817 protein-coding genes, 23 tRNA genes, 16 rRNA genes, 1 other RNA gene, 3 pseudogenes and 4 riboswitches (2 of these 864 cut by a window edge) are annotated in these 922746 nt (G+C 53.8%); of the genes and pseudogenes, 436 read left to right on the forward strand and 424 right to left on the reverse strand.

Annotation, left to right across the window (positions count from 1 at the left end; translation table 11 throughout):
• On the reverse strand, window positions 1-206 hold the beginning of the coding sequence (gene pmbA / locus C1N64_RS00600; RefSeq protein WP_006118343.1) for a metalloprotease PmbA. Its footprint begins 1135 nt before the window's first position; 206 of the gene's 1341 nt are visible here — the first part of the coding sequence; the start codon lies at window positions 204-206; the stop codon falls past the left edge of the window.
• Between the two features lie 113 nt (window positions 207-319).
• Here pmbA and yjgA point away from each other — a divergent pair, with 113 nt between their 5' ends.
• Window positions 320-865: a ribosome biogenesis factor YjgA gene (yjgA, locus tag C1N64_RS00605; RefSeq protein WP_033740015.1), complete on the forward strand. Its 546-nt coding sequence runs from the start codon at window positions 320-322 to the stop codon at window positions 863-865.
• A gap of 84 nt (window positions 866-949) precedes the next feature.
• Here the strand turns inward: yjgA and mpl are convergent, their stop codons facing one another.
• Window positions 950-2305, reverse strand: a complete 1356-nt coding sequence (gene mpl / locus C1N64_RS00610) for a UDP-N-acetylmuramate:L-alanyl-gamma-D-glutamyl-meso-diaminopimelate ligase (protein WP_033740016.1) — start codon at window positions 2303-2305, stop codon at window positions 950-952.
• 167 nt (window positions 2306-2472) lie between these two features.
• Here mpl and fbp point away from each other — a divergent pair, with 167 nt between their 5' ends.
• Window positions 2473-3480, forward strand: a complete 1008-nt coding sequence (gene fbp, locus C1N64_RS00615; protein WP_006118345.1) for a class 1 fructose-bisphosphatase — start codon at window positions 2473-2475, stop codon at window positions 3478-3480.
• A 36-nt stretch (window positions 3481-3516) separates the two neighbouring features.
• On the opposite strand, the gene C1N64_RS00620 is transcribed toward fbp, so the two are convergent.
• Entirely contained in the window at window positions 3517-5076 is a 1560-nt protein-coding gene (locus C1N64_RS00620; RefSeq protein WP_054633026.1) for a methyl-accepting chemotaxis protein, read from the reverse strand.
• Between the two features lie 177 nt (window positions 5077-5253).
• Between C1N64_RS00620 and C1N64_RS00625 the strand changes: the two genes are divergently transcribed.
• The 3 genes from C1N64_RS00625 (at window position 5254) to ppa (ending at window position 6803) form a co-directional block, all read left to right on the forward strand.
• Window positions 5254-5664, forward strand: coding sequence for a lysozyme inhibitor LprI family protein (locus C1N64_RS00625; protein WP_054633025.1), 411 nt, complete (start codon window positions 5254-5256; stop codon window positions 5662-5664).
• Between the two features lie 58 nt (window positions 5665-5722).
• Entirely contained in the window at window positions 5723-6172 is a 450-nt protein-coding gene (locus tag C1N64_RS00630) for a DUF441 domain-containing protein (RefSeq protein ID WP_039341815.1), read from the forward strand.
• A gap of 100 nt (window positions 6173-6272) precedes the next feature.
• Complete coding sequence (ppa, locus tag C1N64_RS00635; protein ID WP_006118350.1) at window positions 6273-6803, forward strand: inorganic diphosphatase; 531 nt, start codon at window positions 6273-6275, stop codon at window positions 6801-6803.
• Window positions 6804-6876: 73 nt separating this feature from the next.
• On the opposite strand, the gene C1N64_RS00640 is transcribed toward ppa, so the two are convergent.
• Genes C1N64_RS00640 through C1N64_RS00650 form a run of 3 tightly spaced genes read right to left on the reverse strand, consistent with a single transcriptional unit; the run spans window position 6877 to window position 12712 of the window.
• Window positions 6877-7230 carry a gamma-glutamylcyclotransferase family protein gene (locus tag C1N64_RS00640; protein ID WP_006118351.1) on the reverse strand — a complete coding sequence of 118 codons (354 nt, stop codon included), beginning with the start codon at window positions 7228-7230 and terminating at the stop codon, window positions 6877-6879.
• A 2-nt stretch (window positions 7231-7232) separates the two neighbouring features.
• On the reverse strand, window positions 7233-11000 hold the full coding sequence (locus C1N64_RS00645; protein ID WP_058702681.1) for an autotransporter assembly complex protein TamB: 3768 nt from the start codon (window positions 10998-11000) through the stop codon (window positions 7233-7235).
• Window positions 10997-12712 carry an autotransporter assembly complex protein TamA gene (locus C1N64_RS00650; protein WP_172677636.1) on the reverse strand — a complete coding sequence of 572 codons (1716 nt, stop codon included), beginning with the start codon at window positions 12710-12712 and terminating at the stop codon, window positions 10997-10999. The genes C1N64_RS00645 and C1N64_RS00650 overlap by 4 nt, the downstream gene beginning before the upstream one ends.
• 513 nt (window positions 12713-13225) lie before the next feature.
• On the opposite strand from C1N64_RS00650, the gene C1N64_RS00655 reads away from it, so the two are divergent.
• Complete coding sequence (locus tag C1N64_RS00655) at window positions 13226-14545, forward strand: hemolysin family protein (RefSeq protein WP_033740022.1); 1320 nt, start codon at window positions 13226-13228, stop codon at window positions 14543-14545.
• A gap of 32 nt (window positions 14546-14577) precedes the next feature.
• Here the strand turns inward: C1N64_RS00655 and C1N64_RS00660 are convergent, their stop codons facing one another.
• Window positions 14578-14784: a DUF1107 domain-containing protein gene (locus tag C1N64_RS00660; protein WP_003855513.1), complete on the reverse strand. Its 207-nt coding sequence runs from the start codon at window positions 14782-14784 to the stop codon at window positions 14578-14580.
• A 310-nt stretch (window positions 14785-15094) separates the two neighbouring features.
• Between C1N64_RS00660 and C1N64_RS00665 the strand changes: the two genes are divergently transcribed.
• Entirely contained in the window at window positions 15095-15658 is a 564-nt protein-coding gene (locus tag C1N64_RS00665; protein WP_033740023.1) for a YtfJ family protein, read from the forward strand.
• Window positions 15659-15695: 37 nt separating this feature from the next.
• On the opposite strand, the gene cysQ is transcribed toward C1N64_RS00665, so the two are convergent.
• Entirely contained in the window at window positions 15696-16439 is a 744-nt protein-coding gene (gene cysQ, locus C1N64_RS00670) for a 3'(2'),5'-bisphosphate nucleotidase CysQ (protein WP_058702682.1), read from the reverse strand.
• 294 nt (window positions 16440-16733) lie between these two features.
• Here cysQ and C1N64_RS00675 point away from each other — a divergent pair, with 294 nt between their 5' ends.
• A complete protein-coding gene (locus C1N64_RS00675; RefSeq protein WP_058702683.1) occupies window positions 16734-18674 on the forward strand; it encodes a bifunctional 2',3'-cyclic-nucleotide 2'-phosphodiesterase/3'-nucleotidase in 1941 nt (646 codons plus the stop codon).
• Between the two features lie 34 nt (window positions 18675-18708).
• Here C1N64_RS00675 and fklB read toward each other — a convergent pair whose 3' ends face one another.
• Complete coding sequence (gene fklB, locus C1N64_RS00680) at window positions 18709-19329, reverse strand: FKBP-type peptidyl-prolyl cis-trans isomerase (RefSeq protein ID WP_006118358.1); 621 nt, start codon at window positions 19327-19329, stop codon at window positions 18709-18711.
• A 220-nt stretch (window positions 19330-19549) separates the two neighbouring features.
• On the opposite strand from fklB, the gene C1N64_RS00685 reads away from it, so the two are divergent.
• Window positions 19550-20215 (forward strand): OapA family protein, encoded by a 666-nt coding sequence (locus C1N64_RS00685; RefSeq protein WP_158281346.1) that lies wholly within the window; start codon window positions 19550-19552, stop codon window positions 20213-20215.
• A 380-nt stretch (window positions 20216-20595) separates the two neighbouring features.
• Here C1N64_RS00685 and rplI read toward each other — a convergent pair whose 3' ends face one another.
• The 5 genes from rplI to yjfP form a co-directional block, all read right to left on the reverse strand.
• Window positions 20596-21045, reverse strand: a complete 450-nt coding sequence (gene rplI, locus C1N64_RS00690) for a 50S ribosomal protein L9 (protein ID WP_006120926.1) — start codon at window positions 21043-21045, stop codon at window positions 20596-20598.
• Window positions 21046-21084: 39 nt separating this feature from the next.
• On the reverse strand, window positions 21085-21312 hold the full coding sequence (gene rpsR / locus C1N64_RS00695) for a 30S ribosomal protein S18 (protein ID WP_000135199.1): 228 nt from the start codon (window positions 21310-21312) through the stop codon (window positions 21085-21087).
• 4 nt (window positions 21313-21316) lie between these two features.
• Window positions 21317-21634 carry a primosomal replication protein N gene (priB, locus tag C1N64_RS00700; protein WP_006120927.1) on the reverse strand — a complete coding sequence of 106 codons (318 nt, stop codon included), beginning with the start codon at window positions 21632-21634 and terminating at the stop codon, window positions 21317-21319.
• Window positions 21635-21640: 6 nt separating this feature from the next.
• Window positions 21641-22036 carry a 30S ribosomal protein S6 gene (gene rpsF / locus C1N64_RS00705; protein WP_006120928.1) on the reverse strand — a complete coding sequence of 132 codons (396 nt, stop codon included), beginning with the start codon at window positions 22034-22036 and terminating at the stop codon, window positions 21641-21643.
• Between the two features lie 261 nt (window positions 22037-22297).
• On the reverse strand, window positions 22298-23047 hold the full coding sequence (yjfP, locus tag C1N64_RS00710) for an esterase (RefSeq protein ID WP_054633019.1): 750 nt from the start codon (window positions 23045-23047) through the stop codon (window positions 22298-22300).
• A gap of 153 nt (window positions 23048-23200) precedes the next feature.
• Here yjfP and C1N64_RS00715 point away from each other — a divergent pair, with 153 nt between their 5' ends.
• Window positions 23201-25132, forward strand: a complete 1932-nt coding sequence (locus C1N64_RS00715) for a methyl-accepting chemotaxis protein (RefSeq protein ID WP_054633018.1) — start codon at window positions 23201-23203, stop codon at window positions 25130-25132.
• Between the two features lie 57 nt (window positions 25133-25189).
• A complete protein-coding gene (gene bsmA, locus C1N64_RS00720) occupies window positions 25190-25516 on the forward strand; it encodes a biofilm peroxide resistance protein BsmA (RefSeq protein ID WP_033740034.1) in 327 nt (108 codons plus the stop codon).
• On the opposite strand, the gene C1N64_RS00725 is transcribed toward bsmA, so the two are convergent.
• From C1N64_RS00725 to nnr, 15 genes are all read right to left on the reverse strand, one after another.
• Window positions 25490-27118, reverse strand: a complete 1629-nt coding sequence (locus tag C1N64_RS00725; protein WP_058702686.1) for an isovaleryl-CoA dehydrogenase — start codon at window positions 27116-27118, stop codon at window positions 25490-25492. The genes bsmA and C1N64_RS00725 overlap by 27 nt on opposite strands.
• Window positions 27119-27203: 85 nt before the next feature.
• Window positions 27204-27938 carry a 23S rRNA (guanosine(2251)-2'-O)-methyltransferase RlmB gene (gene rlmB, locus C1N64_RS00730; protein ID WP_033740035.1) on the reverse strand — a complete coding sequence of 245 codons (735 nt, stop codon included), beginning with the start codon at window positions 27936-27938 and terminating at the stop codon, window positions 27204-27206.
• Between the two features lie 66 nt (window positions 27939-28004).
• Entirely contained in the window at window positions 28005-30440 is a 2436-nt protein-coding gene (gene rnr, locus C1N64_RS00735) for a ribonuclease R (RefSeq protein ID WP_006120935.1), read from the reverse strand.
• A 16-nt stretch (window positions 30441-30456) separates the two neighbouring features.
• Window positions 30457-30900, reverse strand: a complete 444-nt coding sequence (nsrR, locus tag C1N64_RS00740; protein WP_006120936.1) for a nitric oxide-sensing transcriptional repressor NsrR — start codon at window positions 30898-30900, stop codon at window positions 30457-30459.
• A gap of 222 nt (window positions 30901-31122) precedes the next feature.
• Window positions 31123-32421, reverse strand: a complete 1299-nt coding sequence (locus tag C1N64_RS00745) for an adenylosuccinate synthase (protein ID WP_033740036.1) — start codon at window positions 32419-32421, stop codon at window positions 31123-31125.
• 166 nt (window positions 32422-32587) lie between these two features.
• Complete coding sequence (locus C1N64_RS00750; RefSeq protein WP_006120939.1) at window positions 32588-32788, reverse strand: DUF2065 domain-containing protein; 201 nt, start codon at window positions 32786-32788, stop codon at window positions 32588-32590.
• A 55-nt stretch (window positions 32789-32843) separates the two neighbouring features.
• Window positions 32844-33848 carry a protease modulator HflC gene (hflC, locus tag C1N64_RS00755; RefSeq protein ID WP_006120940.1) on the reverse strand — a complete coding sequence of 335 codons (1005 nt, stop codon included), beginning with the start codon at window positions 33846-33848 and terminating at the stop codon, window positions 32844-32846.
• A gap of 3 nt (window positions 33849-33851) precedes the next feature.
• Window positions 33852-35084, reverse strand: coding sequence for an FtsH protease activity modulator HflK (gene hflK, locus C1N64_RS00760; protein WP_033740037.1), 1233 nt, complete (start codon window positions 35082-35084; stop codon window positions 33852-33854).
• Window positions 35085-35261: 177 nt separating this feature from the next.
• Window positions 35262-36542, reverse strand: coding sequence for a ribosome rescue GTPase HflX (gene hflX, locus C1N64_RS00765; RefSeq protein WP_006120942.1), 1281 nt, complete (start codon window positions 36540-36542; stop codon window positions 35262-35264).
• 75 nt (window positions 36543-36617) lie between these two features.
• Entirely contained in the window at window positions 36618-36932 is a 315-nt protein-coding gene (gene hfq, locus C1N64_RS00770; RefSeq protein WP_033740039.1) for an RNA chaperone Hfq, read from the reverse strand.
• Between the two features lie 104 nt (window positions 36933-37036).
• The gene (miaA, locus tag C1N64_RS00775; RefSeq protein WP_006120944.1) at window positions 37037-37987 is read right to left on the reverse strand and encodes a tRNA (adenosine(37)-N6)-dimethylallyltransferase MiaA; all 951 of its coding nucleotides are present in this window, start codon (window positions 37985-37987) and stop codon (window positions 37037-37039) included.
• On the reverse strand, window positions 37980-39824 hold the full coding sequence (gene mutL, locus C1N64_RS00780; RefSeq protein ID WP_033740041.1) for a DNA mismatch repair endonuclease MutL: 1845 nt from the start codon (window positions 39822-39824) through the stop codon (window positions 37980-37982). Before mutL ends, miaA begins: the two co-directional genes overlap by 8 nt.
• 49 nt (window positions 39825-39873) lie before the next feature.
• Window positions 39874-41550 carry an N-acetylmuramoyl-L-alanine amidase AmiB gene (amiB, locus tag C1N64_RS00785; RefSeq protein ID WP_006120946.1) on the reverse strand — a complete coding sequence of 559 codons (1677 nt, stop codon included), beginning with the start codon at window positions 41548-41550 and terminating at the stop codon, window positions 39874-39876.
• Window positions 41547-42023, reverse strand: coding sequence for a tRNA (adenosine(37)-N6)-threonylcarbamoyltransferase complex ATPase subunit type 1 TsaE (tsaE, locus tag C1N64_RS00790; protein ID WP_033740042.1), 477 nt, complete (start codon window positions 42021-42023; stop codon window positions 41547-41549). The genes amiB and tsaE overlap by 4 nt, the downstream gene beginning before the upstream one ends.
• Complete coding sequence (gene nnr, locus C1N64_RS00795) at window positions 42020-43540, reverse strand: bifunctional ADP-dependent NAD(P)H-hydrate dehydratase/NAD(P)H-hydrate epimerase (RefSeq protein ID WP_058702690.1); 1521 nt, start codon at window positions 43538-43540, stop codon at window positions 42020-42022. Before nnr ends, tsaE begins: the two co-directional genes overlap by 4 nt.
• Between nnr and queG the strand changes: the two genes are divergently transcribed.
• On the forward strand, window positions 43539-44678 hold the full coding sequence (gene queG, locus C1N64_RS00800) for a tRNA epoxyqueuosine(34) reductase QueG (protein WP_033740044.1): 1140 nt from the start codon (window positions 43539-43541) through the stop codon (window positions 44676-44678). The two genes, nnr and queG, sit on opposite strands and share 2 nt — an antisense overlap.
• Window positions 44679-45020: 342 nt before the next feature.
• On the opposite strand, the gene C1N64_RS00805 is transcribed toward queG, so the two are convergent.
• The 4 genes from C1N64_RS00805 to orn all read right to left on the reverse strand — a co-directional run bounded on the left by C1N64_RS00805 (window position 45021) and on the right by orn (window position 46002).
• Window positions 45021-45096: transfer RNA gene (locus C1N64_RS00805), tRNA-Gly, on the reverse strand.
• Window positions 45097-45122: 26 nt separating this feature from the next.
• Window positions 45123-45198 (reverse strand) — tRNA-Gly (locus C1N64_RS00810).
• A gap of 26 nt (window positions 45199-45224) precedes the next feature.
• Window positions 45225-45300, reverse strand: a tRNA-Gly gene (locus tag C1N64_RS00815).
• A gap of 153 nt (window positions 45301-45453) precedes the next feature.
• On the reverse strand, window positions 45454-46002 hold the full coding sequence (gene orn / locus C1N64_RS00820; protein ID WP_006120954.1) for an oligoribonuclease: 549 nt from the start codon (window positions 46000-46002) through the stop codon (window positions 45454-45456).
• A 99-nt stretch (window positions 46003-46101) separates the two neighbouring features.
• On the opposite strand from orn, the gene rsgA reads away from it, so the two are divergent.
• From rsgA to mscM, 3 genes are all read left to right on the forward strand, one after another.
• The gene (rsgA, locus tag C1N64_RS00825; protein ID WP_054633010.1) at window positions 46102-47151 is read left to right on the forward strand and encodes a small ribosomal subunit biogenesis GTPase RsgA; all 1050 of its coding nucleotides are present in this window, start codon (window positions 46102-46104) and stop codon (window positions 47149-47151) included.
• A 92-nt stretch (window positions 47152-47243) separates the two neighbouring features.
• Window positions 47244-48140: an archaetidylserine decarboxylase gene (gene asd, locus C1N64_RS00830; RefSeq protein WP_033740050.1), complete on the forward strand. Its 897-nt coding sequence runs from the start codon at window positions 47244-47246 to the stop codon at window positions 48138-48140.
• 11 nt (window positions 48141-48151) lie between these two features.
• Window positions 48152-51490, forward strand: coding sequence for a miniconductance mechanosensitive channel MscM (mscM, locus tag C1N64_RS00835; RefSeq protein WP_006120960.1), 3339 nt, complete (start codon window positions 48152-48154; stop codon window positions 51488-51490).
• 137 nt (window positions 51491-51627) lie between these two features.
• Here the strand turns inward: mscM and mdh are convergent, their stop codons facing one another.
• A complete protein-coding gene (gene mdh, locus C1N64_RS00840) occupies window positions 51628-52566 on the reverse strand; it encodes a malate dehydrogenase (protein ID WP_006120961.1) in 939 nt (312 codons plus the stop codon).
• Between the two features lie 536 nt (window positions 52567-53102).
• Here mdh and argR point away from each other — a divergent pair.
• The 4 genes from argR (at window position 53103) to yhcN (C1N64_RS00860) (ending at window position 55026) form a co-directional block, all read left to right on the forward strand.
• Window positions 53103-53573, forward strand: a complete 471-nt coding sequence (gene argR / locus C1N64_RS00845) for a transcriptional regulator ArgR (RefSeq protein ID WP_006120962.1) — start codon at window positions 53103-53105, stop codon at window positions 53571-53573.
• Between the two features lie 485 nt (window positions 53574-54058).
• The gene (gene yhcN, locus C1N64_RS00850) at window positions 54059-54322 is read left to right on the forward strand and encodes a peroxide/acid stress response protein YhcN (RefSeq protein ID WP_039341751.1); all 264 of its coding nucleotides are present in this window, start codon (window positions 54059-54061) and stop codon (window positions 54320-54322) included.
• A 73-nt stretch (window positions 54323-54395) separates the two neighbouring features.
• A complete protein-coding gene (locus C1N64_RS00855) occupies window positions 54396-54668 on the forward strand; it encodes a YdgH/BhsA/McbA-like domain containing protein (protein WP_006120964.1) in 273 nt (90 codons plus the stop codon).
• Window positions 54669-54762: 94 nt separating this feature from the next.
• Complete coding sequence (yhcN, locus tag C1N64_RS00860; RefSeq protein ID WP_367143598.1) at window positions 54763-55026, forward strand: peroxide/acid stress response protein YhcN; 264 nt, start codon at window positions 54763-54765, stop codon at window positions 55024-55026.
• A 205-nt stretch (window positions 55027-55231) separates the two neighbouring features.
• Here yhcN (C1N64_RS00860) and C1N64_RS00865 read toward each other — a convergent pair whose 3' ends face one another.
• The 6 genes from C1N64_RS00865 to aaeX all read right to left on the reverse strand — a co-directional run bounded on the left by C1N64_RS00865 (window position 55232) and on the right by aaeX (window position 61356).
• The gene (locus tag C1N64_RS00865) at window positions 55232-56200 is read right to left on the reverse strand and encodes an Rpn family recombination-promoting nuclease/putative transposase (RefSeq protein ID WP_058702691.1); all 969 of its coding nucleotides are present in this window, start codon (window positions 56198-56200) and stop codon (window positions 55232-55234) included.
• Window positions 56201-56342: 142 nt separating this feature from the next.
• Window positions 56343-56627 carry a barstar family protein gene (locus tag C1N64_RS00870; protein ID WP_033740055.1) on the reverse strand — a complete coding sequence of 95 codons (285 nt, stop codon included), beginning with the start codon at window positions 56625-56627 and terminating at the stop codon, window positions 56343-56345.
• 55 nt (window positions 56628-56682) lie between these two features.
• Window positions 56683-58137: an NAD-dependent succinate-semialdehyde dehydrogenase gene (locus C1N64_RS00875; protein ID WP_033740056.1), complete on the reverse strand. Its 1455-nt coding sequence runs from the start codon at window positions 58135-58137 to the stop codon at window positions 56683-56685.
• A 113-nt stretch (window positions 58138-58250) separates the two neighbouring features.
• On the reverse strand, window positions 58251-60203 hold the full coding sequence (gene aaeB, locus C1N64_RS00880) for a p-hydroxybenzoic acid efflux pump subunit AaeB (RefSeq protein WP_394515191.1): 1953 nt from the start codon (window positions 60201-60203) through the stop codon (window positions 58251-58253).
• 9 nt (window positions 60204-60212) lie between these two features.
• Window positions 60213-61145 carry a p-hydroxybenzoic acid efflux pump subunit AaeA gene (aaeA, locus tag C1N64_RS00885; RefSeq protein WP_033740058.1) on the reverse strand — a complete coding sequence of 311 codons (933 nt, stop codon included), beginning with the start codon at window positions 61143-61145 and terminating at the stop codon, window positions 60213-60215.
• A 7-nt stretch (window positions 61146-61152) separates the two neighbouring features.
• Window positions 61153-61356: a p-hydroxybenzoic acid efflux pump operon protein AaeX gene (gene aaeX, locus C1N64_RS00890; RefSeq protein ID WP_006120970.1), complete on the reverse strand. Its 204-nt coding sequence runs from the start codon at window positions 61354-61356 to the stop codon at window positions 61153-61155.
• Between the two features lie 229 nt (window positions 61357-61585).
• Between aaeX and aaeR the strand changes: the two genes are divergently transcribed.
• On the forward strand, window positions 61586-62503 hold the full coding sequence (aaeR, locus tag C1N64_RS00895; RefSeq protein WP_058702692.1) for an HTH-type transcriptional activator AaeR: 918 nt from the start codon (window positions 61586-61588) through the stop codon (window positions 62501-62503).
• Between the two features lie 180 nt (window positions 62504-62683).
• Here aaeR and tldD read toward each other — a convergent pair whose 3' ends face one another.
• The 8 genes from tldD to csrD all read right to left on the reverse strand — a co-directional run bounded on the left by tldD (window position 62684) and on the right by csrD (window position 75174).
• The gene (gene tldD, locus C1N64_RS00900; protein WP_006120972.1) at window positions 62684-64129 is read right to left on the reverse strand and encodes a metalloprotease TldD; all 1446 of its coding nucleotides are present in this window, start codon (window positions 64127-64129) and stop codon (window positions 62684-62686) included.
• A 65-nt stretch (window positions 64130-64194) separates the two neighbouring features.
• A complete protein-coding gene (yhdP, locus tag C1N64_RS00905; protein ID WP_394515192.1) occupies window positions 64195-68022 on the reverse strand; it encodes an AsmA2 domain-containing protein YhdP in 3828 nt (1275 codons plus the stop codon).
• Between the two features lie 133 nt (window positions 68023-68155).
• Window positions 68156-69625: a ribonuclease G gene (gene rng, locus C1N64_RS00910; protein WP_033740062.1), complete on the reverse strand. Its 1470-nt coding sequence runs from the start codon at window positions 69623-69625 to the stop codon at window positions 68156-68158.
• A 1-nt stretch (window position 69626) separates the two neighbouring features.
• Window positions 69627-70208, reverse strand: a complete 582-nt coding sequence (locus C1N64_RS00915; protein ID WP_058702694.1) for a Maf family protein — start codon at window positions 70206-70208, stop codon at window positions 69627-69629.
• Window positions 70209-70216: 8 nt separating this feature from the next.
• Entirely contained in the window at window positions 70217-70705 is a 489-nt protein-coding gene (gene mreD, locus C1N64_RS00920; RefSeq protein ID WP_006120976.1) for a rod shape-determining protein MreD, read from the reverse strand.
• Complete coding sequence (gene mreC / locus C1N64_RS00925; protein ID WP_006120977.1) at window positions 70702-71724, reverse strand: rod shape-determining protein MreC; 1023 nt, start codon at window positions 71722-71724, stop codon at window positions 70702-70704. The genes mreD and mreC overlap by 4 nt, the downstream gene beginning before the upstream one ends.
• Window positions 71725-71871: 147 nt before the next feature.
• On the reverse strand, window positions 71872-72915 hold the full coding sequence (gene mreB, locus C1N64_RS00930) for a rod shape-determining protein MreB (protein WP_003855260.1): 1044 nt from the start codon (window positions 72913-72915) through the stop codon (window positions 71872-71874).
• Between the two features lie 309 nt (window positions 72916-73224).
• Window positions 73225-75174, reverse strand: coding sequence for an RNase E specificity factor CsrD (gene csrD / locus C1N64_RS00935; RefSeq protein WP_054633000.1), 1950 nt, complete (start codon window positions 75172-75174; stop codon window positions 73225-73227).
• Window positions 75175-75456: 282 nt separating this feature from the next.
• On the opposite strand from csrD, the gene msrP reads away from it, so the two are divergent.
• The 14 genes from msrP (at window position 75457) to C1N64_RS01005 (ending at window position 88626) form a co-directional block, all read left to right on the forward strand.
• Window positions 75457-76461: a protein-methionine-sulfoxide reductase catalytic subunit MsrP gene (gene msrP / locus C1N64_RS00940; protein WP_006120979.1), complete on the forward strand. Its 1005-nt coding sequence runs from the start codon at window positions 75457-75459 to the stop codon at window positions 76459-76461.
• Window positions 76462-77064 (forward strand): protein-methionine-sulfoxide reductase heme-binding subunit MsrQ, encoded by a 603-nt coding sequence (gene msrQ / locus C1N64_RS00945; protein ID WP_006120980.1) that lies wholly within the window; start codon window positions 76462-76464, stop codon window positions 77062-77064.
• Between the two features lie 221 nt (window positions 77065-77285).
• Window positions 77286-77738, forward strand: a complete 453-nt coding sequence (gene aroQ, locus C1N64_RS00950) for a type II 3-dehydroquinate dehydratase (protein WP_394515193.1) — start codon at window positions 77286-77288, stop codon at window positions 77736-77738.
• A gap of 25 nt (window positions 77739-77763) precedes the next feature.
• Window positions 77764-78228: an acetyl-CoA carboxylase biotin carboxyl carrier protein gene (gene accB, locus C1N64_RS00955; RefSeq protein ID WP_033740068.1), complete on the forward strand. Its 465-nt coding sequence runs from the start codon at window positions 77764-77766 to the stop codon at window positions 78226-78228.
• A gap of 11 nt (window positions 78229-78239) precedes the next feature.
• Window positions 78240-79589 carry an acetyl-CoA carboxylase biotin carboxylase subunit gene (gene accC / locus C1N64_RS00960; protein ID WP_039341728.1) on the forward strand — a complete coding sequence of 450 codons (1350 nt, stop codon included), beginning with the start codon at window positions 78240-78242 and terminating at the stop codon, window positions 79587-79589.
• Between the two features lie 72 nt (window positions 79590-79661).
• Window positions 79662-79904 (forward strand): YhdT family protein, encoded by a 243-nt coding sequence (locus C1N64_RS00965; RefSeq protein ID WP_033740072.1) that lies wholly within the window; start codon window positions 79662-79664, stop codon window positions 79902-79904.
• The gene (panF, locus tag C1N64_RS00970) at window positions 79894-81339 is read left to right on the forward strand and encodes a sodium/pantothenate symporter (protein ID WP_394515194.1); all 1446 of its coding nucleotides are present in this window, start codon (window positions 79894-79896) and stop codon (window positions 81337-81339) included. Before C1N64_RS00965 ends, panF begins: the two co-directional genes overlap by 11 nt.
• Window positions 81340-81354: 15 nt before the next feature.
• Entirely contained in the window at window positions 81355-82239 is an 885-nt protein-coding gene (gene prmA, locus C1N64_RS00975) for a 50S ribosomal protein L11 methyltransferase (protein WP_033740074.1), read from the forward strand.
• 400 nt (window positions 82240-82639) lie between these two features.
• On the forward strand, window positions 82640-83605 hold the full coding sequence (gene dusB, locus C1N64_RS00980; RefSeq protein WP_033740115.1) for a tRNA dihydrouridine synthase DusB: 966 nt from the start codon (window positions 82640-82642) through the stop codon (window positions 83603-83605).
• Window positions 83606-83628: 23 nt separating this feature from the next.
• A complete protein-coding gene (fis, locus tag C1N64_RS00985; protein ID WP_003855228.1) occupies window positions 83629-83925 on the forward strand; it encodes a DNA-binding transcriptional regulator Fis in 297 nt (98 codons plus the stop codon).
• Between the two features lie 546 nt (window positions 83926-84471).
• Window positions 84472-85497, forward strand: coding sequence for an amino acid ABC transporter substrate-binding protein (locus C1N64_RS00990; protein WP_033740076.1), 1026 nt, complete (start codon window positions 84472-84474; stop codon window positions 85495-85497).
• Between the two features lie 68 nt (window positions 85498-85565).
• Window positions 85566-86744 carry an amino acid ABC transporter permease gene (locus C1N64_RS00995; RefSeq protein WP_054686961.1) on the forward strand — a complete coding sequence of 393 codons (1179 nt, stop codon included), beginning with the start codon at window positions 85566-85568 and terminating at the stop codon, window positions 86742-86744.
• Window positions 86745-86759: 15 nt separating this feature from the next.
• The gene (locus C1N64_RS01000; RefSeq protein WP_375094075.1) at window positions 86760-87860 is read left to right on the forward strand and encodes an amino acid ABC transporter permease; all 1101 of its coding nucleotides are present in this window, start codon (window positions 86760-86762) and stop codon (window positions 87858-87860) included.
• A gap of 7 nt (window positions 87861-87867) precedes the next feature.
• Window positions 87868-88626: an amino acid ABC transporter ATP-binding protein gene (locus C1N64_RS01005; RefSeq protein ID WP_033740081.1), complete on the forward strand. Its 759-nt coding sequence runs from the start codon at window positions 87868-87870 to the stop codon at window positions 88624-88626.
• A gap of 527 nt (window positions 88627-89153) precedes the next feature.
• Here the strand turns inward: C1N64_RS01005 and rrf (C1N64_RS01010) are convergent.
• The 6 genes from rrf (C1N64_RS01010) to C1N64_RS01035 form a co-directional block, all read right to left on the reverse strand.
• Window positions 89154-89269 (reverse strand): 5S ribosomal RNA (gene rrf / locus C1N64_RS01010).
• A gap of 37 nt (window positions 89270-89306) precedes the next feature.
• Window positions 89307-89382, reverse strand: a tRNA-Thr gene (locus tag C1N64_RS01015).
• A gap of 55 nt (window positions 89383-89437) precedes the next feature.
• Window positions 89438-89553, reverse strand: a 5S ribosomal RNA gene (gene rrf, locus C1N64_RS01020).
• Between the two features lie 103 nt (window positions 89554-89656).
• A 23S ribosomal RNA gene (locus tag C1N64_RS01025) occupies window positions 89657-92562 on the reverse strand.
• Window positions 92563-92775: 213 nt separating this feature from the next.
• Window positions 92776-92851, reverse strand: a tRNA-Glu gene (locus C1N64_RS01030).
• Between the two features lie 163 nt (window positions 92852-93014).
• Window positions 93015-94556: ribosomal RNA gene (locus C1N64_RS01035) — 16S ribosomal RNA — on the reverse strand.
• 491 nt (window positions 94557-95047) lie between these two features.
• On the opposite strand from C1N64_RS01035, the gene C1N64_RS01040 reads away from it, so the two are divergent.
• Window positions 95048-95614: a gamma carbonic anhydrase family protein gene (locus C1N64_RS01040; protein WP_110269053.1), complete on the forward strand. Its 567-nt coding sequence runs from the start codon at window positions 95048-95050 to the stop codon at window positions 95612-95614.
• On the opposite strand, the gene C1N64_RS01045 is transcribed toward C1N64_RS01040, so the two are convergent.
• The 6 genes from C1N64_RS01045 to dprA are packed head-to-tail and all read right to left on the reverse strand — an operon-like array spanning window position 95569 to window position 99365.
• A complete protein-coding gene (locus C1N64_RS01045; RefSeq protein ID WP_110269052.1) occupies window positions 95569-95826 on the reverse strand; it encodes a DUF1488 family protein in 258 nt (85 codons plus the stop codon). The genes C1N64_RS01040 and C1N64_RS01045 overlap by 46 nt on opposite strands.
• Complete coding sequence (gene aroE, locus C1N64_RS01050) at window positions 95823-96641, reverse strand: shikimate dehydrogenase (protein ID WP_033741503.1); 819 nt, start codon at window positions 96639-96641, stop codon at window positions 95823-95825. The genes C1N64_RS01045 and aroE overlap by 4 nt, the downstream gene beginning before the upstream one ends.
• A gap of 3 nt (window positions 96642-96644) precedes the next feature.
• Window positions 96645-97217, reverse strand: a complete 573-nt coding sequence (gene tsaC, locus C1N64_RS01055; RefSeq protein ID WP_033741505.1) for an L-threonylcarbamoyladenylate synthase type 1 TsaC — start codon at window positions 97215-97217, stop codon at window positions 96645-96647.
• A 9-nt stretch (window positions 97218-97226) separates the two neighbouring features.
• Window positions 97227-97772 carry a DNA topoisomerase family protein gene (locus C1N64_RS01060; protein ID WP_367143594.1) on the reverse strand — a complete coding sequence of 182 codons (546 nt, stop codon included), beginning with the start codon at window positions 97770-97772 and terminating at the stop codon, window positions 97227-97229.
• A gap of 23 nt (window positions 97773-97795) precedes the next feature.
• On the reverse strand, window positions 97796-98269 hold the full coding sequence (gene smg / locus C1N64_RS01065; protein ID WP_006120660.1) for a DUF494 family protein Smg: 474 nt from the start codon (window positions 98267-98269) through the stop codon (window positions 97796-97798).
• Window positions 98241-99365 carry a DNA-protecting protein DprA gene (gene dprA, locus C1N64_RS01070; RefSeq protein WP_394515195.1) on the reverse strand — a complete coding sequence of 375 codons (1125 nt, stop codon included), beginning with the start codon at window positions 99363-99365 and terminating at the stop codon, window positions 98241-98243. The genes smg and dprA overlap by 29 nt, the downstream gene beginning before the upstream one ends.
• 117 nt (window positions 99366-99482) lie before the next feature.
• On the opposite strand from dprA, the gene def reads away from it, so the two are divergent.
• From def to mscL, 5 genes are all read left to right on the forward strand, one after another.
• Complete coding sequence (gene def / locus C1N64_RS01075; RefSeq protein ID WP_006120608.1) at window positions 99483-99995, forward strand: peptide deformylase; 513 nt, start codon at window positions 99483-99485, stop codon at window positions 99993-99995.
• A 20-nt stretch (window positions 99996-100015) separates the two neighbouring features.
• Complete coding sequence (gene fmt / locus C1N64_RS01080; protein ID WP_394515196.1) at window positions 100016-100960, forward strand: methionyl-tRNA formyltransferase; 945 nt, start codon at window positions 100016-100018, stop codon at window positions 100958-100960.
• Between the two features lie 47 nt (window positions 100961-101007).
• Window positions 101008-102306, forward strand: coding sequence for a 16S rRNA (cytosine(967)-C(5))-methyltransferase RsmB (gene rsmB, locus C1N64_RS01085; protein WP_058702698.1), 1299 nt, complete (start codon window positions 101008-101010; stop codon window positions 102304-102306).
• A 20-nt stretch (window positions 102307-102326) separates the two neighbouring features.
• A complete protein-coding gene (gene trkA, locus C1N64_RS01090) occupies window positions 102327-103703 on the forward strand; it encodes a Trk system potassium transporter TrkA (RefSeq protein WP_033741512.1) in 1377 nt (458 codons plus the stop codon).
• Window positions 103704-103812: 109 nt separating this feature from the next.
• The gene (gene mscL, locus C1N64_RS01095; protein ID WP_006120604.1) at window positions 103813-104223 is read left to right on the forward strand and encodes a large-conductance mechanosensitive channel protein MscL; all 411 of its coding nucleotides are present in this window, start codon (window positions 103813-103815) and stop codon (window positions 104221-104223) included.
• On the opposite strand, the gene C1N64_RS01100 is transcribed toward mscL, so the two are convergent.
• The 30 genes from C1N64_RS01100 to rpsJ form a co-directional block, all read right to left on the reverse strand.
• Window positions 104198-104452: an alternative ribosome-rescue factor A gene (locus C1N64_RS01100; protein ID WP_039343751.1), complete on the reverse strand. Its 255-nt coding sequence runs from the start codon at window positions 104450-104452 to the stop codon at window positions 104198-104200. The genes mscL and C1N64_RS01100 overlap by 26 nt on opposite strands.
• Before the next feature lie 86 nt (window positions 104453-104538).
• Window positions 104539-104907: a DnaJ family domain-containing protein gene (locus tag C1N64_RS01105; protein ID WP_033741516.1), complete on the reverse strand. Its 369-nt coding sequence runs from the start codon at window positions 104905-104907 to the stop codon at window positions 104539-104541.
• A 93-nt stretch (window positions 104908-105000) separates the two neighbouring features.
• Window positions 105001-105387, reverse strand: coding sequence for a 50S ribosomal protein L17 (rplQ, locus tag C1N64_RS01110; RefSeq protein WP_009087575.1), 387 nt, complete (start codon window positions 105385-105387; stop codon window positions 105001-105003).
• Window positions 105388-105427: 40 nt separating this feature from the next.
• On the reverse strand, window positions 105428-106417 hold the full coding sequence (locus C1N64_RS01115) for a DNA-directed RNA polymerase subunit alpha (RefSeq protein ID WP_033741519.1): 990 nt from the start codon (window positions 106415-106417) through the stop codon (window positions 105428-105430).
• A gap of 25 nt (window positions 106418-106442) precedes the next feature.
• The gene (rpsD, locus tag C1N64_RS01120) at window positions 106443-107063 is read right to left on the reverse strand and encodes a 30S ribosomal protein S4 (protein WP_006120599.1); all 621 of its coding nucleotides are present in this window, start codon (window positions 107061-107063) and stop codon (window positions 106443-106445) included.
• Window positions 107064-107095: 32 nt separating this feature from the next.
• Complete coding sequence (rpsK, locus tag C1N64_RS01125) at window positions 107096-107485, reverse strand: 30S ribosomal protein S11 (protein ID WP_004160563.1); 390 nt, start codon at window positions 107483-107485, stop codon at window positions 107096-107098.
• A 16-nt stretch (window positions 107486-107501) separates the two neighbouring features.
• Window positions 107502-107858 (reverse strand): 30S ribosomal protein S13, encoded by a 357-nt coding sequence (gene rpsM, locus C1N64_RS01130; RefSeq protein ID WP_003850176.1) that lies wholly within the window; start codon window positions 107856-107858, stop codon window positions 107502-107504.
• Window positions 107859-108002: 144 nt separating this feature from the next.
• Window positions 108003-108119, reverse strand: coding sequence for a 50S ribosomal protein L36 (gene rpmJ / locus C1N64_RS01135; RefSeq protein ID WP_004160566.1), 117 nt, complete (start codon window positions 108117-108119; stop codon window positions 108003-108005).
• A gap of 32 nt (window positions 108120-108151) precedes the next feature.
• Window positions 108152-109483: a preprotein translocase subunit SecY gene (gene secY, locus C1N64_RS01140; protein ID WP_006120598.1), complete on the reverse strand. Its 1332-nt coding sequence runs from the start codon at window positions 109481-109483 to the stop codon at window positions 108152-108154.
• 7 nt (window positions 109484-109490) lie between these two features.
• A complete protein-coding gene (gene rplO, locus C1N64_RS01145; protein WP_009087579.1) occupies window positions 109491-109925 on the reverse strand; it encodes a 50S ribosomal protein L15 in 435 nt (144 codons plus the stop codon).
• A gap of 3 nt (window positions 109926-109928) precedes the next feature.
• The gene (rpmD, locus tag C1N64_RS01150; RefSeq protein ID WP_003850166.1) at window positions 109929-110108 is read right to left on the reverse strand and encodes a 50S ribosomal protein L30; all 180 of its coding nucleotides are present in this window, start codon (window positions 110106-110108) and stop codon (window positions 109929-109931) included.
• A gap of 5 nt (window positions 110109-110113) precedes the next feature.
• Window positions 110114-110614, reverse strand: coding sequence for a 30S ribosomal protein S5 (gene rpsE, locus C1N64_RS01155; protein WP_006120595.1), 501 nt, complete (start codon window positions 110612-110614; stop codon window positions 110114-110116).
• Window positions 110615-110628: 14 nt separating this feature from the next.
• Window positions 110629-110982, reverse strand: coding sequence for a 50S ribosomal protein L18 (gene rplR / locus C1N64_RS01160; protein WP_003850163.1), 354 nt, complete (start codon window positions 110980-110982; stop codon window positions 110629-110631).
• A gap of 9 nt (window positions 110983-110991) precedes the next feature.
• On the reverse strand, window positions 110992-111525 hold the full coding sequence (rplF, locus tag C1N64_RS01165) for a 50S ribosomal protein L6 (RefSeq protein ID WP_033741521.1): 534 nt from the start codon (window positions 111523-111525) through the stop codon (window positions 110992-110994).
• 12 nt (window positions 111526-111537) lie between these two features.
• Window positions 111538-111930, reverse strand: coding sequence for a 30S ribosomal protein S8 (rpsH, locus tag C1N64_RS01170; RefSeq protein ID WP_006120593.1), 393 nt, complete (start codon window positions 111928-111930; stop codon window positions 111538-111540).
• Between the two features lie 32 nt (window positions 111931-111962).
• Window positions 111963-112268, reverse strand: coding sequence for a 30S ribosomal protein S14 (gene rpsN / locus C1N64_RS01175; RefSeq protein WP_006120592.1), 306 nt, complete (start codon window positions 112266-112268; stop codon window positions 111963-111965).
• Window positions 112269-112282: 14 nt separating this feature from the next.
• Window positions 112283-112822, reverse strand: coding sequence for a 50S ribosomal protein L5 (gene rplE / locus C1N64_RS01180; RefSeq protein WP_006120591.1), 540 nt, complete (start codon window positions 112820-112822; stop codon window positions 112283-112285).
• A 14-nt stretch (window positions 112823-112836) separates the two neighbouring features.
• Entirely contained in the window at window positions 112837-113151 is a 315-nt protein-coding gene (gene rplX, locus C1N64_RS01185; protein WP_003850150.1) for a 50S ribosomal protein L24, read from the reverse strand.
• 10 nt (window positions 113152-113161) lie between these two features.
• Window positions 113162-113533 (reverse strand): 50S ribosomal protein L14, encoded by a 372-nt coding sequence (rplN, locus tag C1N64_RS01190; RefSeq protein WP_006120590.1) that lies wholly within the window; start codon window positions 113531-113533, stop codon window positions 113162-113164.
• A gap of 168 nt (window positions 113534-113701) precedes the next feature.
• Window positions 113702-113956 carry a 30S ribosomal protein S17 gene (rpsQ, locus tag C1N64_RS01195; RefSeq protein ID WP_006120589.1) on the reverse strand — a complete coding sequence of 85 codons (255 nt, stop codon included), beginning with the start codon at window positions 113954-113956 and terminating at the stop codon, window positions 113702-113704.
• Window positions 113956-114147, reverse strand: coding sequence for a 50S ribosomal protein L29 (gene rpmC / locus C1N64_RS01200; protein WP_006120588.1), 192 nt, complete (start codon window positions 114145-114147; stop codon window positions 113956-113958). Before rpmC ends, rpsQ begins: the two co-directional genes overlap by 1 nt.
• Entirely contained in the window at window positions 114147-114557 is a 411-nt protein-coding gene (gene rplP, locus C1N64_RS01205; protein WP_002438716.1) for a 50S ribosomal protein L16, read from the reverse strand. Before rplP ends, rpmC begins: the two co-directional genes overlap by 1 nt.
• An 11-nt stretch (window positions 114558-114568) precedes the next feature.
• Entirely contained in the window at window positions 114569-115267 is a 699-nt protein-coding gene (gene rpsC, locus C1N64_RS01210; RefSeq protein ID WP_006120587.1) for a 30S ribosomal protein S3, read from the reverse strand.
• A gap of 17 nt (window positions 115268-115284) precedes the next feature.
• Window positions 115285-115617, reverse strand: coding sequence for a 50S ribosomal protein L22 (gene rplV, locus C1N64_RS01215; protein WP_002919773.1), 333 nt, complete (start codon window positions 115615-115617; stop codon window positions 115285-115287).
• Between the two features lie 13 nt (window positions 115618-115630).
• Window positions 115631-115909, reverse strand: a complete 279-nt coding sequence (gene rpsS, locus C1N64_RS01220; RefSeq protein ID WP_001138115.1) for a 30S ribosomal protein S19 — start codon at window positions 115907-115909, stop codon at window positions 115631-115633.
• 16 nt (window positions 115910-115925) lie between these two features.
• Entirely contained in the window at window positions 115926-116747 is an 822-nt protein-coding gene (gene rplB, locus C1N64_RS01225; protein WP_006120586.1) for a 50S ribosomal protein L2, read from the reverse strand.
• 17 nt (window positions 116748-116764) lie between these two features.
• Entirely contained in the window at window positions 116765-117067 is a 303-nt protein-coding gene (gene rplW / locus C1N64_RS01230) for a 50S ribosomal protein L23 (protein WP_006120585.1), read from the reverse strand.
• Window positions 117064-117669, reverse strand: coding sequence for a 50S ribosomal protein L4 (gene rplD, locus C1N64_RS01235; RefSeq protein WP_006120584.1), 606 nt, complete (start codon window positions 117667-117669; stop codon window positions 117064-117066). Before rplD ends, rplW begins: the two co-directional genes overlap by 4 nt.
• A 10-nt stretch (window positions 117670-117679) precedes the next feature.
• Window positions 117680-118309: a 50S ribosomal protein L3 gene (gene rplC, locus C1N64_RS01240; protein ID WP_006120583.1), complete on the reverse strand. Its 630-nt coding sequence runs from the start codon at window positions 118307-118309 to the stop codon at window positions 117680-117682.
• Window positions 118310-118341: 32 nt separating this feature from the next.
• Complete coding sequence (gene rpsJ / locus C1N64_RS01245) at window positions 118342-118653, reverse strand: 30S ribosomal protein S10 (protein WP_006120582.1); 312 nt, start codon at window positions 118651-118653, stop codon at window positions 118342-118344.
• Between the two features lie 401 nt (window positions 118654-119054).
• On the opposite strand from rpsJ, the gene C1N64_RS01250 reads away from it, so the two are divergent.
• Window positions 119055-119828 carry a prepilin peptidase gene (locus C1N64_RS01250; protein WP_367143592.1) on the forward strand — a complete coding sequence of 258 codons (774 nt, stop codon included), beginning with the start codon at window positions 119055-119057 and terminating at the stop codon, window positions 119826-119828.
• Here C1N64_RS01250 and bfr read toward each other — a convergent pair.
• The 11 genes from bfr to fkpA form a co-directional block, all read right to left on the reverse strand.
• Window positions 119815-120288, reverse strand: coding sequence for a bacterioferritin (gene bfr, locus C1N64_RS01255; protein ID WP_006120580.1), 474 nt, complete (start codon window positions 120286-120288; stop codon window positions 119815-119817). The genes C1N64_RS01250 and bfr overlap by 14 nt on opposite strands.
• 106 nt (window positions 120289-120394) lie before the next feature.
• The gene (gene bfd / locus C1N64_RS01260) at window positions 120395-120589 is read right to left on the reverse strand and encodes a bacterioferritin-associated ferredoxin (RefSeq protein WP_033741530.1); all 195 of its coding nucleotides are present in this window, start codon (window positions 120587-120589) and stop codon (window positions 120395-120397) included.
• A gap of 177 nt (window positions 120590-120766) precedes the next feature.
• On the reverse strand, window positions 120767-121951 hold the full coding sequence (gene tuf, locus C1N64_RS01265) for an elongation factor Tu (protein WP_006120578.1): 1185 nt from the start codon (window positions 121949-121951) through the stop codon (window positions 120767-120769).
• A gap of 68 nt (window positions 121952-122019) precedes the next feature.
• On the reverse strand, window positions 122020-124134 hold the full coding sequence (gene fusA / locus C1N64_RS01270) for an elongation factor G (RefSeq protein ID WP_006120577.1): 2115 nt from the start codon (window positions 124132-124134) through the stop codon (window positions 122020-122022).
• A gap of 93 nt (window positions 124135-124227) precedes the next feature.
• Window positions 124228-124698, reverse strand: a complete 471-nt coding sequence (gene rpsG / locus C1N64_RS01275) for a 30S ribosomal protein S7 (RefSeq protein WP_006120576.1) — start codon at window positions 124696-124698, stop codon at window positions 124228-124230.
• 96 nt (window positions 124699-124794) lie between these two features.
• The gene (rpsL, locus tag C1N64_RS01280) at window positions 124795-125169 is read right to left on the reverse strand and encodes a 30S ribosomal protein S12 (protein WP_006120575.1); all 375 of its coding nucleotides are present in this window, start codon (window positions 125167-125169) and stop codon (window positions 124795-124797) included.
• 128 nt (window positions 125170-125297) lie between these two features.
• Window positions 125298-125585, reverse strand: coding sequence for a sulfurtransferase complex subunit TusB (gene tusB / locus C1N64_RS01285; protein WP_033741532.1), 288 nt, complete (start codon window positions 125583-125585; stop codon window positions 125298-125300).
• A 9-nt stretch (window positions 125586-125594) separates the two neighbouring features.
• Window positions 125595-125954, reverse strand: a complete 360-nt coding sequence (gene tusC / locus C1N64_RS01290) for a sulfurtransferase complex subunit TusC (protein WP_033741534.1) — start codon at window positions 125952-125954, stop codon at window positions 125595-125597.
• Complete coding sequence (gene tusD, locus C1N64_RS01295; RefSeq protein ID WP_006120572.1) at window positions 125954-126340, reverse strand: sulfurtransferase complex subunit TusD; 387 nt, start codon at window positions 126338-126340, stop codon at window positions 125954-125956. Before tusD ends, tusC begins: the two co-directional genes overlap by 1 nt.
• Window positions 126340-127062 (reverse strand): helix-turn-helix transcriptional regulator, encoded by a 723-nt coding sequence (locus C1N64_RS01300; RefSeq protein WP_054632986.1) that lies wholly within the window; start codon window positions 127060-127062, stop codon window positions 126340-126342. The genes tusD and C1N64_RS01300 overlap by 1 nt, the downstream gene beginning before the upstream one ends.
• A gap of 158 nt (window positions 127063-127220) precedes the next feature.
• Window positions 127221-128057, reverse strand: coding sequence for an FKBP-type peptidyl-prolyl cis-trans isomerase (fkpA, locus tag C1N64_RS01305; RefSeq protein WP_006120570.1), 837 nt, complete (start codon window positions 128055-128057; stop codon window positions 127221-127223).
• Between the two features lie 269 nt (window positions 128058-128326).
• Between fkpA and C1N64_RS01310 the strand changes: the two genes are divergently transcribed.
• Window positions 128327-128545, forward strand: coding sequence for a protein SlyX (locus tag C1N64_RS01310; protein ID WP_006120569.1), 219 nt, complete (start codon window positions 128327-128329; stop codon window positions 128543-128545).
• Between the two features lie 118 nt (window positions 128546-128663).
• Here the strand turns inward: C1N64_RS01310 and slyD are convergent, their stop codons facing one another.
• The 4 genes from slyD to kefG all read right to left on the reverse strand — a co-directional run bounded on the left by slyD (window position 128664) and on the right by kefG (window position 131984).
• A complete protein-coding gene (slyD, locus tag C1N64_RS01315) occupies window positions 128664-129212 on the reverse strand; it encodes a peptidylprolyl isomerase (RefSeq protein ID WP_006120568.1) in 549 nt (182 codons plus the stop codon).
• A gap of 196 nt (window positions 129213-129408) precedes the next feature.
• On the reverse strand, window positions 129409-129603 hold the full coding sequence (locus C1N64_RS01320) for a YheV family putative zinc ribbon protein (RefSeq protein WP_006120567.1): 195 nt from the start codon (window positions 129601-129603) through the stop codon (window positions 129409-129411).
• Window positions 129604-129626: 23 nt separating this feature from the next.
• Complete coding sequence (gene kefB, locus C1N64_RS01325) at window positions 129627-131432, reverse strand: glutathione-regulated potassium-efflux system protein KefB (protein ID WP_006120566.1); 1806 nt, start codon at window positions 131430-131432, stop codon at window positions 129627-129629.
• Window positions 131433-131984, reverse strand: coding sequence for a glutathione-regulated potassium-efflux system ancillary protein KefG (gene kefG / locus C1N64_RS01330; RefSeq protein WP_006120565.1), 552 nt, complete (start codon window positions 131982-131984; stop codon window positions 131433-131435).
• Window positions 131985-132095: 111 nt separating this feature from the next.
• Here kefG and C1N64_RS01335 point away from each other — a divergent pair, with 111 nt between their 5' ends.
• Window positions 132096-134000: an ABC transporter ATP-binding protein gene (locus C1N64_RS01335; RefSeq protein ID WP_006120564.1), complete on the forward strand. Its 1905-nt coding sequence runs from the start codon at window positions 132096-132098 to the stop codon at window positions 133998-134000.
• A gap of 53 nt (window positions 134001-134053) precedes the next feature.
• Here C1N64_RS01335 and tauD read toward each other — a convergent pair whose 3' ends face one another.
• From tauD to tauA, 4 genes are read right to left on the reverse strand one after another with little or no spacing between them, the layout of a single operon-like run.
• On the reverse strand, window positions 134054-134893 hold the full coding sequence (gene tauD, locus C1N64_RS01340) for a taurine dioxygenase (RefSeq protein WP_054632982.1): 840 nt from the start codon (window positions 134891-134893) through the stop codon (window positions 134054-134056).
• Complete coding sequence (tauC, locus tag C1N64_RS01345; protein WP_367143590.1) at window positions 134890-135720, reverse strand: taurine ABC transporter permease TauC; 831 nt, start codon at window positions 135718-135720, stop codon at window positions 134890-134892. The genes tauD and tauC overlap by 4 nt, the downstream gene beginning before the upstream one ends.
• Window positions 135717-136484 (reverse strand): taurine ABC transporter ATP-binding subunit, encoded by a 768-nt coding sequence (gene tauB / locus C1N64_RS01350; RefSeq protein WP_033741545.1) that lies wholly within the window; start codon window positions 136482-136484, stop codon window positions 135717-135719. The genes tauC and tauB overlap by 4 nt, the downstream gene beginning before the upstream one ends.
• 10 nt (window positions 136485-136494) lie before the next feature.
• Entirely contained in the window at window positions 136495-137472 is a 978-nt protein-coding gene (tauA, locus tag C1N64_RS01355; RefSeq protein ID WP_262959563.1) for a taurine ABC transporter substrate-binding protein, read from the reverse strand.
• A 235-nt stretch (window positions 137473-137707) separates the two neighbouring features.
• On the opposite strand from tauA, the gene C1N64_RS01360 reads away from it, so the two are divergent.
• Entirely contained in the window at window positions 137708-138688 is a 981-nt protein-coding gene (locus tag C1N64_RS01360; protein ID WP_006120559.1) for a LacI family DNA-binding transcriptional regulator, read from the forward strand.
• 2 nt (window positions 138689-138690) lie between these two features.
• On the opposite strand, the gene C1N64_RS01365 is transcribed toward C1N64_RS01360, so the two are convergent.
• A complete protein-coding gene (locus C1N64_RS01365; RefSeq protein ID WP_033741549.1) occupies window positions 138691-139293 on the reverse strand; it encodes a LysE family translocator in 603 nt (200 codons plus the stop codon).
• A gap of 52 nt (window positions 139294-139345) precedes the next feature.
• Here C1N64_RS01365 and C1N64_RS01370 point away from each other — a divergent pair, with 52 nt between their 5' ends.
• The 3 genes from C1N64_RS01370 to C1N64_RS01380 all read left to right on the forward strand — a co-directional run bounded on the left by C1N64_RS01370 (window position 139346) and on the right by C1N64_RS01380 (window position 141516).
• A complete protein-coding gene (locus tag C1N64_RS01370; RefSeq protein WP_006120557.1) occupies window positions 139346-140362 on the forward strand; it encodes a hydrolase in 1017 nt (338 codons plus the stop codon).
• Window positions 140363-140366: 4 nt separating this feature from the next.
• Window positions 140367-140585 carry a YheU family protein gene (locus C1N64_RS01375; RefSeq protein ID WP_006120556.1) on the forward strand — a complete coding sequence of 73 codons (219 nt, stop codon included), beginning with the start codon at window positions 140367-140369 and terminating at the stop codon, window positions 140583-140585.
• Between the two features lie 61 nt (window positions 140586-140646).
• On the forward strand, window positions 140647-141516 hold the full coding sequence (locus C1N64_RS01380; protein WP_058701414.1) for a phosphoribulokinase: 870 nt from the start codon (window positions 140647-140649) through the stop codon (window positions 141514-141516).
• 29 nt (window positions 141517-141545) lie between these two features.
• On the opposite strand, the gene C1N64_RS01385 is transcribed toward C1N64_RS01380, so the two are convergent.
• Complete coding sequence (locus C1N64_RS01385; RefSeq protein WP_033741554.1) at window positions 141546-141950, reverse strand: OsmC family protein; 405 nt, start codon at window positions 141948-141950, stop codon at window positions 141546-141548.
• Between the two features lie 302 nt (window positions 141951-142252).
• Between C1N64_RS01385 and crp the strand changes: the two genes are divergently transcribed.
• Both crp and C1N64_RS01395 read left to right on the forward strand, forming a co-directional pair.
• Window positions 142253-142885 (forward strand): cAMP-activated global transcriptional regulator CRP, encoded by a 633-nt coding sequence (crp, locus tag C1N64_RS01390; protein WP_000242758.1) that lies wholly within the window; start codon window positions 142253-142255, stop codon window positions 142883-142885.
• 58 nt (window positions 142886-142943) lie between these two features.
• Window positions 142944-145019: a YccS/YhfK family putative transporter gene (locus C1N64_RS01395; protein WP_033741557.1), complete on the forward strand. Its 2076-nt coding sequence runs from the start codon at window positions 142944-142946 to the stop codon at window positions 145017-145019.
• A 1-nt stretch (window position 145020) separates the two neighbouring features.
• Here C1N64_RS01395 and C1N64_RS01400 read toward each other — a convergent pair whose 3' ends face one another.
• From C1N64_RS01400 to ppiA, 5 genes are all read right to left on the reverse strand, one after another.
• Window positions 145021-146241 carry a bifunctional acetylornithine/succinyldiaminopimelate transaminase gene (locus C1N64_RS01400; RefSeq protein WP_033741559.1) on the reverse strand — a complete coding sequence of 407 codons (1221 nt, stop codon included), beginning with the start codon at window positions 146239-146241 and terminating at the stop codon, window positions 145021-145023.
• 88 nt (window positions 146242-146329) lie between these two features.
• Window positions 146330-146905, reverse strand: coding sequence for an aminodeoxychorismate synthase component II (locus tag C1N64_RS01405; protein ID WP_006122311.1), 576 nt, complete (start codon window positions 146903-146905; stop codon window positions 146330-146332).
• 161 nt (window positions 146906-147066) lie between these two features.
• Window positions 147067-147666, reverse strand: coding sequence for a putative adenosine monophosphate-protein transferase Fic (locus C1N64_RS01410; protein ID WP_367143588.1), 600 nt, complete (start codon window positions 147664-147666; stop codon window positions 147067-147069).
• On the reverse strand, window positions 147656-147826 hold the full coding sequence (locus tag C1N64_RS01415) for a YhfG family protein (RefSeq protein WP_006120991.1): 171 nt from the start codon (window positions 147824-147826) through the stop codon (window positions 147656-147658). The genes C1N64_RS01410 and C1N64_RS01415 overlap by 11 nt, the downstream gene beginning before the upstream one ends.
• 78 nt (window positions 147827-147904) lie before the next feature.
• Complete coding sequence (gene ppiA, locus C1N64_RS01420) at window positions 147905-148477, reverse strand: peptidylprolyl isomerase A (protein ID WP_033741562.1); 573 nt, start codon at window positions 148475-148477, stop codon at window positions 147905-147907.
• Between the two features lie 259 nt (window positions 148478-148736).
• Here ppiA and tsgA point away from each other — a divergent pair, with 259 nt between their 5' ends.
• On the forward strand, window positions 148737-149915 hold the full coding sequence (gene tsgA / locus C1N64_RS01425; protein WP_006120993.1) for an MFS transporter TsgA: 1179 nt from the start codon (window positions 148737-148739) through the stop codon (window positions 149913-149915).
• Between the two features lie 36 nt (window positions 149916-149951).
• On the opposite strand, the gene C1N64_RS01430 is transcribed toward tsgA, so the two are convergent.
• From C1N64_RS01430 to pilM, 13 genes are all read right to left on the reverse strand, one after another.
• Complete coding sequence (locus C1N64_RS01430) at window positions 149952-151235, reverse strand: cytosine deaminase (RefSeq protein WP_058708594.1); 1284 nt, start codon at window positions 151233-151235, stop codon at window positions 149952-149954.
• A 353-nt stretch (window positions 151236-151588) separates the two neighbouring features.
• A complete protein-coding gene (gene trpS, locus C1N64_RS01435; protein ID WP_033741566.1) occupies window positions 151589-152593 on the reverse strand; it encodes a tryptophan--tRNA ligase in 1005 nt (334 codons plus the stop codon).
• Between the two features lie 17 nt (window positions 152594-152610).
• On the reverse strand, window positions 152611-153288 hold the full coding sequence (locus C1N64_RS01440; protein ID WP_006120996.1) for a phosphoglycolate phosphatase: 678 nt from the start codon (window positions 153286-153288) through the stop codon (window positions 152611-152613).
• Complete coding sequence (gene rpe, locus C1N64_RS01445) at window positions 153272-153955, reverse strand: ribulose-phosphate 3-epimerase (protein WP_006120997.1); 684 nt, start codon at window positions 153953-153955, stop codon at window positions 153272-153274. Before rpe ends, C1N64_RS01440 begins: the two co-directional genes overlap by 17 nt.
• 66 nt (window positions 153956-154021) lie before the next feature.
• Window positions 154022-154834, reverse strand: a complete 813-nt coding sequence (gene dam / locus C1N64_RS01450; protein WP_394515198.1) for an adenine-specific DNA-methyltransferase — start codon at window positions 154832-154834, stop codon at window positions 154022-154024.
• 96 nt (window positions 154835-154930) lie between these two features.
• Window positions 154931-156007, reverse strand: coding sequence for an SPOR domain-containing protein (locus C1N64_RS01455; protein WP_394515199.1), 1077 nt, complete (start codon window positions 156005-156007; stop codon window positions 154931-154933).
• A gap of 71 nt (window positions 156008-156078) precedes the next feature.
• Entirely contained in the window at window positions 156079-157167 is a 1089-nt protein-coding gene (gene aroB, locus C1N64_RS01460; protein ID WP_054632975.1) for a 3-dehydroquinate synthase, read from the reverse strand.
• Between the two features lie 38 nt (window positions 157168-157205).
• Window positions 157206-157727, reverse strand: coding sequence for a shikimate kinase AroK (gene aroK / locus C1N64_RS01465; protein WP_033741572.1), 522 nt, complete (start codon window positions 157725-157727; stop codon window positions 157206-157208).
• A gap of 363 nt (window positions 157728-158090) precedes the next feature.
• Entirely contained in the window at window positions 158091-159362 is a 1272-nt protein-coding gene (hofQ, locus tag C1N64_RS01470) for a DNA uptake porin HofQ (protein WP_072193577.1), read from the reverse strand.
• Window positions 159298-159693 carry a HofP DNA utilization family protein gene (locus C1N64_RS01475; protein ID WP_058715068.1) on the reverse strand — a complete coding sequence of 132 codons (396 nt, stop codon included), beginning with the start codon at window positions 159691-159693 and terminating at the stop codon, window positions 159298-159300. The genes hofQ and C1N64_RS01475 overlap by 65 nt, the downstream gene beginning before the upstream one ends.
• The gene (gene gspM, locus C1N64_RS01480) at window positions 159680-160168 is read right to left on the reverse strand and encodes a type II secretion system protein GspM (protein WP_058708598.1); all 489 of its coding nucleotides are present in this window, start codon (window positions 160166-160168) and stop codon (window positions 159680-159682) included. The genes C1N64_RS01475 and gspM overlap by 14 nt, the downstream gene beginning before the upstream one ends.
• Window positions 160161-160703 (reverse strand): PilN domain-containing protein, encoded by a 543-nt coding sequence (locus tag C1N64_RS01485; protein WP_367143585.1) that lies wholly within the window; start codon window positions 160701-160703, stop codon window positions 160161-160163. The genes gspM and C1N64_RS01485 overlap by 8 nt, the downstream gene beginning before the upstream one ends.
• A complete protein-coding gene (gene pilM, locus C1N64_RS01490; protein WP_394515200.1) occupies window positions 160703-161509 on the reverse strand; it encodes a pilus assembly protein PilM in 807 nt (268 codons plus the stop codon). Before pilM ends, C1N64_RS01485 begins: the two co-directional genes overlap by 1 nt.
• A 116-nt stretch (window positions 161510-161625) precedes the next feature.
• Between pilM and mrcA the strand changes: the two genes are divergently transcribed.
• On the forward strand, window positions 161626-164178 hold the full coding sequence (gene mrcA, locus C1N64_RS01495) for a peptidoglycan glycosyltransferase/peptidoglycan DD-transpeptidase MrcA (RefSeq protein ID WP_039342670.1): 2553 nt from the start codon (window positions 161626-161628) through the stop codon (window positions 164176-164178).
• Window positions 164179-164240: 62 nt separating this feature from the next.
• On the opposite strand, the gene nudE is transcribed toward mrcA, so the two are convergent.
• Window positions 164241-164807 carry an ADP compounds hydrolase NudE gene (gene nudE / locus C1N64_RS01500; RefSeq protein WP_054686903.1) on the reverse strand — a complete coding sequence of 189 codons (567 nt, stop codon included), beginning with the start codon at window positions 164805-164807 and terminating at the stop codon, window positions 164241-164243.
• A gap of 387 nt (window positions 164808-165194) precedes the next feature.
• Here nudE and C1N64_RS01505 point away from each other — a divergent pair, with 387 nt between their 5' ends.
• The 5 genes from C1N64_RS01505 to pckA all read left to right on the forward strand — a co-directional run bounded on the left by C1N64_RS01505 (window position 165195) and on the right by pckA (window position 171265).
• Window positions 165195-167330, forward strand: a complete 2136-nt coding sequence (locus C1N64_RS01505; protein WP_033741582.1) for an intracellular growth attenuator family protein — start codon at window positions 165195-165197, stop codon at window positions 167328-167330.
• A 57-nt stretch (window positions 167331-167387) separates the two neighbouring features.
• A complete protein-coding gene (yrfG, locus tag C1N64_RS01510) occupies window positions 167388-168053 on the forward strand; it encodes a GMP/IMP nucleotidase (RefSeq protein WP_173476985.1) in 666 nt (221 codons plus the stop codon).
• Complete coding sequence (gene hslR, locus C1N64_RS01515; protein WP_006121008.1) at window positions 168050-168451, forward strand: ribosome-associated heat shock protein Hsp15; 402 nt, start codon at window positions 168050-168052, stop codon at window positions 168449-168451. Before yrfG ends, hslR begins: the two co-directional genes overlap by 4 nt.
• Before the next feature lie 46 nt (window positions 168452-168497).
• Window positions 168498-169364 (forward strand): Hsp33 family molecular chaperone HslO, encoded by an 867-nt coding sequence (hslO, locus tag C1N64_RS01520; RefSeq protein ID WP_006121009.1) that lies wholly within the window; start codon window positions 168498-168500, stop codon window positions 169362-169364.
• A 281-nt stretch (window positions 169365-169645) separates the two neighbouring features.
• Window positions 169646-171265 carry a phosphoenolpyruvate carboxykinase (ATP) gene (gene pckA, locus C1N64_RS01525; protein ID WP_054686900.1) on the forward strand — a complete coding sequence of 540 codons (1620 nt, stop codon included), beginning with the start codon at window positions 169646-169648 and terminating at the stop codon, window positions 171263-171265.
• A 36-nt stretch (window positions 171266-171301) separates the two neighbouring features.
• Here the strand turns inward: pckA and envZ are convergent, their stop codons facing one another.
• Both envZ and ompR read right to left on the reverse strand, forming a co-directional pair.
• Window positions 171302-172666: a two-component system sensor histidine kinase EnvZ gene (gene envZ, locus C1N64_RS01530; RefSeq protein ID WP_394515201.1), complete on the reverse strand. Its 1365-nt coding sequence runs from the start codon at window positions 172664-172666 to the stop codon at window positions 171302-171304.
• On the reverse strand, window positions 172663-173382 hold the full coding sequence (ompR, locus tag C1N64_RS01535) for an osmolarity response regulator transcription factor OmpR (protein ID WP_001157751.1): 720 nt from the start codon (window positions 173380-173382) through the stop codon (window positions 172663-172665). Before ompR ends, envZ begins: the two co-directional genes overlap by 4 nt.
• 533 nt (window positions 173383-173915) lie before the next feature.
• Between ompR and yjbE (C1N64_RS01540) the strand changes: the two genes are divergently transcribed.
• From yjbE (C1N64_RS01540) to C1N64_RS01555, 4 genes are all read left to right on the forward strand, one after another.
• On the forward strand, window positions 173916-174164 hold the full coding sequence (gene yjbE, locus C1N64_RS01540; protein ID WP_006121012.1) for an exopolysaccharide production protein YjbE: 249 nt from the start codon (window positions 173916-173918) through the stop codon (window positions 174162-174164).
• A 148-nt stretch (window positions 174165-174312) separates the two neighbouring features.
• Complete coding sequence (gene greB, locus C1N64_RS01545) at window positions 174313-174789, forward strand: transcription elongation factor GreB (protein WP_033741594.1); 477 nt, start codon at window positions 174313-174315, stop codon at window positions 174787-174789.
• A 99-nt stretch (window positions 174790-174888) separates the two neighbouring features.
• Complete coding sequence (locus C1N64_RS01550) at window positions 174889-177213, forward strand: Tex family protein (protein ID WP_367143581.1); 2325 nt, start codon at window positions 174889-174891, stop codon at window positions 177211-177213.
• A gap of 224 nt (window positions 177214-177437) precedes the next feature.
• Complete coding sequence (locus C1N64_RS01555) at window positions 177438-179123, forward strand: sugar phosphorylase (protein WP_367143580.1); 1686 nt, start codon at window positions 177438-177440, stop codon at window positions 179121-179123.
• Here the strand turns inward: C1N64_RS01555 and C1N64_RS01560 are convergent, their stop codons facing one another.
• Both C1N64_RS01560 and bioH read right to left on the reverse strand, forming a co-directional pair.
• Window positions 179124-179393 carry a YdgH/BhsA/McbA-like domain containing protein gene (locus tag C1N64_RS01560; protein ID WP_033741618.1) on the reverse strand — a complete coding sequence of 90 codons (270 nt, stop codon included), beginning with the start codon at window positions 179391-179393 and terminating at the stop codon, window positions 179124-179126.
• Between the two features lie 169 nt (window positions 179394-179562).
• Window positions 179563-180339, reverse strand: a complete 777-nt coding sequence (bioH, locus tag C1N64_RS01565; protein WP_367143579.1) for a pimeloyl-ACP methyl ester esterase BioH — start codon at window positions 180337-180339, stop codon at window positions 179563-179565.
• Between the two features lie 38 nt (window positions 180340-180377).
• Between bioH and gntX the strand changes: the two genes are divergently transcribed.
• Window positions 180378-181058 (forward strand): DNA utilization protein GntX, encoded by a 681-nt coding sequence (gene gntX / locus C1N64_RS01570; protein ID WP_033741603.1) that lies wholly within the window; start codon window positions 180378-180380, stop codon window positions 181056-181058.
• Window positions 181059-181116: 58 nt separating this feature from the next.
• The gene (nfuA, locus tag C1N64_RS01575; protein WP_033741605.1) at window positions 181117-181692 is read left to right on the forward strand and encodes a Fe-S biogenesis protein NfuA; all 576 of its coding nucleotides are present in this window, start codon (window positions 181117-181119) and stop codon (window positions 181690-181692) included.
• A gap of 37 nt (window positions 181693-181729) precedes the next feature.
• On the opposite strand, the gene malQ is transcribed toward nfuA, so the two are convergent.
• From malQ to glpE, 5 genes are all read right to left on the reverse strand, one after another.
• The gene (gene malQ / locus C1N64_RS01580; protein WP_367143578.1) at window positions 181730-183802 is read right to left on the reverse strand and encodes a 4-alpha-glucanotransferase; all 2073 of its coding nucleotides are present in this window, start codon (window positions 183800-183802) and stop codon (window positions 181730-181732) included.
• Window positions 183803-183811: 9 nt separating this feature from the next.
• The gene (gene malP / locus C1N64_RS01585) at window positions 183812-186217 is read right to left on the reverse strand and encodes a maltodextrin phosphorylase (protein WP_033741607.1); all 2406 of its coding nucleotides are present in this window, start codon (window positions 186215-186217) and stop codon (window positions 183812-183814) included.
• Between the two features lie 152 nt (window positions 186218-186369).
• The gene (locus C1N64_RS01590) at window positions 186370-187128 is read right to left on the reverse strand and encodes a DeoR/GlpR family transcriptional regulator (protein ID WP_006121023.1); all 759 of its coding nucleotides are present in this window, start codon (window positions 187126-187128) and stop codon (window positions 186370-186372) included.
• A gap of 39 nt (window positions 187129-187167) precedes the next feature.
• Window positions 187168-187986, reverse strand: a complete 819-nt coding sequence (glpG, locus tag C1N64_RS01595) for a rhomboid family intramembrane serine protease GlpG (RefSeq protein WP_006121024.1) — start codon at window positions 187984-187986, stop codon at window positions 187168-187170.
• Between the two features lie 29 nt (window positions 187987-188015).
• A complete protein-coding gene (glpE, locus tag C1N64_RS01600; protein ID WP_006121025.1) occupies window positions 188016-188342 on the reverse strand; it encodes a thiosulfate sulfurtransferase GlpE in 327 nt (108 codons plus the stop codon).
• A 231-nt stretch (window positions 188343-188573) separates the two neighbouring features.
• On the opposite strand from glpE, the gene glpD reads away from it, so the two are divergent.
• Entirely contained in the window at window positions 188574-190079 is a 1506-nt protein-coding gene (gene glpD, locus C1N64_RS01605; protein ID WP_367143577.1) for a glycerol-3-phosphate dehydrogenase, read from the forward strand.
• A 1734-nt stretch (window positions 190080-191813) separates the two neighbouring features.
• Here the strand turns inward: glpD and glgP are convergent.
• From glgP to asd (C1N64_RS01635), 6 genes are all read right to left on the reverse strand, one after another.
• A complete protein-coding gene (gene glgP, locus C1N64_RS01610; RefSeq protein ID WP_033738164.1) occupies window positions 191814-194261 on the reverse strand; it encodes a glycogen phosphorylase in 2448 nt (815 codons plus the stop codon).
• An 18-nt stretch (window positions 194262-194279) separates the two neighbouring features.
• Window positions 194280-195713, reverse strand: coding sequence for a glycogen synthase GlgA (gene glgA / locus C1N64_RS01615; RefSeq protein WP_033738165.1), 1434 nt, complete (start codon window positions 195711-195713; stop codon window positions 194280-194282).
• A 63-nt stretch (window positions 195714-195776) separates the two neighbouring features.
• The gene (glgC, locus tag C1N64_RS01620; RefSeq protein WP_033738167.1) at window positions 195777-197069 is read right to left on the reverse strand and encodes a glucose-1-phosphate adenylyltransferase; all 1293 of its coding nucleotides are present in this window, start codon (window positions 197067-197069) and stop codon (window positions 195777-195779) included.
• A gap of 13 nt (window positions 197070-197082) precedes the next feature.
• Complete coding sequence (glgX, locus tag C1N64_RS01625) at window positions 197083-199062, reverse strand: glycogen debranching protein GlgX (protein WP_193751023.1); 1980 nt, start codon at window positions 199060-199062, stop codon at window positions 197083-197085.
• A complete protein-coding gene (gene glgB, locus C1N64_RS01630; RefSeq protein WP_324029510.1) occupies window positions 199059-201242 on the reverse strand; it encodes a 1,4-alpha-glucan branching enzyme in 2184 nt (727 codons plus the stop codon). The genes glgX and glgB overlap by 4 nt, the downstream gene beginning before the upstream one ends.
• 897 nt (window positions 201243-202139) lie before the next feature.
• A complete protein-coding gene (asd, locus tag C1N64_RS01635; RefSeq protein WP_033738171.1) occupies window positions 202140-203249 on the reverse strand; it encodes an aspartate-semialdehyde dehydrogenase in 1110 nt (369 codons plus the stop codon).
• A gap of 219 nt (window positions 203250-203468) precedes the next feature.
• On the opposite strand from asd (C1N64_RS01635), the gene C1N64_RS01640 reads away from it, so the two are divergent.
• The gene (locus tag C1N64_RS01640) at window positions 203469-204062 is read left to right on the forward strand and encodes a YhgN family NAAT transporter (protein WP_006121032.1); all 594 of its coding nucleotides are present in this window, start codon (window positions 203469-203471) and stop codon (window positions 204060-204062) included.
• Between the two features lie 42 nt (window positions 204063-204104).
• Here the strand turns inward: C1N64_RS01640 and gntU are convergent, their stop codons facing one another.
• The 4 genes from gntU to C1N64_RS01660 all read right to left on the reverse strand — a co-directional run bounded on the left by gntU (window position 204105) and on the right by C1N64_RS01660 (window position 207921).
• Window positions 204105-205445, reverse strand: a complete 1341-nt coding sequence (gene gntU / locus C1N64_RS01645) for a gluconate transporter (protein ID WP_367143576.1) — start codon at window positions 205443-205445, stop codon at window positions 204105-204107.
• A 3-nt stretch (window positions 205446-205448) separates the two neighbouring features.
• Window positions 205449-205985, reverse strand: coding sequence for a gluconokinase (gntK, locus tag C1N64_RS01650; RefSeq protein WP_006121033.1), 537 nt, complete (start codon window positions 205983-205985; stop codon window positions 205449-205451).
• A gap of 136 nt (window positions 205986-206121) precedes the next feature.
• On the reverse strand, window positions 206122-207117 hold the full coding sequence (gntR, locus tag C1N64_RS01655) for a gluconate operon transcriptional repressor GntR (protein WP_110268726.1): 996 nt from the start codon (window positions 207115-207117) through the stop codon (window positions 206122-206124).
• Between the two features lie 108 nt (window positions 207118-207225).
• Entirely contained in the window at window positions 207226-207921 is a 696-nt protein-coding gene (locus tag C1N64_RS01660) for a pirin family protein (RefSeq protein ID WP_033738177.1), read from the reverse strand.
• Between the two features lie 359 nt (window positions 207922-208280).
• On the opposite strand from C1N64_RS01660, the gene C1N64_RS01665 reads away from it, so the two are divergent.
• Window positions 208281-208775, forward strand: coding sequence for a GNAT family N-acetyltransferase (locus tag C1N64_RS01665; protein WP_058701431.1), 495 nt, complete (start codon window positions 208281-208283; stop codon window positions 208773-208775).
• A gap of 33 nt (window positions 208776-208808) precedes the next feature.
• Here C1N64_RS01665 and ggt read toward each other — a convergent pair whose 3' ends face one another.
• Entirely contained in the window at window positions 208809-210554 is a 1746-nt protein-coding gene (gene ggt / locus C1N64_RS01670; protein WP_369974390.1) for a gamma-glutamyltransferase, read from the reverse strand.
• A gap of 207 nt (window positions 210555-210761) precedes the next feature.
• Between ggt and C1N64_RS01675 the strand changes: the two genes are divergently transcribed.
• Window positions 210762-211049: a DUF2756 domain-containing protein gene (locus tag C1N64_RS01675; RefSeq protein ID WP_033738183.1), complete on the forward strand. Its 288-nt coding sequence runs from the start codon at window positions 210762-210764 to the stop codon at window positions 211047-211049.
• Here the strand turns inward: C1N64_RS01675 and ugpQ are convergent.
• The 10 genes from ugpQ to C1N64_RS01725 form a co-directional block, all read right to left on the reverse strand.
• Window positions 211046-211789, reverse strand: coding sequence for a glycerophosphodiester phosphodiesterase (gene ugpQ / locus C1N64_RS01680; protein ID WP_367143575.1), 744 nt, complete (start codon window positions 211787-211789; stop codon window positions 211046-211048). The two genes, C1N64_RS01675 and ugpQ, sit on opposite strands and share 4 nt — an antisense overlap.
• Window positions 211786-212859, reverse strand: coding sequence for a sn-glycerol-3-phosphate import ATP-binding protein UgpC (locus C1N64_RS01685; RefSeq protein ID WP_033738186.1), 1074 nt, complete (start codon window positions 212857-212859; stop codon window positions 211786-211788). The genes ugpQ and C1N64_RS01685 overlap by 4 nt, the downstream gene beginning before the upstream one ends.
• Before the next feature lie 2 nt (window positions 212860-212861).
• The gene (gene ugpE / locus C1N64_RS01690) at window positions 212862-213707 is read right to left on the reverse strand and encodes a sn-glycerol-3-phosphate ABC transporter permease UgpE (RefSeq protein WP_367143574.1); all 846 of its coding nucleotides are present in this window, start codon (window positions 213705-213707) and stop codon (window positions 212862-212864) included.
• Window positions 213704-214591, reverse strand: coding sequence for a sn-glycerol-3-phosphate ABC transporter permease UgpA (gene ugpA, locus C1N64_RS01695; RefSeq protein WP_006121041.1), 888 nt, complete (start codon window positions 214589-214591; stop codon window positions 213704-213706). The genes ugpE and ugpA overlap by 4 nt, the downstream gene beginning before the upstream one ends.
• Window positions 214592-214646: 55 nt before the next feature.
• The gene (gene ugpB, locus C1N64_RS01700) at window positions 214647-215963 is read right to left on the reverse strand and encodes a sn-glycerol-3-phosphate ABC transporter substrate-binding protein UgpB (RefSeq protein WP_367143573.1); all 1317 of its coding nucleotides are present in this window, start codon (window positions 215961-215963) and stop codon (window positions 214647-214649) included.
• A gap of 284 nt (window positions 215964-216247) precedes the next feature.
• Window positions 216248-216955, reverse strand: a complete 708-nt coding sequence (gene livF, locus C1N64_RS01705; protein ID WP_367143572.1) for a high-affinity branched-chain amino acid ABC transporter ATP-binding protein LivF — start codon at window positions 216953-216955, stop codon at window positions 216248-216250.
• 1 nt (window position 216956) lies between these two features.
• The gene (gene livG, locus C1N64_RS01710) at window positions 216957-217724 is read right to left on the reverse strand and encodes a high-affinity branched-chain amino acid ABC transporter ATP-binding protein LivG (RefSeq protein ID WP_006121046.1); all 768 of its coding nucleotides are present in this window, start codon (window positions 217722-217724) and stop codon (window positions 216957-216959) included.
• The gene (locus C1N64_RS01715; RefSeq protein WP_054632937.1) at window positions 217721-218992 is read right to left on the reverse strand and encodes a high-affinity branched-chain amino acid ABC transporter permease LivM; all 1272 of its coding nucleotides are present in this window, start codon (window positions 218990-218992) and stop codon (window positions 217721-217723) included. The genes livG and C1N64_RS01715 overlap by 4 nt, the downstream gene beginning before the upstream one ends.
• Complete coding sequence (livH, locus tag C1N64_RS01720) at window positions 218989-219915, reverse strand: high-affinity branched-chain amino acid ABC transporter permease LivH (protein WP_033738195.1); 927 nt, start codon at window positions 219913-219915, stop codon at window positions 218989-218991. Before livH ends, C1N64_RS01715 begins: the two co-directional genes overlap by 4 nt.
• A 128-nt stretch (window positions 219916-220043) precedes the next feature.
• On the reverse strand, window positions 220044-221168 hold the full coding sequence (locus tag C1N64_RS01725) for a branched-chain amino acid ABC transporter substrate-binding protein (RefSeq protein WP_006121049.1): 1125 nt from the start codon (window positions 221166-221168) through the stop codon (window positions 220044-220046).
• A 401-nt stretch (window positions 221169-221569) separates the two neighbouring features.
• Here C1N64_RS01725 and panM point away from each other — a divergent pair, with 401 nt between their 5' ends.
• Window positions 221570-221956, forward strand: coding sequence for an aspartate 1-decarboxylase autocleavage activator PanM (panM, locus tag C1N64_RS01730; protein WP_058701437.1), 387 nt, complete (start codon window positions 221570-221572; stop codon window positions 221954-221956).
• A 43-nt stretch (window positions 221957-221999) separates the two neighbouring features.
• Here panM and rpoH read toward each other — a convergent pair whose 3' ends face one another.
• The 4 genes from rpoH to ftsY all read right to left on the reverse strand — a co-directional run bounded on the left by rpoH (window position 222000) and on the right by ftsY (window position 226336).
• Complete coding sequence (gene rpoH / locus C1N64_RS01735; RefSeq protein ID WP_006121051.1) at window positions 222000-222857, reverse strand: RNA polymerase sigma factor RpoH; 858 nt, start codon at window positions 222855-222857, stop codon at window positions 222000-222002.
• A gap of 230 nt (window positions 222858-223087) precedes the next feature.
• Entirely contained in the window at window positions 223088-224071 is a 984-nt protein-coding gene (ftsX, locus tag C1N64_RS01740) for a permease-like cell division protein FtsX (protein WP_394515202.1), read from the reverse strand.
• Entirely contained in the window at window positions 224061-224729 is a 669-nt protein-coding gene (gene ftsE, locus C1N64_RS01745; RefSeq protein ID WP_006121054.1) for a cell division ATP-binding protein FtsE, read from the reverse strand. Before ftsE ends, ftsX begins: the two co-directional genes overlap by 11 nt.
• 5 nt (window positions 224730-224734) lie before the next feature.
• Window positions 224735-226336, reverse strand: a complete 1602-nt coding sequence (gene ftsY / locus C1N64_RS01750; protein ID WP_054632936.1) for a signal recognition particle-docking protein FtsY — start codon at window positions 226334-226336, stop codon at window positions 224735-224737.
• A gap of 233 nt (window positions 226337-226569) precedes the next feature.
• Between ftsY and rsmD the strand changes: the two genes are divergently transcribed.
• Both rsmD and C1N64_RS01760 read left to right on the forward strand, forming a co-directional pair.
• On the forward strand, window positions 226570-227169 hold the full coding sequence (gene rsmD, locus C1N64_RS01755; RefSeq protein ID WP_058701438.1) for a 16S rRNA (guanine(966)-N(2))-methyltransferase: 600 nt from the start codon (window positions 226570-226572) through the stop codon (window positions 227167-227169).
• Complete coding sequence (locus tag C1N64_RS01760) at window positions 227159-227428, forward strand: DUF1145 family protein (RefSeq protein ID WP_394515486.1); 270 nt, start codon at window positions 227159-227161, stop codon at window positions 227426-227428. Before rsmD ends, C1N64_RS01760 begins: the two co-directional genes overlap by 11 nt.
• A 28-nt stretch (window positions 227429-227456) precedes the next feature.
• Here C1N64_RS01760 and C1N64_RS01765 read toward each other — a convergent pair whose 3' ends face one another.
• Complete coding sequence (locus C1N64_RS01765; protein ID WP_033738213.1) at window positions 227457-227813, reverse strand: DUF2500 domain-containing protein; 357 nt, start codon at window positions 227811-227813, stop codon at window positions 227457-227459.
• 152 nt (window positions 227814-227965) lie between these two features.
• Here C1N64_RS01765 and C1N64_RS01770 point away from each other — a divergent pair, with 152 nt between their 5' ends.
• Window positions 227966-228595 carry a lysoplasmalogenase gene (locus C1N64_RS01770; protein WP_033738214.1) on the forward strand — a complete coding sequence of 210 codons (630 nt, stop codon included), beginning with the start codon at window positions 227966-227968 and terminating at the stop codon, window positions 228593-228595.
• A gap of 87 nt (window positions 228596-228682) precedes the next feature.
• Window positions 228683-230971, forward strand: coding sequence for a zinc/cadmium/mercury/lead-transporting ATPase (locus C1N64_RS01775; RefSeq protein ID WP_058708190.1), 2289 nt, complete (start codon window positions 228683-228685; stop codon window positions 230969-230971).
• A 24-nt stretch (window positions 230972-230995) separates the two neighbouring features.
• Here C1N64_RS01775 and tusA read toward each other — a convergent pair whose 3' ends face one another.
• Window positions 230996-231247 carry a sulfurtransferase TusA gene (gene tusA, locus C1N64_RS01780; RefSeq protein ID WP_006121061.1) on the reverse strand — a complete coding sequence of 84 codons (252 nt, stop codon included), beginning with the start codon at window positions 231245-231247 and terminating at the stop codon, window positions 230996-230998.
• A 205-nt stretch (window positions 231248-231452) separates the two neighbouring features.
• Between tusA and C1N64_RS01785 the strand changes: the two genes are divergently transcribed.
• Together C1N64_RS01785 and C1N64_RS01790 are read left to right on the forward strand one after the other, a co-directional pair.
• On the forward strand, window positions 231453-232118 hold the full coding sequence (locus tag C1N64_RS01785; RefSeq protein ID WP_039342735.1) for a 7-cyano-7-deazaguanine/7-aminomethyl-7-deazaguanine transporter: 666 nt from the start codon (window positions 231453-231455) through the stop codon (window positions 232116-232118).
• A gap of 117 nt (window positions 232119-232235) precedes the next feature.
• Complete coding sequence (locus C1N64_RS01790) at window positions 232236-232790, forward strand: DcrB family lipoprotein (protein ID WP_006121064.1); 555 nt, start codon at window positions 232236-232238, stop codon at window positions 232788-232790.
• Between the two features lie 92 nt (window positions 232791-232882).
• Here C1N64_RS01790 and iolC read toward each other — a convergent pair whose 3' ends face one another.
• Complete coding sequence (iolC, locus tag C1N64_RS01795) at window positions 232883-234805, reverse strand: bifunctional 5-dehydro-2-deoxygluconokinase/5-dehydro-2-deoxyphosphogluconate aldolase (RefSeq protein WP_006121065.1); 1923 nt, start codon at window positions 234803-234805, stop codon at window positions 232883-232885.
• A gap of 525 nt (window positions 234806-235330) precedes the next feature.
• Between iolC and iolD the strand changes: the two genes are divergently transcribed.
• From iolD to C1N64_RS01815, 4 genes are all read left to right on the forward strand, one after another.
• Complete coding sequence (gene iolD, locus C1N64_RS01800) at window positions 235331-237271, forward strand: 3D-(3,5/4)-trihydroxycyclohexane-1,2-dione acylhydrolase (decyclizing) (RefSeq protein WP_110268716.1); 1941 nt, start codon at window positions 235331-235333, stop codon at window positions 237269-237271.
• A 60-nt stretch (window positions 237272-237331) separates the two neighbouring features.
• On the forward strand, window positions 237332-238342 hold the full coding sequence (locus C1N64_RS01805) for a Gfo/Idh/MocA family protein (protein ID WP_033738232.1): 1011 nt from the start codon (window positions 237332-237334) through the stop codon (window positions 238340-238342).
• Between the two features lie 27 nt (window positions 238343-238369).
• Entirely contained in the window at window positions 238370-239266 is an 897-nt protein-coding gene (gene iolE, locus C1N64_RS01810; protein ID WP_006121068.1) for a myo-inosose-2 dehydratase, read from the forward strand.
• Window positions 239267-239474: 208 nt separating this feature from the next.
• Window positions 239475-240326 (forward strand): MurR/RpiR family transcriptional regulator, encoded by an 852-nt coding sequence (locus tag C1N64_RS01815; RefSeq protein ID WP_006121069.1) that lies wholly within the window; start codon window positions 239475-239477, stop codon window positions 240324-240326.
• Between the two features lie 171 nt (window positions 240327-240497).
• Here the strand turns inward: C1N64_RS01815 and iolB are convergent, their stop codons facing one another.
• From iolB to C1N64_RS01830, 3 genes are all read right to left on the reverse strand, one after another.
• Window positions 240498-241316, reverse strand: coding sequence for a 5-deoxy-glucuronate isomerase (gene iolB, locus C1N64_RS01820; protein ID WP_033738235.1), 819 nt, complete (start codon window positions 241314-241316; stop codon window positions 240498-240500).
• Window positions 241317-241397: 81 nt separating this feature from the next.
• Entirely contained in the window at window positions 241398-242903 is a 1506-nt protein-coding gene (locus C1N64_RS01825; RefSeq protein WP_033738237.1) for a CoA-acylating methylmalonate-semialdehyde dehydrogenase, read from the reverse strand.
• A gap of 334 nt (window positions 242904-243237) precedes the next feature.
• A complete protein-coding gene (locus C1N64_RS01830; RefSeq protein ID WP_394515204.1) occupies window positions 243238-243450 on the reverse strand; it encodes a hypothetical protein in 213 nt (70 codons plus the stop codon).
• Window positions 243451-243562: 112 nt separating this feature from the next.
• Here C1N64_RS01830 and C1N64_RS01835 point away from each other — a divergent pair, with 112 nt between their 5' ends.
• A complete protein-coding gene (locus tag C1N64_RS01835) occupies window positions 243563-244942 on the forward strand; it encodes a nucleobase:cation symporter-2 family protein (protein WP_006121072.1) in 1380 nt (459 codons plus the stop codon).
• Window positions 244943-245169: 227 nt separating this feature from the next.
• Window positions 245170-246225: an AI-2E family transporter gene (locus C1N64_RS01840; RefSeq protein ID WP_164482674.1), complete on the forward strand. Its 1056-nt coding sequence runs from the start codon at window positions 245170-245172 to the stop codon at window positions 246223-246225.
• Here the strand turns inward: C1N64_RS01840 and C1N64_RS01845 are convergent.
• Window positions 246214-246897, reverse strand: a complete 684-nt coding sequence (locus C1N64_RS01845) for a FadR/GntR family transcriptional regulator (RefSeq protein ID WP_039342744.1) — start codon at window positions 246895-246897, stop codon at window positions 246214-246216. The genes C1N64_RS01840 and C1N64_RS01845 overlap by 12 nt on opposite strands.
• 147 nt (window positions 246898-247044) lie before the next feature.
• Here C1N64_RS01845 and uxuA point away from each other — a divergent pair, with 147 nt between their 5' ends.
• Window positions 247045-248229, forward strand: coding sequence for a mannonate dehydratase (uxuA, locus tag C1N64_RS01850; RefSeq protein ID WP_164482675.1), 1185 nt, complete (start codon window positions 247045-247047; stop codon window positions 248227-248229).
• A gap of 398 nt (window positions 248230-248627) precedes the next feature.
• The gene (locus C1N64_RS01855; protein ID WP_054632928.1) at window positions 248628-250208 is read left to right on the forward strand and encodes an EAL domain-containing protein; all 1581 of its coding nucleotides are present in this window, start codon (window positions 248628-248630) and stop codon (window positions 250206-250208) included.
• Window positions 250209-250261: 53 nt separating this feature from the next.
• Here C1N64_RS01855 and C1N64_RS01860 read toward each other — a convergent pair whose 3' ends face one another.
• The gene (locus C1N64_RS01860; RefSeq protein ID WP_226376310.1) at window positions 250262-250630 is read right to left on the reverse strand and encodes a hypothetical protein; all 369 of its coding nucleotides are present in this window, start codon (window positions 250628-250630) and stop codon (window positions 250262-250264) included.
• A gap of 439 nt (window positions 250631-251069) precedes the next feature.
• Between C1N64_RS01860 and proP the strand changes: the two genes are divergently transcribed.
• The 3 genes from proP to C1N64_RS01875 all read left to right on the forward strand — a co-directional run bounded on the left by proP (window position 251070) and on the right by C1N64_RS01875 (window position 254445).
• Window positions 251070-252575, forward strand: coding sequence for a glycine betaine/L-proline transporter ProP (gene proP / locus C1N64_RS01865; RefSeq protein ID WP_006121078.1), 1506 nt, complete (start codon window positions 251070-251072; stop codon window positions 252573-252575).
• A gap of 129 nt (window positions 252576-252704) precedes the next feature.
• Window positions 252705-253682, forward strand: a complete 978-nt coding sequence (gene hemB / locus C1N64_RS01870; RefSeq protein WP_006121079.1) for a porphobilinogen synthase — start codon at window positions 252705-252707, stop codon at window positions 253680-253682.
• Window positions 253683-253968: 286 nt separating this feature from the next.
• Entirely contained in the window at window positions 253969-254445 is a 477-nt protein-coding gene (locus tag C1N64_RS01875; RefSeq protein WP_054632927.1) for a helix-turn-helix domain-containing protein, read from the forward strand.
• A gap of 9 nt (window positions 254446-254454) precedes the next feature.
• Here C1N64_RS01875 and C1N64_RS01880 read toward each other — a convergent pair whose 3' ends face one another.
• The 4 genes from C1N64_RS01880 to C1N64_RS01895 all read right to left on the reverse strand — a co-directional run bounded on the left by C1N64_RS01880 (window position 254455) and on the right by C1N64_RS01895 (window position 257069).
• Window positions 254455-255111, reverse strand: coding sequence for an epoxyqueuosine reductase QueH (locus C1N64_RS01880; RefSeq protein ID WP_006121081.1), 657 nt, complete (start codon window positions 255109-255111; stop codon window positions 254455-254457).
• Window positions 255112-255235: 124 nt separating this feature from the next.
• Window positions 255236-255916, reverse strand: coding sequence for an SDR family oxidoreductase (locus C1N64_RS01885; protein WP_054686854.1), 681 nt, complete (start codon window positions 255914-255916; stop codon window positions 255236-255238).
• 132 nt (window positions 255917-256048) lie between these two features.
• On the reverse strand, window positions 256049-256870 hold the full coding sequence (locus C1N64_RS01890) for a hypothetical protein (RefSeq protein WP_006121083.1): 822 nt from the start codon (window positions 256868-256870) through the stop codon (window positions 256049-256051).
• Between the two features lies 1 nt (window position 256871).
• Window positions 256872-257069: a hypothetical protein gene (locus tag C1N64_RS01895; protein WP_033738245.1), complete on the reverse strand. Its 198-nt coding sequence runs from the start codon at window positions 257067-257069 to the stop codon at window positions 256872-256874.
• A gap of 609 nt (window positions 257070-257678) precedes the next feature.
• On the opposite strand from C1N64_RS01895, the gene C1N64_RS01900 reads away from it, so the two are divergent.
• From C1N64_RS01900 to C1N64_RS01935, 8 genes are all read left to right on the forward strand, one after another.
• Window positions 257679-258545 carry a MurR/RpiR family transcriptional regulator gene (locus C1N64_RS01900; protein ID WP_367143560.1) on the forward strand — a complete coding sequence of 289 codons (867 nt, stop codon included), beginning with the start codon at window positions 257679-257681 and terminating at the stop codon, window positions 258543-258545.
• 18 nt (window positions 258546-258563) lie between these two features.
• Window positions 258564-259148: a D-alanyl-D-alanine dipeptidase gene (gene ddpX, locus C1N64_RS01905; RefSeq protein ID WP_039342773.1), complete on the forward strand. Its 585-nt coding sequence runs from the start codon at window positions 258564-258566 to the stop codon at window positions 259146-259148.
• Window positions 259145-260710 carry an ABC transporter substrate-binding protein gene (locus C1N64_RS01910; RefSeq protein ID WP_133745843.1) on the forward strand — a complete coding sequence of 522 codons (1566 nt, stop codon included), beginning with the start codon at window positions 259145-259147 and terminating at the stop codon, window positions 260708-260710. The genes ddpX and C1N64_RS01910 overlap by 4 nt, the downstream gene beginning before the upstream one ends.
• Before the next feature lie 54 nt (window positions 260711-260764).
• Window positions 260765-261781 (forward strand): ABC transporter permease, encoded by a 1017-nt coding sequence (locus C1N64_RS01915; protein ID WP_394515487.1) that lies wholly within the window; start codon window positions 260765-260767, stop codon window positions 261779-261781.
• Between the two features lie 3 nt (window positions 261782-261784).
• Window positions 261785-262678: a D,D-dipeptide ABC transporter permease gene (gene ddpC / locus C1N64_RS01920; RefSeq protein WP_394515205.1), complete on the forward strand. Its 894-nt coding sequence runs from the start codon at window positions 261785-261787 to the stop codon at window positions 262676-262678.
• Window positions 262678-263664: an ABC transporter ATP-binding protein gene (locus tag C1N64_RS01925; RefSeq protein ID WP_394515206.1), complete on the forward strand. Its 987-nt coding sequence runs from the start codon at window positions 262678-262680 to the stop codon at window positions 263662-263664. The genes ddpC and C1N64_RS01925 overlap by 1 nt, the downstream gene beginning before the upstream one ends.
• Entirely contained in the window at window positions 263657-264607 is a 951-nt protein-coding gene (locus tag C1N64_RS01930) for an oligopeptide/dipeptide ABC transporter ATP-binding protein (RefSeq protein ID WP_110268708.1), read from the forward strand. Before C1N64_RS01925 ends, C1N64_RS01930 begins: the two co-directional genes overlap by 8 nt.
• 71 nt (window positions 264608-264678) lie before the next feature.
• Window positions 264679-265929, forward strand: a complete 1251-nt coding sequence (locus tag C1N64_RS01935) for a D-amino acid dehydrogenase (RefSeq protein WP_039342784.1) — start codon at window positions 264679-264681, stop codon at window positions 265927-265929.
• Window positions 265930-265953: 24 nt separating this feature from the next.
• Here the strand turns inward: C1N64_RS01935 and C1N64_RS01940 are convergent, their stop codons facing one another.
• Entirely contained in the window at window positions 265954-267138 is a 1185-nt protein-coding gene (locus tag C1N64_RS01940) for a BaiN/RdsA family NAD(P)/FAD-dependent oxidoreductase (RefSeq protein ID WP_033738343.1), read from the reverse strand.
• 241 nt (window positions 267139-267379) lie between these two features.
• On the opposite strand from C1N64_RS01940, the gene pitA reads away from it, so the two are divergent.
• Window positions 267380-268882 (forward strand): inorganic phosphate transporter PitA, encoded by a 1503-nt coding sequence (pitA, locus tag C1N64_RS01945; protein ID WP_039342786.1) that lies wholly within the window; start codon window positions 267380-267382, stop codon window positions 268880-268882.
• 36 nt (window positions 268883-268918) lie between these two features.
• Here the strand turns inward: pitA and uspB are convergent, their stop codons facing one another.
• On the reverse strand, window positions 268919-269254 hold the full coding sequence (uspB, locus tag C1N64_RS01950; protein WP_006121097.1) for a universal stress protein UspB: 336 nt from the start codon (window positions 269252-269254) through the stop codon (window positions 268919-268921).
• A 424-nt stretch (window positions 269255-269678) separates the two neighbouring features.
• Between uspB and uspA the strand changes: the two genes are divergently transcribed.
• Entirely contained in the window at window positions 269679-270116 is a 438-nt protein-coding gene (uspA, locus tag C1N64_RS01955; RefSeq protein WP_006121100.1) for a universal stress protein UspA, read from the forward strand.
• Window positions 270117-270180: 64 nt separating this feature from the next.
• Here the strand turns inward: uspA and rsmJ are convergent, their stop codons facing one another.
• Window positions 270181-270933, reverse strand: coding sequence for a 16S rRNA (guanine(1516)-N(2))-methyltransferase RsmJ (gene rsmJ, locus C1N64_RS01960; protein ID WP_006121101.1), 753 nt, complete (start codon window positions 270931-270933; stop codon window positions 270181-270183).
• 7 nt (window positions 270934-270940) lie between these two features.
• Entirely contained in the window at window positions 270941-272983 is a 2043-nt protein-coding gene (prlC, locus tag C1N64_RS01965; protein WP_054632922.1) for an oligopeptidase A, read from the reverse strand.
• 321 nt (window positions 272984-273304) lie between these two features.
• Here prlC and C1N64_RS01970 point away from each other — a divergent pair, with 321 nt between their 5' ends.
• Both C1N64_RS01970 and C1N64_RS01975 read left to right on the forward strand, forming a co-directional pair.
• Window positions 273305-274147, forward strand: a complete 843-nt coding sequence (locus tag C1N64_RS01970) for a 23S rRNA (adenine(2030)-N(6))-methyltransferase RlmJ (protein ID WP_006121111.1) — start codon at window positions 273305-273307, stop codon at window positions 274145-274147.
• Between the two features lie 61 nt (window positions 274148-274208).
• On the forward strand, window positions 274209-275024 hold the full coding sequence (locus C1N64_RS01975) for a CPBP family intramembrane glutamic endopeptidase (RefSeq protein WP_394515207.1): 816 nt from the start codon (window positions 274209-274211) through the stop codon (window positions 275022-275024).
• Window positions 275025-275027: 3 nt separating this feature from the next.
• Here the strand turns inward: C1N64_RS01975 and rnz are convergent, their stop codons facing one another.
• A complete protein-coding gene (gene rnz, locus C1N64_RS01980; RefSeq protein WP_033738264.1) occupies window positions 275028-275939 on the reverse strand; it encodes a ribonuclease Z in 912 nt (303 codons plus the stop codon).
• Window positions 275940-276063: 124 nt separating this feature from the next.
• Between rnz and gorA the strand changes: the two genes are divergently transcribed.
• Entirely contained in the window at window positions 276064-277416 is a 1353-nt protein-coding gene (gene gorA, locus C1N64_RS01985; RefSeq protein ID WP_033738266.1) for a glutathione-disulfide reductase, read from the forward strand.
• Window positions 277417-277489: 73 nt separating this feature from the next.
• On the opposite strand, the gene C1N64_RS01990 is transcribed toward gorA, so the two are convergent.
• Window positions 277490-278620, reverse strand: coding sequence for an ROK family transcriptional regulator (locus tag C1N64_RS01990; RefSeq protein ID WP_033738268.1), 1131 nt, complete (start codon window positions 278618-278620; stop codon window positions 277490-277492).
• Between the two features lie 294 nt (window positions 278621-278914).
• Between C1N64_RS01990 and C1N64_RS01995 the strand changes: the two genes are divergently transcribed.
• The 7 genes from C1N64_RS01995 to C1N64_RS02025 all read left to right on the forward strand — a co-directional run bounded on the left by C1N64_RS01995 (window position 278915) and on the right by C1N64_RS02025 (window position 285967).
• The gene (locus C1N64_RS01995) at window positions 278915-279688 is read left to right on the forward strand and encodes an inositol monophosphatase family protein (protein WP_039342793.1); all 774 of its coding nucleotides are present in this window, start codon (window positions 278915-278917) and stop codon (window positions 279686-279688) included.
• A 290-nt stretch (window positions 279689-279978) separates the two neighbouring features.
• Window positions 279979-281079 carry an ABC transporter ATP-binding protein gene (locus C1N64_RS02000; RefSeq protein ID WP_375124544.1) on the forward strand — a complete coding sequence of 367 codons (1101 nt, stop codon included), beginning with the start codon at window positions 279979-279981 and terminating at the stop codon, window positions 281077-281079.
• Window positions 281076-281942: an ABC transporter permease gene (locus C1N64_RS02005; protein WP_006121120.1), complete on the forward strand. Its 867-nt coding sequence runs from the start codon at window positions 281076-281078 to the stop codon at window positions 281940-281942. The genes C1N64_RS02000 and C1N64_RS02005 overlap by 4 nt, the downstream gene beginning before the upstream one ends.
• Window positions 281942-282778 (forward strand): ABC transporter permease, encoded by an 837-nt coding sequence (locus C1N64_RS02010; RefSeq protein ID WP_006121122.1) that lies wholly within the window; start codon window positions 281942-281944, stop codon window positions 282776-282778. Before C1N64_RS02005 ends, C1N64_RS02010 begins: the two co-directional genes overlap by 1 nt.
• Window positions 282779-282809: 31 nt before the next feature.
• Window positions 282810-283913 carry an extracellular solute-binding protein gene (locus C1N64_RS02015; RefSeq protein WP_033738282.1) on the forward strand — a complete coding sequence of 368 codons (1104 nt, stop codon included), beginning with the start codon at window positions 282810-282812 and terminating at the stop codon, window positions 283911-283913.
• 37 nt (window positions 283914-283950) lie between these two features.
• A complete protein-coding gene (locus tag C1N64_RS02020; RefSeq protein ID WP_006121123.1) occupies window positions 283951-284697 on the forward strand; it encodes a glycerophosphodiester phosphodiesterase family protein in 747 nt (248 codons plus the stop codon).
• Window positions 284698-284887: 190 nt separating this feature from the next.
• Window positions 284888-285967 (forward strand): porin, encoded by a 1080-nt coding sequence (locus C1N64_RS02025; RefSeq protein WP_050504762.1) that lies wholly within the window; start codon window positions 284888-284890, stop codon window positions 285965-285967.
• Between the two features lie 117 nt (window positions 285968-286084).
• Here C1N64_RS02025 and C1N64_RS02030 read toward each other — a convergent pair whose 3' ends face one another.
• From C1N64_RS02030 to C1N64_RS02045, 4 genes are all read right to left on the reverse strand, one after another.
• Window positions 286085-287023: an alpha/beta hydrolase gene (locus C1N64_RS02030; protein ID WP_006121126.1), complete on the reverse strand. Its 939-nt coding sequence runs from the start codon at window positions 287021-287023 to the stop codon at window positions 286085-286087.
• Between the two features lie 170 nt (window positions 287024-287193).
• A complete protein-coding gene (locus C1N64_RS02035) occupies window positions 287194-287532 on the reverse strand; it encodes a hypothetical protein (protein ID WP_006121127.1) in 339 nt (112 codons plus the stop codon).
• Window positions 287533-287562: 30 nt separating this feature from the next.
• Window positions 287563-288906 (reverse strand): cation:proton antiporter, encoded by a 1344-nt coding sequence (locus tag C1N64_RS02040; protein WP_006121128.1) that lies wholly within the window; start codon window positions 288904-288906, stop codon window positions 287563-287565.
• Between the two features lie 61 nt (window positions 288907-288967).
• On the reverse strand, window positions 288968-290176 hold the full coding sequence (locus C1N64_RS02045) for an MFS transporter (RefSeq protein ID WP_394515208.1): 1209 nt from the start codon (window positions 290174-290176) through the stop codon (window positions 288968-288970).
• 94 nt (window positions 290177-290270) lie between these two features.
• On the opposite strand from C1N64_RS02045, the gene C1N64_RS02050 reads away from it, so the two are divergent.
• Window positions 290271-291203 carry a LysR family transcriptional regulator gene (locus C1N64_RS02050; RefSeq protein ID WP_367143556.1) on the forward strand — a complete coding sequence of 311 codons (933 nt, stop codon included), beginning with the start codon at window positions 290271-290273 and terminating at the stop codon, window positions 291201-291203.
• A gap of 60 nt (window positions 291204-291263) precedes the next feature.
• Here C1N64_RS02050 and C1N64_RS02055 read toward each other — a convergent pair whose 3' ends face one another.
• The 8 genes from C1N64_RS02055 to C1N64_RS02090 form a co-directional block, all read right to left on the reverse strand.
• Window positions 291264-291767 (reverse strand): TIGR00645 family protein, encoded by a 504-nt coding sequence (locus tag C1N64_RS02055; RefSeq protein ID WP_006121131.1) that lies wholly within the window; start codon window positions 291765-291767, stop codon window positions 291264-291266.
• A 54-nt stretch (window positions 291768-291821) separates the two neighbouring features.
• Window positions 291822-294497: a two-component system sensor histidine kinase KdpD gene (gene kdpD, locus C1N64_RS02060; RefSeq protein ID WP_375124548.1), complete on the reverse strand. Its 2676-nt coding sequence runs from the start codon at window positions 294495-294497 to the stop codon at window positions 291822-291824.
• A 13-nt stretch (window positions 294498-294510) separates the two neighbouring features.
• Window positions 294511-295080 (reverse strand): potassium-transporting ATPase subunit KdpC, encoded by a 570-nt coding sequence (gene kdpC, locus C1N64_RS02065; protein ID WP_006121133.1) that lies wholly within the window; start codon window positions 295078-295080, stop codon window positions 294511-294513.
• 10 nt (window positions 295081-295090) lie between these two features.
• Entirely contained in the window at window positions 295091-297136 is a 2046-nt protein-coding gene (gene kdpB, locus C1N64_RS02070; protein ID WP_033738291.1) for a potassium-transporting ATPase subunit KdpB, read from the reverse strand.
• Between the two features lie 2 nt (window positions 297137-297138).
• Complete coding sequence (kdpA, locus tag C1N64_RS02075) at window positions 297139-298821, reverse strand: potassium-transporting ATPase subunit KdpA (protein ID WP_110268700.1); 1683 nt, start codon at window positions 298819-298821, stop codon at window positions 297139-297141.
• On the reverse strand, window positions 298821-298910 hold the full coding sequence (gene kdpF / locus C1N64_RS02080; protein ID WP_033738296.1) for a K(+)-transporting ATPase subunit F: 90 nt from the start codon (window positions 298908-298910) through the stop codon (window positions 298821-298823). The genes kdpA and kdpF overlap by 1 nt, the downstream gene beginning before the upstream one ends.
• A gap of 111 nt (window positions 298911-299021) precedes the next feature.
• Complete coding sequence (locus C1N64_RS02085) at window positions 299022-300188, reverse strand: HD-GYP domain-containing protein (protein ID WP_039342807.1); 1167 nt, start codon at window positions 300186-300188, stop codon at window positions 299022-299024.
• Between the two features lie 159 nt (window positions 300189-300347).
• Entirely contained in the window at window positions 300348-300848 is a 501-nt protein-coding gene (locus C1N64_RS02090) for a GNAT family N-acetyltransferase (protein ID WP_006121137.1), read from the reverse strand.
• 74 nt (window positions 300849-300922) lie between these two features.
• On the opposite strand from C1N64_RS02090, the gene C1N64_RS02095 reads away from it, so the two are divergent.
• Window positions 300923-302755: an ABC transporter ATP-binding protein gene (locus tag C1N64_RS02095; RefSeq protein ID WP_039342812.1), complete on the forward strand. Its 1833-nt coding sequence runs from the start codon at window positions 300923-300925 to the stop codon at window positions 302753-302755.
• Here C1N64_RS02095 and C1N64_RS02100 read toward each other — a convergent pair.
• Window positions 302752-303876, reverse strand: coding sequence for a GNAT family N-acetyltransferase (locus C1N64_RS02100; RefSeq protein WP_006121139.1), 1125 nt, complete (start codon window positions 303874-303876; stop codon window positions 302752-302754). The two genes, C1N64_RS02095 and C1N64_RS02100, sit on opposite strands and share 4 nt — an antisense overlap.
• A gap of 192 nt (window positions 303877-304068) precedes the next feature.
• Here C1N64_RS02100 and C1N64_RS02105 point away from each other — a divergent pair, with 192 nt between their 5' ends.
• Window positions 304069-304674, forward strand: coding sequence for an alpha/beta hydrolase (locus C1N64_RS02105; protein ID WP_110268697.1), 606 nt, complete (start codon window positions 304069-304071; stop codon window positions 304672-304674).
• A gap of 23 nt (window positions 304675-304697) precedes the next feature.
• Here C1N64_RS02105 and crcB read toward each other — a convergent pair whose 3' ends face one another.
• Window positions 304698-305075 carry a fluoride efflux transporter CrcB gene (crcB, locus tag C1N64_RS02110; protein ID WP_006121140.1) on the reverse strand — a complete coding sequence of 126 codons (378 nt, stop codon included), beginning with the start codon at window positions 305073-305075 and terminating at the stop codon, window positions 304698-304700.
• 93 nt (window positions 305076-305168) lie between these two features.
• Window positions 305169-305245: riboswitch (Fluoride riboswitch) on the reverse strand.
• Between the two features lie 233 nt (window positions 305246-305478).
• Between crcB and C1N64_RS02115 the strand changes: the two genes are divergently transcribed.
• A complete protein-coding gene (locus C1N64_RS02115) occupies window positions 305479-306402 on the forward strand; it encodes a nucleoside hydrolase (protein WP_039342816.1) in 924 nt (307 codons plus the stop codon).
• 36 nt (window positions 306403-306438) lie between these two features.
• Here the strand turns inward: C1N64_RS02115 and C1N64_RS02120 are convergent, their stop codons facing one another.
• Window positions 306439-307467: a zinc-binding alcohol dehydrogenase family protein gene (locus C1N64_RS02120; RefSeq protein ID WP_039342818.1), complete on the reverse strand. Its 1029-nt coding sequence runs from the start codon at window positions 307465-307467 to the stop codon at window positions 306439-306441.
• Between the two features lie 139 nt (window positions 307468-307606).
• Here C1N64_RS02120 and C1N64_RS02125 point away from each other — a divergent pair, with 139 nt between their 5' ends.
• Both C1N64_RS02125 and C1N64_RS02130 read left to right on the forward strand, forming a co-directional pair.
• On the forward strand, window positions 307607-308509 hold the full coding sequence (locus C1N64_RS02125; protein ID WP_054632905.1) for a GntR family transcriptional regulator: 903 nt from the start codon (window positions 307607-307609) through the stop codon (window positions 308507-308509).
• Between the two features lie 180 nt (window positions 308510-308689).
• Window positions 308690-310042 carry an MFS transporter gene (locus tag C1N64_RS02130; RefSeq protein ID WP_375124549.1) on the forward strand — a complete coding sequence of 451 codons (1353 nt, stop codon included), beginning with the start codon at window positions 308690-308692 and terminating at the stop codon, window positions 310040-310042.
• 1 nt (window position 310043) lies between these two features.
• On the opposite strand, the gene C1N64_RS02135 is transcribed toward C1N64_RS02130, so the two are convergent.
• The 5 genes from C1N64_RS02135 to mntP form a co-directional block, all read right to left on the reverse strand.
• Entirely contained in the window at window positions 310044-311429 is a 1386-nt protein-coding gene (locus C1N64_RS02135; RefSeq protein WP_006121145.1) for a hypothetical protein, read from the reverse strand.
• Complete coding sequence (locus C1N64_RS02140; RefSeq protein WP_193751024.1) at window positions 311422-312342, reverse strand: alpha/beta fold hydrolase; 921 nt, start codon at window positions 312340-312342, stop codon at window positions 311422-311424. Before C1N64_RS02140 ends, C1N64_RS02135 begins: the two co-directional genes overlap by 8 nt.
• A gap of 71 nt (window positions 312343-312413) precedes the next feature.
• Window positions 312414-313250 carry a fumarylacetoacetate hydrolase family protein gene (locus tag C1N64_RS02145; protein WP_006121146.1) on the reverse strand — a complete coding sequence of 279 codons (837 nt, stop codon included), beginning with the start codon at window positions 313248-313250 and terminating at the stop codon, window positions 312414-312416.
• Window positions 313251-313503: 253 nt separating this feature from the next.
• Complete coding sequence (azuC, locus tag C1N64_RS02150; protein WP_112900613.1) at window positions 313504-313581, reverse strand: stress response protein AzuC; 78 nt, start codon at window positions 313579-313581, stop codon at window positions 313504-313506.
• A gap of 109 nt (window positions 313582-313690) precedes the next feature.
• Window positions 313691-314263 carry a manganese efflux pump MntP gene (gene mntP / locus C1N64_RS02155; protein ID WP_033738352.1) on the reverse strand — a complete coding sequence of 191 codons (573 nt, stop codon included), beginning with the start codon at window positions 314261-314263 and terminating at the stop codon, window positions 313691-313693.
• A gap of 304 nt (window positions 314264-314567) precedes the next feature.
• Between mntP and C1N64_RS02160 the strand changes: the two genes are divergently transcribed.
• The 3 genes from C1N64_RS02160 to C1N64_RS02170 all read left to right on the forward strand — a co-directional run bounded on the left by C1N64_RS02160 (window position 314568) and on the right by C1N64_RS02170 (window position 319547).
• Window positions 314568-314810, forward strand: coding sequence for a DUF1158 domain-containing protein (locus C1N64_RS02160; RefSeq protein ID WP_033738354.1), 243 nt, complete (start codon window positions 314568-314570; stop codon window positions 314808-314810).
• 617 nt (window positions 314811-315427) lie between these two features.
• A complete protein-coding gene (gene mqo, locus C1N64_RS02165) occupies window positions 315428-317041 on the forward strand; it encodes a malate dehydrogenase (quinone) (RefSeq protein ID WP_375124550.1) in 1614 nt (537 codons plus the stop codon).
• 121 nt (window positions 317042-317162) lie between these two features.
• Window positions 317163-319547, forward strand: a complete 2385-nt coding sequence (locus C1N64_RS02170) for a phosphoketolase family protein (RefSeq protein ID WP_033738315.1) — start codon at window positions 317163-317165, stop codon at window positions 319545-319547.
• On the opposite strand, the gene C1N64_RS02175 is transcribed toward C1N64_RS02170, so the two are convergent.
• Window positions 319544-320131, reverse strand: a complete 588-nt coding sequence (locus tag C1N64_RS02175) for a LysE family translocator (protein ID WP_058708221.1) — start codon at window positions 320129-320131, stop codon at window positions 319544-319546. The two genes, C1N64_RS02170 and C1N64_RS02175, sit on opposite strands and share 4 nt — an antisense overlap.
• A 135-nt stretch (window positions 320132-320266) precedes the next feature.
• Between C1N64_RS02175 and C1N64_RS02180 the strand changes: the two genes are divergently transcribed.
• The gene (locus C1N64_RS02180) at window positions 320267-321757 is read left to right on the forward strand and encodes an aminotransferase-like domain-containing protein (RefSeq protein ID WP_205955771.1); all 1491 of its coding nucleotides are present in this window, start codon (window positions 320267-320269) and stop codon (window positions 321755-321757) included.
• On the opposite strand, the gene C1N64_RS02185 is transcribed toward C1N64_RS02180, so the two are convergent.
• On the reverse strand, window positions 321724-322347 hold the full coding sequence (locus tag C1N64_RS02185) for a glutathione S-transferase family protein (RefSeq protein WP_033738317.1): 624 nt from the start codon (window positions 322345-322347) through the stop codon (window positions 321724-321726). The genes C1N64_RS02180 and C1N64_RS02185 overlap by 34 nt on opposite strands.
• Before the next feature lie 105 nt (window positions 322348-322452).
• On the opposite strand from C1N64_RS02185, the gene C1N64_RS02190 reads away from it, so the two are divergent.
• On the forward strand, window positions 322453-323307 hold the full coding sequence (locus C1N64_RS02190) for a PhzF family phenazine biosynthesis protein (RefSeq protein ID WP_394515210.1): 855 nt from the start codon (window positions 322453-322455) through the stop codon (window positions 323305-323307).
• 32 nt (window positions 323308-323339) lie between these two features.
• Here the strand turns inward: C1N64_RS02190 and C1N64_RS02195 are convergent, their stop codons facing one another.
• Entirely contained in the window at window positions 323340-324098 is a 759-nt protein-coding gene (locus C1N64_RS02195; RefSeq protein WP_006121151.1) for an SDR family NAD(P)-dependent oxidoreductase, read from the reverse strand.
• Between the two features lie 115 nt (window positions 324099-324213).
• On the opposite strand from C1N64_RS02195, the gene C1N64_RS02200 reads away from it, so the two are divergent.
• The 3 genes from C1N64_RS02200 (at window position 324214) to C1N64_RS02210 (ending at window position 327763) form a co-directional block, all read left to right on the forward strand.
• Window positions 324214-325113 (forward strand): LysR family transcriptional regulator, encoded by a 900-nt coding sequence (locus C1N64_RS02200; protein WP_033738321.1) that lies wholly within the window; start codon window positions 324214-324216, stop codon window positions 325111-325113.
• A gap of 39 nt (window positions 325114-325152) precedes the next feature.
• Window positions 325153-326169 (forward strand): inner membrane protein YhjD, encoded by a 1017-nt coding sequence (yhjD, locus tag C1N64_RS02205; RefSeq protein ID WP_262959594.1) that lies wholly within the window; start codon window positions 325153-325155, stop codon window positions 326167-326169.
• A gap of 262 nt (window positions 326170-326431) precedes the next feature.
• Complete coding sequence (locus tag C1N64_RS02210) at window positions 326432-327763, forward strand: MFS transporter (protein WP_033738323.1); 1332 nt, start codon at window positions 326432-326434, stop codon at window positions 327761-327763.
• 70 nt (window positions 327764-327833) lie between these two features.
• Here C1N64_RS02210 and C1N64_RS02215 read toward each other — a convergent pair whose 3' ends face one another.
• The gene (locus tag C1N64_RS02215) at window positions 327834-328016 is read right to left on the reverse strand and encodes a type 2 periplasmic-binding domain-containing protein (RefSeq protein ID WP_054632899.1); all 183 of its coding nucleotides are present in this window, start codon (window positions 328014-328016) and stop codon (window positions 327834-327836) included.
• Between the two features lie 310 nt (window positions 328017-328326).
• Window positions 328327-329802, reverse strand: a complete 1476-nt coding sequence (gene ilvC, locus C1N64_RS02220; RefSeq protein WP_205950869.1) for a ketol-acid reductoisomerase — start codon at window positions 329800-329802, stop codon at window positions 328327-328329.
• A gap of 161 nt (window positions 329803-329963) precedes the next feature.
• On the opposite strand from ilvC, the gene ilvY reads away from it, so the two are divergent.
• A complete protein-coding gene (gene ilvY, locus C1N64_RS02225) occupies window positions 329964-330845 on the forward strand; it encodes an HTH-type transcriptional activator IlvY (RefSeq protein ID WP_039342836.1) in 882 nt (293 codons plus the stop codon).
• Here ilvY and ilvA read toward each other — a convergent pair whose 3' ends face one another.
• The 6 genes from ilvA to ilvL form a co-directional block, all read right to left on the reverse strand.
• A complete protein-coding gene (gene ilvA, locus C1N64_RS02230; protein ID WP_006121157.1) occupies window positions 330846-332393 on the reverse strand; it encodes a threonine ammonia-lyase, biosynthetic in 1548 nt (515 codons plus the stop codon).
• Between the two features lies 1 nt (window position 332394).
• The gene (ilvD, locus tag C1N64_RS02235; RefSeq protein WP_006121158.1) at window positions 332395-334245 is read right to left on the reverse strand and encodes a dihydroxy-acid dehydratase; all 1851 of its coding nucleotides are present in this window, start codon (window positions 334243-334245) and stop codon (window positions 332395-332397) included.
• 60 nt (window positions 334246-334305) lie between these two features.
• On the reverse strand, window positions 334306-335235 hold the full coding sequence (locus tag C1N64_RS02240) for a branched-chain amino acid transaminase (RefSeq protein ID WP_033738329.1): 930 nt from the start codon (window positions 335233-335235) through the stop codon (window positions 334306-334308).
• An 18-nt stretch (window positions 335236-335253) separates the two neighbouring features.
• Window positions 335254-335511 (reverse strand): acetolactate synthase 2 small subunit, encoded by a 258-nt coding sequence (ilvM, locus tag C1N64_RS02245; RefSeq protein WP_006121160.1) that lies wholly within the window; start codon window positions 335509-335511, stop codon window positions 335254-335256.
• A complete protein-coding gene (gene ilvG / locus C1N64_RS02250; protein ID WP_006121161.1) occupies window positions 335508-337154 on the reverse strand; it encodes an acetolactate synthase 2 catalytic subunit in 1647 nt (548 codons plus the stop codon). The genes ilvM and ilvG overlap by 4 nt, the downstream gene beginning before the upstream one ends.
• A 149-nt stretch (window positions 337155-337303) precedes the next feature.
• Window positions 337304-337402, reverse strand: coding sequence for an ilv operon leader peptide (ilvL, locus tag C1N64_RS02255; RefSeq protein WP_071785161.1), 99 nt, complete (start codon window positions 337400-337402; stop codon window positions 337304-337306).
• Between the two features lie 330 nt (window positions 337403-337732).
• Here ilvL and C1N64_RS02260 point away from each other — a divergent pair, with 330 nt between their 5' ends.
• Window positions 337733-339253, forward strand: coding sequence for a YifB family Mg chelatase-like AAA ATPase (locus C1N64_RS02260; protein WP_006121162.1), 1521 nt, complete (start codon window positions 337733-337735; stop codon window positions 339251-339253).
• 23 nt (window positions 339254-339276) lie between these two features.
• Here the strand turns inward: C1N64_RS02260 and C1N64_RS02265 are convergent, their stop codons facing one another.
• Entirely contained in the window at window positions 339277-339615 is a 339-nt protein-coding gene (locus C1N64_RS02265; protein ID WP_006121163.1) for a DUF413 domain-containing protein, read from the reverse strand.
• Window positions 339616-339736: 121 nt separating this feature from the next.
• Between C1N64_RS02265 and hdfR the strand changes: the two genes are divergently transcribed.
• Window positions 339737-340561, forward strand: a complete 825-nt coding sequence (gene hdfR / locus C1N64_RS02270) for an HTH-type transcriptional regulator HdfR (RefSeq protein WP_006121164.1) — start codon at window positions 339737-339739, stop codon at window positions 340559-340561.
• Between the two features lie 110 nt (window positions 340562-340671).
• On the opposite strand, the gene C1N64_RS02275 is transcribed toward hdfR, so the two are convergent.
• The 9 genes from C1N64_RS02275 to btuB form a co-directional block, all read right to left on the reverse strand.
• Window positions 340672-340747 (reverse strand) — tRNA-Trp (locus C1N64_RS02275).
• 8 nt (window positions 340748-340755) lie between these two features.
• Window positions 340756-340832: transfer RNA gene (locus tag C1N64_RS02280), tRNA-Asp, on the reverse strand.
• 101 nt (window positions 340833-340933) lie between these two features.
• Window positions 340934-341049: ribosomal RNA gene (gene rrf / locus C1N64_RS02285) — 5S ribosomal RNA — on the reverse strand.
• A gap of 103 nt (window positions 341050-341152) precedes the next feature.
• Window positions 341153-344058, reverse strand: a 23S ribosomal RNA gene (locus tag C1N64_RS02290).
• Between the two features lie 203 nt (window positions 344059-344261).
• Window positions 344262-344337, reverse strand: a tRNA-Ala gene (locus tag C1N64_RS02295).
• A 142-nt stretch (window positions 344338-344479) separates the two neighbouring features.
• A tRNA-Ile gene (locus C1N64_RS02300) sits at window positions 344480-344556 on the reverse strand.
• Between the two features lie 73 nt (window positions 344557-344629).
• Window positions 344630-346171: ribosomal RNA gene (locus C1N64_RS02305) — 16S ribosomal RNA — on the reverse strand.
• 396 nt (window positions 346172-346567) lie between these two features.
• Window positions 346568-347419, reverse strand: a complete 852-nt coding sequence (gene murI / locus C1N64_RS02310; RefSeq protein ID WP_205958973.1) for a glutamate racemase — start codon at window positions 347417-347419, stop codon at window positions 346568-346570.
• Window positions 347364-349250, reverse strand: coding sequence for a TonB-dependent vitamin B12 receptor BtuB (btuB, locus tag C1N64_RS02315; RefSeq protein ID WP_394515211.1), 1887 nt, complete (start codon window positions 349248-349250; stop codon window positions 347364-347366). The genes murI and btuB overlap by 56 nt, the downstream gene beginning before the upstream one ends.
• A 65-nt stretch (window positions 349251-349315) precedes the next feature.
• Window positions 349316-349499, reverse strand: a riboswitch (cobalamin riboswitch).
• A gap of 121 nt (window positions 349500-349620) precedes the next feature.
• On the opposite strand from btuB, the gene trmA reads away from it, so the two are divergent.
• Window positions 349621-350724 (forward strand): tRNA (uridine(54)-C5)-methyltransferase TrmA, encoded by a 1104-nt coding sequence (gene trmA, locus C1N64_RS02320; RefSeq protein ID WP_205950954.1) that lies wholly within the window; start codon window positions 349621-349623, stop codon window positions 350722-350724.
• A 34-nt stretch (window positions 350725-350758) separates the two neighbouring features.
• On the opposite strand, the gene C1N64_RS02325 is transcribed toward trmA, so the two are convergent.
• Both C1N64_RS02325 and fabR read right to left on the reverse strand, forming a co-directional pair.
• A complete protein-coding gene (locus C1N64_RS02325) occupies window positions 350759-351112 on the reverse strand; it encodes a YijD family membrane protein (protein ID WP_006121168.1) in 354 nt (117 codons plus the stop codon).
• A 14-nt stretch (window positions 351113-351126) separates the two neighbouring features.
• The gene (gene fabR / locus C1N64_RS02330; protein WP_006121169.1) at window positions 351127-351774 is read right to left on the reverse strand and encodes an HTH-type transcriptional repressor FabR; all 648 of its coding nucleotides are present in this window, start codon (window positions 351772-351774) and stop codon (window positions 351127-351129) included.
• 193 nt (window positions 351775-351967) lie between these two features.
• Between fabR and sthA the strand changes: the two genes are divergently transcribed.
• The gene (gene sthA, locus C1N64_RS02335) at window positions 351968-353368 is read left to right on the forward strand and encodes a Si-specific NAD(P)(+) transhydrogenase (RefSeq protein ID WP_033738119.1); all 1401 of its coding nucleotides are present in this window, start codon (window positions 351968-351970) and stop codon (window positions 353366-353368) included.
• On the opposite strand, the gene oxyR is transcribed toward sthA, so the two are convergent.
• The 5 genes from oxyR to argC form a co-directional block, all read right to left on the reverse strand.
• Window positions 353351-354268, reverse strand: a complete 918-nt coding sequence (gene oxyR, locus C1N64_RS02340; protein WP_006121171.1) for a DNA-binding transcriptional regulator OxyR — start codon at window positions 354266-354268, stop codon at window positions 353351-353353. The genes sthA and oxyR overlap by 18 nt on opposite strands.
• A 351-nt stretch (window positions 354269-354619) precedes the next feature.
• Window positions 354620-355993 (reverse strand): argininosuccinate lyase, encoded by a 1374-nt coding sequence (gene argH, locus C1N64_RS02345; RefSeq protein WP_054632888.1) that lies wholly within the window; start codon window positions 355991-355993, stop codon window positions 354620-354622.
• Between the two features lie 88 nt (window positions 355994-356081).
• The gene (locus tag C1N64_RS02350) at window positions 356082-357299 is read right to left on the reverse strand and encodes an argininosuccinate synthase (RefSeq protein WP_033738115.1); all 1218 of its coding nucleotides are present in this window, start codon (window positions 357297-357299) and stop codon (window positions 356082-356084) included.
• 24 nt (window positions 357300-357323) lie between these two features.
• Window positions 357324-358100 (reverse strand): acetylglutamate kinase, encoded by a 777-nt coding sequence (argB, locus tag C1N64_RS02355; RefSeq protein WP_394515212.1) that lies wholly within the window; start codon window positions 358098-358100, stop codon window positions 357324-357326.
• Between the two features lie 14 nt (window positions 358101-358114).
• Entirely contained in the window at window positions 358115-359119 is a 1005-nt protein-coding gene (gene argC, locus C1N64_RS02360) for an N-acetyl-gamma-glutamyl-phosphate reductase (RefSeq protein WP_039342537.1), read from the reverse strand.
• A gap of 168 nt (window positions 359120-359287) precedes the next feature.
• On the opposite strand from argC, the gene argE reads away from it, so the two are divergent.
• Both argE and ppc read left to right on the forward strand, forming a co-directional pair.
• Window positions 359288-360436: an acetylornithine deacetylase gene (argE, locus tag C1N64_RS02365; protein ID WP_033738113.1), complete on the forward strand. Its 1149-nt coding sequence runs from the start codon at window positions 359288-359290 to the stop codon at window positions 360434-360436.
• Between the two features lie 350 nt (window positions 360437-360786).
• Window positions 360787-363435, forward strand: coding sequence for a phosphoenolpyruvate carboxylase (gene ppc, locus C1N64_RS02370; RefSeq protein WP_394515213.1), 2649 nt, complete (start codon window positions 360787-360789; stop codon window positions 363433-363435).
• 474 nt (window positions 363436-363909) lie between these two features.
• Here the strand turns inward: ppc and C1N64_RS02375 are convergent, their stop codons facing one another.
• Window positions 363910-366342: a bifunctional aspartate kinase/homoserine dehydrogenase II gene (locus C1N64_RS02375; protein WP_394515214.1), complete on the reverse strand. Its 2433-nt coding sequence runs from the start codon at window positions 366340-366342 to the stop codon at window positions 363910-363912.
• Window positions 366343-366344: 2 nt separating this feature from the next.
• On the reverse strand, window positions 366345-367505 hold the full coding sequence (gene metB / locus C1N64_RS02380) for a cystathionine gamma-synthase (protein WP_394515215.1): 1161 nt from the start codon (window positions 367503-367505) through the stop codon (window positions 366345-366347).
• A gap of 269 nt (window positions 367506-367774) precedes the next feature.
• On the opposite strand from metB, the gene metJ reads away from it, so the two are divergent.
• A complete protein-coding gene (metJ, locus tag C1N64_RS02385; protein WP_006121309.1) occupies window positions 367775-368092 on the forward strand; it encodes a met regulon transcriptional regulator MetJ in 318 nt (105 codons plus the stop codon).
• A 74-nt stretch (window positions 368093-368166) separates the two neighbouring features.
• On the opposite strand, the gene rpmE is transcribed toward metJ, so the two are convergent.
• Window positions 368167-368382 (reverse strand): 50S ribosomal protein L31, encoded by a 216-nt coding sequence (gene rpmE, locus C1N64_RS02390; RefSeq protein ID WP_006121308.1) that lies wholly within the window; start codon window positions 368380-368382, stop codon window positions 368167-368169.
• Between the two features lie 224 nt (window positions 368383-368606).
• On the opposite strand from rpmE, the gene priA reads away from it, so the two are divergent.
• The 6 genes from priA (at window position 368607) to rraA (ending at window position 375711) form a co-directional block, all read left to right on the forward strand.
• Complete coding sequence (priA, locus tag C1N64_RS02395) at window positions 368607-370802, forward strand: primosomal protein N' (protein ID WP_375097042.1); 2196 nt, start codon at window positions 368607-368609, stop codon at window positions 370800-370802.
• Between the two features lie 164 nt (window positions 370803-370966).
• The gene (cytR, locus tag C1N64_RS02400; RefSeq protein ID WP_282498347.1) at window positions 370967-372001 is read left to right on the forward strand and encodes a DNA-binding transcriptional regulator CytR; all 1035 of its coding nucleotides are present in this window, start codon (window positions 370967-370969) and stop codon (window positions 371999-372001) included.
• A gap of 156 nt (window positions 372002-372157) precedes the next feature.
• Window positions 372158-373099 (forward strand): cell division protein FtsN, encoded by a 942-nt coding sequence (gene ftsN / locus C1N64_RS02405; protein ID WP_006121304.1) that lies wholly within the window; start codon window positions 372158-372160, stop codon window positions 373097-373099.
• Between the two features lie 88 nt (window positions 373100-373187).
• Window positions 373188-373718, forward strand: coding sequence for an ATP-dependent protease subunit HslV (gene hslV / locus C1N64_RS02410; protein WP_006121303.1), 531 nt, complete (start codon window positions 373188-373190; stop codon window positions 373716-373718).
• Between the two features lie 10 nt (window positions 373719-373728).
• Complete coding sequence (gene hslU / locus C1N64_RS02415) at window positions 373729-375066, forward strand: HslU--HslV peptidase ATPase subunit (protein WP_006121302.1); 1338 nt, start codon at window positions 373729-373731, stop codon at window positions 375064-375066.
• 159 nt (window positions 375067-375225) lie between these two features.
• Window positions 375226-375711, forward strand: a complete 486-nt coding sequence (gene rraA, locus C1N64_RS02420; protein ID WP_006121301.1) for a ribonuclease E activity regulator RraA — start codon at window positions 375226-375228, stop codon at window positions 375709-375711.
• Window positions 375712-375765: 54 nt separating this feature from the next.
• Here rraA and zapB read toward each other — a convergent pair whose 3' ends face one another.
• Window positions 375766-376005 carry a cell division protein ZapB gene (zapB, locus tag C1N64_RS02425; RefSeq protein ID WP_006121300.1) on the reverse strand — a complete coding sequence of 80 codons (240 nt, stop codon included), beginning with the start codon at window positions 376003-376005 and terminating at the stop codon, window positions 375766-375768.
• 418 nt (window positions 376006-376423) lie between these two features.
• Between zapB and C1N64_RS02430 the strand changes: the two genes are divergently transcribed.
• The 3 genes from C1N64_RS02430 to glpX all read left to right on the forward strand — a co-directional run bounded on the left by C1N64_RS02430 (window position 376424) and on the right by glpX (window position 379918).
• A complete protein-coding gene (locus C1N64_RS02430) occupies window positions 376424-377272 on the forward strand; it encodes an MIP/aquaporin family protein (protein ID WP_033738104.1) in 849 nt (282 codons plus the stop codon).
• Window positions 377273-377301: 29 nt separating this feature from the next.
• The gene (glpK, locus tag C1N64_RS02435; RefSeq protein WP_039342527.1) at window positions 377302-378813 is read left to right on the forward strand and encodes a glycerol kinase GlpK; all 1512 of its coding nucleotides are present in this window, start codon (window positions 377302-377304) and stop codon (window positions 378811-378813) included.
• 94 nt (window positions 378814-378907) lie between these two features.
• On the forward strand, window positions 378908-379918 hold the full coding sequence (gene glpX, locus C1N64_RS02440) for a class II fructose-bisphosphatase (RefSeq protein WP_039342524.1): 1011 nt from the start codon (window positions 378908-378910) through the stop codon (window positions 379916-379918).
• Here glpX and emrD read toward each other — a convergent pair.
• The gene (emrD, locus tag C1N64_RS02445; RefSeq protein WP_269750932.1) at window positions 379908-381101 is read right to left on the reverse strand and encodes a multidrug efflux MFS transporter EmrD; all 1194 of its coding nucleotides are present in this window, start codon (window positions 381099-381101) and stop codon (window positions 379908-379910) included. The two genes, glpX and emrD, sit on opposite strands and share 11 nt — an antisense overlap.
• Window positions 381102-381371: 270 nt before the next feature.
• Between emrD and fpr the strand changes: the two genes are divergently transcribed.
• Entirely contained in the window at window positions 381372-382118 is a 747-nt protein-coding gene (gene fpr / locus C1N64_RS02450) for a ferredoxin--NADP(+) reductase (RefSeq protein ID WP_394515216.1), read from the forward strand.
• Here the strand turns inward: fpr and C1N64_RS02455 are convergent.
• The gene (locus tag C1N64_RS02455) at window positions 382109-382543 is read right to left on the reverse strand and encodes a DUF805 domain-containing protein (RefSeq protein ID WP_375097039.1); all 435 of its coding nucleotides are present in this window, start codon (window positions 382541-382543) and stop codon (window positions 382109-382111) included. The two genes, fpr and C1N64_RS02455, sit on opposite strands and share 10 nt — an antisense overlap.
• 98 nt (window positions 382544-382641) lie before the next feature.
• Here C1N64_RS02455 and C1N64_RS02460 point away from each other — a divergent pair, with 98 nt between their 5' ends.
• A complete protein-coding gene (locus tag C1N64_RS02460; RefSeq protein ID WP_006121292.1) occupies window positions 382642-383232 on the forward strand; it encodes a DUF1454 family protein in 591 nt (196 codons plus the stop codon).
• A 120-nt stretch (window positions 383233-383352) separates the two neighbouring features.
• Window positions 383353-384120: a triose-phosphate isomerase gene (gene tpiA / locus C1N64_RS02465; RefSeq protein ID WP_033738096.1), complete on the forward strand. Its 768-nt coding sequence runs from the start codon at window positions 383353-383355 to the stop codon at window positions 384118-384120.
• 31 nt (window positions 384121-384151) lie between these two features.
• On the opposite strand, the gene C1N64_RS02470 is transcribed toward tpiA, so the two are convergent.
• The 6 genes from C1N64_RS02470 to cpxP all read right to left on the reverse strand — a co-directional run bounded on the left by C1N64_RS02470 (window position 384152) and on the right by cpxP (window position 389603).
• Entirely contained in the window at window positions 384152-384925 is a 774-nt protein-coding gene (locus C1N64_RS02470) for a CDP-diacylglycerol diphosphatase (protein ID WP_394515488.1), read from the reverse strand.
• Window positions 384926-385033: 108 nt separating this feature from the next.
• The gene (locus tag C1N64_RS02475) at window positions 385034-386023 is read right to left on the reverse strand and encodes a sulfate ABC transporter substrate-binding protein (RefSeq protein WP_033738094.1); all 990 of its coding nucleotides are present in this window, start codon (window positions 386021-386023) and stop codon (window positions 385034-385036) included.
• A gap of 138 nt (window positions 386024-386161) precedes the next feature.
• The gene (gene pfkA / locus C1N64_RS02480; RefSeq protein ID WP_006121288.1) at window positions 386162-387124 is read right to left on the reverse strand and encodes a 6-phosphofructokinase; all 963 of its coding nucleotides are present in this window, start codon (window positions 387122-387124) and stop codon (window positions 386162-386164) included.
• Between the two features lie 205 nt (window positions 387125-387329).
• Window positions 387330-388232, reverse strand: coding sequence for a CDF family cation-efflux transporter FieF (gene fieF / locus C1N64_RS02485; RefSeq protein ID WP_006121287.1), 903 nt, complete (start codon window positions 388230-388232; stop codon window positions 387330-387332).
• Between the two features lie 231 nt (window positions 388233-388463).
• On the reverse strand, window positions 388464-388628 hold the full coding sequence (locus C1N64_RS02490) for a KGG domain-containing protein (protein WP_028723167.1): 165 nt from the start codon (window positions 388626-388628) through the stop codon (window positions 388464-388466).
• Window positions 388629-389093: 465 nt separating this feature from the next.
• Window positions 389094-389603 carry a cell-envelope stress modulator CpxP gene (gene cpxP / locus C1N64_RS02495; protein ID WP_054632879.1) on the reverse strand — a complete coding sequence of 170 codons (510 nt, stop codon included), beginning with the start codon at window positions 389601-389603 and terminating at the stop codon, window positions 389094-389096.
• A gap of 148 nt (window positions 389604-389751) precedes the next feature.
• Between cpxP and cpxR the strand changes: the two genes are divergently transcribed.
• The 3 genes from cpxR to trmL are packed head-to-tail and all read left to right on the forward strand — an operon-like array spanning window position 389752 to window position 392335.
• A complete protein-coding gene (cpxR, locus tag C1N64_RS02500) occupies window positions 389752-390450 on the forward strand; it encodes an envelope stress response regulator transcription factor CpxR (RefSeq protein WP_006121283.1) in 699 nt (232 codons plus the stop codon).
• Window positions 390447-391826, forward strand: a complete 1380-nt coding sequence (cpxA, locus tag C1N64_RS02505) for an envelope stress sensor histidine kinase CpxA (RefSeq protein WP_006121282.1) — start codon at window positions 390447-390449, stop codon at window positions 391824-391826. Before cpxR ends, cpxA begins: the two co-directional genes overlap by 4 nt.
• 35 nt (window positions 391827-391861) lie before the next feature.
• Entirely contained in the window at window positions 391862-392335 is a 474-nt protein-coding gene (gene trmL, locus C1N64_RS02510) for a tRNA (uridine(34)/cytosine(34)/5-carboxymethylaminomethyluridine(34)-2'-O)-methyltransferase TrmL (protein ID WP_054632878.1), read from the forward strand.
• Here trmL and cysE read toward each other — a convergent pair.
• From cysE to C1N64_RS02535, 5 genes are all read right to left on the reverse strand, one after another.
• Window positions 392332-393153 carry a serine O-acetyltransferase gene (cysE, locus tag C1N64_RS02515; RefSeq protein WP_006121280.1) on the reverse strand — a complete coding sequence of 274 codons (822 nt, stop codon included), beginning with the start codon at window positions 393151-393153 and terminating at the stop codon, window positions 392332-392334. The genes trmL and cysE overlap by 4 nt on opposite strands.
• Window positions 393154-393220: 67 nt before the next feature.
• Window positions 393221-394237, reverse strand: coding sequence for an NAD(P)H-dependent glycerol-3-phosphate dehydrogenase (gene gpsA / locus C1N64_RS02520; RefSeq protein ID WP_394515217.1), 1017 nt, complete (start codon window positions 394235-394237; stop codon window positions 393221-393223).
• The gene (gene secB / locus C1N64_RS02525) at window positions 394237-394701 is read right to left on the reverse strand and encodes a protein-export chaperone SecB (protein WP_006121277.1); all 465 of its coding nucleotides are present in this window, start codon (window positions 394699-394701) and stop codon (window positions 394237-394239) included. Before secB ends, gpsA begins: the two co-directional genes overlap by 1 nt.
• Before the next feature lie 38 nt (window positions 394702-394739).
• Window positions 394740-394994 (reverse strand): glutaredoxin 3, encoded by a 255-nt coding sequence (gene grxC, locus C1N64_RS02530; protein ID WP_033738087.1) that lies wholly within the window; start codon window positions 394992-394994, stop codon window positions 394740-394742.
• Between the two features lie 16 nt (window positions 394995-395010).
• On the reverse strand, window positions 395011-395442 hold the full coding sequence (locus C1N64_RS02535; RefSeq protein WP_006121275.1) for a rhodanese-like domain-containing protein: 432 nt from the start codon (window positions 395440-395442) through the stop codon (window positions 395011-395013).
• Between the two features lie 252 nt (window positions 395443-395694).
• Between C1N64_RS02535 and envC the strand changes: the two genes are divergently transcribed.
• Window positions 395695-396996 (forward strand): murein hydrolase activator EnvC, encoded by a 1302-nt coding sequence (gene envC / locus C1N64_RS02540; protein ID WP_033738084.1) that lies wholly within the window; start codon window positions 395695-395697, stop codon window positions 396994-396996.
• Entirely contained in the window at window positions 396997-397908 is a 912-nt protein-coding gene (locus tag C1N64_RS02545) for a divergent polysaccharide deacetylase family protein (RefSeq protein ID WP_394515218.1), read from the forward strand.
• Window positions 397909-397971: 63 nt separating this feature from the next.
• On the opposite strand, the gene tdh is transcribed toward C1N64_RS02545, so the two are convergent.
• Complete coding sequence (tdh, locus tag C1N64_RS02550) at window positions 397972-399000, reverse strand: L-threonine 3-dehydrogenase (protein WP_394515219.1); 1029 nt, start codon at window positions 398998-399000, stop codon at window positions 397972-397974.
• A 9-nt stretch (window positions 399001-399009) separates the two neighbouring features.
• Entirely contained in the window at window positions 399010-400206 is a 1197-nt protein-coding gene (locus C1N64_RS02555; RefSeq protein WP_394515220.1) for a glycine C-acetyltransferase, read from the reverse strand.
• Between the two features lie 227 nt (window positions 400207-400433).
• On the opposite strand from C1N64_RS02555, the gene rfaD reads away from it, so the two are divergent.
• From rfaD to C1N64_RS02585, 6 genes are read left to right on the forward strand one after another with little or no spacing between them, the layout of a single operon-like run.
• Complete coding sequence (gene rfaD, locus C1N64_RS02560; protein WP_033738074.1) at window positions 400434-401366, forward strand: ADP-glyceromanno-heptose 6-epimerase; 933 nt, start codon at window positions 400434-400436, stop codon at window positions 401364-401366.
• Between the two features lie 16 nt (window positions 401367-401382).
• Window positions 401383-402441, forward strand: a complete 1059-nt coding sequence (rfaF, locus tag C1N64_RS02565; protein WP_394515221.1) for an ADP-heptose--LPS heptosyltransferase RfaF — start codon at window positions 401383-401385, stop codon at window positions 402439-402441.
• On the forward strand, window positions 402429-403397 hold the full coding sequence (gene rfaC, locus C1N64_RS02570; protein ID WP_054632875.1) for a lipopolysaccharide heptosyltransferase RfaC: 969 nt from the start codon (window positions 402429-402431) through the stop codon (window positions 403395-403397). The genes rfaF and rfaC overlap by 13 nt, the downstream gene beginning before the upstream one ends.
• On the forward strand, window positions 403394-404563 hold the full coding sequence (locus C1N64_RS02575; protein WP_054632874.1) for a glycosyltransferase: 1170 nt from the start codon (window positions 403394-403396) through the stop codon (window positions 404561-404563). The genes rfaC and C1N64_RS02575 overlap by 4 nt, the downstream gene beginning before the upstream one ends.
• Complete coding sequence (locus C1N64_RS02580; protein WP_394515222.1) at window positions 404560-405816, forward strand: O-antigen ligase family protein; 1257 nt, start codon at window positions 404560-404562, stop codon at window positions 405814-405816. Before C1N64_RS02575 ends, C1N64_RS02580 begins: the two co-directional genes overlap by 4 nt.
• Window positions 405813-406781 (forward strand): glycosyltransferase family 2 protein, encoded by a 969-nt coding sequence (locus C1N64_RS02585; protein WP_394515224.1) that lies wholly within the window; start codon window positions 405813-405815, stop codon window positions 406779-406781. The genes C1N64_RS02580 and C1N64_RS02585 overlap by 4 nt, the downstream gene beginning before the upstream one ends.
• Window positions 406782-406806: 25 nt before the next feature.
• On the opposite strand, the gene C1N64_RS02590 is transcribed toward C1N64_RS02585, so the two are convergent.
• Window positions 406807-407775, reverse strand: a complete 969-nt coding sequence (locus C1N64_RS02590) for a polysaccharide deacetylase family protein (RefSeq protein ID WP_394515225.1) — start codon at window positions 407773-407775, stop codon at window positions 406807-406809.
• A gap of 320 nt (window positions 407776-408095) precedes the next feature.
• On the opposite strand from C1N64_RS02590, the gene C1N64_RS02595 reads away from it, so the two are divergent.
• A complete protein-coding gene (locus tag C1N64_RS02595) occupies window positions 408096-409181 on the forward strand; it encodes a glycosyltransferase (protein ID WP_394515489.1) in 1086 nt (361 codons plus the stop codon).
• Between the two features lie 102 nt (window positions 409182-409283).
• On the opposite strand, the gene C1N64_RS02600 is transcribed toward C1N64_RS02595, so the two are convergent.
• Entirely contained in the window at window positions 409284-410366 is a 1083-nt protein-coding gene (locus C1N64_RS02600; RefSeq protein ID WP_054632869.1) for a glycosyltransferase family 9 protein, read from the reverse strand.
• A gap of 164 nt (window positions 410367-410530) precedes the next feature.
• Between C1N64_RS02600 and C1N64_RS02605 the strand changes: the two genes are divergently transcribed.
• From C1N64_RS02605 to coaD, 6 genes are all read left to right on the forward strand, one after another.
• Window positions 410531-411532: a glycosyltransferase gene (locus tag C1N64_RS02605; RefSeq protein ID WP_164482765.1), complete on the forward strand. Its 1002-nt coding sequence runs from the start codon at window positions 410531-410533 to the stop codon at window positions 411530-411532.
• Window positions 411533-411605: 73 nt separating this feature from the next.
• A complete protein-coding gene (gene rfaQ / locus C1N64_RS02610; protein WP_033738063.1) occupies window positions 411606-412682 on the forward strand; it encodes a putative lipopolysaccharide heptosyltransferase III in 1077 nt (358 codons plus the stop codon).
• Complete coding sequence (locus tag C1N64_RS02615) at window positions 412675-413811, forward strand: glycosyltransferase family 4 protein (protein ID WP_394515226.1); 1137 nt, start codon at window positions 412675-412677, stop codon at window positions 413809-413811. Before rfaQ ends, C1N64_RS02615 begins: the two co-directional genes overlap by 8 nt.
• Before the next feature lie 90 nt (window positions 413812-413901).
• The gene (gene waaA, locus C1N64_RS02620; protein WP_394515227.1) at window positions 413902-415176 is read left to right on the forward strand and encodes a lipid IV(A) 3-deoxy-D-manno-octulosonic acid transferase; all 1275 of its coding nucleotides are present in this window, start codon (window positions 413902-413904) and stop codon (window positions 415174-415176) included.
• Window positions 415176-415955 (forward strand): glycosyltransferase family 2 protein, encoded by a 780-nt coding sequence (locus C1N64_RS02625; RefSeq protein ID WP_324029425.1) that lies wholly within the window; start codon window positions 415176-415178, stop codon window positions 415953-415955. Before waaA ends, C1N64_RS02625 begins: the two co-directional genes overlap by 1 nt.
• The gene (gene coaD / locus C1N64_RS02630; RefSeq protein ID WP_006121252.1) at window positions 415952-416431 is read left to right on the forward strand and encodes a pantetheine-phosphate adenylyltransferase; all 480 of its coding nucleotides are present in this window, start codon (window positions 415952-415954) and stop codon (window positions 416429-416431) included. The genes C1N64_RS02625 and coaD overlap by 4 nt, the downstream gene beginning before the upstream one ends.
• Here the strand turns inward: coaD and mutM are convergent.
• The 4 genes from mutM to radC form a co-directional block, all read right to left on the reverse strand.
• Window positions 416428-417237, reverse strand: a complete 810-nt coding sequence (gene mutM / locus C1N64_RS02635; RefSeq protein ID WP_033738058.1) for a bifunctional DNA-formamidopyrimidine glycosylase/DNA-(apurinic or apyrimidinic site) lyase — start codon at window positions 417235-417237, stop codon at window positions 416428-416430. The genes coaD and mutM overlap by 4 nt on opposite strands.
• A 69-nt stretch (window positions 417238-417306) precedes the next feature.
• Window positions 417307-417474 (reverse strand): 50S ribosomal protein L33, encoded by a 168-nt coding sequence (gene rpmG / locus C1N64_RS02640; protein ID WP_001051798.1) that lies wholly within the window; start codon window positions 417472-417474, stop codon window positions 417307-417309.
• A gap of 20 nt (window positions 417475-417494) precedes the next feature.
• A complete protein-coding gene (gene rpmB, locus C1N64_RS02645; protein ID WP_006121249.1) occupies window positions 417495-417731 on the reverse strand; it encodes a 50S ribosomal protein L28 in 237 nt (78 codons plus the stop codon).
• Window positions 417732-417969: 238 nt separating this feature from the next.
• Window positions 417970-418626: a RadC family protein gene (gene radC, locus C1N64_RS02650; RefSeq protein ID WP_033738055.1), complete on the reverse strand. Its 657-nt coding sequence runs from the start codon at window positions 418624-418626 to the stop codon at window positions 417970-417972.
• 181 nt (window positions 418627-418807) lie between these two features.
• Here radC and coaBC point away from each other — a divergent pair, with 181 nt between their 5' ends.
• The 3 genes from coaBC (at window position 418808) to slmA (ending at window position 421181) form a co-directional block, all read left to right on the forward strand.
• Window positions 418808-420028, forward strand: a complete 1221-nt coding sequence (gene coaBC, locus C1N64_RS02655) for a bifunctional phosphopantothenoylcysteine decarboxylase/phosphopantothenate--cysteine ligase CoaBC (RefSeq protein WP_058701585.1) — start codon at window positions 418808-418810, stop codon at window positions 420026-420028.
• Window positions 420006-420464, forward strand: a complete 459-nt coding sequence (gene dut / locus C1N64_RS02660) for a dUTP diphosphatase (protein ID WP_058701564.1) — start codon at window positions 420006-420008, stop codon at window positions 420462-420464. Before coaBC ends, dut begins: the two co-directional genes overlap by 23 nt.
• A 120-nt stretch (window positions 420465-420584) precedes the next feature.
• Window positions 420585-421181, forward strand: a complete 597-nt coding sequence (slmA, locus tag C1N64_RS02665) for a nucleoid occlusion factor SlmA (protein WP_006121245.1) — start codon at window positions 420585-420587, stop codon at window positions 421179-421181.
• A gap of 30 nt (window positions 421182-421211) precedes the next feature.
• On the opposite strand, the gene pyrE is transcribed toward slmA, so the two are convergent.
• Both pyrE and rph read right to left on the reverse strand, forming a co-directional pair.
• Window positions 421212-421853, reverse strand: a complete 642-nt coding sequence (gene pyrE / locus C1N64_RS02670; protein ID WP_006121244.1) for an orotate phosphoribosyltransferase — start codon at window positions 421851-421853, stop codon at window positions 421212-421214.
• Between the two features lie 49 nt (window positions 421854-421902).
• A complete protein-coding gene (gene rph / locus C1N64_RS02675) occupies window positions 421903-422619 on the reverse strand; it encodes a ribonuclease PH (protein WP_058701563.1) in 717 nt (238 codons plus the stop codon).
• A gap of 154 nt (window positions 422620-422773) precedes the next feature.
• Here rph and C1N64_RS02680 point away from each other — a divergent pair, with 154 nt between their 5' ends.
• Complete coding sequence (locus C1N64_RS02680; RefSeq protein ID WP_394515228.1) at window positions 422774-423958, forward strand: NupC/NupG family nucleoside CNT transporter; 1185 nt, start codon at window positions 422774-422776, stop codon at window positions 423956-423958.
• A gap of 34 nt (window positions 423959-423992) precedes the next feature.
• Here the strand turns inward: C1N64_RS02680 and C1N64_RS02685 are convergent, their stop codons facing one another.
• Window positions 423993-424436, reverse strand: a complete 444-nt coding sequence (locus C1N64_RS02685; RefSeq protein ID WP_394515229.1) for a DUF3574 domain-containing protein — start codon at window positions 424434-424436, stop codon at window positions 423993-423995.
• A gap of 160 nt (window positions 424437-424596) precedes the next feature.
• On the opposite strand from C1N64_RS02685, the gene C1N64_RS02690 reads away from it, so the two are divergent.
• On the forward strand, window positions 424597-425460 hold the full coding sequence (locus C1N64_RS02690) for a YicC/YloC family endoribonuclease (protein ID WP_394515230.1): 864 nt from the start codon (window positions 424597-424599) through the stop codon (window positions 425458-425460).
• A 186-nt stretch (window positions 425461-425646) separates the two neighbouring features.
• Here C1N64_RS02690 and C1N64_RS02695 read toward each other — a convergent pair.
• Window positions 425647-426743: pseudogene (locus tag C1N64_RS02695) on the reverse strand (IS3 family transposase).
• A 338-nt stretch (window positions 426744-427081) separates the two neighbouring features.
• Between C1N64_RS02695 and C1N64_RS02700 the strand changes: the two are divergent.
• From C1N64_RS02700 to C1N64_RS02725, 6 genes are all read left to right on the forward strand, one after another.
• Window positions 427082-427897, forward strand: coding sequence for a DUF3289 family protein (locus tag C1N64_RS02700; RefSeq protein ID WP_394515231.1), 816 nt, complete (start codon window positions 427082-427084; stop codon window positions 427895-427897).
• Complete coding sequence (locus tag C1N64_RS02705) at window positions 427894-428373, forward strand: DUF943 family protein (protein WP_394515232.1); 480 nt, start codon at window positions 427894-427896, stop codon at window positions 428371-428373. Before C1N64_RS02700 ends, C1N64_RS02705 begins: the two co-directional genes overlap by 4 nt.
• A gap of 668 nt (window positions 428374-429041) precedes the next feature.
• The gene (locus C1N64_RS02710) at window positions 429042-429317 is read left to right on the forward strand and encodes a hypothetical protein (protein ID WP_394515233.1); all 276 of its coding nucleotides are present in this window, start codon (window positions 429042-429044) and stop codon (window positions 429315-429317) included.
• Between the two features lie 513 nt (window positions 429318-429830).
• Complete coding sequence (gene lpxP, locus C1N64_RS02715; RefSeq protein ID WP_033738046.1) at window positions 429831-430754, forward strand: kdo(2)-lipid IV(A) palmitoleoyltransferase; 924 nt, start codon at window positions 429831-429833, stop codon at window positions 430752-430754.
• A 785-nt stretch (window positions 430755-431539) separates the two neighbouring features.
• Window positions 431540-432181: an oligosaccharide flippase family protein gene (locus C1N64_RS02720; protein WP_033738045.1), complete on the forward strand. Its 642-nt coding sequence runs from the start codon at window positions 431540-431542 to the stop codon at window positions 432179-432181.
• A 468-nt stretch (window positions 432182-432649) separates the two neighbouring features.
• Entirely contained in the window at window positions 432650-433267 is a 618-nt protein-coding gene (locus C1N64_RS02725; protein ID WP_006121350.1) for a trimeric intracellular cation channel family protein, read from the forward strand.
• Here the strand turns inward: C1N64_RS02725 and ligB are convergent.
• Window positions 433181-434950 carry an NAD-dependent DNA ligase LigB gene (gene ligB, locus C1N64_RS02730; RefSeq protein WP_394515235.1) on the reverse strand — a complete coding sequence of 590 codons (1770 nt, stop codon included), beginning with the start codon at window positions 434948-434950 and terminating at the stop codon, window positions 433181-433183. The two genes, C1N64_RS02725 and ligB, sit on opposite strands and share 87 nt — an antisense overlap.
• 241 nt (window positions 434951-435191) lie before the next feature.
• Here ligB and gmk point away from each other — a divergent pair, with 241 nt between their 5' ends.
• The 7 genes from gmk (at window position 435192) to C1N64_RS02765 (ending at window position 444306) form a co-directional block, all read left to right on the forward strand.
• Window positions 435192-435815, forward strand: coding sequence for a guanylate kinase (gmk, locus tag C1N64_RS02735; RefSeq protein ID WP_006121348.1), 624 nt, complete (start codon window positions 435192-435194; stop codon window positions 435813-435815).
• A gap of 54 nt (window positions 435816-435869) precedes the next feature.
• Window positions 435870-436145, forward strand: coding sequence for a DNA-directed RNA polymerase subunit omega (gene rpoZ / locus C1N64_RS02740; RefSeq protein ID WP_003851346.1), 276 nt, complete (start codon window positions 435870-435872; stop codon window positions 436143-436145).
• Window positions 436146-436165: 20 nt separating this feature from the next.
• Window positions 436166-438271, forward strand: coding sequence for a bifunctional GTP diphosphokinase/guanosine-3',5'-bis pyrophosphate 3'-pyrophosphohydrolase (gene spoT / locus C1N64_RS02745; protein ID WP_006121343.1), 2106 nt, complete (start codon window positions 436166-436168; stop codon window positions 438269-438271).
• 3 nt (window positions 438272-438274) lie between these two features.
• Window positions 438275-438976, forward strand: coding sequence for a tRNA (guanosine(18)-2'-O)-methyltransferase TrmH (trmH, locus tag C1N64_RS02750; protein ID WP_006121342.1), 702 nt, complete (start codon window positions 438275-438277; stop codon window positions 438974-438976).
• Complete coding sequence (gene recG / locus C1N64_RS02755; protein ID WP_394515236.1) at window positions 438973-441051, forward strand: ATP-dependent DNA helicase RecG; 2079 nt, start codon at window positions 438973-438975, stop codon at window positions 441049-441051. Before trmH ends, recG begins: the two co-directional genes overlap by 4 nt.
• 83 nt (window positions 441052-441134) lie before the next feature.
• The gene (locus C1N64_RS02760) at window positions 441135-442508 is read left to right on the forward strand and encodes a nucleobase:cation symporter-2 family protein (RefSeq protein WP_394515237.1); all 1374 of its coding nucleotides are present in this window, start codon (window positions 441135-441137) and stop codon (window positions 442506-442508) included.
• Window positions 442509-442626: 118 nt separating this feature from the next.
• Window positions 442627-444306 (forward strand): AsmA family protein, encoded by a 1680-nt coding sequence (locus C1N64_RS02765; RefSeq protein WP_172912710.1) that lies wholly within the window; start codon window positions 442627-442629, stop codon window positions 444304-444306.
• A gap of 32 nt (window positions 444307-444338) precedes the next feature.
• Here C1N64_RS02765 and fabY read toward each other — a convergent pair whose 3' ends face one another.
• From fabY to typA, 5 genes are all read right to left on the reverse strand, one after another.
• Complete coding sequence (gene fabY / locus C1N64_RS02770) at window positions 444339-445286, reverse strand: fatty acid biosynthesis protein FabY (protein ID WP_172912711.1); 948 nt, start codon at window positions 445284-445286, stop codon at window positions 444339-444341.
• A 59-nt stretch (window positions 445287-445345) separates the two neighbouring features.
• Entirely contained in the window at window positions 445346-445783 is a 438-nt protein-coding gene (dtd, locus tag C1N64_RS02775; protein WP_172912712.1) for a D-aminoacyl-tRNA deacylase, read from the reverse strand.
• Window positions 445780-446649: a virulence factor BrkB family protein gene (locus C1N64_RS02780; RefSeq protein WP_033738033.1), complete on the reverse strand. Its 870-nt coding sequence runs from the start codon at window positions 446647-446649 to the stop codon at window positions 445780-445782. Before C1N64_RS02780 ends, dtd begins: the two co-directional genes overlap by 4 nt.
• Window positions 446650-446652: 3 nt before the next feature.
• Window positions 446653-447249, reverse strand: coding sequence for a glucose-1-phosphatase (gene yihX / locus C1N64_RS02785; RefSeq protein ID WP_006121333.1), 597 nt, complete (start codon window positions 447247-447249; stop codon window positions 446653-446655).
• Window positions 447250-447473: 224 nt separating this feature from the next.
• Window positions 447474-449297, reverse strand: coding sequence for a ribosome-dependent GTPase TypA (gene typA, locus C1N64_RS02790; RefSeq protein WP_006121332.1), 1824 nt, complete (start codon window positions 449295-449297; stop codon window positions 447474-447476).
• A gap of 432 nt (window positions 449298-449729) precedes the next feature.
• Between typA and glnA the strand changes: the two genes are divergently transcribed.
• The 3 genes from glnA (at window position 449730) to glnG (ending at window position 453800) form a co-directional block, all read left to right on the forward strand.
• Window positions 449730-451139: a glutamate--ammonia ligase gene (gene glnA, locus C1N64_RS02795; protein ID WP_006121331.1), complete on the forward strand. Its 1410-nt coding sequence runs from the start codon at window positions 449730-449732 to the stop codon at window positions 451137-451139.
• 194 nt (window positions 451140-451333) lie between these two features.
• Window positions 451334-452383, forward strand: a complete 1050-nt coding sequence (glnL, locus tag C1N64_RS02800) for a nitrogen regulation protein NR(II) (RefSeq protein ID WP_033738029.1) — start codon at window positions 451334-451336, stop codon at window positions 452381-452383.
• Between the two features lie 7 nt (window positions 452384-452390).
• A complete protein-coding gene (glnG, locus tag C1N64_RS02805) occupies window positions 452391-453800 on the forward strand; it encodes a nitrogen regulation protein NR(I) (protein ID WP_006121329.1) in 1410 nt (469 codons plus the stop codon).
• Window positions 453801-453836: 36 nt separating this feature from the next.
• Here the strand turns inward: glnG and hemN are convergent, their stop codons facing one another.
• Complete coding sequence (gene hemN, locus C1N64_RS02810) at window positions 453837-455210, reverse strand: oxygen-independent coproporphyrinogen III oxidase (protein WP_172912713.1); 1374 nt, start codon at window positions 455208-455210, stop codon at window positions 453837-453839.
• 235 nt (window positions 455211-455445) lie between these two features.
• Entirely contained in the window at window positions 455446-455964 is a 519-nt protein-coding gene (yihI, locus tag C1N64_RS02815; RefSeq protein ID WP_039342410.1) for a Der GTPase-activating protein YihI, read from the reverse strand.
• 551 nt (window positions 455965-456515) lie between these two features.
• On the opposite strand from yihI, the gene yihA reads away from it, so the two are divergent.
• Window positions 456516-457151 carry a ribosome biogenesis GTP-binding protein YihA/YsxC gene (gene yihA, locus C1N64_RS02820; RefSeq protein WP_006121326.1) on the forward strand — a complete coding sequence of 212 codons (636 nt, stop codon included), beginning with the start codon at window positions 456516-456518 and terminating at the stop codon, window positions 457149-457151.
• Window positions 457152-457517: 366 nt separating this feature from the next.
• Here the strand turns inward: yihA and polA are convergent, their stop codons facing one another.
• The 4 genes from polA to C1N64_RS02840 all read right to left on the reverse strand — a co-directional run bounded on the left by polA (window position 457518) and on the right by C1N64_RS02840 (window position 462645).
• The gene (gene polA, locus C1N64_RS02825) at window positions 457518-460301 is read right to left on the reverse strand and encodes a DNA polymerase I (RefSeq protein WP_375094240.1); all 2784 of its coding nucleotides are present in this window, start codon (window positions 460299-460301) and stop codon (window positions 457518-457520) included.
• A gap of 381 nt (window positions 460302-460682) precedes the next feature.
• A complete protein-coding gene (gene dsbA, locus C1N64_RS02830) occupies window positions 460683-461312 on the reverse strand; it encodes a thiol:disulfide interchange protein DsbA (RefSeq protein WP_006121321.1) in 630 nt (209 codons plus the stop codon).
• Between the two features lie 25 nt (window positions 461313-461337).
• Window positions 461338-462324, reverse strand: a complete 987-nt coding sequence (locus C1N64_RS02835; RefSeq protein ID WP_006121320.1) for a serine/threonine protein kinase — start codon at window positions 462322-462324, stop codon at window positions 461338-461340.
• A 45-nt stretch (window positions 462325-462369) separates the two neighbouring features.
• Window positions 462370-462645 (reverse strand): YihD family protein, encoded by a 276-nt coding sequence (locus C1N64_RS02840; RefSeq protein ID WP_006121318.1) that lies wholly within the window; start codon window positions 462643-462645, stop codon window positions 462370-462372.
• A 71-nt stretch (window positions 462646-462716) separates the two neighbouring features.
• Between C1N64_RS02840 and mobA the strand changes: the two genes are divergently transcribed.
• Together mobA and mobB are read left to right on the forward strand one after the other, a co-directional pair.
• Complete coding sequence (gene mobA / locus C1N64_RS02845) at window positions 462717-463307, forward strand: molybdenum cofactor guanylyltransferase MobA (protein ID WP_033738021.1); 591 nt, start codon at window positions 462717-462719, stop codon at window positions 463305-463307.
• Window positions 463289-463798: a molybdopterin-guanine dinucleotide biosynthesis protein MobB gene (mobB, locus tag C1N64_RS02850; protein WP_205952450.1), complete on the forward strand. Its 510-nt coding sequence runs from the start codon at window positions 463289-463291 to the stop codon at window positions 463796-463798. Before mobA ends, mobB begins: the two co-directional genes overlap by 19 nt.
• Before the next feature lie 274 nt (window positions 463799-464072).
• On the opposite strand, the gene rrf (C1N64_RS02855) is transcribed toward mobB, so the two are convergent.
• The 4 genes from rrf (C1N64_RS02855) to C1N64_RS02870 form a co-directional block, all read right to left on the reverse strand.
• Window positions 464073-464188: ribosomal RNA gene (gene rrf, locus C1N64_RS02855) — 5S ribosomal RNA — on the reverse strand.
• Between the two features lie 103 nt (window positions 464189-464291).
• Window positions 464292-467197 (reverse strand): 23S ribosomal RNA (locus C1N64_RS02860).
• 351 nt (window positions 467198-467548) lie between these two features.
• Window positions 467549-467623 (reverse strand) — tRNA-Glu (locus tag C1N64_RS02865).
• Between the two features lie 92 nt (window positions 467624-467715).
• A 16S ribosomal RNA gene (locus tag C1N64_RS02870) occupies window positions 467716-469257 on the reverse strand.
• 536 nt (window positions 469258-469793) lie between these two features.
• On the opposite strand from C1N64_RS02870, the gene mdtD reads away from it, so the two are divergent.
• A complete protein-coding gene (mdtD, locus tag C1N64_RS02875; protein WP_006121179.1) occupies window positions 469794-471194 on the forward strand; it encodes a multidrug transporter subunit MdtD in 1401 nt (466 codons plus the stop codon).
• Here the strand turns inward: mdtD and rbsR are convergent.
• The 7 genes from rbsR to C1N64_RS02910 form a co-directional block, all read right to left on the reverse strand.
• Entirely contained in the window at window positions 471191-472174 is a 984-nt protein-coding gene (rbsR, locus tag C1N64_RS02880; RefSeq protein ID WP_033737206.1) for a ribose operon transcriptional repressor RbsR, read from the reverse strand. The two genes, mdtD and rbsR, sit on opposite strands and share 4 nt — an antisense overlap.
• 13 nt (window positions 472175-472187) lie before the next feature.
• Entirely contained in the window at window positions 472188-473117 is a 930-nt protein-coding gene (gene rbsK / locus C1N64_RS02885) for a ribokinase (protein ID WP_006121181.1), read from the reverse strand.
• Between the two features lie 61 nt (window positions 473118-473178).
• Window positions 473179-474054, reverse strand: a complete 876-nt coding sequence (gene rbsB, locus C1N64_RS02890; RefSeq protein WP_033737208.1) for a ribose ABC transporter substrate-binding protein RbsB — start codon at window positions 474052-474054, stop codon at window positions 473179-473181.
• Window positions 474055-474080: 26 nt separating this feature from the next.
• Window positions 474081-475052, reverse strand: a complete 972-nt coding sequence (gene rbsC, locus C1N64_RS02895; RefSeq protein ID WP_006121183.1) for a ribose ABC transporter permease — start codon at window positions 475050-475052, stop codon at window positions 474081-474083.
• Window positions 475049-476557, reverse strand: a complete 1509-nt coding sequence (rbsA, locus tag C1N64_RS02900; RefSeq protein ID WP_006121184.1) for a ribose ABC transporter ATP-binding protein RbsA — start codon at window positions 476555-476557, stop codon at window positions 475049-475051. The genes rbsC and rbsA overlap by 4 nt, the downstream gene beginning before the upstream one ends.
• Before the next feature lie 7 nt (window positions 476558-476564).
• Window positions 476565-476984 (reverse strand): D-ribose pyranase, encoded by a 420-nt coding sequence (gene rbsD, locus C1N64_RS02905; protein WP_006121185.1) that lies wholly within the window; start codon window positions 476982-476984, stop codon window positions 476565-476567.
• 182 nt (window positions 476985-477166) lie between these two features.
• Window positions 477167-477568, reverse strand: coding sequence for a YgiW/YdeI family stress tolerance OB fold protein (locus tag C1N64_RS02910; RefSeq protein WP_006121186.1), 402 nt, complete (start codon window positions 477566-477568; stop codon window positions 477167-477169).
• Window positions 477569-477728: 160 nt separating this feature from the next.
• Here C1N64_RS02910 and qseB point away from each other — a divergent pair, with 160 nt between their 5' ends.
• Complete coding sequence (gene qseB / locus C1N64_RS02915) at window positions 477729-478400, forward strand: quorum sensing response regulator transcription factor QseB (protein WP_006121187.1); 672 nt, start codon at window positions 477729-477731, stop codon at window positions 478398-478400.
• A complete protein-coding gene (qseC, locus tag C1N64_RS02920) occupies window positions 478388-479728 on the forward strand; it encodes a quorum sensing histidine kinase QseC (protein ID WP_174250599.1) in 1341 nt (446 codons plus the stop codon). The genes qseB and qseC overlap by 13 nt, the downstream gene beginning before the upstream one ends.
• Before the next feature lie 31 nt (window positions 479729-479759).
• Here qseC and kup read toward each other — a convergent pair whose 3' ends face one another.
• Entirely contained in the window at window positions 479760-481628 is a 1869-nt protein-coding gene (kup, locus tag C1N64_RS02925) for a low affinity potassium transporter Kup (protein ID WP_006121188.1), read from the reverse strand.
• Between the two features lie 271 nt (window positions 481629-481899).
• Here kup and ravA point away from each other — a divergent pair, with 271 nt between their 5' ends.
• The 18 genes from ravA (at window position 481900) to glmS (ending at window position 502375) form a co-directional block, all read left to right on the forward strand.
• A complete protein-coding gene (gene ravA / locus C1N64_RS02930) occupies window positions 481900-483396 on the forward strand; it encodes an ATPase RavA (protein WP_033737396.1) in 1497 nt (498 codons plus the stop codon).
• Window positions 483393-484853, forward strand: coding sequence for an ATPase RavA stimulator ViaA (gene viaA / locus C1N64_RS02935; protein WP_394515238.1), 1461 nt, complete (start codon window positions 483393-483395; stop codon window positions 484851-484853). The genes ravA and viaA overlap by 4 nt, the downstream gene beginning before the upstream one ends.
• Window positions 484854-484927: 74 nt before the next feature.
• Window positions 484928-487066 (forward strand): 5-histidylcysteine sulfoxide synthase, encoded by a 2139-nt coding sequence (gene ovoA / locus C1N64_RS02940; protein ID WP_394515239.1) that lies wholly within the window; start codon window positions 484928-484930, stop codon window positions 487064-487066.
• A gap of 103 nt (window positions 487067-487169) precedes the next feature.
• A complete protein-coding gene (gene asnC / locus C1N64_RS02945; protein WP_006121192.1) occupies window positions 487170-487631 on the forward strand; it encodes a transcriptional regulator AsnC in 462 nt (153 codons plus the stop codon).
• A 154-nt stretch (window positions 487632-487785) separates the two neighbouring features.
• Window positions 487786-488226, forward strand: coding sequence for an FMN-binding protein MioC (mioC, locus tag C1N64_RS02950; RefSeq protein WP_006121193.1), 441 nt, complete (start codon window positions 487786-487788; stop codon window positions 488224-488226).
• Between the two features lie 431 nt (window positions 488227-488657).
• Window positions 488658-490547, forward strand: a complete 1890-nt coding sequence (gene mnmG, locus C1N64_RS02955) for a tRNA uridine-5-carboxymethylaminomethyl(34) synthesis enzyme MnmG (protein ID WP_394515240.1) — start codon at window positions 488658-488660, stop codon at window positions 490545-490547.
• A 47-nt stretch (window positions 490548-490594) separates the two neighbouring features.
• The gene (gene rsmG, locus C1N64_RS02960) at window positions 490595-491212 is read left to right on the forward strand and encodes a 16S rRNA (guanine(527)-N(7))-methyltransferase RsmG (protein ID WP_205955816.1); all 618 of its coding nucleotides are present in this window, start codon (window positions 490595-490597) and stop codon (window positions 491210-491212) included.
• 689 nt (window positions 491213-491901) lie between these two features.
• Entirely contained in the window at window positions 491902-492285 is a 384-nt protein-coding gene (gene atpI / locus C1N64_RS02965; protein ID WP_006121196.1) for a F0F1 ATP synthase subunit I, read from the forward strand.
• Window positions 492286-492293: 8 nt separating this feature from the next.
• Window positions 492294-493112 (forward strand): F0F1 ATP synthase subunit A, encoded by an 819-nt coding sequence (atpB, locus tag C1N64_RS02970; protein ID WP_033737226.1) that lies wholly within the window; start codon window positions 492294-492296, stop codon window positions 493110-493112.
• A 48-nt stretch (window positions 493113-493160) separates the two neighbouring features.
• The gene (gene atpE / locus C1N64_RS02975; RefSeq protein ID WP_003849523.1) at window positions 493161-493400 is read left to right on the forward strand and encodes a F0F1 ATP synthase subunit C; all 240 of its coding nucleotides are present in this window, start codon (window positions 493161-493163) and stop codon (window positions 493398-493400) included.
• Window positions 493401-493502: 102 nt separating this feature from the next.
• Entirely contained in the window at window positions 493503-493973 is a 471-nt protein-coding gene (gene atpF, locus C1N64_RS02980) for a F0F1 ATP synthase subunit B (RefSeq protein WP_013023933.1), read from the forward strand.
• Between the two features lie 14 nt (window positions 493974-493987).
• A complete protein-coding gene (gene atpH, locus C1N64_RS02985; RefSeq protein WP_006121199.1) occupies window positions 493988-494521 on the forward strand; it encodes a F0F1 ATP synthase subunit delta in 534 nt (177 codons plus the stop codon).
• Window positions 494522-494535: 14 nt separating this feature from the next.
• On the forward strand, window positions 494536-496077 hold the full coding sequence (atpA, locus tag C1N64_RS02990; protein ID WP_028725331.1) for a F0F1 ATP synthase subunit alpha: 1542 nt from the start codon (window positions 494536-494538) through the stop codon (window positions 496075-496077).
• A 52-nt stretch (window positions 496078-496129) separates the two neighbouring features.
• Complete coding sequence (atpG, locus tag C1N64_RS02995; protein ID WP_006121201.1) at window positions 496130-496996, forward strand: F0F1 ATP synthase subunit gamma; 867 nt, start codon at window positions 496130-496132, stop codon at window positions 496994-496996.
• Window positions 496997-497026: 30 nt separating this feature from the next.
• On the forward strand, window positions 497027-498424 hold the full coding sequence (gene atpD, locus C1N64_RS03000) for a F0F1 ATP synthase subunit beta (RefSeq protein ID WP_006121202.1): 1398 nt from the start codon (window positions 497027-497029) through the stop codon (window positions 498422-498424).
• Between the two features lie 24 nt (window positions 498425-498448).
• Window positions 498449-498868 carry a F0F1 ATP synthase subunit epsilon gene (locus C1N64_RS03005; protein WP_013023936.1) on the forward strand — a complete coding sequence of 140 codons (420 nt, stop codon included), beginning with the start codon at window positions 498449-498451 and terminating at the stop codon, window positions 498866-498868.
• A 161-nt stretch (window positions 498869-499029) separates the two neighbouring features.
• The gene (gene glmU / locus C1N64_RS03010; RefSeq protein ID WP_006121204.1) at window positions 499030-500400 is read left to right on the forward strand and encodes a bifunctional UDP-N-acetylglucosamine diphosphorylase/glucosamine-1-phosphate N-acetyltransferase GlmU; all 1371 of its coding nucleotides are present in this window, start codon (window positions 499030-499032) and stop codon (window positions 500398-500400) included.
• A gap of 145 nt (window positions 500401-500545) precedes the next feature.
• Complete coding sequence (gene glmS, locus C1N64_RS03015) at window positions 500546-502375, forward strand: glutamine--fructose-6-phosphate transaminase (isomerizing) (RefSeq protein ID WP_033737230.1); 1830 nt, start codon at window positions 500546-500548, stop codon at window positions 502373-502375.
• A 227-nt stretch (window positions 502376-502602) separates the two neighbouring features.
• On the opposite strand, the gene C1N64_RS03020 is transcribed toward glmS, so the two are convergent.
• The gene (locus C1N64_RS03020; RefSeq protein ID WP_367143527.1) at window positions 502603-502794 is read right to left on the reverse strand and encodes a hypothetical protein; all 192 of its coding nucleotides are present in this window, start codon (window positions 502792-502794) and stop codon (window positions 502603-502605) included.
• Window positions 502795-502978: 184 nt separating this feature from the next.
• Between C1N64_RS03020 and pstS the strand changes: the two genes are divergently transcribed.
• The 7 genes from pstS to C1N64_RS03055 all read left to right on the forward strand — a co-directional run bounded on the left by pstS (window position 502979) and on the right by C1N64_RS03055 (window position 509993).
• Window positions 502979-504022 (forward strand): phosphate ABC transporter substrate-binding protein PstS, encoded by a 1044-nt coding sequence (gene pstS, locus C1N64_RS03025; RefSeq protein WP_367143526.1) that lies wholly within the window; start codon window positions 502979-502981, stop codon window positions 504020-504022.
• Between the two features lie 86 nt (window positions 504023-504108).
• Window positions 504109-505071 (forward strand): phosphate ABC transporter permease PstC, encoded by a 963-nt coding sequence (gene pstC, locus C1N64_RS03030; protein ID WP_006121208.1) that lies wholly within the window; start codon window positions 504109-504111, stop codon window positions 505069-505071.
• Window positions 505068-505958, forward strand: a complete 891-nt coding sequence (pstA, locus tag C1N64_RS03035; RefSeq protein ID WP_033737233.1) for a phosphate ABC transporter permease PstA — start codon at window positions 505068-505070, stop codon at window positions 505956-505958. Before pstC ends, pstA begins: the two co-directional genes overlap by 4 nt.
• A gap of 44 nt (window positions 505959-506002) precedes the next feature.
• Complete coding sequence (gene pstB / locus C1N64_RS03040) at window positions 506003-506776, forward strand: phosphate ABC transporter ATP-binding protein PstB (protein ID WP_033737235.1); 774 nt, start codon at window positions 506003-506005, stop codon at window positions 506774-506776.
• A 17-nt stretch (window positions 506777-506793) separates the two neighbouring features.
• Entirely contained in the window at window positions 506794-507531 is a 738-nt protein-coding gene (gene phoU / locus C1N64_RS03045) for a phosphate signaling complex protein PhoU (RefSeq protein WP_006121211.1), read from the forward strand.
• A 110-nt stretch (window positions 507532-507641) separates the two neighbouring features.
• Window positions 507642-508880: an MFS transporter gene (locus C1N64_RS03050; RefSeq protein WP_394515241.1), complete on the forward strand. Its 1239-nt coding sequence runs from the start codon at window positions 507642-507644 to the stop codon at window positions 508878-508880.
• A 12-nt stretch (window positions 508881-508892) separates the two neighbouring features.
• The gene (locus C1N64_RS03055; RefSeq protein WP_394515242.1) at window positions 508893-509993 is read left to right on the forward strand and encodes a GNAT family N-acetyltransferase; all 1101 of its coding nucleotides are present in this window, start codon (window positions 508893-508895) and stop codon (window positions 509991-509993) included.
• A 58-nt stretch (window positions 509994-510051) separates the two neighbouring features.
• Here the strand turns inward: C1N64_RS03055 and xylB are convergent, their stop codons facing one another.
• Both xylB and xylA read right to left on the reverse strand, forming a co-directional pair.
• Window positions 510052-511497, reverse strand: coding sequence for a xylulokinase (xylB, locus tag C1N64_RS03060; RefSeq protein WP_394515243.1), 1446 nt, complete (start codon window positions 511495-511497; stop codon window positions 510052-510054).
• A 17-nt stretch (window positions 511498-511514) separates the two neighbouring features.
• A complete protein-coding gene (gene xylA, locus C1N64_RS03065; protein WP_033737241.1) occupies window positions 511515-512837 on the reverse strand; it encodes a xylose isomerase in 1323 nt (440 codons plus the stop codon).
• 354 nt (window positions 512838-513191) lie between these two features.
• Here xylA and xylF point away from each other — a divergent pair, with 354 nt between their 5' ends.
• From xylF to C1N64_RS03095, 6 genes are all read left to right on the forward strand, one after another.
• Window positions 513192-514184 carry a D-xylose ABC transporter substrate-binding protein gene (gene xylF / locus C1N64_RS03070; RefSeq protein WP_039339152.1) on the forward strand — a complete coding sequence of 331 codons (993 nt, stop codon included), beginning with the start codon at window positions 513192-513194 and terminating at the stop codon, window positions 514182-514184.
• 26 nt (window positions 514185-514210) lie between these two features.
• On the forward strand, window positions 514211-515731 hold the full coding sequence (locus C1N64_RS03075; RefSeq protein WP_006121215.1) for a xylose ABC transporter ATP-binding protein: 1521 nt from the start codon (window positions 514211-514213) through the stop codon (window positions 515729-515731).
• Window positions 515724-516905: a xylose ABC transporter permease XylH gene (gene xylH, locus C1N64_RS03080; protein ID WP_226375757.1), complete on the forward strand. Its 1182-nt coding sequence runs from the start codon at window positions 515724-515726 to the stop codon at window positions 516903-516905. The genes C1N64_RS03075 and xylH overlap by 8 nt, the downstream gene beginning before the upstream one ends.
• Window positions 516906-516998: 93 nt before the next feature.
• The gene (gene xylR / locus C1N64_RS03085) at window positions 516999-518174 is read left to right on the forward strand and encodes a D-xylose utilization transcriptional activator XylR (protein WP_033737245.1); all 1176 of its coding nucleotides are present in this window, start codon (window positions 516999-517001) and stop codon (window positions 518172-518174) included.
• A gap of 676 nt (window positions 518175-518850) precedes the next feature.
• Complete coding sequence (locus tag C1N64_RS03090; protein ID WP_205957112.1) at window positions 518851-519288, forward strand: GNAT family N-acetyltransferase; 438 nt, start codon at window positions 518851-518853, stop codon at window positions 519286-519288.
• A gap of 82 nt (window positions 519289-519370) precedes the next feature.
• Window positions 519371-519832, forward strand: coding sequence for an OsmC family protein (locus C1N64_RS03095; protein WP_205957111.1), 462 nt, complete (start codon window positions 519371-519373; stop codon window positions 519830-519832).
• Between the two features lie 106 nt (window positions 519833-519938).
• On the opposite strand, the gene C1N64_RS03100 is transcribed toward C1N64_RS03095, so the two are convergent.
• Window positions 519939-520877, reverse strand: a complete 939-nt coding sequence (locus tag C1N64_RS03100) for an omptin family outer membrane protease (protein WP_033737252.1) — start codon at window positions 520875-520877, stop codon at window positions 519939-519941.
• Between the two features lie 318 nt (window positions 520878-521195).
• On the opposite strand from C1N64_RS03100, the gene C1N64_RS03105 reads away from it, so the two are divergent.
• Window positions 521196-521384 carry a YjfB family protein gene (locus tag C1N64_RS03105; protein ID WP_006121221.1) on the forward strand — a complete coding sequence of 63 codons (189 nt, stop codon included), beginning with the start codon at window positions 521196-521198 and terminating at the stop codon, window positions 521382-521384.
• A 278-nt stretch (window positions 521385-521662) separates the two neighbouring features.
• Window positions 521663-522301 carry a LysE family transporter gene (locus C1N64_RS03110; protein ID WP_110268678.1) on the forward strand — a complete coding sequence of 213 codons (639 nt, stop codon included), beginning with the start codon at window positions 521663-521665 and terminating at the stop codon, window positions 522299-522301.
• Here the strand turns inward: C1N64_RS03110 and C1N64_RS03115 are convergent.
• Window positions 522272-523090, reverse strand: coding sequence for an AraC family transcriptional regulator (locus tag C1N64_RS03115; protein WP_185200382.1), 819 nt, complete (start codon window positions 523088-523090; stop codon window positions 522272-522274). The two genes, C1N64_RS03110 and C1N64_RS03115, sit on opposite strands and share 30 nt — an antisense overlap.
• Window positions 523091-523869: 779 nt before the next feature.
• Here C1N64_RS03115 and C1N64_RS03120 point away from each other — a divergent pair.
• The 3 genes from C1N64_RS03120 to C1N64_RS03130 all read left to right on the forward strand — a co-directional run bounded on the left by C1N64_RS03120 (window position 523870) and on the right by C1N64_RS03130 (window position 526752).
• Entirely contained in the window at window positions 523870-524085 is a 216-nt protein-coding gene (locus C1N64_RS03120; RefSeq protein ID WP_033737256.1) for a YdgH/BhsA/McbA-like domain containing protein, read from the forward strand.
• Between the two features lie 299 nt (window positions 524086-524384).
• On the forward strand, window positions 524385-525707 hold the full coding sequence (locus C1N64_RS03125) for a methyl-accepting chemotaxis protein (RefSeq protein ID WP_033737258.1): 1323 nt from the start codon (window positions 524385-524387) through the stop codon (window positions 525705-525707).
• Window positions 525708-525852: 145 nt separating this feature from the next.
• The gene (locus C1N64_RS03130; protein WP_033737398.1) at window positions 525853-526752 is read left to right on the forward strand and encodes a LysR family transcriptional regulator; all 900 of its coding nucleotides are present in this window, start codon (window positions 525853-525855) and stop codon (window positions 526750-526752) included.
• On the opposite strand, the gene C1N64_RS03135 is transcribed toward C1N64_RS03130, so the two are convergent.
• The 8 genes from C1N64_RS03135 to C1N64_RS03170 form a co-directional block, all read right to left on the reverse strand.
• Window positions 526727-527533: a substrate-binding domain-containing protein gene (locus C1N64_RS03135; protein ID WP_054634765.1), complete on the reverse strand. Its 807-nt coding sequence runs from the start codon at window positions 527531-527533 to the stop codon at window positions 526727-526729. The genes C1N64_RS03130 and C1N64_RS03135 overlap by 26 nt on opposite strands.
• Window positions 527534-527548: 15 nt before the next feature.
• The gene (locus tag C1N64_RS03140) at window positions 527549-528850 is read right to left on the reverse strand and encodes an MFS transporter (protein WP_033737399.1); all 1302 of its coding nucleotides are present in this window, start codon (window positions 528848-528850) and stop codon (window positions 527549-527551) included.
• 337 nt (window positions 528851-529187) lie between these two features.
• Window positions 529188-529604 (reverse strand): VOC family protein, encoded by a 417-nt coding sequence (locus C1N64_RS03145; RefSeq protein WP_054634764.1) that lies wholly within the window; start codon window positions 529602-529604, stop codon window positions 529188-529190.
• Window positions 529605-529794: 190 nt separating this feature from the next.
• Window positions 529795-531174: a carbohydrate porin gene (locus tag C1N64_RS03150; protein WP_033737263.1), complete on the reverse strand. Its 1380-nt coding sequence runs from the start codon at window positions 531172-531174 to the stop codon at window positions 529795-529797.
• A gap of 190 nt (window positions 531175-531364) precedes the next feature.
• Window positions 531365-531667: a PTS lactose/cellobiose transporter subunit IIA gene (locus C1N64_RS03155; RefSeq protein ID WP_033737266.1), complete on the reverse strand. Its 303-nt coding sequence runs from the start codon at window positions 531665-531667 to the stop codon at window positions 531365-531367.
• Between the two features lie 11 nt (window positions 531668-531678).
• The gene (locus tag C1N64_RS03160) at window positions 531679-533061 is read right to left on the reverse strand and encodes a glycoside hydrolase family 1 protein (RefSeq protein ID WP_289367695.1); all 1383 of its coding nucleotides are present in this window, start codon (window positions 533059-533061) and stop codon (window positions 531679-531681) included.
• Between the two features lie 12 nt (window positions 533062-533073).
• Window positions 533074-534411 (reverse strand): PTS sugar transporter subunit IIC, encoded by a 1338-nt coding sequence (locus C1N64_RS03165; RefSeq protein WP_033737270.1) that lies wholly within the window; start codon window positions 534409-534411, stop codon window positions 533074-533076.
• Between the two features lie 12 nt (window positions 534412-534423).
• Window positions 534424-534738, reverse strand: a complete 315-nt coding sequence (locus tag C1N64_RS03170; RefSeq protein WP_033737272.1) for a PTS sugar transporter subunit IIB — start codon at window positions 534736-534738, stop codon at window positions 534424-534426.
• 289 nt (window positions 534739-535027) lie between these two features.
• Between C1N64_RS03170 and C1N64_RS03175 the strand changes: the two genes are divergently transcribed.
• Window positions 535028-535984: a LacI family DNA-binding transcriptional regulator gene (locus C1N64_RS03175; protein ID WP_054688619.1), complete on the forward strand. Its 957-nt coding sequence runs from the start codon at window positions 535028-535030 to the stop codon at window positions 535982-535984.
• 26 nt (window positions 535985-536010) lie between these two features.
• Here the strand turns inward: C1N64_RS03175 and C1N64_RS03180 are convergent, their stop codons facing one another.
• The 4 genes from C1N64_RS03180 to C1N64_RS03195 all read right to left on the reverse strand — a co-directional run bounded on the left by C1N64_RS03180 (window position 536011) and on the right by C1N64_RS03195 (window position 539407).
• Window positions 536011-537144: an ROK family transcriptional regulator gene (locus C1N64_RS03180; RefSeq protein ID WP_164482747.1), complete on the reverse strand. Its 1134-nt coding sequence runs from the start codon at window positions 537142-537144 to the stop codon at window positions 536011-536013.
• A 215-nt stretch (window positions 537145-537359) separates the two neighbouring features.
• Entirely contained in the window at window positions 537360-538100 is a 741-nt protein-coding gene (gene dnaC / locus C1N64_RS03185) for a DNA replication protein DnaC (protein WP_006121359.1), read from the reverse strand.
• The gene (gene dnaT / locus C1N64_RS03190) at window positions 538100-538636 is read right to left on the reverse strand and encodes a primosomal protein DnaT (protein ID WP_006121358.1); all 537 of its coding nucleotides are present in this window, start codon (window positions 538634-538636) and stop codon (window positions 538100-538102) included. The genes dnaC and dnaT overlap by 1 nt, the downstream gene beginning before the upstream one ends.
• A 165-nt stretch (window positions 538637-538801) precedes the next feature.
• Window positions 538802-539407 (reverse strand): hypothetical protein, encoded by a 606-nt coding sequence (locus C1N64_RS03195; protein ID WP_164482746.1) that lies wholly within the window; start codon window positions 539405-539407, stop codon window positions 538802-538804.
• Window positions 539408-539598: 191 nt separating this feature from the next.
• Between C1N64_RS03195 and C1N64_RS03200 the strand changes: the two genes are divergently transcribed.
• From C1N64_RS03200 to C1N64_RS03250, 11 genes are all read left to right on the forward strand, one after another.
• Entirely contained in the window at window positions 539599-540159 is a 561-nt protein-coding gene (locus tag C1N64_RS03200) for a DNA-3-methyladenine glycosylase I (RefSeq protein ID WP_164483237.1), read from the forward strand.
• A gap of 116 nt (window positions 540160-540275) precedes the next feature.
• Entirely contained in the window at window positions 540276-540938 is a 663-nt protein-coding gene (locus C1N64_RS03205) for an OmpA family lipoprotein (RefSeq protein WP_006121355.1), read from the forward strand.
• 161 nt (window positions 540939-541099) lie between these two features.
• Window positions 541100-542089: a LacI family DNA-binding transcriptional regulator gene (locus C1N64_RS03210; protein ID WP_394515244.1), complete on the forward strand. Its 990-nt coding sequence runs from the start codon at window positions 541100-541102 to the stop codon at window positions 542087-542089.
• A 62-nt stretch (window positions 542090-542151) separates the two neighbouring features.
• Window positions 542152-543177, forward strand: a complete 1026-nt coding sequence (locus C1N64_RS03215) for a LacI family DNA-binding transcriptional regulator (protein ID WP_205952433.1) — start codon at window positions 542152-542154, stop codon at window positions 543175-543177.
• A 139-nt stretch (window positions 543178-543316) separates the two neighbouring features.
• Window positions 543317-544066, forward strand: coding sequence for a sugar phosphate isomerase/epimerase family protein (locus tag C1N64_RS03220; RefSeq protein ID WP_006121352.1), 750 nt, complete (start codon window positions 543317-543319; stop codon window positions 544064-544066).
• 9 nt (window positions 544067-544075) lie between these two features.
• Window positions 544076-545029: a sugar kinase gene (locus C1N64_RS03225; protein ID WP_039339171.1), complete on the forward strand. Its 954-nt coding sequence runs from the start codon at window positions 544076-544078 to the stop codon at window positions 545027-545029.
• A gap of 33 nt (window positions 545030-545062) precedes the next feature.
• Complete coding sequence (locus C1N64_RS03230; protein ID WP_039339172.1) at window positions 545063-546343, forward strand: MFS transporter; 1281 nt, start codon at window positions 545063-545065, stop codon at window positions 546341-546343.
• A gap of 71 nt (window positions 546344-546414) precedes the next feature.
• Window positions 546415-547389, forward strand: coding sequence for a glyoxylate/hydroxypyruvate reductase GhrB (ghrB, locus tag C1N64_RS03235; RefSeq protein WP_394515245.1), 975 nt, complete (start codon window positions 546415-546417; stop codon window positions 547387-547389).
• A gap of 80 nt (window positions 547390-547469) precedes the next feature.
• On the forward strand, window positions 547470-548720 hold the full coding sequence (locus C1N64_RS03240; protein ID WP_394515246.1) for a valine--pyruvate transaminase: 1251 nt from the start codon (window positions 547470-547472) through the stop codon (window positions 548718-548720).
• A gap of 158 nt (window positions 548721-548878) precedes the next feature.
• Window positions 548879-549790, forward strand: coding sequence for an EamA family transporter (locus tag C1N64_RS03245; protein WP_394515247.1), 912 nt, complete (start codon window positions 548879-548881; stop codon window positions 549788-549790).
• A 225-nt stretch (window positions 549791-550015) separates the two neighbouring features.
• The gene (locus C1N64_RS03250) at window positions 550016-550957 is read left to right on the forward strand and encodes an Rpn family recombination-promoting nuclease/putative transposase (protein WP_394515490.1); all 942 of its coding nucleotides are present in this window, start codon (window positions 550016-550018) and stop codon (window positions 550955-550957) included.
• A gap of 200 nt (window positions 550958-551157) precedes the next feature.
• Here the strand turns inward: C1N64_RS03250 and ibpA are convergent, their stop codons facing one another.
• The gene (gene ibpA / locus C1N64_RS03255) at window positions 551158-551574 is read right to left on the reverse strand and encodes a small heat shock chaperone IbpA (RefSeq protein WP_006121371.1); all 417 of its coding nucleotides are present in this window, start codon (window positions 551572-551574) and stop codon (window positions 551158-551160) included.
• A gap of 276 nt (window positions 551575-551850) precedes the next feature.
• On the opposite strand from ibpA, the gene C1N64_RS03260 reads away from it, so the two are divergent.
• Complete coding sequence (locus C1N64_RS03260) at window positions 551851-552213, forward strand: YceK/YidQ family lipoprotein (RefSeq protein WP_006121372.1); 363 nt, start codon at window positions 551851-551853, stop codon at window positions 552211-552213.
• Here C1N64_RS03260 and C1N64_RS03265 read toward each other — a convergent pair.
• The 6 genes from C1N64_RS03265 to dnaA all read right to left on the reverse strand — a co-directional run bounded on the left by C1N64_RS03265 (window position 552194) and on the right by dnaA (window position 560685).
• Complete coding sequence (locus C1N64_RS03265) at window positions 552194-553447, reverse strand: DUF3748 domain-containing protein (protein ID WP_263757262.1); 1254 nt, start codon at window positions 553445-553447, stop codon at window positions 552194-552196. The genes C1N64_RS03260 and C1N64_RS03265 overlap by 20 nt on opposite strands.
• Before the next feature lie 108 nt (window positions 553448-553555).
• Window positions 553556-554365, reverse strand: coding sequence for a sugar-phosphatase (gene yidA, locus C1N64_RS03270; protein WP_172913530.1), 810 nt, complete (start codon window positions 554363-554365; stop codon window positions 553556-553558).
• A gap of 171 nt (window positions 554366-554536) precedes the next feature.
• A complete protein-coding gene (gyrB, locus tag C1N64_RS03275; protein WP_172913529.1) occupies window positions 554537-556945 on the reverse strand; it encodes a DNA topoisomerase (ATP-hydrolyzing) subunit B in 2409 nt (802 codons plus the stop codon).
• A gap of 17 nt (window positions 556946-556962) precedes the next feature.
• Entirely contained in the window at window positions 556963-558048 is a 1086-nt protein-coding gene (recF, locus tag C1N64_RS03280; RefSeq protein WP_006121376.1) for a DNA replication/repair protein RecF, read from the reverse strand.
• 125 nt (window positions 558049-558173) lie between these two features.
• The gene (gene dnaN, locus C1N64_RS03285; protein WP_006121377.1) at window positions 558174-559274 is read right to left on the reverse strand and encodes a DNA polymerase III subunit beta; all 1101 of its coding nucleotides are present in this window, start codon (window positions 559272-559274) and stop codon (window positions 558174-558176) included.
• A 4-nt stretch (window positions 559275-559278) separates the two neighbouring features.
• Window positions 559279-560685, reverse strand: coding sequence for a chromosomal replication initiator protein DnaA (gene dnaA, locus C1N64_RS03290; protein ID WP_006121378.1), 1407 nt, complete (start codon window positions 560683-560685; stop codon window positions 559279-559281).
• 598 nt (window positions 560686-561283) lie between these two features.
• Between dnaA and rpmH the strand changes: the two genes are divergently transcribed.
• The 6 genes from rpmH to C1N64_RS03320 all read left to right on the forward strand — a co-directional run bounded on the left by rpmH (window position 561284) and on the right by C1N64_RS03320 (window position 565922).
• Window positions 561284-561424: a 50S ribosomal protein L34 gene (gene rpmH, locus C1N64_RS03295; protein ID WP_000831330.1), complete on the forward strand. Its 141-nt coding sequence runs from the start codon at window positions 561284-561286 to the stop codon at window positions 561422-561424.
• 14 nt (window positions 561425-561438) lie between these two features.
• Entirely contained in the window at window positions 561439-561798 is a 360-nt protein-coding gene (gene rnpA, locus C1N64_RS03300) for a ribonuclease P protein component (RefSeq protein ID WP_013023999.1), read from the forward strand.
• Window positions 561762-562019 (forward strand): membrane protein insertion efficiency factor YidD, encoded by a 258-nt coding sequence (yidD, locus tag C1N64_RS03305; protein WP_006121380.1) that lies wholly within the window; start codon window positions 561762-561764, stop codon window positions 562017-562019. Before rnpA ends, yidD begins: the two co-directional genes overlap by 37 nt.
• Window positions 562020-562021: 2 nt before the next feature.
• Window positions 562022-563662 carry a membrane protein insertase YidC gene (yidC, locus tag C1N64_RS03310; RefSeq protein ID WP_006121381.1) on the forward strand — a complete coding sequence of 547 codons (1641 nt, stop codon included), beginning with the start codon at window positions 562022-562024 and terminating at the stop codon, window positions 563660-563662.
• Window positions 563663-563751: 89 nt separating this feature from the next.
• The gene (mnmE, locus tag C1N64_RS03315; RefSeq protein ID WP_006121382.1) at window positions 563752-565116 is read left to right on the forward strand and encodes a tRNA uridine-5-carboxymethylaminomethyl(34) synthesis GTPase MnmE; all 1365 of its coding nucleotides are present in this window, start codon (window positions 563752-563754) and stop codon (window positions 565114-565116) included.
• Window positions 565117-565331: 215 nt separating this feature from the next.
• Entirely contained in the window at window positions 565332-565922 is a 591-nt protein-coding gene (locus C1N64_RS03320) for a malonic semialdehyde reductase (RefSeq protein ID WP_006121383.1), read from the forward strand.
• 62 nt (window positions 565923-565984) lie between these two features.
• On the opposite strand, the gene C1N64_RS03325 is transcribed toward C1N64_RS03320, so the two are convergent.
• On the reverse strand, window positions 565985-567298 hold the full coding sequence (locus C1N64_RS03325; RefSeq protein ID WP_172913528.1) for an NCS2 family permease: 1314 nt from the start codon (window positions 567296-567298) through the stop codon (window positions 565985-565987).
• A 148-nt stretch (window positions 567299-567446) separates the two neighbouring features.
• Between C1N64_RS03325 and yieH the strand changes: the two genes are divergently transcribed.
• Window positions 567447-568109 carry a 6-phosphogluconate phosphatase gene (gene yieH / locus C1N64_RS03330; RefSeq protein WP_394515249.1) on the forward strand — a complete coding sequence of 221 codons (663 nt, stop codon included), beginning with the start codon at window positions 567447-567449 and terminating at the stop codon, window positions 568107-568109.
• 1 nt (window position 568110) lies between these two features.
• Here yieH and C1N64_RS03335 read toward each other — a convergent pair whose 3' ends face one another.
• A complete protein-coding gene (locus tag C1N64_RS03335; protein ID WP_006121386.1) occupies window positions 568111-569106 on the reverse strand; it encodes an acyltransferase in 996 nt (331 codons plus the stop codon).
• 281 nt (window positions 569107-569387) lie between these two features.
• Between C1N64_RS03335 and glyQ the strand changes: the two genes are divergently transcribed.
• Window positions 569388-570299, forward strand: a complete 912-nt coding sequence (gene glyQ, locus C1N64_RS03340) for a glycine--tRNA ligase subunit alpha (protein ID WP_006121387.1) — start codon at window positions 569388-569390, stop codon at window positions 570297-570299.
• Between the two features lie 9 nt (window positions 570300-570308).
• The gene (glyS, locus tag C1N64_RS03345) at window positions 570309-572378 is read left to right on the forward strand and encodes a glycine--tRNA ligase subunit beta (RefSeq protein WP_394515250.1); all 2070 of its coding nucleotides are present in this window, start codon (window positions 570309-570311) and stop codon (window positions 572376-572378) included.
• 211 nt (window positions 572379-572589) lie between these two features.
• On the opposite strand, the gene C1N64_RS03350 is transcribed toward glyS, so the two are convergent.
• The 3 genes from C1N64_RS03350 to fdhE all read right to left on the reverse strand — a co-directional run bounded on the left by C1N64_RS03350 (window position 572590) and on the right by fdhE (window position 575306).
• A complete protein-coding gene (locus C1N64_RS03350; RefSeq protein WP_033737302.1) occupies window positions 572590-573339 on the reverse strand; it encodes a MipA/OmpV family protein in 750 nt (249 codons plus the stop codon).
• A 392-nt stretch (window positions 573340-573731) separates the two neighbouring features.
• Window positions 573732-574343 carry a glutathione S-transferase gene (locus C1N64_RS03355; RefSeq protein ID WP_033737305.1) on the reverse strand — a complete coding sequence of 204 codons (612 nt, stop codon included), beginning with the start codon at window positions 574341-574343 and terminating at the stop codon, window positions 573732-573734.
• Window positions 574344-574382: 39 nt separating this feature from the next.
• Window positions 574383-575306: a formate dehydrogenase accessory protein FdhE gene (gene fdhE / locus C1N64_RS03360; protein ID WP_039339184.1), complete on the reverse strand. Its 924-nt coding sequence runs from the start codon at window positions 575304-575306 to the stop codon at window positions 574383-574385.
• A gap of 474 nt (window positions 575307-575780) precedes the next feature.
• Here fdhE and fdhD point away from each other — a divergent pair, with 474 nt between their 5' ends.
• From fdhD to C1N64_RS03375, 3 genes are all read left to right on the forward strand, one after another.
• Window positions 575781-576554, forward strand: a complete 774-nt coding sequence (gene fdhD / locus C1N64_RS03365) for a formate dehydrogenase accessory sulfurtransferase FdhD (protein ID WP_226374606.1) — start codon at window positions 575781-575783, stop codon at window positions 576552-576554.
• A gap of 222 nt (window positions 576555-576776) precedes the next feature.
• Window positions 576777-577394, forward strand: a complete 618-nt coding sequence (gene sodA / locus C1N64_RS03370) for a superoxide dismutase [Mn] (RefSeq protein ID WP_006121393.1) — start codon at window positions 576777-576779, stop codon at window positions 577392-577394.
• Between the two features lie 287 nt (window positions 577395-577681).
• Window positions 577682-578644 (forward strand): VirK/YbjX family protein, encoded by a 963-nt coding sequence (locus C1N64_RS03375; protein WP_394515251.1) that lies wholly within the window; start codon window positions 577682-577684, stop codon window positions 578642-578644.
• A 9-nt stretch (window positions 578645-578653) separates the two neighbouring features.
• Here C1N64_RS03375 and C1N64_RS03380 read toward each other — a convergent pair whose 3' ends face one another.
• The 5 genes from C1N64_RS03380 to C1N64_RS03400 form a co-directional block, all read right to left on the reverse strand.
• Complete coding sequence (locus C1N64_RS03380; protein ID WP_006121395.1) at window positions 578654-579016, reverse strand: YibL family ribosome-associated protein; 363 nt, start codon at window positions 579014-579016, stop codon at window positions 578654-578656.
• A gap of 102 nt (window positions 579017-579118) precedes the next feature.
• On the reverse strand, window positions 579119-579721 hold the full coding sequence (locus C1N64_RS03385) for an MltR family transcriptional regulator (protein ID WP_172677666.1): 603 nt from the start codon (window positions 579719-579721) through the stop codon (window positions 579119-579121).
• Window positions 579722-579728: 7 nt separating this feature from the next.
• The gene (mtlD, locus tag C1N64_RS03390) at window positions 579729-580877 is read right to left on the reverse strand and encodes a mannitol-1-phosphate 5-dehydrogenase (protein WP_033737311.1); all 1149 of its coding nucleotides are present in this window, start codon (window positions 580875-580877) and stop codon (window positions 579729-579731) included.
• Window positions 580878-580971: 94 nt separating this feature from the next.
• Complete coding sequence (locus C1N64_RS03395) at window positions 580972-582906, reverse strand: PTS mannitol transporter subunit IICBA (RefSeq protein WP_110268658.1); 1935 nt, start codon at window positions 582904-582906, stop codon at window positions 580972-580974.
• Window positions 582907-583343: 437 nt separating this feature from the next.
• Entirely contained in the window at window positions 583344-584060 is a 717-nt protein-coding gene (locus C1N64_RS03400; protein ID WP_394515252.1) for a DUF3053 domain-containing protein, read from the reverse strand.
• A gap of 983 nt (window positions 584061-585043) precedes the next feature.
• Here C1N64_RS03400 and C1N64_RS03405 point away from each other — a divergent pair.
• A complete protein-coding gene (locus tag C1N64_RS03405) occupies window positions 585044-585337 on the forward strand; it encodes an HTH-type transcriptional regulator (protein ID WP_006121400.1) in 294 nt (97 codons plus the stop codon).
• Window positions 585338-585438: 101 nt separating this feature from the next.
• Here C1N64_RS03405 and tnaB read toward each other — a convergent pair whose 3' ends face one another.
• From tnaB to C1N64_RS03425, 4 genes are all read right to left on the reverse strand, one after another.
• Window positions 585439-586686, reverse strand: coding sequence for a low affinity tryptophan permease TnaB (gene tnaB, locus C1N64_RS03410; protein ID WP_006121401.1), 1248 nt, complete (start codon window positions 586684-586686; stop codon window positions 585439-585441).
• Between the two features lie 113 nt (window positions 586687-586799).
• Window positions 586800-588215 carry a tryptophanase gene (gene tnaA / locus C1N64_RS03415; protein ID WP_058701526.1) on the reverse strand — a complete coding sequence of 472 codons (1416 nt, stop codon included), beginning with the start codon at window positions 588213-588215 and terminating at the stop codon, window positions 586800-586802.
• Between the two features lie 259 nt (window positions 588216-588474).
• Window positions 588475-588552, reverse strand: a complete 78-nt coding sequence (gene tnaC / locus C1N64_RS03420; protein ID WP_071988795.1) for a tryptophanase leader peptide — start codon at window positions 588550-588552, stop codon at window positions 588475-588477.
• 365 nt (window positions 588553-588917) lie between these two features.
• On the reverse strand, window positions 588918-589511 hold the full coding sequence (locus C1N64_RS03425) for an HD domain-containing protein (protein ID WP_054688580.1): 594 nt from the start codon (window positions 589509-589511) through the stop codon (window positions 588918-588920).
• Between the two features lie 62 nt (window positions 589512-589573).
• Between C1N64_RS03425 and C1N64_RS03430 the strand changes: the two genes are divergently transcribed.
• From C1N64_RS03430 to C1N64_RS03525, 20 genes are all read left to right on the forward strand, one after another.
• Window positions 589574-590038, forward strand: coding sequence for a MarR family winged helix-turn-helix transcriptional regulator (locus tag C1N64_RS03430; RefSeq protein WP_033737315.1), 465 nt, complete (start codon window positions 589574-589576; stop codon window positions 590036-590038).
• 94 nt (window positions 590039-590132) lie between these two features.
• Entirely contained in the window at window positions 590133-590561 is a 429-nt protein-coding gene (locus C1N64_RS03435; RefSeq protein WP_006121405.1) for an organic hydroperoxide resistance protein, read from the forward strand.
• Between the two features lie 254 nt (window positions 590562-590815).
• A complete protein-coding gene (eptB, locus tag C1N64_RS03440; RefSeq protein ID WP_006121406.1) occupies window positions 590816-592507 on the forward strand; it encodes a kdo(2)-lipid A phosphoethanolamine 7''-transferase in 1692 nt (563 codons plus the stop codon).
• Window positions 592508-592632: 125 nt separating this feature from the next.
• A tRNA-Pro gene (locus C1N64_RS03445) sits at window positions 592633-592709 on the forward strand.
• A 33-nt stretch (window positions 592710-592742) separates the two neighbouring features.
• A non-coding RNA gene (locus C1N64_RS03450) (RtT sRNA) lies at window positions 592743-592870 on the forward strand.
• An 896-nt stretch (window positions 592871-593766) separates the two neighbouring features.
• Entirely contained in the window at window positions 593767-595377 is a 1611-nt protein-coding gene (gene dppA / locus C1N64_RS03455) for a dipeptide ABC transporter periplasmic-binding protein DppA (RefSeq protein WP_006121407.1), read from the forward strand.
• Between the two features lie 205 nt (window positions 595378-595582).
• On the forward strand, window positions 595583-596602 hold the full coding sequence (dppB, locus tag C1N64_RS03460; RefSeq protein ID WP_033737316.1) for a dipeptide ABC transporter permease DppB: 1020 nt from the start codon (window positions 595583-595585) through the stop codon (window positions 596600-596602).
• A gap of 9 nt (window positions 596603-596611) precedes the next feature.
• Window positions 596612-597514 (forward strand): dipeptide ABC transporter permease DppC, encoded by a 903-nt coding sequence (gene dppC / locus C1N64_RS03465; RefSeq protein ID WP_006121409.1) that lies wholly within the window; start codon window positions 596612-596614, stop codon window positions 597512-597514.
• Between the two features lie 12 nt (window positions 597515-597526).
• On the forward strand, window positions 597527-598513 hold the full coding sequence (gene dppD, locus C1N64_RS03470; protein WP_006121410.1) for a dipeptide ABC transporter ATP-binding protein: 987 nt from the start codon (window positions 597527-597529) through the stop codon (window positions 598511-598513).
• Complete coding sequence (dppF, locus tag C1N64_RS03475) at window positions 598503-599525, forward strand: dipeptide ABC transporter ATP-binding subunit DppF (protein ID WP_039339199.1); 1023 nt, start codon at window positions 598503-598505, stop codon at window positions 599523-599525. The genes dppD and dppF overlap by 11 nt, the downstream gene beginning before the upstream one ends.
• A gap of 593 nt (window positions 599526-600118) precedes the next feature.
• Window positions 600119-600697 (forward strand): cellulose biosynthesis protein BcsO, encoded by a 579-nt coding sequence (bcsO, locus tag C1N64_RS03480; protein ID WP_394515253.1) that lies wholly within the window; start codon window positions 600119-600121, stop codon window positions 600695-600697.
• Window positions 600688-601491: a cellulose biosynthesis protein BcsQ gene (gene bcsQ, locus C1N64_RS03485; protein WP_054634734.1), complete on the forward strand. Its 804-nt coding sequence runs from the start codon at window positions 600688-600690 to the stop codon at window positions 601489-601491. The genes bcsO and bcsQ overlap by 10 nt, the downstream gene beginning before the upstream one ends.
• 53 nt (window positions 601492-601544) lie before the next feature.
• On the forward strand, window positions 601545-603653 hold the full coding sequence (gene bcsA / locus C1N64_RS03490; RefSeq protein ID WP_006121414.1) for a UDP-forming cellulose synthase catalytic subunit: 2109 nt from the start codon (window positions 601545-601547) through the stop codon (window positions 603651-603653).
• Window positions 603650-606622: a cellulose biosynthesis cyclic di-GMP-binding regulatory protein BcsB gene (gene bcsB / locus C1N64_RS03495; protein WP_394515254.1), complete on the forward strand. Its 2973-nt coding sequence runs from the start codon at window positions 603650-603652 to the stop codon at window positions 606620-606622. The genes bcsA and bcsB overlap by 4 nt, the downstream gene beginning before the upstream one ends.
• 11 nt (window positions 606623-606633) lie before the next feature.
• On the forward strand, window positions 606634-610440 hold the full coding sequence (locus tag C1N64_RS03500; RefSeq protein WP_394515255.1) for a cellulose biosynthesis protein BcsC: 3807 nt from the start codon (window positions 606634-606636) through the stop codon (window positions 610438-610440).
• Window positions 610440-610886: a cellulose biosynthesis protein BcsD gene (gene bcsD, locus C1N64_RS03505; RefSeq protein WP_039339205.1), complete on the forward strand. Its 447-nt coding sequence runs from the start codon at window positions 610440-610442 to the stop codon at window positions 610884-610886. Before C1N64_RS03500 ends, bcsD begins: the two co-directional genes overlap by 1 nt.
• Before the next feature lie 9 nt (window positions 610887-610895).
• The gene (locus C1N64_RS03510; RefSeq protein WP_033737323.1) at window positions 610896-611903 is read left to right on the forward strand and encodes a glycosyl hydrolase family 8; all 1008 of its coding nucleotides are present in this window, start codon (window positions 610896-610898) and stop codon (window positions 611901-611903) included.
• A 186-nt stretch (window positions 611904-612089) separates the two neighbouring features.
• Complete coding sequence (gene hmsP, locus C1N64_RS03515) at window positions 612090-614099, forward strand: biofilm formation regulator HmsP (RefSeq protein ID WP_072193761.1); 2010 nt, start codon at window positions 612090-612092, stop codon at window positions 614097-614099.
• A gap of 215 nt (window positions 614100-614314) precedes the next feature.
• Entirely contained in the window at window positions 614315-615604 is a 1290-nt protein-coding gene (locus C1N64_RS03520) for a dicarboxylate/amino acid:cation symporter (protein ID WP_172677667.1), read from the forward strand.
• 245 nt (window positions 615605-615849) lie between these two features.
• The gene (locus C1N64_RS03525; protein WP_033737328.1) at window positions 615850-617358 is read left to right on the forward strand and encodes a M16 family metallopeptidase; all 1509 of its coding nucleotides are present in this window, start codon (window positions 615850-615852) and stop codon (window positions 617356-617358) included.
• 4 nt (window positions 617359-617362) lie between these two features.
• Here the strand turns inward: C1N64_RS03525 and C1N64_RS03530 are convergent, their stop codons facing one another.
• Both C1N64_RS03530 and C1N64_RS03535 read right to left on the reverse strand, forming a co-directional pair.
• A complete protein-coding gene (locus C1N64_RS03530) occupies window positions 617363-618235 on the reverse strand; it encodes an alpha/beta hydrolase (protein ID WP_006121422.1) in 873 nt (290 codons plus the stop codon).
• A gap of 899 nt (window positions 618236-619134) precedes the next feature.
• Window positions 619135-620067, reverse strand: coding sequence for a 2-dehydro-3-deoxygluconokinase (locus C1N64_RS03535; RefSeq protein ID WP_054634730.1), 933 nt, complete (start codon window positions 620065-620067; stop codon window positions 619135-619137).
• Window positions 620068-620335: 268 nt separating this feature from the next.
• On the opposite strand from C1N64_RS03535, the gene pdeH reads away from it, so the two are divergent.
• Complete coding sequence (gene pdeH / locus C1N64_RS03540; RefSeq protein ID WP_033737337.1) at window positions 620336-621109, forward strand: cyclic-guanylate-specific phosphodiesterase; 774 nt, start codon at window positions 620336-620338, stop codon at window positions 621107-621109.
• Window positions 621110-621172: 63 nt separating this feature from the next.
• Window positions 621173-623233 (forward strand): AsmA family protein, encoded by a 2061-nt coding sequence (locus tag C1N64_RS03545; protein ID WP_394515256.1) that lies wholly within the window; start codon window positions 621173-621175, stop codon window positions 623231-623233.
• Here C1N64_RS03545 and ppiC read toward each other — a convergent pair whose 3' ends face one another.
• Window positions 623234-623515 carry a peptidylprolyl isomerase PpiC gene (gene ppiC, locus C1N64_RS03550; protein ID WP_006121426.1) on the reverse strand — a complete coding sequence of 94 codons (282 nt, stop codon included), beginning with the start codon at window positions 623513-623515 and terminating at the stop codon, window positions 623234-623236.
• Between the two features lie 141 nt (window positions 623516-623656).
• On the opposite strand from ppiC, the gene rep reads away from it, so the two are divergent.
• A complete protein-coding gene (rep, locus tag C1N64_RS03555) occupies window positions 623657-625678 on the forward strand; it encodes a DNA helicase Rep (RefSeq protein WP_033737343.1) in 2022 nt (673 codons plus the stop codon).
• Window positions 625679-625706: 28 nt separating this feature from the next.
• Here rep and gppA read toward each other — a convergent pair whose 3' ends face one another.
• Both gppA and rhlB read right to left on the reverse strand, forming a co-directional pair.
• Complete coding sequence (gppA, locus tag C1N64_RS03560) at window positions 625707-627191, reverse strand: guanosine-5'-triphosphate,3'-diphosphate diphosphatase (protein WP_006121428.1); 1485 nt, start codon at window positions 627189-627191, stop codon at window positions 625707-625709.
• Between the two features lie 7 nt (window positions 627192-627198).
• On the reverse strand, window positions 627199-628491 hold the full coding sequence (gene rhlB, locus C1N64_RS03565) for an ATP-dependent RNA helicase RhlB (protein WP_033737345.1): 1293 nt from the start codon (window positions 628489-628491) through the stop codon (window positions 627199-627201).
• A 117-nt stretch (window positions 628492-628608) separates the two neighbouring features.
• Between rhlB and trxA the strand changes: the two genes are divergently transcribed.
• The 16 genes from trxA (at window position 628609) to C1N64_RS03645 (ending at window position 642282) form a co-directional block, all read left to right on the forward strand.
• Window positions 628609-628941: a thioredoxin TrxA gene (trxA, locus tag C1N64_RS03570; protein WP_006121430.1), complete on the forward strand. Its 333-nt coding sequence runs from the start codon at window positions 628609-628611 to the stop codon at window positions 628939-628941.
• 341 nt (window positions 628942-629282) lie between these two features.
• Window positions 629283-630542: a transcription termination factor Rho gene (gene rho / locus C1N64_RS03575; protein WP_006121431.1), complete on the forward strand. Its 1260-nt coding sequence runs from the start codon at window positions 629283-629285 to the stop codon at window positions 630540-630542.
• Window positions 630543-630820: 278 nt separating this feature from the next.
• Window positions 630821-631906, forward strand: a complete 1086-nt coding sequence (gene wecA / locus C1N64_RS03580; RefSeq protein WP_394515257.1) for a UDP-N-acetylglucosamine--undecaprenyl-phosphate N-acetylglucosaminephosphotransferase — start codon at window positions 630821-630823, stop codon at window positions 631904-631906.
• 26 nt (window positions 631907-631932) lie between these two features.
• On the forward strand, window positions 631933-632982 hold the full coding sequence (gene wzzE / locus C1N64_RS03585; protein ID WP_054634796.1) for an ECA polysaccharide chain length modulation protein: 1050 nt from the start codon (window positions 631933-631935) through the stop codon (window positions 632980-632982).
• 10 nt (window positions 632983-632992) lie between these two features.
• Entirely contained in the window at window positions 632993-634123 is a 1131-nt protein-coding gene (wecB, locus tag C1N64_RS03590; protein WP_033737347.1) for a non-hydrolyzing UDP-N-acetylglucosamine 2-epimerase, read from the forward strand.
• Window positions 634120-635379 carry a UDP-N-acetyl-D-mannosamine dehydrogenase gene (gene wecC / locus C1N64_RS03595; RefSeq protein ID WP_054634728.1) on the forward strand — a complete coding sequence of 420 codons (1260 nt, stop codon included), beginning with the start codon at window positions 634120-634122 and terminating at the stop codon, window positions 635377-635379. The genes wecB and wecC overlap by 4 nt, the downstream gene beginning before the upstream one ends.
• Before the next feature lie 35 nt (window positions 635380-635414).
• Entirely contained in the window at window positions 635415-636122 is a 708-nt protein-coding gene (gene rffC, locus C1N64_RS03600; RefSeq protein ID WP_133745812.1) for a dTDP-4-amino-4,6-dideoxy-D-galactose acyltransferase, read from the forward strand.
• The gene (rffA, locus tag C1N64_RS03605) at window positions 636109-637239 is read left to right on the forward strand and encodes a dTDP-4-amino-4,6-dideoxygalactose transaminase (protein ID WP_039339223.1); all 1131 of its coding nucleotides are present in this window, start codon (window positions 636109-636111) and stop codon (window positions 637237-637239) included. The genes rffC and rffA overlap by 14 nt, the downstream gene beginning before the upstream one ends.
• The gene (gene wzxE, locus C1N64_RS03610; protein ID WP_394515258.1) at window positions 637239-638489 is read left to right on the forward strand and encodes a lipid III flippase WzxE; all 1251 of its coding nucleotides are present in this window, start codon (window positions 637239-637241) and stop codon (window positions 638487-638489) included. The genes rffA and wzxE overlap by 1 nt, the downstream gene beginning before the upstream one ends.
• Window positions 638486-639553, forward strand: coding sequence for a TDP-N-acetylfucosamine:lipid II N-acetylfucosaminyltransferase (locus C1N64_RS03615; protein WP_058701513.1), 1068 nt, complete (start codon window positions 638486-638488; stop codon window positions 639551-639553). Before wzxE ends, C1N64_RS03615 begins: the two co-directional genes overlap by 4 nt.
• Window positions 639550-640893, forward strand: a complete 1344-nt coding sequence (wzyE, locus tag C1N64_RS03620; protein WP_006121440.1) for an ECA oligosaccharide polymerase — start codon at window positions 639550-639552, stop codon at window positions 640891-640893. The genes C1N64_RS03615 and wzyE overlap by 4 nt, the downstream gene beginning before the upstream one ends.
• A gap of 42 nt (window positions 640894-640935) precedes the next feature.
• A complete protein-coding gene (gene wecG / locus C1N64_RS03625; RefSeq protein ID WP_006121441.1) occupies window positions 640936-641676 on the forward strand; it encodes a lipopolysaccharide N-acetylmannosaminouronosyltransferase in 741 nt (246 codons plus the stop codon).
• Window positions 641677-641833: 157 nt separating this feature from the next.
• Window positions 641834-641910 (forward strand) — tRNA-Arg (locus C1N64_RS03630).
• 95 nt (window positions 641911-642005) lie between these two features.
• Window positions 642006-642081, forward strand: a tRNA-His gene (locus tag C1N64_RS03635).
• A 16-nt stretch (window positions 642082-642097) separates the two neighbouring features.
• Window positions 642098-642184: transfer RNA gene (locus C1N64_RS03640), tRNA-Leu, on the forward strand.
• A 21-nt stretch (window positions 642185-642205) separates the two neighbouring features.
• Window positions 642206-642282 (forward strand) — tRNA-Pro (locus C1N64_RS03645).
• A gap of 802 nt (window positions 642283-643084) precedes the next feature.
• Here C1N64_RS03645 and hemY read toward each other — a convergent pair.
• The 4 genes from hemY to hemC are packed head-to-tail and all read right to left on the reverse strand — an operon-like array spanning window position 643085 to window position 647108.
• The gene (hemY, locus tag C1N64_RS03650; protein ID WP_033737352.1) at window positions 643085-644281 is read right to left on the reverse strand and encodes a protoheme IX biogenesis protein HemY; all 1197 of its coding nucleotides are present in this window, start codon (window positions 644279-644281) and stop codon (window positions 643085-643087) included.
• A gap of 2 nt (window positions 644282-644283) precedes the next feature.
• Window positions 644284-645417: a uroporphyrinogen-III C-methyltransferase gene (gene hemX / locus C1N64_RS03655; RefSeq protein WP_033737353.1), complete on the reverse strand. Its 1134-nt coding sequence runs from the start codon at window positions 645415-645417 to the stop codon at window positions 644284-644286.
• A gap of 24 nt (window positions 645418-645441) precedes the next feature.
• Window positions 645442-646170 (reverse strand): uroporphyrinogen-III synthase, encoded by a 729-nt coding sequence (gene hemD, locus C1N64_RS03660; protein ID WP_394515259.1) that lies wholly within the window; start codon window positions 646168-646170, stop codon window positions 645442-645444.
• Complete coding sequence (gene hemC, locus C1N64_RS03665; RefSeq protein WP_054634795.1) at window positions 646167-647108, reverse strand: hydroxymethylbilane synthase; 942 nt, start codon at window positions 647106-647108, stop codon at window positions 646167-646169. Before hemC ends, hemD begins: the two co-directional genes overlap by 4 nt.
• A gap of 311 nt (window positions 647109-647419) precedes the next feature.
• On the opposite strand from hemC, the gene C1N64_RS03670 reads away from it, so the two are divergent.
• The 10 genes from C1N64_RS03670 (at window position 647420) to C1N64_RS03715 (ending at window position 658105) form a co-directional block, all read left to right on the forward strand.
• Complete coding sequence (locus C1N64_RS03670; protein ID WP_033737355.1) at window positions 647420-649978, forward strand: class I adenylate cyclase; 2559 nt, start codon at window positions 647420-647422, stop codon at window positions 649976-649978.
• A gap of 135 nt (window positions 649979-650113) precedes the next feature.
• A complete protein-coding gene (locus C1N64_RS03675) occupies window positions 650114-650323 on the forward strand; it encodes an LPS translocon maturation chaperone LptM (protein ID WP_033737356.1) in 210 nt (69 codons plus the stop codon).
• Between the two features lie 29 nt (window positions 650324-650352).
• Entirely contained in the window at window positions 650353-651177 is an 825-nt protein-coding gene (dapF, locus tag C1N64_RS03680) for a diaminopimelate epimerase (RefSeq protein ID WP_205955790.1), read from the forward strand.
• The gene (locus C1N64_RS03685) at window positions 651174-651878 is read left to right on the forward strand and encodes a DUF484 domain-containing protein (protein WP_006121450.1); all 705 of its coding nucleotides are present in this window, start codon (window positions 651174-651176) and stop codon (window positions 651876-651878) included. The genes dapF and C1N64_RS03685 overlap by 4 nt, the downstream gene beginning before the upstream one ends.
• On the forward strand, window positions 651875-652780 hold the full coding sequence (gene xerC / locus C1N64_RS03690) for a tyrosine recombinase XerC (RefSeq protein ID WP_033737359.1): 906 nt from the start codon (window positions 651875-651877) through the stop codon (window positions 652778-652780). Before C1N64_RS03685 ends, xerC begins: the two co-directional genes overlap by 4 nt.
• Complete coding sequence (yigB, locus tag C1N64_RS03695; RefSeq protein WP_033737361.1) at window positions 652777-653493, forward strand: 5-amino-6-(5-phospho-D-ribitylamino)uracil phosphatase YigB; 717 nt, start codon at window positions 652777-652779, stop codon at window positions 653491-653493. The genes xerC and yigB overlap by 4 nt, the downstream gene beginning before the upstream one ends.
• A 54-nt stretch (window positions 653494-653547) precedes the next feature.
• Window positions 653548-655710, forward strand: coding sequence for a DNA helicase II (gene uvrD / locus C1N64_RS03700; protein WP_039339236.1), 2163 nt, complete (start codon window positions 653548-653550; stop codon window positions 655708-655710).
• A 67-nt stretch (window positions 655711-655777) separates the two neighbouring features.
• Window positions 655778-655834, forward strand: a complete 57-nt coding sequence (ysgD, locus tag C1N64_RS03705; RefSeq protein ID WP_349887138.1) for a YsgD/CorL family protein — start codon at window positions 655778-655780, stop codon at window positions 655832-655834.
• Window positions 655835-656001: 167 nt separating this feature from the next.
• The gene (gene corA / locus C1N64_RS03710; RefSeq protein ID WP_006121454.1) at window positions 656002-656955 is read left to right on the forward strand and encodes a magnesium/cobalt transporter CorA; all 954 of its coding nucleotides are present in this window, start codon (window positions 656002-656004) and stop codon (window positions 656953-656955) included.
• Between the two features lie 97 nt (window positions 656956-657052).
• A complete protein-coding gene (locus tag C1N64_RS03715) occupies window positions 657053-658105 on the forward strand; it encodes an AbrB family transcriptional regulator (protein ID WP_054688546.1) in 1053 nt (350 codons plus the stop codon).
• Here C1N64_RS03715 and rarD read toward each other — a convergent pair.
• Both rarD and C1N64_RS03725 read right to left on the reverse strand, forming a co-directional pair.
• Window positions 658076-658975 carry an EamA family transporter RarD gene (gene rarD, locus C1N64_RS03720; protein ID WP_054688544.1) on the reverse strand — a complete coding sequence of 300 codons (900 nt, stop codon included), beginning with the start codon at window positions 658973-658975 and terminating at the stop codon, window positions 658076-658078. The genes C1N64_RS03715 and rarD overlap by 30 nt on opposite strands.
• A gap of 119 nt (window positions 658976-659094) precedes the next feature.
• On the reverse strand, window positions 659095-659472 hold the full coding sequence (locus C1N64_RS03725; RefSeq protein ID WP_006121455.1) for a winged helix-turn-helix transcriptional regulator: 378 nt from the start codon (window positions 659470-659472) through the stop codon (window positions 659095-659097).
• 233 nt (window positions 659473-659705) lie between these two features.
• Between C1N64_RS03725 and C1N64_RS03730 the strand changes: the two genes are divergently transcribed.
• Window positions 659706-660179: a nuclear transport factor 2 family protein gene (locus C1N64_RS03730; protein WP_006121456.1), complete on the forward strand. Its 474-nt coding sequence runs from the start codon at window positions 659706-659708 to the stop codon at window positions 660177-660179.
• 53 nt (window positions 660180-660232) lie between these two features.
• Here C1N64_RS03730 and C1N64_RS03735 read toward each other — a convergent pair whose 3' ends face one another.
• Window positions 660233-660703 (reverse strand): thioesterase family protein, encoded by a 471-nt coding sequence (locus C1N64_RS03735; RefSeq protein WP_058708545.1) that lies wholly within the window; start codon window positions 660701-660703, stop codon window positions 660233-660235.
• A gap of 190 nt (window positions 660704-660893) precedes the next feature.
• Between C1N64_RS03735 and pldA the strand changes: the two genes are divergently transcribed.
• The 3 genes from pldA to rhtC are packed head-to-tail and all read left to right on the forward strand — an operon-like array spanning window position 660894 to window position 664255.
• On the forward strand, window positions 660894-661769 hold the full coding sequence (pldA, locus tag C1N64_RS03740; RefSeq protein WP_033737373.1) for a phospholipase A: 876 nt from the start codon (window positions 660894-660896) through the stop codon (window positions 661767-661769).
• A gap of 23 nt (window positions 661770-661792) precedes the next feature.
• The gene (gene recQ, locus C1N64_RS03745; RefSeq protein ID WP_006121459.1) at window positions 661793-663619 is read left to right on the forward strand and encodes an ATP-dependent DNA helicase RecQ; all 1827 of its coding nucleotides are present in this window, start codon (window positions 661793-661795) and stop codon (window positions 663617-663619) included.
• Between the two features lie 12 nt (window positions 663620-663631).
• A complete protein-coding gene (gene rhtC, locus C1N64_RS03750; protein ID WP_006121460.1) occupies window positions 663632-664255 on the forward strand; it encodes a threonine export protein RhtC in 624 nt (207 codons plus the stop codon).
• 64 nt (window positions 664256-664319) lie between these two features.
• Here the strand turns inward: rhtC and rhtB are convergent, their stop codons facing one another.
• Window positions 664320-664943, reverse strand: coding sequence for a homoserine/homoserine lactone efflux protein (gene rhtB, locus C1N64_RS03755; RefSeq protein WP_394515260.1), 624 nt, complete (start codon window positions 664941-664943; stop codon window positions 664320-664322).
• A 113-nt stretch (window positions 664944-665056) separates the two neighbouring features.
• Here rhtB and pldB point away from each other — a divergent pair, with 113 nt between their 5' ends.
• A complete protein-coding gene (gene pldB, locus C1N64_RS03760; protein WP_006121462.1) occupies window positions 665057-666049 on the forward strand; it encodes a lysophospholipase L2 in 993 nt (330 codons plus the stop codon).
• Window positions 666050-666103: 54 nt separating this feature from the next.
• Window positions 666104-666904, forward strand: coding sequence for a sugar/pyridoxal phosphate phosphatase YigL (yigL, locus tag C1N64_RS03765; RefSeq protein WP_033737375.1), 801 nt, complete (start codon window positions 666104-666106; stop codon window positions 666902-666904).
• Window positions 666905-666945: 41 nt separating this feature from the next.
• Here yigL and glpT read toward each other — a convergent pair whose 3' ends face one another.
• Complete coding sequence (gene glpT / locus C1N64_RS03770) at window positions 666946-668286, reverse strand: glycerol-3-phosphate transporter (RefSeq protein WP_205950878.1); 1341 nt, start codon at window positions 668284-668286, stop codon at window positions 666946-666948.
• A gap of 357 nt (window positions 668287-668643) precedes the next feature.
• On the opposite strand from glpT, the gene C1N64_RS03775 reads away from it, so the two are divergent.
• Window positions 668644-669507: a carboxylate/amino acid/amine transporter gene (locus C1N64_RS03775; RefSeq protein ID WP_054634714.1), complete on the forward strand. Its 864-nt coding sequence runs from the start codon at window positions 668644-668646 to the stop codon at window positions 669505-669507.
• A gap of 187 nt (window positions 669508-669694) precedes the next feature.
• Here C1N64_RS03775 and C1N64_RS03780 read toward each other — a convergent pair whose 3' ends face one another.
• The 3 genes from C1N64_RS03780 to C1N64_RS03790 all read right to left on the reverse strand — a co-directional run bounded on the left by C1N64_RS03780 (window position 669695) and on the right by C1N64_RS03790 (window position 672443).
• Window positions 669695-670174 carry a YehS family protein gene (locus C1N64_RS03780; RefSeq protein ID WP_033737377.1) on the reverse strand — a complete coding sequence of 160 codons (480 nt, stop codon included), beginning with the start codon at window positions 670172-670174 and terminating at the stop codon, window positions 669695-669697.
• 84 nt (window positions 670175-670258) lie between these two features.
• Window positions 670259-671176, reverse strand: coding sequence for an HTH-type transcriptional regulator MetR (gene metR, locus C1N64_RS03785; protein WP_006121468.1), 918 nt, complete (start codon window positions 671174-671176; stop codon window positions 670259-670261).
• Window positions 671177-671606: 430 nt separating this feature from the next.
• The gene (locus tag C1N64_RS03790; RefSeq protein WP_006121469.1) at window positions 671607-672443 is read right to left on the reverse strand and encodes a dienelactone hydrolase family protein; all 837 of its coding nucleotides are present in this window, start codon (window positions 672441-672443) and stop codon (window positions 671607-671609) included.
• 302 nt (window positions 672444-672745) lie between these two features.
• Between C1N64_RS03790 and udp the strand changes: the two genes are divergently transcribed.
• From udp to tatD, 9 genes are all read left to right on the forward strand, one after another.
• On the forward strand, window positions 672746-673507 hold the full coding sequence (udp, locus tag C1N64_RS03795) for a uridine phosphorylase (RefSeq protein WP_394515261.1): 762 nt from the start codon (window positions 672746-672748) through the stop codon (window positions 673505-673507).
• A gap of 144 nt (window positions 673508-673651) precedes the next feature.
• Complete coding sequence (gene rmuC, locus C1N64_RS03800; protein ID WP_394515262.1) at window positions 673652-675151, forward strand: DNA recombination protein RmuC; 1500 nt, start codon at window positions 673652-673654, stop codon at window positions 675149-675151.
• Window positions 675152-675227: 76 nt separating this feature from the next.
• Window positions 675228-675986: a bifunctional demethylmenaquinone methyltransferase/2-methoxy-6-polyprenyl-1,4-benzoquinol methylase UbiE gene (gene ubiE, locus C1N64_RS03805; protein ID WP_033737381.1), complete on the forward strand. Its 759-nt coding sequence runs from the start codon at window positions 675228-675230 to the stop codon at window positions 675984-675986.
• Between the two features lie 11 nt (window positions 675987-675997).
• Window positions 675998-676603, forward strand: a complete 606-nt coding sequence (locus C1N64_RS03810; RefSeq protein ID WP_039339260.1) for a ubiquinone biosynthesis protein UbiJ — start codon at window positions 675998-676000, stop codon at window positions 676601-676603.
• Window positions 676600-678237: a ubiquinone biosynthesis regulatory protein kinase UbiB gene (gene ubiB / locus C1N64_RS03815; RefSeq protein WP_006121474.1), complete on the forward strand. Its 1638-nt coding sequence runs from the start codon at window positions 676600-676602 to the stop codon at window positions 678235-678237. The genes C1N64_RS03810 and ubiB overlap by 4 nt, the downstream gene beginning before the upstream one ends.
• 109 nt (window positions 678238-678346) lie before the next feature.
• Window positions 678347-678601: a Sec-independent protein translocase subunit TatA gene (tatA, locus tag C1N64_RS03820; RefSeq protein ID WP_033737383.1), complete on the forward strand. Its 255-nt coding sequence runs from the start codon at window positions 678347-678349 to the stop codon at window positions 678599-678601.
• A 3-nt stretch (window positions 678602-678604) separates the two neighbouring features.
• Complete coding sequence (tatB, locus tag C1N64_RS03825) at window positions 678605-679240, forward strand: Sec-independent protein translocase protein TatB (protein ID WP_033737384.1); 636 nt, start codon at window positions 678605-678607, stop codon at window positions 679238-679240.
• Window positions 679240-679998 (forward strand): Sec-independent protein translocase subunit TatC, encoded by a 759-nt coding sequence (gene tatC, locus C1N64_RS03830; RefSeq protein ID WP_006121477.1) that lies wholly within the window; start codon window positions 679240-679242, stop codon window positions 679996-679998. Before tatB ends, tatC begins: the two co-directional genes overlap by 1 nt.
• Window positions 679999-680095: 97 nt before the next feature.
• Entirely contained in the window at window positions 680096-680878 is a 783-nt protein-coding gene (tatD, locus tag C1N64_RS03835) for a 3'-5' ssDNA/RNA exonuclease TatD (protein WP_006121478.1), read from the forward strand.
• On the opposite strand, the pseudogene C1N64_RS03840 reads toward tatD, so the two are convergent.
• Window positions 680875-680946: pseudogene (locus tag C1N64_RS03840) on the reverse strand (transcription/translation regulatory transformer protein RfaH); the annotation flags it as partial. The gene tatD and the pseudogene C1N64_RS03840 sit on opposite strands and share 4 nt — an antisense overlap.
• Here C1N64_RS03840 and C1N64_RS03845 point away from each other — a divergent pair.
• Window positions 680947-681120 (forward strand): annotated as a pseudogene (locus tag C1N64_RS03845) (TatD family hydrolase); the annotation flags it as partial.
• On the opposite strand, the gene rfaH reads toward C1N64_RS03845, so the two are convergent.
• Window positions 681117-681605: a transcription/translation regulatory transformer protein RfaH gene (rfaH, locus tag C1N64_RS03850; RefSeq protein WP_006121479.1), complete on the reverse strand. Its 489-nt coding sequence runs from the start codon at window positions 681603-681605 to the stop codon at window positions 681117-681119. The pseudogene C1N64_RS03845 and the gene rfaH sit on opposite strands and share 4 nt — an antisense overlap.
• A 303-nt stretch (window positions 681606-681908) precedes the next feature.
• On the opposite strand from rfaH, the gene ubiD reads away from it, so the two are divergent.
• The gene (gene ubiD, locus C1N64_RS03855; RefSeq protein WP_054634712.1) at window positions 681909-683393 is read left to right on the forward strand and encodes a 4-hydroxy-3-polyprenylbenzoate decarboxylase; all 1485 of its coding nucleotides are present in this window, start codon (window positions 681909-681911) and stop codon (window positions 683391-683393) included.
• Between the two features lie 42 nt (window positions 683394-683435).
• Window positions 683436-684137 (forward strand): NAD(P)H-flavin reductase, encoded by a 702-nt coding sequence (fre, locus tag C1N64_RS03860; RefSeq protein ID WP_033737387.1) that lies wholly within the window; start codon window positions 683436-683438, stop codon window positions 684135-684137.
• A 68-nt stretch (window positions 684138-684205) separates the two neighbouring features.
• Here the strand turns inward: fre and fadA are convergent, their stop codons facing one another.
• Complete coding sequence (gene fadA, locus C1N64_RS03865) at window positions 684206-685369, reverse strand: acetyl-CoA C-acyltransferase FadA (protein ID WP_054634792.1); 1164 nt, start codon at window positions 685367-685369, stop codon at window positions 684206-684208.
• A gap of 10 nt (window positions 685370-685379) precedes the next feature.
• Entirely contained in the window at window positions 685380-687563 is a 2184-nt protein-coding gene (gene fadB, locus C1N64_RS03870) for a fatty acid oxidation complex subunit alpha FadB (RefSeq protein ID WP_054634711.1), read from the reverse strand.
• A gap of 185 nt (window positions 687564-687748) precedes the next feature.
• On the opposite strand from fadB, the gene pepQ reads away from it, so the two are divergent.
• The 9 genes from pepQ to rrf (C1N64_RS03915) all read left to right on the forward strand — a co-directional run bounded on the left by pepQ (window position 687749) and on the right by rrf (C1N64_RS03915) (window position 697380).
• Window positions 687749-689080: a Xaa-Pro dipeptidase gene (gene pepQ, locus C1N64_RS03875; RefSeq protein WP_054634710.1), complete on the forward strand. Its 1332-nt coding sequence runs from the start codon at window positions 687749-687751 to the stop codon at window positions 689078-689080.
• Complete coding sequence (locus C1N64_RS03880; RefSeq protein ID WP_054634709.1) at window positions 689080-689697, forward strand: IMPACT family protein; 618 nt, start codon at window positions 689080-689082, stop codon at window positions 689695-689697. Before pepQ ends, C1N64_RS03880 begins: the two co-directional genes overlap by 1 nt.
• A gap of 31 nt (window positions 689698-689728) precedes the next feature.
• Window positions 689729-691180: a Trk system potassium transporter TrkH gene (gene trkH / locus C1N64_RS03885; protein ID WP_033737393.1), complete on the forward strand. Its 1452-nt coding sequence runs from the start codon at window positions 689729-689731 to the stop codon at window positions 691178-691180.
• A gap of 18 nt (window positions 691181-691198) precedes the next feature.
• Window positions 691199-691735, forward strand: a complete 537-nt coding sequence (hemG, locus tag C1N64_RS03890) for a menaquinone-dependent protoporphyrinogen IX dehydrogenase (RefSeq protein WP_054634708.1) — start codon at window positions 691199-691201, stop codon at window positions 691733-691735.
• Between the two features lie 406 nt (window positions 691736-692141).
• Window positions 692142-693683 (forward strand): 16S ribosomal RNA (locus C1N64_RS03895).
• 73 nt (window positions 693684-693756) lie between these two features.
• Window positions 693757-693833 (forward strand) — tRNA-Ile (locus tag C1N64_RS03900).
• Window positions 693834-693975: 142 nt separating this feature from the next.
• Window positions 693976-694051 (forward strand) — tRNA-Ala (locus C1N64_RS03905).
• Between the two features lie 203 nt (window positions 694052-694254).
• Window positions 694255-697160 (forward strand): 23S ribosomal RNA (locus C1N64_RS03910).
• 104 nt (window positions 697161-697264) lie between these two features.
• Window positions 697265-697380, forward strand: a 5S ribosomal RNA gene (gene rrf / locus C1N64_RS03915).
• A 254-nt stretch (window positions 697381-697634) separates the two neighbouring features.
• Here rrf (C1N64_RS03915) and C1N64_RS03920 read toward each other — a convergent pair.
• A complete protein-coding gene (locus C1N64_RS03920; RefSeq protein ID WP_263757183.1) occupies window positions 697635-697769 on the reverse strand; it encodes a hypothetical protein in 135 nt (44 codons plus the stop codon).
• A gap of 172 nt (window positions 697770-697941) precedes the next feature.
• Between C1N64_RS03920 and murB the strand changes: the two genes are divergently transcribed.
• Window positions 697942-698979 (forward strand): UDP-N-acetylmuramate dehydrogenase, encoded by a 1038-nt coding sequence (gene murB / locus C1N64_RS03925; RefSeq protein WP_375124749.1) that lies wholly within the window; start codon window positions 697942-697944, stop codon window positions 698977-698979.
• Window positions 698976-699935, forward strand: a complete 960-nt coding sequence (birA, locus tag C1N64_RS03930) for a bifunctional biotin--[acetyl-CoA-carboxylase] ligase/biotin operon repressor BirA (RefSeq protein WP_006121490.1) — start codon at window positions 698976-698978, stop codon at window positions 699933-699935. The genes murB and birA overlap by 4 nt, the downstream gene beginning before the upstream one ends.
• A gap of 44 nt (window positions 699936-699979) precedes the next feature.
• On the opposite strand, the gene coaA is transcribed toward birA, so the two are convergent.
• Window positions 699980-700927 (reverse strand): type I pantothenate kinase, encoded by a 948-nt coding sequence (gene coaA / locus C1N64_RS03935; RefSeq protein ID WP_006121491.1) that lies wholly within the window; start codon window positions 700925-700927, stop codon window positions 699980-699982.
• Between the two features lie 1470 nt (window positions 700928-702397).
• Here coaA and C1N64_RS03940 point away from each other — a divergent pair.
• The 13 genes from C1N64_RS03940 to rpoC all read left to right on the forward strand — a co-directional run bounded on the left by C1N64_RS03940 (window position 702398) and on the right by rpoC (window position 716693).
• Window positions 702398-702473, forward strand: a tRNA-Thr gene (locus C1N64_RS03940).
• 7 nt (window positions 702474-702480) lie between these two features.
• Window positions 702481-702565, forward strand: a tRNA-Tyr gene (locus tag C1N64_RS03945).
• A 192-nt stretch (window positions 702566-702757) separates the two neighbouring features.
• Window positions 702758-702832: transfer RNA gene (locus C1N64_RS03950), tRNA-Gly, on the forward strand.
• A 5-nt stretch (window positions 702833-702837) separates the two neighbouring features.
• A tRNA-Thr gene (locus C1N64_RS03955) sits at window positions 702838-702913 on the forward strand.
• Window positions 702914-703019: 106 nt separating this feature from the next.
• Window positions 703020-704204, forward strand: coding sequence for an elongation factor Tu (gene tuf / locus C1N64_RS03960; protein WP_006120578.1), 1185 nt, complete (start codon window positions 703020-703022; stop codon window positions 704202-704204).
• A 229-nt stretch (window positions 704205-704433) separates the two neighbouring features.
• Window positions 704434-704817 (forward strand): preprotein translocase subunit SecE, encoded by a 384-nt coding sequence (secE, locus tag C1N64_RS03965; RefSeq protein WP_006121494.1) that lies wholly within the window; start codon window positions 704434-704436, stop codon window positions 704815-704817.
• Window position 704818: 1 nt separating this feature from the next.
• Complete coding sequence (nusG, locus tag C1N64_RS03970) at window positions 704819-705364, forward strand: transcription termination/antitermination protein NusG (RefSeq protein ID WP_003848088.1); 546 nt, start codon at window positions 704819-704821, stop codon at window positions 705362-705364.
• A 145-nt stretch (window positions 705365-705509) separates the two neighbouring features.
• The gene (rplK, locus tag C1N64_RS03975; protein ID WP_006121495.1) at window positions 705510-705938 is read left to right on the forward strand and encodes a 50S ribosomal protein L11; all 429 of its coding nucleotides are present in this window, start codon (window positions 705510-705512) and stop codon (window positions 705936-705938) included.
• Window positions 705939-705941: 3 nt separating this feature from the next.
• Window positions 705942-706646 (forward strand): 50S ribosomal protein L1, encoded by a 705-nt coding sequence (rplA, locus tag C1N64_RS03980; protein ID WP_006121496.1) that lies wholly within the window; start codon window positions 705942-705944, stop codon window positions 706644-706646.
• A 421-nt stretch (window positions 706647-707067) separates the two neighbouring features.
• Window positions 707068-707565: a 50S ribosomal protein L10 gene (gene rplJ / locus C1N64_RS03985; protein WP_003848098.1), complete on the forward strand. Its 498-nt coding sequence runs from the start codon at window positions 707068-707070 to the stop codon at window positions 707563-707565.
• A gap of 63 nt (window positions 707566-707628) precedes the next feature.
• The gene (gene rplL, locus C1N64_RS03990) at window positions 707629-707991 is read left to right on the forward strand and encodes a 50S ribosomal protein L7/L12 (protein WP_006121499.1); all 363 of its coding nucleotides are present in this window, start codon (window positions 707629-707631) and stop codon (window positions 707989-707991) included.
• A 330-nt stretch (window positions 707992-708321) separates the two neighbouring features.
• A complete protein-coding gene (gene rpoB, locus C1N64_RS03995; protein ID WP_033737970.1) occupies window positions 708322-712350 on the forward strand; it encodes a DNA-directed RNA polymerase subunit beta in 4029 nt (1342 codons plus the stop codon).
• A 119-nt stretch (window positions 712351-712469) separates the two neighbouring features.
• The gene (rpoC, locus tag C1N64_RS04000; protein WP_033737967.1) at window positions 712470-716693 is read left to right on the forward strand and encodes a DNA-directed RNA polymerase subunit beta'; all 4224 of its coding nucleotides are present in this window, start codon (window positions 712470-712472) and stop codon (window positions 716691-716693) included.
• Between the two features lie 175 nt (window positions 716694-716868).
• Here rpoC and C1N64_RS04005 read toward each other — a convergent pair whose 3' ends face one another.
• Window positions 716869-717054, reverse strand: coding sequence for a DUF1127 domain-containing protein (locus C1N64_RS04005; protein WP_033737966.1), 186 nt, complete (start codon window positions 717052-717054; stop codon window positions 716869-716871).
• A gap of 174 nt (window positions 717055-717228) precedes the next feature.
• On the opposite strand from C1N64_RS04005, the gene C1N64_RS04010 reads away from it, so the two are divergent.
• Window positions 717229-718767 (forward strand): aminotransferase-like domain-containing protein, encoded by a 1539-nt coding sequence (locus tag C1N64_RS04010; RefSeq protein WP_054634706.1) that lies wholly within the window; start codon window positions 717229-717231, stop codon window positions 718765-718767.
• 114 nt (window positions 718768-718881) lie between these two features.
• On the opposite strand, the gene thiE is transcribed toward C1N64_RS04010, so the two are convergent.
• The 3 genes from thiE to C1N64_RS04025 all read right to left on the reverse strand — a co-directional run bounded on the left by thiE (window position 718882) and on the right by C1N64_RS04025 (window position 722259).
• On the reverse strand, window positions 718882-719514 hold the full coding sequence (gene thiE / locus C1N64_RS04015) for a thiamine phosphate synthase (RefSeq protein WP_033737961.1): 633 nt from the start codon (window positions 719512-719514) through the stop codon (window positions 718882-718884).
• On the reverse strand, window positions 719515-721437 hold the full coding sequence (gene thiC, locus C1N64_RS04020; protein WP_033737960.1) for a phosphomethylpyrimidine synthase ThiC: 1923 nt from the start codon (window positions 721435-721437) through the stop codon (window positions 719515-719517). It lies immediately after the preceding gene.
• A gap of 86 nt (window positions 721438-721523) precedes the next feature.
• Window positions 721524-721623, reverse strand: a riboswitch (TPP riboswitch).
• Window positions 721624-721755: 132 nt separating this feature from the next.
• Window positions 721756-722259, reverse strand: a complete 504-nt coding sequence (locus C1N64_RS04025) for an Rsd/AlgQ family anti-sigma factor (RefSeq protein ID WP_033737958.1) — start codon at window positions 722257-722259, stop codon at window positions 721756-721758.
• A 196-nt stretch (window positions 722260-722455) separates the two neighbouring features.
• Between C1N64_RS04025 and nudC the strand changes: the two genes are divergently transcribed.
• The 6 genes from nudC (at window position 722456) to C1N64_RS04055 (ending at window position 726849) form a co-directional block, all read left to right on the forward strand.
• Window positions 722456-723226: an NAD(+) diphosphatase gene (nudC, locus tag C1N64_RS04030; protein WP_033737957.1), complete on the forward strand. Its 771-nt coding sequence runs from the start codon at window positions 722456-722458 to the stop codon at window positions 723224-723226.
• A 40-nt stretch (window positions 723227-723266) separates the two neighbouring features.
• On the forward strand, window positions 723267-724337 hold the full coding sequence (gene hemE / locus C1N64_RS04035) for a uroporphyrinogen decarboxylase (protein WP_394515263.1): 1071 nt from the start codon (window positions 723267-723269) through the stop codon (window positions 724335-724337).
• Window positions 724337-725005, forward strand: a complete 669-nt coding sequence (gene nfi / locus C1N64_RS04040; RefSeq protein WP_033737954.1) for a deoxyribonuclease V — start codon at window positions 724337-724339, stop codon at window positions 725003-725005. Before hemE ends, nfi begins: the two co-directional genes overlap by 1 nt.
• A 62-nt stretch (window positions 725006-725067) precedes the next feature.
• The gene (locus C1N64_RS04045) at window positions 725068-725658 is read left to right on the forward strand and encodes a YjaG family protein (RefSeq protein ID WP_006121510.1); all 591 of its coding nucleotides are present in this window, start codon (window positions 725068-725070) and stop codon (window positions 725656-725658) included.
• A 188-nt stretch (window positions 725659-725846) separates the two neighbouring features.
• On the forward strand, window positions 725847-726119 hold the full coding sequence (gene hupA / locus C1N64_RS04050; RefSeq protein ID WP_006121511.1) for a nucleoid-associated protein HU-alpha: 273 nt from the start codon (window positions 725847-725849) through the stop codon (window positions 726117-726119).
• Between the two features lie 67 nt (window positions 726120-726186).
• Window positions 726187-726849, forward strand: a complete 663-nt coding sequence (locus C1N64_RS04055) for a DUF1481 domain-containing protein (protein WP_033737951.1) — start codon at window positions 726187-726189, stop codon at window positions 726847-726849.
• A 38-nt stretch (window positions 726850-726887) separates the two neighbouring features.
• On the opposite strand, the gene purD is transcribed toward C1N64_RS04055, so the two are convergent.
• Entirely contained in the window at window positions 726888-728168 is a 1281-nt protein-coding gene (gene purD, locus C1N64_RS04060) for a phosphoribosylamine--glycine ligase (RefSeq protein WP_367143499.1), read from the reverse strand.
• Between the two features lie 16 nt (window positions 728169-728184).
• Window positions 728185-729774, reverse strand: coding sequence for a bifunctional phosphoribosylaminoimidazolecarboxamide formyltransferase/IMP cyclohydrolase (gene purH / locus C1N64_RS04065; protein ID WP_054634702.1), 1590 nt, complete (start codon window positions 729772-729774; stop codon window positions 728185-728187).
• A gap of 633 nt (window positions 729775-730407) precedes the next feature.
• Between purH and C1N64_RS04070 the strand changes: the two genes are divergently transcribed.
• The 4 genes from C1N64_RS04070 to rrf (C1N64_RS04085) all read left to right on the forward strand — a co-directional run bounded on the left by C1N64_RS04070 (window position 730408) and on the right by rrf (C1N64_RS04085) (window position 735592).
• Window positions 730408-731949: ribosomal RNA gene (locus tag C1N64_RS04070) — 16S ribosomal RNA — on the forward strand.
• A gap of 92 nt (window positions 731950-732041) precedes the next feature.
• Window positions 732042-732116 (forward strand) — tRNA-Glu (locus C1N64_RS04075).
• A gap of 351 nt (window positions 732117-732467) precedes the next feature.
• A 23S ribosomal RNA gene (locus C1N64_RS04080) occupies window positions 732468-735373 on the forward strand.
• Between the two features lie 103 nt (window positions 735374-735476).
• A 5S ribosomal RNA gene (gene rrf / locus C1N64_RS04085) occupies window positions 735477-735592 on the forward strand.
• Between the two features lie 570 nt (window positions 735593-736162).
• Here the strand turns inward: rrf (C1N64_RS04085) and C1N64_RS04090 are convergent.
• The gene (locus tag C1N64_RS04090; RefSeq protein ID WP_006122329.1) at window positions 736163-736381 is read right to left on the reverse strand and encodes a YdgH/BhsA/McbA-like domain containing protein; all 219 of its coding nucleotides are present in this window, start codon (window positions 736379-736381) and stop codon (window positions 736163-736165) included.
• A 584-nt stretch (window positions 736382-736965) separates the two neighbouring features.
• Here C1N64_RS04090 and C1N64_RS04095 point away from each other — a divergent pair.
• The 6 genes from C1N64_RS04095 to aceK all read left to right on the forward strand — a co-directional run bounded on the left by C1N64_RS04095 (window position 736966) and on the right by aceK (window position 744890).
• Window positions 736966-738036, forward strand: coding sequence for an ABC transporter substrate-binding protein (locus C1N64_RS04095; RefSeq protein ID WP_394515265.1), 1071 nt, complete (start codon window positions 736966-736968; stop codon window positions 738034-738036).
• On the forward strand, window positions 738005-738763 hold the full coding sequence (locus C1N64_RS04100; protein ID WP_054688455.1) for a substrate-binding domain-containing protein: 759 nt from the start codon (window positions 738005-738007) through the stop codon (window positions 738761-738763). The genes C1N64_RS04095 and C1N64_RS04100 overlap by 32 nt, the downstream gene beginning before the upstream one ends.
• 138 nt (window positions 738764-738901) lie before the next feature.
• A complete protein-coding gene (gene metA / locus C1N64_RS04105) occupies window positions 738902-739831 on the forward strand; it encodes a homoserine O-acetyltransferase MetA (protein WP_033738928.1) in 930 nt (309 codons plus the stop codon).
• Between the two features lie 262 nt (window positions 739832-740093).
• On the forward strand, window positions 740094-741692 hold the full coding sequence (aceB, locus tag C1N64_RS04110) for a malate synthase A (protein WP_367143498.1): 1599 nt from the start codon (window positions 740094-740096) through the stop codon (window positions 741690-741692).
• Window positions 741693-741709: 17 nt separating this feature from the next.
• On the forward strand, window positions 741710-743011 hold the full coding sequence (gene aceA, locus C1N64_RS04115; protein WP_262959730.1) for an isocitrate lyase: 1302 nt from the start codon (window positions 741710-741712) through the stop codon (window positions 743009-743011).
• A 58-nt stretch (window positions 743012-743069) separates the two neighbouring features.
• Complete coding sequence (aceK, locus tag C1N64_RS04120; protein WP_367143497.1) at window positions 743070-744890, forward strand: bifunctional isocitrate dehydrogenase kinase/phosphatase; 1821 nt, start codon at window positions 743070-743072, stop codon at window positions 744888-744890.
• On the opposite strand, the gene uxuR is transcribed toward aceK, so the two are convergent.
• The 3 genes from uxuR to C1N64_RS04135 form a co-directional block, all read right to left on the reverse strand.
• On the reverse strand, window positions 744848-745618 hold the full coding sequence (gene uxuR, locus C1N64_RS04125) for a Uxu operon transcriptional regulator (protein ID WP_367143496.1): 771 nt from the start codon (window positions 745616-745618) through the stop codon (window positions 744848-744850). The genes aceK and uxuR overlap by 43 nt on opposite strands.
• A gap of 207 nt (window positions 745619-745825) precedes the next feature.
• Window positions 745826-747088 carry a glucuronide uptake porin UidC gene (gene uidC / locus C1N64_RS04130; RefSeq protein WP_367143495.1) on the reverse strand — a complete coding sequence of 421 codons (1263 nt, stop codon included), beginning with the start codon at window positions 747086-747088 and terminating at the stop codon, window positions 745826-745828.
• Between the two features lie 104 nt (window positions 747089-747192).
• Window positions 747193-748722 carry an MFS transporter gene (locus tag C1N64_RS04135; RefSeq protein WP_394515266.1) on the reverse strand — a complete coding sequence of 510 codons (1530 nt, stop codon included), beginning with the start codon at window positions 748720-748722 and terminating at the stop codon, window positions 747193-747195.
• 586 nt (window positions 748723-749308) lie between these two features.
• Here C1N64_RS04135 and C1N64_RS04140 point away from each other — a divergent pair.
• Entirely contained in the window at window positions 749309-750487 is a 1179-nt protein-coding gene (locus C1N64_RS04140; RefSeq protein ID WP_375124252.1) for a serine hydrolase domain-containing protein, read from the forward strand.
• A gap of 90 nt (window positions 750488-750577) precedes the next feature.
• Here C1N64_RS04140 and iclR read toward each other — a convergent pair whose 3' ends face one another.
• From iclR to pgi, 6 genes are all read right to left on the reverse strand, one after another.
• Window positions 750578-751408, reverse strand: coding sequence for a glyoxylate bypass operon transcriptional repressor IclR (gene iclR / locus C1N64_RS04145; RefSeq protein ID WP_039339083.1), 831 nt, complete (start codon window positions 751406-751408; stop codon window positions 750578-750580).
• A gap of 359 nt (window positions 751409-751767) precedes the next feature.
• Window positions 751768-753858, reverse strand: a complete 2091-nt coding sequence (locus C1N64_RS04150; RefSeq protein ID WP_006121538.1) for a YjbH domain-containing protein — start codon at window positions 753856-753858, stop codon at window positions 751768-751770.
• Window positions 753858-754601: a capsule biosynthesis GfcC family protein gene (locus tag C1N64_RS04155; RefSeq protein WP_367143492.1), complete on the reverse strand. Its 744-nt coding sequence runs from the start codon at window positions 754599-754601 to the stop codon at window positions 753858-753860. Before C1N64_RS04155 ends, C1N64_RS04150 begins: the two co-directional genes overlap by 1 nt.
• Window positions 754598-755245: a YjbF family lipoprotein gene (locus C1N64_RS04160; protein ID WP_006121542.1), complete on the reverse strand. Its 648-nt coding sequence runs from the start codon at window positions 755243-755245 to the stop codon at window positions 754598-754600. The genes C1N64_RS04155 and C1N64_RS04160 overlap by 4 nt, the downstream gene beginning before the upstream one ends.
• Window positions 755246-755437: 192 nt before the next feature.
• The gene (gene yjbE, locus C1N64_RS04165; protein ID WP_006121543.1) at window positions 755438-755683 is read right to left on the reverse strand and encodes an exopolysaccharide production protein YjbE; all 246 of its coding nucleotides are present in this window, start codon (window positions 755681-755683) and stop codon (window positions 755438-755440) included.
• A 558-nt stretch (window positions 755684-756241) separates the two neighbouring features.
• Entirely contained in the window at window positions 756242-757888 is a 1647-nt protein-coding gene (gene pgi / locus C1N64_RS04170) for a glucose-6-phosphate isomerase (protein WP_033738948.1), read from the reverse strand.
• Window positions 757889-758287: 399 nt separating this feature from the next.
• Window positions 758288-758481: riboswitch (Lysine riboswitch) on the forward strand.
• Window positions 758482-758591: 110 nt separating this feature from the next.
• Here pgi and lysC point away from each other — a divergent pair.
• Window positions 758592-759944 (forward strand): lysine-sensitive aspartokinase 3, encoded by a 1353-nt coding sequence (lysC, locus tag C1N64_RS04175; protein ID WP_006121545.1) that lies wholly within the window; start codon window positions 758592-758594, stop codon window positions 759942-759944.
• Window positions 759945-760059: 115 nt separating this feature from the next.
• Window positions 760060-760992 (forward strand): ketopantoate/pantoate/pantothenate transporter PanS, encoded by a 933-nt coding sequence (gene panS / locus C1N64_RS04180; RefSeq protein ID WP_039339079.1) that lies wholly within the window; start codon window positions 760060-760062, stop codon window positions 760990-760992.
• A gap of 39 nt (window positions 760993-761031) precedes the next feature.
• Here the strand turns inward: panS and C1N64_RS04185 are convergent, their stop codons facing one another.
• Complete coding sequence (locus C1N64_RS04185) at window positions 761032-762657, reverse strand: Na/Pi cotransporter family protein (RefSeq protein WP_006121547.1); 1626 nt, start codon at window positions 762655-762657, stop codon at window positions 761032-761034.
• A 380-nt stretch (window positions 762658-763037) separates the two neighbouring features.
• Complete coding sequence (locus tag C1N64_RS04190; RefSeq protein ID WP_205952482.1) at window positions 763038-763850, reverse strand: alkaline phosphatase family protein; 813 nt, start codon at window positions 763848-763850, stop codon at window positions 763038-763040.
• 574 nt (window positions 763851-764424) lie between these two features.
• Between C1N64_RS04190 and psiE the strand changes: the two genes are divergently transcribed.
• The 3 genes from psiE to ubiA all read left to right on the forward strand — a co-directional run bounded on the left by psiE (window position 764425) and on the right by ubiA (window position 766327).
• Window positions 764425-764835, forward strand: a complete 411-nt coding sequence (gene psiE / locus C1N64_RS04195) for a phosphate-starvation-inducible protein PsiE (protein WP_006121549.1) — start codon at window positions 764425-764427, stop codon at window positions 764833-764835.
• A gap of 83 nt (window positions 764836-764918) precedes the next feature.
• Window positions 764919-765431 (forward strand): chorismate lyase, encoded by a 513-nt coding sequence (gene ubiC / locus C1N64_RS04200; protein ID WP_006121550.1) that lies wholly within the window; start codon window positions 764919-764921, stop codon window positions 765429-765431.
• Between the two features lie 29 nt (window positions 765432-765460).
• Window positions 765461-766327: a 4-hydroxybenzoate octaprenyltransferase gene (gene ubiA / locus C1N64_RS04205; protein ID WP_191091184.1), complete on the forward strand. Its 867-nt coding sequence runs from the start codon at window positions 765461-765463 to the stop codon at window positions 766325-766327.
• 101 nt (window positions 766328-766428) lie between these two features.
• Here ubiA and plsB read toward each other — a convergent pair whose 3' ends face one another.
• A complete protein-coding gene (gene plsB, locus C1N64_RS04210) occupies window positions 766429-768855 on the reverse strand; it encodes a glycerol-3-phosphate 1-O-acyltransferase PlsB (RefSeq protein WP_394515491.1) in 2427 nt (808 codons plus the stop codon).
• A 128-nt stretch (window positions 768856-768983) separates the two neighbouring features.
• On the opposite strand from plsB, the gene C1N64_RS04215 reads away from it, so the two are divergent.
• From C1N64_RS04215 to C1N64_RS04230, 4 genes are all read left to right on the forward strand, one after another.
• Window positions 768984-769352, forward strand: coding sequence for a diacylglycerol kinase (locus C1N64_RS04215; protein WP_006121553.1), 369 nt, complete (start codon window positions 768984-768986; stop codon window positions 769350-769352).
• Window positions 769353-769458: 106 nt separating this feature from the next.
• Entirely contained in the window at window positions 769459-770073 is a 615-nt protein-coding gene (lexA, locus tag C1N64_RS04220) for a transcriptional repressor LexA (protein WP_006121554.1), read from the forward strand.
• Between the two features lie 109 nt (window positions 770074-770182).
• On the forward strand, window positions 770183-771505 hold the full coding sequence (dinF, locus tag C1N64_RS04225) for an MATE family efflux transporter DinF (RefSeq protein ID WP_033738955.1): 1323 nt from the start codon (window positions 770183-770185) through the stop codon (window positions 771503-771505).
• Window positions 771506-771676: 171 nt separating this feature from the next.
• Window positions 771677-771889, forward strand: a complete 213-nt coding sequence (locus C1N64_RS04230) for a CsbD family protein (RefSeq protein WP_006121556.1) — start codon at window positions 771677-771679, stop codon at window positions 771887-771889.
• A gap of 71 nt (window positions 771890-771960) precedes the next feature.
• On the opposite strand, the gene zur is transcribed toward C1N64_RS04230, so the two are convergent.
• Window positions 771961-772482 carry a zinc uptake transcriptional repressor Zur gene (gene zur / locus C1N64_RS04235; RefSeq protein ID WP_033738958.1) on the reverse strand — a complete coding sequence of 174 codons (522 nt, stop codon included), beginning with the start codon at window positions 772480-772482 and terminating at the stop codon, window positions 771961-771963.
• A 423-nt stretch (window positions 772483-772905) separates the two neighbouring features.
• On the opposite strand from zur, the gene C1N64_RS04240 reads away from it, so the two are divergent.
• The 3 genes from C1N64_RS04240 (at window position 772906) to pspG (ending at window position 775700) form a co-directional block, all read left to right on the forward strand.
• Window positions 772906-774177: a conjugal transfer protein TraF gene (locus tag C1N64_RS04240; RefSeq protein WP_394515268.1), complete on the forward strand. Its 1272-nt coding sequence runs from the start codon at window positions 772906-772908 to the stop codon at window positions 774175-774177.
• Between the two features lie 99 nt (window positions 774178-774276).
• The gene (dusA, locus tag C1N64_RS04245; protein WP_033738964.1) at window positions 774277-775272 is read left to right on the forward strand and encodes a tRNA dihydrouridine(20/20a) synthase DusA; all 996 of its coding nucleotides are present in this window, start codon (window positions 774277-774279) and stop codon (window positions 775270-775272) included.
• 161 nt (window positions 775273-775433) lie between these two features.
• A complete protein-coding gene (pspG, locus tag C1N64_RS04250) occupies window positions 775434-775700 on the forward strand; it encodes an envelope stress response protein PspG (protein WP_006121560.1) in 267 nt (88 codons plus the stop codon).
• Window positions 775701-775881: 181 nt separating this feature from the next.
• On the opposite strand, the gene C1N64_RS04255 is transcribed toward pspG, so the two are convergent.
• Window positions 775882-776865: a quinone oxidoreductase gene (locus C1N64_RS04255; protein ID WP_394515269.1), complete on the reverse strand. Its 984-nt coding sequence runs from the start codon at window positions 776863-776865 to the stop codon at window positions 775882-775884.
• Between the two features lie 96 nt (window positions 776866-776961).
• On the opposite strand from C1N64_RS04255, the gene dnaB reads away from it, so the two are divergent.
• From dnaB to C1N64_RS04285, 6 genes are all read left to right on the forward strand, one after another.
• A complete protein-coding gene (gene dnaB / locus C1N64_RS04260) occupies window positions 776962-778368 on the forward strand; it encodes a replicative DNA helicase (protein WP_006121562.1) in 1407 nt (468 codons plus the stop codon).
• Window positions 778369-778494: 126 nt separating this feature from the next.
• Complete coding sequence (locus C1N64_RS04265; RefSeq protein WP_039339069.1) at window positions 778495-778986, forward strand: Lrp/AsnC family transcriptional regulator; 492 nt, start codon at window positions 778495-778497, stop codon at window positions 778984-778986.
• A gap of 183 nt (window positions 778987-779169) precedes the next feature.
• The gene (locus C1N64_RS04270; protein ID WP_006121564.1) at window positions 779170-779784 is read left to right on the forward strand and encodes a YitT family protein; all 615 of its coding nucleotides are present in this window, start codon (window positions 779170-779172) and stop codon (window positions 779782-779784) included.
• Window positions 779785-779826: 42 nt separating this feature from the next.
• Window positions 779827-781020, forward strand: coding sequence for an amino acid aminotransferase (locus C1N64_RS04275; RefSeq protein ID WP_394515492.1), 1194 nt, complete (start codon window positions 779827-779829; stop codon window positions 781018-781020).
• A gap of 124 nt (window positions 781021-781144) precedes the next feature.
• Window positions 781145-781561 carry a secondary thiamine-phosphate synthase enzyme YjbQ gene (locus tag C1N64_RS04280; protein WP_033738976.1) on the forward strand — a complete coding sequence of 139 codons (417 nt, stop codon included), beginning with the start codon at window positions 781145-781147 and terminating at the stop codon, window positions 781559-781561.
• A 2-nt stretch (window positions 781562-781563) separates the two neighbouring features.
• A complete protein-coding gene (locus tag C1N64_RS04285; RefSeq protein WP_006121520.1) occupies window positions 781564-781887 on the forward strand; it encodes an MmcQ/YjbR family DNA-binding protein in 324 nt (107 codons plus the stop codon).
• 38 nt (window positions 781888-781925) lie between these two features.
• Here C1N64_RS04285 and C1N64_RS04290 read toward each other — a convergent pair whose 3' ends face one another.
• Together C1N64_RS04290 and uvrA are read right to left on the reverse strand one after the other, a co-directional pair.
• Window positions 781926-782990, reverse strand: coding sequence for an NAD(P)-dependent alcohol dehydrogenase (locus C1N64_RS04290; RefSeq protein ID WP_033738979.1), 1065 nt, complete (start codon window positions 782988-782990; stop codon window positions 781926-781928).
• Between the two features lie 227 nt (window positions 782991-783217).
• The gene (uvrA, locus tag C1N64_RS04295) at window positions 783218-786046 is read right to left on the reverse strand and encodes an excinuclease ABC subunit UvrA (protein WP_033738980.1); all 2829 of its coding nucleotides are present in this window, start codon (window positions 786044-786046) and stop codon (window positions 783218-783220) included.
• A 224-nt stretch (window positions 786047-786270) separates the two neighbouring features.
• Here uvrA and ssb1 point away from each other — a divergent pair, with 224 nt between their 5' ends.
• On the forward strand, window positions 786271-786813 hold the full coding sequence (gene ssb1, locus C1N64_RS04300) for a single-stranded DNA-binding protein SSB1 (RefSeq protein ID WP_006121517.1): 543 nt from the start codon (window positions 786271-786273) through the stop codon (window positions 786811-786813).
• Between the two features lie 257 nt (window positions 786814-787070).
• Here ssb1 and C1N64_RS04305 read toward each other — a convergent pair whose 3' ends face one another.
• Together C1N64_RS04305 and C1N64_RS04310 are read right to left on the reverse strand one after the other, a co-directional pair.
• Window positions 787071-787643 (reverse strand): DUF1349 domain-containing protein, encoded by a 573-nt coding sequence (locus tag C1N64_RS04305; RefSeq protein ID WP_394515270.1) that lies wholly within the window; start codon window positions 787641-787643, stop codon window positions 787071-787073.
• Between the two features lie 93 nt (window positions 787644-787736).
• On the reverse strand, window positions 787737-788255 hold the full coding sequence (locus tag C1N64_RS04310) for an isochorismatase family protein (protein WP_033738983.1): 519 nt from the start codon (window positions 788253-788255) through the stop codon (window positions 787737-787739).
• 126 nt (window positions 788256-788381) lie between these two features.
• Here C1N64_RS04310 and C1N64_RS04315 point away from each other — a divergent pair, with 126 nt between their 5' ends.
• Both C1N64_RS04315 and C1N64_RS04320 read left to right on the forward strand, forming a co-directional pair.
• Entirely contained in the window at window positions 788382-789215 is an 834-nt protein-coding gene (locus tag C1N64_RS04315; RefSeq protein ID WP_054634663.1) for an AraC family transcriptional regulator, read from the forward strand.
• Between the two features lie 71 nt (window positions 789216-789286).
• Window positions 789287-790267, forward strand: a complete 981-nt coding sequence (locus C1N64_RS04320; RefSeq protein WP_394515271.1) for a DMT family transporter — start codon at window positions 789287-789289, stop codon at window positions 790265-790267.
• A 902-nt stretch (window positions 790268-791169) separates the two neighbouring features.
• On the opposite strand, the gene C1N64_RS04325 is transcribed toward C1N64_RS04320, so the two are convergent.
• Window positions 791170-791565, reverse strand: coding sequence for a transposase (locus tag C1N64_RS04325; protein WP_033738988.1), 396 nt, complete (start codon window positions 791563-791565; stop codon window positions 791170-791172).
• 523 nt (window positions 791566-792088) lie between these two features.
• Between C1N64_RS04325 and C1N64_RS04330 the strand changes: the two genes are divergently transcribed.
• Both C1N64_RS04330 and C1N64_RS04335 read left to right on the forward strand, forming a co-directional pair.
• Window positions 792089-793345, forward strand: a complete 1257-nt coding sequence (locus C1N64_RS04330; RefSeq protein WP_033738990.1) for an oligosaccharide flippase family protein — start codon at window positions 792089-792091, stop codon at window positions 793343-793345.
• A gap of 8 nt (window positions 793346-793353) precedes the next feature.
• Window positions 793354-794304, forward strand: coding sequence for an ATP-grasp fold amidoligase family protein (locus tag C1N64_RS04335; protein ID WP_039339061.1), 951 nt, complete (start codon window positions 793354-793356; stop codon window positions 794302-794304).
• Window positions 794305-794356: 52 nt separating this feature from the next.
• Here the strand turns inward: C1N64_RS04335 and C1N64_RS04340 are convergent, their stop codons facing one another.
• Together C1N64_RS04340 and soxS are read right to left on the reverse strand one after the other, a co-directional pair.
• On the reverse strand, window positions 794357-794638 hold the full coding sequence (locus C1N64_RS04340) for a YjcB family protein (protein WP_006121568.1): 282 nt from the start codon (window positions 794636-794638) through the stop codon (window positions 794357-794359).
• A gap of 244 nt (window positions 794639-794882) precedes the next feature.
• A complete protein-coding gene (gene soxS / locus C1N64_RS04345) occupies window positions 794883-795308 on the reverse strand; it encodes a superoxide response transcriptional regulator SoxS (RefSeq protein WP_006121570.1) in 426 nt (141 codons plus the stop codon).
• 155 nt (window positions 795309-795463) lie between these two features.
• Here soxS and soxR point away from each other — a divergent pair, with 155 nt between their 5' ends.
• The 4 genes from soxR (at window position 795464) to C1N64_RS04365 (ending at window position 800146) form a co-directional block, all read left to right on the forward strand.
• A complete protein-coding gene (soxR, locus tag C1N64_RS04350; protein WP_006121571.1) occupies window positions 795464-795949 on the forward strand; it encodes a redox-sensitive transcriptional activator SoxR in 486 nt (161 codons plus the stop codon).
• A gap of 39 nt (window positions 795950-795988) precedes the next feature.
• Window positions 795989-796654: a glutathione S-transferase family protein gene (locus C1N64_RS04355; RefSeq protein ID WP_033738991.1), complete on the forward strand. Its 666-nt coding sequence runs from the start codon at window positions 795989-795991 to the stop codon at window positions 796652-796654.
• Window positions 796655-796999: 345 nt separating this feature from the next.
• Window positions 797000-798349, forward strand: a complete 1350-nt coding sequence (locus C1N64_RS04360; RefSeq protein WP_033738992.1) for an NCS2 family permease — start codon at window positions 797000-797002, stop codon at window positions 798347-798349.
• Between the two features lie 144 nt (window positions 798350-798493).
• On the forward strand, window positions 798494-800146 hold the full coding sequence (locus C1N64_RS04365) for a Na+/H+ antiporter (RefSeq protein ID WP_375124259.1): 1653 nt from the start codon (window positions 798494-798496) through the stop codon (window positions 800144-800146).
• Window positions 800147-800205: 59 nt separating this feature from the next.
• Here C1N64_RS04365 and C1N64_RS04370 read toward each other — a convergent pair whose 3' ends face one another.
• Window positions 800206-801108, reverse strand: coding sequence for a LysR family transcriptional regulator (locus C1N64_RS04370; protein ID WP_367143484.1), 903 nt, complete (start codon window positions 801106-801108; stop codon window positions 800206-800208).
• 101 nt (window positions 801109-801209) lie between these two features.
• Here C1N64_RS04370 and C1N64_RS04375 point away from each other — a divergent pair, with 101 nt between their 5' ends.
• The 3 genes from C1N64_RS04375 to C1N64_RS04385 all read left to right on the forward strand — a co-directional run bounded on the left by C1N64_RS04375 (window position 801210) and on the right by C1N64_RS04385 (window position 803033).
• Window positions 801210-801635, forward strand: coding sequence for a CidA/LrgA family protein (locus C1N64_RS04375; RefSeq protein ID WP_039339056.1), 426 nt, complete (start codon window positions 801210-801212; stop codon window positions 801633-801635).
• A complete protein-coding gene (locus C1N64_RS04380) occupies window positions 801628-802323 on the forward strand; it encodes an LrgB family protein (RefSeq protein WP_033738999.1) in 696 nt (231 codons plus the stop codon). The genes C1N64_RS04375 and C1N64_RS04380 overlap by 8 nt, the downstream gene beginning before the upstream one ends.
• Window positions 802324-802487: 164 nt before the next feature.
• Window positions 802488-803033 carry a YfaZ family outer membrane protein gene (locus C1N64_RS04385; protein ID WP_006121584.1) on the forward strand — a complete coding sequence of 182 codons (546 nt, stop codon included), beginning with the start codon at window positions 802488-802490 and terminating at the stop codon, window positions 803031-803033.
• Between the two features lie 67 nt (window positions 803034-803100).
• On the opposite strand, the gene actP is transcribed toward C1N64_RS04385, so the two are convergent.
• The 3 genes from actP to acs form a co-directional block, all read right to left on the reverse strand.
• Window positions 803101-804756 carry a cation/acetate symporter ActP gene (gene actP / locus C1N64_RS04390; protein WP_369974375.1) on the reverse strand — a complete coding sequence of 552 codons (1656 nt, stop codon included), beginning with the start codon at window positions 804754-804756 and terminating at the stop codon, window positions 803101-803103.
• A complete protein-coding gene (locus tag C1N64_RS04395) occupies window positions 804753-805082 on the reverse strand; it encodes a DUF485 domain-containing protein (protein WP_006121586.1) in 330 nt (109 codons plus the stop codon). The genes actP and C1N64_RS04395 overlap by 4 nt, the downstream gene beginning before the upstream one ends.
• 134 nt (window positions 805083-805216) lie before the next feature.
• Window positions 805217-807172 (reverse strand): acetate--CoA ligase, encoded by a 1956-nt coding sequence (gene acs / locus C1N64_RS04400; RefSeq protein ID WP_110268077.1) that lies wholly within the window; start codon window positions 807170-807172, stop codon window positions 805217-805219.
• Window positions 807173-807755: 583 nt separating this feature from the next.
• On the opposite strand from acs, the gene gltP reads away from it, so the two are divergent.
• The 5 genes from gltP to C1N64_RS04425 all read left to right on the forward strand — a co-directional run bounded on the left by gltP (window position 807756) and on the right by C1N64_RS04425 (window position 814108).
• The gene (gene gltP, locus C1N64_RS04405; RefSeq protein ID WP_006121589.1) at window positions 807756-809057 is read left to right on the forward strand and encodes a glutamate/aspartate:proton symporter GltP; all 1302 of its coding nucleotides are present in this window, start codon (window positions 807756-807758) and stop codon (window positions 809055-809057) included.
• 160 nt (window positions 809058-809217) lie between these two features.
• The gene (gene murQ / locus C1N64_RS04410; protein WP_058702401.1) at window positions 809218-810129 is read left to right on the forward strand and encodes an N-acetylmuramic acid 6-phosphate etherase; all 912 of its coding nucleotides are present in this window, start codon (window positions 809218-809220) and stop codon (window positions 810127-810129) included.
• On the forward strand, window positions 810129-811553 hold the full coding sequence (gene murP, locus C1N64_RS04415) for a PTS N-acetylmuramic acid transporter subunit IIBC (RefSeq protein ID WP_325991882.1): 1425 nt from the start codon (window positions 810129-810131) through the stop codon (window positions 811551-811553). Before murQ ends, murP begins: the two co-directional genes overlap by 1 nt.
• A 324-nt stretch (window positions 811554-811877) precedes the next feature.
• Complete coding sequence (locus tag C1N64_RS04420) at window positions 811878-813422, forward strand: methyl-accepting chemotaxis protein (protein WP_133745486.1); 1545 nt, start codon at window positions 811878-811880, stop codon at window positions 813420-813422.
• Window positions 813423-813898: 476 nt separating this feature from the next.
• Complete coding sequence (locus C1N64_RS04425) at window positions 813899-814108, forward strand: YdgH/BhsA/McbA family protein (RefSeq protein ID WP_375124261.1); 210 nt, start codon at window positions 813899-813901, stop codon at window positions 814106-814108.
• A gap of 370 nt (window positions 814109-814478) precedes the next feature.
• Here the strand turns inward: C1N64_RS04425 and sbmA are convergent, their stop codons facing one another.
• On the reverse strand, window positions 814479-815726 hold the full coding sequence (sbmA, locus tag C1N64_RS04430; RefSeq protein ID WP_375124262.1) for a peptide antibiotic transporter SbmA: 1248 nt from the start codon (window positions 815724-815726) through the stop codon (window positions 814479-814481).
• Between the two features lie 275 nt (window positions 815727-816001).
• On the opposite strand from sbmA, the gene C1N64_RS04435 reads away from it, so the two are divergent.
• Genes C1N64_RS04435 through C1N64_RS04445 form a run of 3 tightly spaced genes read left to right on the forward strand, consistent with a single transcriptional unit; the run spans window position 816002 to window position 819842 of the window.
• Window positions 816002-816733, forward strand: coding sequence for a gluconate 2-dehydrogenase subunit 3 family protein (locus C1N64_RS04435; RefSeq protein WP_054634656.1), 732 nt, complete (start codon window positions 816002-816004; stop codon window positions 816731-816733).
• Window positions 816734-816735: 2 nt separating this feature from the next.
• On the forward strand, window positions 816736-818520 hold the full coding sequence (locus C1N64_RS04440) for a GMC family oxidoreductase (protein ID WP_006121596.1): 1785 nt from the start codon (window positions 816736-816738) through the stop codon (window positions 818518-818520).
• Between the two features lie 11 nt (window positions 818521-818531).
• The gene (locus C1N64_RS04445) at window positions 818532-819842 is read left to right on the forward strand and encodes a c-type cytochrome (protein ID WP_394515272.1); all 1311 of its coding nucleotides are present in this window, start codon (window positions 818532-818534) and stop codon (window positions 819840-819842) included.
• A 44-nt stretch (window positions 819843-819886) separates the two neighbouring features.
• On the opposite strand, the gene C1N64_RS04450 is transcribed toward C1N64_RS04445, so the two are convergent.
• Window positions 819887-821299, reverse strand: coding sequence for an MFS transporter (locus tag C1N64_RS04450; RefSeq protein WP_039339046.1), 1413 nt, complete (start codon window positions 821297-821299; stop codon window positions 819887-819889).
• Between the two features lie 307 nt (window positions 821300-821606).
• Window positions 821607-823151, reverse strand: a complete 1545-nt coding sequence (locus C1N64_RS04455) for a methyl-accepting chemotaxis protein (protein ID WP_033739011.1) — start codon at window positions 823149-823151, stop codon at window positions 821607-821609.
• A gap of 572 nt (window positions 823152-823723) precedes the next feature.
• Here C1N64_RS04455 and yjdN point away from each other — a divergent pair.
• Window positions 823724-824161: a VOC family metalloprotein YjdN gene (yjdN, locus tag C1N64_RS04460; protein WP_394515273.1), complete on the forward strand. Its 438-nt coding sequence runs from the start codon at window positions 823724-823726 to the stop codon at window positions 824159-824161.
• Between the two features lie 104 nt (window positions 824162-824265).
• Here the strand turns inward: yjdN and C1N64_RS04465 are convergent, their stop codons facing one another.
• The 3 genes from C1N64_RS04465 to C1N64_RS04475 form a co-directional block, all read right to left on the reverse strand.
• Complete coding sequence (locus C1N64_RS04465) at window positions 824266-825132, reverse strand: nucleoside-specific channel-forming protein Tsx (RefSeq protein ID WP_006121691.1); 867 nt, start codon at window positions 825130-825132, stop codon at window positions 824266-824268.
• 274 nt (window positions 825133-825406) lie between these two features.
• Window positions 825407-826756 carry a sensor histidine kinase gene (locus C1N64_RS04470; RefSeq protein WP_006121690.1) on the reverse strand — a complete coding sequence of 450 codons (1350 nt, stop codon included), beginning with the start codon at window positions 826754-826756 and terminating at the stop codon, window positions 825407-825409.
• Window positions 826753-827412, reverse strand: a complete 660-nt coding sequence (locus C1N64_RS04475) for a response regulator (RefSeq protein WP_394515274.1) — start codon at window positions 827410-827412, stop codon at window positions 826753-826755. The genes C1N64_RS04470 and C1N64_RS04475 overlap by 4 nt, the downstream gene beginning before the upstream one ends.
• 233 nt (window positions 827413-827645) lie before the next feature.
• Here C1N64_RS04475 and C1N64_RS04480 point away from each other — a divergent pair, with 233 nt between their 5' ends.
• The 3 genes from C1N64_RS04480 to C1N64_RS04490 all read left to right on the forward strand — a co-directional run bounded on the left by C1N64_RS04480 (window position 827646) and on the right by C1N64_RS04490 (window position 830430).
• Entirely contained in the window at window positions 827646-828014 is a 369-nt protein-coding gene (locus C1N64_RS04480) for a helix-turn-helix domain-containing protein (protein WP_006121688.1), read from the forward strand.
• Between the two features lie 189 nt (window positions 828015-828203).
• Window positions 828204-829100 (forward strand): LysR family transcriptional regulator, encoded by an 897-nt coding sequence (locus C1N64_RS04485; protein ID WP_394515275.1) that lies wholly within the window; start codon window positions 828204-828206, stop codon window positions 829098-829100.
• A 109-nt stretch (window positions 829101-829209) separates the two neighbouring features.
• Window positions 829210-830430 (forward strand): MFS transporter, encoded by a 1221-nt coding sequence (locus C1N64_RS04490; protein ID WP_058702344.1) that lies wholly within the window; start codon window positions 829210-829212, stop codon window positions 830428-830430.
• A gap of 41 nt (window positions 830431-830471) precedes the next feature.
• Here the strand turns inward: C1N64_RS04490 and C1N64_RS04495 are convergent, their stop codons facing one another.
• From C1N64_RS04495 to C1N64_RS04505, 3 genes are all read right to left on the reverse strand, one after another.
• Window positions 830472-832862 carry a glucose/quinate/shikimate family membrane-bound PQQ-dependent dehydrogenase gene (locus C1N64_RS04495; RefSeq protein WP_394515276.1) on the reverse strand — a complete coding sequence of 797 codons (2391 nt, stop codon included), beginning with the start codon at window positions 832860-832862 and terminating at the stop codon, window positions 830472-830474.
• A gap of 266 nt (window positions 832863-833128) precedes the next feature.
• The gene (locus tag C1N64_RS04500) at window positions 833129-833734 is read right to left on the reverse strand and encodes a hypothetical protein (protein ID WP_033739027.1); all 606 of its coding nucleotides are present in this window, start codon (window positions 833732-833734) and stop codon (window positions 833129-833131) included.
• Between the two features lie 832 nt (window positions 833735-834566).
• Complete coding sequence (locus C1N64_RS04505; RefSeq protein ID WP_058702345.1) at window positions 834567-835727, reverse strand: Gfo/Idh/MocA family protein; 1161 nt, start codon at window positions 835725-835727, stop codon at window positions 834567-834569.
• Between the two features lie 273 nt (window positions 835728-836000).
• On the opposite strand from C1N64_RS04505, the gene C1N64_RS04510 reads away from it, so the two are divergent.
• Both C1N64_RS04510 and C1N64_RS04515 read left to right on the forward strand, forming a co-directional pair.
• Window positions 836001-836876: a BadF/BadG/BcrA/BcrD ATPase family protein gene (locus tag C1N64_RS04510; RefSeq protein WP_039339041.1), complete on the forward strand. Its 876-nt coding sequence runs from the start codon at window positions 836001-836003 to the stop codon at window positions 836874-836876.
• The gene (locus tag C1N64_RS04515; RefSeq protein WP_033739033.1) at window positions 836873-837991 is read left to right on the forward strand and encodes an ROK family transcriptional regulator; all 1119 of its coding nucleotides are present in this window, start codon (window positions 836873-836875) and stop codon (window positions 837989-837991) included. The genes C1N64_RS04510 and C1N64_RS04515 overlap by 4 nt, the downstream gene beginning before the upstream one ends.
• 89 nt (window positions 837992-838080) lie before the next feature.
• Here the strand turns inward: C1N64_RS04515 and C1N64_RS04520 are convergent, their stop codons facing one another.
• Window positions 838081-839172 (reverse strand): ABC transporter ATP-binding protein, encoded by a 1092-nt coding sequence (locus C1N64_RS04520; RefSeq protein WP_033739035.1) that lies wholly within the window; start codon window positions 839170-839172, stop codon window positions 838081-838083.
• 13 nt (window positions 839173-839185) lie between these two features.
• Entirely contained in the window at window positions 839186-839785 is a 600-nt protein-coding gene (locus tag C1N64_RS04525; protein WP_058702346.1) for a GNAT family N-acetyltransferase, read from the reverse strand.
• A 202-nt stretch (window positions 839786-839987) separates the two neighbouring features.
• Here C1N64_RS04525 and C1N64_RS04530 point away from each other — a divergent pair, with 202 nt between their 5' ends.
• The 5 genes from C1N64_RS04530 (at window position 839988) to C1N64_RS04550 (ending at window position 844762) form a co-directional block, all read left to right on the forward strand.
• Window positions 839988-840215, forward strand: a complete 228-nt coding sequence (locus tag C1N64_RS04530) for a hypothetical protein (RefSeq protein WP_152607470.1) — start codon at window positions 839988-839990, stop codon at window positions 840213-840215.
• Between the two features lie 96 nt (window positions 840216-840311).
• Window positions 840312-841643 (forward strand): ABC transporter substrate-binding protein, encoded by a 1332-nt coding sequence (locus C1N64_RS04535; RefSeq protein ID WP_033739253.1) that lies wholly within the window; start codon window positions 840312-840314, stop codon window positions 841641-841643.
• 63 nt (window positions 841644-841706) lie between these two features.
• A complete protein-coding gene (locus C1N64_RS04540) occupies window positions 841707-842579 on the forward strand; it encodes a carbohydrate ABC transporter permease (RefSeq protein ID WP_033739042.1) in 873 nt (290 codons plus the stop codon).
• The gene (locus C1N64_RS04545) at window positions 842579-843394 is read left to right on the forward strand and encodes a carbohydrate ABC transporter permease (RefSeq protein WP_039339038.1); all 816 of its coding nucleotides are present in this window, start codon (window positions 842579-842581) and stop codon (window positions 843392-843394) included. Before C1N64_RS04540 ends, C1N64_RS04545 begins: the two co-directional genes overlap by 1 nt.
• A gap of 36 nt (window positions 843395-843430) precedes the next feature.
• The gene (locus C1N64_RS04550; RefSeq protein ID WP_033739046.1) at window positions 843431-844762 is read left to right on the forward strand and encodes a glycoside hydrolase family 28 protein; all 1332 of its coding nucleotides are present in this window, start codon (window positions 843431-843433) and stop codon (window positions 844760-844762) included.
• Between the two features lies 1 nt (window position 844763).
• Here C1N64_RS04550 and C1N64_RS04555 read toward each other — a convergent pair whose 3' ends face one another.
• A complete protein-coding gene (locus tag C1N64_RS04555; RefSeq protein WP_394515277.1) occupies window positions 844764-845834 on the reverse strand; it encodes a tartrate dehydrogenase in 1071 nt (356 codons plus the stop codon).
• A gap of 136 nt (window positions 845835-845970) precedes the next feature.
• Here C1N64_RS04555 and C1N64_RS04560 point away from each other — a divergent pair, with 136 nt between their 5' ends.
• Window positions 845971-846903 carry a LysR family transcriptional regulator gene (locus tag C1N64_RS04560; protein WP_054634645.1) on the forward strand — a complete coding sequence of 311 codons (933 nt, stop codon included), beginning with the start codon at window positions 845971-845973 and terminating at the stop codon, window positions 846901-846903.
• A gap of 156 nt (window positions 846904-847059) precedes the next feature.
• Complete coding sequence (locus tag C1N64_RS04565) at window positions 847060-848496, forward strand: methyl-accepting chemotaxis protein (RefSeq protein WP_033739053.1); 1437 nt, start codon at window positions 847060-847062, stop codon at window positions 848494-848496.
• A 136-nt stretch (window positions 848497-848632) separates the two neighbouring features.
• Here C1N64_RS04565 and C1N64_RS04570 read toward each other — a convergent pair whose 3' ends face one another.
• Together C1N64_RS04570 and yghU are read right to left on the reverse strand one after the other, a co-directional pair.
• Complete coding sequence (locus C1N64_RS04570) at window positions 848633-848926, reverse strand: DUF1330 domain-containing protein (RefSeq protein WP_006121667.1); 294 nt, start codon at window positions 848924-848926, stop codon at window positions 848633-848635.
• A gap of 11 nt (window positions 848927-848937) precedes the next feature.
• Window positions 848938-849801, reverse strand: a complete 864-nt coding sequence (yghU, locus tag C1N64_RS04575; RefSeq protein ID WP_375124266.1) for a glutathione-dependent disulfide-bond oxidoreductase — start codon at window positions 849799-849801, stop codon at window positions 848938-848940.
• A 227-nt stretch (window positions 849802-850028) separates the two neighbouring features.
• On the opposite strand from yghU, the gene C1N64_RS04580 reads away from it, so the two are divergent.
• The 7 genes from C1N64_RS04580 (at window position 850029) to C1N64_RS04610 (ending at window position 861396) form a co-directional block, all read left to right on the forward strand.
• The gene (locus C1N64_RS04580) at window positions 850029-850946 is read left to right on the forward strand and encodes an aminoimidazole riboside kinase (protein ID WP_058702349.1); all 918 of its coding nucleotides are present in this window, start codon (window positions 850029-850031) and stop codon (window positions 850944-850946) included.
• Window positions 850947-851345: 399 nt separating this feature from the next.
• Window positions 851346-854432, forward strand: a complete 3087-nt coding sequence (locus C1N64_RS04585; protein WP_375124267.1) for a beta-galactosidase — start codon at window positions 851346-851348, stop codon at window positions 854430-854432.
• Window positions 854433-854482: 50 nt separating this feature from the next.
• The gene (locus C1N64_RS04590; protein WP_054688393.1) at window positions 854483-855727 is read left to right on the forward strand and encodes an MFS transporter; all 1245 of its coding nucleotides are present in this window, start codon (window positions 854483-854485) and stop codon (window positions 855725-855727) included.
• Between the two features lie 238 nt (window positions 855728-855965).
• A complete protein-coding gene (locus C1N64_RS04595; protein ID WP_033739066.1) occupies window positions 855966-857504 on the forward strand; it encodes a carbohydrate porin in 1539 nt (512 codons plus the stop codon).
• Window positions 857505-857570: 66 nt separating this feature from the next.
• The gene (locus tag C1N64_RS04600) at window positions 857571-858941 is read left to right on the forward strand and encodes a sucrose-specific PTS transporter subunit IIBC (protein ID WP_033739068.1); all 1371 of its coding nucleotides are present in this window, start codon (window positions 857571-857573) and stop codon (window positions 858939-858941) included.
• A complete protein-coding gene (locus tag C1N64_RS04605; protein WP_185200091.1) occupies window positions 858941-860350 on the forward strand; it encodes a sucrose-6-phosphate hydrolase in 1410 nt (469 codons plus the stop codon). Before C1N64_RS04600 ends, C1N64_RS04605 begins: the two co-directional genes overlap by 1 nt.
• A 29-nt stretch (window positions 860351-860379) precedes the next feature.
• Window positions 860380-861396: a substrate-binding domain-containing protein gene (locus C1N64_RS04610; protein ID WP_033739070.1), complete on the forward strand. Its 1017-nt coding sequence runs from the start codon at window positions 860380-860382 to the stop codon at window positions 861394-861396.
• Between the two features lie 170 nt (window positions 861397-861566).
• On the opposite strand, the gene C1N64_RS04615 is transcribed toward C1N64_RS04610, so the two are convergent.
• From C1N64_RS04615 to C1N64_RS04625, 3 genes are all read right to left on the reverse strand, one after another.
• The gene (locus tag C1N64_RS04615; protein ID WP_039339027.1) at window positions 861567-861995 is read right to left on the reverse strand and encodes a DUF6691 family protein; all 429 of its coding nucleotides are present in this window, start codon (window positions 861993-861995) and stop codon (window positions 861567-861569) included.
• A gap of 15 nt (window positions 861996-862010) precedes the next feature.
• A complete protein-coding gene (locus C1N64_RS04620) occupies window positions 862011-862436 on the reverse strand; it encodes a YeeE/YedE family protein (protein WP_033739072.1) in 426 nt (141 codons plus the stop codon).
• A gap of 502 nt (window positions 862437-862938) precedes the next feature.
• Window positions 862939-863445: a phenolic acid decarboxylase gene (locus C1N64_RS04625; protein WP_033739073.1), complete on the reverse strand. Its 507-nt coding sequence runs from the start codon at window positions 863443-863445 to the stop codon at window positions 862939-862941.
• A gap of 98 nt (window positions 863446-863543) precedes the next feature.
• On the opposite strand from C1N64_RS04625, the gene C1N64_RS04630 reads away from it, so the two are divergent.
• Window positions 863544-864422 (forward strand): LysR family transcriptional regulator, encoded by an 879-nt coding sequence (locus tag C1N64_RS04630; RefSeq protein ID WP_205954027.1) that lies wholly within the window; start codon window positions 863544-863546, stop codon window positions 864420-864422.
• Between the two features lie 72 nt (window positions 864423-864494).
• On the opposite strand, the gene C1N64_RS04635 is transcribed toward C1N64_RS04630, so the two are convergent.
• Genes C1N64_RS04635 through C1N64_RS04645 form a run of 3 tightly spaced genes read right to left on the reverse strand, consistent with a single transcriptional unit; the run spans window position 864495 to window position 867075 of the window.
• Window positions 864495-864926, reverse strand: coding sequence for a GFA family protein (locus C1N64_RS04635; RefSeq protein WP_039339024.1), 432 nt, complete (start codon window positions 864924-864926; stop codon window positions 864495-864497).
• Window positions 864927-864963: 37 nt separating this feature from the next.
• Window positions 864964-865854, reverse strand: a complete 891-nt coding sequence (locus tag C1N64_RS04640; protein ID WP_039339023.1) for a siderophore-interacting protein — start codon at window positions 865852-865854, stop codon at window positions 864964-864966.
• 15 nt (window positions 865855-865869) lie between these two features.
• Window positions 865870-867075: an MFS transporter gene (locus C1N64_RS04645; protein WP_110268063.1), complete on the reverse strand. Its 1206-nt coding sequence runs from the start codon at window positions 867073-867075 to the stop codon at window positions 865870-865872.
• Between the two features lie 132 nt (window positions 867076-867207).
• On the opposite strand from C1N64_RS04645, the gene iucA reads away from it, so the two are divergent.
• From iucA to iutA, 5 genes are read left to right on the forward strand one after another with little or no spacing between them, the layout of a single operon-like run.
• Window positions 867208-868932, forward strand: coding sequence for an aerobactin synthase IucA (gene iucA, locus C1N64_RS04650; protein ID WP_394515279.1), 1725 nt, complete (start codon window positions 867208-867210; stop codon window positions 868930-868932).
• The gene (iucB, locus tag C1N64_RS04655) at window positions 868933-869880 is read left to right on the forward strand and encodes a GNAT family N-acetyltransferase (protein WP_205952503.1); all 948 of its coding nucleotides are present in this window, start codon (window positions 868933-868935) and stop codon (window positions 869878-869880) included.
• Window positions 869880-871613: an aerobactin synthase IucC gene (gene iucC, locus C1N64_RS04660; protein ID WP_033739082.1), complete on the forward strand. Its 1734-nt coding sequence runs from the start codon at window positions 869880-869882 to the stop codon at window positions 871611-871613. The genes iucB and iucC overlap by 1 nt, the downstream gene beginning before the upstream one ends.
• Window positions 871614-871616: 3 nt before the next feature.
• Window positions 871617-872951 (forward strand): NADPH-dependent L-lysine N(6)-monooxygenase, encoded by a 1335-nt coding sequence (gene iucD / locus C1N64_RS04665; RefSeq protein ID WP_039339019.1) that lies wholly within the window; start codon window positions 871617-871619, stop codon window positions 872949-872951.
• 27 nt (window positions 872952-872978) lie between these two features.
• Window positions 872979-875174: a ferric aerobactin receptor IutA gene (gene iutA / locus C1N64_RS04670; RefSeq protein WP_039339017.1), complete on the forward strand. Its 2196-nt coding sequence runs from the start codon at window positions 872979-872981 to the stop codon at window positions 875172-875174.
• A 110-nt stretch (window positions 875175-875284) separates the two neighbouring features.
• Here iutA and C1N64_RS04675 read toward each other — a convergent pair whose 3' ends face one another.
• The 13 genes from C1N64_RS04675 to C1N64_RS04735 form a co-directional block, all read right to left on the reverse strand.
• On the reverse strand, window positions 875285-876358 hold the full coding sequence (locus C1N64_RS04675) for an acyltransferase family protein (protein ID WP_205953875.1): 1074 nt from the start codon (window positions 876356-876358) through the stop codon (window positions 875285-875287).
• A gap of 262 nt (window positions 876359-876620) precedes the next feature.
• The gene (locus C1N64_RS04680) at window positions 876621-877139 is read right to left on the reverse strand and encodes a YagU family protein (RefSeq protein WP_033739091.1); all 519 of its coding nucleotides are present in this window, start codon (window positions 877137-877139) and stop codon (window positions 876621-876623) included.
• A gap of 34 nt (window positions 877140-877173) precedes the next feature.
• The gene (gene araD, locus C1N64_RS04685; protein WP_375124271.1) at window positions 877174-877872 is read right to left on the reverse strand and encodes an L-ribulose-5-phosphate 4-epimerase; all 699 of its coding nucleotides are present in this window, start codon (window positions 877870-877872) and stop codon (window positions 877174-877176) included.
• Window positions 877869-878729 (reverse strand): L-ribulose-5-phosphate 3-epimerase, encoded by an 861-nt coding sequence (locus C1N64_RS04690; protein ID WP_006121631.1) that lies wholly within the window; start codon window positions 878727-878729, stop codon window positions 877869-877871. The genes araD and C1N64_RS04690 overlap by 4 nt, the downstream gene beginning before the upstream one ends.
• On the reverse strand, window positions 878726-879382 hold the full coding sequence (gene ulaD / locus C1N64_RS04695; protein ID WP_185200042.1) for a 3-keto-L-gulonate-6-phosphate decarboxylase UlaD: 657 nt from the start codon (window positions 879380-879382) through the stop codon (window positions 878726-878728). Before ulaD ends, C1N64_RS04690 begins: the two co-directional genes overlap by 4 nt.
• Window positions 879379-880860 (reverse strand): FGGY-family carbohydrate kinase, encoded by a 1482-nt coding sequence (locus tag C1N64_RS04700; RefSeq protein WP_375124272.1) that lies wholly within the window; start codon window positions 880858-880860, stop codon window positions 879379-879381. Before C1N64_RS04700 ends, ulaD begins: the two co-directional genes overlap by 4 nt.
• A complete protein-coding gene (locus C1N64_RS04705; protein ID WP_058707848.1) occupies window positions 880857-882152 on the reverse strand; it encodes an MFS transporter in 1296 nt (431 codons plus the stop codon). Before C1N64_RS04705 ends, C1N64_RS04700 begins: the two co-directional genes overlap by 4 nt.
• Before the next feature lie 14 nt (window positions 882153-882166).
• Window positions 882167-882634 carry a YhcH/YjgK/YiaL family protein gene (locus C1N64_RS04710; RefSeq protein ID WP_394515280.1) on the reverse strand — a complete coding sequence of 156 codons (468 nt, stop codon included), beginning with the start codon at window positions 882632-882634 and terminating at the stop codon, window positions 882167-882169.
• Window positions 882631-883644, reverse strand: a complete 1014-nt coding sequence (gene yiaK, locus C1N64_RS04715; RefSeq protein WP_375096900.1) for a 3-dehydro-L-gulonate 2-dehydrogenase — start codon at window positions 883642-883644, stop codon at window positions 882631-882633. Before yiaK ends, C1N64_RS04710 begins: the two co-directional genes overlap by 4 nt.
• 250 nt (window positions 883645-883894) lie before the next feature.
• Window positions 883895-884725, reverse strand: a complete 831-nt coding sequence (locus tag C1N64_RS04720) for an SMP-30/gluconolactonase/LRE family protein (RefSeq protein ID WP_006121624.1) — start codon at window positions 884723-884725, stop codon at window positions 883895-883897.
• 14 nt (window positions 884726-884739) lie between these two features.
• The gene (locus C1N64_RS04725; protein WP_033739103.1) at window positions 884740-885840 is read right to left on the reverse strand and encodes an ABC transporter substrate-binding protein; all 1101 of its coding nucleotides are present in this window, start codon (window positions 885838-885840) and stop codon (window positions 884740-884742) included.
• Complete coding sequence (locus C1N64_RS04730) at window positions 885837-886937, reverse strand: ABC transporter permease (protein WP_006121622.1); 1101 nt, start codon at window positions 886935-886937, stop codon at window positions 885837-885839. The genes C1N64_RS04725 and C1N64_RS04730 overlap by 4 nt, the downstream gene beginning before the upstream one ends.
• Window positions 886938-886959: 22 nt before the next feature.
• Complete coding sequence (locus C1N64_RS04735; protein WP_039339008.1) at window positions 886960-888486, reverse strand: sugar ABC transporter ATP-binding protein; 1527 nt, start codon at window positions 888484-888486, stop codon at window positions 886960-886962.
• Between the two features lie 319 nt (window positions 888487-888805).
• On the opposite strand from C1N64_RS04735, the gene C1N64_RS04740 reads away from it, so the two are divergent.
• Window positions 888806-889618, forward strand: coding sequence for an IclR family transcriptional regulator (locus C1N64_RS04740; RefSeq protein WP_006121620.1), 813 nt, complete (start codon window positions 888806-888808; stop codon window positions 889616-889618).
• 36 nt (window positions 889619-889654) lie between these two features.
• Here C1N64_RS04740 and C1N64_RS04745 read toward each other — a convergent pair whose 3' ends face one another.
• From C1N64_RS04745 to C1N64_RS04765, 5 genes are all read right to left on the reverse strand, one after another.
• The gene (locus tag C1N64_RS04745) at window positions 889655-890179 is read right to left on the reverse strand and encodes a GNAT family N-acetyltransferase (RefSeq protein ID WP_205957176.1); all 525 of its coding nucleotides are present in this window, start codon (window positions 890177-890179) and stop codon (window positions 889655-889657) included.
• A gap of 60 nt (window positions 890180-890239) precedes the next feature.
• The gene (locus tag C1N64_RS04750; protein WP_375096901.1) at window positions 890240-890818 is read right to left on the reverse strand and encodes a P-loop NTPase family protein; all 579 of its coding nucleotides are present in this window, start codon (window positions 890816-890818) and stop codon (window positions 890240-890242) included.
• 87 nt (window positions 890819-890905) lie between these two features.
• On the reverse strand, window positions 890906-891217 hold the full coding sequence (locus C1N64_RS04755) for a cupin domain-containing protein (RefSeq protein WP_006121617.1): 312 nt from the start codon (window positions 891215-891217) through the stop codon (window positions 890906-890908).
• A gap of 175 nt (window positions 891218-891392) precedes the next feature.
• On the reverse strand, window positions 891393-892727 hold the full coding sequence (locus tag C1N64_RS04760) for a carbohydrate porin (protein WP_394515281.1): 1335 nt from the start codon (window positions 892725-892727) through the stop codon (window positions 891393-891395).
• A gap of 211 nt (window positions 892728-892938) precedes the next feature.
• On the reverse strand, window positions 892939-893901 hold the full coding sequence (locus tag C1N64_RS04765) for an aldo/keto reductase (protein WP_394515282.1): 963 nt from the start codon (window positions 893899-893901) through the stop codon (window positions 892939-892941).
• A gap of 348 nt (window positions 893902-894249) precedes the next feature.
• Here C1N64_RS04765 and C1N64_RS04770 point away from each other — a divergent pair, with 348 nt between their 5' ends.
• The gene (locus C1N64_RS04770) at window positions 894250-895356 is read left to right on the forward strand and encodes an endo-1,4-beta-xylanase (protein WP_039339006.1); all 1107 of its coding nucleotides are present in this window, start codon (window positions 894250-894252) and stop codon (window positions 895354-895356) included.
• Here the strand turns inward: C1N64_RS04770 and C1N64_RS04775 are convergent, their stop codons facing one another.
• A complete protein-coding gene (locus C1N64_RS04775) occupies window positions 895357-896361 on the reverse strand; it encodes a GlxA family transcriptional regulator (RefSeq protein WP_054688370.1) in 1005 nt (334 codons plus the stop codon).
• A gap of 116 nt (window positions 896362-896477) precedes the next feature.
• Here C1N64_RS04775 and C1N64_RS04780 point away from each other — a divergent pair, with 116 nt between their 5' ends.
• From C1N64_RS04780 to C1N64_RS04790, 3 genes are read left to right on the forward strand one after another with little or no spacing between them, the layout of a single operon-like run.
• Entirely contained in the window at window positions 896478-897254 is a 777-nt protein-coding gene (locus tag C1N64_RS04780) for an alpha/beta fold hydrolase (RefSeq protein ID WP_394515493.1), read from the forward strand.
• A 24-nt stretch (window positions 897255-897278) separates the two neighbouring features.
• Window positions 897279-897905 carry an FMN-dependent NADH-azoreductase gene (locus tag C1N64_RS04785; RefSeq protein ID WP_394515283.1) on the forward strand — a complete coding sequence of 209 codons (627 nt, stop codon included), beginning with the start codon at window positions 897279-897281 and terminating at the stop codon, window positions 897903-897905.
• Window positions 897906-897921: 16 nt separating this feature from the next.
• The gene (locus C1N64_RS04790) at window positions 897922-898248 is read left to right on the forward strand and encodes a YciI family protein (protein WP_394515284.1); all 327 of its coding nucleotides are present in this window, start codon (window positions 897922-897924) and stop codon (window positions 898246-898248) included.
• 43 nt (window positions 898249-898291) lie between these two features.
• Here the strand turns inward: C1N64_RS04790 and C1N64_RS04795 are convergent, their stop codons facing one another.
• Window positions 898292-899953 (reverse strand): methyl-accepting chemotaxis protein, encoded by a 1662-nt coding sequence (locus C1N64_RS04795; protein ID WP_033739125.1) that lies wholly within the window; start codon window positions 899951-899953, stop codon window positions 898292-898294.
• A 607-nt stretch (window positions 899954-900560) separates the two neighbouring features.
• Between C1N64_RS04795 and C1N64_RS04800 the strand changes: the two genes are divergently transcribed.
• The 5 genes from C1N64_RS04800 (at window position 900561) to C1N64_RS04820 (ending at window position 907554) form a co-directional block, all read left to right on the forward strand.
• The gene (locus C1N64_RS04800) at window positions 900561-900785 is read left to right on the forward strand and encodes a FeoA domain-containing protein (RefSeq protein WP_394515285.1); all 225 of its coding nucleotides are present in this window, start codon (window positions 900561-900563) and stop codon (window positions 900783-900785) included.
• Window positions 900785-903118, forward strand: a complete 2334-nt coding sequence (gene feoB, locus C1N64_RS04805) for a Fe(2+) transporter permease subunit FeoB (protein ID WP_394515286.1) — start codon at window positions 900785-900787, stop codon at window positions 903116-903118. The genes C1N64_RS04800 and feoB overlap by 1 nt, the downstream gene beginning before the upstream one ends.
• A 769-nt stretch (window positions 903119-903887) precedes the next feature.
• Entirely contained in the window at window positions 903888-904886 is a 999-nt protein-coding gene (locus C1N64_RS04810) for a glycosyltransferase family 2 protein (protein WP_039338999.1), read from the forward strand.
• Window positions 904883-906187: an oligosaccharide flippase family protein gene (locus tag C1N64_RS04815; RefSeq protein ID WP_394515287.1), complete on the forward strand. Its 1305-nt coding sequence runs from the start codon at window positions 904883-904885 to the stop codon at window positions 906185-906187. Before C1N64_RS04810 ends, C1N64_RS04815 begins: the two co-directional genes overlap by 4 nt.
• 371 nt (window positions 906188-906558) lie before the next feature.
• A complete protein-coding gene (locus tag C1N64_RS04820; RefSeq protein WP_058702372.1) occupies window positions 906559-907554 on the forward strand; it encodes a glycosyltransferase in 996 nt (331 codons plus the stop codon).
• 836 nt (window positions 907555-908390) lie between these two features.
• Here C1N64_RS04820 and C1N64_RS04825 read toward each other — a convergent pair.
• A complete protein-coding gene (locus C1N64_RS04825) occupies window positions 908391-909098 on the reverse strand; it encodes a DJ-1/PfpI family protein (protein WP_367143455.1) in 708 nt (235 codons plus the stop codon).
• 808 nt (window positions 909099-909906) lie between these two features.
• On the opposite strand from C1N64_RS04825, the gene C1N64_RS04830 reads away from it, so the two are divergent.
• Entirely contained in the window at window positions 909907-910326 is a 420-nt protein-coding gene (locus tag C1N64_RS04830) for a putative periplasmic lipoprotein (protein ID WP_367143454.1), read from the forward strand.
• Window positions 910327-910851: 525 nt separating this feature from the next.
• Window positions 910852-911844 carry an OmpA family protein gene (locus C1N64_RS04835; RefSeq protein ID WP_367143453.1) on the forward strand — a complete coding sequence of 331 codons (993 nt, stop codon included), beginning with the start codon at window positions 910852-910854 and terminating at the stop codon, window positions 911842-911844.
• Window positions 911845-912017: 173 nt separating this feature from the next.
• On the opposite strand, the gene C1N64_RS04840 is transcribed toward C1N64_RS04835, so the two are convergent.
• The 6 genes from C1N64_RS04840 to aspA form a co-directional block, all read right to left on the reverse strand.
• Window positions 912018-912093 (reverse strand) — tRNA-Phe (locus C1N64_RS04840).
• Between the two features lie 106 nt (window positions 912094-912199).
• On the reverse strand, window positions 912200-912778 hold the full coding sequence (locus C1N64_RS04845; RefSeq protein ID WP_394515289.1) for a division control transcriptional repressor DicD: 579 nt from the start codon (window positions 912776-912778) through the stop codon (window positions 912200-912202).
• 64 nt (window positions 912779-912842) lie between these two features.
• Window positions 912843-914543, reverse strand: coding sequence for a protein-disulfide reductase DsbD (locus tag C1N64_RS04850; RefSeq protein ID WP_394515290.1), 1701 nt, complete (start codon window positions 914541-914543; stop codon window positions 912843-912845).
• On the reverse strand, window positions 914519-914833 hold the full coding sequence (cutA, locus tag C1N64_RS04855) for a divalent cation tolerance protein CutA (RefSeq protein ID WP_006121705.1): 315 nt from the start codon (window positions 914831-914833) through the stop codon (window positions 914519-914521). The genes C1N64_RS04850 and cutA overlap by 25 nt, the downstream gene beginning before the upstream one ends.
• Window positions 914834-914890: 57 nt before the next feature.
• Window positions 914891-916192 carry an anaerobic C4-dicarboxylate transporter gene (locus C1N64_RS04860; RefSeq protein WP_162286128.1) on the reverse strand — a complete coding sequence of 434 codons (1302 nt, stop codon included), beginning with the start codon at window positions 916190-916192 and terminating at the stop codon, window positions 914891-914893.
• 114 nt (window positions 916193-916306) lie between these two features.
• Entirely contained in the window at window positions 916307-917743 is a 1437-nt protein-coding gene (gene aspA / locus C1N64_RS04865) for an aspartate ammonia-lyase (protein WP_033739147.1), read from the reverse strand.
• 328 nt (window positions 917744-918071) lie between these two features.
• On the opposite strand from aspA, the gene C1N64_RS04870 reads away from it, so the two are divergent.
• From C1N64_RS04870 to C1N64_RS04885, 4 genes are all read left to right on the forward strand, one after another.
• Entirely contained in the window at window positions 918072-918533 is a 462-nt protein-coding gene (locus tag C1N64_RS04870; RefSeq protein WP_006121708.1) for an FxsA family protein, read from the forward strand.
• A 229-nt stretch (window positions 918534-918762) separates the two neighbouring features.
• Complete coding sequence (locus tag C1N64_RS04875; RefSeq protein WP_006121709.1) at window positions 918763-919056, forward strand: co-chaperone GroES; 294 nt, start codon at window positions 918763-918765, stop codon at window positions 919054-919056.
• A gap of 48 nt (window positions 919057-919104) precedes the next feature.
• A complete protein-coding gene (gene groL / locus C1N64_RS04880; protein WP_006121710.1) occupies window positions 919105-920754 on the forward strand; it encodes a chaperonin GroEL in 1650 nt (549 codons plus the stop codon).
• A gap of 193 nt (window positions 920755-920947) precedes the next feature.
• On the forward strand, window positions 920948-921298 hold the full coding sequence (locus tag C1N64_RS04885) for a DUF4156 domain-containing protein (protein WP_006121711.1): 351 nt from the start codon (window positions 920948-920950) through the stop codon (window positions 921296-921298).
• A gap of 155 nt (window positions 921299-921453) precedes the next feature.
• Here C1N64_RS04885 and epmB read toward each other — a convergent pair whose 3' ends face one another.
• Entirely contained in the window at window positions 921454-922482 is a 1029-nt protein-coding gene (gene epmB, locus C1N64_RS04890; protein WP_033739151.1) for an EF-P beta-lysylation protein EpmB, read from the reverse strand.
• A 40-nt stretch (window positions 922483-922522) separates the two neighbouring features.
• Between epmB and efp the strand changes: the two genes are divergently transcribed.
• Window positions 922523-922746, forward strand: partial view of an elongation factor P gene (efp, locus tag C1N64_RS04895; protein ID WP_006121713.1) — the 5' end (the start) only. The gene runs 343 nt beyond the window's last position; 224 of the gene's 567 nt are visible here — the first part of the coding sequence; the start codon lies at window positions 922523-922525; its stop codon lies beyond the right edge, outside the window.

Consider the following 922746-nt stretch of genomic DNA (forward strand, 5'->3'; position numbering starts at 1 on the left):
TGGTGGTAAACAGTGATGCCCAGTGCGCCATCACTGTTGAATTCGACGTTTTCCACTTCGCCGTAACGGGTACTGACACCAATACCGGTGGTCTTGCTCACCGCGACTTCCGCGCCATCCGTACTTGCTTTTGCCAGTTCAAGCGCCTGTGCAATTGCCTGTTCCAGTGCTTTTCGCTGTTCTGCAACTTGAGTTGATACGTTCATCGACCTGCCGTCTAATCTTATGGTTGAATAATTTGAGTCTATCAGAGTCAGAGAACAATTTCGCAGTCACCCGATAAACTGGTAGGATTAGCCTCTTTTTTTTGGAGCCAGATATGACTAAGCAGCCTGAAGAGTGGCTCGATGATGTGCCCGATAATCACGAAGAAGAAGATGAAGAGATTATTTGGGTTAGTAAGAGCGAAATCAAACGCGATGCTGAAGAGCTGAAACGCCTGGGGGCCGAACTGGTCGACCTGGGGAAAAACTCGCTGGATAAAATTCCGCTGGATGAGCGTTTGCGTACCGAGATTGAACTGGCGCAGCGTATTAAGAAAGAAGGCCGCCGCCGTCAGTTACAGTTAATTGGTAAGCTGCTGCGCAGCATCGACGTTGAACCGATTCGTACCGCACTGGATAAGCTTAAAAACCGCCATAACCAGCAGGTTGCGCTGTTTCACAAGCTGGAAATGCTGCGCGATCGCCTGATTGAAGAAGGCGATGAGGCGATGACCGACGTGCTTGCCCTTTATCCTCAGGCCGATCGTCAGCAACTGCGTAGCATGATTCGTAATGCACAGAAGGAAAAAGCGGGTAACAAACCGCCAAAATCTGCCCGTCAGATTTTTCAGTACCTGCGCGAATTAGCAGAAGCCGTCTGACCCTGGCGGTGATGTGCGGCTGAGCAGTGCCCAGCCGCAGGGTTTTCTCTCCCCTCGTTCGGGGAGAAAAGGATCGGCTACCGGTTAACGAGCCAGACGATCCAGCAGCTTCTGATGAATCCCACCAAAGCCCCCGTTGCTCATCACCAGGATGGAATCGCCCGGCTGCGCCGTTTTGGCGATTGTTTCTACCAGCGCATCAATATCCGCGCTGCAGTGCGCAGGCTGCATGCAGGCTTCTGCGACATCCGCGACCTGCCAGGGAATATGGCTCGGCTGGAACAGAAACACTTCGTCGGCACGCGCCAGTGACGGGGCAAGTTCATTTTTATTCACGCCCATTTTCATGGTGTTTGAACGCGGTTCGAGCACGGCCAGGATACGCGCCGTCCCGCCCACTTTGCTGCGCAGCGCGCTCAGCGTGGCAAGAATCGCGGTCGGATGATGGGCAAAATCATCATAGATCTTGATGCCGTTGACCTCGCCGCGCAGTTCCAGACGACGACGGGCATTGATAAAGCTGTCCAGTGCCTGGCTGGCATCCTCGGGTTTCACGCCAACATGACGGGCTGCCGCAATGGCCATTAAACCATTGTGCATGTTGTGTTCGCCGACCAGTGCCCAGTTCACTTCACCCACTTTGTTGCCGTCCAGCCAGACTTCCCAGTGTGAGGCGTCAGGCGTCAGTTTTTTCGCCTGCCAGTGACCGCCATCGCCGACATGTTCCTGCTCGCTCCAGCAGCCCATCGCCATTACCTGCTTCAGGTTATGATCGTGCTCCGGCAGCAGGATCTTGCCCTGGCCCGGCACGATGCGCACCAGGTGATGGAACTGTTTCTGGATCGCCCGCAGATCGTCAAAAATATCCGCATGATCGAATTCCAGGTTATTCAGAATCAGCGTACGTGGGCAGTAATGAACGAATTTAGAGCGCTTATCGAAAAACGCGCAGTCATATTCGTCAGCCTCAATCACAAAGAATGGGCTTTTTCCTAATTTTGCTGAAACATCGAAGTTGCCGGGTACACCGCCGATAATAAAGCCCGGTTCCAGACCACACGCCTCCAGAATCCACGCTGCCATGCCTGCCGTCGTGGTTTTACCGTGCGTGCCGGCCACGGCCAGCACCCACCGGTCACGCAGCACGAAATCATGCAGCCATTGGGGACCTGAAAGGTAGGGAATGTTGCGTTCCAGAACCGCTTCCACACAGGGATTACCGCGCGTCATGGCATTGCCGATGATGACCAAGTCTGGTTGAGGATCAAGCTGACTGGCGTCATAACCCTCTGTTAATTCAATACCTTGCTGTTCCAGCAGGGTGCTCATCGGCGGATAAACATTGGCATCTGAGCCTGTCACCTGATGGCCAAGGGAGCGTGCCAGCATCGCCAGCCCGCCCATAAACGTGCCACATATCCCGAGGATGTGAATGCGCATAAAAACGTCCATAACTCAAAAGTTCGGCGCACAGTGTAACCTCGGTTGCGAGCGGAAGAAACGGATTAGGACTATGGTTTTTGAAGTTCAATCGGCTAAACTGCGTACGCATCCGTCGGCAGTGAAGTATGCCGCTGCCACTCCATCGATGATTCAGGGAATGTGTTATGAAAACGTTGGGCGAATTTATCGTCGAGAAGCAACACGACTTTCCGCACGCTACAGGTGAACTGACGGCGCTTATCTCAGCGATTAAGCTGGGTGCCAAAATTATCCACCGCGATATTAACAAAGCCGGTTTAGTGGATATCCTGGGGGCCAGCGGCGTCGAGAATGTTCAGGGTGAACAGCAGATGAAACTGGATCTGTTCGCCAACGAAAAACTCAAAGCCGCACTGAAAGCGCGCGGTATCGTTGCCGGTATCGCTTCTGAAGAAGAGGACGAATTTGTCATCTTTGAGGGCGAGGAAAACGGCAAGTACGTGGTCTTGATGGATCCGCTGGATGGATCATCAAACATCGACGTTAACGTCTCTGTCGGCACCATTTTCTCAATCTATCGTCGCGTCAGTGAACCCGGCACACCGGTTGTCGAAGCGGACTTCATGCAGCCGGGCAACAAACAGGTCGCGGCCGGTTATGTGGTTTACGGTTCGTCTACCATGATGGTTTACACCACCGGTTGTGGTGTACATGCGTTTACCTACGATCCGTCACTGGGCGTGTTCTGCCTCAGTCACGAACGGATGACGTATCCGGAAGTGGGCTACACCTATTCCATTAACGAAGGTAACTACATTCGTTTCCCGCAGGGCGTGAAAAAATACCTGAAATTCTGTCAGGAAGAGGATGTGGCAACGCACCGTCCTTACACCTCACGCTACATCGGTTCACTGGTGGCGGATTTCCATCGTAACCTGCTGAAAGGCGGCATCTACCTTTACCCCAGCACGGCCAGCCATCCGAAGGGTAAACTGCGCCTGCTGTATGAGTGCAACCCCATGGCCTTCCTGGCCGAGCAGGCGGGCGGTAAAGCCAGCGACGGGCAAAACCGTATTCTGGATATCCCCCCGGTAACGCTGCATCAGCGCTGCCCGTTCTACTGTGGCAACACCGCCATGGTGGATGACGTAGAGCGCTTCCTGGCAGAGTTTCCGGAGTGTCGTCAGGGCTAAGCATAAAGGGCGCGGGTGTCGCGCCCTTATTTTGTCTTATGCCTGCTGAAGCCGGAACAGCGCCATAGCAGCCTGCAACTGCTCTGACTGCGCCTCCAGTGAATGCGTGGCGGCGGTGGCCTGCTCCACCAGCGCCGCGTTCTGCTGCGCCGCTTCATCCATCTGCGTCACCGCATGGTTGACCTGATCGATGCCCCGACTTTGCTCTTCTGAAGCCATCGAAATCTCTTTCATCAGTGCCGTCACGCGCATGACTTCACCAGCGATATCATCCATGGTTTCGCCTGCACGCGTGGCCATTTCACTGCCCTCTTTCACCCGCGTTTGTGAATCGCTGATCAGCGTGCGAATCTCTTTCGCCGCGCTGGCACTGCGCTGCGCCAGGGTGCGCACCTCATTCGCGACGACGGCGAAACCGCGCCCCTGTTCACCGGCACGTGCCGCTTCCACGGCGGCGTTTAACGCCAGAATGTTGGTCTGGAAGGCAATGCCGTCGATCACGCTCAGAATATCGCCGATGCGATTGGCGCTCTCGGTGATCTCACGCATTTTTTCCATCACGTAGTTCACCACTTCCGCCCCGCGATCGGCACTGTCAGAAACGGCATTCGCCAACTGGTGAGCCTGCTGCGCGTTACTGGCGTTCAGACGAACCGTTGCGGTCAACTGTTCCATACTGGCCGCCGTTTGCTCCAGCGACGCGGCGGATTCTTCGGTACGTTGAGAAAGGTGAACGTTGCCCGCCGCCAGCTCGCGGCTGCCGCTGTCGATTTTCAGCCCGGCCTCACGCACCTTATTCACCGAGTCACGCAGAGCCTGCTGCATGCCCGCCAGCGCATTGTTAAGACGACCCAGTTCGTTGTTGCCCGCCAGCGGCAACGGTTGAGACAGATCGCCCGCCGCCACCTGCTCAAGGTGAATAATCGCCTTGTTCAACGGCGTCAGTAACATGCGGCGCAGCAGCACCCAGGCCAGTACCAGCAGCAGCACGGAGAGCCCCACCGCCACGGCGATCAGCACTTTCATCATGATTTCATTGCGCTGAGCTTCAACTAACTGTGCCTGGGTAATTTCGTCGGCTTTCGCGCCAAAGGTCTCTACCGCTTTGGTGTACTTCGCGGATAAAGGCTCCAGTTTACCTTCCAGCAGTTGGTAATATTCATCGTTATACTGTTTGTCGAGCGCCTTCATCATCGGCAGGATGCCCTGATCAAGGTAATCCTTATAGCTTGATGCAATGGCATCAGCCATGATTTTGCCTTCCGCCGTCACGGTTCCGGCATCCACAAAACGTTTTAAGTTGCGCTGAGAGGACTCGACATCGGCCTGCGCCGTTTTGGTGACCTGCGCGCCCTCATCCAGTAAACCAATCTCAATCTTGCGTACTGCAAGCGCAGCACTGGCACGCGCGCGCATTAAATCGGCGTTACTGCGATACAGACTGTTTAACTCAATCCCCTGAATGCGGTTAATCACATCCAGCGAGCGGTTGCCCTTGTTGATTGCCACAATGCCCATCACACTCACCGCCAACAACAGCAGTGTCATGAATGCCAGCAACGCCAGCAACCCCGTGCGTAGTGATAACTGTTTCATCTTGATCGTTTCCGTATGAGTAGTAAAAGGCGAAATAATTTCGACAACCCTTAAACGGAGAAAGTATCGGCATTGCGATTCGCAAACTTTAACGCCTGTGAATGATTAATCCCGTGCTTGCCGCTAACCTGTTAATGAAATTGAAGGTATTTTGTTAAGGAAACAAAGGGGAAATCGATGAAAAAAAGGGTAATGTTGATAGCGCTCTTGAGTTGTAAGCTTGCAGTGGCTGAGCAGTCCACGATTGATGTCACGTTAAATCAATGCCTTAATCAAGCCGATACCACGCTGGCCTTGATGCAATGTCAGGATACGGCAACCCAGCAATGGGACGCGGAAATGAACGCGCAGTACAGTGCATTGATGAAAAAATTAAGCGGAGAACCCAGAGAGAAACTGCGTATCGCCCAGCGCGCCTGGCTGCGTTACCGGGAAGCCTGGTTAGCGGTGAGCCGCAGCCAACTCAACACGCAGGGCACTCTCGGCCCCGTTGCGCTGGCCACCCAGAGCACCGCGCTGGTCCGCAATCAAACCCTACAACTGCAATCTTTAGCCACTGGCAGTTGCGCGAACCCCAACGATTGTTGATTAATGTAACCCTTTAAAGTCAGTCATAACTGTCTTCATTCATTTTCAGGGAGAAACTATGGTTGCTTACGCCTCCACGCTGATCTTGATCTGCCTTGCTGTACTGAGTTACTTCGTCCACAACACCGCCGTGACCCTGTCCATTCTGATCCTGCTGATCATCAAAATGACACCGCTGTCGCAATTCTTTCCTTATGTGGAAAAACAGGGCATTACAGTGGGCATTATTATCCTTACCGTAGCCGTAATGGCCCCGCTGGCCAGTGGTTCGCTGCCTGCGTCATCCCTGCTGAAATCCTTTGCCAACTGGCAGTCGATTGTCGCAATCCTGGTAGGCATTTTCGTGGCCTGGCTGGGCGGGCGCGGCGTGAGTTTTATGAGTGTACAGCCTTCCGTCATTGGCGGATTGCTGATAGGAACAGTAATCGGCGTGGCGTTTTTCCGTGGCGTTCCGGTAGGGCCACTGATTGCTGCGGGCATTGTATCCCTGTTTGTCACGGCCAAATAGCGTTGAGGAGCATTCTGAAACGCCAAAAAGGGGGCGTACTTTCACAGTCAGTTGGCTATAATAGCCGACACTCAACATACGACGACTGAAGGAATACCCGATGAGTTTGAACCAGGTGCCAGCAGGTAAAGACCTGCCAGAAGATATCTACGTAATTATTGAGATCCCGGCGAATGCCGATCCGATCAAATATGAAGTTGATAAAGATTCTGGAGCCCTGTTTGTGGATCGCTTTATGTCTACGGCAATGTTCTATCCATGCAACTATGGTTACATCAACAATACGCTGTCGCTGGATGGTGACCCGGTAGACGTACTGGTTCCAACACCGTACCCACTGGAGCCCGGCTCAGTGATCCGCTGCCGTCCGGTTGGCGTGTTAAAAATGACCGACGAGTCTGGCGAAGATGCCAAACTGGTTGCTGTCCCGCACACCAAACTTACCAAAGAGTACGATCACATCAAAGATGTGAACGACCTGCCAGAACTGCTGCGTGCGCAGATCACCCACTTCTTTGAGCACTACAAAGATCTGGAAAAAGGCAAATGGGTTAAGGTTGACGGCTGGGATAACGCCGAAGCAGCCAAAGCCGAGATCGTCTCGTCTTTTGAGCGTGCGGCGAAGAAGTAATTCTGCCCGGCTAACGCAGGTTTACCTGAGGTAAACCGTTAAAAAACACCGTCCAACTGGACGGTGTTTTTATTCAGACTTCCGACGCCTCATCACGCTTCAGCCAGTCTCCACTCTGGATACGCTGGCGACCCGCGACCGAACGCTGATAGACATAAAGCCACGCACTACCAAACGGCGTCTGAATCAGATGGCGTTTGTACTCACCACCTTTGGTCCGAAGCGCATCTAACTCGGCGAGAATGGAGGCATCAATTCGGTAGACTTCGCAATATACCGTTCCTTCGCCCGTGATCACGCCAGGATAGTGACCCAGACTGTAGAGTTCATAACCCTCAATCTGGTGATCACCCAACCATTGCGCATGTGTCATCCAGTGACTGTTTCCCTGTTTGCGCCGTAAACTGCCATAGACAATTATTCGCATTACTAAAACTCAAACTGATAGAGCAAATCAAGAGCCTGATCCACACCGGACACGGCTTCCAAATAGAGTTTGGGCATCAGTCGGTAACGTAAGGTTAACGTTGCCAGTGAATCAAAGATGCCAACCCCGTATTTTACTTGTAGACCCGGCAATACATAGCCACTGACCTGTACCTGCTGACTGTCGCCAACGCCGGTCGTATCAAGGGCAAGATTACTGACACCGAATGTCTCGCCGATTTTACCCACAACCTGCCCACTTTGTGCAACCCCTAAGCCGACTAACGCTGACGTTAACGCGTTACTGTCGCCGTCGCTATTCAGCCCCTGACCGCGTAACAGGTAAGAAAGGGCCTCCTGCTGTGACATCGCCGGATCGGAGAACACTTCCACTTTCGGCTCATCCGCCAGCCCCGTAACGCGCAATCCTGCCGTTACGCCATCCTCGGTCGCATCCGGATTACGAATCGCTTCCAGGTTGAGATAAGGCTGGTCTGGCGGGCCCGCAAACTGCAGCTCGCCTTTACGCACGATCAAGTCCTGACCGTAAGCATGGAAACGGCCGGATGGAATATTGATCTGTCCGTTGAGTCCCAGTCCTGATTTATCCTGGACCATTTTCAGATCGCCATTCAGACGGGCTTTCAGTCCAAAGGCCGACAGACGCACGTCGTTTCCAACATGAATGGTCAGGTTACTGTTAATCGGTATTGAGGCCGTTTTAGGCGCAATCGGTTTAAGGTTTTTATCCAGCATAACTTCATCAGACGATACGCCGACTGCGCTCTCAGGAACCTCCTGTACCGTGATACGTGCCCAGGGAATATCGACGCGCCCGTCAAGATTAAAGGCGGCTGGCGTGGCTTCAAATACCACATCCGGCGACACATCCATGCGCACCATTGGCGGCACCGTGACACGGACCCGGCTGCCTTTGGCGGCTACGCGCGCACGCCAGTTATCCAGCTGGCTCCAGTCCGCATCGCCGCTCAGGTTGATATTGCCCTGTGCGGTCTGTAGCAGGCCATTCAGCGTCGAACTCATGCCGTTAAACACCATGTTCAGACTGGCACTGGTCAGATCCACCGGCATGAAGTTGCCTTTCACATTCACATCTTTCAGACCCAGTTGCCCAAAAAGCTGCGGCTGCTGCACTGTGCCGCCCAGGCGCAGATCGCTGTTCAGCAGGCCTTTGATGCTCTCGCCCTGCATTAAGGCGGGATTGATCATCGCCAGCGAGATATTGCGGATATTCACATTGCCACCCAGCTCACGGCGCTGTTGCGGATCGGTAATCTGCACATTGCCATCCAGTTGGCCGTTATTGACGAGGCGAATCAGCCAGTCGAGCTGTGCACGTCCGTCCCGCAGTGCCGCATTAACATTAATTGTGTTAAACGCGATGGGCAGCGTATTGCCCTGCACATCCTGCGCGACTTTCACATTATTACTCTTCAGCGCCAACGTCCCGACGGGCAGTTTGCCATCCGCCGTCCAGTTAACGCGGGCATCACCGCTGAACACGCCGCTCAGTTGGGTCTGGTCAGTCAGGAAGGGTTTTAGCATCGCCAGATCGAAGCGGTTTAATACCACATGAGCGTGACCGCTGGGGCCGGCTTCAATCGGTTCTGGCACACAAAGCTGCGCGTTGGGGTTTTGCCAGCAGTGCGGGCCGATTGACGCAGTCTGCTTCTGATTAACATAGTCGATCGCCATAGCGCGCGTCAGACGCCATTCCCCGACGGGCGTATTAAAACGCGTATTGTTCAGGCTGCCTTTCCATGTCTCCGTCTGGCGGTCAAAGCTACCGTTCAGCGCGAGCTGACCCGATACCGGCTCGCCCTGCACGTTAAGTTTAAGCTGATGCTGCTTTTCGTCGCCATCAGCATTGAGCGTCAACAGATTAATGTTAAGCGCATCCTGCTTCAGTTGTTCAACGCGCAACTGCAGCTTACCGGCGATCTGGTCGCTGGAGCGTACATCGCTTTTCAGCGTTACGCGCCGGACCAGCAGTTGCTGCCAACGTAAGCCAGTGGCCGTCAGATCCGCCAGCAGCTGAGGGGCTTTCAGCGATCCGCGGGCTTTGATATCCCCTTTGACCACACCGCCAAGTCCCGGCAATGCGTTATCAAGATGGGGGGCATCCACGTTGGCATCCAGGTTCAGCGTTTCGCCCAGACTGCCTTTGATATCCAGATGATTGCGGCCCAGCGCAATCTTAATACCCGGAATATCCCACTGGTTGTAGCTGTTGCCCCGTAATGTTCCGTCCGCACTGACCGCGTTCTGTTTGACGTTACCCTTCAACATCAGTTGCGGCACACTCAGCTGCCAGCTGCCGCCATACAGGCTGCCGCGCGTAGTGATTTTACCCTCCAGTCTGGCTGGCCAGTCCGGATACTGGCGGGCGGTATTGATGCCCGCCAGCGTCAGTTCACTGCGCCAGCTGATGGCTTTGCTCCAGTCCACCAGCGCCGTCAGATCGATAGTGCCCTGTAACGCTGCCACACGCAGCTTGTCCAGGCTGAACTGTTCACTATTCCCTTTACCGTCCAGCGTAATCGTGGCAGGCGGCACCGCTTCGCCTTTCACCGCCGTGCGCAGCGACATCACGTAGTCGGTCGCCTTGCCTTTGAGCTGATAGTCGAGATTGTCCGCCTGGTACTGAACCGCTCCGGTGAGCGGCCAGCGCAGTTGCGGACTGGTCAGGGTTAATGCTAGCGGAAGACCGGCAACGGCAGGCTGAGCACGGGCATCCAGCTGCGCCCTGACCGGGCCAGAGAGGTTGAGCGCCAGCTTCAGCTCGTCACGCATCGCGCCCTGTAAGGTCAGACTCAGCTTTTCCCCTTTAACCGGATCAACATTCACATCGCCATTCAGGGCAAAATCAACGGGCCAGTTGTCTGCGAGCGTGGCCTGGCCGCTGCCGTTGAGCCTGCCGAGGTTTGAGTCCACGTCCAGCGTTTGCAGTTGTATATGGCGGTCAAGCGTTTTGGCCTTCACACGCAGCTGATTCACAACGATATCGGTATCGCCGGTAATGCGGAGCTGTTCGCCCACGATGTCCTGAACATCGATATCCAGCGGTAACTGGAAGTCCGGCAGTGTCGGTAGCAGGGGTTTGGCAAACATCGCCTGCAGCGTTTCGCCCAGCGGCTTCTCGTTTGGCTGCGGCTGCTGGACTTTCGGATCGACCACCTGTTCCTTCGCGACCGCTGCCGCTTTAGGCAGCGCAATTAACAGGCTTTGAATGTGGGTAGGATTCAGCGTTAACGCCCGCGCCTGCCAGTGTAAGCCGGTGGAAAAATCCACCAGCGAAATCGCGGTATCATCGACTTTCACACTGATGTTATGCAGCCCGACGTGGCGCAGGCTGATGGGGTACGGCGTACTGAGATTGGTCGCGCTGTTATCGTCTTCGGGTGCCGCCGCCGACGGCGTCATCTTTTTACTGTCAACGACCACACTGATATCTTTTAGCGTCAGGTCATCGACGCAGACCGACGAGTGCAGCAGGCAATTGAGATTTAATGCCAGATGGATATTGCCCGCGTTAACGCTGACGCCCGGCATGTCGTAACGCAGACCGCTGAGCGTAAGATTACGCCAGCCGCCATCCACTTTGTTGATGGATAATCCCGCTACCCAGCGCGACGCGCCGTTTAACACTAAATGCAGGCCCGGCGTCGTACCAATCAAAAATGCCACGCCAGCCAACAACAAGACCAAAAAAATCAGAAAGCCAGTCAGGACCTTTTTCCAGCGCTTCATAGTTCAGGCCCCAATCCTACGTAAAATTGCAAACCGTGCTCCTCCCTGTCGCCAATGGGACGCGCAATATCAAACTTAATGGGCCCCACAGGCGATGCCCAGCGCACGCCGATACCGGCACCGGTTTTAATATCGCTTTGGCTGATGTCATTGACGGCCTCACCGGCGTCAACAAACACCGCGCCCCACCATTTTCCGCTGACGTTGTACTGGTATTCCAGTGAACCGGTGGCCATTTTTGAGGCCCCGGTCAGCTTGCCATCACTGTCACGTGGCGAGACGTTTTTGTACTTATAGCCGCGAATACTGCGGTCACCCCCGGCGAAGAAGCGCAGATCCGGCGGCACCTTATCGAAGTCGTTGGTTTCAATCCATCCCACCGTGCCGCGTGCAATAAAGCGGTTCTTTTCGCCCAGCGTACGAATCCAGACGTTTTGCGCCTGCAGGATCAGGAAATCGACATCCGATCCCCAGGTGGTATCGGACACATCGACAGAATAACGCTGCGAGTCGCCCCAGGTCGGCATCAGGCCACCGCGTGAGCGCGTGCGGTTCAGACTGACGCCGGGATAAAGCAACATCGTGGTATTGGTGACATTCCCTTGGGTAAAGTGGTCAAGGCTCCAGCGCAGATTGACGGCCCTTTGCCAGCCACTGCTGCTGTCCCAGTTACGCGATACTGCCAGCGTGCTGGTATCCGCTTTGGTGTCGTTCAGATCGGTGCGTTTGAGCCCGCCTGAAAAAGTGTAGTACTGCTCCAGCGGGCTTTTGAGTAACGGAACTTTGTAGCTGAGATCCACCTGCTGCTCAGGCGCAGAAATATAGGCACTGGCCATCATGCTGTGGCCACGGTCGTTAACCCAGGGCTTTCTCCAGGTGCCTTTCAGACGCGGCCCGACATCCGTCGAATACCCGACACCGGCTTCAACAATATTTTTTGCCCGAGGGGAAACGGCCGCATTTAACGGCAGGACTTTGGTTTTACGTCCCTCTTTAAATTCCGGCGCGACGACCACCGACTGGAACCACCCCGTAGCCGACAGGCGGCGATTCAGTTCAGCCAAATCACGGGAACTGTAATAGTCGCCCTTTTTAAACGGCACCAGATTTTGCAAATAGGCGTCACGGATCTGTGAGCCCTGGAAGGTGACATCGCCGAAGCGGTAACGCGGTCCGCTATTGTAGTCGATATCCCAAAAGGCTTCGTGGCGCGCCACGGAAACGCCTAACTGACTTTTTTCAAATTCGCCATCGAAATAGCCGTTGCGCAGCGCCAGGTTGGTAAAGCCACTTTTGAATTTATCGTACTGACCATGATTGAGGATTGTGCCAACTTTAGGGCGGCCCTGGGCGATCCAGTTTTTATAGTCTGCATCGTTTTTTGCCTGACCGGTGACAATGATCGTACTACCGGCAATCTTTACCGGCTGGCCAGGCGTCACGCGCGCGATGAGCACCGGACGGCCACCTTGCGCAGGGGCAGGGCGTGATTCAAAGTCGATATCAGGCTCATAGTAGCCGAGCGCGCGAAGCCCTTCTTTGATAGCGGCCGATACACGCGCGCGGAAACGGCCATCGTTGGTGACTTCGTCGCTGCTGATGGTCGACAGGCGTGCCCTGACGTTTTTTTGCAGTTCGCCGGTCAGCCCTTCAAGCTGTAGTCGAACCGGTGCCGCCCCAAAGGCGGGCGCGACGAGCAATAAGCCCGCCATGCAATAAACATAAAATCGTGGCACCTGTACTCCTGTCTCTCATGCCCGCCCCATTCCGCAGGGCGCGTGTTAATCCTTGTTGCCGTCACAATCGCAACGGCAACTTACTCATCATAGCCGCACTTTTTGCCAAAGGGCAGTCTGTAACGCGTTCTAAGTCAAACTGCGCATTATTGTCGGTAAAACGGACGCACGATACAACGACCTTGTTGTCCAGACAGGCCGCACGCCAGTAGACCACTCTCCTGCATTACACATGCATCCTGAGCTGAAAACCTCATTATAAGCCACTGTTTGCCCTCTGGCGGCGGCCTCCTCGCTGCTGCTATAATCACCCACCGCAGGCATCCCGCCTGTCTTCATTTCTGCCCCTTTCCCCTTACAACCTTGTCGAACGGGCGCAGACATTTTTGGCACGGATAGCTCCTCTGCGTCGTACGTACAGGGAATAAGCGCCTCAACCGCACGCTGCCCAGGCCAAAAATGACAAGTGGATAACTCTTTGGATTACTTATGCTTGATAGCTTACTTGTCATTCTGCTACTGATCGTAATCAGTGCTTTTTTTTCTCTCTCCGAAATCTCGCTGGCTGCCGCCCGCAAGATTAAGCTGAAACTGCTGGCTGATGAAGGCAACGTTAACGCTCAGCGGGTATTGAAGATGCAGGAAACGCCCGGCATGTTCTTCACCGTGGTGCAAATTGGCCTGAACGCCGTCGCCATTTTGGGTGGTATCGTCGGTGATGCGGCCTTTTCCCCGGCATTTTCCGCCCTCTTCAATCGCTTTATGTCTCACGAACTGGCCGAACAGCTCAGTTTTATCTGCTCATTCACCATCGTCACCAGCCTGTTTATTCTGTTCGCCGACTTAACCCCAAAACGGGTAGGCATGATCGCGCCAGAAACCATTGCCCTGCGGATTATCAATCCCATGCGCTTTTGTTTACTGGTTATGCGGCCGCTGGTCTGGCTGTTTAACGGCCTGGCCAACGTCTTTTTTCGCGTCTTTAAGCTGCCGATGGTACGCAAAGACGATATCACGTCCGACGATATTTACGCGGTTGTGGAAGCCGGTGCGCTGGCTGGCGTGCTGCGTAAGCAGGAACACGAACTGATTGAGAACGTGTTTGAGCTGGAATCACGCACCGTGCCCTCCTCCATGACGTCACGTGAAAATATAGTCTGGTTTGATCTGCACGAAGACGAAGTCAGCCTGAAAACAAAAATCGCTGAACATCCTCACTCGAAATTCCTGGTCTGTAATGGGGATATCGACCACATCGTTGGCTATGTCGATTCGAAAGAGCTGCTGCTGCGCGTACTGGGCAATCAGAGCATGGCGCTGAACAGCGGCGTGCAGATTCGTTCCGCGCTGATTGTTCCGGATACGCTGACGTTGTCTGAGGCGCTGGAAAGCTTTAAAACGGCGGGCGACGACTTCGCGGTCATCATGAACGAATATGCGCTGGTGGTCGGTATCATTACGCTGAATGATGTGATGACGACGCTGATGGGCGACCTGGTGGGTCAGGGCATGGAAGAACAGATTGTTGCGCGCGATGAAAACTCCTGGCTAGTGGAAGGCGGGACGCCGATTGATGATGTTATGCGCGTGCTGGATATCGATGATTTTCCGCAGTCGGGTAACTACGAAACGATTGGCGGCTTTATGATGTATATGCTGCGTAAAATCCCGAAACGTACCGACTTTGTGAAATTTGCGGGCTACAAGTTTGAAGTGGTCGATATCGACAGTTACCGCATTGATCAGCTGCTGGTGACACGGATTGATGAACGACCGCCGATGCTGAACGTGACGAAAAGCGAAGAATAGAAACACTCAGGGCGCCATCGGCGCCCTGTTTTTTAGTTAAACTCTAGCTTGAGACGAACGACCTGGCGGTTAATTTCTGACATCACGCTCAGGTGCTGTTTGTCTTTGACCCGGGGGATCAGGACTTTACCTTTATCAAACTCAAACGCGCCCACATCCTTGATGTACAACCTTCCTTTAAACAGCGTCTTAACATATTTTGCTATCTGTAGCGGATTATAGCGCTGGAAGATTTTCATACTTCTTAACTCCTTAATTTTTAAGCACGCTTCGCCGTTGCCAAATTCGGTACGGGTCCATGAAGCGCGAATGCGAGATAAACTATAGAACACTCTGCTTACTTCGCACGACCAGAAATAACTTTTTTTACCGTGCTGACAGAACATTACAGAATACTCTGTTATTTACTTTTCACTATTCAGTATAAACCTTCGTTCGTTACAGAATTGTGTGGTTGATAACAAAGCTGACAGCTTTTTGAGACAGCCGCATCATCCCTGCTTACTATTACAGTTGGATGACTAACTGGTCTGATCACTGGAGAAAATAATGAGGCGTATTACTCTGGCCGCACTGGCCTTGTCACTGCTGCTTCCTGTAAGTGCGTTGGCCCACAATCTTGAGACGGGAAAACGCGTGCCGCCCGTGGGCGTCAATGACAAAGGCGAGTTGATCCTGGCGCAGGAAAAATTCAGTTATAAAGACTGGAACAGCGCGCAACTGAACGGAAAAGTACGTGTCATACAGCACATTGCAGGCCGCTCATCGGCTAAAGAGATGAATGCAGCGTTGGTTGAGGCCATCAAGTCAGCGAAACTGCCGCACGATCGCTATCAGACCACGACGATTGTGAACACCGATGATGCCATTCCCGGCACCAGCCTGTTTGTTCGCAGCAGCATTCAGAGTAATAAAAAGCAGTATCCGTGGTCGCAGTTTATCGTCGACAGCAAGGGCAATGTGCAGCACGCCTGGCAGTTGCAGCAAGGCGGATCGACCATTGTGGTGCTGGATAAAAACGGTCAGGTGAAATATGTCAAAGACGGGGCACTGACGCAGCAGGAAGTCAAAGAAGTCATTACGTTGTTAAAAACGCTGTTAAAAGCACCCTGACAGGTGAAGTCGGGAGGCGAGTGCCTCCCGTCTGACGTCAGAACAGCGATACACGGAAGCCCGGATTCAGGAAAGATTCACGCGGCGCATAATCCAGCGTTCTTCCCTGCCAGTCGTGGACGTGGGCACCTGCCGCGACAGCAACGGCATGACCCGCGCCGGTATCCCAGATATTGGTGGGTCCAAAGCGCGGATAAAGCTGGGCCTTACCTTCAGCGACCAGGCAAAATTTTAACGATGAGCCGGTTGCCACCGTCTGATGTTCCCCTAGCTGCTTCAGATACTCTTTCATCTCATCATCATCGTTGTGGGAACGACTCACCACCACCAGCGGTGGACGTGCATCCAGAACGTGAATCTGCTGCTTTTCTCCGCCCTCTTCCTTCCAGGCTTTACCTTCTGCTGCCGAGTACATCACGCCCAGCGCGGGCGCGTACACCACGCCCATGATCGGTTTGCCCTGCTCGATCAACGCAATATTGACCGTAAACTCACCATTGCGTTTGATAAACTCTTTGGTGCCGTCAAGCGGATCCACCAGCCAGTAGCGCTGCCAGTGCTGACGGACTTCCCAACCGGGCGGATCTTCCTCTGACAACACCGGAATATCCGGTGTCAGCTGTTTCAGGCCCTTAACAATCACATCATGCGCGGCCAGATCGGCTGCTGTGACGGGCGAATCGTCTGCTTTATGCGAAACATCAGTGGGAACCGAACCGTTATAGACCTGCATAATCGCGTCGCCTGCCTCACGCGCCAGTTGGCTTATTTGCTCTAACATTTGTCACCTCATGTATGCGAATGCTACGCGTTAACTGTTATGCCTGTTGGAGTACATTTTAGCAGCTTCATGCTCGCCCCTCGTTTCAGGTAAACATTTTGAATCCTTTTTCAGCTATATCAACACAATAGCCCACAATGGCAAAGACCTCTTTTCACGCTGGCCTCTGCACTGATATGACTGAAGCGGCACCAGTCAGGCTCAAAACGTTATTTGCATCACGTTTTAATCTGCCCTTTCATCAGCCTTTTACATTACTTTTGTAGCCTTGATCTTTTAACGTTGGGAGTGAACATGGTTAAGGCGGGAATGATGTTACTGGCACTGAGCGTTTCAGTTGCAGCACAGGGAGCCACCGTGGATTTACGCGTGCTGGAAACGACCGATCTGCACAGCAATATGATGGACTTCGACTATTACAAAGATACGCCCACAGAAAAATATGGTCTGGTGCGCACTGCGTCCCTGATCCATGCCGCGCGTCAGGAAGTCACGAACAGCGTGCTGGTGGACAATGGCGATCTGATTCAGGGTAGCCCGTTAGGCGACTATATGGCTGCGAAAGGGCTCAAACAGGGTGAAGTCCATCCCGTCTATAAGGCGATGAATACGCTGGATTACAGCGCGGGCACGCTGGGCAATCATGAATTCAATTATGGTCTGCCCTATCTGCAAAAAGCCCTGGCGGGCGCGCATTTTCCTTACGTCAATGCCAACGTTATCGATCTGAAGAGCGGTAAGCCGCTGTTTACGCCTTATCTGATTAAACCCACCACAGTGACCGATCGCGACGGCAACCCGCAGACGGTGAACATCGGCTATATCGGCTTTGTCCCGCCGCAGATTATGGTGTGGGATAAAGGCAACCTGCAGGGCAAAGTGCGGGTGGACGATATTACAGAAACCGCCCGGCGCTACGTGCCCGAAATGCGCGCTAAAGGAGCGGACGTGGTTGTCGTATTAGCCCATTCAGGGTTAAGCAGCGAGCCGTATCAGGCGATGGCAGAAAACTCGGTTTATTACCTCAGCGAAGTTCCGGGCATCAGTGCCATTATGTTTGGTCATGCGCATGCCGTATTCCCGGGGAAAGAGTTTGCAGGGATCAAAGGTGCAGACATTGAGAAAGGAACATTAAACGGTGTGCCTGCGGTCATGCCCGGCATGTGGGGCGATCATCTTGGTGTGGTGGATCTGGTGCTGAGCAAGGAAGGCGATCACTGGCAGGTGACAAGCGGTACCGCGCAGGCGCGTCCGATCTACGATATCGCGCATAAAACTGCGCTGGCTGCTGAAGATCCTGCACTGGTTAAGGTTCTGAAAGACGATCATGATGCCACTCGCACCTTTGTCGCCCAGCCTATCGGAAAATCTGCGGATGTGATGTACAGCTATCTGTCGCTGGTGCAGGACGATCCTACCGTGCAAATTGTGAATAACGCCCAGCGCGCCTATGTCGAGCATTTTATCCAGGGCGATCCCGATCTGGCGCACTTGCCGGTACTGTCTGCCGCCGCGCCGTTTAAAGCCGGGGGACGTAAAAACGATCCTGCCAGCTATGTGGAAGTTGAGAAAGGCAACCTGACCTTCCGCAACGCAGCCGATCTCTATCTGTATCCGAATACGCTGGTGGTGATGAAAGTCAACGGCGAGCAGGTGAAAGACTGGCTGGAGTGCTCTGCGGGTCAGTTTAACCAAATCGATCCGACCAGTCGCCGCACACAGCCGCTGATCAACTGGAATTTCCGCACCTATAACTTTGATGTGATTGACGGCGTGAGCTATCAGATTGATGTCACACAACCCGCCCGTTACGACGAAGAGTGCAACCTGATCCATCCGGACGCGTCACGCATTAAAGATCTTCGCTGGCAGGGAAAACCCATCGATCTTAAGGCGACCTTCCTGGTGGCAACCAATAACTACCGGGCCTACGCGGGCAAGTTTGCCGGAACAGGCGACAAATACATTGCCTTTGCCTCGCCTGATGAAAACCGCGCGATTCTGGCGGCGTATATCAGTGCCGAAACCAAAAAGCACGGTGAAGTGCGCCCACAGGCGGATAATAACTGGCGACTGGCTGCAATACCTGCCGCGCAGCCTCTTGATATTCGCTTTGAAACCGCACCCGGCGATAAAGCCACACACTTTATTCAGCAGCATGCGCAATATCCCATGAAGGCGACAGGAAATGACGAGACGGGATTCGCTCTCTGGCAGGTAAACTTACAGCAGTAGAGGGGTAAGGGCGGCATCGCACCGCCCTTTATCCTTACAGGATTTCCAGCAGCTCAACTTCAAAAATCAGGGTGCTGAATGGCGGGATGGACGCGCCCGCTCCACGCTCGCCGTAGGCGAGGTTGTGGGGAATCACCAGTTCCCACTTCGAGCCAACCGGCATCAGCGTCAGCGCTTCGATCCAGCCCGCAATCACGCCGGTGACCGGGAATTCCGCCGGCTCGCCACGTGCAACAGAGCTGTCAAACACCGTGCCGTCGATCAGTTTACCGGTGTAATGCACGCGTACGCGGTCCTGGCGCGAAGGAATCGGGCCTTCGCCCTGCGTAATCACGCTGAACTGTAAACCTGACTCGGTGCTGCTGACGCCTTCACGCTGAGCATGGTCCTGCAGGAAAGCCTGGCCTTCTGCGGCCATGGCTTCCACGCGCTCACGACGCACGCTTTCCGCACGCTCATGTACTTCACGCAGGGCGCGATGTACCACATCGACAGGCACCGCAGGTGAGTTCCCTTCCAGCGCGTCGCGCAGGCCCGCGAGCAGTGCTTCTGGCTGCAGCCCCTGCAGACCTGATTCCAGCAGCTGCTGGCCAACCTGTAAACCAATACCGTAACTTGCTTGTGCTTCGACGCTGTCGAAAGAAGGGGTAGTCATCTTCGTTCCTTTCACTCTCGGATATAGTAAGACGGGCAGCATAACAGCGCTGGCCGCTGGCGTAAAATCCGCAGCGCTACAGATGACTTTTGTCGGCGAAAGAGAAACAATACGCAGGTCAAATTTACCAATGCTGGCAGGCACTTCGCGTCCACATTGCCCATACTGTATAAGTGACAAGTTCCCCCTTGTCAGTGGCACTATAAGAAAGAGAGAGAATATGGGCCAGATAGCCCCTCGTCGCCGCAGGACGCATGCACTGCGTATTTTAACCCGGTTACAGAACTTACTGCCGCAACGAACGCGGTCGCAAGGTGCCGGAGCGGAGGAACCCGATATGACTTCAGACGTCCCGTCTCGCCTGCCCAACTGGCTGTATCGCCTCTGGCATTTTACAGACGATATTCGCTGGATGGACCCGCTCCCGGCTTTCCACCGTCGGGGGATCGTCATTGCCGTCATCATACTGCTGCTGGCCTTTCTCTGGCCCTCCAGTACGCCGCAGTATCCGGTCGAACGGCCTGTGACACCTTCGGCCGAAAAAGACGTGCCGATGCAGGCGGATATCTACGATAACAAACCGTCTCGCTCCTCTGCACAATCCGAACCGAAGGCGGACACGCAGGGTGACTGGCACAGCTATCAGATTGCCGCCGGACAAACGCTGGCACAGCTGTTCCGCGACAATAATCTGCCGGTCAATGATGTGTTTGCCATGGCACGCGTTGAGGGCAACGATCAGCCGCTCAGTACGCTGAAGCAGGGGCAGCAGGTGAAGATCCGTCGGGATGCGAATGGCGTCGTTACAGGCTTAACGCTGGAAGGCGCTAACGGTCCTGTCCTGTTTACCCGCCAGCCGGACGGCAGCTTTTTACGTGTAGAATAAGTCCTCCCCGGTGGCGGTCCGTCACCGGTTGCGCCCTTCATGGCCGTCATTTTATTTGCCCGCCCGGTTTCCGGGCAGACCAACCGCAACGCAAGCGGATAGCCGCTTCAGCACAGATGACGGAGCGTGGTCGCTGATGTCGCGTCGTCACCCTGATGCGCTGAGGGTTTAGCCGCACATATCATCGTCACCTTTTAATCGGCAAACAGCGCGTTGATCGCATGAGGATCGGGCTGTCCGGTACACCTTTATGTGATGGTGAAGATGCGGGTGCCGAGTGAAGAGGGATGTGGCCGGGCAGAAAAAGAAAGGGTATTAACGACTGAAAACAAAAACGCCGACACAAGTGTCGGCGTTCAGGTGCGGCAGGCTAATAAAAATTAACCTGCAACCACGTTCACGATCAGTTTCGCGAATACTTCGCTGTGAACCTGGAAGTCCACTTCGTGCTCACCGGTGGTGCGCAGAACGCCGTTCGGTAAACGAACTTCGCTCTTAGCAACGTCAACGCCAGCTGCAGTAACAGCGTCAGCGATGTCGCGGGTACCGATGGAACCGAACAGTTTACCTTCATCGCCTGCTTTAGACGTGATGGTAACAGTGCCCAGTGCGTTGATTTTTTCTGCGCGCGCGTTAGATGCTGCCAGAACGTCAGCCAGTTTGGCTTCCAGTTCTGCACGGCGTGCTTCGAAGAATTCAACGTTTTTCTTGGTAGCAGGAACAGCTTTACCCTGTGGAACCAGGAAGTTACGAGCGTAGCCCGCTTTAACGTTAACCTGATCACCCAGGCTGCCCAGGTTTGCTACTTTATCAAGCAGAATAACTTGCATTACCTTATCCTCTTAAAGTCGTTAATGGACAGTTGCCGATTACTGATGACGATCAGTGTACGGCAGCAGAGACAGGTAACGCGCGCGCTTGATAGCACGAGCCAGCTGACGCTGGTATTTTGCGCGAGTACCAGTGATACGGCTTGGTACAATCTTGCCGCTTTCAGTGATGTAGTTTTTCAGCGTTGCGATATCTTTATAATCGATCTCTTGAACGCCTTCCGCGGTGAAACGGCAGAACTTGCGACGACGGAAATAACGTGCCATTTGGCTAGTCTCCAGAATCTATCAATTCAATCTGCTCGGCATGTAACACCATTTTACTCTGACCATTTCGCGCCTGATGGCAGCTAATAAAGCCTTCGAGAATGAGTTGCGTGCCGACCGTTATATGTTGAGTAATCACCTGATGGGCGCTGCCGCTAAGAATAACAGGCATTCGACACCAGGCTTGCCGGTGAAATCCGGCTTCCATCTGCACCGAGTTGTGCTCAAGCACGAACTGACAGTGCGGAATTCCTGACGGGCTAATTTTTCGAACTGGCGTCTTACACACGGTGCCAGACAGGCGCAGCCGATTAACCGTCACGATGGATTACTCTTCAGAATCCCCAGCATCTGAGTCATCAGCGGATTCGTTAGCAAAATCTTCGCGGCGCTCACGACGCTCGTCTTTCGCTTTAACCATCGGTGATGCTTCAGTTACCGCGTTTTTAACGCGCATAACCATGCTGCGGATAACGGCGTCGTTGAAGCGGAAGTTCGTTTCCAGCTCGTCAATCACTTCCTGCGGCGCTTCTACGTTCATCAGAACATAGTGTGCTTTGTGCAGTTTGTTGATTGGGTAAGCCAGCTGACGGCGGCCCCAGTCTTCCAGACGGTGGATCGTGCCTTCTGCACCAGTGATAGCACCAGTGTAACGCTCGATCATGCCAGGAACCTGTTCGCTCTGGTCAGGATGAACCATAAATACGATTTCGTAATGACGCATCGAAATTGCTCCTTACGGATTATTCAGCCTCCTGTCAGGGTCAGCTGCGGCCCACGGAAGCAAGGAACGTTATAGGTTGTGAATCACCGAAATGACACACACCTCTGAATGCAGCTGAAAAATTGACGCGTAATCATACTGGCGTGGGCGGACAAACTCAAGCGGGGATTTCATTTAAATCGGCGGGAGACCGCCCCGCTCCCGCGCTTATGTGTGAAAAGCAAGCAAGGGCCAAAGCAAGAGGGCGGTTTCGTTAACGGATCAGAGTTGACGCTTAAAAAAGCTGACCAGCGCGGTCAGACCTGACGGCGTAATTTTGTGTCCGATATGCGTTTCGGACAGCGTGGTCAGATGGGCATCAAGCCCCTTTTCGCGTAATGCCCGATCCAGGCGCTGAGTTTCAGCAAAAGGCACCACTTCATCGGCATCACCGTGCCACAACAAAAGTGGCCGGTTCGCCAGGTTCTGCAGCCGGGCTGAAGGATCATAGTCTGCCAGCGACGCCATACGTGCTGTGAACTGGGCTTTCTGTTCTTCATTCGTTACCACCACAGGCGGAAACAACGTATGACTGAGCTGCATAAAGTAGCCTGACCCCATCATGCAGGCAACGCTGTGGATGTGTGAATAGCGCGCCATAATCCCCAGCGCCGTCATGCCTCCCATTGAGGCGCCAGCAACGGCAAAGCGCGCATCGGCAATCAGATCGTCGGCACGTAAGGCGGCCTCAATAGCCGGAAATTCATCAATGTTCTGTCTGAGGATGTCCCAGAAATGGCGCAACCGCGTCTCGGCATCACCGTTATAACGCGCACCATGCATGTCGGCATCGGGCATAACGGCACGGAAGCCTGCCTGCGCCAGCGCAACGGCAAAGTAAGCGTACACCTCTTTGGATGAGGTAAACCCGTGATAGAAAACGAGGGTGGGTAAGCGCTGGCGACGCTGACCCGCAGGCGCAGCATGCAGGCACTCGATTCCTGCAAACCTTTCCGTGGTGAGCTCTATCATTTTTTCTCCTCTCCGACGACAAATGAGACGACATATTAGGGGTTTAATGTAATTCCGCGCTTCACAACATCATAAAGGCAATAATTTCTTAACTAAACATTTGCGCCGCGCTGCCGTTGTTAGTGCATATTTGACAAAAAATAAAGGTACTTTATGAAACGTTTCTCTCTCAGCAGAACAAGCCTTGGAGTGAAGCTGTGCGCCATAACTTCAGTAAGTGTAGGCGTTTTATTGTTAGTTTTGACGCTGATTCAAAGTCAAAATGCTTCACGCCAGTTGGAAAGTCTCGCCATGGATGACATGGTCAATCAGGTGCAGGGCATTACTGAAATGGCGTCCATGTTTAACGCGACGCTGACGCAGGAAGTGGGCAATTATACTCAACTGTTTGTCAGCTTTTTGCCTAAGCGTTTCAGCCGCGATGAAACTTCACGTATTCAGGTGGGCGAGTTTTCAACACCGACTCTGCGGGCCGGGCTCAAAACGCTGAACCTCGATCAAATTGCCGTAGATGATTTTACGGATCGTACGTCGGCCGTCGCCACCATCTTTGTGCGTGATGGTGATAATTTCATTCGTGTTTCCACCTCGCTGAAAAAAGAAGATGGCAGCCGGGCCATTGGCACCCAGCTTGATCGGACCAGTGGGGCCTGGAAAAAAGTGACGCAAGGCGAGATCTACCGTGGACTGGCCACCCTGTTTGGTCACCGTTATATCACCCAGTATCAGCCCGTTAAAGACGACAGCGGTACCGTGATTGCCATTATTTTTGTTGGCGTACAGATCGATAAACAGTACGGCCTGATGCGCGAAAAAGTGCTGGCACGTCGTCTGGGCGACAGTGGGCATTTCTACGTGTTAAACGGCACGCCAGGTGCTATGCAGGGGCAGTACCTGTTTGATAAACAGGCTGAAGGTAAACGTCCCGACTGGCAGGAGGGCGTGCTGAACGCGATGCTGACGCAGCCTGAGGGCGTACAGCAAGCCGATATTGATGGGGAAACCAAAATGCTGGCCTGGCAACAGTTGCCTGGCTGGAACTGGATTGTGGTCGGTGAGGTCAACCGCGACAGCCTGCTGGCACCGGTGATTCACAGCCGCAATATGTTCCTCATAACCGGCCTGATTCTGGTCTTGCTGTTTGCGCCGTGTTTTGTCTGGTACAGCCGTCGTGCCATTACGCGTCCGTTACAGCAGGTCATCCATTTGGCTGAGCAATACGCGGCCGGTAACTTACTGGTTCATCTGGCTACGACGCGCCACGATGAAGTGGGTCAGCTGATTAATGCCATTAACGGGATTGGCGAAGGGCTGGAGAAAATAGTCGCGCAGGTTCGCCGTGCCGCGCAGGAAATCAGCGATGGCACGGATACCATTGCCGCCAGCAGTCACAACATCAGTGAGCAAATTGGGCGCCAGGCAAGCAGCGTTGAAGAGACATCGGCCAGCATGGAGCAGTTTGGTGCGACCGTTGAGCATACCGCCGACAGCCTGCGTCAGGCCATGTCGCTGGTGGCCGAGGCCAGCAGTATCGTGGATAACGGCAACCAGACGGTCACCCGTTCGGTCAACACCATGTCCGCCATTAACGTTTCGTCGCAGAGCATCGCTGACATTACGCACGTTATTGAGTCCATTGCCTTCCAGACCAATATTCTGGCGCTGAACGCCGCGGTTGAAGCCGCCCGGGCGGGTGAGCACGGGCGCGGCTTCGCCGTGGTTGCCGCCGAAGTACGGGCGCTGGCACAGCGTTCCGCCCAGGCAGCAAAAGAAATTGATACGTTGATTGCGACCTCAATACGTCACGTTGCTGAAGGCCATGCATTGTCGGAACAAACCCGCGATGCGATGAGCGAAATTGTGACGCATATTGAGCAGGTTCAGGCGTTAATGGGTGAAATTAACGTCGCCGCACAACAGCAAACGGCCGGCATTGGCCAGGTTAACCTGGCGATGAATCAGATTAGCCAGGCCACGCATCAGAACAGTGAACTGGTTACGCAGGCAGAACAGACAGCCCAGAGCCTGAGTGATAAAGGCCACCACCTGACGCAGCTTGTCAGCGTTTTCTCGATTAAGTCGTGATGATCGCGGGGCGGTGGCTTACACTTATCCTGTTAAGGTGACTCTCAAGGATTAGCTATGCGTTATGTTGTGTTACTGACGTTGAGTCTGTTGTTGAGTAGCTGCGCGGCGTTTCAGGAGACGCCGAAAGCCCCGCCCGCGCCAACGGCTCAGGCGCAGTCGATTACCCGCGCGCAAAGCTATGGTTTACCGAAGCTCGGTACGATTAGCGCCAGCGTGAGAGGCTCACCGGATGACGCGGAGCGGGCGATTGCTGCGCGCGCGAATCAGGCAGGCGCCGTTTATTATCAGATTCTGATGGTCGACGAAACGATAACGCCTGGCATCTGGTATACCACCGCGATCCTCTACGGTGCCTCACCGGCCGCTGGCGCGCGCCAGTAGGCGATCGGCCAGTGCCGCATCGATAGTGGGTTCGCCCCGCGTATCCAGCCACTGGCCGCACCAGGCATCCGCCAGTCGCGGTTCAGCGTGGCGTAACAGCTGAACCGCTGTGGCCAACTGCAGGATGTCCTGTGTTAACGTCCGCGCCTGGGCTTCATCGTGTTTGCCCAGGCGCAGCTTCAGTTGACGCCAGCGTCTGTCGAAGTGGCGGTTAACGCCCTTTACCTCATCACATTCCCGAATTAACGCCTCCACGATGCCGCTCTTTTTGCTTATCACACGCAGAACATCCAGACACATCACATTGCCTGAGCCTTCCCAGATGCTGTTAACGGGCATATCACGGTAAAGCCGGGGCAGTTCGCTTTCCTCGCAGTAGCCATTGCCTCCCAGCATTTCCATGGATTCCGCTACAAACGGCATGCCCGCTTTGCAAATCACAAACTTCGCCGCGGGAGTTAACAGCCGGGCAAACGCCGCCTGATTCGCGTCATCCGCCTGCGACCAGGCACGCGCCAGCCGCATCAGTAAGGCCGTTTGCCCTTCCAGTTGTAGCGCCTGACGCGCTAACACCTGACGCATCAGGGGCTGATCCGCCAGATTTTTCCCCATCACCTGGCGCTGGTGGGCATGGTAAAGGGCAACCGAGAAGGCCCGGCGCATTTGTCCGTGGCTGCCCAGCGCACAGTCAAAGCGCGTCATGCCGGCCATTTTCAGGATCAGGCGCACGCCTTCGCCCTCTTCACCCAGCAGCCAGCCGGTTGCGTCTTTGAACTCCACTTCACTACTGGCATTGGCGCGGTTACCGAGTTTGTCTTTTAAGCGCTCAATGAAAATGGCGTTATGTGACCCGTCCGGCAGCAGGCGAGGCAGAAAGAAACAGCTGAGTCCCTGCTGCGTTTGCGCCAGGATGACGTGGGCATCGCTTTGCGGTACAGAGAAAAACCATTTATGGCCGATGAGGCGATACGCTTCGCCACTTCCCCGTCCCTGCAGCGGCTCTGCGCGCGTGGTATTCGTCAGTACATCACTGCCGCCCTGCTTTTCAGTCATCCCCATGCCGATCAACAGTCCACGCTTCTGATCGCCCGGCATCGCATGTGTGTCGTAACGATCGCTGAGTAATGGCTCAAGCCAGCCCCGAAACGCGGTGGGCAGATAGCGTTGCAGCAAGGGAATCGCGGCGTGCGTCATCGTCACCGGGCAAAGCGTGCCGGCCTCAACCTGGGCATGCAAAATAAACCGGGCCGCGCGCGCCACGCTGGCGTTTGGCTGTACATCAGGCTGCCAGCTGAGGTTATGCAGACGGCTGCTGCACACGCCCTGCATCAGCAGATGCCAGGCAGGATGAAAGCGCACGTCATCCACTCTTACGCCGCGCGCATCATAGCGGTGAAGTTCAGGAGGACAGGTATTCGCAAGCCGCCCCAGCTCCAGCGACTCTGCACTGCCCAGTTGACTGCCTACCGATGCCAGCCAGTCACTGTCCCCTCCGCCGCCTTCACGCAACAGCGCGTCACATAACGGCACGTCAGACAGAAACAGGTTGCTGTTACTGAGAGGAAAAGGTTGATTAAACACGGTGTGAGTTGTCCAGGTCATAACGGCTCCTCGCGGATATCACTCACTCAGTATGTAAGGTGAGTGGCCATTATGACCGGACATAAAACCTAATTTGCGGCGGCGATCACGCGTTGCGCTGACGCACCGCCTCAAACAAACAGACGCCCGTTGCGACTGAAACATTGAGCGAGGAAACGCTTCCTGCCATTGGAATGCTGATCAGTTCGTCACAGTGCTCACGTGTCAGGCGGCGCATGCCTTCGCCTTCCGCGCCCATGACCAGCGCCATCGGGCCTGTCATCTTACTTTGATAAACGGTGTGGTCGGCTTCACCAGCGGTACCCACAACCCAGATGTGATATTCCTGTAGCAGACGTAAGGTACGCGCCAGATTCGTGACCCTGATTAACGGGATGTTTTCCGCTGCACCGCTGGCCACTTTTTTAGCGGTTGCGTTCAGGGGCGCAGAGCGATCTTTCGGCACGATAACGGCATGTACGCCCGCCGCGTCAGCACTGCGCAGGCAGGCACCCAGATTATGCGGATCGGTGACGCCGTCCAGTACCAGCAGGAAGGGTTTCTCCAGGCTCTGCAGCAGATCCGGCAGATCGCCCTCCTGATACTGCCGACCCGGCTTAACACGTGCCACGATGCCCTGATGTACGCCGCCTTCGACCTGGCTGTCCAGCCATTTGCGGTCGGCCAGCTGAATGACGATCCCTTGAGCTTCCAGCGCGGTCACCAGCGGTTGCAGGCGACGATCGTCGCGGCCTTTGAGAATAAAGACTTCCTGGAAACGTTGTGGGTCACGTTCCAGCAACGCCTGCACGGCATGGATACCAAAAATAATTTCGCTCATCAATCTGCTCAGTGGTTGGAAATAAATGGATAACAGCCCCTGCGCGAACGCAGAGGCCTGGGCGCATCAGGCAGGCTTCGCCTTCTTCGCGGCGCGCTTCGCCTTAGTGGCGGCGGCGATTTTACGGGTTTTCTCCGAAACTTTTTTACTTTTTTTCTCAGTCTTTGCCGCAGCAGGCTTGCTGCCACTCTTGCGGAAAGCGGAATCCGGTTCAAAGTTGGTTTTACGGCTGGCCTGGCGACGGCGTTTGGTTGGTGCTTTACCGTCCCGCTTCGCCTTGTCACGTTCGGTTTTCCCTTCGCCGCGCACCTGACGCTTGCTGGAGATCAACGCAAAGTCAATCTTGCGCTCGTCCATATGGACCGCTTCAACACGCACTTCAACCGCATCACCTAAGCGATACGTGCGCCCACCGGATTCACCGATCAACCGCTGCCCCACCGGATCAAAGCGGTAATAATCATTGTCCAGTGTCGACACATGCACCAGGCCGTCGATAAACAGATCGCTGAGACGGACAAAGAAGCCAAAGCCGGTAACGCTGGAGATGACACCATTGAAGACATTACCGACCTGATCCTGCATAAAGTCACATTTCAGCCAGTCGGCGACATCGCGGGTGGCTTCGTCGGCACGACGCTCGGTCATGGAACAGTGCTGGCCCAGTTGCAGCATCTGCTGCATATCGTAGTGATAACCGCCCGTTGGTGTCGTCAGGCCTTTCACGTCGCCCTGCTCTTTAGCCAGCAAATACTTGATGGCGCGGTGCAGGAGTAAATCCGGATAACGGCGGATGGGTGAAGTGAAGTGAGCATATGACGCCAGCGCCAGGCCAAAGTGCCCACGGTTTTCCGGGTCGTACACCGCCTGTTTCATAGAGCGCAGCAGCATGGTTTGCAGCATTTCTGCATCCGGACGATCGGCAACCTGCTCCAGCAACGCGGCGTAGTCGACAGGCTGCGGTTTATTGCCTCCAGGCAGACTCAGGCCAAGTTCATTTAATACGGTGCGGAAACTTTTGATGCTGTCGTCGCTGGGGCGATCGTGATCGCGGAACAGCGCAGGCTCCTGATTCTTCTCCACGAAGCGGGCAGAGGCAATGTTTGCCAGAATCATGCACTCTTCAATCAGCTTGTGGGCGTCATTGCGCGAGGTGCGTTCAACGCGTTCGATGCGGCGTTCAGCGTTGAAAATAAACTTCGCTTCTTCTGTCTCAAAGGAGATACCACCCCGTTCTTCGCGGGCGGTTTCCAGCACCTGATACATGTTGTGCAGTTCCTGCAGGTCTTTGACCAGCGGCGCGTACTGCTCACACAGCTCCGGGTTGCCTTGCAGAATATTCCACACTTTGGTGTAGGTCAGACGCGCATGGGAGTTCATCACCGCTTCATAGTGTTTGAAGCCGGTGAGTTTACCTTTTGCCGATACGGTCATTTCGCACACCATACACAGGCGATCGACCTGAGGATTCAGTGAGCACAAGCCGTTCGACAGCACTTCCGGCAGCATTGGCACTACCTGCGAAGGGAAATATACCGATGTCCCGCGCTGCTGTGCTTCGTTATCCAGCGGTGTGCCGGGGCGAACATAGTAACTGACGTCCGCAATGGCCACCCACAGACGCCAGCCACCTCCGCGCTTTTTCTCGCAGTAAACCGCGTCATCAAAATCGCGGGCATCCTCACCGTCGATAGTGACTAACGGCAACTGGCGCAGATCGACCCGGCCTTTTTTCGCCGACTCGGGCACCTCTTCACTCAGCTTGCTCACCTGAGCTTCAACCTCTGGCGGCCAGCTGTGCGGAATTTCATGGGTGCGCAGTGCCATATCCACGGCCAGGCTGGTGCCCATATCATCGCCCAGAATCTCGGCGATTTTACCGATTGCCTTCGAACGGCGGGTTGGACGTTGTAAAAGCTCAACGACCACGACGGACCCCATACGGGCATTCATGGTTTCTTCAGGCCCGATCAGAATATCGAAGCTCAGACGACTGTCGTCGGGCACAACAAAGCCGACGCCGGCATCGGTGAAATAGCGGCCGACAATTTGATTATTGCGCGGTTCCTGAACCCGAACGACACGCGCTTCGCGGCGACCTTTCCGATCGGCCCCCAGCGGTTGGGCCAGGATGACATCGCCATGCATACAAAATTTCATCTGTTCGGCAGAAAGATACAGATCGTCTTTTTGCCCTTCAACGCGTAAAAAGCCATAGCCATCGCGATGACCAATGACCTTTCCACGCAGCAGATCAAGACGTTCAGGCAGGGCATAACACTGGCGGCGGGTGAAAACTAACTGGCCATCACGTTCCATTGCACGTAAACGACGGCGTAAGGCTTCGAGGTGCTCTTCTTCCTGCAAATTCATTTCTTGTGCCAGCTCTTCGCGGCTGGCGGGTTTTTCGCGTTTTTCTAATAAAGCCAGAATAAATTCACGGCTTGGAATAGGGTTTTCGTACTTTTCAGCTTCTCTGTCCAGAAAAGGATCTTTTGACATTACGGTTCCTCCGATGTCATTGAGTATTCATTGCCACCGGCGGTTCAGACAATACAATTTCATATAAAGGCGTATTACCTTCCACTAAATCTGCCAGCGTATAGCCGTCCAGTTCTTTTAAAAATAACTGCACGGCATCATGTAAGGCCTGCTTAAGGCGACAGGCAGGCGTGATAGAGCACCGGGCGCAGTCAACCAACTGCAAAGGTTCCATTTTGCGAACCACATCACCAATGATGATATTTCCCGGAGGCATTCCCAGACGAATGCCCCCATTTTTGCCACGTATGGCCGCAACAAACCCAGCACGACTAAGTTGATTGATAATTTTGACCATATGATTACGCGACACGCCATACGTATCGGTGACCTCTGTAATACTGGTTAGTCTGCCTTCCGGCAGCGTGGCCATATAAATCAACGCCCTCAGGCCGTAGTCGGTAAAACTTGTTAGCTGCACAGTGACCTCAGTCAATCATTCGGTGGCACCTGTATGCTCGCCCGTCCTGCTGTTTATTTCAATATTGAACTGGTTCTGACGTATTTCGCTACGATGATAAACCAGAGTGTTGGCGGCTGTGTATTTTTTTCAGCCAGTGTAGAGTTGGACAAGCGAAGGGAATTTTAGTGGCATTAAATCACATAAAAAACAAAGGCCGGACATTGTCCGGCCAGATGATGATTACGCGCTGAATGGGTCACGCAGAATCATTGTCTCGCTACGATCAGGGCCGGTTGAAATAATATCAATCGGCACACCGGTCACTTCTTCTACACGTTTGATGTAGTTGCGCGCCGCCTGAGGCAGGCCTTCCAGCGTTTTAACGCCAAAAGTGGTTTCGCTCCAGCCCGGCAGGGTTTCATAGATCGGCTCAATGCCTTCCCAGTTCTCAGCAGCCAGCGGCGTAGTAGTGACTTCACTGCCGTCAGGCATGCGATAAGCCACGCAAATTTTTACTTCTTTCAGACCATCCAGTACATCCAGCTTGGTCATGCAGAAACCAGACAGTGAGTTGATCTGCACCGCACGGCGGACCGCAACGGCATCCAGCCAGCCCGTACGACGGCGGCGGCCTGTAGTGGCACCAAATTCGTTACCTTGCTTGCAAAGGAACTCACCGGTTTCATCGAACAGCTCGGTAGGGAACGGACCCGCACCCACACGCGTTGAGTAGGCTTTAACAATACCCAGTACGTAATCGACAAAACGCGGGCCGATACCTGAGCCTGTCGCCACGCCACCAGCGGTGGTGTTAGACGAGGTCACATAGGGATAGGTACCGTGATCGATATCCAGCAGTGTTCCCTGCGCGCCTTCAAACATAATCAGATCGCCACGCTTACGCGCCGTATCCAGCAGTTCAGACACATCGACCACCATGCCGGTCAGAATGTCGGCAACCGCCATGACATCGTTCAGCACTTTATCGTAGTCGACGGCTTCTTCTTTGTAATAATTCACCAGCTGGAAGTTATAGAGATCCATCACTTCTTTCAGCTTGGCAGCAAAGGTTTCTTTGTTGAACAGGTCGCTGACGCGCAGTGCACGACGGGCAACTTTGTCTTCGTAAGCCGGTCCGATGCCACGGCCCGTCGTACCGATCGCTTTTGCACCGCGCGCTTTTTCGCGCGCCATGTCCATGGCGACATGGTATTGCAGGATGAGCGGACAGGCTTCAGAAATCAGCAGACGTTCGCGTACGGGAATCCCACGCTCTTCCAGGCCTTTCATCTCTTTCATCAATGCTTCAGGAGAGAGAACCACGCCATTACCAATGATGCTGGTAACGTTATCACGCAGGATGCCAGAAGGGATTAAGTGGAGAACGGTTTTTTCACCGTTGATGACAAGTGTATGGCCCGCATTGTGGCCGCCTTGATAACGCACCACGTAGTTAGCGCGCTCAGTCAGAAGGTCTACAATCTTACCTTTACCTTCGTCACCCCATTGGGTGCCCAGTACGACGACGTTCTTACCCATTTCTCAAAATCACCGATTGCTTAAAAAAGGATTCTACCATCTGATTTTATGGTTTTCAGCACTTTTAGCACACGATTGCGCGCTTTTTTGCCTGCGTTTTGATCACTACTACATCCAGGGGGTAAACGCGGCTTCAGATACCACACAGACGGCGAGCGCCACCTTATCAGGCTTCGCCATGCAGCCGCAGCATGCAGTAAATCACCACGCCGGCGACCACTAATCCCCCACCAAAACGGTGTAAAAGCCGATCGGGCAACTGGGTCATGCTCAACACTACGCGCCGCCACAGCCGTGGCATAAACATCGGCCCCAGTCCCTCGAGCACTAAAACCAATGCCAGTGCCATCCAGATATTTACGTTCATTCCGCATCCAAAAAAAAGGCCGACAACATTGTCGGCCTGTCAGTTATATCAGTTCTTAGCGCGTGGCGTTAGACGGTGCCTTCATATAGCGGAAGAAGTCACTGTCCGGGCTCAACACCATCACGTCCTGATTTTCGTTGAAGCTGTTTTCATAAGCACGCAGGCTGCGGATAAAGGCGTAGAAATCCGGGTCCTGACTGAAAGCATTTGCAAACAGTTTTGCCGCTTCTGCATCGCCATCACCGCGGGTAATCAGGGCTTCACGCTGGGCTTCTGCCAGCGTACGGGTAACCTGATAGTCAGCCTGAGCACGCAGTTTTTCCGCCTCTTCCTGACCTTGTGAACGCTGGCTACGCGCAACCGCTTCACGCTCGGCGCGCATACGGTTAAAGATCGCATCTGAGACTTCCGTCGGCAGATTGATCTGCTTGATCCGCACGTCAACAACCTGAATCCCTAACGCCGCCATACTGTTTGGATTTGGCGCAGGTTCACTGCTGTTGGTTTCCCGTTCAACCCGTGCCGCTGCACTGGCGATAGCATCATCTGCGGCTGGTGTAGACACGTCATCGTCACCGCCTGCCGTACCGGTATTCAGCGCATCACGGACATCCGTGGTCAAACGACCACGAGAATCGGTCACGATGTCTTTCACGTCGAGACGGCCCATTTCTGAACGTAAACGGTCACTGAATTTACGCTTCAGCAGCACTTCGGCCTGAGACACATCCCCACCACCGGTTGCCAGGTAGTAGCGACTGAAATCGCTGATGCGCCACTTAATGTAAGAGTCGACAATCAGATCTTTCTTCTCTTTGGTCACGAAGCGATCGGCCTGGTTATCCATGGTCTGGATACGCGCATCCAGCATTTTAACCGTTTCGATAAACGGAATCTTGAAATGCAGACCCGGTGCAAAAACCTGAGGCTTGTTTTCGCTGTCGCGCAGGACTTTACCAAAGCGCAGGACAATACCGCGCTCACCTTCCTGTACCACGAAGAGCGACGCATAAATGGCGACCAACGCGATAATAATGACAACTATGACTGGCTTACGCATTGATTACTCTCTCCCTTCGCGCTGGGTATCGTTGCGCAGAGCGTTGGCTCGACGCTGATCCATGATGCTGTCTGGACTGTATGACGACGTGTCCGTGCGGCTTGCACTCCGATCGGAAAGTGACGGCAATGCTGCGCTGCTCTTTTGCCCGTTCTTCGCAGAGGAAGACTGAACACCACGCATCAGTTGATCGAGAGGCAGAACCATCAGGTTGTTACCACGATCGTTCACCAGCACTTTACGTGTATGACTCAGAACACGCTCCATGGTCTCAATGTACAGACGCTCTTTGGTAATTTCCGGCGCGGCTTTGTATTCCGGTAAAAGCTTGGCAAAACGCGCCACTTCACCCTGTGCTTCCAGCACCGTGCGCTCTTTATAAGCACGTGCTTCTTCCAGCACACGCTGCGCACGACCGTTAGCCCGCGGTTGAACTTCGTTCGCATAGGCTTCCGCTTCACGCACATACTGCTCACGGTTTTCACGCGCGGCAATCGCGTCATCAAACGCTGACTTCACCTCTTCAGGAGGACGCGCCGCCTGGAAGTTAACGTCAAGCACCGTGATGCCCATATGGTACGGGCGAATGGTTTCGTCGATTTCGCGCTGCGTTTCGCTACGCACGACCGTACGACCTTCTGTCAGAATACGATCCATGGTAGAGCGACCAATTACGCCGCGCAGCGCACTGTCCGTTGCCTGACGCAGGCTGTCGTCCGGGCTGGTAACAGAGAACAAATAGCGTTCCGGATCGGTTACGCGGTACTGCACGTTCATCTCCACGCGCACAACGTTTTCATCAGAGGTCAGCATGACGCCCGATGCCGCCAGTTCACGCACGGCTTCGACATTCACGGCGCGGACCTGATCGATAAAGGTGGGCTTCCAGTTCAGGCCTGGCTCAACGATGTGGCTGAACTTACCAAAGCGCGTGACAACACCGCGTTCCGCTTCTTTGATCGTATAAAATCCGCTTGCTGCCCAGATCACTACTGCCGCAACAGCGACAATGCCAAAAAGTTTGCCGCTACCGCCGGAACTGCGCTGACCATTGTCACCTTTATTGCCGCCGCCGAATCCGCCAAGCTTTTTACTCAGCTTGCGGAAGATATCATCCAGATCAGGAGGCCCAGATTCCTTACCTCCCTTATTCCCCCCAGAGTTGCCGCCTTGATTATTGCTGCTTCCCCACGGGTCGCGGTCCTGTCCGTTATTTCCGGGCTGATTCCACGCCATGTCATTACTCCATTTATAGTTTTAGCGGCTTACCCTTGTGATTTTCCGTTGTGGCGGCACTGGCTGCGTCTGCGTTACCGACTCGCCGACCCGGTGAAGAGAGTGGCCGTCGGGAAATATGTCAACTAACGCCGCGCAACAACATAAAATCGTCAGGGTAAGTTCGGTTTGGCAATCTCAAACAATATAACTGGTCAGCGACGGCTCCTGCTTGCATAAGCGGTGCCAGTCAACAATCGGCATTCGCACATGCAACCCCACACTGCCGTCCTCTTCGTTCCACTCTTTTTCAATCGCCTGCAACTGATAGAAACGGCTGCGTAAGCGCCCCGCATCCGGTGGCAAACGTAAATCGTACTGGGCAATCTCGCCCGACAGACGCTCGGACAGCGCCTGCCATAACAGCGGAATCCCCGCCCCCGTCTGCGCAGAGAGCCATACTCGCACCGGCAGGTTATTTTCGTCACGGTCAATGCGCGGTTCAAAACCGTCCAGCATATCGATCTTATTCATGATCAGTAACGCGGGAATTTCATCGGCTTCGATTTCTTCAAGCACCTCATTGACAGCATCTATGTTTTCATTGACCCGCACGTCGGCTGCATCGATCACATGCATCAGCAACGTGGCCTGGCGGGTTTCCTGCAAGGTAGCTTTAAATGCGGCCACTAAATCATGCGGCAGATGGCGGATGAAGCCGACGGTATCGGCCAGCACAACTTCACCGACATCGGCAACATTCAGGCGACGCAGCGTGGGATCCAGCGTAGCAAACAGCTGATCCGCGGCATAAACGTTGGCAGAGGTGATGGCGTTAAAAAGAGTAGACTTGCCGGCGTTGGTGTAACCCACCAGCGAGACAGTCGGCACATCGGCTTTAGCGCGCGCCTGTCGTCCCTGCTCGCGCTGTTTTTCAACGCGTTCCAGACGTGACAAAATCTGGCTGATACGGCCACGCAATAAACGGCGGTCGGTTTCTAACTGCGTTTCACCCGGGCCACGCAGGCCAATACCGCCTTTCTGGCGTTCAAGGTGCGTCCAGCCTCTTACCAGGCGTGTTGCCAGGTGACGCAACTGCGCCAGCTCAACCTGCAATTTCCCCTCATGGGTACGTGCACGTTGGGCAAAAATATCAAGAATCAGGCCAGTGCGGTCGATAACACGGCACTCGCACAGGCGCTCAAGATTACGTTCCTGAGCGGGCGTTAAGGCATGATCGAAAAGGACGACCGATGCTCCACTTGTTTTTACCGCATCGGCAATTTCAACGGCTTTTCCTTCACCGACAAAATACTTGGGATGTGGCGCTTTACGACTGCCGGTGACAACCTGCAGTGCTTCAACGCCAGCAGAAGAAACCAGGGTTTCGAATTCCTGTAAATCTTCGAGCTCTTTGTCTTGGGAGAACCAGATGTGTACCAGTACGGCCTGCTCACCGGCATCATAACGGTCAAACAAGCTATAACCTCGCTTATATAAAAAGACCAGGACGGAAAACCTGAGGCTTTCCAGTCCTGGTTAAACGGTGCCGCCTTACTCTGCGTTATCACCGTCTTGTTGTGGCTGCGACTGAGCAGACGTATTGCTGCCGCCGTGATGGTAATTGTTGTTGCTGCCACCGCCGGTATTGTTGCTATGGTGAGAAACCGGACGTGAAGGCACAACAGTAGAGATGGCATGCTTATACACCATCTGACTTACCGTGTTTTTCAACAAAATAACGAACTGATCAAAGGATTCAATCTGACCTTGCAGCTTGATACCGTTGACCAAATAGATCGAAACCGGAACACGTTCACGACGCAGTGCGTTCAGAAACGGGTCTTGTAATGATTGCCCCTTAGCCATTCTATCTTTTCCTTATATGCTTGTTGTTTGTTGCTTGTAGAACACAGTGGTTCTGAAAAAAACTGCGTAAAAATTTGCGCACGTAACTTGCCAATTGTACACAATCACCCATGCTTCGCACTAACAACCTGAAGTACTGTATCACGCGCTAAGTGAGGTTCATCACTGTCTAACCAGTGAATGTTCTCCCAGCCACGTAACCAGGTCATCTGCCGTTTAGCGAGTTGCCGGGTTGCGCAAACTCCCCGATAAACCATTTCGTCGTAGTCGATCTCGCCCGCTAAATAAGACCACATCTGGCGATAGCCGACACAACGAATGGAAGGCATATCCGTATGCAAATCACCTCGTGCAAACAGGGCCCGAGACTCCGCTTCAAATCCTGACGCCAACATCTGGTCGAAACGCAACGCGATGCGTTGATGCAACAGCTCGCGGCTCGCGGGGGCGATAGCAAACTGGTGAACATCGTAAGGGAGCGCTTCGCCGGAAATTTTAGTCAGTTCCGTTAAAGTTTTACCCGAAATAAAAAAAACTTCCAGTGCTCGCGAAAGTCTCTGCGGATCATTCGGATGAATACGACTGCCTGCGACCGGATCAATTTCGCAAAGTTGACGATGTAAAGCTTCCCAGCCTTTTTCACTCGCCATTTGCTCTATTTTTTGGCGGACATCCGGATCGGCCGAGGGCAGCGGCGACAATCCTTCAAGTAACGCCTTGAAGTAGAGCATAGTTCCACCAACAAGCAACGGAATTCGTCCATGCTGAACGATATCCGCCATTTCTGCTAACGCGTCTCGCCGAAACTCCGCTGCCGAATAGGCCTCAGCAGGATCGCGAATGTCCAGCAAACGATGGGGTGCCAGCGCCAGCTCCTCCGCAGAAGGCTTCGCCGTACCGATGTTCATCTCTCGATAAATCAGAGCAGAATCTACGCTGATCAGTTCCACCGGCAACTGTTTACGCAGCTCAATCGCTAATGCGGTTTTGCCTGACGCTGTCGGCCCCATCAAAAAAATCGCCTTTGGCCGGCCAGCCTGGTTTAATTCACTCATGCTTCAACGCGTTTATCGCGCTCTCAATCTCGATGGCTTGCAACAAGCCTGAAGGTGGCGATTTCAGCAGCTGCGGACAAAGCCTTTCCAGCTCCGTCAACAGCGTAATCGCCTGGGAGTGATTCCAGTTCTGAGGCTCTGCATCCTCTCGTCGCGCCAGCCACTGGGCCAGTTGCGTCGCAGAGTTCTCTTGCTGTCGGGCGAGATAGCCTAACAGTTCAGGAATCAAGATTTGTAAATTTTGTGTTCGTAACGGTAAAGGCACGGCGCGCAAGATAATGTGGTCGCCCTCCGGATGCAAATCAATGCCCATCTGGTTAAGCAGACTGAGATTGTCCTGTGCCGCCTTGCGCTCTGCCGAGGCGATTTTTAACCGCACAGGAATCAAAAGCGGTTGTGCTTTTAATCCACCTTCCTGCGGCTCTAACTGGGCCTGTTTTAACCACCGCGCCGCCACGGGCAGGGCTAATAACAGTAAAGTCTGGTCCTGCTCCAGCACGGCATACTGATCTGCCAGCACCGTCAGTACGCGACCAAAACTGTGCAGATGCGCTTTCACAGGCGCTGGCGTAATCGTCGCCTCACGTGGCGGCGAGACCGGCGCTTTTGCCGCAGTGGCAGGACGGGCTGCGGTATCCAGCAACTGCTGATAAACCTTGCCTTCACGCGGGCGATAACCCGGCTCTTTACTTTGCCAACCCGCCCCACCGGTTGTGCCACCACTGTTACGCGGCGTTGCCGCAGGCTGGCTGAAATGATTGCCGCCTGCGGCCTGGCGGTTTTCCTGTTGCCAGCGTGGTGCAGGCTCCTCCGCGTGTACGGCTGGCAGAACGGGTGCCGCGCTTTCCTGCAAGACGCTCATGACGCCCTGGTAGATAAAATCATGCACCAGACGTGACTGATGAAAACGCACCTCATGTTTTGCCGGGTGGACGTTGACGTCGACCTGGTGAGGATCGATCGTCAGATAAAGCACATAGGCGGGCTGTTGATCGTCCTGCAACTGGCTCTGAAACGCCTGCCGGATGGCATGGTTGATGAGCTTGTCACGCATCATGCGGCCATTAACATAACAGTACTGGATGTCGCTGATCTGACGAGAACCGGCGGGATCGGCAACCCAGCCGCGCAGAGCTAAATCGTCATGCTGCCAGTCAATCCGCAGTGCGTGCTGCATGAAGGTCGTGCCACAAATCGCGCCAAGGCGACGTTCACGCTGGCGCTCATCGTTAACCGCCCGGTACTGACGCATCAGCTTGCCGTTATGGTTCAGAGAAATCGCCACGTCAAACCGCGCCAGCGCAATGCGACGGATGACTTCATCAATATGACCAAACTCGGTTTTCTCAGTACGCATAAACTTGCGGCGCGCTGGCGTATTGTAAAAAAGGTCAAGGACTTCCAGCGTCGATCCACAGGGATGCGCGGCAGGCTTGAGGGTCACCTGCATATCACGACCTTCCGCGTACGCCTGCCAGGCTTCGCTTTGTTCGGCCGTGCGCGACGTCAGCGTCAGGCGGGAAACCGAGCTGATACTGGCCAGCGCTTCCCCGCGGAACCCCAGGCTCATAATGGCTTCCAGATCGTCCAGCGATGCAATTTTGCTGGTTGCATGGCGAGCCAGCGCCATCGCGAGTTCATCTTTTGCGATACCACAACCGTTATCGCGGATGCGGATGAGTTTTGCACCGCCCTTTTCGATATCCACATCTATTCGCGTTGCCCCCGCATCAAGGCTGTTTTCCACCAGTTCCTTCACAACCGATGCGGGGCGCTCAACCACTTCTCCGGCGGCAATCTGGTTAGCGAGTTGCGGCGGTAAAATTTGTATTGGCATGCGGGATATCCTTGTAGCTGGTTGCCCGGCCTGCTGGCCGGGCCCACAATCAGGATGCAGGGATTTTCAGGTTTTGACCCAACATCACGTTGGTTGATTTCAGGTTATTCGCCTGAAGAATCGATTTCGGGCTGACACCGTAATGGGCGGCGATGCTGCTCAGTGAATCACCACGAACCACCTTATGTCGGATCGGGCGACGGGGAGTCGTTGCAGCTGGCGTTGTCCTGCTGGCTACCGCGCTGGCAGGCACTTTCAGTCGCTGTCCCACCCAGACGACATCGCGCTTCAGGGTATTCATCTGCCGTAACGTTGCCATACTTACGCCATATTTTGCTGCAATACCGGACAGCGTCTCTCCACGTGTCACGGTATGCCGCTGCACAGCGCCCGTATACTGCGTCTCACCGGTAGCCGGATTACTGGCTACGCTGACCGCTGGCGACGAGCCCAGCGGCCGGTTTTCCTCCTTTGGGACCGATTGTAGCGGGTGCGCCAGGAAATAAGCGCGCAGTCCTTTATATATTGACTGTGCAATCTTATCCTGGTGTGCGCTACTGCCGAGCAGTCGCTCCTCCGAGGCATTACTGATAAATCCGGTTTCCACCAGAAGCGACGGAATATCCGGCGAACGCAACACGCCAAGGCTGGCATGCTCCGGTAAACGTTTGTGTAACGACGTCACACCGCGCAACTGTTGGATGACTTTCACCGCAATGTCATATCCGACGCGCTGCGAGTGACCAAACTGGAGATCAAGCACCGCCTGGCTCAGATAAGGATCGGCCTGGCTGTTGGCCAGTAAATCGCCAGCCCCGCCCAGGAGTTCAGACTGTTTCTCTTTTTGCTCCAGCCAGTTCGCCATCTCACTGTTTGCACGACGGTTAGACAAGACCCAGACCGAGGCACCTGTGGCCGCATGGCTGGGGGCAGCATCCGCATGGATAGAGACCAGCACGTTGGCATTCGCTTTACGCGCCACGTCTGACCGGCCCATCACTGAAATAAAGTAGTCGCCATCACGCGTCAATACACCTTTAAACATCGGATCATTGTTTAAAAGCACTTTCAATTTACGCGCAATCGCAATAGTGACGTTTTTCTCTTTCAGGCCGTGCTGCCCAATTGCGCCGGGATCCTGACCGCCATGTCCCGCATCAATGGCGACAATCACCGTATCGTTGCGGCTGGACGTGCCACCCGGTACGGCCGTGCTATTGGTATTGGTTACCGTAGTGACCGGATTCGCATTGAACGGATTGCTGGCATTGCGTTGTCGCGTTCGGGTGGGCTGGGATTCTGCCACGGCAGCAGGTGCGCTGCGCGTAACGGCGGGATGCTTACCCTGAATAGTAAAGACAACGCTGTAATTGCTGCCATTGCGCTGTGTCACTGCGCGGGTTTTTCCCGACTGCGTTAGCTCAAAAACCAGCCGGATACTTTGTTTATCTTTTGGCGTGCTGGTACGAATGCGCTTTACGATGTTATCGCCGCTAAACGTTAAGGGTAGCCCTTTAATCACGCCACTTTGACGGATATCCAGAACAACCCGGTCGGGATTATGTAGGGGAAAATAGGCATAAACCGGCTGGCCAGAAAAACTGAGCGTTACTGTCGCCTGATTCCCGCCATTTGATACCTGAATGTCCGATAAATTAGCGGCAAACAGCGGACCCGCAACCAGTAGCAATCCTGCCACGATAACTGTTTTCATCCATGACATCATGCCGGTGCCCTGCCTTGTTCGATCTGCGTCACCCAGCGCTGTCCCTGCTCGGAATGTGCCACCAGTTCGGCCTCGCGTGCCTCATTGACATAACGCAGCGTTAAGGCGATATCCGGGGAAGGCAAAATACCGGCACCCTGTTGCGGCCACTCCACCAGACAAATCGCGTCATTGGTGAAGTAATCACGAATCCCCATGAACTCGAGTTCTTCCGGATCGGCAAGGCGATAAAGATCAAAATGATAGACAGCACGCCCGTCCAGAACATACGGCTCAACCAGCGTATAGGTCGGACTTTTCACATTGCCCACGTGGCCGGATGCCTGTAAGAAACCGCGGCTGAATGTGGTTTTTCCCGCACCGAGGTCGCCGTAAAGATAGATAACCGCCGCCTTGCCACAGGCATGCGCCAGTTGAGCACCCAGGTCGAGTGTTGCCGCCTCAGTGGGCAAAGGTATAACACAGCTCTTCATGCTTCTTGATTCATCTCTGGATTAACAAACTGCCACAGCAGATCAAATAAGTCTGATGCCAGCATACCGCGCGTGCCCCATAGTGCCGCTCGCTTATCAGCGGCAGCACCGTGAGCGACACAACCTGCGCAGGCAGCATCAAACAGCGCCAATTTTTGTCCCATCAACGAGGCAATAATACCGGTGAGCACATCACCCATACCACCCGATGCCATTCCTGCATTACCCACATCGGCAAAAGCCATCTGACCACTTTCACTGGCAATAATGGTGCCGGCGCCTTTTAAGACCACGACACCACCATAGCGTTTCACCAGTTCCTGTGCAGCATGTAAGCGGTCACTTTCAATTTCGCTGGTTTTAACACCCAGCAAGCGAGCCGCTTCGCCTGGATGCGGCGTTATAATGCGATTCTGACGTTTCTCTGCCTTTATTGCCAGCAAGTTAAGCGCATCAGCATCCCAAAGCATCGGCTTTTCAGCGCTTTTAACCTTCTCCAGTGCATTCTGGCCCCATTCACGCTGTCCCAGCCCCGGTCCAATCGCAATGACATCCGCCCAGGCGATGCCGTCATCCAGGCGCGTATCCGTCAGCTCGTCCACCATCACTTCCGGGCGCGCGGTAAGAATGGGTGCAATATTATCCTTGTGAGTAAGTACTCGCACCAAGCCGCTACCGGTGCGTAGCGCTGCTTCCGCAGACATCCGAATAGCGCCCGCGGTTCCACTGTCCCCACCAATAATCAGCAGGCGGCCCTGATCGCCTTTATGGGAGGTCGCCTTACGCGGCTTAAGCCACTGGCGTAAACTGTGTGCATCGTATCGGGCCATGGGGGGCTGCTGTGCTGCCAGAAAGTCGTGTAAACCCAGACCGGCGAAATAAAGTTGTCCGACACAATCCCGTGCTTTACCGGTGAGCTGTCCGGGTTTTAACGCGATCACGCTCACCGTATGCGTGGCTTCTGTCGCCTCACCCGGCGTCGTGCCGTTTTCTGCCGACAGGCCGGATGGCATATCGATGGCCACGACCGGCGCGCTATGCTCATTGATCTGTGCAATCAGGGTGGATAAAGGCTCAACCGGCGCCCGTGAAACGCCAGTGCCTAACAACGCGTCTACGATCACGTCGACGTTTTCAGGCCAGGCGGCGTCGGGCGCGTGAATTTCGCCGCCCGATTCAAGCCATCCGTCTCGCGCAGTACGCGCTTCGTCGGGTAAAGGTTTACTGCCATCGCACGCCAGCAACGTCACCTGTTTACCTGCAGCCTGAGCCAACCGGGCGACAACATAGCCATCGCCTCCGTTGTTGCCGTGACCGCACAACACCAGCCAGTGCTGAGCTTCTGGCCAGTGCGCCATAATATGTTCATATACCGCCTGACCTGCACGTAACATCAGCTCGTAGAGCGTAATGCCCAGCTCATCTGCCCCCTCGCGCTCAAGTTGTTTCAGCGCCTGCGCAGGCCAGACAGAGTGTGGTAAACTGCCGCGGTTTCTCTTCGGATTCTGGTTAGTCATGTCATACCCTCTGGATCTTGATCAACTCGCTCAACACATTAAGCAGTGGGGACGCGATCTGGGCTTTCAGCAGGTCGGTATTACCGATACCGATCTCAGCGCAGAAGAACCGCGCCTGCAAGCCTGGCTGGATAAGCAGTACCATGGCGAAATGGAATGGATGGCCCGCCATGGAATGATGCGCGCACGTCCGCATGAACTGCTACCCGGCACGCTGAGGGTGATCAGCGTTCGCATGAACTACTTGCCCGCGAAAGCCGCGTTTGCCAGCACGCTGAAAAACCCACAGTTGGGTTATGTCAGCCGTTACGCGCTGGGCCGCGATTACCACAAAGTATTGCGCAATCGCCTGAAAAAGCTTGGAGAAATGATCCAGACGCACTGTGGCGAAAGCCAGTTTCGCCCGTTTGTGGATTCTGCGCCGCTGCTTGAACGCCCGCTGGCGGCTAAAGCCGGACTGGGCTGGACCGGTAAACATTCGCTGATCCTGAATCGTGAAGCCGGTTCGTGGTTTTTTCTGGGTGAACTGCTGATCGATCTGCCCCTTCCCATCGATACGCCGCAGGAAGAACAGTGTGGGCGCTGCGTTGCCTGCATGACCATTTGCCCGACGGGCGCGATTGTTGAGCCCTATACCGTCGATGCGCGACGTTGCATTTCCTACCTGACGATCGAACTCGAAGGAGCTATACCGGAGGAGTTTCGGCCGCTCATGGGAAACCGGATTTATGGCTGTGACGACTGTCAGTTGATTTGCCCCTGGAATCGCTATGGGCAGCTGACTGACGAAGCCGATTTTTCGCCCCGCGCCGCGCTGCATGCCCCAGAGTTAACCGCGCTGTTTCAGTGGGATGAAGCTAAATTCCTGCGCATTACTGAAGGGTCCCCTATTCGGCGCATTGGTTATCAGCGCTGGTCCCGTAATATTGCCGTCGCGCTGGGCAATGCACCCTGGCATACAGAGATCCTTAGCGTCCTTGAGCAACGACGTGGCGAAAGCGATCTGCTGGACGAACATATTGAGTGGGCTATCACGCAACAGTTACATAAGCGAAAAGCGCTGGCGATCGATGTTCAACCCGCGCAGCAAAAACGGCTGGTGAGAGTCATTGAAAAGGGATTACCACGTGATGCCTGATTGCGCAACTGTCCAGAAGGCGCGGATTTCCACATCCTGTGAATAAAAATAAAAACGCGTTGTCATTCAATCGTAATAACACAACTGACAGAAAAGAATAACATAATGAAATATTATTATTTCATTAAAAATCAGCAATTTAAATAAAATTTGTGTTATTTTGCAAATGCGTCTACCGTCTGGCTTAATTCACAAACCTGTGGATAACTCTGTTTAAAACAAAATTTCAGAAGGGCGAAAACGGCACAGACAACGCGATAACGGCTGTGGATAACTGGACTGAATTGTCGTTGATACTGCTGCCAGCCTGACAGGCTGTTAACAAAAACGTGACGATAAATCTGGAGCGGGAAACGAGACTCGAACTCGCGACCCCGACCTTGGCAAGGTCGTGCTCTACCAACTGAGCTATTCCCGCATAGAAGGGCACTGCAAAACACATTTTGGAGCGGGAAACGAGACTCGAACTCGCGACCCCGACCTTGGCAAGGTCGTGCTCTACCAACTGAGCTATTCCCGCATAGTAGGATACTGCTAAACATCATTTGGAGCGGGAAACGAGACTCGAACTCGCGACCCCGACCTTGGCAAGGTCGTGCTCTACCAACTGAGCTATTCCCGCGCCTTGTACCGTCATAAATTCTTCACCGGTACGGGGTGCGCATTATACGAGAAATCGCTGCTGCTGCAAGATGCTGACAACAAAATTTTGCGCTTTTAACGCGTTTGCTGATTATTGCAGCAACATGGCGATTTCCTGTGCACCCTTTGCTGGTTAAAGCTGCAAAAAGTGTTGACGGTAATAAGCAAGCTCGGCAACAGACTCACGAATATCGTCCAGTGCCTGGTGCGAACCCGTCTTTTTGAAGCCTGGCAGGATGTCTGGCTTCCAGCGGCGAGCCAGTTCTTTCAGTGTGCTGACATCCAGATAGCGATAATGGAAGTAGGCTTCCAGCTCCGGCATGTACTTAAACAAAAAACGGCGATCCTGGCCGATACTGTTGCCGCAGATCGGCGAGGTATTGGCTGGCACCCACTGTTTCAGAAATTCGATCGTTGCCTTTTCAGCAGCACGGTCATCTGTCTGGCTGGCCTTAACGCGCGCAACCAGTCCACTGTTAGTATGAGTACGGACGTTCCAGTCATCCATCAGGCTCAGTTGTTCATCAGACTGATGAACCGCCATCACCGGCCCCTCCGCCAGAATATTCAGATCTGCATCAGTCACCAGAGTGGCAATCTCAATGATACGATCGCGTTCCGGATCGAGCCCGGTCATTTCCAAATCAATCCAGATTAAATTATTTTCGTTTCCAGTGGCCATGCTATTACCTGTGGTTGCTGAGTCGTCATTCGTCATCAATAAGGTGTATCATAGACGTTTTGCCCCTGTGGCGAAATCCAGCTAAACCGGTGAGGGTGAGTGAGTAAAAATAAACTGTCGAAAGGTCAACAACGCCGCGTAAGCGCTAACCACGATCGTCGTTTAAATCAGCGCAAAACGCGCCCGGAAGCGGACGATAATTTATTTGGTGAAGATGCTGAGGGCATTGTGGTCAGCCGATTTGGCATGCATGCCGATGTCGAAGACAGTGCGGGCATTACGCATCGCTGCAATATTCGCAGGACGATTCGTTCACTGGTGACGGGCGATCGTGTGGTCTGGCGCCCTGCCCTCAACGGCGGCAAAGGCATTGTTGAAGCGGTGCATGAGCGCACCAGCGTACTGACACGTCCTGATTTTTACGACGGCGTTAAACCTATTGCCGCGAACATCGATCAGATTATTATCGTGTCGGCCATTTTGCCCGAGCTCTCCCTGAACATAATTGACCGCTATCTGGTCGCCAGTGAAACGCTGGATATCGAGCCGCTGCTGGTGCTCAATAAAATCGACCTGCTGGATGATAAAGCCCGCGCGTTTGTCGATGAGCAAATGGCGATCTATCGCAAGATTGGTTATCGGGTCTTAATGGTCTCCAGCCATGAGAAAGCCGGTCTGAGTGAATTGCAGGCGGCATTGATTGACCGGATAAGTATCTTTGCGGGACAGTCCGGCGTCGGCAAGTCGAGCCTGTTGAATGCCCTGCTCGGCTTTGATCAACAGCAAGATACGGCCATTCTGACCAATGACGTGTCCGACGTGTCGGGTCTGGGTCAGCATACGACGACAGCATCCCGGCTTTATCATTTCCCCGACGGCGGCGATGTGATCGATTCGCCCGGCGTTCGTGAGTTCGGTTTATGGCATCTGGAGCCGGAACAAATCACCCGGGGATTTGTCGAATTCCGTGAGTTTTTAGGCGAATGCAAGTTCCGTGACTGCAAACATGGCTCGGACCCTGGCTGTGCCATCCGTGAAGCCGTTGAGCAAGGAAAAATCGACGCATCCCGCTTTGACAACTATCACCGCATTCTGGACAGTATGGCGCAGGTGAAAGTCCGGAAAAACTTTGCTGAGAGTGAAGATTAAGGCCAGTAACAGCGTAGTCGCCATCTGACCGGGGCGCTGCTACAATCCGCCCCCATTTTGTCAATGTTATAAAAGATAGCCAGGAGGCTAGGGTGTTTGATCGTTTTAAACTTGGCTTGAACCACATTCTCCCCAAAAAATGGCTGACTGAACTTGCTGGCTGGGGCGCAAGCCGTCGCGGCGGCTGGCTGACAAAGCTGGTGATTGACGGCTTCGTCTGGTTTTACAAAGTCGATATGACTGAAGCACGTAAACCGGATACCGCCAGTTACCGCACCTTCAACGATTTCTTCGTCCGCCCGTTAAAGGATGAGGCGCGCCCTGTGGATCCGGATGCGAGCCTGATCGCGCTGCCTGCGGACGGTGCCATCAGTCAACTTGGACATATCGAAGGCGACCAGATTTTCCAGGCAAAAGGCCACTACTATACGATCGACGCGCTGCTGGCAGGGAACGAGCAACTGGCCGCGTTGTTTCGTGAGGGTGAATTTATCACGACGTATCTGGCACCGCGTGATTATCACCGCGTCCATATGCCGTGCAACGGCATCCTGCGTGAAATGATTTACGTGCCAGGCGATCTTTACTCAGTGAATCCTCTGACCGCACGCAACATCCCTAACCTGTTTGCCCGTAACGAACGGGTCATTTGTTACTTCGAGACCGATATGGGACCGATGGTACAGATCCTGGTGGGCGCGACTATCGTCGGGAGCATTGAAACCGTTTGGGCTGGCACGGTCACGCCACCACGCGAAGGCATTATCAAACGCTGGCACTATCCGGCCGCCGACCACGACGGTGCCGTTGTTCTGCTTAAAGGCCAGGAAATGGGCCGCTTCAAGCTGGGCTCGACCGTGATTAACCTGTTTGCGCCTGGCCGTGTCAGGCTGGCAGAAAGCCTTGAGGCCGAAAGCAAAGTCCGGATGGGACAACCTATGGCGGTCGCCCTGCCTCTGGCCACCGCACCGTCTGACGCTGTCGAATAAGAGTAAGCCCTGTGTTCGTACGCGCGTTCCTCTGTTTGCTGCTGAGCCTGGGGCTCAGCAGTACTACGTTTGCCGCCAGCCTGCCAGATGCCAGCCAGCTCAGACAACAGCTGGAAGAAGTCAAGTCCGCTAAAAACGCCACTTCGCAAACCGATCAGATTCAGTCGCTTGAAGCTGCACTGGCGGCCCTTTCTGAACGTGATGATGCCGTTGAGCGCGCGCAGCAGTATCAACAGGTCATTGATGATTTTCCGCGTCTGGCACGCGAGCTGAGACAGCAAATCGCCTCACTCAACGACAGTGTGAAGACGGTACGCAGCACAATGAGCAGTGCCGAGCTGGAACAAGAGATTCTGCAAATCAGCAGTCAGCTGATTGAGGAAGGACGCCAGGCTCAACAGGAGCAGGATCGGGCCCGCGAGATCAGCGATTCCCTGTCACAACTGCCGCAGCAGCAAACGGAAGCACGTCGGGCGCTGACGGAGAGCGAGCGACGTCTGCAGAGCGCGGGCAGCCCTGCCACGCCAGCCGGCCAGGCACAGCTGATGGCCCGTCAGGCAGAAAATGCCGCGAATAAGGCCCGGGTGGATGAGTTTGAGCTGGCGCAGCTGTCGGCAAATAACCGTCAGGAACTGGCGCGCATGCGCGCCGAAGTCCACCAGCGTAAGGTCACCCAGCTCGATAATTATCTCCAGGCGCTGCGTAATCAACTTAATGAGCAACGTCAGCGCGAGGCAGAAACTGCACTGGCCCGGACAGAACAGCTGGCGGAAAACAGCGGTGATCTGCCGCCAGCGATCAGTAAACAATTTCACGTTAACCGTGAGTTATCTGGCGCACTAAATCAGCAGGCGCAGCGAATGGACCTGGTGGCCTCACAACAACGCCTCGCTACCAATCAAATCATTCAGGTCCGCCAGGCACTGTCCACGTTACGGGAACAATCTCAATGGCTGGGCGCATCCAGTCTTCTCGGTGATGCTCTTCGCGCGCAGGTCGCACGATTACCTGACATGCCGAAGTCTCAGCAGATCGACAATGAGATGGCCCAGCTTCGTGTTCAGCGACTGCATTATGAGGATTTGCTCGAACAGCAAAACGTATTGCGTAAGGCCCATCAGCCCGACGGACAGCCTTTTACCAGCGAACAAAAGCGGATTCTGGATGCGCAGCTTAAAACGCAACGCGAACTGCTTAACTCGTTGATTTCGGGCTGCGATACGCTGATTCTGGAAATCACCAAGCTGAAAGTGGCGAACACGCAGCTACAGGATGCGCTAACCGAAGTTAAAGACGCGACGCACCGCTACCTGTTCTGGACGGCCGATGTCAGCCCGATTTCGTTGAGTTATCCCCTTGATGTGGCTAACGGCCTGTCTCACCTGCTGACGCTGGACACACTGGGGCAGCTCGGTAAAGCGCTGGCCATGATGTTTACCAGCCGCAGCACTGTATTACCTATTCTCGGTGCGGTGCTGCTGGTCGGCTTCAGTCTCAGTACCCGTCGTCACTTCAATGCTTTTCTTGAACGCTCAGCCAGTAAAGTCGGTAAGGTGACGCAGGATCGTTTTCGCCTGACAATCCGTACCGTGTTCTGGTCGATTCTGGTGGCGCTGCCGCTGCCGGTACTCTGGGCTACGCTGGGATACGGCCTGCAAAATGCCTGGCCCTATCCTGTCGCCGTGGCGATAGGCGACGGCATCACCGCCACCTTACCTTTGCTGTGGATCTTTATGGTCAGCGCACAGTTTGCGCGCCCGAACGGCCTGTTCATCGTGCATTTCCGCTGGCCTCAGGTGCGTGTTGCACGCGCGATGCGCTATTACTCGTTGAGTATTGGCCTGATCGTGCCGCTGATCATGTTGCTGATTACCTTCGATAACCTTGACGATCGCCTGTTCTCCGCCACCCTGGGGCGGCTGTGCTTTATTTTGATCTGTGGCGCGCTCAGTATTGTGACGGTAAGCCTGAAGCGTGCAGGCATACCGCTTTATCTCGATAAAGAGGGCAGCGGCGAGAATATGATTAACCGCCTGCTGTGGAATCTAATGATCGCTATTCCACTGGTAGCCGCCCTTGCGTCAATGACGGGCTATCTTGAAACCGCGCAGGCGCTGCTCGCCCGTCTGGAAACCTCTGTGGCGATCTGGTTTTTCCTGCTGGTGATTTACCACATCATTCGCCGCTGGATGCTGATTCAGCGACGCAGGCTGGGCTTTGATCGCGCACGCCAACGCCGTGCCGATATGCTCGCCAACCGTGCGCGCAACGAAGAGGAGAAAGATCAGGCCGCACAAAATACTGACGTAATTGAAATTGAAGAGCCTGTTATCGACCTGGACGCCATCAGTGCCCAGTCGCTGCGTCTGGTACGCTCCATTTTGACACTTATCGCGCTGGTATCGGTCATCGTCCTGTGGTCAGAAATCCACTCTGCATTTGGTTTCCTTGAAAATATTCGTCTGTGGGACGTGAATACCTCCGTTCAGGGCGTCGAAAGCATTCAACCTATTACGCTGGGTGCCGTCCTGATTGCCATTCTGGTATTCGTGATTACCACACAACTGGTGCGCAATATGCCGGCTCTGCTTGAGCTTGCGTTACTGCAGCATCTTGATTTGTCACCGGGCACCGGTTATGCCATCACCACGCTGACAAAATATGTGCTGTTGCTGATCGGTGGCTTGCTGGGCTTCTCACTCATTGGCATTGAGTGGTCAAAACTACAATGGCTGGTTACCGGTCTGGGCGTCGGGCTGGGATTTGGTCTGCAGGAGATTTTCGCGAACTTTATTTCCGGCCTGATTATCCTGTTTGAAAAACCGATTCGTATCGGTGATACCGTGACCATCCGCGACCTTACCGGCAGCATTACGCGCATCAATACCCGCGCAACCACGATCACTGACTGGGATCGCAAAGAGATTATCGTGCCCAATAAGGCGTTCATTACTGAGCAGTTTGTTAACTGGTCGCTTTCCGATTCCGTCACGCGTGTGGTGCTGACCATCCCTGCCCCCGCAACCGTTAGCAGTGAAGAAGTCACTACCCTGCTTAAACAGGCGGCAGAGCGCTGCAGCTATGTGCTGGATACACCGCCACCTGAAGTGTTCCTGGTGGATTTACAGCAGGGAATTCAGTTGTTTGAACTGCGCGTGCATGCGGCGGAAATGGGCCATCGAATGCCGCTTCGCCATGAACTGCATCAGCTTATTTTACATGGCTTTGCAGAGCATGGCATTGAAATGCCGTTCCCGCCGTTCCAGATGCGTGTAGAAGCGCTGAGCCGAAAAACGCCGACAGGTAATAGCGCATCGACCACCCGAACGTTCCGCTCAGGTGGGCTCTGAGAATAAAAATTGCCGTAACGGGCCGGTTAAGAGCGGATTGGTGCGCAGCGAGACAGCGCGTAATCTTGTTCAGGTTAGGTATCAGAACGCAATAAAAAACGCCCGGTCGAACCGGGCGTTATGTTGTCTGAAACGCTTTATTGCTTCACAAAGGCTTCGCCCTGCGCGATATCTTTTTTCAGCGTTTCAAGCATGCCTTCCAGTGCCTGCTGTTCAAACGGACTTAATGCGCCGATGGGCTTGCGCTCAGCAACCCCATTCTTGCCCAGCAGCAGCGGTTGAGAGAAGAAGCGGGCATACTTTCCTTCACCTTCAACATAAGCACATTCCACTACGTTCGCTTCGCCATTCAATGCACGCACCAGCGATAATCCAAAACGGGCAGCTGCCTGGCCCATAGACAATGTAGCAGAGCCGCCACCGGCCTTGGCCTCAACGACCTCAGTACCCGCATTCTGGATACGTTTGGTCAGGTCAGCCACTTCCTGCTCACTGAAGCTGACGCCCGGCACCTGAGACAACAATGGCAGGATGGTCACACCGGAATGCCCACCGACGACAGGCACTTCAACTTCGCCAGGTTGTTTACCTTTAAGCTCCGCAACGAAGGTGTTTGCACGGATGATGTCCAACGTAGTGACACCGAACAGACGATTCTTATCGTAGACGCCGTGTTTTTTGAGCACTTCCGCCGCAATCGCCACGGTCGTATTAACAGGGTTGGTAATGACACCAATCAGCGCCTTAGGGGCGGTAGTCGCCACCTGCTCGATCAGGTTGCTGACGATGCCGGCGTTAACATTAAAGAGATCCGCACGATCCATGCCCGGTTTGCGTGCCACACCCGCGGAAATAAGCACAACGTCGGCCCCTTTCAGGGCTGGTTTGGCATCCTCACCGCTGAACCCCTGCACCTTTACTGCGGTGGGAATATGGCTGAGATCTACTGCCACGCCCGGCGTGACAGGCGCGATATCGTAAAGAGACAGTTCTGAACCTGCTGGAAGCTGGGTTTTGAGTAGAAGTGCGAGCGCCTGGCCTATGCCACCCGCGGCACCGAGAACGGCAACTTTCATTCATAACTCCTTATTAAGGTGGGGCAGAGAAGATCCGATATTCCATCTGTATCAGAGCGTAACCAACGGCTCAGTGGATGACGTTTGTCCGGTGCCTGCTCTACCTGCTTCAATACAGAAGCGCCGGATAAAAAATGACACATCATCTTCCTGTCCCTTACTCGCCAGGTTACTCACGCGAGTCAGGCAATTCCCGGTTCAGGCTTACTTTAGTAACAAATGATGAAGGCATCATTCTCACTAACAGGCTGTAAACATTATACCCGTGAACTGGCAACCGTATTATCCGCAGAAAGAGATCGGCAATGTACATTTTTATTTTCTTACCTCATCAATAATATAACACCTTTGCAACCTTTGCCTTTTCAGGCTGTGAGCTGGGTTTTGGTCTGAGGAGATTCTTTGCTATTATCGCCGCCCGCGATGATGACCTCGCAGTACAATTAACAACCGATTGCATAAAAATTCATTTATATGCATAATAATGTCTTTGCTGCGGCCTGGTTCGCGGTTTGTCTTACGTATACTGGTAAATTATGCGAAACCCATCGAAACAAGACGATCTGATTAAAGCCTTCAAGGCATTATTAAAAGAAGAAAAATTCAGCTCTCAGGGCGAGATTGTTCAGGCGCTTCAGGAAGACGGCTTCGAGAACATTAATCAGTCAAAAGTTTCTCGTATGCTGACGAAATTTGGCGCGGTGCGCACCCGCAATGCCAAAATGGAAATGGTTTACTGTTTACCTGCGGAACTGGGCGTGCCGACTACCACCAGTCCTCTGAAGAATCTGGTGCTTGATATTGACTATAACGATGCTCTGGTCGTGATTCATACCAGCCCGGGTGCCGCACAGTTAATTGCGCGTTTACTTGACTCATTAGGTAAGTCCGAAGGCATCCTGGGCACGATTGCAGGAGACGACACCATTTTTATCACGCCAGCACGCGCCTTTACTGTCAGGCAACTGCACGATGCTATTCTGGTATTGTTTGAACAAGAACTTTAGCCTTTATCTCTGACCGGCAGCGCATCTGCCGGTTGATCTGCAGCGCGTCCCTCCTTGTGTTCTCTTCTGTTTAAACGCTCTATTATCAACGAGTTGAGCCTATCTCATTGCCGCTATTTACCTTGTACTATTGGTCATACCCTTTATCCTGACTACTTTTCCACGATATTTTATACTGCTCTACACCTCATCGATGGTGCTATCCTTTGAGGTTGTGTTCACAAGCAGCCTGATCGACCATAAATTTCCGCACCAAAAGTTAAAGTTGCGCATCTTACTGTTTTTATAAGTAATTACCTGCCAAAGGCCGTTTTTTAACCGCTTTTAATAACGTTTAGTTATAAAAAAATCCCATAAGGTTAAAGTATGACTACAAAACATTATTAGGCAGATATTAATTTCTGCCGTTATTAGTCCTATACTTACTTTCGTGATGTGAATCACACTAATAAAAAAGAAGAACAGCCACGACGAGGACATCTTTCATGAAAATTAAAACTACCATCGCTGCTTTAAGCATTCTCTCTGCCCTGTCATTTGGTGCATCTGCAGCTGAATATGTTTCTGCTGCGGATGCTCAGAATCTGCACTCTGTCGGCACTGTGAGCGTTAGTGGTGTCGCCGGTGCGCCATCAGATATCAGACAGCAACTGAGTGAGAAAGCGGATCAACACGGCGCTAAAGCTTTTCGTGTTATCGAGGCTTACAACGATGGCAACTATCACGCCACCGCTGAGTTGTACAAATAAAAGCGTTTGAACTGACAGGTAACCAGATGAGACCACATGATCACTGGTTAATTAACATTGCTGGAGAAGAGTAATGAAAACCACATTAACCTTTGCCGCCCTGAGTTTGGCTTCGCTCCTGTCCTTTGGTGCCCATGCCGCCAGCCCGGTAACAAATCAACAGGCGCAGGAGATGAACCTGCAGCCTCTGAATCAAACCATCACCGTCAGCGGCATCGACGGCGATCAGACGAATGTTCGCCAGGTTCTGTCTCAAAAGGCAGATGCCCAGGGTGCGGGTCACTATCGCGTCATTGAAAATAATCGCGACGATACGTTCCACGTTACCGCTGAACTTTATAAGTAATGCATCGACGGCAATCGTGCCGTATCTGAAATTAATCGACAACCCGCTCTATGTTTTGACTCCGTAGGTTGTTGACAGTTATGAGGAAATAAACATGAACATCAAAGTAACCATCGCAACAGTAAGTCTTCTTTCTGCTATGACATTCGGCGCTTCCGCTGCACAGCTGGTGACCGCCGAACAAGCACAGAACTTACAACCTGCCGGAACCGTAAGCATCAGCGGTGTAGCAGGCTCTCCGATTGATTATCGTGCTCAGCTGTCTCAAAAAGCTGATGAGCAAGGCGCAAGCGCTTACAAAATCATTGAAGCAAATACCGGTGACAGCTATCACCTCACCGCACAGCTTTATAAATAGTTCCTCGTCTGTTCATGACGAACCCTTTAGCCCCGATCGCCGGGGCTTTTTTCTGTCTGAAACGGCGAGGCAGAACCTGACAGCCGTAAGGCGCAGGAAAACGGACATCGGCTAACGATCGTGCCAGCGGCACAACACTCAGGCGCGTTAAAAGAAAGGAACTGGCTTTCGCATGAGGTGCTCTGACGCGAAATGGGTGACGTATTTAATGACAGAGTTGCGCTAAGTCGTCATCAGAGAGTGCTGTCATCTCGGCGACAACACGGGGATGCAAACCATTTTGCAGCATCGTGCGTGCGATCTTCAGCGCGGCCGCACGCTCTCCCTCGCTGCGTCCTTTCTCCAGTCCACGTTGCTCACCGAGCTGAATTCCTTCTTTTAAACCTTGCTGAATACCCTTTTCAATGCCTTTCTGCTCAAGCTGCTGTGCAATAGTCATCAATGCATCCTCATGTTGCGGTACTCGCTGTGCCAGCGTCCTGACGAAAATGTCGGCGTCGGCTGTTTCGCCTGCCTGCAAGAGATAGTGTACCAACGATATCACTTGCGATGAAGAGAGATATCCAGCCAGTAAGACGGGGGCCAGCTTATCGATGAGTTCTGTCAACTCTCTTTGATGTATATGCTTTTGCAGCAATGTTAAAGCCGCCATGCTGCGGTGACCGATAATGTCCTCATCCGGAATAACCGTCACGTCCACCAGCGGAAAAGCGTTGCCATACAGTTCACTGGCGAGCACGGGCATTGCAAACTCATCAAGCCAGCGGGTACTGTAAGGATACGGGCTACGTTTGCCGCTATAGAACAGAACCGGGATGACTAACGGTAGCCGTTTGTTCCCTGCGTCAAGATGCCGCTGCATTGCCGCAATGGCATAGCGCATCAGTCTGAACGCCATATGCTTATCCGGTGATGACTGGTGTTCGATTAAGACATGGATGTAGCCATCCTCTCTGCTTGTAGTTTTCATGCTATACAGCATATCGCTGAAATATTGCCGCAGATCCTCCTCCACAAAAGCACCCGATTCCAGTTTTAATGTATTCAGATCGCACAGGGCGAGCAGCGCTGCGGGAAGGTGCAGTTCCATAAAATCACGGGCAATCGTAGGCTGGGACAAAAATTGCCGGAAAGTCGCATCATGTGGCGTGGGCGTGCCTCTTTTACTTTTCATGTGACCTGTCCTGATGATTGGCGGGCAGAGTATCACGACCAGAAAAAGCGAGGCGTCAGCAAGCATTAACGTTGCGAGGATGCTCGAGAAATAATGTTTACTTACGCGGACAAGGCATTAAGCCTGATGATCACAGCCGACCTTAGCGTGTTGAAGATGAGAGCACGTTAAACTGCAGTTGCCCTTCCAGTTCCTCCTCCGCCTCGTCGAACAGCAGAATCAAGGCACCGTAGCGCCGCTTCTGTCCCTGCCCCAGGTTCACAAACTCTATTTTGATGGGCAAAGGTAGCCCTCTGCAGACAATCACATCCCACAATCCATCCAAATCGCAGATATAGCGCGCTTTCAGGGAAAAGCGTTCACAGAACTGCCGGAAGAAATGGGCCTGATCGACAATCTCATTAAAATCAAAACGCTCGACTCTCATACAGGTGACTCCTGTTATTCGTCGCTGGGCGGCCCGGTGCCGCCCAGATAGCCGTTTAACTTAAACCGCCAAGGTGCAGCGCTTTGACCTCAAGGTACTCTTCCATTCCCAGCACCGATCCTTCCCGGCCCAGTCCCGACGCTTTCACTCCGCCGAAGGGGGCCAGCTCTGTCGAGACGGCACACTCATTGATGCCTATCATCCCACTTTCCAGCGCCGAGGAAACGCGGAAGACGCGTTGCAGATTCTGCGTATAGAAATACGCCGCCAGCCCGTATTCGGTTTGGTTCGCCCGACGAATAACCTCGTCTTCATCATCAAACCGGAAGCACGCCGCAACCGGGCCAAATGTTTCTTCCTGAGCCAGCTTCATGCCTTCATGCGCATCGACGATGACCGTAGGCTGCCAGAAATTGCCGCCCAGCGCATGTCGCTTACCGCCCGCGAGCACCTTGCCACCCTGGGCAACCGCATCGTTAACATGTTCTTCCACTTTTTCTAACGCCGAACGCTCAATTAACGGTCCGACAATGACGCCGCTTTCCATACCGTTACCCACTTTGAGTTTATTGACCTCATCTGCCAGTTGGGTTGTGAAACGCTCATAGATCGCATTGTGAACAAAAAAACGGTTTACGCTGACGCACACCTGGCCCGCGTTACGGAATTTATTGGCGATAGCGCCCTGAACGGCAGCATCGATATCCGCATCCTCAAACACGATATAGGGCGCGTTGCCCCCCAACTCCATCGACACTTTTTTCATGGTCTCGGCCGCATTGCGCATCAACGTTTTGCCCACCGCCGTCGAACCGGTGAACGAGATTTTACGTACGGCGTTGCTCGCCATAATCGCATCGCTGATAGCATGCGTATCCCCTGCCACGCCGTTAAGCACGCCGTCCGGGATACCGGCTTTCTTTGCCAAAGCCAGCAAGGCAAACGCAGAAAGCGGCGTATTGTTGGCAGGCTTGATGATCCCTGTACATCCAGCTGCCAACGCCGGACCTAACTTACGGGTCAACATGGCCATCGGGAAGTTCCACGGGGTGATCGCCGCTACAACACCAACGGGTTCCCGCGTGGCCAGGATACGTGATCCCGCTTTAGCAGGCGGAATGATTTCACCATTGGCTCGTTTGGCCTGCTCGGCAAACCACTGGATGAAACTGGCGGCGTACTCAACCTCGCCTTCCGCTTCTTTAAGCGGTTTGCCCTGCTCCGTTGTCATGAGCTCAGCAAGCCAGCGTTTGTTTTCAATGATTAACGTATACCAGCGGTAAAGCAGCGCTGAACGCGCTTTAGCCGTCTGCGCCCGCCAGGCGGGAAAGGCGTCTTGTGCAGCCTTAATCGCGTCTTCGGTTTCCTTTTTACCGGCTTTCGCCACCTGAGCAACAACGTCCCCCGTTGCAGGATTGGTTACGTCAAAAGTCGACGTCGTCCTCAGCCACTGCCCGTTGACTAAATAGCCGGTCTGGAACAGTTCGCTGTCTTGCAGTGAAGAAGGCATCTGCGTTACTCCTGTCAGTTTGTTTTTACTTCAGGAAAGTATAGATGGCAAAAATGACAGGTCGGGGAAGGAAGGAAAGTGAAAGGGCCGCCAGCATGGCTGACGGCCCAAATTCAGATTTGGACGAGCGTATTTTGATACTTTGAAAGCATCTCAGACAGCCGTTTCACCGGCTCGGTAACACTGTCCGGTGCATCATAAAGGGCCAGCTTTTCCTGATAGACATCCAGCTCGCGCAGCAAGCGTTGGAAATAATAACGGCGCTTCTCATCACTACGGACGGCAATGATACGATCGGCCGTGTGCCGTAACTGGCGGTGGAAGGCGGAAAGCTCCGCATTAATCGGCACGTCTGCCGCACGCAATCGTTGATGTCCAATGATCAACGTCAGGGCGATGCGGTATTTGTCGATGTCGCCGGGAAACAGGTTAAGCAATAAGAAGAGCTGCTGGTACAATGCTGGCAAATGGTTTTCACGCCGGCGCGCCTTATTGGTTGTCATTGCCGACACCGCAGCATACATAAAGCGGTTAAGCAATTTACGTCCTGTTCGCGCTTTCGATTTATCACGGATCAGCAGAATCACCATTAAGGCAAGAAAACTCCCGATCCACTGCCCCAGTGCGTTATCGATAAAAACCGTAAAGTTGAACTGCATCGGATTATCCAGCACCAGGACGTTAATCGTACCGGCCATCGCGCCCAGCGTACCAATCTGGCGGCGTTGAATGAGAATGCCTGAAATAAAGCCCAGTAAACCGATGGCAATGCACAGCAGCAGAGCGCTTTGCTGCGTATTGGGCAAGATGTACATAAAATAAAGCGCCCCCAGCGGTATCGCGACCGTCATGCCATAAACGAAGTCTTTCGCCATCATGAGCGGATTAGGCATGCGCATCGCCAGGGCTGTAATCACGCCAAGCATGACCATACAGCCACTACCTGAAGTCCAGCCGGTATAGAGCCAGAATAATGAGCCCAGTGCCGTCGCCACAAACGTACGAATACCATTTATCATCGCATGGTGGGTTTCTGCCGAACGCGCCTGAATCACGACTTCTCGCTGGAGAATGCGCGCTTCCAGATCGGTAATACGACTATTACTCTTCACACCATGAATCAACAGCTGGTATTCCGTTGCGGCACTCATCCAACTCCCCAACGTTTCCGGCACGGTTTTACTGCTGGCAGCCATGAGTCGCCGCATCGTTTTCAGACGTTTATGCACATCTTCTGGCGTCGTGGCCTCTTTTTCCGTCAGCACGCGATACTGCGTGGGAATGTACTCAGGACGTGAGTTCTGAATCAAAAACGTTTCCGCCGCCTGTGTAATCAGCGTCAGCGATAGCGTGTTTAGCATCTGCAGACGGCGGCTGGTATTTTGCCAGCGTGACGATTCCATCATTAACTGGCTACGCATACTGCTCAGCGCGGTTGTGCGTCGTACCAGCGCACTCCACGCTTTATCGACTTCCTCTTTGTCCTGATGTGCCACACACAGTTGCAGCAACCGGTAATGGGCCACCAGCAGCGACGTCACCTCGGCATCAATCACTTTTTTAATGGAGCGCGGGGAAAAAATCATGTCTGCCAGAATGGCGCAAAGGATGCCCAGGATAATTTCGCTACAGCGTTCCACCGCATATTGCGGAACCAGCGTAAGGCCGCTGCTGGCGTTTGCCGTGACCACGATAATTAATGCGGTATAGCCCGCGAGACCGAGCGCATAGGAATTTTCGACTTTAATCAGTGACGAAAGCCATACGCAAAAACCGGCCCAGATACAGCACAGCAACAGCATGACCACTGGCGCTCGCACAGTGGCAATCATGATAACCAGAGCGGCAACACAGCCAATTAAAGTACCGATAATACGCAGAAGACCGCGATAGCGTAATGCGCCAGAGTAGGGATCGCCTCCTGCCGCAAACGCCGTTCCCCCTGCAACAATCCCGGCGGTCATCACGGCCCAGCGCGGTGTTTCAAGGTTGAGATGAAAGCCGATCATCAACGCTGCCACCAGCGCAAAGGTCAGCTTTATCGGGAAACGCAGAAATTCGATCATATCGCCCTCTTAACCAAACTCACGCAGGCGGTTAAAGAAGGACATCATGGGTGAAACCGCCTGGTGCGGACGATCCTCCGCGCCAGTAATCACCACGGTCGCCGTCGTGCCGGCAGGGAACTGATTACCGGGCTGCTGATCAAGTCGGATGCGGACCGGTACGCGCTGAGCCAGGCGAACCCATTCCAGATTAGACTGAACGGTTGCCATCCCCTTGCTGTCAACACTGCTACTGCTGTTGGTTACGCCTGCCGCAATGCTGTCCACGGTGCCACGTAAGGTGATGTTGCTGCCCAATGGCGTGATCTCTGCCCGAAAGCCCGGTCTGACGCCGTGCAGTTTGGTCTCTTCCAGATAGGCCAGCACATAAAAGGAGTGCTGCTGCACCAGGGCGACCGCAACCGAGCCGCGCGTAATGAATTCACCCTGGTAAACATTCAGGTTCGTCACCCAGCCGTCTGACGGTGCCTTAATCGTGGTCCGTTCCAGATCAATTTTCGCCAGATCGCGGGTCGCAACAGATTTCGCCAGCTGGTGTTCTGTGGTTTGCAAATCGTTATTGGATTGCTCGATGGCTTCACGCGACATCGCAGAGGTGCCGAGTTGGTTACGACGTCCGGCCTCACGGCGTTTTTCATTCACCAGCGCCTGGTAATATTCTACGTCCGCCTGGGCTTCATCCAGCGCCTTTTGATAGCGGGGACGATCGACAACAAACAGCGTATCGCCTTTTTTAACGAGCTGGTTGTCATGAACCGGCACATCCGTAATTAACCCCGTGACATCAGGAGAAATGGCCACCACGTCGGCTGCAAATCTGGCGTCACGCGTCCAGGGCGATTCGGTGTAGAACACCCAGGCACGGAATATGATGATAACGGCGATGATGACCAGCAGGATGGTGATCGCGTAACGCGCGATTTTTCTTATAAGCGTGTTCACGTAAACCTCAAACGAATAAACGGGATACTAAATAAAATACACAGCAGTAGAGAGCTGTATTGAAGAGTGCCGGGTGCCAGACAAGATCGTAAATACCACTGGGCGTCAGCACGCGTTTCACCAGCCAAAACAGCATAAGTGAAACGATGAGTTCGATAAAAATGGGCGGAAAAGAGAGCCCAAACATGACAAAGACCGGAAGTACACTCATTAAAAATCCTTAGTTCGACACGGCCGGGATAGTCCACCGCCTTGATCGACGCAAAAGCCTGCGCCCTAAGCCACATCTGAACTACGGCTGGCTTAATAATAGCGTATCATCGGGTGTTTTCAGGTAATGAAGCGTCGCCAGGTGATACCCCGGTACGCTTATAGTAACGCGCTTAACTATACGTTTTCTACTGAATGTGATCTAAATCACTTTTTAGCCAGAGTAAACAATGGAACGACTTAAAGGTATGTCGATATTTGCCAAAGTGGTTGAATTAGGTTCTTTCACGGCGGCCGCACGACAGCTTCATCTCAGCGTGTCATCCATCAGCCAGATAATCGCCAGGCTGGAAGATGCCCTTCAGGTTAAGTTACTCAATCGCAGCACACGCAGCATCGGCCTGACCGAAGCGGGGAAAATTTACTATCAGGGTTGCCGCCGCATGCTGGCTGAAGCCAGCCAGGTACATGAGCAGTTATATGCGTTTAATAATACGCCTGTCGGGGTGTTACGGATTGGCAGTTCCTCCACGATGGCGCAGAACGTCCTGGCCGGCATGACCAGTGATATGTTGCGTGACTATCCCGGCCTGAGTGTCAATCTTGTCACCGGCATTCCTGCCCCCGATTTAATCGCCGATGGCCTGGACGTGGTTATTCGGGTGGGCGCATTGAAAGATTCCAGTCTGTTTTCACGCAGGCTGGGGGCAATGCCCATGGTGGTGTGTGCCGCTAAACCCTACCTGGCGCAGCATGGAACACCCGAAAAACCGGCAGACATTACAAAATTCGCCTGGCTGGAATACAGCGTTCGCCCCGACAACAATTTTGAATTGATTGCACCCGAAGGCCTTGTGACTCGTTTGTCACCTCAGGGGCGTTTCGTCACCAATGACTCCCAGACGTTAATTCGCTGGCTTAAGGCAGGCAACGGCATCGCCTATGTCCCGATGATGTGGGTGGCAGATGAGATCAAGAGCGGAGAGATCGATATTTTATTCCCACACTATCAATCCGACCCGCGTCCGGTTTATGCGTTATACACCGAAAAAGACAAGCTGCCGCTGAAAGTTCAGGTCTGTATCGACTACCTGACGCACTACTTTGAACAGGTTGCCGAGCAGTACAAGCAGCACCGAAAGACATAGCCCTTCGCCTTTAGCAAGGTACTCAACAGGGCATCACAAAGGTGCGGGACAGGACTTTAAACAGGCCTCATTTACGGCAGAGACAGGAAAATCGCGCCAGCGTTTACTGAATGTGGCGCCTTCAGGATGTAATAGTAGCGCACTAAAAAAACCCGCCAGCAGGCGGGTTTGTCAGGCTAATCAGGCGGTGCCGCCGATAGTCAGCTTGTCCAGCTTGAGCGTAGGCTGGCCCACGCCAACCGGCAGACTCTGGCCTTCTTTACCGCACACGCCAACGCCTTTATCGAGCGCCAGATCGTTGCCAACCATAGAGATTTGCTGCATTGCCTCAATACCGGAGCCGATCAATGTCGCCCCTTTTACCGGTTTGGTGACTTTGCCTTTCTCAATCAGATAGGCTTCGGACGTGGAGAACACAAATTTACCCGACGTAATATCGACCTGGCCGCCACCAAAATTAGGCGCATACAACCCGTATTCCACACTTTCAATAATGTCCTGCGGCGTCGATTTACCCGCCAGCATGTAGGTGTTGGTCATACGAGGCATTGGCAGGTGCGCATAAGATTCGCGACGACCGTTTCCGGTAGGATTCACGCCCATCAGCCGGGCATTCAGCTTGTCCTGCATGTAGCCTTTCAATACGCCATTTTCAATCAGTACGTTGTACTGTCCGGGTACGCCTTCATCGTCAATAGCCAGTGAACCGCGTAATCCCTCGATCGTGCCATCATCAACCACCGTACAGAGGTCAGACGCCACCAGTTGGCCCATCTTACCGCTAAAAACGGAGGTTCCACGGCGATTGAAGTCGCCTTCCAGACCATGACCTACCGCTTCATGCAGCAGCACGCCTGGCCAGCCCGCCCCCAGCACCACCGGTAAAGCGCCTGCAGGCGCAGCCACTGCGGAAAGATTGACCAGTGCCATGCGTACCGCTTCGCGTGCCCAGGCATCAGCGCGCACATCGCCATTTTCATCAGCGAGGAAAAACGCGTAACCAGTACGCGCACCGCCACCGCTGGTACCCCGTTCGCGTTTGCCCTGATCTTCCACCTGAACGCTGATGGACAGACGCACCAGCGGACGCACATCGGCGGCCAGGGTACCATCGGTTGCCGCCACCAGGACCTGCTCATATACGCCGGTCAGGCTGGCATTCACTTCCTGAACCCGTGGGTCAGCAGCCCGCGCAACCTGGTCAACACGATGTAACAGGGCGATTTTGTCTTCACGGCTGAGGCTGCCAAGCGGATCGACAGGCGCATAGAGCGCGCGGTTGACGACGGCTGACAGCGTGTGCGCCTTGCCATTCCCCTGCTCGCGTACGATGCTGCGGGCCGCTTCTGATGACAGACGCAGGGCATTCATTGTGATCTGATCGGCATAGGCGAAGCCGGTTTTTTCGCCGCTGACGGCGCGGACACCCACGCCCTGATCGATATGGTAGGAACCATCTTTAATGATTTTATCTTCCAGAACCCAGGATTCGTGGAAGCTGGACTGAAAATAAAGATCGGCATAGTCCAGACGACGTTCTGAAAGCTGCCCTAACAGGGAAAAAAGGTCCTGCTGATTAATGTTGTTAGCAGTTAGCAACTGCTCACTTACCAGATTCAGAGTCATCGTTTCTCACTCAATATGTGCTCGGATATTCATAGCCTGAGGCAATTATGTTACGCCGTCAAATATCACTTGTTATAGGTTTCGCGTGGCTTACGCATAACCTCGTCAATTTTGGGCCTATCGAGCGGGCCGCTGATGTGATAGCGCAGCACAGAAATTTTACTCCAGAGCGGCCCCAGAACCTTACTGGCCGCGAATACCGCGGCCCCGACGACCGGGTTAATCGCGAACGCGGTGGCGACACCAACGGAGGCGGAAATTTCCGGGGTAACTATGGCTTCCATATCAATCCGTCGCTTCACAAGATCCATATTGCCCTGCATGGCGATATCCGCCTCCAGCCCATCGACTGACAGGTTATCAGTACGGATGACGCCATCTTCAATCCAGGCGGTACCATTGATTGAATCGAAATAGAAACCCTGTTTAAAAGTATCACTGAAGTCGAAACGCAGTTTACGTAGCAGTGCATCAAAACTGAGCAGGCGCAAAATCTGCCCCGCCGCACCGGTATCCACATCCGTTATCTGGCCTTTACCAAAGTGTGTTTTCAGTGTGCCGCTCAGCGTTTCCGCTGATGGTTGCCAGGGTGCAGCGCGCCAGTGCAGGTCATAGTTAATTTTGAAAGGTGCATCGCGTAATGGCGTATTTACGCCGAACCAGTTGGTTGCGTTATTGATGTTGCTGCCCTGCAAGGTGCCTTTCAGCGAGGTACGCTGGTCGTTGGGCCGGTTAACCCATTCGCCCTGAATATTCAGACGCGAACTGCCTGTATCCACCAAGCCATTAGTAAGTGCTAACGTACTTCCTTTAGGTTGCAGCCCGGCGGAAACGCGCCCGTATTTTTGTCCCATCAGCCAGCATTCTGCACACTGAAACTGCACCGCAGGCCACTTGCTAAAGTCAATCTGGTCGCTTTTTTGCCCCAGTGGCGAAGCCGCGGTATTTTTTCCGTCAGCGCCCTGCCAGTCGGGATTGTAATAAAGATAATCCAGAGCAACTTGCCACGCTGCTGACGGCGAGGTCGTAAGCTGGCCACGTAACTCTTTGGCATTAACCTTCACCTGGGTTTTACCGCCCATTTCCTGGGTGAGGGTGGTATCCACGTCATGCCACTCTTGCCCTGCCAGACTGACAGCGGGGCTACGTAAGATAATATTGCCTGGCAACGTTGCCCCGCCCACCTTATGCTCACCCGACGGGCTGGCCGCTCCGCCTTCGCCCGCCATCAGGAGTGCCGCCCAGGCTTCGCCATCGAGCACAGGCAAATTCAGCACCATGCCTGAACGATCCGGCAGCGCCGGTGTGGTTTTGGTGTCGTTAAGCCAGATGCCTCGCTCAACGCGCAGCGTAGGCTCCAGCAGCCAGCGGCTGTTAAACCGGTGCCGCTCGTCAACGCTGCCGCTCAGATCGAAATGCGTTAAGTCGCCGTTTGCATTAACGGTAACCGGCAGGCTCTCGCCAGCCTTTTTGTCGAGTGGCGGAGGTAAGCGACTACTTACTTCCTTACCGTCTCCTTTGAGTTGCACGGCATAATGTGCACCGCCCTTGTGAGGCAAGGTGACGTTTACCTCACCTTGCCACGGAAGATGACCGGCCAGTTGGCTGCTAATCTGTCGGGGTATATCATTGATTTTTGCCAGTTGCCAGTCCGCCTGTAATTTGACGTTCACGCCAAAATCGTCAGGATTCTCCTGCGTCGTGAAGCTGACATCGATCGGCTGTCCAAACCAGTTGGCCTGCAGCGTATCGCTTTCGAGATTGCCGTTGTTATAGCGGAACTGCCCCGTCAAATGGGTCATTGTGGTATTCAGGGGTTTGATATGCAGGCTGTTGTTATTCATCTGCACATCCCCGCTGGCGTGAACATCTTTGCCATTCAATGGAATATCCAGCTTGAGATGACCTTTGGTCAGGCCTTTGACCTGGAGCTGTCCCAGTGCCACTCCCAGCGACGATTTGAGCGGCGTGTGCTGGAAGTACTCACCGATTTGCTGCCCGTCACCGCTGATATCGCCATTAATAATCAGCTTTTCCTTCAGGTAATCCGGGATGACAGCGCTGACATTACGGGCATCGACTTCACCCAGTTTCGCCAGTGGCGCATTCATCCACAGGCCGTCATTCAGGAAGTTAAGATCGATATCAAGATTGCTGAGATCGGGCCAGCCCGGCTGGAACGCATAGGTTGCCTGGCGTAACGGCACCCAAACCTGGAACATCCCGTCGTTGTGCTGGAAGGGAAAAAGCGCTGGATTACCGTTAAACAGCAGCGTGGCATTACTGACCTTGCCGCCTTTAATCGCACCGCTTAAATAGTGTGTCAGCGAGTGGCCCATTATCGGTGTCGGAAAATAGCGCCACGCATCACCAGCGTTCGTGACGTTAATGCCGGCCAGAATATTCAGTTGAGGTTGCGCATCACTGTTTTGCTGATAGCGGAAATCGCCGTGCGCCCAAAGGGAACGGGCCTGAATGTCAAGGTCGTGACCCGCCAGCGTCAGCCCCTGCTTATCCTGCGTCCAGTTAAGGTTGCCGGTGATCTGTTTGATCTCCAGCGGTGCCTGGAACATATCACCATAAGGCACCGTAGCCTGCCCCATCGCAATTGCGGCTTGCCCATCGTTCAGGCTGCCTGTCGCCTCACCATTAAGATGGCTGATGCCGGGAACCAGCTTCCAGTACTGCCAGCTAAAATCACGCCACTTTACCTGAAAGCGGGTCTGCTCGGGTTGTGCTAAGGGAATATCTAACGCAAGCCCATCAATCGTGCCCCGCGGCCGCAATGCACGCCAGTTATCAAACAGCGCAGGTGAGAGAGGCGCAAAAAGCGGCACCAGCGGCGCGATGCGATCTAATGCTAACTGCGTCGCACGAACGCGGACTTTGGCCTCGCTGTTGCTGCCCAGCATCTGCTCGTCCTGCGGTTGCCAGAACAGCGAAAAATGACCAGCAGGCCACGCATTGCCGTCTGTGCTGAGTTTGGTTTGCGGCACCGTTACCACCCAGCCATTTTTGTAACGCGAAAGGTGCGCCGTCAGACCATCAACGTTGAGAGTATGGGGACCGCTCTCGCCCTGCCAGCTTGCGCCGCCTTGACTTAACAACAGGTCGCCAGCGTAGATATCACCATCACGCAGAGTGACCCAGGCTGCCAGGCTAAACCGGGCGCTGTCCAGACGGGTGTTATCCCGTACCCAGCGGCCCAGCCAGGGGCGCATATCCACGTCATCAGCCTGCATCCAGATGCGACCGTCGTTGAGTAAGCCTTCGTTATCGTTCAGGTCGAGACGGACCTGCACAACACCGTGCTGTCCGGTAAAACTCGACAGGCTGACCTCACCTTCTGCGCGATGTCGCGTATGTTCGTTCAGCCAGGTGAGTTTAGGGATAGCCAGTTCAGCATGCTGACCGGATGGCGTGATAAAACCAATCGTGCTGTCGCGCAGATCGAAGTGATCGAACTGGCGTAAAAACAGATCGTTGATCTGGGTGAGCCTGAAGCTGTGCTTCTCGTTGTCACTGGTCAGGAGAGGCTGAGTGCTGTTAAAGTGCAACTGCCAGAACGTCAGATCGCGGAACTGCCAGCGCCAGTGGAGCAATGACTGCCAGACGTCCAGCGCAACGGTAATACGCGCGATCGAGAGCGTCCCCGTTTGTTTCATGTCCACGTTCAGGTCACGGATTTGCAGCGTGGGCCCAAAATTTTCCCACTTGCCCTTCAGCTGGCTGGCGTTAACATTGGCACCGCTGACGTCAGAAACAAACTCTAAGACCTGACTACGATAGTTATCGAGGTGCGGCATCGCCAGACGCAGCGCACTGACCAGCAGCGCCACAATCACAATGACTGTCGCGAGCAGCAGTAACATCACTCTTGGCAACTGCCTCACTCACACCTCTCCTTGTCTACCGTTAACGACGGATGGTTGCTGCTCATACCCGGCGTCTTATGACATAAGCGGTATGGGGCCACATTTTACCCTAAAATGTGCGGCCAGACATCGTGAGCCTGACCGGCCAGCACTACATCATGACCACATCGAACTGTTCCTGAGTATAGAGCGCTTCAACATGCACCTTTACCTGCTTGCCGACAAACAGCTCCACTTCCGCCAGCGCATGGGACTCATCCGTTTTCAACGCTTCGCCCACCGTCGGCGACACGTAGACCAGGAAACGGTCAGAATCATAAGCATGATGAACACGAACAATTTCACGCATAATTTCGTAGCACACTGTTTCGACGGTCTTCAGTGTGCCGCGCCCTTTACACACCGGGCAATCCTCACACAGCACGTGTTCGATACTTTCGCGCGTACGCTTGCGCGTCATTTCCACCAGCCCTAAGGCGGAAAACCCGCTGATGCCCGTCTTCACTCTGTCTTTACTGAGTGCGGTTTCCAGCGAATGCAGCACGCGACGGCGATGATCTTCATTACTCATATCAATGAAGTCGATAATGATGATGCCGCCAAGGTTACGTAGCCTCAGTTGGCGGGCGATCGCCTGTGTCGCTTCCACATTGGTGTTAAAAATAGTTTCATCAAGGTTTCGGTGTCCGACAAAGGCACCGGTGTTGATGTCGATTGTCGTCATCGCTTCAGTTTGGTCGATGATGAGGTATCCGCCAGATTTCAGTTCAACTTTACGTTCCAGTGAGCGCTGAATCTCGTTCTCAACATCAAACAGATCAAAGATGGGCTGTTTGCCATTGTAAAGCTCGAGCTTGCTGGACATCTCCGGGATGTATTCGCTGGTGAATTCCTTGAGGAGATCGCAGGTCAGGCGCGAATCGACACGAATGCGATCCAGCGCTGCGCCCGCAAAATCGCGCAGAATACGCTGCGCCAGCGCCAGCTCACCATAGAGTAAGCAACGGGTTTGATTGCGCTTTTTCCGCTCGCTGACTTTGGTCCAGAGCCGTTTCAGAAACGCAGCATCCTGCGCCAGCTCTTCTTCGCCAATGCCTTCCGCGGCGGTGCGGATGATGAAACCGCCCAGGTCGTCACAGTAGTCGGCCACGACGGCTTTAAGCCGTTCACGCTCTTTTTCACTGGCAATGCGTTGTGAAACGCCAACGTGTGAAGCGCCGGGCATAAACACCAGGTAGCGCGAGGGCAACGTGATATCTGTGGTCAGCCGCGCGCCTTTAGTGCCAAGGGGATCTTTCACCACCTGCACCACGAGATCCTGTCCCTGACGCACCAGCTCCGCGATATCACGTACCACGAAATTTTTCTTTTCGTCGCCCGCAACGCATTCTGTATGCGGCATGATGTCGGACGCATGCAGGAAGGCCGCTTTATCAAGCCCGATATCCACAAATGCCGCCTGCATGCCAGGCAAAACCCGGCTGACGCGCCCTTTGTAAATATTACCGACGATGCCCCGCCGGGCTTCGCGCTCAATGTGAATTTCCTGCAGGATACCGCCATCAATGTAGGCGACGCGCGTTTCAGCAGGCGTAACGTTAACCAGTAGTTCTGCCGTCATGTTAACCCCTTACGGCACGCAGTGACTGGAACTGGTCGATCAGTTCCGCGGTCTCAACCAACGGTAATCCGACGACTGCGTGATAACTTCCATTGATTTTACGAACAAAGTTTCCGCCCTTTCCCTGAATACCGTAAGCGCCTGCTTTATCCATAGGTTCACCTGTGGCGATGTACTCATTGATGTCGTGTGCGGTTAAGTTACGAAACGTCACCTCGGTGACCACCAGACAGTCCAGCACCTGCTGACGATCGGCGAGCGCGATAGCCGTCATGACCTGATGCGTTTTTCCCGAGAGTTTACTGAGCATTGCGCTGGCATGGTCGGCATCGTGGGGCTTTTCCAGCACCTCGCCATTGAGCACCACGATGGTGTCGGCACCCAGCACCGGTAAGTCTTGCCGGGCAAGCGTGACGCCCGCTTTAGCTTTGTCATGCGCCAGGCGTCGAACATAGCCCTCTGCCGTTTCACCGGGTTGACGTTGCTCTTCAACATCAGTGACAAGACGCTCGAAGGTGATGCCAAGCTGGCTCAGCAGTTCACGTCGGCGGGGAGACGCGGAGGCCAGATACAGGGTTACCATAAATTTCCTTATTGAACAGCGAACTGACGGCGGATCTTTCTCATCAATAAGAATAGCCACGGCCAGAGAATCCCGTCGACAACACTGCTCCAGAAAATTTCAGGGCGGAATGAGACGTTGATCACCAGAAACTCTGCCCAGAAGACGATCACATCCATTGCTAATGACAGCACCATAACCATTAACGCCTGCTGCCACAATGCTAAGTTACGGAATAACTGGAATTTAAACGCAACCAGATAGGCGATAATGCTGAGCGCCAGTGCGCGAACGCCCAACGTCGAACCGGCGATTAAATCCATAATCGCCCCCAGCAGAAAACCGCTGCCCACATTCACGCGATGCGGCAGCGCCAGCACCCAATACACCAGAATCAACAATAGCCACGATGGCCGGAACATATAGATCTGTTCCGGCCATGGCATGATTTGCAGAATAAACGCCATCAGAAAGGACAGCCAGATCACCCATCGTCCCTGGCTGCGATATCGACTCAATTCTGGCCTCCGCGTGAGCGGGAAGCGGCATCCTGCGAACGACTTTCGCTGCTGCCCGAAGCGGGTGTGGTAGTCTGTGTGGTGGGCGCAGGCGGCCCCATTTCGCCGGCAGGCGGCAGCACCTGCGGCATCATTTGCATCAGGCGCTCGTTCGCGACCCGATGCACTTCATCAGGCGCCATAGGCATATCACCATTATGATCGGCTCCCCAAAGCAGCAGCAAATAGCGCAGACGTTGCAGACCCGCAGTAGGATGTGCCTGAATCACGGTATAAGCGCGTTGCGTATCCACTTTTACCGAGGACACGACACCGACAGGATAGCCTTCAGGGAAGCGGCCACCTAAGCCTGAGGTGACTAACACATCGCCCACGCGAATATCGGTATTGCCTGGCAGATGTTCCAGTTGTAAATCTTCCGTACAGCCATTGCCCGCGGCAATGACACGAATATCATTACGCAGCACCTGAATGGGCAGCGCATGTGATGCATCACAAATGAGCAGAACGCGACTGGTAAACTGGCCGACAGCGATGACCTGGCCCACAACTCCTTTATCACTGATGACCGGCTGACCTTCATACACGCCGTTGGCGCTGCCTTTATCAATCACGACCTGATCGGTATAGGGATCGGTACCGGTGGAGATCACCTGGGTCACCATCTTATGCTCGTCCTGACGCAGAGGTGAACCCAGCAATTCGCGCAGGCGTGCATTCTCCTGCTTGTATTGCCCCAGCATGAGCAGGTCGCTGTTTTTCAGAAACAGCTCCCGACGTAACGCTTTATTTTCCAGCTCAAGCTGCTGGCGTGAAGCCAGCGTATCTGACACGCCATCCAGAAGTTGACGCGGGCCGTTGGCCAGGAAGTAAAACGGACTGACCGATGTGTCCAGATAGTTGCGTATTTGCGTAAATGAACTCACGCGACTATCTGCGATGATGATGGCAATCGCCACAATCACCGCCAGAAAGAGACGCAATTGCAGAGAAGGGCCTCTGCTAAAAATCGGCTTCATATAATCTGCGTGTTCCTCGACTACAAGGTAAGAAAGTACGGACGTACCGCACTTTCCTGGGCTGGACACATCATACCGATGCACGCAGCGCCGGTTTACACGCTACTCCCTGCGCACTGTTACGACGGTCTCAGCCGGTTGAGGCCATTATTCTTCGCTGAATAAATCGCCGCCATGCATGTCGATCATTTCCAGGGCTTTACCGCCGCCGCGCGCAACGCAGGTCAGCGGATCTTCCGCGACGACAACAGGAATGCCTGTTTCTTCCATCAGCAGACGATCCAGATTTCTCAGCAGCGCACCACCGCCCGTCAGGACCATGCCACGCTCGGAAATGTCAGAGGCGAGTTCTGGCGGACACTGTTCCAGCGCGACCATTACTGCACTCACAATTCCGGTGAGCGGCTCTTGCAGGGCTTCAAGGATTTCATTTGAGTTAAGGGTAAAGCCGCGTGGCACACCTTCTGCCAGGTTACGACCACGCACTTCGATCTCACGCACTTCGTCACCCGGGTAAGCAGAACCGATCTCATGCTTGATACGTTCCGCTGTGGCTTCACCAATCAGTGAACCGTAATTACGGCGCACATAATTAATGATGGCTTCATCGAAGCGGTCACCACCGATACGCACGGAAGAAGAGTAAACTACGCCGTTCAAAGAAATGACGGCAACTTCAGTGGTACCGCCACCAATATCGACTACCATTGACCCGGTCGCTTCAGAAACCGGTAAGCCAGCGCCAATGGCGGCCGCCATAGGTTCTTCAATCAGGAACACTTCACGTGCACCCGCCCCCTGGGCAGATTCGCGGATTGCGCGGCGCTCAACCTGCGTGGCACCGACAGGCACACATACCAGCACGCGCGGACTTGGGCGCATAAAGCTGTTGCTGTGAACCTGCTTAATGAAGTGCTGCAGCATTTTCTCGGTCACGAAGAAGTCGGCGATAACGCCATCTTTCATAGGACGAATGGCTGCAATATTGCCCGGTGTACGGCCTAGCATCTGTTTGGCGTCATGACCAACGGCCGCTACACTTTTAGGTGAGCCGGCACGATCCTGGCGAATAGCCACTACGGAAGGCTCGTTCAGCACGATGCCTTGTCCTTTTACATAAATCAGGGTGTTCGCGGTACCCAGGTCAATGGACAAGTCATTGGAAAACATGCCACGAAATTTTTTAAACATACTAAGGGATAATCCTGCAAGCTGGAGGCGGAAAATAAAATCCGCTTACTTTACCAACCACACGAAGCTGCCACAAGGCGCAAAAACGTTCTGCTTCGGTGAAAAATTAGGCGACATTCGCATTAAATCATTTACAGCTGTTTCGCACACGAGCGGAACAGCGATATCACGCTATCAGAGCAGCTTGTTAAAGAATTTTCTTAACTTTACTCCGACATAAAATCTAACATTTCAGGCGCTCTATTCTGCCTGTTTGTTGTCCTGTATTCACTAAAAGCTGGCGTAAAACCGGCGAATTCAGGCAAACGATTAAATCTGGTAACGTTGCGAGTACTTTTTCACATTACTGTTGACCGGCTGAGAAGGTGAAAACAGGTCGCCCTGCCCGCCTTCAACCCCTAATTCGACCAGAGTTTGCCACTCCGCTTTTGTGCGAACGCCTGCCGCATAAAGCCGGGTACCGGTCGGCTTGCAGACGTCCAGCAGGCTCCGCACAAACAGCTGATTTTCAGTACGGCGCTCAATGTTGCGCACCAGGCCGGCATCCAGCTTGATTAACGCGACCGGCAGTTGCCTGATATAGGCGCTACTGACTACCGTCAGTCCTGCCTGACTGATAGCAATCCGGCAGCCAAATGCCTGGAGCGAATGCAACACCGGAATCAAACGGCTGATGTGTTGACAAACATCCCCTTCCGCAAGTTCAAATAAAAATCGTTTTCGCTGACTTTTTGGGCAGGCCAGCAACATTCGCTGCAACCAGACGACAAAGGGGCGCTTTAACAGAGAGTCGATATTGACCGGGATAACCAGTGTTTCTTCAGGCCACAGCTCTGACAAAGCGGCAATGCGCAACACCATCTGCCGGTCCCAGCTCTCTACCATGCCAAGCTGCTGCACCAGTGGCATGTATTCAGCCGACAGCACTTCTTTATCACCATCAAAGATGCGGCTGAGTATGACACGATGACGAACCTTGCCCTCACGGTCCACGGCAGGTTTTTGATAGAGCCGCGGCCCACCGCGACTGAGTGTATTTTCCAGCAAAGTGCGCCAGCGAACACTGCCGCGCCCGGCATCCTGCGGATTGCCCGCGCCGTTTGACCAGTTATTGCCACCGGACAGCGTTGCCCGTCGCGTCGCCATCTCCACATTTTCCATTACCTGCGGCACCGTCTGGCCACTGTGCCAGGCGCTGATACCGATGTGAATAAAGTCGTCACGGTTCACCATGCGCATAGGAGGTAACGCATCAACGGCATTAATTAACTGGTCAGCGATGCTGTTGGCCTCTTTCAGGCTGCGGTGCGGCAGCAATACCGCAAAATCACTGCGAAAATAACGCGCAAGAAGCGCGCCGGGATAACGCATGACAAAAGTGGACAGCATATTGACGACGTTAAACAGGTACTCTTCAACCAGCACCGGTCCAAGCGAGTGATCGTGCGTGTCGAGCTCAGGAAAGCGGATCATCATGACCACGCCGTGTGTCCCGACATCTTCCTGGTCCTCCAGCAAGGTGGCCAACTGATTATCGAAGAAAAGCCGGTTATTCAGCCCGGTTCGGCCATCCTGCGCAGCAAAGGTACGAATTAACGTATCAATGCGAACGCGCTGCTCGCCGGCTTCCTGTAAATCTGACAGAAGCTGATCGATCGCCCGACTGGCTTTGGGCGGCCACTCATCACGCTGCTTTTGGCGGAAGAAGGTACGCTCGCCAGCAAGAATCGATGCCGAACGACTTTCCAGGTGTTCCATCCCGCGCCATTGACGCACCAGCCAGCGATGGATGATGGACAGCATCACCGCCATAATCAGTACAACCAGCACGAGGGCGACAAGGGTATAAGTCGCAGGAATCGAGCGTAGCCAGGTTTGTGCAGGATCGAGAATCGTCAACTGGAGCCGCATTCCCGGTTGGTGCATTAGCGCAATGTCAAAATGGATATAGCGGTTTTTTTCGTGCTCGAGCATCTGATTTTCATGGCGGGACAGCGTAAAAACAGGTTGGCGACCGTTATAGAGAGAAAGTTGCTCCGCGTTAATAACAGGTAACATAGGAGCCAGCCAGGCCTTGAGCGCATCGGGAGGCTGGCTCAGCAAGACGTTATCAACTTCGGTCGCCAGCACCTGTACGCGACTTTCGACGCGCTGATGCGTGAGCCAGAAAACACTAAAAGCACAACCCACCAGCATTAAAACCATTGCCAGTACGCTAATCAGTGTAATAAATGCAGAAAGTTTGGTCGTTAATCGCATCCCTGTGCCTGTTTCACTTCGGTTGTCGCCGGATCACGCTGGCGCTGCACGGCAGCCGGAAGAAATTTGAGCAAAATAACACAAATGTCGTCTGGCAACAGTGGCGTTGTGCGTGAAGGCGAAGTATACCGCTGAGAAGATCTCACAGCGCCTGATTCTACATTTTTCAGTGGATTCCCATTTGAGAACGAAGCCAGGAAATTTCACATTTTTGCAGCGAAATTCGCCAGCATAAGTAATAGTCATCATGCTGGTTGAGACTATCGCGCCTGGAGAAAAACGATGAAGCCGACTAAAAGCCTGACCGAAGCAGATGTAACGCCAGAAAGCATCTTTAATATGAACCGTCGTCGGGTGCTTCAGACGCTGGGGCTGGGTGCCGCGGCCATGGGCCTTCCCGGCATGGCGAATGCTGATATCCTGAGCTGGTTCAAAGGCAACGACCGCCCTGCTGCCCCCGCAGGCCGTCCGCTTGACTTTACCAAACCCGCCCAGTACCAGGCTAACCTGCCCTTAACGCCCGCCGATAAAGTTTCCGGATACAACAATTTCTACGAATTTGGTCTGGATAAAGCCGATCCTGCGGCGAACGCCGGTACCCTAAAAACCGATCCCTGGAAACTGACGATTGAGGGCGAAGTGGCTAAGCCCGTGACGCTGGACATGGATGATATTTTTAAGCGCTTCGCGATGGAGCAACGAATCTATCGCATGCGCTGTGTTGAAGCCTGGTCGATGGTCGTTCCCTGGATCGGATTTGAATTAAATAAACTGCTGAAGCTGGCAGAACCCACCAGCAAAGCCCGCTTCGTCGCCTTCCAGACGCTGTACGCGCCCGATCAGATGCCAGGGCAAAAAGACCGGTTTATTGGCGGCGGGCTCAATTACCCTTATGTAGAAGGTTTGCGTCTGGATGAAGCGATGCATCCGCTTACGATTCTGACAACGGGCGTATACGGTAAAGCGCTGCCGCCGCAGAATGGTGCGCCGATTCGCCTGACGGTTCCGTGGAAATATGGCTTTAAGGGCATCAAGTCCATTGTGAAAATTACGCTCACTCACGATCAACCGCCAACGACATGGAATCAGATTGCCGACAATGAGTATGGTTTCTATGCCAACGTGAATCCCCATGTGAACCATCCACGCTGGTCACAGGCGACCGAACGTTTTATTGGGCCGGGCAGTAGCTTTAATGTGGATCGTCAGCCTACGTTACTCTTCAACGGTTATGCCGATCAGGTTGCCTCGCTCTATCGCGGCATGGATTTGCGGGAGAATTATTGAGTGCGCCTGACAATAAAGCAGATCGGCTGGCTTAAAGTCCTGTTGCATCTGGCTGCGTTCCTGCCGTTGGTTTATTTGATCATGGCCGCGATGCACGGTGGACTGAGCGCCGACCCGGCAAAGGATATCCAGCATTTTACCGGCCGAATGGCATTGAAACTGCTGCTGGCTACGTTGCTGGTGTCGCCCTTAACGCGCCTGATAAAACAACCCCTGCTCATTCGGACCCGACGCCTGCTGGGGATCTGGACATTTTTCTGGGCCAGTTTGCATTTGACCAGCTACTACCTGTTGGAGCTGGGAATAAATAACATCGGCCTGCTGGGCAGTGAGCTGATTTCCCGGCCCTATCTGACGCTGGGGATCCTCTCCTGGTTTATCTTGTTGGCGCTGGCCGTCACGTCTTTCCAGCGCATGCAGCGTAAACTCGGCAAACGGTGGCAAACATTGCATAACCTGATCTATCTGGTCGCGATCCTGGCACCTGTCCATTATCTCTGGTCAGTCAAAATCCTTTCGCCGCAACCCATTATTTATGCGCTTTTAGCCCTGGTCCTGTTAGCGTGGCGCTACAAAAAGTTCATTAAGTGGTGGCCGCGTTAACCGCTCTTTTCCCCGCTATCGTCTGCAAAAATGCGGTCTCCGGACCGCATCCGATCAACTTCGCAGATAAGACCAGTATTTTGCTGCGAAATGCCACGAAACGGATATAATGGCCGGCTTTATTGCGATTTGACGCTTCTTTTTCACCGTGACGGGTGACAAATGGAAAGCGGCAAGGTATTTTACGCGATGCCTCAATGATTGCGGGAGATGGCAGCAAGATGGCCGATAAATTACATATTCTGCTTTTGAACGGTCCCAACCTTAATCTGTTGGGAACGCGCGAGCCTGAAAAATACGGGGACGTCACGCTGGATCAGATCGTTTCTCGTCTGGTGCAGCAGGCAGACCAGTTGAATGTAACGTTAAGCCATTTGCAGTCCAATGCTGAATATCAGCTCATTGATCGCATTCATGAGGCAAAAGGCAACGTGGATTATATCATCATCAATCCTGCCGCGTTTACGCACACCAGCGTCGCACTTCGTGATGCGCTGTTAGCAGTGGACATTCCCTTTATCGAAGTTCATTTGTCAAATGTGCACAGCCGCGAGCCCTTCCGCCAACATTCCTATTTTTCTGATGTCTCTGCGGGCGTTATTTGTGGGCTTGGCGCCGATGGCTACTCGTGGGCATTACAAACGGCAGTAAAGCGCCTGTCTCATACTAATTAATCAAACTGAGTACGGAACCCCATTCATGGATATTCGTAAAATTAAAAAACTGATCGAACTGGTTGAAGAATCTGGCATTTCTGAGCTGGAGATTTCCGAAGGTGAAGAGTCTGTTCGTATCAGTCGTGCACCTGCAAACACTGGTTATCCGATGATGCAGCAGGCTTATGCTGCGCCTGTTGCTCAGCAACCGGCGCTGGCGAGCGCCGTGGCACCTGTTGCCGCTGTCGCAGAAGCTGCACCAGCAGAAATCAGTGGTCACATCGTACGTTCACCGATGGTCGGTACCTTCTACCGCACACCAAGCCCGGATGCGAAAGCGTTTGTGGAAGTGGGCCAGAAAGTCAATGCCGGTGACACGCTGTGCATCGTTGAAGCCATGAAAATGATGAACCAGATCGAAGCCGACAAATCTGGCGTTGTTAAAGCCATTCTGGTCGAAAGTGGTCAACCGGTAGAATTTGACGAGCCACTTGTTGTCATCGAATAACGGGGCGAACCATGCTGGATAAAATTGTTATTGCTAACCGCGGTGAGATTGCACTGCGCATTCTGCGTGCCTGTAAAGAACTGGGCATTAAGACTGTCGCTGTTCACTCAAGCGCGGACCGTGACCTGAAACACGTGCTGCTGGCAGACGAAACGGTTTGCATCGGCCCGGCACAGTCGGTCAAAAGTTATCTCAACATCCCGGCGTTGATCTCTGCTGCAGAAATCACCGGCGCGGTGGCGATTCACCCTGGCTACGGCTTCCTGTCTGAGAACGCGGATTTTGCTGAGCAGGTTGAGCGCTCTGGCTTTATCTTTGTGGGTCCAAAAGCTGACACCATCCGCCTGATGGGCGATAAAGTGTCGGCCATCACGGCGATGAAGAAAGCTGGCGTGCCGACCGTACCTGGCTCCGATGGCTCACTGACCGATGACATGGAAAAAAACCGTGCCTTCGCCAAGCGCATCGGCTATCCGGTCATTATTAAAGCCTCCGGCGGCGGCGGCGGTCGTGGTATGCGCGTTGTGCGCAGTGACAAAGATCTGGAACAATCCATCAACATGACGAAAGCGGAAGCCAAAGCGGCTTTCAACAACGACATGGTGTACATGGAGAAGTATCTGGAAAATCCACGCCACATCGAAATCCAGGTTCTGGCTGATGGCCAGGGCAACGCCATCTATCTGGGCGAGCGTGACTGTTCTATGCAGCGCCGCCACCAGAAAGTCGTGGAAGAAGCGCCAGCACCGGGCATTACGCCAGAGCTGCGTTCATTCATCGGTGAGCGTTGTACTAAAGCCTGTATCGATATCGGCTATCGCGGCGCAGGGACGTTTGAGTTCCTGTACGAGAATGGCGAGTTCTATTTCATTGAAATGAACACCCGTATTCAGGTTGAACATCCGGTCACCGAAATGATCACCGGCGTCGACCTGATTAAAGAGCAGCTGCGTATTGCTGCTGGCCAGCCGCTGTCAATCAAGCAAGAAGATGTGATTATTCGCGGTCATGCGGTTGAATGCCGTATCAACGCCGAGGATCCGGTCACCTTCCTGCCAAGCCCTGGTAAGATTACCCGTTTCCATGCACCGGGTGGTTTTGGTGTGCGTTGGGAATCCCATATTTATGCGGGTTACAGCGTGCCGCCGTATTATGATTCCATGATCGGAAAGCTCATCACCTACGGTGAAACCCGTGATATCGCCATTGCCCGTATGAAAAACGCGCTGGCGGAGCTGATTATCGACGGCATCAAAACCAACATCGAACTGCAGATGAAAATCATGTCCGATGAAAACTTCCAGCACGGTGGTACCAATATCCACTATCTGGAGAAAAAACTCGGCCTGCACGAGAAGTAATCGCAATGCTGAGTTAGTCTGAGGCCGGATATTCCGGCCTTTTTCTTTTCCCGCTGGCGTTAAGGTCACATCATGGACGCGCGTTTTTTACAGGCTCACAAAGAGGCTCGCTGGTCGCTCTGTCTCACGCTGGCCTGGCTGGCTGTCTGGGGCATTTCCGCCTGGTCGGGCGGCGATGCGGTTGGCATAACCGGTTTGCCACGCTGGTTTGAGCTCTCCTGCATTTTTGCGCCTCTGCTGTTCATTTTTCTGTGCTGGCTAATGGTCCGTACACGCTTCCGTGAGATGTCTCTTGAGGAGGAAGATGAACACTGAAATCATCCTGCCACTGTTGGCTTATCTGGTCGTTATTGCCGGTCTGTCCGTCTTTGCGATGCGTAAACAGCGCAAAGGAAATTTCCTGACCGAGTATTTTCTGGGTAGCCGTTCGATGGGCGGATTTGTGCTGGCTATGACCATCACCACCACCTATATCAGCGCCAGCTCCTTTATCGGTGGCCCAGGCGCAGCGTATAAATATGGTCTGGGCTGGGTGCTGCTGGCCATGGTTCAGGTTCCTGCTGTCTGGCTTTCACTGGGTGTACTGGGGAAGAAATTTGCCATTCTGGCGCGTAAGCATAATGCGGTCACGCTTAACGATATGCTCTATGCGCGCTATGGCAGCACACTATTGGTGGTCCTGGCCAGCCTGAGTTTACTCGTTGCCTTTGTGGGCGCGATGGCCGTGCAGTTTATCGGTGGCGCACGCCTGCTGGAAACCGCAGCCGGTATCCCCTACGACACGGGATTACTGATCTTCGGTGGGACTATCGCGCTTTATACGGCATTTGGCGGCTTCCGGGCCAGCGTGCTTAACGATGCCATGCAGGGCATTGTAATGCTGATTGGCACCTTTTTGCTGCTGTTTGCGATTATTCACCATGCCGGAGGGATCCATACTGCTGTAGAAAAACTGCATGCGATTGATCCCAAACTGCTGTCTCCTGAGGGGCCGGGCGATATCATTACGCCGACGTTCCTGAGCTCGTTTATTGTTCTGGTCTGTTTTGGCGTTATCGGTCTGCCCCATACCGCTGTCCGCTGTATTTCCTACAAGGACAGTAAAGCCGTTCACCGGGCGATTGTTCTCGGCACCATCGTGGTGGTGGTACTGATGCTGGGAATGCATCTGGCAGGCACGCTGGGCCGCGCCATATTGCCCGATCTGACCGTGCCGGATCGGGTTATCCCGACGCTGATGATTACCGTCCTGCCGCCGCTGGCCGCTGGGCTGTTTTTAGCGGCGCCGATGGCGGCGATCATGTCGACCATCAATGCGCAGCTGTTGCAGGCTTCCGCTACGCTGGTAAAAGATCTGTATTTACGCCTCGCACCTCAGCAACTGGACAATGAGCCACGACTGCGGATGTTATCGGGCACGGTGACATTTGCCCTGGGTGTCGTTTTGCTGTTCGTGGCCTGGCATCCGCCCGACATGATTATCTGGCTTAACCTGCTGGCGTTTGGTGGGCTGGAGGCAGTATTCCTGTGGCCGCTGGTTCTGGGGTTATATTGGGAACGCGCCAATGCCGCAGGCGCGCTCAGCGGGATGGTGGTGGGCGGAGGCTGTTATGCCATTCTGGCAACCCTGGGCCTGCAACTGTGGGGATTTCATCCCATCGTGCCTTCCTTATTGTTAAGTCTGCTGGCGTTCCTGGTCGGCAATCTGTTTGGGCGTTTACCCGCCGTGGTTAACGCACCACAACACTGAATTAAGAGAGATGTTATGCCGTGGATTCAAATCAAAATTAACAGTTCTGGCGCCAACGCAGAGGCGCTGAGCGATGCACTGATGGAAACCGGTGCCGTGTCAGTAACCTTTCAGGATACCCATGACACGCCCGTTTACGAACCTCTGCCCGGGGAAACCCGTTTATGGGGCGATACCGATGTTATCGGGTTGTTCGATGCCGAAAGCGACATGGAAGGCGTCATTGCCGAACTTTCACAGCATCCACTGCTGGGAGAGAATTTTCGCCACAAGATCGAGCAGATCGAAGACAAAGACTGGGAACGCGAGTGGATGGAGAATTTCCATCCTATGCGCTTTGGCGAACGCTTGTGGATCTGCCCGAGCTGGCGCGATGTGCCCGATCCGAATGCCGTCAATGTCATGCTGGATCCCGGGCTGGCTTTCGGAACCGGCACACATCCCACCACATCGCTCTGTCTGACGTGGCTCGACGGTCTGGATCTGAACGGTAAAACGGTGATCGATTTTGGCTGCGGCTCTGGGATCCTGGCGATCGCCGCCTTAAAGCTGGGTGCAGCGCAGGCCATTGGGATTGATATCGATCCTCAGGCGATTCAGGCCAGCCGCGACAATGCCGAGCGCAATGGGGTGGCGGACCGTCTGTCTCTTTATCTGCCGCATCAGCAACCGGAAAACCTGCAGGCTGATGTGGTGGTGGCAAACATTCTTGCCGGACCGCTGCGTGAGTTAGCGCCGCTTATCCGCGTGCTGCCTAAACCAGGCGGGCATCTGGGATTATCAGGCGTGCTGGAAAGCCAGGCCGAGAGTGTCTGTGAAGCTTATGCCATGCACTTTGCGCTGGACCCTGTCGCCGTTAAGGAAGAATGGTGCCGGATTACGGGTGTAAAAAACGCTTAGCGTCGTAAACGATGCGAGCGTCAGACTCAGCCCTGCGAACGTCGCAGGGCTGTATACCTTCTCCTCATACAGATGAAAGCGAACCTGCCTGGTCGTCGCTGCCTTTCACGCTCAATCGCTATGCTTTTGTCAACCGTCTGTACGGCGTGTTGTGTCGTTAATCACGGTATGTGACGTTTTTTATCTGGCGAATGCCGAATCTTCGTCGGAAAAACCTTTGTTCACAAAATAAACATAACTGGATAACGCCATGATTTTTAATGTCATTTATCCATAACACCCTCGTCAGAGCAGACTAAAAGCAGTTTTCTTGCGAATTGTTCAAAGTTTGGCCTTTCATCTTAAGAAAAAAATGCGTAATATACGCCGCCTTGCAGACACAGTATGGCATTACGACTTCATGCGCATTGGAAACCTCCAGCTGAGAAATCGACTGATTGCGGCACCGATGGCCGGTATTACAGACAGGCCTTTCAGAACGCTTTGTCATGAGATGGGTGCAGGAATGGCGGTTTCTGAGATGTTGTCATCCAATCCCGAAGTGTGGGCCAGTGACAAATCTCGTTTACGCATGGTGCACAGTGATGAACCCGGCATTCGTGCCGTCCAGATTGCAGGCTGTGATCCCAGTGAGATGGCTCAGGCTGCACGTATTAATGTCGACGCTGGTGCACAGGTGATTGATATTAATATGGGTTGCCCAGCCAAAAAGGTGAACCGCAAAATGGCGGGGTCGGCCTTACTGCAATATCCTGCCGTGGTCGAGTCTATTCTCTCTGCCGTGGTAAATGCGGTTGATGTACCGGTCACATTGAAAATCCGTACCGGTTGGGATCCAGAAAACAGAAACTGTGTCGCGATTGCCCAATTGGCTGAGCGTTGTGGCATTCAGGCTTTGACGATACATGGCCGCACTCGTGCCTGCCTGTTCAACGGAGACGCTGAATACGACAGCATTCGGACAGTTAAGCAGAGTGTCTCTATTCCGATTATCGCGAACGGAGACATAACTGACCCGCATAAAGCCAGAGCAGTGCTCGACTACACCGGAGCCGACGCTTTGATGATAGGACGTGCTGCTCAGGGAAGACCGTGGATCTTCCGGGAAATCCAGCATTATCTGGACACTGGGGAGCTGCTTGCCCCGCTGCCACTGGCAGAGGTCAAGCGTTTGCTTGTTTCGCATATACGTGAGCTGCACGACTTTTACGGTCCAGGCAAGGGATACCGTATAGCGCGGAAGCACGTGTCCTGGTATCTCCAGGAACATGCCCCAAATGACCAGTTTCGGCGCACATTCAACGCCATTGAGGATGCCAGCGAACAGCTGGAGGCGTTGGAGGCATACTTCGAAAATCTTGCGTAACGAAATAAAGAGCTGAAAGAACTATGTTCGAACAACGCGTAAATTCTGACGTACTGACCGTTTCTACCGTTAACTCACAGGATCAGGTAACTCAAAAACCTTTGCGTGATTCGGTTAAACAGGCACTGAAGAACTATTTTGCTCAACTGAATGGTCAGGATGTGAGTGACCTGTATGAGCTGGTTTTGGCTGAAGTCGAGCAGCCTCTGTTGGACATGGTGATGCAGTATACCCGTGGCAACCAGACCCGTGCTGCCCTGATGATGGGTATCAACCGCGGTACGCTGCGTAAGAAACTGAAAAAATACGGCATGAACTGATTCAGGTTCACACCGTTAATCTCGCCAGCCTTCGGGCTGGCGTTTTTATTTGTGCGTTACTACGCAAATTTTTTTAAAAACGCTGAAACAGTTGCATCACATATGGTAACTGTAGTTGCAGTCGCCAGCGTGACTTTAACAGACTTACCTTTCACATTTTCTCTTCTTCGCGGCCTTTGTCTTTTGTACCACCATGCCCTTCAGCCCAGCCCTGTCGGCCTTTTGTGAGCACGGCTACCTTTTTAAGCAATCTCATGTCTGCTTACATCAGCCACATGCAAACAGGCTCACACTGTTGCTAAATAGTGAAACAAATTGCACTAAATGTGATCTACCCGACTCGAAATGCATCCTTTTGGTGCGCCATATTATTGCAGCCTTCCGGATAATTCAGATTATTACCCGATATTTCAGGTGAATTCAGAATTCTGCAAACCTGGCACTGGCTTTGCAAAGTCGTGGATGGCTGATCGCCACAGACAGGAAACGCACACCAAAGTGCGCACTACATAACAACACAACACGACATGCCACACAGGATGCTTTATGAAAAAGATGATGCTCTCTACTCTGGTTGCTGCGGCTTCGCTGCTCGCCGTTGCTCAGCAAGCCCACGCAGGCGCCACGCTGGATGCGATTAAAAAGAAAGGATTCGTTCAATGTGGTATCAGCGATGGCCTGCCAGGTTTCTCTTATGCAGACGCCAGCGGTAAATTTACCGGTCTTGATGTGGATATCTGTCGTGCCGCGGCAGCAGCCGTATTTGGTGATGCAACAAAAGTAAAATATACCCCGCTGACCGCAAAAGAGCGCTTCACCGCATTACAGTCTGGCGAAGTGGACGTGCTTTCTCGTAACACTACCTGGACCTCATCACGTGATGGCGGCATGGGCTTCATGTTTACCGGTGTTAACTACTATGACGGCATTGGTTTCCTGACACACAAAAAAGCGGGCCTGAAAAGTGCGAAAGAGCTGGATGGTGCCACCGTCTGTATTCAGGCCGGTACTGACACTGAACTGAACGTTGCGGATTATTTCAAAGCGAACAAGATGCAGTACACCCCGGTGACATTTGACCGCTCCGACGAATCGGCAAAAGCACTGGATAGCGGCCGTTGCGATACGCTGGCTTCCGATCAGTCACAACTTTATGCACTGCGTATCAAATTAGGTAAACCAGACGACTTTATTGTTCTGCCGGAAGTCATCTCTAAAGAACCGTTGGGTCCTGTTGTTCGTCGTGGTGATGATGACTGGTTCACCATCGTGAAATGGTCACTGTTTGCCATGCTGAACGCCGAAGAAATGGGCATCACCTCTAAAAACGTGGATGAGAAAGCCGCGAAGCCAGCGACGCCCGATATGGCTCACCTGTTAGGTGCCGAGGGTGACTATGGCAAAGATCTGAAGCTCGATAACAAATGGGCGTACAACATCATCAAGCAGGTCGGTAACTATCAGGAAAGTTTTGATCGCAACGTCGGTAAAGACAGCCCGCTGAAAATCGCTCGTGGCCAGAATGCGCTCTGGAACCAGGGTGGTATTCAGTACGCACCACCGGTTCGTTAAGTCTACCTCCCCGTCGGGCACCGTTTTCTGCGGTGCCCCAGCAAGGCTTTCGTTATTGAGGTTTCAACATGTCACAACGCCCAACCGTGAAAAGGGATTTTTCGTTCGGTAATCCCACGGTTCGCGCCTGGCTTTACCAGATCGTGGCGATCGTTATCGTACTGTCTGTGGTGGGTTATCTCGTCCACAACACCGTCATCAATCTCGCTAATCGCGGTATCACTTCCGGGTTTGGTTTTTTAGAACGTAATGCGGGTTTCGGCATCGTTCAGCATCTTATTGATTATTCCGAAGGGGATACCTACGCACGGGTATTTCTGGTTGGCCTGACAAATACCCTGCTGGTTTCCGCACTTTGTATTGTATTTGCTTCCATACTGGGCTTCTTTATTGGCCTGGCGCGTCTTTCAGAGAACTGGTTATTACGTAAAATCGCGAATATCTACATTGAAATCTTCCGCAATATCCCGCCGTTATTGCAGATTTTCTTTTGGTATTTCGCGGTGTTGCGTAACCTGCCCGGCCCGCGTCAGGCGCTGAATGCCTTCGATCTCGCCTTCGTGAGTAATCGTGGCCTGTATATTCCCTGGCCGACCTATGCGCCTGGTACCTGGCCTTTCGTTATCGCTTTAGCACTGGCTGTGGTGGCGAGCTACGGTTTATACCGTTTTAACCGACAGCATCAGCTTAAAACCGGTCAGTTACGTCGCTCCTGGCCCGCAGCTGTTGCGATGCTGATCCTGTTCCCGCTGGTTGCGCATGCAGTTTTTGGTGCCGCCATGCACTGGGATATCCCGGAGTTGCGTGGGTTTAACTTCCGGGGCGGCTTCGTCATGATACCTGAGCTGGCAGCGCTCACGCTGGCCCTGTCGATCTATACGTCATCTTTCATTGCCGAGGTGATTCGCTCAGGTATTCAGGCTGTGCCTTACGGACAGCATGAAGCGGCGCGTTCACTGGGGTTACCGAATCCCGTCACGCTGCGTCAGGTTATCATTCCTCAGGCCATGCGAGTGATTATTCCGCCCCTGACCAGCCAGTATCTCAATATCGTCAAAAACTCCTCTCTGGCTGCCGCGATAGGTTACCCGGACATGGTGTCGCTGTTTGCCGGTACGGTGCTGAATCAGACCGGTCAGGCTATTGAAACCATTGCGATTACGATGAGCGTCTACCTGATTATCAGCCTGCTGATTTCACTGTTGATGAATATTTATAACCGCAAAATCGCGCTGGTTGAGCGTTAAGAACACGGGATGACTATGTCTGTCACTGCACATGAAACGACGCCCGTAGCCTCCTCGCCGCTGAGCCGGGGCTGGCTATGGGCCCGCAAGAACCTGTTTTCAGGATGGTTTAACACCTTACTGACGTTGTTATGTATCTGGCTGATCTGGCACCTGATCCCCCCGGCGCTGAACTGGCTGATCTTTGATGCCAACTGGTTTGGCACTACGCGCGCAGACTGCACAAAAGAAGGCGCATGCTGGGTCTTCATTCATGCCCGTTTTGGTCAGTTTATGTATGGGCTCTATCCTCATGAGCTGCGCTGGCGCATTAATCTTGCGCTGGTGATTGGCTTAGTGTCGATTGTGCCCATGTTCCTGAAACGGTTGCCCTTTCGTGGACGCTATATCGCCGTCTGGGCGGTATGCTATCCGCTGATCGTCTGGTTTTTACTGTACGGTGGATTTTTGGGACTGGATCGCGTGGAAACGCGCCAGTGGGGCGGCTTAACGCTGACCCTGATCATCGCCTCGGTGGGCATTGCGGGCGCCTTACCTTTAGGCATTTTGCTGGCGTTAGGGCGCCGCTCTAAAATGCCTGTTGTCCGTACGCTTTCTGTCATCTTTATTGAGTTCTGGCGTGGCGTTCCGCTGATCACCGTGCTGTTCATGTCATCGGTCATGCTGCCGCTGTTTATGGCAGAGGGAACCACTATCGACAAACTGGTACGTGCCTTAGTCGGCGTGATTCTGTTCCAGTCGGCGTATGTGGCCGAGGTAGTTCGCGGTGGGCTGCAGGCATTACCAAAAGGACAGTATGAAGCCGCTGAATCCCTTGCCCTGGGATACTGGAAGACCCAGATGCTGGTGATCCTCCCTCAGGCGTTAAAACTCACCATTCCGGGCCTGGTGAATACCATTATTGCGTTATTCAAAGATACCAGCCTGGTTATCATCATCGGTTTGTTCGATCTGTTTAGCAGCGTTCAACAGGCTACGGTCGATCCGGCCTGGCTGGGCATGTCGACAGAGGGCTATGTCTTTGCGGCGCTGGTCTACTGGATTTTCTGTTTTAGCATGTCACGTTACAGCCAGTATCTGGAAAAACGTTTTCACACCGGGCGTAAATCGCACTGAGGTTTCTATGACACAAATAATAACTGATTCAACCAATGCGATGATTTCGCTTGAAAATGTGAACAAATGGTACGGCCAGTTTCATGTGCTGAAAGACATTAATCTGCAGGTGAAACCGCGCGAACGTATCGTGTTATGCGGTCCGTCAGGGTCTGGAAAGTCGACGACGATTCGTTGTATCAACCATCTGGAGGAACATCAGAAGGGGCGTATTGTGGTCGATGGTATTCATCTGAATGATGACGTACGGAATATTGAGCGCGTTCGTACTGAAGTCGGTATGGTCTTTCAGCACTTTAATCTTTTTCCTCACCTTACGGTTTTGCAGAACTGTACGCTAGCGCCGATGTGGGTGCGTAAGATTGCCAAAAAAGAAGCGGAGGAGCTTGCGATGCACTATCTGCAGCGCGTACGCATTGCTGAACACGCGCATAAGTTTCCTGGTCAGCTTTCAGGCGGCCAACAGCAGCGTGTCGCGATTGCGCGTTCATTGTGCATGAAACCTAAAATTATGCTGTTTGATGAGCCCACCTCTGCCCTGGATCCGGAAATGGTGAAAGAGGTGCTGGATACCATGATTGGGCTTGCAGAAGATGGCATGACGATGCTGTGTGTCACGCATGAGATGGGCTTTGCACGTACCGTTGCCGATCGGGTGATCTTTATGGATCGCGGCGAGATCGTGGAGGTTGCGCCACCGCAGGAGTTTTTTGCAAATCCGAAGTCAGAACGTACCCGCGCTTTCCTGTCCCAGGTTATTCACTGACCGCTCTCGTTTCTGACCGTACCTCCGTCTCTGACAGAGGTACGGTTCTGACCTTTCCTGTCCGGATGATGCACCACGTTGTAAATCCACCGTCATCCTTTATAAAACTCCGCTTTTTAGCAACTGACGATACGTTGTCGTCGACGGTGCATGCCTGAATCGTGCTGTATCCAGCAAAGGTGAGCTGGCTCAGCCAGTGCTCGTCTGTGCATTGATCGGATATGGGTGATTCAGGCAGGTTTACTGACGGCTTATAGGGTGATCCACAGGTCTTTCCGCTTTACCCCTGATACGCGTCTGCCTGAGCTGGCCCGTGATGCACTTTATGTGGACGAGCCTGCTGGCGACAGGTAGAAATCGACGTTGCGGAAGTCAGCCAGCCCACCAATGAGGCGAGTTTCACGACTTTGGTGCCGGCGGTAGCGCGGCTTCCGCTGAGGTGATCGGCTCGTCCCTTTCGGTTTCAGGCGAATAACCGACGTAAAAAAGCCCCGTACTTTCGTACGGGGCTTCTCTACTTTATTGATGCCTGGCAGTTCCCTACTCTCGCATGGGGAGACCCCACACTACCATCGGCGCTACGGCGTTTCACTTCTGAGTTCGGCATGGGGTCAGGTGGGACCACCGCGCTACAGCCGCCAGGCAAATTCTTTATTCGCCGAACTCTAGCCATATATAACTGGTGCTGATACCCAGAGTCGAACTGGGGACCTCACCCTTACCAAGGGTGCGCTCTACCAACTGAGCCATATCAGCACGCAACAGGTATTCCCGGCATTATTATGCTGATGCTCGGGTCGTTCAATTTGATGCCTGGCAGTTCCCTACTCTCGCATGGGGAGACCCCACACTACCATCGGCGCTACGGCGTTTCACTTCTGAGTTCGGCATGGGGTCAGGTGGGACCACCGCGCTACAGCCGCCAGGCAGATTCTGTCTGCCGCACCGCCCCCTCGGGCCGCACGGCGTTATCCGGTAAACAAGGCTGAAAATTCTTCTGTCTCTCAACCCAAAACGCCTCTGGCGTTGTAAGGTTAAGCCTCACGGGTCATTAGTACCGGTAAGCTCAACGCATCGCTGCGCTTACACACCCGGCCTATCAACGTCGTCGTCTTCAACGTCCCTTCAGGAGACTTAAAGTCTCAGGGAGAACTCATCTCGGGGCAAGTTTCGTGCTTAGATGCTTTCAGCACTTATCTTTTCCGCACTTAGCTACCGGGCAGTGCCACTGGCGTGACAACCCGGACACCAGCGGTGCGTTCACTCCGGTCCTCTCGTACTAGGAGCAACCCCCCTCAATTCTCCAGCGCCCACGGCAGATAGGGACCGAACTGTCTCACGACGTTCTAAACCCAGCTCGCGTACCACTTTAAACGGCGAACAGCCGTACCCTTGGGACCTACTTCAGCCCCAGGATGTGATGAGCCGACATCGAGGTGCCAAACACCGCCGTCGATATGAACTCTTGGGCGGTATCAGCCTGTTATCCCCGGAGTACCTTTTATCCGTTGAGCGATGGCCCTTCCATTCAGAACCACCGGATCACTATGACCTGCTTTCGCACCTGCTCGAGCCGTCACTCTCGCAGTCAAGCTGGCTTATGCCATTGCACTAACCTCCTGATGTCCGACCAGGATTAGCCAACCTTCGTGCTCCTCCGTTACGCTTTGGGAGGAGACCGCCCCAGTCAAACTACCCACCAGACACTGTCCGCAGCCCGGATCACGGGCCCACGTTAGAACACCAAACATTAAAGGGTGGTATTTCAAGGACGGCTCCACGCAGACTGGCGTCCACGCTTCAAAGCCTCCCACCTATCCTACACATCAAGGCTCAGTGTTCAGTGTCAAGCTGTAGTAAAGGTTCACGGGGTCTTTCCGTCTTGCCGCGGGTACACTGCATCTTCACAGCGATTTCAATTTCACTGAGTCTCGGGTGGAGACAGCCTGGCCATCATTACGCCATTCGTGCAGGTCGGAACTTACCCGACAAGGAATTTCGCTACCTTAGGACCGTTATAGTTACGGCCGCCGTTTACCGGGGCTTCGATCAAGAGCTTCTCCTTACGGATAACCCCATCAATTAACCTTCCGGCACCGGGCAGGCGTCACACCGTATACGTCCACTTTCGTGTTTGCACAGTGCTGTGTTTTTAATAAACAGTTGCAGCCAGCTGGTATCTTCGACTGGCCTCGGCTCCGGGAGCAAGTCCCTTCACCTACGCGCCAGCGTGCCTTCTCCCGAAGTTACGGCACCATTTTGCCTAGTTCCTTCACCCGAGTTCTCTCAAGCGCCTGGGTATTCTCTACCTGACCACCTGTGTCGGTTTGGGGTACGATTTCGTGTTACCTGATGCTTAGAGGCTTTTCCTGGAAGCAGGGCATTTATCACTTCAGCACCGTAGTGCCTCGTCGTCACGCCTCAGTGTAAAGTGCACCGGATTTGCCTGGCGCACACACCTACACGCTTAAACCGGGACAACCGTCGCCCGGCCGATATAGCCTTCTCCGTCCCCCCTTCGCAGTAACACCAAGTACAGGAATATTAACCTGTTTCCCATCGACTACGCCTTTCGGCCTCGCCTTAGGGGTCGACTCACCCTGCTCCGATTAACGTTGAACAGGAACCCTTGGTCTTCCGGCGACAAGGTTTTTCACCTTGTTTATCGTTACTTATGTCAGCATTCGCACTTCTGATACCTCCAGCATGCCTCACAGCACACCTTCAGCGGCTTACAGAACGCTCCCCTACCCAGCAACGCTTGCGCGTCGCTGCCGCAGCTTCGGTGCATGGTTTAGCCCCGTTACATCTTCCGCGCAGGCCGACTCGACCAGTGAGCTATTACGCTTTCTTTAAATGATGGCTGCTTCTAAGCCAACATCCTGGCTGTCTGTGCCTTCCCACATCGTTTCCCACTTAACCATGACTTTGGGACCTTAGCTGGCGGTCTGGGTTGTTTCCCTCTTCACGACGGACGTTAGCACCCGCCGTGTGTCTCCCGTGATAACATTCTCCGGTATTCGCAGTTTGCATCGGGTTGGTAAGCCGGGATGGCCCCCTAGCCGAAACAGTGCTCTACCCCCGGAGATGAGTTCACGAGGCGCTACCTAAATAGCTTTCGGGGAGAACCAGCTATCTCCCGGTTTGATTGGCCTTTCACCCCCAGCCACAGGTCATCCGCTAATTTTTCAACATTAGTCGGTTCGGTCCTCCAGTTAGTGTTACCCAACCTTCAACCTGCCCATGGCTAGATCACCGGGTTTCGGGTCTATACCCTGCAACTTAACGCCCAGTTAAGACTCGGTTTCCCTGCGGCTCCCCTATACGGTTAACCTTGCTACAGAATATAAGTCGCTGACCCATTATACAAAAGGTACGCAGTCACACCACGAAGGTGCTCCCACTGCTTGTACGTACACGGTTTCAGGTTCTGTTTCACTCCCCTCGCCGGGGTTCTTTTCGCCTTTCCCTCACGGTACTGGTTCACTATCGGTCAGTCAGGAGTATTTAGCCTTGGAGGATGGTCCCCCCATATTCAGACAGGATACCACGTGTCCCGCCTTACTCATCGAACTCACAACCTGTGCACCTTTGTGTACGGGAGTATCACCCTGTACCCTGCGACTTTCCAGACGCTTCCACTGATGCACAAGCTGATGCAGGTTCTGGGCTCCTCCCCGTTCGCTCGCCGCTACTGGGGGAATCTCGGTTGATTTCTTTTCCTCGGGGTACTTAGATGTTTCAGTTCCCCCGGTTCGCCTCATGCCGCTATGGATTCACTGCATGATAGTGTGACGAATCACACTGGGTTTCCCCATTCGGGTATCGCCGGTTATAGCGGTTCATATCACCTTACCGGCGCTTATCGCAGATTAGCACGCCCTTCATCGCCTCTGACTGCCAGGGCATCCACCGTGTACGCTTGGTCGCTTAACCTCACAACCCACAGGCGTTTTGCGCTTGCGTGTCGTGAGCTTTTGAGAGACCCGAACGCATCGTGCTGTGTTCCTTATTACGGAGGAACACGACGTGCGTCGTTTCAAATTTTCAGCTTGTTCCGGATTGTTAAAGAGCAAATATCTCAAACGTGACCCTGAGGCCAGTTTTGAGATACTTCGTGGAGACACCTTTCACCTGTCACCAAGCAAGTGGCGTCCCCTAGGGGATTCGAACCCCTGTTACCGCCGTGAAAGGGCGATGTCCTGGGCCTCTAGACGAAGGGGACGTGAAATCCTTGTGCAACAGACACGGGTTATTTCACGTGAAGGTGAGATTAGATAATCAGGCGACAATAGTTATTGTTACCGCACCCCAACGCGTAGACGCTTTGCTCATTACTTTTCTATCAGACAATCTGTGTGAGCACTTCGCACGAAGGTATCCTCAGGTAAGGAGGTGATCCAACCGCAGGTTCCCCTACGGTTACCTTGTTACGACTTCACCCCAGTCATGAATCACAAAGTGGTAAGCGCCCTCCCGGAGGTTAAGCTACCTACTTCTTTTGCAACCCACTCCCATGGTGTGACGGGCGGTGTGTACAAGGCCCGGGAACGTATTCACCGTGGCATTCTGATCCACGATTACTAGCGATTCCGACTTCACGGAGTCGAGTTGCAGACTCCGATCCGGACTACGACGCACTTTATGAGGTCCGCTTGCTCTCGCGAGGTCGCTTCTCTTTGTATGCGCCATTGTAGCACGTGTGTAGCCCTACTCGTAAGGGCCATGATGACTTGACGTCATCCCCACCTTCCTCCGGTTTATCACCGGCAGTCTCCTTTGAGTTCCCGACCGAATCGCTGGCAACAAAGGATAAGGGTTGCGCTCGTTGCGGGACTTAACCCAACATTTCACAACACGAGCTGACGACAGCCATGCAGCACCTGTCTCAGCGTTCCCGAAGGCACCAAGGCATCTCTGCCAAGTTCGCTGGATGTCAAGAGTAGGTAAGGTTCTTCGCGTTGCATCGAATTAAACCACATGCTCCACCGCTTGTGCGGGCCCCCGTCAATTCATTTGAGTTTTAACCTTGCGGCCGTACTCCCCAGGCGGTCGACTTAACGCGTTAGCTCCGGAAGCCACTCCTCAAGGGAACAACCTCCAAGTCGACATCGTTTACGGCGTGGACTACCAGGGTATCTAATCCTGTTTGCTCCCCACGCTTTCGCACCTGAGCGTCAGTCTTCGTCCAGGGGGCCGCCTTCGCCACCGGTATTCCTCCAGATCTCTACGCATTTCACCGCTACACCTGGAATTCTACCCCCCTCTACGAGACTCAAGCCTGCCAGTTTCAAATGCAGTTCCCAGGTTAAGCCCGGGGATTTCACATCTGACTTAACAGACCGCCTGCGTGCGCTTTACGCCCAGTAATTCCGATTAACGCTTGCACCCTCCGTATTACCGCGGCTGCTGGCACGGAGTTAGCCGGTGCTTCTTCTGCGGGTAACGTCAATTGCTGAGGTTATTAACCTCAGCACCTTCCTCCCCGCTGAAAGTACTTTACAACCCGAAGGCCTTCTTCATACACGCGGCATGGCTGCATCAGGCTTGCGCCCATTGTGCAATATTCCCCACTGCTGCCTCCCGTAGGAGTCTGGACCGTGTCTCAGTTCCAGTGTGGCTGGTCATCCTCTCAGACCAGCTAGGGATCGTCGCCTAGGTGGGCCGTTACCCCGCCTACAAGCTAATCCCATCTGGGCACATCCGATGGTGTGAGGCCCGAAGGTCCCCCACTTTGGTCTTGCGACGTTATGCGGTATTAGCTACCGTTTCCAGTAGTTATCCCCCTCCATCGGGCAGTTTCCCAGACATTACTCACCCGTCCGCCACTCGTCACCCGAGGAGCAAGCTCCTCTGTGCTACCGTCCGACTTGCATGTGTTAGGCCTGCCGCCAGCGTTCAATCTGAGCCATGATCAAACTCTTCAATTTAAAGTTTGATTTGCTGCAACCAGTGCAGCGGTGCTCAAGGAAAACGTCGTAATGAATTTCAATACGTGTTCACTCTTAAGACTTGATATTTTTTTGCGTCCGGAGACGCGGATATCAATCCTGCGAGTGCCCACACAGATTGTCTGATAAATTGTTAAAGAGCAGTGCAACCAGCGGGTTAACCGTCTGTTGCGAGGTGGCGTATATTACGCTTTCCTCTTTCAGAGTCAACCTCTTTTTCAGAAGTTTTTCTCCGGCGGCTCAGTTGCCTGACCCTCTCAACACCGCATTCCGTAAGCCGTTGTGCCGTGTCGATGGAGGCGCATTATAGGGATCCGAATGAATTGCACAACCCTTTTTTTGGATCTTTTTACTGACTGCCGAGAAAACATTCATATTGATTAGATCACCAACGATCCGGCACAAAATCCCCTTGCCAGTTGGTCAGAATCGCATCAGGCTGCCAGTAAACTCAGTAAAAGGAGAACAAAATGACTGTAGCGTTACGCCCTTACAAACATCTTTTCCCAAAATTGGGTCTGCGCGTCATGGTTGATCCCACCAGCGTGGTAGCGGGTGACGTCATTATGGAAGATGATGTAGGTATCTGGCCGTTAGTCGCTATTCGTGGCGATGTGAACCAGGTGCATATTGGTGCCCGAACCAATATTCAGGATGGCAGCGTCCTGCATGTCACGCATAAATCAGAGGCCAACCCTGCCGGTTTTTCTCTGATAATTGGGGAAGACGTAACGGTTGGGCATAAAGCGATGCTGCATGGCTGCACGATAGGCAATCGCGTACTGGTTGGAATGGGCTCAATCGTACTGGATGGCGTCATTGTTGAAGACGACGTTATGATTGGTGCCGGGAGCCTGGTTCCCCCCGGCAAACGACTGGAAAGTGGCTATCTGTATGTCGGGAGCCCGGTCAAACAAATCCGGCCGCTGAATGAAAAAGAAATTGAAGGTCTACTTTACTCTGCCAGCAACTATGTTAACTGGAAGAACGACTATCTGGCCGGAGACAGCCAGACCCATCCTTCATTATCGACCTGATCGTTTCGAATGCAGTCTTCGGCCTGATCTTCCAAATCCCAGCGATGATGGCGAAACAGCGTCATCGCTTCTCCCTCACCGAACTGTTCATTAAGCGCCTCAACACTGATAGCGCAGGTTAAGCCCAACCCGTTTACCAGAACAGGGAAACAAACGGCCCTTAGTTCTGTATTCAGGCTTTCCCGATCAGGAAACTGTATCGCCTGGTTCATGACTGCATCCCGGCTTTTAATGAGGCGATGACCGGTGCGATTTCGGGCATCACCCCGTGCCATAGATGAAAGGCATGCGCGGCCTGACCCACCAGCATCCCCAGCCCGTCAGCAAGATGAGATGAACCGTGCTGCTGACACCAGCGCAGGAAAGGCGTTAAGCCACTCTGATAGAACATATCGTAGCAACGTAGCTCAGCATGAACTAATGAAGGCGGCAACGGCGGTACTTCTCCCTGAATACCACTTGATGTGGCATTAATGACAAGGTCGAAATGTCTATCCACAAGCGCGTCAAACGAACACGCATTAATCGCTCCGCGATGGGCAAACTCTGCGGCCAGAGTCTGCGCATTCAACGCCGTTCGGTTCACGACCGTGATCGTTGCTCCCATTGAAAGCAGAGGGAGAATGACGCCCCGAGCGGCCCCACCTGCCCCCACCAGCAGAAGATGGCTGTCGGGCTTAATCATCCCAAGGCGCTGAAGATCGCTGAGCAGCCCAATACCATCCGTATTGTCGCCAAGAATTTGGCCATCATCACACAGCTTTAGCGTGTTCACAGCCCCTGACAGCGCAGCGCGCTCGGTCAACTGGTCGGCAAATGCCCACGCCTGCTGTTTAAAAGGCAGCGTAATGTTCGCACCCGCCCCGCCGTCGTGGAAAAAAGTGCGGAGAGTCTCAGGAAAAGCATCAACAGGCGCATCAATACGATCATACTGAAGAGAGATTCCTGTCTGTCGCGCAAACGCCTGATGAATGTGCGGCGATTTGCTGTGACTAATGGGATGACCGAAAACTGCAAAATTTGCCATATATTAACCCTGGCGTATCAAATTGCCGCTGATGACATCGCGAATCTCAGAAGGATTGAGCCTTCCTCCTGTCTTTCCATTCAATACGGGAAACGCGGTGCCAAACTGCAATTTGACCTCTTCGACTGAACGGCACGGTGGCTGACCGGAAAGATTAGCGCTGGTCGATACCAAAGGTTTTCCAAACGCCCGGCACAGCGCCTGAACATCCGGATGATCGCTAACGCGGATGGCCAGCGAATCAAATTGCCCGGTTAACCAGCGCGGGGTAACCGGAGAAGCAGGCACGACAAAGGTGACCGGGCCTGGCCAACAGGCAAACATACGTTCACGCTGCTCCGTGGTTAAGGCCTCATCTGATACGTAAGGTTTAAGCTGATCATAGTCGGCAGCTATCAGGATCAAGCCTTTCTCTACTGGCCGTTTTTTTAATGCCAGCAGTGCCATGACCGCAGATTCATTATCGGGATCACAGCCTAAGCCGAATACCGCTTCGGTGGGATAGGCAATCACAGCATGCTGGTTAAGATGGCTTACACAATCCTGCAATGAGCCGGCAACGGGTTGATTTAACATGGTTATGTCTTATGTCTCTTGAATAATAGCTTTGCCACAACTTTTACTGGCGCAGAAAAGCCGGATGCCCTGCGCCGTCTTTTTCTCGACTAAAAGCGGAAATTCACAATGCGGACAGCGCCCCGCCACTGGCGTCAGGTTCACGGCAAACTGACAGGCTGGATAGCGTTCGCAGGCATGAAACGTTTTACCAAAACGCGAGCGGCGTTGTACCAGCTTACCCTGCTGACACTGCGGACAGTCGATCGTGGTTTCATCCGGTTTATCGATGGTTTCGGTGTAATCACACGCAGGATAGTCGCTACAGCCAATAAACATGCCAAATCGGCCCTGGCGTAATACTTTATCCGCCCCGCATTGTGGGCAAACGTGGCCTTCCAGAACTTTGACAACATGCCCATCACCCTGGTTTCCCAAAGGCTTGATATAGTCACAGGCAGGGTAATTTGCACAGCCCAAAAATGGGCCATGCTTTCCTGAACGTATAACAAGTTCTGCCCCGCATGCGGGGCAGGGATCCTGTTTACGCACAGTAAAGAGTGCGGTTTTACTCATAACAGTCATGCATTAGTAAAAATTTAATGCAGCATACCTTCGTTGACGTCGAATAGCAGTTCTTCCATCTGCTGATACGCGTTTTCACATCCAGGGATGTTAAACAGCACCATCAGCACCACCCATTTAAGATCCTCAAGATCGAAATCCAGCGTATCAAGCGCCATGACACGTTCAATGACCATTTCTCGTGTTTCCAGACTCAGTACCTGGATTTGCTCCAGGAACAGCAGGAAACCGCGGCTTTCGGCATCTAAACGCTTGCTCTCTTCATCGGTATAGATGCGCATAGAGAGCGGATCATTTGCCAGCAAAATTGGTGCGACCAGTCCTTCCTGATAGTCCGCCAATTTCTCTAACCAGTTCAACGCATTATAAATATCTTCGCGGTGGAAACCGGCATCCGTCAAGTCATCTGTCAATCTGTCCTGATCAACACCCATTTCTGTTTCGTTGTGGATATAGGTCTCAAACAAGTACATGAGTACGTCGAACATGGCATGCCCTCCTCAATCGGACATAGCCGCCGGGTACAGCTGCGATCCATCCTGCTAACTCCAGTTCCAGCAATTGAGCTGTAATAACTGGCACAGGTTGGCCGGCACGTTCAGCGACAACGTCAACAGGTGTAACCTCATCACCTACGTTAGCCAACAGCTCGGCAAATGGCAATGGAGCATCGTCACTGGCATCAGAATAAATTTCATCTGACGGGTTAACAGGTAACCAGTTAAGCATAGCGCGTAAATCTTCGACAATGTTATTAGGATGTGCCACCAACATGGCACCTTGTTGGATCAGCCAGTTTGTCCCCTCACTGCCGCTGTTACCCAGCGCACCCGGTAAGGCATAAACATTGCGATTCTGCTCTAATGCATAACGGGCTGTGACTAATGAACCACTTTTTAATGACGCTTCAATGACGAGAACACCCTGACTTAACCCACTGATAATACGGTTTCTGCGCGGAAACTGATGCGCAAGTGGCGCGGCAGTAAGCGGAAACTCCGAGATTACGGCGCCTCCCTGCATAACAATCTCCTGCGCCAGCGCAGTGTGTTTTTTGGGATACAGATGGGCCAGTCCACTCCCCAGTACGGCCACGGTTTTACCCTGCACATTTAATGCGGCACGGTGTGCCACGCCATCAATCCCGATAGCCAGCCCACTGGTTATGGTCAAACCGCTCAATGCCAGTTGTTGGGTGAACCAGTCGCACCAGTAACGGCCTGAGGGCGAACACAGACGGCTGCCTACCACCGCCAGTTGAGGTGAAGATAATACGGTTGGATCACCGTTTACATATAAGAGCGGAGGGAAACAGGCCGTTTCAAGGAGTTGAGCGGGGTAATGCGCATCCAGCGCCGTAATCAGGTGATGCGTTGAACACTGTGCCAGCCAAGTGTTAACGGTTGCCAGCCAGTCCGTGGTTTTCTGATGGGCATAATGATGTTGCGCTGTCTCGAAGCCCTTTTGGCTTAATATCACATCAATATCCTGACCTGCGCACAGTTGCTGCGCCGCGTTCAGCCAGCGTCGGCCCGTCAGGCCGGGTATCGCGGCCAGCCGCAGTAATCGCGCCCTTTTTTCCATCGTCACGGCCTCCTGATAACCGTCGCATCCCTCCGCAGAATGCTGTCAATCAGGTACTAAAAAGTCTACAATATGAGGCAGTAATCTTTTCCTTTTAGAATATAGATCTGGATATTTATGTCAGTTTTACAGGTGTTACATTTTCCTGACGAGCGCCTGCGCAAGATCGCCGCGCCAGTCAAAGAAGTTAACGCAGAAGTTCAGCGTATCGTTGATGATATGTTCGAAACCATGTATTCCGAAGAAGGTATCGGCCTTGCCGCTACGCAGGTGGATATTCATCAGCGCATCATTGTGATTGATGTCTCTGAGAACCGGGACGAGCGACTGGTATTGATCAATCCCGAGCTTCTGGAAAAAAGTGGTGAAACAGGTATCGAAGAAGGTTGCCTGTCCATTCCTGAGCAACGCGCCTTTGTGCCTCGTGCAGAGCGGGTAAAAGTGCGAGCGTTAGATCGCGAAGGTAAGCCGTTTGAACTGGAAACCGGTGACCTGCTGGCTATCTGTATTCAGCATGAAATTGATCATCTGGATGGCAAACTGTTTATCGATTATCTGTCGCCTTTAAAGCGTCAGCGAATCAAGACAAAGTTAGAAAAACTGGCGCGGCAAAACGCCCAGGCCTCTTGAGATCTGAAAAAGGGATAAACGTGTCTGCCCCGCTTAATATAATCTTTGCTGGCACACCAGACTTCGCGGCGCGTCACCTTGACGCGTTGCTCGCATCTGAGCATAAGGTCGTTGGCGTTTTTACCCAACCAGACCGCCCTGCCGGGCGCGGCAATAAGTTGACCGCGAGCCCGGTAAAAGCGCTGGCTCTTGCCCACGACATTCCGGTTTTTCAGCCCAAATCGTTGCGCCCTGCGGAAAACCAACAGTTGGTTGCCGATTTGCAGGCCGATGTCATGGTCGTGGTGGCTTATGGCCTTATCCTGCCGAAAGCCGTGCTAGAGATGCCACGTCTGGGCTGCATCAACGTACATGGTTCGTTGCTGCCACGCTGGCGCGGCGCGGCGCCTATTCAGCGCGCGCTTTGGGCAGGTGATCAGGAAACCGGTGTCACCATCATGCAAATGGATGTCGGGCTGGATACCGGTGATATGCTGGTAAAACTGGCCTGCCCTATTACTGCTGAAGACACCAGTGCTTCATTATACGACAAGCTGGCCAGCCTCGGACCAGAAGGGCTACTGACAACCTTGTCGCAATTGCGTGAGGGCAACGCCCAGCCGGTGAAACAGGATGAAACCCTGGCAAATTATGCTGAGAAGCTCAGCAAAGAGGAAGCACGTCTTGACTGGCAGTTGCCCGCGGAACAGCTTGAACGCTGCATTCGCGCCTTTAATCCCTGGCCGGTTAGCTTTTTTATGGTAAATGATCAGCCAGTAAAAGTATGGCAAGCCGGTGTTTTACCTCATGTCAATAAACGACCAGGCGAGATCGTTAAGGCTGACAAACAGGGCATTCACATTGTCACCGCCGACGGCGTACTCAATTTACTTCAGTTGCAACCCGCCGGTAAAAAACCGATGTCGGCACAGGATCTGCTCAACTCGCGCCGGGAATGGTTTGAACCTGGCTCTCTTCTGGACTGACATTCAGGCCCGGTAAATCCGGGCCTTTTGTTTGATGGCACTATCTTATGACTAAATCATCCAACCTTCGTAGCCTGTCTGCACAACTGATTGAACGTGTTGTCGATAAGGGCGAGTCACTCAATACTGTGCTGCCTGCCGCACAGAAAAAAGTCGCCGATAAAGACGCCGCTCTGGTGCAAGAGATCTGCTTTGGTGTGTTACGAACGTTACCGCAGTTGGAAGCGCTTATCGGGAAATTGATGGAGCGCCCTCTGACCGGCAAACAGCGTACGCTGCATTTTCTGATCATGGTGGGCCTGTACCAGTTACTCTACACGCGCGTCCCGGCACATGCGGCATTAGCCGAGACCGTTGCTGGTGCTGAAGTGCTGAAACGTGCCAATCTGAAAGGATTGATCAACGGTGTGTTACGTCAGTTCCAGCGCCGTCAGGAGGAACTCCTTGCCAGCATCCAGGAAGGTCCACAGCGCCATCTTCATCCCGGATGGCTACTGAACCGACTGCAGCTTGCCTGGCCAGATCGCTGGCAACAGATTGTTGACGCGAATAACCAACGCCCACCGATGTGGCTGCGGGTTAACCGTCAGCACCATACCCGTGACAGTTGGCTTGCTCTGCTGACCGCCAGTGAAAGAGAGGCGATGACCGCAGAGGATGTGCCGGAAGCATTACGCCTGGCCTCGCCAGCGCCGGTTCACCAGTTACCCGGTTTCGACCAGGGCTGGGTTACGGTGCAGGATCTCTCAGCACAGCGCTGTGCGCTTCTGCTTGCGCCTAAAAATGGCGAACATATTCTCGATCTGTGTGCAGCGCCAGGCGGCAAAACGACGCATATTTTAGAAATAGCCCCTGACGCGCAGGTCCTCGCTGTGGATGTGGACGCACAACGACTGAAGCGCGTAACCGAAAACCTGACACGGCTGGGAATGACCGCCGAGGTCAAACAAGGTGATGGCCGTACTCCGCAGCAATGGTGTGACCAACGGCAGTTTGATCGTATCCTGCTGGATGCGCCCTGCTCAGCCACAGGCGTGATTCGCCGCCATCCGGATATCAAATGGTTACGCCGCGATCGCGATATCAGCGAACTGGCCGCTTTGCAGCGTGACATTCTGGAGGCCACCTGGACGCTTCTTAAAGCGGGCGGTACGATGATCTACGCGACCTGCTCTGTCCTACCGGAAGAGAACCATGAGCAAATCAGCGGTTTCTTACAGCGACATGCGGATGCACAGGCTATCTCCCTTTCAGGCGCGCCCGAAACGGGCTGGCAGGTGTTCCCTGACGCTGAAGGCGGAGACGGATTTTTCTACGCTAAGCTGATTAAAGACGCTAACGCATAATGAAAAGGCTTTGAAAAGCGATGAAAATCATCATTCTTGGTGCTGGCCAGGTTGGAGGCACACTGGCCGAAAATCTGGTTGGCGAAAACAACGATATAACAGTTGTTGATACAGATTCAGCACGTTTACGTCAGTTACAGGATAAATTTGATTTACGTGTTGTGCAGGGTCATGGTTCCCACCCACGGGTTCTCCGTGAGGCGGGCGCGGAAGACGCCGATATGCTGGTCGCCGTTACCAGCTCTGACGAAACCAACATGATAGCCTGTCAAATCGCGTATTCGCTCTTCAACACGCCAAATCGTATCGCCCGCATACGTGCGGCTGACTATCTGCGCGATGCGGATAAGCTTTTTATTCCCGAAGCAGTGCCTATCGACCATCTGATTTCGCCTGAGCAACTGGTTATCGACAATATTTACCGCCTGATTCAATATCCGGGCGCGTTGCAGGTAGTTAATTTTGCTGAAGGCAAAGTGAGCCTCGCAGTCGTGAAAGCCTATTACGGTGGCCCCCTGGTGGGCAATCCATTGTCGATCCTGCGCGATCACATGCCCCATATCGATACGCGCGTAGCGGCGATTTTTCGTCAGGACCGCCCTATCCGGCCACAGGGCTCCACCATTATCGAAGCCGGTGATGAAGTTTTCTTCATTGCCGCCAGCCAGCATATTCGTGCGGTAATGAGTGAAATGCAGCGCCTGGAAAAGCCTTATAAACGCATCATGTTAGTAGGCGGCGGCAACATTGGCTTTGGCCTGGCGCAAAAGCTCGAGAAAAACTACAGCGTGAAACTTATTGAGCGCAATCCCCAGCGCGCGGCCGAACTGGCTGAACAGTTGCACGACACGGTGGTCTTTTACGGTGATGCCTCCGATCAGGAACTACTGGCGGAAGAGCATATTGAGCAGGTGGATTTGTTTATCGCCGTCACCAATGATGACGAAGCCAATATCATGTCTGCCATGCTGGCCAAAAAAATGGGTGCCAAGAAAGTTATGGTGCTGATTCAACGCCGTGCTTATGTCGATCTGGTCCAGGGCAGCGTCATTGATATCGCCATTTCGCCCCAGCAGGCGACCATCTCGGCCTTACTGGGACATGTGCGCAAAGCCGATATTGTGGGTGTCTCGTCATTACGTCGAGGCATTGCTGAAGCCATCGAAGCCATCGCGCATGGCGACGAAACCACATCGCGCGTGGTGGGACGGTCAGTTGATGATATCAAGCTGCCACCAGGCACACTGATTGGTGCTGTGGTGCGCGGCGACGATGTGATGATAGCGAATGACAATCTGCGTATTGAACAGGGCGATCACGTTGTGATGTTTTTAACCGATAAAAAGTTTGTGCCGGACGTCGAGCGCCTGTTCCAGCCCAGTCCGTTTTTCCTATAACACATAAAAAGCCAGCACTGACATGTCAGTTGCTTATTGTCTGTGGTTAATGGCAAATATTGTGAGCTTTGTTAAACTTTATGGCATTGGCTAAGGCAAGGAGAGAAGTATGAGTTTATTCAAAGAGTTTCGTGATTTTGCGATGCGCGGCAACGTGGTTGATCTGGCCGTCGGTGTGATTATCGGTGCGGCATTCGGTAAGATTGTTTCATCACTGGTCGCGAACATCATTATGCCACCGCTGGGCTTGCTGATTGGCGGCGTTGATTTCAAATCGTTTAGCTGGGTGCTTAAACCTGCCGTCGGCAACACACCGGCTGTCGTTATGGAATATGGTATTTTCCTGCAAACCGTATTTGATTTCATCATTGTTGCTTTTGCTATCTTTATGGCGATTAAGCTGATGAACAAACTGTATAAGAAGAAAGAAGTAGAAAAACCGGCACCTAAGCCTACAAATGAAGAACTGCTTCTGACAGAAATCCGCGATTTACTCAAACAACAGAATACGAAAATCTAAAATAAAAAGCCGCTCTGAAGCGGCTTTTTTGTGTCTGTAAAGCAGAAGGCCAGTGATAAACGGCTTGCTTATCACTGGCCTCCCAGCCTTTCCCATGTTTTTCTTTACGCCGGTAACTGCCTTTGCCTTTTTGTTTTTCTTCAACACGTTGCCTGAACAGCGGGTCGTGTAACAATGCCTGTAAGGCGTTATCCTGTATTTGTCCTTTCGTATGACGGTATCTGGACATAACTTCTCCGGTTGAGTAATGGAATAATGCGGTGAAAAGATTAAGCAAACTCATTATACGCGCACAACAGCGACAAAAAATACACCTTAATCGGGCACGAGTTTGGTCTTAATCGCACGACCATATTCCCCCTCAAGAAAATCAGTGCGCATACCGGCCTGGCTCAGCCTTATCTTCAGTTGCCGTAATCGTTGTGTCTGGATCAGCGCCTCTGGATCGTCAGGATCTAAATGCTGTAAAAGATCGCTGACCTGAAGTGCTTCGCGGCGCAGCTCAAGTTCGGGGGGAAGAAAACCTGCATTTTTTAACAGTCGGTATCCTGCTCGTAGTTCAGGTGGAACCTGACTGTCGTCTTCGAGATTCAGCGGTGCGCCTTCGCCCGGCAGATCACTCAGCTCACCTTTCTCCTGCGCGGCTTTAATATGCTGTTCTGCAAGCTGATCAATTAACCACATTGTTCACCTCCTTCATAACACCACAAGCGTAGCAGACGCAAAATGACAGGCAATAAAAAACCCGCCGAAGCGGGTTTTTCACGTTGCAACAGATTACTCTGCTGCAGCTTCTGCTTGAGCTTCTGGACGATCAACCAGCTCGATGTATGCCATCGGAGCGTTGTCACCAGCGCGGAAGCCACACTTCAGAATGCGAGTGTAACCACCTGCACGGCTCGCGAAACGCGGGCCTAACTCATTAAACAGTTTTGCCACGATCTCGTTATCACGAGTACGGGCGAATGCCAGACGACGATTAGCTACGTTGTCGGTCTTGGCAAGAGTAATCAGCGGCTCAACTACGCGGCGCAACTCTTTGGCTTTCGGCAGAGTCGTCTTGATGATCTCGTGACGAACCAGAGAGCCAGCCATGTTGCGGAACATAGCCTGACGATGGCTGCTGTTGCGGTTCAGTTGACGACCACTCTTACGATGGCGCATGACCTTATCCTTCTCAGTGAAACCTTAACCTGTGATCGGGTTATTCATCAGCAATGCTTGCCGGTGGCCAGTTTTCCAGGCGCATGCCCAGAGACAGACCACGTGAGGCCAGCACATCTTTAATCTCGGTAAGAGATTTTTTACCAAGGTTAGGCGTTTTAAGCAGCTCAACCTCAGTACGCTGTACCAGATCACCGATGTAGTGGATAGCTTCTGCCTTAAGGCAGTTAGCAGAGCGGACAGTCAATTCCAGATCGTCAACAGGGCGCAGCAGGATCGGATCGAATTCTGGTTTCTCTTCTTTCACTTCCGGCTGACGTACATCACGTAAGTCAACGAAAGCTTCCAGTTGTTCTGCCAGGATGGTCGCCGCACGACGAATCGCCTCTTCAGGATCGATTGTGCCGTTGGTTTCCATTTCGATGACCAGCTTGTCCAGGTCGGTGCGCTGCTCTACACGCGCTGCTTCAACATTGTAGGCGATACGGTCTACAGGGCTGTAGCAAGCGTCGACCAGCAGACGGCCGATTGGGCGCTCATCTTCTTCCGAATGAATTCGGGCAGAAGCCGGCACATAACCACGACCACGCTGAACTTTGATACGCATGCTAATAGATGCGTTGTCATCGGTCAGATGGCAGATCACATGCTGCGGCTTGACGATTTCGACATCACCATCATGGGTAATGTCGGCTGCAGTCACAGGGCCAATGCCAGATTTATTCAAGGTAAGAATAACTTCATCTTTGCCCTGAACTCTTACCGCCAAACCTTTAAGGTTGAGCAGGATTTCCAGGATATCTTCCTGTACACCCTCTTTGGTGCTGTACTCATGCAGTACACCATCAATTTCAACCTCGGTCACCGCGCAACCCGGCATTGATGAAAGCAGAATACGGCGCAGCGCGTTACCAAGAGTATGGCCAAAGCCACGCTCTAAAGGCTCAAGGGTCACCTTGGCGTGCGTCGAACTCACTTGCTCGATATCTACCAGGCGCGGTTTTAGAAACTCTGTCACAGAACCCTGCATTGTGTCCTCTCTTTGGTACTAAGCTTTACTTAGAGTAAAGCTCGACGATCAGGTGTTCGTTAATGTCCGCAGACAGATCAGTACGTTCAGGAATACGTTTGAACACACCTTCCATCTTAGCTGCATCAACTTCCAGCCAGGTTGGCTTTTCACGCTGCTCAGCCAGCTCCAGAGCGGCCTTCACGCGAGATTGCTTTTTGGCTTTCTCACGGATGCTAACGACATCATTCGGAGATACCTGATAAGAAGCGATGTTAACAACGCGACCATTTACCAGAACAGACTTATGGCTGACCAGCTGACGTGCTTCCGCACGCGTGGCACCAAAGCCCATACGATAAACGACGTTGTCCAGACGGCCTTCCAGCAGAGCCAACAGGTTTGCACCGGTGTTGCCTTTCAGACGTGCTGCTTCTTTGTAATAGTTACGGAACTGACGCTCAAGCACACCGTAGATACGACGAACTTTTTGCTTTTCACGTAACTGACCGCCGTAGTCAGACAGACGTGGCTTGCGCGCACCGTGCTGACCAGGGGCTTGTTCAATCTTACACTTGGAATCAATCGCGCGAACGCCAGACTTAAGGAATAAGTCAGTGCCCTCACGACGGCTCAGCTTGAGCTTAGGACCCAAATATCTTGCCATTTTCTTTCTCCAACTAACCTAAAAAACGGACGTTATACGCGACGTTTTTTCGGCGGACGACAACCGTTGTGAGGGATCGGAGTCACATCAGTAATGTTCGTGATGCGGAAACCAGCGGCGTTCAAAGCACGAATCGTTGATTCGCGGCCTGGACCCGGACCCTTAACCATAACTTCCAGGTTCTTAATACCGTAATCTTTTACAGCTTCTGCACAGCGCTCTGCAGCGACCTGAGCAGCAAACGGCGTAGATTTACGTGAACCGCGGAAACCGGAACCACCGGCGGTTGCCCAACCCAGTGCGTTACCCTGACGATCAGTAATGGTAACGATGGTGTTGTTAAAAGACGCATGGACATGAGCCACGCCATCTGAGACTTGTTTTCTTACACGCTTACGTGCACGAACTGGTGCCTTTGCCATTATTTACTCACCCCGATTATTTCTTGATCGGTTTACGCGGACCCTTACGGGTACGTGCGTTGGTCTTGGTGCGCTGACCGCGAACCGGAAGACCACGACGATGGCGCAAACCACGGTAGCAACCAAGGTCCATCAGACGCTTGATGCTCAGGGTGATTTCACGGCGCAGATCACCTTCAACAACGAATTTAGCAACTGCATCACGCAGCTGATCAATTTGTTCTTCAGACAGCTCACTGATCTTAACATTTTCAGCAATACCCGTTGAAGCGCAAATGGCTTTAGAACGAGTTTTACCAATACCGAAGATCGAAGTTAATGCGATAACGGTATGTTTCTGATCAGGAATGTTAATGCCTGCTATACGGGCCACTATGCACTCCTACTATTTAATATGTACGCACCATGCTGAAAAGCCCGTTTTCAGGATACTCAAATGGAAACGTACAGACATACAAAAGATTGGCTGGCTAATCTAGCCAGCTCAACCCGACTTTGCAAGAAAAATATGTGAAAATCAGCCTTGGCGCTGTTTATGCTTTGGCTCGGCGCTGCAGATCACACGAACGACACCGTCGCGACGAATGATTTTGCAGTTACGACATAATTTCTTGACGGAAGCACGAACTTTCATTTTTACTCTCCGTAACTTCTCAACCACCTGAATTAACGGCCATAGCCCTTCAGGTTAGCTTTCTTCAATGCAGACTCGTACTGACTTGACATCATCAGAGTTTGCACTTGAGCCATAAAGTCCATGATGACGACCACTACGATAAGCAGCGATGTACCGCCAAAGTAGAAAGGAACTTTCATCGCATCACGCATGAACTCCGGGATAAGGCAAATAAAGGTAATGTAGAGGGCACCGATTAAGGTTAACCGTGTCATTACTTTATCGATATATCTCGCCGTTTGCTCTCCCGGACGAATTCCCGGTACGAATGCACCAGACTTCTTCAGGTTATCTGCTGTTTCACGCGGGTTGAAAACCAACGCCGTGTAGAAGAAACAGAAGAAGATGATAGCAGTCGCATAGAGTAGCACATAAAGCGGCTGTCCTGGCTGCAAATACATCGAAATTGTTGTCAGCCAGTTCCAACCGGTACCGCCCCCGAACCACGATGCAATCGTTGCCGGGAACAGAATAATGCTGGAAGCGAAGATTGCCGGGATAACCCCTGCCATATTCACTTTCAACGGTAAATGTGTGCTCTGTGCAGCGTAAACGCGACGACCTTGTTGACGTTTCGCATAGTTCACCACGATGCGGCGTTGACCACGCTCAACGAAAATAACAAAGAAGGTCACTGCAAATACGAGAACTGCAACCAACAGCAACAGAAGGAAGTGCAGGTCACCTTGCCGCGCTTGCTCGATGGTATGGCCAATGGCCGGCGGAAGTCCCGCAACAATACCCGCGAAGATAATGATCGAGATACCGTTACCGATACCACGTTCAGTAATCTGTTCGCCCAGCCACATCAGGAACATTGTCCCGGTAACCAGACTTACAACAGCGGTAAAATAGAATGCAAAGCCTGGATTCATTACCAGGCCTTGCATACCAGGCATATTCGGCAAACCGGTAGCAATACCGATCGACTGGAATATGGCCAATACCAACGTACCGTAACGGGTGTACTGACTAATCTTACGACGGCCAGCCTCCCCTTCTTTCTTGATTTCTGCTAAGGCAGGATGAACCACCGTTAACAGCTGGATAATAATAGATGCCGAAATATACGGCATGATACCCAGAGCAAAAATAGAAGCACGGCTGAGAGCACCACCAGAGAACATGTTAAACATTTCAATGATGGTGCCACGCTGTTGCTCAAGCAGTTTGGCAAGTACAGTGGCATCAATACCAGGGATTGGAATGAAAGAGCCAATGCGGAAGACAATCAGTGCACCGATAACAAACAGCAGTCTGCGTTTCAGTTCACCAAAGCCACCTTTGGCACTTTGAAAATCTAATCCCGGTTGTTTAGCCATCTGCTACTTATTCCTCGATTTTACCGCCAGCAGCTTCGATTGCAGCACGAGCACCTTTGGTGACACGCAGGCCGCGAACCGTTACCGGTGCAGAAACTTCACCAGACAGAATGACTTTAACGAACTCAATCTGGACACCGACAATGTTGGCTGCTTTCAGCGCGTTCAGGTCGACGATACCGCCTTCAACTTTCGCCAGATCAGACAGACGAATCTCTGTGGTGATCATTGCTTTGCGAGAGGTGAAACCGAACTTCGGCAGACGACGGTACAGAGGCATCTGACCACCTTCGAAACCGCGACGTACGCCACCGCCAGAACGTGAGTTCTGACCTTTGTGACCACGACCACCGGTTTTTCCGAGGCCAGAACCGATACCACGACCCAGACGCTTGGTAGCGTGCTTAGACCCTTCGGCCGGAGACAGAGTATTTAAACGCATCTCTTACTCCTCCACTTTAACCATGTAGGAAACCGCGTTGACCATGCCGCGTACAGCTGGCGTGTCTTCACGCTCTACGGTATGACCAATACGACGCAGACCCAGGCCAACCAGAGTGGCTTTATGCTTAGGCAAGCGGCCGATTGAACTACGGGTTTGAGTGATTTTAATAGTCTTTGCCATCGTGATTACCCCAGAATTTCTTCAACGGATTTACCACGCTTAGCAGCGACCATTTCCGGAGACTTCATATTGCCCAGGCCGTCGATAGTTGCACGAACCACGTTAATCGGGTTAGTAGAACCATAGGCTTTTGCCAAAACGTTATGTACTCCAGCGACTTCCAGAACGGCGCGCATTGCACCACCGGCGATGATACCGGTACCTTCTGAAGCCGGCTGCATGAACACACGGGACCCAGTGTGCGCACCTTTAACAGGGTGCTGCAGGGTGCCGTTGATCAGCGCGACATTAACCATGTTGCGACGGGCTTTCTCCATCGCTTTCTGGATCGCTGCTGGAACTTCACGCGCTTTACCGTAACCAAAACCAACGCGGCCGTTACCATCACCCACTACAGTCAGTGCGGTGAAGGAGAAAATACGACCACCTTTTACAGTTTTAGATACACGGTTTACCGCGATCAGTTTTTCCTGCAGTTCGCCAGCTTGTTTCTCGATGTGTGCCATCTTAGACCTCTACCTTAGAACTGAAGGCCAGCTTCACGGGCAGCATCTGCCAGTGCCTGGACGCGACCATGATATTGGAAACCGGAACGGTCGAAAGAAACACCAGTGATGCCTTTTTCGATTGCGCGTTCTGCAATAGCTTTACCTACAGCAGCTGCGGCTTCTTTATTACCGGTATACTTCAGTTGTTCAGTGATAGCTTTTTCTACAGTAGAAGCAGCAACCAGAACTTCGGAACCGTTCGGGGCGATTACCTGTGCGTAAATGTGACGCGGGGTACGATGTACCACCAGGCGAGTAGCACCCAGCTCTTTGAGCTTGCGACGTGCACGGGTCGCACGACGGATACGAGCAGATTTCTTATCCATAGTGTTACCTTACTTCTTCTTAGCCTCTTTGGTACGCACGACTTCGTCGGCGTAACGGACACCCTTGCCTTTATAAGGCTCAGGACGACGGTAGGCGCGCAAGTCAGCTGCAACCTGGCCGATCACCTGCTTATCAGCGCCTTTCAGCACGATTTCAGTCTGAGTCGGACACTCTGCAGTGATACCCGCGGGCAGCTGGTGATCAACTGGATGAGAAAAGCCCAGAGACAGGTTAACTACGTTGCCTTTAACGGCAGCACGATAACCAACACCAACCAGCTGCAGCTTCTTAGTGAAGCCTTCGGTAACACCGATAACCATTGCGTTCAGCAGCGCGCGAGAAGTACCCGCCTGCGCCCAGCCGTCAACATAACCTTCGCGCGGAGCGAAAGTCAGAGTGTTGTCAGCATGCTTAACTTCAACAGCATCATTGATAGTACGAGTCAGCTCGCCGTTTTTACCTTTAATCGAAATTACCTGACCGTTGAGTTTTACCTCTACGCCGGCAGGAACAACGACAGGTGCTTTAGCAACACGAGACATAGTATCCTCCGATTACGCTACGTAGCAGATAATTTCGCCACCAAGACCAGCCTGGCGCGCTGCACGATCAGTCATAACACCTTTCGATGTAGAAATGACAGCGATACCCATACCAGCCATTACCTTTGGCAGCTCATCTTTTTTCTTATAGATGCGCAGGCCGGGACGGCTTACTCGCTGAATGCTTTCTACAACCGCTTTACCCTGGAAATACTTAAGAGTCAGTTCCAGTTCCAGCTTGGTGTCGCCTTCGATTTTAAAATCTTCAATAAAGCCTTCTTCCTTCAGCACGTTGGCAATTGCCAATTTCAGCTTGGAGGAGGGCATGGTGACCGCAACTTTGTTCGCGGCCTGACCGTTACGGATACGGGTCAGCATATCCGCGATCGGATCTTGCATGCTCATCTGTGTTACTCCCGTGATTCAATTGGTGACAATTACCAGCTAGCCTTTTTCAGACCCGGGATTTCACCGCGCATTGCGGCTTCACGGACCTTGATACGGCTCAACCCAAACTTCCGCAGGAAACCGTGCGGACGACCTGTTTGACGGCAGCGGTTACGCTGACGTGAAGGGCTGGAATCACGCGGCAGACTCTGCAGCTTGAGAACGGCATCCCAACGGTCTTCGTCGGAAGCGTTCACATCAGAAATGATCGCTTTCAGTTCAGCGCGTTTTGCGAAGAATTTGTCTGCTAATTTCACACGCTTAACTTCGCGTGCTTTCATAGATTGCTTAGCCATTAAGTAACCCTACCTTACTTACGGAACGGGAAGTCAAAGGCAGCCAGCAGAGCACGGCCTTCATCATCAGATTTCGCAGTAGTGGTAATGGTAATATCCAAACCACGAACGCGATCGACTTTGTCGTAGTCGATTTCTGGGAAGATGATCTGCTCACGTACACCCATGCTGTAGTTGCCACGACCATCGAATGACTTAGCGGACAGGCCACGGAAGTCACGGATACGCGGTACAGCAATGGTGATCAGACGCTCAAAGAACTCCCACATGCGTTCGCCACGCAGAGTTACTTTACAGCCGATCGGATAGCCCTGACGGATTTTGAAGCCTGCAACTGATTTGCGTGCTTTGGTGATCAACGGTTTTTGACCGGAGATTGCTGCCAGGTCAGCTGCTGCGTTATCCAGCAGTTTCTTGTCAGCGATCGCTTCACCAACACCCATGTTCAGGGTGATCTTCTCGACCCGAGGGACTTGCATGACAGAATTGTAGCCGAACTCAGACATGAGTTTCTGGACTACCTCGTCTTTGTAGTAATCATGCAGTTTCGCCATCGTACTACTCCAAATTACTTGATAGTTTCGCTATTAGATTTGAAGAAACGGACTTTTTTACCGTCTTCGAATCTAAAGCCTACACGGTCAGCCTTACCGGTTGCCGCATTGAAGAGAGCAACGTTAGAAACCTGAATTGCAGCTTCTTTTTCAACGATGCCGCCTGGTTGGTTCAGAGCCGGAACAGGCTTCTGATGTTTCTTAACCAGGTTGATACCTTCAACGATGACCTTGCCAGAAGACAGGACGTTCTTAACTTTACCGCGCTTACCTTTATCTTTACCGGTTAACACGATAACTTCGTCGTTACGACGGATTTTAGCTGCCATTGTTCGCTCCTTAGAGTACTTCTGGTGCCAGAGAGATAATTTTCATGAACTTTTCAGTACGAAGTTCACGAGTTACCGGCCCAAAAATACGCGTACCGATAGGCTGCTCGCTGTTATTGTTTAAAATAACGCATGCATTACCATCGAAGCGAATGACAGAACCGTCCGGGCGACGAACACCCTTCCTGGTGCGCACCACTACCGCCTTCAGGACATCACCTTTTTTAACTTTACCACGTGGAATTGCTTCCTTGATGGTAACTTTAATGATGTCGCCGACGCCTGCGTAGCGACGGTGCGAGCCACCCAGAACCTTGATACACATTACGCGACGTGCACCGGAGTTGTCGGCGACGTTCAGCATAGTCTGTTCTTGGATCATTTCAGTGCTCCGCTAATGTCAACTACTACTTCGGGACCTAGACCTCAGGTCGATTGAAAGCCCCATAATTGAGGGCGCGGCATTATAACACCGGTTCTCGCAGATGGGTAGAAAAAATGAACGGCTCTTTCGAGCCGTTCATTAGATTTTTAAAGAGGGCAAATTCTATTACAGAATTGCTTTCTCTACAACGCGAACCAGTGTCCAGGACTTAGTCTTAGACAGTGGACGGCATTCGCGGATTTCTACCACGTCGCCGATTCCACATTCGTTGTTCTCGTCATGGATGTGCAGCTTAGTCGTACGCTTAATGAATTTTCCATAGATTGGATGCTTCACGAAACGCTCGATAGCAACAACAGCAGATTTCTGCATTTTGTCACTAACAACACGACCCTGCAGAGTACGGATTTTATCGGTCATTACGAACCCGCCTTCTCAGTCAGTAAAGTCTTAACGCGTGCAACATCACGGCGAACCTGCTTCAGCAGATGAGACTGCTGCAGTTGGCCAGATGCTGCCTGCATGCGCAGGTTAAATTGCTCACGCAGCAGATTAAGCAGCTCAGTGTTCAGCTCTTCAACGCTTTTTTCACGCAGCTCTGTTGCTTTCATTACATCACCGTCTTAGTTACAAAGGTGGTTTTGATAGGCAGTTTTGCTGCTGCCAGCTTGAATGCTTCACGGGCCAGCTCTTCTGGTACGCCGTCCATTTCATACAGGACTTTACCAGGCTGGATCAGGGCAACCCAATACTCAACGTTACCCTTACCTTTACCCATACGCACTTCCAGCGGCTTCTCGGTGATCGGTTTGTCCGGGAATACACGGATCCAGATCTTACCTTGACGCTTAACTGCACGGGTCATAGCACGACGTGCTGCTTCGATCTGACGGGCAGTCAGACGACCACGGCCAACAGCTTTCAGACCGAAAGTCCCGAAGCTAACATCCGTACCCTGCGCCAGACCGCGGTTGCGGCCTTTGTGCACTTTACGGAATTTCGTACGCTTTGGTTGTAACATAGCGACTCTCCTTACTTACGGCCTTTACGCTGCTGCTTTTTAGGTTGAGCAGCCGGTTCCGGTTGTTCAACAGCAGCCATACCACCCAGGATCTCGCCTTTGAAGATCCATACCTTAACGCCGATTACACCATAAGTGGTGTGCGCTTCAGAGGTGTTGTAGTCAATGTCAGCACGCAGAGTGTGCAACGGCACGCGACCTTCACGGTACCATTCGGTACGTGCGATCTCGGCGCCGCCCAGACGGCCGCTAACTTCAACTTTGATACCCTTCGCGCCCAGACGCATGGCGTTCTGAACCGCACGCTTCATAGCACGACGGAACATCACACGACGCTCCAGCTGTGAAGTGATGCTGTCAGCAACCAGTTTTGCGTCCAGTTCCGGTTTACGGACTTCGGCGATATTGATCTGTGCAGGAACGCCAGCGATTTTCGCGACGACCGTGCGCAGTTTTTCTACGTCTTCACCTTTCTTACCGATCACGATGCCAGGACGAGCGGTGTGAATGGTCACACGGATGCTCTTAGCTGGACGCTCGATAACGATACGAGATACAGACGCCTTAGCCAGTTCCTTAGTCAGGTACTGACGTACTTTAAAGTCGCTGTCCAGGTTGTCAGCGAATTCTTTGGTGTTCGCAAACCAGGTAGAGTTCCATGGTTTTACAATACCCAGGCGAATACCATTAGGATGTACTTTCTGACCCATTGCTAGTCTCCAGAGTCTCAGCGATCGGACACAACCACAGTAATGTGGCTGGTGCGCTTCAGGATGCGATCTGCACGACCTTTTGCACGCGGCATAATGCGCTTCATGCTTGGGCCTTCGTCGACGAAAATTTTCGCGACTTTCAGATCGTCGATATCAGCGCCATCGTTGTGTTCAGCGTTAGCAATGGCAGATTCCAGAACTTTCTTGACCAGTACAGCCGCTTTCTTGTTGGTGTAGGTCAAAATGTCCAGTGCCTGCGACACTTTCTTACCGCGGATCAGGTCAGCAACAAGGCGAACCTTCTGAGCAGAAGAACGAGCGTGGCGATGTTGAGCTAAAGTTTCCATCTCTTCCTCCTACTTATTTCTTCTTGGCTTTTTTATCAGCCGCGTGACCGCGATAAGTACGTGTCGGCGCGAATTCACCCAGTTTGTGACCAACCATTTCGTCGGAAACAAAGACAGGAACGTGCTGACGACCATTATGGACAGCGATGGTCAAACCGATCATGTTAGGAAAGATCGTTGAACGACGGGACCAAGTGCGCAAAGGCTTCTTGTCACCGCTTTCCACCGCTTTCTCTACCTTCTTCAGCAAGTGCAGGTCAATAAAAGGACCTTTCTTGAGAGAACGTGGCATGGCTTATCCTCTAATATTATTTGCTACGGCGACGTACGATAAATTTATCGGTACGCTTGTTGCTACGGGTCTTCTTACCTTTGGTCTGAACGCCCCACGGAGTTACCGGGTGCTTACCAAAGTTACGACCTTCACCACCACCGTGCGGGTGATCTACTGGGTTCATCGCGGTACCACGAACGGTCGGACGAACACCACGCCAACGGGTTGCACCAGCTTTACCCAGAACGCGCAGCATATGCTCAGCGTTACCGACTTCGCCCAGTGTAGCGCGGCAGTCAGCTTCGACTTTACGCATTTCACCTGAACGCAGACGCAGGGTAACGTAGGAACCTTCACGCGCAACGATCTGCACGTAAGCACCGGCTGAGCGAGCAATCTGACCGCCTTTGCCTGGTTTCATTTCTACGTTGTGAACGGTAGAACCCACCGGGATGTTACGCATCGGCAGTGTGTTACCTGCTTTGATCGCAGCATCAACGCCAGACTGAATCTGGTCGCCGGCTTTCAGGCCCTTAGGGGCCAGGATGTAACGGCGTTCGCCGTCTTTGTACAGAACCAGTGCGATGTTCGCAGAGCGGTTCGGATCGTACTCAAGACGTTCAACGGTTGCCGGGATACCATCTTTGTTGCGTTTGAAGTCAACCAGACGGTAAGCCTGCTTATGACCACCACCGATGTGACGGGTAGTGATGCGACCGTTGTTGTTGCGGCCACCGGATTTGCTGTTTTTTTCCAGCAATGGAGCAAACGGCTTGCCCTTGTGCAACTCTGGGTTCACCACTTTAACGACGTGGCGACGACCCGGAGATGTCGGTTTACATTTAACAACTGCCATTGTCTTTCTCCTCCGACTTACTCAGCGCCGCCGACGAAGTCCAGATTCTGGCCTTCCTTCAGGGTGACGTAAGCTTTTTTCCAGTCGCTACGACGACCGATACGCTGTCCGTGACGCTTAACCTTACCTTTAACTACCAGGGTGTTAACGTCTTTAACTTCTACTTCGAACAGTTTCTCAACAGCAGCAACGATCTCTGCTTTAGTCGCGTCTTTAGCTACTTTGAGTACGATGGTGTTGGTTTTTTCCATCGCGCTAGATGCCTTTTCAGATACGTGCGGCGCGCGCAGTACTTTCAGCAGACGTTCTTCACGGATCATGCCAGCATCTCCTCAACTTGCTTAACTGCATCAGCAGTCATAACGACTTTGTCGAAGGCGATCAGGCTAACTGGGTCGATACCCGCTGCATCACGCACGTCAACCTTGTACAGGTTACGCGCAGCCAGGAACAGATTTTCATCCAGTTCGCCGGTGATGATCAGCACGTCTTCCAGCGCCATGTCTTTCAGCTTCTGTGCCAGCAACTTGGTTTTCGGTGCTTCAACAGAGAACTGCTCGACAACGATCAGACGATCTTGACGTACCAGTTCGGACAGGATGCTTTTCAGCGCGCCGCGGTACATCTTTTTGTTAACTTTTTGACTGTGGTCTTGTGGCTTAGCAGCAAAGGTCACGCCACCTGAACGCCAGATCGGGCTCTTTACAGAACCTGAACGCGCACGGCCGGTGCCTTTCTGACGCCAAGGCTTTTTGCCTGAACCGGTTACTTCAGCGCGAGTTTTCTGCGCGCGAGTACCCTGGCGGGCGCCTGATGCGTAAGCAACAACAACCTGGTGAACCAGCGCTTCGTTGAAATCACGACCGAAGGTAGTTTCGGAAACAGTCAGCGCGCTCTGCGCGTCTTTCAATACTAATTCCATTGCTATCCCCTTACGCCTTCACAGCTGGTTTAACGATCAGGTCGCTACCGGTAGCACCGGGAACTGCACCTTTAACCAGCAGCAGGTTGCGCTCAGCGTCAACACGTACTACGTCCAGGCTCTGAACAGTTACGCGCTCATTACCCAGCTGACCTGCCATTTTCTTGCCTTTGAACACTTTGCCCGGAGTCTGGTTCTGACCGATAGAACCCGGAACGCGGTGAGACAAGGAGTTACCGTGGGTTGCGTCCTGGGTACGGAAGTTCCAGCGCTTAACGGTACCTGCGAAACCTTTACCTTTAGAGGTGCCAGTTACGTCTACTTTTTTAACGTCAGCGAAAATTTCAACGCTGATGCTCTGACCTACAGAATACTCATCACCTTCAGCGGTGCGGAATTCCCACAGGCCACGGCCAGCTTCTACGCCAGCTTTAGCAAAATGACCAGCTTCAGGTTTGGTCACACGGTTTGCTTTTTTAGCACCGGTGGTAACCTGAATTGCCTGGTAACCATCGTTCTCCAGGCCTTTGACCTGAGTAACGCGGTTCGCTTCAACTTCGATTACGGTTACTGGGATAGATACGCCATCTTCAGTGAAGATGCGGGTCATACCCACTTTTTTACCGACTAAACCAATCATTGTTTCAACCTCTCAATCGCTCGATGACCTGATTAACCCAGGCTGATCTGCACGTCAACACCGGCAGCCAGGTCCAGACGCATCAGAGCATCAACGGTTTTTTCAGTTGGCTCAACGATGTCTACCAGACGCTTGTGAGTGCGAATTTCGTACTGGTCACGCGCATCTTTGTTAACGTGCGGAGAGATCAGAACGGTAAAGCGCTCTTTGCGGGTCGGCAGCGGGATCGGACCACGTACCTGCGCACCAGTGCGCTTGGCAGTCTCGACGATTTCCGCGGTTGATTGATCGATCAGACGATGATCAAACGCTTTAAGACGGATACGGATTCTTTGGTTCGACATGAGACCAAGGCTCCAAACATTTTATAGACGAAAAAAATTACTACTCGAACCCATTACGATTGATGGGAGAGTGTAATCGTTCAGCATATAACTCCACAGTTGGGAGTATTGTCAGACGGCCCAACAAACTGCCGTCTGCGATTCAGCTCGAATCGCACCTGCCAATATCGGCAGGCCCGCGCATTATACGTAGATTTGCTCAGGAAGCAACCCACGATGCACATTTGCCATAGAAAACTGTGTTTAACGCTTTTGTGCACGTCTGCACAGAAGCCCTGCAGGACGGATGTTTTCGCCCCTTTTTTTCTGGGCGCGGTTTTCCATTCTCTTTTTCTTATCCGCGACGCAGAGGACGCGTTCAGACAGACTCAGTCATCACATCAGGTTAACCGGAGGTCATCGTGTTGCTCATCATCGTTGCTGTCTCCCTGTCAGGCGGCGTGCTTGGCAGCTTTCTCGCCCTGGCCTGTCAACGTTTTCATACGTCCGCTTCACCACGTCGCTGGCTGCAGTCATTGTGGACGCCGCCTTCCCACTGTATTTACTGTCGCCGCACGATCCTGTGGCACGACAGCGTTCCGCTGATAAGCTGGCTGTGGTTGCGGGGGCACTGTCGGTTTTGTTCGCATCCGGTCGGTTTGCTGCCCGTGCTGTTTGAGCTGACAGGCGCCCTGCTCTGCCTGTTGCTGGCTTACCTGTTTTACGACAATCTCATTCATGCGCTGTTTCCGCTTCTGGCTTCCTGTTTGCTCCTCGTCCTTGCGGCCATCGACCAGCGCCACTTCCTGCTGCCAGATGTTCTCACCCACGCGCTCCTGTGGCTGGGTCTTTCACGTTTCATGTTCTTTCAGCCACTCACGGTCAGTTCGGCCATCGGTGGCGTCATGTTTGGCTATGGTTCACTTTGGTTGCTTGCCGGAATTTTTCAACAGGTTACGCGGCGGAAGGGATTAGGTTGTGGGGATATTAAACTGTTTGCCGCACTGGGCGCATGGTGTGGTTGGCAGGCCCTGCCCTTCATTGCCCTGACCGCCTGTACGACAGCCTTGATCGCTTTCGGCGCGCTGCGGATAAGGAACCGGGCGTGGTACCTGAACAGCCCGCTTCCCTTTGGCCCTTTCCTGGCCGTCGCGGGCTGGGGAGTTATCGTTAGTCAAAGCCTTACTCTTCTTTGATTTGCGCCTGCAGGTAATTCTGAATGCCCATCTTACTAATGAGATCAAGCTCGGTTTCAATCCAGTCGATATGATGCTCCTCATCTTCGAGGATGGCGATCATCATATCGCGGCTTACGTAATCATGAACTTTATCCGCATAGGCGATGGCTTCTCTCAGGTCTTTTGCGCCTTCGAGTTCAAGATTGAGATCGGACTGCAACATCTCCCCGACATCTTCTCCAATCCTGAGTCGTCCCAGATCCTGTAGATTAGGAATGCCTTCAAGAAACAGAATACGTTCGATGTATTTATCCGCATGCTTCATTTCATCTATGGACTCATGGTACTCAACGTCGTTAAGACGCATCAGTCCCCAGTTTTTGAACATCCGTGCATGTAAGAAGTACTGGTTTATTGCAACCAGTTCATTCCCCAACAATTTATTGAGATGACTTATGATTTTCGCATCGCCCTTCATTTCGCTTCCTCCGCTCATGTTTATTTGAGCGTAGATGCGGTTAAAAAGAAGTCAAAAAAACGCGATGAAAATTGTGGGTATTATCAAGTCGGTGGTGTGTGTGCGTTTACGCGATTTCTTTATATTGCGGAGCGTGCTGCATCTCTTCATCCATAATCGCGCGGGCATCCCGAATACATTTTCCACATTGCTTTCCCACGGGCACGATTTGGCGCAACTGCTGGATAGATTTGGGCTGATAACGGCGCACGACTTCACGGAGCGTTTTGTCACTGATGGCATTACACAGACAGACGTACATTTATTCATCACCCGGTCTATTTCGTGCGCACAGTGTAAATGCGAATCGTTTTTATTTCAAACCTACCTTTTGTGAGGAGAAAGCCTGCGTGATTAAATGACAGGCATAAAAAAAGAGCACCGAAGTGCTCTTTTTATTTTGCAGTGGCCACATGAGTGGCCACATCAGAGATCACAATTAAGCGATAACTTTAGCAACAACGCCCGCGCCAACGGTACGGCCACCTTCGCGGATTGCGAAGCGCAGACCTTCGTCCATTGCGATTGGGTGAATCAGGGTAACAACCATTTTGATGTTGTCGCCTGGCATAACCATTTCAACGCCTTCTGGCAGCTCTACTGAACCGGTCACGTCAGTGGTACGGAAGTAGAACTGTGGACGGTAGCCCTTGAAGAACGGAGTATGGCGGCCACCTTCGTCTTTAGACAGAACGTAAACTTCTGACTCGAACTTGGTGTGTGGCTTGATGGTGCCTGGCTTCGCCAGAACCTGACCACGCTGGATGTCTTCACGCTTGATACCGCGCAGCAGAACACCACAGTTTTCGCCTGCCTGACCCTGGTCCAGCAGTTTGCGGAACATTTCAACACCGGTACAGGTTGATTTCGCCGTATCTTTGATACCCACGATTTCAACTTCGTCGCCGACTTTAACAACACCGCGCTCAACACGACCGGTTACTACAGTACCACGGCCAGAGATTGAGAATACGTCTTCGATTGGCAGCAGGAACGGCATGTCGATAGCACGAACCGGATCCGGGATGTAGTTGTCCAGGTGGTTAGCCAGCTCAACGATCTTCTCTTCCCACTCTGGGTTGCCTTCCAGCGCTTTCAGTGCTGAACCGCGAACGATTGGAGTGTCGTCGCCCGGGAAGTCGTACTGTGACAGCAGGTCACGGACTTCCATCTCAACCAGCTCCAGCAGCTCTTCGTCATCAACCATGTCACACTTGTTCAGGAACACGATGATGTAAGGAACGCCTACCTGACGACCCAGCAGGATGTGCTCACGGGTCTGCGGCATTGGGCCGTCAGTCGCAGCAACAACCAGGATCGCGCCGTCCATCTGCGCAGCACCGGTGATCATGTTTTTCACATAGTCGGCGTGGCCCGGGCAGTCAACGTGTGCATAGTGGCGAGACGGGGTTTCATACTCAACGTGTGCAGTGTTGATGGTGATACCACGTGCTTTTTCTTCAGGGGTGCTGTCGATCTGGTCGAACGCACGCGCCTGGCCGCCGTTGGTTTTAGCCAGAACGGTGGTGATTGCTGCAGTCAGGGTGGTTTTACCGTGGTCAACGTGACCGATGGTGCCCACGTTTACGTGCAGTTTGTTACGTTGAAATTGCTCTTTCGCCATGGCGATATTCCTTACGTTATGCCTTCATCACCCGGGATGAAGGCATCAGTTCAAATTTAAACCGTAGCTTATTTGCTACGAGCTTCAATAACGGCCTGCGCAACGTTGTTCGGTGCGTCGTCATACTTCAGGAACTCCATGGAGTACGAAGCACGACCTTTGGTCAGAGAGCGCAGCTGAGTTGCATATCCGAACATTTCAGACAGTGGAACTTCAGCGTGGATCTGAACGCCAGTAGCGTTAGATTCCTGCCCTTTGAGCATACCACGACGACGGCTAAGGTCACCGATTACGTCACCGGTGTTCTCTTCTGGGGTTTCAACTTCAACCTTCATGATAGGCTCAAGCAGAACAGGCTGCGCTTTCTTAAAGCCATCTTTAAAGGCAATAGACGCGGCCAGTTTAAACGCCAGTTCAGAGGAGTCAACGTCATGGTAAGAACCGAAGTGCAGACGAACACCCAGATCCACAACCGGATAACCTGCCAGTGGGCCTGATTTCAACTGCTCCTGGATACCTTTATCAACGGCTGGGATGAATTCGCCAGGAATTACACCACCTTTGATATCGTTGACAAATTCGTAACCTTTCGGGTTCGAACCTGGCTCCAGCGGGTACATGTCGATAACAACATGACCGTACTGACCACGACCACCAGACTGCTTGGCGTGTTTACCTTCGATACCGGTAACTTTAGAGCGGATAGCTTCACGGTAAGCAACCTGTGGTTTACCCACGTTCGCTTCAACGTTGAATTCACGCTTCATACGGTCAACGATGATATCGAGGTGAAGTTCACCCATACCAGCGATGATAGTCTGGTTAGACTCTTCGTCAGTCCATACGCGGAATGACGGGTCTTCTTTCGCCAGACGACCCAGAGCCAGACCCATTTTTTCCTGGTCAGCTTTGGTTTTCGGCTCAACGGCGATAGAAATTACCGGCTCAGGGAATTCCATACGCTCCAGAATGATTGGCGCGTTTGGATCACACAGGGTATCACCAGTGATAACGTCTTTCAGGCCGATCGCAGCGGCGATGTCACCTGCGCGAACTTCGCTGATTTCTTCACGTTTGTTAGCGTGCATCTGAACGATACGACCGAAACGCTCACGTGCAGATTTCACGGAGTTCAGAACGGTATCGCCTGAGTTAACCACACCAGAGTAAACGCGGAAGAACGTCAGGTTACCCACGAATGGGTCAGTTGCGATCTTAAACGCCAGAGCAGAGAACGGCTCTTCATCACTTGCGTGACGCTCAGCTGGGGTATCTTTACCATCGTCCAGCATACCGTTGATTGCCGGTACGTCGGTCGGGGCTGGCAGATACTCAACAACCGCATCCAGCATTGCCTGAACACCTTTGTTCTTAAATGCAGAACCACAGGTCACCAGGATGATTTCGTTTTTCAGCACGCGCTGACGCAGCGCTTTTTTGATCTCTTCTTCAGTCAGCTCTTCACCGCTGAAGAATTTCTCCATCAGCTCTTCAGAGGCTTCTGCTGCAGCTTCGATCAGCTTGCCGCGCCATTCTTCAGCCAGTTCTTGCAGGTTAGCTGGGATCTCTTCGTAATCGAAAGTCACGCCCGCATCCTGGTCGTTCCAGTTGATGGCTTTCATTTTGATCAGGTCAACAACGCCGGTGAAGTTTTCTTCAGCGCCGATAGCGATCTGCAGCGGAACCGGAGTCGCGCCCAGACGAGATTCGATCTGACCAACTACTTTCAGGAAGTTTGCACCCATGCGGTCCATTTTGTTAACGAACGCAATGCGTGGAACTTTATATTTGTTAGCCTGACGCCATACGGTCTCAGACTGTGGCTGAACACCACCTACAGCACAGTAAACCATTACTGCGCCATCGAGCACACGCATGGAACGTTCTACTTCGATGGTGAAGTCAACGTGTCCCGGGGTGTCGATGATGTTGATGCGGTGTGGCTCAAACTGCTTAGCCATACCTGACCAGAACGCGGTCGTTGCAGCAGACGTGATGGTAATACCACGTTCCTGCTCCTGTGCCATCCAGTCCATGGTCGCTGCGCCATCATGCACTTCACCGATTTTGTGGTTAACACCGGTGTAGAACAGGATACGCTCGGTAGTAGTGGTTTTACCGGCGTCGATGTGTGCGCTGATACCGATATTACGGTAGCGCGCAATGGGTGTTGTACGAGCCATTTTATTCCTCGGTTTTTAGGACGTTCAAAGTTAGTCGACCCCAGCGGGTTGGCTGTTTGAGCGCCCGCTGGTTTAACAACAACTACGCAGCTGTTACCAGCGGTAGTGAGCGAACGCCTTGTTGGCTTCAGCCATACGGTGAACGTCTTCACGTTTCTTAACTGCAGTACCTTTGTTTTCTGCAGCGTCAGAAAGTTCGTTCGCCAGGCGTAAAGCCATAGATTTATCACCGCGTTTACGAGCAGCTTCTACGATCCAACGCATTGCCAGGGCATTACGACGAACCGGACGGACTTCAACTGGAACCTGATAGGTTGAACCACCAACGCGACGTGACTTAACTTCAACAGTCGGACGCACGTTTTCGAGAGCAACCTCAAAAGCTTCCAGGCCATCTTTACCAGCACGTTGAGCCAGGGTCTCAAGTGCGGTATAGACGATAGATTCAGCAGTAGATTTTTTACCATCTACCATCAGGATATTTACAAATTTAGCCAGCAGCTCTGATCCGAACTTAGGATCCGGCAGAATTTTACGCTGACCAATGACGCGACGACGTGGCATGGAAATACTCCGTTGTTAATTCAGGATTGTCCAAAACTCTACGAGTTTAGTTTGACATTTAAGTTAAAACGTTTGGCCTTACTTAACGGAGAACCATTAAGCCTTTGGCTTCTTCACGCCGTACTTGGAGCGTGACTGCTTACGGTCTTTAACACCTGAGCAGTCCAGCGCGCCACGAACGGTGTGGTAACGCACACCTGGCAGGTCTTTAACACGACCGCCACGGATCAGGATCACGGAGTGTTCCTGCAGGTTGTGACCTTCACCACCGATGTAGGAGGTGACTTCAAAACCGTTAGTCAAACGCACACGGCAAACTTTACGCAGTGCTGAGTTTGGTTTTTTAGGAGTGGTGGTGTACACACGGGTACAAACGCCACGTTTCTGCGGGCAAGCTTCCAGCGCCGGCACGTTGCTCTTTGCAACTTTGCGGACGCGTGGTTTGCGAACCAGCTGGTTAACTGTTGCCATTAAATAGCTCCTGGGATTTAGCTTTTTGCTTCGTAAACACGTAATAAATCACCTCGTAGAATTACGAGGAGGCAGAATTTTAGGGCTGTGTCAAAAAGGTGTCAAGAAATAACCAGGGGGCCAACGCATTACCAGGCCATTTGTTGTTGATGTTTTACCGTTAGCGCAACGAAAAAAGTATAGTCCACAGACTGCACAACAGGGGAAATTTGCGTGCTCAGCCCCCGGGCATTCAGGTCATCTTCCAGTGCCCAGAGCTTCGCCCCTGAGGCGCGAAGCTGTTCCAGCGCCCTGCTGCCCTCAATCGCCGCCAGTACGCCATCCTGCAGCAAGAGCAGGTCATCCTCCGGCATAAGCAGTCGGGTCAGGCTTTCGATGTCGCTGTAAGTCGGTGAGTGAAATAACGTATGCAGCATTAGGTGCTCTTAAAAAGTCAAAATACGGTCATAGCCTGCGAGTTTTTGCCGCAGGGCCGACGCATCTAAAATTTCGGCATCCAGAATGCGTGGCGCATTTTCCGCTAAACCGCGCGACTGCAGCGACGCCCTGCACAGATAACACTGGTCGATATCATACAGCGCCAGCACGCCGAAGGTAGCGGCATAATGCCGGCTGTGAATATTTTCCGGCTGTTGCTCACTGTTAAGCTGCAGAACGCCATCTCCAATAAAAAACAGGCCGATATCGTCACTCAACGCGCCGGTGGCCAGCACCGCATCTAACCCTTCACGTCCTGCACTGCTGCCATGTGGGGCTCGGGTGAATACAAACGCGACACGCTTCATCAGAACTGCACCATCCGCTCGCAACGCAGCGCCGCTTCCGCCAGCGCGCCTAAGCCGGCCAGGGTAAAACCGGGCTGAAGATTCGCGCCCGGCAACGCAAGCCGTGAGGCTTCCTGCGCATCCGTCACGCCGCGCCGGAGTGCCGCCGCCACGCAAATGTTCAGCGCCACCCCATGCGCCTGATGAAGCGACTGCCAGGCACGAACAAGATCGAATTCGTCACTGGCGGGCGCGCTAAGCTGATTGGCGTTCAGCACCCCTTCCCGATAAAAAAAGACGCTTTCCAGCTGGTGTCCCGCTGCCAGCAGCGCGTTGGCAAACAGCAGCGCGCTGGTCGCCTGCTGCGTACCATAGGCCGGACCGGTGACAAGAAGCGCATAGCGCATTAACGATCCTGCCCCTGAAAGTCACCGTTTTTAAACTGGCGGATGTACAGGTACACGGTATGTTTGGAAATATTTAAGCGCTCGGCGACCTGATTGATGGCGTCTTTGATATCGAAAATCCCTTTTTCATACAGATTCAATACGATCTGACGGTTCTTGGCATTATTCGAGACGTTACGGTCGGCGCTCACTTCTTCAATCGTAAATTCCAGCGTCTGCATGACCAGGTCATCGACCGAACTGGCAAAGTTCACATTGGAATCGACCTGCTGCATCTCTGGCGGCAGAAACGTCGACATGATCTGTGAAAACGGAACGTCGAGGTTCATGTTGATACACAGCAAGCCAATCACCCGCTGCTGGCGATTACGAATCGCAATCGTGACGGACTTCATCAGCACACCACTTTTCGCGCGGGTAAAGTAAGCGCGGGAGACGTTGCTGTCTGCACCCTGCATATCATGCAGCATGCGCAAGGCTAAATCCGTGATGGGCGAGCCCACTTTACGCCCTGTATGCTCGCCGTTAGCAATACGCACGGCCGAACAGTTTAAATCTTCCAGTGAGTGAAGGACGATTTCACAATGCGAGCCGATCAACATGGCAAGACCATCTACAACGGCCTCATACGATTTTAAAATATCGTAATCAGTTTGCTCGAACGGATGCTGCTCCAGAAGATCGAAGTCGCTCAGTTCACCGGGATTGAATGGATTAGACATTGAAGACATCACCCTACATGGCTGGAGCCTGTCACAGCGGCTACGGGCAGACTCAATATTGGGATAGTTATGCAGGCGATAGTCTGGCAAATGTCGCGGGGTTATGCCAGAGGTTTGTCATAAAGAGAAACCGCCACCCGAAGGTGGCGGCAGACAGATTACTGGGATTTCTTCGCGTCAGCAGCAGGTGCCTGCGTTTTTTCATCCGCTTTTGGTGCCGGTTTGATATCAAGCAGCTCAACGTCAAACACCAGCGTGGAGTTAGCCGGGATGCCCGGAACACCGTTTTTACCGTACGCCAGGTTTGGTGGGATAACCAGCTTGATCTTACCGCCTTTCTTAACGTGCTTCAGGCCTTCAGTCCAGCCTGGAATCACGCCGTCAAGTCGGAAAGACAGGGGCTCACCGCGCGTGTAAGAGTTATCAAACTCGGTGCCGTCGATCAGCGTACCTTTGTAGTTTACAACGACTGTATCGCTGTCTTTTGGTGCTTCACCGGTCCCTTCTTTCTCAACCTTATACAGCAGACCACTTTCGGTCTTCTTCACGCCGCTCTCTTTAGCAAACTTAGCGCTGTAAGCTTCACCCTTCTCGGCATTTTCTTTTGCGTCTTTTTCCATCTTGGCTGACGCCGCGCCTTTCACGCGGGCTTCGAACGCCTGCAGGGTTTGCTCGATTTCTTCGTCAGACAGCTTGCTCTTGCCGCCAAACGCGTCCTGAACACCGGCAATCAGTTGCTGCTTGTCCAGCTTGATGCCCAACTTCTCCTGTTCTTTCAGGGAGTTGTCCATATAACGGCCCAGTGACGCACCCAAAGCGTATGCAGATTGCTGATCTTCATTTTTGAAGGCGGCATTTTTTGGAGCCTGAGGAGCAGACTGTGGAGCATCTGCAGCGGCCGGAGCTGCTGCTGTTTCTGCAGCCATTGCCAGCGGAGCATTCAGCGCGACGGCCATGGTGGTAGCTAACAATGTGACTTTAAACAGTGATTTCATCCTTTCTCCAAAACCGAAGCCTCTCACCTCGGGAATCATTGCGGACGGAGGGCCCACACTATAACTTTACGTGGCAGTGACGAACACTCCCACAACGTAATTATCTGGTCTACTTCCGACCTTTTTTGCATCAGGAAGTTTCACCAGAGATGATGTCATCTGACTCTTTTTCAAGCTAAACACCAAATAAAAGCGAATAAATAGGGCAATTCTGCAACGCCAGCCTTTAGAATCATGCGCTAAGTAACCCCTTAACAGGAGAAAAGATCATGCAACAGTCAGAGTGGGAACAACGTATTGAAGCGCTTGAAAGTAAGCTGGCCTTTCAGGAGATCACTATCGATCAACTGAACAATACCGTCGTTCAGCATGAACTTGAAATGAGTAAGATGCGCGAACATATGCGCCTGTTACTTGAGAAGTTTAAAGCCAGCGCGCCGTCGATGATTGCCGATGCTTCAGAAGAAACCCCGCCGCCGCATTACTGATCCATCCGTGACAGGCCAGGCTGACTGTCGGCAGGCCCGCTCTGCCGAGGTCTGCTGACAATAAAATGCCGCCAAAAGTAAGGCCACCCGAAGGTGGCCCTGCACTACCGCGTCGGACTTAGTGGCTGCAGCCACAACCGCCCGTTCCGCAACCACCTTTACCGTGGTCATGGTCATGGTCGTGATCGTGGTGATGACCATCTGCACCGTGAACATGGCCGTGTGCCAGCTCTTCCGGTGTGGCTTCACGAATCGCAACCACCTCAACGTTAAAGTTCAGGTTCTGACCCGCCAGCATGTGGTTACCGTCAACCACAACATGGTCGTCTTCCACTTCGGTGATTTCAACCGGCACCGGACCCTGATCGGTTTCCGCCAGGAAACGCATGCCAACCTGTAATTCGTCAACGCCCATAAAGACGTCTTTTGGTACGCGCTGTACCAGGTTGTCATCGTACTGACCGTACGCGTCATTTGCCGGGATATGCACGTCAAACTTATCGCCCGCGACGTGGTTTTCCAGCGCATTTTCCAGACCAGAAATCAGGGAACCATGACCGTGCAGATAGTCTAACGGTGCACTCACCGGTGACTCGTCAACCAACACACCGTCTTCTGTACGTACCTGATAGGCCAGGCTTACCACCAGGTCTTTTGCTACTTTCATGATATCTCCTAACCGTTGAGAACTAAGATCCCGTCTCATTGGTCTATTCTTGCGTGCAATAACACCAACCAGAAAGGTTCGGGGCTGAGTACAAGAGGCACTCTTTTTCTCTTGCGACTTCAGCGTTAATGGCGTCAATTGTAACGGAATTCAATCCCGCTGTGTGCTTAAGCTTAAAAAAAGCTGGGCCATTTCGCTACTCGGGATGGAAAATTCCGATCACTTGCTCGTTACTGCGAACCTGATCGCGTGCCTGTTTATCGGCTTCCCGCATTTGATGGCCGCACTTCACACACTCGACGACATCGACATTGTTTTCACGCCACATGGCCAGCGTGTCTTTTTCCTGACAATGCGGACATACCGCACCAGCAATAAAGCGTTTACGCATGCTGTTCTACCTGTGTCTTTTGATTACTGATCGTCATCCCAGTCATGGAACTGACGTCGTTCATGCTGCATTTCACGCTGAAAAATGTCTTCCAGTTCACGTCGCGCCTCGCGGACACGGGAAATCTGCGCCATATCAGAGTGGACAGGCATCAGCTCCCGCAACATGCGCATATCCAGCCGGCGGAAGTGTTGCTGTGCCCGATGAGCCTGATGAGGATGCATTCCCAGCGACATAAGCGTTTTACGCCCCAGTTCCAGCGCACTGGAAAAAGTTTCGCGTGAGAACTGCGTCACGCCCGCCTGCAGCAGTTCGTGGGCTTCCACACGACCACGGGCACGCGCCATAATCTGCAAATGCGGAAAATGTTGCTGGCAGAGATGCACAATCGTCATCGCATCTTCCGGATTGCTGCAGGTAATGACGATTGACTGCGCATCAGCCGCACCCGCCGCTCGCAGCAGTTCCAGCTCCGTTGCATCACCATAGTAAACCTTGTAGCCGTACTTGCGCATCAGGTTGACCGCACTAATATCACGCTCCAGTACGGTGATGCGCTTATTGTTTGCCATCAGCAAACGGCCCACTACCTGACCAAAACGTCCGAAGCCCACCACAATGACCTGCGGCTGATCGTCCTCAACGAAGGGTTTTTCAGTGTCTTCATCGCTTTCATTAAAGCGACGCGCCAACAGCCGATCAATTGCCTGCATAAGCAGCGGCGTGGTCATCATGGACAGCGTCACGGTAACCAGCAGCAGCGGCAGTTGGTCGCCCGAGAACAGTCTGGCTGACGAGGCCGCCGAGAACAGTACAAAAGCAAACTCGCCGCCCTGACTCAACACGCCGGCAAACTGCTGACGTTCAGAGCTGCGTAAGCCATAGATTCGAGCCAGCACATACAGCACCAGTAACTTGACCGACACCAGCGTCAGTACGCCCAGTAAAATGGCGATAATGTGGGTATAAAGCACCCCGAGGTTCAGCGCCATGCCCACCGAGATAAAAAACAGCCCCAGCAGTAAGCCTTTGAACGGCTCGATCGCCACTTCCAGCTCATGACGGTATTCACTTTCCGCCAGCAGAATCCCGGCGATAAAGGTGCCTAACGCCATGGATAACCCCAGCGCATCCATAAACAACGCGGAGCCCAATACCAGCAGCAGCGAGGCGGCGGTAAACACTTCACGCACGCCTGAGGCCGCGATGTAGCGAAAAATGGGGCGCAGTAAATAGCGGCCCCCGACGAGCATGCCGGCAAATGCCAGGACCTTCATGCCCACTTTCATCCAGTCGACGCTGCCGCTGTCATTCCCGGCCAGAAGCGGAATCAGTGCCAACGCCGGAATAACAGCCAGATCCTGAAACAGCAGCACCGAAAACCCTAGCTGGCCCGCTTCGCTGCGGTTCATACCCTTGTCCCGCATCAGCTGCAAGGCCATCGCCGTTGATGACATGGCCAGACCGATCCCGCCGATTACCGCCGCGCGCCAGTCAAAGTTTGTCAACCACAGCAATGCGCCAAGAATGGCGGCGGAGAAAATCACCTGCGCGGCACCGATACCAAAGATAGAACGGCGCAGCGCCCACAACTTTGCCGGGTTCAGTTCCAACCCGATGATAAACATCAGAAAGACAACGCCCAGTTCAGAAAAGTGCAGAATCTCGTCGACGTCACTAATAAATCCCAGTCCCCACGGACCAATGGCAATACCGGCCAGTAAGTACCCCAATACTGCGCCAATCCCCAGGCGAGCCGCTACCGGTACAATCAGCACCGCCGCAAAGAGATAGATAACTCCTGCGGTCAGCAGCGTTTGTCCTTCCATTTATAACCCTCCATTCGGCAGCGGTGCTGCCAGCCAGTCGCTATAGGCACGGGCATATTTTTTGAGTAAATCAGGTTGCTGACGGCGCGCCCAGTAAATAATCATCGGCGACATCCAGTGCATACGGCACATCTGTGCGGTCAGCTCAAAAGGTCGCAAAATGTCATTCATGGAATAGCGGTTCAGTCCGTGCTGCTGAAAGGCCGTTTCAGGTTCGCCGGTTGTGACGATACTGCGCCAGTACTTTCCTTCTAATGCGTTTCCGTCTATGCCGTTGGCAAAACCCCGGGACAACACGCGATCTAACCACTCTTTAAGTAACGCCGGGCAGCTGTAGGTATAGAGAGGATGTTGAAAAATAATCACATCATGCTCACGCAGTAGCTGTTGCTCATGGTGGATATCGATAAAAAAATCCGGATAGGCGGCATAGAGGTCATGAACAGTAACATGCTCAAGGGGCCTGGCCGCGTCCAGCAAAATACGATTTGCGATGGAATCCTGCGCTTCCGGATGAGCAAAAAGCAGCAAAATCTTAGGTGGCTGCGACATCCTTTCCCTCCAAAGCGTCGTCATTGGTGCGGATTTCCGCTACCATGCACAACGCAACAAAAACCCAATTATGTTGCACGTAAATTAACATATTCTGACGATACGGCGCTTATGATTGTCTTTTCTGCCCTACAAATTCGCCGCGGTGTTCGCGTCCTGCTCGACAACGCTACCGCCACCATCAATCCCGGCCAAAAAGTCGGGCTGGTGGGTAAAAACGGCTGTGGAAAATCCACCCTGCTGTCGTTACTGAAAGGTGAGATCACCAGCGATGCGGGATCGTTTACCTTTCCCGGTAACTGGTCGCTTGCCTGGGTGAATCAGGAAACGCCTGCCCTCAGCCAGGCCGCCCTTGACTATGTCATCGATGGCGACCGTGAATACCGCCATCTTGAAGCAGAACTGGCAGAGGCCAACATCAGAAATGACGGAAATGCCATCGCCCTGATTCACGGTAAGCTCGATACCATTCAGGCCTGGACGATTCAGTCGCGCGCCTCAAGCCTGCTGCACGGGCTCGGATTCAGTCAGGAACAGCTTCAGCGCCCGGTCAGTGATTTTTCGGGGGGCTGGCGCATGCGTCTTAACCTGGCCCAGGCACTGCTGTGTCGATCGGACCTGTTGTTACTCGATGAACCGACGAACCACCTCGATCTGGACGCCGTGATCTGGCTGGAACGCTGGCTAAAAAGCTATGAGGGCACGCTGATTCTGATCTCGCACGATCGCGATTTTCTCGATCCGGTGGTGGACAAAATTATCCACATCGAACAGCAGACGATGACCGAGTACACCGGTAACTACAGTTCCTTCGAACGCCAGCGCGGCGCGAAACTGGCCCAGCAGCAGGCGTTATACCAGAGTCAGCAGGAAAAAGTGGCGCACCTGCAAAAATATATCGATCGTTTCCGTGCACAGGCCACCAAAGCCAAACAGGCGCAAAGCCGTATTAAGATGCTGGAACGGATGGAGCTGATTGCGCCAGCCCATGTGGATAATCCGTTTAGCTTCAGCTTCCGCGCACCCGAAAGCCTGCCGAATCCGCTGCTGAAAATGGATAAAGTCACCGCGGGCTATGGCGATCGCATTATTCTGAACGCCATTAAACTTAACCTGGTGCCGGGATCGCGCATTGGCCTGCTGGGTCGCAACGGTGCCGGCAAGTCAACGCTGATTAAGCTGCTGGCGGGCGAACTCGCCGCCAAAGCGGGCGAAATTGGCCTGGCGAAAGGGATCAAGCTGGGTTACTTCGCTCAGCATCAGCTGGAATACCTGCGCGCCGATGAGTCGCCTTTACAACATCTTTCACGGCTTGCGCCGAAAGTGCTCGAGCAGCAGTTACGGGATTATCTGGGCGGCTTTGGCTTCCAGGGCGATAAAGTCACAGAGGTAACCGAACGCTTCTCAGGCGGCGAAAAAGCGCGGCTGGTGCTGGCGCTGATTGTCTGGCAGCGCCCCAACCTGCTTTTACTGGACGAACCCACCAACCACCTCGATTTGGACATGCGTCAGGCATTAACTGAGGCGTTGATTGATTTCGAAGGCGCACTGGTTGTCGTATCGCACGATCGCCATCTGTTACGTGCCACCACCGATGACCTCTATCTGGTGCATGATGGCAGCGTTGATGTGTTCCCGGGCGATCTGGAAGATTATCAGCAGTGGCTGAGCGACCTGCAAAAACAGCAAACGCAAAATGAGGCCGCGCCTAAACAGGACAATGGTAACAGTGCTCAGGCCCGCAAGGATCAAAAGCGTCGTGAAGCCGAGCTGCGAACGCAGACCCAGCCCTTGCGCAAAGAAATCGAGAAGTTAGAAAAACAGATGGCGAAGTGGCAAGCCCAACTGGCCGACGCCGAACACCTGCTGGCAGACAGCGCGCTCTACGAACACAGCCGCAAGGCTGATTTAACGGCTGCCCTGCAAAAACAGGCTGAGAGTAAATCGGCGCTGGAAGAGGTGGAAATGGCCTGGCTGGACGCGCAGGAAAAACTGGAAGCGATGCTCGCCTCCTGACAGAGGCGGCATCACCTTTCGTCACAACCGTACCGGTGTACTCGCGGTACGGTTCAGTAAGGCTTATCGCCTAATACCGTGGCGCGCTGCATCACTCTTCGGGCCGGATAGTAATCGGCATTGGCGTAGTGCTGAGTGACGCGATTGTCCCAAATCGCCAGGTCATTAGGCTGCCAGCGCCAGCGCACCTGAAACTCCGGTTTCGTGCTATGCGCAAACAAAAAGCCCAGTAATGCATCGCTCTCTTTCTGACTCAGCGTCAGAATTCGGGTTGTAAAACCCTCATTGACGAACAGCGCTTTTTTCCCACTAACCGGATGCGTCCGGATAACAGGATGCTGCACAGGTGGGTTTTTCGCCGCAGCCTGCCGCCAGCGCTGGTGCTCTTCTTCTGTCTTACGGTGTTTATATTCCGGAAACGACTTTGTAAAATCGTGCTCCGCATAGAGTTCAGACAGCAAGGTTTTGAAGGGAGCAGACAGCGCCTCATATGCGGCAATACCGCTGGTCCATAACGTATCCCCACCCGCCTCCGGCAAGACTTTGGACGCCAGCAGCGCCACAGCCGGAGGCGTCTGAATGAACGTCACATCGGTGTGCCAGTTATCATTATCCGGAGGATTATCCTGATGCGTATCCAGGACAATGATCTCTTCCACGCCCGGCGCATGCGGATAAACCGGATGGATATGAAGATCGCCAAAGCGAATGGCCAGCGCACGATGCTGCTCGGGCGTGATCGCCTGGTCACGTAAAAACAGTACCTGATAACGCAGTAGGGCATGGTAGAGCTGCTCAAACTGCGCGTCACTGAGTGGACGCGAGACATCAAGGTTGCCGACCTGCGCGCCGATAAAGGGGCCCAGAGGCGTAATCGCTAACTTTTCGTTCATTTTTGCTCTCCGTTCCAGGGCGTCAGACGGCGCTGTAGCGCACGCAGACCCAGTTCTAAACTACATGCCACAATGGCAATCACCGCGATCCCTGCCAGCACCACATCCGTTGCCAGAAATTCCCCTGCCGACTGCACCATAAAGCCCAGCCCACGCGTGGCAGCAATGAGCTCGGCGGCCACCAGCGTTGACCAGCCCACACCTAATCCAATGCGTAAGCCGGTCAGTATTTCTGGCAAGGCACCCGGCAGGATGACCCAGCGCAGCCGTTGCCAGCGATTCGCCCCCAGCGATGCCGCGGCGCGCAGACGAACCTGCTGTGCGTTGCGAACACCGGCCACAGTCGACAGCACTATCGGGGCGAAAATCGCCAGCGTGATCAGCAGTATTTTCGATGTTTCACCAATACCGAACCAAATGACCATCAACGGTAAATACGCCAGCGGCGGCACGGGCCGATAGAGCTCAATCAGGGGATCGATCAGGGCACGTAAAACCGGGCTGACGCCCATCGCAATGCCCACCGGAATGCCTGTTAATGCCGCCGCGCTGAGCGCGATCAGCATGCGCGTCAGGCTGGCTGACAGGTGCTGCCATAACGTCGCATCCATAAACCCCTGCGGACCGGCAACGCTCAGTAACTTACTCAGCACCTGCTGCGGCGACGGCAGAAACAGCGGCGCAATGAGCCCCAGTGTGGTCACGCTCCACCAGATGAACAACAGCACAATCAGGCTCACTGTGCTCAGCGTGGCCGTCAGGGAGAAAGGCCAGCGCAGGCGACGACGCCGGGCGCGGGTCGGCACATCGTTAATGATCGCACTCATGCAAATGCCTCCCGTTGTGCAAATACCCGGTTCAGCACATATTCCCGTTGGGCGATGAAATCGGGATCAGACTTGATGCTGCGGCAGGGTTCGCCGTCCACGAAACGCTGGCCAAAATTCAGCGTCAGCGTTTCCTGTACCCGACCGGGCCCCGGAGAGAGCAGCACCAGCTCGCTCGCCAGAAAAATGGCTTCTTCAATGTCATGCGTAATCAGCAGGATCTGTTTACCGCTGTCCTGCCACAGCCTTAACAGCAAGGTCTGCATTTGTTCACGGGTAAACGCATCAAGTGCGCCAAACGGTTCATCGAGCAGTAACAGGCGGGGATCGGCAGCCAGCGCGCGGGCGATGCCAACGCGTTGACGCTGTCCGCCAGATAACTGCCAGATATGCCGCTTTTCAGCGCCTTCCAGCCCAACATTTTTTATCATCTGCCGTGCAAGGGCTTCACGCGGCTGGCGCGCCATACCGGCAATCTGTAATCCGAAAGCGACGTTATCCAGCACATTCCGCCAGGGCAGCAGGCCTTCATGCTGAAACACCACGCCGCGATCGGCGCCTGGCCCCTGAATTGCCTTGCCGTCCAGAGAAATACTGCCGGACTCGACCGGTAAAAACCCGGCGATCAGATTCAGCAACGTGGTTTTGCCACAGCCTGACGGTCCCAGCACAACGACCAGCGCGTTATCCTCCACGCGCAGTGAGATGTCCTGTAATACCGGCTGTCCGCCATAGCTCGCGTTCAGATGGGCTATTCGCAACATGACGATGTCCTCAGGGCTTGACCAGGGGCGCAACAAAACGACTCGTGACAAAGGCGCTGTAATCATTACCGGCCTGCGGCACCTTGCCCTGTTCTTTCAGGAATTGCGCCGTGTCCACGATGGCTTTGTTCACCGGCTGCTGCAGTTGCGCCACCTGCTGGGCGGCGGTCAGATAGGTGTTGCCCTTAACCAGTCCAGGAATTTGTTGCTCGGGCACGCCGCTTAAGCGCGAAAGTTTACTGAGGTTATCAGGCTGTTTAAGCCAGTGTTCGGGATGGTCCAGGTAGGCTTTCTGCGCCTCAATAGCGCTACGGGCAAAGGCGGTCACGATATCCGGATGCTGCTGCGCGAAGTCTTTGCGTACCACCCAGACATCAAGTGTCGGTGCGCCCCAGCGCCCGACCTGCGACGAATCCGTTAAAACGGTGCCATCTTTCTCCAGTTCATTCACCGCAGGTGCCCAAACGTAAGCACCGTCAATGTCCCCGCGTTGCCAGGCCGCCACAATCGCAGGCGGTTGCAGATTGACCAGTTGAACCTGAGACGGCTTAATCCCCCAGTGTTTTAATGCCGCTAACAAGCTGTAATGGGTGGTCGAAATAAAGGGCACGGCGATCCGCTTGCCGATCAGGTCCTGGGGACGGGTGATTGTTTTCTTCACGACCAGCGCTTCAGAATTGCCTAACTGAGAAGCCAGTAAAAAGGCTTCGATGGGGAGCTGCTGCGTTGCCGCAACGGCCAGTGGGCTGGAACCAATATTGCCAATCTGGACATCGCCTGATGCCAGCGCACGAAGCACGCCTGATCCGCTATCGAATTTGCGCCATTCGACCGTCGCACCGCTCTCTTTGGCAAACGTATTATCCGCCTGCGCCACCTTAGCGGGTTCAGCGGAGGTCTGATAAGCCACCGTTACGTTGACCGCGTTGGCCTGAAACGCCAGCACTGACAGGACCGCCGCCAGAATCGTGAGTCGCCCTTTTTGCATGATTTTTCCCCATCATTTTTATGATGTGGGCAGTGTTGCTGGCAGAAGTAATTTCATAAAGGAATTAAAAGTTATCCCTAATAGAAAGAAATTCTTAGATCATCATCTGCAATAGATTGCCGTTATACGCAAATTAAATTTCAGACAAAAAGCCATAAATTTGTCAGGCGCTCACATCCTGGTTGTGCTATTGATATGCGCTATTATTTGCTCCCCGGTGAGGCTTGCGAGTTCGATGTCGATCGACAAAGTTGCCCTGTTAGCTGGCGTGTCTAAAGCCACGGTATCCCGCGTGCTTAACGCGCATCCTGGGGTAAAAGCAGATACGCGACAGAAAGTGCTGGATGCCATTGCCACAAGCGGCTATCAGCCAAACCTGCTGGCGCGTCAGTTGCGAACCTCGCAGAGTCATATGCTGCTGGTCCTGATCTCCGATATCACGAACCCATTTTGCTCCCGAGTTGTTCAGGGCATCGAAGCTGAAGCAGAAATGCACGGCTACCATATTCTGCTGTGCAATTCGGCCTCACAGTTTAAACGTGAGTCGGCCTACCTGACCTTACTGACCGGCAAGGTGGTGGACGGCGTGATTACGATGGATGCCGCCGCCGGGCTGCAAAGCCTGATCGATATTATCGGTGATGCGCCCTGGATTCAGTGTTGTGAGTTTGATCCCGAGATTGCGGCCTCGTCCGTCTCCATCGATCATCTGGACGCCGCACGTGATACCGTCCATTATCTGGCCGGCCGGGGCCGTAAGCGCATTGCACTGGTGAATGGCGATATGCGTTATCTCTATTCTCAATATCGCGAACAAGGCTATCGAGAAGGCGTTGCGCAATCGGGGTCAGACTGGACGAATGTCGTCTATACCGAAGGCATTACCTGCGAAGAAGGCAGTCGGGCATTGCAGGAATTGTTGCGTTTAGCGGAGCCGCCGGATGCGGTATTTGCCGTGTCTGATGTGCTGGCGGTTGGCGTGGTGCATGCAGCGCTGGAGGCGGGCCTGCGTGTCCCGGAAGACCTTGCCGTCGTGGGGTTTGACGGCATTCCCTTTACCAGCAGCCTGAATCCACCGTTAACCACCATCGAACAGCCCATGTATCAACTGGGCGCGCGCAGCGTGCAGCTGTTGCTGAAAAAAATTCGCCAGCCGCACGCGCCGGTTGTTCGCGAAGTGTTGCCCTGGACGCGCCTGGAGCGCGCATCCAGCTAAGCTCAGTGCCAGATCAGCAATACGCAGGCCGCCGTTAACAGCCCCATGCTCAGGTTAAAGCGTTTCCAGGCGCGGGGACTACGTAAAATACGGCCGATCATCGCACCAAAGCCCATCCAGATAACGCCTGCAACCAGATTGACCATAACCATGCCAAGACTGATTAACAGGACAGAATGGCGATAGCCCGCACCGGCCAGACTAAAACTGGCGACGGCACCCAGCGCCATGAGCCAGGCTTTGGGGTTGATCAGTTGTAATAAGCCTCCCTGCCAGAACGGCATAGGTGCGACAGGCGCCGCATCGGTTTCCAGTTTCTCATAGGCTGCGGTGGCAATCTTCCAGGCCAGCCACAGCAGGTAAAGGCTACCGGCAATTTTCAGGATGAGATGCAGGGAGGGATAAAGCAGTATCAATCCACCCACGCCAAACGCTACCAGCAGCAGCATTAGCTGCATGCCGATCATAATGCCGATCATCAACGGGAGGGTGCGCAAAAAACCAAAATTGGCCCCCGAGGCGGTGAGTAACATATTATTAGGTCCGGGTGTAATCGCCGCGACCCAAAGAAAGCCTAATAATGATAAAAACAGACTGAGTTCCATTAACCCGGGTTCTCCTCCCTTAGTGAAAACTTATCGAAGCTAACAGTGTGATATGGAACAGACAAGCCTTTACAACATGAAATTTTCGGGCCCTGACGACGCGGCGTTCATTCCCCTGCCCGGTCTGGGCAACCCGCACCTGCAAACCATTCTGCCGCGGTTGATACGGCGGACGAAAAGGTTAACGCCACACTGGCAGCGGCTGGATTTACCTGACGGTGACTTTGTTGATTTGGCCTGGAGTGAAGATCCTCAGTTTGCCCGGCATAAACCGCGCGTGGTGCTGTTTCATGGCCTGGAAGGAAGTTTCCACAGTCCCTATATTCATGGCCTGATGCTGCAGTGCAAACAGCGTGGCTGGCTGGCGGTAGTAATGCACTTTCGCGGCTGCAGCGGTGAGCCGAACCGTCTGAACCGGATATACCACTCCGGTGAAACCGAGGATGCGCGTTTTTTCCTGCACTGGCTGACGACGCGCTGGGGCCGGGTACCCACAACTGCTGTCGGCTTCTCGCTGGGCGGGAATATGCTCGGTTGCCTGTTAGGCCAGCAAGGTGATGAAGCCCTGATCGACGCGGGCGTGATTGTGTCTGCGCCCCTGATGCTGGAACCCTGCAGCGCCCGACTGGAGCGCGGCTTTTCACAGGTTTATCAGCGTTACCTGTTAAGCCAGTTAAAAAAGAATGCCCAGCGTAAACTGCGGGCCTGGCCCGACACGTTGCCGGTGAACCTCATTCAGCTTAACGCCCTGCGCCGTCTGCGGGACTTTGACGACGCGATCACGGCCCGGGCGCATGGTTTTGCCGACGCCACGGATTATTACCGTCGCGCCAGCGCTATGCCGCGACTTAAGTTCGTGACAAAACCGCTGCTCATCATCCATGCAAAAGATGACCCGTTCATGAGCGATGAGGTGATCCCGCAGCCTGCGCAATTATCTGCCACTATTACCTATCAGCTGACACAGCAGGGTGGGCATGTTGGTTTCGTCAGTGGCACCCTGCGTCAGCCTCGGTTGTGGCTGGAGCAGCGCGTGCCACAGTGGATTTCCTCTTATCTGGATAACTGATTCTGTGATTATTCCCTGGGAACAGGTTTCCCCCGAAACCCTTGAAAATCTTATCGAAGCGTTTGTTTTGCGTGAAGGCACGGATTACGGCGAGCAGGAGCTCAGCCTGACGGAAAAAGTCGCCGATGTGCGTCGTCAGCTGGAGCACGGCGAGGTCGTTCTGGTATGGTCGGAACTGCACGAGTCGGTCAACATCATGCGCAAAAGCGAGTTTCGTGGCTGATGCAACGAACGGAAAATCGTGCTAACAATGCTCATCGCCCGACGTCACAGGGACTTCAACTATGTCTGCACGCCATCCGATTATCGCGGTAACGGGCTCCAGCGGTGCGGGAACCACCACCACCAGTCTGGCGTTCCGTAAAATTTTTCAGCAACTCGGTTTGCACGCTGCCGAACTGGAAGGGGACAGTTTTCACCGCTTTACCCGCCCCGAAATGGACATGGCTATCCGAAAAGCGCGCGATCTGGGGCGACATATCAGCTACTTTGGCCCGGAGGCGAATGATTTTGGCCTGCTGGAGCAAACGTTCGTCGAATACGGCGAACACGGTAAGGGCCAGTCGCGTAAGTATCTGCACACCTATGATGAAGCCGTTCCCTGGAACCAGGTTCCCGGCACCTTCACGCCCTGGCAACCGTTACCTCCGGATACGGATGTGCTGTTTTATGAAGGCTTGCACGGCGGCGTGGTGACTGCACAACACAATGTGGCGGAAAAAGTCGATTTGCTGGTCGGCGTCGTGCCCATCGTCAACCTGGAGTGGATTCAGAAACTGGTGCGCGATACCAGCGAGCGTGGCCATTCACGCGAAGCGGTGATGGATTCGGTAGTGCGTTCCATGGAAGATTACATCAATTTCATTACGCCGCAGTTTTCACGAACCCATATTAACTTTCAGCGCGTCCCCACGGTGGATACCTCTAATCCCTTTGCCGCGCGCACCATCCCTTCGCTGGATGAAAGCTTTGTGGTTATCCACTTTCAGGGGCTGGAAGACATTGATTTTCCCTATCTGCTGGCCATGCTGCAGGGATCGTTTATTTCCAATATCAACACGTTGGTGGTACCCGGCGGCAAAATGGGACTGGCGATGGAGTTAATTATGGCGCCGTTAGTAAAACGGCTCATGGAAGGGAAACGGATTGAATAACCACAGAGGCCAGCCTGGCCTCTGTGAGATTACAGCGCAATCACTTCGTAGCTGTGGGTAATGTTGACGCCTTTGCCTAACATGATGGCGACAGAGCAATATTTTTCCGCGGACAGATCGACAGCGCGTGCCACGGCTTTATCCGAAAGTGCGTTGCCGCTGACGATAAAATGCAGATTGATATGGGTAAAGATGCGGGGGGCTTCTTCCCGACGTTCAGACGATAGTTTCACTTCGCAATCAACCACATCGTTGCGGCCTTTTTGCAAAATTGACACAACGTCAATGGCGCTGCATCCCCCTGCCGCCATCAGCACCATCTCCATAGGGCTCGGCGCTTTATCGCCAGAATTGCCATCCATCAGTACCTGATGGCCGGACGATGATTCCCCCAGGAATGTTAACCCTTCAACCCATTTGACGCGTGCCTGCATAATTTTGACCTCAGAATACCCTGTTTTGGCTCAGCGTACGCTTTTGCCTGGGAAACAGCAATCCAGAGAAAACGCCATCTTGCTGAAGCGAGACAACACAAGACAGTCGACGTAAGCTGTGCTACAAACAGAGCTGAAAATATTTTTCGTCATCCGAAGACGAAGCCGGGAAGAATGATGCGCACTGCGCCGAATGCAGCCCGAATAATTTCCTGAATGGAAAGACGCTTAACGCTTACATCGCCTGGCAGGGAAACAGAGCCCTGTATTTTGGGCACGATTACAACAGAGGATAATAGCGAATGGTTCTCGGCAAACCGCAAACAGACCCTACACTTGAATGGTTCCTGTCCCATTGCCATATTCACAAGTATCCATCCAAAAGTACGCTCATTCATCAAGGTGAAAAGGCGGAAACGCTTTACTACATCGTTAAAGGTTCCGTTGCGGTACTGATTAAGGATGAAGAAGGCAAGGAGATGATTCTGTCCTATCTGAATCAGGGCGACTTTATTGGTGAGCTTGGCCTGTTCGAAGAAGGTCAGGAGCGCAGCGCCTGGGTACGTGCGAAAACCGCGTGCGAAGTGGCAGAGATTTCCTACAAAAAATTCCGTCAGCTGATTCAGGTGAATCCGGACATCCTCATGCGCCTCTCCTCGCAAATGGCGCGCCGTCTGCAGGTCACATCGGAAAAAGTGGGCAACCTCGCGTTCCTTGATGTCACCGGTCGCATTGCGCAGACGTTGCTCAACCTGGCGAAACAGCCGGATGCCATGACGCATCCTGACGGCATGCAAATCAAAATTACGCGTCAGGAAATTGGCCAAATCGTGGGATGTTCACGTGAAACCGTGGGACGTATTTTGAAGATGCTGGAAGACCAGAATCTGATCTCCGCACACGGCAAAACAATTGTTGTTTACGGCACGCGCTAAGCTTTATTCTTCACGGCATAATGGCAACGTTATGCCGTGAATTATTTGCGTTGAGCCGATGTGGCGAAGAATAATTTATCACCCTGAAGTTAACTATGCCCTGCGCCAGACACTGGTGTTGTGTCTCCCCGTCGCGCTCGGCTGGCTGTTTGGCGATCTGCAAAAAGGATTGCTATTCTCATTGGTGCCTGCCTGCTGCAATATTGCCGGTCTGGATACGCCCCACAAACGTTTCTTTAAACGCCTGATTGTCGGCGGCAGCCTGTTTGCCCTGGGTAGCTTACTGATGCAGTGGCTTCTGTTTAAAGACGTGCCCTTACCGCTTATTCTTTTCGCCCTGCCTTTGCTGCTGGGCGTGACAGGTGAAATCAGCCCACTGCACGCACGGTTACTCCCTGCCACACTGATCGCAGCGATATTTACCACCAGCCTGATTGGCCGCATGCCCATTTACGTACCGCCCCTGCTCTACATCGGCGGTACGCTGTGGTATGGCCTGTTTAACTGGTTCTGGTTTTGGCTGTGGAAAGAGCAGCCAATGCGTGAAAGCCTGAGTCTGATTTACCGCGAACTGGCGAACTATTGTGACGCCAAGTACACCTTGCTGACGCAACTTACCGATCCGGAGAAGGCGCTACCACCGTTGCTGGCGCGGCAGCAAAAAGCAATCGACCTCATCAACACCTGTTATCAGCAGATGCATATGCTGTCCGCCAGCCGCGATCACAGTCATAAGCGACTGACCCGCGCTTTTCAGGTCGCACTGGATTTACAGGAACACATTTCTGTCAGCCTGCATCAGCCAGAAGAAGTGCAAAAACTGGTAGAACAAAGCCATGCAGAGGCCGTGATTCGCTGGAATGCGAAAACCATTTCCGCCCGTTTACGTGAGCTGGCAGACAACATCCTGTACCACCAACTGTCCAGTCGCTTTGATATGGACAAGCAGCTGGGGGCACTGGAAAAAATCGCCCGTCAGCACCCGGACAATCCGGTAGGAAATTTTTGCCTTTATCACTTCAGCCGCATCGCACGGGTACTGCGTACACAAAAGCCCCTTTATCAGCGTGATTTGATGGCGGATCGCCAGCGCCGTTTACCGCTTCTGCCCGCACTCAGAAGCTATCTCTCGCTGCGCTCATCTGCCCTGCGCACGGCCGGACGTTTTTCTGTGATGCTGATGCTGGGTAGCGGGCTGGCGCTGTTCTTTTCGATTCCCAAACCCTACTGGATTCTGATGACCATTATGTTTGTCAGCCAGAGTAACTACAGCGCCACACGGGTGCGTATTCAGCACCGTGCGCTGGGCACCTTTGCCGGGCTGGTGATTGCGGCAGCCTCGCTGCGGCTGGATGTCCCTGAACCGCTGGTGTTGAGCATCATGCTGGTGATTACCTTTATCAGCTATCGCTTTACCCGCCAGTTTTACGGCTGGTCGATGGTGGGATTCACGGTCACCGCAGTATATACCCTGCAACTTCTGTCACTTAACGGCGCACAATTCTTACTGCCGCGCCTGCTGGATACCCTGATGGGCTGCCTGATTGCGTTTGGCGGAACGTTATGGCTTTGGCCGCAATGGCAAAGTGCCCTGCTACGACAAAACGCACATGATGTGCTTGAGGCTTTCCAGGACGCGTTACGCATGTTGCTTGGTCCGGAACAGTCTCCCGAGGTACTCGCCTATCAGCGCGTTAACGTTAATCAGGCCCACAATGCAGTCTTTAACTCACTAAATCAGGCGATGCAGGAGCCGGGGTTTAACGCACGCTATTTACAGGATATGCGTTTATGGGTCACGCACAGCCAGTTTATCGTTGAGCACATCAACGCCATGACGATTCTGGCACGCGAACATACCATGCTGCCGCCTACGCTGGCGGAGCACTATCTGCAATGGTGTGAAATTGCGCTGCAGCGTTGCCAGCAGCGGCTTGAATATGACGGCGAAAGTTCGCAAACCGATCTGTTACAGGGAATTGAAGATATCAACGAGGGACCGGTCACAGTACTGGAGCAGCACATCAGGCGCATTCTGGATCATCTTAAGGTGATGCACACGATCTCATCGCTGGCGTGGAACCAGCGACCGCATCATGGTCGCTGGCTGATTCGTAGTCTGGGTCGAAAATAACTCAGGCAGCCAGGACTTTCCCGACCGCTTTGGCAAAGCGCGCCATGCCTTCTTCAATATCGGCGGGTTCAATAATCAGTGAAGGGGCAAAACGCATCACATCCGTACCAGCCACCAGCACCATAACGCCTTCAGCCGCGGCGGCATTTAGGATATCGCGTGATTTTCCGGCATGTTGCGGCTTCAGGGCCGCGCCTACCAGTAAGCCTTTGCCGCGAATATCGCTAAACAGATCGTAACGGGCATCAATCGCCTTGAGTGCCTCGACAAACTGCTGGCGACGGGATTCCACGCCGTTCAGCACGTCTGGCGTATTGATCAGATCCAGCGCGGTTTCAGCAATCGCACAGGCCAGCGGATTGCCACCATAGGTGGTGCCATGTACGCCAGGAGCCATCGTTGACGCCACCTCCTCGGTGGTCAGCATCGCGCTGACAGGAAAACCACCGCCCAGCGCTTTCGCCGAAGTCAGAATGTCTGGCGTGACGCCGTAGTGCTCATAAGCAAACAGCTTACCGCTGCGCCCCATACCGCTCTGAACTTCATCCAGCACCAGCAACGCCTGATGTTTATCGCAGAGCTCACGCAGCCCCTGCATAAATTCTGGCGTGGCCGGCATGACGCCACCTTCACCCTGAATGGGCTCAACGACAATCGCACAGGTGTGGTCGTCGATAACGGCTTTCACTGCCGCCAAATCGTTGAATGGCACATGCACAATGTCAGCGGGTTTCGGGCCAAAACCGTCGGAATATTTTGGCTGGCCGCCTACCGTGACCGTAAACAGCGTCCGGCCATGAAAGGCATTATGGAAGGCAATAATTTTGCTTTTAAACGGGCTATGACGTTTACAGGCATAATAACGCGCCAGCTTAAACGCGGCCTCGTTGGCTTCTGCGCCGGAGTTGGCAAAAAACACTCTGTCCGCGAAGGTGGCGTTAATCAGTTTGCTGGCCAGGCGCAAAGCCGGTTCATTGGTGAACACATTGCTGGTGTGCCACAGGGTTTCGCCCTGTTTCTTCAGGGTTTCAATCAGCGCCGGGTGACAATGGCCCAGCGCGGTGACGGCAATCCCACCCGAGAAGTCGATATACTCTTTACCCTGCTGATCCCACACCCGGCTTCCTTTGCCTTTTACCGGTACAAACTGCGCAGGTGCATAAACAGGCAAAATAACCTGATCGAACGTTTCCCGTGTTACCGCAATGTTTTCCGCTGCCATTGACAACCTCGCAAACTGATGAGTTGATTCGTGATGAAATAATAATCATGAAATATGCATAAAAAATCACTTAAAGGCAAACACAACTTTACTGTTGCAGGAAATTAGCGAGCAGTTGATGTCCCTGTTCGCTGAGGATACTTTCAGGATGAAACTGCACGCCTTCCAGTGCCAGCGTTTTATGACGGATGCCCATAATTTCGTCGGGCTGACCGTCACGTAAACTCCATGCGGTGACGTCAAATTCATCAGGCAGCGTATCGGCTTTCACAATCAGCGAGTGATAACGCGTTACGGTCAGCGGTTGATTCAGACCGCGAAATACACCACAGCCGTTATGCTGAACAGCAGACGTCTTACCGTGCATGACTTCGCGCGCACGCACGACCTGCGCACCAAACACCTGGGCGATGGCCTGATGCCCCAGACAAACGCCCAGCACCGGCAGGCGACCGGCGAAGTGGCGAATGGCCTGTAATGAGATCCCGCTCTGATCGGGCGTACAGGGGCCGGGTGAAATCACCAGGTGGGTTAACGGCAACGCCGTCATTTCATCCAGAGTGATGGCATCATTTCTTACCACCTGAACGTTCGCGCCCAGTTGGCAAAAATACTGGTACAGGTTCCAGGTGAAAGAATCGTAATTATCAATAAGCAGCAGCATGGTTATGATTTCAGGCAGATCAGAAGGATACGTACAAGGCCCGGCATCCGGAATGAGGACCAGAGCCGTATCTTATCATGCGGTGTGACGTGAGTGTGATGTGAGGAAAACAGACTATCAGGCGCAGGGAGACGCGCTCGCCTCCCTGGCGGGAACGGGGTTCAGACAGGGTGCGCTTCGCTGACGATGCTGGCAAAGACGTCTTCCAGCGGTTGTAAATCCCCTGCCGAACCGGCCTGACTGGCGCTGACCCACTCTTCCGGATTCAGTTTTTCCCATTCCAGCAGGTAACCTGCATGCAGGGCCAGTTGCTCAAAGAAAATACGCTGCGCCCGGCCGTTACCTTCGCGAAAAGGATGAAGCATATTGATTTCGCAATAATACCAGGCAACGCGTTTCGCAAACTCAGCTAAAGGCAGATCGGCCAGGCCGTTCTCTTCTTCTAGCGCGGCCATGAGTGCATTACCCTCTTTTTCGATATATTCGAAGTGACAAAAAGGGGTTTCGTCGCGCCAGATGTCCAGCGTGCGGAGTTCGCCAGCCCAACTGTAGACATCCTGAAACAGCGTACGGTGAATGTGACACAGGTAAGGCAGGCCGATTTTGGGTGGGCCCAGTTCAAGCGTGGCAAGCCGGGCGGCGCTAAAGCTCAGTTCCGCTTTTCGTAACTGCGCCTCATCATGAATATCGAGACGGTTTTTGAGGACCGTGTCGTTTTGCCACAGGTAGGGATCCTGCGTGACGGCAGTATTAGCAGCCATATTGCCTCCTTAAAGAGGCCAGACGGGCTTCCGCCTCTTCACCCTTAACCTCCGGTTCCGTCAGGGTAAAGCCTTCAAGCCGACAGCTTGCCCGATAGCTGGCATTCCGCCGCTGTCGCCAGAGCGCTGCCTTCTGTTTGTCTGTAAGTGTATTTGCCATACCGCCTCCTGCTCAGGTTTGCCCTAAGTATAAGAGCAAATTTTCCCTTTGCCGGAAACGGGATGGCAATCAAGACAATCAGGGCAGGACTTTTGCCGACAAAATGACCACCGGCTTGACGGGAACATTCTGGTAAGGCCCGACATCTTTGGTTGGCACCTGAGAGATTTTGTCCACGACGTCCTGGCCCTTCACGATCTTACCAAAGACGGCGTAGCCAAAATCGCGCTGACCATGATCCAGAAAGGCGTTGTCAGCGACGTTCAGAAAGAACTGGCTGGTGGCGCTGTCTTTGTCGGAGGTGCGCGCCATGGAGATGGTGCCGCGCAGGTTGCGCAGACCATTATCCGCTTCATTTTTGATCGGCGCATTGGTTTGTTTTTGCTGCATTTCATTGGTAAAGCCACCGCCCTGAATCATAAAACCCGGGATAACGCGGTGAAAAATCGTGTTGTTGTAAAAACCACTGTTAACGTAATCAACGAAGTTTTTAACGGAGATCGGTGCTTTTTGATTATTCAGTTCGAGTTCGATGTTACCGGCAGAAGTGGTCAGCAGGACATGCGTATCACCTTTGGCCGCTAAAGCTGAGGCAGAAACAGAAGAGAGCGCTAACAGGGCAACTGCCGCTGTCAAAGTACGTTTAAACATGAGTAATTCCTTACTTTGGAGAGCTAGCTCAAAAACGATATTGATTGTAAAGAGCATGTAATACAAGAGCCAGCGTTTTACCTATATTTACGCTAAACGCACCCAAAAACGCCTGAAAAAGATTGCTTCCGCTTCGTGACTAAAATCACAGTATTGATGAAATGAATGACAACAGTTTTCACTCTTAGTTTATTAAGATCACGGTTCCGTTTACAATTTCTGCCGCTTCAGCGCTCCCGCTTCCCAACAGGTTCAGAACATGACAAATCGTAATCGTATCGGCCTTACCTGGATTAGCTTTCTTTCCTATGCGCTCACCGGTGCCCTGGTGATTGTCACCGGTATGGTAATGGGTGATATCGCGAAAGATTTCCAGATTCCCATCGACAGTATGGGTAACACCTTCACTTTCCTGAACAGTGGCATCCTGGCTGCCGTTTTCCTTAATGCCTGGTTGATGGTCATTGTGCCGCTCAAACGCCAGTTGATTTTTGGCTTTGTGCTGATGGTATTAGCCGTTATCGGACTGATGACCAGCCGGGATCTGTCGGTATTTTCGCTGTGCATGTTCGTACTGGGCGTCGTCAGTGGTATCACCATGTCGATTGGGACGTTCCTGATTACCCACATGTACGAAGGCCGCCAACGGGGTTCACGCCTGCTGTTTACGGACTCCTTCTTTAGTATGGCTGGCACCATTTTCCCGATTCTGGCCGGCATTTTACTGGCACGTCATCTGCCGTGGTACTGGGTTTACGTCTGCATTGGCGTCATTTACGTCGGTATTTTTATCATGACGTTATTCGTGGAGTTTCCGGTTCTGCGTAAGCCAGAGAACAGCCCAACGGTTGAAAAAGAAAAATGGGGACTGGGCGTACTGTTACTGGCGATTGCCGCCTTATGCTACATTCTTGGCCAGCTCGGCTTTATTTCCTGGGTGCCTGAATATGCCACCAAAGTGATGGGCATGAATATTGATGATGCCGGTCAACTGGTAGGAAGCTTCTGGACCGCTTATATGGTCGGCATGTGGGTATTCAGCTTCCTGCTGCGCTTCTTCGATCTGCAACGTATTCTGATGGTACTGGCAGGACTGGCCACGGTGCTGATGTACTGGTTCGTAAGCAGCCAGGATGCAAGCATGTTGCGGTGGATTATTCTGACGCTTGGCTTCAGCTCAAGCGCGATCTATACCACCATCATTACGCTCGGCTCTCTACAAACCAAAGTCGCATCTCCCAAGCTGGTTAACTTTATTCTGACCTGTGGCACCGTGGGTACCATGCTGACCTTCGTCGTTACGTCACCCATTGTGAAAAACAGCGGCGTGCACAGCGCGCTGCTAACGGCAAATGGCCTGTACGCCGTGGTGTTTATCATGTGTGCGTTGCTGGGCCTGGTGACCAAACACCGCTCGCACGGTCATATCACGCATTAATCCTCTCAGGGCGGCGGCAACGCGCCGCCCTTTGCTTCATCGCCTGAAGGTCACCGCTTCCCAAGTGTCCAGACAGATTTTGCTCTCTGCGGGCTGCGTCGCCGCGATGACCTTTCCACGCCGAAGCGAATAACGCACCGGCACCTGCCGCCTGACCGCATCAAAACCGTTCTCTGCGGGCAGAATGATAAAACTGGCTTCATGACCGCGCTGAATACCGTACTCTGCTAAATTCAGCGTGTTGGCACTGTTGCGTGTAATCAGATCGAGCCCGGCATTAATTTGCTCGTACCCCATCAGCTGACACACATGTAATCCCATATGCAGCACCTGAAGCATATTGCCTGTACCCAGCGGATACCAGGGATCGAACACGTCGTCATGGCCAAAACAGACGTTAATCTCCGCCTCCAGCAGCTCTTTCACCCGGGTAATGCCGCGGCGTTTGGGATAGCTGTCAAAGCGACCCTGTAGGTGAATATTCACCAGGGGATTGGCAACAAAGTTGATGCCGGAGAGCTTCAGTAAGCGAAACAGACGAGAAGTATAAGCCCCGTTATACGAGTGCATCGCTGTGGTATGGCTTGCCGTGACGCGCGCACCCATCCCGTCACGGTGTGCCAGCGCGGCAACGGTTTCGACGAAGCGTGACTGCTCATCGTCAATTTCGTCACAGTGCACGTCCACCAGCCTGTCGTAACGGTTGGCCAGCGCGAACGCTTTATGCAGGGATTCCACGCCGTACTCCCGCGTGAACTCAAAATGGGGAATCGCGCCGACGACATCCGCGCCGAGTCGCAGCGCTTCTTCAAGTAGCGCTTCGCCATTAGGGTAAGACAGAATGCCTTCCTGCGGGAACGCCACGATTTGAATCGTGATCCAGGGCGCCATCTCCGCTTTCAGTTCCAGCATAGCCTTGAGGGCGGTTAACGTCGGATCGGACACATCCACATGCGTGCGCACAAACTGTATGCCATTCGCGATCTGCCATTTCAGCGTTTGCATCGCGCGCCGTTTTACATCCTCATGGCTTAATAAGGCTTTCCGCTCTGCCCAGCGCTCAATACCTTCAAACAGCGTGCCGGACTGATTCCAGGCCGGTTCACCCGCCGTTTGGGTGGTATCCAGGTGAATATGAGGCTCAATAAAAGGCGCGTACGCCAGGCCGCCTTCCGCATCGAGTGCTGCGCCCTCGGCTGACAGCTGCTGAGGCTGCGCCGTGATGCGGGCGATTTTTCCTTCCACGATCTCTATCTGCCACAGCCCTTCCCGGGTGGGCAAACGCAGATTGTTTATCCAGCGAAGTGGTGCTGTTGTCATTCCGGGCTCCTCATGCGTTAAGCGCTGCGAAGTAAAGCTAACACGATCTCTCTGCCCTGCTCCAGATGACTTTATTCGTTATTTAAATCACTTAGCGCGTACGAGGCCGAACCGGCGCCCTGCCTCTGCGGACAGGTCAGGCGCGGGAGCAAAAGGTCGGGGACGAATAAGATGACATGATTACCGAAAGCGAAACGCAAGAAGGGTTGGCACACGTTCCGCTCCGTTTGCGCGTGGTACCTGGCCGTCATTTTCCTTTGTCGGCAGTGTGGTCAGCCTGCGCCGCCCATTACGCCGGGGGGAAAATCAAAACGGCGAGCCTTCGCTCGCCGTTTGACTTACAACGTTACCGATCAGGGTTGAGAAACAAATCCGACCGCTTCATAGACTTTTTTCAGGGTTTCCTGCGCCTGGGCACGGGCTTTCTGTGCACCGTCACGCATCACCTTTTCCAGCAACGCCTCGTCGTTGCGGAAGCGATGATAACGTTCCTGCAGGTCTGTCAGCATGCCCGATACGGCTTCTGCGACCGCGCCTTTCAGGTGCCCGTACATTTTGCCTTCGAACGCCTGCTCCAGCGCGGTCACCGGCGTACCGGTTACGCCTGACAGGATGTCCAGCAGATTCGAGACGCCCGCTTTCTCTTTAATATCATAACGGATAACCGGCGGCTCTTCAGAGTCGGTCATCGCACGCTTAATCTTTTTAACCACCGATTTGGGATCTTCAAGCAGGCCGATCACATTGTTGCGGTTATCATCCGACTTAGACATCTTTTTCGTCGGTTCCAGCAGCGACATCACGCGTGCGCCTGATTTTGGAATGAATGGCTCCGGCACCTTGAAGATATCGCCATACAACGCATTAAACCGGCTCGCAATATCACGGCTCAGCTCAAGATGCTGTTTCTGATCTTCACCCACCGGTACCTGCGCGGTCTGGTAAAGCAGAATGTCGGCAGCCATCAGCACCGGATAACTGAACAAACCCGCGTTGATGTTTTCTTCATAGCGTGAGGATTTGTCTTTGAACTGGGTCATGCGGCTCAGCTCACCGAAATAGGTGTAGCAGTTCAGAATCCAGCTGAGTTGCGTGTGCTCCGGCACATGCGACTGAACAAAGATGGTGCTCTTCTCGGGATCGATGCCGCAGGCCAGATAGAGCGCCAGCGTATCTAAGGTGGCTTTACGCAGTGCAACCGGATCCTGGCGCACGGTGATGGCGTGCAGATCGACGATACAGTAAATGCAGTGGAAATCGTCCTGCATCTGCACCCACTGACGCAGCGCACCCATATAGTTGCCAATGGTCAGTTCGCCGGACGGCTGTGCGCCGCTGAAAACGATGGGTTTGCTCATGCTTATGTCCTGATAAATTACAGCCCGATAGCGGGCAAAAGTTCGTCAAAAGAGTCAAGGGTCAGATCGGGCTGGCTGCTGGCAATAGGTTCACCATAGTTATAGCCAAACGTCATGCCGACATTGGGTACGCCGGCAGACTGCGCGGCCAGAATATCATTGCGTGAATCCCCGACAAACAGCAGTTGTGAGGGCAGCAGCCCCCATTTACCCAACACCAGAAAAATCGCGGCAGGATGCGGTTTTTTAACCACCACATCATCGCCACCAATGATCAACGAAAACGCCTGGTCGATTCCCAGCGATTGCAGCAGCGGCGCGACAAACGGCGTCGGCTTATTGGTCACAATCGCCATCGGCATGCCTGTGGCCTGTAACCGTGTCAGCGTCTCTTTGACCTGAGGAAACAGGGTACTGCCCGCCTCCACCGTGCTGGCATAATGTTTGTCAAACAGCACACGCGCATCACGCTGCTCGTCCGGGTGTGGCTCGCGCCCGAGTGCCCAGGTCAGCGCACGGCACATCATAACGTCGGCACCATTCCCAATCCACGTTGATACGCGCGCCACGCCAGCAGCAGGCAACGCCAGGTCTGCCAGCGTCAAATCGATCGCATCCGCCAGCCCCGGCGCGCTGTCGACCAGCGTACCATCCAGGTCAAAGGCCAGCCCACGAATATCAGTGAAATGAGCCATTCGCTTTCTCCAGCTCGTTCCGCATGTCGTCGATCACTTTCTTGTAATCCGGATGGCCAAAGATGGCCGAACCGGCAACAAACATATCTGCACCCGCTGCCGCGATTTGCGCAATGTTATCAATCTTCACACCACCGTCGACTTCAAGGCGAATGCTGTAGCCGCTCTGATCAATCCGCTTACGCGCTTCACGAAGCTTGTCGAGCGTGCCGGGGATAAATGACTGACCACCAAAGCCGGGGTTCACCGACATCAGCAAAATGATGTCCAGTTTATCCATCACATAGTCGAGGTAGCTGAGCGGAGTGGCAGGATTAAAGACCAGGCCTGCTTTGCAACCGTGCTCTTTGATTAACTGCAGCGTGCGGTCAACGTGCTCGCTCGCTTCGGGGTGGAACGTGATGTAGGTCGCGCCAGCCTTGGCAAACTCGGGGATTAACGCGTCCACTGGCTTCACCATGAGATGCACATCGATCGGGGCTGTGATGCCATAGTCACGCAGCGCTTTCAACACCATCGGTCCCATTGTCAGATTCGGCACGTAGTGGTTGTCCATTACGTCGAAGTGAACCACGTCGCCTCCGGCCGCCAGTGCCTTCGCGGTGTCTTCACCCAGGCGAGCAAAGTCTGCCGAAAGGATGGAAGGGGCCAGCAAATATTGTTTCATCCGATTCTCCACTGTTGTGCGCCAGCATGATGGCTGGCGTAGTACCCTGGTCGCGGACGAAACAGACTAGCTATAGAGTGCCAGCAGTTCGTCGACCTTGGTGCGACCGGTTATGCTTCGGCTAATAGAACGCCGGACTTTGACCACATGTAACACGGCATCCTGATACCAGCAACGCGTCAGTTCCGTATCATGGTTAGAAATCAGGACCGGAATTTGACTCTCAGACGCCAGCTTTGCGGCCAGTTGCGCCAGATGCTGCTGCTCATGCAGGCTAAAACTGTTGGTGTGGTAAGCCGTGAAGTTAGCCGTTGCGGACAGCGGCGCGTACGGCGGATCACAATATACCACAGAGCCTTTTTGGGCATTGTTCAGGGTAACATCGTAGGATTCACAGACAAACGTCGCCTTTTGCGCCCGTTCGGCAAACCAGAGCAGCTCGGCTTCCGGGAAATAAGGTTTACGATAGCGCCCAAACGGCACGTTGAACTCACCACGCAGATTGTAGCGGCACAGGCCGTTGTAGCAGTGGCGATTCAGATAGAGGAACAGCAGCGCACGCCGATAAGCGTCATGACTGAGGTTAAACTCCGTGCGCAGTTGGTAATAACGGATTTCGCTGTTTGTTTCGCTGGTAAACAGTAAACGCGCATCGCGAATAAAATCCGCCGTGCGCGTTTTGACAATATTGTAGAGATTGATGAGATCGTTGTTGATGTCGGCCAGATGATAGCGATCAAAATCGGTGTTAAGAAACACGGAGCCCGCGCCAACGAAGGGTTCGATCAGGCAATCACCTTGCGGCAAATGACGGTGGATCTCTTCGACTAAGGGAAATTTTCCCCCCGCCCATTTCAAAAAAGCGCGATTTTTTTTCATGCTGTCGTGGTAATTACATCTTATTGTGAGGCTGTGGTTGAACCGACAGCAGATCTGCGCTTAAAACAGGGCCCGCATGGGCAGGCCCCACATCACTTATTGACTGGCTTCTTTCCTGACCTGACTGACCGGTTTCACCCAGGGATTCTGTGCACGTACCTCTGCAGGCAATGTCGCAACGGCACGCTTTGCGTCGGCCGGCGTGGCGTAAGAACCACTGACCAGCACATACCAGGGTTGACCATTGCGCGTGGTTTTATACACATGGTACGCACTCAGGTTTTGCTTCTTCGCCCAGGCATTCAGGCTTTCCGCTTTAGATGCGCCGCTCAACTGCAACGTGTAGTTGCCGCCCGGTACTGATTTGCTGGCCGTAGCGCTACTGCCCGCCGCTTTTACCGGCGCGTTATTCACGGAGGAGTGCGCTGGCGTTGTGTGGGTTTTATGCTCGCTGGCTGCGGGTTTAGACGCCGTTCTGGCAGGCTCACGCGTATGACGCGGCGTGACGGGTGCCTGCGCGGCGTTTTGACGACCTGTAGCGGGAAGACTCGCCGCTGCACCTGCTTTCCCGCTCACCGTAGCGGGTGCGGTCGGCAGAGAACTGCTGCCTTCTGCACCCTGTGCGGCGCCATCAACCTGCTGTTGCTGGTTGGTCAATGCGCTGTTCAGGTCGCCGGGTAATGTAATGCGTTGCTGATTAGCCGGGGTTTCAACCGGGGCTGCCTGCGTGGGTGTGGATGCAACCGGTGGCATGGAAATATCACGTGGCGCATTTGTCGCCCCCGCTGCCGGTTCCGCTCCTGCTGCATTCGGAGTGCCGGTGGAAGGCTGTGCTGTTCCCGTGGCGTTCTGACCGCCGCTCATGGCGGTGGAGCCGCCGCTCATGGCGGTGGAGCCGCTGAGATCAATATTTTTTCCGTTGCCCGATCCTGCGGCCCCGCTGGTGGCGGTGCCTTTGTCAGTAGAGGACGACGCGGATTTGCTGTCGTCAGCGCCGTTGAGCGCTGAGCCAATGCCCAGCACGAGCAGCAGCAACACAAGGATACCAACGCCCATCATGACGTGCTGGCGCGAGACCGGAGCTTTCGTCGCAGAGGACGATTTACGTGGGCGCGAGGGACGACGGTCACTGGCGTCAGGTTTTAACTCATCATCCGGTTTGAACTCATCCATTTTGCCTCCTCCGTAAAGCGGCCGTTCGCACTGCGCACCCGCGCGTCGCGTCACCACTTACCTGCTGAATATCAAGATTTCTGGCAGTCATTAATTGCCGCCATCACCATATCATGAGCCACGCCACCACGCACTTCAGCGCGGCCTATCGCCAAAGGCAGTATCAGACGTAATTCGCCCGCCAGCACTTTTTTATCGCGCATCATATGGGGCAAATAGTCTTCAGCCTGCATCTCAACCGGTCCGTGTACCGGCAAACCGGCGCGCTGCAGTAACGCGATAACGCGTTCGCAATCCTGCTCGCTGAACTGACCAAGACGTTGCGCGGTTCGCGCCGCCATCACCATACCAGCGGCAATCGCTTCACCATGCAACCAGTTGCCATAGCCCATATGCGCTTCAATGGCATGGCCAAAAGTATGACCCAGATTCAGTAATGCGCGCTGACCGTTTTCACGCTCATCCGCGGCGACAACCTCGGCTTTCAGCTCACAGCAACGACGGATGCACCAGGCCAGCGCGGCTTCATCCAGCGCCAGAAGGCGATCAAGATTTTGCTCAAGCCAGTGAAAGAATTCACCGTCCAGAATGATGCCGTATTTAATCACTTCAGCCAGACCGGACGCCAGCTCACGAGGAGGCAGTGACCGGAGACATTCCGTATCAATCACGACCGAAGCGGGCTGGTAAAACGCACCTATCATGTTTTTGCCAAGAGGATGGTTAACCGCCGTTTTTCCGCCAACCGACGAGTCAACCTGAGACAGCAGCGTGGTCGGCACCTGAATGAACCGCACACCACGTTGATAGCTTGCCGCAGCAAAACCGGTAAGATCGCCAATCACGCCCCCACCCAGCGCCACCAGCGTGGTATCGCGCCCGTGGGGCTTTTGCAGGAGGGCGGTAAAAACCTGATCCATCACCGCCAGCGTTTTGTGCTGCTCACCGTCGGGCAAAATCACCTGATCCGTCTTCACTCCCGCCGCCTTTAGCCGCGCCGTGACCTTATCCAGGTAAAGCGGTGCCAGCGTCTCGTTCGTGACCAGCATGGCATTATCACCCGCTTTTAACGGCCAAAAAGAAGCCGGATCATTAAACAGTCCGGCGGCGATAGTGATGGGGTAACTGCGTTCCCCCAATGAAACGGTGATCTTCTCCATGATGCTCGATACCTGTCAAAGAGCTTTCAAACGTTGGATCAACTTTTTTCCAACATGTGGATAATCTGATTCGCCACCACTTTTGCACTTTGATCGTCAGTGCGGATGGTAACATCGGCGATCTCTTCATACAGCGGGTTGCGTTCAGCGGCCAGCGCTTCAAGTACTTCACGCGGTGGCGACTCGACCTGCAGTAAGGGGCGTTTTTTGTCACGCTGCGTACGTGCCAGTTGTTTCTCAATAGTGGTTTCAAGATAAACCACGACGCCGCGGGCGGAGAGACGATTACGTGTTTCCCGGGATTTTACGGAGCCACCGCCGGTCGCCAGGACGATGCCCTGCTTCTCGGTCAGTTCATTGATGATTTTTTCTTCACGATCGCGGAAGCCAGCTTCGCCTTCAACGTCAAAAACCCAGCCCACATCCGCTCCGGTGCGTCGCTCAATTTCCTGATCGGAATCGAAGAACTCCATATTGAGTTGCTGAGCCAACTGACGGCCAATAGTGCTTTTGCCGGCACCCATCGGCCCAACCAGAAAGATATTGCGTTTCTCTGCCATTTTGTCGGTATTACTAAGAATTCGTTAATGATACCCCGCTTTCAGCATTTTACTGGCGGGACAGGAACTGAGACCTCATGAGCGTTAGCAAGAGTCAGACGAAAAATTATCTCAACACTCAAGGCTGTTTGGCAACCGATTATATTGCTTACAGCACATCCATTTCTGAATTGGCCTGTTGTTCGCGAAACTGTAAGGCGTCAGTAAAGCGTTGTGACATGACTGCGTACAGAGGAATTCGCTCATCTGCTTGCCGGGTTCTTCCAACTCAGACGCTTACAACGTGTTAAAAATCGCTAAACCTTGTAAGCTAATTCCTGTCCTGCGTCAACGCAGTTAAACTTTCAGGGCACATTTTCCGTTTTATCGTGCCGTAAGCGCTGCTTCCCTGACCAATCGCGGCGTCATGAAGATCACCAGCTCGCGTTTTTTATGTTCTTCAGCCTGCTGGCGGAATAATCCCCCCACGACGGGCAGACGGCCAAGTAACGGCACCTGCGTTTGTCCCTGAGTGCGCTGCTGATGGAAAATACCGCCTAGGGCCAGTGTTTGCCCGTCGTTAACCGTCACCTGCGTTTCCATTTCCTGCTTATCAATCGACAGCACCTGCGAGGCGCTGGTCTGAACCACGCGCCCCGGCACGTTCTGGCTGATACGTATTTTCAACTGAATGCGGCCATTGCCTAAAACGGTGGGCGTGACTTCCATGCCCAGCACCGCTTCTTTGAATTCGATACTGGTTGCGCCGCTGTTACCGGCTGAGACTTCATAAGGGATTTCGGTGCCCTGTTTAATCGACGCGGTTTGCTGATGCGACGTAAAAAGCCGTGGGCTGGCGATGATTTCAACCTGGTTTTCCTGCTCCAGCGCACTGAGCTCCAGATCCAGCACTCTGCCGCCTGTCCGCGACAACGTGACGCCCAGCGAAACAGCGGGCGAGGTCAGCCCCAGGGGAATAGCCAGAAGCGGGTGATGTAAAGCCCGGCTGAGGCTTTCACTATCCTCAGACAGTCGCCAGTTGACGCCCAGCTCATGCAGATTCTCTTCACTAATCGTCACGATATGGGCCGCCAGCTCAACCTGTTCCAGCGGCACATCCAGCGCCTGAATCCAGCGCTCCGTGTCTTGCAGCGCCGGTTCAGTGTCGCGCAGCAACAGGCTGTTGGTGCGCGTGTCCACAGAGGCGCTCCCGCGCGATGTCATAAGCGACTGGCGTTCCCCTTGCAGGCTGCGATGCACCTCACTGGCACTGGCATAGAGCAGGTTGATCCTGCGCTGCATTAAAGGACGCTGCTGACGCGCTTCCGCCTGTTGTACCTTTTCTGCTTCGCGCCGCTGCTGCTGCCAGCGCTCGGGATAAACCAGCAGAACGTTATCTTCTTCCAGCACAGTCAGTTGCGCCATCCGCGCGACCAGCGACAGCGCCTGTTGCCAGGAGACGTTGTCCAGCCGCAGTGACAGCGTTCCGTTAACCTCAGGGGAGATCATCAGGTTGATCTGCTGGTAATCAGCCAGCGCCTGTAAAATGCGCTCAATCGGCGCATCATCAAACGCGAGGCTCAGGCCCTCATCAGGGCTGGCGTGAGCGGGGATTTGGCAAAACAGCAGGAGTGTCAGAATCGCTATCCTTATCATGCAGGCGTCCTTTGAGATGAAACGTGAAACGTTGGGCCGGGCAACTGCCCGGAATAAATAGCTGAAGCGAACGGGAAGTAAACCGGAGGGTTTGCCAGGGGAACAACGGAAAAGGCTGGTCGCTCAGGACGTGAACAGATTTGCCCTGTGGCGTCAGTAGCCAGCCCTGAAACCGGGGAGCACGACCAATGATGCCCTGCAAACGCCATTCGCTGAGAGGTTCAACCTCCGCCAGGCAGGCCGCGCCAGGAAGGGGACGAAACGGATCGCGTGCCTGCGCAACGCCAGCGCCACAGCTGAGTAACAGCAGAACAACACTAATGGGTTTCATCAGCGTCCAGCCAGAGTTGCGCCACCAGATAGTCAGAATGAGCGGTTAACTGAAAGCGATCAGGAAACGCCGTTGCAGACGTTGAAAGCGCAGAAAACAACGGCGGAAACTGGGCCCATTGCAGATGGAAAGTGAGGGCTCGAGGCTGTTCATCGGGCAGCCACTGCTCAAGCGCTGCACCCCGCTCTGCGATGATCGCCTCCAGCGTCGATGACGCGGCTGACTTTTCCATCTGAATCTGCTGAAGTTGTGCCTGTAAAACAGCAAGGGCGGGATAGCGGGCAAACTGTCGCTGCAGCTGTTGCAGGTGCGCCTGCTGCTGCACGCATTGATGCCTGGCATCAGCCAGCACCCGTTTTTGCGGCTGTAGCACGGTCCACCAGGCCACACACAGCAGGCAGACCGCGCCCGCCAACAGGCTGCCATAACGCAGCGGTGGAGCTAACCGCATCCAGTGCCTGGTAAGGCTACTCACTAGTCGCCTCCTTAAGGCGAATATGCAAGACGAAGCGATACTCCCCTTCAGGCTGGCGTTGCACATTGCCTTGTTTGATCTGTGAAAACAGCGCCACATCGCTTAAGCGCTGACGAAAGACGCGAATCTCCTGCATATGCTCCGCTTTTCCCTCCAGTTGTAACGACGTTTCCCGTTTATCCAGTCGCGTTAACCACAGCCCGTCAGGCAGCAAAGCAGGCAACGCAAGCCAGAGTTGCTGCCAGACGTGAAACTGCCTGCTCTGCTGGTGCAGCCAGTGGCGACGCTGCTGCGCCTCATCCAGTTGTTTCAACAGTCGCTGTTGCTGCACCACCTGCTGTTCAGCGGCCTTAAGGGCATGACTGAGGCCGACATGCTGACGCTGAACCCGTCTGAGCGCCTTATGATCCCGCCAGCACTGTCCTGCCACCAGCAGCACGACCAGTCCTGACGTGACAGCCAGCATACGTAAGCTCTGACGCCGTTGACGCTGCCAGCGCCAGTGCCGCCAGGGAAGAAGATTCACAGCGACCATCAGCAATCCTCTTTCCGCAACGCCAGCCCGGCGGCCAGGACGAAGGCCCCCGGATGCGCGGGCAAAGGTGGCTGCTGATAGCGAAATGTTTGCAGGGGAGAGAACGGCACCGTGCCAGCCGGCGGCAATGCGTTATCGGCATCACAATAATAAAGCGACGTCGCGTGGGGAAAAGCCTGCTCACGTAGCGCGTCAAAACCGCCCTCTCCGGCAAAAAGTGCGGCGTTGACGCCATCGCTCCACAGGTAACGTGCATCCTGGCGTAAAACCACTACACTTCCCGCAGCCAGTTGCGCCTGTTCTGCGACGATGTTGAGTGCGTTCGTTGCCAGTTCAAATACAGAGCATTTAAGGCCGGCCTGCTCCAGCGGTGTCCGCCACTGCGTAACGACATCCCGCCGTGCAGCCGTGACGCTTAGCCGTTCCAGGTTGGTATCGACACGGTAATCCAGGGCCAGTTCACTGGCGTCCACCGGGAAAAGACGCTGAGCGGATGCCCGGACAAAGCGGCCCAGTGCGGGTTCTTTTAAGGGCGGATCAGGCAGAGAAAGCGGTTGCTGTAGTGCCAGGTGCGCGGGAAGACAGACCCGTAACGTATAGCGCCGTGGTAACACCTTACGCCACTGGCTTAATACAGACAGCAATGCAGGGGAAGATTGCAGCACACCGTTTCTTAACGTATCTTGCGGCAGCCGTTGCTGCCACCAGTGGCATAATTGCCAACCCCGGCGACGACGCAGGATGGCAAGGGCACAGCACTGCCGGTTCTGAATATCCAGTCCAATTTGCCAGGTGTGAAAAGCCATGCGCGCGATCTCCTTATCGTCCGGAAAAATGGACATATCAAAGCGTCTGGCTTGCCTTTATACTACTGCGCGGTTGCTTATAAACTGCCCAAACGACAACAGATGGGAAATCTCAGGTGAAGTTCGTAAAGTATTTATTAATCCTTGCAGTGTGTTGCATCTTGCTGGGAGCTGGCTCGATTTATGGTTTGTACAAATATATAGAGCCCCAGTTACCCGACGTTAACACACTGAAAGATGTGCGTTTGCAAACCCCTATGCAGGTTTACAGCGCCGACGGCGATCTTATCGCCCAGTATGGTGAAATGCGCCGTATTCCGCTCAGCCTGCAGCAGGTTCCACCTGACATGGTCCATGCGTTTATTGCGACGGAAGACAGCCGCTTCTATGAGCATCACGGTGTGGATCCCATCGGGATTTTCCGTGCCGCCAGCGTTGCGCTGGTCTCAGGCCATGCGTCCCAGGGGGCCAGTACCATCACGCAGCAACTGGCGCGTAACTTTTTCCTCAGTCCGGAACGCTCCCTGATGCGTAAGGTAAAGGAAGCCTTTCTGGCGATTCGCATTGAGCAGTTGCTGAATAAAGACGAAATTCTTGAGCTTTACCTGAATAAAATCTATCTCGGCTACCGGGCTTATGGCGTTGGCGCAGCCTCGCAGGTGTATTTTGGCAAACCCGTTGGCGAGCTGTCGTTGAGTGAAATGGCGACCATCGCCGGGCTGCCGAAAGCCCCGTCAACCTTTAACCCGCTGTATTCCCACAGTCGTGCTGTCGCCCGACGCAATGTGGTGCTGGCTCGTATGCTGGACCAGAAATACATCACCCAGCAGCAATATGATGAAGCACGTAATGCGCCGCTGGTCGCCAGCTATCATGGCCCGAAAATCGTCTTCTCCGCGCCCTATCTGACCGAGATGGTGCGCCAGGAAATGGTGAAACGCTATGGCGATAATGCGTATACCGATGGTTACAAGGTTTACACCACCGTGACGCGCCGTCTGCAGGAATCCGCGCAGGAAGCCGTGCAGAACAACGTCATCGCCTACGATATGCGTCACGGCTATCGTGGCCCTACCAGCGTGCTGTGGAAAGTCGGCGAGCCAGCCTGGGGGCAAACGCAGATTGTTAAAGCATTAAAAAATCTGCCTCTGTACGGGCCGCTTCATCCGGCCGTCGTAACGCATGTCCAGAGTGACGAAGCTACCGTCATGATGAAGGATGGCAGCAATGTGTCACTGACGATGGCGGGCGTGCGCTGGGCGCGTGCCTTTAAATCGGACACAGTGCAGGGACCGACACCAAAAAGCATTGCACAGGTGCTTCAGCCGGGCCAGCAGATCTGGGTACGCCAGGTCGGCGATACATGGTGGCTGGGCCAGGTACCGGATGTGAACTCGGCCCTGGTTTCACTGGACCCTAATAACGGTGCGGTTCGCGCACTGGTCGGGGGCTTTGACTTCAACCAGAGCATGTTTAACCGCGCGACTCAGGCGCTGCGCCAGGTGGGTTCAAACATCAAGCCGTTCCTGTATACCGCGGCGATGGATCGCGGGTTAACGCTGGCATCCATTCTGAACGACGTACCGATTTCTCGCTGGGATGCCGGTGCCGGTGCGGACTGGCGTCCAAAGAACTCTCCGCCCACTTACGATGGTCCGATTCGTCTGCGTCAGGGGCTGGGGCAGTCTAAAAACGTTGTCATGGTTCGTGCCATGCGTGCAATGGGCGTGGATTACGCCGCAGAGTATCTCCAGCGTTTTGGCTTCCCGGCACAGAATATTGTGCATACCGAATCGCTGGCCCTGGGTGCCGCGTCGTTCACACCGCTGCAGGTCGTGCGGGGCTATTCGGTGATGGCTAACGGCGGCTTCCTGATCGATCCTTATTTCATCAGTAAGATCGAAAATGAACAGGGACAGACCGTTTTCGAAGAGAAACCCAGAATTGCCTGTCCGCAGTGCAACTTACCGGTGATCTACGGTGAAACCAAAAAAGCGCTGGCGCTGAATGCGGAAAGCGTTGAGAACGTTGCCCCGTCCGCCCCACAGCAAAATCAAGCCGTGCCGCAGCCTGAGCTGGAGCAAGTGCCCGCCCAGCCTCAGCAGGGTGGCGAGCAGCAGTATGCGCCGCACGTGATTAACACACCGCTGTCCTTCCTGATCAAAAGCGCGCTGAACAGTAATATTTTTGGTGAGCCAGGCTGGATGGGCACCGGCTGGCGTGCCGGACGCGACCTGAAACGTAATGATATCGGCGGGAAAACAGGGACGACTAACAGCTCCAAAGATGCCTGGTTCTCGGGTTACGGCCCGGGCGTGGTGACCTCGGTGTGGATCGGCTTCGATGATGCGCGTCGCGATTTGGGTCGCAGTACGCTTTCTGGTGCCATTCCCGATCAGATTTCGGGCTATGAAGGCGGGGCGAAGAGTGCACAGCCTGCATGGGATGACTTTATGAAAGTGGCCCTTGAAGGTGTACCTGTTCAGCCGTTAACGCCGCCTGAGGGCATTGTTACCGTGACCATTGACCGCAGTACGGGCAAGCTGGCCAATGGCGGAGGAAACACACGTCAGGAGTACTTTATCAACGGAACACAGCCAACCGAATATTCGGTTCATGATGCAGGTACGACCATCATGGACAATGGCGAAAGTCACGAACTGTTCTGATAAACGTGAGAGGCGGCCTGGCCGCCTCTCCGCTTTTTACCGCCCGGAAATCTGGTGCTCAATCAGTAATGCAGACGGCCCTGCTTCACCAGCCACTCACGCACCATAAACAACGCACTGACGTTGCGCGCTTCGCGGAAATCAGGCTCCTGCAGTAACGCCAGCATGTTGCTTAACGGCCAACGGTGGACCACCAGCGGCTCAGGCTCATCCCCTTCCAGCTTCTCCTGGTAAAGCCCTTCTGCAACCACGATGTTCATCTTGCTGGAAAAATAGGACGGTGCCATCGTCAGTTTACCCAGCATAGTTAACTGGCCAGCCCCGAATCCCGCTTCCTCTTTCAGTTCACGGTCGGCCGCCTGATTGACCGTTTCACCCGGATCGATTAAGCCTTTTGGAAAGCCCAGTTCATAGCTTTCCAGGCCCACGGCATACTCTTCGATCAGAATCAGATGATCATCAATGATGGGCACAATCATGACTGCCTCGCGTTCCGACGGTTTCATGCGTTCATAAATGCGCCGGGCGCCATTGCTGAAGGCCAGGTCGACCGCTTCGACAGTAAACAACCGTGAACGTGCTACGGTTTCTACATTGAGGATGTCAGGTTTTTTTAACGACTTTTTCATATCAGCCTCAAACTTGCTGCGCCAGCACTCCGTAGCGAATTAGCATACCTAACCGTGGAGCATTGTGCGACTCAATGACGTCATCCGGTTACGCAGCCCACGTTTTCTCTATGCAATAACGGCTCTATTTCGGGCACAAAAAATTTGCGTTAGTCAATATCTGCCTTCAAAATTCAGACAATGCCGATACAATACTATGTGCATGATAGTTACTATTCTGGCACTGTGTGCTGTAATAACGCCTAATCAAATGATTTACAGTACAATTTTGTTTGTTGTTAAACTTGTCAGAGTTGTTTAACCTCCCATCAATCGCCTGAAATCAGGGGCGCGTCTGGGGACGTAAGTCTAAAGTGAAGGCAGTATTTTGGCTGAATTGAGCAAAGCATGAGCACAATAATTATTATATTGGCCTTAGTGCTAACCTGTTCAATTCTGGCAGGTATTGGATTTTGGTACGCTATGCGGCGCAGGCCGCCGTTGGCGAAACCGTTGCCATTCATCAGCCCGCCCTGCCGTAAACTGACTGAAAGAGAGCGCAGAGCCGTAGAGCAGTATCTTGCCGCCCTGGAAAAACAACCCCGTATTCTCAGCCCTGGTGAATCCCGTCGTCGGCACGAAAAGCTGGTGCTGACCGCCCAGAGCAACAATGTTTATCCGGTTACCCGCGCGATTACCCGCTATGGGCTTTCCACCGACGATCCGCATAAGTGGCGCTACTATCTGGATGAAGTTGAAGTCCATTTGCCGCCGCTGTGGGAACAGTACATCACCGATGAAAATTACGTTGAGTTGATCCGTACGCAATCGATCCCACTCATCATTTCGTTAAATGGCCACTCGCTGGTGGATTACGCGATTGATCAGCAGTCACTGCCTAATCTGATACGTCCGGCATCCACAAATGCCTCTATCCGTAAGGCCGAAAGCGAAAACGTTGAGTTAGTTCGGGTGCGCAAAGAAACACTGGAAGAGTATCGACTGTCCCGCCCGGATGGCACGCGCGAGGCCGTTATCATCTCGTTTGCGTTGATGATGTTTTTTATTGGTTTGTTATTACCCACAAGTCTGATGATCTGGCTGGTGGTGATTGCCAGCGCGATGGTCGTCGCAAGTCTGTGGTTAATGTACCGGATTCCCGGTGAAAATGGTCTGCGTGAGATCCACTGCCTGCGCGGCGCGCCAAAACGCTGGGGCTTATTTGGCGAGTCCAATCAAGAGCAGAGCAACATCACGCTGGGGATTATCGACCTGATTTATCCCGCGCACTGGCAGCCTTACGTCGCACACGACCTGGGACAGGTTACAGACGTCGAAATTTATCTTAACCGTCAGGTGGTGCGTCAGGGGCGTTTTCTTTCTTTGCAGGACGAGGTAAAAAACTTTCCGCTTCAGCGCTGGCGGAAAAATGTCGTTCTGGCCTGCGGTGCCTTTATTGTTCTGGCCTTCTTACTCACCTGGATACCGCTCAGTATGCCCATCAAGCTCAGCCTTGCATGGGTAAAAGGTACTGACAGCCTTGATGTCAGTAGCGTCAATCAACTGAGTCGTGAAGATTTGAAAGTGGGTGACAGCCTGAAGGTTACCGGGACCGGCATGTGTGCCGTGCCGGGCAATTATCAAAGCAATCGCACTTATATCTACATGCCGTTCGACTGCTCGCAGATCTACTGGAATAACGCTACGCCTCTGCCACTGCCTCACTCAGATATTATTGAGAAAGCCTCCGCGCTTCTGGAAACCACCACAAAACAGCTGCATCCCGAAACCAATACGGACCCCAAACTGAATCCGCAGTTAGCGTCTGCGATTCAGAAATCAGGCATGATTTTGCTGGATGACTTTTCCGATCTGGTGTTGAAAACGCAGGCGCTGTGCAGCCAGGCACAGGACTGTGTTCGGCTTAAAAACGCGTTGGTGAATTTGGGCAATGCCAAAGACTGGGACACATTAGTCAGCCGCGCCGATTCCGGTCAACTTAACGGGATGAATGTCCTGCTGCGCCCTGTCAGCGCGGAAGCGCTGGAAAATCTGGTGCACACCGCGACGTCGACCTTCTTTTATCGTGAAACGCGTCGTGCCACAGAAAATCTCAACAGCCCACCGCCGGGCGGGTTTGTGATTGTCAGCGACGAAGGGCATCAGTTAGTCAACCAGCCTCAGCCCGCGGTTCCCTTGTTTGATCTGGATGCGGCCTCACAATGGCAGGAGCTGCAACGTCTGTCCTCACTGCTGTTGCACACGCCGTTCAGCGCGACGGGCATCATTACGAACATCTACACAGATGCCAACGGCACGCGCCATATCGCCCTGCATAATGAACCTGATGCGATGGCAAAATGGCGCTATCTCGGTGCCGCCTTGCTGTTAATCGTGCTCCTGGCCTGTGGCCTCACTAACGGCCTGCTGGCGCTGCGTCGTATGCATCTGAATCGTCAGCGTATGCTCGCGATTCAGCAATACTACGACACGTGCTTTAACCCTTCCCTCAGCACTATACAGGGCGTGCGCTCCGTATTCTGACCGGCCTGCAACTGTGCTACCCTGTTGCGCGAAAAGGCAATGGGTAAATCCGCCATGATGTGTAACGGTTCTGATATTGATACCGTGCTGTTGGATATGGACGGCACGTTACTGGATCTGGCGTTTGACCGCGTCTTTTGGCGGGAACAGGTGCCGGATGCGCTGAGCGCGCATCGGGGCATCCCTGTCGAACACGCGCGGCAGTTGATGGAAGAAAAATATCAGGCCGTGTCCCATACGCTAAACTGGTATTGTCTGGACTACTGGTCAGAGGCCCTGCAACTGGATATCCACGCGATGCTCTGGGCACACCGTCATCGCGTCCGCTTACGGCCCGATACGCTGCCTTTTCTGCAGATGCTGCGGCGCACAGGTAAGCGCACTATTCTGCTGACCAATGCGCATCCCTGGAATCTGGACGTTAAACGACGACAAACAGGTTTAGCACCACACCTTGATTTATTACTTTCCACCCATACCTTTGGCTATCCGAAAGAAGATCAACGTTTGTGGCAGGCGGTCGCGCAACACACGGGCTTTGATGCATCACGAACATTGTTCATTGATGACAACGAAATCCTTCTTGATGTCGCTAAATCCTGGGGAATCGGCTGGTGTTTAGGCATCCGTAATCCTGATTCCGGTCGTCCCGAACAACCCTTTCAGCGTCACTATGCAATAAGCCATTACCGCACAGTGATCCAGGCCTGGGAGCAGCTATGAAAGAAAAATCTGAAGACGGTGTTCGTCTTGATAAATGGCTTTGGGCGGCGCGGTTCTATAAAACCCGTTCCATTGCGCGCGAGATGATTGAAGGCGGTAAGGTTCATTACAATGGTCAGCGCAGCAAACCAAGTAAGCTGGTTGAACGTGATGCGGAGCTAACACTGCGCCAGGGCAATGATGAACGTACCGTCGTAATTACCGGGATCAGCGAACAGCGGCGCCCGGCCAGTGAAGCGCAGCAGCTTTATCGTGAAACGGACGCCAGCATTGAGAAGCGCGAAAAAATGGCGCTGGCGCGCAAAATGAATGCGCTGACTATGCCCCATCCCGATCGCCGGCCTGACAAAAAAGAGCGCCGCGATTTGATGAAATTTAAGTTATCGGGTGATGAGTAAGACAGGCCTTGATGCCGCTCACCGCCCGCCCAAAGAGAGAAAAATTATGTCTGTAAACGATCAACTGCGCCGTTATCTGTTTGAAAATGCTGCTGTTCGCGGCGAACTGGTCAACGTTTCAAACACCTGGCGTGAAACCATTAAAAACCACGATTATCCACCCGCTGTGCAAACCCTGCTGGGTGAGTTACTGGTGGCAACCAGCCTGCTTACCGCGACGCTGAAATTTGATGGTGAGATCACCGTGCAGTTGCAGGGCGATGGTCCGCTGACGCTGGCCGTGATCAATGGGAATAATCAGCAGGAATTACGCGGTGTCGCGCGAATGAAAGGCGAGATCCCTGACGACAGCACGCTTAAGAGCATGGTGGGCAACGGCTATCTGGTGATTACGATTACACCAGAAAAAGGTGAGCGCTATCAGGGCGTGGTCGGTCTGGAAGGTGACACGCTGAGCGAATGCCTGGAAGATTACTTCATGCGTTCAGAACAGCTGCCAACCCGACTGTTTATCCGCACCAGCGATGCAGGCGCCGCCGGGATTCTGTTACAGGTTCTGCCCGCGCAGGACACGGATAAAGAGGATTTCGACCATCTCGCTACGTTGACAGAGACGATTAAAACAGAAGAATTGATCGACCTGCCGGCAACTGATGTGCTCTGGCGACTGTACCATCAGGAAGAAGTGACCGTTTACGATCCCCAGCCGGTGATCTACAAATGTACCTGCTCGCGCGAACGTTGCGGCGAGGTCCTGAAAACGCTGCCGCAGGAAGAAGTCGATGAGATTATTGCCGAAGACGGCAAAATCGATATGCATTGCGACTATTGCGGATCGCATTATGTTTTCGATGCTGTCGATATTGCCGGTATCCGCAGCAACTCCGTGGAAAACAGCAACCGTCTTCACTGATCCGACCAGGGCGGTTCTGCCGCCCTCACCTCTGCTTTGCTATGCCCTTAATTTATCTGATAAATTATCTTTTTTTACTTTCTTAACATCTTAAAAACGTTCGAAACACGACCTTAACGCGCCCTGAGTCGCATTTTTAAAAGAACATACCTTCCCCCTCAGACTCAGTAGAGTACACTGCGCGCGATCTGTCTCCTCGCCTGACCGGGCGGCCTTTGACCGACACGATCCCAAACTCTTTTTGCCCGTACAGAACAGACACCGATTTAAGGAGCAGTAAAATGCGCGTTAACGGCCTGACCTCGAAAGCCCTTGCCGATCTGGGCATCACCGATACCACTGAGGTGGTTCACAACCCTGATTACGACACGTTATTTCAGGAAGAGATGCGCCCGGAGCTCGAAGGTTTTGAGCGTGGCACCCTGACGCAAAGCGGCGCAATCGCAGTCGATACCGGGGTGTTTACCGGGCGCTCGCCTAAGGATAAGTACATCGTCCGCGATGACACCACGCGCGATACGCTGTGGTGGAACGATCAAGGCACCGGAAAAAACGATAACCAGCCTCTGTCGCAGGAAACCTGGCAAGCGCTGAAAAAATGCGTGACGCAGCAGCTTTCAGGTAAGCGTCTGTTTATTGTGGACGCCTTCTGCGGTGCCAATCCTGACTCACGCCTGAGCGTACGCTTTATTACCGAAGTGGCCTGGCAGGCACACTTTGTGAAAAACATGTTTATCCAGCCCAGCGCTGCCGAACTGGATAACTTCACGCCGGATTTTGTGGTCATGAACGGCGCAAAATGCACCAATCCGGACTGGCAGGCGCAGGGACTGCATTCTGAGAACTTCGTGGCCTTTAACCTGACGGAAAGGATGCAGCTGATTGGCGGCACCTGGTATGGCGGGGAGATGAAAAAAGGGCTGTTCGCAATCATGAACTACCTGCTCCCACTGAAAGGCATTGCGTCAATGCACTGCTCGGCCAACGTGGGTAAAGCCGGTGACGTGGCGGTGTTCTTTGGTCTGTCCGGCACGGGTAAAACCACATTGTCTACCGATCCGGATCGCCAGCTTATTGGCGATGATGAACACGGCTGGGACGATGACGGCGTGTTTAACTTTGAAGGCGGCTGCTACGCCAAAACGATTAATCTTTCTGAGCAGGCCGAACCCGAAATCTACCGCGCCATTCGCCGCAATGCGCTGCTGGAAAACGTGGTGGTGCGTGAAGACGGCAGTATCGATTTTGCGGATGACAGCAAAACCGAAAACACCCGCGTCTCCTATCCGATTCATCACATCGATAATATCGTGCAGCCGGTTTCCAAAGCAGGTCATGCGAAGAAGGTGATTTTCCTGACTGCCGATGCCTTTGGCGTACTGCCTCCGGTCTCCCGTTTAACGCCAGAGCAGACGCAGTACCATTTCCTGTCGGGATTCACCGCCAAGCTTGCCGGCACGGAACGCGGTGTGACCGCCCCCACGCCAACATTCTCAGCCTGCTTTGGTGCCGCCTTCCTGACACTGCACCCCACGCAGTATGCAGAAGTGCTGGTGAAGCGCATGGAAGCGGCCGGTGCGCAGGCTTATCTGGTTAACACCGGCTGGAACGGCAGTGGAAAACGCATTTCGCTGAAAAATACCCGCGCCATTATCAACGCGATTCTGGCCGGTGAGCTGGATGATGCGCCAACGGAAACGCTGCCGGTATTCAACCTTCAGGTCCCTAAAACCCTGGGCGATCTGGATGAAGACACCCTGGATCCACGTCGTAGCTGGGAAAGTGAAGCGAAGTGGCACGCTGCGGCGGATGATTTGGCCCAGCGTTTTATCACTAACTTTGAGAAGTATACCGATAATGCGGCAGGTGCCGCGTTGGTTAAAGCCGGTCCACAGCGCTAATCGCCACGGCGCGGCCTGAACCACCGCGCCGTTTTTTTAGCTCAGCGAAAGATTGCCGCTGTTTTGAACCGCTTCCGGAGTTTCTGCTAACGGCAGCCAGGCACGGATGCGTAATCCTCCCCGCTCACTGTCGCCAATTTCCAGCGAACCCTGATGTGCATCGATAATACGCTGCACGATAGCCAGTCCCAGACCGGTACCGCTGGTGCTACGCGCACTGTCACCGCGCACAAACGGCTGGAACAGATGGGCCAGTTGATCGGGTTTAATTCCCGGGCCATCGTCTTCAACCTGGAACCAGGCGCGATGCAGTACCCGGCCGCTGCTGACCTTGATCCAGCCATTTCCATAACGTGCTGCGTTCACCACCAGGTTAGCCAGCGCACGTTTAATGGAAAGGGGATTAATCTCCAGCATCAACTCTTCCGCCATCACCGCATTTTCGATTTCACGCTCGTAGCCGCTTTCTGCGGCCACCACTTCACCCAAAACACTGTTCAGGTCGGCCAGTTCGGTCTGCATTTCCTGACCGGTGCGCAGGTAGTCAATGAACTGCTCGATGATGGCATTGCACTCTTCGATGTCTTTATTGATCGATTCGGCCAGATAGCCATCCTGCTCGTTCATCATCTCTGTGGCGAGGCGAATACGGGTTAACGGCGTACGTAAATCGTGGCTGACGCCCGCCATGAGCAACGTTCTGTCGTCAGCGAGCTGTTTAACGCCTGCCGCCATCTGGTTGAACGCGCGCGTGACCGAGCGCACTTCTGACGCGCCATACTCACGCAGTGGCGGCGGGATAATGCCTTTACCGACCTGCAGTGCGGCGTGTTCCAGGTCCACCAGCGGGCGGTTTTGTATGCGGATAAATAGCCAGGCCCCGCCGATCGCCAGCAACATTATCGCCAGGGTATAGCGGAACAGCGGTGAGAAATCACCCTGGTGAATTTCAGTCAGCGGCACGCGCACCCAGATATCGGGCGACAGCCAGGTCTTTAACCAGACAACCGGGGAATTTTTATTAACCTCGACGCGCACATCGGTCGGGCCACCAAGCTGCTGCCCCATCTGATCGCTGAGGAACTTATAGTGCTGTGCCCAGCGCAGTCCGCTCTCCTCTGCCGCCGCATTGGTATAGAGCGAAATACCCAGTTCACGATAGATTTCGCGGCGAAACGCGGGTGGCACTTCCAGCTGCGTGCCATCTTCCAGTTGTAGACGGTCCGTCATCAGCATACGGACTTCATACGCCAGAACCTTATTGAACTGTTGCAGGCTGGGAAGAATGGCGAAGTTCAGCACCACCAGGTAGGTCGTTACCAGGCTGACAAACAGCAAGGTAACGATCAACAACAAGGTGCGGGCAAACGAACTTCGTGGCGAGAAGCGCAACCGCCTCATGCTTTACTGCCGTCCGGTACAAAGACGTAACCCAGGCCCCAAACGGTCTGGATGTAGCGTGGGTGAGCCGGATCTTCTTCCACCATGCGGCGCAGGCGAGAGATCTGAACGTCAATGGAACGCTCCATAGCACTGTACTCACGACCGCGGGCCAGGTTCATCAGTTTATCGCGCGACAGCGGCTCACGTGGATGACTCACCAGCGCCTTAAGCACGGCGAATTCGCCGCTGGTTAACGGCATAGGTTCATCTTCACGGAACATTTCCCGCGTGCCCAGGTTGAGCTTGAACTTACCAAACGCGATGACCGCTTCTTCCTGCGAAGGCGCACCGGGCAGCTCATTGGCCTGACGACGCAGCACGGCACGAATGCGCGCCAGCAGTTCACGCGGGTTGAATGGCTTGGGAATATAGTCGTCCGCACCGATTTCCAGCCCCACGATACGGTCCACTTCTTCACCCTTAGCCGTGACCATGATGATAGGCATGGGGTTGCTCTGGCTACGCAGACGGCGGCAAATCGACAGCCCATCTTCGCCAGGCAGCATCAGATCCAGCACCATCAAATGGAAGGATTCGCGGGTTAACAGACGATCCATCTGCTCGGCGTTGGCGACACTGCGCACCTGAAAGCCTTGTTCGGTAAGGTAGCGTTCAAGCAGAGCGCGTAAACGCATATCGTCATCGACGACCAGGATCTTGTAGTTTTCTTGCATTTTTAACTCCCAAAGGCGCGATTGCCTGAGCCGATATTGTTAAAAAAACATGTGGCACAGCGACAGTGTTTAATGGTTTATATTCTAGTCAAAATTGTTACAAAGCATATTAAACAGCAGCTTATATTTAAATTCACGTTCTGCTGACGGGGAAGCCGTTCCGTTTCGTCCTCCGTGGGACAGAATACGGCAAATCTGAAATATTGGCTAAAATTCCGCTATTTACTGGTTTTAACACCGTACCAGTGATAATCGCGCTAAAAAAAACAACGGGTTGCCAGAAAATTTGACTTAAATCGAATCTGTTATTGCCCGCTTCTCCGGCAAGCTGCGGTTTATGACTCTGATAACAGCATATTCTTCCGCAAAAAAACAGGATAATACGCGACCGTTCTCGGATTAGTATGAGATCCGCTTTTAATGAGTCCACTTGCAGCTAAAGTCCAATAATTCAATCAGTAAAGCTCACTTTGCGTACTGCCTGATATCACCCAGACTAAAGCAACGCCAATCTGTCGCTTTACGGGGAAAACATGAAAAAAACGATCTTACTGCTGAGCGTACTGGCCTTGTCCAGCATCAGCCAAAGTTATGCCGCCCCTGCAGCCGGTGAAGCCGCCGGTGCACAGGCCACCACAACCGCTCAGGGCAACTCCAATGCCATCGGTATTGGTGCCATTGGCGCGCTGTTGGGCGTAGCGCTGGCGACCGCAGGCGGTGGCGGCGGTGATGGTAACAGCAGCAGCACCTCAACCACGACGTCGACCAAAGCGGGTAAATAAGTCAGCCTCCTCGCCTCATTGTGCTTCCCTGAGCGTGAAGCGCAGTAAAAGGGTTTTTAGCCTGTTAAAAACCCTTTTCTCGCCCCCTTTTTCGTCACACCGGATTTGCTTTACACTGAAGCTCTTTTGATTTGACCGGCTGCAGTACATGAGAACGCGACTGATTACCCGTGAAGGTTTTAACACCTTAAAAGCTGAACTTGATTATCTGTGGCGGGAAGAGCGACCCGAGGTCACCAAAAAAGTGACCTGGGCTGCCAGCCTGGGCGATCGGAGTGAAAATGCCGATTACCAGTACAATAAGAAGCGTTTGCGCGAGATTGACCGCCGCGTCCGCTATCTCAGCAAAAGTCTTGAGCAACTGCGTATTGTGGATTATTCGCCCCAACAGGATGGCAAAGTATTTTTTGGTGCCTGGGTGGAAGTCGAGAATGACGACGGTGAAGTGAAACGCTTTCGTATCGTGGGCTACGATGAAATTTTTGGCCGTAAGGATTACATCTCGATTGACTCGCCGATGGCCCGTGCGCTGTTAAAAAAAGCGGTCGGTGATATGGCCATTGTTGAGACGCCAGCCGGGCCGGCCGCCTGGTATGTTAATGAAATTAGCTATATTGAAGCCTGATTCAGAATATCGCTGAAAGCAGGCCCATTCTCTGGCATTTTCGCCCATCAATCCGTATAACTATCGGCTATTTCTCAACCCAGAAAGCATAATAGTCCGATGATAAATGTTCTTAGCCAGCTAATTGCAAGTGAGCTCCAGGCGCGCCCCGAGCAAGTTGACGCCGCCGTCCGCCTGTTGGATGAAGGGAATACCGTGCCATTCATTGCACGTTATCGTAAAGAGGTGACGGGCGGTCTGGATGATACGCAACTCCGCCAGCTGGAAACCCGCCTCGGCTACCTGCGTGAACTCGCTGAACGCAGGCAGGCCATCCTGAAATCCATTGAGGAACAAGGAAAACTCACCGACGACCTGGCTCAGGCCATCAATACAACGCTCAGCAAAACAGAACTCGAAGATCTTTACCTGCCCTACAAACCCAAACGCCGCACCCGTGGGCAAATCGCCATCGAAGCCGGTCTGGAGCCGTTGGCCGAGACATTGTGGCAGGATCCCTCGCACGATCCGGAGCAGCTGGCTGCAGGTTATGTGAATGCCGATAACGGTGTCGCCGATGTGCGCGCAGCCCTTGATGGCGCGCGCTATATCCTGATGGAGCGCTTTGCTGAAGATGCCGCGCTGCTGGCTAAAGTACGCCACTATTTGTGGAAGAATGCCCATCTGGTATCGAAAGTGGTGGAAGGTAAAGAGGAAGAGGGCGCGAAATTCCGCGACTATTTCGACCACCATGAGCCGCTGCATACCGTACCGTCTCACCGTGCACTGGCGATGCTGCGCGGACGTAACGAAGGCGTGCTGCAGCTGTCGCTGAATGCCGATCCGCAATTTGATGAGCCACCGCGCGAAAGTCATGGCGAAACCCTGATTGCCGAACACCTGAACCTGAGACTGAATAACGCGCCCGCCGACAGCTGGCGCAAGGCTGTGGTCAGCTGGACCTGGCGCATCAAGGTGATGCTACATCTGGAAACTGAGCTGATGGGCACGGTTCGCGAGCGGGCCGAAGATGAGGCTATCAACGTCTTTGCACGCAACCTGCACGATCTGTTGATGGCGGCACCTGCGGGCATGCGTGCCACTATGGGCCTGGATCCGGGCCTGCGTACCGGCGTGAAAGTTGCCGTCGTTGACGCCACCGGCAAGCTGGTCGCCACCGATACCGTTTATCCCCATACTGGCCAGGCCGCGAAAGCGGCGGCGGCCGTGGCGGCGCTGTGCGTGAAGCACCAGGTCGAACTGGTGGCGATCGGAAACGGTACCGCCTCACGTGAAACCGAACGTTTCTTCCTTGATCTGCAAAAGCAGTTCCCGCAGGTCACGGCGCAAAAAGTGATCGTCAGCGAAGCGGGCGCATCGGTCTACTCCGCGTCAGAGTTAGCGGCGCAGGAGTTCCCGGATCTGGATGTCTCCCTGCGCGGAGCGGTTTCCATTGCCCGCCGCTTGCAGGATCCGCTTGCCGAGCTGGTGAAAATCGACCCGAAATCCATCGGTGTAGGCCAGTATCAGCATGACGTCAGCCAGAGTCAGCTGGCGAAAAAGCTGGATGCGGTCGTGGAAGACTGCGTGAATGCCGTCGGCGTTGATCTGAACACCGCTTCCGTACCGCTGCTGACGCGCGTAGCAGGTCTGACGCGCATGATGGCGCAAAATATCGTCGGCTGGCGTGACGAAAACGGGCGTTTTCAGAATCGTCAGCAGTTACTCAAGGTGAGCCGCCTGGGGCCGAAAGCCTTTGAGCAATGCGCAGGCTTCCTGCGTATCAATCACGGCGATAACCCGCTGGATGCGTCTACGGTTCACCCCGAAGCCTATCCGGTCGTCGAGCGCATTCTGGCGGCCACGGAACAGGCCCTGACCGATTTGATGGGCAATCCGGCCAGCCTGCGGAATCTGAACGCTGTGGACTTTACCGATGCGCGTTTCGGCTTGCCGACCGTGACTGACATCATGAAAGAGCTGGAAAAACCCGGCCGCGATCCCCGTCCTGAGTTTAAAACCGCGCAGTTCGCGGAAGGCGTGGAAACCCTGAACGACCTGATGCCGGGCATGGTGCTGGAAGGTGCGGTCACTAACGTCACTAACTTCGGTGCTTTCGTGGATATTGGCGTTCATCAGGACGGGCTGGTCCATATCTCTTCCCTGTCCGATAAGTTTGTGGACGATCCGCATCAGGTCGTGAAGGCGGGCGACATCGTCAAAGTCAAAGTCATGGAAGTGGATCTGCAGCGTAAACGTATCGCGCTTACTATGCGTCTTGACGAGCAGCCGGGTGAAGGCCATGCCCGCAGTGGTAAGAGCAGCACGGCACGTGAGGAAAGACGTCCCGCAGCGAACAAAGGCCGGGCGCGTCCCACCAGTCAGCCAGCAGGTAACAGCGCCATGGGTGATGCCCTGGCTGCGGCCTTCGGTAAGAAGCGCTAGTTAACGGCGGTTACGTCGCCTCTTTCCCGGTGCGGAAGGAGGCGACGCTTCACCCTCTCTTCCCCTTTACGCTGTTCTTAGCCCTCCGCCAGGCTTTGCCTGCCAGCAAGCCGTTGCGCCCTTTCGCTGGCTGCGCGTGCGATTAAGTTGAAAATCCTCACCCTGACGCTACGCTAAAAAGACGCCCGTGATAATAACGACACCCGCTGTGGCAGCCCCTTAAAATGGAAAAAATCACTGCTTTACTCGATGCGATTTATGCCGATGCCTTTCCACAGGCTTTACGTGAACGCCTGCTCGTCCTGATTGCAGACGCTCGCGATACCACAAAATTGCCACGTAAAGCGCACTGGGACGAACAGGATGTCGTACTGATTACCTATGCCGATCAGTTTCGCGAACCGAATACGCCTACGCTCCGCACTTTCTCACGCTTTTATCAGCAGCATTTGCAGTCGACCTTTTCACTGGTGCACCTTCTGCCGTTCTATCCTTATTCGTCCGACGACGGTTTTTCCGTCATCGATTACCATCAGGTCAATCCGTTATGTGGCGACTGGCATGACATTGCCCTGCTGCATCAGGAAACACGACTGATGTTCGATTTTGTCTGTAACCATATGTCGGCGCACAGCGCATGGTTTAAGCATTATCTTGCACAGGATCCGGGCTGGGATGATTTTTTTATAAGCCTGCCGCCCACTACCGATCTGAGTGCGGTAACGCGGCCACGGACGTCGCCCTTGCTCACACCGTTCACGCTGGCAAAGGGTGACATTCGTTTTGTCTGGACCACCTTCAGCGCCGATCAAATTGACCTGAACTTTGCCAGCCCTGACGTGCTGCTGCGCATGGTTGAGGTCCTGCTCGACTACCTTAAACGTGGAGCCGATTACGTACGGCTGGATGCAGTGGGCTATATGTGGAAAACACCCGGCACCACGTGCATTCACCTCGAAAAAACGCATCTGCTGGTCAAACTGTTTCGTGCCATCGCCGACGAGGTTGCACCGGGCACCGTGATCATTACTGAAACCAATGTGCCGCATAAAGACAACATCAGCTATTTCGGCAAGGGTTATGATGAAGCCCAGATGGTGTACCAGTTCTCGCTGCCGCCGCTGGTGCTGCACGCCATCCACACCGGCTCGGCGCGTGCGTTACGCCAATGGGCCAGTACCCTTACGACAGGCAATGGCAATACCACTTTTTTCAATTTCCTGGCATCGCACGATGGTATTGGCCTGAATCCGGCACGCGGTATTTTATCTGAAGTGGAAATTACCGCCCTGGTGCGCGATCTGGCGCTGGAAGGTGCGCTGATCTCGTACAAAAATAATCCTGATGGCACAACCAGCCCCTATGAAATCAACGTGACCTATTTCGACGCGCTCAACCGTGAAGGCGATGACGATGAAACGCGGCTCAAACGCTTTATGTTAGCGCACGCTATCTTACTGGCGTTTCCGGGCGTACCCGCCATTTATATCCAGAGCATACTGGGTGCACGTAACGATTATGAGGGCGTACGCGAAGCCGGCCATAACCGGGCGATCAACCGGCAAAAATATGCTATGCCGGAGATTGAAGACGCGCTGGCAAACAGGAACGGTTTACGCCATCAGGTTTATACGCATTTGAGTAAACTGATTCAGCAGCGTCGCCGTCTGGCCGCTTTCCATCCTGATAATCCGATGCAGCTCTTTCAGAGTGACAATGCGCTGTTAATAATGAAGCGTGATGAGCCCGCCCGCGGCGATGCGTTACTGTGTGTATTTAATCTCAGTGGCAGACAGGTTAAAGCGCAGTTACCCGAAGCGCGCCTTTTTCAGGATGTGATCAGAGGTGAGAAGGTGGATGGCACCCAGCCTGTGGTGCTGGATGCCTGGCAATTCATGTGGCTACGCTAATTACTTGTACACTTCCGCAGTTGCACTGAACTTACCGTGCTCACGGCCCGCGATCACCCGGAAGTACTTGCCGCCCTTCTCATCCGCTGCTTTTGACAGCTTCTTCTTGGCATCCATTGGCGAGGTGGTTTCTGCCGTGGTGTTTACGGTACCAATTTTGGTCAGATTCATCTTCTGCACTTCTTCTTTGGTGACTTCTTTCGCCGCCAGTGCAGAAAATGACACTGCGCCCATCATCACTGATGCAACTACCCATTTCATAACCTTCATTTGTCTACCCTCATTCATGATCCATTGTTGAGATGTAAGCAGCCGCAAATCGCTTAAGGCTATATCGAACGGCATAGTCATTTCCCTGACTAATCGCATAGAAGTGCAGCGGCCTTGCTCACTCATCAAGTATTGCCGCTACACAGAAATTTGCCAGTTACGGTCTGGGTTAACTGTCTAATCCGCTGATAAATGAAATAATATGCTGGCAGAAGGCGTCAGGATGAGAAATAAACGGCGCATGTGCGGCTTTGTCTGTCACAACAGAAGGCGATGCCGGTAACTGTTGGTCAAGCTGTTGCGCAATGCGACGGGGCACCAGACCATCCAGCGCGCCATAGATGCGCAGAAAAGGCAGTGAAAGCGTGGCAAGCCAGTCACGTAAATCGCATTCGCTCAGAATCTGCAGGCCACCATTCAGCACCGCTACGTCGGGCATCGGCTGTGACAGCACAATGTCTTTCAGCTGGCGTGCATCGGCGCGGGCGCTTTCCGAGCCCATGGTTTGCAGAGCCAGAAAACGCTCAACGGTACGCTGAAAGTCCTGACTCAGCTGCTGCTGAAAGTTATGTAAGGTTAAAGGGGCAATCCCAGGCCAGTCATCGCGGGCGGTAAAGCAAGGTGACGAGGCGACGGTAATCAGGGCACGTAATCGTTCGGGGACGCTCAACGCCAGCTGCGTGGCAACCAGCCCGCCCAGAGACCAGCCCAGTACAGTGGCGCGCGAGGGCAGATGCGGCTCAAGCACCTGTGCCATCGCTTCCAGCGACATCGCCGGGAATCCCTGGCTGCGGCCATAACCGGGTAAATCCACTAAGTGCAGACGGAAATGCGTGCTGAGTCGCGGCACGATGTTTTGCCACACTTCCGCATTCAGTCCCCAACCGTGCAGCAGCACAAGATCGTTATCTCCTTCGCCGCAGGTATGCCAGTAAAGTGAGCTCATCCGTTATGCTTCCATCATTCATTAATAAGGAGGCCACTATGCTACCAATGCCCGCCCTGTGTTGGCTATGCCAGTTGCCGCTACGTCTTGCCCGGCACGGCATTTGCTGTGTCTGTCTGCGCCAGTTGCCCCGCCTGCCCCCGTTATGCCCGGTGTGCGGTCTGCCTGCCGCCTCTGGCAACCTGACCTGCGGGCGCTGCCTGCGTCACCCGCCGCCCTGGCAGACGTTAGTCTGCGTCAGCGCCTGGCAGCCCCCGCTCAGCACATGGGTAAACCAGTTAAAATTCTCCGGGACAACCGCACTAAGGGTGATGCTGGCGCGTTTGCTTTTGTTAAGCTGGTTGAATGCGTACCGTAGCAAACGGACGAGCCGTCCCGATCTGCTGATGTGTGTTCCGCTGCATTCACGACGCTGCTGGTGGCGCGGCTACAATCAAACGGCCTTGCTGGCCGCACCCCTGGCTCACTGGCTGGGCTGTGCATTCAGTCCGGCGTTATACCGACGGCGCGCAGGTGCCGTTCAGCATCACTTAAGCGCCCGCCAGCGTCGTCGCAACTTGCGAGGAGCGTTTCATCTTGAAGCCGATGTCACCGGACGCCATATCGCCCTGATCGATGATGTGGTCACCACCGGCAGTACGGTCAAAGAAATCAGCCGGCTGCTCCGGGCGCGAGGCGCAGCCAGCGTGCACATCTGGTGCCTGTGCCGTACCTTGTAGAGCCCGAATGATGGGCGTATTATAACCAACTAAATTAGTCAACTATTGAGCAACTGACATGATCCGAATTACTGATTCTGCCCAAGAGCATTTTTCAAAACTGCTGTCTAAACAAGAAGATGGCACCCAGATTCGCGTATTCGTGATTAACCCGGGTACGCCAACGGCCGAATGCGGCGTGTCATACTGCCCACCCGATGCGGTTGAAGCCACGGATACTGAACTTAAGTTTGAAAAACTGTCCGCGTATGTTGATGAACTGAGCGCGCCCTATCTGGAAGACGCTGAAATTGACTTCGTCACCGATAACCTGGGCTCGCAGCTGACGCTGAAGGCGCCTAACGCTAAGATGCGCAAGGTTTCTGACGATGCGCCACTGGTTGAGCGCGTTGAGTACCTGTTACAGGCGCAGATTAACCCACAGCTGGCCGGACACGGCGGACGCGTTTCGCTGATGGAAATCACCGACGACGGTTTTGCTATCCTGCAGTTTGGTGGCGGCTGTAACGGCTGTTCGATGATCGACGTTACCCTGAAGGATGGCATTGAGAAAGAGTTGCTGGCAGCCTTCCCGCAGTTGAAAGGCGTGCGCGATATTACTGAGCACCAGCGTGGCGAGCACTCGTTCTACTGATGTTCACGCGCGACAGCCCGGCTGTCGCGCGTTCCCGTTATCCCGCCTTTCGCCGTTTAGTCACGGTTTTCAGTAGCTTATTGACGTCATCATCGGCAAAGATGCTTTCCAGTGGCTGCACCAGCTTGCGACGCCAGTTGGGATATTGATCGACGGTGCCCGGCACGTTAACCGGCGTGGTCATGCCCAGCCAGTCCTCAGGCTGCAACCCAAGCAGTGCACTGTTGGTATCCGCCAGAAAACGGTGCACAGACTGATTCAGACCGGGCGTCATCGCGAGCGACGCAGCCTGTTTTGCGCTCCGTGCCGGCACCGCGCCCGCTTTATGTAGCGCATCGAGCAGCGCCTGCTTTTGCTTCAGTCGCTGCTGCTGCAGGTTGAGGACAGTTTTTTTATCGGGATAAAGCCCAAGCTCCTCGCCAAGCTGCAAATCGCCGCCACTCCAGAACCCTGTCAATGTGGGCAGATCGTGCGTGCTGGCGCTGGCGATTGACTGCCGTGGATAGGCCCGGGGCGCGCGATACTGGCCCTGCCTGCCCTGTTCAAACCACAACACTTTCCACGAAAAGACGCCACTGTCGCGCAGCAGACTGACAATCTCTTCAGGCACGGTACCTAAATCCTCGCCGATCACCATACAGCCCTGTCGGTGGCTTTCCAGCGCCAGAATACCTAACAGATCGTGAACCGGATAAGCCACATATGCCCCTTTATCCGCCGTTTCACCCGCCGGTACCCACCAGAGGCGCAGAAGCGCCATTACGTGGTCGATACGTAGCGCGCCGCAGTCACGCATATTCGCACGCAGGATGTCGATAAAGGGTTGATAACCTCTGTCCTGCAGAACATGGGGATCCATCGGCGGCAGCCCCCAGTTTTGGCCCAGCGGACCAAGCCGATCGGGCGGCGCGCCGATGGACGCTTTCAGCCGGTAGAGCTCTGGATCGTGCCAGGTTTCAGCGCTGCCTTCTGCTACGCCGACAGCCAGATCGCGGTACAGGCCGACACTCATACCCAGCGCCTGACTGCGCGCCCAGCACTGCGAAAACTGCTGCTGCGCCAGCCACTGCAACCACTGCCAGAAAGCAATCTCCTCGCCGTGCTGTTCGCACCAGTTCTGCACCTCCGCGGAGCGGCAGTCACGCCAGCTTTCGGACCAGGCAGGCCAGCCTGTCAGCGCGGAGCCTTCACGCTGCATGTCTGCCTGCAGACCGTCATAAACGGCCTGATAGCGCAAACTGTCGCCCCCTTGCTGGATAAATTCGGCAAAGCGTTGTTTCTGCTCATCTTCCGCACGCCGGGCCTGGAACTGAGTCCAGCTATGGCGCAACGCCGTCAGCTTCAGCGCCATCACTGCATCGTAATCCACCCACTCACTTTCCCGGGCCTTGCTGAGTGCTTTTTGGGTTTTCGCGCTTTTCCACCACTTTTGCGCCGCGCGGCTCTGCTGGAAATCCTCTACCTGTGCCACATCAATATAGATGATGTTTAACCAGCGACGGGACGACGGACTGTAAGGGCTGGCAAAAGCGGGGCTGGCCGGATAGAGCGCGTGCAGGGGATTCAGGCCGACAAAATCACCACCGCGCGCGGCAAGCTGCTCCAGCAAATATTCCAGATCGCCAAAATCACCAATGCCCCAGTTTTTCGCTGAACGCACGGTATAAAGCTGAACCAGCGCGCCCCAGCGTTTCTCTCCGGCACGCAAGGCCGGGGGCAGATAACAGCGGCGCGGCGCGACGATCACTCTCGTCTGCCACGTACGTTTACCCTTGCTCAAGGTAAGCTGGTGATAACCCTGCCCCAGAGGAGAAGGCAGCGTAAAGGGCGCACCACCTTCGAGTGTTCCGCTAAAAGTTTTGCCTTTCTCTGTCTGCAACTGCCAGCTTATGCGACCGTCAATCTGTGGCGCCAGCACACGTTGGCGATTACCGCTGAAGACCACAACAGGCGGCAGCGGTGATTTGCTGGCTTTCTGCGGGTTTTCCATCACGGCGAGCAAGGCACGCTTTGTCTCATCGCTGATCGCCTCCGGTTCACCGTTCGCATTGAAGTACGTCAGCGCTATTCCTGCCGCCAGTGCGGCTTTATCAAGTGAAGTGGATGTCATCGCAATTCCTTAGCGTTGCGCCTGCCAGATGCGCTGTTGGTAGTCCCGAATCGAACGATCCGAACTAAAAAACCCGGCTCGTGCCGTATTGAGAATGGCGGCGCGCGTCCAAGCTTCCTGATCGCGCCATAACGCCTCAACGCGTTTTTGCGCATCGACGTAAGCCTGATAATCCGCCAGCACCAGCCAGGGATCGCCATTTTTTGTCAGACTCTCCAACATTAGGTCGAATGCATGCTTATCGCCATTACTGAACTTCCCTTTTTTCAGAGACGTCAGTAATTCATCCAGCTCTTTGTTATGCTTGCGGATCTTTTGCGGCTTGTAACCTGCCGCTTTAAGCGCCTTAACCTCATCCACGGTATGGCCGAAAATAAAGATGTTCTCTTCGCCGACCTGTTCGGCGATTTCTACATTCGCGCCATCCAGCGTGCCAATAGTGAGTGCGCCATTTAATGCCAGCTTCATGTTGCCTGTGCCTGAGGCTTCGTAGCCCGCTGTGGAGATCTGCTCCGACAGATCGGCAGCAGGGATCAGGTATTCGGCTGCCGTAATGCGGTAATCCGGCATAAAGACGACTTTGAGTTTGTCGCCAACAAGCGGGTCGTTATTCACCACGTCTGCCACCTTGTTGATGGCATAGATAATGTTTTTTGCCAGGTAATAACCCGGTGCGGCTTTGGCACCAAAGAGAAACACGCGGGGAATCATGCTGGCATCATCGGGATTATCGCGAACGCGTTTATAGCAGTGCAGAATATGCAACAGGCCTAAATGCTGACGCTTATACTCATGCAGTCGCTTGATCTGCACATCAAAGATCGCTTCTGGATTAACAAGGATGCCGGTGCGCTGCGCAATGTAGGTAGCCAGACGCGCTTTGTTATGGCGCTTAACCGCACGGAAGCGCTCACGGAAGGCAGGATCATCCGCACAGGGCTCCAGCCCCTGTAAGGCCGTCAGATTACTGACCCATTCGCATTGAAGCGTATCGTCAATCAGGCTCGACAGGGCGGGATTACACTGCTTAATCCAGCGGCGCGGCGTGATGCCGTTCGTGACATTGTGGAATTTTTGCGGCCAAAGCTGATGGTACTCGGGGAAAAGATCGGTCACGACCAGGCCGGAATGCAGGGCCGCCACGCCATTCACTGCAAAACCGCTCACCACGCACAGGTTTGCCATGCGCACCTGACCATCGGCCACCACTGCCAGCTTCTTCCATATCGCTTTATCACCTGGCCAGCGCTGTTTAACCTGCTGTTTCAGGCGGCGATTGATCTCTTTGATAATGACCATATGACGCGGCAGCACACTGCGCATCAGCTTTTCATCCCAGCGTTCCAGCGCTTCAGGCATTAAGGTGTGATTGGTATAGGCAAACACGCGGCTGGTGATATGCCAGGCCTCATCCCAACTCAGCTGATGCGCATCCAGTAATACACGCAGCATTTCCGGTATAGCGATAGTGGGATGCGTATCGTTTAGCTGGATCACTTCATGATCTGGCAGGGCATGGATACTGCGCCCTGCCTGATGATGACGTCGCAAAATATCCGCCACTGCGCAGGCACACTGAAAATATTGCTGCATCAGGCGCAGGCGTTTTCCCTGTGGGTGATTATCGTTGGGATAAAGCACTTTGGTCAGGCTGGCGGCATCAATCCCCTGCTGTTCAGCCTGTAAAAACTTACCATCGTTAAACAGCGTCAGGTCAAAAGGATGTTCGCTGGTGGCTTTCCACAGCCGTAACGGCAGCGTCACCCCGTTACGGTATCCCGTGATCGGCAGATCCCAGGCTTCCCCGCGAAGATAAAGGGCAGGTACCCATTCCAGGCGACCTTCATCGCGCTTGATCACTTTTCCACCCAGCCCGACACGCACATCCAGCGCTGCGTTATGGCGAAACCAGGGATAGGTGTCGCGCTCCCAGTCATCCGGTTCTTCAACCTGTTTGCCCTCTGCGAAACGCTGGCGGAACAGACCATATTGATAATTAAGCCCATGTCCGGTTGCAGGCTGGCCTGCCGTCGCCATGGCGTCCATGTAACAGGCCGCCAGCCTTCCCAGGCCGCCGTTACCTAAGGCTGGATCGACTTCTTCTTCCAGCAGTTCGCTCAGCTCAACCTGATGTTCAGCCAGCAGGGCTTTTACCTCATCAAACCAGCCCAGATTAAGCAGGTTATTGCCCGTAAGACGTCCCAGCAGAAATTCCATCGACAGATAGTTCACATGACGTTGTGGCGAGAGGGATCGGGCGGTGGGCTGCACACTGATCACATCATTCACTGCGGCACTGAGTGCCTGCCACCACTGATGCGGCGTCATTTGCCTGGCGGAGGTGTAGCCAAGATGTTGCCATTGGCGGGTTAATGCAGCCTGAAAGCGGGATTTATTGAATTTCTGCTGTGGCATATCACTCCCTTTGTATCCATATGGGTAAGGTAAACATGGCATGCGCATGGGCCGGCAACATGGCCAGCGACCGTTTTAATTAAATACGTGAGTGCGGGAAAAAGCGACAGACTGAGGTAAAAAACGCCAGTTTACTCACTGGCGGGCAGGAATTAGCAAAGTTCGAGGTGAACGTCGTGCTGTTCAATCACCTTCATGACGCTGGCGGGCGGCATTTTATCGGTATAAAGATAATCAAGCTGGCTCATATTGCCCAGGTTGACCATGGCATTACGCCCAAATTTCGAGTGATCCACAACCAGCATGACACAGCGTGAGTTCTCGATGATGGCGCGCTTGGTGCGCACCTCGTGGTAGTCGAACTCCAGCAGTGATCCGTCCATATCAATGCCGCTAATCCCGAGGATGCCGTAATCAAGGCGAAACTGTGAAATAAAGTCCAGCGTCGCTTCGCCCATGACCGCGCCGTCACGGGTACGTACTTCGCCACCCGCAATAATGACTCTGAAGTCCGGTTTGCCCATCAACAGCATGGCTACGTTCAGGTTGTTCGTCACCACGCGCAGATCGCTGTGGCCCAGCAGCGCATGCGCCACCGCTTCCGGCGTAGTGCCGATATCAATAAACAGCGTTGCGCCGTCGGGAATCTGGCTGGCAACGCGCTGGGCAATGCGCGCTTTTTCGGCCGACCACATCATTTTACGGTCCTGCCAGGCGGTGTTCTCCGAGCTGGAGGGCAAAGCCGCCCCACCGTGGTGCCGTTGAATTTTATTTTGATCGGCAAGGTCGTTTAAATCACGACGAATCGTTTGTGGGCTGACTTCAAAATGGTCGACCAGCTCCTCAGTACTGACATATCCCTGACGCCGAACCAGATCAATAATGGCGTCATGACGTTGCGTCTGCTTCACATTCCTCTCCTGTTTCGGGCTTATTCTTCTTCGTTGTGACTAGCGTTTTTTCTTGCGCGTATCAACAAATGCCATCGCCAGGCCAACCAGTAGCCCACCCACGTGCGCGGCATTGGCGATGGCCAGACCAAAGGCCCCAAACCAGCCGACCACCAGCCAGACGAGGGCAAATCCGATTAACCCGCGCTCCAGACAGATACCACTCTCAGGATCGCGTTCGCCACGCAGCCAGCAATATCCCATTAATGCATAGACCACGCCGGACAGACCACCAAACCAGATGCCGCTGAACTTTGCCTGCAGCCAGCCACTGAGCAGGGCGGAGATCAGTAAAATGACAAAAAGTTTGCCGCTGCCTAACCGTTTTTCTACCGCTCCGCCGAGATACCACCACCACATCAGGTTAAACAGGATATGCAGCAGCGAAAAATGCAGCAACGCATGACTAAACCAGCGCCAGACCTCAAAGTGCTGATCGGCATCGGGCCAGGCTAACCAGTACATTACGGTGCGATCGCCCAGCACCTGCATCAGAATAAAGACGGCGATACAGGCCAGCATCACGACGGTCGTCAATGGTCCGGCCCGCTCACGTATGTTTGCCCAGATGTTGCTGCGCTCATAGCGCAGGCCACTGTCGGTTTTACCACTTTGCCAGCTCGCTGCCTGGTAGCGCGGATGATTGGGATCGCGCACGAACGCCTGAAGTTCGTTTTCGACCATTGACAGCTGACTTTCATCATCCAGCACAATGACATAGTGACTTTCATGCTCAATACGCAATTTCACGCCACGCGTCGCCATGTAGTCAACAAAAGCCTGCGCCATGCGCGGCTGATTAAATTGGGTAATGCGCATTACTCACTCTCCGTGTTACGCCCGCTTATTTATTCAGCGCCGCTGGCAACCTGTTGAGGAAAGGCGGCGCGCCAGGCGTCAAATCCGCCATCTATACTGTAAGCCGTGGCAAATCCCTGACCATGCAGATAGTCCGCCGCGCCCTTACTGCTGTTGCCGTGATAGCACATCACCAGTACAGGCAGGCTCATGTCAGTGGTGCTGATGAAATCATTGAGGTTGCTGTTCGACAAATGCAAGGCGCCGCGGGCATGGCCGAGTGCAAAACTTTGCGCATCGCGAATATCCACCAGCACTGCGCCCTGCTCAAGATGCGCCTGCGCCTGGTGAACATCGATACATTGGTAGGTTTCCATGGTGTCTCTCATCATGTTTCATCATCAAAATGACAGCTAGTGTAACCCGATAATCCTCGGCAATAACCTGACAATAATTGTGGCTACTCACCTTTCCGCACACATAATGTTATCCATATCACGCAAAATTGTTTTTAAGCGGTTAAATACTGGCATCAATGTTGGTTTGCGATTATGATTATGCTCGAAAACGAACATAAGTGAACTATTCCGAACATCGGAGGAGACAACGTGGAAACCAAAGACCTGATCGTTATCGGCGGCGGCATCAACGGTGCTGGCATCGCAGCAGACGCTGCAGGACGCGGACTGTCGGTGTTAATGCTAGAGGCGCGGGACCTGGCTTGCGCGACCTCTTCCGCCAGTTCAAAACTGATTCATGGTGGCCTGCGCTACCTTGAACATTATGAGTTTCGTCTGGTAAGTGAAGCGCTGGCTGAGCGCGAAGTGCTGCTAAAAATGGCACCGCATATCGCGTTCCCGATGCGTTTCCGCCTGCCGCACCGTCCGCATCTGCGCCCGGCCTGGATGATTCGCACCGGTCTGTTCATGTATGACCACCTGGGCAAACGCACCAGCCTGCCGGGCAGTAAAAGCCTGACCTTTGGGCCGGATTCGGCGCTGAAGCCTGAAATTAAACGTGGTTTCGAGTATTCCGACTGCTGGGTCGATGATGCCCGTATGGTCGTCCTCAATGCGCAGGAAGTGGTTAAGCATGGCGGTGAAGTGCGCACCCGTACCCGCGTTACCCGCGCGTGGCGTGAAAATGGCCTGTGGATGGTCGAAGCAGAAGACATTGACAGCGGCAAAACCTTGTCCTGGCAGGCTAAAGGTCTGGTCAACGCAGCCGGCCCCTGGGTTAAGCAGTTCTTTGACGACGGGCTGGCGCTGAAGTCGCCCTACGGTATCCGCCTGATCAAAGGCAGCCATATCGTGGTGCCACGCGTTCACAATGAGAAGCAGGCTTATATCCTGCAAAACGAAGATAACCGCATTGTGTTTGTCATTCCGTGGATGGACGAGTTTTCCATCATCGGCACAACCGACGTGGAATATAAAGGCGATCCGAAAAATGTCGCTATTGACGACAACGAAATCGACTACATCCTGAAAGTGTACAACGGCCACTTTAAAAAGCAGTTAACGCCAGACGATATCGTCTGGACCTATTCCGGTGTGCGCCCGCTGTGTGATGATGAATCGGATTCGCCGCAGGCCATCACCCGTGACTACACGCTGGACGTCCGTGATGAAAACGGTAAAACGCCATTACTGTCGGTCTTTGGCGGTAAATTAACGACCTATCGCAAGCTGGCTGAGCATGCGATGGAGAAACTGGCGAAGTATTATCCCAAGGCTGGCCCGGCCTGGACGAAGAACTGCGTATTGCCCGGCGGTAATATCTCTGGCTCCAGTGATGACTACGCTGCCAGCCTGCGCCGCCGTTATCCGTTTATTACTGAAAACATGGCGCGCCACTATTCCCGCACTTACGGCAGCAACACGGAACTGCTGCTCAACGATGCAACGTCGCTGGAAGATCTGGGTGAGAACTTTGGCCACGAGTTTTATGAGGCCGAACTGCGTTACCTTGTTCAGCATGAATGGGTGCGTGAAGTCGACGACGCTATCTGGCGCCGCACCAAGCAAGGTATGTGGCTCAACGAAGCCCAGCAGGCCCGTATCGCTGAGTGGCTGGCGGAGAAGGCCAAGCCGACGCTGTCGCTGGCCTCGTAACAGCGCGTGAGCGCTGAGCGTGCGGCACAACAGGTTACGGCCTGTTGTGCCGTTTTTTTTTGCCTGCGCGGCTGGGCGGTGGTGGGAAAGCGGCTGATGAAACGCTGAGAGGGTTTCGCTCGCCAGACGGCCTGGAGTTTCAGCCAGCCCGGTGCGGGCGACCGACAAGGGGCCGCCAGCCGCCGCGGCCCCTTGACCCCGGGCTCCCGTCCTGCCCACCCGCCGCTTCGCGGTGCCTTCGCTCCTTCAGGATTTCTGCGGACCGCCAGGACGCGCCATCCGTGGCGCGGCCCGGCTCTCGCCGACGTCCTGTCGGCTCATCCGGAAATCCCTCATCCGCTCAGCGGGTGGGAAGGCCGCCCCAAACCCCCGCTTCACTATCTCTGTGTTAAAGCCACTTCCGGTGTCGCTGTAGGTGACCGGAAAGTCCTACAGTCTGCTGGTTTTGAATCAATGCCTGTTTATAAAAACTTTTTTGAATCCCACTGCACACATTCACTACAGACAACACCCGCTTTTAAAAGAAACCAGGACTGACAGGCGGGGGGTTTTTCTGCCGGCATCCGGCGCGCTGAGGAGGGAACGGAGGCCAGGACGGCGAGGCAGGGATGCCGCGCAGAGGACGGCTGCGCCAGGGACGGCGCATCCGGACGGTCCGTCAGGCCGCAGTGAGAGACGAAGGAACAGCGACGGCTGCCGGCCGCCGGGATTGTTAAGGGGCTGGCGCAAGCCCCTTAACCCGGCCGCCTGCACGGACTGGCTGAAACTGCCATCGCCTGGCGGGCGGAAAATTCCCCGATGCAGGACCGTAATCTTCCCGCCCTGCGGCCAAACAGACAAATCCTCAGACAACACCACACCAAATCAGTAACACGATCCCACAGGCAGGGGTTTCCTGCCGGCATCCGGCGCGCTGAGGAGAGAACGCAGGGATGCCGCGCAGAGGACGGCTGCGCCAGGGAGGGCGCATCCGGACGGTCCGTCAGGCCGGAGTGAGTGAAGAAGGCACAGCGACGGCTGACGGCCGCCGGGATTGTTAAGGGGCTGGCGCAAGCCCCTTAACCCGGCCGCCTGCACGGACAGGCTGAAACTCCCTGTCGCCTGGCGGGCGGAAAATTCCCGGTGCAGGACCGTAATATCCCCCGCCCCGCGGCCAAACAGACAAATCCTCAGACAACACCACACCACATCAGTAACACGATCCCACAGGCAGGGGTTTCCTGCCGGCATCCGGCGCGCTGAGGAGGGAACGGAGGCCAGGACGGAGCGGCAGGATGCCGCGCAGAGGACGGCTGCGCCAGGGACGGCGCATCCGGACGGTCCGTCAGGCCGGAGTGAGAGACGAAGGAACAGCGACGGCTGCCGGCCGCCGGGATTGTTAAGGGGCTGGCACAAGCCCCTTAACCCGGCCGCCTGCACGGACAGGCTGAAACTGCCATCGCCTGGCGGGCGGAAAACTCCCGGTGTACGACCGTAATCTCCCCCGCCCGGCGCGCAAAATACTCCCGGTGTACGACCGTAATCTCCCCCGCCCCGCGGGCAAAATATTCCCGGCGCACGACCGTAATCTCCCCCGCCCCGCGGGCAAAATATTCCCGACACACAACCGTAATCTCCCCCGCCCCGCGGGCAAAATATTCCCGGCGCACAACCGTAAACCCTCACCCCACGAACAACGCCCCAATAAAAAAGGGGCTGTCACCAGCCCCCCTCAATCTCAACTTTATCGCCAGGCTACAACCTCACCGGCGAAATATTCCAGATCTCATCCGCATACTCCTGAATCGTGCGGTCAGACGAGAAATAGCCCATGCCGGCGATGTTCATGGCGGCGCGGCGCTGCCATTCGTCTGGCTGACGATACAGTTCATCGACCTTATCCTGCGTATCCACATAACTGCGGTAATCCGCCAGCAACTGGTAGTGATCGCCAAAGTTCACCAGCAAATCGAACAGGTTACGGTAGCGGCCCGGATCCTGCGGGCTAAAGACGCCCGAGGCGAGCTGGGTCAGCACCTGGTGCAGTTCAGCATCTTCTTCATAGTACTTACGCGGGTTGTAGCCTGCCTGACGCAAGGCTTCGACCTGCGGAGTGGTATTACCAAAAATAAAGAAGTTTTCTTTGCCCACATGCTCCAGCATTTCGACGTTGGCACCGTCCAGCGTGCCAATGGTCAGCGCACCGTTGAGGGCAAATTTCATGTTACTGGTGCCCGAGGCTTCGGTACCTGCCGTCGAGATTTGCTCAGAGAGATCGGCTGCCGGAATAATAATCTGCGCCAGACTCACGCTGTAGTTAGGGATAAAGACGACCTTCAGCTTATTTTTAACCTGAGGATCATTGTTAATCACCTTCGCCACATCGTTAATCAAATGGATAATGTGCTTGGCAACGTAGTACGCCGAAGCCGCTTTACCCGCAAAAATATTCACGCGCGGCACCCACTCGGCATCGGGATCGGCCTTGATGCGGTTGTAACGGGTAATCACGTGCAGGACGTTAAGTAACTGGCGCTTATACTCATGAATACGCTTGATCTGAACGTCGAACAACGCGTTAGGATCGATCACCACATCGAGGTTTTTCGCTACCCAGACGGCGAGCCGTTTTTTGTTTTCCAGCTTGGCATCCGCCACTTTCTCAATAAAGGCCGGGTAATCGATACAGGCTTTCAGCTCGCTGAGCTGGCTTAAATCTGTCCGCCAGTTACGACCAATCTGCTCATCCAGTAATTCAGACAGAGGTGGGTTTGCCAGCGCCAGCCAGCGGCGCGGCGTAACGCCATTGGTTTTGTTGCAGAAACGGCCGGGGAACAGGCGGGAGAAATCGGCAAACAGGGACTGAACCATCAGGTTCGAGTGCAGCTCTGAAACGCCATTGACCTTGTGACTGACGACCACGGCCAGCCAGGCCATGCGCACCCGGCGCCCGTCGTTCTCATCAATGATAGAAATGCGCGACAGCAGATCCCAGTCGTCAGGATAATATTCCTGAATCGTTTTAAGGAAAAAGTCGTTGATTTCAAAAATGATGCTGAGGTGGCGCGGCAGGATCTTGCCAATCATATCTACCGGCCAGGTTTCCAGCGCTTCGCTCATCAAGGTGTGGTTGGTATACGAAAACACCTGGCAGCACACATCGAACGCATCATCCCAGGTAAATTTATGCTCATCAATCAACAACCGCATCAGCTCGGGAATCGCCAGCACCGGATGGGTGTCATTGAGGTGAATGGCAATTTTGTCCGCCAGGTTGCCCCAGGTCCGGTGCATCGTCCAGTGACGATTCAGAATGTCCTGCACGGTAGCCGACACGAGGAAATATTCCTGGCGCAAACGCAGTTCCCGACCGGAATAGGTTGAGTCGTCGGGGTAAAGCACGCGGGACACGTTTTCTGAGTGGTTCTTGTCTTCCACAGCCGCAAAATAGTCACCCTGATTGAATTTACCCAGGTTGATTTCGTTACTGGCCTGCGCGCCCCACAAACGTAACGTGTTAGTAGAATCCGTATCGTAGCCGGGGATGATTTGATCGTAGGCCATAGCCAGAATCTCTTCGGTTTCCAGCCAGCGAACCTTGGCCCCTTCGTGCTGAACACGGCCACCGAAGCGAACTTTATAACGGGTGTTGAAACGCTGGAACTCCCACGGGTTGCCGTATTCAAGCCAGTAATCCGGTGACTCTTTCTGCTCGCCATCCACAATATTCTGTTTGAACATGCCGTAATCGTAGCGAATGCCGTAGCCGCGGCCCGGCATACCGAGCGTTGCCAGCGAGTCCAGGAAGCAGGCCGCGAGGCGACCCAGGCCACCGTTACCCAGACCGGGATCGTTCTCTTCTTCCATCAACTCGGCCAGATCGAGGCCCATTTCGTCGAGCGCCAGATTGAGATCGTCGTAGATCCCCATCGCCAGCAGAGCATTGCCCAACGTGCGCCCCATCAGAAATTCCATCGACAGGTAATAAACCTGCCGCACATCCTGAGAAAGTTGCGCGCGGTTAGAGCGCAGCCAGCGCTCAACCATACGATCGCGCACGGCCAGCAGTGCGGCGTTCAGCCATTCGTGTTTATTCGCAATGGAAGGGTCTTTACCAATGGTGAACATCAGTTTGTATGCAATTGAGTGCTTTAAAGCATCAACCGTCAACGTAGGTGAAGCGTAAGTGAATGGTGTATTCATTTTCAGTTTCCCAATCCGTTACAACAAACGTTGATAAAGATCGCGGTAGGCTTGAGCGGCGACCTGCCAGCTAAAATCCATCCCCATCGCCTGACGCTGCACATAACGCCACAGTGAAGGGCGAGACCACAACACAAACGCGCGACGAATGGCCCTTAATAAAGACCAGGCATTACTGTCTTCAAAACTGAATCCACTGGCAATACCATCCGCAAGGTTTTCCAGCGAACTGTCGTTTACCGTATCGGCCAGGCCGCCCGTGCGACGCACTAATGGCAGGGTGCCATATTTCAGTCCGTAGAGCTGTGTCAGACCACAAGGCTCGAAGCGGCTTGGCACCATGATGACATCCGCGCCGCCAACAATGCGATGCGAAAACGCTTCGTGGTAGCCAATCTGTACGCCAACACTGCCAGGATGTTCCGCCGCAGCGGCCAGAAAACCCTGTTGCAGTTCGGCATCACCTTGCCCTAACAGCACCAGTTGTCCGCCCTGAGCCAGCAAACCGGGCAGCGCTTCCAGTACCAGATCCAGCCCTTTCTGTCGGGTCAGGCGGCTGATCACGGCAAAGACGGGGGCTTTGTCGTCCACCTTCAGTCCCATTGCCACCTGCAGCTGACGCTTGTTTTCCGCTTTGGCTTCCAGCGTATCGCGGTTATAGCGTGAGCTCAGCAGCAGATCATGGGAGGGATCCCAGATTGCCGGATCGACACCATTTAACACACCGCTTAAACGCCCTTCGCGCATCCGTTGGGCCAGCAGGGTTTCCATGCCGTAACCGTATTCGGGCGTGGTGATTTCATGCGCATAGGTTGGGCTTACGGCCGTCACATGATCTGCGTAAAACAGGCCCGCTTTCAGATACGAGATCTGTCCAAAAAACTCTAGGCCGTACATATTAAAAAAGGATTGTGGCAGCTGAATCTGATCCAGATGATGCGCGGAAAACAGTCCCTGATAGGCCAGGTTATGCACGGTGAAAACGGATTTTGCAGGCCGTCCACGCGCTTCAAGATAGGCACAGGTCAGCCCTGCATGCCAGTCGTGTGCGTGGACGATATCGGGCCGCCAGTAGCTGTCCAGACCGCAGCCTAACTCACAGCCCATCCACCCCAGTAAAGCAAAGCGTAAATAGTTGTCGACGTAGGCAAACTGCGATTCATCATGATAAGGACTACCCGGACGATCATAGAGATCAGGGGCATCAATAAGGTAAATGCCTACCCCATCAAACTGCCCAAACAGTAAGCGAACGGGCCCGGCAAACGTCTGCAACTCCGCCACCAACTGCGTATCCGGTATTCCTTTACGTAATGCAGGAAACGCGGGAAGTAACACTCGCGTATCTGTTCCACCCGCAATTTGTGCCTGAGGTAATGCCCCGACTACATCAGCCAGCCCGCCCGTTTTCAACAGCGGGAAAAGTTCTGAACAGACATGTAAAACCTGCATCCTCGACCTCATTAAGTTACCAGGCACGATCCTCGTGCCGATGGGTTGTGTGCCGCTTGTCGTTTATTGTCCCGCACTACTGAGTTTGGCCAGCATGGCGCGGGTTACCAGTACAATGCCTTCTTCTGAACGGAAAAAGCGGCGGCTGTCTTCATCAGGGTTTTCACCAATCACCATCCCTTCTGGCAACACACAGGCGCGGTCAATGACGCAGCGGCGCAGACGACAGGATCGGCCAACCACCACATCAGGCAGCAGTACCGTTGAATCAATGTTGCAAAATGAGTTCACCCGCACGCGGGAAAACATAACCGAATTCACGACCACCGAGCCCGAAATAATGCAGCCGCCAGAGACCAGGGAATTCATTGTCATACCATGGCTACCGGAACGGTCCTGGACAAACTTCGCCGGGGGTAAGGGTTCCATATGGGTACGAATCGGCCAGCTGCTGTCGTACATATCCAGTTCCGGTGTGACCGAGGCCAAATCGAGGTTCGCACGCCAGTAAGCCTCCAGCGTACCGACATCCCGCCAGTAAGGCGGAGCCTCGTGATCGTTTTGCACACAAGAGATCGCAAATGAATGGGCGTAGCCCTCACCACTTTCTACGACCTTCGGCAAAATATCTTTGCCGAAATCGTGGCTTGAACCGGCCTGATGCAGATCGTCCTCCAGCAAACCATAGAGATACTCGGCGTCGAAAACGTAAATCCCCATGCTGGCCAGCGATTTTGTGTCATCGCCCGGCATGGTTGGCGGCTTCGGCGGCTTCTCCACGAAATCGATTACTTTATTGTTTTCGTCAACCGCCATCACACCAAACGCGGTCGCCTCTGCGACGGGCACCGGCAGACACGCGATCGTGCAGCGGGCATCGTTCAGCACGTGATCCAGCAGCATTCTGGAGTAATCCATTTTGTAGATGTGATCGCCTGCCAGGATAACCACATACTGCGCGTTGTAACGCCGGATAACGTCGAGGTTCTGGGTCACCGCATCCGCTGTGCCGCGATACCAGTGCTCAGTGGAAAACCGCTGCTGAGCCGGAAGCAGATCAACAAATTCATTCATCTCTTCGTTGAAGATAGACCAACCACGCTGAATATGTTGGGTTAACGTATGAGATTGATACTGCGTAATGACGCCGATACGGCGAATGCCGGAGTTAACACAGTTGGAGAGCGCAAAATCGATAATGCGGAATTTGCCGCCAAAATGAACGGCGGGCTTGGCGCGTTTGGCGGTCAGATCCACCAGGCGCGTCCCGCGTCCTCCAGCGAGTACAAGGGCGATGGTTTGTGTAGGGAGCTGGCGCGCCAGCATAAGATGTTCTGCTCTTTCTAATTTAACCATGTCTGACTCCTTATCATTGCTTTTGGAACACACACACAGCGTGTGCGGGACCATGCCAGACAGTTAATCGGATGGGGTTACATTCCCCGGTAAAAGGAGGAAGGACGTGCCATTCTCCGTCTGGTAAGGCGATATCACATTGCGTATCTGTCGCATTTATTGTTATTAACCAGCAACCAGAGAGCAGAATTTGCAACCTGCGCATGCCCTGCTTCCAGCCGCCTTCATCCACAGGTTTACCCTGGTCATCCAGCCACTCGACATTGCCGTCCTCGTTCTGCCACCAGCTATCCGCAGTGAGTGCCGGAATGCGCTTACGCAGGTGAATCAGCGATGCGGTAAAGTCGACAAGGCCTTTTTCTTCATCGTCCCACTTGAGCCAGGTCAGTGGGTTGTCCTGGCAGTAAGCATTATTGTTGCCGTGCTGGGTTTGACCACGCTCGTCCCCGGCCAGCAGCATCGGTGTGCCCTGAGCAAGCAACAACGTCGTCAGCAGCGCTTCCGTGCTGCGCCTGCGGCGCTGGGCCACATCCGCACTGACCACCAATCCTTCTGTACCATGGTTATGGCTGTAATTGTTACCGTGTCCGTCACGGTTTTGTTCGCCGTTGGCTTCATTATGTTTTTGACTGAAGCTCACCAGATCGCGCAGCGTGAAACCATCATGCGCGGTGATCATATTCAGGCTGGCATGGGGCTTGCGGCCATTGTGCTGAAAAAGGTCGCTTGAGGCGGCAAACCGGCGGACAAAATCCCCCATCGTCACATCCCCATGCAGCCACGTCCGGCGGGCCGTGTCACGAAACTGATCGTTCCACTCAGCAAACTGTGCGGGGAAATTCCCTACCTGATAACCATTGGGGCCAATATCCCAGGGCTCGGCAATCAGTTTGACCGTTGAGAGGATCGGGCAGCCGCGTATGGCCTCGAACAGCGCGGCGTCGCGATGGTAGTCAGGCTCACGCCCCAGAACCGGTGCCAGATCAAAGCGAAAGCCATCCACGTGGCAGACGCGCACCCAGTAGCGCAACGCCTCCAGTATCCAGTTCATGACCTGAGGATGGCTCAGATTGAGTGTGTTACCGCAGCCAGTCCAGTTGTGATAACCGCCCTGGTCGTCGAGCCAGTAATAGCTGGCATTGTCGATGCCGCGAAAGGATATTGTCGGCCCGGTCTCATCCAGTTCTGCCGTATGGTTAAACACCACGTCCAGGAGCACTTCGATGCCCGCAGCATGCAGGCGCTTCACCGTCTGCTGAAACTCCTGCAGCGGAGACAGCCCATCCTGGCCGGAAGCATAACGAGGATCGACCGCCCAGAGGGCAAAAGGGTTATAGCCCCAGTAGTTGGTTAAGCCCAGACGCAACAGGCGCGGCTCGCTGGCAAAGTGGGCCACAGGCAGTAACTCGATAGCCGTAATGCCCAGTTGGAGCAGGTAATCGATCATCACAGGATGCGCCAGTGCGGCATAAGTGCCACGCAGTGCCTCAGGAATACCGGGATGCAGCTGGGTCAAACCGCGAACATGGGCTTCATAAATCACGCTGCTGCCCCATGGCGTGCGCGGCGCCTGATCTCCCTGCCAGTCGAAATCCTCCATCACCACGACAGATTTGGGTGCCAGCGCCGCGTTATCGCGTGTGTCGGGCTCCGTGTAGCCACAGTGGAAACGCGGATCGTCGGGGATGTCGCCCAGCACTGCTTTGGCACAGGGATCGACCAGCAGCCTGGCGGGATTGAAAACATGCCCCGCCTGCGGTGCCCAGGGGCCATAAACCCGGTAACCATAGCGCTGTCCGGGCTGGACGCCCGGAAGATAACCGTGCCAGATATCGCCGCTACGCGCAGGGAGTTCAACGCGCTGCTCAAGCCCGTTCTCGTCGAACAGGCAGAGTTCAACGCGCTCAGCATGATGGGAGAACAGCGTAAAGTTTACGCCCTTCCCGTCATAGCTGGCACCCAGCGGGTGGGGATGTCCGGCACGCACGATCATTCTCCCTCCCGCACCAACCATACCGTCGCCAGCGGCGGTAAGTTCAGGCTCAGTGACTGGGGACGACCGTGGCTTTCCTGCTGATCGGTATGAACACGATGATTACGTACGTCGCTGCCGTGATAGTCATGCTGATCGGTATTGATGACTTCGCGCCAGCTGCCCGCCTGATTGACGCCAAAGCGATAGCCCGGCCGCGGTACAGGCGTAAAGTTGCTGACGACAATGATTTCATTGCCTTCACGATCGCGACGCACAAAGGCAAAAACTGAATGTTCGGCGTCATCCACCACCAGCCATTCGAATCCGGCCGGATCGAAATCAAGCTGATGAAGCGGGGTGTAATATTGGTAGGTATGGTTCAAATCACGCACCAGACGCTGCACACCGTGGTGCCAGTTGTCTTCCCCTTCCAGCAAATGCCAGTCCAGGCTGACATCATGGTTCCACTCTTTGCCCTGTGCGAATTCGTTGCCCATAAACAGCAGTTTTTTACCCGGGAATGCCCACATCCAGCCGTAGTAGGCGCGGAGGTTGGCAAATTTTTGCCAGGCGTCGCCGGGCATGCGATCCAGGATAGAGCGTTTACCGTGCACCACCTCGTCATGGGACAACGGCAGGACAAAGTTTTCGCTGTAGTTGTACATGATGCCAAAGCTCATCAGGTTGTGATGGTAACGGCGATGAACGGGATCGAGCTTCATGTAGTCGAGCGTGTCATGCATCCAGCCCAGATTCCATTTGTACCAGAATCCCAGGCCGCCGCTTTCAGGAGGACGTGAAACGCCGGGATAATCGGTAGACTCTTCGGCCATCGTCACCGTACCGGGCGCGACATGCCCCAGCGTGCGGTTGGTGTAGCGCAGGAAGTTAATCGCTTCGAGATTTTCCCGACCGCCATATTGATTGGGGATCCATTCGCCCTCGGCGCGGCTGTAATCGCGATAGATCATTGAAGCAACGGCATCCACGCGCAGACCATCAATACCAAAACGTTCCAGCCAGTAAAGCGCATTGCCTGACAGATAGTTACTGACTTCGCGGCGACCAAAGTTGTAAATCAGTGTGTTCCAGTCCTGATGGTAGCCTTCACGCGGATCGCTGTGTTCGTACAGTTCTGTGCCATCGTATTTCGCCAGGCCAAAGTCATCGCTGGGGAAATGGCCTGGCACCCAGTCCAGCAGAACGTTGAGTCCCGCCGCATGGGCCGCCTCGATAAAGTGACGGAAATCATCCCGGGTGCCAAAACGGCGCGTGGGCGCATACATGCCCAGCGGCTGATAGCCCCAACTGCCGTCAAAAGGATGCTCATTGATGGGCAGCAATTCGATATGGGTAAACCCCATCTCTTTCACGTAAGGCACCAACTGTTCAGCCAGCTCTTTGTAGCTGAGCCAGAAGTTGTTGTCGGTATGGCGGCGCCACGATCCCAGGTGAACTTCGTAAATAGAAACAGGCTTGTCGAAATCATTGGCCGCTTTACGGGCCTCGGACATCTCGACTTTTTCTGGCAGGCCACAAATCATCGAGGCCGTTTGTGGCCGCATTTGCGCCTCAAAGGCATAGGGATCGGCTTTGATTCGCAACTGACCCTGCGCATCGATGATTTCAAATTTATAGAGCTGCCCGTTAATGGCCCCGGGAACAAACAGCTCCCAGACCCCCATTTCCTGGCGCAAACGCATCGGATGGCGACGGCCATCCCAAAAGTTGAAATCACCGACAACGGAGACACGACGCGCATTAGGAGCCCAGACGCAGAAACGCGTGCCGATGACGCCATCAATCACATCACCGTGCGCGCCCAGGGTTTCATAAGGCCGAAGGTGAGTTCCTTCCGCCAGCAGCCACAAATCCATCTCCTGCAACAGAGGACCAAAGCGGTAAGCATCATCGATGAGGTTTTGCTGACCATGCCAGTTCACAGCCAGTTGATAGCGAAAGGGATTTTTACGACGAGGAATAACGCCGCTGAAAAACCCGCGCGCGTCATCGCATTTCAGTTGAGCAAGCTTACGTCCTGTGGAGGTTTCGATAACCCAGACTTCAAGGGCCTCGGGGAGCAACGCCCGCACTTCAAGACCGTTTTCCGTTTTATGCATCCCCAGCAGCGAAAAGGGGTCGGAATAGTTACCCGCAAAAAGGGCATTGATCGCCTGGCGATCGGGTAGCTCTGACATGACTTTCTTCCTGTGATAGTTGGCAGGCTAAAAGACCACGATGCACGCGCTATCGCATATCTCTTGCGCTGCTCTTCATTGAGCCATGAGTACAGCGGCGTGGGCGCCAGCAAAAAACGCTTGTCACCACGCGCCTCCTTAAATCACAACCAGTAAGCATTAAGCCTGTCTGCTTGATGCCAATCCCGCAGTATCACCAGACGACTATCCGGCACTCCGAGACATTAGATAATTTTGACTTTTCCCTACCGTCCGGTTCCTGATGCAATCCTGCGCCATTCGGACGATTTTCCTGTATACCGTCGACTTAAACCGCGGAGCCGGTATGTGAGCGCCCTTGCACAATGATGAAAAACAGTAAAATATATTAATACATAACGGATCTATGTCTCATAATCTTCACTCAAATGCAGTATCTTTTTTTGGCGCGATCATCTTGCCTGCGTGCCGTATGGACGAAAGGCGGTCAACGGCCTGCCGGACTCGCCACCTGTCTTACGCGCCGGGAGCCGTGAGCCACGGCGACATTTCCCTTGCCGCTTTAAAATGACATAAAACGGACAACTGCCGAGTGTGAGTTAACAGTGTGACAGGATGCTGCTCACACGCCGGAACCACGCGCCTTTTGAAAAAAAACGCGGCCAGCTTGCACCGAAAAAAGTCTGTCTTTACCAGCCACAACAACCAGTTAGTGAATACATTAAAACAGCCCGTCTGTTACACGCCCTTGTTAAATCATAGCTTGGCGGCGAGCGTTGACAGAGCAGATCAGCAAAAATTTATTTCTGGACAGGCAAAAAGGGGAAGCGGATCACTTAGTGATCGTAACGGTAGAACAGTTTGCAGGGATTTGTAGAAAAAAGACCGGAAAAACCCGGTCTTTTTCGTCTTTCAGATTTAGTCGATCAACAGACGTAACATGCGGCGCAACGGCTCAGCCGCACCCCACAGTAGCTGATCGCCCACGGTAAAGGCCGAGAGGTATTCTGGTCCCATATTCAGTTTGCGCAGACGGCCGACCGGCGTGTTCAGCGTCCCCGTTACCGCCGCAGGCGTCAGTTCACGCATAGTGATTTCACGATCGTTAGGCACGACTTTTACCCATTCATTATGGGACGCCAGCAGTTGCTCAATCTCGGCCAGCGGCAGATCCTTTTTAAGTTTCAGCGTGAAAGCCTGACTGTGACAGCGCAGCGCACCGACACGGACGCAAAGTCCATCGACAGGAATGACGCGCGGGGTCGCCAGAATCTTGTTAGTCTCAGCCTGTCCTTTCCACTCTTCGCGGCTTTGGCCATTATCAAGCTGCTTGTCGATCCACGGAATCAGGCTGCCCGCTAACGGCACGCCGAAATTATCCGTCGGCAACGTGCCAGAGCGCGTGAAATCCGTCACGCTACGTTCGATATCCAGAATGGCAGAGGCAGGATTTTGCAACGAGGTCGCCACGTGATCGTGCAGCATGCCCATCTGTGTGAGCAGCTCGCGCATGTGACGGGCACCGCCCCCGGACGCAGCCTGATACGTAGCCACGGAAACCCATTCAACCAAATCATGTGCGAACAGGCCGCCCAGTGACATCAACATCAGACTCACCGTACAGTTGCCGCCAACAAAAGTTTTGATGCCGCTGTCGATGCCCTGACGAATAACCTGATGGTTAACCGGATCCAGGATAATAATGGCATCGTCTTTCATGCGCAGCGTGGACGCCGCATCAATCCAGTAGCCATTCCAGCCACTGGCACGCAATTTCGGATACACCTCAGAGGTATAGTCGCCGCCCTGGCAAGTAATGATGATATCCAGCGCCTTCAACGCGTCAATATCAAAGGCGTCCTGCAATGTTCCCTGCTGTTTGCCCGCAAACGTCGGGGCCGCTTCACCATGTTGTGAAGTGGAGAAAAAGACCGGATTGATTACATCAAAATCACGTTCTTCACTCATGCGGGACATCAGCACTGAACCCACCATACCGCGCCAACCCACTAAACCTACATTCTTCATGTCATATCCGTTTCAGGGTGATAAACACCTGACTTTCTCATCGAAGGGAAAAGTGTCGTGGTACTTTCACGCCACTCTGCGTAATAATCAACGTTGCCTGTGATGATTAACTCTACAAAATGCAGATTTTCTGGCAAGTGAATTAATGTAATCGGGCCAACTTTTTCAGCAGCCCTGCTAATAACCCGGCTTTATCTATAACGAGAAGATGTTAAACGAATGACTGAAATGATCTCAGCAACAATATTATTGTTGTTAATAATGGATCCGTTGGGCAATTTGCCGATTTTTATGTCGGTTTTAAAGCATCTGGAACCCAAACGTCGGCGCGTCGTGCTTATTCGCGAAATGCTGATTGCCCTTATCATCATGTTGTTGTTTTTATTCACGGGCGAACGCATTCTGGCCTTCCTTAATCTGCGTACCGAAACCGTCTCCATTTCCGGTGGCGTTATCCTGTTTTTAATCGCAATTAAGATGATTTTCCCCTCGCCGGAAAGCAGCAGTACCGGGTTACCGGCGGGCGAAGAACCCTTTCTGGTGCCGCTGGCCATCCCCCTGGTGGCGGGGCCTTCACTGCTGGCGACACTGATGCTGTTATCCCACCAGTATCCAAACCAGATGTCGCATCTGGTTGGAGCCTTACTCATCGCCTGGGGCGTAACGGTGATGATCCTGCTGTTATCGGGCCTGTTTCTGCGTCTGCTGGGGGACAAAGGCGTTAACGCACTGGAGCGCCTGATGGGATTGATCCTGATTATGCTGGCGACGCAGATGTTTTTAGACGGGATTCGTGTGTATCTGAAGCTATAGCTGTCGGCGTTAACCCGGGCAGCGTTGCCCGGGTTAAATCGCTCAGGTGAGCAGGGTAAAAGCGATCATCCCGACCACCGCGCCCACGGTACCTAAAATGGTTTCCATCAGCGTCCATGTCTTGAGCGTTTCACCTTCGGTCGCGCCGGTGAAGCGGCCAAACAACCAGAAGCCCGCATCATTAACATGGCTGATAATAATGGAACCGCCGCCGATGCAGATGGACAAGGCTGCCAGTTGTGCGCCGGAGTAATGCAACGGTTCTATCACCGGCATGATCAAGCCCACCGTCGTCAGGCAGGCGACCGTCGCCGACCCCTGAATCACCCGGACCGCACCGGACAGAATAAAACAGGCCAGGGCAACCGGCAGCCCGGCACCGGTCAAGGCATTGCCCAGTACCGGCCCTACGCCAGAATCAACCAGCACCTGTTTAAAGACGCCGCCCGCTCCTATTACCAGCAAAATAATCCCCGCAGGCTGCAGCGCACTGCCACAAATCTGCATCACTTTTTCTTTATCCATGCCCTGACGGTACGCCAGGCCATAGATAGCGACCAGGCAGGCCAGCAGAATCGCGATGAAGGGATGCCCGATGAATTCCAGCCACTCGTAAAGTGTAGAGCCCTCAGCGGTGAAGCGTGCACCAATGGTTTTCAGCCCGACCAGCACAAGTGGAAACAGGATAAGCGCCAGGCAAAAGCCAAAAGAGGGCAACTTGCCGGCATCAACGTCGGGCTGATGATCTTCCGGTGGTGCGCTGAACGTTACGCGCTTCGCGATAAAATTGCCAAACAACGGCCCGGCAATCAGCATGCCCGGCAGAGCGGCACACAGCCCAAGCAAAATCATCCAGCCGAAATCCGCATGCATTTGCGAAGCTAACAGCATGGGCGCAGGGCCCGGCAGCAAAAAGGCCGCCGCCGCCGCCACACCGGCAAACAAGGGAATAACCAGCCTGACCAGGTTATCCCCTGTCCGCCTGGCGACAGCGAATGCGATGCTAATCAGCAGCACTACGGCCACCTCAAAGAACAGCGGCAACGCGCAGATTAAGCCGGCAATGCCCATGGCAAAATGCGCCCGGCTCTCGCCAAAGGTTTTCAGCATGCGAATCGCAATCTGATCCACCGCCCCGGTTTCATGCAGGATCTTGCCAAACATGGCACCCAGCGCCACGACGATGGCTAAGAAACCGAGCGTGCCGCCCATGCCTTTCTGCATCGTTTCCGCGATTTTATCCAGCGGCATGCCCGACAACAGACCCGCGCCTACAGAAACCAACATCAGGGCAAGAAAAGCATGCATCCGGGCTTTCATCACCAGAAAAAGCAGCAGCAGGACAGAGCCTGCTGCAGTCAAAATAAGTGTTGCGGTATTCATGGTCTAGCCTTGATTGATTGCATCCTTAATGGTTGCAACCGTTGCCGCTACAACCTCGTCCAGGGAGTGCGTGATATCGACAGCCAGCACATCCGTTTCATCCGCACCCGGCTCTTCCAGCGTCGCAAATTGTGTTACCAGCATTTGCGGCTTAAAGAAGTGCCCTTTGCGCGCTTTCAGACGCGATTCGATGGTATCGAAATCCCCTTTCAGGTAGACAAAACGCAGGTTGTCGTTGCCCTGTCGAAGCATATCGCGGTAATGCTTTTTCAACGCTGAGCAGACGATGATGGAGATCGCCTGCGTACGTTGCATGGCGAACGCCGCGTCATTCAATGCCTGTAACCATGGCAAACGGTCGTTATCGTCCAGCGGATGGCCTTCTGCCATCTTTAAGATATTGGCGCGGGGATGAAGAAAATCGCCATCGAGAAAAGCGGTGTTCAACTGGTGGGAGACCCGGTTTGCCACAACGGATTTGCCGCTGCCTGAAACACCCATCAAAATAAAAACGTGATGTGGCGTGGATTGCGTCGTCATTTTCTACTCCGGCAAGTCAATGTGCCATGTTACCGATAACAATGATGCTTATCATTCTCCTGGTGACATTACACTCTGGCAACCTTTTTACTGACTGAAGCCTTAAAGTGTGAGCTGACTCATAAATTTGCGCGAATCAGATACTGCCGCCTTCCACAATAGCAAATCCCATATCCAGCGGCTGGCTGACCCGGTTTTCACCGGCAATGCGCGCCAGTAACAACGCGGCCGATTCACGACCTATTTGGTCTCGCGGCGTCAGAACCGTCGCCAGCGCAGGCGTCACCACCTGACTGATATCATGACCGTGAAAACCGGCAATAGCCATTTGGGAAGGCACCTGAAGCCCCTGACGCTGGCACTCAAACATCGCGCCCACCGCCAAATCGTCGTTGGTACAGAACAGGCTGTCCGTCTGAGGATAGCGTCGCTGCGCTTCGCGGAGCAATTCGCCACCGGCACTGAAAGAGGAGGCTTCTTCCATCATGACACTGCGCGGCGTTAATCCGGCTTCGCGCATGGCACTTTCATAACCCCGCTGCTTTTGCAGCGTGCGTTCATCCAGGCGCGCGCCCAGATAAACGGTATGACGGTGCCCTTTTTTCAGAATCGCCAGCGTCATTTGCCGGGCGGCTTCGACGTTGTCAAAGCCTACCGCCATATCCAGACAGGGCGTAACGCTGTCCATCATTTCAATCACCGGAATACCGGCCACCTCCAGCATGCGTAACGTCCCTGCTGTATGTGTGCGTTCGGTCAGAATCACGCCATCGATGTTCCAGCCAAGCAGCGACCGCAGCTGGCGCTCCTCTTTTTCCGGGTTATAACCAAAGTGTGCCACCAGCGTCTGGTAACCGGCTTCATCCGTCACCGCTTCGATTCCCCGCAGAACATCGGCGAACACCTGATTGGTCAGCGAGGGCAGCAACACGCCGATGGCGCGGCTGGTCGCGTTGGACAGCATATCGGGGGCGCGATTGGGGATGTAACCCAATTCATCCAGCGCAACGGCGATCTTCTCCCCCAGCGCAACCGACACCTGCTCAGGATTGCGCAGATAACGACTGACAGTCATTTTGGTGATACCGATACGATCGGCAACGTCCTGTAGAACCGGTCTTTTCTTCTTCATCGTAAGCGCCTGGATCTCGCTGAAAGCACATGATGACGAGTCTACCACTTTTTTACAGGCAGATTGCTAATGGGGCGATGGGGCGAGACAGGCTCGCCCCCTTCAGGCTCAGACCGGCGGCAGGTCAAACAACAACACTTCGGCCGCGCTGTCGGCTTCAAGCGTCAGGCCAGTTTCGTCCCAAACGGCAAAGGCATCACTGTTTGACGCGGATTGCCCGTTCACCTTCACGTCGCCTTTGACAACCTGAATCCAGATACGGCGTCCCGGCTCAATGGTCACGCTGTCGCTTTCGCCTGCCGCAAATACCCAGCGCGATAGCGTCATGTCCTGCCAGACTTTGAGCGAACCGTCACGGGCATCCGGGGTGAGGATAAACTGGCGACCCTGCACATCCGGAAAGCGACGCTGATCGTAACGCGGCTCAATCCCCGTGCGCTCTGGAATGATCCAGATTTGGTAAAGATGCAGCGGTTCTGTTTTGCTGGCGTTGTATTCTGAATGACGTACGCCGGTACCTGCACTCATGATCTGGAACTCACCCGCGGGAATCTGTTCCTTGTTGCCCATGCTGTCCTGGTGTTCCACGGTACCCGACAGGACATAGGTCAAAATTTCCATGTCTTTATGCGGATGCGTACCAAATCCCTGGCCGGGATCGATCACATCTTCATTAATCACCCGCAGGGCTGAGAAGCCCATAAAATTTGCATCGTAATAGTTGGCAAACGAGAAGGTGTGCCAGCTGTCCAGCCAGCCATGATTAGCGTGGCCACGTTCTTCAGCTTTACGTAAATAGATCATGTTCAAATCTCCTCACTGTTTTTTATAGTTTGGTATCAGGTGAGAAAGATTGATAGCTGAAAAACTTCACCTCTCTGTTCAAAAATTATGAACCTCTGGCAAGGGGTTGTTGAACGGAACTGAAGGAAAGCAGGACGGGCGCGCAAAAAAAAAGCCAGCACCCGGCTGGCTAAATAATACTGGAAGCAATGTGAGCAATGTCGTGCTTTCTGACGTCTCGACAACATCCAGAAAGCATGACAATAATAATCATTATCATTCTCGTCTGTAAAGCGATTTTGTGTATTATTTCTGTTGACGCCTGACGTAAATCCCCTGATGTTTAAAGGGTTTACCACGTGCTCATAAGGATAACCGCCATGCCTTCAGTGATGATTCGCCATGCTGTCCCGGCTGATGCCCCCGCGTTAACTCGTCTTTACAGCCAGCCTGAAACCCAGGCCGCAACCCTGCACCTGCCCTATCCCTCGCCCTCACTATGGGAGCAAAAACTGGCCAGTCCACGCGCCGGTGTGCATATGTTGGTAGCCTGTATTGATGAGCAGGTGGTCGGGCAACTCACGCTTGAAGGCGTTACGACAGCACGGCGGCGACACTGCGCCAGCATAGGGATGGGCGTTGATCCGGCGTTTCATCGACGCGGGGTGGGCAAAGCTTTGATGGCGGCAATGGTCGATCTTTGCGACAACTGGCTTCAGGTGACGCGCATTGAACTGACGGTCTTTGCTGATAATCACAAAGCAATCGCGCTGTACCAGCAGTTCGGTTTCCGAATTGAAGGCACCGCGCAGGGCTATGCGATACGCGAGGGGAACATGACAGATGCGCATTTTATGGCGCGTATCAAAGCATAACGAAACGGGCAGCCAGAAGGCTGCCCACCGATATTAATAACCGGCACTCAGATCGCCCACCGTGCGGGGATCAGACGCACCGTACAGCGTACCGTCAGGACCAATCATAATACTTTGTGTACTGCCCATGGCCGGTTGCACTTTAACGTGTTGTCCTTTCGCTTCGAGCAAGCGCAACGTATCCGGGCTGAAGCCCTTCTCAACCCGTAACTGATCGGGCAGCCACTGATGATGGAAACGCGGCGCATTGGTCGCCTCTGCCACGTTCATGCCGTAATCAATGCTGTTCACGACCATTTGTAATACCGTGGTGATAATGCGACTGCCGCCCGGGCTACCGGTAACCAGCCACGTTTTTCCGTCCTTCGCAACGATAGTCGGTGACATTGAGGATAACGGACGTTTTCCAGCCTGCACCGCGTTGGCTTCCCCGCCCACCAGCCCATATACATTCGGCGTGCCCGGTTTGGCCGAGAAATCATCCATCTGGTTGTTCATCAGAATGCCGCTGTTACCCGCTACGATGCCACTGCCGAAGTTAGTGTTTAAGGTGTAGGTGACCGCAACCGCATTGCCGCTTTTGTCCACCACAGAGAAGTGAGTGGTTTGATTACTTTCGTAAGGGGCCAGTTTACCGGGCTTAATATCACTGGATGGCCGTGCCTTCGCCAGATCGATTTGCTGTGCCAGCGATTTGGCATAGGCTTTGCTGGTCAGCGCCTGCCACGGGACTTTGACGAAGTCTGGATCGCCCAGATACTCTGAGCGATCCGCATAGGCATACTTCTCTGCTTCAGCCATGACCTGCATGGCGTCGGCGCTGCCAAAACCCATTTTTCCCAGATCGAAATTTTCCAGGATATTCAGGATCTGCACGATATGAATACCGCCCGATGAGGGTGGTGGCATCGAGAAGACCTCATAGCCCCGGTAAGTGCCGCTGATCGGCTTACGCTCTACCGCATGATAGGCCGCGAGATCGGCTTTCGTTATCAGGCCGCCATGCTGCGCCATCTCGGCCGCAATCTGATCGGCAATCTTGCCTTTATAAAACGCATCCGGGCCTTGTTGTGCGATCAACTGCAGGCTGTGAGCCAGATTCTTTTGTACCAGACGTTCGCCTTTCAGCCAGGGCGTGCCATCCGGTTTGAAGAAAATAGCTTTACTGTTGGGATGGGCGAGCAGGACTTCCTTGCCATAGGTGTTAAGATCGTCCGCCAGCGCATCATTCACGATAAACCCGTCGCGCGCCAGTTTGATGGCAGGTGCCAGCAGTTTATTCAGCGGCAGCGTACCGTATTTGTTCACCGCCAGCGCAAAGCCAGCCACGGTGCCAGGCGTGCCTGAAGCCAGCGGTGACGTTAGAGAAAGCTTACTGTCGGCGTTGCCTTGCTTGTCCAGGAACATATCGCGCGTGGCCGCCGCCGGGGCCATTTCACGAAAATCGATCGCCGTGGTCTGTCCTGATGCCGTTCGCAACAGCATAAATCCACCGCCGCCCAGGTTGCCCGCCTGCGGATGCGTCACTGCCAGCGCGAAGCCAACCGCCACAGCGGCATCGACCGCGTTACCGCCCTGACGCAGGATATCCACGCCCACATTGGTGGCCAGCGCATCGACTGACGCCACCATGCCGTTATGGGCTTTGACCGGATGAAACGTATCGCTGTCTACGCCATAGGAGACAGGCGGCGCCTGAACCGGGGCGGCATTTGCCCCCGTAACAACAGTAAAACTCATTAGTAGTGACCAGCTCAGCTGGCGTAACCTGGCTTGCATCATCATTCCGTTCCCACCTTCACGGTTATTTACATTTCTTTATCCTTTATGTAACTGACTACAAACAAAGCCGAATATCAAGGATTAACGCAAATTCAGTGCACTCCTGGAGCAGTAATCTGAACCAGCGCATAAACTTACGCTAACGACCATATGACCTGCTTCAGGCATGCACACACAGCACCGGTCGTTTACTGGAGGATTAAAATGAAAAAGTGGCTTATGGTTTTCGCCGCCCTGCTGCCGTTAACCGGCATGGCGAACATGCTGAACAGCACGAATGATCCCAACAAGCCTGGCTATAATCCCAGCCAGCAACGCATGCAGACCCAGATGCTTAACCAGTCGCAGCAACAGCAGACGAAGTTACAGCAGGACCAGCAGCGTCAGAATCAGGACGTACAGCGGAAGTTGCAGGAGCAGCGGGATAGTGCCCAGCAGCGCGTGATCAAATCGCAGCCGGGCCAGCAGCAGAACCAACAGAATATGAACTAGTGAAAATCGGGGCCAATGCTGTCGATGCTGTCGGTACAGATGGCATCGACGCCCCATTTCAGTAATGTCCTTGCCCGTTCCGGGCTGTTCACGGTATACACCAAAATACGCAGATCGGCCTCTTTCAGCTCAGCGACTCTGGCTTCAGTGAGGACCTTGTGATTCAGGTGAATTGAAGTGCAGTCCAGCGCCCGCGTCTTCTCCTGCCATGCGTTATCCCAGTGATGAGACAACAGGCCGCGCGGTAGTTGTGGTTCGGCCTGCATGGCCGCTTCCAGTGCCACAAAGGAGAACGAGGAGAGCAGAGGAAGAGGTTGCCGCTGCCACAGCGTGGCAGCGGCCTGCGCAATGGCGCGTCCGGTTTCGGCGTCGGTCCCTGTGGTCGGTTTAATTTCGATATTGGCCATCAAACCATGCTGACGGCAGCGTGCCGCGACCTCATCCAGTCGGGCCAGCTTTTCGCCCTGAAAGGCCGCGCTGAACCAACCGCCCGCATCAAGCTGCGACAGCTTGTCCCACGGGAGCTCGCCCGCAATGCCCCAGCCGTCGCTGGTGCGATCTAACGTATCGTCATGCAGCAGAAAAATGTGCGCATCTGCCGAGAGTTTGGCATCAAACTCAATCATCAGATGTCCGTATTTTGCGCCAACGTCAATCGCAGCAAGGGTATTTTCAGGTGCCAGCTTGCCACCACCACGATGGGCGACAATGCGCGGATAGGGCCATTGCTTTTCACTCATTCCAGACGCTTCCCGTGACTTGAATCGAAGAAATGTAACGCCTCAACAGGCAGATGCAGCCACAGGGTGCTGCCTGCTTCCGGGCGCTCGCTATGGGGTAAGCGTACCACTAAACGTGCCTCACCGATGCGACCGTGTGCCAGATTGTCGGCACCCAGCATCTCAAGCGTCTCAACACGGAAGGGAATGCCGCCCTGCTGCTGGCTACTGAGTTGAACATGTTCGGGCCGGATACCAAGCACCACGGGGCGATTGGCCCATTTGGCTTTGCCCTCGCCCACCGGAATAGCGTGGGACGCATCAACCACAAAGCGAGCGCCATCTTCGCTGAAATTGCCCTGTATCAGACTCATCGCGGGGGAACCCATAAAGGAGGCCACAAACAGGCTGGCCGGGCGCTCGTAAACATCGACCGGCGTGCCAATCTGTTCCAGCACGCCTTTGTTCATCACCATCACGCGCTGGGCCAGCGTCATCGCTTCAACCTGATCGTGCGTCACATATAAGCTGGTCGTTTGCAGACGGCGATGCAGTTGCTGAAGCTCAAGGCGCATTTGTACGCGCAGGCGCGCATCCAGGTTAGAGAGCGGCTCGTCGAACAAAAACACGGCGGGTTCACGCACGATGGCACGCCCCATGGCCACGCGCTGGCGCTGTCCACCGGATAACTCACGTGGACGGCGCGTTAACAGATGATCCAGCTCCAGGCTCCGTGCCGCATCCAGCACGCGTTGGCGAATATGCTCTTTACTCATCCCACGAATTCTGAGGCCGTAAGCCATATTTTCTTCGACGGACATATGGGGATAAAGTGCGTAGTTCTGGAACACCATGGCAATGCCGCGATCCTTGGGCTCCTCATGCGTGACGCGTTTATCCGCGATATAAATATCGCCGGACGTGACGCGCTCCAGTCCGGCCACCATGCGCAACAGCGTGGATTTGCCACAACCCGAAGGGCCTACCATCACCATAAACTCGCCGTCATTGATCGTGACGTTGAGCGGCTGGATGATTTGATTTTTACCGTCGTAAGATTTGGTCACCGCCTGAAGGGTTACGCCTGCCATCACTATTTCTCACTCTCAACCAGACCACGCACGAAGGCGCGCTGCATAACAAACACCACCACCACGGGTGGAATCAGGGTTAATAACATTGCGGCCATGACTTCGTTCCACTGCGTTGGCGAACCGCTGGTAGAAATCATGCTTTTGATCCCCGCCACGGCCGTGCCCAGGCTGGCGTTATCAATGATTAATAATGGCCAGAGGTACTGGTTCCAGCCATAGATAAACGTGATAACGAACAGCGCCGCCAGATTGGTTTTTGACAAGGGCAGCACGATGTCCCAGAAAAAACGCATCGCGCTGGCACCGTCAATGCGCGCGGCTTCAATAAGCTCATCCGGCAACGACATAAAGAACTGCCGGAACAGGAAAGTGGCCGTCGCGGAGGCCATCAAGGGCAGTGTCAGGCCGCTGTAGCTGTCCAGCATGTTGAGATCGGCAATCACCTGCACCGTTGGGAAAATGCGCACTTCGACCGGCAGCATCAGGGTGATAAAGATCATCCAGAAGAACAGTGAGCGCAGGGGGAAGCGAAACCACACCAGGGCAAAAGCGGACAGAATCGACACCAGAATCTTACCGACGGTGATGCCCAGCGCCATGATAACGCTGTTCATCAGCATCAGGCTAAAGGCCGGACCGTTGCCGTTCACGCCCTGCTTCCAGATATGCGAAATGTTTTCCCACAGGTGAGTACCGGGAATCAGCGTCATCGGGACGTTATAGACGGCGTCGTTATCCAGCGTGGCGGCCACAAAGGCCACATAGAGTGGAAACAGGATGGTCAGGATACCCAGCACCAGGACGACATGGCTGAAAATGTCCAGCCCGCGACGATTTTCAATCATTGATATTGCACCTTACGCTCGACGAAGCGGAACTGAATAACGGTCAGCGCGATAACCAACAGCATCAACACCACGGACTGCGCAGCAGATGAGGAGAGATCCAGACCGGTAAAGCCTTCACGATAAATCTTATAGATGAGCGTCGTCGTCGCCTGGACCGGGCCACCGCCTGTCGCGGCATCAATGACCGGGAACGTATCGAAGAAGGCATAAATCAGGTTAACCACCAGCAGGAAAAAACTCACCGGGGTAATCAACGGAAGCGAAATAGAGAAGAACCGACGCACCGGCCCTGCCCCATCAATGGCGGCGGCTTCGACCAGCGACTTTGGTATCGACTGTAACGCGGCAAAAAAGAACAGGAAGTTGTAGCTCATCTGCTGCCACACTGAAGCCAGCACCACCAGGAACATGGCCTGGCCGCTGTTCTGTGCGAAGTTCCAGTTATAGCCCATGTGGTTAAGCAGGTAGCTCAGCAACCCCAGTCCGGGACTGAACAGGAACATCCACAATACGGCCGCGATCACCGGTGCCACCGCATAAGGCAACAGCAGCAACATCTGATAGAGCTTGCGCAGGCGTACGACGTAGTCCACCAGCGCCGCCAGGAGCAATGAGGACACCATGCCAAAAAAGGCGACCATGCTGCTGAACTTGATGGTGGTCCAGAAGGTGTCCAGATAAAGCCCGTCGGAAAAGAGCCGTTCAAAGTTCGCCAGACCCACAAAGGTGCTGGAGATGCCGAAAGGATCCAGGTTTTGCAGTGAATACCACAACGCTTCACCCGCTGGCCAGACAAAGAAAATAGCGGTGATCAGAAGTTGCGGCAGCACCAGCAAATAGGGTAACAGGCGATTACGAAACACCGGGCGAGATGGAGACATAACGTTCTCTGACTTGGGTGAAAAAAGGCCAGCCGGAGCTGGCCTGCAGAACGGATTATTTATTCTGTTGCTCGAAACGACGCAGCAGCTCATTACCCCGCTTCACGGCGTTATCTAACGCAGCCTGCGGTGTCTGCTTGCCGGTCCAGACGCTTTCTAACTCTTCATCCAGGATGGTACGAATCTGCGGCATATTCCCCAGACGCATGCCTTTGGTGTAAGGCAACGGCGGCTTGTTCATCATCTGGCGAATCGCAATATCCGCACCTGGATTTTTCTCGTAGAAGCCTTCTTTCTTCGTCAGCTCATACGCGGCGGTAGTAATAGGCAGGTAGCCCGTTTTCTGGTGCCATTCCGCGGCAATTTTTGGCTCGGTAAGGAACTTCATAAATTCCGCCGCGCCTTTGTAGGTATTGGCATCTTTGCCTTTCATCACCCACAGGCTGGCACCGCCGATAATCGCGTTCTGCGGGGCATTCGGAATATCCGCATCGTAAGGCATCATGCCGACGCCATAATTGAATTTGGCGTAATGGCGGATATCGGCCAGTGAACCTGACGAGGCCGTGGTCATGCCACAGTCACCGTTATAGAACTTCGCGGTGGATTCATCTTTACGACCAAAATAGGTGAAATCACCTTTCTTGTTCATGTCTTCCAGCAACTGGATATGGCGAACCTGCGCCGGTTTATTGAATTCCAGTACCGCATCGGTGCCGTCGAATCCGTTATTTTTGGTGGCCACCGGCAGACCGTTCCAGGCGCTGAAGTTCTCAATCTGAATCCAGCCCTGCCAGCCGCTGGCATAGCCACAGCTCATGCCTGATTTACGCAGTGCATCGGCATCTTTTGCCAGTTCCTGCCAGGTTTTGGGTGGCTGATCCGGGTTTAAACCGGCTTTTTTAAACGCATCTTTGTTGTAGTACAGCACAGGCGTGGAGCTGTTGAACGGTTGCGAGATCAGCTGGCCTTTTGAATTGCTGTAGTAAGCCGCGACCGCAGGAACAAACTGCTTCTCGTCCATTGAAATGCCCGCGTCTTTAAAGACCTGATAAACAGGCACAATGGCTTTAGAGGCCATCATGGTGGCGGTGCCCACTTCGTAAACCTGCAACAGCGCGGGCGCTTTTCCGGTGCGGACCGCGGCGATACCTGCCGCCAGACTTTGTTCGTAGTTCCCTTTGTACACAGGGACGATTTTGTAGTCAGGGTGTTCCTGGTTAAAACGTTGTGCCAGTGAGTCAACTTCTTTGCCTAACTCGCCTTCCATTGAGTGCCAGAAAGGGATCTCAGTGACGGCCAGTGCATTACCACTGATCGCCAGACCGAGCAGGGCGCTCATCAGGCTATGACGAAAAGTAACAACGGACATAGGATTTTCCTGTTCAGGTAGGTACGCGCGCTATCACGCATTTTTTGCTCGCGAAGTAACATGACATGTGGAAATGACGGAAAAATAACAGTCAGATGACGGAAAAATGACGACAGAATGTCAGGATATGACAGTGATAAGCGCGTTTAATGGACCGGAAAGCACCGGGCTGAACCGCGCTGCTGAAGCAGGGATAAGTATGTGCCGTAAGGGAAGGAAAATTCGCCGGGTGACAGCCCGGCACAGAGCCTGCAGTCACCCGGCATAGATGATGGCGGGGAAACCTAGGCGCCCAGATAGGCGCTGCGCACGGCTTCATTCGACAGCAGTGCCGCACCGCTGTCCTCCAGCACGACATGACCATTTTCCAGTACGTAGCCCCGATCGGCCAGCTTCAGCGCCTGGTTCGCGTTCTGTTCAACCAGGAAAATCGTCATACCTTCGCTGCGCAGTTGCTCAATCGTGTCAAAAATCTGCTGGATAATAATCGGCGCCAGACCCAGAGAAGGCTCATCGAGTAACAACAGGCGCGGCTGGCTCATTAACGCGCGGCCGATGGCGAGCATTTGCTGTTCACCGCCCGACATGGTGCCCGCACGCTGCACCTTACGCTCTGCCAGACGTGGGAACAGAGTGTAAACGCGATCGATGCGCGCCAGATACTCCGGGCGACTGGCAAAAAAACCGCCCATGGCCAGGTTCTCTTCCACCGTCATGCGTGAGAACACGCGGCGACCTTCGGGCACGATGGCAATAGCCTCACGCATAATGCTCGCCGTTTGCCAGTCGGTAATGGTTTTGCCGTCAAACGTGATCGTACCGCTGGTGGCGCGCGGCTCGCCGCATAATGTGCCCAGCAAAGTGGTTTTGCCTGCACCGTTTGCGCCGATCAGGGTGACGATTTCGCCCTGATCGATATGCAAACTGACATTATGCAGCGCCTGAATTTTGCCATAGTGCGCACTGACGTTATCAATGGTTAACATGGCCATATTACGCCTCTCCTAAATAGGCACGGATCACATCCGGATTATTACGAATCTCTTCCGGCGTGCCGTTCGCCAGTGGCGTGCCCTGATTCACCACATAAATACGGTCAGAAATGCCCATTACCAGCTTCATATCGTGCTCAATCAACAAAACGGATACCTTATGCTCGCCTCGTAACTCGGCGATCAGCGCATCCAGCTCATGCGTCTCTTTCGGGTTAAGTCCGGCTGCCGGTTCATCCAGCATTAAAATCTCCGGCCGCGTCACCATGCAGCGGGCGATCTCCAGTCGGCGCTGCTGACCGTAAGCCAGGTTACCGGCCTGGCGATTCGCCATATCGAGTAAGCCAACCCGCTCAAGCCAGGTGGCAGCGCGATCCAGCGCCTCGCCTTCACTGCGGCGAAAAGCCGGGGTTTTCAGTAGCCCCGCAAACACGCCACTTTTCAGGTGCTGGTGCTGGGCGACTAACAGGTTTTCAATCACCGTCATTTCGCGGAATAAACGGACGTGCTGGAAGGTACGCACGATCCCCATACGGGCGATCTTCTGTCCGGGCAGGCCAGTCAGGTTCTTGTCGCGTAAGGTGATACTGCCGCCCGTTGGCTTATAAAAGCCGGTCAGGCAGTTAAACACGGTGGTTTTACCCGCACCGTTTGGACCAATAAGCGACACAATTTCCTGGGGGCGCAATTCCAGTTTAACGTTGTTCACGGCTAACAGACCGCCGAAGCGCATCATCAGGCCTTCAACGGCTAATAAAGGCTGACTCATGCCTGTTCTCCTTGTTTACCCTGACGCAGTTTCAGGTGCGGTCGTTTCATCGGCAGTAAGCCTTGCGGACGCCAAATCATCATCAGCACCATCAGCGCCCCCAATACCAGCATGCTGTATTCGTTGAGGTCGCGCATCAGCTCACGCGAAACCACCAGCAAAATGGCGGCCAGAATAACGGCAAACTGCGAGCCCATTCCGCCCAACACCACGATAGCCAGAACAAAAGCGGACTCGACAAAGGTAAAGGACTCCGGACTGACAAAGCCCTGGCGAGCGGCAAACAGCGTTCCCGCGAAGCCAGCAAAGACGGCGCTGATAGTAAACGCGGTCAGCTTAATGCGGGTCGGGCTCAAGCCCAGCGAACGACAGGCGATCTCATCTTCACGTAACGCTTCCCATGCCCGACCCAGCGGCATGCGCAGCAGGCGGTTGATCACAAACAGCGTCAGCACCACCAGCAACAATGCCACCAGATAGAGGAATATCACCCGGTCGTTAGGATCGTACTTCATGCCAAAGACATCGTGAAACGTGCCCCATCCCCCCTCGCTGACGCGACGGCCAAACTCCAGGCCAAAAAAGGTGGGCTTAGGAATCTGAGCAATTCCATTTGGACCGCCGGTGATTGCCGTGTTATTGAGCAGCAGAATACGGACGATTTCGCCGAAGCCGAGCGTGACAATAGCCAGATAGTCACCGCGCAAGCGCAGCACCGGGAAGCCGAGCATCAGGCCAAATGCGCCCGCAACCAGGCCCGCCAGCGGCAGGCTTTGCCAGAAACCAAAACCATAGTAATGATTAAGCAGCGCGAAGGTATACGCGCCAATGGCATAGAAACCACCGTAGCCCAGCACCAGCAGACCCGACAGCCCTACGACCACGTTCAGTCCCAGACCCAGCATGATGTAGATCAGTGTCAGGGTGGCAATATCGACGCTGCCGCGTGTAACCAGGAACGGCCAGATAACCGCCGCGGCGATCATCAAGCCCATAATGGCTTTTTGCTTTGGCGTTGAGCCGTCGAAGCCCGGCAACACCAGGCCACCACCGCTACGTATCAGCTTGCCCTGAAACAGCGGACGTAGCAGTTGAAACAAAAACACAACGGCACAACCGATGAATATCCAGTTCCAGCGCACGCTGCCGGCATTCACTATCTGTAGCTGCGTACCATTCAGATCGAGGCGCATTCCCATAAAGAAGGCCGCCAGCACCAGCAGCATGACCGCTGAAACAATCGCATTGACCAGACCAAGGCGTTTCATACTTTCTCCACCTCCGGGCGGCCCAGAATACCGGTAGGCATGACCAGCAGCACCACAATCAGTAAGGCAAACGACACCACATCTTTGTATTCGGTGGAGAGATAAGCCGAGGTCAGAGCTTCGGCAATGCCCAGCACCAGCCCGCCAATCATCGCGCCGGGAATACTGCCGATGCCGCCCAGGACCGCCGCAGTAAAGGCTTTCATCCCCGCCATAAAGCCGATAAACGGGTTAATCGAGCCATAAAACTGTCCCAACAGCACGCCCGCAACCGCCGCCATCGCCGCACCAATCACAAAGGTCAGCGAGATCACCCGGTCAGTATTAATGCCCAGCAGGCTGGCCATTTTGAGGTCTTCCGCACAGGCGCGGCAGGCGCGTCCCATGCGGGAATAACGGATAAACAGGGTCAGGGCCAGCATTGCCAGGAACGTGACCACCCAAATCACGATCTGCATCGTCGACAGCGTGGCGGCAAAGCCGTTGCTTTCGCCCAGCGTCCACTGGCCGGTGATTAAGCTCGGCAGGGCAAGGTCACGTGAACCCTGCGTCAGGCTGACGTAGTTTTGCAGAAAGATGGACATTCCGATGGCGGAAATCAACGCAATCAGACGCTTGGATGCCCGTACGGGACGATAAGCCACCCGTTCGATGCTCCAGCCATAGGCACTGGAGATGATAACGGCCATAACAAAACCGGCGGCAATCATGAGCCAGCCGGTATCAATACCCATCATCATCAGGGCTGCAATAACCATAAAAGAGACATAGCTGCCGATCATATAGACTTCACCATGGGCGAAGTTGATCATGCCGATAATGCCGTAAACCATGGTGTAACCGATGGCGATCAGCGCGTAGGTGCTCCCCAGAGTCACCCCGTTGAACATCTGCTGAATAAAATAGAGAAACTGCTCGGACATAGTGAGGACCTGCTCAGAAACCAGAAAACCCCTCTCCTGCTGCCAGAAGAGGGTTAGTCAGGCGATGGCGCGTCAGTCACGCCTTCTCCTGCTTCCCCGCTGTCGTACGACGGGGAAGAATCAGTGCCTTATTTAACTGCGGTAGACGAACCGTCTTTGTGCCATTTGAAGACGCCAAACTCGAAGCCTTTCAAATCGCCTTTCTGATCCCAGCTCAGGTCGCCCATCACTGTCGGAACCGGTGCGCCGGTTTTCAGGTTCTTCGCTATCGCATCCGGCTCATCGCTCTTACTGCGCTCCATGCCGGTCACCAGAGACTGGATAGCCGCATAGGTTGTCCAGACAAACGGGCCGGTAGGATCTTTACGGTTAGACGCGCTATTCGCTTTGATGGCGTCCACGATGGCCTTGTTCTGAGGCAGCTGGTCGTAACGTTTTGGCAGGGTTACGTAGAGCCCTTCTGAGGCGTCGCCCGCAATGTTAGACAGCGAGGCGTTGCCCACACCTTCTGGCCCCATAAAGCCTGCTTTCAGTCCTGCCGCTTTTGCCTGACGCAGAATCTGGCCCAGCTCCGGGTAATAACCACCGTAATAAACAAAGTCGACGTTTTCTTTCTTCAGTCGCGCAATCAGCGTTGAGAAATCTTTATCGCCCGCGGTGATCCCTTCAAACATCACCACGTTGCCGCCTTTCGCTTTCAGGGTTTTCTGTACCGATTCTGCCAGACCCTGGCCGTATTGCTGCTTGTCGTGCACCACAGCAATGCGTTTTGGCTTGATGACATCCAGAATGTAGTTCGCCGCGGTTGGACCCTGATCAGAATCCAGACCGGTCGTACGCATCACATCGGCATAGCCGCGTGCAGTCAGTTCTGGCGCGGTAGCCGCAGGCGTAATCATCAGCACGCCTTCATCGTTATAGATATCTGATGCAGGCTGCGTAGAGGAGGAGCACAGGTGACCGATAACATATTTAATACCGTCATTGATGACCTTGTTAGCCACCGCAACCGCCTGTTTCGGGTCACAGGCATCGTCATATTCGACACCGACCAGTTTGTCGCCGTTTACGCCACCTTTGGCATTGATGTCTTTAATCGCCTGTGCGGCGCCGGTAAATTCCATATCACCATATTGCGCGACCGGGCCAGTAGCGGCACCTACGATAGCGATCTTAATGTCTTTCGCCATTGCCGCATGGCTCATCGCCAATGCAATGCATCCTGCCAGTAACGCGCGACCTGTCATTTTCATGCGAACTACCCCATCAGTTATGTCGTGTTTGTTGTGAGTGGTTTTATTTTGGCCAGATAAAGGGGAAAACTGATTTAACAATAAGGAGTTAGCACGCTTTTCTGGCTTTTATTAATAATAAGGCTTTATATTTCAGTCTATTAAACAGGAAGTTTATTCTGTAAAGCAACTGACATATTCATGATTCGCGGCCAAAAGCAGCATAATCAACTGGATGCAATGCGCGGCTTTTGTTCACCAGGCCAGCGCGTTATGCTGGCTTTAAATGCTGACTACCTGTTTATAACTATTATCCTGGCACTCTGTCGCTGTTTTGACCTGTTTTATTGCGTAAAATGTGCCGGGGTTCTGATTACGGGAATTGACTACACTTTCGGCTTTTACACGGACAGGTGTTTGTTATGAAGCTTACTATTTTGCGGTTGACCTCTCTAACGCAGCAGGATCGGATCGATCTGGAGAAAATCTGGCCTGAGAGGGATTTGGCCACGCTGGAAAACGCGTTAAATGAAAATCACCGCCTTTATGTCGCACGCTTCAACGACCGTTTGCTGGCGGCGTTACAGTTAGAGATAGCCGGTATCCACGGTAAAGTGCATCATCTGACCGTCAGAGATGTCACGCGACGTCGCGGTGTCGGGCAATATTTGCTGGAAGACACGATGAAGCAGAACCCATCGCTGGAGGACTGGTGGATTGCTGATGACGGTAGCGAAGATCAACGCGTTCGGGCGGCGTTTATGCAGGCCTGTGGATTTCGTGCGCAGGTTGATGGCTGGGTAAAATAAATCGCGGGCAATAAAAAGGGCGACCTGAGGCCGCCCTGTCTCGTCAGGCTTCGATAGCCATTCGGAGTTTTTTCATCGCATTCTTCTCAAGCTGTCGGACGCGCTCAGCAGAAACACCGTATTGATCGGCCAGTTCCTGCAGAGTGGTTTTGTTGTCTTCGTCCAGCCAGCGGGCACGGATAATATGCTGGCTGCGCTCGTCCAGCCCTTCCATTGCATAAGTCAGCTTATCGGCTGCATGCGATTCCCAGTTATCCTCTTCGATGCCGTCCGCAAAGTCAGAGGTTTTATCCTGGAGATACAGCACCGGCGCCATAGATTTTCCTTCGCCGCTTTCATCGTCAGCGGACATATCGAAGGTCATATCCTGAGCCGCCATGCGCGATTCCATTTCTCGCACATCTTTGCTGCTCACGCCCAGCTCACGCGCCACCATCTCGACTTCGTCCTGGTTAAACCAGCCCAGACGCTGCTTGGTTTTACGCAGGTTAAAGAACAGCTTGCGCTGTGCCTTAGTGGTTGCCACTTTCACGATGCGCCAGTTACGCAGCACATACTCGTGAATTTCTGCTTTGATCCAGTGAACGGCAAAGGACACCAGACGAACACCCACTTCAGGATTGAAGCGACGAACGGCTTTCATCAAGCCAATGTTACCTTCCTGGATCAGGTCAGCCTGAGGCAGGCCATAGCCAGAATAGTTACGAGCGATATGAACAACAAAGCGTAGGTGAGACAGGATCAGCGTCTTTGCCGCATCCAGATCGCCCTGGTAATGCAGCCGTTCAGCCAACGCTTTTTCCTCTTCTGCCGACAGCATCGGCCAGGTGTTGGCAGCCCGAACGTAAGATTCCAGGTTGCCCAGAGGAGCAATAGCTAAAGTTTGCATTTCTTTGGTCATTCAAACCCTCACAAAATCAGTGGAATTGCCGCATCTTTCCATAAGCGCACGTCACATTATGTCAACGTCGCAGGAAAACCAAAAGCAATCTGTGCTACTTAGAAAACAAAGTTATCCACAAGTTCAATTATAGCAGTGAATATTTTACACACAGATGACAGCAGGGCAACATCCTCTGCGCCCACTGTCGGCAGCAGAGGATGATTATAACAAAAAAATGTTGCAGCGCTTTACTGGGGCGTAAATCGACGTAAATGTTGTACGGTTGCCAGCCAGGCGGCAATCCAGCCGATAATGGCGGCGATGAGCAACAGCAGTAACGCCTCATCCCAGGAAAACCCTTCCAGAGAGAAGGTGGTGCCAAATACCGACGCCACCTGAGCCACAACAGACTGCAGGCGCAGCACCAGCACTTCAGACAGGATCAGGGAAAGTACCGCGCCACTAAACCCCAGTAACGCGCCACCATACAGGAACGGCCGCAGGATAAATCCATCCGTTGCCCCGATCAGCTTCTGAACGTTGATCGTATCGCGGCGGGCAAAAATACTCAGCCTGACGCTGTTACCAATCACGAGGAAGACCGCCACGATCATCAGGATACCGATCATCGACGCAATTTGACCGACCAGGCCGGTCAGCGCCGCCAGACGGGCAAACCAGCTGTCATCCATCCGTACCTCATCGACGCCCTGCACTTTCGCCACTCTGTCGCGTAACGTTTGCATGGTGTCCGAATTCTGGAAGTTGAGCTTTGGCGTAATGATAACGACAGCAGGCAGCGGATTCTGTTCCAGCATGTCCATCACGCCGCCGAAGCCTGACCAGTTGCGGAATTCATTCAGGGCTTCTTCACGCGTCAGATAGTTAACGTGATCCACGCCCTCAACCTGTTTCAGTTGCGCGGTCACATTCTCAGCAGCCGTATCATCCAGCGTTTTTGAGAGATACACCGTCAGCTGCGGCGCGGGATACCACTGCGAAGCCGCCTGACTGACGTTTTTCCACACCATATAGCAGACGCTGGGCAGCGTCAGGGAAATCGCAATCACCATCACTGTCAGCAACGTCGCCAGCGGCTGACGCCACATATCTGACAGCGTACCGCGTAGCGCGTAGCGCCACTGTTCCTGCCAGCCACCGCGTAACGCTTTACTCTTTGACGGTTGCTTCGCCTTCGGGGCTGCCGCGCGTTTGTTGCGTTTATTGACCATCGTGGCCTCCGTGCAGGCGTCCTTTATTCAGCGTCATTACCCGATAATTGCGGCGACCAATAAGGGCAACATCATGCGTCGCCATCAAAACGGTCACACCTACGCGGTTAAACTCTTCAAACAGGCGCAGGATGTCTTCTGACAGCGCCTCATCCAGGTTACCCGTTGGTTCGTCAGCCAGCAGAACGGCGGGCTTATTCACGACGGCACGGGCAATACCGACACGTTGCTGTTCACCGCCGGAGAGCTGAATAGGAAAACTTTTTGCTTTGTCGAGCAGGCCCACTTTATCGAGCGCCGCCGAAACACGACGACGGATATCCTCGCCGCTGGCACCGGAGATGATCAACGGGATGGCCACATTGTCATAAACGCTACGATCCATCAGCAGATGGTGATCCTGAAAGATCATCCCGATCTGACGACGCAGGAACGGCACTTCGCTGTTACGTAGGCGCGAAATATCGTGTCCGCTAAACCAGATTTGCCCGGCGCTGGGGCGCTCAATGCCACAAATCAGCTTCAGCAACGTACTCTTACCTGCCCCGGAGTGGCCGGTCAAAAACGCCATTTCGCCAGGACGCAGATTAAAATCTACGCCCTGCAGCGCCTGACGTCCGCCGAGATATGCCTTACTGACCTCTTCAAAGCGAATCATCCTAATTAGTCCTCTCGGGCAAACAGTGCCTCAATAAAATCCTCGGCCTTGAAGGGCCGTAAATCGTCGATGCCTTCTCCGACACCGATATAACGGATAGGGATGCCAAACTGATCGGCGACCGAGAAAATCACGCCACCTTTGGCTGTCCCATCCAGTTTAGTCAGTGTAATGCCGCTCAGCCCTACCGCTTCATGGAACAGTTTGGCCTGGCTGATGGCATTTTGCCCGGTACTGGCATCCAGGGTCAGCATGACTTCATGTGGCGCCTGCTCATCCAGCTTCTTCATCACACGGGTAATTTTCTTCAGCTCTTCCATCAGGTGCGATTTATTTTGCAAGCGCCCTGCGGTATCCGCGATCAACACGTCAACGCCACGTGATTTGGCCGCCTGGATGGCATCGAAAATCACCGAGGCAGAATCCGCGCCGGTATGCTGCGCGACAACGGGAATGTTGTTGCGCTGGCCCCAGACCTGAAGCTGTTCAACAGCGGCCGCACGGAACGTATCGCCCGCCGCCAGCATCACAGATTTACCTTCTGCCTGATACTGACGTGCCAGCTTGCCGATGGTGGTGGTTTTACCCACGCCGTTCACGCCGACCATTAAGATGACAAACGGGGTTTTACCTTCGACATTCAGCGGTTCATCGACTTTCGCCAGGATCGCCGCCATTTCGCTTTTCAGCAGGCCATAAAGCGCTTCCGCATCGCGCAGTTGCTTACGGTCAGCATGCTGCGTCAGGCTGGTAATAATGCGCCGCGTCGTTTCCACACCCACGTCGGCAATCAGCAGTTGTTCTTCCAGTTCTTCGAACAGGTCATCGTCGATTTTCTTGCCACGGAACAGGCTGATAAAACCCGATCCCAGGTTCTGGCGGGTCTTCACCAGGCTGCGCTTCAGGCGGGCAAAGAATCCCTCTTTGGTGGGGCGCTCCTGTTCCTGCTCGTGCGCTACCAGCGGTGCGGCGGCTAACGGAAGATCGCTGACCGTGTCGTCTGGCGCTGTCGCCCCGGCATCGTGCCCGACAGTTTCAACGTTAACGACGTCCGCGTCTCCCAGTGCCAGCGCAGCCAGTTCTTCGTCACTCAACGGCGCATCGTCCGCCTGTTCAGTTTCAGCGATGGCAGCGTCGTGCGGCGCGATATCTGTCACGTCGGCATCCGCCAGCGCCAGCGCGGCCAGCTCATCGTCGCTCAGCGGCGCATCGTCCGCCACAGGTGCCTGTTCAGGCGCGGATGAGGCAAGCTCAACCTCCGCTGACGGCAGCGCAGTCAGTTCCTCATCGTTGACGTCATCGGCAGGCTCAACGGGCGTGATCATACCGGTATGCGGATCAACCGCCGTTTCAGGCCCGGCTACACGGGCGGTAACCGGTACGTCTTCAGACGTAGCTGCATCACTTTCCTGTTGCTGTTCAACACGGTTTTCAGGTGCGGCACCGCGTTCCTGTTCAGCGGTTTCCGCCTGACTGCGTGCCGGGGCTTCCTGTTCTGGCTGCTGGGCTTCCGGTTGTGCCGTCTGCGCATCCGTTAAGGGTTGTTTCTCTTCTTCTTTGCCAAATCCCAGCCAGGAAAAAAAGCCTCGTTTCTTCTCTTTTGCCATTGTGTAACCACACTCCTCGATGGCTTCATCCCGGTAGCACAATGTTCCCAGGGTTAAAAACAGTATTGGTGATAAACGCCAAAGTGGCGTTAAACCGCAGAATTATGCATAACATCAGCAGCGTCGTAGTCTAACACTTTCCTGGCAGCTCACCACAGCACCCTTTTTTAACGTTTCTTCTCATCGTTTCGCCCGTTAAACTACGCAACAAATTATGACGATTTGTGAGCAAGATGATAAAACCTCCCCGTAAAACAGGTGGTACGGGCCAAATCCGCATTATTGGCGGACAGTGGCGCGGCCGCAAATTACCGGTGCCAGACAGCGCGGGTCTTCGTCCCACCACCGACAGGGTGCGAGAAACCCTGTTTAACTGGCTGGCACCCCACCTGCAGCAGGCTGACTGCCTGGATTGCTTTGCCGGAAGTGGCGCACTGGGGCTGGAAGCGCTCTCACGCTATGCCGCGTCGGCGACGCTGCTTGAGCTGGAGCGCCCGGTGGCGCAACAGCTGAGCAAAAACCTTCAGACATTGCAGGCCTCAAACGGCAACGTCGTACAAACCAACACCCTGAGCTGGCTGGCGCAGGATGGCCATCCCTTTGGTATCGTGTTTGTCGATCCTCCGTTTCGGCAGGGTTTGCTGGAGCAAACCCTGCAACTGCTGGAAAAAAATAACTGGCTGACAGCGGATGCACTCGTCTACGTTGAAAGCGAAGTGGAAAACGGCCCACCGCCGGTGCCGGTTCACTGGGATTTACATCGCGAAAAAATTGCGGGCCAGGTGGCCTATCGTTTATATCAGCGCCAACAGGAGACGCATGATGTTACTTAATTTAGGACGCCTGCTGATGCTGTGCGTATGGGGTTTTTTACTGTTTAACCTGATTCATCCGTATCCGAAGCCCCTGACCTGGTTCATCAATGTGGCCTTGATATTTATGATCCTGATGCACGGCCTGCAGTTAGTCCTGCTGCGCACGACGCAGGGCAAAGATGCACCACCGCTCGATCGCGCTACCCAGATCAAAGTCTTTTTGTTTGGCGTGTTCGAACTGATTGCGTGGCAGAAAAAAAATTTCCCACGTAAATAAAGGATAACGGCGGGCGTCACGCTCGCCGTCAGTTTCCGGCAGGCGTGAAGCGGATAAAACGCGTGCCCTGAAGTGTCAGCTCGCCTTTCGTGCCCTTGTCCATCAGGTGGTAGTCGCTTTCATTAACGCGCATCTTAATATCGCTTTCGCCATTGAGCGGATGAAACCAGGCCTCATAGCGCATTTCGTCTCCGGCGATCACTTCGCGCTCACGTGAGCGGCGACTGGATACCGAAAACTCACGTTTGGTTTTGACCTCAACCGCGACGGTGCGTACCGGCGAGGCATCGTTGACGGCTGCCTCGCGCCGCTGTTTGATGAACTGGCGTGTCGCGAGTACGGCAATAATGGCCACGACGATAATAAAAAGTAGCGGTGGTTTCATCTTTCCTCAGCGTTTATCCGGTCTCAGATCGTCTTGCATTGCGCGATAAAGCATACAACCAGAGTTGACCGATTGTCACATCGCGCTGGCATAACCTAGACTGACAGGAGTGTTTCAGGAACTGTCACCATTTTGGTAAAAAGGGAGAAGCAATGCTCTGGTCCTTTCTCGCTGTACTTTTCTCCGGCTGGCTGTACGTTGATGCCTCTTACCGGGGCCCGCAATGGCAACGCTGGTTATTTAAACCTGTTACGTTGCTCCTGTTAGTCGGTCTGGCCTGGCAGGCCCCCACACGCAATACATCTGATTACCTGATTGTGGCTGGGTTAGTCGCCACGCTCATCGGCGACACGCTGACGCTGCTCCCGCGGCAACAAATGCTTTATGCGCTGGGCGCGTTTTTCCTGTCGCATCTGCTGTACACGCTGTGTTTTGCGGCCAATATGACGATGACATTTTACTGGCCCATCCCACTAACGTTTCTGATCATCGGGGTGGTTGTGATTGGTGTGCTGTGGAGTAAGCTGGAAACGCTGCGCTGGCCCGTCTGTACGCTGATCGGCATGACGCTGGTCATGAACTGGATGGCTACTGAACAATATGTCTTCCGCCCCAGCGATTACAGCTTCTCAATTCTGGTTGGCTCTGCCCTGCTGCTGCTGGCCAATATCGTGTGGTTTATCAGCCATTATCGCCGCCGTTTCAGCGCCGACAGCGCGATTGTCGCGGCCTGCTACTTTGCCGGTCACTTTATGATCGTCCGCTCCCTGTGGATCTACTGAAAAAAGGCACAATAATGCTGGCGTTGGGTTAAACCTCTGGGTGTAAGATAAGCCGTGGGCACGTCGCCCACGTCTTCCGGAGGTTATATGCATCAACATCATGCTTGTGGCTGCGGTAAGCCACGCAATACTCATCGAGCCGCAAAACCACTTTGTGCCATTCGCCCTGTTCGTCCGGGCACCTTATCCATTACTGCGGCCTCTCCTGAAACGACAGAGAGCACCAGCTGCGGCGGCGACTGTAGCTGCTCTGCCGCGTCTGCCGGCGAAGCCAGTGACGAAGGTGACCGACGACGATCCTCTGATGCTTTTCAGTTCAGCTGGCAGGTTAGCGGTATGGACTGCCCCAGTTGTGCCCGCGCAATCGAAACCGCCGTTCGCCAACTCCCTGACGTCCTGCAGGTCCGCGTCGTCTTTTCCAGTGAAAAACTTGTCGTTAATGCCCGTGCCCCGGTTCAGTCTGCAATAGAAGACGCCGTGATAAAAGCAGGTTTTCATCTCTCCTCAACCTCTGTTTCTGCGCCTGCGCCATCGCCCTGGCGTGCCCGTTTCCCGCTTTTACTGCTTGCTGCGCTCATGGTAGCCAGCGCTGCGCTTACGCAGGTGAATGCCGTTTGGGGCGACCGGTTATTTATTCTGACGACGCTGGTCGGGCTGGTGCCGGTCGCGCGTAAGTCGTGGCAACGTCTGCGAACCGGCTCTGCCTTTACCATTGAAACTCTGATGACCCTGGCGTCGGCAGGTGCGTTATTAATTGGTGCGCATGCGGAAGCCGCCATGGTTCTGCTGCTGTTCCTGTTGGGCGAAAAACTGGAAGCCTATGCCGCAACCCGCGCGCGCAGTGGGGTAAGCCAGCTGATGGCGCTGCGTCCCGAGTTCGCTGTGCGCCTGCAAAATGGCACCCGTAGTGAGGTGCCCCTGTCCGCGTTGCAGCCTGGCGACCGGATCGTAATCGCCGCCGGTGACCGTTTGCCGGTCGACGGCTGCTTACTGGCGGAAAGCGCCAGTTTCGATGAGAGCGCGCTGACGGGCGAGTCGGTACCGGTGCTGCGTCAGCGTGGCGAAAAAATACTGGCGGGTGCGACCAGCGTTGATCGTCTGGTGGAACTGGAGGTGGTTTCCAGGCCTGGCGAAAGTGCCATTGACCGCATTTTGCAGTTGATTGAGGAAGCCGAAAGTCATCGTGCTCCGGTAGAACGTTTTATCGATAACTTTAGCCGGATTTACACGCCAGCCATCATGCTGCTGGCCCTGCTGGTGATGGTGCTGCCGCCCCTGTTTGGCGCGGGTGCCTGGCTGCCCTGGGTTTATAAAGGCCTGACGCTGCTGTTGATCGGCTGTCCCTGTGCGCTGGTGATCTCCACGCCCGCCGCCATCACGTCCGGACTGGCCGCCGCCGCCCGCCGTGGTGCGCTGATTAAAGGAGGCGCGGCCCTGGAACGGCTTAGCACAGTGCAGACGATCGCGTTCGATAAAACGGGTACGCTGACAGAAGGCCGGCCGCAGTTGACGCGAATTTTGCCGTTCGGCGAGGCTAACGAAGACGCGATTCTGCAATTAGGTGCCGCGGTGGAACAAGGTTCTACCCATCCACTGGCAACGGCGATTGTGGCAGCCGCACAGTCCAGGGCACTGCCGCTTCCGTCTGCCACTCAACAGCAGGCACTGGCGGGAAGCGGTATTCAGGCTGAAGTGGACGGCCAGCGTATAACGTTGCTGGCACCGTCGTACGTCAGCAGCCTGAGCCCGGCGCACCAGGCAATGGTGCATGAGCAGGAAGCCCAGGGCGAAACCCTTGTGATGGTGCTGCGTAATGGCGAGGTGCTGGGGGCGCTGGCCTTACGGGATAAGCTGCGCAGCGAAACCCCCGCCGCCTTGCAGGCCTTAAAAGCGCTTGGCATCAACAGCCTCATGCTGACAGGTGATAACCCGCGGGCGGCCGCTGTCGTCGCCCAACCTTTAGGCATCGCCTGGCATGCCAGCCTGTTGCCAGCCGGTAAGGTGGAGGCGGTTCGTCAGCTCAGTGAGCAGCAGGTGGTGGCGATGGTGGGCGACGGTATCAACGATGCGCCAGCCATGAAGGCCGCCACGCTGGGTATTGCGATGGGCAGTGGGACGGATGTCGCGCTGGAAACGGCGGATGCCGCCCTGACGCGCAATCAGCTCAGTAACCTGGCCCCGATGATTGCTCTGGCGCGCCGCACCCGGGCGATTATCCGTCAGAATATTGGTATTGCGCTGGGGCTGAAGGCGCTGTTCCTGGTGACGACGCTGGCGGGGTTAACGGGATTGTGGCTGGCGGTGCTGGCTGATTCCGGTGCCACCGCACTGGTCACGGCAAACGCGTTGCGGCTGTTGCGCACGCGGGATGCATAACCTGACGGCGGCTCACTGCCGCCGTTATTCTCCCATCCCTTTCTGAATCAAAAACTGGTAAGGCAGCGTGTCGGTTTGTTCGGCCAGTAGCTGATGCTCCATAAACCGGCAAAAACCGGGGATATCCCGCGTGGTTGCCGGATCGTCCGCGATAATCAGCAGCGTTTCACCGTCCTGCATGCCGCGCACCGTTTTACGTACCATCATGACCGGCTCGGGACAACGCAGGCCCTGAGCATCCAGTTGATGGTCGGCGGAAGAAAATGCATCACTCATGACGGTCTCGATTTCAGTTAACGGGCGCTTATTCTAGCGCGTCCGCCCTTTGACGCAAGGCGGTAACGATTGCGTTAAAATTAGCCATTGCATTAATAGCACAACAGGGTAAGATGCGGCCGTTTTTTGTTCATAAAACTGCAGCGCACTGAATGTTCAGTTGCCTGCACTGGGTTCCCTCACCCCACCACTAAAAAGGCTTACTATGCTCGCATTTACCCCGCGTCAGCGCGCTCATGCGCTCGTCTGGTTGTCCCTGTTTCATCTGCTGGTGATCACTTCCAGCAATTATCTGGTGCAGTTGCCTGTTTCCCTTTTCGGTTTTCATACCACCTGGGGCGCCTTTAGCTTTCCGTTTATTTTCCTGGCCACTGATCTGACCGTGCGCATCTTTGGTGCGCCGCTTGCACGCCGCATTATTCTGGCGGTGATGGTGCCGGCCCTGTTTATCTCTTACGCGATTTCCAGCCTGTTTTACCAGGGCGAATGGCAAGGCTGGCAGGCGCTGCAACAGGTAAACCTGTTTGTCGCCCGTATCGCCTGCGCCAGCTTTATGGCTTACGCATTGGGCCAGATTCTGGATGTGCACGTTTTCAACCGCCTGCGTCGCTTGCCGCAGTGGTGGGTGGCGCCAGGCTGTGCCATGTTTTTAGGCAACATCAGCGATACGCTGGCCTTCTTTTTCATTGCCTTCTACAAAAGCTCCGATCCGTTTATGGCACAGCACTGGGTAGAAATCGCTCTGGTCGATTACAGTTTCAAAGTGCTGATTTGTATGATTTTCTTTTTGCCTGCCTATGGTGTTTTACTCAACGCTGCGCTCAAACGCCTGGCCGAACGCCAGGCCCAGCCGCAGATACATTTCGGCTAACCGGCAATACAGCCTTTCCTGACAATCCGCTAAAATCTCCTGACAATACTCAGGTTGCGTTTGCAACCTGATTCCTGTTGTATAAACGCCTTCGTGGAATGTTAAAAAGGGATTCTGATGCGTAATTTAGTGAAATATGCGGGAATTGGTTTGCTGGTACTCGGCCTTGCCGCCTGCGATCAAAAGAAAGATGAAGCAGCAAACGATAATGGCGCATCTGCCAGTCAGTCTGCACAAACCGTGGCGCTGATGGACGGTAAATTACGTTTTACCCTGCCACCGGGCCTGTCAGATAAGAGCGGTAAACTGGGTTCTCAGAGTACCAACATGCACGTTTATGCTGATGAAAGCGGTGCGCGGGCGATTATCGTCATTGCCGGTGAGCCGACGAATGAGGCCCTGGATGTGTTAGCGCAACGCATGGAACAACAGCAGCGTAATCGCGATCCCCAGCTTCAGGTTGTTTCCAATAAAGCGGTCACGCTGGGCGGTGAGCCGGCACAGCAGTTGGATACCGTCATCTCAGCAAACAACCAGACCTCCTGGTCCTCGGTTGTTCTGGCCAAAGTCGATGGTAAGCTGATGACGATGCAGATTACGCTGCCCGGGGACAATCAACAGCAGGCCCAAAGCGATGCTGAAACCGTGGTGAAAAGCATTACCCTGAAATAACGGCAAGGGCACACCACACCACCGCGCGTTAATACTGAGCCATGCAATGATCATTCTGCCGCATGGCTCAGTTATCACTCATCCCTTCTGCTTTAGACACACTGTTCGCGCGCCTGACGCCAGTAATCAATCAGCCGCAGGTAGTTCTCTTTTACCGCCGCCACCAGTGCGTCGTCACGTATTTCACCCTGCAACCACTGGCGCGAGGGCTGTGCAAAGATTGTGCGCCCCACCGCAAACCCTTTTACCCACGGGGCCTGCGCCGCCGCGGCAAACCCCGCTTTAAGCGTGGCTTCTGGCGCATCAAGTCCCAGTAATAAAATGCCACGACAGTAAGGATCCTGCTGTTCGATCAAGGCACCTATGTCACGCCAGCTTGCCGGAGACAGGGGTGGGAGCTTCCACCAGTCAGGCTTGATGCCAAGCGCATAAAAGTGGTTCAGCATCTTCAGAAAATGCGCTTCATTGTGGTCTGGCTGGCTGTCAGGCAGGATCACTTCCAGCAGTAACTCATGACCGCTCTGGTTACAGCTTTTCCACACTTCCAGCAACAGCGCGTCCTGCTCCTCGCGCAGTTCGGCACTGTCGTGAGGATGATAAAACACCAGGCATTTCACCACATGCTCCGCTGGCCAGCCGATCAACTGGGAACCAATGCTGCCATGTTCCAGGCGTAACGGACGCGACCCCGGTAGTTCAATGGGTCGGCCAATCCATCGGTTCTTACCCGTAATCGCATTCAGCGTTTTCTGACCGAAGGTCGTGTCCGCCAGAATGCCGCTTTTACTTTCAATGCCGGCTTGCTGCACGGCCTGCTCCGCAGCCTGCAATAGCAAAAGTTTCAACTGCGGAATGCGCGAAACGTCCGCGCCAGCCTCCGTAGCCATCTCTACCAGCTGTTTGCGGTGATCAAAAGCGAAAATATTCAGTTCTGGCCAGGCGTGTTGACGCGACGTGACACGGTGCAGATGGGTCAGACGGCTATCCAGATCGGGGCGTTTCACGTCCTGTTCGCGGCTTAAAAAGTCATCCAGCTCCTGTCGGGTGGGCATCGCAGGGGCGCACCCGTGTCGCGAAACCACCAACGCGCCACAGGCGTTTGCGTAACGGCAGGCCTGTTCCCATCCTTCATCGTTTAACCAGCCGCGCAGCAGACCGGACATAAACGCGTCCCCTGCGCCCAGCACATTCAGGACCTCGACACGCACGCCGCTGTGCAGTTTCACCGCTGCCCAGTTGTCTGGAATCGCGCCTTCAAATACCACGCATCCCATTGCTCCTCGCTTACAGACCAGCGTTGCGTTGCTCACCGTGCGCACGTTTTTCAGCGCGGTCAGCGTATCGGTGCTGCCGCCTGCGATATGAAACTCTTCTTCCGTGCCGACAATGAGATCGAAATAATGCATAACCTGCTGCAGTTGCGCGGTGACTTCAGAGGAGGCAATAAACCGGGTTTCCCCGTCCCCCAGTGAAGTCAGGCCCCACAATACCGGGCGATAGTCGATGTCCAGCGCGGTACGCAGACCATGCTTACGGGCATACTCCAGCGCTTTCAGCACGGCCGCTCGCGTCTGCGGGTGCGACAAATGCGTGCCGGTTACCGCAACCGAGCGAGAAGAAGCGATAAAGTCTTCATTAATGTCGTCTGGCACCAGGGCCATATCGGCGCAGTTGTCGCGGTAAAAAATCAGCGGAAAAGTGTCTTCATCTTTAATGCCCAGGATGACCAGAGCGGTCAGCCGCTTTTTGTCCGTGATAAGTGCTTCTGTATTGCAGCCGACCCGCTGCAAACTTTCCCGCAGAAAACGGCCATTATGTTCATCGCCTACACGAGCCAGCATGGCGGATTTCAGCCCCTGAATCGCCGTACCGTATGCGACATTGCCTGATGACCCACCCAGATATTTCGCGAAAGACGTGGTGTCTTCCAGCCGCGCGCCAATTTGCTGACCATAGAAGTCGACGGCAATGCGTCCGATACAAATCACATCAAGACGCTTCTGTTCTCTCTGCATGCTTCTGGTTTCCTTCTGTGATGAGCAGACACTGCGGACAGGTTGTGCGTGGGGTCTGAAGGTGTCTGGTTAACGATAAACGCAGTATGAGGAACAAATATTCCAAACTCAATTCAAAATGAAACTTACACTGCGATTATGTGAAGCAGTTAAAAATCTGTTATGCCCGACACGTCAGTCAGGCGTTGCCGGACGGGACCTCGCGGACCCGGTGCGACAGGGCCATGATGCTCCTGCCCGTTTTGCAGCATCTTTCTGCGTGATGAAATGAAATCTCGAAAACTTTGTAACTCTCACTAAACATTCCAGTTACGCTTATGGCATAGCTTCCCGCTGCCCTGTCAGCAAGGGTAAATTTGATCCCCCTCGCAAAATGAAATATTTCTTCTGTAATCGTATTTTATGAAAAATGCATTTGTTTATAATCCTCTGACATTTCAGTTCTTCAGGTAGCCTTTTCCGTTACGTCACGCCTTTTTAGCGCGGTGCCGGACTCTGCTACTGCCAGCACGTTGAGGAAGGTTTATGGCCACCATCAAACTGACTACCGCACAGGCATTAGTTAAGTTTCTCGATAATCAATACATTGACGTAGACGGCACAGAGACAAAGTTTGTAAAAGGCATTTTCGCCATTTTCGGTCATGGCAATGTGTTGGGACTGGGACAAGCGCTGGAGCAGGACAGCGGCGATCTGGTGGTCTATCAGGGGCGTAATGAACAAGGGATGGCCCACGCCGCAACGGGCTTTGCCAAACAGTCTTTGCGCCGCCAGATTATCGCCTGTACGTCGTCCGTAGGGCCCGGCGCCGCCAATATGCTGACGGCCGCCGCCACTGCCACCGCAAACCGAATTCCTCTTCTGCTCCTGCCTGGCGACGTCTTTGCCACCCGCCAGCCCGATCCGGTCCTGCAGCAGATTGAGCAGCCCTGGGATCTGAGTATCAGCACCAACGACGCCTTTCGTGCCGTCAGTAAATACTGGGACCGCGTCAGCCGTCCGGAGCAACTGATGAGCGCCTGTATTAACGCCATGCGCGTCCTGACCGATCCGGCTGAAACGGGTGCCGTCACGCTCTCTTTACCGCAGGATGTTCAGGGTGAAGCCTGGGATTATCCGGATTATTTCTTCCAGAAACGCGTTCATCGTCTGGATCGGCGTCAACCCACCGTTGCCCAGCTCGAAGATGCGCTGAAGCTCATCATCCGTAAACGTAAGCCATTAATTATCTGCGGCGGGGGCGTGAAATATTCCGGCGCAGGCGAGGCACTGCGTGCATTTGCCGAACGCTATCAGATTCCGTTTGCTGAAACCCAGGCGGGAAAAGGTACCTTATTGTCTGATCATCCTCTCAACGTCGGCGGCGTGGGTGAAACCGGCTGTCTGGCGGCCAACCTGCTGGCAAAAGAGGCCGATCTGGTGATAGGCATTGGAACGCGCTACACCGATTTCACCACCTCGTCGAAATGGATCTTCCAGCATCCTGATGTGAGCTTTCTGAATGTCAACGTCAGCAACTTTGACAGTTATAAGCTCGATGGCGTGCAGCTGCTGGCCGACGCACGTGAAGCACTGCTGGCGCTCAGCCATGGACTGGTTTCACAGCACTATGCCAACGACTGGGGCGATCAGATTGCCCTGGCCCGGCAGCAGCTGGAAGACGAGACACAGCGCGTTTATCACATCACGCCCAACGATACCGCCTTTGAGCCTGAGATTGCCGATCACCTTGACCGAAAAGCCGTCTATGCCGAATTTAACCGCCTTACGCAGTCTCTGCTGACACAAAGCAGCGTAGTGGGCACGCTGAATCAGCACCTGCCTGCCGATGCCGTGATCGTGGGCGCTGCGGGCAGCCTGCCCGGCGACCTGCAACGCGCCTGGCGTACGCGGGGTTATAACGGCTATCACCTTGAATATGGTTACTCCTGCATGGGGTACGAAGTGAATGCGGCACTGGGCGTCAAACTGGCGCAGCCTGAGCGAGAGGTTTATGCCCTGGTAGGCGATGGCTCGTTCATGATGCTGCATTCCGAGCTGGTGACCTCCCTTCAGGAAGGGGCGAAAATCAATGTGGTCCTGCTGGATAACATGAGCAATGGCTGCATTAACAACCTGCAAATGGGGCACGGCATGGACAGCTTTGTTACCGAGTTCCGTTTCCGTAATCCGGACGGTGGCAAGCTCGACGGCGGACTGGTTCCGGTGGATTTTGCTGCCATTGCCGCCGGTTATGGCTGCAAAACCTATCGCGTCAGTACGCTGGAGCAGCTTACCGCCGCGCTGGAAGACGCAAAAACGCAGCGCGTTTCCACGCTGATTGATATCAAAGTGCTGCCCAAGACCATGATTCACAACTACTTCAGCTGGTGGCACGTTGGTGTGGCACAAACCGCCCACTCGACGCGCGCGCAACAGGTGGCGAACACGCTGAATACGCATCTGGCTCAGGCCCGTAAATACTGATTTCCGGGCCGTCTGACGGCCCATGTTTCTACTCTCCGATTTAACCCTACAGGTGTAATTATGACATTGAAACTTGGTGTGATTGGAACAGGTGCGATTGGTCAGGAGCACATTCGGCGCTGCAACAATGTCTTACAAGGGGCAAAAGTGGTTGCGGTATCCGATATCAATGCGGAAGGCGCCAAAGCCGCGCTGCAACGTCTGAACAGTGATGCAGACGTATGCGAGGATGGCTTCGCAGTCATTCAGTCACCCAACGTGGATGCCGTGCTCGTCACCTCCTGGGATCCGACCCATGAAGCGTTCACGCTGGCCGCCATTGAAGCGGGCAAACCGGTCTTCTGTGAGAAGCCGCTGGCGATGAGCGCTGAAGGCTGTCGTCGTATCGTGGACGCCGAGATCAAACACGGCAAACGTCTCGTACAGGTCGGCTTTATGCGCCCCTACGATGCCGGTTATCGGGCATTGAAAAAGGTGATTACCGATGGCGATATCGGTGAGCCGCTGATGCTGCATTGCGCGCACCGCAACCCGACTGTGCCGGAAAACTACAACACCGAAATGGCGATTACCAATACGCTGATCCACGAGCTGGATGTCCTGCGCTGGCTGACCCGCGACGACTATAAAACCGTGCAGGTGGTGTTCCCGCGCGTCAGTTCTAAAGCCCGTCCACACCTGAAAGACCCGCAAATCGTTCTGTTTGAAACGCAAAAAGGGATTCGCATTGATGTGGAGATCTTTGTGAACTGTACCTACGGCTACGATATTCAGTGCGAAGTCGTGGGCGAGGAAGGTATCGCCAGACTGCCCGAGCCGTCATCGGTACAGTTACGTAAAGACGCCAAACTGTCCAATACCATTCTGGTCGACTGGAAAGATCGCTTTATTGAGGCATACGACGTTGAGCTACAGGCCTTTATCAACGACGTAAAAGCGGGCCAGTTAACCGGTCCTTCCGCATGGGATGGTTTTGCCGCCTCGGTCGCTGCTGACGCCTGTATCAAAGCGCAGAAGAGCGGCGCGATCGAACCCATTGAAATGCCCGCCCGTCCGGCATTTTATAACTGACTCCTCTCGCCTTCAGGCAGGTAACTGATGAACAATCAAAAGGTTAAGCTGGCGATCGCGCCCATTGGCTGGACGAATGATGATATGCCCGAACTGGGCAGCGAAAACACCTTCCAGCAAACGGTCAGTGAAATGGCGCTGGCCGGGTTCACCGGCAGTGAAGTCGGCAGTAAATACCCACGCGATCCTGCGGTTCTGAAACCGATGCTGGAGATTCGCGGTATTGAGATCTGTAACGCCTGGTTCAGCACCTTCTTTGCACAGGGCGACAAAGCGAAAACAATTGAGGGATTCACCGAGCACATGAATTTCCTCTTCGAGATGGGCGCCCGGGTGATTGGGTGCTCTGAACAAAGCAAGAGCATACAAGGCACGACGCTGGCGGTGCTGGACGATAAGCCCGTGTTTAACGACGATGAATGGCAGCGCACGGCGGAAGGCTACAATGAACTGGCCGCGATCGCCGCCCGTAAAGGCATGCGCGTCTGCCTGCACCATCACATGGGCACCGCTATCCAGACGCCAGCAGAAATTGACCGTTTTATGGCCATGACGAACGATACTGTCGGCTTACTTTACGACACCGGCCATATCTACTATTCCGAAGGCTCACAGCAGGCCATGCTGGCGGTCCTGGAAAACCACTTGCCGCGTATTTTCCACGTGCACCTCAAAGATGTGCGGGATGACATCGTCGCTGAAGTCAGAGATCAGCATCTGTCTTTCCTGGACGGCGTAAAAAAAGGCACCTTTACCGTGCCGGGCGATGGCGTGATCGACTTTAAACCCGTGTTTAAAATCCTTGATGATTACGGCTATCAGGGCTGGATGGTGGTGGAGGCAGAGCAGGATCCCGCGCTGGCGAATCCATTTGAGTATGCGGTGAAGGCACGAAAATATATTCGCGAGCACACCGGGCTGTAAATTCACCCTGACGCAGGACGATATGCATAAGGCTGCCCCAGGGCAGCCTTTTTTCAGCCCGATCGCACCGTTTGACGACGAATCTGTGAGTCATTTCATAAACCAATGAAATAAATTATGCCTGAAAAACAAACAAATGAAATTTTCCATCCATCTGGTATCATAGCGATTCTTATCCAGCCACGCTTTCCGCACATGAGCCGACGTAATGAGCAATAACCCTTCCCAACTTTCACTGCTGCAGGACGAGATTCGTCGCCGTTATGAAACGCTGAGTAAGCGTCTGAAGCAGGTGGCTCGTTATATTCTTGATAACAGTAACAGCATCGCCTTTGATACCGTCGCGTCTATTGCTCAGCAGGCCGATGTGCCGCCTTCGACCCTGATTCGCTTTGCCAACGCCTTTGGTTTTAGCGGCTTCAACGAAATGAAACAAATTTTTCGTCAGCATCTGATGGAAGAGACGGTTAACTACACCGAACGGGCACGCCTGTTCCGCCAGACCGCCGCAGACGACGCAGCGAACGCACCTGAAAGCCCGGCGGAAATTCTGAATGTCTTCACCATGGTAAACAGCCAGGCGTTGCAGCAACTGGCGATGCAGGTGAGCCCGGAGCAGTTGAACAAAACGGTGCAGTTACTCAATGATGCCGAGAACGTCTATGTTATCGGCCTGCGTCGCTCGTTCAGTGTCGCCTCCTATCTGGTTTATGCCCTGCGCCATCTGGAGCGCCGCGCCTTTCTGATTGACGGGTTAGGCGGCATGTTCACTGAACAGCTGACGCTGGTGAATCCGAAAGACGTGGTGATTGCTATCAGCTGTTCGCCTTACGCCCGCGAAGCGGTAGAAGTGGTTGAGCTGGGTGCCAGGCGCGGTGCCCGCCTGATTGCGATTACGGACAGCCAGGTGAGCCCTCTGGCCGCGTTCAGCGACGTTTGCTTTGTGGTGCGGGAAGCCCAGGTGGACGGTTTCCGCTCTCAGGTGGCGTCACTCTGTCTGGCTCAGACGCTGGCGGTTTCCCTGGCGCTGAACAATGCCCGGACGCCCCCCGCATCCTGACGATCGCGCCACCTGACAGGGCGGCGTAGCCTGCGCCCGTCAATCAGAAACGGCCTCGTCAGGTAACAGACAGAGCCTGTCGCCGAACACCGTTCTCTGGTCAACTTACAGGTATCATCACGCAATAAAAAAGGCAGCGAATAGCGCTGCCTTGTCAGTCCTCGCCACGGATTAACGTCGCGGATAACTGTCGCTGTTAACCCAGGCGTGATCGTGCTCCCAACTGAACTTCCACAAACGTACCGGCCCCGCCATGACGTTAAGGTAGTAATTGTCGTAGCCTGCCAGCGTCGCCACAGGATGATAGCCGCGCGGCACCATGACCACATCACGGTTATACACTGCCATGCACTCATCCAGCGAACGGTCGTCAGTATAAACGCGCTGCATAGCAAACCCCTGCTCGGGTTGAAAACGGTGGTAATAGGTTTCTTCCAGATAGGTTTCGTGTTCGCTGTTTTCCTGATCGTGTTTGTGGCTCGGGTAAGAGCTGGTATTGCCCTCATCGGTATACACTTCCACGACCAGCAGGCTCTCTGCCGGTTGAGTGTCCGGCAGAATATTATGCACCAGGCGCTGATTTTGCCCTTTGCCCCGCCGTTCAACGCCAACATCCTCCGGCGCAATCAGGCGAGCGGGCAGCTTGCCGCCCTGCCCGGGTGCCTGGCAGACCGCCAGCTCAAGATCGCTTTCAGCCTGTACCCTGACGTCATCATCATGAGGAACATACACAGAATAAGGCGGCGTGCGCTCAAACGGTGACAGACGTTTGCCGATATTCGGGAAACGTGCGTGGCGCGTGGTGACGGAAGCCAGCCCCGCGACCAGCACCAGGCAAAGTTCGCTGTCGCCACTTTTCAGGTCGAGCGTTTGCCCTTTTTTCAGCAGATAGGATGAAAAACCGACATAACGCCAACCGGCGCGCGCTGGCGTCACCTGCTGAATGCAGCCGTTATTGTCGGGCTGTTTTACCTTCGAAAGTAAGGCCATTCGCCTCCTCCTGTTTTGCGGTCCTTCACCTGACAACCCGCGCCCCTGTGTGTGGAACGCTGCGTCAGTGGTGCAGGTGATTTAGCCTAACGTTGGCATGCTGAATTCGGACACCGTTTGCTGACCGCCTGGCCAACGCACGGTGGCGGTTTTCATGCGGGTGTAAAAACGCACGCCGTCTGGCCCGTGCACGTTTAACGCACCAAAGACTGACCGTTTCCAGCCCCCAAAACTGTGGAAGGCCATCGGCACCGGCACCGGCACATTGACGCCGACCATTCCGGCCTCAACATCCTGCACAAACTCCCGCGCGGTATGGCCATTGCTGGTAAAGATGGCGCTGCCGTTACCAAATTCGTGGCTGTTAACCAGCTTCAGGGCACTGTCGTAATCCGGCGCGCGCATAATGCTCAGCACCGGACCAAAAATTTCCTCACGCCAGATGGTCATCTCGGCGGTAACGTTATCGAACAGCGTACCGCCGACGTAGTAGCCCTCTTCGAAACCGGCGACTTTGTGGTTGCGGCCATCAACGACCAGCTTCGCCCCTTCCTGCTCGCCCAGATCGATATAGCCCAGCACCTTTTTCTGGTGTGCCGCAGAAACCACAGGCCCCATTTCATTTTCATCGCTGCCTTGCTGGATTCCCGGCCCAACCCGTAATGCGTTGATCAGCGGTGTCAGGCGCGAAATGAGCTTATCGGCGGTATCATTGCCCACTGCAACGACAACCGGCAGCGCCATGCAACGCTCGCCCGCCGAGCCAAACGCACCGCCCATAATCGCGTTTACCGTGGCGTCTAAATCGGCGTCTGGCATAACGATGGCGTGATTTTTTGCCGCGCCAAAAGCCTGAACGCGCTTACCGTGCGCACTGGCCGTTTTGTAAATATGCTCGGCCACACCGGATGAGCCAACGAAGCTGACGGCGGCAATACGCGGATCTTTATAAAGCTGTTCTGCATTGTCATTGGAACTGTGCACGACATTAAATACGCCATCCGGCAGGCCCGCCTCCTTCAACAGCTCGGCCATGCGCACCGACGCTGACGGATCCAGCGCAGGCGGCTTGAGAATGAAGGTGTTACCGCAGGCCAACGCAATCGGGAACATCCACAATGGCACCATTGCCGGAAAGTTGAAGGGCGTAATCCCTGCCACGACGCCCACCGGCTGCATCAGCGAGTAACTGTCTACGCCACCGCCTACATTCGGGGAATACTCACCTTTAAGCAGGTGCGGAATACCACAGGCAAATTCGATGACTTCGATACCGCGCGTCAGCTCACCCAGCGCATCTGACCAGACTTTGCCATGCTCAGACACAATCAGCGCCGCCAGTTCATCGCGGTGCTGCTCCATCAGAGCTTTAAAATTGAACATGATGCGTGCGCGGCGCAGCGGGGAGGTTTTTGACCAGGCAGGAAAGGCCGCATGTGCCACATCAATCGCCTGAGCCACTTCATCTGCGCTGCTTTGCGTGAGCTCACGGATAACCTTGCCGGTTGCCGGATCGAACACAGGAATGGTTTCGTTGCTGGCGCTGAATGTGGTTTGACCGCCAATAAAGTTTCCTACGATAGTCATGATGTTGCCTCTTTGGTATGTACGGTTCCAGCGGGCAGAGCACAGAAGTGGCATGCTGGCTGGGCAGGAAAAGCCAAAAGCATGCTGGAAAACTATTACAATGGAATAAATTTTTCAAATGGATATTTTTGGAAAATTACTTTTTAGCGGCACAGATCGCATTTCTCTTTTCATAAAGGATTGACGCCTTCGCGGCGGCCATTCTGGCTCGTCATCGCTGACGGTGTAATCGGGCTACCCATGACATTGTCGCTTCAGGGCGGTTTAACGCCTTTGCGGGATGAAAGGTTTTCGGCCTGATGGCATTAAGCAGCCCGGATATGTTTCATCAATTTTAAATATGAAATATACATTTCTTTTTGCTGAGAGTCGGCCAGAAAAATGGCTGCTGGCCATGAGGACAGTTGTCTGGTGAAAAAACATCACTACGCACTAACGCAGTGCAAAAAAGGGCGTTAATCGTCATTTCATGAACCAATAATTTCTTCACTGCCCCATCAGGAATCATGTGTTTCACTTTTCCCGGGCGAGCAACACCTTTTATCACAACATTATCCCTATGATTTTAAAGGCATTGATAGCAGAGGAACGTTTACCAGATAAACCTGGCCTGCTTTATGCAACATCCGGTGACTTCCCCGCACTGAGATGAGATAACCGTGTCTGACGAAAAAAACAGTGGCTTACTGTACGGCCTTGATCAGCGAATTCCGCCTGTGCAGGCTTTTTTTAGCGCATCGCAGCATGTACTGGCAGGTCTGGTCGGGATTATCACGCCGCCTTTGCTGATTGGCACCGCGCTTGGTCTGGAAGCCTGGCTTCCGTATTTAATTAGTATGTCGCTCCTTGCTTCGGGCATCGGCACCTTTCTGCAGTCAAATCGCGTGTGGGGCGTGGGCGCGGGCATGATATGCATGCAGGGCACCAGCTTTGCTTTTCTCGGCGTCGCCATTTCAGGTGGCCTGTGGGTCAAAGCCCAGGGCGGCAGCCCTGAGGACATTATGGCGATGCTGTTTGGCGTCAACGCCGTGGCCGCGCTGGTTCCGGTTATCGTCAGCCGCTTTATTGATACCTTAAAACGGGTCTTTACGCCGGTCGTGACGGGAAGCGTGATTGCGTTAATCGGTATCAGCCTGATTAAGGTCAGCGTGATTAACTGGTGCGGCGGTCAGAATGCACAGGATTTTGCCAGCCTTAGCAACCTCGCCCTGGGGGCGTTGACGCTTGGCGTGATCGTGCTGCTGAGCTGTTCGGGGAACCGCTGGCTGCGTCTGTCATCCATCGTGGTCGGCATTCTCACCGGCTGCATCGCGGCGGCACTGAGCGGCAAATTTCAGGTGCATGGTTTGGGGGACAGCCTGTTTCGCCTGCCCGCGCTGTTTCCGTTTGGCTTTCACTTCAACAGCAGCCTTTTTGTGCCTGTGGTGCTGGTTTCACTGGTCTGCATCATTGAGGCGGTAGGCGATCTTACCGCAAACCACCTGATCTCCGGTAAGTCGATTACGGATAAAGCGTTCAGTGCGCGCCTGAAAGGCGGCATTCTGGCTGACGGACTGAGTTGTATGATTGCCGCCATGCTGAGTGCCTTTCCAAATACCACCTTTGCGCAAAACAACGGCGTCATACAGATGACCGGTGTGGCAAGCCGTTTTGTTGGCCGCTATATCGGTGTGATGCTGATTTTACTGGCTCTGTTTCCGCCGTTTAGCGAAGCGTTGCGTCAGATTCCCACGCCCGTCCTGGGTGGCGCGACCATGGTGATGTTTGGCTGCGTGGTAACGGCCGGCATTCGTATTCTCAGCCAGACCGCGCTGACGCGCAGAGAGATGCTGATTGTCGGCCTGGCCTTCAGCTTCGGCTTAGGGATTGAGTCCGTGCCTGCTGCCCTTTCCCATCTGCCTCCCCTGTTTGCGAACCTGTTTGGTTCAGCCGCCACCAGCGGCGGGATTGTTGCCATCGTGCTGAATATTCTGATTCCCGGCGGGCAGGAGCCGGTGCCACAGGACGCCACGAAAGAGGAATCTGCGCCCTCAGTGTAAGGCGGCGGCAGGCGGTCGCCTGCGTCGTTTCATTGCGGCGGCATCGCTGTTGACAGCATATCGCAGTGACAGTCGCCATTGTCCGCCGCGCCATCAGGACGCTTAACACCCTTTCGCGTCCTGTTTCCCTCACCGTCTCGCCTCGCTTACCCTTTTCCTCAACGAATCCGCTTCTGATTTTTCCTTCAACTACACTTCAATCAGTTATTTATGCGTAGAGAGAACGAATGAACGGGTTGCAGCAGGAAAGAATTGGACAAAATATCTTAATCAAACTGGCGATGTTAGTGATTATCCTTGCCGGGATAAGAGCCGCTTCCGATATTCTGGTGCCGTTACTCCTGGCGGCGTTTTTTGCCATTGTGTTGAATCCCTTAGTCACGATACTGATGCGGCGCGGACTGCGGCGCGGGATGGCGATTACGCTGGTGATCACGGTCATTTTTGCTGTGATTTTGCTGCTGGGGGCCGTACTGGCCAGCTCCATGAGTGAGTTTTACGATCTCTATCCTCAACTGCGCACCATCATGGAAAAGAAAATGCTGGTCGTTCAGCATCTGGCGGCCAGCATTCATCTGAATGTCTCTACCGATGCGCTGGTTCAGCGCTTCGATCCCAACACATTGATGAATCTGGCCAGCGTGGCGCTGAGTGGTTTTTCCGGCGCAATGACCAATACTGTCCTGTTGATCCTTACCGTCGTCTTTATGCTGTTTGAAGTGCACCACCTGCCTTACAAAATGCGCAACTCGTTTGTGAACCCCAAAATTCGTATTGCGGGTTTACACAAAGCGCTTAAAGGCGTGACGCATTACCTGGCGTTAAAAACGCTGATCAGCCTGATTACCGGTATCTCGGTCTGGCTGACGCTGTACCTGCTGGATGTGAAATTTGCGTTACTGTGGGGCGTGGTAGCCTTTATCCTGAATTTTATTCCCAATATCGGGCCGATTATCGCCGGTATTCCCCCTTTCCTGCAGGCACTGTTGCTGAACAGTGTGTTTGACGCGGCGATGGTGGCGGCGCTGTTTACCGCCATTCATATGGTGTTTGGCAATATGTTAGAGCCGCGCATCATGGGGCGCGGACTGGGATTGTCGACACTGGTGGTCTTTCTGTCCTTGATCTTCTGGGGCTGGCTGTTGGGTCCGGTCGGTATGCTGCTCTCCGTACCGCTGACCAGCATTACAAAAATTTTGATGGAAACCACGCCAGGCGGAAGCCGACTGGCAATCATGCTGGGCACCGGACGTCCTAAACCTGCCCGGCTGCTAACCAAGTAAACGCTGCTGCACGTGCTGCAGATGCGCTCTCATCGCAGCCTGTGCAGCCTGCTCATCTCCCCCGACAATGGCCTCTGCAATGCACTGATGGTCGGCGTTCATTTCGTCAGCAAAGGTATTGTCGGCATAATGGCGTTCCAGCCGACGAAAATGCGCGCTGTCGCGTTTGTTCCACAGGTTTTCCATCATCTCCCGCAGCAGATCGTTACCGCTCATCTCGCTAATCAAAAGATGAAAGGCTTTATCCTGTTCTATAAACGCCGCATCGTTTTCATTAAATTGCTGGAGACTGATGCTCATCGCCATGAGCCGCTCACGTTGCGCCTCACTGCCGTTACGCGCCGCCATTCCTGCCAGCAGACTTTCATAGGCTTCGCGCGCCTGTAAAAGATCCTGCAGGCTGAAATGTTCGGTGTCTTTGACCGCTGAGGGCTGAGGCAGGGTTTGGGCGACAAATACGCCCGTTCCGGTCTGGATAGTGACGTAGCCCGTCATTTCAAGCGCAATCAGCGCTTCACGCACGGACGAGCGACTGACGCCCAACTGCTTTGCCAGCTCTCGCTCCGGTGGCAACGCACCGCCGGGTACGAAATCCCCACGCTGAATGCCCGCGATAATGGCATTGGCGATCTGTCGATAAAGTCGTTCAGTTTTCAGTACCGGTAGCACCATCACCTTCTCCTGTTATGGCCGTCTTTGCAGAATCCAGCCGGACGTATTTACTATGCTGCGATCCGGATCACGGCCTTAATTTACGCGCTAATTTACTCTTGGTCCAGCGGCCTGACCACTGGGCCACCCGTTCATCAAGGAGTAATAATGGAACATACATGGCGCTGGTACGGCCCCAACGATCCTGTTTCACTGGACGATGCTCGCCAGGCAGGTGCAACCGGTATTGTTACGGCACTTCATCACATCCCAAACGGCGACGTGTGGCCCGTAGCCGAAATCAAAGCGCGTCAGGCGCTACTGGCGGAAAAAGGACTCACCTGGTCTGTTGTTGAAAGCATTCCCGTTCACGAATCCATTAAAACGCAACGGGGCGATTATTCGCGCTATATCGCCAACTATCAGCAGTCGATTCGTAATCTGGCCGCCTGCGGGATCGATACCGTGTGCTACAACTTTATGCCGGTGCTTGACTGGACGCGTACCGATCTGGCCTGGACCTTGCCGGATGGGGCGAAAGCGTTGCGGTTTGACGCCGATGCGTTTGCTGCGTTTGAACTGTACCTGTTAAAACGTCCCGGTGCGGAAAAAGAATACAGCCCCGCCGAGCAGCAGGCCGCTGCTGCCTGTTTTGCCGCGATGAACGAAGAAGAGAAAGCCACGCTGGTGCGCAACATCATTGCGGGTTTACCCGGTGCGGAAGAAGGCTACACGCTTGAACAGTTCCAGGCCCAGCTGGCCCAATATGATGGCATTGATAAAGCCAGACTGCGCGAGCATATGGCCACCTTCCTGCGGGCTATTGTGCCAGTGGCAGAAGAGGTGGGCATCAAACTGGCGGTACATCCTGACGATCCGCCGCGTCCTATTCTTGGCCTGCCGCGCATTGTCTCCACCCAGGAGGATATGCAGTGGCTGAAAGAGACTGTCGACAGCCTGCATAACGGATTCTGCTTCTGTACAGGATCGTACGGCGTTCGCGAGGATAACCCACTGGTTACGATGGCCGAAACCTTTGCCGATCGTATTAATTTCGTGCATTTACGCGCCACAAAACGCGAAGCAAACCCCAACAGCTTCCACGAAGCCGCTCATCTGGCGGGAGACGTTGATATGGTTGGCGTCATCAAAGTCATTCTGGCTGAGGAGCAGCGCCGTCGCCGTGCAGGCAATCTACGCGCTATTCCTATGCGTCCCGATCACGGTCATCAGATGCTGGACGATTTGCACAAGCGCACCAATCCGGGCTATTCAGCAATCGGCAGGCTCAAGGGGCTGGCCGAGTTGCGTGGCGTAGAAGTCGCGCTGAAACAAATCTACTTCCAGGATTAGCCCACCACGGTGCCGCTGGAGAGGGCGTGCCAGACCGGAAAGCCATCGTGTTCCGTTGACCCGGCGCATGTGGTCCGTGCCTGCGGCGTCAATGCCCTTTTGCTTTCTCCACCGCGCGGGGACATTCTTTTGCCCCGCGCACACGGCCTGCCTGCCGGCCACAGGAACACTTAGCAAAAAATGTGAGTATTCACTTTCATCAGTACACTCTGTCATATGCCGTCTTTCACCCAATCCGGGCATGAATTTTCTGTCAATAAATTATGGACGAGGCCGATAATGACGATTATCGGAGGCAAAGGATATCCGACCGTTCACCCGTGGTGTGAACTGGCGTGCTATGCTGAATAAACCCTTAGCACCGCTCAAAAACATGATTACAATTCAGAGGTTATACGGTGCCGCTGATTAAAGAAAAACCGGCCCATACCAGGCTACTTATCGTCTTTGCTGGCGTCCTGCCACTCCTTCTGGGACTGTTTTTTTGTGCCATTGATGCGCGTCAAACTGTGCGCGAGCAACAGATCAACACGGCAGCGACTTTACTGTCTCAGGCAGAAAAAATCAGCGACAACGCCTGGAGCATGATTGCCTGGCTTCGGCAGTACGAGGAGCAGCCCTGCGAGCAAATTGAGCATGCATTGCGGCTTAACGGCACGCTTTATCCCTATTTTCGTGGCCTGGGCACGCTGGAAAACGACGTGATCACATGCTCTTCGGCTTACGGTAATAAACCCTCAACCCTGAAGGCGATGATTGGCGTAACGCCGCCGGTGGCGCGCAAAGACGGGTGGAGTTTGTCTCTGCGCGGCTCCTACAGCGTACCCGACCGGCCCGCCGTCATCTTTGTGCGTAACCTTACCGCAGGCAGAGCCGTCTGGGTAATGGTGGAAGGGCAATATCTCATCGATTTTATGAGTGCGTTAGGGAGCACGCACGATTATCAGATCACGATGCGCTTCAGTGACGGTGCGTCAATTGTGTCAGGTGAACATGATTTTACCGGAGATACCGGGCCTTCTCCTCAACTTTATCGCGCCACGTCATCGCGCTATCCCATCAGCGTAACGCTACTGGCACCGGGTACAGAACGCATAAAAGCACTGAAACAGTTGTTGCTCCTGATTATGCCTTTTGCTTCCGTGTTTTCCGTTTTGTTGATGATTCTCACGGCATCGTGGCTACGCCGGCGATTTTCATGGGCAGATGATATTCGTCGCGCCATTCGTTCCGGGCAGTTCAGCGTGCACTATCAGCCTACCTACAGCTATGCGCTTAAACGCTGCACCGGCGCAGAAGCCCTTTTGCGCTGGACGCTGCCCAATGGTGACAGCGTGCGTCCCGATACCTTCATCAGCGCGGCGGAAGCCGAGGGAATGATCATTCCCGTTACCCGCCATTTAATGGATTTAATCGTTGAAGACGCGCGGCAGTGGAAAACGAATCCCGGTTTTCATCTGGCAATTAACGTGGCCGCCGACCATCTTCAGCATCCAGACTTCGTCGATGAGATGCTGAGCTTCGCGGAAAAGATGGCAGTAACGGAATTCAACCTTACTCTGGAGCTGACCGAACGAAGCCTGATTAAGGAAGGTAACGTGGTGGCGGACAAACTGGAAAGATTGCGTGCGGCGGGGATGAAAGTCGCGATTGATGACTTCGGAACCGGCCATTGCTCGCTCAGTTATCTGCAAACTTTCGCGCTGGACTATCTCAAAATCGATCGGGGCTTTATTAATGCCATTGAATCACTGGATGGCGAAACGCCTGTGCTGGACGCCATTATCAGCCTGAGCCACAAGCTTAAGCTACAGGTATTAGGTGAAGGTGTTGAAACTGCACTGCAATTCCACTACCTGCAACAGCACGGCGTGACCTTCGTGCAAGGCTATTTTTATGCCCGCCCTATGGAAAACAGCGCCTTCATTGCATGGATGGAAAAATATGGTCATTTGCCAGTGCCTCCTGAAGCGCTCTAGAGCACATCAGGTCACCATCGGATGACAACAGCACGAGATGATTTTGTAGGGATTTAGCGCCGTTTACGTGCCGCGCGCAATGCGACGGCTACCGTTTCTTCCTGCTGGCAGACAGACAGGCCTTCACAGGGCCGACGGGTTCGCTGACTTAGCCGCTGTAGCGTTGGCACCGACTGCTGGAGTAACTGCTGGCATTCTTCATATGCCGAGCACTGCTTCCCCGTTGTCGTCGACGTGATAAGCGTTTCGCTCAGCTTTGTCAGTCGGTTTATCCAGCGTTTCCCCCGACAGCGAAACCAACCCGGCGCAGAGTCCATCTGTGTCCTCTCGCCGCGCTGCCGGTCAGCGGACAACAGAGTGGCAGGATAGATTAATTTTTTTTCCACACTATCGATGAGCGCCACCCAGGGATTTTGGCTCATGGCGATATCCTCCTTGACAATTTCTATCCAAATCAAGGGGGATGAGTATTACTGAAGGGAATTGATTAGGCAAGCCTCAACAGTCAACACGAAAAATCATAAGTAATTTTAACCTGTAATGCGTCAGAGCGCATTTTCACTTGCGATCGGCACGTATAGTTACCAGGCAATCGCGTTCGCCTGCTTCTTTTTTTAGCCAGTAAGACTGGTGTAAACACAAGGCAGAGTTGGTCACTTTCAGGCCAAACATGACAAATATCACACAAAAACGTTATACTCTGCGGTCGATGAAATGAATCACGGCAGTTTTCGTTGTATTTATACGTCGACAGATAATGCTGTTTTACGGCTATGCTTAAATTTCCTCAACGCAGCGGTCTGAACGCTGTGGTCGGTTCGCGCCGTTGAGGACTTTCATGTTCCATTACAGGGTAATTCTATGAAATTGCGTAGGAAGCGTGTAAAACCGATTGGGATCGATGATGTGACCATCATTGATGATGCCCGTTTACGAAAAGCCATTACCGCCGCGTCGTTGGGTAACGCCATGGAGTGGTTTGATTTTGGTGTTTATGGCTTTGTGGCTTATGCCTTAGGTAAAGTCTTTTTTCCGGATGCCTCACCGGGCATTCAAATGATTGCCGCCCTGGCAACGTTCTCTGTTCCTTTTCTGATTCGTCCTCTGGGTGGCCTGTTCTTCGGCATGCTGGGTGATAAATATGGCCGTCAGAAAATACTGTCCATTACCATTGTCATTATGTCGGTCAGTACGTTCTGTATTGGTCTGATTCCCTCTTACGCCTCCATCGGCATCTGGGCACCGATTTTGCTGCTGTTGGCCAAAATGGCGCAGGGCTTTTCCGTCGGCGGGGAATATACCGGCGCATCGATTTTCGTGGCGGAGTATTCACCGGACCGCAAACGTGGCTTTATGGGAAGCTGGCTCGACTTCGGTTCTATTGCCGGATTTGTGCTGGGTGCGGGCGTTGTCGTCCTGATCTCGACCATTATTGGCGAAGAGAACTTCCTTGAGTGGGGCTGGCGTCTTCCTTTTTTCCTGGCCTTGCCGTTGGGCATTATTGGTTTATATCTGCGTCATGCGCTGGAAGAAACGCCAGCATTCCAGCAGCACGTTGATAAGCTGGAACAGGGGGATCGCGAAGGCCTGCGTGATGGTCCGAAAGTCTCTTTCAAAGAGATCGCCACTAAACACTGGCGCAGCCTGCTAGCCTGTATCGGCCTGGTCATTGCGACCAACGTGACCTACTACATGCTGCTCACCTACATGCCAAGTTATCTGTCACACAACCTGCATTACTCGGAAGATCATGGCGTGCTGATCATCATCGCCATCATGATGGGGATGCTGTTTGTACAGCCGGTAATGGGCATGCTGAGCGACCGTTTTGGCCGCCGTCCGTTTGTGATTCTGGGCAGTATTGCGTTGATGGTTTTTGCTATTCCCGCCTTTATGATGATCAACAGCGGCGTGCTGGGAATGATTTTTGCCGGACTGCTACTACTGGCGGTAATCCTGAATGCCTTTACGGGTGTGATGGCATCGTCTCTGCCTGCAATGTTCCCTACGCATATTCGTTATAGCGCCTTAGCCAGCGCCTTCAATATTTCGGTATTGATTGCTGGTCTGACGCCAACGGCCGCGGCCTGGCTGGTCGAAGCGACCAACAACCTCTACATGCCCGCGTACTATCTGATGGTCGTGGCGGTGGTCGGTCTGATTACCGGTCTTTACATGAAAGAGACCGCGAATAAGCCGCTGAAAGGGGCGACGCCTGCCGCATCAGATTTAGAAGAGGCGCGCGAAATCCTTCAGGAACACCACGATAACATCGAACAGAAAATCGAAGATATCGACGCAGAAATTGCCCGTCTCGAAGCGAAACGTAAAAATCTGGTGCAGCAGCACCCGGACATTAACGAGTAAGCTCCCCCGTCTCCCGCCCATGTGGCGGGAGACGTTTTATTCTCTCAGCGCACCGCACACAAACCTTCATCGCCTGCTCTTAATCGGAGTAGACTGTCCGTCTTATTTGAATTAGCTACGTGAGTAACTATGTCTGATTTTTCCCTTACCCAACGTCCCAGAAGATTGCGCGCCAGCGCATCCATGCGTGCAATGTTTCAGGAGTCCACCCTCAGTATCAACGACCTGGCTTTACCCATTTTTGTTGAGGAAGGCGTTGATGACTATAAAGACATTCAGGCTATGCCAGGCGTAAGGCGTATCCCGGAAAAACGTCTGGCCCACGAGATTGAACGTATCGCCAGGGCAGGCATCCGCTCCGTGATGACCTTCGGGATTTCTCATCATACCGACGCGACCGGCAGCGATGCCTGGAATGAAAACGGCCTGGTCGCACGGATGTCGCGCATTTGCAAAGATACCGTGCCTGAAATGATTGTGATGTCGGATACCTGCTTCTGTGAATACACCAGCCACGGCCACTGCGGCGTGCTGTGCGATCACGGCGTGGATAACGACGCAACCCTTATCAACCTGGGTAAGCAGGCCGTTGTCGCGGCAGCGGCAGGCGCTGACTTTATCGCGCCCTCGGCCGCGATGGATGGTCAGGTGCAGGCTATCCGCCAGGCACTGGATGCTGCGGGCTTTACGCAAACGGCGATTATGTCTTATTCCACCAAATTTGCGTCATCCTTCTACGGCCCGTTCCGTGAAGCCGCCGGAACCGCGCTGAAAGGCGATCGCAAAACGTATCAGATGAACCCCATGAATCGCCGCGAGGCCATTCGCGAATCACTGATTGATGCCGCCGAAGGTGCCGATTCGCTGATGGTGAAACCGGCTGGCGCCTATCTGGACATCCTGCGCGACATTCGTGAACGCACTGAGCTTCCCCTGGCGGCTTATCAGGTCAGCGGTGAATATGCGATGATTAAATTTGCCGCGCAGGCCGGCGCGATTGATGAACGTAACGTGGTGCTTGAGAGCCTGGGGGCCATTAAACGTGCGGGTGCCGATCTGATCTTCAGTTATTTTGCGCTCGACCTGGCGGAGCAAAATCTGCTGTAGGCAGTCGTTCTCTGCGATGCGACAACGTGTCGCAGAGAGGCCTGTTTTAACTTTGCTCAGGGTGACATTTTACTTGCGGCATGGTAACGTGATGTAATAGTACCACAAAGTCATCCCTCCCACCTTTGCAACAAATAATATACATATCACGCATAAATATAATTGCTCATCATGTTATTTCACATTCCTGGAAATAACCATGCACTTCCTTGAGAATCTTTACGTAACGCCTATTTTGAGAAACATATGTTAATTTAAAATCATCTTCATTATTTAAGGGGGTGTTATGAATGAGAACAAATACAATGAGAGCGTAATTATTTCTGTTACTGAATGGATTAATGAAAATCTCGATCAGCGATTAAGCATTGATGATATTGCGGAAAAGGCGGGCTATTCAAAATGGTATCTGCAGAAGTTATTTTCCCGCTATAACGATGAAACGCTTGCACGCTATATTCGCAAGAAGAAATTAATATCCTGTATTAACGATCTCAAAAACAGCCGTACACCTATTATCAACCTGGCCGTTAAATACCATTTTGAAAGCCAACAATCTTTTACGCGCTCGTTTAAACAGATGATGGGCTGTACGCCCAGCGTTTGCCGCAAAAGACAAATGAAAGGGGGAACGGACAGCGCCACGTCCACCGGTGCGCATCCCTGTAGTCTCTGCATACGGACGCCGAAAAAGGCAAAAAAGCCGGTTTACAGCGGAATAAATGACACCCGGAGCAGCGACGATTTAGTCCGCTTTTTTTAAATACAGGCGTTACTCGTCCGGCTTATAATATTGCACGCCAATCTGAATTCGCTCTCGCCCGTTGGCAACACGATGACGATTGGTATCGCGTAATGAGTAAATACATCCGCAGTACTCTTGCTGATAAAAGCTTTCGCGCTTACTGATTTCGATCATACGCGCCGAGCCGCCGCCTTTGCGCCAGTTAAATTCCCAGTAGGTCAAATCGGGATATTTTGCCGCCGCACGGACACCGCAGTCATTAATCTGCTGCATGTTCTTCCATCGGGAAATCCCCAGACAACTGGTGATAACAGGAAAACCATTTTCATGCGCATAGAGCGCCGTACGCTCAAAACGCATATCGAAGCACATGGTGCATCGCTCACCACGCTCAGGCTCCCATTCCATGCCTTTGGCCCGTTTAAACCAGTCATCACGATCGTAATCTGCATCGACAAAAGGCACATTAAACTTTTCAGCAAAGCGGATATTCTCCTCTTTACGCAGTTCGTACTCTTTAAGCGGATGAATATTCGGGTTATAGAAATAGATCGTGTATTCAATGCCGGAGGCCAGCATGGCTTCCATGACTTCCCCTGAACAGGGCGCACAGCAGGAGTGCAGAAGCACTTTTTTGTGTCCACCGGGCAACGGTAGCGGTTGACGCTGATAGGGCTGAGACATAAGCACCTTCAATCAATGAAATAAAAAAGGCAGTGTAATGCCGGGACTGGTCTGTTGCAAAACTTCAGTGTATCGGATCGCCCCTGCCTGTCGTGAAGGCCTGAGGGCGAATTCCTTTACGCCATTACCATTGCAGCGTTTTTCCCGCGTAGTCCACATAGTGGTGACCACCGCGCCCCTGAAACATCGTCAACTGCGTGAAGATCCCTTCCGCGCTTTTTTCAGCCGTAAGGGGGGCCTTATCGCCGCCCATATCCGTTTTCACCCAGCCGGGATGCAGCGTTAACAGCGTGCCATTCTGCGCTTCTACCCCTCTGGCAAGGGAACGGGTCAACATATTGAGCGCCGCTTTACTGGCCGAATACAGAGGAGCGTCCGCGCTGCGGTTCTCATTCAGGCTGGCAAGCTGCGAAGACGTTAACGCAATCACACCTTTTTGCTGATTCAGCAACGGCAGCAAAATCTCAGCGCAACGTACCGGCGCGACGGCATTGGTCAGGAACAGCTGCATCAGTTCGCTGTCATCCGTCTCGGCCAACTTTTGATGCGCTGGCCCGTAAACGCCTGCATTAATCAAAATGGCGTCAAAAGGCTCTCCACTCAGCTGGACCGCAACGTGTTTAACCGCGTCGGTATCCGTTATATCCACTTGATGCCAGTCAACCTCAGGGTGCTCGCCTTGTGGCGGAATAGCACTGCGGTATGTGGCCGTCACCTGCCAGTGATGGGCTACAAACGCGTTAACCACGGCAAGGCCAATGCCGCGCGACGCGCCGATAACTAAGATTTTCCCCTGATGAGCCATAGGATTGTCCTCGTTGATGAAGTCAGTAAGCAGAGTAGAGGCGGGTTAGCGCACGCACTGCATTATACAGGCTATTTTGTGCGGATACCGCCGCTCCGACCCTGCTGTGTGTCCTGATACGCCCTGCCTGGGTTATTCAATCTGCTGATCAGGCGGCGAAGATTTGTTGCCATCCCGGCTCTTTTCCACACTCTGCGGATGATCTTCCCCCATTGCCAGGGCTGTCGCGCTGGCGGGATCGAACAATGAGAAGCTCTCGATCTGGTCCAGCATGATCACTTTGCGAAACGCCATGGCATTTTTGGGTTCTGAATCCAGCGTGATGCCGTGCTCGGCGTACCAGCTACTGTAATTATGTTCGACCGCCAGCTTTAATGTATGGCTGTCGCGATAACCGCTCAGCATCGGAATGAGCACGATATTGGCGGTGCTTTCATATTCAAAAGTTGCCGCATGCACCATGCCTATGTAGATGCGTCGCGATTTTAGCGTGATCCATGCCAGCTCCCCCTCCTCCATGCACTGGAAAAGCATCTGCTCGACGCCGTTAGAACGGGAGAGTTTTTGATAGAGGTCTTTTCGGCCAGAGACATTAAGCCGTGCGCTGCCCGCCCAGTTCGAGCGATAAAGGCAAAACAGAATGGCGAAGGTCAGCATAATGACTACCGGTGCCTGAATACCTAAAAAGCTCCAGTTCATAAACTTCATTTGCAGCTGAAGATGATCGCCGGGGAAAATATAAAGCGCGTTGGAAACGGAGGAAATAATAAATAAGACAAACCAAATAAATGCGGTGGCAAAAACCCCCTGAAGCACGAATATACAACCGTATAACGCCACCAGAAAATAGACATCCCAGCCTGAGGTACGGCGCATTTTGAAACGGCTGGAAAGATCCCGACTGGTGTACCAGTAACCACTTACCATCAATACCATAAAAATCGCGGTACCCACCTCAGACTCCTTTTAAGCTATTGACGTGCCGGTTGAAATCCTCCTTTACTTCCTCACTGAGGATATTGACCGCGGCGTTACCGTTTTCATCGATAATAATGCGCTCACCATCGGCAATGGAGTCGTTTATGTCCTGGCGGCTCATTATCTGGAGGAATTTATCCGGGCTGGCGAACAAGGAACGAACAAAGCTGATCATGACAGGTCACTTACTGAGTTAAAAAACACAAGTATGTGACCGAATTGGCTTTGCTGCCATTTTATTGCCGGTAAACATTCTTAAAAGCCTGATTAACGAAGCGGTAAATGTTGCTGATTTTTTCGCGTTCTGCTCTCCCCCTTTATAAAAGATGGCGAAACGAATTCATTCATCCCTGACGATGATGCCCTTCTTAACGCAATCCGGTCTGCCCGATGCACGCCATAAAACGACAGGGCACAAACCGCTTTTGTCGCCTGATGGCAGCTCATCGCGGCGGTCGACAGCGCCGTGCATCGTACGCACCTTGTTGCCGGCCCCGACGTAAAGGATCGGCCACTTGCTCGTACGCGGAAAGAGAAACATCGTTTCTTCAGTCTGGATCACATAACCGGGTTATTTTGTTGCACTAGTGTGATGCACGTTTCAATTACGTTGCACCTCGATTGCGCTTAATTTTTCGGCAGGCTATCAACTCCACCATTCCGCTGCACATAATCACCTGACGTGGCTGTTTTTTAACAGGCCAGGGCAAACTGGCATGCATTGTGCTTGTGACTTCAATAACAACATTGCGAGCAATGACAGCCAGGTAACATTGAGGACGACATGAGCGCTCACGCCGAACTGCTGAAAAAAATCGAGGCTGCCATTAGCCAGCAAACGCCCAGCGAAAAACGGATAAGTTCGTGGCTGCTCAGCCATTACGAACATATCCCCTTTGAAACGGCGGACAGCATTGCCCAGGCGACCGGCACCAGCGGAATTACTGTCGGGCGTTATTTGCGCAAGCTGGGATTTAAAAATCTTGATGATGTGAAAAACCTGCTGCGCGATGTGCCGAATACGCCGTACAAGCAATGGGGCGTGATTGACCGTCTTGATTCATGGGAGCAGCAACGCACGCTGCCGGATCCGGCCAGTCAGTCATTACAAATGGAGTTAGAGGCTATCCGCTATGTCTACCAGCTGGCGCAGACGGAGACCTTTCGCCATATCAGCCAGCAAATAGCCGAGGCCGAAACCGTCATCGTGTTGGGGATTCAGTCCACCCGGGGCATCGCGAATACCTTCTTCAGTCATCTGGAATATCTGCGACCGCGCGTGACCTATGCCGATGGCAGCTCGGGCAGTTGGCTGGAGTCGCTGAACTCCGAGTCGTCAAAGCCTTACGTCATTCTTACGGATACGCGAGCCTATTCCACCGTAGCAAGACAGTTTTGTCGGGTCGCCACCGCACGTGGCGTGTCGATGGCGCTGGTTACCGATATCTGGTGTCCGTGGGCCCGGGATTATCCGGTGGATTTACTCCAGGTAAAAACGGACACCGCCAATTTTTGGGATTCGCTGGCCCCCATCAGTTGCCTTTTCAACCTTCTGCTGTCTGCAGTCGTCGAACGCCTTGGCCCCGCGCTTTCTCAGCGCCTGGCACAAAACCGACTGTTGCAGCAAGAATTTGGTCAGTTTGAACATTGATAAAACAGGGATTACAGAATGATGCAGGAAACAGAGCTGGTCGATATCGCAGTGGCCTTTCCGGCGCTGACTATCGATCTGAAATATGCCACCGCCGATAACATTACGGGCCAGCCCATCTACAGCGTAGCCCGCTGCCTGCTGCATCCCGATGCCGCCGTCGCGCTGGAGAAAAGTATTGCTATTGCCAGCGTGGCGGGTTTTACGCTGCTGGTGCTGGACGCCTATCGCCCACAAAAAGCGCAGGAGCTGCTTTGGCACGCCTGTCCTGATCAGAATTACGTCGTGCCTTTATCGCAAGGCTCGAATCACAGCCGTGGCACCGCGATTGATGTCACGCTAATCGATGCTGACGGGCACATTCTGGATATGGGAACCGGGTTTGATGAAATGCAGGCGCTGTCGCACCCCTACCATCCCGACGTGCCGCTGGCTGCTCAGCGCAACAGGCTACTGCTTAATGCCGTGATGTTTGGCGGTGGCTTTACTGGCATTGCGACCGAATGGTGGCATTTCGAGTTACCGGAAGCGGCCCGTTATCCGCTGATTAACGATGTTTTCACCTGCATATCCCCAGCCCAGACTGACGGAGTTTTACCATGACAATGACGCACACAGCACCCCGTTATTTTCGCCCTTTGTTACTTGCTATTACCCTCGCGGCCACGACGACATCCGTGCTGGCTGCGGTACCGAAAGACATGCTGGTGATCGGGAAAGCGGCCGATCCGCAGACGCTGGATCCGGCGGTGACGATTGATAACAATGACTGGACCGTTACGTATCCTGCCTACCAGCGCCTGATCAAATACAAAACAGAAGACGGTAAAGGCACCACGGAGATCGAGGGCGATCTGGCTCAAAGCTGGCAGAGTAGTGACGATGGCAAGGTCTGGACGTTTACGCTACGTCCGGATGCCGCGTTTGCCGATGGCTCACCCGTGAATGCTGAGGCGGTTAAGCTCTCTTTTGAGCGTCTGATGCGTATCAAACAAGGCCCGTCGGAAGCCTTTCCAGCCGACATGAAAGTCGAGGTAGTCGATCCGCATACCGTGCGTTTCACGCTGAACACCCCGTTCGCACCGTTTCTTTATACGCTCGCGAATGACGGCGCGTCCATTATTAACCCTGCCGTGCTGAAAGCGAACGCCGCCGATGATGCGCGCGGCTACCTGGCCGAGCATACCGCAGGATCCGGTGCCTATATGCTGCAACGCTGGCAGAAAGGTCAGCAGCTGGTGCTGGTGCCTAACCCGCACTTTACGGGGCCTAAACCGGCCTTTAAGCGCGTTTCCGTGAAAATTATCAGCGAAAGCTCTGCTCGTCGTTTGCAGCTGGCAAAAGGCGATGTCGATATTGCCGATGCGTTACCGGTAGACCAGTTCGCCGCGCTGAAGAAGCAAGGTGACGTTGCCGTCATGGATTATCCCGCCCTGCGTGTGACCTACCTCTATCTGAACAACAGCAAAGCACCGCTAAATCAGCCTGATTTACGCAGAGCGATCTCCTGGGCGACCGACTACCAGGGCATGGTACAGGGCATTCTGGGCGGCAACGGTAAACAGATGCGCGGTCCGATTCCGGAAGGCATGTGGGGCTATGATCCTCAGGCCATGCAGTACAGCTTTAACATGGATAAAGCCAGGGCTGAACTGGCTAAACTGCCCAGCAAACCGCAGACCTTGTCCTTTCTCTATTCGGACAACGATCCAAACTGGGAGCCGATTGCCCTTTCCATGCAGGCCAATCTGAAGACGCTGGGCATCAACGTTAAGCTGGAAAAACTGGCCAACGCCACCATGCGCGAGCGTATCGGTAAAGCGGACTATGACATTGCCATTGGCAACTGGAGCCCGGATTTTGCCGATCCCTACATGTTCATGAATTACTGGTTTGAATCAGACAAAAAAGGTCTGCCCGGCAACCGCTCTTTTTATTCCAATCCGGCGGTCGATGCGCTGCTGAAGAAAGCGGTTTCCACGACCAGTCAGGCTGAACGGACCCGCGATTACCAGCAGGCCGAGCAGATCGTGATTAACGATGCGGCTTACGTGTATTTATTCCAGAAAAATTATCAGGTTGCGATGAATAAGTCGGTTAAAGGCTACGTGTTTAATCCGATGCTGGAGCAAATCTTTAACCTCGCCACCATGCATAAAGAATAACAACCTTCACGCCCGTTCACGCAGGGCCTGCCTGGCCCTGCTGAGGAAGACATGATGAGTTACTGGAGTCTGTTAAGACAGCGTAGCTGGGGACTGCTGTTGGTCGTCGCTGGCGTCTGCGTCATTACGTTTATTATTTCGTATCTTATTCCCGGGGATCCGGCCAGGCTGCTGGCCGGCGATCGTGCCAGTGATGAAATTGTTCAACACATCCGTCAGCAGTTAGGGCTGGACTTACCGCTGTGGCAACAATTTATCCGTTATGTACAGCAACTTTTGCATGGCGATCTGGGCACCTCGATCCGCACAGGCCGCCCGGTGTTAGATGATTTGCGGGCATTCTTTCCCGCCACGCTGGAGCTGGCCTTTTGTGCGCTGTTGATCGCGCTGCTGGTCGGCGTGCCGCTGGGCGTGCTTTCTGCCGTTTATCGCAACCGCTGGCTTGATCATCTGGTGCGTCTGCTGGCGCTGACCGGTATTTCGACCCCGGCGTTCTGGCTGGGACTGGGTGCCATCGTCCTGTTTTATGGCAAGTTGAACCTGCTGCCCGGCGGCGGACGCCTGGATGACTGGCTTGATCCACCCACACGCATCACCGGTTTCTACCTGGTTGATGCCTTGCTGGAGGGCAATACTGAGGTCTTTATGAACGCCCTGCAGCATCTGATTTTGCCTGCCACCACGCTGGCCTTTGTCCATCTGGGCATCGTGGCGCGTCAGATTCGCTCGGCCATGCTGGAACAGTTAAGCGAAGACTATATTCGCACTGCGCTGGCGAGCGGACTGCCTAAGTTTACTATCGTCGTGCGCTATGCCCTGCCCAACGCCCTGATCCCCTCTGTGACCGTGCTGGGGCTGGCCCTGGGTGACCTGCTGTATGGTGCCGTCCTGACCGAAACCGTGTTTGCCTGGCCCGGTATGGGCGCGTATGTGGTGTCCTCGATCCAGGCACTCGATTTTCCCGCCGTGATGGGTTTTGCCATCGTCGTGTCCTTTGCGTACGTGCTGGTCAACCTGTTTGTGGATCTTCTTTATCTGTGGATTGACCCGCGCATGGGTCGGGGAGCGTAACGCATGATGATGACGCAAGAACAGCCTGCTGTACGTCAGGCGAAACCCACGCTTCTCGTCTGGAAGCGTCGCCTCTGGATAGTGCGTAAAAGTCCACTGACCCTGCTGGGGGCCGCCATTATTGTCCTGATGCTGGGATTGATGGTGTTCTCGCCCTGGCTGGTGCCCCACGATCCGAATGCCATCAGTTTGACCGACCGTCTTCAGCCGCCCAGTGCTGCGCACTGGTTTGGCACCGATGAAGTGGGCCGGGATCTGTTTAGTCGCGTGCTGGTCGGCAGCCAGCAGTCTGTCGCGGCGGGACTGGCCGTGGTGCTGCTGGCGGGCATCAGCGGTTCATTACTGGGCTGTCTGTCCGGTGTTCTGGGCGGTCGCAGTGATGCGCTCATTATGCGCCTGATGGACATCATGCTGTCTATCCCTTCGCTGGTGCTGACCATGGCGCTGGCCGCGGCGCTGGGACCAAGCCTGTTTAACGCCATGCTCGCCATCGCCATTGTGCGTATTCCTTTTTACGTCCGGCTGGCACGCGGTCAGACGTTGATTGTCAGACAGCATACCTTTGTCGAAGCCGCTAAAACCTTTGGTGCCTCGCGCTGGCATCTGATTAGCTGGCATATCCTGCGTAATGCACTGCCGCCGCTGGTGGTACAGGCCTCGCTGGATATCGGCAGCGCCATTCTGATGGCCGCGACGCTGGGCTTCATTGGCTTAGGCGCGCAGCAACCGACCGCTGAATGGGGCGCGATGGTAGCGAACGGGCGCAACTACGTGCTGGACCAGTGGTGGTACTGCACCTTCCCCGGCGCTGCGATCTTAATCACCGCCGTTGGATTCAATTTGTTTGGCGATGGGATTCAGGATCTGCTGGATCCGAAAGCAGGAGGACGTCACTGATGCAAGAGAGAATCCTGACGATTGAGGATTTACGCCTCAGTTTCCCGGTCTATCAGGGCGAGGTGAATGTGCTGAACAATGTGTCCATGCACATTAACCGTGGTGAAATTGTCGGCGTAGTCGGGGAATCCGGTTCGGGGAAATCGGTCACCGCCATGCTGGCGATGCGGCTGATTCCCGAACACAGCTATCAGATCAAAAGCGGCAAACTGGAACTGGCGGGACAGAATGTCCTGACCGCCAGTGAGGCCGCGATGCGTAAAATGCGCGGCAATCGCGTTGCCATGATCTTTCAGGAACCCATGACCGCCCTGAATCCCACTCGCCGCATCGGCAAGCAGATGGTGGATGTCATTCGACAACATCGTCCCGTGTCAGCCCGTGAGGCCAACGCACGGGCGCTTGCGCTGTTGGGCGATATGCAAATCGCGGACGCAAAGAACGTGATGGCGCGCTATCCCTTCGAGCTTTCTGGCGGTATGCGTCAGCGCGTCATGATCGCCCTGGCCTTTTCCTGTGAACCCGATCTGCTGATTGCCGATGAACCCACGACCGCGCTGGATGTCACCGTACAGCGTCAGGTACTGCGCCTGTTAAAACAAAAAGCGGAGGCAACGGGCACGGCGGTGCTGTTTATCAGCCACGATATGGCGGTGGTTTCGCAGTTGTGCGACCGGATTTACGTCATGTACGCCGGCGCAGTCATTGAAAGCGGCCTGACGGAAACCGTCCTGCATTCACCGAGCCATCCCTATTCCATTGGCCTGCTTGCCTGCTCGCCCGATGCCAGCGAACCGCGCGCCCCGTTATCGTCCATTTCCGGCACCGTCCCCAACCTGACCTGCCTGCCCTCGGGCTGTGCGTTTCGCGAGCGCTGCTTCGCGGCAGGCGAACGCTGCACCCGCGCACCACGTTTACAGGCGACGGGCAACGCTGCCCAGCAGGTGGCTTGCTGGTATCCACAACAGGAGACGCGCCATGTCTGATGCTCTGCTCACGCTACAAAACGTACACGTTGCCTTTCCTGCGAAGAAGAACTGGCGTGGCAAAGTGACGGAACGGGTTCATGCACTGAATGGCCTGGATATCCAGGTCAGACAGGGCGAAACGCTGGGCATTGTCGGTGAATCCGGTTGCGGCAAAAGCACCCTGGCGAAACTGTTGATGGGCATGCTGAGTCCGACAACGGGTCAGCTTGACCTGGCCACCGCCGCTGGCGGAGGCCGGGAACGTCGCATGCAAATGGTCTTTCAGGATCCGCTCTCGTCACTGGATCCCCGCCTGCCGGTCTGGCGTATCATGACCGAACCGGTCTGGATTCAGTCACGCGCGTCAGAAAAAACGCGACGCGCCCTGGCCGAATCCCTGGCCCGTCAGGTGGGGATTCGCCCGGAATACCTGGACCGGCCACCGCATGCGTTTTCCGGCGGTCAGCGTCAACGCATTGCCATCGCCCGGGCACTGTCCTCCCAACCCGACATCATTGTGCTGGATGAACCTACCTCGGCACTGGATATTTCTGTTCAGGCGCAGATTCTGAACCTGCTGGTGGAACTGCAACAGCAGTACAATCTGACGTATATCCTGATCTCTCACAACGTCTCGGTCGTCCGTCACATGAGCGATCGCGTTGCGGTCATGTATCTGGGCCAGATTGTCGAACTGGGCGCGGCTCAGCACGTTCTCGATTCACCTCAGCATCCCTATACGCAATTGCTGATGGACTCTGTGCCACGTATTGGCGCGCCGCTGGAGGGGGCTCCCGTCAACACCGAACTACCGGGTAACCGCCACCTGCCAACCGGCTGTTTCTTTCGCGATCGCTGTCCGCAGGCAACAAGTGGCTGTGCCACGCCTCAGCCTTTGCGCGTTCAGGATGACGGGCGGGCGGTCAGGTGCTGGCTGGCCCATAACCTTATGCATGCCTGATTCACAACACATCAAGCGGGTGGCGCAACGCGACCACCTTTTAACGATCACTCTTTCAGGAAGACATTGCGATGAAAATCATTGTGCTTGGCAGCGGCGTGGTGGGCGTCACCACCGCCTGGTATCTGCAGCAGGCAGGGCATCAGGTCACCGTGATCGAACGTGAAGCGGGCCCGGCATTGGGTACCAGCGCCGCCAACGCCGGTCAGATCTCGCCTGGCTACGCCGCGCCCTGGGCCGCACCAGGCGTGCCGCTTAAAGCGGTGAAGTGGATGGTGCAGCGCCATGCGCCCCTTTCGGTACGGCCGGATGGATCTCGCTTCCAGCTGGCCTGGATGATGCAAATGCTGAAAAACTGCAATCCTCACAGCTATGCCGTCAATAAAGCCAGGATGGTCAGACTGGCAGAGTACAGCCGTGACTGTATCAGTGCGCTGCGGGCCAGCACAGGAATTGAATATGAAGGACGCCAGGGCGGCACCCTGCAGCTGTTTCGCACAGAACAGCAGTTTGAAAACGCAGCGCGTGATATTGCCGTGCTGCAGGAGGCTGGCGTGCCGTATCAACTGCTTGAAGCCGACCAGCTGGCGACCGTCGAACCTGCACTGGCTGACGTCAAGCACAAGTTGACGGGAGGTTTACGGTTGCCTAACGATGAGACTGGCGATTGCCAGCTGTTTACCCAGCGACTTGCCGCCCTGGCGCGCGATGCCGGCGTCACGTTCCGCTTTAACACGCAGGTGGATGCGCTACTGACCGAAGGTGACAGGATCAGCGGGATTGTCTGTGGCGATCAGACGCTGACGGCGGACGGGTACGTTATGGCATTTGGCGCTTACTCTACCCAGTTGCTTCGGCCACTGATGTACATTCCGGTGTATCCGCTGAAAGGCTATTCCCTGACGATTCCCCTCGCCGATGAGGCCGGTGCCCCGGTTTCCACGGTACTGGATGAAACCTATAAAATTGCCATCACGCGTTTTGATAATCGCATCCGCGTCGGCGGTATGGCGGAAATCGTGGGATACAGCAAAACCCTGCTGCCCGCGAGACGGCAAACGCTTGAAATGGTGGTAAACGATCTTTATCCCCGTGGCGGCCGCGTTGAGCAGGCGACCTTCTGGACCGGATTACGGCCGATGACGCCTGACGGCACGCCGATTGTCGGTCATACACATTTCACCAACCTGTGGCTGAACACCGGACATGGCACGCTGGGCTGGACGATGGCCTGCGGATCCGGCCAGCTGTTAAGTGATGTGATTTCAGGCAAACAGCCCGAGATTGCGCACGCAGACTATGCGGTTTCGCGCTATGCCTGAGCGCGTCACTGATGGCGAAGCTCGTTACACGGCCTGCGCGCAAGCCCAGGCCGAGCTCCAGGCCCACTGGAAATTATAGCCTCCCAGCCAGCCGGTCACGTCAACGACTTCACCGATAAAATAGAGTCCCGGCACGTCACGAGCTTCCATTGTTTTAGAGGACAGCTGAGTCGTATCCACACCGCCCAGCGTGACTTCAGCGGTACGGTAACCCTCCGTGCCGTTGGGCTGCACCTGCCAGTTGTGCAACGTCTGCACCAGCGCTGACTGCTGCTTGCTGTTCAGTTGCTTCAGCGTGACATCCGGCACCACCTGCATTTCCTGTAAAATTTCGACCAGACGCTTAGGCAGAATTTTCGCCAGACTGTTTTTCAGACTCAGATTCGGGTGCGCGTCACGCTGAATCGTGAGGAACGCATCCAGCGGCGTGGCAGGCGAGAGATTGACCGAGATAAACTCACCCGGCTGCCAGTAGCTGGAAATCTGCAAGACCGCCGGGCCGGACAGGCCACGATGGGTAAACAGCATCGCCTCTTTGAAGACGGTGCCGTCTTTCGCTTCGATGGTCGTGTCCAGCGCCACACCGGACAGTGTCTGCAGTTGTTCAAGCAGGGGTTTATGCAGCGTAAAGGGCACCAGGGCGGCACGGGTTGGCAACACCGTTAACCCAAACTGCTCGGCCACTTTATAGCCAAACGGTGACGCGCCCAGGCCCGGCATGGAAAGCCCGCCGCTGGCGATGACCAGCTTCTCTGCCTGTACGCTGCTGCCGTTGAGCTGCAGGACGTAGCCCGCTTCGTCGCGGGTTACACTCAGGATTTCGCTGCGCAAACGCAGGGTCACGCGCCCCTTTTCACACTCGGCGAGCAGGAGATCGACCATCTGCTGCGCAGACTCATCGCAAAACAGTTGCCCCAGCGTTTTCTCGTGCCAGGCAATGCCGTGACGATTCACCAGATCGATAAAATCCCATTGGGTATAACGCGCCAGCGCTGACTTACAGAAATGGGGATTATTCGACAGGTAGGCGGCCGGTTCGGTATAGAGATTGGTGAAATTGCAGCGCCCGCCGCCTGACATTAAAATCTTGCGGCCCGGCTTTTTGCCGTTATCCAGCAGTAATACGCGGCGACCGCGCTGTCCAGCCTGCGCGGCACAAAAAAGCCCCGCGGCCCCTGCTCCAATCACGATAACGTCAAACTGTTCCACTGCCATTGTCCACCTGATAAAAGAGGGGCAGATTGTAGTGATCTGCCTGCGTTGATGCCAGTGTCAAAAAATTGCCGCAATTATGTCATAATGTAACTTTATAATTTTAAAGGAATTTACGCCTCTAAGCTTACAAAATTGACACTTTTAAGCCGGTTCAGGTCTATATTTTCCTTTCCCAGACCACATATTGTCGCGGATAATGCGCCGCGTTCATGTCCTCCAAAATGGCGTAACGTCTATGCTACATCTGTTTGCTGGTCTCGATCTTAGCACCGGCCTGTTACTGGTTCTTGCTCTGCTGTTTGTATTGTTTTACGAAGCAATTAACGGCTTCCATGATACGGCCAACGCGGTTGCGACGGTCATCTATACACGCGCTATGCGTGCTCAGCTTGCTGTGTTAATGGCTGGGGTATTCAATTTCTTTGGCGTGCTGCTCGGCGGATTAAGCGTGGCTTACGCCATCGTGCATATGCTCCCGACCGATCTGCTGCTCAATGTTGGCTCCGCTCACGGTCTTGCTATGGTCTTCTCCATGCTGCTGGCCGCGATTATCTGGAACCTGGGAACGTGGTATTTAGGGCTTCCGGCCTCCAGTTCTCACACCCTGATCGGCGCGATTATCGGTATTGGCCTGACCAATGCGTTAATGAGCGGGACATCGGTGGTGGATGCGCTTAACATTCCGAAAGTGCTGAATATCTTCCTGTCGCTCATTCTCTCCCCCATTGTCGGTCTGGTGATTGCGGGCAGCCTGATTTTCCTTCTGCGCCGTTACTGGAGCAACACTAAAAAGCGTGCACGGATTCATATGACGCCCGCTGACCGTGAGAAGATTGACGGCAAGAAAAAACCGCCTTTCTGGACCCGTACCGCCCTGATTATCTCCGCCATTGGCGTCAGTTATTCACATGGTGCTAACGACGGGCAAAAAGGCATTGGTCTGATTATGCTGGTCCTGATTGGCGTTGCGCCAGCGGGCTTTGTGGTCAATATGAACGCGTCGGGTTACGACATCACGCGAACGCGCGATGCTGTGAATCACCTGGAACAGTATTACCAGCAGCACAGCGAATCACTGACCCATATTATCCAGATGGCACCGCCTAAGCTGCCCACGCCGGAAGAAGTCGAACCCACCAGTCCCAAAGAGTTTCACTGCGACAGTGCACGTGCGCTTCAGGCCGTGCAGCGTGCGCAGGTGCTTCTGAACAATCTGCAAAACTACAACGACTTGTCGGTTGAGCAACGCAGCCAGATGCGTCGCCTCTTGTTGTGTATTTCCGATACGGCCGATAAAGCGGCGAAGCTGCCGGAAACCTCGCCAGAGGATAAACGCTTCCTGGGCAAGCTCAAAGGCGACCTGCTGAACACCATTGAGTACGCCCCGGTGTGGATTATCATGGCGGTCGCACTGGCATTGGGAATCGGCACGATGATTGGCTGGCGCCGTGTGGCCACCACCATCGGTGAGAAAATCGGTAAAAAAGGCATGACGTATGCGCAGGGCATGTCGGCGCAGGTGACTGCCGCAGTGTCCATAGGGATTGCCAGCTACACCGGCATGCCGGTTTCCACGACCCACATCCTTTCGTCTTCCGTGGCCGGCACCATGCTGGTCGACGGTGGCGGACTGCAGAGTAAAACGATCAAAAACATCGCCATGGCCTGGGTTTTCACCCTGCCGGTCTGTATTTTGTTATCAGGTTCACTCTACTGGATAGCGCTGAAGCTCATCTGAGTAAGCAGCACATCAGGGCGACTTCGGTCGCCCTTTTTAATGCCAGATAGCCAGGGCGATCAAACTGATAATGACTAATCCGCACAGCGAACTGGTCAACAAAAACAAGCCTCTTACCCGCTCACACCGGCGAATAAATTCGTCATCATGATGATCAAGATAGCGCCTTGCCCAGATATAGCGGACCAGCCGCACCTGCTTGCCAGGCTGACCATGGGAGGTGAAAAAACCCGCGCCGTCAACATATTGGTATAAGAGGGGATCGCAACCCCGCAGAACCACCAGCAGCGCACGCAACGAAGAGAAATAGCGCGCCATATTTACAAGGCATACCACACAAAGAGCCCAAAAAAGCGCGATAGTGCTGATCATGTCACCCTCCTTACCGGCACCGCAGAACAGTGCAGAACGCGCACCATGCTGAACAGTCCCTGCAGAATTTGCCAACAACCCCGTTAAGCGATTTGTAGTTTTATTTTTGAATCATCAGAAAAGTAACAGCCATGTGATCAAGGCTGCTTTTTTTAGTTTAGGAGAAATGTTCAATTTTTTACCAGCGAGGATTTTCGTTTTATACGAGTAAAAATCGTTCATCATTGATCTTATTCACAAGCCAGACGGCTTCAGAAGCATTTGTTAACACACAGGGCTATACTTTCAGGTATAACAACAGCATTGCCTGTATTGCAGGTTACCCAATTTGGTGGCGCTCATCGCCCGTTCGCGCAATGGATTTCGCAGCTGTGACGCGTCTGGAAACCGCTGCCATTCTGAATCTCGTGGAAGGAGTTATATCATGGCTTATAAACATATCCTGATTGCAGTCGATCTTTCGCCAGAAAGTCAGTTATTAGTGGATAAAGCTGTCTCGCTCGCGCGCCCTTACGACGCCAAAATTTCGCTGATTCATGTCGATGTGAATTACTCTGATCTGTACACCGGCCTGATTGACGTCAACCTGGGCGATATGCAAAAGCGGATTTCTGAAGAAACCCATCTGGCGCTGAAAAATCTGTCAGATGCGGCGGGCTATCCCATCACCGAAACCCTGAGCGGCAGTGGCGATCTGGGCCAGGTGCTGGTCGATGCGATTAAAAAATACGACGTGGACATGGTGGTGTGCGGTCATCATCAGGACTTCTGGAGCAAGCTGATGTCATCAGCGCGTCAGTTGATCAACACCGTGCATATCGACATGTTGATCGTGCCACTGCGCGACGAGGATGACGAATAACCCGCACGAAAAAAGCCGGGGCGGTTGACGTGAAGGAACGTCGTCGCCGACCGGCTTGACATGACTACTCCGCGAGCGGCGGATAGATATCGAAGCGGTGGCTTTTCGTGACCACCGCAGACTGCGTACCGACACCGGCCAGCGGTGGCGCATAATCAGGGCGTTTCACCACGATACGCTTCTTTGCCAGACGGCGAGCCGGTTCCAGCAAGGCATCCGCATCCTCATCCGCGCCGACTAATGACTGAAACACCCGCATCTCTTTTTTCACCATGGCGCTTTTTTGCCGATGGGGATACATAGGATCGAGATAAACCACATCTGGCGGTGGCGCAATATCGGTGAGTGCCTGAATACTGGAGGCGTGAATCAGTGAAAGACGCTCACGCAGCCAGCCACCAATTTCCGCATCCTGATAGCCACGCGCCAGCCCGTCTTCCAGCAGTGCCGCCACCACGGGATGCCGTTCCAGCATGCGCACCCGACAGCCTAAGGCCGCCAGCACAAACGCATCGCGCCCTAACCCGGCTGTCGCATCCACCACATCGGGCAGGTAACTGCCTTTAATGCCGACCGCTTTTGCTACCGCTTCGCCACGGCCACCGCCAAAACGCCGGCGATGCGCCATGGCACCGGAAACAAAATCCACGAAGATGCCGCCCAGTTTAGGCTCATCCCGCTTACGCAGTTCAAGATGCGTTGCGGTCTTTACCAGCGCCAGCACCGCATCGTCACAATGCGTCAGTTGCCAGCGTTCGGCCAAAACAGATAAGGCGCCGTCACCGGCGCCTGTTTCATCAAACAAACAAATTTTCACGTACGGCTTATCCCTGAATACCGTAGTGTTCCAGCATGGCATCCAGCTGAGGCTCACGGCCACGGAAGCGTTTAAACAGCTCCATCGGTTCTTCCGAACCGCCGCGCGTCAGAATGTTGTCGAGGAAGGACTGACCGGTTTCGCGGTTAAAAATGCCCTCTTCTTCAAAACGTGAATACGCATCCGCCGCCAGTACATCGGCCCACAGGTAGCTGTAATAACCCGCTGCGTATCCGCCCGCGAAGATATGGCTGAACGCATGCGGGAAGCGGCCCCATTCCGGGCTGGGGACCACGGCGACTTTGCTTTTCACTTCGCGCAGCGTCTCCAGGATCTGTGCGCCTTTTTCTGGGTTGAATTCAGTATGCAGACGGAAATCGAACAGACCGAACTCCAGCTGGCGCAGGATGAACAACGCCGCCTGGTAATTTTTCGCTGCCAGCATCTTATTCAGCAGGTCTTCAGGCAGTGGCTCGCCGGTTTCGTAGTGCCCGGAAATAAACGCCAGCGCCTCCGGCTCCCAGCACCAGTTCTCCATGAACTGACTTGGCAGTTCCACCGCATCCCATGGCACACCGTTAATGCCTGACACGCCAGCCGCCTCAACGCGGGTCAGCATGTGGTGCAGGCCGTGACCAAACTCATGGAACAGGGTGATCACTTCGTCGTGCGTGAACAGCGCCGGTTTACCACTGACGGGACGGTTAAAGTTACAGGTCAGGTAAGCGACCGGTTTTTGCAGGCTGCCATCGGCTTTACGCATCTGCCCAACGCAGTCATCCATCCACGCGCCGCCACGCTTATGCTCACGCGCATACAGGTCAAGGTAGAAGCTGCCGCGCAGCTCGCCACTTTCATCAAACAGATCGAAGAAACGCACATCCGGGTGATAAACATCCACATCCGTCCGCTCTTTGGCGGTGATGCCATAGATGCGTTTGACGACTTCAAACAGGCCAGACACCGCACGGGATTCCGGGAAGTAAGGACGCAGTTGCTCATCACTAATGGTGTAGAGGTGCTGTTTCTGTTTTTCGCCATAGTAGGTCAGATCCCAGGGATTCATGGTCTCCACGCCGTACTCTTTCTTCGCGAAAGCACGCAACTGCGCCAGCTCTTTCTCGCCCTGTGGACGTGCGCGGTCGGCCAGATCGTTCAGGAAATCGATCACCTGAGCAGGGCTTTGCGCCATTTTGGTTGCCAGCGATTTATCCGCGAAGGAGTCGAAACCCAGCAGCTGAGCCAGTTCGTGGCGCAGAGCCAGCTCCTCGGCCATAATCGGGCCGTTATCCCATTTGCCCGCATTAGGGCCTTGATCGGAGGCGCGGGTGGAATAAGCACGGTACATTTCTTCACGCAACGCGGCGTTATCACAGTAGGTCATCACCGGCAGGTAGCTGGGAATATCCAGCGTCAGCAACCAGCCTTCCTGACCTTTGGCTTCAGCCTGCGCTTTCGCTGCGGCCAGTGCGCTCTCCGGCATGCCCGACAATTCGCTTTCGTCAGTGATCAGCTTGCTCCAGCCCATCGTGGCATCCAGCACGTTGTTACTGTAGGCAGAGCCCAGCTCAGACAAACGCGCGGCAATTTCGCCATAGCGCTGCTGCTTGTCTTTTTCCAGACCAATCCCGGACAGCTCAAAGTCACGCAGGGCGTTATCGACGGCTTTCTGCTGCGCCTGATCCAGCGTGCGGTAATGACTGCCTTCCTTTAAATCCCGGTAAGCCTGATAGAGCCCTTCGTGCTGACCAACCCAGGTACTGTACTCAGACAGCAGCGGCAGCGTTTGCTCGTAGGCTTCACGCAGTTCCGGACTATTTTTAACCGAGTTCAGATGGCTGACCGGCGAAAAAATACGGCTCAGGCGATCGTCGGCTTCTGCCAGCGGCTGGACAAGATTGTCCCAGGTGTAAGGTGCGCCGTGCGCTACCACTTTTTCCACCATCGCCCGGCATTCATTTAAAACGTCGGTCACGGCAGGCACCACGTGCTCAGGCTTAATCGCCGAAAACGGGGGAAGCGTGAACGAGGTGAGTAACGGATTAGTCATAGCGCAGTCCTTTAACAATGTGTGGGGCGCGATGAATCGCGCAACGCAATCTTATTAACATGCGGTCTGGAATGCTGAAAATCAATGGTGTAACCGGTCATGAATAGCAGAATAGCGCCAAGCTGGCCTTCCGCCGGCGTTTGGATTAACCATAGCAGAGGATAAAACAGGCTAACACACCGATGGCGCAGAAGGTTTACCCTGTAATCCAGGGCCAGAGGCCCGCTGCCGTGCGCGAAATGCCAGCAATTATTCTTATCTGTCGTTATAATCGGGCCAACTTGATTATTTTTAGCTTCAACCGCGGACATACCCTTTTTTATGTTGAGTTATCGCCACAGTTTTCACGCTGGCAACCATGCCGACGTGCTTAAGCACACCGTACAGAGCCTCATCATCACTGCGTTAAAAGAGAAAGAAAAACCATTTCTCTATCTGGATACGCACGCCGGTGCAGGACGTTATCAACTCAGCGGCGAGCACGCAGAGCGCACGGGTGAATATCTGGAAGGCATCGGACGCATCTGGCAACAACCGGACGCGCCCGCCCTGCTGCAACCCTATTTCGATGCGATTCATGCCCTGAACCGTAACGGCACGCTGCGCTACTATCCTGGCTCTCCGCTAATCGCCCGCCATCTGCTGCGCCCTGAAGATAAGATTCAGCTGACCGAGCTGCATTCCAGCGATTATCCGCTGCTGCGTACCGAGTTCAGCAAAGACAGTCGCGCGCGCGTTGAAAGGGCCGATGGCTATCAGCAGCTAAAAGCGAAGCTGCCACCGCTGTCACGTCGTGGACTGATACTGATTGATCCGCCTTACGAAATGAAAAGTGATTACCAGGCCGTTGTAAAAGGCATTCAGGAAGGTCACAAACGTTTCGGTACCGGTATTTATGCGCTGTGGTACCCGGTCGTCTTGCGTCAGCAAATCAAACATATGCTGCGCGAGCTGGAGGCCACGGGCATCCGTAATATCCTGCAGATTGAGCTGGCCGTGCGCCCCGATAGCGATCAGCGTGGCATGACCGCGTCCGGCATGATTGTCATCAATCCCCCGTGGAAGCTGGCCGATCAGATGAACACGCTGCTGCCGTGGCTGCATCAGAAACTGGTGCCAACCGGCACAGGCCATTTCAGCGTTAACCAAATCGTACCTGAATAATTCCTTTCCCAGCTTAACGTCGCCGCGCACAGCACGGCGGCGTTGAACGTAGGTCATTTTTATGTGGATCATCCTGGCGGGCGCGCTGGCCGCCCTGCAACCGGCGAAACGCCTTTCTCTGTTATTGCTCGCGCTGGCAACGGCGCTGGGCGTTTATCAAAACGTCCTCGACTGGCCCGTTACCTTTGTGTTTGCGGCTGTCGCTGCCCTGGTCGCGTTTCGTATCTACGATCGCCGGAGTCGGCGATGGCAGATCGTCAGCGAAGCCCTTCTGGTGTTGATTGCGCTGGCGCTGATGCTGCACCTTATTCCGGGATTCAATAATCCCCCGCAGGTCGAGGCGGTTAAGGTCGGTGCCCGCAGCGTACCTTTCTCATTTTCCTTTAATTTCGATAAAGCGCTGATTCCTTTTCTGCTGCTGGCCTGTCTGCCGACGCTGTTCAACGCAGAGGCGCATCCGCCGCGCTCGCCGGCCTGGTGGCTCGCGCCTGTCGCCGCCGTGCCGCTGCTGTTGGGCAGCGCCGTGTTGCTGGGCGGCCTTGCCGTCGAAACGCACCTTCCGGACTGGCTGGGGGCGTTTGCGCTGGCCAATCTGTTTTTTGTCTCACTGGCCGAAGAGGCGTTTTTCCGGGGTTATCTCCAGCAGCGCCTGCGCCAGAAATGGGGCGGCGTGATCGCCCTGCTGATAACGGCACTGCTGTTTGGTCTGGCCCATGCATCTGGCGGCGTGCTGCTGATGATCTTTGCCGCGCTGGCCGGACTGATTTATGGTCTGGTCTGGCACTGGAGCGGCCGCCTGTGGCTGGCGACCGCGTTCCATTTTGCACTCAACATGGTCCACCTGCTGTTCTTTACTTACCCTGCGCTGGCGCACTGATCCCTACAGCGTGAAGACCGCCAGGTCGTGCGCCATCTCGGTGTCAGGGAAAATGCGCTGGCATTCTGCCAGCAGGCGCGCCATGTCCCGGGCGAGATAACGCGAACTAAAATGGGTGGCAATCAGGCGCTTTGCTCCGGCCTGCTTTGCCACCGTCGCAGCCTGTAAGGTGGTAGAGTGACCGCGCCCGTTGGCTTTTTCAGCCAGCGCCTCTTCCAGCGTGGTTTCATGCACCATCACATCAACGTCCGCCGCCAGCTGTAGCGCGACGTCAGTGGGCGCAGTATCTCCAAAAATGGCCAGCGTTTTGCCTTTCACTGGCGGCCCAAGATACTCAGCGCCGTTAACGGTACGCCCGTCTTCCAGCGTAATCGTGTCGCCCTGCTTTAACTGCTGATACCAGGGACCGCGCGGTACGCCCTCTGCTTTCAGGCGAGGCGCATCCAGAAAACCGGGTTTGTCATGCTGCTCAATGCGATAGCCAAAGCAGGCAATGGTGTGATTCATCGGCCAGGCGGTCACGCGAAATTCGCCATCATCCAGTACCTCACCCGCGGCGATCTCAACGATCTCCAGCGGGTAATCGGTATACGAGCTGGACAGCGACAGTGCCGTTTCAACGAAAGCTTTCAGCCCTGCTGGACCGTAAACCGTCATTGGCGTGGTTAACCCCGCCATCGAGCGACTGGTAAGCAGGCCCGGCAGCCCAAAAATATGGTCGCCATGAAGATGGGTGATAAAGATTTTATCGAGTTTGCCAGGCTTCAGGTCTGAGCGCATAAACTGGAGTTGCGTGCCCTCACCGCAGTCAAACAGCCAGGTGGCGCCGCTTTTGTCGCGGGTAAACGCGATGGCAGTGACATTGCGTTGCAGACTCGGCGCGCCCCCGCCGGTGCCAAGAAAAGTCAGGTACATGCTATGCTTCCCTGTAAATAATGAAACGATAAGGCCTGTTACAATCATAGGCGCAATTTTTGCGACGCCGTACCCTGCGGCGTTACACTCTCTATCACTTTCCCAGTAACCGGATGAAACTTCCATGACCCGACATTATGACTATCTCGCCATCGGCGGCGGCAGCGGCGGTATCGCTTCAATTAACCGTGCAGCAAGCTATGGCCAGACGTGCGCCCTGATTGAAGCCAAAGCGCTGGGCGGAACCTGTGTCAACGTCGGCTGCGTGCCGAAAAAAGTAATGTGGCACGCCGCACAAATTGCCGAGGCCATTCATCTTTACGGGCCGGATTATGGTTTTGATACCACCGTTAATCGCTTTGACTGGGGCACGCTGGTGAAAAACCGTAGCGCCTATATCGATCGTATTCACCAATCATACGACAATGTTCTGGGGAAAAATAAGGTCGATGTGATCCACGGTTTTGCCCGTTTTATTGATGCCCATACCGTTGAGGTGAATGGCGAAACGATCACCGCCGATCATATTTTGATTGCTACGGGCGGACGCCCGAGTCATCCCGACATTCCCGGCGCGGAATACGGGATTGATTCTGACGGCTTCTTTGAGCTGGATGCCCTGCCAAAACGTACCGCCGTGGTCGGCGCGGGCTATATCGCCGTTGAGCTGGCGGGCGTGGTAAACGCATTAGGTTCAGAAACCCATCTGTTTGTTCGCAAACATGCGCCACTACGCAATTTTGATCCGCTAATTACGGATACGCTGGTTGAGGTGATGAACGCGGAAGGCCCAACGCTGCATACGCAGGCGACGCCAAAAGCGGTAGTAAAAAATGCCGATGGCAGCCTGACGCTGCAGCTGGAAGACGGCAGTGAATACACGGTTGATTGCCTGGTCTGGGCGATTGGACGCGTTCCTGAAACCGACGGCCTGAATATTCAGGCAGCGGGTGTGGCGCTGGACGAGAAAGGCTACATCAAGGTCGATAAATTCCAGAACACCAACGTGCCTGGCGTTTATGCCGTCGGCGATAACACCGGTGCCGTCGAACTGACGCCGGTCGCCGTCGCGGCGGGCCGTCGCCTGTCAGAGCGTTTGTTCAATAACAAACCGGATGAGCATCTGGACTACCGCAATATCCCGACTGTGGTGTTCAGCCATCCCCCCATCGGCACGGTGGGCCTGACAGAGCCGCAGGCGCGCGAACAGTACGGTGATGACCAGGTGAAAGTCTACAAGTCCGCCTTTACCGCGATGTACACCGCCGTCACGCAGCATCGCCAGCCGTGCCGCATGAAACTCGTCTGCGTCGGTCCGGAGGAAAAAATCGTCGGCATTCATGGCATTGGCAGTGGTATGGACGAAATGCTGCAGGGCTTTGCGGTTGCGTTAAAAATGGGCGCGACCAAAAAAGACTTTGATAATACCGTGGCGATTCACCCGACGGCGGCGGAAGAGTTTGTCACCATGCGCTAACCCGTTCCTCTCTGCTGCCGACAGACAGCAGAGAGACCACCGCTCGCTGGCCTTCGCGCCAGTGAGCGATTTATCAGTTGAAATAGGTCTCCCGCAGCGGCGTCAACGCCGCACCGAGTGCCGAGCTGTCGCCCTCAATAGTGCTCAGCAGAATATCCGGATACTCCGCCGAAATATTCCAGCGTTTGCCCGAACTGACCCGGGGCATGGCTAAAAACATTTCGCCCAGCTTACGGGGCAATTCGCCGCCTAAAATAATGGCACCGGGATCGATAACGGCATTCAGGGCATCCATGGCCCGATGTAAATTGGGCGTGACTTCGTTGACCCATTGCCGGGCAATGGGCCAGTCCGGATCGAATTTATTATTCAGATCGCGAATGTTGTGAATTTCAATACCGCCGTTGCGCAGTCGATCAATTAAGATCCCCAGCGCAGGACGCAGTTTGCCCTCTTCCGGCGAAAAAATCCGGCTGATCTCGCCCGCATTGCCAAAAGCGCCCTGAAACGGTTTGCCGTTAATGACAATGCCGCCACCAAAGCCGTAATTAAAAGAGAGGTAGCCGAAGGTCTCGTAGTGCAGGCCCGCGCCCAAAAAAGCTTCTGCATGCGCGGCCGTCGTGGCGTTATTTTCAATCCAGACGGGCCGGTCAAACAGCGTCATAATTTCACGGCGCAGATCAATGCCCATCCAGTTTTTCAGCGGTTCTGGCGGATTAAAATATTTCCGGGCGTCATACAGAAAGCCCGCCATGCTGTATCCGACGCCACACACTTTTTCTGACGAAATACCAATATGTTTTAAGGTATCCAGATAATGGCGTTTGAGATCCAGCAGCGTTCGGGCAGGATTGCCGGGCAGCGTGTCCAGCACGCAGTATTCGATAATATCGCCGCGGAAATTAATCAGGCTTGCCGCCACGCTGTCAGAGTTAATGGAAATACCGTAACTGTAACGTGCGTCCGGATTCAGGGATAACGACGGGCTGGGCTTACCCCTTCCCTGTGAGGGCGATTCCCCCAGGCTGAGAAAACCGTTTTCGGTCAGTGTATCAACAATACGGTGAACCGATGACTGATTCAGAATCGTTTGTGAAACCAGCGAGGAGCGGGAAATGCCGTGATTGCGGCGAACAAGCTCAAGAATAAGTTTTTCACTGCGATTAAGTTCGACTTCATCACGACCTGAATATCCATGAACCACCACGTTATCCTCACCGTTTTAATGACAGGTTCTGTTACACCCTAGCACGCTTTTATGCATTCCGAATAGTCATGCGCCTGACCTTTACGTGCTGTGTGAACATGCTGATTCAGGACGATATTCCTAAAAAAAATCGCATCACAAAATCATCATAATACTGACACAAAACAGGCCGACACTCTAATTTCATGCGTAAAGCATTATATTAAATCAGCGTTTCCCGTTGCTGAGTCATTGTGCAGCACAAGGTAAACGAACGAGCTCAGGACCTTTCACAAAATGAACGGATTAAGAATGGATACGCGCGTAAAGGTGATTGAACGTATTGCTCAAGAGGCATCACAGCTGGCGCTGGATTATTTCAGGCAGCTCAGTGAATTAGAAATCTGCGAAAAAAGGCCCCAGGATGTGTTCAGTGAAGCAGATCAGGAGGTTGAGAAGCTGATTCGTCAACGTCTGGCGCAATATTTCCCCAATGAACGCGTCATTGGCGAAGAGCAAGGCGGCGAACTCAGTGACCGTTACTGGTCGGTCGATCCGATTGATGGCACCAGTAACTTTCTCCGTGGCTCGTCGTTATGGGGCATTTCTGTCGGTTATGTCATCGACGGCGAACCGGTCATCGGGGTGATTGTTCATCCGGTGTTAAACATCATGCTGAGCGGGGGCAAGGAGGCCGGCATTTATTTTAACGGCCAGCCTTTTACGCGACCCGAAATCGCCCAGGGACTCAAAACCGTTGCCATTGGCGACAGTCCTTCATGGGACTTCACCCACCAGCTCTGCATTGAAAAAGCGTACCGGGATACTGGCTGGAATGTGGTGCGCTACCGCTGTGCCACCATCGGTTTAAGCTTTAGTGTGCTGGGCTATGTCGATGGCTATCAGGAGTGCTTCAGCAGTATGTGGGATGTTTCCGCGGGCTATGCCCTATGCAAAGCCGCAGGGCTTGATGCTCATCTGGCCGGGAGCCAGGAAAAAAGTTCAACACATGTGAGTGTTGGCACCGCGGCACTCAATCGCCTTTCCGCCCAGTTTATTCCGCACCCCCGCTTTACCCCCGCCTGAATATCCGTCAGTCCGCGCTCTCTTCCTGCCGTCTTTTCAGGACAGCGTTTCGGCGCTGTCCTCCCCGCTTTTTTCTTCATATGACCGACAAACGTTCTGCCTTCAATATTATTCACTATGCATGATAATAGTTAGCAGAGTAAATGTACGAAATCAAATCACCTCAGTATTATCATGTTAAATATGGGTTTTATAAAATTAATAAATTCTTAACCTGCCTGAAATTGCCTAATTTCGCCGCATCAAATTATTATGCGCATCGCATTAATTAAGATGCACACATTTCTTCAATGACGGGGCAGCCATACGTGAATACGCTTGAAATCAATAATGCCATGCTCAGATTCGACGACTTTGTCGCGCTGGACGGCATTTCACTGAAGGCCGAAAAAGGACAGTTCGTTTCCCTGCTGGGTCCGTCTGGATGTGGCAAAACCACGCTGCTCAAAGTGATTGCGGGCTTTTACAGCCTGGACAGCGGGGAAGTCCTGATTCACCAGCAGGACATGCATCAGGTTAAACCTGAGCACCGCGATACGGCCATGTGCTTTCAGTCCTATGCGCTGTTCCCTCACCTGTCTGTGGCCGAAAACATTGGGTTTGGGCTGAAGCAGAGGAAAATGGCCAAAGCGGAGAGACAGGATCGCGTCACGCAAACCGCCGCTCAGGTCTCGTTAAACGCCCACTTACCGAAGCTGCCTGCGCAGTTATCGGGCGGTCAGCAGCAGCGTGTCGCGCTGGCCAGAGCGCTGGCTGTGCGGCCCGAAATCGTGTTGTTCGACGAACCGCTGTCGAATCTCGACGCCACATTACGCGACAGAGTCCGCCTCGAAATCCGCCAGCTGCAGCGTTCACACGGGTTTACCGCTATCTATGTGACCCATGACCGTGCAGAAGCCCTGTCCATGTCTGACGTCGTCGTGGTTATGAACGCCGGACGCATTGAGCAAACCGGCACCCCTGAAGATATTTATTACTCGCCGGTTAACCGGTTTGTTGCGGGCTTTGTTGGCCAGGCGAATGTGATGAAAGCGCATGTCATCGACGGTGACAGTCACACCGGAATGTATCGTGTTTCCTGCGTGCTGGGTGAAATGAACATTCACAGTCCTGTTCCGCCCCTTTCCGACAAGGTATACACCTTCTGGCGTCCGGAAGATGCTCTGCTGAGCGAACAGGAAACCGGTATGAATACCCGTGCTTTCGAAATAGGTGCCGTGAGCTTTCTGGGCAACCTGTCCGAGCTACAGGTTTACCCAAAGGACCATGAAGAGCCGGAATACCAGTGGCATATTCAGTTAGTCGGTAAAAATCACATTCGGGAAGGAGATAGCGTTAATTTTTCCATCGCGCCTGACAGGATTCGCTTTTTGCAGGAAAGCTGGTCATGAAAGTGCACAACCGAAACATAGTCGCCTGGTTACTGGTGCTGCCTGCGGTCGCTCCCGTCGTGCTCACCCTGATTCTGATCGTCGTTATGGCCATCGCGCAATCTGTCGGACTGTTCAACTTTGGCGCGCCTGCGCATTTTACGCTGCAGTACTGGGAAACCATCCTGAACGACAGTCAGCTGTGGCGCGCCACCGGCTATTCCCTGAAAATTGGCGTGGTGAGTGCCGTCCTGTCTGTGGCGTTGGCCCTGCCGCTGGCGCTGTGGCTGAGAAAGCCCTTTCCCGGCTCTGTGCTGATGAGCGGCTTACTGAAAGCCCCGTTGATGGTACACGGGCTGGTCGCCGCCCTGCTGTTCATCAATCTGATTTCCTGGCAAGGCTTTATTAACCTCGGCCTGCTCAAACTGGGCATCATCTCGCAACCCATCCGTATGCAGAATGATCGCTGGGGCATTGGTGTCATTATCCTGCAGGTCTGGAAACAGCTTCCCTATGCCCTGTTGATCATCACCGGCAGCCTGCGCGCTATCGGGGACGAAATCGTTGATGCGGCCCGCGATCTGGGCGCAGGCAAAACCGCCCGCCTTTTACAGATCATTCTGCCCTTATCCATCAAAGCCGTTCAGGTCTCGCTGATCCTGATCTTCATTGGCGCATTGGGCGACTTTTCATTCCAGGTCGTGGCTGGCCCCACCAGCGTTTTCTCCCTGTCGCAATACATGCTGCGCTTTCCGGAAATCAGCGCCCAGGGCTGGAACCTTGCGGCCGTGGTGGCGGTGATATTAATGCTGGCGGCGTTTGTCGGTGCGGTGGTGCTGGCCGGTTTGGCGAAGTGGCTGCAAAAAGTGGGAGAACATAAATGATGAGAGCCAGAAAAAGCATGTCGCCCCTGCGTATCATGATGATGATCCTGATTACCGCACTGTTCATGTTGTGGCTGGTGATCCCCTTTATTCTGACCGTGCTGTGGTCCCTGGTGGATAAAACACATCCCTGGGCCTGGCCGGATGCCCTGCCGCCCGTGCTTTCCCTGGGCCGCTGGGTCGAAGTCTGGACGACCACGGCCCTGCCGCAGGCGCTGAAGAACAGCTATTTACTGGCGGCAACCGTCTCTGTGCTCACGTTGCTACTGGCCCTGCCAGCGGCCTGGGCGTTTGGCCGGATGTCGTTTACGGGTAAATCCCTGCTACAGAATGCGATTTTGCTTCCGCTCATTGTGCCCGGCTTTGTGATTGCGCTGTTTTTTTCCATGCTGTTGAACGTGGTGGGCATCCACAGTCGGTTTGTCGGCATTTTACTGGGACATACCATCATCTTAATGCCCTATGCCGTGAGGATTCTGACCCTTTCCTTTTCTCAAATACGTCAGGACACCCTGGATGCCGCCCGCGATATGGGCGCGTCTGTAGTAAATCGTTTTTTAGTTGCCTGCCTGCCAACTATCAGACCCGGCATATTTGCGGCCTTAATTATTGTCTTTACGTTATCCATCGAAGAGTTCGCCATTAGCTTTATTGTCGGCTCGCCGGATTTTATTACCGTACCGACCATTCTTTATTCTTATCTGGGTTACAACTTTATCAGACCTAATGCCGCTGTTATTTCTTTAATGCTGGTCGTGCCGAATGTCATTTTAATGCTGATAGCTGAAAAATTACTGACAAAGAATCCCGTCGCCGCTTTTGCTGGAAAAGGCTGACGGTTATTAACTCGCTTAACTGGGGAAAATCATGTTCAGACGATCTGCCACCTTATTATTACTTGCGTGGGCTTTTTGTACTCAGGCTCAGGATATTACACAAATGGACTGGCAACATATTGTTGACGAGGCTAAAAAAGAAGGGAAATTAACCTGGTACCAATGGTATTACCAGGATCGTCTTAAAGAGCAGGTCAGCCTGTTTGAAAAACAGTACGGTATTGCTGTTACGATCTCTGAAGGTCCGCTGCAAGGCAATATTAATAAACTCATGGCTGACCGGGGACGGGAAACAGGCGATATTGATGTGTTTTCGATTGGCGGAGGCGCATTCGGTACGGTATCGCCTCAGCAAACGTTTTTTGGCCCGATTAATACGCTGCTGCCGGAAGGCAAAACCCTGAACTACACCATTGAGGGTACGGACAGTAAAGGTTATGGCGTGGCATTTTGGGGCAATCAGACGGGCCTGGCCTACGATTCGCGCCGCATGAAAGAAAGCGAGTTGCCCCGTACCCTGCCGCAGCTCACCACCTTCCTGCAGACTCATCCTCAGGAGTTTGGCTTTAACGTGGAAAACGGCGGTTCCGGTCCGGCGTTTATTGAATCTGTCACGCGTACGCTGGTGCCTGGCTTTGATTTCACTAAAGGCGATGCGGATGTAAAAAGCCTGACGGCCTTACAACCGGCCTGGAACTGGTTCAAACAACTGCGTCCTGATTACATCATTACCGCCTCTAACGCCGACAGCGTAACGCGACTGGTGAGCGGTGAGTTTCTGCTGGTCCCCGCCTGGGAAGACTATCTGGTGGGCTTAGAAAACCACGGCGAAGTCCCCAAAACCATCCGACTCTACATCCCCGATTTTGGCATGCCCGGCGGCGGAAATATGGTGGCGATTCCCAAGAATGCGCCACACAAAGCGGCAGCATTGCTGTTTATCCACTGGCTGACGCTGCCCACGACACAAAGGCTGTTTCAACAGGTTTATGGCATTACGCCACAAAATAAAGAAGTGAATCGCGATGCTGGTCTGATCAACAGCAAAGAACGTGTTCATGGCACCCAGTTCATGCCTAAACCGCTGGGCGACGAAGTCAGAACCGAATTTTCTAACCAGGTCTTACTTAAGTAAGCCTGTGCTAACCCGACAACAGAAGGTAACGCTGAGCATGCCGACAAAAAAACACCCTGTACGCGTAGTGAATTCCCGCCTGATTGCACATCGTGGTGCGCCTCTGCTGGCACCAGAAAATACACTGCCTTCTTTTCAGGCGGCCGTTGAGCATGGCGCGACGTGGATAGAGGTGGATGTCAAACTGACCAAAGACAGGCACCCGGTCATCATTCACGATGACGCGGTGGATCGGACAACAAATGGCACCGGCTATGTCGCCAATTTAACCCTGGACCAAATCCGGTCGCTGGATGCGGGCGTCTGTTATGGCCACCTGTTCAAAGGCGTTAAAGTCCCTACACTGGCAGAAACCGTGGGATTTGTGCTGGATAAAGGTATTGGCCTTCAGCTGGAGATCAAACCAACGTCAGGTCAGGAAATTGAAACTGCGGAAATTGCCATTACGCAGCTGAAATCGCTGTGGCCTGCGGATGAAAAGAAGCTCTTTATCAGCAGCTTTTCTGAGCTCTCGCTGAAGGTTGCGGAAAGGATCATGCCTGACGTCCCGCGTGGACTGGCCGTGTGCGTTCCTCCCAGCGATCCTGTGGCATTACTGGCCAGAACCGGCTGTCAGATCCTGCACTTCCTGGCGGACTTTGCGACGGATGACGACCTGAAACGCCTGGCCGATTCCGGTATTGAATTTGCGATTGCCACAATTAATGACCCTGCTGTCGCCCGTAAATATTTACACAGTGGCGCGCAAACGATATTGAGCGATATACCTGATTTAGCCATTTAATAATAAATACATTATCAAGGCGTTATGCGCCCTGATAATCAACACCAGGGAAAACCATAAAAATACGGCCACATGATGTAGCCACGTAACGCTTTTAATTATTTCGTCATAACGAAACTGACATTTTTGAACAATGCCGCCTTGTGCGGAAATAAACCTCATGCTTCACCAACATTAAAGGGTAGATGATATGCAACGTAAAATAAAAATATGCGCGCCGCATGCACTGTGTTTGCTGATCTCATTTTCTGCATGCTCCGCTGAAATTTATAATAAAAACGGTAATAAACTTGATCTGTACGGTAAAGTCGATGCGCGTCATGTCTTTTCGGACAATACCGCCGAAGATGGTGATAACTCTTATGCGCGCCTGGGTTTTAAAGGTGAAACCCAAATTAACGATCAGCTGACAGGCTATGGTCAATGGGAATATAACTTCCAGCTGAACCACAGCGAAGGCGGCACTGACGCACAAACCGGGAATGCGACGCGTCTGGGTTTTGCAGGTCTGAAACTGGCTGACTTTGGCTCATTCGATTACGGCCGCAGCTTTGGCGTGCTGTATACCGCATCGGCTTACACCGATATGGCACCGATTTACGGTTCCGGCACCATGACCACCAACGACAACTTCCTGTCAAAACGCTCAACCGGCCTGGCCACCTGGCACTCGCCAGACTGGAACGGCCTGAAGGTCATTCTTCAGTATCAGGGGAAAAACGACCGCTCAACCGCTAAGCTGGCAAACGGCGACGGCTACGGTGCCGGTGTGACCTACAGCATTACCGATGGTTTGAGCATTGCTGCGGCCGGTATGAAAGCCAATCGTACGCTGACACAGCAAGCTGACGGTCAGGGTGACGATGCGACGGCATGGGTGACCTCGGCCAAATACGATGCGAACCAAATCTACCTTGCCGCGATGTACGGTGAGGCCAACGATGTGACCCCGTACGGCCAGCTGTCGCAGATTGCTGATAAGACGCATAACTTCGAAGCCATTGCGCAATATCAGTTCCTCAACGGCTTACGCCCTTCCATTGGTTTTGTCACGCAGCGTGGGGAAAACCTGCAAGGCGCAGGCAACTTTGCCGGTGGAAGCCAGACCATGCAGAAATATATTGCGGTGGGCACCTATTACTACTTCAACAAGAACATGCTGACCTATGTGGATTACCGCATTAACCTGTTGAAAGATAATGACTTTACTCGTGCTACCGGTATCACTACGAAAGACAGCGTCGGGATGGGCCTGACCTATCAGTTTTAATCGCAGTGACCGTGCTTTATCACATGCTTTGCCCTGTGTCGCTTCAATCCTGAGAATCGCTGTTTTAGCGAGGCCGGCAACTGCCGGCTTTTTTTATGACCGGCGTCGCCAGGATAACTAAAGGACAGTGGCAGACCGATGCGTCAACGGTGAGGGGTTCTGATCAAGGTTTTCCAGCCATTTCACATAGGCCTGATCCCACAGCGCAGCCGGCGTGCCCGCTTTACCCAGGCCAAAACCATGCCCGCCGCTGGAAAGCTGAATCAACTGAACCGGCACGCGATTGCGGCGACAGGTATCGCGCATTAACTGCGTGTTAAAGGGTTTCGAAGTGTGGTCGTCACCGGCCTGCGCCAGGAAGGTGGGCGGATAAGCGTGCGTGACATAATTTTGCACAGACCAACTGGCTTCTTCCTGTGGGCTGGCATCATTACCGACCATCATCAGATGTGTATTGGTATGTTGATAAGGGGCTTCCAGGGTAATGACCGGATAAATCAGCCCGACACTGTCCGCTTTGGGGATTTCCTGATCCACTCTGTCAATGGGGGGATAGGACTGAAAGTCCGGACGCGCCGCCGCCATCCCCAGCAAATGCCCACCGGCCGAAAATCCTAATACATGCACTTTTCGTTCGAATGAGCGAAGCAGACGCAGCGCGCGCTGGGCATCCTGTAAAGGCGCCAGATTTCCGGCCTGCCACTTTTCACGCGGCAAACGGTAGCTGAGAACATAGGCGGTATAGCCGTTGGCATTTAACCAGTGTGCAACGGGCCAGGCTTCACGTCCCATACCGATCCAGCGGTAGCCGCCGCCTGCCGCGATGAGCACCGCTTCACCGTTGGGGTTTTCAGGTCTGAAACGCTGAATCGCCGGGCTGACGATATTCGACCAGGAGCCCCATGCATCAACACGTAATTTTCCGCCAGGGCCGCCACCGCCGGGCGGTTCGTCCGGCCAGAGGGGAATAATATCATCGCGGGCAAACAGTTTGCTGGTAGCCAGTGAAAGCGCAAGCGCTCCTGTGCCGAAAATAAAGCGTCGACGCGTAATCATGATGCCTGTTAAATCTATGCCAGAAAGGTCAGACGGCCCTGTCGGTCCGCTGCGTTTTTATTATGTATCGCACGTTTGGTGAAGACGCTGGCGATTATGTACGCAATCGGGCATGAAAATCCATTAAAAAACGCGCCATTTTAGCGCGTTTATTGACGATTTAACTGCGGTTAATCTTCCTGCTGGAACTGCGTCATCACCGTTTGCTCACACTGCTGCGTATTTTTACGCAGTTTAGCGCGCTCTTCGTCACCCAGTTGCAGCCATGCGCTGGCGACTTCATTCGCCAGTTCCTCGTCAAATTCAGGTTTATTGAAGGCGGAAGAGGACTGCGATCCTGCGACGCTGGATTTCATTTTTTCGACATACTGATCGGCTGTCGATACGCTTTTTTCACTGCTCACGATGTGACACAGCTGGCTGGCGTAAGCACTTTGTTCCGTGTCGTCTGCCGCCAGCGCACTGCCAGAGGCCAGTACGCTCAGCAACAGTATCTGAGATATCTTCATCGTCTTCTCCTGTTATCAGTTAACCCACTTTCATGACTGGCGCTGCTTTGCATCCAGTCGGGCCTGGCGCCAGTTTAGCAGCGGCGTTACCGACACGCCGTGCACCACGATGCTGCATACCACCAGCGTCAGCGCCATATCAACCATCATCGTTGCCTGCGAGCCGCCCATACCATGGACCCAGGCAAACGCAATATAATTAAGACTACCTATACCGCGAATCCCCAGCCAGCCGATGAGCAAACGGTGAGGAAGCGATACGCCGCAGCGCAGCGTGACCAGCCATACGGCGAGTGGCCGGACGACCACAAACAGCAACAGGCCGAGCATCACGCCCTGCATGTTCCAGTGATGGGCCAGCGTCACGCCGAGGACCACCATCATTGTGGCCGCCAGTAAACGCTCAATAGTATCGCCAAAAGACAGCGCGTCGCCTACCACTAAACCGACCGATTTCACCATACCGCTACCGTGTTGCTGTAAACGCTGGTTGGGATTGACCAGTGCTTCCGCAGGCAGCACCCGATCGTCATCCGGCATATCATCAGGCTGATAACGTTTGAACACACCCAGTTCAGCCCGACGTAATCCCAGGCCTGCCGCAAAGGTAGCCAGAAAGCCCGACGCGCCCAGCGATTCAGCAAGGGCATAGCTCAACGCAATGAGCGCCAGCGCCAGAAAGTCATTGGGTGCGACATCACCATGCGCATGACGAAGCCGTGCGGCCAGCAGGCCGACTAACCGCCCCAGACCAAACCCCAGCAGAATGCCGCCGCCAATGGCCCACACCACATCAATGGCTGCCCAGCGTGCCAGCATGCCCGTGCCCAGACTTTCACCGTTAAACAGCAACAGGGCCAGAATGAGTAACGGCAGCGCCGAACCATCATTCATGCCCGCCTCACTCGATATCGCAACGCGCAGGGCATCATCGTCCTGCGCATCGCTGACGGAAATCAGGCTGGCCAGCACAGGATCGGTGGGCGCAACAATGGCACCAAAGGCCAGCGCAATCGGCCACGACAGCCCCACCAGCCAGTGAGACAGCAGCGTCATTGCGGCGACCGTCAACAACATGGCCGGAAACGCCAGCAGGCTGCCCGCGCGCCATTGCCTGGCTTTCAGCGGCAGACGCAGCTTGAGCCCGGTGATGAACAGCGACGCGGCCATCGTTATCTCGGTAATATGCGCGACCAGTTCAGCGTGGCGGAGGATATCGATTTCAATCACATCAAATCCCCACGGCCCACAGGCGATCCCGGTTAATAAAAAAAGACCAAAAGAGGTCACGGGGCCGCGGTGGATCCACCCTGATGCCAGCGACATTAATAACAGCAGACAGCCCGTCGCAGCTGTCCAGGCAATGAAGTTCATAACGCACCGTTTTAATTGAGTTTATGACTAAGCCTGGCACATTTGCTGGCGGGCGGAAGAATCAGTCCCTGAGGTGACGACTGGCGAGGCGGATCAACAGGCTGACAGCGGCGGCAACGGTGGATAACACGACAACGCCATTCCAGCCCCAGTTCGCCAACGCCAGGCTACCCAGTGCCGCCCCGCTGGCCATACCGATAAACACCACGGTAAACAGCAGGGCATTTAGCCGGCTACGCGCCTCGGGAACCAGACCGTAAATCAATGTCTGATGGGCCACCAGGGTCGCCTGCACGCCTAAGTCAAAACCTATTGTGCTGATAATAATGACGGCCAGTTGAGCTGACAGCGGCAGGAAAGGCAGTAAAAACATCAGCGCGAAAGAGAGCGTCACCAGACCGGCACCAAACTGGGTGACGCGCGCCGGGCCAATACGATCCGCCACGTTCCCGGCCAGCGGCGCCGCCAGCGCGCCTGCCGCCCCTGCCAGGCCAAAAGCACCGGCAATGGCACTGTCAAAATGGAAGCGGTCGCTAAGCATGATCGCCAGCGTTGACCAGAATGCACTAAAACTCACGGAGAGCAGTCCCTGTGCCAGCGCCGCACGCCGCAGGGTTTGATGCGCACGCCATAAGTGCACCAGTGACATCAGCAGGCGGGGATAGCTTACCGACGTACCCGGCGCAAAGCGTGGCAGTACGCGCCACAGCGTCAGGCTGATCAGCAACACGGCCACAGCCGCAATCATGTACATGGTGCGCCAGCCAAAATACTCCGCCACCACACCGCTAACGACACGGGATAATAAAATGCCGACCAGTAAACCCGTCATCACCGTGCCAACCGTTTTACCCCGGCTGGCCACCGGGGCGAGCGCGGCCGACGCCGGAACAATGTCCTGTGCCACGGTCGCCGTCAGGCCGGTGATAAAACTGGCGATAAGCAGTGCGCTGATGCCGCCGGAAAAGCCACACAGCAGAAGCGCCATGACTAGCAGTAACCCTTTGATCAAAATAATGGTGCGACGATCGTGGCGATCGCCGAGCGGGGCCAGCAGCAGGATCCCCAGCGCATAACCCGCCTGGGTTAACATGGGCACCATACCGACGCTGCCAACGCTTATCTGGAACTGCTTGCTGATGATGTCGAGCATGGGCTGACTGTAGTAAATCGATGCCACGCTCAGACCCGCACCGGTTGCTAACGTAAAAACAAGGGGCGCAGGCAGGCGCTCAGTTGAATGCCGGTTCAGGTTGTGTACCACTGTCATAGTGAAATCCTCGAAAAAAGCGTGTGGCAAGTAAAGCCTGTTTTTGGCATACGCGGTAGACTGATAAAAAACAAAACGGTTATACGTGGGGCGCATGATCAATTTCAGCAATAACGATCGTATCGCATTGATGCATACCTTTATTCGCATTGTCGAAAGCGGCAGTTTGTCTGCCGCCGCAGTGCAACTTGGCACAACGCAGCCCACTATCAGCCGTCGGTTGCAGGCGCTTGAGCACGGGCTCGGCGTGAAGCTGATACTGCGCACGACGCACGCGCTCAAGCTCACCGATGATGGCGAACGCTGTTATGCACAGGCACGGCAACTGCTCGCCACCTGGCATGCGCTGGAAGACGATTTAACCGGCGCAGGTAGCGATCCCGTCGGGACACTGCGGGTACGCGCGCCGCATGCATTTGGTCAGGATCAACTGGTCGCCCCGCTGGTGGACTTTATGCGCCGCTATCCCCGTTTACGCATTGAGTGGATGCTTAACGACAGAACACCCGATTTTGTGGCCGAGAACGTTGACTGCGCCATTCAGGTCGGCGCGCCTACCGATCCTTCGGTCGTGGCGGTGCTGCTGGCCGAAGTGCCGCGCATTGTTGTCGCGGCCCCTGAGCTGCTCCGGCAGCATGCACCGATCACCCGGGTCGAACAGCTGGGCGCGTTGCCCTGGCTCGCGTTAACCAGCTTCTACCGTAACGAAATCGCGTTACAGCATCAGGACAAAGGTGAACCGGTGAATCTGCCGATCGCCCCTGTTTTAAGCAGCGACAGCCTCTATGCGGTACGCAAAGCCGCGCTGGCGGGCCTGGGGGCCGCCATCGTCTCGTCGTGGGTGATACAAGAGGATTTAGCAGAGGGCAGGCTGGTCCAGCTCATGCCGGAATGGCAGGCTCCGGCGTTACCGGTATGGCTGACCTATCCCTGGGCGAGCTATTATCCTGCCCGGCTGACTGCGTTTTTTGCCATGATCAAGGCGGTGTTGCCTCATCTGGCGGGGGCACGGCCGGCGTCAGGCTGACGCCGGCATCTCGCGGGAAAAGCGACGTCAGTCGCCGGCGCGGATAACGCGTGCCGTCGGTTACACGTTTTTCTTCTCTGCCCGCGACATGCTGTCCAGCCAGCCCATCACAAAGGCCGACAAAACGAAGGTCAGATGGATGATCACGTACCACATCAGCTTATCATTTTCGACATTGCGCGCGTCCATAAACACCCGCAGCAGGTGGATGGAGGAGATAGCCACAATCGACGCCGCCACTTTGTTTTTCAGCGAGCCGGAATCCATCTTACCCAGCCAGCTCAGCTTCTCTTTGCCCTCATCAATATCGAGTTTGGAGACAAAGTTTTCATAGCCAGACAGCATCACCATCACGAGCAACCCGCCGACCAGCGTCATGTCCACCAGTGACAGCAACAGCAGGATCAGATCGTTTTCTGCAATGCTAAAAATGTTGGGCAACAGGTGAACAATTTCCTGGAAAAATTTGATGGTCAGTGCCAGTAATCCCAGCGAAAGTCCAATGTAAACGGGAGCCAACAGCCAGCGCGATGCATACATCAGGTTTTCGGTAAAACGTTCCATAATTTCCCAGTCATAAGCAGTAAAGTCGCGCATTATAACCGATCATCTGTGAAGTTATTTCAGCCCTTCAGGAGAAATTTCAGGTGCGGGCGGCAAGGGTAAAGAAAGGCGGAAACAGGCCCCACCTTCCGGGCGATTTTCCGCCCAGATCTGACCGCCGTGACTCTCAATGATGGTTTTACAAATGGCCAGTCCCAGTCCGACGCCTGGCACGGCCGACTCTTTGTCGCCACGCGAAAACTTATCAAAAATACGGGTCATGTCCTGTTCCGCGATGCCCGGACCGCCATCCCAGACGGCAATTTCCAGGCGGGCATGATCACACCAGGCGCGGATCCCGCGCGGCGCGCAGTTACCGGCGTATTTGAGGCTGTTTTCGATCAGGTTGGTAAACACCCGCTCCAGCAAGGTGCTGTCTCCCTTAATCAGGACGATATCCGCAGGCAGATCGAGTTCGACCGCCTTTCCTTTCAGCGACGGTGCCATGCTACTGAGCGCCCCGCCGATCACCTCTTCGAGAGCCAGCCACTCTTCCCGTAAATTCAGACCGCCGGACTGAATACGCGCCATATCCAGCATATTGCTGACCAGACGAATCGTGCTCAGGGTCTGTTCGCGAATCTGGCTGGCCTGGGGCACATATTTTGAATTATCACTGGCCAGGTCGAGCATCAGCATTTCCGCCTGACCAAACAGCACGGTTAAGGGCGTGCGTAAATCGTGAGACAGCGCCGACAACAGGGCATTGCGTAACTGTTCACGCTCGGCGGCCAGCCGCGAAGCCGCTTCACTCTGCGACAGCGCCAGACGTTCCAGCGCGTTCGCAATCAGGACGGTGAAGGTTTCTAACAGCCGCTGCTGTTCGGGAATCATCAACTGGCGCACGTTTTCTGGCTCGACGACCAGCAGTCCGCGACAGGATTCTCCTACCTTCAGCGGCAGAATCTGGTAGGGCACGGCCGGTAACGTGTCTGTGCCTGCGCCGGCTGGCTGGCCTTTGCTGTAGCTCCATTTGGCGATAGCCCAGTCCGGTTCATTTCCCGGCAGCGCGTTGCCCAGGGTTTGCAGCTCGCCCTGCTCATCCGGCAGCAGCAGCAGGGATCGGGCCTGCAATGTGGCGTCGAGCACGCGCTGACTGGTGGCCGCGATATCCTCGGGTGTCAGACCGCTGCCCAACGATTTAGCCATTTCATACAGTTGCCGGGTGCGCTGTTCGCGATAACGCGCGACGCGCGCCTGGTAGCGCACGCCCGCCGTCAGGTTACCCACGATCACGCCGACCGCCAGCATTACGCCAAAGGTCACCAGGTACTGTAAATCGGAGACGGCAATCGTGCCTTTCGGTGCCACAAAAAACAGATCAAAGGCAATGATGTTGATGACTGTGGCGATCACGGATGGCCATCGGCCATAACGCAGGGCCACGATCACCACCGCCAGCAGGTAGATCATCACGCAGTTGGCCGGATCAAAGCTGATCAGCACCGATTGTCCGGCGGCGGTGACCAGAATACACAGCACCAGCGCCATCATGACGCCGCGCAACTGCATGCGCCATTTGTCGCTGTTAACCCGTTCGCTGGCTAAGGGATGCGGCGCATCCTGCATGGGCTCATTGAGTGCCACTACCAGCAAATCCAGATCCGGGCCCAGTTGCCCCAGCCGCTCAGCAAAACTGTCGCGTCGCCAGCGTCGCACGGGACGCCGTCCGGTCACAATCTTGCCCAGATCGTGTTCCCGCGCGTAGCGTAGCACCGCCTGAGCGTCGTCGGGATCGGAGAGCGTTGCCGTTTCCGCGCCCATCTCCTGCGCCAGTTTGAGCGTCCGCAAAATGGCGCGGCGACGGGCCTCCGGTAAGCGGTTGAGGCGCGGCGTTTCAACATAGACAGCATGCCATTCGCTGCCGAGCCGGGCGGCCAGCCGTGCCGCCGTACGAACCAGTTTCTCGCTGCCCGTATCGTCTCCGATACAGAGCAAAATCGCGTCGCGCGTGTGCCAGACCTTGTCCCGTCCCTGGCTGTCGCGCCAGGCGCGCATCTGGTCGTCTACCCGATCGGCCGTGCGGCGCAGTGCCAGCTCACGAAGCGCAAACAGGTTGCCTTTGCGGAAGAAATTTTCGATGGCCCGCTCGGCGCGATCGCCAATGTAGACCTTGCCCTCTTTCAGACGTTGCCGGAGATCGTCAGGCGGCAGATCCACCAGCACCACTTCATCGGCGCTGTCAAAAAACGGGTCTGGTAAGGTTTCACGCACCTGAATGCCGGTAACGCCGCCGACCACATCATTCAGGCTTTCCAGGTGCTGAACGTTCACTGTGGTCAGCACATCGATGCCCGCATCCAGCAGTTCTTCAATATCCTGCCAGCGTTTGGGATGTCGCGAGCCTTTCACGTTGGTATGAGCCAGTTCATCCATCAGGATGACCGCCGGATGACGTGCCAGCGCGGCATCCAGATCGAATTCAGCATGGCGGGATCGGCCGGTAGCGCGACGCGGCAGCACCACCAGTCCGTTAAGAAGCTGGGCCGTTTCCGGCCGCTCGTGGGTTTCCACCACGCCGACCAGCACGTCGAGTCCCTGGGCACGGAGCCGCTGCGCCTCCTGCAGCATGGCGTAGGTTTTCCCTACCCCCGCACAGGCACCAAAATAGATCTTGAGCTTACCGCGATGGCTGTCACTGTTGGCCTGTAACAGCGCATCCGGATCGGGGCGCAGCGGTTCGTGATTCATAGCGTCCTTTTACTTATTTAAGATCGTTCAGCGCCAGATTGAGTTGCAGCACATTCACCGTGGGTTCGCCGATAAATGGGAGCAGCGGACGTTGGGTCAGGCTGTCCACCAGCGCATCCACTTTCGCCAGCGGCAACTGACGGGCCGCCGCCACGCGCGGTGCCTGCCACAGCGCTGCCTGTGGCGAAATCTCTGGATCAAGCCCACTGGCTGAACTGGTCACCAGATCCACCGGCACCGGCCCATTGGCCTGCGGATTGGCTGCACGTAACGCGGCAACGCGTTCAGCCACCGCTTTGTCGAGTGCCGGATTACTCGCGGCCAGGTTACTGCCACTGGATGCCAGGGGATTATACGGTTTGTCGCCGGTGGCAGAAGGACGGCCCCAAAACTCGCCAGGCTGGCTAAAAGCCTGCCCAATCAGTGCAGAGCCCCGTTCTTCACCTTCTACCTTTAACAGCGATCCGTTAGCCTGCCAGGGAAACAGCCACTGCGCCAACCCGGTCGTGAGCAAAGGATAAACTACGCCACATACAACCGTTAGCAGCAGCAGCAGAAAAATTGCCGGACGTAACTGACTCATTTTATTCTCCTCAGGCCATACCAAACAGCACAAGCAACATATCGATCGCTTTGATACCGATAAACGGCACCAGCAGTCCACCTAATCCATAAATCAGCAAATTACGGCGCAGCAGTGATGCGGCGCTTAATGGCCGGTAGCTCACGCCTTTTAAGGCCAGCGGAATCAGGAAGACGATTACCAGGGCATTAAAAATCACTGCCGACAGAATCGCGGAGGACGGTGAGTGCAGCTCCATCACGTTGAGCATATTGAGCTGAGGATACGTAGCCGCAAACGCCGCCGGAATAATGGCGAAGTATTTGGCTACGTCGTTGGCGATACTGAACGTGGTTAACGATCCGCGCGTCATCAACATCTGTTTACCGATATGGACCACTTCCAGCAGCTTGGTCGGGTTGGAATCCAGATCGACCATGTTGCCTGCCTCTTTTGCGGCCTGCGTCCCCGAGTTCATCGCGACCGCTACATCGGCCTGCGCCAGCGCAGGCGCATCGTTGGTGCCGTCACCGGTCATCGCCACCAGGCGGCCTTCGGCCTGATACTGACGGATCAGCGCCAGTTTGGCTTCGGGTGTCGCTTCCGACAAAAAGTCATCCACGCCCGCTTCGGCTGCAATCGCGGCGGCGGTCAGCGGGTTATCACCGGTAATCATCACGGTTTTAATGCCCATTTTGCGCAGTTCGGCAAAGCGCTCTTTGATCCCGCCCTTGACGATATCTTTCAGCGCGACCACGCCCAGCACTTTCGGGCCTTCAGCGACCACCAGCGGGGTGCCGCCCGCACGGGCAACCTCTTCCACCCGGGCGTTTACTTCTGCCGGGAACGCACCGTGACTGGCTTCAATATGACGGCGCACCGCATCGACCGCCCCTTTACGAATCAGGCGGTTCTGCACGTTCACACCGCTCATGCGCGTCTGGGCTGAGAAGGGAATAAAACTGGCTCCCATGCTGCTCAGGTCCCGCTCACGCAGATTAAATTTTTGCTTCGCCAGGACCACGATACTGCGACCTTCCGGCGTTTCATCCGCCAGCGAGGCCAACTGGGCGGCATCGGCAAGCTGTTCTTCTGTGACGCCGGGGGCCGGTAAAAACTGGGTCGCCTGGCGGTTACCCAGTGTGATGGTGCCGGTTTTGTCCAGCATCAGCACGTCCACATCCCCGGCCGCTTCGACAGCACGACCGCTGGTGGCAATCACGTTTGCCCCCAGCATTCGGCTCATCCCCGCGACGCCGATGGCGGAGAGTAAACCACCAATCGTGGTAGGGATCAGGCACACCAGTAACGCAACCAGCACGGTGATGGTCACCGGCGTACCGCCCCAGGCGGAGAACGGCCACAGCGTGACGGTAGCTAACAGAAACACAATTGTCAGGGACACCAGCAGAATCGTCAGGGCGATTTCATTGGGCGTTTTACGGCGCTGTGCGCCTTCCACCATCGCGATCATGCGATCCAGGAAGGTTTCGCCGGGGTTAGCACTACAGGTGATGACCAGCCAGTCGGACAGAATACGCGTCCCGCCGGTTACCGAGGCAAAGTCACCGCCCGATTCACGAATCACCGGTGCGGATTCCCCGGTGATGGCACTTTCATCAACCGATGCGCCCCCTTCGACCACCTCACCATCGCACGGGATAACGTCACCCGCTTCCACTAATACCGCATCCCCTTTGCGCAGCTCATCGGCCGCAATCTGCTGCCATTTTGCTCCGTAATGCGCAGCCGACAGTTTTTTCGCAAAGCTGGTTTTTTTGACGCCTTTCAGGCTGTTCGCCTGGGCTTTACTGCGCCCTTCGGCCAGCGCTTCTGCCATGTTCGCAAACAGCACGGTAAACCACAGCCAGACAGACACCGCGCCGGTAAAACTGGCGCTGCCGCTCTGATAGCCAGTAGACATCAGCACCGCCAGTACCGTGGTCAGGAGACTGCCCAGGTAGACGACAAACATCACCGGATTACGAAACTGAACGCGTGGGTCGAGTTTTTTCACGGCATCGATTGCTGAAGTGCGCAAGAGCGCTGCGTCAAACACCTGTTGTTGACGACTCATGATTAATGTCCCTGAATAAGTTGCAGATGCTCGGCTACCGGACCCAGAGCCAGAGCGGGGATAAAGGTCAGTGCGCCCACCAGCAGGACGGTGCCCACCAACAACGCGATAAACAGCGGACCATGCGTTGGCAGCGTCCCGTTACCGACCGGCTGAATTTTTTTACCGGCCATAGAACCGGCAATCGCCATTACCGGCAGGATGATGCCAAAGCGCCCCAGGAACATGCAGATGGCCAGCAAAACGTTCCAGAACGGCGTGTTCGCGCTCAGACCGGCAAAGGCACTGCCGTTGTTGTTAGCGGCCGACGATACGGCGTATAACACTTCACTGAAGCCGTGGGTGCCTGGGTTAGCCATACCGGCCCGGCCAGCGTCGGTCATCATGGCGATGGCTGTACCGATCAGCACCAGCGCGGGCGTCACCAGAATGGCAAGTGCGGTCATTTTCATTTCCCAGACTTCGATTTTTTTGCCGAGAAACTCGGGAGTACGGCCAATCATCAGTCCGGCGATAAACACCGCCAGCAACACGAACAGCAACATCCCATACAAGCCCGCACCGACACCGCCGAAGATCACTTCGCCCAGTTGCATCAGCAACATAGGTACCATGCCGCCCAGGGCCGTGAACGAGTCATGCATCGCATTCACCGCACCACAGGACGCGGCGGTCGTGATAACCGCAAACAGGCTGGAATTGAGAATGCCAAAGCGCGTTTCTTTTCCTTCCATATTGATGGCGCTGTCCGCGCCCAGCGTCAGGAAGTGCGGATTCCCGTTCACTTCCGCCCACATCACGAAGGCCGCCGCCACGACAAACATCAGCGTCATTGACCACAGCAGCATGTTGCCCTGACGACGGTCTTTCACACATTCGCCAAAGGCAAAGCACAGCGCGGCCGGTATCAGGAAGATACTGAGCATCTGCACGAAGTTGGTCAGCGCGGTGGGGTTTTCAAACGGGTGAGCAGAGTTCGCGTTAAAAAAGCCGCCGCCGTTGGTGCCCAGCATTTTGATGGCTTCCTGCGAGGCCACCGGGCCCATTGCCAGCGTTTGCTGCGCCCCATCCAGGCCGGTAATCGTCTGATAAGGCAGGACGTTCTGAATGCTGCCCTGGCTGACAAAAAACAGCGCCATCAGCAGACTGACGGGCAATAACACGTAAAGCGTCACGCGCGTCAGATCGCGCCAGGCGTTACCCAGGGTTGCAATCGAGCGATTCGCAAAGCCCCGAATCAGGGCAAAGGCGACAGCGATACCGGTCGCGGCAGAGAAAAAGTTCTGCACGGTCAGGCCCACCATCTGGCTGAAATAGCTCAGGGTGCTTTCGCCTGAATAAGCTTGCCAGTTGGTGTTAGTGACGAAGCTAATCGCGGTGTTAAGCGCCAGATCCCAGCTCAAGGCCGGAAAGTGTTGTGGATTGAGCGGGAGCTTGTCCTGAAGCAGCAGTATAGCCATCAGGAGGATCAGGCCGAACAGGTTGAACAGCACAATGGCCAGCAGGTATTGCGGCCAGCGCATATCGCCTTGCTGTACCCCGGCGACGCGCCAAAACAGCGCTTCGGCACGGGTAAAAAGGGGTTTGTCCGCCACCAGCGCTGCCAGACCACGTCCCAGCGGCTGTGCCAACACCATCAGCACCAGCAGATACACCGCGATCAGTAAAAATGCATTGGCCGCCATCAGAAGGCCTCCGCATTCAACAGGGCATACACTAAATAGCCCAGCAACAACACGACCAGCACAATGCCGGTTATCACGCCTGCACTCACAGCAACCTCCAGAGGTTTGGATTTGCTGAATAGCTTGCGCTGAGTCACATAAAGAAAGGGTTAAAAAGCACTGGCACGCTGTAAAAAAGGTATAAAAATGGCGACGTTGGCTCAGGCAACGTCCAGCAACCAGACCCGGTTGAGGTCGATCGTTGGCCAGGCCGCGAGACTCTCCGAGCAGACAATGCTGTCCGTGCAAAAACTGTCCCCCAGATCGACCACTTCTGGTCTGACGGGGCGCTTAGCGTGCAACGACCAGAAAACATGTACGCGCGGCTTCTGAAGCGATTGTTCGCCCGCCTTGACCACCAGTGCAATACGTCCCGATGCCAGCCGCACCAGCGACCCCACCGGATACAGACCGATTGTCGTAACGAACGCATGCAGCAGCGTTGTGTCAAAATGCCCGCGCCAGGCCAGCATCGACTGTAAAGCTTGTGCGGGTGTCCAGCCCTCGCGGTAAGGACGCGTTGAGGTCAGGGCATCGTACACATCACAAATGGTGGCCATACGGGAATAGACGCTAATCTCATGGCCTTTATGGCGGTAGGGATAACCGCTGCCGTCATATTTTTCATGATGATGCAGGGCAATATCGACCAGGTCATCCCCTGCGTTCGCTTCCATCAGCATTTGTGCACCCGCTATCGGATGCTCGCACATGATGGCAAACTCGTCGTCGCTCAGCTTATCCGGTTTATTCAGGATACTGAGCGGTACGGCCGCTTTGCCAATGTCATGTAACAACCCTCCCATGCCAACGCGCTGAAGTTGATGCGCATCCAGGCCGAGCTTTTTACCCAGAGCGATCATCAAGCCACAGACCGCCATGGAGTGCAGGTAGGTGTAATTATCGTGATCTTTCAGTTGTGCCACGCGCAGAAGTGCGCTGGGCTCGCGCTCAATCGAACCGGCTATTTTATCCACAATATCAATCATACTGCTCAGATCGAGGCCGCAACCCATTCGCGCTTCGTTAAACAGCGCCAGGACCTTGATTTTGCCTTGTTCAAACAGCTGCTGTGCCTGTTCACGTTCCTGCGTAAAGGGAGCCTGCTGGCAGGGTGCGGTATGGACTGGCTCAGGAGGTGGTGATGAAATCGATTTCTCTTCATCAATCCATAACCGCTGAATACCTTCACGACGGAACATCGCAACCTGCTGCGGATCGGTGATCAGCATCTGATTACGAATACGTTTGTCTTTAAACCACCAGACCTCAAGTTTGTGGACGAACATGCCCGTTTTCAGTTCGTCGATCGTTATTAGTTTTATCACAATCGCCCTCCAGAGCATCAGTGGGTGATACCGTCATATCGGCAGGCGATGGGTTTTATGCAGGGCATTTTGTGCGAACTGTGGCACAGAACAACGTTTAAACATGTTGCGCGACTTTTGACCTTAACGCCGCGCGCAAAAACGGGCAATGCGCGGTCGTTACGCCACGTTGAGCAGTTTGGCCATCATCACCACATCATGAAGTTTACCTTCACGTAAGGATGCCTGACGACGCACCCCTTCGCGCTCAAAACCCAGCCTTTCATACAGCGCCAGCGCCCGATGATTGTCATGAAACACCTCAAGCTCCATGCGGGTGATGCCCAGCCAGTTACGTGCATAATCCATTGCCGTGCGGATCAACAGCTCGCCAATGCCGCGCCCTGAGAACGCCGGATTGACACCGATGCCGAAGCTGATGCAGTGACGCGTACGCGGATTATGATTTGTAAACAAGGTCAGCTCACCAACCATTTCGCCGTCTACTTCGGCAACAAAATTGATGAAGCCCTCGGCATCCATTTTTGCGAATTTCTTTTCCCAGGTGGCGACGCTGGGAAACGGCAATTGCAGCGTCCAGGGGAAAACCGCCGGATGGCCGTAAAGACGTTGGTAAGCCGCTGCATCATGTGGTTCACGGCCGCGCAGAGTGATATCCATAGAGAATCCTTTTTTTTAATCGGGCGTACACATGCACTAAGCTGTAATTCTTATCGAACGGAAAGAGTAACTGTATGTTGTATCGTCGTTTCGAACGTTTTATCAATATTTTTCAGGATGCCCCCACCGATATGCCGCCCTCACGGGTCTGGCCTTTTTATTTTTACTACCTGCGCCAGGTGTGGCCAAGCTTCGCCGCACTGCTGGTGGTGGGGCTGGTGGGCGCGCTCATTGAGGTGGCGCTGTTCAGTTATCTGAGCCGCATCATTGATCTGGTTAACCATTCCACCCCGGCTACGCTGTTTCACGATAACTGGCCAACCTTACTCTGGATGGGCTGCGTCGCCCTGATACTGCGGCCGGTGTTTATTGCGCTGCACGATATGCTGGTTCACCAGAGCATTAATCCCGGCATGACCAGCATGATTCGCTGGCAGCACCACAACTACGTTCTGCGTCAGAGCATGAATTTTTTCCAGAACGATTTTGCGGGCCGGATTGCGCAGCGCATTTTGCAAACCGGCAACTCGCTCCGCGATTCTGCGGTGCAGTTGGTCGATGCCATCTGGCATGTGCTGATCTACGCCGCGACGGCGCTGGTGCTGTTCGCCGAAGCGGACTGGCGTTTGATGATTCCGCTCATTATCTGGATTGTGCTTTACAGCGCGGCGCTGCGCTATTTTGTGCCGCGCGTAAAGGCCCGTTCCGTGGTGTCCTCAGAAGCGCGCTCGAAACTCATGGGCACGATTGTGGATGGTTACACCAATATCGCTACCATCAAGCTGTTCGCCCATAGCGACCTGGAGCGGCAGTACGCACGTGAGGCGATTCAGGAGCAGACAGACAAAACGCAGCAGGCTAACCGCATGGTAACCAGCATGGATTTGACGCTGTCGACGCTCAACGGCGTTCTGATTGTCGCCACGTCCGGCCTGGCGCTGTGGCTGTGGAGCGCATCGCTGATTAGCGTCGGTGCCATTGCCCTGGCGACCGGCCTGGTTATCCGTCTGGTTAATATGTCCGGTTGGGTGATGTGGGTGGTGAACGGCATTTTTGAAAATATCGGCATGGTGCAGGACGGACTGAACACCATTTCCCAACCGCTTAGCGTGCAGGATGCGCCCCAGGCGAAACAGCTCAGAGTGACGCAGGGGGAGATTCGCTTCGACAACATCCGTTTTAACTATGGTGGCGAGCGGCAGGTGATTAATGGCCTGAACCTGACCATTAAACCGGGGGAAAAGATTGGCCTGATTGGACCTTCCGGTGCCGGAAAATCAACGCTGGTCAATCTGCTGTTGCGTCTTTACGACCTGAACGGCGGGCGCATCCTGATTGACGGTCAGTGTATTGCCGACGTGACGCAGGAAAGCCTGCGCAGCCAGATTGGCATGATCACCCAGGATACCTCGCTGCTGCACCGCTCTATCCGCGAAAATCTGCTCTATGGCCGGCCCCATGCCAGCGAGGAAGAACTGCAACTGGCTATCCGTCGCGCCCGCGCCGACGAATTTATCCCGCTGCTGTCGGATTCCCAGGGCCGGACAGGGCTGGATGCGCATGTCGGTGAGCGCGGCGTAAAACTGTCTGGCGGGCAGCGTCAGCGTATAGCCATTGCGCGCGTGTTGCTGAAAGACGCGCCGGTTCTGATCATGGATGAAGCCACTTCCGCCCTTGATTCAGAGGTGGAAGCGGCGATTCAGGAAAGCCTGGAGTCGTTGATGCAGGGTAAAACGGTGATTGCCATCGCTCACCGTCTGTCCACCATTGCAAAAATGGACCGGCTGGTGGTGCTGGAACACGGCCAGATTGTCGAAATCGGTAGCCACCAGGAACTGCTGGCACAAAATGGCCTGTATGCCCGGCTCTGGCAACACCAGACCGGCGGGTTTGTCGGGGCGGACTAGTCGCCGCGTCGGTAGGGCAAGGCGTCCCTGGCTTCTTCGGCCCACAGGTGAACGCCCTGCCGCTCCTGCTGCAAAAAATCGTCAACGGCGGCGCGCAGGCCGGGATGACACAGGTAGTGCCAGGAGTGGGTAATCTGCGGTTCAAAACCACGCACCAGCTTGTGTTCGCCCTGCGCGCCCGCATCGAAGCGTTGCAGGCCTTCGGCGATGGCGAAATCCATCCCCTGATAAAAACAGGTTTCGAAGTGAAGCTGGTTAAATTCCGCCAGGCAGCCCCAGTAGCGGCCATACAGGCTTTCCCCGTCTTTAAGGTAAAAAGCCATCGCTGCGGGCTGCTGCTGCAAACGGGCAATGACGACGCGAATGTTTTCCGGCAGACGCGCGGCCAGTAAGCTAAAAAAGGCACGCGTCAGATAAGGACGCTGACCACGCACCGCGTACGTGTTGGCATAGCAGGTGTACACAAAATCCCATTGATCTTCACGCAGTTGATCGCCGCGATACCAGTCAAATTCAAAGCCGTTCAGGGCGACCTGCTCCCGTTCCTTGCGCAGCTGTTTGCGCTTGCGTGACATCAACGTATCCAGAAAGTCCTGGAAGTCGCGATAGCCGCGATTGTGCCAGTGATACTGGCAGCCCAGCCGCGCCAGCCAGTCGGGTTGTTCCGCCAGCAGCGCGTTAGCGTGAGAGTCGGTGAAATTGATATGCGCGCCACTCAACGCCTGGCGCTCCAGCCAGTCTGGCAGCCTCGACAGCAGTCGGATAGCGGCATCGGATTTGCCCAGCACGCGCGCGCCCGTTACCGGGCTGAAGGGAATGGCACCGAGCCATTTCGGATAGTAAGCGATACCGGCTCGCTGACAGGCATCGGCCCAGGCGTGATCGAACACGTATTCACCCTGTGAATGGCTTTTTTGGTAGCCGGGTAGCGCGGCGCAGAGTTCACCCTGCTCACGCCAGACCAGATGGGCTGGCTGCCAGCCCCTTTCCGGCCTGACGCTGCCGCTGTCTTCAAGGCTCAGCAAAAAGGCATGGCGTAAAAAAGGCTGATCATCAGGCAGCAGCGCATCCCATTCAGCGGCGGGAATGTCGGATAACGTGCTCAGGGTAAACAACGACATGCATAACTCCAGACGGCAAGCGGTGACGTTTCAGTCAAGCAGGTTTTACGTTACAGGGAAAGGGAGACGGCACGTAATGTTTGCCCTCCCCCGTACGACAGGCGGCCTTCCCGGCGGTCAGTTTGATTTTGACGTTAACCGGTGTAACTGTTCAAATACCTGTCAGACAACACAACTTTTACAGGAACCGGCATGGCAAAAGCACTGGTGATTTTTCTGCACGGCGTAGGCAGTAACGGCGACGATCTGGCACCTGTCGGCGATTATTGGGCAACCTTGTTACCCGATGTGGTCTTTGCCTCACCGGATGCGCCTTATGCTTTTGAACAGGGCATGGGCTATCAGTGGTTCAGTCTGGCGGGCATTACGTCGGAAAACCGTCCAGGGCGGGTTCGCGAAGCTCGTGAGGCGTTTGACCGCGTTCTGCGTGACCTGATGGCGCAGCATGATATGGCAGAATGCTGGGAGAAGGTCATCCTGGTGGGCTTTTCTCAGGGCTCGATCATGGCGCTAGATCTACTGGCCTCTGGCCGTTATCCCCTGGCGGGCGTGGTGGCATTTTCCGGCCGACTGGCCTTTGACGGCCCACTGACACCACTCGCGCATACGCCAGCCCTGCTGATCCATGGCCGGGCTGATGCGGTGATCCCCGTCAGCGAAAGTGAGTCAGCCGCGGCCCGCCTGAAAGCCGCGGCGGTTCCGGTCGAGGCATTGATTGAGCCACAGACTGGCCACACGATTTCAGCCGAGGGCGCCCTGCACGCCGCCAGCTTCATCGCTCAGTGTCTGCAGGACTAATGGCATCCGGTTTCGCGGCGGCGTTAACCCAACAGGTTAATCAGCGCAAAACCGGCAAAACTCATCAGCAACGAGCCAATGACATGCACCAGCGCGCTGCTCATGGCCCAGAGATATTTTCCGGACTGCAACAGGGTCATTAATTCTGCGGTAAACGTGGAAAACGTGGTGAGACCGCCACATAAGCCTGTAATGATCAGTAACCGCCAGGCGGGATCGAGCTGGGGATTTTTAATAAACCAGGCCATGGCCCCCCCGATCACAAAGCCGCCAATCAGATTCACCAGCAACGTACCCGGTGGAAGATTGGGGAAAAACGCATTGAAACGCATACCGAACCACCAACGCAGTACACAACCTACGCTGCCGCCCACGATCACAGCGAATAGCGGTTTTAACATCTTATACTCCCGTTAACAGGCATTGTGCAGAAGACGGTGGAGGGTCAGCAAATACCGGCACCTGACGCTCCCGCTCCCACGAAAGGATAAAGGATAGTGTCAGGCGTCATCAGCCGCAGGGGAAACCTGCTGGCGGTTGGGGAAGGTGGAACGCCATCACCTTGCGCAGGCAATCATACGATGCCTTTTTCTGACTGGCAACTCAGACCATGTGAACGCGCGCCCGTGATGTGCGGCTGACATGCAGTGTTAAAAACCCGACGCGGGTAGCCTTAAAAGGGGGGAGAATTCAGGTTTCCCCTTTTTCCGTTTTCCGCTTAAATAAATGACGGCTTTTACGCTTGCCGCGCCCACACAACGATTGTCGCCCCGGGTGAGGCGCTCACGCTTTCTGGAGAATCCTGTGCGCACTGTCATTTTTGATACTGATATCGGCGTGGATGATGCCTTTGCGCTGGCCTATGCCGCGCGGACGCAACATCTGCTGGGCATTACCACGGTATTCGGCAACGTTGCCGTGGGCCAGGCGGTGAAAAATGCGCGGCTCTTTTGCCAGAAAATGGCGATTGACGTGCCGGTGTACCGCGGCTGCGCCCGTCCGCTGGCACGGGAACCGAGCGCACCTGCCAGGCTGCATGGTGAAGACGGTTTAGGGGATGCGTTTGATAATCCGTTTAGCGACGACGCGCCCGGTGCCGTGCAGTTTATTATCGACAGCGTTCGTGCTAATCCCGGCGTCATTACGCTGGTGGCAATCGGCCCCCTTACCAATATCGCCAGCGCCATCAACCAGGCACCGGATATTATCCCGCTGGTCAAAGAACTGGTCATCATGGGCGGCGCCTTTGGTACCGATGGCCACAGCGGGAATGTGACACCGTTCAGTGAATTTAATATCTGGAAGGATCCTCATGCTGCGGATCAGGTCCTGTCCTCGGCCTTGCCGGTTATTCTGATCCCGCTGGATGTTACCCATAAAGTGTTGATCAATAGCGATGAGGTGGATCAACTACAACAGCCGATCCTGCGGGCGATCTGCCGCCCTTATCTGGCGTACAGTCTTGAGAAGGAAGGATTTGCGGGAATGGCGTTGCATGACACGCTGACGATATCCTGGCTGTGTTTGCCCGAGGCATTTACGCTGGTGGAAAGCCCACTGCGAGTGATTACCGAAGGCATCGCCTGTGGTCAGACGGTGCGCCAGATCAGCACGCTGGCTTCCCGTCACAACCCTTTTCGCGATTTGCCCCGACAACGCATCGCATTGGGCGTGGATGCCGACGCCGTGCGTCGCCACTTTTTCCAGTCGCTCTCCGGAACGGCGTAGCGCGTGCGGAGACAGCGCACACCGTTGTCTCCGGCTTCAGCGATCAAAATCGATAACGCCCTTAATTAACGCTCGATTGTTGATGACCTGCGCCTCAAAGTGTTCTGCCAGCGTCGAAAACGCGAAACGCCGGTTGAGCATCATATCGGCACGTAACGTCCCGGCCGCCATGAGTTCACGCACCCGATCAAAATCCTCACGGGTGGCGTTACGGCTACCCATGATCGTGCTCTCCTTCTTGTGAAACTCACTGTCAGGAATCACCAAATCCCCTTTATGCAGACCGACATACACGACTGTTCCGCCATGGCGAATCAGGCTTACGGCCGCGTTCATCGCCGCAGGATTGCCTGTGGCATCAAGCACCTTCAACGGCAGCCTGCCATCAAATTCGTTTCGCAGTGAGGTTATAAACGCCGCATCAGCCGGATTGAGTGCACAGAGGCCCAACTGCTGACTGACGTGCTGACGGCGGTAATCACTGGTATCCGCGACCACCACCTGCGCGCCGTTAGCAGCGGCAATGGCGGCAGCCCCCAGGCCGATCGGCCCCGCCCCCACGACCAGCACCTGCTCGCCCTGCGCCACCGCCGCTCGCCGCACCGCGTGGGCGCTGATGGCAAAAGGCTCAATGAGCGCTGCGGCTTCTGGCGCAAGATCGTCCACCACCAGCAGGTTAGCTGCCGGTACGCAAAGATAGTCGCTAAAGCCGCCATCCTGATGGACACCCATCACCGAAATGTTTTCGCAGCAGTTGGTTTTACCGCTGCGGCAGGCATCGCATTCAAAACAGGAGAGATAGGGAATCAGTGCCACCCGCTGTCCTGCGGCTAAATCGTGAACGGCAGCGCCTGTCTCCACCACCTCCGCACAGAGTTCATGGCCGAGGACACGCGGATAGCTAAAAAAGGGTTGGTTTCCTGCCCAGGCGTGAATGTCGGTGCCGCAAATGCCTGCGCTGACGATTTTAAGCAGCGCTTCAGTCGCGGCAGGCCGGGGTTGAGCGCGTGTAGCCCAGACCAGCGAACGCGGTTCTGCGATGACTAAGGCTTTCATAGTGGTCATGGCTACTCTCCGGTTATCAAAAGCGCAGTTATGGCGAATCTGGCTGCGGCACCGTATTCCCCTCTTCTCACTTTGTGAACCAGAACGGCTTTTTTGGGCCTTCAATGGTTTTTAATGCATAAAAAACCGGAGCCCCCGCATGAGCCGCAGCCAAAATTTACGCCATAACGTCATCAACCATATGCTGGAAAGCATCGCCCAGGGCCACGTTCAGTCGCCGCTGCCACCGCAGGCCGCCCTGGCCGAAATGTTCACAGTCAGCCGCACGACCGTGCGTCATGTGCTGAGTTATCTGCATGAGCGGGGCGTGCTGGAAAAAGTCAAAGACAGCTGGGTTATTGTGCGCGCGCCGGAGGCGCAGGACAGCCTGAACGCGGTGATGCCGCCGATTGATCAACAGGCCAGTCTGGTTGAAAAGCGTTTTTTCGATCTGATCAATCAGCGACAGTTGCAGCCCGGCGATACCTTCAGCGAGCTGCAACTGGCAAAGCAGGCCAATGTCAGCCCGGTGGCCGTGCGCGAATTCTTACTGCATTTTATGCGCTACAACCTGCTGGAACCGGTCAAACGCGGCCACTGGCAGATGAAAAAGTTTTCGCAGACGTATGCGGAAAAGCTGTTTGAGCTACGTGAAATGCTGGAAACCCATGCCCTGACGCGTTTTTTAAACTTGCCCATGGACGATGAACGCTGGATTCAGGCGCGCGATCTACTGGATCGGCACCGATCGATGCGTGAGACCATTGCCAGCAACTATCGCCATTTTGCGGCGCTGGATAAGCAACTGCACTCGCTGATTCTGTCTGCCGCCAATAACCCGTTCTTTAATCAGTCGCTGGAGATTATTTCCGTTATTTTCCATTCGCACTATCAGTGGGATGAAAGCGATCTGAAGCAGCGCAACATCGTTGCCCTGGAGGAGCATATGGCGATTTTGTCTGCGTTAATCGGTCGCCGGGATGTGGATGCGCTTTGCGCCCTGCACAGTCATCTGGCCACAGCCAAGCGATCCATGATCCGCAGCATTAATCAGTACAATTAAAAACCGATTAAAAACCGATTAAAAACCGCAAAGCATTAGCTCTCGCACGATTTTGAAACAACTTTACAACATCTCTGCTTTATCGCCCTTACTCTTCATCGCAACGCGTCGGCGGCCCTGTGCCGTCGGGCATCCTTAATGCTCACAATAATGATAAATCGCCTGCTCAGGGAGATTGCCATGGAAAACAGATCGGTTATTGATCGTTCAACCTCGCCCGCCGCCGCTGCACCTGATGAGGCGTTTGTGCCGTTGCGCAGTGATATCGTGCGCTCGCCGCGCATCCGTAAAGTCCAGATTACCGCCATGCTGTTGCTGCTGCTTGCCGCCATCATTAACTACCTTGATCGCAGCTCGCTGTCGGTGGCCAATATGACGATTCGTGAGGAGATGGGGCTGAGCGCGACGGAAATTGGCGTGCTGCTCTCGGCATTTTCGCTGGCTTACGGGCTGGCACAACTGCCCGCTGGCGCCCTGCTGGACCGCAAAGGCCCACGTATTATGCTGGGCGTGGGCATGTTCATATGGTCACTTTTCCAGGCCGCGTCCGGACTGGTGCATAACTTTACGCAGTTCGTGTTGGTGCGCATTGGCCTCGGGATGGGTGAAGCGCCCATGAATCCATGCGGCGTAAAGGTCATCAATGACTGGTTCAATATTAAAGATCGCGGGATGCCGATGGGGATGTTTAACGCCGCCTCGATGATCGGATTATCGGTGGCGCCGCCGATCCTGGCGGCCATGATGCTGCTGCTGGGCTGGCGCGGCATGTTTGTGACTATCGGTATTTTAGGGGTTTTCCTCGCGATCGGCTGGTACATGACTTATCGCGACCGTGATAACAACACCTTAAGTGCGGAAGAGATCCATTATCTGCAGGCGGGCAGCGTGGCATCGCGTAAAGCGCCGATCAGCTTTCGTGAATGGCGCGGCCTGTTTAAGCAGCGCACCATGTGGGGCATGATGATTGGCTTTAGCGGCATTAACTACACCGCCTGGCTGTATATTGCCTGGCTGCCGGGTTATCTGCAGTCGACCTATCACCTTGATCTTAAGAGCACAGGCTTACTGGCGGCGATTCCTTTCCTGTTTGGCGCAGCCGGCATGTTGCTCAACGGCTATGTGGTGGATGCGTTAGTGAAACGCGGCTGGGATGCGGTTAAAACCCGTAAGGTGTGCATTGTCAGCGGCATGGTTCTGTCTGCGGGTTTTACCGCCTTCGTCACGCGCGCCACTGAGACCACCAGCGCCGTCACCCTGATTGGCATGGCCCTGTTTTGTATTCACTTTGCGGGGACCTCATGCTGGGGCCTGATCCACGCTAACGTGACCGCGCGCATGACGGCCTCCGTAGGCAGCATTCAAAACTTCGCCAGCTTTATCTTCGCGTCCTTTGCTCCGGTGATTACCGGCTGGATACTGGACACCACGAAGTCCTTCAGCCTGGCGCTGATGATTTGTGCCTGCGTAACCCTGATGGGCGCACTGGCCTATCTGGTGCTGGTTCGCAAGCCCATCACCGACGGAGCCTGACTCAGGTCAGCGCCCTGATGCTCACGCCATGACGGGCGCCGTAACGCTGAATACCAGCGATCGCTGTCCCGACAGTGAGCGGCGGCGGCGCAGGCAGCAGCGGTGCCCGCTCACGGAGCGCCGCGTCAAACTGCGAAACACTGGTGACATCATGAGGAAAACGCGTTTCATCCACACCGACCAGCGCGCCTTCGTCTTTGGCGAAGGTAAGCAACTGCTGCCAGCGGGCGATGTCGGCCAGCCCGATGCTGTCGGCCCCTTGTGAGTACAACAGCATATCGATGTAGCGGAACGGCGGCTGTTTTTCCAGAAAACGCTGCAGCGCATCTGCCGAGGCGGCAGAGGGGAACATCAGCCAGAAGGGAATCGCCTGTTGCTGCATACTGCACCAGGGATCCAGCAATATAAAGCTGTCTACCGTAAGCCGGGTGGGCAGCACGCCTGCCGCCAGATACCAGTCACGGTAGATTTCCGCCACCACAAAACTCAGCGCCTCCGGTTGCTCATAACGAATTTCCATCAGCGTCCAGCGTTGAGCTTCTGCCAGTTTTTTCAGAGGAGAGATCAGGTAACCATCCAGCCCCCATTCGGCTTCAGGGACATGATCGGTGATGGCAGGCGGCGTCCAGCGCGCCCGATCAACCCCTGCCCGCGCCAGATATTCCGCAACGCGGGGGCCGCCCTGCAAATACTCGCTTTCCGTTGCCCCACCGGGTGCGCCAAACTGGAAAAACGAACGGTCGCTGGTGCGGGTGACCGGCCACTGGCGCGTGCAGTGATTGATAAACAGGGTCGCGCCTGCGGGCAATCCTCCCAGCAGAAATTCATTAAAGGCGAGTGGCATATCGCGTAATTTAAGCCGGAAAGCCTGCATATTTTCGAGCAGCAGCCGGTCCTGACTCGGATCCTGCCTGTGATGGACCGCCAGCCTTGGCCAGGTGGCCAGCAGCGCCGCGGCCACCGCTTTGCCTTGCTCAAAGCCGGCCTGGGCATCGTCCGGATCGCTGGGTTCCACGCGCACCGGGCACAGAAACGTTTGCGGTAGCCAGGGCGTTCCCATCGCCGCCGCCAGATGGACCAGCGCACCGTTCGATGCGCCGATAAATGCCGCCGGATACTCGCGCTGCGGGTAGGCACTCACCATCCATTCGGCGATGCCTTCCACATCCAGCTCACCCGCCTGTTTCGGGCTGATTCCGTCCGCCTGGCCACTTATCGCATGGCCCCATTCACGTAACCGGCTCGGTAGTCGATCCAGTGAAGGCAGTAACCGGTCCAGCATCGATGACGAACGGGTAAGGGGCTCATCGCGTAGTGCACTTGCCAGAGCCAACAGCATGGTTGCTGCGGAATCAAAGCGGGCGATGCCCTTCGGCGGTTTACTCATCGGCGTTCTCCTGCTGAATACGGGCCAAAAAGGGTCGGATCGCATGGCAGAAGCTCCATGGATAGACATAGTGCAGCCGGTGGGTACCGCCGCGCAGGGTGATTTTTTCACACTGAGGTAACAGCCCCGCCAGCTCATCCAGCCAGCGCGCCGGACAAACCGGGTCCCGCGAACCCCGGAGCAACAATGTGGGGGCCGTCAGATACGTCAGATGATATTCAATCGGATCGTTAAGCATGGCGCGCAGCGTGCCAAATACACGGGGGAGACCGGCTTTCGCCCAGTCGATGCGGGCCAGCGAGTCAGGTGAACGGTGGGCTTCCAGTCGGCTGTTGCGCCAGCCGCGCCAGAGCTGGCGCAACAGGCTTCGCGCATGGCGATCGGCTGTGGGGCCCTGTAGCACCAGTCCGGCCACGGCGTCCGGGTGTTTATCCGCCAGCGCCGCCAGCACCTGACAGCCAAAGGCGCTGCCGACCCAGATTGCCCGCCGGAAACCATTATGCTGGAGCCACTGCCACAGGATATCGGCCAGTTCACTGACGGAAAGCACCGGTGCCGATGCGGGCAACGCGCTACCGCCAAAGCCTGGCAGGTCGGGGACCAGCACGTGATAGTCCCGACCCAGCGCGAGGGCCAGCGCCTCCATCGAACGGCCTGACATCGCCAGACCGTGAAGCAGGACGACAGGTAAACCATGAGGTGCGTCGGGCGTCACGCGGGTGAACATGCGCCAGTCACCGATCTGTTGATAGTAACCCGCCAGTCCCGCATGGTGACTACGCGGTGAAACAGGCGGCGTTTGTTTCATTTGCTGCCAGCGCTTCGCGCCCCACAGCACTGCGCCTATACCTAAACCAACCCCTGCGGCCACGGCTATGCCCTGTCGCCTTTTACACCGGATGGTACGCCTCATCAGCTGCTCCTGTTCCTGGGTACTTATTGAGTGTAGGACGGGATCGGCAGAGAGGCAGTGAATACGCTGCGTCAGGCGACAGGGTTACGCAGGCAACCGATTTTTTCTATCTCGACTTCCACCACGTCGCCACGGAACATGAACAGGGGCGGCGTCCGTTTTTTCCCTACGCCGCCGGGGGAGCCGGTGATAATGACATCGCCGGGTGATAGCGGACTGAAGGCAGAGATATATTCGATAATGCTGGCGACCGGATGCACCATGCTGGCGGTGGTATCGTTTTGCACTTCACGACCGTTCAGTCGGGTTTTAATCGATAACTGTTGGGGATCAGGAATCTCGTCCGCAGTCGTCATCCAGGGGCCAAATCCTCCGGTCTGCGGCCAGTTTTTCCCGGCGGTAAACCAGGTAAACTGCATGTCGCGCACGGTGGCATCCATAAAGCAGCTGTAACCCGCAATGACGTCCAGCGCGTCGGCGGCCTTAACCCGATGCGCCGGTTTACCAATAATCACCGCCAGCTCACCCTCGTAATCGAATTCCTGGGTAGTCAGCGGTTTTTGCAGCGGTTGCTCATGGCCGGTCAGTGAATCAGCAAAACGGATAAATAAGGTTGGCGCGTCCAGCGTTGCGGCAAACTCCTGGCGTTTATCTGCGTAGTTCATTCCTACGCAGAAAATTTTTCCAGGCTGCTCAATAACGGGAAGAAACTGCACGGCGGAAAACGCGTGATCGACGGGCATGTTCTGAAAGGCGGCAAGATCGGCCAGAGAAGAACGTGTCAAAAAGGTTTTTAAATCCGGGCAGGCTTTGCCCAGGCGCATCCCGACATCGATCACGCCCTGTTCCCGTACGATACCCACGCTTTTTTTCCCCTGAGCGGGAAGATAAAAACTGCATAACTGCATTGCTGCCTCTTTTATTATGTCGGGCGATCCACCCGTGTTGAGAATAAATCGGCGCGCAGAGTAGCAAAAAACATGACGGAAATCGTACTGCGATTGGCACAGTGGATGTCCAGTTGTATCACAGTATGTCAGGCGGAATGCAAGGCCAGTGCGGGCTGAACAGAGAGGCGGAGACAGGCGAGAAGAACGGCAAAATGAGGTGATAATCACCGGTCATTCCCTGACCGCGACTATCGAGGGTAAAACGTGGCGCTTAGTTCAGCGCACCGGGTGGTACGTGTTTAAAGGTTTCCACATACGCGTGAAACACGTACTTAAAAAAACGTTTCATACAGCATCCAGTTAAAAATTTGTTGAATAACTACAGGAAAAGTATAGCTCCTGCTGTTTTAATCAGCAATAAATTTTGAACCAGATCACAAAATACGATTTTGCGGGCGTTACTGAAACAGCCCGAGATGCTCGGTGAGGATGGTGGAGCCGATGGCGATGAGGACCAGTCCGCCCAGCACTTCGGCCCATTTACCTAAAACAGGCCCAATGAAGCGGCCGACCAGCACGCCAGTGGTAGCCATAACGGTAGTGGCGGCACCGATTGTCAGAGCCGTGGTGACGATATTAACCTGAAGGAAGGCCAGCCCCACGCCAACCGCCAGCGCATCCAGGCTGGTGGCAACGGCGGTCGCCGCCAGGACCATAAAACCATGGCTTTGCGGCGCTTCGCACGGTTCAGACGCCGTTTTACGGAAGCCTTCCATCATCATTCGGGCACCCAGGAAAGCCAGCAGGAAAAAGGCTATCCAGTGATCCCACGCGGCAACATACTGGCTGGCAGCAAGACCCAATGCCCAGCCAATCAGCGGCGTCAGGGCTTCGATACAACCGAAAATCAGACCGGTGCGCACGGCTTCTTTCAGGCCCGGGCGATGCAAGGTCGCACCCTTGCCCAGCGCAGCAGCAAATGCGTCCATCGACATTCCAAAAGCAAGAATCAGGGTGGCGATAAAGGTCATGATTTGTTCACTTGGGATGAAAAGCCAGCATTTCGTGCTGAATTCATCACACATATGGCTCGGTTATTAAAAAGTGCGCGCAGTCTATCACGCAATAATCGTTATAAAAAGACAATAAAATCAGGGATTTAAGTATAGCAAAGGCTATAACTCATAACAATCGCTATGAATGTCTCTAAGTTAATGTCATTTAAGCCTTTTCTTTGCAATGCACAGCGTGACTTCCTGCCCTGAACAGTCCGTCATTGAACCTTCTCGCGGAATGCCGGAAAATGGCGGGCTGGTAAATACGGAATTTTTGTCCATGACTAACCCCTTCGAATCCCTGATCATTCCCGGCGGCATTTTACTGTTGGGCTTTCTCTCTGCCCTTCTGCTTCCCGCTCCCGCGTTTAGCCTGGCCGTCGCGCAGCACCTGCAACAGATGTTCCATCTGCAGGACCTTAATCAGCTTTATACCGTGGTCTTTTGCCTGTGGTTTTTACTTCTGGGCGCGCTGGAGTTTTTTGTTATTCGCTTTATCTGGCGCCGCTGGTTTCGGGCGTAATCACGCCGTCAGGGCGACATCTGCCTGCTGCCCCTCTTTTTTTAAAAGACTGAATTACTGAGAGGCTGGCGGTGGTGAACCTTTGATCATGCAAAGCGTCAGCGATGCGGCGCGCTTCCTTGCCGTCGGTCAGTCACCTGGCTGGCTCTGAGGTCACAAAAATGTAACATTTTTTTTACAAGATAGCCTTCGCCGCCTTATCGATTAAAAATTCAACGCAAAGAATAAATTTCAATAATCCCTTTTTTTCATTATGTTAGATTATTCCTTTCGCTAAGTGACATTTTCATACCGCACCATTATGGGGCAATCCCGCAACATCCTCTTTTACTTAACCCATTGAGTTAGCTGAAAAAAAGGCTTATGGCGCGCCTGTTATTATGATTCTTTCTTATGCTGAATCATTTCTGCATTTAAAAAATAAACAAATGTTTAATTCGAACGCGAGAATGTTATATTTGGGCAACAAAGCATAACGTTCAGTTAACTCGTTATCGTCGCTTTAACCTATACCTGAGTCTTAACCCGGAAATAGCGCAACGCGCTCGACAGAAGCGTGACTATTTCGCCTGCAACACTGTTGAGCTTCAGGTCAACAGAAGAGGAGATGTCGCCTCATGTGCAAATCAGCTGTAAATCTTGCGCTCACAATGAGTGTTAGCGGAAAGGACACCACCGGGGCGCAGGAGCGTAAAGACGTCGATGTGCTACTCATTGGCGCTGGCGTCATGAGCGCCACCTTAGGCACCTGGCTGCAGGATCTTGAGCCAGACTGGTCCATTGAAATGGTGGAACGGCTGCCGCATGTGGCGGAAGAGTCCTCTAATGGCTGGAATAATGCCGGTACAGGCCATGCCGCGCTGGCCGAGCTGAACTATACGCCGCAGAGAGCTGACGGCAGTATAGATATAGCGAAAGCCATTGCGATTAACGAAGCCTTCCAGATTTCTCGCCAGTTCTGGGCCTATCATGTCCAGAAAGGCAATCTGCATACGCCAAAAAGCTTTATCCACAGCACACCGCATATGAGCTTTGTCTGGGGCGATGACAACGTTAACTTCCTGCGCAAACGCTTTAACGCATTACAGAAAAGCACTTTGTTCCGTGGCATGGCTTACTCTGAAGATCCACAGCAAATTGCGAAGTGGATTCCGTTGGTGATGAAAGGCCGTCCCGCCAGTCAAAAAGTGGCCGCGACCTGGACCGATATGGGCACCGACGTCGATTTCGGTGAAGTGACGCGTCAGTTGATTGCCTCACTGGAGAAAAAAGCCAGTTTCCGTTTGCGCATGAGCCTGGAAGTTCGCGACATTACACGCCTGAACGATGGTCGCTGGCAGGTTACCCTTGTCAGCCTGACAGACGGTTCACGTCGTACGTTAACCGCCGGTAAGATTTTCATTGGCGCAGGCGGTGCGGCGTTGCCGTTGCTGCAGAAGGCTGGCGTTCCCGAAGCCAATGGCTATGCGGGCTTCCCGGTCGGCGGCTCTTTCCTGGTGACCGAAAATCCCGATGTTGTGAAACAGCATATGGCGAAGGTCTATGGTAAAGCGAGCGTCGGTGCGCCGCCAATGTCCGTGCCGCATGTGGACACGCGCGTTCTGAACGGCAAACAGGTTCTGCTGTTTGGGCCGTTCGCGACCTTCTCGACCAAGTTCCTGAAGCAGGGTTCGCTGCTGGACATGTTTGCCTCGCTGAACAGTACTAACCTTATGCCGATGATCAAAGTCGGACTGAAAAGCTTTGATCTGGTGAAGTACCTGATGGATCAGGTTCTGCAAAGCGACCGTGACCGGATGGACGCGCTGCGCGCCTATGTTCCGCAGGCGAAGCAGGAAGACTGGCGTCTGGTGACCGCAGGTCAGCGCGTGCAAATCATCAAGAAAGATGAAAAAGAAGGCGCAGTATTGCGTCTGGGCACAGAAGTGGTGTCGTCGGAAGATGGCTCGATTTCGGCACTGCTGGGTGCTTCGCCGGGCGCCTCAACAGCGGCACCGATCATGCTGGAACTGCTGCACAAGGTCTGTCCAGAGCAGATGGCGTCACCGGAATGGCAAAATAAAATTCGTGCCGTTGTGCCGTCCTGGGGCCGCAAACTTAACGGTGACGTCGCCCTGACTGAAAAAGTGCTGGCTGAAACCAGCCGCGTCCTGCAACTGCCGTATACGCCTGTAACGCCGGTGGCCGCGAATGACGAAGGCCGTGAAACTGCCTACGTCGTCGGTAAATAACCGTCTTCTACCTGTCTGAGGCCTCGCTTGCGAGGCCTTTTTGTTTGCCGCTTGCCTGGTTGACTCCCCCATTCTCTATTAGGGTTAGTGCATCGTCTGACGTAATGCAGGAGAAAATGGCATGGCTCAACCGAACACGGCACACGAACTCACGTTACTTGATCGCTACTGGCGCGCCGCTAACTATCTGTCTGTCGGGCAGATTTATTTGATGGACAATCCGCTGTTACGCGAGCCATTGAAGCCAGAGCATATTAAACCGCGCTTACTGGGCCACTGGGGCACCACGCCCGGACTGAATTTTATCTATGCCCATCTGAACCGGATTATTCGTCAGCGCGACCTCAACCTTATTTATGTCTGTGGTCCCGGCCATGGCGGGCCTGGCATGGTTGCGAATACCTGGCTTGAGGGGAGCTATAGCGAAATCTATCCGCATATCCGTCAGGATGCCGACGGCATGCAGAAGCTGTTCAAACAGTTTTCTTTTCCGGGCGGTATTCCCAGTCATGCGGCACCCGAAACCCCGGGCTCGATCAATGAAGGTGGAGAGTTAGGCTACTCACTTTCTCATGCCTTTGGCGCTGTCTTTGATAACCCCGATCTGATCGCGCCCTGCATCATTGGCGACGGCGAAGCCGAAACCGGGCCGCTGGCCTCCAGCTGGCACGGGATTAAGTTTCTTAATCCCCAGCGCGACGGTGCCGTGCTGCCCATTCTGCATCTGAATGGTTATAAGATTGCGAATCCAACGATTCTGGGCCGCGCCAGTGACGACGATCTGCGTCAGCTGTTTCGCGGTTACGGCTATGAACCGCTGTTTGTCTGCGGTCATGAACCTGAAGAGATGCATCCGTTGATGGCCGACACGCTGGATCGCGCTTTTTCAGAGATTGCCGGCTTTCAACAGGCCGCCCGGCAGGGCTCACCAATGAAGGCCATTCCCCGCTGGCCGATGATTATCCTGCGCAGCCCTAAAGGCTGGACCGGGCCGAAAACGGTAGATGGCAAGAAAGTGGAAGGTTTCTGGCGGGCGCACCAGGTGCCCGTAGCGGCCTGCCGCGAAAACGAAGACCACCGTAACATTCTGGAGAACTGGCTGCGCAGCTATCAGCCTGACGATCTGTTTGATGAACAGGGGCGGCTTAAGCCGGAACTGCAGGCGCTGGCCCCACAGGGCGACAAACGTATGGGCGCGTCCCCGTTTGCCAACGGTGGTTTACTGCGCCGTGAATTAGTTACGCCTGATATTCGCGAATTTGCTTTCGATACACAGCAGCCCGGCTCGCAGGCCGGACAGGCAACTGAACAGTTTGGCCGTTATCTTAACGCCCTGTTCCAACGCAATCGGGACAATTTCCGCGTGTTTGGTCCGGATGAAACCGCCTCTAACCGCCTGACGCCGGTATTTGACACCACCAGCCGCACCTGGCTTGAAGCTATTGAGCCTTATGATGAGCAGTTGGCCCCCGATGGTCGGGTAATGGAAATTCTCAGTGAACATCAGTGTCAGGGCTGGCTGGAAGGATATCTGCTTACCGGCAGGCACGGATTATTTAACTGCTACGAAGCCTTTATTCACATCATTGACTCGATGTTCAACCAGCATGCCAAATGGTTAAAGGTGACACGCAAGCTGGGCTGGCGTCAGCCCATCTCCTCGCTTAACTATCTGCTGTCTTCTCACGTCTGGCGTCAGGATCATAACGGTTACAGTCATCAGGATCCGGGCTTTATCGATCACGTTGCCAATAAAAAAGCCGACATCGTGCGTATTTACCTGCCGCCCGATGCAAATACGTTGTTATGGGTGGGCGACCACTGTCTGCGAACATGGGACCGCATCAACGTGATTGTGGCCGGCAAACAGCCTGCGCCGCAGTGGCTGGACATGGACAGCGCCATCGCCCATTGCGAGGCCGGAATGGGTGAATGGCACTGGGCCGGCACAACCCCGCAGGGCGCAGAGCCGGATGTGGTGATGGCCTGCGCGGGTGATGTGCCCACCATGGAAACGCTGGCGGCCGTCGATCTGCTGCGAAGTTATCTGCCGGACCTGCGCATTCGGGTGGTTAACGTGGTAGACCTGCTGGCGCTGCAAACGCAGAAACAGCATCCTCACGGCAAGTCAGAAGAGGCGTTTGATGCGCTGTTTACCGCAGACAAGCCGGTGATTTTTGCCTTCCATGGTTACCCCAGTCTGATCCACCGGCTGACCTATCAACGCAATAACCATCGTAATTTCCATGTGCATGGCTTTAATGAAGAGGGCACAACTACCACGCCTTTCGACATGACGGTGCTGAACGAGCTGGATCGCTATCATCTGGCGCTGGCGGCCATCAGGCATATCCCGGGACTTGCCGATCGCCATCCTGAACTGCCTGACGATCTGCAGCAGCGCCTGGCAGAGCATCATCGCTATGTACGGGTCTATGGCGAAGATGTGCCGGAGGTGCAGAACTGGAAGTGGCCCTCCGCCAGCGCCCCCGGCGCACCGGACTAAACCGCTTTCAGAGCATCGGCCAGCATCCAGATCGTCGTTACCACCAGTGACAGCGCCATCAGGCTGTTGAACAGCTGGCGTTTCCAGGCGATTTGCAGGTGACCGCGCAGGCGGTCACCTAACGCCGCCCACAATAATATGCAGGGCAGGTTGAGCAGCATAAAACTCGCCATCACGATCAGGACGTGACTGTTGGCGCTGTACAACAGCGCCACGTTGCTGGCCATTAACCAGGCTTTAGGATTCACCGCCTGAAAGCAGGCACCGCCGAGAAACGTCATCGGCTGAGGCTTGTGCCGGGCCTCAGGTGCAGCCGCACGAAATATTTTCCAGGACAGCCACAGCAGATAGCTACATCCCACCAGCGTAAGCGGCAAGCGGATGGATGCCATCCAGTGCAGCAACAGCCCCAGTGTCATGCCCGCAATAACCGTTTGCAGGCCGCATCCAAGTAAAATGCCAAACACCATCGGCAGCGTCCGGCGCATACCAAAATTCACGCCGGAAGTGGCAAGCAACAGGTTGTTAGGACCCGGCGTAATCGACATCACGGTGACATAACTGAAAAAAGAGGGATCAAGCATCATGGTATTCCTGACAGGGAGACAGAGCACCATGCTACGTTGCGAAAAGTGATGGTAACAGGGACAGGAAATGGCTATTTTGATGGGTACAATCACGCTGATGTCAAACTGTACCTGTCGTGCCAGGAGGCAATTGTGTCCCTTGAAATTCAGCCTGAACAAACGCTTTACCAGCAACTGGCCGATAGCTTCGCAGAGGCCATTCATCAGGGTACTCTCAAGCCGGGTAAGCGCTTACCGGCTATCCGTCGCGTCGCCCAGTCGCACCAGGTGAGCGTGAACACCGTGCTGAATGCCTGGCAGCTGCTGGAGAACCGTGGCCTGATTGAGGCACGACCGCAATCAGGCTATTACGTGCGCGGCGTCCTGCCTGTGGTCACCCGGCATACTCAGCACGCTGCTCGTGTGATACGCGATCCCAGCAACGAAAAGCTGGATTTGATCGATAAAGTGTTCGCCGCGCAGAATCATCCTGATTACATCAATATCTCGCTGGCCTGCCCGCAGGACAGCGAACTGTTCCCCTCGGCCCGGTTAGCCCGCATCACCGCCTCATTGCTACGACGCAATCCCAACCTTATCGGTCGCTATGCGCTTCCGCCCGGTAGTGAGCGCTTACGGGAGGAGATTGCGCGACGCGCATTACATGCGGGCCAGTCACTCACCGCCGATGATATCACCCTCACCCATGGTTGCATGGAGGCGTTGCAGCTGGCATTGCGCGCGGTGACGCAGCCCGGCGACTGCGTAGGGCTGGAATCACCTACCTACTTTTTTTTGTTCCCTTTGCTGGCTTCACTCGGCCTCAAAGCGCTGGAAATCCCCACCGATCCGCAGCGTGGTTTGTCGCTGGATGCGCTGGAAATGCTGCTGCAGGAAGAGCGACTTCAGGCGATTGTGGCGATGCCCACGGCGCAAAATCCGCTGGGTTACTGTATGAGCCTGCCCGATAAGAAAAGGCTCGCAAGGTTGGTAAATACTTACAAAGTTCCGCTCATCGAAGACGGCCTTTACGATGAATTGCAGTTTGACTGGCCGCTGTCCCCTGCCGTGAAGGCCTTTGACGAGCAGGGCTGGGTTTTATACTGCACCAGCTTTACCAAAACCGTTGCGCCGGATTTCCGTGTCGGCTGGATTGCGGCCGGACGCTTCCACGATGCTATCGCACGGCTTAAAGCCGTGTCATCGATGGCGGAGTCCGCTCTGCTGTCAGAGACGCTGGCAGAGTTTCTTGCCAATGGCGGTTATGACCATCATCTGCGTAGCCTGCGGCGCTGTTATGCCAGCAATCTGGATGAGGCGCGAGGGTTAATTGCCCAGCATTTTCCCCAGGGCACGCAGGCCACGTTGCCGCGCGGCGGCTTTGTTTTTTGGGTGGAACTGCCGGGCAACGTGAACACGACCGAGATGTTCTCTCGTCTGCTGAAAGAGCAGATCTGCGTGACGCCCGGCGCGCTGTATTCGCTGAGTGAGCGCTATAACCATGCACTGCGCCTCTCGTGCTGCTATCCGTTTACCGATCGCTACATTCGCGCTATCGCCCGCGTCGGTGCCATCGCCTGTGAACTTGCAGGCCTGCCGCCGGGTCGGACTCAGGGCGTTCCGTTCCGTCCCCAGATGGTATAACCATGGCGTTCAGTCAGACGCTCGTAATAGGTCCGGACAGCCGGCAGGTCGGGATGATCCAGCGGGGTTTCAAACCAGCGGTTCACGGCAAGGCCAATCGGGATATCCGCCAGCGTGAAGTTGCGTCCGGCGACATAGCGACCGGTGTGCTCCAGCTGCTGGTTGAGAATCCCCATGGTATGGGACCAGCCTTTGCAGGCCGCAGCTAACAGGCGGGGATCCTGATGCGCGGGCGAATGGCGCACCAGCGACATAAAGGCATAGCGCCACGAGGTGTTAAGTTCGGTTGATTGCCAGTCCATCCACTGATCCACCGGCGCGCGCGCGCGCGGATTTTCCGGGTAAAGCCACTCGCCGCCATAGGCCGTGGCCAGATAGCGCAAAATAGCGTTGGATTCCCACATGACAAAGTCGTCGTCGAGTAATACCGGGATCATGGCATTGGGATTAAGCGCCATAAATTCTGGCGAGTGAGTGGATTTGAAACCTTCGCCCCACTCTTCGCGTTCGTAAAGCAGGTCCAGCTCGTCACACAGCCATAATACTTTGCGCACATTGATTGAGGAGGCGCGTCCAAGAATTTTTAACATAGCAGGCTCCATCCGGTTGCTTAACTTATTCATAGCCCTCTTAACTGACATAAGCAATTGCCCGAGCATGAAAAAACCGCTTTATCTCAATGAAAAGGAGTGACAATGAAGGTTGCGTTTAAACAAGTGGACGTTTTCACCTCGATTGCGTTCAACGGCAATCCGCTGGCCGTCATCATGGATGCGCAGGGCCTCGACGACAGCCAGATGGCGGCGATTGCACGCTGGACCAACTTATCCGAGACGACCTTTGTCCTGCCGCCAGAAGACAGCCAGTCTGACTACCGCGTGCGCATCTTCACCGTACAGGGCGAGCTACCGTTTGCAGGTCATCCCACGCTGGGTACCGCCCATGCCCTGCTTGAGGCGGGCTGGAAAACCAAAACACCAGGCAGGATGGTGCAGCAGTGCGGCGTCGGCAATGTGGTGGTGACAATCGCATCCGATGGTACGCTGGCTTTTGCCGCGCCCAGCGCCACCCTGACGCCCTACCACGATGCCCTGATCAGCACAGCATTAAACAGCGACGCGCTGGATCATTCACAGCCTGTCACCGTGGCGGATATGAGCATTCGCTGGTTGCTTATCCCGATGGTCAGTGCCGAGGCGGTGCGCGCCGTCATACCCGACGTCAACGATCTTGAGCGGTTAATTACCCACGCCAGCGTGGATGGTGTAATGCCCTTTGGCCCGCTGCCCTCGGGAGAAACAGAACAGTATGAAGTGCGGGGATTACTGGTTGAGCACGGCAGCCTGACAGAAGATCCGATTACCGGCAGCGCAAATGCCTGCCTGGCGCGCTACTTCGCGGCTCAGGGTAAACCGCACAATTACCGCGTTCGTCAGGGCACGCAGGTCAGACGTCAGGGCCGGGTGAACGTGGCTTATGAGGGCGAAACCATCTGGATTGGCGGAAAAACAGTGACGATCGTTGAGGGCACAATTGACGTTACGCCCTGAGACACGACAGGGCGACGGAGTCGCCCTTACTGTTACAGTCCCTGCCCGCCCGATGCTTCGATGCGTTGCGCGGTGATCCAGCCGGTTTCCTCGCTCAGAATGGCGCAAATGGCGTCGCCAATATCATCAGGTAATCCGACCCGCCCCAGAGCGGTCAACGCAGCGATGCTTTCATTCACGGCTTTATCGTCACGCACCCGTCCACCGCCAAAATCCGTTTCAATCGCGCCCGGCGCCAGGATATTAACGCGGATTCGACGTTCCCCCAGCTCTTTGGCCTGGTAACGGGTCAGCACTTCCATCGCCCCTTTCATCGCCGCATAGGTGCCCGAGCCAGGATAGGTCAGGCGCGTTAATCCACTGGAGATATTCAGAATGCGCCCGCCGTCGCTGATAACAGGCAGCAGTTTTTGCGTCAGGAAGTACGGCCCTTTGAAATGCACATTCATAAGCGCATCAAATTCCGCTTCCGTCGTCTCGGCAAAAGGTTTGTAGTGACCATGCCCGGCATTGTTCACTAAATAATCAAATGTCTCACGCTGCCAGTGCTGCTGTAAGGTGTTTTTGACATCAGAAATGAAGCGGTCGAACTGGCTAACATCACCCACATCCAGCTGTAGCGCTATGGCGCGGCCGCCTGCGCGCTCAACAGCGTTGACGACGTCCTGTGCTTCGTTTTGATGATTGCGGTACGTCAGGATGATATCCCGGCCTTTTGCCGCCAGTTTTAGCGCTGCATTCTTGCCTAAACCGCGATTTGCGCCCGTAATCAAGACGATTTTACGATTCATGTTGATTTCCTGTTGCAAAATTGAACACAGATTCAGGATATTCGTTAAAAATTGTTCTATAAACGCTTAAGAATGCGCAGCACTGTTCCACTTACAACAACAATCGGCAGGCTATATGGATAAAATTCATGCAATGCAGGTGTTCGTCAGAGTTGCAGAGATGGGCAGTTTTACGGCGGCGGCTGACAGCCTTGGGTTACCAAAAGGCAGCGTATCACGGCAAATTCAGGCGCTGGAGAATCTGATGGGCACACGGCTGCTGCATCGTACTACCCGCCGCGTGCAGCTGACTCAGGATGGCCTGGTATACTATGATCGCTGTCTTGATTTGCTGGCGATGATTGGCGATATGGACAGCCTGTTTCAGCACGATCCCGCGACGTTAAGTGGCAAACTGCGGGTCGACATGTCCGTGGCAATGGCGAGCGATCTTATTCTTCCGCGTCTGCCTGAATTCCTTCAGCACTATCCTGGCGTGGAAATTGAACTCAGCAGCAACGATCGCCAGGTTGACGTCATTCGCGAAGGTTTTGACTGTGTGATTCGCGTTGGCGAGCTAAAAGATTCGGGACTGATCGCCCGCCGTATAGGTACGCACACCTTGATTAACTGTGCCAGTCCTGACTATCTTGCGCGTTTTGGCAGGCCGATTCGGCTTGAAGAACTGTCGCAGCATGCAATGGTGCATTACAGCCAGCCGTTAGGTCAGGCGGCGCAGGGCTTCGAATACTTCGATGGTAAGCAGTGCCACTATGTGCACACGGGCGGCGTCGTGACGGTGAACAGCACCGAAACCTACCGCGCCGCCTGCCTTGCGGGCCTGGGCATTATTCAGGTGCCGACGGTGGGCATCCAAAAATATCTGGAAAGCGGTCAACTGGTCGAGGTGCTCCATGCGTTCCCGGCCAAACCGATGCCCATTCACTTGCTCTATCCCCATCGCCGGAATGTCGCGCGTCGGGTTCGGGTGTTTATGGAGTGGTTAAGTCAGGTGCTCCAGGAGTATGTCACCTGACAGGCTATAATGTGATTTTAAGGTTCAACAGGAAAGTGAATGTCTATGACAGACGAGCAGGACAACGTAAAAGGCGCCAAACCGCTGATCGATATTAAAACCGGCAACAAGTCCGTTGATCGCTCCATCGTGCGCGTATCACGCTTCGCCGCCTGGTTCCAGGCGATACCGGCGGTAGCGCACTTTATTCGCGCGCTGGATCGGTTTAACGATCGCCTCGGCAGCCAGTTTGGTGCCGCCATTACCTATTTTTCGTTTCTGTCGCTCATCCCCATTTTAATGGTGTCTTTTGCTGCCGTGGGTTTCGTGCTGGCCTCGAATCCGGACCTCCTGACCGATATCATCAACAAAATCGTCAGCAGCATCAGCGATCCGTCGCTGGCGACCACGTTAAAAAACACCGTGAACACGGCCATTCAGCAACGCGCAACCGTGGGCATCACCGGTTTGTTGCTGGCGTTGTATTCCGGTCTCAACTGGATGGGGAATTTACGCGAGGCTATTCGCGCGCAGTCACGCGACGTCTGGGAGCGTCAACCTGACGATAAAGAGAAGATCTGGAAACGCTATATTCGCGACTTCTTGTCTCTGACCGGCCTGATGCTGGCGCTGGTGATTACTTTGTCACTGACCTCCGTCGCCGGTTCCGCCCAGGCGACTATCGTTAATGCGTTAGGGCTGGATGGCATTGAATGGTTGCGCCCGGCACTGACGATCATCGCGACGTCCATCTCTGTACTGGCAAATTATCTGCTGTTTCTGTGGATTTTCTGGATTCTGCCTCGCCATAAACCGCGCAAAAAAGCCCTGCTGCGTGGCACCTTACTGGCGGCCATCGGGTTTGAAGTCATTAAGTTTGTGATGACGTTGACGCTGCCGAAACTCGCCAGCTCGCCCTCAGGTGCGGCTTTTGGCTCGGTGTTGGGGCTGATGGCGTTCTTCTATTTCTTTGCCCGCCTGACATTGTTCTGCGCGGCCTGGATTGCCACCGCCAAATACAAAGACGATCCACGCATGCCTGAAAAAGGCGCAATGGCCACCCACGAACAGCAGTAACCAGCGAAAAATCCCTGCCCCCGGTTATTTATCAGCCACTTTACAGCATGAATAACCAGGGGGTCACTTTTCTTCAGCGCTTTCACAGAGTATCTCGCCATGTTTATCTCTGTTAACGCTGCCATTCTCCGACATTTCACATCAGGCAAAGATTTTCTACTTTTAGGCAGAGAAAGCCGCGGCTGACGCGGTTTCCAGCCATTGAATGCCGCTATACAGGTGCGTAAGATTCCTTAACGGTATTTAAAAATAAGAAACATTTATGCAAGCCTCCATCTCAGAAACTCTTGATAAACAACATGAGCCAACGCCAGTGAACTCACGCAGTAAAGTCGTTATTGCTTCACTGGTTGGCACCGCCATCGAATTTTTCGATTTCTATATTTATGCCACCGCCGCGGTCATTGTCTTTCCGCATATCTTTTTTCCTCAGGGTGATGCCACTGTCGCCACGCTACAGTCACTGGCGACCTTCGCGATTGCGTTCGTTGCGCGCCCTATCGGCTCAGCGCTGTTTGGTCACTTCGGTGACCGTGTCGGTCGTAAAGCCACCCTGGTAGCCTCGCTGCTGACCATGGGGATCTCTACCGTGGTCATTGGTTTGTTACCCAGCTATCAGAGCATTGGCGTTCTGGCCCCGCTGCTGTTAGCACTGGCCCGCTTTGGTCAGGGCCTGGGACTCGGCGGCGAATGGGGCGGTGCGGCCCTGCTGGCCACGGAAAATGCACCAGCCAAAAAGCGTGCGCTGTACGGTTCCTTCCCGCAGTTGGGTGCGCCCATTGGATTCTTTTTTGCCAACGGCACCTTCCTGCTGCTCTCCTGGTTGCTGACCGACGAGCAGTTTATGCAGTGGGGCTGGCGCGTGCCTTTTGTACTGTCTGCCGTGCTGGTCCTGATTGGCCTGTATGTGCGCGTGTCGCTACATGAAAGTCCGGTCTTTGCCAAAGTGCAGAAAGAGAAGAAGCAGGTGCGCGTGCCGATTGCCTCACTTCTGAGCAAACATCTGACGGCGACCATTCTGGGCACCTTCATCATGCTCGCCACCTACACGCTGTTTTACATCATGACAGTTTACTCAATGAGTTACGGCACCGCCGCCGCGCCTGCGGGGCTGGGCATCTCACGTAACAGCATGCTGTGGATGTTGATGATGGCGGTCATTGGCTTCGGCGTGATGGTCCCCATCGCGGGCCTGCTGGCTGACCGCTTTGGTCGCCGGAAAACCATGATCACCATTACGCTGATGATTATTGGTTTCTCATTCCTGTTCCCTGTGATGTTGGGTTCCGGCTCTCAGGCGCTGGTGATGGCCTTCCTGCTGCTGGGATTAAGCATTATGGGCCTGACATTTGGCCCGATGGGTGCGCTGCTGCCCGAGCTGTTCCCGACAGAAGTGCGCTATACCGGCGCGTCGTTCTCATACAACCTGTCGTCGATTCTGGGGGCCTCCGTTGCGCCATATATCGCAACCTGGCTGAACGTGCACTACGGCTTATATGCCGTCGGATTGTACCTGGCCTCTATGGCCTTCCTGACGCTGATCGCCCTGATTGCCTGTAAAGAAACCCGGCATCAAACGCTGTATGAAGTGTGATCTCAGGTCACGCTCATAAAAAAACCCGGCTCAGGCCGGGTTTTTTATGCGTTTTCGCGGCGAAAGCGCGCTATTTCGACTTAAGCCAGGCCATAAAATCATCGATAAAAACCCGGGTTTTTAGCGGCAGCAGACGGTTGGGTAAGGTGATGGCCCAGGGCGTCATCGGTGTTGTGTTTTCACTGTGCCAGTCCGGCAAAACACGACGCAGTGGACCATTAAGCAGATAGCCGTTTGCGATAAATCTACACACATTGCGCAGCCAGACTCTTCCCGAAGCGCATTTGGGGAAAAGGCGGGGACTGACTGAATGCCGACCCGACCCGCAGCGCACGGCTGTCGCTTCTGTCGCCGTATGCTATGCCCTCAGACATCATCACGAGTATTTTGCTGGCAACCTTACGGCTGGCATGTTCCTTATTCTTGCCGGGTGTCAGTATGTTGGTTACAGGAGCCTTTTACCGCCTGTTATCGTGTCGCCAGGCGCATGCTAAAACAAAAAGGCGCAGCCAGATGGCTGCGCCTTTTTGTCTTACATTTGCTGAAAACGGTGGCGGTGCGACTTAGCCTGCAACCGCGATGCGTTTCATATCGGTCATGTAACCACGCAGTTTGCGGCCAACCTGCTCGATAGGATGCTGACGAATGGCTTCATTAACGTCGCGCAGTTGGGCGTTATCCACCTGCGTGCCGTCAATAGCGTTACCCAGATCGCCCGGCTGCAGTGAGGCCATAAACTCTTTCAGCAGCGGCACCGCCGCAAAAGAGAACAGGTAGTTACCGTACTCAGCGGTATCAGAAATAACCACGTTCATTTCATACAGGCGTTTACGGGCAATGGTGTTCGCGATCAGCGGCAGCTCGTGCAGTGACTCGTAGTAAGCCGACTCTTCGATGATGCCAGCATCTACCATGGTTTCAAATGCCAGCTCAACGCCCGCTTTGACCATGGCAACCATGACAACGCCTTTGTCGTAGTATTCTTGCTCTTCGATTTTGCCGTCGAACTGAGGGGCGGTTTCGAACGCGGTTTTACCGGTCTCTTCGCGCCAGGTCAGCAGCTTCTTATCGTCATTCGCCCAGTCCGCCATCATGCCAGCAGAGAAATCGCCTGAGATGATGTCATCCATGTGCTTCTGGAACAGGGGAGCCATGATGGTTTTCAGCTGCTCAGACAGTGCGTAAGCACGCAGTTTCGCCGGATTAGACAGGCGATCCATCATCAGCGTAATGCCGCCAAATTTCAGGGATTCGGTGATGGTTTCCCAGCCAAACTGAATCAGTTTCTCAGTGTACGCCGCATCGTGACCTTCAGCCACCAGCTTATCGAAGCACAGCAGAGAACCGGCCTGCAGCATACCGCACAGAATGGTCTGCTCACCCATCAGGTCAGATTTCACTTCCGCAACGAAAGAGGATTCCAGCACGCCAGCGCGGTCACCACCGGTGGCAGAAGCCCAGGCTTTGGCGATAGCCATACCTTCACCTTTCGGATCGTTTTCCGGGTGAACCGCGATCAGCGTCGGTACCCCGAAGCCACGCTTGTATTCTTCACGGACTTCGGTGCCCGGACACTTCGGCGCCACCATAACGACGGTGATATCTTTACGGATGGTTTCGCCCACTTCGACAATGTTGAAGCCGTGTGAATAGCCCAGCGCGGCACCGTCTTTCATCAGTGGCTGTACAGCCTGAACCACGGCGGAGTGCTGTTTGTCTGGCGTCAGGTTAACCACCAGGTCCGCCTGAGGAATCAGTTCTTCGTAAGTGCCCACTTTGAAACCGTTGTCGGTGGCTTTGCGATACGAGGCACGTTTTTCGGCGATGGCTTCTGCACGCAGGGCATAAGAAACATCCAGACCGGAATCGCGCATGTTCAGGCCCTGGTTCAGGCCCTGCGCACCACAGCCCACAATCACAATCTTTTTGCCTTTCAGGAAGCTAGCGCCATCCGCGAACTCGTCACGCCCCATAAAACGACATTTGCCCAGTTGCGCTAACTGGTTGCGCAGATTCAGTGTGTTGAAGTAATTAGCCATGGGTACTCCGGTTAAATGTTGTGTTTGCTTTTGTCTGTTGACGGCGTGAGATTCAGCACCGCGAATGACCCCATCATATGACAGGATTTCTGTTGCTTAAATTGATATATTAACAACATTACATTGCAATAATCGCAATGCATTCCTGAGGTGGAACCTGTATGGATTTACGCGATCTCAAATTGTTTTTACATCTGGCAGAAAGTTGCCATTTTGGCCGCACCGCACGGGCCATGCACGTCAGTCCGTCCACGCTGTCACGCCAGATTCAGCGGCTGGAAGAGGATGTCGGCCACGCGTTGTTTCTGCGTGATAACCGCACCGTCACGCTCACCGAAGCGGGCGAAAGACTGAAGTTATTTGCACAACAAACCTTACTGCAGTATCAGCAATTGCGCCATGCCATGGATCTCAACGGTCCGTCACTCAGTGGTGAACTGCGCCTGTTTTGCTCGGTGACCGCCGCGTACAGCCATCTGCCGCCCATTCTGGATCGTTTCCGCGCCGAGCATCCTCAGGTGGAAATCAAACTGACTACCGGCGATGCGGCCGATGCGATTGAAATGGTCCAGTCGGGCAATGCCGATCTGGCGATTGCCGGTCGACCTGAATCGCTGCCTGCCAGCATTGATTTCACCACGCTGGGACTGTTGCCGCTGGGACTGATTGCACCTGCACTGCCCTGTCCGGTGCGCAGTCAGGCGACAGAAGAGGCACCGGACTGGTCACAGATTCCGTTTATCCTGCCCGAGCAGGGACCGGTCCGGCGGGCGATCGAGCTATGGTTCCGCCGTCATCGCATCGTTAACCCATTGATTTATGCGACCGTTGCCGGTCATGAAGCAATCGTGTCGATGGTAGCGCTGGGCTGTGGGATTGCGCTGCTGCCGGATGTGGTGCTGGAGAACAGCCCTGAGCCGGTACGAAACCGTGTGCTGCCGCTGGAAAGCGTGGCGTCCGTCGCACCGCTGGAGCTGGGTGTTTGTGTACAAAAAAAGCGGCTTGGAGAGCCGCTTATCAGTGCATTCTGGCACCAGCTATAGTTACTGGCCTGCCAGGAAGAAGCGGAATGCCGGGTTATGCGTTTCGTCGTGGAAATCGTAACCCAGGTCGGCAAGGTGCTCTTCAAAACGCGGTTCGTCGTTGCCAAGCTCGAAGGCCGTGAGGACCCGGCCGTAGTCCGTGCCGTGGCTACGGTAATGGAACAGTGAGATATTCCAGTGCGTGCCCAGCGTTTGCAGAAACTTAAGCAATGCGCCGGGCGCTTCCGGAAACTCAAAGCTGAACAGGCGCTCACGCAGCGGCTTGGAAGGCCGTCCGCCCACCATGTAACGCACGTGCAGCTTCGCCATCTCATCGTCAGACAGATCCACCACCTGATAGCCGTTTTCCGTTAACTGGCTGATGATCTCTGCGCGCTCATCCATCCCGCGCGTCAGCCGCACGCCCACAAAAATGCAGGCTTTGTCGGTGTCGGCATAGCGATAGTTAAACTCGGTAATTGAGCGACCACCCAACGTCTGACAAAACTTCAGGAAGCTGCCCTGCTGTTCCGGGATCGTGACCGCCAGCAGAGCTTCGCGTTGTTCACCCAGCTCACAACGTTCAGAAACGTAGCGCAAACCATGGAAGTTAACGTTAGCCCCCGACAACACGTGTGCCAGGCGTTCGCCCTGAATATCGTGCTGCTGTACGTATTTCTTCATGCCCGCCAGCGCCAGCGCGCCTGAAGGTTCTGCCACGGCGCGCACATCTTCAAACAGATCTTTCATTGCCGCGCAGATCGCATCGCTGTCCACGGTGACGATATCGTCGAGATATTCCTGGCACAGGCGGAAAGTTTCGTTACCGATGCGCTTCACGGCCACACCTTCGGCGAACAAGCCCACGCGCGGTAAATCCACCGGCTCACCAGCCTCCAGCGCCGCTTTCAGGCAGGCCGAGTCTTCTGACTCAACAGCGATCACTTTGATTTGCGGCATCAGCTGCTTGATGAGCACCGCCACGCCCGCGGCCAGACCGCCGCCGCCCACCGGAACAAAAACCCGATCGAGATGTGCGTCCTGCTGCAGCAGTTCCATCGCCAGCGTGCCTTGTCCGGCGATGACCGCCGGATGGTCAAACGGTGGCACAAAGGTGTAACCCTGCTGCGTCGCCAGTTCAATGGCTTTGGCTTTCGCCTCGTCAAAGTTGGCACCATACAGGAAGGCTTCACCGCCAAATGCACGCACCGCATCCACCTTGATGTCCGCTGTCGCCAGCGGCATGACGATCAGCGACTTGATGCCCAGCTTCGTCGCCGATAACGCAACGCCCTGGGCGTGGTTACCGGCCGACGCGGTGACAACACCGCGTGCTTTCTGCTCTTCATCAAGGCCGGCAATCATCGCGTAGGCACCGCGCAGTTTAAAACTGTGCACCGGCTGGCGATCTTCTCGCTTCACCAGAATGGTATTGCCCAGACGTGCAGAGATTTTTTCCATCTTCTGCAGTGGGGTAACCTGTGCCACTTCGTATACCGGTGAACGTAACACCGCACGCAGATACTCGGCACCGCAGGGCGCCTCGGGTAGCGGTTGAGCCTCAGCCATCTTAGCCTCCCAGCTTACTCTTATCGCGCACAGCACCTTTATCGGCGCTGGTCGCGAGCGATGCATAGGCGCGCAGGGCAAACGACACGTCGCGCTGACGGTTCATCGGCGTGTAAGCTGCGTCGCCACGGGCTTCCTGCTCTTCACGGCGGGCATGCAGTTCATTATCCGGTACGGCCAGTCTGATACCGCGGTTTGGGATATCGATATCGATGATATCGCCATCTTTCACCAGCGCGATGGTGCCGCCGTTAGCGGCTTCAGGTGAGGCGTGACCAATTGACAGGCCAGAGGTGCCGCCAGAGAAGCGACCGTCGGTGATCAGGGCACAACTTTTACCCAGCCCCATCGACTTCAGGTAAGTGGTGGGATACAACATTTCCTGCATGCCCGGCCCACCTTTTGGCCCTTCGTAGCGGATCACAACCACGTCACCCGCTACCACTTTGCCACCGAGGATAGCTTCCACAGCGTCATCCTGGCTTTCATAGACTTTAGCCGGGCCGCTGAACGTCAGAATCTCTTTATCGACGCCCGCGGTTTTTACGATACAGCCATCTTCGGCAATGTTGCCGTAGAGCACGGCCAGACCACCATCCTGGGAATAGGCATGTTCGCGCGTACGGATACAGCCTTCAGCGCGGTCATCATCCAGCGTGTCCCAACGGCAACTTTGCGAAAACGCCTGAGTCGTTCGAATACCGGCTGGACCCGCACGGAACATGTCCTTCACCGCCTGATCCTGAGTCAGCATGATGTCGTACTGATCGAGCGTTTCACGCAGGCTCTGCTGCAGAATGTTACGGGCGCTGGTGTCAATCAGCCCGGCACGATCCAGCTCGCCGAGAATACCGATGACGCCACCCGCACGGTGCACATCTTCCATGTGATATTTCGGCGTGCTCGGTGCCACTTTGCACAACTGAGGAACTTTGCGTGACAGGCGATCGATATCAGAGATGTTAAAGTCCACCTCACCTTCCTGCGCGGCGGCCAGCAAGTGCAGAACGGTATTTGTAGAGCCGCCCATGGCGATATCCAGCGTCATGGCATTTTCAAACGCGGCTTTGGTGGCGATGTTGCGCGGCAGCATATTCACATCATCCTGCTCGTAATAGCGTTTGGTCAGGCTGACGATGCGCTTACCGGCGTTAATGAACAGCGCTTTACGGTCGGCATGGGTGGCCAACAGTGAACCGTTACCCGGTTGTGACAGGCCGAGGGCTTCGGTCAGGCAATTCATTGAGTTTGCGGTGAACATGCCCGAACAGGAGCCGCAGGTTGGACAGGCGGAGCGTTCAATCTGCTCGCTGTCAGCATCGCTGACGTTCGGGTTAGCCCCCTGGATCATGGCATCCACCAGATCCAGCTTGATGATCTGATCGGACAGTTTGGTTTTACCGGCTTCCATTGGGCCGCCGGAAACAAAGATCACCGGAATATTCAGGCGCAGTGCGGCCATCAACATGCCGGGGGTGATTTTGTCGCAGTTTGAAATGCAGACCATGGCATCAGCACAGTGCGCGTTCACCATGTACTCGACAGAGTCGGCAATCAGCTCACGTGAAGGCAGAGAATACAGCATGCCGCCATGGCCCATGGCAATACCGTCGTCCACCGCGATCGTGTTGAACTCTTTGGCCACGCCACCTGCCGCTTCGATTTGCTCGGCAACCAGCTTACCCAGGTCACGCAGGTGTACGTGGCCCGGCACAAACTGGGTGAATGAGTTAACGACGGCGATAATCGGTTTGCCGAAATCATCGTCGGTCATTCCTGTTGCGCGCCAGAGGGCACGGGCACCAGCCATGTTGCGGCCGTGGGTGGTGGTAGCGGAACGGTACTTAGGCATGCTCTTTACTCCAGTCAAAATAAGATCGCGGACATCCAGCGACATCCGCGCAAGGTCTGGTTATGCGTTAACCGGGTCCAGCCAGCCCCATTTGTCTTCGGTCTCGCCGGTAAACAGGCCAAAGAATGCCTGCTGAATGCGTTTGGTGACGGGCCCACATTTGCCTTCGCCAACCTGAATGCGATCCACGCTGCGTACCGGGGTGATTTCTGCCGCCGTGCCGGACATAAAGACTTCGTCAGCCAGGTACAGAGATTCACGAGACAGTGCCTGTTCACGCACTTCGATGCCCATATTACGCGCCAGCGTGATGATGGCATCGCGGGTGATGCCCGGCAGTGCAGAGGAGGTAAACGGCGGGGTAAACAGCACGCCATCTTTCACTTCAAACAGATTTTCGCCTGCGCCTTCTGAAATCAGGCCATTGGTATCCAGCGCAATGCCTTCCTGATAGCCATGGCGGCGCGCCTCACTGCCTACCAGCAGGGAAGACAGATAGTTGCCGCCCGCTTTTGCTGCGGTTGGCAATGTGTTTGGCGCAACGCGGTTCCATGAAGACACCATGGCATCAATGCCGTTTTCCAGCGCTTCAGCGCCCAGGTAAGCGCCCCACGGGAACGCTGCAACAATCACATCCGTGGTGAAGCCATCCGGCGGGTTCACGCCCAGACCGACATCGCCCACGAAAGCCAGCGGACGGATGTAGGCGCTTTTCAGGTTGTTCACGCGAATCACTTCACGGCAGGCTTCCATCAGTTCATCAACGCTGTGCTTGATCGGGAAACGGTAAATTTTGGCGGAATCGTGCAGACGCTGCATGTGCTCGCGGTGACGGAAGACGACCGGGCCTTTGTGTGAGTCGTAGCAGCGCACGCCTTCAAATACCGAGGTGCCGTAATGCAGAGCGTGAGACATCACGCTGACTTTCGCCTCTTCCCACTTAACCATTTCGCCGTTGAACCAAATGAAATCTGCTTTCTTGGTGCTCATTATTATTTCCTTTCGCGACTACGCGCGGATTTGTTGTGATGTCTGTTGTTGAATCTGGACGCAGGCGACATCCATCAGTTTGCTTAACTGGGAAGACAGTAAATCGACAGAGCGCTGGCTGGCAACGGTCATTTCGATATTAATGTTTTCGGCGTTAGCCACAGTCGCCATGTTCATTGAACACACCTGAAAGCCACGATGGCGTACTACACGTAAAATGCGTTCCAATATTTCAGGTCGAAAGCGCGCTTCGATAGACAATTGATGCTGGTTCATACGGTTTTCTCCATCATGTTGGCGTTGCTGGCACCGGGCGGTACCAATGGCCAGACGTTTTCATGCTCATCAATTGACACGTGCAGGAAATAAGGACCTTCACTGTTCAGCAGAGCATCGATTGCGGCGTCGACCTGATCTTTACGGGTGATTCGCTGGCCCGGGATATCAAATGCGCTGGCCAGCGTGAGGAAGTCGGGGTTATCGGTCAGGATGGTTTCACTGTAGCGACCGTCAAAAAACAGCTGCTGCCACTGGCGAACCATGCCCAGACGCTGGTTATCCAGCAGCAGAATTTTCACAGGCAGTTTGCCACGCTTAATGGTGCCCAGTTCCTGAATATTCATCATGATCGAGCCGTCGCCCGAGACACAGATGACGGTATCGTGAGGGCGCGCAACCTGTGCGCCGATTGCCGCAGGCAGGCCAAAGCCCATGGTGCCTAAGCCACTGGAGGTGATAAAATCTTCAGGCGCGTCACAGGCTATATGCTGGGCCGCCCACATCTGATGCTGACCTACGTCGGTGGTAACAACAGTGTTTGCCGGTTTGCGATCGGACAATTGTTTCAGTAATAACGGCGCATAGATGGCTTCACCGGGATGATCGTAGCGCCACGCATGCTGTGCTTTCAGCGCCATGACTTCGTCGCGCCACGCCTGAATCTGTAAAGGCTGGCTCAGGGCCGGCAGGACATGGTTGAGATCGCCTTGCAGCGACACATGTGCACGGCGCAGCTTATTCAGTTCTGCAGGGTCCACATCCAGATGGATCACGCTGGCCAGCGGGGCGAAGGTGTCCAGTTTACCGGTGACGCGGTCGTCAAAACGGGCACCCACCGCGATTAACAGGTCGCAGGACTGGACGGCCAGATTAGCGGCCTTAGTGCCGTGCATGCCCAGCATGCCCAGATAACATTCGCTGTCGGCATCCACACTTCCCAGGCCCTTCAGCGTGGCAACAGCGGGAATGCCGGTTTCCTGCATCAACGCGCGCAGTGCCGGTACCGCTTGCGCCATGCCGACGCCACCGCCGACATACAGCATAGGTTTTTTGGCCTGCGCCATCATTGCCCGCGCGTCAATAATTGCCTGATGCGGCATCGACATCGCTTCTTCCACCGGCATCAACTGCGGTGAAGGTTCCCCTTTTGCCAGCTGAATATCCTTTGGGATATCGACTAATACCGGCCCGGGGCGACCCGACTGCGCAATGGCGAACGCCTCGGCCATCACGGAAGGCAAATCATCCAGCGATTCAACCATGAAGCTGTGTTTGGTGCAGGCTAACGACAGACCGAGAACATCGATTTCCTGAAAGGCATCCGTACCGATGAAGGCAGAAGCGACCTGACCGGTCAACGCGACAACCGGCACGGAGTCCATCATGGCATCAGCCAGGCCGGTGATCAGATTTGTTGCACCGGGGCCCGAAGTGGCAATGCAGACACCGGTTTTACCGGTTGAACGGGCATAGCCGATTGCGGCCATCACCGCGCCCTGCTCGTGACGGCACAACAGGTGTTCGACGCCGCCGTCGTATAGCGCATCGTACACTGGCATGATGGCGCCGCCAGGGTAACCAAATACGGTATCAACGCCTTGTGCGCGTAAAGCCTGAACTACCCATTGTGCACCTGTCATCGTTATTCTCCTGTCGCCTGAGGGGAACAACAGAATTTTATGCTACTGTTCATTGTTTGTTCCTTGCAGATTTACTGAATTTTGCCAGGTCAAAAAAAAACCCCCGGACCTTTCGGTGCGGGGGGTTTTTTAGAGTTCTGGCTTGATTTTTAAGCCTTTCTTGCTCCAAGCGTTGCCCCGCACAGTGGGTTAATAATCACCACCACGCTAATCACGACAAGGCTAATCACTAGTAGAAGGGCTTTCATAACGTATTCGATTCTTTAACTCGTTCGAAGTAATGCCTACAGAGTTATCATAGTTAGTAGGCTAATTACAATATTTTTTATCAGGTTTTTTATTGCGGCCCATTGCGTTCTTTCGTTATCAATTTGTAATTAAAAGATTATTTTATTGAGCCCCGACTTTGACAAAAAAACCATGCCGATGCGGTTATACCGCGTTCAAAGTCCGGTTCCACAAAAAAAGCGTGCGGATGTATAGTGCGCAAAAAAATCACGGCGCAGCTTACATTTTGTCCTTTTGGCCCTCGCCGTCATTGAAGCGCCAGGGCAGACTTGCCGCATTTGGGAGCGGCCATGTCTTTGTCAAAAGTTCTGACACGTGCAGCCATCGGGGTTGATGCGCCGCTGGTGACTATTGAAGTCCATATCAGCAACGGATTGCCTGCCCTGACGTTGGTGGGCTTACCGGAAACTACCGTCAAGGAGGCACGCGAACGTGTCCGTAGCGCCATCATTAACAGCGGCTTTGACTTCCCTGCCCGGCGAATCACCATCAATCTGGGCCCGGCCGATCTGCCTAAGGAAGGCGGGCGCTACGATTTGCCCATGGCTGTCGCCATTCTGGTCGCGTCTGAACAGCTCCCTGCAGAGAAGCTGGGCGGATATGAGTTTCTGGGCGAGCTGGCGCTAAACGGCGCTCTGTGTGGTGTACAGGCCGCCATTCCGGCTGCCCTTGCGGCGATTAAAGCTGGCAGGCAGTTGATTCTCTCAGCAGAAAACCAGACTGATGTGGGTTTAATCCGTAAAGGCTCAACGCTGGTAGCCGCCCATTTGATCGACGTTTGTGCTTTCTTACACAACAGGGGTGAACTCACGATTGCCACCGCCCACGCCGATAACACCGACGAAATCACAGACGATCTTCGCGATATTGTCGGGCAGGAACAAGGACGCCGTGCCCTGGAGATCACGGCGGCCGGTGGACATAACCTGATGCTGATCGGACCGCCAGGCACAGGCAAAACCATGCTTGCCACTCGTTTACCGGGCATCATGCCGCCATTAAGCGATCAGGAGGCCTTAGAATGCGCAGCGATAGCCAGCCTGAGTAATGCGGGCCCTGTGCATCATTCATGGCGTAAAAGGCCGTTCAGGGCCCCTCATCATAGTGCTTCACTGTATGCGCTCATTGGCGGTGGCGCATTGCCCCGTCCCGGCGAGATCTCGCTGGCCCATAATGGAGTGCTTTTTTTAGATGAATTGCCTGAATTCCAGCGCAGCGTTCTGGATGCGTTGCGCGAACCCATTGAGTCCGGTGAAGTCGCGATTTCGCGAGCCAGGGCTAAGGTGGTTTACCCTGCACGTTTTCAGTTAGTCGCTGCGATGAATCCCAGTCCGACAGGACACTATCAGGGACAGCATAACCGCACCTCGCCGCAGCAGATTTTACGCTATCTCAGCAAACTTTCCGGCCCCTTTCTTGATCGCTTTGATCTGTCGCTGGAGGTGCCATTGCTACCGCCGGGACTGTTAGGCCAGCAACAGCAGACGGGAGAAAGTTCTGTGGCGGTACGCGAGCGCGTGCTTGTTGCCCGGCAAAGACAGATAGCGCGTTCAGGAAAAATCAACGCTCATTTAGCTAATGCGGAGGTATTACGGTGGTGTGCGCTTTGTTCTGCGGATGCGAAGTGGCTGGAGTCTGTTTTAAATCAGTTGGGCTTATCAGTACGGGCTTGGCAGCGGATCCTGAAAGTGGCGCGCACGGTGGCCGATTTGGCCGGTGAAGAGACGATCAGCCGTTATCATTTGCAGGAAGCCGTCAGTTACCGAAGCATTGACCGCCTCATGACCTATCTTCATAACAACCTGCAGTAAAAAGGGGCTTTCGCCCCTTTTCATTAATCGTCGCTTTCTGTGTAGTCTTCAACGGTATCCATTTGTGGCTTACCGCCTGACAGCGTGTGAAAACGCTTAGGACGCTTGATACGGGTCATGTATTTGGACCAGACACGTTCTGCTTCCGTCTGCGGCTCACGGACACCACGACATACCTCGATGAACAAACGCTCTTCTTCTGTCGCTGGTTCACGTTTGGCAAGATCCAGCTCATTAAACGCGACGCCGTGGCGTTCAAGTAGCTGTGCTTCTTTAATCGTAAAGTCCCCATGACGCGAAAATCCGCGTGGGTAATGTTTGTTATCAAAGAAACGATTTTCCGTTGAGAAGCTTTCCGCCATGTTACACGCTCCTGTTTCTCTTATGGCCGTGCTATTTATGGCGCGGAGTATTAGATACGCTTGACAGAGTGTAAAACAAAACATTTAAATCTATACGACAAACAAATTTTGGGAGAAGGCTGTGGATACGGAATTACTGAAAACTTTCCTGGAAGTGAGCAGAACTCGCCATTTCGGGCGTGCTGCAGAAGCACTTTACTTAACGCAGTCTGCTGTCAGTTTTCGCATCCGCCAGTTAGAAAACCAACTGGGAGTGAATCTTTTTACCCGACACCGCAACAACATCCGTTTGACCTCGGCAGGTGAGCGTCTTTTGCCTTACGCGGAAAGTCTGATGAACACCTGGCTTATGGCGAAGAAAGAAGTGTCTCACACGCAGCAGCATCATGAGCTGTCCATTGGTGCCAGCGCCTCACTTTGGGAAGCCTATCTGACGCCATGGCTTCAGACACTCTACGAAAACAGGGAAAGTCTGCACCTGGAAGCGCGCGTGGCGCAGCGTCATTTGTTAGTTAAACAGTTGCATGAACGCCAACTGGATTTATTGATTACGACGGAAGCACCAAAGATGGATGAATTGACCAGCCAGCAGATAGGTCATATCTCGCTGGCACTGTTTCGTTCCCGGCAGACCGAAAAGCGTGAGAAATATGACTATATTAAGCTGGAATGGGGCGCGGACTTTCATCAGCACCAAAGTTATCTTTCCGGCGGGGACGATGTTCCGGTATTAACAACGACATCAGCACAGGTGACGCGTGAATTGTTGCACACGACAGGAGCCTGCGCGTTTCTGCCCGAGTTCTGGCAAAGCTTGTACAGCGACCTGATAGTGATGCCCGATACGTCTGTGGCGGTGCGGCCTTTGTATGCGGTATGGCTGCAAAACAGTGATCAGCAGACGTATATCCGTCAGTTGCTGAAGTTTCCAGTCGTGCCGAATTAAAGAGAGGGAAGAAAGCGAGGATTAAGCCAGTCTTTGCTGGCTGGTTTTCTGTTTTGCTTTTCTTAAGGCAAAAAAAAATCCTTCGCATACGCAAAGGATTTTTCTTTTTCTGGCAGGGGCGGAGGGACTCGAACCCCCAACACCCGGTTTTGGAGACCGGTGCTCTACCAATTGAACTACGCCCCTAAAAAGGGTGGCGGAACGGACGGGGCTCGAACCCGCGACCCCCTGCGTGACAGGCAGGTATTCTAACCAACTGAACTACCGCTCCACCGATTCTGTACTGATCGCAGAAAAACGTTCTGCTGTCAGGTGTTTCGCCCTTCCGCGTCACCGGTAAGGTCATGACCAGCGTGCTGGTCTTAATTTAATGCCTGGCAGTTCCCTACTCTCGCATGGGGAGACCCCACACTACCATCGGCGCTACGGCGTTTCACTTCTGAGTTCGGCATGGGGTCAGGTGGGACCACCGCGCTACAGCCGCCAGGCAGATTCTGTCTGCCGCACCGCCCTCTCGGGCCGCACGGCGTTATCCGGTAAACAAGGCTGAAAATTCTTCTGTCTCTCAACCCAAAACGCCTCTGGCGTTGTAAGGTTAAGCCTCACGGGTCATTAGTACCGGTAAGCTCAACGCATCGCTGCGCTTACACACCCGGCCTATCAACGTCGTCGTCTTCAACGTCCCTTCAGGAGACTTAAAGTCTCAGGGAGAACTCATCTCGGGGCAAGTTTCGTGCTTAGATGCTTTCAGCACTTATCTTTTCCGCACTTAGCTACCGGGCAGTGCCACTGGCGTGACAACCCGGACACCAGCGGTGCGTTCACTCCGGTCCTCTCGTACTAGGAGCAACCCCCCTCAATTCTCCAGCGCCCACGGCAGATAGGGACCGAACTGTCTCACGACGTTCTAAACCCAGCTCGCGTACCACTTTAAACGGCGAACAGCCGTACCCTTGGGACCTACTTCAGCCCCAGGATGTGATGAGCCGACATCGAGGTGCCAAACACCGCCGTCGATATGAACTCTTGGGCGGTATCAGCCTGTTATCCCCGGAGTACCTTTTATCCGTTGAGCGATGGCCCTTCCATTCAGAACCACCGGATCACTATGACCTGCTTTCGCACCTGCTCGAGCCGTCACTCTCGCAGTCAAGCTGGCTTATGCCATTGCACTAACCTCCTGATGTCCGACCAGGATTAGCCAACCTTCGTGCTCCTCCGTTACGCTTTGGGAGGAGACCGCCCCAGTCAAACTACCCACCAGACACTGTCCGCAGCCCGGATCACGGGCCCACGTTAGAACACCAAACATTAAAGGGTGGTATTTCAAGGACGGCTCCACGCAGACTGGCGTCCACGCTTCAAAGCCTCCCACCTATCCTACACATCAAGGCTCAGTGTTCAGTGTCAAGCTGTAGTAAAGGTTCACGGGGTCTTTCCGTCTTGCCGCGGGTACACTGCATCTTCACAGCGATTTCAATTTCACTGAGTCTCGGGTGGAGACAGCCTGGCCATCATTACGCCATTCGTGCAGGTCGGAACTTACCCGACAAGGAATTTCGCTACCTTAGGACCGTTATAGTTACGGCCGCCGTTTACCGGGGCTTCGATCAAGAGCTTCTCCTTACGGATAACCCCATCAATTAACCTTCCGGCACCGGGCAGGCGTCACACCGTATACGTCCACTTTCGTGTTTGCACAGTGCTGTGTTTTTAATAAACAGTTGCAGCCAGCTGGTATCTTCGACTGGCCTCGGCTCCGGGAGCAAGTCCCCTCACCTACGCGCCAGCGTGCCTTCTCCCGAAGTTACGGCACCATTTTGCCTAGTTCCTTCACCCGAGTTCTCTCAAGCGCCTGGGTATTCTCTACCTGACCACCTGTGTCGGTTTGGGGTACGATTTCGTGTTACCTGATGCTTAGAGGCTTTTCCTGGAAGCAGGGCATTTATCACTTCAGCACCGTAGTGCCTCGTCGTCACGCCTCAGTGTAAAGTGCACCGGATTTGCCTGGCGCACACACCTACACGCTTAAACCGGGACAACCGTCGCCCGGCCGATATAGCCTTCTCCGTCCCCCCTTCGCAGTAACACCAAGTACAGGAATATTAACCTGTTTCCCATCGACTACGCCTTTCGGCCTCGCCTTAGGGGTCGACTCACCCTGCTCCGATTAACGTTGAACAGGAACCCTTGGTCTTCCGGCGACAAGGTTTTTCACCTTGTTTATCGTTACTTATGTCAGCATTCGCACTTCTGATACCTCCAGCATGCCTCACAGCACACCTTCAGCGGCTTACAGAACGCTCCCCTACCCAGCAACGCTTGCGCGTCGCTGCCGCAGCTTCGGTGCATGGTTTAGCCCCGTTACATCTTCCGCGCAGGCCGACTCGACCAGTGAGCTATTACGCTTTCTTTAAATGATGGCTGCTTCTAAGCCAACATCCTGGCTGTCTGTGCCTTCCCACATCGTTTCCCACTTAACCATGACTTTGGGACCTTAGCTGGCGGTCTGGGTTGTTTCCCTCTTCACGACGGACGTTAGCACCCGCCGTGTGTCTCCCGTGATAACATTCTCCGGTATTCGCAGTTTGCATCGGGTTGGTAAGCCGGGATGGCCCCCTAGCCGAAACAGTGCTCTACCCCCGGAGATGAGTTCACGAGGCGCTACCTAAATAGCTTTCGGGGAGAACCAGCTATCTCCCGGTTTGATTGGCCTTTCACCCCCAGCCACAGGTCATCCGCTAATTTTTCAACATTAGTCGGTTCGGTCCTCCAGTTAGTGTTACCCAACCTTCAACCTGCCCATGGCTAGATCACCGGGTTTCGGGTCTATACCCTGCAACTTAACGCCCAGTTAAGACTCGGTTTCCCTGCGGCTCCCCTATACGGTTAACCTTGCTACAGAATATAAGTCGCTGACCCATTATACAAAAGGTACGCAGTCACACCACGAAGGTGCTCCCACTGCTTGTACGTACACGGTTTCAGGTTCTGTTTCACTCCCCTCGCCGGGGTTCTTTTCGCCTTTCCCTCACGGTACTGGTTCACTATCGGTCAGTCAGGAGTATTTAGCCTTGGAGGATGGTCCCCCCATATTCAGACAGGATACTACGTGTCCCGCCTTACTCATCGAACTCACAGCCTGTGCACCTTTGTGTACGGGAGTATCACCCTGTACCCTGCGACTTTCCAGACGCTTCCACTGATGCACAAGCTGATGCAGGTTCTGGGCTCCTCCCCGTTCGCTCGCCGCTACTGGGGGAATCTCGGTTGATTTCTTTTCCTCGGGGTACTTAGATGTTTCAGTTCCCCCGGTTCGCCTCATGCCGCTATGTATTCACTGCATGATAGTGTGACGAATCACACTGGGTTTCCCCATTCGGGTATCGCCGGTTGTAGCGGTTCATATCACCTTACCGGCGCTTATCGCAGATTAGCACGCCCTTCATCGCCTCTGACTGCCAGGGCATCCACCGTGTACGCTTGGTCGCTTAACCTCACAACCCACAGGCGTTTTGCGCTTGCGTGTCGTGAGCTTTTGAGAGACCCGAACGCATCGTGCTGTGTTCCTTATTACGGAGGAACACGACGTGCGTCGTTTCAAATTTTCAGCTTGTTCCGGATTGTTAAAGAGCATAATACTTCGCAGCACACCGTTACCGGTACGCTCTGAAGTATTGTCAGAAAAAAACAGCAAGTATGGTGGAGCTAAGCGGGATCGAACCGCTGACCTCCTGCGTGCAAGGCAGGCGCTCTCCCAGCTGAGCTATAGCCCCATACAGTTACTGCAGAGACCACTACCACCACTCAACTGCGTGCACTTCATGAGAAATGCACTTCGTGCTCAGGCAAGGCGTGTGTCCGCGAAGCATAGTGAACTATGCGAGCCGGAGACATAACGCAGCATGAGTGCGAAGTTGGTAGGCCTGAGTGGACTTGAACCACCGACCTCACCCTTATCAGGGGTGCGCTCTAACCACCTGAGCTACAAGCCTGTAGAGGTTTTTTCTGCTCGTGACTTTCTATCAGACAATCTGTGTGAGCACTTCGCACGAAGGTATCTTCAGGTAAGGAGGTGATCCAACCGCAGGTTCCCCTACGGTTACCTTGTTACGACTTCACCCCAGTCATGAATCACAAAGTGGTAAGCGCCCTCCCGGAGGTTAAGCTACCTACTTCTTTTGCAACCCACTCCCATGGTGTGACGGGCGGTGTGTACAAGGCCCGGGAACGTATTCACCGTGGCATTCTGATCCACGATTACTAGCGATTCCGACTTCACGGAGTCGAGTTGCAGACTCCGATCCGGACTACGACGCACTTTATGAGGTCCGCTTGCTCTCGCGAGGTCGCTTCTCTTTGTATGCGCCATTGTAGCACGTGTGTAGCCCTACTCGTAAGGGCCATGATGACTTGACGTCATCCCCACCTTCCTCCGGTTTATCACCGGCAGTCTCCTTTGAGTTCCCGACCGAATCGCTGGCAACAAAGGATAAGGGTTGCGCTCGTTGCGGGACTTAACCCAACATTTCACAACACGAGCTGACGACAGCCATGCAGCACCTGTCTCAGCGTTCCCGAAGGCACCAAGGCATCTCTGCCAAGTTCGCTGGATGTCAAGAGTAGGTAAGGTTCTTCGCGTTGCATCGAATTAAACCACATGCTCCACCGCTTGTGCGGGCCCCCGTCAATTCATTTGAGTTTTAACCTTGCGGCCGTACTCCCCAGGCGGTCGACTTAACGCGTTAGCTCCGGAAGCCACTCCTCAAGGGAACAACCTCCAAGTCGACATCGTTTACGGCGTGGACTACCAGGGTATCTAATCCTGTTTGCTCCCCACGCTTTCGCACCTGAGCGTCAGTCTTCGTCCAGGGGGCCGCCTTCGCCACCGGTATTCCTCCAGATCTCTACGCATTTCACCGCTACACCTGGAATTCTACCCCCCTCTACGAGACTCAAGCCTGCCAGTTTCAAATGCAGTTCCCAGGTTAAGCCCGGGGATTTCACATCTGACTTAACAGACCGCCTGCGTGCGCTTTACGCCCAGTAATTCCGATTAACGCTTGCACCCTCCGTATTACCGCGGCTGCTGGCACGGAGTTAGCCGGTGCTTCTTCTGCGGGTAACGTCAATTGCTGAGGTTATTAACCTCAACACCTTCCTCCCCGCTGAAAGTACTTTACAACCCGAAGGCCTTCTTCATACACGCGGCATGGCTGCATCAGGCTTGCGCCCATTGTGCAATATTCCCCACTGCTGCCTCCCGTAGGAGTCTGGACCGTGTCTCAGTTCCAGTGTGGCTGGTCATCCTCTCAGACCAGCTAGGGATCGTCGCCTAGGTGGGCCGTTACCCCGCCTACAAGCTAATCCCATCTGGGCACATCCGATGGTGTGAGGCCCGAAGGTCCCCCACTTTGGTCTTGCGACGTTATGCGGTATTAGCTACCGTTTCCAGTAGTTATCCCCCTCCATCGGGCAGTTTCCCAGACATTACTCACCCGTCCGCCACTCGTCACCCGAGGAGCAAGCTCCTCTGTGCTACCGTCCGACTTGCATGTGTTAGGCCTGCCGCCAGCGTTCAATCTGAGCCATGATCAAACTCTTCAATTTAAAGTTTGATTTGCTGCAACCAGTGCAGCGATGCTCAAGGAAAACGTCGTAATGAATTTCAATACGTGTTCACTCTTAAGACTTGATATTTTTTTGCGTCCGGAGACGCGGATATCAATCCTGCGAGTGCCCACACAGATTGTCTGATAAATTGTTAAAGAGCAGTGCCACACTTCTCTGTGGCGCGGGCTGCATATATTACGCTTTCCGCTTTATGAGTCAAGCACTTATTTTTGCTAAACTCATCGGTTCGAATGATTCTGAACCTTACTCAACCCGGCGCTTCGTATTCCGTTGTGCCGTGTCAGTGGAGGCGCATTATAGGGAGTTCTTCGAAGCTGACAAGGGCTAATTTCAATTAATTTTCCGAGTGCTGTTTTTTTCAGCGAAAACCCGCTAAAGCGCCAGTTTTTCAAGCAACGGGAAGCCATAACGCTGTAAAACCGGCGATAATTGCGCCGCCTCTTCATCCAGCTCAGTGCAAAACGCCATGTTTTGATCCGGCGAGCGGACTTCGGGTGCTTCATTGTCCAGTAGCCAGGCAGTACGTCTGGCTATTGCGGCACCGGAGTCAATCAAACGCGTACCTTCAGGCAGGACATGCTGAAGCTCATCGCGAAGTAAAGGAAAGTGCGTGCAGCCTAATACGACAGTATCCGGTGGCTCCGTCATACGTAACCAGGGTTGCACAATGCGCCTGACGTCATCCAGTGAAACCTTATCGCCATGAAGCTTGGCTTCGGCTAACTCCACCAGCTCGGCTGAGCCCAGCATTTCAATCTTGCAGGTTTTAGCAAACTGCGACACCAGATCATGCGTGTACGAACGCCGGACCGTTGCGCGCGTCGCCAGCAGCCCGACCACACCGTTACGTGTAAGGCGTGCAGCCGGTTTGATTGCCGGTACAACGCCGACAACCGGAAAGGCAAATCGCTCACGTAATGCAGGCAAAGTGACGGTGCTGGCGGTATTACAGGCAATAATGACGAGAGAAATGGGATGACGGCGAGTAATGGCATCAACCATCGCAACAACGCGCTCGACAATAAAGGTCTCGGTTTTCTCACCATAAGGAAAACCGGCATTATCGAACGCATAAAGATAATGCAGGTCCGGCAGGAGTTGCCGAACCTCATCATAGACAGAAAGCCCGCCTACGCCGGAATCAAACACCAGCACAGTCGGGCGCAGGTCAGAAGCTGTAGCTTCCGTTAAGGTAATACTCTCTTCCTGGAGTCTGGTAGCCATACGCTGTCTCGTAATCTTTATCGAACAGGTTGGCAATTCTACCACGAACGGTCAGATGTGATGTGACAGGATACGATACGGCGAGATCAACGGTGCTGTAGGCCGGCAAACGGCGCTGCTCACTCGTGTACTGGCTCGTGTTATTGTCATAACGCTTGCCAAAATACTGGTAAATAACATCTATATCAGCTTCATAAACCGTTACACCCAACTGATATTTCATCTGTTGACGAGACCGGCGAGCCAGGACTTCATCATCCGAATCGCGTCGGGCCTCAAGATAGCCTAAGGTGATTTGATGATGCAGGAAGGACGTATCAAAGTCCGCGGTGGCTTCAATACCTTTCATTGTCACCGCTTTCTGATTGAAATAGCCGCCCTGGAGTGTCACCGGATCGGACGCATAGTCAATCAGGTTCGTGACATGATTACGGTAGGCCGCCAGCCGCCAGTTAACGGGGCCACTTAACCCTTCGAGCGCAGCTTCCCATTGTTTTGATTTCTCAGGCTGCAAATCGGGATTGGCGCTAATGCCAAAATGCTTTTGGCCATAAAGCTGCCCCAGCGTCGGTGCCTGGAAACCGGTGCCATAGGAGAGCGATGCCTTATAACCCGGCACAAACTCCCATCCAGCCGCCGTTTGCCAGGTACCATGACGGCCATAATCCTGGTTATCGTCTCCCCGGACAGCCCCTTCAAGCGTAACAATGCCCAATTGCTGCTGCGTCGTCAGATATGCCCCGGTATTATCCTGCTTATAGCGGTCCGTTTCTCTGGGCTGGCCAGAAAAGAGTTGGCCTACTGAGCTCAACGCTTGCCGCTGCCAGTCAATCCCGGTACTCACCGTGCCATAACCGACTGCGAAGGCGTTCCCCCATTGAAGATTGCGCTGATCCATATCATCCAGCGTATTGGAGTCTGCGTAACGTCCCTCAGCGCCAACATAATTATATATTTTGTACTTTTGGTAGCTGGCGACCAGTTGAGAAGAATAATCACCTTTAGTTAAGCGCAGGCCGGTATCAAAGGCGTGGTTATAAATCTGCTGCTCATCCGATCCGCCCGGAAAGCCAGCATCGTAGTCAGTATTCGCCGCATAACCATAACCACGAAAGAAACCGGAAAACATGTCATTGAACTTATGCTCAACCCCTGCCCAGAACGCTTTGTTGCGCCAGCCATCACGATCGCGATCGGCTGGAGACATCGAATCAGGCTGGATGTTATAGCCATTGGTTGCCTGATAAGAACCGGCGACGGTAAGGCGGGTTTGGTCGGTCACATTCTGGTTTATGCCACCGCTGTATTCCTGATATCCCTTTGACCCCATGCCTGCAGAAAGCACATTGTGATTTTGTGGATTTTGAGTAATCACGTTTACCACTCCGCCAATGGCATCAGCGCCATAGACGGAGGAGCGCGGCCCGCGAATGAATTCAACGCGTTGTATAAGGGAGATCGGAATCAGATTGAAGTCCGCTGCACCGGTGATGCCCGGTCTGGCAAAGGGCACGCCATCCACAAGAATCAATGTCTGGCGCGCTTCAGCGCCTCGCACAAACATTGACGCACTTTGCCCAATCCCACCATTCTGCGCAATATCCACGCCGGGCAGGCGACGAAGCACGTCTACCAGATTTTTTGCCTGCCACAGGTCAATCTCATCCCGTGTCACCACCGAGGTTGAAGCCAGCACCGACGAAACCGGCTGTTGAAAACGATTAGCCGTCACGATGAGCGCATCATCACTTCTCTGTGCAAAGCCATTTTGCGCCCAGAGGAAAATCGCCGTTGCACTGAAGGCAAACAGCGGGGTTGTTGTTTTACTCATTTTTATCGCATCCAAAAGAAAAAGGATGCCGCAGGCATACAGTCGATAGCACGCGATGACTGTACGCGTGGCGACGTCACACCGGCAGGTCTTCGGGCTGGGAATCATAGCAGGTGATGACTTCCCATCCCGCAGGACAGTGTCTGCAATCGCAATCACCCTGACATTCCTTACCGCTGCGCGTCAGCTCCAGATTCACACTGGATTCCCTGTTAACTCAAGGTTGAGGCCGGTGCCCGCAGTCTACGAAGCGCGCACGGGCAAGTCCAGATCTGCACACCCCGACGCTCTGCTCGCGCGCGCAGGACTGGACATCAGCAGGTGAATCCCTACAATCGCCCGGCAAGCAGGCTATTAACCAGGATTAAACATGACACCCGAACATCTCCCTGTTGAACAGTATGACGCGCAGCTGGCGGAAAAAGTCAGTCGGTTAGAAACGATGATGACGCCTTTCGCTGCCCCCGCCGTGGAGGTGTTCCGTTCACCGATCAGCCACTATCGCATGCGTGCAGAATTCCGCATCTGGCATGATGGCGACGACATTTATCACATCATTTTCGATCAGGAGACGAAACAGCGCATTCGCGTTGACCAGTTCCCGGCGGCCAGTGCCCTAATTAACCAGATGATGCCGAAAATGATGGCGGTCATTCGCGATAATCGCATCCTGCGCCATAAGCTGTTCCAGATTGATTATCTGTCGACGCTAAGTAACCAAATCGTCATCTCCCTGCTCTATCACCGCAAGCTGGATGAGGAATGGCAGCAGGCCGCCACAACGTTACGCGATCAGTTGCGGGCGGAAGGCGTCGATGTGCAGCTGATTGGTCGCGCCACTAAGACCAAAATTTGCCTTGATCGGGATTACGTGGAAGAGCGTTTGCCGGTCGCCGGTAAAGAGATGATTTATCGACAGGTGGAGAACAGCTTCACGCAACCCAACGCGGCGATGAACATTCATATGCTGGAATGGGCGCTGGATGTGACAACGGGTTCCCGTGGCGATTTACTGGAACTCTACTGTGGTAATGGCAACTTCTCGCTGGCGCTGGCCAGAAATTTCCGCCGCGTGCTGGCCACGGAAATTGCCAAGCCATCCGTCGCGTCGGCCCAGTACAATATTGCCGTCAACCAGATTGATAATGTCCAGATTATTCGCATGGCGGCCGAAGAGTTTACCCAGGCAATGAACGGCGTGCGCAGCTTTAACCGGCTGGAGGGGATCGACCTGAAGAGTTATGACTGCGAGACGATCTTTGTGGATCCGCCGCGCAGTGGGCTGGATGAGGAAACCGTCAGGATGGTGCAGGCTTATCGCACGATCCTGTATATTTCCTGCAACCCGCAAACCCTGTGTGACAATCTGCTGGAGCTGGCGCAAACCCATGATGTCACGCGACTGGCCCTGTTTGACCAGTTCCCGTATACCCATCATATGGAATGCGGTGTGCTACTGACACGCAAAGCGTAAAAAAACGGGAACCCAGGGGTTCCCGTTTTTGTGATTACCGGTTGCGATTGCGCTTGTAACGCAGGGCAATCCAGAACACCAGCCCGACCATAAGAATCGTGGGGATAAAGTTAGATCCGATATCCGGATATTCGGCACGCACTAATGCGCTGTACACCAGGATTCCCAGCAGGAAGAAGGCCGCAGCCAGCCCCGGAACCCCATCGGGCATACTTTTATTCAGGTAGCGTTGATGCAGGCACCATGCCGCCAGCCCCAACGCAATCAACGGGAAAATAGAAAAAGGAACGAAAGCACTAAACAGCACAGAGAACGAGCCGTTCATAGCAAGGCCGGTAATAAAAGCCAGTAACATCGTGCCTTTATCACGGGAGCTTGGGTGGGTCATGGCAGGGTCCTTATTCATAGCTCTTCAGGTTTATCCAGGGTTACCGCCAGGCGTTCTTGTTCCCGGCGATACCAGTAATACGCGCCCTTCGCGATCATACGTAACTGCAATACCAGACGATCTTCCAGCTTACGACGCTGCGCTATATCAATATCCAGCGCCTCGGCACCGGCACTGAAGACAATAGTCACCATCGCTTCAGCCTGCGCTTCGGTGAAGCTGCGCGGCATGCGGTTTTCGACCTCAAGATAATCAGCCAGTTCAGCAATAAAATGTTGGATTTCACGCGCAACCGCCGCACGGAAAGCCGCAGACGTCCCCGAACGTTCGCGTAACAGCAGCCGAAACGCATTGGGGTTATTTTCGATGAACTCCATAAAGGTGGCGATAGAGGTTTTAATGATGCTGCCGCCTTTCGCAATACGTTGACGTGCCTGTCGCATCAACTGCCGCAGCATCAGCCCGCTTTCATCCACCATGGTTAAACCCAGCTCATCGACATCTTTAAAGTGCCGATAAAAAGAGGTTGGCGCGATGCCCGCCTCGCGGGCAACCTCACGTAAACTCAGACTGGCAAAACTGCGTTCGGCGCTGAGCTGACTGAAGGCAGCTTCAATCAGTGTACGTCGTGTACGTTCTTTTTGTTGCGCTCTGACGCCCATTCTCTCTGCCTTGTGAGGTTCTGAAACAGCACTATAACAAAATATTCAGCGTACAGTCCGGCAAACTTTGTGACGACGTGTTAAACCTCACTGAAAGCCAAAACGTGATGAAAATCGCTGTTAGAATTCAGAAGTGCGCGGCGAGATGTTAGAATCTCGTTGTAAAAATGTATAAATAATAGGACGTACCGGTATGCAAAAGTCTTACGATTACGATGTCATTGTGATTGGATCAGGACCAGGCGGTGAAGGTGCGGCGATGGGGCTGGTGAAGCAAGGCGCCCGAATCGCGGTTATCGAACGCTATCACAACATAGGCGGCGGCTGTACACACTGGGGTACGATCCCCTCGAAAGCCCTTCGTCATGCTGTGAGCCGCATCATCGAGTTCAACCAGAATCCCCTCTACAGTGACCATACCCGCCTTCTCCGCTCATCGTTTGCCGATATTCTCAATCACACGGAAAGCGTGATCAGCCAACAAACCGCAATGCGTCAGGGTTTTTACGAGCGCAATCGCTGTGAGCTGTTTCAGGGCGATGCGCATTTCGTGGATGCCAACACGGTTGAAGTGGAACATCATGATGGCACGCGCGAACAGCTGACCGCCGGGAAATTTATTATTGCCTGTGGTTCGCGCCCTTATCATCCGCATGATGTCGACTTTACCCATCCACGTATTTACGATTCCGATTCTATTCTCAACCTGCATCATGAACCCGGCCACGTCATCATTTATGGCGCGGGCGTGATTGGCTGTGAATATGCTTCCATTTTCCGTGGGCTCAATGTCAAGGTTGATCTGATCAACACCCGTGACCGCCTGCTGGCGTTCCTTGATCAGGAGATGTCTGACTCGCTGTCTTATCACTTCTGGAACAGCGGCGTGGTGATTCGTCACAACGAAGAGTTTGAGAAGATTGAAGGCGTGGATGACGGCGTTATCATGCACCTGAAATCCGGCAAGAAAGTCAAAGCGGACTGCCTGCTGTATGCGAACGGCCGTACAGGTAACACCGATTCACTGTCGCTGGAAAATGTCGGTCTGGAAGCGGATGGCCGTGGGCTGTTGAAAGTGAACAGCATGTATCAGACAGCGCAGCCGCACATTTATGCAGTGGGCGACGTCATTGGTTACCCCAGCCTGGCCTCCGCTGCTTACGATCAGGGCCGTATTGCCGCACAGGCCATCATTAAAGGCGAAGCCTCAGCGCACCTGATCGAAGACATTCCGACCGGGATTTATACCATTCCGGAAATCAGCTCTGTAGGCAAAACCGAACAGCAGCTCACGGCGATGAAAGTGCCTTACGAAGTAGGACGTGCGCAGTTTAAACATCTGGCGCGTGCGCAGATTGTGGGGATGAACGTCGGTAGTCTGAAGATCCTGTTCCACCGTGAAACCAAAGAGATTCTGGGCATTCACTGCTTTGGGGAACGTGCTGCGGAGATTATCCATATCGGTCAGGCGATCATGGAGCAAAAAAATGGTGGCAACACAATTGAGTACTTTGTGAATACCACCTTTAACTACCCGACCATGGCAGAAGCGTATCGCGTCGCCGCGCTAAACGGTTTAAACCGCCTGTTTTAGCGTGGTATCGAAATAGCCTTGCATATGTGTGCGGATTGCCTCTGCCAGTTGTTCATAACGGCTGCGCAGAGGTGAGCCGGGACGGTAAACCAGCGCAATCGTACGCTGTGGTACCGGCTTATAACAGGGCAGATAACAAACCCCATCACGCACACGCTGAGGCGGGACAGCCAGAGCAGGCAGTAACGTAATACCGCTTCCTGCCGCGACCATATTGCGCAACGTTTCCAGGCTTGTCGCACGGAAATGGGTATCTTCGTCTGCACCCGCTTCAAAACAAAAACCCATGGCCTGATCGCGCAGGCAGTGGCCGTCTTCCAGCATCAGCAGTTTTTCACCAGCCAGATCGGACATTGGCACACGATCGCGTTCGCGCCACGGATGATCCTCATAAACCGCCAGCTTCATCGGTTCATCGAACAGCGGGACTTCAATAAAGGCTTCGCTTTCTTTGACCAGCGCCAGAATCGCGCAGTCCAGTTTGCCGCTGTCGAGCTGAGCCAGCAATTGCTGGGTCTGTGCTTCATGCAGGTACATTTCCAGCTTTGGAAAAGTCTGATGCAGCATAGGAATAATTTGCGGCAGTAAATACGGACCGGTGGTGGGAATCAGCCCAATATGCAGTGGTCCTGACATCGCTTCGCCCTGCTGACTGGCCATCTCTTTCAGCACTTTGACTTCACGAAGGACAGTACGCGCCTGGTCGACCAGCAGCAAACCGGCCTGCGTAAACAGTACTTTGCGGCTGGTACGTTCCAGCAGCATGACACCTAACTCATCTTCTAATTTGCGAATCTGCCCGCTTAAGGTCGGCTGACTGACATGACAGGCATCCGCCGCACGTCGGAAGTGACGATGTTCAGCAAGCGAAACCAGATATTCAAGATCACGGATATTCATTATTACCCTCCATTCCACGATAGCTCGTGGCGATAGATAGAATAGCAACCAACGATTGGCCCTATCAAGAGCGGATGGGAATAATGCCCACATCAAATTCAGACTCATCGCCCCCAGGGAAATGTTTTCTGAATCATAAAGACAGCGTTATCCGCTGTTTTTAGCTGACGCAAATCTTCTGGCAACGCTGATAAAACAAAAAACTGAACAGGCGAAGGCCAGATGACAAGCGTAACGAATCTGAACATCGGTCGGGAGCACCGATGGTCTGATGATGTGCCTAAAATAAAAGTAGTTTCTGAAGCTAGAGGTTGGCGGGCATGGTATGCCCGCTCTTTTTTTATCTGCGACTCAGGCTAAGCGCGCTTTGGCATCCGCAATGGCACGGGCAACCTGAGACGGTGAAACGCCTCCCTGCGCATTGCGCTTATCCAGGCAGGATGACAGGGCCAGCACCGGATAGACATCGTCTTCGATAACAGCACTGAACTGCTTAAGCTGAGATAACGACAAGGCTTCCAGTGCCACACCTTGCGCGATCGCTGCAACGACCGTTTCTCCCACGATATGGTGCGCTTCACGGAAGGGAACGCCTTTTGCCACGAGATAATCGGCCAGTTCAGTTGAGTTTGCGTAACCCTGTTCGGCCGCTTCCTGGCAGCGAGGACGTTTTACCTGCAAACCTTCCAGCACCAGCACGGACATATGCAGGCAGTCCAGCCAGGTATCCAGCGCATCAAACAGCCCTTCTTTGTCTTCCTGCATGTCTTTGTTATAGGCAAGCGGCAGGCCTTTTAGCGTCATCATCATGCCGGTTAACGCGCCCTGAACCCGCCCGCATTTTCCACGGATCAGCTCCAGTGCATCCGGATTTTTCTTCTGTGGCATCAGGGACGAACCTGAGGTGACTTTATCCGAGAGTTCGATAAAGCCGGCTTCGCCGGTATTGAAGAAAATCATGTCTTCCGCAAAACGTGAAAGGTGCACCATGCCGATTGACGCATCGGAAAGCAGCTCCAGCACATGATCACGGTCGGATACGGTATCCAGGCTGTTACGCGTTGCAGACGCGAAGCCTAACCAGCCTGCCAGTTGCTCACGGTCAATAGCGTAAGCCGTTCCGGCCAGTGCACCACAACCTAACGGGCTGACATCAAGACGCTTTAACGTATCCTGCAAACGGCTTTCATCGCGCGCCAGCATTTCAACGTAAGCGAGGCACCAGTGTGCAAACGTCACCGGCTGTGCACGCTGTAAATGTGTATAGCCCGGCATCACCGCGTCCTGATTGGCTTCGGCAGTCGCCACCAGCGCCTGCTGCAGCTCACGTGTGGCATCCAGCAGTGCGGCAACCTGCTCTTTACACCAGAGTTTCAGGTCGGTCGCCACCTGATCATTGCGGCTACGGCCGGTGTGCAGTTTTTTGCCCAGCGCACCGACTTTCTCAATCAACTGGCCTTCAACCCAGCTGTGAATATCTTCGGCATCGCTTTGCAGGATTTGCTCAGGATTGGCACGAACCTCCTCCAGCAGTGCGTTCAGTGCGGCTTCAAGCTGCTGCTGCTCATCACTGCTCAGGACATTTACCGTCACCAGCGCTTTGGACCAGGCCACTGAGCCAATGATGTCCTGCTCTGCCAGGCGGTAATCAAAACGCAGCGAGTCGTTGAACTGTTTGAAACGTTGATCTGCTGCCTGGGTAAAGCGTCCACCCCAAAGTGCCATGTGAATCTCCTTCAAGTCGTTAAACCAGGGGCGGCCTGAAAGCCGCCCCTGATGTCATACTGAGAGGCGAGGCGATCCCCGCCTGCGATTACTTTTTCTGCTCGTTCAACGCACGGATACGTGAAGAGAGTGAGAACAGACGAATAAAGCCGCCTGCATGACGATGATCGTAAACTTCGTCTTCGCCGAAGGTCGCGAACTCTTCGGAATACAGGCTGTTAGCTGAACGCTTCTGCGTCGCCGTGGCCTGACCTTTGTAGAGTTGCAGAACCACTTCGCCGTTAACCTCTTCCGCCAGCGACTCTGCCGCCGCCTGGATAGACTTACGCAGCGGTGCAAACCAGCGACCATCGTAAACCACATAAGACATTTCATGGCCCAACTGCTCACGCCATTTGAAGCTGTCGCGATCCAGAACCAGTTGCTCTACCGCACGCAGCGCGTTAACCATAATGGTGCCGCCAGGGGTTTCGTAACAGCCGCGAGATTTAATGCCTACCAGACGGTTTTCAACGATATCGATACGGCCCACGCCATGTTTTGCACCCAGCACATTCAGTTTTTCCAGACACTGGAACGGGCTCAGTCTTTCACCGTTCACCGCCACCACGCGGCCTTTTTCAACGGTTACTGTCACGTCTTCTGGCTGATCGGGCGCTTCCAGCGGATCGACAGTCCAGACCCAGCAATCTTTGTTAGGTGCGTTAGACGGGCTTTCCAGCACGCCGCCTTCGGTAGAAATGTGCCAGGCGTTTTCATCACGGCTGTAGATTTTTTCCAGCGACGCGGTGGTAGGGATGTTGCGCGCTTTCAGATAATCCAGCAGCGCTTCACGCGAACGCAGATCCCACTCGCGCCATGGCGCCACCACTTTCAGCTGCGGCGCCAGTGCGGTGTAAGTGGTTTCGAAACGCACCTGGTCATTACCTTTACCCGTGGCACCGTGGCACAGCGCATCAGCACCCACTTTCAGCGCCAGCTCAACCTGGGCTTTCGCGATGATAGGACGCGCCATTGAGGTACCCAGCAGATACGTCCCTTCATACAGGGCCCCGGTCTGCAGCACCGGATAAACGTAGTCACTGATAAACTCTTCACGCAGATCGACAACGTGACATTCTGATGCACCTGACTGCAGCGCTTTCTTCTCAACGCCTTCCAGATCGCTACGTTCCTGACCGATATCCGCCACGAACGCGACCACTTCACAGCCGCCATAGTTTTCTTTCAGCCAGGGAATAATGGCCGAAGTATCCAGACCACCGGAGTAAGCCAGTACGATTTTTTTGATGTTTTGCGTTTGCATTTCGTAATCCTTGAATCTGAGTCGTTAAGCGAGAATCCGGGTGCCAATGGACACGCCGTTAAAAAGGGTAGGTAACTGCTCGGCATGACGCCAGCTGGCAATATCGACCGGACGGTCCAGCGTGCGTGCCGCATCCAGCGCAGCGTTCACTTTGACAATCATGCCATCGGTGATGATGCCCTGAGCGATCAGCTGTTCTGCTTTATCTGCCGTCATTTCTTCGATGCGCTGACCTTTGCCATCAAGAATGCCGCTGACGTCCGATAACAAGACTAAGTCAGCACCCAGCGTTGAGGCCAGCGCTGTGGCAGCCTGATCGGCATTGACGTTCATAAGCTCACCGCTGTCGGTGATGCCGATTGAACTGACAACGGGCATGTAACCTGCACCCAGCAGCGTGTTAATTAATGCAGGATTGCCCGGCGTTGCGTTGCCCACATGGCCCAGCGCTTCATCTAACTGGGTGACATTGACCAGGCCCGCATCGCCCAGGCACAGACCGACGGCCTGAATGCCGTATTTTTTCGCCCAGGCCAACAGCGTTTTATTGGCGGTACCAGCCAGTGCGCCGGTGATGATGTCAATCTGATCGGCAGGCGTAACACGCAAACCGTTCTTCTTTTGCACCGGCAGCGCCAGTTTTTTCATCAGTTCATCGACCAGGCAACCGCCACCGTGAACGATAATCAGGGGGCGCTGATGAGCAGAACGGTAGGCCAGCAACGCGTCAAATAAACGGGCCAGTGCTTCTTCGCTGTCTAACAGCACACCGCCCAGCTTGATAATTAATGGATTAGTCATGGTTTAGTCGTCCGTTAAATCAGTGACTGCGTTTCAGGGAAACCGAAACGAATATTAAGACACTGTACTGCCTGAGAGGCTGCCCCTTTAAGCAGGTTATCTTCAGCAGCCACCACAATCAGGTGTTCGCCCTGTACGGCAAAGCCAATATCGCAGTAAGGCAGACCGACCACGGCTTTCAATGCCGGTACGCCTTGCTCGTAAACGCGTACCAGCGGCTTATCGTGGTAGGCATTGTGAAAGACCTCAGCGACATCATCACGGCTGACGCCGGCATTAAGACGGCAGGTGATCGTGGCCAGGATGCCACGCGGGAAACTGCCCAGGTGCGGCGTAAAAATTACCGGTGTGCCCAGGTGCGCCACAATTTCAGGATGATGACGATGATTAAAAATACCGTAAGGCTGCAGACTGACTTCACAGAAGCTGGTACCAACATTCGCTTTGCGCCCTGCTCCACTGACGCCACTGGTGGCATTGATGACCGGCCACTGCGCCTCATTCAGTAAACCGGCATCCACCAACGGCTTGAGTGCCAACTGAGAGGCGGTGGGATAGCAGCCAGGGACGGCAATCAGCTGTGCTTCTTTGATTTTTTCCTGCTGGAACTCCGCCAGACCGTAAACGGCTTTATCCAGCCAGTCCCCATGCTGGTGCGTGAAGCCATAAAACTGCGTGTAAAACTTGCCGTCGTTGACGCGGAAAGCGCCGGACAGATCAAACACGACGCAGCCAGCTTTCAGAAATTCAGGCGCCAGGTCGTGACTGACTTCGTGGGCCGTCGCCAGAAACACCACATCAACTTTATCTGCCCATTCGTCGGCGCGGCTCAGTGGCTGCAGCGGCAGATCCACCACGCCTTTCAGCTGTGGATGAAGATCGGACAAGCGCTTACCCGCATCGGGACTTTGCGCAGACACCGCCAAAGCGGTTATGTTGATATGTGGATGGCGATTAAGGAAGGTGGCAAGCTCTACGCCAGCGTAACCACTGGCACCAACGATCAGCGTATTCAACATCAGGCTGTATACCTTTATTACAGTCACACGTTCCGGGTCGCGGCCTTGCCCCGTTGCCCACGATGTCGTTTGCAGCGATTTAAGGTTCACATGCACACGACGTTAATGTATTTTTATTCACTATTAATGCATGAATATTGATACATCCTAACTCAAGGACCGTCAACAGTGAAGACAAAATTACCGCCTTTTATCGAACTCTACCGCCAGTTGATCGCAACACCGTCTATCAGCGCAACCGATGCCGCTCTCGATCAGAGCAATGAAACTTTAATCAATTTACTGGCTGGCTGGTTCCGTGACCTGGGTTTTACCGTGGAAGTCCAACCCGTGCCGGGCACGCGGCATAAATTTAATATGCTGGCGCGCACCGGAAGCGGTGCGGGCGGTCTGCTGCTTGCCGGGCACACCGATACCGTTCCGTTTGATGATGGTCGCTGGACTCGCGATCCCTTTACCCTGACCGAGCACGACAACAAGTTGTACGGTCTGGGTACCGCCGATATGAAAGGCTTCTTCGCGTTTATTCTGGACACGCTCCGTGATGTGGATGTGACAGCCCTGAGTAAGCCGCTTTATATTCTGGCCACCGCTGATGAAGAAACCACCATGGCGGGCGCGTCATATTTTGCCGCATCCACACAGCTTCGCCCTGACTGCGCCATTATTGGCGAACCGACGTCGCTGAAACCTGTCCGTGCGCACAAAGGACATATCTCGAATGCGATTCGTATTCAGGGTCAATCTGGCCATTCCAGCGATCCGGGTCGCGGCGTCAACGCCATTGAGCTGATGCATGAGTCGATTACCGAACTCATGCAACTGCGCAATACGCTGAAAGCCCGTTACAACCATGATGGTTTTGCGATTCCTTATCCCACAATGAACTTTGGTCATATTCATGGCGGTGATGCAGCAAACCGTATCTGCGCCTGCTGCGAATTGCACATGGACATCCGCCCTTTGCCGGGGCTGACGCTGAGCGATCTTGACGCGCTGCTGAATGAGGCACTGGCGCCGGTGAGCGAACGCTGGCCGGGACGGATTACCATCGAAGAATTGCATCCGCCGATTCCGGGCTATGAATGTCCGGTTGACCACGAGCTGGTCAAGGTGGTGGAAAAACTGCTGGGTACACCGACAGAAGTGGTGAATTATTGCACTGAAGCCCCGTTTATCCAGCAACTTTGTCCAACGCTGGTGCTGGGCCCGGGTTCTATCAATCAGGCGCATCAGCCGGACGAATTTATCGATACCGCATTTATTCAGCCTACGCGCGCCTTAATCGCTCAGGTTGTGCAGCATTTCTGTCACTGATTATCATCAAACGGGGCATTTCACTGTATTAACAGCAAAATGCCCTGCCAATCTGTGGGATTTGATAATAAGAATAACTTATCCCGCTTCGCCGCTATCAAATTCCATGAATTTCCGTCAGTTAGCTGCACGTTTCCCTCACTTTAAGTCATTTGACGAACGCCTGATTACGTGGCTAGATAAAAGACGATGTTATACCCACTGGGCAATCATCCCACTTTATTCAGCTTGCGACGGGCAGCAACTGAAGAACCCCGGTCAGAGCCGGGAGGACGACGTTGCTGGCTTTTCTGCTGCCTGAAAAGGCCGGGTACAGAGGTTTATCAAGACGATAAGGGTGTCAGGGTCACATGAACGAACAATATTCCGCAATGCGAAGTAATGTCAGTATGCTCGGCAAACTGCTCGGGGATACGATTAAGGATGCGCTGGGAGAGAATATCCTGGGCCAGGTGGAAACCATCCGTAAGCTCTCTAAGTCATCCCGTGCAGGAAATGACACTCATCGTAAGGAATTGCTGAATACGCTGCAAAACCTGTCAAATGACGAGTTATTGCCCGTGGCGCGTGCCTTTAGTCAGTTCCTCAACCTCACTAACGTGGCTGAGCAGTATCAAACGATTTCCCGCAGCGGCGATGGCGCAAACCACCCTGAACTGTTGAAAAAAACATTTGAAACCCTCAAGCAAAATAATCTCAGTGAAAGTGCGATTCATAAAGCCATTGAATCACTTTCCCTGGAACTGGTTTTAACCGCGCACCCTACTGAAATTACACGCCGCACGCTGATTCACAAACTGGGCGAGGTCAACAGCTGTCTTGAACAACTCGACCACAGCGATATCTCTGAATACGAACGCAACCAGATTATGCGCCGCCTGCGCCAACTGGTCGCGCAGGCCTGGCATACGGATGAGATCCGTAAATACCGTCCCACGCCGGTTGATGAAGCCAAGTGGGGATTTGCCGTCGTTGAAAACAGCCTGTGGGAAGGTGTACCTGCATTTTTGCGTGAGCTGAATGAGCAGGTAGAAGAGACGTTTGGCATTAAGTTACCGGTTGATTTTGTGCCGGTGCAGTTCACCTCCTGGATGGGCGGAGACCGTGACGGTAACCCGAACGTCACCGCCGCCATTACCCGCCATGTTATGCAGCTCAGCCGCTGGAAAGCCACCGATCTGTTTCTGCGCGATATTGGCGTGTTGATTTCGGAACTGTCGATGTCCGAATGCAGTCAGGAAGTTGCCGAGCTGAGCGGCGATCCTGAGGCGCTGGAGCCGTATCGCGTGATCTTAAAGCGTCTGCGCAGTCAGCTAATGTCTACCCAGGCTTACCTGGAGCGCCGCCTGAAAGGCGAGCGCTTGCCCCGCCCGGCAGACCTGCTGGTCTCCAACGCGCAGTTGTGGGATCCGCTTTTCGCTATCTATCAGTCCCTGCAGCAGTGCGGCATGGGCATTATTGCCAACGGTCAGTTACTGGATACGCTGCGCCGCGTGAAATGCTTTGGCGTGCCGCTGGTTCGCATCGACGTCCGTCAGGAAAGCACACGTCACACTGAAGCTATCGCTGAAATTACCCGCTATCTGGGCCTGGGCGATTATGAAAGCTGGTCGGAAGCCGACAAGCAGGCTTTTCTTATCCGTGAGCTGAACTCCAAGCGCCCTTTACTTCCTCGCAGTTGGGAACCGAGTGACGAAACCCGCGAAGTGCTGGAAACCTGCAAAGTAGTGGCAGAAGCGCCCCAGGGCTCTATCGCAGCCTATGTCATTTCGATGGCGAAAACGCCGTCTGATGTCCTTGCCGTCCATCTGCTACTGAAAGAGGCTGGCATTCCGTTCGCTATGCCGGTTGCTCCCCTGTTTGAAACCCTGGATGACCTGAACAATGCCAATGATGTGATGAGCAAACTGCTTAACATCGACTGGTACCGTGGTTTTATTCAGGGCAAACAAATGGTCATGATTGGCTATTCCGACTCGGCGAAAGATGCCGGCGTGATGGCCGCCAGTTGGGCACAATACCAGGCACAGGATGCACTGATTAAAACCTGCGAAAAGGCGGGCGTTTCCCTCACGCTATTCCACGGACGCGGCGGCACCATCGGCCGCGGGGGTGCACCCGCGCATGCCGCACTGCTGTCCCAGCCGCCAGGCAGCCTCAAAGGCGGCCTGCGCGTGACGGAACAGGGCGAAATGATTCGCTTCAAGTACGGCTTGCCGGAAGTCACTATCGCCAGCCTGTCGCTTTATACCGGCGCGATTCTGGAAGCCAACCTGATGCCGCCGCCGGAACCCAAACCGGAATGGCGTAATATCATGAACCAGCTTTCTGCCGACTCCTGCGCCATGTACCGGGGTTATGTGCGTGAGAATAAGGATTTTGTGCCTTACTTCCGTTCCGCAACCCCTGAGCAGGAACTGGGCAAGCTGCCCCTGGGCTCTCGTCCGGCGAAGCGTCGTCCGACGGGCGGTGTGGAATCCCTGCGCGCCATTCCCTGGATTTTTGCCTGGACGCAAAACCGCCTGATGTTACCCGCCTGGCTGGGCGCGGGCGCCGCCCTGCAGCAGGCGATGCTGGCAGGCCATCAGGATCAGCTTGAGGCCATGTGCCGCGACTGGCCCTTTTTCTCAACCCGCCTTGGTATGCTGGAAATGGTGTTTTCGAAAGCAGACCTGTGGCTGGCGGAGTATTACGATCAGCGACTGGTTGATAAATCGTTATGGCCATTAGGTAAACAGCTGCGTGACCAGCTGAATGCCGATATTAAAGCGGTGCTGACCATCGCCAACGATTCCCATCTGATGGCGGACCAGCCGTGGATTGCCGAATCGATTGCCCTGCGTAACGTTTATACCGATCCCCTGAACGTACTCCAGGCAGAGCTGCTTCACCGTTCACGTGCACAGGAAGCCCGTGGTGAAGAACCGGATGCGCGCGTCGAACAGGCGCTGATGGTAACGATTGCCGGTGTCGCTGCAGGGATGCGTAATACAGGTTAACTCACAGAAACAGGGCGGTTGATACCGCCCTGTTTCGTATCAGTTAACGTCATCCTCATATCGCCATTACAGGTCGCCCAACTGACGCGGGGGCAAAAGGTATCGCACCTTTCAGATTGTAGACATGCCGGTCTTTTACCCTTTCGCGTGACAGAATATTCACCCTGCTCGTAGCAGGCTCAGGTGACCAATGGCATGCCATAGCTTCTCTGCCATTTCGCTGATCCGGGGCGGGAAGAATGAAGAGTAATCTGTCCGTTTAGCGCTGACCGGCAAAAAAAACGCATCCTGCCACCACCACCCAACGCTTCCCCCCAACATAGTGAGACGTTCAGACATTCAACGTGATCGATGCTCCCCTCAGCGCCAGTCAAAATGGCGCCACAGGCAGGCAAACGTTACCGCACGTTATGACATCGGCGAGCAGAAACAGGGCAAAAAAACAGGTGCCGGAGCACCTGTGTTGAAACCTGTTTAGAGGAGTTGCGCGAGGCGATTGATATCAGACTGTATCGCGCCTGCCGTGACGTCACGACCCGCGCCAGGTCCGCGAATCACCAGAGGATTATCGCGATACCAGCGGCTGTCGATGGCAAACACATTATCGCAGGGCAGTAAGGCTGCCAGAGGATGCTCAGGACGAACGGCTTCCACACCCACACGTGCTTTGCCATTGGCATCAAACCGTGCCACATAACGCAGGACCAGCCCCATTTCCTGAGCGGCTTCAAACCGTTGCAGCATCTGCTCGTTAAGTTCGTCACCGTTCTCGAAGAAATGGTCGACGGATTCATCACAGGTCTGGGGCACCAGTGACTCGACGCGTACCTGATCGGGTTCAATGTTATAGCCCGCTTCACGGGCCAAAATGACCAGCTTACGCATCACATCTTCGCCAGACAGATCAACACGCGGATCCGGCTCGGTTAAGCCCTGCTGCCATGCCTGATCCACCAGTTCGGTAAAGGGCACCGTCCCGTCAAACTGCAGGAACAGCCAGGACAATGTGCCTGAGAAAATACCGCTAATCGACAGAATGGTATCGCCACTTTCACGCAGATCCCGCACCGTATGGTTGATGGGTAAACCTGCGCCTACGGTGGCGTTATATAACCAATGACGCCCGGTTTTTTCGAAGGCATCGCGAATCTCACGCCAGGTTTGCGTGTCGGACGCGCCCGCAATCTTATTGGCGCTAATCACGTGGAAGCCATGACTGGCAAAATCCAGATACTGCTGTGCCAGTGGTTTACTGGCGGTGACGTCCAGCACCACAAGATCATCGTAAGGATGCGCCCGCATCCACAGAAACAGCGATTCTTCATCACGTGTTTCCGCTTCATCGTCAAAGAAGGCCAGCGCGCGGCTGGCATCAAGCCCGTCATAGTTCAGCAGGCTGCGTTGACTGTCGACCACACCCGCCAGCACAAATTCAAAACCGGTTCGTGCTGACAAGGTTTCCTGCTCACGCGCAAACAGTTCCAGCCAGCGTGAGCCGATATTGCCTTTGCCAAACAGCATCAGGCCAATTCGCTTTTCGGCACGGAACAGGGAGCTGTGTAAGCCCTGAATTAAATGCTGCGTCGGCCCCACGCGCAGGACCGCCACCACGCTGATATGTTCTGGCGACTGACAAACAAACTCAACCGGCTGATCTTTCAACTGCTGCCAGAAACGGTGCGTATGCAACGGATTACGAGTCACGCCTGCTCCGACCAGCGCTACCAGCGCTAAGCCATCACGTAACTGTAAATGCCCGGGTAAGCCTGCGTCCTGTAACAATGTGAAGGCGCTGTTAACCACTTCAGAGGTGTAACAGAGTTGCAGCAGCTGACGATCAGGATGAACGCCCATTGCCAGTGGGCGCATCTGCGCGCGCGTGAGCAACTGATCGATCTCTTTGCGCAGGAGCGTAAAATCGTGCTGCCCGGGAAGCTGGATTTCGACCAGACACACATCATCGTGACTGGTCACAATGCGTGCGCCCGTTCCGGAAGCGAGGACGCGCTCAATACGGGTTGAGCCCTGTTCTGGCTGATAGCTACAGCGCAACTGCAAATCGATGTCGCTGCCGGAAACGGGCTGTAAGGTGCGGGTATGCAGCACCGGTGCGGCGAGACGCGCCAGTTCACTGGCCTCATCAAGACGCAACAGCGGCAGCAGACAGGCATCAGAAACTTTACGTGGATCGGCACTGTAAACACCCGCCACATCACTCCAGATAGTGACGCGTCCCACACCGGCCAGCGCACCAATTTGTGTGGCGGAGTAATCAGAGCCATTACGCCCCAGCAACACGGTTTCACCCGCATCGTTGGCGCAGATAAAGCCCGTCACCACGATACGTTTATGGGGATGCTGGGCCAGCAGCGTTTGTAACAACGGCCAGGATTTTCCTTCATCAACCTGAGGCTGCGCGGCACGTTCTGCACGCAGAAAATCGCGCGCATCCAGCCAGCAGGCCTGCAGGTCGTGTTGATTCAGCACAGCGGACATTAAACGTGCCGACCAGACTTCACCATGGCCCACGACTTCCGCATAAACCGCGTCGGTAACGGTACCATCGAGTAATCCGGCAAGCTTCTCAAGATCGCGAATAAAGGCCGATATTAAAGGTTCGGCGATTTCGGCAGGCAACAGGGCACTGATGAGCTCACTCTGATAACGACGTAATGTCTGCTGCACCTGATGCGCGGACAAGCGGTCACTCTGGCTCAGTTTCAGCCAGCTAATCAGCTGATTGGTCGTTGAACCTGCGGCTGAGACCACCATCATGTCGCCTGGCTGGCTGTAATCCGCCATGATGCTGGCAACACGCTGGTAGCAGCGTGCATCGGCAAGGCTGCTGCCACCAAACTTGTGGAGCTGTCTGTTGTTTGGCGTTCCTGCGCCTGCTGAAATCGTCATGGTTAATCCTCTGCTGCGATCCGGAATGCATTATCCAAATCGGCAATTAAATCTTCGTGGTCTTCAATCCCCACAGAAATACGGAGCAATGTTTCAGAAATACCTGCTGCGGCACGGGCTTCTGCAGACATGCCAGCGTGTGTCATGGTCGCGGTATGCGAGATTAAGCTCTCAACGCCACCCAGTGATTCAGCCAGCGTAAACAGTTCAAGCGCTTTCAGGAAACGACGCAAACGCGCTTCATCGCCATCCAGTTCGAAACTGAGCATGGCGCCAAACCCACGCTGCTGACGCGCAGCGACTCCATGCCCGGCATTTTCTGGCAGAGAAGGATGATACAACTTTTTCACCAGGGGCTGCTGCTTCAGATAAGCAACAATTTCTAACGCATTACGCTGAGCAGCGGCCATACGCGGACCCAGCGTACGCATACCACGTAACAGCAGGTAGCTGTCAAAAGCGGAACCGGTCACGCCAATATTATTCGCCCACCACGCCAGATCGGTCGCGACCTGAGGATCTTTGGCAATGACAGCGCCAGCCACGACATCGGAGTGCCCGTTTAAATATTTGGTACAGGAGTGAATAACCAGATCTGCGCCCAGCGCCAGCGGATTTTGCAGCGTCGGACTCATAAAGGTGTTGTCCACAACGCTTACTGCGCCTACTTTACGCGCGGCGTCGCAGATGGCCGCGATATCGACGACACGCAGCAGCGGGTTACTGGGGCTTTCTACTAATACGAGCTGAGGTTTCTCGTCCAGCGCAGCCTGTAGCGCGGCACTGTCGCCTTGATCGACAAACTTCACCCGATAAGCACCGCGATTGCTTAAACTATCGAACAGACGGTAGCTGCCGCCATAGCAGTCGTGCGGTGCCACCAGCAAATCGCCAGGCTTCAGGAAAACCGTTGTGACCAGATGAATGGCGGACATGCCGGTATTAGTCAATACCGCGCCCGCACCGCCTTCCAGCTCTGCCAGCGCGCGTTGCACAACGTCGCGCGTAGGATTACCACGACGAGAATAATCGTGGGCTCGCGGCTCATTGAAATCATGGAAGTTATAGGTGCTGGAAAGGTGGATGGGCGGGACAACGCAGCCATATTGCTCGTCGTCATTCAAACCGCTGCGCACTGCGATGGTTGCCTGTTTACGCGTCATAGGGCTAACTGTTCCTGAAGTGAGAAATAAACTGACCACAGGATATCAGCTTACATTTAGACGTCAATACATCTGGACATCCAAATGTCTTTGCGTATAGATTGAGCATGGCCGCAATAACCGCTAAAATTATGCGCCCATGCTGGCGTTCAACCCATTTTCTTCCTGTGTTGGACGAAGAAACCCGCCAGAGAAGGGGTCCGGTAGAAGAAAATCAGGCATAATCGGCTGATTTCGTAACTTTTAACTTTTATTGATTAAGGTATCCCATGGCTGAATGGAACGGCGAATATATCAGCCCGTACGCTGAGCACGGCAAGAAGAGCGAACAGGTTAAAAAAATCACGGTTTCTATTCCGTTGAGCGTGTTAAAGATTTTGACTGACGAACGGACACGTCGTCAGGTGAATAACCTGCGCCATGCGACCAACAGTGAGCTCCTGTGCGAAGCCTTCTTGCATGCTTTTACCGGACAACCGTTACCAAATGATGTCGATTTGCGTAAAGAACGCAACGACGAAATCCCGGAAGAAGCGAAGAAAATTATGCGCGAGATGGGCATTGACCCGGACACCTGGGAATACTGAGTCAGCCAGACATAAAAAAACCCAGCCTGAGCTGGGTTTTTCTTGCCGCCGAACAAATGTTCGAATGCCGTTTCTTATTTTTTGGTGCCTGGCACGCTGAAACGCTTGTTGAAGCGGTCAACGCGGCCACCAGTGGCAACTTCACGCTGCTTACCGGTGTAGAACGGGTGGCACTTACCACAAACGTCCAGGTTCAGTTCGTGAGTCAGCGTAGAGCGAGTGTGAATCACGTTACCGCAAGTACAGTTGATGGTAACTGCTTCGTATTTAGGGTGAATACCTTGTTTCATGGGAAACCTCATAGAAGGCCGTGTCGCTCTCCGCGCCAGGACGAAACCTGCGCAGCACCACACGCGATTGAACATTAATGGTGTACTCCGGTAAGGTCTTTCCTACCGAAGGCGGCATATTATACAGGCTAATGTTTGCTGCTGCAAATGTCGCCTGAGATACCCGTCCTGTGCGCCAGCGTGTACACTAATCGCCCTGTCAGATGAACCGGAAAGAGAAAGTTATGCCCGTTGTTCAGGTTGCCCTGCCCGTTCCCCTTCCCCGCCTTTTTGACTATCTGCCGCCTGAGGGTGTGCAGCCGGTGACTGGCGGTCGCGTGATCGTGCCGTTTGGTAACCGGAAAATGATCGGCATTGTGGTGGCGTTCTCTGACAGCAGCGATCTGGCGACCTCACAGCTTAAACAGGTGCTTACCGTCCTGGACAGGGAATCCCTGTTTCCGTCCTCTCTGTGGCGCATTCTTCACTGGGCAGCCGACTATTATCACTCTCCGCTGGGTGAGGTGCTCAGCCATGCCATTCCGATACTCCTCAGACAAGGTAAACCGGCTCAGGATGATCCCCTGTGGCGCTGGGAAATCACGGAACAGGGCCGCGCGACGTCCCCGGAAAGTCTTAAACGCGCGCCCAGACAACAACAAGGTCTGGCGGTGCTGCGCCAGCAACCGCTCTATCGTCATGAAGTCAGTGAACATGACCTGACCGAGGCGGCTATGCAGGCGTTGCGCGCGAAAGGGCTGTGCGAATTGCACGAGCACCAGCCGCAAATGCATGACTGGCGAACCGCGTTTGCGGTAAAGGGTGAGCGTCTGCGCCTGAACACCGATCAGGCGACTGCGGTGGGCGCCATCCGGGGAGAAGATGAGCACTATGCCGCCTGGCTGCTGGCAGGAATTACAGGTTCCGGTAAAACCGAGGTGTATCTCAGCGTACTGGAAAATGTGCTGGCGCGGGGGAAACAGGCACTGGTGCTGGTACCGGAAATTGGCCTGACGCCACAAACCATTGCCCGTTTCCGTGAACGTTTTGACGCGCCGGTGGATGTCCTGCATTCGGGACTTAATGACAGCGAGCGTCTGTCCGTGTGGCTGCGGGCGCGACGGGGGGAAAACGCCATCATTATTGGTACGCGTTCCGCGCTCTTTACCCCCATGGCGCGACCGGGCGTGATCATTATTGATGAAGAGCACGACAGTTCCTATAAGCAACAGGAAGGCTGGCGCTATCAGGCACGGGATCTGGCTGTCTTCCGCGCGCATGAAGAAAACATTCCTGTAGTCATGGGATCCGCAACGCCGGCACTGGAAACCCTTCATAACGTGCGTAACGGTAAATATCGCCAGCTTGATCTGATGAAGCGTGCCGGCAATGCTAAACCGGCACTGCAGCAGTTGATCGACCTGAAAGGGGCACAACTTACTGGTGGCCTGGCACCCGCCCTGATCTTCAAAATGCGTCAGCACCTGAAAGCCGATAACCAGGTTCTGCTGTTTCTGAACCGCCGCGGTTTTTCGCCGGCTCTGCTCTGTCACGATTGCGGCTGGATCGCCGAATGCCAGCGCTGCGACCGTTATTACACGCTGCATCAGCATCACCGCCAGTTGCGTTGCCACCACTGTGACAGTCAACGACCGTTGCCGCATCAGTGCCCGCAATGTGGTTCAACACATTTACTGCCGGTCGGTGTGGGCACGGAACAGCTGGAGCAACAGCTCGGCACCCTTTTTCCCGGCGTCCCTGTCTCACGCATTGACCGTGATACCACCAGCCGAAAAGGCGCTCTTGAACAGCACCTCGCCGACGTTCATCGCGGGGGCGCGCGTATTCTGGTTGGCACGCAGATGCTGGCAAAAGGTCATCATTTCCCGGATGTCACCTTAGTGTCGCTGCTGGATGTAGACGGTGCCTTGTTCTCAGCCGATTTCCGTGCTGCGGAGCGCTTTGCTCAACTGTATACCCAGGTGGCCGGACGTGCCGGACGTGCCGGTAAGCAAGGTGAGGTTTTACTGCAAACCCATCATCCTGATCATCCCCTGCTGCAAACGCTGCTGCATCAGGGCTACTTCGCTTTCGCACAACAAACGTTGCTGGAACGCCAGTCGGTCTTTTTACCTCCCTGGACGCACCATGCCTTGTTCCGGGCAGAAGACATGGATAATCATCAGGCTGCAGAATTTCTGCAACAGCTACGCAATATGCTGGAAGCCAGCCCGCATAACGATGCGTCAATGTGGTTTATGGGCCCGTTACCTGCCTTACAGCCCAAACGCAGTGGCCGCTGGCGCTGGCAGTTACTGGTTCAGCATCCCTCGCGTAAACGCCTGCAACAGTTGCTGAGCAGTTCGTTGCCGCTGGTCACAACCTTGCCCGCCTCACGAAAGGTGAAGTGGACGCTGGATGTCGATCCTACCGAAAGTTAAGGCCGGCCAGGTTGCGAGCGGGATCGAAATACGTCGCATAAGTCACAATTTTTATGCAAATTAAGTAACAGCCTTGTTGGCCAATCGATAACAATAGTGCCCGGCTTGTTTTTATACCCGTCGATACGAACGTTGAATGCGCGATTACGCATCAGGAGCATGTGTTGGATCAGAATCAACCGCCGGCCGCCGCCACCATGAAAGACGTCGCAGAAAAAGCCGGCGTCTCCACTGCTACCGTGTCGCGTGCGCTGATGAATCCCGAAAAAGTCTCTTCGGCCACTCGCCAAAAGGTGGAACAGGCCGTCGCGGCCGTAGGCTATGCGTCGCAAAGCATGACACGACATTCCCGGCGCAATGACACACAAACGATTTTGTTGATCGTCCCCAATATCTGCGATCCCTTTTTCAGCGACATTATTCGCGGCGTTGAAGTCGCCGCCTCAGAAGCCGGTTATCTCGTGCTTATCGGCGATTGTGCGCATCAGAAACCGCAGGCGTGGACATTTCTCAACCTGATACTGACACGTCAGATTGATGGCATGGTGCTGCTGGGCGCGCAGTTGCCTTTTGACGTCAGCCCGGACGAACAACGTAATCTTCCGCCCATGGTGATGGCGATTGAGTTCGATCCCGAGATGTCGTTGCCGACGGTGAATATCGACAATCTTACCGCCTCATTTGTTGCCGTTAACCATCTGCTGGAGTTAGGCCATAAACGCATCGCCTGCCTGGCCGGTCCGGAAGATGTCGCCCTGTGTCAGTATCGTCTGCAGGGCTACGTACAGGCGTTACGACGCAGCGGGATTAGCGTCGATCCGACCTGTATTGTTCGGGGAGATTTCACTTTCGAATCAGGTGTGGCCGCGATCAATCAGCTCATGACCTTAGCCGAGCCCCCGCAGGCCCTGTTTTGTCACAGCGATATCATGGCCATCGGTGCCATCAGTCAGGCAAAAAAACTGGGCTTACGTGTGCCGGAAGACCTGTCCGTGGTGGGATTCGATGACATCGAGCTGTCGCGCTACTGCGAACCGCCGCTGACCACGGTGAAACAACCCTGTTTTGACATTGGCCGCGAAGCGTTGCTGCTACTGCTGAACGAACTTCAGGGGAAAGGCACGCGGAGCGGGTCAAAGTTACTCGACGCAGAATTAGTGATACGCGGTAGCACAACATTGGCAAAAATGGGGCGTTGATACAGAAAATGTTCCGCTATTTTCAGGAGATTCTTAGGGCTATCATTGCTGGTCAAAGTTCCAGCCCTTAAGTAACATGGCGGGCTCCTTGCCGGGCGTGTGGTAACAACGGATTCGCCCAAATGGCATCATATTTTGAAGGGTATCAGGACGAGAGTGGCACAAAAAGATTATGTAGGCCGCGGGCGTTCAACAGGGACGCGTCGCAAGAAAAGCCCCAGCCGTGGTAAAAAAACGAAAAGCGGTTCAGGCACCTCTAAACTTATGATTGTACTGGCGGTGGCTGTATTAGTGACCTTTGCCGGTGGTTTATGGTTCCTTGCGCATCATAAGAAGGAAGATGTGCCGGTCATTACGGATCATAAAGCCAACGGTAATGGCTTGCCGCCCAAGCCTGAAGAACGCTGGAAATACATAAAAGAGCTTGAAAATCGTCAGGTTACCGTTCCAACGCCCAGCGAACCAACCTCGGGTGGCGAAGTCCAGTCACATACTCAGTTGACGGATGAGCAACGTCAGTTGCTGGAACAAATGCAGGCAGATATGCGCCAGCAGCCTACCCAGTTGAACGAAGTCCCGTGGAACGAGCAAACCCCGGCACAGCGGCAGCAAACGCTGCAACATCAACAACAGGTTCAGCAATACCAGCATCAACAACAGGTGCAACAATTCCAGCGTCAGCAACAGCAGGTGCAGCAACGTCAGCAGCAGGTACAACAGCCGCGCCAGCAGATTCAGGAACAACATACGCAGCGCCAGCAACAGCAGAATACTCAGCAGCAGTCACAACCTGCGCCGGTGACACGCGAACCTACCGCCCAGCCTAAGACACAGGATACGGCGAAAACGAAACCTGCTGAAAAAGCGGCATCGCAACGCTGGATGGTGCAGTGCGGTTCGTTCAAGGGAACAGAACAGGCTGAATCCGTACGTGCTGCCCTGGCGTTCGAAGGTTTTGAAAGTCGCCTCACCTCCGGCGGCGGCTGGAACCGTGTGGTGGTCGGGCCCTTTAAAGATCGGGCCAGTGCCGACAGTACGCTGAAACGTCTGCGTGCGTCAGGCCATTCCGGCTGCATTCCGCTCGCCATTGGGGGTTGAAACCCGTCAAACCCGCCCCATATCTGTCTGCATGATCCTCCGCGCCTTGTGCGCGGAGCTTTTTTCCGACAGTAAAAGGGGTCTGCCCGTGACAACAATAGTAAGTGTTCGACGCAACGGCCAGGTAGTGATTGGCGGTGATGGCCAGGCTACGCTCGGTAATACCGTAATGAAAGGCAACGTTAAAAAAGTGCGTCGTCTTTACAACGATAAAGTCATTGCTGGCTTCGCTGGCGGTACCGCCGATGCCTTTACCCTGTTTGAACTCTTCGAACGTAAACTTGAAATGCATCAGGGCCATCTGGTGAAAGCGGCCGTTGAGCTGGCGAAAGACTGGCGCACCGATCGGATGTTGCGCCGTCTTGAAGCGCTACTGGCGGTGGCCGATGAATCCGCCTCGCTGATTATCAGTGGTAATGGTGACGTCATTCAGCCTGAAAACGATCTTATTGCCATCGGTTCAGGCGGTCCCTTCGCCCAGGCGGCGGCGCGCGCACTCCTGGAGAATACAGAGCTGGGCGCACGTGACATCGTTGAGAAATCGCTGAATATCGCTGGCGATATTTGCATCTACACTAACCACAACGTTAATTTTGAAGAATTAACGTCTAAGTCGTAAGGATTTAACCATGTCTGAAATGACTCCACGCGAAATCGTCAGCGAACTGAACCGCTTTATCATTGGTCAGGACAGCGCCAAGCGCGCCGTGGCCATCGCGCTGCGTAATCGCTGGCGCCGTATGCAGCTTGATGAAGAGTTGCGTCACGAAGTGACACCGAAAAACATTCTCATGATCGGCCCGACCGGTGTAGGTAAAACGGAAATTGCTCGCCGACTGGCAAAACTGGCTAACGCTCCCTTCATCAAGGTGGAAGCCACCAAGTTCACCGAAGTGGGTTATGTCGGTAAAGAAGTCGACTCCATCATTCGCGACCTGACGGACTCCGCGATTAAAATGGTGCGCAGCCAGGCCATTGAGAAGAACAAATACCGCGCAGAAGAAATGGCGGAAGAGCGTATCCTGGATGTCCTCATCCCGCCGGCAAAAAATAACTGGGGACAGGCTGAACACACCAGTGAGCCCTCATCTGCGCGTCAGTCTTTCCGTAAGAAGTTGCGTGAAGGCCAGCTCGATGATAAAGAAATCGAGATCGACTTAGCTGTAACAGGGCCGGGTGTAGAAATCATGGCACCGCCGGGCATGGAAGAGATGACCAGCCAGCTACAGTCCATGTTCCAGAATCTGGGTGGTCAAAAGCAAAAGCCACGCAAACTCAAAATCAAAGAAGCGATGAAGCTGTTGATTGAAGAGGAAGCGGCTAAGCTGGTTAACCCGGAAGAACTGAAACAGGATGCCATCGACGCGGTTGAACAGCACGGCATCGTCTTCATCGATGAGATCGATAAGATCTGTAAACGCGGCGGCCAGAACGCCGGTGGCCCCGATGTTTCGCGCGAAGGTGTCCAGCGCGACCTGCTGCCACTGGTAGAGGGCTGTACCGTGTCGACAAAGCATGGCATGGTTAAAACTGACCATATCCTGTTTATCGCCTCGGGCGCATTCCAGGTGGCCAGCCCGTCTGATTTGATTCCTGAGCTACAGGGCCGTTTACCGATTCGCGTTGAACTGCAGGCGCTGACGGTCAATGATTTCGAGCGCATTCTGACTGAACCGAATGCCTCCGTCACCGTACAGTACAAAGCGCTGATGAATACCGAAGGCGTGAACATTCACTTCACCGACGATGGTATTCGCCGTATCGCGGAAGCGGCCTGGCAGGTCAACGAAACGACCGAAAACATCGGTGCGCGTCGTCTGCATACCGTGCTGGAGCGCCTGATGGAAGATATTTCTTACGATGCCAGCGATCGCAGTGGAGAGTCCGTAACCATCGATGCTGATTACGTCGGCAAGCATCTGGATGAACTGGTTGCAGATGAAGATTTAAGCCGCTTTATTCTGTAACACTCCGCGTCCATGCGTTGTATCAAAGCCCAGACATTACGTCTGGGCTTTTTTCTGCATGCGCTTGATGCCGTACCGTTTTTTACGGTTGATGATTTTGCCAACAATTAGCATAAAGCGATATACTTAGCGCTCCTGTGGCAAACAGACGAAACCCTTATGAAATACGATACTTCTGAACTCTGCGACATCTACCACGAAGAAGTGAATGTTGTTGAACCGCTTTTCTCAAATTTCGGTGGGCGGACCTCATTCGGCGGTCAGATAACCACAGTGAAATGCTTTGAAGATAACGGCCTGCTTTACGATCTGTTGGAAGAGAATGGCCGGGGTCGCGTACTGTTAATTGATGGCGGCGGTTCAGTGCGCCGTGCGTTAGTGGATGCACAACTTGCGCGTCTGGCAGCACAGAATGAGTGGGAAGGCATCGTCGTTTACGGTTCAGTTCGTCAGGTTGACGAACTGGAAGAGCTGGAAATTGGTATCCAGGCCATTGCAGCCATTCCGGTGGGCGCAGCGGGCGAAGGGATTGGTGAAAGCGATGTGCGCGTGAATTTTGGTGGTGTCACTTTTTTCTCCGGCGATCACCTGTATGCAGACAACACCGGTATGATTTTGTCGGAAGACCCGCTTGATATTGAATAATGTCTGCAAACGAAAACGGGTGCCAGTGGCACCCGTTTTTGTATCAGCAGAGGCTTAAACCTCTTCCATTTTTCCCAACAAGGCACGCAGGCGTTCTTGCCAGACATGCTGCTCCTCTTTCAGATGCTGATTTTCACGCATCAGAGCTTCGTGGTTGCCGGCTGCGTTCTGCGCCTCATTGCGCAGGTTGTTGTTCTGCTCTTTCAGCTCTTCAATTTCCATTTGCAGCAAGGTGATAGTATCAATCGCCTGCTGTACTTTCGCTTCCAGTTTCTCAAACACTTCAAATGACATCTTTCTGACCTCTCCTAAAATCCTGCAAGGCGTTGATGATGCCAGCTTTCGCACACAAGGCGTTTACCAGCAACGTTGTCCCGATTGTATGTAGCCTCATCCCGCAAGTCCAGCAACGCAGGCCTGCAGTCCACTGTCAGTACCACTTTTCAGCCTATCCCTAAAAACCACTTTTTGCTGCGCGCATTACTGTCAGAGCCTGAAGAAAGCCCGCAGAAAGGCACTCAATGGTGCTTAAAGAAAACTGAAACACGCGAAAACGCGCATTTTTTTGACGCGCCACACAAAAATCAATTTCGCTATTTCTCGTTTATGCTCGTTAACGATAAATTAACATCAGCCCTACAACGAAGATGGGTGACTCACGGACTGAGAACAAAAACTGATAAAATTTAACCTCGCTTCAGGAACAACTATCATGAGTCAGACTACAACCACACTCAAAGGTCAGTGTATTGCCGAATTTCTGGGTACCGGTTTGATCCTGTTTTTCGGCGCGGGTTGTGTTGCCGCGCTTAAGCTGGCTGGCGCCTCTTTTGGCCAATGGGAAATCTGTATCGTCTGGGGTTTAGCCGTTTCAATGGCGGTCTACCTCAGTGCTGGCGTATCAGGCGCCCACCTCAATCCAGCCGTTACGATTGCACTTTGTCTTTTCGCTAATTTTGAAGGCCGTAAAGTCGTGCCTTATATCCTGTCTCAGGTCGCAGGCGCATTCTGTGGCGCAGCGCTGGTATATGGTCTTTACTACAGCTTGTTTATCAATTTCGAACAAAGTCATAACATAGTGCGCGGTTCAGTTGAAAGCCTGAGTCTGGCCGGCATTTTCTCTACCTATCCAAATCCACAGATTTCCGTGGGCCAGGCGTTCCTGGTAGAAATGGTCATCACCGCGGTATTGATGTCTGTGATTATGGCGCTGACGGATGACGGCAACGGCGTTCCACGTGGTCCAATGGCACCCCTGTTGATTGGCCTGCTGGTAGCGGTGATTGGCGGTTCAATGGGTCCACTGACCGGTTTTGCGCTGAACCCGGCTCGTGATTTCGGACCTAAAGTTTTCGAATGGCTGGCTGGCTGGGGCTCCGTTGCCTTTACGGGCGGCCATCAGATCCCTTATTTCCTTGTGCCAATTTTTGGTCCACTGGTCGGTGCTTGCCTGGGTGCCTTTGGTTATCGCGCCCTGATTGGTCGCCATTTACCCGGCGCGGTGATTGCCTCACCCAGCACTGACAAACCGATTGCGTCCGCGCATGAACGTAAAGCGTAAGTTCCACTTTTATCATCAGGAATGAATTTATGACTACCACCGATAAAAAATACATCGTCGCTCTGGATCAGGGCACAACCAGTTCACGCGCTGTTGTGCTGGATCATGACGCTAACATTGTGGCGGTATCGCAACGCGAATTTACTCAAATCTATCCCAAAGCGGGCTGGGTAGAACATGACCCTATGGATATTTGGGCGTCCCAGAGTTCAACGCTCGTAGAAGTGCTGGCCCATGCTGATATTCGTTCTGATGAAATCGCCGCTATCGGCATTACGAACCAGCGTGAAACGACCATCGTCTGGGATAAAGAAACGGGCAAACCGGTTTATAATGCCATTGTCTGGCAGGATCCCCGTACCGCTGACTACTGTCACAAGCTGAAGAGTGAGGGGCTGGAAGAATACATTCAGCACACCACGGGTCTGGTGATTAACCCCTACTTCTCCGGCACCAAAGTGAAATGGATTCTTGATAACGTTGAAGGTGCGCGTGAGCGTGCAAAACGTGGCGAATTGCTGTTCGGTACTGTGGATACCTGGCTGGTCTGGAAAATGACTCAGGGACGTGTGCATATCTCCGATTACACGAATGCCTCACGTACCATGTTGTTCAACATCCACACACTTGAGTGGGATCAACGCCTGTTGGATGTTCTTGATATCCCGCGTGAAATGTTACCAGAAGTGAAATCTTCGTCTGAAGTATACGGACAGACTAACATCGGTGGTAAAGGCGGTACGCGTATTCCTATCGCCGGTATTGCAGGCGACCAGCAGGCTGCGCTTTACGGTCAAATGTGCGTGCAGCCGGGAATGGCGAAAAACACCTACGGCACCGGCTGCTTTATGCTGATGAACACCGGTACCGAAGCGGTGACTTCAACGCACGGCCTGCTGACGACTATTGCCTGCGGCCCGCGTGGAGAAGTGAACTACGCGCTGGAAGGTGCCGTCTTTATCGGTGGCGCAGCCATTCAGTGGTTACGCGATGAGATGAAGTTGATTAGCGATGCAGCTGACTCTGAATACTTCGCGATGAAAGTGAAAGATTCTAACGGCGTATATATGGTGCCAGCCTTTACCGGTCTGGGCGCACCTTACTGGGATCCCTATGCGCGTGGTGCGCTGTTCGGTCTGACACGTGGTGCGAATGCAAACCACATCATCCGTGCAACGCTGGAGTCCATCGCTTACCAGACGCGTGACGTCCTGGAAGCCATGCAAAACGATGCTAACACACGTCTTCAGTCACTCCGTGTCGACGGTGGTGCGGTTGCCAATAACTTCCTGATGCAGTTCCAGTCTGACATTCTGGGTACGCGCGTTGAGCGTCCTGAAGTGCGCGAAGTCACAGCACTGGGTGCCGCGTATCTGGCGGGTCTGGCCGTTGGCTTCTGGAAAGACCTGGATGAAGTCCGTGCTAAGGCTGTCGTTGAGCGCGAATTCCGTCCAACGCTTGAAACCACAGAGCGTAACTTCCGCTACGCCGGCTGGAAAAAAGCCGTTGCGCGCGCGCAAGCGTGGGAAGAAAAAGAGTAATCTGCCCTATGCCCGTGACCTCGGCTGTCACGGGCCTTTTCCCCGCCTTCTCCCTCCGCTACACTGCCTGCCTGTTTTTTGTCAGGTGCCTACAATGAAACGAGAACTTGCCATTGAATTTTCCCGCGTAACCGAAGCTGCCGCGCTGGCAGGCTATAAATGGTTAGGACGCGGCGACAAAAACGCGGCCGACGGTGCGGCGGTCCATGCCATGCGTCACGTCTTAAATACCATCCAGATCGATGGCCAGATTGTGATTGGCGAAGGGGAAATCGACGAAGCCCCGATGCTTTATATCGGCGAGAAAGTGGGAACCGGCCAGGGTGACGCGGTAGATATTGCGGTCGATCCCATTGAAGGCACACGCATGACGGCGATGGGACAAGCCAATGCGCTTGCCGTCATGGCCGTAGGCGATAAAGGCACCTTTCTTCATGCGCCTGACATGTATATGGAGAAGCTTATCGTGGGTCCGGCGGCGCGCGGCCATATAAATCTGGATCAACCGCTTGAGCTTAACCTGCGTAATATCGCGATCGCCATGAATAAACCGTTGTCACAGCTCACCGTATCAATTCTGGCCAAGCCGCGCCATGACGCTGTCATTCAGCAGCTTAAAGCGCTGGGCGTACGCATTTTTGCCTTTCCCGATGGCGACGTTGCGGCATCCATACTGACCTGTATGCCGGACAGTGAAGTTGACGTGATGTACGGGATTGGCGGCGCGCCTGAAGGCGTGGTTTCAGCCGCCGTTATCCGTGCGCTGGATGGTGATATGCAAGGCAGATTACTGGCACGTCACCATGTGAAAGGTGACACGGAGGAAAACCGCCGCATTGGCGAATATGAGCTGAAACGGTGTGCTGGTATGGGAATCGAAGCCGGAAAGGTTCTGCCACTTCAGACGATGGCGCGCAATGATAATGTCGTTTTTGCGGCTACCGGCATCACCAGCGGCGACCTGCTGAAAGGTATTACTCGTCAGGGCAATATGGCCACCAGCGAAACGCTGTTAATACGCGGCAAATCGCGCACGATTCGCCGCATTCAGTCTGTACATTATCTCGACCGTAAAGATCCAGCTCTGCACCCTTTTATCCTGTAACCGCCTGATTGTCACCTGCTGGCTGGCGCGAAAGCGGTAGCCAGCAGAGCAGCATCACCAGCGCCGTGACGAACATCAGCATGCCAAGACTGAACTGATCGCGCTGTGGCATCAACGCCGACAAAGAAGCGACCAGCCCGGACCCCAGGTTCTGCATACCACCAATCAATGCACCCGCGCTTCCTGCCAGCCAGGCATAGGGTTCCATGGCACCCGATGTCGCCAGGGGAAACAGCATCCCCGCGCCAAAGAAGAACAGCGATGCCGGTATCAATAACGTCCAGATAGTCATGATGCCAAACCAGGCAGGCACCCACATCAGCACTGCTGCCAGCAGGCAACTGTTGACGCCAAACCACATCAGGCTGTGCCAGGAACGCTGCTCACGCCCGGCAAACCATGCCCCAAAGAAGGCGGCCGGGATGGGCAGAATGAACAAGATACTGACTGTAAAACTGTTCAGACCCAGTACGCCGCCCAGCAGCACACCACAGCTGGCCTCAAAGACGGCAATGCCTGACAGCGCACCAATCAGCAGTACCAGATAGCGGACAAAATTCGCATCGCGTAACAGACGAATGTAACGTTTAAGGAACGGCGTTACTTCGGCGCTGACCGGGCGTGTTTCCGGCAACCAGCACGCCATAGTCACCGTCACGATCATGCATAACAGCAGTAAAAAAGCGAAACAGGCATGCCAGCCAAACAGTTGTGTCAACGCTGCGCCAATCACTGGCGCGACTAACGGGCTGGCAAGCACGCCCATGTTGAGCCAGCTGTTCGCCTGACGTAACGCATGGCCATTATAGAGGTCGCGCGGCATGGTCCGCGCCATCACCCCGGCCACGCCAGTGCCCGCGCCCTGAATCGCACTGCCAATGACCAGCATATCCAGTGATGAGGCCAGTAAGGCAATTATTGATCCGATCATAAAGATCGCCATGCCCGCCAGGATCACCGGACGGCGTCCCACGCTGTCAGACAACGGGCCATAGATCAGCTGCGATCCACCATAGGTCATTAAATAGGCCGCCATGACATGTTGCATCATGCCGTTACGCACCTGCAGTGCGTCCGCCATTGCCGCCATTGCCGGCACATAAATGGTCTGAGCCATCTGCCCTACTGCGACCAATGCGATGAGCATGATCAACAACGGGCGATTTTCTATCTTCTTCATCATCATTGAACAAAAATTCTGTATGAAAAGGAACGTTTAAACAGCACAACTAACGGCTGAAACAGGTTGTGGCAGGAAAATATCAGGATTACGTGACAAAGCGAGTGATTCACACAAAGTGGGTGCGCCATTCACGTCAATAAATGCAACCAGGATGTAAACTTAATATTACAGTTTGTCGATTAGAGCCTTTGCCCCGTTACCGACTGGTAATCTGTCAGAGCAGTAGCGAAGATGTTTATCCGCCTGACTATCAACGCTTAAGGAGTCACTATGGCCGAGTGGATCAATGCGCAAGTGAAGGAAGTGAAAAACTGGACCGATGCGCTGTTTAGCCTGCGGGTTAAGGCACCGATTGCCCCCTTCCATGCCGGACAGTACGCAAAACTGGCACTCGAAATTGAGGGCGAACGTGTGCAGCGAGCTTACTCTTACGTCAATGCACCCAATGACGACCTGCTTGAGTTCTACTTAGTCACCGTACCCGACGGCAAATTAAGCCCGCATCTGCAGGCGCTGCGCCCCGGTGATCAGGTGATGATCACCAAAGATGCGGCGGGCTTTTTTATTCTGGATGAAGTCCCTGAGTGTCAAACATTATGGATGCTGGCGACCGGTACCGCCGTGGGCCCTTACCTGTCGATCCTGCAACAGGGCGAAGGCCTGGATCGCTTCGATAATATCGTCCTGGTCCATGCCGCCCGTTATGCCGCCGACCTGAGCTTTTTACCGCTGATGCAGCAACTCCAGCAAATCTATAACGGTAAGTTGCAGATCATCACGGTTGTCAGCCGTGAGGAAAGTCTGGGGTCGCTGACGGGACGCATTCCGGCCCTGATTGAGAATGGCAAGCTGGAGCAGGCAGCAGGGTTAGCCATTGACGCAGAGACCAGCCATGTCATGGTTTGTGGTAATCCACAGATGGTACGTGATATGCAGCAGTTACTGAAAGAGACGCGCGGTATGCGCAAGCACCTTAAGCGCAAACCCGGCCATATCACCAGCGAAAACTACTGGTAAGGCGCGCGTTTCAGACGCAAGGGCACCGGCGCGGCACCAAAGCGGTTGTCGCCGGCGGTGCCACGAAACACCCCCAGATCCAGAATCAATCCGGCCAGGATAATAAAGGGCAGTACGCGCCCGATGAGCCACTGTAACACCTCTCCCGTCATGCTCCAGTTGCCCGCCATCAGTAGCCAGGCGGCAATCAGCAGCAGGGCCCAGTAGCCCCGGCGATCGCGATCGTGCAGGCGTTTAACCACAATCGCGCTGGCAGGCCACAATAAGCAGACGATGCCAAACGCAGCCATCTGTGTGTCCAGCAGATCGTTACCTGCCAGGAAAAACAGCAGGCTGGTTAGCAGTACCCAGATTGCCTGCCAGAGCAAAAAATCCCGACGCCCTACGCGCCCGCGAAAAGAGAAAAACCATTGCTGGATTATCATGCACTTTCCTTAGACAAAATTTTACGCTGCACACTTTTGACCTTGAAGATAAAAACCGTTCTAATTTGGCATCGAGTTTATTGGTCAGAGCCGACAAAATGAAGAATTTGCCAGGCGTACTGTTGCTGAGCGTCGCGCTGACGGTTCCGGTATTTGCCGCCGATCCGCAACCCCTCGACAAGGCTGAACACATGCCAACCGCACCCTATCTGTTACCGGGCGCACCCACGCTGGACATGACCATTGGCCAGTTTCGTGAAAAATACAACCTGGCCAATCCCCAATTGCCGCTCAGGGAATACAGTGCCATTGATACGCGCGATGAAAAGAGCGATCTGACACGCGCCGCCACCAAAATTAATGAAACCCTTTATTCTTCTACGGCGCTTGAGCCGGGCACGGGCAAAATCAAAACGTTGCAGATCACGTGGCTGCCGATTCCGGGGCCTGACCAGAGTGCCTCGCAGGCTAAGGCGCTTGATTATATGACCGCCATGTTACGTTTTTTTGTGCCGGGACTCACGCAGGAAGAAGGGCGAAAAAAGCTGGAAACGCTGCTTAAAGCTGGTAAAGGCTCACGATACTATGAGCACGTTGAAGGCGCACTGCGTTTCGTGGTTTCAGATAACGGGGATAAAGGACTCACCTTTGCCATTGAGCCGGTAAAACTGGCGCTGGCTACGCCCTGATGGACGGGGCAAAAATGACGAAAAGCAAAGCCATGGCATTATTTGATCTCTATACTGTCTGGCAGACAACGTTGCCCCAGGGCAGCGCCATTTCATGTATCGCGTTATGCGGAGGATAGAATGCGACATCCACTGGTTATGGGTAACTGGAAGTTGAATGGCAGCAAGCATATGACAGCCGAACTGATCGACGGTCTGCGCAAAGAACTGTCGGGCGTGGAAGGCTGTGGCGTTGCTATTGCCCCCCCTGCGCTCTATCTTGATCAGGCTAAACATGCTGTCTCCGGTAGCCATATTGCACTGGGTGCTCAAAACGTTGATGTAAACCTGTCTGGCGCATTTACCGGCGAGATTTCCGCTGAGATGCTGAAAGATATTGGCGCGAAGTACATCATCATTGGTCACTCAGAACGCCGCACTTACCATAAAGAAAGCGATGAATTCATTGCGAAAAAATTTGCCGTCTTAAAAGCAGCGGGTCTGGTGCCGGTTCTGTGCATCGGCGAAACCGAAGCCGAAAATGAAGCAGGCAAAACCGAAGAAGTGTGTGCACGTCAGCTTGATGCTGTACTGACCACTCAGGGTGCCGAAGCATTTAAAGATGCGGTTATCGCTTACGAACCCGTCTGGGCGATTGGCACGGGTAAATCAGCCACCCCAGCGCAGGCGCAGGCCGTTCACAAATTCATTCGTGACCATATCGCGAAAAAAGATGCTGCTGTCGCTGAGCAAGTGATTATTCAGTACGGTGGTTCAGTCAACGATAAAAATGCAGCCGAGCTGTTTACGCAGCCGGACATTGACGGTGCCCTGGTTGGCGGTGCGTCACTGAAAGCCGATGCATTTGCGGTCATCGTTAAAGCAGCCGCGGCAGCCAAACAAGGCTGACCTGGCGCTTAGTCCATTCTGAGCGGCCAAATCAGGCCGCTTTTTTTATGGGTTGCAGTAACGCGCAGTCGTGATCCTGCACTTCCTCAGCGGAACCTTTATTTAACAACAGCCAGTTGCGCTCCACCGCCATCAGTATCAACCGCCCATCAGACAAGCGCGCCAATGCGAGACCGTAGCGGTCCATCTCATCGCGTGCATGCGGTATCTCAGCGGCCAGACGGATAAATACGCTTTGCTCTGCCAGCTCGGCTTCACTCAGCGTACGCACGTGATAAGGATGACTGAGAAAGGTGACGGCTTTCCATTCCGGTGTGAACGTGGGTGTCAGCGCATCCAGTTGCTTTCTCACATCAGGCCGAAGGCATGAAAGATGAATATGAAGCTGATTCTGGGTACGGCCGTACTGGGAATTGATGGCCAGTGACAGCACACTGTCGTTGATGGGCTTGCCATATTTTTGCGCCACGACGCCTCTGTCCTGCCAGGACAGGTCAAAATAATTCGGCGTGTCTGAACGGAGCAACTGTGGGCTTTCGATTCCGGTGATTTTATCAATGGGGATGAGCAGATACTGAAGGGGGCCGTTTCGGTCTTTCAACAGCGCGTAGCGGTGCTGCAGATCAACGTGCTGACACGGCGCGGGTTGACCATGCGTGAGCTGATCGGGCAGACACTTTTCACTGACGATTTGCCAAAGCGCATCCGCATTCGTTTTAACATGCGTAGCCGCAACCAGGATCCCTGCGCCAATCAATACCAGCAGAAGCGCAATGATGATGAAGGCCCGACGATTTGCCTGCATTGTTATCTTCCCCTGACTGTTTTCATTCGCATCCTCACCTGACAGCGCGTAAATGTCACGCATAAAAAAACCAGCGTTTCCGCTGGCTTCAAGAATAACCGGTAAGGATTACGGCTTCATGATCTGATCATAGGTGCCGCCATCAGCGAAGTGCGTTTTTTGCGCCTTCGCCCAGCCGCCAAACTTATCGTCGATGGTAAACAGTTTTACCGGCGCAAACGTACTGGCGAACTTCTTCGCGACCTCTTCATTGCGCGGACGATAATAGTTTTCAGCCGCAATCGTCTGCCCTTCCGTCGAGTAGAGATATTTCAGATAGGCTTCCGCCACCTGACGCGTTCCTTTCTCATCGACCACCTTATCCACGACGGACACAGTTGGCTCCGCGAGAATCGATTCACTTGGCGTCACAATTTCAAATTTGTCTTTACCCAGTTTATTGACCGCCAGGTAGGCTTCGTTTTCCCAGGCGATCAGGACATCACCAATACCACGCTCTACAAAGGTATTGGTTGCGCCGCGCGCACCGGAATCCTGCACTTCAACATGCTTAAACAGATCTTTCACGTAACGCTGTGCTTTTGCCTGATCGCCGTTGTTATGATCCAGTGCCCAGCCCCAGGCAGCCAGGTAATTCCAGCGAGCGCCGCCTGATGTTTTAGGATTTGGGGTAATCACCGAAACGCCGGGCTTGATAAGATCGCTCCAGTCATGGATGCCTTTAGGATTGCCTTTACGCACCAAAAAGACAATCGTGGAGGTATAAGGCGCGGAGTTGTCGGGCAGACGTTTAATCCAGTCTTTATCAATACGACCGCGATCAGCAATTGCATCAACGTCCGACTGCAGCGCCAGCGTCACCACATCAGCACGAATACCGTTGATGACAGAAGTCGCCTGTTTACCTGAACCGCCGTGCGACTGGCGGATGACCACGTTGTCGCCCGTTTCCTGTTTGTAGTGCGCGCTAAAGGCCTTGTTGTACTGCTCGTAGAGTTCCCGGGTAGGATCATAAGAAACGTTTAGCAGCTGAATATCCTTCGCCAGAACACTGCCAGATGCCAGTAACAACCCTAAACCCACGGCCCATTTATTCATTGCGCACTCTCCCCATTCATGATGAGACAAGCGTGACATAAACGTGATTATAGCTAAAAGAATTAAAAATAAGCGGTTATAACTTTGGGGAATATGAGGAAGGCATAAGGGCATGCCGTTAAGCATGCCCGGTAATACTTAGTACAGCTGCTTAGCCGTATCCATCCAGTCACGCTTAAATGGACGTTTCATATTTTCAATGGCATCAATGATATCGTGATGGACCATCTTGTCATTCTGGATACCTACACACCGGCCACCGTAGCCCTGCATCAGCAACTCAATCGAATAGGCACCCATGCGCGACGCAAGAATGCGGTCATAAGCGCAGGGCGCGCCGCCGCGCTGAATGTGACCAAGTACCGTGGCACGCGTTTCGCGTTTGGTTTCTGTTTCGATGAAACGCGCCAGGTCGTCGATATCACAGATGTGCTCCGTAATAGCTACGATCGCGTGCTTTTTACCTTTCGCAATACCGGCTTTAATCTCTGCCACCAGCTCCTCACGAGTGTAAGGAATCTCAGGTAACACGATAAATTCACATCCCCCGGCAATAGCCGCAGCCAGCGTCAGATCGCCACAGTAACGGCCCATGACTTCAACAATCGAGATGCGCTGATGCGATGACGACGTATCACGCAGGCGGTCAATGGCTTCGACGACCGTTTCCAGCGCCGTAAAGTAGCCGATGGTGTAATCTGTCCCGGCCACGTCGTTGTCAATCGTGCCTGGCAGACCGATACACGGAAAGCCCATTTCGGTGAGCCGCTTGGCACCCATATACGAACCGTCGCCACCGATCACTACTAAGGCATCAATGCCCCGCTTTTTCAGGTTCTCGATTGCTACCTGGCGGACATCATCATTACGAAACTCAGGAAAACGTGCAGAACCCAGGAACGTGCCGCCGCGATTGATCATATCTGACACACTGTAGCGGTCGAGGTTGATCATGCGATCTTCATATAAACCCTGATAGCCGTCATAGATACCAAAAACTTCCAGCCCTTCGCTTAATGCGGAGCGAACTACACCGCGAATGGCTGCGTTCATGCCTGGGGCGTCACCGCCGCTGGTCAGTACACCAATTTTTTTGATCATGACAACCTCTGGATTGTTCAAAACTAAGGGTTAATCCGGCCTGTGCAACGCTGATGAACACTGATGTGGTAAGCGCGACATATGATGGCAGATAGTATATCAAAGGCCTGATGCTGAATTGATTCAGGTCAGACAACTTTTCACTAATTTTTTTAGCAATGTTAGCTGCATGTCATTTTCATCTTTCTAACGTCTTTCCTGTGCGTCAGAAATTGAATGCATCCTGTTTCTCTGACGGTACCACAGAACAGGGATCCTGATGAATAATGACGTCCGACCCGGGAAAGGCTTCGCGTAATGCTTTTTCAACCTGATCGGCGATTCGGTGTGCCTGCACTAACGGTAATTGATCTTCCAGCTCTACGTGAAGCTGAATAAATTTCGTCGGGCCAGACTGACGCGTCCGCACATCATGAACGCCTTGCACACCGGGCCAGTTTGATGAAATCGCAATAATATGTTGTCGTTCTTCATCGGGTAAGGCTCTGTCCAACAGGGACTGAACGGCTTCATAGCCCATCCGAAGTGCGCTGACGAGAATATACACGCCAATGCCCAGCGCAAACAGCGCATCGGCGCGAGCGAATCCGTAGCTGGTTAACACCAGCGCGACCAAAATTGCCCCGTTCATGAAAACATCGGATTGATAATGCAGCATATCGGCCCGAATCGCCTGACTGCGTGTTTTTCGTACGACCCAGCGCTGGAAAGCCACCAGCAGTAATGTCGAAATGAGAGCCAGCACCGTCACGATAATGCCCATACCGGGCGATCGCAGTTCATTCGGGGAAGCGAGATGCTGAATACCCGTCAGAAAGAGGAAAAGTGCCGAACCTGAAATGAACATGCTTTGCGCCAGGGCGGCCAGCGATTCCGCTTTACCGTGGCCAAAGGTGTGATCGGCGTCAGCGGGCTGAAGGGAATAGCGCACCACCAGCAGGTTTGTCAGGGAAGCGGCAATGTCCACCAGCGAATCAACCATGGCAGCCAGCAGGCTAACCGATCCGGTATACCACCAGGCAAAAATCTTGATAATTAACAAGGTTGTCGCCAGCAGCGTCGCCGCAATCGCCGCAGATTTAACCCACTTTCCATACGAAGCCTGCATGCCACACTCCATGAACATCATGACTGAAGAGGTAAAATAACAGCAGAGAAGGGCTAAGTTTAACACTGACGCAGGCGATGCGCCCGACTGATACCGTTCGGACAGCGTGATGAGGGATAAGATGGGAAGAGATAATACGACTTCGCCCCATCGGGTAACGATGGGGCGAAGGATTGCTTACCTAAGTAAGCGCCAAATCAACGTGCAGATTTGGTTCAGTGCTCAGCAAAATTATTTTTTGCCGCCTTTCTTGCCCGCTTCGGAGGCTTTTTCGGGGTTATTTTTGAAATTACCGCCGCCGCCGTTGCCGCTGCTCTTTCCGCCTTTTTTACCGGCTTCAGAGGCTTTTTGCGGGTTGTCTGCGAAATTACCTGAACCACCACGATGCTCTGCCATAATTTACTCCATTAATAGATTAATTCGGACTACATGATGTGGTTGCTGCTCTCCGTTAATTTCAGAAGTGCATCGGCTTCCTTGCTGAGACAATATAAGTGTAGGCGAGGCCGGATGAGGTGCAAGCGGAGCGGGATATTTACAGCCCCTTGAAAAGCAAGGAAAATGCATAAATAAATTAATGTAATCTTTATATTTATCAATCGATTGGAAATAACTCACGACCTGTAAAACAGATCGGCAAGACAGTAATAACAGACAGGAAAGCGTGCGTAAGAAAAATAAAAAAACGTTGCCATTCAATCGTCCAGATCATTTTTTCGCGCACTGTAAAACTACAGTAAATAATGGCGAAAATCAGATAAAAAAAACCCCCTCATCATGAGGGGGAAGACAGGGATGTGTCTATGGCAAGGAAAACAGGGATACTATTTACTACTGGTTACTACTGGTTACTACTGGTTACTACTGGTTACTACTGGTACGACTTACGGGTTGCAGCGTCGAAGCTGGCTGCAAACTTGAGAGCTTACGCATGGCATTCAGGCGCTGCTCATAATTCTTCTGTAACGCGGCCTGCTGCTCGGGCGTTAACAGGTGGTACATCTGATTACGCACTCTCGCCATCTCAACTTGCTGTTCAACCTGAACTTTGGCGAGGGCCTCTGCCTTATCACGTATGGCCGCTTCGTTAAATTTATCTGCCGTCACCAAATCGTGCATGGCTGCGATATCATCAATATTCGTTGCCGGACGGTCATGTCGGGCTTGCTGCATAAGGTCACGCATTTGTTGTCGTTGATGTTCCGTCAACTCAATGCCGTCGAACATGTGACTTTGCGAATTTTGCGTCATACTGCCTGTCGTAAATCCGCCGTGATGCACCTCGTCAAGCACCATCGACTCTGCTGCTCCTGCGCTGGCGTGACTGAGAACCATCGCTGAGGCAAGAACGACGGCGGTTAATTTGCGCATCGTTTACTCCAGTTCGTTCTGTTTTGCGATTCAACGGTAGCCAGTGTACGGCGATAGCTGCAAACATCCGTCAGGGGGTGTAAAAGTACGTAAAGCGATGGATTGGTATCATAGGAACACGCTATTTTGCCTGCGGAGGGCTACAAAAATGAATAAAATCCTGTTGGTAGATGATGACCGCGAATTGACTTCGCTTTTAAAAGAACTGTTAGAAATGGAAGGGTTTGAAGTGGTGGTTGCCAGCGATGGTGAGCAAGCACTGAATCTGCTCGATAACTCAATTGATTTGCTTTTACTGGATGTCATGATGCCCAAGAAAAACGGTATCGACACTCTGAAAGAATTACGCCAGCAGTATCAAACACCTGTGATTATGCTTACCGCCCGCGGAAGCGAGCTTGATCGTGTGCTGGGCCTTGAGCTGGGCGCCGATGACTATCTGCCTAAGCCCTTTAACGATCGGGAGCTGGTTGCGCGCATACGCGCTATCCTGCGCCGTTCGAACTGGAGCGAACAACAGCAGCAGCACGATAACAGCTCACCTACGCTGGAAGTGGACTGCCTGCGCCTGAACCCGGGCCGTCAGGAAGCCAGTTTCGATAACGAAACGCTGGATCTCACCGGCACAGAATTCACCCTGTTGTACCTTTTGGCTCAGCATTTAGGTCAGGTTGTCTCGCGCGAGCATCTTAGCCAGGAGGTGCTGGGTAAACGCCTGACGCCTTTTGACCGTGCCATCGATATGCACATCTCGAACCTGCGCCGTAAACTCCCTGAACGTCGCGATGGGCATCCGTGGTTCAAGACCTTACGTGGCCGCGGTTATTTGATGGTTTCGGCATCATGATAGGCAGTTTGACTACCCGCATCTTTGCTATTTTCTGGCTGACGCTGGCACTGGTATTGATGCTGGTGCTCATGGTACCCAAGCTTGATTCACGCCAGATGACGGCGCTGCTGGAAAGCGAGCAGCGCCAGGGCACAATGATCGAGCAGCACGTTGAAGCCGAGCTGTCACGCGATCCGCCTAATGATTTGATGTGGTGGCGGCGCTTATTTCGCGCTATTGAGAAGTGGGCTCCACCCGGCCAACGTTTACTCCTGGTCACCAGTGAAGGCCGGGTCATCGGCGCACAGCATAATGAAATGCAGGTCATTCGTAACTTCATCGGTCAGTCAGATAACGCTGATCACCCACAGAAGAAGAAATATGGCCGGGTAGAGATGGTAGGTCCTTTCGCCGTCCGGGATGGAGAGGATAACTATCAGCTGTATCTGATCCGCCCCGCCAGCAGCTCTCAGCTGGATTTTATTAATCTGTTGTTTGATCGCCCTTTGCTGCTGCTCATTGTTACCATGCTGATTAGCTCACCGCTTCTGTTGTGGCTGGCATGGAGCCTGGCGCGTCCTGCACGGAAACTTAAATATGCCGCGGACGAAGTCGCCAGCGGTAATCTGCGCCAGCATCCTGAACTGGAATCAGGCCCACAGGAATTTCTGGCGGCAGGTTCCAGCTTTAACCAGATGGTCAGTGCGCTGGAACGGATGATGAACGGTCAGCAGCGCTTACTGTCTGATATCAGCCACGAATTACGCACGCCATTAACGCGATTACAGCTGGCGACCGCCCTGCTGCGCCGCCGTCATGGTGAAGGCAAAGAGCTGGAACGTATAGAGACGGAAGCACAACGCCTCGATGGCATGATTAATGACCTACTGGTGCTGTCGAGGACCCAGCATAAGAACGCGCTGGTCAGCGAGGCCATGAAGGCAAATCAGCTGTGGAACGGCGTGCTGGAAGACGCCCGATTTGAAGCGGAACAAATGGGTAAGACACTGGAGATCCCTTATCCTCCGGGGCCATGGCCTTTGTATGGTAACCCCCATGCGCTTGAAAGTGCGCTGGAGAATATCGTGCGGAATGCGTTGCGCTACTCTCATACCCATATCAGCGTCAGTTTTTCCGTTGATATTTCAGGCATTACCGTTCACGTTGACGACGATGGTCCCGGCGTGAGCCCGGAAGACCGTGAGCAGATATTCCGACCGTTTTACCGCACTGACGAGGCGCGCGACCGAGAGTCCGGCGGCACCGGCCTGGGGCTGGCCATTGTGGAAACGGCCATTCAGCAGCACCGTGGCTGGGTAAAAGCAGATGACAGCCCACTGGGTGGTCTGCGTCTGACAATCTGGCTGCCACTTTACTCCTCTGGCAGACAATAATTTGCTATGCTTCGGCCCTCGTTACCGGGGGCCTTATGCTTAACATAGTACTCTTTGAACCAGAAATTCCACCCAATACAGGTAATATTATTCGCCTGTGCGCCAATACCGGCTTCCAGCTTCACCTTATCGAACCGCTGGGTTTTGCCTGGGACGACAAGCGCCTTCGTCGCGCGGGACTGGATTACCACGAGTTCACCGCCATTAAGTTCCATGCTGATTTTCAGGCGTTCATGATGACCGAGCAACCTGCGCGGCTGTTTGCGTTGACAACGAAGGGGACGCCCGCGCACAGTGCCGTCGCCTGGCAGCAGGGAGATTATCTGCTGTTTGGTCCAGAGAGTCGGGGCTTGCCCGCAGAGGTGCTACAGACGCTGCCTGCAGAGCAAAAAATACGGATTCCCATGCGGGCGGAAAGCCGCAGTATGAATTTATCAAATGCGGTATCCGTGGTGGTATACGAAGCCTGGCGCCAACTCGACTACGCTGGCGCGTTGATTAAGTCCTAAATTCCGTCACCAAACTGAAAACCTGCGCCATTGCCGCTGAAATGCTGGTCCATATCCATGGACGGCTTTTCACTGCCGGGCTTGCCAACGATGCGCGCAGGCACGCCAGCGGCGGTGGTGTGAGGCGGAATGGGTTGCAGCACAACAGAGCCAGCACCAATCTTGGCACCGCGACCAACTTCAATATTGCCCAGAATTTTTGCACCTGCGCCAATCATGACGCCTTCGCGAATTTTCGGATGACGGTCGCCGCTGGTTTTACCGGTCCCGCCGAGCGTCACCGACTGCAGGATGGACACATCGTTTTCCACGACGGCCGTTTCACCGATCACAATACCTGTAGCGTGATCCAGCATGATCCCGTGTCCAATTTTTGCGGCCGGATGAATGTCCACAGCAAAGGAAACGGACACTTCATTTTGCAGGTAAACGGCTAAAGCGCGTCGGCCTTCATTCCAAAGCCAGTGCCCGATACGATGGGCCTGGAGCGCATGAAAACCTTTCAGATACAGCAGCGGCGTCGAATATTTATCAACCGCAGGATCGCGCTGGCGTACGGCCTGAATATCGCAGGCAGCGGAAGCAATCATTGAGGGATCTTTTCGGTAGGCCTCTTCGACAACTTCACGAATCGCAATAGCAGGCATGATTGGATTCGCCAGCTTATTGGCCAGCATATAGCTCAGGGCGCTGCCCAGATTCTCATGCTTAAGCAATGTCGCATGATAAAAGCTGGCCAGCATTGGCTCGCAGTCTGCCAGCGCGCGTGCTTCTGCCTTAATGTTGTTCCAGACCAGTTCTAACTCATCAGACGACATGCTGTTTTCTCCCGATAAAAAAAGCGCCTTGACCGGCGCTACAGGTGATGACGCTTGGCTTCCTGCTTTAGTTTGTGCTGTTTTCGTCCTTCCGTGAACGCCCCAGCAGGCTTAATGCTGCATCTCGTGCCGGTTTTCCGCAATAGAGCACCTGATAAATCTGTTCGATGATAGGCATTTCAACCCCTGTGCGTGCAGCCAGCGCTTTGACTTCTTTGGTATTTCTGTAGCCTTCTACAACTTGTCCGATAATGCGTTGTGCGCTATCGACATCTTCACCCTGCCCGAGCATCATGCCAAAACGGCGATTGCGCGATTGGTTATCAGTACAGGTCAGCACCAGATCACCCAAACCGGCCATGCCCATAAATGTTGTGGCATCTGCGCCTAATGCCGCACCCAGACGACTCATCTCGGCCAGCCCGCGCGTAATTAACGCCGTGCGTGCATTCGCACCAAAGCCGATGCCATCAGACATGCCAGCACCGATAGCAATGACGTTTTTCACCGCGCCGCCCAGTTGAACCCCAATAAAATCGGGATTGTTATAGACGCGAAAGCTTTTGCCGCAGTGCAGTCGCTGTTGTAAATCGTCTGCGAACTGCGCGTCAGTAGCCGCCAGCGCAATCGCTGTTGGTAAACCCGCTGCCAGTTCTTTTGCAAAAGTGGGGCCGGAGATGACGGCCAGTGGAATCGTTTCGCCCAAAATGTCGCGGGCAACATCCTGCAGCAGACGACCCGTTTCCTTCTCCAGTCCTTTCGTTGCCCAGACGATGCGTGAGTCATCACGTAAACCGGGCTTTATCTGCGTCAGCACATCGCCGAAAACATGACTCGGTACAACAACCAACAAATCGCGGCTGGCGGCTATAACGGTATTCAGGTCAGGTTCAACAGTCAGATTATCGGGAAACGTTACATCTGGCAGGAAAGCACGGTTGCAGCGGTCGGACTGAAGTTGTGCCATATGGGCAGGATTGTGCCCCCACAGCAGCACCGGGTGGCCATTGCGGGCCAGCGTAATCGCCAAAGCGGTGCCGTATGAACCGGCACCGATGACGCTAATCGAAGCGTGAGTGGTCATCAGGCATCCTGATGTTGCGCTTCTTCGCCTTGCTGCTGCTGCAGATAATTCATAAACAGCGCATCAAAGTTCACTGGCGCAAGGTTAAGCTGCGGGAAGGTACCACGTGAAACCAGGCTGGTGATGCATTCGCGGGCATAAGGGAACAGGATATTTGGGCAGTAAGCGCCAAGGCAATGCGCCATCTGGGTACCTTCAATGCCACCGATGGTGAAAATACCTGCCTGCTGAACTTCACACAGGAAAGCGGTATCTTCGCCAACGGTTGCCGTAACGGTCACACGCAGCACCACTTCATACACTTCATCAGCCAGCTGCGAAGAGGCAGTATCCAGATCCAGCTTAACGTCTGGCTCCCACTCTTTCTGAAACACCTGCGGCGCATTGGGCGCTTCAAAAGAAATATCCTTCGTGTAAACGCGCTGAATCTGGAATTGCATTTCGTTAGTGTTATGTTCTGACATGTGACTAAGTCCTGTAAGTTAAAATGTCTGGCGTAAAACTACGCCTGAAGTAACGGATCTAAACCCTGACGATCGTTAAGTGCCATCAAATCGTCGCAGCCACCAATATGCTGGCCATCAATAAAGATCTGAGGCACTGTCGTGCGGCCGCTGCGCTTAATCATCTCTTCACGTTTTGCCATGTCCCCATCAATGGGGATCTCCTGGAACGCCGCGCCTTTCTCATTCAGCAGCGCTTTTGCGCGATGACAATACGGACAGGTTGGTTTGGTATAAATCTCAACGTTTGCCATAGGGACCTCAGGATGGTTATTTACCGCGAACTAACGGCAGATTTTCGCCGCTCCAACCGCTAATACCGTCTTTGAGCACGCTCACCTGATTGAAACCTGCCGCGCTCAGATGTGCAGCAGGATCGGCCGCGCTCTGCCCGGTAGCGCATACCACAATTATGGGCTGTGTTTTATGCTTTTCCAGCTCGCCAAAACTGCCTTTCTTGATATCAGCTGCAGCGACGTTGACCGCGCCCGAAATATGCCCCTTGCGGTAATCGTCGCGCGAACGCACGTCTACCACCACCGCATCCTCTTTGTTAATAAGTCGGGTTGCTTCGCCTCGACTGATCGTTTTTACTTTAGAGAACATCCCTTTAACGGTGGTCACAATCACCAGTATAAGTAAAACGACCCATGCCAGACTCAGGATGGGGTGATTGCTTGCAAACTGCATAATTTCTTGCATGAGGGGTAACGACTCCAGACCGGGCTAATAAGCTAAAACAAGGCTTCTGAGTATACCTGCGCCACTTCGCATGTACAGACGCTAAGCGGGCAGAGTGATAATTTGTGCGTCATTTTCCAAAAAAATTCACCGAATGGCAAAAATGTCGTGACGCTTATGCCTTGTACTGATGAAAATGGTCACGTTTAGGGAAGCAAAAGCCGGTCGGCAATGCTGGTAAGCAACTGTTCATCGTGGAATAATCATCGACCTATGAAGGGAAAGACACCTGCTCTGCCAACATGGACCCGTCACAACGGCGTTACCGTGCCGCTGTTTACACGCTTGTCCGTTCTGTCTTTTAGCCTGCTTTATGCGGGCCTGTTGTCATTGCCCTTACCCGGGCTGGCCGCTGATGATAACAAAGCGCAACTGAAATCCATTCAGCAGGAAATTGCTGAAAAAGAAAAAAGCGTTAAGGCGCAAAAAGCCCAGCGCAGCCAGTTGCTTAATCAGCTGCAAAGTCAGGAAAAAATCATTGCGCAGGCCAGCCGGCAGTTGCGTGAAACGCGCAATAGTCTGTCCGCCTTAAACAATGACATCGCGCAGGTCACCGCCTCCGTTGCCCACCTTGAGAAACAACAGGCTCAGCAGGAAAAACTGCTGGCAGAGCAACTGGATGCCGCTTTTCGTCAGGGCCAGCACAAGGGCCTGCAACTGCTGTTAGGTGGTGAAGAAAGTCAGCGCAGCGAGCGCATCCTGGCCTACTTTGGTTACCTGAACACGGCACGTCAGGAAAATATCACCGCCCTGCAAACTACCCGCAAGGAACTGGCTCAACAGCGCGCATCGCTGGAACAAAAACAGCAGCAGCAAAAATCGTTGTTAACTCAGCAGCAAGCACAGCAAGACAAACTTCAGCAAGCCAGTGCCGCCCGCAAAAAAACGCTAACCTCTCTGGAAAGTGCGCTGCAGAAAGATCAGGCTGATTTGGTCGAGATGCGGCAGAACGAAAGCCGCCTGCAAGACAAAATTGCCCGTGCCGAGCGAGAAGCGCGTGAACGCGCCGCACGGGAAGCGCGTGAGGCTGAAAAAGTCCGCCAGCGTCAGGTGCAGGCAAAAGCGAAAGGCTCCAGCTATCAGCCAACCCAGAGTGAACGCGAACTGATGGCGCGCACAGGCGGGCTTGGGCGGCCAAATGGTCAGGACATCTGGCCAGTAAGAGGACGGATTGAGCATCGCTTCGGTGAGGAGCTTCAGGGCGAATTACGCTGGAAAGGGCTGGTCATTAACGCGCCTGAGGGCACAGAAGTTAAAGCCATTGCCGATGGTCGCGTGTTGATGGCTGACTGGTTACAGGGTTATGGCCTCGTCGTCGTGATTGAACATGGCAAAGGGGATATGAGCCTCTATGGTTACAACCAAAGCGCACTGGTCAGCGTCGGCGCTCAGGTAAAAGCAGGTCAGCCTATTGCCCTGGTCGGCACCAGCGGTGGCCGTGGTACACCTTCGCTCTACTTTGAAATCCGGCGTCAGGGTAAAGCGGTTAATCCACTTCCGTGGTTAGGAAAATAAGTGTTACGTCAGCGAAAGACCCTGGTTGCGCTGCTGAGTGGATTGCTGCTCAGTTTCGCAGCCCAGGCCGGTAAGCTCGCCATTGTTATTGATGATGTCGGCTACCGGCCTACAGAAGAGAATAAAGTGTTGCAGATGCCGCAGGCGATATCGGTTGCCGTCCTCCCCGATGCGCCCTATGCACGTCAAATGGCAATCAAAGCGCATCAGGGCGGACACGAAGTCCTGATTCATCTGCCCATGGCCCCTCTCAGTAAGCAACCCCTTGAAAAAAACACGTTAACGCCCGAGATGAGCAGCGCCGAGATTGATCGCATCATCCGCAGTGCAGTAAATAACGTGCCTTATGCGGTGGGGCTGAATAACCATATGGGCAGCAAAATGACGTCCAGTCTGCCGGGTATGCAAAAAGTCATGCAGGCCCTTAACCAGTACAATCTGTACTTCCTTGACAGCATGACGATTGGCAACAGCCAGTCTGTACCCGCCGCCCAGGGCACGCATGTCAGAGTGCTAAAGCGCAGGGTCTTTCTGGACGACAGCCAGGACATCAACGCCATCCGTCAGCAATTTAGTCGGGCAGTGAAACTGGCCGAGCGGGATGGCTATGCGATTGCGATTGGTCACCCTCACCCGAACACTGTGCGCGTGTTGCAACAAATGCTGCCCACTTTGGCTGCGGATATTACGCTGGTGACACCGGGTCAGTTATTAAATGAGCCGCTGCGTAACGGCAGTGCTTCGCCGGCAAAAACCCTGCCGCGCAATAAACCAGTGCAAGGCTTCCAGCCGCCAGGCGAATGTAAAGTGAAGCAACCACTGTCACCTGTGCCTGCTACACGCGCACTGGGCGTGATTGGTGAGAGCATCGCTGAGAGCCCGCTGTATCGCCGTATTAATGCACTTTTCTGACACACTCAGCATCGGCCTTAAACCCGATGCTGAGCGTCAACGTTAAAAAAACAAAGGGCAACATTACGTCCAGCTCAAAATCACCTTTCCTGATTGCCCCGACCGCATATCATCAAAACCTCGCTGAAAGTCATCTATATCGTAGCGATGTGTAATGATCGGGGTGAGATCCAGACCTGACTGTATCAGTGCGGCCATCTTGTACCAGGTTTCAAACATCTCCCGCCCGTAAATGCCCTTAATAAACAGCCCTTTAAAAATCACCTGATTCCAGTCGATGGCCATTTCACCGGGCGGAATGCCCAGTAAGGCGATACGACCGCCGTGATTCATGACGTCAAGCAGGGTCCGAAAAGCAGGCGGTGCGCCCGACATTTCTAAGCCCACGTCAAAGCCCTCTCGCATGTCGAGCGTATGCATGACCTCACGCAAGTCATGTTTCGCCACGTTGACCGCACAGGTCACGCCCATTTTACGGGCCAGTTCAAGGCGATAATCATTAATGTCTGTGATGACGACATTTCGTGCACCCACATGACGACATACCGCCGCCGCCATGATTCCAATCGGCCCTGCCCCAGAGATCAGAACGTCTTCTCCCACCAGATCGAAGGACAAAGCGGTATGAACTGCGTTGCCAAACGGGTCAAAAATCGACGCCAGTTCGTCTGAAATATTGTCGGGCATTTTGAAGGCATTAAAGGCAGGGATCACCAGATATTCAGCAAAGCATCCCTGCCGGTTGACACCCACACCTTGCGTATTGCGGCACAAATGTGTCCGCCCTGCCCGGCAGTTACGGCAGTGCCCGCAGGTAATGTGACCTTCACCCGAAACGCGATCGCCAATCTGAAACCCTTTCACTTCCTGCCCCACAGCCACCACTTCGCCTACATATTCATGGCCAACAATCATGGGCACGGGGATCGTTTTACGGGACCAGTCGTCCCAGTTGTAAATATGTACATCGGTGCCGCAGATCGCGGTTTTGCGGATTTTAATCAGCAAATCGTTGTGGCCAGGCTCCGGCATGGGCGCATCGTTAACCATCCAGATACCCTGCTCTTTTTTCAGTTTCGCAAGTGCTTTCATGGTCTGTCCTCAGGCGATCACGCCAAGTTGCTTACCAATCCGCGTGAAAGCGGCCACAGCGGTATCGAGCTGCTGCTGGCTGTGCGCGGCTGAAATTTGTGTGCGAATACGTGCCTGACCTTTTGGCACTACCGGATAGAAAAATCCGGTCACATAAATCCCCTCCTGCTGAAGCAGATGTGCAAACGCCTGCGCTACGCTGGCTTCGCCCAGCATGACTGGAATGATGGCGTGATCGGCCCCCGCCAGCGTAAAGCCCGCTGCCGTCATTTTTTCGCGGAACAGGCGTGCGTTTTCCCAGAGGCGCTGACGCAGTCCGTCGCCTTCGCTTAACAGATCCAGAACGCGCAATGAGGCAGCCACGATTGCGGGTGCCAGTGAATTAGAGAACAGATAAGGTCTTGAACGCTGACGTAGCCATTCTATAACCTCGGTTTTGGCTGCCGTATAGCCACCGGAAGCCCCCCCCAGCGCCTTACCCAGGGTGCCGGTGATGATGTCTACCCGCCCCATGACATCACAATACTCATGCGTTCCCCGCCCTGCCTTTCCCACAAAACCCACCGCATGGGAATCATCGACCATGACCAGGGCAGAGTATTCGTCTGCCAAATCGCAAATGCCTTTCAGATTGGCAATTACGCCATCCATAGAGAAGACGCCATCGGTTGCAATCATGATGGTCTTTGCGCCGTTATCTTTGGCTTCCTGCAGGCGGGCACGTAACTCGGTCATGTCATTATTGGCGTAACGGTAGCGTTGTGCTTTACACAGACGCACACCATCAATAATCGACGCGTGATTAAGTGCGTCAGAAATGATGGCATCCTCAGCCCCCAGCAGTGTTTCAAATAATCCGCCATTCGCATCGAAGCAGGAGGAGTAAAGTATGGCGTCTTCCATACCCAGAAAATCAGCCAGTTTTCTTTCCAGTTGTTTGTGCTTATCCTGCGTACCACAGATAAAGCGCACCGATGCCATCCCAAAACCGTGCGAATCCATTCCCTCTTTCGCGGCCTGAATCAAAGCAGGATGGTTAGCCAGCCCAAGGTAATTATTTGCACAGAAATTAATGACAGCGTGATGATGCCCAACGTCGATTTCAGCCTGCTGCGCGGAAGTGATAATACGTTCTTTTTTGAACAGCCCTTCTTGCTGGGCGATAGCCAGTTGCTGACGAACATGCTGATAAAAATGCGCTGACATTATTACACTCCTGAAAAGGTAGGAAGGGGCAAATACGACTGAACATATCGCCTTTTAACGCCTAATCGACCAAAATAATGTGAATTATGTAGCACAGTTCACGTCACAGGCATTTTGGGTCCTGACCTTATGGAGTCATCTGGCTGTCTGTGGCGGGATGAAATGTTATGATGGTGACATTACGCGTGAGACGTCCCGTTTCACCACAAAACGTTAAAGGTAGCAATATGATTATCGTAACCGGTGGCGCAGGTATGATCGGCAGCAATATCGTTAAGACGCTGAACGATCGTGGCCATACAGATATTCTGGTCGTAGATAATCTGAAAGATGGCACCAAGTTCGTGAATCTTGCCGATCTGGACATCACAGATTACATGGATAAAGAAGAGTTCTTAACCTACATCATGTCGGGTGAAGATCTGGGTCCGATTGAAGCGGTGTTCCATGAAGGTGCCTGCTCAGCCACAACGGAGTGGGATGGTAAGTACATGATGGATAATAACTATCAGTACTCAAAAGACCTGCTGCACTTTTGCCTTGAGCGTGAAATCCCCTTTCTGTATGCCTCTTCGGCAGCCACCTATGGTGGACGCAATGAGAATTTCATCGAAGAGCGTCAGTACGAGCAGCCGCTAAACGTTTACGGCTACTCAAAAATGCTGTTTGACCACTATGTACGCCAGATTCTGCCAGAAGCAACGTCACCAGTCTGTGGTTTCCGTTACTTCAACGTTTACGGACCGCGCGAAGGCCACAAAGGCAGTATGGCGAGCGTTGCCTTCCATCTGAATACGCAGATCAGTAATGACGAAAATCCAAAACTGTTCGAGGGCAGCGACAGCTTTAAACGCGATTTTATTCATGTTGATGATGTTGTGTCAGTCAATCTGTGGTGCTGGGAGAACGGCATTTCCGGGATTTATAACTGCGGCACAGGCCGCGCCGAATCGTTCCAGGAAGTTGCGGACGCCGTGCTTAATTTCCATCAGAAAGGTGAAATTGAATACATTCCTTTCCCGGAAAAACTGAAAGGCCGTTATCAGGCTTATACCCAGGCTGATCTGACGAAACTGCGTGAGGCAGGCTACGACAAGCCTTTTAAAACAGTGGCACAGGGCGTGTCTGAATATATGGCCTGGTTAAACCGCAACGTCTAAGGAACGGATACCGGTAATGAAAATTCTGGTGATCGGCCCGTCGTGGGTCGGCGATATGATGATGTCGCAAAGTCTCTATCGTACGCTCAAGGCCGAACATCCTGATGCGGTGATTGATGTGATGGCACCTGAATGGTGCCGTCCTTTACTTTCCCGAATGCCTGAAGTGAATCAGGCGCTGGCCATGCCACTCGGCCATGGTGCGCTGGCGATAGGCGAGCGCCGCCGTTTGGGTAAATCACTGCGCGATCAGGGTTATGATCGCGCTTACGTGTTGCCCAACTCATTCAAATCGGCATTGGTGCCCTTTTTTGCGGGTATTCCTCGCCGCGTCGGCTGGCGCGGAGAAATGCGCTATGGTCTGTTGAATGATGTGCGGGTACTGGATAAGGCCGCGTTTCCTTTAATGGTAGAGCGTTATGTTGCGCTGGCCTATGACACGCCTTTCCGTTCAGCCCGTCAACTGCCACAACCCTTGCTGAAACCGCAGTTACAGGTCAGCGAAGCGGAAAAAAGCGTAATGGCTGCGCAGTTTCAACTTTCCTCTGAGCGCCCGGCTATTGGCTTTTGCCCCGGGGCCGAATTTGGTCCGGCAAAACGCTGGCCGCATTTTCACTACGCCGCGCTGGCAGAACAGTTAATTCGCGAAGGGTTTCAGATCCTGCTGTTCGGTTCAGTAAAAGATGGCCCCACTGGCGAAGAAATCATCGCGTCGCTGCCCGAGACAAGTCGTGATCATTGCCGCAATCTGGCAGGTCAAACCCAGCTGGAACAGGCTGTCATTATGCTGGCCCAGTGCCGGGCGGTAGTGAGCAATGACTCTGGTCTTATGCACATTGCCGCCGCGTTGAACCGCCCACTGGTGGCTTTATATGGTCCCAGTAGCCCGGACTTCACCCCGCCGCTGTCGGATCAGGCGCGTATCATCCGTTTAATCAGCGGTTACCATCGCGTCCGTAAAGGGGATGCTGAGCAGGGCTACCATCAAAGCCTGATTGACATCCAGCCTTCACAAGTCCATGAAACATTACGCAGTTTGTTGCGTGAAGCCCAGGAGAGTTCATGCACGTCCTGATTGTTAAAACCTCGTCAATGGGGGATGTGCTCCATACGTTACCTGCCCTGACTGATGCTATGCATGCCCTTCCCGGTATTCGTTTTGATTGGGTGGTAGAAGAAAATTTTGCCCAGATTCCTGCATGGCATCCCGCCGTTGATAAGGTTCTGCCCGTTGCAATCCGTCGCTGGCGTAAGCACTGGTTCGGCAGCGAGCAGCGTGAAGAACGTGTTCGATTTAAACGCGATTTACAGTCTCGCCACTATGATGTGGTGATTGATGCTCAGGGGCTGATTAAGAGTGCCGCACTCGTGACGCGTCTGGCTAAAGGTGTCAAGCACGGTCTGGACAGCCGCAGTGCGCGTGAACCCTTTGCCAGTTGGTGGTACGACAAAAAGCACGAGGTCAGTAAGCAGCAACACGCAGTAGAGAGGACCCGGGAACTGTTCGCGAAAAGCCTGGGTTATGAGAAGCCGCAAACGCAGGGAGACTATGCTATTGCTGGCCATTTCCGCAATGTGGCATTACAGGGTGAAAACGCTTATCTGGTCTTCCTGCATGCCACGACCCGTGATAACAAGCACTGGCCGGAATCCCACTGGCGCGAGTTAATTGAACGGCTCCAGCCGACAGGTTTGCGCGTAAAACTGCCCTGGGGCGCTGAGCATGAGCATCAGCGTGCGATCCGGCTGGCTGAGGGTTTTGAGCATGTAGAGGTATTGCCCAGGCTCACTCTTGAAGCGGTTGCTCAGCAGCTGGCAGGTGCGAAAGCTGTTGTCTCAGTAGACACAGGTTTGAGCCATATGGCAGCAGCACTGGACAGACCCAATATTACGTTATACGGTCCGACCGATCCCGGCTTGATTGGTGGTTACGGACAAAATCAGCATGTTTTGCGTCCTGCAGAGGGCAGCAAATTGGCAGATATTAGCGCTAAGGACGTGGCAGATATGGTTTTTGAGATTACCGCATGAAGAAACTTCATATCATTAATCTCGGCAAAATGGGTGGCGTTGAGCGTCTTTTCCTACAGTACATCAACGATTTTTCTGACGGGCGTGACGATGTTATTTGCATCAGTAACGAGATCGATGATGACATTCGCCGTCACATCCCTCAACAAAAAATCATCTTCGCCAATCGATGGTTAAATAACCTGAAAATAAAAGTCCCCCAATTTCTTCGGAAATATTTGCTACAAAAGCGCGTAGAGTCGAGCGATGCCGATGTAATCGTCGTCTGGGATTTGATTCCGGGATTAAGCGCAAAACCTGAGCGGGCAAGTCTGGTTTATTACGATCATGGCTGCTCATGGCGATATCCCAAAAATAAAAAAACGCTGGGCTTTATGGCCATGCTGGATGGTGTCATTTCTGCTTCTTATGCCTCTAATCGCGTGATGCAGCTTCGTTTTAATCTGCCCTGTCCCCATCACGTAGTGATTAACCGCATCATGGTGCCTCAGGGAATCCATTCTGGCATCCGGACGCTAAATAACCCGATCCGTCTCGGCACTGCTGCTCGTCAGGTTAGCCTGAAGGGTATTAGCGTCGCGCTGTTAGCTTTAAAGGAATTACGCCAGCGCGGCCGGAATGTCGTACTGGAAATTGCGGGAAAAGGGCCCGATCATGATGCTTTTGTTGCACTCGCTAAACGTTTAGATATCAGCGAATTCGTTACTTTCAGCGGTTTTCAGCATGACATTGGTGCATTTTTCAATCGTATTGATATTTATCTCAGCACACCTGTCACTGAACCCTTTGGTCTTTCCTGTATGGAAGCACTCTATTTCGGCGTCCCCGTGATATTCCCGATGATCGATGGACAACCTGAAGTGGTCAGGCATCAACAATGTGGCCTGGGGTTGATTCCTTCAGTAACGATTGATGAACATGAAAAATTAACAGGAATTCATGTGGATTTCCCTTATAAGATTTACGATCCTGTGCGGGATGTAATGCAAGACGCCAAACTGGTTTCTCATATTGATTGCGCCGATGCCGTTGACGTTTTATCTCAGCATGAAACCTATCAGCAATACAGTGACACAGCAAAAAACTGGACAGCAGAACATTTTGATTATGCGCTGTTTAAGACAGAATTTAACGATGCTTTAATGGACGTTATAAGAAAAAAATGAAAACTGACCATTTAATTATTAAAAAAGAGGCCTTATCTCGCACTATAAAAATACTTATTTTTATAGGATGCATCTTTTCCTTTATTACTTCGCCATTCGGTGGTTCTCTTGGCAGAAATGCGTTTTACCTGACGAGTTATCTCTCTTTTTTAGCTGTCGTTTTCAATCTAAAAACTTATCTCGTTAACAAACGTAACCTAATATTACCTGGGGCATTTTTTGCTGTTGGGATTATCAGCATAATCTGGACAGTAATGTATAAACAGCCCGGTGATTTTATTAGTCTTTATCGACAGTACCAGTCGACAGGGCGACTACAGATTGCTGCCGCATTTATTTTACTTGTGACGCTCAATGAAAAAGCAGCCCTGCAAAAAAATACAATCATTGCTGCCATTCTTTGTGGGCTGGTTGTGAACGGCTATGCGATTTACCAGGGCATTGACATGCATATTCATCGTGTAGAGCTGAATTTCGACAGGGCGACGGTTGCCGCCTATATTATTACGGCGGTTAACCTGGTTTTCATTAAAGCGGTCTTACTCTTAAATTCAAGACACAGAGTCCTGCTTTTCCTTGCTGCCTTTACCTTTAGCTATGCTTCGATCGTGCTGACCGGAACGCGGGCCGCGATGCTTGCTTATCCAGTCCTGACCTTGATCATTGTGCTGATGAGTACTCACATCATCAGCCGCCGACATAAAATCATTCTGTTCACGCTGGTCCCTGTGATGATTGCGCTAAGTGCAGCCATCTTCCATAACGTTATTGCTTTGCGCATTCAACAATTTAATGAAGATATTGCGCATAAGCATGAGCAAAAAGGTGAAAACTCGATTATTTCGCGCTTAAGTATGCAAACTGTGGCATTTCGGACAGGCTCAGAAGCCATTTGGGGAGAGTCCGCTGAGCAAAGAGCGGAGGAAGCAAAAGCCATTGTGGCAAAAGAACCCGCACTTTATGGCGCGCTTACTTATCTCACGGTTCACATGCATAACGAAGTAATGGAAACCTTTTCGATTAAAGGCATTCTGGGCGTGCTGGCGCTGATTGGCCTGTATTTCTGTTTATTATATAATGCTCTGCTGCCTTATCGTAATCCAGCGTTGTTGGCCGTGACCATTTCGCTCATAACCTATGGTCTGAGCGACGTCATCTTTTTTAGTACTGAAGGCACATTGATCTATTGCCTGGCTGTCATCATGAGTATCTTACTCATAAAAACATCCGATGGATTACAGGAAACGGAATGAGTCAACACCGGGACTGGCTATTAAGCATCATCATCCCTCTATATAATAGTCAACAATATATTCATTCTTGCCTGACGTCGCTGTTCATTCAGGCAGGTGAGGATATCCAGGTCATCATTATCGATGATGGTTCGACAGATGACTCTGCGCTGCGTGTTAAAGAATTGCTGAGCACAAATCCACCCTGTTCAGTTGAATTTATCCAGCAAACTAATCAGGGCGTTTCTGCTGCCCGCAATGCAGGCCTTCAGGAAGCCAAAGGTAAATTCATTACCTTTCTGGATGCTGATGATTTGCTCAGCAGGAACTATCTCTCAATTATCCGGCCGCTATTGTTAGCCGATGTGGATGACCTGATTGATTTTAATTATGCCCGATTTGAGCACAGTATTCCGGAAGCCACAGATGACGAACTGCCCCAACGCATCGCGTACGATTTTTCAGGTCAGGGGTTGAATTGCCTGAATTCACTCTTTACCCGATCCATGTGGCACCTGTGGAATCGCATTTACAGACGCACTTTGCTGGAAGGTGAGCGCTTTGAAGTAGGGAGACGTTACGAGGACGTGATGTTCACTCCCTTTCAATACCTGAAAACACAAAAAATCGCTCATGTTGAGAACACACTCTATTACTACCGTGATAACAACCACAGTATTACGCGGAATGTACGCAAGAGTGATATTCAGGATATGCTGTTCGCGATGAACAAAATGTGTACGATGGCGCAGTCAAATAATGAACTGCGCGATCTTGCGGCGGGCATGATCGTTAATTGCTTTAATGAAGTCAAAAGCATGTCGAAAAAAGTTTATGGCTTTTATCATTATGACAATCAGACTAAACACGCAATCAAGTCTGCGGCACGTCTTTGCAAGGGCAGTTGCAAAACAAAAAAATACATGCAAATGCGCTACCCGGAAGTCGACACGTTTTTTTCATGGCTTCGCTACAAAAGCCAATAGCGGGCCTTTAACGTTCCCCCGGTCATCACACCGGGGAATGTTTTTTCTTTAGGGCGTATTCAGTCAGCGTCATGCCCTGAGTGCGTACCTGAAGCCAGCTAAACAGCTGTTCCAAATCATCATACAGACGGTCTATATCAGCGTGGTTTTTGAAGGTCGGGCTCCCGTCTGGCATAAATTCAGACGAATGCAGCATGAACTCAACATAATCATTGCCCTGCGCCAGGGTTTGTTCAACCACCTGTTTCATTTGTGCCAGATTTCCACCCACGGGCCTCAACCAGTTTACCCTTGCTCCTCTTGATTTACCCCGAACATTATCCCAGGCTTTTTTTAGCGTATTTTTCAATGCACCATGCCGGTACTGAATGCTCATCGGTAATTCTAATAAGGTCGAGTCGCCAGGTTTCGAAATGTCGTTGATATCGACATAATAAGCCTGGTCAGGGAAACCACTGTAATCGGTACCGCCCGTTCCCTGAGGTGCCCCCAACGAATTGCGCCAGTCAACACGTGGTGTGACGGAGCAGTCCACCAGATAACCATGCTCAATTAGTGCGCGTGCGTATATTTCATTAAAGGCCCAGCGACCGGCCCGATGACTGCGCATTTTTGTCTCAAAGGCGGTCTCAAGCAAATCCGTCATACGGGCGACTTTATCCCGCAGGATGTTTTCAGGATATTCAATCAGGTAAGGTTTATAACGCCAGTCATCTTCAGTCAGCGCATAATCAGGAGGACTATACCAGGCGTGCAGATGCATACCGATTTCACCCTGCCCCCGTGAAAGAAGGTCACGCCCGAATTCAACATAAGCCGGATCGCTAACCATTTCATAGTTGGTAAGCCAGGTAGGTTTGAACGCGTATTTTTCGCACAGAGACTGAAAACGTGGCAAAAACCGAACATTGTGCGTAGTGACATTGCCACTGCGATTGCGCCAGATATTATCGCCTTCAGTATCCAGGGTGATTAAAAACGCGGGTTTGTCCATAACTTATCCAACAAGCGGTAGAGATCATCCTGCTATGTTACGCAGGGCAACCGACGCAAGCAAAACTATAATTGTCCACAGCACGATCTTTATCCGTGGTCAGCCGCTAAGTGATATCCTAGAATAATGCGTTTAATCAGGATGTCTTCATCGTAAAAATACGGTAGAAGTATGGCGATGTTTTCTTGATATTCAGTGAGATACCTCAGAACAGTCCGGTCCGTTTTTTGGTATCCCTTTTATGACGGGAAATGTCAGCGTTGAGATCATGCATAAATTGTCGGCGTTGATGAGGTGGTAAGTTGTCCAAGCGTATTTTGATGATAATTGATGGGTTACCCGGCGGCGGCGCTGAAAAAGTGGTGCTGACGCTGGCTCAGGGTATGATCAATGAAGGACATCGCGTATCGCTTTTTTCACTGCGGGACGTTTGCGATTATGCCCTTCCGGCAGAGCTTGATTATCAGGTTATTCGCGACACATGTCGTCGCCCCTGGCGGAAGCTCACAGAAACAGCTCGCCGTGCCACTCTGCTGGACAATGCCGTCCGACTCAGCGAGGCCCGGGAGGGCAAATTTGATTTAGTGCTCTCACATCTTCATAAAACTGACCGCATTGTAAGCGCTTCGCGTGCACTTAACGCCCTTAAGACCTGGTACTGCATCCACGGCGTCTTTTCAGCCTCTTATCTGGCGCGCAAATCCGGCTTTTCGTTGTGGCTTAAACGTCAGAAAATCCGTCACGTCTATCGTAATCGCCAGGTGATAGCCGTTTCTCAGTATACGCTCGATGATCTGAGGACACGCGTTGGCGTGAAACCTTCCCGGACCGGTGTGATTTTCAATCCTTTTGATTTTGATGAAATCAGACAACGCGCATCAGAACCGTGCCCACTTGCAGGCACTGAATTTCTTCTACATATCGGGCGCTTTCATGAAACTAAACGCCACGACCGTTTGCTGGATGCTTATGCGCAAAGTGGGATTCACGCACCTTTAGTTCTACTGGGTCAAGGCAACGAAGGGGCAAAAGAAAAGTTATATCGTCTGGCTCAACAATTGAGTATTTCAGACCGCGTACAATTTGCAGGCTTTCAGTCGAATCCTTATCCCTGGCTACGGCATGCGCGAATGCTGATTTTGAGTTCGGACAGTGAAGGATTTGGCAATGTGCTGATTGAAGCCATGAGCTGTGGAACGCCGGTGGTCAGCACGCGATGCCCCGGTGGACCTGCAAGTATTTTAACCGGCGATTTAGCACGCGGTCTTTCTGAAATGAATGCCGCCTCGCTGGCTGAAAAAATGCGTGACATCTACGCTAATCCGCCCGATTTGAACCAGGTGGACTTAAGCATCTATAGTCTTTCCACGATTTGTCACCAATATCTGCAGTTAGCGGAGACCTGAACCCTCGCGCTCGCCGTTACTTAATTTTTTTGCTCGTTAGCCGTTCTGTCATCGCCTTAACAGATGACAGGAACGGCATGTTCGAGAGGGGCTATGTCTTATTCAGGACGTCTGAAAAAAAACAGGCGACTCACAGAAGGTTGACTGCCTGTATTCTCCTTTTTGCGAGATCCCCTCGAGTTCTCGCCAGGCGTGGATAACGTATTCCGGGGTGAAATCATTGCTTTCACCAGAAGGTGACTGCAAAATTTTGTATTCACCTGACCACGGATGCCAGCCAAGGGCATCCGTATCACCAAAAAACACGACCTGTTTTTTGTGCAAACCCGCTGCGATATGCATTTGACCGCCGTCACTACACAAAATCTGATCACAGCAATGAAAACCCGCCATCAGATCACGCACTGACCCTGTAGGATAGGCTGCTATTCGTGAAGAATTAACTAACTGTAGGAGCTTTTCAGCACGCGCGTTATCTCCCATATCCTCAGGCCCCAGCGCACCCTGAGGTGACCAAAACAGTAATACGCGAGCCTTTTCATCCTTTAAGAGGTGATGGATAAACGCAGCATAATTATCTATTGCCCAGCGGCGCTTTGCACAGCGACTGCTGATATGCACGCCATAAGTCTGGCCCTCAACGGGAAACAACGCATGTACACGCGATTCTGCCTCCTCCCGCTCTGACTTTGTCAGATAAACTCTTACGGGGGGAACGTCGGGTAAATGAGCGGTTAACGATGAGAGGTAAGAGTAGGTGTGTTCAACCTGATGATTTCCAGAAAAATCTGCGCTACTGAAACTTCGGGTAAACCCTTGATTAGGCTGGCCCGCGCCAATGATATTTGTTGCTCCCGCTAAACGTGCGAGACGCAGGCTGTACCTGCAGGGCACCGGATTGGCCAGCACTACCGCATCAAAACGAGTCTGACGCAACATCCAGAAAATTTTCAAACGATGCCAGTAGACACCCATTGCGCTCTCGTTTTTACTACGGTGTTTGGCTTTTTTATAGACATGTAGCGAATCAATGTGGGGATTATTCAGCACCACATCCTGCGCGACTTTGTTAACCAATAATGTCAGTTTTGCCTCGGGAAAAACCTTTTTAATACCTTCCAGCAGCGGGGTGGTACACACCATATCCCCGATGTTATCGCGCCTGATGACGAGAATATTTTTCATACTGTGCCCAGGTTAAAACAGTCATAGCCGGGCTTTTGATCACCCGCACGCAAAAGTTGCATAAAAAATAATTTCTGCTACTCGTTTATTTGACCCTAAATGCACAAAAAGTTCTGAATGCTTTCGTAATAATGCGGGCAAAGTTCCGCCTAGATTTCACTAAAATGCATAATGCCGTGATACAGAATTCGCCTTTATTGTCCATTATCACGCCGATGTTTAATGCTGGTGCCGGTTTTGAAAGCTTTATCCAGTCTTTACTGGCGCAGACGCTCACATCACTTGAAATCATCATCGTTGATGATGGTTCCACCGATGACTCCGGTAAACAGGCTGACAACTACGCGCAACGCTATCCTCACATTCGGGTCATTCACCAACCAAACGGTGGCGTATCCCGTGCGCGCAATGCTGGCCTGGCAGTGGCTCGCGGCAAGTACGTGACCTTTCCTGATGCTGATGACACCATGAAGCCCGACATGTACCAGACGCTGACAGATATGGCAGAAGCGGATAATCTGGATGTAGCGCAATGTAACGCTGAATGGTTTTTTCCGGCCGACAATGCGATTCAACCGCTAATACCGCTGGAGCGCCTTTCTGGCACGACAGTTCTCAGCGGCCCAGAGTGGCTTAACAAGGCGCTGAAAACACATCGCTATAAGCATGTTGTCTGGCTGGGCATTTATCGCCGTGAACTGATTGAAAAAACAAAACTGGCGTTCGAACCCGGACTACACCATCAGGACATTCCGTGGACGACAGAACTTATGCTCAATGTGCAGCGCGTGCGCTACACCGACAGACAACTGTACCGTTATCATACGCATGACGCTTCAATCAGTAACCGCAAGCGCACCGGACAGGCCAATGTCGAATATCAGCGCCATTACCTGAAAATTGCCAGAATGCTGGAAGAGATTAATGCGCGCTACCGCGATAAAGTTAAAATATACCCGACGTTCCATTATCAGGTAACGCACGAAGCCCTGAGCGTTTGTCACAGTATTCGACGTGAGCCCGATGAGGCTGCGCGTCAGGCGATGATTGCAGATGTGTTCGCGACCGGGACGCACAAACGTATGTTGCGCAATGCACGTGGTATTAAGCAGTGGTATCACCTGCTGCTGTGGCTGGGACGGATTTATTACTGGCGCAGGAAATAAGCGCCGTCACTTGCTTTAACCCCTAAAGGGTTTGCCCTACAATCAGCTCACTGAATTTTGAGAGCATTTGAGTATGACAAGCCCGATTCCAGTCCAGTTTGCACCGAAAAAAATACTGATAATCAAACTGCGTCATCATGGCGACATGCTGCTGACCACGCCTGTCATCAATGCTTTGCATCGGCATTACCCACAGGCCGTGATTGATGTTCTGCTCTATAAAGAAACCCGTCCTATGCTGGAAGCACATCCTGCCATCCGCCATCTGCATGTCATTGACCGCGGCTGGAAAAAGGAAGGTGGCTGGCAAAAATTCCGCCATGAAATGGCGCTGGTCGCTGCCGTCCGCAACTGTCAGTATGACCTGGTCATTAACCTTGCCGATCAGTGGCGCAGCGCCATTATCACCGGTTTATCTGGTGCACCAGTACGTATTGGCTTTGCCTTCACAAAACGTGACAAGGCCATCTGGCGCTGGTGCCACACGCATTTGGTTACCACTGAAAATCATGAGCAATTACACACAGTGGAACAAAATCTGTCCGCACTTTCTCCATTGACTATTCCAGCGGAAGGCATCGGTGCCTCAATGCATTTCAGCCCCGACGATGCGCAAAAAGTGCAGGACAAGCTCCGTCAGCAGCAGGTTGCCGGGGGCTATATTGTTTTACAGCCCACTTCACGCTGGCAGTTTAAATGTTGGGAAGAGGACAAGGTCGCGGCCACCATCGATCAGTTAGCCCAAGCCGATCGCAAAGTGATACTGACGGCAGGCCCCGATGCAAATGAACGGGAGATGGTCGAACGTATTCTGGCACAATGCCATTCCCCTCACGTTATCTCGTTTGCGGGTCAACTCTCTTTACCTCAGTTGGCGGCGCTTATCGCGGGCGCGCAACTCTTTATCGGTGTCGACTCCGCGCCCATGCATATGGCGGCGGCGCTGGATACACCCTGCATCGCCCTTTTCGGACCGACCAAGCTGCAGCACTGGCGTCCGTGGGGAGATAACAATCGGGTGATCTGGGCGGGCGACTATGGATCTCTGCCCCATCCGGATTCTATTGATACCCGGACCGATCAGCGTTATTTATCGGCCATCCCGGTTGAGGATGTCGTGAATGCCGCAAGGAGCTATCTGAATGCGTAAGTTACGTCTGGCCATTGTCCGGCAAAAATATCGTCCTGATGGCGGCGCAGAACGGTTTATCTCACGCGCGCTGGAAGCGCTGGGAAGTGAGCAACTGGATCTCAATATCATTACCCGCAGCTGGCAGGGCAAACCCAACCCAGACTGGCATCTGCACATCTGTAATCCAGGCAAACTGGGGCGGGTTTCACGCGAGCGAGGATTTGCACAGGCTGCGCGGGCCTGCTGGGAGCGGGAGAAGTTTGATATCGTACAAAGCCATGAGCGCATCGCAGGCTGTGATATTTTTCGGGCCGGCGATGGCGTTCACCGTGTCTGGCTTGAGCAACGTGCCCGCATTGTATCACCACTACAGCGCCTGAGTGCCAGCCTGAGTCCTTACCATCGTTACGTTTTGCGGGCGGAAGCGGACATGTTCCAGTCTCCCTCACTGAAAGCGGTGATCTGCAATTCTGAGATGGTAAAACAAGACATTTTGCGCTGTTTTACGCTGCAGGCAGACAAAATACACGTTATCTACAATGCGATTGATGCCACGCGCTTTCAGCCTGCGACCGAGGCCACGCGCCATGCCATGCGGACCCAACTGAATCTGCCCACCAACGCGACAGTGCTGATTTACGTGGGATCGGGTTTTGAACGCAAAGGCCTGAAAGCGGCCATTGAAGCGCTGGCCCACAGTCATCGTTATCTGATTGTGGTAGGCCAGGACAAACAGGTAAAACGTTATCAGCAGTTGGCTAATCAACTGAACTGCCTTGACCGCTTGCGTTTTGTCGGCGTGCAGCAGGACGTACAGCCTTTCTATCATGCTGCCGATGGTTTGCTGCTGCCGACCTTATATGATCCCTTCCCCAACGTCGTACTGGAGGCGATGGCCTGTGGTTTACCGGTCATTACCAGCACCGGCTGTGGCGGCGCTGAGTTTATTCGCGAAGGCCAGGAAGGATTTGTTCGCGATGCGCTGGATATTAAAGGCCTGAACCAGGCGATAAACGCCCTGTCGAGTCTGACCGTCGACGCGCGAATGGGAGAAGCGGCGCGGCGCAGGGTTGAGCCATACAGCCCACAGCACCTGGCGCATTCCCTTACCTCCCTCTATGAGCAGGTGCTGCGTACCCAATCATGATGTGAGATGAGTGATCATGCTGTTTCTGATAATATGCAGTAATCTGACTTTAAACTGCTTTTTTGACGCCAACGTGTCATAACGGTAACTATGACGACCATTTACACCGCATTGCTCTATTTCATTCAGCCACTCATCTGGCTGCGCCTGTGGCTGCGCGGTCGTAAAGCCCCGGCCTATCGCAAACGCTGGGCAGAGCGTTATGGCTACTGCGCCGGAAAAGTGAAGCCGGACGGCATTGTCCTGCATTCGGTTTCTGTGGGGGAAACGCTGGCGGCGGTGCCGTTGGTACGCGCGCTGCGTCATCGCTATCCTACCCTGCCCATTACCGTGACCACCATGACGCCAACCGGTTCGGAGCGCGCGCAGTCCGCTTTTGGCAAAGATGTACACCATGTCTATTTGCCTTACGACTTACCCGGCGCCATTAATCGTTTTCTTGATACGGTGAATCCACGTTTGGTCATCATTATGGAAACGGAGCTGTGGCCTAATATCATCCGTATTCTGCATCAGCGCCATATTCCGCTGGTGATCGCCAATGCTCGCCTGTCAGAACGCTCAGCCAAAGGCTATCGCAAGCTGGGCAAGTTTATGCGCAATCTCCTGCAGAGCATCACGCTGATCGCTGCGCAAAATGCCGAGGATGGTGAGCGTTTTATCCAGCTTGGGCTGAAACGCTCTCACCTGTCGATCACCGGCAGCCTGAAATTCGATATTTCAGTTACTCCCGAGCTGGCGGCACGCGCCGTCACGCTGCGTCGCCAATGGGCTCCGCGCCGTCCGGTCTGGATCGCGACCAGTACACATGAAGGTGAAGAAGCGATTCTGTTGGATACGCATCGCCGTTTACTGGAGACCTTTCCCGATCTGCTTCTGATTTTGGTACCACGCCATCCTGAGCGCTTCAACGATGCGCGCGAACTTACTCAAAAACGTCACTTCAGCTTTACCTTACGCAGTAGCGGAGAGATCCCCTCCAGTTCAACACAGGTTGTCATTGGTGACTCAATGGGCGAACTGATGCTGCTCTACGGTATAGCCGACCTGGCTTTCGTAGGAGGCAGCCTGGTTGAGCGTGGCGGTCATAATCCGCTGGAACCGGCAGCCCATGCTATCCCGGTACTGATGGGCCCGTATACCTGGAACTTCAAAGATATTTGCAGCAAACTGCAGGAGGCACAGGGATTGATCACTGTGACTGACGCGGCGTCGCTGGAAAAAGAAGTGACGAATTTGCTACAGGATGACGACTATCGTCGTTATTACGGTCGCCACGCCGTCGAGGTGCTACACCAAAATCAGGGTGCGCTGCAGCGCCTGCTACAGTTACTTGAACCTCATTTACCGCCACGGGCTCATTGATGACCGCTACGCGCCAACGCCTTTCAGTGGTGATGATTGCCAAAAATGAAGCCGCCTTGCTGCCTGACTGTCTTGCGTCAGTCAGCTGGGCCGATGAAATTATCGTGCTGGATTCCGGAAGTACCGATGACACCTTCTCGCTGGCTCAACAGGCCGGCGCACAGGTTTTTCAGGCAACGGAATGGCAGGGTTATGGAAAACAACGCCAGAGGGCGCAAAGTTTTGCCAGTGGCGATATGATTTTGATGATCGATGCCGACGAGCGCGTGACGCCAGAATTGCGTCAGGCGATTGAACAGGTTCTGGAAGCGCCGCCGGGGCCAACCGTTTACAGCCTCAGTCGTAGCAACCTGTTCCTGGGCCGTTTTATGCGTCACAGCGGCTGGTATCCTGACAGAGTGATGCGTCTGTATCCTCGTACACTGGGTTATAACGATAATCAGGTCCATGAGTCACTCAAGACCGAAGGTGCGCCCGTTAAGGTACTGAAAGGGGATTTACAGCATCTGACCTGCCGTGACCTGATGGTTTTCCAGCGAAAACAACTGGCTTATGCTGAAGCCTGGGCGCAGGAAAGATTCCAGCATGGAAAAACGTGCAGCCTGTTTTCTGTCTTCAGTCATACAGCGGGTGCCTTTGTAAAAACGCTGCTGCTGCGTGCCGGATTCCTTGATGGCAAACAGGGCTGGCTACTGGCAGTCGTTAATGCCCAGTACACATTCAATAAATATGCAGCGCTTTGGGCGCTAAATAAGACTTCGGCGGAAGGGCGCACATGACGACAAAAGCGATTTATCCTGGCACCTTCGATCCCATTACCCTGGGCCATATTGATATCGTCACTCGTGCAGCACAGATGTTTGATCGGCTTGTTGTGGCGATTGCCGCCAGCCCGAGTAAAAAACCGCTGTTTACGCTGGACGAAAGAGTGGCGCTGGCGCAACAGGCCACTGCACATCTGCCCAATGTCGACGTGGTCGGTTTTAGCGATCTGATGGCAAACTTCGCCCGGGCGCAGCAGGCAAATGTGCTGGTTCGTGGATTACGTGCCGTGTCCGATTTTGAATATGAAATGCAGCTCGCGCGTATGAACCGACACCTGTTGCCAACGCTGGAAAGCGTATTTTTAATGCCTTCAGAAGGCTTTTCTTTTATCTCATCGTCACTGGTCAAAGAAGTGGCGCGGCATGGTGGCGATGTCTCTGCCTTCCTGTCCGCACCTGTCCATCAGGCCTTACTCGCAAAGCTGCCTTAATGCTGGCAGTTGGGGCACCAGTAGGTGCTGCGCTGCCCGTGCTTCCCACTCACAATCGGCGTGCCGCATGCCCTGCAGGGTTCGCCAGCCCGGCCGTAAACCTGTAACTCCTGAGCAAAATAGCCTGGCTTGCCATCGCTTTGTAAAAAGTCACGCAATGTCGTTCCACCCTGCTCGATAGAGCGGAGCAGTACCGCTTTAATAGTGTTAGCCAAAAACGCCGCTTCATCGTGAGACAAGCTCATCGCTGCTCGATCAGGCAGGATCCCTGCTGTAAACAGTGACTCGCTCGCATAAATATTGCCCACGCCCACCACGACTTTATTGTCCATCAACCACTGCTTGATCACCGTTCGCTTACCGCGGGATTTTTCAAACAAATAGTCGCCACTGAATATTTCACTCAGTGGTTCTGGACCTAAATGGGCAAGTACGCTGCTTCCGTCCAGATCGCTGCTCCACAACCAGGCACCAAAACGTCGGGGATCGGTGTAGCGCAGGACCTTCCCGTTGCTCATCACCAGGTCAACATGATCGTGTTTGGCGGCAGGCAATTCTTCGGGCAGAACGCGCAGACTGCCAGACATACCAAGATGGATAATGATCCAGCCGTGTGGCAGCTCAAGCAAAAGGTATTTAGCGCGCCGCTGAACACTCAGTACTGGCTGATCGCTTAATGCGAGGATTTCATTGGATACCGGCCAACGCAAGCGTGCGTTGCGAACGACGGCGTGAAGAATTGTTTGACCAACCAGATGTGGCTCAATGCCGCGTCGGCTGGTTTCTACCTCTGGCAACTCTGGCATAACCTCTCCCCTGCGCATTACACAAACAAAAAACCCGGCCGGAGCCGGGTTTTTAGCAGAACACCAAAATTATTTAATTTTGGCTTCTTTGTAGATCACATGCTGACGTACAACCGGATCGAACTTTTTCAGTTCAAGTTTTTCTGGTTTAGTACGTTTGTTCTTCGTGGTGGTATAGAAGTGACCTGTACCAGCAGAGGAAACCAGCTTGATCTTCTCACGAATACCTTTAGCCATGATTCAGTTCCTTAGTACTCTTAGTACTTCTCACCACGGGCACGCATGTCGGCTAACACCGTATCAATGCCCTTTTTATCAATAATACGCATACCTTTTACAGATACACGCAGAGTAACGAAGCGCTTCTCGCTCTCAACCCAAAAACGGTGTGAGTGCAGGTTCGGAAGGAAACGGCGTTTCGTCGCGTTCATTGCGTGGGAACGGTTGTTACCGGTCACCGGACGCTTTCCAGTTACCTGGCAGACTCGTGACATGTCTATTCTCCAAAAATCAAATCAGCTCGAGCTTTAAAAATTAGGTTTTGGCCGCCTCGTCAGGCTTGCAGCCCGCCAGGCGAGTTCCATGGAACCCGCTAAGCTGGCCTAACCGCCAAACCCGAGATTCTCAAAGGTGGCGTAGTATACGCCGCTCGGCCCAAGTGCTCAAGTCCCGAACAGATAAAGATCCCGAATGATCGTGTAAAAAGCCGCCACCTGGACCAGATTTTCAGGCTCAGAGCCATCCGCGTTCGACAAATGAGACAGATTGACCGTGTCCAATCACCAGATGATCAAGCAACCGGATATTCAATAAGCGACAAGCTTCGCAGATTTTTAGTGTAATGTCGCGGTCAGCCTGGCTGGGTTCAGCAATTCCTGACGGATGGTTATGCGCCACGATGAGCGCAGCCGCGTTGATTTTCAGGGCTTCACGCACAATTTCACGAGGATGGACTTCGACGCTGTTGATGGATCCGGAAAACATTTCTCTGGCCATTAATACCCGATGTTGATTATCCAAAAACAGCACGACAAACACCTCACGCTCCTGCCTGGCCAATAATGTCTGCAGGTACTGACGCGTCGCTGCGGGACTGTCAATTGTGCTCTCACGCGCCAGCTGGCTGGCGAAAAACCGTTTGGCCAGTTCTGCCACTGCGCGCATCTGAATCAACTTGATTTCGCCAGCGCCTTTAATGCCCTTAAAGTCTGCAGCCGTCGCATTAACGATATTATAAAGCGACCCCAGCTCCTGCAGCATCTGCTGCGCCAGCATCATGACAGGAACGCCTTTTGAACCTGTTCGTAAGAAAATCGCTAACAGCTCTACGTCACTTAACGCATCCGCACCCCATTGCTGAAGTTTTTCTCGTGGTGGCAAATTTTTCATTGCTGCTCTCCCTGTCGCCCCCTGTATCATCGCGTGCGAACCTATCCGCCACCAGCGCGTGATTGTGATTCTCCGGCATGTCTCGCAAACGCAGCCATTGAAAAGGTGCATGCCACGTTTTGTGATAAAATTCGGCCATTACACCGTCCCTGCGACGGCAATCGAAAATGAGGTCAACAGCATGATGGGATTAGCCGGTAAAAAAGTTCTTCTGGGCGTCAGTGGTGGAATTGCTGCCTATAAAACCCCCGAGCTGGTCCGTCGTCTGCGCGATCGCGGTGCCGATGTCCGCGTGATGATGACTGAGGGCGCAAAGGCTTTTATCACACCACTCAGCCTGCAGGCCGTCTCCGGTTATCCTGTTTTTGATGATCTGCTTGACCCGGCAGCCGAGGCCGCAATGGGACACATTGAGCTGGCCAAATGGGCTGACCTGATCGTGCTGGCCCCGGCCACGGCCGACCTGATTGCGCGCATTACGGCAGGGATGGCCAATGATTTAGTCACCACTGCCGTGCTGGCAACAGCAGCGCCTGTCGCGATTGTGCCGGCGATGAATCAGCAGATGTATCGCGCTGCCGTAACGCAGGAAAACCTGGTCAGGCTTCAGGCGCGCGGCCTGTTAATTTGGGGGCCAGACAGCGGCAGCCAGGCCTGCGGGGATATTGGCCCCGGTCGCATGCTTGACCCTTTAGCTATCGTTGACCACGCCGTACAGTGGGCCGCGCCCGTCAACGACCTGCAACATCTCAATATTATGATTACCGCGGGTCCCACCCGGGAAGCGATCGACCCCGTGCGTTATATCAGCAACCACAGTTCGGGAAAAATGGGGTTTGCGATTGCGGCGGCGGCGGCAAAGCGCGGCGCCCGCGTTACGCTGGTAAGCGGTCCGGTTGCCCTGCCAACGCCCGCCGGCGTTAAACGAGTGGATGTGACCTCGGCCCTGGAAATGCAGGCGGCGGTAATGGGGGAGATAAACGCACAACATATTTTCATTGCAAGCGCAGCCGTGGCAGACTACCGGGCAATTGAGATCGCGGATGAAAAAATAAAGAAACAGGATGACGATGAGAAAGTCAGCCTGCAGCTCATTAAAAATCCCGATATTGTCGCGGGGGTGGCGGCCTTAACGCAGAGCCGGCCATTTGTGGTTGGATTTGCGGCTGAAACCCAGAATGTGGAAGAATACGCCCGAAAAAAACGCGCGCGTAAAAACCTGGACCTGATTTGTGCTAACGATGTGTCAAAAGCAGGCCACGGGTTCAATAGCGACACCAATGCTCTTCACCTTTTTTGGCAGGAAGGAGAAAAAACCTTACCGCTCAGCGATAAGTCACTCCTTGGTCAACTTTTAATAGACGAGATTGTCAGCCGTTATGATGAAAAAAATAGACGTTAAAATTCTTGATGCGCGCGTCGGCAAAGCGTTTCCCTTGCCGACCTATGCGACACCGGGTTCCGCTGGGTTAGACCTTCGTGCCTGTATTGATGATGTGATGGAAATCGCACCCGGCACAACCACATTAATTCCTACCGGTCTGGCTATTCACATCGCCGATCCGAACCTTGCCGCCGTGATTCTTCCGCGCTCTGGCCTGGGCCACAAACATGGTATTGTCCTGGGTAATCTGGTTGGTCTGATTGATGCCGACTATCAGGGACAACTTATGGTATCGGTATGGAATCGCGGGCAGGAAAGCTTTACGCTTCAGCCGGGCGACCGCATGGCCCAGATGGTTTTTGTCCCTGTCGTCCAGGCCGAATTCAATCTGGTAGACGAGTTTGACGCCAGCTTGCGCGGTGAAGGTGGCTTCGGTCACTCAGGCCGTCAGTAACCAGCACGACCGATTTTCACTTACGCCAATCTTATTATTTCTCATCGCCCCAAGGCTTTCTCTTGTGGCAGATGCGTAGGTGTTGCCTGTATATGGTGAAATTCAGGGGTTTTTAAGGGCATGGCAGAGAAAAAAGTCGTAAAGCGGAATCGCCGCGAGGAGATTTTGCAGGCGCTGGCGCAGATGCTTGAGTCAAGTGATGGCAGCCAACGCATTACTACTGCAAAACTGGCGGCTAACGTCGGTGTATCGGAGGCGGCGCTTTATCGTCACTTTCCCAGTAAAACGCGGATGTTTGACAGCCTGATCGAATTTATTGAAGACAGTCTGATTACCCGCATCAATCTGATCCTGAAAGATGAAAAAGAAACAATGGCGCGCCTGCGTCTTATTGTGCAACTGATTCTGGGATTTGGTGAGCGTAATCCGGGGCTGACGCGGATTTTGACAGGTCACGCGTTAATGTTTGAACAGGACCGTCTGCAGGGGCGCATTAATCAGCTGTTTGAGCGCATTGAAGTGCAGCTACGCCAGGTGATGCGCGAACGCAAAATGCGCGAAGGTGAAGGCTTTCAAACGGATGAAACCTTACTGGCCAGCCAGCTGCTGGCCCTGTGTGAAGGGCTGTTATCGCGGTACGTCCGTTCCGAGTTCCGGTTTAGCCCAACGGCCGACTTTGACACCCGCTGGCCGCTGATTGCGGCACAACTGGTGTAATACAAAGGCGGGCGCAATGCCCGCCAGTTATCAGACGCCGTACGCCTTTTGGTACGCCCGAACCTGCGCTAAATGATCGGCCATGTGCGTTTTTTCAGCCAGGTAATCAATCAGGTCGTTAAGCGTAATTATCGCGGTAACTTTGCAGGAATAATCCCGTTCCACTTCCTGAATAGCGGAGAGTTCACCCCGGCCGCGTTCCTGACGGTCCAGTGAAATCAGCACGCCCGCCAGGCTGGCATCATGTGCATTGATAATATCCATGGATTCGCGAATCGCCGTGCCGGCCGTGATGACATCATCGACCAGCATCACTTTACCCTGCAGCGGGCTTCCCACCAGCAAACCGCCCTCACCATGATCTTTCGCTTCTTTACGATTGAAGCAGTAAGGTACGTCACGATCGTGATGATCGGCTAACGCAACGGCTGTGGTGGTGGCGATAGGGATGCCTTTGTAGGCCGGACCAAATAACAAATCAAAATCGATTCCGCTGTCGACTAACGCCTGCGCATAAAACCGTCCCAGCAGCGCTAAATCCCGGCCCGTGTTAAATAAACCGGCATTAAAAAAATAGGGGCTTTTACGACCCGACTTTAATGTGAACTCACCAAATTTGAGCACCTGCTTATTCAGTGCAAATTCAATAAACTGCCGCTGCCAGGCTTTCATGTCTTACTCCTCAGATAAAAAAAAGGCGACTCTGTGGTCGCCTGTTACCTTAACTTTCCAGCGCCGCTTTCTGGGCCTGAATCAATTCTTCAATACCGCCACGCGCTAACGCCAGTAATGCCAGCAGTTCTTCGTGGCTAAAGGGTTCACCTTCAGCGGTGCCCTGCACCTCAATCATGCGGCCATCTTCCATCATGACGACATTCATATCCGTTTCAGCGGCAGAGTCCTCAACGTATTCAAGGTCACACAACGCTTCACCATTGACAATCCCCACTGACACGGCGGCAACCATGCCTTTCATCGGATTCGCTTTCAGCTTACCACTCGCGACCAGGGAATTAAGCGCATCTGCCAGGGCTACACAGGCGCCAGTAATGGAAGCCGTACGTGTACCGCCATCGGCCTGAATGACGTCACAATCGAGCGTAATCGTGTATTCACCGAGCATGGTGAGATCGACCGCAGCACGCAGTGAACGGGCGATCAGGCGCTGAATTTCAAGCGTGCGACCACCCTGTTTGCCTTTCGCGGCTTCACGTGCCATACGGCTGTGAGTGGAACGCGGCAACATGCCATATTCGGCAGTGACCCAGCCCTGGCCCTGCCCTTTGAGAAAGCGCGGAACTCCTTCATCCACCGTTGCAGTGCAGAGCACTTTGGTTTCACCGAATTCCACCAGAACGGAGCCCTCTGCGTGTTTAGTGTAATTGCGGGTCAATGTGACTGGACGCACCTGATGTGCGCTACGGCCTGCTGGACGCATGGTTATCTCCGGCTTGCTAATGATTGGCTGCGTATTATACGGACTTCCTGGCCTGCTGTCTCTTGCAGTGGTCAGTGCAGCCTGGGATGAAATTCATGCCGGAGTATGGCTAAATGCCTTACCTTTTCCTGCATATCCGCTAACTGACTAAACTATGACCGCTCTTCTTCATTTCCTGCTGGCGCTGGTGGTAATTTTTGCCCTTGCGCTACTGGTCAGTCATGACCGAAAACGCATTCGCCTGCGCTTTATCATTCAACTGATTGTTGTAGAAGCCGCACTGGGCTGGTTCTTTCTTCACTCAGCCAGTGGACTGGCGCTGGTAGGCGCGGTGGGGCATTTCTTTGAAACGCTGCTGCGTTTTGCTGCACAGGGCACGGAATTTGTGTTTGGTGGCATGAGTCAGCAGGGACTGGCCTTTATCTTCCTTGGCGTGCTCTGCCCTATTATTTTTATTTCCGCACTGATTGGTATTTTGCAACACTGGCGCATCCTGCCGTTACTGATTCGGGTTGTTGGCACGCTGTTATCAAAAGTTAACGGCATGGGAAAACTGGAGTCCTTTAATGCGGTAAGCACGCTGGTACTGGGCCAGTCAGAGAACTTCATTGCCTATAAAGGTATTTTGGCCGATATCCCACCACGCCGACTTTACACCATGGCGGCAACCGCGATGTCTACCGTTTCGCTGTCGATTGTTGGTGCGTATATGTCGATGATCGAGGCCAAATATGTCGTTGCGGCTCTCCTGCTTAACATGTTCAGCACGTTTATCATCCTGTCGATTATTAACCCCGGCAAAGGCAGTAATGAGCAGGCTATTCCGCTGGATAAATTACACGAAGATCAGAGTTTCTTTGAAATGCTGGGGGAATACATCCTCGCTGGTTTCAAAGTCGCGATGATTATTCTGGCCATGCTGATTAGTTTTATTGCCTTAATCGCGGCTATCAACGCCCTGTTTGCCACCCTGTTTGGGTACAGTTTCCAGCAGCTTCTTGGCTATGTTTTTTATCCTTTTGCCTGGCTGATTGGCATTCCCGCTACCGATGCATTACAGGCTGGCAGTATTATGGCCACGAAGCTGGTGGCGAATGAATTCGTCGCCATGATTGAACTGAAAAAGATAGCGGCAGGCATGACGCCACGCGGATTGGGCATCCTGTCTGTTTTCCTGGTTTCCTTCGCGAACTTTGCTTCTATTGGAATTGTTGCGGGCGCGATAAAAGGCCTGAACGAACAACAAGGCAATGTCGTCTCAAGGTTTGGCTGGAAACTGGTCTATGGTTCCACCCTGGTCAGCCTGCTTTCCGCTGCATTTGCCGGACTGTTTATCTGATGGACTCAACGGCGGCACTGGCCGCCGTTTGTCCCTAAAAACTAATGCAGGCTGGCGTATCCACGCGCATAACCGATTCCTGACCAAACTGTTTTTTATAGCGAGCACGCAGCGCTTCGACACGACTATTGCTGTCACTGTCGAACTGATAGATAAGTACTAACGCCTTGCTTTTCTCACGTGCTAACTGACCGTTTTCGCCCAGCCATTGGCCCTGCGCATCATAAACAGACAAGCCAGACCTGAAGCGCGGTGTTACCTCTTTATCGACAAAATTCATCCAGTCCAGTGCGCTCACATTGCCGTCCTGCGGCTTGCTGAGACCAAACCACAATGTGGTTTGCATCATGACCTCACCGCCGGCGCACACCGGAACGGGTCGGGTAGAAGGCGGATATGATGGTGATGATGGAGACGGCGACTGACAACCCACAAGCAGCAGGCTGAGTATGAGTGGAAGAGACGATACGCGCGACATAAAAAGAGGGCCTCAACGAGTAAACCAGTAATTAGCATAAGTGGCTGTTGAGAAAAGCGGAAACATTTTGTTATCGCATCCTGTACACGCTTACACCTGTTCTGGTCAGCCTTGCCTCGTTATACTGGCCTCAACCTTATTTAAAAAAAGAGTAACGCTTATGATCCGCAGTATGACCGCCTATGCCCGCCGTGAAATTAAGGGCGACTGGGGCAGCGCCGCCTGGGAGTTGCGTTCTGTCAATCAACGTTATCTTGAAACCTATATTCGTCTGCCTGAACAGTTTCGCGGACTGGAACCGATGATCAGGGAGCGCATTCGCCAGCGACTGACGCGTGGAAAAATCGAATGTAATCTGCGCTTCGAGGCCGATCCTGGCGCGCAGGGCGAACTGATGCTCAATGAGTCACTGGCCAAACAACTGGTTCAGGCGGCTAACTGGGTCAAACTGCAGACCGATGAGGGCGTTATCAATCCGCTGGATATTCTGCGCTGGCCGGGCGTCATGGCAGAACCTGAACAGGATTTGGATGCAATTAATACTCAGCTGATTCAGGCGCTGGATGGCGCGCTGGATGATTTCATCGCCGCACGTGAAAGCGAAGGCAGCGCTCTGAAGGCACTGATCGAGCAGCGGCTGGAAGCGGTAACGCATGAGGTCAGCAAAGTCCGCGCTCAACTGCCCGATGTGATTAAGTGGCAGCGGGAGCGCCTGATCGCCAAACTGGAAGATGCTGAGGTGCAGCTTGAAAATAATCGCCTTGAGCAGGAATTGGTGATGATGGCACAACGTGTCGATGTCGCAGAAGAGCTGGATCGTCTGGATGCGCACGTTAAAGAGACCTATAACATTCTGAAGAAAAAAGAGGCGGTAGGCCGTCGTCTTGACTTTATGATGCAGGAGTTCAACCGCGAGTCAAACACACTGGCTTCAAAATCCATTAATGCAGAAATTACGAATTCAGCGATTGAGCTAAAAGTGTTGATTGAACAGATGCGAGAGCAGATTCAGAATATCGAATAATTTCCACCTCCATCCGTTATAACCATAAGCCCATGTTAAATGGGCTTTTTTATTGTCATCACATTCCACCAATAAACATACCTCTCCTGACCTGCCCCCAGTATAAGATACAACCGTCAGTCAGTAATGTCGGTTTGTTGACCCGCTCCCCGTATGTGATCCATTCATAGTCAGGAATATCCGGCTTCAGTCTGGCTGCATATTCTGGTAACCGGTAAATTCTGACGGCGTCATCCAGCCCAGTGCAGAATGGGGACGTTACTGGTTATTGTGTATGCGCCAGGCCTCAATTTTGCACCGGGCATCTTCCAGCGACATGAACCAGTTTTCATTCAGGCATTCCTACCGCAGTCTGCCGTTGAACGACTCCACCGTCGCATTATCCGTTGGGATTCCCGGGCGCGAGAAGTCTATACGGATCCCTCTTTCATACACCCACTTGTCCAGCATTTTTCCTGCAAACTCAGAGCCGTTATCGGTTTTCAGCAACTGTGATAAAGGACGTCTGAACGCAATACTGTTAAGCATCTCCGCAACCTCCGTTGAGCGCAGATTCTGGCCCATGCAGATCCCCAGGCATTCACGTGTGTAGAGATCAATTACCGTCAGCAGGCGTAACCGACGCCCGTCAAATAATGCGTCAGAGACAAAGTCCATGCCCCGGATACGATGCGGATACAATCCCTGAGGCCGGGGTTATCGGCGCTGTGCCGATTTGTTACGACGCGGACGTTTGAGACGCAGGGACAGCCCCTGCTCGCTGTAGAGTCGACAGATGTATTTATGGTTACCCCGCCAGCCTTCAAGCCTGAGCATGACGTGAACTCTGCGGTAGCCATGGTATACCCGGGTTTCGCTGATCTCCCTGATGCGCAAGCGTAGCGCACTGTCGTCTGCCGCTACAGAACGATACCTGAACGCGTTGCAGCTTACCCGCAGGGCAAAGCATATCTGCCTTTCGCTGACCCCGTAGCGTGCCTGTAGATACCGGACCCATTCGCGCAGTCGCGCCAGCGTCAGTTCTTTTTTGCCAGCACATTCTGCAGCATGGCCTTGTCGGGGCTCAGATCGGCAACCAGCTTCTTCAGCCTGAGATTCTCTTCCTCAGGCTGTCGCATGTGCTTCAGTTAAGAGGGGGAAATCCCGCCGTATTTCTTGCGCCACGTACAGAATGTGGCATCGGAGACCCCCAGCTTGCGACAGACCTCCGGTACAAATGTACCCAGTTCAGCCTGCCTGAGGGCAAAGACAATCTGTTCTTCAGTGAATCGTGACTTTTTCACCGGCTCAACCTCCGCTCGGGGGAGTATTAATCATGCCGGGATTCTTTTTATGAATGGAGCTGGATTATGCGTCAGAGTCAGTAAGCACTAATATTGGTTAAGTTGAATATTGAGACCAGGCTATAACAATAATTTGAGAAAAAGATGAGATTCTCTGCACTTCCCTTTCTCGTCTATGAAGTTTATTATTACACCAATCAGCTACAGGTTACGAATCAGAAATAAAAATTCCGTAACATCAAGGAGTTGAGTTTACAGGAATGGCGATATTTAAATATTTTGATCTACTTTTACAAGAATGAAATCGGTCTGAAAATTAATATCATAGGGAAGTTATTATGGCAGCTATAGTGTTTCCAGCCACACTTTATCAGACTAAACATCAGTTCAATGACCACAGCTCTGATGATATGCAATGTGGCGATCTTACTGAAAAACAGCTTAGAAGCGATTTAGGTCTTGATGATGTTTCTGATATCGTTGATCCGTGGACTGGAGAGGAAGTCTCAATATTTGGTTCATTCCGTAAATCACAACCAAAATCAAAAACGGAAATTGCTCAAATCCTTTTCGATGAGTTTCTTCGAGTTTCCTTGCCTACCTATTACTTAGGGCAATATAATTTATTTAACAATCTTGTAAAGCATTTTTATCATGGCAATGGGAAAAGTTATTCCAGCCCTTTTCTTGATAGTGCATATAAAAGTTTAATATTAAACGAACAATCCTCTCCAACATCTTCGCTAAAAATAATCCAGTCTATGCTCGATAAAGTTGCCATTGATGTAAAAAATGGCTTATCTGATGTCGACAAAGATTCAATAACTAAAGCAATAGGAAATTCAATACTTCCTAAGTTCAACAGATGGGCTGATAGCTTCAATGGGTTAGGAATGTCAATACATGACATATATGCCACAAAGATACAACTCACTAAGCTTGATATCACTAAGAGTGGTTATGTAGCGAAAATAACTTTTACGGGACAAGATCATTTTGGTCTCGACAAAACTGATATTATGAATATGAAGTTTCACTATATTAGGGCATTCCGCATCTGGTTTGTGCTTCAACGATGGGAAAAATTTGCATTTAGACCTTTTTTTACAAATATGAAAGCCGAGTTTGAAATTAGTAGTCGGAGGAATGGATGAAAGCCAGAAAAATCATAATATTTATATTAGCAGCTATTATTTTTGCATTTTTTTATTTTATTTTCTTTAATTCTACTAAGGTCCTTGCCGTTCACGGCACTGGCTCTAATAAAGAATTTTTAGTAAAAAACATGCCTTTCAGTGATAGTAGTAAAATTGAGTGGTGGGATAATAATGGCGATAAAGCCCTCTCATCATCTGAAACTTATTATGTTTCAATCTGGAAGTTTGACGGAAAATATCAAAAGCTTGCTCCTAAAAATTCAGGTATTTTTCCAGATCATGACACTGATTATTTACTATGCTTCGATGACATGAATACAGAAGAAAATTGTATTGATAAGTCTGACTGGATCATGGACATAACTAAGACAAAGGATGGCTATACCTATTACCGAATAGGAACAGAATCTTACTATCGGAAACCTTCTGGTGAACTCATGCAAGGTGAAAGATCGAAGACAACCATTCAATGACAGATGTAATCGTAACCTGGCAAGCTAAACAGCTTGCCACTGTTATAAATGGGGAGTTGATTGGGGAGTAAAATGGCAATTGCGTCACAGAGCAACCCATTAAAGTGCTGATAAATAGCGTTTATTTAATTTCAATCAACATCCTGGTTCAGAGTATCAAGTAATCAGGCTATCTGTCGTCATTTGGCAACCTTACCAGAAAAAGTCCGCGTAGATGCGGACTTCTTTTATTTTTTCAGCCATTAAACAGGTACATAACAATAATCGCTTGATTCGGTTAACGTTGTCAGTCTTTATTGAAATTAGCCCGTTTTATAAGGATGGAAAAATTTCCAGTCAGATGATGTCAGGCATTTTTTAACAAAACTACCGAGGCGTTGATTTTTCTATAGCTGGTTTAAATATTTCACTTTGAAAAAAATAGCAGGCTATATATCTACCCGTTTCCCCCCTCTCCGTCACAGCCTGCTCAGGCAAATAAAAGGCCCAGTCCGTTAAAAAAATAACCGTGCCACTATTTCAGGCGATGCGTGGACGTCTTTCTCAAATCGCGGCGCGATCACAATTGTGAATAAAATAACAACAGAAAGGAAACAAATACACCTATTCGACTAAAGTTTTAATAAGGATTGCCGTTATTTAAGTAACCCCCACCTGAGATCGCCATTATGAAAAAATCAGCCGTTTTACTCGCATTACTCATGCTATCACCCCTTTCATTTGCCACAAGTGGACAAATTAACTTCAGGGGCGCTATTGTCGAAAGTCCTTGCGACACGCTGATTGCGCCCAACCAGATACAGCAAAGCTGCACACGAGGAGGAAAGACCGTTATTAATAAGGTCAGTCTGAACAATGCCCAGCAACCCATGCCTTATAAACTTGGCACGGTGCAGGTCAGGCAAACTGGTAACGTTAAAATGATGATGGTCAGCTACAATTAACGCTGCTTTATCGTTATTTTAATTGGTACGGCTTATCGGCTAAACCCGCCTCTGGATAAGGTCAAATAACATGATTAGGACAGGATGCCTCTCATAAGGTGAGATGACTGGCGCAGAAGCGATTGTCATCTCCGTTATTTTACCTTTTACCAATGACAGCCAAATTCCTGTTCAATTTTTCAACTTTCGCCATAATGGAATGTAAGTTTTTCGAAAAGAGTACATTTTTTATTGCAGAACCGTCCTGATTTTTATTGCTCTCTTTGCATCGCCTGTTAAAAGCATAAAAATACAATCTATTGTTTTATAGATAATTTAAATAAAAAAAGCGCTATCTTTCTTCTGATTATGACGCTGTCAATCCCTCATTTTATTCCTCGCTGTAACTGACGCTTCCTGTGCTTTAAGGCACTTTTTGATAAAGTGTGGGTCGTAGTCAGTACAGCTGTACCGCTTGAGAACTTAAGGAATGGGTCTTTTTGCGCTACATCCATTACTTCCTTAAGGTTCATAATGAAAAACACCAGGCAGTTTAGTCGTTCCCTTTTACATCCCCGCTATTGGTTTACGTGGTTTGGTCTTGGCATTCTTTGGCTGTTGGTTCAACTCCCCTATCCTGTGCTGATGCGACTTGGCGCAGGTGCCGGCCGGCTTTCCCGCCATTTTCTTCAGCGCAGAGAGCGCATTACGCGCCGTAATATTGAACTCTGCTTTCCGGATATCAGTGACGAAGATAAAGAAATCATGATTGCGGGAAATTTTGCCTCTCTCGGCATGGCACTGATGGAAACGGGTATCGCCTGGTTCTGGCCAGACCATGCCGTTAAACGACTGTTCAACGTCTCGGGCCTGTCAAACCTCTACTCAGCCCAGAATGAGCGTCGTGGTGTAATGCTCATCGGCATCCATTTCATGTCGCTGGAGCTGGGTGGTCGCATCAGCGGGTTGTGTCAGCCGATGATGGCAATGTACCGTCCCCATAATAACCACGCGATGGAGTACGTACAGACCAGAGGCCGTATGCGTTCGAATAAAGCGATGATTGACCGTCGCGATCTGAGAGGGATGGTGCAGGCGCTGAAACAAGGTGAATCCGTCTGGTTTGCGCCAGACCAGGATTACGGTCCCAAAGGCAGTACGTTTGCCCCCTTGTTTGCTGTAGAAAAAGCCGCGACGACCAACGGTACCTATGTGTTGTCCCGGTTGGCTAAGCCCGCTATGGTTCCAATTATGCTGATTCGTAATCCTGGCAATGATGGCTATAAGCTGATTATTGAACCGATTCTGGAAAATTACCCGCATGCGGATGAAGCCGCAGCCGCAGCTTATATGAATAAAGTGATTGAGAACCAAATCATGCGAGCGCCTGAGCAATACCTCTGGCTACATCGCCGCTTCAAAACGCGTCCGCCTGGCGAAGCCTCTCTTTACGTATAGACAGACATAAAGCAGGTTTCGGCCTGCTTTTTCGTGTGACAGACCTCTCTGTTAATTTGGAGGCTTCCTTCTGACGGCCTGTTTTCACTATTACCGCGATAATCCTGCCTCCCTGCCACGGGCTCTGTTCGCCTTCTTAGCCCGAACTCAGATCCAGACTGAGCCATAAATCGTACGCATTACAAATATTTTCGCAGTCAACATGCATTAGCAGTATATCGGGTCTGAATGCTTACCCTTCGGTTATTATTTGCCCTTGCTTAAGCATGCTGTATGGGAAAAATCTTGGAGAATGACGGGCGAACCCGTGTATGTACGGCTTATTTAACGTTTTTTTATTTTTTTCATGTATTGCTTCAGTTTCCAGACTTAACGAAAAAAGAAAAAAAGAGAACGCTGTGATAAGGCCTGTGCAAATAATGCTGTAAATGATGAATATTATTTCCTTAGTCAAATCACATATCAGATTTTCCTTATGATGTTAACTTTCATAAAACGCGCTATAAATCATCTGCACACAGCAAAGCTATTCAAAACATAACAGCATGACATTTCCGGCGAACATTATTTCCGCCGGAAATTTAAGCAATTAAAAATGAACGGATAATAATAATGACAACAGGGGAAATTCATCACCAGGGGAACGTTTATTATTAGCAGTATGCTTTAACACACAGCTCATTATAAAGATAAAAATTTACTTTATTAAATTATAGTAATGCCAGCGCGGTCCTGATGAATACTCATCGGCGCAGCGCCCTACTACTCTGCCCGGCGAGAAAAAAATGACAACACGAAAAATAAATCTGGAAAACGTCAAGTGGCCTTTTCTTTCATCGGTCAAAATGCTGAGTATGGGTGTGTTACAACTTTCAGTATTGGGAAAAGTCCTGCAGGCCGATACCTATAATCTGCTGGCGGTCGTCATTACAGGCTTGATGGTTATTGACACACTGGCCGATCGTGGTTTTTCCAATACGTTGATTCGATATGCACCGCTGCCAGTAAAAACGCTGTCCGTGCTTTACTGGGGCAATATATTCATGGGCCTGGTCATTTTTTCTGCCCTTTTTACTTGCGGTCTTATGCTTGAACATATGTTTGGGCTACCCGAGGTGGCCAGAGTTGTTGAAATCGCATCGGTCATCTTTATTATTATTCCTCAGGGCCAGTCTTATCGCGCCCTGATGCAGCGTGAAAAGCAATTCTCTGATATCGCTTTTTGCGAGATCGCCTCTGTATTTGTCGGCCTGATCATTACACTATTGACCCTATGGCTGGCGCCTTCCGTTTTATGTGCTTTATGGGGCTATCTGGCAATGGCATCAGTGAGAATGCTGACGTATTGCTTTTATGGTCGTAAATGGTTTCGACCCGACTATGACTTCAACCTGAAAGCGTTCTTTCAGCTTCATATGAAGCACTGACAAACCGCTATTGGCTGGAAGCAGCCAGACGGTAAAAGCAGGAAAACGTGCTGTTAACCGGTACGTTTTCCTTAATAAAACCCACCACTTTTCATTTCAGACACCTTCTGTGTGCGTTGTTGTCCTCTTTATCCTTATTCTCACCTTACTTCCCCCCGCATTTAGCCCACGGACAGGTCCCCATGCTCTGCTTTGCGTGGTTTGCTTTCTCTGTCTGTCACCACATAATGTCGCCGACGGGCAAGGGTTCAACGTTGTAAACAGGCTGGCGTCATATCGGCGAAAAATTCGCATCACGACGTTTTTTAATTCGTCTCCGTGTAAAAACCGATACAGCCTTTTGATAATAAAGGCATTACTCTTGCCCGCATAATTTTTACTAATACTTTAACTCTTAATAACAGAAAAACTCAGTCGCGCCGTTTTTGTCAGTGGCGTAGCCTTGCCGCCGTCTTCCTGGAGCCTGCTATGTTACTTACTGTTCTTTATATTATTGGGATCACCGCCGAGGCGATGACGGGTGCGCTTGCCGCAGGTCGCCGTAAAATGGATCTGTTCGGCGTCATTATCATTGCTTCCGTTACCGCGATAGGCGGAGGCTCCGTGCGCGATATATTGCTGGGGCACTATCCGCTTGGCTGGGTCAAACATCCTGAGTACATCATGATCGTGGCCGCTGCCGCTGTAGTAACGACTTTTTTGGCACCGCTAATGACGCACCTGCGCAAGGTGTTTCTGGTATTGGATGCGCTGGGCCTGGTGGTATTTTCGATTATTGGCGCGCAGGTGGCACTGGACTCAGGCCACGCCATGATCATCGCCGCAATCAGCGCCGTGATCACAGGCGTCTTTGGCGGCGTTTTACGCGATATGTTTTGTAACCGCATCCCACTGGTATTCCAAAAAGAGCTGTATGCCGGCATCGCTTTTGCAGCAGGCTGGATGTATATCCTGCTCCTGAAAACGCCGCTGCCGCATGAAGCAGTGGTGATTATCACCTTACTCTTCGGCTTCTTTGCGCGTCTGCTGGCGCTGAGATTCCGTCTCGGGCTGCCCATCTTCAATTACCCTCATCCTGAGCATTGATGAAGAAGGAATGCCCTGCTGCTGCAAAAAGTGGATTAACGCTCTGAGCCCGGCATCCTGAAACTGCGCCGTAATCTGCTCTGCCCGGCGTGCGCCAACGCCCGGCAGAGATTGCCAGGCCTGTTTATCCCGGGCAAGAACACTCTCCCAGTCGCCGTCGGCCAATGACACTAGCGCCTTTTGCGGCAACGCCACACCTAACGCGCTAACCCAGCGGCGCAAAGGCTGTTGACGGGTCAAACTGAATTGATGCCAGATTTGCTGCGCTCTTTCGGGTGAAATACTCGCTGCTGTCGCGATCTGTTCGGGGGTTAAGGCCAGCCACGCAAACAGATGTGTAATCAAACCCGTTTCCAGTAACCGTTGCCAGGTGCTGCGTTGCACACCCGCAATATTCAGCACCGATTTTTGACTCAACCAACTGAGGCGCGCCAGTAACTGACGATGGCACTGCGGTGCCAAAATATAACAACTCAGCGACGTGAAACGATCCGTCTGAGGCGGCTCAGGATAGTCACGTTGCGCAACGCGCCAGATAACGCGATCCAGACGTGGAATGCCTTGTCCGGCAAGGCTGACCGTCACCTGGTCGCCCGCAATAATGTCCCGCTCTCGCCAGCGTTTTAGTGAGCCGATGCTGACTCGCCGGACGATTTTGTCATCCAGTTGAACGGGTTGCAGGTTGAGTACGACCGCGATTTTTCCCGTTCGCCCGATTGAGAAATCAACGGAACGGACCTCAGTGCTGACCTCAGGAGGCGGGTATTTCCAGGCGACAGCCCACTCGCCTTCACCGGGCCGCCAGTGTTTGCCTGCAGGCCGGGCCGTCTGATGCACAACGATGCCATCGGTTACAAAAGGCAGTGGCGCGTGAAACCAGCGCTCGCGCCATTCAGCCGCGTCCTCTTCATCCTGAACAGGCTGACTCCATTGACGGGCAAGGCTAAACCCCCAATCCGATAAACGCGTCAGTCTTTCCCGCATGGCATCTGGTCCGTCAGGCCATCCCCAGATAAAAATGCCCAGTTGTGTCAAAAGCGGTGTGGCGTCATTACGCAACATTGCGCCTGCGACCAGAGCCCTGGCATTCTTCCCGCCGTCAACCGCCTGGTGATGACCGGTCATCTGCAAAAAGAGTTCGCCCTGTAAAACCACGCTCTCTTCATCGCTGTCAATCTCCAGCGGAATAGCAGGGATCAGCCTGGCTTTTTCGACCCACTCCTCACCGTGTAAACCGTCGCCACGACTGATGAATGACACCAGTTTCCCGTGCCGATAGACCAGCGAAACGGCCACGCCATCGACTTTGGGCTGCACCCAGAGATCCCGGCGTGGCTGCATCCAATAGCCTAAAGCACGCTTATCCCGAACCTTTTTAACACCAGTATGCGCAACGAGATGCCAGCGCGTGCCATCGTTGGGCAATACCGGTACATCCTCTTTCTCACCCGTACTGAAGCAACGTTGCCAGTGATTGAGCCGCGTCTGTAGGCTATCGTAGTCGGCATCGGTAACGGACGAATGACCTTGCTGATAATACGCCGCGTCCCACTGCCGGAGCTGTTGTTTTAAATGGTCAATCTCCTTTGCCGCGCGACCCGGCGTCCAGGCCGGGCACAGCGCCCCAAACGCGGAAAATGTGCTGGCTGTTATGAGCAGCCCGGCGACTAAGCATCCTTTCATCCCTGACCTCCTGATGTTTAGGATATTCAACCGCCAAAACAGCCGGTTCAGCCAGCCCCGCTCCCCGGTTCTGGAACGCCTCCTGGAAAATGAATACCTATTTACAGCCTGCGAAACAGTGGTTGCGGCGCACCCCGCATAAACTTTTCGTGATGAGGGCGGTGCAAACGCTGCGTGGCGCGGGGAAGCCGTGTATACTGTGCAGGAAATCGACTCCGCAATTAATCAATTCAAGAACATCATGGCCCAAGGTACGCTCTATATTGTTTCTGCTCCTAGCGGCGCAGGAAAATCCAGCCTTATTCAGGCACTGTTAAAAACGCAGCCGCTGTACGATACGCAAGTGTCTGTTTCGCACACCACTCGCGGCATGCGCCCCGGTGAAGCGCACGGTGAGCATTACTTCTTTGTGCAAAAGCATGAGTTTGAAAAAATGATTGCGGAAGATGCTTTCCTTGAACACGCGAAAGTTTTCGATAACTACTACGGCACGTCGCGCAAGGCGATCGAACAGGTGCTGGCAACCGGCGTCGATGTTTTCCTTGATATAGACTGGCAGGGCGCACAGCAAATTCGCGCTAAAATGCCCGACGCGCGCAGTATATTTGTCCTGCCTCCTTCTAAAGAAGAGCTGGATCGTCGCCTGCGCGGCCGCGGTCAGGACAGCGAAGAGGTGATTGCCCGTCGTATGGCGCAAGCCGTGGCCGAAATGAGCCACTATGGCGAATACGATTATTTAATTGTGAATGATGATTTTGATCTGGCGTTATCCGATCTGAAGACCATTATTCGTGCAGAACGTCTGCGCATGGCCCGCCAGAAAGCGCGCCATGATGCTTTAATCAGCAAACTGTTGGCAGTCTGAACCCAGTTTCAGTATGATGCCGAGTCATTTCTTCATCTGTGGAGTAGCACACCTATGGCACGCGTAACCGTTCAGGACGCAGTAGAAAAAGTTGGTAATCGTTTTGACCTGGTGTTGGTCGCTGCACGTCGTGCACGTCAGATGCAGGTAGGCGGCAAAGATCCGCTGGTTCCGGAAGAGAACGATAAACCGACCGTTATCGCATTGCGCGAAATCGAAGAAGGTCTGGTCACCAATCAGATTTTAGATGTGCGTGATCGTCAGGAGCAGCAAGAGCAGGAAGCCGCTGAGTTACAGGCCGTTACCGCTATCGCTGAAGGTCGTCGTTAACCGCGAACTGCAGGTCAACCTTGTATCTGTTTGAAAGTCTCAATCAACTGATTGAACAATACTTGCCTGAGGACCAGATCAAGCGCCTCAAGCAAGCCTATCTCGTATCACGTGATGCCCACGAGGGACAGACACGCTCCAGCGGTGAGCCTTACATTACCCATCCTGTTGCGGTGGCGTGCATTCTGGCGGAAATGAAGCTCGACCATGAAACCCTCATGGCCGCGCTTTTGCACGACGTTATTGAAGATACGCCAGCGACCTATCAGGACATGGAACAACTGTTTGGCAAAAGCGTAGCTGAACTGGTTGAAGGCGTTTCGAAGCTGGATAAGCTGAAATTCCGTGATAAAAAAGAGGCGCAGGCAGAAAACTTCCGCAAGATGATTATGGCGATGGTGCAGGACATCCGCGTTATTCTCATCAAGCTGGCTGACCGCACCCACAACATGCGTACGCTCGGGTCCTTACGCCCTGATAAACGTCGTCGCATCGCGCTGGAAACGCTGGAAATATACAGCCCACTGGCGCACCGCCTGGGTATTCATCACCTTAAAACGGAACTGGAAGAGCTGGGTTTTGAAGCGCTCTATCCGAACCGTTTTCGGGTAATTAAAGAGGTCGTGAAAGCGGCCCGCGGCAACCGTAAAGAGATGATTCAAAAAATCCTCTCCGAAATCGACGGCCGTTTGCAGGAAGCCGGTATTCCCTGCCGGGTAAGTGGTCGCGAAAAGCACCTTTACTCGATTTACCGCAAAATGACGCTGAAAGAGCAGCGTTTTCACTCGATCATGGATATCTATGCCTTTCGCGTCATCGTGAAAGATCTGGATACCTGTTATCGCGTACTGGGCCAGATGCACAGCTTATATAAGCCGCGTCCGGGCCGGGTCAAAGATTACATTGCTATCCCCAAGGCTAACGGCTATCAATCGCTGCATACCTCTATGATCGGGCCGCATGGCGTGCCGGTTGAGGTGCAAATCCGTACCGAAGATATGGATCAGATGGCCGAAATGGGGGTGGCGGCACACTGGGCCTATAAACAGGCCGGTGAAAGCGGCACAACCGCACAGGTGCGTGCGCAACGCTGGCTGCAAAGCCTGCTGGAGCTGCAGCAAAGTGCCGGTAGCTCATTTGAATTCATCGAAAGCGTCAAATCCGATCTCTTCCCGGATGAAATCTATGTCTTTACACCGGAAGGCCGCATCGTCGAGCTGCCTACCGGGGCAACGCCTGTCGATTTTGCCTACGCGGTCCATACCGATATCGGTCATGCCTGCGTTGGCGCGCGCGTTGATCGCCAGCCTTATCCGCTGTCACAGCCGCTTACCAGCGGCCAGACCATCGAGATCATCACAGCGCCTGGTGCGCGTCCTAACGCAGCCTGGCTCAACTTTGTCGTCAGTTCCAAAGCCCGCGCGAAGATTCGTCAGTTGCTGAAAAACCTGAAGCGCGAAGACTCGGTAAATCTGGGGCGTCGCCTGCTCAGCCATGCGTTGGGTGGCAGTCGTAAACTGGCGGAGGTGCCAGCCGAAAACATCAAGCAGGAGCTTGATCGGATGAAGCTGACCTCACTGGACGATCTGTTAGCCGAAATCGGCCTGGGTAATGCCATGAGCGTGGTCGTCGCCAAGAACCTGTTGCAGACCGACACCAGCGCGCTCAACAACAAAAAACAAGGCAAGCTGCCGATTAAAGGGGCAGACGGCGTCCTCATTACCTTTGCAAAATGCTGCCGCCCCATTCCAGGCGATCCTATCGTTGCCCACGTCAGCCCGGGCAAGGGCCTGGTCGTTCACCATGAGTCCTGTCGCAATATTCGTGGCTACCAAAAAGAGCCCGAAAAATTCATGCCTGTGGAGTGGGATAAAGTTACAGAGCAGGAGTTTGTCGCAGAGATAAAGGTGGATATGTTTAACCACCAGGGCGCACTGGCCAACCTGACGGCCGCCATCAATACGGCGGGCTCCAATATTCAGAGCCTGAATACGGAAGAACGCGATGGCCGTGTTTACAGTGCTTTTATTCGTCTGACCGCACGCGATCGCGTCCACCTGGCCAATATCATGCGTAAAATCCGTGTGATGCCGGATGTGATTAAAGTTCACCGCAACCGTAACTAGTGCATGAATCCTCAACGTTTTGCCCGAATTCAGGAAATGCTGGCCTTGCGCCAGCACGACCTTACCGTCTGCATGGAGCAGGTACATAAGCCGCACAATGTTTCTGCTGTCATTCGCACCGCGGATGCTGTCGGTATCCATGAAGTCCATGCCGTATGGCCAGGCCAACGCATGCGAACGCAGGCCTCAGCCTCGGCTGGCAGCAACAGTTGGGTAAACGTAGTAACGCACCGCTCAATCAGCGACGCGATTAGCCACCTCAAAACGCAAGACATGCAGATACTGGCGACGAACCTGTCGGCGGATGCTGTGGATTTTCGTGAGATTGACTACACCAAACCTACCTGCATTTTGATGGGTCAGGAAAAAACGGGCATTACCGATGAAGCCCTGGCGCTGGCCGACCACCATATCATTATCCCGATGGTGGGTATGGTCCAGTCGCTTAACGTTTCCGTTGCCTCTGCCCTGATTCTGTATGAAGCCCAGCGCCAGCGGCAGAATGCTGGCATGTACCGTCGTCAGTCCAGCCTCCTGGCAGAGAAAGAGCAACAGCGTCTGCTGTTTGAGGGCGGCTATCCCGTTCTGGCGCGCGTGGCAAAACATAAGCGGATGCCTTATCCCCATATTAACGCGCAGGGTGACATTGAAGCCGATGAGAGTTGGTGGGCCGCCATGCAGTCAACGGGCAGACGTCAGAAATGAAAGGCCGTCTGCTGGATGCCATCCCGCTCAGTACCCTGACCGGCGTCGGCGCCAGTCAGGCAGCAAAGCTGGCTAAAATCGGCCTGCACACCATTCAGGATTTACTGCTTCACCTTCCTCTGCGTTATGAAGATCGTACGCAGTTATATGCCATTAACGACCTGTTGCCTGGCATTTGGGCGACAGTGGAAGGCGAAGTCCTGCATACCGATATCACTTTTGGCCGTCGGCGCATGATGGTCTGTCAGATCGGGGATGGCAGTGGCGTTTTAACGCTGCGCTTTTTCAACTTCAATGCCGGCATGAAAAACAGCCTCGCGCCGGGCCGACGTGTCACCGCTTACGGCGAAATCAAACGCGGTCAGCGCGGCGCAGAAATCATCCATCCGGAATACCGCGTACAGGGCGAGCACAGCCATGTCACGCTGGAAGAAACGCTGACACCCGTCTATTCCACGACCGAGGGCATTCGTCAGGCAACCCTGCGCAGCCTGACCGATCAGGCTTTAACCCTGCTGGATAGCTGTGCCATCACAGAACTTTTGCCGCAGGCGTTAAGCGGCGGGCTGTTAAGCCTGCCTGAAGCCCTTCGCACGCTGCACCGCCCGCCGCCGGACCTCAAACTCAGCGAACTCGAGAGTGGGCAGCATCCCGCACAGCGCAGGCTGATTCTGGAAGAACTGCTGGCGCATAACCTCAGTATGCTGGCCGTCAGGGCCGGCGCACAGCGCCATTACGCCCTGCCGATGCCTGCCCGGCATACATTGAGTGACCGGTTACTGGCCGCCCTGCCGTTTTCCCCCACGGCAGCCCAAAAACGCGTTGTCGCAGAGATCGAAAAAGACTTAGCGAATGACTTCCCCATGCTGCGCCTGGTACAGGGAGACGTCGGTTCAGGTAAAACCCTGGTTGCCGCGCTCGCCGCGCTGAACGTTATCGCCCACGGTAAGCAGGTGGCCCTGATGGCACCTACAGAGTTACTGGCTGAACAACACGCCAATAATTTTCGCCAGTGGCTGGCACCGCTTGGCCTTGAGGTCGGCTGGCTGGCGGGCAAACAAAAGGGCAAAGCGCGACAGGCCCAGCAAGAGGCGATTGCCAGCGGGCAGGTTGCGATGGTGGTCGGCACGCATGCCCTGTTCCAGGAGCAGGTGAAGTTTAACGGGCTGGCGCTGGTCATCATTGATGAGCAACACCGCTTTGGCGTACATCAGCGACTGGCGTTATGGGAAAAAGGAGAAGAGCAGGGTTTTCATCCCCACCAGCTCATCATGACAGCGACGCCGATCCCGCGCACGCTGGCCATGACCGCCTACGCCGATCTTGATACCTCAACCATTGATGAGCTGCCGCCAGGCAGAACACCAGTGACCACCGTAGCGATCCCTGACAGTCGTCGTAATGAGATCATTGAGCGTGTGCAAAAGGCCTGTCACGAGGGCCGTCAGGCTTACTGGGTCTGTACGTTAATTGAAGAGTCAGACCTGCTGGAAGCTCAGGCTGCGGAAGCCACATGGGAAGAACTCAAAGTGGCGCTGCCTGATTTGCAGGTCGGGCTGGTTCATGGCCGTATGAAGCCAGCGGAGAAGCTGGCGGTCATGCAGGCTTTCAAAGCCAACGAAATCCAGCTGTTAGTTGCTACAACCGTCATCGAAGTCGGTGTGGACGTGCCGAACGCCAGCCTGATGATTATTGAAAATCCGGAACGACTTGGCCTGGCGCAACTGCACCAGCTACGTGGTCGCGTAGGACGCGGCGCGGTCGCCTCTCATTGTGTTCTGCTGTACAAAGCGCCGCTGAGCAAGATGGCCCAGAAGCGTTTGCAGGTGTTGCGTGACAGCAATGACGGTTTCGTGATTGCTCAGCATGATTTAGAGATTCGCGGTCCGGGGGAGCTACTGGGAACGCGCCAGACCGGTAATGCGGAGTTTAAAGTTGCCGATCTGCTGCGCGATCAGGCCATGATCCCTGAAGTCCAGCGCGTCGCTCGTCATATTCACGAACATTATCCTGAGCAGGCGCAGGCGCTGATTGAGCGTTGGCTGCCCGAAACCGGCCGCTACAGCAACGCCTGACCTTTTTTTGCAACCGTGAGCAAACGTTTGCTTTTGATCCGGGGACGATTACAATCGCCTCACTTTTTTTGGGAACCATGACGATGTCGACCACACAGCAACCAGCCCCCACCACCGCCAGTAAAAGTGAACTGATCTATCGCCTGGAAGATCGTCCACCGCTAACACAAACCTTGTTTGCAGCCGGACAACATCTTCTGGCGATGTTTGTTGCGGTGATCACGCCCGCGCTGCTCATCTGCCAGGCGCTCGGTTTACCGGCGCAGGATACACAGCACATTATCAGCATGTCCCTGTTCGCGTCCGGTGTGGCATCGGTACTGCAAATCAAAACCTGGGGACCGATCGGTTCAGGGTTACTCTCCATTCAGGGCACCAGCTTTAACTTTGTCACACCGCTGATTATGGGGGGAATGGCGCTGAAAAATGGCGGCGCGGACGTACCCACAATGATGGCGGCGCTGTTTGGTACATTGATGGTAGCCTCCTGTACGGAAATGGTGCTGTCGCGCGTGCTGCATCTGGCACGCCGCATCATCACGCCGTTAGTCTCAGGTATTGTGGTGATGATTATCGGCTTATCCCTGATTCAGGTCGGCCTTACCTCTATCGGCGGCGGGTTTGCTGCGATGAACGATCACAGCTTCGGCGCGCCGAAAAATCTGCTGTTAGCCGGTGCCGTGCTGGTGGTGATTATCCTGCTGAATCGCCAGAAAAACCCCTATCTGCGCGTTGCGTCGCTGGTGATTGCGATGGCGGTAGGCTACCTGCTGGCCTGGGCAATGGGCATGCTACCCACCATCAGCACGCCTGCCGGACAGCCGATCGTGGCGTTCCCCACTCCGCTCTATTACGGCCTGGGATTTGACTGGAATCTGCTGATCCCGCTGATGCTGGTCTTTATGGTGACCTCGCTGGAAACCATTGGGGACATCACCGCCACTTCGGATGTCTCTGAACAGCCGGTCAGCGGCCCGTTATACATGAAGCGCCTGAAAGGCGGTGTGCTGGCAAACGGCCTGAACTCTTTTGTATCTGCCCTGTTTAATACCTTTCCTAACTCCTGCTTTGGTCAGAATAATGGCGTGATTCAGCTGACTGGCGTTGCCAGCCGCTACGTGGGATTTGTTGTCGCGCTGATGCTGATCCTGCTGGGACTGTTCCCGGCAGTGAGCGGACTGGTACAGCACATTCCTGAGCCCGTGCTGGGCGGCGCTACGATTGTGATGTTTGGCACAATCGCCGCATCCGGTGTCCGTATCGTTTCCCGGGAGCCGCTGAATCGCCGGGCTATCATGATTATCGCGCTGTCGCTGGCAGCAGGACTCGGTGTTTCCCAGCAGCCCCTGATTCTGCAATTTGCACCCGACTGGCTGAAAACGTTACTCTCTTCCGGTATCGCTGCGGGTGGGATTACCGCGATTGTGCTGAATCTTATCTTCCCACCCGAAAAGTAACGTTCAAGGCAGGCGGCAACCCGCCTGCTATTTCGGCTGATTTACATCCAGGCGGTTGAGCTATAACGATAATTCAGGCATAACAACCTTTCAGCGGACTGAACCCGGGAAGGATACGATGAAATTTATAGGAAAGTTTTTCCTCACCTTATTGTTACTGCTGCTGTTTGCGCTGATCGTCGTCTATGTTCTGCTGCAAACTCAGTGGGGCGCGGGCTGGTTTAGCCGTTGGGTGAGTGATAAAACAGAATGGCATCTGTCGCTGAGCAAAATTGAGCACAATTTTTCTTCACCTACGCACATTATTCTGGATGACTTCAGCTTTGGTCATGACGGCCAGCCTGCCGTACTGGTGGCCAAACGCGTCGACCTTGGCATCGCCCTGTTACAGTTCAGCGATCCGTTTCATTTTGCCAGCATAGAATTACGCGACGGCGAGGTAAACCTTGCTAACCTGGCGAACAAAAGCGCACTGCCCATGCAGGCAAACCGCCTGCAGTTAAACAACATGCGCATCGACAGCCCTGCCTCAGCGCTACCGCTGGCGGCACAGCAGGTGAATGGCGGCATTGTGCCCTGGCATCCGCAGGCCGGTGATTTGCTGGGTCGTGATGCGCAGTTCCAGATGAGCGCGGCCAGGATGACGCTCAACAGCGTTGACGGTGAAAACGTGCTGATTCAGGGTAATGTGTCCCAGGGCCGCATGGTATTTAGCAACATTGGGGCGGACTTAGTACGCGGTTCAATGACCGGTAACGGTGAGCGCGACGCGCAGGGTAACTGGAAGATTAATCAACTGCGTCTGAACGATATCCGTCTGCAAACGGCGCATACGCTTGTCGATTTCCTGAAACCGTTTGAAGAAGTACCCTCAGTTACGCTCAACCGGGTTGATATTACCGATGCCCGGCTCCAGGGCCCTGACTGGGCGGTGACCGATCTCGATCTGACGCTGAAAAATCTGAGCTGGAAGGGCCGGGACTGGCAGAGCCAGGACGGATCGCTGGCCATGAATGCCGGTAACTTTATTAACGGGCGCTTCGAACTTAACGATCCCATCATCAACATGGATTTCTCGCCTCAGGGGATTGCCCTGACGCAGTTCAGCTCGCGCTGGGCCAATGGCGTTATCCGGGCTGACGGCAACTGGTCACGTCAGGATAAACGGTTAACGCTGAATAATCTGGCGGTGGCCGGGCTGGAATATACCTTGCCTCAGAACTGGCGGGCGTTATGGCAGGATGCCCTGCCTGACTGGCTGGATGCCGTAACCGTGACGCGCTTTACCTCGAACCGCAATTTACTGATCGATATTAATCCGGCCTTCCCTTTCCAGCTCACTTCACTGGATGGCAGCGGCGAAAATCTGCAGCTGGCCCGTCAGCATCAATGGGGAATCTGGTCAGGTAAGCTGAGTCTGAACGCGGCGGAGTCGACCTTCAATCGTACGGATTTACGTCATCCTTCTGTCGCACTGGAGGCTGACGAACAACAAATTAAGGTAACAGAGCTCAGTGCGTTTAGTGGTAAAGGGTTGCTGGAAGGCACGGCGACCATAGGGCAGCAGGCTGATCGACCTGTCAACCTGAACCTGACGGGACGCGGCGTGCCCGTTAATGTTCTGCAAAACTGGGGCTGGCCGGCGCTTCCCTTGCAGGGCGACAGCAATTTGCAGCTGCGCCTGAACGCCTCACTGAAAGCGAATCAGCCGCTGGCCCCGTCGGTTAACGCGACACTGTCCGTAACCACAGACAGCCAGCAGCTACAGCAGAGCATGCAGGCCGGACAGGTCCGCTAACGCACACAGGGCCGCAATAGCGGCCCTGTGATTTAATTGATACGCGCGCCGGAGCCGCCCTCTTCCAGTGGTCCGTCGGGATCCACCGGCAACACGATGTAAACCGCTTCAAATACCGCGCCACACTCATCATCGCCAAACAGCTGCACTTCAAGCTGAACACGGGCTTTGCGTCCGCGCGCCAGTCGATCAAGATCGCCACTCAGTGAGCCAAGATCGGCAATAGCACCGGGTTTACCGGTAATCGGACGACTGTAGCGTATGTGCGCGTCGGCCAGAATAATGGTGCCGCCCAGATGGCGCTCCCGCAGTAACAGCCAGATCAGCCCCCAGCCGGTGAGCGTAGCCAGTGAAAACAGGCTTCCGGCAAACAACGTATGGTGCGGATTTTGGTTGCCGGTTTCCGGCATGGTGGTAATAAACTTCTGCCCGGTATATTGCAGGATGCGCACGCCCATTTTTTCACTCAGAGGAATGTGCTCATACCAGGCCTGTTGTAACTGCCCGCACCAGTCCGCACGGTGCAGAATATCGTCCAGTGTGACAACCGGCTTGATCATCAGAAAGTGGCGCACCGGCGTCGTCTGCGGTGCGGTAATCTCGCCCTGATTCAGGTAGCCAAGTTTAGCGAAGAACGCCACCGCATCTTCTCGTGCGCTACAGGTCACGCGCTTCACACCTTCCTGACGCGCAACGGACTCCAGCGTCATCGCCACCAGCGTGCCGAGGCCTTTGCCCTGTACGGTGGGATGAACGGCCAAAAAACGGATAGCCGCTTCGTTATCAGCATTGATATAGAGCCGTCCTACCGCAACCGGATTGCCCTGTTCATCCACCACCATTTGATGATGCGCTAATGCATCCCAGGCATCGCGTTCAGAACCCTGAGGCTGATGCAGCGGCTTTCGTAACATTTCCCAGCGGAACTGATAATACATATCCAGCTCTTCCGCCGTTTGTGGCACACGAAGATGATACATAAAATGGTTCTCTCGTTCTGAGGCGGGGTTGCCGAGGCTAAGCCGTGCGAAATGAGGCGTCATACCTGTAACCAGAACGTCACCGGACCGTCGTTGACCAGAGCAACCTGCATATCGGCAGCAAAACGGCCATTGGCGGTCGTGACATCATGACGGCGACAACACGCGCTGAAATACTCATATAACCGCTCCGCTTCCTGCGGCGCGGCGCCACCGGAAAAAGAGGGCCGCATGCCCTTTTGCGTATCGGCAGCCAGGGTGAACTGTGATACCACCAGCACGCTTCCGCCAGCCTGTTTGACGTTCAGGTTCATTTTGCCCTGTTCATCGCTAAAAATACGGTAGCCCAGTACGCGCTCCGCCAGTCGTTCAGCGCGCTTTTCGTCATCACCTTTTTCAACGCCTAACAGAATTAATAATCCCTGCCCGATCTCACCCACGACCGCATGCTCAATGCTGACGCTGGCACGCTGAACGCGTTGAATTAAAGCAATCATCCGTCCTCTCGTTCTTTTTCTCTTTCCTGCCGTTTGAACTGGCGATAGTCATCTAAGGTAACCGTAATTTCGGCACCGAGCAAAACGATGCACCAGGTCCAGTACACCCACAGGAAAAGAATGGGGATCACCGCCAGCACGCCATAGATTAACTGATACGTCGGGAACATCGTAACATACAGCGCAAACCCCTTTTTCCCCAGTTCAAACAGTAACCCGGCGACCAGCGCCCCCGTCAGCGCATCGCGAGAAGGCACCCGCTGCGTCGGGACAATACTGTACAGCAACCAAAATGACAGCCACGACAGAAGCAAGGGAAAGAAACGCAGCGTCTGATCGACCAGGCTGGTCACCCCCGTCACGTTTATCCATTTCAGCGACAGCAGGTAAGAGCTGATGGCTAAACTGGCACCAGCCAGCAACGGCCCAAGCGTCAATATCATCCAGTAGACGGCAAAGGAATAGACCAGCGGGCGCTTTTTATGACTGCGCCAGATAGCATTCAGAGCCGAATCGACAGAATGCATCAACAGCAGCGCCGTGACAATCAGCCCCACGGCGCCCACGGCGGTCATGCGGTGCACGTTAGCCACAAACTGCTCAAGGTAACGCTGCAACGTGTTCCCCGCAGCAGGCATAAAGTTGGCAAAAATAAAGTTTTTAAGCTGGACGCTGATATCAGAAAACACAGGAAACGCGGCAAACAGCGCAAAAACTACGGCGATCAGCGGCACCAGCGCCAGTAGCGACACAAAGGCCAGGTTGCCCGCCTGTGTCGTCATGGCATCATTATCAATGCGCTTCCAGAGCAGCTTAAGCCACAGCCAGAAGGCATGAAACCTGGGGCGAAAACGATGTAACTTCATGGCTTAAGGCTGACCCGCGAACCAGTCGGGCACGGTTTTACTGTCGGTCACCAGCACGCTGGTAATGCCTAATGCGCGCGCACCTTCAATATTGGCGGCATTGTCGTCGAAGAAGACGGCCTGATCGGCACTGAATCCTTCCGCATCCAGTACGTGCTGATAAATGCGGGCTTCAGGTTTACGCATGCCCAGTTCCTGGGACAGATAAATCTTGTCAGCCGCCTGCTGCACATCAGGATACTGGGTCGGCCAGAAGGTGCAATGCAGTGCATTGGTATTCGACAATATCACCACCCGATGTCCCGCCTGGCGTAGCTGATTCATCAGCGCCAGCGTATCCGGACGCACCCCCACAAAGATAGCCTGCCAGCCCGCAGCAAACTGTTCATAGCTCAGCGCAATCTCCAGTTTTTCACATAAGGCTTCTGCAAAGGCTTCATCGCTGATTTCACCGCGCTCATGCTGCTCAAAAGCCGCATCCATTTGAAAATGACTTTGAAGCGATGCCAGCGGTACGCGGCTGAGGTCACTCCAGACGCCCAACACGCGGTTAAAGTCGATATCGATAATCACATTGCCCAAATCAAAGATATACAGCATGGTGCCTCCTTTGGTTCCCTGGATCATTCACTCTAGCGGTAAAAGTGCGGCCTGAACAGGCGGCCCGGACGAGAAAATTACACACTTTAAATTAAGGTACGACAGGACAAAGTGGGAAGGGGACAAAGAAGAAGTTACAGGCTGGTTTAGACTGGATTTAACTGAACTGGTAAAAACCCCGGACAAAAAAAGCCCCGTTAAAACGGGGCGTTATTATTACGCGATTAGGCGTCTTTACCGCCGCGTGAAGCACGCTTACGGTCGTTCTCAGTCAGGTGACGTTTACGGATACGCACTGACAGAGGCGTAACTTCGACCAGTTCGTCATCATCAATGAACTCGATTGCCTGTTCCAGCGTCATTTTCTGCGGTGGAACCAGTGTGGTGGCTTCGTCAGTACCGGAAGCACGCATGTTAGTCAGTTTCTTACCGGTCAGGCAGTTCACGGTCAGGTCGTTAGAACGGCTGTGAATACCGATGATCTGGCCTTCATAAACTTCCGCGCCATGGCCCAGGAACAGCTTACCGCGATCCTGCAGACCGAACAGGGCGAACGCTACCGCTTTACCCTGGCCGTTAGAGATCAGAACGCCGTTCTGACGCTGACCCACTTCGCCCGGACGAATATCGTCGTAGTGGCTGAAGGTGGAGTACAGCAGACCCGTACCTGATGTCATGGTCATAAATTCGTTACGGAAACCGATCAGACCACGGCTTGGGATGACGTAGTCAAGACGTACGCGGCCTTTGCCATCTGGATCCATATTTTTCAGGTCGCCTTTACGCTCGCCCATGGCCTGCATAACGGAACCCTGATGCGTTTCTTCGATATCCAGCGTCACGTTCTCGAATGGCTCTTGTTTACGGCCTTCGAATTCGCGGAAGATAACTTTCGGACGGGATACCGCCAGTTCGAAACCTTCACGACGCATGTTCTCGATCAGTACAGACAGATGCAGCTCACCACGGCCCGATACGCGGAACGCGTCAGCATCTTCGGTCTCTTCCACACGCAGTGCCACGTTGTGAACCAGTTCTTTGTTCAGACGCTCAAGGATCTGACGTGAGGTCACGTACTTACCTTCTTTACCGCAGAACGGTGAGGTGTTGACGTTGAAGAACATGGTTACCGTTGGCTCATCCACGCTCAGGGCTGGCAGCGCCTGCACATTCTGCGGATCGCAAATGGTGTCAGAAATGTTCAGTTCACCCAGACCGGTGATCGCAATGATGTCGCCCGCTTCTGCCAGGTCGCTGTCAATACGCTCCAGCCCCAGGTGAGTCAGCACTTTACCCACTTTACCGTTACGGGTTTTGCCTTCGCTGTCTACGATGGTGACTTGCTGGTTAGGCTTCACTTTACCGCGCTTGATGCGGCCGATACCGATCACGCCCAGATAGTTGTTGTAGTCCAGCTGAGAGATTTGCATCTGCAGCGGCGCTTCGACTTCAACCTGTGGAGGTGAAACGTGGTCAACGATTGCCTGATACAGCGGGGTCATATCGTCAGCCATGTCGGTGTGATCCAGACCGGCAATACCATTCAGCGCAGAGGCGAAAATGATAGGGAAATCGAGCTGCTCGTCCGTTGCATCCAGGTTAACGAACAGGTCAAACACCTGATCAACAACCCAGTCAGGACGTGCGCCAGGGCGGTCAACTTTGTTGATAACCACAATCGGCTTCAAACCATGCGCGAACGCTTTTTTGGTAACGAAGCGGGTTTGCGGCATAGGGCCATCCATCGCATCTACAACCAACAGTACCGAATCCACCATAGACATTACGCGTTCAACTTCACCACCGAAGTCGGCGTGTCCTGGGGTATCAACGATGTTGATACGGTAGTCGTTCCATTTAATGGCGGTATTTTTTGCGAGGATGGTAATCCCACGCTCTTTCTCCAAATCATTGGAGTCCATCACGCGCTCGGTGGCTTCAGTACGGGCATCAAAAGTACCAGACTGTTGCAGCAGTTTATCAACCAGGGTGGTCTTTCCATGGTCAACGTGCGCGATGATGGCGATGTTACGCAAATTTTCGATCACAGCTTTTTTGCCTCAGGCATTAGAAATAACGCGGTATTGTACACGGATTAAGCGGGAGACTGAACACGATCACACTTTTCACTGAAAGTTTATTGCATTGTCGCAAAATCGCACTAATAGCCGTGCAAAAATTGCACTGCAATGATGTTTTGCACCACAATGGTGCTCATTTTCAACGCCAATGCACATAAAAAGTGCAGTGCAACTATCATGGTGCACGTCTTTTATGACAAAAAGGTGCATGACAGCGCGATTTTGTGCAAAGAAATAAAGTTGGCACAGAATTCGCTTTGTATTATCCAGATGAAAACGACGTAAGACAACGGTTGCAGAGCTGGTCGGGATCAGACTGAGGTATGGCTGACACATGTCGCACATTTCCTCACCCGGTTCTCACCATGTAGACAATGACCATTTCCAGGAGAGTTGAGTATGTCCGCTGAACACGTTCTCTCGATGATGAACGAGCACGAAGTTAAGTTTGTTGACCTGCGTTTTACCGATACCAAAGGTAAAGAACAGCACGTTACTATTCCGGCTCACCAGGTTAACGCTGACTTCTTCGAAGAAGGCAAAATGTTCGATGGCTCTTCCATCGGCGGCTGGAAAGGCATTAACGAATCAGACATGGTACTGATGCCGGATGCAACCACGGCAGTTATGGATCCGTTCTTTGAAGATTCAACACTGATCATTCGCTGTGACATCCTTGAGCCTGGCACCATGCAAGGCTATGACCGCGATCCACGCTCTATCGCAAAGCGCGCTGAAGACTATCTGCGTTCTTCAGGCATCGCTGATACCGTTCTGTTTGGACCCGAGCCAGAATTCTTCCTGTTCGACGATATCCGTTTTGGTTCGTCAACCTCTGGTTCACACGTCGCTATCGATGATATCGAAGCGGCCTGGAACACCGGCAAAGAATACGAAGGCGGTAACAAAGGTCACCGTCCAGGTCTGAAAGGCGGCTACTTCCCGGTTCCACCGGTCGATTCATCACAGGACATCCGTTCTGCTATGTGTCTGACAATGGAGCAAATGGGTCTGGTTGTTGAAGCTCATCACCACGAAGTTGCGACAGCGGGTCAGAACGAAGTGGCAACCCGCTTCAATACCATGACCAAAAAAGCTGACGAAATTCAGATCTACAAATATGTTGTGCACAACGTGGCGCATGCTTACGGCAAAACGGCAACCTTTATGCCGAAGCCAATGTTTGGTGACAACGGTTCAGGTATGCACTGCCACATGTCTCTGTCTAAAGGCGGACAAAACCTGTTCTCTGGTGACAAATACGGCGGCCTGTCTGAAACCGCGCTGTTCTACATCGGCGGTATCATCAAGCACGCAAAAGCAATCAACGCCCTGGCCAACCCAACCACCAACTCTTACAAGCGTCTGGTTCCGGGTTATGAAGCACCGGTTATGCTGGCTTACTCTGCCCGTAACCGTTCTGCATCAATCCGTATCCCGGTTGTTGCCAGCCCGAAAGCACGTCGTATTGAAGCGCGCTTCCCGGACCCAGCGGCTAACCCGTACCTGGCGTTTACTGCACTGCTGATGGCTGGCCTGGATGGCATCATCAACAAAATCCATCCTGGTGATGCGATGGATAAAAACCTGTATGACCTGCCACCGGAAGAAGAAGCTGAGATTCCAAAAGTTGCAGGTTCACTGGAAGAAGCGCTGAATGCACTGAACGAAGACCGCGAGTTCCTGACCCGTGGCGGCGTCTTCACTGACGACGCGATCGATGCTTACATCGAGCTGCGTAAATCAGAGAACGACCGTGTGCGCATGACGCCACATCCGGTTGAGTTCGAACTGTACTACAGCGTCTAATTTCAGAGTCAGCAAAATGGGTGCCGCATTGAAAGATTGCAATTGCGGCACGCTTAACCTGAAACGTTTTTTTGTTGCCGTGGAAACTTTAGCCCATCTTCGGATGGGCTTTTTTCTCCGCGAATTCATCGTTCATTCGCTTTAATTCCGGCTTAAAGACTACAATGCACTAAATTAGTGCAGAGGAACGCTGTATGGCAACTGCCTCCCTGCCCGACGCCGGGCAGATTCTCAATACCTTAATCAACAGTATTTTGTTGGTGGATACCGATTTGGCGATCCATTATGCCAACCCGGCGGCACAGCAATTACTGGCGCAAAGCTCACGTAAATTGTTCGGCACGCCGTTACCTGAATTAACCGGCTACTTTTCGCTGAATGTCGAGGTCATGCGCGAGAGTCTTGAGGCGGGCCAGGGCTTTACTGACAGCGAAGTTACTCTGGTCGTGGATGGCCGGGCGCACATTATGTCGCTCACGGCACAGCGCCTGCCTGATGGGTTGATTCTGCTGGAAATGGCACCGATGGATAATCAGCGTCGCCTGAGTCAGGAACAGCTGCAGCATGCTCAGCAGGTGGCCGCACGCGATCTGGTCCGCGGGCTGGCCCATGAGATTAAAAATCCGCTAGGTGGATTGCGCGGCGCGGCGCAGCTTTTGTCACGCGCCCTGCCGGACCCTGCCCTGAATGAATATACCAAAGTCATTATTGAACAGGCAGATCGCCTGCGAAATCTGGTCGATCGCTTACTGGGGCCGCAACAGCCCGGTATGCATATTACCCAGAGTATTCATCAGGTAGCGGAACGTGTCGTTAACCTGGTTTCGATGGAGTTGCCAGAAAATGTATCGCTGGTTCGCGATTACGATCCCAGCCTGCCGGAATTACCGCACGATCCCGATCAGATTGAGCAGGTATTGCTGAACGTCGTGCGCAATGCGCTGCAGGCGTTAGGCGAAGACGGCGGCACAATCGTGATTCGAACCCGTACAGCCTTCCAGTTAACACTGCATGGCACACGTTATCGTCTGGTTGCCCGCATTGATATCGAAGATGACGGCCCCGGTATTCCAGCCCAGCTACAGGATACGCTGTTCTATCCAATGGTAAGCGGACGGGAAGGCGGTACCGGCTTAGGCCTTTCTATTGCCCGTAGCCTGATTGATCAGCATTCGGGAAAAATTGAGTTCAACAGTTGGCCGGGTCATACCGAGTTTTCGGTTTACCTGCCTATTCGCCAGTGAGGTTTCTATGCAACGAGGGATAGTCTGGATCGTCGATGACGATAGCTCCATCCGCTGGGTGCTTGAACGCGCGCTCACTGGAGCCGGTTTAAGCTGTGCCACTTTTGACAGCGCGAACGACGTGCTCAATGCACTCGCAACAAAAACCCCGGACGTTTTATTGTCTGATATCCGTATGCCGGGTATGGACGGGCTGGCTCTGCTAAAACAAATCAAACAGCGCCATCCCATGCTTCCGGTTATCATCATGACAGCGCATTCCGACCTGGATGCCGCGGTAAGCGCCTATCAGCAAGGCGCGTTCGATTACCTGCCCAAACCGTTCGATATCGACGAAGCGGTCGCGCTGGTTGAACGTGCCATCAGTCACTATCAGGAGCAACAGCAGCCACGTAATCAACCGGTAAGCGGCCCCACCACCGATATTATCGGTGAAGCGCCCGCCATGCAGGACGTGTTCCGTATTATCGGCCGTCTCTCCCGTTCGTCGATTAGCGTGCTGATCAACGGGGAATCGGGTACAGGTAAAGAGTTGGTAGCGCACGCACTGCACCGCCACAGTCCTCGCAGTAAAGCGCCGTTTATTGCCCTCAACATGGCGGCGATCCCTAAGGATTTAATTGAGTCGGAACTGTTTGGCCATGAAAAAGGGGCCTTTACCGGTGCGAATCAGATTCGTCAGGGACGTTTTGAACAGGCCGACGGCGGGACGCTGTTTTTAGATGAAATTGGTGATATGCCGCTGGATGTTCAGACGCGCCTGCTGCGCGTACTGGCAGACGGGCAGTTTTACCGCGTCGGTGGCTATGCACCGGTCAAAGTGGACGTGCGCATCATTGCCGCTACGCACCAGAACCTTGAACTGCGGGTACAGGAAGGCAAGTTCCGTGAAGACTTGTTTCACCGCCTGAATGTCATCCGCGTGCATTTGCCGCCGCTGCGTGAGCGTCGTGAAGATATCCCCCGTCTGGCCCGTTATTTCCTGCAGGTGGCCGCACGCGAGCTTGGTGTGGAAGCCAAGATCCTGCATGCGGAGACCGAGACCGCGCTGACCCGTTTGCACTGGTCGGGTAACGTGCGTCAGCTGGAGAATACCTGCCGTTGGTTAACGGTGATGGCCGCCGGTCAGGAAGTGCTGATTCAGGATTTACCACCGGAGCTATTCGAATCCAGTACGCCGGAAAGCCCCACGCAGTCGCTTCCCGACAGCTGGGCAACCCTGCTGGCACAATGGGCCGATCGTGCCTTGCGTTCCGGTCATCAAAACCTGCTGTCAGAAGCACAGCCGGAAATGGAACGCACGCTTCTGACGACTGCACTGCGCCACACGCAGGGTCACAAACAGGAAGCCGCGCGTTTGCTGGGTTGGGGAAGGAATACGCTGACGCGTAAGCTGAAAGAGCTGGGCATGGAATAAGCGATTCCGCCGGAACAGCCTGTGCTGTTCCGGCGGTTAAATCACACGCGAATAGGGCTGTGTTTGCGTCTTTTGTCGCAGATAAGCATCAAAACACATACAAATATGGCGAATCAGCAGTCGTCCTGTTCCTGTCACTTTCAGGCCTGTCGCGTTTTGCACCACCAGCCCATCCGCAATCAGCGGTTTTAACCGCGCCAGCTCTTCGGCAAAATAGCTGTCGAAGGTGATATTCCACTGCGTTTCTGTCGCGCTGAAATCGAGCGCAAAGTTGCAGATAAGCGTTTTGATCACATCGCGGCGCAGGCAATCGTCCTGACTGAGCGTGAATCCCCGCCACAAGGCATGGCCCTGTTTTTCAACCTGGCTGTACCAGTCATTCAGGCTTTTCTGGTTTTGCGCGTAGCGGTCGCCGATCATGCTAATGGCGGAGACGCCCAGACCGAGTAAATCGCAGTCGCCCTGGGTGGTATAACCCTGAAAATTGCGGTGCAGGTTCCCCTCGCGCTGAGCCACCGCCAGCTCGTCCTGCGGTTTAGCAAAGTGGTCCATACCGATGAACTGGTAGCCATGCCGGGTCAGCGTTGTAATGCTCTGCTGCAGGATGGCCAGCTTCTGTTGCGCCGAGGGCAGTTCATTTTCTTTAATTTTTCGCTGTGCGGCAAAGAGTGACGGAAGATGCGCATAGTTAAAAACGCTCAGCCGATCGGGATCCAGCGCGATAACCCGCTGCAGTGTAAAAGCAAAGCTTTCCGGCGTTTGCAGCGGCAGACCGTAAATCAGGTCGATGCTGGTTGAACGAAACCCCTGCTCACGTGCCCGTGCCATCAGGGCAAAAATCACGTCCTCATCCTGCACCCGATTAACTCGTTCCTGCACCGCCTTGTTAAAGTCCTGTACGCCCATGCTCAGGCGATTAAAACCGCACGTCCGGAGATGATCGATCATCTCCAGTTCAATTTCACGCGGATCGACCTCGATCGACATCTCCGCGTCATCCTCGAAGGTGAAATGCTGTTTCAGCAGCGCCACCAGCCGGCTAACCTGCTGCTTATTCAAAAATGTTGGCGTGCCGCCGCCCCAGTGCAGTTGAGTGACGCGACGATCACGAAACAGTGGCGCGCGGGCGACAATCTCCCGTTCCAGCGCGTTCAGATAGCGGTCGGCTTTATGTAAGTGACGCGTGACAACCTTATTGCAGCCACAGAAATAGCACAGGCGATGACAGAACGGGATATGAACATAGAGCGACAGCGCGCGTTGCGGATAACGTTCAGTGGCACGGTGAAAATCAGCGTCTGTAAAGGTCTCGCTGAACGCTAGCGCGGTGGGATAAGAGGTATAGCGCGGACCCGCCGCATTGTATTTTTCAATTAATGCCTGGTCCCAGTCGATTTGTGTCGCTGACATGCTGACTCCTTCCGTTTACCTCGCTGTGGGAAAGGCCGCGATGCAGAAGGAAAGAGAGGAGTGCGGGAGGAAACCCGCCGTAAACGCTGCTTCAGACGCGACAGTCGTTGTAGTTTAAACAATAACCACAGGAGATAACATGTCATCAAAAGCACGAAAATTGATCCAGGCCAAAACATTGTCGTTTACCTGTTAATCCAGGCATGCGCATTTACGCATGCCGATCAAAGACGGCTTAATTCCCTTTAAGCAGGCGGTACATATCTTCTTCCGCCTCCGGATCGTCTTCCTCGTCCATCGCGATGCCGAGCTGTTCCATCAGTTCATCAATGCGATCCAGCGTGACATCAAGCCAGCCCTGATCCTCAGATGACAGCGTTTCGCCTTTCTCAAGGCGGTCCAGTAGCGCATCAAGACGCTCGCTGTTCTCTAACTGCGCCAGCTCTTCTTCCGGTGTCAGCACCACTTTCTGCTTCGCCGGTTTTGCCGTCACTTTTTTGGTTTTTGCGGGTGCAGCGTTGTCGTCAACGATTAACGACACCGGCTTTTTACTGCCGATACGCGGATCTTTTGCCGGGGCCGCTTGCTTACCGTTGCTGCTCTGCGCTTGCGGGTTAGCACGGCTGCCTGACGCATGGCCACGATGCTTTTTATCGCGTTTACGATCGCGCGCTTCGTTATTGATCTCTTCACGCGATTTACGTTTTGCTTTGGCGACAGGCTTGCCCTTCGCCGCGCTTGCAGGTTGCTTCATAATCTTGGGTTCCGGTGTTTTTTATTCAGTATAGAATTGCGGCGAAATCTAGCAGAAACCAGACAAAGAAAAAAGGCGACAGCTCAAGCTGTCGCCTTATTTCATACCTTCGGCAGAAGGAATCATGTTTCAAATCCGTTTCGGCTCACAACATCCCGGTTAATCCTGCGCCTGCTCAACTCCGGAGCTCATCCTTTTCCTTTTCTGGTCCGCAATCCCTGACCATTTCCTTTCCTGTCGCTCTTCGTTATCCCAACGTTCCTGAGCGCATCATCCTGATGAATGCTGTCCTGCACTGCTGAATAATGTAGACCAATTGGTAAAAGGCTCAAGTAATACTTGTATGGTGTTTGAGCGAAAAACCTGTACTTTAGTATAATGCACTGAATTTTAATCATTTATTTTTTTAATTTTTTAATTAAAAAGCGACATAACTTGCAAGATTTATGGCAAATGTCTTACAGCGAGCCCTGAACAATGGTATTGAGCACTTTCCCGCCATAATGCGTATAATCAGCGCCATTGCCCTAATGCGTTTCTGGAGTACTACCTTGTCTGAACTGAATTACCATGTCACCCGCTTCATCCTTAGCGCGCCTGATATCCGCCATTTACCTTCTGATACCGGCATTGAAGTGGCGTTCGCTGGCCGTTCTAATGCGGGGAAATCCAGCGCTTTAAACACGTTAACCAACCAAAAAAGCCTGGCGCGTACCAGTAAAACGCCCGGTCGTACGCAGTTGATTAACCTGTTTGAGGTGGCCGAAGGTAAGCGCCTCGTCGATCTACCCGGTTATGGCTATGCCGAAGTACCGGAAGAGATGAAACTCAAGTGGCAGCGGGCACTGGGAGAATATCTGCAAAAACGCCAGGCATTAAAAGGCCTGGTGGTACTGATGGATATTCGTCACCCTCTTAAAGATTTGGATCAGCAAATGATTCAGTGGGCCGTTGACAGCGGTATTCCTGTTTTGCTGCTGCTGACGAAAGCCGACAAGCTCGCATCTGGCGCACGTAAGGCCCAGCTTAATATGGTGAAGGAAGCCTCGCTGGCTTTCATGGGAGATGTGCAGGTGGAGGTGTTCTCATCGCTGAAAAAGATTGGCGTTGATAAAGTGCGCCACAAGCTGAATAGCTGGTTTAGTGAACTGGAACCCGCAGTGGACGATCAGGACAGTGACGCGTAAGGCCGGGCAAAAAGCCCAATAAAAAACGCCCCAGTCACAGAATGACTGGGGCGGCTAAATTCAGCCAAATCCGATTACGTGAAGTAAAAGGTCTGAAAGATAGAACATCTTACCTCTGTACCCTACGCCTCGAACTTTACCTGATTTTTTGTGAGCAACAAAGGTTTTTTTGTTACTCCCATTCATTTTCCGCCACTTTTTTTACTATGCTCGTCACAAAAATGAAGATGACATGTAGTTAAATTATCAAAAAAATGGTGGAGGCAGAGTCAGTCATTCCTTCATGATGCTGAGAAAACCTGAATGGTTGAACGGGCCACGTTTCTCACCGGGCGCTAACGCATCACGTCAGCGCCGGTTGCTTACTTAGTGTGCCTGCTCCCAGTTATCCCCTACCCCAACTTCAACCAGTAAGGGCACATCCAGCGCCATACTGCCTTCCATTAGCGTACGAATCTGCTTACTGGCCGCTTCAACGGCCTCCTCTTTGATTTCGAACACCAGTTCATCGTGCACCTGCATAATCATCTTCACTGCGTCGCTTCGCTGTTCCTGTAACCAGTTATCAACCGCGATCATCGCGCGTTTAATGATATCGGCCGCCGTTCCTTGCATGGGGGCATTGATTGCGGCGCGTTCTGCCGCTTTACGTCGTATCGCATTGCTGGACTTGATGTCAGGCAACCACAGGCGACGCCCGTCCAGCGTTTCGACATAACCGTTACTCGCGGCGAGCTGACGCGTATTTTCCATGTAGCGCAGGACGCCTGGATAGCGCTCGAAGTACAGATCCATATATTTCTTCGCCTCACCTGCACCGATATTCAGCTGGCGGGATAAGCCAAATGCACTCATACCGTAGATGAGACCAAAATTGATGGCCTTCGCGCTGCGACGTTGTTCACCCGTCACCTTACTGAGCGGTACGCCAAACACTTCCGCTGCGGTAGCCCGGTGGATATCTTCTCCCTGCGAGAACGCGTCCAGCAGGCCTTTATCCTGCGACAGATGGGCCATGATACGCAGTTCAATCTGCGAGTAGTCCGCCGCGACGATGCGGTTGCCCTTGCCTGCTACGAAAGCCTGGCGAATGCGCCGTCCTTCGTCATTCCGCACCGGGATGTTTTGCAGATTAGGATCGGTAGACGATAAACGTCCGGTCGCGGTGACGGCCTGATGGTAAGACGTATGCACGCGACCGGTTACAGGATTGATCATCAACGGCAGCTTATCGGTGTACGTGGACTTCAGTTTTGACAGCCCACGGTGCTCCAGAATGACTTTCGGTAATGGATAGTCCAGCGCCAGCTCTGCCAGCACTTCTTCGCTGGTCGACGGCGCACCACCCGGCGTTTTCTTGGTGGGCTTGATGCCCTGCTTTTCAAACAGGATGACCTGCAGCTGCTTCGTGGAAGAGAGATTAAACGGCTCGCCCGCCAGTTCATGCGCTTCACGTTCCAGTTCAGCCAGGCGCGCTGTCAGCTCTTTTGAGTGCTGCGCTAAGATGGCCTGATCGATCAACACACCATTACGCTCAATGCGCGAAATGACCCTGAGCAACGGCATCTCGATCTGTTCGAACACCTTTTTCGGGCCGGCTTCTTTCTCAAGCTCAGGCCACATCTTCAGGTGCAACTGCAACGTGACGTCAGCATCTTCTGCCGCATAATGCGCAGCCTGCTCAAGGGCAATCTGATTAAACGTAAGCTGATTTTTACCCTTACCGGCGATCTCTTCGAAGGTGACCGTTTTATGATTCAACCAGCGTGCCGACAGGCTGTCCATATCATGTTTGCCCACCACGCTGTTCAGGATGTACGACTCAAGCATGGTGTCATATTTAATGCCTGCTAACTCAATATCGTAGTTCTTAAGGACACCGCGATCGTACTTGAGGTTTTGCCCCACTTTGCTGACATCAGGATCTTCCAGCAGCGGTTTGAGCTGTGCGAGCACCGCATCGCGATCAAGCTGCTCGGGCGCATCAAGATAATCATGCGCGACAGGAAGATAAGCCGCTTCGCCTGGCGCGATGGCGAAACTGAGACCCACAATGTTGGCTGTTAACGTGTCCAGCGCATCGGTTTCAAGGTCAAACGCGAAAACGTCGCTTTTTTTCAGCTTCTCAACCCAGTTGTCCAGCGTTTGCTGATCCAGGATGGTGACATAACCCTCGGCAGACAAGACGCTTGTGGCTTCCGCCTTTACAGGCTCATCGACAAGAACCTGTTGGGCCTGTCGGTTGCTTTTCTTACCCTGCAGCCATTTTCCCTCTTGCAGGTCGGTCAACCAGCGCCTGAACTCGTAACGGCTAAACAGCGCCTGCAAGGCCTGAATATCCGGTTCACCGACGGTGAGCGCCTCACAAGGCTGATCCAGCGCTACATCCGTTTTAATGGTCGCAAGTTGATAGGAGAGAAACGCCACCTCGCGGTTTTGTTCCAGCTTTGTGGCCATAGTTTTGGCACCACGGAATGAAAGATCGGCAACTTTATCGAGATTATCGTAGATCGACTGCATCCCTCCCAGTCCCTGTAGCAGGGCCTGAGCCGTTTTTTCACCCACGCCTGGTACGCCTGGAATGTTATCTGAGCTGTCGCCCATCATCGCCAGAAAATCGATGATCAAGGTGGGTGGCACACCATACTTTTGCTCAACTTCTTCCGGCCCAAGAATGGTGTTAGTCATCGTATTGATTAACGTTATCGCTGGCGTCACCAGCTGCGCCATATCTTTGTCGCCCGTACTGATAAGGACAGAGTAACCCTTTTTTTCGGCTTCTAGCGCCAGCGTACCAATCACATCATCCGCTTCGACACCGCTGACGGCCAGCAGAGGCAATCCCATCGCACGCACCATTTCGTGTAACGGCTCAATCTGTGACCGCAGATCGTCGGGCATGGGCGGGCGATGAGATTTGTAATGTTCAAACAGCTCATCCCTGAAGGTTTTGCCTTTAGCATCAAACACCACAGCAACATGTGTAGGGCTGTATTGAACCAACAGGCTTTTAAGCATGTTCAGCACGCCATACATAGCACCGGTAGGCTCTCCTGCACTGTTCGTCAGCGGCGGGAAAGCGTGGTACGCGCGATAAAGATAGGATGAGCCATCAACCAAAATCAGGGGGTTTTCTGCTATTTGCGCCATATGTCTGTGTATTCTTCGTTGCCATGGATTGGTCTATAAGGATGCCACACCTTGGCGAAAAGGGTTAATCAAGACAAACGGGAAGTTGTTTTTTTGGTGCTGCAGCCTTTTGGATCGTAACGATCTTCCTGTGGATAACTTTGTGCGTAAAAATCATATCAATCATTTATTTATATCATAGCGATCCCAGCCAGCAATTATACTTGTTTAAAATTAGTAACTTAAAACAAAACCGTGATGTGATCGTGATTTTTGACGGCATGTCTGCTTGTGTGGATAGAAAAACTGTGCTTCTCCAGTCCAGCAGAGATAAGGTGAGTGATGGCAAAAGAAAACGCCAGCGAATGCTGGCGTTTTGCGGAAGATGATAGCAAAAAACGCTTATTTCTTTTCGACCAGGAATTTAACAACGTTGGCATAATCCGCCACGAAGTTTTCCATTGAGCTCGTATCCAGTCCACCATTATTAACCATGTATTTGCCGTTAATAAAGATAGCGGGAACACCGCGCAGATCCACATCAGCGGCCGCTTTTTGCTGCTGGGCAACCAGCGCTTTTACTGCAAAGCTGTTCCAGGCCGAATCATATTGCTCAGAGGTAATGCCTGCGGCTTTGATGAAAACGTCTTTCAGACTGGCGGGATCGGTAATGGTCTGGGTTTTCTGAATACCGTCGAAAATAGGTGCCGTGACTTTATCTTCAACCCCCAGCGCCATGGCCACAGCCCATGCGTGCGTGACAACCGGCCCCAGCTCGCCGCCCAGGAAATCAACATGGTATTTAACCATTTTGGTATCCGCTGGCAGGTTCTTTTTCACCGCATCACTGACATGATAGATTTCTTCAAACTGGTAGCAGTGAGGACAGAAAAAAGAGAAAAACTCCATGACCTGCGGTTCACCGGCAACCGGCTTAGGCAGGCTGACATATTGTTTACCTTCAGAGAATTGTGCAGCAGATGCGCTGAAGGCCAGCACCAAACCCATCAGTGCAAAAAATATTTTCTTCATTGGGGAAAACTCTCCTGACTTGTCATTAAAATTGCGGGGTCAGCTGCAACGGGGGTTCCCGCAACACCTTTTCCTGCTCGATAAACTGCAAAATTTGCCTGCGCCAAAAATCCTCATCGGTCATCCAGGGAAACGCGCGCGGAAAGGCGGGGTCCTGCCAGCGGCGAACAACCCAGGCCAGATAATAAATCATGCGCATCGCACGTAAAGGTTCAATCAGTGACAATTCGTTAATATCGAAATCACTGAATTCACTATAGGCTTCCAGCAGAATATCCCACTGGATCCGCTGCTCCTGCTTATCGCCGCTGATCAACATCCACAGATCCTGAACGGCCGGGCCATTGCGGGCATCGTCGAGATCGACAAACAGGGGGCCGTCCCGCCACAGGATATTGCCTGGGTGGCAATCACCATGTAATCGTAACGGCTGCCAGTTGTCGTGCCAGCATTGACGGAGTGTCATACCCAGCTTATCAACGGCCTCTGACAGTGCACTGCGCAGCGACGCGGGCACAAGTTCAGCGTTTGCCAGCACATCCCGGGGCTGATCCAGATATTCATCAAGCCCCATTGAGGGGCGGTGCCGGAACAGATTTTTTCGGCCAGTTTGATGCATGCGGCCCAAGAAGCGCCCAACCCATTCCATCTGATCGTCGTTATCGGTTTCATATTGTCGGCCCCCGAGGCTGGGGAAAACCGCAAAGTAAAAACCCGCATGCTGTTGCAACGTATTACCCTTAAGAACCAGGGGCGCAGCAATGGGCACTTCATCGCCGAGTAAATCGTGAGAGAACTGATGCTCCTCAGTAATCTGCTCAGCTGACCAACGCTGTGGTCGGTAAAACTTGGCCACATAGCGCTGCCTGTTATCATCGCTAAACTGATAAACGCGGTTTTCGTAGCTGTTCAGGGCCGTAAGACCGGAGTCTACCCGAATACCTGTTTCCCAAAGCGCATCAAGCAGGACATCTGGATTGAGCGTTTGAAAATTAAAGGCGGCATCACTCATGGTTATCCCTGTGCTTATCTTTACTGTGAACGGCTAAGGATAACACTACTCATCATTTTTAATGACTCCACGTGCACGTAGCAGCGCCGTTTTAAAATCAACTTCATAATCTTTTTTCAGTCCGGGAATCTGATCATGGCTGGCAGAATCACGCATTTTTAGATGATAAATCAATATGTCATCGCTTAATTCACTTAATGGGCCAACGAAACCGGACGCCTGAGCCAGTTTTTGTAAAAATGCCAGCAGGTTAAGATCAGGTTCTTTTTCCCAGGCAGGTTGCAGGAGTTCGAGCAGTTCACTCAGCCGATGCGTTTTCATGATAATTCCTTTATGCAGGTGGTCCGCTGCCGCAATGTGAGTATCGTCCAGATTTGAGTCAGGAGACGAAAATGACAGCCATTACCGGGGTAATCCTTGCAGGTGGACAAGGTCGCCGTATGGGAGGACAGGATAAAGGGTTAATAATGCTGCAAGGTAAACCACTTTATCAGCATGTTCTTCAGCGGTTAAAGCCGCAGGTAGACATTGTGTTAATAAGCGCCAACCGTAACATTGATCGTTATCAGATAAGTGGTTGTCAGGTCGTGGCTGACACCATGCAGGACTATCCCGGACCACTGGCAGGTATGCTGAGCGGTTTGCGAAACAGTCCTACTGAGTGGGTTGCGTTTTGCGCGTGCGATACACCTGATATTCCCGGCGATTTTGTTGCGCGTCTTTGGCAGCAGCGTAACAGCGCACCTGTTGTCTGGGTGCAGTCATCCGAACGTGATCATCCGACTCTGGCGCTGATGAATCGGGCGCTGATCGGCGATCTTGAAGCGGGCCTGTTACGTGGTGAACGCAGGCTTATGCAATTTATGCGTGAACAGGGTGGGCATCCCGTACTGTTCAGTGATGCGGAATCAGCTTTCCGCAATATTAATACGCCTGACGATCTGGTTAATCGGGAGAAATCATCATGCCCGTCCCGTTATTAGCGATTGTCGCCTGGAGCGGAACCGGTAAAACCACGCTGCTTGAGCAGGTTATACCGCTGTTGAAAGCGCAGGGAATACGAGCAGGACTGATCAAACATACGCATCATCAGATGGATGTTGATACGCCAGGTAAGGACAGCTATCGGCTGCGAAAAGCCGGTGCCGATCAGGTTATTGTCGCCAGCGATCGGCGCTGGGCGATGATGTGTGAAACGCCAGAGCAGCCCGTTAGTCTGAGGACGTTAGCCTCACGAATGGATAGTACGCAACTGGATTTGGTGCTAGTAGAAGGCTTCAAAGATGAGCCCGTGCCCAAAATGGTGCTTTGGCGATCGGGTGTTAAAGGGGAGTTGGTCGATCTGCTGGATGAGCATGTCGTGGCGGTTGTCACTGACGACCTTTCGCGGAAGCCGGATGTGCCCACTGTGGATATCAACCAGCCCGGAGAGGTTGCTGCGTTTATCATGACATGGCTGGAAAAGGCCAGTTAAGGGAACGAGATACAGGGCGCGTTATCTCTGACAGGTATCGGCTGAGACGTCGTATGGGGTTGTACGAGGGCGGCGTCGGAAGATAAACGTCATGACGGTCCCGCATACATGCAGAGGCAAGGTAAACGGTCAGGGCAGGACCAGGGAGGAGACCGGCAGGCAGCAACAGAGCTCTGCCCTGAAGCCCGCAGAGGTCCGGCAGGCCCCGCTCTCTCCGGACGGCGGACGTAAAAAAGCCCCGTACTTCCGTACGGGGCTTTTTTACTTTATTGATGCCTGGCAGTTCCCTACTCTCGCATGGGGAGACCCCACACTACCATCGGCGCTACGGCGTTTCACTTCTGAGTTCGGCATGGGGTCAGGTGGGACCACCGCGCTAAAGCCGCCAGGCAGATTCTGTCTGCCGCACCGCCCCCTCGGGCCGCACGGCGTTATCCGGTAAACAAGGCTGAAAATTCTTCTGTCTCTCAACCCAAAACGCCTCTGGCGTTGTAAGGTTAAGCCTCACGGGTCATTAGTACCGGTAAGCTCAACGCATCGCTGCGCTTACACACCCGGCCTATCAACGTCGTCGTCTTCAACGTCCCTTCAGGAGACTTAAAGTCTCAGGGAGAACTCATCTCGGGGCAAGTTTCGTGCTTAGATGCTTTCAGCACTTATCTTTTCCGCACTTAGCTACCGGGCAGTGCCACTGGCGTGACAACCCGGACACCAGCGGTGCGTTCACTCCGGTCCTCTCGTACTAGGAGCAACCCCCCTCAATTCTCCAGCGCCCACGGCAGATAGGGACCGAACTGTCTCACGACGTTCTAAACCCAGCTCGCGTACCACTTTAAACGGCGAACAGCCGTACCCTTGGGACCTACTTCAGCCCCAGGATGTGATGAGCCGACATCGAGGTGCCAAACACCGCCGTCGATATGAACTCTTGGGCGGTATCAGCCTGTTATCCCCGGAGTACCTTTTATCCGTTGAGCGATGGCCCTTCCATTCAGAACCACCGGATCACTATGACCTGCTTTCGCACCTGCTCGAGCCGTCACTCTCGCAGTCAAGCTGGCTTATGCCATTGCACTAACCTCCTGATGTCCGACCAGGATTAGCCAACCTTCGTGCTCCTCCGTTACGCTTTGGGAGGAGACCGCCCCAGTCAAACTACCCACCAGACACTGTCCGCAGCCCGGATCACGGGCCCACGTTAGAACACCAAACATTAAAGGGTGGTATTTCAAGGACGGCTCCACGCAGACTGGCGTCCACGCTTCAAAGCCTCCCACCTATCCTACACATCAAGGCTCAGTGTTCAGTGTCAAGCTGTAGTAAAGGTTCACGGGGTCTTTCCGTCTTGCCGCGGGTACACTGCATCTTCACAGCGATTTCAATTTCACTGAGTCTCGGGTGGAGACAGCCTGGCCATCATTACGCCATTCGTGCAGGTCGGAACTTACCCGACAAGGAATTTCGCTACCTTAGGACCGTTATAGTTACGGCCGCCGTTTACCGGGGCTTCGATCAAGAGCTTCTCCTTACGGATAACCCCATCAATTAACCTTCCGGCACCGGGCAGGCGTCACACCGTATACGTCCACTTTCGTGTTTGCACAGTGCTGTGTTTTTAATAAACAGTTGCAGCCAGCTGGTATCTTCGACTGGCCTCGGCTCCGGGAGCAAGTCCCCTCACCTACGCGCCAGCGTGCCTTCTCCCGAAGTTACGGCACCATTTTGCCTAGTTCCTTCACCCGAGTTCTCTCAAGCGCCTGGGTATTCTCTACCTGACCACCTGTGTCGGTTTGGGGTACGATTTCGTGTTACCTGATGCTTAGAGGCTTTTCCTGGAAGCAGGGCATTTATCACTTCAGCACCGTAGTGCCTCGTCGTCACGCCTCAGTGTAAAGTGCACCGGATTTGCCTGGCGCACACACCTACACGCTTAAACCGGGACAACCGTCGCCCGGCCGATATAGCCTTCTCCGTCCCCCCTTCGCAGTAACACCAAGTACAGGAATATTAACCTGTTTCCCATCGACTACGCCTTTCGGCCTCGCCTTAGGGGTCGACTCACCCTGCTCCGATTAACGTTGAACAGGAACCCTTGGTCTTCCGGCGACAAGGTTTTTCACCTTGTTTATCGTTACTTATGTCAGCATTCGCACTTCTGATACCTCCAGCATGCCTCACAGCACACCTTCAGCGGCTTACAGAACGCTCCCCTACCCAGCAACGCTTGCGCGTCGCTGCCGCAGCTTCGGTGCATGGTTTAGCCCCGTTACATCTTCCGCGCAGGCCGACTCGACCAGTGAGCTATTACGCTTTCTTTAAATGATGGCTGCTTCTAAGCCAACATCCTGGCTGTCTGTGCCTTCCCACATCGTTTCCCACTTAACCATGACTTTGGGACCTTAGCTGGCGGTCTGGGTTGTTTCCCTCTTCACGACGGACGTTAGCACCCGCCGTGTGTCTCCCGTGATAACATTCTCCGGTATTCGCAGTTTGCATCGGGTTGGTAAGCCGGGATGGCCCCCTAGCCGAAACAGTGCTCTACCCCCGGAGATGAGTTCACGAGGCGCTACCTAAATAGCTTTCGGGGAGAACCAGCTATCTCCCGGTTTGATTGGCCTTTCACCCCCAGCCACAGGTCATCCGCTAATTTTTCAACATTAGTCGGTTCGGTCCTCCAGTTAGTGTTACCCAACCTTCAACCTGCCCATGGCTAGATCACCGGGTTTCGGGTCTATACCCTGCAACTTAACGCCCAGTTAAGACTCGGTTTCCCTGCGGCTCCCCTATACGGTTAACCTTGCTACAGAATATAAGTCGCTGACCCATTATACAAAAGGTACGCAGTCACACCACGAAGGTGCTCCCACTGCTTGTACGTACACGGTTTCAGGTTCTGTTTCACTCCCCTCGCCGGGGTTCTTTTCGCCTTTCCCTCACGGTACTGGTTCACTATCGGTCAGTCAGGAGTATTTAGCCTTGGAGGATGGTCCCCCCATATTCAGACAGGATACCACGTGTCCCGCCTTACTCATCGAACTCACAGCCTGTGCACCTTTGTGTACGGGAGTATCACCCTGTACCCTGCGACTTTCCAGACGCTTCCACTGATGCACAAGCTGATGCAGGTTCTGGGCTCCTCCCCGTTCGCTCGCCGCTACTGGGGGAATCTCGGTTGATTTCTTTTCCTCGGGGTACTTAGATGTTTCAGTTCCCCCGGTTCGCCTCATGCCGCTATGTATTCACTGCATGATAGTGTGACGAATCACACTGGGTTTCCCCATTCGGGTATCGCCGGTTGTAGCGGTTCATATCACCTTACCGGCGCTTATCGCAGATTAGCACGCCCTTCATCGCCTCTGACTGCCAGGGCATCCACCGTGTACGCTTGGTCGCTTAACCTCACAACCCACAGGCGTTTATCTGTTTACCGTAACGGCTGCGCGTAAAGAATGCATCGTTGCGCGGTGCTCGCCATGCTCACGTACTTCAGTACGCTCCGCTGGCTGTGCGCCGACGCGCCTTGCTTTCTTTACTGCTCGCGCGCTACTGCATAACAGTTGCTTGTAAGCTGTAAGCTTTTGAGAGACCCGAACGCATCGTGCTGTGTTCCTTATTACGGAGGAACACGACGTGCGTCGTTTCAAATTTTCAGCTTGTTCCGGATTGTTAAAGAGCAAATATCTCAAACGTGACCCTGAGGCCAGTTTTGAGATACTTCGTGGAGACACCTTTCACCTGTCACCAAGCAAGTGGCGTCCCCTAGGGGATTCGAACCCCTGTTGCCGCCGTGAAAGGGCGGAGTCCTAACCGCTAGACGAAGGGGACACGTACGTGTGTCTCGGCTTCGCAGCCGTCTTGCTTCTTCAGCTTTCTATCAGACAATCTGTGTGAGCACTTCGCACGAAGGTATCTTCAGGTAAGGAGGTGATCCAACCGCAGGTTCCCCTACGGTTACCTTGTTACGACTTCACCCCAGTCATGAATCACAAAGTGGTAAGCGCCCTCCCGGAGGTTAAGCTACCTACTTCTTTTGCAACCCACTCCCATGGTGTGACGGGCGGTGTGTACAAGGCCCGGGAACGTATTCACCGTGGCATTCTGATCCACGATTACTAGCGATTCCGACTTCACGGAGTCGAGTTGCAGACTCCGATCCGGACTACGACGCACTTTATGAGGTCCGCTTGCTCTCGCGAGGTCGCTTCTCTTTGTATGCGCCATTGTAGCACGTGTGTAGCCCTACTCGTAAGGGCCATGATGACTTGACGTCATCCCCACCTTCCTCCGGTTTATCACCGGCAGTCTCCTTTGAGTTCCCGACCGAATCGCTGGCAACAAAGGATAAGGGTTGCGCTCGTTGCGGGACTTAACCCAACATTTCACAACACGAGCTGACGACAGCCATGCAGCACCTGTCTCAGCGTTCCCGAAGGCACCAATCCATCTCTGGAAAGTTCGCTGGATGTCAAGAGTAGGTAAGGTTCTTCGCGTTGCATCGAATTAAACCACATGCTCCACCGCTTGTGCGGGCCCCCGTCAATTCATTTGAGTTTTAACCTTGCGGCCGTACTCCCCAGGCGGTCGACTTAACGCGTTAGCTCCGGAAGCCACTCCTCAAGGGAACAACCTCCAAGTCGACATCGTTTACGGCGTGGACTACCAGGGTATCTAATCCTGTTTGCTCCCCACGCTTTCGCACCTGAGCGTCAGTCTTCGTCCAGGGGGCCGCCTTCGCCACCGGTATTCCTCCAGATCTCTACGCATTTCACCGCTACACCTGGAATTCTACCCCCCTCTACGAGACTCAAGCCTGCCAGTTTCAAATGCAGTTCCCAGGTTAAGCCCGGGGATTTCACATCTGACTTAACAGACCGCCTGCGTGCGCTTTACGCCCAGTAATTCCGATTAACGCTTGCACCCTCCGTATTACCGCGGCTGCTGGCACGGAGTTAGCCGGTGCTTCTTCTGCGGGTAACGTCAATTGCTGAGGTTATTAACCTCAGCACCTTCCTCCCCGCTGAAAGTACTTTACAACCCGAAGGCCTTCTTCATACACGCGGCATGGCTGCATCAGGCTTGCGCCCATTGTGCAATATTCCCCACTGCTGCCTCCCGTAGGAGTCTGGACCGTGTCTCAGTTCCAGTGTGGCTGGTCATCCTCTCAGACCAGCTAGGGATCGTCGCCTAGGTGGGCCGTTACCCCGCCTACAAGCTAATCCCATCTGGGCACATCCGATGGTGTGAGGCCCGAAGGTCCCCCACTTTGGTCTTGCGACGTTATGCGGTATTAGCTACCGTTTCCAGTAGTTATCCCCCTCCATCGGGCAGTTTCCCAGACATTACTCACCCGTCCGCCACTCGTCACCCGAGGAGCAAGCTCCTCTGTGCTACCGTCCGACTTGCATGTGTTAGGCCTGCCGCCAGCGTTCAATCTGAGCCATGATCAAACTCTTCAATTTAAAGTTTGATTTGCTGCAACCAGTGCAGCGATGCTCAAGGAAAACGTCGTAATGAATTTCACTACGTGTTCACTCTTAAGACTTGATATTTTTTGCGTCCGGAGACGCGGATATCAATCCTGCGAGTGCCCACACAGATTGTCTGATAAATTGTTAAAGAGCAGTGCAACCAGCGGGTTAACCGTCTGTTGCGAGGTGGCGTATATTACGCTTTCCTCCTTCAGAGTCAACTTCTTTTTCAGAAGTTTTTCTCCGGCGAAAACTCCGGGGAGTTCTCTGCTGAACACCGCGTTACGTAAGCCGTTGTGCCGTGTCAGTGGAGGCGCATTATAGGGCGTTCTTTCTGGGTGACAAGCATTAATTATAAAAAAATGACTGAGCGATTCATTTTTAAACGAACGGGGTAAAAAGCAACACATCCTGCGTAAATAACGCACGGAAATCACCACATATCGGTTGAAAGAGGCGTATTGTGCATTTCTGCCAATGCTATTCTTTTTTATATTCTTTGCCGAAGACATTACGAAGGACGCTCAATGATTAAATCCGCGCGCAGTATGGCCGGTCTGCCATGGATTGCCGCTATGGCCTTCTTTATGCAGTCACTGGATGCCACGATACTCAATACCGCGCTGCCCGCGATCGCTACCAGCCTTGAACGTTCCCCGCTAGCCATGCAGTCCGCCGTTATCAGCTACACCTTAACTGTTGCCATGCTTATTCCGGTTAGTGGATGGCTTGCAGACCGCTTTGGCACACGCAAGATCTTTATTATTGCCGTTTCGCTGTTTACGCTGGGTTCACTTGCCTGTGCCTTATCGCCCTCCTTATCAATACTGGTCACATCGCGCGTTATTCAGGGCGTGGGTGGCGCGATGATGATGCCCGTCGCGCGGCTGGCACTTCTGCGTGCCTATCCCCGTAGTGAACTCTTACCTATTCTCAACTTTGTCACCATGCCGGGATTAGTCGGACCGATACTAGGGCCGTTGCTGGGGGGAATCATGGTGACCTATGCCACCTGGCACTGGATCTTCCTGATAAACATTCCGATAGGTCTGCTCGGCATCGTCTATGCACGTAAATTCATGCCTGACTTCACGACACCAAAGCGCCGCTTCGACTTTCTGGGATTTTTATTGTTCGGCATTGGATTAGTGATGATCTCTACCGGCATAGAGCTGTTTGGTGAGCGTATTGTCTCACCCTGGCTTGCGGCAGGCGTTCTGACTGGCGGCGTTGTCTTGTTGCTCCTCTATATAGCCCATGCCCGGCGTCATCCCTCGCCGTTGATCAATCTGCCCATGTTTAAAACACGCACATTCTCGGTAGGCATCATTGGTAACATCGCTTCGCGGCTGGGCACTGGTTGCGTGCCGTTTTTGATGCCGCTGATGCTTCAGGTAGGATTTGGCTATTCTGCGATTCTGGCTGGCTGCATGATGGCCCCCACAGCCATTGGCTCCATTCTGGCTAAACAAAGCGTGACGCAATTACTGCGCTGGTTTGGCTATCGCCGCCTGTTAGTCAGTATTACGATGATCATTGGCGTGATGATCGCCAGCTTCTCGCTGCAGTCACCTTCTGAGGATATTGCGTTCTTATTAATTCCACTCTTTCTGTTAGGTATGGCGATGTCCACCCAGTTTACGGCAATGAACACCATTACCCTGGCTGATTTGGATGACGACAATGCCAGTGGCGGCAACAGTGTACTCGCGGTGACACAGCAGCTCGCGATCAGCTTTGGGGTGGCCGTGAGTGCAGCTGTCCTGCGCTTTTATCAGGAATTTGATAGCACGACAGTAGAACAGTTCCATTCTACCTTTCTGACGATGGGCATCGTCACCGTCCTGTCAGCGCTGACGTTTACGATGCTGCGCAATGGCGACGGACGCAACCTGATTAAAAATCGCGATAAAAAGAAGAAAGCTTAAACCGATCCCCGCGGAACCAGTTCCGGCGTCAGTACCAGCGTCTGCTGGCTGACGTCGGGATTACTCAGACGATAAATCAACGTATCAATAGCCAGTTCACCCAGCTCATCTTTCGGTTGATGAATGGTGCTCAGCGGCGGCGACATATAGCGCGCCAGTTCCACGTCATCATATCCCATCACCGCCATATCCTGCGGAATCTGCAAGCCGGCCTGATGTAGTGCATGGTAAACCCCAACCGCCATCGCGTCGTTGCTGGTAAAAACGGCATGCGGTGGGGTATCCAGCGCCAACAGTTCGAACATGGCGTTATAACCGCCCGCAAACTCAAAGTCACCGCTCACGACATAGTCTGGCGGGACCTCCAGACCGTTTTTCTGCATTGCCTGATGAAAACCTTCAAGGCGCATGCGCGCCGGGGTTTTATCAAGCGGCCCGGAAATACAGGCGATTCGCGAATATCCGCTGTCAATCAGATGCTGTGTCGCCAGTTCACCCCCCAACAGCGCGTTATCCTGAATGATATCGCCCCGCCCTTCGAAAGGCGCCCAGTCCATCATCACCATAGGAATAGAAGGATAACGATTCAGGATTTCCGCCGACGGTAAATGGCTTTCCGTGCACATAATCAGCAAACCATCGACCCGCTTTTGCAGCAAGGTTTCCAGGCTACGATTCATACGGTCTTCGTCCCCGGCGGTATTGCACAGAATCAGGCTGTATCCACGCTCATAACAGCTGTCTTCAACACCACGTACCACTTCGGCATAAAAGGGGTTACTGCTGGCGGTCAGTAGCATGCCGATCGTATGGGTTTGGTTAAGCTTGAGGCTACGAGCCAGTGCCGACGGCGCATAGTTCAGATCGCGAATCGCCTGTTCGATTTTTTCACGCACCCCATCGCTCACAAAACGATTCTTGTTGATGACGTGTGAAACCGTTGAGGTGGAGACGCCCGCCAGCCGGGCGACATCTTTCATCGTAGCCAAGCGCTTAACCCTGTTGCTGTAAAAAGTCGTCGATCTCGGCACGCCAGGGTACAGAGGGCTGTGCTCCCGAACGGGTTACCGCAATTGCCGCAGCAGCGTGCGCAAAGCGAACGGCATCCAGCATGGCCTTGCCTTCAAGACGTGCTGTGATAAACGCGCCGTTAAACGTATCACCCGCCGCAATCGTATCTACGGCTTTCACGTCAAAACCCGCAACACGTTGCCCCTGGCCCTTTTCACTCAGCCAGACGCCACGGCGTCCCAGGGTGATCAAGACAGTGGGGATGCCTTTATTATGTAACGCAGCCGCCGCACGCGCAGCGTCCTCATCATTTCTGACGGCGATTCCTGTCAGGATTTCAGCCTCAGTCTCGTTTGGCGTAATCACGTCAACCAGCGCTAACAGACTGTCCGGCAGAGCCGTTGCTGGCGCAGGATTCAAAATGACCTGCGTCTGATGCTGTCGGGCAAGGGTTGCCGCCGCTACCACGCTGTCCAGTGGCGATTCAAGCTGCATCAGTAATGCGTCAGCCCCGGCGATAACCTGCTGGTGACGCGCGACGTAGGCTGGCGTTAACGCGGCATTCGCACCGGAATAGATGCCTATATTATTTTCGCCTTCGCCATTGACGAAGATCATCGCAACGCCCGTCGATTCACCCTCAATGACCTCTACCGGCTGGGTATCAATCTTATCCTGCGCGAGTTGCTGACAGACACGTTCACCAATGTCATCGGCACCGACACAAGCAATAAAGGCAATATCAGCGCCCGCACGGCCGGCAGCAACAGCCTGATTGGCGCCTTTACCACCAAACGCAATCTGATATTTCTGCCCGATCACCGTTTCGCCGGGACGGGGAAAGTGTGCCAGGTTAAGGATATGGTCAGCATTGATGCTGCCGAGAACGGCCAGTTTTGCGTGTTTGCTCATTGGGAGAGTCCGAAATAAGTGCGCCACCGATGGGTGGCGCAGTGCCCTGCTTTTCTTTGATTTATTTAGTAACCAGTTTCAAATCAACTGGATAAACTGCCTGCACTTTTTCGCCTTTCAGCACTTTATCAGCAGTCTGAACGCCGATCATGCCAATTTTCTCTGGCATCTGAGCAACGGTCGCCGCCAGCTTACCGCCTTCAACGGCTTTCACACCATCTGGCGTGCCGTCAAAGCCCACCACCAGCACATCGGTCTTGCCAGCAGTCTGCAGTGCACGCAGGGCACCCAGTGCCATTTCGTCGTTCTGGGCAAATACCGCCTGCACATCTGGATGCGCCTGCAACAGGTTCTGCATCACGTTCAGGCCTTTAGTACGGTCAAAGTCAGCAGGCTGGCTGGCCAGAACCTTGAACTTGTGTGCATCAACGGCTTTCTGGAAGCCTTCGCCACGTTCACGGGCTGCTGAAGTTCCCGCGATCCCTTCTAATTCGATGATTTTCGCGCCATCACCCAGTTTACGGGCAATAAAGTCACCTGCCATTTTTCCGCCGAAGCGGTTATCAGATGCAACATGGCTTACCACGGTACCCTGAGCCGCCACGCGATCCAGCGTGATAACAGGGATTTTTGCCTGGTTAGCCAGCTTGATGGCATTGCCTACAGAGTCAGAATCGGTTGGGTTGATCAGCAGTGCTTTGGTGCCGCGAACCGTCAGATCCTGCACGTTAGCCAGTTCTTTCGCAGGGTTGTTCTGTGAATCCAGCACGACCAGGTTGTAACCCAGTTTGTCCGCTTCTTTTTGCGCGCCGTCTTTCAGGGACACAAAGAACGGGTTATTCAGCGTAGAGATAACAAGGGCAATGGTATCTTTCGCCATTGCGCTGGCGCTGAGGGTTGCGCCAAGAATGACAGCGAGTGCAGTTAACTTTTTCATCATTTTATCCTGTATAAGAGTCTGAGTTATTTGCTGCTTTTATTATCCACCAGCACCGCCAGCAGAATAACGACTGCTTTGACGATCATCTGGTAGTAGGAAGATACACCCATCAGATTTAATCCATTGTTTAAAAAGCCAAGGATTAATGCGCCAATTAAGGTGCCAACGACGCGGCCTTTACCGCCTGCCAGACTCGTTCCGCCCAGCACGACAGCCGCGATAGCGTCCAGTTCATAGCCTGTACCCGCTGTTGGCTGGGCAGAAGACAGACGCGCCACTTCAATCGATCCCGCCAGCGCGGCCAGCATGCCAGACAATGAGTAAACAATAACTTTCACACGGTTAACGTTGATGCCGGAGAGACGCGTGGCCGCCTCATTACCGCCCAACGCATAAATATAGCGACCCAGGCGCGTGTGATGCAGCATGTACCAGGCGGCGACAAACACCAGCGCCATCAGCCAGACCGGGGTTGGAATACCCAGCGGACGACCAATACCAATCCAGCCAAACAGATCGGCATTATCGTTGAAACCGGTATTGACCGGACTGCCGTTGGTATAAACCATGGTGACGCCGCGCAGCAGTAACATCATGACCAGCGTAGCGATAAACGCCTGCACCTTGCCCCGCGCCACGATGGTTCCCGTGACCGCACCTATCGCCGCGCCCAGCACCAGGGAGGCTGCAACGGCAACAAAGGCATTCACCTCCATGCCTACCAGCGAGGCGGCCACCGCGCCCGTCAGCGCCAGCAGCGAGCCGACGGAAAGATCGATGCCGGACGTTAAAATGACCAGGGTCATTCCCACAGCCATGATGGCATTGACCGATGTCTGCTGAAGAATGTTGAACAGGTTGGCCACAGTAAAGAAATTCGGGCTCTGGCTCGCCACCACAGCAATCAACACAATCAGCGCAATCAGCGATTTTTGCTCAAGTAGCCAGGCTTTGCTGAACCAGCGACGGTTAGATGGAACGGTTTGGGTGGTCATACAACTAAATCCTCACTGTGTTGCTTACCGACGGCTGCTGCCATCAGGCTTTCCTGGGTAGCTTCTTCACGGCTAAATTCGCCGCTTAAACGGCCTTCATGCATCACGACAATACGGTCACTCATGCCCAGCACCTCTGGCATTTCTGACGACACCAGGATGATGCTCAGCCCTTCAGCTTTGAACTGATTAATCAGCTGATAGATCTCTTTTTTGGCCCCGACGTCCACGCCGCGCGTCGGTTCGTCAAGAATCAACACGTTAGGGCGCGTCATCAATCCACGGGCTATCGCCACCTTCTGCTGATTCCCGCCCGATAACAGGCCAATCGGCTGCTCCATCGACGGCGTTTTCACGTTAAATAAGCGAATGAAATCTTTTACAGCGAGCTGCTCTTCCGCATGGCGCAGTCTGCCAGCCGGGTGACTGAAATAGCGTAAGGCGGTAAGCGACATGTTTTCTTTGACTGACATGCCTAACACCAGGCCATCGCGCTTGCGATCTTCGGAGATATAAACGATGCCGTTAGCCAGGCCATCCTGAGGAGAACGGATCACGACTTCACGTCCACTCAGCCAGACCTGCCCCCCGGTACGGGGCAAGGCACCATACAAAATTTTCATTAACTCTGTCCGGCCTGCGCCCATCAGGCCCGATACGCCGAGAATTTCGCCTTTACGTAAGGTAAAGCTGACGTCATCCACGCCAGGGCCGCTGAGGTTCTGAACCTTAAGACGAATTTCGCCGGGCGCCTCATCCAGATGGGGATACTGATCTTCTAATTTGCGTCCCACCATCATTTCGATCAGGCTCTCTTCGCTCATCTCGGCGACCGGACGCTCTGCAATAAATTGCCCGTCACGGAAGACCGTCACGTCATCACAAATCTCAAAAATTTCTTTCATGCGATGAGAGATATAAACGATGCCGCATCCTTGCGCCTTCAGTTCATTGATCACCCGGAACAAGGACAATGTTTCAGTATCCGTCAGCGCATCCGTGGGCTCATCCATAATGATGACTTTCGATTCAAAGCTCAGAACCTTGGCAATTTCGACCATTTGTTGATCGCCGATGGATAAATCGCCCACCAGCTTGTGACTGCTAAAACGCAGATTCAGGCGTTTCAGGAGCGCATCCGCCTCCGCATACATCCGCTTCCAGTTAATGCGACCAAAACCATTAATGAATTCACGCCCAAGAAAGATGTTTTCTGCCACAGTCAACTGCGGGATCAGGTTGAGCTCCTGATGGATAATGCCGATACCGGCTTCCTGCGAGGCTTTCGGTCCACTGAAGGTGGTTTCTTCGCCCAGCCACTGTAGTGATCCGGCGTCACGGGTATAAATCCCGGTCAGCACCTTCATCATGGTGGACTTGCCGGCGCCATTCTCACCGACTAATGCCATAACGCGTCCTGCCCAGACGGACAGCGACGCGCCATTTAATGCTTTCACGCCCGGAAACGCTTTTTCGATGCCTTTGAGCTGCAGTAACGGTTGCATAACGGCCTCAGAAGGTCACACCGGCACTCAGGATGACATTCGCATACGGAGAGCACTCTCCGCTGCGAATGACCGCCTGGCTACGTTGTGTTTGTTGTTTAAACTGTTCATGACTGATGTAGCGGATGGTAATGCGATTTCCCTGGTGCTGTTGCAATGCGTCGAGCACGGCGATCAGTTCGCTATGGAGCTGCGGATTGTGTTGCTTAATTTCTTCCGCGATAAAGGCGCTTTCCACCTGCATCTCATGCGTTACCGCTTCCACCACCTGCATGAAGCCTGGCGTACCCGGTATCAGTGCCAGATCGATACGCTGCGTTTCTGCCGGAATGGGCAACCCCGCATCAGCGATCGTCAACGTATCTGTATGGCCCAGGCGGGCGATAACGTAAGAGAGTTCAGCGTTTAACAGGCGACCTTTTTTCATTTTTCCACTCCAGAGCGAAACGTTTCGCTTTCTGGAGTGTATAAAAAGAAGGTTACAATTCAACCACTGGAGAAGAAATTTGTGATCGCTATCGAAACGTTTCGATATTGCCGGAGGGGATTTGAGTTAGGGACTGTTATGAAAGGAAAACCGGACCGTCAATACGGTCCGGTCACGGGTGATTAAGGAAGCTTCTTAACCTGTTTCACATCCAGTTCAATGCTGTTGAAGTCTTTATCCAGTTCACCTGTCAGCTCAACCCGATCTTTCGGCGAAACCGTGACGCCATTCCAGCGTTTATGGTCGATCTCGACCGTCATTGTGCCGCTTTCATCGCGGAACAAATAATCTTCGTTACCCGTTTGTTTTTCAAGCTGGCCCCTTACGGTAATCCAGCTGTCATCTTTCATCGCTTCAGCCTGCTTCACCGTCACGACGCTGGTGTGATCGGCGTGAAAACCACCCTGCTGCGTGTGTGCTGCCGGTGCAGGCGCATTCGGGTCAACAAAACCGCCTTGTTGTGCCGCCAGTACAGGCGCAGACGCTAACAGTGTTACAGCGATAAGTGCAGCATACTTTTTCATTTCGTCACCTCTTGTCTGTGAATCCGTTCTTTCAGTGAAAGCAGTAAACCACACAGTTCTTAACAGGATCTTAAGGGGAAAATATCCTCTTTTTTTAGCCAGACTCGCTGTACAACCGCCATTTCGCTTCGTATAAATCGCTTATTAAAAGGGAGAGACGATGCGCATTTTACTGATTGAGGACGATCGCCTGATCGGCGACGGCATTAAGGCTGGACTCAGCAAGCTGGGGTTTAGCGTCGACTGGTTTGTCTCAGGCGAGGCCGGATTTCAGGCCCTGAATGCCGCCCCGTGGGATGCGGTTGTGCTTGATTTGTCCCTGCCGGAGCGTGACGGGCTGGACATTCTGCGTCAGTGGCGTCAGCAGGGCTACGATGTCCCGGTACTCATTCTGACGGCGCGCGATGCACTCGACCAACGGGTTGAAGGATTACAGATGGGCGCGGACGATTATCTGTGCAAACCCTTTGCGCTGACCGAAGTCGCCGCGCGTTTACAGGCACTGATTCGACGACGCCACGGGCAACTGCAACCCGAACTGCGTCACGGCGATGTCGTATTGATCCCCGGTAACCTCAGCGTGGTACAAAACGGGGCCAGCGTTGAACTAAAAAGCCGCGAGATGGCGCTGCTGGAACTGTTTATGCGTAACCCGGGGCGCGTGCTGACGCGCAGCCAGTTAGAAGAAAAACTTTACACCTGGGATACCGAGGTTTCGAGTAATGCGGTGGAGGTGCATATTCATCATCTGCGCAGGAAATTAGGCCAACGCTTTATTCGCACGATTCACGGCGTGGGCTATACGCTGGGGGAAAGCGAATGCGATCGATGAGCTTATTCCTGCGTCTGGGCATTGGCCTGATGTTGATACTCGGCATCTGCTGGGGAGCGGCCACGCTGAGCGCTCGCTACCAGACGCGCGAAACGATCAATGAGCTGTTTGATACGCAGCAACTGTTACTTGCAAAGCGCCTGCTGACGCTGAATTTCACCTCAGTGAACGAAACCTCGCTTCCCAGGAGTAAAAAAATACTGCCCCATAACCGGGGCGAACAGGATGATGATGCGCTGGCCTTTGCCGTCTTTACGCGTGATGGAAAACCGGTCCTCAACGATGGCGATAACGGCAAAGATCTTCTCTTTAATGCCGATCATCAGGGCTTTCTGAATGGTCAGCTCAGGGACGATGACGATCCCTGGCGGTTAGTCTGGCTGACCACGCCCGATCAACGCTACCGCGTAGTGGTGGGTCAGGAATGGGAATACCGGGATGACATGGCCAACGATATCGTGAAGACCAGCACGCTGCCCTGGCTGATTTCACTCCCCTTTATGCTGCTGATGTTAACGGGCCTGGTCTGGTATGAACTCCGCCCGCTAAAAAAGCTCAGCCAGCAACTGGCTCAACGCGCACCTGATGATGATGCGCCTTTACAGGCTGACCGCGTGCCGAAAGAGGTGCGCCCGGTCATTGACGCGCTGAATGGGCTGTTTGGTCGAATTCATACGATGGTGCAGCGGGAACGCCGCTTCACGTCCGATGCGGCGCACGAATTACGCAGTCCGCTGGCGGCCCTGCAGGTACAAAGCGAGGTCATCCAACTGGCCGCCGATGACGAGGCAATGCGCACGCATGCACTTCAGCAGTTGGATGCGGGCATTGTCCGGGCGACACGTCTGGTGGATCAGTTACTGACGCTGTCGCGCATTGAAGCAGAGGATGCCCGTAACGCGTTCCAGCCTGTCATGCTGAAGAAAGTGGCGCAGGAAACCCTGGCCTCACAGCTGCCGCTGGCAGAGAAAAGTGATATCCGGTTGCGCTTCAATGCTGAAGCCGATCCGGTCATTTCGGGACATCCCTTGCTGCTGTCTTTGCTGATAAGGAATCTGCTTGATAACGCCATTCGTTATACACCGCCAGGCAGCAACGTAGATCTGATTCTTCAGTCAGGAAGATTGCGAGTGGAAGATAACGGCAACCGTTTATCACCCGACGCGCTACAACGACTGGGTGAGCGTTTCTGGCGTCCGCCAGGGCAGGAGAAAAGCGGCAGTGGATTAGGTTTATCTATTGTGCGCAATATTGCCCAGTTACATGGCATGACGCTGCACTTCAGTCAGCTTCCGGAAGGCGGGCTGTGCGTCAGCCTGAGCTGGTAAAAAAAAGCGCCTGACAGGCAGGCGCATGCTGTTAAATCTCGACCTGGGTACCCAGTTCAATCACCCGGTTAGGCGGAATCTCAAACTGATCGGGCGCACGTAGCGCATTGCGCTGTAGCGTCATGAACAGCTTGCCGCGCAGTCGCAGATACCATGGCCGTTTGCCGATAATCAGCGACTCATGAGACATAAAGAATGAGGTCTCCATCATGCGGCAGTTCAGTCCCTCCAGCCCACAACGATGGAAAATCTCCTCTACGTTTGGCGTTTCACGCCAGCCGTAACTGGCTACCACACGCCAGAAGGTCGGCGACAACTGTTCGATAGTCACGCGTCTGACGTTATGCACATAGGGCGCGTCTTCTGTGCGCAGTGTTAATAACACCACGCGTTCGTGCAGCACCTTATTGTGCTTAAGGTTATGCAGCATGGCAAAAGGGATCACATTTAGTGCGCGTGACATATAAACCGCCGTTCCGGGCACGCGCACAGGCGGCGATTTTTCCAGAGAAGCAATCATTGCCTCCAGAGAGTTGCCGTGTTCATGCATACGACGCAGCAAACGGAAGCGTTCACTCTTCCATGTCGTCATCACGATAAACATCATCAATGCCAGAGTCAGCGGCAGCCAGCCACCGGAGAAAATCTTGATCAGGTTGGCCGAGAACAGGGATACGTCAATGCACAGCATGGCAATCAAAATCAGTCCAACCAGATAGCGATTCCAGTGCCAGTTCATTATCGCGACGGTCGCGCAAAGCACAGAGGTCAGCACCATTGTGCCCGTGACCGCAATCCCGTACGCCGCAGCAAGATTACTCGAATGCTCAAAACCAATAATCACAATCACCACAGAGAAATAGAGCAGCCAGTTAATGATTGGGATATAGATCTGGCCTGACTCTTTTTCTGAGGTATGAACAATGCGCATGGGCGGCAGATAGCCGAGACGCACGGCCTGTCGGGTTAACGAGAATACGCCGGAAATAACCGCCTGCGAGGCGATGACGGTGGCTAACGTTGCCAGAATCAACATGGGGACAAGCGCCCAGTCGGGTGCCAGCAGGAAAAACGGGTTTTTGATCGCTTCCGGGTGTTTCAGCAACAGCGCACCCTGACCAAAATAGTTGAGCACCAGCGACGGCAGCACCACCACAAACCACGCCAGACGAATAGGAAACTTACCGAAGTGCCCCATGTCTGCATACAGCGCTTCAACGCCCGTAATCGCCAGCACAACGGCGCCAAGCGCAAAGAAGGACACCGATTTATATTCCACAAAGAAGTGCAGCGCCCAGTAAGGATTCAGCGCCTGGAGTACCTCAGGATTGTTGGCAATGCTTCGTGCGCCCAGTATTGCCAGCACGATAAACCACAGCAGCATGACCGGCGCAAACAGTTTACCGACAATCCCTGTACCGTGTTTCTGGATAATAAACAGCAGCGTAAGCACGGTGATTGCCAGCGGAACAATATAGCTGTCCAGGTTGGGCGCGGCGATTTCCAGCCCTTCAATCGCTGACAGGACGGAGACGGCTGGCGTAATCACCACTTCGCCATAGAAGAAGCTGCCGCCAATCAGTCCCATAATTACCAGCGTTGCCGTTATGCGCCCGCCCGTATGTCGGCCCGCCAACGACATCAGCGTCAGAATACCGCCTTCTCCGGCATTATCAGCACGCATAACGTAGCTGATGTATTTCAACGAGACCACCAGCACCAGCAGCCAGAAAATCAGCGAAAGAAAGCCAAAGACGGCATCCCGTTCAACGCCAAAACCAAACTGTCCCGAAAGACATTCGCGTAAGGTATAAAGCGGGCTGGTACCGATATCGCCATAGACGACCCCAATAGCCGCCAGCGTTAATCCGCCTAGTGAGTGCTTATTATCAGAGCTCATAAAATGATCTTTTGTTAGATTCTGAGAGGCGCTCAAGCCATCAAAAAGCGCACAGTATGCACGTATTCACGAAAATTTATACTCCGCCGTCAGGGTTACAGGCGGTCATCCCCTGATTTCTTGCGTTCTTATTAACATTAAAAGCCGCGCTATCGAACCTTATGAAACAAAAAAGCTGACATCGATTAACGCTTTCGCGCATCATACCCTATAGAGTATTGCGTTCGCTAAAACGCTGCGGCTCGACGATCGTAAGGACATAGATGTGATTATGGCTCAACCCCATCTTTTGGCAGAAAGAATTTCTCGGCTCAGCAATGCGTTAGAAAAAGGTTTGTATGAGCGACATCATGCCATTCGCCTTTGCCTGCTGGCCGCACTTAGCGGCGAAAGCGTTTTTTTACTTGGCCCGCCAGGTATTGCAAAAAGCCTGATTGCCCGCCGACTGAAATGCGCCTTTCAACATGCCCGTGCCTTTGAATATTTGATGACCCGCTTCTCCACACCGGAAGAAGTCTTTGGTCCCCTTTCCATCCAGGCATTGAAAGATGAAGGCCGCTATCAGAGGCTGACCAAAGGTTATTTACCGGACGCTGAAATCGTTTTTCTGGATGAGATCTGGAAAGCCGGCCCGGCCATCCTGAATACGCTGCTCACCGCCATCAACGAACGCCGCTTTCGCAATGGCGATAGCGAAGAAAAAATTCCGATGCGCCTGCTGGTCACCGCCTCGAATGAGTTACCGGAAGCCGACAGCGGACTGGAAGCCCTGTATGACCGTATGTTGATCCGCCTGTGGCTGGACAACGTGCATGAAAAACAAAACTTCCGCAGCATGCTGACCCACCAGCAGGATGAAAATGACAATCCGGTAGCCGAGTCGCTGCGCATCAGTGACGAAGAATATGTGCAATGGCAGCAAGGCATCAGTCAGGTTGCGTTGCCGGATAATGTCTTTGAACTGATTTACCAGCTACGTCAGCACCTGGAGAAGCTACCAGAGGCACCCTACATTTCCGATCGCCGCTGGAAAAAAGCCATTCACCTGTTGCAGGCCAGCGCTTTTTACAGTGGCCGCAATGCGATAGCGCCTCTCGATCTGATCCTGCTTAAGGACTGCCTGTGGCACGACGTCGCATCGATGAAAATTCTGGACAGTGAAATCGATCAGTTGATGACGCAGCACGCCTGGCAACAGCAAACGATCCTGCTGAAACTCCAGCAGCTCAAAGCGCGTCGGCTGGCGTTGCAACAGCAGCAAAGCGTCGCTGCTGCAATTACGCTGGAAAAACACAGCGGTATGTTTAGCCGTAAACCCCATTACGATTTGCCCGAAAGCTTTACCGAGGCACAGTTAACCCTGATGTTGCAGAAACCCCTGGTGCTGCACGACATGCAGGTGACGCATTTGGTGATCGAGCGCGAAGCGCTGGATCACTGGCTGCAAAAAGGTGGTGATGTGCGCGGTAAATTAAATGGCATCGGTTTTGCGCAGACGCTGGATTTGCTGGTGGATGCGCAGCACTGCCTGGCGATACGCGACGTCAGTTTGCAAACCGCCAGGCTGACATTGCCGGGTGCCAGCAGCGCCGATGCCTTGCCGCAGGAAATCAGCGACGCGCTGGATGAACTTGACGGCCAGTTGCGTCAACAGCGTCACCTTTTCAGCCAGCAGCAACGTTGCCTGTTTATCAGCGATGACTGGCTGGCACGCGTCGAAACCAGCCTGCAGGATGTGGCGGAACAGCTCAAACAGGCGCGTAAATGATCTCACTGGAGACGCTGAGTACATTGCTGTCAATCGGCGAAACGGACCTGATTGAAGAGCTTATTCTGGCCTTACTCGCGTCTCCACAGCTGGCGCTGTTCTTTGAAAAATTCCCCGGTATGAAGAAGGCGCTGCTACGTGACGTCCCTCGCTGGAAAGCCGAGATTGACGCCGAACTCAAAGCCACGCCCGTTCCCGACATGCTGGCGGAAGAATTTCAGCTGTTTCAGCGTATTCAGTTACTCAGCGATCGTGAATTTAGCCAGCAGCTTGATGAAACGCTTGCTCACCTCGAACGCCTGACGTCCCCTTTCTTAGAGGAAGCTCGACGGCTGCTGCTGCATAACGATCCCGGTAATCTCAGCACCGCACAACATACCTTATTCCTGCAACGCTGGCGGCTCAGCCTCACACTGCAAACGCTCACGCTGAATGAACAACTCCTTGAGCAGCAGCGTGAACGTCTGATGGCAGAGTTGCAGCAACGTATGGCGCTGAGCGGGCAGCTGGCGCCGGTACTGGCGGATGATGACGAAGCCGCAGCCGGACGCTTGTGGGATATGGGCAAAGCCCCGCTCCAGCACGGCGATTACGAGTTGATGCTGCAATATGGGGATTTTCTTGCGCAGCAGCCTGAATTAATGAAGCTGGCTCAGCAACTGGGCCGCAGCCGGGAAGCAAAGTCGGTGCCTTCACAGGATGCCCCGCTGGAAACATTCCATCATCTGGTACGCGAACCGGATGCCGTGCCGGAAGAAGTCAGCGGTATTCATCAGAGCGATGATGTGCTGCGTTTATTACCGCCCGAGCTTGCGGCATTAAGCGTCAGTGAACTGGAACTTGAGTTTTACCGCCGCCTGGTAGAGAAGCGATTACTTACTTACAAACTTCAGGGTGACGCGTGGCACGAAAAGATCACTCAGCGTCCGGTCAGCCACCAGCAGCATGAAGAACAGCCACGTGGCCCCTTTATCGTTTGTGTCGATACGTCCGGCTCGATGGGCGGTTTCAATGAGCGATGTGCAAAAGCCTTTTGCCTGGCCCTTCTCAAGATTGCGCTGGCCGATCGGCGGCGCTGTTACATCATGTTATTCGCGCATGACGTAATTGGTTACGAATTAACGAGCGATGACGGACTGGAGCAGGCCATTCGTTTTCTCAGCCAGCGTTTTCGCGGTGGCACCGACCTGGCAGCCTGCCTTTCCGCCGTCATTGCCCGCATGGAAGGGCCGCAATGGCAGGATGCGGATGCCGTCATCGTGTCTGATTTTATCGCGCAACGCCTGCCAGATGAGGTTGTGCGCAGCGTTAAACATCGCCAGCAACAGCAGCAGCAACGCTTTCACGCTGTCGCCATGTCTGCGCACGGAAAACCCGGCATCATGCGTATCTTTGACCATATCTGGCGTTTTGATACCGGCATAAAAAGCCGTTTATTGCGTCACTGGCGCCGTTAAGCCCTACGGCAGAAATTCCATTTTGCTTTATAGTAAATATCTGCAATTACTTATTCAGCAATCTGGAGTGCCCTGTGAACGCTGTTCAACACCATCATGATTTGCCAGCCCCAACCCGAACATTGCTGCTCGCTGGCCAAAACGTCGAACAAAAACGTGCCGAGCTCCTGGCTTATTTCAACCAGACCTGGGCGCTGTACGAGGATCTGTTTACCTGCCTCAACGATCAACGCGCCTGGTTTACAAAAGCGATACCGCTGCGTCATCCGCTGATCTTCTATTTCGGCCACACCGCCACCTTTTATATAAACAAGCTCATGGCAGGCCGCTACATCGACTCACGTATTGACGATCGCATCGAAGCGATGCTGGCAATAGGCGTCGATGAAATGAGCTGGGATGATCTTAATGACAGTCACTATGACTGGCCTTCAGTGGAAGCTGTACGCGATTATCGCGGCAGTGTGAAAGCACTGGTGACGCAGTTTATTGAAACGATGCCGCTGGAATTGCCTGTTAGCTGGGACAGTCCGGCCTGGGTTATTTTGATGGGCATTGAGCATGAACGTATTCATCTTGAAACATCCAGCGTACTGATTCGGCAGTTACCGGTTGAATGGGTAAAACCGCAACCACAATGGCCGGTCTGCAGCGAAGCGCGTCACGATCGCCAGTCCGTCCCGACAAACAGCCTGGTTTCTCAGCCAGGCGGACTGATTACGCTGGGTAAAACCGATGACACCTACGGCTGGGACAACGAATACGGCACGCAGCAGACCGAGCTGAAACCGTTTAAAGCCAGCAAAATGCTGGTCAGTAATGCCGAGTTTTATACCTTTATCGAAGCGGGCGGTTACCAGAACGATCGCTGGTGGGATGAAGAAGGGCTGGGCTGGCGTAAGTTTGCCAGGGCGACAATGCCGACCTTCTGGGTCGGCAACGCCGCGATGCCCGATCAGCTAAAACTGCGTTTGATGTGCGAAGAAGTGGCAATGCCATGGGACTGGCCTGCTGAGGTGAATCAGTTGGAAGCGGCCGCGTTTTGCCGCTGGAAAGCCGAGGAAACCGGAAAATCTGTGCAGTTGCCTTGCGAAGCAGAATGGTACCAGTTGCGTGAACAGGTTGAAGGCGACCAGCCAGACTGGGATCAGGCGCCGGGCAACATAAACCTGGCCTACTGGGCTTCATCCTGTCCTGTTGATCGCTTCCCACAGGGTGAGTTCTTTGACATCGTGGGGAACGTCTGGCAGTGGACGACTACGCCAACCAATGGCTTTGAGGGCTTCAAAGTTCATCCCCTTTACGATGATTTCTCGACACCTACCTTTGATGGTAAGCATTCACTTATTAAAGGTGGCAGTTGGATATCGACTGGCAATGAAGCCATTAAATCGTCACGTTATGCCTTCCGTCGCCACTTTTTCCAGCATGCCGGCTTCCGCTATGTCGTTTCTTCCCATCAGGAAACCATGGCGCTGAACCCTTATGAAACCGACAGCATGGTTTCACAATATCTCGATTTCCAATACGGCCCACGGTATTTCGGCGTTGATAACTATGCAGAAGCGCTGGTCACACTGGCGCTGCCGCACTGTAAGAACCGCGGAGAGGCACTGGATATCGGCTGCGCGACGGGCCGCGCGAGCTTTGAGCTGGCTCGTCACTTTGCGCATGTGACCGGCATGGATTACTCGGCACGCTTTATTGATGTCGCGTTACAGCTGACCACGGGTGAGGATTTCCGTTATGTCGTGCCGGAAGAAGGCGAGTTGGTTGAGTATCGTCAGGTAAGGCTTAAGGACTTTTCTGTTACCAGCGAACAGGCAAAGCGTATTCAGTTTATCCAGGGTGATGCCTGTAATATGAAACCCCAGCCTACACGTTACGATCTGGTCCTGGCATCAAATCTGATTGATCGCCTGCGCCAGCCGGCCCGGTTCCTTCATGATGTCACCCCCATGATCCGCTCGGGTGGCCTTCTGGTTCTGTCATCGCCATACACCTGGCTTGAAGAGTTTACGCCGAAGGAAAACTGGTTGGGCGGGGTAAGGGAAAATGGCGAAGCGCTGACGACCTTACAGGCGCTACAACGCCTGCTGGCGGCAGACTTTGAGCAAATCGGTTCGCCACAGGACGTGCCGTTTGTGATTCGTGAAACCGCCCGTAAGTTCCAGCACACGCTTGCCCAGGTCACGCTCTGGCGTAAGCGTTAACCCGTGGGCAGCGGCACGTGCCGCTGTCCGTTGGTTGCCAGGGCCGTTATTTTGCTGCACATTCTCCTCAGTTCATTGAAGAAAAACGATAACGAGGATGACAATGCCTGACCATCTGCAGCTGGATAATCTGGACCGGGGCATTCTGAATGCCCTGCTGGAAAATGCGCGAACCGCCTACGCCGAGCTGGCCAAACAGTTCAATGTCAGTCCGGGAACGATTCATGTACGCGTCGAAAAGATGAAGCAGGCGGGCATCATTCTGGGCACGCGGGTCGAGATTGACCCGCGTCAGCTGGGTTTTGATGTCTGCTGTTTTATCGGCATTATCCTGAAAAGCGCCCGTGATTACCCGGCAGCCCTCAGCAAGCTTGAAGCCCTGGATGAGGTCGTGGAAGCCTGGTACACCACCGGGCACTACAGTATTTTCATTAAAGTCATGTGTCGTTCTATCGATGCCCTGCAGCAGGTGTTAATCAATAAGATCCAGACCATCGACGAAATCCAGTCCACTGAGACACTGATCTCACTGCAAAATCCAATTATGCGAACCATCAAGCCCTGATCTTTCCACCGGCTTGTGCACAATCTTATCCTTTGACGATCAGCCGTCTGACAACGGCTGTATCGGGTTTATCTAACCTAATAACCTTGTTTTCCACAGGTGGATCACTGCTTGATCACAGCGTACAATACCGGCTTCACCTCAGGAGAGCACGATGGCCGACATTACGTTAATCAGTGGCAGCACCTTAGGCAGCGCCGAATATGTTGCCGAACATCTCGAAGAAAAACTGCAGGAAGCGGGCTTCTCTACGCAGATGCTGCATGGCCCTGAGCTGGGAGAGGTGCCGCAGGAAGGCATCTGGCTGGTGGTAAGTTCAACCCACGGCGCCGGTGAGTTACCTGACAATCTGCAACCTTTTTATGATGCTATTAATGAAAGCCGTCCCGATCTGTCTGCCGTCCGTTTTGGGGCTGTTGGCATTGGCAATCATGAGTACGATCTGTTTTGTGGCGCCATCCGCAATATTGATGCTCTGCTGATTGCCTGCGGCGCGCAGCGTATCGGTGAACGACTGGAAATCGACATTCTCGAACATGAGATCCCTGAAGATCCGGCTGAAGAATGGGTGATGACCTGGAAATCCGCGATCTGAGCGGGTGTGGGATCGTGAAATAATGACGATCCCCAGCAGATAATATTGTTTTTCGTCGGATCCTGCTGTTTGTTTTGTGGATAACTACCCTGCTTTTCTGCGTATAACCGGTAGTTATCCAAAGAACAACCGTAGTTTACTTTCTGAGCTGTGGATAAGGACCTGTTTTGATCCCAGCTTATACGGATCGGGATCACCGATCATTCACAGGTATCGATCCTCGCTACCAACTTGTTTCCTTTGAGGTTTCCGCAGATATCCACAAGGCATGGCGATCCTAATAAGAGATCTAACAGAGAGATCATATAAAGAATAAAGATCTTATCTTTTAAACCTGACGATCCCGCTGCTTTCGCCTCAGCCATAATTTCAGTAGAATCCACCGCCCAGAGAGAACGATCTCTGACTATTCATCAATGAGGTACCACTTCATGTTTTATCAAGATCCTTTTGACGTCATCGTTATTGGTGGTGGTCATGCGGGCACGGAAGCTGCCATGGCAGCAGCCCGAATGGGTCAGCAAACCCTGTTACTGACCCATAACATTGATACGCTGGGACAAATGTCCTGCAATCCGGCGATCGGTGGTATCGGCAAAGGACATTTGGTAAAGGAAGTGGATGCCTTAGGCGGTTTGATGGCCAGCGCGATCGACCAGGCCGGCATTCAGTTTAGGATACTAAACGCCAGTAAAGGCCCTGCTGTTCGGGCAACGCGTGCGCAGGCCGACCGCGTGCTTTACCGTCAGGCTGTGCGTACAGCACTGGAGAATCAGCCCAACCTGATGATCTTCCAGCAGGCCGTCGATGATCTCATCGTTGAAAACGATCGTGTCGTCGGTGCTGTGACGCAAATGGGCCTGAAGTTCCGTGCCAAAACCGTTGTGTTAACCGTGGGCACGTTCCTTGACGGGAAAATTCATATCGGGCTGGATAACTACAGCGGTGGACGCGCGGGTGATCCCCCTTCTATCCCGCTGGCGAAACGTCTGCGGGCGTTACCCTTACGTGTTAATCGTCTGAAAACCGGCACACCGCCGCGTATTGACGCACGTAGCATCGACTTCAGCGTGTTATCGCCGCAGCATGGCGACAACCCCATGCCTGTGTTTTCGTTCATGGGAAGCGCGTCACAGCATCCTCAGCAGGTTCCGTGCTGGATCACCTATACCAATGAAAAAACGCATGATGTGATCCGCAATAACCTCGATCGTAGCCCCATGTATGCCGGGATCATCGAAGGGATCGGCCCACGCTATTGCCCTTCGATTGAAGACAAAGTCATGCGCTTTTCCGATCGCAATTCGCATCAGATTTTCCTTGAGCCTGAAGGGCTGACCAGCAACGAGATCTACCCGAACGGTATCTCCACCAGCCTGCCATTCGATGTGCAGATGCAGATCGTACGTTCTATGCAGGGTATGGAAAATGCAAAAATCGTGCGCCCGGGCTATGCCATTGAGTATGATTTTTTCGACCCACGTGATCTGAAACCCACGCTGGAAAGCAAATTTATTGCCGGTCTGTTCTTTGCTGGCCAGATCAACGGCACCACCGGTTACGAAGAAGCGGCGGCCCAGGGCTTGCTGGCAGGCCTGAATGCGGCAAGACAGTCTGCTGATAAGGAAAGCTGGGCGCCACGTCGTGACCAGGCCTATCTGGGCGTGCTGGTGGACGATCTTTGTACGCTCGGCACCAAAGAACCGTATCGCATGTTTACCTCGCGTGCTGAATACCGTTTGATGCTGCGTGAAGACAACGCCGATTTGCGTCTGACGGAAACGGGTCGCGAACTCGGTCTGGTGGACGATGCGCGCTGGGCGCGCTTTAACCAGAAGCTGGAAGCGATCGAGCAGGAGCGTCAGCGACTGCGTGATATTTGGGTCCATCCTAAATCCGCAAACATCGCCGACGTGAATACCGTAACCAGCGCACCGTTGACGAAAGAAGCCAGCGGTGAAGATTTGCTCCGTCGTCCTGAAATGACCTACCTGAAACTGATGACGCTGGAAGCATTTGGCCCGGCGTTAACCGATGAGCAGGCTGCTGAGCAGGTCGAAATCCAGGTGAAATACGAAGGTTATATTGCGCGCCAGCAGGAAGAGATTGAACGTCAGCTGCGAAACGAAAATACATTACTGCCTGCGACGCTGGATTATCGTCAGGTCAGCGGTCTGTCCAATGAAGTTATCGCCAAGCTGAACGATCATAAACCCACGTCAATTGGTCAGGCGTCACGCATTTCAGGCATTACGCCTGCGGCAATCTCGATTTTACTTATTTACCTGAAAAAACAAGGTCTGTTGCGCAAAAGCGCCTGATCTGAACCGGGGCGGGCTTACCCGCCCCCGCTGACTGGACTTATGCTGTGATCAACAAACTCACTTCGCTGCTGCAAGCGGCAAACATTTCTCTTACCGATCAACAAAAACAGCAACTGGTAGCCTACGTCGGGCTGCTGGATAAATGGAATAAAGCCTACAATCTGACGTCCGTACGGGATCCCCAGCAGATGCTGGTGCGCCATATTCTGGACAGCATTGTGGTTGCGCCGCATCTTAAAGGTGCCCGCTTTATCGATGTCGGGACAGGGCCGGGCTTACCTGGTATTCCTCTGTCCATCGTCATGCCTGATGCGCATTTCACTTTACTGGACAGCCTCGGTAAGCGTGTGCGTTTTTTACGGCAGGTCCAGCATGAACTCGGTTTGACCAATATCACGCCAGTGCAGAGCAGGGTAGAGGACTTTCCTGCAGAGCCGCCATTTGACGGCGTCATCAGCCGTGCTTTTGCCTCCCTGGACGATATGGTGAGCTGGTGCCACCACTTACCGGCGGAAGACGGCCACTTTTATGCTCTTAAAGGCGTACGGCCTGATGATGAAATTGCCAACCTGCCTGCGGGCTATGTGCTTGATAGCGTGGTTGCATTGCGGGTACCCCAGCTTGAGGGTGAACGTCACCTGGTCATTATCGGACGTGAATAGCTGAAGTTTGCACCGTGCGCGACGACGAGGCATGGTGCATGTGTTACCAAAGATGCGGTAGGGCGACATTTGTCTCATCGGTTATTTCACCTCGCAATGTTAAATACCCACGCGGAAATTATCTGAAAAACTTTTTCACATTTAACTTTTACTTCACAACTTTTTATCAAAATAATCACGCATTCCTGGAATTTTCCAGGTGTGAATCACCCATTATCCGGTTAAACGGCAATGAAATGTGGTCACGGGGAATAAGCATTTTACGATTCTGAACCCGTCTTCGATGTCAATAGACCCTTTTTATCGCCATTACGAAAAAATGAGGCGGTAATTCTTTTTAAGTAACTTTCCATAAAGGGTTTATTTATTGATTCTTAGCTCAGGTAATTACAGGACGATAAAACCTGCTACGGTGCGAATGCTTATTATGTGATCTAAAGCACGCTTTAAAACAGCATGACGACCGAACTTTTCGGCGTGTAATTCGTAACGACCGGCTCTCTATCTTTGGAAAAATAGTCCTTCGGAAAGAAATTTAGATAATTGTTCACCTTTTCGTTACTTAACGATTGAAATCACAGGTGCGGCCCGTATAATTTGCACGGCTTTTGCTACTTGACTCAAATGCACAAAGGCAGTCTTATACGACACGCGACATACCCCTAAAGGGGCAGGAGAGTATCAGCGTCATGTCAGTGTCTCTTTACAGTGTAAAATACGCCCGAACGGTGCTGATGATTCAGTTAGTGACCATTGTCATCGTCGGTGTTCTCTTTTTTGCCCTGAAAGATATGACCTGGGGCGCCTCTGCACTTGCTGGCGGCGTGGCAGCCTGGCTGCCGAACGTGTTGTTCTTGTTTATAGCCTGGCGCCTGCAAGGGCAAACCCCGGCATCGGGGCGCGTCGCATGGAGCTTTGCTTTGGGTGAAATAGCCAAAGTGTTCGCGACCATTATTTTGCTCATTGTGGCGTTGGGTGTATTCGATGCGGTCTTTTGGCCGGTCGGAGTAGCCTGGTTATCGGTGCTGGTCGTACAGATGTTGGCACCGGCGGTAATTAACAACAAAGGGTAAGAGGCATCATGGCTGCAGGAGAAATCTCTACTCCGCAAGAGTACATTGGTCACCACCTGACTCATCTTCAGTTGGACCTGCGTACCTTCGAGTTAGTGAATGCTCACGACGCTCCCGCGACGTTCTGGGTATTAAATATCGATTCCATGTTTTTCTCTCTGGTGCTGGGAGTTATCTTCCTGGTGTTGTTCCGTAGCGTGGCGAAAAGCGTCACCAGCGGTGTGCCAGGGAAAATGCAGGCGGCTATCGAGCTGGTTGTCGGTTTCGTTGATAGCAACGTGCGCGACATGTATCACGGTAAAAGTAAACTTATCGCCCCGCTGGCTCTGACAATTTTTGTCTGGGTCTTCCTGATGAACTTCATGGATCTGCTGCCAATCGATCTGCTGCCGTATATCGGTGAGCATTGGTTAGGCCTGCCAGCGCTTCGCGTTGTGCCGTCCGCAGACGTGAACATCACGTTATCTATGGCGTTGGGCGTCTTTATTTTGATTCTGTTCTACAGCATCAAAATGAAAGGCATTGGCGGCTTCACGAAAGAGCTGACGCTGCAGCCTTTTAATCACCCGATCTTTATCCCCATCAACCTGATTCTGGAAGGTGTTAGCCTGCTGTCCAAACCGGTTTCTCTCGGTCTGCGACTGTTCGGTAACATGTATGCGGGTGAACTGATCTTTATCCTTATTGCCGGTCTGTTGCCGTGGTGGTCACAGTGGGTTCTGAATGTGCCGTGGGCCATTTTCCACATCCTGATCATTTCGCTACAGGCTTTCATCTTCATGGTCCTCACGATTGTCTATCTGTCGATGGCATCTGAAGAACATTGATTTTTTTCTCAACAATACGCGTTTAACTGAAACAAACTGGAGACTGTCATGGAAAACCTGAATATGGATCTGCTGTACATGGCTGCCGCTGTGATGATGGGACTGGCGGCAATCGGTGCTGCGATCGGTATCGGCATCCTCGGAGGAAAATTCCTGGAAGGCGCTGCTCGTCAGCCTGACCTGATTCCTCTGCTGCGCACGCAGTTCTTTGTTGTAATGGGTCTGGTGGATGCAATCCCAATGATCGCTGTTGGTCTGGGCCTCTACGTGATGTTTGCTGTCGCCTAAAGCCCTGTGTTCACTCTGCGCCCGGCGCAGGCGTGAACGGATTCTGCCGTTTATCACTGATAGCGGCAGAAAAGTTTACTACTTAATTAGAGGCATTGTGCTGTGAACATTAATGCAACAATCCTCGGCCAGGCCATCGCGTTCATCCTGTTTGTCGCGTTCTGCATGAAGTACGTATGGCCGCCGATTATGGCTGCCATCGAAAAGCGCCAGAAAGAAATTGCTGAAGGCCTTGCTTCTGCTGAACGCGCGAAGAAAGATTTGGATCTCGCGCAGGCTAATGCGACCGACCAGCTGAAAAAAGCGAAAGAGGAAGCTCAGGTCATTATCGAGCAGGCGAACAAGCGTCGCACGCAGATTCTGGACGAAGCCAAGACTGAAGCTGATAACGAACGTACTCGCATCGTGGCACAAGCGCAGGCTGAAATTGACGCCGAGCGTAAACGTGCACGTGAAGAACTGCGTAAGCAAGTCGCGTTGCTGGCAATGGCTGGCGCCGAGAAGATCATCGAACGTTCCGTGGATGAAGCTGCTAACAGCGACATCGTTGATAAACTGGTCGCTGAACTGTAAGGAGGGAGGGGCTGATGTCTGATCTGATTACTGTAGCTCGCCCCTACGCCAAAGCAGCTTTTGACTTTGCTGTTGAGCATCAAAGTATTGAACGCTGGCAAAAGATGCTGGCGTTTGCCGCAGAAGTGGCTGCCAATGAACAGATGGCTGACCTGCTTTCCGGTGCGTTAGCACCTGAAGCGTTGGCTGCCTCGTTTAACGCAGTCTGTGGTGATCAACTGGATGAACCCGCGCAGAACCTGATTAAGGTGATGGCGGAAAACGGACGTTTGACAGCGCTTCCAGCTGTACTGGCGCAATTCATTCAACTTCGGGACGCGTATGAAGCGACGGCCGAAGTGGATGTCATTTCTGCCAGCACGCTGAGTGACGACCAGCTGACTAAAATCAGCGCCGCGATGGAAAAACGTCTGTCACGCAAAGTTAAGCTGAATTGCAAAATTGATAAGTCTGTGATGGCAGGCGTGATCATCCGTTCGGGTGATCTGGTGATTGATGGCAGCGTACGCGGCCGTCTTGACCGTCTGGCAGACGTCTTGCAGTCTTAAGGGGACTGGAGCATATGCAACTGAATTCCACCGAAATCAGCGAACTGATCAAGCAGCGCATTGCTCAGTTCAATGTCGTGAGCGAAGCTCACAATGAAGGTACTATTGTTTCTGTAAGTGACGGTATCATCCGCGTACACGGCCTGGCCGATGTAATGCAGGGTGAGATGATTTCCCTGCCGGGAAACCGTTACGCTATCGCCCTGAACCTCGAGCGTGACTCTGTAGGTGCCGTGGTGATGGGTCCGTATGCTGACCTGGCCGAAGGCATGAAGGTCAAGTGTACTGGCCGTATTCTGGAAGTACCGGTTGGCCGTGGCCTGCTGGGCCGCGTGGTGAACACCCTGGGTGCACCTATCGACGGTAAAGGCGCAATCGACAACGACGGCTTCTCGCCAGTCGAAGTGATTGCACCCGGTGTTATCGATCGTCAGTCCGTAGACCAGCCTGTTCAGACGGGTTACAAATCTGTCGATGCGATGATTCCAATCGGCCGTGGCCAGCGTGAGCTGATCATCGGTGACCGTCAGACCGGTAAAACCGCGATGGCAATCGACGCCATCATCAACCAGCGTGATTCAGGCATCAAGTGTGTCTACGTTGCGATTGGTCAGAAAGCGTCAACCATTTCTAACGTGGTACGTAAACTGGAAGAACACGGTGCGCTGTCTAACACCATCGTTGTTGTGGCTTCTGCATCTGAGTCTGCTGCACTGCAGTACCTGGCTCCGTATGCGGGTTGCGCCATGGGCGAATACTTCCGTGACCGCGGTGAAGATGCGCTGATCGTATACGATGATCTGTCTAAGCAGGCTGTTGCATACCGTCAGATTTCTCTGCTGCTGCGCCGTCCACCAGGTCGTGAAGCATTCCCGGGCGACGTGTTCTATCTCCACTCTCGCCTGCTGGAGCGTGCATCACGCGTTAGCGCTGACTACGTTGAGCGCTTCACCAATGGTGAAGTAAAAGGCCAGACCGGTTCTCTGACCGCACTGCCTATCATCGAAACTCAGGCGGGTGACGTTTCTGCGTTCGTTCCGACCAACGTAATCTCGATTACTGATGGTCAGATCTTCCTGGAATCTAACCTGTTCAACTCCGGTATCCGTCCGGCTGTTAACCCGGGTATCTCTGTATCCCGTGTAGGTGGTGCTGCTCAGACCAAGATCATCAAGAAACTGTCCGGTGGTATTCGTACCGCGCTGGCACAGTACCGTGAACTGGCTGCATTCTCCCAGTTTGCGTCTGATCTGGACGATGCAACCCGTAAACAGCTGAGCCACGGTCAGAAAGTGACCGAGCTGCTGAAGCAGAAACAGTATGCGCCGATGTCTGTCGCGCAACAGGGTCTGGTTCTTTTCGCAGCGGAACGCGGCTATCTGAACGACGTTGAGCTGGCAAAAATTGGTAGCTTCGAAGCGGCTCTGCTGGCGTTCGCAGATCGCGATCACGCCGAGCTGATGGCTGAAATCAACCAGTCTGGTAACTTCAATAACGACATCGAAGAGAAGCTGAAAGGCCTCCTTGAGACGTTTAAAGCAACCCAGTCCTGGTAATGTCTGGCGGCTTGTCTGAAAAGGCAGGCCGCAAGGCTTTGAGGAGAAGCTAATGGCCGGCGCAAAAGAAATACGTACCAAGATTGGAAGCGTAAAAAATACGCAGAAGATCACCAAAGCGATGGAAATGGTCGCCGCCTCCAAAATGCGTAAAACGCAGGAACGCATGGCGGCCAGCCGTCCGTATGCAGATACCATGCGCAAAGTGATTGGTCACCTTGCGTTAGGCAATCTGGAATACAAGCACCCTTACCTGGATGAGCGCGACGTTAAGCGCGTCGGCTACCTGGTCGTTTCGACTGACCGCGGGCTTTGTGGTGGTTTGAACGTTAACCTGTTCAAAAAATTGCTGGCAGAGATGAAGGCCTGGTCCGACAAAGGCGTACAGAGCGATCTGGCCATTGTGGGATCGAAAGGCGTGTCATTCTTCGGCGCTGTTGGTGGCAATGTAGTGGCACAGGTCACTGGCATGGGCGATAAGCCTGCGCTGTCTGATCTTATTGGCCCGGTAAAAGTGATGTTGCAGGCCTACGATGAAGGCCGTATCGACAAGCTGTACATTGTTAACAACAAGTTCAACAACACCATGTCTCAGACTCCGACCATTACCCAACTGCTGCCGTTACCGCCAGCGGAAGGTGAAGAAGAGATGAAGGCGAAGACCTGGGATTACCTGTACGAGCCCGATCCGAAAGCGCTGCTGGATACGCTGCTGCGTCGCTATGTCGAATCGCAGGTTTATCAGGGTGTGGTGGAAAACCTGGCCAGTGAGCAGGCCGCACGTATGGTGGCAATGAAAGCTGCAACCGATAACGGCGGAAATCTGATCAAAGAGCTGCAGTTGGTTTACAACAAAGCTCGTCAGGCCAGCATCACCCAGGAACTTACCGAGATCGTCTCGGGAGCCTCCGCGGTTTAACCAGGTTTGGAATTAGGTAGAGGATTCAAGATGGCAGCTGGAAAGATTGTCCAGATTATCGGCGCCGTAGTTGACGTCGAATTCCCTCAGGATGCAGTACCGCAAGTGTACAGCGCTCTTGAGGTTAAGAATGGTGATGCTCGTCTGGTGCTGGAAGTTCAGCAGCAGCTGGGTGGTGGCGTAGTGCGTACTATCGCCATGGGTACTTCTGACGGCCTGAAGCGCGGTCTGGAAGTTGCCGACCTGAAAAAACCGATCCAGGTACCGGTTGGTAAAGCAACCCTCGGCCGTATCATGAACGTGCTGGGCGAGCCTATCGACATGAAAGGCGACCTGAAAGAAGAAGATGGCAGTGCAGTAGAGGTTTCCTCTATTCACCGCCCTGCGCCTTCTTATGAAGAGCAGTCTAACTCGCAGGAACTGCTGGAAACCGGCATCAAGGTTATCGACCTGATGTGTCCGTTCGCGAAGGGCGGTAAAGTCGGTCTGTTCGGTGGTGCGGGTGTGGGTAAAACCGTAAACATGATGGAGCTGATCCGTAACATTGCGGCTGAGCACTCAGGTTACTCGGTATTTGCCGGCGTGGGTGAGCGTACTCGTGAGGGTAACGACTTCTACCACGAAATGACTGACTCCAACGTTATCGACAAAGTTGCGCTGGTGTATGGCCAGATGAACGAGCCGCCGGGTAACCGTCTGCGCGTTGCACTGACCGGTCTGACCATGGCGGAGAAATTCCGTGATGAAGGCCGTGACGTTCTGCTGTTCATCGACAACATCTACCGTTATACCCTGGCCGGTACAGAAGTCTCTGCACTGCTGGGTCGTATGCCATCTGCGGTAGGTTATCAGCCAACGCTGGCAGAAGAGATGGGTGTGTTGCAGGAGCGTATTACCTCCACCAAAACCGGTTCAATCACCTCCGTACAGGCCGTTTACGTCCCTGCGGATGACCTGACTGACCCGTCACCGGCAACCACCTTTGCTCACTTAGACTCAACAGTCACCCTGAGCCGTCAGATCGCCTCTCTGGGTATCTACCCAGCCGTTGATCCGCTGGACTCAACCAGCCGTCAGCTGGATCCACTGGTTGTGGGTCAGGAGCACTACGATGTTGCACGTGGCGTACAGTCACTGCTGCAGCGTTATCAGGAACTGAAAGACATTATCGCCATCCTGGGTATGGACGAACTGTCTGAAGAAGACAAACTGCTGGTGGCACGTGCGCGTAAGATTCAGCGCTTCCTGTCTCAGCCGTTCTTCGTAGCAGAAGTGTTCACCGGTTCTCCAGGTAAATACGTGACGCTGAAAGACACCATCCGTGGCTTTAAAGGCATCATGGAAGGTGAATTTGACCACCTGCCAGAGCAGGCCTTCTACATGGTTGGTGCCATCGAAGAAGCGGTCGAAAAAGCGAAGAAACTGTAATAACGGTTTCCCAGGAGGAAAATTATGGCTATGACTTATCACCTGGATGTTGTCAGTGCAGAGAGCCAACTGTTCTCTGGTCTGGTACAGAAAATTCAGGTGTCAGGTAGCGAAGGTGAACTGGGGATTTTCCCTGGCCACGCCCCGCTGCTGACTGCCATTAAGCCTGGAATGATCCGTATCGTGAAACAGCACGGCGAAGAGGAGTTTATTTACCTCTCTGGCGGCGTGCTGGAAGTGCAGCCTGGCAGCACTACCGTTCTGGCCGATACCGCTATTCGCGGTACCGATCTGGACGAAGCGCGTGCCCTGGAAGCAAAACGTAAAGCAGAAGAGCATATGAACAGCAGCCACGGCGACGTGGACTATGCTCAGGCTTCTGCGGAACTGGCGAAAGCCATTGCCAAACTGCGCGTGATCGAGCTGACCAAAAAAGCGATGTAATCCGGCTTTATGCGTCACGAAATGCCAGCCCATCGGGCTGGCATTTTTTTTATCTGAAGCCCGGATAGCGGGATAATAGCTAATTTCGGAACGAGAAAAATGTAGTAATCTCAGTGCTAAATCGTTTAACGTTCCTCAGTCAAAAAACAGTCAGGATAGATATGTCTAACAGTGCGATGAGTGTGGTGATTCTTGCGGCTGGCAAGGGCACACGTATGTATTCCGATCTGCCAAAAGTCTTGCATACGCTGGCAGGTAAACCGATGGTTCAGCACGTCATTGATGCCGCTAAAGGGCTGGGTGCGCAACAGGTTCATCTGGTTTACGGACACGGCGGTGACCAGCTCAAAGCCACGTTAACCGACAGTGCCGTTAACTGGGTGTTGCAGGCAGAACAACTCGGTACCGGGCATGCCATGCAGCAGGCAGCTCCGCACTTTGCAGACGACGAAGACATCATGATGCTTTATGGTGATGTTCCGCTGATTTCTGAAGAGACATTACAACGTCTGCGCGACGCGAAGCCGGAAGGCGGGATTGGACTGTTAACCGTCGTACTGGATAACCCTACGGGCTACGGCCGCATCGTGCGTGAAAATGGCACCATCGTCGGCATTATTGAGCAGAAAGATGCCAGCCCTGCGCAACTGGCCATTAATGAAATCAATACTGGCATCCTGATCGCTAACGGTGGTGATCTAAAACGCTGGCTGGCAAAACTTACCAATAATAATGCTCAGGGTGAATATTACATCACCGACATCATTGCCCTGGCGCATCAGGAAGGTCGGGTCATCAATGCGGTACACCCGGCACGCAATAGCGAAACTGATGGCGTAAATAACCGTCTGCAACTGGCAACTCTCGAGCGCACTTACCAGCAGGAGCAGGCAGAAAAACTGCTGCTTGCGGGCGTTATGCTACGCGATCCGGCACGCTTCGACCTGCGCGGCACGCTGCAGCATGGTCGGGACGTTGAGATCGACGTCAACGTCATTATTGAAGGCCAGGTAACGCTGGGCAATCGGGTCAAAATTGGTGCGGGCTGCGTCATTAAAAACAGCGTCATCAGCGATGATTGCGAGATTAGCCCCTATTCGGTGATCGAGGATGCGAATCTGGCCACTGACTGTACGGTCGGCCCGTTCGCGCGTTTACGTCCCGGCAGTGAACTGGCCCAGGCCGCCCACGTCGGCAATTTCGTTGAAATGAAAAAAGCCCGACTCGGGAAAGGCTCTAAAGCAGGTCACCTGTCTTATCTGGGTGATGCGGAGATCGGTGCCAATGTGAATATCGGTGCAGGGACGATTACCTGCAATTACGATGGCGCAAATAAATTCAAAACCGTTATTGGCGACAATGTATTTGTTGGCTCGGATACGCAGCTGGTCGCCCCGGTGAGTGTGGCGGCAGGCGCAACGATTGCCGCCGGAACAACGGTGATGAAAGACATTTCCACTGCCGATCTGGTCTATAACCGTAAAGAGCAGAATCACAAAGCCGGCTGGCAGCGCCCGCAGAAGAAAAAATAATTTTTACGGCCCGGGCTAAACGGGCCGCTTGCAGTACCAAAACTATAATCCCCACTCTCTACAAGGCTCGGGGAACCGGCAATGCCGGACTATCAGGTCATATGACAACGCAATGGCAAACAGCCATGAAGTCAGGAAATAACTTATGTGTGGAATTGTTGGTGCAGTAGCACAACGTGATATCGCAGAAATTTTGTTAGAAGGTTTACGCCGCCTGGAATACCGCGGTTATGACTCAGCTGGTCTGGCCGTCGTCGATCAGCAAGGTCATGTTACCCGTCTGCGTCGCCTGGGCAAAGTTCAGATGCTGGCTGCCGCAGCGGAAGAACAACCTCTGAACGGCGGAACCGGTATCGCGCATACGCGCTGGGCAACCCATGGCGAACCCTCAGAGGCCAATGCGCATCCGCACGTTTCTGAGCACATCGTTATAGTGCACAACGGTATTATCGAAAACCATGAGCCGCTTCGTGAAGCGCTGATTGCGCAGGGTTACCATTTCAGCTCAGAAACCGATACCGAAGTGGTAGCGCATCTGGTTCATCTGGAGCAGAAAAAGGGCGGTTCGCTGCGTGAAGTCGTGCAGCGTGTGATTCCCCAACTACGCGGTGCCTATGGCATGGTGATCATGGACAGTCGCGATCCATCGTGTCTGGTGGCCGCCCGTTCAGGCAGCCCACTGGTGATCGGTCGTGGTGTGGGTGAAAACTTCATTGCTTCTGACCAGCTGGCACTGTTGCCGGTCACTCGCCGCTTTATTTATCTGGAAGAGGGCGATATCGCTGAAATCAGCCGTCGCGATGTTACGATCGTCGATCGTGCGGGTAATACCGTGCGCCGCGATGAGATCGAATCCAGCGTACAGTACGATGCCGGCGATAAAGGTATCTATCGCCATTACATGCAAAAAGAGATCTATGAGCAGCCAAATGCGATTAAAAACACCTTAACGGGGCGTTTTAATCACGGTGCAGTCGATCTCAGCGAACTGGGGCCAAATGCAGAAGCGCTGCTCAGCAAGGTTGAGCACATCCAGATCATCGCCTGTGGCACTTCTTACAACTCTGGCATGGTCTCGCGTTACTGGTTCGAGGCGCTGGCAAACCTCCCTTGTGATGTCGAGATTGCGTCCGAATTCCGCTACCGTAAATCGGCGGTACGTAAAAACAGCCTGCTGATTACCCTGTCTCAGTCGGGGGAAACGGCGGATACGCTGGCCGCGCTGCGCCTGTCGAAAGAGCTGGGGTACCTGGGATCGCTGGCTATCTGTAACGTCGCGGGTTCGTCGCTGGTACGTGAATCCGATCTGGCGCTGATGACCAAAGCGGGTACGGAGATTGGTGTAGCCTCTACAAAGGCCTTTACCACTCAACTGACCGTACTGCTGATGCTGGTGGCAAAACTCGGTCGCCTGAACGGCATGTCCGCAGAAAAAGAGCACGAAATTGTGCATGGTCTGCAGGCTCTGCCAAGCCGCATTGAGCAAATGCTGGCGCAGGACAAGCTGATTGAAAACCTGGCCGAAGATTTCTCTGATAAGCACCATGCCCTGTTCCTTGGTCGTGGCGATCAGTACCCTATCGCGATGGAAGGGGCGCTCAAGCTGAAGGAGATCTCGTATATTCATGCGGAAGCCTATGCGGCAGGGGAACTCAAGCACGGTCCGCTGGCGTTGATCGATGCCGATATGCCGGTCATTGTGGTGGCACCGAACAATGAACTGTTAGAGAAGCTGAAATCGAATATCGAAGAAGTACGCGCGCGTGGCGGTCTGCTGTACGTGTTTGCCGATCAGGATGCCGGTTTCAGTGACAGCGAAGGAATGAAAATCATTCCTCTGCCGCACGTCGAAGAGGCCATTGCGCCTATCTTCTATACCGTGCCGCTCCAGCTGCTCTCCTATCATGTGGCCCTGATCAAAGGCACCGATGTGGATCAGCCGCGTAACCTGGCGAAATCGGTAACGGTCGAGTAATGCATCTTATGCGTGAATCCCCGACGGGATTCACGCGTTTCATTTATTTGATCTTGCTACTGCATTGCTCCAGTGCACGCTGTTGATCGCTGATTTTGCGGTTAGCCTCATCGAGTGAACGCTGCAGGTTATTGATCGTATCCTCATTGTTGCTTAGCTTTTGGCGAGTTGACTGAGGATATTTGCCTGATTTTATAGCGTTTTTGTTAAGTCTTTAATCTTATCTTTCATTGCAATAACACCTTCAACATCGACGGATGATTGTTTAACGGCGCCGTAATAACCCAATTAGCCAGAGCGCCTCTGTTATTAGCTGCGGTATAAAATTTATCTAAATGAATCGTGGGTGTCGTATCATCCGCCTTTAAGCCTGCCAGCGTACAGAGCAGGACGACATTGCACACCAGAAGCTTCTTCATAAATCTCATCGAACATGTCCTTTTCGAGAGGAGTCTTATGAAATGAGCAATAATTGTGCCTGTCATATAACTGTAATATTAACTACATTTTTCTGTCACTAAACTGTCCTATTTTCCCTCCTGCAGCAATCACTGACTCTTACTAAAAAGGCACTTAGCCTGACTTTTCTCCCCTGGAGGGAACATGACACTGATGCGTAGCACCGTAGCCCGAATCCTCGCCGCCTCTCTTGCCGTTAGTGCGGTTTCTGCATTTGCAGCCACCGATCTGACCGGTGCTGGCGGTACATTCCCGGCGCCGGTTTATGCCAAGTGGGCAGCAGAGTATCAGCAAGCCACCGGTAGCAAAATCAACTATCAGGGCATTGGTTCATCTGGCGGTGTAAAACAAATTATCGCCAAAACCGTTGATTTCGGTGCCTCCGATGCGCCTATGAAAGACGAAGATCTGCAGAAATATGGTCTGTTCCAGTTCCCTACCGTAATCGGTGGCGTGGTGCTGGCGGTTAACCTGCCAGGCATCAAATCTGGTCAGCTGACGCTGGACGGTAAAACCGTTGGCGACATCTATCTGGGTAACATCAAAAAGTGGAACGATCCTGCGATTGTTAAACTGAACCCAGGCGTGAAACTGCCCGATACCAACATCAACGTGGTGCGTCGCGCGGATGGCTCAGGTACCTCTTTCGTTTTCACCAGCTACCTGGCGAAAGCGAACGAAGAGTGGAACAGCAAAATTGGTAAAGGCAACACCGTTAACTGGCCAACCGGTCTGGGCGGTAAAGGTAACGATGGCGTAGCAGCGTTTGTACAGCGTCTGCCAGGTTCTATTGGTTACGTTGAGTACGCGTATGCCAAACAGAATAACCTGACCTATACCAAACTGATGGATGCGGACGGCAAAGCGGTTGCGCCAAGCGAAACCAGCTTCTCTAATGCCGCGAAAGGCGCAGACTGGAGCAAATCGTTTGCTCAGGATCTGACCTTCCAGAAAGGCAATGATGCATGGCCGATCACCTCAACCACCTTTATCCTGATTTACAAAGATCAGACTAATGCGGCGAAAGGTGCCGAAGTCCTGAAGTTCTTTGACTGGGCCTACAAAGATGGCGGTAAAACGGCCAATGCGCTGGATTATGCCACCCTGCCGGAGAGCGTGGTTCAGCAGATCCGTGCTGCCTGGAAAGCCAATATCAAAGACAGTTCTGGTAAAGCGCTTTATAAGTAAGTGAATGACCCTGACCAGCCTGCGTGCTGGTCAGCCTTCAAGGGCGGCGTCTGCCGCCCTGATAACTTCTGAGGACGAAGACTTCTATGGCTGCAACGAAGTCGGCATTCAAAGCCCCAGGTAAGCAAGGTGACCGAATTTTTGGCGCGCTGGTAAAACTCTCTGCGCTGATTGTTCTGTTGCTTATGGGCGGCATTATCGTCTCCCTGATCTTCTCTTCCTGGCCAAGCATACAGAAATTTGGTTTCGCGTTTTTGTGGACCAAAACCTGGGACGCCCCTAACGAACAATTTGGTGCACTGGTGCCGATTTACGGCACACTTGTCACCTCAATCATTGCGTTGATTATTGCGGTACCGGTCAGTTTCGGTATTGCTCTTTTTCTGACCGAACTCTCACCGGGCTGGTTACGACGTCCACTGGGAACCGCAATTGAGCTGCTCGCTGCGATTCCGAGTATTGTTTATGGTATGTGGGGCTTATTTATCTTTGCTCCGCTGTTCGCAGAATATTTCCAGACGCCCGTTGGTGATGTCCTCTCGGGCATTCCGATTATTGGCGCTCTGTTCTCCGGTCCGGCGTTTGGTATCGGTATTCTGGCCGCAGGTGTGATTCTGGCCATCATGATCATTCCCTATATTGCTTCAGTCATGCGCGACGTGTTTGAGCAGACGCCGGTGATGATGAAAGAGTCAGCCTATGGGATTGGCTGCACCACGTGGGAAGTGATCTGGCGCATCGTATTGCCGTTTACTAAAAACGGCGTCATCGGCGGCATCATGCTGGGCCTGGGACGTGCGCTGGGCGAAACCATGGCGGTCACCTTTATTATCGGTAACACCTACCAGCTCGACAGTGCCTCACTGTTTATGCCAGGCAACAGTATCACCTCGGCACTGGCGAATGAGTTTGCTGAAGCCGAATCGGGTGTGCACGTAGCGGCACTGATGGAACTGGGCCTGATTCTGTTTGTTATCACCTTTATTGTGCTGGCGATTTCCAAGTTAATGATTATGCGTCTGGCAAAAAGTGAAGGAGCGCGATCATGACAACAATGGAAGTACAGGCTCGGGCCGAACTGGAAGCGTCACGTCGCAAAATGCAGTCGTGGCGTAGCACCAAGAACAAAATCGCCTTAACGCTGTCCTTGCTGACGATGGCATTTGGCTTATTCTGGCTGGTCTGGATTTTGTTTACCACCGTGAGCCGCGGCATTGACGGGCTTTCATGGTCGCTGTTTACCGAGTCCACACCGCCGCCAAACACGGCGGGAGGCGGATTAGCCAATGCGCTGGTAGGTAGCGGTTTACTGATTTTATGGTCGACATTCATTGGCACGCCACTGGGCATTCTGGCGGGTGTGTATCTGGCAGAATATGGTCGTAAGTCTTTACTGGCGGAAGTGATTCGTTTCATTAACGACATCCTGCTGTCTGCGCCATCGATTGTTGTGGGCCTGTTTGTCTACACCATTGTCGTGGCGCAGATGCACCACTTCTCAGGCTGGGCTGGTGTGATAGCGCTGGCGTTGTTACAGATTCCAATAGTGATTCGCACGACGGAAAACATGTTACGACTGGTGCCTGACAGCATGCGCGAAGCAGCCTATGCGCTGGGTACGCCGAAATGGAAGATGATTTCCGCCATTACGCTGAAAGCGTCCGTATCCGGGATTATTACGGGTGTGCTGCTGGCGGTAGCGCGCATCGCGGGCGAAACCGCGCCGCTGCTGTTTACTGCGCTGTCGAACCAGTTCTGGAGCACCGACATGATGCAGCCGCTGGCAAACCTGCCGGTCACCATCTTTAAATTTGCGATGAGTCCGTTCGCCGAGTGGCAAAGTCTGGCCTGGGCGGGCGTACTGATTATTACCCTCTGTGTGTTGCTGTTAAATATCGTAGCACGCGTGGTATTCGCCAAGGGTAAACACGGTTAACGACTGACACGGCCCTGTGCGGTGTCGTATAAGAGAGAAAAGCAATGAGTACTGCGACTGCATCAGCGGGTAAGATTCAGGTCCGTAATCTGAATTTTTATTACGGCAAGTTTCACGCTCTGAAGAACATCAACCTGGATATTGCGAAGAATCAGGTGACGGCCTTTATCGGCCCTTCAGGCTGTGGTAAATCCACTTTGCTGCGAACCTTCAATAAAATGTATTCGCTCTATCCCGAGCAGCGCGCGGAAGGGGATATTCTGCTGGACGGTGACAACATTCTGGCGTCCAACCAGGATATCGCCCTGCTGCGCGCCCGGGTTGGCATGGTGTTCCAGAAGCCGACGCCTTTCCCGATGTCGATTTATGACAATATCGCCTTTGGCGTGCGCTTGTTTGAAAAGCTGTCTCGCGCCGATATGGACGAGCGTGTGCAGTGGGCGCTTACCAAGGCAGCCCTGTGGACTGAAACCAAAGACAAGCTGCATCAGAGTGGCTACAGTCTGTCAGGCGGCCAGCAGCAGCGTCTGTGTATTGCGCGCGGTATCGCCATTCGTCCGGAAGTCCTGCTGCTGGATGAGCCCTGTTCAGCGCTGGATCCCATATCTACCGGCCGTATCGAAGAACTCATTACTGAACTGAAGCAGGATTACACCGTCGTGATCGTGACACACAACATGCAGCAGGCGGCACGTTGTTCCGACCACACGGCGTTTATGTATCTGGGCGAACTGATTGAGTTCAGCGACACCGACACGCTGTTCACCAAGCCGGCACAGAAACAAACGGAAGACTACATTACAGGTCGCTACGGCTGATTAGACAGGAGATCGCCATGGACAGTTTAAATCTGAATAAACACATCTCCGGTCAGTTTAACGCTGAGCTGGAGCACATCCGCACGCAGGTGATGATCATGGGCGGCATGGTTGAGCAGCAGCTGACCGATGCCATTACCGCCATGCATAATCTGGATGGCGAACTGGCCCAGCGCGTCATTGATGGCGACCAGAAGGTCAACATGATGGAAGTGGAGATTGATGAAGCCTGTGTGCGCATCATCGCCAAACGTCAGCCGACCGCTATCGATTTACGTCTGGTCATGGCGATTATCAAAACCATCTCCGAACTGGAACGCATCGGCGATGTTGCCGAGAAAATCAGCCGCACTGCGCTGGAGAAGTTTGGCCAGCAACATCTGCCGCTGCTGGTCAGCCTGGAGTCGCTGGGTCGTCATACTGTGCAGATGCTGCATGATGTGCTGGATGCCTTTGCGCGCATGGATCTTAACGAAGCCGTGCAGATCTACCGCGAAGACAAGAAAGTGGATAAAGAGTACGAAGGCATTGTGCGTCAGCTGATGACCTACATGATGGAAGATCCGCGGACGATTCCCAGCGTTCTGACGGCGCTGTTTTGCGCCCGCGCCATCGAACGTATCGGTGACCGCTGCCAGAATATCTGCGAAATCATTTTCTACTTCGTGAAAGGTCAGGATTTCCGTCACGTGGGCGGCGACAGGCTGGACGCGCTGTTATCCGGTGACGACGACGGTAGCAACAAACCGTCTTGATCTCGCGCAACCGTGCGCCATAAGGCGCACGGCTCCGGCTATTCTGCATAGACCCCATCCTCTTAGCTCTTTATACTTGCGCCAGTTTTTTAACCAACGGGTGCGCACTCATGTCCTCTTCTTTCCCTGTTAAGCAGAGCATTACGCCTGCGAAAGCGATGCTGGCTGCCGTCAGCGGTTATGCCATGGACGGATTCGATCTGCTGATTCTCGGGTTTATGCTGCCCGCTATCAGCCTGTCGCTGGCACTGGATCCGTCACAGGCTGGTTCACTGGTGACCTGGACGCTGATCGGCGCGGTCATCGGCGGCATTGTGTTTGGCCACCTCAGCGATCGCTATGGGCGCATTCGTGTGTTAACCATCACGATACTGATGTTCTCTGTCTTTACCGGATTGTGTGCAGTGGCGCAGGGTTACTGGGATCTGCTGGCGTACCGTACGCTGGCGGGCATGGGACTGGGCGGTGAGTTTGGCATCGGCATGGCGCTGATTGCAGAAGCCTGGCCGGCAGAAAAGCGCAACCGCGCCTCGGCCTGGGTCGGCATCGGCTGGCAACTCGGCGTACTGCTGGCGGCATTTATCACCCCGCCTTTACTGAGTGTGATTGGCTGGCGCGGCATGTTCCTGGTGGGATTACTGCCCGCGCTGGTGTCATTTGTTATTCGCCGCAGCATGGGCGAACCCGAGAGCTTCACCCGTCAAATTAAACATGTTCCCTCGCTGTCCTTTCCCGCCCGACTGAAACTGCTGTTTAAAGACCGTGCCACCAGCAAAGCCAGCCTGGGGATCTTTATTCTCTGTTCCGTTCAGAACTTCGGTTATTACGGCCTGATGATCTGGATGCCCAGCTACCTGTCCTCTAACTTCGGTTTCAGTCTGACCAAATCCGGCGTCTGGACGGCAGTAACCGTGGTGGGCATGACCTTTGGCATCTGGCTGTTTGGCGTGCTGGCCGATCGCTTTGCGCGCTGGAAAATCTTCCTGCTTTACCAGTTCGGTGCGGTCGTGATGGTTGTGGTTTATGCGCAACTGCGCGATCCGGCCGTGATGCTGTTTACCGGTGCGCTGATGGGCCTGTTCGTCAACGGTATGATTGGCGGCTATGGCGCATTGATCTCAGATACCTTTCCGCCGCAGGTTCGTGCGACCGCGCAGAACGTATTGTTTAATCTGGGGCGCGGCGTCGGTGGATTGGGTCCGTTGGTAATCGGGCTGCTGGCGGGTAAATTCTCCTTCGTGGCTGCTATCACGCTACTGGCCCTGATCTACCTGCTGGATATTGCAGCAACGCTGTTCCTGCTGCCGAAAAAGCAAAGCCAGGACGATGCGCTGGGGGCGATTGGTTAAGTAACCCGGCTGATGTCACTTAACCGGCTTTATAATGAAGCCGGTTTAAGTTGGCTGGGGATGCCTGGATCGTTTGCTGAACTGAATTCGTCCATTGCGCATGGTTACACTGGCTGTTTGCGTATTCATTCCAGGCCGATGTTGGTGGAAAGACGCAATGCGGAACTTCGCCGCGCGAAAACAGGCAATGATTTCATCGTATTCATCAGGGTTCGCACCATGCTGGCCAGTTTACTCGATTACTACAAAAGTCTTCCTTTGACAGAAGAAGCCTTAAGGTTTCAGTTGGAAAAATGGCTTAGCATGCAACGCTCATGGTGTTGCGATATGTCATTTGCCACACAGTTTCCGTGGAAGGAAACGGGACTCCCTGCGCATTATTTTCTTCAGCGTCAGGTCGATGTGGATGGCGGGCATTACCTGACTGGCCCACGTTACATGGCAGGCGATCTGGCCCGTCCTTTTGTCGATATCGTGGCATTTGATGCCCCCATTACTTCGCATGTCATAACGAAAATTTGCAGGGAATGGTCAGAAATTAAGCCTCAGCGTGTTCGCATTCTCGTGCCTGGCGACATTCCTGTATGCGGAGAAACGGATCAACTCATCTATGCCTCAGCCCTCACCAGCAAGGGAAACGAGGCTGAAGAACATCATTTGACACTAATTCGCGCTGACGCAAGAAGTTTGAGCTGGTGCATGCAAGGGTTGACTGACGCTTATCAACGGGCATGGGAAGCCATGACTGCTTTGAAAGAAAGTTTACTGCCGACGAATGAAAGGACACTGATGGAAAAAATTTCTGATGGCAGTGTTTTTATTCTTTATGAAGAAGCACAACGTGTCGGGTTTATTGTTTGTGAGGAAGGTACGGTAGGGTTTCTTCAGGCATTCCAGATAACTGAGGAAGTGATATTGCCTGAATATCAAGGGCGATCGCTGGCATCCCTTGCTCAGCAGGTTTTAAGAAAACAGCTGTGTCTTTCGGGTAAACGAAATTCCCTGTTAGCGGGCACGATTGTTCCGGGGAATCGTCCCTCAATCCGCGTAGCCGAAAAAGCAGGCCGTCGATGCGTGCTCAGATATGAATTTCTTCCAGCAGGACAGCCTTGATCGGCGACGATGAAAACCCTGCGCAGCCAGAGGGCAACGGTGTTGCCCTCTGGCTGAATTACAGATTCATCAGCGGCAGCAACTGCTGATACAACCGACTGAACGTCTCACGTCTCGGCTGATAATGTGCATGACGAGCCGGATCTGGCTCATGGCGCTGCACCTGCTTCAGGGCCGGAATGGTCAGATTGTTATCTATTGCCATCTGCGCCAGTCGGGCGGCACCCAGCGCCGGGCCGACATCGCCACCTTCGCAGTAGTCCAGTGTTTGTCCGCTGATATCTGCCAGCATCTGCCGCCAGTAGCGACTTCGTGCTCCACCGCCAATCAGCATGATGCTTTCGGGTGTTACGCCGCAGTCGTGAACCACATCCATACCGTCTGCCAGCGCAAAACCGACGCCTTCCAGCACGGCGCGCGCCAGCTCGGGTCGCCCATGCTGGTGGGTAAACCCAAAGAAGCTGCCGCAGGCATGCGGATTATTATGCGGTGTGCGTTCACCGGAAAGATAAGGCAAAAACCACAAGGCGGGCGCATCGTCTTTTGCACGTTCCGCTTCGGCTAACAGGTGCGGGACATCATCGCAGCCCGTCAGTGACGCTGCCCAGTCCAGGCAGGAAGCGGCGCTCAGCATTACCGACATCAGGTGCCAGCGCTGCGGCAGCGCATGACAAAAGCTGTGTACCGCCTGCTCGGGATTGCTGAGATAGCCTTCGCTGACCACGAAGTACACGCCGGAGGTACCGAGTGACAACATCCCTTGCCCCGGCGCGACCATGCCGACGCCGACCGCGCCTGCCGCGTTATCGCCACCGCCCGCCACGATCGGCACCTGCGGCAGCGACCAGCGCTGCGCGATCGCGGCTGATAAAGTACCGGTAATCTGGTTGCCTTCGAACAGGGCTGGCATCTGGCTGTGATCCAGCCCGCAGGCCGCGAGCATCTGCTCACTCCAGTCACGCTTTTCCACATCCAGCCACATGGTTCCGGCTGCATCAGACATGTCGCTGGCAAACTCGCCGCTCAGGCGCCAGCGCAGGTAATCTTTAGGCAGCAGCACCCTGGCAATCCGGGCAAAAATGTCTGGTTCGTGCTGTTGCACCCATAATAGTTTGGGCGCGGTAAAGCCTGGCATCATCAGGTTACCGGTGATGCGCCGAGAGTCAGGTACCCGCTGCTCCAGTTCACGGCACTGATCGCCGCTGCGTCCGTCGTTCCAGAGAATGGCGGGACGCAGCACCCGATGCTGCGCGTCCAGCAAGGTCGCGCCGTGCATCTGTCCTGTCAGGCCCACAGCTTTCACCGTGCTCAGGTCGTGCCGTTGTGCCAGTGCCTGCATTGCCTTATCCGTGGCCTGCCACCAGCTTTCGGGATCTTGCTCGCTCCATAACGGATGCGGGCGGGAAACCGTTAGTGGGGCCGTTTCCACCGCCGCCACCTGCCCTTGCACATCCAGCAACACGACTTTTACGCCGGATGTGCCGATATCGATCCCGATTACCATGTCGCGCTCCTTACGGATTAGAAGTCATAGAGGTAATGATTGACCAGGTTTTCCAGTTGCTCCTGGCGACCGCTGCGATGTTGCGGATTGAACTGCTGCTGGTGCGCATGGGCCGCGAGCGTTTCCAGTGAAAACTCACCTTTCAAAATCTGCTGACCAAACTCCCCGTTCCAGCCGCTGTAGCGCTGTGCCACGCGCTGATCAAGCTCACCGTCAGACAGCATACGCGCCGCCACTTTCAACGCCAGCGCCATCGTGTCCATGGCTCCGATGTGTCCATAGAACAGATCGTACTTGTCGGTGCTCTGCCGACGTACTTTGGCATCAAAGTTTAAGCCGCCTGTGGTAAAGCCGCCTGCTTTGATAATTTCATACATCACCAGCGCGTTCTCTTCCACGCTGACCGGGAACTGATCGGTGTCCCAGCCGCACTGGGCATCGCCCCTATTAGCATCGACCGAACCAAATACACCCAGCGCAATTGCCGTCGCTATTTCGTGATGGAATGAGTGACCCGCCAGCGTGGCATGGTTGGCTTCCACGTTTACCTTAATCTCTTTTTCCAGGCCAAACTGCTTCAGGAAGCCATAAACCGTCGCGACGTCATAATCGTACTGATGTTTGGTCGGCTCTTGCGGTTTGGGTTCAATCAGGAGCGTGCCCTGGAAGCCGATTTTGTGCTTATGTTCAACGACCATCTGCATAAAGCGGCCAATCTGTTCGCGCTCCTGGCGCAGGTCGGTATTTAACAGCGTTTCATAGCCTTCGCGTCCGCCCCACAGTACGTAGTTTTCGCCCCCCAGCGTTTGGGTCGCTTTCATTGCACTGCACACCTGACTGGCGGCCCAGGAAAACACTTCCGGATCCGGATTGGTGGCGGCACCCGCACCGTAGCGCGGATGCGTAAAGCAGTTAGCGGTGCCCCAGAGCAGTTTTAAGCCCGTTTCCTGCTGTTTCGCCTGCAACGTATCGGTCATTACCGCCAGGTTTTCGCGATAGCTTTTTAAGGAGTCACCTTCAGGTGAGACGTCCACATCGTGGAAGCAGTAGTAAGGCACGTTCAGCTTGTGGAAAAACTCAAAGGCAACGTCCGCTTTCAGTTTGGCCAGCGCCAGCGCATCGCCCGCTTTTTGCCATGGACGATCAAAAGCGCCGACACCAAACATGTCCGCGCCATTCCAGCAGAAGGTGTGCCAGTAACAGGCGGCGAAGCGCAGATGCTCAGCCATGGTTTTCCCCAGGATGACTTCGTCAGGGTTGTAGTGGCGGAAGGCCAGAGGATTACTGGTTTTTGCGCCTTCGTAGCGAACGCGATCAAGCTGGTCAAAATAAGCGTGCATGGTTTGCTCCTTAACAGTGGTCCCGAATGGGTTACCCAGAAGCCATATTGTGCGTATTCGCTTTCTGACCACTCAATTACGATATTTCACACAGGCAGTAAGAGAATTATTTATTGTGCGCTTGCTCGCAAAAAAATATGACGATGAGATGACCTCATGCTGTGCAGTTTGCGGTAACGGCGAGTCTGAAAATGTTAAAATTTGGATCGCGCTCAAAAATTCAGAAATAAACCAAAAAACGTAATAGCCGGATAAAAATCAGTAATTGCTGGCAGGTAAAAATAAGGTGAACAATTCATCCGCCTGGTTCATAGCCTTACAACGACAATAACCGTTCCCTACAGGATGACCATGATGAAAATGAAACCCGCATTACTCGCTGCGCTTGCGGCGCTTACGCTGTTCAGTCAGGCCAGTCTGGCAAAAGAAGTCAAAATCGGCATGGCCATTGACGATTTACGTCTGGAACGCTGGCAAAAAGACCGCGATATCTTCGTTAAACAGGCGGAAGCAAAGGGCGCAAAAGTCTTCGTGCAGTCTGCCAATGGCAATGAAGAAACGCAAATGTCGCAAATCGAAAATATGATTAACCGCGGCGTGGATGTGCTGGTTATTATTCCCTACAACGGTCAGGTATTAAGTAACGTCGTGGCAGAAGCGAAACGCGAAGGCATTAAAGTTCTGGCCTATGATCGCATGATTAATAATGCCGATATCGATTTCTATATTTCGTTTGATAATGAAAAAGTCGGCGAAATGCAGGCCGAAAGCCTGGTGAAAAAAGTGCCCAAAGGCAATTACTTCCTGATGGGCGGATCGCCTGTCGATAATAACGCCCGCCTGTTCCGCGAAGGGCAGATGAAGGTGTTAAAACCCTCTATTGATAATGGCAGCATAAAAGTTGTCGGTGACCAGTGGGTTGATGCCTGGCTGCCGGAAAATGCACTGAAAATCATGGAAAACGCCCTGACCGCCAATAAAAACCACATAGATGCCGTTGTGGCCTCAAACGATGCTACCGCGGGGGGAGCGATCCAGGCGCTCAGCGCGCAGGGGCTGGCCGGTAAGGTCGCCATCTCCGGACAGGATGCCGATCTGGCCGCCATCAAACGCATCATGAATGGCACGCAAACCATGACGGTGTACAAACCGATCAAAGAACTGGCGACTGAAGCAGCTAATGTCGCCGTCGAGCTGGGCAACGGTCAGACGCCTGCCAGCAATGCCAAACTCAACAACGGCCTGAAAGATGTGCCGTCGCGCCTGCTGACGCCCATCGAGGTCAACAAAGACAATATCGACAGTACCGTGGTGAAAGACGGTTTCCACAAGAAGAGTGAACTCTGATCGCCATCCTGCGAAGGAGAAGACCGATGTTGCTGGAAATGAAAAATATCACCAAGCGTTTCGGCGCGGTGAAGGCGCTGGACAACGTCAGCCTGCAACTGGATGCCGGTGAAGTGCTGTCGTTGTGTGGTGAAAACGGCTCTGGCAAATCGACCCTGATGAAAATCCTGTGCGGACTGTATCCGCACGGGGAGTTTGAGGGGCAGATTCAGTTTTCCGGGGACCCGATCCAGGCACAGACTATTCGCGATACCGAACGCAAAGGGATTGTCATTATCCATCAGGAGCTTGCGCTGGTACGGCAACTGACCGTGATGGAGAACATCTTCCTGGGCGCAGAGCTGGGGCGCTTTGGCATGGTGGACGATGAAACCATGACGCTGCGCTGCCAGCAGTTGCTGGAACGGGTCAAACTTAACGTCTCGCCCGACACACGCGTGGGTGAGCTGGGCCTGGGGCAGCAGCAGCTGGTGGAGATTGCGCGGGCGCTCAACAAACAGGTGCGGCTGCTTATCCTTGATGAGCCGACGTCCTCGCTGACCGAGCAGGAAACCACGGTACTGCTCAGTATCATCCACAACCTGCGCGAGCACGGTATCGCCTGTATTTATATCTCGCACAAACTGAACGAGGTGCGGGCGATTTCGGACACCATCTGCGTGATTCGCGATGGTCAGCATATTGCCACTCGTCCGGCGGCGGGCCTGAGTGAGGACGATATCATCACCATGATGGTCGGACGTGAACTCACGGCGCTCTATCCACATTCACCTCACGAGATTGGCGACACGGTGCTGCAGGTCAGCAACCTGACGGCCTGGCACCCGGTCAACCGCCACATCAAGCGCGTGAATAACCTGTCCTTTACCCTGCGTAAGGGAGAGATCCTTGGTATCGCCGGATTAGTCGGTGCTGGCCGAACGGAAACCGTTCAGTGTCTGTTTGGCGTCTGGCCTGGTCGCTGGCAGGGTGAGATCCGGATTAACGGCAACAAAGTGACTATCCGCGACTGTCAGGAGGCAATCGCGCACGGCATTGCCATGGTGCCGGAGGATCGTAAAAAAGACGGCATTGTGCCGCTGATGGGCGTGGGCAAAAACATCACTCTGGCGGCGCTGGATCAGTTCAGCCAGCGCCTGTCCACAATTGACGAAGCCAGCGAGCTGCACGCCATTAATGCCGCTATCGCCCGCTTGCGGGTCAAAACCTCGTCACCTGAACTGCCGATTGGCCGCCTCAGCGGCGGCAACCAGCAAAAAGCGATTCTGGCGAAATGCCTGCTGCTCAATCCAAAAATTCTGATTCTGGATGAGCCCACGCGCGGTATTGATGTGGGTGCGCGGCAGGAAATTTATGTGCTAATCAATGCGCTGGTACAGCAGGGCATCTCCGTCATTGTGATCTCGTCTGAGTTGCCCGAAGTGCTGGGCCTCAGCGACCGCATTCTGGTGATGCATGAAGGGCAAATCAAAGCCGATCTGATTAACGACAATCTGACTCAGGAGCAGGTGATGGAAGCCGCTCTGCGGAGTGAACATTATGCTTAACAGCGAAACCAAGCCCGCCGTATCGACGCCGGCCAACAAGCCCGTCTCCAGCAAGCTCGGCCTGCGTAATTTGCAGGTGCTGGTCATGCTGGGGGCGATTGTGTTGATTGCCCTGTTTTTTACCTGGACTACTGACGGTGCCTGGCTCAGCCCGCGCAACGTCTCTAACCTGCTGCGCCAGACGGCGATAACCGGCATCCTGGCGGTGGGCATGGTGTTTGTTATTATCTCCGCTGAGATCGACCTCTCAGTTGGCTCTATGATGGGGCTGCTGGGCGGCGCGGCGGCGATCTTTGACGTCTGGCTGGGCTGGCCGCTGCCACTGACCATTGTGGTCACGCTGGTGCTTGGCCTGCTGCTGGGCACCTGGAATGGCTGGTGGGTGGCCTACCGCAAGGTGCCTTCGTTTATCGTAACGCTGGCCGGTATGCTGGCGTTTCGCGGCATCCTGGTCGGTATCACCGACGGGACTACCGTTGCCCCGACCAGTCCGGCGATGTCCCAGATTGGGCAAAGCTATTTGCCAGGCGGCTTCGGTTTTGGTTTTGGCTTTATCGGCCTGGCACTGTTTATTCTGTGGCAGTGGCGCTTACGGCTGCGTCGTCAGCAGTTGGGTCTGACTCAACCGGCGGCAACCGGCACCGTGGCACGCCAGGCGATCACCGCCGTGCTGGTGCTGGGGGCGATCTGGCTGCTGAATGATTACCGTGGCGTACCTACTCCGGTACTGCTGCTGGCATTGCTGCTGCTGGCGGGAATGTTTATGGCCACCCGCACGGCTTTTGGCCGCCGCATTTACGCCATCGGCGGCAATATTGATGCCGCCCGGCTTTCCGGTATCAATGTGGCGCGCACCAAGCTGGCGGTGTTTGCCATCAATGGCCTGATGGTGGCGATCGCGGGGCTGATCCTCAGCTCACGTCTGGGCGCGGGATCGCCTTCTGCCGGAAACATCGCCGAACTGGATGCGATTGCAGCCTGTGTTATCGGCGGCACCAGCCTGGCTGGCGGCGTCGGATCCGTCGCCGGGGCGGTGATGGGCGCGTTTATCATGGCCTCGCTGGATAACGGCATGAGCATGATGGATGTGCCGACCTTCTGGCAGTACATCGTAAAAGGGGCGATTTTGCTGCTGGCGGTCTGGATGGACACCGCAACGCGCCGCCGTATGTAATCGTGTGAACGATCACACTGTGGCGCAAACCATTTCTGTGATGCATCCAGCTGTGCTATGCAATTCGCTGGGAGTTAACGGGACGCTGCCACTATGCATGAGAAACGATACCGCATTACCCTGCTGTTTAACGCCAACAAGGTTTACGATCGTCAGGTGGTTGAAGGCGTTGGCGAGTATTTACAGGCTTCACAGACAAACTGGGATATTTTCATTGAGGAGGATTTCCGCTGCCGCATTGACAATATCCATGAGTGGCTGGGCGACGGCGTGATTGCGGATTATGACGACAGCGCCATTCAGCGTTCGCTGGCAGACGTGGCGGTGCCGGTCGTCGGTGTGGGTGGCTCCTATCATCGTGAAGAGGATTACCCGCCGGTACACTACATTGCCACCGACAACAGCGCGCTGGTGGAAAGTGCCTTCCTGCACCTGAAAGCGCGCGGTATCAACCGTTTTGCATTTTACGGTTTGCCGGCTTCCAGTGGTAAACGCTGGGCACAGGAGCGCGAACTGGCGTTTCGCCAACGCGTCATGCGTGAGCGCTATATGGGCGTGGTTTATCAGGGCATGGAAACCGCCTCTGAGAACTGGCAGCACGCGCAAAACCGCCTGGCCGACTGGCTGCAAACCCTTCCCCCGCATACCGGCATTATTGCTGTCACTGATGCACGTGCGCGTCATCTGCTGCAGGCCTGCGAGCACCTGAAGATTCCGGTGCCTGAGAAGCTGTGCGTAATTGGCATCGACAACGAAGAACTGACCCGTTATCTCTCTCGCGTCGCGCTTTCCTCGGTAGTTCAGGGTTCACGACAAATGGGTTATCAGGCCGCTAAGCTGTTACACCGCCTGCTGGATAAGCAGGTTCTGCCGCTCCAGCGCATTCTGGTACCGCCAGTGAAAGTGATTGCCCGCCGCTCAACCGATTTCCGCTCGCTGCACGATCCTGCAGTGATTCAGGCGATGCATTTTATCCGTTTTAACGCCTGTAAGGGCATTAAGGTGGAGCAGGTACTGGATGCCATTGGCCTGTCGCGTTCTAACCTGGAGAAGCGTTTCCGTGACGAAACCGGCGATACGATTCACGCCATGATCCATCGCGAAAAGCTGGAAAAGGCAAAGGAACTGCTGGCGGGCTCGTCACTCAGTATCAATGAGATCTCGCAGATGTGTGGTTATCCCTCATTGCAGTATTTCTATTCGGTGTTCAAGAAGAGCTATGCGACGACACCGAAAGAGTACAGGCAGGAAAATGGAGAAGTGGCGTAAGAAGGCGACGTTGGCATTTCTGTGAGTACATGAATGAACCGATGACCTGTCGCCATCATCTATAAGGAAGCCGGTCCGAATGTCCTGGGCTGGCTTTCCACTTATATTTTCTCTGAAAGACAAGACGAGAATGTCAGAATGAATATATTCAACTGAGTAACACCGTAAGGCATATTAAAGTAGCTATAAAAGATTTAATTCGTTGATTTATATAATTAATTATTCAAAATTTTCTGAGGTTATGTTCTGTTAAACAGTGTGGCAGAGCTTGCTGTCACTCTGTTTAACAATCATCATGATCCATGGTCACCCCTTTTTTTGAGGGACTGTGTAGTTCAGTGCTTTTCTGACAGACTGTCGAAAATATACTTCTTTATATTATGGTTTTCTTTGAGAAAGGGCTGGGCCGCTGCCTCGCTTAAGTAGGAATCGCAAAATTCCACAGCCATTCGTAATACCCTGGTTGAATGCGCCTGCGCTGTCATCGTTATTATGGTCATCAGCCACGATTTTACAGACTCCATCGAATTAAGATAGCTTCTGAGGGAGACAGCTGCTTTACTGATTGAGCAGGCTCCAACAAGCCGTCAGTCGCTGTTTTCGTATCCGCGATGTGTAGCGTCGTCATGGCATTACAGCGGCGAGTTATCTGGCCCATTGACTAAAAGGAACGTCAATGCTTAACGTTCGTAATGCCCTGCCGGATGATTACGCAGCCTGGCTGGGGCTCTGGAAAGATTACCTGCTGTTTTATGGTCATCACCTGGATGAGAGCGTCACGCTATCTACCTGGCAGAGAATCCATTCACCTGACTCCGCGCTCATATGTCGACTCGCCGAACACAACGGCAGCGTGATCGGTTTCGCGATATGCGTGATACACGAAGGGACCTGGGTCACCCAGCCCGTATGCTATCTGGAAGATCTCTTTGTTAAGGAAAACAAGCGCGGCGTAGGTGCGGGAAAAGCCCTAATCGTAGCAGTCTGCGATGAAGCCCGTGAACTGGGTTGGGCGAAAGTATATTGGGTGACAAATGAAAACAATCCTGCCCGCAGATTGTACGATAAGCTGGCACAGGTGGATGATATTGTCCGTTATAACATCAGGCTCTGAGCATCAATCCGCTGGGCTACAGGCCTGAAATCACGATGGGCACTGTCTCCAGAATCACCTTCAGCCTTTAAAAGGATGCAAGATGGCTAATCGGGAACATCATTACCATATTCACATTCGCTGGACCGGTAACCGTGGCAGCGGTACAGATTCCTACACCGCGTACGATCGCAATGGTGAGCTTGCCGCTGAGGGGAAAGCGACCATCGCACTGAGTGCCGATCCGGCCTTTCGGGGCGATGCCACGCGCTGGAATCCCGAAGAACTGTTGCTGGCCTCGGCGTCCGCCTGCCATAAATTATGGTATCTGCATCTGTGCGCTGATGCTGGTATCATCGTCGAGGCTTATGAGGATGCGGCGGAGGGCACAATGGTCGAGGGTGAGCGGGGGCATTTCACGCAAATCACGTTGAAGCCGTTGGTCACATTGCGCGATCCGGCAGACGCTGCGCGCGCAGAAGCGCTGCACCACCATGCTCACGATGCGTGTTTTATCGCGAATTCGCTGAATTTTCCGGTGAGTTTTGTGCCGCGGTTTGTTTGAAACTGCAATCATATATAGCAGTTGTTATTACCAAATCAGAATAACTTTCTGGGAATATTTAAATTTAAAGGCGAAACTATGTTTCGCCTTAATTATTAACGTCTAATTAGAAGCGATATTGCAATCCTGCTGTAACCGTATAATTGTGGTTTGCTATGCCTGCTGCGTCACCATCAATATTCCCGGACTGGCCACTTACATTATCAAAAATTTGTGTGCCACCTTTACCTTCTTCGTATTTACTGTAAGTAAATTCAGCGAAGACTTTTGCGTTAGGTGTAACGTAATAACCGGCATCAACAGATGCACCGTAGTAGCGTGAACTGGATGTTTTTTCGCGGAAGGTTAACTGGCGCACATAGTGCTCGTCATTATCGTGAGCATTCACCCAGTCGCTGAATTTAAGTAAAGCACCAAATTCGAAATCATTGATGCGATAGCGTCCTGTCAATCCTACATATGGCATTGAAAAACGCTGACTGTAACCGATACCTGTTTGATCTCTGGGGAAATCTCCTACCAGCGTACCATTGTCGTAATTGAAAGAACCGCCAATTGCAGTCCAGCTGAATCGGGTTTCCTGATAGCCTGCTACAGCGCCTACTCGGTAGTTATCTCCCTGCAGGAACCAGCCTTTCAGATTGAGATCGTATTCATTTGCGTAGTTCATACGCGTATAAGGATGCGAGGAATGATCGGTCCAGTTACCTTGATTGCTATCCTGCCAGTCATAATCATCCAGATGGCCGGAACCACTGGCCAGAGAAGTCCACCCACGCGCGTTAAGCGTCAGAAATGGGTAGGCATCCCATGAAATGTCACCTTTCAGAATGGCAACGTTTTTTATCTTCCAGTCAAGCTGACTGATTTTCCGTCCAGTATCAGGGTCGTAAACAAGTTCTCCTGATTTACCGCCCAGCATACCTGTTGAAGCAGATACACTGAAACTATCAGCTGATAAATCGGGTGTATAAGATGTTTTCTCAGCATGAACACTTGCTGAAGCCCCTGCCATCATCATCATTACAAAAATGCTTTTTTTCATTTTTATCATCCTGTTTTTTGTTAAGGAACTCCTAAGAGCAGGGCCAGAATAAAATAGAGTGGCGTTGTTAAACAAGTTAAACAATTATGAAATTTAAAAATCCTAAAAAAATTGTAAGTATTACCCTGGAGGCTGGAGTATGTTGTTACGAATAAGTCGTGTATCGTGTGATTCTTATGGATTAATAAATTTTTCCAATATTTAACTGGCACTAAAGTTTTAATACTCAGAGCCGATACTTTATGCGCCACTGGCGAAATCCGTCGCCAGTATTATGTGACCCCCGTTTGGGGCTCAGTCAACATAAGGAGCAACTGCATGGATATTCAGCAACTCACAACGCTGTCTGCAGGGTTAGATCAATGGCAGGCACGTGGTGAAGCCAATGCGACGCTGTTAAAGAAAACCCTGAACCAACAGGCAGATACCATCACTACACTGGTGGAAGGCGTTACTGCCCTTCCCGCGAACCCGGCTGTAGGGCGGAACATTAACACCACCGCCTGATTATTCTGCTCCAGGTTCCCCGGGCGGATCATGTCGTACCGCCCGCTTTATTCCCTTTCCCCGTCGGCTGAATTTCCCTTCATCCCTTCGCTGCAATTTTTTCCAATACCTGAGCTGAGTAAAAGAATGAAATAAGGTATCACTCACGGTCAGGCAGGGAACTCGATGACGCCGCTTCAGTTTACGCTTCGCTCTCCAGAATGGGCTCTTTTTACAGAATTTACAGGCACATATCAGGTGGCGCAGCGCGAGGTTCTTTCGTGCAGGAGTGCAGTGCGATGATGTCCTTTTCGACGGGGTTTTTCTTAAGTCTGTCACTGTGTCTGGATATCGGCATTGCCAACATCGCAATGATTACGCTGGCAATGCAGCGGGGATATTTTCAGGGATTTTCGCTGGGCATCGGCACCTGTATAGGCGATCTTTTTTATGCCGTGCTGGCGCTGGCGGGCATGGCGGTGTTGCTGCAATTCGAGATAGTGCGATGGATAATCTGGTCGGTTGGAGGGCTTCTGCTGACAGGGTTCACCGTTAAAATGCTGATGGCTGCCTTCAGTACAGTTAACGATATCGACACATCACAGGTGACTGTCAGGCTGTCGCTGTTCCGTGAGTTCCGTCGCGGAATTGTACTGGCCCTGTCCTCACCCACCGCCATTCTGTGGTTTGCGACGGTGGGTGGCGCGCTCATTTCCCGTTTCGGGGAGCAAAACCTTACCGGAACCACGCTATTTCTGAGCGGTTTTTTTCTGGCCGGGGTGATATGGACGGGTGTGCTCTGTCTGGTTGGCAGCGTGGGCGGCAGGCTATTAGGACAAAAGTTGTTGAGATATTCCTACATGCTTTCTGCCCTTATCTTTGCCTGTTTTGCTTTTTACGTCATCGTTTCAGGTTATAAAGAATTTTTGCTTTCCTGAACCTACCTGTGAAGCATAGTGTTTGGGCGTGGTGCCCATTACTTTGCGAAACGCATTGATAAAATGGCTTTGATCGTAAAATCCCAGGCGATGCGCGGCGTCCAGAGGATGCTGATTCTGTCGCAGAAGCGCCCGCGCTGCACACAGGCGAAGCTGCATGTGATACTGCAAAGGTGGAAGCCCGGTATAAGCAGTAAAACGCCTCACCAGCGCGTATTTGCTTATTCCCGCTACCTGCACCAATGCATTCAGCGTAAGCATCATGTTCACATGCTGGCGCATAAAAGCAATGATGCGGTCCAGGTCTTTATCGACCACGGCATCTCGCGTGACTTTCTCAGAGAACAGTTCTGCGCACAACAGCAAAAGTGCCTGCTCTTCCTCTTCGCTGTCATGGTGTTGTGTGAGTTGGGCATAGCGACATATAGCGTTAAATAACGCCTGATGCGTGAAAACGCCTTCAGCTAAAACGGGTGCCTCACGGTGACTGCTGAGATTTTGGCTGAGATTGAATGTTTTTAATAGCGTCTGCGGAATATGGATGCTGAGGAATTCAGCGCCGTGCTGATCGAAACGTGAAGACTGGATGCTGGCCGGATTATACAGAGTGATCTGGCCCGCATTGACCTGCAGTGTCTGGCCATTAAGTGTGATTTCCTCAATGCCCGACAGGTTGGCGCTAAGCACATATTCATCGTGCGTGTGTTTTGGAAAGGTTGCGTTATGCGCTTTAACGCGCGAGCACTCCATACCATTGCGACTAAACCAGTCCAGAGCGTACAGCGCCATTAAAGCTCTCCTCCACAAAATATCAGCGCGCAGATGGCGCTGATAAAGCCTCTCAGCAGACTATATCACCCCGATGAAAAGACGCACATTAACGCGTAATATTCCAGTCGCTTTTGCCACAGGAAAAAACAGGTAGTTAAAGAAAAGAGCGGAGGAGGGCGAAAAGGCATGATTTTTTAGGATTACTGGCAAATTTTAGTGCGCTTTGTTTACCTGGAAAGCCGAAAGCCGAAAGCCGAAAGCCGAAAGCCGAAAGCCGAAAGCCGAAAGCCGAAAGCCGAAAGCCGAAAGCCGTGACAAACAAACCCATCCGCTCTCTGGAATCTAAGCCATGGGTCAACACGTAAGAAACCAACAGGGGAAAAGGGCGCGCTACGTACTAACGTGCGCAAGCAGCAATAAAGCATTATCCTGTTTGTTGTCTGGCAGCAGTCATCAAGATGTGTGCGCTTAAAAGCGCACAACCTTCGCAGTTAACCGCTCTTAGCGCGCAGATAAGATCTGCCAGACAGGTGAGATATCCTTAATCCCTGGCATAGCAAAACGTGAAATATAGCTGCAGCTCGCGCTGAGCCTCTGCTTCTTCTGCCTCAGTCACCCTTACCAAAAACGTTATATGTCAATTCCGCAACGTCGGCATGAGGTTTTAGCTATCAGCGTGATAGATAGCAGGATCACAATTGCGGCACTTATTGTTAACTTTGTATTAATAACTATGGTTATCATTACTCCCATCGAAAGCACACTGCTTTCCCGCTTACATGATAAGGAACCGGATTATGAAAACCATGAAAACACTTTCCCTTGCTGCCGTTGCTGCGCTTTCACTGATGTCAGCCTCTGCTTTTGCGCAAACTGTCACCGCAACGGGTTCAACCCTTGATGGTACCGAAGCGAAAATTGCAGCCCAGGCTGAACAGCAGGGTGCGCAGTACAGAATCATCGAAGCCAACACGAACGACCGTGTCCACATGACCGCCGAGCTGTATAAATAACCGCGTCGTGTTGAAAGATGCGCAAAGAGCTGCCTGATGGCAGCTTTTTTTGGTCGCTGCAGAGCGTGAAAAGGACGGTTTATGTCGACAGTGACGTAAACCCGGTGTGCAAATAATTTTCCACTTAATGTCAGTCATTACGTTTTAACGCGGCCAAAAAATAAAGGGCGTTGTATTCATCCTTTAATTAACGTTATTAGCCCGGTCACAATCTGTTGCCTGTTTATTCTCCATTGTCTCAAGCCTGCTCTTTCTTCTGCCGATAAACTCTCCAGACCACTCAACATGGCAGTATAAAAATGACAATTCTAAAAAAATTATTTTCCCTTTTCTCAAAACACCAGCATAAACACGCCGCCGATTCGCTCAAAGCACTGAATGATGCCATTCCGATCATCGAGTTTACGCCAGAAGGCACGATCCTTCGGGCAAATGATCTTTTTCTCAACAAGATGGGCTATGAGATAAAAGAAATCGTGGGTCGTCATCACAGCATGTTTTGCTCGCCCTCGCTGGTCAACTCAGCCGAGTATCGCCAGTTCTGGCTACGGCTGGCCAGCGGCAAGAGCTTCAGCGGTAAATACCTGCGTTTGGGCAAAGATAATCATCCCGTCTGGCTGGAAGCCAGCTATGTGCCAGTAAAAGATCGGCAGGGTCGGGTGATTAAGGTCATCAAGCTGGCGGCTGATATTTCCGAGCGTATCAGCGAAGCGCAGCAGCAGGATGCCATGGTACAGGCGATCAGCCGCTCAATGGCCGTCATTGCATTTAATAAGGCCGGGGAAGTACTGGAGGTGAATGAAAACTTCCTGAAAGCGACCGGCTACAAAGCCGATGAGATCCTCGGGCGGCATCACCGTATGTTTTGCTCTGAGGAACTGCGTAACAGCCAGGAATATCAGCAGTTCTGGCAACGCCTGAACCAGGGCGAATTTTTTTCCGGCCAGTATCCGCGCCTTAACCGCCAGGGTAAAACCATCTGGCTGCGTGCAACCTATAACCCGGTTTTTGATACCGAAGGCCGGTTATATAAGATCGTGAAATTCGCGACGGATGTGACGGAGCAGGTGTTGCAAAACCAGCAGGAAAACGAAGCCGCTCAGCACGCATGGAAGATGGCGCAACAGACACGTGAAAGCTCGGTAACGGGTGCCGATGTCATCGAAGACAGCGTCAGAACGATGGCGGAAATCGCCAATGAGATGAACAGCGTTTCGGCGGATGTCTTTGGCCTGAACGGCCAGTCTGACCGGATTGCCGATATGGTGCATTCCATTCGCAATATCGCCGAGCAGACGCGCTTTATTGCGCTGAATGCAGCCATTGAGGCTGCCCGCGCCGGCACGTCGGGGCGCAGTTTTGCCATCGTAGCCGCCGAGGTACGCACGCTGGCGGCACGTATTAACGAAGCGACAGAAGAAATAGGACGCGTGGTGTCCAGTAATAATCAGCTGGCGAAAAAGGTGCTGGAAGACATCGAAAATAACCTGAAAAACACGGCGCGTGGAGTCAATCTTATGCGTCAGGCGGGTGAGGTAATCGCCAGTATTCAGAGCAATTCTGAGCGCGTCGAGGAAGCGGTCAGAAACGTTTCCCGTTCATCCACGCCGCATCCTGTCTGAGTATTTTTCCCGGTCGCCTGCCTTCACGGGTGACCGGTTTCCCCGCTTAACACCCGCCGTTTCGCGCATATTTCACTTTGTTTGCTGTTAAGCGATAAGGCACTATGGTTCCAGCCTTTTCAACATCACGGGAATGTCTGTCGCCATGCCGGTTAATTTCGATCTTAACGATCTGTACGCGTTTCGCGCCCTGGTCGAATATGGCAATTTCCGCATTGCAGCGGAGTCCATTTGCCTGTCCCAGTCGGCCCTGAGCCGCAGGATTGAAAAGCTGGAAACGGCACTGGGGATTAAGCTGTTCGACAGAACCACGCGCCGGGTTACGCTTACGCTTTATGGTCAGACATTTGCCGCACGTTCGGAGCAGCTGCTCGCTAATTTTGAAGAGGTTATGGCCGATATCAGTAAAGTCAGCCAGGATCGGACCGGACTGGTGACGGTGGCGACGGTGCCCTCTGCGGCCTACTATTTTATGCCGGATGTCATTCGCCGCTTTCAGGCCCGTTATCCTCGCGTACGCGTCAAAATTATTGATAGCAGCGCAGGCAACGTGATCGAGGCGGTAACCAGTGGTCAGGCAGATTTTGGCATTTGCTTCTCCGGCAATCCACCGCCTGGCACCGAATTTTTACCCCTGGTTGAGGATGTTTATGTTGTCGCCTGCCGACACGACCATCCGCTTGCCAGCCGTAAGGGCCTGACATGGCAGGAATTTTATCAGCAGGATTATGTGGGGCTGGATAAGACGTCGGGTAATCGCAACCTGCTGGACTCTGCCCTGGGTCATGTTGTTCCGGCGCGTCCCAGTATCTGTGAGACCCGACATGTGACCACGATGCTCGGTATGGTTGAAGCGGGAATCGGCATTGCTGCCGTGCCCGCCATGTCGATGCCGTCATCCGGTCATTCGGTGCTGGTGCAGTTACCCCTCACCGATCCGGTGGTGAAACGTACTGTAGGGCTGCTCAGACGCAGCGGACGTATTCAGTCGTATATTGCAGCAGAACTGGAAAAGCTCATTACTGAACAGTATCACGCTGCGTAACAGGCTGCTGCGTTTTCACCGAGTGCAAACCGGTTGCGTGAACGACCGCCTGCGCCTGGGCTGAGGCCAGGAAATCAAGTAGCGCTTTACCTGCTTCCGGATGCGCGGCTTTCGCCGGGACAGCGCCCGCAAAGCGGGTAATGTACTGGACATCGTCAGGCAACTCGCCAACAAAAGTCACGCCCTTGACGGGCAGCAGTTCGCTGACCTGCTGTAGTCCCAGTGCATAGTGGCCTTTTGCCACTTCCGAGGCGACAGGAATACGTTCGACCTGATGTGCTTTGTCTTTGACTTTGTCTTCAATGCCTAACTTCTTAAACAACTCGCTGCTGACATACTGACCGCTGGCGCTATCGGAATACGCAATAGACTTCGCGCTCAGTAAGGCTTGACGTAATTCGTCATCCGTCTTAATTGCGGGCTTAGCGTCGCCTTGCTTCACGACAATACCAATCGGCGAGTCAGCCAGCTCCACGCGTGAGCCGGGTTTTATCCACTTGTCTTTTTCCAGCTGAGTCAGCGCATTGCCCACCATAATTACCGCATCGGCCTTTTCACCACGTGCCAGGCGGTTAGGGATTGCCTGCGGGGTTTTACCCATTGAAGGGCCGGATACCAGGATAATTTTGTCACCGCTTTGGGCTTCAAACTGAGGCGTGAGTTTCTCCAGGGCGGCTTTAAAGCCACCAGAGATCATCACGGTCACGTCCTTTGCCAGTACCGTCGTGCTGACGGTTGAAAGCACGAGGGTGGCAAGGAGTGATCGGTATAGTCGTTTCATAATGGAGTCCCTGACTTAATGTTTAACGGCGGGTTGTAAATTGACAGCGCTGCGGCGGTAAAGATACAGCGTCGCCAGTAGGGCACAGACGGCAGCAAAGCTCATCCAGTAACCGGGTGACGCTTTATCGCCGGTGTACTCTATCAATGCGGTTGAAATCACCGGGGTAAATCCGCCAAAGACAGCCGTTGCGAGGCTGTAAGCGAGTGAAAAGCCCGCCACCCGAACTTCGGTTGGCATAATCTCGGTCAGGGCAGGAATCATCGCACCGTTATACAGGCCGTAGATAAATGACAGCCACAGCAGTACGGTCAGCATCATCGTAAAACTCGGTGCTTCGGCCAGCAGCGTCAGGGCCGGATAAGCCGTTGCCAGGGCCAGCAACGTCATGGCAATCAGAACCGGCTTACGTCCAAAGCGGTCCGACAGGGCACCCCCGACCGGCAGCCAGAGGAAATTGGAAATGGCCACCAGCAGCGTAACCAGCAGGCTGTCAGACGCACTGAGCATCAGCACCTTCTTGCCGAAGGTGGGGGCATAAACGGTAATCAGATAGAACGCTGTTGTGGTCATCGCCACCATCAACATGCCCGCAACCACCACCTGCCAGTTAGCTAACAGGGTTTTAAAGACCTCGCGCATCGCCAGATGCTTACGGCGAGCATTAAATTCCTGCGTTTCTTCCAGCTTACGACGCAGAAAGAAAATGAAAGGCACAATCAGGCAGCCAAACAGGAACGGAATACGCCAGCCCCATTCACGAATCGCGCTCTCTTCCAGGGCGGCATTCAGGGCAAAGCCCATGGCAGCGGCAACCATAATGGCGACCTGCTGGCTGCCCGACTGCCAACTGGTATAGAAGCCTTTGCGGCCTGGCGTAGCGATTTCGGCCAGGTAAACCGACACGCCGCCCAGTTCGGCACCGGCAGAGAAGCCCTGCAACAGGCGACCGATAAGCACCAGCATCGGGGCCCAAAGGCCAATGCTCTGATAAGACGGGATTAATACGATCAGAAAGGTGCCCGTAGCCATAATGGACAGGGTTACGATCAATCCTTTACGTCTGCCGACTTTATCAATATAAGCGCCCAGCACCACGGCGCCGATCGGGCGCATCAGGAAACCTGCGCCGAAGACGGCAAAGGTCATCATCAGTGAGGCGAACTCACTGCTCGCCGGAAAGAAAGTATGCGCGATGTAGGTGGCATAAAAACCAAACAGAAAGAAGTCAAACTGTTCCAGAAAGTTGCCCGAGGTAACGCGCAAGATGGCGCCGATTCTGGCGCGAGTGGTCATAGGTGAAGTCGAGGAATGCATCGGTATCTCCAGTTTATCATTGACGCTTTTTGCTGCGCCTGTTGCTGAAGACTGGATCAGGAAAATAAAGTAAATAAGCGCAATAAACTCATCGACTGATGCGCTATGCGCATTAATGGCCGTTAACAATTACATTGGGCTATGTGCAACAAGGCTTTAACAAGTTTGCCGGGCGGGTGGACGTTTAACCAGCCCGAAAAACCGAATGCGCGTTTTGTGACAGGGTTCATATGGGTATTTAAAGGAAAAGGGGTAGCGTAAAGCCTTTGTCAGGTTCTATCAGGCGACGCGCGCGTTCGCCCCATCGCGAGTGAAATCATTCCAGACAGGAGGCGGGTTAGCGGCCGGGCTGAAAAAGCTCGACGAGCATCTTCTCGTTATCATGAATGAAAGCGAAACGATCGCCATCGCCGTTGGGTACGGCACGGGGCGGGGAAACGATCTCGACACCTTTTGCCTGCAGTTCCGCAACCGCCTCATCGAGATCGTCGACCTGAAGCGCGAAATGGTTGATACCGCCGATTTTCAGATTGGTTTCTGCGCGTTGCCGCTGTGGATCCATCGGGGTGGCCTGCGCATGTTGAAACAGCTCCAGTTTCACATTGCCCCGCGCAATAAAAACAACCTGTACGCCCGGCCAGCCATAATCATACAGACGCGTAAATCCCAGCATCTGGCTATACCAGGCTTCACTGGCTTCAATATCCTGAACCACAATACCGATGTGATGAAATGTATTACCGATTGCCGACATGGTGCTTTTCCTTATCAGGTCGCTGAGGTGAATGTCGCGTTGAAACGGCAAGGCGGTGCTGCGCGCCCTTCGTACAGCTTACCACCCAATCGGGCATACGGCAGAAATGCCCGAGGGGCGAGGGTTGCTTATCGTTGCAGGTAAATCCGTACACCGCCTCACACTGGCCGTAGATGACCCGTGTATCGTCTTAAAACCAGGCTTCCCACATCGCACCCAGATTGAAGTCGTCCAGAATATCGTTTTCCCGGCCATTCACGCGTGCGGTGCGCGCATCATCGACCTTGCCGCCCGTCACATAGAAGCGCAGCATGGGACGGAACTCCGGGCCCATCGCGATAGCGATATTCTGCGACAGCGTCAGCTTCCAGCCGTTGTTGCTACCGCCTTCATCATAGTTGACCCGTTGATAACCGGCTTCGAGCCAGGTGGAGTGCACGTCATTCCAGAAATACATCGGGCGCACAATGGCAGCGTAGTTTTTCCGGTTGTCGCTTTTCAGTCGACTGTTGTCATAATCGTGATAGGCCAGCAGATACTCCACCTGCGCCTGCTGAGTAAACAGGTGCTTACCTTCAAAGCTGGTGTAAAGCGTGCTGAGGCCATGGGTTTTGCTGTAAACGCTGTTATCCGCATTGTCTGAGTAGCGTGCAATCACTTTATTGACGCCATGATCGGTGGTGTGGCTTACGACAAACGCACCCTGCCAGGCGTTGAGGCGATCCTCGCTTTCCACGGCCTTAGAGTCGAAACCGTAATTGGCATACATCTCCAGATCCAGCGGCCCCAGTTTCATGCCGTGGATTTTAGATGTGGCGGCATAGTTTCCTTTATCGCCGGTGCCCGATCCGCCCGTACAGGTAATGCGTGACGGATTGGATTCATCGCTAAGCACTTCAGGATTACAGGATTCCACCGCCGCGACGGCAGCAAGGTCAAATTTTATCCCGCCTACGTCAAAGTCTTTTACGCCCGCGCCCTGACCATCGTGATTCATCCAGAAATAGTCATTGATGTTCTGTTGCGGGCGCTGATGAAAGTCCCGTCCGGCCCAAAGATAGGCATTAGGATTCGAGGCCAGCACATTGGTCACGCCAGCGTAAGCTTTTTTCAGGTTCACTTCATCGCCCCAGTGATCGATCATCACGTTCACGTCCCAGATGGCACCGTTCGTGCTTTTAAACGCTTTAGAGAGCTGGAATTCGCCGCCGTTACCTTCGTTCCCCAGGCGACCAATACCGGAGGCGCCGTTGTAAGAGCCATCAACGTTGACATACTTTTGGTCACCACTTTGGTAATGCGCGCCATAACGGGCGTAGCCGCTAAACTTCACGCCAAAAGGAATGGCCATATCCGGTGACTGTGCAGGACTCTGCGGTTCTGTTATCACATCCGTTTTTTTCGCGACGGCGGCATCCATCTTAGCCTGACGCTCTGCTAAAGCTTTATCGACGGCTTTGGCGACGATAGCGTCGATTTGTTCCTGCGTGAATTCCTGTGCGAGGCCGGCAATCGGGCACAGCGCGGCGCTCACCGCCAGAGGAAGTGAAAATGTTTTTATCATGTTCATGGTTATCTCGTTTACACCTCATCCTTCGGGTTAACACGAATTAACCCGAAAGACGCGTGCTGTTGTTTTCAGATAATAACCCGCCCGTTTCGGCTTATTGACTGTCACCAAAACAAGTTGATTTGTAGAGTATGTTTTCTTTCCAGAGGGATATTTTTTGTCAGGCGTTCTCCTGTATTAAGCGATCAAATTACCGTTGATAGAGATGAATTATTTCTTCTGATAATTCACGGGCTAATAGCGACGTCATTAAATGATCCTGAGCATGGACCATAATTAACGTCATCGGCTGTCGGGCCTCGCCAGCATCCTGTTCAATTAACCGGGTTTGCATCTGATGGGCCTTGCGGGAATAGTCGTCGGCCTCTTTGAGGCGCGCATGGGCCTCCTCAAACTCGCCTTGCCGCGCCGCCTGCAGGGCTTCAAAGCACAGGCTGCGGGCGTGTCCTGAATTGACGATAATCGTCATTACAGCGTCTTCAAGTTCAATCATTATTATCGCTCTCAGTCAAAACCGTTATTTTCGGCAACGTTAGCAAACCAGTTTCCGCTCTTTTTTATCGTACGTTGTTGTGTTTCCAGATCGAGCTGCACTAAGCCATAGCGATTTTTATAGCCATTCAGCCAGGACCAGTTGTCGATAAAGGTCCACATATGGTAACCCAGACAATGACAGCCCTCGCGAATGCCTTTATGCAGCCATTTAAGATGTTCGGAAACAAATTCGATACGGTAATCATCCTGAACTTTACCGTCTTGAATAAAACGCTGTTCATTTTCGACGCCCATTCCATTTTCAGAAATAAAGCAGCGAGGGTTGCCGTAATTATCGCGCAGGTTGATCAGAATATCGTAAATACCCGGCGCATAGATTTCCCATCCGCGGTATGGGTTCATTTGTCGGCCAGGCATGTCGTAATGATCGAATAATGCCTCCGGCATAAACGGTGCGTCAGGGTTGACGGCGCTGTCCCGGCACTTCACCCGGCGCGGTTGATAATAATTGACACCCAGCAGGTCGATGATGCCGTCGGCAAGCAAGGCGCTGTCGCCAGGCAGGCAGTGTGGCAACTGGTCATGCTGTTTTAATAAGTCCAGCAGCGCAGACGGATATTCGCCCTTGAGAACCGGATCGAGAAAGCTGCGGTTAAACAGCAGATCGGCATGCTGTGCTGCGTTGACATCTGCCGGATTCGTTGAGCGCGGATAGGACGGTGTGAGATTCAGTACCACGCCTATTTCGCCATCATAGCCGCCGTTACGCCAGGCACGTACCGCCAGGGAATGTGCCAGTACGGTATGAAAGGCCACGGTAGCGGCGCGTTTAAAATCCACCACGTTGGGATAATGAAAATCATACAGATAGCCGCCTTCAACCGGCACAATGGGCTCATTAAAAGTAAACCAGTGCTTCACTTTGTGACCGAACAGCGTGAAACAGCGCTGCGCGTAGCGGCCAAACGCCTGCACCACTTCGCGGTTTTCCCAGCCCCCTTTCTCCTGCAGGGCCAGCGGCATATCGAAATGAAACAGTGTGATAAACGGCGTAATCCCCTGCGCCAGTAATTCATCAATGACCCGGTGATAGAAATCGACGGCCTCGGGATTGATCTCATCCGCTCCGTCCGGCATGAGCCGCGCCCAGCTCAGCGAGGTGCGAAAGCTGTTGTGCTTTAACGCTTTTAGCAGCGTGATATCCTGCCGCCAGTGTTGATAAAAGCCGGAGGTATCGGCCGGGCCAATACCGTGATGGAAACGATGCGGCTGGTGTGCGAACCAGTGATCCCAGGTGGTGGCGCTTTTACCGCCCTGAAGGCTACAGCCTTCGGTTTGCAACGCCGAACTGGCGCTGCCCCACCAGAAATTGTCAGGAAAACGGTAGTGCATGTGACTGACTCCTTAAGCCTGGGGATGACCGTGCACGGTATTGCCTGCGGGCACGGTATCCTGAATTTTTTTCTCTTCTGCTTTGATCAGGCTGCGTTCGTAAGCGCGCAGAAAAGGTAAGTACATCAGTGCCGACATCACCATGCAGATCAGGCACATGACCAGTGGACTAAGCGCCCAGTTGGCCGCCCAGGAAGCACCAATCGGCGCGGGCGTCGTCCAGGGCGTCAGCGAAACGACCTGCGCAACCCAGCCCAGTTTTGTGGCGGTATAGGCCAGAACGGCATTAATCATCGGGACGCAGACGAAGGGAATAAACAGCAGGGGATTCATGATGATGGGCGCACCAAATAAGATCGGCTCATTGATATTAAAGAAGCTGGGAACCACGCCCATTTTGCCGATGGTACGCAGATGCAGCACCCGGCTGCGCAGCAGTAAAAAGGCCAGCGGCAAAGTGGAACCGACGCCGCCGATAAGCAGATAGTGATCCCAAAAGCCCTGCAGATAGACATGGGGCAGCGCCGCACCGGCTGCCAGAGCGGCCTGATTGGCGGAGAGATTAGCCATCCAGAAGGGATTCATGATGCCAGTGACGATGAGTGCGCCATGAATACCGGCGAACCAAAAAATCTGGCACAGCAGCACCGACAGCAAGATGGCTGGCAGGGAATCCGAGGCGGATACCAGCGGTTCCAGCAGATGCATAATCGCCTGAGGAATAATCATGCCCGTTTTGGCTTCAATAAACAGATTAAGCGGATGCAGGGTGCCAATGATCACCAATACCGGAATTAAAATCTCAAAAGAACGGGCGACGCCAGTGGGGACTTCTTTGGGCAGGCGAATCGTGACGTTATGCTGTTTGAGCCAGGCATAAACACGGGTGGCATAAATCGCGGTAATCAGGGCCGTAAAAATTCCCTGACCGGACAGGTACTGCGTAGAGATCTTTTCATCAGCATAGGGCGCTGCCACCAGTAAAAAGGCCATAAAAGCCAGTAAACCTGACATGATGGGATCAAGGTTGAACTGTCGGCCCAGACTGGCACCGATGCCGACTGAGATAAAGAAGGTCATGACGCCCATGCTGAGATTAAACGGCAGCATCAGTTGCTGGCGATAAGTAACCGAAAAGTCGAGCCAGGCCCGGGCAAAGCTGTTGGTGGTATCCGCTGAAAAGGGCGGGAAAATAAACACCAGCATGAACGAGCCAATAATCATAAACGGCAGGGCCGCCGTAAAACCATCACGAATAGCGATAACGTACTTTTGCTGACCCAATTTTCCGGCGAGGGGCGTAATAGCCTGTTCAATCACCGTCACCATTGACTGATATAACGAACCCATAAATGACACCTTTTAGTGTGTCGCTTCAATAAGCGACAGAGCGTAATCCAGCACGTTGTCACCGCGTTGCATACCGTAGTCCGTCATATCAATAGCCCGGACAGGAATACCGTGGGTGGCAGCTTTTTCTGAAAGCGTGTTTAACATGTACTTTACTTGCGGGCCGAGCAGCACAACCTGATACGTTGGAAACTGCGTATCAAACTCGGCAATGCCCCAGGCATCAATCTGCACAGCGAGGCCGCGTTGATCCGCCACCTCTACCATTTTGCGCACCAGCATGCTGGTGGACATACCTGCCGAACAGCACAACATAATCCTGATCATGAGAACGCTCCTTTACGTGTAAAACTTGTTACGGAGATGATTTGATACGATATGGAAACCGGTTTCCATTTGTCGCAAAAGGAAGTGTGACAGGCATCATGCTCTGGCTGATAACGGGTGTTTAATTACGATTCAGATCACTAAATTAAGCGGTAAAAATCATTATTGAGTAGAAACGGAAAATCGGTTTCCATGAAAAAACGAAAACGCTATACTGCCTGTGGCGAAAAATTAAGCCACCGTTTCGGTCAGTTTTCAGGGAGCCGTTTGGTTCTGTTAGGGGAAAATGATGTCTACTATCAACGATGTATCGCGACTGGCTGGCGTGTCTAAAGCCACCGTATCGCGCGTGTTGAGTGGGTCACGTGGGGTGAAAGAGGCCAGTCGGGCTGCGGTGTTAAAAGCGGTGGATGAACTGAATTATCGTCCAAATGTCATCGCCCAGTCACTACTGAGTCAGTCTACGGGCTGTATCGGTGTTATTTGTGCGCAGGAAAATATCAATCAGACGACGGGTTACCTTTATGCGCTGGAGAAACATTTCAGTCAGCATCAAAAACACCTGTTACTTCGTTTCGCCAACACGAAAGCGGACGTGATGACCTGCCTCAGTGAGTTGACCTGTGGGTTATGTGATGACGTCTTAATTATCGGCGCGCGCTTTCCGTTAAACCTGCGTCAGCCAAACGTGATGCTGGTGGATTGTCTGGAATCCGGCGAAGAAGTGAACAGTATCCAGCGTGATCATGCTTTTGCAGCGGAAACGGCCTGTAACTATCTTATCAGTCAAAATCGTCGTCAAATTGCTCTGATTCATCCCGAGGGCATGGGCTTTGCCGATCAGGTTCTGCTGGGCTATAAACATGCCCTGGAAAAAAATTTCCTGCCTTTTAACCGTAATCTGGTCTTTATGGACACGCCATCTTCTTCAGTGGCGTTGCAGGAACTTCTGAACAATGCCTCCACGCTCAATTTCAATGCATTGCTGGTGGCCGATGAACAGCAGGCACAAAAAGTGATACCTCAGTTGCAGGCGTTCAATAAGCAGGTGCCAAAAGACATTATGGTCTTTAGTCTGGCCGGCACGCTGGATCTGCCCGGTATCCCGACGATTCCGGCTATCTCATATTCAATGGATGCCATGGCCGCGCGTATTGTGAAGGCACTGAATCAACAGACGCAGAGCGTGTTACATTCCTCAGTAATGCGTGGCGATCTGGTTATTCCCGATTTTCGCCAGCGCTAAGCCACCGGGCCACGCTCAGTGGCCTGTTACTCGAGGCGCTGCTCCATCTGTTCGATAATGGCCAGCGCCAGCCCGGTTGCCGGGGCCAGATGCGATTGCAGAAAATGTACCTGCGTATGGGCCGCAATAAACGCCAGTTTGTTGGCCTGCGTCTGATTGAGCACGGCCTGGCAAAAGGTCGGGCTGATGCTCCAGGGACAGTCAATGATGATCGTGGCAGGATTCAGTAATAACATGATTTGGCTGAGCGCGATGCCCAGATAGTTGCCTGCCAGCTGCATCACTTCATTTACGACATTCGGTGCGCTGTCACGACTGTGCCAGGTTAATCCCGGCTGACGCTGGGCAAGCTGTTGGTTAATGGCAGGTTTGCTGATCATCGCCTCCAGACAACCCTGCCGATTACAGCTACAGCGAGGGCCATTTGGCTGGACGGTAAGATGTCCTGCTTCACCAGCGGTCCAGCTGTTACCGGTGAAAACCACGCCATGCTGCACCAGCGCGCCGCCAATGCCTTCCGCAATGCGCAAATAAAAATGCCCGCTTTCGGCGGGCAGATTGAGCTGTTGCACAGACAGCAGCGCAGCGGCCCTGACGTTATTCATAATCCGAATCGGCAAGGCGATCTGTTTGCGCAGATCACTGGCCAGGTCAACATTCTGCCAGCCCAGGTGGGTCGATAAATGCATCCAGCCTCGCCGTGAATCGACGACACCGGGAAACCCCAGCCCAATTCCCAGCAGCCCTGGCCAGGCTTCCATCAGTTTTTCGCACAGGGCGCCGATTTCAGCCAGTATCGGGCCAGGTTTACTGGTGTCCGTCCGTATTGTCTGTTCGGCAAGCGGTTGTGAAAAGTAATCGCAGATCTGCCAGTGAATCAGGTTTTTTTCCACCATGATACCGGCACTGACCAGCTTTTCCGGGCGCAGGGTAATGTGAATTTTAGGACGGCCAGCCGAAGAAACGCTGGCTTTACCTAGTTCCTGAACCCAACCGTTTTCCAGCAAATCATCAATAATTTGCGAAACGGTGTTTTTGCTGAGTGCCAGTACCTGCGCCAGATCCTGGCGCGATGTGATGCGCAGCTGACGCAGTTGAGCCATTACGCGCTTTTGATTATTCAGCCGCATCAATGCAGGCCCTTTGCCAGTTGCTTTCATGACGGCTTACCCCAGAGGTGCACAGCGGCGAGGGAGCGCCCACCGCCAACGAAGTCTTATTAGTTTGATGTCTAATGAAAACTTAGCATTGGGCAGAGAGGGCTGCCAAATAGCAATGTCCTCTGAATAAGGGGATTACGTCAGAAATGGGGGCCAGGCCACACGATCATGCAACTGGGAAGTAACCCTACCGCCCGCTTCAGCGGGCAGCAACATCAGTATTCGTCACCCCGGACGCGGCTGCGATAGCTTTCCCAGTCGAAGCGCACCCACAGGCTGTTACCTAAACGCATACGATCCATCACGCGTTCACCTAACAGGGCGTTCATGCCGGTGGGATCGAGATTGGTGAGCATACCCGTCGGACGTTTAGATGACGAGCGGCGGTCAACAATCTGGTTAATAATCACTTTTTCGTAGCGCGATTCACTCTGCATACCAATCTCATCAATGACCAGCAAATCCACGCTGCTCAGATCCTGAATCAGTCGCTCTTCGGTGATATCACTGCTGCCGCTGAACGTTCCTTTCATGCTGGACATCAGATCCGCGACAGTCACGATAAGCACGCTCTTGCCACGCAAAATCAGATCGTTACCGATGGCGGCAGCCAGATGATTTTTCCCTGTGCCCGGCCGACCTGCAAAGACAAAACTGGCGATGTTTCCTTCAAAATTAGCAGCATACTGGCGCGCCTGCTCCAGGGCTTTGCGCTGACCTTCATTCTCGACACGGTAGTTGTCGAATGAGCAGTTAATATGCAGATCACGAATCCCAGAACGCCCCATGATACGCTGCATTTTCATCGCGCGGTTTTCTCGCACAATCGCTTCTGAACGCAACCGCCCCTGTTCCTGGTTCCAGGCCAGCAACTCTTCACCATTGGTGAATTTGGGACGGGTTCCTGCTGGCATCATTCTTTTCAGACGGTTAAACAGATCGTTGGGCGTTTTCATTACTCACCTCGGAAACCATCGGGAATATCGTAGTCAGTACTGCTGATCTGCGTAATATCGCGACGCGGCTGTCCGCCATTGGCGGCGCGGTTCATCTGCAGGCTACGCGCCAGCTTCTGTTGCCACTGTACATGATGAAAAAGGCGGCCTTCGGCCTGCCAGTAAGCCACAAAGGCGGCCAGCTCTGCCGCCGTCACCGGCTCGCTGAGCGCGACGCCCCAGATTGCTGCCTGGCGGGTAAAGTCGGCGTCAGGCTGCCAGCCGTCATACATGGCAAACTTGCCGACGGGTTTATGCAGCGTAGCAGAAACATCGTCATACAGACTGTCATCCAGCGCCACATCACTGGGTTGCTGAGCGGCGGCTTCAAGGGCTAATAACTGTGCAAGACGCGCGGGAGTGAGGGCATACATCACCGGCGTGTAATTATCCAGCACCGCCAGCATGCCGTCTTCAGCCTGCTGTAAGGCGCTCTGCGGGTCCTGACGGAAAGCCTCCAGACCGATTAGCGTTGACGTTAAGATTTTGACTGACATGAAAAGACCTGCGGTTAACTTACACCCAACACCGGATCACCTGTCGCGGTGCAGAAGGGCATATTGTACCTTTTTTAAGGCGCGGGATCGCTGAAAAAGCGTTGCCGGCGATCTCCCCGGCGAGCGCCTGTTATGCAACTGTGGGGCGGACAGAGACTTGCGCGTTCACGGCCGGGTTTGCCACAGATAGCGCAGACCGGCCAGCCAACACAGGCTGTATCCCAGCAGCTCTATCCCTTCTTCGGCCATGTTTTTTACCCCGCGGTTGTAATGATCGGGCATCAGGTGTTGCCAGAGGGTGTTCATGCCAAACAGACGTGAGAAAACCAGCACAATCATCAGTCCGGTCGCCATCACGGGCCAACGGTTATGGTGCAGCAGGTTCGTCAGCGTACGGAGCGTCTGCCGGGGAGTACGTATGGCGACGGCGAAACTCGCCAGTGCGGTCGCCAGTGCAAACCACACCCAACTGCCGTGACGAACAAGATCGAAGAAGAAATCCAGCTCGCGGATAAGCATACAGCTGTAAAAACCGGCTATTAGGGTTAATCCACCGCACTGGTCGGGACGGTGTCGTGCGGCAATATAAAATGCGCCGGCGAGACTGACTAACAACAGTTCCTGTGTGGTTTCAGTAAAAGAGGCTTCGTGCAGCGCGTTATCCATCCACACCACATCCATATAGAGGGGGACAAGCATGAAGGTGATAAACAGGGAGGCAAAAAGGAATACCGTGATTTCACGGCCGATAAGAATGACTTCGTTACGCATGGAATGACCTGAAAATGACTATCGTTATCATTGTATTCGCCTGGCGTGGGGCTGCCTTCGCTTTCAATGCTTTACGGATGTGGTGGTGACTATGGAAGCCGCCTCGCATTTTGTCATGTGGCGGGTTCAAATGGTGGCAGTTTCCCTCTACCATCGGTCAACAAACTGGCGCTTTATAAAGGAATACCATGATGCAACGATGCGGCTGGGTTACGCAGGATCCCCTCTATCTGGCTTACCATGACAATGAGTGGGGCCGTGCGCAGAGAGATAAACTGGCGCTGTTTGAAATGCTGTGTCTGGAAGGTCAACAGGCCGGGTTATCCTGGATTACGGTGCTGAAAAAACGCGAGAATTACCGCGCGGCCTTTCACCAGTTTGATCCGCAGGCGGTGGCATTGATGAACGATCAGGACGTTGTCCAACTTATGCAAAACAGCGGCATCATTCGTCACCCGGGTAAAATTGCGGCGATTATTGCCAACGCCAGAGCGATGCTGGCGATGGAGGCGGAAGGGGAAGATTTTGCCCATTTCGTCTGGCAGTTCGTCGATAACCGGCCAATTGTTCACCACTATGCGGATTACAAACAGAGCCCGACCACCTCTTCGCAGGCTATAGCACTCTCTAAAGCATTAAAGACGCGTGGTTTTAAATTCATCGGTCCGACAATTTGCTACTCCTTTATGCAAGCCTGCGGCCTGATTAACGATCACCAAACCAACTGCTTTTGCCATCCTGATAACATTTAACACCGCTCCTTTACAAAATAAGACATTGTCTCAGGATTTCCCTCACTTTTACGCGGCATAATCAGGGCCAGTAAGGGGCCGGGGCGCCCCGATTAGAGAAACCCAAGGGACACATAATGCAGAAAAAATTGATTGCCATCTCGTTATTAATCAGCGGTAGCCTGGTGATATCCGGTTGTACCACGAATCCCTATACCGGCGAGTCGCAGGCCGGAAAATCCGGCGTGGGGGCGGGTCTTGGTGCATTAGTCGGCGCCGGTGTGGGCGTGCTTTCATCCTCGAAGAAAGATCGGGGTAAAGGGGCACTCATCGGTGCCGCCAGCGGCGCAGCCTTAGGCGGCGGTGTGGGGTATTACATGGATGTTCAGGAAGCAAAACTGCGCGATAAAATGAAGGGTACGGGCGTCAGTGTGACGCGCCAAGGCGACAATATTGTGTTGAATATGCCAAACAATGTGACCTTCGATTCCAGCAGCAGCAGTCTGAAGCCAGCCGGTGCCAATACCCTGACCGGCGTCGCAATGGTACTAAAAGAGTATCCGAAAACGGCCGTAAACGTGGTGGGGCATACGGATAGTACGGGGTCGCGCGCATTGAATATGCGCCTGTCACAACAGCGCGCAGAAAGCGTGGCCAGCGCCTTGATCGTACAGGGCGTGGCGGCTGACCGTCTGCATACGCAGGGTGTCGGCCCCGACAGCCCCATTGCGACCAACAGCACTGAAGCAGGCAAAGCCCAAAACCGCCGGGTTGAAATTACGCTGAGCCCGTTAAATTGATCATTTCGCCCCCTGTCACTGGGGGCGAAAGACATGCTACTGTCAGTTATTCGACAATTTTTAGACAATAAACTCGGTAAGGTTTCCAGTTGGTGCCTGTACACAGTGCCAGTTAACGCTTTATGCCAGCATGGTTCAAATTGAACAATGGATAACGCATCATGTCACTTAAAGCCATTGCGTCAGTCCTGGGGCTCTCCGTAACCACCTTGAGTCGCGCCCTGAATGGGTATGAGGATGTAGCAAAACACACGCGTCAGCGCGTGGAAGAAGAAGCCCAGCGACGTGGCTACCGTCCTAATGTAGCTGCCCGGCGTTTAAAAACCGGACGCGCTAACGCGGTCGGCGTCGTCTACCCGATGAGCGCCCCGCCCCTCAGCGATATCCATTTCAATAAGATATTACTGGCGCTGGACCAGCGTCTTTCCCACTATGATATCGACCTGCTGTTGCTGACGGACAAACCCTGTGACGGACAGCGTTCACTGATGCGTATGCTACGCAGTCGCGTGGTCGATGCGCTAATCATCACGCACACCTTGCCGCAGGACGAACGCCTGCGCTGCTTACAGCAGAAGGGCTTTAATTTTCTCTCGCTGGGGCGCACTGATGCACAGCAAAATCATGCCTGGTTTGATGTCGATAACGCCGCAGGTTCCGCGCTGGCGGTAAAACACTGCCTGACCCAGGGCATGCAGCGCATCGCCTTTCTCGGGGGAAACGAACCCTGTACGTTTGTTCGCGATCGCCGTCAGGGCTACCTGAACGCCCTGGATTCCGTACCACCTTATGCCACTGCGGCGGTTGCTCCCTCGCGCCGCGCAGGGTATCAACAAGTCTCCGCCTGGCTGGCTGAAGGGCTACAACCTCAGGCCATTATTACCGATAGCAGTACGCTGGCCGAAGGCGCGTTAATGGCGCTTCAGCAGGCAGGACGACTGCAGGGTGAGGATGCCGTCACTTTGATAGCCTGGGATGGACTCCCGGTTGACGCCATCATTGATTTTCCGGTTATTGCGATTCGTCAGGCCAGTGAGCAGGAGAGAGGCGAACAGCTTGCGACCATGGTGATGCAGTTACTGGACGGCGCACCGCTGGCCCGGCTACAGGTCTTGTGGCAACCCAGTCTGCAACTGCCCGCACAGCGCTAACGTGTTTGTCATGCCGGACGCCTGTGGTAGTCTCGCGGCATGCGTAATTTGCGGAATATTCTATGAAAATCAGGCCTTCTCGCGCCACTATTAGCGATGTTGCCCGCGCGGCAAAAACCGGGAAAACCAGCGTCTCGCGTTATCTTAACGGCGAACAGCATCTGCTTTCTCCCGACTTAAAAGCGCGCATTGAACAGGCAATTAGCGATCTTAACTATCGGCCAAGCCAGATGGCGCGCGGGCTTAAACGGGGGCGAACCCGGCTAATCGGGTTAATCATTGCCGATATCACCAATCCCTATTCCGTGGACGTTATGTGCGGCATTGAAGCGGCCTGTCGTGCCTGCGGCTTTACATTGCTTATGTGTAACACCAACAATGAAGTCGATCTTGAACAGCATTATTTGCAGTTGCTGAGTAGCTATCAGGTTGAAGGCATTGTCGTTAACGCGGTAGGTATGCATGAAAAGGTACTGAGCCGGCTGCAGCAATCTTTGCTGCCGATGGTGCTGATTGACCGAAAAATCCCCGATTTTCCCTGTGATGTGGTGGGCCTGAATAATGCTGAAGCGGCAGAAACGGCCACCGATCACTTAATTGATAACGGTTATGAGGCGCTGCTGTTTTTGAGTGAACCCTTAGGCAGCGTGAATACCCGTCGTGAGCGCCTGCAGGCGTTTCGCCAGCGTCTGGCTGCGCATCCGGCCATCCTCCATGAAAATGCAGAAGTCTCGCTGCATCAGCCCGATGTGATGGATACCGTCTTGCATGGCTTCTGTCAGCGTCATGCAGACAGGCGTTGCGCAGTTATGGTGGCAAACGGTGCGCTGACCTTACAGGTGGCCCGTTCCCTTCAGCGTCTAAATTTGCACTGGGGAAGCGATATGGGTTTATTGGGGTTTGATGAGCTGGAGTGGGCGGCGCTGGCAGGTGTCGGGATTACCACGCTTAAACAGCCCACCTGGCAGATTGGCTACCATGCGCTGGAGCGCCTGATTTCGCGTATCGAAGGCCACGATCATCCTCCCTGTGAGCAGGTTTTCTCGGGTGAGCTGATTGTCCGGGGATCAAGCCAGCGTCTTCGCTAATTTTCAGATTGTTCCCTTCACTTACGTGCTCGCTTCGTGAGCACGATCATAATTCCGCATTTTGCTACTTTGCTTTGGAACCGGTTCCATTTAACGTTTTTATAACGTTAATACCGATTTTCCCCCTCAGGAGTCCGCAATGGAGCCCGAAATTATCGTCGTCACGGCGGCTTATGGACATCAACAGATTGCTGCGCTGGGCGGACAAAGGGCGCTCTTACCGATCATTCAGCAGGCTGGTGCGGACGGTGTGGAAATCCGTCGCGAATTGTTCGATGACACGACTTTCGATGACCTGCCCGCGCTGGCGCTGGCCATTGATCAGCACCGGCTGCGCGCCAGCTATTCTGTACCCGATACCTTGTTCAGTGAGGACGGCAAGCTGAACCCTTTGCTGACGCGTTATTTTACCGAAGCTCGTCAACTAAACGCGCAGAGACTAAAGGTGGCGCTGGGCAATTTTACGGGGGCTCTGTACAGCGAAACACTGCGCATGCTGATTGCGGAATATGGCGTGCCGCTGACCGTGGAAAATGACCAGACAGTGCACGGCAAACTGCAACCGATGCTGCGCTTTTTTAACGCTGCCCGTGAGGCGGCATTGCCGATTGGCATGACTTTCGATATGGGGAACTGGCACTGGACAGGCGAAAACCCGGAGCAGGCTGCAGTCCTGTTGACCGACCAGGTGGGTTACGTGCACGTCAAAGCAGCGGTGCCGCAGGGGAAAAGCTATCGCGCTATTGCGCTCGACGATGCCGGACCGGGCTGGCAAGACCTGTTGCATCGGCTACCGGCGAGAGCCCCTCGCGGTATTGAATTTCCGCTGGAAGGCGACAATCTGATTGCGGTTACGCGCCATTATGTGACGCTGCTGCGTAATGTCTGAGGAGTAAAAATGACGACTCATCCTAACGGTACGCTTGATGTCATCACGATCGGCGAAGCCATGGCCATGTTTGTCGCCCGCGAAACGGGTGATTTGGCTGCAGTAGAAACATTTATCAAACGCGCCGCAGGTGCAGAACTGAATGTCGCCATCGGTCTGGCACGCCTCGGGCTGAAAGTGGGCTGGGTGAGTCGTATTGGACAGGACGCGTTTGGTCGTTTTATTTGTCAGGTGTTGGATAAAGAAAATATCGACCATCGTCAGGTGACCGTCGATCCGCGCTATCCCACGGGCTTTCAGCTTAAATCTAAAGTGGATGATGGTTCCGATCCGCTCGTGGAATATTTCCGCAAAGGCTCCGCTGCCAGTCATCTGTCACCCGAGGATTTTGACCACGATTATTTTGGCTCTGCACGCCATTTGCATCTGAGCGGCGTGGCGGCAGCAATATCAGACAGTTCGCTTGAGCTGACCAGGCATGCTGCGAAAGAGATGCGGGCGCGGGGTAAAACAATTTCCTTTGATCCTAATCTGCGTCCGGTGCTGTGGCGCAGCGAAGAGGAAATGCGTAAGCAGCTCAATCTGTTAGCGGAATACGCAGACTGGGTACTGCCCGGTGAAAAAGAGGGTTACATCTTAACCGGCTATCGCCAACCGCAGGATATTGCCGATTTTTATCTCGATAAAGGGGTAAAAGCGGTGGTGATTAAAACCGGCGGCGAGGGCGCCTGGTATAAGACAGCCGGGGGTGAGCAGGGCCAGGTGGCGGCAATCAAAGTTGATCAGGTTGTGGACACGGTCGGGGCCGGAGATGGGTTTGCCGTGGGAGTCATAAGTGCATTGCTGGAAGGGAAACCACTGATAGAGGCGATTCGCCGGGGGAACAAAATTGGTTCACTGGCGATTCAGGTGAGTGGTGACAGCGAAGGTTTGCCGACGCGTCAGCAGTTAGGTGATGTGTAGCCCGGCCCGCAAACAGAAACAGAGGAGTTCCCGATGAAAACGCAGATTATCGCGCCTAAACGCTGGTGGTTCATTATGCCCATCGTGTTTATCACCTACAGTCTTGCCTATCTGGATCGGGCAAATTTTAGCTTCGCATCCGCCGCTGGCATCAATGACGATCTGGGCATTACCAAAGGAATGTCTTCCCTGCTGGGTGCGTTGTTCTTTCTGGGGTATTTCTTTTTTCAAATCCCTGGGGCGATCTATGCGGAGCGCCGCAGTGTAAAAAAACTGATCTTCTGGTGCCTGCTGTTGTGGGGCGGCTGTGCTTCACTCACCGGCGTTGTCAGCAACATCCCTGTGCTGGCGGCGATTCGCTTTGTGCTGGGGGTTGTCGAGGCTGCGGTAATGCCTGCTATGCTGATTTACATCAGTAACTGGTTTACAAAATCTGAGCGCTCGCGGGCAAACACCTTTTTAATTCTCGGTAATCCCGTCACGGTCCTGTGGATGTCCGTGGTTTCAGGGTATCTGATAGAAGCGTTTGGCTGGCGGGAAATGTTTATCTTCGAAGGCATTCCTGCGGTGATCTGGGCCATTGCCTGGTGGTTTATGGTACAGGATAAGCCTGCGCAAGCGCGCTGGATGAGCGATGCAGAAAAAGCCGCGCTACAGGCCGCGCTGCAAAAAGAGCAAGAAAGCATCAAAGCAGTGCGCAACTACGGCGAAGCCTTTCGCAATCGTAACGTGATCATTCTCTGTATGCAGTACTTTGCCTGGAGTATTGGCGTTTACGGTTTTGTCCTGTGGCTGCCTTCAATTTTGCGCAACGGTACACAAATGGGCATGGTGGAAGCGGGCTGGTTATCGGCTGTGCCTTATCTGGCAGCCACGATTGCGATGGTGGTGGTGTCCTGGGCATCGGACAAAACGCAAAACCGTAAACTGTTTGTCTGGCCACTGTTGCTGGTGGGTGCCTTCGCCTTCCTCGGTTCGTACATGGTAGGTTCGGGCAATTTTTGGCTGTCTTATACCTTGTTAGTCGTCGCCGGTGCCGCGATGTACGCGCCTTATGGCCCGTTCTTTGCCATTATTCCGGAAATGCTGCCCCGCAATGTTTCCGGCGGCGCAATGGCGCTTATCAACAGTATGGGGGCGTTGGGCTCGTTTATCGGCTCCTGGATTGTGGGTTATCTGAACGGGGCAACCGGCAGTCCTTCGGCCTCCTATATTTTTATGGGTGGCGCACTACTGCTGTCCGTGGTCCTGACGCTTATCGTCAAACCCGCACAAAATAAGGCGCCTCCGCTACAAGGCGCGAAACCGGCCTGAAAGCGTAAGCGTTAGCATCTTCTCCGGGCGACCTTTGTGTTGCCCGTCATTTATTTACAGGAAGCTATCTGATGAAACCCGCCGTCATTCTTTATAAAAAATTGCCTGACGATCTCCGTGCGCGTCTCGCAGACTATGCCACGATCACCGAAATCAACGATTTATCACCCGAAAGCCAGCAGCAACATGCGCAGGCACTGCAACAGGCCGAAGGAATGCTGGGATCGGGCGGAAAAGTCAACGGCGAGTTGCTGGCCAAAATGCCCGCACTGCGCGCCTGTTCCAGCGTTTCTGTCGGCTATGACAACTTTGATGTGGATGCCCTGAATCAGCGAGGGGTAGTGCTGATGCACACGCCAACGGTACTGACGGAAACGGTGGCCGACACCATCATGGCGCTGGTTCTCAGTACGGCAAGACGTATACCGGAGCTGGATGCCTGGGTGAAAGCTGGCAACTGGCAAAAAAGTATTGGTCCGGACCGGTTTGGCATGGATGTGCACCATAAGACGATGGGAATTCTTGGTATGGGACGCATCGGTATAGCGCTGGCCCAGCGTGCGCACTTCGGATTCGGCATGAACATTCTCTACAATGCGCGCCGTCAGCACGACCAGGCCGAATCGCAGTTTGCAGCCCGCCGGTGTGAGCTGGAAACGCTGCTCAAAGAAAGCGATTTCGTTTGCATCAGCCTGCCGCTTACCGAAGAAACGCATCATTTAATTGGCGCAGAACAGCTGGCGATGATGAAGCCCAGTGCGGTGCTGATCAACGCGGGCCGTGGGCCAGTGGTAGATGAAAATGCCCTGATTACCGCGCTACAAGAGGGCACGATCCACGCCGCCGGGCTGGATGTTTTCGAAAAAGAGCCGCTGCCGACTGACTCGCCGCTGCTGTCGTTACCGAATGTTGTTACGTTGCCGCACATTGGCTCTGCAACCCACGAAACCCGCTATGGGATGATGCAGGACGCGGTAGAAAATCTCATTGCCGCCCTGAGCGGCAAGGTTGAAAAGAACTGCGTGAATCCTCAGGTGCTGAAGTAATCCTGCGGCTGCCCATTGCGCCCGCCGGGAGCGGGCGTTATGGTGGTTATCCCATTCTTTATTACAAATTTTTAACCGCTATGGCTTTTTCTCAGTTCGGCGACAAGTTTACTCAACATTCCGGCATCTCACGTCTGATGGAAGACATGGGCGCAGGCCTGCGTACGCCCGGCACGATCATGCTTGGCGGCGGGAACCCCGCACAGATCCCGGCAATGAACGATTATTTTCAGCAGTTGCTGCAGCAGATGCACGACGAGGGCAAACTGAGTGAGGCCTTATGCAATTACGATGGTCCACGCGGTAAAGCCGTGCTGCTGGATGCCCTGGCGGCAATGCTACGTAAGCAGTGCGGTTGGTCTGTCACTGCGCAAAATATCGCGCTGACTAACGGCAGTCAGAGCGCATTTTTTTATCTCTTCAACCTGTTCGCGGGGCGGTGCAGTGACGGCAGTAAAAAACGGGTGCTGTTTCCTCTGGCTCCAGAGTACCTGGGTTACGCTGATGCGGGTCTGGATGAAGACCTCTTTATTTCTGCCAGGCCCAACATAGAGTTATTACCGGAAGGGCAGTTCAAGTATCACGTCGATTTTGAACATCTCCCCATGAATGACGATGTGGGGCTGATTTGCGTATCGCGCCCGACCAATCCAACCGGCAATGTCATTACGGATGACGAACTTCTGCAACTGGATGCGCTGGCGCAGCAGCATGAGGTGCCGTTACTTATCGACAACGCTTATGGTGTGCCATTTCCCGGCATTATTTTTAGTGATGTGCGGCCGCTGTGGAACCCCAATATCATTCTCTGCATGAGTTTATCCAAACTCGGTCTGCCAGGCGCACGTTGCGGGATCATCATCGCCGATGAGAGCACGATTACCGCGATCGGTAACATGAACGGCATCATCAGCCTGGCACCGGGCAGTATTGGCCCGGCCATTGCCAGCGAAATGATTCAACGTGGCGATCTGCTGCGCTTGTCTGAAGAAGTGATTAAACCTTTTTATCAGCACAAGGTGATGCAAACGATCACCCTTATTCGCCGCTACTTATCGGCGGAACGCTGTCTGATCCATAAACCGGAGGGGGCAATTTTTCTCTGGCTGTGGTTCCGGGATTTACCGATCAGTACGGAGTTGCTGTACCAGCGGCTTAAAGCTCGGGGCGTGCTGATGGTGCCGGGCCACTTTTTCTTTCCGGGTCTGGAGCATGACTGGCCGCACACGCACCAGTGCATGCGCATGAATTATGTACCGGATGCGGAAAACATTGAGCGCGCCATACAGATTCTGGCTGAAGAAGTGGAGATCGCCTGGCGCGACAGTTAAATCTACAGACCCGATCGGGCAACAAGGCGTCGTCTCTATCCGGCCGGCCTTGATGAAGCGCAACGCTGCCTTAACCCGATCGCAAAGGCATTTTGCATTATTAACAGACGTGATGCGCATATGGCCGTGCGGGCCAGCGCGGGCAAAAGGAGAGTGCGGTGTCGGGAAAAGACTGGCTGTTAGCCCTGTGTGTAGTGATTGCGTGGGGCGTGAACTTCGTTGTCATAAAACTGGGTCTGCATAACATGCCTCCCTTTTTGCTGGCGGGATTGCGTTTTGCACTGGTTGCCTTTCCTGCCCTTTTACTGGTGCGCCGTCCTGCTGTGCCAGTAAAGTGGCTTTTACTTTACGGCATGACCATCAGTTTTGGGCAGTTTGCGTTTCTGTTTTTGGCCATCAAACTGGGTATGCCTGCAGGCCTTGCTTCGCTGATATTACAGGCGCAGGCGTTCTTTACGCTGCTGCTTGGGGCGCTGTTTCTGGCCGAAAAGCTGCGCTGGAATCACATTGCGGGCATGCTGATTGCCACCTCAGGCATTTTTTTATTAGCCACCTCCGGCATGGCTGGCCAGAGCGCCGCCGGCATAACACTGACCACTATGATGCTTATGCTGGCGGCGGCGTTTTCCTGGGGACTGGGGAATATCACCAATAAAATCATCACCCGGCATTATCCCGTACCGGTTATGTCGCTGGTGGTCTGGAGCGCGCTGGTGCCCGTCGTTCCTTTCTTTGCCTGTTCGCTGCTGTTTGAAGGCTGGTCGGCAATCATTACCAGTCTGACGCACATTGATCTACAGACGGTGATGGCGCTGATTTACCTGGCCTTTGTGGCGACCATTATGGGTTACGGCATCTGGAGTACGTTGCTTAGCCGTTATGAAACCTGGCGTGTGGCACCGCTTTCCCTGCTGGTGCCTGTTGTTGGGATTGTTTCGGCAGCCCTGGTGCTGGGGGAAACCTTATCACGCCAGCAGATTGTGGGTGCTGTAATCATCATTGTCGGGCTGCTGGTCAATATGTTTGGTGGCGTGATTGGTCAGCGCTGGCTCAGGCAGCCGCAACATTAGCGCTTACCACTCGTCAAACTGACGTGCCCGACGTAACTACCCTTTCGTAAATGCCTGTGCATGCGCGCGTTTTCGGGCTGGCTTTGGCAGCCCGCTCGCAGAATAAAACCTCCGCCTGGACAGCAATGCGGATGCATGGAAGTATCCGCATTGCCAGGGCGGCCAGACATCTCTTTTCACTCATCACGACTTTCGCCCGTGTGCTTTATAACCGGGCCAGCAATGATGAAGAAGAAAAACGCAACGCCAACACCACACGATGCAACCTTTCGTCAGTTTCTCACCCAACCTGACATTGCCCGCGATTTCATGGAAATTCATCTTCCCGCAGATCTGCGCGCGATTTGCGACTTACGGACGTTAAAACTGGCGTCCGGTTCCTTTGTTGAAGCGGATCTCCGGCAGTATTTCAGTGATGTGCTGTATAGTCTCAAAACGACAGCGGGTGAGGGCTATATGTACGTCTTGATCGAACATCAGTCTTCACCTGACAGGCATATGGCGTTCAGGCTTCTTCGCTACGCGGTCGCGGCCATGCAGCGCCACCTGGATGCCGGCGATAAAACGCTGCCGCTGGTGATACCGGTGCTGTTTTATATGGGTAAACGCAGACCCTATCCTTATTCCACCTGCTGGCTGGATGATTTTACGCATCCGGCACTGGCTCGCAGGCTCTACAGTACTTGCTTCCCTCTGGTTGATATTACGGTAATGCCTGACGATGAGATTGTGGAACATCGCAGCATGGCGGCACTGACGCTGCTGCAAAAGCACATCCATCAGCGCGATCTCGCAAATCTGATGGACAGACTTGTCCCTGTGCTGCTGTCCGGTTATCTTTCGTCATCACAGATTGTATCGTTGGTGCACTACATTGTGCAGGCGGGTGAAACCCCAGACGTCGAGGCTTTTATTCAGGAACTGGCCCTGCGGGTGCCGCAACACGGAGACACGCTTATGACCATTGCACAGCAGCTTGAACAAAAAGGTATGCAGAAGGGCTTTGATAAGGGAATTAAGCAGGGAATTCAGACCGGTTTACGTGAAGGCCGCAATGAAGGTAAACGCGAGGTTGCGCGCACTATGCTGCAGCATGGCCTGGACAGAACAACCGTGATGAAAATGACCGGGTTGAGTGAAGCAGATCTGGCACAGATTCAGCATTGATCTGAACCTGCAAAAGAAGGCGCGGGACAGGTGAAGCCTGCGTTTGTCAACGCGACCTGATGCTTTTCGTTTTCTTACCATCAGGCCATCACTGATCGCATCGCCGCATCCGCATCAATCTGCTTGTCGCGGTCATAAAAAAACGGCCACAACCTGTATGCTGTGACCGTTCTCATGTTTACTCAGCCGTCACGGCCGCTTTATTTTAAAATTTCAATCCGGCGTGGTTTCGCTTCTTCAGGAATCAAACGCTCAAGATCGATGCTCAGCAGACCATTTTCCAGGCGCGCGTCGCGCACGACGATATGGTCAGCCAGCTGGAATTTACGCTCGAAATTACGCTCGGCGATGCCCTGATAGAGATATTTACGTTCTGTCTGCTCTTCCGGATGCGCACCACGCACGATGAGCACGTTGTCGTGGGCCGTAATATCCAGTTCACTCTGAGCAAAACCGGCTACCGCGATAGTGATGCGGTAATGGTTCTCATCAACCAGTTCAACATTGTAAGGGGGATAACCACCGTTGCTCTGATTTTGATTGGACTCAAGCAGGTTGAACAGGCGATCAAATCCGATGGCAGAGCGATAAAGGGGAGACAGATCAAAGTTACGCATAAAAAGACTCCTGAATGTCAGCAAGTTTTGGCAACCTTCCACTATTGGACAGGTTGTGCAGGGCCGCATTGCCCCTTTCGGCGGCAGCCTTAACGACCCTGTTTAGAAAATGGGTGCAGACGCCAGGCTTTCAAGACCCGATGCGTGATTTTTTTCGCCAAACTGGCGAAATGGCATACACTCAAGGGTAAATTGCCGGACCAGAACGGACTTCATGACTGAGAGGGTACGCTGGTGCGCTCACGCAATCAGGTGCCAGAATCGAAGGGACGACATATGAAAATGATGAAAAGGTTACCGTTGGCTGGCGTGATGTGTTGCGCAGTCGCTTCCGGTGGATGTTCCAGCGTCATGACGCATACCGGTGCAAGTCAGGGCTACTATCCGGGCACACGTGCCAGTGCTGACATTCTGACGGACAGTCAGGCCAGCTGGGCGCTAAAGCCCCTGGCGCTGGTTGATCTGCCTTTTTCTGCCGTCATGGATACGCTGTTACTGCCCTGGGATTACTATCGCAGCGACAAGGATAAAGCCCTGGATTCGCCGCGTGCCCGCGTGCTTCAGAGTGAAAAGCTGGCCCACACCGAGGAGAATCTGGCGCATGCTCAGCCCATGCCCGCTATGCAACCGTCACAGTAAACAGGTGCTGCCAGCCCTCTTTTTCCCGCATAAAAGCGATCTTTTTTCCATCCGGTGACCAGACCACCGCATCCCCGGACGGTGCCGACCCGGTGCGGGCGGTTAAGCGTTCGCACTCTCCCGTTTGCCAGTGACACAGCATCACGCTGTTGTCGCAAATAAAGGCAATGGCTTCACCACGAGGATGCCAGCTAAATGCAGACTGAATGCTGTGGTTCAGCCGCGTTATCTGGCGCGGTTCACCGCCGTTAGGCGATACCCACCATAATTGAATCACCTGCTGGCTGTCCGCCATCAAAAAGGCGATAGCGCTGCCATCGGGTGAGCTACGTAACCAGTGGCGAGGTTGCTGCGCCAGTCCCTTGCTATAGGTTAACCGTCGCTGTTGAACCCCCGCTGGTGGCGCAGGTAGATGGTGGCTGTCCCCTTCCAGCGGTGAGTGGCCGGGTTTGGCATAGGCTTCCAGTGCCTCTGGCAAATCGACGACAAACACCTCGGGATGCTTGTCTCCTGCCGCGGAAAGCGTGTCGCCAATAAAGGCGATGGCCCAGCGTTGACGGCTGCCGTCCGGCTTTTCATAGCCCTGATGACCAATCCAGCACTCTTCATAGGCCCGATTGATTTGATCGCTGCCCGGCTGTGGGTGCGCTGTCGTTTCACTGACTACTACACAAAAATGGCTGCCATCATATTCGCGCGGATGCTGTTTTTCTGGTTTCACTGCTTTTAACGGGACGGCAATGCCGACATTGCGCAGATCAAGACTGATATCCAGCTCGTGCATCACGTGATCGTTATAGGTGAAGCTGAGGCGCGAGCCATCCGGACTAAAAACATGGACGTGAGAACCGCCGCGCAAAGCACCTGGCGTAAAGGGCGGCGTGATATCGCATGCATCCAGACTGGCGGCCTGACCCGCTTCAATGATCACGCCGCGGCGATGATGAAAGTCATAATGCCAGTTGTCGTCAGGATGCTCTGGCCCATGAATACAGACATAGCGCTCGGGTAAGGTGGGACAAACCGTCACCACGCCAACATGGGCGCCCGCCGTTGCCTCATACAGCACTTCCACTTCGCCGGTATTCACATTAACGCGTTCAATTGTCTTACCGGTGAACGACGCGCCGGAAGGCCGCACATCAAAGGCCAGCCACTGGCTGTCGGGCGTCCAGACGTTGATGTTGGTCAGTTGATGATGACGAGGAGCAAAAGTAATCTGTTTTTCAGGCATGAAAGCACTCGTGAGCAGGCGCGTTATTTGACAGTTGCAGTGATGTTATGGGTAAAACCGTGCAGATGACTGACCTGTCTGCGCGGTTTTACCCATAAAAGAAACCGATTAAAGCACCCATTTTTCAATGGCGTGCGCAACCCCATCTTCCATATTGGTTTTGGTCACAAACTGGGCTATTTTTTTCACAGAATCAATCGCATTGCCCATCGCGACGCCGGTCCCTGCGTATTCAATCATCGCCAGATCATTTTCCTGATCGCCTATCGCCATGACCTCTTCCGCTTGCAAACCCAGCTTCTCCGCCAGCATTTTTACGCCATAACCTTTGTTTACCCGACGGTCGAGAATTTCCAGATAGTAGGGCGCGCTTTTCAAAATGGTATACGTCTGGTGCGCATGCTCAGGCAGTCTGGCGATGGCCGCATCAAGCAGAGCGGGTTTATCAATCATCATGAGTTTTGGAAAACGCGTTGCCGGATCCATTTCTTCAACGGCCCGATAACGTACCGGGATGCCGGTCAGGCTGGCTTCATGAATCGTAAATTCGCTGATATCTTTATTTGGCGTATACAGGTGTGATTTATCAAACGCCTGAAAATGCACGCCCAGTTCTCTGGCCAGCTTCTCAACATACATATAATCGTCAAAGCCCAGCATTACATCGGCGACGACTTCACCATCTTCAGCCCGATGAACAAGCGCGCCATTATTACTGATGCAGTACTGACCTGGCGTATGGAGATCAAGTTCCATTAAATAACGTTCAATACCAACATAAGGTCGGCCGGTCGCCAACACGATGGAAACCCCTTTTTCCCGGGCGCGGTTCAGTGCCGATTTTACGCCTGCGGTGATCTCATGCTGCGGATTCAGCAGCGTGCCATCCATATCAATTGCGATCAGTTTAATAGCCATAGCATCCTCATTGTGTCGGGTTTGCAGCAATGCTAGCGCGATTCAGCTCACATTGACCAGTTTATCGGCGCTTTTCAGCACGCGTGAACCATAACGTGTCACGTTTAGGTCCACGATGATCTGGCAAAAAAAAACCCTTCACGAGGAAGGGTTTTATATCTTTTTGTGCGATTAGATATCGATGTTAGCGGCTTTCAGCGCATTCTCTTCGATGAAGGCGCGGCGTGGTTCAACGGCATCCCCCATCAGGGTTGTAAACAGCTGGTCGGCGGCGATCGCATCTTTAATGGTGACACGTAGCATGCGACGGCTGTCTGGGTCCATTGTCGTTTCCCACAACTGATCCGGGTTCATCTCACCCAGACCTTTATAGCGCTGTACAGACAGACCACGACGGGATTCTTTCACCAGCCACTCAATCGCCTGTTCGAAGCTGGATACCGGTTGACGGCGCTCACCGCGCTCGATGTAAGCATCCTCTTCCAGCAGGCCGCGCAGTTTGCCACCCAGGGCGCAAATTTTGCGGTATTCCGGCCCCATAATAAACTCACTGTCCAGAGGATAATCCGTGTCCACGCCATGGGTCCGTACGCGTAAAACAGGCTCAAACTGATTCAGTTCACGATTTTCACGTACGTGTGCCACATAGGTGCTGCCGTGCGCTTCACGTTCAGTCAGATAGCTCACCAGTCCGTTAATCCAGGCGTTAACGGCCGCTTCATTACTCAGATCGCTCAGCGTGTCGTGATAGACCAGCGCACGTAACATCGCCAGCGGAAAACGGCGCTCCATACGTTTGATCATCTTCTGCGCGCTGTTAAAGTCCGCGACCAGAGATTCAAGCGGCTCACCACCTAATGCCGGTGCGCTGGCATTGGTGTGCAGCGTCGTTCCGTCGAGGGCGATAGCGATCTGATACTGATCCATCGCCTCATCGTCTTTAATATACTGTTCCTGCTTGCCTTTTTTCACTTTATACAGCGGCGGCTGAGCAATGTAGACGTGACCACGCTCAATAATTTCTGGCATCTGACGATAGAAAAAGGTCAACAGCAGTGTACGAATGTGCGAGCCGTCGACGTCCGCATCGGTCATGATGATGATGCTGTGATAGCGCAGTTTATCCGGGTTATATTCGTCGCGGCCAATGCCGCAGCCCAGCGCGGTAATCAGCGTAGCCACTTCCTGAGACGCCAGCATCTTATCGAAACGCGCCTTCTCAACGTTCAGAATTTTCCCTTTCAGCGGCAGAATAGCCTGGTTTTTACGGTTACGGCCTTGCTTGGCAGAACCGCCCGCGGAGTCACCCTCCACCAGGTAGATTTCAGACAGAGCCGGATCGCGCTCCTGACAATCCGCCAGCTTGCCCGGCAGGCCAGCCAGATCCAGCGCACCTTTGCGGCGTGTCATTTCACGGGCACGGCGCGCGGCTTCACGGGCGCGGGCGGCATCAATGATTTTGCCGACAACGATTTTTGCATCGCCCGGATTTTCCAGCAGATATTCCGCCAGCAGTTCATTCATCTGCTGCTCAACGGCCGATTTCACTTCAGAAGACACCAGCTTGTCTTTGGTCTGTGAAGAGAATTTTGGATCCGGCACTTTCACCGACACCACGGCAATCAGGCCCTCACGCGCGTCATCACCGGTGGCGCTGACTTTGGCCTTCTTGCTGTATCCCTCTTTATCCATGTAGGCATTCAGGGTACGCGTCATCGCGGCGCGGAAACCGGCAAGGTGCGTACCGCCGTCGCGCTGAGGAATGTTGTTAGTGAAGCAGTAGATGTTCTCCTGGAAGCCGTCGTTCCACTGCAGAGCTACTTCCACGCCAATGCCGTCTTTTTCGGTTGAGAAATAGAATACGGTCGGATGGATAGGCGTTTTGTTCTTGTTCAGGTATTCGACAAACGCTTTAATCCCGCCTTCATAGTGGAAATGGTCGTTTTTGCCGTCACGTTTGTCTTCCAGACGAATGGAAACACCGGAGTTCAGGAAAGAGAGCTCACGCAGGCGCTTCGCCAGGATGTCGTATTCGAAGTCGGTCACGTTGGTGAACGTGTCATGGCTTGGCCAGAAACGGATACGGGTACCGGTCGCGTCGGTATCGCCTGTCACCGCCAGCGGCGCTTCGGGCACGCCATGCAGATAAATCTGCTGGTGTACTTTGCCTTCGCGACGAATGGTCAGCTCCAGCTTCTGTGACAGGGCGTTAACCACAGACACGCCCACGCCGTGCAGGCCGCCCGAGACTTTATACGAGTTATCGTCGAACTTACCGCCAGCGTGCAGCACGGTCATGATCACTTCTGCCGCGGACACGCCTTCTTCTTCGTGGATACCGGTTGGAATACCGCGTCCGTCATCCTGTACGGAAACCGAGTTGTCCGCATGGATGGTGACAACGATATCTTTACAGTGACCGGCGAGCGCTTCGTCGATTGCGTTATCCACGACCTCGAATACCATGTGATGCAGACCGGTTCCGTCATCGGTATCGCCGATGTACATGCCCGGGCGTTTGCGTACCGCATCAAGCCCTTTCAGAACTTTGATACTTGAAGAGTCATAAGAATTCGACATCAACGTTTCTCGCTCATTTAATCTTTAGGTTGAACCGCTATTTTACCCTGTTCCACGCGGAACATCTTGCCCTTTTCGTCAGTCATGTCGATTACATGCTCGGACGAGATGGCGCTGACAAAGACCTGAGCCTGAGTCGCCTTCAGTCGTTCCGCCAGCAGGCGGCGGCGACTGTCGTCCAGTTCAGAGGCAAAGTCATCAATGAGGTAAACACAACGGCGTCCGCTCTGGTTAGTCAGGAACTCGCCCTGCGCCAGACGCAATGCACACATCAGCAGTTTAAGCTGCCCGCGTGAGAGTAAATCTTCCACCGGCGTACCTTCGGCACGAATACGAAAGTCCGCTTTATGCGGGCCGCTGGCGGTGTAGGTTAGGGCCCGATCGCGTTCAAAGTTGCGTTCAAGCAGTTCGGCATAATCGCTCTCTTTGTCCCAGCCGCGCTGGAACGAAAAACGCAGATCAAATTCGGGTAAAAACTGCCCGCAGGTGGTTACGATCTCGGCTGAAATCGCGTCACTGTACTCGGCGCGCCACTGGCTAATCTGTTCTGCCAGCGGCACCAGTTCTTGATCCCATGGACGAACCTGACTGTAGCGCGTGACCTGACGCAATGCCGCATTGCGCTGTTTGAGCAGGCGCCGCAGGTTGCTCCAGGCATTAAAAAAACCCGGCGTATTGTGAAAGCAGCCCCAGTCGACATAGGCTCTGCGATATTTAGGACCGCCATTAAGTAGGGTAAAACCCTCTGGCGTGATCAACTGCATCGGCAGTAACTGCGCCAGCTCGGCCACTTTATGTCCGTCGCTGCCGTCAATGCGGACTTTGCTCTCCCCGGCGCGATTTTTACTGAGCCCGACGGAGAACTCGCGCTCCTGGCCTTCCAGCCGGCCATGCAGCACAAAGGCGGCCTGATCGTGCCGAATTACCCGTCCCGCCTGCAAACTGCGAAACGCACGTCCGTGGCCCAGCGTATAGATCGCCTCAAGCACGCTGGTTTTGCCGCTACCGTTCGCGCCCACCAGAAAATTAAATCCCGGCGCTAACGCCAGGTCAGCCTGTTCAATATTGCGAAAATCTTTTATTAGCAGGCGGGTTAAAGCCATGAATCAATCCAGCGTGAAGGGCAAAAGTCAGGATGAAAGGGATTGTGCCTTTGAAAAACAAGCCGCTCGGGTCACGGACAATACTGTCCGAAACCCGAATGGCGAGCAGGCCAGCGTACGATGGCCTACAGGCGCATAGGCATGACGACATAGGCCGCCGCCGGGCTGACGACATCTTCAATCTGCACACTCGACACAGAATCCGTCAGCAGCAAACGGACGTTCTCGCACTTCAGCGCATTCAGCACGTCCAGCACGTAACTCACGTTGAACCCAATTTCCAGCTCGCTGCCGTTATAGCTGACATCCAGCATCTCTTCCGCTTCTTCCTGTTCCGGGTTATTCGCGGTAATTTTTAGCTGATTTTCGGTGATATGCAGACGAACGCCACGGAATTTCTCATTCGACAGAATCGCAGCACGGGCAAACGCCTGTTTCAGCAGATCGCAACCGGCTTCCAGCACCTTATCCGGATTCTTGGGCAACACACGACGATAATCCGGGAAGCGACCATCCACCAGCTTAGAGGTGAAGATATAGTCGCCCACATGTGCACGGATATTACTGCTGCCAATCTGTACCTGAAGCGGCGTATCGCCGCCATCCAGCAGACGCAACAGCTCGATAACCCCTTTACGCGGCACGATGACCGAATGGCTGGGCAGCGCCTGGCCAACGGGCATGGAACAGACGGCCAGACGGTGACCATCGGTGGCGACCGTACGCAGTTCTTCGCCTTCGGTCTCAAACATCATGCCGTTCAGGTAGTAACGCACGTCCTGATGCGCCATGGAAAACTGCGTGGCTTCAATAAGCCGTTTCAGCGTTGCCTGCGGCAGCGTGAATTCCACCTCGCTCTGCCAGTCATCCAGGTTGGGGAAGTCGCTGGCGGGCAAGGTCGAAAGCGAGAAACGGCTGCGGCCAGAGCGCACCAACATCCGTTCGCCTTCCAGTGTGACGTTGATCTCTGCGCCTTCCGGCAGGCCGCGACAAATATCGAGAAATTTGCGTGCCGGCACGGTGGTTGCGCCAGGCTCGTGCGCCTGAGTAAGCGCCACGCGCGCCACCATTTCCATTTCCAAATCGGTGCCGGTCAGCAACAGCGATCCGTCATTCACCTGCATCAGCAGGTTGCCAAGGATCGGCAGCGTCGGACGACCACCAAGGGGGCCGCTGACTTGCTGCAGCGGCTTTAGCAACTGTTCACGTTCAACAATAAATTTCATAGCGTCACGAAGATAATGTTCTGATGAGATTAGAGAAATCTTCTTTGATGTCGTGGCTTTCTTCACGCAACTGCTCAATCTTGCGGCAGGCATGAAGCACCGTGGTATGGTCGCGACCGCCAAAAGCATCGCCAATTTCCGGCAAACTGTGGTTGGTCAGCTCTTTCGCCATCGCCATCGCCATTTGACGCGGACGCGCGACTGAGCGCGAACGGCGCTTAGAGAGCAAATCTGCGACTTTAATTTTGTAGTACTCCGCAACGGTCTTCTGAATATTATCAATAGTGACCAGTTTCTCCTGCAGGGCCAGCAGATCCCGCAATGCTTCGCGGACGAAATCGATCGTAATCGCCCGACCGGTAAAGTTAGCGTTCGCAATCACCCGGTTCAGTGCCCCTTCCAGCTCACGCACGTTCGAACGTAAACGCTTGGCAATAAAGAAGGCCACTTCGCCCGGCAAACGAATGTCGTTTTCGTCCGCCTTTTTCATCAGGATCGCAACGCGGGTTTCCAGTTCAGGCGGTTCGATCGCCACGGTCAGGCCCCAGCCAAACCGTGACTTCAGTCGATCTTCAACCCCGTTGATCTCTTTGGGGTAACGATCCGACGTCAAAATGATCTGTTGATTGCCTTCCAGCAGGGCATTGAAGGTGTGAAAAAATTCTTCCTGCGAACGCTCTTTATTGGCAAAAAACTGAATGTCATCGATCAACAGCGCATCAACCGAGCGGTAGTAACGCTTAAACTCTTCAATCGCGTTATTTTGCAGCGCTTTTACCATGTCCTGCACAAAGCGCTCGGAATGCATGTAAACCACTTTCGCATTTGGCTTACGCGCAATGATGCCATTACCCACGGCGTGCAGCAGGTGAGTTTTGCCGAGGCCAGTACCGCCATAAAGGAACAACGGATTGTAGGCACCGCCAGGGTTATCGGCCACCTGGCGTGCCGCCGCGCGCGCCAGTTGGTTAGATTTACCTTCAACAAAGTTATCGAAGTTATGGCGATTGTTAACATTGGACCGATAGGTCACATCCGCAGGAGCAGGCACGTTGTCCCAGCTCGGACGTAAAATCTGTGTCGGTGCCGGACGGCTTGGCACAGGCTCCGCCGGCGCACTGACGCTGGCCATCGCGGGCTGGCTGACCGCTGCGGCGTGTTGAACCGGGCGCGTGCCCACCTCAAAACGCAACAGCGGGACATTGGCACCGCAGAATTCGTTCAGCAATGCGTTGATGCTGTTTAGGTATTTATCCCGAACCCAGTCGAGTACGAAGCGGTTAGGAGCATACAAGGCAAGCGTATTGTCGTTTAATTCAGCCTGCAGTGGACGGATCCACATGCTGAATTCGGTGGCAGGAAGCTCATCCTGCAAACGGGCAAGACACTGTTGCCAAAGCGTAAGTGACACGGCGGACTCCACTCGTACAAATTCGATAAGAAAAAGTAGGCACTAATCTAAGAAACGTTCATTTTTGACACAGACGAAAGAAAGCGCCTGCGACCGCTATCAGCGGTTTTCCACCCCGCAACCATCGGAGGATCGCCAGAGGAAGGGCGGATCATAGCGCAAAGCGCGACAGAGATCTTCCCTTTCTACACAGTTTTTCTCCTTTTTATCCACAGGGCATGAACGCGGGTAAAAGTCTACGCCTGCGGCAGAAAAAACCACCTGGGATCGTGCTGAATGATCCAAATTTTCGGACGGCTTCTCGTTTTTGACGTGTGGCAGGCGAATTTGATCGCAATAAGATCCTGCGCGATCCTTGCGCTTTAACGCAGACCCCGTATAATTCTCCCCCCGGCGTTGTCGCGTAAAGCTCAATGCCCGGACTCAGCGGGCTGTATCCGGGTTTTCTGGCGCCGCGACAAGCGAAGTAAATTGACTCGGGACTGTACAATTATTACAATCCCGCCTCTTTATTAAAGACACATTGAGGCGTCGGTCTGTTTGTTGGCCCGAAAACGCGTCACCCAGTGAAAATTTTCAAGTTTAGGTAGAAATCGCCATGAAACGCACTTTTCAACCGTCCGTACTGAAGCGCAACCGTTCACACGGCTTCCGTGCTCGTATGGCTACTAAAAATGGTCGTCAGGTTCTGGCACGTCGTCGTGCTAAAGGCCGCGCTCGTCTGACCGTTTCTAAGTAATAAAGCTAACCCTGATGGGTAAGCTCGCATTTCCCAGGGAGTTACGTTTGTTAACTCCCACTCATTTCACTTTCGTCTTTCAGCAGCCACAACGGGCTGGCACGCCGCAAATTACTATTCTCGGCCGCCTTAACGCGCTGGGGTATCCCCGCATCGGTCTTACCGTCGCGAAAAAACATGTGAAACGCGCTCACGAACGTAACCGGATCAAGCGATTGACCCGCGAAAGCTTTCGTCTGCGTCAACATGAATTGCCGTCGATGGACTTTGTGGTGGTCGCGAAAAAGGGTGTTGCCGATCTCGATAACCGTATGTTGGCGGAAGCGTTGGAGAAATTATGGCGTCGTCACTGTCGCCTGGCGCGCGGTTCCTGATCGTCCTGATACGCGTATATCAACGCGGTATCAGTCCATTGCTGGGGCCACACTGTCGGTTTCATCCGACCTGCTCTCAATACGGAATTGAGGCCTTACGCAGGTTTGGCGTGATAAAAGGCAGTTGGTTGACTTTAAAACGCGTATTAAAATGCCACCCTTTGAACCCGGGTGGTGACGATCCTGTGCCGCCAAAAACCTTTGATACCAGAGAACATTAACGATGGATTCGCAACGCAATCTCTTTCTCATCGCTTTTCTGTTCGTGTCTTTCATGATCTGGCAAGCCTGGCAGACGGACCACGCTCCGAAGCCATTGCAGACCCAGACCACGCAAAACACCAACAGCGCTGCCGGTGATGCTACCGGTGTTCCCGCCAGTGGCCAGGGTAAAACGATCACCGTTAAGACCGATGTCCTGTCATTAACCATCAACACTCGCGGTGGCGATGTTGATCAGGCGCTGCTGCTGACTTACCCGGATAAGCTGGGTTCTGACAAGCCGTTTGAGCTGCTTGAAACCACACCATCGTTTGTCTACCAGGCGCAGAGCGGTCTGACTGGCCGTAATGGTCCGGACAACCCGAACAACGGTGCGCGTCCGCTGTATACCACGGCACAGGATCACTTCGAACTGGCTGACGGTCAGAGCGAGCTGCGTGTTCCGATGACGTTCACGGCTGAAAACGGCGTTGTCTATACCAAAACGTTTGTGTTCAAGCGTGGCGACTATGCAGTTAACGTTGATTACAACATTAACAACACCAGCCAGCAGCCGCTGGAAGTGTCAATGTTTGGTCAGTTAAAACAGACCATCGATTTGCCTAAGCACCGCGATACCGGCAGCAATAACTTTGCGCTGCATACCTTCCGCGGTACGGCTTACTCCACCAGCGAATCGAAATACGAAAAGATTAAGTTCGATACCATCGCCGATAACGAAAACCTCAACACCACCACCACCAATGGCTGGGTGGCGATGTTGCAGCAGTATTTCGCTACCGCCTGGGTGCCGCGCACGCAGGGAACCAACACGCTTTACACCAGCAATCTGGGAAATGGCGTGGCGGCTATCGGCTATAAATCTGCGCCGGTCACCGTTGCACCGGGTGCACAGCAGACACTGGATGCCACACTGTGGGTAGGTCCGGAAATTCAGGATAAAATGGCCGCGATTGCGCCGCATCTTGACCTGACTGTGGACTATGGCTGGTTATGGTTCATCTCTCAGCCGCTGTTTAAACTGTTGAAGTTCATTCACAGCTTTATCGGTAACTGGGGCTTCTCCATCATCATCATCACGTTCATCGTGCGTGGCATCATGTACCCGCTGACGAAAGCGCAGTACACCTCGATGGCGAAAATGCGCATGCTGCAGCCGAAGATTCAGGCGATGCGTGAGCGTTTAGGGGATGATAAGCAGAAGCAGAGCCAGGAAATGATGGCGCTGTATAAGGCTGAAAAAGTGAATCCGCTGGGTGGCTGTCTGCCGCTGGTGATTCAGATGCCTATCTTCCTGGCCTTGTACTACATGCTGTCTGGCTCGGTTGAACTGCGTCATGCGCCGTTTATTTTATGGATTCATGACCTGTCAGCGCAGGATCCGTACTATATTCTGCCGATCCTGATGGGCATCACCATGTTCTTCATTCAGAAGATGTCACCGACGACGGTGACCGATCCGATGCAGCAGAAGATCATGACGTATATGCCTGTAATTTTCACCGTGTTCTTCCTGTGGTTCCCGTCAGGTCTGGTGTTGTACTACATCGTCAGTAACCTGGTGACCATTCTCCAGCAGCAGCTGATCTATCGCGGGCTGGAAAAACGTGGCTTACACAGCCGCGACAAGAAGAAAGCGTAAAACCGTCGCGGGAGGTCTCCCGCGATAAAACAGGTTATGCTCAGGCGGTCAAAGCGACCGCCTTTGTTTTTTGTAGTGAGAGAAAATGTATGAGCCATAGCGATACCATTGTTGCTCAGGCCACGCCGCCCGGACGCGGCGGCGTTGGCATTTTGCGTGTTTCCGGTCCGCAGGCCGCCGAGGTTGCCCGCCAGGTGCTGGGTAAACTCCCTAAACCACGTTATGCCGACTACTTATCGTTTAACGACAGTGATGGCAGCGTGCTGGATCAGGGCATCGCGCTATGGTTTCCTGGCCCCAACTCCTTTACCGGCGAGGATGTGCTGGAGCTGCAAGGTCACGGCGGCCCGGTGATTCTGGATCTGCTGCTGAAACGGATTGTGGCCCTGCCCGGATTACGTATCGCGCAGCCTGGGGAGTTTTCTGAACGCGCGTTTCTGAACGACAAACTCGATCTGGCCCAGGCGGAAGCCATTGCCGATCTGATTGACGCCAGCTCAGAACAGGCCGCGCGTTCGGCGGTAAATTCCCTGCAAGGCGCATTCTCTGTCCGTGTTAACCAGCTTGTGGAAGCCCTGACTCACCTGCGTATCTACGTGGAAGCGGCCATTGACTTTCCAGATGAAGAGATCGATTTCCTGTCTGACGGCAAAATCGAAGGGCAGCTTAATGCTGTCATTCGCGATCTCGATGCGGTGCGCGCGGAAGCCAGACAGGGCAGCCTGCTGCGCGAAGGGATGAAAGTCGTCATTGCCGGTCGGCCAAATGCCGGAAAATCGAGCCTGCTTAATGCACTTGCCGGGCGTGAAGCGGCTATCGTCACGGATATCGCCGGCACCACGCGCGATGTGCTGCGTGAACACATCCATATTGATGGCATGCCACTGCATATCATTGATACCGCCGGTTTACGCGAAGCCAGTGATGAGGTGGAACGTATCGGCATCGAGCGCGCCTGGCATGAAATAGAACAGGCGGACCGCGTGCTGTTTATGGTTGATGGCACCACCACGCAGGCGACCGAACCGGCGGAAATCTGGCCCGATTTTGTCGCTCGCCTGCCGTCTCAACTGCCGATCACCGTGGTGCGCAATAAAGCGGACATCACCGGTGAAACGCTCGGCCTGACGGACGTCAATGGTCATGCCCTGATCAGACTGTCTGCCCGCACCAGCGAAGGGATTGATACCTTACGTGATCACCTCAAACAGACCATGGGGTTTGCCGACAATATGGAAGGCGGCTTCCTGGCACGCCGTCGTCATTTGCAGGCACTGGAATTAGCCGCAACCCACCTGGAGCAGGGAAAACATCAACTGCTGGGCGCATGGGCAGGGGAATTACTGGCAGAAGAGTTGCGTCTGGCGCAGCAGGCGCTAAGTGAAATTACGGGTGAATTTACCTCGGACGATCTGTTAGGCCGGATTTTCTCCAGTTTCTGTATTGGTAAGTAGCTCAGCGGGCAGACGGCGGTGGAAATGTGCATCCAGAAACGCAATCCGCCGTGCGTTGCGCATCGGTTGCCGTAACGCAAGGTATGATAACGAGGGATAAGATTGCTCACGTTTTGCGGCGTGCCAGGTCATTCACACTAAACCGGGCGAATAGGCATCCAAAAGCGTGAACGCAACGTACAGGTTAAATACTGGATGTTTTCCTGGAGAGTTATATGACGATACCGCTTGATGATGCCGCGCTGAATACGTTGTTTTACCAGGCCCGTACGCACAGTCACTGGCAGCCTGAACCGGTGCAGCAGTCGCTGCTGGAGAAGCTCTATCAGATGGTTGCCCTGGCACCGACCTCGGCCAACTGCTCACCCGGTCGCTTTGTTTTTGTCACCTCCGCGGAGGGAAAAGAAAAGCTGAAGCCGGCCCTGGCCTCCGGCAACCTTGAGAAAACCCTGCGCGCCCCTGTCACCGTGATTATTGCCTGGGACAGCGAGTTTTATCAGCATCTGACCATGTTGTTTCAACATGCCGATGCGCGAAACTGGTTTACCAACACACCCGATCTGGTTAAAGAAACCGCATTTCGTAACAGTAGCCTGCAGGCAGGCTATCTGATCATGGCCGCGCGTGCGCTGGGGCTGGATGCAGGCCCGATGTCAGGATTCGATCCGCTTAAAGTGAACGCGGCCTTTTTTGCCGGTACCAGCTGGCAGGCCAACCTGCTCATTAACCTGGGCTATGGCTTACCCGACAAGCTCCCGCCCCGATTACCCCGGCTGAGCCTGGAGCAGGCCTGCCAGTTCGTCTGAGTTACTGGAGCGTTACGTGCTTACCGTAACGCTCACTGCTTTCCCGCCCTTTGCGTACGGTTTTAATGCGCGTCGATAAAGGCGATTTTCAATACAAACAGCAAGGCGACAATGACGACGCAGGGGCTGATTTCTCGCCAGCGACCGGTGCCCAGCTTCATCACACAGTACGCAATAAAGCCCAGTGCGATGCCTTCTGTAATCGAAAAACTAAAGGGCATCATGGCGGCAGTTACAAATGCCGGGACGGCTTCGGTCAGGTCATCCCATTTGATGCGGGACAGGCTGGCCGTCATCAGCACGCCAACATAGATTAACGCGCCTGCCGCAGCATAGGCCGGTACCATGGCCGCCAGGGGCGATAAAAACGTGACGAGCAGGAACAGAAGGCCTGTGACCACGGCCATCAATCCGGTACGGCCGCCGACAGCTACGCCGGAGGTACTTTCAATATAGGCGGTCACCGATGACGTTCCTGCCAGCGCGCCCGTTACCGAACTGATGCTGTCGACATACAACGCCTGTTTCATGCGCGGGAACGTGCCTTTTTCATCAGCCAGTCCGGCTTTGTCGGTCACGCCAATCAAGGTGCCGGACGAGTCAAACAGATTGACCAGCATAAAGGAGAATATGACGCCTGCCATGCCGATGTTGAACGCGCCTTTAATATCAACCTGACCGACAATCGCGGTGACAGATGGCGGCGCAGAAACCACGCCCGTAAACGTCACGTCGCCCAGCAGCCAGCCCAACGCCGTGGTGACGATCATCGAAATGAGCACGGCGGCGTGAATATTGCGTGAGGCCAGAATGGCGATAATAAAGAATCCCAGCGCACCCAGCAGCACATTGTGTGAGCTGAGGTTACCCACGCTGACCAGCGTATCCGGGTTGGCCACAATGATACCGGCGTTTTTCAGGCCCATCATGGCAATGAACAGGCCAATGCCAGCGGTGATGCCTACGCGCAGGCTAAGCGGAATATTGGCGATCATCCAGTAACGTACCCGCAACAGAGTCAGGATGAGCAGACCCAGTGCGCCCCAGAAGATGGCACCCATGCCGACCTGCCATGAGTAACCCATCGCGCCGACGACCACAAAGGCAAAAAAGGCATTGAGGCCCATCGCCGGGGCCAGGGCGACAGGAAGATTGGCAAACAGCCCCATCAGGATGCTGCCGAACGCGGCAATCAAACAGGTCGTTACGAACACTGCCCGGGTATCCATGCCTGCGACACCTAAAATCTGCGGGTTCACAAAAACAATGTATACCATGGTCAAAAACGTGGTAATGCCTGCGATCACTTCGGTACGAACCGTTGTACCATGCTCCTGCAGTTTGAATACGCGCTGAAAAAGGCCTTGTTTATTCATGCCATTTATCCAGAAGAAAATTTCACCGGCGCGTATCCTGGCGATTTTGCCCCGGCAATACAATGATTTTTCGCAACCGATTGCCATATCCCGGCCCCTCAGGGCCACGCTGACGTGTTAAGGTACCCCGAACAAAAGGAGGAGTCAGATGTCTGTTGAATGCGTCTTTTTCGATTGTGACGGTACCCTGGTTGACAGTGAAGTCCTGTGCACCCGCGCGTATGTCACCACCTTTGCCCAGTACGGGATTACGCTCTCTCTGCAGGAGATGTTCGAAAAGTACAAAGGGGTAAAGCTGTATGACATCATCCGCGACGTCAGTGAAACGCATCGGGTCGCTCTGCCGCTGGAGGACGTTGAACCGGCCTACCGGCGCGAAGTGGCCCGTTTGTTTGACCGTGAACTGAAGCCGATAGCCGGTGCGAAGGCACTGGTCGGGCAAATGGCAGTACCGATATGCGTGGTGTCAAACGGCACGGTGAAAAAAATGCAGCACTCGCTGGGCCTCACCGGCATGCTGAGTCATTTCGCTGACCGTCTTTACAGCGGTTACGATATTGACCACTGGAAGCCCGAACCCGAGCTGATGTTTCACGCAGCCCAACAAATGCAGGTACCCGTCGAGCGCTGTATTTTGGTGGATGACTCCGAAGCCGGTGCGCGTGCCGGTATCGCAGCAGGCATGCCGGTGTTTTATTACTGTGCCGACGCTCATAATCCCGAACTCCATCATCCGCTGGTGACCGTGTTCACCGATATGGCCGCGTTACCCGCGCTGTGGCGCGCCAGAGGCTGGAACCTGACACGCTGACTCAGGTCACCCAATGTCGTTTATCCACCCGACTGAGCAGCATTCCCAGTAATAAGCTGCCCACCAGCGTGACGGTAAAAACGGCAGGCAGGTCGAGCCAGGGACGCGCCATATCGTCATAGTGATGGGTGCGAATAAAATGGATGAACAGGGCGTGAAAGCCGTAGATGGGCAGAGAGTAGCGCGAAATGATGGCCAGACCGGGCAGCGTACGTTGATTAAAGGCATTTTTGAACACCACCAGCGCGCTTATTGCGGCAATGAATACCAGCGGTCCGCAATAGAGATACCACGTATCGTTAAAGGCACCATTAACGATTAACGCGCGCTTCGTACCCAGCATAATGCCGGTCACGCAGGCCACAAAGGTCACGGCAGCCAACGGTGTGATAGCGCGTCTTTCTGTGTCCATGGTACCGATCGCCCGGCCTAATAAGGCGTAGAGCAGGTAATAGATACTGTCGCCGCTCAGGTAAAGGTTAATGGGCAACCAGTGAAAGCGCCCCCACGACTGGTCCATGGTATTGGGATTCGCGAGGACCACCACAATCAGCACCAGTAGCGCCACGTAGCGCGGCCGCACGCTTTTTACCTGAATCAGGGGCGACAAGAGGTAAATCCCCATGAGCGCGAAGAAAAACCACAGATGGTAGAACACCGGCTTCTGCAGCATTTTTAAAATTGAACGGCCTTCGCCAATTGGCGTCAGCAGGCTGATATAAACCAGTGACACGGCACTGTAAAAAACCAGACATCCCAGCAGTCGCCACAGGTGGCGCGGCTGCGTACTGCGTTCACCAAAGAACAGATAGCCTGAAATCATAAAAAACAGCGGCACACAGATGCGTGACGCTGAATTGAACAGGTTAGCAATATCCCACCAGTGACCTTTTATGGCCATCGGACCGGTCAGATACCACGTTGTGGTGTGAATGACGATGACCATCAGGCAGGCAATCGCCCGCAAATTATCAATCCAGTAAATCTTTTGCGACATGGTGTCCTCTGGCGCAGTGCGTCCCGGTGCAAAGCGTAGCCAGTCGCGTCGACGTCAACAAGCGCAATAGCGGGGATTCAGAACCCTCTGTGCACAGGATCGCATGAAAACGCATAACCGTATCGGTTAATCAGGCGATGACAGGCCGCCAGCAGGCTAAATCTGACACCAAAAATCCACTCTCGCGGCTGCGCCGCCGGATTTCCGGCTGCATATCACGCGGTCAAAGGGTATACTGTCGCACTCTTTTTTTATCTAGCCGAACCGCGTGCGAACTCATCATGCAAAAGTTTGATACCAAGACCTTTCAGGGCCTGATCCTGACATTGCAGGATTACTGGGCGCGCCAGGGCTGCACCATTGTTCAACCACTGGACATGGAAGTGGGCGCTGGTACTTCACACCCAATGACCTGCCTGCGCGCACTTGGCCCGGAGCCGATTGCTGCGGCCTATGTGCAGCCATCCCGTCGTCCTACCGACGGCCGCTATGGCGAAAACCCGAACCGCTTGCAGCACTACTATCAGTTCCAGGTGATCATCAAGCCGTCGCCGGACAATATTCAGGAGCTGTACCTCGGGTCGCTGAAAGCGCTGGGTATGGATCCTACCGTACACGACATTCGCTTTGTTGAAGATAACTGGGAAAACCCGACGCTGGGTGCCTGGGGACTGGGCTGGGAAGTCTGGCTTAACGGTATGGAAGTGACGCAGTTTACCTATTTCCAGCAGGTCGGTGGCCTGGAGTGTAAACCGGTTACCGGCGAGATCACCTATGGTCTGGAACGTCTGGCCATGTATATCCAGGGCGTGGACAGCGTTTACGATCTGGTCTGGAGCGACGGTCCGTTAGGCAAAACCACCTACGGTGATGTGTTCCATCAGAATGAAGTGGAGCAGTCGACGTATAACTTCGAATATGCCGACGTCGATTTTCTTTTCACCTGTTTCGAACAGTATGAGAAGGAAGCGCAGAAGTTGCTGGCGCTGGAAAAACCGCTGCCTTTGCCCGCTTACGAGCGCATTCTGAAAGCCGCACACAGCTTTAACCTGCTGGACGCGCGCAAGGCGATCTCGGTGACCGAACGTCAGCGTTATATTCTGCGTATTCGCACCCTGACAAAAGCCGTGGCTGAAGCCTATTACGCTTCTCGTGAAGCGCTGGGCTTCCCGATGTGCAATAACAAAAAGTAAGAGGCAGCCATGACTGAGAAAACCTTCCTGGTGGAGATCGGCACCGAAGAGCTGCCACCGAAAGCATTACGTAGCCTGGCAGAAGCCTTTGCTGCCCAGGTGACGGCCGAGCTGGATGCCGCGAATCTGAACCATGGCGAAGTGAGCTGGTTTGCTGCACCGCGTCGCCTGGCGCTGAAAGTCGCCCATTTGAGCGCCTCCCAGCCCGATCGTGAAGTAGAAAAGCGTGGACCTGCCGTTGCCGCCGCCTTTGATGCAGCGGGCAATGCCACCAAAGCGGCAGAAGGCTGGGCACGGGGTAACGGTATCACGGTCGATCAGGCTGAACGTCTGAGCACCGATAAAGGCGAATGGCTGGTCTATCGCGCTCAGGTGAAAGGCGAAGCGGCGCAGGCATTGCTGCCGGGCATGATTGCCACGGCGCTGAGCAAACTGCCGGTACCGAAACTGATGCGCTGGGGCTACAGCGACGTGCAGTTTGTGCGTCCGGTGCACACCGTTACGATGCTGCTGGGCGATGAACTGATCCCCGGCACGATTCTTGGCATCAAGTCCGATCGCGTTATCCGTGGTCACCGCTTCATGGGCGAAAGTGAAATCACGCTTGAGAACGCCGATCAGTATCCGGATGTGCTGGAAAAGCGCGGTCAGGTGATTGCCGACTATCAGGTCCGCAAAGCCATGATCAAAGCCGATGCGGAAGCCGCAGCACGGCGTTTAGGTGGCGTAGCCGACCTGAGTGACAGCCTGCTGGAAGAGGTAACATCGCTGGTGGAATGGCCGGTGGTATTGACCGCCACCTTCGAGGAAAAATTCCTTAAGGTGCCGGCTGAAGCGCTGGTTTACACCATGAAAGGCGATCAGAAGTATTTCCCGGTTTATGACGCGGAAGGCAAACTGCTGCCAAACTTTATTTTCGTCACCAACATTGAGTCGAGCGAGCCGCAGCAGATTATTTCTGGTAATGAGAAGGTGGTGCGCCCGCGTCTGGCGGATGCTGAATTCTTCTTTAATACCGATCGTAAAAAACGTCTTGAAGATCATCTGCCGCGTCTTGAAACCGTATTGTTCCAGAAGGAACTCGGTTCGCTGCGTGATAAAACGGATCGTATTCAGGCGCTGGCGGGCTGGATTGCGGCACAAACGGGCGCAGATGTGAATCACGCCACACGCGCAGGCCTGCTGTCAAAATGCGATCTGATGACTAACATGGTGTTTGAGTTTACCGACACCCAGGGCGTTATGGGCATGCACTATGCGCGTCATGACGGTGAAGCCGAAGATGTCGCTGTGGCGCTGAACGAGCAATATCAGCCGCGTTTCGCAGGTGATGATTTGCCGTCCAGCCCGGTAGCCTGTGCGCTGGCCATTGCTGATAAGATGGATACGCTGGCCGGTATTTTCGGCATCGGTCAACATCCTAAAGGCGATAAAGATCCCTTTGCTCTGCGTCGTGCCGCGCTGGGCGTTTTGCGCATCATCGTGGAAAAAAATCTGCCGCTTGATCTGCAAACGCTCACCGAAGAGGCCGTACGTCTGTATGGCAGCAAGCTGAGCAATGCGAACGTGGTTGATGACGTCATCGACTTTATGCTGGGCCGTTTCCGTACCTGGTATCAGGAAGAAGGCCACAGCATCGATACCTTGCAGGCGGTGCTGGCACGTCGTCCAACCCGTCCGGCGGACTTTGATGCACGTATGAAGGCGGTTTCGCATTTCCGTACGCTTGATGAAGCGGCCGCGCTGGCGGCGGCCAACAAGCGTGTCTCGAATATTCTGGCAAAATCAACAGAACCGCTGAATGACAGCGTTCAGGCATCACTGTTGAAAGAAAATGAAGAGATCCAACTGGCCACGTTTGTGACCGCCCTGAGCAGCAAACTGCAGCCTTACTTTGCAGAAGGACGTTATCAGGATGCGTTAATTGAACTGGCGCAGCTGCGTGAAGCGGTAGACAACTTCTTCGATAAAGTGATGGTGAATGCAGAAGACCCGGCGGTGCGAATTAACCGACTGACGCTGCTGTCGAAACTGCGTGAGCTGTTCCTGCAGGTGGCCGATATCTCGCTGCTGCAGTAATCGGTTCTGATACAGATAAAAGGGACGAGATATCGTCCCTTTTTTTATGCCGCCACCCGACCTGCTGGTGGCACTTTATCTTTTTGCGGACGCAATAAAAGAACTGACAACACCTGTGGTTGCGAAGGCATCCTGGCAGCGCAGGGGCTGTTATTAAAGCCGGACGGCCACGAACCCTGTAATGGGCTGCGGCACTGCGCGGCGTGCAGCTTCAGAATGTCCAGGTCACGCCTGAAGACAGCGTCCAGAAATACTGTTGATCCGTCATCGGGCTGTCGCGGAGGGCCCCTGTAAGGAAGGTGACTTTGGGTTGCAGGTAGACATGGAAGGATTTTACAGGGTGCCAGTCAAACGCCACGGCAAGCCATGGCGTTACGCCCTGATGGTTCCAGGTCGGTAAACCACTGCGGGCAGATTCCTCTTCGCTTACCCCGTAGTAATAGCTTGCCTGCTGTTTACTGAGCCAGTCCACACCGGCCTGAGGATAAACGTCAAGTTGCATCAGAGAGACCTGGCCTGCCCAGGCAACCGTACCCAGCCATCCCCGGCTTTCGTTCAGCGTATCGCCAGACAATTCGGTTCGAAACGCACCAAGGGGCGTGATCTTCTGGTAGCTCATGCCGCCCATCATGGTGCTGTGGCGGATGCGTAACTGGCGGAGTGCCGAATCAGAGGTCTGGTCCGGATCAAATTCGTTATCCAGATACCACCAGCGCGCTTTCAGTTGTGTGGTGTCATCTTTGATAAAATAGGCACCCACTTCTGTGCCATCAATATAGACATGATCATTGTCATAGCCCACATAGGGCAGGCCAGAAAACTGAGTTTTATACGCGCGATAGGGCGTAAAGTTCGCTTCCCCCTGCGCACCCAGGGTCAGCCCCTCAGCCCAGGCATGCGTAATATTACCGAGCAGGAGGCAACACAATGCCGTTCTGAAGCGTAATGGGATGGTCGTCATTTTGTCCGGTTATCGTCTGGCTGAGGCGGTGATCTGTCAGGCCTCACAGCCCGAAACGGGGCGTGAGCATACATAAAAATTTGTGCCGCCTTTTCATCCTGAACGCGCGGGTTGTCTCAGAACAGGGCTGCCCGAAAGGTATATCGGAGCCGCTGCAGCAATGCAAGAGATGGCTACGCTTATTCTCACGGAGTTCATCCCCTGTTTATACTGGTCACGACGGACAGGTTCAGGCTACTGCGCGAATGTGCCATTCCGTGGTGATGGGTAAGGGGAATAACGGAGACGTCGACAGCCCTTTACGTGGGAAAGCAAGGATTGCAGCGCTGAAATGCGCTAAGGAAACAGGCTGTCAGCACCGCTACCGGCATCAGCGCTGACAGCCTCGCCGATCAGGATGCCGGCGGCGTGGTTCGGGCAAAACTTTCCCGTTGAAAGAGTGTTTCGGCCAGCCTGACCAGTGCGGGCCGCTGAACGCACCAGTTAGGGACAACGCGACGGAAATTCAGGTAGCCAATCATGCAGCCTGTGGCAATGTCGGCCAGATTCAGTTCGCCATTATCGATCCACTTTCCTTCACTCACTTCTTTTTCCAGGCTGTCCAGCCCGCGCTGAATCTTGTCGCGATGGCGTAACAGCACTTCTTCTGACTGGGCGTTACCTGGCCGCATTTGCTCACGTACGATCACCAGTGCCGCATCGCTGATGCCATCGGCCAGCTTTTCAAGCTGACGAACCTTTAAAGACGCCAGCGGATCAGCGGGCAATAAAGCCGGTGCCTGACCACGCAGTTCGAGGTACTCCGCAATGATGCTGGAATCGAACCAGACCTGCTGATCCTCCGCGACCAGCGCGGGCACTTTACCCAGCGGGTTATATTGCGGAACATGGCTGTCTTCGCTGTAGGGCGACGCATTAACAAATTCGAACATCATGCCTTTTTCCAGCATGATGACAGAAATCTTGCGGACAAAGGGGCTGGTATAGCTGCCAATCAGTTTCATTGCGTTACTCCCGTTTAGCGAGGTTTCCTCAGCAAAAAACTATTCACCGGGAAACATAAAAGGATTCAGGCCACTGCGTACAAAACCTTCCTGCTCCATACGTGCATCCAGCACTAAAGAGGCGAGATCGTCGGCGACCGGTTCAATGGCCGGATTTTTTTCCTGATAAAGCATTTTCATGTAGCTGCCACAGTCGCCGCAGCTTTCTGCTTTGACGGCCGCGTGCTCGCTGTCCAGTGACCAGTAATGCAGATCGCGGTTTTGGTCGCAATGAGAGCAGGTGTTCTGCACGACGTGCCATTCACTTTCGCACAGGTTGCAGTGCAGGTAGCGCGCACTTTCATGCGAACCCATATGTACGATGCTGGCGACCGGCAGGCTGTGACATACCGGGCAGTGCTGGCGTTGTGCGCCCATCTCCGCCTGAGCCGTACCGGGAATCAATGCCGCCATTTGTGCCCAGTAGATCGACAGCGCAGCCCAGATAAAAGGGGCTTTATCACTGCTCACCTGCGCGTACTCACCCGCAAACAGGGCACTGGCCAGCGTTTCCAGCTCGGTCGCTGACGCTTTCTCCAGGTTCTCTAACACCGCCAGCGCCTGACCGCTCATTTCGGGCTTTAGCTCCGCAACTAACGAGTGCAGCAGGCGATGCCAGTGTGGATCGCGCGAAAGAGTATGAATATCCAGCGGCGCTTTATCTTCCTGAGCGCTCCTGAGCAGATGTGCGTGAAGGTTCATCTGCAGAGGATGATCGTACAGAACGATTTCCTGCGCCTGGGCGATGACGGCGGCAAAGCGTAAATAGTCACCCAAAGGATTTTTTGCCGCCAGATCACGCAAACGCGCCGCCCGACGGCTGTATAAATTTTTCAGCCGGGGGAAGAGTAACGGCGGGATCATTTCCGCTGGGTTTTTTTCGCTCTTCTCCAACGGGTCTTTCGGGATAATGCGGATGCGCATAAAAGGCATTTTCCTGTTTGTTGGCTGATTACGCTACTCACGACACCAGCAAAAATGAGGTTGTCTGTATCGGCTACGAATAGCCGTTATGGGCCGGATCTCTCGCCATTTTCCCTCGTGAGCGGTTCTCAGCGAGCAAAGCAGGCGGAAAACCGCGTCAGGAAACCGCAGTGCAAAACAGCTCCCAACAGGCTGAGCATAGCAGTCCAGCCCTTTATCTTCAGTATGAAATACATTTTTCGCCGGCGACAACAGGCATAACGCATTGTGAATAACGGCAAATCGGTGGGCCTTTCACGCTTTATGCTGTCTGCCCCCCACAGACTTGTTGCAGCACGGCGCAGGGTACAGAATAGAAGCTATTCAGCATGGCGCAACAGGGTTACCTTTACGCCATCCGCAACAGCTCAGGGTCAGAACAACGTGAAGAACAACGAAGTGAAAGAGGAAACCGGTGCGAGTGAGCGAGCAGGCTTGCGTGAAATCCATGTCTGGCAACGTGACGACCTGCACCATGCTCAGGCCGACTGGTTAGCGGAAGAAGTGCCCGTGGCGTTGGTGTATAACGGTATTTCTCACGTTGTGATGATGACAACGCCCAAGGACCTGGAGGCGTTTGCTGTCGGTTTTTCACTCTCAGAAGGCATCATCGATTCTCCGGCCGATATTTTCGGAATGGATGTGGTGACCGGTTGTCACGGCATTGAGGTGCAGATTGAATTATCCAGCCGACGTTTTATGGCGCTGAAAGCCCAACGGCGAGCGCTGGCCGGCCGGACGGGTTGCGGCGTATGTGGCGTGGAGCAACTGGAGCAGATCGGAAAGCCGCTGACGCCGTTGCCGTTTACGCAGACTTTTCCCCTGGCGCAGCTGGACAGCGCGCTGGCGCAGCTCAAGGACGTCCAGCCCGTCGGGCAAAAAACAGGCTGCACGCACGCGGCCGCCTGGATACATCCTGAGGGTGGACTGATTCATGGCTGTGAGGATGTCGGCCGCCATGTGGCACTGGACAAACTGCTGGGCTATCGCAGTCAGGCCGAATGGGGCAATGGTGCCGTACTGGTCTCCAGCCGGGCCAGCTATGAAATGGTGCAGAAATCGGCAATGTGCGGCGTTGAAATTCTGTTTGCCGTGTCTGCCGCAACCCAGTTAGCGGTGGAGGTGGCCGAACGCTGTCATCTTACCCTGGTAGGATTCAGTAAACCGGGCCGTGCCACCATCTATAGTCATCCGCAGCGGCTGAGATAACGTCTGCGTGTTCGGGGCGCTTTGCAGGTAATCCTCTTTACGCACCCAGGCTTTCCGCCACCGAAAAATCTGGCTGCTTTGCATGCTTTTTCAAAACCTTATGTTTAATAGGGCATTGATTACGCTTTTACCGATCATGAATTTAACTATAATGATACGACTGCTTACGCGGCACGTGCCGACATTGTCGTGCTGCTCAAACACTAAATGGAGAGGAAGAACATGAGTTATTCACTGCCATCCCTGCCTTACGCTTACGACGCACTGGAACCGCATTTTGACAAGCAGACGATGGAAATCCATCACACCAAACACCACCAGACTTATGTCAACAACGCCAATGCGGCGCTGGAAGGGACTGAATTTGCCGATCTGCCTGTCGATGAACTGATCACCAAACTGGATCAGCTGCCAGCAGATAAAAAAGGCCCGCTGCGCAATAACGCGGGTGGTCACGCTAACCACAGCCTGTTCTGGAAAGGCCTGAAAACCGGCACCACGCTGCAGGGCGAGCTGAAAGCCGCGATTGAAAAAGATTTCGGCAGCGTAGAAAAATTCCAGGAAGAGTTTGAAAAAGCGGCAGCGACCCGTTTCGGCTCCGGTTGGGCCTGGCTGGTTAAGAAAGGTGACAAACTGGCCGTGGTTTCAACCGCTAACCAGGACAACCCTCTGATGGGCGAAGCGATCGCTGGCGTATCGGGTTACCCTATCATCGGTCTGGATGTGTGGGAACACGCCTACTACCTGAAGTATCAAAACAAACGTCCGGATTACATCAAAGCTTTCTGGAACGTGGTTAACTGGGACGAGGCGGCAGCGCGCTTCGCATCCGCTAAGTAAGCGCTAAGCGCCACACGTACTTTCAACCGGCAGAATGGCTCTGCCGGTTTTTTTACGCCCGCAGGATGCTGTTCTTCCACCCTGCAACTTCTCAATGGTGCCTGCTCTGGCATTTTATTACCTTCAAACTACCTGCACACATGCAGTCGGGCTTAAGGGCCTAAACGAAAATTAAACGAAGCGTCAGTTTACCCCGCTAAATTTTTAACAATTTGAGTCATTAACCTGCCGTTGATGCCGGTCGTTTTATCATCAGTGTCATTATCAGACCAATAAGAATGTCGGCTATGTCTATTTATACTACACACGATGTGATGGCGGATTCATACGCCAGTTTATTTTTTCAATTACTTAGCGGAAAGTACGTCCCCAACAAAATCTGGCGGAGCCGGCGATTCCGGCTTAAATTTGCTTTAAGAACCATTATTGCACCTGTTACGACTTTGCGTTATTTACAGCAACTTTCTGCGTTACCAAGAATCACCCAGTTAATGCACGTACAGGGACTGTTACCCGCGAAGCTTCATCGCCCCTATCTGCGTGCGGGAATGAGCGTCGCGCAACGGGCGCAGGCGATTCTTGATCACTATAATCTGATGAACAACCTGGCGAATTTATCGCTTCGCCAGATTTTGCAAAGTGGTGAAGAGACTGTTCTGGCCAGACTTGTGGGTAAAAACGACGAAGACTTTGTTATTGCCTGCCGTTCTGGCTTTTACGATCGTGAGGGTGAAGTCACCTTAGTGCTGCGTTATCAGGGCGAGGGAATTGCCTCTCTGTCATTCACGATTTTGAATGAAGATAATGAACGCACCTTAGTGATTGGAGGATTACAGGGACCGCGAAAAACCATTAGTAATGAGGTGATTCGCGACGCAACGAAAGCGGCACATGGTTTATTTCCTAAGCGCTTGCTTATGGAGGTGGTCTTTATTTTGTCGCAGCAGTGTGATGTCAAAAAAATAGCCGCAGTAGGCGATGAAACGCATGTTTTTCGTAGTCTGCGTTATCGCCACAGTAAAAGCGATAAATTCTGTGCCAGCTACAGTGAATTCTGGCTGACGCTGAATGGTCAGGCCCGCGCTGACGGCATGTTTGCACTGCCGCTGATGTTGCCACGAAAAACGCTTGAGGAAATTGCCAGCAAGAAGCGGGCCGAATACCGCCGTCGTTATACGCTGCTGGATACGCTGGCAGAGCAGGTGAACACGGCTACTGGCCAGCATGCGGTGGATCAGGCGGCTGCCTGATCGCACACATCAAAAGGCGCTTTTGGCAAAGCCTGTCATGACCTGCAGGTTCATTTCTCGTCCCAGCGCGGTCATAGGGTGCACGACAACTAGGCCGCGTACACTTTTCTTTAAGGCACCCAGATTGGCCTGTTCTTTTTTGGTAATTTCGCGGCTGAACGGCAGTTTCTGCAGTTTTTGCGCTTCCTGGCTCAATTTGGCGTCGCGCTGATTGCGCAGACGTTCAATTTCCGTCACCAGCGTTTCTTTCTCTTTTAAAAGCGCGCCCAGCTTTTCAGCATCACCCGCTTCCAGTAGCTGAGGCTCTTTACGGTTCAGCGCGTCCAGTTGATCGCTGAGGCGTTTAATTTCGTTCTTTTCTTGCTCTTTCATGACAACAACTCGTTGAGGAAAACAGGCTAAGGATACACCAAATTCACGACAGATTCTCGGGAGAAGGGTGAAAGAGGGAGCGGTTCAGGCTCCCCGCAGGATTTAGCTGGATGCCTTCTTAAACGCCTGTTTCAGGCTGATACGGGAAATGAGTTCTGTCAGAGAAAGGACCATCGTGGAGCGCACCATTTGCAGGTAGCGTTGCTGCTGCATCGCCTGTAAGGCGGGATCGTCTGCCTGTAAGGTGGGAACCGGCGGCCAGGCTGAGACGCAATGCAATTCACCGAAAGGACCCAGAATTTCATCATCGGTAAAACGATAATCGCCCGCGTCGTGATTCAGCTCTTCGCGCAGGGCCAGCAGCAGTTCACAATCTTCATATTCATGACGACTAATCACCCCAAGGCCATAAATCAGCTTAAGCCTGACCGACAGCTCGCCGAGCGGGCCGTCGCCCAGCAACAGGGGCTCCACGGCGTATTTCACGGCGTAGTCATCTTTACGGAATACTTGTAACACCAGCACATTAACGGCTTCGGCCAGCAGTTCAACTGCGGCGAACAGAAAGCTCCGCACCGATCGCCCCGCGTTCAGACGTTCAAGCACACGATTTTCAAAAGCCTGCTTTTCTTCCATTATGGCCTGCGTCAATGTCGTACTGCTGTCGGAGGCGACGTCATCGCCCCCGATCTGGATTGCTAACATGGCGTTATTATGCCATGGCGTGCCAGGCGCTAACGGCTTCTTTTACAATCTCACTGTCAGCCTCCAGGCCAGATACCTGAGCCAGGGTTGCCTGTGGCCCTTTTTCCGCCAGCAGTGCAGCCAGCTCTTGCGCCTGCGGATCCTGGTCGCTGTGGTAGTGCATGGCGGCCGCAATCCCTTTCACCAAATTGGCATGCGGCAATCCGTATTCCAGTGTGCCCAGCGTTGGTTTAATCAGGCGATCGCCCGCACTTAACTTACGAAGTGGCTGCCGACCCACGCGTTCAACATCATCTTTTAAGTAAGGATTTTCAAAGCGGCCCAGGATTTTCTGGATATAGGCAGCATGTTTATCGGCGTCGAACCCATAACGTTTGATGAGCACCGCGCCACTCTCTTCCATGGCACCCTGAACGACGGCGCGAATACCCTCATCAAGAATGGCATCGCGGATGGTCTGGTGGCCAGCCCGTTGTCCCAGGTAGGCCGTAATCGCGTGGCCGGTGTTGAGTGTAAAAAGCTTACGCTCAACAAAGGCCATCAGGTTGTCAGTCAGTTCCATGCCCGGAATGGTGGGCAGATCGCCCTTAAACTGGGTCTTATCTACAATCCATTCGCTGAAGGTTTCCACGGTGACTTCCAGCGGATCCTCACTGCCGGCTTCAGAAGGCGGTACAATACGATCAACCGCAGAATCGACAAAGCCAACATGCGCCTCAAGCCAGGCGTGATACTGGGACGGTAGTGCCTGGAGCACATGCTGTTTGAGCTGACTGGTACCGCGAACCATATTTTCACAGGCGATAATATTTAGCGGCTGAACATTGCCGTTATCACTGCGTTTGGCCAGACCTTTGGCGACGCTGGTGGCGATGCGTTCCAGGATTTGCGGGCCAACCGCAGTGGTAACGAGATCAACTTCAGCGATCAGAGGGATAATATCGTCGCTGGTACTGTTAACGGCGCTGACGCCTGTAACGATATCGACGTTGGCCTGTTCACCGACGACATGCACAGGATATTCATGACGTGCATTCAGGGCATCCAGTACCGTCTGATTCACATCTGCAAAAACCAGCTCAATACCTGCGTCTGCCAGCAGTTTACCAATAAAACCGCGACCAATATTACCCGCTCCAAAATGTAACGCTTTCATAATTTTGACCCATATCAAATGACAACGGGGCGGGCATGTCCGCCCCAACAAAGTGGGACGGGCATAACCGCCCCAGGGAAAATGTCGGACCGAATCAGGCTAACGCTGGCTTGCCTGATAACAGATCCAGCACATCTTGAACGCTGTTGGTATGAGCCAGTTTTTCAATGACCTGCTCATCGTCAAGTGCGTTGGTCAGGCTGGTGATCACCTGAATATGCTCGTTATTGCGGGCGGCGATACCAATGACCAGGCGCGCCACCTCATCGGGTTCATCACCAAACTGCACGCCAGCAGGGTACTGGCAGAAAACCACACCGGTTTTCAGCACCCGGTCTTTAGCCTCAACCGTGCCGTGCGGGACCGCGATCGATTCGCCAAGGTATGTCGGCGTCAGCTTTTCCCGCTCCAGCATCGCATCAACGTACTCGGGCTGAACATAACCCCCTTTCACCAACTGCTCACCCGCAAAGCGGATGGCCTGCTCTTTATTACTGGCATTCAGTCCCAGGAACACGTTGCTCGCCCCCAGTTTAAACAGGTTGGCACTGCCGTCATCATAGCTGTCACCCAATGTTTTCTGTACGACTTCCCGGTTCGCTTCACTCCGGTTTGCCGCCGCCAGGCGCTGGGTCAGCGTGCTGTACAGAGCACTGTCCAGAAAGTTATTCAGTGAAATGTGTTGGGCATGAGGAGCCTGACGAATGGCGCGTTCGGTCAAATCGCGATGCGTAATGACTAAGTCAACATCACCCGGCAGCGCGTTAATGGCGCTGTTGGTTACCGACACATGCGTTAAGCCTGCATCCTGAACTTTCTTACGCAGTACGCCTGCCCCCATAGCGCTTGACCCCATGCCGGCATCACAAGCCACGATGATTTTACGCACATGGTTCAGGTCAACGCTCATCGCATCGCTGGCAACCGCGGCACCTGGCACCGCCTGCCCTTTTGACTCGGCTTTCATGTCATGCATGCGCTGCGTAGCCGCTTCGATATCATCGTCTTCTTTCACTTTGCTGGTTTTGAGCAAAATAGCAGAGACCACGAAGGAAACAGCAAAAGCAGCGAAGACGGCGGCAATATTCGCAAAATAAGCGCCTTTTGGCGTCATGGCTAATACCGCCAGGATAGAACCCGGTGAGGCAGGGGAAACCAGGCCGCCATGCAGAACCGTCAGAGTAAACACGCCGGTCATACCGCCGAGGATCACGGCCAGCAGCAGGCGTGGTGCCATCAGGACATAAGGGAAGTAGATTTCGTGAATACCGCCCAGGAAGTGGATGATAGCCGCACCGCCGGCAGACTGCTTCGCACTACCACGACCAAAGAACATATAGGCCATCAGTACGCCCATACCCGGGCCTGGGTTGGCTTCAATCAGGAAGAAGATTGACTTACCGGCTTCGCTTGCCTGTTGAATCCCCAACGGTGAGAAGATGCCGTGGTTAATAGCATTATTAAGAAACAGGATTTTCGCCGGTTCGACAAAGACAGACGTCAATGGCAGCAGGTTATTTTGCACCATCAAATTGACGCCAGCGGACAGAATATGTGACAAACCTTCGACAAGGGGACCAATCGCCAGGAAGGCCAGCAACGCCAACAACATGCCGATGATCCCGGCAGAGAAGTTGTTAACCAGCATTTCGAAGCCGCTTTTGATTTTGCCGTCAACCATGCGGTCAAATGACTTAATTGCCCAGCCACCAAGCGGGCCTGCGATCATCGAGCCGAGGAACATCGGCATATCAGCACCGACAATCACGCCCATTGTCGTGATGGCACCCACCACACCGCCGCGATCGCCTCCCACCAGACGTCCACCTGTAAAGCCAATTAGCAATGGCAGCAGGTAAGTGATCATCGGGGCGACAAGTTTCGCCAGTGTTGCGTTTGGAATCCAGCCCGTTGGAATAAACAGCGCGGTGATAATACCCCAGGCGATAAACGCGCCGATGTTAGGCATCACCATATTACTCAAAAAGCGACCAAAGCTTTGAACTTTGACCTTTACTGATGAGGACATAAGCCCACCCCTTGTTGAGACGCGCTGCAACAGGAGCGCGCGTTTGTTTTTGTTTAGCCACTACGGCGATGCGCCGTCAGTATTACTGTATGCAGGCGGACTTTATCACGCGAATATTGGCCTGCGTAGTGGGTGACCTCATGAGTGATGCAGGTCACATTTATGACGGGGTGACAGGGGCGTTTTAAGTGATTTAGATCACAAAATAAGGGTCATACGGGAAAGTTATGACTAATCTTTGACCGTTTCTTTTTACTTTAAGTGATATTTATCACACTTTTATCATGCTGCTTTGTTTATAAAATGTGATTAAAGTCACAACTTAATTTAATAAAAAACGGGCCAGATCACATTTTGATCTGGCCCGTTTTTATGAAGCGCAAGCGCGTGGTGAAGTGATTATGAGGTGGACAGTCGCTAATCTGTCCGTGTGAAATTTATTGTCCCGTGCCCTGAACGGCATTCTTGGCCTGAGTCAGTGCCTGGACATTCGCTGATAAACTGGTCATCAGGCTGTTGTACTGGGTAGCCTGTTCCTGAGTAGGGAACTGGACTCCGCCATTATTAAAACTGACGCGTGTGCCCTGTGCCTGAAGAAATTCACCAGTTTTAACCGCATCCTGACTAAGCGCCTGGAGTTTAGGTAACAATGGGATCAACTGAGCGGCAGGCTGAGTGACGACCTTTTCATAGGCGGTATCGAAAACCTTTTTCAGATCGTCAGACTGTTTCAGACCGGCTTTGCTCTTATCCGCCTGCATTTTGGCGCTTTCGAGTTGTTGGGTGGCGACGGTCAGGGCGCTGGTGGCCTGAGCCAGAGAATCCCGGCGACTCAGGTAGTCCTGCGGCACGCGAATAGCAGAAAGCTCATCCACGACCGGGCGCATGCCCTGATCGACCGTCTTATTCACCTGTTGTGAGAAACCATACAAAATCGCGTAATCCCCAGCAAAGGGGCCAAAACTCTGTTTCTGGTTTTCACTCAGACTCGGCAGATGTTCACCGCTACGCATAACGGTATTTTGCATGAAATCGATAAACGCTTTGCGTTGTTCGCCTTCTTTATCACCACACGCGGTGAGTTGCAGAACGATAAGCACGCCAGCCAGCATAATGCCGCTGCGTGCCAGGACGCGGGAAATTCCTGAAGCCATGGGTTCAACTCCTGTCAGTAAAACTGGCTGATGTCCGGGTAAGCAGTGGCCTAAAGAATAGAACAAACGTTAATGGCCACACAATGTGAAAGCGCGCTGTCAGGCCATTATGGGTAAGAAAAAAGAGGTTAAACGTAAAATCAGGGCCTCATCCGTTTACAAAGCCTGTTAAAGAGCAGTGAAAAGGCTTTTTTCCATACCCGATAAGGGGCGGCTCGTGCTGTAAAGGCAGTAAGAATAAACCCGGATCGGGGCCTGTTCAGACGCCCTTTGTTAAGCCCGCCCGGAACGCGCTCACTGCCTGAGCATCCCTACCGGGTGCAGGCTGTATTAACAGCTATCCTTTAAATGCCCTCTCATTGTTCAGTTGCCTTAAAGTAGTGCAACCCGTTGCTCTGGCTCGCTATGGGAAGGGCCTGTCCAGATGACAGAGCAGGATTAATCGTACTGGTGATCGCCTGATAACCGTTATGTCTTTGGGCGCTGGCGGCAAGATAGCCACGGCATCACCAGTGCGTAGCTTGATAAATTGCTGGTACTGACCGTTTTGTTGTAGAAAATCAAAAGATCTGGCGCATATTTTGCAAATTCTTTTGTTGTAAGCGCGTGCGGGGTTCTGACGATTTATTCACCGAAGAGGGTGAAGAAAAAAAGATCGGAACGCGAAGTGGATGCCGTATCAACAAAATCAATTGCATCAAACGGTTAGGGTTTTTAGCCTTTTTTCAGAATTGTAAAGTTAAAAAAAATGTTTAATTTGCACTGCAAATTGTCAGGTCTCTATCCATACTTAGTCTCCCGGCATATGTTGCATTGCGTTGTCATGTTTAAGCAGCGGTGCAGTACAGGCTGTGTCCCATAAGATTTTCATCATAAATACAAACTCTTATGGGATGCAGCTTGCTTAGTCCGGTTTCTGAACCTGATTTCAGGTTCGTGTACCTTCTTTCACGTGATTCATAGTGAGTTTTAAGGAGTTCTCTATGGAGTTAAAAGATCCTATGTTTGAATTGCTCAGCAGCCTTGAGCAGATTGTTTTGACACGTGATAACAGCCCTGTTGCGCTGCAAACTCAGCGTCAACCTGCAATGCCAGAGCCGCAACGTCTGCGCGAAATGGCGGGAATGCAGGTCGATGAGTTTGCAAAAATCATGGGTGTTAGCGTTTCTTCGGTTAAAAGTTGGGAAGCACAGCGTACGCGCCCTTCAGCAACGGCACAGAAATTGATGAAATTACTTCACGCCAATCCGTATCTTGGACGTCAGCTGCTTGATTAAGTTTTAAAACCCACCCGTTTACAGGTGAGGCCGGTCACAAGGGTGGCCGGCTGTTTAGCCTCCAGCACACAACGCCATCCGTATTTCCTGCCAGCGTCTTATCAGGCAAGCTTCGGTAACACGTCCAGTACGTTACCTACCCAGCAGACAATCACAACGACACCAAAAATGATGACCATGGCGGGAATGATTCTGCCACCCCACACGGTAAAAATTTGGTCGGGAAAGCGTCTCCGGGACTGCATTGCCAGTAGGGCAGGCACGATGACGGCCCACACTGTTGCGCATAAGCCTGCGCCGCCAATGCCATAGAGAAAGCCATTTGGAAAGATCAGGTACAAAAGGCTGGGGGGAAGAAAGGTGAGCAGCACCGTTTTGCCTCGCCCAACGGCGGTATTTTCTATGTTAAACAAGTCTGCCAGATAATCGAATAACCCCAACGTGACGCCAAAAAAAGAGCTGGCAACGGCAAGATTAGAAAAAACCAGCAGGAAAAAGGCAATAACTCTGTCGGGATGGGTGCCCATAAACGACTTCACCAGGGCGTCAACATTGCCCCCCGACGCAATAATGCCTTTAAAACTTTCGCGCGGGATATTGCCCATAGTGCAATACAACCAGAAAAGATAGACAAACAGCGCCAGTAAGGAGCCCAGAACCAGGCTTTTCACCAGCTTGTCTTTCTGCTTGCCATAACAAATTATCAGGCTGGGAATATTGCCATGAAAACCAAATGAAGCAAGGCAGACAGGGATAGCCATAAAGATACAGGCGAAGTAAGAATGCGTGTCACTGAGGCTGCTGGCATCGCTGAGAATGGCATAGTCAACGTCAAAAAATAATGAACCGAAAACAATGATAAAGGCGAGGATTTTAACGCCGAGAAAGAGGGATGTAATCCGGCTTGTTGCCAGTGAGCTTATCCACAGCACGCCAGCAACACCTGCCGCGGTGCCGATGCCAACGACGCGGGCAGGCAAAGTCAAGCCCGTGTGAGCGGACAGCGTTTCGCTGATAATCGCACCATTGGCTGAGATATAGGCGTACGTCAGAATATACAGCACAAACGCAACGGTAATGCCGCTAACTACATTCCATTTTTGACCCAGCAGATCTTTGGTTAATGTATTAAAGCTTGAGCCTGGTGGGTAATTTAAATTGGCCTCCAGCAATAACAGACCGGAATGCAGCATGGAAAACCAGGCAATCACCAGGATAAAAGTGCCCCAGAAAAACCAGGCGCCGGCCAGATCGACGGGCAGTGCAAACATGCCGCCACCGATGACCGTGCCGGCAATAACCATCACGCCCCAAAAGGCGGAATGTTTTTGATGTGGATGATCGTCCATGGTGTCCTCTCAATACGGTATCTCATGTTTATCATTTTTATTGTTGTGAGGTTAACAGAGCGATGCGGCAGAGCGGCTGTCGCTGACAGCCGCTCACTTTACAGGTATGACAGTTAAATCTCTTTAAGTTTTGCAGTGAAGTGGCGCAATACCTCAGGCTCATAGGTGAAGGTTAAGCCTTTTATGTTGGCCGCATTCCCTTTCACATGCCCGAATGCTTCAATGATGAAATCCATGTGCGTTTGCGTGTAGGTGGCCCTGGGAAGGGTCAGACGCAGCAATTCAGCCGGGCAGGGCAACTGTTTACCCGTTTTCGGATCGCGACCTAACAAAAATGATCCAATCTCTACCGCCCGAATGCCTGCCACCTTATACAGCTCACAGGCCAGGGCCTGAGCCGGAAACTGATCGGCGGGAATATGAGGCAATAATTTACCGGCGTCGACAAAAGCAGCATGCCCTCCAGCCTGCTGACAGGTCACGCCTATGGATTCCAGCCCGTCTACCAGGTACTGAATCTGGCTGATGCGATAGGCCAGCCAGTCCTGACGCATCCCGTCGTAAAGCCCTACTGACAGCCGTTCCATCGCACCGCCTTCTAAGCCGCCATAGGTGGGAAAACCTTCCTGCACGACGCACAGTGTTCGGCAATCTGTATAGACGTCAAAGACGCGGTCGTCCTTGAAGGAGAGCAAACCGCCCATTGGCACCATGGCATCTTTTTTGGCCGACATCGCCAGCATGTCGGCATATTGATAGCTTTCCCGGGTAATCGCGTCGATTGTCCAGCCCTGGTACTCTTTTTCACGTTGCTGGATAAAGTAGGCATTTTCAGCGAAACGGGCTGAATCCATGACCACAGGAATGTCATATTGCTTTGCGATTTGGTACATGGCTTTTAAGTTGGCCAGGGAGACAGGTTGTCCTCCAGCCGAGTTGCAGGTGATCGTCGCCACAATGTAAGGCACGTGACGGGCACCCACTTCCTTTATACCGTCTTCCAGACGTTGCAGGTCGAAATTGCCTTTAAAATCATGACGTACTGCGGTATCGAAAGCCTCTTTGATATAAACGTTTCGGACAGTGCAGCCGTTAATCTGGCTATGTCCTTGCGTGGTGTCGAAGAAGTAGTTAGAAAAAGCCACCATTTTGGTTCTGTCGAGGCCTTTTTCCTTTTCACGTTTTTTAATTAATACCGGGATATAAATTTGCTCTGCACCCCGGCCCTGATGAGTCGGAATGGTATATTCATACCCAAAGATGGCTTTCACGGCATCGGCTAATGCATAGTAACTGCGGCTTCCACTGTATGATTCGTCGCCCCGCATCATGGCTGCCTGCATGTTTTGTGTCACTGCGCCGGTGCCGCTGTCCGTGAGGAGATCAATAAAAACGTCTTCACTGTCCAGTAAAAAAGGATTCATACCCGCTTTTATTATCGCCGCCTCGCGATATTCGCGGGTCGTCCGTTTAACGGGTTCAATAACACGAATGCGAAAAGGTTCCGGTAAATGTTTAAAGTTATTCATTGCTCTTCCTTTTATTCAGGCATGCCGGTGCCGTGACTTTTGCAAATAAATAAAAATCAGGCGTGGCCATTCTTTTAAATTTAAATGTCCATGAATTTCGCTGAGACGGCAGGGTACGTAGCCTGTAAAAAGAGCGAGAAAAGCGATGCAACAGGACGACACTATTTATGCAGTCTTAATGAAATCAGGATGCGCGTGCGTGCACCCGCGACACCGGAGGTATAAGCCAGCGAGTGCTCAGAACGGTAAAAGGAAAGGATTAAGGGCGATGATTGACGATAATATTGTCAAGGTTAAACCATTTAGATAACAGGGCAGGATTGTTTAAGATAATCATAATGTTTCAACTCTCATTAAACATCATATTACCCTATTCTATTATCTTTATAAGTCCATCGTTTTTGTAGGCTATCGTGATTATTATCACAGTAATAAAAGTGTGCTCGTTAAAGGTAAATTATTACTGATTTAACCTGGTTTTGGATCTCTTTCAAAAGCCTATTGCTGGCCCTGTCGTCGTTATTATTACACCGTTACGTTTCCACGGCGTCTGCCATCAGGAAAAAACAGCGGCGTACTCGCAGCACAGGGATTCGGATGACAGGCCCGGTGACGCATTTCGGGAACCGGTACAGCCAGCGCTGCGTTCAGATTCGACTATGGCTGGCGTTTACCTGTTGTGAGAAAGATACTCAGTCAGCGTCAACGTAACCCGCCGTAGCGCGCTGCCTGCTTTATAAACCAGTTCTCGGGCACGCTGTACGGTGCCTGACTTAGCTGTGCAATGCCCTTTTCAATATTTGTCGAGGCCTGATGCCAGAGTATTTCACTGCCTTCTTTGAGCAGGCCAATCTGAATTTTCTTTTCAATCAGGTAAACGCGGGCGAAGTGCGGATCGAAGCGGACGATGGCCCGTGTGTTATCAATAATATCGGCCAGCTTAATAGTTTGCGCTTCAGGACTGGCCTGGGCAGTATGACGGAAATGCGCCATTTTTCTGGCTGCCCGATTTTTTGCCTGCGTGGGGGCGGTATCGGTCAGCATTTCAACCAGTCGGGCCACTTCCGGGCCGAAATGATTTTCAATATCGTTGAGTGTCGTCGCCGTATCTTCTACAGTATCGTGCAGCCAGGCAGCGGCCAGCATAACCGGGTCATCGGTTACGCTTCTGACCAACTCCACCACGGCTGTCGGATGAACAATATAGGGCTCATCCGTATATTTACGCCGCTGTCCTGATTCAGCATGGACCTGCGTGGCATAGCGTCGTGCCTGTTCTTCCAAAGAATCCTGCATGCACTACCCCCGGCTGTCATAAATTGCTTGCAATTAACTAGTGTGCTATCTATATTACTTCCATGAACAGTTATCAAGATGACAAAAAAGTGAAAGCAGCGCCACTGTTGCTCGATCAGCAACTTTGCTTCGCACTTTATTCCGCCAATCTGGCGATGCATAAAGTCTATCGCAAGTTACTTAGCCAGATGGATATTACCTATCCGCAATATCTGGTCATGCTGGTGCTGTGGCAACAGGATTCACTCACGGTGTCAGAAATAGGCGAACGGCTTTTTCTGGATTCAGCGACGCTGACGCCGCTGTTGAAACGTCTGGAAAATGCGGGCTTAATCAACCGTCAGCGTTCCCGTCAGGATGAACGTCAGGTGGTGGTCAGCTTAACGGATGCCGGGTGGGCTTTACGTCAGCAGGCTGAAAGTATTCCTGATGACATTCAGTGTGCGTCAGACTGTAGCGAGGACGAGATGTATGCGCTTAAGCTACAGCTCAACCAGTTACGTGACAAACTGATGGCTCCGCGCTAAATTTTCTAATGAGTACAGGCAGTAAATTAACCTTCACTGTTCGACTACGTTGTGATTAGTAGCGAGCGATTAAATAGTGCAATGGAGAAAAGCGATGTCTTTAGAACAAGTGGTTTACCGTGCAAAAGCTAAAGCTACCGGTGGTCGTGATGGCCGCGCAACGTCTTCTGACGGCGTGCTGGATGTCAAACTGGGTGTGCCAAAAGAGATGGGCGGCGCAGGTGGCGAAGTCACTAACCCAGAGCAGCTTTTTGCAGCGGGATACTCAGCTTGCTTCCTGGGTGCGATGAAATTTGTTGCTGGCCGCGACAAGATTGCGATGCCAAAAGATGCATGGATTGAAGGTGAAGTCGGAATTGGTCCAATCCCAAATGGTTTTGGTATCGAAGCGACGCTGAATATCCACTTGCCTGACATGGATGAAGCAGAAGCACAGAAGCTGGTTGACGCCGCGCACATCGTGTGTCCTTACTCAAATGCCACACGTAACAATATTGACGTAACACTAAACATTATTCGCTAAGCGATCAAGGGCCTGGTTCCGGGCCCTTCCTTACTTTCTCTTCTGGCCCACTTCCCGGATCGTGCTGAACAGGATTATTTTCTGGTTTATAGCGTGGCCGCGTGCTTAACTGTGCCGCTTTATATCAGGGCATGTCAAAACGCTCAGAATTCTCTTCTTATTTAACCGGCTTGCTTAATTCGCGAACTCTGCAGAAATATGGCAGTCAGATTAACGTTTAGTTAAGCGCTTAGTCCGGGGAAACTCCATTTTTCATGAATTATATAAAATCATTAACACAGCAAAAGCTGTCGCTCTTGCTGGCTTTGTATCTCGGTATCCTGCTGAATTTGCCGATTTTTTATCGCCGCTTTGCGGGACTGTTGACAACCTCAACCGTGACAGCCTGGCTCACCGCGCTTACAGAGGTTGTGGCTATCGTACTGTTAACGTTTTTCCTGATGCGGCTGTTATCGCTGGGTGGAAGAGTGTTTTACCGTATTCTGGCCACGTTGATCGTGCTGATTTCTGTCGCCGCCGCCTATTACATGGCCTTTTTTAATGTGGTTATCGGCTATGGCATTGTTGCATCCGTGATGACAACCGATACCGATCTGTCTAAAGAGGTCGTGGGCTATCACTTCATTTTGTGGATGGTCCTGGCCAGTGCGCTGCCGTTGTTCTTCATCTGGCGTAACAGTCTTAGCATGACGCTCAATGAGCAACTGCGCACACCAGGACAGCGTCTTAAGCCCACGCTTATCCTGCTGGCTTGCGTCGCCCTCGTCTGGCTGCCCATCCGCTACCTTGATAAGTTGCAAAAAAACAATGAGGAAGTGACCAATATCGATCTGCCCAGTTATGGCGGCGTAGTTGCGCACTCCTATTTACCCTCTAACTGGCTGGCCGCGCTGGGCCTGTTTACCTGGACGAAAGTCGACGAAACGCTGGAAAACCATGAACTGCTGGATCCTGCCCAAAAGTTTACCTATGTTGCGCCGCCGGGCTTAGATGATACTTACGTTGTATTCGTTATCGGCGAAACCACGCGCTGGGACCATATGGGATTGCTGGGCTACGAGCGTAATACCACGCCGAAGCTTTCTCAGGAGAAAAATCTGGTCGCATTCCGCGGTGAATCCTGTGATACCGCGACCAAGCTGTCTTTACGTTGTATGTTTGTACGTGAAGGCGGCACCATGGATAATCCTGGCCGGACGTTAAAAGAGCAAAATGTTTTCGCGGTAATGAAAGAGCTAGGCTTCACCTCAGAGCTGTTTGCGATGCAGAGTGAAGTCTGGTTCTACGATAACATCAACGCTAATAACTTCTCTTTCCGTGAGCAGATCGGTTCAGAACCACGCAATCAGGGCAAGTCAGTGGATGATATGCTGCTTGTACCTGAGCTGCAGGCATCATTGCAGCGTTATCCAAAAGGTAAGCATCTGGTTGTGTTGCATACCAAAGGTTCCCATTACCTCTATTCGCAACGGTATCCGCGCAGTTTTGCGCGTTACCAGCCTGAATGCATGGGCGTGGATGAAACCTGTAGCAAAGCGCAGTTGATTAATGCCTATGATAATTCGGTACTCTACGTCGACAGCATGCTGGACAGCGTATTGGATCAGCTGCGTGATAAGAAAGCGATTGTTTTCTATGCCTCTGATCATGGTGAATCGATTAGCGACAATATGCATTTGCACGGCACGCCGCGTGAGATGGCACCACCAGAGCAGTTCCGCGTGCCGATGATGGTCTGGGCATCGGACAAATACCTGGCGGACTCTACGAATCGCGAAAACTTTGAACGACTGCAGGCGCAACAGCGTACGGGCAAAACCCATCGTCATGTTGAGCTGTTTGATACGATTCTGGGCTGCCTGGGTTATACCTCGCCCGATGGTGGAATTAAGCAGGCGAACAACTGGTGTCAGGCGCCAGCCAGAACGGCGACTAAAGCGCTGTAATCACACAGGGATTTTGGATTGATAACGCCGAGAAGCCGCTGACCGCCTGCTTTCCAGGCGATTGGCCTTAAAAGCGCAAAAAGCGGTTGACGCTTATCAGGGGGAGCAGTAACATGCGCCCCCATCGGCGAGTAGCGCAGCTTGGTAGCGCAACTGGTTTGGGACCAGTGGGTCGGAGGTTCGAATCCTCTCTCGCCGACCATATTTAAGAAACCTGTCTGCAAAGACAGGTTTTTTTTCGCCTGAATAAAAGAGGATGAGAACCTCCGGAGGAGGTTTGCGCCGGGCGAAGCGAGACAACGTTGCGAACGCAACGGCCCGAAGGGGGCTTACGCAGTAAGCCTAATCCTCTCTCGCCGACCATATTTAAGAAACCTGTCTGCAAAGACAGGTTTTTTGCCTGAATAAAAGCGAATGAGAACTGCCGAAGGCAGCTTGCGCCGTGCATGCGCAGGGTTTCGTTAATAAAGGGGGCCATCTTTACTCTTTCTGTTTTAGTTTTTAACCCAATGATAAAACAGCTTTTTTGCTGCGGCCTGACATAGTCATCGTCACCTGTGTTTGTGACGGGGCTTATGACGTGTTGTGAAAATTACGTCATCACAGCAAGCCTTTATGGGTTTGTTATTAGAAAATCTCATGTCAGTAATTTTGTGAAAAACCAATAACACATCCTTGCAGCGCAATTTCATGACAGACCGCTATTTTGCCGTCTCAATGCGATGCAGGCCTTGTTGTCTGAGGGATGCTGGCAGGCGAAATATAAGTTTTGGTTATGCAGTAAAAACGCAAAATGTTAAATTTTTGCGAGAAAATATCAGCATTTTCCGCTGTATGAACGTCATAACGCACAGGGAATCGTTCAGATATCCAACATTTGGCGCTAAATGATGTACGATTTTATTTAGTGGTAATGACTGCTTAACAATGACTGTCGTAGCAGAATGCGCGGAAATAAAGCCACGCCACTGTGCAATATAGGGCGTTAGCGCGCGCAGGGTTTTTTTATCGTTGCTTGCTATTCCTCACACTCTGTGTAAATAACTAACCGTTGTATTGACGTTCTTTGCAACTGTTGACAAATTGATGCGTCAATAACGGTGCAGATACAGATTTTTCTGATGGGTACTTATCAATCAGCATTATCAAAACAAAAATATCTCACTCTTATCACCCGCTCAGGGTGGACCGCCTGAACCGCATAAAAAAACCAGAGGTCGGGCAATGCACACAACAACACATCACAATGGAGCAAAAGCATGATCAACTCCCTGGCCAAATCCAGGATGCTGAAGGTCGGTCTGAGCCTCGTCGCCATGACCGTAGCCGCAGGTGTTCAGGCGAAAACCCTGGTTTATTGTTCTGAAGGTTCTCCGGAAGGGTTTAACCCGCAACTCTTTACGTCGGGTACGACGTACGATGCCAGTTCTGTTCCAATCTATAACCGTCTGGTTGAATTCAAAACGGGTACGACCGAACTGGTACCTGGACTGGCTGAAAAGTGGGACGTCAGTGCTGATGGCAAAACGTATACCTTCCATTTACGCAACGGCGTGAAATGGCAAACGACTAAAGATTTCAAACCTACGCGTGAATTTAACGCGGATGACGTCGTGTTTTCTTTTGAGCGTCAGTTAGACAAAAACAACAAGTACCACAACGTCTCTGGCGGCAGCTACGAGTACTTTGAAGGTATGGATATGCCAAAGCTGATCAGCAAAATCGAAAAAGTAGACGATCATACCGTTCGCTTTGTGCTGACGCGTCCTGAAGCGCCTTTCCTGGCTGATCTGGGCATGGATTTCGCCTCCATCATGTCCAAAGAATACGCTGACAACATGCTGAAAGCCGGCACGCCTGAAAAAATTGACCTGAATCCAGTGGGCACCGGGCCGTTTGTGCTTCAGCAGTACCAGAAAGACTCACGTATCCTGTACAAAGCCAACCCGGATTACTGGGGAACCAAGCCAAAAATCGATCGTCTGGTTTTCTCGATTACCCCCGATGCGTCAGTACGTTACGCCAAGCTGCAGAAAGGCGAATGTCAGATCATGCCGTATCCGAATCCGGCTGATATCGCCAGCATGAAGAAAGACAGCAAAATTAACCTGATGGAGCAGCCAGGTCTGAACGTCGGTTACCTGTCATTCAACACCGAGAAAAAACCGCTGGATAACGTGAAAGTGCGTCAGGCACTGACCATGGCGGTAAACAAGAAAGCCATCATTGATGCGGTTTATCAGGGCGCCGGCCAGCCAGCGAAAAACCTGATTCCACCGACAATGTGGAGTTATAACAACGATGTTAAAGACTATGCCTACGATCCAGAGAAAGCCAAAGCGTTGCTGAAAGAAGCCGGTATGCCGGATGGTTTCTCTATCGATCTGTGGGCAATGCCGGTTCAGCGTCCTTATAACCCGAACGCGCGCCGTATGGCAGAGATGATTCAGGCTGACTGGGCGAAAATTGGCGTGAAAGCCAAGATTGTCACCTATGAATGGGGCGAGTACCTGAAACGTGCCAAAGCGGGTGAGCACCAGACGGTCATGATGGGCTGGACTGGCGATAATGGGGATCCCGATAACTTCTTCGCAACGCTGTTCAGCTGTGCGGCGGCGAAAGACGGCTCTAACTATTCGCGCTGGTGCTACAAGCCGTTTGAAGATTTGATTCAGCCAGCACGTGCGGAATCCGATCACAACAAACGTATTGAGTACTACAAGCAGGCTCAGGTTGTAATGCATGACCAGGCGCCTGCGCTGATCATCGCTCACTCAACCGTTTATGAGCCTGTAAGCAAGAAAGTTACTGGTTATGTCGTTGATCCATTAGGTAAACATCACTTCGATACCGTCGATATTCAGGAATAACCTTTCGGATTACTGCAGTCAGGGCCGGTTTTACCGGCCCTCAGGCGACCGTGTCAGGTCGCCTGTTATCTGCTCTTTTTTTTCCGGCTAATTACTTTTACAAAAAGAAGCGCTTCCTGCGTCGCGTTCTGCTGTCGCGGGATGCGGTTAATGAGCAATGTTATCTCTGGCCAGGGCCAGAGGAAAACGACTGAGAATTACGCCTATGCTGCAGTTCATACTCCGGCGTCTGGGGCTTGTCATCCCAACGTTCATCGGTATTACATTATTGACCTTCGCGTTTGTGCATATGATCCCGGGCGATCCGGTGCTGATCATGGCAGGTGAACGCGGTATCTCCCCCGAGCGCCATGCTGAGTTAATGGCGATGATGGGGCTCGATCAGCCGCTGTGGAAACAGTATCTGCACTATATCAACGGTGTGCTGCACGGTGATTTAGGTATTTCACTGAAGAGCCGCATTCCTGTATGGACTGAATTCGTCCCGCGCTTTAAAGCCACCCTGGAACTGGGGATCTGCGCCATGATGTTTGCTGTCGCCGTGGGGATTCCGGTTGGCGTTCTGGCCGCAGTAAAACGTGGTTCTGTATTCGATCACACCGCGGTCGGGATTTCCCTGACCGGCTACTCGATGCCGATTTTCTGGTGGGGCATCATGTTGATTATGCTGGTGTCGGTCCAGCTCAATCTCACACCGGTTTCAGGTCGCGTGGCAGATACGGTGTTTCTGGACGACAGCCATCCGTTGACCGGTTTTATGCTGATTGACACGTTCATCTGGGGAGAGCCTGGCGACTTCAAAGATGCCGTCATGCATATGATTCTGCCCGCGATTGTGCTGGGCACCATTCCGCTGGCCGTCATCGTGCGCATGACGCGCTCTTCTATGCTGGAAGTGCTGGGTGAAGACTATATCCGCACCGCCCGGGCGAAAGGCCTGACGCGTATGCGCGTTATCGTCGTTCACGCTCTGCGTAATGCGATGTTGCCGGTTGTGACGGTCATCGGTTTGCAGGTGGGCACCTTGCTGGCAGGGGCCATCCTGACCGAAACCATCTTCTCCTGGCCGGGTTTGGGGCGCTGGCTGATCGAAGCGCTGCAACGCCGTGATTATCCGGTCGTGCAGGGCGGTGTGCTGCTGACGGCTATCCTGATTATCCTGGTCAACCTGTTGGTTGATCTGCTGTATGGCGTGGTGAACCCGCGCATACGTCATAAGAAATAAGGGGGCATCATGTCTGTCGTTGATCCCGCGAGTGTGAATGTCGCACCTAAGCCGATGACCCCGATTCAGGAGTTCTGGCACTACTTTAAACGTAACAAAGGCGCGGTTATCGGGCTGGTTTACATCATTCTGATGCTGTTGATTGCCATTTTTGCCGAGGTGCTGGCACCGCACGGCCCGGCGGAGCAGTTCCGTGATGCCCTGCTGCATCCACCTGTGTGGCAGGAGGGAGGAAGCTGGAGCTATATCCTGGGCACCGACGATGTGGGGCGCGATATCCTCTCGCGTTTGATGTACGGCGCGCGCCTCTCCTTGCTGGTGGGCTGCATGGTCGTTGTGTTGTCGCTGATTTTTGGCGTGATTTTCGGCCTGCTGGCGGGCTATATCGGTGGAGCGGTTGATGCCACGATTATGCGTCTGGTCGACATTATGCTGGCGCTGCCTAGCCTGCTGTTAGCCCTTGTTCTGGTCGCCATTTTTGGTCCGTCGATCGTCAATGCTTCTATTGCTCTGACCTTTGTCGCGCTGCCGCACTATATCCGTCTGACACGCGCGGCGGTACTGGTTGAGGTCAATCGTGACTATGTGACGGCCTCAGGTGTCGCCGGTGCCGGTATGCTGCGTCAGATGTTTGTGAACATTCTGCCTAACTGCCTGGCCCCGTTAATTGTTCAGGCCTCGTTAGGGTTTTCCAACGCCATTCTTGATATGGCGGCGTTGGGCTTTCTCGGTATGGGTGCGCAACCGCCAACGCCGGAGTGGGGCACTATGCTCTCCGACGTATTGCAGTACGCGCAAAGTGCCTGGTGGGTGGTGACGTTCCCCGGATTAGTCATTCTGCTGACCGTGCTGGCATTTAACCTGATGGGCGATGGTTTGCGTGATGCACTCGACCCGAAACTCAAGCAGTAAAGAGGCACCGAGATGGCGTTATTAAATGTAGATAAGTTATCGGTGCATTTCGGCGACGATAAGGCACCGTTCCGCGCAGTAGACCGCATCAGTTATCAGGTTGAACAGGGCCAGGTGGTGGGCATTGTCGGTGAGTCGGGTTCGGGTAAATCCGTCAGTTCTCTGGCTATCATGGGGTTGATCGATTTCCCCGGTAAGGTGATGGCGGAAAAACTCGAATTCAACCAACGCGATCTAAAGCGTATCTCTGAAAAAGAGCGCCGTCAGCTGGTGGGCGCCGAAGTGGCCATGATTTTTCAGGACCCGATGACCAGCCTGAACCCCTGCTATACCGTGGGTTACCAAATCATGGAAGCCATTAAGGTCCATCAGGGCGGTAATAAAAGTACCCGCCGCCAGCGGGCGATTGATCTACTGAATCAGGTGGGGATTCCCGATCCGGCCTCGCGGCTGGATGTGTATCCGCATCAACTGTCTGGTGGGATGAGCCAGCGCGTGATGATCGCGATGGCGATCGCCTGTCGTCCAAAGCTGCTGATTGCCGATGAACCGACGACCGCGCTGGACGTGACGATTCAGGCGCAGATCATTGAACTGCTGCTGGACCTGCAAAAGCAGGAAAACATGGCGCTGATCCTGATCACGCACGACCTGGCACTGGTGGCAGAAGCGGCCCACCATATCATTGTGATGTATGCCGGCCAGGTAGTAGAGAGCGGCAAAGCGTCCGATATCTTTAAAGCCCCCCGTCATCCTTACACGCAGGCGTTATTGCGTGCGCTGCCAGAATTCGCGGCCGATAAAGCACGCCTGGCCTCATTGCCGGGGGTGGTGCCAGGCAAATACGATCGTCCAATGGGCTGTCTGCTGAATCCACGCTGCCCTTATGCTAACGATCGCTGCCGTAAAGAAGAACCTGAACTGCGGACGATTCCGGGACGTCAGTCCAAATGTCACTATCCGCTGGACGATGCCGGGAGACCAACCTATGAGTCCTGAGAAAACGAAGCACGACTATCTGCTGCAGGCTATTGACCTGAAAAAACACTATCCGGTGAAAAAAGGCTTATTTGGTCAGGAGCGGCTGGTCAAAGCGCTGGATGGTGTCTCTTTTAACCTGGAGCGCGGAAAAACACTGGCCGTGGTGGGGGAGTCAGGCTGCGGCAAATCCACGTTAGGCCGTTTACTGACTATGATTGAAACGCCGACGGAAGGGCAGCTTTACTGGCATGGTCAGGATTTATTAAAACACGATCCGCAGGCGCAAAAGCTGCGTCGACAGAAAATTCAGATCGTGTTTCAAAATCCCTATGGTTCGCTAAACCCGCGTAAAAAAGTCAGCCAGATTCTGGAAGAGCCGCTGATCATTAACACTTCGCTCACTAAAGCCGAGCGGCGTGAAAAAACGCTGGAAATGATGGCCAAAGTCGGTCTGAAAACCGAGCACTATGACCGTTATCCCCATATGTTTTCCGGAGGACAACGTCAGCGTATTGCGATTGCGCGTGGCCTGATGCTCGATCCGGATGTCTTAATCGCAGATGAACCGGTTTCGGCGTTGGACGTGTCAGTGCGTGCGCAGGTGCTTAACCTGATGATGGATCTGCAGCAAGACATGGGGCTGTCTTATGTCTTCATCTCTCACGATCTGTCGGTAGTTGAACATATTGCAGATGACGTGATGGTGATGTACCTGGGACGCTGCGTTGAAAAGGGCAGTAAAGAGGCGATTTTTGCTCATCCCCGCCATCCTTACACCCAGGCGCTTCTGTCGGCCACGCCACGTCTGAATCCTGACGATCGTCGTGAACGTATCAAGCTGACCGGTGAACTCCCCAGCCCGCTCAATCCGCCTCCGGGCTGTGCATTCAATGCGCGCTGCCGTCGCCGTTTTGGCACCTGCGTTCAGTTACAGCCGAAACTGAAGCAGTACGGCGACCAGCAGATAGCCTGCTTTGCGGTTGATCAGGATGAAAACCAACTGATTGCGTCAGGTGATGTGACGCGCTAGAGATGTCCTGTCAGGCGGAATCCTTGTAGGTAAACGACAGGTGATTCCGCTTGACTGTAGAAGCCCGCAACGCTGTCGTTACCTTCCTGGCGTCACTCATCGCCAAAATGCACCGCTGGTTAGTGGCATGTTCTTCCTCTGCCCGTTCGCGACATTCATAAATCCTGGGATGTGACGTGCCGCCGGATTTGAAGAATACAGGTTTTGTTGGCCACGCATTCGCGTAGTAATACTTTACCAACCATAATTCAATATTCTCACAACCCTTAAGCACCAATGTCAGAATGCTGTAAAAACGACAGTACACGAGACAGCTTTTTTTTGCTTTCCAATACAAGGAGTTGTGTTAGCCATGCTCCCCGGGTTAGTAGATACTTAGATGTTAATCATTGAGGCTGATATTTTACTTAAGGCTGTCTCAATAATTTTACGAAATATATGTGAGTTAGTGCTCATTTTTTGCTAAACACAACTAATTAGCATTAAGCTTTCTTATTGAATCTGTTGGTTTTGTAATCAGAATTATCTCACTGTGTTCAAATTATTATGATATATTCCTGGAAAAATCCTCCCTATGTTTTAGGTTGTGGTGTATGAAGAATTACGACGACTTACAGCGTTTTAAGGAAAAGACAAAAACGCTCGATATCGCCTTTCAGGATATGTCAGGCCAATCGCAGGAAGCGGCGGAGAAAAGTAAATGGTCTCTCATTCGTCAACTGGCGAGTGACGATCAGCAAATGCCGTTTAGTGGTGGCCAGCGTATTGATTTACTCCAGCCACAACCGATTCAGGGTGATGAGTTTAGTCTGGACATGGGTTCAGCGTTAACTCAGAGCGCGCAGGTGTCGACGCCTGCATCTGCCTCTTCCCGTTCCCTCATAAACAGCCTGTCAGCCAGCGAGCCGCTTCCTGACGTGACTGAGCCTGCTTCACACGCTTCCTCTTCCCTGTTCCCGACATCCTCAGCAACGCCTCAGGCCGGGGTCGCCGTACAGAAGACGCATGCGCCGGTAACGGCACATGACACTGCCCCCTCAATCCCGGCACGTCCTGAAGCAGAGAACGGTCGCTTCAGCGATCTGTTCCGTGCGCGTAACAGCGCGTCAGAGAATTTACCTAAAGAAACGTTATTAAAACCGTTACTGGAGAAGATTGCCTTATGCCGTTAGTTTGTGTGTGCTCGCCCAAAGGTGGGGTGGGAAAAACTACGTTGGCAGCCAATCTGGCCTGGAGTCTGGCCCGATCGGGTAGCAAGGTATTGGCAATTGATTTTGATGTACAGAATGCATTGCGTCTTCATTTCGGCGTTCCCCTGAATGACGGACGGGGTTTCGTTGCTCGCTCAGAAGAGCAGGCTGACTGGAGCCAGTCTATTTTGACGACCGGAGGGAACATTTTTGTTCTGCCTTACGGCAATGTTACCGAAGCCCAGCGTGAGCGGTTCGAAGAGAATCTGACTAAAGACCCGCATTTTCTCAAGCGAGGCCTTGATACGTTACTGAACTATCCCGGCCTGGTGATGGTAGCGGACTTTCCTCCCGGACCCGGACCTGCGCTTAAAGCCATCAGGGCATTAGCCGATATGCATTTGGTCGTTATGTTGGCGGATACCGCCTCCGTGTCACTGTTACCCCATATTGAAGAAAACCGCCTGATTGGGCAGCCGCTGAACAGCCGGCACGGTCACTATTTTGTCCTCAACCAGTGCGACAATCGCCGGAATATCAATCGCGATGTGACCGCTTTTCTTCAGCAACGGCTGGGCGATACGCTACTGGGGCAGATTCATCGTGATGAAAGTGTGGGTGAGGCCAACGCCTCGCAGCAATCCGTTTATGATTTCAGCCCTGCCTCTGCTGCTGCCTTTGATATCGAACTGATCACCAGGCGTGTCGCCAGTATTCTGAATATCACGGTGGGGAATGGCGAAGTTCAGGCGCAAATTAACACCGGTAACTACTAAATGTAATGACCTGCTCCGGCAGGTTAAAAAAAACAGCTCTTTCAGGGTGGGTCATGGGTAAACTTGGGTTTTACCTGCTGCTGCTGGTGCTTGCACCTGTTGCTGCGGTGATTATTATCACGCCGATGGATAGTCAAAAACAGTATATTTTTGGCTTGATTAGCATTGGTATGGTGTTTTTATTGGGGTTCAGTAAAAGCCGTAAAATAACGGTAGTGATGGTTATTCTTTCCGCCCTGATGTCATCCCGCTATATATGGTGGCGGACGACGGAAACACTGTATTTTAATTCTGAAATCGAAGCGATTCTTGGCATTGGCTTATATATTGCGGAACTGTATGTCTGGCTGATCCTTATACTCGGCTTCCTGCAAACCACATGGCCATTAAAGCGAACGATTGAACCCCTGCCGGAGGACACCAGCCTGTGGCCAACGGTTGATGTCTATATCCCCACGTATAATGAAAGTCTTGATGTCGTACGTGACACTGTTCTGGCCGCACAGTGCATTGACTATCCGCGTGACAAGATAAAGGTTTACCTGCTTGACGATGGAAAACGCCGGGAGTTTGCTGTATTCGCGGCCGACGTGGGTGTGGGCTACATCACGCGCGACGATAACAGCCATGCCAAAGCCGGTAATCTTAATCACGCAATGAAGATCACAAAAGGTGAACTGATTTGCGTGTTTGACTGCGACCACGTAGCGACCCGCACATTTTTACAGGCAACGGTGGGCCCGTTCCTGAAAGATCCTAAGCTGGCGCTGTTACAGACGCCGCACTATTTTTATTCGCCCGATCCTTTTGAACGCAATCTGCGCGCAGCGCGCAGTATTCCTAATGAGGGTGCGCTGTTCTATGGTCCGGTGCAGCAGGGTAATGACAACTGGAACGCGACTTTCTTCTGCGGTTCCTGTGCCGTCATTCGTCGTTCTGCGCTGGAAGAGATTGGCGGTTTCGCCGTCGAAACGGTGACCGAAGATGCCCATACGGCGTTGAAAATGCAGCGTCGTGGGTGGGGATCGGCCTTTCTGGCCATTCCTCTGGCTGCAGGTCTGGCGACTGAACGTCTGGGCCTGCACGTAATACAACGTACCCGCTGGGCCCGCGGAATGACGCAGATTTTCCGCGTCGATAACCCACTTTTGGGTCGTGGCTTAAAGTGGCAACAGCGGCTTTGCTATCTCAACGCCATGCTGCATTTCCAGTTTGGTCTGCCGCGCGTCATCTTCCTGACCGCGCCGCTGGCTTATCTGTTGTTCAATCTGAATATTATCCATTCGTCAGCATCGCTTATTTTTGCTTATGTCCTGCCTCATCTGGTGCTGTCGTTGTCGGTAAACTCGCGTATGAATGGCCGTTTCCGCTACACCTTCTGGGGGGAAATTTATGAAACCGTCATGTGTTTCCACCTGGTGATTCCGACGATTTTGACATTGCTGTCACCTAAGCATGGCAAATTTAACGTAACGGACAAAGGCGGTGTACTGGATCAGGGCTTCTTCGATTTCCATATTGTTCGCCCGCACGTCATCGTTGCGCTATTGCTCAGCATTGGCATCGTAGCGGGTATCGTGCGTGCGACGATGCATGACTATTTTGGTGTCGATCCTTACGTGATTGCCCTTAACGTAGGCTGGGCGATCTTCAGCTTAATTATTTTAATGGCCGCGATTGCGGTCGCGCGTGAAACCAAGCAGGTACGAAAAACGATTCGTATCGAGGTGCAGATTCCGGCCATTATTCATTACGCCAGCGGTATTTCCTCGCGCACTATGACCAGCGATCTCTCAATGGGTGGCGCGCATCTGGACGCACCGGATAACCGTCATGAGCATGACACGATTGAAGAGATCGATCTGTTGCTGAAATCCGGCACGATTACTATCCCGGCAAGCAAAATTTCCGGCGATGAAGAGAGCATTCGTCTCAGCTTTGGCGCAATGCCGCTGTCGCGTCGTCGCGAACTGGTGCGAGTGGTACTGGCGCGAGCGGATGCATGGATTCAGCCTGAATATAAGCAAGATAACCCCCTTACTTCTTTGGGCACCATTATTCGTACTGTTTTCGAACTGTTCTGGCTGACCTGGTTAGATCGCCGTGAGAAACGTAAAGGCGGAGCGCAAAACGTGGCGGTGAAAGAGGACAGTGCAGTATGAGAATGTTGATACAGTCGATGCTTGCAGGGTCGCTTTCGGCTGCATTGTGGGCTCTGCCCGCGTCGGCAGAGGCGCCCGTTGCCGGTAATAACGCCAGCCTTACTGCGGTAAATAACGGCCAGACCACGGACAGCAATGCGGTGTTAAACAACAGCGCGGCACCGGAAAGTGGCGCGGTGCCGAATAACAGCGCAGTAATCAACAACAGCCCTGCGACAGGTAGCAGTGCTGCCCCGATCATGAGGACTGCAGCGGATGGTAATACCACCCTCAACAACAGCGCCGCACCTGGCAGCAACGCAGTAATCAACAACAGCCCTGCGACAGGTAGCAGTGCTGCCCCGATCATGAGGACTGCAGCGGATGGTAATACCATCCTCAACAACAGCGCCGCACTTGGCAGCAACGCAGTGATCAACAACAGCCCTGTGCCAGATAGCAGTGCTGCCCCGATCATGAGGACTGCACCGGATAGCAATACCACACTAAACAACAGCCCAGCGCCAGACAGCAATGCCGGGCTGAATAACAGCGCAGCCCCAGCAGCCAGCACCGGGGCAGAGAACCCTGCGGTATCAACCTCAACTCATGAGGCGGCATCCGGGTCGGCGATGCCGAATGGCGGGACAGCCGCTGCGCCGTCTGCCAGCAGCCCTGCTACCGTCACCCATGACAGCAGCGCGCTGTCGAGCGTACCGCCACCGGCGGGGCTTGATAACGCAGAACCGGCCCTGGAAGCGGCGGCGGGTGCAACCCCTTATGCACCGGGTCAGGCTACGGCGACCGCGATGGCCAGCAGCATGCTCAATCAGCCCGTCAGCAGCACGCTGAGCGTGGCGCAAATGGGGCAGCGGCAGGGGATTACGCTGACCGGTGGTCAACTGCAATCGGGTATCCTGTTTACGTTGCCAGGCGATGAGGTAGTGACCAACGCACGCCTTAACCTGTCGCTGCGCGTTTCCCAGGCGCTGGCGGCACGTAATACTTCTCTGCAGTTAATGTTAAACGGCCAACCGCTCGGTACGCTGCCGTTAGGTTCGGGCGACAGTGATGAAAGCGATTACCAGCTGGACATTCCGGCGGCCATGATCGTGTCCAACAACAACCTGAGTTTTAAAATTAACGACGCCGATAAGCTGTTGTGCGAAAAAGACAGTGCGGAACAGTATCAGGTGACTATTCTGCCCAAAACGATGTTGAGCCTTGAAGGCCAGCAGTTAAATATTGGCACCAGCCTGCGTAACTTCCCGCGGCCATTTATTGACCCGCAACGTATGACCGCAGCGGATGTCACGTTTGCCTTTACCAACAGCGTTTCACCCGACACGGTCACTGCGGCAGTGCTGGTGGCATCCTGGTTGGGCATTCAAAGTGATTACCGCGGCATCAGCTTCCCGGTTGTCCGCGGTACGCTGCCGGAAAAAAACGGCATCTTGTTTGGTCATCCCGGTGACAAGATTGGCACACTGACCTTTCCTGCCAGTTCAGGGCCCACCCTGCAAATGGTCGATAATCCAGGCAATCCGGTGTATAAGCTGCTGCTGGTGAGCGGCGCAGACGAAAATCAGTTGCGCCAGGCCGCGAATCGTCTGACAACCCAGCCCCTGACTACCGATGGCAGCATGTTACAGGTTAAGCCGCAATCCATTGCCAGTCGCAGTCCTTACGATGCGCCTCGCTGGATCAATACGCTCCATCCTGTCCGTCTGGGTCAGCTGTTGCGCAAAGATCAAAGCCTTACCGCGACCGGTATCTGGCACGATGCGATGCGGGTTAATTTCCGCGCAGCACCCGATCTGTTTTTGTGGGATGGGGATACGGTTCCGCTCCATTTGCATTACCGCTTTCCGTCAGAGACCTGGATTGATGAGAAAAACTCACTGCTCAATGTCACCCTGAACGGAACCTTCCTGCGTAATCTGACCGTCAATAAAGAGGGGCTTCTGGAAAACGTCTGGCACCGCCTGGGTGGCGATGCGCGTCAGGAGCATTACCAGATTAACCTCGATCCCTATCTGATTTACGGCGATAACCAGCTGGCGCTCTATTTTAATATTAAGCCCAAGGCGGATGCGCCCTGCGGCGTGTTACTCAACAACAATATTAAGAGCCGAATTGAAGAGGACTCCTGGATCGATCTGAGTCACACGCGGCACTTTAGCATGTTGCCTAATCTGTCCTACTTTGTGGGCGCTTCGTTTCCGTTTTCCCGTCTGGCGGACTTTTCACAAACCACACTACTGCTGCCCGGGCAGCCCAGCGATGCGGAAATTTCCACGCTGTTAAATCTGTCCGCTCGCGCGGGAAATGCGACGGGTGTTGTCCTGGCACAGAATCAGGTGTTGTTTGGTCTGCCAAACGGCGGCAATAACCTGGCACGGGTTCAGCAAACGGATTTACTGGCCGTGAGCACGACCGGAAACAGCGCATTCAATCAGGCAATGCTCGAAAACTCGCCTTATGACGCTAACGGCAGCGCGCTGGGTGTGAAAGAACCGACCACGCTTGAAAAACTGCGTAGCTGGCTGATGGGTGACTGGTATCGTCAACCACTGGATGCCGATCGCTATTTCTCTTCGAATGAGTCCTGGCGTGGTTTTCTGAGTTACCGCTCGACATGGAACCCGGATCGTCTGGTCGTGATGGCGGTTGCTACCAGTGACGACCAGTTGCTGAGATTACATGGTGACCTCAGCTCTGCCCGCATTAATGCGGCGGTAAGAGGCGATACTGCCATTATTACCGATGAGAATGGCATCCGAAGTTTCCGGGTTGGGCCGCAGTTTCCCAGTGGGGAAATGCCGTGGTACATGATGGTGGTATGGTATGCCAACCAGCACTCGGTATTAATGGCGCTGGCTGCACTGCTGTTTTCCGCCGTGGTAGGCAGTGCCGCGTGGGCCATGTTGAAACGACATGCCTCGCGTCGACTGCAGGCAAATGATAATCGCGATGCCGGTAAGAAGTAAGGGCCATAATAATGAATAAAAACCAAATCAGTGCCGGGATCTGTCGCGCGTTAGTGCTGGGCGGGACAATCGCCTTATCTCTGCCGCTTCAGGCAGCGGAGAGCAGCAATCCTGCGCTGCAGGCGTTATTTGATCAGGCAACCTACTGGCATCAAAAAGCGCACGATGATCTGGCGAAGGCGTCCCTGCAGAAAGTGTTAATGGTGGAGCCTGATAACACCCAGGCACTTTACCTGCTGGCGCTCTATTCTCAGCAAAGTGGCGATAATGCGGGTGCGATGCAGTACCGTGCGCGCCTCAGCCAGGTTTCGCCCAACGATCCGCACCTGGCTGAACTGGATAACGCTCGCCAGCTGCAAAGCATTCCTCAGGCACAGCTCTCCCTGGCTCGCCAGCAGGCGCGGAGTGGCAATATCGCGGCGGCCTTGCAAACCTGGCGCAATACCTTTAGCGGCAATGAGCCGCCCCCCAGCGTTGCTGCGGAATATTACCTGACCATGGCGGGTGACCGTGCCCTGCTGCCGCAGGCGATTGAAGCATTGCGCCAGTTTTCGGCTCAGCATCCGCAGGATATGGGGGCCAGACTGGCGCTGGGAAAAGCACTGACATATCAGGATTCAACCCGACGTGAAGGGATTGAGCTGCTCAGTACACTGGCCAGCGGCAATCAGGATGCCGATCGCTCTCTTCGCCAGGCACTTTTATGGCTGGGCCCCCAGGCTTCAGATGCGCCGCTTTACCAAACCTGGCAGCAGCGTCATCCCCAGGATACTGCGGTGATGGACTATTACCGTAAAAATGTCGGCGGCGCGGAGAAGGGGGCAGGTTTTAGCGCGCTGAACAGCGGTGATGTGAACAGCGCAGAAACCAGTTTTGGCAAAGTGCTGCAGGCGAACCCCCAGGATGCGGATGCGCTGGCTGGCATGGGTTATGTGGCTCAACGAGAAGGCCGTTATCAGGAGGCGGCGGACTACTTGCAGCGCGCGGCACAACTGGGCGGCGATCAGAGCGCCGATCGGCAGAAGCAGGCTGCTGATGCGCGTTTTTATGCCCAGTTAGCCAACGCCCAACAGGCATTTAAAAACGGTGACAGTGCGCAGGCACTGGCACTCAGCGCCCCCCTTACTCAGGCGGAAGGCGAAAAAGGCGTGGCAGCAGGCTTATTCCGCGCTGATGTGTTACGTCGAAGCAATCAACCTGAGCAGGCTGAGCAGGCTTATCGCACGATCTTAAAAAACGATCCGGATAACCGCAATGCGCGCGAAGGGCTGTTCTATGTGTTACGCCAGCAGAATCGCACTGCGGAGGCCAATACATTACTGGCTTCGCTGCCAGAAAGCGTCAGACAAAGTGTGGCGCCGCGTGGCAGCAGCGTCGATCCTGTTCGCCAGTTGGCGAAGCGGCAGGTGGCAGCGGGCAACATCAGTGCGGCTATCGCCACCTTGCAGCAGGGCATTCAGCGCTATCCGCAGGATGGCTGGTTACGCCTTGATTTGGCGCGACTTTATCGGCAACAAGGTGATTCAATCCAGGCGGCGAGCGTGATGCAGCCAGTGATGCGCGACGGCGCCAGCACGGCTGAGCTTTATGCCGGTGCGTTAAACGCCAGCGAAAGTGGTGCCTGGCAGCAGGCAAGCGCATTGCTGGCCCGTATTCCCGCTAGTGCACAAACGCGTGATATGCGGGAACTGGCACAGCGGGTAAATTTTAATCTGCAAATGGCCACGGCCGATCAGTATCTGGCTCAAGGATCTGATGCGGCAGCGGCGAATACGTTAAAAGCCCTTGCCGTCAACCCGCCGGATAATCCGGTTGATGCGGGAAATCTGGCACAGAAACTGGCAAAAGCCGGCGATCTTGCCGGTGCCGTAGCGGTCGTGCGTGGCAATATGCAACGGGGTGTTCAGGGCAATGCCGGTGACTATGCTGCACAGGTGGCCGTGCTGAACCAGGCCGGACTTGAGAGTGAAGCACAACGTTTTCTGAGCACGCCTGCGCTGCAGGCACGCAGTACGCCTAAGCAACTGGCCGACTTGCGTGAAGGCTATTTGATTAACGAGGTGGATCGTCTGCGTCAGCAGAAACAGTACGCCGCCGCGTACGATAAGTTAATTGGCGCGCTGCAGCGCGATCCACAAAACCGCGATTTAATGTTTGCCATGGCCCGTCTCTATCAGGACGGCAAAATGAATAAAGACGCGGGCGTCGTCTATGACTACTTAATGACGCAGGATACGCCGTCGCAGGACGCGCGCGTTGGCGCGATCAATGTTGCCCTGGCGCAAAACGATGTGCAGCGTGCCAATGAACTGGCCCGTGGCCTGACGCCCGACCCGACGCCGCAACGTCAGTTGCTCCTCGCGCAGGTGGCAGAAGCCAATGGCGACCATAGCCAGGCCATGCGTTATCTGCGAACGGCGCGGGGACAAATTATCGGTCTGCAAGGTGCGCAGTCCGGCACCACGCCAACCATCGGCGGACTGGCACTCGCTGACAACCCATTTGTGAACCGCAGCATTTCGCCTGTTGGGCGCACGCCGTCGACGTATGGCACGGTATTGCCCTGGCAGGTTGCGCCGGCCTCATCAGGCACATCGCCGGATGCCACCGTGGCCAGTACGACGAATGTTCCCTCTCAGCAGGCTCAGACGTTACATGATATTGATGCCATGATGGAAACCCTCCAGGAAAAAACGGGCACCTGGGCACAGGGCACGGTACAGGTACGCGGACGTGACGGTGAGTCGGGCCTGAGTCAGCTGACGGAAGCGAAAGCTCCACTCACTTTCTCAACTGTGCCGTTCGGCGACGCACGGTTCGACTTTACCATGACGCCAGTGTCACTGACGGCGGGCAGCGCTGCGGGCGATGCATGGCGGCGTTTCGGCACCAACGCACTGGAACAAGGCAAAGTGGTGGCGGCCAATGGCGCAAAAGTGGACGACGTGCCGACGGCCTCGACCAATTCGCAAACGGCCTCTGGGGTTGAGCTAAGCCTGGCGCTTAAGGGCGACAGCTACAAAGTGGATTTAGGCAGTACGCCGCTGGGCCAGGACCTGAATACGCTGGTCGGTGGTGTGCAGTGGTCGCCCAAAATCACGGACTTCCTGACGCTTATCCTGACCGGGGAACGGCGTGCGATTACTGACAGTCTGCTGTCCTATGTCGGGACTGAAGATAAATCCAGCGGCAAGCGTTGGGGGAACGTCACCAAAAACGGCGGTAATGCCTTACTGAGCTACGATAATGGCGACGCCGGCATGTATGTCGGGGCTGGCGCTTACAGCTATGTAGGTGAAAACGTAGCCAGTAACAACAACCTGCAAGCCAATGCGGGCGTCTATGTTCGTCCATTCCATGCTGACGATCGTGAACTTAAAGTCGGTATGAGTTTATCGTGGATGGATTTCTCAAAAAATCTCAGCTACTTCAGCTACGGACAGGGTGGCTATTTTAGCCCGCAGGATTATGCGTCCATCTCCTTCCCGATCGACTTCACGCGCACCTTCGATGACCTGAAGGTGAATATTGGCGGCGCGTTGGGTTACCAGAGTTACAGCCAGGATAAGAGTGCGTACTTCCCGAACGATCCGTCCCGTCAGGCACAGCTGGAAGCGCTGGCCGCCAACGGGCATGTCAAAAGCGCCTTCTACGAGGGCAACAGTAAAAACGGTGTAGGTTACAACCTGCATGCAGGTGCCGATTATAAAATCGATAAAGATGTCACGATTGGCGGGCAACTGGGTTATGACACCTTTGGTGATTATAACGAAAGCAGCGCGCAGCTCTATTTCCGCTACCTGTTCGGAGACAACTAATGAGTGAAGCTTTGAGTGGGCCGAGCCACCCACATCAGCCTGGCTGGTTTGATCTGGTCAGCGTTCTGGTCGAAGGCATGATTGCCAACGCGGGCCAGGAGCAGGCCACGGCTTTTTTATATAACATGGGTGAATCACTTGCGGCACGTTATGCGTTGCCCGCAGCCCGTACCGTGCAGGATCTGGAGCGTGAATGTAACCTGCAACTGGCCCGCTTCAACTGGGGGTTTGTTCAGTTACAGCCGCAGGATAGTGCCATCTTAATTAAGCACCACGCTGCACCCGCAGGCGACAGTTATCAGCCTGCCGCCGACTGGCAGACGGCATTTGCTGCCATTCTCGCGGGGCTTTTCTCCGGCTGGCTTCAGGGGCAGGGCGGCAGTAAAGCCGTACCGGTGACGCTGGAGCTTAATGACGGCAATACGTTGCATTTCCGATATCAATAAGGTGCTCTGATGAGACTTAAGTCAGTGTGGTCAGGAATTCTGGTCTGTTTTATGGTGATGTTTTTTAGTGCTCAGGCGATGGCCAACGGGTGGGATACCTACAAAAGCCGCTTCCTGCAGTCAGACGGGCGCATTATTGATACGGGAAATAATAATGTCAGCCATACCGAAGGGCAGGGTTACGGCATGTTGCTGGCGGTCGCCTACGATGACCGCGCGGCTTTTGACCGGCTCTGGAAATGGACTCGCACCACGTTGCGAAATCCGCAAAACGATCTGTTCTACTGGCGCTATATTCCCGGAGCACAGGATCCGGTAGCGGATAAAAACAATGCTTCTGATGGCGATGTGTTAATTGCCTGGGCGTTACAGCGTGCGGCGCAAAAGTGGAACGTCGCAGATTACCAACAGGAATCAGACCGCATTCAGCGTGCCATTGTAAAACTGGATGTGGCGAATTTCGGCGGTTACACCGTGTTGATGCCCGGTGCGCAGGGTTTCAACAAAAACAGCTATGTGGTGCTGAACCCGTCTTATTTTCTGTTTGTTGCCTGGCAGGAGTTTGGCCAGCGCAGCCATCTACAGGTATGGAATAAGCTGATTGACGGTGGAATGGCCTTGCTGGGCAAAATGCATTTCGGCAACAGCGACCTGCCGCTGGACTGGGTAGCGCTGAATGCGGATGGTTCCGTTGCGCCAGCGGTGGGCTATTCAAACCGATTCAGTTATGACGCGATTCGCGTCCCGCTCAACATCTGGTGGTACGATCCGCAAAGCCTGGCGCTGGGCCCCTTTCAGCGCCTCTGGCAAGGTTATAGTCGCACGAATACGCCAGCCTGGTTTGATGTTCTGGCCAATACGGCGGCCCCTTATAATATGGACGGCGGCTTACTGGCGGTACGGGATTTGGTGCTGAACCAAACCGGCTACCTGAGCGACAAGCTGTCGCCCGGGCAGAACTACTTTTCTGCCAGCCTCCAGTTGCTGACCTGGACAGCCTGGCAGGAGAAGCACTAAGCGCCTGATGCCCGCTCTGCGGCATGCTGTTCCGGCATGCCGCTTTTCATGTGGTCACTGACGTGACCGCAATTCCGATTCGTCTGCTTCCGCCCCCTTAAGCCACAAATACATCTTGCGATAGGATATACTTGACGCGCTTTTCTTTTCTGATGTCTACGCTCGTCACGAGCCGGGAGTGAATTTTTGCGCGTAAGCCGATCGCTGACGATAAAACAGATGGCGACAGTCTCGCTGATAGCGACAGTGACCATCAGCATTTTTATCGTTATCCAACTGTTTCATTTTGTGCAACAGCGCAGAATCGACTACGCCCAGCAGATGGAGAATATTGCGCATACCGTGCGTCAGCCGCTGTCTGAAGCGGTGCTGAAAGCGGACATCCCTCAGGCTGAACGCATTCTTAATTCGTTAAAACCCGCCGGGATTTTGTCGCGTGCTGATGTGGTGCTGCCGAATGCGTTCCAGGCGCTGCATGCGAACTTCGAAAACGAGAAACCCGTTCCCAGACTGATCGCCAGGATCTTTGAACTGCCGGTGCAAATCACCTTACCGCTCTACTCTGTTGAGCATACCGGTTTACCGAAGCCGCTGGCTTATCTGGTACTGCAGGCGAATTCATTTCGTGTTTACCAGTTTATTCTGAGCACGTTCTCCACGATGATCATCACCTATTTGCTGCTGGCACTCATCCTGTCCGTTTCAATTAGCTGGTGTATAAACCGGTTGGTGGTGCATCCGCTGCGCCGTATCTCCCGTGAAATACAGGAACTGCCACCGCAGGCGATTCTGACCCACAAACTGTCTGTGCCAGCCGATCACCGTGACGATGAAATCGGTATGTTGATTCGCAGCTATAACCGCAACCAGCAGGTGCTTGAGTCCATTCATGATCAGATGAGTCGGTTAACAACGCATTTCGACGTCACCGATCTGCCGAATCGGGCGCTGTTTTTAGCTTTACTGGAACAGTTTATCCACGCTCGTCGCCATGCTTTTAGTGTGATGGTGATACGCATCGAAACCCTGCAGGAAGCGAATGGTGTACTCAGTGATGAACAGCGCGATACGTTGATGCTGACGCTGGCTGAGAAAATTCGCAGCACCATTGATGATCAGACATTGCTGGCACAGACTGCTACCAGTGATTTTGTCTTACTGATGAAATCAGCCAGCAACCCCTTTCGCGCGATGCGGCTGGCCCGCAATCTGATGATTCGCCTTAATCAGCCTGTCACTCTGCATCAGCTACAACTGCGACCCAATGCCAGTATCGGTCTGGCGTTAAGCGAAGAAGATGAAACGACGGGGGCTAATGAGATGCTGGATCGTGCGACCTCCGCAATGATGTCAGCCCGTCGTCAGGGCAAAAATCAGATCCTGTTTTTTGATGCCGCCCTCACCGAACGGGCGCAAAAGCGCTTAACTCAGGAACACGATATCTTACAGGGCTTGCACGACGAGCAGTTTGCCCTCTATTTGCAACCCCAGATTGATATGCGCACCGGCAGGCTGGCGGGTGCGGAGGCACTACTGCGTATGCGTCAGGCGGACGGCCGGTACGGATTACCCGAAGAGTTCATCGCCAGCGCGGAAGAAATCGGGGTGATTTCAGCGATTGGCCGCTGGGTATTTGAAGAAGCATGCCGCATTCTGGCTGGCTGGCAGCGCCATGGGGTGAGGGTCCCGCTGAGTATCAATATTTCTGCCGTTCAGTTACGCGATGTCAGCATTGTGAATCATCTGCAATCCTTGCTGGCGCGCCATTCAATTGCGCCAGGCACATTAGTGCTGGAGATTACCGAAACCGCGCAAATGGGCGATGCTGAGCAGGCTATTTCCCTGCTGCGGATGTTGCAAAAAACCGGCGTTGCCGTTGCACTGGATGACTTTGGGATGGGCTATTCCAATCTTAACTACCTGCATCAGTTTAAAGCCTTACCGGTTAACAAACTGAAAATGGATCGCAGCTTTGTTGCCGCGTTGCCTGAGGACGACACGATGGTGCGTATCGTGGCGGCCATTGCTGACATTATTGACCTGGATGTCATTGCTGAAGGGGTGGAAACCAGTGAACAGCGTGACTGGCTGCTGGCCCGCGGTATCACGATTGGTCAGGGCTATCTTTATTCTGAAGCCGTGCCGCTGGCGCAATTTACTCATCAATGGCTGGATAATGCCCTGGAGGAGGAATAACGCCCTGATTCCTTGATTTTGCGAGAAATTTAGTTACAAAACCCCTTGCTGAAGCGTTTCAGTTCAGAATTACGCGCCTATCATTTCCCCTGACTTTGCAGCCCTGTATTAATCACGTAAACAGAGTGTTATTTTCTGTCCACTGCCTGACCTGCCAGCCCTGTCAGACAGTCACAATAAAAAATCCGACAACATTACCTCTCGTTAGTGGATACCTGTTTATGAAACTATTTAAAAGCCTTTATTTCCAGGTTCTGGTCGCCATCGCCATCGGCGTGCTTCTGGGCCATTTCTATCCTGATTTAGGGACGCAGATGAAGCCGCTAGGGGATGGCTTTGTTAAACTGATCAAGATGATCATCGCCCCCGTGATTTTCTGCACAGTCGTTACCGGTATTGCCGGAATGGAAAGCATGAAAGCCGTGGGCCGCACCGGTGCGGTTGCGCTGCTTTACTTTGAAATCGTCAGTACCCTTGCGCTGATTATCGGCCTGATCGTCGTTAACGTTGTGCAACCTGGCGCGGGAATGAACGTTGATCCTGCGACGCTGGATGCCAAAGCGGTTGCCATCTATGCGCAACAGGCTGAGCAGCAAGGCATTGTGGCCTTTTTACTGGATGTGATTCCGGGTAGCGTGATTGGCGCCTTCGCCAGTGGCAATATCCTGCAGGTATTACTGTTTGCCGTGCTGTTTGGCTTCGCATTGCATCGTCTGGGCAACACGGGCACATTGATTTTCAATGTGATCGAGAGCTTCTCAAAGGTCATTTTCGGCATCATCAATATGATTATGCGCCTGGCGCCTATCGGGGCCTTTGGTGCCATGGCCTTTACCATTGGTAAATATGGCGTAGGTTCACTGGTGCAGCTTGGCCAGCTCATTATCTGTTTCTATATTACCTGTGTGCTGTTTGTCGTCGTTGTGCTGGGGCTGATTGCCCGCCTCTTCGGTGGCTTTAGCATCTTCAAATTCATTGCCTACATTAAAGAAGAACTGCTGATTGTTCTGGGAACGTCCTCATCCGAATCGGCGCTGCCGCGTATGCTGGATAAGATGGAGCGGCTGGGTTGTAAGAAATCCGTGGTGGGACTGGTCATTCCCACAGGTTACTCCTTTAACCTGGACGGTACCTCTATCTACCTGACGATGGCGGCTGTTTTCATTGCTCAGGCAACAAATGCGCATATGGATATCTTCCATCAGGTTACCCTGCTGGTGGTATTACTGCTCTCTTCTAAAGGGGCGGCGGGCGTTACAGGCAGCGGCTTTATTGTTCTGGCTGCAACACTGTCGGCAGTGGGACATTTACCCGTTGCCGGCCTGGCGCTGATTTTGGGTATCGACCGCTTTATGTCAGAAGCCCGTGCGCTGACGAACCTGGTAGGTAATGGCGTAGCAACCGTTGTGGTCGCGAAATGGGTTGATCAACTGGATAAAAAACAGTTGGGTGAGACATTAGCGGGCAAAAATGGCGCAAAAGACCCGTCTGAATCCACGATTTAATCCTTGAATGTGATTTAATCCTCTCAAATGCCCGCTGTCACTTGCCCTGACAGCGGGCATTTGGATAATAACCCCACTTGTTTTTTTCAACGTTTTTCACTTCGTTGCGTGACATCCCGGTCTTCCTGTGGTCAAACCTGTTGTTAATGATCGGCAGCGCGAATCGGCAATGACCGGTTCGCTTATAAACGCGGCTAAACGTGCCAGTGATAACGATTTTTTGAATTGTTTGAGTAGGGGTTCACATGCAGGGCACCAGAATTCGGCTTTTGGTTGGTGGACTAGTGCTGGCAGCGACCAGTTACGGTGCATCCGCTGAAACGCTGCAACCTGATCCAGCCTGGCAACAGGGAAAACTGGACAACGGATTTAGCTGGCAACTGTTGGCAACACCGCAACGGCCAAGCGACCGCATTGAATTGCGTATGGTGGTTAACACAGGCTCACTGGTAGAAAGTGCGCAGCAAACCGGTTTTAGCCACCTTTTGTCACGTCTGGCGCTGGTTCATAACACCGCACTGGATACAAATCAGCAGCGTGCTTTATGGCAGCAGGGCATCGATCCACAGCGCCCGTTACCGCCCGTCATCACATCGTATGATTACACGCAATATAACTTAAGCTTACCCAATAACCGTCCAGACCTGTTAAAGGAAGCCCTGAACTGGCTGGCCGCGACGGCTGGCGATATGGCGATCACTAATCAGGTGGTGGACACCGCGTTATCTGCTTCCGATCCGGTTAAAACCTGGCCAACGGATACGCAGGATGTCTGGTGGCGCTACAGACTGAAAGGGTCCGCGCTATTAGCGCACGATCCGGCAGAGAAACCGCGCGCGCCGGTGGATATCGCACAGCTAAAAAGCTTTTATCAGCAGTGGTACACGCCGGATGCCATCACTCTGTATGTGGTCGGCAATGTCGACAGCCGTAGTTTTTCTGAGCAGATCAATAAAGCGTTCTCCTCGCTGGAAGGCAAGCGCAGTTCGGCTGCGCCGGTGCCGACCTTGTCTCCGTTACCGCATGATCCAGTGAATCTGGTAAGCGGCAGCGGCGCGCAGGACCGTCTTTCTCTGGTGTGGGATACACCCTGGCAGCCTATCCGTGATTCACAAAACCTCCAGCGTTACTGGCGGGGCGACCTGGCGCGTGAGGCGCTGTTCTGGCACGTTCAACGTGCGTTGAGCAACAGCAAAGCGCAGGGCGTTCAGGTTGGCTTTGATTGCCGGGTGCTTTATCAACGCGCCCAGTGTTCCATTAATATGGACACGCGCAACGACAGCCTGGAACAGAATATGAATCTGGTGGCACGTGAGCTGGCCGCCGTACGCGATAACGGTTTGCCTCAGGAAGAGTTTGACGCGCTGATGGCTCAGAAGCTGCTGGAACTGAATAAGCTGTTTACCACCTATGCCCGCACTGATACGGACGTGCTGATCAGTCAGCGCCTGCGCTCGCAACGTAATTCTGTGGTGGATATCGCGCCGGAACAGTATCAAAAGTTGCGGCAGGATTTCCTGGCAGGTCTGACACGTGATCAGATGAATCAGGAATTACGGCAGCAGCTCAGTCAGGAACTCATGATGGTGCTGATTCAGCCGGAAGGCGAAACAGAAACCAATGTGAAAAGCCTTAAAGCTGACTGGGACAAACTGATGGGGGAACCTGCTCCGTCGGCAGCGCAGTCAGGCGGCACTGACGTCAGCCAGCCGGAGAGCAGCCCCGCAGGTGACGCTGCCCCACCGGCCTCCTGATTGATCAGGTTTTTGCCCTGAGCCATTCGGTCACCAGCATCGGCCAGCTGGCAAGGGGCAAATCCGCTACACCACGAATGCCGAAGCCGTGCCCACCTTTCTGATAAAAATGCACTTCCACGGGGACGTTATGTTCCCGTAACGCGCTAAAAAATACCATGCTGTTATTCACTGGCACGTCATCATCATCGGCGGCATGAATCAGCAACGTAGGCGGCACCTGACTGTGAACCCGGGTCTCGAGTGAATAAGCATCAATAGTTTTTTGATCGGGCCAGGCACCTAATAAGCGTGTGCGTGATCCTTCATGGGCCAGACCATCGCGCATACTGATGACCGGATAAACCAGAACCATTGCATCCGGCCGAGGCGACAGGTTTTCTGCACTGTCCTGAACGGGATAAAGTTTTTCGCCGAAACGCGTACCCAGGCTCGCGGTGACGTGGCCGCCAGCAGAAAAGCCCATCATCACAATATATTTTCCGTTTAGCCCGCGCTGTGCCCGTTCACGTAGTACGCGCACGGCGCGCTGTGCGTCGGCCAGCGGTGCATCTGGTCCTTCGTGATGTCCATCATAGGGCAGGCGATAAGTCATTACCGCCAGGGTATAACCCATCGAAGTAAAGAACGTTGCCAGCGCACTGCCTTCACGATCAATCATGATGCGCTGGTAGCCGCCCCCTGGCGCAACCAGCAAGGTGATGCCATTGGATTCAACAGGATGCCAGATAGCCATTTCCGGGCAGCGTACACCGGTTGCTACGCGGTCGTAGGGTTCATACTCTTTTGCGGTATCTACAATCTGGGGCTGAGCACGAGAATCGCTGGCGCCTGGCGCATCACCATTTGGCCAGATATTAATAATTTCTGTATTCATAGCAGTGTCCTGATGCGAGAGATGTTGTCGTTGTTTTGTTCGCGGCCGTGAGAACAGCATCCTGCTGTCGCTGTTTAAAAGATGGCCTGTTTTAATGTAATCGTCCAACCTAAAAGCGGTTTATACATGAGATTCGGACTATGCCTGGCGTTGAAGCTACCTGGCTAACTTGATAATTTAAAAGGAATAAAAACGCATTAAGATTAGAAACTGTTAACAGATGAGGACCATAGGCGACGGCGTTAAAACGGCTGAGCTGACTTAAGCTAAATGAGCGGTTTTTCATGTTGCCCTGACGGAAATAGCAGGAATTTATTCCCCTGTGATGTTTCAGGAAACATAATGTCTGGATGCCGGACGGTACGATGCCATTGCGGCTCAATATATCGTCCCGCTTCATGGGGGCTTATTAATCGTCAGTGTATCCTGACCGTCAACTCTCCAGAAGGCGTTCAGGTGGCGTTTCAGTAACAGCCCTCCGGATCACGGAACTGTCCCCTTGAGTTACCTTCGTGAACAGTTTTGGCGGCTTTACTACGGTGTCCCACGGTTTTCTGCCAACGCTGTTAGCGCATCGACGTCATTCTGCGCCTTTGCGTTGATGGCAAAAGCCATGCCATCGAAGCTCTCTTCAGCGAACGCAGGCGGTACCGTATCGTTGAATATCCTTTGCCTGCGGATAACGTCTGGGCTTCGTACCGCGGTTTTTGAAAAACAGGATGGGGGGATTTGGCTCAATAATCTGCGTCTTACACCCACTCGCTTTGTAAAAGCCTGACGCTTTTTCCCTGTCGCGTATACCAGACAGACCAGATTAATGCGCTTCGTATCCACCCCCGTTTTCCTTCAGGCACAGACATGCTGCCTGTACCGGTGTCCCCGTGATGAGCGACTGGCAATCATTCCGGCATTGCCGAACGCGGAATGATCGCACCGCGGTACTGAATCACTGTGCTGGCGGTGAGATGACCGCGCCGTGCCGCTTCTTCTGTCGTCGCGCCGACAAGTCGCCTGGCCAGGTAGCCCGCACTGAATGAATCCCCGGCGGCCGTGGTATCGACAATCTTTTCTTTTGGCAGCGCGACGGAAGGCACCTCGGCCAATGGCTGGTCTTCAAACGCAATCAGGCACGATTCCGCCCCGCGTTTGATGACGACTTCCTTTACGCCCGCATCACGTGCGCGGGCAATGACGTCCTCAACAGACTGTTCGCCCCATAACAAGTGCTCGTCATCCAGCGTCAGGAACGCCATATCCGTGTTTTCGAGCATTGTCTGGTAAGCCTGGCGAGTAGTGACCTTATCTTTCCACAAGCGCGGGCGGTAATTATTATCAAATATCACTTTCCCCCCGTTTGCCCTACAGTCTGCGAGCAGTTGCATGAGCCGGGCGCGACTGTCGTCAGGCAGGATAGCCAGGCTGATTCCGCTCAGATAAAGATAGTCGTAATGTTTAAGCTGTTGGCAAATGTCGTCGGCACCCGGGCCATCAAGCCAGTAACGGGCTGCCGCATCACTGCGCCAGTACCAAAAGGAGCGTTCGCCCTGATCGTCGGTTTGGATCATGTACAAACCCGGCATTTTGTTTTCAAGGCGCTGGATCAGTGCAGTATTGACGTTTTCCGCCTGCCAGCGAGTCATCATCTCTGCGCTAAAGGGATCAATGCCCAGTGCGGTGACATAATCAACCCGTACATCCTGTTGACTGACCTGCCGGGCCAGATAAACCGCAGTATTCAGCGTGTCACCGCCAAAGCCGCGTTTGAGGTTCTCACCCTTCTCGGACAACTCAATCATGCACTCACCAATAATAGCGATCTTTATCTGCGTCATGGTTTCAGGCCTGTAGTAAAAGTTCGCTTCAGTCTCGCGTTTGTAAGGCCTGTCGTCAACTTTTTAAAACAGTGTTTTAATTTAATTTAGGGCGCTAAAACATGATAATTAACCCGATAACGCGCCCTGTTTCGGCGATTGTCGTGTCAAAACTCGCGTAGACTCGTGGCTCCTATGTGGCCAGATTTTCACTATGTATCGAAATACAAACGATAATTGCCGCTAAGCCGCCCAAATGAAGGCGCTTACTATCAACCAGGAAAAGACCATGGTTATGGAGAATATTAGTCAATGGCTACCTTCTTCAGTTGACATCACTCCCCAGCAGAAAAAGCGCCTCTTCTGGCGACAGTGTCAACGCCAGTATACCTTTCAGCCTATCTACAAAGTCTCTGGGCGGCTGTTGGCGATTGAGTTGCTGACGGCGGTCATGCATCCGTCTGAACCTGAAAAAAAACTTTCCCCGGAAGCGTATTTTGCTGAGCTGGAGATAGCAGAGCGCCTTGACGTTGTGCAGGAGCAGTTAACGTTGCTCAGCCAGTGGGAAGCTTTCTTTGCCGATAATGAGGTCATGGCATCAGTCAATATTGACGGCCCCTCTCTGTCATTAATACAACACCATCTGCCGATTCGCAGCCTTATCACCCGATTGCCCTGGGTGCGCTTTGAACTGACCGAGCACCACGTTTTGCCTCAGGAAGAGATGGTGGCGCAAATGCCGGAGTTGGGGCCGCTCTGGCTGGATGATTTCGGCTCAGGGATGGCAAATTTTTCTGCCCTGACGGAGCTGAAATACGACTACATCAAGTTGTCGCGCGAATTGTTTATTTTGTTGTGTGCATCGGGGGAAGGGCGAACACTCTTTCCTATGCTGTTGTCGCTGATTAACCGCTACTGTAACGGCGTTATTGTTGAAGGCGTGGAAACGCAGGATGAATGGGAGCAGGTAAAAGCCTCTCCGGCCATTGCGGCGCAGGGATATTTTTTCTCACGCCCCGCCCCTTTTTCGGAACTGGCGTACCTGCCTGTCCAGCTTGATTGATCCCTTCCGGCTCGCTCTCGACTATCTTTAACGGAGACCGTGAAAGAGCAGGGAGGATGCCTAATGTCACGCGCTGGAAAAATAGTCAGTTGGATAGCGGGAATTTTAGTCCTGGTGATCGTCGTCGTGGTCATTGTCATTGCCACATTCGACTGGAATCGCCTGAAGCCGACCATCAACAAAAAAGTCTCAGCAGAACTGAACCGACCTTTTGCCATTCGTGGTGATTTGGGTATCGCGTGGCAACGACAACGCGACGAACCGGGATGGCGCAGTTTTATCCCCTGGCCGCATCTGCATGCCGAAGACATCATGCTGGGCAATCCGCCTGATATTCCCGATGTCACTATGATTCATCTCCAGCGCGTCGACGCAACGCTTGCGCCGCTGGCACTGCTGCACAAACAAGTCTTTATCCCCTGGATAAAGCTACAGCAGCCGGATGCCCGGTTGATTCAAACCGCCGACAAGAAAAACAACTGGACGTTTACGCTCGCTGAGAGTGACAGCAAAGACGACAATGCGCCGCCTTCCGCCTGGTCATTTCGGCTGGACAATATTCTGTTCGATCAGGGAACCCTGCTTTATCGCGATGCGGTTAACAAGGCTGATGTCACTGTAAAACTCAATTCGCTTGGCAAACCTGTGCCTTTCGCGCAAATCGCGGGTGGAGACGACAGCCAAAAAGGGGCGGGCGACTTTGTTTTCGGCTGGCAGGCCGAAGGGCGCTATAACAATGAAAAACTCACGGGCCAGGGTAAGCTCGGCGGCATGTTATCACTGCGAAGCCAGACGACACCGTTCCCGGTGCAGGCGGATGTCCGTAACGGTACTACACGGGTACAGCTTTCTGGCGGTGTGCAGGATCCGTTAAATCTGGGCGGACTGGATGTGCGTTTGCGTTTTTCTGGCGACACGCTGGCGAATCTGTATGGCCTGACGGGCGTGTTATTACCGGATACGCCGCCCTATGAAACAGATGGTCGCCTTATTGCTAAATTCACTGGTAAAGACGGGTCTGTTTTCCGCTATCAGGCATTCAATGGGCACATTGGCGATAGCGATATTCATGGCTCCCTGACCTACAGCCAGGGCAAACCTCGCCCTAAACTGATAGGGGAACTGCGCTCTGACCAATTGCGTATGGCAGATTTGGGGCCGCTTATTGGCGTTGACTCCGGCAAAGGCAGTGAGAAAACGCAACAGGCTAAGGCAAAGCGCGGCGAAAAATCGACACAGCCTGCCGATCGTGTTTTGCCTCATGATCAATTCGATACGAAAAACTGGTCGGTGATGGATGCTGACGTGAAGTTCAGTGGTAAACGTATCGAACACAGTAATTCCTTGCCGTTAAGCGATCTTTACACGCATTTGCAGCTTGATAACGGTAATCTACTGCTCGATCCGCTGCGTTTTGGCATGGCCGGGGGCAACCTGAACAGCACTATTCGTTTAGAAGGCGATCGCTCTCCCATGCGAGGCCGCGCGGATATTCATGCGCGTAAACTTCGCCTGCGCCAGTTGTTTCCCAATGTACAGGCAATGCAAAACAGTCTGGGACAGCTTAACGGTGATGCCAGCTTGACGGGCACGGGCAATTCTGTGGCTGACCTGCTCGCAACCAGTAACGGCCAACTCAAGCTGCTAATGAACGACGGACTGATTAGCCGCAACCTGATGGAGATTGCCGGATTAAATGTCGGTAACTATCTGGTTGGTAAGCTGTTCGGTGATGATGAGGTGCGCATCAACTGTGCGGCAACGGATCTGAAATTGCAAAACGGTCTGGCCACGCCAAACCTGTTTGTGTTCGATACGGAAAATGCGGTCATCAACGTGACGGGAAATGCGAATTTCGCCACTGAACGTCTGGACCTGTCTGTGAATCCAGAGAGTAAAGGCATTCGTATCGTGACCCTGCGCTCACCGCTGTACGTCCGTGGTACGTTTAAAAATCCGGATGCCGGTGTGAAGACCGGGCCACTAGTGGCGCGTGGTGCGGCAGCCGTTGCCTTGGGTGCCGTGGTAGCACCGGCGGCGGCCTTACTGGCACTGATTTCTCCCAGCGATAATGATGAAAATCAGTGCAGCCGGGTATTGCAGCAGATGAAAAGCAAAAAATAATCAGTTGCGATAGAGCACTTTGATGATGTGATAACCAAACGCGGTTTTCACCGGCCCAAAGGGTTGTAACAGTGGGCAGGTGAAGGCCGCTTTATCAAATGCAGCTACCATCTTTCCCCGCCGGAATTCACCCAGATCGCCGCCGTTTCGGCCTGAAGGGCAGATGGAGTGTTTTTTAGCAAGCTGCTGGAAATTCTCCCCTTTTTTCAGCTTCTCCAGCAAGACTTTCGCCTCTGCCTCCTGTTTCACCAGAATATGTAAAGCCGCGGCAGTTTTCGCCATGATGGTGTCTCTGTTGTGTATAATTGCCCTCCATTATAAACCCGTCTTTTCAAATCGCAGAGACGTTAACGGCACCGCGTTCATGCCGTTGGCACGCGTGTGAGGCGAAGCGGGTATCTTATTCCAACAGAGCGATTCCCTATGCGTTTAAACTCCAGCCAACAACGTGCCGTCGAATTTGTCACCGGTCCCTGTCTGGTGCTGGCGGGGGCTGGCTCGGGTAAAACCCGCGTTATCACCAATAAGATCGCACATCTGATTCGGGAGTGCGGTTACCAGGCGCGCCACATTGCGGCCGTGACGTTCACGAATAAAGCCTCACGTGAAATGAAAGAGCGCGTCGCGCAAACGCTGGGGCGTAAGGAGGCGCGCGGCCTGATGATCTCGACATTCCATACCCTGGGACTGGAGATTATTAAGCGCGAATATGCGGCGCTGGGAATGAAGTCTAACTTTTCCCTGTTCGACGACCAGGATCAACTGGCCCTGCTTAAAGACCTGACCAGCCAGTGGCTGGAAGAGGACAAGACCTTACTGCAGCAGTTGATTTCCACCCTTTCCAACTGGAAAAATGATTTGGTTGATCCGCCCAAGGCGGCGGCATTAGCCCGTTCGGAGCGCGATAACGTTTTCGCGCACTGCTATGCCCTGTATGATCAGCACCTTAAAGCCTGTAATGTGCTGGATTTTGACGACCTGATCTTGTTGCCGACCCTTCTGCTACAGCGTAATCAGGAAGTGCGCGAGCGCTGGCAGCAACGTATTCGCTATCTGCTGGTCGATGAATATCAGGATACCAATACCAGCCAGTACGAACTGGTTAAATTGCTGGTGGGTGCCAGAGCGCGTTTTACTGTCGTTGGCGATGACGATCAGTCGATCTATTCCTGGCGCGGAGCGCGGCCGCAAAATCTGGTCCTGCTGAATGAGGATTTCCCGACGCTGGAAGTGGTGAAGCTTGAGCAGAATTACCGATCTTCACAGCGTATCCTTAAAGCTGCCAATATCCTGATTGCCAACAATCCGCATGTGTTCGAGAAGCGCCTGTTTTCTGAACTGGGTATCGGTAGTGAACTGAAAGTGCTGAGCGCAAACAGTGAAGAACACGAAGCCGAGCGGGTAACGGGTGAACTGATTGCTCATCACTTTATCAATAAAACGCAGTATAAAGATTACGCCATTCTGTACCGGGGGAATCACCAGTCCCGGGTATTCGAAAAATTCTTGATGCAGAACCGTATCCCTTACCGGATTTCAGGTGGCACCTCCTTTTTCTCACGGCCAGAAATAAAAGATCTGTTAGCGTATTTACGCGTACTCACTAACCCCGACGATGACAGCGCCTTTTTACGGATTGTGAATACTCCCCGGCGTGAAATTGGCCCGGCGACGCTGCAAAAACTGGGTGAATGGGCCACTATCCGCAGTAAAAGTCTTTTTAACGCCAGCTTCGATGTGGGACTGGGGCAGACCCTGACCGGCCGCGGTCTTGAGCATCTGCAGCGCTTCACTCACTGGCTCAATGAGATTATCCAGCTCAGTGAGCGGGAACCCGTGAACGCTGTCCGTGATTTGATTCGCGGCATCGATTATGAAAGCTGGCTGTTTGAAACCTCCGGTAGCCCTAAAGCCGCTGAAATGCGCATGAAAAACGTCAATACGCTGTTTCAATGGATGACGGAAATGCTGGAAGGGAGCGATCTGGATGAGCCGATGACGCTGGCCCAGGTCGTCACGCGGTTTACGTTGCGCGACATGATGGAGCGCGGCGAAAGTGACGACGAGTCAGACCAGGTGCAGCTGATGACGTTGCATGCGTCTAAAGGGCTGGAATTCCCCTATGTTTTCCTGGTTGGCATGGAAGAAGGATTGCTCCCGCATCAGAGCAGTATTGATGAAAATAACGTTGAAGAAGAGCGCCGTCTGGCCTATGTCGGTATCACCCGTGCGCAGAAAGAGCTGACGTTTACCTTATGCCGTGAGCGCCGTCAGTACGGTGAACTGGTTCGCCCCGAGCCCAGCCGCTTTTTGCTGGAGCTGCCGCAGGATGATGTGGTGTGGGAAACCGAGCGTAAGGTGGTCAGTGCTGAAGAGCGAATGAAAACCGGCCAGAGTCGGGTGGCCGGATTACGGGCGATGCTGGAAAAGGCGAAAAAGGGTTAATGCGCCGATCGGGCGTAACCGCAAGTACTCAGGTCAGCGATAACTGCCAGTGTACATAGGACTGGTAATGACTTTCCTGTTCAAGCAGTTCCGCCCGAAGCGGATGTACATCCAGCCAGCCCGCCGGCAATGTGACATTCAGCGCTTCATCATCGGCCTGCATACGTACGGCAGGCAGGGTGTCATCGCGACGGCGACTGGAAAAGATAATCGACAGGCGCAGCAGGCGACACAGGCGCTCTGCCAGACGCGGCGGTACGGCATTTTGTTGGGTCAGTAACGCAAGATCGATGCTGCCGCTTTGGTTTTGCAGTAAGCAGGCGATCAGCTTTTTTTGCGCGGGCGTAAAACCCGGCAGATCAAGATGGCGAACCAGGTAGGCAGCATGCTGAGGTGCCTGACGGAAATCGACGCTCAGCCCGATTTCATGGATAGCACAGGCGCTCAGCAGTAATTCCCGACAGCGCTGATCCAGTTTCCAGACCACGCTGACCTGGCGAAAAAAACTTTCAGCCAGCTGACGTACCCGATCGGCCTGGCACACATCGATGTTGAACCTGCGCTGAACATTTTGCAGCGTACGGCTGCGAATATCACGATCAACAGGTAAGTGCAGCATTCCGTACACCAGCCCTTCGCGCAGTGCACCACCGGCCAGCGTCATGCTGTCGATATTGAGTTCCTGAAAAATGGCGATCAGGATTGAGAGCCCACTGGGGAACACAAGCGCACGTTCCAGCGTCAGTCCTTCGATTTCAAGCTCTTCCAGCTTGCCACATTGAATAGCGCGCTGCTTTAACTGCTGGAGTTTGCTCAGGGTGATGCGCTCATCCATGCCCTGTGCCACCATGATTTCCTGTAACGCCTGCACGGTGCCGGATGCACCGACGCAAACCTGCCAGCTCTGTTTGCGCAGTTCTGCCGAAATGGGCTGCAGCATGGCTTTGGCGGCCTGTTCTGCCTGGTCAAAATTTTCCTGCGCCAGGTGACGATCGCCAAAGAAGCGTTCCAGCCAGGTGACACAGCCCATCTGCAAACTAAACAGCACGCTGGCATGGGAGCCGTCACCGGTGGCTAACTCGGTACTGCCGCCGCCGATATCGACAACCAGACGTTGATCGGAGCCGCCGGTGGTGTGCGCCACGCCTTGATAAATCAGACGGGCTTCTTCTTCACCGCTAATCACATTGACGGCGCAGCCCAGAATCTGTTGAGCCTTATCCAGAAAGACCTGTGCATTTGCTGCAATACGCAGCGTAGCCGTCGCCACCACCCGAATCTGGTCAGGCGGAATATCCTGAAGTTGTTCCGAGAAAAGCCGCAAACATTGCCAGCCCCGCGCCATCGCTTCAGCTGACAAATGATTGGCGCTGTCCAGGCCAGCAGCCAGGCGCACCTTGCGTTTGATTTTGGCGATAGTCTGAATACTGCCAGACACTTCGCTGACTACCAGCATGTGGAAGCTGTTAGATCCTAAATCAATCGCAGCATAGAGTGTCGATGCGCTTAGCATGGTGAACTTAACCCGAACGTTTACGGTTGTTATGACGTGGAGCACCGCGACGACTGGCGTTATTTCCGCCACGACGCTGACCGTTGCCTGTACGATTACGCGTCAGACGTTTCGGCGGTGGGAGTTCACTTAACAGCGCATCGCTGTTGTATTTGCTCACCGGAATACTGTGACCAATGTACTCTTCAATACCCGGCAGATTTAACGCGTACTCTTCGCATGCCAGGCTGATTGAGTGGCCGCTTGCCCCTGCGCGTCCTGTACGGCCAATGCGATGAACGTAGTCCTCGCGGTCATCAGGCAGATCGTAGTTAAAGACATGTGTCACTGCGGGAATATGCAGGCCACGTGCCGCAACATCGGTCGCCACCAGGATATCGATGTCACCTTTGGTAAAGTCATCCAGAATGCGTAAACGCTTCTTCTGAGCCACATCGCCGGTCAGCAAGCCTACACGGTGACCGTCCGCAGCCAGATGGCCCCAGATATCTTCACAGCGATGTTTCGTATTGGCGAAAATAATCGCGCGATCGGGCCATTCTTCTTCCACCAGCGTTTGCAGCAAACGCATTTTCTCTTCGTTGGAAGGATAGAAAAGCTCTTCTTTAATGCGGTGGCCCGTTTTTTGTTCCGGCTCGACTTCAACGTATTCGGCGCTGTTCATGTGCTCAAAGGCCAGTTCACGCACGCGATACGAGAGCGTGGCGGAAAACAGCATGCTCAGGCGTTGAGTTGCGGGTGGCATGCGGCGGAACAACCAGCGAATATCTTTAATAAAGCCGAGATCGAACATGCGATCGGCTTCGTCCAGCACCATGACCTGTATGGCGCTGAGGTTGACGTGATTCTGCTTCGCATAATCAATTAAGCGACCCGTGGTGCCGACCAGAATATCGACACCGTTTTCCAGAACTTTTAACTGCTTGTCATAGCCGTCACCACCGTAAGCCAGGCCTAGTTTCAGGCCGGTCGATGCCGCCAGCGGTTCTGCATCCGCATGAATTTGCACGGCAAGTTCACGCGTAGGTGCCAGAATTAACGCGCGTGGTTGGTTAACCTGGCGTCCCTCTGGTGCAGGGTGAGAAAGAAGATGATGAAACGTTGACGTTAAAAACGCCATCGTTTTGCCGGTACCGGTTTGCGCCTGACCTGCGACATCACGCCCTGAAAGCGTAAATGGCAGTGCTAACGCCTGAATAGGCGTGCAGTTATGAAACCCTTTTTTATCAAGGGCTTCCACTACCTGTGGGTGCAGGGCGAAGTCGGAAAACTTCTGTTCAGTTAAGTGTGTTTTGCTCATAGTGTGGTAGAATATCAGCTTACTATCGCTTTACGAAAGCGTATCCGATGAAATAAAGTCAACCAACATTGGTTTATATTACGCCAATTCGCCAGGCATAATCTTGTGGAGTAAAACATGAGCAGCGATAAAATCGTTCATCTGACCGATGACAGTTTCGACACCGACGTGCTGAAAGCCGACGGCGTTATACTGGTAGATTTCTGGGCTGAATGGTGTGGTCCTTGTAAAATGATCGCCCCAATCCTTGATGAAGTTGCAGAAGAGTATGATGGCAAGCTGACCATCGCTAAGCTGAATATTGACGATAACCCAGGTACCGCACCGAAATACGGCATTCGTGGCATCCCGACGCTGCTGCTGTTTAAAAACGGTGAAGTCGCTGCAACGAAAGTGGGCGCATTGTCCAAAGGTCAATTAAAAGAGTTCCTGAACGCCAACCTGGCGTAAGCGGGCTGAACGTTCGGCAGTGGTTAAATTTTTTCCTCCTGCTGGACGTTCGCTTTTAAGCGTGCTAACTTATTTTCACTGCACTATGATCATACCTTGTAGTTAGTATTCAAAGTTTTCCCTTGTTAAACCCTGTCGCACTGTACCTACCAGCGGTTTAGCAATCTAACGACTAGCTCTACTCTGACTTAAATCGACCGACTCCTCGCTTCCAGTCATCATTCAAGACAACGATCGTTGAGAAGAGTTGAAAAGTCATTAACAGAACAGGCATGGATTAACTGCCATACCATTCACGACAAACATTTCGAGTATTACCCCGAGTTTAAGAACCCATCACTATGAATCTTACCGAATTAAAAAATACGCCGGTTTCTGAGCTGATTACCCTCGGCGAGAATATGGGGCTGGAAAACCAGGCTCGTATGCGCAAGCAGGACATTATTTTCTCAATCCTGAAGCAGCACGCGAAAAGCGGCGAGGACATCTTCGGTGATGGTGTGCTGGAGATATTGCAGGATGGATTTGGATTCCTCCGCTCTGGAGACAGCTCCTACCTCGCCGGTCCTGATGACATCTACGTTTCTCCCAGCCAAATTCGCCGCTTTAACCTCCGCACTGGTGACACCATCGCCGGCAAAATTCGCCCACCAAAAGAAGGTGAACGCTATTTTGCGCTGCTGAAAGTTAATGAAGTCAACTACGACAAGCCTGAAAACTCGCGCAACAAAATTCTGTTTGAAAACCTTACGCCGCTGCACGCTAACAGCCGTCTGCGTATGGAGCGCGGTAATGGATCAACCGAAGACTTAACGGCGCGCGTACTGGACCTGGCGTCGCCCATTGGCCGCGGTCAGCGTGGCCTGATTGTTGCTCCGCCAAAAGCCGGTAAAACCATGCTGCTGCAGAACATCGCACAGAGCATTGCCTATAACCATCCTGACTGCGTGCTGATGGTGTTGCTGATCGATGAGCGTCCGGAAGAAGTGACAGAGATGCAACGCCTGGTCAAAGGCGAAGTGATTGCCTCAACCTTCGATGAGCCGGCTTCGCGTCACGTTCAGGTCGCAGAGATGGTGATCGAAAAGGCTAAGCGCCTGGTTGAGCATAAAAAAGACGTCATCATTCTTCTTGACTCCATTACGCGTCTGGCCCGTGCCTATAACACCGTGGTGCCGGCCTCCGGTAAAGTGCTGACAGGTGGTGTGGATGCTAACGCCCTGCATCGTCCTAAGCGTTTCTTTGGTGCGGCGCGTAACGTGGAAGAGGGCGGCAGCCTGACCATTATCGCGACTGCGCTGGTGGATACCGGTTCGAAAATGGACGAAGTGATTTACGAAGAGTTTAAAGGCACCGGTAACATGGAGCTTCATCTCTCACGTAAGATTGCGGAAAAACGCGTCTTCCCGGCCATTGATTACAACCGTTCCGGTACACGTAAAGAAGAGCTGTTAACCTCTCAGGAAGAACTGCAGAAAATGTGGATCCTGCGTAAAATTATTCACCCAATGGGCGAAATCGACGCGATGGAGTTCCTGATCAACAAGTTGGCCATGACCAAAACCAACGATGAATTCTTCGACATGATGAAGCGCTCTTGATCCTTTTAAGCGCCATCTGAGCAGGATGGCGTTTTTTACTTTAAAAGATCGTAAAATAGCTCTGACGCCACGTTCTGACGTGGCGTTTTTCATTTACGGGCTATAGGATTGTGGTCTGGCAGACGTAATAATAATGACGGTGAAAGTGGTGGACGGTTGACCGTCCGTACACCGCTTAATGCCGAATTCGGAATCTGGGACGGTAATATGCGCCTTCTTTCGCGTATTGTGTGTATCCAGGATGATAGCTGAGAGCGTTTAACGTGAATTTACTCACTATGAGTACTGAGCTTGGTTTAGTTTTTGTCTTTTCCCTGGCGTTTCTTTTCCTTGCTCGTAATGCAGCCGAGAAAATTGGACTGGTTGACAAGCCCAATATGCGTAAGCGCCACCAGGGAGTAGTACCGCTGGTGGGGGGCATATCCGTTTATGCAGGTATCTGTTTCGCCTTTTACATTACTAATTATTACCTGCCGCACGCCATGCTTTACCTGGCCTGCGCGGGCGTACTGGTATTTGTCGGGGCGCTGGATGACAGGTTCGACATCAGCGTAAAAATTCGCGCGACAGTACAAGGTATTGTGGCTGTAGTGATGATGTTTTTTGGCAAGCTCTATTTGCTGAGCCTCGGATTTATCATAGGCCCGGTTGAATTGATTGTCGGGCCGTTTGGTTACGTCCTCACTCTTTTTGCTGTCTGGGCAGCCATTAATGCTTTCAATATGGTCGATGGCATCGATGGCCTTTTAGGGGGGCTTTCCATTGTGACCTTTGCGGCAATGGGAATTATTCTCTACCTTGATGGCCAACACAGCCTCGCAATGTGGTGCTTCGCGATGATCGCCGCCACATTACCCTATGTTTTTCTTAATCTCGGTTTTCTGGGCCGGCGCTACAAAGTTTTTATGGGGGATGCGGGCAGCACTATGATTGGCTTCACCATCATATGGATTTTGCTCGAAACGACTCAGGGCCTGAGTCATCCTATTACACCTGTTACGGCATTGTGGCTAATCGCCATTCCTTTAATGGATATGGTAGCCATCATGTATCGTCGTTTAAGCAAGGGAATGAGCCCCTTTTCTGCCGATCGTCAGCATATTCACCATTTAATTATGCGGGCCGGTTTTACTTCCCGTCAGGCTTTCGTCCTGATTACTTCCGCTGCGGCACTTCTTGCAGGTATTGGCGTACTGGGAGAATACCTTGCCTTTATACCTGAATGGGTGATGTTAATTCTGTTTCTGATTGCCTTCATGGGTTACGGCTATTGTTTGAAGCACGCATGGCGCGTGGCAAGAAAAATCAGACGCTTTAAACGCCGCCTGAATAATTTTAGAAATGCCAGGAAAAATGAACCCTGATGAGTCTTAAAAAGGATGACGCTGTGATGCCTGCAAACGTTGTGGAGAACGAACTGGATATTCGCGGCCTGTGCTGCCGCTTGTGGCGCGGAAAGCACTGGATAGTCGGTTGCGCAGTGCTGTTTGCAGTGGCAGCCTGGCTGGCGACGCTGCTGATGAAACAGGTATGGAGCACAACGGCGATTACAGGGCGTCCAACGGTGAATATGCTGGGCTCGTACTATTCACAGCAGCAGTTTCTCAATAACCTGGATGTACGCAATGACGCCGTGACGTTAACCAGCGCGTCTCCCAACGCGATGGATGAGGTTTATCAGGAGTTTCTGGTGCAGCTTTCCTCCTGGGATACTCGTCGCGAGTTCTGGCTGCAAACCGACTATTACAAAAGCCGGAAAAGCGGCAATGCGCACAATGATGCGGTCCTGTTAGATGAGCTAATTGATAATATCCAGTTTACGCCAGCGGATACCGCGCGTAACACGTTCGACAGCGTCAAACTGAAAGCGGAAACGGCGAGCGATGCCAACAACCTGTTGCGTCAGTACATTGCCTATGCCAGTGAGCGCGCAGCACGTCATCTCAACGCGGAGCTAAAAGGTGCGTGGCAGGCACGAGATGCGCAACTTCAGGCACAGGTCAGGCGTCAGGAAGCTATGGCGAATGCCGTCTTCCAGCGTCGCATTCATCGTCTGGAACAGGCGCTGAAGGTGGCCAGCCAAAAAGGAATTACTGAAAAACAGACGAATGAAGTCAGTGAGAGTCTTGCTGACAGCGACCTGTTTTTAATCGGTCAGCCGCTATTGCAGGGGCAACTCGACACCCTGCGTGCGACGGGACCGAGCTTTGATATAAGCTACGATCAAAATAAAGCGATGCTGACGACACTGGATGCAGGACCTGCGTTAACCAATAAATTTCAGACCTACCGTTATTTACGTACACCGGAAGAGCCGGTGTCACGTGACAGCCCACGCCGGGTATTTATGATGGTGATGTGGGGCGCGGTAGGGGCACTGGTTGGCGCCGGTGTGGCACTGGCACGTCGTCGGCGACCCATGTCAGATACACAAGATTGAGAGAAACAGTGTGAAAGTTCTGACAGTTTTTGGCACCCGACCTGAAGCCATTAAGATGGCACCACTCGTTCAGGCCCTGGCACAGGATCCGGCTTTTGAATCACGGCTGTGTGTAACCGCACAGCACCGTGAAATGCTCGATCAGGTGCTGAGCTTATTTCAGCTTCAACCTGACTACGACCTCAATATTATGCGGCCTGAACAAGGATTAACGGAAATAACCTGCCGTATCCTGCAAGGCATGCACACCGTCCTTCTCGATTTCAAACCCGACATTGTTCTGGTTCACGGTGACACCACAACCACGCTGGCGGCCAGTCTGGCTGCGTTCTATCAACAAATACCTGTCGGCCATGTTGAAGCGGGTTTAAGGACAGGCGATCTGGCATCGCCGTGGCCTGAAGAGGGCAATCGTAAACTGACAGGCCATCTGGCACGGCTGCATTTCACGCCAACCTCCCGTTCCCGACAGAACCTGCTGGATGAAAATCTGCCCGATGACAGCATTGTGATTACCGGCAATACGGTGATTGATGCCCTGCTGTGGGTGCGCGATCGGGTACTGGATGATAACGCCATTAATGCGCAACTGGCTGCACGTTATCCGTTTCTGGATGAAAACAAAAAGCTGGTACTGGTAACGGGCCATCGGCGGGAAAGTTTTGGCGGGGGGTTTGAGCGTATTTGTAGCGCTTTAGCCGAAATTGCGCGTCAGCACCCTGAGGCGCAGATCGTTTATCCTGTGCATCTCAACCCGAATGTCCATGAGCCCGTTAACCGCATTCTGCGCGACATCAAGAACATAGTACTGATTGAGCCGCAGGAGTATCTGCCGTTTGTCTGGCTCATGAATCGTGCCTGGCTCATTCTCACCGATTCTGGCGGAATTCAGGAAGAAGCGCCTTCACTGGGTAAACCCGTTTTGGTGATGCGTGAAACCACGGAACGGCCAGAGGCGGTTGACGCGGGAACAGTAAAGCTGGTGGGAACGGATACGGCGAAGATTGTTGCCGAAGTCAGCGCATTACTGAATGACGACGAGGCCTGGCAGACCATGAGCCGCGCCCATAATCCCTATGGGGATGGCAATGCCTGCGGGCGAATCTTACAAGCCTTAAAAGATAACAGAGCCAACTTATGAGTTTTGAAACCATTTCCGTCATTGGACTGGGTTACATTGGGCTGCCTACCGCAGCCGTTTTTGCCTCAAAGGGAAAAAAAGTGGTGGGCGTTGATATCAATGCCCGGGCTGTTGACACCATCAACCGCGGTGCCATTCATATCGTCGAACCCGATCTGGAACAGGTGGTGCAGGCAGCCGTTGCGCGTGGCGATTTACGTGCCACCACGCAACCGGAAGCGGCGGACGCCTTTTTGATTGCCGTCCCTACGCCTTTCCAGGCCGATCGCCAGCCCGACTTACGTTTTGTGCAGGCGGCCGCAATATCCATCGCACCGGTTTTGAAAAAAGGCGATCTGGTGATTCTGGAGTCGACGTCTCCGGTAGGCAGTACCGAGCAGATGGCGGAGTGGCTGGCTGCCGAGCGGCCTGATTTACGTTTCCCCCAGCAGGGCGATGAACCGGACGTTTTTATTGCCTACTGCCCTGAGCGTGTTTTGCCCGGCCAGATCATGGTTGAGCTGATTAAAAACGATCGTGTTATTGGCGGCATGACGCCAGCCTGTTCTGCCCGTGCCAGCGCGTTATATCGTATTTTTCTCCAGGGCGAGTGCGTGGAAACTCATGCCCGTACCGCCGAAATGTGCAAGCTGACCGAAAACAGCTTCCGGGACGTAAACATTGCGTTTGCCAATGAGCTGTCCCTGATCTGTGCTGAGCAGCAGATTAATGTCTGGGAGCTTATTGCGCTGGCAAACCGTCATCCTCGTGTGAATATTTTGCAACCCGGTCCCGGCGTAGGCGGACACTGCATTGCCGTCGACCCCTGGTTTATCGTGGCGCAGAACCCTGACTTAGCGCGACTGATCCGTACCGCCCGCGAAGTGAATGATGCCAAGCCACACTGGGTACTGGAGCAGGTAAAAAAAGCACTGGCAGACTGTCTGACGCAAACCGATAAGCGCGCCAGCGATCTGACGATTGCCTGTTTTGGCCTGGCGTTTAAGCCAAATATTGATGACCTGCGTGAAAGCCCGGCGATGGAAGTCGCCCATTTGATTGCAGACTGGCATCAGGGCCGTACCTGGGTGACTGAACCGCATATTGAGCAGATTCCCGAACGTCTGGAAGCGCAGGCCACGCTGGTGTCAACAGAGCAGGCGCTGCAACAGGCCGATATTCTGGTGATGCTGGTCGATCATCAGGCGTTCCGCGCCATTGATGCGGCGCACGTGACCCAGCAATGGGTCGTTGATACGAAAGGTGTCTGGCGCTGAAAACAGACGCTGATTAACAAAGCTCTGAGGAACACATGTCCGTTCACGTTAAGGTCAATCCCCTCGACTGGGAGAGCCAGTTTTTCGGCATCCAGTCTGTCAGACTGGAAACGGGTGGAACATTGCCGCTGGAAAGCGCGCTTCAGCATCCTTGTGCGTTGTTTCAAATTAAAGTGCCCGCTGATCAGACCGCCACCATTGACGCCCTGAATCAACATCAGTTCCAGTTGGTGGAGGGCGAGGCGGAGTTGTCCCTCACGATTAAACGAACCGAGCGGCAAACGGGGGTTCGTATTGCCCGTCAAGGCCAGATCCCCGCACTGCGTGAGGCGGCTTCTCAGGCCTTCCGCCAGAGTCGGTTTCGTTCGCCGTGGTTTGCGCCAGATGAGAGCGGACGTTTTTACGCGCAGTGGATTGAAAATGCGGTACTTGGCACCTTTGATCATCAGTGTCTGGTGGCCTGCGATGACAGCGGTGCGCTGCAGGGATTCGTGTCTTTGCGTGAGGTAGATGGCGATGCCCGCATTGGCTTACTGGCTGTCGTGCCTGCGGCGCAGGGGCAAAGCATTGGTCAGCGCCTGATGCTGGCGGCAGCTGACTGGGGACGTGTACGCCAGCTCGATCGGCTGCGCGTCGCAACACAAATCAGCAATCTCACGGCGATGCGTCTTTATTTACGCAGTGGTGCACGACTGGAAAGCACGGCGTACTGGTTTTACAGGAGAGGTCATGATTCCCTTTAATGCGCCCCCGGTTGTGGGCAGCGAAATCGACTATATGCAGTCGGCCATGAGCAGCGGCAAGCTCTGTGGCGATGGTGGTTTTACGCGCCGTTGCCAGCAGTGGATGGAACAGCGTTTCGGCAGTGCAAAAGTGTTACTGACGCCTTCCTGTACCGCATCACTGGAAATGGCGGCATTGCTGATCGATATTCAACCCGGCGATGAGGTCATCATGCCGAGTTACACCTTTGTGTCCACTGCGAATGCCTTTGTACTCCGGGGCGCAAAAATCGTGTTTGTGGATGTGCGCCCTGACACGATGAATATGGATGAAACGCTGATCGAAGCCGCCATCACGGATAAAACGCGTGCTATCGTACCGGTACATTATGCCGGCGTTGCCTGTGAGATGGACACGATCATGGCGCTGGCGGCCCAGTACAAGCTGTTTGTCATTGAAGATGCTGCGCAGGGCGTGATGTCACGTTATAAAGGGCGGGCCTTAGGCACTATCGGTCATATCGGCTGCTTTAGTTTTCACGAAACCAAAAACTACACGGCGGGCGGAGAAGGCGGTGCAACGTTGATTAATGATGCCAGCCTGGTTGAGCGTGCGGAAATCATCCGTGAAAAAGGCACCAACCGCAGCCAGTTTTTTCGTGGTCAGGTAGATAAATATACCTGGCGCGATATGGGATCCAGTTATCTGATGGCGGATCTACAGGCGGCTTATCTTTGGGCGCAACTGGAAGCCTCCGAGCGTATTAACCAGCAGCGGTTGCGGTTATGGCAGCGCTACTATAATGCGCTAAAACCGCTGTCAGAAAGCGGCCACATTACCTTGCCCACGGTTCCGGCCGACAGCCAGCACAACGCGCACATGTTCTATATTAAACTGCGCGATCAGGAACATCGTCAGGCGTTGATTAACTGGCTTAAAGAGGCCGAAATCCTGGCCGTTTTCCATTATATTCCGCTGCATACTTCACCTGCTGGCCTGCAGTTTTCCCGTTTTGCGGGCGATGACCGTTTCACCACGGCCGAAAGTGAGCGCTTATTGCGCCTGCCGCTGTTTTTTAACCTGTCAGATAATAACCAGAGCACGGTTATCAGCTCACTGCTGAGCTTCTTTTCCTGATGTCATTAGCCAAAGCCTCTGTATGGACGGCCTCTTCAACTCTGGTCAAAATTGCCGTGGGCCTGCTGGTGGTCAAGCTGCTGGCGATCAGTTTCGGCCCGGAAGGCGTTGGTCAGGCGGGGAATTTTCGACAGTTGATCACGGTGCTGGGCGTTCTGGCGGGGGCCGGGATTTTCAACGGCGTCACAACCTTTGTCGCGCAATATCGCCAGCAACCGCAGCCGTTGCGCGCGCTGGTTGGAACGGCCTCGGCGATGGTGACAGGCTTTTCAACACTGCTGGCGCTGGTTTTTTTGCTGGCTGCAGCCCCTGTCAGTACCGCCTTGTTTGGGCACGATCGCTATCAAAACGTTATCCGTATCGTTGCTTTTTTGCAGTTCGGCATTGCCTGGGCCAATCTCATTCTGGCTTTAATTAAAGGCTACCGGGATGCACAGGGTAATGCGTTGGCGCTGATGACAGGCAGCGTGACTGGCGTAGCCGGTTATATGCTGTGCTGGGGGCTGGGAGGGTACGCGGGCGCATTAACCGGTTTAGCGATGGTGCCGGCATTACTGGTTATTCCTGCCCTGGTGATATTCAGGTATCGTGTGCCGCTGCCCTTAAGCTGGCTGCGTCCGCAGTGGCAGCCTGAGATGGCGCGTCAGCTGGCAAAATATACGCTGATGGCACTGATCACCGCCGTCACGCTTCCGGTTGCCTGGGTCATGATGCGAAACCAACTTGCCGCTCACAACGGCTGGGCTCAGGTCGGTTTATGGCAGGGCGTAACCAGTATTTCCGATGCTTACCTGCAGTTTATTACCGCAACCTTTAGCGTCTGGCTGCTGCCCACGCTGGCCAGGTTAGAAAACAAAACAGAGATTGCACGAGAGATCGGACGGGCATTGCGCTTTGTGTTGCCGGCTGTCGCGGCGGCCAGCCTGATCGTGTGGGTAATGCGGGATATCGCTATCCGCCTGCTGTTTTCTGCCGCATTCCATGATATGCGGGATCTGTTCGTCTGGCAGTTGTGTGGGGATGTTTTTAAAGTGGGGGCTTATGTTTTTGGCTATCTGGTCATCGCGAAAGCATCGTTACGTTTTTATGTGCTGACGGAAATCAGTCAGTTTGCGTTACTGACCCTGTTTTCCCGTTGGCTGATTCCGTTACACGGTGCCAGTGGCGCAGCGCAAGCCTATATGTTCACGTACATTACCTATTTCGCGCTCTGCTGTGGCGCCTTTATTCTCTACTGCCGAAGAAAATGACTTTGATTCACGTTTTGGGATCGGATATTCCCCATCACAATCTCACGGTGTTGCGTTTTTTTAATGACGTGATGAGCACCGAACTGCCTGCGCCTGTGGCGCGTCACTTTATGGTGGTCACCAGGCAGCCGGAAAGCCTTATTGGCTTTGATGCATTGCGCATTGAAACGTTTAGCAGCAAGAAAGCGCTCTCTGAAGCACTTTTACGCCGGGCTAAACAGCGCGAGCAGCGTTTCTTTTGCCATGGACAGTTTAATCCCTGGCTGTGGCTGGCGTTACTGAGTGGCAGGCTGCACCGGTCTCAGGTGTACTGGCACGTCTGGGGCGCCGATTTATATGAAGACTCGCGTAGCCTCAAATTCCGCCTGTTTTATTTTCTGCGTCGTATTGCGCAGGGGCGAATTGCACGTGTCTTCGCGACTGAAGGCGATCTGTATCATTATCAGCAACGCCATCCTTCGGTACCGCGCACCTTACTTTACTTTCCAACCCGCTTACCCACCGCGGCGATAACGCCCCGCCCGGATGACATCCTGACGGTGCTGCTGGGGAATTCAGGCGATGCCAGTAATCGTCATACAGAAGGGCTGGAGGCGATTCGGGCGCAGTTTGGCCAGAATGTGCGTATTGCGGTGCCGCTTGGCTATCCGCCCAATAACGATGAGTATATTGCCCGGATTCAGAATGCCGCTGACAGACTTTTTCCTCAGGGGCAGGTAACGTTACTGCGTGAAAATTTGGCCTTCGATGATTATCTGGCATTGTTGGCGCGCTGCCATTTAGGCTATTTTATGTTCGAGCGGCAGCAGGGCGTAGGCACGTTGTGTTTGTTGATTCAAGCCAATATCCCCTTCGTGCTGACGCGTAAAAATCCTTTCTGGCGTGATGTCACCGCGCAACAGCTTCCGGTCCTGTTCAGCGATGATGCGCTGACGCCTGCTATCGTTGCAGAAGCGCGCCGACAGCTCATGGGATGCGACAAGCAGCACGTTGCGTTTCTGGCGCCGGGTTATCTCGTGGGTTGGCAGGCGGCGTTGCGCCTTTGCGAAGGAGAGCCTTCATGAGTCTACTGGCGTTTAGTGGTCTGCTGTTAGTCTACGTGCTGTCACTCATGATCATCGTCACGCTGAATGTACGCGAGATGAAACAGGAACGATTTAACTTTCACCTGTTTTTTACCTTGCTGTTTCTGCTGACCTTTTATTTTGGGTTTCCGCTTACCAGCATTCTGGTGTTTCGTTTTGACACTCAGGTGGTGCCGGCCGATTTTTTACTGCAGGCGATGCTGTCTGCCACAGCGTTTTATGTCATTTACTTTGTCAGTTACAAGGTCCGTCTCAGGCCGATGGCGACATCACCTGCCCGGCCCTGGCTACAGATGAACCGTGTGGAGACGCATTTGACCTGTGGCCTGCTGGCGCTGGTCGCCATCGCGACCGTGACGGTTTTTTTCATCCATAACGGCTTTTTATTATTTCGCCTCACAGCCTACAACCAGATCTTTTCCAGTGAGGTTTCGGGTGTCGCTCTGAAGCGCTTTTTCTATTTCTTTATTCCGGCGATGTTGATCCCGTATTTTTTACATCCTACACGCCGTAACTGGCTGCTCTTTCTGATTGTCACCGTCAGTTTTGGCTTGCTGACCTATGCGCTGGTTGGCGGGACGCGTGCCAATATCATCATCGCTTTTGCGCTGTTTCTGTTTATCGGAATTACGCGTGGCTGGATAACCTTATGGATGCTGGCCGTCGCTGGCGTGATGGCCATTGCCGGTATGTTCTGGCTGGCGCTGCGACGCTATAACCTGGACGTAATGGGCGCAGAAGCGTTTTATACCTTTCTTTATCTGACCCGGGACACTTTTTCGCCCTGGGAAAATCTGGCGTTGCTGCTCGAAAATTACCATAAAATCGATTTTCAGGGTTTAGCGCCCATGTGGCGTGATTTCTATGTATTTATCCCGTCATGGCTGTGGCCCGACCGTCCTCTGACCGTCCTGAACAGTGCCAACTATTTCACATGGGAGGTGCTTAATAACCATTCAGGTCTGGCGATCTCTCCTACCTTGATCGGTTCACTGCTGGTGATGGGCGGTATTGGGGCGATAGTGCCAGGTGCTGTGGCTGTGGGCTTAATCATTAAAGGCTTTGATAGCTTGTATAAGCGCGGACGCAGTGAGTCAAATCGCTATACGGGGGCCATTCTACAAAGTTTTTGTTTTGGTGCGGTATTCAACATGATTGTACTGGCGCGTGAAGGGCTGGATGCATTTGGCTCCCGCGTGGTGTTTTTTTGCCTTATTTTTGCGGCCTGCCTGGCGGTAGCGAAACTGCTTTACGGATTACTGAATCATGTCGGTCTGATTCGCAGCCGTAGAGAACGTCCGCTGCATAGCCCATCCTGACGCTGATGCACCTCTGGTATGAAAGGGAAAAACAATAAAGATATGAGTACGCACACCGGTACACCACGCTACGAGATTCGCGGTATCACCCTGTACGGTTTCGACAGCATGACAGCGTTTGTCGATTTTTTGATGCCCCCATCCGGTATCCGTACAGGTACGTTGGTGGCCATTAATGCGGAAAAGGTTCTGAGTGCTGAACGGGATGCGGCGTTGAGCGCCCAAATCCAGCAGGCCGAATTCAATTATCCTGATGGCATCAGTATTGTACGGTCGATTCGAAAGAAATATCCCCAGGCCTCCGTGCAGCGCATCGCGGGTGCCGATCTGTGGGAAGCCTTAATGCAACGCGCTGGCCGCGAGGGGACCCCGGTGTTTTTGATTGGTGGCCGTGAGGCGGTATTGGATGAAACGTGCGCGAAGCTGCGTCGTCAGTGGAACGTCAACATCGTCGGTGCCCAGAACGGTTACTTTGTCCCGTCTGAACGTGAGGCGCTGTGTGCCCGCATTGCAGCGAGCGGCGCAAAGCTGGTGACGGTAGCGATGGGCTCACCACGCCAGGAGCTTTTCATGGCGGATTGCCAGAGGCAGTGGCCAGAGGCGCTGTATATGGGCGTAGGCGGCACCTACGATGTCTTTACGGGACACGTAAAGCGTGCGCCTGTCTTCTGGCAAAAACTGGGGCTGGAGTGGCTCTATCGCTTGCTCGTGCAGCCCAGTCGCTTGCGCAGGCAGTTAAAGCTGGTGAAATACCTGCGTTATCACTGGCGTGGCGATCTGTGATATCGCTGATTAATGCCAGAATTTCGCGTCCGCACAGGCGTAAATGCGTTATTTGTCGACGAAATGCACAAAGCGTAATCAAACGCGCTATTTTCTTTAAAAAGCACTAGACAGGATGGGCGCTTATCTCTAGTATGCACATCCGCAACGGCGCTACGCGCCCGTAGCTCAGCTGGATAGAGCGCTGCCCTCCGGAGGCAGAGGTCTCAGGTTCGAATCCTGTCGGGCGCGCCATTTAGTTTGTGCGTATGAGCTTCGGTGGTATCAGTACCGCGTTAGGTAGAAAGATTTAAATGCTGTAGGTTTGACTTACAACATTCAGTACAGTGGTGGCTATAGCTCAGTTGGTAGAGCCCTGGATTGTGATTCCAGTTGTCGTGGGTTCGAGTCCCATTAGCCACCCCAGATTTTGCTGGGATACGCGAAGGTGGCGGAATTGGTAGACGCGCTAGCTTCAGGTGTTAGTGTCTTAACGGACGTGAGGGTTCAAGTCCCTCTCTTCGCACCAGGCAAAACAAATTAAAAAAATCGGCGAGTAGCGCAGCTTGGTAGCGCAACTGGTTTGGGACCAGTGGGTCGGAGGTTCGAATCCTCTCTCGCCGACCATTTTTAGAAACCTGTCTGAGAAGACAGGTTTTTTTTCGTCCGTACAAAAGAGGGTGAAGACCACCGAAAGCGGTTTGTGCCGGGCGAAGCGAGGCAACGTTGCAAACGCAAAAATCTGCACAGGAAGCATAGTCTTCTCTCACCAGAACGATCTGCACAAACAGGTTTATCGTCTTGCCGAAAGGGCGATGTTCATCTGTGAGAGCGGTTTCTGGTCAGATGTGGTGAGAAAGAAATTTGGTTTGCGTTTCCGCCGTAAGCGGCGCTATTGCTCGTCTGTCCAGCCTGATTTGCTTACGGTAGTTCTGCGGAAACAGGGATTAAGCGGTTGTCGCAGAATTGAGACGTATAACTCCTTGTTTTAAATGAAGTTGACGCGCCTTTACTTTACGTGTCGCTTATTTGCGACGTAAAGCGAGTGCTGTGTCGCATTATCCCGACAATTCCCAGGCTGCGCGCAAAGAGTGATAAAATTATTTATTGCTAATTCTTTGTTTTAATTTAATAAAAAAATAAAAAGCGCAACTGGCATGGATTATGCAATAATTAACGCGTAGATGCTCATTCCACCTCTTATGTTTGCTTCGGCTACATAAACCTGGGAATGACGCAGAGCCAATTTTGGGTACCTGTTGTCTGCCTGCCTGTATCGCGAAAGCCTTACAGGATTAACAGACACCACGTTGAGTCGGGTACCTCTCGGTTGTCAAACCGACCTGATTTTACACCTGCTTTCGGCAGGTGTTTTTTTTTGTCTCAACCTGTGGGCGTAAAAAAACCGGGCGAACCCGGTTTTAACAGATCAGGCATCGGGATTGTTCTTTAGCGTCAGTAACAGACCTTCACGACGCATTTTTGCGGCGTCTTCCGGACGGCGCAGACGATCATACACATCCGCCAGCCAGGCGTAGTCAAAAGCGTCGGGGCGCTGTGCCAGCGCCTGTTGCAGGGCTTCCGCTGCCTGCTGCCATTCACCATGGCGCATCAGCAACTGACCCAGGGTGCTGTGCAGTAAAGGCGTGGCACCATGCTGCTTAATTTGCTGACGTAACGCTTTTTCCAGCGCTTCCGGGTTACCGCTTTTAAGGCGCGGCATCAACAGGACAAGACGATCGTCGTAATGACGTTTCAGCCCATCCAGCAGAATCTCCTGAGCGGTATCGTGATCGTCACACTCAATCAAATGGTCAATCATCGCCACCTGCAACGAGGTCTCATGGCGTGTTTTACGGCTCAGATTTCCCCACCAGCGTTTTAATCCCTCACTGCCCTGATCGGCCATCGCCTGATTCATCAGACCCAGCCAGGCCTGTTGTTGCAGTGCAGCGCGGTGCTCCTCACTGCCAATCTGCGTTTTTTCCATGGACGGGAGGATATCGAGCAGGGCGCTCCAGGCACTGGTACGAATATAAGCCTGCTCGGCCAGGCGCAGGACCTCCGGATGACGCGGAGCCACTTCGAGTAAACGATCAATACTGTGGCGGGCAGCGTGATCTTCATGTCGCGCCAGCTGGATGCGGGTTCGGGTAATCTCGACCGGGATAACATCATTACCAGCCAGTTCAGCCGCCCGTTCAAGATGCTGATTAGCCCGCATTTCGTCGCCTCGTTGCTGAGCCGCTTCTGCCGCGAGCAAATAGTTTGCGACAGGAACATCAGCATGGTCGGCGTCTTTGGACAGCAGCTTTTCTACCTGCCTGAAATCACCTTCTGCCAGTTTAAGCAGGGCGTTTTGTGTCTGGCGCTGTGCACGACGGCGCTTGCGCCCGGTAAACCAGCCACGGGTGCGGGCACCCGTCCGAAACAGGCGACGCAGCAGCCACTCCACCGCCAGAATCACTAACAAACTGATAATCAGGATAATGGCAAGGCCGGTCACACTGGTTTCCACATTCCAGTTGTCGGTCTGGATCAGCACATAGCCCTGATGGCCGGCAATCATCGGCCCCAGCACAATCCCTGCAATCAACAGGACAAAGAGGATAAATACCTTAAGCATGATCAGCCTCCCTGCTGGTTTGCGGCGGCAGAGGGTTGTGCCATCAGGTTACGCACGCGCGTTTGCATCAGTTGTTCAAGCAACGGCTGGCTTTCCAGGCTGTCTGGCAGATCCATATTGATATCTTGCTGGCTAAGTTCATCCAACTGGGCCAGAAACGCTTTTGTCGAGGCATCGTTCGTATCATACCAGGCACGCACCCATGTTGAGACGGTTTCCAGCGACTGCTTGTAGATCTCCTCCTGATGACGCGGCACGGCCTGGGCCGCGATCAGCAGACGAGAACGAATGTTTTCGCGAAGGTAAACGTCCTGATTCGGGGCCAGTAAGGGCTGGGCAGTGTTGTCCCGGCGACGGATGGTAATAAAGTCATCCATAAAATTGTGCCAGCTCTTCACCAGGTTCTGACGCCATTCGCGAATAGAGCCAGAAAGTTCACCGTTGTCGCTGTCCATCGGCGCGTCATCGCTGTCGTTATCGGCCAGACGTAAATTATCCACGTTGTTTGATAGCTGATTAAGCTTCAGGATAATGCCGTCGTAATCCACCTGGGAGATAGCCGAAAGCGTACTGATATCCTGCGTCAACGCGCGACGCACATTCATGACGCTGGGATCGTTCATATCTGCCAGGCTGGCATCAGCGCTTTTCAGCAACGCTGCGGCCGTGGTGACATCCTGATCGCTCCACAACTTACGACCCGCCAGTTTCACCAGATAATCTGCCTGAGCCACCAGCCAGCTGCGCACGTCGTTTCCTGAAATGGAGGCTAACTTTTCGCGCAACGCCTGCAGCGCTTTCTCAGAAGCCGCCTGCTGTGCCTGAGCGGTCTCTAACGCTTTTTCTGTGGTGCTCAGCTGCTGAGAAAGCTGCTGTTTATCGCTGTTTGCCTGCTGCTGTAGCTTGGCAAGCTGTTCGCTCAGACTCTGATTGGTTTGTGCCTGCAATTCGGCCTGGTGTTTATCGTTCAGGTATAAACCTGCGCCAATCGCCAGAGCGATGACGATCGCGACCGCTCCCAGGACCATGCCGCCGTTCTTTTGCTTGCGGGGTGGTTGTTCCTGAAGAGAAGCATCGCGATCAACCGCTGGTGTAGTTTCTTCAACCACGGCGGAGGTGTCTTTTTGTTCCGTCATATCTGGCACATCCCATTGTTAAGTTCAACATAACGCGCGCAGTAGCGCATCGTTATCGGCACCTTCGGCTACGTGAATATCCTGCCAACCAAGATTGGCGGCCACAGAAGCCAAACGTTCGCTGACGACAATCAGTCGGCAGCGGAGCAGCCATTCCTCGCGATCAACCTCGGGGAACAGCGAATACAGCTGATGCAACATTTCGCCGCTGGTGACGACCAGCGTAGAAACATGACGATCGCGCCAGCGGCGGCCTTCGATTGCACCGTCATAATGTTTTTGGCAGCGCTGATAACACTCGGCATAGAAGACCTGCGCGCCCCGTGCCGTCAACGTTTCTGACAGCAGTTCGCGGCCCTGATTGCCACGCAGGATAAGCGCGCGTTTACCTGACACCTGCTGCAACGTGGCCAGCTTGATCAGCGCCTCGCTGGTTTCCTGTGCATGAGGCCAGGTCACCTGTAAGCCACTCACTGTATGAAACGCTAACGCGGTACTGCGACCAATTGCATAATAGTCCAGGTCTGCGGGCCATGCTTTGACAGCATGCTGTGTATAGTGGATAACCTGCTGCGAGAGCAGAAAGACCATATCGCCCCGGTGCAGCGTGGTTAGCGAAGCCGGTAATGAGGGCAGGTCAGCTCCCGGCGCGAATTCGATCAGGGGCAGGCTCCACGCCTGTTTACCCTGGGCGTGCAGTCGGGAGACCAGCTCTGCCGCTGCGGGTTCCGGGCGCGTGACCAGAATCGTCATACGGGGGGTTGTCCCTGATAAACGTCGTGCAGAATTTCACGCGCACCGTTGTTAAGCAGTTCTTCGGCCAGCGAGATCCCCATCTGCTCGGCCTGAGACCGTGGCCCGCGGCGCTCGCCGCTTACAACGGTACTGCCGTCCGGCGCGCCAACCAGACCCCGGAGCCAGAGCTCATCACCATTCAGCACCGCAAAACTGCCGATAGGTACCTGGCAGCCGCCTTCCAGACGGGTATTCATGGCGCGCTCAGCTTTGACACAGACAGCCGTATCATCATGATTCAGTGCCTGTAGTAACCCAATTAAGGTGCTGTCATCCAGGCGGCATTCAATGCCCACCGCACCCTGGCCGACGGCTGGCAGTGAAATTTCAGCTGGCAGGAGCTGGCGAATTCGCGCTTCCAGCCCCAGGCGGTTAAGGCCGGCGGCGGCAAGGATAATGGCGTCATAGTCGCCAGCATCAAGCTTACTTAACCGCGTGCCGACATTGCCGCGCAGCGAGCGAATGACCAGGTCGGGACGGCGTGCACTGATCTGACACTGACGGCGCAGGCTGGACGTACCAATCACCGCGCCATGAGGAAGATCGTCAATCGACGCGTAATGATTTGAGACAAAGGCGTCGCGTGGGTCATCACGCTGGCAAATGGTGACCAGGCCCAGTCCTGCCGGGAACGCTACGGGCACATCTTTCATCGAATGCACGGCCAAATCGGCACGGTTCTCCAGCATCGCCTGCTCAAGTTCTTTGACAAACAGCCCCTTACCGCCCACCTTAGCCAGCGGCGTATCCAGGATGATGTCGCCTTTGGTCACCATGGGCACCAGTTCAACCTGCAAACCCGGATGGGCGCTCATCAAACGCTGCTGTACATATTGTGCTTGCCACATGGCAAGAGGGCTTTGTCGTGTAGCAATTCTGAAAATTTTGTTTAACATGCCGTTAACCATTTAGATCGTTCATCGAATATCCTATCATCGTTGAGGGAAGGCTGTCAGTTTCAACGGATTGAAAAGAACCGCCCGCAGATTAAACCTGAGATATCAGGCAGTAATCGCAGGCCGCTCGTTGGGTGTGCGAAAAGTAGACGAAACCGTGCTAAAATAGCGGTAGCGTAACTTTCTTTACGGTCAATCCGGCGAGTGATAGATTGATCACGTTTCCAGCAATAATCTGCACGACATCTTTATAATAAGTGGCAGAGAGCGGAAGCAGGGTGCTTAACTCCAGGACAACCAGGCGAAACGTCTTGTACCTCTATATTGAGACACTGAAACAGAGACTGGATGCAATTAACCAGCTGCGCGTAGATCGCGCGCTGGCTGCAATGGGACCCGCTTTTCAGCGAGTCTACAGTCTGCTGCCGATCTTATTACATTATCAACATCCGCTGATGCCGGGTTACCTCAAAGGTAACGTTCCACATGGCATCAACGTCTTCACGCCTGATGAAAATCAACTGCAGCTACTGGCCGAGTTAACAGGCGAGCAAGAACTTACCCTGGTTGACGCGCCAAAAGGCGAACTGCCCATTACCGGTATTTACTCGATGGGCAGTACCTCCTCTGTTGGACAAAACAGCGTGTCCGATCTGGATATCTGGGTGTGCCATCAATCCTGGCTGGATAATGAAGAGCGCCTCAATCTGCAGCGCAAATGTGCGCTGTTGCAAAAATGGTGCGCCTCCATGGGCATCGAAGTCAGCTTCTTCCTGATCGATGAAAACCGCTTCCGTCATAACGAAAGCGGGAATCTTGGCGGTGAGGACTGCGGTTCCACTCAGCATATACTGCTGCTGGACGAGTTCTACCGCACAGCCGTGCGCATGGCAGGTAAACGTATCCTGTGGAATATGGTGCCGGGCGAAGAAGAGCATCACTATGATGACTATGTGATGTCGCTCTACGCGAAAGGCGTGCTCACGCCCAACGAGTGGCTTGATTTAGGCGGCCTCAGTACCCTGTCAGCGGAAGAGTATTTTGGTGCCAGCCTGTGGCAGTTGTATAAAAGTATCGACTCACCTTACAAAGCAGTCCTGAAAACGCTGCTGCTTGAAGCCTACAGCTGGGAATACCCGGACACTAAACTGCTGGCGATGGACATCAAACAGCGACTGCACGATGGCGAGATCGTCTGTTTCGGTCTGGATCCTTACTGCATGATGCTGGAGCGCGTTACGCATTATCTCACCAGTATCGACGATCAGCCGCGGCTCGATTTAGTACGCCGCTGCTTCTATCTGAAAGTATGCGAAAAACTCAGTACGGATGACCATCAGCAACGTAGCGGCTGGCGTCGTGAAATTCTGTCGCAGCTGGTGAAATCCTGGGGTTGGGACGACGAAAAGCTCGCTATTCTGGACAACCGTGCCGAATGGAAAATCGAACGCGTCCGCGAAGCGCATAATGAGTTGCTCGATGCCATGATGCAAAGCTATCGCAATCTTATCCGCTTTGCCCGCCGCAACAATTTAAGCGTCAGTGCCAGCCCGCAGGATATCGGCGTGCTGACCCGTAAATTGTACGCTGCCTTTGAGGCTTTGCCGGGCAAGGTGACGCTGGTTAATCCGCAGATTTCCCCCGACCTGTCCGAATCCAACCTGACCTTTATTCATGTGCCGGCGGGCCGAGCCAATCGTCCAGGCTGGTATCTGTATAATCAGGCGCCGGATATGAGCTCGATCATCAGTCACCAGCCGCTGGAATATAACCGCTATCTCAATAAGCTGGTGGCCTGGGCATGGTTCAATGGTCTGCTGACCAGCAAAACCCGTCTGCATATCAAAGGCAACGAGTTGTGTGATCTGGCGCGCCTGCAGGAGCTGGTTGATGATGTCTCCAGCCATTTCCCGCTGCGCCTGCCTGCACCCACGCCCAAAGCGCTCTACAGCCCCTGCGAAATTCGTCACCTGGCGATCATCGTTAACCTTGAGCACGATCCGACCTCGGCGTTCCGTAACCAGGTAGTGCATTTTGATTTCCGTAAGCTCGATGTCTTCAGCTTTGGCCAGCAGCAGCAATGTTTAATTGGCAGCATTGACCTGCTGTACCGTAACTCATGGAATGAAGTGCGTACGCTGCACTTTAGTGGCGAACAGGCGATGATAGAAGGGCTGAAGACCATCCTGGGTAAAATGCATCAGGATGCCTCACCGCCAGATACGGTGGAGGTGTTCTGCTATAGCCAGCATTTGCGCGGCTTGATTCGTACCCGTGTGCAGCAACTGGTGTCTGAATGTATTGAACTGCGCCTTTCCAGTACGCGTCAGGAGCCGGGCCGGTTCAAGGCATTACGCATGGCCGGCCAGACCTGGGGACTGTTCTTTGAACGCATGGGGGTTTCGGTGCAGAAACTGGAAAACGCCGTTGAGTTCTATGGCGCCATATCCAATAACAAGCTGCACGGTTTGTCGATCAAGGTTGAGTCCAATCAGACGCCTTTGCCGCCGGTGGTCAATGGCTACGCCAGCGAAGGGATCATTCAGTTCTTCTTTGAAGACACCACTGACGATCGCGGTTTCAATATCTATATCCTGGATGAAAGTAACCGCGTTGAGGTCTATCACCACTGTGAAGGCAGCAAAGAAGAGCTGGTGCGGGATGTCAGCCGTTTTTACTCGTCGTCACACGATCGTTTTACCTACGGCTCTAGCTTTATCAATTTCAACCTGCCGCAGTTTTACCAAATCGTGAATGTGGGTGACCGTTATCAGGTGATTCCCTTCAGGAATCAGACATTAACGGCGCTGTGCGCCTCACAGCCCGATAACGACAACAACGACTATCAACCACGCTATCAGATGCACTGAGTTCTGCCGGAGGCTTGTGGCGCTCTGCCAGGGCCTGCCACAAGGCTTGCGTGAATTGCTGGGATTTCCTGTTGCTTTTCCAACTTCAACTGCGATGATAAGCATCCAGGACACAGGACATGAAGAGCATAAAGAATGAAGAAAGCGATAAGCCTGTTAGCAATGACACTGGCATTAACAAGCCTTGCAGGCTGTGGATTGAAAGGACCGCTCTACTTCCCACCGCAGGAAACGCCAAAACAAGCCGCGCCCACGTCAGCGCCCACGCAAAAGCAGAAAGCCGAGGCCTCTAAAGCGGATGTGGGCGGTCTGGTGACCGGTGATTCAAGCTCACAAATGAAATAATTCTTATGGCGTATCCGGCGGAGCAAAAAATGCAGTTCTCCAAAATGCACGGTCTCGGCAACGATTTCATGGTTGTGGATGCTGTGACGCAAAACGTCTTTTTCTCGCCGGAACTGATCCGCCGGCTGGCCGATCGCCATTTAGGGGTGGGTTTTGATCAGCTACTGATCGTCGAACCGCCTTATGATCCCGATCTTGACTTCCACTACCGTATTTTCAATGCGGACGGAAGCGAGGTGGCGCAATGCGGTAACGGGGCGCGCTGTTTTGCCCGCTTTGTCCAGCTGAAAGGCCTGACCAATAAAAGCGACATTCGCGTCAGCACCCAGGCGGGCAGAATGGTGCTCAGCGTTACGCCCGACGATCTGGTCCGCGTGAATATGGGGGAGCCCAATTTTGAGCCCCAGCAGGTGCCTTTCCGCGCTAACAAGGCTGAAAACCTGTACCTGCTTCGCGTGGCGGAGCAGACGGTCATGTTTGGTGCCGTCTCCATGGGAAATCCCCATTGCGTGATTCAGGTCGAAAGCACCAAAACCGCACAGGTCGAGCTGCTGGGACCGATACTGGAAAGCCACGAGCGTTTTCCTGAGCGCGTCAACGTTGGCTTTATGGAAATCATCAACCCTGAACATATCCGGCTGCGTGTTTACGAACGTGGTGCGGGCGAAACGCAGGCGTGCGGCAGCGGTGCCTGTGCGGCGGTGGCCTGTGGCATTCAGCAGGGGATTCTGAGCCAGAAAGTGCGCGTTGATTTGCCAGGCGGTACGTTACACATCGCCTGGAAAGGTGCCGGACAGCCGCTGTTTATGACCGGCCCGGCCACACATGTCTACGATGGGTTTATTCACTTATGAAAAATGTCGAAGAGCAGGTGGAAAACACACCTCTGCTGGACGATGAGGCCGTCAGTGATTATCTGCGACAGCATCCTGATTTCTTTATGCGTAATGCGCGCCAGGTCGAACAGATGGCCGTACCGCATCCGGTTCGCGGCAGCGTTTCGCTGGTGGAATGGCACATGGCGCGCCAGCGCAACCATATTCAACGGCTGGAAGAAGAAATCACCTTGCTGATGGAGCAGGCCACGGCGAACCAGCAGCTTTTTGCCCGCCTGCTTGCACTGCAAAGCCATCTTGCCGCCGCGAGTTCACTGCAGGATATGCTGAACCGCTTGCATCGCTGGGCGCGTGAGCTGGGCCTGGCCGGGGCCAATATCCGCCTGTTTAACGATAAGTGGCGGCTGGGTGCGCCCTCTGATTTTGTGCAGCTTGGCCTGGCGCGCCAGGCCTTTGAACCGCTGCGCATTCAGCGCTTCGGTAATGAACAGCACTATCTCGGCAGTATTAATGGCCCCGAACTGCTGCTACTGCTGCCCCAGGCGAAAGCCATCGGCTCGGTGGCCATGTCACTGATGGGCGAACAGGGTGAACTCGGCATCATCATGTTCAGCAGTCGCGACAGCCTGCATTATCAGTCGGGCATGGGAACCTTACTGCTACAGCATCTTTCGCAGATGATGCCGGAATTACTGGAACGTTGGGTGGAGCGCGCATGAGCAGCGTGCTGCAGGAGGCCGTTGACGGATTTCTGCGCTACCTGAAGGTTGAGCGCCAGCTCAGCCCGTTAACGCTGAGCAGCTATGCGCGCCAGCTAGAGGCGTTGGTGAGCATCGCCGATGAAATGAAGGTCGGCGCATGGTCGCAACTCGATCCCGCCATGGTACGCAGTATGGCTGCCCGCAGCCGTCGGGCAGGCCTGGCCGCCAGCAGTCTGGCGCTACGGCTTTCGGCGCTACGCAGTTTTCTTGACTGGCAGGTGAGCCAGGACATGCTGCCCGCCAACCCGGCGAAAGGCATTGCCACACCGCGTAATGGCCGCCATCTGCCCAAAAATATCGACGTCGATGAAGTTAATCAACTGCTGGAAATCGATCTTAACGATCCGCTGGCAATACGCGATCGTACCATGCTGGAAGTGATGTACGGCGGAGGGCTTCGCCTGTCCGAACTGGTCAATATGGACTGCCGACATGTTGATCTTGAGGCGGGAGAAGTCTGGGTATCAGGAAAAGGCAATAAAGAGCGGCGCGTACCGATTGGACGCACGGCGGTCAACTGGATACAGCAATGGCTGCCGCACCGTCTCGCCTTTAACGCCGACGACGATGCGCTGTTTCTCTCCAGCCGGGGCAAGCGCATCTCTGCCCGTAATGTTCAAAAACGTTTTGCCGAATGGGGCATTAAACAGGGCGTGAACAGCCATATTCATCCGCACAAGCTGCGTCACTCCTTTGCAACCCATCTGCTGGAATCCAGTGGCGATCTGCGCGCGGTGCAGGAACTCCTTGGTCATGCCAACCTGTCGACGACGCAAATTTATACCCACCTTGATTTCCAGCACCTGGCTTCGGTGTATGATGCTGCGCATCCCCGCGCCAAACGAGGAAAGAGTGAATGAAGTTCTATCGCCCGCTGCGTGCCATCAAAGCGATCACCTTTGATTTAGACGACACGCTGTATGACAACTATCCGGTCATACGTAAAACCACAGAAGCATCGCATGCCGCTCTGCAGGCTTTTCATCCTGCACTGCGTGACGTGACGCCGGATGATGTGGCGACGCTGCGCAATCAACTGCGACTTCGTGAACCTGACATTTATCACGATGTGACAGAATGGCGCCGTCGTACGATAGAGCTGCTTATGACTGACGCGGGCTTAACGGCAGCAGACGCGACAGCGGGCGCCGCCCAGATCATGGAGGTGTTCCATCACTGGCGCAGCCAGGTGGCGATGCCGGCGGAAACCCATGACACGTTGAAAGCGCTGGCGAAAAAAGTCCCGCTGGTAGCTATTACGAATGGTAACGCGCAGCCTGAAAAGCTCGGCCTGTCAGCCTACTTCCAGTTTTCACTGCGTGCTGGCCCAGACGGGCGCGCGAAGCCGTGGCAGGATATGTATCACCTTGCCGCGCAACGCCTGAATATCGCCCCGGGCAGTATTCTTCACGTCGGTGACGATCTCACTACGGATGTGGCAGGCGCGTTACGTTATGGCATGCAAGCCTGCTGGATTAACCTGCGTGAGGGGAATCTGATGCACATTGACGATGCCCGTCTTCTGCCCCACGTTGAAATTTCACAGTTGGCATCACTGACCTCGCTGCTATAATGGCTGTGAATTTATCCAGTCTTATGCTTCGCATTCTCTGACTTATTGGTGCTTATGGACGTTTCTGAACTGCTCGACGGGTTGAATGACAAACAGCGTGCTGCCGTTGCGGCACCGCGCAGCAACCTGCTGGTGCTGGCGGGCGCGGGCAGTGGAAAAACACGCGTTCTGGTGCACCGCATCGCCTGGCTGCTGTCCGTTGAAAACTGTTCACCTTATTCCATTATGGCGGTGACCTTTACCAACAAGGCGGCGGCAGAAATGCGTCACCGTATTGAGCACCTGATCGGCACCAGTCAGGGCGGTATGTGGATTGGCACGTTTCACGGCCTTGCGCACCGTCTGCTCCGTGCGCATCATCTCGACGCGGGGCTGCCGCAGGACTTCCAAATCCTCGACAGTGAAGATCAACTGCGCCTGCTCAAACGCCTGATTAAGGCGATGAATCTGGATGAGAAGCAGTGGCCTGCGCGTCAGGGCATGTGGTACATCAACGGCAAGAAAGATGAAGGTTTACGGCCGAAGCACATTGAAAGCTATGGCAACCCGGTAGAACAGACCTGGCTGCGCATTTATCAGGCCTATCAGGAAGCCTGCGATCGTGCCGGGCTGGTCGATTTTGCCGAGTTGCTGCTGCGGGCCCATGAACTGTGGTTAAACAAGCCCCCTATCCTGAATCACTACCGTGAGCGTTTCAGCAATATTTTGGTGGATGAATTTCAGGATACGAACAACATTCAGTATGCCTGGATTCGTATGCTGGCGGGCGACAGCAGCAAAGTCATTATCGTCGGTGATGACGATCAGTCCATCTATGGCTGGCGCGGGGCGCAGGTTGAAAATATTCAGCGCTTCCTGACGGATTTTCCCGGTGCCGATACCATTCGTCTTGAGCAGAATTACCGCTCCACCAACACGATTCTGAAAGCCGCTAACGCCCTGATTGCCAATAATAATGGCCGACTCGGCAAAGAGCTGTGGACCGATGGCAGCGATGGCGAGCCGGTCTCGGTTTACTGCGCCTTCAACGAGCTGGATGAGTCGCGCTTTGTCGTCAATCGCATTAAAGCCTGGATGGAAAATGGCAATGCGCTGGCCGATTGCGCGATTCTTTACCGCAGTAACGCCCAGTCGCGCGTGCTGGAAGAAGCCCTGCTGCAGGCCAGTATGCCCTACCGGATTTACGGCGGCATGCGCTTCTTCGAGCGCCAGGAAATTAAAGATGCGCTGGCCTATCTGCGTCTGATAGCCAACCGCAACGACGATGCGGCTTTCGAGCGCGTGGTCAATACGCCCACACGTGGCGTGGGCGATCGTACGCTGGATGTGGTGCGTCAGACGGCCCGCGAACAGCAGATCACCTTATGGCAGGCAACGCGTGAACTCCTTCAGTCACGCGCGCTCGCCGGCCGTGCCGCCTCTGCCCTGCAACGTTTCTGTGAGCTGGTGGATTCACTGGCAAGCGAAACCGCCGAAATGCCACTGCACGTGCAGACCGATCGGGTCATCAAGGATTCCGGTCTGTGGCTGATGTACGAGCAGGAAAAGGGTGAAAAGGGCCAGGCGCGTATCGAAAACCTTGAGGAGCTGGTGACAGCCACGCGCCAGTTTAGTTATCAGGATGAAGATGAAGACCTGATGCCGCTTCAGGCCTTCCTGTCGCATGCCGCGCTGGAAGCCGGCGAAGGGCAGGCGGACAAATGGCAGGATGCGGTACAACTGATGACGCTGCACTCTGCGAAAGGGCTGGAGTTCAGTCAGGTATTTATCGTCGGCATGGAAGAAGGCATGTTCCCCAGCCAGATGGCGCTGGACGAAGGTGGACGGCTGGAAGAAGAGCGCCGCCTGGCTTACGTTGGCGTCACACGTGCCATGATGAAACTGACGCTGACGTACGCGGAAACCCGCCGTCTGTACGGAAAAGAAGTTTACCATCGCCCCTCGCGATTCATTGGTGAGCTGCCCGAAGACTGTATTGAAGAAGTCCGGTTACGCGCCAGCGTTACGCGGCCGGTCAGCCATCAGCGCATGGGCACACCGATCAGCAAAAGCGACACAGGGTTCTCTCTGGGACAGCGCGTTCGTCACGCGAAGTTTGGTGAAGGCACCATCGTGAATCTGGAAGGTAGCGGGGAACACAGCCGCCTTCAGGTGGCATTTCAGGGGCAGGGGATCAAGTGGCTGGTAGCTGCCTACGCCAAACTGGAAACCGTCTAGCCGCTGGTTGACGACTTTTTCGTCTCAGCGTAACATGCGCGCACTATTATCATGAGAGGACAATGCCTTGGACACGCCCAGTCGATGCTGGCTCATTAACCTGGTTTTCAGGAATAACATCTAAGGCTATCTCATTACGCTGGTAGCCTTAGCGGTTATCAGCGACCTCCCTTTTTGATCCGTCGCACGAGTCAGCACTGATTTATCGTTTCTCCGTGTTCAGGTTCGCGGTTATCTGTTCCGACCGCCTTACAGCGTTGTCCCATAAAGTCTGCAATGGGGAGTCTTGCTATGCTGAGCGCATTTAAACTTGATAACAGTCGCCTGACGCGTCTGGAACTGGAAGAAGAAAGCGATAAACTGACCACGTCAGTGTGGGTTGACCTGGTCGAGCCTGAGGAAGGCGAGCGCGACCGTGTTCAGTCCGAGCTGGGGCAGAGCCTGGCCACGCGCCCTGAGCTGGAAGATATCGAAGCCTCAGCGCGTTTCTTCGAAGATGAAGATGGCCTGCACATCCACTCCTTTTTCTTTTTTGAAGATGCCGAAGATCATGCCGGCAACTCGACGGTCGCCTTTACGATTCGCGAAGGACGCTTATATACACTGCGCGAGCGGGAGCTTCCTGCCTTTCGTCTTTACCGCATGCGAGCCCGCAACCAGACGCTGATTGACGGTAACGCTTACGAGCTGCTACTCGACCTGTTTGAGACCAAAATTGAACAGCTGGCGGATGAGATTGAAAACATCTATAGCGCGCTGGAAAAGCTTAGCCGCGTGATTATGGAAGGTCAGCAGGGCGAGGAGTACGATCAGGCGCTGTCGCGGTTAGCTGAGCTGGAAGATATCGGCTGGAAAGTGCGCCTGTGTCTGATGGATACGCAGCGAGCGCTTAACTTCCTGGTACGAAAAGCCCGTTTGCCAGGCAATCAACTGGAGCAGGCGCGCGAAATCCTGCGGGATATCGAATCGCTGCTGCCTCACAATGAGTCCCTGTTCCAGAAGGTCAACTTCCTGATGCAGGCGGCGATGGGCTTTATTAATATCGAGCAGAACCGCATCATCAAGATCTTCTCGGTGGTTTCCGTGGTTTTCCTGCCGCCAACGCTGGTGGCCTCCAGCTACGGCATGAACTTTGAGTTTATGCCTGAACTGAAATGGAGCTTTGGCTATCCCGGTGCGATTTGTCTGATGATGCTTGCCGGTCTGGCGCCTTATCTTTATTTCAAACGCAAGAACTGGCTGTAATCGTCTGTCAGGGCCGGTCCAACCGGCCCATTTCGCTGGCCTGCTGGCACAATTCTGCGTAATCTACCCGCTCCATTTTCACAAAAAATTAACTTTTATGGCCTCTCTTTCATTGCGCGTGCAGTGGTTACTGTTGTTGGTCGCATCGGTATTACTTGGCGCACTCTTCCAGTATTTTCATGTTCCGGCCGCCCTGTTACTGGGCCCGATGATTGTGGGCGTGATGATGGGGTTATCCGGTGCCACATTGCGCATCCACAAGCGGCTGTTCCTGCTGTCGCAGGCGGTACTGGGCTGTATGATTGCACAGAGCCTGTCACCGTCCATTTTAACGCCGCTGTTACAGGACTGGCCCGTCGTGGTAGCGGTACTGCTGCTGACTCTGGCGGCCAGCGGTGTGTCGGGCTTTTTGCTGGTTCGGTTTAGTCAGCTTCCCGGCCCGACCGGCGCGTGGGGATCGTCACCTGGTGGTGCTTCTGCCATGGTGGCGATGGCGGGAGAATTCGGCGCGGATGTGCGTCTGGTCGCCTTTATGCAGTATCTGCGCGTTCTGTTTGTGGCGGGCGCGGCAGCAATGGTGGCTCGCATCGGCCTGGGCGATGGCGCTCATGCGGGATCACTGGTGTGGTTTCCTGCACTGAACAGCGGTTTTCTGCTGACGATTTGCCTGGTGATCGGCAGCGCCTGGCTGGGCCCCTGGTTACGCATTCCGTCCGGCGCGTTGCTGGTGCCTGCGCTGATTGGCGCTACGCTGCACGCTACCGGAACAGCCGTGCTTCAGATGCCTGAATGGCTGCTTGCCCTGGCGTACGCGCTGATCGGCTGGAGCGTGGGGCTGCGCTTCACCCGACCCATTTTCAAACTGGCGCTGAGTACCCTGCCGCAAATGCTGCTGTCCATTTTCGGCCTGATGCTGCTGTGTGGCGGACTGGCGTGGATGTTGACGCGCGTACTCCATATTGACCTGATGACCGCCTATCTCGCCACCAGTCCAGGTGGCCTGGACACCGTGGCGATCATTGCGGCCGGAAGCGGAGTGGATATGGCGTTTGTGATGGCGATGCAAACCCTGCGGTTATTCACCATTCTCCTGACCGGCCCGGCAATGGCGCGTTTTCTTTCACGCTTTGCGCAGTCGGCCCCGCGCTGAAAACACGACGGCATCCAGAATGAAGACCAGCAATGCCAGCCAGATAAAGCCAAACGTCAGCATTTTATCCGGCGTGATGGTCTCGCCATAAAACAGCACCGCCAGTAAGAACATCAGCGTTGGGCCAAGATACTGAAAGAAGCCAACCGTCGACAGGCGCAGCCTGGCACAGGCTGCGGCAAAGAACATCAGCGGAATGGTGGTCACAATACCTGCGGCGATCAGCAACAGATTCAGGCTGGCGGGATTGGCGGTAAGATGGCTGGTACTGCTGTCTGCAAAACCAAATAAATACAGCGCGGCCAGCGGAAACAGCCACAGCGTTTCAATCAGCATACCGCTCTGGGCATCGACCTGAATTTTCTTCCTCATGAGGCCGTAAAACGCAAAGCTGAAGGCCAGGCCTAATGCAATCACCGGCACCGAACCAAACTGCCACAGCTGCAAAAGGACGCCAGCGGTAGCGAGCGCCACAGCCAGCCACTGCAGACGACGAAAACGTTCGCGCAGGAAAACCATACCAAACACAACGTTAATCAAAGGGTTAATAAAATAGCCCAGACTGGCTTCTAGCATATGCTGGTTATTCACCGCCCAGATAAACAGCAGCCAGTTACCGCCCACCGTGACGGCGGTCAGCGCCAGTAGCAAGACCTTTTTGGGTTGGCGCACGACGCTTCTGACCTGCCCCCAGCTGCGGCTAAGCGTAATCAACAGCAGCATAAACAAGGCTGACCAGATTACCCGGTGCGTCATGATTTCAGTCGCAGGGACGGCTTTAACTAATTTGAAGTAGGCAGGTGCAATGCCCCATATGAAATAAGCGCCAAGCGCAAAACCTATTCCCTGACGGGTTTGCTGGGTATCCATAAATCATCCTGAAAGTTCGTTCTGTACCAAAAGTCACTGAGAGAAAGCGGCGTGACAGAGGGCCGCAATGTTACCGCAGTCCCCGTCATGTCTGTAGCCCGATCTGGCAACAGGCAGGGTCAGGCTTTGTCCTGCTCACGGGCACGCTGGCGGGAAAGACAAATGGCCTGATGATTGTCATCCGCCCACGCAATCAGTTGCTGCATCGGTTTAAGAAAAGAACGACCTAACTCTGTCAGACTGTACTCAACCCGTGGCGGCACTTCCGGATAAAGAGTCCGCAGGATATAGCCGTCCACCTCCAGCCGTTTCAGCGTTCGTGACAGCACCTGACGAGCGACATCGCCAATATGGCGGTGCAGCTCATTGAAGCGCAGCGTGCGCTCGGCCAGCGCCTCAAGAATCAGCAAACTCCATTTATCGCCAATCCGGTCAAGTACATCCCGAATGGGGCAAGGCTGTTCATAACTGAATGTGTTAGGGGATGACACAGACATGGAAAGGGTTCCTGCACGTTGTAATAGTCACTTTCATGTGACTGAGTCAGCACAAAGTGACGTCTTGTTATCCATTTTGCGCGAATGTACCATCCGCAGCGACAACAGTCTATTTTTGTGACCTGGTGTGATATCAAAACCCGATGGCGCGTCCGGGCCATGCCCGGCACCCTGTATAAAGTGATCCTCTGGCGCGGAGCGGTTAGCGCTGTAACGAATGAGCAAGGAGAAAAATGATGGCAACCTTTCTGAAAACCCTGCTGCTGACGGCAGGTATCCTGACAGCGAGCGCTGGGTACGCCGTGCAACCGAAAGAAGGCCGCGATCTTAACGTGGAAGAGGCCAATCGTGCGCTGGTGATCAACTTTTATAATCAATTTTTCAATCAGCACAAGGTGACAGAAGCGGCCCGGGTCGTGGCGGACGATTACCGCCAGCACAATCCCGGGGTGCCGAATGGCAAGGCACCGCTGGTTAACTTTTTCAGCGATTTTTTCAGCAAAAACCCACAGTCAAAAGCGCGCATCGTTCGCAGTGCAACCGACGGTGATCTGGTATGGCTGCATGTTCACTCGACCAATGGTGAACACGATCGTGGTCAGGCTGTTACGGATATTTTCCGCGTGAAAAACGGCAAAATTGTCGAGCACTGGGATGTGATTCAGGCCGTACCGGCGACCTCAGCGAATACCAATACGATGTTCTGAGGCAGTCAGGATACTGTGTGGCAGGGCCTGAACGGTGCCACGCGTCGATTCGCTTAACCGGTCAGGTAGGTCGCGGTTGCGGTGGCAATGTAAAGGCCCTGCTCATTATGTAATTCCACCCGCGCCACAGAGACTTTATTGCCGGCACGCAGTAAACGGCTGCTGGCAATAAAGCGCTCGCCCCGTCCGGGACGGAGATAATCCACCCGCATATCAATCGTCCCCATACGGGACAGTCGCTGGCGCAGCACGTCTTCGCTTATCTGCTCATCACGTGTCAAGGCATGGCTCACGCACACCATGCCCGCGGCGACATCCAGTACCGCTGCTGTTACACCACCATGAAGAATGTGCTGGGCGGCATTGCCCACCAGCATGGTTTTGTTGGCAAAACTGATTTCTGCGTAATCGGTTTCCAGGCGATCCAGTTCCAGACCCAGCGCCTGATTAAACGGCATGTGATAAATAAAAATTTCACCGACGAGGCGGCGAGCGTCCTGCTGAGTCAATAGCACGGATGACATGGTGTTTAGTCCTGAACAGCTGGTAATTGAACTGTAGATGTTAATAAGATGTTTATTCTATGCTTCGCTCGACAGGGTTTCCAGTTTAGGAAATCAGCGCTGATGTTCACCCACTTTTGTGTGTAGAATGTCCTGCTTTTTACAACACCCATTCGCTTTTATGAATACGCAGTTTTCACCGGAGAATCCTATGCGTAAGCATCGCGCCTTGCTGGCGGCAATGTTACTTCCTGCTTTGGCGCAGGCGGACGAAGCCACAATTAAACATGTTCACGATGCACCGCAGGTGCGAGGCAGCATCATTGCCAACCTGCTGGAGCAGCACGACAACCCGTTTGTGCTTTATCCTTACGAAAATAATTATCTGCTTTACACCTATACCAGCGACATAAATAAAGAGGCGATTTCCTCTTACAACTGGGCAAAAAACGCACGTAAAGATGAAGTGAAATTCCAGCTCAGCCTGGCATTTCCGTTGTGGCGTGGCATCGTCGGTGACAACTCCGTATTAGCGGCGTCTTATACTCAGCGCTCATGGTGGCAGTTATCCAATAAAAAAGAGTCGTCGCCTTTCCGTGAGACGAACTATGAGCCACAGATTTTCCTGGGCTGGGCGACCGATTACTCGTTTGCCGGCTGGACACTGCGTGACGTTGAGGTCGGTGTGAATCATCAGTCTAACGGCCGCAGCGATCCGACCTCACGCAGCTGGAACCGTGTTTATACTCGTCTGATGGCGCAGAACGGTAACTTCCTGGCCGAGATCAAGCCCTGGTTCCGTATTTCAGAAAGCGCGAATAATGACGACAACCCCGATATCACCAAATACATGGGTTATTATCGTGCGAAGTTAGGTTACGCCATGGGCGACAGTATTTTCAGCGTTGAAGGCAACTATAACTGGAATAGCGGCTACGGCGGCGCTACGCTGGGCTGGAGTTATCCGATCACCCAACACGTTCGTTTCTATACGCAACTGTTTAGCGGCTATGGCGAATCCCTTATTGACTACAACCATCGTCAGACACGCGTCGGTGTGGGCGTGACACTCAACGATTTATTTTAATTAACCATCAAGTCAGGATCACAGTGGCAACCTCGGCAGTTCTTAATCAGGAAGCGTTGGCGCAGCAGGTATTACAGGATACCTTCGGCTACCAGCAGTTTCGTCCCGGTCAGCAGGCCATTATCAATGAAGCGCTGAATGGGCGAGACTGCCTGGTGGTGATGCCAACCGGCGGCGGGAAATCACTCTGCTATCAGATCCCCGCGCTGGTGCGTGAAGGGCTGACACTGGTCGTCTCGCCCTTGATCTCGCTGATGAAAGATCAGGTGGATCAACTGCTGGCAAATGGTGTTGCGGCGGCGTGTCTCAATTCGACCATGACCCGCGAGCAACAGCAAAACGTCATGGCGGACTGCCGAAACGGACGCGTAAAGTTGCTCTATATTGCGCCCGAACGCCTGATGATGGATAACTTCCTGGAAAGCCTGGCGCACTGGCAGCCTGCGATGCTGGCGGTGGATGAGGCGCACTGCATTTCTCAGTGGGGACACGATTTCCGGCCCGAGTACGGCGCACTGGGGCAGATGCGTCAGCGCTTTCCCGATCTGCCGGTTATGGCGCTCACGGCGACCGCCGATGAAACCACCCGCCTTGATATCGTCAACCTGCTGCATATGCAGGACCCGCTGATTCAAATCAGCAGTTTTGATCGACCCAATATCCGCTATACGCTGGTGGAAAAATTCAAACCCACCGAACAGTTACTGCGTTACGTACAGGATCAGCGGGGCAAGTGCGGCATCATTTACTGCAACAGCCGGGCAAAAGTTGAGGACACGGCCGCGCGCCTGCAGAGCCGCGGTCTCAGCGTGGGTGCCTATCATGCCGGTATCGACAGCGCGCAGCGCGCCCGCGTGCAGGAAGCGTTTCAGCGCGACGATCTGCAAATTGTGGTCGCCACCGTGGCGTTTGGCATGGGCATTAACAAACCCAATGTGCGGTTTGTGGTCCATTTCGACATTCCCCGCAATATCGAATCCTACTATCAGGAAACCGGCCGTGCGGGTCGTGATGGCCTGCCTGCGGAAGCGATGATGCTTTATGATCCTGCAGATATGGCCTGGTTACGTAAATGTCTCGAAGAGAAACAGCCCGGCCCGCTGCAGGACATAGAGCGGCATAAATTGAATGCCATGAACGCCTTTGCTGAAGCGCAGACCTGTCGCCGTCTGGTGCTGCTGAACTACTTTGGTGAAGGGCGGCAGCAACCTTGTGGTAACTGCGATATCTGTCTCGATCCGCCTAAGCGCTATGACGGTCTGGTTGAAGCCCAGAAAGCGCTTTCGAGTATTTACCGTGTCGGCCAGCGCTTTGGCATGGGTTACATCGTTGAAGTTTTGCGCGGCGCGAACAATCATCGTATCCGTGAACAGGGTCACGACAAGCTGCCGGTTTATGGGCTGGGTAAAGAGAACAGCCATGAGCATTGGGTGAGTGTGCTGCGTCAGCTGATTCATCTGGGGTTAGTCACCCAAAATATTGCCATGCATTCTGCACTGCAACTTACCGAAGCGGCCCGACCGGTGCTGCGCGGTGAAGTCCCGCTGATGCTGGCGGTACCACGGCTCATTACAACCAGACCGAAAAGCAGCAGTTCGGCAAAAGTCTACGGGGGTAACTATGACCGTAAGCTGTTTGCCAAACTCCGCAAGCTGCGTAAGGCGATAGCGGATGAAGAGAACATTCCACCCTATGTGGTCTTTAACGACGCCACATTGCTGGAGATGGCGGAACAGATGCCGGTCAGTGCGTCAGACATGTTGAGCGTGAATGGGGTCGGTCACCGTAAACTCGAACGTTTCGGTAAGCCCTTTTTGCTGATGATTAAAGAGCATCTTGATGAAGAGTAAAGAGGCATTACCATGTTGATATTGTTTGGCACGATTGCGTTGGTCCACCTTGTTGCGCTCATGAGCCCCGGCCCGGATTTCTTTTTCGTTTCGCAAACGGCGGCCAGCCGTTCGCGCAAAGAAGCGATGTTGGGTGTGTTGGGCATTACGCTGGCGGTCATGATCTGGGCAGCGGTGGCGTTAATGGGCCTGCATTTGATCCTGCAAAAAATGGCCTGGCTGCATCAAATCATCATGGTCGGTGGCGGGCTTTACCTGTTATGGATGGGATGGCAGCTGATCCGTTCCGCGCGTCAACGTCATAAGCAGCCGGTACAGCAGGAGCCTGTCGTCGATCTGCCAAAGAAAGGCATGAGCTTTATCAAAGGGTTGTTAACCAATCTCTCTAACCCCAAAGCGGTGATCTATTTTGGTAGCGTCTTCTCATTATTTATCGGTAACGATGTCGGTGGGCTGGAGCGCTGGGGATTGTTTGTGTTGATTAGCGTCGAAACCTTTGCATGGTTTTCTCTGGTCGCCGCAATTTTTGCTTTGCCATGGATGCGGGATAAATATCAGCGTGCCGCGAAGTGGGTGGATGGCATGGCGGGCGTACTGTTCGCCGGATTTGGCATTCATCTTATCCTGTCACGCTAAGGTCGCCAGACCGGCTTTATGCGGCCGCCGACAGTATGCTCTGTCGTGCGGCTGCAGGTGTACATCAGGCCATTCGCCTTGCGCTGGCCAGCAGTCCGCCAATCGCAATAAATAATCCCCCGAAAATACGGTTTATCAGCTTCATCTGTTTAGGGCCTTTGATCCATCCTGCAATGCGCGTCGCTAAGGTGGCGTAACCAATCATCACCACGATATCCACCAGTACGGTGGTTATGCCCAGAACCAGATACTGCAGCATAAGGGGTTGGTGAGGCAGGATAAACTGCGGAAACAGCGCGGCCAGAAACACAATACTTTTGGGATTGGTGAGGTTCACCATGACAGCCCGTTTAAACAGGCGACGACGCGGCATCGCTTTTGACATCGCGTTGAGATCAATGGCGCCGGCAGCCCGCCACTGTTGAATACCCAGCCAGACCAGATAGCCGGCACCGGCCCATTTCAGAATCTCAAACGCCAGCAGCGACTGAGAAAACAGCGCGCCAAGACCCACCCCTACCAGGGCGATATGCAGCGCGAGCCCTACCTGCAGCCCGGAGATGGAGGCGACGGCACCACGATAACCGTGGCTGATGCCGGTGCTCATGGTGTTAATCGCGCCTGAGCCGGGTGAGAGGCTCAGAATTGTGGTGGTAAGAAGGTAGGTCAGCCACCATTCGATGGTCATGGGTTGTACTCCCGGTCTCGTCTGAAGTGTGACACAATACGCCAGAATGCTGCGCAGAGCCATGGACATCATGCGGCCGTTCAGACTCTTTTTTCCGGCAATCAGGAGGGCGGATGAAGCAACACAGGGCAAGCTGGCTGCGACGCGAAAAGGCCTTTGCCGCCTTTGCTACTGGCCCACTGCTTGATTTCTGGCACAGCCGTGAAGAGTGCGAATTCACTGGCGTTGGAAACCTGACATTGCGCTATGTCCGGTTCATTTCACCGCAACATAAACGCGTCATCCTTATCGTGCCGGGGCGCATCGAAAGCTACGTTAAGTATCCCGAACTGGCTTACGATCTTTTTCACTGCGGCTTTGATGTGATCGTGCTCGATCATCGCGGTCAGGGGCGATCGGATCGTCTGCTGGATGACTCTCACCGCGGGCATGTGGTGGAGTTCAGCCATTATGTTGATGACCTCGAAACGCTTTATCTCAAAGAAATTGTGAGCCGTCATTATCAGCAGCGCTATGCACTGGCTCATTCGATGGGCGGCGCGATTTTGACGCTTTTCCTGGCGCGTCAGCCCGGTGCATTTCATGCCGCCGCGCTGGTGGCTCCCATGTTTGGGATTGCGTTGCCGTTACCCGCTTTTCTGGCGCATAAGATTCTTGACTGGGCGGAAAAGCGCCCCGCTGTGCGTGAGGGTTATGCATTAGGCACAGGGCGCTGGCGGGCGCACCCTTTCGGCATCAACCGGTTAACGCACAGCCATGAGCGCTACCGCCGCAGTCTGCGTTTTTATGCGGATGATCCGGCTATTCGCGTGGGCGGACCTACGTATCACTGGGTCAGAGAAGGGATTCATGCCGGGCGCAATATTCTGAGCCAGGTGGATAACATTACGACTCCGTTGCTGGTGCTGCAGGCCAGTGAAGACAGCGTGGTGGATAATCGCTCGCAGGATCTGTTTTGTGACGCGATGGCGGCAGCCGGTCACCCCTGTCAGGGCCGGACACCGCAGGTTATCAGCGGCGCGCGCCACGAGATCCTGTTTGAAAAGGACAGCATGCGCGCCGAAGCGCTCAATACCATCGTCGATTTCTTTTTATCGCAGCATTAGTTCGCAATTTACATTACCGGCTACGGCCAACCGACACCGATACCCGAGGTTTTCATGTACCACATTGTTGTGTCCGATCTGGATGGCACACTGCTTTCTCCCGAACATCGCCTGACCGCCAATGCGCGCGAAACGCTTCAGCAACTGGTCGCGCAGGGCATTCACTTTATTTTTGCCACAGGCCGTCATCACATCGATGTCGGGCAAATGCGTGACAAGCTGGGGATTCCGGCTTACATGATTACGTCAAACGGCGCGCGCGTTCACAATCCGGCAGGGGAGCTGGTTTTTAGCCACAATCTGGACGCGGACATCGCCCACGATCTGTTTGGTCTGCAGTATCATCATCCGGACGTGCTGACGCATGTTTATCGCGACGATGAGTGGTTTGTCAGCCGCTGCAGTCCGGCGGAGAAGGATTATTTTCGCGAGTCCGATTTTCACTATCAGGTTTATGAGCCGGGCATGCTGCCGACGGATGGCATCAGCAAAGTCTTTTTTACCTGTGAAGAACCGGAACACCTTGTCCCTATGGAGCAGGCCATCGAAGCACGCTGGGGCGACAGGGTTAACGTGAGTTTTTCGCTGCCGACCTGCCTCGAAGTGATGGCAGGCGGCGTGTCAAAAGGCCATGCCCTGGAAGCGGTGGCAAAACAGTTAGGCTTTACGCTTAAAGACTGTATTGCGTTTGGTGATGGTATGAATGATGTCGAAATGCTGAGTATGGCAGGCAAAGGCTGCATTATGGCTAACGCCCATCAGCGTCTGAAAGACACCTTACCTGAACTGGAAGTGATTGGCAGTAATGCCCAGGATGCCGTCCCGGAGACGCTGAGAACACTCTATCTGTCGTAATCCGAAAAGAAGGCCGGTAAGCCGGCCTTCTGGCAAAGCCGTTATGCCCTTTTTTGCTTATGCCGGTGCTCACTGATCATGGTTAACAGCAGCAGCACTACCGCCATAACGGCGCCGGCAATCATCACGATGAATCCGCCATCCCAGCCGAAGTAATCGACGGTATAACCCACAATGGCGCTGGCCGCGACTGAGCCACCCAGATAACCGAACAGCCCCGTAAACCCGGCAGCCGTGCCAGCCGCTTTTTTGGGTGCCAGCTCCAGCGCATGCAGACCAATGAGCATTACCGGTCCATAAATCAGAAAGCCAATCGCGATCATGCAGGCCATGTCCACACCGGGATTGCCCGGCGGATTTAGCCAGTAGATGACGGTAGCAGCGGTAACCAGCGTCATAAAAAACACCCCTGTCGCACCACGGTTGCCGCGAAAGACCTTGTCTGACATCCAGCCGCACAACAGCGTACCGGGAATGCCCGCATACTCATAAAAGAAGTAGGTCCAGGAGGACTTATCAAGCGTGAAATGCTTTACTTCTTTCAGGTAGGTCGGTGACCAGTCGAGGATGCCGTAACGCAGCAGGTAGACAAACACATTTGCCAGAGCGATATACCACAGCAGTTTGTTGGGAAGGACATACTTCATAAAGATTTGTCTTGCAGTGAACTCTTCCTCATGACTTTCGTTGTAATCCACCGGATAGTCGTTTTTATAGGCCTCAATCGGCGGTAATCCACAAGATTGCGGCGTATCGCGCATCAGGGCAAAGGCCAGAATCGCAATGGCGATCGCCCCGAAGGCGGGCATATATAGCGCGGCTTTCCAGTCGTTGAACCACGCCATCCCCAGCAGAAACAGCAGGGGCGGAATCCCGCCGCCGACGTTATGCGCACAGTTCCACACAGAAACGATGCCGCCGCGCTCCTTTTGTGACCACCAGTGGACCATAGTGCGTCCGCAGGGCGGCCAGCCCATTCCCTGAAACCAGCCACAGATAAACAGCAGTACGAACATCACCATAATGCTGGAGGTTGCCCAGGGCACAAACCCCATAATCAGCATTATGGCAGCCGCCAGCGTTAAGCCGGCAGGTAAGAAGACCCGTGGATTTGACCGGTCTGACACCGAGCCCATAATAAATTTGGAAAAGCCATAGGCGATGGAGATGCCTGAAAGCGCAAAACCCAGATCGCCGCGTGAGAAGCCTTGTTCAACCAGGTAGGGCATCGCCAGGGCGAAATTCTTTCGAACCAGATAGTAGGCCGCATAGCCAACGAAAATCCCGATAAAGATTTGCCAGCGCAGGCGACGGTAGCGTGGATCGATACGATGGTCTTCGACCCGGGGCTGGTGTGGTGCAGGTTTAAAAATACTCAACATAGCGGTGGCCCTCCAGGGCGCATTATGATTTTGATTCCCGGCAGGTTGGGCAAAACTCAAGAAAACGGCGATCGGGATGCGCCATTTCGCGCAGAGAATAGACAGAGATACGTGGCTTTACTGTGATGAATGACAAATATGTTACAGATTTATGACAATCTGGCGCGAAAAGCTCAGGCCGATGCGCTGATGCGCACATTTTTCTGCTGACAGGATATGCCCGATAAGAAGGTAAAAAGTCTGACCGGCAAATTAATGCGTAACTGCCTGGTTAATGCACAGATGTCAACCAGATAAATCTCCCTGCTGTGCGGACATTGTTTACACTGTCGCTCTGTTTATTTCGGGGTTGTTACCGTGCTTTTATTGATTGTTACTACCATTCTATGGGCTTTTTCATTCAGCCTGATTGGCGAGTATCTTGCCGGTCAGGTTGACAGCTGGTTTTCGGTGCTGATGCGCCTGGTGCTGGCGGCCGTGGTATTTTTGCCTTTCCTGCGCTGGCGCGGCTATCGCCCCTCTACGCTCCTGCTGTATATGCTGGTAGGCATGCTGCAACTGGGCATCATGTATTTACTGAGTTTCGAAGCCTATCTCTATCTGAGCGTGTCTGAATTCCTGCTGTTTACCGTGATGACGCCGCTGTACGTCACGTTGATCTACGACGTGATCAGTCGACGGCCTCTGCGCGCAGGGTACATTTTCAGTGCGTTACTGGCTGTGGCGGGCGCGGCAATCATTCGTTATGACAAAGTCAGCGATAACTTCTGGTTCGGCCTGTTGCTGGTACAGTTAGCCAATATTTGCTTTGCAGCAGGTATGGTGGGCTACAAACGTTTGCAGGAAACCCGTCCTGTGCCGCAGCACACGGCCTTTTCGTGGTTCTATCTGGGCGCGGTGCTGATTGCGGTGGTGGCCTGGGCCGTCTGGGGCAACCCGCATAAACTCCCGACCACCTCACTGCAGTGGGGCATTCTGGTCTGGCTGGGCGTGGTGGCGTCCGGACTGGGTTACTTTATGTGGAACTACGGTGCTACGCAGGTCGATGCTGGCACGTTGGGCATCATGAACAACATGCATGTGCCGGCAGGCTTGCTGGTCAACCTGGCGATATGGCAGCAAAAGCCACACTGGCCAAGCTTTATTGCCGGTGCGCTCGTGATAGTAGCGTCCTTGTGGGTCCATAAGCGCTGGGTGGTCGGTAAGAACAATCAACAGTGAAGAAACAAGGCATCGCCGCGCACCGGCGCCAAAAGTAGCAGGCCGCTCAGTCTGTTGCGATCCCATGGCGGACGGGCGCGCGTCGGCAGAAGGCGAGCAAGACGACGTCTGCTCGCCCGGCAGAGCGGACCGCATTGTTATCCCGGTGCGCTTTCTCCGGCGGGACGAGCGTAAGTCGGAGGCTGGTTTAAGCGGGCTTAACTGGCGCAGGGCGATGAATCATCGTCAGCCCCTTGAGGAAATTACGCAGAATCTGGTCACCGCATTCACGATAGTTTTTGTGATCCGGTTTACGGAAGATCGCGCCAATCTCCGCCTGAGAGACGGTGAAGTTGGCTTTTTTCAGGATATCAGGGATGTCGGTCGTTTTCAGATCAAATGCAATACGCAGCTTTTTCATGAAAATGTTGTTATTCATCTTACGCTCGATGGAAGGCGCAGGGGCATCCTCACTTTTCCCACGGCGATGAAAGATTAAGCCATTCAGGAAATAGCCCATCAGGACATCGGGGCAGGGGCGAAATGCCGCATCCTCATCTTTTTTCAGCCAACTGGTGATATCGGCCTGAGGAACCTCGCACTCCGCTAAGGCAAAAATCGCCACCATTTTGGCATCGTTCAGATCGAGCATATAGCGCACGCTGCGCAAAATATCGTTGTTAGTCATGGTGAGATCGTCTCAAGGTCAGTCAACAGGCTGCGCATTATAGGGGATTTTGCCCGCCGCCGCGCAGCTTTGTCGCTCATGCGGCTAAACGGCTGCAGGATGCGCGGCATTCCTGACAAAAGGCAAATGTTCACAGGCATGCTGACGGGCAAAATGGATAAAGGCTTCCAGCACAGGCTGACGCTGCTCGCCGTCACGCACGGCGGCATAAAGCCGACTCCATAATCCCTCTCCCAGTGTTTTCGTGATCACTAACCCCTGTTTTTCAAAGCTCTCCACTACCCAGTGTGGCAGCGCGGCAATGCCCATGCGCGCCGACACCATCTGAATCATCAACAGCGTGTTATCCACATTCTTCAGTGCAGGACTGATGCCCGCGGGCTGAAGGAAATGACGCCAGATATCCAGCCGCTGACGCTGCACCGGGTAAATCATCAACACTTCGTCGGCCAGTGCGTCAGGGGATATATGTTCGACCTGAGCCAGAGGATGATCGGGTGCCAGCACCAGGCGCACTTCGAAATCGAACATCGGTGAATAGAACAGGCCCGAGCGCGGCAGAATATCGGACGTTAAAACGATATCCAGCTCACCCTGTTGCAGTGCAGGTTGCGGATCGAAGGTCACACCTGATTTAAAATCCATCACCACCTGTGGCCAGCTCTGACGAAACTTATCCAGTGCCGGCGTAAGCCACTGAATGCAGCTATGACATTCAATGGCAACACGAAGCGTAGTCTGTTGCGGCTCATGGCAGGCCTGAAGCGCCTGCTGAATTTGCGGCAGAATCTGTTCCGCCAGCTGCAACAGAATTTCGCCCTGCGGCGTGAAGCGCAATGGCTGGCTTTTGCGTACAAACAGGCGGAATCCCAGCCGCTGTTCCAGATCGCTGAACTGATGTGACAACGCCGACTGCGTCTGGTGAAGCTGGGCGGCCGCGGCGGCCAGCGAGCCGGTATTCCGCAGAGCCTGAAGCGTCCGGAGATGTTTGAATTCGATCATGAGGGTCCTTCACATCGAAACTGAATAATTTGCGCTTGAGAGACATACAGTACCCGCAGAATATAGCGGTGTAAACATCTGGACGGCTAAACGTGACTGGCGATCAGACTGACCCAGGCATTTCTGGAGAATAGCAAATACCAATCCATAACCCTACTCCCGGCTTTTCACGTACAGGTGTGCGGCGCGAACTGAAAAATTAGTATTTGCTTATCCAAACGGAACGGACCGGAGGGTGACGACATTCACTCAAGAAATAGCAGAAAAAATGAGGCGCGTTATGTTGCTGCAGAACGGCTATGGGACACTCCGCAATCCAGCCTGAAAACCCACCAGGCGCTGCTGAGCAGGGTTAACGCGGAAAAGCTCTCTGATTGCGGGTGTTGGATGGCGATGTCGGGAGTTTGGGCGCTTACGCGCCCTTTTTTTATCACTCAGTGGATGCGACACCGTACTGCTTAAACCAGGCTAACATACGTGCCCAGCCGTCTTTTGCCGATTCGGCATGGTAGCTCGGACGATAGTCGGCGTTAAAAGCATGCCCGGCATCGGGATACACAATGATCTCTGCCTTTGCGTTTGCAGCATGTAAGGCCTGGCGCATCTGCTCCACACTTTCCAGCGGAATGCCGTCATCCTGACCACCATACAAACCCAGCACAGGCGCGTTCAGATCCACAGCAATATCGATAGGATGTTTTTGCTGCTTCATGGTTTTTTCCCCTACCAGGCGACCATACCAGGCCACGGCAGCGCGAAGTTGCGGGTTGTGTGCCGCATAAAGCCAACTGATGCGTCCGCCCCAACAGAAACCGGTAATTCCCATCCGCCGGATGTCGCCACCGTTGCGGGCCGCCCAGTTAGCGGCATGATCGAGATCCGCCAGTACCTGGCTGTCAGGCACCTTGCTGACCAGTTCTTTAAACAGCGTAGGAATATCGTTGTAGTCGTTGGGGTCGCCTTCGCGGAAGTAAAGCTCTGGCGCGACAGCCAGATAGCCTTCCAGCGCCAGACGACGACAAATGTCGCGAATGTGTTCATGAACGCCGAAAATTTCCTGCACGACCAGCACAACAGGCAACGGCCCGTCTGCTGACTGCGGTTTCGCGTAAAAAGCCGGAAGATTTTCACCCTGACTCGGAATAGACGTCTCACCGGCGTGGATGGCCGGGCTGTCGGTAATAATGGTGGTCGAAGCCGTGGGCTGAACTGCCGGAGCAAACGCGCCTGCGGCTGATTTTTGTGTCATATTATCGTCGGTTTTCATCGTTATCTCCGTGCAAGCGTATGCGCAATCACGTAACTATAGCCTGGGCATTTATTACTGGTTCCGGGCAATGCGTAACAGAGCTTATAACCTTTAAAATACACTTCTCTTTAACATTCTCATGCTGCCTTCCACATCACCATATGTAGCATTACGGAAGGTCTGAGATAAATGTGTGATATTAATCACTAAAAATTTCATCGAAAATGTAACTTTCATTTTCTTGAGTGAAACCAGTCACACATTTAACCCGTCGGGTAACGTAAAGTGGCGTACTGTTTTTCCTTAACCCGGAGTCTGATATGACACAGTCTGACGTTTTCCATCTTGGCCTGACGAAAGCCGACCTGCAGGGGGCGACACTGGCCATTGTTCCTGGCGATCCGGAACGTGTAAAAAAAATTGCCGGACTGATGGACGATCCCCGGCACCTGGCTTCCCATCGTGAGTTCACCAGCTGGCTGGCTAAGCTTGACGGTAAACCCGTCGTGGTCTGTTCTACCGGGATTGGCGGACCTTCCACCTCCATTGCCGTCGAGGAGCTTGCTCAGCTTGGCGTGCGCACTTTCCTGCGTGTAGGGACAACGGGCGCCATCCAGCCGCATATCAATGTCGGCGACGTTCTGGTTACGACGGCGTCTGTACGCCTGGACGGTGCCAGCCTGCACTTCGCACCAATGGAATTTCCGGCCGTCGCCGACTTCACCTGCACAATGGCCTTAGTGGCTGCGGCAGAAGCCTGCGGTGCCAAAACTCATATCGGGATTACCGCCTCATCTGATACTTTCTACCCCGGCCAGGAGCGCTACGACACCTTCTCGGGCCGCGTCGTGAACCGTTTTCAGGGCTCTATGCAGGAGTGGCAGCAGATGGGCGTCCTGAACTATGAGATGGAATCGGCGACGCTGTTAACCATGTGCGCCAGTCAGGGCCTGCGCGCAGGCATGGTGGCGGGCGTGATTGTTAACCGCACGCAAAAAGAGATTCCCGATGCAGTGACGATGAAGCAGACCGAAAGCGATGCCGTCAAAATAGTAGTTGAAGCGGCCCGTCGCTTACTCTAGCCCTTCGTTTGACAGACAGGCCGGCTGTCCGGCCTGTCATGGCCTTGTCTTTACGTCTCGTCTTTCCCCCTCAGTAAATATATCTGGACATTCATACAGTGCGAATTTACCTTTTTCCTCAATAGCCTGACCAGCGGGGAGAATATGGATCAGCACATCATTATCAGCATCTGCCTTGGGCTCGCCGGCCTGGGTGTTGGCTGGATACTGGCGCAAATGCGTGTCAGTCATCAGTTAGCCAGCTTTACCACAGAGCGCCGTCTGCTTAACGAAGCACAACAACGTCAGCAACAGCATATCGAGCAGCTCCAGCAGCAGCTGCAACAGCGCGAACAGGAGTTGAGACAGCTTCATGGATCATTAAGCGGAGCCAATGAGCGCCTGCAACAGCTGGATTACTGGCGTAATGAGAGCGAGCAACTGACACGAGAGCTGCGCAATCAGCTGGAGGTGAACAGCGCGCAGGAAGCCGAGCTGCGTGAAGTGACCATCCGTCTTGAGGAAACCCGTTTTGCAGCGGAAGAGAAGCAGCGCCTGTTGACCAACAGCGAGCAGCGGCTTAGCGCGCAGTTTGAAAACCTGGCTAACCGAATTTTTGAAAACAGCGGTCGCCGCGTTGATGAGCAAAACCGTCAAAGTCTGAACAGCCTGATTGGGCCGTTGCGTGAACAGCTCGATGGCTTTCGGCGGCAGGTTAATGAGAGCTTTGGCGCGGAAGCGCGTGAACGCCATACACTGACCCACGAGATTCGTCAGCTACAGCAACTGAATGCGCAGATGGCCCAGGAAGCGCTCAACCTGACCAAAGCGCTCAAAGGCGACAACAAAATCCAGGGCAACTGGGGCGAGGTGGTGCTGAGCCGGGTACTGGAAGCGTCAGGATTGCGTGAAGGCTATGAATACGATATCCAGGTCAGCATGCAGAACGAGCAGCAAAGCCGCATGCAGCCCGATGTCATCGTCCGGCTTCCCCAGGGGAAAGATGTGGTGATCGACGCCAAAATGACGCTGGTTGCCTACGAGCGGCATTTCAACGCGGATGACGACATTGAACGTGAACAGGCCATTCAGGCGCATATCAGTGCCGTACGCGGCCATATCCGTTTGCTGGGCCGTAAAGATTATCAACAATTGCCCGGTTTACGCTCACTGGATTATGTGTTGATGTTTATCCCGGTTGAACCGGCGTTTTTACTGGCAATCGATCGGCAGCCAGAATTGATCGGCGAAGCGCTCCAGCAAAATATCATGCTGGTCAGTCCGACCACGCTGCTGGTTGCATTGCGTACCATCAACAATCTCTGGCGCTACGAGCATCAAAGCCGCAATGCGCAGCGGATTGCCGAGCGCGCAGCCAGGCTTTACGACAAAATGCGCCTGTTTGTTGATGATATGAGCGGTATTGGTTACAGCCTTGATAAGGCCCAAAACAGCTATCGTGAAGCGATGAAGAAGCTGGCAGAAGGGCGGGGTAATTTGATCGCACAAACGGAAGGCTTCCGTGACTTAGGTGTAGAGGTTAAACGCGCTATCAATCCCCATCTGGTCGAACGCGCGATGCCCGAAAATGAGCACGACAGTATGCCCGGTAACGACCAAAACGCAGAAGAAAGTTGTGAGCGGGTTCGGCACCTCCACGAATAAGCAGGTCGCCAACGTGCCTGACCTCCGTGACTCTGATACACTTCCATAAGTATTGTTTGTGGAGCAGGTAAAACCGATGGCAGATGAATCACAGCAGGAAACTACCCATTTTGGCTTTCAGACCGTCGCCAAGAGCGAGAAAGCCGACAAAGTCGCGGACGTGTTTCATTCCGTAGCGGCGAAATATGACCTGATGAACGACTTAATGTCGTTTGGCGTCCATCGCGTCTGGAAGCGTTTTACCATCGACAGCAGCGGTGTGCGTCGCGGTCAGCGTGTCCTGGATCTGGCCGGTGGAACCGGCGATTTAACCGCAAAATTTTCACGGCTGGTGGGCGAGACCGGGCAGGTTGTTCTGGCTGATATTAACAGCTCTATGCTGAAAATGGGCCGGGAGAAGCTACGAAACCTCGGTATCGTTGGCAATGTCAGTTATGTTCAGGCCAACGCCGAAGCGCTGCCGTTTCCTGACAACTACTTCGACTGCATTACGATCTCTTTTGGCCTGCGTAACGTTACGGAAAAAGAGAAGGCGCTGGCGTCGATGTTCCGCGTGCTGAAACCGGGTGGACGCTTGCTGGTGCTGGAGTTCTCGAAACCTGTTATTGAGCCGCTGAGCAAAGCCTACGATGCCTACTCGTTCCATATTCTGCCGCGCATCGGCCAACTGGTTGCTCAGGATGCAGAAAGTTATCGCTATCTGGCCGAGTCCATCCGCATGCATCCCGACCAGGAAACCCTGAAAGCGATGATGAACGATGTGGGATTTGAAAACACCACCTATTCAAATATGACGGGCGGCATCGTGGCACTTCATCGTGGGTTTAAATTTTAACCATTATGACCATGACCTTAACCCCCGTCATCACTGCCGGTATTGAAACGGCGCTAAACCGTATTCTCTACCGCGATCGTGGTCTGAAAAGCGCACGTCAGCGTTTAGCAGGCAAGGTACTGATGTTGCGTTTGAGTGAGCTATCCTGGCCGCTGGTGCTGGTGTTCAGTGAGCAACAGCTGGATGTCCTTAGTGACTGGCAGGACAGCAGCGACTGCACGGTTATTACGCAGCTTAAGTCGCTGCCGAAGCTACGCGATCGCCAGCAACTGACGACGCTGATACGCAGCGGTGAGTTACAGGTCGAAGGGGATTTGCAGGTGGTGCAGCAATTCTCTGCGTTGATGGATCTGGCTGAGCTGGATCCTGCCGAATACCTGGCCCCCTGGATCGGTGATATCGCCGCGCAAGGGATCAGCCAGGGTGCGCAGCGCGCATTTCGCTTGTTTAAAGCAGAAACGCAGCGACGTCAGGATTATCTCGGTCAGGCGTTGACGGAAGAGTGGCGCGTTGCGCCAGGTGCGCTGGAATTTGCCTGGTTTGCTGAGGAAGTTAGCGCGATGGAACGTTCGCTTGAGGCGCTTAATGCGCGTCTGGCACAGCTGGAGGCGAAATGAGTTTTGGAGAGATCCGCCGGTTATATTTCATTATCAAGGTGTTTCTGACATACGGACTTGATGAACTGATTCCCCAAATGCGCATTACTCTGCCGCTTCGGCTGTGGCGGCGGTGCGTGTTTTGGATTCCTAACCAGCACAAACACGAACAGATGGGTATTCGGTTGCGTCTGGCGATGGAACAGCTGGGCCCCGTCTGGATCAAGTTTGGTCAGATGCTGTCCACGCGGCGTGACCTGTTTCCCCCGCAGATCGCCGATGAACTGGCCATTTTGCAGGACCGGGTTGCGCCTTTCGACGGCGTGAAAGCCAAAGCACAAATCGAAGCTTCCATGGGGGCACCGATTGAGTCCTGGTTTGATGACTTCGATATCACCCCACTGGCTTCTGCCTCTATTGCGCAGGTTCACACGGCAACACTGAAATCCAACGGCAAAAAGGTTGTCATTAAGGTTATCCGCCCGGATATTCTGCCGGTGATCAAAGCCGATATGAAGCTGATCTACCGCATCGCCCGTTGGGTACCGCGCCTGCTGCCGGATGGTCGCCGTCTGCGTCCGGTTGAGGTGGTGCGCGATTATGAAAAAACGCTGATCGACGAATTAAACCTGCTGCGCGAAGCGGCCAATGCCATCCAGCTGCGGCGTAACTTCGAAAACAGCCGCATGCTGTATGTTCCCGAGGTTTACTCCGACTACTGCAGCGAAACCATGATGGTGATGGAACGCATCTACGGTATTCCTATCTCCGATGTGGCGACGCTGGAGCAGCATGGCGTTAACATGAAACTGTTAGCCGAACGCGGCGTACAGGTGTTCTTCACACAGGTTTTCCGCGACAGCTTCTTCCATGCAGACATGCACCCTGGCAACATCTTTGTCAGCTATGAGCATCCAGAAGACCCGCAATATATCGGCATCGACTGCGGGATTGTCGGCTCGTTGAACAAAGAAGATAAGCGCTATCTGGCCGAAAACTTTATCGCCTTCTTTAACCGGGATTACCGCAAAGTTGCAGAGCTGCATGTTGACTCTGGCTGGGTACCGGCAGATACCAACGTGGAAGACTTTGAGTTTGCCATTCGTACGGTGTGCGAACCCATCTTTGAAAAACCGCTGGCTGAAATTTCATTTGGTCATGTGCTGCTAAACCTGTTTAACACGGCGCGACGTTTCAATATGGAAGTGCAGCCACAGTTGGTGCTGTTGCAAAAAACGTTGCTCTATATCGAAGGGATTGGCCGGCAGCTCTATCCGCAACTGGACTTATGGAAAACGGCGAAACCGTTCCTTGAAGACTGGATTAAAGATCAGATTGGTATTCCGGCGATCATTCGCGCAGTGAAAGAAAAAGCGCCCTACTGGGCAGAGAAACTGCCCGAGCTGCCCGAGTTGTTCTATGACAGCATGCAGCAGCATAAGCAGTTACGTCTTAGCGTCGATAAACTCGTGAACGATTTGAGTGTCCAACGTACACGTCAGCATCAGGCGCGTTTCCTGTTTGGCGTCGGTGCCACGCTGCTGATTAGCGGTACAGCGGTACTCCTCAGCAGGCCTGAGTGGGACCTGTTTCCGGCGGCATTAATGGCGGCAGGTTTTGTCAGTTGGTTAATCGGCTGGCGCAAGACAAACTGATTGTCACTCGCGGCTGAAACGCGGTAATGTCGCTGACTGAGACCCGAATTAACAAGGGTTTAGGTTGTGCTTCATTCCGCAGTTTTTAACAAAAAATCGAGGCTATCTCATGGGCGGTATCAGTATTTGGCAGTTATTAATTATTGCCGTGATTGTGGTGCTTTTGTTCGGTACCAATAAGTTACGTAATCTGGGGTCGGATTTGGGTTCGTCTATCCGTGGTTTCAAGAAAGCCATGAGTGATGAAGACGACAAAAAAGATCAGCCAAAAGAGCAGGACGCGGATTTCCATGCGAAAACGCTGGCGGACAAACAGCCAACGTCTGCTCAGAAAGACGACATTAAGAACGACAAGCAGGTGTAAACCGTGTTCGATATTGGTTTTGGTGAGTTGCTATTAGTCTTCGTGATCGGGCTGATTGTCCTGGGTCCGCAACGTTTGCCGCATGCGGTTAAAACGGTTGTCGGATGGATTCGGGCGGTCCGTTCACTGGCGGCCAATGTTCAGAGTGAGCTGGCGCAAGAGCTGAAACTGCAGGAACTGCAGGACAGCCTGAAAAAGGTGGAGGAAGCCAGCCACGGCACATTGTCGCCTGAGCTGAAAGAATCCATGGAAGCGTTGCGTAAAACCGCGGATTCAATGAAACGCTCGGTTCAACAGAGCATTGATATCGAAAGAGAAGAAGACGAAGCAAACACCATCCATTCCCCGTTACACCAGACGGGGAGTGACTCGCCGAAACCGGTGACGCCTGTGGCCAGTGAGCAGCAGGCACAGTCACCCGCACACGCACCTGTTGAACCCCATGTCGACGCTGCGGTTGCACCGGCACAGGACAGCAACACGGCGACCACGCCGGTCCCGCCGCGGCCTGCGTCCGGCTATGCCAGTGCTCCGCCGCAATCGCCGGGTCGGACAGACGCACCGCCTGCGGAAAAACCGGGCAACGCCGCGCCGTCGCTCAACCCAGCTTCTCCTCCTTCTGCAAGTGATGAACGATAATGGCCGTTGAAGATACCCAACCACTTATCAGCCATCTGATTGAGCTGCGTAAACGTCTGCTGAACTGCATAATTGCTGTGTTAGTTATTTTTCTGGCACTGATCTACTTTGCTAATGACATCTACCATGCCGTGGCGTCGCCACTGATCAATCAGATGCCAGCGGGTGCCAGCATGATCGCGACGGATGTCGCCTCACCTTTCTTCACGCCGATAAAGCTGACGATGATCGTGTCGGTGTTCCTTGCCGTGCCGGTTATTCTTTATCAGGTCTGGGCGTTTATTGCGCCAGCGCTTTATCGCCACGAACGTAAGCTGGTCATGCCGCTGCTGTTTTCCAGTACGCTACTGTTTTATGTTGGCGTGGCCTTTGCCTATTTCATTGTTTTTCCGCTGGCTTTCGGCTTTTTTGCGAAAACCGCGCCGCAGGGCGTCACTATCGCGACAGATATCACCAACTATCTCGATTTTGTCATGACCTTGTTTATGGCGTTTGGTGTGGCATTTGAAGTGCCGGTAGCCATAGTGCTGCTGTGCTGGACCGGTATTACCAGCCCTGAGGATTTAAAAAAGAAGCGTCCTTACATCCTGGTCGGCGCGTTTGTTGTCGGGATGCTGCTCACACCACCGGACGTTTTTTCTCAAACTTTGCTCGCTATTCCGATGTACTGCCTGTTTGAAGTCGGCGTATTCTTTTCACGGTACTATGTGGGAAAAGGCCGTCAGACAGAGGATGAGGAACAGAACACCGAATCCTGATGTCGTATTCAGTACACCCGCAGAAGCGGGAGACACAAGCCAAAAACCGCCGTCAGGCGGTTTTTTGTTTAGGATGTTTTTGACAGAGAGTAAAAATATGTTTGATATCGGTGTAAACCTGACCAGCACGCAGTTCGCCTCCGATCGAAAAAAGGTGATTACGCGCGCCCGTGACGCGGGCGTCACCGGCATGTTGATTACCGGTACCAATGCGCTGGAAAGTCAGCAGGCGCAGCGGCTGGCTGAGGCTCATCCGGGTTACTGCTGGTCCACCGCGGGCGTGCATCCCCATCATGCCAGTGAGTGGTCACAAGAGGTCGCGAATACGCTGCGCCGGCTGGCGGAAAAAGCCCAGGTTGTGGCGATAGGTGAATGCGGGCTGGATTTCAATCGTAACCTGTCCGCACATCAGCAGCAGGAATATGCGTTTGACGCGCAACTGGCATTAGCTGCGGAACTGAATATGCCCGTGTTTCTTCACTGTCGGGAAGCGCATGAACGCTTTGCTGCGGTACTTGAACCCTGGTTGCCCAAATTACCCGCCGCCGTGATTCACTGTTTTACCGGTACCCGGGAAGAGTTAGCGGCCTGCCTGGAAATGGGCTTATCGGTAGGCATTACCGGTTGGGTATGCGATGAACGCCGGGGAATTGCCCTGCGTGAGATGTTGCCGTTGATTCCCGCCGAACGGTTGCTACTGGAAACGGATGCGCCCTATCTGTTACCGCGGGATATGCGCCCACGGCCAACTTCCCGACGCAATGAACCCTGTTTTTTACCGCATATCCTGCAGCAGGTCGCGAACTGGCGAGGCGAGGAACCAGAGGCGCTGGCAGCCCAGGTGGATCATAATGCGCGCACGCTGTTCGGGCTGCGTTAGGCTTTACGGAATTGTCGGTTATCCACGCTCCGGACAACCTGTTTGTTTAGCAGATTCAGCAACAGGATGATGCGCCCTATCTGTTACCGCGGGATATGCGCCCACGGCCAACTTCCCGACGCAATGAACCCTGTTTTTTACCGCATATCCTGCAGCAGGTCGCGAACTGGCGAGGCGAGGAACCAGAGGCGCTGGCAGCCCAGGTGGATCATAATGCGCGCACGCTGTTCGGGCTGCGTTAGGCTTTACGGAATTGTCGGTTATCCACGCTCCGGACAACCTGTTTGTTTAGCAGATTCAGCAACAGGATGGAGCGTGCTTCGCCATCGGGCTCTGAGAAGATAGCCCGCAGACCTTCAAACGTCCCTTCGGTGATGATGACTTCATCGCCGTTTTGCGGCGTTTCAGGATCGATCAGCGTTTGTGGCACATCAGTCTGCAGTGCATCAATAACGACAGCAGGTACGGTGGCCGGCGTCGCGCCAAAGCGCACGAAATGGCTGACGCCACGTGTACTGCTGATGGTTGTGGTGTGAATGGCTTCGGGGTCAAACTCAATGAACAGGTAGTTTGGGAACAGCGGTTCACTTACGGTAGTTCGCTTGCCACGCACAATTTTCTCAAGCGCGATCATGGGGCTCAGGCAATTTACGGCTTGCCGCTCAAGATGCTCTTTCGCACGCAATAGCTGCCCACGTTTGCAATAGAGTAAGTACCAGGATTCCATAACTGCTCCCAATGAATGGACGCTAAGAATAGCAAACCTCCACTCAGAGTTATAGCGCATTGGGGTCTGTTACGCGGCGTTGCCTGGAAAATAAACTAAGATTGTTCTGAATGACGAATGCCATCGCATAAAATGAAAAAATAGCCATTATGCGGTAAGGTTCAGCACGAAAACTAAGCGACATTATTCGTCTGATGGTTGCCCGTGACGGGCAAGATAAGCCATGCGGTGCATAAAGCTCCACACATTCATGTAATCAGCCCTATAATGGCAAATTCACTCTGGCCGGAAAGTTGAAGCCGCATGAAATATCAGGATTTAAGAGACTTTATTGCGCTGCTTGAACAGCGTGGTGAACTCAAGCGTATCTCGCACGTGATCGACCCCGAACTGGAAATGACCGAAATTGCCGATCGCACCCTGCGTGCAGGCGGTCCGGCATTGCTGTTTGAGAACCCAAAAGGTTACGACATGCCTGTACTGTGTAACCTGTTCGGTACGCCAAAACGCGTGGCCATGGGCATGGGCCAGGAAGAGGTCAGCGCACTGCGTGAAGTGGGTGAATTGCTGGCCTTTTTAAAAGAACCTGAGCCACCGAGAGGTTTCCGCGATCTGTTCAGTAAAATGCCGCAGTTTAAGCAAGTACTGAATATGCCGACCAAAAGGTTGCGCAATGCGCCCTGTCAGGAGGTGGTTTTCAGTGGTGATGAGGTCGACCTGACCCGAATCCCGGTCATGAAATGCTGGCCCGGCGACGCTGCCCCGCTGATTACATGGGGATTAACCGTAACGCGCGGCCCGCATAAAGAGCGACAAAATTTAGGCATCTATCGTCAGCAGGTGATTGGCAAAAATCGCCTGATCATGCGCTGGCTTTCTCATCGTGGTGGTGCCCTGGATTATCTTGAATGGTGCAAGGCACATCCTGGCGAACGTTTCCCGGTGTCCGTTGCACTGGGCGCCGATCCGGCGACCATTCTGGGGGCTGTCACGCCCGTCCCTGACACGTTGTCAGAGTATGCGTTTGCCGGTCTGCTGCGCGGCAACAAGACCGAAGTCGTCAAGTGCCTCTCAAACGATCTGGAAGTGCCTGCGAGCGCCGAAATTGTGCTGGAAGGCTATATCGAACCCGGTGACATGGCACCTGAAGGTCCCTATGGCGATCACACCGGTTACTATAATGAAGTCGACAATTTCCCGGTGTTTACCGTTACGCACATCACGCAGCGTCATCAGGCGATCTACCATTCTACCTATACCGGAAGGCCACCGGATGAACCCGCCGTCCTGGGCGTGGCGCTGAATGAAGTGCTTGTACCGATTCTGATTAAACAGTTCCCGGAAATCGTCGATTTCTATTTGCCACCAGAAGGATGCTCTTACCGACTGGCGGTCGTGACGATTAAAAAACAGTACGCGGGACATGCCAAGCGCGTGATGTTTGGCGTCTGGTCATTTTTACGGCAGTTCATGTACACCAAATTTGTTATTGTGTGTGATGATGACGTTAATGCCCGCGACTGGAACGACGTCATCTGGGCAATCACGACGCGTATGGACCCGGCACGCGATACCGTATTGGTAGAAAACACGCCAATCGATTATCTTGATTTTGCGTCTCCGGTTTCCGGACTAGGGTCAAAGATGGGCCTCGACGCCACGAATAAATGGCCAGGTGAGACGCAACGAGAGTGGGGCACGCCGATTGTCAAAGATCCGGCCGTTACCGCACGTATCGACGCTATCTGGGATGACCTCGGTATTTTTGATCAACCATCACAGCGTTGATGGTGAGCAATAACCATAAAGACGACCCGACAGAGGGACCGCATGACAACGTTAAGCTGTAAAGTAACTTCAGTTGAGGCGATTACCGACACGGTGTATCGCGTTCGCCTGATTCCGGAAGCAGATTTTAGTTTTCGCGCAGGGCAGTACCTGATGGTCGTAATGGATGAGCGTGACAAGCGCCCGTTTTCATTAGCCTCCACGCCAATGGAAACTGAAATCATTGAACTGCATATCGGTGCCTCAGAGCTGAATCTCTACGCCATGGCGGTGATGGATCGTATTCAGCAGGAAGGGCAAATTGTGGTGGACATCCCACATGGTGATGCCTGGTTGCGTGAAGAGAGTGACAAGCCGTTAATCCTGATCGCGGGTGGCACAGGCTTTTCCTATGTGCGTTCCATTTTACTCACCGCGCTTGCCGAACAACCCAACCGTGATATTGCGGTTTACTGGGGCGGGCGCGAACTGAAGCATTTGTATGATTTGGACGAGCTGGAAGCACTGGCGATTAAGCATCCGAATCTGAAAGTGATTCCGGTTGTCGAACAGCCTGAAGCAGGCTGGCCGGGCCGTTCTGGTACGGTGCTGACAGCCGTCATGCAGGACTTTGCGACCCTGAGTGAGCATGAGATTTATATTGCCGGCCGCTTCGAAATGGCGAAAATCGCCCGTGAACGCTTTTGTTCAGAACGAGGTGCCGTTGAAGCACAAATGTATGGCGATGCGTTTGCTTTTATCTGACGTGACAGCACAAGAAAAAACCCGCCCCTGACAGGCGGGTAAATCTCACACTATAACGTTCCAACGTATTAAACGCGTTCAATAACGGTAGCGATGCCCTGACCCAAACCAATACACATGGAGGCCAGGCCGAACTGCGCATCGCGACGTTCCATAATGTTCAGCAACGTCGTGCTGATGCGTGCGCCTGAGCAGCCTAACGGATGACCCAACGCGATGGCGCCGCCATTGAGGTTGACCTTGTCATCGAGCCTGTCTGACAGGCCGAGATCGTTGATGCAGGGCAGAACCTGCGCGGCAAAAGCCTCGTTAAGTTCAAAAACATCAATGTCATTTACGCTCAGCCCGGCGCGCTTCAGTGCCAGCTTGCTGGCCGGGACCGGGCCGTATCCCATAATGGAAGGGTCGCATCCCACTACTGCCATACTTTTAAGGCGTGCACGGGGTTTCAGGCCCTGCTCTCGTGCGTGGCTTTCACTCATGATCAACATGCCCGCCGCCCCGTCTGATAACGCTGACGAACTGCCCGCAGTGACTGTTCCGTTCACCGGATCGAAGGCAGGCCGCAGCGCTGCCAGTCCTTCCAGGCTGGTATCTTCACGGATGACTTCGTCAACGTCATAGCGTTTCAGGACGCCATCGGCATCGTGACCATGCAGCGCAACAATTTCATTGGCAAAATCGCCACGCTGCGTGGCCTGCCAGGCACGCTGATGAGAGCGCAAAGCAAAAGCGTCCTGCTGCTCGCGGCTGATATGGTGCATGCGCGCCAGCATCTCTGCCGTTAGCCCCATCATCCCTGCGGCTTTCGCAACGGTACGGCCTAAACCCGGATGAAAATCGACGCCATGGTTCATGGGGACATGCCCCATATGTTCGACACCGCCAATTAAACAGGTCTGAGCATCGCCGACCATGATTGCGCGTGCGGCGTCATGTAAGGCCTGCATTGAAGAACCGCAAAGCCGGTTAACCGTTGTCGCCGGAACGCGGTGCGGGATTTCAGCCAGCAGCGCGGCGTTGCGGGCAATGTTGAAGCCTTGCTCCAGCGTTTGCTGCACGCAACCCCAGATAATGTCGTCCAGCGTGGCGGCATTCACCCCCGGGTTGCGGTTCAACAGAGCACGCATGACATGCGCGGACAGGTCCTCGGCGCGTACATGGCGAAACGCCCCACCTTTTGAACGGCCCATCGGCGTACGCACCGCGTCAATAATTACCACATTTTCCATTTTGATTACCTCAGGCGCTTCTGAACGCGGCTTCATCGATCGGTTTGACGGCGGGATACCAGCTTTCGTGTTGGCGCGCTTTCTCAAGCAGCAGGGCAGGGAGCGCATACAGCCCACCCAATGACGAATAACGTTTCGCCTGATCCACCACGTTGCCGTTACCCAAAGTGTCGAGATAACGGAAAGCACCGCCACGGAAAGGCGGGAATCCCAGACCATAGACCAGCGCCATGTCTGCTTCAGCAGGTGAGGCGATAATCTTCTCTTCCAGGCAGCGAACCACTTCATTCAACATCGGCAGCATCATGCGATTCAGAATCTCTTCATCACTGAATATCCGTTTAGGCTGGCAGGCGGGTTCGAGTAAGGCATCGACCTCTGCATCGGACACTTTTTTCGGTTTCCCTTTTTTGTCTTCTTCCCAGCGCCAGAAACCCAGACCATTTTTCTGACCAAAACGCTTCGCCTCAAACAGAATATCGATCGCATCGCGATAGTCTTTTTTCATCCGTTCAGGAAAACCGTCCGCCATGACGCTTTGCGCATGATGCGCGGTATCAATGCCCACGACATCCAGCAGCCATGAAGGCCCCATCGGCCAGCCAAACTGTTTTTCCATTACCTTGTCGATCTGGCGGAAGTCCGCACCATCACGCAACAGCATGCCGAAGGCAGCGAAGTAGGGGAACAAAACGCGGTTAACAAAGAAACCCGGACAGTCATTCACCACCACCGGGGTTTTACCCATTTTACTGGCCCAGGCGACAACTTTACCCAGCGTGGCCTCACTGGTTTTCTCTCCACGGATCACCTCTACCAGCGGCATACGTGGAACCGGGTTAAAGAAGTGCATGCCACAAAAATTTTCTGGACGCTGCAACGCCTGCGCCAGATGGCTGATGGGGATGGTTGAGGTGTTTGACGCCAGAATGGCATCAGCGCGCATATGGGTTTCGGTTTCAGCCAGAACGCTAGCCTTGATTTTCGGATTTTCGACGACGGCTTCTACCACGATGTCGGCCTGGTCGAAACCGGCATAATCGAGAGTAGGCTGAATAGTGGCAATGACGCTGGCCAGCTTGTTTCCGTCTATTTTACCGCGTTCCAGTTGCTTATTCAGAAGCTTACTGGCTTCATTCATGCCCAGCGTCAGCGCCTGCGGATTGATATCCTTAATTTTAACCGGCACGCCTTTCCATGCCGATTGATAGCTGATTCCACCGCCCATAATGCCGGCGCCCAGCACGGCGGCCTGTTTGGGCGGGCCGCTTTCACTGCTGCGTTTTTTGGCCAGACTTTTGATGTACTGATCGTTGAGGAAAATCCCGACGAGCGCGCGGGCCACATCTGACTGTGCCAGCGGAACGAACGCTGCGGTTTCCAGCTTTAGCGCATCATCGCGGCCCAGCGCTGCTGCCGCTTCAATGGTTTTAACGGCAGTGACTGGCGCAGGGTAGTGTTTCCCCGCCGTTTGCATCACCATGCCTTTGGCTATCGTAAAGCTCATCGCGGCTTCAACGGGGCTGAGTTTCAACGGAGCCAGTTTAGGGGCGCGACGGGCACGCCAGCTGCCGTCGTGGGCGGCCGCTTTTAGCATGGTTAACGCAGCATCACGCAGCTTATCGTTGCTGACAACCGCATCCACCAGACCCAGTTTCAGCGCTTCAACACCGTCAACATCTTTGCCTGCGGCAATGATTTCCATTGCACTGTCGGCACCTAACAGACGAGGAAGACGCACGCTGCCGCCAAAACCCGGCATGATGCCCAGCTTCGTTTCCGGTAACCCCAGGCGGGCCGTCGGTGTGGCAACGCGCAAATCCGTGGCCAGTACACATTCACAGCCACCGCCCAGCGCATAGCCCTCAATCGCCGAGATCGTGGGCACCGGTAAATCTTCCAGACGATTGAAGATACTGTTGGCGAAGGTCAGCCACTGACTCAGTTTCTCTGTCGGCGCATCAAAGAGCGCCAGGAATTCAGTAATGTCCGCACCCACGATAAAGGCGGGTTTTGCTGATCGCAGAAGCACACCGCGCAGGCCGGCATGTTTTTCCAGCACCGTTACCGCATCGCCAAGACTGGCCACGGTTTGCGTATCCAGCTTGTTAACGGAGCCGGGGGCATCAAAGACCAGCTCGACAATACCATCGTCCAACTGGTGAAGAGTGAGGTTAGCGCCTTGGTAGAGCATGTACGTCTCCTGAAACCGCGAAAGGTGATCTGGTCATACCAGATGATCGTGAGTTTGGGAGGGATGTTAATTTTTTGCAAACAGCTCTTTGTTTATTTGCTAACAAGATCACAGCCACGGGGAACCCGGCATCCGGATTTTGCCTGTGATAAACTGCGGCTTTTCCGGACACTGGAGAGGCGGCAATGGATTCACTTAAGAGCTTGTATCACGCGCATATTACGACCTTGCAACAACGTGCTCAGCAGGTATTGGCACGTCATAAACTGGACGCCATGCTGATCCATTCCGGCGAGCTACTCACCGTATTTCTGGACGACCACACGTATCCGTTTAAGGTCAACCCGCAGTTCAAGTCCTGGGTGCCGGTAACACAGGTACCTAACTGTTGGCTGTGGATCGATGGCGTGAACAAACCGAAATTGTGGTTCTATTCGCCGGTGGATTACTGGCACAACGTTGAACCGCTTCCGCACAGTTTCTGGACCGACGACATTGAGATTATCGGGCTGGCAAACGCGAATGCCATTGGCGATCTCCTGCCTGCTCAGCGCGAAAATGTTGCCTATATTGGCCCGGTCGTCGAACGCGCTGCGCAGTTAGGCATTACGGCAGGCAACATCAATCCTAAAGCGGTGATCGATTTCCTGCATTATCACCGCAGTATTAAAACTGACTACGAACTGAGCTGTATGCGTCAGGCGCAGAAAATTGCCGTGGCAGGACATCGCGCTGCCAAAGAAGCGTTTGCGGCAGGTCTGAGTGAATTCGATATTAATCAGGCGTACCTGACCGCGACTGGTCATCGCGATACGGATGTCCCTTACGGCAACATTATTGCATTGAACGAACATGCTGCCGTGTTGCATTACACCAAACTGGATCATCAGCCACCGGCTAAGCGCTACAGTTTCCTGATTGATGCCGGGGCGGAATATCAGGGATATGCCGCTGACCTGACCCGCAGCTATGCCGCACAAAGCGGATCGCTGTATGCCAAAATGGTGGAGGCGATGAATGCGGAAGAGCTGGCCTTGATTGCGACGTTGAAAGCGGGCGTGCGCTACACCGATTACCATCTGCAAATGCATCAGCGCATTGCAAAATTGCTGGTGAAGTTTGATTTGGTCCACGGCATCAGTGAAGAGGCGTTGGTGGCCGAAGACCTGACCGGTCCGTTTATGCCACACGGTTTAGGTCATCCGCTGGGCCTGCAGGTTCATGATGTCGCCGGATTTATGCAGGATGAAAGCGGGACGCACCTGGCTGCGCCAGCGCAATATCCTTACCTGCGTTGCACCCGTGTCATCCAGCCGGGGATGGTGTTAACCATCGAGCCAGGCTTCTACATTATTGATTCACTGCTGGCACCGCTGCGCGCTGGCAAATTCAGTGCGCATTTTAACTGGCAGGCACTGGATGCGCTTAAGCCTTACGGCGGCATTCGCATTGAAGATAACGTGGTTATTCATGCTAATCGCGTTGAAAACATGACGCGCGACCTGCACCTCGCCTGATGGAGGCTTACGATATTCCTGCGCAAGCGCTAAGCGTGAGCGAGGAGACCATCAAAAAGAGCCGGTTTATTACGTTACTGGCGCACACGGACGGTGTCGAAGCCGCGCGGGCTTTTGTCCAGCAGGTAAAACAGGATCATCCGACGGCCCGGCATCATTGCTGGGCCTGGGTGGCGGGCGCGCCGGATGATTCGCAGCAGTTGGGGTTTTCCGATGACGGCGAACCTTCGGGAACGGCGGGGAAACCTATGCTGGCGCAGTTGATGGGGGCGGGCATAGGGGAAATCACCGCCGTCGTCGTGCGTTACTACGGCGGCATCATGCTGGGGACGGGCGGTCTGGTAAAGGCTTATGGCGGCGGTGTCCAGCAAGGGCTGAAACAGCTTGAGCGCCAGCGAAAAGTCCCGGTAAGGTTGTTCACGTTGCAGTGTGACTACGCCCAGTTGAGCGACATTGAGCGTCTGGTGCAGCGCTACGACGGCAGCATTACTGAAAGTCATTATTGCGACCGTATCGCGATGACGCTGGCTTTGCCTTATGGACAAATTGAGGGATTTAAGCAAAATCTGTCAGACTTCAGCCGGGGTGCGTTAACGCTTCTTCCGCTTATACCATGATGTTCTTCTCTTTAACTAAAGGAACGGCTTAATGCATTTTCGCGCCATTACCCGCATTGTCGGTCTGCTGGTGATCCTCTTCTCGGTGACGATGATTGTACCCGGCCTCGTTGCGCTGATTTATCGGGATGGTGCCGGCCGCGCCTTCAGCCAGACGTTTATGATGGCTCTGGTGATTGGTTCATTATTGTGGTGGCCAAACCGTAAGAAGAAAACGGAGCTTAAGCCGCGCGAAGGGTTTCTGATCGTGGTGCTGTTCTGGACCGTGCTGGGCAGCGTCGGGGCCATGCCGTTTATCTTTGCCGAACAGCCGCATCTGTCGGTTACCGATGCCTTTTTTGAATCCTTTTCCGGGTTAACCACCACCGGTGCGACGACGCTGGTGGGGCTGGACTCTTTGCCTAAAGCGATTCTGTTCTATCGCCAGATGCTGCAGTGGCTTGGCGGTATGGGAATCATTGTGCTCGCGGTGGCGATTCTGCCGATTCTGGGCGTCGGTGGGATGCAGCTTTACCGTGCCGAAATGCCCGGTCCGTTGAAAGACAATAAGATGCGTCCGCGTATTGCCGAAACGGCCAAGACGCTATGGCTTATCTATGTATTACTGACGGTGGCCTGCGCACTGGCATTATGGTTTGCCGGAATGCCCGCCTTCGATGCCATTGGGCACAGCTTTTCGACGATTGCTATTGGGGGATTTTCAACCCACGATGCCAGTATCGGCTATTTCCAGAGCGGCACCATTAATACGATTGTGGCCGTGTTCCTGCTGATCTCCGGCTGTAACTACGGCCTGCACTTCTCTTTACTAAGTAACCGCAATCTTCGGGTGTACTTACGCGATCCCGAATTTCGTATGTTTATCGGTGTGCAACTGACGCTGGTACTGATCTGTACAGTGGTACTGTGGTTCCATAATGTTTATGACAGTGGCTGGCAAACGTTGAATCAGGCGTTTTTCCAGGTTGTCTCGATGGCGACGACAGCGGGATTCACTACAGACAGTATTGCGCGCTGGCCGCTGTTCCTGCCGGTTTTGCTGCTGTGCTCTGCGTTCATTGGCGGCTGTGCCGGTTCGACGGGCGGTGGCCTGAAAGTGATCCGCATCCTGCTGCTGTGTAAACAGGGGAATCGCGAACTCAAACGCCTTGTCCATCCCAATGCGGTTTACACCATTAAGCTGGGTAATCGCGCGTTGCCAGAACGCATCCTGGAAGCGGTCTGGGGATTCTTCTCTGCGTATGCGCTGGTCTTCCTGATCAGTATGCTGGCCATTATTGCCACCGGCGTGGATGATTTTTCTGCGTTTGCCGCGGTCGCCGCAACGTTAAACAACCTGGGGCCCGGTCTGGGTGTTGTAGCGGATAACTTCACCTCAATGAATGATGTGGCAAAGTGGATTTTAATTTCGACTATGCTGTTTGGTCGCCTTGAGGTATTCACGTTGCTGGTGTTATTCACGCCAACCTTCTGGCGAGAATAACTAATAAGGATGCAGATGATGAAAGCATTAATTCTCTTTTCGACCCGTGACGGTCAGACGCAAAAAATCGCTTCCGCTATGGCGGAGGCGATTAAGGGCGAGCAAGCGTGCGATGTGATGAATATTCAGGATGCAAACGCGATTGACTGGCAGCAGTATGATCGGGTGCTGATTGGGGCTTCAATCCGTTATGGTCACTTTCAGCCCGCCGTAAACGAATTTGTTAAGCAGAACCTGGCCGCATTGCAGCAGCGCGTCAACGGCTTCTTCTCCGTGAATCTTACGGCGCGTAAGCCAGAGAAGCGGACGCCGGAAACCAATGCCTATACCGTTAAGTTTTTAGCGCAGTCCCCCTGGAAGCCCGATTGCTGTGCGGTTTTTGCTGGTGCACTGTATTATCCCCGCTATCGTTGGTTTGATCGGGTCATGATTAAGTTGATTATGCGCATGACCGGCGGCGAAACGGATACGACGAAGGAAGTTGAGTATACGGACTGGGAGCAGGTGCGCGGTTTCGCCAGAGATTTTGCACAGTTACCAGGCAAATCGTACTGAAATAACGCGATCTGGCGAAATTTGAGACGAACAGTAATATTTTTGCAATTAACCCTTGTCAGGCCGCGCGAACTCCCTATAATGCGCCTCCATCGACACGGCACAACGGCTTACGGAATGCGGTGTTGAGAGGGTCAGGCAACTGAGCCGCCGGAGAAAAACTTCTGAAAAAGAGGTTGACTCTGAAGGAGGAAAGCGTAATATACGCCACCTCGCAACAGACGGTTAACCCGCTGGTTGCACTGCTCTTTAACAATTTATCAGACAATCTGTGTGGGCACTCGCAGGATTGATATCCGCGTCTCCGGACGCAAAAAATATCAAGTCTTAAGAGTGAACACGTATTGAAATTCATTACGACGTTTTCCTTGAGCATCGCTGCACTGGTTGCAGCAAATCAAACTTTAAATTGAAGAGTTTGATCATGGCTCAGATTGAACGCTGGCGGCAGGCCTAACACATGCAAGTCGGACGGTAGCACAGAGGAGCTTGCTCCTCGGGTGACGAGTGGCGGACGGGTGAGTAATGTCTGGGAAACTGCCCGATGGAGGGGGATAACTACTGGAAACGGTAGCTAATACCGCATAACGTCGCAAGACCAAAGTGGGGGACCTTCGGGCCTCACACCATCGGATGTGCCCAGATGGGATTAGCTTGTAGGCGGGGTAACGGCCCACCTAGGCGACGATCCCTAGCTGGTCTGAGAGGATGACCAGCCACACTGGAACTGAGACACGGTCCAGACTCCTACGGGAGGCAGCAGTGGGGAATATTGCACAATGGGCGCAAGCCTGATGCAGCCATGCCGCGTGTATGAAGAAGGCCTTCGGGTTGTAAAGTACTTTCAGCGGGGAGGAAGGTGTTGAGGTTAATAACCTCAGCAATTGACGTTACCCGCAGAAGAAGCACCGGCTAACTCCGTGCCAGCAGCCGCGGTAATACGGAGGGTGCAAGCGTTAATCGGAATTACTGGGCGTAAAGCGCACGCAGGCGGTCTGTTAAGTCAGATGTGAAATCCCCGGGCTTAACCTGGGAACTGCATTTGAAACTGGCAGGCTTGAGTCTCGTAGAGGGGGGTAGAATTCCAGGTGTAGCGGTGAAATGCGTAGAGATCTGGAGGAATACCGGTGGCGAAGGCGGCCCCCTGGACGAAGACTGACGCTCAGGTGCGAAAGCGTGGGGAGCAAACAGGATTAGATACCCTGGTAGTCCACGCCGTAAACGATGTCGACTTGGAGGTTGTTCCCTTGAGGAGTGGCTTCCGGAGCTAACGCGTTAAGTCGACCGCCTGGGGAGTACGGCCGCAAGGTTAAAACTCAAATGAATTGACGGGGGCCCGCACAAGCGGTGGAGCATGTGGTTTAATTCGATGCAACGCGAAGAACCTTACCTACTCTTGACATCCAGCGAACTTGGCAGAGATGCCTTGGTGCCTTCGGGAACGCTGAGACAGGTGCTGCATGGCTGTCGTCAGCTCGTGTTGTGAAATGTTGGGTTAAGTCCCGCAACGAGCGCAACCCTTATCCTTTGTTGCCAGCGATTCGGTCGGGAACTCAAAGGAGACTGCCGGTGATAAACCGGAGGAAGGTGGGGATGACGTCAAGTCATCATGGCCCTTACGAGTAGGGCTACACACGTGCTACAATGGCGCATACAAAGAGAAGCGACCTCGCGAGAGCAAGCGGACCTCATAAAGTGCGTCGTAGTCCGGATCGGAGTCTGCAACTCGACTCCGTGAAGTCGGAATCGCTAGTAATCGTGGATCAGAATGCCACGGTGAATACGTTCCCGGGCCTTGTACACACCGCCCGTCACACCATGGGAGTGGGTTGCAAAAGAAGTAGGTAGCTTAACCTCCGGGAGGGCGCTTACCACTTTGTGATTCATGACTGGGGTGAAGTCGTAACAAGGTAACCGTAGGGGAACCTGCGGTTGGATCACCTCCTTACCTGAAGATACCTTCGTGCGAAGTGCTCACACAGATTGTCTGATAGAAAGTCACGAGCAGAAAAAACCTCTACAGGCTTGTAGCTCAGGTGGTTAGAGCGCACCCCTGATAAGGGTGAGGTCGGTGGTTCAAGTCCACTCAGGCCTACCAACTTCGCACTCATGCTGCGTTATGTCTCCGGCTCGCATAGTTCACTATGCTTCGCGGACACACGCCTTGCCTGAGCACGAAGTGCATTTCTCATGAAGTGCACGCAGTTGAGTGGTGGTAGTGGTCTCTGCAGTAACTGTATGGGGCTATAGCTCAGCTGGGAGAGCGCCTGCCTTGCACGCAGGAGGTCAGCGGTTCGATCCCGCTTAGCTCCACCATACTTGCTGTTTTTTTCTGACAATACTTCAGAGCGTACCGGTAACGGTGTGCTGCGAAGTATTATGCTCTTTAACAATCCGGAACAAGCTGAAAATTTGAAACGACGCACGTCGTGTTCCTCCGTAATAAGGAACACAGCACGATGCGTTCGGGTCTCTCAAAAGCTCACGACACGCAAGCGCAAAACGCCTGTGGGTTGTGAGGTTAAGCGACCAAGCGTACACGGTGGATGCCCTGGCAGTCAGAGGCGATGAAGGGCGTGCTAATCTGCGATAAGCGCCGGTAAGGTGATATGAACCGCTACAACCGGCGATACCCGAATGGGGAAACCCAGTGTGACTCGTCACACTATCATGCAGTGAATACATAGCGGCATGAGGCGAACCGGGGGAACTGAAACATCTAAGTACCCCGAGGAAAAGAAATCAACCGAGATTCCCCCAGTAGCGGCGAGCGAACGGGGAGGAGCCCAGAACCTGCATCAGCTTGTGCATCAGTGGAAGCGTCTGGAAAGTCGCAGGGTACAGGGTGATACTCCCGTACACAAAGGTGCACAGGCTGTGAGTTCGATGAGTAAGGCGGGACACGTGGTATCCTGTCTGAATATGGGGGGACCATCCTCCAAGGCTAAATACTCCTGACTGACCGATAGTGAACCAGTACCGTGAGGGAAAGGCGAAAAGAACCCCGGCGAGGGGAGTGAAACAGAACCTGAAACCGTGTACGTACAAGCAGTGGGAGCACCTTCGTGGTGTGACTGCGTACCTTTTGTATAATGGGTCAGCGACTTATATTCTGTAGCAAGGTTAACCGTATAGGGGAGCCGCAGGGAAACCGAGTCTTAACTGGGCGTTAAGTTGCAGGGTATAGACCCGAAACCCGGTGATCTAGCCATGGGCAGGTTGAAGGTTGGGTAACACTAACTGGAGGACCGAACCGACTAATGTTGAAAAATTAGCGGATGACCTGTGGCTGGGGGTGAAAGGCCAATCAAACCGGGAGATAGCTGGTTCTCCCCGAAAGCTATTTAGGTAGCGCCTCGTGAACTCATCTCCGGGGGTAGAGCACTGTTTCGGCTAGGGGGCCATCCCGGCTTACCAACCCGATGCAAACTGCGAATACCGGAGAATGTTATCACGGGAGACACACGGCGGGTGCTAACGTCCGTCGTGAAGAGGGAAACAACCCAGACCGCCAGCTAAGGTCCCAAAGTCATGGTTAAGTGGGAAACGATGTGGGAAGGCACAGACAGCCAGGATGTTGGCTTAGAAGCAGCCATCATTTAAAGAAAGCGTAATAGCTCACTGGTCGAGTCGGCCTGCGCGGAAGATGTAACGGGGCTAAACCATGCACCGAAGCTGCGGCAGCGACGCGCAAGCGTTGCTGGGTAGGGGAGCGTTCTGTAAGCCGCTGAAGGTGTGCTGTGAGGCATGCTGGAGGTATCAGAAGTGCGAATGCTGACATAAGTAACGATAAACAAGGTGAAAAACCTTGTCGCCGGAAGACCAAGGGTTCCTGTTCAACGTTAATCGGAGCAGGGTGAGTCGACCCCTAAGGCGAGGCCGAAAGGCGTAGTCGATGGGAAACAGGTTAATATTCCTGTACTTGGTGTTACTGCGAAGGGGGGACGGAGAAGGCTATATCGGCCGGGCGACGGTTGTCCCGGTTTAAGCGTGTAGGTGTGTGCGCCAGGCAAATCCGGTGCACTTTACACTGAGGCGTGACGACGAGGCACTACGGTGCTGAAGTGATAAATGCCCTGCTTCCAGGAAAAGCCTCTAAGCATCAGGTAACACGAAATCGTACCCCAAACCGACACAGGTGGTCAGGTAGAGAATACCCAGGCGCTTGAGAGAACTCGGGTGAAGGAACTAGGCAAAATGGTGCCGTAACTTCGGGAGAAGGCACGCTGGCGCGTAGGTGAGGGGACTTGCTCCCGGAGCCGAGGCCAGTCGAAGATACCAGCTGGCTGCAACTGTTTATTAAAAACACAGCACTGTGCAAACACGAAAGTGGACGTATACGGTGTGACGCCTGCCCGGTGCCGGAAGGTTAATTGATGGGGTTATCCGTAAGGAGAAGCTCTTGATCGAAGCCCCGGTAAACGGCGGCCGTAACTATAACGGTCCTAAGGTAGCGAAATTCCTTGTCGGGTAAGTTCCGACCTGCACGAATGGCGTAATGATGGCCAGGCTGTCTCCACCCGAGACTCAGTGAAATTGAAATCGCTGTGAAGATGCAGTGTACCCGCGGCAAGACGGAAAGACCCCGTGAACCTTTACTACAGCTTGACACTGAACACTGAGCCTTGATGTGTAGGATAGGTGGGAGGCTTTGAAGCGTGGACGCCAGTCTGCGTGGAGCCGTCCTTGAAATACCACCCTTTAATGTTTGGTGTTCTAACGTGGGCCCGTGATCCGGGCTGCGGACAGTGTCTGGTGGGTAGTTTGACTGGGGCGGTCTCCTCCCAAAGCGTAACGGAGGAGCACGAAGGTTGGCTAATCCTGGTCGGACATCAGGAGGTTAGTGCAATGGCATAAGCCAGCTTGACTGCGAGAGTGACGGCTCGAGCAGGTGCGAAAGCAGGTCATAGTGATCCGGTGGTTCTGAATGGAAGGGCCATCGCTCAACGGATAAAAGGTACTCCGGGGATAACAGGCTGATACCGCCCAAGAGTTCATATCGACGGCGGTGTTTGGCACCTCGATGTCGGCTCATCACATCCTGGGGCTGAAGTAGGTCCCAAGGGTACGGCTGTTCGCCGTTTAAAGTGGTACGCGAGCTGGGTTTAGAACGTCGTGAGACAGTTCGGTCCCTATCTGCCGTGGGCGCTGGAGAATTGAGGGGGGTTGCTCCTAGTACGAGAGGACCGGAGTGAACGCACCGCTGGTGTCCGGGTTGTCACGCCAGTGGCACTGCCCGGTAGCTAAGTGCGGAAAAGATAAGTGCTGAAAGCATCTAAGCACGAAACTTGCCCCGAGATGAGTTCTCCCTGAGACTTTAAGTCTCCTGAAGGGACGTTGAAGACGACGACGTTGATAGGCCGGGTGTGTAAGCGCAGCGATGCGTTGAGCTTACCGGTACTAATGACCCGTGAGGCTTAACCTTACAACGCCAGAGGCGTTTTGGGTTGAGAGACAGAAAGAATTTTCAGCCTTGTTTACCGGATAACGCCGTGCGGCCCGAGGGGGCGGTGCGGCAGACAGAATCTGCCTGGCGGCTTTAGCGCGGTGGTCCCACCTGACCCCATGCCGAACTCAGAAGTGAAACGCCGTAGCGCCGATGGTAGTGTGGGGTCTCCCCATGCGAGAGTAGGGAACTGCCAGGCATCAATCAGGTGAAGAAGCCCCGTACGGAAGTACGGGGCTTTTTTACGTCCGCCGTCCGGAGAGAGCGGGGCCTGCCGGACCTCTGCGGGCTTCACAGATCTCTGCCGTCGCCTGCCGGTCATCCTCCCTGGTCCGTTTACCTTGCCTCTGCATGTAAAAGGAAAGAATATGTCGTCAGCGGCCCTTTCCTGTCTATGCCTTTTAGCCCATGCTTTGCATCAATCTCTCCAGTGAATAGCTAAACAGACTGCGATCAAACCGCGCTGTTTAAACGTGCGGTTGGCAAAACGGCCTGGATGAAACGGATGCCCACCTCTACAAAGTTCTGCTGATACTTCACAATTGTTCCGCCTGTGTTTTTAGCTGCTTTAAACAACTCACATTCCATCAGCTTCCCCTGTCGTCATGCCCGCGACGGTTTCTGTACACGATTTCTTTCTACCCGTTCAGCGTTCTGAGTGGCTGATATGCAGCGAAAAACGTCTTCGCACGCAAATTCCCTCTCAATCCGTTCATGATGCGGTAAACTACGGCCAGATTAACCCCGTGAAGGCCTTATCATGTCCAGCTCGTATACCTCCTTAAAAGCCGACAATACGCTCGGTCTTGATGTCAGCACACAAATTCGTATTGTCGCCGAAACGCCTGAAGCCATACTTGCGGCATGGCAGATGAGCCAGCGTAACCAGCAACCCTTTTTGATCCTGGGTGAAGGCAGCAATGTACTGTTTCTTGAGGACTTCGCGGGCATTGTGGTACTCAACCGCATCGCTGGAGTTGAAATACGCGACGAGAATGAGCGCTGGAAGCTGCATGTTGGCGCGGGTGAAAACTGGCATCGACTGGTAAAAATGACGCTGGAAAAAGGGATTTCCGGACTAGAGAACCTGGCACTTATTCCCGGTATGGTCGGCTCTGCCCCCATCCAGAATATCGGCGCCTATGGCGTTGAACTGAAAGATGTCTGTGAATATGTAGACGTGCTGAATTTGCAAACCGGCGTCACTGAGCGTTTAAGCCGTGACGATTGCCAGTTTGGCTATCGCGACAGCATTTTTAAACATCAGTACCAGTCGGGCTATACGATTGTTGCCGTCGGGTTTTCATTAACCAAACAGTGGCAACCGGTGCTGACGTATGGCGATTTAAAGACGCTTAATCCGGCGACTGCGAATGCCTGGGATGTGTTTCATGCCGTTTGCCATATGCGACAGAGCAAATTACCTGACCCCAAAATAACAGGCAATGTTGGCAGTTTTTTTAAAAATCCAGTGATTAGCCGCCAGCAGGCTGAAGTATTGCTTAATCACTATCCTGCGATGCCAAATTATCCCCAACCAGAGGGTACGGTAAAACTTGCCGCAGGCTGGTTAATCGATCAGTGTCAGCTTAAAGGCTGTCGCGTTGGCGGCGCGGAAGTTCATCAGCAGCAGGCATTAGTGCTGATTAATGCTGCCGATGCCACGCCAGGCGATATCGTTGCGCTGGCCAAAAAGGTGCGCGCACGCGTAGGTGAGAAATTTGATGTCTGGCTTGAGCCTGAGGTCCGTTTTATCCGGGCACAAGGTGAATGCAATGCGGTTGAGGTGATTGCATGAAAGACCACAGCGTACCGCTAAAGCTTATTGATATCCTGTCAGATGGCGAATTTCATTCTGGTGAGCAATTAGGTGAAACGCTCGGCATGAGCCGCGCAGCAATTAATAAACATATTCAGACGTTAAAAAGCTGGGGCCTTGAAGTGTATACGGTTACCGGGAAAGGCTACAGCTTCCCTGCACCGCTTCAGTTGCTCAATGAAGAGGCGATTCTTGGTCAGCTTTCTCAGCCCGATGTCGCCGTGATACCGGTTATCGATTCGACGAACCAGTATTTACTTGAGCGTATGGATTCACTGCCTTCAGGTGCCGTCTGTGTGGCGGAATATCAGCAAGCGGGACGCGGACGACGCGGGCGGCATTGGTTTTCTCCCTTCGGTGCTAATCTTTATATGTCTATGTACTGGCGTCTGGAGCAAGGGCCTGCTGCAGCGATGGGGCTCAGCCTGGTGATTGGTATAGTGATGGCAGAGACGCTTCAGTCATTAGGTGCGGAGGATGTTCGCGTAAAATGGCCGAATGATATTTACCTCCATGACAGAAAATTAGCAGGCATCTTAGTAGAGTTAACCGGTAAAACCGGCGATGCTGCGCAGATCGTAATGGGAGCGGGCATCAATTTAGCGATGCGAAATGCCGACGCGGCGCAAATCAATCAGGGCTGGATTAATCTGCAGGAAGCGGGCGTAACGCTTGATCGTAATGACCTGGCTGCAACGTTAATCAATCGCCTGCGTGAGGCACTACCTGTTTTTGAACAGGAAGGTCTGGCACCTTTTGTCGCACGCTGGGCAGGCTTAGACAACTTTATCAACCGTCCGGTCAGGTTACTGATGGGCGAGCGGGAAGTTCACGGCATTGCACGCGGCATTGATAATCAGGGTGGTTTGCTGCTGGAACAAGAGGGCGAAATTAAATCCTGGATGGGTGGGGAAATATCGCTGCGTCCCCTTTAAAAGTCTGTAAAGCCTGCTTTTAAGGCAGGCTTTATTGTCGTAACTTATTTTCTCAGGCGGACTTTTTCAACCGCATGATTACCACTTTTGGTCATAATCAAGCTGGCTCTTTCACGTGTAGGAAGAATATTCTCTTTCAGGTTCAGCCAGTTGATCTCTTTCCACAGCGATCCCGCGATCTTGATGGCCTCATCTTCAGGTAACTGTGCATAATGATGAAAATAAGAGTCGGGATCGGTGAAAGCGCCCTGGCGAAATTTCAGAAAGCGATTGATATACCAGTGCTGTAAAAGATCTTCTTCCGCATCGACATAGATAGAAAAATCGACAAAATCAGAAACAAATACGTGGTGCGGATCGTGAGGATAATCCATTCCACTTTGAAGAACGTTTAAGCCTTCCAGAATTAAAATATCGGGTTGTTGCACCACTTTATCCCCATCCGGAATAACGTCATAAATGAGATGGGAATAAACGGGCGCCGTCACCTGCTGGGCGCCAGACTTAAGGTCTGACACAAACTTAACTAACCGATGCATATCATAAGATTGAGGAAACCCTTTTTTCTTCATGAGACCGCGCTCTTTTAGTACCGAGTTCGGATGAAGGAAGCCATCAGTTGTAATTAACTCAACCTTACGGTGCTCAGGCCAGCGGCTGAGAAGCGCCTGTAAAACGCGGGCAGTCGTACTTTTCCCCACCGCAACGCTACCAGCAATACTGATAATGTAAGGGATCTTTTGCCCGTCTGTGCCCAGAAATTGTTCCAGAACAGCCTGGCGACGCACATTCGAACTTATATAGAAATTCAGCAAGCGTGAGAGCGGCAGATAGATTTCCGCCACCTCTTCAATAGAAAGGTCTTCGTTTATCCCTTTTAACTGAGCAATTTCATCCTCTGCCAGCGTCATGGGAACGGAGTCGCGTAATGACGCCCATTGTTCACGGGTGAACTGTAAATAAGGCGTGGTGAGTGATGTCGTTTTATCCATAAGTATACATTTGACTGCAGATTCAAACCAATCTGTACATTTTCACCGAAGATTACTCGGGCACGGTAGCGTAATGAATTGCGGGTCACAGAGTTATTAACGAGAACAATGGGCTGGAGGGTACCACCAGTATAGCTTTTAAAAGAAGTAAAAAATAAACGGGGATAAGCTTTCGTCGGCGCCTCCGCAATTTTAACAAATCCTTGATCAAGAGGCTTGATCTCTGTAATTACAGCATGCGATGTGACAGGTAAATCTTCAGCCCGGTGGGTAGCAATGATCAGGGCACGTAAACGGGCCTCCGCTCATTATCGTATGGTTCACTTAGCCAGCAGCCGGTTAACGAGCGGTCTTTCATGATAGCGCGTGCAACGAATCCGTGGCTGTCTGTTACTTTATGCCGGACGTTAAGCCGCAAATAAGGTGCGTGTCAGGCGCGTCAATGTTTTGGGGCGTGCTTTCATTCCCCAGATCATTTGTCTGAACATCCACACCGCACTTTATTGCCTTCAGAGACCAGTCTGCCCCAGGCACGGATACCTTCTGTACTCTCTTTCCCGTGACGAATAACCCTTACCACGACCCTTTCTCTGCCCTCGCATGGCGTGTCCATCAAATACCGTTGCTGCCAACATAAGGCCGCCACAGGCTTTGTGGTGTGCTTAAGCTGTCTGAGGGCCGAAGGAGAGAAGAAGCGCTTCAATCCGCCTGACCGGGTTTCTATGCAGGTTGAACCGGGAGGCACAGCGCGTTCTGGCAACAGAAGGGATAAACATAATGACTTTCGGCGGCGTTCCAGTTGGTCGCAGCCGTCATCGGTGCGGACAGGGTAGAATCTGCACATCAAGCATCGGGCTGTTCTCATGTGTCATGTGACTTCTCTGTTGTACGTAGGCATTACCTGTTCATATGCAACCTCGCTCATCTTCACCGCGTCGACATCAATACACATGCACTCGCGTGCCTGTCAGGCCAGTAACCGAACAGAGCAGCGCTGTCGGCCACAGAAAGCATACAAGCAATGCCTGATTCACGCGTATTGAAAGCGGTATTGTGCCAGTGTCCATTCCCACCTCTTTAGGTGCCAGTACGTTTTCTCTGCAACCCTGTCAACTTAACATCACTCATCGCTTACCCTGTGGTGGCGTTTTTGCACAAACAAACCGATATCCACAAACAAAAAACGGCTGTCGATGGAAAACACCGGGCAATAAATAAGCAATCGAGACGAATTTTGCATGATCAGCAAAAAAAGGGGACGTGAAAAAAGCCATCCACCAAAGAATGAAATCGTGAAGACCAAATCCAGGGACAGAAGATGACGCGAAAATTTGACCAATAATTGGATGTTATTTCTGCAGAATAGGGGTAAATTGCGATGCTTTGCACAAATAGTAAGCGATAGAACAAAAACAGTGATTTTTTTGTTGCATCCTTCAGCCGACCTTCCTAGAATGCGCGTCACTTGATGCCGGCTTAGCTCAGTTGGTAGAGCAACTGACTTGTAATCAGTAGGTCACCAGTTCGATTCCGGTAGCCGGCACCATCAAGTAGGTGGGATTCCCGAGCGGCCAAAGGGAGCAGACTGTAAATCTGCCGTCACAGACTTCGAAGGTTCGAATCCTTCTCCCACCACCATCTCGACCCTCGGGTTGAGAACAGATAAACAACCTGTTTATCTGGCAGGTGAGTCACTTCTTCTCACCCTGAATTCAGATTGGGTGTAAGCTCAGTCAAAGTCAGCCAGCTTCGCTGGCAGGCTAAGAATAATAGGGGACTTCCCCTGTTATTCACAAGCTACAGAAAGAACAGGTAGCCGAGTTCCAGGATGCGGGCATCGTATAATGGCTATTACCTCAGCCTTCCAAGCTGATGATGCGGGTTCGATTCCCGCTGCCCGCTCCAGATGTGCTGATATGGCTCAGTTGGTAGAGCGCACCCTTGGTAAGGGTGAGGTCCCCAGTTCGACTCTGGGTATCAGCACCACTTCCTTTATCTCCCTCCTGATTTTCTCTGTAACTCCTTGCAGTCAGGCAATGCCTGGTTAATGTGACGATATCTTTGATATATCCGTGTCTTAGAGGGACAAGCGATGGCTAAAGAGCAATTTCAACGTAACAAACTGCACGTAAACGTGGGCACCATCGGTCACGTTGACCACGGTAAAACCACCCTGACTGCAGCAATCACCACCGTTCTGGCTAAAACCAACGGCGGCCAGGCGCGTGCGTTCGACCAGATCGACAGCACCCCTGAAGAAAAAGCACGTGGTATCACCATCAACACTGCACACGTTGAGTATGAAACCCCGTCTCGCCACTATGCACACGTTGACTGCCCGGGCCACGCCGACTATGTGAAAAACATGATCACCGGTGCTGCGCAGATGGACGGCGCGATCCTGGTTGTTGCTGCGACTGACGGCCCAATGCCGCAGACCCGTGAGCACATCCTGCTGGGTCGTCAGGTAGGCGTTCCTTACATCATCGTGTTCCTGAACAAGTGTGACATGGTTGATGACGAAGAGCTGCTGGAGCTGGTTGAGATGGAAGTCCGTGACCTGCTGTCACAGTACGACTTCCCGGGCGACGACACTCCAATCGTTCGCGGTTCAGCACTGAAAGCGCTGGAAGGCAACCCAGAGTGGGAAGAGAAGATCGTTGAGCTGGCTAACCACCTGGACAACTACATCCCGGATCCGGTTCGTGCTATCGACATGCCGTTCCTGCTGCCAATCGAAGACGTATTCTCAATCTCTGGCCGTGGTACTGTAGTAACCGGTCGTGTTGAGCGCGGTGTTGTTAAAGTCGGCGACGAAGTTGAAATCGTGGGTATCAAAGATACGGCGAAATCAACCTGTACCGGTGTTGAAATGTTCCGCAAACTGCTGGACCAGGGTCAGGCAGGCGAAAACTGTGGTGTTCTGCTGCGCGGTATCAAGCGTGAAGACATCCAGCGTGGTCAGGTTCTGGCGAAGCCAGGCACCATCAAGCCACACACCAAGTTCGAGTCAGAAGTTTACGTTCTGTCTAAAGACGAAGGTGGCCGCCATACTCCGTTCTTCAAGGGCTACCGTCCACAGTTCTACTTCCGTACCACTGACGTGACCGGTTCAGTAGAGCTGCCAGAAGGCGTTGAAATGGTTATGCCAGGCGACAACATCAAAATGGTTGTTACCCTGATTCACCCAATCGCAATGGACGAAGGTCTGCGCTTCGCAATCCGCGAAGGTGGCCGTACCGTTGGCGCGGGCGTTGTTGCCAAAGTTATCGCTTAATTACCGATAATATTTGACGCAATGCACATGGAAAGGGCATCATTTGATGCCCTTTTTGTACGCTGTTTTATAGAACCTGACTCATCAGTGATTTTGCACCATAATCATTGCTGAGACAGGCTCTGTTATGCGGCGCTGGATACCGAGTTACGCCCCAAAAGCTCATTCGGTTTGGATGCCTCGCGATGCGGGGCAGAATAGTTTCTGAATTATTGTGGCAGGTTGGTTTATGAGTGCGAATACCGAAGCTCAAGGGAGCGGGCGCGGCCTCGAAGCGCTGAAATGGGTAGTGGTAGTCTTATTACTGCTTGCGGCGATCGTAGGTAACTACCTCTATCGTGATGTGACGTTACCTCTGCGTGCGTTGGCTGTTGTTATTTTGATTGCAGCAGCAGGCGGCATTGCGCTTTTAACGACCAAAGGCAAAGCGACCGTAGCCTTTGCACGTGAAGCAAGAACCGAAATGCGCAAGGTTATCTGGCCAACCCGCCAGGAGACACTGCATACCACGTTAATCGTTGCCGCGGTCACTGCCGTGATGTCACTGATTTTGTGGGGGCTGGATGGCATTCTGGTCCGTCTGGTATCGTTTATCACTGGCCTGAGGTTCTGAGATGTCTGAAGCTCCAAAAAAACGCTGGTACGTCGTGCAGGCGTTTTCCGGTTTTGAAGGCCGCGTAGCACAGTCGCTGCGTGAGCACATCAAATTGCACAACATGGAAGAGCTGTTTGGCGACGTCATGGTGCCGACTGAAGAAGTGGTCGAGATCCGTGGTGGTCAACGCCGTAAAAGCGAACGTAAATTCTTCCCAGGCTACGTTCTGGTTCAGATGGTTATGAATGATGCCAGCTGGCACCTCGTTCGCAGCGTGCCACGCGTAATGGGTTTCATCGGTGGTACTTCTGACCGCCCTGCGCCAATCAGCGATAAAGAAGTTGATGCGATCATGAACCGCCTGCAGCAGGTAGGTGACAAGCCACGTCCGAAAACGCTGTTCGAACCGGGCGAAATGGTACGCGTCAACGATGGTCCGTTTGCCGACTTTAACGGCGTGGTCGAAGATGTCGATTATGAGAAGAGTCGTCTGACTGTTTCGGTCTCCATCTTTGGACGTGCAACACCTGTCGAACTCGACTTCGGTCAGGTGGAGAAAGGCTAACCTTTCTTTCACTATTTGGCTGTTGCAGCAGGCGCGAAATTAAACTATAATTTCGCGCCTTTTGTTTTTATGCGCTGGCAACAGCGTGTAAATCGTTACCACGGGGAGCCTTTTAAAGGCGCTATAACCCAATTGAGGAATTATCATGGCTAAGAAAGTACAAGCCTACGTCAAGCTGCAGGTTGCAGCTGGTATGGCGAACCCAAGTCCACCAGTTGGTCCAGCTCTGGGTCAGCAGGGTGTTAACATCATGGAATTCTGTAAAGCGTTTAACGCCAAAACAGAATCACTGGAAAAAGGCCTGCCTACTCCAGTTGTTATCACCGTATACAGCGACCGTTCTTTCACCTTCATTACCAAAACGCCTCCGGCTGCCGTTCTGCTGAAAAAAGCAGCGGGCATCAAGTCTGGTTCTGGTAAGCCGAACAAAGATAAAGTCGGTAAAGTGACTCGTGCTCAGGTACGTGAAATCGCAGAAACTAAAGCTGCGGACATGACTGGTTCTGACGTTGAAGCGATGACTCGCTCAATCGAAGGTACTGCTCGTTCCATGGGCCTGGTAGTAGAGGACTAAGAAATGGCAAAGCTGACCAAGCGCATGAGCGTTATTCGCGACAAAGTTGACGCGACTAAGCAGTACGATATTGCTGAAGCAATCGCATTACTGAAAGAGCTGGCTACCGCTAAGTTCGTTGAAAGCGTAGACGTTGCTGTTAACCTCGGCATCGACGCTCGTAAATCTGACCAGAACGTGCGCGGCGCGACCGTTCTGCCACACGGTACAGGTCGCTCTGTACGTGTAGCCGTCTTCACCCAGGGCGCAAACGCTGAAGCTGCTAAAGCAGCTGGCGCTGAGCTGGTAGGTATGGAAGATCTGGCTGAGCAGATCAAGAAAGGCGAAATGAACTTTGACGTTGTTATTGCATCTCCAGATGCAATGCGCGTTGTTGGCCAGTTAGGTCAGGTTCTGGGTCCACGTGGCCTGATGCCAAACCCGAAAGTCGGTACTGTAACCCCGAACGTTGCTGAAGCGGTTAAGAACGCTAAAGCAGGTCAGGTTCGTTATCGTAACGACAAAAACGGCATCATCCACACTACCATCGGTAAAGTGGACTTCGATGCTGACAAACTGAAAGAAAACCTGGAATCTCTGCTGGTTGCGCTGAAAAAAGCAAAACCTGCTCAGGCGAAAGGCGTGTACATCAAGAAAGTCAGCATCTCTACCACCATGGGCGCCGGCGTTGCCGTTGACCAGGCTGGTCTGAGCGCAGCGGCAAACTAATTGCTGCTTGAAACGGGCGAAAAATTCACCTAGAATCTTACGCCCGTTGTTCTGCATTCATGCAGATGTCATCGTGAGTAAGTCAGATTGTGCGAACGCAGCGACTGAGTCAGTCGCCTGAAACACAGTAAAGTGTTCAGCAGGCCTTATAAAGGCTGTCAGTGCAAGGCAATCTGAGCCACGATGTACAGCCGAATTTTAGGTTGGAGCCAGGCCTTATCCTGGCCTCCGTCCAAGACCGCAGGAGCTGCACATTTTCGGATGTAATGCTTAATACCCTGCGTAGACGGTGACAGAACCAAAAGAATTTTTCTTTACTGGATTCTGCTCACCGTGTAATAGCGCTTATTTTCCTTCGGGCGAATAAGTGAAGTGAGTTCCGGGGAAATCCATCCCCGGTCAAATCCAGGAGCTAAAGCTAATGGCATTAAATCTTCAAGACAAACAAGCGATTGTTGCTGAAGTCAGCGAAGTAGCCAAAGGTGCGCTTTCAGCGGTTGTTGCGGATTCTCGTGGCGTTACCGTTGATAAAATGACCGAACTGCGTAAAGCAGGTCGTGAAGCTGGCGTTTACATGCGTGTTGTTCGTAACACCCTGCTGCGCCGCGTCGTTGAAGGTACTCAGTTCGAGTGCCTGAAAGACACGTTTGTTGGTCCGACCCTGATTGCATATTCTATGGAACACCCGGGCGCTGCTGCTCGTCTGTTCAAAGATTTCGCGAAAGCGAATGCAAAATTTGAGGTCAAAGCTGCAGCCTTTGAAGGTGAGCTGATCACGGCGGCCAATATTGACCGTCTGGCAACGCTGCCGACCTACGAAGAAGCACTGGCACGTCTGATGTCGACCATGAAAGAAGCCGCTGCCGGCAAACTGGTTCGCACTCTGGCTGCTGTTCGCGATGCAAAAGAAGCGGCTTAAGGCCTCTCTTTTCTTCGTACTTGCTAACGTATAAACTTTTTCTGATTCTTAGGAACAATTGTTATGTCTATCACTAAAGACCAAATTCTGGAAGCCGTTGCCGCTATGTCCGTAATGGAAGTAGTTGAGCTGGTTTCTGCTATGGAAGAAAAATTCGGCGTTTCTGCTGCTGCTGCTGTAGCTGTTGCTGCTGGCCCAGCTGAAGCTGTTGAAGAGAAAACTGAATTCGACGTTATCCTGAAAGCTGTTGGCGCGAACAAAGTTGCAGTAATCAAAGCCGTTCGTACCGCAACTGGTCTGGGCCTGAAAGAAGCCAAAGATCTGGTTGAAGCAACTGGCGTGATCAAAGAAGGCATCAGCAAAGATGACGCAGCTGCACTTGAAGCTGCTCTGAAAGAAGCTGGCGCTGAAGTTGAAGTTAAGTAAGACAACCCTCGGGTTGCAGTCTGAGTAATATCAGACTGATGGCTGGTGACTTTTTGGTCACCAGCCTTTTTGCGCTCCAGGGCCTCAATGGGGTTTCGCACTGTTTGTCCATTGTTGCTCTTCAATATCTTTCTCTATCGACGACTTAATATACTGCTTTCCTGTGCGGGTTCCCTGCCCACGCTGAAGCAATGAAATGATTTAAGCGTGATAGAAAGAGGTATTGCACACACTGCCGGGCAGTGCGTGAATCAAACAAAATCGTGTTGCATGAACTGTCCTGTCAGGACGGACAGCGTGGGTCGACTTGTCAGCTAGCTGAGGAACCCTATGGTTTACTCCTATACCGAGAAAAAACGTATTCGTAAGGATTTTGGTAAACGTCCACAAGTTTTGGACATACCTTATCTCCTTTCTATCCAGCTTGATTCGTTTCAGAAGTTTATCGAGCAAGATCCAGAAGGTCAGTACGGACTGGAAGCTGCCTTCCGCTCTGTATTCCCTATCGCGAGCTACAGCGGCAACTCTGAGTTGCAGTATGTCAGCTATCGCTTAGGTGAACCTGTCTTTGACGTGAAAGAATGTCAGATCCGTGGCGTGACCTACTCGGCACCGCTGCGCGTCAAACTGCGTCTGGTGATCTATGAGCGCGAAGCGCCAGAAGGCACAGTAAAAGACATTAAAGAACAAGAAGTCTACATGGGTGAAATTCCACTCATGACAGACAACGGTACCTTTGTTATCAACGGTACTGAGCGTGTTATCGTTTCTCAGCTGCATCGTAGTCCTGGCGTATTCTTTGACAGCGATAAGGGTAAAACCCACTCATCGGGTAAAGTGCTGTATAACGCACGTATCATTCCTTACCGTGGTTCATGGCTGGACTTCGAGTTTGACCCGAAAGACAACCTTTTCGTCCGTATTGACCGTCGTCGTAAGCTGCCGGCCAGTATCATCCTGCGCGCACTGCATTACACCACTGCTGAAATCCTCGATATCTTCTTCGAGAAAGTGGTGTATGAAATCCGTGACAACAAGCTGCAGATGGAACTGGTGCCAGAGCGCCTGCGTGGTGAAACCGCGACCTTCGATATCGAATCGAACGGCACGGTCTACGTTGAGAAAGGGCGTCGCATCACTGCGCGTCACATTCGTCAGCTCGAAAAAGACGGTATCCAGCACATTGAAGTGCCTGTTGAATATATTGCAGGCAAAGTGGTCTCTAAAGATTATATCGATGAGAACACCGGTGAACTGATTATCGCAGCGAACATGGAGCTGTCGCTGGATCTGCTGGCCAAGCTGAGCCAGGCGGGTCACAAGCGTATCGAAACGCTGTTCACCAACGATCTGGATCACGGCCCTTATATCTCCGAGACCCTGCGCGTCGACCCAACCAACGATCGCCTGAGCGCGCTGGTTGAGATTTACCGCATGATGCGTCCTGGTGAGCCACCTACGCGTGAAGCAGCAGAGAACCTGTTCGAGAACCTGTTCTTCTCTGAAGATCGTTACGATCTTTCTGCTGTCGGCCGCATGAAGTTCAACCGTTCATTGCTGCGTGATGAAATCGAAGGTTCAGGTATCCTGAGCAAAGAAGATATCATCGAAGTGATGAAAAAGCTGATCGACATCCGTAACGGTAAAGGCGAAGTGGACGATATTGACCACCTCGGTAACCGTCGTATTCGTTCAGTGGGTGAAATGGCGGAAAACCAGTTCCGCGTCGGCCTGGTCCGTGTTGAGCGTGCAGTGAAAGAGCGTCTTTCTCTGGGCGACCTCGACACATTGATGCCTCAGGACATGATCAACGCCAAGCCTATTTCGGCGGCGGTGAAAGAGTTCTTTGGTTCAAGCCAGCTGTCCCAGTTTATGGATCAGAACAACCCGTTGTCAGAGATTACGCACAAGCGTCGTATCTCTGCTCTCGGCCCGGGTGGTTTAACCCGTGAGCGTGCCGGCTTCGAAGTGCGTGACGTACACCCAACGCACTACGGTCGTGTCTGCCCAATCGAAACCCCTGAAGGACCGAACATCGGTCTGATCAACTCCTTGTCTGTATATGCGCAGACGAACGAGTACGGTTTCCTGGAAACCCCTTATCGTCGCGTGATCGACGGTGTGGTTTCTGATGAAATTCATTACCTGTCTGCCATCGAAGAAGGTAACTATGTCATCGCTCAGGCGAACACCAATCTGTCAGAAGAAGGTGCGTTCGTTGATGACCTGGTGACCTGCCGTAGCAAAGGTGAATCGAGCCTGTTCAGCCGCGATCAGGTTGACTACATGGACGTTTCGACCCAACAGGTCGTTTCCGTCGGTGCGTCACTGATCCCGTTCCTGGAACACGATGATGCTAACCGCGCCCTGATGGGTGCGAACATGCAACGTCAGGCCGTTCCTACACTGCGTGCCGATAAGCCGCTGGTAGGGACCGGTATGGAGCGCGCGGTTGCCGTTGACTCCGGTGTTACCGCTGTGGCGAAACGTGGCGGTACCGTTCAGTACGTTGATGCATCACGTATCGTTATCAAAGTTAACGAAGACGAAATGTATCCGGGCGAAGCGGGCATCGACATCTACAACCTGACCAAATACACCCGTTCTAACCAGAACACCTGTATCAACCAGATGCCATGTGTATCTCTGGGCGAGCCAGTTGAGCGTGGTGATGTGCTGGCTGATGGCCCGTCTACCGATCTCGGTGAACTGGCGCTGGGTCAGAACATGCGCGTCGCGTTCATGCCGTGGAACGGTTACAACTTCGAAGACTCCATCTTAGTCTCCGAGCGCGTGGTGCAGGAAGATCGCTTCACGACCATCCACATTCAGGAACTGGCCTGTGTGTCTCGCGACACCAAGCTGGGGCCAGAAGAGATTACCGCTGACATCCCGAACGTGGGTGAGGCTGCACTCTCTAAACTGGATGAATCCGGTATCGTTTACATCGGTGCGGAAGTGACCGGTGGTGACATTCTGGTTGGTAAAGTGACGCCAAAAGGCGAAACCCAGCTGACACCAGAAGAGAAACTGCTGCGTGCGATCTTCGGTGAGAAAGCGTCTGACGTGAAAGACTCTTCTCTGCGCGTGCCTAACGGTGTTTCGGGTACGGTTATCGACGTTCAGGTCTTCACCCGCGATGGCGTGGAAAAAGACAAACGTGCGCTGGAAATCGAAGAGATGCAGCTGAAGCAGGCGAAGAAAGACCTGTCTGAAGAGCTGCAGATTCTGGAAGCGGGCCTGTTCAGCCGTATCCAGTCTGTCCTGATTTCTGGTGGCGTTGAAGCAGACAAACTGGACAAGCTGCCGCGTGAGCGTTGGCTGGAACTGGGTCTGACTGACGAAGCCAAGCAAAACCAGCTGGAACAGCTGGCAGAGCAGTACGACGAACTGAAGCACGAGTTTGAGAAAAAACTCGAAGGCAAGCGTCGTAAAATCACACAAGGCGATGATCTGGCACCAGGCGTGCTGAAAATCGTTAAGGTTTATCTGGCCGTTAAACGTCAGATTCAGCCTGGTGATAAGATGGCAGGTCGTCACGGTAACAAAGGTGTTATCTCGAAGATCAACCCAATCGAAGACATGCCTTACGATGAGAACGGTACGCCGGTCGATATCGTACTGAACCCGCTGGGCGTACCTTCACGTATGAACATCGGTCAGATCCTTGAGACGCACTTAGGGATGGCAGCGAAAGGTATCGGCGAGAAAATTAACGCGATGCTGAAAAAGCAGGAAGAAGTCGCCAAACTGCGCGAATTCATCCAGCGTGCTTACGATCTGGGCACAGATGTGCGTCAGAAAGTTGACCTGAATACCTTTAGTGATGACGAAGTTCTGCGTCTGGCTGAAAACCTGAAAAAAGGTATGCCGATCGCCACGCCGGTGTTTGATGGTGCGAAAGAGAGCGAAATCAAAGAGCTGTTAGAGCTCGGCGGTCTGCCTTCTTCCGGTCAGATTACCCTGTTTGATGGTCGCACTGGTGAGCAGTTCGAACGTCAGGTAACCGTTGGTTATATGTACATGCTGAAACTCAACCACCTGGTTGATGACAAGATGCACGCACGTTCTACCGGTTCCTACAGCCTCGTTACTCAGCAGCCGCTGGGTGGTAAGGCACAGTTCGGTGGTCAGCGCTTCGGTGAGATGGAAGTATGGGCACTGGAAGCATACGGTGCGGCATATACCCTCCAGGAAATGCTTACCGTTAAGTCTGATGACGTTAACGGCCGTACCAAGATGTATAAGAACATCGTGGATGGCAACCATCAGATGGAACCTGGCATGCCAGAATCGTTCAACGTACTGTTGAAAGAGATTCGCTCGCTGGGTATCAACATCGAGCTGGAAGACGAGTAACCCTCAGTAGCAGGCTTCGGCCTGTAAGCGCAGGGTTAACGCGCTCGCATTTGTACTGGTTATGGGGCGTTCAATTTCGGTTGGACGCCCCTGAGTCTCACTCCGACGGGAGCTAATCCGTGAAAGACTTACTTAAGTTTCTGAAAGCGCAAACTAAGACCGAAGAGTTTGATGCGATCAAAATTGCGCTGGCTTCGCCAGACATGATCCGTTCATGGTCTTTTGGTGAAGTTAAAAAGCCGGAAACCATTAACTACCGTACCTTCAAGCCAGAGCGTGACGGTCTTTTCTGTGCCCGTATTTTTGGACCGGTAAAAGATTACGAATGCCTGTGCGGTAAGTACAAGCGTTTAAAACATCGTGGCGTAATCTGCGAGAAGTGTGGCGTAGAAGTTACACAGACCAAAGTACGTCGTGAGCGCATGGGCCACATTGAGCTGGCATCACCGACTGCGCACATTTGGTTCCTGAAATCACTGCCATCGCGTATCGGCTTGCTGCTGGATATGCCGCTGCGTGATATCGAGCGCGTGCTGTACTTCGAATCTTATGTTGTGATCGAAGGCGGCATGACTAACCTGGAAAAACGTCAGATTCTGACGGAAGAGCAGTACCTTGACGCGCTGGAAGAGTTCGGTGACGAATTCGACGCGAAGATGGGTGCAGAAGCTATCCAGGCGCTGCTGAAAAATATGGATCTGGAGCAAGAGTGCGAGCAGCTGCGTGAAGAGCTGAACGAAACCAACTCCGAGACCAAGCGTAAAAAACTGACCAAGCGTATCAAGCTGCTGGAAGCGTTCGTTCAGTCTGGTAATAAGCCAGAGTGGATGATCCTGACCGTTCTGCCGGTTCTGCCGCCTGATCTGCGTCCGCTGGTACCGCTGGATGGTGGTCGTTTCGCTACGTCGGATCTGAACGATCTGTATCGTCGCGTGATCAACCGTAACAACCGTCTGAAACGCCTGCTGGATCTGGCTGCGCCAGATATCATCGTACGTAACGAAAAACGTATGCTGCAGGAAGCGGTTGATGCCCTGCTGGATAACGGTCGTCGCGGTCGTGCGATCACCGGTTCTAACAAGCGTCCTCTGAAATCTTTGGCCGATATGATCAAAGGTAAGCAGGGTCGTTTCCGTCAGAACCTGCTCGGTAAGCGTGTCGACTACTCCGGTCGTTCTGTTATTACCGTTGGTCCATACCTGCGTCTGCATCAGTGCGGTCTGCCGAAGAAAATGGCACTGGAGCTGTTCAAACCGTTCATCTACGGCAAGCTGGAACTGCGTGGCCTGGCCACCACCATCAAAGCCGCGAAGAAGATGGTTGAGCGTGAAGAAGCTGTCGTTTGGGATATCCTGGACGAAGTCATCCGCGAACACCCGGTCCTGCTGAACCGTGCACCAACGCTGCACCGTTTAGGTATCCAGGCCTTTGAACCGGTTCTGATCGAAGGTAAAGCAATCCAGCTTCACCCGCTGGTTTGTGCGGCCTATAACGCCGACTTCGATGGTGACCAGATGGCTGTTCACGTACCGCTGACGCTGGAAGCCCAGCTGGAAGCGCGTGCGCTGATGATGTCGACCAACAACATTCTGTCACCGGCGAACGGCGAGCCAATCATCGTTCCTTCACAGGACGTTGTACTGGGTCTGTACTACATGACCCGCGACAAAGTGAATGCCAAAGGTGAAGGCATGGTGCTGACCGGCCCGAAAGAAGCTGAGCGTGTTTATCGCGCTGGCCTGGCCGAGCTGCATGCGCGCGTTAAAGTGCGTATCACTGAGTACAGCAAAAACGAGCAGGATGAGTTCGTTGCGAAAACCAGCTTGATCGACACCACCATTGGTCGTTCGATTCTGTGGATGATCGTACCGAAAGGTCTGCCTTTCTCCATCGTCAACCAGGCGCTGGGTAAAAAGGCTATCTCTAAAATGCTGAACACCTGTTATCGCATTTTGGGCCTGAAGCCGACCGTTATCTTTGCTGACCAGACCATGTACACCGGTTTCGCCTACGCCGCCCGTTCAGGTGCGTCTGTTGGTATCGACGACATGGTTATCCCAGCCAAGAAAGTGGAAATCATCTCTGAAGCCGAAGCCGAAGTGGCCGAAATTCAGGAACAGTTCCAGTCTGGTCTGGTTACCGCCGGCGAACGTTACAACAAAGTCATCGATATCTGGGCTGCCGCGAACGAGCGCGTAGCGAAGGCGATGATGGAAAACCTCTCAACCGAGACCGTGATTAACCGTGACGGCGAAGAAGAGAAACAGGTTTCCTTTAACAGCATCTTTATGATGGCCGACTCCGGTGCGCGTGGTTCTGCTGCACAGATTCGTCAGCTGGCCGGTATGCGTGGTCTGATGGCTAAGCCAGATGGCTCCATCATTGAAACGCCTATCACCGCGAACTTCCGTGAAGGTCTGAACGTACTTCAGTACTTCATCTCGACGCACGGTGCACGTAAAGGTCTGGCAGATACCGCACTGAAAACCGCGAACTCCGGTTATCTGACGCGTCGTCTGGTTGACGTTGCGCAAGATCTTGTTGTCACCGAAGACGACTGTGGTACACACGAAGGCATCATGATGACGCCAGTCATCGAAGGTGGCGACGTGAAAGAGCCACTGCGTGAGCGCGTTCTGGGCCGTGTAACGGCAGAAGACGTTCTGAAGCCTGGCACGGCTGACATTCTGGTTCCACGTAACACACTGCTCGATGAGCACTGGTGTGACGTGCTGGAACTGAACTCAGTCGACAGCGTGAAGGTGCGTTCGGTTGTAGGTTGTGAAACCGACTTTGGTGTGTGTGCGCATTGCTATGGTCGCGACCTGGCACGTGGTCACATCATCAACAAAGGCGAAGCAATCGGTGTTATCGCAGCACAGTCAATCGGTGAGCCGGGTACACAGCTGACGATGCGTACGTTCCACATCGGTGGTGCGGCATCTCGTGCGGCAGCTGAATCCAGCATTCAGGTGAAGAACAAAGGTACCATCAAGCTGACCAATGCTAAGTCGGTAACGAACTCAGCAGGCAAGCTGGTGATCACCTCGCGTAACGTTGAACTGAAAATGATCGACGAATTTGGCCGTACGAAAGAGAGCTATAAAGTTCCTTACGGTGCGACCATGGCGAAAGGTGATGGTGAGCAGGTTGCTGCGGGTGAAACCGTTGCAAACTGGGATCCGCATACCATGCCAGTTATCACAGAAGTGGGCGGTTTCATTCGCTTCACCGACATGATCGACGGTCAGACCATTACGCGTCAGACTGATGACTTAACAGGTCTGTCATCGCTGGTGGTTCTGGACTCTGCAGAACGTACCTCAGGTGGTAAAGATCTGCGTCCGGCACTGAAAATCGTTGATGCCAACGGCAATGATGTTCTGATCCCAGGTACCGATATGCCTGCTCAGTACTTCCTGCCAGGTAAAGCGATTGTACAGCTGGAAGATGGCGTGAAGATCAGCTCGGGTGATACCCTGGCGCGTGTTCCGCAGGAATCTGGCGGTACCAAGGATATTACCGGTGGTCTGCCACGCGTTGCTGACCTGTTCGAAGCGCGTCGTCCGAAAGAGCCAGCAATCCTGGCGGAGATCAGCGGCATCATCTCCTTCGGTAAAGAAACCAAAGGTAAGCGTCGTCTGGTGATTACACCGCTGGATGGTAGCGATCCGTACGAAGAGATGATTCCGAAATGGCGTCAGCTGAACGTGTTCGAAGGTGAACGTGTTGAGCGCGGTGACGTGGTTTCCGATGGTCCAGAGTCACCACATGACATCCTGCGTTTACGTGGCGTGCATGCGGTTACCCGTTACATCACTAACGAAGTGCAGGAAGTTTACCGTCTGCAAGGCGTTAAGATTAACGATAAGCACATCGAAGTCATCGTTCGTCAGATGCTGCGTAAAGCTACTATCATGAGCGCGGGCAGCACCGAGTTCCTGGAAGGTGAGCAGGCTGAATTCTCTCGCATCAAGATCTCTAACCGTGAACTTGAAGCGAACGGAAAAGTTGGCGCAACCTTCGTACGTGACCTGCTGGGTATCACTAAAGCGTCACTGGCAACCGAATCGTTCATCTCTGCAGCATCGTTCCAGGAAACTACACGTGTCCTGACTGAAGCGGCAGTAGCAGGCAAGCGCGACGAACTGCGCGGTCTGAAAGAGAACGTGATCGTGGGTCGTTTGATCCCGGCCGGTACCGGTTACGCTTATCACCAGGATCGTATGCGTCGTCGTGCGGCAGGCGAAGTGCCAGCTGCACCGCAGGTGACTGCTGACGAAGCATCCGCAAGCCTGGCGGAGTTACTGAACGCTGGTCTTGGCGGTAACAACGACGAGTAATCGTCAAACGCCTGATAAAAAACCCTGCTCCGGCAGGGTTTTTTTTTGCCTGCGAGATCAGGCTGTCTTATACAGGCGGCACCGGCATTCATAACGCGTGCTGTCGTGAAGAGTGTTTTCCGAAGTCCGTCCTGTTAACGAAATCGACTCACGCCTGTTTACAGGCGAGCCGTAATTAAAAGCGTTTGTTGATATCGCTTCTCTTTAACCCGATATCTTTCAGCGCACTGTCGCTCAGTCTGCATAAAATCATGCGGGTTTCGCGCCGACACTGCCAGCGACGAAAATGATGCCAGATAAAGCGAAACAGGCTGAGTGAAACTGCAAAGGGTTTAGCGCTACGATTTTCCTCATATCCCATGATCCTGCCCTCAGTAAGTAACCTGAGAAATATTTTCATGCAGATACAATTTCCAATACAGATGCACCCGAAGCAATTATTTAACATACAGATTGCCGTCAGCGTGGACTGAATGGTAGAAATACAGGCTGTCTGTACTGTTTTGTCGGGTCATCAACCTGGCTGAGGTCAATCATGACGCGCTATCAACATTTAGCCACATTGCTGGAAAAACGTATTGAACAGGGGTTGTACCAAAGTGGCGAGCGCCTGCCCTCCGTTCGGAGTTTGAGCGTCGAACATGGTGTCAGCATCAGCACGGTACAGCAGGCCTATTATCTGCTGGAGCAGAAACAGCTGATTATTCCGCAGGCGCGTTCCGGGTATTTTGTGGCGCCGCATAAGGCGATGCCACCCATTCCGGCCTTAACGCGTCCGGCGCAATATCCGGTGGAAATTACCCAGTGGGATGCGGTGCTTGACCTGCTTAACAGCCGCCGGGAACAGGATGTACTGCAACTGGGCAGCGGTATGCCGGATTTAACGCAGTCCACACTGAAACCTCTGTGGAAGGCGTTTAGCCGTCAGGCGCAGCAGCAGGAAAGCACGCTGCTGAATTACGACAACCTTTACGGTGTCGCCCGGCTGAGAGAACAAATTGCCCGGTTGATGATCGACAGCGGCTGCCAGCTGACCTCAGAAGATATTGTGATTACCACAGGCTGCCACGAAGCGCTGTCAGTGTCCGTGCGCGCAGTATGCCAGCCCGGCGATATCATTGCGGTCGAATCGCCGTCATTTCACGGCATCATGCAGACATTACGTGGGTTCGGCATTCGGGCCATTGAGATTCCGACCGATTCTGTAACGGGAATCAGCCTTGAAGCGCTGGAACTGGCCTTTGATCAGTGGCCGATCAAAGCGGTCGTCGTCGTCCCTAACTGCAACAATCCTCTTGGCTTTATCATGCCCGAAAAGCGCAAGCGCGCGCTGCTGAGTCTGGTACAGCGTTTTGATGCGGCGATCATTGAAGACGATGTTTATGGTGAGCTGGCCTGGGAGTACCCGCGGCCTTCATCCATTAAATCTCTGGATACAGAAGGACGCGTATTGCTGTGCAGCTCGTTTTCCAAAACGCTGGCACCGGGTTTACGTGTGGGCTGGGTGGCGCCCGGACGCTTCCGCGATCGTGTTTTGCATATGAAATACATTGTGACAGGTTCTACCGCCACTCAGCCTCAGCATGCCGTAGCTGACTTTATCCAGCAGGGCCATTACCAGACGCATCTTCGGCGGATGCGCCAGGTTTACCAGCGCAATTACGACACCTTTTCCTGCTGGGTAAGGCATTACTTCCCTTGCGGTATCTGCGTCACGCGGCCTCAGGGCGGTTTTTTGATGTGGATTGAATTGCCTGAGGCATTTGATGCGGTGCAGCTCAACCACGAATTACGCAAATCAGGGATCCAGATTGCCGTAGGCTCGCTGTTTTCGGCCTCCGGAAAGTACCGTAACTGTCTGCGCCTGAATTACGCCTTGCCCGCAAGCGGTAAGATTGAACAGGCACTGGCCTTGACCGGTAAGGCTGTCGAGCGGGCGATGGCCGCCTGTGCGCATCAGCCGTCGGCTGACCTGTCCGCCGTTATCGATATCATCGCTTCAGGTGGTGAGAAGCAGGGCCAGAAAGAGGAGGGAACTGGCCCTGGTCAGGCCATCCCGGCCGGACGCCAGTGACTTTAAAGGACAGAAAAAAGCCGCGCCAGTCGCAATGTTCATTGCCGTGCGCGGCTTTCCAGTTTTTACTGCCTGTTGCACAACGTGCGCGTTTATCTGCGCGACAGGGCGGGGTTAATGCCCGGATTCGGGCTCAACAAGCCGTAACAGCTCGCGGGTGGCCGCCCGCCAGTCCTCTGCCTGCGTAATGGCGCTCACCACGGCGATACTGCCGACACCAGTTTCAAGTACCGCCGGAACGCGATCAATGCTGATGCCGCCAATCGCCACGGTAGAGATCCCCTGCAACCGACTCAGATGGCGTTTAAGTTCAGACAACCCCTGCGGAGAAGAGGGCATCACCTTCGTCTGAGTCGGAAAGATATGTCCCAGCGCAATGTAGGAAGGACGCAGCGCCAGCGCCCGATCCAGCTCAGCATCATCGTGCGTGGAAATGCCCAGGCGCAAGCCTGCGTCCAGAATGCGCTGCACATTGGCCACGGCCAGATCTTCCTGCCCCAGATGAACGCCATAAGCCTTATGCTTAATCGCCAGCTGCCAGTAGTCATTAATAAACAGGCGCGCCTGGTAACGCTGACCTGTTGCGATAGCCTGGATGATGGTGGGTTCAACGATCTCATCTGGCAGATCCTTAATCCGCAGCTGAATCGTGCGCACCCCGGCATCCAGTAAGCGTTCGATCCATTCGACGCTGTCGACCACCGGATACAGCCCTAATCGCGGCGCGGTAGCGGGAAAGGCGTTCATTTACTCCTCCTTAATCGCTGTGGCGGGATGGTAGAGTTCACCGCCCCGTTCACGGAAATGATCAGACATCTGCGCCATGCCAACCTCAATAGCCTGCGCTTCCGCTTCCTGTCTGGCAGCATAGTCACGCACTTCCTGCGTGATCTTCATTGAGCAAAACTTAGGGCCGCACATTGAACAGAAGTGGGCGACTTTACCCGATTCCTGTGGCAACGTTTCATCGTGATAGGCCCGGGCTGTATGAGGATCCAGCGCCAGATTGAACTGATCTTCCCAGCGAAATTCGAAGCGCGCTTTCGACATGGCGTTGTCGCGGATCTGCGCCCCCGGATGGCCTTTGGCCAGATCGGCAGCATGCGCGGCGATCTTGTAGGTGATTAATCCCTGTTTCACATCCTCTTTGTTTGGCAGGCCAAGATGCTCCTTCGGCGTGACGTAACACAACATCGCGCAGCCAAACCAGCCAATCATGGCGGCACCGATGCCAGAGGTAAAATGATCGTAGCCCGGCGCAATGTCGGTCGTCAGTGGGCCCAGAGTATAAAACGGCGCTTCATGGCAATGTTCCAGCTGCTCTGTCATGTTGCGACGGATCATCTGCATCGGGATATGGCCGGGGCCTTCGATCATCACCTGTACGTCATATTCCCAGGCTATTTTTGTCAGTTCACCCAGCGTGTGCAGCTCAGCGAACTGTGCTTCGTCGTTGGCGTCCTGAATCGATCCGGGGCGTAATCCGTCACCCAGGGACAAAGCGATATCGTAGGCTGCGCAAATTTCACAGATGTCGCGGAAGTGTTCATAGAGAAAGCTCTCCTTGTGATGAGACAGGCACCACTTCGCCATAATGGAGCCACCACGGGACACAATACCGGTCAGGCGTTTTGCAGTCATGGGAACGTAGCGCAGCAGCACACCCGCATGGATAGTAAAATAATCCACGCCCTGTTCGGCCTGCTCCAGTAACGTATCGCGGAAAATGTCCCAGTTCAGGTTTTCTGCCACACCGTTGACCTTCTCCAGTGCCTGATAAATCGGAACAGTGCCGATGGGAACAGGACTGTTACGCAGAATCCATTCACGGGTTTCATGAATATAGCGTCCGGTCGACAGATCCATGACCGTATCCGCGCCCCAGCGTGTGGACCAGACCAGCTTTTCTACTTCTTCTTCAATAGACGAGGTCACCGCTGAGTTACCAATGTTGGCATTCACCTTCACCAGAAAGTTGCGTCCAATGATCATCGGTTCGGATTCGGGATGGTTGATATTGGCCGGAATAATGGCGCGGCCAGCGGCCACTTCCTGACGTACAAACTCGGGGGTAATGTTTTCGGGCAGATGGGCACCAAAGCTGTGGCCCGGATGCTGTTGCAGCAGTACCTCACCACGAATGCGCTCACGGCCCATGTTCTCCCTGATGGCGATGAACTCCATCTCTGGTGTGATGATTCCCCGACGCGCGTAATGCAACTGGGTCACACAGCGGCCGGCTTTAGCACGGCGCGGCGTTGGCAGATGTTCAAAGCGCAGGTGATCCAGTCCGTCATCAGCCAGTCGCTGCTGCGTATACGCCGAGCTAATCTGCGTCAGTTTTTCGCTGTCGTCGCGCTCTTCAATCCAGCGAGCACGCAGTTTATCCAGTCCGCGATGCACGTCGATTTTTGCTGCCGGATCGCCATAGGCACCGGCGGTGTCATAAACCGGCACAGGCTCATTTTCCTGGTAAACGGGCTCATCTTTACTGCCGCCGGTCAATGTAGGGCTAAGCTGGATTTCGCGCATGGGGACACGAATGTCGTCACGACTGCCGGTCAGCCAGATACGTTTTGAGTTGGGAAAGGCACTGCCACCCTGCAGGGAATCAATGAATTCCTGTGCCTGAGCACGTTGTTCGCGACGGGTCGTTTTCGTAGTAGACATAGCAATATTCCAGTAAGTGGGAAGGTTGCTTGTCCGGAGTTCGGAAGGAGTAACGGCACAGCGGGCACCCTGAGTGCGGCGTACCGTAAAAATTTACTCTTGTTCCCTTCGCAGGTTCTAACCTGATCAGGTTCCGCGGATCCCGAATTAACGGTCTCAGCCCAATGGGCACTCCGACAAGATTTGGTTTAACGGTTAATCAGGTCCCGCAAGGACGTGCAACCGTCAAACCCTGACAACATAAAACAGATGTTTTAAAGCCCACTCAGCATAAGGGGGCTTTTTATGAATCACAAGTTATTTACATTTGCGGCACTGTTAAGCAGGGCGGGCAATTTCACTGTCGTTCGCCACAGGCGGAGTCAGGTGATTGTCCCATGCCATTTGGATAAGCTTGTCTTCAAGGGTAAAACGCGCTTCAAGAGCTTCGCCGACTTCTGACAAGGCGTGCTGAAACGTCACATAGTTGTCGTCGTCGATGGCCTGTTGCAGGTGGCCGTCATACAGCTGCATCAACTGCTCGGTATTGGCTTCCAGCGACGGGTAAATCTGCGCGGCAGCCAGCAGCGGACTGGTGCCGTCCATCTCTGCAATCAAACGCTGGTAAAGGCTAAAGTGACCGGATGAAAGATAATCGACCAGCGTGTGGCAAAAGTTATCCAGTGCCTGCTCGTCCAGGCGAGTCAGCGCTTCTTTTTTCGGCTTGATGCCGACCAAATGGTAATAAGAAACCAACAGCTGGCGGCGAGCTGCCAGCCATGAATCTACCAGTTCATTACTGCCACCTACGCGTTGGGTCAGAACGTCTAACTGGTTAAGCATAGTTAACTCCGTATGCGTTATGCACCTTCATATTTCAGATTAGCGATGCGCCAATTGCGCTTGTTCTCCGCGAACCTGTCGGGATAAATAAGCGTGCTGTCGTCTTGCAACCAGAATTATTTGGGTATAGTTGTTCATCTACACACTTAACATCGGGACTTCAGCGTGCGGGTTGACGCTAAGGATGACGAAATAAATGCAATGCGAAATTTCAAGCGTAGACGCTGGATGGTGGATTGTCAGTAGTGAACAGAAAATTTGGTTACCGCAAGGCGATTTACCTCACGGAAACGCACAGCAGTTTGGCCTTACCGGGCACCAGGGGCGCGTGATTGGCGAATGGCAGGGAGAGAAGGTCTGGCTGATTTGTGAAACGCGTTCGTCAGATATGTTGTCGTTGCGCCAGTTACTCAACGAAGATCCGGGCCTGTTTCAGCTGGCCGGGCGCGGTGTGCAGTTAGCAGAGTTTTACCGATCCCATCGCTGGTGCGGCTATTGTGGTCATGAGATGCATGCCAGTAAACGCGAATTTGCCTGCCTGTGTAGCCATTGCCGTGAACGTTATTACCCACAAATTGCGCCCTGTATTATCGTTGCTATCCGCCGTGGAGATGAGATCCTGCTGGCCAACCATGCGCGTCATCGTAATAACATTTACACTGTGCTGGCCGGGTTCGTTGAAGTCGGTGAGACCATTGAACAGGCGGTTGCACGCGAAGTGATGGAAGAGAGCAACGTGCGCGTGAAGAATGTCCGTTATGTCACTTCCCAGCCCTGGCCTTTCCCGCAGTCCTTAATGATGGCCTTTATGGCGGAGTATGACGGCGGCGACTTACAGCACGACGGTAAAGAGCTGTTGGATGCCGGATGGTTCCGTTTTGATGCGCTGCCTTTACTGCCTCCACCTGGCACCGTTGCCCGTCGATTAATTGAAGATACCGTTGCCCTCTGCCGCGCTGAGGCGTGAGAGTGCTACACTACTCGCTTGATACCGAGAGAGTCCTGACATGAGTGAACTGAAGAACGACCGTTATTTGCGCGCCCTGTTACGCCAGCCTGTCGATGTTACCCCCGTATGGATGATGCGCCAGGCCGGACGATATTTGCCGGAATATAAAGCCACGCGTGCCCAGGCGGGCGACTTTATGTCGCTGTGTAAGAATGCCGAGCTGGCCTGCGAAGTCACCCTGCAACCATTGCGTCGCTACAAGCTCGATGCGGCCATCCTCTTCAGTGATATTCTCACCATTCCTGATGCGATGGGATTAGGGCTGTACTTCGAAACGGGGGAAGGTCCATGCTTTTCAAACCCCGTAACCTGCCGTGCCGATGTCGATCGCCTGCCTGTTCCCGATCCTGAACAGGAACTGGGTTACGTGATGAATGCCGTACGGACCATCCGTAAGAACCTTAATGGTGAGGTGCCCTTAATTGGTTTTTCAGGCAGTCCGTGGACGCTGGCAACCTATATGGTAGAAGGCGGCAGTAGCAAGGCCTTCACCAAAATTAAAAAAATGATGTACGCCGAACCTGCCACATTGCATGCCATGCTGGATAAGCTGGCCGACAGCGTTATTCTCTATCTTAACGCTCAGATCCGCGCCGGGGCGCAGTCAGTCATGGTGTTTGACACCTGGGGCGGCGCATTGAGTGGCCGCGATTATCGCGAGTTCTCGCTGTATTACATGCATAAAATCGTCGACAGCGTACTGCACGAAAACGAAGGCCGTCGTGTGCCGATCACGCTGTTTACTAAAGGCGGCGGTCAGTGGCTTGAGGCCATGGCTGAAACAGGCTGTGATGCGCTGGGCCTGGACTGGACTATCGACATCAGTGAGGCCCGCCGTCGTGTCGGGCATAAAGTCGCCTTACAGGGCAATATGGATCCCTCCATGCTGTACGCACGACCGGCCCGTATCGAGCAGGAAGTGGCCAGTATTCTGGACGGTTTCGGCAAAGGTGAAGGCCACGTATTCAATCTGGGACATGGTATCCATCAGGATGTACCGCCAGAGCATGCCGGCGTCTTCGTTGAGGCGGTGCACCGCCTTTCCCGCCAGTATCATCAGGAGTCATAATGGATATTGCTGCACTTCGTGCGGAGCAACAACAGCGTGCCGCAGACGTCGTGCGGCAGGACGATTTTGATGTGCTGCCGCCACGCTTTATTGGTGGCGCAGACGTCGGGTTTGAACAGGAAGGTGCGGTCACGCGCGCGGCGCTGGTTATTCTTGAATACCCGTCGCTGAAGCTGGTGGAGCATCGTATCGCGCGCATCGAGACGACTATGCCGTACATTCCTGGCTTTCTCTCTTTCCGGGAATATCCCGCCTTGCTGGCGGCATGGAATATGCTGGAGCAGAAGCCTGACCTGTTGTTTGTCGACGGTCACGGCATTTCGCATCCGCGTCGGCTCGGTGTGGCGTCACACTTTGGACTGATGGTCGATGTTCCCACCATCGGTGTCGCCAAAAAGCGTTTGTGCGGACGGTTTGAGCCGCTGGACGAGACTCCCGGCAGTCGCCAGCCGTTAATGGATAAAGGGGAGCAAATTGGCTGGGTATGGCGCAGCAAGGTACGCTGTAATCCGCTGTTTGTGGCCACCGGGCATCGCGTCAGCCTGGACAGTGCCCTCGATTGGGTTGAAAAGTGTACTCAGGGCTACCGTTTACCGGAACCGACGCGCTGGGCAGATGCTGTCGCATCACGCCGACCTGCATTTCTGCGCTGGCAAAACGCGCTTTAGCACTGTTTGTAGGGCGCTTTTGCGTTACACTGCGGCCAGCGAAACGAATAAGAGCTCTGTGTATGTTACAAAACCCTGTGCATTTGCGTCTGGCAAAGCTGGAAAGCTGGCAACATCTGACGTTTATGGCTTGCCTGTGCGAGCGCATGTATCCTAATTACATGGCCTTTTGCCAGCAAACTGCGTTTGCCGATCCTGCGCTTTACCGCCGAATTCTCGATCTGATTTGGGAAACGCTGACGGTGAAAGATGCAAAGATCAACTTCGACAGTCAACTGGAAAAGCTCGAAGCTGCGATTCCGGATGGCGATGATTTTGAGGTCTACGGCGTGTATCCGGCCATCGATGCCTGTGTGGCATTAAGTGAAGTGCTGCACGCCCTGTTAAGTGGCGAAACGCTTGAACATGCGATTGAAGTCAGCAAGACCTCCATTACCACCGTGGCCATTCTGGAAATGACTCAGGCAGGTCGTGAAATGACCGATGAAGAGCTGCGGGAAAACCCGGCTGTCATCGACGAATGGGACCTGCAATGGGAGATTTTTCGCCTGCTCGCAGACTGTGAAGAGCGAGACCTTGAATTGATAAAAGGTCTGCGATCCGACCTGCGCGAGGCGGGAATTAGTAACATCGGTATAAAAATTCAGCAATAAGGCGAGAAAACGTGACTTCAGGCCTTAATTAGCGCGCCTGGAGGCTTCACATCAGCCCCCTGTCTGGTCTACATTTGGGGGGCTGAAAATTGTGGCTATCGGTGCGTGCAGGCTGAAGAGTGCCCGAAGTTGGCTTTTCCCTCGCACTCGTTGCTTAGCAAGCGATAAATACACTTTAAGGATAACTTATGAACAAGACTCAACTGATTGATGTGATCGCAGAAAAAGCTGACCTGTCTAAAACCCAGGCCAAGGCAGCGCTGGAATCTACTCTGGCTGCAATCACTGAGTCTCTGAAAGAGGGTGATGCTGTACAACTGGTTGGTTTTGGTACTTTTAAAGTGAACCACCGCGCTGAGCGTACCGGTCGTAACCCACAGACTGGCAAAGAAATCAAAATCGCTGCGGCAAACGTACCTGCATTCGTGTCTGGTAAAGCTCTGAAAGACGCCGTCAAGTAAGACGTCGCATAGCGGTAAAGTTTTAAACAGGGGCGATTTCGCCCCTTTTGTTTAAGGGCCAGCCACCATGACTACGCTGCTTCAGCGCTTTTCCGCCCTGCTTCTCTCCTCACTGATTATCGGGTGCAGTTCCACCCCCGACATTCCCGCCTTTTCCGCCAGTGGTTATCTGGCCGACCGTGGCAGTGTGCGTATCTGGCGTAAGAATACGGATCATCAGTCTGTGCATATTCGTACGCTGTACAACCCGTTTAACAGCGAAAAAAGCGAAACGACAGACTACCGCTGGCTGGGCGATCATCTGGTCAGCGTTGAGCGTCAGGTGAAAGGCGCGCCTCCCGACGATGTCACCCTGCGATTTGACCAGAATGGCAGTCTTAACTTTATGCAGCGCCAGCTTGCTACTCAACGTGAAGCGGTCAGCCCTGATACGGTGGAACTTTATAAGTTTGACGCGCAACGTATGCGGGACGTCAGCGATGCGCTCTTAAGCGGTCGGGTGTTTCTGAAGCAGGGGCACTGGGCAGGGGGCAATGTCGTGGAGACCTGTGACGGCCAAAAGGTGACGCCAGCGTTTGACAGTGAGGCATGGCAGACGCTCACGCATTACCGCCGTCATTCCGCTGGTCCCTTGATGGTTTCATGGCTGGAAGCGCCAGAAGGCGTTCAACTGTTGCGGGTCAGCCACAAAGACGAATGTGCAGATGAGCCCAAAGAGGCGGATTTCTGAGACATGAAAAAGGGGCACAACGTGTGCCCCTGTCATCGTTACTGGCGACCAATGGCGCGATAGCCGATATCGCGGCGGCAGAAACTGCCTTGCCAGGAAATCGGCTGAGCAAGCGCATAAGCGCGCTTCTGCGCAGCGGCAACGTCATCGCCTAACGCGGTGACGCACAACACACGTCCACCGTTAGTCAGTACGCGGTCGCCTTCCAGACGTGTACCGGCATGGAAAACTTTGCCGTCAGCCGCTTCTTCCTGCGGCAAACCGTGAATCAGTTCGCCGTTCGCGTAGGGGCCAGGGTAGCCACCTGCCGCCAGCACCACACCCAGCGAAGGGCGGGGATCCCATTGTGAGTCTTTTTGATCGAGCTTGCCTTCACAGGCAGCCAGACAGAGATCCACCAGATCCGATTGCAGGCGCAGCATAATGGGCTGCGTTTCCGGATCGCCGAAACGGCAGTTGAATTCGATCACTTTTGGCTGACCGGTCTTATCGATCATCAGCCCGGCATATAAGAAGCCTGTGTAGACATTCCCTTCTGCTGCCATGCCACGTACGGTTGGCCAGATGACCTGGTCCATGACGCGCTGGTGGATTTCATCCGTCACCACTGGTGCAGGAGAGTAAGCGCCCATACCGCCGGTGTTTGGCCCTGTATCCCCCTCGCCGACGCGTTTGTGATCCTGACTGGTGGCCATCGGCAGGACATTCTCGCCATCGACCATCACGATAAAACTGGCTTCTTCACCGTCCAGGAACTCTTCGATCACAATACGGTGCCCGGCGTCACCAAAGGCGTTGCCCGCCAGCATATCCTGCACCGCGTTTTCGGCTTCCTGCAACGTCATGGCCACAATGACACCTTTACCGGCAGCCAGGCCATCGGCTTTGATGACAATGGGCGCCCCTTTTTCACGCAGGTAGGCCAGCGCAGGGGCGACCTCGGTGAAATTATGGTATTCGGCAGTGGGGATGTTGTGACGTGCAAGGAAGTCTTTCGTGAACGCTTTCGAACCTTCCAGCTGTGCGGCAGCCTGAGTCGGACCAAAGATTTTTAAGCCGGCGGCACGGAATGCATCCACCACGCCAATCACCAGCGGCGCTTCGGGTCCAACGATAGTGAGATCGATCTGTTCACGTTGCGCAAAGGCAAGTAATGCCGGGATATCTGTTGGGGAAATATCGACGTTCTGTAAAGCCGGTTCCAGCGCCGTACCTGCATTACCAGGGGCGACAAAAACGGCCGTTGCCAGCGGCGACTGGGCGGCTTTCCAGGCCAGGGCATGTTCACGTCCGCCGTTACCGATGATTAAAATTTTCATAAAACGCTCCACAGAATTAATGACGGAAGTGACGCATATCAGTAAAGATCATGGCAATACCGTGTTCATCGGCAGCTGCAATCACTTCGTCGTCGCGGATAGAGCCGCCTGGCTGAATTACACAGCTCACGCCCACGGCTGCAGCGGCATCAATACCATCACGGAATGGGAAGAACGCATCGGAAGCCATCGCAGAACCTTTAACTTCGAGACCTTCATCACCCGCTTTGATGCCCGCAATTTTGGCAGAATAGACGCGGCTCATCTGGCCCGCACCTATGCCAATAGTCATGTTGTCGCGTGCATAGACAATGGCGTTGGACTTAACGAATTTAGCCACTTTCCAGCAGAACAGAGCATCACGCAGTTCCTGTTCAGAAGGCTGACGCTTGCTGACGACACGCAACTGGCTGGCATCGACCATCCCGAGATCGCGATCCTGAACCAGCAGACCACCATTCACCCGTTTGAAATCCAGCGCGGCGACACGGCCCTGCCATTCACCACATACCAGTACACGAACGTTTTGTTTCGCCGCCGTGATTTTCAGGGCCGCTTCGGTCGCCGAAGGGGCGATGATCACTTCAACAAACTGCCGGCTGATAATGGCCTGTGCGGTCGCCTCGTCCAGTTCACGGTTAAACGCAATAATACCGCCAAATGCAGAGGTAGGATCGGTCTGGTAAGCGCGCTCGTAAGCCGCCAGAATGGACTCGCCGACGGCCACGCCGCAAGGATTAGCATGCTTTACAATGACGCAGGCGGGCTCAGCGAATTCTTTTACGCACTCCAGTGCTGCATCGGTATCCGCAATGTTGTTATAAGACAGTGCTTTGCCCTGCACCTGCTCGGCGGTAGCGACAGAGGCCTCCTGTACATTTTCTTCTATATAGAAGGCGGCATCCTGATGGCTGTTCTCGCCATAACGCATATCCTGCTTTTTAACGAAGTTAAGATTGAGGGTACGTGGGAAGCGTCCTGCCGGCTGCTCAGTTTCACCATGGTAGGCGGGAACCATGCTACCGAAGTAGTTGGCAATCATGCTGTCGTACGCAGCGGTGTGTTCAAACGCTTTGATCGCCAGGTCAAAACGGGTTTCCAGCGTCAGTGAGTTTTGGTTAGCGTCCAGCTCGGCGATGATGGCCGGGTAGTCGCTGCTCTTTACCACAATCGCCACATCTTTGTGGTTCTTGGCCGCCGAGCGCACCATGGTTGGGCCACCAATATCAATGTTCTCTACGGCATCTTCCAGTGAGCAGTCTGGTTTCGCGACGGTTTGTGCAAAGGGATAAAGGTTAACGACCACCATATCGATAGGGTTGATAGCGTGCTGCGCCATTACCGCATCATCTTGTCCGCGACGTCCCAGAATGCCGCCATGGACCTTCGGGTGCAGCGTTTTAACGCGTCCATCCATCATTTCCGGGAAACCGGTGTAGTCAGACACTTCGATGACGGGGAGCCCTGCCTCTGCCAGCAGACGTGCGGTGCCGCCTGTAGAGAGCAGCTCAACACCACGTTGGGAGAGTGCCTGAGCAAATTCGAGGATGCCGGCTTTATCAGAAACACTGAGCAGGGCGCGGCGTAAAGGACGAGGTTGTTGCATGGTGGTTTTATCCCTTGGCTTTGATTCGCGTAAATAAGAGCGTTACATCAAGTTTGCGAGCTTTCTTTCTCTTTATAGAAAAGTGAAAACGCGAAAACTTCAGGTAACGCCCCGAAAAGGGGCATCCATAGCGTTGCGGGGGCATTGTAGCGAAAACGTTTGCGTGATGCTCGTCTAAATTTGTACGTAACAGGAATGTGGATAACTTTGTGTGTAACTGCGTATAAGGCGGGCTTTTGCTGTGGAATGCAGCGAACAGTCATTTTTATTGAATTTAGCCCTTGTCAGCCCGCGAGAACTCCCTATAATGCGCCTCCATCGACACGGCACAACGGCTTACGGAATGCGGTGTTGAGAGGGTCAGGCAACTGAGCCGCCGGAGAAAAACTTCTGAAAAAGAGGTTGACTCTGAAGGAGGAAAGCGTAATATACGCCACCTCGCAACAGACGGTTAACCCGCTGGTTGCACTGCTCTTTAACAATTTATCAGACAATCTGTGTGGGCACTCGCAGGATTGATATCCGCGTCTCCGGACGCAAAAAAATATCAAGTCTTAAGAGTGAACACGTATTGAAATTCATTACGACGTTTTCCTTGAGCATCGCTGCACTGGTTGCAGCAAATCAAACTTTAAATTGAAGAGTTTGATCATGGCTCAGATTGAACGCTGGCGGCAGGCCTAACACATGCAAGTCGGACGGTAGCACAGAGGAGCTTGCTCCTCGGGTGACGAGTGGCGGACGGGTGAGTAATGTCTGGGAAACTGCCCGATGGAGGGGGATAACTACTGGAAACGGTAGCTAATACCGCATAACGTCGCAAGACCAAAGTGGGGGACCTTCGGGCCTCACACCATCGGATGTGCCCAGATGGGATTAGCTTGTAGGCGGGGTAACGGCCCACCTAGGCGACGATCCCTAGCTGGTCTGAGAGGATGACCAGCCACACTGGAACTGAGACACGGTCCAGACTCCTACGGGAGGCAGCAGTGGGGAATATTGCACAATGGGCGCAAGCCTGATGCAGCCATGCCGCGTGTATGAAGAAGGCCTTCGGGTTGTAAAGTACTTTCAGCGGGGAGGAAGGTGTTGAGGTTAATAACCTCAGCAATTGACGTTACCCGCAGAAGAAGCACCGGCTAACTCCGTGCCAGCAGCCGCGGTAATACGGAGGGTGCAAGCGTTAATCGGAATTACTGGGCGTAAAGCGCACGCAGGCGGTCTGTTAAGTCAGATGTGAAATCCCCGGGCTTAACCTGGGAACTGCATTTGAAACTGGCAGGCTTGAGTCTCGTAGAGGGGGGTAGAATTCCAGGTGTAGCGGTGAAATGCGTAGAGATCTGGAGGAATACCGGTGGCGAAGGCGGCCCCCTGGACGAAGACTGACGCTCAGGTGCGAAAGCGTGGGGAGCAAACAGGATTAGATACCCTGGTAGTCCACGCCGTAAACGATGTCGACTTGGAGGTTGTTCCCTTGAGGAGTGGCTTCCGGAGCTAACGCGTTAAGTCGACCGCCTGGGGAGTACGGCCGCAAGGTTAAAACTCAAATGAATTGACGGGGGCCCGCACAAGCGGTGGAGCATGTGGTTTAATTCGATGCAACGCGAAGAACCTTACCTACTCTTGACATCCAGCGAACTTTCCAGAGATGGATTGGTGCCTTCGGGAACGCTGAGACAGGTGCTGCATGGCTGTCGTCAGCTCGTGTTGTGAAATGTTGGGTTAAGTCCCGCAACGAGCGCAACCCTTATCCTTTGTTGCCAGCGATTCGGTCGGGAACTCAAAGGAGACTGCCGGTGATAAACCGGAGGAAGGTGGGGATGACGTCAAGTCATCATGGCCCTTACGAGTAGGGCTACACACGTGCTACAATGGCGCATACAAAGAGAAGCGACCTCGCGAGAGCAAGCGGACCTCATAAAGTGCGTCGTAGTCCGGATCGGAGTCTGCAACTCGACTCCGTGAAGTCGGAATCGCTAGTAATCGTGGATCAGAATGCCACGGTGAATACGTTCCCGGGCCTTGTACACACCGCCCGTCACACCATGGGAGTGGGTTGCAAAAGAAGTAGGTAGCTTAACCTCCGGGAGGGCGCTTACCACTTTGTGATTCATGACTGGGGTGAAGTCGTAACAAGGTAACCGTAGGGGAACCTGCGGTTGGATCACCTCCTTACCTGAAGATACCTTCGTGCGAAGTGCTCACACAGATTGTCTGATAGAAAGCTGAAGAAGCAAGACGGCTGCGAAGCCGAGACACACGTACGTGTCCCCTTCGTCTAGCGGTTAGGACTCCGCCCTTTCACGGCGGCAACAGGGGTTCGAATCCCCTAGGGGACGCCACTTGCTTGGTGACAGGTGAAAGGTGTCTCCACGAAGTATCTCAAAACTGGCCTCAGGGTCACGTTTGAGATATTTGCTCTTTAACAATCCGGAACAAGCTGAAAATTTGAAACGACGCACGTCGTGTTCCTCCGTAATAAGGAACACAGCACGATGCGTTCGGGTCTCTCAAAAGCTTACAGCTTACAAGCAACTGTTATGCAGTAGCGCGCGAGCAGTAAAGAAAGCAAGGCGCGTCGGCGCACAGCCAGCGGAGCGTACTGAAGTACGTGAGCATGGCGAGCACCGCGCAACGATGCATTCTTTACGCGCAGCCGTTACGGTAAACAGATAAACGCCTGTGGGTTGTGAGGTTAAGCGACCAAGCGTACACGGTGGATGCCCTGGCAGTCAGAGGCGATGAAGGGCGTGCTAATCTGCGATAAGCGCCGGTAAGGTGATATGAACCGCTACAACCGGCGATACCCGAATGGGGAAACCCAGTGTGATTCGTCACACTATCATGCAGTGAATACATAGCGGCATGAGGCGAACCGGGGGAACTGAAACATCTAAGTACCCCGAGGAAAAGAAATCAACCGAGATTCCCCCAGTAGCGGCGAGCGAACGGGGAGGAGCCCAGAACCTGCATCAGCTTGTGCATCAGTGGAAGCGTCTGGAAAGTCGCAGGGTACAGGGTGATACTCCCGTACACAAAGGTGCACAGGCTGTGAGTTCGATGAGTAAGGCGGGACACGTGGTATCCTGTCTGAATATGGGGGGACCATCCTCCAAGGCTAAATACTCCTGACTGACCGATAGTGAACCAGTACCGTGAGGGAAAGGCGAAAAGAACCCCGGCGAGGGGAGTGAAACAGAACCTGAAACCGTGTACGTACAAGCAGTGGGAGCACCTTCGTGGTGTGACTGCGTACCTTTTGTATAATGGGTCAGCGACTTATATTCTGTAGCAAGGTTAACCGTATAGGGGAGCCGCAGGGAAACCGAGTCTTAACTGGGCGTTAAGTTGCAGGGTATAGACCCGAAACCCGGTGATCTAGCCATGGGCAGGTTGAAGGTTGGGTAACACTAACTGGAGGACCGAACCGACTAATGTTGAAAAATTAGCGGATGACCTGTGGCTGGGGGTGAAAGGCCAATCAAACCGGGAGATAGCTGGTTCTCCCCGAAAGCTATTTAGGTAGCGCCTCGTGAACTCATCTCCGGGGGTAGAGCACTGTTTCGGCTAGGGGGCCATCCCGGCTTACCAACCCGATGCAAACTGCGAATACCGGAGAATGTTATCACGGGAGACACACGGCGGGTGCTAACGTCCGTCGTGAAGAGGGAAACAACCCAGACCGCCAGCTAAGGTCCCAAAGTCATGGTTAAGTGGGAAACGATGTGGGAAGGCACAGACAGCCAGGATGTTGGCTTAGAAGCAGCCATCATTTAAAGAAAGCGTAATAGCTCACTGGTCGAGTCGGCCTGCGCGGAAGATGTAACGGGGCTAAACCATGCACCGAAGCTGCGGCAGCGACGCGCAAGCGTTGCTGGGTAGGGGAGCGTTCTGTAAGCCGCTGAAGGTGTGCTGTGAGGCATGCTGGAGGTATCAGAAGTGCGAATGCTGACATAAGTAACGATAAACAAGGTGAAAAACCTTGTCGCCGGAAGACCAAGGGTTCCTGTTCAACGTTAATCGGAGCAGGGTGAGTCGACCCCTAAGGCGAGGCCGAAAGGCGTAGTCGATGGGAAACAGGTTAATATTCCTGTACTTGGTGTTACTGCGAAGGGGGGACGGAGAAGGCTATATCGGCCGGGCGACGGTTGTCCCGGTTTAAGCGTGTAGGTGTGTGCGCCAGGCAAATCCGGTGCACTTTACACTGAGGCGTGACGACGAGGCACTACGGTGCTGAAGTGATAAATGCCCTGCTTCCAGGAAAAGCCTCTAAGCATCAGGTAACACGAAATCGTACCCCAAACCGACACAGGTGGTCAGGTAGAGAATACCCAGGCGCTTGAGAGAACTCGGGTGAAGGAACTAGGCAAAATGGTGCCGTAACTTCGGGAGAAGGCACGCTGGCGCGTAGGTGAGGGGACTTGCTCCCGGAGCCGAGGCCAGTCGAAGATACCAGCTGGCTGCAACTGTTTATTAAAAACACAGCACTGTGCAAACACGAAAGTGGACGTATACGGTGTGACGCCTGCCCGGTGCCGGAAGGTTAATTGATGGGGTTATCCGTAAGGAGAAGCTCTTGATCGAAGCCCCGGTAAACGGCGGCCGTAACTATAACGGTCCTAAGGTAGCGAAATTCCTTGTCGGGTAAGTTCCGACCTGCACGAATGGCGTAATGATGGCCAGGCTGTCTCCACCCGAGACTCAGTGAAATTGAAATCGCTGTGAAGATGCAGTGTACCCGCGGCAAGACGGAAAGACCCCGTGAACCTTTACTACAGCTTGACACTGAACACTGAGCCTTGATGTGTAGGATAGGTGGGAGGCTTTGAAGCGTGGACGCCAGTCTGCGTGGAGCCGTCCTTGAAATACCACCCTTTAATGTTTGGTGTTCTAACGTGGGCCCGTGATCCGGGCTGCGGACAGTGTCTGGTGGGTAGTTTGACTGGGGCGGTCTCCTCCCAAAGCGTAACGGAGGAGCACGAAGGTTGGCTAATCCTGGTCGGACATCAGGAGGTTAGTGCAATGGCATAAGCCAGCTTGACTGCGAGAGTGACGGCTCGAGCAGGTGCGAAAGCAGGTCATAGTGATCCGGTGGTTCTGAATGGAAGGGCCATCGCTCAACGGATAAAAGGTACTCCGGGGATAACAGGCTGATACCGCCCAAGAGTTCATATCGACGGCGGTGTTTGGCACCTCGATGTCGGCTCATCACATCCTGGGGCTGAAGTAGGTCCCAAGGGTACGGCTGTTCGCCGTTTAAAGTGGTACGCGAGCTGGGTTTAGAACGTCGTGAGACAGTTCGGTCCCTATCTGCCGTGGGCGCTGGAGAATTGAGGGGGGTTGCTCCTAGTACGAGAGGACCGGAGTGAACGCACCGCTGGTGTCCGGGTTGTCACGCCAGTGGCACTGCCCGGTAGCTAAGTGCGGAAAAGATAAGTGCTGAAAGCATCTAAGCACGAAACTTGCCCCGAGATGAGTTCTCCCTGAGACTTTAAGTCTCCTGAAGGGACGTTGAAGACGACGACGTTGATAGGCCGGGTGTGTAAGCGCAGCGATGCGTTGAGCTTACCGGTACTAATGACCCGTGAGGCTTAACCTTACAACGCCAGAGGCGTTTTGGGTTGAGAGACAGAAGAATTTTCAGCCTTGTTTACCGGATAACGCCGTGCGGCCCGAGGGGGCGGTGCGGCAGACAGAATCTGCCTGGCGGCTGTAGCGCGGTGGTCCCACCTGACCCCATGCCGAACTCAGAAGTGAAACGCCGTAGCGCCGATGGTAGTGTGGGGTCTCCCCATGCGAGAGTAGGGAACTGCCAGGCATCAATCAGGTGAAGAAGCCCCGTACGGAAGTACGGGGCTTTTTTACGTCCGTCGTCCGGGGAGGGCATGGCCTGCCGGACCTCTGCGGGCTTCACAGATCTCTGTTGCTGCCTGACCGGGCGCGCGAAACCATCATGCCGGAACCCTCCGTCGACTGTCAGCCCATTCTCATCCCGTTTATAGCAACGCGATGAAACGATGGCTTATGACGTATTTCCGCCTCCTTTCCTGAATATAAATAATGTCGTGAAACAGGGTAAGCCTGCCATCATCCCGACGTTATGACATCCGATCTCTTTCAATATCAAAACCAGTAAATCAAACGAACGCGTCACCCCTGCCGTGATCCAAGAAACGGTTATGTCTGTGCTTAACGTGACTTTGGGCGCATTCGTTTTACTGGAAGAAAAGATGGGACGTACAGGGGCTAAATACTGGTGATTTAATTACGTGTTAATGCAGGGAAATATACGTCGGCACGGTAAGATATGAATAAAAAAGTTTGAAAAGCCGGTAATTAAAGCGCCGGGAGGCGTTTTAAAACCGGCTTTTTATTTCACTTACTGACATTATTTATATAATTCAGCGGTGACGTGTGCGTAGTTATTCGTGTCAGCACTAATCACTTTAAAATGCTCGCCCTGCTGTTTAGCCTGTCTGGCGATTTTAGAAACCGCGCCATCCAGCGTTAACGAGGTGGCAGAGACCGTTTCTGCGGCGAAACAACCAAAAGACATCAGTGTCAATGCTACAGCCGCAGCGGCTGATGATACTTTATTGATTTTCATAACATTACCCCTTGATTCCGGTTGATGAAGGAGTCTGTCTGGCTCCGTTAAAATCAAATTAGCAAAAGGAACGCGATCTAAAATTAACGTCGTGTGCTCTAATTAATATCAAGCTGATAAGATTAATTGCAGTGTGTAAAAGTGAATATCATCAGGTTAACTGTGTAGGGATTTAATACGGAAATAACATATTTCAACAATGGGGACGTTATTTTGAACTGACATTTTCAGGCCCTAATCATGAGTAAACAGGTTAAATGCACCAGGATAAAGCGTATTTGCTGAGTACGCACTAATCCTGCCGATTTATTCTCATCTTTTGTAGTTTGTCTCAGCTAAAAACATGCCCTCTTAAGTGGATATCAGCATGCAGAGCGATGTCAGGGCATACGCGCATTTCAAGGTCAGCAAACCGAACCAATGGGCTGGCGCTGTCTGTCAGGCGCGCCCTGCATCGAAAATGCCACGACACCGACAGTCATCCCTGCCACGCAGACCCGCGACAACGACAGGCGCATCCACTGTTTACCTTGTCGCGGTGCATCGCTATATAATCAAATACATTACGCTACAGGGGACCTTCATTGAAAATCAGACCGAATCACCTCGTCTTTACAGGCTTACTTATCTTTACCGCATGGAACAGCTACGCCAGCCGCATCGTGACCGATCAGCTTGGTCGTAACGTTACAATCCCGGATCGGGTTGATCGCGTAGTTGTGCTTCAGCACCAGACGCTGAATCTTCTGGTGCAGTTAAATGCGACAGATAAAATCGTAGGGATACTGGCTAACTGGAAACAGCAGTTAGGGGACAATTACGCAACGCTGGTGCCTGAGCTGACGCATAAAGCAATGCTGGGTGATTTGACCCATGTTGATCTGGAAAAGCTAATTGCACTGCATCCACAGGTGGTATTCGTCACCAACTATGCGCCGAAAGAGATGATTGACCAGATCTCCGCACTGGGCATTCCTGTACTGGCGATTTCACTGCGTCACGATGACGCCGGGCAGCAGGGCGAAATTAATCCCAGTATGCAAAATGAAGATAAGGCCTACGATCCCGGGATAAAGGAAGGCATCACCCTGATAGGTGAGGTGGTGAACAGGCAGCAGCAGGCCAAAGCTCTCATCTCAGCAGCCTTTGCGGGGCGTAAAGAGGTGACTGATCGTCTCCACGATCTCCCTGAACAGCAGCGTGTACGCGCCTATATGGCCAATCCCAGTCTGACGACATACGGTGCCGGGAAATATACGGGGCTGATGATGGCCCATGCTGGCGCACTGAACGTGGCAGCATCGACTATTCAGGGTTTCAGGCAGGTCAGCATGGAACAGGTGGTGGTCTGGAATCCGCAGGTAATTTTTGTGCAGAACCGCTATCCGCAGGTTGTTCAGGCGATTCAGCACGATCCGTTCTGGCAGACCATTGATGCTGTCAAACATCACCGTGTCTGGTTGATGCCTGACTATGCCAAGGCATGGGGCTATCCGATGCCAGAAGCCATAGGGTTAGGTGAACTGTGGATGGCGAAAAAACTCTATCCTGACAAATTTCGCGATGTGGATATGCAGCAGCGGGCCGACCGCTGGTATCGCCGCTTTTACCGGACCGCCTATCATGAAACCTCTCCAGATTCTGGCGGCCGGTAGTCTGCGCGATGTGTGGCCGGTACTGGTTGCCGCGTTCAGCGCGGAATACGGCATAACGACACAAACACACTATGGCCCGGCTGGTTTACTGCGTCAGCGCATCGAACAGGGTGAAGTCGGTGACATGTTTGTTTCGGCCAACCTGCAGCATCCCACAAGCCTGTCGCGACAAGGTCTGGCAGAGGACACCGGTCATTTCATCGATAACAGGCTGTGTCTGACTGCCAGGCGGGAGGATGTCTCTGCAGAAGACGACTGGCTGTCATTACTGCAACGTGATGATTTACGGCTGGCAACCTCAACGCCCCTGTACGATCCCTCAGGGGATTACACGTGGCAGTTATTCGAAAACATTGAGCAGCGATATCCCGGTCAGGGCAGCCGAATCCGGAACAAAGCAAACGCCCTGGTTGGTGGCCCGGACAGTCTGCCTGTTCCTGTTGGCAGACTGGCAGCCCAGTGGCTCATTGATGAAGGCTACGCTGAACTCTTTATTGGCTATGCCAGTTATGCGCCCCGCCTGAGGCATCACCAGTCCCTGCTGGTGCTTAATATTCCCCCTGCTTACAACGTACGGGCGCAATACGGCTGGGCCACTCTTTCACCCTCCGCCATGCCGCTTGCCGCCTTCCTCCATACTGATGAGGCACAGCGTATTTTGCGGCGTTACGGTTTTTTGCCACCGTCTGGTTCCAGAAAGCCCGCACAAGGTAAAGCCTGTCTCTGACCCGCCAGTGCGGGCTGTAACAGTGCCTTGAAACTTTTTCACCTGTCGATATGCAGACTCGACATTTAGCAAAAGAGCCGTTATCTTTGGCTGTCTGGATGTCTAAACGTATATATGGTTACAAGAGGTGATTAAGTCATGCCAATCAGGGTTCCCGATGAATTACCGGCAGTGAATTTTTTACGTAACGAAAATGTCTTCGTGATGACGTCGTCGCGCGCCAGTGTTCAGGAGATCCGCCCACTTAAAGTTCTGGTACTTAATCTGATGCCTAAAAAGATTGAGACCGAAAACCAGTTCCTGCGCTTGCTCTCTAACTCACCTTTGCAGATTGATGTCCAGTTGCTGCGTATCGACAGCCGTGAATCGCGTAACACACCCAGCGATCACCTTAATAATTTCTACCGTAACTTTGAGGACATCCAGCACGATAACTATGATGGCTTAATCGTTACAGGTGCGCCGCTGGGCCTGGTTGAATTTAACGATGTCGCCTACTGGCCCCAGATACAGCAGGTGCTGGCGTGGGCGAAAGATCATGTTACCTCGACCCTGTTTGTCTGTTGGGCTGTACAGGCAGCACTGAATATTTTGTATGGTATTCCTAAACAAACCCGACAGACGAAACTTGCAGGCGTATTTGAACATCAGATTCTTCATCCCCATGCCTTACTGACGCGGGGATTCGATGATAATTTTCTCGCTCCGCATTCGCGTTATGCGGATTTCCCCACTCAGCTGATCACCGATTACACCGATCTGGAATTATTTGCTGAATCGGAACAAACCGGTGCCTACCTGATGGCAAGCAAGGACAAGAGGCTGGTGTTCGTTACGGGTCACCCGGAATATGATGCGTTAACACTGGCGGGAGAGTTTCAGCGCGACTATGACGCAGGGCTGAACCCTGACGTGCCGTACAATTACTTCCCCCACGATGATCCGCAGCGTCATCCACGCGCCACATGGCGTAGCCATGGAAACCTGTTGTTTTCAAACTGGCTGAACTATTACGTCTATCAAATTACGCCGTTTGATCTGCGCCATATGAATCCGACGCTGGAATAAGCGCACTTTCATTACAACTGAACCGTGTTAGCTGGCTGGCAACACGGTTTTTTTTCGTCCTTAAAAAGCTTTGAAAGGCATTACCTAAAGGAAAGTAAAAATAAAACCATAAATTTCAATGCTATAAATATAATATTTAATTAAAATGGAAATAGTTTTTGATTTTAAATTTAAAATACATATGCTCTGATCCTGTAGCTCACTAATCACCCTATTTGTGGATCGACCATGTTGATCTGCCTGTAAACAGGAGAGAGCAAGCATGACAGACTCAGTTATTACCCACGAATTACACTTCCAGAAGCCCTTTTATCATCTTGAAAAACAGCTTCTTACTGAAGAGGCCGTCGCGTTTTTACAGGATCTGGTTATCCGTTTTGCCCCCCAACGCGATACGTTATTAGCGGCGCGACAGGCACGACAAAAAAAGTACGATGCCGGGTCGTTACCTGATTTCGAAATGGAAACGGCTTCCATCAGAGAGCGAGAATGGACGATTCGCGGTATTCCCTCGGATTTACGGGATCGTCGCGTGGAGATTACCGGACCGCCGGATCGCAAAATGGTAATTAATGCCCTGAATGCGAACGTAAAAGTATTTATGGCTGACTTTGAGGACTCCCTGGCACCGACCTGGGAAAAGCTGATGGAAGGGCAGCAAACCCTGCGTGAAGCCGTGGCTGGCACATTGTCTCATACCAGCGAGACAGGCAAGATCTACCAGCTTCGCGCCGATCCGGCTGTCCTGATGTGTCGGGTACGCGGACTGCATCTGTCAGAGAAACATGTCAGCTGGCAGGGCAATGCCATTCCTGGCGGACTGTTTGATTTTGCACTCTACTTTTTTCATAACGTCACGAATCTCCTGGCGAAAGGTAGCGGTCCCTATTTTTATCTGCCTAAAACGGAAAGCTGGCAGGAAGCGGCCTGGTGGCGAGAGATCTTTAGCTTCGCTGAGGATCGTTTTGATCTGGCGCGAGGCACAATTAAAGCCACAGTCTTAATTGAAACGCTGCCCGCCGTGTTTCAGATGGACGAGATTCTGTGGAATCTGCGCGATCATATCGTAGGCCTGAACTGCGGGCGCTGGGATTACATTTTCAGCTACATCAAAACATTACGGGAACATGAAGATCGGGTTCTCCCTGATCGTCAGTCCGTGACCATGGCTCAGCCTTTTCTGGATGCTTACTCGCGGTTGCTGGTTAAAACGTGTCATCGCCGCGGTGCCTTTGCTATGGGCGGTATGTCAGCGCTTATTCCAAGTAAAGACAGCGCACGTAATCAGTGGGTGTTGCAGCGCGTCAGGGAAGACAAGCAGCGCGAAGCCAGTAACGGACATGATGGCACCTGGATCGCACATCCAGGCCTGGCCGATACCGCAATGGCGGTGTTTAACCAGGCGCTGGGCGATCACCCCAATCAGCTTCATGTTCTGCGCCACGAAGACGCTCCGGTGCAGGCCGAACAGCTTCTGGCGCCCTGCGAAGGCGATCGAACGGAAGCAGGGATGCGCGCCAATATCCGTGTGGCATTGCAATACCTCGAAGCCTGGATTAGCGGCAACGGCTGCGTTCCTATTGACGGCCTGATGGAAGATGCCGCCACCGCCGAAATCGCCCGTACCTCTATCTGGCAATGGATCCATCACAAGAAAACCCTGCGCGATGGGCAGCAGGTCACGGCGTCGCTGTTTCAGCAGTTGCTCAACGATGAGTTGCACACGCTGCAGATGAATCTGGGTGATAAGACGTTCAGTTCAGGTCGTTATGAGGAAGCAGCGCGATTAATGGCGCAAATCACTACCGAAAACGAACTGGTTCCTTTTCTTACTCTGCCGGGCTATCGCCTGCTTCCCTGACATAAGGAGTGGTTGCCATGACACGTACACAACAGATTCAGCAACTCGAACAAGACTGGCAGGAAGCACGCTGGCAGGGAATTACCCGCCCTTACAGCGCACAAGATGTTATCTCGCTGCGCGGTTCAGTTCTGCCAGCCTGTACGCTGGCCGAGCGGGGTGCCGGTAAACTCTGGTCATTACTTAATGGCAGCGCGCGCAAAGGTTACGTCAATAGCCTCGGCGCTTTAACCGGCGGTCAGGCATTGCAGCAGGCCAAAGCCGGAATAGAAGCCATATACCTCTCTGGCTGGCAGGTAGCCGCCGATGCCAATCTGGCGGGGCAAATGTATCCCGATCAGTCGCTGTATCCGGTGAACTCGGTGCCTGAGGTTGTCACCCGGATTAATCAGACCTTTCAACGTGCCGATCAGATTCAATGGGCCAACGGCATTGAACCGGGCGACAGCCGCTTTATCGACTATTTTCTGCCCATCGTGGCGGATGCCGAAGCGGGTTTTGGTGGCGTGCTGAATGCCTTTGAACTGATGAAGGCGATGATCAGCGCAGGGGCAGCAGCGGTCCACTTTGAAGATCAACTTGCGGCCGTGAAGAAATGCGGCCACATGGGAGGCAAGGTACTTGTGCCTACCCAGGAGGCCGTACAGAAACTGGTTGCTGCACGCCTGGCCGCCGATGTGATGGGTGTTCCCACCATTCTGCTGGCGCGAACGGATGCCGATGCCGCTGACCTGATCACCTCTGACTGCGATGACTATGACCGTCCGTTTATCCGTGGCGATCGTACCGCGGAAGGCTTCTACCGCACTCATGCCGGCATCGAGCAGGCTATCAGCCGCGGTATGGCTTATGCGCCTTATGCTGACGTGCTGTGGTGTGAAACGTCGACGCCCGACCTGGCGATGGCGCAGCGCTTCGCCGAAGCCATCCATGCCCGCTTTCCCGGTAAACTGCTGGCTTACAACTGTTCGCCTTCGTTTAACTGGAAAAAGAACCTCGACGACAGCACCATCGCGGCCTTTCAGCAGGCGCTCAGTGAGATGGGCTATCGCTTCCAGTTCATTACCCTGGCCGGTATTCACAGCATGTGGTTCAACATGTTCGACCTGGCACAGGCTTATGCTCAGGGCGAAGGCATGCGTCACTATGTTGAAAAAGTCCAGCAACCAGAGTTCGCTGCCCGGGAGCGGGGGTACAGTTTTTCCTCGCATCAGCAGGAAGTGGGCACCGGCTATTTCGATCAGGTCACCACGATTATTCAGGGCGGTCAGTCCTCCGTTACGGCGCTGACCGGATCGACCGAAGAGCATCAGTTTTGAGTGAAGTCTGTGTCTTTCCCGCCCGGTAACGGTGGGCGGGCTTTTTCAGGAGTGGATTATGCCGCCACGTGAATCCCTAATCGCGCACACCATTCTGCAGGGCTTCGATGCGCAGTATGGCCGTTTTCTTGATATTACGGCGGGTGCTCAGCAGCGTTTTGAACAGGCTGAGTGGCTGGCCGTACAGCAGGCTATGAAGGCACGAATTCATCTTTATGACCACCATGTGGCGCTGGTTGCCGATCAACTGCGCGCACTGAACGGGGCGGCGCACTGGGACGATGCTTTTTGGCTGAAGATCAAAAACCACTATGAAACCCTGTTACCCGGTTATCCGCGTTATGAAATTGCTGAAAGCTTTTTCAATTCCGTTTACTGCCGGCTGCATGGTCACCATGCATTACAGCCGGAACGGTTATTTATCTTCAGCTCGCAACCGCCTGCGCCACAACGTCAGGTTTCGCGTCCACTGGCGCGAACCTATCTGCCCGATCGGGGCTGGCAAACACTGCTGCATGAGGTGCTACGCGATGTGCCTTTGACGCTGCCCTGGCAGGATCAGGCGCGCGATGAAGCCTGGATCGTGCGCCATTTGCATGAGGCGTTCTCTTCCGCGCAACTGGCACAGGGCTGGCTGGACGTCTGTTGTGAGCTGTTTTACCGCAACAAAACCGCCTGGATAGTGGCTCGCCTGCATCTGCCCGACGCTATCCTGCCATGCCTGTTGCCGGTTCAGCGCAGCGAGCAAGGTGAATTGTGGATCGATACCTGCCTGACGGATGTGAACGAGGCCAGCATCGTGTTCGGCTTTGCCCGCGCGTACTTCATGGTTTATGCCCCATTACCCGGCGCGCTGGTCGCATGGCTGAAGCCTGTCTTACCGGGTAAAACGCTGGCAGAACGTTATATGACCATCGGCTGCCAGAAACATGGCAAAACGGAAAGCTACCGGGAATATCTGCAGGCGCTGGAGCAAACGGATGCCGCCTTTGAGATTGCGCCAGGCATCCCTGGCATGGTGATGCTGGTCTTTACGCTGCCGGGCTTTGATCGGGTGTTCAAAGTCATCAAAGATCGCTTTGCTCCGCAAAAAGAGGTCACGGAAGAGCAGGTAAGGGCCTGTTATCAGCAGGTTAAAGAACATGACCGTGTGGGACGCATGGCTGACACGCAGGCCTTTGAACAGTTTGCGCTGCCGCTCGCACGCATTACGCCGGCACTGCTGGTGGCGTTCCAGAATACGATTGCCGGAAAAATGCGTATTGAAGGCGATCGCCTGATCATCAGTCATCTGTGGCTGGAACGTCGTATGCAGCCGCTTAACCTTTTTCTGGCTGAGGCCAGCGACAGCCAACGCGCTCAGGCCATTGAAGAATATGGCAACGCGATCAAACAACTGGCTGCCGCTAATATCTTTCCCGGTGATATGCTGTTTAAAAATTTTGGCATCACCCGTCATGGACGCGTGGTGTTTTATGACTACGATGAGATTCGCCCGATGCAGGAACTCCATTTCCGTGACGTGCCTGCGGCGCGTTACGAGGAGGACGAGTTAAGCGCCGAGCCCTGGTACAGCGTTGGGCCAGATGATGTTTTTCCTGAAACCTTTCGTTATGCCCTGTGCAGTGAGCCGAAAGTCGGTGCGCTGCTCCAGCAACGGCATCCCGAAATTTTTGACGCGGGCTGGTGGCGCGCCCAGCAGCGGCGCATTGCGCAGGGGCATATTGAGGATGTTATTGCCTGGCAGCCCGCCCAGCGCTTCTGTGTGCGCTATGGCAGCAGGCTTGCACCGCGGCATAAAATCCCAGAGCACCCCGACCAGGAACGGGAACCGCTTCAGCCGTCACTCTTTGCCAGCGGCCAGGAGTCAAACAGATAACCATCAAAGTCGAGATCGTCCACGTTGGAAAATTCCAGTAAAAGCTGCTTCACATTTTCCAGATGCTGCCACATAGCCAGCTTAGCGGCGCGGGCATCTTTTTTGATCAGCGCGGCAAGAATTTGCCGGTGATCGACCAGCCACGCTTTACGGTATTGGGTATCGCCAAGATGACTGTGCAGCTGAATCCACATAGGGTTGTTTTCGCGCCACTGCCATGACTGGCGAAATACGTCGACCAGCATACTGTTATGCGTGGCTTCAGCGATGGCCAGATGAAAGTGCATATCACCTTTTTCCGGGTTTCCTAGCGAACACGAGGTCAGCTCGCGTTCTTCCAGCAGCAAAGCCTGACGCATTTTGATGATGTCCGCCCGTGTCGCCTGCAGGGCGGCAAACTCCGCGATATTGCTTTCCAGCAACTGTCGCGCCTGAAGCTGCTCAAACGGGCCGGCATCGTTGTGAAAGGAGGGATTTGCCTCACTAATACGGCATGGAGAGTTGTGCGCTGTGACGTAAATACCGGCTCCCCGTCTGACTTCGATCAGCCCTTCGATTTCCAGCATAATGAGCGCCTCGCGAACGACGGTGCGGCTGACGTTAAGCATGCCAGCCATTTCACGCTCGGGTGGCAGGCGCCCGCCCGGGCGATAGGGCGTTTCCACAATGCGCTGCCGGATTTTTGCGGCGACTTGCTGATAAGGACGTTGCTGAGAGACAGATCTCATAGTGATGCTCCCGTCAGATACCGTTGCGGCAAAAATTTTACCACCTCACGATCGGGATAACAGGGTTCAGCGCACGTTAAGATAAGCAGGCTGACGCGTTGGCACGCTGTTTTATTCTTTATTTAACAATAAATTGCGAGAATAATTAAAAGCGGCATCAAGAGATGCCACTTTGGAAACATACAGACTACTTCATCTGATGATTTGTTACTTCAGCATGAAGTCATATTGCATACCGGCTTTCACATCCCAGTAATTGAGCCGGTCACCCAGTGAGCTACCGGGGCGCTTCTCCCTGGCTCTGTCGGCGGCAATATACATGTTCAGGCCTTTAAACGGGCCCTCTGCGACGTTGTACAGGATCGCGCCCATCAGGCCCACTCCGTTGATTCTGGTGTGACGCTGTTTGTCTTCATAACCGTGGGTAAGAATCGGGCCCAGCATAACGACGACGTTCGGGGTGAAGAAATATTGCCCGCCAAGCTGAACAGACAGCATGCCTTCTTTATTGCGATCAATACTCAGCGAGTCGGGATAGCCAATATCCGTATAGATAATGCGACCATCAATATCATGGGTAAGCTTACCCACGGCACCAAATAACCGGGCATTCGCAAACGAATAGGTTAATCGCCCGGAAATCAACGCCGTCTCGTGGTGATAACTGAGAGGCTTACTCATCCCCTCAACCTGACCATAAAAACCCATCAGCTCCCATTTGAGTGCGCGATCGTCAGCAAAGGCATAGGTTTTTTCGACGATGCTTTGCACCTGAGTCGATACATCTTGTTGATAGGAGGCACCCAGTGAATACCGCGAAGAAGCATCGTGCCAGGATCCCACCAGATAGCCGCGGCTCCGATGGGGATGGTATTTCCCTGTTGTGCTGTTAATCACGCCTTCATCACGCACGCCCGTGGCAGAGTCGACATAATAGAACGCGCGCTTACGCCACATTGACCAGAATTCCAGATTCTCCGTCGCCTCAAAGTGGGCCAGTGCACCTTCAGAAATCGTCTGTATCGTGCGTGACGAATTATCGGCGATCAACGGGATGCGCCAGGGCAGGCTGCCGTAACCATAATCCGTCCCAAACCGCCCGAGCGTCAGGCGAAGATTCTCTGCCGGTTTAAGTTTGACCGCGCCAATGGCCACACCAAAGCTGTCGTGACCGTCCAGATAATAGCGGGTGCTCCAGCCGGCGTTTGCACCCAGCTTGTACACATAATACGCTCCCGCGCTCACGCCGATGACGTCATTGTAATAGCGCGTATTCACATCAATCAGCCCACCCTGTACCCAGGCGTAAATATGACGATCTGAACCCGCGCTGGGTTTGTCGGCCCGCCGAAAATCGTTTTTCAGACGAATGCGCAGGCTGTCCTCATCGTCATTAATCGCGGCAGCATAAAGCGGAGAGGACGGGAAAAACAGGCTGACAAGCAGAATGCAAAATAGGGCAATTTTCATCACGTATCCATACCGTATGTGAACAGAGCCGGATGACGTCGGGCCGGGCGGTTATCCGCATGCCTTGCGTTTTACCTTTCCTGACCCGCGTCAACCCGACCAGATTAAGGCCGGGTGCATTTATCCTGTTGCCAGACCTGCTCGTAGTCGTAGCCCGTCAGGGCTTTCACGACCTCTTTGGTTTCGGGTATGCAGTCGGCTTTATCGCCGCCTGCCTTGAGGCGATCAATTTCATTCACCAATACCCGATGCGTTTCGCGTGTCAGTTTAAATTTGAAGGTCATATATAAACTGATCAGTAACAGACCGCCGGTGCCGAAGACCAGGAGCCCGGTAATCGCATTGAGCGCACTTTCCGGTTGAATTAACTGGCCTTTAACAAAATGATTGTGTTCCAGTACCGCACCCACCACCATAATGGCGACGGCCACGGTACTTTTTCGCATCAACGTCATGACGCCAGCAAAAACACCTTCGCGCCGCTGACGCGTGACCATTTCATCCACATCGGGAATAAAGCTGTAAATATTCCAGGGGATAAAGTAAAGCCCCGCACGGCCAAAACCCAGCAGGACAAAAATGAGCGTGGTCAACCACCATGACGACACTGCCGAATGGCCGATAAACATTAAAATCAGATAACCCAGCACACCTAAAATACACAGGTAGGAAATACGCATGGCGTAGGCGGGCCTGACATTCAGTTTATCCAGCATAAACATGAAAAGCAGCGTGGAAGGAATGGAGACGGACGTCGCAATGGAAAGATAGGCCGACGCGTTGGCCGCATCCAGATTTAAACCGTAGACAACAAAGTAAACGAAGACAGCAATAAAAATATCCAGTGCAGTAAATGAAGAGATATAGATAATTAAATGTTGTCTGAATATTTTTATTTTGAAGGTTGTCATTAACTCGACAAACATATTTTTCAGGTGGCTCAATAATCCGAGGCTGGGACCCGTATTGCGCCGTTCAGACTCTTCCGGGTTCATATCTTTTGACTCCCAGGTACAATACCAGGTAATCAACACCACAATAAAGAACAGGCAGGAAAACATAATACCGGTGTAGGTATAGGTCAGCGCCGAATCCTGGCCAAAATACTGAATCACAATGCCCGGCACCGAAGCGGTCAGGAAGGTTCCTACCTGAGAAAATGTCAGGCGGATGGCGGCCATCCGTGTTCTTTCACCAAAATCATTGGTCATTTCTGCCGCCAGGGTTTCCCACGGTACCAGCACCATGGCAACCAGCAGTTCTACCGCCAGGTAGGTGCCAAGGTAGTACCAGTAGTTCATGTCGCTGACCCAGACCAGCGCGTAAACAAACATCATTGGCGCGCTGATGAGCAGGAAGAAGCGACGGCGACCAAAGCGCTTACCGAGCCGGGTACTGCCGAATTTATCGGTGATATATCCCATCACCGGACTCAGAATGGCATCAATAATACGGGCAATAGCAAAAATTGAGCTGGCTTCCAGCATTGAAAGCCCACAGAACGTCGTATAAAAAAACAGTAACCATGTACCGATTAAAGCCATGGACCCACCGCCAAAAATATCAGTAATGCCATAGCCAATGGCGGTGCCTGTCCCCACTTTTCTGCGCACGGGCTGTGCTAACGTTGTCATAATATTCCCTTAATAAAATCGGAGTGGCGCTCAGACGCATTCAGGTGTCGTATAAGCGTGAAAAAGTAATGCGAACTTTTAAATAAAGCTCTAAAGAATAAACAACGCGGGTGTGTGTTTGCGTTGTCAGTCTTTAATGCAGGTGAGTATTTTTTGTTAAATAAATAGTAATTTTTAACGCCGTTATTTAGCGTGGTAAATTTTGGTTGACCAGAATAATGCCCCGCTCTGTGTTCTCTAAAAGGCGCGCTGTTATTTGTACTGATGCGTTAATACGCGTATTTTCGGCGTAGAGCATGGTAATCATTCTGCCCTTTTAAAAAAAAGAGGTCGGTCACAAATACTATGGATGCCGATAAGGTAGACTCAAATTTCCTATTGGTTGACCAGTTGAAAAGGGGAGGGAGTTATTATGTAAGGCGTGTGTTATTTAATGATGAGATGTTATCTAGTTTAACCATTGTGATTTGGTTTTTATTTTCCATTATTAAATTATCTAAGTGAATACATTCTTTAAAGATTAAATATTGCCTGAGATTGGATGTTTTATCTTTCTCACTACTTCTGATTAAAAAAGGACTTCATTATGTTTTATTTTACCTCTGGACTCTCTCCTGCCCCGGCAAAGTTCGAAGCCGCAATGGATGCGGTTATTGATCATGCGATTAATAGCCAGCGTGTTGTGGGTACCACAGTGATGGTGGCTCAGGCGGGAAAACTGATTTATCAACGGGCGGCGGGGTGGGCGGACAGAGAGCAAAATAAAGCCATGTCTGTGGATGCGATATACCGTCTTGCGTCACTCACCAAACCCATTGTCAGCCTGACCGCCATGCGCCTGATCGAGCAAGGGGATATCACACTGGACGACGATATCACCCGCTGGCTTCCGGATTTCCGTCCCTGCCTTGAGAACGGTGAGCCAGCCACTATCCGGGTGCGGCATTTGCTGAGCCATATGTCAGGTTTACGCTATCGTTATTCCGCCCCGGCGGATTCGCTTTATCACTCACGCAATGTGTCAGACGGCATCGACTATCAGCCCGGACTCACCCTGGAAGAGAATCTGCAGCGCCTTGCGGGCACCCGGTTACAGTTCCGTCCCGGCACCGGCTGGCGTTATTCCCTGGGCATCGATGTCCTCGGTGAAATCATGGTGCGGGCGACCGGTAAAAGCCTGCCAGAACTGGTGAATCACCATATAACGAGCCCACTGGGGATGGCAGACACGCTGTTTAGTGTCAGAGACGCGTCGCGACTAACCACGGTCTACACGGACGACAACCCGGTGCCTTCAATCATGCGTGATAATCAGCAGATCCCTTTCGGTGAAGGCGCCGCGATTTTTAGCCCCGGCCGTATTCTCAAACCCGATGCCTGGCCGTGCGGCGGCGGCGGTATGGCAGGAACGGCCCTCGATTTTATGCAAGTGCTGGAAACCGTCCGGCGTGAAGGCGCGCCGCTAATCACGCGTGAAAGTTTTGACTACATGACGCAGGAACACGTGACGGCAAACTGGGCTACGCAGGGGCCGGGATGGGGATTTGGTGTGGGCTGGGCACTGCTGGTGGATCCGGATGCTGCCCTGTCGCCTCAGTCAGCCGGTACGCTGTCGTGGAGTGGAGCGTATGGACACACCTGGTTCGTGGATCGTCAAAACGCGCTGTGCGTGGTCGCCATGACCAATACCACACCGGAGGGGGTGAATGGGCAGTTTCCTGTGATGGTGCGTGATGCCGTCTATAAAGGTTTACTAAGCACCTGATATGACAGGCCATCAGCCACTGGCGCGCTGGATCGCGCCAGTGATCTACGCGTCGATTTCCGGACTCGCGCACGGTGCAAAGCCCGTTCCTTAACGACCACTGTAAGCCTGGGTAACCTGGCGCGCTTCCCGAATGACCAGCGCGCCCAGTTCGGTAATGCGATCGTCAGTCATGCGGGCAATTGGACCCGAAATCGACAGCGCGGCAAAAGGCTCGCCGTGTTCGTCATAAATGGGTGCCGCCACGCAACGCAAGCCGAGCGCATGCTCTTCGTCATCGAAAGAAAATCCACGGGTACGTATTTGTGCCAGGTTAGTTTTCAGGCTCTGCGGAGACATCAGCGTATTGGGTGTGTAGTAATGCAGGCCCTTCTGGTGCAGCAGCGCGGTCACTTTGTCGTCGCTGAGATGGGCAAGAAAGGCTTTGCCCGCTCCGGAAGCATGCATGGGCAGCTTGCCGCCTATCGGTGCGGACATGCGCATGAGCTGCGTGCACTGTACCTGGTCAATAATGACCGCCTGGAAGTCGCTCAGGTCCAGCACCGCCAGATTGACCGTTTCGCCCGAACTCTCCATCAGTGAACGTAACACCGGATGCACCAGCGCCAGCAGGTTGCGGCTCTGCAAAAAACTGCTTCCAACCACAAACGCATGCGCGCCGATTGTCCAGAAACCCAGATCGCCCACCTGGCGTACAAAGCCCTGCTGCTGCATTGTGGTCAGCAGACGATGGGTGGTCGAGTTTGGTAAACCCGCCTGTTGTGCCAGTTCGGTAAGTGCCACGCTACCCTGTGAACTGGCGATCAACTCCAGCAACGTCAGCCCCCGTGTCAGTGACTGAACCTGACCGCCAGCCGGAGCGGGAGGTGCCGACGTGCTGCGAGGTTTTTTACCGCGTTTGGCGGCAACAGGCGTAGCCATAGAGTCTCTCCTTTCACATAGTGGAAACCATTTTCGTTTTAATCACCGTAAATGCAAACGCTGGTGCGCTGGTCAGACCTGCTCTCCGTCTCCGCAATCCGCCGGGCCTGACCGGATGTGAAGGCACACGCTGGAATGAAACCTGTGGGGGTAATTTGCGATGTGATCAGGCGCGTCAAGGTGAGGCAGATATTTTAGTCATCCTGCCAGCCGCTATGTTGCGGTGGCGCAAAGCCAGCGCGATCGGGTGGAAGATTATGCGGCTGTAAAAACACGTCGGTGAGCGGCGTGGCGCGCGGGCCTTTCAGCTGAGGACGACGCAGACACAAAAGAAGGCAGCCCGCAGGCTGCCCTCTTTATCAGTTGAACCGCGCATCGCGATCCGAGGTCATGTCATACAGCTGGTACTTGCGTCCCAGCATCTGACCGCCATCGCGGGTGAGCGGAACCCAGTTAATCTGCGCACGGCCACGCGTTGGCGTCACGGTAAACAGATCCATTGGGATGGAAATGTAGAAACCTTTCGTAAAGTCGCCTTCGCCGTACTGCTGAGAGGAGACATTGGTTTTGGTCGCATAGACGCCGACCATGACGCCGCTGTCGAAGCGTTTAGAGACATCCAGCGTGACGCCTTTATCCTTCGCCAGATACTGGCCGATACTGGCCTTAACCAACACATCTTCCGCAAACCACGGCCGCCAGTAACCTGTCAGGTTGCCGGTCGGGGCTTCGTAATGCGTAAACCGCATCATGTCGTTCCAGTCACGCTGGCGCACATAGTTGGCGTCTACGCCCACCGCCCAGTTGCTGTCCACCGGACGATAAAGCACTTCGCCCCCGACACCACCGTACATGGTTTCCAGATAGCCGCCATAGACCTGGCCGTAGAAACCATTGCCCAGATAATCCATGTAGTTAGCCTGCAGATCGTTGACGTAAACGTTGTTCTCAACGTAGTCACGAATATGCGTACGCACGCGGGGCAGGGTGGAATCGGCGGGGGCACCGTTGTAATTGAATTTGTTATAGTTATTTGCCACGTTAGCAAACAGGCTGCCACTGACCAGCAGATGATTGGTCAGCCAGTAATCGACGTTGCCCATGACGCCGACCTGATACAGATAAAAGCTCTCCGGGCCGCCGACAGACTGATTGAGTACCGGAGACAGACCGTAATCCAGGCGATCTTTGCGAATAAACATCCCCTGCTCGGTCTGACCCGGATCGACCGGATTTTTGCGTACCTGCTGCAGAGACTGCTCATGTCCTAACGGGTAGCCAGTCAGATCATTACGCAGGCTGGCAACGGACGTTTCTGTCGTCACCTGCGGCATATTGAAGCGCGACTCTGTGACGTTAATCGTATCGATGCCGTCCGGCAGGTTGTTCATGATGATACGATTGGCGCGGTCGACCCCTTCGCGGGTATCGCGATATTTGGTCTGCTCGCCCGATACATACAGCGTATTGCCTTTGGTCTGGATTTTCGGGCCCGCCAGGCCTGCGTCGTACTTCAGCGCAGACAGCTGATTGCCTGTCACCGTGGTCTCCAGCAATTTCGGCTGCGGATGCGGATCATAGGCCGGTTTAGGGCTGTCGATATGATCCTGATGCATATCGTTAAAGTTAGTCCGGATGGTAAAGCCGAACATAAAGGTATTGCCGCGCTCATAGCTGGCATTGATATCCGCCCAGTCAGTTACGCGGTAGATCGCACCGACGTTAACTTTACTGCGCTGCGGCAGGCGTCCGGCAAAATCATCTTTATAATCATTGCCTTCATATTCCACTTTCAGGCGCAGCGGCTGCCACGGCGTTTGGTATTCAATACCGCCGAACACGGCAGAAGGGCCGTGAAACATCTGAGAACCGTTAATCGAGCCAGCCTGTCCCACGCCCGGGCGCTGACAGAAGCTGTCGCTGTAAGAGCAGAAGGGGTTGGAAACGGTTCCGCTGTTGCCCAGATAGCCCCAGCCAAAGCCCAGCGTAAAGTCAAAGGGCCCCCAGGCTTTGGTGGCGACCAGATATTCACTGTCAAATAAGCCGGTACCGCCAAGATCGCGCGTACCGAACGAGACTTCAGGTAACCAGTATCCTTCCTGCCACAGCCGCAGTTTCAGATCGAAGGCTTTATCTTTATAGCTTTGATTACCACTGAAACTCTCTACCGCACTGTAACGTCGTGTCCGAACATCGGTGTAGCGCACAGTCGTTTCCAGCCAGGGGAAAAGCTGTAATGAGGCGGAATAGTAGCGATACTGGTCATTATCGCGGAAGTTAAGGCTGAATTCGCCTTCTCTTGCCATTCGCGCGGTCGGTACCTGCATCAGCCCTACGCCGCCGAAATCAGACTGTGACGGCGTGACGGGCGCCTCATACATTTCCGCCTGCGCCTGGCAGGCGCTTGCTACTGAAACAGCCAACAGGCTGAGAAGATAACGTTTTTTCATCAGTCTGGTATCCGGTGAGTCAGAACAGAAACAAGGCGGCTATTCAGATCGTCAAAGGCGCCTGGCAGGCTCCATGAGGAAAAGCCCACAAAAATAATGCTGCCAGGTTCAGGTTCGACATGGCGATGGTTCCAGTAAGCAATCGGGACGTTCTGCGTCGTTCCGTCTGGCGCAATCACAACCGCGAAATTGCGTTCTGCGCCGGCCAGCCGTGGATGGTCATGCAGGTATTCCCGCACGGACTTGCCCGGTTGCCAGGCTTCGCGTCCGGCTCCGGCAATCGCGCCCAGCAGCAGCACATGATGACTGGGCTGAGTGAGATAGAGATCATAACGTCCGTCCAGGCGGCGGTTGTCTGCTGAATGCAGCCGGATGCGATCAGGATCCAGCGTGACGAACTGACGGCCCGTCACCTTCATGTTGCTGAACTGCCGAATCACCGCGTCAATGGCGGCGGCTTGTTCACCACTGCTGTCGGCCCGCCAGGTACGCAGCGCGGCCAGGGCCTGCTGATACTGCTGCCGGGCCTGGGCTGTCGCTCCCTGCTCAGCAATCACGGCCCGTCGCCAGTCGGTTCGGGCCATTAATGCGGGCTGCGTCACCAACTGCGCCAGATTTTCGACCTGATTGAGCTGCACGCTGGCGGTGTCCTGCGGAGCATGGACGGTAACCTGACCTGCGGCACGGGCACCCAGACTGGTAAGCAGGCTCACGCCTGCCAACAATAGCGTTATTTTTTTCATGATTTCGCCGGTTTCAGAATGGTGATTTCAACAGGGAAGGTATCGGCAGCAAGCATCTGTCGGGATTGCACGACCTGACCGCTGCTGTTATCGATCCAGAACGTGTTTTGCCACTCACGGCCAAGGCTGTCGATACGTAACGCCTCATGCCAGACGCGGCAGGGGATGCGGTTTCCGGCAATCGTCAGAACTTCATCATCGCCACGCTCGAAAGTGGAACTGACGGTGGCGCTCTGGAATTTGCCCTGCCCGGTCCACTGCACAATCCGCGTCCAGTGCTGGCCGTTGGTCAGCGACAGGCCTTTCGCCAGCGGATCCTGTTGCAGGTTACTGACGTTCATCAGGTTGTCGGGCAGGCCCAGCGTTTTAATCAGCCTGCCGTGGGCCGTTACCAGCATCGACTGGTCGCGCGTAATCCATTTTTGCTGGCCGTTTTCGTTGTAACCCAGCACGACAAAAATGCGTGGGCCGTCATTAATGCGTGCATACAGGCTGGCGTAGGGCAGCGCATCAATTTCCTGAGGCGTGACAGTGACATCTTTTGGCCCTTCGATGGCCATTATCACCGTCTGTTCGAGTCCTTTTTGCGTTTGTGTACAGGCCTGCAGCAGCAGGCAAACGAGCAGCAGCGGAAGTTGGCGCACAATGTGTCCCTGATAAATGATGCCAAAGTAAAAATAACCACACGAATGTGTGGTTATGATTAATGCTCCCATACCTCTGTTCTTTCAGCTGCCGACACGCTGGCGTCCTCGTCGCAACACACTCACCTGCGTAAATGCATCACGACTCACACGTTCGCGGCCTTGCTGCAGCCTAAAGAATCAGGGTACCCATCAACGTGTGGTGCCCGTTGTGGTCGTGGTAGTTGTACCCGTATTTGCCCCGTCACCACCGCCAGAAGCGGCAACGCCGAGTCCTACTAACGCGCCGAGCACGCCGATACCTACAGCGGTAGTCGTACCTGCGGAGATTGTCCCCGCCTGTGCGCCTGCTGCGGCACCAGCTTCTTCCGGTGCCGCATAAGCGCTGGAAGAGACGGCGACGAGTAATGCCAGACCGGCAATCATGCGTTTTTTCATAACAACACCTACATTGGTTGAATGAAGGATTGCTATCCAACACATTCGCGAAACAGAATAAACGGTTATCGCAAACCGAAGGACAGACCCATTATGGGCGCGTCCAGTATAGGGCAACAAAATACCAGAGTTGAGTAGTCTTAAAACCTGGTAAATGACGCGTAAAAAAACGGGGCAAATTAAGCGGATTCAGCGTTAACTTATTTTAAATTGGTGGATTTACCGTGAAAGGCCGGATATTTGTCTGTGAGTAAGAGGAAAGCAAAGCGGTTTCTACTTATTTAGTATCTTTTGGTACGGAATGAGAATAATCGGAATTACCTGAATAAGCGTAAAATCCAATCACCTTATAAAACAAGAGGTAAGAAGCATTGGCTTACCGTTTTAGATCCGGTTTTTAGTAGGGTGATGCGCTCTGCGCAGCGCGAGGTTCAGAATTGCCGCAGTGCATTTTAAGAATTTTCCAGTCTGCCAGCAGGCTTTTCAGATAAAAAGCAGCGTGCCCGATCGTGATGACAAAAAAAAGGCGGCCGGCAGGCCGCCTCTGTCACTATACGATTAGCGCCATTTCTTGTAGCAGTTAATTAAGGCGTTAGTCGAACTGTCATGACTGGTAATATTACTGTCATCTTCCAGCTCCGGCAGAATACGGTTAGCCAGCTGTTTGCCTAATTCCACGCCCCACTGGTCAAAAGTGAAGATATTCAGAATTGCCCCCTGGGTGAAGATCTTATGCTCGTAGAGCGCAATCAGCGCGCCCAGGCTGAATGGCGTGATTTCGCGCAACAGAATTGAGTTGGTCGGGCGGTTCCCTTCAAACACTTTAAACGGCACGATGTGCGCGACAGATTCCGCCGATTTACCCGCATCAGTAAATTCTTTCTGCACCACTTCGCGTGACTTACCAAATGCCAGCGCTTCGGTCTGAGCAAAGAAATTCGACAGCAGCTTAGGATGGTGATCGGCCAGGGCATTGTGGCTGATGGCAGGTGCAATAAAATCGCAAGGTACCAGTTTGGTGCCCTGGTGAATCAACTGATAGAACGCATGCTGGCCGTTGGTGCCGGGTTCACCCCAGATAATCGGGCCCGTCTGATAGGTCACCGGCTGGCCTGTGCGATCAACGTACTTCCCGTTCGACTCCATATTTCCCTGTTGGAAATAGGCTGCAAAACGGTGCATGTACTGATCGTAAGGCAGGATAGCTTCGGTTTCCGCGCCAAAGAAGTTGTTATACCAGATACCAATCAGCGCCAGCAGAACGGGGATATTCTTTTCGGCTGGCGTGGTAGAGAAGTGCTTATCCATGGCATGCGCGCCACTCAGCAACTGCTCAAAGTTCTCAAAACCAATCGACAGAATAATGGACAGGCCAATGGCCGACCACAGCGAATAGCGGCCGCCGACCCAGTCCCAGAACTCGAACATATTGTCGGTATCGATACCAAATTCGCCCACGGCTTTAGCATTGGTGGAGAGCGCAGCAAAGTGCTTCGCAACGTGTTGTTGATCGCCGGCCGTTTTCAGGAACCAGTCGCGTGCGCTGTGCGCATTGGTCATGGTTTCCTGGGTGGTAAAGGTTTTTGACGCCACCAGAAACAGCGTGGTTTCGGGGCTGAGGTCTTTCAGCGTTTCGGCGATGTGCGTGCCGTCAACGTTGGACACAAAATGCATGTTCAGGTGGTTTTTGTACGGGCGCAGTGCCTCAGTCACCATAAACGGCCCCAGATCGGAACCGCCGATACCAATGTTCACCACATCGGTGATCGGTTTGCCGGTGTAACCTTTCCAGTCACCGCCAATAATGCGCTCGGAGAAGCTTTTCATTTTCGCCAGCACCGCGTTGACTTCAGGCATCACATCTTTGCCATCCACCTTGATTGGCGTATTGCTGCGGTTGCGCAGGGCGACGTGCAGGACGGCGCGATCCTCCGTCCGGTTAATTTTTTCGCCCGAGAACATGGACGCAATCGCGCCGCTTAAATCGGTTTCTTTTGCCAGGGCCAGCAGTTTATCGAGCGTCTCCTGCGTGATGCGGTTTTTCGAGAAATCTACCAGCATCTGGTCGTCAAAGGTGGCTGAGAATTTAGCAAAACGATCGGCATCCTGGGCAAACAGGTCGGCGATTTTCGCCGTTTTCATCTGTTCATAATGCTCTTGCAGCGCTTTCCAGGCTGCGGTTTGGGTCGGATTGATATTTTTCATGGCAACACTCTTGTTGATATTAAGAACCGTCATTCCATCGGGGTCGCATCGTACCCGGTTAGCATTTCAGTATGACCACAGTTGCAACTGAAAGGAAAAACTTTGTCAGTGCGATGGTGTCAGCGCACGAATACAGCCCGTTTCGCAGTGGATGATGCGGCAATCATTCGGACTGTTTCCATGGGCGAAAGGCTGAAAAGTATGGCGCAACGGCAGCCCACGAACATTGTGCCGCATCAGAATGTGACGACGTTGCTGAAGCCATTTAGCACTGTAGTCGCAGAGATTAGGCAAAATTTGTTATCCGGTGCGCTCTGCATGAAAAATTGTCCCGTGACGGTCATTGACAGCAGGGCCAGAAATCGCTAAATCTATGCGCGCTACTTGCGCACCTGTGCGCAAGCCAGAAGAGGCGCGTCGACCAGGCAGTGTGTTGGAGGAACCGTATCCAGAGATAACACATCAGGGGGAGCGACGCCGAGGTGGTCAACATCACGGTGTGTTGGCTGTCGGCTACAGGGGCTGAATCCCCTGGGTTGTCACCAGAAACGTCCACAGTCGGACGTTTCGCAAGGTGGAGCGCTTCTGGGTGACTCGTCTATTCGATTTTACCCGTTTCTGCTCTTTCCTTGTGCTTAGGCTGAATTACTGTTTCTCATCTCTTAACGGGTGAGGGCAACGTATCCTGACACGAGGTCATACAATGTCTCTGAATCTGAATGTAGCGAAATTTGGCGGTACCAGCGTTGCCGATTTCGATGCCATGAACCGTAGCGCCGATGTGGTGTTGCAGGACAGCAATACCCGGCTGGTGGTGCTTTCTGCCTCTGCAGGCATCACCAATCTGCTGGTCTCCCTTGCCGAAGGTCAGGAGACATCGCAACGCGCGGCGCAGCTCGATGATATCCGCCGCATTCAATATGCCATCATCGATCGCCTGAACAATCCAGACGTTATCCGCGATGAAATCGACCGCATTATCGACAATATCGGCATGCTGTCTGACGCCGCCGCTCTCGCCACCTCCAGCGCCTTAACCGACGAACTGGTCAGCCACGGCGAACTCATGTCGACTCTGCTGTTTGTCGAGATCCTGCGTGAGCGCGGGGTCAATGCGGAATGGTTTGACGTGCGTAAAGTCATGCGCACGAACGATCGCTTTGGCCGTGCGGAGCCTGATGTCGCCGTACTGGCCGAGCAGGTCAGTGTGCAGTTGCAGCCGCGCATTGCCGCCGCTCTGGTGGTCACGCAGGGCTTTATCGGCAGCGAAGAAAAAGGACGCACCACGACGCTGGGCCGCGGCGGCAGTGATTACACGGCCGCACTGCTGGGTGAAGCATTAAACGCTGCGCGCGTGGATATCTGGACAGACGTGCCGGGCATTTACACCACCGATCCGCGTGTAGTCCCTGCGGCTAAACGTATTGATGAAATCACTTTTGAAGAAGCGGCTGAAATGGCCACTTTTGGTGCCAAAGTTCTGCATCCTGCCACGCTGCTGCCCGCTGTCCGTAGCGACATTCCGGTGTTCGTCGGCTCCAGTAAAGATCCTGCAGCAGGCGGTACGCGCGTGTGCAATGAGACGGCGAATCCGCCGCTGTTCAGAGCGCTGGCGCTACGTCGCAAGCAAACCCTGGTCACGTTGCACAGCCTGAATATGTTGCATACGCCGGGCTTCCTGTCTGAAGTGTTCAATATCCTGGTGCGTCACAACGTGTCAGTGGATCTGATTACCACCTCGGAAGTCAGCGTCGCGTTGACGCTGGATACGACCGGCTCGACTTCAACCGGCGACCATCTGCTGAGCCAGGCGTTGTTAACCGAGCTCTCATCCCTGTGTCGGGTGGAAGTAGAGGAAAACCTGGCGCTGGTGGCCATAATCGGCAATGAACTGTCGAAAGCCTGTGGGGTAGGTAAAGAGGTGTTTGGCGTACTTGAGCCCTTTAACCTGCGCATGATTTGCTACGGAGCCAGCAGCTATAACCTCTGCTTCCTGGTGCCAGGTGACGATGCGGAAAGTGTGGTGCGTACGCTGCACCACAACTTGTTTGAATAAGCGCCGCTGACATCAAAAGAAAGCCGGACCCTGTCCGGCTTTTTACTGACCGGCTGTGATGCCGCCGGACATCATTCCACGCACGTCGCTGATTTTGCTAAAAGGATGTTTGTTGATGCTTGCCACCTTAACCCGTCTGTTCCCCCTGTGGGCCGTCCTGTTGTCTGTCGCGGCTTACTACTCGCCCACCACCTTTCTTGGCATTGGCCCGTGGGTCGCGTATCTGCTGATGCTGATTATGTTCGGTATGGGCGTCACGCTGAATATCAATGATTTCAAACGCGTCTTAACCCGTCCGGCACCGGTGCTTGCAGGTACATTCCTGCACTATCTGGTGATGCCCCTGGCGGCATGGGCGCTGGCAAAACTGTTTAACATGCCGCCCGATCTGGCTGCCGGGATGATTCTGGTGGGCAGCGTTGCCAGTGGAACCGCCTCGAACGTGATGATTTATCTGGCAAAAGGCGATGTGGCGCTCTCGGTGACCATCTCCTCGGTGTCCGCGCTGGTCGGGGTATTTGCCACGCCACTGCTGACCCGTTTTTATGTGGATACGCATATTCAGGTTGATGTTGCCGGTATGCTGCTGAGCATCATCAGGATCGTCGTGATCCCTATCGGGTTAGGGTTGATCATTCACCACACGTTTAACGGTCTGGTTCGTCGGGTAGAGCCTTATCTTCCCGCTTTTTCAATGGTGTGTATTCTGCTGATCATCAGTGCTGTGGTCGCCGGTAGCCAGAGCTTTATTGCCTCGGTTGGCGTGATGGTGATCGCCGCCGTCATGTTACATAACGCCATTGGTCTGCTCGGCGGTTACTGGGGCGGCAAGCTGTTTGGCTTTGATGAATCCACCTGCCGCACGCTGGCGCTGGAAGTGGGCATGCAGAATTCAGGGCTGGCGGCGACGCTGGGTAAACTGTATTTCTCGCCACTGGCTGCACTGCCGGGGGCGTTGTTTTCCGTCTGGCACAACCTTTCCGGTTCCCTGCTGGCGGGCTACTGGTCCGGTAAGCCCACAGATAAAAAGCCGTCATCCCGTCCCTGAGAGACACAGTGCGCAGGCCAAACGGCCTTCGCACTTCCTTTAGTCATAATCCCGCTCATCGTCAGGCTGCTCCAGAACCGTGTAAGCGACCGCGCAAAACAGCGAGTTCAGACGCTTCATATCGCCCAGCAAGCCCAGGTGCAGCGAACTGGTTTCAATGCTCTGAATGTTCTGCTGATGTAACCGATCAACATGCGAGTGTGAATAGCGGCGTATTTTCAGGCGAAAGCGGTGTTTGGCGCGGCGTAGCCGCTTAGCGCTGGTAACATCGTGAGATAAAAATACCGACAGGCTCAGCCGTAGATTCGCGATAAGCTGCTCATGCAAGGCTTCCAGCTCTTTCAGGCCCTCGGGCGAAAAGGTTCGCCGGGCAGCCAGAGATTTATCGGCGACGTCCCCGCTCATTCGCTCGATAATGTCACCGGCCTGCTCCAGATTCAGCGACATTTCTATGATTTGCCCCCAGCGGCGGGAATCCTCCTCTGATAAATCCTCTTTCGGCATGCGCGCCAGATAGAGTTTGATGGCGGTATACAGGACATCCACATCATCATCCAGCCGCCGTACCGTGCGTTCTGCCCGCGACTCGCCGCGCACCACCTGCAGAAACGTATCCAGCATCTGCTCCAGCACGTCGCCCATACGCAACGCTTCGCGCGCAGCATTCACCAGCGCCAGAGCGGGCGTATCCAGCGCGCTGCTGTCAAGGTGTCTGGGTTTTAGCGTGACGTCACTTTCGGCATCGTCCGCAATCAGTCGACGGCACAGGCGTGCCATCGCATCGGCAAAGGGCACCATGATAATGCAGCGAAACAGGTTGTAGAAAACGTGAAAGAAGATCACCAGCTCTTCGTCATTAACGGGCAGTTTATCCAGCCAGCCCGCTACGGTTTCAACAAAGGGCAGAATTATTACACAGCCCGTCAGCTTAAACAGAAAGCTGCCCATTGCAACGCGTTTCCCGGCCGCATTGGATCCGCTGCCGTTAATAACCGCCAGTAAGCCGCTGCCCAGGTTCGCGCCGATCACCAGGCACAGGGCCACCTTGAAGGCGATCACGCCTGTGGCGGTCAGTGTGGCGGTAATCAGCACAGCGGCGAGACTGGAGTAGCTGATAATGGCAAAGACCGCTCCGAGCAGAGCGTCCAGCATTACGTCACCGGTTAAACTGGAAAACAGAACCTGCACGCCAGCCGCCTGGGTAATCGGTCGGGCGGCTTCAACAATCAGCTGTAGCGCCAGCAGAATTAACCCCAGACCTATGCTGGTCCGGCCAAGCTGACCTGCCCGGCTTTGTTTGCGACTCAGGAAGAAAACCACGCCAAAAAAGATAAACAGCGGGGAAAGCCAGGAGAGATCGAATGTCAGGACGCGCGCCATAATGGCCGTACCGACGTCAGCGCCCAGTATCACCACCAGAGCGGGTGTCAGGCTGACAAGATTTTGAGCCACAAAAGAGGTCACCAGCAGCGTGGTGGCATTACTGCTTTGCACCAGCATCGTTACGCCGATACCGGCAAGAAACGCCATCGGCTTCTTTTCCACGCTGCGACTGAGCACCCGGCGCAAATCGGCCCCGTAGACGCGCATAATGCCGGAGCGCGTAATGTGCGTGCCCCAGACCAGAAGCGCAACGGCAGACAGTAAGTTAAGCAGGGTTAACACGTAACGTTGCTCCTCAACCATCAGGCTTACGGCATGACAGATTGCCAGCCTGATGGAGAGCGCAATCTGCGAACATGGCTGCCGGACGTTGCGAACTTTTTTCCAGTGTTTTAAATGACCTGCGCAGCGTCGGCCCCTTTAAATGTAGACCACTCTGCGGATACCTCACGACAAATCCGGCTGGCCTCAGGCGGACCTTTCCCGCCGCGCGCGGCCGGTGCGCTTTTTTCTGTGGTCAGTGAAGGGCATGGCGACAAAGTCAGTACGGCAGGTGTTCAGCGGAATAACGACAACAGAAGGACGGGTTGTGCCGTTCGCCCAACCCGCCAGACCCGGGGCGGCAGTTTACTGTATTCCTGCCGCCAGAAGCGGGAAGAGGGTCAGAGCGAAACCTGTGCCAGCAGATCGTGATGCACCGGCTTGTCATGAGGAACGCCGAGCAGTGTACACAGCGTGCCGCAGAGATCGGTTTGTTGCAGTTCCAGTCCAGGCTTTAGCGAGAACCCGTCACCAAAGACAAACAGGGGAACGGTCGTTTCCTCCGGCAGCATGCCACCATGTGAGCGGTCGTCGTTCATGCCATGGTCAGCGGTCACCATCACCTGATAGCCTTCTGCCAGCCAGCCAGGCATCCATTGCGACAGGTAACCATCCGCCATGCGTGCCCGGTTACGATACTGGGGCGAGGACAGGCCATGTTGATGACCGGCATAATCGATATTCATCGGATGGATGAGGAGGAAGTCCGGGTTGTGCCGCAACCTCAGGCTCTCGGCATCTTCAAACAGGTGCGAATCGGGGTAACTGTCGTCAACGTAAAAGTGCCCGAACTGGACAGGCAGGGCCGGCGCTTCGGTATGACGATCGCGCGCAGGCACGAAAGGGCTGCGGTTGTAAAGTTCACTGATCCAGTGATAAGCCGCTGCGGCGGTGGTCAGGCCCGCATCACGCGCATAGTGAAATACGCTCTGTTCGTGACTCAGGCGGTTTACCCCGTTGTGGATGATTCCACTTTGCACAGGCGCAACCCCGGTCAGAATGCATTCATACAGCGGACGCGACAGAGAAGGCAGTGCACAGGTGAGATGATAATAATGCCCTTTACCTTGCGCACATTCTGCGTGCAGATAACCCATCGCATGATGGGCAACGTGATGGCTCAGGCCGTCCAGAATCACCAGAATTGTTTTCATGTTGTCCTCTCTTGCTGCGGCGTCTTCACGCCACAGGGGGCGTTTGTCTGCGTCTCTGACGTCGGGCTGTTTTAACGCCGCCAGCGCAACGCCGTCCGGCCGTATCTTAATAGTTGAGTAAGTGCACACTAACCTAGCGTAATCCCGTAACCGTTAATGCGGAACAGATTAAGCCTGGCCGGGCATGAACGCCGCTGTTGGCTGCGCGGAGGCCAACGCAACGTGCCGCCTCAGGACGCTTATCCATTGAGTCGGGTATGGAAGCGGGCGCTAGCTGACTGCCGGGGTTGAAAAACCGAGCCAATGTAAATGTCGGATGTGAAAACCGTATGACAGGACGGCACGACGGAGTGGGTCTGCCAGCCGATATGCTCGGTCTGTCCGGTTTGCTTTCATCAAAAGACAGGTTCGTACGGTCCCGGCGGTATAACCCAGGATGCCGGGGCTGGCATTCCATCGCGCAGTCTGGTGATTTGAAAGACGCTGTTAAGTAAGCCTGACGGCTATATTGTGATTTACGTCACACTAAAGCATGATAATGCCAGAAAACATCCCTTTATTTTCGAGGCGTGAAATGAGTGATAAAAACCCGATAGCACAAAAGATAGCGCGCCTGATGCAATGGGTGCTGAATGCAGGATTGCTGATTCTGGCGTTCATTTTAATGGTCTTCCTGGGCAAAGAGACGGTCCATTTAGCCAACGTCCTGTTCAGCACGGGCGAGCAGGCGTCCTCCTATCTTCTGATCGAAGGCATCGTGATTTACTTCCTTTACTTTGAGTTTATTGCCCTCATCGTGAAGTACTTCCAGTCGGGTTACCATTTCCCGTTACGCTATTTCGTCTATATCGGCATCACGGCTATCATCAGGCTGATTATCGTCGACCACAAAAATCCCTTTGATACGCTGTGCTACTCGGCTGCTATTCTGCTGCTGGTTATCACCCTGTGGCTGGCAAACAGTAACCGGCTTAAGCGCGAATAACCTCGCGTTTGCATGACGGACGGGTGTGCCGTGAATCGCTCTGCGCTAAACTACCTGCCTGAAAATTTTTGGGGGAAAGTGTCATGACGCAAGACCCGCTCCGTTTATTACGTTCACTCAACTGGCTGGCGCTGGACGGTGCTGCTCTGTCGCCATCACTTCGTGACTGGCTGATGGAGGAGGACTCTATGACCAGGCGCTTCGAACAGCATTGCCAGAAGGTCAGGGTGGAGCCCGTTCGTGAAGGGTTTATCCACGCTGACGAATTAGGTGACGAAGGTGCGCTGTTACCCGCTGATCAGCGCTTCTGGCTGCGTGAAGTGATCCTGTATGGCGACGAACAACCCTGGCTGGCGGGACGCACGCTGGTGCCTGAAAGCACCCTGAACGGTCCCGAAGCGATGTTGCAGCAGCTCGGAACGCGACCGCTGGGACGTTACCTGTTCTCCTCTTCAACCCTGACCCGCGATTTTATCGAGCCCGGTAACGTTGAATCGCTGTGGGGACGTCGGTCGCGCCTGCGTTTATCGGGGAAGCCCCTGCTACTAACCGAATTATTTTTACCGGCGTCGCCGGTTTACCGTTACCAGGGTTAAGGATTTGACCTGTGCAAAACAGACAACAAATGACCAAATGGCAGGCTTACAGCCGCCTCATGCGAATTGATAAACCTATTGGCACGCTGCTGCTGCTGTGGCCGACGTTGTGGGCGCTGTGGCTGGCTAACAGGGCGATGCCGCCGTTACCGGTACTGATCGTGTTTGTCGCGGGCGTATTTGTCATGCGTGCAGCCGGCTGTGTGATTAACGATTATGCTGACCGTAAAGTCGACGGCCATGTGGAACGCACAAAGCTCCGGCCACTGGCCAGCGGTGCTGTCACGGCGAAAGAGGCCAAAATGCTGTTTGTGGTACTGGGGCTGATCGCGTTTGGCCTGGTACTGAGCATGAACCTGATGACGATTATGCTTTCTGTTGTCGGGCTGGCGCTTGCCTGGGTTTATCCTTTTATGAAGCGCTATACGCATTTGCCGCAGGTAGTCCTTGGCGCCGCATTTGGCTGGGCAATTCCCATGGCCTGGGCCGCGGTTAGTGAGTCCTTACCTCTGGTTTGCTGGCTGGTCTTTCTCGCCAACATTTGCTGGACGGTGGCCTACGATACGCAATATGCCATGGTGGATCGCGAGGACGACCTGAAGATTGGCGTGAAGTCCACAGCCATTCTGTTTGGCCAGTACGACAAATTGATTATCGGACTGCTGCAACTGGCGACGCTGGGGCTGATGGCGCTGGTAGGGACACGGCTGCATCTGAATGGGGCGTTTTACTGGACGCTGTTACTGGCGGGCGGTTTATTTGTTTATCAGCAAAAACTGATCGCAAAGCGCGCGCGTCAGGCCTGTTTCCAGGCGTTTCTGAATAACAATTATGTAGGGCTGGTGCTGTTTCTCGGCGTGTTAATGAATACTCCGCCGTTCTCAAACCTGTTATAGGGCAGGCACCGAACGTAGCGCCAGTGCGATGCACAGTGTGAGGTTCAGTAAGCAATAAAAAAGGCGACCAGTCAGGTCGCCTTTTTTGTCATGCCAGCACGTTAGCTGTGTGCAACGGCGCTCTCGATGGTCATACGGACATCGCTGGTGACCAGTTCTGCCAGAATGTGCCAGGTCGCCAGCGTCTGCGCCACATCCGCATCGCCACTGTCGCTGATATAGCCTTCATCGCGCAGGGTCAGTACCAGTGTAGAGAACACCGCTTTATCGAAAAACTCAGGCGCATTGATGCCATGCAGTACGCTCAGGCGCTGGGCCAGCGTGCGGCTCTCTTTTTCCAGCGTGCCGCGGTTGATGGTGGGCTTGGCGCTGAGAATCGAGAAGGTGATGGCGTAACGTTGCAGCGTTTCACGTACACCGGCAGCCAGCAACTGCAGCGTACGGTAACGTGCCGTGTTGAACGACAGCAGACCTGCCTCAACGGTAATCAGTCCCTGGCGCGCCAGCTCCTGGCATAAGTCAGCCAGCAGCTGCGGCAGCTGGTCGTTGCCCCAGCGCAGGAACAGCTCGCTCTTCAGCATGGGGTAAATCAGGCTGACCTGGCGCAGCAGTTCGGCTTCGCCCAGGTTACGGTGCTGCTGGATGATGGCCGCAATCAGAGAGGGCATCACCAGCATATGGTGGATGTTATTCCGGTAATAGGTCATCAGTACCGCCTGCTCGCGCGGCAGAATAATGATGTCGCCGATACTGTCCTTCTCACTCTCAAACTTGTTCATACTCAGCGCGTGATCCAGCAACGCTTCCGCAGACATGTCAGGCAAAGTGGCATCCGGCGAGTAGGGCACATTACGTAATAACTGGGTATAGCACTCCAGCTGCTCAATCAGCTGTTCACGGGTCAGTGAACGCTGGCGGGAAGCGAGCAGTGCCGTTACGCACAGGTTCATGGCGTTCGCGGCACCGGCTTCATTAATACGTACCATGATGGTGGCGGCGATATCATTGGCCGTTGGCGTTAACCAGCCCGGACGTTGCGCTTCAATGGGATCGATAGACTCACGCCATTCCGGTACGCGCTTGTTCAGATAGTTGATCAGCGGCAACGGCTCACCAAAGTTCACATAACCCTGGCCCAGGTTGCGCAGCTTACGCAGGCCGCGCACCATCTGCATAAAGCCTTCTTTCTCTTTTGCCGCACCGCGTAGCTCTTTAGCGTAGGTACCCACTTCCATTACATGTTCATAACCGATGTAAATGGGCACTAACGTGATAGGTCGCGTGCCGCCGCGCAGCATGGCCTGCAGCGTCATAGAGAGGGTGCCGGTTTTCGGATCCAGCAGTCGGCCGGTACGTGAGCGTCCACCTTCCACGAAATACTCGACGGAATAGCCGCGGGTAAAGAGCTCGCCAAGGTATTCACGGAACACGGTTGAATAGAGCTTGTTGCCTTTAAAGGTACGACGAATAAAGAAGGCACCCAGACGACGGAAAATCGGCCCGGCAGGCCAGAAGTTCAGGTTAATCCCTGCGGCAATATGTGGCGGAACCAGGCCCTGGTGATACAGCACATAAGACAGTAGCAGGTAGTCCATATGGCTGCGGTGGCAAGGCACATAAACAATTTCATGGCCGTCCTGCGCCAGCTGACGTACCCGCTCACCGCCGTTAACGTTGATCCCCTGATAGAGTCGGCTCCAGAGCCAGCCCATCACGCGGTCGGTGATACGAATCGCTTCGTAGGAAAAGTTGGCCGCAATTTCTTCCATCATTTCAATGGCGTTTTGCTGCGCTTTCTCATGGGAGATTTTCTTGCTACGCGCCTCGTCTTCCACAGCTTTTTCAATCGCCTTCGACTGCAACAGGCGATTGAATAAATCCTGGCGAGCCGGCAGGCGCGGTCCCACCGCAGCCAGGCGCTGACGGGCAAAATGGATGCGCGCTACGCGAGCCAGCTTCTGCGCAATCGACTTGTCGGTACCGTGTTCGGTCGCCATACGACGCAGGGAGACCGTGGGCGAAAAACGCACAAAACTGTCGCGGCCATGCCAGAGAACGGCAAAGAATTTTTGAATGCCGTTAAGGAGCCGCAAATGAGGCGGATGATCGTCGCCCTGGACTTCCCGACCCGGCGCACGGCCAAACATGACTGAAACCGGTAACATCTGAACATCAAGTTCAGGGTTGCTGCGGTGCAGATCAAGATATTCGTGGAAGATTTTGACCGATTCAAGGCTGGGCACAAAATAGGGGAACACACGCGGACCGTCATTAATAAAAACATGACGCGGCAACAGGGCGCCGTCTATCTCCAGCGGAATAAGCGGATCAGGCAGATCGTGCCGGATGCACTGCGCGCGTAAAGTCAGGAGATCGGCCTTTGAATCATAAGGCAGGACATACATAATAGGCCGGGTAGGATCCAGCCCATGTTCGGAGACGGGATCAGCCGGAATGGCCTTACTCTTTACCAGAAATGAAAGGGGTAAGTTCAGCAATTTATAAAAAATTTTACGCCAACCTGACATAGACAACATGAAGCCTCTTGTTAGCAAAGCGGCGCAAGCATATCAGAACGCGCAGCAAAAATCTGTGACAGCGACAATTGTGCGCTGCCCGGTATTGACGTCAATCCTTTGAAAAGAGTTCCTTTATCATGACAAATAATGTCACCGGCATTACCCGGATTGTGAAAGCGGCTGGCTACTCATGGCAAGGTCTTCGCGCCGCCTGGCAGCATGAAGCTGCCTTCCGCCAGGAAGCCGTAATTTCACTGGCGGCAATTATCCTGGCCTGCTGGCTGGATGTCGATACTATTTCGCGCATCCTGATGATTGGCGCGGTCATGCTGGTGATGATTGTTGAAGTTCTGAACAGCGCCATCGAAGCGGTGGTGGACCGCACAGGGCAGGAACGTCACCCTCTTGCCGGCCGTGCCAAAGATATGGGATCGGCCGCTGTTTTGCTGGCAATAGTACTGGCCCTGTTCGTTTGGGGAACGCTACTTTGGTCGCATTTGCGATAAGCATTCCATCTCCCGTCAAATTACTGATTTTGGCCTGACTTTTGGTTTCCATTTCACCAATACCTGTATATACTCACAGCGACTGTATAAACAACCAGGGGGCGGGATGAAAGCATTAACCAGCAGGCAGCAACAGGTCTACGACTTGATTCGCGACCACATTAATCAAACGGGCATGCCGCCTACGCGTGCAGAAATTGCTGCGCAACTGGGCTTCCGCTCACCTAACGCGGCAGAAGAGCATCTGAAAGCGCTGTCGCGTAAAGGCGTGATTGAAATCGTCTCTGGTGCGTCCCGCGGTATCCGTTTGTTAATGGAAGAAGAACCTTCAGATGGCCTGCCACTCATTGGGCGCGTTGCGGCGGGTGAGCCGTTGCTGGCCCAGGAACATATCGAAACCCACTACAAAGTGGATCCAGACATGTTCAAGCCCTCTGCCGATTTCCTGCTGCGCGTTAGCGGCATGTCAATGAAAGACATTGGCATCATGGATGGTGATTTGCTGGCCGTGCATAAAACGCAGGAAGTGCGTAATGGTCAGGTGGTGGTAGCGCGCATTGACGACGAAGTCACTGTGAAGCGCTGGAAAAAACAGGGATCAGTGGTGCATCTGTTACCTGAAAATACGGATTTTGAGCCTATCATTGTCGATACACGTGCGCAGTCGCTGACGGTTGAAGGTCTGGCGGTTGGCATCGTACGTAACGGTGAGTGGTTATAAATCCTCCTAAGGTTGGCTCTTTACGTCAACCTTGACGTTACCCAGTCTGCCCCTGTTTTGCCGCTGTGGGTTCATCTGTAACACCAGCGGCGCATTGCACGGACGTTACATGCGCTTCCTGACAGCTACCGATAAAAAACTGTGGCGGCTGGCGCTGCCCATGATCCTGTCAAATATCACCGTTCCTCTGCTCGGCTTAGTCGATACAGCCGTTATTGGCCATCTCGACAGCCCGGTTTATCTGGGCGGCGTTGCGGTCGGGACGACCGTTACCAGTTTCATCTTCATGCTGCTGCTTTTTCTGCGTATGAGCACGACAGGCCTGACGGCTCAGGCGTTTGGCGCGGGCGATAAAACGGCGCTGGCGCGCGCATTGGCACAGCCCCTGATCATTGCCTTACTGGCCGGCAGCCTGTTTATTGCCCTGCGTCATCCTGTTACGGCATTAGCAACCCGCTTTATCGGCGGAGAGGCCGCCGTGCTTGAGCAGGCTGCGCTGTTTATCCATATTCGCTGGCTCAGTGCGCCCGCCATGCTGGCTAACCTGGTGATTCTGGGCTGGCTGCTGGGCGTACAGTATGCCAGAGCGCCGGTCATCCTGCTGGTGGTGGGCAACGTTATCAATATTCTGCTGGACCTCTGGCTAGTGCTGGGGCTGCACTGGGGCGTAGCCGGGGCTGCAGCCGCGACGGCTATCGCGGAATATGCGACGTTGCTGGTCGGGGCACTTATGGTCTGGCGCGTGCTGGCGCTGCGTGGTATCACGCTGCACAGTCTGGTCCATAGCTGGCGTGGCGATATCCACCGCCTGCTGCGCCTGAATCGCGATATCCTGCTGCGTACCTTACTGTTACAGCTTTGCTTTGCCTCTCTGACCGTGCTGGGAACGCGTATCGGACCTGATGTGGTGGCGGTAAATGCCATCCTGCTGATGTTCATGACGTTTACCGCCTATGCGCTGGATGGCTTTGCTTACGCCGTCGAAGCCTTTGCTGGTGAGGCACACGGCGCAAAAGACGGCAGCAGGTTGCAACTGGTATGGATTGCTGCCTGCCGTCAGGCCCTGTCAGTCGCGCTGTTTTTCTCCCTGGTCTATGCTGTTTGTGGCTATCAGATCGTGGCTCTCCTGACATCGATTCCCGCACTTCAACAGGCGGCTGACCGCTTTCTGCCGTGGCAGGTTGTCATGCCGCTGGTTGGCGTCTGGTGCTATCTGCTGGATGGCATGTTTATTGGTGCGACCCGCGGAAGAGAAATGCGCAACAGTATGGCGATTGCCGCACTGGGCTATTTCCTGACGCTGTTAACCGTGCCTTTTATCGGTAATCACGGTCTATGGCTGGCGATAGCCGTTTTTCTGGCGCTTCGCGGCCTGTCACTTTGGCTGGTCTGGCGCAGGCACTGGCGCAATGGCACCTGGTTTAGCGCCTGAGCAACTTGCCTGAAATATGACGCAGGATACATAAAATTTTCATTTTTTCCGGCAAAACTGAAATTAGCTACTACAATTATCTTTGAATGGCGCTATTAAACAGCGCTTTATATCGTAATTTTGCCTGATGGCAAAATAAAGCGAAATCGAAGGATGACGTGGAGGTCTGCAATGAATAAAGACGAAGCGAGTGGTAACTGGAAACAGTTCAAAGGAAAAATGAAAGAGAAATGGGGCAAGCTGACCGATGATGACATGCAAGTCATTGAAGGTAAACGCGATCAGCTGGTCGGCAAAATTCAGGAACGTTACGGCTACGCGAAAGATCAGGCGGAGAAAGAAGTAACGGACTGGGAAGGTCACAACAAGGATTACCGCTGGTAATCACGTTATTCAGGGATGCTCCTACCCGGGCCGGTACGCTCATGCCGGCCAGACCGCACAAGGATGTGCAATTAACTTCGTTTACTGCGTTTCTTCCCGTCAGCCTGATGGTCATGATCACAATGTTCATGCTGTTCACAGGCTTCAACTTCCGCACAGTTTTCACATAACCCGTGCGCCTCTATCACGCTATGCCGTAGGACAAAGCTTGCCTCTTGCGCCAGCGATGCGATGATTTTTTCTGCGCCCTGCGCCTGCTTTTCCGTGACCACTGCACAGCGATCGCAGACCAGCATCACCGATGTATGGGCGGGTGCGTCGAAATGGTGACACATCACATAGCTGTTATTGGACTCGACGCGGTGGATAAAACCCTGCTCAAGAAGAAAATCCAGCGCACGGTAGACGGTAGGAGGCTTGGCCTGGGGCTCACTGACACGCAACTGATCAAGCAGGTCATAAGCACTGATCGATCCTGGCTGTCCGGCCATCAACCGCAGGACCTCTGCGCGCTGGGTCGTCAGGCGTACACCGCGCTGTAAACACAGTTTCTCAGCCTGGGTCATGATTTGCTCTGGCGTCATGGTTGACATGGAATTTCTCCGTTTGACAGGTGATGTTATCTTATCACATTAATGATACGTACGATGCACCTTGCCTGTCTGCACCTCCTCCCTTTATCCGTGCTTATCTGTTCCTTACGACTTTGCGCCCGTCTGCGATGCCAATATATGTCAGAATGTTTGTAAATATTTTTTCCTTTTGCTTTACATCTCACTGAGTTAAGAACTAATGTTTAAAAGTTCTTAATAAAGTGCTGGTCCCGGCCTCCTTCTGTTAACGCTTTTTGGACGGTAACCAGACATAACGGATCGAAAAATAATCAATCAATGGAATTGCGCCACTATTTACTCTGAATTCACAGCAATAAAGCGTTAGCCATCCTCCACAATGGGGCTAACAAACTATTCGGTCGTTAATGTTTTAACGGCAATTTTTCAGGTGATGATAAGCAAATGGCAAAATTAACCGTCCCACGTTCCGTTCTGGTTTTCCCTGCAGTGTTTAATGCTCTGGTTTTTTCATCATCCGCGCTGGCCGCGGGAACCTGGTACGATGCCCGTAACGATGCAATGGGGGGAACGGGCGTGGCGTCCTCTACCTACGGGTCTGCCGTTTTAGCTAACCCGGCGTTAATGACCAAAGCAAAACCCGATGACAACGTCAGCATCATCTTTCCCAGTGCGGGCGCGCAAATTACTGATAAAGACAAGATGGTCGATAAGATCGATAACATCACTGATACGGTAAATCGCTATCAGGATCTGTTTGATAATGCCTCGACATTAGAGCTGCTGCGCCGTATTCCTGAGATTCAGGCTGCGTCAGGAGATCTGGCCAATACGCTCAGAGATTTACGCGGTAACAAAGCCAACGCGACAGCAGGTGTCGCGATTGCAGTCACCGTTCCGAATGAAACGCTGCCTTTTGCCTTTGTCACCAAAGCCTATGGTACGGCGCATGTCCGCGCGAATGTAAAAGAAGGCGATATCGTTATTTTACAAGGCGTGGCTGACGGAACGTTTGCCGGTATTCCTGGCGGTGTATTTGGTCTGCCTAATGTACAAAACTTGCTGGGCTCCAGCGCGAACGGGCTGGCTGCGCTAAATACCGATTATGGTATCGCCGTTGCCCATGAGTTCACGATTGCCGGCCATCCGGTGTCGATTGGTGTGACGCCTAAGCTGCAAAAGACCTGGCTGTATAACTATTCCGCCAGCGTGTATAACTACGATAAAAACGATTTACGGGATGGCCGCTACCGCAGCACCGAAAGCGGGTTCAACGTTGACGCCGGCCTGGCGACGGTATTCGCAGAAAACTGGACATTAGGCGTGACCGGACAGAACCTGGTATCACGTGACCTGCAAACCAAAGAGGTGAATGGCTATCAGGATACCTATGAAATCCGTCCATTAGTGACGGCGGGTTTAGCCTGGGATAAAGGGCCGGTAACGCTGACAGGCGATGTTGACCTGACCGAAACGCACCGTTTCAAATCTCAGGAAAACAGCCAGTATGCAGGCGTGGGCGCGGAATATCGCGTACTGGACTGGTTGCAGTTACGTGCCGGTTATCGCGCAGATATGCGTTCCAACGACGAAAATGTGGCGACCGCAGGCTTTGGGCTGTCACCGTTCAACAATTCTGTGCATCTGGATCTGGCAGGCTCGGTGGGGCAAAACAATACCTGGGGTGCCATGGCGCAACTCGGATTTAACCTCTGATTCCGTGCCATTAACGGGCGGGCGATACCTTGTCGGCCGCCCTTATGCTATCCTTGCGCAGAATATCATCACTGTTAACCACCGGATCGACTGCGCTTCATGACCGACACTTTTTCCTCCCAACGCTTCTCTGTTGCCCCCATGCTCGACTGGACAGATCGTCACTGTCGCTATTTCCATCGTCTGCTGACCGGCGATACGCTTCTGTATACCGAAATGGTCACCACGGGTGCCATTATTCACGGTAAAGGCGATTATCTGGCCTTTAGTGAAGAGGAGCACCCGGTCGCGTTACAACTGGGCGGCAGCGATCCGGCTGCACTGGCGCAGTGTGCAGCGCTGGCTGAACAGCGCGGTTACGATGAAGTTAACCTCAATGTGGGTTGCCCGTCAGATCGTGTTCAGAATGGCCGCTTTGGCGCCTGCCTGATGGCGGAAGCCGGGCTGGTCGCTGACGGCATTAAAGCGATGCGTGATGTGGTGGATATTCCGGTCACGGTCAAAACCCGTATCGGTATCGATGAACAGGACAGCTATGCCTTCCTGACCGATTTTATCGGTACTGTGGCAGAGCGCGGTGGCTGCGACACCTTTATCATTCATGCGCGCAAGGCATGGCTTTCGGGTCTGAGTCCGAAAGAAAACCGCGAGATTCCACCGCTTGATTACCCCCGGGTTTATCAGTTAAAGCGTGATTTTCCACAACTGACGATTGCCATTAACGGCGGCGTGAAAACGCTGGAAGAGGCTAAAACACATCTTCAGCACCTGGATGGTGTCATGATGGGCCGCGAGGCCTATCAAAACCCCGGCATCCTGGCGCATGTCGATCGGGAAGTGTTTGGCCGGGAACAGCCTGCCGCTGATCCGGTGGCGGTGGTGCGCGCCATGTACCCTTATATTGAAGCCGAGCTGGCAAAAGGCACGTACCTTGGCCATGTGACGCGCCATATGCTGGGGCTGTTCCAGGGGATCCCTGGCGCGCGCCAGTGGCGTCGTCACCTTAGCGAGAATGCCCATAAGCCCGGTGCCGATGTGCGGGTACTGGAGGCTGCATTAGCACTGGTCGCCGATAAGATCCCTCAGGAAGCCTGATACAGTTAAACCAGCCAGCCGGCTGGTTTTTTTTCACCATAATCTGATGAATCTCGCCAGGTTGATTTTGCATACTTCATACTTAACTCATCACTATCAACAGGTTACTTGTTGGCATGGTTCTTGTAATACGTAACGTATTCATCGTGAGGAGTAAACAAATGGACATTATTTTTGTATTCGGTTTCTTCCTGATGCTGTTGCTGACTGGCGTGTCCTTAATCGGCGTCATTGCTGCCCTGGTCGTGGCCACGATCGTGATGTTTGTCGGCGGTATGGTGATGCTGATTGTGAAGGTGCTGCCCTGGCTACTGCTGGCCGTGGCCGCAGTATGGCTCTATCGGCGCTTTTTCACTGACGAAGACACTCGCCAGCGCGTCCTGTACAGGCGCAGGATCCGCAGGCTGGAGCGGAATGGCAGGGGATAAATGTGTGCGTGATCACACAGTGAAAAATTGGTGCTCAGAATATTAACAACAATCATACTTTTTACTTATGTTTTCTGTCAGGATAGCTGTCGTTGATTCATAACATATTCATCGCTTCTGCCCCTACATCAGTGCGAATGAAAAATAAAAGAAGGGCTTCCTGCGGGAAGCCCTTTTTACATCAGGGAATCAGCAGGCTCGATCCCTGCGTCGCGCGGCTCTCCAGTAACTGGTGAGCGCGGCTGGCCTCTTTCAGTGCAAATTTTTGCTGCTCGGGCACATCGACCTTAATGGCGCCACTTGCCAGTAAAGAGAATAATTCTGCACTGGCCGTTTCCAGCTCCTGACGATTGGTGATGTAGCCGAACAGGGAAGGACGGGTAACAAACAGCGAGCCTTTCTTATTTAAAATGCTGAGATCAACATTGGTCACCGGCCCTGAAGCATTCCCGAAGCTCACCATCAGTCCCTGACGACGCAGGCAGTCCAGCGAGGCTTCCCAGGTCGCTTTCCCCACAGAGTCGTACACCACGCCAACCTTGTTGCCGCCGGTCAGCTCACTGACCCGTTGTGCAATGTCCTCTTGCTGATAATTAATGGTGGCCCAGGCTCCCGCATTTTTGGCCAGTGTCGCCTTTTCGGCGGAGCCGACGGTGCCGATCAGATGGGCGCCGAGCGCTTTTGCCCACTGGCAGGCAATCAACCCCACGCCACCCGCCGCGGCATGAAACAGAAAAATTTCGTCGGCTTTGAGCTTATAGGTCTGTCGTAACAGGTACTGCGTCGTCAGGCCTTTCAAAAAACTGGCGGCAGCCTGCTCGAAACTGATGGCGTCGGGTAACAGCATCAGACGGTCTTCCGCCACGTTATGCAGCTCGCTGTAAGCCCCGAGTGCGGCCTGACAGTACACGACGCGATCGCCGGGTTTGAAACGCGTGACCGCCGATCCCACGCGGGTGACCACACCCGCCGCCTCGGTGCCCAGACCAGAGGGAAAATGACCTGTCGGATACAGCCCGCTGCGCACGTAAGTATCAATATAGTTAATGCCAATCGCGCGGTTTTCGACCTGGATTTCATTATCGGCGGGATCGGCAGGCTCAAAATCAACCCAGGTCAGGACATCCGGGCCACCGTGTGCGTTGAACTGAATACGCTTTGCCATGCTTACTCCTGTGATTGTTTCATCATGAAGGTGAGGCACGCCCCTTAACTGAGGTATACTTGCGCGTCCCCACAGAAGATCGGTAATGCATTCACTATGGCAGGAAATAAACCCACCAACAAATCGAACGAAACGCAGGATCGCCAGTTAGAAGGCGTGAAAATGCCCCCGCATTCGCTGGAAGCGGAGCAGTCGGTGCTGGGTGGGTTAATGCTGGATAACGAGCGCTGGGACAACGTGTCCGAACGCGTCGTGGCAAATGATTTTTTCAATCGCTCGCACCGTCTTATTTTCTCCGAGATGCAGCGTCTGCTGGAAAACAGCAAACCTATCGACCTGATTACGCTGTCAGAATCGCTGGAAACGCGCGGCGAACTGGAGATGGCCGGCGGATTTGCTTACCTGGCTGAGCTGGCGAAAAACACGCCCAGTGCGGCGAACATCGGCGCTTACGCGGATATTGTGCGTGAACGTGCGGTCGTGCGCGAAATGATCGCCGTGGCGAATCAGATAGCCGATGCCGGTTATGATCCCCAGGGGCGCAGCAGTGAAGACCTGCTGGATTTTGCCGAGTCGAACGTATTTAAAATCGCTGAGGCGCGGGCTAACAAAGACGATGGCCCCAAAAACATCGAACAAATTCTGGAAGCGACGGTTTCACGGATTGAGTCGCTGTTTCAGACGCCGCACGATGGCGTCACGGGCATCGATACCGGTTATCAGGATCTGAATAAGAAAACGGCCGGGCTGCAACGCTCAGACTTAATTATCGTGGCCGCACGTCCCTCAATGGGTAAAACCACGTTCGCCATGAACCTGTGTGAAAACGCGGCGATGCTGCAGGACAAACCGGTACTGATTTTCAGTCTGGAGATGCCCAGCGAACAGATCATGATGCGTATGCTGGCCTCCTTGTCGCGGGTTGACCAAACCCGTATTCGTACCGGTCAACTTGACGATGAAGACTGGGCGCGCATTTCCGGCACGATGGGCATTTTGCTGGAAAAGAAGAATATGTATATCGATGATTCTTCTGGCCTGACGCCGACCGAGGTCCGTTCCCGCGCGCGTCGCATCTATCGTGAAAACGGTGGCCTCAGTCTGATCATGATCGACTACCTGCAGTTGATGCGCGTGCCCGCATTGTCAGATAACCGTACGCTGGAAATCGCCGAGATTTCCCGTTCATTAAAAGCGCTGGCAAAAGAGCTTAACGTGCCCGTGGTGGCGTTATCTCAGCTGAACCGCTCACTGGAGCAACGTGCCGATAAACGTCCCGTAAACTCGGATCTGCGTGAATCGGGTTCGATCGAGCAGGATGCTGACCTGATCATGTTTATTTACCGTGACGAGGTTTATCACGAAAACAGCGACCTGAAAGGGATCGCAGAGATCATTCTGGGTAAGCAGCGTAACGGCCCGATCGGTACCGTACGCCTGACATTTAACGGTCAGTGGTCACGCTTTGATAACTATGCAGGCCCGCAGTACGACGACGAATAATCCGTCACTGGCCTGCCATGCACGATCTGTGCATGGCAGGCAGGACCGTGCAAAATAGTGTTGGACAACGTCGCAGTGAATCGGGTTATCTGTAGCAAAGCGACACTGACACGCGACGGAAACAGCATGACGCACGTAGACGATTACGATCTAAAAATCCTTACTCTGCTCCAGTCTAATGGCCGTTTGACCAATCAGGAACTCAGCGATTTGGTCGGTCTTTCTGCTTCACAATGTTCACGTCGGCGTATCAATCTTGAACAGGCCAACCTGATTCTTGGCTATCACGCACGGCTGTCGCCGGACGCGGTGGGGCTGGGCATTGTCGGACTCATTGAAGTGCGGCTTATTAACCATACCGCCGACTATGTCGACAGCTTCCATCGCATGGTGGAACAGGAAGACGCAATTATTGATGCCTATAAAACCACCGGTGATGCCGACTACCTGCTGAAAGTCGCCGTGGCCGATTTGGCCTCACTGAGCGCGGTAATCAGCCAGCTGTTAGCCGGTCACCAGAGCGTTTCCCATGTCAAAACATCGGTGGTACTGGGCAGACTCAAAGAGAACGGATTAATGATGGGCGAGCAGCAGGCTGTGCGCCAAAAAAGGGCATAATGCGCGCAGGTGGTGCATGATGTGGCGGAATGATGCGTTTTTTATGCGTATTTGAGTCGTGCAATGCACAATCGACCTCCCCGGCGGGGCAGTAAAATCCGGTAAGACGCTTATGCCTGAGCGCCTGCACAGGCTGGCGCAGTTATTGCATTGGTGCTGCATCATTCGCACTGAGACTGCTTTATGGACAACATTGTACAACCCGCCGATATTCCTCACTCTCGCCTTGAAGATGCGCTGGCTATCCTGCTCGGCACCTTAATGGTCTCGTTTGGTGTGCTCATGCTGAAGCAGGCAGGCGCATTGACCGGCAGCACGGCTGGGCTGGCATTCCTCATCAGCTATCTGTCGCCCCTGTCATTTGGCAGCGTTTTCTTTGTAATCAACCTGCCGTTCTACTGGCTGGCTGTGAAGCGAATGGGCTGGGAATTTACGCTAAAAACCTTTTGTGCCGTGGGGCTGGTGTCGCTTTTTACCCATCTTCATCCCCTGTTTATGCATTTTTCCACACTGAATCCTTTTTATGCGGCATTGTTCGGTAACGTCATCATGGGGATTGGGTTTATAGTGTTGTTTCGCCATAAAGCCAGCCTGGGCGGGATCAATATCCTGGCGCTCTGGCTGCAAGACCGTTTCGGCATTCGCGCCGGTAAACTGCAAATGGCGGTCGATACCTGCGTGGTGCTGGCCTCGCTGTTTGTCGTCAGCCTGCCGATGTTGCTTGCGTCCATTGCGGGCGCGGTGATACTGAATATGATCATCGCAATGAACCATCGTCCCGGGCGGTACAGGGTTTAATCGCCCTTTTTTATTTCAAGAACAATCATGGAGATCTGCACCGTGTTCCAGAACGTTGATGCCTATGCTGGCGACCCGATTTTGTCGCTAATGGAAGCCTTTAAACAGGATCCGCGCGAGCATAAAGTGAACCTGAGTATTGGGCTTTATTACAACGAGCAAGGCATCATCCCTCAGCTGCAGGCGGTGGCTGATGCTGAAGAGCAGTTACGTGCCGAACCGCAGCAGGCTTCGCTCTATCTGCCTATGGAAGGATTAAATACCTACCGCAACGCGATAGCGCCACTGCTGTTCGGAGCCGATCATCCCGTATTAAAAGCGGGCCAGATCGCCTCGATTCAGACCCTGGGCGGCTCAGGTGCGTTGAAAGTCGGTGCGGATTTCCTGAAGCGTTATTTCCCGCAGTCCAACGTCTGGGTCAGCGATCCGACCTGGGAAAACCATATCGCCATCTTTAACGGTGCCGGTTTCGAGGTGAAGACCTATCCGTGGTATGACCCGGAAACCAACGGTGTACGTTTTGATGTGTTCCTGAGCACGCTTAAAACCCTGCCAAAGCAAAGCATCGTGCTGCTGCATCCGTGCTGTCATAACCCAACCGGGGCCGACCTGACCAATGCGCAGTGGGACGAAACCGTTGCCGTGCTGAAAGCACAGGAGCTGATCCCGTTCCTGGATATCGCTTATCAGGGCTTTGGTGCTGGCATGGAAGAGGATGCGTACGCGATGCGTGCGGTTGCTGCGGCAGGTCTGCCTGCGCTGGTCAGCAACTCCTTTTCAAAAATCTTCTCGCTGTATGGCGAGCGCGTCGGCGGCCTGTCTGTGGTATGTGACAGCGCTGAAGAGGCCAGCCGCGTATTAGGTCAGCTCAAAGCGACCGTCCGCCGTAACTATTCCAGCCCGCCAAACTTCGGCGCACAGGTTGTGGCCCGCGTGTTAAACGACGCTACGCTGAAAGCTAACTGGCTGGCCGAGGTCGAAGCCATGCGGTTGCGCATTATCGACATGCGCCAGGCGCTGGTACAGGTGATGAGTACGGCGCTACCCGGTAAGAACGTCGACTACCTGTTGAAGCAGCGCGGGATGTTCAGCTACACCGGCCTGAGTGCGCAGCAGGTGGACCGCCTGCGTGAAGAGTTTGGGATCTACCTCGTCGGCAGCGGCCGTATGTGTGTGGCAGGTCTGAACAGCAAAAACGTGCACCAGGTCGCGGAAGCCTTTGCGGCAGTAATGTAATTCCGCACACAATCTTCCCCGGGCCGCCAACCTTGTTGGCGGCTTTTTTATTTTTACGGATCGGGTTTACCTTTGCGCCACATTCTGCACACTTAACTGTGTCTCACAGATTCAGGAAAAAAGTATGTGGTATCAACAAACGTTGACCTTAAGCGCAAAATCGCGAGGTTTTCACCTCGTAACGGAAGAGATTGTGCAACAGTTGCCCGCACTCCGTGATATCCACACCGGATTACTCCATTTGCTGTTGCAGCATACGTCGGCCTCACTGACGCTGAATGAAAACTGCGATCCGACAGTGCGGAGCGACATGGAACAACACTTTATGCGCCATGTCCCGGAAGCGGCTCCTTATCAACACGATTACGAAGGCCGTGACGACATGCCCGCCCACATTAAGTCGTCCACGCTGGGCGTTTCACTGATGCTACCGGTGCAGCGTGGACAGCTGGTACTGGGCACCTGGCAGGGCATTTGGCTGGGGGAACATCGTATTCATGGCGGAGCCCGACGTATTGTGGCGACCTTACAAGGGGAATGAGTATGAATAATTCGGACTTACTGACGTACTGCATGAGCAAACCCGGCGCAGAGCAGAGCGTTCACAGCGACTGGAAAGCTACGCAGATCAAGAGCAACGGCGTGCTGTTTGCCATGGTGCATGAAGTCAAAGGGCGTCCGGCGGTGTCGCTCAAATCCTCGCCCGCGCTGGCTGAACTGATGCGGGATGAGCACAGCGATGTGTTTCCCAGTGAACATCTGAATAAATCACACTGGAACACGCTGTTTTTAGACGGCACGCTGAAAGATTCGCAAATTTACTATCTGGTGGATGCCTCTTTTCAGCAGGCAGATACCGGGCGGTAACGGCCCTTTCCCGGCGTGGGAAAGGGCACAGGACAGGATTACGCCGCCGCGTTTTTACGCAGCGTATCGATATCAATGACAAAGCGATATTTTACATCGCTCTTCAGCATACGTTCGTAAGCCTCGTTGATCTGATCCATGGCGATCAGCTCAATATCTGACGTGATGCCGTGTTTGCCACAGAAATCCAGCATCTCCTGGGTTTCAGCGATACCGCCAATCAGCGAGCCAGCGATGCTGCGGCGTTTAAAGATCAAATTGAAAACCTGTGGCGCGGGATGATCGTGTTCAGGCGCGCCGACCAGAGTCATATTGCCGTCACGCTTCAGCAAGGTAATAAACGGATTAAGGTCGTGTTGCGCCGCCACTGTGTTAAGAATGAAGTCAAAACTGTTGGCATGTTGCGCCATCTGGTCGGCATCTTTCGAAATGACCACTTCGTCTGCGCCCAGACGTTTTCCGTCTTCGATTTTTGACGGTGAGGTGGTGAATAACACGACATGCGCGCCCATCGCGTGAGCAATTTTTACGCCCATGTGCCCCAGGCCACCCAGCCCCACGATCCCGACTTTTTTACCCGGGCCGACATTCCAGTGACGCAGCGGTGAATAGGTGGTGATACCGGCACACAGCAGCGGTGCCACACCGGCCAGCTCCAGGTTTTCTGGAACACGCAGCACAAAGCTTTCATCCACTACCATAGAGGTGGAGTAACCACCGTAGGTGATAGCCCCTGTCTGGCGATCCTGACCGTTATACGTGCCGACAAAGCCATTTTCACAGTACTGCTCCAGACCTTCCTGACAACTTGGGCAGCTGCGGCAGGAATCAACCATACAGCCAACGCCGACCAGGTCGCCGACTTTGTACTTCTGCGTCTCGGGGCCGACTGCGGTCACGCGGCCAACAATCTCGTGTCCCGGAACCACAGGAAAAATGGTGTTTTTCCACTCATTGCGCGCCTGATGCAAGTCAGAATGACAAACGCCACAAAACAGCACGTCAAGCTGTACGTCATGAGCACGAAGCTCACGCGGTTTGAAATCAAACGGTGCCAGTTTGGACTTTGCATCCTGAGCAGCATACGCATGGGTAATGTTCATGGTGTCTCCAGTTAAAGTGTGTCGTGATTTTTCGATCAACGCCGCAGCATAACGCGCGCAGCAAGAAGGTGACGCCAGGGGCGTACCAAAGGGGAACGAATTAAGGATAGTCAGGGGAGGGAAAAGCGTATATGCCTATATGTGTCTGAATCTTGCCTGATCCTGCATTTTTCAGGGTAAATTGTGCAATCCCTGTAAGAAGGCCCGCGTGATGCGGGCCTGCAATTTTATTTTTTCAACAAGGGCTTAAGGAAGCGGGCCGTATGTGATTTTTCACATTCGGACACGGTTTCTGGCGTGCCTGCCACCAGAATTTCACCGCCGCCACTGCCGCCTTCCGGCCCCAGGTCGACAATCCAGTCCGCCGTTTTCACGACGTCGAGGTTGTGCTCAATGACCACGATGGTGTTGCCCTGATCGCGCAGTTGATGCAGCACTTCGAGCAGTTGCTGGATATCGGCAAAATGTAACCCGGTGGTGGGCTCATCCAGAATATACAACGTCTGTCCCGTGCCGCGCTTCGACAGCTCACGCGCCAGCTTGACGCGCTGCGCTTCACCACCGGACAGGGTGGTGGCCGACTGACCCAGGCGGATATAGGACAATCCAACGTCCATCAGCGTTTGCAGCTTACGCGCCAGGGCAGGAACGGCATCAAAGAACTCACGCGCTTCCTCAATCGTCATTTCCAGCACTTCGTGAATGCTTTTGCCTTTGTATTTAATCTCCAGCGTTTCACGGTTATAGCGTTTGCCTTTGCACTGATCGCACGGCACATAAATATCCGGCAGGAAGTGCATTTCCACTTTCAGCACGCCGTCGCCCTGACAGGCCTCACAACGTCCGCCACGCACGTTAAAGCTGAAACGGCCTGGGTTATAACCACGTGAACGTGATTCAGGCACGCCGGCAAACAGTTCACGAACCGGCGTAAAAATACCGGTGTAGGTGGCCGGGTTAGAGCGCGGCGTGCGGCCGATGGGGCTCTGGTCGATATCGATGACTTTATCGAAGTGCTCCAGACCGGCGACATCGCGATACGGTGCTGGCTCAGCAATGGTGGCCCCGTTCAGCGCGCGCTGGGCAATCGGGAACAGCGTATCGTTGATCAGCGTCGACTTCCCTGACCCGGAGACGCCGGTGATGCAGGTAAACAGGCCAACAGGCAGCGTTAAGGTGACGTCCTTCAGGTTGTTACCGCGCGCGCCCGTAATTTTCAGGACCTTCGAGGGATCGCCCTTCACGCGCGTTTCAGGCACGGCGATTGCGCGTTTGCCGCTGAGGAACTGGCCGGTCAGCGAAGCTTCTTCCGCCATAATCTGCTCAACCGTACCTTCCGCGACGATAGCACCGCCGTGCACGCCCGCGCCGGGACCGATATCGATCACGTGGTCGGCGGCGCGAATCGCGTCTTCATCGTGCTCGACCACAATCACGGTATTACCCAGATCGCGCAGGTGAATCAGCGTGCCCAGCAGGCGCTCGTTATCGCGCTGGTGCAGGCCGATTGACGGTTCATCCAGTACGTACATCACGCCGACCAGACCGGCGCCAATCTGGCTTGCCAGACGGATGCGCTGGGCTTCACCGCCCGACAGTGTTTCTGCAGAACGCGACATCGACAGGTAGTTCAGGCCGACATTGACCAGAAAACTCAGGCGATCGCCGATCTCTTTCAGCACTTTTTCCGCGATTTTAGCCCGCTGACCACTGAGTTTCAGATTTTCAAAAAACGCCATGGCATGACCGATGCTCATGTCTGAAATGGTCGGCAGCGTGGTGTTTTCGACATAGACGTGGCGCGCTTCACGACGCAGACGCGTGCCTTCACAGCTGGCGCAGGCGCGATTGCTGATAAATTTCGCCAGTTCTTCGCGTACCGCTGAGGATTCCGTCTCTTTATAACGGCGCTCCATATTGTTCAGCACGCCTTCGAACGGATGGCGGCGCACGGAGGTGTCGCCACGGTCATTAATATATTTAAATTCAATCGTTTCTTTGCCGGAACCGTACAGAATGACTTTCTGCACGCTGTCCTTGAGGCTGTTAAACGGCGCTTCTATATCGAAGTCGAGATGATCGGCGAGTGAGCGCAGCATCTGGAAGTAATAGAAGTTACGACGGTCCCAGCCACGGATGGCGCCGCCTGCCAGCGACAGCTCTGCATTTTGTACTACGCGATCGGGATCGAAATATTGCTGCACACCCAGACCGTCACAGGTCGGGCAGGCACCGGCGGGGTTGTTAAACGAAAACAGGCGCGGTTCCAGCTCACTCATGCTGTATCCGCAAACCGGACAGGCAAAGTTCGCGGAGAAGAGCAACTCTTCTGCCGCGCTGTCGTCCATATCGGCCACAATCGCGGTACCGCCAGAGAGTTCCAGCGCCGTTTCAAAGGATTCCGCCAGGCGTGTCGCCAGATCATCGCGGACTTTAAAGCGATCGATAACCACTTCAATGGTGTGTTTTTTCTGCAGTTCCAGCTTAGGAGGATCGGAAAGATCGCACACTTCGCCGTCGATCCGGGCGCGGATGTAGCCCTGCGTCGCCAGGTTTTCCAGCGTTTTGGTATGTTCACCTTTGCGATCTTTCACGACCGGTGCCAGCAGCATCAGACGGCGACCTTCGGGCTGTTCAAGCACCTGATCGACCATCTGGCTCACTGTCTGAGCAGCCAGCGGGACATCATGATCCGGGCAGCGCGGTTCACCCACGCGGGCAAACAGCAGGCGCAGATAATCGTGAATCTCCGTAATCGTGCCTACCGTCGATCGCGGGTTATGCGAGGTCGACTTTTGCTCAATGGAGATGGCCGGCGACAAACCCTCAATATGATCGACGTCAGGCTTCTCCATCAAAGACAGAAACTGGCGCGCATAGGCAGAGAGCGACTCCACATAGCGGCGTTGACCTTCCGCATACAGCGTATCAAACGCCAAAGAGGATTTACCGGACCCGGAAAGGCCAGTAACCACAATGAGTTTGTCGCGAGGGATGGTCAGGTTGATGTTTTTCAAATTATGGGTGCGGGCACCACGAACTTCGATCTTATCCATTCACCTTTCCCGGATTAGCTGCACTCACCGCGCCCTGTGACACGGCCAGAATAAACGCATCATTATGGCACAAAAAATAGACTGAATAAATATCCAGTAGTTTTTTGCTTTTTTCCGGCGAATGATTAAAAATGGAACACCGCTCGAAACTGGGAAACCAGGCGCGGGACGTGTTAGAATTGATCGTTTAGAGTTGACGTAATCATTCATCGGGAGACAGCAACATGGCCAGTCGTGGCGTTAACAAAGTGATTCTTGTCGGGAATCTGGGTCAGGATCCGGAAGTACGTTACATGCCAAATGGTGGCGCTGTCGCCAACATTACGCTGGCTACCTCTGAGAGCTGGCGCGACAAGCAGACCGGTGAAAACAAAGAGATCACCGAATGGCACCGTGTCGTGCTGTTTGGCAAACTGGCGGAAGTGGCGGGGGAATACCTGCGTAAAGGTTCTCAGGTGTATATTGAAGGCCAGCTGCGCACCCGTAAATGGCAGGATCAGGGCGGTCAGGAACGTTACACCACGGAGGTGGTTGTCAACGTGGGCGGCACCATGCAGATGCTGGGTGGACGTCAGCAGGGCGGTAACGCGCCAGCAGGCGGCGGTCAGGGCAACAACAATGGTTGGGGCCAGCCTCAGCAACCGCAGCAGGGCAATAACAACCAGTTCAGCGGCGGCGCACAGTCTCGTCCGCAGCAGCAGCCCAGCGCTCCGGCCAGCAACAATAACGAACCGCCGATGGATTTTGACGACGACATTCCGTTCTAAGCCGTCTGTCAGTCTCTGTTGCAGAAAGCCCCATTACCGGGGCTTTTTTGTTTTGTTGGGGATGTCTGGTTTAACTCTGCACCACTATCGCGCCTTTCACGCACACCGTGCCGTGGTTTATCCAGCGCCGACACTGGAGGCGCGATGACCCGGCATGACCTGGCCGAAATAGATGGCCTGTATCCTGAAAGCCCGGGCAAGATCGGGCACGGGCGACAAAAAACATGTCATCACATCTCTGGACGACGCGCCCGCCGTTAACTTAAATCATGCAGTGCTTTATCCAGCGGCGGCGTCAGAAACATGTCGCGGAAGGTGACCGCCAGGCCGGCACGCTCCGGCGTGCAACACATAGCACCTATCCTGAGCGGACCGGGTGGAAAATAGCTCAGACGTAATAAAGGCCACGTCTGTCCGTCTGCCGAGTACTGCAGTCTCAGGCTGTCACCTTTGCGCGTCAGCCGGAGCCAGAAAGCTCGCGGATCGCCAGGAAATATCCCCGTTGCCCAGTCGGAATGGCCGAGCGTCAGCACACTGCCAATGGCGGGCGCACCATCGTTATATTCAATTCCTGCTTTTAGCCAGTGCTGTGCGTCGCGTATCAGCATCAGTCCGGCCTGATCGTACAGCGTGGTAAAGTCTGCGCAGATTTTGAGCTGAAAAGTCATGTCGCCGTCCACCTCCGTGGCAAAGACATGGCCGGAAAAGCGCTCAAACCCGTACCAGGTCTTGTGCCAGAAATCGGTCTTATCATCGGTGGTGACCTGTAGCGTACCGTTCTGGCACTGCCACGTTGCAGGCTCATTGATCCAGGCAAACGACTCAAACATAGCGCCTCCAAAATCGGCCATAACTGGCCGGGCTGATGCGACTCAGGATGAAGAAAGAGTCAGATGGTCTGATACGGATGAAAGCGTGGCCGCTTAACGCCACCCGGCCAGCACGGTATCGGTATCGATCACGCGCGGTACGTTACCCGGAAGACTTAAGCCCGCCCAGACTTCATTATGCTGGCCAATTAACTGTTCCGCACTGGCACAGGTCCGGTCGGCGGTGGTATGGGCGTCAGCGGCGACGGTGATGCGATAGCCCAGTCCTGCGCCGACCTTGATGGTGGTGTCGACGCAGTAATCAGTGGCACACCCACAAATAACAAACTCATGAATAGCCAGCTCACTCAGCAGTGAGGCCAGAGACGTCCGCCAGAAACTGTCGCAGGCTGTCTTGGTAATAAAGTGCGCATTCCGGGGTTGAGCCATCTCGGGTAACAGCGCAAAGGCCTGGCTGCCTGGCACCATGTCGCCTTCGCTATGCTGAATAAACAGCGTAAGATCAGCCTGTTCGATGAGGCGGTTAATCTGCCTGACCCGGCCAGCCCGATCGAAACGCGGCGTGGTAAATACGCCATTTTGCATATCAACTACCATTACAACACGCTGCATGATGTTTCCTCGTCAATACACCTGTTACGCAGTGTCATGTATTCAACCGGGGATGACAATCTTTGCATTTCATCCCCTTTTAACGGCATGCTTGCACATTCTGCCAACCGGATAAGGAGCGATAACGTGGAAGGCGTTCCAGCTGTTTTTCCCTGTGAAAAAGATCGTGCGCTGTTTCGGCAGTTGCCTGAACTGCCGGGCGTGGAACTTTACCAGGCGCATATTTCCCGTTATGCCTTTGCTCCGCATACGCACGAAGCCTTTGGCATCGGCACCATCGAGGCCGGGGCACAGCGCTTCCGTTACCGCGGTACGCACTACACTGCCCCTGTACATTCTCTGGTCATGATGAATCCTGATGAGCTGCACACCGGGGAATCGGCCTGCGAAACGGGCTGGCGTTATCAAATGATCTACATCCAGCCCGACTGTATGGATGAGCTGAGTGGCGACCGTGGCTGGTGGTTCGGGGATGCACTGCGAACGGACGTGCGACTTGCGCAGCCTGTGTCGCAGTGTCTGGCGGCGCTATGGCAGGCCGATACGGCCCTGGCGCGTTATAGCCTGCTGTCAGACCTGCTGGTGCGCATCCGTCCACAGGCCCGTATGGCCTCAGCGCGTAAAGTCGATGCCAGACACCGTTTTGATGACGTGCGCGACTACCTGCGCGCCCATCTTGGGGAGCCGGTCAGGCTGGACACACTGGCGGCATTAGCGTCGTTATCACCGTGGCATTTTTTACGCGCCTTCCGCGATCATTTCCATGTCACGCCCCAGCAAATGTTAATGGCTTACCGGCTTTATGAAGCCAAACAGATGCTCGCCAGGGGTGAGGCCATAGCCAGCGTCGCGGCAGCGGTAGGCTTGACCGATCAGGCGCATCTGACCCGTGCGTTTACCCAACGTTACGGCATTACACCGGGCCGCTATCAAAAGCAGATCGCGCCACACAGGTCCTGACCGCAATTTGCTACAAGGCATGCTTACCTGTTTGGTTCACACTGAAGCAAAAAGACAGACAGGAAAAAGCCATGTTGACAGGAATAATGTTTGCCCTTGCCGCAGGCATTATGTGGGGGCTGATTTTTGTTGGACCGGTCATCGTCCCGGATTATCCGGGCGCGTTGCAGTCAGCCGGGCGCTATGTCGCGTTTGGCCTGGTTGCGTTGCCGCTTGCCTGGCACGATCGTTTCCGACTGCGCCAACTGAGCGCCGCCCACTGGCGGGAAGCATTAAAGCTGTCGCTGGTTGGCAATCTCTTCTATTACGCGTTTCTCGCCAATGCGATTCAGCGAACGGGGGCTCCGGTCTCCACGATGATCATTGGTACCTTACCGATCGTCATCGCTGTCACTGCAAACCTCTGTTATGGCCATCTTGAAGGACGGCTCTCATGGCGACGGCTTATCCCGGCACTGCTGGTGACGGGCGCAGGCCTGGTTTGCGTTAATGCGGCGGAATGGCAACTCCAGGGGGCAACGCCCAACGGCCAGCGTTATCTGACCGGCATTGCCCTGGCGGTGATGGCGGTGGTGTGCTGGACCTGGTATCCGTTGCGCAATGCGCGCTGGTTACGCAACCATCCTCAGCTCAAGGCCGCGACCTGGGCCACCGCGCAGGGCATTGTGACCTTACCGCTGGCACTTATCATGTATGCGCTGGTCAGCATACAGCTGGCGTGGCAACAGCCTGATTTTGCGCTGCCTTTCGGCCCCCGGCCTTTGGTGTTTATTGCATTAATGCTGACGATTGGCCTGCTGTGCTCATGGGCCGGAACGTTATGCTGGAATGCGGCCAGCCAGCGACTGCCTACCGTATTGATGGGGCCACTCATCGTCTTTGAGATTCTCTTTGGCTTGCTATGGACGTTTATCTGGTATCAACACTGGCCACCTGTTCTGACAATGATCGGTATTGTTTGCCTGATCGTTGGCGTGATTTGGGCGATGCGCATCAAGCCACAACCCCGCGTGACCGCCCTGAACAGGAAATCATCTGAACGTCCCGGATAATGAATAATTACTGGGAGTGATATTCACGCTTTTTCGGATTATACCGAGGTGTAAAACGGCGAAATAAAGCCGCCTCGGTAATCTGCCGGGTTTAAATCTTCCTCAAAACCGCCACTCAGCCATGCCGTATTTATCCACACAGGCGGCTTCCGCCCCCTTAACAGCAAGATAATCGCACATATTGTTCAATAAATAGCCAGAAAATGGCTGGGTAAAGCGCGTTTATTCCTCAAAAAGCGGACAGATGAAGGTAAAGCGCTAACCCGCACCCAGCTTTTATGTTTAAAAAACGGGGAAAACATACCGTTTGGCTAAGAGAAATCCTTATCAGAAACCACCTTTTACTTCAGGCAGCCTTAATTTCAGCAGAATCAGACTGCGCTTCGCTTATATTTACTGTTTAACAGCAGACATCAATAGCAGGCAGAAATAGTTATCAATTGTGTGCTACCGGATGAAAGTGTTAAGTATCAATAAACTGTTAATCTGAGATTATTCTGGGCCATTTTTATCTTTTTATGCGATTACGCATAATCCGACGATCGGCAAAACATTTCTCAGGACCAGTCGGTGCTAAGGAAATGTACGGAGAAATCAAAATATGATTACTGGGATTAAACGAAAAAGTGGAACAGCGGCAGTTTCTTTTAGACGAGCTAATGAAAAAAAAGGAAGGTCCAGTCTCACCGAAATGAGACTGGGGGGATAAAAGTGGTGTAGATTGAGAGACTTTTGCTGTTGTAAATCAATTTTACCGCAAAAAAGGAAGCGTAACCGCAAATCCATTCATTAATTACGGACTGGGCGAGGCGCGCCATCCTAATGTCCTGTTAAATGCTCTTCATCTCTTCTGGTAAGAACAAATCTCAGCGAGGTAGCTATCAAAAGCAATGCTCTCAGTATTAACGGTTTTCTGATCCCGTTGGGTAATGGTAAACACTACGGCTAATATCCAGCAAACGGCAGCTGCGGCGGGTGCCGACATCGAATGTGTCCTGCAGGAAGTTGACGGCCTGACGCTTCTCGTGCGTAGTAAAGAAGTTCTTCAGAACGCTTTGCAGCATCTCCTTGTCGGAATGAAGTGCGTGCAGTTCGCGCGTCAGTAACTGAACCTTTTCTTCCAGCTCCTTGATTTTTCTGCCTTCTTCCGAGGCTAACCCAGAAAACTTCTTCTTCCAGCTATAGAAGGTTGCCTCAGAGATGCCAAGCTCTTCACAAATCTCTTTAACCTTAACGCCCGATTCAGAAGCTTTAATGGCATTTGTGATTTGATCTTCGCTATATCGTGACTTTCTCATAAATGCTCTTACCTTTCTTATCAATTAATGGATGAGGATTACTTTATTAACCTTTGGTACTGTAAAAGTGTGTGGAATGCCGTGTTTAAATACGGACGTTAAATTACGTGGGTTAAATTAAGATATTTAGAATAAATATCATCATGGGATAAATCTTATTTTATTCTGATCGGGATGCCGCGCCTTCCTGGTATGGGTTTTTTGATATAAATTCATCGCACCCCAAAGATAAAAAATGACTGTAACTTGGCTGGTTGACGCCTCCGCATCCGTTTTATTCAGGAATGACGGTTTTTGTTAACATTAATGATTTCATTTTGAAATCGTTTCCAGTAGTCGGCATTCGTGCCAGATATAATCAGAATTCTCCTGAATTCTTTCATTAAAATATAATCGGATTCTCATTTTCGAGCCGGGTTGGCTTGATGATTATCATTTCGCTTTGAAATTTAAGCGCTTATTAATTCGCCCACGGATGGGCGTGCCGAAGCGGTAGATGTTGAGTATTACTAAGGAACAGTCGATGAAATTTAGCGTAATGTCTAATGCCGCCTGGATGATGTCTGAAAAGATTATCTCCGTTTTTGGCGTCATTTTCGTGACGTCTTACGTGGCTAAATCCTTTGGCCCAACCCTATTTGGGCAGATGGCGTTTTCAACATCGTTATTTGCCATGGTGCAAACCATAGCCCTATTTGGCACTGAAACTATTTTGTTTAAACGTGTCAGCAAAAATGCCACCAAAGGTTTGCGCTTAATGCGTATTGCACGTACTTTGCGTATGGTTTTATTACTTATTACCTCGGCACCAGTGTTAATTTGGGTCTGGTACAACATGCAGGAAAATTTCTTGGCATTTGCGCTGGCTTCATTTGTTGCCTCTGTTTTTGTCACGCAGGATACGTTTAGCGTTTATAACAATGCACGTCTTGCATCAAAGCTGAATACCGTGGCGAATGCCGTCGGCATGCTGGTGAGTTTTGCGTTGAGTTTCACTATTGCCTGGCTACGCCTGAATCCGCTGTGGCTGACATTGTCAGTTATCACGGTAACGCTGGTGCCGTATGTCATTAAACGCTACTGCTTTTACCAACAGCATCAGGAGCAATTTCCCCCGCGGGAAACACGCACCCTGTATTTGCGTTATCTGCTGTATGCGGGCTTGCCATTGGCCATTTCCAGCATTTTTATTTCTGTCCAGGTCAAAACCGCGCAGATGTTTTTGGCCGGCATCGCCTCGGCGCGCGAGCTGGGTTTATTTGCTGCTGCCAATACGATTGCCGCGTCCTGGATTTTTATTCCCGTGGCGCTGATTACCTCCTGTTTCAGCGAGATTTTTCGTGCGCGTGGAGACGAAGCCGTCAGGCTGACGGCCCGGCTCAATGGCTACGTGATGGCCGTGTCGCTGTTGATGTTGTTTATCGTCGCGTTGTGGGGTGAGCACATTATTGTGGCGTTATATGGCCCGGCCTACAGGCAGTCAGGCAACCTCATCACGCTGTTATCCCTGGCGACCAGTTTTTCGGCAATGGGAACCGTCGCGTACCGTTTTATGGTGAAAGAAGGGGGCTTTGATTATTTACTGAAGAAAATCATTTGTCTGGTGCTCATCAGCATCCCGCTTTCCTGGTGGCTAATTCAGGGCTACGGCATCATGGGGGCCGCCTGGAGCGTTTTTCTGTCTGAGCTCCTGTCCCTCACCGTCATGAATTACTTCTTTAAACGCGGCGTGATTCAAAAAATTCAGGTTTCCTCACTTAACTACAAAACCTACAAATGAGGTCAAATATGCTCAGGTTGAAGCAAGAGCTCAGAAGAAGTTTGCAGTACTTTATTAAGAAGATGCCCTGGACTTATCAGGACCGTATTTATTACTTCCGCAAGTTCAGAAAGCTCCCGAATCTGCGTGAGCCCAAGGTCTTCAACGAAAAAGTGCTGTATCGCAAGTTTATCCATGGTGATTATCAGCTGTATGCGCGCCTGTCCGATAAGTATTCGGTGCGCGACTATATTGCGGAAAAGATTGGTAATGACTATCTGATTCCGTTGCTCCACGACACCACCGATCCCACCACGTTGAATGATCTTACGCGCTGGCAGGGCACGGTTATCAAACCGAATCATGCTTCAAACATGGTAGAGATCGTGCTGGAAGAACCGGATGCGCTTCGTAAGCAGCAAATCATTCATAACTGCTATTCGTGGTTAAAAACCGATTTCGCCAACGAAGCGCGTGAGATCCACTATCGCTATATCAAGCCACGTATTCTGGTTGAGCAGTATATTGGTGACGGTAAAAGCGCGCCGGTTGATTACAAGTTTCATATGTTCAATAAGCGCGATGGCAATTTTGAGTATGTTCTTCAGGTCATCTACAACCGCTGTCAGCCTCAGCTTTCGATGAATTTTTACGTTAATAACCTCTCCGAGGCTTACCATAAAATTCGCGATACCGGCCTGGATGTTTCCCCGATCATGCCCTCACTGGAGCGGGCACTAGCCCTGAGCAAAACGCTGGCCAGTGACTTTGACTACGTGCGAGTCGACTGGTATATCCACGACCAGCACATCTATTTTGGTGAACTGACGTTTACGCCTGGCGCAGGCATGGTAACCGGACTGGATCGTGGCTTAGACAAGATGATGGGTGAAATGTGGATTCAGGAACGTCGCGGAACGCAGAGACCGGACGTTGACGTACAGGATGTCGCCATTCCTGTCATGTTGAAGAAAATTTGACTTTACACAGCAATATAAAAAACCCCGCTTTGCGGGGTTTTTTATTGGTCATTCAGGGCATTGGCCAGTTCGCAGGCGCACGGCTCATCATGTCAATGAACACTTCTTTAGAGACGCTCAAAAAATGGTGCACGTTTTCCATGCTTAGCGTGATGCCCATTAAACCGGTCACAAACCAGCACGACAGACCAACGCCCACGCCGCCACAGAGAAAGGCCATGACATGATGGCTGTCCTGGCGAAGGCGGGTTTTCAGTGTACTGGCGAAAAACATCATTACAGCGCTCAGCAATTCCCAGCGCATAACAAGAAAACTGGTGGTTAGGGTAGCCATCAATTTTGACCTCAAAATCGGAAAGGACGCCTGACTGTCTGCGAACATCACGTCGGCGGAAAAGTCTGTCAGGTGGGGCTCTTTCGTCGGCAACAAACGTCATAATGTGATGTGGGTCACATTATATCATCTGGTTCTCAATTTTTGTACAGAATTTGTTTGATTTGTCAGCGCAGTGTCAAGCCAGCGGAAGGGTAAAAAAGAGGGGATAAAGCCGTGCGCCCGATCGGGCGCACGCGGGCTGTTAATTAAGCGGACAACATTCACCCGTTGTACGCTGCGTAAAGCTGCTCATCGTTTCCCCACAGTCAAAGCTCAGCAGGCGTGGACGCTGAACCGCCTGGCGACGCATATAGTGACGATACGCCGTAGGCGTCTGGGAAAACTGGCGGCGAAAAACCCGTGAGAAGGTCTGCTGCGAATCGTAGCCATACTGCATCGCAATATCGAATACCGGACGCTGCGTCTGACGCAGGGCTTCTGCGGCCAGCGTCAGCCGGCGTTCGCGGATATAACCACCCAACGTCTGTTTCGTTACGCTACGGAACATACGTTGCAGGTGCCATTTCGAATAACCGGACTTCGCGGCCACCTCATCGATTGACAGGCTTTTATCCAGGTTCTGGTCAATCCAGTGGGTCAGTGAATGAATGATCTCTTCTTGTATCATGGCCTCATCCTTCTGGTGAATGTCCCCGTCACCGTGCATGCCGCAGTTTGTGAGGCTGATAATCAGCCTGCAGGGGGCGTGACGTCGTCAGGGCGGGTGTTGTTCTGATGGGAAAGGAGTATAATTCCTCAAGTTAACTTGAGGTAAAGTGCCAGATGAAAAAAGATCGCAATTATCCAAAACCGGTGCTGACACCGGGGGAAGTCGCGCGGCGAAGCGGCGTGGCCGTATCAGCGCTGCATTTTTATGAAAGCAAAGGGCTGATTTCCAGCACGCGCAATCCCGGCAATCAGCGGCGCTACAGCCGTGATGTCCTGCGCCGTGTGGCGATCATTAAAATCGCCCAGCGCATCGGCATTCCGCTCGCCAGCGTCAGCGACAGTCTGGAAAACATGCCTGCGGATAAACGCATGTCTGCGCAGGACTGGGGCAATCTGACGCAGCACTGGCGGGATGAACTGGATAAGCGCATCGAAACCCTGACGCGCCTGCGTAACGACCTGGATGGCTGCATTGGCTGCGGCTGTTTATCCATGCGTGACTGTCCGCTCCGTAACCCCGGTGATCGGCTGGGACAGCAGGGATCAGGTGCGGTCCTGCTGGATCCCGAGCAGGATGGTTCTCTGCACAAGGTAAAGTGACGTCTATACTGTCTGCATATTCATTCGCAGGGAATCATGATGATTACTGTTCACCATCTGGAACAATCTCGTTCGCACCGCGTGCTGTGGATGCTGGAAGAGCTGGAAGTGCCTTATCAGGTTAAACGTTACCAGCGTGAAGCCTCCATGCTGGCACCGGAAGCACTGAAAAAAGTGCATCCCTTAGGCAAATCGCCGGTTATCACAGATGGCAATCGGGTGGTGGCGGAGTCCGGGGCCATACTGGAATACCTCGAAGAAAAGTACGACAGCGAGAAGCGATTACAGCTTACCGACGAAGAGGCGCGCCTCCAGGCGCGTTACTGGTTACATTACGCTGAAGGTTCCCTGATGCCGCTGCTGGTCATGAAGTTGGTGTTTGGCCGGCTGGGCAGCGCGCCCGTGCCCTGGTTGCTGCGTCCCGTGGGTGCCGCGCTGGGGAAAGGCGTACAAAAAGCCTGGCTGGACAAACAGCTCCACGTCCACAGGCAAATGATCGAAGATCATCTCTCGGCCAATCCCTGGTTTGCCGGTCAACGATTCAGCATCGCCGATGTGCAAATGAGCTTTCCTGTTCTGGCGCTGAGCCAGCGCGCCGGCTTGCACAATGCGCCCGCCACGCAAAAATGGTTAACCACCGTTCAGCAGCGCGCCGCATGGCAACGGGCCATTCAGCAGGGCGGTGAACTCACTCTGCCGGGCTGAGGCGATGCGCTCTGATGACGCCGTCCGGCGTCATCTCTCTTCCACCAACATCCTCTTTCATCGACCGGTCACGCTGCCTGCAAGAATGTTACTGGCAGGTTTCCAGCACGTTCCTGATGTTACTAACCTGATCTTTATACGCAGTAATTCCCTCTGAACGGTTGAAAAGCGGCGGTTAAAGACCGGATAATCTGCCCCCTTCAGTCTGGTGGTGCTTGTTACACCCGTTCTGCGTGGCGAAGTAAACGTTTGCCTTTTGTCGGTTGCCCGTGGGTAAAGACATATTCAGGGAATGCAGAACGGTGACCGCGTGAATTACACAATAAAAATTTTTGAGGCTTAACTATGTCAATTGAATCACGCCCGACCAGTGGAAGACTGGATGCCTGGTTCGCCATTTCGGCCCGTGGCAGCAGCGTGCGACAGGAAATCCTGGCCGGGCTGACGACCTTTCTTGCCATGGTCTATTCGGTGATCGTGGTCCCCGGTATGCTGGGTAAAGCGGGGTTCTCTCCTACGGCGGTGTTTGTTGCCACCTGCCTGGTGGCAAGCTTCGGGTCAATCCTGATAGGGCTGTGGGCCAATTTACCCATGGCGATTGGCTGTGCAATCTCGTTGACGGCCTTTACAGCGTTCAGTCTTGTACTGGGTCAGCACATCAGCGTGCCGGTCGCGCTTGGCGCTGTGTTCCTCATGGGGCTGCTGTTTACGCTGATTTCCACCACCGGGATTCGGGCCTGGATCTTACGTAATTTGCCCATGGGCGTCGCACACGGTACGGGCATCGGGATTGGCCTGTTTTTACTGCTGATTGCCGCTGACAACGTGGGGCTGGTGGTCAGAAACCCTGGCTCAGGTTTACCGGTGGCGTTGGGGCACTTTACCTCCTTCCCCGTCCTCATGTCTTTGCTGGGGCTGGCGGCGATTTTTGGTCTGGAGAAGCGCCGGGTGCCTGGCGGTATTTTGCTGACGGTCATCGTGATCTCTGCTCTCGGCCTGGCCTTCGATCCCGCCGTCCGCTGGCAAGGGCTGTTTGCGCTGCCGAGCCTGCGTGATGCGCAGGGGACATCGCTGTTTTTCAGCCTCGACATTATGGGCGCGTTGCAGCCTGCCGTCTTGCCCACCGTACTGGCGTTAGTGATGACGGCGGTATTTGATGCGACCGGCACGATTCGCGCCGTGGCCGGGCAGGCCAATTTACTCGATAAAGACGGGCAGATTATTAACGGCGGACGGGCACTGACCACGGATTCGCTGAGCAGCCTGTTTGCCGGACTGGTGGGCGCGTCGCCTGCCGCGGTATATATTGAATCGGCGGCCGGTACGGCGGCAGGCGGTAAAACCGGCCTGACGGCAATCGTCGTGGGTCTGCTGTTTCTGGTGATTCTGTTTATGTCTCCGCTGGCTTATTTGGTACCAACTTATGCGACGGCACCCGCCCTGATGTATGTCGGCCTGCTGATGCTGAGCAACGTCGCTAAAATCGACTTCGCCGACTTTGTCGATGCGATGTCGGGCCTGCTCACCGCAGTCATTATTGTCCTGACCTGTAACATTGTTACCGGCATCATGATCGGTTTTGCCACCCTGGTAGTTGGCCGACTGTTTGCCGGTGAATGGCGTAAGTTAAATATTGGCACGGTCGTGATTGCCGTTGCGCTGGTGGCTTTTTATGCCGGAGGCTGGGCGATCTGACTGTCTGACCGGACGTGCAGCCGTGCGTCCGGAATTTTCCGCTTTTTCCTCACCGAAGCACACGTAGCTTTTTCCGCGCTTGCCAGTTTGTTTTACACTTTATCTTCACGTTGATTCAAAGATAACAACCCGCCTAAGGAAAGCATGGAAATCTTTTTTACTATTTTGATCATGACGCTGGTGGTGTCGCTCTCTGGGGTCGCCGCGCGTATCTTGCCTTTTCAAATCCCGCTGCCGCTGGTGCAAATTGCCGTTGGTGCGCTGCTGGCCTGGCCCACGTTTGGGCTGCATGTGGATTTTGACCCGGAATTATTCCTCGTCCTGTTTATTCCGCCGCTGCTCTTTGCCGACGGCTGGAAAACACCGGTCAGCGAGTTTCTGCACTATGGACGGGAAATCCTTGGCCTGGCGCTGGTACTGGTGTTGATCACCGTCGTCGGTATCGGCTACCTGATTTACTGGACCGTGCCGGGCATTCCGCTTATCCCTGCGTTTGCGCTGGCCGCCGTGCTCTCACCCACCGATGCCGTGGCCCTTTCTGGTATCGTCGGTGAAGGCCGCATTCCTAAGAAAATCATGGCGATTCTGCAGGGCGAAGCCTTGATGAACGATGCCTCTGGCCTGGTTTCACTGAAGTTCGCCGTCGCGGTCGCGATGGGCACCATGGTATTTAGCTGGGGCGGTGCCAGCGTAGAGTTCCTCAAGGTGGCGCTGGGCGGCCTGGTGGCTGGGGTTGCGGTCTGCTGGCTTTACGGGAAGTCGCTACGTGTGCTGAACCGCTGGAGCGGCAGTGATGACGCAGCCACACAAATTGTTCTGCTGTTACTGCTGCCTTTCGCCTCTTATCTGATTGCTGAGCACCTCGGCGTATCCGGGATCTTAGCCGCCGTCGCGGCCGGGATGACGATTACGCGCTCTGGCATTATTCGTCAGGCACCGCTGACGATGCGCCTGCGCGCCAACAGCGTCTGGCATATGCTGGAATTTGTGTTTAACGGCATGGTGTTCCTGATGCTGGGTCTGCAACTGCCCTCTATCCTGCAAAAATCCATCGCCGAGGCCAATGCGGATCCCAATGTGGATATCTGGATGATTTTTGCCGATATCGTGCTGGTCTATGCGGCGTTAATGGTGGTGCGCTTCGGCTGGTTGTGGATTATGCAGCGCTTCAGTAAACGGTTGCTGAAAAACAAGCCGTTAGTGTTCTCCTCGTACTCACTGCGTGAACTGTTAATCGCCTCCTTTGCGGGCGTGCGCGGTGCGATTACGCTGGCCGGTGTGCTGTCGATCCCGCTGTTTCTGAGCAACGGCAATCCTTTCCCGGCCCGTTACGAACTGGTGTTTATCGCGACCGGGGTGATTCTGTTCTCCCTGCTGGTCGGCGTCATTATCCTGCCCATCCTGCTGCGCGGCGTCGAAACACTGGATAAAAATGCGCATCGCCATGAAATACAGCATGCGAAGGCGGTAATGGCGGGGGCGGCGATTGAGAGTCTGCAAAAAATGGAAGCCAGGCTCGAAAAAGAAACCGATGAAAACATCGATCCAGAGCTGCTAAAAGAGGTAAGCCTGCGCGTGACCGGGAATCTGCGCCGTCGCGCCGAGGGCAAAAATGACCTTGAACATGCCCTGTTTGCCGAAAATCTGGAGCGCCGTTTCCGTCTGACCGCGCTCCGTGCCGAGCGCGCGGAGGTCTATCACCTGCGTGCCACCAAGGCGATTTCGAACGAGACCATGCAAAAATTGCTGCACGATCTGGATCTGCTGGAAGCGCTATTAATCGAGAAAGAGGCGTAACTCGCCGCCGCTTTCGGGCCCAGCCTGCTTCGCCGTGCGGCGGTGAGCAGGCGGGGGCATCAGACAGACAGGCGGGGTGCATCATCGGGCCAGTGGGCCCGGCAACAGGCGATCCACGCCTGCGCACTGCGCGACAGATAACTTCCTTCCCGCCAAATCAGCCCCAGATGCCACTGAAGTTCAGACGCCAGCGGCAGCCACAGTAACGACTGCTTATCTAAACGCTGACAAATGGGTTCCGGCAGAATGGCCAGGCCCATCTCTGCCTGAACCATGGCGGCCAGAAAATCCCACTGCCCGCTTCGGACGGCAATCGTGGGCGTTATTCCCTGACGCTGAAACGCCTGCATCAACTGCCGGTTCAGTGAAAATTCTTCGTTAAAGATAAGCAGCGGATGCGCCGCCAGCTCAGAGAGTGAAAGCCGGGTGCGACGTAGCCAGGGCGCCTTACGCGGCAGCAACACACAGAGCGGATGGCGCATAAGGGATAAGGTGGCGAGGGGCAGTTCGGGATCGACCGGGAGCGCCGTCAGGGCGATATCCAGTGTTCCGGTCAGCACGGCTTCCTGCACCGTCAGCCCGCCAAATTCAGCAATGTTGAGTTCCAGGCCCGGATAGCGGCGGCGAAACGCGGAGACGGAACCGGCAATCTGCATGCCCACCATTGGGGGAATACCGAGGCGCAACTGGCCGGTTTTCAGATCGTTAATATCGCCTATCTCTGCCTCAAGCTGATGAAACTCTTGCAGAATCGCCAGACCGCGTTGGTAGACCGCCTGACCGCTGTCCGTCAGATGCAGGCGGCGACCATCACGCAGGAGTAAGGCACAGCCCAGTTCCTCTTCTAACTGGCGCACCATTTTGCTGATTGTCGGCTGCGTCACGAACAACGCCTGTGCAGCCCGGGTAAAGCTTTGTTGGCGGACGACCTCGGTAAAGTAACGCAGGGCGCGAACGTCCATAACTATTCCCTTTTGGCATGATTTGGATAATTTTAATTCATTTCTTTCACCCCATACAGCAAATCTATACTGGACGCATTCATTCCAGAGGGGAAAGACAAATGGCACTGGCCTTGCGTCGCCTGAACGTCAGCCACATAAACCGGCTGAGCGTGCCGGTACAACTGGCGCTCTACATCTCGCTGTTTATCGCCAGCGAACAGTTGGTGAACTGGCTGCACTTGCCGCTGCCAGCCAACGTGGTAGGCATGCTCCTGCTGCTGTTGCTTATCGCGCTGCGTATTTTACCCCTGCGCTGGGTAAAGGCCGGGGCAAGCTGGTTGCTGGCAGAGATGCTACTGTTTTTTATCCCGGCGGTGGTTGCGGTCATCAACTACGCGGACCTGCTGCAGGTGGACGGCTGGCGAATTTTTCTGGTGATTGCGGTCAGTACCACGCTGGTGCTGGCGGCAACGGCGCTGGTTGTGGACCGGCTTTATCGGTTTGAAGTGGCGCGCGCGGCGCGTAAGAAGAACAACGATGCCTGATTTGCCGATCAGCCTCCTGTGCGCGGCCGCCACGTTAGTGATCTACTACGTGAATAAACGGCTGTATCGCCGCTGGCCAACGCTGCTGCTGATGCCGTTGATCATGACGCCCATGATTCTGGTGCTGCTGTTGCTGGTCACCCATATCAGCTGGCAAAACTACATTGCCGAAAGTCACTGGTTGCTGTGGCTGTTGGGGCCCGCCACGCTGGCGTTTGCAGTGCCCGTGTACGAAAACATGGACGTGATAAAACGCCACTGGTTATCGCTCAGCGCCGGTGTGCTGACCGCCACCACGGTATCGGTGTGCAGCTCGGTGTGGCTGGCGCGTTTGCTGAGTTTGCCCGAAAGCCTGCAACGCAGCCTGGCGGTGCGCTCCATTACCACGCCTTTTGCCCTGGCGGCCGCCAAACCCATGGGCGCACAGCCCGATCTGGTGGCGCTGTTTGTGGTCATTACTGGCGTATTTGGCATGGCGGTCGGCGACGTCCTGTTTTTACGCATTGCTATCCAGCAAAGCGTGGCGAAAGGGGCTGGATTTGGGGCCGCCTCCCACGGTGCGGGCACCGCGCGGGCTTACCAGCTGGGCCAACAGGAAGGCGTCGTGTCCAGCCTGGTGATGATGTTATCCGGCGTGGTTACGGTGATTCTGGCACCGTTAATCGGGCACATTATGTGGGCACAGTAAGGCGGCAGACGGCACAACGGTGCCCGCCGTCACTGGCCAGCTGACAGACATGATTGTCATGAATGACATCACTTTTTACGTAAAGCTTTCCAAATAAAGTTGTCACCTCGTTTCAGACTGCTACCCTTGAGGCGGAATTATTGGACCCCTCATGGAGTAGAATCATGTTTAAACAACTTGTCACAGGAAGCGCGCTGAGCGTTATGTTGCTGAGCGGCGCTGCGCAGGCTATCGAAGGCAGCGTGGATGTGGGCGAGCACAGTACGAATCTCAATCTCGGACTGGGCACCACGTCACCGGGCCTGTTCCTGAATGGCAACTGGTTACGTAGCGATCATGACGGAAGCACCTACGGTGCAGGACTGGGTTACAACGTTGATGTTGGCGATTTGCGCCTGGCGCCAACCGCAAAGGCGATTTTTACCCATCCTGAAGACGGGAAAGACGGATTTGCGGTGGCGCTGGGCGGCAGCGCGCAGTACAACATCAACAGCATGTGGGGCTTATTCGGTCAGTACTATTACGCACCAGAAGGCCTGACTGACCACCTGGACAGCTATCAGGAGGCAAGCGGTGGTGTGAGCTTCACGCCTGTTTCTCTGCTTAACCTGCGCGTCGGTTATCAGTATATTGAGCTGAATAACAAAGGTGGCCGTAAAGATAACGTACTGGTCGACGGTCCGTACGTCGGCGCGTCACTGCGTTTCTGACAGCGGTCTGAGAAAAAGGGTAGCGACCTGGCGGTGGCTGCCCTTTTTTTATTGCAGGCACTACAGATTAGTGTGCTTTACCCTGCTCAATACCTGAACCCGTCTGGGAACGAATAAACTGTGCCCGGAAACGGGAGCGTTCTTCAGCACCCTGCGGTGAATGGTCGGTAATGGAAAACAGCCAGGTGCCAATAAAGGCGATGGCAATGGAGAACAGCGCCGGATATTCATAAGGGTAAATGGGGGAAGCGTGTCCCAGCACCTGTACCCAGACCGTGGGTCCCAGGATCATCAGCACCACTGCCGTGATCAGCCCCAGCCAGCCGCCCACCATCGCACCTCGTGTGGTGAGCTTTGACCAGTACATGGACAGCAGGATAATCGGGAAGTTACAGCTGGCCGCGATCGAGAAGGCCAGTCCCACCATAAACGCGATGTTCTGCTTCTCAAACAGAATGCCCAGCGCGATGGCTACTGCGCCCAGCACCAGCACCGTAATTTTCGATACCCGAAGTTCGTCGCGCTCGCTGGCCTGGCCTTTACGGTAAACGCTGGCGTACAAATCATGCGACACCGCCGACGCGCCAGCCAGGGTCAGGCCCGCCACCACCGCCAGAATCGTGGCGAAAGCGACGGCGGAAATAAAGCCCAGGAAGGTACTGCCGCCCACGGCGTTAGCCAGATGCACTGCCGCCATATTGGTGCCGCCAATCAGCGCACCCGAAGCATCTTTAAAGGCCGGGTTAGCTCCGACCAGTAAAATGGCACCGAATCCGATGATAAAGGTCAGGAAATAGAAGTAACCCATAAAGCCGGTGGCCCAGAAAACGCTTTTACGCGCCTCTTTCGCATCGGCGACGGTAAAGAAACGCATCAGGATATGCGGTAAGCCCGCCGTTCCAAACATCAGCCCCAGCCCCAGCGACAGGGCAGAGATCGGGTCTTTAACCAGCCCGCCAGGCTGCATAATGGCCGCCCCTTTCGGATGCACTGCCATCGCCTCAGTGAACAACGTATTAAAGCTGAAGCCGGTACTTTTCATCACCATAATCGCCATAAATGAGGCACCGAACAGCAGCAGAACGGCTTTGATGATCTGGACCCAGGTCGTCGCCAGCATCCCGCCAAACAGCACGTACAGCACCATCAAAATGCCCACCAGAATGACGGCGATATGATAGTTCAGACCAAACAGTAACTGAATCAGCTTACCGGCACCGACCATCTGCGCAATCAGGTAAAGCGCAACCACCACCAGTGAGCCGCAGGCGGACAGGGTGCGAATGGGCTTTTGTTTGAGGCGGTAAGAGGCAACATCGGCAAAGGTATACCGGCCCAGATTACGCAGACGTTCGGCAATCAGGAACAGGATCATCGGCCAGCCGACCAGAAAACCGAGCGAATAGATTAAGCCGTCATAACCCGAGGTATAAACCAGCGCAGAAATCCCCAGAAAGGAGGCGGCAGACATAAAGTCACCGGCCATCGCCAGCCCATTCTGGAAGCCGGTAATATTGCCGCCCGCCGTATAATAATCGCTACGCGAGCGGGTTCGCTTTGACGCCCAGTAAGTAATACTCAGCGTCGCACCGACAAAAATGACAAACATCACAATGGCCTGATAATTAACGGCCTGCTTCTGCACCGCCCCGGTAATCGCATCGGCGGCCAGGGCGGAAAAGGGCAGGAGGGCGGCCAGCATCCACAGCATAAGACGCATCATGGTTTTACCTCGCGGAGGATAGCCTTTGTCAGGCGATCAAACTCGCCATTGGCGCGCCAGACATACACGCCGGTCAGTAAAAAGGAGATAACGATCAGGCCCACGCCAATCGGAATACCGCGCGTCACGTTGGTACCGGCATGCAGCGGCGTACCTAACCAGCCGGGAGCAAACGCAATCAGCAGAATAAAGCCGACATAGAGCACCAGCATGATTAGCGACAGCAGCAGGGCAAAGGACTGGCGCTTATGGACCAACTCCTGAAAGCGCGGATTTTTTTCAATTTGTTGGTAGATTCTTTCCTGTTCGGGCAGGGCATCGTTCATCACATTATCTCCAGAAGCTTGCAGGCGTGGACCTCACGCAACGGCGTGAATGCGTTATATTTTTTTGTGACTACAGAAACACACTACGTAGGGAAGCGGTGGCGGAAAGCCTGATGCTTTCCGCCGGCGTGGTATTACGGCAGGGTGATGGATTGTTTCTCTTCAAGCAGTTTCTCAACGACGCCAGGATCGGCCAGCGTGGAGGTATCGCCTAAATTACTGGTATCGCCTGCGGCAATCTTGCGCAGAATACGGCGCATGATTTTGCCGGAACGGGTTTTTGGCAGCGAATCCGTCCAGTGCAGTACATCAGGCGTGGCAATCGGGCCAATCTCTTTACGCACCCAGTTACGGACCTCGGTATAAAGCTCCGGTGAGGGCTCTTCCCCGTGATTCAGGGTGATATAGGCATAAATAGCCTGGCCCTTAATGCTGTGCGGAATACCTACCACGGCCGCTTCGGCAATTTTCGGATGCGACACCAGCGCGGATTCGATCTCGGCGGTGCCCAGGCGGTGCCCAGACACGTTCAGTACGTCATCCACACGGCCAGTAATCCAGTAGTAGCCGTCCTCATCACGTCGCGCGCCATCGCCGCTGAAATAGGCATTTTTAAAGGTCGAAAAGTAGGTCTGCTCGAAACGTTCATGATCGCCAAACAGCGTACGCGCCTGACCTGGCCAGGAATCCGTGATTACCAGATTACCTTCACAGGCGCCGTCCTGAGGATTGCCTTCGTTATCCACCAGGGCAGGCTGGACGCCGAAGAACGGCGTGGTCGCCGAGCCGGGTTTCAGCACGGTGGCACCCGGCAACGGCGTAATCATGAAACCGCCGGTCTCTGTCTGCCACCAGGTATCGACAATCGGACACCGGCTGTTGCCGATTTTTTTGTGATACCACTCCCAGGCTTCCGGGTTAATGGGCTCGCCCACTGAACCCATGATACGCAGGCTGCTACGGTCGGTGCCCTCAATCGCTTTATCCCCTTCCGCCATCAGCGCGCGGATAGCGGTAGGCGCGGTATACAACAGGGTCACCTTGTGCTTATCAATCACCTGGCCCATGCGGGCTGGCGTCGGCCAGTTTGGCACGCCTTCAAACATCAGCGTCGTGGCCCCACAGGCCAGGGGACCATAGAGCAGATAGCTGTGGCCGGTGACCCAGCCCACGTCCGCCGTACACCAGTAAACGTCATCCTGATGATAATCAAAGACAAATTTAAAGGTCGTGGCGGCGTAAACCAGATAGCCCCCCGTGGTATGCAGTACGCCTTTAGGCTTACCGGTTGAACCGGAGGTGTAGAGAATAAACAGTGGATCTTCGGCCTGCATTTCGGCGGCAGAGTGGTTGGTGCTGGCGTTCTGCATCAGCTCATGCCAGTGCCGATCGCGTCCTTCAACCCAGCCGACATCTTTGCCGGTACGTTGAAAGACCACCACGTTTTTCACGCTGTTCACATTGGGATTTTTTAATGCATCATCCACATTTTTCTTCAGTGGAATCGTGCGGCCCGCACGTACGCCTTCGTCGGCTGTCACAATCAATGATGCGCTGGAGTCGATCACCCGGCCCGCGACGGCTTCCGGTGAGAAGCCGCCGAAAATGACGGAGTGCACCGCCCCGATGCGAGCACAGGCCAGCATCGCGACGGCGGCCTCGGGCACCATGGGCATATAAATCGCCACGACGTCGCCTTTTTTGACGCCAAGCAGTTCCAGCACATTGGCAAAGCGGCATACATCAGCATGAAGCTGACGGAAGGTCAGGGTTTTGCTTTCACTGGCATCGTCGCCTTCCCAGATAATGGCGGGATGATCGCCCCGGGTAGCCAGATGGCGATCCAGGCAGTTGGCGGCCAGATTGAGCGTGCCGTCTTCATACCAACGAATTGAAATATTGCCTGGCGCAAATGAGGTGTTTTTGACTTTGCTGTAAGGTTTTATCCAGTCGAGGATTTTACCTTGTTCCCCCCAGAAGGTTTCTGGATCGGTAACAGACTGCTGGTACATCGCCTGATACTGTTCGGCCGTAATCAGCGCGGTTGCTGCGATATTTTCTGGAACAGGATAGTTATGATTTTGGCTCATGGCGATTCTCCTTGAAGATGTTAATCATATGTCAATCAATAGTTAAGTGAAGCAGAGCAACAAGATTTGTTTCTTTTTTGCGCCATAGATCACGCGTTAACCTTGTTGACATAAAAACGTCGCAAAAGAATGAAAAACGCGCTAACGCCATGCAAAGGATAGGGATTTAGATTGCAACATTTTGTGTCTTGCGCTGTTTAAAAAAGCAGCGAACGAACCGCGTAGTGTTTGCCCACAATCTGAATAGCTATGCGAAAAATTATCGAAAGTTTACTTTTCATAACAGCAGGTTAGGAATAAATAGCCGCATCAGCATTTTATGCTTAAGAGATGGTTAAGTTTTAATCGAAGCCACCAAGGGTTGCATTTACTGCAGCGAAAATGGTACTTATCTCGCCCCTGATAATCAGGTATCAACTCAGACCGCGTCTGAAATGGGTTTAGAAATCATCGCATCGCAATGCGGGACGCTGTCTAAAACACCCTCTACTTTACCGGGCTTTTTGCTCACTTCCCTGTGTGTATTGTCTTCTGCACCTTCGCAGTAGAGAGAAACGGGTTTTGACTGAGGAAATTACGCGTTATGAAAGGTTTTAAAATCAGCCTTGCGTGGCAGATTCTGATAGCACTGGTGCTCGGCATCATCGTGGGTGCCGTATTGCATAATCAGCCAGATGATCGTGAATGGTTAGTCAATAATATTCTCAGCCCGGCGGGCGATATCTTTATTCACCTGATAAAGATGATTGTCGTGCCTATCGTGATTTCATCCCTGATTGTCGGTATAGCCGGTGTTGGTGATGCGAAAAAGCTGGGTCGTATTGGTCTCAAAACCATTGTGTACTTTGAAGTGATTACCACCGTTGCCATTGTGGTCGGGATTACCCTGGCAAATGTGTTTAAGCCCGGCACTGGCATTGATATGTCTACGCTGGCAACGGTGGACATCTCTAAATATGAAGCCACGACGGCGCAGGTACAGGAAGGGACGCACAGTCTGGTTGCGACCATCCTTTCTTTGATCCCGCAGAACATCTTTGCCGCGATGGCGAAGGGTGAAATGCTGCCGATTATTTTCTTCTCAGTCCTGTTTGGTCTGGGGCTGTCGGCCCTGCCCTCCGAACAGCGCGATCCGCTGGTCAACCTGTTCCGCGGCGTGTCTGAAACCATGTTTAAAGTGACGCATATGATCATGCGCTACGCGCCAGTAGGCGTGTTTGCTTTGATCGCCGTGACGATTGCTAACTTTGGTTTTGCCTCGCTGTGGCCACTCGCGAAGCTGGTGTTGCTGGTCTATGTCGCTATCCTGTTCTTTGCGTTTGTGGTGCTGGGGGCGGTAGCACGCTTCTGCAAACTGCGCATTACTACGCTGATGCGCATTTTAAAAGACGAGCTGATCCTGTCCTACTCGACCTCCAGTTCTGAAACCGTGCTGCCACGCATCATGGAGAAGATGGAAGCTTACGGTGCACCAAAAGCCATCACCAGCTTCGTCGTGCCCACCGGCTACTCGTTTAACCTGGATGGTTCAACGTTATACCAAAGTATCGCCGCGATTTTCATCGCGCAGCTGTACGGTATCGACCTGTCACTGACTGATGAAATCATCCTGGTGCTGACGCTGATGGTGACCTCTAAAGGGATTGCAGGCGTGCCAGGCGTTTCGTTTGTCGTCCTGCTGGCGACGCTTGGCAGCGTCGGTATTCCGCTGGAAGGACTGGCGTTTATTGCTGGCGTTGACCGCATCATGGATATGGCCCGTACCGCGCTGAATGTCGTGGGTAACGCCCTGGCGGTGCTGGTGATTGCCCGCTGGGAAAACCAGTTCGATGCAGAGCAGGCGAAAGCGTATGAATTGCAGTTACGGACGCAAACCGCGCCTTAATGCGGATTAGCAAATCAAAGGCTCAACGATGGTTGGGCCTTTTTTTTATTCTGTCTGGCTGCACCGCTCACGGCGCCACAAAAAAGCAGCTGGAAAGGATGAATTTTTCATTCGCTGTGTTAAAAATATCCAGAATAAATTATTCCTGTGGAGAACAAGCGTGAAAATCGATCTCAGTCAGATGGTCACGGAAGGGCGCAATCCGGCCAGCCTGAATATTGACGAAATGAGCACGGAAGCGATGCTTCGCGTCATTAATGATGAAGATAAAAAAGTTGCGCTGGCCGTTGAGGCTATTGTGCCGGCTATCGCCCGCGCTGTGGATATTATCTGCGCCGCCTTTCAGGCCGGTGGGCGACTGATATACGTGGGCGCGGGCACCTCCGGCCGCCTGGGGATCCTGGATGCAAGTGAATGCCCACCAACTTTTGGCACACCGCGTGAGCAGGTAACTGGCCTGATTGCCGGGGGCCATCAGGCCATTTTGCAGGCGGTGGAAAACGCTGAAGATAATGTGGCGCAAGGCGCGCAGGATCTGAAAGACATCCACTTCAGCCAGCAGGACGTGCTGGTGGGCATCGCCGCCAGTGGACGCACGCCTTATGTTCTGGGCGCGCTCGATTACGCCCGGCAATGTGGGGCGACGACGGTTGCGCTGACCTGTAATCCGCACAGCGAAATGGCCGACGTCGCCGATATTGCCCTGACGCCCGTGGTCGGGCCTGAAGTGGTGACAGGGTCATCACGCATGAAGGCGGGGACCGCACAGAAGCTGGTCCTGAATATGCTGACGACCGGCGCGATGATTCGTACAGGCAAAGTCTTCGGCAATCTGATGGTGGACGTTGAAGCCACGAACCAGAAGCTGGTACAGCGCCAGGTCAATATTGTGATGCAGGCTACTGATTGTGATGAAGCCTGCGCCAGTGCCGCCCTGGCGGCCTGCGGCGGGCACTGCAAAACCGCCATTCTCATGGTGCTGGCGGAACTGAGTGCTGATGAGGCAAAAACGTTGCTGACCCAACATCAGGGCTTTATTCGTCGGGCGCTACAGGCTGCGGGAGCACGCTGATGGCGGACGTGACCGATGCACTTCTGCACGCTATCGTGCAGGCAGCAGGCGGCGCAGACAATATTGCCGTTTGCGGCCATTGTATGACCCGTTTACGCCTGACGCTGAAGCAGAATCAGGCTGACATCGCCCGGCTGAAAGGTTTGCCTGGCGTGCTGGGTGTCATCAAGGGTGACGATCAACTGCAGATCGTGCTCGGTCCCGGCAAGGCGCAAACGGCGGCGGAACGGATGCATTTGCTGCTTTCACAGGGGGCACCGAATCTGCAACAGGTGGCTGCGCAACAAAAACAGCAGATAAAGGCCAGACAGACCCGCGCAGTGCATCAGTTTCTGGCACGTTTCGCCACCCTTTTCACACCGCTCATCCCCGGCTTTATCGCCGCAGGTTTACTGCTGGGATTCGCCACGCTGATTGAGCAAAGCCTGCACCTCAGCACGCCGGGCGCACATCCTGCAGGCTTACTGCAGACCGTGGCCTATATGAAAGTGTTCAGTAAAGGGTTATTCACCTTTCTCAGCATCCTGATTGGCTATAACGCGCAAAAAGCCTTTGGTGGCACCGGCGTAAACGGGGCCATTATCGCCTCGCTGTTTCTTCTGGGCTATGTGCCCGATGCGAAGGTCGGCTATTACAGCGGCATGGACAGCTTTTTTGGTCTGGCTATCGATCCGCGTGGCAACATTATCGGTGTGCTGCTGGCCGCAATGTTTGGTGGCTGGCTGGAAAGGCAGTTGCGCAAGGTCATCCCGGATAACCTGGATATGATTCTTACCGCCCTGTTAACCTTATTAATCACGGGCGCGCTGACTTATCTGCTCATCATGCCGCTCGGCGGCGAGCTGTTTAAGGGAATGTCGTGGTTGTTTATCCACCTCAATAACAACCCCTTCGGCTGCGCCCTGCTGGCTGGGCTGTTTTTGATCGCCGTGATGTTTGGCATTCATCAGGGGTTTATTCCGGTCTATTTTGCGCTGATGGAAACCCAGGGATTTAATTCACTGTTCCCTGTTCTGGCTATGGCCGGTGCCGGTCAGGTGGGGGCCGCACTGGCGCTCTGGTGTAAAGCGGAAAAAGGCGCGTTGTTGCGCACCCAGATAAAAGGCGCCATCGTGCCCGGCTTGCTGGGCGTGGGTGAACCGCTGATTTATGGCGTCACGCTACCGCGGCTCAGACCCTTTATTACGGCCTGCGGCGGCGGGGCAGTGGGCGGATTTTTTATCGGTCTGGTGGCCTGGCTGGGGCTGCCGGTCGGCATGAATACGGTGTTTGGTCCTTCGGGTCTGGTCACGCTTCCGTTAATGACCTCGCATCAGGGCATTTTTGCTGGCATGGCCGTGTACCTGGGCGGTTTGATCGTGGCCTGGGTCAGTGGCTTTGTACTGACGTGGTGGTTTGGCTTACGGGATGTCGATTTAAGCTGAATCCATAAGGAATGCGCTATTAACCCGTCAAGCGGTACGGTAAGACGTTAGTCTCACTGCGGATGTCACGCGCCGGGCGCGGGTGGGATGGTGCTGCGCGCTAATCAGTTGCGTTAAAGTAAATCGTTAAAATGTAATGGGTTAAAAATCCCCGTGAGTAAACGAAGCCGCTACTGAGCGGCTTTTTTAATGCAATAAATTAACGCGTAGCACTAAAGTGTAAATGCGCCACTGCCGAAAACATAAAAAAAGGTAAAGCTTACCTTTCACGTGCTTTCATCCATGCTTCTGGTGCAAGTCTGACTGGTACTATCAAGGACTCCTATGCGCAACAACCAACCTGTTTCTCAGCGTGAATATGTGTATGACGATCATGCCACACTGATGACAACGACCGATCTCAACAGCTATATCACCTATGCCAATGATGCATTCGTTGAAGCCAGTGGCTTTTCATCTGATGAGGTCAAAGGGCAGCCGCACAATATGGTGCGTCACCCGGATATGCCACCCGAAGCTTTTGCCGATATGTGGGCGACGTTAAAACAGGGCGAACCCTGGACAGCGCTGGTGAAAAACCGCCGTAAAAACGGGGATCACTACTGGGTGCGGGCGAACGCGATTCCGGTGGTGCGCAACGGTCAGGTGCAGGGTTATATGTCGGTGCGGACGAAGCCATCCGCCCAGGACGTGAAAGCCAGTGAAGCGCTCTACCGTGATTTTCGTGAAGGTCGCGCGCAAGGCCGCCGCTTTCACAAAGGATTAATTGTCCGCAGCGGCTGGCGTCGCCTCGGCTCGATCTTAAAAACGCTGCCACTGCGCTGGCGCATCCGTACGGCGCTGCTGGCTTTACTGCCGCTGTCCGTCGCGGGCGTCTGGGCGCTGGGAATGGCACCGCTGGCGCTGAGCGGATTTGCGGGCGGCATGGCCGTTCTGTTGCTGCTTGCCAGCCTGTGGCTGGAGCAGCAAATTTCCCGTCCTGTTGAGCGCATGTGCAAACAGGCACTGCGCGTGGCCACCGGGGCCAGTCACCAGGTGGAGCAGATGGACCGCATTGACGAGGTGGGGCTGACGTTGCGCGCCATTGGGCAGCTAGGGCTGATGTTCCGCTGGCTGGTGGACGATGTGAGTGGCCAGGCGATTAACGTGCTGAGCGCCAGTGACGCCATTGCCCGCAGTAACAATGAACTGAGCCGCCGGACCGAACAGGCCGCAGCGAACGTGCAGCAAACGGCCGCGACCATGAACGAAATGACCGCCACCGTGAAGAGTAATACGCAAACGGCCCAGGAGGTGAATTCGCTCTCCGTCAATACCAGCGATGCGGCAAGCAAAGGTGGCGAGGTGATGAAAGAGATGATGAGTATGATGGCGGATATCGCCGACAGCTCAGAACGCATTGCCAGCATCACCAGCGTAATCGACAGCATCGCGTTCCAGACCAATATTCTGGCGCTGAACGCCGCCGTTGAGGCGGCACGCGCGGGTGAGCAGGGTAAAGGCTTCGCCGTTGTGGCTGGCGAAGTACGCAGCCTTGCACAGCGCAGCGCAAAAGCCGCCAGCGAGATTAAAGCGCTGGTGGAAACCAGCGCCAGCCGGGTCAGTTCAGGCAACGAGCACGCCGGTGCTGCGGGACATACCATGCAGGATATTGTGCAGCAGGTGCAGAACGTCACTTCGCTCGTTGCCCAAATCAGCGCGGCCACGGCGGAACAGGCGACCGCGCTCAGTGAAGTCAGCACGGCGGTAGAAGATCTGGACGATATTACCCATCAAAACGCCGCCCGCGTTCAGGAAAGCGCAGAAGCGTCGGGTCGTATGACCCATCAGGCTAACCGTCTGGTGGAAGCGATCAGCGTGTTCCGCTAAGTTTTGACCGGCCTGCCACCGGATGGTGTTGTGCCATTCGGCGTGATCACGCTCTTCGCGCGCGCAGGGTGCGAACCGTGATCATGCCGTCTGGTACGGCATGATCGCTAAGAGGCTTTCCCGTCCTAATCGTCTCTTCTGCTGCCCAATTGCGTACCCTCAGCCAACATCCCATCACGGCCTGACTCGTCTCAGAGCATCACGGCGTAACGCCTGTCTTTGCCGTCTTGTGACATAACAGCATAGCGCTGGGCGAAAGTCGTCAGGCGCACAGGTAGTCATTAATACTGCCTGCTATGCAAGGTGTAGTCATTTAACCTTTCGTGTTTAAACAGCGCTAAACGTGCTTTTCATTTTCAGTTTTATTGAACGATATGAGCAAAACCCTCTGCTTTTTCTTGTGCGATATTCCTCCTATTATGCTTTCACACAAGGCATGTAGCCTTATATAAACGAAAAAGACCGAGGAATTGACCATGAAAATTATCAAAACTTTTGCTGCTTTAATCGCCCTGACTATTCTGCCTGCTGCGGCTTTTGCACAAACTGTGACGGCGACCGGCTCAACACTGGACAGCGCAGAAGCGAAAATTGCTGCTCAGGCGCAGGATGCTGGTGCTTCCTATAAGATCACCGAAGCGAACACCAACAACGGTGTGCACATGACGGCTGAGCTGTATAAATAAGCCTTGAACGTCTGTGCTGACAGGACGCCTGATGGCGTCCTGGCTCCGTTTTTAGCGCAACAGAACCTGTCACTTTACTGCCTCTACTCCGCTTTCCGGCATCATTCTGCCCCATCGGGCCTGTCTCTTTGACCAACAGATCGTTCGCTTAACCGTTCAGCCTTTGCCAGAAAAGCCCCTTGTATGCGCGCCATCATCCCTCAATGCTGCGCGTACCGGCGATAACCCGGGCGCGGATGTCGTCCTGAACGGACGTAACACTGCGGCATCATGCGCAATGAATGGCAGGAGAAGGAAAAGGAAAGTGGGGGAGACAATGCGGAATCGACCGCTGGTCGCCTGCGGCAACTACCCCAGGCGACCAGAAAGGTTATGACACCTCTTCTGAAGCGTCGTGCATCATTTCATCGTGCGGCACATCGTCCAGAATCTGTTCAAAACTGCGCAGACGTTTATAGATCGACATTAACTCGACCAGGGTGGACCACGAGGTAATGAGGTACTGGAACGATCCCCGAACCTGGTCAAACACGTTGGTGATCTGGTTCAGCAGGCCCAGCGTAATGGCACCGGCCACAATAGACGGGAACAACAGGAACAGCCCGAACACGTTATCCACCTGCAGATAAAGGATGCGGCTGATATTGAAGTAAAGATAGTGAAAATAGAGACGGAAATAGTTAATCCGCACATTGTGGAACAGCACTTTTACGGTCGGCGGCGTGGCGCGATCGGCGTGATCTTCGCCGTAAACCAGCTCTTTACGGTAAGCCGCTTCGACGCGCTGGTTACGGAACTCCAGGCCGGGAAGCTTAATGCCCACCAGCGCCAGCAGCGCCGTACCAAAGAGTGACCACAACACCGCCGCGATCACCAGCGCATAGGGGATGCTGCCCAGAATCGGGATACTTTTTACATGATGTGAAAGCGCCACCAGAACGGGTAAAAACGCCACCAGGGTCATAATGGCCTGAATGAAACTCACGCCCCAGCCTTCCAGCGTGGTAGCAAAGCGCATGGTATCTTCCTGCACACGCTGTGCCGCGCCTTCAACGTGGCGCAGGCGCTGCCAGTGATGCATATAGTAATTATTCATCGCAGTGCGCCAGCGGAATACCCAGTGGCTGATGAAAAAAGCATTCATCACGCCAATGACCACCGCAATCAACGCGATACCCAGGAAGGCGATGACCTGAGCATAAAATTCGGCAATCTGTACCGAACCGGCTTTCGTCAGCGCTTTTTGAATTAAATCGTAGAACGGGCCATACCAGGCATTGACGGCCACGCCAACCTGGACGCCAAACCAGGTCACAAAAATAATCAGCGCGGAGCCCCAGACCGACCAGCGCTGCCAGGGATGGTTATCAATGATGCGCCACGCAAGAGCGAACAGGGCAACCATCAGCCAGTAATAGCCATAGAACCATAACTCACCCGGCGCAATAAAGCGCATCACCGTCGTGGGCAGGGGCTGCCTGATGGCGGCCCGAAACGCAGGCCAGAAATGGGCCGGTAAATCGCTGGCAAAGCCAAACCAGGCAAAAATCGCCAGTAAACTCCAGATGGCCGCCGAACTGAAAAACGGCCCAGGTCGTGGAAAGAAAGACTTAAACATAGGTACTCCGCTGTTGTGTAATCGCTTTTATAACGTCTTAACGGCCATCTGTCTGTAGCCTGTTGTTTCTGAACATGACATTGACAACTTATATGTTAATGAAATTGTGCTTTTTTGTTTCCTTAAACTAAGTATTTGTCGGTAATGGTGTTACACTTAGCGCCACTGTTACCGGTAACAGCTTGTTGTACCCGAAATCCGCAAATAAAAACCACTACAACGCGCATTCACTTCTCTTTTTCGTACCGCAGTTGATGCGGTGATGAGGCAATGTCATGTCAGACCAGAAAAAGGGTCATTCACGCAGGGATTTTTTGCTGAAGACCATCACCCTGGCGCCCGCAGTGGCGGTAGGCAGCAGCGCATTGGGTGCCTTTTCTGCACCCGCTCAGGCACAGGCCGCAACGCCTGCCGAAAGCCAGGTCGCCCGAGACTATCAACCCAGTTGGTTTACTGCCGAGGAATTTGCGTTTATCAACGCTGCCGTGGCGCGGCTGATCCCCGCCGATGAACGCGGTCCGGGCGCGCTGGAAGCGGGCGTGCCGGAGTTTATCGATCGCCAGATGAATACGCCTTATGCCACCGGGGCCAACTGGTATATGCAGGGCCCCTTTAACCCGGATCTCCCCAAAGAAATGGGCTATCAGCTGCCGCTGGTACCGCAGCAGATTTACCGTCTCGGCCTGGCCGATGCCGACCAGTATAGCCGGCAGCAGTACGGTAAGGTCTTTGCCCAACTGAGCGCTGAACAGCAGGATGCGGCGCTTCAGGCGATGGAGAGCGGCAAGGCCCATTTCAGCCAGCTCCCCGCCAACGTGTTTTTCTCTTACCTCCTGCAAAACACCCGTGAAGGCTTCTTTAGCGATCCGATCCATGGTGGCAATCAGGGCATGGTGGGCTGGAAGCTCATCAACTTCCCTGGCGCCCGCGCCGATTTTATGGACTGGGTAGAGCGCGGTGAACGGTATCCGTTCCCGTCAGTGTCGATTCGTGGAGAGAGAAGCTGAGCATGGCAAATGAATTAAAGAAAGTGGATGCCGTGATTGTCGGCTTTGGCTGGGCAGGGGCCATTATGGCCAAAGAGCTGACCGAGGCCGGTCTGAATGTGCTGGCACTGGAACGCGGTCCGCATCGTGATACCTATCCCGATGGATCCTATCCACAGTCGATTGATGAACTGACCTATAACATCCGAAAAAAGCTGTTCCAGGATCTGTCCAAAAGCACCGTCACTATCCGTCATGATGCGTCACAGACTGCCGTGCCGTATCGCCAGTTAGCAGCTTTCCTGCCGGGCACCGGCACCGGTGGCGCAGGACTGCACTGGTCAGGTGTACATTTTCGGGTCGATCCGGTTGAGCTAAAACTTCGCAGCCACTATGAGGCGCGCTACGGTAAAAAGTTTATTCCTGAAGGGATGACCATTCAGGATTTCGGCGTGGACTACCAGGAGCTGGAGCCATTTTTTGATAAAGCAGAAAAAGTGTTTGGCACCTCCGGTAGTGCCTGGAGTATTCAGGGTAAGGTTGTCGGCAAAGACAAAGGCGGTAACCCGTTTGCGCCCGATCGCTCTGACAACTTTCCGTTGCCCGCGCAAAAGCGCACCTGGTCAGCACAGCTGTTTGCCCAGGCCGCCGAGTCAGTAGGCTATCATCCTTACGATCTGCCCTCGGCGAATACCTCAGGTCCTTATACCAACACCTATGGCGCGCAGATGGGACCGTGCAACTTCTGCGGCTACTGCAGCGGTTACGCCTGCTATATGTATTCCAAGGCCTCACCTAATGTGAATATCCTGCCTGCGCTGCGTCAGGAGCCAAAGTTTGAACTGCGCAATAATGCTTATGTGCTGCGCGTCAACCTCACGGACGATAAGAAACGCGCTACCGGCGTCACCTATGTAGACGCGCAGGGGCGTGAACATGTGCAACCGGCAGATCTGGTCATCCTGTCAGCCTTCCAGTTCCACAATGTCCACTTAATGCTGCTGTCCGGCATTGGCCAGCCTTACAACCCGATCACTAACGAAGGCACGGTCGGACGCAACTTTGCCTACCAGAACCTGTCGACGCTGAAAGCACTGTTCGATAAAAACACCACCACCAACCCGTTTATTGGGGCAGGCGGTGCCGGTGTCGGCGTGGATGATTTCAACGCCGATAACTTTGACCACGGGCCGCATGGTTTTGTCGGTGGATCGCCATTCTGGGTCAATCAGGCGGGCACCAAACCCATCTCGGGTCTGCCCACCCCGCCGGGAACACCTAACTGGGGTAGCCAGTGGAAGGCCGCCGTTGCCGATACGTACACGCATCACCTTTCTATGGATGCCCATGGTGCGCACCAGTCTTACCGCGTGAACTATCTGGATCTGGACCCGAATTATAAAGACGCCTACGGTCAGCCACTGCTGCGTATGACGTTTGACTGGCAGGAAAATGACATCAAGATGGCGCAGTTTATGGTGGGGAAAATGCATAAAATCGCCGAAGCCATGAACCCGAAAATGATCATTGGCGGGGCTAAAAAACCCGGCACACATTTCGACACCACCGTCTACCAGACCACCCACATCAGCGGCGGGGCGATTATGGGTGAGGATCCTAAAACCAGCGCGGTTAACCGCTATCTGCAAAGCTGGGATGTGCCTAACGTCTTTGTGCCTGGCGCATCGGCGTTTCCTCAGGGACTCGGCTATAACCCCACCGGTATGGTGGCGGCATTGACTTACTGGTCAGCGAAAGCGATTCGCGAGCAGTATCTGAAAAACCCAGGCCCTCTGGTGCAGGCATAAGGATGATGGCGATGAAAAACGGCATTTTAGCCCTGATTCTGGGCGGTATTTCCTTTGTTGCCCTGGCCGATGAGAGCACTAGCGATCTGATAAAACGCGGCGAGTATCTGGCCCGCGCGGGCGACTGTGTCGCCTGCCACAGCAGTGAAGGCGGCAAGCCCTTCGCAGGTGGCTTGCCGATGGCCACGCCGATTGGCACGATCTACTCAACGAACATCACGCCGGATAAATCGACCGGGATTGGTGATTACAGCTACGATGACTTTCAGAAAGCCGTGCGGCACGGTATTGTGAAAAATGGCGATACGCTCTATCCCGCCATGCCTTATCCCTCTTATGCGGTGGTCAGCGATGAGGACATGAAGGCGCTGTATGCCTACTTCATGCATGGCGTCGCCCCTGTCAGTCAGGCCAACAAAGCGAGCGATATCCCCTGGCCTCTGTCGATGCGCTGGCCGCTGGCGATCTGGCGCAACCTGTTCGCACCGGATGTAAAAGCGTTCCAGCCTGCCGCGCAGGAGGATCCGACGCTGGCGCGAGGCCGTTACCTGGTAGAAGGGCTGGGTCACTGCGGTGCCTGCCATACGCCGCGTAGCGTGACCATGCAGGAGAAAGCGTTAACCAACGCCGACAGTAACGATTATCTGGCGGGCAGCAGTGCGCCGATTGATGGCTGGACCGCCAGCAACCTGCGCGGGGACAACCGTGACGGCCTGGGCCGCTGGAGTGAGGATGACCTGCGCCAGTTCCTGCGCTATGGCCGTAACGATCACACCTCAGCCTTTGGCGGCATGGTGGATGTGGTTGATCACAGCCTGCAGCACCTGACGGATGACGACATCACGGCGATTGCCCGTTACCTGAAGTCGCTGGGTGCGAAAGATCCGCATCAGGTGGCTTTTAGCGTGGATGACGCGACCGCGAAGGCCTTATGGAAAGGCGATGACAGCCAGACAGGCGCTGCGGTCTATGTCGACAGCTGTGCGGCCTGCCATAAAACGGACGGCAGCGGCTATACACGCTTTTATCCCGCGCTGCGCGGCAACCCGGTGGTGATGGCGGACGATCCGACCTCGCTGATTCACATTGTGCTGGTCGGAGGCGAGCTGCGTGGGGTGAAGGGCGCGCCGTCAACGATTACCATGCCTGCCTTTGGCTGGCGTCTGAACGATCAACAGGTCGCAGACGTGGTGAACTTCATCCGTCACAGCTGGGGCAATAACGTACCGGGAATGGTCACCGCGAAGCAGGTGGCTGACCTGCGCAAGGATGTGAAAGATCGTCAGGGCAGTGCAGATATCAAGGTGTTAGAAGGCAAGTAACACGTTAGGTTGCAGCCTTCCCCCACCGGGGGAAGGCTGCACGATCAAATATTTTCCAGCGTCATACCGCGCGTCTTAGGACCAAAAACGCCCACCGACAGCATCACCATCAGCATGCTCAATACAATAAAGGCGATGACGCCATGCGTACCGGTGTGCTGCAAAATCACGCCGATCAGAAGACTGCTAAAGGCGGTCGATAACCGACTAAAGGAGTAGCAAAAACCTACTGCTCGGGCGCGGATAGCGGTCGGGAAAATCTCGGTCTGGTAAGCATGATAACTGCAGGTCAGCCAGGCATTAGAGAAGGTGATCAAAAATCCGCATATCACCAGCAACACCGGGTTCGTCTGCAGGGCAAACAGCGTACCAAACACCACTGTCATCAGCGAAGAAAGGACGATTTGCCATTTATTCTCAAGCTGGCTGGTAAAGCTGCCACAAATCAACGAGCCGATGGGATAGGCCAGCGTGATAAAAAAGGCATACAGCAGGCTATGGGTAATGGACGTACCCTGCCCGGACAGCAGCGCAGGCAGCCAGTTACCAAAGCCGTAGAAGCCAATCGCCTGGAAGAAGTTCATTATCACCAGCATCAGGGTGCGGTTACGGTAGCGCGGAGCCCAGATGTCGCGGAAGCGGCTTTTCGTGTCAGAGGCTGCCGCAGGCTGTGAGTGCGTCAGGTGTTGGCCGGGCACGATGCCGCAGCGTTTTTCCATGGCCGACATCACGGCATGGGCGTCTTCATGCCGTCCCTGCTGGGCCAGCCAGCGGGCGGATTCCGGCAGGTTTTTACGCACCAGCCAGATAATCAGCGAGCAGACAGCGCCCGCGATGACCACCCAACGCCAGCCCTCCAGGCCCAGAATATGTTGCGGCATCAGCCACCATGACATGAGCGCCACTGTTGGCACCGATAAAAACTGAATAAAAAAGGAGAAGGCAAACGCCCGGTTACGCAGATGCGTGGGCACCCATTCGCTCAGGTAGGTGTCGATGGTTACCAGCTCCACGCCCAACCCAATACCGACCAAAAAGCGACACAGAATCACCATCTCTGCGCTGTGCTGAAACGCCATCAGTAACGAGAAAAATCCGTACCAAGCTAACGCACAGATAAAGGTCAGCCGACGGCCAAACCGATCGGCAAAAGGCGTAAGCAAACTGGCCCCCACAAATAAGCCCAGAAAGGTCGCCGACGCAAATGCGGCCTGATCGGTAATGCCCAGAATACCGGCGCTGCCCGCATGGAAAATGCCGGCGGCCAGTAACCCTGTGCTGATATAGCCGGTTTCAAACAGATCGTAGAGTTCAAAAAAGCCGCCTAACGCCAGTAGCGAGATGAATCGCCACAAACCGCCAGAAGAGGGCAGCGCGTCAATGCGCCCGGCTAAGCTGGTATGGGCAGTCGACGAGGCAGACGTCGGTGCCATCCCTGAAGTCAAGGCTGGTGTCATTTAGAGTAAACCTCATGTAAGGATGATGGCCATTCTCACTACAGGCAATAATCGCTTTGAAACAGGTGCCCGTTCGCGAGCAGGAAGCAGCAGAATAATCAATTCTCTGATTCTTGCCGATAGGAATAGTGGTGAATTTTTAACAGGGCAGAGTCCAGTTATGGCTGGATCGGATGGGCGGTCAGCGTTCAGACGCGGTGCAGAGAGAAATAAGGTCAAGTCAGATGCGATAACAGCCTGTCAGGTGGAGATATCACCTGACAGACTTCCCTGCCCGCCCCGCTTTTTTTCCGGGGTGGGCAGGCGATTAGGCGTCAGCCAGACGGAACGCCGACACGGAATGTGTCAGGTACTGCGCCTGCTCCTCCAGCGACGCGGCCGCGGCGGCCGATTCCTGCACCAGTGCGGCGTTTTGCTGGGTCACGCTGTCCATTTCGGTCACCGCCTTTTCAATCTGGCTGATACCATGATGCTGCTCATTGGAGGCCGTCGAAATGTGATCCATCAGAACGTTGACCCGGCCGACCGAGGCAATAATCGCATTCATCGCTTCACCGGTCTGGCTGACCTGATCGGAGCCGACCCGGATTGTCGCCACCGATTCTGCAATCAGTCCTTCAATTTCTTTTGCCGCCACCGCACTGCGCTGGGCGAGATTGCGTACTTCGCCCGCTACCACGGCAAATCCGCGACCTTGCTCACCGGCTCGCGCGGCTTCAACGGCCGCGTTCAACGCCAGAATATTGGTCTGGAACGCTATGCCGTTAATGACGTTGGTGATGTCTTCGATTTTTTTCGAACTCTCGTTAATTTTTGACATGGAAACGATGACCTGCTGGGACACGTGTTCGCCGCTCTCCGCATTCTTCACGGCTTCGCTGGCCAGACGGCAGGCTTCAAAGACATTGTCCGTATTCTGTTTCACGGTCGCGCCCAGCTGCTCCATACTGGCGGCCGTTTCGGTCAGGGCTGCGGCCTGCTGTTCCGTGCGCGAGGCCAGGTCAACGTTGCCGCTGGCAATTTCCTGCGAGGCGAAAGAGACCGCCTGGGTTGCCTGGCGGACGCGGGTAATAATGCCGGTCAGCGCGGTACGCATGCTTTCCATAGAGGTCATTAACTGCTGAATCTCGCTCTTTGAACCGGTATTGACCGGCACCGGTTTGTCCAGAATTCCTGCGGCAATCTGGCTGCAGTGGGCTTTGGCGTGATCAAGCGGCGATAAAATATAGCGTCTGACAAAGACCAGTATGGCCACGATAATGGCAAGAAACAGCACACCAAATACGACTAACAACAGGATCCCAGAGGAAAAGTTGCTCTGGGCATCCGTATTGAGTTTCTTCGCAAAGGCTTCATGTTGTGCCAGCACCTTGTCCAGGACAATTTCATACTGGCGATCCAGGCGCACGACGTTTGCGATCTGGTTTTTAAAGCGCTGCTGGTCCCCGGCCTCGGCCGCTGCGATTAAAGGCTGAATGCCCTGATCGCGGTAGGCCAGGTAAGCCTGACGATAGCGTTCTGCTTCCGCTTCTTCTCCCGGAATACGTGGCGCGTTCAGATAAGCCTGGAAAGCGGCATCGGCTTTAGCGGCAACGCTTTTTACGCTGTCCAGTGAAGCGGCGCCCTGCGGGCCACCATTCTCCGTCTCTTTCATGTACTCCATCAGACGGACGCGTAAGGTACGACTGTGGTTGATGGGGTCAATCACCGACAGCACCACACGAATTTCTTTATTCACGGCATTAAGTGACGCGTTGCTGCGGGCCAGTAACCAGATGCTGACGGAAATACTGATAAGAAAAAGAATTAACAGAAAAGACAACACCAACAGTGATGATTTTTTTAACGACATAACACAGTCCTGAACAGGGGGGATTATGGACAGATATATCGGCATCCTGGGGCTAAATATTTAGCTGGAACGCACCGAAATAAGCACAGAATTAAGTGCATAAAACATAAGCGAAATAATGAACCAACTGATTCACTATTATCAGGTTGACGTTTCGCTTGCCGCTTCGGTTATTTCATGCGTTAACGCCGGCGGTATGGTTTTCAGGTCCAGTAATAGGTTGAGTCAACGAGGAAGTGCAAAGCAGGAAAGTGCGGTTGTCAGCATTTGTCTGAACAGTTCATTTATTATTTATTTTAAGGTATTGTAATTTAAGGGTTAATTCTAATCCTTGCAGTAGTAAATAAAAGTGACTATTGCCTGTGAGATAATATGGTTATTAACACGTAAAACATTATTAGCGTACCAGGCATTGATTTAATTGAAAAAAAACGGGGGCGACGTCTCAGGCGATTGGGTAAATCCTCTGAAAGGAGATTCTTTGCGCCGTTATGAATCCTCTTCTCTGCGCTGTCGTCTACACTTATTACTTCTTTATAAGGAAGTTTCTACTCACCTGTATCGAGGTAATAATGCAAGTATGTCCTTATTTGTTTCTCTATGGTCGCTGTGAAGAGGCGATGGAATTCTATTTGCAGGCAACAGGTGGACAGCTGCTGCAAAAAATGACGTTTGGTGATATGCCGGAGCAGGGTGAACAGATTGGCGACCAGTCTGCACCCCCGTTGCCACCTGAAAAAATTATGCATGCGCATCTGCGTATCGGGCAGGGCGAACTGATGATGAGTGACGGCAATCCTGACCAGCCACCGGCGTCAGAGCACGCAGGCTATGCCGTCAGTCTGGCGACCACGGATGCAAAACAGGGTAAAGCCTGGTTTGAAAAGCTGTCAGCAGGCGGGAAAGTCACCACACCGTGGCAAAAAACTTTCTGGTCTGATGGCTTCGCCATGTTTATTGATAAATTCAATATTCCGTGGCGCATTAACGTTGTTAAATCAGACGAGTAATTTGTCGGTGATGCCGTTCAACGGCGTTGGATGGCGCATACAACAGTGGCCTTCCCAGGGGGAAGGCCACCGTCAATTACCGTGCCTGTCTTGCAACAAACTGATCAGAAGTTATAGCCAGCCACCAGATAGTAACCCCAGCCCGTTGATTTAATTTCAGACGCGCTGCTGCCAAAACCTAACTCCTGACCGTCTCCCCACTGACCGCCGTTATGGAAGTAACGCGCCACAGCAGAGAAGTGCCAGTGCTCGTAGCCCAGTGACAGGATATGACTGGAGGCGATGGAATTACTGGTACGGATCGGCCCGGTCTTATCACGCAAGTCTGAGCCCCAGTCGAAGTTGGTAAAGCCTACATAGCCCAGGTTACCACCCCAAAGTGTGGTGATTGGCACGAAATACTTCACCTTAAAGCGATAGCCGTCCCAGCTGTCTTCGTTCGCAGCACCGTAGTTTTCCCACTGGTACTTGGCATAGACGTTCAGTGACAGACCGATATCGCTGTGCGTATCGATGTCGGTGCCCAGGCCCATGTACCAGGTGTTCTGGCGGTTTGCGCTGTTACGGCCCATATCGTAGATATAGTTGTTGGCAAAATACCACTCTTTAAACGGACCGAAAGCCAGGCTGGTGCCGGTCAGTTTATCAATAGAGAAACGCGGTTCGATTTCCATGAACAGGGGTGAACCGTGGTCGAAAATACCGTTGGCGTTGTTGTTACCTACGCCAAAGAAGTTTGGCAGGTCAACGTAGCCGTAAAAATCAAACCAGTCTTTTTTGGCGAACGCTTCGTATTCCAGATAGACATCGTTATTGAACTGGGGCCCGAAGCGGGTGTGGTAACTGCCCACCACGTTGACGCTCTGATGCCACCAGTCGGAAAGGTACTGGGGATCGTTTTCTGCAGCCTGCACTGCACCGTTCAGGGAGCCTGCCAGCAGGGCACCTGCAACTAACGTTTTAAATTTCATTATATTTGACCACTGGTTTTCATACGCAAGACAATCGTTTGCGTGCTGTTTGGAAATCAATCCCAAAGGTTGGGCAGTAATGTACTCAGGCCGCCTGTTTTAGTTAGCGTAGCGTGCCTGTAACAGAGAGATAGAAAATAGCTTTTGATCACATTTGTCAAAATGTGTTGCATAACAATTCATCATAATTGTGATGATTATCACAATATAGGGTTGTGGCGAACGGAACCAGGCAACCGTTTACGTTGTCGGGTTCCGAATCGATCGGCAGGAATCAGGGAAAGGTGACGCGCACCTGAAAACCGCAGCGCAGGCCTTGTGCGTCCCGACAGTTGGCAAGGGCAACGTCGATATGGTGTTTCTGGGCGACGCTGCGCACGATAGACAGACCTAAACCGCTGCCCTGCGCTTTAACGTCGGGTGAACGGGCAAAGCGATCGAATGCGCGTTCAAGAAAGGATTCCGGTACACCCGGACCGTTATCAACGATGTCGACAACGGTTTGTCCCGCCACACGATGCAGCAGCACATCGACCATGCTGCCTTCAGGCGTATGTAACATCGCGTTGCCAATCAGATTATCAAACAGGCTGCGAAGTTCGGAACGCCCGGCCTGCAGTCGATAGTGCGTGGTGCCGCTAAAGCCAATGTCGATACCGCGTTTATCCGCCACAACCATGAGCTGTTCAATACTCTCTTTCAGCACATCTTCCAGATCGATATTTTCGAGGTGCGCGACGACTGACTGATCTTCCCAGCGCGACATATTCAGCAGTTGAGTGACCAGATGGCGCGTGCGGGTCACACCTGATTCCAGTTGAGCGAACTGACGGCTGGCCTCACCGGGTTGAATGTGCTGACGCAGATTTTCCAGTTGCAGCGTGACGGCGGTGACCGGCGTCCGCAGTTCATGAGCGGCATCTTCCATAAACTGACGTTGTGAAGACCAGGCGGCACGCAGTTTATCCAGTAAGGAGTTGTAGGCCTCAACCAGGGGCTGAATTTCGTCGGGCAGCCGTTCCGGCGATACGCTGTGGGGATGGTGCGCATCCTGGGCGGCGATTTCTCGCGAGGCAACGCGCAAATCCCGGGTGATCTTGCGCACGACCAGCCAGATGACCAGCAGCGACAGCGGCATCATCAAAATCAGCGGAATAATCGCCGATAGCGCCCGTCGCACCATCATCTCTTTCATGTAGCTCAGGTTCAGCATGACCTGAATGGTTTTAATCTCACTGCCTGGCTGACCGGAACGGGTGTAAATGCGCCATTCACAGTCGCGGCAGTCACCGATCTGCACGTCTTTGTAGCCATTTTCCGGCTGTAAGGGCGCATGCAACTCTGGCCATGAGCTGGATCGTAACCGGCCCTGCGCATCCCACAGTTGAATGACAAAGGCACTTTTGATCTTATGCGCAGGCGCAATCACCGGCATCAACGGGGGGATTTCACGGTTAACGGACCACGCATCGGCCAGCTTGGCGAGCTGTTCGTCCTTAATGACGCCAACCATTTCGCCGTAGCAGTTAAAAAAATACCAGGCGACACCGCCAATCATCAGTAAATGAATCAACAGCAGGGTACTGAGTAATTTATTTCGTAATGAACGCATAAAGATTTTCATATTGCCGGTACTCGCCAGCCCAGCCCACGCACGTTGCGAATCACATCATTATCCAGCTTGCGCCGCATCCCGTGGATAAGAACGTCCACGGCATTGCTGCTGACTTCTTCGCCCCAGCCGTAGATACGGTTTTCCAGCTGTTCACGTGACAGAATGGCACCGGGCCGCTCCAGCAGAGCATAAAGCAGGGCATATTCCCGGGCGGTGAGCTGTTCACGCTGCCCTTTGTACAGGACTTCGCGGGTCAACATATCCAGTTGAACATCGCCGCTGCCCAGCACCGAATCGGCAGAACCATGGTGGCGTCGGGTGATCGCGCGCATACGGGCCATGACTTCCTGCAGATCAAAGGGTTTGAGCAAATAGTCATCTGCCCCGTAATCCAGGCCCTGTACCCGCTGAGCGACCGTGTCGCGTGCGGTCAGAATTAATACCGGTGTGGCATCACCGCGCCCACGTGCGCGTTTGAGCACCTGCAACCCGTCGTCGCGAGGCAGACCGAGGTCGAGCAGCACGCAACTGTAACCGCCTTCGCTCCAGGCATTGTGCGCATACACGCCATCGCGTACCCAGTCGACAGACCAGCCCGCGGCTTCCAGCGCCTGCTGTAAATTGGCACCGATCATTTCATCATCTTCAACCAGCAACACGCGCATGGATGACGTCCCCCAGAAAAATGACCCCAGTGTAGCGCTGGATTATTAGCGCAGAATTATTGCTGTTACCAGCCTCAGCACTCTTACCGCACTGGCCGGGAAGGCGACAAAACCTGGCGTCGGTGCAGGCATGGAGCGCTTTGCTAATTCTGCGCTAATTTTCCGCTAATTAAAGGATAAATTTAGCGCGCTAAAGTGTGTTCCTGCACATCTGCTTTAACCAGGAGAACACCATGAATCAGCGCGAGTTTATTCGTAGTTTGCTGGAATGGATAGAAAGCAATTTAGGACACGATCTGCATCTGGACGAAGTCGCCCGCCGGGCGGGCTATTCCCGTTGGCACTTACAGCGTTTGTTTCGCCAGCACACCGGTTTCTCACTTGCCGAGTACATCCGCCAGCGCCGCCTGACCGAATCGGCCCTGACGCTGCTCAACAGCAATGAAGCGATCCTGCAGGTGGCGATGAACTACGGCTTTGATACGCAACAGGCCTACACGCGCACCTTTAAAAACTATTTTATGATGACGCCCGGCCAGTTACGACGCCAGCGCCGTGTTGAACCGGATCGCTTGTTGTTTCCTCTCGCCATGGCCAGTTAGTCTCTGTATGGACATTGCCATCCTGATCGCTTGTGGCAATGTCCATACATCGCCCGCGCGATGTTCTGCCTCCTTTCCGCCGTGATGTTGTCAGCTTTCCTGACGTTCCTTTATGCTTAACGCCTGATACATGGCGCGCCTGCCATGTTGCACCCGGCGGCAGCATGCCGCGATGTCCGCAGGAAGCCCATGAATAACAGCGATAACCTCATCGCCATGATGGTGTTTGCACGCGTGGTTGAATTAAAAAGCTTCACAGAAGCCGCGCGCGTACTCGGCGTGTCAAAATCCCACATCAGTCGGGAGATCGCCGGACTGGAACAACGGTTGGGGATCCGTTTACTGCAGCGCACCACCCGCAGGATGACCCTGACCGAATTAGGCCAGGCTTACTATCCCTACTGCGTGCGCATGCTGGATGAAATGCAGCGGGCAGAGGCGTTTGTTCAGGAGACGCATCAACATCCCGTTGGACATGTGCGCCTGCAGGCTCCCGTTACCTTCGGCTGTCAGTGCATCGTTCCCATCCTCAATCGCTTTCTGCGCGGTCATCTGCACATCAACGTCGACCTCAGTCTGACGGATAACAACGACGAGACGATGGACGAAGGCGTGGATGTCGCGGTTATCATCCGCGCTCATGCGCCACGTCAGGGCAATTTCCGGGTACTGAACGATATCCACTGGGGGCTGTATGCCGCCCCGGCTTATCTGGCGCAGCATCCTGCTATCTCGCATCCTCGCCTGTTACCGCGCCATGATTTATTGATGTTCCACGGTCCGGCACACACGGCTGCGCTGCCTTTTCGCCGTGATAAACAGCGCCTGGCGGTGGATGTCCGCAGCCGCTTTCGCGCTAACAACAGTATGGCTTTGCTGAATGCCGCGCTGGCAGGCACGGGTATTGCCTATTTGCCTTCGTACATGGTGCAGGAAGCCTTGGCGCAGGGCACGATTGTGCAGGTGCTGTCAGAGTGGCAGATGGATCGCTTGCAGAGTTACCTGCTGGTGCATCAGGAAAGTCTGGCGGTTTCCGCGGTCAATCTGCTCTGTGATGTGCTTATCAGCCAGCTCAGTGGTCGCTGATTGTTGCAATACAGCAACAAACTATGCCAGCAGACAAATATCCCGCCCTCACTGTTGTTGTCTCGTGACCATTGGTAGCCTGAATCCCTGAACATAAGGGGGATATCGCATGGCAACCGCGTCGGAAGCACCTGACTCTGAACACTGGCAACGCAACTTGTGGGTTTGCGTATTCGGCTCCTTTACCACACTGGTAGCGATGACGCTTCTGCTGCCGTTTTTGCCGTTGTATGTGCAGCAGCTTGGCGTCAACGCGCCTGCTGCAATTGCGCGCTGGTCGGGCATCGCCTATGGTGCCACCTTCTTCAGTGCGGCCTTAACTGCACCGCTGTGGGGGAGACTGGCCGATCGCTACGGACGTAAGCTGATGCTCATCCGCGCCAGTCTGGGTATGGCAGTAGCCATGGCGCTGACGGGCATGGCGACGGCGGCCTGGCAACTGGTGGCGCTGCGTTTACTGGCGGGATTACTGGGCGGTTATGCCTCCGGTTCGACCATTTTGATTGCGGCACAAACGCCCAAAGCGCACACCGGATGGGCTCTGGGTGTGCTGGCATCCGGCATGATGGCCGGTAACATTGTTGGTCCGCTGCTGGGTGGCGTCCTGCCGCCGCTGATAGGGATTAGAGCGACCTTCTGGCTGATGGGGGCGATCATCTTTGTGGCCTTTCTGGCGACGACCTTTTTACTGAAAGCGCGGCCGCCGGTGCGAAAAACCGACCAGGAGCTGTCTCAGCCGGTTGACGACCCGTCGCCGCACAAGCTTGTTAACGTCAGGCTGATGTGGCTCTCAGGCATGCTGCTGATTTTTGCCAACATGTCGATTGAGCCGATCATTACCCTGTATATCGGCCAGTTTTTACATGAGCAGCATGCCATAACGCTGATGTCGGGTGTGGTCATGGCGGCAGCCGCGCTGGGCAGCATTCTTTCCGCGCCTTATGCCGGCAGGCTGGCCGACCGTATCGGCCACTGGCGCGTACTGAGTGGCGGATTGCTGAGCTGTGCGCTGTTACTCATTCCGCAGGCGTTTATTACCGACGCCTGGCAACTTCTGCCTCTGCGTTTTTTGATGGGGCTGGCGCTGGGCGGATTGATGCCCTGTATTACCGCCATTATTCGTCACACTGTTCCGGCCACGCAGGTGGGGCGGATGCTGGGCTATTCCACCTCGGCGCAGTATATCGGGCAGGTAACGGGGCCGGTGTTCGGCGGGTTTATTGGCGGCGCATGGGGCATGCGGCCCGTCTTTCTGGCGACCAGCCTCGTGGTGGGCGTGTGCGCCTGGCTAAACTGGCGGCAGGGCAGAAAGGGCGGAAGGTCGGCATAAAAAAGGCGGACCGGAGTCCGCCTTGTTTTTACAGGTTCAGGTTATTTCTGGTCCGGCAGTGCATAGGCAATGACATAATCGCCCAGTTTGGTACCAAATGAACCATGGCCACCGGCAGCAATCACGACGTACTGCTTACCGTTAACTTCATAAGTCATTGGTGTCGCCTGACCGCCTGCTGGCAGACGCGCCTGCCACAGCAGCTCACCGGTATCGGTGCTGTAAGCACGCAGGTAGTTATCGGCCGTTGCGCCAATAAAGAACACTTTACCGGCTGTGGCGACCGGGCCACCCAGCATTGGCATACCCATTTTGAATGGCAGCGGCACTGGCGCACTGTCACGAACGGTACCAATACGTTTCTTCCAGACGACCTTATTGGTTTTCAGGTCAACCGCCGATACATAACCCCATGCAGGCTGTTTACAGGGCAGACCAAACGGTGACAGGAACGGATTCAGTTCCACGCCATACGGCACGCCGTACTGCGGCTGAATACCGGTTTCGGTACCGGAACCGCCTGTTGCGCCGGCTGGTGGCTCTTCCGGGTTACCCGGTCCGCGCGGAATCAGCTTGGACACAAACGGCAGTGCCATTGGGTTGGCAATGGCAATCTGACGATGCGGATCGACCGAAATCCCGCCCCACTCAAACATGCCCAGGTTACCCGGGAACACCAGCGTACCTTGCTCAGAAGGCGGGGTGAACGGACCTTCATAGCGCAGGCGTTTGAAGATCACGCGGCACACCAGTTGGTCGTACATCGTGGCGCCCCACATGTCCTTGTCCGTCAGATTCTGTTTTGGACGGAAGGTCAGTTCAGAGTAAGGCTGAGTCGGAGAGACGTGGTCGCCTTTTGCGGCACCCTGCGGAACCGGGGTTTCGGGGGCCGGTACAACGGTTTTACCGGTACGGCGGTCCAGGACGAAAATGTTCCCGGTTTTCGCTGGCGCATAAATCACCGGCACGGTGTTACCGTCTTTATCGGTAATATCGGCCAGCGTCGGCTGCGACGGCAGATCCATGTCCCACAGATCGTGATGCACGGTCTGATAAGACCACACCAGCTTACCGGTGGTGGCATTCAAGGCCAGGACGCTGCTCGCATAACGCTCCTGCTCTGGGGTGCGGCTACCGCCCCAGATATCAGGCGTTGTCACGCCCATAGGCAGATAAACGATATCCAGTTTCGGATCGTAGACCGCAGGTGCCCAGGAGTTCGGCGAGTTCATGGTGAACGTGTGTTCATCCGCCGGAATCGCGTTGGGATCTTTCGCACCCGGATCAAATACCCACAGCAGTTTGCCTGTATTAACGTCAAAACCACGGATAACGCCGGATGGCTCACGGGTTGAGAAGTTATCGGTCACCGCACCCGCCATCACGATGGTGGTGTCGGTAATCACTGGCGGAGAGGTCGGCTCATACATGCCAGGCGTAGTGACCGGCTGTTTGTGCTGAAGATCCAGCTCACCGTTATTACCAAAGGCCGGGCAACGTTCACCGGTTTCCGCATCCAGTGCAAACAGGCGACCATCGTTCACAGGCAGGTAGATACGACGCGAGCACAGCGCAGGCTGCGTATTCGCGGCATCTTTAGCTGCCGGGAACTCGTGGTAGGACACACCACGGCAGGTAACATGCTGGAAGGTTGGGTCAGTTTTCAAACCGGGATCAAATTTCCATTTCTGCTTACCCGTTGCCGCATCCAGGGCGAACAAAATCTGGTGAGGTGAGCAGAGATACAGCGTGTCGCGGGTTTTAATCGGCGTCACTTCATCGGTGATTTCACCGGGATCGCTCGGCTTTTTCATATCGCCGGTCTGGAACTGCCAGGCAACCTGCAGCTCTTTCACGTTATCGTGATTGATCTGCTTCAGCGGTGAATAGCGTGTACCTTGCTGATCGCGCGCATAAGCTGGCCAGTCAGCATCGGCAACATTGCTCAACGGCTGAGCCTGCGTCGCCGTATCTGCTGTGGCAGGCACGGCGCCGTTAACAACCTGCGGATCGTTAAAGACGGCATAGGCTAATACGACTGCACTGGCCACCAGGGCAACCGCCATGGCACTCAATGGGCCTTTGCCTGGGCGATAAAAGACCCGGTAAACAAAAGGCAACACCAGCCAGACGCCAAAAATGACCAGGACATCGGTGCGAGGTGCCAGCGCCCAGAAGTCAGTACCGACTTCCCAAACGCCCCATGCCAGGGTCGCCAGCAGCAGTAATGCATAGACCAGCAGCGCAGCACTGTTTCGACGCCAGAGCAGAAAAGCGGTAAGCAGCATAGCTGCACCACCAATGATGTAGTACCAGGAACCACCAATCGTGGCTAACCAGATACCACCAATTAACATGAACGCACCCGTTAGCACGGCGAACAGCACCGTTAAAAAACGGACCACGCTAAAGGATGAGGAGTTTTTCCCCATAATGTTGACCTCGTTTCGTTGCCATAAAACACAAGAAAACAATCAGATAGATTGTTTTCAGTCATAAAGTACAAAAGTTAAAGGCATTCTTAATTAGGCTCTTCCGTTAAGCTCGATGATCCAGATGTGTTAAATGTTATAGCAAAATTGGTATGAGTTTTGATTTTTTTGGCTTAAAACTCTTAACAACGCACCTAAGGCAACACTTTAGAAGGGGTTAATGGTTCATCTCGATATGATCCATTACTAATCGAACGCAGGAAAGGTTAAAGCGTAAAAGGAATGAGATCGCCCGATAAACGCTGTAATTGCCAGCCGCTGATGTTCACGGCTGCGAGTTGTTCTGCACTTAACGTTGGATCATAACCGCGGACGAATATCTCGGCGCCTTTTTCCCTTAACGATTCAATTAAGAAAGGAAAACTAAATTTCCGATAGTTGTCATTAAAGAAGGTTTCACTCAGGACAATTGCGGAAAAGGGAAAAGATTCGACTAAATGCCACTCTGCGCCAGGCGGTGCGAAATCAAAAAGCCAGAAAGCATAGGTGTTAATTAATTCCAGTAATCTTTCCCGGTAAAGCAAAAGACTGTGATAATTAATACCAATACGCACCCGTGAATCCTGCAAAGGTAAATAACGCGCAGGCTGATTCATCCATTCCTTTAACTGGCGATCGCACAGCGGAATAATCATTAATGCTGCTTCAGTTGCAAGGTGATTGTGTAATGAAATAATGTTGTCGTCATTAAGTATCATTTTCTCAGGACGTGCAAAGTCCGCATTGGGAAGATGATAGCAAATACCGGCCACCTGGCTCGTGACGTGATGAATAGGCTCAGTAATATAAGGGTTATATAAGCTATTTTTCATTATCTCTTCGAAACGTTTTTTATGTTTGCTGTGCGTTATATTTTTTCATTAACAAAGTGAAGTACGGCAATGAATATACGCTATTCTGTTGGCAAACACATTATCTCACTCTTCTTATTAGGCATTCATTTAACTTTATATGACATCTAATTATAACGTTGAATGGTTTTTCCAGACGTGATTACTGCACGCATGTTAATTTAGCAACACGCGATAACTTTACGAAATCGGGAAAGTCCGCAGTTAAGATTCACAGAATAAACTGTCGTGTTTTTGCCTGACTTACCGCTTCGGTTATGGCTTTATTTTCTCCTGGCTAAAGTTAGCAGCAGAGTTATCGGTTTTTTTATCGTTCGCACGTAATTATGATTGTGATAATCGTGACAGAAAACGCGACCAGATTGCTAAATAGCGTGACGAATTGAGGGGCGTACGAAACGGTATGGCAGGCCGGACAGGGCGGGTACAGGCATTGTCCTCAACGCCCGAAGAAACCGGGCTGTGGCTGACTGGTCCCTGACGCCGCAAGGCGCGTGCAGCGCCGAATGGCCTGACAGGAGCCACTCTGAATGTGGCTCCTGTACTCCTGTAAGCAGGCAGCCACACTGGCGCGCCTCAGCGTGAACCTGATAAAGGCGTCGCAGGTGCGGAGAGTCGTTCACGCACAGGCTGTCAGCAACCTTTCGTGTCGGCGGGCAGGCTGGTAAGAAACGGTACGTTTCCCTTTGCCCTAAAAAAAAAACCGGCCCAGAGGGCCGGTTTGAGTGAGGTACCAGTCAGTGATGCTAGCGATCAACCTGATGCTCTCGGGGAAGAAAAGATCAGGAGGGAACTAAGGCGTTCCCGTTTTTCCCAGGTTGGCGTCAAAATTTTCCCAGCTTTCGGTCAGATCGATGACGCTGCGGGTTTTGCGCGCTTCGTCAATCTTAATGGCCGTCAGGCCCGCTTCCAGTGCATCGATCACAGAAACTTTTAGCGGCGTGCCCTGCTTAATATGTTTCACGATCTCTTCAGCCATCAAGGCATCGGCCCCGTAGTGGCCATCATAGGCATTACCGTTATAGATGGTTTCAACCTCTTTTTCGCCGGTACGTGCGTTGTGCACGCGGAAATAGTTACGGACAAAATCGCCCTCGGCCATGCCGTCAGTCCCGATCACGCAGAAGCGACGGAACTCGTCCGGGACATTCAGGTTGGCGTGAAAGGCGAGCGTCGCGCCACTGGCATATTCAATCAGGGCCGTCTGGTAATCGACGATGTCCGCATCGCTGTCAAAGACCGCGTCGGTACTCGCCCAGCCACTCGGTTTAGTATGGTAAATCTCAGACTGCGCATTCACTGCGCCCTGCGGCGCATGTTGCGGTGTAAAGGATTTACGTCCACCAAAGCTGGCAACCCGCACAGGACGTTCCTGCATTAATCCCTGATAGAGATCGATGTCGTGACAGCATTTTTCCAGAATATAGGGGCCGGCATATTTTTCCAGCCTGCGCCAGTCGCGCTGAAAGAACGCGCCATGGTAAGGCTTGATATGCTCAGTGGCTTCAATTGAGGTAATTTCACCCAGTCGACGATCGTCCCGTGCGGCCAACAGATCGTGGTACAGCGGCGAATAACGCAGCACCAGCCCAACCAGGATTCGGTCTTCACCGTACTGGCGCACCAGTCTTGCCATCGACATCGTCTGTTCTTCATTGATCACGACAGGCTTTTCCGTAAATACGGTATAACCTGCTGCCAGCGCCTGCGTGACATGCTCAAGATGCATAAAGTTTGGCGAGCCCACCAGCAACAAATCAAAGCCGCCGTGCTGCAGCAGCGCGTCAATGGAGTCAAACGCCTTGCCGGGATCGATACCAAAACTGTGCAGATTCGGCAGCCCGGCAGGTGCGGGATCGCAATAGCCTACCAGCGAAAATGCGGGATCGGCTTTGTGAAACTCTTTAACCACGTGAGAAAGACGAAAGCCGAGACCAATAATGCCTACTTTCATGGGAAACCCCTGATCCTGAGTTCTGACAACGGTAATCACGCCGCTGACCGGACGTTATGGTTGAGATGCTGACCACCAACTTATTACGATGGAAAAAGTAATGTCAATAACGGGTTGTGTGATTTGCGTACGTATTTTTTGTTATTTAACTGATTTTAAATAAAAAATAGTTTTTGTTTTTTCCCTATATTTATTTGTTATTGCGATTTAAGTTTTTTTCACCTATCGTTCGCAGATTACAGAATCGAGATGAGTTAAGGCGGGAGGAAGCGCGTGCAATCACACTATCTCCTTGGTATTGATGGCGGCGGCACCCAGTGTCGCGCACGGTTAACCGACAGCGAGGGCACGCTCCTGGCCCAGGCTGTGGGCGGTCCCGCTAACGTCTGGTCCCAGTTCGATGCCGCACTGAACAGCGTTGAACAGTTAATCGCGGCGGTGCTGTCTCAGGCCGGCCTGGCCCCCGAGGCGCTGTCTCACACGTCGCTGGTAGCCGGTTTAGCAGGGGCCAATGTGGCCTCCGTTCAGGCACGTCTGGCACAATGGCAGCCCGACTGCGCGGCCCTGCAGGTCGTCAGTGATGTGGAAATCGCCTGCGCCGGTGCGCATGCGGCGGCACCGGGCGCGGTCTTTATTACCGGCACCGGGAGCCAGGGCGCGGCATGGGATGGCGAACGCTTTACGCTGCTGGGCGGCTGGGGATTTGCGCTTTCCGACCAGGGATCGGGCGCTGAGCTTGGTCGACGGGCACTGCGACTGGCGCTGCTGGCGCATGAAGCCATTGTTGAACGTACCGCATTGACGCACAGCCTGATGGCGCGTTTTGATCACAGCCCGGAATCCATGCTGCTGTGGACGCGCGATGCCATGCCGGCCGACTGGGCGCGCGTGGTGCCCGAGGTTTTCGCCGCGGCACATGCAGACGATCCTCATGCGACCGTCTTACTGCGGCAAACCGCTCACGATATTGGTTTGATGGTGAATCGTCTTTCCGCCATCAGTCAGGGGCAGGTTGCGTTAATGGGCGGGCTGGCAACCCCGATTTTGCCCTGGCTGGCAAGCGATGTGCAGGCTCGCCTGGTCGCTGCGCAATACGATGCGCTGGACGGCGCATTAATGATGGCACGATCAAATCTGAGGACTTTATGATCGCTCCCAACGTCACCGCGCGCATTCTGCGACTGATTGTGGAACATGCGCCCATCAGTCAGTCTGACCTGAAGGTTCGCAGTGGACTCAGTATGTCGACCGTGTCTCAGGCGACCAACCGCCTGCTCGCCCAGGGCATTGTGCAGGAGCTTGGCCTGCGGCGGGTCTCAATGGGGCGGCCTAAAACGCTGCTGGGGCTGAATCCCGATCGCGCCAGCGTCATCGGAATCCAGCTGAATGCCGAACGTAACCTGATCGTCATGACGGATCTCAGCGGCAATTTGCTGGGGGAACAGCAGATGCCTGCGGGCGCGATCACGCCGCGTCAGTTAGGCGACGCACTGGCCAGGTTTTTACGCGGTGTTGAAGAAAAACACGTCGGTGCGATTGGCCTGGCCCTGTCCGGTTTAGTCGATGCCGAAAACGGCTACTGCATCCGGTCTAAAGTTCTCGACTGGGAAAATGTCCCCATTGCGCAGCTACTGGAAACGCGCTTTTCTCTGCCGGTCTTTATCGAAAACGATGCCAACGCGATGGCGATGGCAACGATGGTCTTTGGGCAACTGGGTCATGCACAGTCTGCCGTTATCGCCACGTACGGCAAAGGCATCGGTGCGGGCATCATTCTCAACCGGCGACTGTACCGTGGACGGCACGGCAAAGCGGGCGAAATTGGCAATGGCCTGGTCGGTGATGGCTCGATGCGCCTGCTGGAGGATGTGGCCTCGTCCCGCGCCATTCTGCAACGTGTGGCGCAGGATGAGGAGGGCGGTCCGTTAACGCTGCAGGCGCTTGATCAGCGTCCGACGGCCGATGTGCTGGCGGCGCTGGAAGAGGCCGGTCGTGAGCTGGGAATTTCACTGGCAAACCTGTCGGTCGCCTACGATCCGGATATCGTTTATCTGGCTATGGAGCCGCATATGGCCTCGCGTATTCTTTTAGACCATATCACCCAAAGCTTTCAGGCCTATCGTCTGAAGCTTACGCCTCATATGACACCGCTGCAGTTTCTGACCGAATCCAACCGGATGTGGGCCCTGGGCGCGGCGGGTTTCGCCGTGAACATGCTGCTCGACCTGCTGGCTGCACAGGCAGACGAAGAACCGGTGACCTGACGAGGGGCACGCAGGCCGCTGGTACGATGATGCGGTCTGCACTGGTGAAGCTGGAAAAGTCATCTGACGGCGCCGGGGCGCCATCCGGTTTAGCGCAGACGCTGCCCCTGCTCATCAAACAGCAGGCAGTGATCGGTCGACAGTCCCAGCCTGACCGCCGTCCCCAACTCACGTGGCTGAGCCTCACGTTCTTCTACCACCAACATCTGTTCAATGCCCACATCCAGATAAAGGTAGCTGGTATGGCCCAGCATTTCGGCAAAGGACAGCGTTCCGCTAAATTGCTGTGCAGATGGTGTGGCGGCAGCGGGCTGAATATGTTCAGGGCGAATGCCCAGCGTTACGCGCTGACCTTCATGGCAGGGCGCCTCAATCTTCAGTACCAGCTGCGTGATGGCCAGATCAGGGACGGTTAACTGCACTTCGCCCTGACGCGTCGCCGTAATCTCAGCCCGCAGGAAATTCATCTTCGGTGAGCCAATAAATCCGGCCACAAACAGGTTGTCGGGATCGCTGTACAGGCTCAGCGGCGCGCCCACCTGCTCAATCTTGCCTTTACGCAGCACGACGATGCGATCGGCCAGCGTCATTGCCTCAGACTGATCGTGAGTAACATAGATCATGGTATTGCCCAGTGAGGCATGCAGACGGGCGATTTCAATGCGCATCTGCAGACGCAGTTCGGCATCCAGGTTGGACAGCGGCTCATCAAACAGGAAAATGCGGGGATGACGAATGATGGCCCGGCCAATGGCGACGCGCTGGCGCTGACCACCGGACAGTGCGCGCGGCAGGCGGTCTAACAGTTCTGTCAGGTGTAAGCGCGCGGCGGTCTGTTCAATGGCCTGGGCAATCTCCGCTTTTGATTTCTTCATTACCTCTAACGGATACGCCAGATTGCCGCGCACGGTCATATTGGGATAGAGCGCGTAAGACTGAAAGACCATGGCAATGCCGCGTTCGGTGGCAGGCTGGCGGGTCATGTCTTTGTCGTCGATGAGCAGCTTTCCGTCAGTAATCTCTTCCAGTCCGGCGATCATGCGTAGCAGGGTGGATTTGCCACAGCCGGAAGGCCCGACAAACACAACAAACTCGCCGCTGTTTATGGTGAGATCGACCCCGTGAATCACCCCGATGTTGTCATAGGACTTCTTAACGTTCTGTAAGCGCAGGCTGGTCATAAGCTTCCCCTGATCAAAGTAACTGGCCCATATAGATGGCGTTGCTGCGCAGGATATGGCTGAATCCCAGGCGTTGATAAAACGCGCAAACCTGCTCATTTTGCAGGCTGACGCCAAGATGGACACCGCGCACACCCGCGTTGCGCAGGGCTGCCAGTTCATGTTCGATCATCCTGCGTCCCCAGCCGCCCGCCTGAACGGGCGGCAGAAGATTGATATGCAGATGGGCAGGCCACTGCGTCACCAGCGCCTGTGCGGCAGGCTCAGGCTGACGGATACTGTCAAGAATCTTGCTGTCGTAAGGGGCGACAGGTGTGCGATCGCGGTATTTCTCCTGCAGCCGGGGCCACCAGTCGCGTGCAAGCTGCGCTTCAAAGGCGACGGTATCCGGTGTGGCAACGACATATCCCATCACCTTACCCTCAACCTCCAGCACAAAGGCAAAATCCGGGGCAAAGCGTGCATAGGGCACGGCAAAGCGCTGCCCGGGATACTCAGGGTCGGAATAGCAGTGACTGGCATCTTTTCCAGCATTGGCCGTTTCCAGACAAATACGGTAGAGCGCGGGATAATCCGACGCGGTCGCCGGACGAATGACACCTTGATTCACCATCGTCATTTCTCACAGGTCAGTCATTGAACAATCTCACGTTAATGAAAGCTGACTTAGTTTTCAAGATGGAATAATTACCGTGCTGTCAGTGGGCTTCCCGTTATGCCCGCGCTCTGCCTGACCAGACCAGTCTCCGTGCGCCCTTGTGGCGTGCTACCGCAGGGCCTGCGCGGATTACCCGTTTAAATTAAAAGTTAAAAATGTGAGCGTCATAGGATTTTCATATTTTTTATCAGCAGGTTATTACGTCATTTTGGCGGTGGATTATTGTGCTGCTGCGGAAAAGATCAGCATGAATATTACGCTGCATTTCTTTTTATCACCCCGCGCTTATTCGGATAAGCGGGCTGCCAGGTTGATTTTTTGCGCAGGCTCACAACCTGGCAATTCCGCCGGCCCGGTGTTTGACTTTATTTTTTTATTAAAGTAACTATGGATGAGAAGGTGAGTTATGCGGCTTCAGTCTGCGGGAGTGCAGACCGTGTGAAGAAAGGATGCCCGTCCTCTATTGGAGAAAGTGAGCATGATGTCTGATTCCTCAGTTCGTTCGTTCCGTTTTCGCACGTCGGTTCGTAGCCTCCTGGCGGCGGGCTTGCTGATGGGCAGCGTTGCGCATGCCGACAGCAAAGTCACGCTGAATGAGTGGGATATCTATACGTATCCTCAGCAAACGGCGGCAGTCGATGAAGGCATTAAAGAATTCACTCAACAAAACCCCGGCATCGTCATTAATCGCTCCGTGCACTCTTTCGAAGATACCCGAATTCCACTGAAGCTGGCGTTAACCGCAGGTGAAGGGCCGCAGATCGCACAGGTGAACCAGGGCGGCGGCGATATGGGATCGCTGGTAAAAGACAAACTGCTGCTGCCGCTGGACAGCTATGCGGCCGAGTACGGCTGGACCAAACGCTTCCCGGACTCCATTCTGAAGCGTAACCGCTGGTCTGACAGTGGTCAGTTTGGCAGCGGTAAGCTGTACGGTGTTGCCAGCCTCGGTGAAATGGTCGGCCTGTATTACAACAAAGCGCTACTGGATAAAGCCGGTATTGCGGTGCCGAAAACCCTGAGCGAGCTGGAAGCCGCCATGGCAAAACTGAAGCAGCAGGGCACGCCGCCAATGATGTTAGGTCTGCTGGACGGCAATATGGGTCAGCAACTGCTCAGCACCTTGTGGGAAGCGCAGATTGAAAGTCACGATCGTAAAGCGCTGGATGACCTGATTTATGACGTGGGCGGCACGTTCAAAGATGAAAAGCTGATTAAGGCCGCCACGATGATGAAAGGCTGGGCCGATAAAGGTTACCTGTTCCCTGGCTATCAGGGCATTGGCCACGATGATGCCGCCACGCTGTTCCAGAACGGTCAGGCGGCTTTTCTGGTCAGCGGCACCTGGTATCTGGGCCAGTTTAAAGACAATAAAGATATTCACTTTGCCGCGATGCCGGCGGGTGAGGGTGTGAAGCAGCCGTTGATGGTCGGCGGGACTGACCTGGCCTTCTCGATGACCAGCATGGCAAAAACCAAAGCGCAGCAGGATGCCTCAGCCAAATTTATCAACTATATGGTGTCAGACAGCATGGCAAACCGCTGGCTGAGTGTGGGCTTCCTGCCCGCCAGCACCAGTAAAGACGCAAAAATCCCGGCCGACAATCCGCTCTTAGGCGAGGCCTATCAGGTCTGGCTGACGCTCAATGCCTATGACGGACTGGGTCACTATGTGGACTGGGCCACCCCGACGATGAACGCCGAACTCAATCAAAACGTACAGCTGCTGCTGGCGGGACGACTCACGGCGAATCAGATGGTCACTAACTTCGATAACAACTATCAGCGTTATATAAAAACCCTGAAACACTAAGCCGGGTGCCCGGCAGCATATCTGCCGGGCCTGAATGTCGATCTCACTACGACGAGTACGGTTATGTTGAATCAAAGCAGTTGGCGCAATTTTCTCTATCTTCTTCCAGCCGTGCTGGTTTATGGACTGTTTCTGTTATTGCCGCTGCTGGCGTCACTGGGAATCAGTTTTACCGAATGGGATGGCATATCCATGCCGGTTTTTGCCGGCGTCGCTAACTACCTGCGCATGTTCAGCGATCCGGTGTTCTGGATTGCGCTGGGCAACAACGCCATCCTGATGCTGTTTTATACGCTGCTGCCGATCAGCGTCGGACTCCTGCTATGCAGCTTTTTGTATGAAACCCGCAACAATACCGAGCGCAGCGTGCTGCGGATTCTGTTCTTCCTGCCCTATATCATGCCGATGGCGGTGCTGGGCGTGGTCTGGCGCTGGCTTTATAACCCGGCATTTGGCCCGATCGATCAGTTCCTGCGTGCTGTCGGTTTACCGCAGCTGGCAATGTCGTGGCTGGGGGATTTTACCTGGGCACTGCCTGCCGTGGGCATGGTGGCCACCTGGTACTTCTTTGGCTTCTGTCTGGTGCTGTTTATGGCGGGCCTGCAGCGTATGGACCCGTCCCTGCTGGAAGCGGCCGATCTGGATGGCTCGTCGCGGCGGCGTAAGTTTATGCGCATCACGCTGCCGGGCCTGCGCCCGGAGTTGCGTATCGCGCTGCTCCTGACAGTGATTGCCAGCTTAAAAGCCTTTGATCTGGTTTATGTGATGACCCAGGGCGGGCCGGGCACTTCCACGATGGTCACCAATATCTTTATGTATAAGCAGGGTTTTGATCTGCACTACTTCGGCTATGCCTCATCGGTCGCCGTATTCAGCATGGTGATTGTGCTAGGGATTAACTACCTGATTCATCTGGCCCTGAAGGAGCGTTACTGATGAAAAGCACTCCGGTTATTTCTCGTGCGCTCATCTGGGTCGTGGCGTTGCTGACCATCATGCCGTTTCTGATGGCGTTTATGACCTCATTTAAGACTCAGACAGAGCTGTTTCAGGGCGTGTTTACGCTGCCCGCGTCTCTGAATATCAAAAATTACGTGACCGCCTGGCAACAGGGGCATTTTAACGTTTACTTTATGAACTCCGTGCTGGTCGTGATTCCGGTGGTGCTGTGCAGTATTTTGCTGGGTATTCTGGCCGGATTTGGCTTTGCCATGCTGAAAATTCCCGGTAAAAAGCTGGTGGCGGCGATGCTGGCGCTGGGCATGGTATTACCAAGTGAAGCCTTTATCATTCCGCTGTATCACGAACTGCACTGGATGGGATTAACCAATACCACTCTGGCCCTGATCCTGCCGCAGATTGCGCTCTCGTTGCCCTTTACGACGCTGATGATTGCCAGCGCCTTCCAGCAGGTTCCGAAAGAGCTGGTTGAAGCGGCCGTGATGGATGGTGCGTCGCGCGTCAAAATCCTGTGGGGCATTTTAGTCCCGGCTATCTGGCCGACGATCTCCACGCTGGCCTTGCTGCTATTTATCTGGACGTGGAACGAATTTCTTATCCCGTTAATTCTGGTGAATAAAGACGAACTGCGTACCCTGCCGATTGGCATGATGTTTTTTCAGAATAAAAACACCATCGATATCCCGGTACTGATGGCAGGGGCGATGATCGTCATTATGCCGCTCATTCTGGTGTTCCTGTTCTTCCAGCGCAAATTCATCAGTGGCGTGACCGAAGGCGCGGTGAAATAACCCCACCAGGTCACACTTCACGACGGAGGCCGAAAAATGGATCTTTCTCTTGCTGATTTTCATCCGGCAGCGGACGGTGAAACGCCGGACACGCAGGCACTGCAACGCGCGATCGATCAGATTGCTGAAGCGGGCGGCGGTCGGCTGACGTTGCCACCGGGGCGTTATCGCAGTGGCAGCCTGAATCTGCCTTCCAATTTTGAGCTGCATCTGGCCGCCGGGGCGGTGCTGATTGCCAGCCGGCACCTGGCAGATTATCAGCAATGGAAGACGCTGAGCAGTGCTGAGAAATCGCATAACGTCCTGCTGTATGCGTTGGGGCAGCGCAATCTGACGATCAGTGGCAAAGGCCGTATAGAAGGCGACGCCGAAGCCTGGTTTGCGGCAGAGGCCGACGAACAGGGCTATCGCATGCCCAGGGCAGACAGACCGCGCATGATCGTCTTTGAGGACTGCGAGCAGGTGACGCTCAAGGACTTTACCCTGTTCCAGGCCCCAATGTGGACGGTGCACCTTGTCAGCTGCCGCCATGTACACATTGACCATCTGACCATTGATAACGCCATGACGCTGCCCAACACGGACGCGCTGGATATCGACAGCTGCGAGGCCGTGTTGATTAGCAACAGCTATTTCAGCGCCGCTGACGATGCGATTTGCATTAAAACGACCTTGAAGCCTGGCAGCCTGCGCCGTCCGGCCCGGCGCATCGCGATCAGCAACTGCCTGCTGCGCAGCGACAGCTGCGCGATTAAAATCGGCACGGAAACCTGGGATGACGTCGAAGATATTACCGTGACCGGCTGCAGCCTATTTGATTCCAACCGCGGCATTGGCATTGTCTCGCGGGACGGCGGTGCGATACGGCGCGTCCTGTTCAGTCACATCACCTTTCACTGTCACCATGTTGCCGCCTGCCACTGGGGCAAAGCCGATCCCCTGTTTATTTCTGTGCGCACGCGCGATCCGCAGGTGCCACCAGGGATCGTTGAACAGGTTCAGTTCAGCCATCTCAGCGGTGTGGCAGAAGGGGCGATCAACCTGCATGCGGCGCAGCCGGGTTGGATCCGCGACATCGTCATCAGCCAGCTACAGCTGCGTCAGACAGTCGCGCAGGGCGTACAGGGTCAGTTCGATGTTCGGCCGCCCTGTAATCCGGACTCACCGACCGGGATGGGGCTGGACAACGCGTACCGGGTCGATGTGACCACGGGCGAGGCGTACGGCGTGGAGCGCTATCCGGGCGGGCTGCCGGGCCTGTTCGCGCGCGGCGTTGAACATTTGCACCTGCATCACCTGGCGATTCAGCGGCCTGAGCCACTGCCGCCAGGCTGGCATCCGGACAGCGTAGTGCTGCTGGCGGAGTAACTTACAGCGCCGCTGCGATAGCGTCGCCCAGTTGCTGTGTATTGGCGCTGCCGCCCAGGTCGCGGGTTAAGTGCTCGCCTGCGGCCAGCGTGCGTTCGATGGCATCCAGCACGGCATCTCCTGCCGCCTTGTAGCCCAGATGCTCCAGCATCATCGCACCACACCAAATCTGACCAATCGGGTTCGCGATGTTTTTACCGGCGATATCGGGCGCGGAACCGTGTACCGGTTCAAACAGGCTGGGGAAGTTGCCTTCCGGGTTAATATTGGCGGACGGCGCGATGCCGATGGTGCCGGTACAGGCAGGGCCCAGATCTGACAAAATGTCGCCGAACAGATTGCTGGCCACCACGACATCAAACCAGTCGGGATGCAGAACAAAATTCGCGGTCAGAATATCAATATGATACTTGTCGACCTTAACGTCAGTATAATGCGCCTGCATTGCCTGAACGCGGTTGTCCCAGTAAGGCATGGTGATGGCGATGCCGTTTGATTTGGTGGCAGAGGTCAGGTGTTTTTTAGGCCGACGCTGCGCCAGGTCAAAGGCAAACTTCAGGATGCGGTCAACGCCCACCCGGGTCATCACGGTTTCCTGAATGACCACTTCTCGTTCTGTGCCGGGGAACATCGTGCCGCCGACGCTGGAGTACTCACCTTCCGTGTTTTCGCGCACGACGTAAAAGTCGATATCACCGGGATGCCGGTTGGCTAACGGCGCTTTCACGCCGGGCATCAGGCGGACCGGACGCAGGTTAACATACTGATCGAACTCACGACGGAACTGCAGTAACGACCCCCACAGAGAAACGTGATCCGGCACGATATCGGGCCAGCCGACCGCGCCAAAATAGATCGCATCAAAGGTTTTCAGCTCAGCAAACCAGTTATCAGGCAGCATTTTGCCATGCTGTTGCCAGTATTCCGCGCTGGCATAATCGAACCACGTCCACTGCAGCGGAATATTAAATTTCTCTGCTGCGGCATTCATCACGCGAATACCTTCTGGCATCACTTCCTTACCAATGCCGTCGCCGGGAATCACGGCGATACGATGAATTTTCTCTGTCACAGGGTACCTCTGAGGTTGATGTTGTAGGGGCCCGTCAGTGGGTGAAGGCTGTCGATATGCAGCTTGATTAATGATCGGGCATCGGCGCAGTATAACTCTCCACCTGAGGTAAATAATTAGCCTGGAAGTTAATCCCATGTTGAATCAAAGTAGAGAATCACGCACCTCCAGTGATGACTTAGTGTTCTTTCTGCGCGTCGCTTCTCTGGACAGCTTAACGGCGGCGGCGCGCGAGCTGGGATTATCGCTGGCGGCCGTCAGCAAACGATTAAGCCAGCTGGAGCAGCGGCTGGGCGTACAGTTACTGCGCCGCACCACGCGCAGGCTGGAGCTGACGCCGGAAGGGCGGCGCTATCTGGACGGTGCACGTCCGCTGCTGGAGCAACTGGCGGCACTGGAAGAGGCGGTCAGTGGTGAAACGACGCAGTTACGCGGCACGCTGAACATCAACGCCTCCTTCGGCTTTGGCCGTCGCCATATTGCACCCTGCGTGTCAGCTTTTGCCGCCCGCCATCCTCATCTGGCCCTCTCCCTGCAGCTCAGCAGCCAGCCGCTGAATTTTCTTGATGCGCATGTGGATATTGATATTCGCGTAGGCGAGCCGCCGGATTCGCGGCTGATCGCCCGTAAGCTGGTCCAGAATCCGCGTGTGCTGTGCTGCTCGCCAGGCTATGCGGCGAAGCACGGCCTGCCAGACAGTATCCGTGCGCTGGCGCAACATAACTGCATTTTACTCAGGCAACATGACAGCGACTTCGCTCTGTGGCGCTTAGTCAGCGGCGCTGAGAGCCTGAGCCAGAAGGTGCGCGGTAATCTGGTGACCAACGACGGGGAAGTGGCGATGCGCATGGCGCTGGATGGTCATGGTATTTTGCTGCGCTCATGGTGGGACGCAAAACACAGCATTGCGGCGGGGGAATTGCTGCATGTTCTGCCTGCCTGGCATGCGCCCGATGGCGATATTTTTGCCGTCTGGCAGGCGCAGCGGCAGCCGCCAGCACGCATCTCGGCGTTTGTGACTTTTCTGCAGGAAAATTTGCAGATGGATGCATCGTTAACGAATCTGTGAGGTTTTGAAAAATCGCCCTCAGTTATGCATTACCCGCCATAAAGTATTTACGGAACGCGTCGATACCAATCTTATGTGTCTGCGCCCGTTGCGCCGACCAACTCTGGGCACGCCTCAGGTCTGAGGCGCGGTGCAACCTCTGGTGGATGCGTACCTATGAATACAGATTTAACCCGCGTCGGGGAGGGGGTTTCCCCTCAGCGTATTGCGAAGCAGGCCGACAGGCTGATTGTTATGCTGTGCTGGGCCCTGGTAGTGATTTCCGCTATCGTCGGCAGTCTGTATCAGTCAACGTGGCTGGCCATAACCGTGGGTACCGCGCTGGCGCTGGTCGCCACGCTGGTGGGATGGCTGGCAAACGGAACGCTGTTTTCCCGACTCTGGCTGGCCTTCACGCTGATTGGGTTTGCGGGGCTGCTGATTCAGTTGGGCCGGGGCGAAACCGAGTTTCACTTTTCGGTGTTTGTTTTACTGTCGGTCTTGCTGGTTTACCGCGACAGCCGACCGCTTCTGATGGCAGCCGCGACGGGCGCGGTGCATCACCTGGTATTCAACTATCTGCAGGAGCACGATCGGTTTGGCATCGTGGTCTTTCACCATCCAGGTCTGGAGATGGTGCTGTTTCATTCACTGTTTGTGGTGGCGCAAACCGCGATGCTGGTGCTTATTGCCCGGCAGATGGCTGCGGATTTGCGCGCCTCCAGCGAAGTGGCGCAACTGGCTGCCCGCATTAACCGCGAGCCTGGTTGCCTGACGCTGTTTGCGGACAGTCAGCAGAGCGAAACGCCCTTTGCCCGCACCTTTAGTCAGACGCTGGGGACGATGCGCGGTACGTTAAATCAGGTCAGCCACGGCGTTGCGGAACTGCTGCAGGAATCAGACAGTATGCTGTCTCGTAATGCCGCGCTGTCACAGCGCACTGACGAGCAGGCGCAGGCGCTGGATGTTGCGACCAGTGCAATGTCACAAATCAGCGTGGCGGCAAGTCTTGCGCGGGACAAAGCGCAAACGGCCTGCGATCTGGCCCGGGAAACCCGCCAGGTCGCCAGTAAAGGCCAGGAGAATATTCAGCAGGCCATGCACTCAATGGCCCAGATTAATGTCGAGTCGGGGCGGGTAAAAACCATTCTTGAACTGATTGACGGCATTGCCTTCCAGACCAACATCCTGTCGCTGAACGCCTCGGTGGAAGCCGCACGAGCCGGTCAGGAAGGACGCGGATTCGCAGTCGTTGCCAGTGAGGTGCGTACCCTGGCGTTACGCTGTGAGAATGCGGCACGGGAAATCCGGCAACTGATGGATGCCTCCAGCTCCAGCGCCGGTCAGGGCACCGTTCAGGTTGACCAGGCCGCGCAAACCATGCAGGCCATTCACGTAAGTATCGACAGCCTGTCACAGCTGGTAAGTGAACTCTCTGAGATGAGTGTCCAGCAGAATCAGAGCATTGCGCAGATTCAGCAAAGTATTAGCAGTATCGATCACAGCGTGCAGCATAACGTCAAACATGTGACCGAAACGCTTCAGGTTGCGCAGCAGCAACGGCAGCAGGCAGGCGCGTTGCAGCAGGCGATTTCGCTGTTTCGTTTTAGCTGATTAAAGACAGGGGAACCATCCCGGGATGAGGTTCACAAGGGCAGGGGTTACGTTGGCTGGCTAAGTGGGCAGCCGCCGGCCTGCGGGTCCGTCAGGATGACGTCGTGATCCGCAGGACGACAGCGGCCCCAGGCCGTTAGCTGTCCACGCCTTTCACTAACAGTACACGGTAGTTGGCGCCTTTCAGGCGATGCTGTTTCGCCGCCTGGTATTCCGGACTGTCATACCAGGCATGCGCCGCCTCAGTCGTCGGGAACTCAATAATCACAACGCCCTCGGCTTCAGGCCCTTCCAGCGTTTCCAGTTCGCCATAGAACGCCAGCGGTTTGATGGGATGGTCACCCCGTGCTTTGCCCGCTTTTTCCGCGTAGGCAGCCATTTCATCCTGATTCAGGGTGTTATCACGAATAAATACGACATATGCACTCACTGTCTTTCTCCTCAGGCCTGCTTGTCTTGGGTTTGGGTATCAAAGTCCGATGCATCATGGCGTTCACGCAACTGGTCGGCGGGATCGCCCATCACGCGGTTAACTTTGCGACCACGCATTACAGCCGGACGTTGGGCGATCTCTTTGGCCCAGCGCACCACATTTTTATAGGACTGAAGATCCAGGAATTCGGCCGCGTTGTACTGGTTGTACAGCACCATGCTGCCGTACCACGGCCAGGTGGCGATATCAGCAATGGTGTAGTCATCACCGGCCAGATAGCGGTTATTGGCCAGCTGACGATCCAGAACGTCAAACTGACGTTTGGCTTCCAGTGAGAAGCGGTTAATGGCGTACTCAATTTTCTCTGGCGCGTAGTAATAGAAGTGACCAAAACCGCCGCCCAGATAAGGGGCAGAGCCTTGCAGCCAGAACAGCCAGTTCAGCGTCTCGGTGCGCTTCGCAATGTCTTTTGGCAGAAAATAACCGTATTTCTCTGCCAGATAGAGCAGGATATTACCGGATTCAAACACCCGAATCGGCGGCGTGGCAGAGTGGTCACTCAGGGCCGGGATTTTGGAATTCGGGTTGATATCAACAAAGCCGCTGGTGAACTGGTCGCCTTCGCCAATGTTAATCAGCCAGGCATCGTACTCCGCATCATTTACGTTCAGCGCCAGCAGCTCCTCCAGCAGAATGGTGACTTTCTGGCCGTTTGGCGTACCAAGGGAGTAAAGCTGCAAAGGATGTTTACCGACCGGCAGGGCTTTTTCATGCGTTGGGCCTGCGGTTGGGCGATTTGTTTTGGCGCCGTTACCTTTGGCTTCCGGGTCCCACTTCCAGACTTTAGCGGGCTGATAGTGTTGTTCAGACATGATGAGGTTCGCCTTTTTGTGTTTGGAGTGTCACGAGTGTAGCAGTTGCCAGCACGCCGGTTTAACCCTGGTGGCGGTGACTTTGTATCGCTTTACTACAATGCTTAAGGCAATTGACCGTCAGCCCTGTGTCTGTTTTCTCTGCCTAAATCACATTGATGACGGCTGAGCATTGCTATGCTAAAACGGTTTAGTAAAATTTAGCTATAGCTGAGCAGGAGATAACGATGACAGCGCGAGTCTGGTGTCTGGGTGACGCCGTGGTGGACCTGCTTCCGGACGGACCGGGGCATTTAATTCAGTGTGCAGGCGGCGCGCCCGCCAATGTGGCCGTCGGCATTGCCCGCTTGCAGGGCAAGAGCGGATTTATCGGCCGGGTCGGGGACGATCCCTTTGGCCATTTTATGCAGCAAACGCTGGCCAGTGAGCAGGTTGAGACGGCGTATATGACGCTGGACAGCGCGCATCGCACGTCAACGGTCGTGGTCGCGCTCGACCATGAGGGCGAACGCTCCTTTACCTTCATGGTCCGGCCCAGCGCAGACCTGTTTCTTGAACAAGGCGATCTGCCGCCGTTTCAGCCGGGCGAGTGGCTTCACTGCTGTTCCATTGCGCTGGCCGCCGAACCGTCCCGTTCCACGACCTTTACGGCGATGCAGCGGATTAGCGAAGCCGGGGGATATGTCAGCTTTGATCCCAACATTCGTCACGACCTGTGGCGCGATGACGCGCAGTTACGTGACTGTGTGAACCGCGCGCTGCAACAGGCAGATGTGGTCAAGCTGTCGGAGGAAGAGCTGGCCTTTCTGACCGAAGAGGCGCAGGGCGGTGACAGCCTGCAGATGCTGGCAGAACGCTATGCGATCAGTCTGCTGATGGTTACCCAGGGCAAAGCCGGCGTAAAAGTCTGGCACCAGGGCCAGCATTATCACTATCCCACGTTACCCGTGGTGAGCGTGGACACCACCGGTGCCGGTGACGCTTTTGTCGCGGGGTTATTGTGGGGACTGGCAGAAAAAGGCCTGCCCACCAATGAAACGGAGCTGGCGGCATGCTTAACCAGCGCTCAGCAATGTGGCGCACTGGCGACGACCGCCAAAGGCGCGATGACGGCGCTGCCCTATCGTCATCAGATTGCGGGCTAATGCCCACTGTCGCCGCGCTCAGGCCCGCCCGGCGGGCAGCAGAACCCATACGGGGCAGGTGACCGTTGGCGGAACGCCCAGATGCGCGCGTTCCGTCACCCTGGCGACCACGACGGATTACGCACCCGAACCTGCCCCCTTCTCCTGCCGTGTCATTTCACCGCGTTGCGCTGGCCTTATCAGGTTTCCGGCTGATTTGACTGACCTGTGACGGCTTCGACGTTGCCTGACCGCGCCCGCTTTGTCCTGCTTCGCCAGGCCCCCGACGCTACGTTATGCCCGAATGCGCTTTGCTGTGAGGCAGTTCACTCATTCGCCTTTCCCTGCTTTACAACCGTTGACCTGGCTCGTAATGTCATTTTTATGTGAGCGGATAACAATTTTACGCAGGAGAGTAACATGGCCCTGGAGAGAGATTCACTGGCTGCCGTACTGGCCCGGCGCGACTGGGAAAAACCTGGCATCAGCGAACGTAACCGGCTGGAAGCCCATCCCCCTTTTTGCAGCTGGCGCAGTGCAGAAGCAGCGCGTGAGAAGCATCAGTCAGGGCACGTCCAGTGTCTGAATGGCGAGTGGCAATTTGCTTATTTCACCGCGCCCGAGGCCGTACCGGAGAGCTGGCGGACGCAGGATCTGGCCGAGGCCGCGCCGATAGCCGTGCCGTCGGTATGGCAGATGCAGGGTTATGATGTTCCCATCTATACCAATGTCACCTATCCCATCCCGGTAAATCCCCCCTTCGTTCCCGCTGAAAACCCCACAGGATGTTATTCGCTCACATTTAATGTGGATGCCGGGTGGCTGGTGTCAGGACAAACCCGAGTGGTATTCGATGGTGTGAATTCAGCGTTTAATGTGTGGTGCAACGGCCGCTGGGTTGGCTATGGTCAGGACAGTCGTCTGCCCTCGGAATATGATCTGACGGAGTACCTGGTCAGGGGTGAAAACCGCCTTGCCGTCATGGTGTTACGCTGGAGCGATGGCAGCTACCTGGAAGATCAGGACATGTGGCGCATGAGCGGCATTTTCCGCGATGTCACCCTGCTGCACAAACCGGCCACCCATATCCGCGATCTGCGTATCCGCACACATTTCAATGACGATTTCAGCCGTGCCCGGCTGGATGCCGAGGTGCGCGTCGCCGGCACGCTGGATGACGACTTACAGGTGAGCATACAGCTCTTTGCAGGCACTGAATTGGTGGGGGACGCGACATCGCCACTGGGCAGTGCGATCGTTGACGAGCGCGGCGCCTGGAACGATCGGACAACGCTGTCCCTCCGCGTGAACAATCCTGCGCTCTGGAGCGCGGAAACGCCGCATCTCTATCGGGCGGTGGTGCAGTTGCACCGGGCGGACGGCACGCTGATTGAAGCGGAAGCCTGCGATGTGGGATTCCGTCACGTCAGTATTGAGAACGGCCTGTTGTTACTCAATGGCCAGCCACTGCTTATCCGCGGCACCAACCGTCATGAGCACCATCCTGTCCACGGCCAGGTGATGGATCGCGAAACAATGGTGCAGGACATTCTGCTGATGAAGCAGAATAACTTTAACGCCGTGCGCTGCTCCCATTATCCCAATCATCCTCTGTGGTACAGCTTGTGTGATTATTACGGGCTGTATGTGGTGGATGAAGCCAATATCGAAACCCACGGCATGGTGCCGATGAATCGCCTGAGTGACGATCCGGTCTGGCTGCCCGCGATGAGCCAGCGCGTTACGCGCATGGTGCAGCGTGACCGCAATCACCCCTGCATTATTATCTGGTCTCTGGGCAATGAATCAGGCCATGGTGCCAACCATGATGCGCTCTATCGCTGGCTGAAAAGCGAAGATCCGTCCCGTCCGGTGCAGTATGAGGGCGGCGGCGCCAACACGGCGGCCACTGACATTATTTGCCCGATGTATGCGCGCGTCGATCAGGACCAGCCGTTCCCGGCGGTGCCAAAATGGTCGATTAAGAAATGGCTGTCGATGCCGGGCGAGCAGCGGCCGCTGATTCTGTGTGAATACGCCCATGCGATGGGCAACAGCCTGGGCGGCTATGCGAAGTACTGGCAGGCCTTCCGTCAGTATCCCCGCCTGCAGGGCGGTTTTGTCTGGGACTGGGTCGATCAGTCTTTAATTCGGTACGATGAGAACGGCGAAGCCTGGTCCGCTTATGGCGGTGACTTTGGCGATACGCCCAACGACCGTCAGTTCTGCATGAACGGGCTGGTTTTTGCCGACCGGACGCCGCATCCGTCGCTGTATGAAGCGCGCCACGCACAGCAGTTCTTCCAGTTCAGCCTGCTGCCCGGCAGTGAGCGCACGCTGGAGGTCACCAGCGAATACCTGTTCCGCCATAGTGACAATGAAATTCTGCACTGGTCCGTGGCCCAGGACGGTAATCTGCTGGCGACAGGTGAGGTCACGCTCGACATCGCACCGCAGGGCCGTCAGCGCATCACCCTGCCCGCCATGCCACTGCCAGAATCCGCAGGGCAACTGTGGTTAACGGTGCGCGTAGAGCAGCCGCAACCTACCGCCTGGTCCGAAGCCGGACACATCAGTGCCTGGCAGCAGTGGCCGCTGGAGACGATTCTTGATATCGCGCCTGCGTCTGTGGCCGCCAGCGCCCCCGTGCTTGAGCGCAGCGAAGACCGCTTTAGCGTGATGGTGAATAACCAGCTCTGGGCGTTCAGTCGGGAGCAGGGCGTCCTGACGCAGTACTGGATTGATGAAAAAGCACAGTTACTGTCGCCGCTGACGGACCAGTTCACCCGCGCGCCACTGGATAACGATATCGGTGTCAGCGAGGCCACCCGTATCGATCCCAACGCCTGGGTTGAGCGCTGGAAAGCGGCGGGGCATTACCAGGCGGACGTTATCACCCTGCAGTGCAGCGCTGAAACGCTCACCGATGCCGTACTGATTACCACCGCGCATGCCTGGCAGTTCCAGGGCAAGACCCTGTTTGTCAGCCGCAAAACATACCGTATCGATGGCTTTGGTGAGATGCAGGTGACGGTCAATGTTGAGGTCGCCCGCGATACGCCGTATCCGGCCCGCATCGGGATGTGTTGCCAGTTAGCGGAGGTGGCTGATCGGGTGAACTGGTTAGGTCTGGGTCCCCATGAAAACTACCCGGATCGCCTGACCGCGGCCTGTTTTGATCGCTGGGATTTATCGCTGGACGACATGTACACGCCGTATGTCTTCCCCACCGAGAACGGCCTGCGCTGTGGCACGCGTGAACTGCGGTACGGTGTCCATCAGTGGCGCGGTGATTTTCAGTTCAACATCAGCCGCTACAGCCAGAAACAGCTGATGGACACCCGCCATCGCCACCTTTTGCAGCCTGAAGCAGGTACCTGGCTCAACATTGATGGCTTCCATATGGGCGTCGGCGGCGATGACTCCTGGAGTCCGTCGGTGTCCCCTGAATTCCTGCTTAGTGCCGGACGTTATGGCTACCAGTTTACCTGGGGGCAACAAAAGTAACTTAGCGGGCAGGCTCCGGCCTGCCTGACTCTCGCATAAGGAAGTCCGCTATGTACTATTTAAAAAATACTAACTTTTGGTTGTTTGGCCTTTTCTTCTTCTTTTACTTTTTCATCATGGGTGCCTATTTCCCGTTCTTCCCCATCTGGCTGCATGATATTAACCACATCAGCAAAGGGGACACCGGCATTATCTTCGCCAGCATTTCATTGTTTTCGTTACTGTTCCAGCCGCTGTTTGGGCTGCTGTCCGACAAACTCGGGCTGCGCAAACACCTGTTATGGGTGATCACCGGCATGCTGGTGATGTTCGCCCCTTTCTTTATTTATGTATTTGGCCCGCTCCTGCAGGTGAATATTCTGGCGGGTTCGGTTGTGGGCGGTATTTATCTGGGCTTTATCTACAATGCGGGGGCACCTGCAATTGAAGCTTATATTGAGAAAGTCAGTCGCCGCAGCCATTTTGAATTTGGCCGGGCCCGTATGTTTGGCTGCGTTGGCTGGGCACTGTGCGCCTCTATCGTCGGCATCATGTTCACCATTAATAACCAGTTTGTTTTCTGGTTAGGCTCTGGCTGTGCCGTGATCCTGGCGCTGCTGCTGTTCTTTTCACGCACCAGCAATTCCTCATCTGCCACGGTGGCGCAGGCCGTGGGGGCGAACCAGTCCGCGTTCAGTCTGAAGCTGGCACTGGAGCTGTTTAAGCAACCCAAACTGTGGTTTTTGTCGCTATATGTTGTGGGCGTTTCCTGTACATACGATGTATTTGATCAGCAGTTCGCCAACTTCTTTACCTCGTTCTTTACGTCGGGTGAGCAGGGCACGCGCGTCTTTGGTTACGTCACCACGCTGGGCGAATTACTGAACGCCTGCATCATGTTTTTTGCGCCGCTCATCGTTAACCGTATCGGCGGCAAAAATGCCTTGTTGCTGGCGGGCATGATCATGTCTGTGCGCATTATGGGCTCCTCTTTTGCCACCACGGCGGTGGAGGTGGTGATCCTGAAAACATTACATATGTTTGAGATCCCTTTCCTGATCGTCGGCTGTTTTAAATACATCACCAGCCAGTTTGAGGTGCGCTTCTCCGCCACGATTTATCTGGTGTGCTTCTGCTTCTTTAAGCAGTTAGCGATGATTTTTATGTCGGTACTGGCGGGCAATATGTACGAAAGCATTGGCTTCCAGGGCGCGTATCTGGTGCTGGGCTGTATTGCACTGGCCTTCACGCTGCTTTCCGTCTTCACGCTCAGCGGGCCAGGGCCGCTGACAGCGTTACGTCGGCAGCCTGTCTGACGCACAATTATCCCCTTAACACTGGGCAGGAGACTGCCCATTGCTTTGTCCGCGCTCCCCGCTTTTTGCCGCTTCCTTTCCCACCACATCGTGTCGTTTTGCGAACTGACTCACAATCATAAAAACGGTTTAGCAAATTGCTTTGCCTGGAAATCCGGCGATCAATATTATCCAAAACCTAAACCGGTTTAGCAAAATGACAACACCACGACCTGAACCTTTCTGGAATGGCAAAACGATGAGAAAAAAGAGACTTGCTGCAACCGTTGGATTGTTGCTCTGCGCAGGCCCGGCTCTGGCTGCGGAACCGAGCATGAGCAGTATCGAAGCCCGGCTGGCCGCGCTGGAAAAGCGCCTGCAGGCGGCTGAGCAGCGTGCTGACGCCGCCGAACGTCGCGCAAACGCCGCAGAAAAACAGGCCGCTTCAGCAGAAAAACAGGCCCAGCAGCTTGCCAGCGCACAACAGCAAACCCAGGCCACTGCCACCCAGGTGGAACAGCGCACGGCGAAACTGGAACAGAAGGCGAGTGATGACGGGGGCTTTGAATTTCACGGCTATGCGCGTTCTGGCTTATTAATGAACAGCTCGGCGGCCAAAACGCAGGGCGGCCCGACCGTGACGCCGGCAGGGGAAACCGGTGGGCATGTCGGGCGCTTAGGCAACGAACCGGATACCTATGTCGAACTGAATCTGGAACATAAGCAAACGCTGGAAAACGGGGCGACCACCCGCTTTAAAGCCATGCTGGCCGACGGTCAGCGGACCTATAACGACTGGACGGCCGCCAGTAGCGATCTCAACCTGCGGCAGGCGTTTGTGGAACTCGGTCAACTGCCCACCTTTACGGGCGCGTTCAAAGACACCACTGTCTGGGCGGGGAAACGCTTTGACCGCGACAATTTCGATATTCACTGGATCGACTCCGACGTCGTGTTCCTCGCCGGGACCGGTGCCGGTATTTACGACATGAAGTGGAGCGATCAGGCTCACAGCAACCTGTCGCTCTACGGGCGCACCTTTGGTGATATCGAAAACAACGATAACACCGCACAGAACTACATTCTGACAGCCAACAACTATTACGGCCCGTTCCAGCTGATGCTCAGCGGTATGCGCGCCAAAGACAATGACGATCGGCTGGACGTGAATGGCCTGAAAGTGAAAGGCGATGCTGCGAATACCGGTCTGCATGCCCTGGTGGGGCTGCACAACGACAGCTTTTATGGTCTGCGTGAAGGAACGGCGAAAACCGCGCTCTTGTATGGTCACGGCTTAGGTGCAGAGGTCAAAGCCATTGGGTCCGACGGCGCATTGCTGCCGGATGCGGATACCTGGCGTCTGGCCAGCTACGGGATCACCCCACTGGGCGGCGGCTGGCATATCGCTCCGGCGGTGCTGGCGCAGAGCAGTAAAGATCGTTACGTCAAAGGCGACAGCTATCAGTGGGCGACCGCCAACATGCGCCTGATTCAGGGGCTGACGGAGAATTTCGAAATGCAGTACGAAGCCACCTATCAATATATGGATCTGCGTCCGGAGGGCTTCAATCAGCGTAGCGCAGTGAGTGGTAACTTCTACAAACTGACCGTTGCGCCTACGTTGAAAGCCAGCAACGTAGGGGAATTCCTGAAACGTCCGGAAATTCGCCTTTTCGCCACCTGGATGGACTGGGATCACCGACTGGACAACTATGCGCGCGGCGATGCGTTTGGCAGCAGCGGCTTTGAAGCCGGCGGTGAATGGAACTTCGGCGTACAAATGGAAACCTGGTTCTGACCGGGCGGCCCTGTAGGGCCGTTTCAACCGGGTTGACAACATTACACGACAACACAGAGGTTTTTTATGGATTTTGTACAAATCTCCCGCGCATTACTGCCGCTGCTGGGAGGCAAAGAAAATATTGCCAGCGCAGCCCACTGCGCAACCCGGCTCCGGCTGGTGCTGGTCGAGGATGCCAAAGCGGATACCGCCGCAATTGGTAAAATCGACGGTGTGAAGGGCTGTTTCCGCAACGCGGGCCAGCTGCAGGTCATTTTTGGGACTGGCGTGGTCAACAAAGTCTATGCGGCTTTTGTGGCGGAAGCGGGCATCAGCGAGTCCAGTAAATCGGAAGCGGCCGACATTGCGGCCCGTAAGCTCAATCCCTTCCAGCGTATCGCCCGGTTGCTGTCGAATATTTTTGTCCCGATTATTCCGGCGATCGTTGCCTCCGGCCTGCTGATGGGCCTGCTGGGCATGGTCAAAACCTATGGCTGGGTTAACCCGGAAAACGCCCTGTATATCATGCTGGATATGTGCAGTTCGGCGGCGTTTATCATTCTGCCGATTCTGATTGGCTTTACGGCGGCCCGTGAGTTTGGTGGTAACCCGTTCTTAGGCGCTACGCTGGGCGGTATTCTGACGCATCCTGCGCTGACTAATGCCTGGGGCGTGGCGGCCGGTTTCCATACCATGAACTTCTTTGGTATCGAAGTGGCGATGATTGGCTACCAGGGCACGGTCTTTCCGGTCCTGCTGGCCGTGTGGTTTATGAGTCTGCTGGAAAAACAGCTGCGCCGCATCATCCCGGATGCTCTCGATCTGATCCTGACGCCCTTCCTGACGGTGATCATCTCTGGCTTTGTGGCACTGCTCATCATTGGCCCGGCCGGGCGCGCGTTGGGGGATGGTATCTCCTTTGTGCTCAGCACCCTGATTGCCCATGCAGGCTGGCTGGCCGGATTGCTGTTTGGCGGGCTGTATTCCGTTATCGTGATTACTGGTGTGCATCACAGTTTCCACGCGATTGAAGCTGGCTTGCTGGGTAACCCGTCTATCGGCGTCAATTTCCTGTTGCCGATATGGGCGATGGCTAACGTGGCACAGGGCGGCGCATGTCTGGCCGTGTGGTTCAAAACGCAGGATGCCAAAATCAAGGCGATTACTTTGCCCTCTGCGTTTTCTGCCTTGCTGGGCATTACCGAAGCGGCCATCTTTGGTATTAACCTGCGCTTCATGAAGCCCTTCATCGCCGGCCTGATCGGGGGAGCCATCGGCGGTGCCTGGGTGGTGTCGATGAAAGTGTATATGACGGCGGTGGGCCTGACGGGCTTACCCGGTATGGCGATCGTTCAGGCCAGTTCGCTGCTGAATTATATTATTGGTATGGTTATCGCCTTTAGCGTCGCCTTTGTGATCGCCTTCCTGCTGAAATACAAAACGGACTCTGAATGATGGCTAACAACACTCTGCTGCCCGCCATGCTGAAGGCGGTAATGAAAGGCCAGCCTAAAGCACGCGAGGACAGCCACTATCCGGGCTGGCACCTGGCACCGGTCACCGGGCTGCTTAACGATCCCAATGGGTTTATCCATTTCGACGGGCACTATCACCTGTTCTACCAGTGGAACGCCCTGGGCTGTGAGCATAAGCATAAATGCTGGGGCCACTGGCGCTCTGCGGATTTGCTGCACTGGTCGCATGAACCTGTCGCCTTGCTGCCAGACGAAGAGTATGACCGGAGCGGCTGCTATTCAGGCAGCGCGGTAGACGATAATGGCACCTTAACCCTGTGTTATACCGGCAACGTTAAGTTTGCCGACGGCTCCCGTACCGCCTGGCAGTGCCTGGCGGTGCAGAACCCTGACGGGGGATTCGATAAGCTGGGGCCGGTGCTTCCCCTGCCGGCGGGCTACACCGGCCATGTTCGTGATCCGAAAGTCTGGCGTCATGGCGCACACTGGTACATGGTGCTGGGCGCGCAGGACAAGCAGCTCAAGGGCAAAGTCCTGCTACTGCGCGGAAGCGATCTGCACCACTGGGAAAACCTCGGCGAAATTGCCGGTAGCGGTTTGGGTGGACTGGGCGAAGCCGGTTATATGTGGGAATGCCCGGACATGTTCACCCTGGGAGAATCGACGTTTTTGATCTGCTGTCCTCAGGGCATTGAACGGGAAGAGAAACGCTTTCTGAACAGCCATCCCTGCGCCTGTCTCAGCGGCACGCTGGATTATGAAAACGCCCGCTATACGCACGGGGGGTTCACTGAGCTGGATGCGGGGTTTGAATTCTATGCGCCGCAGACCACGCTGACCGAGGATGGCCGTCGGCTGCTGGTGGGCTGGATGGGCGTCCCGGACGGGGAGGAGATGCATCAGCCTACCGTGAAATTCGGCTGGATTCATCAAATGACCTGTATCCGGGAACTGAGCGCGCGCGACGGTAAACTGTACCAGCAACCGGTGGCGGAACTGCAGGCGTTGCGCGGCGAGACGCAGCGCTATCACGGCAACGCCAGTCAGGCTCCGTTACTCGCTGCACAACGGCTTGAGCTGATGCTGGAATCAGGCGGCGGGATCACGCTGGATTTCGCCGGTTCACTGCTGCTGACCTGGCATGCGGATGCATTGTGCCTGGCGCGCCGCAGTCTGGAAACCGGCGAATGGCTGTACCGCCACTGGAACGGGCGGGCGCACAAACTGCATATTTTGTGTGACCACTCCAGCGTAGAGATTTTTATCAATGACGGAGAAGGCGTGATGAGTAGCCGTTACTTTCCCACGCATCCGGCGGAGTTACGCCTGCGCGGTAGCGCAGAAGTCACGGCCTGCTACTGGTCGTTACGATCCTGCATGGTAGAATAAGCCCTTGTTTCCTTAACCGAAGCACCGTCGTGAAAAAAACAAAGCGCGTTACCATCAGTGATATCGCTGCGCTGGCCGGGGTGTCAAAAGCCACGGCCAGCCTGGTGCTTAACGGGCGCGGTAAAGAACTGCGCGTGGCGCAGGAAACGCGTGAACGCGTCATGGCCCTTGCTCAGCAACATCACTATCAGCCCAGCATCCACGCGCGTCTGCTGCGTGAAAATCGCAGCCATACGTTGGGGCTGGTGGTGCCTGAAATCACCAACTATGGTTTCGCCGTGTTTTCTCACGCGCTGGAAAACCTGTGCCGTGAAGCGGGTCTGCAACTGCTGATCTCCTGCACCGATGAAAATGCCAGTCAGGAAACCCTGGTGGTCAACAATCTGGTCTCGCGTCAGGTGGATGGTTTGATCGTCGCCTCCAGTCAGCAGAGCGACAGCGACTACCTGAAGCTGAGCGAGCAACTGCCGGTCGTGCTGTTTGACCGCCACGTAAATAACAGCAGTTTGCCGCTGGTGATAACGGATTCACTAACGCCAACTGCCGAGCTGGTAGAACGTCTGGCGCGCGCGCATCCTGATGAGGTTTATTTTCTGGGTGGGCAGCCGCGCCTGTCACCGACGAAAGATCGGCTGGCTGGCTTTATGCAGGGCCTGGCGCGGGCGGGCGTCACGCCGCGACCGGAATGGATTATCCAGGGCAACTACCACCCCAGCAGCGGCTATGAGATGTTTGCCGCGCTCTGTGCGCGGTTAGGCAGGCCGCCGAAAGCCGTGTTTACCGCCGCCTGTGGCTTACTGGAAGGGGTTTTGCGCTACATGAGCCAGCACCATTTGCTGGAGAGTGATATCCATATCGCCAGTTTCGACGATCACTATTTATATGACTCGCTGTCACTGCATATCGATACCGTAGAGCAGGATGTGCCGCGCCTGGCGCAGGAGTGCTTTTCGGTCATCACGCAAATGATTCAGGGGCAGGATCTGGCGGAGCGGCAGATCGTTTTGCCCGCCAGGCTGCGCTACCGCTCCTCGCTGGCGGGGTGATCCGGTTCAGCGGCAGGCCACAAGTGTGGTTCAGGTAACCGATCCCGTGCTGCTGCCACTCCGTTTCTGCATCAGGACCAGATTACGGACAGGGCTCACGAAACGGGGACGGCATCAGGCCGTGCTTCGCCATGTGGCCATCTGAACGTTTTTATGATGGCCGGTCGGGATTACTGACCACGCGATAACGTGCGGCTGTCGAGCCACTCAAAAAGTAGCATGCCTGCCAGCATCGCCAGGACAAAGACAATGCCTTTGAGCACGCCGCCGCCGAGCAGGACCAGCGCCGGGCCGGGGCAGATGCCCGCCAGTCCCCAGCCGATGCCAAACAGGGCCGCGCCGCTGATGAGCCGTTTATCCAGTGTGCGGTTGCCAGGCAGATAAAACGTTTCCTCAAAGACGGGCCGTTTGCGTCGGGAAGCCAGCCAGAACGTTACCAGCCCGGCGATAACCGCGCCGCCCATCACCAGCGCCAGAGAGGGATCCCAGGCGCGGGTAATGTCCAGAAAACCCAAAACCTTCGCCGGATTCGCCATGCCGCTGACGAGCAAGCCCGTGCCAAACAACAGTCCACTAAGCAGAGAAAATAAAACGACCATCGTGCCTCCTGATGTTTACCCGTGACCCATCATGCCGACGGTCAGCATGGCGGTTAACATAAAGACCAGTGTCGCCACCAGTGAGCGCGGCGACAGTCGCGATAAACCACAGACGCCGTGACCGCTGGTACAGCCCGAGCCCAGGCGCGCGCCCAGGCCCACCAGTAAGCCGGCCAGCACCAGGCGTCCCCATGAGGCGTCAATGTCGATAGCGGGCAGCGCGCTGAATAACTGAAACACCAGCGGTGACAACACCAGGCCCGCAATGAACGCGAACCGCCACGGCTTGTCAGCCGACTGACGTTTCAGCAGGCCGCCCAGAATGCCGCTGATACCGGCGATGCGGCCACAAAATAGCACTAACAGACCCGCCGCTGCGCCAATCAGCAGGCCACCTGCCAGACTCTGAATCGGCGTAAAATGGTCCAGATCGATATGCATTACCGTTGACTCCTTGTGATCTGCCAATGCGTGCTTTAAACACGCCCTGTTCCAGCTAGCGTTCACCGTCGCTCTCAGGTGAACGACCGCGATTGCGCTTTACCTGCAACGCCATGCGCCTCAGCGCAAATAACGTGGTCGCGCTGCGGTGGCCGGGCAATATCTTCTGCTGACGACTGTCACAGGCTATTTTCACACAGCTGACGAACTGTGCTTACCGGCTTTTAAAGCAGGATGACGGCATCTGCCGTCTTTATCAATCGGCTTCGTGTGAGGCACATAAAAGTTCTGTGCACAGATCTGTTTTGCGCCAGGTGTACGGGGAGAGGGTACGGACAGAGGTGAATGTCCGGACAGGATAAAAGAGGCCTGATAAGGGAAAGGAACCGGTCAGGGATAACCGCCAGTAAAGATCAACCGGGCCGTTTTGCATTGGTGGAATCGTATTGCTGTGTGCGTCTTGGTGAACAAAAAGGGGCTTAGCCCCTTTCCTGCCTGGTGATTATTTTAAGTTTTCAGGGAAATTCGCCGGCAGCTCGCTTGCCGCGCAGGCAATCACGTCTTCGTTATTTTTTCCGGCATCCCGTACAAAGGTAATCGTGGCAAACTCATCGATCACTTCGATTGGGTAGGTTGGGCCCGCATCGCGGTATTTCGCCATTTCGTCCAGATGGTCGTTCTGGAAACAGACGGTACGTTCAGGATTATTGATGACCCAGCGTGGGAAGAAAATGGTGCCGTGGAACAGCTTGTCGCTCATGTTGGCAATCAGGCTGACGCTGGTGCCGGTAGGTTCGGTCCAGGACACTTTATAGCTATTTTCCGCGACTCTGACGATATAAACGTGTTGGTCTTTGACCCAACGATTGCCCACCATCCCGCTGTGGATACGATAATCAATGGTGTCTTCGTTTTTAATGTACAGCTCATAATTCCAGCCGTTGTCGTAGGTATAAACCAGATGTTTACCTGTGAAACCGTCAAGATTGTGTTTGTCGAAGCTGCTCATCTTTCGTTCTCCTCTGTTGGTGAATCCAGCTTAGTCATTCACTTTATGAATTAAAAACGCTAATTTATGATGAAAACCATTCAAAAAATGGATTGATGATGCATAAAACCACGCTGGAACAATGGAGCCTGCTGGATAAGGTTATGAAAGAAGGCAGCTTTGCAAAAGCCGCCGACCTGACCAACCGCAGCCAGTCCTCAGTCAGTTACAATCTTGCCATGCTGCAACAGCGTATTGGCATCACCTTACTGCACATTGAGGGGCGCAAAGCGGTACTTACGCCCGCCGGTGAATTGCTGCTGGCGCAGGTGCGACCGCTTCTTAAGGCGTTTCATTCGCTGGAGGCGTATGCGGGCGCCATACGCAGCGGCGTCAGAACCAAACTGGATCTGGTGGTGGACAGCATCTTTCCGCGCCGCCGCCTGTTCGCTGTCCTGAAAACCTTTCAGCAACGCCACCCACACACGCAAATTAATCTCACCGAAGTGCTCGAAACCGATACCGATTATGCTGAGGCCGATGTGATGGTGGTAACCCAGCGTCAGGATATGGCCGGGCGGGGCGAATGGTTGATGAACGTGGATTTTGTCGCTGTGGCGCACCGCGATCACCCCTTGCATCAATGCGGCGTAGACCTGGATGAGGAACAACTGGCGCGGTATCCGCTGATCCGCATTGCGGATCGCGAACATTTTACAGTGCAGAATGAAAGCAGCAGTGGCGATTACTGGTCTTTCTCAACCATTGACGCGGCGGTAGAAGCGGTAATGCATCAGGTGGGCTATGGCTGGATTCCGCAGGCGCGCATCCGTCACGAACTGGCACAGGGCATCCTGAAGATATTGCCGCTTCGGCATGGGGTGCGCCGCGCCACCACGCTGCATCTGCTGATTAAAAAAGACATTATCATGCTGGATCCGCCCATAGCGACCTTACTTGACCTGCTGAAAACGGCACCGCAAACGGACGTACCGTAACGGGCGCCACGGGCCGGGCAGACGATCCGCCACGGCACAGCTTTCGTGAGCCAGTTACGCGGCGGACTGGATTTACGGTGTGACGTGCAGGGCGTGAAGCAGGGCATCCAGCGAGTCAGGAGCCTGCTGATGGCGGTTTTCAACCGGATGACCGCTCCACGACAGGGCATCGTCCAGGCAATAGTCGCCGGCGCAATGCAGATCAAGATCGTCATCCAGCAGGCCAATCGGCAGCCAGATCAGCGGCCGGTCACGTAAGTCGTTCGGCACGGTGGATCCACAGTTCCTGCAGAAGTCATTGCGGTATCCCTGCGGGCGACGCCAGCTGGCGATAAAGGTTTCACCGGCCAACCAGCGAAAGTGGTCTGCATTAACGATCGTCGCCAGATTATGGCCCGTGCCGGTCTGGCGACGACACAGCGAACAGTGGCAGCGGTAAAAATGACTGGGCTTTTGTGTCAGCCTGAATACCACCGTTCCGCATAAACAACGTCCTGAAATCATGCTGGCTTCCCTGAATAAAATGCGGTTAAGAAGACGCTTAGTGTGCCCGCTTTTTGGCCCAGTACGCCATAAAGTTAATCGCTTCGCGATCAACGCCGCGCTCGCCAATCAGATGGCGACGCAGCAGTTTCACGACGGTCGATTCGGCGGCCACCCAGCCGTAAAATTCATTGTTGCGCGCCTGCGCACGATCCCACAGTAACTCACCGTCTTCCTCTTCCTGCACGGCCTGCTGCTGGCCGCCATCGGGTACGCTGACCTGGGACTGAATTGCCGCGATCAGGCATTCACCATGTGAAGCAAACGCAGGTTTGCGGGGCAACCACACAATGTCGGCAAACGCGTAGGCCTGTAAATCGACGCAATCCTCAGCATCCGGCACCTCAAAAAAAGCCTGAACCCGGGGCGGATAGGGCTGGCGGGCCAGCGATTCCAGAATGCCTTTCGCGGCAGGCAAGGCGGTTTCATCGGCAATCAGCAGCGCATTGCGCAGACCGTCTGGCGGCGTCCATTCGTAGCCACCGCTGTCGGCCTCAAACGCCGCATTCGGCGCAACGATCACTAGGCTGTCGCCCGGTTTCGCGTTGATGGCCCAGGCCGAGGCCGGGCCTTCTGTACCGTGGCTGACAAACTCAATGGTCAGCTCCTCACGTTGGACATCCAGGTGGCGCAGCGTATAGGTGCGCAGCAGCGGCCGCTGCGCTTTGGGCAGCGACAGAATCGTCTGGTACCACTCATCGTTATTGGGCAGGTCGGGCAGGCTGCCATCTTCGGCAGGCAGCAAAATCTTAATCCTCTGGTCGGGCGCATCCGATTTCATCTGTGCCACGTCGGGCCCGTTAAATACCAGGCTCAGCATCGAAGGTGAAAGGTGATGTTTGCGGGCCAGTTTGACCTCAAAAAGGCGGTAAGCAGGGACGTCAGCCATCGTCGTTCCTTGTGGTTAATGAGCCGATAAGGCTGATCGTGAACGCCAGATCAGCCCCGACAGGGCAATAAAGAGCATGGCGGCAGTGAGTGCGGCGGCAATCAGCGCGGCTTCGCCGTGCGAGTGCGTGATCACTGGCACCAGAAGGGCACACAAGCCATAGCCCAGCGTATGGCTGGTAGCGATCCAGCCTGCTCCGGCGCCGTCTGCCAGCGTGTCGTTGAGCAGCAACTGATAGGCGGGTGTGCCGAGCGCCGCACCGAACGACATCACGGCACAGCCGACATAAAACAGCCAGAGCGGCGTGGTCAGCATCATGCCCAGGCCCAGCGCCATCAGGATCCCGGCGCTGATTAACAGTGAAAGCGGCGTCAGTAACTGCGGACGCAACACCAGAAACTGCGCACCCAGTGACGCGATGGCGGCAACGCTCAGCAGCCAGGCAACCTGATGGCTTATCGCCGCCGTCTGCCCGGCAAATTGTCGGGCCAGCGCCGGAGACAGCCCCAGTTGCATCAGGCTGACGGTGGCCGCCAGCAGCAGGGCGCATAGCAGGTAGGGCAGGCAATGAGGGCGCAGGCGGGCGTTTTTACGCGTCACCGCTGGCTGCGGGGCCGAACGTTGTAACGGCAGCAACAGGGCCAGCGCCAGTAGCGGCGCCACCACCAACAGCGCCAGCGGGGCCAGCGGATGAATCACCAGCATTCCGGCCGCGCAGAGGGGGCCAAAAAGTCGGCCACAGCTCAGGCCGGAGCTGATGGTCGCCAGCGCCGTCATGCGCTTCTCTTCGCCCGCCCGGTGCAGCGCCCATACCTGACAGGCGGGCACCATGGCCGATACCATCAAACCATAAAAAACCCGGGCAATAATTAATATGCCTAATCCAATCGGTGCGCTGACGGCCTGCACAGACAGCAGCGCACAGCCCAGACCGAGCAGCAAAAAGCTGGTGCCGTAACCGGCCAGCGACCACAGGACCACCGGTTTACTTCCCTGACGGGCAATCTGCTTTCCCCACCACGGCGACGCGGGCAAAAACAGCATGGAGCCGAGCGTTAACAGTCCTGCCCACACCGACAGGCTCAGGCTGGTCTGAGCAACCAGCACCGGAATCGCGACCAGCAGGCCATTTTGTCCCACACCCAGCAACCCGGCGCTGATGGCTAAAGGCCAGTTTGCTAACGCTTTTTTTTGCGTCATGGCCAGTTCAGGAGATGTCACGATGTTGCTAACCCGTATCTTTGTTGTATGTATTTGTAAAATTTATTCTGCCAATTCTAACAATTGTCGTTGATAATGAGAACTGTTATCGGCAGAATTCGCATTATCATAACGACTGGAAATTGTTTGATAATGATACAATCAACGCATGACGGGGCCTGGGACGTGGCGGCACAATGCTTCCTGAACGCCCTGATCCGTGAAACCAGGGACTGGCAGTTGAGCCAGGGTGACCCCGCCGAACTGACGATCCCGTTGGATGAACAGCAGACCTTACACTTTAAGGTGGCTTACTTTTCTCCGACGCAGCACCACCGTTTTGTCTTTCCGGCCCGGCTGGTGACGCAGCGTGGCAGCCAACCGGTGGCGTTTGAAACCGTCGCCAGGCTGATTGTCGATAAGTTACAACACCAGCACGCGCTGCCCGTCGCAGGCTGCGAGGCGTTTTACCAGCGCGTAATGCAAAGTCATGCCCACACCCGCGAAGCGGCGGCGTCCCGTCATGACTGGTGCGGCCTGCGCGAAAACGCACTCAATTTTGCCGAGGCCGAACAGGCGCTGCTGGTCGGGCACGCTTTCCATCCTGCCCCCAAATCGCACGAACCTTTCACGCCGCAGCAGGCCAGACGCTACCTGCCCGATTTTGCCCCGCATTTTCCGCTGCGCTGGTTCGCGGTGGATAAAGATTACCTGGCGGGCGACAGCCTGAAACTGAACTTACAGCAGCGCCTGACGCGTTTTGCGGCTGAGAATGCACCGCAACTGCTGCATGCGTTGACGGACCAGCGGTGGTTATTCCCGCTGCATCCCTGGCAGGCCGACTATTTGCTGCAGCAGAGCTGGTGTCAGCAACTGATGGAGCAAGGACGGCTACAGGATCTGGGTGAGGCGGGAACATCCTGGCTGCCCACCACGTCATCACGCTCGCTCTATTGCGCGACCAGTCGTGACATGATCAAGTTCTCGCTGAGCGTGCGACTCACTAACTCCGTCCGCACTTTATCGGTGAAAGAAGTCAAACGCGGCATGCGGCTGGCGCGGCTGGCGCAGACCGCGCGCTGGCAGGCGATGCAGGCGCGTTTCCCGACGTTTCGTGTGATGCAGGAAGACGGCTGGGCCGGGCTGCGTGATATGCAGGGCACGATCAGGGAAGAGAGCCTGTTCGCACTGCGTGAAAACCTGATTGTCGACCAGCCGCAGAGTCAGACCAACGTGCTGGTCTCCCTGACGCAGTCCGCGCCGGACGGCGGCGACGCACTGCTGACGGCGGCGGTTAAGCGCCTGAGCCAGCGCCTGCGTATCAGCGAACAACAGGCCGCCCATGCCTGGGTGGATGCATACTGCCAGCAGGTGCTGAAACCGCTGTTTACGGCCGAAGCCGATTACGGACTGGTGCTGTTAGCGCATCAGCAAAATATCCTGGTGGAAATGGCACAAGACCTGCCGGTTGGCCTGATCTATCGCGATTGCCAGGGCAGCGCCTTTATGCCGCACGCCGCAGGCTGGCTGGATGAGATTAGCGAAGCGCAGGCAGAAAACGTCTTTAGCCGCGAACAGCTGCTGCGCTATTTCCCCTATTACCTGTTAGTGAATTCCACGTTCGCGGTCACGGCGGCACTGGGCGCGGCGGGCATGGACAGCGAAACGCACCTGATGGCGCGCGTACGTGATGCGCTGTCTGCGCTGCGTTGCGAGGTCACGCACACGGACTGTCTCGATTACGTGCTGGAAAGTCCGCACTGGAATGTGAAAGGCAACTTCTTCTGTTACCTGCACGATCACAACGAAAACACCATCGTCGATCCGTCGGTAATCTACTTCAACTTCACCAATCCTCTTCTGTCCCAGGAGCGCTAAATGTCTCAGGCAACGATTGTTCACAGCGGCCACGGTTTGCGCTGCGAGAAGTCTGGTAAGGCCCTGAATCTGGGCTGGGGACAGGACAACAGTGCGGTCCTGCATTATACCGGCCCGCTTGCCGAAGGCTGGTTGCGTGATGCGCTGGATCAGATGTTTATCGCGGCTCCGTCGCTTTCCGCCATTGTGTTGCCCTATGCCGAATGGCGGGAAGAGCCGCAGGCGCTGGCCCTGTTTGCCGCGCTGAAAAGCGATATCGTGCACCGCGAGGCGTTCTGGCAACTGCCGCTGTGGCTGTCCACGCCGCGTCAGCAGGCGTCCGGCGAGATGGTCTTTGATGCCGAACGTGAGATTTACTTCCCCCAGCGTCCGCCGCGCCCTCAAGGCGAAGTCTATCGCCGTTACGATCCGCGTGTGCGCCGGACGCTGAGTTTCCGCGTGGCCGATCCTGCGCGGGATGCCGAGATGTTCACCCGCTGGATGAACGATCCGCGCGTGGATTATTTTTGGGAGCAGAGCGGATCGCTGGCGGTGCAGACCGCCTACCTGCAACGCCAGCTCACCAGCAGCTATGCCTTTCCGCTGATTGGCTGCTTTGATGATGCGCCTTTCAGCTACTTTGAAATCTACTGGGCCGCCGAAGACCGTATCGGACGCCACTACAGCTGGCAGCCGTATGACCGCGGCCTGCACCTGCTGGTGGGCGAATCGCAGTGGCGCGGACCGCACTATGTACAGAGCTGGCTGCGCGGTATCAGCCACTACCTGTTCCTGGATAACCCGCACACCCAGCGCCTGGTGCTGGAGCCACGCGCTGATAATCAGCGCCTGTTCCGTCATCTGGCACCTGCGGGCTATGCCACCGTTAAAGAGTTCGACTTCCCTCACAAGCGCTCTCGCCTGGTGATGACCCGGCGTGCCCGCTTCTTCAGCGAGGTGGGCCTGTGATGAATCCGCACGCATGGGAAACCGTGAACCGTCAGCTGGTGGCGAAAATGCTGGCCGAGCTGGAGTACGAGCAGGTCTTTCAGGCCCAGGCGCAGGGCGATAACCGTTACTGCATCAGCCTGCCGGGCGCTGAGTGGCACTTTACCGCCGAACGCGGCATCTGGGGCTGGCTATGGATCGATGCGCAAAGCCTGCGCTGTGCGGATACGCCGGTACTGGCCCAGACCCTGCTCTGCCAGTTACAGCCGGTGCTGTCGATGAGCGATGCCACGGTAGCGGAGCATATGCAGGATCTCTACGCCACCTTGCGCGGCGATCTTCAGCTTATGCAGGCGCGTCAGGGAATGAGCGCGGACGCGCTTATCGATCTGGATGCCGACCGCCTGCAGTGCCTGCTCAGCGGCCATCCCAAATTTGTCTTCAACAAAGGCCGACGCGGCTGGGGACTGGCGGCACTGGCGCGCTACGCCCCGGAATACCTGAACACGTTCCGCCTGCACTGGCTGGCGGTTCAGCGTGAGCATCTGGTCTGGCGCTGCGACAGCGCGCTGGACATCCAGCAACTGCTGCATGCCGCGATGGATGACGGCGAATACGCCCGGTTCACCGAGGCCTGGCAGGCACAGGGACTGGACGACAGCTGGCTGCCGTTACCGGTTCATCCCTGGCAATGGCAGCAAAAAATCGCACTCGATTTTGTCGCGGATCTGGCCACTGGCAAAATGGTCTCGCTGGGCGAGTTTGGCGATCGGTGGCTGGCACAGCAGTCACTGCGCACGCTGACCAACGCCAGCCGTCAGGGCGGACTGGATATCAAACTGCCGCTGACGATCTACAACACCTCCTGCTATCGCGGCATTCCTGGCAAATACATCGCGGCGGGCCCGCTGGCCTCGCGCTGGTTACAACATGTCTTTGCCACTGATGCAACGTTGCAGCAAAGCGGGGCGGTGATTTTGGGCGAACCGGCCGCAGGCTATGTCGCTCATCAAGGTTACGCCGCGCTGGCCGAAGCCCCCTATCGCTACCAGGAAATGCTGGGCGTGATCTGGCGCGAAAATCCTGCGCGCTGGCTGCATCAGGACGAAACGCCGATTCTGATGGCGACGTTGATGGAGTGCGATGAGCAGGGACAGCCGCTTATCGGTGCCTACATTGCCCGCTCGGGCCTGAGCGCCGAGGCCTGGCTCAGTCAGATGTTTCGCGTGGTTGTCGTGCCGCTGTATCACCTGCTGTGCCGTTACGGCGTGGCGCTGATCGCGCACGGACAAAATATTACTCTGGCGATGAAAGACAGTATTCCGCAGCGCGTCCTGCTGAAGGATTTTCAGGGCGACATGCGGCTGGTGAAGGACGATTTTCCCGAGATGGCCTCTCTGCCTCAGGCGGTCCGTGATGTCACGGCCCGCCTGAGCGCGGACTATTTGATTCATGACCTGCAAACCGGACATTTTGTTACGGTTCTGCGTTTTATTTCGCCGTTGATGGCGCGCCTTGGCGTACCCGAGCGGCGCTTTTACCAACTGCTTGCCGCAGTGTTGAGCGATTACATGCAGGCGCACCCGCAGCTGTCGGCGCGCTTTGCGCTTTTCTCCCTCTTCAAGCCACAAATCATTCGCGTCGTGCTGAACCCGGTAAAGCTCACCTGGCCCGATCAGGATGGCGGGAGCCGTATGTTGCCCACTTACCTGGAAAATCTGCAAAACCCGTTGTGGCTGGTCACCAAGGACTGAATCATGACAAACACTGTTGATTTTATTGGCATCGGTATTGGCCCGTTCAACCTGAGTATCGCGGCGCTGGCACACGAAGCCGAGGGTTTTACCAGTGCGTTTTTAGACAGTCGGCCGGATTTTGCCTGGCATCCCGGCATGCTGGTGCCGGACTGCCATATGCAGACCTCGTTCTTAAAAGATCTGGTCTCGGCAGTTGCGCCCACCAGCCCGTTCAGCTTTGTGAACTACCTTGTGAAGCGTAAGAAATTCTACCGCTTTATGACGGCAGAGCTGAGAACCGTATCGCGGGATGAGTTTTCTGACTATCTGCGCTGGGCCGCCGAGGGCATGGATAACCTGCACTTTAATCACACGGTGGAGCGCATCGAGTTTGACGACACGAAACAGCGTTTCGTGATTCACAGCCATGACGGTGAGCGCTACGCACGCAATATTTGTCTTGGTATTGGTAAACAGCCCTATCTGCCGCCGTGCGTCAACCGCATCAGTGCGACCTGTTTCCACGCCAGTGAGATGAGCCTGCGCAAGCCGGATCTGCGCGGCAAACGCGTTGCCGTAATCGGCGGAGGGCAGAGCGGTGCCGATCTGTTCCTGAACGCCTTCCGGGGAGAGTGGGGTGAGCCGGCAAATGTCAGTTGGGTGTCGCGTCGCAATAACTTTAACGCGCTGGATGAAGCGGCCTTTGCCAATGAATATTTCACCCCTGAGTACGTGTCCAGCTTTGTCGGCCTGAGTGAGAAGGCGCGCCAGACCATGCTGGATGAGCAAAAGATGACTTCGGATGGCATTACGGCAGCGTCGCTGCTGACGATTTATCGCGAGCTGTATCATCGCTTTGAGGTGCTGGGACAGCCGCGCAATGCGCATCTGCTTCCCAGCCGCTCGGTGGTGGAACTGACCCGCCATCAGCAATGCTGGCAGCTGCAGTTACAGCATCAGCTCGATCAGGGTTATGACCTGATTGAGTGCGATGTGGTGATTTTTGCCACCGGTTATCGCCCGGCGTTGCCCGAGCTACTGTCACCGCTGATGAGCCGCCTGACCATGAAAGACGAGTGCACGTTCAGCGTGCGCGAAGATTTCACGCTGGAGTGGAACGGCCCCAGGGACACTAACATCTTTGCGGTCAACGCCAGTATGCAAACGCACGGCATCGCTGAACCGCAACTCAGCCTGATGGCCTGGCGTTCCGCCCGTATTCTGAATCGCGCGCTGGGGCGTGATTTATTCGATCTCAGCACGCCGCCTGCCCTGATTCAGTGGCGCAGCGCGAGCCGGGAAAAACCGCAGCAGGGTGCTGCATCCACTCAAAACTATACCGAGTCCTTGGGGTAAACCTTAACCTCGCATGCAGGAACGACGATGAAGACTAAAAACAAAAATATCTGGCTGCTTAATCCGCTGTTATTAGCCATGATGGCACCGGCGGTGGCACAGCAAACCAGTGAGAATGAAATGGTTGTCTCCGCCAGCCGTACGCACCGCACCGTGGCGGAAATGGCACAGACCACCTGGGTGATTGAAGGGGCCGAACTGGAGCAACAGGTCCAGGGCGGAAAAGAGTTTAAAGATGCGCTGGCACAACTGGTACCGGGCCTGGACGTCAGTAGCCAGGGCCGCACCAACTACGGTATGAACATGCGTGGTCGCGCTATTGTGGTGCTGGTAGATGGCGTACGCCTTAACTCCTCGCGTACCGACAGCCGTCAGCTGGATTCCATCGATCCGTTTAATATCGATCATATTGAAGTGATCTCCGGTTCCACCTCGCTATACGGCGGCGGCAGTACCGGTGGCCTGATCAATATCGTGACCAAAAAAGGCCAGCCAGGGACCCAGTTTGAGTTTGAAACCGGCACCAAAACCGGATTCAACAGTAGCAAAGACCATGATGAACGCGTGGCGGCTGCCCTCTCCGGCGGCACCGATCGTGCCTCCGGACGCCTGTCCGTTGCCTACCAAAAGTTTGGCGGCTGGTATGATGGCAAGGGCGACTCACTGCTGATGGACAATACCCAGACGGGCCTGCAGTATTCCGATCGTCTGGATATTATGGGCACCGGCACGCTGGAGATTGATGACCACCAGCAACTGCAGCTGGTCACGCAGTACTACAAAAGTCAGGGCGATGACGATTATGGCCTCTATCTTGGGCGTAACTTCTCCGCAGTAACGGGCGGAGGCACCGCGTACACCCGCAAAGGGCTGAACTCCGACCGCCTTCCCGGCACCGAACGCCATCTGGTCAGCCTGCAGTACTCCAATACTGATTTTCTTGGTCAGGAGCTGGTGGGGCAGGTTTACTACCGGGACGAGTCACTGGCGTTTTATCCGTTCCCCACGGTGTCCGGCGGACGCGTCACCAGTTTGTCCTCCTCAGAGCAGAACACCGATCAGTACGGCGGTAAGCTGGCGATCACCAGTAAGCCGGTCGATGGGCTGCAGCTGACCTACGGCGTAGACGCCGATCATGAGCGTTTCAGTTCCAACCAGATGTTCTTTGATCTGGGCCAGTCGGCCGCCTCGGGCGGGCTGAACAACCAGAGCATCTACACCACGGGCCGTTATCCGGGTTATGACATTACTAATCTGGCGACCTTCCTGCAGTCCAGCTACGACATCAATGAGACGTTTACGCTGAGTGGCGGTGTGCGCTATCAGTACACCGAAAACAAGGTGGATGATTTCGTCGGTTACGCTCAGCAGCAGGCGATTGCCAACGGTACCGCGCGCTCGGCCGATGCGATTCCAGGCGGCTCTACCGATTACGATAACTTCCTGTATAACGCCGGTATCCTGATGCATATCACGGCGCGGCAGCAGGCCTGGTTTAACTTCTCGCAGGGCGTTGAGCTGCCCGATCCAGGCAAATATTACGGGCGCGGCACCTATGGCCGGGCGGTTAACGGCAATCTCCCGCTGACCAACAGCGTTAATGTGGATGCCAGCAAGTTGCAGGGCATCAAAGTCGATTCATGGGAACTGGGCTGGCGCTATACCGGCGATAATCTGCGTACGCAACTCAGCGCCTATTACTCGCTGTCAGACAAGAATGTGCAGCAGAATCAGGACCTGACGATCAGCGTGGTTGACGATAAGCGCCGCATTTACGGGGTGGAAGGTGCCGTGGATTACTTTATCCCGGACACCGACTGGAGCACCGGAGCAAACTTCAACGTGCTCAAAACCGAGTCCAAAGTGGATGGCAGCTGGCGAAAATATGACGTGAAAGTGGCCAGCCCGTCGAAAGCGACCGCCTATGTTGGCTGGTCGCCGGATCCGTGGAGCCTGAAGGTGCAGAGCACTACCTCGTTTAATCTCAGCGACGACGCGGGCTACAACATCAACGGCTACACCACTGTTGATTTCATTGGCAGCTATGAACTGCCTGTCGGCAAGCTGAGCTTCAGCGTGGAAAACCTGCTGGATCGTGATTACACCACGGTATGGGGCCAGCGCGCGCCGCTGTACTACAGCCCGACCTATGGTTCACCGTCGCTGTATCAGTACAAAGGCCGGGGACGGACGTTTGGTCTGAACTACTCCGTGCTGTTCTGAGTCGGTATTCTTGCCCGGTGTTGCGTCGGGCAAGCCTCACGCCCGTTATCCTGGCAGCGTGTTGAGTACAACAAACACAGTGACCGGTTCAGGCCACTGTGTTTACCGGATTACGAACTGCGATGCAGCGTCAGCGGGGCAGACAACCAGCGGGCGACGCGCTTACCTGCTTTGATGGCGGGCTTTTCAATGTAGAAAAACATTACCGACGCCAGCGCCACGCTGGCGCTGACCGACAGTACAAAAATCATAAGGTTATCTGTCCAGGCTTTATCTGCCAGGCTGTTCATCAGCAGTACCATGAGCGGATAGTGGATGAGATACAGCGAATATGAGATATCCCCCAGGAAAATCAGCGTACGGTTGTGACCGGTGTCGGCACGGTAGCTCAGCATCACCGTCATGATCATGATGGCGGCGGCCAGCCAGAAACCGCCGTGCAGGCCAAAGGGCTGAGGTCCTGTAATCAGGGCGGTAATGACCGCCAGCACCAGCCCTGCCTGAAGCAGTCGGCGCATTCTGTTATCCAGTTCCGGTAGCTTACGCTTCACCAGCAATTCTGCCAGCAGCATCCCCAGGATGAACTCCATACAGATAGTGTTACTGATTAACTTAATCCACGCCTGCCACCAGTGCGTCACCGTCAGATGCGGCGAAACCTGTGAGGAAAAGTCAAAACTGCCGTTGTAGTAAAGCTGAAATCCCACACTGGAGACGATGAAAATCAGTGCACAAAGGTAGCTGCGATAGCGGTAGTTGATGCACATCGCTACGGTGAAAACGGCGTAAAACAGGATCTCGTAAGACAGCGTCCAGGGCGGCCCTAACGCGCTGAATCCAAACGTCGGTCCGGCGCTGCTGTAATTCTGCAGACAGAAATAGAGCGCACAGGACATATCGTGAAGAGAGCGATCGTGATACACCACCGCGAAAGACAACAGCCAGACGACAAAGAAGACCGGCCAGATGCGGAAAAAGCGTTTCACCATGAATGAGGTCGGGGCTTCGTTAAACTGATGGGTAATGAAGGTCATGATGAAGCCGCTGATAATAAAGAACACGTCCACGCCCAGCGCGCCTGGAATGTGTCGGGTCCAGTGACCCTCTAACAGCGATGAGTTGTGCGCCAGTACCACAAGTAACGCAGCAAGGCCGCGCAGATACTGGATTGAGACGATTTTCATGAATGTTACAGCCTGTCGGTTGACTCATTAGCGGCAGTCGCGCGGGCGAGCCGATACGGTTAAGCGTAGGCCGTATTGTAAAAATGACTTAACAATGGTCAACCGCCGTTTATCGGGCAGAAAAATACATTTCCAAACGATAGCGTATTTTTGCTGAATAAAGCGCGGCGATCGAGGCTGTTAGGCGCACAACGAGAAAAGTGCGCCATCAGGATTTCAGAGGGTTCTTAACCAAAATTGATAACTTACATGCGCAACAGACTCATGCAGCGCGGCGCGGCGATACGTGTCCACCCAGGGCGCGCCGAAAGATTTCTATCGTCCACATCCACAGAATATGTCCCAGCGTTTCCGAGGCAATTTCCGCCAGCGGCAGGTGCCATAAGGGCGGTGCCCAGCCGTTTATGGGCAGGATCACGGCGTGAAAGGCCACGGTAATGATCAGGGCGAACGCCACGCCCTGACCCAGCGTAATGATCGGGATAATCTCGGCCAGGGCGCAGTAGAGCAGGGCGAAGAAAATCGAGAACAGGTGATGAACACCGGCCACGCCCCAGTTCACCACATGACCGGAATAGTGATAGACCAGGTTGCTGACATTGATTCCCATATCCTGGAGCATCTCCGCGGGGGGAATTGCCCTGTCCGGCGTTCTGGGCGGAAACGGATTCTCCGTGCCCCATTTGACAAAACTGGCGACGTTACCGCCCCAAAACCCTGCCCACAGCGCCGCACCGTAATGCCGATCGGCCGGGGACGTCAGATAAAACCCTGTTTTCATTTTTCACCGCTCCCGCTGAGTAAAAAGAAGAGAATTACTGGCCGTAATAGGCGTTTGCTCCATGCTTTCTGAGAAAGTGTTTATCCAGTAACGGCTGCTGCATTCGGGTGATATCAGGCGTCAGCTGGCGGGAAAAAATCCCCATATAGGCGATTTCCTCCAGCACGACTGCGTTATGCACGGCATTATCTGCGTCTTTCCCCCAGGCAAACGGCCCGTGAGCATTAACCAGCACGGCGGGAATGGCCGTCGGGCTGATGCCGCGTGAGCGGAAGGTTTCGATAATCACTTCGCCGGTATTGTGCTCGTAATCGTGAGTAATTTCGGCCTCCGTCATCAGTCGGGTGCAGGGAATGGCTCCATAGAAGTAGTCAGCGTGTGTGGTGCCCCAGGCTGGCAGGTCCTGGCCCGCCTGCGCCCAGATGGTGGCATGACGCGAATGCGTGTGCACAATGCCGCCGATGTCCTCAAAGGCCCGATAGAGCGCCAGATGGGTGGCCGTGTCCGATGAGGGCTTTTTCGTGCCCTCCACCACGCGGCCGCTTGCCAGTTCCAGTACCACAATATCGTCCGCCGTCATGCCGTCGTATTCCACGCCGGAAGGCTTAATCGCCATCAGCCCTTGCGCACGATCGACGGCGCTGACGTTGCCCCAGGTAAACGTCACCAGATGGTGGCGCGGCAGCGCCAGGTTTGCCGCCAGCACCTGCTCTTTCATCATGGCAATGCTCATAGTAAGCCTCCTTCCTGCATTTTCTGTTCAATCCAGCGCCGTGCCTGTACGATCTCGGCAACCGGCTCCTCGGCTTTCTCGGTCCACATCTCAATCAGGAACGATCCGCGATAATTCAGCGCTTTGAGCGTGCGAAACACGCCAACGAAATCCACGCAGCCTTCACCAAAGGGCACATCGCGGAACTGCCCCGGTGAATGGGCGGTGACCGGTTGGGTATCTTTCAAATGAATGGCGGCGATGCGATCAATGCCCAGCGTCAGTTCGGCAGTCACGTCATTGCCCCAGGCGCTGAGATTGCCCACATCCGGATAAACGGAAAACCACGGAGAAGCCTGCTGCTGTTCCCAGGCTTTCCACTTGCTGATGGCGTTCATGAATTCGGTATCCATGATCTCCACCGCCAGCATCACCTGCGCCGCTGCTGCGCGCTGCACTGCGCGTGACAAGCCCTCGGCAAACCGCGCGACCGTGCCTGCATCATGCGGTTCGTAGTAGACGTCATAGCCCGCCAGCTGAATCGTGCGGATCCCCACATCTTTCGCCAGCTGGATGGCCTGATCGATCAGATCGTCTGCGCGCTGGCGGATCGCCGGATCGTGGCTGCCAAAGGGAAAGCGGCGATGGCCGGACAGGCACAGGGAAGGAATGGTGACGCCGGTTTCGATGGTCGCGTTGACCAGCGACAGGCGCTGCTCTTTGCTCCAGTTCAGCCGGTCCAGCCGTTCATCGGTTTCATCGACCGACATTTCCACAAAATCAAACCCGCAGGCTTTGGCCAGCGCGAGACGTTCTGGCCAGGTGAGATTCGCAGGCAGGGCTTTTTCGTAAATCCCTAACGGGTGCAGGCGTTTCATACTGTCCCCCAATGGCGGCCAATGGCCTGGTGAAATGCGGTGGCGCATGCAATGCCGTTCTCGCCATCGCTCAGGGCGCGGCCGGCAATAAACGCCTTCACATCGATATCGCGAAACTGAGAAAGGTCATCCGGGGTGATACCGCCCGTGACGGACAGGGCAAAACCCAGGTCTGATAAGGCTTTCATGGTATCCAGATCGTGCTGATTCCACTGTTGCCCGCTGGCCTGTGCGTCCCGTCCACGGTGATAAATAGCCTGGGTCAGACCCAGCTTTCGCCACTGTCGGGCATCATCCAGCGTCCAGTTGCCAAACAGTTCGATCTGAATATCCCCCTGGTACTGCTGCGCAACCGCCAGCGCGCTGGCAAAGGTTGCCAGCGGCGCGGCACAGATCACCGTCATCCAGTTAGCCCCTGCCGCAAAAGCCATCTCCGCCAGGGCGCCGCCGGCATCCGCCACTTTGTAATCCGCGACCAGCGTTTTTTCCGGGTGCTGCTGGCGCAGATGACGTACGGCTTCAACACCGCAGCTCAGGCACAAAAGCGTACCGGCTTCGATAATGTCGACATGCGGATGCAGTTGCCGGGCGGTAGTGAGCGCGGCATCCAGCGTGGTGTGATCCAGCGCCAGCTGGAGTAAGGGCAGGCTCATGGCAGGTCTCCCTGGGCGTCGCGCAGGACGCGAATCAGATGTTGATAACGCTGATACTTTTGCTGGTAGCGGTCATAGCACGTGCTGTCCGGTTGCCAGCACACGATGTCAGGGGCCAGGGCCTGCTGGGCCGCCTGGAGTGAGGCATAAGCCCCGGTACCGGTTAATGCCACCAGCGCCGCGCCCAGACAGCCGCTCTCACTGATCTGCGGAACTTCAACCGTCAGGCCGCTGGCATCGGCAAACATCTGCATCCAGGGCGCAGAGCGCGTAGGCCCACCGCTCAGACGCAGGGCGGTAACCTGAGGAAAACGTTGCAGAATACGGTTGAGGTGCGTCAGATGTGAGAACACCACGCCTTCGTAGATGGCCTGAACCAGATGGGCGCGCGTGTGACCTGCCTGCAGGCCAAAAAAGCTGCCGTGCAGATCGGCACCGGCATTGGTGCCATACAGGAAAGGCAGAAACAGCACACTGCTGCTGGCGGGCACCAGCGCTGCTACCCACGTATTAAGCTGGCTGTAGTCCTTAATGCCCCACTGGTCACAAAACCATTCCAGATTGGCCGCCGACGTCGGGCTGGCCTCATGGATAAGGTACTGACCCTCAATGGCATAACGACCATAAACGTAGGGATAGTCTGCTTCATCGCTGATGCAGTCGGTAATGCCGCTGGTCACTGACCAGGTTCCCATCACCGCGTTCAGGCGCGTCGCATCATTCAGGCCCGCGCACAGCGCTGTTGACATCACATCGAACAGGCCGCCCACGACGGGCGTACCGGGCAGCAGACCGCATTCGGCAGCGGCCCCGTCGGTGACATAGCCCGCAATCTGCGTCGGGCCGATAATCGGCGGCAGTGCCGATATTATCTCCGGGATACCTGACATCTCTGCCAGTGCAGGCGACCAGTCGGCTGCCTGCATGTCATACAGATTGGACTCAGAGATATTGGTTTCTTCGCATGCCCGCTCGCCGGTCAGACAGAAACGCAGATAGTCATGGGCCATCATGACGCTGCCAATCGCCGCATAGCGCTGTGGCTGATGCTGCTTGATCCAGCGCAGCAGCGACACCGGATGGCCGGTCCACAGCGTTTGTCGGGTCAGCGGATAGAGTTTCTGCGGCAAGCCTTCCCGTTGCCACTGTTGCACAAGGCTCAGGGCGCGGCGGTCGGAGGAGAGGATGCCGTTGCCCAGCGGGCGGTGCTGTTTGTCCAGCAGAAACAGCCCCTTACCCTGTGCGGAAATGCCCATACCGGCGACCGACGCCGCATCCTCGCCGCTGGTGGTCAGCACCTCACGGATGACGGCTGCCGCCTGTTGCCACAGCAGCGTCATATCGCGTTCGGCATAACCCGGTTCCGGTACAACAACCGGCAGGTTTTGCCGGGCGACGGCCAGCTCGCGGCCCTGTATATCGTAAAGCCCGGCTTTAATAAAGGTGCCGCCACAGTCCAGTCCCAGCCAGCGTTTCATAATGCCTCCTGTTGAGGGGAATCGCAGCGTGCGGGCAACGTCATCGCCAGCAGGGCGGCAATCGCCAGTGAAATGGCAAGGCTGTAAACCCCGGCATCCCGGCTGTAAAACGCCATCAGAATGCCCACCATGTAGGGACCGCAGAAGCCGCCCAGGTTGCCCAGCGCGTTGATCAGGCCGCGCGCGCCGCCAGCCACCTCGGCATTAAACAGGCGCGGCGGAATACTCCAGAACACGCCCGCCGCAGACTGGATAAAGACGCCACAGCCCACCAGCGCCGCGTAGGACCACCAGATATGCGCTTTCAGTAACACCGACAGCGCCATGCACAGCGCAAAGCCGGCCAGCGGCAGCGCCACGAACAGCTTGCGCCGTCCGGTCGCGTCCGACAGAACAGAAAACAGAAACATGCCGACGATCGCCCCGACGTAGGGCAGAATGGCCAGAAAGCCCACCTGCTCCACATTACCGTGCGTCAGTCCTTTCAGGATGGTGGGCAGCCACAGCGTGTAGCCGTAAATGCCGGTCTGATAGAAGAAATTGACCAGAATCAGCCGCCACATAACCGGTTCGCGCATCACACGCATCAGCGAGGCGTTGCGCACGTTCTGCCCTTTGATCATCAGCTGTTCGTTATGCAGCGTGGTGATGAGATAGTGTTTTTCGGCTGGCGAAATCCATCTCGCTTCCTGCGGGCGGTTACTGATCGTGAAATGCCACAGGGCCATCACGACCAGAGATAACGCGCCTTCCACGTAGAACAGCATGCGCCAGTCCCAGCCGGTAATGATCCAGCCTGAGAGCGGAGCCGTGATGATCCCGGCGATCGGCACAAACATGATCACGATGGCATTTGCGCGACCGCGCTCCGCATCCGGGAACCAGTTGCCGATCATCGTCAGCACCACCGGTAACATGCCGCCTTCGGCAATCCCCAGCGCAAAGCGCAGCGCCAGCAGCTGATACTGACTGGTGGCCATGCCGGTCAGTATGGAAATCACCGCCCAGGCCAGCAGCGACCAGCCAATAAAGCGTTTACCGTTGCCGTAAACGGCCAGCCTGCCGCCGGGCACCTGCAGGAACAGGTAGCCAATGAAGAAAATGCCGCCTGCCAGTCCGGCCATCGAGGCGCTGATGCCCAGTTCAGCATCCATGCCGCCCGGCATCGCAAAGGCGATGTTGACCCGATCCATATACGAAATGATGCAGGTAATCAGAATCGGCGGAATGATCCGCAGCCAGCGCAGTGCAGGGACCTTTTCATGATTGACAGCGCTTGTGGTGATGCTCATCGTGCCTCCCTGCCTTACACCAGATCGCGCGAGGGGATCTTCACCACGACTTTGCGGATCGGACCGGGCTGACTGACCGCGCAGTTAGGACGATGAATATCCTGAGGAAAAAATACGGCGAACGTGCCGGGCAGCATCCGTACCAGGGTTTCATCGGGGGCATGTTGATAAAAAACGATGTCGCGTTCGCTGTCGTAAGGCTGATGCACCGCCAGATCCAGCGGTTGTGTGGCGACGCCGATCACTTCTTCGCCTGCCACCAGATACTGCACGTCGATGTGATAGCGGTGCGCCTCCGGGTAATTCTCTGCGGCGGGAACCGTGTGCAGATCTAACACCTGTACGACCCAGCCGGTTTCTTCGTCCTGATAACGGCCGGCGGCCATGTTTGCCAGATCATGACCGGCGAGGTAGGCCAGAGCATGAGCAATCGCGGCGGGATAGTGACGGGGATCGGTATTGGCAAGGTGTCCGGTAATCATGATGCCTTCTCCTGTAGCGCCTGAATGCGCGCCCAGACGCGCTCATCAACCGGAATACCCAGGCGTTCGTTTTCTTCACGCAGTGGCGGGAATTTGTCACCCGGCAGGCGAATCGCCTGTGTGCTGTCAGCCGGTTCCGCACCGGTGATGGATGCGCGAATACGATCGAGTTTTTGCTGGCGGGTTTCGCCCGGAATGAGCCGATCGACGTCGATGGCGATAAACACCTGAGAAATGCCAAATTCATCGCCGTTGTCGTGAGTGACTTCAGTCACGGAGGCGCCGTTAGAGAGCAGGGTGGCCAGCATATCCAGCACCACAGACAGCGCTGAGCCTTTCCAGTAACCCATTGGTAAAATGCGGCGGTTTTTTTCCAGCGTGGCCGGATCGCGGGTGTAGTTGCCCTCATCATCAAAGCCGCCATCGACCGGCAGGCTTTTCCCCGCCAGGCGATTCACTTCCAGCATGCCGTAGGAGAACATCGACATGGACATATCCACCATCGTAACCGGCTCGCCCGGTACCGCGATAATCAGCGGATTGGTGCCGATCGCGCAGCTTTTTGCGCCCCAGGGCGGCATTACGGCAATGGAGTTGGTCCAGCAGATGCCGACAAAGCCCTTTTCCGCCGCCTGCCAGCCATAGCTACCCCCGCGCATCCAGTGATTGGCATTGCGTAAGGCCACCAGCCCAATGCCGTGTTCCGTGGCCAGCGCCATCGCGCGGTCCATCATGCTATGGGCGGTGATATTGCCGATGGCGCGTTGCGCATCCCACTGCTCAATCGCACCCAGCGACAGGACTTTTTGCGCATCCGCATCGGGAATAATGTGGCCGGCATCCAGTTGCTGAATAAAACGCGGGAAGCGGTTAACGCCATGGGAATAGACGCCGTTAAGACTGGTTTCAGTAAACATGTGCGCGCAGGCCTCGGCTTTGGCCTGCGGCACGTTGCGGCTGAGGAGTACGCGAAGAAACTCCTGATACAACTGCTGATAGCTGATTCTCATCTGACTGATACTCCCCGCGTCTTATTTATTTCATAATGTGGAATGTCATTTCAACTAAATGCTATGGGGAAAAATGCAGCGAGTCAAAGAAATGACTCAAAAATTATTTCATTTAAATCAGAAGGATATAATTAATTCTGACTTCTGTGATCTTGGGCTTTTTTGCCCGATTCCGGCCACAGTCAGGCCGGTCAGCTGAGAGACAGCTGACCTGTTTTGCTCTGCTTTTCGCCCTGCCTGTGCAGGGGCGTTAGCGTAGCGTTACCCGGTAGAGTGAAGTGTTGGCTGTGATATAAAGTTCATCATTATTCGGTCCGCCAAAGGTGCAGTTGGATACCGTTTCAGGAATCGGGATTTTGCCTTTACGGTTTCCGCTGCTGTCGAAAATAATCACGCCGTCAGCGCAGCTACAGTAAATATCGCCGTTGGCATCCACACAAAATCCGTCCGGGAAACCGGGTGAGACATCGGCAAAAAATTGCCCTGCAGACAACGTGCGACCGTCCACTTTATAGGTGCGCAACTCATGGCGGCCGAGCGTCGGGAAATCCACCACCGACATGTCCGCCACGTACAGCACGCTTTCATCAGGCGAGAACGCCAGCCCGTTTGGCCGCTGCAGATCGCTGGCGGCAATGCTGAGCTGCCCGCTTTCCGGATCAAAACAGTAGAGATAGCAGCCGATCACCTGGCTGGGAGCCAGGTAACCCTCATGATCGCTGACGATCCCGTAAGGCGGATCGGTAAACCAGATGGTGCCGTCGGAGCGGATCGCCAGATCGTTAGGCGAGTTAAACCGCTTGCCCTCGACTTTATCCACCAGCACGTTCACCGTACCGTCTGTTTCTGTCCGGCTGATAGCCCGGCGACCGTGTTCGCAACTGACCACGCGTCCCTGATGGTCGCGGGCATTGCCATTGGCATAGTGAGAATGATGACGCCAGATACTCAGCTCGCCATTGCGCTGCCAGCAGTACATACGGTTGCCTTTGACATCGCTAAATACCACCCCATCCAGCGCCGGTAACCAGACTGGGCCTTCGGCCCAGGTGGCAGGGGAGCACAGTTTTTCTACCTGCATGATGCTGGCCTCCGTTACTTCACGCCCCAGATAGCTTTGTAATGGTCCTGATAGCCGTTTTCCGGATCGTAGTGGTTCTGCGGTCCGCCATCCCGGCTGATATTTTCCGGTGTAATCAGGTGCGCAGGCGTGACATAGCCTGACGGGGGCTGTCCGGCGAAGGCGCGGTTGAACTCATCCAGCAGTTGCCAGCCATGCAGTTTCAGCGGTTCAGCGACGGTCGCGACCTGGCTTTCACCATTGCGAATGCGCTGGAAGGCCGACACCGAGCCGTCGCCTGCCGAGATGTTATATGGCGCGTTTTTGCCGCCTTTCCCTGCGGTTTTCAGCGCGGGTGCCATAAAGTCAAAATAAAGGTCATTAATCGCCAGCGAGTACTGCCAGCGGTCACCGTACTTCTGTAACAGGCTAAAGGTCAGCGACGGCATACGGTTAGAGGTATCGGCCAGCGGCGTGTCAATAAAGTCGATGACTTTACACTCGCTGCACTTCTCAATTTCCTGCTTCATCGCATTGGCTTTATCCAGCGCGATTTTGTACAGCGAGTCGGTGAAGATAATCACCTGCGCTTTGCCGCCTGACTTCACAATGGCGTACTGCGCCGCCAGACGGGCAACCTCATTAGAATCGGACGTAATGTTATCGGTGATCCCGTACTGCTTAATCGGGCCCGGCTGAGGCTCTGCGTGCCAGGCCATCAGCACGATTTTTTGCTGCAGGGCTTTTTTCAGCGGCATTTTGGCGACGTTCGGGTTCCAGCCGCCGATAACGATACCGTCAGGGCGCTGGGCAATCGCCTGATTCAGCGCCGCCAGTTGATCTTTGACAGAGCCTGCGCCGTCCAGCGTATCCAGCGTCCAGCCAGCCACTTTCGCCGCTTCGCTCAGGCCTTGCTGAACGCCCTGCACACCGCCGTTTTTCATATCCGAGGCGATAAAGATCAGTTTCTTTTTAGGCTGTAGCGTTGGCCCGGTCGTCGGACCGTCCCAGGTCGTGGCGCTGGCCGTCGCTTTGGCCACGGCCGCTGTCGCCTGATCGAGATAGCTGTCTGCATGGGCTGGTAAGGTGGCGACCAGCATGGCGATGAGAGAAAGACCAAATACCGGATTTTTCATAATGAGTTCCCTGGTGTGATGGTTTTTTGCTGTGAGTCAGGTGTGGTCGCCGGCGTGCTCTGACTGCGCACGACGGCTTTTTGATTCAACATACGGCGGCGCTGAGCGTAGCCGGCCAGCGTAATCGACAGCAGCAACGTGGCACCGTTAAACAGCGGTTCCACCCAGAACGCGCCGCCAAACTGCTGAATACCGGCAATCCCGATAGCCAGGATAGCGATGCCGACCACGGTGCCCCAGACGTTTACCCGTCCCGGACGAATGGTGGTACTGCCCAGAAAAGCCCCGACCAGCGCAGGCAGCAGGTAATCCATCCCGACGCTGGCCTGGCCGACGCCCTGTTCCGCCGCAATCAGCACCCCACTGAAGCCGGTGATCACACTGGAGGCGATAAACGCGCCGATCACGTATTTATTCACGGCAATACCGTTGAGGCGCGCGGCGACGGGGTTACCGCCCACGGCATACATGCACCTTCCCAGTGGCGTGTGCTCAGTGATCAGCCACAATACCAGCGCCAGGCCCAGCACATAGAAGGCACCAATCGGAATGCCAAACACTTCGGTACTGTGCAGCGCACTAAAGGCATCCGGTAAGTCACCAACAATTTGGCGACCGCCGGAGTGCCACAACGCAATGGCATACAGCACCGTGCCGGAACCGAGCGTGGCGACGAAGCTGTCGATATCCGCCAGCGCCACCAGAATGCCGTTCAGCAGGCCATACAGCGCCGACAAGACCAGCACTGTCAGCACCGCCATCTGCCAGGAAAAGCCGTATTCCACCTGAAGCGTAATGGCCAGGATGTGCCACAGCACGATCCCGAAACCGACGTTCAGGTCGATTTTGCCCACAATCATCGGCAAGGTGGCGGCCAGCGCCAGCAGGGCGATTTTGGCCTTACTGGACAGAATGGCCTGCACGGTGAGCAGGGATGCGAAAGTCGGGGACAGTACCGAAAACAGTAACGCCAGCAGCACACATAACAACAGTAATCCGTAGCGGGTGACGACCTGCATCGACCACGGCGCAAAACCATGCTGAGCAAGGCTGACCCGTTGTTCAAGTGCAGTAGATTTCACCGAGGTTTTAGACATAGCGTTTCTCCTGACTGCCTTTTCAGACGGTAGCGAAGGGGGCAGCAGAGCTGGCTGAGGCCAGCTCCAGTAAATTAGCAAAAGTAACCTGTTCGTTTTTCAGTTCACCCACTACCTGGCCCCGGTTAAACACCAACGCGCGGTTACAGATATGCGCGATTTCCTCCAGGTCATTCGAGATCACCAGCACTGCCACGCCGTCTGCCAGCGCTTTGTTGAGCAGGTGATAAATTTCTTCGCGCGCGCCCACGTCGACGCCCGCAGTGGGATCTTCAAGAATCAGCAACGGGGCATTGAGGTGCATCCAGCGGGCCATCACCACTTTTTGCTGGTTGCCACCGGACAGGGCGCTGATATCCAGATCCACGTTTTTAGGGCGTACGTCGAAAAGCTGCACTTTCCACCAGCTGGCACCCACCTCCGCGCGGCGACCATAATGGGACATCACCCGGTGCCCGCTCGCGCAGGGGTTGAGAAACAGGTTTTCACGCACGCTCATCGACATAACCAGACTTTCACCGGTGCGATCGCCTGCCACAAACGAGATGCCTGCCGCCATAGCCTCGCGAGGCGATCGGGAATGGCAGGGCTTGTCGCGAAAAATGACCTGGCCCTGGGTAGCCTGTTTCAGGCCAAACAGCATCCGACCAATCTCTTCCTGACCGGCACCACGCAGGCCGGCCAGCGCCAGCATTTCGCCGGGTTGCAGACTGAACGAGACCGGGCCCACTTCATCAATGCAGAGCTGATCCAGTGACAGCACGGGCGGACGCCCCTCAGGCAGCACAAGGCGCTGATTGCTTTCCAGCGCTTCGCCGACAATCATTTCAACCAGATCGTGCAACCTGTAGTCTGCCGTGTTGCCCTCTGCGACGCGTTTACCGTCCCGCATCACACAAATGCGATCGGCAATTTCAATCACCTCATCCAGACGGTGAGTCACGTAAATCATGCCGACGTTGCGACTTTTCAGGCGTTCTATCACGCTAAACAGATGCCGTACGTCATTGGCGGGTAACGAGGCGGTCGGTTCGTCCAGTACCAGTACTTGCGCGTTGACGGCCACCGCGCGGGCAATGGCCAGCAGCGATTTCTCCGTGCGTGACAGTTCAAATACGCGGGCATCGGGATCGAGCTGAATACCGACGTCTTCCAGCGCTAAACGTGCCCGTTCACGCACGGCCCGCCAGTTAATCAGGCCCAGGCGACGGTTGAAGCCCATGATCAGCGCCATATTTTCCGCCACCGTCATCCACTCGATCAGCCCCAGATCCTGATGAATAAAGGCGACAGGCTGGCTGGTGGCGGTTTTTAGCGCGGCCGCTGAGGGGATGGGGTTGCCATTAAAGGTTATCTGGCCTTCGTCGCTGGTATAAACGCCGGCCAGTACCTTGATCAGCGTCGATTTACCCGCACCGTTTTCACCTAACAGCGCGACCACTTCGCCCGGAAAGACATCCAGGCTTACGTCATTGACGGCAGGGTTCCCCCCGAAACGTTTGGTGATATGGCTTAGTGTCAGGACCGGTTTATCCGGGTTAGTTTGCATTCCAGCCTCCCGTGACGCCTGGTGAGTAGTGGCAGCAAGCGTGGTGACGCGCTCTTGCTGATTTCAACATGTGAAATACTATTCCAAAAAATACTATCCCTGAAAATGCGGAAAAGCAAAGAAGCGAGGCGACTATTTCCTCATTAGAAACATAGGGTTAAAATATTGTTTTGAAATTGTGATGAACAGCGCAATTCCTGCCAGGCGGAATGCGATCGCCAGGCCACACTAAAAAAGCGAAAGATTCCCAGTTGTTATGCCATGAGTTAACATCATGCGATAGTGCGCTCAGGAAGTCAGAAACGGAGAGGATCGGCGGATGGTGGGTAAAGTGGATAAAGCGAAGGAAAATAAAAACGATAAGCCGTTGGGAACACAGAGTCTGTTTCGTGGCCTTCAGTTAATTGAGTTACTGAGCAATTTCCCGAACGGTTGCCCGCTGGCCCATCTCGCTGAGCTGTCCGGCATGAATAAAAGCACCGTCCACCGCCTGTTACAGGGGCTGCACAGCAGTGGCTATGTCACCCAGGCCCCGTCGCCTGGCAGCTATCGCCTGACGACCAAATTTATTTCGGTCGGTCAGAAAGCGCTGTCATCGCTCAATATCATCCACGTAGCCGGACCGCATCTGGAAAAGCTCAACCTGGACGTGGGCGAAACGGTTAACTTTTCCAGCCGTGAAGACGATCATGTTGTATTGATCAATAAACTGGAACCCACCACCGGCATGATGCGCACACGCGCCTACATCGGGCAGCATATGCCGCTCTATTGCTCGGCGATGGGCAAAATTTTTCTGGCCTGGGGCAGTGAAGAGTACCTGCTGCACTACTGGCAAAGCCATCAGGACAGCATTGAGCAACTGACAAAAAACACCATCACCACCTTGCCCGAGATGCAGCAGGAACTGAGAGATATTCTGCAGCAGCGCACCGCGATGGATCGCGAAGAGAACGAGCTGGGCGTGACCTGTATCGCCGCGCCGGTATTTGATATTCAGCAGCGCGTTCCCTATGCGGTGTCGGTCTCGCTGCCAACGGCCAAGCTGCAACAGATTGGGGCAAAAAACCTGATGGCGAAGGTGGTAGCGACCGCCCAGGCGATCTCACACGAGCTGGGCGCTTCCGCCTGAGCCCTGGGCAGCGGCCCGCCTGGCACGCATCCTGCGTTATCCGTTTTCAGGCGGGATACTGTCGCCCGCGCCAAGTGTCCGCTGCATCAATACCGTGTCCAGCCAGCGCCCGTGTTTGTAGCCTACGGAGGTTAGCGTACCGGCCACGGTGAAGCCCGCCGATCGGTGCAGAGCGATGGAGGCCGCGTTGGCGCTGTCGCCCACATTCCCGACCATCTGGCGAAAGCCCCGGCTTTCAGCCCAGTCAATCGCGTGCGCCAGCAGGCGTTTACCCACACCTTTCCCCTGAAAAGCCGGATGGATATAAAGGGAATCTTCCAGGGTAAAACGATAAGCCGGGCGCGGACGATAAAAGCCCAGATAACAGTAACCGCAAACCTGGCCGTCTTCGATGGCCACAAACCAGGGCAGTCCGGCGGCACGGATTTTTTCTAACCGGCTGGCGAGTTCGGCTTCATCAGGCGGATCCAGTTCAAAACTGCCCGTGCCATGCACAACATGGTGAGCATAAATCTGTTGCAGGGCGGGAATGTGGTCATCCTGCGCGAGCGTGATGTGCATTCTGCGATTCCGGAGTGAGCCAGTAAGGATCATGACAATACAAAAGACAGGCAGGAAAGGCTACCGGCCTGTTTTGCCGGGTAAGATCCCTGTCGCAGGACGGGGCGTCAGATACCACTCCTGCCAGGCGCGGTTTATCGCTTTTGCACCTACCAGACGGCACCTGGGCAGGCTAAGTCCCTGATACAGGAGGTGATAGCGACGGCGATTGCCCGGCGTCACCCAGGTGATATGCCTGAGCATGGCGAGATTGATGTGATCGGTGCTGCCTTGCAGCGCCCCGGCACGCGGCGTGGTGGCACAGCAGCGCCGGATATAACGCAGTAAACTGACAGGCATCGCGAGATCCAGCAGGATATAGCCTGTTGCGCGCGCCAGTCTTTCGGGCAGGCAGCGCGTATAATTGCCTTCGATAACCCAGCGTTCTGCACTTATTGCCTCGCGGTGAAGCTGTAAAAACACGGCGTGCTCTCTGGGCTGCCAGTCGGTATTGGGCTGGTGATAAAGCTGATCGAGATGAATAACGGGCAGCGACTGCTTTTCCGCAATCGCCACGGCCAGGGTAGATTTACCGCTGTTTGAGGGGCCCATGATACAAATGCGCGGACCCAGATGTGCAAGCGGCGGCAACGGTGTCATCAGGCGAAACCTCCGTCAAGGCTGTGTTTGCGCCTCAGTATACGCGGAAAATGTGCGCCAGCCATCGTGCCTCAGGGCCGGTTGGGGTCAGACCGATCCCGCTTTCTCGATCACCAGTACGCGCGCTTCGCCCTGTGGATGGGCAACATGTTCCGTGCCCACGCTGGCATAAAAAATATCCCCTGTCTGCAAGCGCACTGTCCTGATGTCTCCGTTTTCCTTGTAGTGCATCTCTACACAGCCATCCATCACCGCAAAAACTTCCTGACCGTCATTGATGTGCCACTTGTAGGGTTGATCCGTCCAGTGAAGCCGTACGGTTGTGCCATCAAAGTTAGCGATGTCGAGTGCACCCCAGGCCCGGTCGGCTGAGAACGCTTTGCTAATATAGGTTTTCATGGTTTTTCCGTTATGCGCAGTGGTAAGACATGGATGAGGTTATACCGCGTGAAGTGGGGCAGGGCTTGCAAAAAATTGCGGAAAACTGAGGCGAATCAACAGAGCAGGTACGGGATGAAAGCGTCAGGCCAGGCGGGAAAGCAGACCTGCCCTGCGGGCAGGTCTGAAGGGCGGATCAGAAATTCACGTTAGCGCTGATTCCGCCGACAAAGGCATCTTTCACGTCGCTAACGGCACCCGGCGCAACAACGTATTGCAGGTTAGGACGCAGTTGCAGCCATTTGGTCAGCTGCGCGTTGTAATAGATTTCGTAGTTGTACTCCGAACCGTCCTGAACAGGCAGATAGGTCGGGCTGTTAAAATCGGTCTGCCCGCTGGCGTCGTTCTGTTCACGCAGCGAACGCGTGTAGGCGCTGTTGACGTGAATACGCGCCGCGCCGATGCCAATCTCATCCTGCGGACGGGCATCGAACGGTCCTTTCCAGGTGAAGCTGACGGACTGATAGTTATCGGTTTTCGATGTTTTATGGTCGTTCATCACCGCCTGAACCGTCACGCCCAGACCCCGGCTGGCATCGCCGCCCTGCGCCGTCAACTGCTGCTGCAACAGGACATAGCCGCCGTAAGCATGATTTTTGCGCTGGTAAGCGCCGTCACGCCAGCTGCCATAGTTGTCGCCATTTGCGGACGAGTAGTAATAGCCGATACGATAGTTACCCGGCAACTTGTCGGGGCCTAACGTCGGTTTCCAGCCTAACTCGACCGGCACCAGATTCCCCTCTGAGTTGCTGGTATCCAGCCGGAAACCATCGCCACGGTCGTAATTCGCACGGTTTTGATTGTAGAAACCGACCTGGAAAAACACCTCTGGCGTAACGTTGACTTTTAGCCTGCCGCCCCACTGCGAAACCGGCCAGTTAAACCAGCGATCGCCGCGCCAGTTACCGGCCTGGCCGCTGCCAAACGCCAGGTTCTGGAACTTGCTGTCGAAGTTATCGAAGTCTTCGCCGACGGTAACGCGTCCGGCTTTCAGATTGACCGTGTTATCGAACAGGCCTTTGCTTAACCAGAACTGCGTCAGGCGCCACGTCTGGCCACGACCGTACACCTCCTGGGGGGAAGAAAGCATCCCGGTGCGGCGATCGGCCACCTGATCGGAGATGTTGCGGCCATTGCGATCGGTAATGGTGACCTGGAACTGCGTATCCTGCCAGTCGAGGAGTTTTTGCAGATCGAAATTGGCACCAAACGCCCACTGGTCGCTGTAGCGCATCGAGGTATGGCTGTCAGCTCCGCCACCCAGATTGGCGGCACTTTCCATGGTGTAGTTAACATCTAACTTAATGCCGTCGTTTTCTAACTGCGTTCGGTTACCGCCCCAGTCGCCAAACAGGTAAGGTGAGTCATAGCTAAAGGCATCGGCGGCCAGCGCGGAGGCGCTCAGCATCGCAAACATCAGGCTGCCCGCGGCCAGGCGAGGCATAAACTGCACTGCTTTTTTTGTATTCATCAGCGTTATTCTTTATGAAATGACAGGAAAAGACAGGGCAGAGAATAATGCTGACTAAATGTCAATTTTTGCAAATCTGTGCGTATGTAACTGCAAAGTGGTAAGGAATTAACGCAATTGTGACAGTTATCGCTGAATGAATATTTTTATAACTAAAAAGGCATTTATTGCGAGGCAAAGTAAAAGGGATGCCGCGGCATCCCCGGAGGTTTTATGGCTTGCTGGCCTGGGACAGCTCTTCAATTTCTTGCTTGCTCAGCGCCAACTCGGTGGCTTTGACCAGTTCATCAAGCTGCGACAAGGAGGTCGCGCTGACGATAGGGGAGGTAATACTCGGGCGCGCGATGAGCCAGGCCAGCGCCACCTGCGTGGCTGACGCATCATGTGACGCCGCCACGTCTTCCAGCGCTTCAACAATGCGTTTACCGCGTTCATTCAGGTACTTATCTACAATACCCTGACCGCGCGCGCTCTTGCTGGCATCCTGCGGTTTTTTATATTTGCCGCTGAGAAAGCCGCTGGCCAGCGCGTAGTAGTTGATCACGCCAAGCTGATTCTCTCGCGCTACCTGCTCCAGCTCGCTTTCATATTCTTCACGGTCGTAAAGGTTGTAGAGCGGTTGCAGGGTTTCGTAACGCGCCAGCCCATGCTGTTTGCTGATGTCCAGCGCCTCCTGCAGTCGCGCGGCGCTGTAGTTGGAGGCCCCAATAGCCCGGACTTTGCCGGCTTTGATCAGGGCGTCAAAGGCGGTTAATGTGTCGGCCAGTGGCGTGGTTTCATCATCGCGATGCGCCTGATAGAGGTCGATCACGTCGGTTTGCAGACGGCGCAGCGAGTCCTCGACGGCCTGGCGAATATACCCAGGTTTCAGTCCCTGCTTCTCCGGTGACATTTCGATGCCGACTTTGGTCGCCAGCACTATCCTGTCGCGTTTACCGCTTTTCTTCAGCCATTTGCCGATGATGGTTTCGGATTCGCCCCCCTGATTGCCGGGCGCCCAGCGTGAATAGACATCGGCGGTATCGATAAAGAACAGGCCTTTTTCCACCAGCGCGTCGAGCAGAGAAAACGAGGTTTTCTCGTCTACCGTCCAGCCAAAGACATTGCCGCCAAAGGTCAGAAGCGGCACAGAGAGGCCGCTGTTGCCGAGGGGGCGGGTTTTAGGCTGCGTCATAGCATTCTCCTTTATTAAACGTATCAGGTGTACTTATCAGCTTAGCAAAGGTAAATCGACAGCTTTTCATTCGGTTTGTCAGCCAGTGCGGCATAACAAGGTAGCAAAGGTCACTTTTACCGCTGGCACGGCAGCGCCCGTCCTGAAACGTGCAGGCACACAGCCCCGCGAATGCCAGAAAACCCGATACCGTAAAGCGAGGGATTTTACATTCAGAAATCTGGCTTTACCGACGTGGACAAAATCGTTGCTGACGGGCCTTAGGGCTTAGGGTTATAAGAATACCGGGCTGGTGTGATGCGACCTTCACGATGATCGGGCAAAAACGTCACAGGAGACGTGGCACTGATGAAACCTCATAATCTCTCTGGCTTCACATCCACGCCGCGACGTCGGTTCTTAAAACGCAGCGCGGCGCTGTTGCTGGGTTCCGCATTGCCGATACCGGCCTTCGCGGCCGAACCGGCTTTCCCCCCCTTAAAGCGCATAGCTGCGCAGCGTCATCTTCTGTTTGGGTTCGCGGTCCGGCCCGAGCGTTTGCGGTCCGATGCGCATTACCGGCAGTTTGTGGCCAGCCAGGCCAATATTATTGTTCCGGAAAACGCGCTGAAGTGGGTGGTCGTTCAGCCTGAGCAGAATCGCTACGATTTTTCTGGCCCGGATACGCTTGCCGCCTTTGCCAGAGCGCAGGGCCTGCTGCTACGCGGGCATACCTTTTGCTGGCACCGCGCGGTGCCGGACTGGCTGCTGGCGATTCGCGATGCCACGCTGCTGGAAAAAGTGTTGAGAGACCATATTCATACCGTCGCGGGGCGCTATCGGGGACAGATACAGAGTTGGGACGTGGCGAACGAGATTATCAACCTGTCTGACGGTTTGCCTGGCGGATGGCGCAACAGTTTCTGGTATCAACGTCTGGGAACGCGTTATCTGGATATCGCCTGTGACGCGCTGCATCAGACCGATCCTCACGCCGTCATTTGCTATAACGATTACGGGCTGGAAAGCGACCATGACAACGCACAACGAAAACGTGACGCTGTGCTGGCGCTGCTGCGCAATTTGCAGGACAGACAGATCCCCATTGGTGCGCTGGGCATTCAGTCTCATCTCAAGGCCGGTCCGCAGTACGCGTCTGGTCCGGGACTGGCGACATTTATTCGTGAAGTGAAAGCGCTGGGCCTGGCCGTGTATATCACCGAACTGGATGTTGATGACAGCCGCCTGCCGATGGCGCGCCGCGCCATGGCGGTCGCCAGCACCTATAAGCGCTATCTTTCGCTTGTGCTGGAAGCCGGTGTCGACGCAGTGCTCACGTGGGGTGTCTGGGACACGCCCCACCGGACGGCGGCGACGCCGAAGGCAAGCGATGGGCTGGCCACCGGACCGTTGCTGTTTGCTAAAGACGGCCAAATCAAAGACGCCAGTTGGGCAGCGCTGCATGCGCTACGCTGATTAACGCGTTGCGGGCGCCGCTCTGGCGGCAATCCACTGTCGATAACGCGCGGGTGTCATCGCCATCACCTGATTAAACGCTTTGCGAAAGCTGCTTTCGTCAGAATAGCCACAATCGGCGGCCACCTTACGGATGCTTACGGTGGGGTTCTCCAGGAGAAGACAGGCACCTTCAATGCGGACCCGGGTAATAAACGCCTTAGGACTTTCGCCGGTCAGCATTTTCATTTTACGGTGCAACGTACGTTCGCTGGTATGTAACGCAGAGGCCAGCCGTTCTGCCGTGATGCCTGGCTGTTGATAGCGAATAATCTCTTCCGCCCGCATCAGCAACGGGTGCTGAGTGTTAATAAACCCGGGCGGCGCATACAAACGTTGCGACACGGGCTGGGCATCGGCAACGGCCATATCAGCAACCTGTCTGGAGACGTCCGCCCCCAGTATCCTGTGCAGCAAATGCAACGTGAGCGCGCTCCACGAGAGTGGGCCACCCGTAGTAATGATATTTTCCTGTTGTTCGAGCGTTTGTCCCCATACCGGACGCGCATCCGGATAGCGCTCCCGCAGGGTCGGAAACAGCCACCAGGTGGTGGTACAACGCCGACGACTGAGCAGCCCCGCTTCGCCCAGCACCAGACAGCCCGCGCAGGCGGCACCGACGATGGCACCCTGATGGTACATTTTTTTTATCCAGGTCCCCGCCTGTATGACCGCCTCCGGATGCTGCGGAAACCGATCGCGGCCCAACGCCATTCCCCCGACCAGGACGATATCTGACGCCTCTGCCTGGCTGAAATCAGCATCGACATGTAGCCATCGTCCCTGCGCATCGCGCACGGGCTGGCCATCAGCACTTACGATTTGGACCTCCAGCGGCGCGCGGGTCAGTTGCGCCGCAGTATCGGGGCGAGACGCAATCACCTGGCGCGCAATCCATAAGGTGTCACAAAAGCCGTTGACGGCAGAAGGCAGGCTGCCTTCCAGCGCCACAATCGCTATGCGCATAACCAGTCACTCCTTATGGCGAGTTTTGCCTGTTAGTTGTCTTATTCGCCATCTTACACGCTCTTTTCGCCCGATCTACCATGGTCAGCATGAAAACGACCACAGGAACAGGCGAGATGCGGCGAAAGAGCAGTAAGGCGAAAAGATTAAAGCATGCGGTGCTGCTGGGGCTGACGTTATTGAATGTGCCGCTCGCTGCGCAGGCGACGGTGAAAAACATCGTCTTAGTCCACGGGGCGTTTACTGACGGCTCAGGCTGGCGGGCGGTGATTTCACGCCTTCAGCACAAAGGTTATCACGTCACCGCCGTTCAGAATCCATTGACCTCATTGCAGGATGACGTAAAGGCGACGGAGGCGGTCATTGCGCGTCAGCAAGGCCCGGTGCTGCTGGTTGGGCATTCCTGGGGCGGTGTGGTGGTGGCTGATGCTGGCAACGATTCGCGCGTAAGGGGCATGGTTTTTCTCTCTGCGCTGGTGCCCGACAGTAATGAATCTGCTGCCGGGCTGTTGCAACGACTTCATGCCCCGATGACGGAAATGAGGCCGGATAAACATGGGATGATCTGGCTGGATAATGCCCAACAGTTTGGTGAAATGCTGGCCGGCGACGTGCCTGATGCGCGGGTGCGCGAACTGGCTGCGGTACAACAACCTGTTGCGGCGAGCGCTTTCACTGACAAGGTTATGCGAGCCGCATGGAAAATCAAACCCACCTGGTATTTGTTGACCACGCAAGACCGGGCGCTGCCGCCCCGTGTCCAGTCTGACATTGCTGCGCATATTGGCGCACGCGTTCAGCGTCTCGCATCTAGTCATTTATCGCTGGTTTCACATCCTGAACAGGTGGCTGCGTTTATCGATCGCGCGGCCAGAACCCTTCCATCGTCATAGCACCATCACTCTCAGGGGAATCCCATGTACAGATTACTTCATATTGACGCCAGTATTTTCCAGACGCCGTCGGTTACCCGGCAGCTTACCGCGGACATCGTCAGAAAACTGTTGGCAAAGTACCCCGCTGCTCAGGCGACTTACCGTGATGTCGTGGCCGAGGAAATCCGTCCTCTTAACGCGGCCATCGCGGCAGGTTTCAGGGCGGGAAACGACGACAACGTCAGTGAGTACATAGCAGAACAGCATCGCTTATCTGACCTGCTGGTGGCGGAGTTTCTTGCCAGTGATGTGATAGTCATCGGTGCGCCGATGTACAACTTTTCGGTGCCTGCCCAACTAAAATCCTGGCTGGACCGGATCGCGCAGGCAGGCAAAACATTCAGTTATACGGCACAAGGCCCGGTGGGATTGTCAGGTGGGCGAACCGTGATCGTGGCCTCGGCGCGGGGCGGCTTTTACCACGGCGGTTCCCTTGAAGAGTGGGATTTTCAGGAACGGTATCTGGCCGCTTTTTTTCGGTTTTTAGGCGTTGAGCATATTCATGTTATCCGTGCAGAAGGGGCTTCAAAAGGGGAAGCCATTCAACAGCGTGAAATCGGCAACGCGTTTAATGCCGCCAGCACGCTCATCCAGTCACTTGCGTTGTAATCCACAGGAGAACCTTATGCTTTACATTGTTACGCTGAGTTATCGTGGTGCCGCCGCCGAACGTGAAAAACACAGCGCGGGTCATAAAAGCTGGCTGGTGGAGCACATCAAGACGGGCGAGGTGGTTTTGGCCGGACCGCTGGAAAATCAGCAGGGCGGCGTTGTGCTGTTTCCCGCCTCTGATGAGCAGGCGGTTCGCGACAGGTTGACCGAGGATCCCTTTGTGGCGTTGGGACTGGTTGATGTGGCTGTTACGGGCGTTCATCCAGCCCTGGTTTCTTCTGTGTTTGACGCCGACTGGGGCAGTGAAACGAAGGTCGTTGATATGGCCCACCGCGCCTGAAGCCGTTTGCCGCGGAGCAGGGCATCGCTCCGCGGCAGGTCGATCAGAATGACTGCCAGTTATCCGCTGACGGTGCGGTAGACACAGGCGTCATAACGGGTTTTTTCAAAGCTGTGCTGCGGGACGTCGCCAGACCTGTGGTCGGCTTTCTGCCCGTGTTAAACACGGAGACCGACTGACGTAACTGCGTAGCCTGATCTTCCAGTGAGGCTGCCGCACTGGCCGATTCCTCTACCAGCGCCGCGTTTTGTTGCGTGACGCCGTCCATTTCCGATACCGCTTTCGTCACCTGTTCAATACCGCGTGTCTGCTCGGCCGAGGCCGAGGCAATCTCAGCCATCAACTGGGTCACGCTGTTAACGGAATGCACAATGCTTCCCATGACATCACCCGCTTCGGAGGCATGAGTCGAACCGCTGTTGACACGCTGCGTCGATTGTTCAATCAGCGTGCGGATCTCCTGCGCCGCGCTTGCACTGCGTCCCGCCAGTGAACGCACCTCACCGGCGACTACAGCAAAACCGCGCCCCTGTTCGCCTGCGCGTGCGGCTTCGACCGCAGCGTTAAGCGCCAGGATATTCGTCTGGAACGCAATGCTGTCGATAATGCCGATGATGCTGGCAATCTGTTTAGAACTTTCACTGATCTGCTCAATATTGGAAATCACCTTCGCCACAATCTGGCCGCCCTGCGACGCCATCACCGCGGCATCGTTCGCCATCGCGGTGGCCTGCTGTGCATTTTCCGCGTTCAGTTTTACTGTCGAGGTCAGTTGCTCCATGCTGGCTGCCGTCTCTTCCAGTGCGGCCGCCTGTTGCTCGGTGCGGGCAGAGAGGTCGATGCTGCCGGCCGACACTTCTGCTGCGCCGGTGAAAATGGACTGCGTTGCATCATCGACAGAACGAATCGTCACCACCAGCGCGCTGCGCATCTCTTCCAGTTGGCTGAGGAGCCGTCCGGTTTCATTGTGACTGTCGCTGGCGATCTCACGCGTCAGATCCCCGGCAGAGATCGCGCGCATGTAGTCGGTTGCCAGAGTCAGAGGTTTCAGCAGCAGTGTCCGCAGGCCAGCCCATACGCTGGCAACGGTCACCAGAGCAATAACTGCGATAATCAGCAAGGTCCACAGCATATTGGTGTAGTTGTGATCGTTTTCTGCGGCGATTTCCTTCATCAGCTGATAGTTAGCGCTCCGCCAGGCCTGATAAGCCTTATCCAGCTGATCCTGCGCTTCCTGTGCATCAAGATTGCCGTAAGCCTGATAGTTGTTATTTCGCAGGAACTCGACCGACGCGAGCATGGTATCGTGCATTTTGCTGTAAGCCGTCTGCACGTTTTGGGTCAGTTCCGCATGCTGTCCGGGTAAGGGCGGGGCGGCTTTGTAGGCTGAAAAATACTCATCGGCTTTTTCAGCAGATTGTTTCGCTGTGTCCAGCAGTGTGGCAATCGAGGCCAGAGATGCCGGATCCTTCTGGTTTTTCAGAAAACGAATAGCCACCCGGCTGACGGTGACACGCGTCTTTATCAGCGTCTGCACACTGTCGCTCAGTTGCTGTTGTTGTAGCGTCAGTTGTTCAGTGTGAGAAAAGTTGCGTCCCGCCTGGCTGACAGACGAATAAAAAAGCGACCCGGTAAGCATTAACAGCGCACTGAACAAAAACAATACGGCAATAATGCCCGTTGTAATTTTAAGGTTTTTAAACATGGCGGCGATACCTGATAAACGTGGATACAGGTATATCGGTATTTAACGGATTACCTTAATAGTGACGCCATAAATAATGTGATCTATAACGATTAGTTTAAAAATAAAATGACGCTTTCAGGAAAAGCGTGTTTTTTTAATGGTTTGGCCTAGTCACAAAAACGGGGTGATCAAGGGTCCGTTTATGCAGAAATGTACCGGGAGTTACGTTTTTTCGCGCAATAATAAGATGAAGGCCTGGGTGAGACATTTGCGCGTTAATATTTTTCGCTGCCCTCATACGTGACCGCAATCTGACGTTGTGTCCGTCTTCGCTGTATAAGCCGTGCTTCACAGACAGGGGGCTGAAAATAGGTATGGCAACACCATCTGTTATTTGCCCACCGCTGAGGCCGCTCAGCCTGTTTGCCGCTGAGGGGCGTTTCTGACAATCTTCCGCAATGCTTCTTTCCGGATGGCCATTAACCCGAGCGGGCCGTCAGGGTGAAATGACATATCAGCGTATTTTTGTCGCTATCCTGTGCATCATCCCCATCCAGATCAAGAAACAAGAATAGTTATCATTTGTATAATTCCTGCCTTAGTTGTTAACGGTTGGGATATATCTGTGAAAATCAAAACACACACCACCTATCGTGTCAGAGGCTACCAGCCTTCTGTTGATCCCGCCTGGCGGCAAAAATTACTAACCATGGGCGTGCTGCCCGGCACGCTGATTGACGTCATCCGTACTGCACCACTGGGCGATCCCGTTCATATCCGTACGCGTCGCCTCAGTCTGGCGGTGCGGCAACGCGAACTGGCTTCGGTTCTGCTGGAAGAAGTCCGCTGATGAGAACATTAACCCTGGGTCTGATCGGCAACCCGAATACCGGTAAAACCACGTTATTTAATCAGCTTACCGGGGCCCGCCAGCGCGTAGGGAACTGGGCGGGCGTGACGGTAGAACGCAAGGAAGGGCAGTTCTTTACGGCTGAAACGGATGTACGGCTGGTTGATCTGCCAGGCACGCGCTCGCTTACAACGCTTTCGGCGGACAGCGCCATCGATGAAAGTATCGCCTGTGGGTATCTGTTTGAGGATCACGCCGATCTGGTGATTAATGTGGTAGACAGCTCAAACCTGGAGAGTCATCTTTTCCTGACTTTTCAGCTACTGGAGCTGGGCATGCCCTGTATCGTAGCGTTAAACATGCAGGATATCGCGCTCAGCCAGAATATCATCATCGACAGGGCAGCGCTGTCAGCCCGGCTGGGGTGCTCGGTCGTGGCGCTGACGTCAACACGTGGCGAAGGCATCGCCTCGCTTAAACGCGCCATTGACGACTGGCAGGGAGAAAGACCGCCACAACCTCTGGTTTATCCTCGTGAAATTGAGACGGCGATCGCGCGCCTGCAAACGATGATGCCTGCGGACATCGCCAGGCAAAAGCAGCGCTGGCTGGCGCTACAGTTGCTGGCAGGTGACATTAACAGTCAGCGCATCTGTCCCACAGTCGTCCCCCAACTGCCGGCGATCAGGCAGGCGGCGGGCGGCGATCCGGCAATGCATGTGGTGAACTGTCGTTATCAGGCTATCAACGCGCTTTGCGCCGCGGTCTGTAACCTCAATAAAGCCGCACCCGCTGCGCTGACTGAGTGGCTGGACAACCTTGTGCTGAACCGGTTCCTGGGAATACCGGTTTTTCTGGGCGTGATGTATCTGATGTTTGTGCTGTCAATTAACATCGGTGCAGCCTTCCAGCCTTTGTTCGACAGCGGATCGGTGGCGCTGTTTATTCATGGCGCGCAGTGGCTGGGCTATACCTGCCACTTTCCCGACTGGGTAACGGTCTTCCTTGCGCAGGGCATAGGGGCCGGGATTAACACGGTGTTGCCGATTCGGCCCCAGATCGGCCTGATGTACCTGTTTCTGTCTTTTCTTGAAGACTCGGGGTATATGGCGCGTGCAGCGTTTGTAATTGATCGCCTGATGCAGTCGCTGGGCTTGCCGGGAAAATCCTTTGTACCGCTTATTGTCGGGTTTGGCTGCAACGTGCCTTCAGTAATGGGCACGCGTACGCTGGATACACCCCGTGAGCGCTTACTTACCGTGCTAATTGCGCCCTTTATGTCCTGCGGTGCGCGGCTGGCGATTTTTGCGGTTTTCGCCGCCACCTTTTTTGGCGCCTGGCGCGCCAGCCTGGTTTTCTCTCTGTACGTGCTGGGCATTATCGTGGCCATCGTCACTGGGCTTATCCTGAAAAATACGCTGCTGCGCGGCGAAGCGTCACCTTTTCTTATGGAGCTGCCGGTCTACCATCGCCCCCATGTGAAAAGCCTGCTGATCCAGACCTGGCAACGTTTAAAGATGTTTATCGTGCGCGCAGGTCGCGTCATTATTGTGGTCAGCATGGTGATCGGATTACTCAGCAACTTTTCGTTTAGTGGGGCAACCGTAGACCATATCAATGATTCTGCGCTGGCTACTGTGAGTAAAGTCGTCACGCCAGCCCTGCGACCTGTCGGCGTGACATCAGACAACTGGCAGGCCACGGTCGGGCTGGTGACAGGCATCATGGCGAAAGAAGTCGTGGTCGGTACGCTGAACAGCCTTTATGTCGGCGAAGATGTTCAAAGCGGCGCGTTTCGCCCGCAGGACTTTTCGCTGTCGGGTGAGTTAGGTGACGCGCTGAAAGAAACCGGTGACAGCCTGAAGAGCGCATTCAGCCTGCGTGCGCTGGCCAACCCTATTGAAGCGAGTAAAGGTGACAGTACAATCAATGCGACGCAAATGGGCGTGATGAGTGCGAAATTCGGCAACGGCTTCGCAGCGTACAGCTATTTGCTGTTTGTGTTGCTCTACGTTCCCTGCGTATCGGTGATGGGCGCAATAGCCCGGGAAGCCGGGAAAAACTGGATGTTGTTTTCCTTTTTCTGGGGCCTGAACGTTGCGTACTCCGTTGCTACGCTGTTTTATCAGAGTGTCAGTTTTCGCCTGCATCCGGGGTTTAGCGCGCTGTGCCTGATGAGTGTGGTCGTGCTTAACGGTCTGGTCATTAGCCTGCTGCACCACGCAGGTGGACGTGTGCGCACGAAGCTGGTTTCCGCACCGCTCACCTCATCGCGTAAGACAGGATGTGGCGGCTGTACGGGATGTGCTGAGCACCGGCACGCCAGCGACTGAGGACGACGGGGATGCGTGCGGCTGCCCATGATAACCGTGGGCAGACGGAGCCGCCGGAAAGCAATGACGATAAGGTTACCAGTCTGATCGCACGGCTTCCTCGGTCGCCGTTGAACGAAGAGGCAATGCCGGAAGCATATTTAGCGATTCTCTCCGCGACCCGGGCGGAATCAATCTCACCGCAGAAAGCCAGTCCATGCAGCCCCGGGGTGTGCCAGTCCACGCATATTTTCAGGCGCTGAGATTTTTTATATGCCCCAAAAAGTTAAACGTTAATTAAACACTTCTGTTTCTTCTGGCATATTTATTTTTACTGGACACGCGTTGTTTTTTATTAATGTGTCATCTGAAATATGTCGATTTTTATAAGGAAGTTCTTATTAATTTTTTCCGGGAAAAGTGTCTTCCATTTTTCACTTTACTGGCTATTGTCTGAATGTTCTCTTTACGCTTTACATTGCGAAGGTGGCTTATTGCGGAAACGGTCCGCGCCTGAGTAGAGTATCACAGGCAGGCTCTCTGTATTTCTGCAGGGTTCAGTAACGCCATTTTAAATTACAGAATACTCTTAGTTTTGATGTCATCCTCATGTTTATGCTGTCTTTTATTTTCTGGTTTCATGCTATACATATTTTGATACAAAAATTGGCGATGTGCATACAGATGACTGATTTAGAGTAGCGAAAAATTTTTACGAATAAAAATAGCTGGAACTAACCGACACTTTCCCTGCGCTACACTTTAATAAATATGTCACACCAGAGGTTATATGTTTAATGATCAACACGCCCCTTTAGTGTCATTTATCGTGCCTGTTTATAACGGCGCGATGTTTATTGAACGTTGCGTCGAGAGTATTCTTCAGCAACCTCATGCTGAGCATTGCCAGCTTATTTTAGTCAATGATGGTTCAAGTGATAATTCACTTGAGCTAATGAGAAAATACCAGAATTATCCTGGCGTAGAGATTATAGATAAGCCCAATGGCGGCGTTTCATCGGCACGTAACTGCGGTCTGGATGCTGCGCGTGGCACATTCCTCTCTTTCATCGATGCCGACGACTTTCTGCCTTCAGGTGTGCTGGATACCTGGCTGGGGCTGATGAATGAAGACGTCATTCTGGCCGTAGGCGAATCCCGCACCTTTTCTCATGACGGCGAGCCGCTGTCCGGGGAGCCTGAAGAGACCGCACTGCGCAGTCTGCGCGCTGATAAGGCGATCGGTGAACTGCTCTACCACACGCCGAAACACGGTATCTGTGACAAGTTTTTCCGCCGGACGATCGTGCAACAGCAGCAGTTACGCTTTCGGGAAGATATCTTCAACTTTGAAGATCTGCTGTTTGTGATCAGCTACCTGTCCGGTGCCCCGCAGGGACAGGTCGTGTTCAGCCCTCGGGTCGTCTACCACTATGTTGAGTCACACGATTCGGCAACGCGCTCGGCGCTCAAAGAAAAACACTTCACTTACGTCCGGGCTTTTACAGGGATTAAACGCGTCTTGCTACGGCCGCAGGAACGCTATTACTACTTCTTATTTCTGAAGGTTACGGCCTCGCACATCTATAAAGCCCTGTATAGTGGGACGTTCAGCGCGGCATTCGTCAGGCAGTATATTGAACTTTACCGGCAAAACTATCGTGCCTATATTGCCGCGGGCGTGCTCCCAGACGCCTGGAGCCTTTATTTTACGCTTTTCTACCTGTCTCCACGCCTGGTGTCCGGGCTGCGTCATGCCGTACAGACTCTGTTGAGGGCGCGTTCGTGAAACAAAAGCTGCAAAACTCGTTATGGATGATCATTGAGAAGCTGGTTGCGGTATTTGGCCTGATGTTTGTAACGTCCTTCGTCGCTAAGTACGTCGGGCCTGTCACGTTTGGTGTGATCGCCATTTCCATGCTGATATTTCAGTTTATCCAGTCTGTGGCGATGATGGGCTGCGACGTCATCCTGCTCAAGCGCATTGCCCAGAATCACCGTTCTGGCATCCGCCTTATGGTGCCGGCTGTCATTTTGGTGTTTAGCCTTTACTGTGTGCTCTCTACCATTGGCATTGTGGTGATGCGGGAAGAGATGAACTCGCAAGCGTTTGTCTTTATCTGCGCGGCGGCACTGGCTTGTCTGTTCTCGGCTATCGATCTGGTTAATATCTACAATGAAGCGGTGTTGAATGCGAAGCTGAACGTGATGGCTAACCTTACCGGTCTCCTGATCAGTCTGGCTATCCGTTATGGGATTTCCTGGTTCCAGCTCAAACCGGAATTGCTGGCCATTCCCATTGTGCTGGCTACCTTCATTCCTTTTCTGATCAAACTCTGTGTGTTTAGCTGGCACCAACGACGTACGCATGAGAAGCCGCCGCTTCCCCGACTCACTCATATCCGACGTTACAGCGGGTATATTTTGCAGGCCGGACGATCCCTGGTGCTGTCGGTGATTGCGATTACGATTTATACCCGGCTTAACCAGCTCAGCGTTTCATGGTTCTTAGGGTTAAAAGAGGCGGGCATCTTTTCTGTCGCGATGACGCTGTCGGTGGCCTGGGTCTTTTTACCCAACGCTTTACTTGCCTCGTTTTATCCCGCGTTGTTTGCCGAACGTGATCCTGATGTGGCGATTGTCCGCGCGCAGAAGTTACAGCTAATGGTCATTGCCGTGTCGGGGGCCGTTATCGGCGGTATTGCCCTGATCGGCCCCTGGTTTATCCGGCATTTCTACGGCGCAGCTTACACCGAAGCGATTGCCCCGATGGTGTTATTAAGCATCGGCGCCATGTTTGGTGTACTAAGCAGCGTCATGGATCGCTTCATTATTAAATACAATGGCTATCGCTACCTGCTCAAAAAAACGTTCTGTGTGCTGGCGGTATGTCTGATCACGACGGTGACACTGGTGCCAGCCTTCGGCATTACTGGCGGCGCCATAAGTGTGGTGATTACTGAGTTTATGGCCTTTACGCTGTTAAACTATTTTTTCCGTGGGCAGCCGATGATGAAGATTCACAAAATATTCATTCAACCCGGAAAACTGTGGTTTCTTATTAATCGCTCGCTCTTTTCTGGGCGGTGATGCAGATATTTCTTAAAGATATGCGTTGGAAGGCGTTTAAATAAAACGCCTTGAACGGTATCTTTAATATAACGCGCTTTTTATCTGCGCGTGAGTAACGTTAATATCCTGCCATGTGGCGGGAGGATGTACCCTGCCTGTTCGTTTTTTTAATTATCGCTTAATAAAAATGAAAGCGTATCTTCATGATCCGAATAATGCCCGTTTACGGTCAGTTTAATTTCGCGCTTTTATAATCTTAGAGTGGGTTAATAAATAATTAGATGCTTATTTTCTTTTCGGTTATCAGGAAAAGGAAAGGCTTTTATTTTCATTATCTTTTTCGCCTTTTTAAGGGCGGCAGGCATTAGGGCTGGTTACGAGGTTTTGAAATGAATGATAAATATTTATTCAGTATAATAATACCTGTTTATAATGCTGAGAAGACGATTATGCGTACCCTGCAAAGTCTTCTCCTTCAGACATGCAAAGATTATGAAGTTATCCTGGTGAATGATGGCAGCAAAGATAACTGCGCCTCTGTTCTTGATGAATTTAAACACTATAAAAATTTTAACGTTATCTCGCAGAGTAATGCTGGCGTCAGCGCAGCGCGAAATGCAGGCCTGGAAGTGGCTACGGGAGAATACGTTATTTTTGTTGATGCTGATGACTGGGTTGATGATGATTTTCTGACCATGTTTCATCAGCACCTTTCTCTGAGCGTTTCACAACCTGTTGATTTACTGGTGGGGAACCTCAGGTGCTCGCGCGTGGGTAGCCTTTCCACCTATGGCCATTTCGGCCATCAGTCTATTCCTGCTGTGCTGGATGAGCTTGAGTTAAGTGATAACATTGGCTATCTCCATAACAAGTGCTACAGAAGAAAGTTGCTTGAAGATCAACAGCTCCGCTTCACTAAAGGGATATCGATGAGTGAAGACCTGCTGTTTAATCTCAACTGTCTTTACTATGTCGATAATCTGTTTATTTTTGACAGTGCATCTTATCACTATGATGATGTGGAAAACTCGCTGTCGAAAAGACGCGTCCCGTATGAAGAATTGCTGGATCGTAAGCGTTACCTGACTGATCTGTATGAAAGGTTATTTGTTAAATATAAAAACGAGGATTTGTCGCTTTTCTCTACTGGTGTCACCAAACGTAAGCTCACCCTCGATATGCAAATCGTTACCGCCATGTATTACACCACGCTTAACATTAATGAAATCCGGAAAAGTATCAAACGGATCAAAGAGAAACGCTATCCGGCAAACGTACTGGCATTATTAAACAGAAGCGAGAAAGTGAAGTACCACGTCATGAATGTGAATGCCAGAGTGGCTTATCTGGTGTTGTATATGCTATTCAGATTACGGTTTTTTTAACTTCCGGCGTTGTCATTCAGTGTCGGGCCCTCGACGGAAATGGCGCATATTTTGGCGAGGTGAATTTCCGTAGGGGGCTCTGTCATCGCGCCAGTATTTTGCTATTCCACGTTGGGTCAAATGTCGCAATGCTGGAAAGGGGCCGCGTTTTCACTGTCGCGCCGGTCCCCGATGCAGGGCAGGCATTGCATTCACTCCGCAGCCTGATCGTGAACGTCATAACGAAGGTGACCGCGCGCAAACGTAAGGCGAGGCTGGAGATGGCGTTATGCATTGACCTTCAGGCCCGGAATAGCCGGCGCAACCTGCTGAGTCGCTGTTGTGAAAGCGCTTCCTTTAATGTGCACTATTCCCTGCGCGTCACAGCACTGGCAGGCCCGGGTGTGACTTCTCAGCACGTCTGAGTGGAAGTTATGGCCACGCGCCCGAATCGTGCTGACGACCTCAGAAAATATCTGCTGTCCATAACGCTTATCCGTCTCGTCGGCCGCTCCGTTTCTGCCACGTATCAGATAACGTCAGCATACTGAAGATCACGCCCAGGTGTCTTTGCATGTTCGCCATGAAAAAACGCATTTAGTTCAGCTCTGGATTGCCAGAGGGATCCGAAATGCTCGACGTAGAGACGCGCCTTCAACGTGCTGAGCAGCACGATGTCAGCCCGACATGCTTCTCTGAGTGTAAGTAACATGGAATGTCTTTTTCATTCTTACCGATGCCCGTGCCTCACGAAGCGGTGAGCAGGGGGGAAATCAACGACATGCGGATCAGGTGACTGGTGGCTTTCTGGTTGCGGCAGTGACAGCGTTTGTTGTCGCACAGTTGAAAGTCATCGCTTACGCCAATCGGTTATCACCCAGCCTGGCCGCCGCTTTTTGCGTCGCCAGGCGTCTTTTTTCAATAAAGGGAGCTATCTGGTCCTGCGCTTTTTGCAACTGCTCAGCCGGCGCGGTCCGCGGCGAGCCACTGGTAAAGGGCGGCGCGGGATCGTACTCCATATGCAACTGAATATTTTGAGCAATCTCAGGGCCGTAAAGCTCGGCGACAACAGTAAGCGCGAAGTCGATACCAGAGGTGACATCTGCGCCGGTGATACGATTTCGATCGCGCACAACACGCTGGTTTACAGGCTCGGCACCCAGAAGCACCAGTTGATCCAAGGATGCCCAGTGCGTCGTCGCCTGATAGCCTTGTAACAGCCCGGCAGCACCCAGCACCAACGACCCCGTGCAGACCGAGGTGATCAGTCTGGCCTGCTCACTCTGGCGTCGGACAAACGTAAGCACATCCTCATCCGCCATCAGTTCGATTTGCCCGGGGCCGCCGGGCACACAAATGATGTCCAGCGGCGGCGTCGTTGCAAAGGTAGTGGTAGGTAAGATCGCCATGCCACGGTCTGATATCACGGGCTGTAAATTTTTCCAGATCAGATGTACCCGCGCATGAGGCGCACGGACAAACACCTCATAAGGACCGGTGAGATCAAGTTGTGTCAGCGCGGGGAAGAGCAGAAGGCCGATGTTAATGGATGCGATGTCATTCATGAGAGGGTTCCTGAAGGCTAAAAATCTTCAATTGATGCTTTTTGAATGACAACGTTCTTAATGAAGACTCAATACGCTGCCATTCAGAAAGCGTCAAACGCCACATTAAGCTGTCAACGCAAAGCAGATTACTGGCGTGCCTACTAACAGAACGCTGATAGGTAAAATTCCTACCTTAAAGTGGTTATTTATTGCTTATAAACTGAAACACCTCAGTCAAGCCCGCTAATCAATCATCGATTTTCACTTACTCAGTAAATACTGATGATAAAATTGATGAAAAGTCTTTTTTGAACATAGCGTTATGCCACAAGAACATAGCAATTATGATAATAAAATACTAGTGTAAGAACGCTATTTTCTTCACCGATGCATTTTATTGACTCGGCTCATATTCATTTTTTTACTGCACGTGGTTAAATTTTTTCGGATTAAAGCCTAATATAAATTTATCCATAGTGAAAGTGTGGTGTCACTGAGTTTTAACTGGCGTTACCTTTAACGATCGTCAGCGTCCTCGACGACTCTGTAGCGATGCGCAGGATTTTCAGCGTCAAAACATGTCACCATGAGTTCCTCATTTCTTATGTAAAATAAAGTTTCGGTTTTTCTGTTTTTTCCGGATTTAAAGTCTGGATTGGATTTTTTTTATAGTTCTTATTGTTGATTTTTTGCTTTTTACTGTCCGACATGAGTGGTTTGAGTGTTAAGTTAATGTAAGATTTATGTAAACTAATATTGTTTACTTAATTTTGACTCCATGTTAATAACTATCTCTGGGTTTAAATGAACGTCATGGAGATGCAGGATGAAAACTATTTTGATTGCTGTAACAATGATGTTGTTGCTTGCCGGATGTAGTTCTGTGGGAGGCGAAGATAAATTTAGTAGGAGCTACGTGACCTCACATATTATTCCTGATAAAACCACGCAGGCCGAGGTTCAGGCGTTATACGGAACGCCAGACGACCAGAACGTAAGTTCCAACGGTGATTACGAATGGATTTATGATAAGAGTGGTAATTTGGATACGGCATCCAGCGTTATGGGTTATGTGCCGGGTGCAAGTGCTATTTCGAGCGCATTAGGAATGGCATCAAGCGCCAGTAGTGCGTCAGATTCAATGGCAAAAGCATCTGGAAAAATGAGCGGTGATACGAATTACCGTGCATCACATTTGTTCATCAGGTTTAATAAAAATAAAACAGTAAGTAGTTGGTTTATGTGATTTTCTCTACAATCAGGAGTGGGGAAGCAAACAGTCACTCCTGATTATTTTATAGTGAAAGGTATGGCGCATTTTTAATTTCTAACTTTGAACTATCGTTATTTATTTCAAGGGGTTGACGTTGTCAGGTCAGACTTTTTAGAAAGAACACAGTTCGGCGTGTCATCCACAATAATTTATAAAGAATGCTCTGAACTGGTTTGAACTCTGAATGGATGTGCCCTTTCATTCTTTTATCACAACTACAGTCGTCACGTTTTTTCAATTTGATGGTGGGTAAGTTTTGCCAGAGATGACGGTAACGTTTATGGGTAACACTCACTGAGTAACAGGCTATGCATGCGATAACACGGTATCAATTTATTGTGATGAGTCATTTTTTATCGTATTGATAAGTCTTAATCATGTGTCGTGTTAAAAACTTTCTCAAGATGAGAGGTAAAGTGCTGTCAAGACATCCCATCATTCAGAATAATGCTATAGATTCTGCGTAAGACATATTAATTTTGATAAAGGGGTATTTCTGTGTGGAAAACAGCGATCATTTCCTTCATTTTAATGCTTCTGGCATTCGCGACTAATGTAAGTATTTCGCGAGCCATGGCGGAGGATAGCGTAAATTCCTCAAGCATTAAACAGACAGCCAGCAAGACGTTTGACCCTTCAGCGATGCCTGTCTCTTCCGCGCCACCAGGGGCATTTCCCTATATAGCCCTTCCTGCGGGTTATGAAACGTCTACCCAACCTGATATCACCGAATTCGATCAAATCCCGTTCTGGACTGGCGATCATCTTGAACCTGTGGAAGGCAAGGTTTGGTCGGCCCATATTAGTGCCGTTCAGAACAAAACATTTTCACAGCTGGAGTTGAGTCGTAATATTGAATCTGTGGTGACGTCGTTAGGGGGGGAGAGTGTTTTTAACGGAAGAATCCCACCCGAAGCATTAAAAAAGATTGAAGCATGGCCACGTGATTTCACGACCAAGTACAACAGTGGCCTGGGGGATATCTGGAATAATGATGTGACGGTGTTCGTTATTCACCGGGCAGACAGAAATATCTGGATTCACCTTTGCACCTACGAGTTTGGGGGCGGTTTATTGATTGCCGAAACGAAACCTCTTGATATTACCGCGCGCGTATTGCCTGCGAACGAGATGGCAGAACAGATTAAGAAGGTGGGGAAAGTGGCGTTACATGTTAATTTCGCTACTGATAAAACGACAATTTTGCCTGATTCTCAGCCTCAGATTGAGCAGGTAGTTGCGCTACTCCATACCGACCCGGCTTTGAAACTAAAGGTGAGGGGATACACGGATAACACCGGTAACCCAGCCCATAATCAAACCCTGTCTGAAGGGCGTGCCAACGCTGTGGTTAAGGCCTTGACCGAGAAGGGCATTGACGCGGGCAGGTTATCGTTCGCGGGTTTTGGAGCAGCCGATCCGGTGGCCGATAATGCGAATGAGCAGGGCAGGGCTCAGAATCGACGAGTTGAACTGGTTAAACAACCTTAAATCCAAACCTTTTACTGTATTTGAAACGCCCCTACGGCAGTATAAGTGACAACGTGCAACTGGTCGCAACATCACCTCGTTGCCTCATCGCTGCCGTGTGATGTGCATCTGGTTGGATGCTTACTGAAACCCTTAAACGCAAAAACCCCCGCCGAAGCGAGGGTTTCAAATTTTGGTGCCCGAACCCGGAATCGAACCAGGGACACGGGGATTTTCAATCCCCTGCTCTACCGACTGAGCTATTCGGGCAACGGGGCGCATTAAACCGTAAAGGCCGCAGGCCGTCAACGGCTTTCATGAAAAAACCCTGTAAAACGTGACTGATTGCCTGAATTTCAGTCAAAGGCGTTGAAACTCACGCCAGTGCACCATTTTTACGGCACAGGGCAATGCTTAATATATCTTCCGCCAGACGTTTAGCGACATCCACATCCTGCACATTGCGCTTGATCAGCAGCTTGCTTAAGCAGCCTTCCAGCACCAGTTCCATTTGATCGGCCACCATACTCGGGTTATCCAGACCCAGCGCATTTAAAATAGTGTGGGTAAATTCCCAGGAGGCGCGCTTCTGTTTTTCTGCCAGTTGATGAATGGGGTGATCGGGATGCGGATAGAAGCTGCAGGCGGCGATAAACAGGCAGCCGGGAAAACGTCCCTTGGTGACATGCTCATTTAACCCTTCGTAGCGCGCCATTAACTTCTGTTCGGGTCGCAGTGCGCTGTTTTGTAATACCTCTTGTCGCCAGCTGTCGATTTGCTGGGCATGAAACTGCAATGCGTCGTAGAGCAGTGCGTCGCGGTCAGCCCAGAACTGCTCAAGTTGCTGCTCGCTGAGTCGCATCTCTTCGGCCAGGATTTTCAGCGACGAGGTGGACGCTAAGCCATTTTGTTCAAGCACGTTTAATGCATGGTCAAGTATCTGTTCACGTTGCAAACCGTTCTCCTCTGCGATGCAGGCCCGTTCAGGTCAACGGGCTGTGTCCAGGTTCCAGTGTTGTTTACTCACGCAGTTTCTGCAAATGTTCGTCAAAATCCTTTGGCTTCAGGAAACCGGTGATACGTGAACCGGGAATTTCTTTTCCCTGAGCATTAAAGAATAAAATCGTGGGCAGCCCCAGCACGTGAAGATGCTGCAACAGCGCATTGTCGGTAGCCGTGTTCGCCGTCACGTTAGCCTGTAACAGCTGGACATCCTTAAGACTGGCACGTACCGCACTGTCGCTAAAGGTGTACTTCTCAAACTCTTTACAGGCCACGCACCAGTCCGCGTACAAATCCACCATCGTCATGCGGCCCTGTGTGTGTTGCAGTGCCTGATCTAACTGGCTAACCGTTTGAACAGACTGAAAGGGAAGGTGCGCGACAGTTTGCTGTGGCGCGTCATTGCCAAACGCCCAGTCCTGCAAAGGGCGAGCGCTGATCAGGGCGGCGATCAGCATGAGCATTTGCACGATGCGCCATTTGCCGCCGCTGGCGCGCAGGCTGGCACTGAAGGCCCACGCAAAAAAGGCGACGCCCAGCAGGCTCCATAAGCGCACGCCCCACAGCTCACCCAGCACCCGTTCCAGCAGGAAAACCGGCAGCGCGAGAATAACGAACCCAAACCCTTCCTTGACGGTCTGCATCCAGGGGCCGCTTTTAGGCAGGAAGCGGCTACCGAACAGCGTCACGGCAATCAGCGGTAAGCCCATACCGATGGCATACAACCACAATGTACCGGCACCCGCCAGCAGGTTACCGCTCTGTGCGATATAGAGCAGGATGGCACTGAGCGGCGCGGTGGTGCAGGGGGAACAAATTAAACCTGCCAGCGCGCCCATCAGGAAAACGCCGGGCAGTGAGCCGCCCTGCTGACGGTTGCTCCACAGCGTCAGACGGGTTTGTACGCTGGCGGGTAACTGTAGCGAAAACAGGCCAAACATCGACATGGCCAGCACTACAAACAGCACGGATAAACCGATCAGGACATAGGGATGCTGTAAGGCCGCCTGAAAACGCAGGCCAGCCGCGGCGACTGTCACGCCGAGCAAGGTATAGGTAAGCGCCATTCCTTGCACATAAACCAGGGCCAGCGCGAACAGGCGACCCAGCGAGTTGTCACGCTTACCGCCAAGGATAATGCCCGAAATCAGGGGATACATCGGTAAGACGCAGGGCGTAAATGCCACACCGACACCAATCAGCAGCGCCCACAATGGCGAAAAGGGGAGCGGGCTGGCGGTGGCGGGCGGGCGCTCCCCTGAGTCTGCATCCGCGCTGGCGACAACGGGCGTGAGTGGAATGCTGCGCGTTTCAGGTGGATAACAGAAGCCAGCGGCAGCACAGCCCTGATACGTCACGCTCAGCGTACTGCCCCTGGCGGCCTGTTGCAGCGTGACGGGCACGTTCAGGTTCTGCGGATAAATCTCGCTCTTACCAAAAAATTCATCTTCGTGTGGCTGACCCGCTGGCAAGGCCACAGGCGCGATACGCGCATTGTTGGCGACGACCCTGATTTGCTGGCGGTAGAGATAGTAGCCGTCTTTAACCTTCCAGTGCAGATTGAGCTGTGCGCCCTGTTGGTCGAAATCAAAAGCAAAAGCCTGGTCGACGGGCAAAAAGCGGCTGGTGGTTTTGGGGGCAAACAGGTCAGCCTGCGCCTGCAGGCAGATAAACAGGGCCAGTATCAGGGTAATTAAGCGAGCGATGCGTGCAGCCATGACAAGTATTCACTGTCTCCATGTTGAACCGGAAGCACCAGCAGTTCTGGTACGTCATAAGGATGTGAGCGCTTAAGCAGATCGAGCAATGCCTGCTGATGAGCTGTATCGCATTTGAGTAACATCTGAACTTCGCTGGCCTGCTCCAACTGGCCCTGCCAGACGTAGTACGAGGTGGCACCCGGTAAAAGGGTGACACAGGCGGCCAGTCTGGCCTTCAGCGCCTGGGTGGCAAGCTGCTGCGCGCACGCCTGGTCAGGGGCGGTGCAGAGGATGACAACGGCATTCATCATGAGGCTCCTGTTGAAAATCGCGTCGATGATAGCACGTTCACTGTGCGGCCGGGACTACAGCAGAAGCCCACCAAAAATAAACCCGAACACGACAGACAGGGTGATGGCCAGCACGCCGGGAATGATAAAGGCATGGTTGAACACGAACTTACCGATTCGGGTCGAGCCAGTGTCATCCATCTCAACGGCGGCTAACAGTGTGGGATAGGTCGGTAACACAAACAGCGCTGACACGGCGGCAAAAGAAGCGATAGCTGTCAAAGGGGTGACGCCAAGGGCTAACGCCGCAGGCAGCAGGGCTTTCGCGGTTGCTGCCTGAGAATAGAGCAGCATCGAAGAAAAGAACAATACCAGCGCCAGCATCCACGGATAGGTTTTTAAGGTATCCCCCGCCAGCATCTGGATATCCGCCAGATGGGCTTTGACGAAGGTATCGCCGAGCCAGGCTACGCCCATGACGCAGACGCAGGCACTCATACCGGATTTAAACGTACTGGCGCTCAGAATCGCGCCGCTGTCAATATTACAGGTCAGACTAATCAACGTGGCAATAGTGAGCATAAACACCACAATCGCTTCGTTGCGCGGCAGGGGCGGATTGACGATCAGGTTTACGCTTTCGCTGGTAATGGTCGCATAGATCACCACGGCAGCAATCCCGAACAGGAACAGCAGGACAGACTTTCTGGCGCCAGGTCTGGCGTGATAGACGGTTTCCCCACGCAGGGCCACGTCGCCTTTCGCCAGGCGAGCCTGATAAACGGCGTCATCTTTCAGCTCTTTTCCCAGGAAGTTAGTGACCAGCGCGGCAAGAAACAGCCCAACCATGGTAGCCGGAATGGCGATGGCCAGCAGCATGATATAGCTTACGCCGCGCGGTTCGAGCAGCGTGGCAAAGAAGACGACCGCCGCCGAGATTGGCGAGGCGGTAATGGCAACCTGAGATGCGACAACCGCCATCGACAGCGGACGAGAAGGACGCACGCCTTGCTCTTTCGCCACCTCGGCGATGACCGGCAGGGTAGAGAAGGCGGTATGACCGGTGCCCGCCAGCAGCGTCATCACATAGGTGACCAGCGGGGCAAGAAAGGTGACATAACGGGGATGACGACGCAGCAGGCGTTCGGCAAGGCTGACCAGGTAGTCCATGCCGCCAGCAACCTGCATGGCCGCAATCGCCGCGATGACCGCCATGATGATTTCAATCACATCAAACGGAATGGCGCCTGGCTTCATACCAAAGCCAAGCGTCAGGATGAGCACGCCCATGCCGCCCGCAAAGCCAATCCCGATCCCGCCAAGACGCGCGCCCAGCCAGATCGCCAGTACCACGATAAACAGTTCAACCAGGAACATGTGCCACTCCCGAAATGATGATGAGCCGAAAAGCAAACCCATCCTTTTAACAAACAAAAAGGCACATCGTTTTGATTACGATGTGCCTTTTACACCAGTAAGCGCAATTACGCCTTACTGTTCGTTTTCATCGGTATAGCGTTTCGCCTTGTAAACCGGATACATCAGGTTTTGCACAGAGAAAATATCATCCAGCTCGCTTTCGGTCAGCAGGCCGCGCTCCAGCACCACCTCGCGCACGCTTTTGCCGGTTTCGGCGCAAATTTTACCCACGATGTCACCATTATGGTGGCCGATATAGGGGTTCAGATAGGTCACAATCCCAATGGAGTTAAACACGTAGGCTTCGCAGACCGCTTTGTTCGCCGTGATACCGTTGACGCATTTTTCCAGCAGGTTATAGCAGGCGTTGGTCAGAATGCTGATCGATTCAAACAGCGCCTGACCGATGACCGGCTCCATGACGTTGAGCTGAAGCTGGCCGGCTTCCGACGCCATCGTGACCGTCGTATCGTTACCAATCACCTTGAAGCACACCTGATTAACGACTTCAGGCACCACCGGATTCACTTTGGCAGGCATGATGGAGGAACCGGCTTGCAGCTCCGGCAGGTTAATCTCGTTCAGGCCCGCGCGTGGACCGGAAGAAAGCAGGCGCAGGTCATTACAGATCTTCGACAGTTTGACAGCCAGGCGTTTGAGTGATGAATGCACCATGACATAGGCGCCGCAGTCTGAAGTGGCTTCGATCAGGTCTTCGGCGGGCACGACCGCGAGGTTGCTGACTTCCGCCAGTTTCTGCACCGCCAACTGCTGGTAACCGTCCGGCGTGTTCAGGCGCGTACCGATAGCGGTTGCGCCTAGGTTCACTTCCAGCAGCAGTTCGCCAGTGCGCAAAATGCTTTTCGTCTCTTCATTCAGCAGAACGCTGTAGGCATGGAACTCCTGGCCCAGCGTCATCGGCACCGCATCCTGTAGCTGGGTACGGCCCATTTTTAAAATGGTCTGGAATTCATCGGCTTTACGCTGAAACCCGTCCGCTAACTGACTGATACCGTCGAGCAGTTTCAGCAGTGAGCTGTAAACGGCAATACGAAAACCCGTCGGATAGGCATCGTTAGTGGACTGGCATTTATTCACGTGGTCGTTCGGGTTCAGATACTGATATTCGCCTTTTTGATGCCCCATCAGTTCCAGACCAATATTCGCCAGTACCTCATTGGTATTCATATTCACCGAGGTGCCTGCGCCGCCCTGATAAACATCAACCGGAAACTGATCCATGCAGCGACCGTTGTTCAGCACTTCATCGCAGGCCTGAATAATGGTGTTGGCGATATCACGCGGTAAGGTTTGTAGCTCTTTGTTTGCCATCGCCGCGGCTTTTTTCACCATCACCATGCCGCGAACAAACTCAGGAATGTCACTGATTTTGCTGTTGCTGATGTAAAAGTTTTCAATCGCACGCAAAGTATGAACGCCATAGTAAGCATCCGCCGGAACTTCACGCATGCCTAACAGGTCTTCTTCGATACGAATGTTGTTCGCCATGATAACCTTCTTGTTGTCACTGCTAACCATCGCAGATGATGTGTTTGTTTTGTGGGGAAGCGCCAGAACCGCTATTTTATCCGTATTCAGGCAGGTGAGCACGATCCTATTCTGACAGAGACGCAAAGCGCGAACAGAGATCACCTGTCTGGCCGCGTTACGTTAACAATATGTGAAATCGCTCACAAAAATAACCCGTAAGCAAAAATTTGCCGGGTGCGGTTGAAATTGACGATCAGAATAACCATCTCTGTTTTTTACCTTTTTCACATTCATATTCCACGCTGTCGGGTTAACGACCGGGCAGCCTGACTCACAGGAGAATCCGGTGCGCTGGTTACCGTTAGTGATCTTTTTCGTACTGGCCTGGATTGAGATCTCACTTTTCATTCAGGTTGCACACGTCCTGGGCGTGCTGCTCACCATGCTGCTGGTGGTTTTCACCTCCTGCATTGGCGTGTCTTTAGTCAAAAATCAGGGCATGAAAAACTTTATGCTGATGCAGGAGAAGCTGGCACGTAATGAAAGCCCGGCACAGGAGATGATCAAAAGCGTTTCGCTGATCATTGCCGGTTTCCTGCTGCTGCTGCCTGGTTTCTTTACCGATATGCTGGGGCTGCTTCTGCTGCTGCCACCGGTGCAAAAGCACCTCACGCTGAAGCTGATGCCGCATTTGCGCGTCTGGCGCGGGCCGGGAGCGGGCCCGGACAGTGGCTATACCATGGATGGCGAGTACGAACGTAAAGATACCGATCGTCTTGAACACCATGACGATCCTAAGGATCGTTAATTCCCACCCTGCGCGACGTCGGGTCGCGCTTTTTGTTTGTTCGCCCGCCCGTTTGCCACCTTTGTTCAAAAAGTCATCAGTCGCATCATCAGGCAAAAAAAATTTGTAGGTTCCCCCCTTGAAAGAGGGAAAGCGCGGCCCTATCTCTCTGGTCACGAGGCCGGAAGCCACACAGCCCGGTATTCAACCCAAAAATGAATGATTGGACTTCTCAAAGGAGAGCTATCAAATGAAAATTCGTCCATTACACGATCGCGTAATCGTGAAGCGTAAAGAAGTGGAAGCTAAGTCAGCGGGTGGCATCGTGCTGACCGGTTCTGCTGCAGGCAAATCCACGCGCGGTGAAGTGCTGGCTGTGGGTAAAGGCCGTATTCTTGAAAGTGGCGAAGTGAAGCCGCTGGATGTGAAAGTGGGTGACGTTGTGATTTTCAGCGAAGGCTACGGTGCCAAAACGGAGAAAATCGACAATGAAGAAGTCCTGATCATCTCTGAAAGCGACATTCTGGCGATTGTTGAAGCGTAAGTTTTACGCGTAATTCACTGAACGAAACGAATTTAAGGGAAATTTGAAATGGCAGCTAAAGACGTAAAATTCGGTAATGACGCACGCGTAAAAATGTTGCGTGGCGTAAACGTACTGGCAGATGCAGTAAAAGTTACCCTGGGTCCTAAAGGCCGTAACGTAGTTCTGGATAAATCTTTTGGTGCACCGACCATCACGAAAGATGGCGTTTCTGTTGCGCGTGAAATCGAGCTGGAAGACAAGTTCGAAAACATGGGTGCGCAGATGGTGAAAGAAGTTGCCTCTAAAGCCAACGATGCGGCGGGCGACGGTACCACCACGGCAACCGTACTGGCGCAGTCCATCATCACCGAAGGCCTGAAGGCCGTTGCGGCGGGCATGAACCCGATGGATCTGAAGCGCGGTATCGACCAGGCGGTTGTTGCTGCAGTTGAAGAACTGAAAAAACTGTCTGTGCCTTGCTCAGACTCTAAAGCGATTGCGCAGGTGGGTACCATCTCTGCAAACTCTGATGAAACCGTCGGTACCCTGATCGCGCAGGCGATGGAAAAAGTGGGTAAAGAAGGCGTTATCACCGTTGAAGAAGGCACCGGTCTGCAAGACGAGCTGGACGTGGTTGAAGGTATGCAGTTCGACCGCGGTTACCTGTCTCCGTACTTCATCAACAAGCCAGAAACAGGCGCAGTAGAACTGGAATCCCCGTTCATCCTGCTGGCTGACAAGAAAATTTCTAACATTCGCGAAATGCTGCCAGTGCTGGAAGCCGTTGCGAAAGCAGGCAAACCGCTGCTGATCATCGCGGAAGACGTAGAAGGCGAAGCGCTGGCTACCCTGGTGGTGAACACCATGCGTGGTATCGTGAAAGTGGCTGCGGTTAAAGCACCTGGCTTCGGCGATCGTCGTAAAGCGATGCTGCAGGATATCGCTATCCTGACTGGCGGTACCGTTATCTCTGAAGAGATCGGTATGGAGCTGGAAAAAGCTGCGCTGGAAGATCTGGGTCAGGCGAAGCGTGTGGTTATCAATAAAGACACCACCACTATCATCGATGGCGTGGGTGAAGAAAGCACCATCCAGGGCCGCGTTACCCAGATTCGTCAGCAGATCGAAGAAGCGACCTCTGACTACGACAAAGAAAAACTGCAGGAGCGTGTGGCTAAACTGGCAGGCGGCGTAGCCGTACTGAAAGTAGGCGCAGCGACTGAAGTTGAAATGAAAGAGAAGAAAGCGCGCGTTGAAGATGCCCTGCACGCAACCCGTGCTGCGGTTGAGGAAGGCGTGGTTGCAGGTGGTGGTGTGGCACTGGTTCGTGTGGCAGCACAGCTGTCAGAACTGCGTGGCCAGAACGAAGACCAGAACGTGGGTATCAAAGTTGCGCTGCGCGCAATGGAAGCTCCGCTGCGTCAAATCGTTTCTAACGCCGGTGAAGAGCCTTCTGTTGTTGCCAACAACGTGAAAGCGGGCGACGGTAACTACGGTTACAACGCGCAGACTGAAGAATACGGCAACATGATCGACTTCGGTATTCTGGACCCAACCAAAGTGACCCGTTCTGCACTGCAGTACGCGGCGTCGGTTGCTGGCCTGATGATCACCACCGAATGTATGGTCACTGACCTGCCGAAAAGCGATGCGCCAGATTTAGGTGCAGGCGCTGGCGGTATGGGTGGCATGGGCGGAATGGGCGGCATGATGTAATTGCCCCCTGACCCTTGCGTCACAGGAACCCCCGATCGGAAACGGTCGGGGGTTTTTCTTTTGCTGAGGAAAAGGTATAAGTAGTGGCGCAACGGTTACGTTGGCACGGATTAGGGCAATGAATGTGCAGAAAAAATGCGTGTTTTTCTGCTACGCTGCCATCCGACTCTGATGATAATAAATGGGGATTATAATGCGGATTAACCTCTTGCTCGGTCTGACGGCTGGCGCGTTATTGCTTGCGGGCTGCAGCAGCTCAACCGAACTCTCTTCTGCAGGTCAGCGCGTCACCTTTACCGATCAGCAGCCTGGCAAACAGTGTCAGCTTCTGGGCACCCTGACCGGCTCACAAAGTAACTGGTTAAGCGGAGCCGGTGGTGAAACCAGCGCACTGCGTGGTGCGGCTAACGATCTGCGTAACCGTGCAGCAGAAATGGGCGGTAACGTGATTTACGGTGCGACCAGCCCGACACAAAACCTGCTTTCAGCGTTTGCACCACTCGACAGTAAAATGACCGGCCAGGTTTATAAGTGCCCTAACTGATCGGGCAATGAACTGGCAAGATTTCTGAGACGACCGGCCCGCGTGCCGGTCGTTTTTTTATGCGCTGATGAAATGAAAGAGGCTGTATTTGTTTGAAGTGCAACCGTTCCGCGAGGCTTTGCTTCAGTGCCGAAACAGGGCTTGTCAGGGCCGGATTATTCCTGCCGAAGTTGCAGATCCAGGGGGGTTTTACTGGGCTCCCCCCCGATTTCGCGCGCCAGCTTCGGTACCAGATAACCGGAGACCAAAGGCAGCAGATCGCGCATCAGGGCACGCGCGTCCTGATCCGAAACATAAAAATGCGCCGCGCCCTGCACTTTATCCAGTACGTGCAGGTAGTAGGGCAGAATGCCCGCATCAAACAGTGCGTTGCTCAATGCCGCAAGGCATTGCGCCCGATCGTTCACGCCGCGCAGCAACACGCTCTGATTGAGTAGCGTTACGCCAGCGCGCTTAAGGCGCGTCATGGCGTCGCAGAGGGCGTCATCGATCTCGTTGGCATGATTGATGTGGGTGACCATCAGAACCTGCAGGCGCGTTTCCGCCAGCGTCTGACAGAGCGCCTGCGTAATGCGCGCAGGGATCACCACCGGCAGTCGGCTGTGAATGCGTAACCGTTTCAGATGGGGAATGGCAGCCAGCGCCTCAATCAGCCAGGCGAGTTCATGATCTTTCGCCATTAACGGATCGCCGCCAGAAAAGATGATCTCATCCAGTTCAGGGTGATCGGCAATATAATCAAGCGCTGCCTGCCAGTTACGCTTATTGCCCTGATTATCCTGATAAGGAAAATGACGGCGGAAGCAGTAACGGCAATTCACGGCGCAGCCACCTTTGACCAGCAGCAGGGCCCGGTTTTGGTATTTGTGCAGTAATCCCGGCACCACGCTGTTTTGCTCATCTAACGGATCGGTGCTATAACCTGGCGCTTCAATGAATTCCTGGCGGCTGGTCAATACCTGAAGCAAAAGGGGATCCTGCGCATCGCCTTTTTTCATCCGCTGGATAAATGCGCGCGGCACGCGCAGGGCAAAAAGCCGACGTGCATCGCTGCCAGCAGCCAGATCCGGAAGATGATCGAGCGCTAAAAGTTGCAGTAATTCATGAGGATCAGTGACAACATCAGCAAGTTGCTGCAACCAATCTTCTCTGGAAGGGGAATTTAGGGTTACAATGTGTGCCATTTTTTTGGCTATTACCAGTTAATATCTACAGAGGGCCTTTATGGCGACTTATCTTAGCAACGATTTCCGTACCGGTCTTAAAATCATGTTCGAAGGCGAGCCTTATGCCATCGAATCAAGCGAGTTTGTTAAGCCGGGTAAAGGTCAGGCGTTTGCACGTGTAAAAATGCGTCGTCTGCTGACCGGTTCACGCGTTGAGAAAACCTTCAAATCAACCGATTCTGCCGAAGGCGCAGACGTGAAGGATATGACGCTGCAGTACTC

This window comes from Pantoea sp. SGAir0215, from assembly GCF_043543215.1.

Excerpts from the sequence above, each read along its gene's own strand:
- yjgA (WP_033740015.1), top strand. The coding sequence starts at position 320 with ATGACTAAGCAGCCTGAAGAGTGGCTCGATGATGTGCCCGATAATCAC.
- mpl (WP_033740016.1), bottom strand. The coding sequence starts at position 2,305 with ATGCGCATTCACATCCTCGGGATATGTGGCACGTTTATGGGCGGGCTG.
- fbp (WP_006118345.1), top strand. The coding sequence starts at position 2,473 with ATGAAAACGTTGGGCGAATTTATCGTCGAGAAGCAACACGACTTTCCG.
- C1N64_RS00620 (WP_054633026.1), bottom strand. The coding sequence starts at position 5,076 with ATGAAACAGTTATCACTACGCACGGGGTTGCTGGCGTTGCTGGCATTC.
- C1N64_RS00625 (WP_054633025.1), top strand. The coding sequence starts at position 5,254 with ATGAAAAAAAGGGTAATGTTGATAGCGCTCTTGAGTTGTAAGCTTGCA.
- C1N64_RS00630 (WP_039341815.1), top strand. The coding sequence starts at position 5,723 with ATGGTTGCTTACGCCTCCACGCTGATCTTGATCTGCCTTGCTGTACTG.
- ppa (WP_006118350.1), top strand. The coding sequence starts at position 6,273 with ATGAGTTTGAACCAGGTGCCAGCAGGTAAAGACCTGCCAGAAGATATC.
- C1N64_RS00640 (WP_006118351.1), bottom strand. The coding sequence starts at position 7,230 with ATGCGAATAATTGTCTATGGCAGTTTACGGCGCAAACAGGGAAACAGT.
- C1N64_RS00645 (WP_058702681.1), bottom strand. The coding sequence starts at position 11,000 with ATGAAGCGCTGGAAAAAGGTCCTGACTGGCTTTCTGATTTTTTTGGTC.
- C1N64_RS00650 (WP_172677636.1), bottom strand. The coding sequence starts at position 12,712 with ATGGCGGGCTTATTGCTCGTCGCGCCCGCCTTTGGGGCGGCACCGGTT.
- C1N64_RS00655 (WP_033740022.1), top strand. The coding sequence starts at position 13,226 with ATGCTTGATAGCTTACTTGTCATTCTGCTACTGATCGTAATCAGTGCT.
- C1N64_RS00660 (WP_003855513.1), bottom strand. The coding sequence starts at position 14,784 with ATGAAAATCTTCCAGCGCTATAATCCGCTACAGATAGCAAAATATGTT.
- C1N64_RS00665 (WP_033740023.1), top strand. The coding sequence starts at position 15,095 with ATGAGGCGTATTACTCTGGCCGCACTGGCCTTGTCACTGCTGCTTCCT.
- cysQ (WP_058702682.1), bottom strand. The coding sequence starts at position 16,439 with ATGTTAGAGCAAATAAGCCAACTGGCGCGTGAGGCAGGCGACGCGATT.
- C1N64_RS00675 (WP_058702683.1), top strand. The coding sequence starts at position 16,734 with ATGGTTAAGGCGGGAATGATGTTACTGGCACTGAGCGTTTCAGTTGCA.
- fklB (WP_006118358.1), bottom strand. The coding sequence starts at position 19,329 with ATGACTACCCCTTCTTTCGACAGCGTCGAAGCACAAGCAAGTTACGGT.
- C1N64_RS00685 (WP_158281346.1), top strand. The coding sequence starts at position 19,550 with ATGGGCCAGATAGCCCCTCGTCGCCGCAGGACGCATGCACTGCGTATT.
- rplI (WP_006120926.1), bottom strand. The coding sequence starts at position 21,045 with ATGCAAGTTATTCTGCTTGATAAAGTAGCAAACCTGGGCAGCCTGGGT.
- rpsR (WP_000135199.1), bottom strand. The coding sequence starts at position 21,312 with ATGGCACGTTATTTCCGTCGTCGCAAGTTCTGCCGTTTCACCGCGGAA.
- rpsF (WP_006120928.1), bottom strand. The coding sequence starts at position 22,036 with ATGCGTCATTACGAAATCGTATTTATGGTTCATCCTGACCAGAGCGAA.
- yjfP (WP_054633019.1), bottom strand. The coding sequence starts at position 23,047 with ATGATAGAGCTCACCACGGAAAGGTTTGCAGGAATCGAGTGCCTGCAT.
- C1N64_RS00715 (WP_054633018.1), top strand. The coding sequence starts at position 23,201 with ATGAAACGTTTCTCTCTCAGCAGAACAAGCCTTGGAGTGAAGCTGTGC.
- bsmA (WP_033740034.1), top strand. The coding sequence starts at position 25,190 with ATGCGTTATGTTGTGTTACTGACGTTGAGTCTGTTGTTGAGTAGCTGC.
- C1N64_RS00725 (WP_058702686.1), bottom strand. The coding sequence starts at position 27,118 with ATGACCTGGACAACTCACACCGTGTTTAATCAACCTTTTCCTCTCAGT.
- rlmB (WP_033740035.1), bottom strand. The coding sequence starts at position 27,938 with ATGAGCGAAATTATTTTTGGTATCCATGCCGTGCAGGCGTTGCTGGAA.
- rnr (WP_006120935.1), bottom strand. The coding sequence starts at position 30,440 with ATGTCAAAAGATCCTTTTCTGGACAGAGAAGCTGAAAAGTACGAAAAC.
- C1N64_RS00745 (WP_033740036.1), bottom strand. The coding sequence starts at position 32,421 with ATGGGTAAGAACGTCGTCGTACTGGGCACCCAATGGGGTGACGAAGGT.
- C1N64_RS00750 (WP_006120939.1), bottom strand. The coding sequence starts at position 32,788 with ATGAACGTAAATATCTGGATGGCACTGGCATTGGTTTTAGTGCTCGAG.
- hflC (WP_006120940.1), bottom strand. The coding sequence starts at position 33,848 with ATGCGTAAGCCAGTCATAGTTGTCATTATTATCGCGTTGGTCGCCATT.
- hflK (WP_033740037.1), bottom strand. The coding sequence starts at position 35,084 with ATGGCGTGGAATCAGCCCGGAAATAACGGACAGGACCGCGACCCGTGG.
- hfq (WP_033740039.1), bottom strand. The coding sequence starts at position 36,932 with ATGGCTAAGGGGCAATCATTACAAGACCCGTTTCTGAACGCACTGCGT.
- miaA (WP_006120944.1), bottom strand. The coding sequence starts at position 37,987 with ATGAGTGAATTAAACCAGGCTGGCCGGCCAAAGGCGATTTTTTTGATG.
- mutL (WP_033740041.1), bottom strand. The coding sequence starts at position 39,824 with ATGCCAATACAAATTTTACCGCCGCAACTCGCTAACCAGATTGCCGCC.
- amiB (WP_006120946.1), bottom strand. The coding sequence starts at position 41,550 with ATGATGTCATGGATGAAAACAGTTATCGTGGCAGGATTGCTACTGGTT.
- tsaE (WP_033740042.1), bottom strand. The coding sequence starts at position 42,023 with ATGAAGAGCTGTGTTATACCTTTGCCCACTGAGGCGGCAACACTCGAC.
- queG (WP_033740044.1), top strand. The coding sequence starts at position 43,539 with ATGTCATACCCTCTGGATCTTGATCAACTCGCTCAACACATTAAGCAG.
- nnr (WP_058702690.1), bottom strand. The coding sequence starts at position 43,540 with ATGACTAACCAGAATCCGAAGAGAAACCGCGGCAGTTTACCACACTCT.
- orn (WP_006120954.1), bottom strand. The coding sequence starts at position 46,002 with ATGGCCACTGGAAACGAAAATAATTTAATCTGGATTGATTTGGAAATG.
- mdh (WP_006120961.1), bottom strand. The coding sequence starts at position 52,566 with ATGAAAGTTGCCGTTCTCGGTGCCGCGGGTGGCATAGGCCAGGCGCTC.
- argR (WP_006120962.1), top strand. The coding sequence starts at position 53,103 with ATGCGAAACCCATCGAAACAAGACGATCTGATTAAAGCCTTCAAGGCA.
- yhcN (WP_039341751.1), top strand. The coding sequence starts at position 54,059 with ATGAAAATTAAAACTACCATCGCTGCTTTAAGCATTCTCTCTGCCCTG.
- C1N64_RS00855 (WP_006120964.1), top strand. The coding sequence starts at position 54,396 with ATGAAAACCACATTAACCTTTGCCGCCCTGAGTTTGGCTTCGCTCCTG.
- yhcN (WP_367143598.1), top strand. The coding sequence starts at position 54,763 with ATGAACATCAAAGTAACCATCGCAACAGTAAGTCTTCTTTCTGCTATG.
- C1N64_RS00865 (WP_058702691.1), bottom strand. The coding sequence starts at position 56,200 with ATGAAAAGTAAAAGAGGCACGCCCACGCCACATGATGCGACTTTCCGG.
- C1N64_RS00870 (WP_033740055.1), bottom strand. The coding sequence starts at position 56,627 with ATGAGAGTCGAGCGTTTTGATTTTAATGAGATTGTCGATCAGGCCCAT.
- C1N64_RS00875 (WP_033740056.1), bottom strand. The coding sequence starts at position 58,137 with ATGCCTTCTTCACTGCAAGACAGCGAACTGTTCCAGACCGGCTATTTA.
- aaeB (WP_394515191.1), bottom strand. The coding sequence starts at position 60,203 with ATGATCGAATTTCTGCGTTTCCCGATAAAGCTGACCTTTGCGCTGGTG.
- aaeX (WP_006120970.1), bottom strand. The coding sequence starts at position 61,356 with ATGAGTGTACTTCCGGTCTTTGTCATGTTTGGGCTCTCTTTTCCGCCC.
- aaeR (WP_058702692.1), top strand. The coding sequence starts at position 61,586 with ATGGAACGACTTAAAGGTATGTCGATATTTGCCAAAGTGGTTGAATTA.
- tldD (WP_006120972.1), bottom strand. The coding sequence starts at position 64,129 with ATGACTCTGAATCTGGTAAGTGAGCAGTTGCTAACTGCTAACAACATT.
- rng (WP_033740062.1), bottom strand. The coding sequence starts at position 69,625 with ATGACGGCAGAACTACTGGTTAACGTTACGCCTGCTGAAACGCGCGTC.
- C1N64_RS00915 (WP_058702694.1), bottom strand. The coding sequence starts at position 70,208 with ATGGTAACCCTGTATCTGGCCTCCGCGTCTCCCCGCCGACGTGAACTG.
- mreC (WP_006120977.1), bottom strand. The coding sequence starts at position 71,724 with ATGAAGCCGATTTTTAGCAGAGGCCCTTCTCTGCAATTGCGTCTCTTT.
- mreB (WP_003855260.1), bottom strand. The coding sequence starts at position 72,915 with ATGTTTAAAAAATTTCGTGGCATGTTTTCCAATGACTTGTCCATTGAC.
- csrD (WP_054633000.1), bottom strand. The coding sequence starts at position 75,174 with ATGCGATTAACGACCAAACTTTCTGCATTTATTACACTGATTAGCGTA.
- msrP (WP_006120979.1), top strand. The coding sequence starts at position 75,457 with ATGAAGCCGACTAAAAGCCTGACCGAAGCAGATGTAACGCCAGAAAGC.
- aroQ (WP_394515193.1), top strand. The coding sequence starts at position 77,286 with ATGGCCGATAAATTACATATTCTGCTTTTGAACGGTCCCAACCTTAAT.
- accB (WP_033740068.1), top strand. The coding sequence starts at position 77,764 with ATGGATATTCGTAAAATTAAAAAACTGATCGAACTGGTTGAAGAATCT.
- accC (WP_039341728.1), top strand. The coding sequence starts at position 78,240 with ATGCTGGATAAAATTGTTATTGCTAACCGCGGTGAGATTGCACTGCGC.
- C1N64_RS00965 (WP_033740072.1), top strand. The coding sequence starts at position 79,662 with ATGGACGCGCGTTTTTTACAGGCTCACAAAGAGGCTCGCTGGTCGCTC.
- panF (WP_394515194.1), top strand. The coding sequence starts at position 79,894 with ATGAACACTGAAATCATCCTGCCACTGTTGGCTTATCTGGTCGTTATT.
- prmA (WP_033740074.1), top strand. The coding sequence starts at position 81,355 with ATGCCGTGGATTCAAATCAAAATTAACAGTTCTGGCGCCAACGCAGAG.
- dusB (WP_033740115.1), top strand. The coding sequence starts at position 82,640 with ATGCGCATTGGAAACCTCCAGCTGAGAAATCGACTGATTGCGGCACCG.
- fis (WP_003855228.1), top strand. The coding sequence starts at position 83,629 with ATGTTCGAACAACGCGTAAATTCTGACGTACTGACCGTTTCTACCGTT.
- C1N64_RS00990 (WP_033740076.1), top strand. The coding sequence starts at position 84,472 with ATGAAAAAGATGATGCTCTCTACTCTGGTTGCTGCGGCTTCGCTGCTC.
- C1N64_RS00995 (WP_054686961.1), top strand. The coding sequence starts at position 85,566 with ATGTCACAACGCCCAACCGTGAAAAGGGATTTTTCGTTCGGTAATCCC.
- C1N64_RS01000 (WP_375094075.1), top strand. The coding sequence starts at position 86,760 with ATGTCTGTCACTGCACATGAAACGACGCCCGTAGCCTCCTCGCCGCTG.
- C1N64_RS01005 (WP_033740081.1), top strand. The coding sequence starts at position 87,868 with ATGACACAAATAATAACTGATTCAACCAATGCGATGATTTCGCTTGAA.
- C1N64_RS01040 (WP_110269053.1), top strand. The coding sequence starts at position 95,048 with ATGACTGTAGCGTTACGCCCTTACAAACATCTTTTCCCAAAATTGGGT.
- C1N64_RS01045 (WP_110269052.1), bottom strand. The coding sequence starts at position 95,826 with ATGAACCAGGCGATACAGTTTCCTGATCGGGAAAGCCTGAATACAGAA.
- aroE (WP_033741503.1), bottom strand. The coding sequence starts at position 96,641 with ATGGCAAATTTTGCAGTTTTCGGTCATCCCATTAGTCACAGCAAATCG.
- tsaC (WP_033741505.1), bottom strand. The coding sequence starts at position 97,217 with ATGTTAAATCAACCCGTTGCCGGCTCATTGCAGGATTGTGTAAGCCAT.
- C1N64_RS01060 (WP_367143594.1), bottom strand. The coding sequence starts at position 97,772 with ATGAGTAAAACCGCACTCTTTACTGTGCGTAAACAGGATCCCTGCCCC.
- smg (WP_006120660.1), bottom strand. The coding sequence starts at position 98,269 with ATGTTCGACGTACTCATGTACTTGTTTGAGACCTATATCCACAACGAA.
- dprA (WP_394515195.1), bottom strand. The coding sequence starts at position 99,365 with ATGGAAAAAAGGGCGCGATTACTGCGGCTGGCCGCGATACCCGGCCTG.
- def (WP_006120608.1), top strand. The coding sequence starts at position 99,483 with ATGTCAGTTTTACAGGTGTTACATTTTCCTGACGAGCGCCTGCGCAAG.
- rsmB (WP_058702698.1), top strand. The coding sequence starts at position 101,008 with ATGACTAAATCATCCAACCTTCGTAGCCTGTCTGCACAACTGATTGAA.
- trkA (WP_033741512.1), top strand. The coding sequence starts at position 102,327 with ATGAAAATCATCATTCTTGGTGCTGGCCAGGTTGGAGGCACACTGGCC.
- mscL (WP_006120604.1), top strand. The coding sequence starts at position 103,813 with ATGAGTTTATTCAAAGAGTTTCGTGATTTTGCGATGCGCGGCAACGTG.
- C1N64_RS01100 (WP_039343751.1), bottom strand. The coding sequence starts at position 104,452 with ATGTCCAGATACCGTCATACGAAAGGACAAATACAGGATAACGCCTTA.
- C1N64_RS01105 (WP_033741516.1), bottom strand. The coding sequence starts at position 104,907 with ATGTGGTTAATTGATCAGCTTGCAGAACAGCATATTAAAGCCGCGCAG.
- rplQ (WP_009087575.1), bottom strand. The coding sequence starts at position 105,387 with ATGCGCCATCGTAAGAGTGGTCGTCAACTGAACCGCAACAGCAGCCAT.
- C1N64_RS01115 (WP_033741519.1), bottom strand. The coding sequence starts at position 106,417 with ATGCAGGGTTCTGTGACAGAGTTTCTAAAACCGCGCCTGGTAGATATC.
- rpsD (WP_006120599.1), bottom strand. The coding sequence starts at position 107,063 with ATGGCAAGATATTTGGGTCCTAAGCTCAAGCTGAGCCGTCGTGAGGGC.
- rpsK (WP_004160563.1), bottom strand. The coding sequence starts at position 107,485 with ATGGCAAAGGCACCAGTTCGTGCACGTAAGCGTGTAAGAAAACAAGTC.
- rpmJ (WP_004160566.1), bottom strand. The coding sequence starts at position 108,119 with ATGAAAGTTCGTGCTTCCGTCAAGAAATTATGTCGTAACTGCAAAATC.
- secY (WP_006120598.1), bottom strand. The coding sequence starts at position 109,483 with ATGGCTAAACAACCGGGATTAGATTTTCAAAGTGCCAAAGGTGGCTTT.
- rplO (WP_009087579.1), bottom strand. The coding sequence starts at position 109,925 with ATGCGTTTAAATACTCTGTCTCCGGCCGAAGGGTCTAAGCACGCTACC.
- rpmD (WP_003850166.1), bottom strand. The coding sequence starts at position 110,108 with ATGGCAAAGACTATTAAAATCACTCAAACCCGTAGTTCAATCGGCCGC.
- rpsE (WP_006120595.1), bottom strand. The coding sequence starts at position 110,614 with ATGGCACACATCGAGAAACAAGCTGGCGAACTGCAGGAAAAACTGATC.
- rplR (WP_003850163.1), bottom strand. The coding sequence starts at position 110,982 with ATGGATAAGAAATCTGCTCGTATCCGTCGTGCGACCCGTGCACGTCGC.
- rplF (WP_033741521.1), bottom strand. The coding sequence starts at position 111,525 with ATGTCTCGTGTTGCTAAAGCACCTGTCGTTGTTCCTGCCGGCGTAGAG.
- rpsH (WP_006120593.1), bottom strand. The coding sequence starts at position 111,930 with ATGAGCATGCAAGATCCGATCGCGGATATGCTGACCCGTATCCGTAAC.
- rpsN (WP_006120592.1), bottom strand. The coding sequence starts at position 112,268 with ATGGCTAAGCAATCTATGAAAGCACGCGAAGTTAAGCGTGTGAAATTA.
- rplE (WP_006120591.1), bottom strand. The coding sequence starts at position 112,822 with ATGGCGAAACTGCATGATTACTACAAAGACGAGGTAGTCCAGAAACTC.
- rplX (WP_003850150.1), bottom strand. The coding sequence starts at position 113,151 with ATGGCAGCTAAAATCCGTCGTAACGACGAAGTTATCGTGTTAACCGGT.
- rplN (WP_006120590.1), bottom strand. The coding sequence starts at position 113,533 with ATGATCCAAGAACAGACTATGCTGAACGTCGCCGACAACTCCGGTGCA.
- rpsQ (WP_006120589.1), bottom strand. The coding sequence starts at position 113,956 with ATGACCGATAAAATCCGTACTCTGCAGGGTCGTGTTGTTAGTGACAAA.
- rpmC (WP_006120588.1), bottom strand. The coding sequence starts at position 114,147 with ATGAAAGCAACAGAGCTGCGTGAAAAAAGCGTTGAAGAGCTGAACACT.
- rplP (WP_002438716.1), bottom strand. The coding sequence starts at position 114,557 with ATGTTACAACCAAAGCGTACGAAATTCCGTAAAGTGCACAAAGGCCGC.
- rpsC (WP_006120587.1), bottom strand. The coding sequence starts at position 115,267 with ATGGGTCAGAAAGTACATCCTAATGGTATTCGCCTGGGTATTGTAAAA.
- rplV (WP_002919773.1), bottom strand. The coding sequence starts at position 115,617 with ATGGAAACTTTAGCTCAACATCGCCACGCTCGTTCTTCTGCTCAGAAG.
- rpsS (WP_001138115.1), bottom strand. The coding sequence starts at position 115,909 with ATGCCACGTTCTCTCAAGAAAGGTCCTTTTATTGACCTGCACTTGCTG.
- rplB (WP_006120586.1), bottom strand. The coding sequence starts at position 116,747 with ATGGCAGTTGTTAAATGTAAACCGACATCTCCGGGTCGTCGCCACGTC.
- rplW (WP_006120585.1), bottom strand. The coding sequence starts at position 117,067 with ATGATCCGTGAAGAACGTCTGCTGAAAGTACTGCGCGCGCCGCACGTA.
- rplD (WP_006120584.1), bottom strand. The coding sequence starts at position 117,669 with ATGGAATTAGTATTGAAAGACGCGCAGAGCGCGCTGACTGTTTCCGAA.
- rplC (WP_006120583.1), bottom strand. The coding sequence starts at position 118,309 with ATGATTGGTTTAGTCGGTAAAAAAGTGGGTATGACCCGCATCTTCACT.
- rpsJ (WP_006120582.1), bottom strand. The coding sequence starts at position 118,653 with ATGTCGAACCAAAGAATCCGTATCCGTCTTAAAGCGTTTGATCATCGT.
- bfr (WP_006120580.1), bottom strand. The coding sequence starts at position 120,288 with ATGAAGGGCGATGCGAAAATCATAAGTCATCTCAATAAATTGTTGGGG.
- bfd (WP_033741530.1), bottom strand. The coding sequence starts at position 120,589 with ATGTACGTCTGTCTGTGTAATGCCATCAGTGACAAAACGCTCCGTGAA.
- tuf (WP_006120578.1), bottom strand. The coding sequence starts at position 121,951 with ATGGCGAAAGAGCAATTTCAACGTAACAAACTGCACGTAAACGTGGGC.
- fusA (WP_006120577.1), bottom strand. The coding sequence starts at position 124,134 with ATGGCTCGTACAACACCCATTGCGCGCTACCGTAATATCGGTATCAGC.
- rpsG (WP_006120576.1), bottom strand. The coding sequence starts at position 124,698 with ATGCCACGTCGTCGCGTCATTGGTCAGCGTAAAATTCTGCCGGATCCT.
- rpsL (WP_006120575.1), bottom strand. The coding sequence starts at position 125,169 with ATGGCAACAGTTAACCAGCTGGTTCGCAAACCACGCGTCCGCAAAGTT.
- tusB (WP_033741532.1), bottom strand. The coding sequence starts at position 125,585 with ATGCTGCATACGTTATTTCACTCACCGACTTACAGCGACATCGAAAGC.
- tusC (WP_033741534.1), bottom strand. The coding sequence starts at position 125,954 with ATGAAGCGTGTCGCGTTTGTATTCACCCGAGCCCCACATGGCAGCAGT.
- tusD (WP_006120572.1), bottom strand. The coding sequence starts at position 126,340 with ATGCGCTATGCGCTTCTTGTCACCGGTCCGGCCTATGGTACGCAGCAG.
- C1N64_RS01300 (WP_054632986.1), bottom strand. The coding sequence starts at position 127,062 with ATGTCTAATCCATTCAATCCCGGTGAACTGAGCGACTTCGATCTTCTG.
- fkpA (WP_006120570.1), bottom strand. The coding sequence starts at position 128,057 with ATGAAATCACTGTTTAAAGTCACATTGTTAGCTACCACCATGGCCGTC.
- C1N64_RS01310 (WP_006120569.1), top strand. The coding sequence starts at position 128,327 with ATGCAACAGTCAGAGTGGGAACAACGTATTGAAGCGCTTGAAAGTAAG.
- slyD (WP_006120568.1), bottom strand. The coding sequence starts at position 129,212 with ATGAAAGTAGCAAAAGACCTGGTGGTAAGCCTGGCCTATCAGGTACGT.
- C1N64_RS01320 (WP_006120567.1), bottom strand. The coding sequence starts at position 129,603 with ATGCGTAAACGCTTTATTGCTGGTGCGGTATGTCCGCATTGTCAGGAA.
- kefB (WP_006120566.1), bottom strand. The coding sequence starts at position 131,432 with ATGGAAGGACAAACGCTGCTGACCGCAGGAGTTATCTATCTCTTTGCG.
- kefG (WP_006120565.1), bottom strand. The coding sequence starts at position 131,984 with ATGTCGCAGCCACCTAAGATTTTGCTGCTTTTTGCTCATCCGGAAGCG.
- C1N64_RS01335 (WP_006120564.1), top strand. The coding sequence starts at position 132,096 with ATGATTGTCTTTTCTGCCCTACAAATTCGCCGCGGTGTTCGCGTCCTG.
- tauD (WP_054632982.1), bottom strand. The coding sequence starts at position 134,893 with ATGAACGAAAAGTTAGCGATTACGCCTCTGGGCCCCTTTATCGGCGCG.
- tauC (WP_367143590.1), bottom strand. The coding sequence starts at position 135,720 with ATGAGTGCGATCATTAACGATGTGCCGACCCGCGCCCGGCGTCGTCGC.
- tauB (WP_033741545.1), bottom strand. The coding sequence starts at position 136,484 with ATGTTGCGAATAGCCCATCTGAACGCGAGCTATGGCGGACAGCCGGTA.
- tauA (WP_262959563.1), bottom strand. The coding sequence starts at position 137,472 with ATGCAAAAAGGGCGACTCACGATTCTGGCGGCGGTCCTGTCAGTGCTG.
- C1N64_RS01360 (WP_006120559.1), top strand. The coding sequence starts at position 137,708 with ATGTCGATCGACAAAGTTGCCCTGTTAGCTGGCGTGTCTAAAGCCACG.
- C1N64_RS01365 (WP_033741549.1), bottom strand. The coding sequence starts at position 139,293 with ATGGAACTCAGTCTGTTTTTATCATTATTAGGCTTTCTTTGGGTCGCG.
- C1N64_RS01370 (WP_006120557.1), top strand. The coding sequence starts at position 139,346 with ATGGAACAGACAAGCCTTTACAACATGAAATTTTCGGGCCCTGACGAC.
- C1N64_RS01380 (WP_058701414.1), top strand. The coding sequence starts at position 140,647 with ATGTCTGCACGCCATCCGATTATCGCGGTAACGGGCTCCAGCGGTGCG.
- C1N64_RS01385 (WP_033741554.1), bottom strand. The coding sequence starts at position 141,950 with ATGCAGGCACGCGTCAAATGGGTTGAAGGGTTAACATTCCTGGGGGAA.
- crp (WP_000242758.1), top strand. The coding sequence starts at position 142,253 with ATGGTTCTCGGCAAACCGCAAACAGACCCTACACTTGAATGGTTCCTG.
- C1N64_RS01395 (WP_033741557.1), top strand. The coding sequence starts at position 142,944 with ATGTGGCGAAGAATAATTTATCACCCTGAAGTTAACTATGCCCTGCGC.
- C1N64_RS01400 (WP_033741559.1), bottom strand. The coding sequence starts at position 146,241 with ATGGCAGCGGAAAACATTGCGGTAACACGGGAAACGTTCGATCAGGTT.
- C1N64_RS01405 (WP_006122311.1), bottom strand. The coding sequence starts at position 146,905 with ATGCTGCTGCTTATTGATAATTACGATTCTTTCACCTGGAACCTGTAC.
- C1N64_RS01410 (WP_367143588.1), bottom strand. The coding sequence starts at position 147,666 with ATGGCTGCTAATACTGCCGTCACGCAGGATCCCTACCTGTGGCAAAAC.
- C1N64_RS01415 (WP_006120991.1), bottom strand. The coding sequence starts at position 147,826 with ATGGCAAATACACTTACAGACAAACAGAAGGCAGCGCTCTGGCGACAG.
- ppiA (WP_033741562.1), bottom strand. The coding sequence starts at position 148,477 with ATGTTTAAACGTACTTTGACAGCGGCAGTTGCCCTGTTAGCGCTCTCT.
- tsgA (WP_006120993.1), top strand. The coding sequence starts at position 148,737 with ATGACAAATCGTAATCGTATCGGCCTTACCTGGATTAGCTTTCTTTCC.
- C1N64_RS01430 (WP_058708594.1), bottom strand. The coding sequence starts at position 151,235 with ATGACAACAGCACCACTTCGCTGGATAAACAATCTGCGTTTGCCCACC.
- trpS (WP_033741566.1), bottom strand. The coding sequence starts at position 152,593 with ATGAGCAAACCCATCGTTTTCAGCGGCGCACAGCCGTCCGGCGAACTG.
- C1N64_RS01440 (WP_006120996.1), bottom strand. The coding sequence starts at position 153,288 with ATGGCTCATTTCACTGATATTCGTGGGCTGGCCTTTGACCTGGATGGT.
- rpe (WP_006120997.1), bottom strand. The coding sequence starts at position 153,955 with ATGAAACAATATTTGCTGGCCCCTTCCATCCTTTCGGCAGACTTTGCT.
- dam (WP_394515198.1), bottom strand. The coding sequence starts at position 154,834 with ATGAAAAAAAATCGCGCTTTTTTGAAATGGGCGGGGGGAAAATTTCCC.
- C1N64_RS01455 (WP_394515199.1), bottom strand. The coding sequence starts at position 156,007 with ATGGATGAGTTCAAACCGGATGATGAGTTAAAACCTGACGCCAGTGAC.
- aroB (WP_054632975.1), bottom strand. The coding sequence starts at position 157,167 with ATGGAGAAGATCACCGTTTCATTGGGGGAACGCAGTTACCCCATCACT.
- aroK (WP_033741572.1), bottom strand. The coding sequence starts at position 157,727 with ATGGCAGAGAAACGCAATATCTTTCTGGTTGGGCCGATGGGTGCCGGC.
- hofQ (WP_072193577.1), bottom strand. The coding sequence starts at position 159,362 with ATGATAAGGATAGCGATTCTGACACTCCTGCTGTTTTGCCAAATCCCC.
- C1N64_RS01475 (WP_058715068.1), bottom strand. The coding sequence starts at position 159,693 with ATGAAACCCATTAGTGTTGTTCTGCTGTTACTCAGCTGTGGCGCTGGC.
- C1N64_RS01485 (WP_367143585.1), bottom strand. The coding sequence starts at position 160,703 with ATGGTCGCTGTGAATCTTCTTCCCTGGCGGCACTGGCGCTGGCAGCGT.
- pilM (WP_394515200.1), bottom strand. The coding sequence starts at position 161,509 with ATGGCTTTTCACACCTGGCAAATTGGACTGGATATTCAGAACCGGCAG.
- nudE (WP_054686903.1), bottom strand. The coding sequence starts at position 164,807 with ATGAAAAAGTCGTTAAAAAAACCTGACATCCTCAATGTAGAAACCGTA.
- C1N64_RS01505 (WP_033741582.1), top strand. The coding sequence starts at position 165,195 with ATGAGCACAATAATTATTATATTGGCCTTAGTGCTAACCTGTTCAATT.
- yrfG (WP_173476985.1), top strand. The coding sequence starts at position 167,388 with ATGTGTAACGGTTCTGATATTGATACCGTGCTGTTGGATATGGACGGC.
- hslR (WP_006121008.1), top strand. The coding sequence starts at position 168,050 with ATGAAAGAAAAATCTGAAGACGGTGTTCGTCTTGATAAATGGCTTTGG.
- hslO (WP_006121009.1), top strand. The coding sequence starts at position 168,498 with ATGTCTGTAAACGATCAACTGCGCCGTTATCTGTTTGAAAATGCTGCT.
- pckA (WP_054686900.1), top strand. The coding sequence starts at position 169,646 with ATGCGCGTTAACGGCCTGACCTCGAAAGCCCTTGCCGATCTGGGCATC.
- envZ (WP_394515201.1), bottom strand. The coding sequence starts at position 172,666 with ATGAGGCGGTTGCGCTTCTCGCCACGAAGTTCGTTTGCCCGCACCTTG.
- ompR (WP_001157751.1), bottom strand. The coding sequence starts at position 173,382 with ATGCAAGAAAACTACAAGATCCTGGTCGTCGATGACGATATGCGTTTA.
- yjbE (WP_006121012.1), top strand. The coding sequence starts at position 173,916 with ATGAAAAAAACGATCTTACTGCTGAGCGTACTGGCCTTGTCCAGCATC.
- greB (WP_033741594.1), top strand. The coding sequence starts at position 174,313 with ATGAGAACGCGACTGATTACCCGTGAAGGTTTTAACACCTTAAAAGCT.
- C1N64_RS01550 (WP_367143581.1), top strand. The coding sequence starts at position 174,889 with ATGATAAATGTTCTTAGCCAGCTAATTGCAAGTGAGCTCCAGGCGCGC.
- C1N64_RS01555 (WP_367143580.1), top strand. The coding sequence starts at position 177,438 with ATGGAAAAAATCACTGCTTTACTCGATGCGATTTATGCCGATGCCTTT.
- C1N64_RS01560 (WP_033741618.1), bottom strand. The coding sequence starts at position 179,393 with ATGAAGGTTATGAAATGGGTAGTTGCATCAGTGATGATGGGCGCAGTG.
- bioH (WP_367143579.1), bottom strand. The coding sequence starts at position 180,339 with ATGAGCTCACTTTACTGGCATACCTGCGGCGAAGGAGATAACGATCTT.
- gntX (WP_033741603.1), top strand. The coding sequence starts at position 180,378 with ATGCTACCAATGCCCGCCCTGTGTTGGCTATGCCAGTTGCCGCTACGT.
- nfuA (WP_033741605.1), top strand. The coding sequence starts at position 181,117 with ATGATCCGAATTACTGATTCTGCCCAAGAGCATTTTTCAAAACTGCTG.
- malQ (WP_367143578.1), bottom strand. The coding sequence starts at position 183,802 with ATGACATCCACTTCACTTGATAAAGCCGCACTGGCGGCAGGAATAGCG.
- malP (WP_033741607.1), bottom strand. The coding sequence starts at position 186,217 with ATGCCACAGCAGAAATTCAATAAATCCCGCTTTCAGGCTGCATTAACC.
- glpG (WP_006121024.1), bottom strand. The coding sequence starts at position 187,986 with ATGCGCATTACCCAATTTAATCAGCCGCGCATGGCGCAGGCTTTTGTT.
- glpE (WP_006121025.1), bottom strand. The coding sequence starts at position 188,342 with ATGGAAACCTACCAATGTATCGATGTTCACCAGGCGCAGGCGCATCTT.
- glgP (WP_033738164.1), bottom strand. The coding sequence starts at position 194,261 with ATGAATACACCATTCACTTACGCTTCACCTACGTTGACGGTTGATGCT.
- glgA (WP_033738165.1), bottom strand. The coding sequence starts at position 195,713 with ATGCAGGTTTTACATGTCTGTTCAGAACTTTTCCCGCTGTTGAAAACG.
- glgC (WP_033738167.1), bottom strand. The coding sequence starts at position 197,069 with ATGGTTAAATTAGAAAGAGCAGAACATCTTATGCTGGCGCGCCAGCTC.
- glgX (WP_193751023.1), bottom strand. The coding sequence starts at position 199,062 with ATGATCGTGCGTGCCGGACATCCCCACCCGCTGGGTGCCAGCTATGAC.
- glgB (WP_324029510.1), bottom strand. The coding sequence starts at position 201,242 with ATGTCAGAGCTACCCGATCGCCAGGCGATCAATGCCCTTTTTGCGGGT.
- asd (WP_033738171.1), bottom strand. The coding sequence starts at position 203,249 with ATGAAGAATGTAGGTTTAGTGGGTTGGCGCGGTATGGTGGGTTCAGTG.
- C1N64_RS01640 (WP_006121032.1), top strand. The coding sequence starts at position 203,469 with ATGACTGAAATGATCTCAGCAACAATATTATTGTTGTTAATAATGGAT.
- gntU (WP_367143576.1), bottom strand. The coding sequence starts at position 205,445 with ATGAATACCGCAACACTTATTTTGACTGCAGCAGGCTCTGTCCTGCTG.
- gntK (WP_006121033.1), bottom strand. The coding sequence starts at position 205,985 with ATGACGACGCAATCCACGCCACATCACGTTTTTATTTTGATGGGTGTT.
- gntR (WP_110268726.1), bottom strand. The coding sequence starts at position 207,117 with ATGAAGAAGAAAAGACCGGTTCTACAGGACGTTGCCGATCGTATCGGT.
- C1N64_RS01660 (WP_033738177.1), bottom strand. The coding sequence starts at position 207,921 with ATGATCTATTTACGTAAAGCTGAAGAACGTGGCCACGCTAATCATGGC.
- C1N64_RS01665 (WP_058701431.1), top strand. The coding sequence starts at position 208,281 with ATGCCTTCAGTGATGATTCGCCATGCTGTCCCGGCTGATGCCCCCGCG.
- ggt (WP_369974390.1), bottom strand. The coding sequence starts at position 210,554 with ATGCAAGCCAGGTTACGCCAGCTGAGCTGGTCACTACTAATGAGTTTT.
- C1N64_RS01675 (WP_033738183.1), top strand. The coding sequence starts at position 210,762 with ATGAAAAAGTGGCTTATGGTTTTCGCCGCCCTGCTGCCGTTAACCGGC.
- ugpQ (WP_367143575.1), bottom strand. The coding sequence starts at position 211,789 with ATGAGTGAAAAGCAATGGCCCTATCCGCGCATTGTCGCCCATCGTGGT.
- C1N64_RS01685 (WP_033738186.1), bottom strand. The coding sequence starts at position 212,859 with ATGGCAGGCGTAACCCTTCAGGCGGTGACCAAATCTTACGACGGTAAA.
- ugpE (WP_367143574.1), bottom strand. The coding sequence starts at position 213,707 with ATGATTGAAAATCGTCGCGGGCTGGACATTTTCAGCCATGTCGTCCTG.
- ugpA (WP_006121041.1), bottom strand. The coding sequence starts at position 214,591 with ATGTCTCCATCTCGCCCGGTGTTTCGTAATCGCCTGTTACCCTATTTG.
- ugpB (WP_367143573.1), bottom strand. The coding sequence starts at position 215,963 with ATGTCCGTTGTTACTTTTCGTCATAGCCTGATGAGCGCCCTGCTCGGT.
- livF (WP_367143572.1), bottom strand. The coding sequence starts at position 216,955 with ATGGCCATGTTAACCATTGATAACGTCAGTGCGCACTATGGCAAAATT.
- livG (WP_006121046.1), bottom strand. The coding sequence starts at position 217,724 with ATGAGTCAGCCTTTATTAGCCGTTGAAGGCCTGATGATGCGCTTCGGC.
- C1N64_RS01715 (WP_054632937.1), bottom strand. The coding sequence starts at position 218,992 with ATGAAACGCCTTGGTCTGGTCAATGCGATTGTTTCAGCGGTCATGCTG.
- livH (WP_033738195.1), bottom strand. The coding sequence starts at position 219,915 with ATGTCCGAGCAGTTTCTCTATTTTATTCAGCAGATGTTCAACGGGGTG.
- C1N64_RS01725 (WP_006121049.1), bottom strand. The coding sequence starts at position 221,168 with ATGAAAATGACAGGTCGCGCGTTACTGGCAGGATGCATTGCATTGGCG.
- panM (WP_058701437.1), top strand. The coding sequence starts at position 221,570 with ATGAAGCTTACTATTTTGCGGTTGACCTCTCTAACGCAGCAGGATCGG.
- rpoH (WP_006121051.1), bottom strand. The coding sequence starts at position 222,857 with ATGACCAAAGAAATGCAAACTTTAGCTATTGCTCCTCTGGGCAACCTG.
- ftsX (WP_394515202.1), bottom strand. The coding sequence starts at position 224,071 with ATGGTCAATAAACGCAACAAACGCGCGGCAGCCCCGAAGGCGAAGCAA.
- ftsE (WP_006121054.1), bottom strand. The coding sequence starts at position 224,729 with ATGATTCGCTTTGAAGAGGTCAGTAAGGCATATCTCGGCGGACGTCAG.
- ftsY (WP_054632936.1), bottom strand. The coding sequence starts at position 226,336 with ATGGCAAAAGAGAAGAAACGAGGCTTTTTTTCCTGGCTGGGATTTGGC.
- rsmD (WP_058701438.1), top strand. The coding sequence starts at position 226,570 with ATGATAAAACCTCCCCGTAAAACAGGTGGTACGGGCCAAATCCGCATT.
- C1N64_RS01760 (WP_394515486.1), top strand. The coding sequence starts at position 227,159 with ATGTTACTTAATTTAGGACGCCTGCTGATGCTGTGCGTATGGGGTTTT.
- C1N64_RS01765 (WP_033738213.1), bottom strand. The coding sequence starts at position 227,813 with ATGAAACCACCGCTACTTTTTATTATCGTCGTGGCCATTATTGCCGTA.
- C1N64_RS01770 (WP_033738214.1), top strand. The coding sequence starts at position 227,966 with ATGCTCTGGTCCTTTCTCGCTGTACTTTTCTCCGGCTGGCTGTACGTT.
- C1N64_RS01775 (WP_058708190.1), top strand. The coding sequence starts at position 228,683 with ATGCATCAACATCATGCTTGTGGCTGCGGTAAGCCACGCAATACTCAT.
- tusA (WP_006121061.1), bottom strand. The coding sequence starts at position 231,247 with ATGAGTGATGCATTTTCTTCCGCCGACCATCAACTGGATGCTCAGGGC.
- C1N64_RS01785 (WP_039342735.1), top strand. The coding sequence starts at position 231,453 with ATGCTCGCATTTACCCCGCGTCAGCGCGCTCATGCGCTCGTCTGGTTG.
- C1N64_RS01790 (WP_006121064.1), top strand. The coding sequence starts at position 232,236 with ATGCGTAATTTAGTGAAATATGCGGGAATTGGTTTGCTGGTACTCGGC.
- iolC (WP_006121065.1), bottom strand. The coding sequence starts at position 234,805 with ATGCAGAGAGAACAGAAGCGTCTTGATGTGATTTGTATCGGACGCATT.
- iolD (WP_110268716.1), top strand. The coding sequence starts at position 235,331 with ATGGCCACCATCAAACTGACTACCGCACAGGCATTAGTTAAGTTTCTC.
- C1N64_RS01805 (WP_033738232.1), top strand. The coding sequence starts at position 237,332 with ATGACATTGAAACTTGGTGTGATTGGAACAGGTGCGATTGGTCAGGAG.
- iolE (WP_006121068.1), top strand. The coding sequence starts at position 238,370 with ATGAACAATCAAAAGGTTAAGCTGGCGATCGCGCCCATTGGCTGGACG.
- C1N64_RS01815 (WP_006121069.1), top strand. The coding sequence starts at position 239,475 with ATGAGCAATAACCCTTCCCAACTTTCACTGCTGCAGGACGAGATTCGT.
- iolB (WP_033738235.1), bottom strand. The coding sequence starts at position 241,316 with ATGGCCTTACTTTCGAAGGTAAAACAGCCCGACAATAACGGCTGCATT.
- C1N64_RS01825 (WP_033738237.1), bottom strand. The coding sequence starts at position 242,903 with ATGACTATCGTAGGAAACTTTATTGGCGGTCAAACCACATTCAGCGCC.
- C1N64_RS01840 (WP_164482674.1), top strand. The coding sequence starts at position 245,170 with ATGAACGGGTTGCAGCAGGAAAGAATTGGACAAAATATCTTAATCAAA.
- C1N64_RS01845 (WP_039342744.1), bottom strand. The coding sequence starts at position 246,897 with ATGGTGCTACCGGTACTGAAAACTGAACGACTTTATCGACAGATCGCC.
- uxuA (WP_164482675.1), top strand. The coding sequence starts at position 247,045 with ATGGAACATACATGGCGCTGGTACGGCCCCAACGATCCTGTTTCACTG.
- C1N64_RS01860 (WP_226376310.1), bottom strand. The coding sequence starts at position 250,630 with ATGAGCCAAAATCCCTGGGTGGCGCTCATCGATAGTGTGGAAAAAAAA.
- proP (WP_006121078.1), top strand. The coding sequence starts at position 251,070 with ATGAAATTGCGTAGGAAGCGTGTAAAACCGATTGGGATCGATGATGTG.
- hemB (WP_006121079.1), top strand. The coding sequence starts at position 252,705 with ATGTCTGATTTTTCCCTTACCCAACGTCCCAGAAGATTGCGCGCCAGC.
- C1N64_RS01875 (WP_054632927.1), top strand. The coding sequence starts at position 253,969 with ATGAATGAGAACAAATACAATGAGAGCGTAATTATTTCTGTTACTGAA.
- C1N64_RS01880 (WP_006121081.1), bottom strand. The coding sequence starts at position 255,111 with ATGTCTCAGCCCTATCAGCGTCAACCGCTACCGTTGCCCGGTGGACAC.
- C1N64_RS01885 (WP_054686854.1), bottom strand. The coding sequence starts at position 255,916 with ATGGCTCATCAGGGGAAAATCTTAGTTATCGGCGCGTCGCGCGGCATT.
- C1N64_RS01895 (WP_033738245.1), bottom strand. The coding sequence starts at position 257,069 with ATGATCAGCTTTGTTCGTTCCTTGTTCGCCAGCCCGGATAAATTCCTC.
- C1N64_RS01900 (WP_367143560.1), top strand. The coding sequence starts at position 257,679 with ATGAGCGCTCACGCCGAACTGCTGAAAAAAATCGAGGCTGCCATTAGC.
- ddpX (WP_039342773.1), top strand. The coding sequence starts at position 258,564 with ATGATGCAGGAAACAGAGCTGGTCGATATCGCAGTGGCCTTTCCGGCG.
- C1N64_RS01910 (WP_133745843.1), top strand. The coding sequence starts at position 259,145 with ATGACAATGACGCACACAGCACCCCGTTATTTTCGCCCTTTGTTACTT.
- C1N64_RS01915 (WP_394515487.1), top strand. The coding sequence starts at position 260,765 with ATGAGTTACTGGAGTCTGTTAAGACAGCGTAGCTGGGGACTGCTGTTG.
- ddpC (WP_394515205.1), top strand. The coding sequence starts at position 261,785 with ATGATGATGACGCAAGAACAGCCTGCTGTACGTCAGGCGAAACCCACG.
- C1N64_RS01925 (WP_394515206.1), top strand. The coding sequence starts at position 262,678 with ATGCAAGAGAGAATCCTGACGATTGAGGATTTACGCCTCAGTTTCCCG.
- C1N64_RS01930 (WP_110268708.1), top strand. The coding sequence starts at position 263,657 with ATGTCTGATGCTCTGCTCACGCTACAAAACGTACACGTTGCCTTTCCT.
- C1N64_RS01935 (WP_039342784.1), top strand. The coding sequence starts at position 264,679 with ATGAAAATCATTGTGCTTGGCAGCGGCGTGGTGGGCGTCACCACCGCC.
- pitA (WP_039342786.1), top strand. The coding sequence starts at position 267,380 with ATGCTACATCTGTTTGCTGGTCTCGATCTTAGCACCGGCCTGTTACTG.
- uspB (WP_006121097.1), bottom strand. The coding sequence starts at position 269,254 with ATGATCAGCACTATCGCGCTTTTTTGGGCTCTTTGTGTGGTATGCCTT.
- uspA (WP_006121100.1), top strand. The coding sequence starts at position 269,679 with ATGGCTTATAAACATATCCTGATTGCAGTCGATCTTTCGCCAGAAAGT.
- prlC (WP_054632922.1), bottom strand. The coding sequence starts at position 272,983 with ATGACTAATCCGTTACTCACCTCGTTCACGCTTCCCCCGTTTTCGGCG.
- C1N64_RS01970 (WP_006121111.1), top strand. The coding sequence starts at position 273,305 with ATGTTGAGTTATCGCCACAGTTTTCACGCTGGCAACCATGCCGACGTG.
- C1N64_RS01975 (WP_394515207.1), top strand. The coding sequence starts at position 274,209 with ATGTGGATCATCCTGGCGGGCGCGCTGGCCGCCCTGCAACCGGCGAAA.
- rnz (WP_033738264.1), bottom strand. The coding sequence starts at position 275,939 with ATGTACCTGACTTTTCTTGGCACCGGCGGGGGCGCGCCGAGTCTGCAA.
- gorA (WP_033738266.1), top strand. The coding sequence starts at position 276,064 with ATGACCCGACATTATGACTATCTCGCCATCGGCGGCGGCAGCGGCGGT.
- C1N64_RS01995 (WP_039342793.1), top strand. The coding sequence starts at position 278,915 with ATGGATACGCGCGTAAAGGTGATTGAACGTATTGCTCAAGAGGCATCA.
- C1N64_RS02000 (WP_375124544.1), top strand. The coding sequence starts at position 279,979 with ATGACGGGGCAGCCATACGTGAATACGCTTGAAATCAATAATGCCATG.
- C1N64_RS02005 (WP_006121120.1), top strand. The coding sequence starts at position 281,076 with ATGAAAGTGCACAACCGAAACATAGTCGCCTGGTTACTGGTGCTGCCT.
- C1N64_RS02010 (WP_006121122.1), top strand. The coding sequence starts at position 281,942 with ATGAGAGCCAGAAAAAGCATGTCGCCCCTGCGTATCATGATGATGATC.
- C1N64_RS02015 (WP_033738282.1), top strand. The coding sequence starts at position 282,810 with ATGTTCAGACGATCTGCCACCTTATTATTACTTGCGTGGGCTTTTTGT.
- C1N64_RS02020 (WP_006121123.1), top strand. The coding sequence starts at position 283,951 with ATGCCGACAAAAAAACACCCTGTACGCGTAGTGAATTCCCGCCTGATT.
- C1N64_RS02025 (WP_050504762.1), top strand. The coding sequence starts at position 284,888 with ATGCAACGTAAAATAAAAATATGCGCGCCGCATGCACTGTGTTTGCTG.
- C1N64_RS02030 (WP_006121126.1), bottom strand. The coding sequence starts at position 287,023 with ATGATTACGCGTCGACGCTTTATTTTCGGCACAGGAGCGCTTGCGCTT.
- C1N64_RS02035 (WP_006121127.1), bottom strand. The coding sequence starts at position 287,532 with ATGAAGATATCTCAGATACTGTTGCTGAGCGTACTGGCCTCTGGCAGT.
- C1N64_RS02040 (WP_006121128.1), bottom strand. The coding sequence starts at position 288,906 with ATGAACTTCATTGCCTGGACAGCTGCGACGGGCTGTCTGCTGTTATTA.
- C1N64_RS02045 (WP_394515208.1), bottom strand. The coding sequence starts at position 290,176 with ATGACAGTGGTACACAACCTGAACCGGCATTCAACTGAGCGCCTGCCT.
- C1N64_RS02050 (WP_367143556.1), top strand. The coding sequence starts at position 290,271 with ATGATCAATTTCAGCAATAACGATCGTATCGCATTGATGCATACCTTT.
- C1N64_RS02055 (WP_006121131.1), bottom strand. The coding sequence starts at position 291,767 with ATGGAACGTTTTACCGAAAACCTGATGTATGCATCGCGCTGGCTGTTG.
- kdpD (WP_375124548.1), bottom strand. The coding sequence starts at position 294,497 with ATGAATCACGAACCGCTGCGCCCCGATCCGGATGCGCTGTTACAGGCC.
- kdpC (WP_006121133.1), bottom strand. The coding sequence starts at position 295,080 with ATGAGTCAGTTACGTCCGGCAATTTTTCTGCTGCTGCTGCTAACGGTT.
- kdpB (WP_033738291.1), bottom strand. The coding sequence starts at position 297,136 with ATGAGTCGTCAACAACAGGTGTTTGACGCAGCGCTCTTGCGCACTTCA.
- kdpA (WP_110268700.1), bottom strand. The coding sequence starts at position 298,821 with ATGGCGGCCAATGCATTTTTACTGATCGCGGTGTATCTGCTGGTGCTG.
- C1N64_RS02090 (WP_006121137.1), bottom strand. The coding sequence starts at position 300,848 with ATGGATATCACTCTGCGCGGCCGTGAACCACATGATGCAGCGGCTTAC.
- C1N64_RS02095 (WP_039342812.1), top strand. The coding sequence starts at position 300,923 with ATGTTGTATCGTCGTTTCGAACGTTTTATCAATATTTTTCAGGATGCC.
- C1N64_RS02100 (WP_006121139.1), bottom strand. The coding sequence starts at position 303,876 with ATGTCGTTGTTTACCCTGAGCACGTTATCCGACATTCCCGCCGCTGAA.
- C1N64_RS02105 (WP_110268697.1), top strand. The coding sequence starts at position 304,069 with ATGGCAAAAGCACTGGTGATTTTTCTGCACGGCGTAGGCAGTAACGGC.
- crcB (WP_006121140.1), bottom strand. The coding sequence starts at position 305,075 with ATGTTAAAACCGCTATTCGCTGTGATCGTGGGCGGCAGCGTAGGTTGT.
- C1N64_RS02120 (WP_039342818.1), bottom strand. The coding sequence starts at position 307,467 with ATGACCACTATGAAAGCCTTAGTCATCGCAGAACCGCGTTCGCTGGTC.
- C1N64_RS02125 (WP_054632905.1), top strand. The coding sequence starts at position 307,607 with ATGAGCCGCAGCCAAAATTTACGCCATAACGTCATCAACCATATGCTG.
- C1N64_RS02130 (WP_375124549.1), top strand. The coding sequence starts at position 308,690 with ATGGAAAACAGATCGGTTATTGATCGTTCAACCTCGCCCGCCGCCGCT.
- C1N64_RS02135 (WP_006121145.1), bottom strand. The coding sequence starts at position 311,429 with ATGAGTAAACCGCCGAAGGGCATCGCCCGCTTTGATTCCGCAGCAACC.
- C1N64_RS02140 (WP_193751024.1), bottom strand. The coding sequence starts at position 312,342 with ATGAGGCGTACCATCCGGTGTAAAAGGCGACAGGGCATAGCCGTGGCC.
- C1N64_RS02145 (WP_006121146.1), bottom strand. The coding sequence starts at position 313,250 with ATGCAGTTATGCAGTTTTTATCTTCCCGCTCAGGGGAAAAAAAGCGTG.
- azuC (WP_112900613.1), bottom strand. The coding sequence starts at position 313,581 with ATGAAACGTTTTTTTAAGTACGTGTTTCACGCGTATGTGGAAACCTTT.
- mntP (WP_033738352.1), bottom strand. The coding sequence starts at position 314,263 with ATGACCTTTATCGCCACCCTGATTCTTGCTTTTGGAATGTCGATGGAC.
- C1N64_RS02160 (WP_033738354.1), top strand. The coding sequence starts at position 314,568 with ATGACTAACCCCTTCGAATCCCTGATCATTCCCGGCGGCATTTTACTG.
- mqo (WP_375124550.1), top strand. The coding sequence starts at position 315,428 with ATGTGCAAATCAGCTGTAAATCTTGCGCTCACAATGAGTGTTAGCGGA.
- C1N64_RS02170 (WP_033738315.1), top strand. The coding sequence starts at position 317,163 with ATGGCTCAACCGAACACGGCACACGAACTCACGTTACTTGATCGCTAC.
- C1N64_RS02175 (WP_058708221.1), bottom strand. The coding sequence starts at position 320,131 with ATGCTTGATCCCTCTTTTTTCAGTTATGTCACCGTGATGTCGATTACG.
- C1N64_RS02185 (WP_033738317.1), bottom strand. The coding sequence starts at position 322,347 with ATGTTAAAAATTCTTGGACGCGCCTCCTCAATCAATGTGCGCAAAGTA.
- C1N64_RS02190 (WP_394515210.1), top strand. The coding sequence starts at position 322,453 with ATGAAGGTTGCGTTTAAACAAGTGGACGTTTTCACCTCGATTGCGTTC.
- C1N64_RS02195 (WP_006121151.1), bottom strand. The coding sequence starts at position 324,098 with ATGAATCGTAAAATCGTCTTGATTACGGGCGCAAATCGCGGTTTAGGC.
- C1N64_RS02200 (WP_033738321.1), top strand. The coding sequence starts at position 324,214 with ATGGATAAAATTCATGCAATGCAGGTGTTCGTCAGAGTTGCAGAGATG.
- yhjD (WP_262959594.1), top strand. The coding sequence starts at position 325,153 with ATGTCTATGACAGACGAGCAGGACAACGTAAAAGGCGCCAAACCGCTG.
- C1N64_RS02210 (WP_033738323.1), top strand. The coding sequence starts at position 326,432 with ATGCAAGCCTCCATCTCAGAAACTCTTGATAAACAACATGAGCCAACG.
- ilvC (WP_205950869.1), bottom strand. The coding sequence starts at position 329,802 with ATGGCTAATTACTTCAACACACTGAATCTGCGCAACCAGTTAGCGCAA.
- ilvY (WP_039342836.1), top strand. The coding sequence starts at position 329,964 with ATGGATTTACGCGATCTCAAATTGTTTTTACATCTGGCAGAAAGTTGC.
- ilvA (WP_006121157.1), bottom strand. The coding sequence starts at position 332,393 with ATGGCTGAGGCTCAACCGCTACCCGAGGCGCCCTGCGGTGCCGAGTAT.
- ilvD (WP_006121158.1), bottom strand. The coding sequence starts at position 334,245 with ATGCCTAAGTACCGTTCCGCTACCACCACCCACGGCCGCAACATGGCT.
- C1N64_RS02240 (WP_033738329.1), bottom strand. The coding sequence starts at position 335,235 with ATGAGCACCAAGAAAGCAGATTTCATTTGGTTCAACGGCGAAATGGTT.
- ilvM (WP_006121160.1), bottom strand. The coding sequence starts at position 335,511 with ATGAACCAGCATCAATTGTCTATCGAAGCGCGCTTTCGACCTGAAATA.
- ilvG (WP_006121161.1), bottom strand. The coding sequence starts at position 337,154 with ATGACAGGTGCACAATGGGTAGTTCAGGCTTTACGCGCACAAGGCGTT.
- ilvL (WP_071785161.1), bottom strand. The coding sequence starts at position 337,402 with ATGAAAGCCCTTCTACTAGTGATTAGCCTTGTCGTGATTAGCGTGGTG.
- C1N64_RS02260 (WP_006121162.1), top strand. The coding sequence starts at position 337,733 with ATGTCTTTGTCAAAAGTTCTGACACGTGCAGCCATCGGGGTTGATGCG.
- C1N64_RS02265 (WP_006121163.1), bottom strand. The coding sequence starts at position 339,615 with ATGGCGGAAAGCTTCTCAACGGAAAATCGTTTCTTTGATAACAAACAT.
- murI (WP_205958973.1), bottom strand. The coding sequence starts at position 347,419 with ATGGCTACCAGACTCCAGGAAGAGAGTATTACCTTAACGGAAGCTACA.
- btuB (WP_394515211.1), bottom strand. The coding sequence starts at position 349,250 with ATGAGTAAAACAACAACCCCGCTGTTTGCCTTCAGTGCAACGGCGATT.
- trmA (WP_205950954.1), top strand. The coding sequence starts at position 349,621 with ATGACACCCGAACATCTCCCTGTTGAACAGTATGACGCGCAGCTGGCG.
- C1N64_RS02325 (WP_006121168.1), bottom strand. The coding sequence starts at position 351,112 with ATGACCCACCCAAGCTCCCGTGATAAAGGCACGATGTTACTGGCTTTT.
- fabR (WP_006121169.1), bottom strand. The coding sequence starts at position 351,774 with ATGGGCGTCAGAGCGCAACAAAAAGAACGTACACGACGTACACTGATT.
- sthA (WP_033738119.1), top strand. The coding sequence starts at position 351,968 with ATGCAAAAGTCTTACGATTACGATGTCATTGTGATTGGATCAGGACCA.
- oxyR (WP_006121171.1), bottom strand. The coding sequence starts at position 354,268 with ATGAATATCCGTGATCTTGAATATCTGGTTTCGCTTGCTGAACATCGT.
- argH (WP_054632888.1), bottom strand. The coding sequence starts at position 355,993 with ATGGCACTTTGGGGTGGACGCTTTACCCAGGCAGCAGATCAACGTTTC.
- C1N64_RS02350 (WP_033738115.1), bottom strand. The coding sequence starts at position 357,299 with ATGCAAACGCAAAACATCAAAAAAATCGTACTGGCTTACTCCGGTGGT.
- argB (WP_394515212.1), bottom strand. The coding sequence starts at position 358,100 with ATGACTAATCCATTAATTATCAAGCTGGGCGGTGTGCTGTTAGACAGC.
- argC (WP_039342537.1), bottom strand. The coding sequence starts at position 359,119 with ATGTTGAATACGCTGATCGTTGGTGCCAGTGGTTACGCTGGCGTAGAG.
- ppc (WP_394515213.1), top strand. The coding sequence starts at position 360,787 with ATGAACGAACAATATTCCGCAATGCGAAGTAATGTCAGTATGCTCGGC.
- C1N64_RS02375 (WP_394515214.1), bottom strand. The coding sequence starts at position 366,342 with ATGACGATTTCAGCAGGCGCAGGAACGCCAAACAACAGACAGCTCCAC.
- metB (WP_394515215.1), bottom strand. The coding sequence starts at position 367,505 with ATGACGCGTAAACAGGCAACCATCGCAGTGCGCAGCGGTTTGAATGAC.
- metJ (WP_006121309.1), top strand. The coding sequence starts at position 367,775 with ATGGCTGAATGGAACGGCGAATATATCAGCCCGTACGCTGAGCACGGC.
- rpmE (WP_006121308.1), bottom strand. The coding sequence starts at position 368,382 with ATGAAACAAGGTATTCACCCTAAATACGAAGCAGTTACCATCAACTGT.
- priA (WP_375097042.1), top strand. The coding sequence starts at position 368,607 with ATGCCCGTTGTTCAGGTTGCCCTGCCCGTTCCCCTTCCCCGCCTTTTT.
- hslU (WP_006121302.1), top strand. The coding sequence starts at position 373,729 with ATGTCTGAAATGACTCCACGCGAAATCGTCAGCGAACTGAACCGCTTT.
- rraA (WP_006121301.1), top strand. The coding sequence starts at position 375,226 with ATGAAATACGATACTTCTGAACTCTGCGACATCTACCACGAAGAAGTG.
- zapB (WP_006121300.1), bottom strand. The coding sequence starts at position 376,005 with ATGTCATTTGAAGTGTTTGAGAAACTGGAAGCGAAAGTACAGCAGGCG.
- C1N64_RS02430 (WP_033738104.1), top strand. The coding sequence starts at position 376,424 with ATGAGTCAGACTACAACCACACTCAAAGGTCAGTGTATTGCCGAATTT.
- glpK (WP_039342527.1), top strand. The coding sequence starts at position 377,302 with ATGACTACCACCGATAAAAAATACATCGTCGCTCTGGATCAGGGCACA.
- glpX (WP_039342524.1), top strand. The coding sequence starts at position 378,908 with ATGAAACGAGAACTTGCCATTGAATTTTCCCGCGTAACCGAAGCTGCC.
- emrD (WP_269750932.1), bottom strand. The coding sequence starts at position 381,101 with ATGATGAAGAAGATAGAAAATCGCCCGTTGTTGATCATGCTCATCGCA.
- fpr (WP_394515216.1), top strand. The coding sequence starts at position 381,372 with ATGGCCGAGTGGATCAATGCGCAAGTGAAGGAAGTGAAAAACTGGACC.
- C1N64_RS02455 (WP_375097039.1), bottom strand. The coding sequence starts at position 382,543 with ATGATAATCCAGCAATGGTTTTTCTCTTTTCGCGGGCGCGTAGGGCGT.
- C1N64_RS02460 (WP_006121292.1), top strand. The coding sequence starts at position 382,642 with ATGAAGAATTTGCCAGGCGTACTGTTGCTGAGCGTCGCGCTGACGGTT.
- tpiA (WP_033738096.1), top strand. The coding sequence starts at position 383,353 with ATGCGACATCCACTGGTTATGGGTAACTGGAAGTTGAATGGCAGCAAG.
- C1N64_RS02470 (WP_394515488.1), bottom strand. The coding sequence starts at position 384,925 with ATGCAGGCAAATCGTCGGGCCTTCATCATCATTGCGCTTCTGCTGGTA.
- C1N64_RS02475 (WP_033738094.1), bottom strand. The coding sequence starts at position 386,023 with ATGAATAAATGGGCCGTGGGTTTAGGGTTGTTACTGGCATCTGGCAGT.
- pfkA (WP_006121288.1), bottom strand. The coding sequence starts at position 387,124 with ATGATCAAAAAAATTGGTGTACTGACCAGCGGCGGTGACGCCCCAGGC.
- fieF (WP_006121287.1), bottom strand. The coding sequence starts at position 388,232 with ATGCAGGCTTCGTATGGAAAGTGGGTTAAATCTGCGGCGATTGCGGCG.
- C1N64_RS02490 (WP_028723167.1), bottom strand. The coding sequence starts at position 388,628 with ATGGCAGAGCATCGTGGTGGTTCAGGTAATTTCGCAGACAACCCGCAA.
- cpxP (WP_054632879.1), bottom strand. The coding sequence starts at position 389,603 with ATGCGCAAATTAACCGCCGTCGTTCTTGCCTCAGCGATGGTTCTCAGT.
- cpxR (WP_006121283.1), top strand. The coding sequence starts at position 389,752 with ATGAATAAAATCCTGTTGGTAGATGATGACCGCGAATTGACTTCGCTT.
- cpxA (WP_006121282.1), top strand. The coding sequence starts at position 390,447 with ATGATAGGCAGTTTGACTACCCGCATCTTTGCTATTTTCTGGCTGACG.
- trmL (WP_054632878.1), top strand. The coding sequence starts at position 391,862 with ATGCTTAACATAGTACTCTTTGAACCAGAAATTCCACCCAATACAGGT.
- cysE (WP_006121280.1), bottom strand. The coding sequence starts at position 393,153 with ATGTCGTCTGATGAGTTAGAACTGGTCTGGAACAACATTAAGGCAGAA.
- gpsA (WP_394515217.1), bottom strand. The coding sequence starts at position 394,237 with ATGACCACTCACGCTTCGATTAGCGTCATCGGTGCCGGTTCATACGGC.
- secB (WP_006121277.1), bottom strand. The coding sequence starts at position 394,701 with ATGTCAGAACATAACACTAACGAAATGCAATTCCAGATTCAGCGCGTT.
- grxC (WP_033738087.1), bottom strand. The coding sequence starts at position 394,994 with ATGGCAAACGTTGAGATTTATACCAAACCAACCTGTCCGTATTGTCAT.
- C1N64_RS02535 (WP_006121275.1), bottom strand. The coding sequence starts at position 395,442 with ATGCAAGAAATTATGCAGTTTGCAAGCAATCACCCCATCCTGAGTCTG.
- envC (WP_033738084.1), top strand. The coding sequence starts at position 395,695 with ATGAAGGGAAAGACACCTGCTCTGCCAACATGGACCCGTCACAACGGC.
- tdh (WP_394515219.1), bottom strand. The coding sequence starts at position 399,000 with ATGAAAGCACTTGCGAAACTGAAAAAAGAGCAGGGTATCTGGATGGTT.
- C1N64_RS02555 (WP_394515220.1), bottom strand. The coding sequence starts at position 400,206 with ATGTCAGCGCATTTTTATCAGCATGTTCGTCAGCAACTGGCTATCGCC.
- rfaD (WP_033738074.1), top strand. The coding sequence starts at position 400,434 with ATGATTATCGTAACCGGTGGCGCAGGTATGATCGGCAGCAATATCGTT.
- rfaF (WP_394515221.1), top strand. The coding sequence starts at position 401,383 with ATGAAAATTCTGGTGATCGGCCCGTCGTGGGTCGGCGATATGATGATG.
- rfaC (WP_054632875.1), top strand. The coding sequence starts at position 402,429 with ATGCACGTCCTGATTGTTAAAACCTCGTCAATGGGGGATGTGCTCCAT.
- C1N64_RS02575 (WP_054632874.1), top strand. The coding sequence starts at position 403,394 with ATGAAGAAACTTCATATCATTAATCTCGGCAAAATGGGTGGCGTTGAG.
- C1N64_RS02580 (WP_394515222.1), top strand. The coding sequence starts at position 404,560 with ATGAAAACTGACCATTTAATTATTAAAAAAGAGGCCTTATCTCGCACT.
- C1N64_RS02585 (WP_394515224.1), top strand. The coding sequence starts at position 405,813 with ATGAGTCAACACCGGGACTGGCTATTAAGCATCATCATCCCTCTATAT.
- C1N64_RS02590 (WP_394515225.1), bottom strand. The coding sequence starts at position 407,775 with ATGGACAAACCCGCGTTTTTAATCACCCTGGATACTGAAGGCGATAAT.
- C1N64_RS02595 (WP_394515489.1), top strand. The coding sequence starts at position 408,096 with ATGATAATTGATGGGTTACCCGGCGGCGGCGCTGAAAAAGTGGTGCTG.
- C1N64_RS02600 (WP_054632869.1), bottom strand. The coding sequence starts at position 410,366 with ATGAAAAATATTCTCGTCATCAGGCGCGATAACATCGGGGATATGGTG.
- C1N64_RS02605 (WP_164482765.1), top strand. The coding sequence starts at position 410,531 with ATGCATAATGCCGTGATACAGAATTCGCCTTTATTGTCCATTATCACG.
- rfaQ (WP_033738063.1), top strand. The coding sequence starts at position 411,606 with ATGACAAGCCCGATTCCAGTCCAGTTTGCACCGAAAAAAATACTGATA.
- C1N64_RS02615 (WP_394515226.1), top strand. The coding sequence starts at position 412,675 with ATGCGTAAGTTACGTCTGGCCATTGTCCGGCAAAAATATCGTCCTGAT.
- waaA (WP_394515227.1), top strand. The coding sequence starts at position 413,902 with ATGACGACCATTTACACCGCATTGCTCTATTTCATTCAGCCACTCATC.
- C1N64_RS02625 (WP_324029425.1), top strand. The coding sequence starts at position 415,176 with ATGACCGCTACGCGCCAACGCCTTTCAGTGGTGATGATTGCCAAAAAT.
- coaD (WP_006121252.1), top strand. The coding sequence starts at position 415,952 with ATGACGACAAAAGCGATTTATCCTGGCACCTTCGATCCCATTACCCTG.
- mutM (WP_033738058.1), bottom strand. The coding sequence starts at position 417,237 with ATGCCAGAGTTGCCAGAGGTAGAAACCAGCCGACGCGGCATTGAGCCA.
- rpmG (WP_001051798.1), bottom strand. The coding sequence starts at position 417,474 with ATGGCTAAAGGTATTCGTGAGAAGATCAAGCTGGTTTCCTCTGCTGGT.
- rpmB (WP_006121249.1), bottom strand. The coding sequence starts at position 417,731 with ATGTCACGAGTCTGCCAGGTAACTGGAAAGCGTCCGGTGACCGGTAAC.
- radC (WP_033738055.1), bottom strand. The coding sequence starts at position 418,626 with ATGAAAAATTTGCCACCACGAGAAAAACTTCAGCAATGGGGTGCGGAT.
- coaBC (WP_058701585.1), top strand. The coding sequence starts at position 418,808 with ATGATGGGATTAGCCGGTAAAAAAGTTCTTCTGGGCGTCAGTGGTGGA.
- dut (WP_058701564.1), top strand. The coding sequence starts at position 420,006 with ATGATGAAAAAAATAGACGTTAAAATTCTTGATGCGCGCGTCGGCAAA.
- slmA (WP_006121245.1), top strand. The coding sequence starts at position 420,585 with ATGGCAGAGAAAAAAGTCGTAAAGCGGAATCGCCGCGAGGAGATTTTG.
- pyrE (WP_006121244.1), bottom strand. The coding sequence starts at position 421,853 with ATGAAAGCCTGGCAGCGGCAGTTTATTGAATTTGCACTGAATAAGCAG.
- rph (WP_058701563.1), bottom strand. The coding sequence starts at position 422,619 with ATGCGTCCAGCAGGCCGTAGCGCACATCAGGTGCGTCCAGTCACATTG.
- C1N64_RS02680 (WP_394515228.1), top strand. The coding sequence starts at position 422,774 with ATGACCGCTCTTCTTCATTTCCTGCTGGCGCTGGTGGTAATTTTTGCC.
- C1N64_RS02685 (WP_394515229.1), bottom strand. The coding sequence starts at position 424,436 with ATGTCGCGCGTATCGTCTCTTCCACTCATACTCAGCCTGCTGCTTGTG.
- C1N64_RS02690 (WP_394515230.1), top strand. The coding sequence starts at position 424,597 with ATGATCCGCAGTATGACCGCCTATGCCCGCCGTGAAATTAAGGGCGAC.
- C1N64_RS02700 (WP_394515231.1), top strand. The coding sequence starts at position 427,082 with ATGGCAGCTATAGTGTTTCCAGCCACACTTTATCAGACTAAACATCAG.
- C1N64_RS02705 (WP_394515232.1), top strand. The coding sequence starts at position 427,894 with ATGAAAGCCAGAAAAATCATAATATTTATATTAGCAGCTATTATTTTT.
- C1N64_RS02710 (WP_394515233.1), top strand. The coding sequence starts at position 429,042 with ATGAAAAAATCAGCCGTTTTACTCGCATTACTCATGCTATCACCCCTT.
- lpxP (WP_033738046.1), top strand. The coding sequence starts at position 429,831 with ATGAAAAACACCAGGCAGTTTAGTCGTTCCCTTTTACATCCCCGCTAT.
- C1N64_RS02720 (WP_033738045.1), top strand. The coding sequence starts at position 431,540 with ATGACAACACGAAAAATAAATCTGGAAAACGTCAAGTGGCCTTTTCTT.
- C1N64_RS02725 (WP_006121350.1), top strand. The coding sequence starts at position 432,650 with ATGTTACTTACTGTTCTTTATATTATTGGGATCACCGCCGAGGCGATG.
- ligB (WP_394515235.1), bottom strand. The coding sequence starts at position 434,950 with ATGAAAGGATGCTTAGTCGCCGGGCTGCTCATAACAGCCAGCACATTT.
- gmk (WP_006121348.1), top strand. The coding sequence starts at position 435,192 with ATGGCCCAAGGTACGCTCTATATTGTTTCTGCTCCTAGCGGCGCAGGA.
- rpoZ (WP_003851346.1), top strand. The coding sequence starts at position 435,870 with ATGGCACGCGTAACCGTTCAGGACGCAGTAGAAAAAGTTGGTAATCGT.
- trmH (WP_006121342.1), top strand. The coding sequence starts at position 438,275 with ATGAATCCTCAACGTTTTGCCCGAATTCAGGAAATGCTGGCCTTGCGC.
- recG (WP_394515236.1), top strand. The coding sequence starts at position 438,973 with ATGAAAGGCCGTCTGCTGGATGCCATCCCGCTCAGTACCCTGACCGGC.
- C1N64_RS02760 (WP_394515237.1), top strand. The coding sequence starts at position 441,135 with ATGTCGACCACACAGCAACCAGCCCCCACCACCGCCAGTAAAAGTGAA.
- C1N64_RS02765 (WP_172912710.1), top strand. The coding sequence starts at position 442,627 with ATGAAATTTATAGGAAAGTTTTTCCTCACCTTATTGTTACTGCTGCTG.
- fabY (WP_172912711.1), bottom strand. The coding sequence starts at position 445,286 with ATGTATCATCTTCGTGTGCCACAAACGGCGGAAGAGCTGGATATGTAT.
- dtd (WP_172912712.1), bottom strand. The coding sequence starts at position 445,783 with ATGATTGCTTTAATTCAACGCGTTCAGCGTGCCAGCGTCAGCATTGAG.
- C1N64_RS02780 (WP_033738033.1), bottom strand. The coding sequence starts at position 446,649 with ATGAAGTTACATCGTTTTCGCCCCAGGTTTCATGCCTTCTGGCTGTGG.
- yihX (WP_006121333.1), bottom strand. The coding sequence starts at position 447,249 with ATGCTGTATATCTTTGATTTGGGCAATGTGATTATCGATATCGACTTT.
- glnA (WP_006121331.1), top strand. The coding sequence starts at position 449,730 with ATGTCCGCTGAACACGTTCTCTCGATGATGAACGAGCACGAAGTTAAG.
- glnL (WP_033738029.1), top strand. The coding sequence starts at position 451,334 with ATGGCAACTGCCTCCCTGCCCGACGCCGGGCAGATTCTCAATACCTTA.
- glnG (WP_006121329.1), top strand. The coding sequence starts at position 452,391 with ATGCAACGAGGGATAGTCTGGATCGTCGATGACGATAGCTCCATCCGC.
- hemN (WP_172912713.1), bottom strand. The coding sequence starts at position 455,210 with ATGTCAGCGACACAAATCGACTGGGACCAGGCATTAATTGAAAAATAC.
- yihI (WP_039342410.1), bottom strand. The coding sequence starts at position 455,964 with ATGAAGCAACCTGCAAGCGCGGCGAAGGGCAAGCCTGTCGCCAAAGCA.
- polA (WP_375094240.1), bottom strand. The coding sequence starts at position 460,301 with ATGGCGCAAATAGCAGAAAACCCCCTGATTTTGGTTGATGGCTCATCC.
- dsbA (WP_006121321.1), bottom strand. The coding sequence starts at position 461,312 with ATGAAGAAAATATTTTTTGCACTGATGGGTTTGGTGCTGGCCTTCAGC.
- C1N64_RS02835 (WP_006121320.1), bottom strand. The coding sequence starts at position 462,324 with ATGAGTGATGCCGCCTTTAATTTTCAAACGCTCAATCCAGATGTCCTG.
- C1N64_RS02840 (WP_006121318.1), bottom strand. The coding sequence starts at position 462,645 with ATGAAAACGCATCGGCTGAGTGAACTGCTCGAACTCCTGCAACCTGCC.
- mobA (WP_033738021.1), top strand. The coding sequence starts at position 462,717 with ATGACAGCCATTACCGGGGTAATCCTTGCAGGTGGACAAGGTCGCCGT.
- mobB (WP_205952450.1), top strand. The coding sequence starts at position 463,289 with ATGCCCGTCCCGTTATTAGCGATTGTCGCCTGGAGCGGAACCGGTAAA.
- mdtD (WP_006121179.1), top strand. The coding sequence starts at position 469,794 with ATGATTAAATCCGCGCGCAGTATGGCCGGTCTGCCATGGATTGCCGCT.
- rbsR (WP_033737206.1), bottom strand. The coding sequence starts at position 472,174 with ATGAAAGATGTCGCCCGGCTGGCGGGCGTCTCCACCTCAACGGTTTCA.
- rbsK (WP_006121181.1), bottom strand. The coding sequence starts at position 473,117 with ATGAGCAAACACGCAAAACTGGCCGTTCTCGGCAGCATCAATGCTGAC.
- rbsB (WP_033737208.1), bottom strand. The coding sequence starts at position 474,054 with ATGAAAAAGTTAACTGCACTCGCTGTCATTCTTGGCGCAACCCTCAGC.
- rbsC (WP_006121183.1), bottom strand. The coding sequence starts at position 475,052 with ATGACCACCCAAACCGTTCCATCTAACCGTCGCTGGTTCAGCAAAGCC.
- rbsA (WP_006121184.1), bottom strand. The coding sequence starts at position 476,557 with ATGCAACCGTTACTGCAGCTCAAAGGCATCGAAAAAGCGTTTCCGGGC.
- rbsD (WP_006121185.1), bottom strand. The coding sequence starts at position 476,984 with ATGAAAAAAGGTCGCCTGTTAAACGCTGAACTCTCTTACGTTATCGCC.
- C1N64_RS02910 (WP_006121186.1), bottom strand. The coding sequence starts at position 477,568 with ATGAAAAAGTATGCTGCACTTATCGCTGTAACACTGTTAGCGTCTGCG.
- qseB (WP_006121187.1), top strand. The coding sequence starts at position 477,729 with ATGCGCATTTTACTGATTGAGGACGATCGCCTGATCGGCGACGGCATT.
- qseC (WP_174250599.1), top strand. The coding sequence starts at position 478,388 with ATGCGATCGATGAGCTTATTCCTGCGTCTGGGCATTGGCCTGATGTTG.
- kup (WP_006121188.1), bottom strand. The coding sequence starts at position 481,628 with ATGAGCTCTGATAATAAGCACTCACTAGGCGGATTAACGCTGGCGGCT.
- ravA (WP_033737396.1), top strand. The coding sequence starts at position 481,900 with ATGGCTCAACCCCATCTTTTGGCAGAAAGAATTTCTCGGCTCAGCAAT.
- viaA (WP_394515238.1), top strand. The coding sequence starts at position 483,393 with ATGATCTCACTGGAGACGCTGAGTACATTGCTGTCAATCGGCGAAACG.
- asnC (WP_006121192.1), top strand. The coding sequence starts at position 487,170 with ATGCCTGACCATCTGCAGCTGGATAATCTGGACCGGGGCATTCTGAAT.
- mioC (WP_006121193.1), top strand. The coding sequence starts at position 487,786 with ATGGCCGACATTACGTTAATCAGTGGCAGCACCTTAGGCAGCGCCGAA.
- mnmG (WP_394515240.1), top strand. The coding sequence starts at position 488,658 with ATGTTTTATCAAGATCCTTTTGACGTCATCGTTATTGGTGGTGGTCAT.
- atpI (WP_006121196.1), top strand. The coding sequence starts at position 491,902 with ATGTCAGTGTCTCTTTACAGTGTAAAATACGCCCGAACGGTGCTGATG.
- atpB (WP_033737226.1), top strand. The coding sequence starts at position 492,294 with ATGGCTGCAGGAGAAATCTCTACTCCGCAAGAGTACATTGGTCACCAC.
- atpE (WP_003849523.1), top strand. The coding sequence starts at position 493,161 with ATGGAAAACCTGAATATGGATCTGCTGTACATGGCTGCCGCTGTGATG.
- atpH (WP_006121199.1), top strand. The coding sequence starts at position 493,988 with ATGTCTGATCTGATTACTGTAGCTCGCCCCTACGCCAAAGCAGCTTTT.
- atpA (WP_028725331.1), top strand. The coding sequence starts at position 494,536 with ATGCAACTGAATTCCACCGAAATCAGCGAACTGATCAAGCAGCGCATT.
- atpG (WP_006121201.1), top strand. The coding sequence starts at position 496,130 with ATGGCCGGCGCAAAAGAAATACGTACCAAGATTGGAAGCGTAAAAAAT.
- atpD (WP_006121202.1), top strand. The coding sequence starts at position 497,027 with ATGGCAGCTGGAAAGATTGTCCAGATTATCGGCGCCGTAGTTGACGTC.
- C1N64_RS03005 (WP_013023936.1), top strand. The coding sequence starts at position 498,449 with ATGGCTATGACTTATCACCTGGATGTTGTCAGTGCAGAGAGCCAACTG.
- glmU (WP_006121204.1), top strand. The coding sequence starts at position 499,030 with ATGTCTAACAGTGCGATGAGTGTGGTGATTCTTGCGGCTGGCAAGGGC.
- glmS (WP_033737230.1), top strand. The coding sequence starts at position 500,546 with ATGTGTGGAATTGTTGGTGCAGTAGCACAACGTGATATCGCAGAAATT.
- C1N64_RS03020 (WP_367143527.1), bottom strand. The coding sequence starts at position 502,794 with ATGAAGAAGCTTCTGGTGTGCAATGTCGTCCTGCTCTGTACGCTGGCA.
- pstS (WP_367143526.1), top strand. The coding sequence starts at position 502,979 with ATGACACTGATGCGTAGCACCGTAGCCCGAATCCTCGCCGCCTCTCTT.
- pstC (WP_006121208.1), top strand. The coding sequence starts at position 504,109 with ATGGCTGCAACGAAGTCGGCATTCAAAGCCCCAGGTAAGCAAGGTGAC.
- pstA (WP_033737233.1), top strand. The coding sequence starts at position 505,068 with ATGACAACAATGGAAGTACAGGCTCGGGCCGAACTGGAAGCGTCACGT.
- pstB (WP_033737235.1), top strand. The coding sequence starts at position 506,003 with ATGAGTACTGCGACTGCATCAGCGGGTAAGATTCAGGTCCGTAATCTG.
- phoU (WP_006121211.1), top strand. The coding sequence starts at position 506,794 with ATGGACAGTTTAAATCTGAATAAACACATCTCCGGTCAGTTTAACGCT.
- C1N64_RS03050 (WP_394515241.1), top strand. The coding sequence starts at position 507,642 with ATGTCCTCTTCTTTCCCTGTTAAGCAGAGCATTACGCCTGCGAAAGCG.
- C1N64_RS03055 (WP_394515242.1), top strand. The coding sequence starts at position 508,893 with ATGTCACTTAACCGGCTTTATAATGAAGCCGGTTTAAGTTGGCTGGGG.
- xylB (WP_394515243.1), bottom strand. The coding sequence starts at position 511,497 with ATGGTAATCGGGATCGATATCGGCACATCCGGCGTAAAAGTCGTGTTG.
- xylA (WP_033737241.1), bottom strand. The coding sequence starts at position 512,837 with ATGCACGCTTATTTTGACCAGCTTGATCGCGTTCGCTACGAAGGCGCA.
- xylF (WP_039339152.1), top strand. The coding sequence starts at position 513,192 with ATGAAAATGAAACCCGCATTACTCGCTGCGCTTGCGGCGCTTACGCTG.
- C1N64_RS03075 (WP_006121215.1), top strand. The coding sequence starts at position 514,211 with ATGTTGCTGGAAATGAAAAATATCACCAAGCGTTTCGGCGCGGTGAAG.
- xylH (WP_226375757.1), top strand. The coding sequence starts at position 515,724 with ATGCTTAACAGCGAAACCAAGCCCGCCGTATCGACGCCGGCCAACAAG.
- xylR (WP_033737245.1), top strand. The coding sequence starts at position 516,999 with ATGCATGAGAAACGATACCGCATTACCCTGCTGTTTAACGCCAACAAG.
- C1N64_RS03090 (WP_205957112.1), top strand. The coding sequence starts at position 518,851 with ATGCTTAACGTTCGTAATGCCCTGCCGGATGATTACGCAGCCTGGCTG.
- C1N64_RS03095 (WP_205957111.1), top strand. The coding sequence starts at position 519,371 with ATGGCTAATCGGGAACATCATTACCATATTCACATTCGCTGGACCGGT.
- C1N64_RS03100 (WP_033737252.1), bottom strand. The coding sequence starts at position 520,877 with ATGAAAAAAAGCATTTTTGTAATGATGATGATGGCAGGGGCTTCAGCA.
- C1N64_RS03105 (WP_006121221.1), top strand. The coding sequence starts at position 521,196 with ATGGATATTCAGCAACTCACAACGCTGTCTGCAGGGTTAGATCAATGG.
- C1N64_RS03110 (WP_110268678.1), top strand. The coding sequence starts at position 521,663 with ATGATGTCCTTTTCGACGGGGTTTTTCTTAAGTCTGTCACTGTGTCTG.
- C1N64_RS03115 (WP_185200382.1), bottom strand. The coding sequence starts at position 523,090 with ATGGCGCTGTACGCTCTGGACTGGTTTAGTCGCAATGGTATGGAGTGC.
- C1N64_RS03120 (WP_033737256.1), top strand. The coding sequence starts at position 523,870 with ATGAAAACCATGAAAACACTTTCCCTTGCTGCCGTTGCTGCGCTTTCA.
- C1N64_RS03125 (WP_033737258.1), top strand. The coding sequence starts at position 524,385 with ATGACAATTCTAAAAAAATTATTTTCCCTTTTCTCAAAACACCAGCAT.
- C1N64_RS03130 (WP_033737398.1), top strand. The coding sequence starts at position 525,853 with ATGCCGGTTAATTTCGATCTTAACGATCTGTACGCGTTTCGCGCCCTG.
- C1N64_RS03135 (WP_054634765.1), bottom strand. The coding sequence starts at position 527,533 with ATGAAACGACTATACCGATCACTCCTTGCCACCCTCGTGCTTTCAACC.
- C1N64_RS03140 (WP_033737399.1), bottom strand. The coding sequence starts at position 528,850 with ATGCATTCCTCGACTTCACCTATGACCACTCGCGCCAGAATCGGCGCC.
- C1N64_RS03145 (WP_054634764.1), bottom strand. The coding sequence starts at position 529,604 with ATGTCGGCAATCGGTAATACATTTCATCACATCGGTATTGTGGTTCAG.
- C1N64_RS03150 (WP_033737263.1), bottom strand. The coding sequence starts at position 531,174 with ATGAACATGATAAAAACATTTTCACTTCCTCTGGCGGTGAGCGCCGCG.
- C1N64_RS03155 (WP_033737266.1), bottom strand. The coding sequence starts at position 531,667 with ATGATTGAACTTGAAGACGCTGTAATGACGATTATCGTCAATTCAGGA.
- C1N64_RS03160 (WP_289367695.1), bottom strand. The coding sequence starts at position 533,061 with ATGCACTACCGTTTTCCTGACAATTTCTGGTGGGGCAGCGCCAGTTCG.
- C1N64_RS03165 (WP_033737270.1), bottom strand. The coding sequence starts at position 534,411 with ATGGGTTCGTTATATCAGTCAATGGTGACGGTGATTGAACAGGCTATT.
- C1N64_RS03170 (WP_033737272.1), bottom strand. The coding sequence starts at position 534,738 with ATGATCAGGATTATGTTGTGCTGTTCGGCAGGTATGTCCACCAGCATG.
- C1N64_RS03175 (WP_054688619.1), top strand. The coding sequence starts at position 535,028 with ATGTCTACTATCAACGATGTATCGCGACTGGCTGGCGTGTCTAAAGCC.
- C1N64_RS03180 (WP_164482747.1), bottom strand. The coding sequence starts at position 537,144 with ATGAAAGCAACTGGCAAAGGGCCTGCATTGATGCGGCTGAATAATCAA.
- dnaC (WP_006121359.1), bottom strand. The coding sequence starts at position 538,100 with ATGAAAACGCCCAACGATCTGTTTAACCGTCTGAAAAGAATGATGCCA.
- dnaT (WP_006121358.1), bottom strand. The coding sequence starts at position 538,636 with ATGTCAGTCAAAATCTTAACGTCAACGCTAATCGGTCTGGAGGCTTTC.
- C1N64_RS03195 (WP_164482746.1), bottom strand. The coding sequence starts at position 539,407 with ATGCGTAACGAAGTCATTCTTATCGGCCGTGAAATCACGGTATTCCTT.
- C1N64_RS03200 (WP_164483237.1), top strand. The coding sequence starts at position 539,599 with ATGCAACGATGCGGCTGGGTTACGCAGGATCCCCTCTATCTGGCTTAC.
- C1N64_RS03205 (WP_006121355.1), top strand. The coding sequence starts at position 540,276 with ATGCAGAAAAAATTGATTGCCATCTCGTTATTAATCAGCGGTAGCCTG.
- C1N64_RS03210 (WP_394515244.1), top strand. The coding sequence starts at position 541,100 with ATGTCACTTAAAGCCATTGCGTCAGTCCTGGGGCTCTCCGTAACCACC.
- C1N64_RS03215 (WP_205952433.1), top strand. The coding sequence starts at position 542,152 with ATGAAAATCAGGCCTTCTCGCGCCACTATTAGCGATGTTGCCCGCGCG.
- C1N64_RS03220 (WP_006121352.1), top strand. The coding sequence starts at position 543,317 with ATGGAGCCCGAAATTATCGTCGTCACGGCGGCTTATGGACATCAACAG.
- C1N64_RS03225 (WP_039339171.1), top strand. The coding sequence starts at position 544,076 with ATGACGACTCATCCTAACGGTACGCTTGATGTCATCACGATCGGCGAA.
- C1N64_RS03230 (WP_039339172.1), top strand. The coding sequence starts at position 545,063 with ATGAAAACGCAGATTATCGCGCCTAAACGCTGGTGGTTCATTATGCCC.
- ghrB (WP_394515245.1), top strand. The coding sequence starts at position 546,415 with ATGAAACCCGCCGTCATTCTTTATAAAAAATTGCCTGACGATCTCCGT.
- C1N64_RS03240 (WP_394515246.1), top strand. The coding sequence starts at position 547,470 with ATGGCTTTTTCTCAGTTCGGCGACAAGTTTACTCAACATTCCGGCATC.
- C1N64_RS03250 (WP_394515490.1), top strand. The coding sequence starts at position 550,016 with ATGAAGAAGAAAAACGCAACGCCAACACCACACGATGCAACCTTTCGT.
- ibpA (WP_006121371.1), bottom strand. The coding sequence starts at position 551,574 with ATGCGTAACTTTGATCTGTCTCCCCTTTATCGCTCTGCCATCGGATTT.
- C1N64_RS03260 (WP_006121372.1), top strand. The coding sequence starts at position 551,851 with ATGAAAATGATGAAAAGGTTACCGTTGGCTGGCGTGATGTGTTGCGCA.
- C1N64_RS03265 (WP_263757262.1), bottom strand. The coding sequence starts at position 553,447 with ATGCCTGAAAAACAGATTACTTTTGCTCCTCGTCATCATCAACTGACC.
- yidA (WP_172913530.1), bottom strand. The coding sequence starts at position 554,365 with ATGGCTATTAAACTGATCGCAATTGATATGGATGGCACGCTGCTGAAT.
- gyrB (WP_172913529.1), bottom strand. The coding sequence starts at position 556,945 with ATGTCGAATTCTTATGACTCTTCAAGTATCAAAGTTCTGAAAGGGCTT.
- recF (WP_006121376.1), bottom strand. The coding sequence starts at position 558,048 with ATGGCTTTAACCCGCCTGCTAATAAAAGATTTTCGCAATATTGAACAG.
- dnaN (WP_006121377.1), bottom strand. The coding sequence starts at position 559,274 with ATGAAATTTATTGTTGAACGTGAACAGTTGCTAAAGCCGCTGCAGCAA.
- rpmH (WP_000831330.1), top strand. The coding sequence starts at position 561,284 with ATGAAACGCACTTTTCAACCGTCCGTACTGAAGCGCAACCGTTCACAC.
- rnpA (WP_013023999.1), top strand. The coding sequence starts at position 561,439 with ATGGGTAAGCTCGCATTTCCCAGGGAGTTACGTTTGTTAACTCCCACT.
- yidD (WP_006121380.1), top strand. The coding sequence starts at position 561,762 with ATGGCGTCGTCACTGTCGCCTGGCGCGCGGTTCCTGATCGTCCTGATA.
- yidC (WP_006121381.1), top strand. The coding sequence starts at position 562,022 with ATGGATTCGCAACGCAATCTCTTTCTCATCGCTTTTCTGTTCGTGTCT.
- mnmE (WP_006121382.1), top strand. The coding sequence starts at position 563,752 with ATGAGCCATAGCGATACCATTGTTGCTCAGGCCACGCCGCCCGGACGC.
- C1N64_RS03320 (WP_006121383.1), top strand. The coding sequence starts at position 565,332 with ATGACGATACCGCTTGATGATGCCGCGCTGAATACGTTGTTTTACCAG.
- C1N64_RS03325 (WP_172913528.1), bottom strand. The coding sequence starts at position 567,298 with ATGAATAAACAAGGCCTTTTTCAGCGCGTATTCAAACTGCAGGAGCAT.
- yieH (WP_394515249.1), top strand. The coding sequence starts at position 567,447 with ATGTCTGTTGAATGCGTCTTTTTCGATTGTGACGGTACCCTGGTTGAC.
- C1N64_RS03335 (WP_006121386.1), bottom strand. The coding sequence starts at position 569,106 with ATGTCGCAAAAGATTTACTGGATTGATAATTTGCGGGCGATTGCCTGC.
- glyQ (WP_006121387.1), top strand. The coding sequence starts at position 569,388 with ATGCAAAAGTTTGATACCAAGACCTTTCAGGGCCTGATCCTGACATTG.
- glyS (WP_394515250.1), top strand. The coding sequence starts at position 570,309 with ATGACTGAGAAAACCTTCCTGGTGGAGATCGGCACCGAAGAGCTGCCA.
- C1N64_RS03350 (WP_033737302.1), bottom strand. The coding sequence starts at position 573,339 with ATGACGACCATCCCATTACGCTTCAGAACGGCATTGTGTTGCCTCCTG.
- C1N64_RS03355 (WP_033737305.1), bottom strand. The coding sequence starts at position 574,343 with ATGAAACTGATTGGCAGCTATACCAGCCCCTTTGTCCGCAAGATTTCT.
- fdhE (WP_039339184.1), bottom strand. The coding sequence starts at position 575,306 with ATGCGCATCCGCATTATCCCGAAAGACCCGTTGGAGAAGAGCGAAAAA.
- sodA (WP_006121393.1), top strand. The coding sequence starts at position 576,777 with ATGAGTTATTCACTGCCATCCCTGCCTTACGCTTACGACGCACTGGAA.
- C1N64_RS03375 (WP_394515251.1), top strand. The coding sequence starts at position 577,682 with ATGTCTATTTATACTACACACGATGTGATGGCGGATTCATACGCCAGT.
- C1N64_RS03380 (WP_006121395.1), bottom strand. The coding sequence starts at position 579,016 with ATGAAAGAGCAAGAAAAGAACGAAATTAAACGCCTCAGCGATCAACTG.
- C1N64_RS03385 (WP_172677666.1), bottom strand. The coding sequence starts at position 579,721 with ATGTTAGCAATCCAGATCGGGGGCGATGACGTCGCCTCCGACAGCAGT.
- mtlD (WP_033737311.1), bottom strand. The coding sequence starts at position 580,877 with ATGAAAGCGTTACATTTTGGAGCGGGTAATATTGGTCGCGGTTTTATT.
- C1N64_RS03395 (WP_110268658.1), bottom strand. The coding sequence starts at position 582,906 with ATGTCCTCATCAGTAAAGGTCAAAGTTCAAAGCTTTGGTCGCTTTTTG.
- C1N64_RS03400 (WP_394515252.1), bottom strand. The coding sequence starts at position 584,060 with ATGGCTTCAGGAATTTCCCGCGTCCTGGCACGCAGCGGCATTATGCTG.
- C1N64_RS03405 (WP_006121400.1), top strand. The coding sequence starts at position 585,044 with ATGGAGTTAAAAGATCCTATGTTTGAATTGCTCAGCAGCCTTGAGCAG.
- tnaB (WP_006121401.1), bottom strand. The coding sequence starts at position 586,686 with ATGGACGATCATCCACATCAAAAACATTCCGCCTTTTGGGGCGTGATG.
- tnaA (WP_058701526.1), bottom strand. The coding sequence starts at position 588,215 with ATGAATAACTTTAAACATTTACCGGAACCTTTTCGCATTCGTGTTATT.
- tnaC (WP_071988795.1), bottom strand. The coding sequence starts at position 588,552 with ATGATTATCTTAAACAATCCTGCCCTGTTATCTAAATGGTTTAACCTT.
- C1N64_RS03425 (WP_054688580.1), bottom strand. The coding sequence starts at position 589,511 with ATGCAGGATTCTTTGGAAGAACAGGCACGACGCTATGCCACGCAGGTC.
- C1N64_RS03430 (WP_033737315.1), top strand. The coding sequence starts at position 589,574 with ATGAACAGTTATCAAGATGACAAAAAAGTGAAAGCAGCGCCACTGTTG.
- C1N64_RS03435 (WP_006121405.1), top strand. The coding sequence starts at position 590,133 with ATGTCTTTAGAACAAGTGGTTTACCGTGCAAAAGCTAAAGCTACCGGT.
- eptB (WP_006121406.1), top strand. The coding sequence starts at position 590,816 with ATGAATTATATAAAATCATTAACACAGCAAAAGCTGTCGCTCTTGCTG.
- dppA (WP_006121407.1), top strand. The coding sequence starts at position 593,767 with ATGATCAACTCCCTGGCCAAATCCAGGATGCTGAAGGTCGGTCTGAGC.
- dppB (WP_033737316.1), top strand. The coding sequence starts at position 595,583 with ATGCTGCAGTTCATACTCCGGCGTCTGGGGCTTGTCATCCCAACGTTC.
- dppC (WP_006121409.1), top strand. The coding sequence starts at position 596,612 with ATGTCTGTCGTTGATCCCGCGAGTGTGAATGTCGCACCTAAGCCGATG.
- dppD (WP_006121410.1), top strand. The coding sequence starts at position 597,527 with ATGGCGTTATTAAATGTAGATAAGTTATCGGTGCATTTCGGCGACGAT.
- dppF (WP_039339199.1), top strand. The coding sequence starts at position 598,503 with ATGAGTCCTGAGAAAACGAAGCACGACTATCTGCTGCAGGCTATTGAC.
- bcsO (WP_394515253.1), top strand. The coding sequence starts at position 600,119 with ATGAAGAATTACGACGACTTACAGCGTTTTAAGGAAAAGACAAAAACG.
- bcsQ (WP_054634734.1), top strand. The coding sequence starts at position 600,688 with ATGCCGTTAGTTTGTGTGTGCTCGCCCAAAGGTGGGGTGGGAAAAACT.
- bcsA (WP_006121414.1), top strand. The coding sequence starts at position 601,545 with ATGGGTAAACTTGGGTTTTACCTGCTGCTGCTGGTGCTTGCACCTGTT.
- bcsB (WP_394515254.1), top strand. The coding sequence starts at position 603,650 with ATGAGAATGTTGATACAGTCGATGCTTGCAGGGTCGCTTTCGGCTGCA.
- C1N64_RS03500 (WP_394515255.1), top strand. The coding sequence starts at position 606,634 with ATGAATAAAAACCAAATCAGTGCCGGGATCTGTCGCGCGTTAGTGCTG.
- bcsD (WP_039339205.1), top strand. The coding sequence starts at position 610,440 with ATGAGTGAAGCTTTGAGTGGGCCGAGCCACCCACATCAGCCTGGCTGG.
- C1N64_RS03510 (WP_033737323.1), top strand. The coding sequence starts at position 610,896 with ATGAGACTTAAGTCAGTGTGGTCAGGAATTCTGGTCTGTTTTATGGTG.
- C1N64_RS03525 (WP_033737328.1), top strand. The coding sequence starts at position 615,850 with ATGCAGGGCACCAGAATTCGGCTTTTGGTTGGTGGACTAGTGCTGGCA.
- C1N64_RS03530 (WP_006121422.1), bottom strand. The coding sequence starts at position 618,235 with ATGAATACAGAAATTATTAATATCTGGCCAAATGGTGATGCGCCAGGC.
- C1N64_RS03535 (WP_054634730.1), bottom strand. The coding sequence starts at position 620,067 with ATGACGCAGATAAAGATCGCTATTATTGGTGAGTGCATGATTGAGTTG.
- pdeH (WP_033737337.1), top strand. The coding sequence starts at position 620,336 with ATGGTTATGGAGAATATTAGTCAATGGCTACCTTCTTCAGTTGACATC.
- C1N64_RS03545 (WP_394515256.1), top strand. The coding sequence starts at position 621,173 with ATGTCACGCGCTGGAAAAATAGTCAGTTGGATAGCGGGAATTTTAGTC.
- ppiC (WP_006121426.1), bottom strand. The coding sequence starts at position 623,515 with ATGGCGAAAACTGCCGCGGCTTTACATATTCTGGTGAAACAGGAGGCA.
- rep (WP_033737343.1), top strand. The coding sequence starts at position 623,657 with ATGCGTTTAAACTCCAGCCAACAACGTGCCGTCGAATTTGTCACCGGT.
- gppA (WP_006121428.1), bottom strand. The coding sequence starts at position 627,191 with ATGCTAAGCGCATCGACACTCTATGCTGCGATTGATTTAGGATCTAAC.
- rhlB (WP_033737345.1), bottom strand. The coding sequence starts at position 628,491 with ATGAGCAAAACACACTTAACTGAACAGAAGTTTTCCGACTTCGCCCTG.
- trxA (WP_006121430.1), top strand. The coding sequence starts at position 628,609 with ATGAGCAGCGATAAAATCGTTCATCTGACCGATGACAGTTTCGACACC.
- rho (WP_006121431.1), top strand. The coding sequence starts at position 629,283 with ATGAATCTTACCGAATTAAAAAATACGCCGGTTTCTGAGCTGATTACC.
- wecA (WP_394515257.1), top strand. The coding sequence starts at position 630,821 with ATGAGTACTGAGCTTGGTTTAGTTTTTGTCTTTTCCCTGGCGTTTCTT.
- wzzE (WP_054634796.1), top strand. The coding sequence starts at position 631,933 with ATGCCTGCAAACGTTGTGGAGAACGAACTGGATATTCGCGGCCTGTGC.
- wecC (WP_054634728.1), top strand. The coding sequence starts at position 634,120 with ATGAGTTTTGAAACCATTTCCGTCATTGGACTGGGTTACATTGGGCTG.
- rffC (WP_133745812.1), top strand. The coding sequence starts at position 635,415 with ATGTCCGTTCACGTTAAGGTCAATCCCCTCGACTGGGAGAGCCAGTTT.
- rffA (WP_039339223.1), top strand. The coding sequence starts at position 636,109 with ATGATTCCCTTTAATGCGCCCCCGGTTGTGGGCAGCGAAATCGACTAT.
- wzxE (WP_394515258.1), top strand. The coding sequence starts at position 637,239 with ATGTCATTAGCCAAAGCCTCTGTATGGACGGCCTCTTCAACTCTGGTC.
- C1N64_RS03615 (WP_058701513.1), top strand. The coding sequence starts at position 638,486 with ATGACTTTGATTCACGTTTTGGGATCGGATATTCCCCATCACAATCTC.
- wzyE (WP_006121440.1), top strand. The coding sequence starts at position 639,550 with ATGAGTCTACTGGCGTTTAGTGGTCTGCTGTTAGTCTACGTGCTGTCA.
- wecG (WP_006121441.1), top strand. The coding sequence starts at position 640,936 with ATGAGTACGCACACCGGTACACCACGCTACGAGATTCGCGGTATCACC.
- hemY (WP_033737352.1), bottom strand. The coding sequence starts at position 644,281 with ATGCTTAAGGTATTTATCCTCTTTGTCCTGTTGATTGCAGGGATTGTG.
- hemX (WP_033737353.1), bottom strand. The coding sequence starts at position 645,417 with ATGACGGAACAAAAAGACACCTCCGCCGTGGTTGAAGAAACTACACCA.
- hemD (WP_394515259.1), bottom strand. The coding sequence starts at position 646,170 with ATGACGATTCTGGTCACGCGCCCGGAACCCGCAGCGGCAGAGCTGGTC.
- hemC (WP_054634795.1), bottom strand. The coding sequence starts at position 647,108 with ATGTTAAACAAAATTTTCAGAATTGCTACACGACAAAGCCCTCTTGCC.
- C1N64_RS03675 (WP_033737356.1), top strand. The coding sequence starts at position 650,114 with ATGAAGAAAGCGATAAGCCTGTTAGCAATGACACTGGCATTAACAAGC.
- dapF (WP_205955790.1), top strand. The coding sequence starts at position 650,353 with ATGCAGTTCTCCAAAATGCACGGTCTCGGCAACGATTTCATGGTTGTG.
- C1N64_RS03685 (WP_006121450.1), top strand. The coding sequence starts at position 651,174 with ATGAAAAATGTCGAAGAGCAGGTGGAAAACACACCTCTGCTGGACGAT.
- xerC (WP_033737359.1), top strand. The coding sequence starts at position 651,875 with ATGAGCAGCGTGCTGCAGGAGGCCGTTGACGGATTTCTGCGCTACCTG.
- yigB (WP_033737361.1), top strand. The coding sequence starts at position 652,777 with ATGAAGTTCTATCGCCCGCTGCGTGCCATCAAAGCGATCACCTTTGAT.
- uvrD (WP_039339236.1), top strand. The coding sequence starts at position 653,548 with ATGGACGTTTCTGAACTGCTCGACGGGTTGAATGACAAACAGCGTGCT.
- corA (WP_006121454.1), top strand. The coding sequence starts at position 656,002 with ATGCTGAGCGCATTTAAACTTGATAACAGTCGCCTGACGCGTCTGGAA.
- C1N64_RS03715 (WP_054688546.1), top strand. The coding sequence starts at position 657,053 with ATGGCCTCTCTTTCATTGCGCGTGCAGTGGTTACTGTTGTTGGTCGCA.
- rarD (WP_054688544.1), bottom strand. The coding sequence starts at position 658,975 with ATGGATACCCAGCAAACCCGTCAGGGAATAGGTTTTGCGCTTGGCGCT.
- C1N64_RS03725 (WP_006121455.1), bottom strand. The coding sequence starts at position 659,472 with ATGTCTGTGTCATCCCCTAACACATTCAGTTATGAACAGCCTTGCCCC.
- C1N64_RS03730 (WP_006121456.1), top strand. The coding sequence starts at position 659,706 with ATGATGGCAACCTTTCTGAAAACCCTGCTGCTGACGGCAGGTATCCTG.
- C1N64_RS03735 (WP_058708545.1), bottom strand. The coding sequence starts at position 660,703 with ATGTCATCCGTGCTATTGACTCAGCAGGACGCTCGCCGCCTCGTCGGT.
- pldA (WP_033737373.1), top strand. The coding sequence starts at position 660,894 with ATGCGTAAGCATCGCGCCTTGCTGGCGGCAATGTTACTTCCTGCTTTG.
- rhtC (WP_006121460.1), top strand. The coding sequence starts at position 663,632 with ATGTTGATATTGTTTGGCACGATTGCGTTGGTCCACCTTGTTGCGCTC.
- rhtB (WP_394515260.1), bottom strand. The coding sequence starts at position 664,943 with ATGACCATCGAATGGTGGCTGACCTACCTTCTTACCACCACAATTCTG.
- pldB (WP_006121462.1), top strand. The coding sequence starts at position 665,057 with ATGAAGCAACACAGGGCAAGCTGGCTGCGACGCGAAAAGGCCTTTGCC.
- yigL (WP_033737375.1), top strand. The coding sequence starts at position 666,104 with ATGTACCACATTGTTGTGTCCGATCTGGATGGCACACTGCTTTCTCCC.
- glpT (WP_205950878.1), bottom strand. The coding sequence starts at position 668,286 with ATGTTGAGTATTTTTAAACCTGCACCACACCAGCCCCGGGTCGAAGAC.
- C1N64_RS03780 (WP_033737377.1), bottom strand. The coding sequence starts at position 670,174 with ATGACTAACAACGATATTTTGCGCAGCGTGCGCTATATGCTCGATCTG.
- metR (WP_006121468.1), bottom strand. The coding sequence starts at position 671,176 with ATGATCGAATTCAAACATCTCCGGACGCTTCAGGCTCTGCGGAATACC.
- C1N64_RS03790 (WP_006121469.1), bottom strand. The coding sequence starts at position 672,443 with ATGAAAACCGACGATAATATGACACAAAAATCAGCCGCAGGCGCGTTT.
- udp (WP_394515261.1), top strand. The coding sequence starts at position 672,746 with ATGACACAGTCTGACGTTTTCCATCTTGGCCTGACGAAAGCCGACCTG.
- rmuC (WP_394515262.1), top strand. The coding sequence starts at position 673,652 with ATGGATCAGCACATCATTATCAGCATCTGCCTTGGGCTCGCCGGCCTG.
- ubiE (WP_033737381.1), top strand. The coding sequence starts at position 675,228 with ATGGCAGATGAATCACAGCAGGAAACTACCCATTTTGGCTTTCAGACC.
- C1N64_RS03810 (WP_039339260.1), top strand. The coding sequence starts at position 675,998 with ATGACCTTAACCCCCGTCATCACTGCCGGTATTGAAACGGCGCTAAAC.
- ubiB (WP_006121474.1), top strand. The coding sequence starts at position 676,600 with ATGAGTTTTGGAGAGATCCGCCGGTTATATTTCATTATCAAGGTGTTT.
- tatA (WP_033737383.1), top strand. The coding sequence starts at position 678,347 with ATGGGCGGTATCAGTATTTGGCAGTTATTAATTATTGCCGTGATTGTG.
- tatC (WP_006121477.1), top strand. The coding sequence starts at position 679,240 with ATGGCCGTTGAAGATACCCAACCACTTATCAGCCATCTGATTGAGCTG.
- tatD (WP_006121478.1), top strand. The coding sequence starts at position 680,096 with ATGTTTGATATCGGTGTAAACCTGACCAGCACGCAGTTCGCCTCCGAT.
- rfaH (WP_006121479.1), bottom strand. The coding sequence starts at position 681,605 with ATGGAATCCTGGTACTTACTCTATTGCAAACGTGGGCAGCTATTGCGT.
- ubiD (WP_054634712.1), top strand. The coding sequence starts at position 681,909 with ATGAAATATCAGGATTTAAGAGACTTTATTGCGCTGCTTGAACAGCGT.
- fre (WP_033737387.1), top strand. The coding sequence starts at position 683,436 with ATGACAACGTTAAGCTGTAAAGTAACTTCAGTTGAGGCGATTACCGAC.
- fadA (WP_054634792.1), bottom strand. The coding sequence starts at position 685,369 with ATGGAAAATGTGGTAATTATTGACGCGGTGCGTACGCCGATGGGCCGT.
- fadB (WP_054634711.1), bottom strand. The coding sequence starts at position 687,563 with ATGCTCTACCAAGGCGCTAACCTCACTCTTCACCAGTTGGACGATGGT.
- pepQ (WP_054634710.1), top strand. The coding sequence starts at position 687,749 with ATGGATTCACTTAAGAGCTTGTATCACGCGCATATTACGACCTTGCAA.
- C1N64_RS03880 (WP_054634709.1), top strand. The coding sequence starts at position 689,080 with ATGGAGGCTTACGATATTCCTGCGCAAGCGCTAAGCGTGAGCGAGGAG.
- trkH (WP_033737393.1), top strand. The coding sequence starts at position 689,729 with ATGCATTTTCGCGCCATTACCCGCATTGTCGGTCTGCTGGTGATCCTC.
- hemG (WP_054634708.1), top strand. The coding sequence starts at position 691,199 with ATGAAAGCATTAATTCTCTTTTCGACCCGTGACGGTCAGACGCAAAAA.
- C1N64_RS03920 (WP_263757183.1), bottom strand. The coding sequence starts at position 697,769 with ATGGAATGTGAGTTGTTTAAAGCAGCTAAAAACACAGGCGGAACAATT.
- murB (WP_375124749.1), top strand. The coding sequence starts at position 697,942 with ATGTCCAGCTCGTATACCTCCTTAAAAGCCGACAATACGCTCGGTCTT.
- birA (WP_006121490.1), top strand. The coding sequence starts at position 698,976 with ATGAAAGACCACAGCGTACCGCTAAAGCTTATTGATATCCTGTCAGAT.
- coaA (WP_006121491.1), bottom strand. The coding sequence starts at position 700,927 with ATGGATAAAACGACATCACTCACCACGCCTTATTTACAGTTCACCCGT.
- tuf (WP_006120578.1), top strand. The coding sequence starts at position 703,020 with ATGGCTAAAGAGCAATTTCAACGTAACAAACTGCACGTAAACGTGGGC.
- secE (WP_006121494.1), top strand. The coding sequence starts at position 704,434 with ATGAGTGCGAATACCGAAGCTCAAGGGAGCGGGCGCGGCCTCGAAGCG.
- nusG (WP_003848088.1), top strand. The coding sequence starts at position 704,819 with ATGTCTGAAGCTCCAAAAAAACGCTGGTACGTCGTGCAGGCGTTTTCC.
- rplK (WP_006121495.1), top strand. The coding sequence starts at position 705,510 with ATGGCTAAGAAAGTACAAGCCTACGTCAAGCTGCAGGTTGCAGCTGGT.
- rplA (WP_006121496.1), top strand. The coding sequence starts at position 705,942 with ATGGCAAAGCTGACCAAGCGCATGAGCGTTATTCGCGACAAAGTTGAC.
- rplJ (WP_003848098.1), top strand. The coding sequence starts at position 707,068 with ATGGCATTAAATCTTCAAGACAAACAAGCGATTGTTGCTGAAGTCAGC.
- rplL (WP_006121499.1), top strand. The coding sequence starts at position 707,629 with ATGTCTATCACTAAAGACCAAATTCTGGAAGCCGTTGCCGCTATGTCC.
- rpoB (WP_033737970.1), top strand. The coding sequence starts at position 708,322 with ATGGTTTACTCCTATACCGAGAAAAAACGTATTCGTAAGGATTTTGGT.
- C1N64_RS04005 (WP_033737966.1), bottom strand. The coding sequence starts at position 717,054 with ATGGGATATGAGGAAAATCGTAGCGCTAAACCCTTTGCAGTTTCACTC.
- C1N64_RS04010 (WP_054634706.1), top strand. The coding sequence starts at position 717,229 with ATGACGCGCTATCAACATTTAGCCACATTGCTGGAAAAACGTATTGAA.
- thiE (WP_033737961.1), bottom strand. The coding sequence starts at position 719,514 with ATGAACGCCTTTCCCGCTACCGCGCCGCGATTAGGGCTGTATCCGGTG.
- thiC (WP_033737960.1), bottom strand. The coding sequence starts at position 721,437 with ATGTCTACTACGAAAACGACCCGTCGCGAACAACGTGCTCAGGCACAG.
- C1N64_RS04025 (WP_033737958.1), bottom strand. The coding sequence starts at position 722,259 with ATGCTTAACCAGTTAGACGTTCTGACCCAACGCGTAGGTGGCAGTAAT.
- nudC (WP_033737957.1), top strand. The coding sequence starts at position 722,456 with ATGCAATGCGAAATTTCAAGCGTAGACGCTGGATGGTGGATTGTCAGT.
- hemE (WP_394515263.1), top strand. The coding sequence starts at position 723,267 with ATGAGTGAACTGAAGAACGACCGTTATTTGCGCGCCCTGTTACGCCAG.
- nfi (WP_033737954.1), top strand. The coding sequence starts at position 724,337 with ATGGATATTGCTGCACTTCGTGCGGAGCAACAACAGCGTGCCGCAGAC.
- C1N64_RS04045 (WP_006121510.1), top strand. The coding sequence starts at position 725,068 with ATGTTACAAAACCCTGTGCATTTGCGTCTGGCAAAGCTGGAAAGCTGG.
- hupA (WP_006121511.1), top strand. The coding sequence starts at position 725,847 with ATGAACAAGACTCAACTGATTGATGTGATCGCAGAAAAAGCTGACCTG.
- C1N64_RS04055 (WP_033737951.1), top strand. The coding sequence starts at position 726,187 with ATGACTACGCTGCTTCAGCGCTTTTCCGCCCTGCTTCTCTCCTCACTG.
- purD (WP_367143499.1), bottom strand. The coding sequence starts at position 728,168 with ATGAAAATTTTAATCATCGGTAACGGCGGACGTGAACATGCCCTGGCC.
- purH (WP_054634702.1), bottom strand. The coding sequence starts at position 729,774 with ATGCAACAACCTCGTCCTTTACGCCGCGCCCTGCTCAGTGTTTCTGAT.
- C1N64_RS04090 (WP_006122329.1), bottom strand. The coding sequence starts at position 736,381 with ATGAAAATCAATAAAGTATCATCAGCCGCTGCGGCTGTAGCATTGACA.
- C1N64_RS04100 (WP_054688455.1), top strand. The coding sequence starts at position 738,005 with ATGAAACCTCTCCAGATTCTGGCGGCCGGTAGTCTGCGCGATGTGTGG.
- metA (WP_033738928.1), top strand. The coding sequence starts at position 738,902 with ATGCCAATCAGGGTTCCCGATGAATTACCGGCAGTGAATTTTTTACGT.
- aceB (WP_367143498.1), top strand. The coding sequence starts at position 740,094 with ATGACAGACTCAGTTATTACCCACGAATTACACTTCCAGAAGCCCTTT.
- aceA (WP_262959730.1), top strand. The coding sequence starts at position 741,710 with ATGACACGTACACAACAGATTCAGCAACTCGAACAAGACTGGCAGGAA.
- aceK (WP_367143497.1), top strand. The coding sequence starts at position 743,070 with ATGCCGCCACGTGAATCCCTAATCGCGCACACCATTCTGCAGGGCTTC.
- uxuR (WP_367143496.1), bottom strand. The coding sequence starts at position 745,618 with ATGAGATCTGTCTCTCAGCAACGTCCTTATCAGCAAGTCGCCGCAAAA.
- uidC (WP_367143495.1), bottom strand. The coding sequence starts at position 747,088 with ATGAAAATTGCCCTATTTTGCATTCTGCTTGTCAGCCTGTTTTTCCCG.
- C1N64_RS04135 (WP_394515266.1), bottom strand. The coding sequence starts at position 748,722 with ATGACAACGTTAGCACAGCCCGTGCGCAGAAAAGTGGGGACAGGCACC.
- C1N64_RS04140 (WP_375124252.1), top strand. The coding sequence starts at position 749,309 with ATGTTTTATTTTACCTCTGGACTCTCTCCTGCCCCGGCAAAGTTCGAA.
- iclR (WP_039339083.1), bottom strand. The coding sequence starts at position 751,408 with ATGGCTACGCCTGTTGCCGCCAAACGCGGTAAAAAACCTCGCAGCACG.
- C1N64_RS04150 (WP_006121538.1), bottom strand. The coding sequence starts at position 753,858 with ATGAAAAAACGTTATCTTCTCAGCCTGTTGGCTGTTTCAGTAGCAAGC.
- C1N64_RS04155 (WP_367143492.1), bottom strand. The coding sequence starts at position 754,601 with ATGAAAAAAATAACGCTATTGTTGGCAGGCGTGAGCCTGCTTACCAGT.
- yjbE (WP_006121543.1), bottom strand. The coding sequence starts at position 755,683 with ATGAAAAAACGCATGATTGCCGGTCTGGCATTACTCGTCGCCGTCTCT.
- pgi (WP_033738948.1), bottom strand. The coding sequence starts at position 757,888 with ATGAAAAATATCAATCCGACCCAAACCGCAGCCTGGAAAGCGCTGCAA.
- lysC (WP_006121545.1), top strand. The coding sequence starts at position 758,592 with ATGTCTCTGAATCTGAATGTAGCGAAATTTGGCGGTACCAGCGTTGCC.
- panS (WP_039339079.1), top strand. The coding sequence starts at position 760,060 with ATGCTTGCCACCTTAACCCGTCTGTTCCCCCTGTGGGCCGTCCTGTTG.
- C1N64_RS04190 (WP_205952482.1), bottom strand. The coding sequence starts at position 763,850 with ATGAAAACAATTCTGGTGATTCTGGACGGCCTGAGCCATCACGTTGCC.
- psiE (WP_006121549.1), top strand. The coding sequence starts at position 764,425 with ATGAGTGATAAAAACCCGATAGCACAAAAGATAGCGCGCCTGATGCAA.
- ubiC (WP_006121550.1), top strand. The coding sequence starts at position 764,919 with ATGACGCAAGACCCGCTCCGTTTATTACGTTCACTCAACTGGCTGGCG.
- ubiA (WP_191091184.1), top strand. The coding sequence starts at position 765,461 with ATGACCAAATGGCAGGCTTACAGCCGCCTCATGCGAATTGATAAACCT.
- plsB (WP_394515491.1), bottom strand. The coding sequence starts at position 768,855 with ATGTCAGGTTGGCGTAAAATTTTTTATAAATTGCTGAACTTACCCCTT.
- C1N64_RS04215 (WP_006121553.1), top strand. The coding sequence starts at position 768,984 with ATGACAAATAATGTCACCGGCATTACCCGGATTGTGAAAGCGGCTGGC.
- lexA (WP_006121554.1), top strand. The coding sequence starts at position 769,459 with ATGAAAGCATTAACCAGCAGGCAGCAACAGGTCTACGACTTGATTCGC.
- dinF (WP_033738955.1), top strand. The coding sequence starts at position 770,183 with ATGCGCTTCCTGACAGCTACCGATAAAAAACTGTGGCGGCTGGCGCTG.
- C1N64_RS04230 (WP_006121556.1), top strand. The coding sequence starts at position 771,677 with ATGAATAAAGACGAAGCGAGTGGTAACTGGAAACAGTTCAAAGGAAAA.
- zur (WP_033738958.1), bottom strand. The coding sequence starts at position 772,482 with ATGTCAACCATGACGCCAGAGCAAATCATGACCCAGGCTGAGAAACTG.
- C1N64_RS04240 (WP_394515268.1), top strand. The coding sequence starts at position 772,906 with ATGGCAAAATTAACCGTCCCACGTTCCGTTCTGGTTTTCCCTGCAGTG.
- dusA (WP_033738964.1), top strand. The coding sequence starts at position 774,277 with ATGACCGACACTTTTTCCTCCCAACGCTTCTCTGTTGCCCCCATGCTC.
- pspG (WP_006121560.1), top strand. The coding sequence starts at position 775,434 with ATGGACATTATTTTTGTATTCGGTTTCTTCCTGATGCTGTTGCTGACT.
- C1N64_RS04255 (WP_394515269.1), bottom strand. The coding sequence starts at position 776,865 with ATGGCAAAGCGTATTCAGTTCAACGCACACGGTGGCCCGGATGTCCTG.
- dnaB (WP_006121562.1), top strand. The coding sequence starts at position 776,962 with ATGGCAGGAAATAAACCCACCAACAAATCGAACGAAACGCAGGATCGC.
- C1N64_RS04265 (WP_039339069.1), top strand. The coding sequence starts at position 778,495 with ATGACGCACGTAGACGATTACGATCTAAAAATCCTTACTCTGCTCCAG.
- C1N64_RS04270 (WP_006121564.1), top strand. The coding sequence starts at position 779,170 with ATGGACAACATTGTACAACCCGCCGATATTCCTCACTCTCGCCTTGAA.
- C1N64_RS04280 (WP_033738976.1), top strand. The coding sequence starts at position 781,145 with ATGTGGTATCAACAAACGTTGACCTTAAGCGCAAAATCGCGAGGTTTT.
- C1N64_RS04285 (WP_006121520.1), top strand. The coding sequence starts at position 781,564 with ATGAATAATTCGGACTTACTGACGTACTGCATGAGCAAACCCGGCGCA.
- C1N64_RS04290 (WP_033738979.1), bottom strand. The coding sequence starts at position 782,990 with ATGAACATTACCCATGCGTATGCTGCTCAGGATGCAAAGTCCAAACTG.
- uvrA (WP_033738980.1), bottom strand. The coding sequence starts at position 786,046 with ATGGATAAGATCGAAGTTCGTGGTGCCCGCACCCATAATTTGAAAAAC.
- ssb1 (WP_006121517.1), top strand. The coding sequence starts at position 786,271 with ATGGCCAGTCGTGGCGTTAACAAAGTGATTCTTGTCGGGAATCTGGGT.
- C1N64_RS04305 (WP_394515270.1), bottom strand. The coding sequence starts at position 787,643 with ATGTTTGAGTCGTTTGCCTGGATCAATGAGCCTGCAACGTGGCAGTGC.
- C1N64_RS04310 (WP_033738983.1), bottom strand. The coding sequence starts at position 788,255 with ATGCAGCGTGTTGTAATGGTAGTTGATATGCAAAATGGCGTATTTACC.
- C1N64_RS04320 (WP_394515271.1), top strand. The coding sequence starts at position 789,287 with ATGTTGACAGGAATAATGTTTGCCCTTGCCGCAGGCATTATGTGGGGG.
- C1N64_RS04325 (WP_033738988.1), bottom strand. The coding sequence starts at position 791,565 with ATGAGAAAGTCACGATATAGCGAAGATCAAATCACAAATGCCATTAAA.
- C1N64_RS04330 (WP_033738990.1), top strand. The coding sequence starts at position 792,089 with ATGAAATTTAGCGTAATGTCTAATGCCGCCTGGATGATGTCTGAAAAG.
- C1N64_RS04335 (WP_039339061.1), top strand. The coding sequence starts at position 793,354 with ATGCTCAGGTTGAAGCAAGAGCTCAGAAGAAGTTTGCAGTACTTTATT.
- C1N64_RS04340 (WP_006121568.1), bottom strand. The coding sequence starts at position 794,638 with ATGGCTACCCTAACCACCAGTTTTCTTGTTATGCGCTGGGAATTGCTG.
- soxS (WP_006121570.1), bottom strand. The coding sequence starts at position 795,308 with ATGATACAAGAAGAGATCATTCATTCACTGACCCACTGGATTGACCAG.
- soxR (WP_006121571.1), top strand. The coding sequence starts at position 795,464 with ATGAAAAAAGATCGCAATTATCCAAAACCGGTGCTGACACCGGGGGAA.
- C1N64_RS04355 (WP_033738991.1), top strand. The coding sequence starts at position 795,989 with ATGATTACTGTTCACCATCTGGAACAATCTCGTTCGCACCGCGTGCTG.
- C1N64_RS04360 (WP_033738992.1), top strand. The coding sequence starts at position 797,000 with ATGTCAATTGAATCACGCCCGACCAGTGGAAGACTGGATGCCTGGTTC.
- C1N64_RS04365 (WP_375124259.1), top strand. The coding sequence starts at position 798,494 with ATGGAAATCTTTTTTACTATTTTGATCATGACGCTGGTGGTGTCGCTC.
- C1N64_RS04370 (WP_367143484.1), bottom strand. The coding sequence starts at position 801,108 with ATGGACGTTCGCGCCCTGCGTTACTTTACCGAGGTCGTCCGCCAACAA.
- C1N64_RS04375 (WP_039339056.1), top strand. The coding sequence starts at position 801,210 with ATGGCACTGGCCTTGCGTCGCCTGAACGTCAGCCACATAAACCGGCTG.
- C1N64_RS04380 (WP_033738999.1), top strand. The coding sequence starts at position 801,628 with ATGCCTGATTTGCCGATCAGCCTCCTGTGCGCGGCCGCCACGTTAGTG.
- C1N64_RS04385 (WP_006121584.1), top strand. The coding sequence starts at position 802,488 with ATGTTTAAACAACTTGTCACAGGAAGCGCGCTGAGCGTTATGTTGCTG.
- actP (WP_369974375.1), bottom strand. The coding sequence starts at position 804,756 with ATGATGCGTCTTATGCTGTGGATGCTGGCCGCCCTCCTGCCCTTTTCC.
- C1N64_RS04395 (WP_006121586.1), bottom strand. The coding sequence starts at position 805,082 with ATGAACGATGCCCTGCCCGAACAGGAAAGAATCTACCAACAAATTGAA.
- acs (WP_110268077.1), bottom strand. The coding sequence starts at position 807,172 with ATGAGCCAAAATCATAACTATCCTGTTCCAGAAAATATCGCAGCAACC.
- gltP (WP_006121589.1), top strand. The coding sequence starts at position 807,756 with ATGAAAGGTTTTAAAATCAGCCTTGCGTGGCAGATTCTGATAGCACTG.
- murP (WP_325991882.1), top strand. The coding sequence starts at position 810,129 with ATGGCGGACGTGACCGATGCACTTCTGCACGCTATCGTGCAGGCAGCA.
- C1N64_RS04420 (WP_133745486.1), top strand. The coding sequence starts at position 811,878 with ATGCGCAACAACCAACCTGTTTCTCAGCGTGAATATGTGTATGACGAT.
- C1N64_RS04425 (WP_375124261.1), top strand. The coding sequence starts at position 813,899 with ATGAAAATTATCAAAACTTTTGCTGCTTTAATCGCCCTGACTATTCTG.
- sbmA (WP_375124262.1), bottom strand. The coding sequence starts at position 815,726 with ATGTTTAAGTCTTTCTTTCCACGACCTGGGCCGTTTTTCAGTTCGGCG.
- C1N64_RS04435 (WP_054634656.1), top strand. The coding sequence starts at position 816,002 with ATGTCAGACCAGAAAAAGGGTCATTCACGCAGGGATTTTTTGCTGAAG.
- C1N64_RS04440 (WP_006121596.1), top strand. The coding sequence starts at position 816,736 with ATGGCAAATGAATTAAAGAAAGTGGATGCCGTGATTGTCGGCTTTGGC.
- C1N64_RS04445 (WP_394515272.1), top strand. The coding sequence starts at position 818,532 with ATGAAAAACGGCATTTTAGCCCTGATTCTGGGCGGTATTTCCTTTGTT.
- C1N64_RS04450 (WP_039339046.1), bottom strand. The coding sequence starts at position 821,299 with ATGACACCAGCCTTGACTTCAGGGATGGCACCGACGTCTGCCTCGTCG.
- C1N64_RS04455 (WP_033739011.1), bottom strand. The coding sequence starts at position 823,151 with ATGTCGTTAAAAAAATCATCACTGTTGGTGTTGTCTTTTCTGTTAATT.
- yjdN (WP_394515273.1), top strand. The coding sequence starts at position 823,724 with ATGCAAGTATGTCCTTATTTGTTTCTCTATGGTCGCTGTGAAGAGGCG.
- C1N64_RS04465 (WP_006121691.1), bottom strand. The coding sequence starts at position 825,132 with ATGAAATTTAAAACGTTAGTTGCAGGTGCCCTGCTGGCAGGCTCCCTG.
- C1N64_RS04470 (WP_006121690.1), bottom strand. The coding sequence starts at position 826,756 with ATGAAAATCTTTATGCGTTCATTACGAAATAAATTACTCAGTACCCTG.
- C1N64_RS04475 (WP_394515274.1), bottom strand. The coding sequence starts at position 827,412 with ATGCGCGTGTTGCTGGTTGAAGATGATGAAATGATCGGTGCCAATTTA.
- C1N64_RS04480 (WP_006121688.1), top strand. The coding sequence starts at position 827,646 with ATGAATCAGCGCGAGTTTATTCGTAGTTTGCTGGAATGGATAGAAAGC.
- C1N64_RS04485 (WP_394515275.1), top strand. The coding sequence starts at position 828,204 with ATGAATAACAGCGATAACCTCATCGCCATGATGGTGTTTGCACGCGTG.
- C1N64_RS04490 (WP_058702344.1), top strand. The coding sequence starts at position 829,210 with ATGGCAACCGCGTCGGAAGCACCTGACTCTGAACACTGGCAACGCAAC.
- C1N64_RS04495 (WP_394515276.1), bottom strand. The coding sequence starts at position 832,862 with ATGGGGAAAAACTCCTCATCCTTTAGCGTGGTCCGTTTTTTAACGGTG.
- C1N64_RS04500 (WP_033739027.1), bottom strand. The coding sequence starts at position 833,734 with ATGAAAAATAGCTTATATAACCCTTATATTACTGAGCCTATTCATCAC.
- C1N64_RS04505 (WP_058702345.1), bottom strand. The coding sequence starts at position 835,727 with ATGAAAGTAGGCATTATTGGTCTCGGCTTTCGTCTTTCTCACGTGGTT.
- C1N64_RS04515 (WP_033739033.1), top strand. The coding sequence starts at position 836,873 with ATGATCGCTCCCAACGTCACCGCGCGCATTCTGCGACTGATTGTGGAA.
- C1N64_RS04520 (WP_033739035.1), bottom strand. The coding sequence starts at position 839,172 with ATGACCAGCCTGCGCTTACAGAACGTTAAGAAGTCCTATGACAACATC.
- C1N64_RS04525 (WP_058702346.1), bottom strand. The coding sequence starts at position 839,785 with ATGGTGAATCAAGGTGTCATTCGTCCGGCGACCGCGTCGGATTATCCC.
- C1N64_RS04535 (WP_033739253.1), top strand. The coding sequence starts at position 840,312 with ATGTCTGATTCCTCAGTTCGTTCGTTCCGTTTTCGCACGTCGGTTCGT.
- C1N64_RS04540 (WP_033739042.1), top strand. The coding sequence starts at position 841,707 with ATGTTGAATCAAAGCAGTTGGCGCAATTTTCTCTATCTTCTTCCAGCC.
- C1N64_RS04545 (WP_039339038.1), top strand. The coding sequence starts at position 842,579 with ATGAAAAGCACTCCGGTTATTTCTCGTGCGCTCATCTGGGTCGTGGCG.
- C1N64_RS04550 (WP_033739046.1), top strand. The coding sequence starts at position 843,431 with ATGGATCTTTCTCTTGCTGATTTTCATCCGGCAGCGGACGGTGAAACG.
- C1N64_RS04560 (WP_054634645.1), top strand. The coding sequence starts at position 845,971 with ATGTTGAATCAAAGTAGAGAATCACGCACCTCCAGTGATGACTTAGTG.
- C1N64_RS04565 (WP_033739053.1), top strand. The coding sequence starts at position 847,060 with ATGAATACAGATTTAACCCGCGTCGGGGAGGGGGTTTCCCCTCAGCGT.
- yghU (WP_375124266.1), bottom strand. The coding sequence starts at position 849,801 with ATGTCTGAACAACACTATCAGCCCGCTAAAGTCTGGAAGTGGGACCCG.
- C1N64_RS04580 (WP_058702349.1), top strand. The coding sequence starts at position 850,029 with ATGACAGCGCGAGTCTGGTGTCTGGGTGACGCCGTGGTGGACCTGCTT.
- C1N64_RS04585 (WP_375124267.1), top strand. The coding sequence starts at position 851,346 with ATGGCCCTGGAGAGAGATTCACTGGCTGCCGTACTGGCCCGGCGCGAC.
- C1N64_RS04590 (WP_054688393.1), top strand. The coding sequence starts at position 854,483 with ATGTACTATTTAAAAAATACTAACTTTTGGTTGTTTGGCCTTTTCTTC.
- C1N64_RS04595 (WP_033739066.1), top strand. The coding sequence starts at position 855,966 with ATGAGAAAAAAGAGACTTGCTGCAACCGTTGGATTGTTGCTCTGCGCA.
- C1N64_RS04600 (WP_033739068.1), top strand. The coding sequence starts at position 857,571 with ATGGATTTTGTACAAATCTCCCGCGCATTACTGCCGCTGCTGGGAGGC.
- C1N64_RS04605 (WP_185200091.1), top strand. The coding sequence starts at position 858,941 with ATGGCTAACAACACTCTGCTGCCCGCCATGCTGAAGGCGGTAATGAAA.
- C1N64_RS04615 (WP_039339027.1), bottom strand. The coding sequence starts at position 861,995 with ATGGTCGTTTTATTTTCTCTGCTTAGTGGACTGTTGTTTGGCACGGGC.
- C1N64_RS04620 (WP_033739072.1), bottom strand. The coding sequence starts at position 862,436 with ATGCATATCGATCTGGACCATTTTACGCCGATTCAGAGTCTGGCAGGT.
- C1N64_RS04625 (WP_033739073.1), bottom strand. The coding sequence starts at position 863,445 with ATGAGCAGCTTCGACAAACACAATCTTGACGGTTTCACAGGTAAACAT.
- C1N64_RS04630 (WP_205954027.1), top strand. The coding sequence starts at position 863,544 with ATGCATAAAACCACGCTGGAACAATGGAGCCTGCTGGATAAGGTTATG.
- C1N64_RS04635 (WP_039339024.1), bottom strand. The coding sequence starts at position 864,926 with ATGATTTCAGGACGTTGTTTATGCGGAACGGTGGTATTCAGGCTGACA.
- C1N64_RS04640 (WP_039339023.1), bottom strand. The coding sequence starts at position 865,854 with ATGGCTGACGTCCCTGCTTACCGCCTTTTTGAGGTCAAACTGGCCCGC.
- iucA (WP_394515279.1), top strand. The coding sequence starts at position 867,208 with ATGATACAATCAACGCATGACGGGGCCTGGGACGTGGCGGCACAATGC.
- iucB (WP_205952503.1), top strand. The coding sequence starts at position 868,933 with ATGTCTCAGGCAACGATTGTTCACAGCGGCCACGGTTTGCGCTGCGAG.
- iucC (WP_033739082.1), top strand. The coding sequence starts at position 869,880 with ATGAATCCGCACGCATGGGAAACCGTGAACCGTCAGCTGGTGGCGAAA.
- iucD (WP_039339019.1), top strand. The coding sequence starts at position 871,617 with ATGACAAACACTGTTGATTTTATTGGCATCGGTATTGGCCCGTTCAAC.
- iutA (WP_039339017.1), top strand. The coding sequence starts at position 872,979 with ATGAAGACTAAAAACAAAAATATCTGGCTGCTTAATCCGCTGTTATTA.
- C1N64_RS04675 (WP_205953875.1), bottom strand. The coding sequence starts at position 876,358 with ATGAAAATCGTCTCAATCCAGTATCTGCGCGGCCTTGCTGCGTTACTT.
- C1N64_RS04680 (WP_033739091.1), bottom strand. The coding sequence starts at position 877,139 with ATGAAAACAGGGTTTTATCTGACGTCCCCGGCCGATCGGCATTACGGT.
- araD (WP_375124271.1), bottom strand. The coding sequence starts at position 877,872 with ATGAGCATTGCCATGATGAAAGAGCAGGTGCTGGCGGCAAACCTGGCG.
- C1N64_RS04690 (WP_006121631.1), bottom strand. The coding sequence starts at position 878,729 with ATGAAACGCCTGCACCCGTTAGGGATTTACGAAAAAGCCCTGCCTGCG.
- ulaD (WP_185200042.1), bottom strand. The coding sequence starts at position 879,382 with ATGAGCCTGCCCTTACTCCAGCTGGCGCTGGATCACACCACGCTGGAT.
- C1N64_RS04700 (WP_375124272.1), bottom strand. The coding sequence starts at position 880,860 with ATGAAACGCTGGCTGGGACTGGACTGTGGCGGCACCTTTATTAAAGCC.
- C1N64_RS04705 (WP_058707848.1), bottom strand. The coding sequence starts at position 882,152 with ATGAGCATCACCACAAGCGCTGTCAATCATGAAAAGGTCCCTGCACTG.
- C1N64_RS04710 (WP_394515280.1), bottom strand. The coding sequence starts at position 882,634 with ATGATTACCGGACACCTTGCCAATACCGATCCCCGTCACTATCCCGCC.
- yiaK (WP_375096900.1), bottom strand. The coding sequence starts at position 883,644 with ATGAGAATCAGCTATCAGCAGTTGTATCAGGAGTTTCTTCGCGTACTC.
- C1N64_RS04720 (WP_006121624.1), bottom strand. The coding sequence starts at position 884,725 with ATGCAGGTAGAAAAACTGTGCTCCCCTGCCACCTGGGCCGAAGGCCCA.
- C1N64_RS04725 (WP_033739103.1), bottom strand. The coding sequence starts at position 885,840 with ATGAAAAATCCGGTATTTGGTCTTTCTCTCATCGCCATGCTGGTCGCC.
- C1N64_RS04730 (WP_006121622.1), bottom strand. The coding sequence starts at position 886,937 with ATGTCTAAAACCTCGGTGAAATCTACTGCACTTGAACAACGGGTCAGC.
- C1N64_RS04735 (WP_039339008.1), bottom strand. The coding sequence starts at position 888,486 with ATGCAAACTAACCCGGATAAACCGGTCCTGACACTAAGCCATATCACC.
- C1N64_RS04740 (WP_006121620.1), top strand. The coding sequence starts at position 888,806 with ATGGTGGGTAAAGTGGATAAAGCGAAGGAAAATAAAAACGATAAGCCG.
- C1N64_RS04745 (WP_205957176.1), bottom strand. The coding sequence starts at position 890,179 with ATGCACATCACGCTCGCGCAGGATGACCACATTCCCGCCCTGCAACAG.
- C1N64_RS04750 (WP_375096901.1), bottom strand. The coding sequence starts at position 890,818 with ATGACACCGTTGCCGCCGCTTGCACATCTGGGTCCGCGCATTTGTATC.
- C1N64_RS04755 (WP_006121617.1), bottom strand. The coding sequence starts at position 891,217 with ATGAAAACCTATATTAGCAAAGCGTTCTCAGCCGACCGGGCCTGGGGT.
- C1N64_RS04760 (WP_394515281.1), bottom strand. The coding sequence starts at position 892,727 with ATGAATACAAAAAAAGCAGTGCAGTTTATGCCTCGCCTGGCCGCGGGC.
- C1N64_RS04765 (WP_394515282.1), bottom strand. The coding sequence starts at position 893,901 with ATGACGCAGCCTAAAACCCGCCCCCTCGGCAACAGCGGCCTCTCTGTG.
- C1N64_RS04770 (WP_039339006.1), top strand. The coding sequence starts at position 894,250 with ATGAAACCTCATAATCTCTCTGGCTTCACATCCACGCCGCGACGTCGG.
- C1N64_RS04775 (WP_054688370.1), bottom strand. The coding sequence starts at position 896,361 with ATGCGCATAGCGATTGTGGCGCTGGAAGGCAGCCTGCCTTCTGCCGTC.
- C1N64_RS04780 (WP_394515493.1), top strand. The coding sequence starts at position 896,478 with ATGCGGCGAAAGAGCAGTAAGGCGAAAAGATTAAAGCATGCGGTGCTG.
- C1N64_RS04785 (WP_394515283.1), top strand. The coding sequence starts at position 897,279 with ATGTACAGATTACTTCATATTGACGCCAGTATTTTCCAGACGCCGTCG.
- C1N64_RS04790 (WP_394515284.1), top strand. The coding sequence starts at position 897,922 with ATGCTTTACATTGTTACGCTGAGTTATCGTGGTGCCGCCGCCGAACGT.
- C1N64_RS04795 (WP_033739125.1), bottom strand. The coding sequence starts at position 899,953 with ATGTTTAAAAACCTTAAAATTACAACGGGCATTATTGCCGTATTGTTT.
- feoB (WP_394515286.1), top strand. The coding sequence starts at position 900,785 with ATGAGAACATTAACCCTGGGTCTGATCGGCAACCCGAATACCGGTAAA.
- C1N64_RS04810 (WP_039338999.1), top strand. The coding sequence starts at position 903,888 with ATGTTTAATGATCAACACGCCCCTTTAGTGTCATTTATCGTGCCTGTT.
- C1N64_RS04820 (WP_058702372.1), top strand. The coding sequence starts at position 906,559 with ATGAATGATAAATATTTATTCAGTATAATAATACCTGTTTATAATGCT.
- C1N64_RS04825 (WP_367143455.1), bottom strand. The coding sequence starts at position 909,098 with ATGAATGACATCGCATCCATTAACATCGGCCTTCTGCTCTTCCCCGCG.
- C1N64_RS04830 (WP_367143454.1), top strand. The coding sequence starts at position 909,907 with ATGAAAACTATTTTGATTGCTGTAACAATGATGTTGTTGCTTGCCGGA.
- C1N64_RS04850 (WP_394515290.1), bottom strand. The coding sequence starts at position 914,543 with ATGGCTGCACGCATCGCTCGCTTAATTACCCTGATACTGGCCCTGTTT.
- cutA (WP_006121705.1), bottom strand. The coding sequence starts at position 914,833 with ATGAATGCCGTTGTCATCCTCTGCACCGCCCCTGACCAGGCGTGCGCG.
- C1N64_RS04860 (WP_162286128.1), bottom strand. The coding sequence starts at position 916,192 with ATGTTCCTGGTTGAACTGTTTATCGTGGTACTGGCGATCTGGCTGGGC.
- aspA (WP_033739147.1), bottom strand. The coding sequence starts at position 917,743 with ATGGCGAACAACATTCGTATCGAAGAAGACCTGTTAGGCATGCGTGAA.
- C1N64_RS04875 (WP_006121709.1), top strand. The coding sequence starts at position 918,763 with ATGAAAATTCGTCCATTACACGATCGCGTAATCGTGAAGCGTAAAGAA.
- groL (WP_006121710.1), top strand. The coding sequence starts at position 919,105 with ATGGCAGCTAAAGACGTAAAATTCGGTAATGACGCACGCGTAAAAATG.
- C1N64_RS04885 (WP_006121711.1), top strand. The coding sequence starts at position 920,948 with ATGCGGATTAACCTCTTGCTCGGTCTGACGGCTGGCGCGTTATTGCTT.
- epmB (WP_033739151.1), bottom strand. The coding sequence starts at position 922,482 with ATGGCACACATTGTAACCCTAAATTCCCCTTCCAGAGAAGATTGGTTG.